Origin of the sequence: Selenomonas sp. F0473 (assembly GCF_000315545.1) — a bacterium.
Classification (GTDB): Bacteria; Bacillota; Negativicutes; order Selenomonadales; family Selenomonadaceae; genus Centipeda.
The window spans coordinates 149438-1038854 of record NZ_JH992902.1; the positions used below are offsets into that span (position 1 = coordinate 149438).

Annotated in this window: 817 protein-coding genes, 9 tRNA genes, 2 other RNA genes, 3 pseudogenes and 4 riboswitches (1 of these 835 only partly in view); of the genes and pseudogenes, 278 read left to right on the forward strand and 553 right to left on the reverse strand. The window is 58.1% G+C overall.

What is annotated here, in order from left to right:
- The 7 genes from HMPREF9161_RS10160 to HMPREF9161_RS00735 form a co-directional block, all read left to right on the forward strand.
- A protein-coding gene (locus tag HMPREF9161_RS10160) for a PAS domain-containing methyl-accepting chemotaxis protein (protein ID WP_009727748.1) crosses the window boundary here: on the forward strand, positions 1-658 show its 3' portion. 452 nt of this gene lie to the left of the window's left edge; 658 of the gene's 1110 nt are visible here — the last part of the coding sequence; the start codon falls outside the window, past its left edge; the stop codon is at positions 656-658.
- 217 nt (positions 659-875) lie between these two features.
- Entirely contained in the window at positions 876-2624 is a 1749-nt protein-coding gene (locus HMPREF9161_RS00710; RefSeq protein ID WP_009727749.1) for an FAD-dependent oxidoreductase, read from the forward strand.
- Between the two features lie 12 nt (positions 2625-2636).
- On the forward strand, positions 2637-3164 hold the full coding sequence (locus HMPREF9161_RS00715; RefSeq protein WP_009727750.1) for a NapC/NirT family cytochrome c: 528 nt from the start codon (positions 2637-2639) through the stop codon (positions 3162-3164).
- 213 nt (positions 3165-3377) lie between these two features.
- Complete coding sequence (ahpC, locus tag HMPREF9161_RS00720) at positions 3378-3959, forward strand: alkyl hydroperoxide reductase subunit C (RefSeq protein ID WP_009727751.1); 582 nt, start codon at positions 3378-3380, stop codon at positions 3957-3959.
- Positions 3960-4033: 74 nt separating this feature from the next.
- On the forward strand, positions 4034-5665 hold the full coding sequence (locus HMPREF9161_RS00725) for an FAD-dependent oxidoreductase (RefSeq protein WP_009727752.1): 1632 nt from the start codon (positions 4034-4036) through the stop codon (positions 5663-5665).
- Between the two features lie 100 nt (positions 5666-5765).
- Entirely contained in the window at positions 5766-6299 is a 534-nt protein-coding gene (rbr, locus tag HMPREF9161_RS00730; protein WP_009657476.1) for a rubrerythrin, read from the forward strand.
- A 205-nt stretch (positions 6300-6504) separates the two neighbouring features.
- The gene (locus HMPREF9161_RS00735; RefSeq protein ID WP_009727753.1) at positions 6505-7203 is read left to right on the forward strand and encodes a thiamine phosphate synthase; all 699 of its coding nucleotides are present in this window, start codon (positions 6505-6507) and stop codon (positions 7201-7203) included.
- A 12-nt stretch (positions 7204-7215) separates the two neighbouring features.
- On the opposite strand, the gene HMPREF9161_RS00740 is transcribed toward HMPREF9161_RS00735, so the two are convergent.
- Entirely contained in the window at positions 7216-8079 is an 864-nt protein-coding gene (locus HMPREF9161_RS00740; protein WP_009727754.1) for an NAD(P)-dependent oxidoreductase, read from the reverse strand.
- A 157-nt stretch (positions 8080-8236) separates the two neighbouring features.
- Here HMPREF9161_RS00740 and HMPREF9161_RS00745 point away from each other — a divergent pair, with 157 nt between their 5' ends.
- The 8 genes from HMPREF9161_RS00745 to HMPREF9161_RS00780 all read left to right on the forward strand — a co-directional run bounded on the left by HMPREF9161_RS00745 (position 8237) and on the right by HMPREF9161_RS00780 (position 19181).
- Positions 8237-9847, forward strand: a complete 1611-nt coding sequence (locus HMPREF9161_RS00745; RefSeq protein WP_009727755.1) for an MBL fold metallo-hydrolase RNA specificity domain-containing protein — start codon at positions 8237-8239, stop codon at positions 9845-9847.
- Positions 9848-10009: 162 nt separating this feature from the next.
- Positions 10010-14290, forward strand: a complete 4281-nt coding sequence (locus HMPREF9161_RS00750; protein ID WP_051010571.1) for a 2-hydroxyacyl-CoA dehydratase — start codon at positions 10010-10012, stop codon at positions 14288-14290.
- A gap of 304 nt (positions 14291-14594) precedes the next feature.
- A complete protein-coding gene (locus tag HMPREF9161_RS00755) occupies positions 14595-14945 on the forward strand; it encodes a LysM peptidoglycan-binding domain-containing protein (RefSeq protein ID WP_009727757.1) in 351 nt (116 codons plus the stop codon).
- 94 nt (positions 14946-15039) lie between these two features.
- Positions 15040-16959 (forward strand): threonine--tRNA ligase, encoded by a 1920-nt coding sequence (gene thrS / locus HMPREF9161_RS00760; protein WP_009727758.1) that lies wholly within the window; start codon positions 15040-15042, stop codon positions 16957-16959.
- A gap of 190 nt (positions 16960-17149) precedes the next feature.
- The gene (gene infC, locus HMPREF9161_RS00765; protein WP_009727759.1) at positions 17150-17716 is read left to right on the forward strand and encodes a translation initiation factor IF-3; all 567 of its coding nucleotides are present in this window, start codon (positions 17150-17152) and stop codon (positions 17714-17716) included.
- Positions 17703-17900: a 50S ribosomal protein L35 gene (gene rpmI / locus HMPREF9161_RS00770; RefSeq protein WP_009727760.1), complete on the forward strand. Its 198-nt coding sequence runs from the start codon at positions 17703-17705 to the stop codon at positions 17898-17900. The genes infC and rpmI overlap by 14 nt, the downstream gene beginning before the upstream one ends.
- Positions 17901-17955: 55 nt before the next feature.
- Positions 17956-18309: a 50S ribosomal protein L20 gene (gene rplT / locus HMPREF9161_RS00775; protein WP_009727761.1), complete on the forward strand. Its 354-nt coding sequence runs from the start codon at positions 17956-17958 to the stop codon at positions 18307-18309.
- A gap of 50 nt (positions 18310-18359) precedes the next feature.
- Positions 18360-19181, forward strand: coding sequence for an RNA methyltransferase (locus HMPREF9161_RS00780; protein WP_009727762.1), 822 nt, complete (start codon positions 18360-18362; stop codon positions 19179-19181).
- A 65-nt stretch (positions 19182-19246) separates the two neighbouring features.
- Here the strand turns inward: HMPREF9161_RS00780 and trxA are convergent, their stop codons facing one another.
- Positions 19247-19555, reverse strand: a complete 309-nt coding sequence (gene trxA, locus HMPREF9161_RS00785; RefSeq protein ID WP_009727763.1) for a thioredoxin — start codon at positions 19553-19555, stop codon at positions 19247-19249.
- A gap of 244 nt (positions 19556-19799) precedes the next feature.
- Here trxA and HMPREF9161_RS00790 point away from each other — a divergent pair, with 244 nt between their 5' ends.
- The 7 genes from HMPREF9161_RS00790 (at position 19800) to HMPREF9161_RS00820 (ending at position 27454) form a co-directional block, all read left to right on the forward strand.
- A complete protein-coding gene (locus HMPREF9161_RS00790; RefSeq protein WP_009727764.1) occupies positions 19800-21491 on the forward strand; it encodes a bifunctional diguanylate cyclase/phosphodiesterase in 1692 nt (563 codons plus the stop codon).
- Positions 21491-21982 (forward strand): preQ(1) synthase, encoded by a 492-nt coding sequence (queF, locus tag HMPREF9161_RS00795; protein WP_009727765.1) that lies wholly within the window; start codon positions 21491-21493, stop codon positions 21980-21982. The genes HMPREF9161_RS00790 and queF overlap by 1 nt, the downstream gene beginning before the upstream one ends.
- Complete coding sequence (locus HMPREF9161_RS00800) at positions 21979-22809, forward strand: pyridoxamine kinase (protein ID WP_009727766.1); 831 nt, start codon at positions 21979-21981, stop codon at positions 22807-22809. Before queF ends, HMPREF9161_RS00800 begins: the two co-directional genes overlap by 4 nt.
- Positions 22810-22926: 117 nt before the next feature.
- Positions 22927-23586, forward strand: coding sequence for a TatD family nuclease-associated radical SAM protein (locus tag HMPREF9161_RS00805; RefSeq protein ID WP_009727767.1), 660 nt, complete (start codon positions 22927-22929; stop codon positions 23584-23586).
- A gap of 118 nt (positions 23587-23704) precedes the next feature.
- Entirely contained in the window at positions 23705-24733 is a 1029-nt protein-coding gene (gene pheS / locus HMPREF9161_RS00810) for a phenylalanine--tRNA ligase subunit alpha (RefSeq protein WP_037348513.1), read from the forward strand.
- Positions 24734-24745: 12 nt separating this feature from the next.
- Positions 24746-27181, forward strand: coding sequence for a phenylalanine--tRNA ligase subunit beta (pheT, locus tag HMPREF9161_RS00815; RefSeq protein WP_009727769.1), 2436 nt, complete (start codon positions 24746-24748; stop codon positions 27179-27181).
- 15 nt (positions 27182-27196) lie between these two features.
- Positions 27197-27454: a cell division protein ZapA gene (locus tag HMPREF9161_RS00820; protein WP_009727770.1), complete on the forward strand. Its 258-nt coding sequence runs from the start codon at positions 27197-27199 to the stop codon at positions 27452-27454.
- Between the two features lie 69 nt (positions 27455-27523).
- Here HMPREF9161_RS00820 and HMPREF9161_RS00825 read toward each other — a convergent pair whose 3' ends face one another.
- The 4 genes from HMPREF9161_RS00825 to HMPREF9161_RS00840 are packed head-to-tail and all read right to left on the reverse strand — an operon-like array spanning position 27524 to position 31834.
- Positions 27524-28312: a TonB family protein gene (locus HMPREF9161_RS00825; protein ID WP_009727771.1), complete on the reverse strand. Its 789-nt coding sequence runs from the start codon at positions 28310-28312 to the stop codon at positions 27524-27526.
- A gap of 4 nt (positions 28313-28316) precedes the next feature.
- Positions 28317-28727, reverse strand: a complete 411-nt coding sequence (locus tag HMPREF9161_RS00830) for a biopolymer transporter ExbD (protein WP_009727772.1) — start codon at positions 28725-28727, stop codon at positions 28317-28319.
- Positions 28724-29347 carry a MotA/TolQ/ExbB proton channel family protein gene (locus tag HMPREF9161_RS00835; RefSeq protein ID WP_009727773.1) on the reverse strand — a complete coding sequence of 208 codons (624 nt, stop codon included), beginning with the start codon at positions 29345-29347 and terminating at the stop codon, positions 28724-28726. Before HMPREF9161_RS00835 ends, HMPREF9161_RS00830 begins: the two co-directional genes overlap by 4 nt.
- Positions 29348-29404: 57 nt before the next feature.
- The gene (locus tag HMPREF9161_RS00840) at positions 29405-31834 is read right to left on the reverse strand and encodes a TonB-dependent siderophore receptor (protein ID WP_009727774.1); all 2430 of its coding nucleotides are present in this window, start codon (positions 31832-31834) and stop codon (positions 29405-29407) included.
- Positions 31835-32049: 215 nt separating this feature from the next.
- Between HMPREF9161_RS00840 and HMPREF9161_RS00845 the strand changes: the two genes are divergently transcribed.
- The 5 genes from HMPREF9161_RS00845 to HMPREF9161_RS00865 are packed head-to-tail and all read left to right on the forward strand — an operon-like array spanning position 32050 to position 36371.
- Entirely contained in the window at positions 32050-33204 is a 1155-nt protein-coding gene (locus HMPREF9161_RS00845; protein WP_009727775.1) for a PIN/TRAM domain-containing protein, read from the forward strand.
- A gap of 28 nt (positions 33205-33232) precedes the next feature.
- Entirely contained in the window at positions 33233-34003 is a 771-nt protein-coding gene (ispD, locus tag HMPREF9161_RS00850; RefSeq protein ID WP_009727776.1) for a 2-C-methyl-D-erythritol 4-phosphate cytidylyltransferase, read from the forward strand.
- The gene (gene ispF / locus HMPREF9161_RS00855; RefSeq protein WP_009727777.1) at positions 34000-34476 is read left to right on the forward strand and encodes a 2-C-methyl-D-erythritol 2,4-cyclodiphosphate synthase; all 477 of its coding nucleotides are present in this window, start codon (positions 34000-34002) and stop codon (positions 34474-34476) included. The genes ispD and ispF overlap by 4 nt, the downstream gene beginning before the upstream one ends.
- A 21-nt stretch (positions 34477-34497) precedes the next feature.
- Positions 34498-35442 (forward strand): nitronate monooxygenase family protein, encoded by a 945-nt coding sequence (locus HMPREF9161_RS00860; protein ID WP_009727778.1) that lies wholly within the window; start codon positions 34498-34500, stop codon positions 35440-35442.
- Positions 35443-35462: 20 nt separating this feature from the next.
- Positions 35463-36371: a hypothetical protein gene (locus tag HMPREF9161_RS00865; protein WP_009727779.1), complete on the forward strand. Its 909-nt coding sequence runs from the start codon at positions 35463-35465 to the stop codon at positions 36369-36371.
- A gap of 77 nt (positions 36372-36448) precedes the next feature.
- On the opposite strand, the gene HMPREF9161_RS00870 is transcribed toward HMPREF9161_RS00865, so the two are convergent.
- Positions 36449-38242 (reverse strand): nicotinate-nucleotide--dimethylbenzimidazole phosphoribosyltransferase, encoded by a 1794-nt coding sequence (locus tag HMPREF9161_RS00870; protein WP_009727780.1) that lies wholly within the window; start codon positions 38240-38242, stop codon positions 36449-36451.
- A pseudogene (locus HMPREF9161_RS00875) lies at positions 38239-40427 on the reverse strand (Tex family protein). Before HMPREF9161_RS00875 ends, HMPREF9161_RS00870 begins: the two are co-directional and overlap by 4 nt.
- A 187-nt stretch (positions 40428-40614) precedes the next feature.
- On the opposite strand from HMPREF9161_RS00875, the gene HMPREF9161_RS00880 reads away from it, so the two are divergent.
- On the forward strand, positions 40615-41067 hold the full coding sequence (locus HMPREF9161_RS00880; protein WP_009727783.1) for a Fur family transcriptional regulator: 453 nt from the start codon (positions 40615-40617) through the stop codon (positions 41065-41067).
- 96 nt (positions 41068-41163) lie between these two features.
- On the opposite strand, the gene HMPREF9161_RS00885 is transcribed toward HMPREF9161_RS00880, so the two are convergent.
- A complete protein-coding gene (locus HMPREF9161_RS00885; protein WP_009727784.1) occupies positions 41164-41622 on the reverse strand; it encodes an S-adenosylmethionine decarboxylase family protein in 459 nt (152 codons plus the stop codon).
- A 254-nt stretch (positions 41623-41876) separates the two neighbouring features.
- Between HMPREF9161_RS00885 and HMPREF9161_RS00890 the strand changes: the two genes are divergently transcribed.
- The 9 genes from HMPREF9161_RS00890 (at position 41877) to HMPREF9161_RS00930 (ending at position 51749) form a co-directional block, all read left to right on the forward strand.
- Positions 41877-42911, forward strand: a complete 1035-nt coding sequence (locus HMPREF9161_RS00890) for a rod shape-determining protein (RefSeq protein ID WP_009727785.1) — start codon at positions 41877-41879, stop codon at positions 42909-42911.
- Positions 42908-43849, forward strand: coding sequence for a rod shape-determining protein MreC (mreC, locus tag HMPREF9161_RS00895; protein WP_009727786.1), 942 nt, complete (start codon positions 42908-42910; stop codon positions 43847-43849). The genes HMPREF9161_RS00890 and mreC overlap by 4 nt, the downstream gene beginning before the upstream one ends.
- The gene (mreD, locus tag HMPREF9161_RS00900) at positions 43846-44343 is read left to right on the forward strand and encodes a rod shape-determining protein MreD (RefSeq protein WP_009727787.1); all 498 of its coding nucleotides are present in this window, start codon (positions 43846-43848) and stop codon (positions 44341-44343) included. The genes mreC and mreD overlap by 4 nt, the downstream gene beginning before the upstream one ends.
- Positions 44344-44368: 25 nt before the next feature.
- A complete protein-coding gene (gene mrdA, locus HMPREF9161_RS00905; RefSeq protein WP_009727788.1) occupies positions 44369-46177 on the forward strand; it encodes a penicillin-binding protein 2 in 1809 nt (602 codons plus the stop codon).
- The gene (minC, locus tag HMPREF9161_RS00910; RefSeq protein ID WP_009727789.1) at positions 46174-46842 is read left to right on the forward strand and encodes a septum site-determining protein MinC; all 669 of its coding nucleotides are present in this window, start codon (positions 46174-46176) and stop codon (positions 46840-46842) included. The genes mrdA and minC overlap by 4 nt, the downstream gene beginning before the upstream one ends.
- An 8-nt stretch (positions 46843-46850) precedes the next feature.
- Entirely contained in the window at positions 46851-47645 is a 795-nt protein-coding gene (minD, locus tag HMPREF9161_RS00915; protein ID WP_009727790.1) for a septum site-determining protein MinD, read from the forward strand.
- A gap of 12 nt (positions 47646-47657) precedes the next feature.
- Entirely contained in the window at positions 47658-47933 is a 276-nt protein-coding gene (minE, locus tag HMPREF9161_RS00920; RefSeq protein WP_009727791.1) for a cell division topological specificity factor MinE, read from the forward strand.
- The gene (gene rodA / locus HMPREF9161_RS00925; RefSeq protein WP_009727792.1) at positions 47930-49039 is read left to right on the forward strand and encodes a rod shape-determining protein RodA; all 1110 of its coding nucleotides are present in this window, start codon (positions 47930-47932) and stop codon (positions 49037-49039) included. Before minE ends, rodA begins: the two co-directional genes overlap by 4 nt.
- Before the next feature lie 82 nt (positions 49040-49121).
- Positions 49122-51749 carry a TIGR03960 family B12-binding radical SAM protein gene (locus HMPREF9161_RS00930; protein ID WP_009727793.1) on the forward strand — a complete coding sequence of 876 codons (2628 nt, stop codon included), beginning with the start codon at positions 49122-49124 and terminating at the stop codon, positions 51747-51749.
- Here the strand turns inward: HMPREF9161_RS00930 and HMPREF9161_RS00935 are convergent.
- Both HMPREF9161_RS00935 and HMPREF9161_RS00940 read right to left on the reverse strand, forming a co-directional pair.
- A complete protein-coding gene (locus tag HMPREF9161_RS00935) occupies positions 51746-52657 on the reverse strand; it encodes a transglycosylase domain-containing protein (RefSeq protein ID WP_009727794.1) in 912 nt (303 codons plus the stop codon). The genes HMPREF9161_RS00930 and HMPREF9161_RS00935 overlap by 4 nt on opposite strands.
- Before the next feature lie 13 nt (positions 52658-52670).
- Positions 52671-53438, reverse strand: a complete 768-nt coding sequence (locus HMPREF9161_RS00940) for a DUF4931 domain-containing protein (protein ID WP_009727795.1) — start codon at positions 53436-53438, stop codon at positions 52671-52673.
- Between the two features lie 156 nt (positions 53439-53594).
- Here HMPREF9161_RS00940 and trmD point away from each other — a divergent pair, with 156 nt between their 5' ends.
- From trmD to HMPREF9161_RS01150, 42 genes are all read left to right on the forward strand, one after another.
- A complete protein-coding gene (trmD, locus tag HMPREF9161_RS00945; RefSeq protein ID WP_009727796.1) occupies positions 53595-54341 on the forward strand; it encodes a tRNA (guanosine(37)-N1)-methyltransferase TrmD in 747 nt (248 codons plus the stop codon).
- An 87-nt stretch (positions 54342-54428) separates the two neighbouring features.
- Positions 54429-55886: a nicotinate phosphoribosyltransferase gene (locus HMPREF9161_RS00950; RefSeq protein WP_009727797.1), complete on the forward strand. Its 1458-nt coding sequence runs from the start codon at positions 54429-54431 to the stop codon at positions 55884-55886.
- 8 nt (positions 55887-55894) lie between these two features.
- Positions 55895-56746, forward strand: coding sequence for a shikimate dehydrogenase (locus HMPREF9161_RS00955; RefSeq protein WP_009727798.1), 852 nt, complete (start codon positions 55895-55897; stop codon positions 56744-56746).
- 68 nt (positions 56747-56814) lie between these two features.
- Positions 56815-57939, forward strand: coding sequence for a tRNA guanosine(34) transglycosylase Tgt (gene tgt / locus HMPREF9161_RS00960; RefSeq protein ID WP_009727799.1), 1125 nt, complete (start codon positions 56815-56817; stop codon positions 57937-57939).
- Between the two features lie 17 nt (positions 57940-57956).
- Positions 57957-58241, forward strand: coding sequence for a preprotein translocase subunit YajC (gene yajC, locus HMPREF9161_RS00965; RefSeq protein ID WP_009727800.1), 285 nt, complete (start codon positions 57957-57959; stop codon positions 58239-58241).
- A gap of 3 nt (positions 58242-58244) precedes the next feature.
- Positions 58245-58883 (forward strand): 5-formyltetrahydrofolate cyclo-ligase, encoded by a 639-nt coding sequence (locus tag HMPREF9161_RS00970; RefSeq protein WP_009727801.1) that lies wholly within the window; start codon positions 58245-58247, stop codon positions 58881-58883.
- Positions 58884-58904: 21 nt separating this feature from the next.
- Entirely contained in the window at positions 58905-60146 is a 1242-nt protein-coding gene (gene secD, locus HMPREF9161_RS00975) for a protein translocase subunit SecD (protein ID WP_009727802.1), read from the forward strand.
- Positions 60139-61065: a protein translocase subunit SecF gene (secF, locus tag HMPREF9161_RS00980; RefSeq protein WP_009727803.1), complete on the forward strand. Its 927-nt coding sequence runs from the start codon at positions 60139-60141 to the stop codon at positions 61063-61065. The genes secD and secF overlap by 8 nt, the downstream gene beginning before the upstream one ends.
- A 62-nt stretch (positions 61066-61127) precedes the next feature.
- The gene (gene recJ / locus HMPREF9161_RS00985; protein ID WP_009727804.1) at positions 61128-63119 is read left to right on the forward strand and encodes a single-stranded-DNA-specific exonuclease RecJ; all 1992 of its coding nucleotides are present in this window, start codon (positions 61128-61130) and stop codon (positions 63117-63119) included.
- The gene (locus tag HMPREF9161_RS00990; protein WP_009727805.1) at positions 63109-65337 is read left to right on the forward strand and encodes a bifunctional (p)ppGpp synthetase/guanosine-3',5'-bis(diphosphate) 3'-pyrophosphohydrolase; all 2229 of its coding nucleotides are present in this window, start codon (positions 63109-63111) and stop codon (positions 65335-65337) included. Before recJ ends, HMPREF9161_RS00990 begins: the two co-directional genes overlap by 11 nt.
- A 96-nt stretch (positions 65338-65433) precedes the next feature.
- Positions 65434-66084, forward strand: coding sequence for an HAD family phosphatase (locus HMPREF9161_RS00995; RefSeq protein WP_009727806.1), 651 nt, complete (start codon positions 65434-65436; stop codon positions 66082-66084).
- Between the two features lie 39 nt (positions 66085-66123).
- On the forward strand, positions 66124-66375 hold the full coding sequence (locus HMPREF9161_RS01000; protein WP_009727807.1) for an IreB family regulatory phosphoprotein: 252 nt from the start codon (positions 66124-66126) through the stop codon (positions 66373-66375).
- An 8-nt stretch (positions 66376-66383) separates the two neighbouring features.
- A complete protein-coding gene (ruvX, locus tag HMPREF9161_RS01005; RefSeq protein WP_037348746.1) occupies positions 66384-66800 on the forward strand; it encodes a Holliday junction resolvase RuvX in 417 nt (138 codons plus the stop codon).
- Positions 66801-66826: 26 nt separating this feature from the next.
- Complete coding sequence (locus HMPREF9161_RS01010) at positions 66827-67132, forward strand: DUF1292 domain-containing protein (RefSeq protein WP_009727809.1); 306 nt, start codon at positions 66827-66829, stop codon at positions 67130-67132.
- 103 nt (positions 67133-67235) lie between these two features.
- A complete protein-coding gene (mltG, locus tag HMPREF9161_RS01015) occupies positions 67236-68309 on the forward strand; it encodes an endolytic transglycosylase MltG (RefSeq protein WP_369791783.1) in 1074 nt (357 codons plus the stop codon).
- 35 nt (positions 68310-68344) lie between these two features.
- Complete coding sequence (locus HMPREF9161_RS01020; protein WP_009727811.1) at positions 68345-69568, forward strand: U32 family peptidase; 1224 nt, start codon at positions 68345-68347, stop codon at positions 69566-69568.
- A 12-nt stretch (positions 69569-69580) separates the two neighbouring features.
- Positions 69581-69862 (forward strand): acylphosphatase, encoded by a 282-nt coding sequence (locus HMPREF9161_RS01025; RefSeq protein ID WP_009727812.1) that lies wholly within the window; start codon positions 69581-69583, stop codon positions 69860-69862.
- Positions 69863-69871: 9 nt separating this feature from the next.
- On the forward strand, positions 69872-70315 hold the full coding sequence (gene aroQ, locus HMPREF9161_RS01030) for a type II 3-dehydroquinate dehydratase (RefSeq protein ID WP_009727813.1): 444 nt from the start codon (positions 69872-69874) through the stop codon (positions 70313-70315).
- Positions 70312-71388, forward strand: coding sequence for a Xaa-Pro peptidase family protein (locus tag HMPREF9161_RS01035; protein ID WP_009727814.1), 1077 nt, complete (start codon positions 70312-70314; stop codon positions 71386-71388). The genes aroQ and HMPREF9161_RS01035 overlap by 4 nt, the downstream gene beginning before the upstream one ends.
- Before the next feature lie 49 nt (positions 71389-71437).
- Positions 71438-71995 carry an elongation factor P gene (gene efp, locus HMPREF9161_RS01040; RefSeq protein WP_009727815.1) on the forward strand — a complete coding sequence of 186 codons (558 nt, stop codon included), beginning with the start codon at positions 71438-71440 and terminating at the stop codon, positions 71993-71995.
- A 27-nt stretch (positions 71996-72022) separates the two neighbouring features.
- Positions 72023-72439 carry an Asp23/Gls24 family envelope stress response protein gene (locus HMPREF9161_RS01045; protein WP_037348515.1) on the forward strand — a complete coding sequence of 139 codons (417 nt, stop codon included), beginning with the start codon at positions 72023-72025 and terminating at the stop codon, positions 72437-72439.
- 21 nt (positions 72440-72460) lie between these two features.
- Positions 72461-73036 (forward strand): alkaline shock response membrane anchor protein AmaP, encoded by a 576-nt coding sequence (amaP, locus tag HMPREF9161_RS01050; RefSeq protein WP_009727817.1) that lies wholly within the window; start codon positions 72461-72463, stop codon positions 73034-73036.
- Positions 73037-73048: 12 nt separating this feature from the next.
- Complete coding sequence (locus HMPREF9161_RS01055) at positions 73049-73306, forward strand: DUF2273 domain-containing protein (protein ID WP_009727818.1); 258 nt, start codon at positions 73049-73051, stop codon at positions 73304-73306.
- Positions 73303-73716: a transcription antitermination factor NusB gene (nusB, locus tag HMPREF9161_RS01060; protein WP_009727819.1), complete on the forward strand. Its 414-nt coding sequence runs from the start codon at positions 73303-73305 to the stop codon at positions 73714-73716. Before HMPREF9161_RS01055 ends, nusB begins: the two co-directional genes overlap by 4 nt.
- Positions 73717-73787: 71 nt before the next feature.
- Positions 73788-74999 (forward strand): exodeoxyribonuclease VII large subunit, encoded by a 1212-nt coding sequence (xseA, locus tag HMPREF9161_RS01065; RefSeq protein WP_009727820.1) that lies wholly within the window; start codon positions 73788-73790, stop codon positions 74997-74999.
- Positions 74989-75225 (forward strand): exodeoxyribonuclease VII small subunit, encoded by a 237-nt coding sequence (gene xseB / locus HMPREF9161_RS01070; RefSeq protein WP_009727821.1) that lies wholly within the window; start codon positions 74989-74991, stop codon positions 75223-75225. Before xseA ends, xseB begins: the two co-directional genes overlap by 11 nt.
- Position 75226: 1 nt before the next feature.
- Positions 75227-76102, forward strand: coding sequence for a polyprenyl synthetase family protein (locus tag HMPREF9161_RS01075; RefSeq protein WP_009727822.1), 876 nt, complete (start codon positions 75227-75229; stop codon positions 76100-76102).
- Between the two features lie 9 nt (positions 76103-76111).
- Complete coding sequence (locus tag HMPREF9161_RS01080; RefSeq protein ID WP_009727823.1) at positions 76112-76921, forward strand: TlyA family RNA methyltransferase; 810 nt, start codon at positions 76112-76114, stop codon at positions 76919-76921.
- A 16-nt stretch (positions 76922-76937) separates the two neighbouring features.
- Positions 76938-77792: an NAD(+)/NADH kinase gene (locus tag HMPREF9161_RS01085; protein ID WP_009727824.1), complete on the forward strand. Its 855-nt coding sequence runs from the start codon at positions 76938-76940 to the stop codon at positions 77790-77792.
- A gap of 11 nt (positions 77793-77803) precedes the next feature.
- Positions 77804-78256, forward strand: a complete 453-nt coding sequence (gene argR / locus HMPREF9161_RS01090; RefSeq protein WP_009727825.1) for an arginine repressor — start codon at positions 77804-77806, stop codon at positions 78254-78256.
- A gap of 14 nt (positions 78257-78270) precedes the next feature.
- Positions 78271-79980 carry a DNA repair protein RecN gene (gene recN, locus HMPREF9161_RS01095; RefSeq protein WP_009727826.1) on the forward strand — a complete coding sequence of 570 codons (1710 nt, stop codon included), beginning with the start codon at positions 78271-78273 and terminating at the stop codon, positions 79978-79980.
- Positions 79981-79988: 8 nt separating this feature from the next.
- On the forward strand, positions 79989-80471 hold the full coding sequence (locus HMPREF9161_RS01100; protein ID WP_009727827.1) for a DUF4367 domain-containing protein: 483 nt from the start codon (positions 79989-79991) through the stop codon (positions 80469-80471).
- A 52-nt stretch (positions 80472-80523) separates the two neighbouring features.
- A tRNA-Lys gene (locus HMPREF9161_RS01105) sits at positions 80524-80599 on the forward strand.
- A gap of 93 nt (positions 80600-80692) precedes the next feature.
- Positions 80693-81451: a 5'/3'-nucleotidase SurE gene (gene surE, locus HMPREF9161_RS01110; RefSeq protein ID WP_009727828.1), complete on the forward strand. Its 759-nt coding sequence runs from the start codon at positions 80693-80695 to the stop codon at positions 81449-81451.
- Positions 81452-81585: 134 nt separating this feature from the next.
- Positions 81586-82227: a bifunctional precorrin-2 dehydrogenase/sirohydrochlorin ferrochelatase gene (locus HMPREF9161_RS01115; protein ID WP_009727829.1), complete on the forward strand. Its 642-nt coding sequence runs from the start codon at positions 81586-81588 to the stop codon at positions 82225-82227.
- The gene (gene hemA / locus HMPREF9161_RS01120; RefSeq protein ID WP_009727830.1) at positions 82202-83521 is read left to right on the forward strand and encodes a glutamyl-tRNA reductase; all 1320 of its coding nucleotides are present in this window, start codon (positions 82202-82204) and stop codon (positions 83519-83521) included. The genes HMPREF9161_RS01115 and hemA overlap by 26 nt, the downstream gene beginning before the upstream one ends.
- Entirely contained in the window at positions 83481-84416 is a 936-nt protein-coding gene (gene hemC, locus HMPREF9161_RS01125; RefSeq protein ID WP_009727831.1) for a hydroxymethylbilane synthase, read from the forward strand. Before hemA ends, hemC begins: the two co-directional genes overlap by 41 nt.
- Positions 84413-85936, forward strand: coding sequence for a uroporphyrinogen-III C-methyltransferase (cobA, locus tag HMPREF9161_RS01130; RefSeq protein WP_009727832.1), 1524 nt, complete (start codon positions 84413-84415; stop codon positions 85934-85936). Before hemC ends, cobA begins: the two co-directional genes overlap by 4 nt.
- Positions 85927-86898, forward strand: coding sequence for a porphobilinogen synthase (hemB, locus tag HMPREF9161_RS01135; protein ID WP_009727833.1), 972 nt, complete (start codon positions 85927-85929; stop codon positions 86896-86898). The genes cobA and hemB overlap by 10 nt, the downstream gene beginning before the upstream one ends.
- 14 nt (positions 86899-86912) lie before the next feature.
- Positions 86913-88232 (forward strand): glutamate-1-semialdehyde 2,1-aminomutase, encoded by a 1320-nt coding sequence (gene hemL, locus HMPREF9161_RS01140; protein ID WP_009727834.1) that lies wholly within the window; start codon positions 86913-86915, stop codon positions 88230-88232.
- Between the two features lie 179 nt (positions 88233-88411).
- Positions 88412-90067 (forward strand): polysaccharide biosynthesis protein, encoded by a 1656-nt coding sequence (locus tag HMPREF9161_RS01145; protein ID WP_009727835.1) that lies wholly within the window; start codon positions 88412-88414, stop codon positions 90065-90067.
- Positions 90064-90948, forward strand: a complete 885-nt coding sequence (locus HMPREF9161_RS01150; protein ID WP_009727836.1) for a diacylglycerol kinase family protein — start codon at positions 90064-90066, stop codon at positions 90946-90948. The genes HMPREF9161_RS01145 and HMPREF9161_RS01150 overlap by 4 nt, the downstream gene beginning before the upstream one ends.
- Positions 90949-90963: 15 nt before the next feature.
- Here HMPREF9161_RS01150 and HMPREF9161_RS01155 read toward each other — a convergent pair whose 3' ends face one another.
- Complete coding sequence (locus HMPREF9161_RS01155) at positions 90964-92187, reverse strand: ATP-binding protein (protein ID WP_009727837.1); 1224 nt, start codon at positions 92185-92187, stop codon at positions 90964-90966.
- A complete protein-coding gene (locus HMPREF9161_RS01160; RefSeq protein WP_009727838.1) occupies positions 92184-93443 on the reverse strand; it encodes a nucleotidyltransferase family protein in 1260 nt (419 codons plus the stop codon). Before HMPREF9161_RS01160 ends, HMPREF9161_RS01155 begins: the two co-directional genes overlap by 4 nt.
- Before the next feature lie 143 nt (positions 93444-93586).
- Here HMPREF9161_RS01160 and mnmA point away from each other — a divergent pair, with 143 nt between their 5' ends.
- From mnmA to HMPREF9161_RS01610, 92 genes and pseudogenes are all read left to right on the forward strand, one after another.
- Positions 93587-94684, forward strand: a complete 1098-nt coding sequence (mnmA, locus tag HMPREF9161_RS01165; RefSeq protein ID WP_037348517.1) for a tRNA 2-thiouridine(34) synthase MnmA — start codon at positions 93587-93589, stop codon at positions 94682-94684.
- 27 nt (positions 94685-94711) lie between these two features.
- On the forward strand, positions 94712-95761 hold the full coding sequence (locus HMPREF9161_RS01170) for a hypothetical protein (protein WP_009727840.1): 1050 nt from the start codon (positions 94712-94714) through the stop codon (positions 95759-95761).
- A 9-nt stretch (positions 95762-95770) separates the two neighbouring features.
- Complete coding sequence (locus HMPREF9161_RS01175; RefSeq protein WP_009727841.1) at positions 95771-96664, forward strand: NYN domain-containing protein; 894 nt, start codon at positions 95771-95773, stop codon at positions 96662-96664.
- Between the two features lie 12 nt (positions 96665-96676).
- Entirely contained in the window at positions 96677-97075 is a 399-nt protein-coding gene (locus tag HMPREF9161_RS01180) for a DUF3783 domain-containing protein (RefSeq protein WP_009727842.1), read from the forward strand.
- An 18-nt stretch (positions 97076-97093) separates the two neighbouring features.
- Positions 97094-98035, forward strand: a complete 942-nt coding sequence (locus HMPREF9161_RS01185; protein ID WP_009727843.1) for an ABC transporter substrate-binding protein — start codon at positions 97094-97096, stop codon at positions 98033-98035.
- Positions 98035-99489: an aminotransferase class I/II-fold pyridoxal phosphate-dependent enzyme gene (locus tag HMPREF9161_RS01190; RefSeq protein WP_009727844.1), complete on the forward strand. Its 1455-nt coding sequence runs from the start codon at positions 98035-98037 to the stop codon at positions 99487-99489. Before HMPREF9161_RS01185 ends, HMPREF9161_RS01190 begins: the two co-directional genes overlap by 1 nt.
- A 3-nt stretch (positions 99490-99492) precedes the next feature.
- Positions 99493-100347 carry a polyamine aminopropyltransferase gene (gene speE, locus HMPREF9161_RS01195; RefSeq protein ID WP_009727845.1) on the forward strand — a complete coding sequence of 285 codons (855 nt, stop codon included), beginning with the start codon at positions 99493-99495 and terminating at the stop codon, positions 100345-100347.
- Positions 100334-101215: an agmatinase gene (gene speB, locus HMPREF9161_RS01200; RefSeq protein WP_009727846.1), complete on the forward strand. Its 882-nt coding sequence runs from the start codon at positions 100334-100336 to the stop codon at positions 101213-101215. The genes speE and speB overlap by 14 nt, the downstream gene beginning before the upstream one ends.
- A gap of 184 nt (positions 101216-101399) precedes the next feature.
- Entirely contained in the window at positions 101400-101690 is a 291-nt protein-coding gene (gene gatC, locus HMPREF9161_RS01205; RefSeq protein WP_198002149.1) for an Asp-tRNA(Asn)/Glu-tRNA(Gln) amidotransferase subunit GatC, read from the forward strand.
- Positions 101691-101702: 12 nt separating this feature from the next.
- Positions 101703-103169 carry an Asp-tRNA(Asn)/Glu-tRNA(Gln) amidotransferase subunit GatA gene (gene gatA, locus HMPREF9161_RS01210; RefSeq protein WP_009727848.1) on the forward strand — a complete coding sequence of 489 codons (1467 nt, stop codon included), beginning with the start codon at positions 101703-101705 and terminating at the stop codon, positions 103167-103169.
- Positions 103166-104608 (forward strand): Asp-tRNA(Asn)/Glu-tRNA(Gln) amidotransferase subunit GatB, encoded by a 1443-nt coding sequence (gene gatB, locus HMPREF9161_RS01215; protein WP_009727849.1) that lies wholly within the window; start codon positions 103166-103168, stop codon positions 104606-104608. The genes gatA and gatB overlap by 4 nt, the downstream gene beginning before the upstream one ends.
- Positions 104609-104682: 74 nt before the next feature.
- Positions 104683-105369 carry an HAD family hydrolase gene (locus HMPREF9161_RS01220; RefSeq protein WP_009727850.1) on the forward strand — a complete coding sequence of 229 codons (687 nt, stop codon included), beginning with the start codon at positions 104683-104685 and terminating at the stop codon, positions 105367-105369.
- A gap of 6 nt (positions 105370-105375) precedes the next feature.
- Positions 105376-106749 carry a 23S rRNA (uracil(1939)-C(5))-methyltransferase RlmD gene (gene rlmD / locus HMPREF9161_RS01225; protein WP_009727851.1) on the forward strand — a complete coding sequence of 458 codons (1374 nt, stop codon included), beginning with the start codon at positions 105376-105378 and terminating at the stop codon, positions 106747-106749.
- Between the two features lie 478 nt (positions 106750-107227).
- Complete coding sequence (gene tcmP / locus HMPREF9161_RS01230; RefSeq protein WP_009727852.1) at positions 107228-108367, forward strand: three-Cys-motif partner protein TcmP; 1140 nt, start codon at positions 107228-107230, stop codon at positions 108365-108367.
- Entirely contained in the window at positions 108360-109160 is an 801-nt protein-coding gene (locus tag HMPREF9161_RS01235) for a radical SAM protein (RefSeq protein WP_009727853.1), read from the forward strand. The genes tcmP and HMPREF9161_RS01235 overlap by 8 nt, the downstream gene beginning before the upstream one ends.
- 297 nt (positions 109161-109457) lie before the next feature.
- A complete protein-coding gene (locus tag HMPREF9161_RS09635) occupies positions 109458-109979 on the forward strand; it encodes a hypothetical protein (protein WP_009727855.1) in 522 nt (173 codons plus the stop codon).
- Between the two features lie 542 nt (positions 109980-110521).
- Positions 110522-111628, forward strand: a complete 1107-nt coding sequence (locus HMPREF9161_RS01245) for an ABC transporter ATP-binding protein (RefSeq protein ID WP_009727856.1) — start codon at positions 110522-110524, stop codon at positions 111626-111628.
- The gene (locus HMPREF9161_RS01250) at positions 111621-113276 is read left to right on the forward strand and encodes an iron ABC transporter permease (protein ID WP_009727857.1); all 1656 of its coding nucleotides are present in this window, start codon (positions 111621-111623) and stop codon (positions 113274-113276) included. Before HMPREF9161_RS01245 ends, HMPREF9161_RS01250 begins: the two co-directional genes overlap by 8 nt.
- A gap of 69 nt (positions 113277-113345) precedes the next feature.
- Positions 113346-114383 (forward strand): ABC transporter substrate-binding protein, encoded by a 1038-nt coding sequence (locus HMPREF9161_RS01255; RefSeq protein WP_009727858.1) that lies wholly within the window; start codon positions 113346-113348, stop codon positions 114381-114383.
- 107 nt (positions 114384-114490) lie between these two features.
- Positions 114491-116152, forward strand: coding sequence for a sensor histidine kinase (locus HMPREF9161_RS01260; RefSeq protein ID WP_009727859.1), 1662 nt, complete (start codon positions 114491-114493; stop codon positions 116150-116152).
- Between the two features lie 24 nt (positions 116153-116176).
- A complete protein-coding gene (locus HMPREF9161_RS01265) occupies positions 116177-116962 on the forward strand; it encodes a response regulator (RefSeq protein WP_009727860.1) in 786 nt (261 codons plus the stop codon).
- Positions 116963-116986: 24 nt separating this feature from the next.
- Positions 116987-117523, forward strand: a complete 537-nt coding sequence (locus HMPREF9161_RS01270; protein ID WP_009727861.1) for a cysteine hydrolase family protein — start codon at positions 116987-116989, stop codon at positions 117521-117523.
- 51 nt (positions 117524-117574) lie between these two features.
- Positions 117575-118774: an HAD family hydrolase gene (locus HMPREF9161_RS01275; protein ID WP_009727862.1), complete on the forward strand. Its 1200-nt coding sequence runs from the start codon at positions 117575-117577 to the stop codon at positions 118772-118774.
- A complete protein-coding gene (ylqF, locus tag HMPREF9161_RS01280) occupies positions 118764-119672 on the forward strand; it encodes a ribosome biogenesis GTPase YlqF (RefSeq protein ID WP_009727863.1) in 909 nt (302 codons plus the stop codon). The genes HMPREF9161_RS01275 and ylqF overlap by 11 nt, the downstream gene beginning before the upstream one ends.
- A gap of 8 nt (positions 119673-119680) precedes the next feature.
- Complete coding sequence (locus HMPREF9161_RS01285) at positions 119681-120439, forward strand: ribonuclease HII (protein ID WP_304412054.1); 759 nt, start codon at positions 119681-119683, stop codon at positions 120437-120439.
- A gap of 25 nt (positions 120440-120464) precedes the next feature.
- Positions 120465-122480 carry a hypothetical protein gene (locus HMPREF9161_RS01290; protein ID WP_037348518.1) on the forward strand — a complete coding sequence of 672 codons (2016 nt, stop codon included), beginning with the start codon at positions 120465-120467 and terminating at the stop codon, positions 122478-122480.
- Positions 122481-122578: 98 nt separating this feature from the next.
- Positions 122579-122908, forward strand: a complete 330-nt coding sequence (locus tag HMPREF9161_RS01295; RefSeq protein WP_009727866.1) for an EscU/YscU/HrcU family type III secretion system export apparatus switch protein — start codon at positions 122579-122581, stop codon at positions 122906-122908.
- A complete protein-coding gene (locus HMPREF9161_RS01300) occupies positions 122905-123264 on the forward strand; it encodes a YraN family protein (RefSeq protein WP_009727867.1) in 360 nt (119 codons plus the stop codon). The genes HMPREF9161_RS01295 and HMPREF9161_RS01300 overlap by 4 nt, the downstream gene beginning before the upstream one ends.
- 115 nt (positions 123265-123379) lie before the next feature.
- The gene (locus HMPREF9161_RS01305; RefSeq protein WP_009727868.1) at positions 123380-124909 is read left to right on the forward strand and encodes a YifB family Mg chelatase-like AAA ATPase; all 1530 of its coding nucleotides are present in this window, start codon (positions 123380-123382) and stop codon (positions 124907-124909) included.
- Between the two features lie 10 nt (positions 124910-124919).
- Positions 124920-125294 carry an ACT domain-containing protein gene (locus HMPREF9161_RS01310; protein ID WP_009727869.1) on the forward strand — a complete coding sequence of 125 codons (375 nt, stop codon included), beginning with the start codon at positions 124920-124922 and terminating at the stop codon, positions 125292-125294.
- Positions 125287-125616, forward strand: coding sequence for a divalent cation tolerance protein CutA (gene cutA, locus HMPREF9161_RS01315; RefSeq protein ID WP_037348519.1), 330 nt, complete (start codon positions 125287-125289; stop codon positions 125614-125616). Before HMPREF9161_RS01310 ends, cutA begins: the two co-directional genes overlap by 8 nt.
- 97 nt (positions 125617-125713) lie before the next feature.
- Entirely contained in the window at positions 125714-126670 is a 957-nt protein-coding gene (locus tag HMPREF9161_RS01320; RefSeq protein WP_009727871.1) for a hypothetical protein, read from the forward strand.
- A complete protein-coding gene (locus HMPREF9161_RS01325; RefSeq protein WP_009727872.1) occupies positions 126663-127352 on the forward strand; it encodes a glycosyltransferase family protein in 690 nt (229 codons plus the stop codon). Before HMPREF9161_RS01320 ends, HMPREF9161_RS01325 begins: the two co-directional genes overlap by 8 nt.
- 30 nt (positions 127353-127382) lie before the next feature.
- Positions 127383-129149, forward strand: a complete 1767-nt coding sequence (locus HMPREF9161_RS01330; RefSeq protein WP_009727873.1) for a hypothetical protein — start codon at positions 127383-127385, stop codon at positions 129147-129149.
- Between the two features lie 35 nt (positions 129150-129184).
- Complete coding sequence (locus tag HMPREF9161_RS01335; RefSeq protein WP_009727874.1) at positions 129185-132577, forward strand: DNA polymerase III subunit alpha; 3393 nt, start codon at positions 129185-129187, stop codon at positions 132575-132577.
- A gap of 9 nt (positions 132578-132586) precedes the next feature.
- Positions 132587-133255, forward strand: a pseudogene (locus HMPREF9161_RS01340) (pseudouridine synthase); the annotation flags it as partial.
- Positions 133256-133313: 58 nt separating this feature from the next.
- A complete protein-coding gene (locus tag HMPREF9161_RS01345; protein WP_037348521.1) occupies positions 133314-134567 on the forward strand; it encodes an NAD(P)/FAD-dependent oxidoreductase in 1254 nt (417 codons plus the stop codon).
- A gap of 5 nt (positions 134568-134572) precedes the next feature.
- Entirely contained in the window at positions 134573-135898 is a 1326-nt protein-coding gene (aroA, locus tag HMPREF9161_RS01350; protein ID WP_009727877.1) for a 3-phosphoshikimate 1-carboxyvinyltransferase, read from the forward strand.
- 3 nt (positions 135899-135901) lie between these two features.
- Positions 135902-136555, forward strand: coding sequence for a (d)CMP kinase (gene cmk, locus HMPREF9161_RS01355; RefSeq protein WP_009727878.1), 654 nt, complete (start codon positions 135902-135904; stop codon positions 136553-136555).
- 16 nt (positions 136556-136571) lie between these two features.
- A complete protein-coding gene (locus tag HMPREF9161_RS01360; RefSeq protein ID WP_009727879.1) occupies positions 136572-137177 on the forward strand; it encodes a 1-acyl-sn-glycerol-3-phosphate acyltransferase in 606 nt (201 codons plus the stop codon).
- A gap of 74 nt (positions 137178-137251) precedes the next feature.
- Positions 137252-138010 carry an MBL fold metallo-hydrolase gene (locus HMPREF9161_RS01365; RefSeq protein WP_009727880.1) on the forward strand — a complete coding sequence of 253 codons (759 nt, stop codon included), beginning with the start codon at positions 137252-137254 and terminating at the stop codon, positions 138008-138010.
- A 16-nt stretch (positions 138011-138026) separates the two neighbouring features.
- Positions 138027-139136: a S1C family serine protease gene (locus HMPREF9161_RS01370; RefSeq protein ID WP_009727881.1), complete on the forward strand. Its 1110-nt coding sequence runs from the start codon at positions 138027-138029 to the stop codon at positions 139134-139136.
- Entirely contained in the window at positions 139137-139616 is a 480-nt protein-coding gene (gene rlmH / locus HMPREF9161_RS01375) for a 23S rRNA (pseudouridine(1915)-N(3))-methyltransferase RlmH (RefSeq protein ID WP_009727882.1), read from the forward strand.
- Positions 139617-139783: 167 nt separating this feature from the next.
- Positions 139784-141133 (forward strand): NADP-specific glutamate dehydrogenase, encoded by a 1350-nt coding sequence (gdhA, locus tag HMPREF9161_RS01380; protein WP_009727883.1) that lies wholly within the window; start codon positions 139784-139786, stop codon positions 141131-141133.
- Positions 141134-141292: 159 nt separating this feature from the next.
- Positions 141293-142117 carry an undecaprenyl-diphosphate phosphatase gene (locus HMPREF9161_RS01385; RefSeq protein WP_009727884.1) on the forward strand — a complete coding sequence of 275 codons (825 nt, stop codon included), beginning with the start codon at positions 141293-141295 and terminating at the stop codon, positions 142115-142117.
- A 12-nt stretch (positions 142118-142129) separates the two neighbouring features.
- A complete protein-coding gene (gene pth / locus HMPREF9161_RS01390) occupies positions 142130-142759 on the forward strand; it encodes an aminoacyl-tRNA hydrolase (protein WP_009727885.1) in 630 nt (209 codons plus the stop codon).
- Between the two features lie 493 nt (positions 142760-143252).
- Positions 143253-145082, forward strand: coding sequence for a glutamine--fructose-6-phosphate transaminase (isomerizing) (gene glmS, locus HMPREF9161_RS01395; RefSeq protein WP_009727886.1), 1830 nt, complete (start codon positions 143253-143255; stop codon positions 145080-145082).
- Positions 145083-145169: 87 nt separating this feature from the next.
- Positions 145170-146441, forward strand: coding sequence for a threonine/serine exporter ThrE family protein (locus tag HMPREF9161_RS01400; RefSeq protein ID WP_009727887.1), 1272 nt, complete (start codon positions 145170-145172; stop codon positions 146439-146441).
- A gap of 24 nt (positions 146442-146465) precedes the next feature.
- Entirely contained in the window at positions 146466-147656 is a 1191-nt protein-coding gene (locus tag HMPREF9161_RS01405) for a multidrug effflux MFS transporter (protein WP_009727888.1), read from the forward strand.
- Between the two features lie 86 nt (positions 147657-147742).
- Positions 147743-148420 (forward strand): response regulator transcription factor, encoded by a 678-nt coding sequence (locus HMPREF9161_RS01410; RefSeq protein ID WP_009727889.1) that lies wholly within the window; start codon positions 147743-147745, stop codon positions 148418-148420.
- Positions 148417-149718, forward strand: a complete 1302-nt coding sequence (locus HMPREF9161_RS01415; RefSeq protein WP_009727890.1) for a cell wall metabolism sensor histidine kinase WalK — start codon at positions 148417-148419, stop codon at positions 149716-149718. The genes HMPREF9161_RS01410 and HMPREF9161_RS01415 overlap by 4 nt, the downstream gene beginning before the upstream one ends.
- A 69-nt stretch (positions 149719-149787) precedes the next feature.
- Positions 149788-150627 carry an energy-coupling factor transporter ATPase gene (locus tag HMPREF9161_RS01420; RefSeq protein ID WP_037348753.1) on the forward strand — a complete coding sequence of 280 codons (840 nt, stop codon included), beginning with the start codon at positions 149788-149790 and terminating at the stop codon, positions 150625-150627.
- Entirely contained in the window at positions 150612-151469 is an 858-nt protein-coding gene (locus HMPREF9161_RS01425; protein WP_009727892.1) for an energy-coupling factor transporter ATPase, read from the forward strand. The genes HMPREF9161_RS01420 and HMPREF9161_RS01425 overlap by 16 nt, the downstream gene beginning before the upstream one ends.
- 154 nt (positions 151470-151623) lie before the next feature.
- Entirely contained in the window at positions 151624-153144 is a 1521-nt protein-coding gene (locus HMPREF9161_RS01430) for an LCP family protein (RefSeq protein ID WP_084786774.1), read from the forward strand.
- 1 nt (position 153145) lies between these two features.
- Positions 153146-155074 carry an ABC-F family ATP-binding cassette domain-containing protein gene (locus HMPREF9161_RS01435; protein WP_009727894.1) on the forward strand — a complete coding sequence of 643 codons (1929 nt, stop codon included), beginning with the start codon at positions 153146-153148 and terminating at the stop codon, positions 155072-155074.
- 1 nt (position 155075) lies between these two features.
- Positions 155076-157253: an ATP-dependent RecD-like DNA helicase gene (locus HMPREF9161_RS01440; protein ID WP_009727895.1), complete on the forward strand. Its 2178-nt coding sequence runs from the start codon at positions 155076-155078 to the stop codon at positions 157251-157253.
- A gap of 201 nt (positions 157254-157454) precedes the next feature.
- Positions 157455-158399 carry an aspartate carbamoyltransferase catalytic subunit gene (locus tag HMPREF9161_RS01445; RefSeq protein WP_009727896.1) on the forward strand — a complete coding sequence of 315 codons (945 nt, stop codon included), beginning with the start codon at positions 157455-157457 and terminating at the stop codon, positions 158397-158399.
- Positions 158396-159688 (forward strand): dihydroorotase, encoded by a 1293-nt coding sequence (locus HMPREF9161_RS01450; protein ID WP_009727897.1) that lies wholly within the window; start codon positions 158396-158398, stop codon positions 159686-159688. The genes HMPREF9161_RS01445 and HMPREF9161_RS01450 overlap by 4 nt, the downstream gene beginning before the upstream one ends.
- Positions 159685-160758, forward strand: coding sequence for a glutamine-hydrolyzing carbamoyl-phosphate synthase small subunit (gene carA / locus HMPREF9161_RS01455; RefSeq protein ID WP_009727898.1), 1074 nt, complete (start codon positions 159685-159687; stop codon positions 160756-160758). Before HMPREF9161_RS01450 ends, carA begins: the two co-directional genes overlap by 4 nt.
- Before the next feature lie 4 nt (positions 160759-160762).
- Positions 160763-163990: a carbamoyl-phosphate synthase large subunit gene (carB, locus tag HMPREF9161_RS01460; RefSeq protein WP_009727899.1), complete on the forward strand. Its 3228-nt coding sequence runs from the start codon at positions 160763-160765 to the stop codon at positions 163988-163990.
- Positions 163962-164750, forward strand: coding sequence for a dihydroorotate dehydrogenase electron transfer subunit (locus HMPREF9161_RS01465; protein WP_037348522.1), 789 nt, complete (start codon positions 163962-163964; stop codon positions 164748-164750). The genes carB and HMPREF9161_RS01465 overlap by 29 nt, the downstream gene beginning before the upstream one ends.
- Positions 164737-165675 carry a dihydroorotate dehydrogenase gene (locus tag HMPREF9161_RS01470; RefSeq protein WP_009727901.1) on the forward strand — a complete coding sequence of 313 codons (939 nt, stop codon included), beginning with the start codon at positions 164737-164739 and terminating at the stop codon, positions 165673-165675. The genes HMPREF9161_RS01465 and HMPREF9161_RS01470 overlap by 14 nt, the downstream gene beginning before the upstream one ends.
- A gap of 175 nt (positions 165676-165850) precedes the next feature.
- Positions 165851-166205: RNase P RNA component class A (gene rnpB, locus HMPREF9161_RS09660), an RNA gene on the forward strand.
- A gap of 40 nt (positions 166206-166245) precedes the next feature.
- Positions 166246-166908: a C40 family peptidase gene (locus HMPREF9161_RS01475; protein ID WP_009727902.1), complete on the forward strand. Its 663-nt coding sequence runs from the start codon at positions 166246-166248 to the stop codon at positions 166906-166908.
- 203 nt (positions 166909-167111) lie between these two features.
- Positions 167112-168203, forward strand: coding sequence for a DNA-processing protein DprA (gene dprA, locus HMPREF9161_RS01480; protein ID WP_037348524.1), 1092 nt, complete (start codon positions 167112-167114; stop codon positions 168201-168203).
- The gene (gene topA / locus HMPREF9161_RS01485) at positions 168166-170511 is read left to right on the forward strand and encodes a type I DNA topoisomerase (protein ID WP_198002150.1); all 2346 of its coding nucleotides are present in this window, start codon (positions 168166-168168) and stop codon (positions 170509-170511) included. Before dprA ends, topA begins: the two co-directional genes overlap by 38 nt.
- On the forward strand, positions 170508-171821 hold the full coding sequence (trmFO, locus tag HMPREF9161_RS01490; protein WP_009727905.1) for a methylenetetrahydrofolate--tRNA-(uracil(54)-C(5))-methyltransferase (FADH(2)-oxidizing) TrmFO: 1314 nt from the start codon (positions 170508-170510) through the stop codon (positions 171819-171821). The genes topA and trmFO overlap by 4 nt, the downstream gene beginning before the upstream one ends.
- Before the next feature lie 16 nt (positions 171822-171837).
- Positions 171838-172377: an ATP-dependent protease subunit HslV gene (hslV, locus tag HMPREF9161_RS01495; protein ID WP_009727906.1), complete on the forward strand. Its 540-nt coding sequence runs from the start codon at positions 171838-171840 to the stop codon at positions 172375-172377.
- Entirely contained in the window at positions 172374-173768 is a 1395-nt protein-coding gene (gene hslU, locus HMPREF9161_RS01500; RefSeq protein WP_009727907.1) for an ATP-dependent protease ATPase subunit HslU, read from the forward strand. The genes hslV and hslU overlap by 4 nt, the downstream gene beginning before the upstream one ends.
- A gap of 118 nt (positions 173769-173886) precedes the next feature.
- Positions 173887-175233: a replication-associated recombination protein A gene (locus HMPREF9161_RS01505; protein ID WP_009727908.1), complete on the forward strand. Its 1347-nt coding sequence runs from the start codon at positions 173887-173889 to the stop codon at positions 175231-175233.
- Between the two features lie 92 nt (positions 175234-175325).
- Positions 175326-176120 (forward strand): adenosylmethionine decarboxylase, encoded by a 795-nt coding sequence (gene speD / locus HMPREF9161_RS01510; protein WP_009727909.1) that lies wholly within the window; start codon positions 175326-175328, stop codon positions 176118-176120.
- Between the two features lie 13 nt (positions 176121-176133).
- Positions 176134-176694 carry a helix-hairpin-helix domain-containing protein gene (locus HMPREF9161_RS01515; RefSeq protein WP_009727910.1) on the forward strand — a complete coding sequence of 187 codons (561 nt, stop codon included), beginning with the start codon at positions 176134-176136 and terminating at the stop codon, positions 176692-176694.
- Positions 176691-178340 carry a ComEC/Rec2 family competence protein gene (locus tag HMPREF9161_RS01520; RefSeq protein WP_009727911.1) on the forward strand — a complete coding sequence of 550 codons (1650 nt, stop codon included), beginning with the start codon at positions 176691-176693 and terminating at the stop codon, positions 178338-178340. The genes HMPREF9161_RS01515 and HMPREF9161_RS01520 overlap by 4 nt, the downstream gene beginning before the upstream one ends.
- 25 nt (positions 178341-178365) lie before the next feature.
- The gene (locus tag HMPREF9161_RS10025; protein ID WP_009727912.1) at positions 178366-179118 is read left to right on the forward strand and encodes a ComEC/Rec2 family competence protein; all 753 of its coding nucleotides are present in this window, start codon (positions 178366-178368) and stop codon (positions 179116-179118) included.
- 70 nt (positions 179119-179188) lie between these two features.
- Positions 179189-179908: an HAD family hydrolase gene (locus HMPREF9161_RS01525; RefSeq protein WP_009727913.1), complete on the forward strand. Its 720-nt coding sequence runs from the start codon at positions 179189-179191 to the stop codon at positions 179906-179908.
- Positions 179909-179945: 37 nt separating this feature from the next.
- Positions 179946-180022: transfer RNA gene (locus tag HMPREF9161_RS01530), tRNA-Pro, on the forward strand.
- A 71-nt stretch (positions 180023-180093) separates the two neighbouring features.
- On the forward strand, positions 180094-181380 hold the full coding sequence (locus HMPREF9161_RS01535) for a M18 family aminopeptidase (RefSeq protein ID WP_009727914.1): 1287 nt from the start codon (positions 180094-180096) through the stop codon (positions 181378-181380).
- Positions 181381-181445: 65 nt separating this feature from the next.
- Positions 181446-181889, forward strand: coding sequence for a D-aminoacyl-tRNA deacylase (gene dtd / locus HMPREF9161_RS01540; RefSeq protein ID WP_009727915.1), 444 nt, complete (start codon positions 181446-181448; stop codon positions 181887-181889).
- Between the two features lies 1 nt (position 181890).
- Positions 181891-183123 (forward strand): aminopeptidase, encoded by a 1233-nt coding sequence (locus HMPREF9161_RS01545; protein ID WP_009727916.1) that lies wholly within the window; start codon positions 181891-181893, stop codon positions 183121-183123.
- 18 nt (positions 183124-183141) lie between these two features.
- Positions 183142-183789 carry a hypothetical protein gene (locus HMPREF9161_RS01550; protein ID WP_009727917.1) on the forward strand — a complete coding sequence of 216 codons (648 nt, stop codon included), beginning with the start codon at positions 183142-183144 and terminating at the stop codon, positions 183787-183789.
- Complete coding sequence (locus HMPREF9161_RS01555) at positions 183786-184703, forward strand: YitT family protein (RefSeq protein WP_009727918.1); 918 nt, start codon at positions 183786-183788, stop codon at positions 184701-184703. Before HMPREF9161_RS01550 ends, HMPREF9161_RS01555 begins: the two co-directional genes overlap by 4 nt.
- Before the next feature lie 5 nt (positions 184704-184708).
- The gene (locus HMPREF9161_RS01560; protein WP_009727919.1) at positions 184709-185431 is read left to right on the forward strand and encodes an MBL fold metallo-hydrolase; all 723 of its coding nucleotides are present in this window, start codon (positions 184709-184711) and stop codon (positions 185429-185431) included.
- 35 nt (positions 185432-185466) lie between these two features.
- Positions 185467-186081: a peptidylprolyl isomerase gene (locus HMPREF9161_RS01565; protein ID WP_009727920.1), complete on the forward strand. Its 615-nt coding sequence runs from the start codon at positions 185467-185469 to the stop codon at positions 186079-186081.
- Positions 186081-186437 (forward strand): GIY-YIG nuclease family protein, encoded by a 357-nt coding sequence (locus tag HMPREF9161_RS01570; protein ID WP_009727921.1) that lies wholly within the window; start codon positions 186081-186083, stop codon positions 186435-186437. Before HMPREF9161_RS01565 ends, HMPREF9161_RS01570 begins: the two co-directional genes overlap by 1 nt.
- A complete protein-coding gene (greA, locus tag HMPREF9161_RS01575) occupies positions 186394-186864 on the forward strand; it encodes a transcription elongation factor GreA (RefSeq protein ID WP_009727922.1) in 471 nt (156 codons plus the stop codon). The genes HMPREF9161_RS01570 and greA overlap by 44 nt, the downstream gene beginning before the upstream one ends.
- An 11-nt stretch (positions 186865-186875) precedes the next feature.
- Positions 186876-188366, forward strand: a complete 1491-nt coding sequence (gene lysS / locus HMPREF9161_RS01580) for a lysine--tRNA ligase (protein WP_009727923.1) — start codon at positions 186876-186878, stop codon at positions 188364-188366.
- 256 nt (positions 188367-188622) lie between these two features.
- On the forward strand, positions 188623-189573 hold the full coding sequence (locus HMPREF9161_RS01585) for a malate dehydrogenase (RefSeq protein WP_009727924.1): 951 nt from the start codon (positions 188623-188625) through the stop codon (positions 189571-189573).
- A 142-nt stretch (positions 189574-189715) separates the two neighbouring features.
- Positions 189716-189997 carry a hypothetical protein gene (locus HMPREF9161_RS09670; RefSeq protein WP_009727925.1) on the forward strand — a complete coding sequence of 94 codons (282 nt, stop codon included), beginning with the start codon at positions 189716-189718 and terminating at the stop codon, positions 189995-189997.
- A complete protein-coding gene (tadA, locus tag HMPREF9161_RS09675; protein ID WP_037348529.1) occupies positions 189987-190460 on the forward strand; it encodes a tRNA adenosine(34) deaminase TadA in 474 nt (157 codons plus the stop codon). Before HMPREF9161_RS09670 ends, tadA begins: the two co-directional genes overlap by 11 nt.
- A gap of 188 nt (positions 190461-190648) precedes the next feature.
- The gene (locus tag HMPREF9161_RS01600) at positions 190649-191275 is read left to right on the forward strand and encodes a DUF47 domain-containing protein (protein ID WP_009727926.1); all 627 of its coding nucleotides are present in this window, start codon (positions 190649-190651) and stop codon (positions 191273-191275) included.
- Positions 191268-192266 carry an inorganic phosphate transporter gene (locus HMPREF9161_RS01605; RefSeq protein WP_009727927.1) on the forward strand — a complete coding sequence of 333 codons (999 nt, stop codon included), beginning with the start codon at positions 191268-191270 and terminating at the stop codon, positions 192264-192266. The genes HMPREF9161_RS01600 and HMPREF9161_RS01605 overlap by 8 nt, the downstream gene beginning before the upstream one ends.
- A gap of 131 nt (positions 192267-192397) precedes the next feature.
- Positions 192398-194014, forward strand: coding sequence for a nucleoside kinase (locus HMPREF9161_RS01610; RefSeq protein WP_009727928.1), 1617 nt, complete (start codon positions 192398-192400; stop codon positions 194012-194014).
- A gap of 59 nt (positions 194015-194073) precedes the next feature.
- Here HMPREF9161_RS01610 and HMPREF9161_RS01615 read toward each other — a convergent pair whose 3' ends face one another.
- Positions 194074-195462, reverse strand: coding sequence for a pyruvate carboxylase subunit B (locus tag HMPREF9161_RS01615; RefSeq protein ID WP_009727929.1), 1389 nt, complete (start codon positions 195460-195462; stop codon positions 194074-194076).
- Positions 195463-195707: 245 nt separating this feature from the next.
- On the opposite strand from HMPREF9161_RS01615, the gene HMPREF9161_RS01620 reads away from it, so the two are divergent.
- A complete protein-coding gene (locus tag HMPREF9161_RS01620) occupies positions 195708-196664 on the forward strand; it encodes a D-2-hydroxyacid dehydrogenase (RefSeq protein ID WP_009727930.1) in 957 nt (318 codons plus the stop codon).
- 3 nt (positions 196665-196667) lie between these two features.
- Here the strand turns inward: HMPREF9161_RS01620 and HMPREF9161_RS09680 are convergent, their stop codons facing one another.
- The 15 genes from HMPREF9161_RS09680 to cobO all read right to left on the reverse strand — a co-directional run bounded on the left by HMPREF9161_RS09680 (position 196668) and on the right by cobO (position 214496).
- Entirely contained in the window at positions 196668-197204 is a 537-nt protein-coding gene (locus HMPREF9161_RS09680; RefSeq protein ID WP_009727931.1) for an HD domain-containing protein, read from the reverse strand.
- 18 nt (positions 197205-197222) lie between these two features.
- On the reverse strand, positions 197223-197543 hold the full coding sequence (locus HMPREF9161_RS09685) for a YerC/YecD family TrpR-related protein (protein WP_071599602.1): 321 nt from the start codon (positions 197541-197543) through the stop codon (positions 197223-197225).
- Between the two features lie 107 nt (positions 197544-197650).
- Positions 197651-198604: an HlyD family secretion protein gene (locus HMPREF9161_RS01625; RefSeq protein ID WP_037348530.1), complete on the reverse strand. Its 954-nt coding sequence runs from the start codon at positions 198602-198604 to the stop codon at positions 197651-197653.
- 56 nt (positions 198605-198660) lie between these two features.
- A complete protein-coding gene (alaS, locus tag HMPREF9161_RS01630) occupies positions 198661-201279 on the reverse strand; it encodes an alanine--tRNA ligase (protein WP_198002169.1) in 2619 nt (872 codons plus the stop codon).
- Between the two features lie 87 nt (positions 201280-201366).
- On the reverse strand, positions 201367-203844 hold the full coding sequence (locus HMPREF9161_RS01635) for a DNA translocase FtsK (RefSeq protein WP_009727934.1): 2478 nt from the start codon (positions 203842-203844) through the stop codon (positions 201367-201369).
- Positions 203845-203928: 84 nt separating this feature from the next.
- Entirely contained in the window at positions 203929-205206 is a 1278-nt protein-coding gene (locus tag HMPREF9161_RS01640) for an amidohydrolase (RefSeq protein WP_009727935.1), read from the reverse strand.
- Positions 205207-205217: 11 nt separating this feature from the next.
- Entirely contained in the window at positions 205218-206459 is a 1242-nt protein-coding gene (locus tag HMPREF9161_RS01645) for an adenosylhomocysteinase (RefSeq protein WP_037348531.1), read from the reverse strand.
- Positions 206460-206482: 23 nt separating this feature from the next.
- On the reverse strand, positions 206483-207052 hold the full coding sequence (locus tag HMPREF9161_RS01650) for a cob(I)yrinic acid a,c-diamide adenosyltransferase (RefSeq protein WP_009727937.1): 570 nt from the start codon (positions 207050-207052) through the stop codon (positions 206483-206485).
- Positions 207049-209121 (reverse strand): polyribonucleotide nucleotidyltransferase, encoded by a 2073-nt coding sequence (locus tag HMPREF9161_RS01655; RefSeq protein WP_009727938.1) that lies wholly within the window; start codon positions 209119-209121, stop codon positions 207049-207051. Before HMPREF9161_RS01655 ends, HMPREF9161_RS01650 begins: the two co-directional genes overlap by 4 nt.
- Positions 209122-209247: 126 nt before the next feature.
- Positions 209248-209514, reverse strand: coding sequence for a 30S ribosomal protein S15 (gene rpsO / locus HMPREF9161_RS01660; RefSeq protein ID WP_009727939.1), 267 nt, complete (start codon positions 209512-209514; stop codon positions 209248-209250).
- Between the two features lie 86 nt (positions 209515-209600).
- A complete protein-coding gene (locus HMPREF9161_RS01665; protein ID WP_009727940.1) occupies positions 209601-210560 on the reverse strand; it encodes a bifunctional riboflavin kinase/FAD synthetase in 960 nt (319 codons plus the stop codon).
- 45 nt (positions 210561-210605) lie between these two features.
- Positions 210606-211517 carry a UDP-N-acetylmuramate dehydrogenase gene (gene murB / locus HMPREF9161_RS01670; protein WP_009727941.1) on the reverse strand — a complete coding sequence of 304 codons (912 nt, stop codon included), beginning with the start codon at positions 211515-211517 and terminating at the stop codon, positions 210606-210608.
- A gap of 14 nt (positions 211518-211531) precedes the next feature.
- Complete coding sequence (locus HMPREF9161_RS09690; RefSeq protein WP_071599604.1) at positions 211532-212020, reverse strand: tRNA (cytidine(34)-2'-O)-methyltransferase; 489 nt, start codon at positions 212018-212020, stop codon at positions 211532-211534.
- Positions 212021-212131: 111 nt separating this feature from the next.
- Positions 212132-213784 (reverse strand): dihydroxy-acid dehydratase, encoded by a 1653-nt coding sequence (gene ilvD, locus HMPREF9161_RS01675; RefSeq protein ID WP_009727942.1) that lies wholly within the window; start codon positions 213782-213784, stop codon positions 212132-212134.
- Between the two features lie 172 nt (positions 213785-213956).
- Positions 213957-214496, reverse strand: coding sequence for a cob(I)yrinic acid a,c-diamide adenosyltransferase (gene cobO / locus HMPREF9161_RS01680; RefSeq protein ID WP_009727943.1), 540 nt, complete (start codon positions 214494-214496; stop codon positions 213957-213959).
- A gap of 48 nt (positions 214497-214544) precedes the next feature.
- On the opposite strand from cobO, the gene HMPREF9161_RS01685 reads away from it, so the two are divergent.
- Positions 214545-216167, forward strand: coding sequence for a GDSL-type esterase/lipase family protein (locus HMPREF9161_RS01685; RefSeq protein WP_009727944.1), 1623 nt, complete (start codon positions 214545-214547; stop codon positions 216165-216167).
- A 29-nt stretch (positions 216168-216196) separates the two neighbouring features.
- On the opposite strand, the gene queA is transcribed toward HMPREF9161_RS01685, so the two are convergent.
- The 16 genes from queA to smc all read right to left on the reverse strand — a co-directional run bounded on the left by queA (position 216197) and on the right by smc (position 235039).
- Positions 216197-217243 (reverse strand): tRNA preQ1(34) S-adenosylmethionine ribosyltransferase-isomerase QueA, encoded by a 1047-nt coding sequence (gene queA / locus HMPREF9161_RS01690; protein ID WP_009727945.1) that lies wholly within the window; start codon positions 217241-217243, stop codon positions 216197-216199.
- Between the two features lie 17 nt (positions 217244-217260).
- Positions 217261-218412: a SpoIID/LytB domain-containing protein gene (locus tag HMPREF9161_RS01695; RefSeq protein ID WP_084786810.1), complete on the reverse strand. Its 1152-nt coding sequence runs from the start codon at positions 218410-218412 to the stop codon at positions 217261-217263.
- Between the two features lie 22 nt (positions 218413-218434).
- Positions 218435-219037, reverse strand: a complete 603-nt coding sequence (locus tag HMPREF9161_RS01700) for an epoxyqueuosine reductase QueH (protein WP_009727947.1) — start codon at positions 219035-219037, stop codon at positions 218435-218437.
- Position 219038: 1 nt separating this feature from the next.
- Complete coding sequence (ruvB, locus tag HMPREF9161_RS01705; protein WP_009727948.1) at positions 219039-220073, reverse strand: Holliday junction branch migration DNA helicase RuvB; 1035 nt, start codon at positions 220071-220073, stop codon at positions 219039-219041.
- Positions 220074-220097: 24 nt separating this feature from the next.
- Positions 220098-220694, reverse strand: coding sequence for a Holliday junction branch migration protein RuvA (ruvA, locus tag HMPREF9161_RS01710; protein WP_009727949.1), 597 nt, complete (start codon positions 220692-220694; stop codon positions 220098-220100).
- A 19-nt stretch (positions 220695-220713) separates the two neighbouring features.
- Positions 220714-221208, reverse strand: a complete 495-nt coding sequence (gene ruvC, locus HMPREF9161_RS01715) for a crossover junction endodeoxyribonuclease RuvC (protein ID WP_037348533.1) — start codon at positions 221206-221208, stop codon at positions 220714-220716.
- A 56-nt stretch (positions 221209-221264) separates the two neighbouring features.
- Positions 221265-221993 (reverse strand): YebC/PmpR family DNA-binding transcriptional regulator, encoded by a 729-nt coding sequence (locus HMPREF9161_RS01720; RefSeq protein WP_009727951.1) that lies wholly within the window; start codon positions 221991-221993, stop codon positions 221265-221267.
- A 26-nt stretch (positions 221994-222019) separates the two neighbouring features.
- Positions 222020-223231, reverse strand: coding sequence for a tyrosine--tRNA ligase (tyrS, locus tag HMPREF9161_RS01725; protein WP_009727952.1), 1212 nt, complete (start codon positions 223229-223231; stop codon positions 222020-222022).
- Between the two features lie 14 nt (positions 223232-223245).
- Complete coding sequence (locus HMPREF9161_RS01730; protein ID WP_009727953.1) at positions 223246-225372, reverse strand: transglycosylase domain-containing protein; 2127 nt, start codon at positions 225370-225372, stop codon at positions 223246-223248.
- 102 nt (positions 225373-225474) lie between these two features.
- Positions 225475-227832 carry an endonuclease MutS2 gene (locus HMPREF9161_RS01735; RefSeq protein WP_009727954.1) on the reverse strand — a complete coding sequence of 786 codons (2358 nt, stop codon included), beginning with the start codon at positions 227830-227832 and terminating at the stop codon, positions 225475-225477.
- 115 nt (positions 227833-227947) lie between these two features.
- Positions 227948-228556 (reverse strand): SMC-Scp complex subunit ScpB, encoded by a 609-nt coding sequence (scpB, locus tag HMPREF9161_RS01740; RefSeq protein ID WP_009727955.1) that lies wholly within the window; start codon positions 228554-228556, stop codon positions 227948-227950.
- Positions 228543-229271 carry a ScpA family protein gene (locus HMPREF9161_RS01745; protein ID WP_037348534.1) on the reverse strand — a complete coding sequence of 243 codons (729 nt, stop codon included), beginning with the start codon at positions 229269-229271 and terminating at the stop codon, positions 228543-228545. Before HMPREF9161_RS01745 ends, scpB begins: the two co-directional genes overlap by 14 nt.
- Positions 229272-229279: 8 nt before the next feature.
- Complete coding sequence (locus tag HMPREF9161_RS01750) at positions 229280-229909, reverse strand: site-2 protease family protein (RefSeq protein ID WP_009727957.1); 630 nt, start codon at positions 229907-229909, stop codon at positions 229280-229282.
- 18 nt (positions 229910-229927) lie between these two features.
- Positions 229928-230476, reverse strand: a complete 549-nt coding sequence (locus HMPREF9161_RS01755; protein WP_009727958.1) for an NUDIX domain-containing protein — start codon at positions 230474-230476, stop codon at positions 229928-229930.
- 37 nt (positions 230477-230513) lie between these two features.
- Positions 230514-231452, reverse strand: coding sequence for a signal recognition particle-docking protein FtsY (gene ftsY / locus HMPREF9161_RS01760; protein ID WP_009727959.1), 939 nt, complete (start codon positions 231450-231452; stop codon positions 230514-230516).
- A 23-nt stretch (positions 231453-231475) separates the two neighbouring features.
- Entirely contained in the window at positions 231476-235039 is a 3564-nt protein-coding gene (gene smc / locus HMPREF9161_RS01765; protein WP_009727960.1) for a chromosome segregation protein SMC, read from the reverse strand.
- A gap of 139 nt (positions 235040-235178) precedes the next feature.
- On the opposite strand from smc, the gene fba reads away from it, so the two are divergent.
- From fba to HMPREF9161_RS01795, 6 genes are all read left to right on the forward strand, one after another.
- Positions 235179-236174 carry a class II fructose-1,6-bisphosphate aldolase gene (gene fba, locus HMPREF9161_RS01770; RefSeq protein WP_009727961.1) on the forward strand — a complete coding sequence of 332 codons (996 nt, stop codon included), beginning with the start codon at positions 235179-235181 and terminating at the stop codon, positions 236172-236174.
- Between the two features lie 264 nt (positions 236175-236438).
- Positions 236439-237674, forward strand: a complete 1236-nt coding sequence (locus HMPREF9161_RS01775; protein ID WP_009727962.1) for an aspartate kinase — start codon at positions 236439-236441, stop codon at positions 237672-237674.
- A gap of 125 nt (positions 237675-237799) precedes the next feature.
- Positions 237800-239041, forward strand: coding sequence for an aminotransferase class I/II-fold pyridoxal phosphate-dependent enzyme (locus HMPREF9161_RS01780; RefSeq protein WP_009727963.1), 1242 nt, complete (start codon positions 237800-237802; stop codon positions 239039-239041).
- Between the two features lie 143 nt (positions 239042-239184).
- Positions 239185-239610: a 50S ribosomal protein L13 gene (rplM, locus tag HMPREF9161_RS01785; RefSeq protein ID WP_232213531.1), complete on the forward strand. Its 426-nt coding sequence runs from the start codon at positions 239185-239187 to the stop codon at positions 239608-239610.
- Positions 239611-239637: 27 nt separating this feature from the next.
- On the forward strand, positions 239638-240030 hold the full coding sequence (rpsI, locus tag HMPREF9161_RS01790) for a 30S ribosomal protein S9 (RefSeq protein WP_009727965.1): 393 nt from the start codon (positions 239638-239640) through the stop codon (positions 240028-240030).
- Positions 240031-240156: 126 nt separating this feature from the next.
- Entirely contained in the window at positions 240157-240600 is a 444-nt protein-coding gene (locus HMPREF9161_RS01795; RefSeq protein WP_009727966.1) for an Rrf2 family transcriptional regulator, read from the forward strand.
- Between the two features lie 37 nt (positions 240601-240637).
- Here HMPREF9161_RS01795 and HMPREF9161_RS01800 read toward each other — a convergent pair whose 3' ends face one another.
- The 41 genes from HMPREF9161_RS01800 to HMPREF9161_RS02000 all read right to left on the reverse strand — a co-directional run bounded on the left by HMPREF9161_RS01800 (position 240638) and on the right by HMPREF9161_RS02000 (position 293412).
- Entirely contained in the window at positions 240638-241927 is a 1290-nt protein-coding gene (locus HMPREF9161_RS01800) for a DUF445 family protein (protein ID WP_009727967.1), read from the reverse strand.
- On the reverse strand, positions 241924-243153 hold the full coding sequence (locus tag HMPREF9161_RS01805) for a DUF445 domain-containing protein (protein ID WP_009727968.1): 1230 nt from the start codon (positions 243151-243153) through the stop codon (positions 241924-241926). The genes HMPREF9161_RS01800 and HMPREF9161_RS01805 overlap by 4 nt, the downstream gene beginning before the upstream one ends.
- A 22-nt stretch (positions 243154-243175) precedes the next feature.
- Positions 243176-244060 carry a UTP--glucose-1-phosphate uridylyltransferase GalU gene (galU, locus tag HMPREF9161_RS01810; protein ID WP_009727969.1) on the reverse strand — a complete coding sequence of 295 codons (885 nt, stop codon included), beginning with the start codon at positions 244058-244060 and terminating at the stop codon, positions 243176-243178.
- Between the two features lie 78 nt (positions 244061-244138).
- On the reverse strand, positions 244139-245206 hold the full coding sequence (locus HMPREF9161_RS01815; RefSeq protein ID WP_009727970.1) for a tartrate dehydrogenase: 1068 nt from the start codon (positions 245204-245206) through the stop codon (positions 244139-244141).
- 48 nt (positions 245207-245254) lie between these two features.
- Positions 245255-246442: a hypothetical protein gene (locus HMPREF9161_RS01820; RefSeq protein ID WP_009727971.1), complete on the reverse strand. Its 1188-nt coding sequence runs from the start codon at positions 246440-246442 to the stop codon at positions 245255-245257.
- Positions 246443-246485: 43 nt separating this feature from the next.
- Positions 246486-247142 (reverse strand): hypothetical protein, encoded by a 657-nt coding sequence (locus tag HMPREF9161_RS01825; protein ID WP_009727972.1) that lies wholly within the window; start codon positions 247140-247142, stop codon positions 246486-246488.
- Positions 247139-247630 carry a CinA family protein gene (locus tag HMPREF9161_RS01830; RefSeq protein WP_009727973.1) on the reverse strand — a complete coding sequence of 164 codons (492 nt, stop codon included), beginning with the start codon at positions 247628-247630 and terminating at the stop codon, positions 247139-247141. The genes HMPREF9161_RS01825 and HMPREF9161_RS01830 overlap by 4 nt, the downstream gene beginning before the upstream one ends.
- Positions 247630-248958: a 30S ribosomal protein S12 methylthiotransferase RimO gene (rimO, locus tag HMPREF9161_RS01835; RefSeq protein ID WP_009727974.1), complete on the reverse strand. Its 1329-nt coding sequence runs from the start codon at positions 248956-248958 to the stop codon at positions 247630-247632. Before rimO ends, HMPREF9161_RS01830 begins: the two co-directional genes overlap by 1 nt.
- A gap of 27 nt (positions 248959-248985) precedes the next feature.
- Positions 248986-250035: an ABC transporter substrate-binding protein gene (locus tag HMPREF9161_RS01840; protein WP_037348538.1), complete on the reverse strand. Its 1050-nt coding sequence runs from the start codon at positions 250033-250035 to the stop codon at positions 248986-248988.
- A 148-nt stretch (positions 250036-250183) separates the two neighbouring features.
- Positions 250184-251125 (reverse strand): transketolase family protein, encoded by a 942-nt coding sequence (locus HMPREF9161_RS01845; RefSeq protein ID WP_037348539.1) that lies wholly within the window; start codon positions 251123-251125, stop codon positions 250184-250186.
- A 2-nt stretch (positions 251126-251127) separates the two neighbouring features.
- Positions 251128-251982 (reverse strand): transketolase, encoded by an 855-nt coding sequence (locus tag HMPREF9161_RS01850; RefSeq protein WP_009727977.1) that lies wholly within the window; start codon positions 251980-251982, stop codon positions 251128-251130.
- A 154-nt stretch (positions 251983-252136) separates the two neighbouring features.
- The gene (locus tag HMPREF9161_RS01855; RefSeq protein ID WP_009727978.1) at positions 252137-253825 is read right to left on the reverse strand and encodes a ribonuclease J; all 1689 of its coding nucleotides are present in this window, start codon (positions 253823-253825) and stop codon (positions 252137-252139) included.
- Positions 253826-254164: 339 nt separating this feature from the next.
- Positions 254165-254668 (reverse strand): hypothetical protein, encoded by a 504-nt coding sequence (locus HMPREF9161_RS01860; protein ID WP_009727979.1) that lies wholly within the window; start codon positions 254666-254668, stop codon positions 254165-254167.
- Between the two features lie 116 nt (positions 254669-254784).
- Positions 254785-256209 carry an argininosuccinate lyase gene (argH, locus tag HMPREF9161_RS01865; protein ID WP_009727980.1) on the reverse strand — a complete coding sequence of 475 codons (1425 nt, stop codon included), beginning with the start codon at positions 256207-256209 and terminating at the stop codon, positions 254785-254787.
- Complete coding sequence (locus HMPREF9161_RS01870; RefSeq protein ID WP_009727981.1) at positions 256206-257420, reverse strand: argininosuccinate synthase; 1215 nt, start codon at positions 257418-257420, stop codon at positions 256206-256208. The genes argH and HMPREF9161_RS01870 overlap by 4 nt, the downstream gene beginning before the upstream one ends.
- A gap of 24 nt (positions 257421-257444) precedes the next feature.
- The gene (gene argF, locus HMPREF9161_RS01875) at positions 257445-258374 is read right to left on the reverse strand and encodes an ornithine carbamoyltransferase (protein WP_009727982.1); all 930 of its coding nucleotides are present in this window, start codon (positions 258372-258374) and stop codon (positions 257445-257447) included.
- Positions 258374-259597: an acetylornithine transaminase gene (locus tag HMPREF9161_RS01880; protein ID WP_009727983.1), complete on the reverse strand. Its 1224-nt coding sequence runs from the start codon at positions 259595-259597 to the stop codon at positions 258374-258376. The genes argF and HMPREF9161_RS01880 overlap by 1 nt, the downstream gene beginning before the upstream one ends.
- A gap of 12 nt (positions 259598-259609) precedes the next feature.
- Complete coding sequence (gene argB / locus HMPREF9161_RS01885) at positions 259610-260494, reverse strand: acetylglutamate kinase (RefSeq protein WP_009727984.1); 885 nt, start codon at positions 260492-260494, stop codon at positions 259610-259612.
- Between the two features lie 12 nt (positions 260495-260506).
- Positions 260507-261718, reverse strand: coding sequence for a bifunctional glutamate N-acetyltransferase/amino-acid acetyltransferase ArgJ (gene argJ, locus HMPREF9161_RS01890; RefSeq protein ID WP_009727985.1), 1212 nt, complete (start codon positions 261716-261718; stop codon positions 260507-260509).
- Positions 261719-261740: 22 nt separating this feature from the next.
- Entirely contained in the window at positions 261741-262775 is a 1035-nt protein-coding gene (gene argC / locus HMPREF9161_RS01895) for an N-acetyl-gamma-glutamyl-phosphate reductase (RefSeq protein ID WP_009727986.1), read from the reverse strand.
- A gap of 172 nt (positions 262776-262947) precedes the next feature.
- The gene (gene thrB / locus HMPREF9161_RS01900) at positions 262948-263889 is read right to left on the reverse strand and encodes a homoserine kinase (protein WP_009727987.1); all 942 of its coding nucleotides are present in this window, start codon (positions 263887-263889) and stop codon (positions 262948-262950) included.
- A complete protein-coding gene (locus HMPREF9161_RS01905) occupies positions 263886-265190 on the reverse strand; it encodes a homoserine dehydrogenase (protein ID WP_009727988.1) in 1305 nt (434 codons plus the stop codon). Before HMPREF9161_RS01905 ends, thrB begins: the two co-directional genes overlap by 4 nt.
- A 17-nt stretch (positions 265191-265207) precedes the next feature.
- Positions 265208-265654, reverse strand: a complete 447-nt coding sequence (locus tag HMPREF9161_RS01910; protein ID WP_009727989.1) for an ACT domain-containing protein — start codon at positions 265652-265654, stop codon at positions 265208-265210.
- Between the two features lie 89 nt (positions 265655-265743).
- A complete protein-coding gene (gene plsY / locus HMPREF9161_RS01915; RefSeq protein ID WP_009727990.1) occupies positions 265744-266325 on the reverse strand; it encodes a glycerol-3-phosphate 1-O-acyltransferase PlsY in 582 nt (193 codons plus the stop codon).
- Positions 266325-267650 (reverse strand): ribosome biogenesis GTPase Der, encoded by a 1326-nt coding sequence (gene der, locus HMPREF9161_RS01920; protein ID WP_009727991.1) that lies wholly within the window; start codon positions 267648-267650, stop codon positions 266325-266327. Before der ends, plsY begins: the two co-directional genes overlap by 1 nt.
- A gap of 17 nt (positions 267651-267667) precedes the next feature.
- Positions 267668-269080, reverse strand: a complete 1413-nt coding sequence (locus tag HMPREF9161_RS01925) for a DUF512 domain-containing protein (RefSeq protein ID WP_009727992.1) — start codon at positions 269078-269080, stop codon at positions 267668-267670.
- 83 nt (positions 269081-269163) lie between these two features.
- Entirely contained in the window at positions 269164-270318 is a 1155-nt protein-coding gene (gene rpsA, locus HMPREF9161_RS01930; protein WP_071599607.1) for a 30S ribosomal protein S1, read from the reverse strand.
- On the reverse strand, positions 270315-271145 hold the full coding sequence (gene ispH, locus HMPREF9161_RS01935; RefSeq protein WP_009727994.1) for a 4-hydroxy-3-methylbut-2-enyl diphosphate reductase: 831 nt from the start codon (positions 271143-271145) through the stop codon (positions 270315-270317). Before ispH ends, rpsA begins: the two co-directional genes overlap by 4 nt.
- 123 nt (positions 271146-271268) lie before the next feature.
- Positions 271269-272825 carry a glutamine-hydrolyzing GMP synthase gene (gene guaA / locus HMPREF9161_RS01940; protein ID WP_009727995.1) on the reverse strand — a complete coding sequence of 519 codons (1557 nt, stop codon included), beginning with the start codon at positions 272823-272825 and terminating at the stop codon, positions 271269-271271.
- Positions 272826-272846: 21 nt separating this feature from the next.
- The gene (locus tag HMPREF9161_RS01945) at positions 272847-273335 is read right to left on the reverse strand and encodes a regulatory protein RecX (protein WP_009727996.1); all 489 of its coding nucleotides are present in this window, start codon (positions 273333-273335) and stop codon (positions 272847-272849) included.
- Positions 273332-274417 (reverse strand): recombinase RecA, encoded by a 1086-nt coding sequence (gene recA, locus HMPREF9161_RS01950; RefSeq protein WP_009727997.1) that lies wholly within the window; start codon positions 274415-274417, stop codon positions 273332-273334. The genes HMPREF9161_RS01945 and recA overlap by 4 nt, the downstream gene beginning before the upstream one ends.
- Positions 274418-274521: 104 nt before the next feature.
- Entirely contained in the window at positions 274522-274965 is a 444-nt protein-coding gene (locus HMPREF9161_RS01955; RefSeq protein WP_009727998.1) for a GatB/YqeY domain-containing protein, read from the reverse strand.
- A 92-nt stretch (positions 274966-275057) separates the two neighbouring features.
- Positions 275058-275240, reverse strand: a complete 183-nt coding sequence (rpsU, locus tag HMPREF9161_RS01960) for a 30S ribosomal protein S21 (protein WP_005841552.1) — start codon at positions 275238-275240, stop codon at positions 275058-275060.
- A gap of 135 nt (positions 275241-275375) precedes the next feature.
- Positions 275376-275723, reverse strand: coding sequence for a histidine triad nucleotide-binding protein (locus HMPREF9161_RS01965; RefSeq protein WP_009727999.1), 348 nt, complete (start codon positions 275721-275723; stop codon positions 275376-275378).
- Positions 275724-275788: 65 nt separating this feature from the next.
- On the reverse strand, positions 275789-279613 hold the full coding sequence (addA, locus tag HMPREF9161_RS01970; protein WP_009728000.1) for a helicase-exonuclease AddAB subunit AddA: 3825 nt from the start codon (positions 279611-279613) through the stop codon (positions 275789-275791).
- Positions 279603-283169 (reverse strand): PD-(D/E)XK nuclease family protein, encoded by a 3567-nt coding sequence (locus HMPREF9161_RS01975; RefSeq protein WP_009728001.1) that lies wholly within the window; start codon positions 283167-283169, stop codon positions 279603-279605. The genes addA and HMPREF9161_RS01975 overlap by 11 nt, the downstream gene beginning before the upstream one ends.
- Positions 283166-286246, reverse strand: a complete 3081-nt coding sequence (locus HMPREF9161_RS01980; protein ID WP_009728002.1) for an AAA family ATPase — start codon at positions 286244-286246, stop codon at positions 283166-283168. Before HMPREF9161_RS01980 ends, HMPREF9161_RS01975 begins: the two co-directional genes overlap by 4 nt.
- The gene (locus HMPREF9161_RS01985) at positions 286243-287388 is read right to left on the reverse strand and encodes an exonuclease SbcCD subunit D (protein WP_009728003.1); all 1146 of its coding nucleotides are present in this window, start codon (positions 287386-287388) and stop codon (positions 286243-286245) included. The genes HMPREF9161_RS01980 and HMPREF9161_RS01985 overlap by 4 nt, the downstream gene beginning before the upstream one ends.
- Positions 287389-287420: 32 nt before the next feature.
- Positions 287421-289439 carry an NAD-dependent DNA ligase LigA gene (gene ligA, locus HMPREF9161_RS01990; protein ID WP_009728004.1) on the reverse strand — a complete coding sequence of 673 codons (2019 nt, stop codon included), beginning with the start codon at positions 289437-289439 and terminating at the stop codon, positions 287421-287423.
- Between the two features lie 7 nt (positions 289440-289446).
- Positions 289447-291693, reverse strand: a complete 2247-nt coding sequence (gene pcrA / locus HMPREF9161_RS01995; protein ID WP_009728005.1) for a DNA helicase PcrA — start codon at positions 291691-291693, stop codon at positions 289447-289449.
- 72 nt (positions 291694-291765) lie between these two features.
- Positions 291766-293412, reverse strand: a complete 1647-nt coding sequence (locus HMPREF9161_RS02000) for a putative manganese-dependent inorganic diphosphatase (protein ID WP_009728006.1) — start codon at positions 293410-293412, stop codon at positions 291766-291768.
- Between the two features lie 236 nt (positions 293413-293648).
- Between HMPREF9161_RS02000 and HMPREF9161_RS02005 the strand changes: the two genes are divergently transcribed.
- Complete coding sequence (locus tag HMPREF9161_RS02005; RefSeq protein ID WP_009728007.1) at positions 293649-294566, forward strand: metal ABC transporter substrate-binding protein; 918 nt, start codon at positions 293649-293651, stop codon at positions 294564-294566.
- A gap of 104 nt (positions 294567-294670) precedes the next feature.
- Here the strand turns inward: HMPREF9161_RS02005 and HMPREF9161_RS02010 are convergent, their stop codons facing one another.
- The 5 genes from HMPREF9161_RS02010 to nikB all read right to left on the reverse strand — a co-directional run bounded on the left by HMPREF9161_RS02010 (position 294671) and on the right by nikB (position 299767).
- Positions 294671-295513: an ABC transporter ATP-binding protein gene (locus HMPREF9161_RS02010; protein WP_009728008.1), complete on the reverse strand. Its 843-nt coding sequence runs from the start codon at positions 295511-295513 to the stop codon at positions 294671-294673.
- Positions 295497-296291, reverse strand: a complete 795-nt coding sequence (locus HMPREF9161_RS02015; protein ID WP_009728009.1) for an ABC transporter ATP-binding protein — start codon at positions 296289-296291, stop codon at positions 295497-295499. The genes HMPREF9161_RS02010 and HMPREF9161_RS02015 overlap by 17 nt, the downstream gene beginning before the upstream one ends.
- 78 nt (positions 296292-296369) lie before the next feature.
- A complete protein-coding gene (locus tag HMPREF9161_RS02020; RefSeq protein ID WP_369791786.1) occupies positions 296370-297917 on the reverse strand; it encodes an ABC transporter substrate-binding protein in 1548 nt (515 codons plus the stop codon).
- A gap of 96 nt (positions 297918-298013) precedes the next feature.
- On the reverse strand, positions 298014-298826 hold the full coding sequence (gene nikC / locus HMPREF9161_RS02025) for a nickel transporter permease (protein ID WP_009728011.1): 813 nt from the start codon (positions 298824-298826) through the stop codon (positions 298014-298016).
- The gene (nikB, locus tag HMPREF9161_RS02030; protein ID WP_009728012.1) at positions 298823-299767 is read right to left on the reverse strand and encodes a nickel ABC transporter permease; all 945 of its coding nucleotides are present in this window, start codon (positions 299765-299767) and stop codon (positions 298823-298825) included. The genes nikC and nikB overlap by 4 nt, the downstream gene beginning before the upstream one ends.
- 151 nt (positions 299768-299918) lie before the next feature.
- Positions 299919-300127, reverse strand: a riboswitch (cobalamin riboswitch).
- A 238-nt stretch (positions 300128-300365) separates the two neighbouring features.
- Between nikB and HMPREF9161_RS02035 the strand changes: the two genes are divergently transcribed.
- Positions 300366-302360 carry a TonB-dependent siderophore receptor gene (locus HMPREF9161_RS02035; protein WP_009728013.1) on the forward strand — a complete coding sequence of 665 codons (1995 nt, stop codon included), beginning with the start codon at positions 300366-300368 and terminating at the stop codon, positions 302358-302360.
- Positions 302361-302378: 18 nt separating this feature from the next.
- Positions 302379-303182 carry a DUF4198 domain-containing protein gene (locus HMPREF9161_RS02040; protein ID WP_009728014.1) on the forward strand — a complete coding sequence of 268 codons (804 nt, stop codon included), beginning with the start codon at positions 302379-302381 and terminating at the stop codon, positions 303180-303182.
- Positions 303183-303269: 87 nt separating this feature from the next.
- Here the strand turns inward: HMPREF9161_RS02040 and HMPREF9161_RS02045 are convergent, their stop codons facing one another.
- Positions 303270-304625 carry an MATE family efflux transporter gene (locus HMPREF9161_RS02045; protein WP_009728015.1) on the reverse strand — a complete coding sequence of 452 codons (1356 nt, stop codon included), beginning with the start codon at positions 304623-304625 and terminating at the stop codon, positions 303270-303272.
- Between the two features lie 156 nt (positions 304626-304781).
- On the opposite strand from HMPREF9161_RS02045, the gene HMPREF9161_RS02050 reads away from it, so the two are divergent.
- Complete coding sequence (locus tag HMPREF9161_RS02050) at positions 304782-305540, forward strand: HAD-IIB family hydrolase (RefSeq protein WP_009728016.1); 759 nt, start codon at positions 304782-304784, stop codon at positions 305538-305540.
- A 53-nt stretch (positions 305541-305593) separates the two neighbouring features.
- Here the strand turns inward: HMPREF9161_RS02050 and purD are convergent, their stop codons facing one another.
- The 46 genes from purD to HMPREF9161_RS02280 form a co-directional block, all read right to left on the reverse strand.
- Positions 305594-306853: a phosphoribosylamine--glycine ligase gene (gene purD, locus HMPREF9161_RS02055; protein WP_009728017.1), complete on the reverse strand. Its 1260-nt coding sequence runs from the start codon at positions 306851-306853 to the stop codon at positions 305594-305596.
- 10 nt (positions 306854-306863) lie between these two features.
- A complete protein-coding gene (locus HMPREF9161_RS02060) occupies positions 306864-307457 on the reverse strand; it encodes a hypothetical protein (RefSeq protein ID WP_009728018.1) in 594 nt (197 codons plus the stop codon).
- Positions 307454-308086: a phosphoribosylglycinamide formyltransferase gene (gene purN / locus HMPREF9161_RS02065; RefSeq protein ID WP_009728019.1), complete on the reverse strand. Its 633-nt coding sequence runs from the start codon at positions 308084-308086 to the stop codon at positions 307454-307456. Before purN ends, HMPREF9161_RS02060 begins: the two co-directional genes overlap by 4 nt.
- Positions 308079-309128 carry a phosphoribosylformylglycinamidine cyclo-ligase gene (gene purM, locus HMPREF9161_RS02070; protein ID WP_009728020.1) on the reverse strand — a complete coding sequence of 350 codons (1050 nt, stop codon included), beginning with the start codon at positions 309126-309128 and terminating at the stop codon, positions 308079-308081. Before purM ends, purN begins: the two co-directional genes overlap by 8 nt.
- A 6-nt stretch (positions 309129-309134) precedes the next feature.
- On the reverse strand, positions 309135-310586 hold the full coding sequence (purF, locus tag HMPREF9161_RS02075) for an amidophosphoribosyltransferase (protein WP_009728021.1): 1452 nt from the start codon (positions 310584-310586) through the stop codon (positions 309135-309137).
- Between the two features lie 5 nt (positions 310587-310591).
- Positions 310592-311305: a phosphoribosylaminoimidazolesuccinocarboxamide synthase gene (gene purC / locus HMPREF9161_RS02080; RefSeq protein WP_009728022.1), complete on the reverse strand. Its 714-nt coding sequence runs from the start codon at positions 311303-311305 to the stop codon at positions 310592-310594.
- Between the two features lie 51 nt (positions 311306-311356).
- A complete protein-coding gene (gene purE, locus HMPREF9161_RS02085; RefSeq protein ID WP_009728023.1) occupies positions 311357-311845 on the reverse strand; it encodes a 5-(carboxyamino)imidazole ribonucleotide mutase in 489 nt (162 codons plus the stop codon).
- Positions 311846-311944: 99 nt separating this feature from the next.
- A complete protein-coding gene (locus tag HMPREF9161_RS02090; RefSeq protein WP_009728024.1) occupies positions 311945-312895 on the reverse strand; it encodes a chemotaxis protein in 951 nt (316 codons plus the stop codon).
- Between the two features lie 90 nt (positions 312896-312985).
- A complete protein-coding gene (locus HMPREF9161_RS02095) occupies positions 312986-313897 on the reverse strand; it encodes a S1 RNA-binding domain-containing protein (RefSeq protein WP_009728025.1) in 912 nt (303 codons plus the stop codon).
- Between the two features lie 6 nt (positions 313898-313903).
- On the reverse strand, positions 313904-314248 hold the full coding sequence (rsfS, locus tag HMPREF9161_RS02100; protein WP_009728026.1) for a ribosome silencing factor: 345 nt from the start codon (positions 314246-314248) through the stop codon (positions 313904-313906).
- 11 nt (positions 314249-314259) lie between these two features.
- Entirely contained in the window at positions 314260-315315 is a 1056-nt protein-coding gene (locus HMPREF9161_RS02105) for an LCP family protein (protein WP_009728027.1), read from the reverse strand.
- Between the two features lie 37 nt (positions 315316-315352).
- Positions 315353-315928 (reverse strand): bis(5'-nucleosyl)-tetraphosphatase (symmetrical) YqeK, encoded by a 576-nt coding sequence (yqeK, locus tag HMPREF9161_RS02110; protein ID WP_037348760.1) that lies wholly within the window; start codon positions 315926-315928, stop codon positions 315353-315355.
- Positions 315912-316532, reverse strand: a complete 621-nt coding sequence (gene nadD, locus HMPREF9161_RS02115; protein ID WP_009728029.1) for a nicotinate-nucleotide adenylyltransferase — start codon at positions 316530-316532, stop codon at positions 315912-315914. The genes yqeK and nadD overlap by 17 nt, the downstream gene beginning before the upstream one ends.
- Before the next feature lie 157 nt (positions 316533-316689).
- The gene (locus HMPREF9161_RS02120) at positions 316690-317961 is read right to left on the reverse strand and encodes a glutamate-5-semialdehyde dehydrogenase (protein ID WP_009728030.1); all 1272 of its coding nucleotides are present in this window, start codon (positions 317959-317961) and stop codon (positions 316690-316692) included.
- Positions 317962-317970: 9 nt separating this feature from the next.
- A complete protein-coding gene (gene proB, locus HMPREF9161_RS02125; protein WP_009728031.1) occupies positions 317971-319095 on the reverse strand; it encodes a glutamate 5-kinase in 1125 nt (374 codons plus the stop codon).
- Positions 319092-319391 carry a YhbY family RNA-binding protein gene (locus tag HMPREF9161_RS02130; RefSeq protein WP_009728032.1) on the reverse strand — a complete coding sequence of 100 codons (300 nt, stop codon included), beginning with the start codon at positions 319389-319391 and terminating at the stop codon, positions 319092-319094. The genes proB and HMPREF9161_RS02130 overlap by 4 nt, the downstream gene beginning before the upstream one ends.
- A gap of 14 nt (positions 319392-319405) precedes the next feature.
- On the reverse strand, positions 319406-320689 hold the full coding sequence (gene obgE, locus HMPREF9161_RS02135; RefSeq protein ID WP_009728033.1) for a GTPase ObgE: 1284 nt from the start codon (positions 320687-320689) through the stop codon (positions 319406-319408).
- 61 nt (positions 320690-320750) lie between these two features.
- Positions 320751-321053 carry a 50S ribosomal protein L27 gene (gene rpmA, locus HMPREF9161_RS02140; protein ID WP_037348542.1) on the reverse strand — a complete coding sequence of 101 codons (303 nt, stop codon included), beginning with the start codon at positions 321051-321053 and terminating at the stop codon, positions 320751-320753.
- Positions 321050-321370, reverse strand: coding sequence for a ribosomal-processing cysteine protease Prp (locus tag HMPREF9161_RS02145; RefSeq protein WP_009728035.1), 321 nt, complete (start codon positions 321368-321370; stop codon positions 321050-321052). The genes rpmA and HMPREF9161_RS02145 overlap by 4 nt, the downstream gene beginning before the upstream one ends.
- 5 nt (positions 321371-321375) lie before the next feature.
- Positions 321376-321687: a 50S ribosomal protein L21 gene (gene rplU / locus HMPREF9161_RS02150; RefSeq protein WP_009728036.1), complete on the reverse strand. Its 312-nt coding sequence runs from the start codon at positions 321685-321687 to the stop codon at positions 321376-321378.
- 249 nt (positions 321688-321936) lie between these two features.
- The gene (locus HMPREF9161_RS02155) at positions 321937-322548 is read right to left on the reverse strand and encodes a histidine phosphatase family protein (RefSeq protein WP_009728037.1); all 612 of its coding nucleotides are present in this window, start codon (positions 322546-322548) and stop codon (positions 321937-321939) included.
- Between the two features lie 20 nt (positions 322549-322568).
- Positions 322569-323447, reverse strand: coding sequence for a hypothetical protein (locus tag HMPREF9161_RS02160; RefSeq protein ID WP_009728038.1), 879 nt, complete (start codon positions 323445-323447; stop codon positions 322569-322571).
- On the reverse strand, positions 323432-324238 hold the full coding sequence (gene cobS / locus HMPREF9161_RS02165; protein WP_009728039.1) for an adenosylcobinamide-GDP ribazoletransferase: 807 nt from the start codon (positions 324236-324238) through the stop codon (positions 323432-323434). Before cobS ends, HMPREF9161_RS02160 begins: the two co-directional genes overlap by 16 nt.
- Positions 324239-324247: 9 nt before the next feature.
- On the reverse strand, positions 324248-325204 hold the full coding sequence (cbiB, locus tag HMPREF9161_RS02170) for an adenosylcobinamide-phosphate synthase CbiB (RefSeq protein ID WP_009728040.1): 957 nt from the start codon (positions 325202-325204) through the stop codon (positions 324248-324250).
- Positions 325201-326742, reverse strand: a complete 1542-nt coding sequence (locus tag HMPREF9161_RS02175; RefSeq protein ID WP_009728041.1) for a cobyric acid synthase — start codon at positions 326740-326742, stop codon at positions 325201-325203. Before HMPREF9161_RS02175 ends, cbiB begins: the two co-directional genes overlap by 4 nt.
- A 1-nt stretch (position 326743) precedes the next feature.
- Positions 326744-327316: a bifunctional adenosylcobinamide kinase/adenosylcobinamide-phosphate guanylyltransferase gene (cobU, locus tag HMPREF9161_RS02180; RefSeq protein ID WP_009728042.1), complete on the reverse strand. Its 573-nt coding sequence runs from the start codon at positions 327314-327316 to the stop codon at positions 326744-326746.
- Positions 327304-328668 carry a cobyrinate a,c-diamide synthase gene (locus tag HMPREF9161_RS02185; protein WP_009728043.1) on the reverse strand — a complete coding sequence of 455 codons (1365 nt, stop codon included), beginning with the start codon at positions 328666-328668 and terminating at the stop codon, positions 327304-327306. The genes cobU and HMPREF9161_RS02185 overlap by 13 nt, the downstream gene beginning before the upstream one ends.
- A 19-nt stretch (positions 328669-328687) precedes the next feature.
- The gene (locus HMPREF9161_RS02190) at positions 328688-329323 is read right to left on the reverse strand and encodes a precorrin-8X methylmutase (RefSeq protein ID WP_009728044.1); all 636 of its coding nucleotides are present in this window, start codon (positions 329321-329323) and stop codon (positions 328688-328690) included.
- 20 nt (positions 329324-329343) lie between these two features.
- Positions 329344-330126, reverse strand: a complete 783-nt coding sequence (gene cobK, locus HMPREF9161_RS02195) for a precorrin-6A reductase (RefSeq protein WP_009728045.1) — start codon at positions 330124-330126, stop codon at positions 329344-329346.
- Positions 330123-330878: a precorrin-3B C(17)-methyltransferase gene (cobJ, locus tag HMPREF9161_RS02200; protein ID WP_009728046.1), complete on the reverse strand. Its 756-nt coding sequence runs from the start codon at positions 330876-330878 to the stop codon at positions 330123-330125. Before cobJ ends, cobK begins: the two co-directional genes overlap by 4 nt.
- Positions 330866-331954 (reverse strand): cobalt-precorrin 5A hydrolase, encoded by a 1089-nt coding sequence (locus HMPREF9161_RS02205; RefSeq protein ID WP_009728047.1) that lies wholly within the window; start codon positions 331952-331954, stop codon positions 330866-330868. The genes cobJ and HMPREF9161_RS02205 overlap by 13 nt, the downstream gene beginning before the upstream one ends.
- Positions 331951-332706 carry a precorrin-4 C(11)-methyltransferase gene (gene cobM / locus HMPREF9161_RS02210; RefSeq protein ID WP_009728048.1) on the reverse strand — a complete coding sequence of 252 codons (756 nt, stop codon included), beginning with the start codon at positions 332704-332706 and terminating at the stop codon, positions 331951-331953. Before cobM ends, HMPREF9161_RS02205 begins: the two co-directional genes overlap by 4 nt.
- A 9-nt stretch (positions 332707-332715) precedes the next feature.
- Positions 332716-333291: a precorrin-6Y C5,15-methyltransferase (decarboxylating) subunit CbiT gene (gene cbiT, locus HMPREF9161_RS02215; RefSeq protein WP_009728049.1), complete on the reverse strand. Its 576-nt coding sequence runs from the start codon at positions 333289-333291 to the stop codon at positions 332716-332718.
- Entirely contained in the window at positions 333291-333932 is a 642-nt protein-coding gene (gene cbiE / locus HMPREF9161_RS02220) for a precorrin-6y C5,15-methyltransferase (decarboxylating) subunit CbiE (RefSeq protein ID WP_009728050.1), read from the reverse strand. Before cbiE ends, cbiT begins: the two co-directional genes overlap by 1 nt.
- 2 nt (positions 333933-333934) lie before the next feature.
- A complete protein-coding gene (gene cbiD / locus HMPREF9161_RS02225) occupies positions 333935-335041 on the reverse strand; it encodes a cobalt-precorrin-5B (C(1))-methyltransferase CbiD (protein ID WP_009728051.1) in 1107 nt (368 codons plus the stop codon).
- A 101-nt stretch (positions 335042-335142) separates the two neighbouring features.
- The gene (lexA, locus tag HMPREF9161_RS02230) at positions 335143-335757 is read right to left on the reverse strand and encodes a transcriptional repressor LexA (protein WP_009728052.1); all 615 of its coding nucleotides are present in this window, start codon (positions 335755-335757) and stop codon (positions 335143-335145) included.
- A gap of 103 nt (positions 335758-335860) precedes the next feature.
- Entirely contained in the window at positions 335861-336751 is an 891-nt protein-coding gene (locus HMPREF9161_RS02235) for a prephenate dehydrogenase/arogenate dehydrogenase family protein (protein ID WP_009728053.1), read from the reverse strand.
- On the reverse strand, positions 336748-337761 hold the full coding sequence (gene aroF / locus HMPREF9161_RS02240; RefSeq protein WP_009728054.1) for a 3-deoxy-7-phosphoheptulonate synthase: 1014 nt from the start codon (positions 337759-337761) through the stop codon (positions 336748-336750). The genes HMPREF9161_RS02235 and aroF overlap by 4 nt, the downstream gene beginning before the upstream one ends.
- A 57-nt stretch (positions 337762-337818) precedes the next feature.
- Complete coding sequence (gene nth / locus HMPREF9161_RS02245) at positions 337819-338448, reverse strand: endonuclease III (protein ID WP_009728055.1); 630 nt, start codon at positions 338446-338448, stop codon at positions 337819-337821.
- A gap of 18 nt (positions 338449-338466) precedes the next feature.
- Positions 338467-339828 (reverse strand): PFL family protein, encoded by a 1362-nt coding sequence (locus tag HMPREF9161_RS02250; RefSeq protein ID WP_009728056.1) that lies wholly within the window; start codon positions 339826-339828, stop codon positions 338467-338469.
- Between the two features lie 15 nt (positions 339829-339843).
- Positions 339844-340116, reverse strand: coding sequence for an ACT domain-containing protein (locus HMPREF9161_RS02255; protein WP_009728057.1), 273 nt, complete (start codon positions 340114-340116; stop codon positions 339844-339846).
- 210 nt (positions 340117-340326) lie between these two features.
- The gene (locus HMPREF9161_RS02260) at positions 340327-340887 is read right to left on the reverse strand and encodes a hypothetical protein (protein ID WP_009728058.1); all 561 of its coding nucleotides are present in this window, start codon (positions 340885-340887) and stop codon (positions 340327-340329) included.
- Positions 340888-341101: 214 nt separating this feature from the next.
- The gene (locus tag HMPREF9161_RS02265) at positions 341102-341629 is read right to left on the reverse strand and encodes a nitroreductase (RefSeq protein ID WP_009728059.1); all 528 of its coding nucleotides are present in this window, start codon (positions 341627-341629) and stop codon (positions 341102-341104) included.
- Positions 341626-343419: a bifunctional homocysteine S-methyltransferase/methylenetetrahydrofolate reductase gene (locus HMPREF9161_RS02270; RefSeq protein WP_009728060.1), complete on the reverse strand. Its 1794-nt coding sequence runs from the start codon at positions 343417-343419 to the stop codon at positions 341626-341628. The genes HMPREF9161_RS02265 and HMPREF9161_RS02270 overlap by 4 nt, the downstream gene beginning before the upstream one ends.
- Before the next feature lie 4 nt (positions 343420-343423).
- Positions 343424-345844 carry a homocysteine S-methyltransferase family protein gene (locus HMPREF9161_RS02275; RefSeq protein ID WP_009728061.1) on the reverse strand — a complete coding sequence of 807 codons (2421 nt, stop codon included), beginning with the start codon at positions 345842-345844 and terminating at the stop codon, positions 343424-343426.
- Positions 345845-345870: 26 nt separating this feature from the next.
- Positions 345871-346554, reverse strand: a complete 684-nt coding sequence (locus HMPREF9161_RS02280) for a vitamin B12 dependent-methionine synthase activation domain-containing protein (RefSeq protein WP_009728062.1) — start codon at positions 346552-346554, stop codon at positions 345871-345873.
- 97 nt (positions 346555-346651) lie between these two features.
- Here HMPREF9161_RS02280 and trpD point away from each other — a divergent pair, with 97 nt between their 5' ends.
- Both trpD and HMPREF9161_RS02290 read left to right on the forward strand, forming a co-directional pair.
- Entirely contained in the window at positions 346652-347671 is a 1020-nt protein-coding gene (trpD, locus tag HMPREF9161_RS02285) for an anthranilate phosphoribosyltransferase (protein WP_009728063.1), read from the forward strand.
- Between the two features lie 21 nt (positions 347672-347692).
- Positions 347693-348631: a bile acid:sodium symporter family protein gene (locus HMPREF9161_RS02290; protein ID WP_009728064.1), complete on the forward strand. Its 939-nt coding sequence runs from the start codon at positions 347693-347695 to the stop codon at positions 348629-348631.
- A gap of 72 nt (positions 348632-348703) precedes the next feature.
- Here the strand turns inward: HMPREF9161_RS02290 and sdhB are convergent, their stop codons facing one another.
- The 12 genes from sdhB to murI form a co-directional block, all read right to left on the reverse strand.
- Positions 348704-349456: a succinate dehydrogenase iron-sulfur subunit gene (sdhB, locus tag HMPREF9161_RS02295; protein ID WP_009728065.1), complete on the reverse strand. Its 753-nt coding sequence runs from the start codon at positions 349454-349456 to the stop codon at positions 348704-348706.
- A gap of 15 nt (positions 349457-349471) precedes the next feature.
- On the reverse strand, positions 349472-351283 hold the full coding sequence (gene sdhA / locus HMPREF9161_RS02300; protein WP_009728066.1) for a succinate dehydrogenase flavoprotein subunit: 1812 nt from the start codon (positions 351281-351283) through the stop codon (positions 349472-349474).
- A 24-nt stretch (positions 351284-351307) separates the two neighbouring features.
- Positions 351308-351940: a b558 family succinate dehydrogenase (or fumarate reductase) cytochrome B subunit gene (locus HMPREF9161_RS02305; RefSeq protein ID WP_009728067.1), complete on the reverse strand. Its 633-nt coding sequence runs from the start codon at positions 351938-351940 to the stop codon at positions 351308-351310.
- Positions 351941-352041: 101 nt separating this feature from the next.
- Positions 352042-352599, reverse strand: coding sequence for a Fe-S-containing hydro-lyase (locus HMPREF9161_RS02310; RefSeq protein WP_009728068.1), 558 nt, complete (start codon positions 352597-352599; stop codon positions 352042-352044).
- Between the two features lie 39 nt (positions 352600-352638).
- Positions 352639-353481, reverse strand: a complete 843-nt coding sequence (locus HMPREF9161_RS02315; RefSeq protein ID WP_009728069.1) for a fumarate hydratase — start codon at positions 353479-353481, stop codon at positions 352639-352641.
- Between the two features lie 300 nt (positions 353482-353781).
- The gene (locus tag HMPREF9161_RS02320) at positions 353782-354267 is read right to left on the reverse strand and encodes a metallophosphoesterase (protein WP_009728070.1); all 486 of its coding nucleotides are present in this window, start codon (positions 354265-354267) and stop codon (positions 353782-353784) included.
- A 51-nt stretch (positions 354268-354318) separates the two neighbouring features.
- Complete coding sequence (gene rdgB / locus HMPREF9161_RS02325) at positions 354319-354930, reverse strand: RdgB/HAM1 family non-canonical purine NTP pyrophosphatase (RefSeq protein WP_009728071.1); 612 nt, start codon at positions 354928-354930, stop codon at positions 354319-354321.
- Positions 354931-354932: 2 nt separating this feature from the next.
- Positions 354933-355679: a ribonuclease PH gene (gene rph / locus HMPREF9161_RS02330; protein WP_009728072.1), complete on the reverse strand. Its 747-nt coding sequence runs from the start codon at positions 355677-355679 to the stop codon at positions 354933-354935.
- A gap of 134 nt (positions 355680-355813) precedes the next feature.
- Positions 355814-356476, reverse strand: coding sequence for a coenzyme F420-0:L-glutamate ligase (locus HMPREF9161_RS02335; protein ID WP_009728073.1), 663 nt, complete (start codon positions 356474-356476; stop codon positions 355814-355816).
- On the reverse strand, positions 356469-357020 hold the full coding sequence (locus HMPREF9161_RS02340; protein ID WP_369791787.1) for a hypothetical protein: 552 nt from the start codon (positions 357018-357020) through the stop codon (positions 356469-356471). The genes HMPREF9161_RS02335 and HMPREF9161_RS02340 overlap by 8 nt, the downstream gene beginning before the upstream one ends.
- Before the next feature lie 10 nt (positions 357021-357030).
- Positions 357031-357465, reverse strand: coding sequence for a thioesterase family protein (locus HMPREF9161_RS02345; protein WP_009728075.1), 435 nt, complete (start codon positions 357463-357465; stop codon positions 357031-357033).
- Between the two features lie 15 nt (positions 357466-357480).
- The gene (gene murI, locus HMPREF9161_RS02350; protein WP_009728076.1) at positions 357481-358269 is read right to left on the reverse strand and encodes a glutamate racemase; all 789 of its coding nucleotides are present in this window, start codon (positions 358267-358269) and stop codon (positions 357481-357483) included.
- A gap of 426 nt (positions 358270-358695) precedes the next feature.
- Here murI and brnQ (HMPREF9161_RS02355) point away from each other — a divergent pair, with 426 nt between their 5' ends.
- Both brnQ (HMPREF9161_RS02355) and HMPREF9161_RS02360 read left to right on the forward strand, forming a co-directional pair.
- Positions 358696-360051, forward strand: a complete 1356-nt coding sequence (gene brnQ, locus HMPREF9161_RS02355) for a branched-chain amino acid transport system II carrier protein (RefSeq protein WP_009728077.1) — start codon at positions 358696-358698, stop codon at positions 360049-360051.
- Positions 360052-360117: 66 nt separating this feature from the next.
- Positions 360118-360206 (forward strand) — tRNA-Ser (locus HMPREF9161_RS02360).
- 55 nt (positions 360207-360261) lie between these two features.
- On the opposite strand, the gene upp is transcribed toward HMPREF9161_RS02360, so the two are convergent.
- The 43 genes from upp to HMPREF9161_RS02575 form a co-directional block, all read right to left on the reverse strand.
- A complete protein-coding gene (upp, locus tag HMPREF9161_RS02365) occupies positions 360262-360918 on the reverse strand; it encodes a uracil phosphoribosyltransferase (RefSeq protein ID WP_009728078.1) in 657 nt (218 codons plus the stop codon).
- 36 nt (positions 360919-360954) lie between these two features.
- Positions 360955-362202: a serine hydroxymethyltransferase gene (gene glyA / locus HMPREF9161_RS02370; RefSeq protein ID WP_009728079.1), complete on the reverse strand. Its 1248-nt coding sequence runs from the start codon at positions 362200-362202 to the stop codon at positions 360955-360957.
- A gap of 12 nt (positions 362203-362214) precedes the next feature.
- The gene (gene rpiB, locus HMPREF9161_RS02375; RefSeq protein WP_009728080.1) at positions 362215-362664 is read right to left on the reverse strand and encodes a ribose 5-phosphate isomerase B; all 450 of its coding nucleotides are present in this window, start codon (positions 362662-362664) and stop codon (positions 362215-362217) included.
- 79 nt (positions 362665-362743) lie between these two features.
- A complete protein-coding gene (locus tag HMPREF9161_RS02380; protein WP_009728081.1) occupies positions 362744-363586 on the reverse strand; it encodes a metal ABC transporter permease in 843 nt (280 codons plus the stop codon).
- Entirely contained in the window at positions 363570-364391 is an 822-nt protein-coding gene (locus HMPREF9161_RS02385) for a metal ABC transporter ATP-binding protein (protein WP_009728082.1), read from the reverse strand. The genes HMPREF9161_RS02380 and HMPREF9161_RS02385 overlap by 17 nt, the downstream gene beginning before the upstream one ends.
- Before the next feature lie 17 nt (positions 364392-364408).
- Complete coding sequence (locus HMPREF9161_RS02390) at positions 364409-365146, reverse strand: ABC transporter permease (RefSeq protein ID WP_009728083.1); 738 nt, start codon at positions 365144-365146, stop codon at positions 364409-364411.
- The gene (locus HMPREF9161_RS02395; protein ID WP_009728084.1) at positions 365146-366033 is read right to left on the reverse strand and encodes an ABC transporter ATP-binding protein; all 888 of its coding nucleotides are present in this window, start codon (positions 366031-366033) and stop codon (positions 365146-365148) included. The genes HMPREF9161_RS02390 and HMPREF9161_RS02395 overlap by 1 nt, the downstream gene beginning before the upstream one ends.
- Positions 366034-366039: 6 nt before the next feature.
- On the reverse strand, positions 366040-367026 hold the full coding sequence (locus HMPREF9161_RS02400) for a Gfo/Idh/MocA family protein (RefSeq protein ID WP_009728085.1): 987 nt from the start codon (positions 367024-367026) through the stop codon (positions 366040-366042).
- Positions 367027-367136: 110 nt separating this feature from the next.
- Entirely contained in the window at positions 367137-368129 is a 993-nt protein-coding gene (locus HMPREF9161_RS02405) for a sirohydrochlorin cobaltochelatase (protein ID WP_009728086.1), read from the reverse strand.
- 120 nt (positions 368130-368249) lie between these two features.
- Positions 368250-368442: riboswitch (cobalamin riboswitch) on the reverse strand.
- 62 nt (positions 368443-368504) lie between these two features.
- Positions 368505-369236 carry a vWA domain-containing protein gene (locus HMPREF9161_RS02410; RefSeq protein ID WP_009728087.1) on the reverse strand — a complete coding sequence of 244 codons (732 nt, stop codon included), beginning with the start codon at positions 369234-369236 and terminating at the stop codon, positions 368505-368507.
- A 15-nt stretch (positions 369237-369251) separates the two neighbouring features.
- Entirely contained in the window at positions 369252-370064 is an 813-nt protein-coding gene (gene sigH, locus HMPREF9161_RS02415) for an RNA polymerase sporulation sigma factor SigH (RefSeq protein WP_009728088.1), read from the reverse strand.
- 167 nt (positions 370065-370231) lie between these two features.
- Positions 370232-370780: a bifunctional pyr operon transcriptional regulator/uracil phosphoribosyltransferase PyrR gene (gene pyrR, locus HMPREF9161_RS02420; protein ID WP_009728089.1), complete on the reverse strand. Its 549-nt coding sequence runs from the start codon at positions 370778-370780 to the stop codon at positions 370232-370234.
- 13 nt (positions 370781-370793) lie between these two features.
- A complete protein-coding gene (locus tag HMPREF9161_RS02425; protein WP_009728090.1) occupies positions 370794-371699 on the reverse strand; it encodes an RluA family pseudouridine synthase in 906 nt (301 codons plus the stop codon).
- Positions 371696-372154: a signal peptidase II gene (gene lspA / locus HMPREF9161_RS02430; RefSeq protein ID WP_009728091.1), complete on the reverse strand. Its 459-nt coding sequence runs from the start codon at positions 372152-372154 to the stop codon at positions 371696-371698. The genes HMPREF9161_RS02425 and lspA overlap by 4 nt, the downstream gene beginning before the upstream one ends.
- Positions 372154-372705: a DivIVA domain-containing protein gene (locus HMPREF9161_RS02435; RefSeq protein ID WP_009728092.1), complete on the reverse strand. Its 552-nt coding sequence runs from the start codon at positions 372703-372705 to the stop codon at positions 372154-372156. Before HMPREF9161_RS02435 ends, lspA begins: the two co-directional genes overlap by 1 nt.
- Positions 372706-372725: 20 nt before the next feature.
- Complete coding sequence (locus HMPREF9161_RS02440; RefSeq protein WP_009728093.1) at positions 372726-373520, reverse strand: RNA-binding protein; 795 nt, start codon at positions 373518-373520, stop codon at positions 372726-372728.
- Positions 373520-374332, reverse strand: coding sequence for a pyrroline-5-carboxylate reductase (proC, locus tag HMPREF9161_RS02445; RefSeq protein WP_037348764.1), 813 nt, complete (start codon positions 374330-374332; stop codon positions 373520-373522). Before proC ends, HMPREF9161_RS02440 begins: the two co-directional genes overlap by 1 nt.
- 5 nt (positions 374333-374337) lie before the next feature.
- Positions 374338-374838 (reverse strand): cell division protein SepF, encoded by a 501-nt coding sequence (locus HMPREF9161_RS02450; protein ID WP_009728095.1) that lies wholly within the window; start codon positions 374836-374838, stop codon positions 374338-374340.
- Positions 374839-374845: 7 nt separating this feature from the next.
- On the reverse strand, positions 374846-375568 hold the full coding sequence (locus HMPREF9161_RS02455) for a YggS family pyridoxal phosphate-dependent enzyme (protein ID WP_009728096.1): 723 nt from the start codon (positions 375566-375568) through the stop codon (positions 374846-374848).
- Complete coding sequence (gene pgeF, locus HMPREF9161_RS02460; protein WP_009728097.1) at positions 375565-376380, reverse strand: peptidoglycan editing factor PgeF; 816 nt, start codon at positions 376378-376380, stop codon at positions 375565-375567. Before pgeF ends, HMPREF9161_RS02455 begins: the two co-directional genes overlap by 4 nt.
- A complete protein-coding gene (locus HMPREF9161_RS02465; RefSeq protein WP_009728098.1) occupies positions 376377-378125 on the reverse strand; it encodes a radical SAM protein in 1749 nt (582 codons plus the stop codon). Before HMPREF9161_RS02465 ends, pgeF begins: the two co-directional genes overlap by 4 nt.
- A gap of 25 nt (positions 378126-378150) precedes the next feature.
- Positions 378151-378621 (reverse strand): transcriptional regulator NrdR, encoded by a 471-nt coding sequence (nrdR, locus tag HMPREF9161_RS02470; protein WP_009728099.1) that lies wholly within the window; start codon positions 378619-378621, stop codon positions 378151-378153.
- Positions 378622-378650: 29 nt separating this feature from the next.
- Entirely contained in the window at positions 378651-379568 is a 918-nt protein-coding gene (locus HMPREF9161_RS02475; RefSeq protein WP_009728100.1) for a helix-turn-helix domain-containing protein, read from the reverse strand.
- A gap of 93 nt (positions 379569-379661) precedes the next feature.
- Complete coding sequence (locus HMPREF9161_RS02480; RefSeq protein ID WP_009728101.1) at positions 379662-380804, reverse strand: cysteine desulfurase family protein; 1143 nt, start codon at positions 380802-380804, stop codon at positions 379662-379664.
- Positions 380801-381244 (reverse strand): Rrf2 family transcriptional regulator, encoded by a 444-nt coding sequence (locus HMPREF9161_RS02485; protein WP_009728102.1) that lies wholly within the window; start codon positions 381242-381244, stop codon positions 380801-380803. Before HMPREF9161_RS02485 ends, HMPREF9161_RS02480 begins: the two co-directional genes overlap by 4 nt.
- A gap of 107 nt (positions 381245-381351) precedes the next feature.
- On the reverse strand, positions 381352-381804 hold the full coding sequence (locus HMPREF9161_RS02490) for a dUTP diphosphatase (RefSeq protein WP_009728103.1): 453 nt from the start codon (positions 381802-381804) through the stop codon (positions 381352-381354).
- 77 nt (positions 381805-381881) lie between these two features.
- Positions 381882-382109, reverse strand: a complete 228-nt coding sequence (gene hfq, locus HMPREF9161_RS02495; protein WP_009728104.1) for an RNA chaperone Hfq — start codon at positions 382107-382109, stop codon at positions 381882-381884.
- The gene (gene miaA / locus HMPREF9161_RS02500) at positions 382106-383074 is read right to left on the reverse strand and encodes a tRNA (adenosine(37)-N6)-dimethylallyltransferase MiaA (RefSeq protein WP_009728105.1); all 969 of its coding nucleotides are present in this window, start codon (positions 383072-383074) and stop codon (positions 382106-382108) included. Before miaA ends, hfq begins: the two co-directional genes overlap by 4 nt.
- A complete protein-coding gene (locus tag HMPREF9161_RS02505) occupies positions 383071-383748 on the reverse strand; it encodes a metal-dependent hydrolase (protein ID WP_009728106.1) in 678 nt (225 codons plus the stop codon). The genes miaA and HMPREF9161_RS02505 overlap by 4 nt, the downstream gene beginning before the upstream one ends.
- 115 nt (positions 383749-383863) lie before the next feature.
- On the reverse strand, positions 383864-386983 hold the full coding sequence (gene ileS, locus HMPREF9161_RS02510) for an isoleucine--tRNA ligase (protein ID WP_009728107.1): 3120 nt from the start codon (positions 386981-386983) through the stop codon (positions 383864-383866).
- A 216-nt stretch (positions 386984-387199) separates the two neighbouring features.
- On the reverse strand, positions 387200-387688 hold the full coding sequence (locus HMPREF9161_RS02515; RefSeq protein WP_009728108.1) for an AsnC family transcriptional regulator: 489 nt from the start codon (positions 387686-387688) through the stop codon (positions 387200-387202).
- Between the two features lie 12 nt (positions 387689-387700).
- A complete protein-coding gene (locus HMPREF9161_RS02520) occupies positions 387701-388162 on the reverse strand; it encodes an Lrp/AsnC family transcriptional regulator (protein WP_009728109.1) in 462 nt (153 codons plus the stop codon).
- A 120-nt stretch (positions 388163-388282) separates the two neighbouring features.
- Entirely contained in the window at positions 388283-388906 is a 624-nt protein-coding gene (gene yihA / locus HMPREF9161_RS02525) for a ribosome biogenesis GTP-binding protein YihA/YsxC (RefSeq protein WP_009728110.1), read from the reverse strand.
- 10 nt (positions 388907-388916) lie between these two features.
- Positions 388917-391232 (reverse strand): endopeptidase La, encoded by a 2316-nt coding sequence (gene lon / locus HMPREF9161_RS02530; RefSeq protein WP_009728111.1) that lies wholly within the window; start codon positions 391230-391232, stop codon positions 388917-388919.
- A gap of 83 nt (positions 391233-391315) precedes the next feature.
- A complete protein-coding gene (gene clpX / locus HMPREF9161_RS02535) occupies positions 391316-392581 on the reverse strand; it encodes an ATP-dependent Clp protease ATP-binding subunit ClpX (RefSeq protein ID WP_009728112.1) in 1266 nt (421 codons plus the stop codon).
- Between the two features lie 14 nt (positions 392582-392595).
- Positions 392596-393216, reverse strand: coding sequence for an ATP-dependent Clp endopeptidase proteolytic subunit ClpP (clpP, locus tag HMPREF9161_RS02540; RefSeq protein ID WP_009728113.1), 621 nt, complete (start codon positions 393214-393216; stop codon positions 392596-392598).
- Between the two features lie 24 nt (positions 393217-393240).
- A complete protein-coding gene (gene tig / locus HMPREF9161_RS02545) occupies positions 393241-394530 on the reverse strand; it encodes a trigger factor (RefSeq protein WP_009728114.1) in 1290 nt (429 codons plus the stop codon).
- A gap of 111 nt (positions 394531-394641) precedes the next feature.
- Positions 394642-395226 (reverse strand): GerMN domain-containing protein, encoded by a 585-nt coding sequence (locus HMPREF9161_RS02550; RefSeq protein WP_009728115.1) that lies wholly within the window; start codon positions 395224-395226, stop codon positions 394642-394644.
- A gap of 16 nt (positions 395227-395242) precedes the next feature.
- A complete protein-coding gene (locus HMPREF9161_RS02555) occupies positions 395243-396316 on the reverse strand; it encodes an N-acetylmuramoyl-L-alanine amidase (RefSeq protein ID WP_009728116.1) in 1074 nt (357 codons plus the stop codon).
- Between the two features lie 15 nt (positions 396317-396331).
- Complete coding sequence (locus HMPREF9161_RS02560) at positions 396332-396535, reverse strand: DUF3006 domain-containing protein (protein ID WP_009728117.1); 204 nt, start codon at positions 396533-396535, stop codon at positions 396332-396334.
- Positions 396532-397539, reverse strand: coding sequence for a ComEC/Rec2 family competence protein (locus HMPREF9161_RS02565; protein ID WP_009728118.1), 1008 nt, complete (start codon positions 397537-397539; stop codon positions 396532-396534). Before HMPREF9161_RS02565 ends, HMPREF9161_RS02560 begins: the two co-directional genes overlap by 4 nt.
- On the reverse strand, positions 397536-398870 hold the full coding sequence (locus tag HMPREF9161_RS02570; RefSeq protein ID WP_009728119.1) for an NCS2 family permease: 1335 nt from the start codon (positions 398868-398870) through the stop codon (positions 397536-397538). Before HMPREF9161_RS02570 ends, HMPREF9161_RS02565 begins: the two co-directional genes overlap by 4 nt.
- 54 nt (positions 398871-398924) lie before the next feature.
- Positions 398925-399015: transfer RNA gene (locus HMPREF9161_RS02575), tRNA-Ser, on the reverse strand.
- Positions 399016-399196: 181 nt separating this feature from the next.
- On the opposite strand from HMPREF9161_RS02575, the gene HMPREF9161_RS02580 reads away from it, so the two are divergent.
- Positions 399197-400096 carry a LysR family transcriptional regulator gene (locus HMPREF9161_RS02580; RefSeq protein WP_009728120.1) on the forward strand — a complete coding sequence of 300 codons (900 nt, stop codon included), beginning with the start codon at positions 399197-399199 and terminating at the stop codon, positions 400094-400096.
- 117 nt (positions 400097-400213) lie between these two features.
- Here HMPREF9161_RS02580 and tnpA (HMPREF9161_RS02585) read toward each other — a convergent pair whose 3' ends face one another.
- From tnpA (HMPREF9161_RS02585) to HMPREF9161_RS02985, 82 genes are all read right to left on the reverse strand, one after another.
- Entirely contained in the window at positions 400214-400687 is a 474-nt protein-coding gene (tnpA, locus tag HMPREF9161_RS02585) for an IS200/IS605 family transposase (protein WP_009728121.1), read from the reverse strand.
- A gap of 249 nt (positions 400688-400936) precedes the next feature.
- The gene (locus tag HMPREF9161_RS02590; protein WP_009728122.1) at positions 400937-401485 is read right to left on the reverse strand and encodes a flagellar hook assembly protein FlgD; all 549 of its coding nucleotides are present in this window, start codon (positions 401483-401485) and stop codon (positions 400937-400939) included.
- A gap of 22 nt (positions 401486-401507) precedes the next feature.
- Positions 401508-403193, reverse strand: coding sequence for a flagellar hook-length control protein FliK (locus HMPREF9161_RS02595; protein ID WP_009728123.1), 1686 nt, complete (start codon positions 403191-403193; stop codon positions 401508-401510).
- A gap of 48 nt (positions 403194-403241) precedes the next feature.
- Positions 403242-404621: a DNA repair protein RadA gene (radA, locus tag HMPREF9161_RS02600; RefSeq protein ID WP_009728124.1), complete on the reverse strand. Its 1380-nt coding sequence runs from the start codon at positions 404619-404621 to the stop codon at positions 403242-403244.
- A 190-nt stretch (positions 404622-404811) separates the two neighbouring features.
- Positions 404812-407316 (reverse strand): ATP-dependent Clp protease ATP-binding subunit, encoded by a 2505-nt coding sequence (locus HMPREF9161_RS02605; protein WP_009728125.1) that lies wholly within the window; start codon positions 407314-407316, stop codon positions 404812-404814.
- Between the two features lie 12 nt (positions 407317-407328).
- A complete protein-coding gene (locus HMPREF9161_RS02610) occupies positions 407329-408399 on the reverse strand; it encodes a hypothetical protein (RefSeq protein WP_009728126.1) in 1071 nt (356 codons plus the stop codon).
- A gap of 2 nt (positions 408400-408401) precedes the next feature.
- Positions 408402-408917 (reverse strand): UvrB/UvrC motif-containing protein, encoded by a 516-nt coding sequence (locus HMPREF9161_RS02615; RefSeq protein WP_009728127.1) that lies wholly within the window; start codon positions 408915-408917, stop codon positions 408402-408404.
- A 92-nt stretch (positions 408918-409009) separates the two neighbouring features.
- A complete protein-coding gene (locus HMPREF9161_RS02620) occupies positions 409010-409462 on the reverse strand; it encodes a CtsR family transcriptional regulator (RefSeq protein WP_009728128.1) in 453 nt (150 codons plus the stop codon).
- A 41-nt stretch (positions 409463-409503) separates the two neighbouring features.
- Positions 409504-411291, reverse strand: coding sequence for an ABC transporter ATP-binding protein/permease (locus HMPREF9161_RS02625; protein WP_009728129.1), 1788 nt, complete (start codon positions 411289-411291; stop codon positions 409504-409506).
- A gap of 91 nt (positions 411292-411382) precedes the next feature.
- Positions 411383-412363, reverse strand: coding sequence for a lysylphosphatidylglycerol synthase transmembrane domain-containing protein (locus tag HMPREF9161_RS02630; protein WP_009728130.1), 981 nt, complete (start codon positions 412361-412363; stop codon positions 411383-411385).
- A 21-nt stretch (positions 412364-412384) separates the two neighbouring features.
- Positions 412385-413176: a GTP cyclohydrolase FolE2 gene (gene folE2, locus HMPREF9161_RS02635; protein ID WP_009728131.1), complete on the reverse strand. Its 792-nt coding sequence runs from the start codon at positions 413174-413176 to the stop codon at positions 412385-412387.
- Positions 413176-413862: a 7-cyano-7-deazaguanine synthase QueC gene (queC, locus tag HMPREF9161_RS02640; RefSeq protein ID WP_009728132.1), complete on the reverse strand. Its 687-nt coding sequence runs from the start codon at positions 413860-413862 to the stop codon at positions 413176-413178. The genes folE2 and queC overlap by 1 nt, the downstream gene beginning before the upstream one ends.
- A 33-nt stretch (positions 413863-413895) precedes the next feature.
- Positions 413896-414657 (reverse strand): ribulose-phosphate 3-epimerase, encoded by a 762-nt coding sequence (rpe, locus tag HMPREF9161_RS02645; protein WP_037348548.1) that lies wholly within the window; start codon positions 414655-414657, stop codon positions 413896-413898.
- A 9-nt stretch (positions 414658-414666) separates the two neighbouring features.
- Positions 414667-415539, reverse strand: coding sequence for a ribosome small subunit-dependent GTPase A (gene rsgA, locus HMPREF9161_RS02650; RefSeq protein ID WP_009728134.1), 873 nt, complete (start codon positions 415537-415539; stop codon positions 414667-414669).
- A 13-nt stretch (positions 415540-415552) separates the two neighbouring features.
- Entirely contained in the window at positions 415553-417310 is a 1758-nt protein-coding gene (pknB, locus tag HMPREF9161_RS02655; RefSeq protein WP_009728135.1) for a Stk1 family PASTA domain-containing Ser/Thr kinase, read from the reverse strand.
- Positions 417311-417369: 59 nt separating this feature from the next.
- Positions 417370-418773, reverse strand: a complete 1404-nt coding sequence (locus tag HMPREF9161_RS02660; protein ID WP_009728136.1) for a penicillin-binding protein 2 — start codon at positions 418771-418773, stop codon at positions 417370-417372.
- The gene (locus HMPREF9161_RS02665; RefSeq protein WP_009728137.1) at positions 418766-420058 is read right to left on the reverse strand and encodes an FtsW/RodA/SpoVE family cell cycle protein; all 1293 of its coding nucleotides are present in this window, start codon (positions 420056-420058) and stop codon (positions 418766-418768) included. Before HMPREF9161_RS02665 ends, HMPREF9161_RS02660 begins: the two co-directional genes overlap by 8 nt.
- Positions 420055-420765: a Stp1/IreP family PP2C-type Ser/Thr phosphatase gene (locus HMPREF9161_RS02670; RefSeq protein ID WP_009728138.1), complete on the reverse strand. Its 711-nt coding sequence runs from the start codon at positions 420763-420765 to the stop codon at positions 420055-420057. Before HMPREF9161_RS02670 ends, HMPREF9161_RS02665 begins: the two co-directional genes overlap by 4 nt.
- Positions 420766-420769: 4 nt before the next feature.
- Positions 420770-421222 (reverse strand): FHA domain-containing protein, encoded by a 453-nt coding sequence (locus HMPREF9161_RS02675; protein ID WP_009728139.1) that lies wholly within the window; start codon positions 421220-421222, stop codon positions 420770-420772.
- A 2-nt stretch (positions 421223-421224) separates the two neighbouring features.
- On the reverse strand, positions 421225-421968 hold the full coding sequence (locus HMPREF9161_RS02680; RefSeq protein WP_009728140.1) for an FhaA domain-containing protein: 744 nt from the start codon (positions 421966-421968) through the stop codon (positions 421225-421227).
- A 73-nt stretch (positions 421969-422041) separates the two neighbouring features.
- Positions 422042-423082, reverse strand: a complete 1041-nt coding sequence (gene rlmN, locus HMPREF9161_RS02685) for a 23S rRNA (adenine(2503)-C(2))-methyltransferase RlmN (protein WP_009728141.1) — start codon at positions 423080-423082, stop codon at positions 422042-422044.
- On the reverse strand, positions 423079-424434 hold the full coding sequence (rsmB, locus tag HMPREF9161_RS02690; protein WP_009728142.1) for a 16S rRNA (cytosine(967)-C(5))-methyltransferase RsmB: 1356 nt from the start codon (positions 424432-424434) through the stop codon (positions 423079-423081). Before rsmB ends, rlmN begins: the two co-directional genes overlap by 4 nt.
- A gap of 13 nt (positions 424435-424447) precedes the next feature.
- Complete coding sequence (locus HMPREF9161_RS02695; RefSeq protein ID WP_009728143.1) at positions 424448-425275, reverse strand: DUF116 domain-containing protein; 828 nt, start codon at positions 425273-425275, stop codon at positions 424448-424450.
- The gene (fmt, locus tag HMPREF9161_RS02700) at positions 425272-426210 is read right to left on the reverse strand and encodes a methionyl-tRNA formyltransferase (protein WP_009728144.1); all 939 of its coding nucleotides are present in this window, start codon (positions 426208-426210) and stop codon (positions 425272-425274) included. Before fmt ends, HMPREF9161_RS02695 begins: the two co-directional genes overlap by 4 nt.
- Positions 426211-426215: 5 nt before the next feature.
- Positions 426216-426686, reverse strand: coding sequence for a peptide deformylase (def, locus tag HMPREF9161_RS02705; RefSeq protein ID WP_009728145.1), 471 nt, complete (start codon positions 426684-426686; stop codon positions 426216-426218).
- Between the two features lie 20 nt (positions 426687-426706).
- On the reverse strand, positions 426707-427534 hold the full coding sequence (locus HMPREF9161_RS02710) for an amidohydrolase family protein (protein WP_009728146.1): 828 nt from the start codon (positions 427532-427534) through the stop codon (positions 426707-426709).
- A gap of 89 nt (positions 427535-427623) precedes the next feature.
- Positions 427624-428355: a 7-carboxy-7-deazaguanine synthase QueE gene (locus HMPREF9161_RS02715; protein ID WP_009728147.1), complete on the reverse strand. Its 732-nt coding sequence runs from the start codon at positions 428353-428355 to the stop codon at positions 427624-427626.
- A 1-nt stretch (position 428356) separates the two neighbouring features.
- Entirely contained in the window at positions 428357-428737 is a 381-nt protein-coding gene (gene queD / locus HMPREF9161_RS02720; RefSeq protein ID WP_009728148.1) for a 6-carboxytetrahydropterin synthase QueD, read from the reverse strand.
- A gap of 334 nt (positions 428738-429071) precedes the next feature.
- Positions 429072-430352, reverse strand: a complete 1281-nt coding sequence (locus HMPREF9161_RS02725) for a glycosyltransferase family 2 protein (protein WP_009728149.1) — start codon at positions 430350-430352, stop codon at positions 429072-429074.
- A 6-nt stretch (positions 430353-430358) separates the two neighbouring features.
- The gene (gene pssA, locus HMPREF9161_RS02730) at positions 430359-431072 is read right to left on the reverse strand and encodes a CDP-diacylglycerol--serine O-phosphatidyltransferase (RefSeq protein WP_009728150.1); all 714 of its coding nucleotides are present in this window, start codon (positions 431070-431072) and stop codon (positions 430359-430361) included.
- Positions 431069-431701: a phosphatidylserine decarboxylase gene (locus HMPREF9161_RS02735; protein ID WP_009728151.1), complete on the reverse strand. Its 633-nt coding sequence runs from the start codon at positions 431699-431701 to the stop codon at positions 431069-431071. Before HMPREF9161_RS02735 ends, pssA begins: the two co-directional genes overlap by 4 nt.
- Before the next feature lie 69 nt (positions 431702-431770).
- A complete protein-coding gene (locus HMPREF9161_RS02740; protein WP_009728152.1) occupies positions 431771-432496 on the reverse strand; it encodes a WecB/TagA/CpsF family glycosyltransferase in 726 nt (241 codons plus the stop codon).
- 81 nt (positions 432497-432577) lie between these two features.
- Positions 432578-434386, reverse strand: coding sequence for an aspartate--tRNA ligase (gene aspS / locus HMPREF9161_RS02745; protein ID WP_009728153.1), 1809 nt, complete (start codon positions 434384-434386; stop codon positions 432578-432580).
- Between the two features lies 1 nt (position 434387).
- Positions 434388-435653, reverse strand: a complete 1266-nt coding sequence (gene hisS / locus HMPREF9161_RS02750) for a histidine--tRNA ligase (RefSeq protein WP_009728154.1) — start codon at positions 435651-435653, stop codon at positions 434388-434390.
- Positions 435647-437161 (reverse strand): coproporphyrinogen dehydrogenase HemZ, encoded by a 1515-nt coding sequence (hemZ, locus tag HMPREF9161_RS02755; protein ID WP_037348766.1) that lies wholly within the window; start codon positions 437159-437161, stop codon positions 435647-435649. Before hemZ ends, hisS begins: the two co-directional genes overlap by 7 nt.
- Positions 437158-437640 carry a Fur family transcriptional regulator gene (locus HMPREF9161_RS02760; protein ID WP_009728156.1) on the reverse strand — a complete coding sequence of 161 codons (483 nt, stop codon included), beginning with the start codon at positions 437638-437640 and terminating at the stop codon, positions 437158-437160. Before HMPREF9161_RS02760 ends, hemZ begins: the two co-directional genes overlap by 4 nt.
- 136 nt (positions 437641-437776) lie before the next feature.
- Complete coding sequence (gene pepD / locus HMPREF9161_RS02765) at positions 437777-439222, reverse strand: beta-Ala-His dipeptidase (protein ID WP_009728157.1); 1446 nt, start codon at positions 439220-439222, stop codon at positions 437777-437779.
- A gap of 93 nt (positions 439223-439315) precedes the next feature.
- Positions 439316-439783, reverse strand: a complete 468-nt coding sequence (locus HMPREF9161_RS02770) for an FMN-binding protein (RefSeq protein ID WP_009728158.1) — start codon at positions 439781-439783, stop codon at positions 439316-439318.
- A gap of 4 nt (positions 439784-439787) precedes the next feature.
- Positions 439788-440447, reverse strand: a complete 660-nt coding sequence (locus HMPREF9161_RS02775) for an ABC transporter ATP-binding protein (protein ID WP_009728159.1) — start codon at positions 440445-440447, stop codon at positions 439788-439790.
- A gap of 16 nt (positions 440448-440463) precedes the next feature.
- Positions 440464-441594, reverse strand: coding sequence for an FtsX-like permease family protein (locus HMPREF9161_RS02780; protein WP_009728160.1), 1131 nt, complete (start codon positions 441592-441594; stop codon positions 440464-440466).
- A 6-nt stretch (positions 441595-441600) separates the two neighbouring features.
- Positions 441601-442884, reverse strand: coding sequence for an ABC transporter permease (locus HMPREF9161_RS02785; RefSeq protein ID WP_009728161.1), 1284 nt, complete (start codon positions 442882-442884; stop codon positions 441601-441603).
- Positions 442885-442910: 26 nt separating this feature from the next.
- Positions 442911-444176 (reverse strand): DUF2318 domain-containing protein, encoded by a 1266-nt coding sequence (locus HMPREF9161_RS02790; protein WP_009728162.1) that lies wholly within the window; start codon positions 444174-444176, stop codon positions 442911-442913.
- Between the two features lie 122 nt (positions 444177-444298).
- Complete coding sequence (locus HMPREF9161_RS02795; RefSeq protein WP_009349976.1) at positions 444299-444868, reverse strand: iron transporter; 570 nt, start codon at positions 444866-444868, stop codon at positions 444299-444301.
- A 56-nt stretch (positions 444869-444924) separates the two neighbouring features.
- On the reverse strand, positions 444925-446121 hold the full coding sequence (locus tag HMPREF9161_RS02800) for an FTR1 family protein (RefSeq protein ID WP_009728163.1): 1197 nt from the start codon (positions 446119-446121) through the stop codon (positions 444925-444927).
- A 10-nt stretch (positions 446122-446131) separates the two neighbouring features.
- Complete coding sequence (locus tag HMPREF9161_RS02805) at positions 446132-446803, reverse strand: TonB family protein (protein ID WP_009728164.1); 672 nt, start codon at positions 446801-446803, stop codon at positions 446132-446134.
- A gap of 27 nt (positions 446804-446830) precedes the next feature.
- Positions 446831-447484 (reverse strand): energy transducer TonB, encoded by a 654-nt coding sequence (locus HMPREF9161_RS02810; protein WP_009728165.1) that lies wholly within the window; start codon positions 447482-447484, stop codon positions 446831-446833.
- Complete coding sequence (locus HMPREF9161_RS02815) at positions 447485-447895, reverse strand: biopolymer transporter ExbD (RefSeq protein ID WP_009728166.1); 411 nt, start codon at positions 447893-447895, stop codon at positions 447485-447487.
- A complete protein-coding gene (locus HMPREF9161_RS02820; RefSeq protein ID WP_009728167.1) occupies positions 447885-448472 on the reverse strand; it encodes a MotA/TolQ/ExbB proton channel family protein in 588 nt (195 codons plus the stop codon). The genes HMPREF9161_RS02815 and HMPREF9161_RS02820 overlap by 11 nt, the downstream gene beginning before the upstream one ends.
- A gap of 207 nt (positions 448473-448679) precedes the next feature.
- Positions 448680-449864 (reverse strand): pyridoxal phosphate-dependent aminotransferase, encoded by a 1185-nt coding sequence (locus HMPREF9161_RS02825; protein ID WP_009728168.1) that lies wholly within the window; start codon positions 449862-449864, stop codon positions 448680-448682.
- Between the two features lie 185 nt (positions 449865-450049).
- The gene (locus HMPREF9161_RS02830; RefSeq protein ID WP_009728169.1) at positions 450050-451435 is read right to left on the reverse strand and encodes an aminopeptidase; all 1386 of its coding nucleotides are present in this window, start codon (positions 451433-451435) and stop codon (positions 450050-450052) included.
- A gap of 43 nt (positions 451436-451478) precedes the next feature.
- Positions 451479-452450 carry a tRNA dihydrouridine synthase DusB gene (gene dusB / locus HMPREF9161_RS02835; protein ID WP_009728170.1) on the reverse strand — a complete coding sequence of 324 codons (972 nt, stop codon included), beginning with the start codon at positions 452448-452450 and terminating at the stop codon, positions 451479-451481.
- Positions 452447-453214, reverse strand: a complete 768-nt coding sequence (locus HMPREF9161_RS02840) for a type III pantothenate kinase (RefSeq protein WP_009728171.1) — start codon at positions 453212-453214, stop codon at positions 452447-452449. The genes dusB and HMPREF9161_RS02840 overlap by 4 nt, the downstream gene beginning before the upstream one ends.
- A 19-nt stretch (positions 453215-453233) precedes the next feature.
- Complete coding sequence (locus HMPREF9161_RS02845) at positions 453234-454205, reverse strand: biotin--[acetyl-CoA-carboxylase] ligase (RefSeq protein ID WP_009728172.1); 972 nt, start codon at positions 454203-454205, stop codon at positions 453234-453236.
- Positions 454206-454285: 80 nt separating this feature from the next.
- On the reverse strand, positions 454286-454972 hold the full coding sequence (locus HMPREF9161_RS10175; RefSeq protein ID WP_366928470.1) for a class I SAM-dependent methyltransferase: 687 nt from the start codon (positions 454970-454972) through the stop codon (positions 454286-454288).
- A 10-nt stretch (positions 454973-454982) separates the two neighbouring features.
- Positions 454983-455657, reverse strand: coding sequence for a glycosyltransferase family 2 protein (locus HMPREF9161_RS10180; RefSeq protein ID WP_009728174.1), 675 nt, complete (start codon positions 455655-455657; stop codon positions 454983-454985).
- Positions 455658-455726: 69 nt separating this feature from the next.
- Positions 455727-458876: a glycosyltransferase family 2 protein gene (locus HMPREF9161_RS10030; RefSeq protein ID WP_009728175.1), complete on the reverse strand. Its 3150-nt coding sequence runs from the start codon at positions 458874-458876 to the stop codon at positions 455727-455729.
- Positions 458877-459052: 176 nt separating this feature from the next.
- Positions 459053-461050: an ATP-dependent zinc metalloprotease FtsH gene (ftsH, locus tag HMPREF9161_RS02860; protein WP_009728176.1), complete on the reverse strand. Its 1998-nt coding sequence runs from the start codon at positions 461048-461050 to the stop codon at positions 459053-459055.
- Positions 461051-461067: 17 nt separating this feature from the next.
- Positions 461068-461613, reverse strand: a complete 546-nt coding sequence (gene hpt, locus HMPREF9161_RS02865; protein ID WP_009728177.1) for a hypoxanthine phosphoribosyltransferase — start codon at positions 461611-461613, stop codon at positions 461068-461070.
- Complete coding sequence (tilS, locus tag HMPREF9161_RS02870; protein ID WP_009728178.1) at positions 461613-463001, reverse strand: tRNA lysidine(34) synthetase TilS; 1389 nt, start codon at positions 462999-463001, stop codon at positions 461613-461615. Before tilS ends, hpt begins: the two co-directional genes overlap by 1 nt.
- A 169-nt stretch (positions 463002-463170) precedes the next feature.
- Complete coding sequence (locus tag HMPREF9161_RS02875) at positions 463171-463614, reverse strand: S1 domain-containing RNA-binding protein (protein ID WP_009728179.1); 444 nt, start codon at positions 463612-463614, stop codon at positions 463171-463173.
- A 96-nt stretch (positions 463615-463710) separates the two neighbouring features.
- Entirely contained in the window at positions 463711-463968 is a 258-nt protein-coding gene (locus HMPREF9161_RS02880; protein ID WP_009728180.1) for a septum formation initiator family protein, read from the reverse strand.
- Between the two features lie 19 nt (positions 463969-463987).
- Positions 463988-465145 carry a glycosyltransferase gene (locus HMPREF9161_RS02885; RefSeq protein WP_009728181.1) on the reverse strand — a complete coding sequence of 386 codons (1158 nt, stop codon included), beginning with the start codon at positions 465143-465145 and terminating at the stop codon, positions 463988-463990.
- 70 nt (positions 465146-465215) lie between these two features.
- A complete protein-coding gene (locus HMPREF9161_RS02890) occupies positions 465216-465992 on the reverse strand; it encodes an SDR family NAD(P)-dependent oxidoreductase (protein WP_009728182.1) in 777 nt (258 codons plus the stop codon).
- A 71-nt stretch (positions 465993-466063) separates the two neighbouring features.
- Positions 466064-466336, reverse strand: coding sequence for an HU family DNA-binding protein (locus HMPREF9161_RS02895; RefSeq protein WP_009728183.1), 273 nt, complete (start codon positions 466334-466336; stop codon positions 466064-466066).
- 155 nt (positions 466337-466491) lie between these two features.
- Positions 466492-467175 carry an SAM-dependent methyltransferase gene (locus HMPREF9161_RS02900; protein ID WP_009728184.1) on the reverse strand — a complete coding sequence of 228 codons (684 nt, stop codon included), beginning with the start codon at positions 467173-467175 and terminating at the stop codon, positions 466492-466494.
- 3 nt (positions 467176-467178) lie between these two features.
- On the reverse strand, positions 467179-470463 hold the full coding sequence (gene mfd, locus HMPREF9161_RS02905) for a transcription-repair coupling factor (protein ID WP_009728185.1): 3285 nt from the start codon (positions 470461-470463) through the stop codon (positions 467179-467181).
- On the reverse strand, positions 470460-472067 hold the full coding sequence (locus tag HMPREF9161_RS02910; protein WP_009728186.1) for a CTP synthase: 1608 nt from the start codon (positions 472065-472067) through the stop codon (positions 470460-470462). The genes mfd and HMPREF9161_RS02910 overlap by 4 nt, the downstream gene beginning before the upstream one ends.
- A gap of 23 nt (positions 472068-472090) precedes the next feature.
- On the reverse strand, positions 472091-472432 hold the full coding sequence (gene rpoE / locus HMPREF9161_RS02915; protein ID WP_009728187.1) for a DNA-directed RNA polymerase subunit delta: 342 nt from the start codon (positions 472430-472432) through the stop codon (positions 472091-472093).
- Between the two features lie 26 nt (positions 472433-472458).
- Complete coding sequence (argS, locus tag HMPREF9161_RS02920; RefSeq protein WP_009728188.1) at positions 472459-474117, reverse strand: arginine--tRNA ligase; 1659 nt, start codon at positions 474115-474117, stop codon at positions 472459-472461.
- A gap of 11 nt (positions 474118-474128) precedes the next feature.
- Complete coding sequence (locus HMPREF9161_RS02925) at positions 474129-474557, reverse strand: DUF1934 domain-containing protein (protein ID WP_009728189.1); 429 nt, start codon at positions 474555-474557, stop codon at positions 474129-474131.
- 36 nt (positions 474558-474593) lie between these two features.
- Entirely contained in the window at positions 474594-475058 is a 465-nt protein-coding gene (locus tag HMPREF9161_RS02930) for a chemotaxis protein CheX (protein ID WP_009728190.1), read from the reverse strand.
- 3 nt (positions 475059-475061) lie between these two features.
- Complete coding sequence (locus HMPREF9161_RS02935; RefSeq protein WP_009728191.1) at positions 475062-475925, reverse strand: response regulator; 864 nt, start codon at positions 475923-475925, stop codon at positions 475062-475064.
- A gap of 66 nt (positions 475926-475991) precedes the next feature.
- The gene (locus HMPREF9161_RS02940; protein ID WP_009728192.1) at positions 475992-476357 is read right to left on the reverse strand and encodes a VOC family protein; all 366 of its coding nucleotides are present in this window, start codon (positions 476355-476357) and stop codon (positions 475992-475994) included.
- 72 nt (positions 476358-476429) lie between these two features.
- Positions 476430-477902 (reverse strand): sodium/proline symporter PutP, encoded by a 1473-nt coding sequence (gene putP, locus HMPREF9161_RS02945; protein WP_009728193.1) that lies wholly within the window; start codon positions 477900-477902, stop codon positions 476430-476432.
- Between the two features lie 146 nt (positions 477903-478048).
- Positions 478049-478210, reverse strand: coding sequence for a rubredoxin (locus HMPREF9161_RS02950; protein WP_009350476.1), 162 nt, complete (start codon positions 478208-478210; stop codon positions 478049-478051).
- A gap of 141 nt (positions 478211-478351) precedes the next feature.
- Positions 478352-479119, reverse strand: a complete 768-nt coding sequence (locus HMPREF9161_RS02955) for a helix-turn-helix domain-containing protein (protein WP_009728194.1) — start codon at positions 479117-479119, stop codon at positions 478352-478354.
- A complete protein-coding gene (locus HMPREF9161_RS02960; protein ID WP_009728195.1) occupies positions 479112-480800 on the reverse strand; it encodes a sensor histidine kinase in 1689 nt (562 codons plus the stop codon). The genes HMPREF9161_RS02955 and HMPREF9161_RS02960 overlap by 8 nt, the downstream gene beginning before the upstream one ends.
- A gap of 196 nt (positions 480801-480996) precedes the next feature.
- Complete coding sequence (locus HMPREF9161_RS02965; RefSeq protein ID WP_009728196.1) at positions 480997-482001, reverse strand: ABC transporter substrate-binding protein; 1005 nt, start codon at positions 481999-482001, stop codon at positions 480997-480999.
- A gap of 128 nt (positions 482002-482129) precedes the next feature.
- Positions 482130-483956 (reverse strand): excinuclease ABC subunit UvrC, encoded by a 1827-nt coding sequence (gene uvrC, locus HMPREF9161_RS09860; protein WP_009728197.1) that lies wholly within the window; start codon positions 483954-483956, stop codon positions 482130-482132.
- A 12-nt stretch (positions 483957-483968) separates the two neighbouring features.
- Positions 483969-485636, reverse strand: coding sequence for a 2-isopropylmalate synthase (locus tag HMPREF9161_RS09865; RefSeq protein WP_009728198.1), 1668 nt, complete (start codon positions 485634-485636; stop codon positions 483969-483971).
- A gap of 106 nt (positions 485637-485742) precedes the next feature.
- Positions 485743-486672, reverse strand: coding sequence for a DUF2156 domain-containing protein (locus tag HMPREF9161_RS02980; RefSeq protein WP_037348557.1), 930 nt, complete (start codon positions 486670-486672; stop codon positions 485743-485745).
- A gap of 112 nt (positions 486673-486784) precedes the next feature.
- Positions 486785-488689, reverse strand: coding sequence for a fructose-bisphosphatase class III (locus HMPREF9161_RS02985; RefSeq protein ID WP_009728200.1), 1905 nt, complete (start codon positions 488687-488689; stop codon positions 486785-486787).
- A gap of 195 nt (positions 488690-488884) precedes the next feature.
- On the opposite strand from HMPREF9161_RS02985, the gene HMPREF9161_RS02990 reads away from it, so the two are divergent.
- The 6 genes from HMPREF9161_RS02990 (at position 488885) to HMPREF9161_RS03015 (ending at position 496817) form a co-directional block, all read left to right on the forward strand.
- Complete coding sequence (locus HMPREF9161_RS02990; RefSeq protein ID WP_009728201.1) at positions 488885-490246, forward strand: HAD-IC family P-type ATPase; 1362 nt, start codon at positions 488885-488887, stop codon at positions 490244-490246.
- Between the two features lie 175 nt (positions 490247-490421).
- Positions 490422-491795 (forward strand): cytochrome ubiquinol oxidase subunit I, encoded by a 1374-nt coding sequence (locus HMPREF9161_RS02995; RefSeq protein ID WP_009728202.1) that lies wholly within the window; start codon positions 490422-490424, stop codon positions 491793-491795.
- Positions 491795-492811, forward strand: coding sequence for a cytochrome d ubiquinol oxidase subunit II (cydB, locus tag HMPREF9161_RS03000; protein WP_009728203.1), 1017 nt, complete (start codon positions 491795-491797; stop codon positions 492809-492811). Before HMPREF9161_RS02995 ends, cydB begins: the two co-directional genes overlap by 1 nt.
- 12 nt (positions 492812-492823) lie before the next feature.
- Positions 492824-494461, forward strand: a complete 1638-nt coding sequence (gene cydD, locus HMPREF9161_RS03005; RefSeq protein WP_009728204.1) for a thiol reductant ABC exporter subunit CydD — start codon at positions 492824-492826, stop codon at positions 494459-494461.
- Complete coding sequence (locus HMPREF9161_RS03010; protein WP_009728205.1) at positions 494458-496104, forward strand: amino acid ABC transporter ATP-binding/permease protein; 1647 nt, start codon at positions 494458-494460, stop codon at positions 496102-496104. The genes cydD and HMPREF9161_RS03010 overlap by 4 nt, the downstream gene beginning before the upstream one ends.
- A complete protein-coding gene (locus HMPREF9161_RS03015; protein WP_009728206.1) occupies positions 496101-496817 on the forward strand; it encodes a hypothetical protein in 717 nt (238 codons plus the stop codon). The genes HMPREF9161_RS03010 and HMPREF9161_RS03015 overlap by 4 nt, the downstream gene beginning before the upstream one ends.
- Before the next feature lie 76 nt (positions 496818-496893).
- On the opposite strand, the gene HMPREF9161_RS03020 is transcribed toward HMPREF9161_RS03015, so the two are convergent.
- The 15 genes from HMPREF9161_RS03020 to HMPREF9161_RS03090 form a co-directional block, all read right to left on the reverse strand.
- The gene (locus HMPREF9161_RS03020) at positions 496894-498258 is read right to left on the reverse strand and encodes a PTS ascorbate transporter subunit IIC (RefSeq protein WP_009728207.1); all 1365 of its coding nucleotides are present in this window, start codon (positions 498256-498258) and stop codon (positions 496894-496896) included.
- Between the two features lie 26 nt (positions 498259-498284).
- Positions 498285-498554 carry a PTS sugar transporter subunit IIB gene (locus HMPREF9161_RS03025; RefSeq protein WP_009728208.1) on the reverse strand — a complete coding sequence of 90 codons (270 nt, stop codon included), beginning with the start codon at positions 498552-498554 and terminating at the stop codon, positions 498285-498287.
- An 18-nt stretch (positions 498555-498572) separates the two neighbouring features.
- The gene (locus HMPREF9161_RS03030; protein WP_009728209.1) at positions 498573-499031 is read right to left on the reverse strand and encodes a PTS sugar transporter subunit IIA; all 459 of its coding nucleotides are present in this window, start codon (positions 499029-499031) and stop codon (positions 498573-498575) included.
- A 24-nt stretch (positions 499032-499055) separates the two neighbouring features.
- Positions 499056-499772, reverse strand: coding sequence for a transaldolase (locus HMPREF9161_RS03035; RefSeq protein ID WP_009728210.1), 717 nt, complete (start codon positions 499770-499772; stop codon positions 499056-499058).
- 211 nt (positions 499773-499983) lie between these two features.
- Positions 499984-501438 (reverse strand): NADH-quinone oxidoreductase subunit N, encoded by a 1455-nt coding sequence (locus HMPREF9161_RS03040; RefSeq protein WP_009728211.1) that lies wholly within the window; start codon positions 501436-501438, stop codon positions 499984-499986.
- Positions 501438-502970 carry a NuoM family protein gene (locus tag HMPREF9161_RS03045; protein ID WP_009728212.1) on the reverse strand — a complete coding sequence of 511 codons (1533 nt, stop codon included), beginning with the start codon at positions 502968-502970 and terminating at the stop codon, positions 501438-501440. The genes HMPREF9161_RS03040 and HMPREF9161_RS03045 overlap by 1 nt, the downstream gene beginning before the upstream one ends.
- Positions 502967-504871 (reverse strand): NADH-quinone oxidoreductase subunit L, encoded by a 1905-nt coding sequence (nuoL, locus tag HMPREF9161_RS03050; protein WP_009728213.1) that lies wholly within the window; start codon positions 504869-504871, stop codon positions 502967-502969. The genes HMPREF9161_RS03045 and nuoL overlap by 4 nt, the downstream gene beginning before the upstream one ends.
- A gap of 13 nt (positions 504872-504884) precedes the next feature.
- Complete coding sequence (gene nuoK / locus HMPREF9161_RS03055; protein WP_009728214.1) at positions 504885-505190, reverse strand: NADH-quinone oxidoreductase subunit NuoK; 306 nt, start codon at positions 505188-505190, stop codon at positions 504885-504887.
- Positions 505187-505681 carry an NADH-quinone oxidoreductase subunit J gene (locus HMPREF9161_RS03060; RefSeq protein ID WP_009728215.1) on the reverse strand — a complete coding sequence of 165 codons (495 nt, stop codon included), beginning with the start codon at positions 505679-505681 and terminating at the stop codon, positions 505187-505189. Before HMPREF9161_RS03060 ends, nuoK begins: the two co-directional genes overlap by 4 nt.
- Positions 505678-506346 carry a 4Fe-4S dicluster domain-containing protein gene (locus HMPREF9161_RS03065; protein WP_009728216.1) on the reverse strand — a complete coding sequence of 223 codons (669 nt, stop codon included), beginning with the start codon at positions 506344-506346 and terminating at the stop codon, positions 505678-505680. Before HMPREF9161_RS03065 ends, HMPREF9161_RS03060 begins: the two co-directional genes overlap by 4 nt.
- Before the next feature lie 12 nt (positions 506347-506358).
- A complete protein-coding gene (nuoH, locus tag HMPREF9161_RS03070; RefSeq protein WP_037348559.1) occupies positions 506359-507405 on the reverse strand; it encodes an NADH-quinone oxidoreductase subunit NuoH in 1047 nt (348 codons plus the stop codon).
- 12 nt (positions 507406-507417) lie between these two features.
- Complete coding sequence (locus tag HMPREF9161_RS03075) at positions 507418-508515, reverse strand: NADH-quinone oxidoreductase subunit D (protein ID WP_009728218.1); 1098 nt, start codon at positions 508513-508515, stop codon at positions 507418-507420.
- Positions 508515-509003 carry an NADH-quinone oxidoreductase subunit C gene (locus HMPREF9161_RS03080; RefSeq protein WP_009728219.1) on the reverse strand — a complete coding sequence of 163 codons (489 nt, stop codon included), beginning with the start codon at positions 509001-509003 and terminating at the stop codon, positions 508515-508517. The genes HMPREF9161_RS03075 and HMPREF9161_RS03080 overlap by 1 nt, the downstream gene beginning before the upstream one ends.
- Positions 509000-509536 carry an NADH-quinone oxidoreductase subunit B gene (locus HMPREF9161_RS03085; protein WP_009438716.1) on the reverse strand — a complete coding sequence of 179 codons (537 nt, stop codon included), beginning with the start codon at positions 509534-509536 and terminating at the stop codon, positions 509000-509002. Before HMPREF9161_RS03085 ends, HMPREF9161_RS03080 begins: the two co-directional genes overlap by 4 nt.
- Positions 509527-509880 carry an NADH-quinone oxidoreductase subunit A gene (locus tag HMPREF9161_RS03090; RefSeq protein ID WP_009728220.1) on the reverse strand — a complete coding sequence of 118 codons (354 nt, stop codon included), beginning with the start codon at positions 509878-509880 and terminating at the stop codon, positions 509527-509529. Before HMPREF9161_RS03090 ends, HMPREF9161_RS03085 begins: the two co-directional genes overlap by 10 nt.
- 336 nt (positions 509881-510216) lie before the next feature.
- Between HMPREF9161_RS03090 and HMPREF9161_RS03095 the strand changes: the two genes are divergently transcribed.
- The 10 genes from HMPREF9161_RS03095 (at position 510217) to HMPREF9161_RS03135 (ending at position 519922) form a co-directional block, all read left to right on the forward strand.
- A complete protein-coding gene (locus HMPREF9161_RS03095; RefSeq protein WP_009728221.1) occupies positions 510217-512163 on the forward strand; it encodes a peptidase U32 family protein in 1947 nt (648 codons plus the stop codon).
- Between the two features lie 17 nt (positions 512164-512180).
- A complete protein-coding gene (locus HMPREF9161_RS03100) occupies positions 512181-513500 on the forward strand; it encodes an aspartate aminotransferase family protein (RefSeq protein WP_009728222.1) in 1320 nt (439 codons plus the stop codon).
- A gap of 5 nt (positions 513501-513505) precedes the next feature.
- Positions 513506-514057 (forward strand): phosphoribosyltransferase family protein, encoded by a 552-nt coding sequence (locus HMPREF9161_RS03105; RefSeq protein ID WP_009728223.1) that lies wholly within the window; start codon positions 513506-513508, stop codon positions 514055-514057.
- 14 nt (positions 514058-514071) lie between these two features.
- On the forward strand, positions 514072-514911 hold the full coding sequence (gene lgt, locus HMPREF9161_RS03110) for a prolipoprotein diacylglyceryl transferase (protein WP_009728224.1): 840 nt from the start codon (positions 514072-514074) through the stop codon (positions 514909-514911).
- 24 nt (positions 514912-514935) lie between these two features.
- A complete protein-coding gene (locus tag HMPREF9161_RS03115) occupies positions 514936-515706 on the forward strand; it encodes a MurR/RpiR family transcriptional regulator (protein ID WP_009728225.1) in 771 nt (256 codons plus the stop codon).
- Between the two features lie 112 nt (positions 515707-515818).
- Positions 515819-517207 carry a PTS fructose transporter subunit IIC gene (locus tag HMPREF9161_RS03120; RefSeq protein ID WP_009728226.1) on the forward strand — a complete coding sequence of 463 codons (1389 nt, stop codon included), beginning with the start codon at positions 515819-515821 and terminating at the stop codon, positions 517205-517207.
- Between the two features lie 40 nt (positions 517208-517247).
- On the forward strand, positions 517248-518168 hold the full coding sequence (locus HMPREF9161_RS03125; RefSeq protein WP_009728227.1) for a 1-phosphofructokinase family hexose kinase: 921 nt from the start codon (positions 517248-517250) through the stop codon (positions 518166-518168).
- A complete protein-coding gene (locus tag HMPREF9161_RS03130; protein WP_009728228.1) occupies positions 518168-519019 on the forward strand; it encodes a class II fructose-bisphosphate aldolase in 852 nt (283 codons plus the stop codon). The genes HMPREF9161_RS03125 and HMPREF9161_RS03130 overlap by 1 nt, the downstream gene beginning before the upstream one ends.
- Before the next feature lie 270 nt (positions 519020-519289).
- Positions 519290-519475, forward strand: a complete 186-nt coding sequence (locus HMPREF9161_RS09700; RefSeq protein WP_071599611.1) for a type II toxin-antitoxin system HicA family toxin — start codon at positions 519290-519292, stop codon at positions 519473-519475.
- Between the two features lie 30 nt (positions 519476-519505).
- Positions 519506-519922 (forward strand): type II toxin-antitoxin system HicB family antitoxin, encoded by a 417-nt coding sequence (locus tag HMPREF9161_RS03135; protein ID WP_009728229.1) that lies wholly within the window; start codon positions 519506-519508, stop codon positions 519920-519922.
- Between the two features lie 67 nt (positions 519923-519989).
- On the opposite strand, the gene HMPREF9161_RS03140 is transcribed toward HMPREF9161_RS03135, so the two are convergent.
- Together HMPREF9161_RS03140 and HMPREF9161_RS03145 are read right to left on the reverse strand one after the other, a co-directional pair.
- Positions 519990-521570 carry a flagellar hook protein FlgE gene (locus tag HMPREF9161_RS03140; RefSeq protein WP_009728230.1) on the reverse strand — a complete coding sequence of 527 codons (1581 nt, stop codon included), beginning with the start codon at positions 521568-521570 and terminating at the stop codon, positions 519990-519992.
- A 76-nt stretch (positions 521571-521646) separates the two neighbouring features.
- Entirely contained in the window at positions 521647-522033 is a 387-nt protein-coding gene (locus HMPREF9161_RS03145; RefSeq protein ID WP_009728231.1) for a TIGR02530 family flagellar biosynthesis protein, read from the reverse strand.
- 194 nt (positions 522034-522227) lie between these two features.
- Here HMPREF9161_RS03145 and HMPREF9161_RS03150 point away from each other — a divergent pair, with 194 nt between their 5' ends.
- On the forward strand, positions 522228-522425 hold the full coding sequence (locus HMPREF9161_RS03150; protein ID WP_009728232.1) for a ribbon-helix-helix protein, CopG family: 198 nt from the start codon (positions 522228-522230) through the stop codon (positions 522423-522425).
- Between the two features lie 110 nt (positions 522426-522535).
- Here HMPREF9161_RS03150 and HMPREF9161_RS03155 read toward each other — a convergent pair whose 3' ends face one another.
- From HMPREF9161_RS03155 to HMPREF9161_RS03175, 5 genes are read right to left on the reverse strand one after another with little or no spacing between them, the layout of a single operon-like run.
- The gene (locus tag HMPREF9161_RS03155) at positions 522536-523162 is read right to left on the reverse strand and encodes an ABC transporter ATP-binding protein (RefSeq protein WP_009728233.1); all 627 of its coding nucleotides are present in this window, start codon (positions 523160-523162) and stop codon (positions 522536-522538) included.
- A gap of 1 nt (position 523163) precedes the next feature.
- The gene (locus HMPREF9161_RS03160; RefSeq protein WP_009728234.1) at positions 523164-523985 is read right to left on the reverse strand and encodes an ABC transporter ATP-binding protein; all 822 of its coding nucleotides are present in this window, start codon (positions 523983-523985) and stop codon (positions 523164-523166) included.
- An 11-nt stretch (positions 523986-523996) separates the two neighbouring features.
- Positions 523997-524848, reverse strand: coding sequence for an ABC transporter permease (locus tag HMPREF9161_RS03165; RefSeq protein WP_009728235.1), 852 nt, complete (start codon positions 524846-524848; stop codon positions 523997-523999).
- A complete protein-coding gene (locus HMPREF9161_RS03170) occupies positions 524845-525831 on the reverse strand; it encodes an ABC transporter permease (protein ID WP_009728236.1) in 987 nt (328 codons plus the stop codon). Before HMPREF9161_RS03170 ends, HMPREF9161_RS03165 begins: the two co-directional genes overlap by 4 nt.
- Before the next feature lie 4 nt (positions 525832-525835).
- Positions 525836-527416: an ABC transporter substrate-binding protein gene (locus HMPREF9161_RS03175; RefSeq protein ID WP_009728237.1), complete on the reverse strand. Its 1581-nt coding sequence runs from the start codon at positions 527414-527416 to the stop codon at positions 525836-525838.
- A gap of 273 nt (positions 527417-527689) precedes the next feature.
- Between HMPREF9161_RS03175 and HMPREF9161_RS03180 the strand changes: the two genes are divergently transcribed.
- Positions 527690-528388: a Crp/Fnr family transcriptional regulator gene (locus HMPREF9161_RS03180; RefSeq protein ID WP_009728238.1), complete on the forward strand. Its 699-nt coding sequence runs from the start codon at positions 527690-527692 to the stop codon at positions 528386-528388.
- 368 nt (positions 528389-528756) lie between these two features.
- Here the strand turns inward: HMPREF9161_RS03180 and bioB are convergent, their stop codons facing one another.
- The 9 genes from bioB to leuS form a co-directional block, all read right to left on the reverse strand.
- The gene (gene bioB / locus HMPREF9161_RS03185) at positions 528757-529767 is read right to left on the reverse strand and encodes a biotin synthase BioB (protein WP_009728239.1); all 1011 of its coding nucleotides are present in this window, start codon (positions 529765-529767) and stop codon (positions 528757-528759) included.
- A gap of 96 nt (positions 529768-529863) precedes the next feature.
- The gene (locus HMPREF9161_RS03190; protein WP_009728240.1) at positions 529864-530694 is read right to left on the reverse strand and encodes a methyltransferase domain-containing protein; all 831 of its coding nucleotides are present in this window, start codon (positions 530692-530694) and stop codon (positions 529864-529866) included.
- The gene (locus HMPREF9161_RS03195) at positions 530691-532142 is read right to left on the reverse strand and encodes a hypothetical protein (protein ID WP_009728241.1); all 1452 of its coding nucleotides are present in this window, start codon (positions 532140-532142) and stop codon (positions 530691-530693) included. Before HMPREF9161_RS03195 ends, HMPREF9161_RS03190 begins: the two co-directional genes overlap by 4 nt.
- The gene (locus HMPREF9161_RS03200; protein WP_009728242.1) at positions 532139-533293 is read right to left on the reverse strand and encodes a metallophosphoesterase; all 1155 of its coding nucleotides are present in this window, start codon (positions 533291-533293) and stop codon (positions 532139-532141) included. Before HMPREF9161_RS03200 ends, HMPREF9161_RS03195 begins: the two co-directional genes overlap by 4 nt.
- A gap of 25 nt (positions 533294-533318) precedes the next feature.
- Positions 533319-534236 (reverse strand): AEC family transporter, encoded by a 918-nt coding sequence (locus HMPREF9161_RS03205; RefSeq protein WP_009728243.1) that lies wholly within the window; start codon positions 534234-534236, stop codon positions 533319-533321.
- A 40-nt stretch (positions 534237-534276) separates the two neighbouring features.
- Positions 534277-537114 (reverse strand): excinuclease ABC subunit UvrA, encoded by a 2838-nt coding sequence (gene uvrA / locus HMPREF9161_RS03210; protein WP_009728244.1) that lies wholly within the window; start codon positions 537112-537114, stop codon positions 534277-534279.
- 8 nt (positions 537115-537122) lie between these two features.
- Entirely contained in the window at positions 537123-539159 is a 2037-nt protein-coding gene (gene uvrB / locus HMPREF9161_RS03215) for an excinuclease ABC subunit UvrB (protein WP_009728245.1), read from the reverse strand.
- A 115-nt stretch (positions 539160-539274) separates the two neighbouring features.
- Positions 539275-540438: an HD-GYP domain-containing protein gene (locus HMPREF9161_RS03220; RefSeq protein WP_009728246.1), complete on the reverse strand. Its 1164-nt coding sequence runs from the start codon at positions 540436-540438 to the stop codon at positions 539275-539277.
- A 48-nt stretch (positions 540439-540486) separates the two neighbouring features.
- A complete protein-coding gene (leuS, locus tag HMPREF9161_RS03225) occupies positions 540487-542961 on the reverse strand; it encodes a leucine--tRNA ligase (protein WP_009728247.1) in 2475 nt (824 codons plus the stop codon).
- Between the two features lie 266 nt (positions 542962-543227).
- Between leuS and HMPREF9161_RS03230 the strand changes: the two genes are divergently transcribed.
- A complete protein-coding gene (locus tag HMPREF9161_RS03230) occupies positions 543228-543980 on the forward strand; it encodes a sulfite exporter TauE/SafE family protein (RefSeq protein ID WP_009728248.1) in 753 nt (250 codons plus the stop codon).
- A 51-nt stretch (positions 543981-544031) separates the two neighbouring features.
- Here HMPREF9161_RS03230 and HMPREF9161_RS03235 read toward each other — a convergent pair whose 3' ends face one another.
- Together HMPREF9161_RS03235 and HMPREF9161_RS03240 are read right to left on the reverse strand one after the other, a co-directional pair.
- Entirely contained in the window at positions 544032-546137 is a 2106-nt protein-coding gene (locus tag HMPREF9161_RS03235; RefSeq protein ID WP_009728249.1) for a methyl-accepting chemotaxis protein, read from the reverse strand.
- 49 nt (positions 546138-546186) lie between these two features.
- Positions 546187-547536, reverse strand: a complete 1350-nt coding sequence (locus HMPREF9161_RS03240; protein WP_037348561.1) for an amino acid permease — start codon at positions 547534-547536, stop codon at positions 546187-546189.
- Between the two features lie 155 nt (positions 547537-547691).
- On the opposite strand from HMPREF9161_RS03240, the gene HMPREF9161_RS03245 reads away from it, so the two are divergent.
- The 3 genes from HMPREF9161_RS03245 (at position 547692) to HMPREF9161_RS03255 (ending at position 550423) form a co-directional block, all read left to right on the forward strand.
- Complete coding sequence (locus tag HMPREF9161_RS03245) at positions 547692-548318, forward strand: hypothetical protein (protein WP_037348771.1); 627 nt, start codon at positions 547692-547694, stop codon at positions 548316-548318.
- Positions 548315-548974, forward strand: a complete 660-nt coding sequence (locus HMPREF9161_RS03250; RefSeq protein WP_009728252.1) for a YigZ family protein — start codon at positions 548315-548317, stop codon at positions 548972-548974. The genes HMPREF9161_RS03245 and HMPREF9161_RS03250 overlap by 4 nt, the downstream gene beginning before the upstream one ends.
- A gap of 120 nt (positions 548975-549094) precedes the next feature.
- Positions 549095-550423, forward strand: coding sequence for a threonine/serine exporter ThrE family protein (locus HMPREF9161_RS03255; protein ID WP_009728253.1), 1329 nt, complete (start codon positions 549095-549097; stop codon positions 550421-550423).
- 119 nt (positions 550424-550542) lie between these two features.
- On the opposite strand, the gene HMPREF9161_RS03260 is transcribed toward HMPREF9161_RS03255, so the two are convergent.
- On the reverse strand, positions 550543-550884 hold the full coding sequence (locus tag HMPREF9161_RS03260) for a helix-turn-helix domain-containing protein (protein WP_009728254.1): 342 nt from the start codon (positions 550882-550884) through the stop codon (positions 550543-550545).
- Between the two features lie 124 nt (positions 550885-551008).
- Here HMPREF9161_RS03260 and HMPREF9161_RS03265 point away from each other — a divergent pair, with 124 nt between their 5' ends.
- From HMPREF9161_RS03265 to aroH, 11 genes are all read left to right on the forward strand, one after another.
- A complete protein-coding gene (locus HMPREF9161_RS03265; protein WP_009728255.1) occupies positions 551009-551812 on the forward strand; it encodes an amidohydrolase family protein in 804 nt (267 codons plus the stop codon).
- Positions 551813-551972: 160 nt separating this feature from the next.
- Positions 551973-553604 carry a malolactic enzyme gene (locus HMPREF9161_RS03270; RefSeq protein WP_009728256.1) on the forward strand — a complete coding sequence of 544 codons (1632 nt, stop codon included), beginning with the start codon at positions 551973-551975 and terminating at the stop codon, positions 553602-553604.
- A gap of 99 nt (positions 553605-553703) precedes the next feature.
- Positions 553704-555113: a DHA2 family efflux MFS transporter permease subunit gene (locus tag HMPREF9161_RS03275; protein WP_009728257.1), complete on the forward strand. Its 1410-nt coding sequence runs from the start codon at positions 553704-553706 to the stop codon at positions 555111-555113.
- 221 nt (positions 555114-555334) lie between these two features.
- Positions 555335-556453: an alanine dehydrogenase gene (gene ald / locus HMPREF9161_RS03280; protein WP_009728258.1), complete on the forward strand. Its 1119-nt coding sequence runs from the start codon at positions 555335-555337 to the stop codon at positions 556451-556453.
- Positions 556454-556553: 100 nt separating this feature from the next.
- Entirely contained in the window at positions 556554-557933 is a 1380-nt protein-coding gene (locus tag HMPREF9161_RS03285; RefSeq protein WP_009728259.1) for an amino acid permease, read from the forward strand.
- A gap of 131 nt (positions 557934-558064) precedes the next feature.
- A complete protein-coding gene (gene alr / locus HMPREF9161_RS03290; RefSeq protein ID WP_009728260.1) occupies positions 558065-559171 on the forward strand; it encodes an alanine racemase in 1107 nt (368 codons plus the stop codon).
- 172 nt (positions 559172-559343) lie between these two features.
- Positions 559344-560633: a hypothetical protein gene (locus HMPREF9161_RS03295; protein ID WP_009728261.1), complete on the forward strand. Its 1290-nt coding sequence runs from the start codon at positions 559344-559346 to the stop codon at positions 560631-560633.
- Positions 560634-560651: 18 nt separating this feature from the next.
- On the forward strand, positions 560652-561410 hold the full coding sequence (locus tag HMPREF9161_RS03300; protein ID WP_009728262.1) for a glucosaminidase domain-containing protein: 759 nt from the start codon (positions 560652-560654) through the stop codon (positions 561408-561410).
- 18 nt (positions 561411-561428) lie between these two features.
- Positions 561429-563060, forward strand: a complete 1632-nt coding sequence (locus HMPREF9161_RS03305) for an ABC-F family ATP-binding cassette domain-containing protein (RefSeq protein ID WP_009728263.1) — start codon at positions 561429-561431, stop codon at positions 563058-563060.
- A 36-nt stretch (positions 563061-563096) separates the two neighbouring features.
- Positions 563097-564692: an AarF/ABC1/UbiB kinase family protein gene (locus tag HMPREF9161_RS03310; protein ID WP_009728264.1), complete on the forward strand. Its 1596-nt coding sequence runs from the start codon at positions 563097-563099 to the stop codon at positions 564690-564692.
- Positions 564693-564695: 3 nt separating this feature from the next.
- Positions 564696-565055 (forward strand): chorismate mutase, encoded by a 360-nt coding sequence (aroH, locus tag HMPREF9161_RS03315; RefSeq protein WP_009728265.1) that lies wholly within the window; start codon positions 564696-564698, stop codon positions 565053-565055.
- A gap of 151 nt (positions 565056-565206) precedes the next feature.
- Here aroH and HMPREF9161_RS03320 read toward each other — a convergent pair whose 3' ends face one another.
- From HMPREF9161_RS03320 to ybaK, 24 genes are all read right to left on the reverse strand, one after another.
- Positions 565207-566244: a zinc-binding dehydrogenase gene (locus HMPREF9161_RS03320; protein ID WP_009728266.1), complete on the reverse strand. Its 1038-nt coding sequence runs from the start codon at positions 566242-566244 to the stop codon at positions 565207-565209.
- A gap of 112 nt (positions 566245-566356) precedes the next feature.
- Complete coding sequence (locus HMPREF9161_RS03325) at positions 566357-567631, reverse strand: PTS galactitol transporter subunit IIC (RefSeq protein ID WP_009728267.1); 1275 nt, start codon at positions 567629-567631, stop codon at positions 566357-566359.
- A gap of 75 nt (positions 567632-567706) precedes the next feature.
- Positions 567707-567997 (reverse strand): PTS sugar transporter subunit IIB, encoded by a 291-nt coding sequence (locus HMPREF9161_RS03330; RefSeq protein WP_009728268.1) that lies wholly within the window; start codon positions 567995-567997, stop codon positions 567707-567709.
- A 31-nt stretch (positions 567998-568028) separates the two neighbouring features.
- On the reverse strand, positions 568029-568499 hold the full coding sequence (locus tag HMPREF9161_RS03335) for a PTS sugar transporter subunit IIA (RefSeq protein ID WP_009728269.1): 471 nt from the start codon (positions 568497-568499) through the stop codon (positions 568029-568031).
- Positions 568500-568690: 191 nt separating this feature from the next.
- Complete coding sequence (locus HMPREF9161_RS03340) at positions 568691-570610, reverse strand: BglG family transcription antiterminator (RefSeq protein ID WP_009728270.1); 1920 nt, start codon at positions 570608-570610, stop codon at positions 568691-568693.
- A 147-nt stretch (positions 570611-570757) separates the two neighbouring features.
- Positions 570758-571993, reverse strand: a complete 1236-nt coding sequence (gene ftsZ, locus HMPREF9161_RS03345) for a cell division protein FtsZ (protein WP_198002151.1) — start codon at positions 571991-571993, stop codon at positions 570758-570760.
- 97 nt (positions 571994-572090) lie between these two features.
- Positions 572091-572441 (reverse strand): small basic family protein, encoded by a 351-nt coding sequence (locus tag HMPREF9161_RS03350; protein ID WP_009728272.1) that lies wholly within the window; start codon positions 572439-572441, stop codon positions 572091-572093.
- Between the two features lies 1 nt (position 572442).
- Complete coding sequence (locus tag HMPREF9161_RS03355) at positions 572443-573141, reverse strand: DUF881 domain-containing protein (protein ID WP_009728273.1); 699 nt, start codon at positions 573139-573141, stop codon at positions 572443-572445.
- The gene (locus tag HMPREF9161_RS03360; protein ID WP_009728274.1) at positions 573142-573870 is read right to left on the reverse strand and encodes a cell division protein FtsQ/DivIB; all 729 of its coding nucleotides are present in this window, start codon (positions 573868-573870) and stop codon (positions 573142-573144) included. It abuts the gene before it with no gap.
- Positions 573867-576197, reverse strand: a complete 2331-nt coding sequence (gene murC / locus HMPREF9161_RS03365) for a UDP-N-acetylmuramate--L-alanine ligase (protein ID WP_009728275.1) — start codon at positions 576195-576197, stop codon at positions 573867-573869. The genes HMPREF9161_RS03360 and murC overlap by 4 nt, the downstream gene beginning before the upstream one ends.
- A gap of 5 nt (positions 576198-576202) precedes the next feature.
- Positions 576203-577318 carry an undecaprenyldiphospho-muramoylpentapeptide beta-N-acetylglucosaminyltransferase gene (murG, locus tag HMPREF9161_RS03370; protein WP_009728276.1) on the reverse strand — a complete coding sequence of 372 codons (1116 nt, stop codon included), beginning with the start codon at positions 577316-577318 and terminating at the stop codon, positions 576203-576205.
- Entirely contained in the window at positions 577315-578694 is a 1380-nt protein-coding gene (murD, locus tag HMPREF9161_RS03375; RefSeq protein ID WP_009728277.1) for a UDP-N-acetylmuramoyl-L-alanine--D-glutamate ligase, read from the reverse strand. The genes murG and murD overlap by 4 nt, the downstream gene beginning before the upstream one ends.
- Before the next feature lie 39 nt (positions 578695-578733).
- Positions 578734-579720, reverse strand: coding sequence for a phospho-N-acetylmuramoyl-pentapeptide-transferase (gene mraY / locus HMPREF9161_RS03380; protein ID WP_009728278.1), 987 nt, complete (start codon positions 579718-579720; stop codon positions 578734-578736).
- On the reverse strand, positions 579717-581126 hold the full coding sequence (murF, locus tag HMPREF9161_RS03385) for a UDP-N-acetylmuramoyl-tripeptide--D-alanyl-D-alanine ligase (RefSeq protein WP_009728279.1): 1410 nt from the start codon (positions 581124-581126) through the stop codon (positions 579717-579719). The genes mraY and murF overlap by 4 nt, the downstream gene beginning before the upstream one ends.
- A complete protein-coding gene (locus tag HMPREF9161_RS03390) occupies positions 581123-582613 on the reverse strand; it encodes a UDP-N-acetylmuramoyl-L-alanyl-D-glutamate--2,6-diaminopimelate ligase (RefSeq protein ID WP_009728280.1) in 1491 nt (496 codons plus the stop codon). Before HMPREF9161_RS03390 ends, murF begins: the two co-directional genes overlap by 4 nt.
- An 8-nt stretch (positions 582614-582621) precedes the next feature.
- Positions 582622-582993 (reverse strand): cell division protein FtsL, encoded by a 372-nt coding sequence (locus HMPREF9161_RS03395; protein ID WP_009728281.1) that lies wholly within the window; start codon positions 582991-582993, stop codon positions 582622-582624.
- A 33-nt stretch (positions 582994-583026) separates the two neighbouring features.
- A complete protein-coding gene (gene rsmH, locus HMPREF9161_RS03400; protein ID WP_009728282.1) occupies positions 583027-583959 on the reverse strand; it encodes a 16S rRNA (cytosine(1402)-N(4))-methyltransferase RsmH in 933 nt (310 codons plus the stop codon).
- Positions 583960-583971: 12 nt separating this feature from the next.
- The gene (gene mraZ / locus HMPREF9161_RS03405; protein ID WP_009728283.1) at positions 583972-584415 is read right to left on the reverse strand and encodes a division/cell wall cluster transcriptional repressor MraZ; all 444 of its coding nucleotides are present in this window, start codon (positions 584413-584415) and stop codon (positions 583972-583974) included.
- Positions 584416-584669: 254 nt separating this feature from the next.
- Positions 584670-585701, reverse strand: coding sequence for an aspartate-semialdehyde dehydrogenase (locus HMPREF9161_RS03410; RefSeq protein ID WP_009728284.1), 1032 nt, complete (start codon positions 585699-585701; stop codon positions 584670-584672).
- Between the two features lie 13 nt (positions 585702-585714).
- The gene (gene dapB, locus HMPREF9161_RS03415; protein WP_009728285.1) at positions 585715-586506 is read right to left on the reverse strand and encodes a 4-hydroxy-tetrahydrodipicolinate reductase; all 792 of its coding nucleotides are present in this window, start codon (positions 586504-586506) and stop codon (positions 585715-585717) included.
- Between the two features lie 122 nt (positions 586507-586628).
- Positions 586629-588695, reverse strand: a complete 2067-nt coding sequence (gene recG, locus HMPREF9161_RS03420; RefSeq protein WP_009728286.1) for an ATP-dependent DNA helicase RecG — start codon at positions 588693-588695, stop codon at positions 586629-586631.
- A 76-nt stretch (positions 588696-588771) separates the two neighbouring features.
- Positions 588772-590391 (reverse strand): phosphoenolpyruvate carboxykinase (ATP), encoded by a 1620-nt coding sequence (gene pckA, locus HMPREF9161_RS03425; RefSeq protein WP_009728287.1) that lies wholly within the window; start codon positions 590389-590391, stop codon positions 588772-588774.
- Between the two features lie 123 nt (positions 590392-590514).
- Complete coding sequence (gene thrC, locus HMPREF9161_RS03430; RefSeq protein WP_009728288.1) at positions 590515-591999, reverse strand: threonine synthase; 1485 nt, start codon at positions 591997-591999, stop codon at positions 590515-590517.
- Between the two features lie 75 nt (positions 592000-592074).
- Positions 592075-592560 (reverse strand): Cys-tRNA(Pro) deacylase, encoded by a 486-nt coding sequence (gene ybaK, locus HMPREF9161_RS03435; protein WP_037348773.1) that lies wholly within the window; start codon positions 592558-592560, stop codon positions 592075-592077.
- A 60-nt stretch (positions 592561-592620) separates the two neighbouring features.
- Between ybaK and nadE the strand changes: the two genes are divergently transcribed.
- The 6 genes from nadE (at position 592621) to HMPREF9161_RS03465 (ending at position 598825) form a co-directional block, all read left to right on the forward strand.
- A complete protein-coding gene (gene nadE, locus HMPREF9161_RS03440; protein WP_009728290.1) occupies positions 592621-594285 on the forward strand; it encodes an NAD(+) synthase in 1665 nt (554 codons plus the stop codon).
- 164 nt (positions 594286-594449) lie between these two features.
- Entirely contained in the window at positions 594450-595403 is a 954-nt protein-coding gene (locus tag HMPREF9161_RS03445) for a metal ABC transporter solute-binding protein, Zn/Mn family (RefSeq protein ID WP_009728291.1), read from the forward strand.
- A 54-nt stretch (positions 595404-595457) separates the two neighbouring features.
- Positions 595458-596180 carry a metal ABC transporter ATP-binding protein gene (locus HMPREF9161_RS03450; protein WP_037348565.1) on the forward strand — a complete coding sequence of 241 codons (723 nt, stop codon included), beginning with the start codon at positions 595458-595460 and terminating at the stop codon, positions 596178-596180.
- A gap of 3 nt (positions 596181-596183) precedes the next feature.
- Positions 596184-597059 carry a metal ABC transporter permease gene (locus tag HMPREF9161_RS03455; protein WP_009728293.1) on the forward strand — a complete coding sequence of 292 codons (876 nt, stop codon included), beginning with the start codon at positions 596184-596186 and terminating at the stop codon, positions 597057-597059.
- The gene (locus HMPREF9161_RS03460) at positions 597052-598152 is read left to right on the forward strand and encodes a metal ABC transporter permease (RefSeq protein WP_009728294.1); all 1101 of its coding nucleotides are present in this window, start codon (positions 597052-597054) and stop codon (positions 598150-598152) included. The genes HMPREF9161_RS03455 and HMPREF9161_RS03460 overlap by 8 nt, the downstream gene beginning before the upstream one ends.
- Positions 598153-598168: 16 nt before the next feature.
- Entirely contained in the window at positions 598169-598825 is a 657-nt protein-coding gene (locus tag HMPREF9161_RS03465; protein ID WP_009728295.1) for a metal-dependent transcriptional regulator, read from the forward strand.
- 86 nt (positions 598826-598911) lie between these two features.
- Here HMPREF9161_RS03465 and HMPREF9161_RS03470 read toward each other — a convergent pair whose 3' ends face one another.
- From HMPREF9161_RS03470 to HMPREF9161_RS03520, 11 genes are all read right to left on the reverse strand, one after another.
- Positions 598912-599361: a hypothetical protein gene (locus HMPREF9161_RS03470; protein ID WP_009728296.1), complete on the reverse strand. Its 450-nt coding sequence runs from the start codon at positions 599359-599361 to the stop codon at positions 598912-598914.
- A gap of 109 nt (positions 599362-599470) precedes the next feature.
- Complete coding sequence (locus HMPREF9161_RS03475; RefSeq protein ID WP_009728297.1) at positions 599471-603262, reverse strand: phosphoribosylformylglycinamidine synthase; 3792 nt, start codon at positions 603260-603262, stop codon at positions 599471-599473.
- A 177-nt stretch (positions 603263-603439) separates the two neighbouring features.
- The gene (deoD, locus tag HMPREF9161_RS03480; protein WP_009728298.1) at positions 603440-604147 is read right to left on the reverse strand and encodes a purine-nucleoside phosphorylase; all 708 of its coding nucleotides are present in this window, start codon (positions 604145-604147) and stop codon (positions 603440-603442) included.
- A gap of 62 nt (positions 604148-604209) precedes the next feature.
- Positions 604210-605199: a UDP-glucose 4-epimerase GalE gene (gene galE / locus HMPREF9161_RS03485; RefSeq protein WP_009728299.1), complete on the reverse strand. Its 990-nt coding sequence runs from the start codon at positions 605197-605199 to the stop codon at positions 604210-604212.
- 96 nt (positions 605200-605295) lie between these two features.
- On the reverse strand, positions 605296-606330 hold the full coding sequence (locus tag HMPREF9161_RS03490; protein ID WP_009728300.1) for an ABC transporter substrate-binding protein: 1035 nt from the start codon (positions 606328-606330) through the stop codon (positions 605296-605298).
- 21 nt (positions 606331-606351) lie between these two features.
- Positions 606352-608607, reverse strand: a complete 2256-nt coding sequence (locus HMPREF9161_RS03495) for a TonB-dependent receptor (RefSeq protein ID WP_009728301.1) — start codon at positions 608605-608607, stop codon at positions 606352-606354.
- Positions 608608-608844: 237 nt separating this feature from the next.
- Positions 608845-609714, reverse strand: coding sequence for a zinc metalloprotease HtpX (gene htpX, locus HMPREF9161_RS03500; protein ID WP_009728302.1), 870 nt, complete (start codon positions 609712-609714; stop codon positions 608845-608847).
- Positions 609715-609820: 106 nt separating this feature from the next.
- Positions 609821-611401, reverse strand: a complete 1581-nt coding sequence (serA, locus tag HMPREF9161_RS03505) for a phosphoglycerate dehydrogenase (protein ID WP_037348777.1) — start codon at positions 611399-611401, stop codon at positions 609821-609823.
- A 305-nt stretch (positions 611402-611706) separates the two neighbouring features.
- Positions 611707-611889: a hypothetical protein gene (locus tag HMPREF9161_RS09920; RefSeq protein ID WP_009728304.1), complete on the reverse strand. Its 183-nt coding sequence runs from the start codon at positions 611887-611889 to the stop codon at positions 611707-611709.
- Between the two features lie 35 nt (positions 611890-611924).
- The gene (locus HMPREF9161_RS03510; RefSeq protein WP_009728305.1) at positions 611925-612161 is read right to left on the reverse strand and encodes a hypothetical protein; all 237 of its coding nucleotides are present in this window, start codon (positions 612159-612161) and stop codon (positions 611925-611927) included.
- A gap of 446 nt (positions 612162-612607) precedes the next feature.
- On the reverse strand, positions 612608-612988 hold the full coding sequence (locus tag HMPREF9161_RS03520; protein WP_009728307.1) for a hypothetical protein: 381 nt from the start codon (positions 612986-612988) through the stop codon (positions 612608-612610).
- 406 nt (positions 612989-613394) lie between these two features.
- On the opposite strand from HMPREF9161_RS03520, the gene HMPREF9161_RS03525 reads away from it, so the two are divergent.
- Genes HMPREF9161_RS03525 through HMPREF9161_RS03540 form a run of 4 tightly spaced genes read left to right on the forward strand, consistent with a single transcriptional unit; the run spans position 613395 to position 618420 of the window.
- Positions 613395-614321: an ABC transporter permease gene (locus HMPREF9161_RS03525; RefSeq protein WP_009728308.1), complete on the forward strand. Its 927-nt coding sequence runs from the start codon at positions 613395-613397 to the stop codon at positions 614319-614321.
- Between the two features lie 4 nt (positions 614322-614325).
- Complete coding sequence (locus HMPREF9161_RS03530) at positions 614326-615165, forward strand: ABC transporter permease (RefSeq protein ID WP_009728309.1); 840 nt, start codon at positions 614326-614328, stop codon at positions 615163-615165.
- 43 nt (positions 615166-615208) lie between these two features.
- Positions 615209-616741: an ABC transporter substrate-binding protein gene (locus HMPREF9161_RS03535; RefSeq protein WP_009728310.1), complete on the forward strand. Its 1533-nt coding sequence runs from the start codon at positions 615209-615211 to the stop codon at positions 616739-616741.
- 32 nt (positions 616742-616773) lie between these two features.
- The gene (locus HMPREF9161_RS03540) at positions 616774-618420 is read left to right on the forward strand and encodes an ABC transporter ATP-binding protein (protein WP_009728311.1); all 1647 of its coding nucleotides are present in this window, start codon (positions 616774-616776) and stop codon (positions 618418-618420) included.
- Between the two features lie 269 nt (positions 618421-618689).
- Here the strand turns inward: HMPREF9161_RS03540 and HMPREF9161_RS03545 are convergent, their stop codons facing one another.
- The gene (locus HMPREF9161_RS03545; RefSeq protein ID WP_009728312.1) at positions 618690-619463 is read right to left on the reverse strand and encodes a hypothetical protein; all 774 of its coding nucleotides are present in this window, start codon (positions 619461-619463) and stop codon (positions 618690-618692) included.
- A 215-nt stretch (positions 619464-619678) separates the two neighbouring features.
- Complete coding sequence (hcp, locus tag HMPREF9161_RS03550) at positions 619679-621346, reverse strand: hydroxylamine reductase (RefSeq protein ID WP_009728313.1); 1668 nt, start codon at positions 621344-621346, stop codon at positions 619679-619681.
- A 249-nt stretch (positions 621347-621595) separates the two neighbouring features.
- Between hcp and xylA the strand changes: the two genes are divergently transcribed.
- Positions 621596-622924, forward strand: a complete 1329-nt coding sequence (xylA, locus tag HMPREF9161_RS03555; RefSeq protein WP_009728314.1) for a xylose isomerase — start codon at positions 621596-621598, stop codon at positions 622922-622924.
- Here the strand turns inward: xylA and HMPREF9161_RS03560 are convergent.
- The 5 genes from HMPREF9161_RS03560 to chvE form a co-directional block, all read right to left on the reverse strand.
- The gene (locus HMPREF9161_RS03560) at positions 622880-623914 is read right to left on the reverse strand and encodes an AraC family transcriptional regulator (protein ID WP_009728315.1); all 1035 of its coding nucleotides are present in this window, start codon (positions 623912-623914) and stop codon (positions 622880-622882) included. The genes xylA and HMPREF9161_RS03560 overlap by 45 nt on opposite strands.
- A 48-nt stretch (positions 623915-623962) precedes the next feature.
- Entirely contained in the window at positions 623963-625438 is a 1476-nt protein-coding gene (xylB, locus tag HMPREF9161_RS03565; protein ID WP_009728316.1) for a xylulokinase, read from the reverse strand.
- A 25-nt stretch (positions 625439-625463) separates the two neighbouring features.
- Positions 625464-626654 (reverse strand): multiple monosaccharide ABC transporter permease, encoded by a 1191-nt coding sequence (mmsB, locus tag HMPREF9161_RS03570; RefSeq protein ID WP_009728317.1) that lies wholly within the window; start codon positions 626652-626654, stop codon positions 625464-625466.
- A gap of 16 nt (positions 626655-626670) precedes the next feature.
- Positions 626671-628227 carry a multiple monosaccharide ABC transporter ATP-binding protein gene (gene mmsA / locus HMPREF9161_RS03575; protein WP_009728318.1) on the reverse strand — a complete coding sequence of 519 codons (1557 nt, stop codon included), beginning with the start codon at positions 628225-628227 and terminating at the stop codon, positions 626671-626673.
- A gap of 90 nt (positions 628228-628317) precedes the next feature.
- Complete coding sequence (gene chvE, locus HMPREF9161_RS03580; RefSeq protein WP_009728319.1) at positions 628318-629415, reverse strand: multiple monosaccharide ABC transporter substrate-binding protein; 1098 nt, start codon at positions 629413-629415, stop codon at positions 628318-628320.
- A gap of 258 nt (positions 629416-629673) precedes the next feature.
- Here chvE and HMPREF9161_RS03585 point away from each other — a divergent pair, with 258 nt between their 5' ends.
- The gene (locus HMPREF9161_RS03585; RefSeq protein WP_009728320.1) at positions 629674-630696 is read left to right on the forward strand and encodes a LacI family DNA-binding transcriptional regulator; all 1023 of its coding nucleotides are present in this window, start codon (positions 629674-629676) and stop codon (positions 630694-630696) included.
- Between the two features lie 86 nt (positions 630697-630782).
- Here HMPREF9161_RS03585 and HMPREF9161_RS03590 read toward each other — a convergent pair whose 3' ends face one another.
- From HMPREF9161_RS03590 to HMPREF9161_RS03675, 18 genes and pseudogenes are all read right to left on the reverse strand, one after another.
- On the reverse strand, positions 630783-631373 hold the full coding sequence (locus tag HMPREF9161_RS03590; RefSeq protein ID WP_009728321.1) for a GNAT family N-acetyltransferase: 591 nt from the start codon (positions 631371-631373) through the stop codon (positions 630783-630785).
- A gap of 20 nt (positions 631374-631393) precedes the next feature.
- The gene (locus tag HMPREF9161_RS03595) at positions 631394-632488 is read right to left on the reverse strand and encodes a DegT/DnrJ/EryC1/StrS aminotransferase family protein (protein WP_009728322.1); all 1095 of its coding nucleotides are present in this window, start codon (positions 632486-632488) and stop codon (positions 631394-631396) included.
- The gene (locus HMPREF9161_RS03600; RefSeq protein ID WP_009728323.1) at positions 632478-632891 is read right to left on the reverse strand and encodes an FdtA/QdtA family cupin domain-containing protein; all 414 of its coding nucleotides are present in this window, start codon (positions 632889-632891) and stop codon (positions 632478-632480) included. Before HMPREF9161_RS03600 ends, HMPREF9161_RS03595 begins: the two co-directional genes overlap by 11 nt.
- Positions 632892-633002: 111 nt before the next feature.
- On the reverse strand, positions 633003-633533 hold the full coding sequence (locus tag HMPREF9161_RS03605) for an ECF transporter S component (RefSeq protein WP_051010573.1): 531 nt from the start codon (positions 633531-633533) through the stop codon (positions 633003-633005).
- A gap of 101 nt (positions 633534-633634) precedes the next feature.
- Entirely contained in the window at positions 633635-634318 is a 684-nt protein-coding gene (locus tag HMPREF9161_RS03610; protein WP_009728325.1) for a cytochrome c biogenesis CcdA family protein, read from the reverse strand.
- 30 nt (positions 634319-634348) lie between these two features.
- Positions 634349-634888: a TlpA disulfide reductase family protein gene (locus HMPREF9161_RS03615; RefSeq protein ID WP_009728326.1), complete on the reverse strand. Its 540-nt coding sequence runs from the start codon at positions 634886-634888 to the stop codon at positions 634349-634351.
- 13 nt (positions 634889-634901) lie between these two features.
- On the reverse strand, positions 634902-635648 hold the full coding sequence (locus HMPREF9161_RS03620) for a 16S rRNA (uracil(1498)-N(3))-methyltransferase (protein ID WP_009728327.1): 747 nt from the start codon (positions 635646-635648) through the stop codon (positions 634902-634904).
- Positions 635648-636601 carry a 50S ribosomal protein L11 methyltransferase gene (gene prmA / locus HMPREF9161_RS03625; protein ID WP_009728328.1) on the reverse strand — a complete coding sequence of 318 codons (954 nt, stop codon included), beginning with the start codon at positions 636599-636601 and terminating at the stop codon, positions 635648-635650. The genes HMPREF9161_RS03620 and prmA overlap by 1 nt, the downstream gene beginning before the upstream one ends.
- 192 nt (positions 636602-636793) lie before the next feature.
- Complete coding sequence (locus HMPREF9161_RS03630) at positions 636794-637174, reverse strand: desulfoferrodoxin family protein (protein ID WP_009728329.1); 381 nt, start codon at positions 637172-637174, stop codon at positions 636794-636796.
- 171 nt (positions 637175-637345) lie between these two features.
- Complete coding sequence (locus tag HMPREF9161_RS03635; protein WP_009728330.1) at positions 637346-638332, reverse strand: glycosyltransferase family 2 protein; 987 nt, start codon at positions 638330-638332, stop codon at positions 637346-637348.
- Positions 638329-639915, reverse strand: a complete 1587-nt coding sequence (locus HMPREF9161_RS03640; RefSeq protein WP_009728331.1) for a glycosyltransferase family 39 protein — start codon at positions 639913-639915, stop codon at positions 638329-638331. Before HMPREF9161_RS03640 ends, HMPREF9161_RS03635 begins: the two co-directional genes overlap by 4 nt.
- Before the next feature lie 132 nt (positions 639916-640047).
- Entirely contained in the window at positions 640048-641007 is a 960-nt protein-coding gene (locus HMPREF9161_RS03645; protein WP_009728332.1) for a sugar-binding transcriptional regulator, read from the reverse strand.
- 129 nt (positions 641008-641136) lie between these two features.
- Positions 641137-641508, reverse strand: a complete 372-nt coding sequence (locus HMPREF9161_RS03650) for a PTS glucitol/sorbitol transporter subunit IIA (protein ID WP_009728333.1) — start codon at positions 641506-641508, stop codon at positions 641137-641139.
- 18 nt (positions 641509-641526) lie between these two features.
- A complete protein-coding gene (locus tag HMPREF9161_RS03655; RefSeq protein WP_009728334.1) occupies positions 641527-642054 on the reverse strand; it encodes a PTS glucitol/sorbitol transporter subunit IIC in 528 nt (175 codons plus the stop codon).
- 14 nt (positions 642055-642068) lie between these two features.
- Positions 642069-643064 (reverse strand): PTS glucitol/sorbitol transporter subunit IIB, encoded by a 996-nt coding sequence (locus HMPREF9161_RS03660; RefSeq protein WP_009728335.1) that lies wholly within the window; start codon positions 643062-643064, stop codon positions 642069-642071.
- Between the two features lie 53 nt (positions 643065-643117).
- A complete protein-coding gene (locus tag HMPREF9161_RS03665) occupies positions 643118-643519 on the reverse strand; it encodes a transcriptional regulator GutM (protein ID WP_009728336.1) in 402 nt (133 codons plus the stop codon).
- A 198-nt stretch (positions 643520-643717) separates the two neighbouring features.
- A pseudogene (locus HMPREF9161_RS03670) lies at positions 643718-644556 on the reverse strand (ketose-bisphosphate aldolase).
- A gap of 73 nt (positions 644557-644629) precedes the next feature.
- The gene (locus HMPREF9161_RS03675) at positions 644630-645376 is read right to left on the reverse strand and encodes a GntR family transcriptional regulator (RefSeq protein ID WP_009728338.1); all 747 of its coding nucleotides are present in this window, start codon (positions 645374-645376) and stop codon (positions 644630-644632) included.
- A 141-nt stretch (positions 645377-645517) separates the two neighbouring features.
- Between HMPREF9161_RS03675 and HMPREF9161_RS03680 the strand changes: the two genes are divergently transcribed.
- Both HMPREF9161_RS03680 and HMPREF9161_RS03685 read left to right on the forward strand, forming a co-directional pair.
- Positions 645518-646225 carry a triose-phosphate isomerase gene (locus HMPREF9161_RS03680; protein ID WP_009728339.1) on the forward strand — a complete coding sequence of 236 codons (708 nt, stop codon included), beginning with the start codon at positions 645518-645520 and terminating at the stop codon, positions 646223-646225.
- Positions 646226-646249: 24 nt separating this feature from the next.
- Positions 646250-646771 (forward strand): YjbQ family protein, encoded by a 522-nt coding sequence (locus tag HMPREF9161_RS03685; RefSeq protein WP_009728340.1) that lies wholly within the window; start codon positions 646250-646252, stop codon positions 646769-646771.
- A gap of 65 nt (positions 646772-646836) precedes the next feature.
- Here the strand turns inward: HMPREF9161_RS03685 and HMPREF9161_RS03690 are convergent, their stop codons facing one another.
- The 13 genes from HMPREF9161_RS03690 to HMPREF9161_RS03745 all read right to left on the reverse strand — a co-directional run bounded on the left by HMPREF9161_RS03690 (position 646837) and on the right by HMPREF9161_RS03745 (position 660481).
- Positions 646837-648159, reverse strand: coding sequence for an NAD(P)H-dependent oxidoreductase (locus HMPREF9161_RS03690; RefSeq protein ID WP_009728341.1), 1323 nt, complete (start codon positions 648157-648159; stop codon positions 646837-646839).
- 186 nt (positions 648160-648345) lie between these two features.
- Entirely contained in the window at positions 648346-649113 is a 768-nt protein-coding gene (locus HMPREF9161_RS03695) for an NTP transferase domain-containing protein (RefSeq protein ID WP_009728342.1), read from the reverse strand.
- Positions 649110-649367 (reverse strand): hypothetical protein, encoded by a 258-nt coding sequence (locus tag HMPREF9161_RS10035; protein ID WP_232213514.1) that lies wholly within the window; start codon positions 649365-649367, stop codon positions 649110-649112. The genes HMPREF9161_RS03695 and HMPREF9161_RS10035 overlap by 4 nt, the downstream gene beginning before the upstream one ends.
- A gap of 11 nt (positions 649368-649378) precedes the next feature.
- Positions 649379-650029 carry a hypothetical protein gene (locus HMPREF9161_RS03700; RefSeq protein ID WP_232213515.1) on the reverse strand — a complete coding sequence of 217 codons (651 nt, stop codon included), beginning with the start codon at positions 650027-650029 and terminating at the stop codon, positions 649379-649381.
- The gene (locus tag HMPREF9161_RS03705; RefSeq protein ID WP_009728345.1) at positions 650001-650981 is read right to left on the reverse strand and encodes a choline kinase family protein; all 981 of its coding nucleotides are present in this window, start codon (positions 650979-650981) and stop codon (positions 650001-650003) included. Before HMPREF9161_RS03705 ends, HMPREF9161_RS03700 begins: the two co-directional genes overlap by 29 nt.
- Positions 650982-651001: 20 nt before the next feature.
- Positions 651002-652576, reverse strand: coding sequence for a CDP-glycerol glycerophosphotransferase family protein (locus HMPREF9161_RS03710; RefSeq protein WP_009728346.1), 1575 nt, complete (start codon positions 652574-652576; stop codon positions 651002-651004).
- A gap of 184 nt (positions 652577-652760) precedes the next feature.
- Positions 652761-654389 carry a chaperonin GroEL gene (gene groL / locus HMPREF9161_RS03715; protein WP_009728347.1) on the reverse strand — a complete coding sequence of 543 codons (1629 nt, stop codon included), beginning with the start codon at positions 654387-654389 and terminating at the stop codon, positions 652761-652763.
- Positions 654390-654416: 27 nt separating this feature from the next.
- Positions 654417-654698, reverse strand: a complete 282-nt coding sequence (gene groES, locus HMPREF9161_RS03720) for a co-chaperone GroES (protein ID WP_009349865.1) — start codon at positions 654696-654698, stop codon at positions 654417-654419.
- A gap of 150 nt (positions 654699-654848) precedes the next feature.
- Complete coding sequence (locus tag HMPREF9161_RS03725; RefSeq protein ID WP_009728348.1) at positions 654849-656576, reverse strand: methyl-accepting chemotaxis protein; 1728 nt, start codon at positions 656574-656576, stop codon at positions 654849-654851.
- Positions 656577-656589: 13 nt separating this feature from the next.
- Positions 656590-657513: a sugar ABC transporter substrate-binding protein gene (locus HMPREF9161_RS03730; protein WP_009728349.1), complete on the reverse strand. Its 924-nt coding sequence runs from the start codon at positions 657511-657513 to the stop codon at positions 656590-656592.
- A gap of 27 nt (positions 657514-657540) precedes the next feature.
- Entirely contained in the window at positions 657541-658041 is a 501-nt protein-coding gene (ilvN, locus tag HMPREF9161_RS03735) for an acetolactate synthase small subunit (RefSeq protein WP_009728350.1), read from the reverse strand.
- 1 nt (position 658042) lies between these two features.
- A complete protein-coding gene (gene ilvB, locus HMPREF9161_RS03740; protein WP_037348567.1) occupies positions 658043-659725 on the reverse strand; it encodes a biosynthetic-type acetolactate synthase large subunit in 1683 nt (560 codons plus the stop codon).
- A gap of 105 nt (positions 659726-659830) precedes the next feature.
- Positions 659831-660481: a ComF family protein gene (locus HMPREF9161_RS03745; protein WP_009728352.1), complete on the reverse strand. Its 651-nt coding sequence runs from the start codon at positions 660479-660481 to the stop codon at positions 659831-659833.
- Positions 660482-660741: 260 nt separating this feature from the next.
- Here HMPREF9161_RS03745 and brnQ (HMPREF9161_RS03750) point away from each other — a divergent pair, with 260 nt between their 5' ends.
- Complete coding sequence (brnQ, locus tag HMPREF9161_RS03750) at positions 660742-662097, forward strand: branched-chain amino acid transport system II carrier protein (protein ID WP_009728353.1); 1356 nt, start codon at positions 660742-660744, stop codon at positions 662095-662097.
- 433 nt (positions 662098-662530) lie between these two features.
- Complete coding sequence (locus HMPREF9161_RS03755; protein WP_009728354.1) at positions 662531-664495, forward strand: methyl-accepting chemotaxis protein; 1965 nt, start codon at positions 662531-662533, stop codon at positions 664493-664495.
- A gap of 75 nt (positions 664496-664570) precedes the next feature.
- Here HMPREF9161_RS03755 and HMPREF9161_RS03760 read toward each other — a convergent pair whose 3' ends face one another.
- The 5 genes from HMPREF9161_RS03760 to codY form a co-directional block, all read right to left on the reverse strand.
- On the reverse strand, positions 664571-665179 hold the full coding sequence (locus HMPREF9161_RS03760) for a DedA family protein (protein WP_009728355.1): 609 nt from the start codon (positions 665177-665179) through the stop codon (positions 664571-664573).
- A 66-nt stretch (positions 665180-665245) separates the two neighbouring features.
- Positions 665246-665321: transfer RNA gene (locus HMPREF9161_RS03765), tRNA-Phe, on the reverse strand.
- Between the two features lie 12 nt (positions 665322-665333).
- Positions 665334-665410: transfer RNA gene (locus tag HMPREF9161_RS03770), tRNA-Asp, on the reverse strand.
- Positions 665411-665415: 5 nt separating this feature from the next.
- Positions 665416-665490: transfer RNA gene (locus HMPREF9161_RS03775), tRNA-Glu, on the reverse strand.
- Positions 665491-665592: 102 nt separating this feature from the next.
- On the reverse strand, positions 665593-666429 hold the full coding sequence (gene codY, locus HMPREF9161_RS03780; RefSeq protein ID WP_009728356.1) for a GTP-sensing pleiotropic transcriptional regulator CodY: 837 nt from the start codon (positions 666427-666429) through the stop codon (positions 665593-665595).
- 482 nt (positions 666430-666911) lie between these two features.
- On the opposite strand from codY, the gene rpmB reads away from it, so the two are divergent.
- The 3 genes from rpmB (at position 666912) to HMPREF9161_RS03795 (ending at position 669185) form a co-directional block, all read left to right on the forward strand.
- Complete coding sequence (gene rpmB, locus HMPREF9161_RS03785) at positions 666912-667103, forward strand: 50S ribosomal protein L28 (RefSeq protein ID WP_009728357.1); 192 nt, start codon at positions 666912-666914, stop codon at positions 667101-667103.
- 89 nt (positions 667104-667192) lie between these two features.
- Positions 667193-667744 carry a carbonic anhydrase gene (locus HMPREF9161_RS03790; RefSeq protein ID WP_009728358.1) on the forward strand — a complete coding sequence of 184 codons (552 nt, stop codon included), beginning with the start codon at positions 667193-667195 and terminating at the stop codon, positions 667742-667744.
- 121 nt (positions 667745-667865) lie between these two features.
- Entirely contained in the window at positions 667866-669185 is a 1320-nt protein-coding gene (locus tag HMPREF9161_RS03795; RefSeq protein WP_156804644.1) for a PepSY domain-containing protein, read from the forward strand.
- A gap of 125 nt (positions 669186-669310) precedes the next feature.
- Here HMPREF9161_RS03795 and HMPREF9161_RS03800 read toward each other — a convergent pair whose 3' ends face one another.
- Positions 669311-670759 carry a hypothetical protein gene (locus HMPREF9161_RS03800; RefSeq protein WP_009728360.1) on the reverse strand — a complete coding sequence of 483 codons (1449 nt, stop codon included), beginning with the start codon at positions 670757-670759 and terminating at the stop codon, positions 669311-669313.
- A gap of 21 nt (positions 670760-670780) precedes the next feature.
- Complete coding sequence (locus tag HMPREF9161_RS03805) at positions 670781-672136, reverse strand: phosphomannomutase/phosphoglucomutase (protein ID WP_009728361.1); 1356 nt, start codon at positions 672134-672136, stop codon at positions 670781-670783.
- Between the two features lie 259 nt (positions 672137-672395).
- Here HMPREF9161_RS03805 and HMPREF9161_RS03810 point away from each other — a divergent pair, with 259 nt between their 5' ends.
- Together HMPREF9161_RS03810 and HMPREF9161_RS03815 are read left to right on the forward strand one after the other, a co-directional pair.
- The gene (locus HMPREF9161_RS03810; protein WP_009728362.1) at positions 672396-673352 is read left to right on the forward strand and encodes an AEC family transporter; all 957 of its coding nucleotides are present in this window, start codon (positions 672396-672398) and stop codon (positions 673350-673352) included.
- Positions 673353-673367: 15 nt separating this feature from the next.
- Positions 673368-674321, forward strand: a complete 954-nt coding sequence (locus HMPREF9161_RS03815) for an AEC family transporter (protein ID WP_009728363.1) — start codon at positions 673368-673370, stop codon at positions 674319-674321.
- A 143-nt stretch (positions 674322-674464) separates the two neighbouring features.
- On the opposite strand, the gene HMPREF9161_RS03820 is transcribed toward HMPREF9161_RS03815, so the two are convergent.
- Positions 674465-674929, reverse strand: a complete 465-nt coding sequence (locus HMPREF9161_RS03820) for a PepSY domain-containing protein (protein ID WP_009728364.1) — start codon at positions 674927-674929, stop codon at positions 674465-674467.
- A 198-nt stretch (positions 674930-675127) separates the two neighbouring features.
- On the opposite strand from HMPREF9161_RS03820, the gene HMPREF9161_RS03825 reads away from it, so the two are divergent.
- The 3 genes from HMPREF9161_RS03825 to HMPREF9161_RS09925 are packed head-to-tail and all read left to right on the forward strand — an operon-like array spanning position 675128 to position 677476.
- Positions 675128-676633 (forward strand): HAMP domain-containing sensor histidine kinase, encoded by a 1506-nt coding sequence (locus HMPREF9161_RS03825; protein WP_009728365.1) that lies wholly within the window; start codon positions 675128-675130, stop codon positions 676631-676633.
- Positions 676630-677337, forward strand: coding sequence for a response regulator transcription factor (locus HMPREF9161_RS03830; protein WP_009728366.1), 708 nt, complete (start codon positions 676630-676632; stop codon positions 677335-677337). The genes HMPREF9161_RS03825 and HMPREF9161_RS03830 overlap by 4 nt, the downstream gene beginning before the upstream one ends.
- Position 677338: 1 nt before the next feature.
- Positions 677339-677476 carry a hypothetical protein gene (locus HMPREF9161_RS09925; protein ID WP_198002188.1) on the forward strand — a complete coding sequence of 46 codons (138 nt, stop codon included), beginning with the start codon at positions 677339-677341 and terminating at the stop codon, positions 677474-677476.
- 211 nt (positions 677477-677687) lie between these two features.
- On the opposite strand, the gene HMPREF9161_RS03835 is transcribed toward HMPREF9161_RS09925, so the two are convergent.
- The 23 genes from HMPREF9161_RS03835 to HMPREF9161_RS03945 form a co-directional block, all read right to left on the reverse strand.
- Positions 677688-678062 (reverse strand): DUF488 domain-containing protein, encoded by a 375-nt coding sequence (locus HMPREF9161_RS03835; protein ID WP_009728367.1) that lies wholly within the window; start codon positions 678060-678062, stop codon positions 677688-677690.
- Positions 678063-678068: 6 nt separating this feature from the next.
- A complete protein-coding gene (locus HMPREF9161_RS03840) occupies positions 678069-678713 on the reverse strand; it encodes a zinc ribbon domain-containing protein (protein ID WP_009728368.1) in 645 nt (214 codons plus the stop codon).
- A 156-nt stretch (positions 678714-678869) separates the two neighbouring features.
- Positions 678870-680219 carry an amino acid permease gene (locus HMPREF9161_RS03845; protein ID WP_009728369.1) on the reverse strand — a complete coding sequence of 450 codons (1350 nt, stop codon included), beginning with the start codon at positions 680217-680219 and terminating at the stop codon, positions 678870-678872.
- Between the two features lie 15 nt (positions 680220-680234).
- A complete protein-coding gene (smpB, locus tag HMPREF9161_RS03850) occupies positions 680235-680708 on the reverse strand; it encodes an SsrA-binding protein SmpB (RefSeq protein WP_009728370.1) in 474 nt (157 codons plus the stop codon).
- Positions 680709-680717: 9 nt separating this feature from the next.
- Entirely contained in the window at positions 680718-683429 is a 2712-nt protein-coding gene (rnr, locus tag HMPREF9161_RS03855; RefSeq protein WP_009728371.1) for a ribonuclease R, read from the reverse strand.
- A gap of 25 nt (positions 683430-683454) precedes the next feature.
- Positions 683455-684219 (reverse strand): carboxylesterase, encoded by a 765-nt coding sequence (locus HMPREF9161_RS03860; protein WP_009728372.1) that lies wholly within the window; start codon positions 684217-684219, stop codon positions 683455-683457.
- A 114-nt stretch (positions 684220-684333) separates the two neighbouring features.
- On the reverse strand, positions 684334-684546 hold the full coding sequence (gene secG, locus HMPREF9161_RS03865) for a preprotein translocase subunit SecG (protein WP_037348570.1): 213 nt from the start codon (positions 684544-684546) through the stop codon (positions 684334-684336).
- A 97-nt stretch (positions 684547-684643) separates the two neighbouring features.
- Positions 684644-685945, reverse strand: a complete 1302-nt coding sequence (locus HMPREF9161_RS03870) for a hypothetical protein (protein ID WP_009728374.1) — start codon at positions 685943-685945, stop codon at positions 684644-684646.
- A gap of 3 nt (positions 685946-685948) precedes the next feature.
- Positions 685949-687292: a hemolysin family protein gene (locus tag HMPREF9161_RS03875; protein ID WP_009728375.1), complete on the reverse strand. Its 1344-nt coding sequence runs from the start codon at positions 687290-687292 to the stop codon at positions 685949-685951.
- A 33-nt stretch (positions 687293-687325) separates the two neighbouring features.
- Positions 687326-688429 carry a DEAD/DEAH box helicase gene (locus tag HMPREF9161_RS03880; protein WP_009728376.1) on the reverse strand — a complete coding sequence of 368 codons (1104 nt, stop codon included), beginning with the start codon at positions 688427-688429 and terminating at the stop codon, positions 687326-687328.
- A gap of 1 nt (position 688430) precedes the next feature.
- On the reverse strand, positions 688431-690581 hold the full coding sequence (locus HMPREF9161_RS03885) for a DNA topoisomerase III (protein ID WP_009728377.1): 2151 nt from the start codon (positions 690579-690581) through the stop codon (positions 688431-688433).
- Positions 690578-690937, reverse strand: coding sequence for a YkvA family protein (locus tag HMPREF9161_RS03890; RefSeq protein ID WP_009728378.1), 360 nt, complete (start codon positions 690935-690937; stop codon positions 690578-690580). The genes HMPREF9161_RS03885 and HMPREF9161_RS03890 overlap by 4 nt, the downstream gene beginning before the upstream one ends.
- Before the next feature lie 281 nt (positions 690938-691218).
- Positions 691219-692775 carry a 2,3-bisphosphoglycerate-independent phosphoglycerate mutase gene (gpmI, locus tag HMPREF9161_RS03895; protein WP_009728379.1) on the reverse strand — a complete coding sequence of 519 codons (1557 nt, stop codon included), beginning with the start codon at positions 692773-692775 and terminating at the stop codon, positions 691219-691221.
- A gap of 39 nt (positions 692776-692814) precedes the next feature.
- Positions 692815-693564 carry a triose-phosphate isomerase gene (tpiA, locus tag HMPREF9161_RS03900; RefSeq protein WP_009728380.1) on the reverse strand — a complete coding sequence of 250 codons (750 nt, stop codon included), beginning with the start codon at positions 693562-693564 and terminating at the stop codon, positions 692815-692817.
- A 30-nt stretch (positions 693565-693594) separates the two neighbouring features.
- On the reverse strand, positions 693595-694788 hold the full coding sequence (gene pgk, locus HMPREF9161_RS03905; RefSeq protein WP_009728381.1) for a phosphoglycerate kinase: 1194 nt from the start codon (positions 694786-694788) through the stop codon (positions 693595-693597).
- Positions 694789-694874: 86 nt separating this feature from the next.
- Positions 694875-695888 carry a type I glyceraldehyde-3-phosphate dehydrogenase gene (gene gap, locus HMPREF9161_RS03910; RefSeq protein WP_009728382.1) on the reverse strand — a complete coding sequence of 338 codons (1014 nt, stop codon included), beginning with the start codon at positions 695886-695888 and terminating at the stop codon, positions 694875-694877.
- A gap of 283 nt (positions 695889-696171) precedes the next feature.
- Positions 696172-697146 (reverse strand): SDR family oxidoreductase, encoded by a 975-nt coding sequence (locus HMPREF9161_RS03915; protein WP_009728383.1) that lies wholly within the window; start codon positions 697144-697146, stop codon positions 696172-696174.
- Between the two features lie 23 nt (positions 697147-697169).
- Positions 697170-697949, reverse strand: a complete 780-nt coding sequence (locus HMPREF9161_RS03920) for a histidinol-phosphatase HisJ family protein (protein WP_009728384.1) — start codon at positions 697947-697949, stop codon at positions 697170-697172.
- A 12-nt stretch (positions 697950-697961) separates the two neighbouring features.
- Entirely contained in the window at positions 697962-698837 is an 876-nt protein-coding gene (gene rsmA, locus HMPREF9161_RS03925) for a 16S rRNA (adenine(1518)-N(6)/adenine(1519)-N(6))-dimethyltransferase RsmA (protein WP_009728385.1), read from the reverse strand.
- Positions 698834-699373 carry a ribonuclease M5 gene (rnmV, locus tag HMPREF9161_RS03930; protein WP_009728386.1) on the reverse strand — a complete coding sequence of 180 codons (540 nt, stop codon included), beginning with the start codon at positions 699371-699373 and terminating at the stop codon, positions 698834-698836. Before rnmV ends, rsmA begins: the two co-directional genes overlap by 4 nt.
- 4 nt (positions 699374-699377) lie before the next feature.
- Positions 699378-700064, reverse strand: a complete 687-nt coding sequence (locus HMPREF9161_RS03935; RefSeq protein ID WP_009728387.1) for a hypothetical protein — start codon at positions 700062-700064, stop codon at positions 699378-699380.
- A gap of 2 nt (positions 700065-700066) precedes the next feature.
- A complete protein-coding gene (locus tag HMPREF9161_RS03940) occupies positions 700067-701521 on the reverse strand; it encodes an aminotransferase class I/II-fold pyridoxal phosphate-dependent enzyme (RefSeq protein ID WP_009728388.1) in 1455 nt (484 codons plus the stop codon).
- Entirely contained in the window at positions 701518-702774 is a 1257-nt protein-coding gene (locus tag HMPREF9161_RS03945) for a sensor histidine kinase (protein WP_009728389.1), read from the reverse strand. The genes HMPREF9161_RS03940 and HMPREF9161_RS03945 overlap by 4 nt, the downstream gene beginning before the upstream one ends.
- 177 nt (positions 702775-702951) lie before the next feature.
- Between HMPREF9161_RS03945 and HMPREF9161_RS03950 the strand changes: the two genes are divergently transcribed.
- Entirely contained in the window at positions 702952-703404 is a 453-nt protein-coding gene (locus HMPREF9161_RS03950; RefSeq protein ID WP_009728390.1) for a nitrous oxide-stimulated promoter family protein, read from the forward strand.
- A gap of 58 nt (positions 703405-703462) precedes the next feature.
- On the opposite strand, the gene HMPREF9161_RS03955 is transcribed toward HMPREF9161_RS03950, so the two are convergent.
- The 7 genes from HMPREF9161_RS03955 to HMPREF9161_RS03985 form a co-directional block, all read right to left on the reverse strand.
- The gene (locus HMPREF9161_RS03955; RefSeq protein ID WP_009728391.1) at positions 703463-703987 is read right to left on the reverse strand and encodes a methyl-accepting chemotaxis protein; all 525 of its coding nucleotides are present in this window, start codon (positions 703985-703987) and stop codon (positions 703463-703465) included.
- A 116-nt stretch (positions 703988-704103) separates the two neighbouring features.
- Positions 704104-705327: a hypothetical protein gene (locus tag HMPREF9161_RS03960; protein ID WP_009728392.1), complete on the reverse strand. Its 1224-nt coding sequence runs from the start codon at positions 705325-705327 to the stop codon at positions 704104-704106.
- A gap of 24 nt (positions 705328-705351) precedes the next feature.
- Positions 705352-706200 (reverse strand): polysaccharide deacetylase family protein, encoded by an 849-nt coding sequence (locus tag HMPREF9161_RS03965; protein ID WP_009728393.1) that lies wholly within the window; start codon positions 706198-706200, stop codon positions 705352-705354.
- 4 nt (positions 706201-706204) lie between these two features.
- Positions 706205-707128: a DNA-binding protein WhiA gene (whiA, locus tag HMPREF9161_RS03970; protein ID WP_009728394.1), complete on the reverse strand. Its 924-nt coding sequence runs from the start codon at positions 707126-707128 to the stop codon at positions 706205-706207.
- A 1-nt stretch (position 707129) separates the two neighbouring features.
- Positions 707130-708425 carry a YvcK family protein gene (yvcK, locus tag HMPREF9161_RS03975; RefSeq protein WP_009728395.1) on the reverse strand — a complete coding sequence of 432 codons (1296 nt, stop codon included), beginning with the start codon at positions 708423-708425 and terminating at the stop codon, positions 707130-707132.
- Between the two features lie 3 nt (positions 708426-708428).
- Complete coding sequence (gene rapZ / locus HMPREF9161_RS03980) at positions 708429-709343, reverse strand: RNase adapter RapZ (RefSeq protein ID WP_009728396.1); 915 nt, start codon at positions 709341-709343, stop codon at positions 708429-708431.
- A 105-nt stretch (positions 709344-709448) separates the two neighbouring features.
- Positions 709449-710291: a Cof-type HAD-IIB family hydrolase gene (locus HMPREF9161_RS03985; RefSeq protein ID WP_009728397.1), complete on the reverse strand. Its 843-nt coding sequence runs from the start codon at positions 710289-710291 to the stop codon at positions 709449-709451.
- Between the two features lie 114 nt (positions 710292-710405).
- On the opposite strand from HMPREF9161_RS03985, the gene HMPREF9161_RS03990 reads away from it, so the two are divergent.
- The 4 genes from HMPREF9161_RS03990 to fumC all read left to right on the forward strand — a co-directional run bounded on the left by HMPREF9161_RS03990 (position 710406) and on the right by fumC (position 713241).
- The gene (locus HMPREF9161_RS03990) at positions 710406-710894 is read left to right on the forward strand and encodes a hypothetical protein (protein ID WP_009728398.1); all 489 of its coding nucleotides are present in this window, start codon (positions 710406-710408) and stop codon (positions 710892-710894) included.
- A 63-nt stretch (positions 710895-710957) separates the two neighbouring features.
- Positions 710958-711296, forward strand: a complete 339-nt coding sequence (locus HMPREF9161_RS03995; protein ID WP_037348784.1) for a NusG domain II-containing protein — start codon at positions 710958-710960, stop codon at positions 711294-711296.
- Between the two features lies 1 nt (position 711297).
- A complete protein-coding gene (locus tag HMPREF9161_RS04000) occupies positions 711298-711795 on the forward strand; it encodes a Gx transporter family protein (protein WP_009728400.1) in 498 nt (165 codons plus the stop codon).
- A gap of 81 nt (positions 711796-711876) precedes the next feature.
- Entirely contained in the window at positions 711877-713241 is a 1365-nt protein-coding gene (gene fumC, locus HMPREF9161_RS04005; RefSeq protein ID WP_009728401.1) for a class II fumarate hydratase, read from the forward strand.
- Between the two features lie 229 nt (positions 713242-713470).
- On the opposite strand, the gene HMPREF9161_RS04010 is transcribed toward fumC, so the two are convergent.
- The 5 genes from HMPREF9161_RS04010 to HMPREF9161_RS04030 form a co-directional block, all read right to left on the reverse strand.
- On the reverse strand, positions 713471-714166 hold the full coding sequence (locus HMPREF9161_RS04010; protein WP_009728402.1) for a Crp/Fnr family transcriptional regulator: 696 nt from the start codon (positions 714164-714166) through the stop codon (positions 713471-713473).
- A 258-nt stretch (positions 714167-714424) separates the two neighbouring features.
- On the reverse strand, positions 714425-714880 hold the full coding sequence (locus HMPREF9161_RS04015) for a hypothetical protein (protein WP_009728403.1): 456 nt from the start codon (positions 714878-714880) through the stop codon (positions 714425-714427).
- A gap of 454 nt (positions 714881-715334) precedes the next feature.
- A complete protein-coding gene (locus HMPREF9161_RS09930; protein ID WP_156804645.1) occupies positions 715335-715826 on the reverse strand; it encodes a hypothetical protein in 492 nt (163 codons plus the stop codon).
- Positions 715827-715909: 83 nt separating this feature from the next.
- On the reverse strand, positions 715910-716275 hold the full coding sequence (locus HMPREF9161_RS04025; RefSeq protein ID WP_009728406.1) for a hypothetical protein: 366 nt from the start codon (positions 716273-716275) through the stop codon (positions 715910-715912).
- A gap of 106 nt (positions 716276-716381) precedes the next feature.
- Positions 716382-716870 carry a peptidoglycan recognition family protein gene (locus HMPREF9161_RS04030; protein ID WP_009728407.1) on the reverse strand — a complete coding sequence of 163 codons (489 nt, stop codon included), beginning with the start codon at positions 716868-716870 and terminating at the stop codon, positions 716382-716384.
- Between the two features lie 137 nt (positions 716871-717007).
- Here HMPREF9161_RS04030 and HMPREF9161_RS04035 point away from each other — a divergent pair, with 137 nt between their 5' ends.
- From HMPREF9161_RS04035 to HMPREF9161_RS09710, 6 genes are all read left to right on the forward strand, one after another.
- On the forward strand, positions 717008-717400 hold the full coding sequence (locus HMPREF9161_RS04035; RefSeq protein ID WP_009728408.1) for a helix-turn-helix domain-containing protein: 393 nt from the start codon (positions 717008-717010) through the stop codon (positions 717398-717400).
- Positions 717390-717620 (forward strand): hypothetical protein, encoded by a 231-nt coding sequence (locus tag HMPREF9161_RS04040; protein ID WP_009728409.1) that lies wholly within the window; start codon positions 717390-717392, stop codon positions 717618-717620. Before HMPREF9161_RS04035 ends, HMPREF9161_RS04040 begins: the two co-directional genes overlap by 11 nt.
- A complete protein-coding gene (locus HMPREF9161_RS09935) occupies positions 717604-718086 on the forward strand; it encodes a hypothetical protein (RefSeq protein ID WP_156804646.1) in 483 nt (160 codons plus the stop codon). The genes HMPREF9161_RS04040 and HMPREF9161_RS09935 overlap by 17 nt, the downstream gene beginning before the upstream one ends.
- 40 nt (positions 718087-718126) lie before the next feature.
- Positions 718127-718678 (forward strand): DUF805 domain-containing protein, encoded by a 552-nt coding sequence (locus tag HMPREF9161_RS04045; RefSeq protein ID WP_009728410.1) that lies wholly within the window; start codon positions 718127-718129, stop codon positions 718676-718678.
- Positions 718675-719052 (forward strand): hypothetical protein, encoded by a 378-nt coding sequence (locus tag HMPREF9161_RS04050; RefSeq protein ID WP_009728411.1) that lies wholly within the window; start codon positions 718675-718677, stop codon positions 719050-719052. The genes HMPREF9161_RS04045 and HMPREF9161_RS04050 overlap by 4 nt, the downstream gene beginning before the upstream one ends.
- Before the next feature lie 195 nt (positions 719053-719247).
- Complete coding sequence (locus HMPREF9161_RS09710) at positions 719248-720330, forward strand: hypothetical protein (RefSeq protein WP_009728412.1); 1083 nt, start codon at positions 719248-719250, stop codon at positions 720328-720330.
- Here HMPREF9161_RS09710 and HMPREF9161_RS04055 read toward each other — a convergent pair.
- The 3 genes from HMPREF9161_RS04055 to HMPREF9161_RS04065 form a co-directional block, all read right to left on the reverse strand.
- Complete coding sequence (locus HMPREF9161_RS04055; RefSeq protein WP_009728413.1) at positions 720260-720883, reverse strand: sce7726 family protein; 624 nt, start codon at positions 720881-720883, stop codon at positions 720260-720262. The genes HMPREF9161_RS09710 and HMPREF9161_RS04055 overlap by 71 nt on opposite strands.
- A gap of 104 nt (positions 720884-720987) precedes the next feature.
- Positions 720988-721419, reverse strand: a complete 432-nt coding sequence (locus tag HMPREF9161_RS09715; protein WP_071599613.1) for a DUF2335 domain-containing protein — start codon at positions 721417-721419, stop codon at positions 720988-720990.
- Positions 721409-721612, reverse strand: coding sequence for a hypothetical protein (locus tag HMPREF9161_RS04065; protein ID WP_009728414.1), 204 nt, complete (start codon positions 721610-721612; stop codon positions 721409-721411). Before HMPREF9161_RS04065 ends, HMPREF9161_RS09715 begins: the two co-directional genes overlap by 11 nt.
- A 230-nt stretch (positions 721613-721842) precedes the next feature.
- On the opposite strand from HMPREF9161_RS04065, the gene HMPREF9161_RS04070 reads away from it, so the two are divergent.
- Positions 721843-723024: a site-specific integrase gene (locus HMPREF9161_RS04070; protein WP_009728415.1), complete on the forward strand. Its 1182-nt coding sequence runs from the start codon at positions 721843-721845 to the stop codon at positions 723022-723024.
- 315 nt (positions 723025-723339) lie between these two features.
- On the opposite strand, the gene HMPREF9161_RS04075 is transcribed toward HMPREF9161_RS04070, so the two are convergent.
- From HMPREF9161_RS04075 to lpxC, 17 genes are all read right to left on the reverse strand, one after another.
- Entirely contained in the window at positions 723340-732516 is a 9177-nt protein-coding gene (locus HMPREF9161_RS04075) for a YDG domain-containing protein (protein WP_009728416.1), read from the reverse strand.
- 152 nt (positions 732517-732668) lie between these two features.
- Entirely contained in the window at positions 732669-734039 is a 1371-nt protein-coding gene (locus tag HMPREF9161_RS04080; protein ID WP_009728417.1) for a flagellin, read from the reverse strand.
- Positions 734040-734326: 287 nt separating this feature from the next.
- Complete coding sequence (gene lptB, locus HMPREF9161_RS04085; protein ID WP_009728418.1) at positions 734327-735046, reverse strand: LPS export ABC transporter ATP-binding protein; 720 nt, start codon at positions 735044-735046, stop codon at positions 734327-734329.
- A 12-nt stretch (positions 735047-735058) separates the two neighbouring features.
- Positions 735059-735754, reverse strand: coding sequence for an LptA/OstA family protein (locus HMPREF9161_RS04090; RefSeq protein WP_009728419.1), 696 nt, complete (start codon positions 735752-735754; stop codon positions 735059-735061).
- Entirely contained in the window at positions 735751-736296 is a 546-nt protein-coding gene (gene lptC, locus HMPREF9161_RS04095) for an LPS export ABC transporter periplasmic protein LptC (protein WP_037348573.1), read from the reverse strand. Before lptC ends, HMPREF9161_RS04090 begins: the two co-directional genes overlap by 4 nt.
- A gap of 2 nt (positions 736297-736298) precedes the next feature.
- Positions 736299-737210, reverse strand: a complete 912-nt coding sequence (locus tag HMPREF9161_RS04100) for a lysophospholipid acyltransferase family protein (protein WP_009728421.1) — start codon at positions 737208-737210, stop codon at positions 736299-736301.
- Positions 737211-737271: 61 nt separating this feature from the next.
- Positions 737272-737829, reverse strand: coding sequence for an HAD family hydrolase (locus HMPREF9161_RS04105; RefSeq protein WP_009728422.1), 558 nt, complete (start codon positions 737827-737829; stop codon positions 737272-737274).
- Positions 737829-738815: an SIS domain-containing protein gene (locus HMPREF9161_RS04110; protein ID WP_009728423.1), complete on the reverse strand. Its 987-nt coding sequence runs from the start codon at positions 738813-738815 to the stop codon at positions 737829-737831. The genes HMPREF9161_RS04105 and HMPREF9161_RS04110 overlap by 1 nt, the downstream gene beginning before the upstream one ends.
- A gap of 13 nt (positions 738816-738828) precedes the next feature.
- Positions 738829-739656, reverse strand: coding sequence for a 3-deoxy-8-phosphooctulonate synthase (gene kdsA, locus HMPREF9161_RS04115; protein WP_009728424.1), 828 nt, complete (start codon positions 739654-739656; stop codon positions 738829-738831).
- A gap of 85 nt (positions 739657-739741) precedes the next feature.
- A complete protein-coding gene (kdsB, locus tag HMPREF9161_RS04120; RefSeq protein WP_009728425.1) occupies positions 739742-740476 on the reverse strand; it encodes a 3-deoxy-manno-octulosonate cytidylyltransferase in 735 nt (244 codons plus the stop codon).
- A gap of 33 nt (positions 740477-740509) precedes the next feature.
- Positions 740510-743035 carry a tetraacyldisaccharide 4'-kinase gene (gene lpxK, locus HMPREF9161_RS04125; RefSeq protein WP_009728426.1) on the reverse strand — a complete coding sequence of 842 codons (2526 nt, stop codon included), beginning with the start codon at positions 743033-743035 and terminating at the stop codon, positions 740510-740512.
- 3 nt (positions 743036-743038) lie between these two features.
- Entirely contained in the window at positions 743039-744763 is a 1725-nt protein-coding gene (msbA, locus tag HMPREF9161_RS04130) for a lipid A export permease/ATP-binding protein MsbA (RefSeq protein WP_009728427.1), read from the reverse strand.
- A gap of 23 nt (positions 744764-744786) precedes the next feature.
- A complete protein-coding gene (gene lpxB / locus HMPREF9161_RS04135) occupies positions 744787-745920 on the reverse strand; it encodes a lipid-A-disaccharide synthase (protein WP_009728428.1) in 1134 nt (377 codons plus the stop codon).
- Between the two features lie 17 nt (positions 745921-745937).
- Complete coding sequence (locus HMPREF9161_RS04140) at positions 745938-746741, reverse strand: LpxI family protein (RefSeq protein WP_009728429.1); 804 nt, start codon at positions 746739-746741, stop codon at positions 745938-745940.
- A 15-nt stretch (positions 746742-746756) separates the two neighbouring features.
- Positions 746757-747569: an acyl-ACP--UDP-N-acetylglucosamine O-acyltransferase gene (gene lpxA / locus HMPREF9161_RS04145; RefSeq protein ID WP_009728430.1), complete on the reverse strand. Its 813-nt coding sequence runs from the start codon at positions 747567-747569 to the stop codon at positions 746757-746759.
- Between the two features lie 173 nt (positions 747570-747742).
- Positions 747743-748183 (reverse strand): 3-hydroxyacyl-ACP dehydratase FabZ, encoded by a 441-nt coding sequence (fabZ, locus tag HMPREF9161_RS04150; protein WP_009728431.1) that lies wholly within the window; start codon positions 748181-748183, stop codon positions 747743-747745.
- Positions 748164-749009, reverse strand: coding sequence for a UDP-3-O-acyl-N-acetylglucosamine deacetylase (gene lpxC, locus HMPREF9161_RS04155; protein WP_009728432.1), 846 nt, complete (start codon positions 749007-749009; stop codon positions 748164-748166). Before lpxC ends, fabZ begins: the two co-directional genes overlap by 20 nt.
- A 148-nt stretch (positions 749010-749157) precedes the next feature.
- Between lpxC and ssrA the strand changes: the two genes are divergently transcribed.
- Positions 749158-749509: a transfer-messenger RNA gene (gene ssrA, locus HMPREF9161_RS09720) on the forward strand.
- A 178-nt stretch (positions 749510-749687) separates the two neighbouring features.
- On the opposite strand, the gene HMPREF9161_RS04160 is transcribed toward ssrA, so the two are convergent.
- The 27 genes from HMPREF9161_RS04160 to HMPREF9161_RS04290 form a co-directional block, all read right to left on the reverse strand.
- The gene (locus HMPREF9161_RS04160; RefSeq protein ID WP_009728433.1) at positions 749688-751706 is read right to left on the reverse strand and encodes a TonB-dependent siderophore receptor; all 2019 of its coding nucleotides are present in this window, start codon (positions 751704-751706) and stop codon (positions 749688-749690) included.
- 50 nt (positions 751707-751756) lie between these two features.
- Positions 751757-753709, reverse strand: coding sequence for a TonB-dependent siderophore receptor (locus tag HMPREF9161_RS04165; RefSeq protein WP_009728434.1), 1953 nt, complete (start codon positions 753707-753709; stop codon positions 751757-751759).
- Between the two features lie 74 nt (positions 753710-753783).
- A complete protein-coding gene (locus HMPREF9161_RS04170; RefSeq protein WP_009728435.1) occupies positions 753784-754809 on the reverse strand; it encodes a radical SAM protein in 1026 nt (341 codons plus the stop codon).
- Between the two features lie 13 nt (positions 754810-754822).
- The gene (locus HMPREF9161_RS04175; protein WP_009728436.1) at positions 754823-755857 is read right to left on the reverse strand and encodes an iron ABC transporter permease; all 1035 of its coding nucleotides are present in this window, start codon (positions 755855-755857) and stop codon (positions 754823-754825) included.
- Positions 755850-757145, reverse strand: a complete 1296-nt coding sequence (locus HMPREF9161_RS04180; RefSeq protein WP_009728437.1) for a nitrogenase component 1 — start codon at positions 757143-757145, stop codon at positions 755850-755852. The genes HMPREF9161_RS04175 and HMPREF9161_RS04180 overlap by 8 nt, the downstream gene beginning before the upstream one ends.
- Positions 757138-758436: a nitrogenase component 1 gene (locus HMPREF9161_RS04185; RefSeq protein ID WP_009728438.1), complete on the reverse strand. Its 1299-nt coding sequence runs from the start codon at positions 758434-758436 to the stop codon at positions 757138-757140. Before HMPREF9161_RS04185 ends, HMPREF9161_RS04180 begins: the two co-directional genes overlap by 8 nt.
- Positions 758426-759235 (reverse strand): AAA family ATPase, encoded by an 810-nt coding sequence (locus HMPREF9161_RS04190; RefSeq protein WP_009728439.1) that lies wholly within the window; start codon positions 759233-759235, stop codon positions 758426-758428. The genes HMPREF9161_RS04185 and HMPREF9161_RS04190 overlap by 11 nt, the downstream gene beginning before the upstream one ends.
- On the reverse strand, positions 759232-760068 hold the full coding sequence (locus HMPREF9161_RS04195; protein ID WP_009728440.1) for an ABC transporter ATP-binding protein: 837 nt from the start codon (positions 760066-760068) through the stop codon (positions 759232-759234). The genes HMPREF9161_RS04190 and HMPREF9161_RS04195 overlap by 4 nt, the downstream gene beginning before the upstream one ends.
- Before the next feature lie 284 nt (positions 760069-760352).
- Complete coding sequence (locus HMPREF9161_RS04200; protein WP_009728441.1) at positions 760353-762263, reverse strand: VWA domain-containing protein; 1911 nt, start codon at positions 762261-762263, stop codon at positions 760353-760355.
- Positions 762264-762312: 49 nt separating this feature from the next.
- Complete coding sequence (locus tag HMPREF9161_RS04205; RefSeq protein ID WP_009728442.1) at positions 762313-763332, reverse strand: ATP-binding protein; 1020 nt, start codon at positions 763330-763332, stop codon at positions 762313-762315.
- A gap of 21 nt (positions 763333-763353) precedes the next feature.
- Entirely contained in the window at positions 763354-765243 is a 1890-nt protein-coding gene (locus tag HMPREF9161_RS04210; RefSeq protein WP_009728443.1) for a TonB-dependent siderophore receptor, read from the reverse strand.
- Between the two features lie 84 nt (positions 765244-765327).
- Positions 765328-766308: an ABC transporter substrate-binding protein gene (locus HMPREF9161_RS04215; RefSeq protein WP_037348575.1), complete on the reverse strand. Its 981-nt coding sequence runs from the start codon at positions 766306-766308 to the stop codon at positions 765328-765330.
- Positions 766305-767303 carry an ABC transporter substrate-binding protein gene (locus HMPREF9161_RS04220; RefSeq protein WP_009728445.1) on the reverse strand — a complete coding sequence of 333 codons (999 nt, stop codon included), beginning with the start codon at positions 767301-767303 and terminating at the stop codon, positions 766305-766307. Before HMPREF9161_RS04220 ends, HMPREF9161_RS04215 begins: the two co-directional genes overlap by 4 nt.
- On the reverse strand, positions 767296-770979 hold the full coding sequence (cobN, locus tag HMPREF9161_RS04225; protein WP_009728446.1) for a cobaltochelatase subunit CobN: 3684 nt from the start codon (positions 770977-770979) through the stop codon (positions 767296-767298). The genes HMPREF9161_RS04220 and cobN overlap by 8 nt, the downstream gene beginning before the upstream one ends.
- Positions 770980-771126: 147 nt before the next feature.
- Positions 771127-771337: riboswitch (cobalamin riboswitch) on the reverse strand.
- Between the two features lie 90 nt (positions 771338-771427).
- Complete coding sequence (locus HMPREF9161_RS04230; RefSeq protein ID WP_009728447.1) at positions 771428-772303, reverse strand: lysophospholipid acyltransferase family protein; 876 nt, start codon at positions 772301-772303, stop codon at positions 771428-771430.
- Between the two features lies 1 nt (position 772304).
- Entirely contained in the window at positions 772305-773318 is a 1014-nt protein-coding gene (gene lpxD, locus HMPREF9161_RS04235; RefSeq protein ID WP_009728448.1) for a UDP-3-O-(3-hydroxymyristoyl)glucosamine N-acyltransferase, read from the reverse strand.
- A 15-nt stretch (positions 773319-773333) separates the two neighbouring features.
- Positions 773334-773765, reverse strand: coding sequence for an OmpH family outer membrane protein (locus HMPREF9161_RS04240; protein ID WP_009728449.1), 432 nt, complete (start codon positions 773763-773765; stop codon positions 773334-773336).
- 12 nt (positions 773766-773777) lie between these two features.
- On the reverse strand, positions 773778-774824 hold the full coding sequence (locus HMPREF9161_RS04245; protein WP_037348787.1) for a hypothetical protein: 1047 nt from the start codon (positions 774822-774824) through the stop codon (positions 773778-773780).
- 101 nt (positions 774825-774925) lie between these two features.
- Positions 774926-775390 carry an OmpH family outer membrane protein gene (locus HMPREF9161_RS04250; protein WP_009728451.1) on the reverse strand — a complete coding sequence of 155 codons (465 nt, stop codon included), beginning with the start codon at positions 775388-775390 and terminating at the stop codon, positions 774926-774928.
- Positions 775391-775604: 214 nt separating this feature from the next.
- Positions 775605-777059, reverse strand: coding sequence for a glycosyltransferase family 39 protein (locus tag HMPREF9161_RS04255; RefSeq protein WP_009728452.1), 1455 nt, complete (start codon positions 777057-777059; stop codon positions 775605-775607).
- Positions 777056-778021, reverse strand: coding sequence for a glycosyltransferase family 2 protein (locus HMPREF9161_RS04260; RefSeq protein ID WP_037348789.1), 966 nt, complete (start codon positions 778019-778021; stop codon positions 777056-777058). Before HMPREF9161_RS04260 ends, HMPREF9161_RS04255 begins: the two co-directional genes overlap by 4 nt.
- Positions 778022-778078: 57 nt before the next feature.
- Positions 778079-779398, reverse strand: a complete 1320-nt coding sequence (locus HMPREF9161_RS04265) for a hypothetical protein (RefSeq protein ID WP_009728454.1) — start codon at positions 779396-779398, stop codon at positions 778079-778081.
- Positions 779398-781338, reverse strand: coding sequence for an outer membrane protein assembly factor (locus HMPREF9161_RS04270; protein ID WP_009728455.1), 1941 nt, complete (start codon positions 781336-781338; stop codon positions 779398-779400). The genes HMPREF9161_RS04265 and HMPREF9161_RS04270 overlap by 1 nt, the downstream gene beginning before the upstream one ends.
- 16 nt (positions 781339-781354) lie before the next feature.
- On the reverse strand, positions 781355-781924 hold the full coding sequence (locus HMPREF9161_RS04275; RefSeq protein ID WP_009728456.1) for a hypothetical protein: 570 nt from the start codon (positions 781922-781924) through the stop codon (positions 781355-781357).
- A 65-nt stretch (positions 781925-781989) separates the two neighbouring features.
- On the reverse strand, positions 781990-782619 hold the full coding sequence (locus tag HMPREF9161_RS04280) for a sigma-70 family RNA polymerase sigma factor (protein ID WP_009728457.1): 630 nt from the start codon (positions 782617-782619) through the stop codon (positions 781990-781992).
- Positions 782620-782642: 23 nt separating this feature from the next.
- The gene (locus HMPREF9161_RS04285; protein WP_009728458.1) at positions 782643-786974 is read right to left on the reverse strand and encodes a translocation/assembly module TamB domain-containing protein; all 4332 of its coding nucleotides are present in this window, start codon (positions 786972-786974) and stop codon (positions 782643-782645) included.
- A gap of 35 nt (positions 786975-787009) precedes the next feature.
- Positions 787010-788539, reverse strand: coding sequence for a TolC family protein (locus HMPREF9161_RS04290; RefSeq protein WP_009728459.1), 1530 nt, complete (start codon positions 788537-788539; stop codon positions 787010-787012).
- 259 nt (positions 788540-788798) lie between these two features.
- On the opposite strand from HMPREF9161_RS04290, the gene HMPREF9161_RS04295 reads away from it, so the two are divergent.
- Entirely contained in the window at positions 788799-789572 is a 774-nt protein-coding gene (locus tag HMPREF9161_RS04295) for an enoyl-CoA hydratase/isomerase family protein (protein ID WP_009728460.1), read from the forward strand.
- A 177-nt stretch (positions 789573-789749) separates the two neighbouring features.
- Here the strand turns inward: HMPREF9161_RS04295 and HMPREF9161_RS04300 are convergent, their stop codons facing one another.
- From HMPREF9161_RS04300 to HMPREF9161_RS04350, 11 genes are all read right to left on the reverse strand, one after another.
- Positions 789750-791030, reverse strand: coding sequence for an MlaD family protein (locus tag HMPREF9161_RS04300; RefSeq protein ID WP_009728461.1), 1281 nt, complete (start codon positions 791028-791030; stop codon positions 789750-789752).
- Positions 791027-791773, reverse strand: a complete 747-nt coding sequence (locus HMPREF9161_RS04305) for an ABC transporter ATP-binding protein (protein ID WP_009728462.1) — start codon at positions 791771-791773, stop codon at positions 791027-791029. The genes HMPREF9161_RS04300 and HMPREF9161_RS04305 overlap by 4 nt, the downstream gene beginning before the upstream one ends.
- A gap of 15 nt (positions 791774-791788) precedes the next feature.
- Positions 791789-792556 carry an ABC transporter permease gene (locus HMPREF9161_RS04310; protein WP_009728463.1) on the reverse strand — a complete coding sequence of 256 codons (768 nt, stop codon included), beginning with the start codon at positions 792554-792556 and terminating at the stop codon, positions 791789-791791.
- A gap of 12 nt (positions 792557-792568) precedes the next feature.
- Positions 792569-793249, reverse strand: a complete 681-nt coding sequence (rnhA, locus tag HMPREF9161_RS04315; RefSeq protein WP_009728464.1) for a ribonuclease HI — start codon at positions 793247-793249, stop codon at positions 792569-792571.
- A 12-nt stretch (positions 793250-793261) separates the two neighbouring features.
- Complete coding sequence (locus tag HMPREF9161_RS04320) at positions 793262-793972, reverse strand: acyloxyacyl hydrolase (RefSeq protein ID WP_009728465.1); 711 nt, start codon at positions 793970-793972, stop codon at positions 793262-793264.
- Between the two features lie 5 nt (positions 793973-793977).
- A complete protein-coding gene (locus HMPREF9161_RS04325; protein WP_009728466.1) occupies positions 793978-794532 on the reverse strand; it encodes a UbiX family flavin prenyltransferase in 555 nt (184 codons plus the stop codon).
- Complete coding sequence (gene serS / locus HMPREF9161_RS04330) at positions 794529-795800, reverse strand: serine--tRNA ligase (RefSeq protein WP_009728467.1); 1272 nt, start codon at positions 795798-795800, stop codon at positions 794529-794531. Before serS ends, HMPREF9161_RS04325 begins: the two co-directional genes overlap by 4 nt.
- A 74-nt stretch (positions 795801-795874) precedes the next feature.
- Positions 795875-796825: a hypothetical protein gene (locus HMPREF9161_RS04335; RefSeq protein WP_009728468.1), complete on the reverse strand. Its 951-nt coding sequence runs from the start codon at positions 796823-796825 to the stop codon at positions 795875-795877.
- Between the two features lie 36 nt (positions 796826-796861).
- The gene (locus HMPREF9161_RS04340) at positions 796862-797485 is read right to left on the reverse strand and encodes a class I SAM-dependent methyltransferase (protein WP_009728469.1); all 624 of its coding nucleotides are present in this window, start codon (positions 797483-797485) and stop codon (positions 796862-796864) included.
- A gap of 112 nt (positions 797486-797597) precedes the next feature.
- The gene (locus tag HMPREF9161_RS04345) at positions 797598-798578 is read right to left on the reverse strand and encodes a diaminopimelate dehydrogenase (protein ID WP_009728470.1); all 981 of its coding nucleotides are present in this window, start codon (positions 798576-798578) and stop codon (positions 797598-797600) included.
- 60 nt (positions 798579-798638) lie between these two features.
- The gene (locus tag HMPREF9161_RS04350) at positions 798639-798953 is read right to left on the reverse strand and encodes a hypothetical protein (RefSeq protein WP_009728471.1); all 315 of its coding nucleotides are present in this window, start codon (positions 798951-798953) and stop codon (positions 798639-798641) included.
- 213 nt (positions 798954-799166) lie between these two features.
- On the opposite strand from HMPREF9161_RS04350, the gene HMPREF9161_RS04355 reads away from it, so the two are divergent.
- On the forward strand, positions 799167-799568 hold the full coding sequence (locus tag HMPREF9161_RS04355; protein ID WP_009728472.1) for a thioesterase family protein: 402 nt from the start codon (positions 799167-799169) through the stop codon (positions 799566-799568).
- 81 nt (positions 799569-799649) lie between these two features.
- Here the strand turns inward: HMPREF9161_RS04355 and HMPREF9161_RS04360 are convergent, their stop codons facing one another.
- From HMPREF9161_RS04360 to HMPREF9161_RS04375, 4 genes are read right to left on the reverse strand one after another with little or no spacing between them, the layout of a single operon-like run.
- A complete protein-coding gene (locus tag HMPREF9161_RS04360) occupies positions 799650-800393 on the reverse strand; it encodes a tRNA1(Val) (adenine(37)-N6)-methyltransferase (RefSeq protein WP_009728473.1) in 744 nt (247 codons plus the stop codon).
- Positions 800386-801444: a stage 0 sporulation family protein gene (locus HMPREF9161_RS04365; RefSeq protein WP_009728474.1), complete on the reverse strand. Its 1059-nt coding sequence runs from the start codon at positions 801442-801444 to the stop codon at positions 800386-800388. Before HMPREF9161_RS04365 ends, HMPREF9161_RS04360 begins: the two co-directional genes overlap by 8 nt.
- A gap of 32 nt (positions 801445-801476) precedes the next feature.
- Positions 801477-802535: a DNA polymerase III subunit delta' gene (holB, locus tag HMPREF9161_RS04370; RefSeq protein ID WP_009728475.1), complete on the reverse strand. Its 1059-nt coding sequence runs from the start codon at positions 802533-802535 to the stop codon at positions 801477-801479.
- Positions 802535-802990, reverse strand: coding sequence for a YaaR family protein (locus tag HMPREF9161_RS04375; RefSeq protein WP_009728476.1), 456 nt, complete (start codon positions 802988-802990; stop codon positions 802535-802537). Before HMPREF9161_RS04375 ends, holB begins: the two co-directional genes overlap by 1 nt.
- Before the next feature lie 174 nt (positions 802991-803164).
- Here HMPREF9161_RS04375 and HMPREF9161_RS04380 point away from each other — a divergent pair, with 174 nt between their 5' ends.
- Entirely contained in the window at positions 803165-803893 is a 729-nt protein-coding gene (locus tag HMPREF9161_RS04380) for a flagellar brake protein (RefSeq protein WP_009728477.1), read from the forward strand.
- Positions 803894-804068: 175 nt separating this feature from the next.
- Here HMPREF9161_RS04380 and HMPREF9161_RS04385 read toward each other — a convergent pair whose 3' ends face one another.
- The 17 genes from HMPREF9161_RS04385 to HMPREF9161_RS04465 all read right to left on the reverse strand — a co-directional run bounded on the left by HMPREF9161_RS04385 (position 804069) and on the right by HMPREF9161_RS04465 (position 822302).
- A complete protein-coding gene (locus tag HMPREF9161_RS04385; RefSeq protein ID WP_009728478.1) occupies positions 804069-804554 on the reverse strand; it encodes a YbjN domain-containing protein in 486 nt (161 codons plus the stop codon).
- A 27-nt stretch (positions 804555-804581) separates the two neighbouring features.
- Entirely contained in the window at positions 804582-805100 is a 519-nt protein-coding gene (locus tag HMPREF9161_RS04390; protein ID WP_009728479.1) for a YbjN domain-containing protein, read from the reverse strand.
- 67 nt (positions 805101-805167) lie between these two features.
- Positions 805168-806544, reverse strand: a complete 1377-nt coding sequence (locus tag HMPREF9161_RS04395; RefSeq protein ID WP_009728480.1) for an NlpC/P60 family protein — start codon at positions 806542-806544, stop codon at positions 805168-805170.
- Positions 806486-807406, reverse strand: coding sequence for a hypothetical protein (locus HMPREF9161_RS04400; RefSeq protein ID WP_009728481.1), 921 nt, complete (start codon positions 807404-807406; stop codon positions 806486-806488). Before HMPREF9161_RS04400 ends, HMPREF9161_RS04395 begins: the two co-directional genes overlap by 59 nt.
- 112 nt (positions 807407-807518) lie before the next feature.
- Positions 807519-808163, reverse strand: a complete 645-nt coding sequence (locus tag HMPREF9161_RS04405; protein WP_037348576.1) for a hypothetical protein — start codon at positions 808161-808163, stop codon at positions 807519-807521.
- Between the two features lie 126 nt (positions 808164-808289).
- A complete protein-coding gene (gene metA, locus HMPREF9161_RS04410; RefSeq protein WP_009728483.1) occupies positions 808290-809219 on the reverse strand; it encodes a homoserine O-succinyltransferase in 930 nt (309 codons plus the stop codon).
- A 38-nt stretch (positions 809220-809257) separates the two neighbouring features.
- A complete protein-coding gene (locus HMPREF9161_RS04415; RefSeq protein WP_009728484.1) occupies positions 809258-810142 on the reverse strand; it encodes a hypothetical protein in 885 nt (294 codons plus the stop codon).
- A gap of 36 nt (positions 810143-810178) precedes the next feature.
- Entirely contained in the window at positions 810179-811030 is an 852-nt protein-coding gene (locus tag HMPREF9161_RS04420; RefSeq protein ID WP_009728485.1) for a histidinol-phosphatase, read from the reverse strand.
- 8 nt (positions 811031-811038) lie between these two features.
- Positions 811039-811845 (reverse strand): HAD family hydrolase, encoded by an 807-nt coding sequence (locus HMPREF9161_RS04425; protein WP_009728486.1) that lies wholly within the window; start codon positions 811843-811845, stop codon positions 811039-811041.
- Positions 811846-811976: 131 nt separating this feature from the next.
- On the reverse strand, positions 811977-814493 hold the full coding sequence (locus HMPREF9161_RS04430; RefSeq protein ID WP_009728487.1) for an excinuclease ABC subunit A: 2517 nt from the start codon (positions 814491-814493) through the stop codon (positions 811977-811979).
- A gap of 218 nt (positions 814494-814711) precedes the next feature.
- A complete protein-coding gene (locus tag HMPREF9161_RS04435; RefSeq protein WP_009728488.1) occupies positions 814712-816709 on the reverse strand; it encodes a methyl-accepting chemotaxis protein in 1998 nt (665 codons plus the stop codon).
- A gap of 296 nt (positions 816710-817005) precedes the next feature.
- On the reverse strand, positions 817006-817560 hold the full coding sequence (locus tag HMPREF9161_RS04440) for an NAD(P)H-dependent oxidoreductase (protein ID WP_009728489.1): 555 nt from the start codon (positions 817558-817560) through the stop codon (positions 817006-817008).
- 584 nt (positions 817561-818144) lie between these two features.
- Positions 818145-818909, reverse strand: a complete 765-nt coding sequence (locus HMPREF9161_RS04445) for an amino acid ABC transporter ATP-binding protein (protein ID WP_009728490.1) — start codon at positions 818907-818909, stop codon at positions 818145-818147.
- 12 nt (positions 818910-818921) lie between these two features.
- A complete protein-coding gene (locus tag HMPREF9161_RS04450; protein ID WP_009728491.1) occupies positions 818922-819629 on the reverse strand; it encodes an amino acid ABC transporter permease in 708 nt (235 codons plus the stop codon).
- Positions 819619-820380: an amino acid ABC transporter permease gene (locus HMPREF9161_RS04455; RefSeq protein WP_009728492.1), complete on the reverse strand. Its 762-nt coding sequence runs from the start codon at positions 820378-820380 to the stop codon at positions 819619-819621. Before HMPREF9161_RS04455 ends, HMPREF9161_RS04450 begins: the two co-directional genes overlap by 11 nt.
- A gap of 30 nt (positions 820381-820410) precedes the next feature.
- The gene (locus HMPREF9161_RS04460) at positions 820411-821277 is read right to left on the reverse strand and encodes a transporter substrate-binding domain-containing protein (protein ID WP_009728493.1); all 867 of its coding nucleotides are present in this window, start codon (positions 821275-821277) and stop codon (positions 820411-820413) included.
- Positions 821278-821294: 17 nt separating this feature from the next.
- Positions 821295-822302 (reverse strand): uroporphyrinogen decarboxylase family protein, encoded by a 1008-nt coding sequence (locus HMPREF9161_RS04465; protein ID WP_009728494.1) that lies wholly within the window; start codon positions 822300-822302, stop codon positions 821295-821297.
- A 192-nt stretch (positions 822303-822494) separates the two neighbouring features.
- Here HMPREF9161_RS04465 and HMPREF9161_RS04470 point away from each other — a divergent pair, with 192 nt between their 5' ends.
- Positions 822495-823649 carry a PLP-dependent aspartate aminotransferase family protein gene (locus tag HMPREF9161_RS04470; protein WP_009728496.1) on the forward strand — a complete coding sequence of 385 codons (1155 nt, stop codon included), beginning with the start codon at positions 822495-822497 and terminating at the stop codon, positions 823647-823649.
- A 16-nt stretch (positions 823650-823665) separates the two neighbouring features.
- Positions 823666-824835: a MalY/PatB family protein gene (locus HMPREF9161_RS04475; RefSeq protein ID WP_009728497.1), complete on the forward strand. Its 1170-nt coding sequence runs from the start codon at positions 823666-823668 to the stop codon at positions 824833-824835.
- A 203-nt stretch (positions 824836-825038) separates the two neighbouring features.
- Here the strand turns inward: HMPREF9161_RS04475 and tnpA (HMPREF9161_RS04480) are convergent, their stop codons facing one another.
- The 11 genes from tnpA (HMPREF9161_RS04480) to HMPREF9161_RS04530 form a co-directional block, all read right to left on the reverse strand.
- The gene (tnpA, locus tag HMPREF9161_RS04480; RefSeq protein WP_009728498.1) at positions 825039-825512 is read right to left on the reverse strand and encodes an IS200/IS605 family transposase; all 474 of its coding nucleotides are present in this window, start codon (positions 825510-825512) and stop codon (positions 825039-825041) included.
- A gap of 192 nt (positions 825513-825704) precedes the next feature.
- Positions 825705-829484, reverse strand: coding sequence for a PolC-type DNA polymerase III (locus tag HMPREF9161_RS04485; RefSeq protein ID WP_009728499.1), 3780 nt, complete (start codon positions 829482-829484; stop codon positions 825705-825707).
- Positions 829481-830041, reverse strand: a complete 561-nt coding sequence (locus HMPREF9161_RS04490) for a lytic transglycosylase domain-containing protein (protein WP_037348579.1) — start codon at positions 830039-830041, stop codon at positions 829481-829483. Before HMPREF9161_RS04490 ends, HMPREF9161_RS04485 begins: the two co-directional genes overlap by 4 nt.
- A 1-nt stretch (position 830042) precedes the next feature.
- Entirely contained in the window at positions 830043-830648 is a 606-nt protein-coding gene (gene coaE / locus HMPREF9161_RS04495; RefSeq protein WP_009728501.1) for a dephospho-CoA kinase, read from the reverse strand.
- Complete coding sequence (gene polA, locus HMPREF9161_RS04500) at positions 830648-833320, reverse strand: DNA polymerase I (protein ID WP_009728502.1); 2673 nt, start codon at positions 833318-833320, stop codon at positions 830648-830650. The genes coaE and polA overlap by 1 nt, the downstream gene beginning before the upstream one ends.
- Positions 833317-833826: a cob(I)yrinic acid a,c-diamide adenosyltransferase gene (locus HMPREF9161_RS04505; protein ID WP_009728503.1), complete on the reverse strand. Its 510-nt coding sequence runs from the start codon at positions 833824-833826 to the stop codon at positions 833317-833319. Before HMPREF9161_RS04505 ends, polA begins: the two co-directional genes overlap by 4 nt.
- A 75-nt stretch (positions 833827-833901) precedes the next feature.
- Entirely contained in the window at positions 833902-834315 is a 414-nt protein-coding gene (gene ndk, locus HMPREF9161_RS04510) for a nucleoside-diphosphate kinase (protein ID WP_009349537.1), read from the reverse strand.
- Entirely contained in the window at positions 834315-834845 is a 531-nt protein-coding gene (locus tag HMPREF9161_RS04515) for a gamma carbonic anhydrase family protein (RefSeq protein ID WP_009728504.1), read from the reverse strand. The genes ndk and HMPREF9161_RS04515 overlap by 1 nt, the downstream gene beginning before the upstream one ends.
- A 117-nt stretch (positions 834846-834962) precedes the next feature.
- Positions 834963-836285: an HD domain-containing protein gene (locus HMPREF9161_RS04520; protein WP_009728505.1), complete on the reverse strand. Its 1323-nt coding sequence runs from the start codon at positions 836283-836285 to the stop codon at positions 834963-834965.
- A gap of 62 nt (positions 836286-836347) precedes the next feature.
- Positions 836348-836424: transfer RNA gene (locus HMPREF9161_RS04525), tRNA-Ile, on the reverse strand.
- Between the two features lie 71 nt (positions 836425-836495).
- Positions 836496-836570 (reverse strand) — tRNA-Gly (locus tag HMPREF9161_RS04530).
- A gap of 209 nt (positions 836571-836779) precedes the next feature.
- On the opposite strand from HMPREF9161_RS04530, the gene HMPREF9161_RS04535 reads away from it, so the two are divergent.
- Positions 836780-837109: a hypothetical protein gene (locus HMPREF9161_RS04535; RefSeq protein WP_009728506.1), complete on the forward strand. Its 330-nt coding sequence runs from the start codon at positions 836780-836782 to the stop codon at positions 837107-837109.
- A 144-nt stretch (positions 837110-837253) separates the two neighbouring features.
- Here HMPREF9161_RS04535 and HMPREF9161_RS04540 read toward each other — a convergent pair whose 3' ends face one another.
- From HMPREF9161_RS04540 to HMPREF9161_RS04565, 6 genes are all read right to left on the reverse strand, one after another.
- Complete coding sequence (locus HMPREF9161_RS04540) at positions 837254-837499, reverse strand: AtpZ/AtpI family protein (protein ID WP_009728507.1); 246 nt, start codon at positions 837497-837499, stop codon at positions 837254-837256.
- Positions 837500-837514: 15 nt separating this feature from the next.
- Positions 837515-838687, reverse strand: coding sequence for a non-hydrolyzing UDP-N-acetylglucosamine 2-epimerase (gene wecB / locus HMPREF9161_RS04545; protein WP_009728508.1), 1173 nt, complete (start codon positions 838685-838687; stop codon positions 837515-837517).
- Positions 838688-838721: 34 nt separating this feature from the next.
- The gene (locus HMPREF9161_RS04550) at positions 838722-839771 is read right to left on the reverse strand and encodes a glycosyltransferase family 4 protein (RefSeq protein WP_009728509.1); all 1050 of its coding nucleotides are present in this window, start codon (positions 839769-839771) and stop codon (positions 838722-838724) included.
- Between the two features lie 69 nt (positions 839772-839840).
- Positions 839841-840269, reverse strand: coding sequence for a hypothetical protein (locus tag HMPREF9161_RS04555; RefSeq protein ID WP_009728510.1), 429 nt, complete (start codon positions 840267-840269; stop codon positions 839841-839843).
- Positions 840266-841435, reverse strand: a complete 1170-nt coding sequence (locus HMPREF9161_RS04560; protein ID WP_009728511.1) for a DUF3084 domain-containing protein — start codon at positions 841433-841435, stop codon at positions 840266-840268. The genes HMPREF9161_RS04555 and HMPREF9161_RS04560 overlap by 4 nt, the downstream gene beginning before the upstream one ends.
- Before the next feature lie 75 nt (positions 841436-841510).
- The gene (locus HMPREF9161_RS04565; RefSeq protein ID WP_009728512.1) at positions 841511-842611 is read right to left on the reverse strand and encodes an LptF/LptG family permease; all 1101 of its coding nucleotides are present in this window, start codon (positions 842609-842611) and stop codon (positions 841511-841513) included.
- 203 nt (positions 842612-842814) lie between these two features.
- On the opposite strand from HMPREF9161_RS04565, the gene HMPREF9161_RS09940 reads away from it, so the two are divergent.
- Positions 842815-842994, forward strand: coding sequence for a hypothetical protein (locus HMPREF9161_RS09940; protein WP_156804647.1), 180 nt, complete (start codon positions 842815-842817; stop codon positions 842992-842994).
- A gap of 1 nt (position 842995) precedes the next feature.
- Here the strand turns inward: HMPREF9161_RS09940 and HMPREF9161_RS04570 are convergent, their stop codons facing one another.
- From HMPREF9161_RS04570 to HMPREF9161_RS04630, 13 genes are all read right to left on the reverse strand, one after another.
- Positions 842996-843388: a biotin/lipoyl-containing protein gene (locus HMPREF9161_RS04570; protein ID WP_009728513.1), complete on the reverse strand. Its 393-nt coding sequence runs from the start codon at positions 843386-843388 to the stop codon at positions 842996-842998.
- 53 nt (positions 843389-843441) lie between these two features.
- Positions 843442-843579 carry a hypothetical protein gene (locus HMPREF9161_RS09985; protein ID WP_009728514.1) on the reverse strand — a complete coding sequence of 46 codons (138 nt, stop codon included), beginning with the start codon at positions 843577-843579 and terminating at the stop codon, positions 843442-843444.
- Between the two features lie 17 nt (positions 843580-843596).
- Positions 843597-845126: an acyl-CoA carboxylase subunit beta gene (locus tag HMPREF9161_RS04580; RefSeq protein ID WP_009728515.1), complete on the reverse strand. Its 1530-nt coding sequence runs from the start codon at positions 845124-845126 to the stop codon at positions 843597-843599.
- 125 nt (positions 845127-845251) lie between these two features.
- Positions 845252-845668, reverse strand: coding sequence for a methylmalonyl-CoA epimerase (gene mce, locus HMPREF9161_RS04585; RefSeq protein WP_009728516.1), 417 nt, complete (start codon positions 845666-845668; stop codon positions 845252-845254).
- Positions 845669-845730: 62 nt separating this feature from the next.
- On the reverse strand, positions 845731-846669 hold the full coding sequence (gene meaB / locus HMPREF9161_RS04590) for a methylmalonyl Co-A mutase-associated GTPase MeaB (protein ID WP_009728517.1): 939 nt from the start codon (positions 846667-846669) through the stop codon (positions 845731-845733).
- 96 nt (positions 846670-846765) lie between these two features.
- Entirely contained in the window at positions 846766-847161 is a 396-nt protein-coding gene (locus HMPREF9161_RS04595) for a cobalamin B12-binding domain-containing protein (RefSeq protein ID WP_009728518.1), read from the reverse strand.
- 37 nt (positions 847162-847198) lie between these two features.
- Positions 847199-848845: a methylmalonyl-CoA mutase gene (locus tag HMPREF9161_RS04600; RefSeq protein WP_009728519.1), complete on the reverse strand. Its 1647-nt coding sequence runs from the start codon at positions 848843-848845 to the stop codon at positions 847199-847201.
- A 78-nt stretch (positions 848846-848923) separates the two neighbouring features.
- A complete protein-coding gene (locus tag HMPREF9161_RS04605; protein ID WP_009728520.1) occupies positions 848924-850420 on the reverse strand; it encodes an acetyl-CoA hydrolase/transferase family protein in 1497 nt (498 codons plus the stop codon).
- 272 nt (positions 850421-850692) lie between these two features.
- Positions 850693-851364, reverse strand: coding sequence for a redox-sensing transcriptional repressor Rex (locus tag HMPREF9161_RS04610; protein ID WP_009728521.1), 672 nt, complete (start codon positions 851362-851364; stop codon positions 850693-850695).
- Positions 851365-851366: 2 nt separating this feature from the next.
- The gene (locus tag HMPREF9161_RS04615) at positions 851367-852713 is read right to left on the reverse strand and encodes an O-antigen ligase (protein ID WP_009728522.1); all 1347 of its coding nucleotides are present in this window, start codon (positions 852711-852713) and stop codon (positions 851367-851369) included.
- 4 nt (positions 852714-852717) lie between these two features.
- Positions 852718-854019 carry a folylpolyglutamate synthase/dihydrofolate synthase family protein gene (locus HMPREF9161_RS04620; RefSeq protein WP_009728523.1) on the reverse strand — a complete coding sequence of 434 codons (1302 nt, stop codon included), beginning with the start codon at positions 854017-854019 and terminating at the stop codon, positions 852718-852720.
- Positions 854020-854028: 9 nt separating this feature from the next.
- Complete coding sequence (locus HMPREF9161_RS04625; protein ID WP_009728524.1) at positions 854029-856692, reverse strand: valine--tRNA ligase; 2664 nt, start codon at positions 856690-856692, stop codon at positions 854029-854031.
- A 123-nt stretch (positions 856693-856815) separates the two neighbouring features.
- Complete coding sequence (locus HMPREF9161_RS04630) at positions 856816-857286, reverse strand: YhcH/YjgK/YiaL family protein (RefSeq protein WP_009728525.1); 471 nt, start codon at positions 857284-857286, stop codon at positions 856816-856818.
- Positions 857287-857505: 219 nt separating this feature from the next.
- Positions 857506-857689, forward strand: a riboswitch (cobalamin riboswitch).
- Positions 857690-857807: 118 nt separating this feature from the next.
- Here HMPREF9161_RS04630 and HMPREF9161_RS04635 point away from each other — a divergent pair.
- The 5 genes from HMPREF9161_RS04635 (at position 857808) to HMPREF9161_RS04655 (ending at position 863651) form a co-directional block, all read left to right on the forward strand.
- Positions 857808-858212, forward strand: coding sequence for a hypothetical protein (locus HMPREF9161_RS04635; protein ID WP_009728526.1), 405 nt, complete (start codon positions 857808-857810; stop codon positions 858210-858212).
- A 39-nt stretch (positions 858213-858251) separates the two neighbouring features.
- Positions 858252-860708: a TonB-dependent receptor domain-containing protein gene (locus HMPREF9161_RS04640; RefSeq protein WP_009728527.1), complete on the forward strand. Its 2457-nt coding sequence runs from the start codon at positions 858252-858254 to the stop codon at positions 860706-860708.
- Positions 860709-860795: 87 nt separating this feature from the next.
- Positions 860796-861806 (forward strand): ABC transporter substrate-binding protein, encoded by a 1011-nt coding sequence (locus tag HMPREF9161_RS04645; protein WP_009728528.1) that lies wholly within the window; start codon positions 860796-860798, stop codon positions 861804-861806.
- Positions 861807-861811: 5 nt separating this feature from the next.
- Positions 861812-862867: an iron ABC transporter permease gene (locus HMPREF9161_RS04650; protein ID WP_009728529.1), complete on the forward strand. Its 1056-nt coding sequence runs from the start codon at positions 861812-861814 to the stop codon at positions 862865-862867.
- 1 nt (position 862868) lies between these two features.
- A complete protein-coding gene (locus HMPREF9161_RS04655; protein ID WP_009728530.1) occupies positions 862869-863651 on the forward strand; it encodes an ABC transporter ATP-binding protein in 783 nt (260 codons plus the stop codon).
- A gap of 102 nt (positions 863652-863753) precedes the next feature.
- On the opposite strand, the gene HMPREF9161_RS04660 is transcribed toward HMPREF9161_RS04655, so the two are convergent.
- The 19 genes from HMPREF9161_RS04660 to HMPREF9161_RS04750 form a co-directional block, all read right to left on the reverse strand.
- Entirely contained in the window at positions 863754-864779 is a 1026-nt protein-coding gene (locus HMPREF9161_RS04660; protein ID WP_009728531.1) for an ABC transporter substrate-binding protein, read from the reverse strand.
- Positions 864780-864863: 84 nt separating this feature from the next.
- Entirely contained in the window at positions 864864-867056 is a 2193-nt protein-coding gene (locus HMPREF9161_RS04665) for a TonB-dependent siderophore receptor (protein ID WP_009728532.1), read from the reverse strand.
- 233 nt (positions 867057-867289) lie between these two features.
- A complete protein-coding gene (locus HMPREF9161_RS04670) occupies positions 867290-868957 on the reverse strand; it encodes a formate--tetrahydrofolate ligase (RefSeq protein ID WP_009728533.1) in 1668 nt (555 codons plus the stop codon).
- Between the two features lie 211 nt (positions 868958-869168).
- Positions 869169-870035 carry a bifunctional methylenetetrahydrofolate dehydrogenase/methenyltetrahydrofolate cyclohydrolase FolD gene (gene folD, locus HMPREF9161_RS04675; RefSeq protein ID WP_009728534.1) on the reverse strand — a complete coding sequence of 289 codons (867 nt, stop codon included), beginning with the start codon at positions 870033-870035 and terminating at the stop codon, positions 869169-869171.
- Positions 870036-870058: 23 nt separating this feature from the next.
- The gene (locus HMPREF9161_RS04680; RefSeq protein WP_009728535.1) at positions 870059-870919 is read right to left on the reverse strand and encodes a 4-hydroxybenzoate octaprenyltransferase; all 861 of its coding nucleotides are present in this window, start codon (positions 870917-870919) and stop codon (positions 870059-870061) included.
- The gene (locus HMPREF9161_RS04685; RefSeq protein ID WP_009728536.1) at positions 870916-872376 is read right to left on the reverse strand and encodes a menaquinone biosynthesis decarboxylase; all 1461 of its coding nucleotides are present in this window, start codon (positions 872374-872376) and stop codon (positions 870916-870918) included. The genes HMPREF9161_RS04680 and HMPREF9161_RS04685 overlap by 4 nt, the downstream gene beginning before the upstream one ends.
- Before the next feature lie 18 nt (positions 872377-872394).
- On the reverse strand, positions 872395-873333 hold the full coding sequence (gene tatC / locus HMPREF9161_RS04690; RefSeq protein ID WP_009728537.1) for a twin-arginine translocase subunit TatC: 939 nt from the start codon (positions 873331-873333) through the stop codon (positions 872395-872397).
- A gap of 4 nt (positions 873334-873337) precedes the next feature.
- Positions 873338-873556 carry a twin-arginine translocase TatA/TatE family subunit gene (locus tag HMPREF9161_RS04695; protein ID WP_009728538.1) on the reverse strand — a complete coding sequence of 73 codons (219 nt, stop codon included), beginning with the start codon at positions 873554-873556 and terminating at the stop codon, positions 873338-873340.
- A gap of 212 nt (positions 873557-873768) precedes the next feature.
- Positions 873769-874107, reverse strand: coding sequence for a twin-arginine translocase TatA/TatE family subunit (locus HMPREF9161_RS04700; protein WP_009728539.1), 339 nt, complete (start codon positions 874105-874107; stop codon positions 873769-873771).
- A gap of 14 nt (positions 874108-874121) precedes the next feature.
- Positions 874122-875087 (reverse strand): polyprenyl synthetase family protein, encoded by a 966-nt coding sequence (locus HMPREF9161_RS04705; RefSeq protein WP_037348796.1) that lies wholly within the window; start codon positions 875085-875087, stop codon positions 874122-874124.
- A 137-nt stretch (positions 875088-875224) separates the two neighbouring features.
- Positions 875225-876718 carry a phosphodiester glycosidase family protein gene (locus HMPREF9161_RS04710; RefSeq protein ID WP_009728541.1) on the reverse strand — a complete coding sequence of 498 codons (1494 nt, stop codon included), beginning with the start codon at positions 876716-876718 and terminating at the stop codon, positions 875225-875227.
- Between the two features lie 99 nt (positions 876719-876817).
- Positions 876818-877279 carry a rod-binding protein gene (locus HMPREF9161_RS04715; RefSeq protein ID WP_009728542.1) on the reverse strand — a complete coding sequence of 154 codons (462 nt, stop codon included), beginning with the start codon at positions 877277-877279 and terminating at the stop codon, positions 876818-876820.
- Between the two features lie 11 nt (positions 877280-877290).
- Positions 877291-878403, reverse strand: coding sequence for a flagellar basal body P-ring protein FlgI (locus tag HMPREF9161_RS04720; protein WP_009728543.1), 1113 nt, complete (start codon positions 878401-878403; stop codon positions 877291-877293).
- 16 nt (positions 878404-878419) lie between these two features.
- The gene (locus HMPREF9161_RS04725) at positions 878420-879019 is read right to left on the reverse strand and encodes a flagellar basal body L-ring protein FlgH (RefSeq protein ID WP_198002153.1); all 600 of its coding nucleotides are present in this window, start codon (positions 879017-879019) and stop codon (positions 878420-878422) included.
- Positions 879020-879056: 37 nt separating this feature from the next.
- Positions 879057-879758, reverse strand: coding sequence for a flagellar basal body P-ring formation chaperone FlgA (gene flgA, locus HMPREF9161_RS04730; protein WP_232213517.1), 702 nt, complete (start codon positions 879756-879758; stop codon positions 879057-879059).
- Between the two features lie 59 nt (positions 879759-879817).
- Entirely contained in the window at positions 879818-880612 is a 795-nt protein-coding gene (flgG, locus tag HMPREF9161_RS04735) for a flagellar basal-body rod protein FlgG (RefSeq protein WP_009728546.1), read from the reverse strand.
- An 87-nt stretch (positions 880613-880699) separates the two neighbouring features.
- Positions 880700-881500, reverse strand: coding sequence for a flagellar hook-basal body protein (locus tag HMPREF9161_RS04740; protein ID WP_009728547.1), 801 nt, complete (start codon positions 881498-881500; stop codon positions 880700-880702).
- Between the two features lie 64 nt (positions 881501-881564).
- Complete coding sequence (locus HMPREF9161_RS04745) at positions 881565-882593, reverse strand: rod shape-determining protein (protein WP_009728548.1); 1029 nt, start codon at positions 882591-882593, stop codon at positions 881565-881567.
- A gap of 31 nt (positions 882594-882624) precedes the next feature.
- Positions 882625-883101, reverse strand: a complete 477-nt coding sequence (locus HMPREF9161_RS04750; RefSeq protein WP_009728549.1) for a hypothetical protein — start codon at positions 883099-883101, stop codon at positions 882625-882627.
- 184 nt (positions 883102-883285) lie between these two features.
- Here HMPREF9161_RS04750 and HMPREF9161_RS04755 point away from each other — a divergent pair, with 184 nt between their 5' ends.
- From HMPREF9161_RS04755 to nrdG, 8 genes are all read left to right on the forward strand, one after another.
- On the forward strand, positions 883286-883840 hold the full coding sequence (locus HMPREF9161_RS04755) for a GNAT family N-acetyltransferase (RefSeq protein WP_009728550.1): 555 nt from the start codon (positions 883286-883288) through the stop codon (positions 883838-883840).
- Positions 883837-885021, forward strand: a complete 1185-nt coding sequence (locus HMPREF9161_RS04760; RefSeq protein ID WP_009728551.1) for a phosphopentomutase — start codon at positions 883837-883839, stop codon at positions 885019-885021. The genes HMPREF9161_RS04755 and HMPREF9161_RS04760 overlap by 4 nt, the downstream gene beginning before the upstream one ends.
- Before the next feature lie 12 nt (positions 885022-885033).
- Complete coding sequence (locus tag HMPREF9161_RS04765) at positions 885034-886356, forward strand: thymidine phosphorylase (protein WP_009728552.1); 1323 nt, start codon at positions 885034-885036, stop codon at positions 886354-886356.
- On the forward strand, positions 886346-886753 hold the full coding sequence (locus tag HMPREF9161_RS04770; protein WP_009728553.1) for a cytidine deaminase: 408 nt from the start codon (positions 886346-886348) through the stop codon (positions 886751-886753). The genes HMPREF9161_RS04765 and HMPREF9161_RS04770 overlap by 11 nt, the downstream gene beginning before the upstream one ends.
- Positions 886750-887121, forward strand: a complete 372-nt coding sequence (locus tag HMPREF9161_RS04775) for a hypothetical protein (protein WP_009728554.1) — start codon at positions 886750-886752, stop codon at positions 887119-887121. The genes HMPREF9161_RS04770 and HMPREF9161_RS04775 overlap by 4 nt, the downstream gene beginning before the upstream one ends.
- A 32-nt stretch (positions 887122-887153) precedes the next feature.
- A complete protein-coding gene (locus tag HMPREF9161_RS04780; RefSeq protein WP_009728555.1) occupies positions 887154-888215 on the forward strand; it encodes a mechanosensitive ion channel family protein in 1062 nt (353 codons plus the stop codon).
- Between the two features lie 282 nt (positions 888216-888497).
- The gene (nrdD, locus tag HMPREF9161_RS04785) at positions 888498-888782 is read left to right on the forward strand and encodes an anaerobic ribonucleoside-triphosphate reductase (RefSeq protein WP_009728556.1); all 285 of its coding nucleotides are present in this window, start codon (positions 888498-888500) and stop codon (positions 888780-888782) included.
- Complete coding sequence (gene nrdG / locus HMPREF9161_RS04790; protein WP_037348584.1) at positions 888754-889284, forward strand: anaerobic ribonucleoside-triphosphate reductase activating protein; 531 nt, start codon at positions 888754-888756, stop codon at positions 889282-889284. The genes nrdD and nrdG overlap by 29 nt, the downstream gene beginning before the upstream one ends.
- The last annotated feature ends 133 nt before the right edge of the window (positions 889285-889417 follow it).

An 889417-nucleotide genomic window follows, 5' to 3' on the forward strand; every position in this document is an offset into this window, starting at 1 on the left:
GGTGCACGACGGCAGTTATCGCTGGTACCATGCTTCCGGCAATGTGGTCCGCGATAAGAGCGGCCATCCCGAAGAGATCATCGGCGTCTTTGTCGATATTGACGCGGAGAAGAAAAATAAAGAGTCGCTGGAGCAGAACACAAAGCGCAAGGAAGAATTCTACCGGGAGCTGGGCACAATGCTGGGCAGCCTGTACAAATCCATCGACGGGATCACGGACAGCGTGACCCAGACGACGGAGCGCACCGTAGAGCTTTCCGGCGTGCAGGAGGAGATCACGCGGGCGGCGGAAGATGCCTGCGGACAGACGGAGAGCACGCTTCAAACGACCGAACTCATTATGAACATCTCCAAGCAGACGAATCTCCTCGCGCTCAACGCATCGATCGAGGCGGCGCGTGCCGGCGAGGCCGGACGCGGATTTGCCGTTGTAGCAGAGGAAGTTCGTAAACTCGCCGACAGCAGCCGCGAGGCGACGACAAAGATCGTGGAAGCTCTCGGTTCCATGCAGACGGCGACGAACAACATCGTCGATAAGATCAATTCGATCAGCCGTCTGATCGATAATCAAGCGTCGAATATGAAGGAGATCAGCGCCTCCGTCGAAGAGGCAAAGTCAATGTCGAACAACATCGAGGAGCTTTCGAGGAATCTCTGAAAATATTTTGGAATCAAACAATTTGCCCCCATGTATCGGTCATTTACGTCCGACACATGGGGGCTGTTTTATGCCGTTAAGAGACTCTGCCGACATAGGTATGATGGGACCGCAGGACGGATATGCATAAATGAAAAATATGGATTTTTAAGTTGCGTTTATGCATCTGCGCTTCTATAATATCCTTATAGAGCGAAGTGTGAAAGGAGCGGATACGATGGATGAAAAACAAAACGGAGCGCTCAGCCGCAGGAATTTCCTCAAGGGCGGCGCGCTTGCGCTCGGCGGCTTCGTCGCCGCGCCGGCTCTCCTTGCGGGATGCGCGAAGAATCCGGACGATCATCTCATTCCTCCCGCGCCGCCTGCAGAGCCTCCGCCGCCGCCCGCGTGGCTCGGCACGGCTCCCGAGATTCCGGATGGAAAGATCGCCGAGGAACGCGTCGCTGATGTGGTAATCGTCGGCGCGGGACTTGCCGGCCTGACCGCCGCGCGTGCGGCATCGGAACACGGCGTGTCGGTTCTCGTCATGGAACGGGGAAGCACATGGCAGTGCCGCAGCGGGCAGTACGGGACGATCGGCAACCGCTACCAGCGGGCGCTCGGCATCACGTTTGACAAGAACGAAGCGATCCTTGAGAACATGAAGCAGATGGGCTACCGCTCGGATCAGCGCATGTGGAAGTATTGGGCGGATCACAGCGGCGAGGATTTCGACTGGATGCTCGACCTCGCGCCCGCCGTCCATGTGATGAAGGAGACGGATACAGAACTCGACCGCTCGAAGATCAATCTCATGATGATGCACTATCCGCTCCCCGCAGGCTACAATCGCGCGGAGGAGAACAGCCCGACCTACCCGACGGTCATGACGCTCCTGCCGAGTCAGGAGCCGCTTCTAAAACTCGTCTATGAGAAATGCCTCGCGCAGGGGTGCAAGTTTATCTTTGCGACGCGTGCGCGGAAACTCATTCGCGAGGAGGCGGACGGGCGTGTGACGGCGGTGATCGGCGAGGATATTCACGGAAATTTCGTGCAGTGCGCGGCGCGCAAGGCCGTTGTCCTTGCAACGGGCGATTACGGGAACAACAAAGAGATGATGGGGTATTTCGTGCCGTGGGCGGTCGACTATATGAACGTCTTCCCCAACCGCGACGCGTGGGACAGCCCCACCAATACGGGCGACGGGCACAAGATGGCGGCGTGGGTCGGCGGGAAGATCGAGGACGGCCCGCATGCGCCGATGATCCACACGCTCGGCGGCCCGCTCGGTGTGGACGCCTATCTGCTGCTGAACGACGACGGCAAGCGGTTCGTCAACGAGGATATCGGCGGGCAGCAGCTTTCCTGCGCGATCTACCGTCAGCGCGGCGACTATGCGTGGCAGATCTTCGACGCGGATTTTCCGCAGCAGCTCGGCGCGATGGGCGTCTCGCACGGCAGCGTCAATCACTGCGTACCCGCCGCCGAGAATCCGAAACTGCCGCCGGATTGTCAATGGGCGATCGGCCGTACGTCCTACACCTCCGTGGAGGACGTGGAGAAGACGTCGGGACTGGTGAAGGCCGACACGATAGAAGCTCTTGCGGCGGCGCTCGCACCCGAACGTCCCGCTGTGCAGAAGACAATCCTCGCCGAGATCGCGCGCTACAACAAACTGGCACACGCGCACCATGACGCGGATTTCGGCAAGGCGGCAAAGCGGCTCTTCCCGATCGAAAAAGCGCCCTTTTATGCGGGCAAGATGCGCGGCGGCGCGCTTCTCGTCAACATGGGCGGGCTGACGGTGAACCCCGAGGACGGCAACGTGCTCGATCGGCAGTACCACGGCATCCCGGGGCTCTATGCGGCCGGCAATACGCAGGGCGGCCGTTTCGTCGGGGACTATCCCGTCGTGACCGCGGGCGTCAGTCACGCCTTTGCGCTCGTCTATGGCCGCCTCGTCGGCAACGTCGTCGGGAAACTGTGAGGAGGGGGAACGATGCGATTCTTATCGAAACTCAAACAGCCGCGCGTCCTGCTGATCCTCATCGTATGTGCCGCAGCCGCTGGATTCGGCGGGCTGGCAGTTCTTTCGACCGTCAGCGCGAAGCCCGCGTTCTGCGCGACCTGCCACAATATGCAGCCCGAATATGACAGCTACACGCATGAGGGATTTCTCGCAAAGGCGCATGCGGATGCAGGCGTGACCTGCCACGACTGCCACGAACCGACGCTTCTGCAGCAGATGAACGAGGGCTGGCTGTTTGTCACGGGAAACTATGAAAACCCAATGCAGAAGTACGGATTCACGAATGAGCAGTGTCTTTCCTGCCACAATTTCGAGGAGGTCAAGCGTGCCACCGCGCACTACGGCAAGGAGAACCCGCACGATCCCGTCCACCTCGCGGGCAACGAGAATCCGCAGCGGTGCATGGACTGCCACAGCGTCCATCACAAGCAGTCCGCGCAGAAATGCAGCGCCTGTCATCCTGTGAGCTGGAAACTGGATACGAGCTGGGAACAGTGATTATACAAAGAGAGATGCCGCGGCATCTCTCTTTGTATATCCGGAAAACAGGACGGTTCATTTCAATTGCTATATAAATAAAAATAATTATTAAAAAGGTAAAAATATTAGTTGACAGGAATAGCCCGTAGTGATATGATGATCCCATCCATAGGACATATCCAATCGGTCGACGCATGGGCGGTTGGTTTTAGGAACAAAGGAGGATTTTTAATGTCTCAGATCAATAAGGAAATCGGCGATTTTAAGGTAGATGCGTTCCAGAAGAAGGCGGGGGCCGCACAGGGCGAGTTCAAGCAGTACACGAAGGCCGATCTTAAGGGCAAGTGGAGCGTGTTCTTCTTCTACCCGGCGGACTTTACGTTTGTCTGCCCGACGGAGCTCGCGGATCTCCAGGATCAGTATGCGGAGTTCCAGAAACTCGGCTGCGAGATCTTCGGCGTCTCCTGCGACTCCCATTTTGTTCACAAAGCGTGGCATGAGAGCTCCGATTTGGTCGGCAAACTCACCTATCCGATGCTCGCGGATCCGACGGCGAAACTCGCACGCGACTTCGACGTCTACATCGAGGAGGACGGCCGTGCCGAACGCGGCACGTTCGTTGTGAACCCCGAGGGCAGAATCGTTTCCTACGAGGTCAGCGCGGGCAATGTCGGCCGCAACGCCGCAGAACTCCTTCGCAAGGTACAGGCACTCCAGTTCGTTGCCGAACACGGCGATGAGGTTTGCCCCGCACGCTGGAAGCCGGGCGAAAAGACGCTGAAGCCGAGTTTTGATCTTGTCGGCAAACTCTAAGACGCTATATAGGGCACTTTGCGAGGGCGCTCGTAAAGTGCTTTTTCTTATGAAGAGACAAAAGAGGTGCACTGATGGATAAAATGTATGATGCCGTGATTGTCGGGGGCGGCCCCGCGGGTCTTTCGGCGGCGATTTACCTGGCGCGCGCCAAATGCAAAGTCCTCGTCGTAGAGAAGGAAAAAACGGGCGGACAGATCACCATCACTGCCGATGTCGTCAACTATCCGGGCCTTGCTAAGATCAGCGGTGCGGAGTTGGCGGCACAGATGGAGCGGCAGGCGCGCGGCTTCGGCGCGGAGTTCCTTTCCGCCGAGGTGATCGGCTTGAAGCTCGACCAGGACGTGAAGGAACTTGAGACGACGGCGGGAACGGTGCGGGCGCTCAGCGTCATTCTCGCGACGGGCGCAAATCCGCGCAAGGTCGGGTTTGCCGGAGAGAAACAGTTCCAAGGGCGCGGCGTCGCGTACTGCGCAACCTGCGACGCGGAGTTTTTCACGGGGATGGATATCTTCGTCATCGGCGGCGGTATGTCGGCGGTGGAGGAGAGTATGTTCCTCTCGCGCTACGGCAGGTCTGTCACGATCCTCGTGCGCGGCGACAAGTTCCGTGCGCCGCAGACCGCGGTGGATGCGCTCGCAAAGTACCCGAACGTCAGCGTGCGGTTCAATACGGTCGTTGATGCTGTAGGCGGCGAGACGATGCTCTCTTATGCGGATTTCCGCAACGACGCGACGGGAGAGACGGAAAGATTCGCCCCGCGCGACGGCGAGACATTCGGTCTCTTTGTCTTTGCGGGGTATATACCGAATACGGGACTCTTCCGCAATCTCGTCGCGCTGAACGAGCAGGGCTACATTCTCACGGATGAGAGACAGGAGACAAATGTCAAGGGTGTATTCGCGGCGGGAGACGTCTGCGTCAAGGAGCTGCGTCAGGTCGTTACGGCGGTCTCCGACGGTGCGGTCAGCGCGGTTGCGGCGGAGCGTCATGCGGCGGCGCTGCACGACAAACTGAATCTGCCGGCGTTCTCGCGCCCCGAAGTCGATACGGCACGGCTCGAGCAGCGTCGGACCTCCATCGAAAAAGAGGCGGCGGAGGGGAACGAGACGAATTTCATCTCCGCGGAGATCAGAGCGCAGCTGGCCGCGGTGTTTGAGAAATTCGCCGCCCCCGTGAAGGTTGTCGGTCACTATGATAGCGGCGAGCTCTCGGTAGAACTGCGCGGTTTCATGGATGAGTTCGCGGGGCTCACGGACAAGGTGCGCTACGAGGCGAAGAACGATGCAAACGGGCAGCCGGGGGTCGAATTCCTCCATGCCGACGGGACGCCGAGCGGCATCACGTTCCACGCGGTGCCGGGCGGACACGAGTTCAACTCGTTCATCCTTGCCCTGTATAATGTCGCGGGACCCGGACAGGAAATTCGCCCCGAGACGCAGGAAAAGATCGCGCGCATCACGAAATCTATCGATGTGAAGGTTCTGATGTCTCTGTCCTGCACGATGTGTCCCGATGTGGTCGCGGCAGTGCAGCGCATCGCATCCCTGTGCGGTAATGTCCGTGCGGACATCTACGATATCCGGTATTTCCCGGAACTCAAGGAGCAGTACAGCGTTATGAGCGTTCCCTGCATGATCGTGGGGGAGGAGCTGCACTTCGGCAAGAAGAATATCGACGAGATCGCCGATATCCTGGCAAAATAATACCGCATTTCACACGCCCCTGAGCAAGGCGACTGTCGGTAGATATTTGCCGGTATCCATATGTTTTTTGTGTATATATTTTAGTAAAGGAGAGTTCATCATGGAGCTGAAGGGTTCACAGACGGAGAAAAATCTTTGGGCGGCGTTTGCCGGCGAGTCACAGGCGCATACGAAGTACCTGTACTACGCGTCGCAGGCGAAGAAGGACGGTTACGTTCAGATTTCGGACATCTTCAACGAGACGGCGGTCAACGAGAAGGCGCACGCCAAGATTTGGTTCAAACTCGTTGCCGGTATCGGCGATACGAAGGCGAACCTTGCCGCCGCGGCCGCGGGAGAGAACGAAGAGTGGACGAGTATGTATCCCGAGTTCGCACGCGTGGCGCGTGAAGAGGGGTTCGACAAGATCGCCCGTCTCTTCGACGCGGTCGGCAAGATTGAGCAGAGGCACGATACGCGCTATCGGATCCTTCTCGAAAATGTCGAGGAGGGACGCGTGTTCAAGCGCGATGAAAAGATCATCTGGCAGTGCCTGAACTGCGGCTATGTCTGCGAGAGCCCGCAGGCGCCGATGAAGTGTCCGGTCTGCGAACATCCGCAGTCGTTCTTTCAGCAGGTTGTGCAGAATTACTGAGGCGTGACGCGGGAAGACGTGACGCGGGATTTTTGCGCCTAGCGTCGTCACTGCGAAAAATTCTGCGGTCGACGTAGGCTTTTGACTACTTCCGCGTCACTTAGGGCTGCGTTACGATGCTGGATTTTCGCGCCTGGCGCCGTGATTTTAGACCACATGAAAAGGAGCCGTTATACACGGCTCCTTGTTTTTGAGGAGAACGCATATGTCCATGCGAAAGAATTTCGACCTGTCGGCTTATCTTGTGATCGGTCCTGAGAATACGAACGGGCGACCGGCTGCGCGCACCATCGCGGAGGCTGTGCGGGCGGGCTTTACCTTCGTTCAGATTCGCTCCAAGACGGCTGAGGCGCGGGAGTTGATTGAGCTTACGCGCGCGGCGGCCGAGGTTATCGCGGCGCAGGAAAAGTCCGAGCGGGTCGCGCTCGTCGTCAACGACCGGCTCGACGTCGCACTCGCCGCGCGGGACGCGGGGGTAAAGGTGGACGGCGTTCACGTCGGGCAGAGCGATATCCCGCCCGAGACCTGCCGGAAATATTTGGGCGAGGATGCCGTCGTCGGCCTCTCGGCGCGGACGTCCGCGCTGATCGACTATGTGCGCGCCTGCGATACCTCCTGCATCGACTATTTCGGCGCGGGGCCGCTGCACGCAACGGCAACGAAACCCGATGCGGGGCGGGATGCGGCGGGACATGTCGTGACGCGCAGCCTCGCGGAACTCTCCGGCCTGCACCGCGCAAGCCCCCTGCCCGTCGTCGTGGGCGGCGGGGTGAAGGAATGCGACCTCCCTGCGCTGCGGGAGACGGGCGTCGAGGGATTCTTCGTCGTCAGCGCCGTGGCATCCGCAGCGCATCCCTTCGCAGCGGCGGATGCGCTCGTGCGTGCGTGGCGTGCGCCGAGATGATAGGAGAGCAGTTTATTTCTCGTAGTACTTTAGGAGACTCTGCGTCCCCTCTGTACCGAGCCCTTTGTCCTCGAGGGCGCGGGCCTCTTCGAGCACTTGCTTCAGAACGGGCAGCGTGAGGCCGTTGGCGCTCCCTGTCTCTACGCCGATATTCATATCCTTGATGAAGTGCTTGAGCATAAAGCCCGGGTCAAAATTACCGTCGAGCGCCATGCGCACCATATGGGACATCTGAAAACTCGCCGCGGCGCCGCCCGAGATGGAGGCGAAGACCTTTTCGACGTCGAGCCCCATCGTGCGCGCGTAGGCGAACGCCTCGCAGGCCCCCGCAAGTGTCCCCGCGATGGCGATTTGGTTCGCCGCCTTGGTTTTTTGTCCCGCGCCCGCGCCGCCTTCGTAGATGATGTTCGACCCCATCGCGGCAAAGACGGGGCGCATCGCCCGGAACGCATCCTCGTCGCCGCCCACGAGAATGTTCAGCGTCCCCGCGCGCGCCCCCATGTCGCCGCCCGTGACGGGCGCGTCGAGGGCCCGGATGCCGCGCGTCTTCGCCTCCTCGTAGATGCGCTCAGCGAGGGTGGGAGAGGAGGTCGTCATGTCGGCGGTATACGTGCCGTGCGCGAGGTTTTCGAGAATACCGTCCGCGCCGAGATAGAGCTCCTCCACATCCTTCGGATAGCCGACGATGGTGATGACCGCGTCCTGTCCCTTAGCGCAGGCGCCGGGCGTGTCGCAGTAACGCGCGCCGCGCGCGATGAGGGCGTCCGCCTTTGATTTGGTACGATTGTAGACGCTGAGCTCGTAGCCCGCGTCCATGAGATGCCCCACCATCGGCGCGCCCATGAGCCCGAGCCCGATAAATCCGATTTTCTTCATCAGAGGTCCTCTCTTTCGTTTCGATGAAATGTTATGTTCAGTGTAACAGGAGAGCGGCGCGCTGTCTATAAAATCCTGCCTATTTGCAGGATTTTTTCATTTGATTTCGAATTTTATAGTACAAGATACGGCGGCGATGAAACGAAGGGAGGACATTATGCGGCTGGAATTTATAGGCGCTGCGCATGTCGTCACGGGCTCGTGTTACTTGCTCCATGCGGGCGACCGGAAGTATTTGGTGGACTGCGGCATGTATCAGGGGACGCGGCGGCTGCGCGAGATGAACTACGAGCCGTTCCCGTTCAATCCCGCGGAGATCGAGGCGGTTTTTTTAACGCATGCGCATATCGACCACTGCGGGCGCATTCCGCAGCTCGTGCGCGAAGGCTTTTGCGGGAAGATTTACGCGACGAAGGCAACGTGCGAACTCGCACATATTATGCTGCCGGATTCGGCGCATATCCAGGAGAGCGACGCGGAGATCATGAACCGCAAGAACGCGCGCCGCAGCGAGGCGCCGATCATGCCGCTCTACACGCAGGCGGATGCGTTTGCGGCGCTCGAACGCTTCGAGCCCGTCCTGTACGGCGACGCGCTCGATATCGGCAGCCTGCACATCGTCTATCATGATGCGGGGCATATCCTCGGTTCGGCGATTCTCGAGATGACTGTGACGGAGAACGAGCAGCAGACGAAGATCGTGTTCTCGGGGGATCTTGGGCAGCCGCATCAGCCCATCCTGCGCGACCCGGAGACGATCGCGGGGGCGGACTTCCTGCTTGTCGAATCGACCTACGGCGACCGCGTGCACCGCGACTATGACAAGGAGACGGCGCTCCTCGAGGTTGTGCGCGACACGATGGACCGCGGCGGCAACGTCATCATCCCGTCCTTTGCCGTCGGCAGGACGCAGACGCTGCTCTACTATTTTTATCGGCTCTGGAAAGAGGGGCGGCTCGACAGCGACATTCCGATCATCATCGACAGTCCGCTTGCCATCCAAGCGACGCGCGTATTCCTCAATAACTATGAGAACTTTGACGAGGAGACGATTGCGTTCTTTGGGAAAAATGGGACGATCCCTTCATTTCCGCAGGTACGCATCGCAGAGTCTGCCGCCGACTCGCGCGCGCTGAACTCCGCCGAGGGCTCCGCGATCATCCTCTCCGCCTCGGGCATGGCGGATGCGGGGCGCATTTTGCATCATCTGAAGCACAATCTGTGGCGGCCGGAATCGACGGTGCTCTTCGTCGGGTATCAGGCGGAGGGGAGTCTCGGACGGCGTCTCGTCGACGGTATCAAGCGCGTGCGCGTGCTCGGCGAGGAGATTGCGGTCAAGGCACAGATACAGGTGCTCGACGGATTCTCGGCCCATGCCGATGCCGCGCAGATCGTCGACTGGATGCGGTCGATCACAGCACCGCGTCCGGCAAAGGTGTTCCTTGTCCACGGCGAGGGACAGGCACAGGAAGCGCTGCGCCAGCGGATCAACGAGGAGCTGGGGCTCGAGGTCTACGCGCCGTTCCTCGGCGATGCGGTGACGATCGCGGGGCGCAATTCCGTTCTCATCCCGTCGCAGAATGCGGCCGTCTCCGTCGAGGCGGAGATGGAGGACGTTATGCGCGGCTTCGACGCCGAGTACCGGCAGCTGCGCAAGGCGATCATTCGGACCGTCGTACGTCAGCCGAAACTTATGGAACCGATCATCCGCACGATGCAGAAAGCGCGCGGCTATTTTAAAAAACTTGCCGCACCCTATCAAATCTAATATATATGTATTGACTGTATGAAAATATCAAGATGTTGTATCTATCGTTGTGCTTCATGCACTTGCATAGTTATAATAAATGCGTTAGAATAGGGGAGCCTAAAAAGGGCTTTCCTATTTAATATACATCAAATGAAAAACTGCATTCTATTTGATACGGATATGACGGGTGGTGTTACTTTGGAATCCCCATTTCGTGTCGGGGTGGATGTCGGATCGACGACCATCAAGCTGGTTGTGCTGGGCGAGGAACATGAGATCCTTTATAAGAACTACGCGCGCCACTTCTCGGAGATCGGCAGATCCCTGCAGGAAAACCTAACGCAGCTGAAAGAGCTCGTCGGCACGTCGAAGTTCTCGTTTGCGCTGACCGGCTCGGCTGGCATGGGTATCGCGCAGCGCATCGGTCTGCCCTTCGTGCAGGAGGTCGTCGCGTGCGCCGCGGCGGTGCGGCGGCTCATCCCGCAGACGACCACCGCGGTGGAGCTTGGCGGCGAGGATGCGAAGATTACCTATTTCGGCGATGCGCCGGAGCAGCGCATGAACGGCGTCTGTGCGGGCGGTACGGGATCGTTCATCGATCACATGGCGTCGCTCCTCTCGACCGATCCCGTAGGACTGAACGCGCTTGCGGAAAAGGGCGAGCGCGTCTATGCCATCGCCTCGCGCTGCGGCGTGTTCGCCAAGACGGATATCCAAGCGCTCATGAACGACGGCGCGGAGAAAGCGGATATCGCGCTCTCCATCTTTCAGGCGGTCGTCAATCAGACCATCGGCAACCTCGCGCAGGGACGCCCCATCGACGGCAACGTCGCATTCCTCGGCGGTCCTCTGCACTTTCTCCCCGAACTGAAAAAACGCTTTATCGAGACATTGAAACTCGACGAGGATCACGTCGTCGATGTGGATTACGGCAATTATTTCGTCGCGGTCGGCGCGGCGCTTTCTGATGATGCCCGGACGATCGATATGCGGGAGATGGAACAGTGCGTCGCGCGCGCCGAGGAGGCTGCCGCCGCCGAGACGCGGACGGCGGACTTTACGCTGTTCCGCGATGCGGCGGACTACGCGGCGTTCAAGGCTCGCCATGACCGGGATAAGGTAAAGCGTGCGGAGCTTGCGGACTATCGCGGCGCGATCTGCATCGGTATCGACGCGGGATCGACGACGACGAAACTTGTCGCCATCGGCAGCGATAAGCAGCTCCTCTATACCTCCTACGGCAGCAATCACGGTTCGCCGCTCCAGTCGGTCATTAGCGCCCTCCGTGAATTTTACAGCGTCATGCCCGCGGGCGCGCACATCGCGGGCGCAATGACGACGGGTTACGGCGAGGCGATTGTTAAGGCGGCGCTGCACGCGGACGGCGGCGAAGTCGAGACCTTTGCCCATCTGCGCGCGGCGCAGGAGTTCTGCCCCGACGTCAGCTTCGTGCTCGATATCGGCGGGCAGGATATGAAGTGTTTCTTCGTGCAGGACGGCAGCGTCGGCAATATCACGCTGAACGAGGCGTGTTCGGCGGGCTGCGGCTCCTTTATCCAAAACTTCGCCGAGGGGCTGCACCTGACGCCCGGCGAGTTCGCGGCAAAGGCGATCGACGCCAAAGCCCCCGTCGACCTCGGCACGCGCTGTACCGTCTTTATGAACTCAAAGGTCAAACAGGCGCAGAAGGAGGGCGCGGAGGTTGCCGACATCTCGGCGGGCATCGCCCTCTCGGTCGTTAAGAACGCGCTCTTTAAGGTCATGCAGCTCAAGGACGTGTCCACGCTCGGCGACAAGATCGTCGTGCAGGGCGGCACGTTCTACAACGACGCCGTTCTGCGCTCCCTTGAGAACCTGCTCGGCAAGGATGTCATCCGTCCCGACATCGCGGGGCTGATGGGCGCGTACGGCGCGGCGATCCTCGCCCTTGAGACCGGAACAGAGACGTCGACGCTGCTCGGCGCGGAGCAGCTTGGGAATTTTGAGACCAAGACGAGCTCCTATCGGTGCGGCAAATGCGGGAACAAATGCCTCATCACGATGCAGCAGTTCCCAAACGGCGAGCGCTACTTCACGGGCAACCGCTGCGAGCGCGGTATCGGCGGCGAGAAACACGAGGAGGACGCGCCGAACATCTACAAGTTCAAGTACCGGCGCGTGTTCAAGCATTACAAATCGCCCGCAGACCCGCGCCGCGGCAAGATCGGCATCCCGCGTACGCTCAATATGTACGAGGATTATCCGTTCTGGTTCACCTTCTTCGACAAACTCGGCTACGGCGTCGTCCTTTCGGGCAAATCCTCGCCGCAGCTCTTCTATAAGGGCATGGCGACCATCCCGTCGGACTCGCTCTGCTATCCCGCAAAGCTCGCGCACGGGCATATCGTCGACCTCGTCGAAAAGGGCGTCACGACGATATTCTACCCCTGCGAGCCGCACAATATGGACGACAAGCCCGGCAGCGGCGCAAACAACTTCAACTGTCCGATCGTCACGTCCTACGCCGAGAACATCCGCGGCAACATGGACATCCTGCGCGAGAAGAATATCCGCTTCCTCCAGCCGTTCCTGCCGATCAACGATCGCAATCGCATGATTGAGCGCCTAACTGAAGAGTTCGGTAAAATCGAGGGCATTGCGAAGAAGGAGATTGCCGCCGCCGTGGACGCGGGCTATGCAGAGATCGCGCAGTACCGGCAGGATGTGCGCGACTACGGGCAGCAGATTCTCGACCGCATCGAGAAAACGGGCGAGCACGCCATACTCCTCGCGGGACGTCCCTATCATGTCGATCCCGAGATCAACCACGGCATTCCGGAGATGATCCAGTCGTACAAGCTGCCGATCCTTTCCGAGGATGCGGTCTATCACATCCCCGTGCGAAAACGCCGCCTGCAGGTCGTCAACCAGTGGAGTTACCACGCGCGGCTCTATCATGCGGCGCAGTTCGTCGCGGAGCATCCGAACGTGACGCTCATCCAGCTCAGCTCGTTCGGCTGCGGCCTCGACGCGCTCACGACGACCGAGGTGCGCGAGATTCTCGAGTCGCACGAGCGTATCTATACGATGATCAAGCTCGACGAGGTGTCGAACCTCGGCGCAGCGCGGATTCGTCTGCGCTCGCTCATCGCCGCGCTCGCGCGGCGCGAGACGCCCGTCTATCATGAGGCTCCCGTCATCGAGCGGCCGCGGTTCACCGAGGACTGCAAAAAGACGCACACCATCCTCGCGCCGCAGATGGCGCCGATTCATTTCGACCTTTTCCAAACGACCATGCGCAAGCACGGCTACAACGTCGTCATTCCGCCGATGCCGGATAAGGCGGCAATCGACATGGGACTGCGCTACGTTCACAACGACATGTGCTATCCCGCGATCGTCGTCATCGGACAGCTCATCTCAGCCCTCAAGGCGGGGATGTGCGACGCCGACCACACGAGCATCGCCCTCTTTCAGACCTGCGGCGCGTGCCGTGCGACGAACTACCTCGGCGTCCTGCGTAAAGCGTTGCGCGACGCGGGGTTCCCGAACGTCGCCGTCTTTGCCGTGCACGGCCTCCCGGAGGAGACCGACTCGTTCTCGTTCAGCCGCGAGATGATGGTCGACGCGGTGAAGGCCGCCGTCTACGGCGACCTCCTCATGAACGTCCGCAACCGCATGATGCCGTATGAGTTAGTCAAAGGTTCGACGCAGGCGGCATTTGATAAATGGATGGCGCGCGCCAAGGACGAACTCGAACACGGCAATATCTTTAAGTTCCGCCGCACGGTGAAAGACATCGTGCGCGACTTCGACCACATCCCCATCGACGAAAATCTTTGGAAGCCAAAGGTCGGCATCGTCGGCGAAATTCTCGTCAAGTACCATCCCGTCGCGAACAACGATATCGAGACCGTGCTGATGAACGAGGGCGCGGAGGTCGTCATGCCCGACTTCATCGACTTTTTCCTCTACTCTGCGTACGACCCCATCGCGCAGCACAAACTGCTCGCGGGCTCGTACAAGGATAGGATTTTTGGGCGTATGTTCATCAAGGTCATCGAGTTCTTCCGCGCGCCCATGCGAAAGGCGCTCGAATCGAGCTGTCACTTTCGCCCGCCGCAGTCCATCGATCATACGGCGCAGCTCGCGGCGCGCCATGTCAGCCTCGGCAATATGGCGGGCGAGGGGTGGTTCCTCACGGGCGAGATGGTCAAGCTCATCGAAGAGGGCGTGCCGAACGTCATCTGCCTCCAGCCGTTCGGCTGCCTGCCGAACCACATCACGGGCAAAGGCGTCATGCACGACCTGCGCAAGGCCTATCGCGGCGCGAACATCACCGCAATCGACTGCGACGCGGGATCGAGCGAAGTCAACCAGCTCAACCGCATCAAGCTTATGCTTGCCGTCGCGAAGGAGCGGCGGCCGCAGAGCGAAGCGCATACGGCGGAACGACACGCCGCAATGGAGTATGCGCACTGATATAGAAAGATCCAAAACGCAGAATTGCGTGCTCTAAAATTGATTACCGCGGATACGGCGTATCATGTCCCCACGAGGACATGTAAACGCGGCGCACAGCGGGGATCATCATAGGAACTATTGCATTGACGCATCATGGCGTTTGTGCAATAGTTTTTCTTTGCAAAAATACGTTCTTCGAACAAAAAAACGCGAAAAATATGTTCGTAAAAGTATTGACAGAACATATTTTCTGTGCTATATTATATCCGAACAGAGGTTTTAAGAATGTATATACGAAATTACTCTGAACGGAGGGATATATATGAAACGTATCGGTCTTGCGATCGGCACATTTGCGCTCCTGTGGATGGTCGTCTCGTCTCTTCATTTGACGAATCCTTATCTGCGGTCGGCGGAGTTTATGGAGATATCGGTGACGCGCGGCGACAGTGTCTGGACGATCGCGCGCAAATATGCGTCTAAGGAATCGATGGCGCGAGAGCTTGAGGAAGCGATCATCGAGGTAAACGATCTCCCGCCGGACGGCGCGCTCTATGCGGGCCGCCGCCTGCGCATTCCCGTGATCGAACCCGCGGAGCAGTTACAAGCGATGGCGGAACACAAAGCCCTTGACACACCCGCACGCGCGCCTTATAATGGCGTTACCGAGTAGGGTGGAATCATAACAGCCTTGTCCCTAGCGATAGATTTCCTATCCCGTGGGGCGGGGCTTTTCTTTGTTTTCCAGATTGGGAGGAGAGCGTCTTATGGTAAAGCTGACACTGCCGGACGGATCCGTTCGCGAGGCAGAGCGCGGAACGACATTGCTCGATGTCGTGAAACAGATGAGCAACTCGCTGGCCAAGAAGGCATTGGCGGCGAGCCTTGACGGAAAGACCGTGGATCTCATGACGCCCGTGACAAAGGATGCCGTTTTTCAGGTGCTGACCTTTGAGGATGCGGGCGGACGGCTTGCGCTGCGGCATACCTGCTCTCATATCATGGCACAGGCGGTGAAGCGGCTTTACAAGGACTGCAGCGTGCAGCTCGCCATCGGTCCCGCGATCGAGAACGGCTTCTACTATGACTTCGATATGGAGCGGCAGCTGACGGATGCGGATCTGCGCGACATTGAAAAGGAAATGAAGAAGATCGTCAAGGAGAACCTGAAACTCGAGCGCCGGGAGATCCCGCGGAGCGAGGCGATCGCATACTTCAAGGAAAAGGGCGAAAACTATAAGGTAGAGCTGATCGAGGACCTGCCCGAGGATGCGACGATCTCGACCTATACGCAGGGGGAATTCACCGATCTCTGCGCGGGGCCTCACGTACTGTCGACGGGTAAGGTTAAGGCGCTCAAGCTGCAGAGCATCGCAGGCGCCTATTGGCGCGGCAGCGAGAAGAATAAGATGTTGCAGCGCATTTACGGTACGGCGTTCGAAAAGCAGGAAGAACTGGACGCTTACCTTCACATGCTTGAGGAGGCGGCAAAGCGCGACCATCGAAAACTCGGACGCGAGCTCGATCTTTTCAGTCTGCATGAGGAGGGCCCGGGCTTCCCGTTCTTCCATCCGAACGGCATGATTCTGCGCAACGAACTGTTGAACTACTGGCGCGAAGTCCATCGCCGCTACGGCTATCAAGAGATTAGTACCCCAGTCATTCTGAGCCGAAAGCTATGGGAAACCTCCGGCCACTGGTTCCACTACCGTGAGAATATGTATACGACCACGATCGATGACGAGGACTATGCGATCAAGCCGATGAACTGCCCCGGCGGCATGCTCGTCTACAAATCGCAGCTGCACAGCTACCGCGATCTGCCGCTGCGCCTCGCGGAACTCGGTCTCGTCCATCGGCACGAGCTCTCGGGCGCGTTGCACGGGCTCTTTCGCGTACGCAACTTCACACAGGACGACGCGCATCTCTTCGTAACGCCCGATCAGATCGAGGGAGAGATTCAGCATACGATTGATCTCTTCGACGAGGTGTACCGTACGTTTGGACTTTCGTATAAGGCCGAACTTTCCACGCGCCCGGAGGACTCGATGGGATCGGACGAGATGTGGGAACTCGCGACGAACGGGCTGCAGAAGGCTCTTGAGAACCGCAATCTCGACTACATTGTCAACGAAGGGGACGGCGCGTTCTACGGTCCGAAGATCGACTTCCACCTGCGCGACTCGATCGGGCGGACATGGCAGTGCGGTACGATCCAGCTCGATATGAGCCTGCCCGAGAAATTCGATTTGACTTATGTCGGCGAGGATGGGGAGAAGCATCGCCCCGTCATGCTCCACCGCGTCGTTTACGGCTCAATTGAGCGCTTCATCGGTATTCTGATCGAGAACTTTGCGGGCGCGTTCCCCGTGTGGATGGCGCCCGTGCAGGTGCGTATCCTGCCGATTACCGAGCGCCATGCGGACTATGCGGAGCGGCTGCGCCGCGAAATGTTCGACCGCGGCATCCGCGTGGAGGTCGACGACCGCAACGAGAAGACGGGGTACAAGATCCGCGAGAGTCAGGTCAAGAAAACCCCGTATACGCTCGTCGTCGGAGATCAGGAGCAGGAAGGAAATACGGTGGCCGTACGCAAATACGGCGAGAAGGACAGCGCGGTCATGTCCGCCGCAGAGTTCATCGCGTTCGTGGAGAAAAAGATCGCGGAACGCGCATCCTCGTATTGACAATCGCGGAAAATTGTGATAGCATAATTTTCGTTGAAAGCAGAGGCCACCGCTTCTCACCTGCGGACACAGATGTCCGGCGGGTCGATATAGAACTTTTTAGGGTGGCTTTATGCCGCCCTTTTCTATTGCCGGATGGCACTGCGGTGCATCCAAAACAGGAGGTGTTCTTGCCATAAGCAGGGAATCTTTGCGAATCAATGAGGAAATCCGAATCCGTGAGGTGCGTGTCACCAGCGCGGCGGGGGAACAGCTCGGCATTATGCCGACAGTCGAGGCGCTTCGCATGGCGGAGGATCAGCATCTTGATTTGGTCGAAGTTGCGCCGAACGCAAGACCTCCCGTCTGCCGCATCATGGATTTTGGGAAATTCCGCTATGAGCAGCAGAAACGCGAAAAAGAAGCGAAAAAAAAGCAAAAGACCATCAGTATCAAAGAGGTCAAACTCCGTCCGAATATCGACGAGCACGACTTCAACGTCAAACTGAAGAATGCGCTTCGCTTCGTTGAAGAGGGCAACAAGGTCAAAGTGACGATCATGTTCCGCGGGCGGGAGCTTTCCCATCCGGAACTCGGGCGCGCGGTTCTTGACCGCGTCTCCGAGCGCATGGGAGAACTTGTGACCATTGAGCGCGGCGCGAAGCTGGAGGGGAAGAACATGACCATGATTCTTTCACCGAAAGTACAGAAGCCCGCCAAGGCGCAAAAGCCCGCGAAGCAGCAGGATAAAGGAGGAAACGACGATGCCGAAGATTAAGACGCGCCGTGCTGCGGCAAAACGCTTTACCGCCACGGGGAGCGGCGAGTTCCGCCGCAACAAGGCGTATAAGAGACATATCCTGGAGAAGAAGTCCCCGAAGCGCAAGCGTAACCTGCGCAAAGCTGCGCTTGCCGATACGTCGGATCACAAGCGCATCCGAAAGATGCTCCCCTACGCATAATCGGGGTACAAATGAAACGCCCCGTATGTGCGGGTAGGAAACAGGAGGAATCGAAATGCCAAGAGTAAAGAGCGGTGTCACGGCGCACCGTCGACATAAGAAGATATTAAAACTTGCCAAGGGATACCGCGGCGCACGCAGCAAACAGTTCAAGAAGGCCAACGAGACGGTCATGAAGGCGCTCTACTACGCGCGCCGCGATCGCCGCGCGAAGAAGGGGACGTTCCGCCGCCTTTGGATCACCCGCATCAACGCGGCGGCCCGTACCAACGGTATCTCGTACAGCCGGCTGATCGCAGGGCTGACGAAGGCCGGGGTCGAGGTCAACCGCAAGATGCTCGCCGACCTCGCCGTCGCGGATGCGGCTGCATTCACGCAGCTCGTTGCCGTGGCGAAGGAAAATCAGTAAGACAGGAGCGCGTTCGATGAGTCGAGAGACTTATCGGGCGCTTTTTTACAATGAAAAAAATCGAACGTATCGCAAGTCCCTCGAACCCGGCGCTGCGCCTCGCGCGCGCCGTCATGCGTACGGCAAAACGAGCGAAGAAAGAGGGGCTGTTTGCCGTCGAGGGACTTCGCCTTGCGGAGGCGGCGGCGGATTCCGGTTGGCAGATACGCTTTGCACTCTTTACGGAGCGCGGAAGCGAGGGAGGGCGCGCGCAAGCGCTGATAGAAAAACTCCACGCGCGGGAGACGCGCGTTTATCTCGTCCCCGATGAAAGCTTTGCCGCACTTGCGGAAACGGATACGCCGCAGGGCGTCCTCCTCGTCGCGGAACGTTCGGCGGCGGCGAGATTGGAGGGGCTGCCGCATGTGCCGCGCCCTTTATATGTCGCGCTTGACCGTATACGGGATCCCGGCAATGTCGGCGTTATTTTGCGCACGGCGGATGCCGCCGGGGCGTCGGGGGCAATCCTCCTGCACGGATGCGCGGACATTTACGGAAATAAGCTCGTACGCGCAACGATGGGAGCTCTTTTCCATATGCCGTTTGTCGCGGATGTCGGGGAAGAAGATTTTTTGCATTGGGCGGCGGCACGGTCGCTTCGCGTTTATGCGGCCGCGTGCGACCCGACGGCGTGCGTGCATTTCGATACGGACTTCAGCGTCCCGGCCGTCGTCGTTCTCGGCAACGAGGCGAACGGCGTGTCGCCGTCTTTGCTTGCAAAAGCGCGGCGCATTTTCGTTCCGATGCGCGGCTCCGGGGAGTCGCTTAACGTCTCCGCGGCTGCCGCCGCGATTCTCTATGAGGCTGTGCGTCAACGCGATTTTGCAAAATAAAAGAGAGCCCATCCTCAAAGAGCAGATGAGGCTCTCTTTCATACGTCGCATCCGGAACATATTGATTACGGCAGGAACGACAGGAGACGTTCTTTTGAGATGAGACCGATGCTCTCGTCCACCGCGTTGCCGTCCTTGAAAAAGAGGAGCGCGGGGATGCTCATAATACCGTATCTCTCGGCGATATCGGGCGTTTCGTCGATATTCAGCTTGCAGACCTTGATATCCGCACGCTCTTCCGCAACTTCCTCAAGAATCGGCGCCAGCATGCGGCAGGGCGTGCACCACGTTGCCCAAAAATCGACGACGACAAATTTTTTCTCCCGCAGAACTTCCGCTTCAAACGTTTCTTTCGTTAACTCAACCACACTCATGCAGCCTTCCTCCCTTAATTATGCGGCGCTGTGGATATCGTTTCTTTCATCATATCAGAGAATGCGGCTTTTTCAAGAGGGCCGGGAAAATTTTAGGCAGAAAGGCTGCGCATATTATTTCCTCTGAACGGAGCGGGCAACGCGGATTGTGCGGTTGCGCGAACCGCAGATCCGTTATATAATAATGAGAAATACGACGTTTTTATCGGACGGCATTTACGGACGGAAAAGAGAGGAAGGGATCATGGGCGGGAAGAAGCGGATCGCATTGAGCCCCGCGCTCAAGCGTCATAAATTCGTCTATGACCTGATGAAAAATACGACTTCTGATTACGTGTTTATGATGGATCCGGCGGAGAACGTCTTTCTTGCCTCGCCTAATTTTGTTCAGGCATACGATCTCCCGGCGGAGACGATCGAGAATATTGGAGAGGTTCTCCGGCCGCTCGTCCATATGCAGGACCGAAAGCCGCTCGCCGCGCTCTTCGCTTCTTTGCACAGCGGCGCCGAAGGGCGGGAGCGGCAGCTCGACTTCCGGATGCGCGATGCGAAGGGGGATCTCGCGTGGCTGCGTATCAAGGGGAGAATCGGTCTATCCGCGGACGGATTACCGAATCTTTTTGTCGGGACGATTAGTCAGCTTGCGCGGCGCAACTCCGCCGACTCCGTGACGGGGCTGCTCAACCGCTACCAGTTTGTCGAGGATCTCGCCGCGGCGCTGCGGACGGCACGCGAGACCGGCAGGGGCGGCGGTCTGCTCGTCATGGGCATCGACAACTTCCGCACGGTCAACGAGGCGTTCAATCACGAGGTGGGCGACGTTATCCTGCGTCAGATCTCGGAGCGCATCCTGCAGAATATTCCGCCCGGATGCGTGCTTTACCGTCTCGACGGCGACGAGTTCGGACTCATCTATCCCGATGCGGATGAGGAGATGCTGACGGACTTCTTCATCCGCGTACAGAGGGAGTTCGCACATCCGCAGGTCTACGACGGGCGGCAGTATATCGTCACCGTTTCGGCGGGTATGGTGTTCTATCCGCAGTCGGCGCGCGATCCGCTCGTTCTGCACAAATACGCGCAGGCAGCGCTCGACGCGGCTAAGTCGGGCGGAAAGAATCGGATCAGCACGTTCTCTAAGGAACTCTATAACCGCTGGCTGCGCTCGATGACGATCCAGGAGCAGATCCTCGAGGATGTCAAATCGGGCTGCCGTAATTTTGAACTCTATTTCCAGCCTCAAGTGGCGGGGGACGATCGGCATCTCGTCGGTGCGGAGACCCTGCTCCGCTGGAAGAACGGCAAGGGGCGCATGGTCGCGCCGATGGAGTTCATCAAGATCCTTGAGGATACGAAGACGATTGTGCCTGTGGGCCGTTGGGTCTTTGAGCAGTCGCTCCGCACATGCAAGGAGTGGCGGCGCCGCATCCCAAATTTTCGCATCAGCGTCAATATGAGTTATGAGCAGATCAAAGATCTCTCGTTCCTCGAATTTATCGACGACTGCCTAAAGCGGCACGATATGCCGTCGGACGCCGTAGTGCTCGAGCTGACGGAGAGCAGGATCGTCGGCGATCTCAAATTCGTCAATATGCAGTTCGATGCGTTCCGCCGTCACGGGGTTAAGGTGGCGATGGACGATTTCGGCACGGGCTATTCGTCGCTTTCGTCCCTCAAAAATCTGAACTGCGATATCGTAAAGATCGACCGCGCATTTGTGATTCGGATTCTCGAAAATCATTTCGATCAGAAACTCGTCGAGTACACGGTGGATCTCTGTCACAGCATCGGCATGACCACATGCATCGAAGGGGTCGAGCGGCAGGAGGAGTACGATTGTCTCGTCAAGCTCTGCAAGACGGATACGATACAGGGGTATCTCTTCGGTCGTCCCGAGCCGCAGGAAGCGTTTGAAAAAAAGTTTTTAGGTATGTAATGGCTAGAGAAAAGACACAGGAAGGCCTCACACTTCTCGGCGCGCAGCGCACCGACTACGGCTACGACTACGCGCCCGAAGCGCTCGAGACCTTCGCAAATAAACATACGGATCACGATTACTGGGTGCGGTTCAACTGCCCGGAATTTACGACGCTCTGTCCCATTACGGGACAGCCGGACTATGGGACGATCTACATCTCCTATATGCCGGGGGAGCGCATGGTGGAGAGCAAATCGCTGAAACTCTACCTCGTCAGTTTCCGCAATCACGGCGACTTCCACGAGGACGTCGTGAACGTCATCATGCGGGACCTGATCGCGCTCACGGCGCCGAAATACATCGAGGTGCAGGGGAAATTCCTCCCGCGCGGCGGCATCTCCATCGACCCCTATGTGAACTACGGCATGCCGGGGTCGAAGTACGAGGCGCTCGCATGGGAGCGTCTCTCCATGCATGACCGCGTGCCGGAACGGGTGGACAACCGGTGACAGGGCGGCAGAAGCGCATCGCCCTCATCAACGACATTACGGGATTCGGGCGCTGTTCGGTCACGGTGCAGCTGCCGCTCATCTCCGCGATGCGTGTGCAGGCATGTCCGCTGCCGACGGCAATCCTCTCGGTGCATACGGGGTTCCCGAACCATTATTTCGACGACTACACGGACCGTATGCGCCCCTACATGGAGAACTGGCAGGCGAACGGACTCGCATTTGATGCGGTCCTAACGGGCTTCCTTGGTTCCGAGGCGCAGATTGAGGTCGTACTGGACTGTATCGGGCGGTTCAAGAAAAAGGAGACGATCGTCGTCGTCGATCCCGTGATGGGGGATAACGGCAAGCTTTACTCGTCCTATACGCCTGCCCTATGCGCAAAGATGCGCCAACTCCTCCCGCATGCGGACGTTGTGACGCCGAACCTCACGGAGGCGTGCCGGCTGCTGGACATTCCGTATCCCGCCGACGGATATGCGGACGACGTGGCATTGCTGCGCATGGCGGCGGATATTGCGGCGATGGGACCGCGCGATGTCGTCATTACGGGGCTGTATGAGGGCGACAGAATCAAGACTTATCTCTATGAGAACGGCGCGGAGCGTTCTTTCGACAATGAAAAGGTCGGTCATGACCGATCGGGGGCGGGCGATGCCTTCGCGGCGATCGTCGCGGCATCGCTCGTGCAGGGGATATCGCTGGAGGAAGGTGCACGCCGTGCGGCGGACTTTATCGGGAGGTGCCTCGGTTATGCGGAAGCGTTGGATCTGCCGTGGAACTGGGGGCTGCCGTTTGAGGAGTATCTAGGAGAACTTGCTATGTGATGCGGGATTTTCGCACCCAACGTGTTTTTCCCGAACAACAATAAAATCATCGGAATCGGGGCTGCCGTGCGGCGTCCGATTCCTTTCTCATTTTGCGTATGATTTTAGGAGTATATTATGATTGTCTATGCGACGCACGCGGGGGGGCGCTACCTCTCGATGGAGGCGAGCCTGCGCGAGCGGCCGGAGGGGAAACGCAGCATCTACGTCAACATCACAAATGACTGCAACTGCGACTGCGTGTTTTGCCTGCGCAGCATGAAGGAGATGGCGAAGGAGTCTTCTCTCTGGGTGGAGCATGACCCGAGCATTGCGGAGATCATTGCGGAATTGGAAAAAGTGCCGTGGGATTACGTGGGCGAAGTCGTATGCTGCGGCTTCGGCGAACCTCTGATGCGGCTTGAGACGGTGCTCGGCGTGCTTCGTTATGTGAAGGAGAAGCATCCGGATGTGTCGACGCGCGTTAATTCGAACGGCCTCGGCGAGTTGGAGCACGGCTGCGTGTTTGCGGAGCGTTTCGCGGGGATTCTCGATACGATTTCCATCAGCCTCAACGCGTCCAATGCGGAGCGCTATCTCGCGCTCACACAGTCGCGGTTTGGCATCCAATCCTTTGAGGCGATGCTCACTTTCGCGGAGCACTGCAAGCCCTATGTGCCGAATGTCGTTCTCACCGTTGTGGAGAAGGTGGAGGATGCGGAGGAGATCGCGCTCTGCCGGAAGATTTGTGCCGACCGCGGCTTAACCCTGCGGGTACGGCCGTATGAGGACAGCTGAGCTCGAAAGTAGATTTTTTTCCACGGATATGATAAACTAATTTTTGATATTTTTTATGATAGAAAACGGAGCGTATATGCAAACGACCCATGATTCCGCCCCGATACAGGAGGACGATATGGACGAAAAGATCAGAGAACTCCGGGACCGCGCCCGCGCGGCGATTACGGACAAGGCGACGAGTCTCAGCGAGCTCAACGATTTACGTGTAAAATTCTTGGGGAAGAAGGGCGAGATGACGTCCCTCCTGCGCAGCATGAGCGCCCTTGTCGCCGAGGAGCGTCCGCGCATCGGCAGGATCGTCAACGAGGCGCGCGCGGAACTCGAGGAACTGCTCGCGGCAAAGTCCGAGGAACTTGCGTATCGGGAACTTGAGGAGCGGATGGCGAGCGAGCGCATCGACGTCACCCTTCCCGGGCGTACGGCGCAGGTCGGACACCTGCACCCGCTCACGATCACGCTCAACCGCATCAAGAAGATCTTCCTGCAGATGGGCTTTGCCATCGAAGAAGGTCCCGAAATCGAGAGCGACTATTTCAACTTCGAAGCGCTGAATCTGCCGAAGGATCATCCTGCACGCGATATGCAGGATTCTTTCTATATCGCGGAGGACGTTCTGCTCCGCTCGCAGACGTCGCCCGTACAGGCGCGCACCATGCAGAAGCAGGAGCCGAACGCGCCGATCCGCATGATTGCGCCCGGCCGCGTTTATCGGCGCGACGCCTACGACGCGACCCATTCGCCGATGTTTACGCAGGTCGAGGGACTTGTCATCGATAAGGGGATTTCCTTTGCCGACCTCAAGGGCACGCTCGAACTGTGCCTGCATCAAATTTTTGATGCCAATGTGAAAGTGCGGTTTCGTCCGAGCTTTTTCCCGTTTACGGAGCCGTCGACGGAGGTCGACATCTCCTGTTCTTCCTGTCACGGTACAGGCTGCCGCGTGTGCAAGGGGACCGGCTGGCTGGAGATCCTCGGCGCGGGCATGGTGCATCCGAACGTCCTCTCGATGAGCGGCTACGATCCGTTTGTGGCCTCGGGATTTGCGTTCGGCATGGGGGTCGAACGCATCGCGATGCTTGCCTACGGCGTAGACGATTTGCGCCTGTTCTATGACAACGACGTGCGCTTTTTGCATCAGTTCTAAGGAGGCGTAAGGATGCAGGTTTCCATCAAATGGCTGAAAGACTATGTGGATATTGACGAGACGGCGGAGGAAATCGCGGATCGCCTCACGATGGCGGGCGTGCCCGTGGAGCGTGTCGTGCGCGCCGACGAGGGGCTGGACAAGGTCGTCACGGGGCGCATCGAGCGGGTTGTGCCGCATCCGGATTCGGATCATCTGCGTATCTGTGAGCTGAATATCGGTAAAGAAGAGCTGCTGCAGATCGTCACGGGTGCGCAGAATGTGCAGGAGGGGGACGTCGTTCCCGCCGCGATGGTCGGGGCGCTTTTGCCGGACGGCAAAAAGATATCGAAGGGCAAGCTGCGCGGCGTACCCTCCAACGGCATGATGTGTTCGGCGGGCGAGCTTGCGATCGATACCGAGGGCCTGCCCGAAGAGCAGGTCAGCGGCATCTACATTCTGCCCGCGGATACGCCCGCAGGCATTCCCGCGGCGCAGGCGCTGGGACTTGACGATGTGGTGCTGGAGTTTGAGCTCACGGCGAACCGCGCGGACTGTTTCAGCGTGATCGGCATCGCGCGCGAGATCGCGGCGCTGACCGGAAAGCCGCTGCGCGTTCCGAATATTGAAGTATCTGAGTCGGCCCCGGAACATGCGGAGGATCTTGTCACAGTCAAAATCGAGGCGAAGGAACTGTGCCGCCGATTCTCCGCGCGCGTCCTGCGCGATGTGAAGGTCGCGCCCTCTCCCGCATGGATGGTCGAGCGTCTGCAGGGGGCGGGAATTCGCGCCATCAACAATGTCGTTGATGTGACGAATTTCGTCATGCTCGAACTCGGTCAGCCGCTCCATGCTTACGATTATGACGCCGTCGCGGGGCATACGCTGACGGCGCGCCGCGCGCGCGAGGGAGAACTGCTCCATACGCTTGACGATTCGTCCCGCGTTGCCGCGGGGGACGAGCTCGTCATCGCGGACAGTGAGAAACCTGCCGGGCTCGCGGGCATCATGGGCGGGCTGGAATCCGAGATTACGGAGAATACGACCTCGGTCATTCTTGAGGCGGCCTCGTTCCACAGCGCGACGATTCGCCGTACGGCGCGTCGGATCGGTCTGCACTCCGAATCCTCGGGACGGTTTGAACGCGGCGTTGACGAGACGGGGACGGTGCGCGCCGTGACGCGCGCGGCGCAGCTTCTTGCAGAGATGGGGGCGTGCGCCGTGACGCGGGGGGTCGTAGACGTTTATCCCGTGCCCAAGGAGAAGACCGTATTCGAGTTCGGCGCGCGCGCCGTCGGCGAGCGAATCGGCGCGAATATTCCCGGGGATTGGATGGCGTCGGCACTCCGCTCGCTCGGTTTTACCGTCGAGGAGCGGGAACTCGAGACGTATCGCGTCACCGTGCCCTCGTGGCGCGGCGACGTGACGCTCATGGAGGATATCTCCGAGGAAGTCGCGCGGCTCTACGGCTATGACAATATCGCATCGCGGCTTCCGTCGGGCACGGTACGGCAGGGGCGGCAGAGCGAGATGCAGGACTTTGCGGACACGATGCGCGACGCGCTCGCCGCGCTCGGCATGACGGAAGAACTTTCGTTCAGCTTTACGAGTGAAAAGGCGCTCGATCACCTCTGCGTTCCGTCGGAGAGTCCGCTTCGCCGGGCAATCCCGATCCTCAATCCGCTGACGGACGAGTATCCGCTCATTCGGACGACGCTCCTCACGAGCATCCTCGAAAATGCCGCCCGCAATATTGCGCGCAAGAACATGGACCTGCGCCTGTTCGATATCGCACCGGTCTTTTCACCCAAAGCGCTGCCCGTGACGGAGCCGGCGGACGAACGTCTGATGGTTGCGGGACTCATGACGGGGCGGCGCAGCCCCGTCGCATGGGATACGGACAATGAGAACGTGGATTTCTACGATCTGAAGGGCGTCGTCGAGCGATTCTTCGCGGCGATCGGCGTCCGGAAATATACGGTCGAGGAGGGCGCTCACTTCGCCATGCACCCGGGGAAGACCGCGTTCTTTAAAAAGGGCCGCGAGGTCATTGCCGTGCTGGGGGAGATCCATCCGACGGTTGCCGAGAATTTCGGCATTTCACAGAGCGTTTACGTTTTTGAGATGGATGCGGCGACGCTCATGCGTTATCGCAAAAAGAAGAGTGCGATCGAGCCTCTGCCGAAATATCCCGCGTCGACGCGCGACCTCGCTGTTCTTGTGGGCGCGGATCTGACGACGGCCGAGATCGAGCGCGTCATTGCAAAGAAGGGCGGGAAGTTCTTCCGCGGGGCGACCCTCTTTGACGTTTATACGGGAAAGCAGGTCGAGCGCGGGAAGAAGAGCATGGCGTTCCATCTGCATTTTCAGTCCGACGAGAAGACCCTAACGGATGAGGAAGTGGATGCGGCGTTTGCGAATATCCTGCAGGCCGCGGAGCAGGAGCTTCATGCGCAGCTGCGCGGATAAAAGGCGGTGAGAGCCATGGCAGAGGAAAAAAAGGCGACGCAGCGCGTTGTCGTAGAGATGTTCGGGCTGACCTATCAGCTCAAGACGGATGACCCCGAGCGCCTCAAGCGCCTTGCGGCGGAAGGGGACCGCCGTATTAAGGAGATGTCACGCAAGGTGCGGAGTTTCGATGTGAAGCGGATCGCCGCGCTGACCGTCCTGCAAATGATGGACGACTACGATCAGCTGCGGCGCGACTACGACGAGCTCGTGCAGCTGCTCGAAGAAAAGTAAACGGATGATATCATAAAAGGCCACGGTGTTTTGCCGTGGCCTTTTTGTAAAGCCGTGTATCGTATCGTGTCAGCGCAGGGTAAAGGATACGCCGGTGTTGACCGTAATCGCGGCGCCCGTCGGATTCGGATAGGAGCCGACGGCATAGGCCGCCGCAACCGCCGCATCGTCCAGAATACTGTGTCCCGACGAAGAATTAACGACGACACTTGTAATCGCACCCGAGGCGGAGAGTGTGACGGAAATGCCCGTACGGCCCTCAAGACGGCGTTTCGTCGCCATATAGGGGTATTGTTTATGCGCGTCGATGGCGAGGCGGAATCCCTCCGCATCGAAGGGAATATTGCCCTTGCCCTGCACATCTCCGTCGCCGCTACCCTCACCCGTGCCCGTACCGCTGCCGCTACCGCGTCCATCGCCCTCACCGTCGCCGCTGCCTGTCCCCGTGCCCGTACCCGTGCCGGATCCGCCCGCATTGCTGCCCGTCTCGGAGCCCCCTGTCGGGGCGGACGGCGCCGTTGCGGAGCCTTGTGTGGGGAGCGTGACGGCGTCGGGGGTCGGTGTCGTCGCCTGTGTTTCCTTCGTTGTGACGGGTGTCGGTACAGTCTGCTGTACCGCTTCGACACGTTTGGCGACTTCCTCGGCTTTGAGCGGTTCGGGGAAGAGGGACTCGCTGCTCCCGCCGCCCGCATGTCCGCTGCCCTGTTCGAAATCGGATGTGGTGAGGTCGATGACATAGACCTGCTGTTCCTGCTGTTTGACGACAACCGTCAGACCGAGCGCTAATAAGCCGAACAGTGCGAGGTGCAAGAGGGCGGAGACGATATAGGCCTTACTCCATGAGAGTTGTCGCTCCATATATCTATCCCTTCTTTTGTTCTGCGGCAATCGAGAGCCGTTTTACCCCCGCTCCTTTGAGCATGTCCATGACCGCGACGACCTGACCGTGCGCCGTACGCTTGTCCGCTTGCAGGATCACCGCCGCATTGGGGTTTGCCTGCATGCGGTCCTTCATGATCGCTGCGGACTCCGTGATGCTCACGGGCTTGTTGTCGATCGTAATATGTCCCTGTTCATCGAGCGTCATGATGATCGGCAGCTGTGCGGGGGCCGAGGCGCTCTGCGCCTGCGGAAGCTGTACGGCGAGCGCCTTCTGCGCGACTGTCTGCAGACTGTTCATCATGAAGAAGACGAGCAGGAAGAAGATGATATCGATCATCGGGATAATCATAAATTCCGGCTTTTTTTTCAGCCGATGACTGCCAAAATTCATTGTGCATCCCAACTTTCTTTCTTTGCCGTGACAACCGTCGCACAGAGACGTTCCGTATCGGTGACAATCGCGTCGAGCTGATGGCTGAAGTAGGTGTAGACGCAGAATGCGATGATCGCGACACAGAGACCGGTTGCTGTCGCAACGAGCGCCTCGCCGACGCCGCCCGTGATCGCGCCGGCACCGCCGCCCTCATCGAGCACGCTGAACGTCTGGATCATACCCGTGACCGTACCCAGAAGGCCGAGCAGCGGAGCGATGGTGACGATCGCGCTCAGATAGTCGAGATAGCGGCGGAAATTGATCGCCTCCAACGCCATGCGATCGGAGAACGCCCCCTTCATCGCCGTTTCCGTATCCGCGTTTTCCAGACCGCTCCCGATGACGCGGCTGATGGCTGAGGGGAACTCCGTACAGAGTTTTTCGACCGTATCCCAGTCTTTCTGGACTGCCGCGTGGTAAACGCCGTGGAAGAATACCCGCGCGCCTTTGCGGTTGATGCGGTAATAGTAGAAACGCTCCACCGCGATTGCGAGCGTGATCAGCGAGAGCAGAAGCAGCGGGTACATGACGAGTCCGCCGCTTTTAAAGAGATGCATTGCGCTAGAAAAACCTTCCATATGATTTTACTCCTTTACATAGACTGCCGGCCCTTTTCACCCCGGGACCGACAAAAATTAGAAACTCATGCGCATACCGAAACGGTAAATACGCCCGCCCATACCGAGGTACGGGTCATATTGGTTGAATAAATTCGTCACACCGGCATAGAGCGTGCCTCCTTTCATTATATCCTTTTCAATCATCAGATTCCATAGTCCGTAATTTTTTTCGCGCGCGACTTTTTCACGGGTGAAGCCGTGTTCAAAATCGCCTTTCATATATAATTTAGCATCGGATTCATTTTTAAACAAGCGATATACCTTTCCCGTGTTGGGATCGGTAAAGGTGAACTGCTCCAGGTTACCCGCGCCGCCGACGATGCGTCCCGTGGCGATGCGGTCGCGGAGATCGAGATAGTTCCGCGTGTAGTCGCCCCAGAATGTCGCGCGCCAGCCGTGCCTGCGGTCATTGTAGCTAAAGGTGAGGTTGATCATATGGCGTCCGCGTCCTTCAAGCCGCTTGTTCGTCTGCCGGTCCCGCGCATCGAGGTAGGTGTAGCCCGCCTTGACGCTGAAATCCCGTGCAAACTGATGCGTTACCTCCGCCTCGACGCCCTGCGTGCGCGCCTTGGAAATATTTTTGTAAGTATAAACATCGTCCGTTGCGGGAACGCTCTTTACATAATCCGTTTGATCATCGTCGAAAATGTTATCTTCAATATACTGCCAATTGGGGGCCGTTTTGATCGCGTCGACGATCTCGTCGTAACTCATCGTTCCCAACCAAGCGTTCGGATATAGAATCTGCGGATCGAAATAACTGCGCCCGTAGAGATTTTTGCTCTCTTTTTCACCGTCGTACACGATCTGCATATAGTCTTTGAAATCATTGCGGAATATGGTGAACTTGGCGCTCGTTTTTTTGCCGAAATCCGCCTCGAGTGAGACATCCATATTGACCGCTTTTTCAGGCTTGAGCGCGGGATTTCCCTCGAACAGCCACCCGTTGCGGATGGGCGGTTTAGGATTCAGCGACGGTTCGTACATTTCCCAGTCGTGGTAGAGTTCCGCGATGCCGGGCGTTGAGAAGCTAGTTCTGATATTCGCCTTCATGCGCAGATTATTGCGCGCCTTATAGGTCGCGCCGATGGAGGGGGACAGGTGCGCGCCGAATCGGCTGTGATTCGTATAGCGCAGCGCGGGGATCAGCAAAAGTTTTTTGCCGACCTGCCAGTTGTCCATCGCGTAGGCACTGTAGTAGCTGAGAGAGGTCTCGTACACGTTGCCGATGTAGGTCCGCTTATTCGGATCGTTGGGATCATCAGGGTTTGGGAATACGTACAGGCGCGACTGTTCTCGCGGTATTTGCCCCGGCACAGTGATACGCGTCCCCTCGCCGCTCTCGTCATGGTAATCCGCACCGACGGTCACATAGTGTTTGTCATGCGCCATCAGCCCTATGGATGCCTCAACGACGCGATCCTCGCGCTTGAGGTAATCAAAATAGAAATGATGGTAGGGAATGCTCCTCGGCACAATCGGACCGACCTCGAAATCCACGTCGGAACTGTACTTGGTCGTATAGGTGCGCACACGGAAATCCGCGCGATCCGTTTGTTTTTTCCAATCGATGTTGAAATTGTTGCGCCACGCGTCTTCCCGTGCATTCATCTTCAGCATCGTGCCGAGAGAGGTGTCTTTCTGCAGATCTTCTGCGAGCCGGTCCGCGGACAGCGTGAGCGTTTCTCCCTTTCCGAGACTGAACTCCACGCGTGCGCTCATCGGGATCCGCTTCCCGTAATACTGCATGGACGTGTTGTCGCGATCGTAGAGGAACGGCGCCGTTTTGCTTCTTCCATACGAGAAGTCCATCCAGATGCCTTTCCCCAGTTCACCGGTGGCATAACTGATACCGTGGTTGTACTGGCTGCCGCCTTGGCCGATCCAAGAGCGTTCGAGCGTGACGCTTCCGCCTTGTTGGTGCGGGATCTTCGTGACGATATTGAGCACGCCGCCAATGGCGTCCGCACCATAGCGCGCCGTGCCCGCACCCCGGATGATCTCGACATGGTCGATGTTATCCATGCCGATCCGGTTCACCTCGTCCGTTGCGCCGTAGAATTTACTGAGACCGCCTGCAAGTCTGCGCCCGTCGATGAGAATCAGCGTATGACGCGCTTCTGCACCGCGAAGAGCGACAGTCTGCCGTCCCATGTTGTCGCGCCCCATCTGGATGTCCTGCTCTCCGGCAAGCGCGTCGGAGAGCGTACGCGCCCCTTTGCGGTCGAGATCCTCACGGGTGATGATGGCCTTAGTCTCGGGTTCCTCTCGAAGCAGCTCTTTGTCATAGTTTGCTTCGACGCTGATATCAGAAGTTGTGACTTCCGCTCCCTCCGCGTTGGCTCTATTCTCCTCAGACGCATATGTATGTGTATTGAGGCATGCAAGTATACATGCCGTTAGAACGGTATATCTTCCTTGATGAAATTTTCCTTTCAACGACATCTTTTGACGACACCTCCTTTTATGAAAGCAAACGGAAAGAATAAAATGAATACGATTATCATTATAGAGGCTAAGATTTATATGTCAATAGAAAAATGAATATTTAGAATGAGCTTTCTTTGATTCTCTCAATGTGTCTTTTGACAACATGCAAGTTTTTTATTATACTGAGAACGTGAATTGTTCATTTCTATCGTAGGGAAGGAGGTGAATATTTGTTATTCGAACGCGTATTGCGGTTTTTCATCGTTCTCATCACTGCAATCATCGGCGGAACCCTCTTTGAACTGCTTGTGCCGACCGCGAACGCCTACCTTTCGGCGCCCCTCTGGCAGACGGAACTGGGGCTGTTCGGGCTCTCGCTTGCGGGGCTGATCTGTATCCTCGTAGGGACCCTGCTCGGCGGTTTTATCGGATATCCGCTCGCTCCCTTCTTCACGGGACGTCTTAGACGCTTCTCCGTATGGGTGGAGGGACAACTCGGCAAGATGCCGATCCGCGAAGTGATTGCGGGGGCGATAGGGCTTATCATCGGACTTATCATAGCGCGCCTTTTGGGCGATTCGTTTTCTACGATTCCTATCGTCGGCGATTATATTCCCATCGTGTTCAGCATTGTGCTCGGCTATCTCGGCGTCCATATCATGGTCAAAAAACAGCCGGAGATCGCGGAGGCTTTCGATTTTTTCCCACGGCTTCTCCGCGAGATGGCACGCAGCCGCGAAGGGCGCACAGCAGCCCCCGTACAGGCGCCGCCGCGTGACGGACAAACGGGGCGCGGATACAAGGTGCTCGATACGAGCGTCATCATCGACGGGCGCATTGCGGATATCTGTGAGACGGGGTTTCTCGAAGGAACGCTGCTCATTCCCGTGTTCGTTCTCGAAGAGCTCCAACACATCGCAGATTCGCCGGACGCACTGAAACGTGTCCGCGGACGCCGCGGTCTCGACATCCTGCAAAAAATTCGTAAGGAATCCCGTATGAAGGTAGAGATCACAGAGGCGGACTTTGAGGATATCACGGAAGTGGATTCGAAGCTCCTCCAGCTTGCACAGGAGGTCGGCGGGAAGATCATCACGAACGATTTTAACCTGAACAAGGTCGCGCAGCTGCGCGGGGTCTCCGTCCTGAACATCAACGCCCTTTCAAACGCCGTCAAACCGGTCGCCATTCCCGGCGATATGATGACGGTCCAGATTGTTCGCCCGGGCAAAGAGCACGGGCAGGGGCTCGCATATCTCGACGACGGTACGATGATTGTCGTGGACGGCGGGTTCCGCTGCATGAACGAAATCGTCCCCGTAGAGGTGACGTCTGCACTCCAAACGGCTGCGGGTCGTATGATCTTCGCGAAACTAACACGCTGATCCGAGCGGAGCACAGGAAGGAAGAGACATGGTTAGTGTGGTTTTTCCCGCCGCAGGGCAGGCGCATCGGATGCAGGTGGGGCTTAATAAGGTCTTTTTGACGCTTGCCGGCAAGCCGATGCTCCTCCGGACACTGCTTACGTTTTCCAAGGTGCCCGATGTCGGGGAACTCATCGTCGCCGTGGGCCCGGACGAGGTGGAGCCCGTGACGAACCTCCTCGGCCGTGTCAAGGGACTCGCGCCGTGGCATGTGGTGGAGGGAGGTTCCGAGCGGCAGTATTCGATTCGCAATGGACTCGCTCTTGTCTCGGAGAAGGCGGATATCGTGCTCGTACACGATGCGGCGCGTCCCCTCATTCGCCTCGATACGATTGAGGAACTCATCCGTGTCGTACGCGCCGAAGGCGCGGCGATTGTCGCCGTGCCTGAGAAAAATACCATTAAGATTGCGGCGGAGGATGGCATGGTCGCGTCCACTCCGCCGCGGAGATCCCTTTGGCAGGTGCAGACGCCGCAGGGGTTCCGAAAGGACATCCTGCTGGAGGCGAACCGCAAGGCGGACGAGGACGGCTTTCTCGGAACGGACGATGCGAGCCTCGTGGAGCGTCTCGGTGTTCCGGTTCGCATCGTCAAAGGCGAATATAGTAATATCAAGGTGACGACACCCGAGGATATGGTGGTTGCGGAGGCGATCCTGCGCAGCGACATGGGGGCGGGCGAGCTAATGCGGACGGCTGTCCACGAGGCGAAGCGACTGCTCGGCGGCGTCGTTTGTCGGCGCAGGGGGGAGGAAGAATGACGCGGTTCGGTATCGGCTACGATGTGCATCGGCTGGTTGCGGGGCGGCGCCTGATCATCGGCGGAGTGGATATCCCCTATGAGAAGGGCCTGCTCGGTCACTCGGATGCGGATGTGCTGCTGCATGCCGTCTCCGACGCGCTCCTCGGGGCCGCGGCACTCGGCGATATCGGGCTGCACTTCCCGGACACGGACGAGCGCTACGCCGGTGCGGACAGCGGCGTATTGCTGGCAGAGGTTGCACGCCGTATACGCGCGGCGGGCTTTGCCATCGGCAATATCGATGCAACGGTCGTCGCGCAGGTGCCGAAACTCCGACCCTATATCGATCAAATGCGCGACCGTATTGCGCGCCTCCTCGATATTGCGCCGGGGGATGTCAACGTCAAGGCGACCACGGAAGAACGGCTCGGTTTTACGGGCGCGGGGGAAGGAATGTCCGCTTATGCCATTGCAGGCGTAGAGCGCATTTAATAGAAAATTGGAGGTATCAACATGGCAAATCAGCTGAAGAAACTGCTCGGGATAGAGGTTCCCATTCTGCAGGGAGGTATGGCGTGGATTTCGGAGGCAAACCTCGCCTCGGCAGTTTCAAACGCGGGCGGTGCCGGCATCATCTCAACGGGCGGGCGCACGACGGAGTACACGCGCGATGAGATCCGCCGCTGCCGCAGCCTGACGGATCGCCCGTTCGGCGTGAATGTGATGCTCATGGCGCCAAATAAGGATGAGATCGTGGATGTGATCTGCGAAGAGAAGCCCGCATTCGTGACGCTCGGGGCGGGGAATCCCGTGCCGTATTTTGAAAAACTGCACGCGGCGGGGGTCAAGGCGATTCCCGTTGTGCCGAGTGTGAAGCTCGCAAAGCGCGTCGAGGAAAAGGGCGCGGATGCCATCGTTGTCGAGGGCATGGAAGCGGGCGGACACATCGGCGTACTCTCGACGATGCCGCTCATGGAGCAGGTCATTCCGGAGGTCTCTCTCCCCGTGGTCATGGCGGGCGGATTCGGCGACGGACGCGGGCTCGCGGCCGCGCTCCTCATGGGTGCTTCGGGCGTACAGATGGGAACGCGCTTCCTCGTTGCAGAAGAGTGCGTCGTGCATCCGAATGTAAAGGCGAAACTGATTGCCTCCGTGGATACGGATACGATCGTGACGGGGAGCACGATCGGCGGATCCGTGCGCGGCGTGAAGAATAAATTCTCCGAGGAGTTTGTTGCGCTCGAGTTTTCCGGAAAGGCGACGAAGCAGGAACTGCTCGATCGTGCAACGGGAACCAATAAACTTGCGGCAGTGGACGGCGACGTCGTCAACGGGATGGTGCAGGCGGGGGAGACGTTGACGCTCCTGCGCGAGATCGAGCCGGTGCGCACGATCATCGAGCATATTGTCCGCGAGGCGAAGGAGACGCTTGCGCACGCGCAGAAGATCGAAGTCTAATCAGTCGACAGGGGCGGAGCATGGGGACGGACGAATTAACGCGGATTCATGAACTGGCAAAGCGGGTGACTCTGCTCGAAAAGCTGGTTCTGCGCCAGCAGAGCCGTATGGACGAGCTCCTGCAGCGTCTCGAGCAAACGGAGCGTGTCGATCGTCCGCATGCTGCGGAAAAAGATCCGTCCGCGGCGGCTGCGGCACGGGAAAACGAAGCTGCCGAACGCGCCGTCCCGTCCGTGAGCGATCTGTTGGACGAGGAGATGAAGACCGATTTGGCACGCGCCTACGGTGCGCCGCCGCCGCGCGAACAACCTACGGAAGGCGCGCAGGATCGGCCGCCGTCCGCAATGGCGCGGGCTGCCGGCAGCTATGCGCGCGCGACGGGCGGGAAAGAACCCGTGCGGAGCGATCGCGCAAAACAGAACGAAGCCGCACGAAAAAAGACCGCAGACGCTGCGGCGCTCGCGCAGATTCCGACGCATGAACTGCGGGAGAAGACGCCTGCGGAGCGTGCCGCAGATTACATTGCGGACTATAATGCGCTCTATGAAGTACAGGGGACAATGTTCCAAAAGAAGAAGGCGCAGGACGACTTCATCAAGCAGTATGAAGTGCAGGGGATGAAGTGTACGAATATGCGGCTGCGCCTCAGTCGTCCGGAGCTTGAGCCGCGCTTTGTGGCGGTGGCACCGCCGCGCGATGCGGATTTTTGGGGGATGCCGCTCGGCAATAATCTCTTTGCCGTTGTGCCGAACCCGTTTCTCGTCTACGGCGAGGAGATGCATACGGCCGGCGGTATGCGCGAGGCGTTCAACTCGAACTATCGCCCGGGTACGGTTTACGGGCACTTTACGGTGAAAGAAGCGGCGACGTTCCAGTTCGGTACGATCGGCAAGGTCTTTCGGAGAGGACAGCTCAAGGCTGAGGTGTAGTGCGCTTAAAATTTTATCCGATAAGAAACGGGACTGCTGCATATGTCTGCAGCAGTCCCGTTTTACGTTCCTTTGGGTTAACGGACCTGTCTGCCGGCCCCTGCGCCGTCGATGGCGACGGCGACGTTTGCCTCGGTGAAGGTCTTCATGTCGTTGAGGGTGTGGAGCGCGGCGCGAACGATGCTGCAAGCGAGCAGTCCTGCCGTGCCTGCGGGAGGCTCTGCGCCGAGGTCAAGCATATCGGGGAGAATATGCAGGATGTAGGGAGCGACGGCGGGGGATGATTCCTCTATATGATGTACGATGGCATCCGTTGCGGCGTCGGCGGGCAGGATGAGGGCGCCGCACGCGGCGGCGGTGCGGACGGCCTCCGAGACGGCATGCGGAAGGGGCTCTTTTGCCGCGTCATTCTCCGGCGTGCCGAGGAGGAGGATGGGATGTGTTGCGGCAGTTCTTTTTACGGCATGCTGCAGCGCGCGGAACTGCGCCTCAGACCTATCCTGCGGGAGGGACAGGAGACGTATTGGAATCCCTCCATGCGCGGCCATTGCTCCAAGGACTCTCGTATATGTTCGGGAGAGCCGATCCTCTCGTGCGATGAGGAGGAGCGCGGCCTTCGTATCTGCGGGCGGCTGCGGATTCCGCATCGTACCCGCAAGGCGCACGGCGATTTGTTCGAGATAACCGAGGCTGTGGATGGGTTTGGCGAGGTTGTCCAGACGATATTGGCAGGCCTCCATTGCCGCACTGTTCGGTACGGGAATGCGCGGCATCGGCTTTCGTTCTGCGGTCGTGTCATTTGTTGGGGGCAGAAGGTATGGCGCGGGGGAATCAGTAGTGCCCTGTCGGCCGTCAATGACTTCCCATACGCGCAGCATTTGCCCCAGCAGATCGAGCGCGATGGAGGAACCGGCGGCCTCGCTCAGGCGAATATCCAGCCGCAGCATGGGCGTGAGACCGAGGCGGCGGAGCGCGTGGGGCTGAGAATGTTCAGAGAGAGAGCCGTGGGAGGCGAGCAGATAATACGCGCAGTTGGGGGCGAGCGCGTGGGCGATGAGCGCGGCGGAGGTTGTGTTTGCTCCGTCGAGGACGACGAGCATCCGCCGTGCCGCGGCGCCGAGGATGATGCCGGCGATGCAGCCGAGTTCAAAGCCGCCGACCTTTGCGAGGACATCGAGGCCATCCGCTGCGTCGGGGCGATTGACCGCAAGCGCACGCCGAACGATTTCAATTTTATGCGCGAGACGCGCATCGGAGATGTTCGCGCCGCGTCCTGTGACCTCTTCGGGCGCGAGGCCGAGGATGGCGGCGACAATGGCGGCGCTGGAGGTCGTATTGGAGATGCCCATCTCCCCGGGGAGAATGCAGCGATCGCCGCGGTCGGCGCATAGCCCCGCGAGTTCGATGCCGGTCTCAACCGCCTGCACGGCCTGCGCGCGCGTCATAGCAGGCCCCTTGGTCATGTTTGCCGTACCGCGCGCAATGCTGCGGTGCAGGAGCCCCTCTATATGCGCCGTATCTGCATCCACGCCGAGGTCGGCGACGATGAGACGGGCATGCGCATAGTTCGCGACCGCATTGGCAGCCCCGCCGTGTGCGATGAGGTAGTTGCACATCATGTTGAGCGTGGTCTCGGGCGGATAGGCGCTGACGCTCTCCGCCGCGACGCCGTGGTCGGCGCAGGAGATGACGACGCTCGTCTGCGGGGGGCGCGGGTGACGCTCTCCCGTCATGCGGATATAGCGGAGCAGGGCGTCGCCGAGACGGCCGAAATCCATGTCTTGATGGGCTGAAAGCGATTTTTCTGCGGCATCGGAGAGCGTGCTGTCCGGAACCTCTATCGCAGCGATTGTTTTTTCCAAAAGTGTCATGCGCGTTTCTTTTCCTTTGCTAGCTGTTTCAGCGAGAGACCGATGCGGCCGCGCGCCTCGTCGATGCTGATAATCATAACGTCGAGAGTGTCGCCGACGGACAGAACGTCGAGCGGATGGCGGACGCGCCGCGCGCTCATCTCCGAGATGTGGAGCAGTCCCGCCTGCTTGAGGCCGATATCAATGAATGCTCCAAAATCCGTAATGTTGCGCACGGTACCGCGCAGGATGCTGTCGACGGCGAGGTCGGAGAGCTTTCAATGTTCTGCCGTGTGAGCGGCGCGGGCAGGTCTTCGCGCGGGTCGCGTCCCGGGCGCGCGAGGGCTTTTAGAATATCCGTGACCGTCGGAACGCCCGCGTCCAGTTTCCTCGCAAGTGCCGCAGCGTCGACCTGTGCCGTCTTGAGGGCGAGGGCAGGGAGGTTCGAACGATTCGTGAGGTCAGATTCATCAGCACCGATTTCTCCGAGGATTGCGCGCGCGAGCGGATAGGATTCGGGATGGACGGAAGTTGCGTCGAGCGGCGTTTCCCCTTCGCGAATGCGCAGAAAGCCTGCGCATTGGGTGAACGCGGTATCGCCGAGCCGAGAGACCTTGCGCAGGGATTTTCTGTCGGTGAATCTGCCGTGCTCGTTGCGGTAGGCGACGATGTTCTTTGCGATGGCGGCGTTGATGCCCGCGATGCGGTTCAGGAGTGCGGGAGAGGCTGTGTTGAGGTCGACGCCGACATGGTTGACCGCGTCCTCGACTGTGGCGTCGAGCGTCTCCTTGAGCTCTTTTTGGCTGACGTCGTGCTGGTACTGACCGACGCCGATGGACTGCGGGTCGATTTTCACGAGTTCGGCCATAGGGTCCTGCACGCGGCGTGCGATGGAGACGGCACCGCGGATTGTCACGTCGTAATCGGGCAGTTCTTCTTTTGCGAGTGCGGAGGCGGAGTAGACGGAGGCGCCCGCCTCGTTCGTAATGAGGTAATGGACGTGCGCCAGATGATTGTCGCGGATGAGCGCGGCGGCGAACTGCTCCGTCTCGTAGGATGCCGTGCCGTTGCCGATGGAGATGAGCGTTATATTATGCGCCTTGATGAGTTTCAGCAGCGCATCGGCGGCAGAGCGGCGGGCGTTTTCGCTCTGCGTTACTTGAATGACGCCGCTTGCAAGGACGTGTCCCGTCGCGTCGACGACGGCGACCTTGCAGCCGGTGCGGTAGCCGGGGTCGAGCCCCATGACGACATGCCCCGAGAGGGGGGGCTGGAGCAGCAGCTGTCGGAGGTTGTGTCCGAATACCTTGATTGCCTTTGTTTCGGCCTCTTCGGTCAGGCGCGTGCGCAGTTCCCGCTCAAGCGCGGGGACGAGAAGGCGCTTGTAACCGTCCTCCACGGCCGTGCGCAGTTCGGCGGCAAAGATGGAGGGGCGGCGGAAGATACGCCGATAAATCCAATCGATATTTTCTTCGTGGTCGATATTGATGCGAACCGCAAGGCATCCTTTCTTCTCGCCGCGGTTGACGGCAAGGATGCGGTGCGAGGGCAGGGTACGGACGGGTTCCGCGTACGCGTCGTACATCTGAAAGGTCTGCGCATCCTCCGCCTCCGTGTTCAGCGTGGTCTCTAGGGTCGCCCGTTTCCAAAAGCGCTCCCGCATCAGTCGGCGGAGCTCCGCATCGTCCGTGACGGTCTCGGCGAGAATATCGCGTGCGCCAGCTAGGGCGTCGGCGGCGGTAGGAACCTCCCGCGCATCGCTCACATATGCGGCGGCGTAGTCCCCGGGCATGCCGCTTGTCTCCGTTTGCAGGAGCATCGCGTTTGCGAGCGGCTCCAGGCCGCGCGCCCGCGCGATGGAGGCGCGCGTCTTTTTCTTTTGTTTGTAAGGACGATAGAGGCCTTCAAGGGTCTGGAGTTTCTCCGCGGCATCGACGGAGGCGCGGAGTTCGTCCGTCAGTTTTCCCTGCTCTTCGATGCGGGCTAGAATTTCCTCCTGCCGTTTTATCAGACTGCGCAGATAGGCGAGGCGCGTCTCAACCTGCCGCAGGACTTCATCCTCGAGAGAGCCCGTTGCCTCCTTGCGGTAGCGGGCGATGAAGGGAATCGTATTGCCGCCGTCGAGCAGGGTGATAACGGATTCTACCTGCTGCGGACGGATGGAGAGTTCTTTCGCAATTACGGCCGGGATATCGGAAATACGCATGAAATCAACCTTTCTTGTTCAGCAATGCTTTTCATTATAACATGATTTTTCCGTAGAACAAAAGGAGGAAATGAGTTCTATATCGGAAGATGAAATAGGACTATTGACAGGAATTTTAGAATAGAGTATTATAATATATAAGTAATAATGATTTTAGTTTTGATATGATTGAAAAGTAGGAACGATTATGCATGCAGATTCGATGTTGACGATCAGCGAGGTCACGGATATTCTCCGTCAGAATAAGAAGAAGGTAACGCCGCAGCGGCTTGCCGTCTATACGGCGCTTGCCGCGACCAAAGAGCATCCGACGGCGGAGACCCTCTATAAGGAGCTGCGCCCGAATTATCCGACGATGAGCCTTGCGACGGTCTATAAATCTTTGGATGCGTTCTGCGAGATCGGCATCGTACGAGAGCTGAATGTCGGCGAGGAGGCGTTCCGCTACGATGCGGATATCTCGCAGCATCCGCATGTGCGCTGCATTGCCTGCGATAAGGTTGCGGACGTTCCCATTACCTCGCTGCCCGCACTGGATAAAAATGTCGCGTCCTTGACGGGCTATCGCGTCGTCGCACAGCAGATGTACTTCTTCGGCTACTGCCCGGAGTGCCAGAAGAAAAAGATCAGTCAAAACTAAGCGCATAAAAAGCCCGTCTGATGCGGCGGGCTTTTTTTATGCGGCGCGCAGGGCAAAAGAAAAGCACCCGCTGCCGGGCGCTTTTCTTTCGAGGCGTTATCTGCGCGTTCTTCGTGCGAGGATACGGATCACCTTGGCGCCCGTACTCTTGATCCTACGGATGGGGGCGACGCGCGTTGTGGTCTTTGGACGAATCTCTGCCGGTGCGCGGAAATCGCCGCGGCGCAGATGCGTGCTCTTGGTCTTATCCGGCTGGAATGCCCTGCGCAGATCTGCGGCGATGGGCTCGAGTACCGCGTCCTCCATACAGAGATAGATATCGAGGGAGACATGGCGGAGATCCGGATGTACGTGCAGTGCCAGATGACCGTCCGGCAGCAGCGCCATCAGCGAGATATGACCGTTCTCCCGTACATCGCTGACGATCTGTAGGGGAGGCAGATTGATTTCCGTAAGCACTTCCGAAACTTTTATACGGAGCGTTTCCTCGTCGCCGCATTTTTCACCTTTACAGTTATAAAAATCCACCGCCAGCAATCTCGATTGAATGGTCATTCGATTCTGTCTCCTCGTACAATTTCATACTATTCTAGCATCCATTATAGAGGAAAGGCTGCCGGGCGTCAAGGAATCTAGTTAAATCGTCCTAACGCATATGAATTCTTAGTATAGAATGAAGCCTTTTCAGATAAAATCTCATGGAAAAATAAACTTCCTTATGTTATACTGAGTCCTGCATACTGTGCGTATGCATATGGAATTATATCCGCCGCACTCAGCTTTTTGAATGGAAGGAGACTCCTTTAACAATGTTTGGTCTTTTTGGTGGACACGATATGGGTATCGATCTTGGCACGGCAAATACGCTGGTGCATGTGAAGGGCAGGGGAATCGTACTGCGCGAGCCCTCCGTCGTTGCGATCAAGAACGATACGGGCGATGTGCTCGCCGTCGGCGAGGAGGCAAAACAGATGATCGGGCGCACGCCCGGCAATATCGTTGCGATCCGACCGATGAAAGACGGCGTTATCGCCGACTTTGACGTGACGCAGGCGATGCTGAAATATTTCATCCACAAGGCGATGCGTTCGAAGTCGTTCGTGCGTCCGCGCGTTGTCGTCGGCGTGCCGTCGGGCGTCACGGAGGTCGAGAAGCGCGCGGTCATCGATGCGGCGCAGCAGGCGGGCGCACGCGAAGCGTATCTCATTGAGGAACCGATGGCGGCTGCCATCGGCGCGGGTCTTCCGGTGGAAGAGGCGACGGGCAGTATGGTCGTAGATATCGGCGGCGGTACGACGGAGATTGCGATCATCTCACTCGGCGGCATCGTGACGAGCCGTTCGATTCGTATCGGCGGCGACGAGATGGACTCCGCCATTGTGCAGTATATTAAGCGTATGTATAATCTCATGATCGGCGAGCGTACGGCGGAAGAGATTAAGATTTCAATCGGCACGGCGATTGTGACGCCGGATACGGATCGTACGATGGATATTCGCGGACGGGATCTCGTCAGCGGACTGCCCAAAACGTTGAATATCCACGCGAAGGAAATTCGCGAGGCGCTGAACGAGCCGATTTATAAGATCATCGACGCCGTGAAGAGTACCCTTGAAAAGACGCCGCCGGAACTCGCCGCTGACGTCATGGATCACGGGATTATGATGACGGGCGGCGGCGCGCTCCTTACGAACCTCGACAAGCTGCTCTCACATGAAACGGGGATGCCCGTACTGGTGTCGGAGGACGCTCTTTCCTGTGTCGGCGAGGGGACGGGGCGGACGCTTGAGAACATCGGCCTCCTCAAAAGCGTCGTCATGTCGTCGAAGAAATTAAGGCAATGATTGATCGGCTCGGACGGGCAAGACGGTCGGGACCTAAGATATGGGCGCTGCTTTTTGTTCTGCTGGCCCTTTTTTGCGTTATTTTCTTTGCCGCACGCGGGCGGTTTCAGGCGACTGCGTCCACAACGACGGTGGGCACTGTGCTTGCTCCGTTCGAGATGGCGTTTTCCTGGTGTGCCGGGCAGATCCGCTCTGTGACGTCGAATATCTGGGAAATTGCGACGGTGCACGAGCAGAATAAAATGCTTAAAAATGAGATTGAGCAGCTGCGTCGGGAAAATACGATGGCGGAGGAATATGCGGCAGAAAATGTGCGGCTGCGCGAGCTTCTTTCATACAAACAGTCGGCGCATCAGTTCGATCTTCTAGCCGCACGTGTGATAGGGCGCGATGCGGCGCTTTGGACAAGCATGATCGTGGTGGATCGCGGCGCGAGGGACGGGGTCCGTGAGAATATGCCCGTCGTCACGGGCAACGGACTCGTGGGGCGCGTGACGGACGTCAGCCCGCTCTCGTCCAAGGTACAGCTGATCCTCGATGTTCGCTCCTCGGTCGGAACGCTCATCCAGCGCTCCGACTCGCGCGTGACCGGGATCGTCACGGGGACTATCGATAACCCCTATATGCCGCAGATGGTCAATATCCCGCGCAATGCGGACGTCGAGGACGGCGATGCCGTCGTCACGTCCGGGTTCGGCGGCATATACCCCAAGGGGATCATGGTCGGGCGCGTTGCGGCACAGCGCGGCGACGACAGCGGGCTCCTCAAGATCGCCGTCATTGAGACGGCGGTGGACTTCCAGCGGCTCGAGGACGTGGCGATTATCACGGCATCGCGGGAGGCTCCGCCGGAACCGATCCGGGCGGTTCCGCTGAGTCCCGGTGCGGCTGCCGCCGCGGAGATCTCGGCGACACAGATAAAGGCGGCGGCACAGTGAAGCGATATCGGTTTTTTATCCTCTTTTTCATTGTGCTGTTTATATTGCAGTTTTCTTTTCTGCCGCTCATTGCGGTGTACGGAGTGATCCCGGATCTTCTCCTCTTAGTCACCGTGTCCTATGCGTTCCTGCGCGGGAGCAAGCTGGGCGGGCTGGTTGGATTCGCACTCGGGTTACTGCAGGATCTCAGCGTAGGTTCCTTTTTCGGACTGCATGCGTTTACGTTGACGCTGATTGGGCTCTTCTTCGGACGTTTCTCCGACCGCGTCTTTAAGGAGCAGTTTTTCTTGCCGATCACCGCGTCGGTCGCCGCGACATTTGCCCAGTACGTGATCTCGGCCGTGATTGTCTATCTGCTCGGCTATCGTTTCAATCCGTTTTTGCATATGGGGCGCGTGCTTATTCTCCTGCTGATATTTCAGCTGATCTTTGCTTATCCGATTCATTGGGCAACCTTTCATTTGGATAAGCGCGTGAGTGAACCGAAACGTTAGGGAAGGATATTCTCGGAGTCTAATTGTGAACGAAAACGAAGATTTCAGCGGGCGGCTGCAGTTCCTGAGTGCGGTGATCGTATGCATCATCCTTGTGCTCATCGGCCGTGCAGGATATCTCCAAGTGTATGACGGAGCGCTCTACGCGCGTCTGGCGGAGGGGAACCGCATCCGTATCATCCCTGCGGAGGCGGCGCGCGGGACGTTTTACGACCGCAACGGCGCGCTCTTGGTGACGAACCGTCCCGGTTTCACCGTTTCTCTGCTGCCGCTGACGGAGCCTATTTCACCCGAGGTGATCGCGCGCGTTTCAACGCTGATCCATGTGCCTGTGGAGGAGATCCAAAAAAAGATTGACGCGCATGTGGGTTTTGATCCCATCCGCATCAAAAATGACGTGCTGCCGGATGTCGTCTCCGTCATTGAAGAACAGAAGGATCAGTATCCCGGCGTCGTGGTCGAGGTACTGCCGGTTCGCGACTATATCTTCGGCGAATACGCGGCACACGTATTCGGTTATGTGAGCGAGATTAACGAGGAGGAACTTGAACGGCGCAAAGGAGAAGAGTATAAGTCCGGCGATATCATCGGTAAGTTCGGCCTTGAGCGCATTTATGATAAAGACGTACGCGGGATCAAGGGCGGCGAGCAAGTTGAGGTCGACGTATCCGGACGGCCCGTGCAGATCCTCGGCCGGCAATCGCCCGTTCCCGGCAACGACCTGATCCTGACAATCGATCAGCATATTCAAGAGGCGGCCGAGCGCGCGGTGGACGATCAGCTCGCCGCCATCCATGCAAATGCGGCGGCCGTCGTGGTTATGAACCCGCAGACGGGCGAGATTCTCGCGATGCTCAGTCGCCCCGCCTTTAACCCGAACCTCTTCGCAGGCGGGATCTCAACGGCGAATTGGAATGTGCTGAACAACAATCCCTATCATCCGATGGATAATAAGGCGATTACAGGAGAGTACCCCCCGGGCTCTACGTTTAAAATCATAACGGGAACGGCGGCGCTCGCGGAACATAAGGTTACGGCACAGGAACAGATCTTCGATTCCGGACGTCACTGGATCATTCCTAAGACGAACGCGGCCGGCGAGGCCCTCGGCTGGATCAATTTTGAGCAGGCGATGGCACACTCGGATAACGTTTACTTCTACGAGATGGGCAACCGTCTCGGCATCGATACCATCGAACGCTATGCGCGCATGTTCGGTCTCGGCGCACGGACGGGCATCGATCTCCCCTATGAGGCGGAGGGCCTTGCACCGAACCGTAAGTATAAGGCGGACAATTACGAGGACGGCGAGTGGTACCTCTCCGAGACCTTTGACGCGGCGATCGGGCAGGGGTTCAATCTCGTAACGCCCCTGCAGGCCGCGATGGTTGTGGCCGAGATTGCGGCGGATGGGAAGCGCTATAAGCCGCATCTCGTGCAGCGTATCGTAGACGTCAACGGGAAAACCGTGCGCGAGATCCGCCCCGAACTGCTCTCCACGCTGGATGTCGATCCGAGCGTGATCCGCCATGTGCAGGAAGGACTGCACAGCGTGACAAAGGTCGGCACGGGAACGGCGCTCTTTGCGGGATTTCCGGTTGATATTGCCGGTAAAACGGGCACGGCGGAGAACTCACAGGGCAGAGATCACAGCTGGTTTGTCGTCTATGGGCCGTATACGAATCCGAATGTCGTGGTGGCGGTGATCGTCGAGCAGGGCGGATTCGGCTCGGTCGCGGCGGGGCCGATTGCGCGCCGGATTCTCGAGGCGGCCTTCGGACTCGATAAAGCCGCGCCTCAGGATCCGCGAGGGAAGAGTGAGGGAAAGCAATGAGTGAGGATAAAATCAAAATCAAAGGGGAAAACGACGGGCTGATGCTTGCCTTCCCGGCAGATATGTCCTTTGCGGAAATTATGGAGGAACTTGGGAAAAAACTCGAGTCCGGTTCCGGGTTCTTCCTGCGGGGCACGCTCGTCTACGTTCCGCGCGATCGTTTCCCGAAGGAGGAGCTTCACGAACTCCAGGAACTGTTTCGCACGCACGGGTTGATCTGCCGACAGGAAAGACCGCTGCCCGCCATGCCGATCGTTCCGGAGCGGCCGCCTGCGGAACGCAAGCCGCCGCGCCGGAAGGAAGCGTCTCCGGCCGGAGCGGCGGAGCAGCCGGAACTCAGGCAAATGCTCGTCATCGATAAGACGCTGCGCGGCGGACAGGAGGTTGAGACCGAGGGATCGGTCATTGTGTTCGGCAACGTCAATCCCGGCGCACAGATTACCGCCGGCGGCAGTGTGGATATCCGCGGCACGTGCCGCGGGGTCGTTCACGCGGGTGCCGCGGGGGATTCGACCGCATTTATTATCGCGGATCATTTGATGCCGACGCAGATTCGCATCGCGAACTACGTCGCGCGTTCCCCGGATGAGCCGGAGGATTCCGGCAAGGCGGAACGCGCCTATGTGAAGGATGGTCAGATTGTTATTGAGCCAATAGAGAGGTAGGACAGCATATGAGTGAGATCTATGTGGTGACATCGGGTAAAGGAGGCGTCGGCAAGACGACGACAACGGCGAATATCGGCGTCGGTTTTGCGATGCGCGGCAAGAGTGTCGTCCTCATCGACACCGATACGGGCCTGCGGAATCTTGACCTCTTGTTGGGCCTCGAGAATCGCATCATGTACGATTTGGTAGATGTGACGACGGGACGCGTGCCGTATAAAAAGGCGCTCGTTCGTCATAAAAAATACGATTCCCTCTATCTTCTCCCGACCTCCCAGGTCAAGGACAAGAGCGCGGTGAATCCGGAGGAGCTTGCAACGCTCTGTGAGGAGCTGCGCCGCGCCTATGATGTGATCATCATCGACTGCCCCGCAGGCATCGAGCAGGGGTTCAAGACGGCGATTGCCGCCGCCGACACCGCGATTGTGGTGACCATGCCGGAGATCTCGGCCGTACGCGATGCGGACAAGATCATCGGCGAACTCGGGCGAGCGGATAAAGAGGATATTCGCCTCGTCGTCAACCGTATCCGGCCGAAGATGGTAGAGAAGGGCGATATGCTCGATATGAGCGATATCGACGAAATCCTCTCCGTCGGCTGTATCGGCCAAATCCCGGACGACGAGAGCGTCGTCACAAGCACGAACCGGGGCGAACCTTGCGTCACCATGCCGGACTCCCCCGCTGGACAAGCCTATCTCGATGTGGTCGGCCGTCTCTGCGGCGAGGAGATACCGTTCCGCGAACTCACGAAGGAAGGCTTCTGGGAATCGCTCAAGGGCAAAATTTTTGGGAAAAAGTAAGGAGGGGTTGGCGTGATTGATGCACTGAAAAGACTTCTCGGCAAGAAGGAAAGCTCCGGCTCCGTTGCGCGCCGTCGCCTCCAACTCGTCATTATCAACGATCGGGCGAACGTCTCGCCGGAGATCATGGATAATATGCGAGCGGAGATTATCCAGGTGATCTCGAAATATATGTATATCGACACACAGGAGATGGAATTCGCGCTCGAGAACGAGAACGATACGATGGCGCTCGTCGTCAACATCCCCGTCGTCAGCGTACAGCACGGCGGATCCGGCGGGCGATGATACTCTCGAAACGCCTGCTGCGCCGCACGGATATCACATTGATTGCGGCGGCGGCGGCCATTGTCATCATGAGTCTCGTGATCATCGGCAGCGCGACGCATGCCAATGCGCCGACGGACGACCGCTACTGGTTCGTGCAGCGGCAGGGCATTTCGATCCTTGTGGACGTCGCGATTGCGGCGTTTTTGATGAACTTCGACTATAAGATGCTGCAGCCCTACGGCAACCGTTTTTATATCTTTAACTTGGTGCTGCTCATTTTGGTCATGTTGGTCGGGCAGACGGCGCTCGGCGCACAGCGGTGGATCGCGCTCGGTCCGATCAGCATACAGCCGTCCGAGTTCTCAAAGCTCATTATGATTATTGCGCTCGCGGCGATGCTCGAAAAGCGCGGCGGCAAGATCAATACGATCGGAGAACTCCTCCCCGTTGCTGCCTATGTCGGCGTACCGTTCCTGCTCGTCCTGAAACAGCCGGATCTCGGTACGTCGCTGGTCTTTGTCGCGATTTTCTTCGGCATGGTATTCGTCGCCGGGATCCGCCTGCGTATGCTGGCATGGATCTTCGGCATCGGTCTTGCGGCGATGCCCGTCATTTGGCATTTTCTGAAGGAGTATCAGAAGATGCGCATCATGGTTTTTATGGATCCAAACGTGGATCCGCTCGGCGCGGGCTATCACATCATCCAGTCGAAGATCGCCATCGGATCGGGGATGCTGTTCGGCAAGGGACTCTTTAGCGGGACGCAGAGTCAGCTGAACTTCCTGCCGGAGAATCATACGGACTTTATCTTCTCCGTCGTGGGAGAGGAACTCGGTTTCGTCGGCTGCACCGTACTGCTGCTCCTCTATCTCGTGATCCTTTGGCGCGGCATACGGATCGCGCAGGATGCGAGCGATATGTTCGGCCGTTTGCTGGCAGTGGGCATCACTTCGATGATCGCTTTCCACGTGCTTGTGAATGCGGGCATGACGATGGGCATTATGCCCGTCACGGGCATCCCGCTGCCGCTGATGAGCTACGGCGTCAGCTCGCTCACGACGAATATTATGGCGATCGCCATTCTGTTGAATATTCAGCTGCGGCGGCAAAAACTGCTTTTTTAGAGGAACGATGCAATCTGTGGGGCTGCTTGCCTGCGCGCGGCAGTCTCTTTTATTTTAGGGTTTTCGGAGGGAATCGGAACCGATGGTGCAGCTTGATCACAGCATCCTGCAGTCTGTGTTAAAACCGGCACGATACACAGGCGGCGAATGGAATGCCGTCCGCAAGGACTGGGATTCCGTACGCTGCCGTTTTGCGCTGGCGCTGCCCGACGTCTACGAGGTCGGTATGAGCAATCTCGGACTCGCCATCCTCTATGAAATCCTAAACCGTAGGGACGATATTCTCGCCGAGCGCGTTTACGCGCCGTGGGTGGATATGGAGGAAAAGATGCGGGCGCGCGGTATCCCGCTCTTTTCTCTCGAATCGCGCCGGGAGATCCGAGATTTTGATTTTTTCGGATTCTCTCTCCAATACGAAATGATCTATTCCAACGTCCTTAACATGTTGGATCTTGCGGGGATTCCCGTATATGCTTCCGCCCGCGGCGAGGATATGCCGTTTGTTGTGGGCGGCGGCCCCTGTGTTTACAATGTGGAGCCGATTGCGGACTTTTTTGATTTCTTCGTGATCGGGGAGGCGGAGGAAGTCATCCTTGAGATTGCGGATGCCTTTATCGTGTGGAGTGCGGCGGGCCGACCGGACGGGCGGTGCGGGTTCCTCACGCGTCTGCTTGCTGTGGACGGAATCTATGTGCCGTCGTTTTACGATGCGGTCTATGATGCGGCGGGGAACTTTGCGGAACTTCGTCCGCTGCATCCCGCGGCGCGTCCCGTTATTTATAAGCGCGTTGTGAAGGATATGGACGACGTGATGTCCGTGGAGCATCCGATCGTCCCCTATATGGACATCGTGCACAACCGTTTGATGCTGGATCTTTTCCGGGGCTGCTCGCGCGGCTGCCGGTTCTGCCAGGCGGGAATCGCTTATCGTCCCGCGCGTGAGCGGACGGAGGCGCGGCTGCGCCGGATGGCCCGCGGTCTCACGGAGGCAACCGGCTACGACGAGATGAGCCTCACCTCGCTCTCTTCGGCGGACTATTCCTGCCTCGGGCGGCTTGTGGACGATCTCATGGAGGATTACCGTGACGAGAAGATTAGTTTCTCCCTGCCGTCGCTGCGGATCGACAGCTTTTCCATCGATCTCGCGCATAAGATGCAGCAGGTACGGAAGTCCGGACTCACCTTTGCGCCCGAGGCGGGGACGCAGCGTCTGCGCGATGTGATCAACAAGGGCGTGACAGAAGAAAATCTGATGGACGCGTGCGGTGCGGCGTTCCGGCACGGATGGAAACAGGTGAAACTCTACTTCATGATGGGGCTGCCGACCGAGACGGACGAGGACATCGTCGGCATCGCGCGGCTGGCGAAGAAGGTCGTCGATCTCTATACAAAGATCCGCGGCAGACGCGGCGTCAAGGTAACGGTCTCCGTCTCTTGTTTCGTGCCGAAGCCCTATACGCCGTTCCAGTGGTTTGGGCAGCTCTCCATCGAGGAGTTCCAGCGGCGGCAGCAGCTGCTCAAGGAGCATATCACCGATCGGTCTATCTCGTTCCACTATCATGACGCGCGGCTCTCGGTGATCGAGGGGGTATTCGCGCGCGGCGATCGTCGGCTGGCTCCCGCACTCTACGAGGCGTGGAAGAACGGGGCGAAATTTGACGGCTGGTCGGATCTTTTCGACGATGCGCGGTATTTTGCCGCATTTGAAACATGCGGCATCGATTGGGCCTATTTCAGCAGACGGACGCGTACGATCGGCGAGCCGCTGCCGTGGGCGCATACGTCGCCCGGCGTGCTCGAGCGGTTCCTTCGGCAGGAGTGGCAGAAGGCGCTTGCCGCGGCGCTGACGGTCGACTGCCGCCGCACACACTGCACGGGCTGCGGCATCTGCCCGACGCTCGGCGTCGATATCGTCGACTATGAGGCGGCGGAACGGAGGCGTATGGAGGAGAATCGGGACAGCGCATCTATCCAGAGCCCCGCTGCGGAGCAGCCGCAGAACGCCAAAAATCCCCCGCAGGAACGTACGCTGACGACCTATCGGGGGTTGATTACGAAGGGGGAGGAGCTGCGCTATGTCTCCCATCTCGACTATGCAAATCTCTTCGTACGGGCATGCAAGCGCGCGCATCTGCCCATGGCGTACTCGGAGGGATTCAATCCGCATATGAAGGTGGCGTTCGCCTCTGCGCTGTCCCTCGGCGCGGCGAGTGACGCGGAGTATGTGGACTTCGAAATGACGGAAGCGCTTCCCGCGGCGGAGGTGGTGACGAGGCTGCGACGGCATCTTCCGAAAGGCGCGGATATAATTCGGCTGCGCATGCTCGCCGGCAAATATAAGGCGCTTATGGCGGATGTGGACGAGGCGCGCTACCGCATCACCGTTTCCTATGCGGGAGCTGCGGCGCCGGTGCGGGAGAGCGTGCGCCGCTATAACGAAGCGGAGACTGCCGTGTGGCGCCGCGTCACGCCGAAGAAGAGCCGAGAGATTGAGACAAAGGCGTTTTTGAAAGCACCCGTGACCGTCCGGCAAGAGGGTGCGCGGCTGATCTTTTGGATGAATCTTATAGTGACGCCTGCGGGCAGTGTGAAGCCCGTCGAAATCCTCAGCCTCATGGTGCGGGATTTCGATCTGCCCGTTGACCCGAGCGAGGCCTATGTGACCCGCATCGGGCTTTTCTCAGAGGGAAAGGCGCTCATCGACCGTTAGAAATTTTGTTTCGGACGCAGGATGAGCGGCTGGATCTTCGCATCCTCCGCCGTACGTCGATCGATATAGTTCTGCGCCTCCATTGCGTCAAGCACGACCGCTTGGCGCTTTTTTGCCGCAATGAAATCGACGAAGGGGGAGAGCTCGGACGGTGCGTTCGGGATCCCCGCGAGCATCGATGCCTCCGGGAGGTCGAGCATGGCGGGCTCTTTCCCATAGTACCCCTCGGATGCCGCGCCGACGCCGTAGTATCCCGCGCCGTAGTAGACGACGTTCAAATACATTTCGAGGATTTCGGGTTTGGTGTACGCGATCTCGATATCGAGGGCGAGCAGGATTTCCTCCGCCTTACGCGTAAAGGACCGGTCATTTTCGAGGAAAAGATTTTTGACGAGCTGCTGCGTGATCGTGCTGGCGCCTTCTTCGATGCGTCCGTGCTGGATGTTGACGAGCGTCGCGCGCGCCATCCCCGTCATATCGAAGCCGATGTGCTCGTAGAACCGCCGGTCCTCGACGGCGACGACGGCGCGCTGCAGGTCGGGCGAGATGCGGCTGATGGGAACGTAATCCGCACTGTCGATGCGGGCCTCGACGGCACGACGCACAAAGAGGATGCGTGCGATCCGCTCCGCGGCTTCGGGCTCTCGCATATCGTGCAGCCGGTTTGCGGGCTTTTGAGGTTCCGCATCGGGAAGCAGCATACCGATGCCCTGCCACGTGTGAGGGAAGAACAGGAATGTTCCGGCGCACGTCGTCAGTCCGATGAGTACAAGGATCATGAATAAGCGCCCCATCCGTTTCGGCGCGCCCGTTTTTCTCCTTGCCGTACGTTTTTTTGAGCGCCGCGTTCCCGTCGGCTTGCGCCGTCGCCGTTTGCCCGACGCGCCTTCGTTTTGTTCGTCTGTCATGGATGTCCCTCTTCTATTTCCCCATAAAATAAATCGATTGGATGCGCTCCCGAATCTCCTCAAGATTGGACGGCACGAGGTGAATGTTGTAGCCGACGAACATCGGGGATGTGGCGAACCGCGGCATCACTTTGACGAACACGTCGTCGCCGTCGTTGTAGAAGAAGATGTTGTAGCTGTCGAGCCGCCGATGAAACCTATGCATCAGGAAATCCACGGCAATCTGGATGTAGTCGGCGATGGCGTCGGTCTCTGCCGCATCCCGCGGCACGATGTTCAGCTCCCAAAAGCCGATGCGCGGCCGCGTCGAGAGATTCAGCGTAACCCCGTCCTTTTCCGCGACCGTGAGCCCGTCGAATTCGCTGCGTTGGAAGAGAAGCTCCGGGCGCAGATGGGGGAACCCGACGAGCTGCATATGCGGATGGCGGATGGTGCCGCCGGAATAGTGTCCGTAGTTCTTGAAAAAAAGAACGGTATTGTATTTCCCGCTTGTGCGCATCTGCGCCCAATGACGCATGCCGAAGGCAATGAGCCGATGCATATGCGCGGGGGGATAGTCCGGCATGTCCGCCCAGCAGTCCTTGCCCTCGATGAGGACAAATTGATCCGCTTCGTCGAGGACATTGTATTTATTTTTCAGCAGGATGATGTCGCCGTCCGTCGCGATGATATCCGTGAGTTTATCCGGCTCGCAAAAGGGACAGGCGGCTTCGCTGTGAACGATATTCTCCGGCTTTTGCCGGCCGATGTTCGTGTTAAAGCGGGCGAGATTGATGTCCATAAAACTGCTCCAAAATGTACGGGGGATTGTTCGACTGTTCTATTATAACGCAAAGCGTTCATTTTCTGTAGAGATTTAGGAAAATTTCTATGGGGCAGCGCGTCTGCGGTGTGTTATACTATACAAAATCACTAATTAGGAGTAAGAGGAATTTATATGAGGATCGATCTGGTAACGCTGTTCCCGGAGATGTTCGCGGGCGCCTTTGGCAGCAGCATCATCGGCAGAGCGGCAGCGTGCGGCATCCTGGATATTCACTATACGAATTTCCGCGATTACGCGACGGACAAGCATCGGCATGTCGACGATGCGCCGTTCGGCGGCGGCGCGGGGATGGTGCTGAAACCGGAACCGGTGTACGCGGCTGTGCGCGCTGTGCAGAAGGAGACGGCGGCATACGAGGGAAAACGGCGCACGATCCTTTTTGATCCCGCGGGGGAAGTATTCACGCAGGAGACGGCAAAAGAACTCGCCTCCTGTGAACAGCTCATTTTGATTTGCGGGCACTACGAGGGATTCGACGCGCGCATCTGCGATCTTGCCGACCGTCTGATTTCCGTCGGTGATTTCGTACTGACGGGCGGGGAGATCCCCGCGATGCTCCTTGTCGATGCGACGGCGCGGATGCTGCCCGGCGTGCTCGGCGACGATATGTCCGCGCCGACGGACTCCTTCTATGGCGGCCTGCTCGGATATCCGCAGTACACGCGCCCGCGCTCCTTCGAGGGGAAAGAGGTGCCGGACGTCCTGCTCTCCGGCAACCACGCGGAGATCGCGCGCTGGCGCCGCGAGCAGTCGCTGCTCACGACGCTCCGCCGGCGTCCGGAACTGCTTTCGCGTGCGGAACTTTCGGAGCGCGACCGTGTGTTTTTGAAAAGTCGGGAAGAAAATGGAATCTCTTAAAGTTCTTTTGCGCGGGGGCGGGGGAAATGCTATAATAGGCGGTATATTCCTATCGTTTGATACGGCACGAGCAAAGGGGGGCCTCCGATGACGCAGTTTGACAAGCGCAATCTGTCCATGATGATGGATTTCTATGAGATGACGATGTCCTACGGATATTTTGAGCAAGGAGGAGGCGAACGGCGCGCTGCCTTTGACGTTTTCTTCCGTGCGGTGCCGGATAAGGGCGGCTACGCGATATTCGCGGGGCTGGAGCATGTGATCGAGTTTGTGGAGAACCTCTCGTTTTCGGACGACGACATCGCGTTCTTCCGTGCGCAGCATTTGTTCTCCGAGGAGTTCCTATGCTTCCTGCGCGACTTTCGGTTCCGCGGGGATATCTATGCGGTGCCCGAGGGGACGATCATCTATCCAGACGAGCCGATTATGACGATTGTGGGACCGATGATCGACGCGCAGCTCCTCGAGACGGCGATTTTGACGCAGATCAACCATCAGTCGCTGGTCGCAACAAAGGCGTCGCGCATCGTGCGTGCCGCCGAGGGCCGCACGGTCTCGGATTTCGGCGCGCGGCGTGCGCACAACATGGATGCGGCAACCTACGGCGCACGCGCGGCGTATATCGGCGGCGTCGATATGACGGCGACGGTCTCGGCGGCGCAGCAGTTCGGCATCCCGGTTTCCGGGACGATGGCGCACAGCTGGGTGATGTTCTTTGACGATGAGTTCGAGTCGTTCCGGTATTATGCCGAGACCTATCCGCAGGCAACGGTTCTTCTCATCGATACCTACGATGTAATGCATTCGGGACTGCCCAACGCCGTTCGCACGGCACATGAGGTGCTCGAACCGCAGGGACGGCGCCTCGCGGGCGTCCGTATCGACTCGGGCGACCTCGCCTATCTCTCGAAACGCGTCCGTACGGTACTCGACGAGGAGGGGCTCTCTGACTGTAAGATCATCCTATCGAACAGCCTCGACGAATGGACGATCTCTTCGCTCCTTTTGCAGGGGGCGCAGGTAGATAGTTTCGGCGTCGGCGAGCGGCTGATTACGGCGAAGTCCGATCCTGTCTTCGGCGCGGTATATAAGCTTGTCGCCGTCGAGCGGGAGGGGGCCTTCCTGCCGCGCATAAAAATGTCGGAGAACGTGGAAAAACTGACCAATCCGGGGCTGAAGGATATCTACCGCGTTTACGATGAAGCCGGCAACGCCGTTGCGGATATGCTCGCGATCCGCGGCGAGACGGTCGACTTAACGCGTCCGTTCCGCTATGTGGATCCGCAGAAGCCGTGGAAGAACAGATTCTTCGAGGGCTTTCGAGCGGTTAACCTCCACCGTCTATATGTCCGGGAGGGACGGCGTGTGGAGCAGCTGCCGACGCTCGAGGAAATCCGCGCCCATGTCCGTGCGCAGCTCACGCACGAAATATGGCAGGAGGAACAGCGCTTTGAGAATCCGCATCGGCACTATCTCGACATGACGCCGGATTACTATGATCTAAAGATGAGCCTGCTCGAAGAGGTGCGCGGGAAGCACAGCTAGGAGATGCGATGATTACAGGCGGAACGAAACTGCTCGGCGTGATCGGCGCGCCCGTAACGCATAGTCTATCGCCTGTTCTGCAAAACGCCGCGCTGCGAGCGGCGGGACTGGACTATGTGTATGTCGCGCTCCCCGTGCGGCGGGACGCGCTGCCGTCGGCCGTGGCGGGCCTGCGCGATGCGGGGTTCTGCGGGTGGAATGTAACGGTTCCCTTTAAGACGGAGATCATTCCACTGCTCGATGAACTGGACGAGGATGCGCGGCGCATCGGGGCGGTCAATACGGTGGTCGTCCGTGCGGACGGCGGCCTCGCCGGATATAATACGGATGCCGCCGGATTTTTGGCGGGATTTGCGGCATGCGGAATTTCTCTGCGCGGCGCGCATGCCGCCGTGCTCGGTGCGGGCGGCGCGGCGCGCGCCGTTTTGTGGGGGCTCCTCAAAGCGGGCGCGGCGCGCATCGATATCGGCGTGCGCAGTCCCCGAAAGGGGGCGGCGCTGTGCGCGGACTTTGCGGCGGACGGCGGTGTGCGGGCGCTTCACTTTGCAGACGATGCGTTTGCCGCCTGCCTGCGCACCGCCGATGTCATCGTGCAGACGACGCCGCTCGGTATGGCGCCGCATGTGGCGGAGATGCCGCCCGTGGATTGGGCGGCGGTGCACCCCGCGGCGCTTGCCTATGACCTCATCTATACGCCTGCCGAAACACGGTTCCTACGAGAGGCGGCGCGGTATGGACACCGAACGATCAACGGAGAGACAATGCTCGCGGCGCAGGGGGCGGAGGCGTTCTTCCTCTGGACGGGCGTGCGTCCCGACGCCGGTCTCATGCGGCAGGCGCTGCGCGACGCGCTCGCATAGTTTTGTATTTTGAAAATCTTTCGCTTTTGTGTTATGATATGGAATGCTTTGAGAAGGGCGGTGCGTGATTGGCGGCGATTACCTATGAGCTGATTCGTGCTGATGAAACGACGGGAGCGCGCGCAGGAGTGCTCCATACGCCGCACGGCAGCTTTCCGACGCCGATCTTCATGCCTGTCGGCACACAGGCATCGGTGAAGGGCGTCTCGCCCGACGAACTGCGCGGCCTCGGCGCAGGCATCATCCTCAGCAATACCTATCATCTGTTCCTGCGTCCCGGCATGGAGCTCGTGCGGGAGGCGGGGGGGCTGCACAGGTTCATGCACTGGGACGGCGCAATCCTCACGGACAGCGGCGGATTTCAGGTGTTCAGCCTCGGCGACCTGCGCAAAATATCGGAGGAGGGCGTCGCGTTCCGCTCGCATATCGACGGGTCGAAGAAATTCCTCTCGCCGGAGGTCTCGATGCAGGTGCAGAAATGCCTCGGCTCGGACATCGTTATGGCGTTTGACGAGTGCATCCCATATCCGGCGGATTACGATTATGCAAAGGCATCGACCGCGCGCACGCAGCGCTGGCTTGTCCGCTGCAAAGAGGAAATGGCGAATGCGGCCGGGCAGGGGCTCTTCGGCATCGTGCAGGGCGGTATGTACCGCGACCTGCGCGCGCAGCACGCGGCGGAAGCAACGGCGCTCGACCTGCCCGGCTATGCCATCGGGGGGCTCAGCGTCGGCGAACCGCATGCGCTCATGGAGGAGATTCTGTCCTATACGGCGGAGCTTTTGCCCGCCGACAAGCCGCGGTACCTCATGGGCGTCGGCACGCCGGACTATCTGCTCACAGGGGTACGGCACGGCATCGACATGTTCGACTGCGTCTTCCCGACGCGCGTTGCGCGCAACGGGATGGCCATGACGTGGACGGGACGGCTCGTCATGAAGAATGCCGAACACACGCATGCGCACACGGTGCTCGAAGAGGGGTGCGGCTGCTATGCCTGCCGCAGCGGGTATACGCGGGCATATATCCGGCACCTCGTGCGGGCGCAGGAAATCTTCGGGCTGCGGCTCCTCTCGCTGCACAATCTGTATTTCCTCCAATCGTTCATGCGGCGCATGCGCGAGGCGATTCTTGAAGGGACGTTCCCGTCGTTCTATCGCAGCGTGATGGAACGCTATCATAAAAATGGATAAATAAAGGAGTTGTACGTATGGATGAACAAATGATCGCACAGTTGAGTTCCTGGGGACCCATCATCATCTTGGTGGTCTTCTTTTACTTCCTGCTCTATCGTCCGCAAAAACAGGCGCAGAAGAAACGCGAAGAGATGCTCGGCCGGCTGAAGACCGGCGACGCCGTGGTGACCCTCGGCGGCATGCACGGAACGATTATGTTGCTCGATGAAAAAACGGTGACCCTGCGCGCCGCCGAAGGGGTCGACATCGTATTCGAGCGGTCGGCGATCAGCGCCGTCCTCACACGGGAAGAGGAGTAATCGGTGCCCGCAGAGGCGGATACGGAGCTGCATCTGCTGTCGGAACAAAAACGTGTGCTGCGGCGGGAAATGCTGAAGCTTCGCCGCGCGGTTCCCGCTGAAGGACGGGCGCGGGCGGATGAGACAATCCGTACAAAAGCGATGGCGCTGACGCCTCTGCGGGAGGCCGAGACCGTTATGCTCTACGCATCCACACCGGAAGAGATCGATCTCTTTCCGATGATGGAGGCACTTCTCCGGCAGGGGAAGCGTGTCGTCCTTCCGTACATCGTGGGGAAGGGACTGATGGAAGTGCGGTCGATTCCGAGGGCGGACGCGCTTGTGGAGGGGGCGTTCGGCATTCCCGCGCCCGATCTCGCCCGCAGCGCGCCCGTTTCCCCCGAGGAGATCGACGTCGTCATCGTGCCCGGGGCGGCGTTTACCCCGGACGGCGGCCGTCTGGGACTGGGCGGCGGATATTACGATCGGTTCCTGCCCCGTGCGGCAAACGCGCTGCGGATCGCGCTTGCCTATGACGTTCAAATTGTTACCGAGGTTCCGACGGCGCCGTACGACGCGTATGTGGACTATATTCTCACGGAGCGGCGTCTCATGCGCCGCAAAATGTGCAATGATAATCTGACCTTTGAGGAAGAGGTGTGAGGACTGTTGAGACAACATAGTTTGCTCAAACTGGCGGTCGCAGTCGCCGTCATTATCGGCGTGTTCTTCGCGTTCGTTCAGCCGCTCGCGAGTTCCATCCGGCAAGGGCTTGACCTGCAGGGCGGGACGCACGTTGTGCTCGAGGCCGTAGATACGGAGCAGGCACAGGTCAACGACGATGCGATGAACCGCGTTGTGGCGATTATGGAAAAGCGCGTCAACGCGCTCGGTCTGACCGAACCGATTATTCAGCGCGAGGGAGAGCGGCGCGTCATCATCGAGCTGCCGGGCATCAAAGACCCCGACGCGGCGATTCAGACCATCGGCAAAACTGCGATGCTCGAGTTCCGCGACGAGGACGGCAATACGGTTCTCACGGGAACCGATCTGAAAGACGCGCAGGCGTCCACCAATCCGCAGACGGGACAGAATGTCGTCAATCTCGAGTTCTCCGACGAGGGCGCGCAGAAATTTGCCGATCTTACGATGCGTAACGTGGGGCGCACGATTGCGATCCTGCTCGACGGCGAGGTGCTGACCGCGCCGAATGTCCGCGAGCCGATTCTCGGCGGACGCGCGGAGATCACGGGGCAGAAGACGCTCGAGGAGGCGCAGAACCTTGCGGTCGTCCTGCGCAGCGGCGCCCTACCCGTGAAGGTGGAGATCATCGAGACGCGCACCGTCGGCCCGACGCTCGGTCAGGACTCCAAGGATAAGTCCGAGTTCGCATTTGCCGTCGGCCTCGGCGCGGTTGTTCTCTTCATGATTCTCTTTTATCATCTCTCGGGCTTTATTGCGGACGTGGCACTCATGGCGTATACGATGCTGCTGCTCGGTATCCTCTATCTGATGGATGCGACCCTGACGCTGCCGGGCGTGGCGGGGATCATCCTCTCGATCGGGATGGCGGTCGACGCGAACGTGCTGATCTTTGAGCATTTCAAAGAAGAGTATCAGGTGCAGCACAAATCGCTGCGCCTTGCGATGGATGCGGGATTTAAGCGCGCCTTCACAACGATTTTCGATTCGAACGTCACGACGCTGATCGCTGCGGGGGTGCTTTTCTTCCTCGGAACGGGGACGATTCGAGGATTTGCGATTACACTCGGCGTCGGGACGATCCTGTCGATGTTTACGGCGATTACGCTGACGCAGTATCTGCTGAAGCTGATGATCAGCGCCAAAATTTCGGAAAAGCCGGCGATGTACGGTGCGAGCGGGTTTATGCTGGGCGTGAAGAAGGGAGATGAGAAGAATGCCTAAGTTTGATATTGCGGGGCATCGGAGAATATTTTTTCTCATCTCGATCATTTTCATCATTCCGGGCTTTATCTGCATGGGTGTGCGCGGATTTAACTTCGGCATCGACTTCACGGGCGGTACGATCATGGATCTGCGGTTCGAACGGCCGGTGACGCTTGCCGATGTTCGCACAAGCCTCGCAAAGTATGATCTCGACGGGAGTACGATCCAGCTCTCGGGTACGGAATCCGGTGTGGAATCCTCTGAGAATGTCATGATCCGCACGGTGGATCTTGAGGAAAACCAGCGCAAAGAGGTGATGGCGGCGCTCGCACACGATGTCGGTCCGTATTCCGTGCTGCGCGAGGAGAAGGTCGGCGCGACGATCGGCGGAGAACTGATTACGAACGCCGTACTCGCGCTTGTGATCTCATGGGCCCTCATCATCCTCTATGTGGCTTATCGCTTCGAATGGCGCTTCGGCGTATCCGCGGTGCTGGCGCTCGTGCACGACATCATCATCGTACTCGCCGTATTTTCGTTCACACAACGGCAGATCGACTCGTCCTTTATCGCCGCGCTGCTGACGATCGTCGGATATTCCATCAACGATACCATCGTTATTTTTGACCGTATCCGTGAAAATCTGAAACTCCATTTCCGCCGCGGCGGGGATATCGAGGAACTTGTCAATCGATCGATTTATCAAACGCTGACACGCTCGCTCTACACGGTCTTTACGGTGCTCTTCACCACGGCGGCGCTCTACTGGTTCGGCGGCGAGACGACGAAGGACTTTGCGTTCGCGCTGCTCGTCGGATTTGCCGTCGGCTGCTACTCCTCAATATTTATCGCGAGCCAGCTCTGGATTGAACTGCGCAATCATACGGAGCGGCGGCCGAACGTGCCGAAGGCAAAGGCGGTGCCGGCGGAGGCATAAGAAAGAGAGAGCCTGCTTTTGAACGGAGCGGGCTCTTTTGCATTGCGGGAAAGGCGGAGTTCATGCTGAAAGAATGGCTTGTTCACGAGGCGTCTGCGGAGGCGGAGCAGTTCGCGCGCGAGATTGGCATCGCCCCCGTCGTCGGGCAGATTCTATGGCGGCGCGGCATTCGTACGCGTGCGGCTGCAAACGATTTCCTGCACCCGGAGGAGGCGCCGTTTCACGATCCGTTCCTCATGGCGGATATGGAGCCCGCCGTTGACCGTATCCTGCGTGCGATTGCCGGGCGTGAGCCCATCGTGGTCTATGGGGACTACGATGTGGACGGCATGACCTCCACGGTGATTTTGACGAAGAATATCCGCGCATTGGGCGGAGATGTTTCCTATTATATCCCGAACCGATTTACCGAAGGGTATGGAATCAACCTGCCGGCGCTCGAGGAACTCCATGCTGCGGGATGCGTCCTCCTCGTTACGGTGGACTGCGGCATCGCCTCGGTCGACCCGGTTGCGGCAATGCGCGGCGAGATGGATATCATCGTCACCGACCATCATCTGCCCGGGGCGCAGCTCCCGCCCGCGCACGCCGTGCTCAACCCGCACCGTACGGGCTGTGCCTACCCGGAGAAGGAACTTGCCGGCGTCGGCGTTGCCTTTAAGCTGTGTCAGGCACTTTGGCGGCGGCATACGCAGCGCTCCTATGAGGATGATCTGGACATCGTTGCGCTCGGCACGGTCGCCGATCTCGTACCGCTAGTGGGGGAGAACCGTAAAATCGTCCGGCACGGTCTGCGTGTGATGACGGAGGGACCGTGCGTCGGCATGCGTGCGCTGATCGCAGCTGCGGGACTTGAGGATAAGACAATCAATACGGGGCACGTCGGATTTCAGCTTGCGCCGCGGCTCAATGCCGCGGGGCGCCTTGAAACCGCACGGCGCGGCGTCGAACTGCTCTCATCCGAGCTGCCTGCGGAGGCGGAGCGCATTGCGGAGGCGCTGAATGCGCTCAATACGGAGCGCCGAGACCTAGAGTGGGAGATTCTCACCGCGGCGCGGCAGGAGCTGGCCGACTTCACGCCGGATATGCCCGCGATTGTGGTTGCGGGGGAGGACTGGAACGCGGGTGTCATCGGGATTGTGGCCTCGCGTTTGGTTGACATATACTATCGTCCGAGCATTGTGCTGACGCGGCAGGATGACGTCTATAAAGGCTCCTGCCGAAGCATCGCCGGACTGCATATGTATGAGGCGCTTGCCGCCTGTCGGGATACGCTGATTCAGTTCGGCGGGCATGCGATGGCGGCGGGGCTGTCGCTCCTGCCGGAGCGGCTGCCGGAGTTCCGCACGGCATTCTCGGACTATGTGCGCACGCATCTTACGCCCGCGGATTTTATGCCGAAAGTCGAGATTATGGCGCTCGTGCCGCCGACCGATTGGACGGTGCCGCTGATCGAGGAACTGGCGCTCATGGAGCCATACGGCATGGGGAATCCGCGCCCCGTCTTCGGCGCGCGGGACATTCGCCCGCAGTCCGCCGCTGCGATCGGCGGGGAAGGAAAGCACCTGCGTCTGGAACTCGGTTCCGATGCCGGCCGCGTGGCGGTGCTGTATTGGAACCACGGGGACCTCGCCGCGGTCCTTGCGGAGGAATCCGTAGATATCGCGTATATTCCGAACATCAACGAGTGGCAGGGCGTGACCTCCGTGCAGTGCACGGCGGATTCTCTGCGCCCCGCGGCATGTGAACTCGTATTCCCGGAGCGGGAACTCCTCAAACGCATCTATCGGCGGCTGCACGCGATGCAGTCGCCGACGGGAGCGGTTCCGTATGAACTGCCCGCGCTGACGTGTCGGCTCAGGAGCTTAGAGGGGCATATATCGCAGTATACCGTTGCGCGCGCAATGGATATTTTCCACGAGCTCGGCCTGCTCGAGCCGCTGCCGGACGGTACGTGGAAGCTGATCCCGTCCCGGCGGAAGATGGAACTGACGGAGGCGCCGACATATCGTCGATATAAGGAGAGAAAGGAGGATGAAGGTCATGTCAAGTGAGATGCGGAAGGTAATCACGCTCGATATCATTCTCGAAAAAGTCCGTTCGTACCAAGCGGATGCGGATGTCGACAAAATTGAGCGCGCCTATCGTTTTGCCGAAAAAGCGCATCGGGGACAGGCGCGCATTTCCGGCGAGGCCTACATTATTCACCCGCTGAACGTCGCCTATATCCTCACGGGGCTTCACATGGACGACGAGACGATCTGCGCGGCGCTCCTGCACGATGTCGTCGAGGACACGCATGCGACCATTGAGGAGATGGAGGAACTATTTGGCAAGAACATCGCGGCGCTGATCGACGGCGTGACGAAACTCGGACGGATCCAGTATATGTCGAAGGAGGATGTCCAGCTCGAGAATTACCGCAAGATGTTTCTCGCGATGGCGAAGGACATCCGCGTTATCATGATCAAGCTCGCCGACCGGCTCCACAATATGCGCACGCTCAAATATATGCGCGAGGACAAGCGCCAGCGCATCGCGCACGAGACGCTCGAGGTCTACGCGCCGCTTGCCAACCGCCTCGGTATCTCCAATATCAAGATCGAGCTCGAGGATCTCTGCCTGCGCTATCTTGAGCCGGAAGCCTATTACACGCTCGTAGAGGAGGTCAAGCACAAGCGGCAGGAGCGGCAGGAGTTTATTCTCGATTCGATCCGTCAAATCAAGGAAAAGCTTGAGGATGCGGGGATCGAAGCGGAGATCAAGGGGCGCGCGAAGCATTTCTACAGCATTTACCGCAAGATGAAGCGCGACAATAAGAGTGTGAACGAGATCTACGACCTCTCCGCCGTGCGCGTGCTCGTCTCATCCGTCAAGGACTGCTACGGTGTGCTCGGCGTCATCCATGCGATGTGGAAGCCGATCCCGGGGCGGTTCAAGGACTATATCGCAATGCCGAAATCCAACGGTTATCAGTCCCTGCATACGACAGTGATGACGCACGGCGATCCCCTCGAGATTCAGATACGCACGCACGCGATGCACCGGATCTCCGAGTTCGGGGTCGCCGCACACTGGAAGTATAAAGAGGCCGGAAAGAGCACCGGAGCGACCGATGAAAGCGATCAAAAGATGTCGTGGCTGCGCCAGATGGTCAGCCTCCAAAAGGAATATGACGATCCGAAGGAGTTCTTCGAGGCGCTCAAACTGGATGTTTTTTCCGACGAGGTCTTTGTTTTTACCCCGCGCGGCGACGTGATCGACCTGCCGAAAGGCTCGAATCCCATCGACTTCGCCTATCACATCCACACGGAGATCGGGCATCATTGCGTCGGCGCGAAGGTCAACGGAAAGATCGTTCCGCTCGAGTATAAACTCAAAAACGGAGATATCGTTTCGATCGTCACGAACAAGGCGAGCGGCGGCCCCAGTCCGGATTGGCTCAATACCGTGGCGTCGTCCGCCACGCGCGGAAAGATACGCGCATGGTTCAAAAAGGAAAACCGCGAGGCGAACATTGAACGCGGGATGAATCTCATCCGCGACGAGGCGAAACGGCTCGGCTACAGTCCCAAGGAACTATTTGCGGACGGGCGTATCGGCATCGTCGCGGAGAAGCTCAACGTGCAGACCGAGGACGATCTGCTCGCATCGCTCGGCTACGGCGGCGTCACCTTGCAGGGGATCATGACGAAGCTGATCGAGCTGCACCGCAAATCCGTGCAGGCGGAGACGCCCCCCGAGGTATCGCAGCTCCTCTCGGAGCTCAAAACGCCGCGGCGCGGCAAGCGCAAGAAGGCGAGCCACGGCATCCTCGTCGAGGGCGAGGGCGGCTATCTCGTGCGCCTTGCGCGCTGCTGCAATCCGATTCCGGGCGATCCGATCACAGGCTATATTACGCGCGGCCGCGGTGTTTCCGTCCACCGCTCCGACTGTCCGAACGTGCTCAACGATACGGAGTTCTCGCGCATGATCGAGGTGGATTGGGACATCGGACTCGACAAAGAGTACACGGTCGGCATAGAGATCGTCTGCAACGACCGCAACGGCATGCTCTCCGAGATCCTCGCGGTTCCCTCCGAGATGAAGGTCAACATCCATACGATCAACGCGACGCCGAATCGGCGGAATAAGACCTCCACCGTGCATCTTGGGCTCAATGTCGGCAATATCGATCAGATCACGCAGGTCATGACGCGCGTGCGCCAACTGAAGGACGTTTATCGCGTCACGCGCACGCTCGGCAGCGCGCAGAGCGGCGTCGACGGATGAGCGGCGGCGCCGCTCTCGGCGTCGGTGATTGTCTTTTGCACCGTTGTGTGGTAATATTTGATTATATTTTTTCAGCGACAGACGAGCGGGGGATCCATGAAAAGCGGGGCAATTTTCGATATGGACGGCGTGCTCTTTGACACGGAGATCTTTTATCAGAAAGGGTGGACGATTGTTGCCGACGATTTCGGTGTGCCGCGCAAGCCGGAGCTCGGCAAAGCCTGCTGCGGAACCTGCGGCGACCTGACCCTGCGGATCGTCAAGGAGTTTCATCCGACGGTAGACGCGCGGCTCTATATGGAGCGGGTGCTCGCCTATGTCGCGGCAGAGGCGGAGCAAAATCTTGTCGTTATGACAGGCGTCCGTGAAATCCTCTCGTATTTTCGCGCGCACGGGGTTCATATTTCCGCAGCCAGCAGCGCGGCGACCGAACAGATTGAAAAAAATCTTGTTCAAAGCCGTCTGCGCGATTACTTTGACGCAATCGTCGGCGGCAATCTCGTAGCGCATGGAAAACCGGCGCCCGATATTTTTTTGTCGGCGGCCGAGCGCATCGGCTTGGCGCCCGCGGATTGCTACGTCTTTGAGGACGGATATAACGGCCTGCGCGGAGCGGCCGCAGCGGGATGCAGTCCCGTGATGATTCCCGACACGCTGCCCGTGACGGAGGAAATGCGCGCGATTTGCAAGGGGATCTACCCCACGCTGCATGTCGCTCTGGCAGCCATACGGAGCGGCGAATTATAGACGTTATTATGGGACGTTTTCGTTAAGAGGTGAATCGGTATGGATGAACAGAAAACAATGATGTTTGCTTTCAATGAAGATAAGCCGAGAGCGAATACCGTGATACGAGAGGTCGGCGCAGCAATGCGTGAGAAGGGGTACAACCCCATCAACCAGCTGGTCGGTTATCTACTTTCGGGGGATCCTGCGTATGTGACCAGCCATAAGGATGCGCGGAGCAAGATCCGCAGCCTCGAGCGGGACGAACTGCTTGACGAGCTGGTGCGTTTCTACTTGGAGCACGAGCAGTGAAACGTTACATGTCACTCGATATTGGCGACGCAACGATTGGCGTTGCCGTGAGCGATCTCCTTGGGATTACCGCACAGGGCGTTGAGACGATTCGCCGCACAAGTCTTGCCGCGGATTTCGATCGCCTCGGCGCGGTGATACGGGAATATGAGGCGGAAGCGCTCGTCGCCGGCCTCCCGAAGCATATGAACGGCGATGAGGGCGAGCGCTGCGATATTGTGCGCGCATTTATGGCTGAGGCGGCGCGGCATTTTCCGGACGTGGAGATCCACTACTGGGACGAACGTCTATCGACTGTTGCGGCCGAGCGTGCGCTGCTCGAAGCGGATATTTCCCGGAAGAAGCGCCGCAAGGTGATCGATAAGATGGCGGCCGTTTATATTCTGCAGGGGTTTTTGGACCGCCGGCAGCATCTGAACGCATGATACATATGGAAGAAGGAGTTATAGACATGGCAGAACATGAAGAATTTCACGATGAGGATGTTGTCGTCGTCATTGCGAATGAGGATGGAGAGGAGTCCTACTATCGCGAGGAGACGATCCTCACGGTAGGGGACGACCGCTTTGCCGTGCTCGTCGGCCTCTCCGCAGGCTCGGAAGAGGAACTCGAGGACGCCGAGGATGAGGATGAGGCGATCATCGCAAAGATTGTTACGGACGAGAACGGTGAGGATATGTACGTGGATCCTTCGGACGAAGAGTTTGAAGAGGTTCGAAAGGCCTACGAACTCCTTCTGGAGAACGAGGAGGATTAAAGCGCAGATGTGCTGTCATCGCCGGGGAAGATGACGGCTTTTTCATAAAGCCGGCGGTTTACATCAGAGAGGGAGGATGCGCTTGAAGTGGACACGACGGGGGATGCGTGAGCTTTTGCGCATGCATGAACTGCGGGAGACCCTGCGCGCGGTGTACCGGGGGAAGGGAACGCCGCTTCAGAAAAAAATCGTCTTCGGCGTCGCCGGGCTGTCGATCGTACTGCTTCTGCTGGCGTTTGTCTCGATTTCACCGTCGGAGAAAACGTCGGTGCGGGGCGGCGGAGAGGCGCAGATTTATTTCACGGTGCGTCCCGGTATGACGGCCAGCGAGATCGGCAAAGAGCTGCATGCGCAGGGAGTCATTGACAGTGAACTTAAATTCTGGTGGATGGCTAAGCTGAACGGCTTTGAGAATAAAGTGAAGAGCGGAACCTTTGCGCTTTCCAAGGGAATGACGCCGCGCGATGCGCTCGAGACGCTCGTTTACGGCAATACGGTTGTCGTTCGATTTACCATTCCGGAGGGATTCGGCGTGCGCGATATCGCACGGCGGCTTGATGACGAAGGGCTTGTAAATGCGGACGAATTTATAGAGCGGGCAAAATACTACAGACCTTATGATTATGTCGAGGATCATGAAGGCGTGCGCTATGCCGCCGAGGGGTTCCTATTTCCCGACACCTATGAGATCAACGGATCGTTTGATGTGAACCGCATCCTCGAGATGATGGCGGAGAATTTTGACCGTCGTCTGACCCCGGAGATGCGGGAACGCGCTAAGGAAATGAACCTATCCATCTATGAGTTGGCGACGCTCGCCTCCATTGTCGAGAAAGAGGCGTATCACGAAGAGGATCGTCCGATCATCGCGCAGATTTTCTTAAAACGCCTGAAACTCGGGATGCCCCTGCAGGCGGATCCGACCGTGCAGTATCTCCTTGATACGCCGAAGGAGGATCTGCTCCTGCGCGATACGAAGATCGCGTCTCCCTATAACACCTATCAGAATACGGGCCTGCCGCCCGGACCGATCGCGAATCCCGGTACGGCGTCCCTCACGGCTGTCCTCCATCCTGCGGACACGGACTACCTGTATTTCGTTGCCGACCGCAACGGAAACAATTACTATGCGACGACCTATGAGGAGCATTTGGCATTGGTCGATCGCGTGCGATAATTCTCTAATCGTTACGATGCTGTGGAGGCTGATGCATGAAACGCCGCATTGAGCTTTTGGCGCCTGCGGGGACGATGGAAAAACTTCGTATGGCGTTTGCCTACGGAGCAGACGCGGCTTATCTCGGCGGCCGGCAGTTCGGCCTGCGCGCATTTGGCGGCAACTTTTCACACGACGAGATTGCGGCGGCCGTTCAGTTCGCGCATGCGGCCGGGAAGAAGATCTATGTCACCGTCAACGTCTTTCCGCACAATGAGGATGTCGACGCATTGCCCGAGTATCTGCGCTTTCTCGCCGATGCCCGTGTTGACGCCGTGCTCGTTGCCGATCTCGGCGTTTTTATGCTGTGTCGGGAGACGGCGCCCCGGCTGCCCGTCCATATCAGCACGCAGGCAAACAATGTGAACTGGCGGACGGCGGCGGCTTGGAAGCAGCTTGGGGCGGAACGCGTCGTACTTGCGCGCGAGCTTTCTCGGGAGGAGATTCGCGAGATTCGTAGACATACCGATGTGGAACTAGAGATGTTTGTCCACGGAGCCATGTGCATTTCCTATTCGGGGCGCTGCCTCCTCAGCAGTTATTTCACGGGCAGGGATGCGAATCGCGGCAGCTGCGCCCAGTCCTGCCGTTGGAAGTATGCGCTCGTCGAGGAGTCGCGTCCCGGCGAATATTACCCGATCGTCGAGGATGAACGCGGCACCTACATCATGAATTCCAAGGATCTGTGTCTCCTGCCGTATCTCGACGAGGTCGTTGCCTGCGGCATCGACAGTCTCAAGATCGAGGGGCGGATGAAAAGCGTGCATTACGCCGCCGGCGTGGTGAAGACATATCGCGCGGCATTAGACGCCTGCATGACGGGCACGCCGTTTATGCCGCAGCCGGAGTGGCTGGCGGAACTTGAAAAGGTATCGCATCGTGCCTATACGACGGGCTTTTTCTTTGAGAAGCCGACGGAAAAAGATCAAATCTACGGGACGTCGTCCTACGAGCAGACATCGGATTTTATCGGCCTTGTACGTAGCTATGATGCCAATACGGGGCTGGCGACGGTAGAGCAGCGCAATCATATGAAGCTGGGGCAGGAGATTGAGGTGTTCCAACCGGAAGAGCGGGGGTTCCGCCAGGAACTTACGGAGATGTGGGATGCGGCGGGGACGCCGATTGCAGCGGCACCGCATCCGCAGCAAATCGTACGTATACGGATGACCCGTCCTGTCGCGCCATACAGTATTCTGCGCAGAGATGCAAAGCGTTAGGAGGGAATCACGATGGAAGAGATCGTTCGTTATTATGCCTGTGCCGCGGGACGCGTACAGGGCGTCGGTTTCCGTATGTTCGTGCGCCAACAGGCGCTCGCACACGAGATTGCGGGCTGGGTGAAGAATATGCCCGACGGTACTGTGACAATGGAACTTCAAGGGACGCAGCGCGGCATCGACGCCGCGTTCGCGGCGATACGCGCCGGCAATATGTTCGTTCATGTCGAGCGGATGGACATCGCGCCGCGCGATACCGTTGCGGGTGATCGGGATTTCTCTATTCGGTATTAGGAGCGGACAATGACAAAAATACTTGTGCTGAACGGCCCAAATCTCAACCTGCTCGGGACGCGTGAGCCGGAGATTTACGGACGACTGACGCTCGACGATATCAACGAGCGTATGCGTCTTCGTGCGGAGGCGGCGGGCGCTTCGATAGCGTTTGCCCAGTCCAATCATGAGGGCGCCTTGGTGGATGCGATACAGGCGGCGCGCGGCAAAGCGGATTACATTATCCTCAATGCGGCCGCTTTCACGCATTACAGCATCGCGATCCGCGATGCGATCGCGGCCGCGGGCGTTCCCGTGATCGAGGTGCATCTATCGAATATTCATCGGCGGGAAGAATTCCGGCACACATCGGTCATCGCTCCCGTTGTGCAGGGGCAGATCTGCGGATTCGGCGCGGAGAGTTATATGGCTGCGCTTGCGGTGATTATCTGCCGCATGGAGGAGCATCAATGAATATGAAGTCGCGCGTCACACATCTGCGGTCGCTGCTGTCAGAGAAGCGGCTGGATGCCGTTCTTGTGACGAAAGAAGTCAACCTTCACTATTTCAGCGGATTCCGCGGCGATTCCACCGTACTCGTTGTGACGGAGGATCGGCTCACACTCGTCACGGACGGCCGTTATACGGAGCAGGCGGCGGATCAGGCGCCCGCGTTTGAAATCGTCGAGCAGAAGGACGGCCTCTATCGAAAGACGGCGGCGCTGCTCAAGCAATACGGCGTGAAACGCATCGGTTTCGAGGGCAACGTGCTCACCTACAGTCTCTATATGGAACTGAAGAAGATGCTGGACGGCGTCGCCTTTGATACGGCGCTGAATCTCGATGCGCTGCGGCAGGTGAAGGATGCGGAGGAGATCGCCTGCATTCGCCGCGCCTGTGAGATCGCGGATGCGGCGTTTGCACATATCGCTGCATATATTCGTCCCGGTATGACGGAGCTTGCCGTTGCGGCTGAAATGGAAGACTTTATGCGGCGTTCCGGTTCCGAACGCCCCGCGTTTCAGACCATCCTTGCCTCCGGTGTGCGCGGCAGCCTGCCGCACGGAACGGCGACGGAGAAGGAAATTGCGCGCGGCGAACTCCTGACGATGGACTTCGGCGCCGTGTACTGCGGCTATCATTCGGATATTACGCGGACCATCTGCGTCGGTCGCGCGGATGAACGGCAAAAGGAACTCTACGATGCGGTGCTGACGGCGCAGAAGAAAGCCCTTGCGGCGATTCGCCCGGGGATTACGGGCCGTGACGTCGATATTGTCGCGCGCGATTATCTCAAGCAGCGCGGTGTCGAACAGTATTTCGGACACGGGCTGGGGCACAGTCTCGGGCTTGAGATCCATGAGGAACCGCGCCTCTCGAAATTCGGCATGGAGACGCTGCGGGAGAATATGCTCGTCACGGACGAGCCTGGCGTTTATATTCCCGATTGGGGCGGCATCCGCATCGAGGATACTGTGCTCGTCACCGCGGTCGGCGGCGAGCCGCTGACGCGCGCGCCAAAAGAATTTATTGAAATCTGCATATAAAACCGCTATAATAGCAAGAGACGATTGATTGTATGGAGGACTGAACAATATGATTAACAGCACCGATTTTCGCACAGGTCTCACGATTGAATACGATGGAGGCGTCTGGCAGATTGTCGATTTCCAGCATGTGAAGCCGGGAAAAGGTGCTGCGTTTGTCCGTACCAAGATCAAAAACGTTGAGACGGGCGCTGTGGTCGAGCGCACGTTCAACCCGAACGAGAAGATGCCGGCGGCGCACCTAGAGACGCATACGATGCAGTATCTGTATGAGGCGGACGGGGTCTATACGTTCATGAATACGGAGACCTATGAGCAGACGGAACTGACGCGCGCGCAACTCGGCGACGCGCTGAACTACCTCATGGAGAATATGGAGGTTGCCCTCCAGCAGTTCAAAGGGCGTATCATCGGGATTCAGCTGCCGAACTCCGTTAGCCTCAAGGTCGTCGAGTGCGAGCCGAGCGTCAAGGGCAATACCGCGACGGGCGCGACAAAGATGGCAAAAGTTGAGACCGGTTATGAGGTGCGCGTTCCCCTCTTTATCAACGAGGGCGATGTACTCCGTATCGATACGCGGACGGGAAATTACATTGAGCGCGCATAAAAATACAAAAGACGATTTCACTTCGGAATGGAGGATATGAACATGGAGAACACAAAAGAAGCCGTAAAGAAGCAAACGGGGCTTGGAACGATTCGCGTGGCCGACGAGGTCGTCAGCATTATCGCGGGCCTTGCGACGACCGAGGTTGAGGGCATCGCCGGAATGAGCGGCGGTATCGCGGGGGGCATCGCGGAGATGCTCGGCCGCAAGAATTTCTCGAAGGGGGTCAAGGTCGAGGTCGGCGAGAAGGAAGCAGCCGTCGATCTTTATATCATCGTGAAATACGGCATCCGTATTCCCGAGGTTGCCCTTGCCGCGCAGGAGAATGTTAAGCGTGCGATCGAGACGATGACCGGGCTCACCGTCGTGGAAGTCAACGTGCATGTGCAGGGCGTCGGATTCCCCGAAGAGGAGCCCAAGGTCGAGGAAGTCCGCGTTCACTGAACGCGGACGAGGCACTGAACGATGGGGATATTGAATCGCTTGCTGCTGCTGCCGCTTACTCTGCTCACAATGGCGCTTGCAGTTGTGGCAGCCGCTGCGGCACTCCAGTTGATCCCGGAGAGTATTTGGCTTAACGAACTGCACTACGCGTTGTCCCGTGAAGAATTTTTGGCGGTCTGCATCGTCGTATTTCTGCTTGGGCTCAAGTTATTCTTTGCGGTGTTTGCCGTACGTTCCCATGGCGGAAGAGCACACGGCGAGATCATGGTGATCGATACGCCCGCGGGTGCGGTGCAGGTGGAGCTTTCCGCCATCCGCGGCATTGTCGAGCGTGTGGCGCTCGGCGTTTCCGGCGTACGTGAGGCGTCCGCCCATGTGTCCGTTCCAGCACGGCAAACCGAGGGGACCGTTCCGCTTCAGGTCGAACTGAAGCTGGTTCTTGCCGCGCAGGCACATCTCTCGGCGGTTTCGGCGCAGCTAACGGAGCGCATCCGCCAGGATCTCTTGAATCTGCTCGGTATCGAGGGCGTTCCCGTTGCAATTCGGGTGACCGGCGTTTCCAATGTCACGGCGCAGTCGAAAAAGCGCGTTGTATAGTAGGTGATGGATATGAAAGAACAAATCATCCGTTTCCTGCAGGAAGAATGGCAGAATAACCGCGGGCGTTCAATGGGGCTCCTGCTCGGAGCAGCCTTTGGCATTGCCGTGCTCGTCTTTGGATTTTGGCGGACGGTATTCTTTATTGCCTGTGCGCTCCTCGGCATGTGTATCGGTCGATGGATCGAGCGCAGAGGCACCTGGGCGGGGATGCGTGCGGATATGATGGAAAGCGCCTTTATGCAGCGCTTGTTTCGGAGGATCAGATGAGCCGCAGGAATGCGCGTGAAGCGGCTCTTTTGACCCTGTTTCAGATGGATTTTGCTGCGGACGGAGACATGCCGCGCGATGTGAGCGAACTTGCCGTCGATACGGTAGGAGATCTGAAAAAAAAAGATCTTCCCTATGCGCGGGGGCTCGTCGCCGGAACGTGTGCCGCGCGCGCCGATATTGACGCCGCAATTGAGCGATCTGCGAAAGAGTGGAAGCTTGAGCGCATGGCGGGGGTCGACCGCAATCTGATCCGCATGGCGTTCTACGAAATGTATTACCAGGAAGAGCGCATCGATCCCGGAACGGCGATCAACGAAGCCGTAGAGCTTGCGAAAAAATACGGTTCGGAAGATGCGGGCCGTTATGTAAACGGTATCTTGTCCGCGATGCAAAAGTCTCTGTCTTGAAGAAAATCCGTTGCGCGATATTTTTCGCGCACCGGGTCTTTTTTTATCAAGTATACGCATAGAAGGTAGTTATGGCAGTTCATAGTGTCAGCGACGTAACGCGTTATATTAAGAGCATGTTCGAGGGGGAGGCAATCCTTTCGGATATTCTGATACGGGGAGAACTCTCCAACTTTAAACGGTATCCGTCGGGGCATTGTTATTTCACATTGAAAGATGCCGGCGCAAGCATGAAATGCGTTATGTTCAACGGGTATGCCCGCAGTCTGCGCTTCACGCCGGAGAACGGCATGCAGATCGTCGCCGGCGGCAGCGTCTCCGTCTATGAGAGGGACGGCGCCTATCAGCTGTATGTGAATACGATGACCGTCGAGGGGGCGGGCGCGCTCGCGCTTTCCTTTGAGCAGCTGAAAGAAAAGCTGTTCAATGAGGGGCTGTTTGACGAGGCTCATAAGCGGCCGCTGCCGCGTTTTCCACGGCGCATCGGCATTGTTACCTCGCGGGCGGGAGCCGTCCTGCGGGATATTTATAAGGTGTCGAAACGCAGATGGCCGAGTATACAGTTGGTACTGCATCCCGTCCTCGTACAGGGAGCGGAAGCTGCGGAGCAAATTGCCGCGGCGATAGGATTCTTCAACGAAAAATACCCTGTCGATGTTCTGATTGTCGGCCGCGGCGGCGGCTCTGCGGAAGATCTTTGGGCATTCAACGAAGAACCCGTCGTACGCGCCATCTATGCGTCGCGGATTCCCGTGATCTCTGCAGTCGGGCATGAGACGGACACAACGCTTGCGGACTTTGTCAGCGATCGGCGGGCGGCAACTCCCTCGCAGGCGGCGGAACTTGCCGTCCCCGACAGTACGGAGATGCGCCAATTCCTTGTGTCGCTCGACACGCGTCTCAATGCCGCGCGCAGGAGACGGACGGCGGAGTGCCGTATGCGTTTAGAGGCGCTGACGGAGCGCCCTTGGCGCAGAAATCCGAAGATGCTCATTGCAAGTTACATGCAGCGCACGGATCGGACGGAACGGCGTCTGCATAGTGCGGCAGAGCGCAGACGGAACGAGGAACGGCATAAGCTGGAGCTTGCAATCAAGCGCCTGGAACTGCTGAACCCCGTACGTCTCTTATATCGGGGATTCAGCATTGTGGAGAAGGGCGGCCGCACGGTGTGCAGAGCAAAAGAACTCACCTGCGGGGATCGGCTCCGGATCACCTTTGCGGACGGGAAAGTCGCCGCGGTCGTCGCGGATCGGTTAAAGGAGGAACAGCATGGCGCGTAAGAAAGAACAGACCTTTGAAGAGGCCCTGTCCCGGTTGGAGGAGATCGTCGCGGAAATTGAGGCGGGGCAGATGCCGCTTGCAGATCTTATGACGAAGTATTCGGAGGGCGTTCAGCTGTCCGATTTTTGCGTAAAATCTTTAAAGCGCGCGGAGGAGACGATGGATCTGCTTGTGACGGATACGGCGGACGGCGCGAAAGAAGAGGAGCTTCAAATTGAGGGCTGACATGAAGGACCTTTGGCGCGACCGACGGGTACTGGTGGACCGGGCGCTGGAGGCGGAACTCGACCATACCGATGTTTTGGACCGCAAACTCCGTGCATCGATGGCCTACAGCCTGATGGCAGGAGGAAAACGCCTGCGTCCGATTCTCTTGATGGCGGCGGCGGATGCCGTGGGCGCGGATGGGATGAAATTCATCACGGCGGCGTGCGCATTGGAGATGATCCATACCTATTCGCTTATTCACGACGACCTGCCCGCGATGGACAACGACGACTACCGCCGCGGCAAACTTACAAATCACAAGATCTACGGCGACGGGATCGCCATCCTTGCGGGAGACGCGCTCCTGACGCTCGCTTTTACCGTGATTCTGCGCCAGCGGGGCGTGCCTGTGGATCGTCATCTCCGCGTCGTAGATGAGATTAGCCGTGCGGCGGGTGCCGAAGGCATGGTCGGCGGTCAGGTGCTCGATCTTGAGGCGGAGAACCGTCGTATCTCTCTGGAAGAACTGCGGCGCATCCACATGGGGAAGACGGGGGCGCTCTTTCGCGCGGCGCTGCGCAGCGGCGCCGTCCTCGCGGGTGCCTCTGAGGAACAGCTTGCGGCTCTTACGGCATATGCGGATCACTTCGGTCTCGCCTTCCAGATTACGGACGATATCTTGGATGTCGTCGGCAATGCGGAGGATATCGGCAAGCCCGTCGGCAGCGATGAGAAGAACCGCAAGTCCACCTACGTGACGCTGACCTCGCTCCGAGAGGCGCGGGAGCTTGCGCAGCGCACGGCGGACGATGCCGTCGCGGCACTCGACATTTTTGGCGAAGAGGCCGCCTTCCTGCGGGAACTTGTGACCTATCTCGTACATCGGAAGCAGTAGGAGAGATTTTTGAAAAAAGAGCGTTTGGATATCCTGCTCGTGGAGCGCGGGCTGGCCTCCAGCCGAGAGCGCGCCAAAAGGATCGTTATGGCGGGACAGGTGCTCGTAGATGAGCGGCGCGTGGACAAGGCGGGGGCCGCGGTGGATCCCGCGGCGCAGCTGCGCATTATCGGTGAAGATTTGCCCTATGTCAGCCGCGGCGGTCTTAAACTCGAGAAAGGCATGACTTCGTTCGGCGTCGTGCTGACGGGAAAGACCGCGGCGGATATCGGCGCTTCGACGGGCGGGTTCACGGACTGCATGCTGCAAAACGGCGCCGCAAAGGTTTATGCGGTCGACGTCGGCTATGGTCAGCTCGATTGGAAGCTGCGCACGGATGCGCGCGTCGTCAATATGGAGCGCACGAATATCCGCCATGTTACGGCGGAGATGCTCGGGGTGCAACTCGATTTTGCCTCGATCGACGTGGCGTTCATCTCGCTCGGCAAGGTGCTGCCCGTCGTAAAGGACCTTCTCCGCAGCGGCGGAGAAGTGATCGCTCTCATTAAGCCGCAGTTTGAAGCGGGGAAGGAACGCGTCGGCAAGAACGGCGTCGTCCGCGATCCCGCCGTGCACGAGGATGTGATCCGGAGTGTTTTGGCAGCGGCGGAACAGTTCGGCTTTATTCCCGCGGGTCTGACCTATTCGCCGGTGAAAGGACCCAAGGGAAATATCGAATATCTCCTGTACCTCCGTACGGAGGCCGGCAGAGGGATGGAGATCGATGGGGCGTTTGTACACGATATGGTGGCAGAGGCACACAGTACGCTGGATAGATGAAGGTGCTGATAGTTTTATGTTGACGGTCGCAGTCTTTCCGAATTTAATCAAACCTGAGACACACGGGATATTACGGCGTATCCGCGGCTTCTTTTCCGATCGAGATATACGGGTGATTATGCCGCGGGAGCGGGCGCTGGAATTTGAGATGCCGGACTGCGGCGTTGACGATATCGAGCGTATTCCCGCAGATTTTGCCCTCAGCCTCGGCGGCGACGGGACGCTCATGGGCGTTTGCCGGCGTTATGCGGAGAACCCGGTGCCGGTCTGCGGCATTAATATGGGAACGCTCGGGTTCATGGCGGATATCGAGCGGGATGAGCTTGAGAGGCGGCTGCAAAAGCTCTGTAACGGGGACTATCATGTGGAGCAGCGTCCGCTCCTTGCCGGTTATGTGACCAAACCCGACGGCGCGGAGCAGTTCCTCGGCCATGCCGTCAACGATATCGTCGTGATGAAGGGCGATGTCGCGCGCATCATCGCCCTCGGCCTTGCGGTCAACGATACGCCGTTGCTTGAGTGCAAGGCGGACGGTTTCATTGTCGCATCGCCGACGGGATCGACCGCTTATTCGCTCTCCGCGGGCGGTCCGATCATGAATCCGATGGTGAAGGGCTACCTGCTGACACCGATCTGCGCGCACACCCTCAACATCCGGCCGCTCATCGTTCGCGAGGAGGACGTCGTGCACATTCATCTCGTCGATATGCGGCAGAGCATCATTGTGACGCTGGACGGACAGGAGACATTTCCCGTGCTTCCGGATGATACGGTGACGGTCAAATGTTCCGACCTGCGGGCAAGGCTCATCAAGTTCGAGGACAGGGATTACTACCAAACGCTGCGCACAAAGCTGTGGAGAAATTGCTAGGAGAGATCGGCATGAAACGTCGGCGCCAAGACCTCATCAAAAAAATCATCGAGGAAGAGATCATAGAGACCCAGGAAGCACTTGCCGAAGCGCTCCTCGCCCGGAATGTCCGCGTGACACAGGCGACGATCTCGCGCGATATCAAGGAACTCTTCCTGATCAAAGTTCCTGCCGGCGGCGGACGCTATCGCTACGCCGTATCGCCGCAGGAGCGCGTGCAGTTCTCAGAGGCACGCATGAAGCGGTTGTTCAAGGACAACGTCGTGCGTTGTGATTTCAGTGAAAATATCGTTCTTGTGAAAACTGTGCCGGGGGGCGCGAATACGGTCGCGTCGGCGCTTGACGCTGTGGATTGGAGCGAAACGATCGGCACCGTCGCGGGGGACGACAGTATATTCGTTCTCGTAAAGCCCAAAGAGGCGGCGGAAATCATTGCCCGACGCATTCAAGACCTGCTCCGCTGAAGGGAGGAAGCGTTTTGCTGAAAAGCCTTCGCGTATGGAATTTTGCGCTTCTTGAAGAGGTCGCCGTAGAGTTCGGTGCCGGACTCAATATCCTGACGGGCGAGACCGGTGCGGGGAAATCGATCCTCATCGACGCGCTCGGCGCGGTCCTTGGACAGCGCATGTCGACGGATGCCATTCGCAGCGGCTCCGACGCTCTCCGTGTGGAAGCCGTTTTTTCACTCGACGATGCGGCGGAAGAACTTCTTTCCCTGCTCAAAGCACAGGAGATCGACTGTGAGGATGACGATCTCATCATTCTGCGTAAAGTTTCCGGAAACGGGAAGAGTTCGGTCCTCGTGGGCGGAAGCCATGTGACGGTGTCTTTCCTGCGCAGCATCGCGCCCTATCTCATGGATATTCACGGGCAGAACGAAAATCTCGCATTGCTGCGGGAAGACAGTCAGCGACATTTGCTGGAAGACGGCGACGCCGCGCTTGCCGAATGTCTGCAGGCATACCGCAGCGTATATCACGCGTGGAAGGAAAAGCGTGCGCTGCGTGCAGACCGTGCGGATAAGGTACGGGAAATCGGCGAGCGGATCGATATGCTGCGCTGGCAGGAGCGTGAGATTGCAGAGGCCGAGCTGTGCGAGGGAGAGGACGAGGAACTCGAAATGGAGATACGGCGCCTCTCGCACACCGAAAAGCTTGTGGAGTATGCGGCCGAGGCGACGGCGCGGCTCAGTGAGGACGGGACTGCGGGCATGGCTGTTCTGACCGCACTCGCGCAGGTACGCCGCGACCTCGACGAGATTGCGCGGTACGACGACAGCCTATCGAATGCGCAGAGCATGATCGAGGAGGCCTATATCTCCCTGCGGGAGGCGTCCTATGAGGTGCGCGACTACTGCGAGAGCCTCGACGCGGATCCCGCACGGCTGGACCGCATACAGATGCGTATGGATGTGATCGAGCGTCTTAAAAAGAAATACGGCGGCACTGTTGCCGCCGTTTTGGCACGGCTCGCATCAGTGCGTGCGGAACTGGAGGCGGCCGACAATTACGATGTCGATATGGCGCAGCTCGAAAAGGAAATTGCCGCGCTTGAAAAGCGTCTCGCCGAACGTGCGGCGGAATTAACCGCGCGGCGGCAGGAGGTCGGTGCGCGTCTCTCTGCCGATATTGCGCGGGAACTGCAAAGCCTCGGCATGAGCAAAGCGCGGTTTCAAATCGTCGTCACACCAGAGGATCAGTATACGAACGGCGGAGCCGACAGCCTCCGCATGCTCTTTTCCGCCAATGTCGGCGAAGAGGAAAAGCCGCTCGAAAAAGTTGCTTCGGGCGGTGAACTTTCGCGTATCGCGCTTGCGATCAAGGCGATTGTCGCCGCGCGCGATACCTCCGGCGCGAGCATGGTCTTTGACGAGATTGACGCGGGCATCGGCGGGCGGACAGCTCAGATGGTTGCCGAACGCATTGCCTACGTCGCGCGGTACAAGCAGGTGCTCTGCATCACGCATCTGCCGCAGATCGCCTGCATGGCGGACGAGCACCTCTATATCTCGAAGTCGGTCAAGGGCGATGCAACCGTCACGCAGGTGGATTCCCTCGGCGAGGAGGAGCGGACGCGCGAGATTGCGCGCATGGCCTCGGGGGACGATGTGACCGAGGCGGCGCTCGCAAACGCGCGCGAGATGCTCATGAACGCCCGGAAGAAACGGGCGGAGTTTCGGAAGAAATGAGGAACGCAATGAAAAAATATCATGTGAAGCGCGTCCTGCTGACAGGCCTTGCCGCCGCACTCTTCTTTGGAGGGGACGGACATGTGCAGGCAGCGCCGTCGCCGCTCGTCGAATACGCGAGCGTACGGGATGCGTGGGCGGTGGTCGGACTGCCCGTCTATACGCCGACCCTCCTGCCCGTCGGCTATGTGCAGAAGGACATTATCGTCATCGACAATCGGCTCGCCGAGATATTCTACCGCAATGAGGCCGGCAAGGAGATTCTCTTCCGGATGGCGAAGGGGGATTCCGACATCAGCGGCAACAACAATGTCTACGAGGTGAATAAAGTCGTCCAGGTCGGCCGCCAGTACATCCGCGTCAAAGGAACGGAGAAACGCGTCAGCCTCGCCCTCTGGGCACGCAATGGATATACCTTTTCCATCTCGTTTGAGGAACCCGTCTCCGTCGAGGCGGTACAGGCCATCGTCGATACGATTCCGTGGCAATAAGACTTGACATGCCGCGCATGCCTGCACTATAATAGCCCTGCGTGTAAGCCAAGACTCACTAGCTCAACTGGCAGAGCAACTGACTCTTAATCAGTAGGTTCACGGTTCGATTCCGTGGTGGGTCACCATGTATGGTATCCGCCGCGGCGGTTTTAGAGAGAAGCAGGTTGGTATCGCCAACCTGCTTTTCGTATATTGTGATCTTGTTTGGAGGGACCTTTGTGAAGATTTTGATCCTCAACGACGACGGCGTGGCGGCGGAGGGCCTGCGGACGCTTGCGCGCAGCCTTTCCGCGCGGCACCGTGTGACAGTTGCCGCGCCGATGCACCAGCAGAGCGGCACGTCGCATGCGCTTACGATCGGAAGTGCGATTGAGGTGCGTGCGGACGAGACGTTTGATCCGGCGCATGACATAGAGGCATGGGCCATCGATGGAACGCCCGCCGACTGCGCCAAGCTCTATCTCGACGCGGTTGCGGAGGAACAGCCGGACGTCGTGCTCTCGGGGATCAATCACGGAGCGAATCTGGGGACGGATGTGATCTATTCGGGGACAGTCGGCGCCGCGTTCGAGGGGATCTTTCACGGGATTCCGTCGTTTGCGCTTTCCCTGCCCGAGGGAAGCGCTATCTCCTTTGCGGAGGCGGCGGCATATTTCGAGCCGTTTATGGAGAAAATCTTAACGGCGTACGATCAGCCGTTCCTGCTTAATATCAACTTCCCGCAGCGGTTAGCGGACGATACGCCGCAATTCATGTTCTGCCGACAGGGCGGCCGCGACTACGTCAATGCTTTCGAACGCATCGAGGAGAACGGGCGCGTTCATTATAAGGTCGCGGGAGAGATATCCGATACGGACAAAGGGGAAGGAACGGACATCCATACGGTGGAGCACGGGTATATCGCGGTGACGCCGCTCGGTGTGGATATGACGGATCATTCGCAGCTGACATGCTTTGACAATGAAATATGGAAATAAATATCTTAGATATGGCTTGTTGATAATTACTATAAAGAGCAGAGTTTGTGTCTTCTGCTCTTTTTTTTTGCCGACTTTTGCGGTATAATATGTGAATATGAACATCATTCATATTTTATATGGGAGGGAGCGTCTTGCTGTATCCGCTGAATATTGATCTAACGGGGCGGCGCATCGTTGTCGTCGGCGGCGGAACGGTGGCGGAGCGCAAGGTACGAGGGATTCTTGCGGCGGATGCGGGACCTTTCATATCGATGATTGCGCCGGAGGCGACGGCGGGGCTGCGCGTCCTCGCGGAGGCGGGGCGTATCGTTTGGCAATGTGAGAGATATGCGCACGGGATGCTGACGGGCGCGTTTCTCGTCTATGCCGCGACTGATGCGCCTGCGGTCAACGCCGCGGTCGCCGCAGAGGCGGAGGAAATCGGCGCGCTTGTCAACGTGATCGACGATGCGGCGCGTTCGGATTTTCAAGTGCCGGCGACACTGCGGCGCGGCGATCTTTTGCTGACCGCCTCAACGGGCGGCGGCAGTCCTGCGCTCGCGCGGGCGATACGGATGGAGCTTGAGCAATTCTATCCGCCTTCTTTTGAGATATGGATGGAACGTGTCGCCGTACTGCGTGCGGAGATGCGGAAGGCACTTCCGACGAGCAGGGCGCGCACAGAATTTTGGCGCGTTGCGTTGGGGGCCGATATTTTGTCGATGGTTCGAGACGGAGAGTTGGAGAAAGCGGAGGCTGAGTTACGACATGCGGCTCTTGACATTAGGGCTTAATCATAGAACGGCGCCTGTAGAGGTGCGCGAGCGCGTTTCGTTCTCGCGCGAAGATCTGCGCTCGGGACTTGTGAATTTGGGAGAGTACGACGGGCTGAACGGTCTGGTTGTGCTCTCTACCTGCAATCGGACGGAGTTCTATGCCGCCGTGGAGGATCATACGCGCGGCGCCGAGGCGCTGCGGCAGTTCCTGAGCGATTTGACGCAGGGCGGGGAGAGTCTGGACGAATATCTATATACCTATACGGACGAGGCCGCGGTGACGCATCTTTTCCGCGTGGCGTCGAGTCTCGATTCTCTCGTCCTAGGCGAAGGGCAGATTCTCTCGCAGGTCAAAGAGGCCTACGCCGTCGCGCGCGAGGCGGGGGCGACGAGTACGGTGCTCAATCTCCTCTTTCATCGGGCGATTGCGACGGGAAAGCGTGTGCGTACGGAGACACGCATCGCATACCGCTCCGTATCGGTCAGTTACACGGCGGTGGAGCTGGCGGCATCATCGCTCGGAGGGCTCGGCGGGTGTAGCGCGCTGATTTTCGGCGCGGGCAAGATGGCGGAGCTGACGGCGGAGCATCTGCGCGCACATGGGATTGAGACGATTTATGTGGCAAATCGCCACCTTGACCGTGCCGCGCGGCTTGCCGAGCGCATCGGGGGCACGGCGATTCCCTTTGACCGCGCGATGGAATGTGCCGTCGGCGTCGATGTTATCGTCACTTCGACCGGAGCGCCGCATTATGTCGTCAAGGCATGGGAGGCGCGCCGTCTGATGGCGCGCCGGCATGGGAAGAAAATCTTCTTCATCGATATTGCGGTGCCGCGCGATGTGGATCCTGATGTGACGAGCATCAAGGGTGTGGAGCTCTACAATATCGATGCGCTCGAGGCTGTGGTCGACGAGCACCTGAGCGAGCGTCAAACGGAGGCCGTCAAGGCGGAGCGCATTGTGCGGGAGGAGGTCGCGTCTCTTCTGGAGCGGTTTAAATATCTTTCCTTTCAGCCGCTGATGGCGCTCCTATCGAGGCGCTGTGAGCGGATTCGAGAGCGCGAAATCAAGCGTGTGAGCGCCAAACTTCCGGATCTTTCGGAGGAAGAGGAGCGGCAGGTCGATCATATGAGCCGTATGATTGTGCGCAAGATCCTGCGGATCCCGATGATGAAACTGCGGGCATCGGCGGGTACCGCAGACGAGGCGTTTTACATTGCGGCGATGAGGTCGCTCTTTAAACTGGATGCGATAGGAGAGACGGGGACAAGTGAGCAGCGGCACAATCACTATCGGTACGCGGGCAAGTAAGCTCGCGCTGTGGCAGGCGGAGCACATTGCGGGAGAGCTGCGCCGACATCATCCCTCTCTTGCGGTCGTGTTGAAAAAAATGACGACGAAGGGGGATAAAATCCTCGACGCGCCGCTCGCGAAAATCGGCGGCAAGGGACTCTTTACAAAGGAACTTGAACAGGCGATGCTTGCGGGCGAGATCGATCTTGCGGTGCACAGCCTGAAGGATATGCCGACGGAGCTGCCCGCGGGGCTCGTCATCGGCGCGATTACGGAGCGGCTTGATGCCGGCGACGCCTTTGTCAGCAATCGCTACGGTGCGATAGAGGAGCTCCCCGCGGGTGCGGCGGTAGGGACGTCGAGTCTGCGCCGACGCGCGCAGATCCTCGCCGTGCGCCCCGACCTGACGCTGCGCGACCTCCGTGGGAACGTGAATACGCGTCTTGAAAAGCTCGATGCGGGCGAATTTGACGCCGTCGTGCTTGCCGCGGCGGGACTGCGGCGGCTGGGGCTCGGCGACCGCATCCGCTCGGTGCTGCCGCGCGCGATGATGCTGCCCGCCGTGGGTCAGGGGGCGCTTGCCATTGAGTGCCGCGCGGGCGATACGGAGATTCTCGCCGCCATCGACTTTCTGCGCGATGCGAATATGACGGCGGCAGCCGCAGCGGAGCGCGCCTTCCTCAGCCGCGTCGAGGGGGGCTGTCAGATTCCCGTCGGCGTTTACGCCGAGATGGGAGAGGGAAATATGCTGCATGTGGATGCCATGATTGCCTCCGTGGACGGGATGCGCGTCTGCCGTTCCCGCGCGTCGGGGCGGGCGGAACAGGCGGCTCAGATTGGCGTCTCTCTTGCAGAGGAACTGCTCGATGCGGGCGGACGTGAGATTTTGAAAGAGATAGGAATTATCGTATGAACGGAACAGTTTTCCTTGTCGGCGCGGGCCCCGGGGATCCACGTCTTTTGACCGTCGGCGCGATGGCGTGTATGAAACGCGCGGATGTCGTCGTCTACGACCACCTCGCCGATGAGGGAATTCTTTCTTATGCGTCCGCGGACGCAGAGCGCATTTATGTCGGAAAGCAGTCCTGCAAGCACACGATGCGCCAAGAGGATATCAATGTGCTTCTCGCCGAGAAAGCGGCCGAGGGAAAGACGGTCGTCCGCCTCAAGGGCGGCGACCCGTTTGTCTTTGGCCGCGGGGGCGAAGAGGCGCTCCTCCTGATGGAGCGCGGCATTCCCTTTGAGGTATTGCCCGGCGTGACCTCGGCGGTCAGTGTGCCCGCCTATGCGGGCATCCCTGTCACGCACCGCGGCGTCGCAGTGTCGTTTGCGGTCGTTACGGGGCACGAGGACCCGAGGAAGGCGCAGTCCAGCATTCGCTGGCAGCACCTGGCAACGGGGGTGGATACGCTCGTCTTTCTCATGGGCGTTGCCAATATCCCAGAGATTACCAAAAACCTGATTGAGAACGGACGTCCCGCCGAGACGCCCGCGGCCATCATTCGCTGGGGGACGCATCCGGAGCAGGAGACCTACGTCACGACGGTGGGCGACGCGGCGGAGACACTGCGCCGCGAGGGCATCCGCCCGCCCGCGATCTTCATTGTGGGCAATGTGGTGAAATTGCGTGAGCACTTGCGCTGGTTTGACCGTCCCGCCACGCGCCCGCTCTTCGGCAAGCGGATTCTCGTGACGCGCGCGCGCGCGCAGGCGTCGGCGCTCACGGAGAAACTCACGGCGCTCGGCGCCGCCTGCATCGAGGCGCCCGTCATCCGTATCGCGCCGCCTGCGGACGGTTATGCGGCGCTCGATGGAGCGATTGCGGAGCTCAATGCGTATCACTGGCTGATTTTTACGAGCGTCAACGGTGTGGAGCATTTCTTCGCGCGTCTGCGCGCGGCGGGGAAGGATACGCGCGCGCTCGGCTATGCCAAAGTCGCCGCAATCGGCTCCGCGACGGCTGAGGCGCTGCGCTCGTTCGGCATCACCGCCGACCTCATTCCCGAGGAGTTTCGTGCCGAGGCTGTGGCTGAGGCGCTGCGCCCCATCCTGCCGCCGCGTGCGCGCATTCTCCTGCCGCGCGCGCAGGAGGCGCGGGACGTGCTCCCCGATACGCTGCGCGCGCATGGCGCGACGGTGGATGTAGTGGCCGTCTATGAGACCGTTCCGGAGACGGAGAGCGGCGCGGAACTGGCCGAACGCATGATGCGCGGAGATATCGATATCGTGACGTTTACAAGTTCCTCCACGGTGAAGAACCTCGTCAAGCTGCTCGGCAACATCACGCCGCTGCAGCAGACGAAGATTGCCTGTATCGGACCCGTGACGGCGGACACCGCGCGTTCGTTTGCGCTTGCGCCCGATATTGTGGCGGAGGAATATACGATTGACGGCCTCGTATCGTGTATAAAGGAGTATGTGCAATGCATATGATTCAGCGGCCGCGGCGCCTGCGCATATCTGCCGGCATGCGTGACCTCGTGCGTGAGACGGAGCTCTCACCGCGCGATTTCGTCTACCCGATTTTTGTCGTTCCGGGGGAGCATATCAAGGAAGAGATTCCGAGCATGCCGAACTGTTTCCACTACTCTGTGGACAATGTGGCGGCGCTCGCACGTGAAGTCGCCGCACGCGGGATTCCCGCCGTGGAGGTGTTCGGGCTGCCCGCCTATAAGGACGAGATTGGGTCGGGCGCATGGGATGTGACAAGCCCCGTACAGCGGGCGATTACGGCAATCAAGGAAGCGGTTCCGGAACTTCTCGTTGTGGGCGATGTCTGCCTCTGCCAGTACACGAGCCACGGGCACTGCGGCGAACTGAACGGCCAATATGTGGACAATGACGCGACGCTGCCGCATCTCGTTCAAACGGCGGTCAGTCAGGCGCGGGCGGGAGCGGATATCGTGGCGCCGTCCGATATGATGGACGGGCGCGTTGCGGCCATCCGTGCGGGGCTCGATGCCGAGGGCTTTATCAATACGAGCATCATGAGTTATGCGGTGAAATATGCCTCCGGCTACTACGGCCCCTTCCGCGACGCCGTCGACAGCGCGCCGTCCTTCGGCGACCGCAAACAGTACCAGATGGATACGGCGAATGTGCGCGAGGCGCTGAAAGAGGCCCGGCTCGACTGCGACGAGGGGGCGGACATTATCATGGTAAAGCCCGCGCTCGCCTATCTCGATGTTGTGCGCAGGGTCTACGAGGCAACAGAGCGTCCGATTGCGGTCTATAACGTCAGCGGCGAGTATGCGATGGTGAAAGCCGCCGCCGCAAACGGCTGGATCGACGAGCGGAAGATTGTGCTGGAAACGCTGACGAGTATGAAACGTGCGGGAGCGAAGATCATCATCACCTACCATGCGCTCGACGCGGCGGCATGGCTCAATGCGTGAGGAGGAAGCCGACGATGCGGAACACGAACCGGTCCAAAGCGGCCTTTGACGAGGCGAAACGATATATGCCGGGCGGGGTGAACAGCCCCGTCCGCTCCTTTGCGAATGTGGGCGGGAATCCGCTCTTTATCGCGCGCGCGGAAGGAGATAAAATCTACGACATCGATGGGAACGAGTACATCGACTACGTCGGTTCGTGGGGGCCGATGATTGTCGGACACGCACACCCGCAGGTGATTCGAGCGCTGCAGGAGGCGGCGGCACGCGGCACGAGCTACGGTGCGCCGACCCTCGCCGAAACGGAACTGGCGCAGCTTGTGCAGACCGTCTATCCGTCGATTGAAGTCATCCGCATGGTAAACTCGGGAACCGAGGCAACGATGAGCGCCCTGCGTCTCGCACGCGGTTATACGGAGCGGAACAAAATCGTCAAGTTCGTCGGCTGCTATCACGGACACAGCGACAGCCTGCTTGTGAGCGCCGGCTCCGGTATGGCGACCTTCGGTGTGCCGAGTTCGCCGGGCGTGACGCCCGGTACGGCGGCAGACACAATCGCCGTACCTTACAACGATAAAGAGGCGATTCGCTCCGTCATGGAGCGCGAGGGCGATACGATTGCCGCCGTTATCGTCGAGCCCGTGGCGGGCAACATGGGACTCGTTCTCCCGCGGCAGGGCTATCTCCCTCTCCTGCGGGCACTGACGGAGCGCTGCGGTGCGCTGCTCATCTTCGATGAGGTCATGTGCGGGTTCCGCGCGTCGCTCGGCGGCGCACAGGCGGCGTACGGCATCCGTCCCGATCTCACCTGTCTCGGCAAGATCATCGGCGGCGGACTTCCCGTCGCGGCCTACGGCGGGCGCCGCGACATCATGGAGCGCATCTCGCCCGCAGGTCCCGTCTATCAGGCGGGCACGCTTTCGGGCAACCCGCTCGCCATGACGGCGGGCATCGAGACGCTCAAGATCATCACGGCGGAGCCGGAGGATGGGGCGGCAGACTACAGCAGAGAGCTGACGCTCAAGACAAAGAACCTTCTGCTCGGCTGGCAGCGCATCGCCAAAGAATACGACGTTCCTATTTGCGCGCATCAGGCGGGATCGATGTTCGGCATCTTCTTTACGGATCGTGAGGTCTATAACTACGAGGATGCCGTCGCGGCCGACCAAGAGGCCTTCCGTATCTGGTTCGAGACGATGCTGGACGAGGGGATTTACCTCGCGCCGTCCCAGTTCGAGACGATCTTCATGTCGGGGGCGCATACGGACGCGGATATCGACCGTACAATTGCGGCCGCGGAGAAGGGGTTTGCAGCAGTCAAAGGAGCACGCGCTTAATATCTTGTCAAATGACCTCCCGTATACGGCAAAAAACTGTATCGGGAGGTTTTTGTTTTGAGAAAAGTCCGTCACTATGCTGTTCTTCACATTGCTACGGGGGCAACCATATGCTATAATTTAGGGGCAAAACGTATCAATTATTTTGTCGGCTGACATGCAATATTATCATTGAGGCGGTGTTTCTCATTCGTGAGATAGATGTTGCTGAAGGGAAAAGCAGCAAGGGAGAATCCTTCCTCAAAGGAACCTTTGTCCTGACGATCGCGGGTTTTGTCGTCAAGGTCATCGGCTCGCTCAATTGGATCTTTGTGTCCCGTATTCTCGGCGGCGAGGGTATCGGGCTGTATCAGATGGCTTTTCCCATTTATTTTTTTGCCATGACGGTCTCGCAGGCGGGCGTACCCGTTGCGATCTCCATCATTACGGCGGAACGCGTGGCGCTGCGGGATATCTACGGTGCGAAACGCGTTTTTCGTATCTCCATGATGCTCATGGTGCTGACGGGACTATTTTTTTCTGTTCTGACATATTTAGCGGCGGACTGGCTGATCGACTGGCAGTTCATCCGCGATGCCCGTGCCTATAAGGCCGTGGTCGTGCTTGCGCCGACGGTCTTTTTTGTGACCCTGCTTGCCAGTTCGCGCGGCTATCTCCAGGGATGGCAGCGCATGACGCCGACGGCAGTCTCGCAGATCGTGGAGCAGATTTTCCGCGTCGTGACGATGATCGTGCTGGCGAGCCTTCTCATGCCGTGGGGACTGGACTATGCGGCTGCCGGTGCGTCGCTTGGCGCGCTTGCAGGTGCGGTGACGGGGCTGATCGTCCTCGTTTATTTCCATATCAAATTGGAGCGAGATATCGCGCGCGACTACGGCACGGACCTCGGGCCGCTGCCGGGCGCGGCATATGAATCGCGGCGCTCCATCATCAAGCGCATATTTAAGCTGTCGCTGCCGGTGTCGGCGGCGAGCATTATGCTCCCTGTCGTTTCGAATCTTGATCTCATGATCGTACCGCAACGTCTCGAGGCGGCGGGGTACAGCGTCAGCGAGGCGACGGAGCTGTTCGGGTATCTGAACGGTATGGCAGTGCCGCTCGTCAATCTTGCGACGATACTCACGGCGTCGATGGCGATGAGCATTGTGCCCGCGATCTCAGAGTCGCGTGTGCTTGGAGATAAAAAGCGTGTCTACGATCAGACGGCGGCGTCGGTGCGCATTTCGAACTTTGTCTGCTTTCCGGCATTTGTCATTGTCTTTATGCTCGCGACACCGATTTCAAGTTTGATTTACAACGCCCCCGGCGCAGGGCCCGCCGTGATGATCTCTGCGGTGAGTATCATCCTGCTCGGTCTGCATCAGGTCTCGACGGGAATCCTGCAGGGGCTCGGTCATCCGACGATTCCCATGGTGAATATGATTCTGGCGGCGGCGGCCAAGGTATTCCTCAACTGGCAGCTGACGGCGATCCCGTGGCTCGGCATCATGGGGGCCGCGTGGGCGACGGCCGCCGATATGGGCGTTGCAGCGCTCATCAATCTGTACTTTATTTACCGCTTTATCGGTTATCGCATCGAGCTGCTGCAGCTTCTCAAAACGATATGTGCGGCGGGGATGATGGCGGCATCCGTTTACGGATTTTACACATGGACGCTCGCTTGGTGGGGGATCGCCGCGTTATCGACGTTTGGTGCGGTGCTTTTTGGAGGCATCGTTTACGTCACGGCGATGATTCTCCTGCGGGGGCTGATTGAAGATGATCTGCGGCGTCTGCCGATGGTCGGTACGATGGGGATTCGTTTTTTGCAGCGTATTGGGGTTTTTAAGCCATGAAAAGACTCGGACTGATTTACAACCCCGTTTCGGGGAACGCACTGTTCAAGGGGAAATTAGACTGGCTGATCGAGGCGTTTCAGCATCATGGGATAGCGCTCTGCCCCTATCGGACGCGCGGCGGCGCCTTGGACAACATCGACCGCTTTCTGACCGAGGTGCGTCCGGACGGCGTGCTCGCCGCAGGCGGCGACGGTACGGTGCATGCCGCCGTCAATGCAATGTTTGCAGCCGATGTTGACATACCGCTCGGCATTCTTGGCAGCGGCACATCGAACGATTTCGCGACGTATCTTGGGATCCATGAAGACTGGGAAGGATATATCGAGCGGATTGCGGCGGGGGAAGCGCGCCGCGTGGATTTGGGACTGCTCGAGGATACCGGCCGCTATTTCGTTAATGTCGTCAGCGCAGGCATGCTGACCGGCATTGCGCACGAGGTGAAGTCAATCTATAAAAATGCGCTCGGCAGAGTGGCGTATTATCTGAAGGGCATCGGCGAGATTCCTCGGCTGAAATCGTTTCCCGTGCGCATTACGGCGGACGGAGATACCTATGAAGAAGAGATATTCCTCTTTGTCGTGGCAAACAGCCCCGTCGTGGCCGGGATGAAGCGCATCGGTACGGATATCGCCGTGGATGACGGGATGCTTGATCTGCTTGCGGTTAAAAAAATAGGTCTGCCGCAGTTCATGTCTGTTGCGGCAGACCTGTTTGCAGGCAAACCCATTACTGAAAAAGAGAGTATTCTGCACATTCGTGCGAGATCCTTCGATATCCGGACGGAACAGGAACTATGCAGCGATCTCGACGGAGAATGGGGCCCGGCGCTTCCGCTGCATGTGCGCACGGTCCCGCTGGCACTTTCCGTCTATTGTTGATCACCGTTTACAATATCAGCGTTCTCCTAAGTAATGTGCGACAAACTGCTGCGCGGTACGCCCGCTGCGGCCGCTGTGTGTCAGTTCCCATCGAAGGCCGGCAATATGCAGTTCTTCTTTTGTGAGTTCGATGCCTTTTTGCTTCAGCAGATAGTCGATGATCGCGAGGTACTCGTCCTGATCCGGCATATGGTACTGGATAATGAGACCGAAGCGGTCGACGAGAGAGATGGTCTCATGCATCGTGTCGTCACGATAGAGCTCGTCTTGTTCACGGTCATGCCACGTCTCACGGACGAGATGGCGCCGGTTGGAAGTCGCGTAAAGACGGACATTCGGCGGGCAGGATGAGACGCCGCCCTCGATAGCGGATTTGACTATCTTGAACTCCGCGTCGGAATCCTCGAAGGAGAGATCGTCGAGGAAGATGATGAATTTCTTTCCGGCAAAACGGCGCAGGTATGTCATGATATCGGGGAGTTGCTGCAGCTGATCCTTCGTGACCTGCAGCAGGCGCAGTCCCATGTCGTCATACATGCCGGCGAGCGCCTTGACCGCCGTGGACTTTCCCGTGCCGCGCGCGCCGACGAGAAGCACGTGGTTCGCCGGTTTTCCCTCGACGAATGCACGCGTGTTGCGGATGAGCTGCTCTTTTTGCCGTTCATAACCGATAAGATCATTCATGGACGGCCGTTCAAAGTGCTCGATGCCGCGGATGGTATTTTCGGCGGCATCCCAACGGAAAGCCGTGTAATCGGCAATATCTCCATAGCCGTATTTGGCGTAGAAAGCGAGGAGGATCTCGGCGTATTCCGCGGGCGCGTTCGCAGCCTCAACGCCGGGGAAGAGAAAATCCTCGGTTTTTCCATACACGCTCTGCGTCGGCTCGTAATTATCTAGGGCTGTTTCACCAAGGAATGCGCTTGTCGGCAATGTGAGCAAAGGCCAAAGTACGCTAACGTCATGATAAAACAGATCTCTGAGACTGTTTCCCGGGGGCAGATCGGTCCCTTCCATCATCTCTGAAACGAGATTCGGCCTGCGCGTGAGGATATAAAGCAGATAGCGGGGGAGCAGGTTCCCGCTGAACCCGAGCCGCTCCGCATTTGCAATCAATCGGGACGCACATTGTGCCTTGGCCGTCGCGTCATCCGCACGGGCATCAAGGAACGAGAGCGTCGGGTCGCTCCGCAGGAAGTCGAGCACAAGGAGATCGGACAGATTAACATTATGGCTCATGATATTTGTCCTTTCGGTATCGATGTAAGCGCACACGGAGATGTGATGAAATCGGTGCGCGGATGTTTTTCTCTCGGCATGGTCAGCAGCCGCAGCTCCGTCGCCAATGTGTCGAAGGAGAGCATCTCCTGAAGCAGAGAGCCTTGCTCCATCGTCGATCTCTCGTCTGAGGTTAAAAACGCCGCCGTGCGTGTGACGACGGGGAGCTGCGAACATTTCTTGATGCGGCGCAGCAGGGCTTGACCGCGCGTATTGAATGCGAGCGGCCGAATGTAGGCTGCGCCGCGAACGTCAAAGCGTTTTGCTTGCGCCTCCTTGAACCGCGTCAAAAGATGGATGACGAGACGTGCGATGCGACTGCGCGGATAGCGTTTCGTCGTTGCGACCGTGAGCAGATTATCATAGCTATGTGTGACTTGTGCCGCCCGGCAGAGGCGGTTTTCGACCCCTTCCGTGATCCCGCAGATCTCCCGCAGCGCGGCACTGCGCTCTGTGAGGAGCGTATAGCGGAGCAGCTGCAGTAGCATATCTTCGGAAGGCAGTCCCGTTTCGTACGCTGCTTTTAGATCTGTATATACCGGTGGTATAACGGCGTCTCGCAGCAGGCTCCACGGCGGCGTCCCCCCGGAGAGCGCCGCACGAATCGACGAGGCGCTCGTGATGTGCGCATGGAGCATCGCATCGTTATGCCGAACTCCCTTGCGCGGGATCGCGACGGGCACGATCTCAGGCGCGCTTTGCCGCAGTGCGCGCAAATATTCGACGGCAAGGATGTTGTTCGGTGCGCGCAGTATATCCTCCGCAATATCCGTCGATGCCAGAGCGCGCGACAGTGCCGCGGCATACGAGTCGCCTGCTCCAATGTGTTTGTGCAGACGATCTTGAACCCGCTCCGTATCGATCAATATCGCGGCTTTCAGGAGCAAATTGATATCCGATGTTTCGGTTCCGAAGGCAAGGCGGTCGATGATACCGAGACCGCGCAGGAGGGAAACGGCGCCGCGTGCGAAGTCCTGCGCGCTGCGGCAGGCAAAGACAAAGGGGAGCTCAAGAACGAGATCCGCGCCGCCCGCGACGGCATGGCGCGCGCGTGTCCATTTGTCGAGAACGCACGGCGCACCGCGCTGCGTAAAGCTGCCGCTCATGAGGGCGACGATGCCGTCCGTCGCGGGGAACATACGGCGCAGCTCGTCAATCTGATACCGATGCCCGTTGTGGAATGGATTATATTCGGCGATGATGCCGATCGTGTGCATGACATTCCTCCCCTCGGTTAACTTAACCCTTAGTTTAGCAAAAAAAATCTCATTTGTGTAGAGGCTTTGGAACAAATACTACATCTTGTATTTTCCTATGGCGAATGATATACTAAACGAAAAATTAGGAGGACATCGTGTCAGTGGAGCGGACAAGGGAAAAAGAGCGTGTGGTCGTCGCCATGAGCGGCGGCGTCGATAGTTCTCTGGCGGCGGCGCTGCTGCTGGAGCAGGGCTACGACGTCGTCGGCGTGACGATGCGCCTTTCCGATGAAAACCGCGATATCGATCCCGAAAACGACCGGAGCTGCTGCTCTCTCAGCAGCGTGGACGATGCGCGCCGCGTCGCGGACGTGCTCGGTATCCCGCATTATGTCATGGACTTTACGGCACCGTTCCGGACATCCGTCATCGACTATTTTTTGGACGAATATCTGCGCGGGCGCACGCCGAACCCCTGTATTGCCTGTAACCGATATATTAAATTTGAAGGGCTGCTGCATAAGTCTGCGGAGCTTGGCGCCGCCTATGTTGCGACGGGGCATTATGCGCGTATCGACGACGCCAGCGGGCGCTGGCGTCTGCGCAAGGGGAAGGATTCGGAGAAGGATCAGTCCTATGTGCTCTATCATCTCAATCAAGAGACGCTCGCCCGTGTGCTGCTGCCGCTCGGCGATTTTGACAAGGCGTCGACGCGCCGCATGGCGGAGGAGTATCGCCTGCCCGTCGCACATAAGCCGGAGAGCCAGGAGATCTGCTTCGTGCCGCGTGACGACTATAAGGCCTATATGAAAGAAAAGCGGCCGGGGCACTCGATGCCAGGCGATATCGTCGATCGATCGGGGAATCTTTTGGGGCATCACGAGGGCATTTCCTTCTACACAATCGGTCAGCGGCGGGGGCTCGGCATCGCGGCGCCGCAGCCGCTCTACGTCACGGCGCTTGATGCCGAACGCAACCGGGTCGTCGTGGGGGGGGCGGAGGACGTCTACGCGAAAGAACTCGTGGCATCTGATCTTAGTTGGACGATGTGGGACACACTGAGGGAGCCGCGTACGGTACGTGCAAAGATCCGGTATGGGAAACGGGAGGCCGCCGCGAGGCTCATACCGGATGCGAACGGCGGACTGCGCATTTCCTTTGCCGAACCGCAGCGGGCGGTGACGCCGGGACAGTCCATCGTATTTTATGACGGAGATATCGTACTCGGCGGCGGCGTCATTGACACGGTCGCCCGATAACGCGTTTTAAGGGGAGAGGAGGTCGGCATGATGAGCCGAGGCGCAAAGATAAAGATCGCTTGCTTCATATTGCTCGGCGTTGCAGTCCTGTTTGCAGGTCTCTTTTGGTATTTTCGTGTCCATACAAAAACGCCGACGTATGCGCTCAGCGCCGTTGAAAAGGCCCTGGACCGGAACGACGAGAAACTCTTCCTGCGCTATGTCCGATTGGACGATGTGCTTGATCAAGCCTACGACGATTTCATGGCGGGGACGATTGCCGTGGATTTCGGGCGGACACGCGAAACGCCCGCGGGCTTGGATGATTTCGCTAAGATGCTCAAACCCGCCTTTACCAAGATGGTGCGGGATGCCGTCGAAACACGCCTCGTGTCGGGGGAATTTCCGGCCGTCGATCAGACGGATGACGGCGCGGATGCGGAGAATATCCTCTCGCGCATCGGCCTTCGGGATCTGAGTTTCCGTGAGATCACGGCGCTGTCGGCGGACGAAAAGGCTCGGACGGCGACTGCGGACGTACTCGCGCACCAGGGCGAGGCGGATGCGGACTTTACCTTTAAAATTGAACTCGCTCCCTCTGACGAGGGGGACTGGCAGGTGATACGCATCGGTAATGTGCGCGAATACGCCGTCTTTTTGGGACAGGCGCGCCGCGCTCGTGTGGAGGACTACCTTGCGGAGACGAACGCGATCATTGAACGGCATGATCAAAGCGTGCGTTCCGCGCAGCTGCGGCTCTATAGTTCGTTGTCGATAGGAACGCTTGGAAATCAATCGACGCGGGATATGGCACGCAGGATTATGGAGCAGGATATCCTGGCGGATTGGCGGCAGCGCAAGGAGGAACTCTCTTCCGTATCCGTTCCCCGCAGTATGCAGAGCCTCCAGCAGCTCCGGCTGAAGATCTGCGATCTGCATATCGCGTATGCCGAAGGCTATGCCGCATGGATGACGGATAAGAACGCGGCGACGATCCGTACGGCCGAGAGCAGTCTCCGTCAGGCCGAAGTGCTCGAAGCGGAGGAGGCGTTCCTCGCGCAGCGTGCGAAGCGGCCGTTTGGTGACAGAATAGAGTGAGGGAGACATATGACGCTTGATTCGAGCAATGACACAGTGGCGATCCTTTACGATATTGAGAACGCCCCCATTGAAATGCTCCGGTATACCATCGACAAGGCACAGCGCTATCAGCCCTGTCGGATGATCGTCGTTTCCGATTGGGAGGCGCATCCGGAGCAGAAACGATGGGATCGCCTCATGCAGTACCCGGATTTTACCTTTCGGCAGATCAGCCGGACATTTTATGGGAAAAATTCTCTGGACTCGGCACTCTATGATTCCGCGCAGATTCTCTATCAAGAGGGGGTACGCAAATATTTTATCATCACAACGGATTCCGATTTCGTACGCATTGCGGAATCGTTGAACGCGCAGGATCCGTCCTATATCATCGGAGTGGGAACCAAACAGGCAAGCGAGGATTTGCGCAACGCGTACAACGAGTTCTTCGTCTATCCGCCCGAGCGCAGGCCAAAGGGGCGGTCCGCGGAGAAAAAAGCAGAGGATCAAAATACGGAGGTGGACAAATTGGCAAAGAAAAAACCGGAGGATAAAACGGGAAAGAACGGGCAGAAGCCCGCTGCAGATAAAGTTACCGCAAAGACGGAGCAGAAAAAACAATCGGCGAAAGTAAGCGCGGGGAAGAAGACGGAAAAACCGGCCGCAGAAGCAAAGCCCGTCAAGGAAGCGGCAAAGACCGCCGCTCAGACGAAAAAGAAAACGCAGACCAAGGCGGCCTCTGTGAAAACAACCGCCGCGCTGGCCGAACCTTCCGCTCGGGCATCCGCAATGAACGGCGTTCTCACCGTGCGTCTGCCAAAGACTTTACGAACATCACTCGAACAAAAGATGCGCGAGGAGGAGGTTTCTATCGACGAACTTGTCACCTATCTCCTGATGCGCGGTCTGTCGGTGAAGTAACGGAACGGCGTCATGGCGAAGAAAGCGGAGCGCGTCCTTCTCTATCAATTCCCATCGAAGCATCTGCCGGCTGCGGAGGAGGCCCTGCGTACTTTGGGGATTCGCGTAGAGCTGCTGCCCGCAGACGCATGGCGAGAGAAGATCGGATATCTGCTCGGACTTAAAGGCTATCGGCCCGCAGTGCCGACAGACGGCGTACATTTTGATTTCCCCCATGAAGTTATGCTGCTCGAGAATATCAAGGGAAAGCGGCTCGCGAAAGTCCTCGCCGCCCTTGCTGATGCGGGCGTACCTCGGATTTCTTACAAATCATCGGTGACGCCGTACAATACGCTGTGGACGCTGCGCTACCTGTGCGAACATATGGCGCATGAACACGGCGCCGCGGCGGCGGCGCAGGCGGACGAATAGTGTAAAGGACTGTATGAGATGAAAAAAATTCTTGCGGCAATCGCCGTATTTGGGATGTTCCTAACCCTTGGCTGCGGCGCAAAGACGGAGCAAAAGGCTGAGGTGCTGCCAAAGCTCACCATCGGTCTCATGCCCGATACGGATTCGATACCGTTCATCATTGCGGCGCAGCAGGGATATTTTGCAGCAGAGGGCATTGAGGTAGAACTCATGCCCTTTAAGAGTGCAATGGAACGCGATGCCGCGCTCCAGAGCGGGAATCTCGACGGCGCGGTTTCCGATCTGCTCGCCGTCATCTTTGCGCGTTCCGGCGGATTTGCCGTTCATGCGGCATCCTATACGGACGGCAGCTACAACCTCATCGCCGGCGGCAGTACGGGCGTCACATCGGTCGCGGAGCTGCGCGGCAGGGAGGTTGCGATTTCGCGCAATACCATCATCGAATATGTGACGGATGAGATTCTCGCCGCGAACCGGATGAGCGAGCAGGATATCTCGAAGGTCGTGATCCCCCAGATTCCCGTACGTCTCGAAATGCTTCAAAGCGGAAATCTCGACGCGGCTCTTCTTCCCGAACCGATGGCAAGCGTTGCCGTAGCATCAGGCGGGCGTTACATCACGGGCTCCGGAGAACGCGCCATCAACCCCGGCGTCATGGTATTTACAGACGCTGCGCTCCAAGACAAAAAAACGTCTATACAAGCAATGTACCGTGCCTATAATAAAGCTGTGCAGTATCTGAACAATACGCCTCGAGAGGACTATATCGATTTCGTAATGGAGAAGAGCGGATTCCCTGCGCCCGCACGAGACGCGCTGCAGCTGAAACCCTATCGGACTGCCGGACTTCCCGAACAAAAAGACGTTGCTGAGGCGGTACGCTGGGTGCAGAGCAAAGATCTGGCGGGGGCATACGGGTACGACGATCTTGTCGTAGATATTCTGTCGGAGAGCAAGTAATGCCGTATCTTTCGCAGGAGCGTGCGCCCATTCGGGAAGCGCTCGAGCGTATGAAACGTGCGCGCCTGGTGCCCTTCGATGTGCCGGGACATAAGCGTGGCAGGGGGAACCCGGAACTCGCCGCATTCCTCGGCGCTCCCTGCCTCGACGTCGACGTCAACTCGATGAAGATGCTTGATAACCTCTGCCATCCTGTCTCCGTGATTCGGGATGCGGAGACGCTCGCGGCCGAGGCGTTCCGCGCCGCGCACGCATTCTTCATGGTGAGCGGGACGACGGGCTCTGTGCAGGCGATGGTGCTCTCTGCGGTCGGGCGCGGGGATAAGATTATCATGCCGCGCAATGTGCACCGCAGCGCAATCAATGCGCTGATTCTCTGCGGCGCGGTTCCCATCTACGTCAATCCGGGCATCGACGACACGCTCGGAATCGCGCTTGGGATGCGCGCGGAGGACGTCGCGGCGGCGATTGCGCGGCACCCTGACGCCAAGGCGGTCTTTGTCAACAATCCAACGTACTATGGCATTTGCTCGAACCTCCGCGCGATTACGGAACTTGCGCACGCGCGCGGGATGAAGGTGCTCGTGGACGAGGCGCACGGGACGCATCTCTATTTCAGCGACCGTCTGCCTGTGGCCGCTATGGATGCGGGCGCAGATATGGCGGCAATCAGCATGCATAAATCCGGCGGGTCCCTGACGCAGAGCTCCATATTGCTCTGTGCCGATACGATGCCGCTCGGCTATGTGCATCAGATTATCAATATTACGCAGACGACGAGCGCGTCCTACCTGCTGCTCGCGAGCCTTGACATCAGCCGCAGGAATCTCGCGCTGCGCGGGCGCGCGGTCATCGATAAAATCATCGACCTCGTCGACTATGCGCGGGACGAAATCAATGCCATCGGCGATTACTACGCCTATGGGCGCGAGCTGATGGACGGCGGCGCGGTATTTGATTTCGATACGACGAAACTCTCCATTTTCACGCGTCCGACGGGGCTCGCGGGCATCGAGGTCTACGATATCCTGCGCGACGACTATGACATTCAGACGGAGTTCGGCGATATCGCCAATCTGCTCGCCTATGTGTCCGTCGGCGACCGGCCGAAGGATATCGAGCGGCTGGTCGCCGCGCTCGCGGAGATTCGCCGCAACTACCGCAAAGACCCCGCAAAGACACTGCGCATGGAGTATATGGAGCCCGTTGTCGTATGCGGGCCGCAGGATGCGTTCTACGCGGAGAAAGAATCCCTGCCCATTGCGGAGACGGCGGGGCGCATCTGCACGGAGTTCGTCATGTGCTATCCGCCCGGTATCCCCATCCTCGCACCGGGAGAGAAGATTACGGAGGAAATCCTAACGTATATCCGCTACGCGAAGAAAAAAGGGTGCCAAATTACGGGACCGGAGGATATGAGCATATGCCGGCTCAACGTTATGACGGAGAGGTGAACGATGGAATTTTGGTATACGGAGCAGCATACGCCGGATGTGCATTTTTCCATCCGCGTGGAACGTCAGCTTTACAGCGGACACAGTGAGTTTCAGCGCATCGATATTTTTGATTCGCGCGAGTTTGGGCGGTTTTTGACCCTCGACGGCTACATGATGCTCACGGAGAAGGACGAGTTCATCTACCATGAGATGATGACGCATGTGCCGATGTGCGTGCATCCCGATGCGCAGAACATCCTCGTAATCGGCGGCGGCGACGGGGGGACGGTGCGCGAGCTGCTCCGCTATCCGTCCGTTCGGCATATCGACCTCGTGGAGATTGACGAGAAGGTGGTCGAAGTCTGCCGGAAGTACCTGCCGTCCGTTGCAAGCGGTCTCGGCGATGCGCGCGTTACGATTCACTACGAGGACGGTCTGCGGTTCGTGCGCAAACCCGTGAGCGCCTATGACCTGATTATCGTCGATTCGACGGACCCCTTCGGTCCGGGCGAGGGGCTGTTCACAAAGGAGTTCTACGGGAACTGTTTTAAGGCGCTGAAGGACGATGGCATTATGGTGAATCAGCATGAGAGCCCGTTTTACGAGCAGGATGCCTATGCGATGCAGCGCATGCACCAGCGTATCGTTCAGTCTTTTTCCATCAGCCGCGTCTATCAGGCACATATCCCGACCTATCCGTCGGGGCATTGGCTGTTCGGTTTTGCCTCGAAGAAATATCATCCGGTCGAGGATGCGGCATGGGAACGATGGAAAGCACTCGATATTCCGACGCGCTACTACAATACGCAGCTGCATGCGGCGGCGTTTGCTCTGCCGAACTATGTGGAGGAGATACTAGAAGATGTGGAACCGTAATGTGGAGACCTTCCTCGGCTGCGACGATGCCTATGAGGACAGCCATATCGTACTCTTCGGCGCGCCGTTTGATTCGACGACCTCTTACCGCCCCGGCACGCGGTTTGCCGCGCGCACGATGCGTGCCGAATCCTATGGGCTCGAGACCTATAGTCCCTATCAAGATTTAGACCTTGAGGATGCGCGTGTGTTTGACGGCGGCGATTTGGAGCTGCCCTTCGGGGATACGCCGCGCGCGCTCGGAATGATTCGGGATTTCGCCGCCGAGGTGCTGACGGACGGCAAACTGCCATTTCTCATCGGCGGCGAGCACCTCGTGAGCCTGCCTGCGATTGAGGCGGCCGCGGAGAAATATCCGGACCTTGCCGTTATTCATTTTGACGCGCATACCGATTTGCGCGAGGAGTATCTCGGCAATCGCCTCTCGCACGCAACTGTCATCAGGCGCGTATGGGACAGGCTCGGCGACGGCCGCATCCATCAGTTCGGCATCCGCAGCGGTGAGCGCGCCGAGTGGCAGTGGGCGCGCGCGGGACATACGAATCTGCATGCCTTTAATTTTAGCGGACTCTCTGATGCCATTGCAGCCGTCAAGGGGCGTCCGGTCTATCTTACCATCGACCTCGATGTGCTCGACCCGTCGGTATTCCCAGGGACGGGGACGCCTGAAGCGGGCGGCGTGACCTTTGCTGAACTCATGAAGGCGGCGCTCTCCGTCATTCACGGCTGCCGCCTCGTCGCCTGCGATATGGTCGAACTCTCCCCGCCGCTCGATGCGAGCGGGGTATCCACCGCAACCGCGCTGAAACTCCTGCGCGAGATGCTGCTCACGCTGGAGGAGGAGTTCATCCGGCCTCAAATGATTTGAGTAATTCTCTTTGAATCTCTCTGCGTATGTATTGCTTTGCATGCGCGGGGAGTTTTTCATTGTGATATTTTCTCCGCTATGGTACATTTCTGCGAAAACATCATGCCAATACGGATTTCGATTTGATAGGGGCGCGGCGATTTGCTATAATAACTAGGATACTCCAATGAAAGACGGTGAAGGTATGAATGTGACGGAAAACGATTTGGAACGGACGGCGCGGCTCTCGCGCCTCGCCATCCCCGCGGATGAAAAAGAGGATGCGCTCGCACGTCTCGGCGACTTCCTCTCCTATGTGGATAATCTTTCCGGTGTCGATACGGAGGGCGTGCAGCCGACGACGTACGCGCTGCCGATTGAGAACGTGTTCCGCGCCGACGAGGTGTGCCCGTCGCTCCCGAACGAGGCGGCGCTGTCGAATGCGCCGCTGCAGGAGGACGGCTACTTCAAGGTACCGAAGGTACTGGAAGGATAAGGAGGGACAGTCTTGAGTCTATACGATAAACCGGCGCATGTCCTTCACGATATGCTGACGCGCGGCGAGATTGGCGCGCGCGAGCTCACCGAAGACGTTCTCGCACGGATGGACGCCGCAGAGCCGCAGGTCGGCGCATATCTCCTAGAGACGCGCGAGACGGCGCTCGCACAGGCGGATGCCGTCGATGCAAAGATTGCAGCGAAGGAAGAGATTCCTTTTCTCGCGGGGATTCCCGGCGTGGTCAAGGACAATATCTGTATGCAGGGCATGCGGACGACGGCTGCGTCGAAAATCCTTGAGACCTTCGTCCCGCCCTACGATGCGACGGTTGTGACAAAGCTGCGCGATGCCGATGCGGTTGTTCTCGGCAAGGCGAATATGGACGAGTTTGCGATGGGCGGTTCGACGGAGAACTCCGCCTACCGACCGACGCATAATCCGTGGGACACGGCGTGCGTCCCCGGCGGTTCGTCGGGCGGCAGTGCGGCGGCTGTTGCGGCAGGAACGGCGATATGGGCGCTCGGTTCCGATACGGGCGGTTCGATTCGCCAGCCCGCGTCCTTCTGCGGCATCGTCGGTCTGAAACCAACCTACGGGCGCGTCTCGCGCTATGGACTCATCGCATACGCCTCCTCCCTTGACCAAATCGGCCCTCTCACGCGTGACGTCACGGATGCCGCGCATCTGCTGAATATCATCGCGGGGCATGACGTAATGGATGCAACGGCAAGCAAAGAACCTGTCCCTGACTATACAAAGGCACTGATAGGCGAAGTCAAAGGGCTGAGAATAGGGCTCCCGAAGGAATACTTTATCTCCGGTATGGATGCCGAGGTAGAGGCGGCTGTCCGCAAAGCGATTGCAGATTTTGAGGCAATGGGGGCCGAGGTGCGCGAGATATCTCTGCCGCATACGGACTACGCGGTTGCGGCCTACTATCTCATTGCGCCCGCGGAGGCGGCGACGAATCTTGAGCGCTACGACGGCGTAAGCTACGGTGCGCGTGTTGATGGGGAAGACCTCGTCGATATGATGACGCGCACGCGTACGGAGAAGTTCGGCGCGGAGGTCAAGCGCCGCATCCTCATCGGCAACTACGCGCTCTCGGCGGGATACTATGACGCCTATTATCTCAAGGCGCTCAAGGTGCGGACACTCATTCAGCAGGACTTTACGCGTGCGTTTGAGCAGGTGGATGTCATCATGACGCCGACGGCGCCGACGACGGCATATCGGCTTGGAGAAATGGAGAACCCGCTGCAGATGTATTTACAGGATATATCCACCGTACCTGTAAATCTTGCAGGACTGCCGGGGATTTCTCTGCCGTGCGGATTCACTGCCGCGGGGCTGCCCATCGGCCTTCAGATTATCGGCAAGCCCCTTGCGGAGAAGACCATCCTGCGCGCGGCATTCGCCTATGAACAGGGGCACGACTACCATACGAAAATGGCGCCGATTGGAGGGAACGCATGAGATACGAAACCGTCATCGGCCTTGAGATTCACTGCGAGCTCAAGACGCATACCAAGATTTTCTGCGGCTGTGCGACTACGTTCGGCGCCGCGCAGAACACGCATGTCTGCCCCGTTTGTCTCGGTCTGCCGGGCGTCCTGCCCGTCGTCAACCGCCGCGTTGTAGAGTTCGCAATCAAGGCGGGGCTTGCGACGAACTGCACCATCAACCGGTACAGCAAATTTGACCGCAAGAACTATTACTATCCCGATTTGCCGAAGAATTTCCAGACGTCCCAATACGATTTGCCCATCGCGGAGCACGGCTGGGTCGACATCGATACGGAGGCGGGGAAGAAACGGATTCGCCTGACGCGTATCCATATGGAGGAGGACGCGGGGAAACTCGTCCACTCCGGCACGACGATTAAGGATTCCGCAACGTCGAATGTGGACTACAACCGTACGGGCGTGCCGCTCCTAGAGATTGTCTCGGAGCCCGATATGTCCTCGGCCGAGGAAGCGCGCGCCTATATGGAGAAAATCAAGGCGATTATGGAGTACATCGACGTCTCCAACTGCCGCATGGAGGAGGGCAATCTCCGCGCGGACATCAACGTATCGCTGCGTCCGGCCGGCTCCGATGCGCTCGGTACGCGCACGGAGATGAAGAACATCAACTCATTTAAGTCGCTCGAAGAGGCTATCAACTACGAGGTGGAGCGCCAGACAGAGGTGCTTGAGGACGGCGGGCACATCGTTCAGGAAACGCGCACATGGGACCCTGAGCGCGGCATCACGGTCTCCATGCGCAGCAAGGAAGAGGCGCACGACTACCGCTACATGCCGGAGCCGGACTTGCCGCCGATAGTTACCTCGGCGGAGGAGATTGAGGCGATTCGCGCGGCGCTGCCGGAACTCCCCGACGCCCGCCGTGCGCGTCTGATGGACGAGGCGGGGCTCTCCGCTTACGATGCGGGCATCATTACGAGTTCGCGCGCGATGGCAGAGTATTACGATGCCATTACGGCGACGGGGGCGGATGCGAAACTCGCGGCAAACTGGCTGATGGGGGATTTGTCAAAGAACCTCAATGCCGAGGGACTGACGATTGAACAGTCTCCCGTCGACGCCAAGCGCCTCGGCGAGATGATTCTGCTCATCTCGAAGGGTACAATCTCATCGAAGATTGGCAAGACCGTGTTCAAGGAGATGTGGACGTCGCCCGATGCGCCGGCGCAGATTGTAAAGGACAAAGGTCTCGTCCAAATCACCGATACGAAGGAGATTGAGGACATCGTCGAAAATGTCATTGCCGCCAACGCAAAGGCGGTCGACGACTATAAGGGCGGCAATAAGAAGGCAATCGGCGCGCTCGTGGGACAGGTGATGAAACAGTCCAAGGGCAAGGCGAATCCGCAGATGGTGAACGAACTGCTCGCGAAAAAATTGGACGGGTAATTCTATATATCTAAAAAATCAGCCCTTTCCGTATGGGAAGGGCTGATTGAGCATGTGAAGGGATTGTGGCGCTCATGGAATACCAAGCAGCCGTATTTGATTTAGACGGGACACTGGTCGATTCGCTTGCAGATTTGGCCGACAGCGCCAACGCTATGCTTGCATCCTATGGGTTCCCGATGCACGATATGGATGCGTATCGTTATTTTGTCGGCAACGGCTCTCGGAAGCTGATTGGGCGCATATTGCCGTCCGAACGGTCGGCCGATGCGGCGTTTGTGAACGAGGCGCTGGCGCGGTACCAAGCCTGCTATGCAGAGCGCTTACTGGACAAAACAAAACCCTATGACGGCATTCCGGAGATGCTGGAGGAACTCCGGCGCCGGAACATTCCATTGGCGATTTGCACCAACAAGCATCAGAGCGCGGCGGATGCAATCGTGGAGAAACTGTTTCCACGGGCAATGTTTCAGGAAGTCATCGGTGATAAGGAGGGCCTCCCGCGTAAGCCCGACCCGCAAAAGGTGCTGCACATCGCCCGTCGGATGGGCGTATCGCCCGCCTGCGCCGCATATTTCGGCGACACCGCCGTCGATATGGATACCGCCCATAACGCGGGCGCGCTTGCGGTCGGTGTCCTATGGGGCTTTCGCCCGCGGGAGGAGCTGACGGCGCACGGCGCGCAGATTCTTTTGTCACATCCGAGGCAACTTTTTCAACAACTAGTATTTGCAGAACAACATACAAATGACGCACAGTGAGGAAGCATGAAGACGGACCTACCGGTACAACAGGGGAAAAATTACGAAATTCATATAGAACGCCTTGGAACTTCCGGCGAGGGTGTCGGCAGGTATGAGAATTTCACCGTATTTGTGCCGAATGCGCTGGCGGGCGAATGTGTTTCTGCGCGCATCGAAGAAGTAAAAAAGACCTATGCGCGCGGGCGTATGACGAAGATTCATACACAGAGCGCCGACCGCGTACAGCCGCGCTGCGAGATATATATCGACTGCGGCGGCTGTCAGCTCCAGCACCTTTCCTATGAGGCACAGCTCGCGGCAAAACGCCGGCAGGTCGTCGACGCCATGACGCATATCGGAAAACTGCCGCATGTGCCTGTCAGGGAAACCTTGGGCGCCGTGTCTCCGTGGAACTACCGCAACAAAATGCAGTTCCCCGTCGGCATTCATCAGGGGCGTATTGTTGTCGGATGTTTTGCGCAGGGGAGCCATCGGATTATCGACACCGACGACTGCCATATCCAGCGGGAAGGCAATAATGAACTCGCAAATGCCGTGCGCGACATCGTTGCGCAGCTGCGTATTCCCATTTACAACGAGGACACGCATCGCGGCGTTTTGCGGCATATCGTGGGGCGCGTAGGCAAAGACGACGAACTCATGGCGGTCATCGTGACCACTGTAAAGGAGCTGCCGCGCAGAAAAGAATTCATCCGGATGCTGCGTGCCCGTCTGCCGCGCCTTGTGAGCATCCAGCAGAATATCCAAACCTACCGCAACAACGTCATTATGGGGCGAGATACCGTGCTGCTATGGGGGAAACCGACCATCCGAGATACCCTCGGAAAACTCAGCTTTCACATCTCACCGCGCTCCTTCTTCCAAGTCAATACCGCACAGGCGGAGGTCCTCTATGAGCAGGCTCTGCAATACGCCGACCTCCACGGGACGGAGACCGCTATCGACGCCTACTGCGGCACGGGGACGATTACGCTCTTTCTCGCACAAAAGGCGCGGAAAGTCTACGGCATCGAAATCGTCCGTCCCGCCATCCTCGACGCGCAGAAAAATGCGCGTGACAACGGCATCAAAAATGCCGAATTCATCGTCGGCGATGCAACCAAGGTTATGCCTTCTCTCTATAAACAAGGCGTCCGCCCCGACGTCGTTGTCGTCGACCCGCCGCGTGCGGGCTGCACGCCGACCGTCCTCAAAACCTTCGCCGACATGAAACCCCGCCGTATCGTCTACGTCTCATGCAATCCCGCGACCCTCGCGCGCGACCTTGCCATCATGAAAGACCTCGGCTATGCCGCGCAGGAGATACAACCCGTCGATTTATTTCCGCAGACTTCGCATGTGGAGACGGTAGCATTGATAACAAGGGCAAATTGGTGAGTGGATAGGCGTTTATTGACATCAAGGGATTCTGATAAAAGAATGTATTTTGTGGCGTACATTGGAATCCTTTTTGTGCATTTTGGCATTCATAGTAACAACTCAAGGCGAGACTATAGGATAGATATTTGCGTGTTGTGACTATAGCGTGGATGGCAGGAAAGTTCAGGGAGAGATCTAGGATAGGTTGGACAGCATGTGCCTCGCGTGTAAAAGAAAATGCCCGCAGGTGGGGGGCTATTGAAAATTGACAAAATGGGCAAAGTGTATGAAAATATACGAAGAGAGCGAATGGCAAGAATCCATGAAAATGCTTTCGGACGTACTCATTGTCCGATATTCCAGCAGAACTACCTGAATCGGGCACTAGACCTTGGTGCCATGAAAAAACTAGTAACACTATTATAAAATCTCATGGCAAAGTAAAGGGATTATAGCTGTAAAAAAAATGAACTTCAATGTGGAGTGAGGCGTGAACGTGGAACGCAGAAATAATAATGCAGTAATAAGCACAGTAAGTCCTCATACAATAAAGAAATTTGAGCTAGTAGAAGCATATATAAAATCATGGGCACAAAAATTGATAAATTTTCGTGATTGCAATAGATTGGCATTTATTGACTGTATGTGCAATAGTGGAATTTACCGTGACGATGATAGAAAAGAAGTTAAAGGAACTCCTTTACGTGTGGCAAAAATTCTTTCGGAGGTTGCCCACGATCATCTAGATAAGCAACTATATCTTTACCTGAATGATAAATCACAAAGGAAAATTAACGAACTTAGAAAGCATCTTCCTCAGGAGGAGGAGAATTTTCACATTATAACGAGTGCTGTGGATAGGGACGATTTTTTGTATGAAGTGGGGGATCAATTATGCGATTGTCAGGATCTGCATTTCTTCTTATTTTATGATCCTTATGATGCAAATATTAACTGGGATCCTCTGGTTCCTTTTTTTAGGGGATGGGGGGAAGTTTTGATTAATCACATGGTTTCAGATACAATACGAGGTGTTCCACAAGTAAAACAAGAATCGGCAAAGGAGAAGTATGAGAGCACCTATCTTACCGCCATTGGAAATTTACTTTCTTGTGGAACGGATAAGGCAGCATATGAACACATTGTTGAGGAAATTATACGGAAACTAAATGGTAAAGGTAAATATTTCGTAGGGGCATTTCCGTTTTACAATTCGAAGAATACACAGATGTATAGCTTGGTTCATTGTACTAATAATATTGTAGGATTCAAATTATATAAGGAGACTGCGTGGAAAATATTCGGGGGAAAATCCTCTACTCAAAATACGCACGAAAATCCTGATCAGACAGTACTTTTTGACGATGTTGGATATGATACTAAAAACTGCTTTTATGTATCGGACATTGCCAAGTATCTACAGAAAAATTATGAAGGTAAGTCGGATGTGCTGCTTAGCAAGTTGTGGAAATCCTTGGATTATCATCCTGTTTTCCCTTCGGACGGATATCGGGAAGAGATAAAGAAATACCTGAAAAGTGTGTACGGAGCGCAATTTTGTAAAAAAGTGAATCCGCTGACCGGCAAGAAAGAAACGGTAGTATCTTTTAGGAAAGGAAACTTATGTAATGAATAAAGTGGATGGCTATATACAAAGGACATCCATGCTTTATAAGACCGGTGTTGAGTATGGCGACTATACCATGAATTTTGTACAAGGTTGTTCTCATGGATGTAAATACCCGTGTTATGCCTTTTTACAAAAAAAACGTTTTGGGCAGATAAAAGACTATGAGGATTGGTGCAAACCGAGGATTGTCTCTAATACGCTTGCTTTGTTGGATAAAGAGATTCCGAGACTAAAGGATAAAATCCTATTCGTTCAACTATGCTTTACGACAGATCCATTTATGTATGGATATCAAGAAATCGAAGATATGGCAATGGCATCGATCAAAAAACTGAATGATGCCAGAATAAAATGTACGGTACTGACGAAGGGAATCCTCCCCTTTTCGTTGACTGAATTTTCCATGGAGAACGAATATGGCATCACACTTGTTTCGTTGGATGAGAACTATCGGTGTCAGATGGAGCCGGGAGCGGCGCCCTATCAGGAACGCCTAGATGCGCTCAGAGCGCTGCACGATGCCGGATGCAGGACGTGGGTGAGTATTGAACCGTATCCGACACCGAATATCATCCGGCAAGACATAACGAATATTCTTGAGGCGGTTAGCTTTACGGATCGGGTGATCTTCGGAAGGACAAACTATAGTAAGGCGGTTTCCGCATATCGGGAACACCGCAGTTTTTATAATACATGTGCCAAAGAAGTTATTCGGTTCTGTAAGGATCGCGATATCGCATATCATATAAAATCCGGTACAATCACCGAGGAATCTGATACCGAATGTGCAGAGGAGTGACGAGATGGCGGCGATTAACGATTTGATTGCGCAGGTAGAGGATGAGGTGCTGCGGGAGCCTCTGCGCGAAGAGGTTGATCAGCTTATTTACCATTGTTGTAAAGGGCTACAAGAGACTTTTTAAAATCAGCATCATAGTGTGGCGAAGCTGACATTAAGATACCTCTTTTTACTGTCTGATTTCATTATGCTACTAAGATTTGTTTCGTGTCTATACATTAAAATAAAGTTGGCTATAAAATAAGCATGATGATTCAATGTAAATTCAAATTTGGGTAGAAACGAGGAATATTAACGATGATAGAATTCGGCAGCAAAAATGAAGAAGTAGGACGTTCTGCACCTTTCCTCATATCTACTGAAGAAGGAGAGGAAAACGAAATTAAATTTGTTGTAGCCTTAGCTGCGGAAGGTGAGAAAGGGACAAATATTGATGATATGGGTATTCCTAAACTTGGCGCACTACTAAAAGATAGTGTACCGTTATATCCGAGTGAGAAAGTCGTCTACGAAATACTATTTGATGAATATCTCATTCACCAGACAAGAAATGAGTCTTTGACTCGTTGGGATGACTATGAAATCAGACAAGGTAAGTATTTCATCCTGTTTGAAAAGTCAAGATTTCTTGATTATATGGATATTGTTGTAGAAAGAGTAATAGCAAAAGCATACTGGAAAAAAGGCTGGAAGCACTATGGCATATATTGTCAGAATCATATTATAGATATTATTTCTCCATCTATACCTGCAATTAGAAAAGTTCATCTCACTGCTGATAGAGTATGCAAGAATGTTAAGGGGAGTGCAGAAGATTAGAACCCGCCTAGAGATATTACTTAAAAATGTTGCGTAGACTAAAAAATGAGATTAAGAAATGGTTCAAGAGAAAATATATCTGTGTAGCACGTTCTTCAAAACTATATGCTAAAACGTTTCTTGGAGCGTGTTTCCATTTCGGAATACAAGAATAACTTTGTTTTCAAGGTGAATATATCTATGATAGTTTTTAAGTATTTTATCTCGGTATGAGTTTTTTTAATCACACTTGTCATATTTGTGTATTTATAGTATTAATGGAGACTAGAAGTAATTCCTTTGATGTGCTAACAGAAACGAATGAGAAAATAGAAGAGCGATTGTTTAACTGACTATCTAAAGTTACTACCTAAGCAATATATAGTTCAGAAATCCAGATACTTTTACAGGATTAAGGATTGTTCTGCTATATTTAATTCTGTAAAATATAAGAAGTCGGAAACTTCATAAAAGATGGTGGATTCTTTTATGACAATATTCGTCGTGATTCATGGAAGATTCTTGGCGATATGCGGGGAATTCGATAAAAGGCGGGATAGCAAGTGAGTGTGGCGATACAGATTAAAGATGTAGTGAAGCGCTATGGGGAGCTGACGATTATTCCAGGGCTCTCGCAGGAGATTAAAAACGGCGAGTTTTTTACACTCCTTGGTCCTTCGGGCTGCGGGAAGACGACGCTCCTGCGGATGATCGCGGGATTCAACTCGATTGAGGGCGGCGCGATCCGGTTCAACGGCGAGACGATTAACGATTTGCCGGCACATAAGCGAAATATCGGTATGGTTTTCCAAAGCTACGCGATTTTCCCGCATCTGACGGTACGCGAGAATGTCGAGTATGGTTTAAAACTCCGAAAAACTCCGAAAGATGAGATGAAGCGTCTCGTAGATGATATCCTTGACGCGGTGAAGATTACGGAGTATCAAGATCGACTCCCGGAGCGCCTGTCCGGCGGACAGCAGCAGCGCGTGGCGTTAGCGCGCGCGATTGTCATTCACCCGAGCGTACTCCTCATGGATGAGCCGCTTTCGAACCTTGATGCGAAGCTGCGTGTGGAGATGCGTGCCGCGATTCGGGAGGTGCAGCAGAAAGTCGGCATCACAACGATTTATGTGACGCATGATCAGGAGGAAGCGCTTTCAATTTCGGATCGCATCGCCGTTATGGAGAAAGGCGTAATCCAGCAGACGGCAAAGCCCGAGACGCTCTATGCACGCCCCTATAACGCCTTTGTCTCGACGTTCATCGGACATTCGAATCTGTTTCGCGCGCGTGTTGACGGAGGGAAAAATATCATCCTTTCGGATGGGTATAATTTCCAAGTAGACGGTATTGAAGGTGCGGCGGACGGGCAGGAGGTTGTTCTCTCAGTTCGTCCGGAAGAGTTCTCTCTGCAGGAGGACGGCATGGAGTGCCGCATCACAGGAAAGGTATTCCTAGGAAAGTATGTAAACTATTGGCTGGAATTCCCTGAGGATATGATTTGTATGGGACAGCCGTCGATTGAATTCTCGCAGGACGTGGGGCATGCGGAGCGGATTCTCGAGGTAGGCGAAACAATTCGCCTGCGTCCGAATGCGGCGAAGGTCAACGTGTTTACTGCGGACGGCAGCCGCAACCTCTTGAAGGATGTGGTTCGCTATGAATAAACGGAAAATAAGGTTGGACTTTTGGACCGGCGTTACGATCCTATCGATTGCGGTATTTTCACTCTTTCTCATCTATCCGCTGTTTTCGCTGTTCACATCCGCCTTTCAGAACGCGGAGACCGGCGCTTTTTCACTCGAGCATTTCGTGCATTTTTTCCAGCGAAAATATTATTATCAGTCGATGATCAATAGTTTTTCCGTAACGCTTTGCGTGACGGTACTCGCGATCCTTATCGGAACGACGCTGGCTTACTTCATGACGAAATACAAAATTCGAGGAAAAAACGTCGTGGAGATCTGCATCATCATCTCGCTCCTCTCGCCGCCGTTCATCGGTGCGTACTCGTGGATTCTGATCGGCGGGCGCAGCGGCATGCTGACGCAATGGCTGTATGATACGTTCGGTTATGAGTTTCCGTCGATCTACGGCTTTGCAGGAATCCTGCTCGTGTTGACGCTGAAGCTCTATCCGTTTATCTATCTCTATGCGGCGGGAGCAATGAAAAATATCGATTCCGCGCTTATCGAGGCTGCGGAAAGTCTCGGATGCAGCGGTATCCGCAAAGTATTTACGGTCATTGTGCCGCTCATCACGCCGACGATTCTCGCAGGGGCGCTCATGGTGTTCATGAACGCAATGGCAGACTTTGGTACGCCGATGCTGATCGGCGAGGGATTCAACGTCATGCCGGTCATGATCTACTCTGAGTTTATCAACGAGGTGGGAGACCAGGCAAACTTTGCCGCAGCGATGGCGGCGATCATGGTCGTCATTACGTCGACGATATTCCTGCTGCAAAAGTTTGTCGTCAATCGTAAATCCTTTACGATGAGCTCGCTGCGGCCGATGCAGTCTGAGAGAATGACAGGTGTCGGCAATATCGTCATGCACGCTGTGATCTATTTCTTGGTTGCACTTTCTATGATACCACAGCTTGTCGTTGTCTATACATCGTTTCTTAATACGAGAGGAGCGGTCTTTGTCGAAGGCTACTCGCTGGATAGTTATCGGACGATTTTCGAGACACTCGGCACAGCGATTACAAACACCTATCTTTACAGTACGTCGGCAATCCTTTTGATCGTATTCCTTGGCGCAACGGTGGCTTACCTCACGACACGCCGACGAAGCGCGCTGACCGAGTTCATCGACGTGCTGACTATGTTCCCGTATATCATCCCCGGTTCTGTTCTCGGTATTACGCTGCTGCTCGCGTTCAACGATGAGCCGATTCTGCTTTCGGGCACGGCGTTTATCATCATCATTTCGCTGGTTATCCGGCGTCTGCCGTATACGCTGCGCTCGAGTTCGGCGATCCTCTATCAGATCAGTCCGAGTATCGAAGAGGCATCAATCAGTCTCGGTGCGTCGCCGCTTAAGACGTTCTTCAAAGTGACGGCGGTCATGATGCTCCCCGGGGTCATGAGCGGAGCGATTCTCTCATGGATCACGGCGATCAACGAGTTGAGTTCCTCCGTTATCCTGTTTACAGGCGCAACGAAAACAATGTCCGTAGCGATTTATACCGAAGTCATTCGCGCCAGTTACGGTACGGCTGCCGCATTATCTACGATCCTCACGCTGACGACGGTCGCGGCGATGGTTGTTTTCTTCCGTGTCTCCGGCAGCAAGGATGTCACATTATAAGGTGCCTTTGATAAACTTGCGGTTCTTTTGGAACGATTTTGTTCCGAAAAATATAAAGGAGGTATTTCAATGAAGTTTAAGAAACTGCTCGCTGCACTGGCGGCAGGCGTCTTCCTCGGCGGCGTGCTCGCAGGTTGCGGCGGAGGGGGACAGAAAGAGGAGAAGGCTGCGTCCGACGACAAGACGTTGGTCGTCTACTGCCCGCATCCGCTTGCGTTCATCAATCCTCTCGTTCAGGAGTTTGAGAAACAGAGCGGCATCCATGTCGAGGTCATCGCCGCCGGTACCGGCGAGCTCCTCAAGCGCGTCGAATCTGAGAAGGCCAATCCGCTCGGCGATATTTTCTGGGGCGGTTCACTCAACACAATGAAGCCGAAGGCAGATTTGTTCGAGAACTACACGTCCGCAAACGAGGATCATATCCAGCCAGCATTTAAGAACGTCGAAGGCTCGATGACGCGGTTCACCGATATCCCGAGCGTGATTATGGTCAACACAAACCTCATCGGCGATATCAAGGTCAACGGCTATGAGGATCTTCTTAATCCGGCGCTCAAGGGCAAGATCGCAATGAGCGATCCCTCGAAGTCTTCCTCGTCCTACGAGCATCTTGTCAATATGCTCTACGCGATGGGCAAGGGCGATCCGGATAAGGGCTGGGATTATGTCGAGAAGTTCTGCCGCAATCTTGACGGCAAGCTCCTCTCCGGTTCCTCCGCCGTCTACAAAGGCGTTGCAGACGGCGAGTATGCGGTCGGCTGTACGTTCGAAGAAGGCGGCGCGAAGTATGTTGCCGACGGTGCGCCCGTGAAACTCGTTTACATGGAGGAGGGCGTTATCTCAAAGCCGGACGGCATCTATATCATCAAAAATGCAAAGCACATGGAGAACGCAAAGAAGTTCATCGACTTCATCACAAGCAAAGAGGCGCAGAGCATCATCGCATCGCAGCTGCACCGCCGCTCCGTGCGTGACGATGTGGATCCGCCCGTAGGGCTCATACCGAAGGATCAGATCAACATCATCAACGATGATGAGGGAACGGTCGAGAAGAACAAGAAGGCGTGGCTCGACAAGTTTAAGGATATCTTTACAAGCGTCCAGTAAAAGCATGACGGAAGGCAATCGGAGAAATTCTCTCCCCGATTGCCTTCTTTTTTGTTATAATAAAGACGTATTTTTGTGTTTTCAGAATGATGACGGAAGGTGAAAGCGTGCGGCGGAGACTGGAAGACGAGGTGCGTGAGGCGCTGATACGCTATGCCTTCGTACCGGTCGCAGTCGTCGCATTTTTGTGCGTCGCATGGGGGATATTTAACTGGGAGTGGAGCGTTGTTCGGCGGAACGGAGAGATTCGTGACCTCACGGCGCAGATCTTCACCGAGACTGTTGAGGACTACAGCGAGCGCGTGAGTGAGATCACACGGCTTTCGATTGCGGATGTGAACGGCACAGGGGAGGCGCGGCAGGATTTTTTTACATCATTTTATGCGGCGGTGAATCGGCGTTCCGATCATCCGTATTTTTATTTGTTGAATGCAGACGGAGATACGATCTTTACCAACGATAAGGAGTATCCCGCATATTTTCATAACGCATGGGGCATACTCGAACGCATGCGTACAAATAAAACGCCCGTCGTCGAGTTCGTACGCAGCGGAGAAAAGAACTGGCAGCTCGTCGTTGGGCATCCATTTTCCGGCAAGGAAGGGGCTGTCGGATATGCGGCCTTCGTACTGCCGCGAGAAGCATTTATGTCGGCGGATCTAACCTCCGATACGCATTGGGCAATCGCAGATGCATACGGTTATGTACCGTTCTCGACCCTGCCGCAGCTCCGCTCCGAGGAATTTGACAAGATGAGTCCGTCCCTGCGCAATGCGGACGGCATCGTAGATATCAAGGGGAGCCTTTTCTATGCATCGCATCGGGATATACTAGACGGCAGTTTTCGTGTATATGCCTTTACACCGATTGAGCATGTGCTGTGGCAATATACGGTGGGGGCATCGGTGCTTCTCGGTGTGTTTGTTGTCATGGTACCGGCGGTTCTCATACGCGTGCGCAATGAAACGAAAGGGAAAATGAAGGCGGCCGAGGAAATCATGAGAGCATTTCATGAGGTGCGGCGCGGACGTCTGAACCATCGCTTAGAGATTCATACGGGGAATGAATTCGAAGAAATTGCGGCGTCATACAACAGAACAGTGGACGGCATTAAGCGGTTGATTCGCCTCAGCGAGGAACAGACGCGTGCGAAGGTTGTCTCAGAGCTGCGTCAGCTCGAGTCGCAGTTTAATCCCCATTTTCTCTTTAATACGCTGGAAAATATCAGATACATGATTCGTTTAGAGCCGGCAGCAGCTGTTGAGATGATTATGGACCTCTCGGCACTCCTGCGTTACAGTATCGAACGAGAGACGAATGTGCCGCTTGCAGAGGATCTGGAGCATCTTGCAAGCTACCTTCGGATTCAGCGCCGCCGCTTTGGAACACAGCTTTCCTATAATGAGGAGATTGCCGCGGGAGCGCTGCCCTGCCGTGTGCCGAAACTTATCCTGCAGCCTGTCGTAGAAAATGCTATCAAGTACGGTGCAGACGACAAGGGGCACATACGTATTCACGTGCGTGCCGTCAAAGAAGACGACCTACTTGTCATCACGGTTACAGATGAAGGGAATGGAATTGCGCCGGAAAAATTAGAACGCCTGCAGAAGATGCTCCGAAGTGGAGAGAATACGTCTATCCATACGGGCGTGCACAATGTTCATCGGAGAATCCAGCTCCTTTATGGGGCGCAATACGGACTTCGCATGACATGTGGGAAAGACGGCGGAACCTGTGTGGAGATGCGTTGTCCGGCGCGCGTCTCATAGAGGCCGCAGATAAGGAGAGAGCATATGCGCAAACTCTTGATTGTCGAAGATGAGGAAATGATCCGACGCGGGCTCGTCAATACGATTGACTGGGGCAGTATGGGATGCAGTATTGTCGGCGATGCCGCAGACGGCAACGAAGGCCTGAAGATGATTCGGAACCTACATCCCGATATTATTCTGACCGATATCAAGATGCCCCGCATGGATGGGCTTGCGATGGCACGGCAGGCGCGGGACGAGGGCTTAAACGCAGCGCTTATATTCCTTACGAGTTACAGTGATTTTACATATGCCCGCGAGGCGATTCGTCTCGATGCCGCGGACTATCTGTTAAAGCCCGTAGACGAGTATGAACTCAGGGCGCTGATCGAAAAACTTGTAGAGAAAGAGCCGGATGAGGAAAAATGTGCCTCGCATCTTCCCGTCAATCCTTTGCCGTGGCAACAGTGGCTCACGGATGAAACGCTCAATCCCTATGTGCGTCAGACTATGCGTCGCATACAACAATCCTATGCAGCGCGCATCAGCATCGAGCGTCTTGCCGATGAGTTCGGCGTCAGCGCGAGTTATCTGAGCCGTAAATTTAAAGAAGCCGCGCGGCAGACCTTCGGCGAAATCCTCACGCGCCAACGTCTCTATATGGCGGCGCGTCAACTTTCGACGGGAATCTATCGTGTGTACGAAGTCGCCGAACAGAACGGATTCGGCGATTATAAAAACTTCTGTACCGTGTTCAAGAAATATGCGGGAGAATCTCCGACGGAGTTTATGAGACATCGGAGAGGAAACGCGGTGCGGGACGAATAGAGAATTTATTAAGGAGCGGTTCGCATGGAACACAAATATTTGATTGTAATCGATATGCAGAACGATTTTGTTACGGGCGCTTTGGGAACGGCTGAAGCGCGCACGATAGTGCCGCGTGTCGTACGAAAAGCAAAGGGATTTCAAGGGACGGTAATCTTAACGCAGGATACGCATGGAAATGATTATCTTACAACGCAGGAAGGCCGTATTCTTCCCATTCCGCATTGTATTCGGGGCACCGAGGGCTGGCGGCTTGTTCCTGAACTTGACAGACTGAAGAAGGAGCTTGGACTGACCGTTTATGAGAAGTCCACGTTTGGAAGTATTCGACTTGCCAAAGCTCTATATGAAAAAAATAAGAAGCGCCGCATCGACTTCATTGAACTAGTTGGCCTTTGCACCGATATTTGCGTTGTCAGTAACGCGATCCTTTTCAAAGCGTTTCTGCCGGAGACACATATCGTCGTAGACGCTTCTTGTTGTGCAGGCGTCACTCCCGAGACACACGCGGCGGCTCTTACAACCTTGAGGAATTGTCAAGTGGAGATAAAGGATGTTTAGACCTTTCATTATCTTAGAAATAATGTAAATTTCAACAAAAGGAGCAGCAGCATGTCAGATAAAGAATATGATAGAAAATATAAAGAAGAACAGCCGGTTGTAGCGATTTGCTATGATTTTGATAAGACGTTGTCTCCTGATAATATGCAGGAGCAAGGATATATTCAATCGCTTGATTATGATGATATCCGGAAATTTTGGGAAAAGTCCAACTCCCTTGCTGAAGATAATGAAATGGATCAAAATTTATCTTATATGTATTTGATGAAGAAAGAAGCGGAAGGAAAAGTACTATTTACCAAAAAGAAGCTCAAAGAATGCGGCGCCGGGGTTCAGTTATTCCCCGGGGTGGAGGAATGGTTCGAACGTATTCGTTCATATGGAAGAAAAAAAGGGGTTATCGTTGAGCATTATATTATCTCTTCCGGTCTTAAGGAGATAATTGAAGGAACTTCAGTAGCAAAGGCAGGCGCCTTTGAAAAAATATATGCCAGTTCTTTTTACTATAATGAAAATGATGTCGCGATATGGCCGGCTCAGATCGTAAATTATACCGGTAAAACGCAGTTTTTATTCAGAATAGAAAAGGGCGTCTTGGATATTAATGATCCGGCAGTTAACGAGCATTTCTCGCCGGAAGAAATAAGAGTGCCGTTTCGTAATATGATCTATATCGGAGACAGCGATACGGATATCCCGTGTATGAAACTAGTTAACTCATACGGTGGATATTCTATCGGCGTTTATGATTCAAATACTATGGATAAGAAGAAAGTATATAAAATGATGCGCGACGGGAGAGTGAGATATTTTGTTCCCGCCGACTATTCGGAGGAGACGGAATTAGATATCCTTGTCAAATCAATTATTGACCGAACAGCGGCAAACGAGAAGTTGGAAACGCTTCATTGCAAATATAAAAACGAGTTTGTCATGGCGGATAGAGAATACAATGAAGAAGAACGTGAGAAAACGGACTTGATTATTTCATTAGAAAACAGCAATAGCTTTAAGGATACGCATTCTAAGATTGCCGCCTTGCAGAAAATTGATCATTGGACATCTGATGAAAAAGAAATGCTCCTTAATATTGCGCTTCATAATAATCAGGTTTATTACATTTTAGGCGATTCAGACGTAATGTTTTTTTACCAAAAAATATTAAAAGGAATGAAGACGCCGACTGCCCAAGAAGTAAGGAAAAATTTAAAAAAGGCGGGCAAGGAAAAGGATCTAACAAATGGAAATTAACGACGCCATCGACATGCCGCGCCTGCAATGGTACCCAGGGCATATGCGAAAAGCGGAGCGGCTTGTTAAAGAAAATCTAAAGCTCGTGGATATGGTGGTGGAGCTGCTCGATGCGCGCATTCCGATGAGTTCGGCGAATCCTGTGCTGCGCGAGATCGTTGCGGGCAGGCCGCGACTTGTCGTGCTGAACAAATCCGACCTTGCGGAGCCTACGGCGACGCGCGCATGGGTGCAGTATTTTGCATCGCAGGATATTGTCGCCGTGCCCGTTGACGCGGTGAAGGGCCGCGGGATAAAAGAACTGGTACAGGAAATACAGCGCCTTGCGGTGCCGCGGACGGAAAAGTTGGCGAAGCACGGAGCGAAACCGCGTGCCGCGCGATGCATGATCCTCGGTATCCCGAATGTGGGGAAATCCTCGCTTATCAACCGACTGTCCGGCGGTGCGCGGACGAAGGTGGAAAATCGTCCCGGCGTAACGCGAGCGAAGCAATGGATCCGCATCGGGGCTCAGCTCGAACTGCTCGATATGCCCGGGATTCTTTGGCCGAAGTTTGAAGACGCACAAGCAGCGCTCCGCCTCGCGTTCACAGGGGCAATCAGCGATACGGTCTACGATGTGGGCGGCGTTGTCCTGCAGCTCCTCCGTGCGTTGCGTACGGACTATCCGGCGGCGCTGTGTCAGCGCTATGAACTTAGCGATGCGATACCCGATGGGATAGAACTGCTTGAGGAGATTGGAAGGCGGCGCGGCTGTCTTGTCCGCGGCGGCAGGATTGATTATGAAAAAGCGGAGCAGATGATTCTCACAGATTTTCGCAGCGGGCGGCTTGGCCGAGTGACGCTTGACCCTCTGCCTGAGGCGGATACCGATGACACGAACGTCGGCATGCGGTGAAGGAATTGATGAAATTGACGATAAAAGAAATAGAGAACGTATTTTTATACGGTACGGTGACGGAAGAGTTTCTTGTGCTGTGCCGTGCCGATATGCGGAAGTCTGTACAGACACTCTTGCGCCGTTATGAACGTGCATACCGCGAACATGAGCGCCTTGCGGCCATGTATACCTATGAGCGTGCGGCGGCAGAACGCGGAAATGTGCTCGTTGCCGGCGTGGATGAAGCGGGGCGCGGACCTCTTGCGGGGCCGGTGGCGGTCGCTGCAGTAATTCTCCCGCAGGAACTTTATTTGTCTCGTCTGAATGATTCGAAGAAATTGAGCGCAAAAGTGCGTGAAGACCTTTTTGTGGAGATTACGGATCAAGCGATTGCTTATCATGTGACGCTCGTCGACGCCGCGGAGATTGACCGTATCAACATCTTACAGGCGACGCTGCGCGGGATGTACGAGGCGGTCGCGGCACTTACACCTGTGCCGGAGGAAGTCCTGATAGACGCCGTGGAGCTGCCGCGGCTCTCCATTCCGTCGCAGGCGATTATCAAAGGCGACGCGAAGTCCGCGTCTATTGCCGCGGCATCGATTCTCGCGAAGGTCACGCGCGACCGATTGATGGAGCAATACGATGTGGAATATCCGGGGTATGGATTTGCGCGGCATAAGGGGTACGGGACGGCGGAACATATCGCGGCGATCAGAAAACGCGGCGTGTGTCCGATCCATCGCCGTACGTTTGAACCGATACGATCCATCATCATGCAATAGATAAACTAGGAAGGTCGTGTGCGATATGCCGATGGAAGCAAATGCCGCAGCGGTATCGACTGTGATGCCGCCCGCTCCCTCCCATATTTCGGAGGGGCGTCCGACGGAGGGCGTACAGGAGCGCAGCGGCGGGGATTCTTCGGCAGCGTTTAGTCAGCGGACGAATGTTTCGATTGAGACGGCGATTGACCACATGGCAGACGTCCTTTCAAAGATTAACGGACGGCAGCAGTCAAGCGTCGAGCAAATGCCGCAGGAACTCAAGGAAGTTATCCAAAACATCATCAAACAGTCTTTTTCGCTTGAGACGACATTGGCACAGGGGCTTGGCAGTACCGCCGCCAGTCAGCGCTTTTCGATCGACCAGTTGACGACACTTGCGCGGATGCTCAATCAGCTCGGAACCCTCTCCGATGCGGGCGCTGCGCCGAAGATAAGCGATGATATCGCGGCTATTCTTACGAGTCTAAAGTCCGACATTGCCGCGGAAACGGGCGGTGCATTTGAACCGATCATGCTCACGAAGGCTGCATTTCAGCTCCTCGATACCGGGAATCCGGAGTTTCTGCCGAAAGAGCTGCAGACATTTCTCGCGCAGCTCGGCGCGCAGACACAACGACCCAATATGCCCGCAGCGGGTGAATCCGCCTCGCTCAGATTCCTTAATCAATTGGTTCAATTGTTGATGCCGCGTGCAAATTCAGAGGGAGCAGCCGCGTTACCGCAGCGTGCCGGGCAACAGGCGGGAGAGCCGTCGGTACAGGCGCAGCAGACCGCTGCGCAGACTACTGACATAAAAACATCGAGTACGCAGCAATCCGGCCAACCGGCAACCTCTACCGGAACGCCCGCACAGATAGGCGCTGAGAGTACGGCGCCCACTGCAAAAGGCATACCTTCCCCGACTGCGGACGGCCAGCAGGAAGCAGTATCACAAACGAACAATCCTGCGGGAGGGAATCCTGTACAAGCAAAGGTTATGCCCCAGCAAGGAAATGCCCCGTCTGCATTGCGGCGGATGCCCTCAGAGGTGACGACAGGACAGAGCGCTACGCTTGCCAAAGGGACACCGGAGTTTCAGACCCAAACGACGCAGGGGAATGAGCAGGGAGTACGACAGCCGCCGCAGGAGCAGGCGAGCGCATTCCGTCAGCAAGCGGATCCGGAGACGAACACCGGTGCGCGGCAAGAATTTGCAGCGAATGCACAGGAGTATACAGCTGGACAGGCGGATACAGTTCGCGGACAGAATCCAACGACATCAGTCCTCCGGCAGGGAACGGCAGAATTTTTTTCACAAACGATGGAGAATACGCCGCAAATGATGCAGACCATACGTTCCGCGGCACAGGCGCTCCTGTATACAAGCGAAAATCTCTCGCAGCGGGAGGTTATGCTTCTGCAGAACTTTGTAAACGGTCGGAATCGAACCCTGAGCGAGGGCGACGTCAAACAGCTGCAGCAGCTCATAGAACTCACCCAGCAGAATGTCCCGGGAACCGTTCGCCAGGCGGCGATAGAGCAGCGGATGCCGGACTTACCGCGCCTATGGGCATTCATGCAGATGGCCGATATTGTCGCGACACGGAAGATGACCGCAGAGCAGTACAAGCGTGCGGGCAGGAACGTCGCAGCGCTCGCGCTATCGATGCGCGGCGCGCTCGAAGGGGAGAATGCAGCGCCGCAGCCCGGGCAGCGTTCCATGAATTTCATCATGCCGCTCTTTATGGGAGAGGCTGAATATCCCGCCTATATACACGTCTATGACGAGACGCATGCGGATGAGGAGAGCGGTCAGGTCCAAAAGGAAACGTGGCTGCGCATCTGTGTTCTCACCGATCATATCGGTACGGTGGAGCTCATCAACCGCATCTATGAGGAAAATCACGTCGATATGCGTCTCTATTTCTCCGATCCGGACGCCGCGTGGGAGTTCCGCAGTCATTTGGATGAGATACGAGATTCGGCGAATGATACGCCAATCGTCATTGAGGGCATCCAAATCGGAGCGATTGGAGAGCGACGTTTTTTTACGAACTAAAGCATTCAGATTTTGACTCCAGCAATCGCTTGGCGAAAAGAGAACGCAGCGTGCATATAATAATCGCGTATGACGAGAGCCACAAGGATGGGTGAGATATGCCGGAAAATTGGATCACGGACGCTCCGCCCGCGGAAGATATGCCGGAGGAGCCGGAGCAGAAAGCGGTTGCAGTTCGCTATGATGTAACGAAGGACCGTGCTCCCCGAATTACGGCAAAAGGGAGATCGCTTGTTGCCGACCGTATTCTCGCCGAGGCGAAGAAAAACGGCATTCCCGTCTATCAGAACAAATCCCTCGTCAATATGCTGATGGCTCTTGAGATTGACCGTGAAATTCCGCCGGAACTCTATCGAACGATTGCCGAGGTATTGGCTCATGTCTATCGCATTGATCGACATATGGGCGACAGGAGATCGTCAACGTGAGCAATCAGGTTCTCGGCGCACAGGGAGAGAATTGCGCAGCATCTTATTTGAAGGCACATGGCTGTACGATATTGGAGCGGAACTATCGAACGCAAACCGGTGAAATTGATATTATTGCGGATGATCATGGAACGCTGGTATTCGTCGAGGTGAAGACCAGAACCGGAACGGCTTACGGGACACCCGCACAGGCTGTCAACTTTAGAAAAAGGAATAAAATTATTCAAACGGCATACCGGTATCTAGGCCAGAAACAAATTGACAATCGTCCCTGCCGTTTTGACGTAATCGAGGTGTATGCGATGAACGGGAGTGATTGGCCGGTGCGTCACATAAAAGGGGCTTTTGAACTGTAATTGAGATAACGGGCATCTGAGAAAATCGGATGTCCGTTATTTTATGGAGGAAAACGAAGATTTATGCTATACTGAAAACCAGAATACATAGAGAGATAAAAAGGGAGCGAATACATTGTTTGCAAAGACCTATGGGGCGACGACGCTTGGCATCGACGGACAGATTATCGATGTGGAGGTTGACGCTGCTTTTGGTCTGCCGGGATTTGAGCTCGTGGGGCTGCCCGATACGTCAGTGAAGGAATCGAAGGAGCGCGTGCGCACTGCCATTCGCAATTCCGGCTTTCAGCTGCGGCAGGAACGCGTGACAGTAAATCTTGCCCCTGCCGATGTGCGCAAGGACAGCCCGGGACTTGATCTGCCGATGGCGGTCGGGCTGCTTGTTGCCTATGGGCTCATACCTGCAGAGTCGGTGGAGCACGCGCTCTTTTCCGCCGAGCTTTCGCTCGATGGGAACTGCCGCCCCGTGAGCGGCGTTCTGCCGATGGCGATTACGGCACGGGAGCGAGGGCTGACGGACTTCTATGTCGCTGGCAAGAATGTGGACGAGGCGCTCCTCATCGACGGGCTCCGCGTCTATGCAGTGGAGAATCTCGCGCAGCTCATCCGACATCTCACAGGGGAAGAGACACTGACGCCGGCGGTTCCGACACAAACGAATCGGTCGGAAGACCCCATCTTTGCGGACGACTTCGCCGATGTGCAGGGACAGTATCAGGCAAAGCGTGCTTTGGAGATTGCCGCGGCAGGCGGTCATAACGTCCTCATGGTCGGCGTGCCGGGCTCGGGCAAGACGATGCTCGCGCGGCGCATGAGTTCGATTCTGCCGGAGATGACGAAGGAAGAGGCCATCGAGGTCACGAAAATCTACAGTATCTCGGGACTGCTCGGCAAGGAGGCGGGACTTGTTACACATCGTCCGTTCCGCAGTCCGCATCATACCTCGTCGATGGTCGCGATGATCGGCGGCGGGAGCGTGCCGCGCCCCGGCGAGGTGACGCTTGCGCATCACGGCGTCCTGTTCCTCGACGAGCTGCCCGAGTTCAGCAAGAAGACGCTCGAGGTACTGAGGGAACCGATTGAGGACAGAACCATCACCGTGGCGCGTGCGAACGCGACGCTTTCGTTCCCGTCCAGTATCATTCTTATTGTGGCGATGAATCCATGCCCGTGCGGGTATTACGGGGATAAGAATCACGGCTGCGAATGCAGCCCGGGAGAGATTAAACGGTACACGAGAAAAATTTCCGGGCCGCTGCTCGATCGCATCGACATTCATATTCGGGTGTCGCGCGTGGATTACAGCGATCTGCACGCGACGCAGCGTGCGGAGTCCTCGGCAGCGATCCGTGCGCGGGTCGTCGCGGCGCGTGAGATTGAGCGGGCACGACTGCGTGAGCACGATCTCTTTTGTAATGCGCAAATGAATCACAGCATGATCAAAAAATACTGCCGCTTGCAACCGGATGCGGAAGAGCTTCTCGAAGCCGCTTTTCACAGGATCAACCTATCTGCGCGCTCGCACGACCGCATTATCAAGGTGGCACGAACGATTGCCGACCTCGCGGGCGTACAGGAGATCGCGGCGCCGCATATTGCGGAGGCGATCCAGCTGCGCAGCGACGTCGGGCTGAATATCGAGTGAAGAGGGATATATGACGTTAGAACTGCTGCAACCGGAGTTGTCTGTCTGCAAGGTATCGGACACGGCAGGTATTGATCTCACACAGGATCTGTATTTCATCGGGAAAACGGATGAAGAGCTGTCGCTCGTCTGCCGGACAGAGTATGTTCCGCCCGTCACGGAAGCGCGGGAGGACGGCTGGCGCGCATTTCGCATCGCGGGGACACTTGATTTTTCGCTTGTCGGTGTTCTCGCGCCGCTTGCAGGGCTTTTGGCGGAGCGGCGCATCAGTATTTTTGCCGTCTCGACATATAACACGGACTATATACTTGTGCGCTCCGCAGAGGTGGAAACGGCGGTTGCGGCACTTGGAGAAGGCGGATATGAGGTCGTACGCGATGGATGAGCAGAAATGGCTTAAATTGGAAATCTTCATTCCGGAGACTCATCTCGGCGATTTGCGGCAGGCATTGCAGTCAGTTGATGCCGGACATATGGGGAATTACGACTCTTGCTTCGCATACAGCCGCGTTACGGGCACATGGCGTCCGCTTGAAGGAGCCGATCCCTATGAAGGCATAGTAGGCGAAGTCTGTGAGGCGCCGGAACTGAAGGTTGAACTATGCGTTAAAGCTGCACGTCTGGATGAGACGATTGCCGCCATTCGTACCGTACATCCCTATGAGACCCCGGCGATCTATGCGGTACCGATTGTCGGAGGAGTATGAATGCTACGACGGACGGATATACAACTTCTTTTCGGAGTATGTTATAATGGTGCGGTATTGTAAAGGTTTAATATCGTAGCAGAGGGGGGACACCTACGTGGCAGAGAAGATTCGTCCGGAGCTCCTCTCGTTTCTAACTCCCGACGCCGCTTCTCTTCGGATTCTCGTTGTAGAGAGTCTCGTCTATCTGCCGCGGCTTCGGACGATGTTTCCGCATGCGGAACTATATGCTGTGACCGCTGCGTTGGAGCAGAACGGCGCCGATTTTCCGGCGGGCATTCACTGGCAGTTCCTCGACTATCTTGCTGTTCCGTTGCCCTATACGCGCGGATTTTTCGACTATATCGTCTCCGATCTCACGTTGGAGTATGCCGATAATCCGCAGGACATCGCGGCGGGATTTTCGACTTTTCTAAAGGAAACGGGATCGCTGCTTACCAGTTTTCGTAACATTCGGCATTGGTCGATCCTACAGAACCTCATGCAGGGACATTATTACGGCGTCGTCTCGCGTTTGTATGCCCGACCTGAATTTGAGAATCTCCTCTATGCTTCGTTCTATAAGGCTGTTCGCGTAATAGCACAGTATCGCGAAGCGCCGGACGGGATGATTGAGAGACTCATGGCAGCAGGATTCGAGAATGAACGGAACGATCTCGAAACGGAGTTTTATCTCGTTCGCGCCGACCGCTCCATGCCGGAGTTGTCTTTGCTCAAGTCCATGTATACGGCGAAAGACCGTGGAGATATGGCGCGGATCATTCATCGGATTGAATACGACATAGAGCCGGAGGAATCCGTTCGATCGTTGTGGGAGCTTGCGGATCGTTTGGGCATCTTTCCGGACTATCTTGCATCGTTCATTCGGGAAACGGTTGTGCATACAGATAATTTTTACCGGTGCTTGATGAGATATTCCTCCGTGCGGCAGGATTTCATCGTCCGGATGCTCGAGATCGGCTCAGGAGAGAGTTTTGATCCTGCCGCGCGTAGAATTTATGCGGTGCTTCGCATAGAATCGGAAAACGGAAGTGAAGAGAAGGAACATGATTGATTCGGACTGCAGTAAAGTTGCCTTTATTTCCTGTGTCAATGACGAAGATATATACAACGAGTGTCTATTGTATTTAAGATCGCTGCATATTCCGGAAGGAATGTCGGTCGAGTATATTCCTGTGCGCGGGGCATCTTCGATGTGTGCGGGCTATAACGAAGGAGCGCGGCAGACGAATGCGCGCTACAAGGTCTATCTGCACCAGGATGTGCTCGTCGTTAATAAAGAGTTCATTCGGGATCTGATTTCCATCTTTCGGGACGAAGAAATCGGCCTGGTAGGTATGATCGGCTGCCGTAGTCTGCCGCGCTCCGGGGTTTGGTGGGACGGTCTGCGCACCTATGGCAGGGTACTGCATCACTGCGAATCCGAGAGTGTGGTGGACTCGCATTGTATGGAACCAGACGGCCCTTATATCGAGGTGGAAGCGGTTGACGGCCTGCTCATTGCAGCGCAGTATGATATACGATGGCGTGACGATCTATTTACAGGATGGCATCTCTATGACACATCCATGTGTATGGAGATGCAGCGTCATGAATTCAAGGTCGTTGTGCCGAATCAGGAAGACGATTTTTGGTGCATTCATTGTCCGCGTGAGAAACCGCTTGCGCCGGAATATAAGCGGTACCAAAAGATTTTTCTTAGAGAATACGGATCTGAACTGAATCCCGAAGTATAGAGAGACTAGAGGGAAAGGAGGGCTTCCCACATGTATGGGAAAGCTCCGCAGGGGGAATATACCGCAGAAGAAAAGATGAACTGGCTCAAATTAGCCGCAAAATTTTCTGCAGACGGAGATTTAAAGGGGATGCGCGCGTGCGCACAAGAAGTCGATAAACTCGTGGAAGGCGATATCGATGCGGTTGCGGTAAATGCCGAAGCCGCCCTCTACAGCGGCAGTATCGACGAGGCAGAAGCGCTTGCTCGGCAGGTGCTCCGCGTTCATCCGCGCCATCCGCGCGCACGTATGGTGCAGGCGGGGCTTGCGGCACTCGAGTTTAGGCTGAAAGATGAGATTCCTCTGCTGGCCGATCTCATCGAGGAGCTCTCTCTCAAGGCAGAGATTCTCGGAGAAGACGATCCTGCCTATAGTATTTACCGGCAGATGCTTAAACGTGCGCGCGGATGGCTGGCTGATGCCCTCTATCTTGGCGGAGAGCCAAAGGGGGCCGCACATGAGCTCCTCATGTCGAGTCGTCTCGCGAAAGAGCCGGCCGAGGCCGCCGAACTTTACAGCAAATATCTTTTCATGCGGAATTATCGGTATCTCAGTGCGCGCGAGGGGAAAGAGCGGGCGGAACGCTATAACGATATGCTCTCCACAGGGGAGTACAAGCATGAAAGTGCATTGCGAACGGAGCACCGAAAGCTTCGTATCGGTTATATATCCCCGGATTTCCGAGAACACGCCGTCGCTTATTTTTTAACGCCGCTCCTGCGGCATTTTGACGGCGAGAGATTTATGGTATTCTGTTATGCGACGGGGAGGAGCGATAAGGTAACGGATCGTTTACGTTCACGTCGTGTCACATGGCGCGACCTGCGCAGCCGATCTCCGCGTACGTCTGCGCGGCTCGTTAACGAGGATAAAATCGACATTCTTGTTGATCTTTCCGGGCATTCGCAGGACAACGCTCTGCCCGTTATGGCGTACCGCCCCGCACCCGTTCAGATCTCCGGTATTGGCTATACGAATACGACGGGACTGCATACCGTAGATTACTTCCTCTCGGACGAGGTTTGTATTCCCAAAGGGGATACCGCTGCAGAGTCCGGATTTACCGAACGGATCCTGCGTTTGCCGCATTCACATCTCTGCTATGCACCGGAAGATATCCGCACCATGCCGGAGAGCGGGGGCGAAGCGCCTGTGCGCAGGAACGGATATGTCACCTTTGGAAGTTTCAATAATTTTGCTAAAGTGACGGATGAAATCCTGCTCCTTTGGCGCGGTATTTTAGAATCTGTGCGTGATTCCAGGATTGTCATCAAGTCGAAGATATGCAGTATTGACGACGGAAAAGACTTCTTGAAAAAACGGCTTTCTCTTCTGAATTTTGACCTTTCCCGCGTTGAACTGCGTCCCTATAGTCCCGATTATCTGGAACAGTATCGGGATATCGATATTGCGCTCGACACCGCCCCTTATAACGGCGGACTTACGACATGTGAAGCCCTCTATATGGGCGTACCGGTCATCTCCATGCGAGGTCGTACGCATGGGGCGCGCTTTGGCGCATCTATTCTCATCAATGCAGGGCTGCGGGAACTCGTCGTTGAAAACGACATCAATTACGTCCGCCGCGCCGTTCAGTTGGCGGAGTCGCCGAAACTGATCGAGGCGTATCATGCGGGACTTCGAACGAATATGAAACGATCTCCCCTGATGGATGCAAAATCTTATATGCGTGCGCTGGGAGATGCGTATATGAAGGTATGGAAAGATTTCTGCGAGCAGCCGAGACCTAACAAATAGACGATCGTGAATCGAACGAGAGGAGGGATATACGCATGGCCTTTGTCCATCTGCATGTGCATACGGAATACAGCTTGCTTGACGGCGCGAGCCGGATTAAGGATCTTGTACAGCGTACGAAAGAGCTGGGGATGGACGCGGTTGCCATCACGGATCACGGCGTTATGTATGGCGCCGTTGCATTCTATAAGGAGGCAAAAGCACAGGGCATCCATCCGATCATCGGCTGCGAAGTCTATGTTGCCCCCCGATCGCGTCATGAACGCGCGGAGGCGGACGGCGTTCGATATTATCATCTTATTCTGCTTGCGGAGAACGAAGTAGGATATCGTAACTTAGTTCAACTCGTATCCTTCGCGAATATCGAGGGATATTATTATAAGCCTCGGGTGGATAAAGAACTTCTGCGAGAGTATCATGAGGGGATCATCGCCCTCTCCGCCTGTGTGGCGGGGGAGATTCCGCGCGCCGTACTGCGGGGAGACATTGAACAGACAGAGCAGATCCTTGCGGAATACGTGGATATATTCGGCCGCGATAACTTTTTCCTCGAGATACAGGATCATGGACTCAGCGATGAAAAGACGGTCAATCACGCATTGCGGGAACTTGCCGCAAAGCATGGGATAGGACTTGTCGCGACGAACGACGTGCACTATGTGCGCGCGGAGGACAGCGAGTTTCACGATATCCTCCTCTGCGTGCAGACGGGACGGACTATCAATGACCCCGACCGCATGCGGTTTTCTGGACCCGATTACTATCTGAAATCCGAAGAGGAGATGGCGTCCCTCTTCCGGGATTATCCGGACGCCGTCGAGAATACGGCGAAGATTGCCGCACGCTGCCGCGTAGACTTTACCTTCGGAGAGTTGCAACTGCCGTTTTATCCCATTCCGGAAAACTTCGAGAATGACGACGCATATTTGCGGACGCTCTGTGAGGAACGCCTGCCGTCTCGTTATGCGGATATTACGGATGAGATTCGCGAACGCCTCGACTATGAGCTCGGCGTCATTCATGGGATGGGGTATGCCAGCTACTTCCTCATCGTGTGGGATTTCATCATCTACGCGCGGGAGCACGGCGTCGCCGTCGGCCCCGGCCGCGGTTCTGCGGCGGGCAGCATTGTCGCATATCTGCTCGGCATCACGAACATCGACCCGCTCCGCTACGCGCTCCTCTTTGAGCGGTTCTTGAACCCCGAACGCGTATCCATGCCGGATATCGATATCGACTTCGACGATATCAACCGCGGACGGGTGATTTCGTATGTCAAAGAGCGGTACGGCGAGGACCATGTCGCCCAGATTGCAACCTTCGGAACGATGGGGGCAAAGGGCGCGATCCGCGATGTGGGGCGTGTCCTTGAGATGTCGTTCGGCGAGGTATCAAGCATTACCAAGCTCGTTCCCGCAGAACTCAATATGAGCCTTGACCGCGCGCTGAAGGAATCCGCCGATTTTCGCCGCCTCTACGATGAAGACGAGTCCGTGCAGCGCGTCATCGATCTTGCGCGCAAGATCGAAGGACTGCCGCGCAATACGTCCATTCATGCGGCGGGCGTGGTGATCGCAAAGGAACCGCTCGCCCATCATGTGCCCGTATGGGTGTCTGAGGGGACGCTCGTCACGGAGTTCGATAAGGACGACGTCGAGGCGCTTGGCCTTCTCAAGATGGATTTTCTCGGGCTGCGCACGCTAACCATTATCGAGGATGCTCTGAAGAATATCAAACAGTCCCACGGTATTGACCTCGACATCGACAATATCCCTCTTGAAGACAACTTAACCTCACAAATGCTTTGCAATGGCGATACGGGGGCCGTCTTCCAGATGGAGTCTGCGGGGATGACAAACCTCGTCAAGGATCTGCAGCCGAAGGGATTTGTCGACCTCATTCCAACGGTTGCGCTCTATCGGCCGGGGCCTCTCGGCAGCGGTATGGTAACAGATTTCATCGACGGCCTGCACGGGAAAAAGGAAGTCGCCTATATGCACCCGCTCTTAGAACCGATCCTCAAAGAGACGTTCGGCGTTGTGCTTTACCAAGAGCAGGTTATGCAGATCGTCCAGGTGCTTGCGGGCTTTACGCTCGGACAGGCAGACCTCCTGCGCCGCGCGATGGGCAAGAAGAAACACGATCTCTTGATGGCACAGAAGGAGGCCTTTCTCGCAGGCTGCGCGAAAAATGGGCTCGAAGCCGCACTTGCGAATCATATCTTCGATTTGCTCACACATTTTGCGGACTACGGGTTCAATAAGTCCCACAGCGCGTCCTACGGACTGCTCGCATGGCAGACCGCGTACCTCAAGGCGCATTATCCCGTGGAGTTCATGGCGGGCGTTCTGACCAGCATTATGGATAAGACGGATAAGATCCCGGTCTATATCCAGCTCTGCCGTCAAATGAAGATTAAGATTCTGCCGCCGGATATTAATTCCAGCACGGCGGGATTCAGTATCGAGGACGGTGCGATACGGTTCGGGCTTGCGGCCGTTCGCAACGTCGGCGAGAATGCGATTGCGGTGCTGGAACGGGTGCGCACGGAGGGCGGGGCGTTCCGCTCTTTGGTCGATTTCTGCACGCGCGTCGATATGCGGACGCTCAACAAGAGAGCAATCGAGAGCCTCATCAAATGCGGGGCATTCGACAGTATCGGAGTGGAGCGGAATCGGCTGCTTGCGGCACTCGATTCCGCCATTATGGATGCGGCGCGCAGACAGCGAGATTTGCTCAGCGGGCAGATGGGGCTTTTTGGAGACGATACGATGGAGGAGGTACAGCAGGTTCGTATCTCCGCCGATGTTCTCCCCAGCACGCAGCGGGAACGCCTGACATGGGAAAAGGAAGCGACGGGGTTCTATATTACGGGACATCCTCTCGAGGACTACCGCGAGACGCTGGACTGCCTCCTGCCGATTGCGCAGATTCCGGCTAAGGCGCATAGGGACCGCCAGACGGTTCGTATCGGCGGAATCCTAACGAGTACGAAACGATTCACCACCAAGAAGGGCGACACGATGCTCTTTGCCGATGTGGAAGATTTCAGCGGCCAAATTGAGGTGACGATTTTCCCGCGGGTCTTTTACGCACATGTATCAGACCTGGAGACGGACAATATCGTTGTCATTCAAGGCCACGTCGATGCGGCGGGGGAAACGCCAAAGCTGCTTGCAGATGAAATTTGGCGCATGGACGCGTATCGGACGTCATATTATCTGATTCCGCCCAAAGAGGCAGACCGGAACCTACTTTGGGCGCAGATGAAAGAATCATTTTCCAATCATCAAGGGGATCATCCCGTCTATGTGCAGAGCGACGGCCGATGGCGCAGGCTTGACGAGGCGTATTGGATTGACGGCAGCCCCGCGGTTGGGCAGGAACTCATAGCGCTCTTGGGCGCGCAGTCGGTTCGGGTTCGATAGAGGTTTTGGATGGAAGAACGACTGCAAAAAATTCTCAGCAATGCCGGTATTGCCTCACGGCGCCGCTCTGAGGAGCTGATCCGTGCGGGGCATGTGACCGTGGACGGCGCTCGTGTGGCGAAACTCGGCTGCAAATATGATCCCGCGCTGCATGAGATTGCTGTGGACGGCGTTCCCGTACGGCTCCCTGCCGAGCATATCTATATCCTTCTCAATAAGCCGCGCGGCTGCATCTCTACGGCATATGACGATCGCGGACGAAAGACGGTCCTTGATCTATTGCCGGATACCTCCGCACGGCTCTATCCCGTGGGGCGCCTCGATGCCGATACGGAGGGGCTCCTCCTCATCACGAACGACGGCGCCATGACGCAGGGGCTGCTGCATCCGCGCTTTGAAATCGATAAGGTGTACCATGCGCAGGTTACGGGAGACGTGACAGAGGAGAAACTTCGGCGCCTGTGCGGCGGCGTTTTGCTCGAGGACGGCAAAACGGCGCCGGCACGCGTGCGCATCCTTAGGAAAGACCACGGCAGTACGACGGTTGAGGTCATCATCCACGAGGGGCGCAACAGGCAGGTACGTCGTATGTTCGCCGCCGTCGGATGCCGCGTATGCGCGCTGCGGCGCGTTCGCTTTGCGATGCTGACGCTCAAGGGCCTTCCTTGCGGCGCCGCGCGGTATTTGACGGCGGAGGAGATACGTGAACTTAGAGTACTTTCGGGGGTGACATGCAGTGAAGCGGATTGTGATCGTAGGCGCTGGCCCCGCAGGGATGATGGCGGCGGCGGCAGCCGCAGAATGCGGCGGGAGCGTTCTACTGCTCGAGAAAATGCAGCGTATCGGCCGCAAGATGATGATCACAGGAAAAGGCCGCTGCAACGTCACGACCGCAGATGATGTGCCGGAAATCATCAAAAACATCGTGGGAAACGGCCGCTTTCTCAACAGTTCCGTCCGTGCGTTTGACAATGCGGCAGTGATGGCGTTCTTTGAGAAGGCGGGCGTGCCGCTCAAAGTGGAGCGCGGCAATCGGGTATTTCCCGAAAGCGATTCTGCCGCCGATGTCGTAGATGCGATGCTGCATCATCTGCACCAGCTGCATGTGGATATCCGCACGCAGACCTCTGTGGCGGATATCGTCGCGGAGAACGGCGCTGTGTGCGGCGTACGGCTGCAGAGCAGCGATACCGTTTCGGCGGATGCCGTGATTGTCGCCGTTGGGGGCGCGTCCTATCCGCTCACCGGTTCGACGGGCGACGGCTACAAGATGGCGCGCGCGGCGGGACATCATATCACACCGATTTTTCCTGCGCTCGTTCCGCTCTGTACGGCGGAGCCGTGGGTGCGGGACGTGCAGGGGCTCTCTCTGCGCAATGTCCGTGCGGCGCTCTATCACGCGGGGAAAAAGCAGGCGGAGGAGTTCGGCGAGATGATGTTCACGCATTTCGGCGTTACGGGACCGATCGTCCTGCGCCTCAGCCGCCGCGCGTCCGAACTTCTCTCGCAGGGGGCGCATCGGCTGGACCTTCGGCTGAATCTTAAACCCGCGCTGACGCCGGATGTGCTCCGTACGCGGATAGACCGAGATTTTTCAAAATATCAGCGGAAACAGCTGCATAACGGCATGGTCGATTTACTGCCGCACCGGCTCATCGACATCGTGCTCCGCACCGCAGAGCTTTCGCCGGAGCGTCCCGCGGGACAGGTCTCGGCAAAGGAACGCAATCGATTGGTTCAAACGCTGCAGGCGCTGCCGCTCACGGTTACGGGAACGCGCCCCCTTGCGGAGGCGATTGTTACCGCGGGCGGCATAGACACGCGCGAGATTGACCCGCGTACGATGGCGTCCAAGCTCGTGCGCAGGCTTTATTTCGCGGGAGAAGTAGTCGATGTGGACGGCTTTACGGGCGGCTATAATTTGCAGGCGGCGTTCTCGATGGGGCATGCGGCGGGGTATCATGCTGTACAGAATCTAGAGGGGGAATGAAATCCATGACGGAAGTGAAAAAAATTGCCCCCGCCCTTTGCGGCTGGACGGGAGAAATCGATATCCCCGGAGATAAGTCCATCTCGCATCGCAGCGTAATGCTCGCCGGACTTGGCAGCACGCCGGTTCATATCAAGAACTTCCTCCATGCCGCCGATTGCCTTTCAACGGTCGGCGTGATGCGCGCGCTCGGCACGCGCGTAGATTTTCTCAAAGAGGATGAGCTGACGGTGACGGGGCGCGGCTTTCGCGGCCTCTCTGAACCCGCGTCCATACTCGACGCCGGCAACTCTGGGACAACGCTCCGCCTGATGATAGGGCTGCTCGCGCCGCAGCCGTTTTTTTCGGTATTTACGGGAGACGCATCGCTCTCGCGGCGGCCGATAGGACGTGTGCTCCGACCTCTCTCAGCAATGGGGGCGCGCATCTACGGCCGCAGCGACAACAACAATTTGCCGCTCAGTATTGTCCCGACAGGTCGGAAACTAAACGGCATCACCTATGACAGCCCGGTTGCGAGCGCACAGGTAAAGTCCGCCGTGCTGCTCGCGGGGCTGTATGCGGACGCGCCGACGAGCGTGACGGAGCCGTTCGTCTCGCGCGACCATACGGAGCGCATGCTTACGGGATTCGGCATCCGCGTGGAACGCACGGGGCGCAGTGTGCATATCTTTCCGCCGGAACATGAAGAGGAATACCGTCCACCCGAGGAGATCACAGTGCCGGGCGATATCAGTTCCGCGGCATATTTTCTCGTTGGGGCGAGCATCATAGCGGGCAGCCGTCTCCTGCTCAAAAACGTGGGGGTGAATCCGACGCGCACGGGGATTTTGGATATCCTCAATGAGATGGGGGCGCACATTTCGCAGCGGAATGAACGCACGAGCGGCGGCGAGCGCATGGCCGACCTCTCCGTGGAGGCCGCCGATCTGCACGGCGTAAGATTCGGCGCGGACATCATGCCGCGTCTCATCGACGAGATTCCCATTCTCGCTGTGGCGGCGATCTCTGCCGAAGGAGATACCGTAATTACGGGCGCGGGTGAGCTGCGTGTGAAGGAAACCGACCGCCTGCATGCAATTGCCACAGAGTTTGGGAAGGTCTCGCAGGGCAGTGTTGAAGAGCTGGAAGACGGCCTCGTCATTCACGGGAAACGTCCCGTTCACGGCGGACAAGTCGACAGTCACGGAGACCACCGCATGGCGATGTCTCTCGCTGTGCTGGGGGCTGCGGCCGGCGGCATCGACATCGAAGACCCTTCCAGCGTCAATATCTCATATCCCAGTTTTTTCACACAGTTAGAGCGGCTGAGCAAAGCATCGGAGGAATGAACTATGAAACGTATCGTTGCCATCGACGGGCCGGCGGGGGCAGGGAAGAGCACCGTTGCAAAAATTGTTGCGGAACGTCTCGGCTATACCTACATTGACACGGGGGCTATGTACCGCGCCGTGGCGTGGAAGACGCTCCGACATGACGGGGCTGTTACGGATGCGGCGATTCTCCATGCGGTTCGGGATATCGACGTGCAGTTGTCTGCCGTATCCGGCACACTGCATGTCACTGTGGACGGCACGGATGTGACGGGGGAGATTCGCAGCCCCGAGGTGACGCATATCGTCTCGCGTGTGGCGGCGCTGGGCCCCGTACGTGAAAAGATGGTCGAACTCCAGCGCGCGATGGCGGCCTCGGGCAAGGTTGTCATGGATGGGCGCGATATCGCAACGAACGTCCTCCCGAATGCGGATGTCAAAGTATTCCTCAGCGCCTCGGTCGAAGAGCGTGCGCGTCGCCGCTGTAAGGAGATGCAGGCGAAGGGCTACGATGTCGATTTGGATGAGCTGCAAAAAGAGATTGCCGCGCGTGACAAGCAGGACAGAGAGCGCGCAATCTCTCCGCTGCGCAAGGCGGACGATGCGGTTCTCATCGATTCGACGGGACTCTCGATTGAGGCCGTTGTGGAACGCATTCTCGAACTCTGCGCATAGAATAAGGAGCGTTATTATGGTATACGCCTTTTTTCAATATTTCTTTCGCTTGATTTTTTATGTCATTTTCCGTACGCGCGTCTTCGGCCGTGAAAACATACCGAAGGAGGGCGCCGTCATTTTAGCGGCGAATCATGCGAGCAACGCCGACCCGCCGCTCATGGCAAGCCTCATCGACCGCCCCGTGAGCTATATGGCGAAGATTGAGCTGTTTGAAAATCCTATTTTCGGCGGCATCATCCGCCGCTGTCACGCATTTCCCGTAAAGCGCGGCGCATCTGACCGCAGCGCTATTAAAACAGCCGTGCAGGTACTCAAAGAGGGCCGCATTCTCGGACTGTTTCCGGAGGGAACGCGCAGCAAGACGGGGGATCTGCAAAAACCCGAGGCAGGCGTCGCGCTGCTTGCGGCGATGACGGGAGCGCCCGTCGTGCCCGTTGCGATCTTGAATTCACATCGCATCTTTGCCTACGGCGGGAAATTTCCCGCCTTACGCATTATGTATGGGCGGCCGATTTCATTTCAAGGAGATCGAAAGAGCAAAGATGCTCTGGATGGCTTTTCCGATGAAGTTATGGCACGAATTGCTGAGATGCGGGAAGAACTAAAGCAAATATCTTAAATTGTCTCATATAAATTTTGCAGGAAATTTACAGGCAAACGGAATATGATGATGCGCAGAGAGGAGACGGGGGATTGCGGGTATCCATACTGGCGAGCGGAAGCAAAGGGAACGCCGTGTACGTCGAACTGGACGGCATACGGCTGCTCATTGATGCCGGCATATCGGCGGCACGGATCAAAAAGTCTCTTACACAGTATGGCGTTGTTCCGCAATCGCTCGACGCGGTTCTTGTGACGCATGAGCATATCGACCATGTGCGCGGACTCAGGGCTCTCTGTAAACAGTACCGGCTGCCCGTTCTTGCCACACGGGGAACGCTCGAGAACATTGAGGATGCCGCATCGCTTGCCGACGACGATATGCACAGTATCACGGGCGAATTTTCCATCGGCAGCGTGCGCGTACAGCCCTTCGCCACCTCTCATGATGCGGCGGAGCCCTGCGGGTTCCGCATCGAAGGCTCCGCCTGCTGCACCCTTGCCACGGATCTCGGCGTTGTAACGGACAGTGTGCAGGATGCAATCGACGGGGCGGACGTGCTTGTTCTCGAGGCAAATCACGATCCCGAGATGCTGCGGCGCGGCGGGTATCCTTGGCCGCTCAAACGCCGCATTCTGTCGAACCGCGGTCATCTTGCCAACAATGAGGCGGCGTGGGCGCTCATGAGAATGAAGAAACACCCGCGTAAAGTCTATCTCGCTCATCTGTCCGAAGAGAATAACCGGCCCGGACTTGCTCATGATACGGTTCATGATATTCTCTCCGCCCACGGCGTCGTTTTGGATATCGAATCCTGTCTGCCAGAGGGCGGAGCGGAGACGATCATATAACAAAGGAGATGCTTTTATGAATTTCCGTTCTGCTTTGCGGCGCCGTAAGGGCGCGGTATTCATCGCGGCCATTTCCGCCGCATCCATCATTGTCTTTGGCGGATGCTCTATGGGGACAGCCGCAGACAACAGCGTCGGAGGCATAAGACCGACACAGACCGTCGACGTCTCGGGGCTGTCCGAGGCACGCAATACGCCCGTCGTGCGCGCGGCAAAGGTGGTCGGCCCCGCCGTCGTCGGTATTACGAACAAGGCCGTCGCACGGGATTGGTTCAATAATCCCGTAGAAACCGAAGGCGTCGGTTCCGGCGTCATCTTTCGAAAAGACGGATATATCGTAACGAATAATCATGTCGTCAGCGGCGCGAAGGAAATCGTCGTTTCTCTTTCCGACGGACGGAGTCTCAAGGGGAAACTCATCGGTAAGGACGAGTTTACAGACCTTGCCGTTGTCAAGGTAGACGCGAATGATCTTCCGACAGCTGCGTTTGGCAACTCTGACAACATCGTGGTCGGGGAGCCGGCCATCGCCATCGGCAACCCGATGGGGCTCGAGTTTCAGGGCAGCGTTACGGCAGGCGTCATCAGCGCGCTGAACCGTACGCTCGATATCAGCGATAAACGCGTGAAACTCCTTCAGACGGATGCGGCCATCAGCCCCGGCAACTCCGGCGGCGCGCTCGTGAATGCGGACGGCGAAGTCATCGGCATCAACAGCGCCAAGGTTGCGGCAACCGGCGTCGAGGGGATGGGATTCGCTATTCCGATCAATACCGTGCAGACCATCGTTAATGAACTGATTGAAAAAGGTTATGTCGCGCGTCCGTATCTCGGCGTGTCCGTCTTTGATCCGACGACGGCGGAACGTTACGGTTATCAACTCAACATCGACAAGGGCGTCTACATCTTCCGCCTCGCACTGGACGGTCCCTGCGGCAAGGCGGGCTTCCAGCGGGGCGATATTATCCTTGAGATCAATGGAGAAGAGATCAACAGCGTTGCCGATCTGCGCAATAAGATCGCCTCATATCAGGTTGGCGATAAGGTGACGATTACCTATGACCGCAACGATACGAAGCATAAGGCTGACGTCGTGCTCGAAGAGATGCCGCAGGAAGACAAATAAGTGCGGATCACCGTTCTATGTGCGGGGAAACTCAAAGAGCAATACCTGCGCGACGGCATCGCCGAATATACGAAGCGCCTGCGGACTTATGCAGACGTGTATATGATTGAGATTCCGGAGGAGCGGATGAAGGATGCGCCTTCTGCGGCGGAGAAACGGGAAACACTCCGCCGCGAGGGGATGCGTCTGCGTGCGCAGATTCCGAAAGGTGCGTATCTCATTGTGCTCGACGTCATCGGTACGGAGCTTTCCTCAGAGGAGTTGGCGGAAAGAGTCGGTAGGCTCTGTCTTGCGGGAAAGAGCCATATCGTCTTTCTCATCGGCGGCCCATTCGGCCTCTCTGACGAGGTGCGGCAGGCAGCGGATCTGCGGCTGTCATTCTCACATTTTACATTCCCTCATCAGCTCGTTCGATTAATGCTGATGGAGCAGGTCTACCGCGCGTTTAAAATCAACCGTGGAGAACCTTATCATTTATAAAGATAAAGACCGGAGAGGTTTCCGCATACGCCGCGGAAACCTCTCTTTTGTATTTCGTCTGCATATTGTATTCATGGCGGGAATCTCTATACAAGATTTCGGCCCTGTGCTATACTCAGTCACGTTCGTTGCGGAGCCGGTTGAACTATGAAAAAGGGGGAGACATCATGTCCAACATGAAACAGTATGTCAATGATATTCTCGGTCTCGTATCCAAACGTGACCCTGAACAATCACATTTCAAGAACACGGTGGAGGAGGTTCTGACCTCCGTTGTCCCCCTGTTGGAGAAACATCCGGAATACAAGGAGCATAAGATTTTAGAGCGGATGATTGAGCCGGAACGCGTCGTCTCGTTCCGTGTCCCTTGGGTGGACGACAAGGGAGAGATTCAGGTCAACCGCGGCTACCGCGTGCAGATGTCCAGCGCGATTGGCCCCTATAAGGGCGGTCTGCGCTTCCATCCAAGCGTTTCGCTTGATATTCTGAAATTTCTTGCCTTTGAGCAGGTGTTTAAGAATGCGCTGACGGGTTTGCCGATCGGCGGCGGCAAGGGCGGTTCCGATTTTGACCCGCACGGCCGTTCGGACAACGAAGTAATGCGGTTCTGCCAGAGCTTTATGACAGAACTCTATCGCCACATCGGGCTCAACGTCGATGTTCCCGCGGGGGATATCGGTGTCGGCGGACGTGAAATCGGGTACCTCTTCGGACAGTACAAGCGCATCCGCGATTCGTATGATGCGGGCGTCCTGACGGGGAAGCGCATCGATTACTGGGGAAGTCTCGCACGTACGGAAGCGACGGGTTACGGACTCCTCTATTTCGTCAAGAACATGCTCGATGCAAAGGGCATTGATTTAAAGGGAAAGACCGTTGTCGTTTCCGGCGCGGGCAATGTGGCGACCTATGCCATCGAAAAGGCGCAGGAGTACGGCGCAAAAGTGGTCAGCTGCTCGGATTCCAACGGATATATCTATGATCCGAACGGCATCGATCTCGCGGCGCTCAAAGACATCAAGGAAGTCCGCCGCGCCCGCATCAAGGAATATGTCAATACGCACCCGAATGCGGAATACCATGAGGGCTGCCGCGGCATTTGGTCCATCCGCTGCGATGTCGCGCTGCCCTGCGCAACACAGGATGAGATCGATCTCGATTCCGCAAAGCTGCTCGTTGCAAACGGTGTGAAGGCTGTCGGCGAGGGCGCGAATATGCCGTCGACCCTCGACGCGATCGCATACTTTAAGAGCAGCCATGTCCTCTTTGCTCCCGCAAAGGCGGCGAATGCCGGCGGCGTCGCGGTCTCCGCTCTCGAGATGTCGCAGAACTCCGAGCGTCTCCAGTGGACGTTCGACGAAGTCGACGGGCGTCTTAAGGACATCATGGTGAACATCTACAAGAACGCGAAGAAAAATGCGGAGCTCTATGCCGACCCGGACGATCTCGTCGCCGGCGCGAACATTACCGCGTTTGCAAAAGTTGCGGATGTTATGCTCGCACAAGGGCTTGTATAAACGATCTCAATTTTAAGTTAAAAGAGGCTGCCGGGGCAGCCTTTTTTCTATGCATATGCGGCGAGGTTCCTCTGTAAATTATGCAGATGCCGGAAAAATATGATATAATGGGCAGGATTTTACGATTGAGGGGAGTTCAGAATTTTGGAATTATCGCTGATGGAATTGTTAAAAGTCGTTGTTTTAGGTATCGTTGAGGGCCTGACCGAATGGCTGCCCGTATCGAGTACGGGGCATATGATTCTTATCGATGAGTTTATTCAATTGAATGTGACAAAGGCATTCATGGATATGTTCCTTGTGGTAATTCAGCTCGGTGCGATCCTCGCCGTTGTAGTGCTGAATGCCGGAAAGCTCAATCCGTTCTTAAAGCGCAAGTCGGCGCAGGAGCGGCGCGAAACTTTTGATCTTTGGGGGAAGGTCCTTGTCGCATGCCTTCCGGCAGCGGTCATCGGCCTTGCATTTAACAAGTATATGGAAGAACATTTTATGAATGCGCCCGTCGTCGCATCCACGCTGATTTTCTACGGGATTCTCTTTATTCTCGTAGAGCGTTGGAACAAGACGCGAACGCCGCGTGTGGAGCATCTCGCGCAGCTCGATTACCGAACGGCGTTCATCATCGGCGTATTTCAGGTGCTCTCGCTCGTTCCCGGTACCAGCCGATCGGGGGCGACGATTCTCGGCGGCATCATCTTTGGCGCAAGCCGGTACGTGGCGACGGAGTTCACATTTTTCCTCGCCATTCCCGTCATGTTCGGCGCCAGTTTCCTTAAACTCGTCAAATTCGGGTGGCATTATACGGGCGCGGAGCTCGTTATCCTTGCGCTCGGTATGGCGACGGCGTTTATCGTGTCGATTCTCTCCATTCGGTTCCTCCTGCGCTATATCAAACGCAACGATTTCACGGCATTCGGATGGTATCGAATTGCGCTCGGTATTGTCGTGCTGGGTTATCTGTTTCTTGTCGGCGACCCGACCTAAGGGGCATGTTCTATGAAAATAATTGCGGGACTTGGGAATCCCGGGGCAGAATATGCGCAGACGAAACACAACGTCGGGTTCATGCTGGTAGATGCGCTTGCGAACCGCATCGGCGGGCTCACATGGAAAGAGGCGTTCTCCTCTCTTGTGGGTGAGACGCGTATCGCCGGCGAAAAGGTGTTTTTGGTGAAACCGCAGACCTATATGAACGACAGCGGCACAGCGCTTGGTCCAATGCTTTCGTATTACAAATGCGAACCTGCCGAGCTCATCGTCGTCCATGACGATATGGATATTCCGGCAGGTACGGTACGGATTCGGCGCAAGGGCGGCTCCGGCGGACATAACGGCATCAAATCCATTATTGCGCATATCGGCGGAGAGGATTTTCCGCGCGTTCGTATCGGCATCGGGCGTCCGCCCGCAGGATGGACGGTCATCAACCACGTGCTGGCGCCGTTTTCCGAGGAAGATGCGCCGCGCATACGCGAAGCTATCGCATATCTCCTGCCGGCCATGGAGTGTATCGTCACGGACGGCGTAGATATGGCGATGAACCGATATAACCCGCAAAAGAAGAAAAACAGAGAATATGAGGGAACGGATGAAGCCCATAAAACGGAAAGAATCGAAGCGAAATGAATGCCAAAGTGTACTGTGAGGCCCCTCTATACCGATGCGAAAGCTAATATTTCTGAAGTGCGCGGCGTGGATGCCCTCGGTCGTATTCGCCGAAGCACATGTTCCGCTGACGCCTTTCGATTTGATGCCGTTATCGGACCCCGTGCGTTTATGAATACGGCTTCATGCGGAATTTCCACAGCTTGTCGTCGGCAGTTTCAGCCATTATGTAGCGCGCAATTGACTTCCTAGACCATTTCGGATAGAATGTCCCTGTGTATCAATGATACGCGGGGATTTCTTTTATTGAAAAGAACAAGGTTCTTAGCGCTGGCTCTGAATTTAGTACGGATATATTCAGAGGACGAGGAGAAGGTTGTCGAGCCGTCAGCGGATGCCTTCCGGCACGCTCTGTCGAGAGTCTGCGGTCAAAGCATGGGGGCGACCCCGTGGACAAAGCCGTGGATCGAGCGAAATTCCCTGAGAGATATTCTATCGATCAGGAGGTATATTTATGTGTGGAATTGTCGGATACGTCGGAGATCGCCAAGCGGCGGAATTCCTATTGGACGGATTGTCCAAACTGGAATACCGCGGCTATGATTCGGCCGGTATCGCTGTCTATGAAAACGGAAAAATTCGCATCGAGAAGAGCGTCGGGCGCCTTGCCGCCCTCCGTGAGCAGATTAAAGGACGTATGCCGGTCGGCAGTCTCGGGATCGGCCATACGCGCTGGGCGACGCACGGCCGTCCGTCCGATGTGAACGCACACCCTCACGCGGACTGCCACGGAGACTTTGCCGTCGTGCACAACGGCATCATTGAGAACTATTTGTCTCTTAAGGAAGACCTGATTGCCAAGGGACATGAATTTAAGTCCGAGACGGATACGGAAGTCGTAGCGCATCTTTTGGAGGAAGTCTATGCGGGAGACTTCGTTGCCGCAGTGCGCGAAGTTCTGCGCCGCATTGAAGGATCCTATGCGCTTGCCTTTATGAGCAAGGAACACCCCGATATGCTGATCTGCACGAAGCAGGATAACCCGCTCATCATCGGTCTCGGCGAGGGGGAGAATTTCATTGCGTCCGATATTCCGGCCATCATTTCGCGCACCCGCCGCACGTATATTCTCGGTGACGGCGAGCTTGCGGTTGTCCGCAAAGACGGCATTCAGGTGACCGACCGTGCGGGACAGCTCGTTACAAAGAAGGTGTTTGAGGTTACGTGGAATGCCGAAGCAGCGGAAAAGGGCGGTTACGAGCATTTCATGCTCAAAGAGATTCACGAACAGCCCAAGGCCGTCCGCGATACGATGAGCCAGCGTATTACGAATGACAAAAAGGCGATTTCGTTTGAAGAACTGGCGTGGAATGCGGACTATCTCAATTCGTTCAACAAGATTTACATCGTTGCATGCGGTACCGCCTACCATGCTGGGCTCGTAGGAAAATACTACATCGAAAAACTGGCGCGCGTCCTCGTCGAGGTAGACGTCGCCTCCGAGTTCCGGTATCGCGATCCAATTGTGGACGGGAGCACGCTGCTGATTGTCGTCTCCCAGTCCGGTGAGACGAGCGATACGCTCGCTGCACTCAAGGAATCTAAACGGCGAGGTGCAAAGACGCTTGCGATTACAAATGTTGTCGGATCGTCGATCGCGCGGGAAGCGGATCAGGTTGTTTATACATGGGCAGGTCCGGAGATTGCCGTTGCATCGACAAAAGCATATACGACACAACTTGTACTCTTCTTTATGCTCGCCCTTTACATGGCCGAGATCAAGGGGGCGATTCTGCCTGCGCGCACGGCGGAACTCGTAACGCAGTTACAGGAGATTCCCTCGCAGGTCTCGGAGATTCTCTCCGATGTGGAGCCGATCAAGACGTTCGCGAAACAGTACGGATTCAATGAGGATGTCTTCTATATCGGGCGCGGACTCGATTACTCGGTGTCGCTTGAGGGGGCGCTGAAGCTTAAGGAGATTTCCTATATCCATGCCGAGGCGTATGCGGCGGGGGAACTGAAACACGGTACCCTTGCGCTGATTGTCGAGGGGGTTCCCGTAATTGCGCTTGCGACCCAGCGGAATGTCTACGAAAAGACGCTCTCCAACATCAAAGAGGTCAAAGCGCGCGATGCCGTCGTCATCGGCATCGCTGCGGAGGGAGATACGGAACTTCAAAAGTACGTGGACCATGTGATCTATGTGCCGGCAACGGACGAGTTCATCATGCCGATTCTGTCGGTAATCCCGCTTCAACTGCTCTCCTACTATGCGGCCATTACGCGCGGATGCGATGTAGATAAGCCGCGGAACCTTGCAAAGTCCGTTACGGTCGAATAACAATTTTCTATAAAATACGCAGCAGAGCCTCGGCTCTGCTGTTTTTCTATCAAAAAGATGACAAGATGGTAGAATCGTGTTATAACTATGTTCACTATGATAAACGAAAAACAGCGCATCAATATCAACAATATTCTCGAGCGTGCCATCGATATCGGGCAGCGGATGCTGGTTGCCGGCGCGGAGGTCAGCCGCGTCGAGCGTACCATCGACTTCATATGCCGTGCCTACGGCGTGCGTCATGTCGACGTTATGGTGATCACATCAAGCATCGTCGTCACCATCCGCGGGGCAGATATCGGCGTGCTGACGCAGATGCGCCGCGTTCCACCGCAGAATTTTGACTTTCAGCGCCTCAAGGCGCTCAACCAGCTCTCGCGGGAGATCTGTGCGCAGCCGCGCACATCCGATGAAATTAAGGAACGGATCCGCCGGATTGATGCGATGGAGCAGCTCTCTCTCAAGGCATCTGTGTTTTATTGGGCGCTCATCGCGGCGAGTTTTTCCGCGTTCTTCGGCGGGCGCCTGGAGGATGCGGTCTGTGCGGGGGGTGTGGGAGCCCTTTTGCGTCTGCTGCAGTACGGTCTTAGTCTTACAAAGCTGAATGCCTATTGTTCGCTTGTCCTGCTGAGCTTCGTCGGCGGAATGCTCGCGAACTCGGTTCTGTGGTTCGGCATGGATATTCACCCCGCGGCAATTAACATGGGCAATATTATGCCTGTGATCCCGGGACTGGCGCTGATGAACTCCATTCGGGACATGTTCAGTCAGGAGACCATTTCAGGGCTGTTAAAAAGTGCGGAAGCAATTATTTTGAGCCTGCTGATCGCGGCGGGGTTTGCATTCAGCGCGACGGGGACGATCATTGCGTTTGACACACTTTGGTGGGTCTACCTGCTGACGTCACTTACGGGTGGGTTCTGCTTTCACATGCTCTTTCACGGGCATATCAAAGATGCGGGGATGGGAGCGCTCGTATGCATGGGGGCGTGGGCCTTTACCATGCTGTTCGTCGCACTCGACTGGAATGAATTTGCAGGGTATTTTGCAGGGGCCGTATTCGCAACGATTGCGGCGGAGATCCTCGCACGGTTCTATAAATGTCCCGCAACCATCTTCCTTATCATCGGCGTCATTGCGATGGTTCCGGGGGGAGCGCTGTACCGCACCATGTTTTATGCGGTCTCCGGAGATTGGGGAAAATTCGGGACGCAGGGGATCAAAACATTTCTCTATGCGGTCTCTATCGCCGCCGGAATCGTCATTGCAACGGCCGTATGGGAGACGATCAAGGCATGGCTGATTTCATATAGAAAGCGCGGCGACCACAACGACAGCGATACATGCCCCGTACGCTGAAATACGCTAGGAAGAGGAACCAAGATGGCTTTGACCGGATGCAGACGCTTTTGGCTGACCGTATTTCTGGGAATCATGACGGCAATTGCTCCGCTCTCTACGGATATGTACCTTCCGGCACTGCCGGAGGTACAGGCGGATTTTGGCGTTCCCACGTCGCTTGTCCAAATGACCCTTACAATGACGACCCTAGGGATGGCGATTGGTCAGATTCTTGCGGGGCCGCTCAGCGATCTATTGGGACGCAAGCGTCCGCTCTTTGTCGGCATGCTCGTATTTATCGCTTCGACGCTCGGCTGCGTGTTGGCCGAGGATATCTATTATTTTTTGTTCTTTCGTTTTTTTGCGGGATTTGCAGGAGCGAGCGGTATCGTCGTCGCGCGTGCCATCGCCCGCGATGTGTGCGAAGGAGCCGAACTCACGCAGTTCTTTTCCGTTCTGATGATGGTCAACGGATTTGCGCCGATCCTCGCGCCTGTAATCGGCGGACAAATACTGCTCTTCGCCGACTGGCGTGCGACGTTTGTTTTGCTGACGATCATCGGTATCTGTCTTGCGGGAGCGACACTTGCCTATAATGAGACGCTGCCAAAAGAGCGGCGCAGCGATAATGTTTCGGATTCTTTGAAGAAATTTCCCATACTGCTCAGAAATCGATATTTTTTAGGGCATTGCTTTCTCCAGTGTTTCGTATTCGGCGCCTTCTTTTGCTATTTATCCGGTTCCTCTTTTGTATTCCAAAACATATACAGCGTATCTCCACAGGGATATAGTCTGATCTTTGGCATCATCGGTTTAGGACTTCTCCTCTCCGGCGTTCTTCCCGCAAGACTTGCGGGACGGGTTCCGGATGTAACGCTGCTCAAATATTCCGTCCTCGTTCCGCTCTTTAGCAGCATTTTACTCCTGGCCGGTTTTTATTTTGAGGCGCCGCTTCTCATTATCGTATTTCTCCTTTTTATGACTGTCGTGCCGCTCTCGGTCATGGGCGCCGCCAGTTTTTCTCTCGCACTCTCGCGGCAGAGAAAGAACGCAGGCAGCGCATCCGCGCTGATCGGCTGTTTCTCCATGCTCCTCGGTGCGTGTATGATGCCGATTGTCGGGATCGCGGGAGATCATACCGCGCTTCCTATGTCTCTCATCATGGTGACCGGATACGCGCTCGGCACTTTTGTGTTTTTTCGCATGATCGCTCCCGACCATGCCGCCTCGTAGGGCTCTTTTCAGCTATCTTTCACCTCGTTTCCGTATAATTTTTATGCGGTATACATAAAACTTGACATACGCCGGGAGATGATATTATGCGGGTACTTCTAGCGGAAGATGATCTGCGTCTCGGAAAGCTGATCCAATATATGTTGGAACAAAATAATATTACGGTGGAATGGGTGACCGACGGGGACGATATCTACGAATATGCGATGTATGCGGAGTATGATATCCTGATCCTCGATTGGATGATGCCCGGAGAAAGCGGTGTGGACGCTTGCGCGCGTCTGCGCAGCAACGGCTACGATCGCGCCATTCTGATGCTGACGGCACGGGATTCCGTAGAGGATCGTGTGGCTGGCCTTGATGCGGGGGCGGACGACTATCTCGTCAAGCCGTTTGAGTTTTCGGAGCTGCTCGCGCGTCTGCGTGCGCTCGGCCGACGCTCGACACAGCGGATTCAGCATGAGGTGGATGAGATCGGCGGATTTAAACTCAACCGCACGGCCAATATTCTCGAAAAAAACGGAAAGATGATCCAACTCTCTCCACGCGAGTTCCAGCTCTTCGATCTTTTGGCGCAGAATATCGGTATCGTTGTGCCGCGCGACATTATACTGGATCGTATTTGGGGTCTTGAGGCTGATGTCAGCTCGAATAACATTGATTCCTATATGAAAATGCTGCGCAAAAAGCTGGATGCCGCCGGCGAAGGTTCCGCGATCAAGACGATTCGCGGCGTAGGCTACAAGCTGGAGCCGCAGCCTTGAACGAGCAGAATATATTCGGCCGCAGTCGGCTGCGGCTGATGCTGCGCTACGCGCTCGTTATGGGAGGACTAGTCATCGTCCTCCTCTTTGCGATGCATAAAACAATGGAGTGGGCAATTACGTCGGAGCAGGCACGCGAACTTCTTGACACGGCGAACAGTATCGCGGAATCACAGGCATATTACGAACTCCATCCGGGTGCCGATACGGATGAGGCCCAGCTGTACCGCAGCATGAATGATCGCCTCTTCTACTATGTGTTCAACGAAGAGGGGCGATTGATTAAATTTTCACGTGCCTCATATCGTATCGAGTCGTTTATTCTCGATATCATAGGAACGTGGAATGCTCCCGAACGTGAGGTCCGTGTATTTACAAAGACCGATGAGCGCGGGGGGCAGACAAAGCTCATGATGACGGCACAGACCGTCGTTAATCCGCCGCTTCCTCTGCAGACGGTATATGTCGGTAAGGATGTTACCGCTATGTATAACGGTATGGAGAAAGCGACGTCGGCGCTTGCCGTTTTGGGTGGCGCTGCGCTGGTTTTTGCTGCCGGCATCGGATACATTCTTTCCGGCGGTGCCATGAAGCCTGTGCGGGAAGCATATGAGCGTCAGCGCCAATTTGCCGCCGACGCCTCTCATGAACTGCGTACGCCGCTTGCTGTCGTGCTGGCATCAGCGGATCTTCTGCGCAGCGATACGTCGATTACCTCTCCATTTTTAAAACAGGTCATTGAAGACGTTCGTGATGAGGTCAAGAAGATGACCAAATTGGTGGGGGATCTCCTCACCGTCGCCCGCACAGACGGCAAGGCGAGCCAATTGAAAATGATCCGTATGGATATTGTCGCGGCGGCACAGCAGACTGTACGCATTATGCGTCCCTTTGCTGAGAAAAAGGATATCGTGATCGAAGAGGTCTTGCCGAAAAAGGCGGAACTGTGTGCGGACGAGCAGAAAATACGACAGCTGATCCTAATCCTCGTGGACAACGCCGTCAAGTATACGCCGGAGCACGGGCATATCAAGCTGTCTGTCACAGCGGATAAAGGGGAAGTCCTTCTCTCCGTATCGGATTCAGGAATCGGCATAGCGCCGGAGCATCGGGAGCGGATCTTCGATCGTTTCTATCGTGTGGATAAGGCTCGTTCTCGTCGAATGGGCGGAAACGGCCTGGGGCTTGCCATCGCCCGCGAGATTGTGGAGGCACATCACGGACATATTTCACTTGAGAGCGTGCCGGGGAAAGGCACAGTGTTCCATGTGCGGTTCAAAGAAAAGATCAAAAGTTAAACGGAGTTAAAGTTCATAATATGGAGAAGGAAAAAAAGATGCCGGGGGTTCATGGTGGATGTTGACAGAATGAAGGACACACCGTTCATCCGTCTGGATCATGTGACGCATATTTACGGAGCGGAGGATGCTGCGCCACACAAGGCCCTCAACGACATCTCTCTGTCCATTTGTACCGGTGAGTTTGTGGCAGTCCTGGGGGCGAACGGTTCCGGAAAATCGACACTTGCGCGCCATCTGAATGCATTGCTCCTCCCCACGGAGGGACACTGCACGATCGGCGGACGAGATACGCTTGATCCGGCACAACGACTTCATATCAGGCAGGACGTTAGTATGGTGTTTCAAAATCCGGATAATCAGCTCGTTGCGGCGGTCGTCGAAGATGACGTTGCCTTTGGACCAGAGAATCTCGGCATCCCTCCGGAAGAGATTCGAAAGCGTGTGCGGGATGCGCTTGTACTCGTCGGTATGGAATCTCATCGGCATGATTCGCCGCATCTTCTTTCGGGCGGACAGAAACAACGCGTCGCCATTGCGGGAGCACTCGCGATGCAGACGCGCGCGCTTGTGCTTGATGAGCCAACGGCGATGCTTGATCCGCGGGGGCGTGCGGAAGTTCTGTCCGCAGTCGGGATGTTGCATGAAAAATATGGTATGACCATCGTCTATATCACACATTTTATGGAGGAAGCGATTGCCGCCGATCGAATCGTACTGATGCATGAGGGACAGATTGTCATAGACGGTACACCGCATGAAGTTTTTTCCGATACGCGGCGCGTGAAGGCGTTAGGCCTCGACGTTCCTCTTGCAGCCGACCTAGCGGAACGACTGCGCCGCAAAGGAATGAAACTCCCGCCGCGCATATTGACAGATGAGGAGTTGATACGGTGCCTATTCGAGTAGAATCCGTCTCCTACACATATATGGAGGACACGCCCCTGTCGCATACGGCGCTGCACGATCTCTCACTGACAATTCAGGATGGATCCTTTACGGCGATTGCAGGAGAGACCGGTGCGGGAAAATCCACGCTGATACAAATGATCGGCGGTTTGATTGCGCCGACAAAGGGCGATATTTTTATAGACGATGTGCCGCTTTTCGGAAAGACGGCCAAAGAACGCAAAGCCGCATCTATAGTGCGGCTTCGCGTCGGTATGGTATTTCAATATCCGGAGCATCAGCTCTTTGAGGAGACGGTATACGAAGATATCGCATTTGGGCCGAGGAATCAAGGGCTTTCGGAGCAAGAGACAGATGTACGCGTTCGGGATGCCATGGATCTCGTACAGCTGAACGACGCATATCGGGATCGTTCTCCGTTTGCATTGTCCGGAGGAGAACAGAGGCGCGTCGCAATTGCCGGCGTACTTGCACTTTGCCCCAGCTATCTCGTCTTGGACGAACCGGCGGCAGGCCTTGATCCATGCGGCCGGGAATCGTTGATGTCGCTGCTTTCCATGCTTCACAAAGAGCGGAATATGACCGTCATCCTCGTCTCGCACAGTATGGAGGATATTCTGCGTGCGGCAAATCATCTTGTTCTGATTGCTGCCGGGCGGGTGGTCGGAGAGGGGGCGCCGAATGTTCTCTTCCGCAACAGCTCTCTACTTGAACGAGCGTCGCTGCGTGCGCCGCATATTTTAACGCTGGGACAAAAAATCACAGACGCGGGATACGACGTAATCGGCTGTACTTCTACAGAGGAGATGGCGCGGCGTATTATTGATCTGCAAAATAGATGAGTCTAAACATACCGGATAACAATATGTCCGGTATGTTTATTCTTATACCTTCATAAATCGAAATTTATCCCTAGTTTAGATAAATTTCCCCGTGTTTTGGACGGTTTCTAAAATCCGTACATTTGCATGGAATGCCCGTTTTTGCTATACTGAGATGAAATTTCTTACTGTGGGAGAGGCGAAGTGCAGCGTGGGAAAAATAACGGATAAGACGGTATCCGATACACAGGAAAAAAAGGACCGCACTTTTATAAAATACGCGGGAGCTGTGTTCGCGTTTTCCTTTGTCTTGGTTTACGCTTTTTATTACATCGGGGGATATTATCTATCGGGCTCTCTGCGCGATATGACCGGATTTCATCAAGATAACGAGCAAGAATTGGCATATGTGCTCCTTATGGGGGTCGATCGTAGGGAAGGGGATATCGGGCGCAGCGATACGCTGATGCTTGCCGCAATCGATGAAGAAAAAGGACGCGCTTCCTTACTGTCCATTCCGCGTGATACGCGCACGCGCGTTGGAAACTATGGCTACGATAAGATCAACCACGCCTACGCCTACGGCGGGCACAAGCTGACGCTTTCTTCCGTCAGTGCGCTGCTCGATGTGCCCGTCGCACATTATATCCTAATCGACACATCGGCATTTGAACGCATCGTGGACGCCGTCGGCGGTGTGGATATCGACGTTGAGAAGCGCATGCATTATGAAGATCCGTGGGATGACAACGGCGGACTGGTTATCGACCTCTATCCGGGAGAGCAGCATATGGACGGCGCCCATGCAATTCAGTATGTGCGTTATCGCGACGGCGAGGGAGATATCGGGCGTATTGCACGGCAGCAGAAATTCATGCGGGCGTTTTTTGCACAGCTGATCTCACCGCAGGTTCTTCCTCGTTTATCTTCCGTGATAGACGAACTGACGCGTGCCGTCGAGACAGATTTGTCTGCACGCCAGATCATAACGCTGATCAAGCGGTTTAAAGATGTTGAAGCAAATGGTCTGACGATGCAGACGGTGATTGGCACACCGGCCTATCTTGGCGATATTAGTTATTGGATTCCGGATATCGTAGAGACCAGAAAAGCTCTGTTCGAAGGCGTGGGGGTCGACTATCCAGCCGCGCTGCTCGCACAGGCAGAGCATGATGATGCCGCATACAAAGCGGATATGCCCGAGCGCCTGCGAAAGATGATGGAGGAATCACCGGAGAAGGAGACGTTGCCTTCTTCCGAAGAGCTTCTTGCCGAAGGGAATCGTGAAATTGAAGCGACTCGTGCCGCCAAAAAGGAAACAATGAAGGAAAAGCCGGCCGAAGAAAAAAATCAGAGGGAGCGGCTGTCTGTAAGTAAAGAACCTGCACAGGATACGCCGCAAGATATTTCCGTGATGGTCATCAATTCCAGTGGAATAGACGGTGCCGGCGCGGCAGTCGCCGATATTTTGCGCGGGAAAGGATTCCGTATTTCGAGCGTGGAGACGGGACAATCCTCAGATCGGCCAAAGACAGCCATTATGACCGCGGAAAAGCATGTGAACATGTTCTATGGCATGCCGTTCCCCTGTGTGATCATGCCTGTCGACGGGGCGGGAGAGCATCAGGCCATTGTCATTATAGGAAAAGATTACGGCGAAAATACATCAAAGCCAAAGGAGGGCACGGAAGAGTAATATGGGCAGCTTGAAAGTCATGGACCTTGAAAAGGCCTACGGCATCCGCACCTTATTCTCCAACGTGAACTTTGAGATATTGCCGGGAGATAAGGTCGGCCTTGTCGGAGCCAACGGCACGGGAAAGACGACGCTCATGCGGCTGCTTCTCGGCCGAGAGGAGTCGGACGGGGGACAGGTGTCGATGGACCGTGCCGATACCGTCGGTTACGTGGAACAACAGGCACAGTTTGAGGATGGAACGCTCTATGAGGAACTGCGGCGGGCCTTCGCGGACGTCATCGATCTCGGCGCACAGAAGGAGGAGATGGAGCGGCGCATCGCCGCGGGCGCGGCGGAGGAAGAACTCGCCGCCTATGGGAATCTCGTCGCGCGGTTCGAGGCGCTGGACGGGTACGACTTTGAGCGCCGGATCCGCCGCGTGGCGTTCGGGCTTGGGTTCTCCGAGGAGGATCTTGCAAAGAATGTTCACTATTTTTCCGGGGGGCAGACGACGCGCATCTGCCTCGCCAAGGCGCTCCTGCGGGCGCCGGATTTCCTCTTTTTGGACGAACCGACCAACCATCTCGATATCCGGATGATCGAGTGGCTGGAAAAATTTTTACAAAACTATCGCGGCGGCGTCCTTCTAATCTCACATGACCGTTATTTTTTGGATCGCGTAACGACACGGATCCTTGAACTCGATCACCGCGAAGTTACGGTCTATACGGGAAACTATACGCGTTACATGCGTGTGAAGACGGATCGGCGTGCGGCTCTCCAGGCTGCGTATGAAAAGCAGCAGGCCCATATCCGCAAGACGGAGGAGTACATCAGCCGCTATCGTGCGGGGATCAAATCCAAGCAGGCGCGCGGCCGTCAAAGTCAGCTGAATCGCTTGGAGCGCATTGTGCTGCCGCCCGCAGCAGCGGCGTTCAACTACTTTGCGTTCAGTCCGCCGCCGGAATGTGCGCAGCGTGTGGCGGAGCTTGAAGATATCTCATTTTCCTATCAAAGCCGTTCTGTGCTCAATCGGGTCTCTCTTCTGATTCGAAAGGGGGACGGCGTTGCCCTCATCGGTGAAAACGGTGCGGGGAAGACAACGCTGCTGCAGATTCTTGTCGGCGAACTAGAGGCAAGCGGTCGTGTGAAGATCGGCAGCCGTGTCAAAATCGGGTATTTTTCACAGCAGCACGAAGGCCTCGATCCGGCCAAAACGATTTTAGATGAAATATGTTATACGTTTGGTCTCAGTGAAGAGACTGCACGCAGCTATCTTGGCGCCTTCCTATTTCACGGCGATGACGTTATACGCCGTATCGGATCCCTTTCGGGCGGTGAACAGGCACGCGTGGCATTTTTAAAACTCATGCTGACGGGTGCAAATTTCCTTGTTCTTGACGAACCGACGAACCATTTGGATATTCCAGCGCGTGAGGCGGTGGAAGAAGCGCTGATGGCGTTTCCGGGGACCTTTATTGCCGTTTCACACGACCGTTATTTTCTCGATAAGGTTGCGAACTGCATATTGGAACTTGCGGACGGACATGTCACGGAATATCTTGGCAACTATAGTTACTATCTGATGAAAAAGGAAGCCGAGGCAGAATCTAACGCATCTGTTTCCGAGGGAAAGTCTAGAAAGAAAACCGCCTCCGTACAATCCGTACGGAGGATCGAAAAATCAGATGCCGCCGCCGTCTCCATTCAATCCAATGCGGTTGGCACGCATCGTATGAGCGAAGAAAAACGCCGAGAATTAACAGAGCGTATGGAAGCCGAAATCGCAATGGCGGAGGCGGAACTCAAAGGCCTGGAATATGAGATGAACAAGCCCGAAACACAGGCGGATCCGCTGCGCAGCAGCGCGGTCGCCGACGCGTATGCCGCAAAAGAACTGGAACTCGCACAGCGTTATGAAAAATGGGAACGGCTGATGGAGGCTTGATGTGGAGATCCAACAAAATCTCGGATTCCGTCCGGATGCAGAAGAGTTGACGGGAACAGTCGATCATATTATTTTTTCATCGAGCGACGGTGCATTTTCCGTATTTCGTCTGCGCATGGAAAATCGGGGAAAGTGTACCGCGACGACAAAGGGGGCGGCACCTCTGGTCGGTCAAGAAGTCCGACTGATCGGCGGCTGGATCACGCATCCGCGTTTTGGGCGTCAATTTCAAGCGGTACGGATGCAGATCAGTGCACCTACGAATGCCGCGGGAATGGAACGTTTCTTGGCATCGGGGGGCATTGAGGGTGTCGGTCCCGCTATGGCAAGACGCATTGTGGAACGCTTCGGTGCAGATTCTTTTGCCGTCATTGAGACCGCACCGCATCGGCTGAAGGAAGTTTCCGGCATCGGACCTAAAACGGTCGATAAAATCGTATCGTCCTATATGAGACAAGCCGAACTTCGAGACATCATGCTTTGGCTTGAAGATCACGGCGTAACGGGAGGATATGCCGCACGTATATTTAAAGCATATGGATCGCTTGCCGTGCAGGTGCTGGAAACGGCACCTTATCGCTTAGCGCAGGAAATCGACGGCATTGGCTTTATGACGGCGGACACCATCGCCATAGCGGCAGGATGGGAGAAAAATGCGGCGGAGCGCATTACCGCCGGCATTTCCTACGAACTCATTCAAATCGCCTCGGGGGGACACTGCTGCATTCCGGAACATATTCTAACGGATCGATCGGCACAGCGGCTGGGCGTCAGTCGGGGCGATGTGATGGAGATCCTCTCGCGCGAGGTGCATACGGGGCGGCTCTATGCCGTTGACGATATGGGGGAACGGCTCATCTATCCGCCGCATCTCTACCAAGCAGAGGAGCGTACAGCGCGGATGCTGCTGACACTCCAGCGGGAGGCGGCGTACATCCGCGTACACGATGCCGCAGCGCTCGTCGCCGCATGGGAGGCGAACCATGACGTCAGACTGGCCGCCGCGCAGCGCGCGGCTGTGACGGCCTCTCTCGAGCACGGCGTGCTCGTTTTGACAGGCGGCCCGGGTACGGGAAAGACGACGGTCATAAGCAGCATCATCGATATTTTGGAGGCACAGGGCCTTGAGATCATGCTCGGCGCGCCGACCGGACGCGCGGCGAAGCATCTGGCGGAGGCAACGGGCAAGCCCGCCGCGACGATCCATCGCATGCTCGAGGCACAGGGCGGAGAAGACGGCGCCATGCGCTTTGCGCGCGATGCAGAGATGCAGCTGGAAGCGGACGTCGTCATCATTGACGAAGTCTCCATGATGGACATTGTGCTCATGTTTCATTTTCTCACGGCCGTTCTGCCGGGGACGCACGTGATCTTTGTCGGCGATGTGGACCAGCTTCCGGCGGTGGGGCCGGGCTCTGTCCTCAAGGATATTCTTCGGTCGGGTGTGATCCCGAGCATTCGCCTGACAGAGATCTTCCGGCAGGACAGCGCGGGAACCATCGCGCACAATGCGCATGCGATCAACGGGGGGCATGTGCCCGCGTTTTCCGCAGCGGATTTTTCCTTTCTCCCCATAACATCGAGCGAGGAGGCGGCGGAGCAAATCGTTGCGCTCTCTTTAAAACTGCTGCGGGAAAGCGGCGGGGCGCTCTCCGTGATGGACGTGCAGGTCCTCTCTCCGATGCGGCGCGAGGCGTGCGGGGTCGATCTGCTCAACCGGCGCCTTCAAGCAGCGCTGAATCCGCCTACGGCAGAAAAATCAGAAATGGCGGGGCTGCGCCTCGGGGATAAGGTGATGCAGACGCGCAACGATTACACGAAGGGCGTGTTCAACGGCGACATCGGAACGATCGCATGGATGGATGGCGAACATCTCAGCGTTCATTTCTTAGATGATATGGAGGTTTCGTATACGCGGGATGAACTCTCGGCGCTCACGCTCGCGTATGCGATGAGTGTTCACAAGAGTCAGGGAAGCGAATATGCCGTCGTTATTCTTCCGCTTGTCCGTGCGCATCATATCATGCTGCAGCGCAATCTGCTCTACACTGCTGTGACACGTGCCAAGAAACGCGTGATCATCGTCGGCGACCCGACCGCGCTCTATACCGCCGTCAGCAACGATCGGACACGGCGGCGCTATACGCTGCTTGCCGAACGGTTGGTGGAAAAGATTTAAAGCCCGTGACCGTAATAGTTGATTTTTCCGCCGGGAAACAGTATAATAAGAAAAATCGGTGTTGCCTTTTAAAAGGGTCCTGTGAGGCCTTAAAGGAGTATTCAATAAAATGCAAAACATTATTCGTCTATCCGTTTTAGAACACAAGCTTTTCTATGCATTCGCATGGGAGAGCTTTTTTATTGCTGAAGGAGGGGGCATATGAGCCGGGAACTGTCGCTGAAAGGACGAGATATTCTTGCGCTGGAAGATTTCTCCGCGGAGGAAATACGTCTGATTTTAAATACGGCGAAGGAAATGAAAAATATTGTCGGGCGGGATATTAAAAAGGTGCCTGCCCTGCGCGGGAAATCCATCGTCACCTTGTTCTATGAGCCGAGCACGCGCACGCGGACATCCTTCGAACTTGCGGGAAAATATCTCGGCGCCGATGTCGTTAATATTACATCGGGTACGTCGAGCATCGTAAAGGGGGAGAGTCTGCGCGATACACTCTATACAATCGAAGCGATGGGGGTAGATGCGATTGTCATGCGCCACAAGGCGGAAGGTGCCGCGGCATATGCGGCGTCCGTTGTCTCGCCCGTCATCGTCAATGCGGGAGACGGCGCACACGCGCATCCCTCGCAGGGCCTTCTCAATCTTTATACGATTGAAGAAAATATGGGGAAACTGGAGGGGCTCAAGGTCGCGATTCTCGGGGATGTCCTGCACAGCCGCGTCGCGCGCTCCGATATACAGGGGATGCGCAAGATGGGGCTTGAGATCCATATTGCCGGTCCAAGGCCGCTGCTTCCAAGGTTTTTGCACGAGGAAGAAGGTATCACGGTACACGACCGCGTGGAGGATGCTATAGAAGACGCGGATGTTGTGGAGGTACTCCGCATTCAATTGGAGCGTATGAAGGGCGGTCTCTTCCCCTCAACACGGGAATATGCACGTATTTATGGGCTCAGCGAGGAGCGTTTGAAACGCGCCAATAAAAATGCGATCGTCCTGCATCCGGGACCGATGAACAGGGGATGGGAAATCTCCGAATCAGTTGCCTATCATGTGCAGTCAAGGATTCAAGAAGAAGTGAAGAACGGCGTTGCGGTTCGCATGGCGCTCTTTACCTTAGCTTTGATGGGAGGAAAACACAAATGAGTGCGCTTCTTTTGAAAGGCGGACAAGTGATTGATCCTGCCTCAAAACGAAACGAAGTCTGTGATATCTTGATAGAAAACGGTATCATCCAAAAGGTCGGAAAAAATCTGAAAGCCCCGCATGCCGAAGTTTATGATGCATCGGGGAAGATTGTTGCGCCCGGCTTGATCGATATGCACGTTCATTTCCGTGAACCAGGACAGGAAGCCAAGGAGGATTTCGCCTCCGGATCCCGTGCCGCTGCGGCGGGAGGTTATACCACAGTCGCTACAATGCCAAACACGAGTCCCGTTGTCGATACGGCGGCCCTCGTTCGGGGTCTGCAAAAGCGCGCCGAGGATGTATCCGTCATCCATATCCGCATCATTGGCGCCGTGACAAAGAACCAAGAGGGCAAAGAACTTGCAGAACTGGGTGACATGGCCGAGGCGGGTGCCGTCGCCTTTTCGGACGACGGACATTTCGATCCGTCGGCAAAGGTACTGCTGAGTGCCTATGATTATCTCTGTCCTTTCAATAAGGCAATCATCAATCACGAGGAGGATCATACCCTTGTTGAAGAGGGGGCGATGAACGAGGGGCACCGGAGCGCCATGCTCGGCATCAAGGGACGCCCGACGGTCGCCGAGGACATTGCGGTCGCCCGCGATATTATGCTCGCGGAATACGCGGGCGCCCATGTGCATGTGGCACATATCAGTTCTGCACGGTCCGTCGAACTCGTACGGGAGGCAAAGGCGCGCGGTGTGCATGTGACGACGGAGGTAACGCCGCACCACCTCACGATGACCGACGATCTGGTCGATCCCGTCGACAGTTCGACAAAGGTCAATCCGCCGCTGCGCACAGCGAAGGACGTTGCGGCGGCGGTCGCGGGACTCACGGACGGCACGATCGATATGGTCGTAACGGATCATTCCCCGCACGAGCGCGAGGAAAAGGACCGGGAGTATATCTACGCGCCCAGCGGCTTTCCCGGACTTGAGACGGCGCTCGGCGTTCTGCTGACAGATCTCGTGCATACGGGGAAAATCGACATCGAAACGCTGATCGAACGCATGACGTATGCGCCTGCACGCGTCTTCGGGCTGGATGCGGGAACCCTGCGCGAGGGAGCGGCGGCGGATGTCGCCGTCATAGACCCGGCGCTCGTCTGGACGGTCGAGGAAGACAACTTCTACACGCGGGGGAGCCATTCGCCCTTTGTCGGGCGGAGCCTCAAGGGCAAAGCGGTTCTGACTGTGGTCGACGGCGAAATTGTCATGAAGGATGGTGTGGTCGTTAAATGAACGGAAAACTGATCCTAGAGGACGGCACGGTCTTTCACGGAGATCTTTTGGACGGCACGCCGCAGTCTGTGGGCGAAGTCGTCTTTACGACATGTATGACGGGGTATCAGGAATGTCTGACAGACCCGTCCTTTTGCGGGCAGATCCTAACGATGACCTATCCGCTGATCGGGAATTACGGCGTCGCGGAGCAGTTCATGCAGGCGCCGCATCCCTTCGTGCGGGGATTCGTCATCGGAGAGCTCTGCGACATGCCGAACAACTGGCAGTCCGAGGGCACGCTCAGAGATTTCCTACAGAAATATCATCTTCCTTGTCTATATAACGTAGATACAAGAGCGGTCACGAGACACATTCGCTCCGTGGGTGCGATGAAGGGCGTGCTTGTATCCGCCGATGCCTCTGCCGAAGAAATTCGGCATCTTCAAGCAGCGGAACTCCCACGCGATCACGTGGAAACCGTAACGACGCGGGAGACCTATGTACTCGAGACGCCGCTTGCAGATGCGCCGCATATCGTCGCCATGGATTTCGGCGTGAAGCGCAGCATCCTGCAGAACATCAACCGGATCGGTGCAAGGGTGACCGTCGTGCCCTCGCATACGACGGCGGATGAGGTTCTCGCGTACGATCCGGACGGCATTTTCCTCTCCAACGGGCCGGGGGATCCGCAGGACGTTCCGCAGATCGTGGAGGAGATTCGGAAGCTCGCTGGGAAAAAGCCCATCTTCGGCATCTGTCTCGGTCATCAGCTCCTCGCGCTGACCTTCGGCGCCAAGACATACAAGATGAAATTCGGACATCGCGGCGGCAATCAGCCCGTCAAGAACCTAAAAACGGGGCAGGTGCATATCTCCGCGCAGAACCACGGCTACGCAGTGGATCCTGATTCTCTCACAGGAACACCGCTGGAAGTCACACATATCAATGTCAACGACGATACGATCGAAGGGCTGCGCCATACGTCACTCCCCATATTTTCCGTACAGTATCATCCGGAGGCCGCACCCGGCCCGGACGACAATATGTACCTCTTTGACGCGTTTTGGGATCTGATGAAGGGAGCGTGAGAATATGCCGCGCAAAAAGAATTTGAACAAGGTGATAGTCATCGGCTCCGGGCCGATCATCATCGGGCAGGCGGCAGAGTTCGACTACGCCGGTTCTCAGGCATGCCGTGCCCTCAAGGAGGACGGTCTTGAGGTCGTGCTTGTCAACAGCAATCCCGCGACCATCATGACGGATACGCATATCGCGGACCGCGTCTATATTGAGCCACTGACCGTCGATTTCCTAACGGAGATCATTGCCAAGGAAAAACCGGACGGCCTGCTCGCGACGCTCGGCGGGCAGGCGGGGCTGAACCTTGCCGTGCAGCTTGCCGAACAGGGGATACTCACGCAGCACGGCGTGGAACTGCTCGGAACGTCGCTCGACGCCATTGAAAAGGCGGAGGACCGCGAGCGCTTCAAAGAGACGATGGAAAAACTCGGCGAGCCGATTCCGGAAAGTACGATTGTGGAAGATATCCCCTCCGCAGTTGCATTTGCAAATAGAATCGGATATCCCGTCATTGTCCGCCCAGCGTATACAATGGGCGGAACGGGCGGCGGAATCGCGGAGAACGAGGAAGAACTCATTGCCATCGTAATCAAGGGACTCAACTACTCCATGATCGGACAGGTACTCATCGAACGCAGCGTGGCGGGATGGAAGGAAATCGAGTTCGAGGTCATCCGCGACGGGCGGGACAACTGCATCACCGTTTGCAGCATGGAAAATTTTGATCCCGTCGGCGTTCATACGGGAGACAGCATCGTTGTCGTGCCTGCACAGACGCTGACGGATCGTGAATACCAGATGCTGCGCAGCGCCAGCCTGCGGATCATCCGGGAACTCGGTATCGAGGGGGGCTGCAACGCACAGTACGCCCTCGATACGCAGAGCGACCGATACTATGTGATCGAGGTCAACCCGCGCGTCAGCAGATCGTCGGCGCTCGCATCGAAGGCCACAGGGTACCCGATCGCCAAGGTCTCCTCGAAGATCGCCATCGGCTACACATTGGATGAGATCGTGAACTCCGTCACCCAAAAGACGAAGGCCTGCTTTGAGCCGACCATCGATTACTGCGTCGTCAAATTCCCGCGCTGGCCGTTTGATAAATTTGTCTATGCCGATCACACGCTTGGAACGCAGATGAAGGCGACTGGCGAGGTCATGTCGATTGACCGCAGTTTTGAGGGTGCGATTCTCAAGGCTGTGCGTTCCCTTGAGATCGGCGTGCACCGCCTCTATATGGAGCGCTTCGCCGCGTGGGACGACGATCTTGTGCGCAAGCACCTGGCATACGTCAACGACGAGCGCATCTTCCTCATTGCCGAAGCGCTGCGCCGCGGCAAATTGTCGGTTGAAGACATCTCCGAGATCACAAAGATCGACAAATGGTTCATCCATAAGCTGAAGCACATCACGGACGTTGAGAACCGGCTCGCCGGCGCGCCGCTGACGCCGAAGCTACTTGCCGCCGCCAAATGGGTCGGACTTGCCGACGTGTCGATCGCGGAACTCACGCATAAGACGGTCGATGAGATCCGCAGCATGCGCCTGACGAACGGCATTCGGCCATGCTATAAAATGGTCGATACCTGCGCCGCCGAGTTCGAAGCCGCGACGCCGTATTATTACTCGACATTCCGCGCCGCAGAGGACGAAGTCGCCGTATCGGACAAGAAGAAGGTGCTCGTCCTCGGCTCGGGTCCGATCCGCATCGGACAGGGCGTTGAGTTCGACTACTGTTCGGTGCATTCAGTCTGGGCGCTCCGCAGCATGGGCATCGAGGCGATCATCGTCAACAACAATCCGGAGACGGTCAGCACGGATTTTGACATCTCCGACCGCCTTTACTTCGAGCCGCTCACCGTCGAGGACGTGCTGAACATCGCGGACAAGGAAAAACCGGACGGCATTATCGTGCAGTTCGGCGGACAGACCGCGATCAATCTTGCCGCGGCGCTCGAACGCGCGGGGCTGCGGGTCTACGGGACGTCGGTCGACGACATCGACCGTTCCGAGGACCGCGAACGGTTCGACGAGGTGCTGATGCGGACGGGCATTTCCCGCCCCGAGGGGATCAGCGTAACGAATCTCGACGACGCCGTCGCGGGTGCGGCGCGCATCGGCTATCCCGTGATGGTACGCCCCTCCTATGTGCTCGGCGGCCGTGCGATGGAGATTGTATATAATGAAGATGAACTGCGCGACTACATGAAGCGCGCAGTGAAGGTCACGCCGGATCATCCCGTGCTGGTCGACCGCTACATGCAGGGGACGGAGGTGGAGGTTGACGCGGTCTCCGACGGCGTGGACGTCGTTATTCCCGGAATTATGGAGCACATCGAGCGCGCGGGGATCCACTCGGGCGACAGCATCGCGGTCTATCCGCCGCAGACGCTCCCGGCGCGCGTCATCTATACCATCATCGACTATACGAAACGCCTTGCCGTTGCGCTCCACGTCAAAGGGCTGCTGAACATCCAATTCGTCGTCGCGCATGACGAGGTCTTCATCATCGAGGTCAACCCGCGCTCCAGCCGAACGGTGCCGTTCCTCTCGAAGATCACGAACGTCAATATGGTCGGCGTGGCGACGCAGGTCGCCATGGGGGCGACGCTGAAGGAGCTCGGTTTCCATTCGGGGCTGATTCCGCCGCGCCCGTACGTCGCGGTCAAGGCGCCCGTCTTCTCGTTCGCGAAGATGACGGATGTCGATATTTCCCTCGGCCCCGAGATGAAGTCCACGGGCGAGGTCATGGGCATCGACTATCACTATGCCCGCGCGCTCTATAAGGCGATCGTCGGCTCCGGGCTCAACATCCCGACAAAGGGGCGGCTCCTCTTTACCGTGGCGGATAAGGACAAGGAGGAGATGAAACAGCTCGCGAAGGCGTTCTCCGAATTCGATTTTGACATCGTTGCGACGGAGGGCACGGCGAAATCCATTGCCGCGCTCGGCATCGACGTTGAGGTCGTGGGCAAGGTACACGAGCGCAGTTCCGACATCATCGAGATGATCAAGAGCGGACGGATCAACATGGTCATCAATACGCTGACGCAGGGCAAGCATTCTGCGCGCGACGGCTTCAAGATCCGCCGCGCGACGGTCGAACACGGCATCGCCTGCCTGACCTCGCTCGATACGGCGTGGGAGGTGCTGCGCGTGCTGGAATTCATGCGTAAGCGGCGCCTCGTCTATGCGCTCGCCATCCAAGATTATGTCGGCGGAGGGGACGACCTTGCCTAAATTCGTTGAGGAAGCCGCGATTACGGCGCATGAGCGCCTCATTGCCGGGGTGTACCGCATGACGCTGACATCGCCCGCCGTCGCCGCACATGCGCTGCCCGGACAGTTCGTGGACGTCTCCGTGCCGCACGGGACAAGCATCCTGCGGCGTCCGCTCGGCATCGCCGAGGTATCGCGCACAGAGGGGTGGATTCGCCTCATCTACCGCACTGTAGGGCGGGGGACACAGGCGCTCGCCGCAGCGCGGCCCGGCGCATATGTCTCCGTGCTCGGACCGCTCGGCAGGGGATTTCATACGGACCTGGGGCATCCGCTGCTCGTCGGCGGCGGCATGGGGCTGACGCCGCTCCTCTTCTTTGCGGCCGAGAGCGCGAGGACGGCGAGTGTGCTCATGGGCGGGCGCACGAAAGAGGAGCTCTTTTGGGAGCGCATCTACGCGCCCTATGTCCGCGGGCTCTTCATGACGACGGACGACGGTTCGCACGGTGTGAAGGGCTTCGTGACGACGGTTCTGCCGGATCTCCTCGCAGGCGGGGACTACGACGGGGTCGCCGTCTGCGGACCGCCCGCGATGATGCGGCGCGTCGCCGCCATTGCCGCATCACACGGCGTCTCCTGCGAGGTCTCGTTGGAGCGTCATATGGCGTGCGGACTCGGCGCCTGTCTTTCCTGCGCCGTCGACACCAAGCACGGACGGCGCAAGGTCTGCAAGGACGGCCCCGTATTCCCGGCCGGTGAGGTGTATGATGACGCGTCATGAGATGGACGGCCGCCTGCAGACCTCCGTCGCGGGCATCAAGATGCGCACGCCGGTGCTCGCGGCATCGGGGACCTTTGGCTTTGGCGAGGAGTTCGCGGATTTCGTCGATCTGTCCCGCCTCGGCGGCGTCATGGTCAAGGGCACGACGCTCAAGCCGCGGCGCGGCAACGAGGGCGTCCGCGTCGCCGAGACGCCGCAGGGGATGCTGAACTGCATCGGGCTTGAGAACCCGGGCGCGGACGTGCTGCTGACAGAGATTCTGCCGCGTATCCGTCCCTATAACATGAACGTGATCGTCAACATCTCCGGCAGTTCCGTCGAGGACTATGCGCAGATTGCGGAGCGGCTCAATGTGCCGGATGTCGCGGCGCTTGAAATCAATATCTCCTGTCCGAACGTCAAGGAGGGCGGGATCGTGTTCGGCACCGATCCGCATGCAGCGGCCGCGGTCGTGCGCGCCGTGCGGCAGCGCACGCAAAAGCCCGTTATCGCAAAGCTGTCCCCTAATGTCACCAGCATTACGGAGATGGCGCTTGCCGTGGAGGCCGCGGGCGCGGACATCATCTCGCTCATCAATACGCTGATCGGCATGCAGATCGACATTCACCGATGGCGGCCGGTGCTCGGCAACCGCACCGGGGGCCTCTCGGGACCCGCGGTCAAACCCGTCGCGCTGCGCATGGTCTGGGATGTCGCGCGCGCCGTCCGTGTCCCGGTCATCGGGATGGGCGGCATTGCGTCGTGGGAGGACGCCGTGGAGTTCTTCCTCGCGGGGGCCTCCGCCGTAGCCGTCGGTACGGCGAACTTCAGCGATCCGCGCATTACGATGAAGATCTGCGACGGCCTTGCGCGTTATCTGCAGGAGCGCGGCATCTCCCATATCAACGAGATCGTGGGGAAAGCGTGGGATGAGCCGTCGGTCTAATTCGGCTGAATGAATTCCGAAGAAATCTTAATAGGACCAACGGCATATTTTTCAAAAATTTTTTCTAATATATGGACAATACGTTCGCCATTGTCTGAATTCTCCTATACCATACAAGGGCTATGGGCGATTTTGACACCTGACCGCCATCTGTGGTATAATTTCCCCATTGGTATGAGAAACCGAGGCAATCGCGTTCACCGCACGGTGAATGAGGAAAGTCCGAGCTCCGCAGGGCAGTGTGCTGGATAACGTCCAGCGAGGGTGACCTTAGGGACAGTGCCATAGAAATTTAAACCGCCGGCTATGCCGGTAAGGGTGGAAAGGTGCGGTAAGAGCGCACCAGCAGTCGAGTGATCGGCTGGCTTTGGTAAACCCCACATGGAGCAAGACCAAATAGGGAAGGATTGAGGCGGCCCGCCGGCCTTCCGGGTAGTGTCGCTTGAGCCGGCAGGCAACCGTCGGCCCAGATAAATGATTGTCACCGCCGCAAGGCGGAACAGAACTCGGCTTATTGGTTTTCTCGTAGCCAATATTAATGACGTATTCTCTGTGGAAGGAAGTGTTTGCTTGCGAAAGAAAATTAAGATTCTTGCATTATCCGCAATGCTTCTCTGCTCCGCATCCATTGCGAGTGCAGAGTCGTTCCAAATTGGAGATCAAGGAACGGATGTTGCCGAAATCCAAGGACAGCTTTCCAGCGTTGGGTATGATGTCGTCGCCGACGGTGATTTCGGCCCCGCGACAGCTGAAGCTGTGAAAGAATTCCAAGCAGCACATGGTCTTGTGGTCGACGGGATGGTCGGTCCCGCGACATATGAGGCTCTTCTAGGAAAAGCGATGCCGCAGGTCAGCCGCGGATCAAACTATATCGTCCGCCGCGTGATTTCGGATTCAATGCAGTATCTCGGTGTACCGTATTCTTTCGGTGGGACTACTCCTTCAGGATTTGACTGCTCGGGCTTTGTCCGCTATGTCTTTGCCAACGCCGGCATTTATCTGCCGCGTACGGCGGACGCACAGTATGATGTCGGTTATCCGATATCATCGGCAGAGATGGTGCCCGGTGATCTCGTATTCTTCTCAACGTATGAATACGGACCTTCGCATGTCGGTATCTATCTTGGTGACGGCAATTTCATCAATGCGTCGTCGAGCCGAGGTGTTGCCATCGATAATCTCTATGGCGGCTACTGGGGAGCATGCTATATCGGCGCGCGTCGCGTTATGTGACGATGCAGAATCTTGGGAGGGGCTTAGCCCCTCTTTTTTCATAGGAGGAATTCAATGGCGGATATCATTCTTGTCCTTCTTATTTTTTTAATGGTCTATTATGTTTTCGGAGACGAATTGTTTCCGCGATAAGATATATCTTCCGGAATAATCAGTTGCATTCTGATATGAATTTCGGTAATATGGGGAGCGTGTAAACCGCAGTGGAAGAACGATGGTATTTAGCGGCATTACTTCAGTGTCATAATATCGGCAGCGTTCGCATGCATCGCCTGCGCGCCAATGTTTCATCGGCACAAGATCTTTGGTCTATGACCGCGGAAAAGTTGGAAAGGACAAATATACTTACGGGTGTACTTGCCGAAAAACTCGCGCATCATACCCATAAAAATCCAGATTTGCCGCAGCAATTACAAGAGCGGTGTGAAAAGCTGGATATTGACCTGGTTACGATCGACGACGCACTTTATCCGCTGATCTTAAAGGAGATATTCGACCCGCCCGTTGTACTCTATTATCGCGGAACTTTGATTGCAGACGCACGTCGTATCGGCATTGTTGGAGCAAGAAAGTTTACGCCTTATGGGGAAGCCGCCGCCATGGAGTTTGGAAGTAAACTTGCCGCTGCCGGAGTGACTGTTGTCAGCGGTGCGGCACGCGGAATCGATACGCGCGCCCACCGAGGCGCCCTGCGTACCGGAAGAACTGTCGCCGTGCTCGGCTGCGGTGTAGACGTTGTCTACCCTCCTGAGAACCGACGCTTATTGGATCAAATCATCGAGTCCGGCGGGGCTGTGATTTCGGAATATGGTCCTTCCACACAGCCCTTGCCGGCATTCTTTCCGGCTCGCAACCGCATCATCAGCGGATTGTCCGAAGGGGTCATCGTCGTTGAGGCCGCACAACGCAGCGGCTCTCTCATTACGGCAGAGATGGCGCTGAGCGAAGGCCGCGAGGTATACGCCGTACCCGGCAGTATCTACTCCCCGCAAAGCGGCGGCTGCCATAATCTCATTCGGGCAGGCGCGCGACTTGTCGAATCAGCGAAGGAGATTCTCGAGGAGATGCAGATCGTACCGCCGCCCGCACGTCCTGCACGCCAGCGGCTGACCTCGGAAGAAGCCCGCATCTATCAAGTGCTGTCCCTCGATCATCCGCTCACGATGGACGAGATTTTGGATAGCCTGCCGGATACACTGACTGCGAACATCCCGCTGCTGCTGCTCCAAATGCAGCTCAAGGGAATCATTACGGAAAATGAAATGCACGCCTATCGGCGCGTCGAAAGGAACTGACGGATTGGCTACGACATCATCTGCACGCAGAACAAAAGCCGCAGACGGAAAGACCGTGAAAAAACCAACATCTGCGGGAAAGAAATCATCTGCAAAAATCCTTGTCATCGTAGAGTCGCCTGCGAAAGCAAAAACCATTGAACGCTATTTGGGAAAAAACTATATTGTCAGAGCATCAATGGGGCACTTGCGCGACTTGCCGAAAAGCCAGTTTGGCATTGACGTGGAAGATTCTTTCACCCCCAAATATATCAATGTACGCGGAAAAGGCGACCTTATTCGCGCGCTCAGAAAAGATGCGAAAGACGCGGATAAAATCTATCTCGCCAGCGATCCCGATCGTGAGGGCGAGGCGATTGCATGGCATCTCGCATTTATCTTCGGGGTCGATCCGAATACCAATTGCCGTATTGTTTTCCATGAGATTACTAAACCTGCAATTGAAGAGGCCGTACACCATCCGCGCCCTATCAATATGGAGCAGGTGGATGCACAACAGGCCCGGCGGATGCTCGACCGTATCGTCGGTTACAAGCTCTCACCGCTGCTCTGGCGCAAGGTGCGCAAGGGATTATCGGCCGGTCGTGTCCAATCCGTAACGGTGCGGCTCATATGCGACCGCGAGAAAGAGATCGATGCCTTTCATTCAGAGGAATACTGGACGGTTGAAGCAAAACTCAAAAAGGGCAAGAGCGCGTTCATCGCCGAGCTGACGCATGCGCACGGGAAGAAATCGGCACTGCGCAGCGAAGAAGAGACCAAACGCCTGACGAGCGATCTTGCCGTGCAGGAGTTCAAGGTAAAAGAAGTCAAACAGAGTGGGCGCCGAAAGAAAGCTGCCCCGCCGTTTACGACAAGCTCTCTCCAGCAGGATGCCGCGCGCAAGCTGGGCTTTACCTCCGGACGTACGATGATGATCGCGCAGCAGCTTTATGAAGGCGTGATTCTCGGACGCCATGGTGCGACCGGACTTATTACCTATATGCGCACCGATTCGACACGTCTTTCAAACCTTGCAATCGACGAGGCACGCGGTTATATCCGTGCAGAATATGGGAAGGAATATGTTCCCGCACGCCCCAACATCTATGCCGGCGGGAAAAAGGCACAAGACGCTCATGAGGCCATTCGTCCAACAAGTATTTTACGGTTGCCGTCAGAGGTGGAACCATATCTTAATCGGGATCAGCAGCGTCTCTATACGCTGATTTGGCAGCGATTCACTGCATGTCAGATGTCTGAAGCAGTCTATGACACGGTTTCTGTCCAAATCGAAGCAGGAGACTATCGGCTGCGTGCCCGCGGTTCCAAGATTAAATTTAAAGGCTATACCGCGGTTTATGCGGGGGCCGAGAGTATAAAAAAGGAAAAGGATACGCTGCTTCCCGAACTTTTTGTCGGCGATACGTTAGATCTCACCGCGCTGGATCCGGAGCAGCATTTTACCGAACCGCCGCCGCGCTATAACGATGCATCTTTGGTGAAGACACTCGAGGAGATGGAGATCGGGCGTCCCAGTACCTATGCGCCTATTATTGAAACGATACAGAAACGAGGCTATGTAGAACGCCGAGAAAAGCAGTTCCGCCCCACAGAGCTCGGATTTATCGTCACCGATATGCTGGAGGAGTATTTCAAGAATATCGTCGATATAAAATTCACTGCAAATCTTGAGGGCGAACTCGACGAGGTGGCCGACGGCACGCTCGATAAGAACGATTTGCTCCAAAAATTCTATACGCCGTTTGAAGAAACGCTCAAAAAGGCAGAGGATGCCATCGGGACCGTCGATCTGCCGGAAGAAGTGACCGATATCCCCTGTGACAAATGCGGAAGAATGATGGTTGTCAAACAGGGACGCTTCGGAAAGTTCTTGGCATGTCCCGGTTTTCCAGAGTGCCGCAACGCAAAGCCCTTGCTGCGCGACACAGGCGTGCAGTGCCCGAAGTGCGGCGGAAAAATCGTCGAGCGCAAGAGTCGGCGCGGCCGCGCATTCTACGGCTGCGACCTCTATCCGGACTGTGACTACACAACGTGGGATGAGCCGCAGCAGGAGGCCTGTAAGGTTTGCGGCGCCTTCATGCAGAAACATCGTTACCGCACGGGACGCGCCATTCTTTACTGCAGCAACGAACGATGCACTTCGCGGATTGGAAGTCCGATCGAAAAGGAGCTTGCCCGTCAGAAAAAAGCCGGGGAAACGGCTAAAGGAAACGGTGTGAAACAAAAGGAAAGGAAGAGCAAGTCTAAATCAAAACGGACATCCGCACAGAAAAAAATATCCCCCAAAAAAGGAACAAATACGTGAGAGATGTCATCGTCGTCGGTGCGGGGCTTGCGGGGAGCGAGGCGGCATGGCAGGCGGCGGCGCTTGGGGCGGAGGTCCTGCTCTATGAGATGCGTCCCCTGCGCACATCGCCCGCACACAGGACCGCGGATTTTGCGGAACTCGTATGCAGCAACTCTCTGCGCGGTGCGGGTCTCGAGAACGCGGTCGGCGTGCTCAAGGAGGAAATGCGCTGGCTCGACTCTCTCATCATCCGGGCCGCCGACGCGACGGCCGTACCGGCCGGGGGCGCTCTTGCCGTAGATCGCCGGAGGTTCAGTCAATATATCACGGAGCAGATCGCAGCGCATCCGCAGATCGAGGTGCGCCGTGCGGAGGTCACGGCGATCCCCCGCGCTGCGGACAGCGTTGCGGTCATCGCGTCCGGCCCGCTCACGGACGGCGCGCTAGCCGATGAGATTCACGCCATGCTCGGCGATGACGCCCTGTATTTTTACGATGCGGCCGCGCCGCTCGTAGATTTCGACAGCATCGATATGACGCGGGCCTACCGCGCCTCCCGCTACGGGAAAGGCGAACCGGCATATATCAACTGCCCCATGGACGCGCAGGAATACGAGGCGTTCTGGCAGGCGCTGATAGCGGCGGAAACAGCGGCGGCGCACGACTTCGAGAAAGAGATTTTCTTTGAGGGCTGCATGCCCGTCGAGGTTATGGCGGCCCGCGGGCAGGATACGCTTCTCTTTGGGCCGCTCAAGCCCATGGGGCTGGAGCATCCGGAGACGGGGACGCGACCGCATGCCGTCGTGCAGCTCCGGCAGGACAACGCGGAGGGAACGATCTACAACATCGTCGGGTTCCAGACACGCTTGACATGGCCGGAACAGCGGCGCGTCTTCCGTATGATCCCGGGCCTCGCACATGCCGAATTCCTGCGGTACGGCGTGATGCACAGGAATACGTTTATCAACGCGCCGCGGCACCTGCGCCCGACCTTCCAGCTGCAAGGGGAGGATCGGCTCCTCTTTGCCGGACAGATGACGGGTGTCGAAGGCTATGTCGAGTCGGCGGCATCAGGGCTCATAGCGGGCCGCAATGCCGCCCGCATTGCGGCGGACTGCACGCCCCTCGTATTCCCGCGAACCACATGTCACGGTGCGTTGGCACACTATATCACATCCTGCGATCCGGCACACTTTCAGCCCATGAACATCAACTTCGGACTGCTGCCTCCGCTTGCACATCTCCCGCGGCGCACGCGCAAGCCCGAGAAAAAACTTCTCATGGCAAAGCGCGCGCTTGCGGCTCTGGAGCAGTTCTGCACAGCATAACGGAAAGGCAATATTTATGACATTTCATGCGACCACCATCGTCGCCGTCAAAAAGGGGGACCAAGTCGCCCTTGCGGGCGACGGGCAGGTGACCTTCGGGGAACGCGCCATCATGAAGGCCACCGCACGCAAGGTGCGGCGCCTCTATCACGGGAAAATCCTTGCCGGGTTTGCTGGATCGGTGGCGGATGCGTTTACACTGTTTGAAAAATTTGAGACGAAACTTGAATCCTACGGCGGCAACCTGCAGCGCTCCGCCGTGGAGCTTGCAAAGGACTGGCGCACAGACAAGGTGCTGCGCAAGCTGGAGGCGCTGCTGCTCGTCGCGGACCGGGACAGCATCCTCATGATCTCCGGCAGCGGCGAAGTCATTGAACCGGACGGCGACTGCACGGCGATCGGATCGGGCGGGTTCTTTGCCCTTGCCGCCGCACGCGCCCTGGTCGCCCACAGCGCAATGGACGCCTCCGCCATCGCGCGGGAATCCCTTTCCATCGCAGCCGATATCTGCGTTTACACGAATCACAACATCACGGTGGAGGTCTTGGAATCATGAGCAGAATCGGGGTCAACGAACAGACGCCGCGCGAGATCGTTGCCGAACTCGACAAATACATCGTAGGGCAGCAGGAGGCGAAGCGCTCCGTCGCCGTTGCCCTGCGCAACCGCTGGCGCAGCCGCCGCCTCGACGCAGACATGCGCGAGGACATCATACCGAAGAACATCCTCATGATCGGCTCGACGGGCGTCGGCAAGACCGAGATCGCGCGCCGTCTCGCGCGGCTCGTGCGCGCCCCCTTTCTGAAAGTGGAGGCGACCAAGTTCACAGAGGTCGGATACGTCGGACGCGATGTCGAATCCATCGTACGCGACCTCGTCGAGACCTCCGTGCGCATGGTGCGCGGGGAAAAACTGGACGAAGTCCGGGAAAAGGCCGCCGAGAACGCAGAGGAACGGCTGATCGACGTATTCGTTCCCGCGCCGAAGAAGTCGTCCAACCCGCTCGGCAAGCTCTTTGGCTCCGAGGAAGAAGAACCGCAGGAAAATCCGGAGCCGCCGAAATATCAAGCGGGACGCGAATGGGTGCGCAAACGCCTGCATGCCGGAGAGCTCGAAGACGAGATCGTCGAGATTGAGATCGAGGAATCCGCCCGTCCTGTGGCGGGCATGTTTGCGGGTTCCTCCCTCGAGGGCATGAGCGACAATCTGCAGTCCATGATCGGATCGCTCGTGCCGAAACGCCGCCGCAAGCGCAAGGTGACTGTCGCGCAGGCACGCAAAATCTTTGCCGCAGAGGAAGCAGACAAGCTCGTCGATATGGATGTCGTGTCAGAGGAGGCGGTGCACGCGGCGGAATACAGCGGCATCGTCTTCCTCGACGAGATCGACAAGGTCGCCGTCAGCAGCGGGCATACCGCGGGCGCGGATATATCGCGCGAAGGCGTTCAGCGTGATATCCTTCCCATCGTCGAGGGCTCCACTGTCGTCACGAAGTACGGTCCCGTCAAGACGGACCATGTTCTCTTTATCGCGGCGGGCGCATTCCATATTGCGAAGCCCTCCGACCTCATTCCGGAACTGCAGGGGCGTTTTCCGATCCGCGTCGAACTCAAGTCGCTCGTCAAAGAGGACTTTGAACGCATCCTCACGGAGCCCAAGAACGCGCTCATCAAGCAGTACAGCGCCCTGCTCGCCGCAGAGGGCGTTGCGCTGACCTTCCGCCACGATGCGGTTGCACGGCTGGCAGAGCTGGCAGAGACGGTCAACGAGCAGACTGAGGACATCGGTGCGCGGCGTCTCTATACGCTCCTCGAAAAACTGCTTGAAGAACTCTCCTTTGACGCGCCCGATCTCGCGGACAAAGAAGTCGTGATCGACGCGGCATACGTCGACCGAACGCTTGCGGACATTGCCGTGGATCATGATGTGGCGCGCTTTATCCTATAAAATCAATAGGCACAGAAAAACGATTCGGACATTTTCTTTGAATCGTTTTTTCTATTGCCTCAAACTTATTTTTGTGCGATAATTCAGTATGAGGGATACTGTGCAGGGGGTGAGGCGCATGGACGAACAGCGCGGACTTTTTGAACAGACGGCCCATCAGCCGTTGGCAGAGCGCGTTCGCCCGCATACCTTGGACGACTTCGTCGGACAGAAACATCTCTTGGGCAAGAGGAAGATTCTGCGCAGGCTCATCGAGAGTGATCAGATTACGTCGATGATCTTCTGGGGGCCTCCGGGCGTCGGGAAGACGACGCTCGCGCAAATCATCGCCGCACATACGAAGGCAAAATTTATCACGTTTTCTGCGGTGACAAGCGGCATCAAAGACATCCGCACGGTCATGCAGGAGGCGGAGCGCCGGCGCGCCTACGGAGATCGCATCATCGTATTCGTCGATGAGATTCATCGCTTCAACAAGGCGCAGCAGGATGCGTTCCTGCCGTTCGTAGAAAAGGGCAGCATCGTGCTCATCGGCGCGACGACAGAGAATCCTTCCTTCGAGATCAACAGCGCGCTTCTCTCGCGGTGCCGCGTCTTCGTCCTGCAGGGACTTGCGCTCGACGATATCAAGGAACTGCTGCGGCGGGCCATGACACTGTCCCGCGGGCTGGGCGGCCTGAAGATCCGGCTTTCGGACGAGGGGCTGGCGGCCGTTGCAGCCTTTGCCAACGGCGATGCGCGCAGCGCGCTCTCGACACTCGAAATGCTGATCCTCAACGCAGACGAGAAAGACGGCGAAATATCCGTCACGGAAGAGAATCTTGCCCAATGTATTTCACGAAAATCCCTTCTGTACGATAAAACAGGAGAGGAACATTATAATCTGATCTCTGCGCTGCACAAATCGATGCGCAACTCCGATCCCGACGCGGCCGTCTACTGGCTTGCCCGCATGCTGGAGGCAGGGGAGGATCCGCTCTACATCGCGCGGCGGGTCACGCGCTTTGCGGCGGAGGACGTCGGCCTTGCCGACCCGCGGGCGCTGGAGATTGCCGTTGCGGCATATCAGGCGTGCCATTACATCGGCGTGCCGGAATGCAACGTGCATCTGACGGAGGCGGTGATCTACCTCTCGCTGGCGCCGAAGTCCAACGCGATGGAGGCCGCCTATTTGGCTGCCGCGGCAGACGCGCGGACGATGCTCGCCGACCCCGTGCCGCTGGTCATCCGAAATGCGCCGACAAGGCTCATGAAAGACTTGGACTACGGCAAGGGGTACCAGTACGCGCACGATTCCGAGGAACATATCACCAATATGCAGTGTCTCCCGGATACGCTCCTTGGCAGAGCCTATTACCGCCCGACAGAGCAAGGGATCGAAGGACGCTTTCGCGAGCGGCTGGAGTGGATCAAGAAGTGGAAGGCGGAGCATGCGCCGTGCGGGAAAAATGAACCGAAGCAGTAGACGAAAATAGAGGAACGCCATGACAGACGGCAAATACTTTTTGAACGGCTGACGGATTGATTTTTAAAAGCAGAAAGGCAGGAATTCCGGCGTTGGATGGAAAGCTGAAATTATACGGGTTTAATAATCTCACCAAGGCGCTGAGCTTTAATATTTACGATATCTGCTATGCGAAATCGGCGCGCGAGCAGCAGGATTACATCAAATACATTGACGAGCAGTATAATTCCGACCGTCTCACCAAAATTCTCTCCCAGGTGACCGACATGATCGGCGCGCGGATTCTCAACATTGCCAAACAGGATTATGAGCCGCAGGGCGCCAGTGTGACCATGCTGATTGCGGAGGAGGCCGCCGTTGTCTCCGGCAGCAAGACCCCTGTCAAGAAGGCATCCAATGCACCGGAAACGATTCTTGCGCATCTCGACAAGAGCCATGTGACGGTCCATACCTATCCGGAGTTCCATCCCGATACGAGCATCGCGACCTTCCGCGTGGACATCGACGTTGCGACCTGCGGAGAGATTACGCCGCTGCAGACGCTGGACTATCTCATCAGCCAGTTTGACTCGGATATCATTACGATGGATTACCGTGTACGCGGATTCACCCGCGATCTGCACGGCCGCAAGTTGTTCATGGACAGCAAGATGACGTCGATTCAGGAGTTTATCAAACAGGAGACGCTCGACGAATACGATGCGGTGGATATCAATCTCTATCAAGCGAGTCTCTTTCACACACGCATGCTGATCAAAGAACCGCAGCTGCAGAATTATCTCTTTAACACCGATGTGGACGAGATTCCGCCGAAAACGCGCCTGCTCATCAGCACAAGCCTGCGGCGCGAGATGATCGAGATCTTTAGCGGACGGAACGTCTATTAGGAGAGATGTTCATATGCCAATGTTCAAGAAATCACTTGCGGTACTTCTCATTCTTGTGGCTGCCGCTTTGGGCGGTACGATGTACGGGTATTATTCCGAACAAGAAACATTGACGCTTGATGCAGGAACGAACGTGCAGGCGGAAACGCCGCGTTCGGTAACGGTATATGTTTCTGGAGAGGTTAAGAAACCCGGACTTGTCACATTATCTGAAGGAAAGCGCGTTGCCGATGCGGTGAACGAAGTCGGAGGCGTCATTGAGACGGCCGATATCGACCGCGTGAATATGGCGGCGCTGCTTGAAGATGGCATGCAGATCCGTGTTCCGGAACGCCAAGGAACAGGGAATCATGCAGTTCCGGCTGCTGGTCAAAATACGGAAGGGCAGATCAATATCAACACAGCGAACGAAAAGGAACTGCAGACATTGCCCGGCATCGGTCCCGCAATGTCTGCTCGTATTATCGAATACCGCGAAGCAAACGGCGATTTTAAAAAGGTTGAGGACATTAAAAAGGTGCGCGGAATCGGTAATGCAAAATTTGAAAAATTAAAGGACAAGGTGACAATATGAAAACGGGGCAGCGGCAGCTCTCGTTTCTTATTGTACTCTTGCTAGCCCTTAGTTTTGGTATCCTTTGCAGCGCGTACTTTGATGTCCATTTTTCCATAGCGTTTCCATATTTTTTAATATTGCTACTCCTAGGCGGCGTTGCTTCTGTTATTCTAATCTTGAAAAAAAGCCCAACGACATGGATTGTTTTCGTCGGGCTTTTTTTCATATTAGGAATGTTTCGGTTTTCCGCCGCATATGAAATTCCGGCTTCCGACATTTCAAATAATGTGGGAAACGATGTGAAAGTAACCGGTATTATTACAGATCCTCCACGTATTACCTCGGATACGGACGGCAGCCAACGAATACGATATACGGCAGAAGTAAAAACAATATATGCTCATGGAAAAGAGCATGTCGGAAGTGGGCGATTATTTATATACGCACACATCCAGTCTATGGATGAACTGCCGTCGGCACATATCGGGGATCAGATTACTGCAGAAGGGAAAATACGCCGCCCGCACGGCTATCGAAATCCGGGGCAGATCGACACTGTATTTCTCCTGCGAAGTCAAGGGATTACCGCAACATTGCATGCTAGCCAAGGCGTCGTTTCGTTGACTCCTACAGAAAAACCGTCAATTTTTCAAAAAATAATGCGCTTTGCGGATACCGTTCGAACACACTATATTGAAAACATGTCAAAGGTGATGCCGCATAACGATGCCGCAGCCATCTTCGCCATGTTGTTCGGTGGATATGAAGGAATTCGTCCCGAATTATTGGAGGCGTTTACGACTACCGGGATCATCCATATTTTATCGGTTTCCGGATCGCACATCAGTTTGATTGCCGCGGCGACGGCTTGGTTAGTTACCATCCTACGGCTGTCTCCGTGGGTGAGAGCATTTTCTGTCATTACGGTCATTGGTGCTTACGTCGTATTAGCAGGATTGGTTCCGCCGGCCGTAAGATCCGGAATTATGGGCAGCGTTGCATTTGTTGGTCTCGTCATTGGGCGAGACCGCGATGCACAACGTATTCTCATTATTACTGGGCTTATGATGCTGCTTGTTTCACCTCTATTGTTTTTTCATATCAGTTTCCAACTATCATTTCTTTCAACGGCGGGACTCCTTTTTATTGCCCCCATACTATTTCGATGGATGAAGGGCTGTTCCGTATTTGTCGCAGCCAGCCTATCCATCACAATATCTGCACAACTTGCGACATTTCCGGTTCTCGCATGGTATTTTAACCAGATATCGCTTTCGTCGCTGCTATCAAACCTAATTGTTGTACCGCTTGTGGATATTATCATCGTTTTTGGGCTTTTAGGAGGGATCGCAGCATGGCTTATTCCTATCTTAGGGAAGCTGGTCTTTGCTTTTGACAGTTTATTACTTGGTATAACGTTTGAATTAACTCGTTGGATAGCACTGCTTCCCGCATCCAAGATTTGGGTGCCATCGGTGGGGATTGGCACCGGACTATGTTATTACGCTTTTCTTTATATTTTCTCCAAAAGAAATGAGAGAGTCCCTCATTTCGTCTATTCGCATAAGGAAAAAAACAATCGGAGTCTGCGTCTCCGCACTATGTATATTTTTTATTTTTCGATATGTTGTCCAACCGGCGGAGATGTCCGTCCACTTTATTGATGTTGGACAAGGAGATTCCGTTCTTTTGATTACGCCGCATGGCCACGCAATGATGTTTGATACCGGCGGAACAGGAGACGATAAGTTTGATATTGGAGCACGCGTGGATGTGCCGTATCTTTTACACTATGGGGTTCATGAAATCGACTATATCTTCTTATCTCACGCACATGCTGATCATGCGGCAGGAGCGGGGGCTATTCTCTCGCGTATTCCCGTAAAGCACGTATTCATGGCTGATGAAGGAATTGCATCATATGCCAGAAGTATGCGTATGAGCGACGGAAATCCGTTGCTTTTAAAATTCAGTAAATCGGAAATGGGACAGACCATTTCGGTGGACGGCGTTACAGTCGACACCGTTTATGCGCCGTCTTATGATAAAGCGGACAGCGCAACGGGAAATGAAGTGTCAAATGTTTATCTTGTTCGCTATGGAGATGTAAGTTTTTTATTTACCGGTGATTTGGTAAAGGAACATGAGGAAAAATTATTGAAGCTTCGGCCTAATATTCAAAGTGTAGTTGTTGAAGTGCCGCACCATGGTTCCGAGACCTCCAGTTCAGAAGCGTTCGTCAAAGCAACACATCCAATCTATGCAGTATATTCTGTAGGAGCGGATAATTCATTCGGACATCCGAAATCTTCGGTCGTGGATCGCTACGAACATATCGGTGCTAAAACACTGAGAACAGATAAAGACGGGGCTATCGTATTCCGGACCGATGGAAAGAAATTAACTTTAGAAACTTATGCTGCCGGACGGATTCTACACTAGCACATTGCGTACTTTTTTACTTTTATCTATAATGATTACTGGGATTACAACCATACGGAGTAAGGATATTATGAAAAATTGCGGCGTAGTTTTTGATGTTGACGATACACTGTATGACATGTCCATACCTTTTTCCGGTGCCTACCAAGCATTATACAGCGGTCAGAGTCATTTACCAATGCATAATGTATTTCTTTCCTTTCGTAGATATAGTGACGAACGATTCGATGACGCGCAAAAAGGAAAGATGACAATGGAGAGTTTTTATATCTATCGTTTCCGTATGACCATGCGTGAATATGGTATTCCCGTAACTGATAAGCAGGCATTGGAATTTCAACGTCTTTATATGAATTTGCAATATCGGATCCAACTGACGGATACGATGAAGAATCTTCTCGATCGTCTGCAAAATAACGTAAAAATCGGTATAATCACAAATGGGGATTCCGTTCATCAACGTCGAAAAATCAATTCACTCGGCATTTCTCACTGGATTCCGAAAGAGCATATTATCGTGTCGGGAGATCATGTATTCCATAAACCTGATGCACGTATCTTTCATGAAATGGAGGAGAGACTGGTTCTCCCTGCAGTACAGCTAATCTATGTTGGAGACGCTTTTAGTCTTGACATTGTAGGCGGGAACAATGCAGGTTGGCACACACTATGGTTTAATCACCGACATCGGAACAAACCGAATGGGTCAATAATTATGCCAAACATTGAGGTACACAGTGAAGAAGAACTCTCTGCATCCCTGTTAGACTATATAAAAATTAAAGCTTGATTTTTCTAAAAAAAATTGCTAAAATAACTACCGTTGTCGGGATGTGGCACAGTTTGGTAGCGCGCATCGTTCGGGACGATGAGGCCGCAGGTTCGAATCCTGTCATCCCGACCATTTATTTAGCAGTACGAAGACCAGCCGATGGGCAGGTCTTTTTCTGTTTATACCACAGAGAAGGTGTAGCTATGACAGTAACGGAAAAATCTTGTGCTGAGGCGCTCATCGATTTTATTCAGGCGTCGCCCTCGCCGTACCACGCGGCGCAAAACCCAAATCCCGCATGGGAGCGACTTTCTCACGATACGATGGATCGCATCCGCCCGGGCAAGATGTTCTACCTGCCGCTCTTTCGGACGGGGGCGGTGATCGTCTCCGTCGGGAAAAATCCGCGCGGGCTGCTGCGGATAGCGTGCGCGCATACGGATTTCCCCTGTCTGCGCATCAAGCCGAATCCCGTCATGTGCGACCAAGGATACGGCAGGCTCAACGTAGAAACCTATGGCGGTCTCATTCGCAATACATGGCTTGACCGGCCGCTCTCCATTGCGGGCGCGGTTACCCTGCGCGGCGCGGATTCCTTTACTCCGGAGCTGCGTCTTGTGGATTTTCGACGGCCACTCGCCGTTATTCCGAACCTCGCGATCCATATGAACCGTAAGGTGAACGAGGGTGTCGAGCTAAAGCCGCAAAAAGATCTCCTGCCGCTCCTGTTCCAAACGGATGCGGTGGGGGATTCCGTAGACGACAGGGGAAGGTTGGAAGCTCTATTGGCGGATCACCTCGGCGTGTGTGCGGAGGATATTCTCTTCTACGATTTGAACGTCTATCCGGTGGAGCGCGGCTGTTTCTTGGGAAGCGGGGAGGAGTTCCTCTCCGCGCCGCGGCTCGATAATCTCTCGTCAGTGAAAGCGTGTTTTGACGCCATCGCACAGGTGCCGGAGGAGGGGGTCTCTGTCGCCGCGCTCTTTGACAACGAGGAGGTCGGCAGCCGGACAAAGCAGGGCGCGGGATCTTTGGCGCTGTCCATGATTTTGGAGCGCGTTTATTTGGCACTCGGCTTCGCGCGGGACGAGTATCTGCGTGCGGTGCTTGGCGGGCTCTGCATCTCTGCGGACGTTGCCCACGCGCTGCACCCGAATACGCCCGAAAAGGCAGATCCAACGAACCGCCCGCTGCTGAACCGCGGCGTCGTGCTCAAGGTCGCCGCAAGTCAGTCCTATGCGTGCGACCCGGAGGCGTTCGCGGCGGTGAAAGATATTTGTCTGCGTGAAAATATTCCGCATCAGGTGTTTACGAATCATTCGGATGCGCGGGGCGGTGCGACGCTCGGCTCGATCCTATCGACGCTGCTCCCGATGAAGACCATGGACATCGGCGTGCCGATTCTCGGGATGCATTCCGCGCGCGAGACGATGGGGCGGAGCGACCAATATGCGCTGACGCATCTCCTCACCGCCTTTTTTTCTGCGTGAGATAGGACAGTTCGCGCTGAACGTGTTATAATGAAGCACATTACGACGGGAAGGGAGACGGTCATATGCGTGCGGTAGTGACGCGCGTCAGCGAAGCGGCTGTCCGCATCGACGGTGAAGTGAATGGTCAAATCGGTCGCGGGTATTTTATTCTCCTCGGCATCGGTCCTTTGGATACGGAGGCAGAGGCAATGCGTCTCGCGGAGAAGATCGTGCATCTGCGCGTCTTTTCCGATGCGGCGGGCAAGATGAATCTCGCGCTCGCGGACGTTGGCGGTAGTGTGCTCATTGTCTCCCAATTTACGCTGTATGCCGATCTGAAAAAGCGGCGTCCCGGATTTTCCCGTGCGGCAAAACCGGAGACGGCGATTCCGCTGTATGAAAAGTTCATCGCGTGCATGGCGGCGCACGATGTTCCCGTGGAATGCGGCGTGTTCGGCGCAAACATGCAGGTCTCCTCGGTGAACGACGGGCCCGTTACGTTACTGTTTGATACGGATGAGGTGTGAGATGAGGGAGGATATTCTAAAGAAATACGCGGCTCTTGTCGTCCGCGTCGGCGTTAATTTGCAGCCGTCACAACCGCTCGTCATACGCGCGCCGATCGGGTGCGCGGCGTTTGCCCGCGCGCTCTCAGCGGAGGCGTTTGCCGCGGGCGCATACGATGTCGCTGTGCATTGGAGTGACGAGGAGTTAGAGCACATTCGCTACCAACACGCGCCCGTGGAACGCTTTGAGGAGTTCCCCGCGTGGCGAAAACTCTTTTACGACGATCATGCGAGGCGTGGCGCGGCTTTTATCTCTATCGCCGCAAGCGATCCGGATATTTTTTCCGATATTGCGCCGGAAAAATTAACGGCAGCGCACCTCTCGGCGGGCAAAACCCTCGCCGACTACCGCAACCGACTGATGAGCAACCGAAATACATGGTGCGTCGTCTCAATGCCAACGCCCGCGTGGGCGCACAAGGTGTTCCCCGAGGCTGCGGAGGATGCTGCGGTCGCGCGGCTTTGGGAGGAGATTCTAAAGGCTGTGCGTATCACGCCGGAGAACGAGCCCGTGGCAGTATGGAAATCTCACATCGATACGCTGCAAAACAGAGCGGCATTTCTCAATCAATGCGATTTCGCCGAACTGCATTATACAAACGGTCTCGGAACGGATTTGCGCATCGAACTCCCCGAGGGGCACCTCTGGATGGGCGGCGCGGAGCTGTCGGCGGACGGCGTGCTCTTTGCCGCGAATATGCCGACGGAGGAAGTCTATACGCTCCCGCGGCGCGGCGGCGTGAACGGAACGGTGGCGGCGTCAAAGCCGCTCCATTTTAACGGAAACGTGATTTACGACATTCGGCTGACCTTCCGCGGCGGGAAAGTCGTCGCGCATACGGCATCGCGCGGGGAGGAGCACCTCAAGAAGCTGCTCGAGACGGACGAGGGGGCGTTGTTCCTTGGCGAGGTTGCGCTCGTACCGTACGATTCCCCGATTTCACGGAGCAATATTCTGTTTTACAACACACTCTTCGACGAGAACGCGTCCTGTCACCTTGCACTGGGCAAGGCATATCCGACCTGCATCAGGGGCGGCGAGGATATGACGGTGGACGAACTCCGCCGCGCGGGCGTGAACGATTCTATTGTCCACGAGGACTTCATGATCGGCACCGACGATCTGTCCGTTGTGGGGCGCACGCGGGACGGCAGGACGATCCGCGTGATGGAACACGGGAATTTCGCATTCTAAGTCATAGAGGTATGAGCGATGCAGGATATTTTGAAACAGTACGTTCGTTGTCTCCTTGTCATATGCGTGGCTGTGCTTTTCCGCACCGTACCCGCGGAGGCGGGAGGGAGCGTTGTAGACGCCGATTTCTCCTACCGGGGCATATCATTGGGGAATACGGAGCAGACGCTGCGTGAAAAATGGGGCGCTCCTACTTTTGAAAAGACGGTCTATGTGCGCGGCATCCGCCTGAACGCCTGTACTTACGGAGATGTGACTGTCTCCGTTGCGGCGGCGAGCGGACGCGTTGCGGATATTGCCCTCGCCGGCGATGCGTACCGTCTGCGGAAAAATATACGAAGAGGCGCGACCGCCGGCTATATCTTTAAGACATACGGCAAGGCGTCCCGGCAGCTGCTCGACGACAATACCTGCTATGTCTATGCGCATCCGGCACATCCTCATTGGCATCTCGTGCTGAATATTGACCCCGAAGGCGGCTTCCTCACGACGGCACGCATCACGATGCTGCCGCTCAGCGATGAGGAGGCGGATGAGATGGCGCTTGCAAACGATGGCGACGCCGATGTGCTCGATCTCGGCAGCAGCTTCATCGCGGCAAAGAGCATCGATGTGTCCGCACTGCCGAAGGAGCAGCCCGTGCGGATCGGAGGATATGCGAAATGATGCATCATGTGCATATGCGCGTCCTTGGGCACCGCGTGATGCGCTATATGGGCATCGCGCTCGGCTGTCTCATCGCGAGCTCCGCCATCAACCTCTTCTTGATTCCCGCGCATCTGCTCACGGGCGGTGCGACCGGCATCGCGATGATCGTCTACTACCTCTTCGGACTGCCAATCGGTATTCAGACCTTTCTCTACAATATTCCTCTGCTCTTTATGGCGTGGAAACTCATGGGGCGGAGCTATACCGTCGACATCATCATCGGCACGGCGATCTTCTCGGCGTTTCTCGATCTCACGCGCCCGCTGAACGCGTATGCGCCCGTCAGCGACATGATGCTGACGACCGTATACGGCGGTGTGTTCGCGGGGCTCGGCTATGGACTCGTATTCCGCATGAACGGCAGTACGGGGGGATTTGACATCCTTGCCGCCATTGTTCGAAAATACTACGACCTGCATATGGGCGGCGTCCTCTTTGCAATGAACTGTCTCATCATGCTCATCGCGGCGTTCCTGTTCGGCATGGCGCCCGCGATGTTCACGCTCATCTATATGTTCATCAACGCGACGGTCGTCGATAAGATCGTCGCAGGCTTCAACCACCGCAAGGCGGTGCTCATCGTCTCCGATAAATACCGCGAAATCGCGGAGAACATCATCGACGAGATGCACCGCGGCGTCACCTTCCTGCACGGGCAGGGCGCTTATACGCGCAGGGAACGAAACGTCGTCTTTGTGGCGGTGGGGACGACGCAGGTGGGCAAATTAAAATTCATCGTTCACAACGTCGACCCTCATGCGTTCGTCATTATCATGTCCGCAAACGAGGTCATGGGGCGCGGATTCGGGCGCATCAATCAAAACGACGCGTCCGCCTCCGACGAGGACGACAATGAACACGAAAGGAAGTGAACTGTATGGCGGATGCACACACGATTGATGTGACCTATTTGCTCAACAGCGGATTTCTCGTCCACGTGGACGATGTACTGCTCATCTTTGATGATTTTGACGATCCTGCGGGCGTCGTTCCGCAGGCACTCAAAAAGGGCGGCTATGACAAGGTATATTTCCTATCCTCGCATGCGCATTTTGACCATTTCAGCCCGCATATCGCGCAGTATGGAGCGGAGACGACGCGCTATATCCTCAGTGCGGACATCCGCAGCGTGCCGGGGGCATCCCGCATCCCGCAGGACAAGGTCGTCTGGATGCCGATCTATGACGCGTGGCAGGACGATACGATTGCCGTGACCTCGTTTTCATCAACCGACGAGGGGACGTCGTTTCTCGTTGAGACGCGTGGACGCAGGATCTTCCATGCGGGGGATTTCAATTGGTGGGATTGGCTCGGTGATACCGCGGAGAATCGAAAACTCGCGGAAAACGGCTTCCGTAAGCAGATGAAGCGGCTCAAAGGGCTGTCATTCGATCTTGCGTTCTTTCCCGTGGACGGGCGTCTTGAGGCGTCGATGGATCGCGGGGCGAAGGAGTTTTGCGCAGAGACCAATCCGGGCGCGCTCGTGACCATGCATTCGGTCGGCTATCCCGCGTGGCAGCCGCCGGCGAATTTCTTCGCACCGGGGCGGGAGATTCCCGTGTGGTCGCCGCGCATTTCGGGAGAAATGCAATCTTTTTGAAATATGTATTGAAATATGAGGTGGCTTTCGGTAGAATGGGGAAGAATTTCTATATCCTTGCGCTCTGTCTCGTCGTTGTGGCTGCCGGCATATTTTTTGCGGCGCACAACGGCAGTGCGGGGATGTCGTTCAATATGCTTTTGGATCAGGATAAAGGAAAAGGAGCGAACGGAATCGTGGCAAACCGTATTGCAGTTTTTACGACCAACAAGGGAACTTTTGAGGTTGAATTATTTGAAGATAACGCGCCGATTACCACAAAGAACTTTATTGATCTCGTGCAGAAAGGCTTCTATGACGGGCTGATCTTCCACCGCGTCATCGACGGCTTTATGATTCAGGGCGGCGACCCGAGCGGCAATGGCACGGGCGGCCCCGGCTACCATATCCCCGACGAGTTCCACCCGGAGCTCAAACACAGCGACGAGGGCATCCTGTCGATGGCGAACGCAGGCCCTAATACGGGCGGCAGTCAGTTCTTCATCACGCTCGCGCCGACACCGTGGCTTGACAATCATCACGCCGTATTCGGCAAGGTCGTCGAGGGCATGGACGTTGTGCGCGAGATCGGGCATACGCCGACGAGTTACGGCGACCGCCCCGTGCATGACGTCGTTATCGAAAAAATCACGCTCAAAGACGCGGAATAATGAACTATGCATATCTCCTCGCCTGTGCGGACGATAGTCTGTACGCGGGGTGGACGAACGATCTCCGGCGGCGGCTCGCCGCGCACAACGACGGCACCGGCTCAAAGTATACGAGAGCGCGCCGTCCGGTGAAGTTCGTGTATGCGGAAGCATTTTCGACCAAGGAAGAAGCGCAAAAGAGAGAATACGAAATCAAAAAAATGCGGCGCAGTGAGCGTCTCTCACTCGTCCGCGCAGGAGAGCGTCGTGCCGATATGGCGGCGCTGCTGTCACATATCAACACGGAAGACGCAGAGCAAAGGAGAATTTTGAATGACGGAAAAGAAAGTCATGCTGACGGAAGACGGGTACAATAAGCTCGTCGAAAAGCTCAACTATCTGAAAAGCGTTCGCCGCATCGAAGTGGCGGAGCGGCTCAAGGCAGCGATCGCCCTTGGCGATCTGTCCGAGAACTCCGAGTATGACGACGCGAAAAACGAGCAGGCGTTTCTCGAAGGCGAGATTCAGGAACTGGAAAATAAAATCCGCAATTCCGACATCATCAAGGCGGGCGACGGGAAATCGGTGACGATCGGGAGCCGCGTCACGGTCAAAGATATCGAGTTCGACGAGGACGAGACCTTCCTCATCGTCGGCTCGACGGAGGCAGATCCGGACGAGGGCAAGATTTCCAACGAGTCGCCGCTCGGCATGGCGCTTCTCGGACAGAAAATCGGCAAAATCATCAACGTGAGCGCTCCTGCGGGCATGATCCGATACAAGATCGTCGACATTAAGAAGTGAAAGGAACACCTATGGCAGAAGAGAGAGAGCAGGATCTTAACGAGATGATGCGCGTGCGCCGCGAAAAGATGGATGCGTTCCGAGAGATGGGCGTCGCTCCGTTCGGACATCGGTTCGAGGTTACGGATTACGCGGCGGAGATCCGTGCGAAGTACGACTATCTCGGCGAGGACGAGGAGGGGGGCGAGGTGCGCATCGCGGGGCGTCTGATGGCGATCCGTGGGCACGGCAAAGCCTCATTCTGCACGCTCAACGACCGCACGGGCAACGTACAGATCTATTTTAAGCAGGACATCCTCGGCGAGAAAAAGTACAAAGAGGAGTTTTGTCGGCTCGACATCGGCGACATCATCGGCATTCGCGGCGTTGTGTTCAAGACGCGGCGCGGTGAAGTCACCGTCCGCGTCGAGGATTTTGATCTGCTGTCCAAATCGTTGCGCCCTTTGCCCGAAAAATTTCACGGACTCAAAGACGTCGATACGCGCTACCGTCAGCGCTATCTTGACCTCATGGTCAATCACGAGGTGCGCGACACCTTCCGCAAACGCGGGAAAATCATACAATCCGTCCGCAATTATTTGGATGAGCGCGACTTCCTCGAAGTCGAGACGCCCGTCCTCTCGACGATCGCGGGCGGCGCCGCGGCACGTCCCTTCATCACGCATCACAACGCGCTCGACATCGATCTCTATCTGCGTATCGCGACGGAACTCAGCCTCAAGCGGCTCATCGTCGGCGGACTCGACCGCGTTTACGAGATGGGACGCATCTTCCGCAACGAGGGCATGGATGTCCGGCACAACCCGGAGTTCACCTCCATCGAGATCTATCAGGCATTCGGGGATTACCGCGACCTCATGGAGATCACCGAGGGCATCGTGCGCCGCGCGGCAGAGGACGTGCTCGGCACAACGAAGATTACATATCAAGGTGTTGATATCGACCTCGGCACAGTGTGTACCGTCAGCATGAACGACGCGGTGCGCGAAGCCACCGGCAAGGACTTTCTCTCCTGCAAGACCGTGGATGAGGCGCGCGCCATGGCAAAGGAGATCGGCGTCCCGTTCGAAGAGCGGCACGGCATCGGCGGGATACTCAACGCCGCCTTTGAGGAAAAGGTGGAAGAGAGGCTCGTTCAGCCCACTTTTATCACCGGGCATCCGACGGAGATCTCGCCGCTCGCAAAACGCAATCCGGACGATGCGCGTATCACGGATCGCTTTGAATTTTTCATCTACGGGCGTGAACTTGCAAACGGTTTCACCGAGCTGAACGATCCCATCGACCAAGAACAGCGCTTCATCGAACAGCTCGCCCAGCGCGAAGCGGGCGATGGGGAGGCGCATGTCATGGATCGCGACTATGTAACGGCGCTCGAGTACGGACTTCCGCCGACGGGCGGGCTCGGCATCGGCATCGACCGTCTCGTCATGCTGCTCACGGACAGTCCCTCCATCCGTGACGTCCTCCTCTTCCCGACCATGAAGCCCGTCGCAGAATAATAATATTCTCACTGAGGCGTATAATAAAAATGGCCGTTATGCTACCAGAATCCACTGTATATATAGCTACTTATAGCTACTCTTTTATTTAATTGGTATGAAGTTTTTCGTGAACTTTTTCACAAACATAATTGATTTTTTTGAGAGAGAATGCTATAATGATTCCATAGATATTATCTATTGATATATCTTGTCTACCATCATATAACTTATTACAAAATGGGGCATAAGCATATTTTTTAAGGAGGAAATACTTATGAAGGTGACTGTGGTTGGCGCCGGTAATGTAGGCGCTACAGTAGCAAATGTAATTACGCTGAAAAAGTTTGCGAGCGAAGTTGTCCTTATTGATATCAAAGAAGGCGTCTCTGAAGGTAAAGCAATGGACATGATGCAGTCCTCGCATGCTTTAGGTTATGACACAACTGTCATCGGTGTTACAAACGACTATGCCGCAACGGCCGCTTCTGATGTCGTCGTTGTTACATCTGGGTTGCCGCGTAAGCCTGGAATGACACGGGAAGAGCTCGTCGGAGTAAACGCAAAGATTGTTAAGGGAGTTGTCGAACAGGCTCTGAAATATTCTCCAAATGCGATCTTCATCATTATTTCTAATCCTATGGATGCAATGACTTATCTCACGTTGAAGTCGACGGGACTTCCTCGTAATCGAGTCATCGGCATGGGAGGCATGCTTGACAGCAGCCGTTTCCGCTATTATTTATCCGAAGCGCTTAATGAGGCCGGTCATCCTGCAACACCGACGGACGTCGACGGAATGGTTATTGGCGGACATAATGACAAGACAATGGTTCCTCTTGTCAGCATTGCAACACTACGAGGGATTCCAGTGACCCAGTTGCTTTCAAAAGAGACGCTAGATGATGTCGTTCAGAAAACGAAGGTGGGGGGGGCCACTCTAACCGGACTTCTCGGTACATCCGCATGGTATGCCCCCGGGGCTTCCGCAGCCACGCTCGTAGAAGCAATTGCTTTGGATGCAAAAAAAGTTATTCCTTGTTGTGTTTATCTCGAGGGCGAATATGGTGAAAAGGGACTTTGTGTTGGCGTTCCCATCGTACTCGGAAAAACCGGCTTTGAAAAAGTCGTTAATGTAAGACTTGAAGGTGAAGAGAAAACAAAATTTGGTGAAAGCGTGCAAGCTGCACGGGAAGTCAATGCACAGTTAGGCGATGCGCTAAAGTAAAATACTATTTTCATCGTGTACTGAAAAATGACCTTTGTAAATAAATGCGGAGGTCATTTTTATTTAAGTTTTTAATAAAGAAAACGATTTTATTTATAGAAGAAAGAATAGTATGTTAATATCAAAGTAGGAGGTGGAGAGTATGCTTGAACGTATTCGTCGAATTACGCGCGTAAAGCAATTGAAATTCAGTAGTGATGAGCTTTTTGAACGAAAAAAAGGGTATGAAGAAAATGATCGGCGTAAAACATTTTCGTCTATATTCAAAGATGAAATACAAAAGAAACAAAAAGACATAGGGGATAAACCTCACAAAACAAACGAGGCATATTCTCTTGAAGTCGGACGGCCTACACAATCTCTTTTTTATGAAGGGAAAGCTGATATTTCTAACGTACAGGAGAAATTAACCAATGCCGGATGATATTACCGGAATGCGGTTAGCTCTTCTAGAAGCAGAACATGCCTACACACTTGGAGAAGTTCCAATAGGCGCCGTTATTTTAGACTGTTCGGGAGAAATTATTTCTACCGGATATAATCTACGTGAAACCACACACGATGCGACAGCGCATGCTGAACTTATTGCAATTCAACGTGCCTGTCATAAATTGGGACGCTGGAGACTAAATGGTATGACCTTGTATGTCACAATTGAACCCTGTCCCATGTGCGCCGGAGCAATTGTCATGAGCCGTATCAGTCGTGTCGTCTACGGCGCGCCGGACATAAAAGCCGGAGCTTGTGAGTCCCTTTTTAATATTCCTGGGTGTGCTGCGCTAAATCATCAACCGGAGATATGTGCTAATGTATTAGCTGATGAATGTTCTTCTATTATTAAACAATTCTTCCGTGAACGACGACATAAAAATACTGCCGTACTTTAAAAAGCTTTCGATCATGCAAAAATATACTTGCTGATTGAAAGCTTTTTCGTAAAAAATAATAATAAAATTGTTTCTATATATGTGTTTGAATTTTGTCTTGCTGTCAATGCTAAATAATGATATTATTGCATCGTAGACTTTTGATATGTGCCTCTAAACTTGCACATTGTAGGAAGGATCTTTATATTATGTTTAATTTCAAACAAAAAGACGGCGAGTTCTTCAGTCTCTTCCTAGAAAGTGCTAAGTTTTTTCATGAAGGTGTTTTAGTTCTGAATGAAGTGATGAAAGACTATACATGTGCAAGTAAAAAAGTCGAAGAAATCGATCGTATTGAACATGAAGCGGATAATGTAAACGATCGTATTATTGATAAGTTAAATCTTACATTTATTACACCCATTGATCGCGAGGATATTTATGCTCTTGCGAACAATTTAGACGACGGGGTAGATCTACTGCAAGGAACATTACAGCGATACAATATGTATCATGTCGGCAAACCGATGCAGGGCGCGATCAAACTTACCGAATTACTCATTTTGGCCACTGAAGAAGTAGTTTGTGCAATTTCGTTTTTGGATAATATACGAAAAAATCAAGTTCAAATTCTGGATGCTTCACATAAAATTGAACGCTATGAAAGCGAAGGTGATTCCATCTACCGTCAAGAAGTAGCATACCTTTTTGAGCATGAAAAGGATGCGATTGAACTCATACGATGGAAGGATATTTTAGAACAATTAGAAGATACGCTCGATCACTGTGAACTCATTGCCGATATGCTGCGGGGAGTGGTAATGAAATATGCCTGATTTGCAGCTTTTAATTTTTTTAGTGATTCTTTTGGCATTGATTTTCGATTTTATCAATGGCTTCCATGATACAGCGAACGCGATAGCGACTTCCGTTTCAACGCGGGCAATTCATCCGCAGCATGCCATCATCATGGCGGCTGTTTTGAATTTTCTCGGTGCTATGTATAGTACGGGGGTTGCAAAAACTATCGGCTCTGATATTGTGAAATCTGCGGGACATGTTGATGAACATGTCCTTATTGCCGCATTATTTGGCTCTATTATATGGAATATTGTCACATGGCGTTTTTCTATGCCATCGAGCAGCTCACACGCACTGATTGGCGGTGTCATAGGGGCTGTTCTCATGTCTTCTGTCGGGGCTGATGGGCTAAACTTTTATGGAATTGGCAAAATTATTCTTTCATTGATTCTTTCTCCATTGATCGGATTGGTATCCGGGTGTATTATCATGTCGTTTCTCTTTCGATTCTTCGGTCGCTTTCGACCGACATCCATCAACGGTAAGTTTAAAAAGATGCAGATATTGTCGGCTGCGACAATGTCATTTTCTCATGGGTCAAACGATGCGCAGAAGTCTATGGGCATTATCACGCTTGCCTTATTATCCGGAGGATATATCGATGCATTTGAAGTGCCGACGTATGTCAAGGTATTAGCGGCAACGGCAATGGCATGTGGTACCGCGGCAGGCGGATGGCGCATTATTAAAACAATCGGAGGGAAAATATTTAAACTCCAGCCGATTTCAGGTTTTGCAGCTGATCTCAATTCCTCTATTATCATATTTGGTGCAACGCTTCTCCATTTGCCCGTGAGTACGACACATGTGGTCTCCGGGTCAATTATGGGGGTCGGCGCCGCAAAGCGCATCAATGCCGTGCGTTGGGGAGTTGCAAGACAAATGGTTATTGCATGGATATTGACGATCCCTTGCACCGCCGTTATGGGTGCATTGACATATAAACTAGTCACCTTTCTAATTTAGATACTTAAATACCTATACAAAATAAAATCCTGCATTATAAATAGGCAGGATTTTTATGTATGTAATGAGCGTAGGGACATAAAAAACGCAAGACTGTTTCTATCGACTATGAGATGAGGAGGGTATATCAAATGGTGAAAACACTACTTGAAATGGCAAAAGAAAAACAAAATGAATACTCTAGTTTAATCGTTGCCGCTATCGTTGATGGAGAGGTTCGAGACCTGCAATCATCACATCATGAAACCAATGATATTAAATTCATCGAGCTAAATTCTCGTCTTGGTTGGAGAATCTATCGGCGGTCTATACTGTTTCTTTTAATCGTAGCCGTACATGAATTAGACAGAGATGCAGAGGTAATTGCAAAATTTACAGTGAATAAGGGATTATTTTGTGAAATACAATGCTCAAAAAAGAACGTCGACGCCCAGTTCGTAAAAGAAATTGATGTGATAATGCGGAAAATGATTGCCGGAAATCTATCTTTTTTCAAGTACTCTATTTCGCGAGAAGAAGCACTCGATCTTTTTCGCAAAGAAGGTAGATATGGGAAAGTGAACCTTATATCGGAACTTCCACAGTCTTATATTAGTTTATATACATGTAAATCTTACTCAGATTATCTGTACGGCCCAATGCTTCATGAAACAAAAGGATTAAATCACTTTGAACTGGATTATGAAAAAAATGGGGTACTAATCCGTACTCCGGACGAGATGACAAATGGTAAAATACGCAAACGAATACGCCAGCCAAAATTTGAACTGATCCTATCCGAATCTAAAACATGGGCTGACATTTTGGACTGTCGTTATATCTCCGATCTCAATAGAATTAATAAAAGCCATGAGATAGGGGAACTTATTCGGATTTCAGAGGGGCTGCAAGAAAAGAAAATAGCACAGATTGCAGACCATATTTCCTCTAATAGTGATGATACACGTCTCATTCTTATTGCGGGTCCATCTTCCTCCGGAAAGACTTCTTTTGCACAGCGATTGCGCATACAACTACGTGTCAACGGAATGCATCCTATCATGCTCTCTCTAGACGACTATTTTCTCAATCGCGAAGACACACCGCGCAACGAACGCGGAGAATATGACTACGAGTGTCTGGAAGCGCTTGATACAGGGCTTTTCAATCAAAATATGGTCGATCTTCTTGCCGGAAGAGAAGTCCTCCTGCCTCGATTTAATTTCGTTACCGGAAAAAGGGAATGGGGCATGAGCGCCCCCATATCAATTCGATCGAATCAGCCCATTATTATAGAGGGAATTCACGGGCTAAATGAAGCCCTTACAAAGGATATTCCACGAAAAAATAAGTATAAAATATATATAAGCGCATTAACCCAATTGAATATTGATGCTCATAATAGGATTCCAACGACAGACATACGCTTTTTACGCCGTTTGGTACGAGACTATCAATTTCGTGGGTCAAAAGCCATTAAAAGCATCAAACAGTGGCCGGATGTAAGAGCAGGAGAGGAAAAATATATATTCCCATTTCAAGAGGATGCCGATGTTCTTTTCAATTCCGCATTGATTTATGAGGTCGGAGTGTTAAAGAAATACGCGGTTCCGCTACTCAAAGAGATTAAGAAAGGGGACGACGGCTATACGGAAGCCGCCTTAATTCTCCGATTCTTACAGTATGTGAACGAGATAACGGCCGTGGAAGAGATACCGAACAACTCTATTTTACGGGAGTTCATCGGAAAATCAGTATTTTTTTCTTGAATACGAAGAGGGGACAGACGGCAAAACAATCTGTCCCCTTAAATTATTTTAGGAAGCGTTTATTCTTTTACATATGCGGTGATGGGCTTGTAATGCGCCTTGAAGAACTCTTCTGCGACCTGAGGGAAAAGCGCATAGGACAGAACATCCTCGTCGGAAGGATTCAGATATCCTTTACCCTTGAGTTCTTCCTTAAATTCTGCAAACGTCTTCGCCTTGGCGTCTTCGATGGAGCAGTCCTCGATGATGTCCTTGGGATCTATCTTCAAGGTATCCGTTAAGAATGCACGATCGATCTCGACCGGCGTCTTGCCAAATTTTCCACGCGCAAGATCCTTAAACTCGTTTGGAACCATCTTATACCGCTCACCGGTCATGACGTTAAAGGTTGCCATCGTTCCAACGATCTGCGAGGACGGCGTAACAAGCGGAGGATAACCGATGTCCTTTCGAACGCGCGGCATCTCATCAAGGAGATCTTGATATCGGTCTTCCATGCCGGCTTCTTTGAGTTGATTTGCAAGATTGGAAAGCATACCGCCCGGGATCTGGAAGTCAAGGACATTCGGATTGATGTCGAAATATCCTTTTAGATTGAAGGTTTTAATCAGATCTTGCTTCACCTTGAGGAAATGCTTGGAAATTGGCGTCATTGCCTGACGATCAAGCCCCGTGTCGCGTTCCTCGCCCTCAAGCATCGCAACCATCGTCTCCGTACACGGCTGCGAGGTGTCACTGGAGAAGGGGGCAAGCGCCGTATCAATAATATCGACTCCGGCCTCAACAGCCTTGAGATATGTTGCATGACCGAAGCCGGAGGTACAGTGCGTATGCAAATCAATGGGGATTTTCACAGCAGCCTTAAGTTTAGTTATAAGATCTTCGGCGACATAAGGTTTCAGAAGGCCTGACATATCCTTAATGCAGACGGAATGACATCCCATCTCTTCTAATTTAACGGCTAATTCAACAAACATTTCATTGGTATGAACTGGACTGATGGTATACACGAGGCATCCCTGGACATGAGGGGTTTCAGGGCAATGAAGTGCGGCATTAATCGCTACTTTTAAATTACGAATATCGTTGAGTGCGTCGAATATGCGAAATACGCCGACACCATGTGCCGAAGCTTTTTGAACAAACTTTTCTACAACATCGTTGGAATAATGATTATAACCGAGAAGATTTTGTCCGCGCAGGAGCATTTGGATCGGCGTTTTTAAGTGCTTTTTTAAGGTATCTAAACGTTCCCACGGATCTTCATCAAGGAAACGCAAGCATGAATCAAACGTCGCTCCCCCCCAAGCTTCGAGCGCATTGTACCCGATAGCATCAAGTGCCTCAAGCTGTGGGAGCATGTCCGAGATTCTCATGCGGGTTGCCACCAGTGACTGATGTCCATCGCGGAGAACGGTCTCAGTGATTTTTACTGGATTCTTTGCCATAAAAGAACTCACTCCTCGATTAAAAAGTATAATTAAAAATTATATAACCGAATATCTAAATTATAGAATTAAAGCACAGTATTGTCAATCATAAGTTATAAAATTCACATATCCTTTAACTATCCATAATTACCATTATGGATAGTTAAAATAAAAATATAAAAGGGTTTTCTACTATTTCAGCGAATAATTAATATTTAGCGAATGCTGTATAAACTTTATTACCCGCCAGAAAGGATTTATATATGGAGCTGCATCTTCTTTCCTTTGTCAGGTTGAGTGATGAACAGATTGAACTTCTGCATCATGCCGCCCCCGGCTGCAGTGTTACATGCCGGCATCCGGAACAAGCTGTTTCTGTTATGCCCGATATCGATATATTATTAGGATATGATTCACAAATGAATATAGATGCGTTCCTGAAACAGATGCCAAAACTAAAGTGGATTCATGCCTTTAGCGCGGGCGTCGAAATGCTTCTTGCAAGCGAAGCTTTCCGACGTTCAGATATACTTCTCACAAACTCGCGCGGTATCCATGGTATTCCTATGGCCGAGCATGTTCTTGGGACAATGCTCGCATCGAGCCGCAGGTTAATCGAAGCGTGGGAAAATCAAAAAAAACATCGGTGGAGCCGCTTAACTTCCCCTGATGAATTATACGGAAAAACCGCGGCTGTCATCGGACTCGGAAGTATCGGACGAGAGGTCGCAAAACATTTGAAAAATATGGGGATGTGCGTTGTTGCCGTAAAGCAAAAAGAAACAACCGAGCCGTTTGTAGATCAGCTGTTTCCGATAGAACATCTTTCCGAAGCACTCTCTTGCGCAGATTATATCATTGTCACACTTCCGCTGACACCGGAAACAACAAACATGTTTAACCGAGATTTATTCCGCCTCATGAAAAAAGAGGCTTTCTTCATCAATGTATCAAGAGGTGCCGTGGTAAACGAAAGCGATCTCATTGAAGCCCTTACCTCAGGCCGTATTCGCGGGGCCTCTCTTGACGTTTTTGCAGTGGAACCGTTACCGGAGGATTCTCCGTTATGGGATATTCCAAATTTATATATCACGCCGCATTATTCATCGGTTTCGCCAATGTATCTTGACCGTTCTCTCAAGATCTTTCGCAACAACCTCCAGATATTCCCACAGCGTATTGGTATGATGAATGTCGTAGACAAGCTGCGAGGATATTGATCGTTAGTTATATGAATCCGCCCGTTTCAAAATGGAAAGTACCGGAGAATCTTGCGGTACTTCTTTTTTTTGATGCTGCTCTACAATGTCCGCTTCTTTATTACATCCTATCGCACGAAGTTTTTCAGCACCAATTTTGGGGTGACGGCAATAAACATAAAAGGCTGTTCCGATCCTTCCACGGATTCCCCTATAATCTTTTTTTGCGATGAAGATAGGTATTATCGCAGGATAGAAACGGGACACAAGAACAGAAAGAACTTTCCCCCAAACACCAATCGTTCCTTTGGTTTTTCCTATATCATGAAGTAATGCACAGCGAATGAGAAAGATATATTCATCAGAGGATAAGATCCGTTCCTTTCGATAAATCTCTTTTGCAGTAACTGCCACATAAAGCGAATGAAGTCGATCTGAAGGATGCATTGCATAAAAAAGAGTTTGCTCGTCGCCGGTCAGATAGCACCTAATGAATGCATAAGAACGCGCATCTATTTTCCCGAATATCGCCCAATAAAATTGTCGTATACGCTGTATCATGAAAAGTCTCAACTGGATTTACACATAGCGGTCCTCTGTTTGAGGTACATGAGGAAAGAGCTTACTAAGAACAAGCGAATATCCGTCGGCCCCATAATTCAGGCAGCGTTTGACGCGGCTGATTGTCGCCGTGCTTGCTCCTGTTTGCGCTACAATATCTTCGTATGTTCTTCCTTCGTATAGCATATGTGCAACCTCCAGCCGCTGCGCAATAGCTTTTAATTCGGCAATTGTGCATATATCTTCAAAGAACCGGTAACATTCTTCTCTCGTATTCAATAAAATTGTAGCATCGCACAATTGATCTGTCAGATGATCTCTAAGTTTATGATTTGGCATTTTTTATTTTCCCTCAAAAGTCATTTCACACGATAACTCTTTATTATGTCATAGTATAAAATGCTTTATTCGAAAAGTAAAGTGACATATCCTACCGGCGAGATATCTCACGGCATAAAATACAGCTTGATATGATCTGCATCCTCCCCAAGATTCGATTCGTCCGGCGGTATAGATATCACAACACGTTTTCTATCGTTGTCCCCCTCCATATCTGAAATTTCCTGCACCGTTCCCCGTACTTCCATGCGTGCTAGTCGATACCGTACCAACTGCCCCAAGTATACTTTATCTACATCTTCACCATTAACTTCAGCCTCAATCCACGGATGTTCTGCAATGTTCATCTGTAAAAGGACATCTCCCGCTTGAACATGATCTCCTGACGAAATAGGAAGTTCTATGATCATTCCGGCTTTTGATGAAAAAATATTGACTGTTTCTGTTCCGGCTTTTGCTTTCTTTAACGCATCTTCGGCTGCTTTAACTTGTCGTTCTGCAACTTCAATGCTTTTTGCATCGGCAGATATTTTCATTGACACGGGAGATGAATAAGATGATGTGCTTTTGATAACTTCGTAATTTGCAATAGCTTCATCTCTTTTCGCAGCGCTAATTGCGCCCATTTCATAGAGGGATTTCATACGCTCCATTCGATCCTGTGCTTCAAGAAGATCCCGATTATTTTCATCTACATGAATACTTCTCTGCGCGCTTCCAATGGAACCGTTTTGAAGTTGCTCAAGATTTCTTTTTGATAGATCTACATTTTGTTGTAAACGAAAAAGATCTTCGTCGGATAATGTATTCCGGATGGTCATTAACTTAGTCCCCTCTTCAACGAAGCCTCCATCTTCAACTATAAGTGCCTCTATCGTACCGCTGTTCGGCGCGAGTATATTATCTATACGGTGCATTATTTGTCCTTCAACGACGATCACCGCATCATTAGTCTGAGCCGTCCGTATGATGATATAAAAAATACAGACTATCAAGATGAATAACACTGCGCAGGTGCGTCTTATATATTTTTTTAGCGCTATTGTAATATCAACATCCATCCGTATGCCTTTCTAAAAAATGGCTGTCAACATATGTGACAGCCATCCAAGAAAATTTAAATATTTATCTGGCGATGAATAACGGCAATTGCCGCATCAAATGCCTGCGAAATCTTTTCGGGAAATTTTCCGCCTGCCTGTGCCATATCCGGACGTCCGCCGCCGCCGCCGCCTACTTCCTTCGCGGCCTCTTTGATAATATGGCCGGCATGCGCTCCGCTGTTTACGGCACTCTTATCCGCCTTAACGACAAGGCTGACCTTATCATCAATAACTGCGGCAAGAATCACAATCCCGTGATCCAGTTTTTCACAGGTAAGATCGGCGATGATACGAAGTTCATCTATGGAATCGACATTAGCTTTTCCAACGACAACATGGAACAATCCAATCTCGCGGACTCCCATAAGCAGTTTCTGTGCATCGGCTTTATCTCTAAAATCAGCAAATTGACGCAATTGTTCTTGCATAGATTTTCTCTCGTCAAGGATTTTATCGATTTGAGAGGATAGCTCTTCCTGTCTTGTTTTTAATTTGCCGGATATTTCCTGTACGGTACGATAAAGCGTAGACACGTAGGAAAACGCCGCTTTTCCTGTAATAGCCTCGATACGGCGTACACCTGCCGCGACACCGGATTCTCCAACGATCTTAAAGAGTCCAATCTGCCCAGTATTGCTGACGTGCGATCCGCCGCACAATTCGATACTGAACCCGGGAACGCTGACCACACGGACAACATCGCCGTATTTCTCGCCAAAGAGCGCCATGGCGCCCATATTCCTGGCTTCTGCAATCGGCATCATAGAGATATCGAGATCGACAGAACGCAAAATCTCTGCGTTTACCAACTCCTCAATATCACGGAGTTGCTGCTGCGTAACGGGTTCAAAATTAGTAAAGTCAAAGCGTAACCGCTCCGGTGTCACCAAGGAGCCTGCCTGTTTGACATGAGCGCCCACAACACGTTGGAGCGCCGCTTGGAGAAGATGGGTCGCCGTGTGGTTACGCGCAGAGGAGAGTTTTCGCTCCCTATTCACCGTAATGTCCACGCGGTCGCCACGATGGATTTCTCCTTCTTCCACATAGGCAATATGATAAATCGTACCGTCGGGAAGTTTTTTTGCATTGCTGATCGAAATATATCCGAGATCGCTGCGTAGCATCCCTTCATCTCCGACTTGCCCGCCGCCCTCGGCATAGAACGGTGTTCTATCGAGGATGATCCCCGCGCTCTCACCGTCATGAAGTGATTCAACAATTTCGCCCTCATGCCAAATCGCTGCGACGACGGCTTCTTTGGCGGTAGGGTCGGAACACAGGGCACTCGTATCAATATTTGACAGATCAGGTACGGCAACCGCCTGATTCTCTGCACGCGCACTGCGCGCACGGTTTCTCTGTTCTTCCATCTTTTTGTCGAAATCTACACCGTCCAGTGTGATGCCGTGTTCATGCAGAATTTCTTCCGTTAACTCGCGCGGAAATCCATAGGTATCATAGAGTTTGAATCCGACGTCTCCCGGCAGGACAAGCTTGTTTTCCTCTTTAAGACGATCGATCTCACCGTTCAGCAGCTCCATGCCCTGCGCAAGTGTCGATGCAAAGCGTTCCTCCTCGACACGGATCACGCGTTTGATGTATTCTTGTTTTGCTGTGAGTTCGCTGAAATCGGGCGCACCGCGGAAAATCTCAACGACAGCATCCACTGCACCGTCAAGGAACGGCTCCGTAATGCCAAGCATACGTCCGTGCCTGATCGCACGGCGCAGCGTGCGGCGCAGGACATAGCCGCGCCCTTCGTTGGACGGCAGGATACCGTCCATGATCATGACGGAGATAGAACGTGCATGATCCGCGATCACCTTGAGCGAAATATCTTTGCGTTTGTCTGCGCCGTATGCGATACCCGAAATCTTCGACGCATAGGCGATGATCGGGTAGAGAAGGTCCGTCTCGAAGTTCGTTTCTTTATTTTGAACGACGGAAGCAAGCCGCTCCAAGCCGCAGCCGGTATCGATGTTTTTATGTGCAAGAAGGTTGTATTCCCCGTCCTCGGTACGATCGTATTGTGTAAAGACCAAATTCCAAATTTCAAGGAAGCGATCGCAGTCGCAGCCGACGCCGCAGGTAGGTTCTCCGCAGCCGCGTTCTTCGCCCAAATCGATATAGATCTCGGAGTCCGGGCCGCAGGGGCCGGGACCAATCTCCCAAAAATTGTCCTTTAACGGAACAATATGATCCGGTAGCAGCCCCGGCTGTTCAAGCCAAATGGAGCTCGCTTCCTCGTCATCCGGATAAATGGAGATCCACAGCTTCTCCTTCGGAAGTTCTACCACCTCCGTTAAAAACTCCCAAGCCCAAGGGATTGCCTCTTTCTTAAAATAATCCCCAAAGGAAAAGTTCCCCAGCATTTCGAAGAACGTCTGATGCCGCGCCGTACGCCCGACATTCTCTATATCGCCTGTGCGAACGCAACGCTGAGACGTTGTGATACGGGGACACGGCGGTTTCATTTTACCTGTAAAAAAGGGCTTCAAAGGAGCCATTCCGGCGCCTATTAAAAGAAGAGACGGATCATCTTCAGGAATCAGAGAGTAACTTGCCAGACGAAGATGGCCTTTTTTTTCTGCGAAGAACTGAAGATAGGCTTCCCGTAACTCGTTACCGGTCATATATTTCAATCTAGACACCCTCCTAAAAGTATCGTGGGGAAATACCGATTGAGCGTAAGTATATCATAGAATTTAAAAAATTACACCCTATTGCATAATACTCTTCACAAGCTCTTGCGCCTGTTCCGTTGTTACGAGAATCTCACGCGGTTTATTCCCTCCCGCACTGGGACCTATAATGTGGAGTTCCTCCATCGCGTCGACTAAACGCGCTGCTCGTGAATAGCCGACACGGAATTTTCTTTGAATACTTGAGGATGATGCTTGTCCGGTTGACATGACAAGATCTACGGCATCCGGAAGAAGTTTATCCTGTTTCACAAGAAATTCATCTTCGCCTAGTTCTTCGTTTTCTTTTGCTTCATTTTCTATAAAGTTGACGAGCTCTTCATTTTCACTTACTTCCTGTCCTTGCGCACGGATAAAATCTAATAGGAACTCAACTTCTTCATCGCTGATAAATGCGCCTTGAACACGCATTGGTTTAGAAGCGCCTTGTGGAGAAAACAGCATATCTCCTTTCCCAAGCAATGTCTCGGCACCACCGCGATCCAGAATAGTGCGCGAATCAACCTGCGACGACACGGCAAATGAAATCCTCGACGGCAAATTTGCCTTAATGATACCGGTGATAACGTTCACCGAAGGTCTCTGTGTCGCAAGAATCATATGGATTCCTGCTGCGCGTGCTTTTTGCAGAATACGGCAGATGGCATCTTCAACATCACGCGGAGCAATCATCATAAGATCGGCCAACTCATCGATCACAATGACAATAAACGGAATTTTTTCTTCCACATACCGACGGTTAAATGTCTTAATATCACGGACACCATGATTCGCAAAAATCGTATATCGTTTTTCCATCTCCTGCACGGCCCAATTTAATACGGAAGAGGCTTTTTTAGGATCTGTCACCACCGGGACCATGAGATGTGGGATACCGTTATAATTTGACAACTCCACCATCTTAGGATCAATCAAGATAAATTTTACTTCATCCGGTGCCGCTTTAAACAGAATACTCGAGATTAAGGTGTTAATGCAGACGGATTTTCCTGAACCAGTCGCGCCCGCGACTAATAGATGCGGCATTTTCCCGATATCGGCAAAAATCGCTTGTCCGCTGATGTCTTTTCCTAGTCCGACAGTAAGCTTCGATTTTGCTTCTTGAAATTGTGGATTTTCTAAAACCTCCCGCAACTGAACCCCCTCGAGGATTCGATTCGGTATCTCAATGCCGATGGCCGCCTTGCCCGGAACGGGCTCGATACGGACGGAAGAAGTGGCCAGTTGGAGCGCAATATCCTCCGCTAGATTTGCGATCTTACTTACCTTTACGCCGGGGGCAGGCTCTAGATCATAGCGTGTGACCGCGGGGCCGTGACAAGCACTAATTACCTTTGCATTAACGTGAAAGTTCTCTAACGTTTGCTGTAGGATATGTGCGTTGTCCTCAATCTCCTGTGCTAAAGACTCATTTTCCTGTTTTATATGCTTTGAAAGTATATTAGTAACTTTGGGGAGCTCGTAGGAGTGTTCTTCTCCGGTATGTAAAGAAAAGTTTTCCTCGCTCTCTCGTGTATGCGTCGACTTTTTCATCCTATGAGAAGTCGGCATAGAGTCAATCTCCGTCGTTTCTCTCTCTTCGACTACCGCACCTTCCTTATGTATATCTATACCCTCAGAGCTATAAACGTCTTCTTCATGATCATATAAAACGGGTGCAGAGGTATCCCCGTTTCCTTCTCCCGCCTCTTCTTCGTATTTAATTGGAAAGATCGACTGCCGGTGGGTGGCAGGTATCTGTTCCGCTGCAACCGCAACAGATATCACATTCCGAGCCACATCTTTTTCAGAAAAAAGATGATCGTTCTCTTGATTATATGGAACAGAGGAACGCACTTCGTTTACGATATTCGCTGCTTTCTCTTCAATTTTCTCTCCGACTGCGCTCATTTTCTCATATGTTGTACTGACAACTGTACCGGCAGCAGCGGCTCCTTTTTTTGCTTGTTCTTTCGTGCGAATATATCCGGAAGCAAACGACCATGTCGTCGCCAAAAGAACCGATCCGACAATAATCGTTATGAGAAGAATAATGGCGCCGTCTACGCCAACGAAGAATCGCAGGGCTAAAAGAACACTCCCGCCTAAAAGCCCTCCCCCATCCGTGAGGTTTTGAGGCAGTATTTCCTCCCCGATAGGCACGACAAAATGATGCCATGCCGCAAGGATCGATATAAATAATCCGATCACACCAAAAAAACGCTTCGTATATAATAAGCCTCTATGATGCAGAATATACTGCAAACTCACAATTCCAATGACGAGAATCGCAAATGAGGCCCCCCAGCCAAATAAGTAGCGAAATATATTTGCAAAAAAAATGCCGATAAAACCGACATTCCAACCAAGAAGGCCAACACCTGAGAGTAAGGAAAATGTTAGAAGTACAAGCCCTATAAACTCATATTTTCGTCCTGAACCTTTCGCCGGGGCACTCCCACGGGCTTTCGATGTCCGTCGGCCGGAACTTCGTTTTTTCAATGAGAATCCCTCCATATCACACTATGCCTCCATCTCAAAGAGAAGGAGGCATAGGAAAGCTGATATCTCTTCATTAAACTTTATCGGAGCACGAATACACTATTTTGTGAGACGATCCGCAGTACGTTTTGCTTCGTATAAAATTCGTTCTTCATCTAGGGTCTTAAGCTGCCTGTCTTCCATGAGGATTTTGCCATCAACAATCACGGTATCAACGGATGAGGATTTTCCGGAATAGGCAAGCAACGATACCGGATTATAACAGGGTGTCCATTCGGCACTATGCATGGAGAAGAGGACAATATCTGCTTTCTGCCCTTCTTTTAGGCGTCCGACATCTTTTAATGAAAGTGCTTGAGCACCATACTCTGTCCCCATCTTGACGGCTGTGAGCGCGGGGATGGCAAGCGGATCACGTGTGTCTACTTTATGTAAAAGTGCAGCCAATTGCACTTCATCTACCATATCCAAATTATTATTGCTGGATGCCCCGTCTGTCCCCAGCGCTACGCAGATATCTTCTTTTAGCATCCGTGGAACAGGTGCTATGCCGCTGGCAAGTTTCATATTGCTGCCGGGGTTATGGGCAATGCGGATATTATATTTCTTGATGATAGAAAAATCCTCATCATCAAGATGCACACAATGTGCGGCAAGGGTTCCGTTCTCAAACAAACCGGTAGACGCCACATGTGCAAAAGGGCGTTTGCCATACTCTTTGATGCAAGACTCTACCTCTCCTACCGTCTCGGACATATGTATATGTATTTCGGCGCCAAACTGCTGTGCTTTTCGTGCAATCTTTTTTAGATATGCAGGAGGACACGTATATAAAGCATGCGGTCCAAACATCACGGTGATGCGCCCGTCTGCAGTCCCGTGATAGTTCTCATAAAGTGCAGCATTTTCTTCGAGTTTCTTCTCCGCATCAGGCGCAACGCCTATCAATCCTCTCGAGAGAACGCCTCGTAGTCCAGAAATCTCGACGACTTCGGCAACACGCTCCATATCGGGGCCATACATATCTGCAAAAGCCGTGGTACCGCTGCGAATCATCTCCACTGCGGCAAGCATAGCCCCCCAATAAATATCATCAGAATGCAGCTTTGCTTCAATCGGCCAAATCATCTGCTGCAGCCAATCCATCAGCTTCATATCGTCCGCATAGCTGCGGAGCAGCGTCATTGAGGCATGCGTATGTGCATTGACAAATCCCGGAATCGCAAACTGACAAGTTCCATCTATCGTTTTATCCGCATGAAAATCATCCGGAATGCTTCCGATTGAGAGAATACGGTCATCTACAATTACAATATCAGTCTTCGGAGTCGTCCCATCTGGCAAAAGAGCAATGACATCTTTAATCAGTATATTCACGGGAAGCCCCCTTATGCCAATCCAAGGTATTCTTTTTGTTCCGCGGTCAACGTATCGATAGAGATGCCAAGCGAATTGAGTTTGATATTTGCGATTTCAACATTGATTTCCTCTGGCATCAGATGAACGCCTTTGCTCATCTCTTTCCCATGACGTAGAAGATGCAGGGCGGAGAAGAACTGAACGCCAAAAGAAAGATCCATGATCTCTGCCGGATGTCCGTCCCCCGCCGCGAGATTTACGAGTCTTCCCTCTGCCAGTAAGTAGAGGTGCCGCCCGTCGGGCTGAACGTATTCTTCAATATTGTCTCGTACGGTTTGATGAGATACGGAGCCTGCGTCGAGCTCTGGTATATTGATTTCAACATCAAAATGTCCGGAATTTGCCATCATCGCGCCGTCCTTCATCGCGGCAAAATGATGTTTGCGAAGAATGTCCTTATTCCCTGTCAGTGTCAGGAAAATATCGCCGACCTTGGCAGCTTCGTCCATCGGCATCACATAGAATCCGTCGAACACGGCTTCGATCGCCTTAATCGGATCTACCTCCGTAATGATGACGTTAGCGCCCAGACCGCGTGCACGCATCGCACCGCCTTTGCCGCACCAGCCGTAGCCGGCAATAACGACGGTCTTGCCCGCAATCACAAGATTGGTTGTCCGCATGATCCCGTCCCATGTGGACTGCCCTGTGCCGTAACGGTTGTCAAAGAGATACTTGCAGTATGCGTCATTTGCCGCAATCATGGGAAATTCGAGCTTCCCCTGACGCTCTAGTGCATAGAGACGATGAACCCCCGTGGTCGTCTCCTCGGAGCCGCCAATGAGCGTTGGCAGCAGCTCCCGACGAGAGGTATGAAGCATATCCACCAAGTCCCCGCCGTCGTCAATGACAATGTTGGGCTTGATATCGAGCGCTTTATTGAGGAATACGGAATACTCCTCCTCTGTGCATCCATGCCATGCGAATACATGAACGCCTTCTTCAACGAGCGCGGCTGCAACATCGTCCTGCGTCGAGAGCGGGTTGCTGCCGGTCACGGCAACCTCTGCGCCCGCATGTTTGAATATCGTTGCCATATAAGCGGTTTTCGCCTCGAGATGAAGCGTAATCACCATTTTAATGCCCTCGAAGGGCTTTGAAACGGAATACTCCTTATCCGCAGCCGCCATCACCGGCATGAAGCGCTTCACCCAGTCGATCTTTGCGTGTCCGGACGGCGCTAATTTAATATCGCGAATCATGGATTCCATCATGCAGTCTCCTTCTATCTCCTTTAATTCTCAATCCCTTTCCGTGCAGGGATTCCCCGTTCATAATAATGTCGTATTTCCTTCATCTCTGTAATGAGGTCGGCACGATCCAGCAGCCACTGCGGGGCGTTTCGCCCGGTACAGACGAGCTCTGTTTCGGGTGGCAGCATTTCAAGAAAATGCTCCATCTGCTCTTTTTGCAATACGCCAAACGCCAACGCGACATTGATCTCGTCTAGGATAATGAGTTGATACTCCCTCGTTGCGGCAGCCTCTATCGCACGGAGCAATCCTTCCGAGAGCAGCGCGACATAGTCTGCCGGCGGATGCCCTTTCGGAAAGATGACGACGCTGTCCCCAAACGCTTCTTTGGTTTTTTCATCCATCATACCGTCTTCGGCGATAAAGAAAGGTTTCCCCGTTGTTTCGAGCATCATATGAGGGAGTGTACGTAAAAGCCCCTGTTCGCTGTAGGCAAGGCTTTTCATAAACTGCATCAAATACACCCGATGCCCCGCGCCGAGTGAACGAATCGCCAAGCCGATCGCGGCGGTCGTCTTCCCCTTCCCGTTTCCCGTGTAGACCTGAATCATGAGAGCAATACCTTATGGCTGACGTTGATACGACCCTTCTCGTCGATTTCAATGATCTTGACCTGCAGCTCGTCGCCGATATGCACAACGTCCTCGACATTCTCCACGCGGTGCTTTGCGAGCTGGGAAATGTGGCAAAGTCCTTCTTTTCCGGGAAGGAGCTCTACAAAAGCGCCAAACTTCAAGAAACGAGTCACGCGACCGGTATAAATTTCTCCTACCTCAACGTCGCGGACAATATCCTCGATCATCTTGCGCGCATGATCCATAGCCTCTGTGTTCGGAGATGTGATGAAGATGTTGCCGTCTTCGTGGATGTCGATATCCACGCCGGTTTCATCAATGATTTTACGAACCACCTTGCCGCCGCTGCCGATAACATCGCGAATCTTATCCACATCGATGATGATCGTCTCCACGCGCGGCGCATACGGAGAGAGTTCTTCTGCCGGCTTGTCAATGCATTCAAGCATCTTGCCAAGGATAAACGCACGCCCCTCTTTCGCCTGTGCCAAGGCGGAGGCTAGAATATCTCGCGTGATGCCGGCAATCTTGATATCCATCTGAATGGCGGTGATGCCCTTGGCGGTTCCGGCGACCTTAAAGTCCATATCGCCGAGCGCATCCTCCATCCCCTGTATATCCGTCAGAATGGAATAGTCTTCGCCGTCCCTGACAAGTCCCATAGCAATGCCGGAAACGGGACGCTTAATCGGTACCCCCGCGCACATCAGCGAGAGCGTGCTGCCGCATACACTCCCCATCGAACTCGAGCCGTTCGACTCTAGGATCTCTGAAACAAGACGTATCGTATAGGGGAAATCCTCAATGGACGGAATCATCGGGAACAGCGCGCGTTCGGCCAGCGCACCGTGTCCAATTTCACGGCGTCCCGGACTGCGCATGGGACGCGCCTCGCCGACACTATATCCAGGGAAATTGTAGTGGTGCAGGTAGTGTTTGGTCGTCTCGGGGCCCAGCCCGTCGATAATCTGCTCATCACCGATAGAGCCTAGTGTCGTCACCGTGAGAACCTGCGTCTGACCGCGGGTAAAGAGCCCGGAACCATGCGTCCGCGGCAAAATTCCAACTTCACAGCTGACAGGGCGCACTTCATCAAGGGCACGCCCGTCGGGACGTATCTTTTCGTGCGTAATCATATGACGCACAATGCCCTTCTCAATCTTATAGAGAATTTGCGAAATCTCTTTCGCCTGCTCAGGATACGCAACGATAAAATGTTCGAGCGTCTCAGATTTAATCGCCGCGATATCGGCATCACGTCCAAGTTTATCATCATTGCGAGTCGCGGCATCAAGCCTTTTCTCCGCGTAAGCACGAATTTCTCCCTCAAGCTCTTCGGAGAGGGCGTAGATGATAGGAATTTGTTTTTCTTTTCCGCAGACGCTTTGTATCTTTTTCTGAAATTCAACAAGTCGTCGGATCTCGGCATGTCCGAACAAAATTGCGTCTAAGACGATCTCCTCCGACAACTCGTTTGCGCCTGCCTCGACCATCATGACCGCGTCATAGGAGCCGGCGACAGTGAGATTCAACTCTGAAACGGCACGTTCCTCCTCCTTCGGATTGATGACAAACGAACCGTCGATGTAGCCGACACGAACGCCTGCGATCGGTCCCATAAACGGAATATCGGATACAGTCAATGCGCAGGAAGCCCCGAGCATTGCCGCAATCTCCGGAGGATTATCTTGGTCGACAGAAAGAACCGTTGCGACAATTTGAATATCGTTTCGAAATCCTTCCGGGAAAAGCGGGCGAATCGGGCGATCAATCAAACGTGCACAGAGTACGGCATCGTTACTAGGGCGGCCTTCTCTCTTAATAAAGCCGCCGGGGATCTTTCCTGCCGCATACATTTTCTCTTCATAATCTACAGTCAAAGGGAAAAAGTCGACGCCTTCTCTTGGTGCGTTAGATGCGGTGGCTGTAACTAACACAACCGTGTCCCCGTAACGCACCAATACTGCGCCGTTTGCCTGCTTCGCCATTTTTCCGTACTCTACGATTAGGTTTCGTCCGCCCAGTTCGATTTCGAAACTCTGCATACATTTATCCTCCTAGGTCTCTTACATGCGTTACATGACAAAAGCATTCGACAAAATATCTTAGAATCCTTTTCCCTATAATAAAAAAGCGGGGAACACCCCGCTCTTTCATCTCCGTGAAAAATATTATTTACGCAGATTGAGCTTTGTTATGATAGCGCGATAACGCTCAATATCTGTTTTATATAGATAGCCCAGCAAACGGCGACGATGTCCAACCATCTTCAACAGTCCGCGGCGCGAATGGTGATCTTTTTTATGTTCTTTCAAATGTTCGGTAAGATACTGGATACGTGCCGTCAGCACAGCGATCTGAACTTCGGGAGATCCGGTATCACCCTCGTGAGTAGCGTGTTCCTTAATGATTTCCTGTTTTCTTTTTTGCGTGAGCATATAAAATCCTCCTTTAAAATATATCGGCCGCTGACCAAGAAAACGTCGGATTAATCGTTATCTGAGTCGGGGCTCCATGACGTCGTTCATATTATCATAGAAATATTTTCTTGTAAATGAAAATTTTCCGCTATCAGACTAATCGCGGCCTTTTTATCACATTCGATCTGTGCAATTAAAGAATCTATGGACGAGAATCGCCGCTCCTTTCGTATGCGTGCATAAAATGATACCGTGAGATTTTCTCCGTAAATATCCTTAAAAAAATCAAAAATATGAACCTCTAAGCGTCGCTTACAGTCTTCAAACGTCGGATTGTTTCCAATATTTGCGACCCCTCCATATCTTACCGTTCCTTGTTGAACTGTTACTGCATAAACCCCGTTTGACAGTATTTCGTTCTCTTGATGGAGTTCAATATTTGCAGTGGGAAATCCGAGCTGGCGTCCGCGTGCCTTGCCATGGACAACTATTCCCATAATAGAGAACGGATATCCAAGATACTCATTTACTTTAGCGATATTCCCCTGTTGAATAAGTTTTCGAACGCATGTACTACTGATAGTTTCTCCATCGCATATGACCGGAGGACATATTATGGTTTGAAAACCATAACGCCCTGCCTCTTGCCGAAGAAGAACGGGGGTTCCCCTCCCGTATCTTCCAAAGGTATAATTTTCTCCGATTACGATATATTTGGGAGCAAAATTCCGATGCAGAAACTCGACAAAATCTAAGGCATCTGTTTTTGCAAAATGAGGTGTAAATGGAATTTCTACTAACACATCGACGCCTAGATTCTTTAATATCTTCTGTCGGAGTATATCGCTATCGATACGGCGTGGGCTTCCTTCCGGGTCTACAACAGAGCGTGGATGGTTCAAAAAAGAAAAGACGAGCGCGGTACCGCCGATCTCATGCGCCTTCTTCACTGCCGTCTTGATAATACGCTGATGTCCCAAGTGAATGCCGTCAAACATACCAAGAGCTATCACTATGCGCGGGTATAATGCGTAAAACTCTACTAGTTTTTTATAACTTTCCATTGCAAAGAAACATGCTCCTAAAATACGCGGCTCTCAAAAAAGCAATCAAGGCTCACCTATAATGCGCAGCTCCGGAATAAGAGGTACTGAACGGCTTGCATAAACGCGCTCCTGCACTGTCGTAATGAGGCGCTGCACATCGGTTGCCGTTGCTCCTCCAATATTAACGATAAATCCCGCATGTTTTCTTGATACTTGTGCGCCGCCGACCGTAAAGCCCTTTAATCCGGCTTGATCGATCAATGTACCGGCAAAGTATCCGGGAGGACGCTTAAAGGTGCTCCCTGCGCTTGGATATTCAAGCGGCTGCTTGCTTTTACGCTGACTATTTAAATCATTCATTTTCCGGAGAATTTCAGAAGGTTCTCCCATGCGTAAATGGATCCGCACTTCACAAATTGCTTCCTCTCGTTCATGAAATACGCTGTGACGATAACCAAATTCCAGTTCACTCGACGAATATGAATGGATTTCTCCATCGGAAGAGACTGTCCTCACATGCGTAACGATATACTTCATCTCTCCTTCGTAAGCCCCCGCATTCATAAAAATTGCACCGCCGACACTGCCCGGAATTCCCGATGCAAACTCCATGCCGCTGAGCCCCTGTTGCTGTGCAAACGAGGCAACCTCTTTCAACAGAGCGCCCGCTCCTACCGTAATAATTGTACCATCTGCAACAATTTTTCCCATCGTATGATTAAAGCGGATGACAAGTCCACGAATCCCTCCGTCGCGCACCAAAATATTAGAGCCGTTGCCTAATAATGTAATCGGTTGATCGTATAATTTAGCGGTTTGAATAATCTTCCGTACTTCATCTATAGACGCCGGATAAAACAACAGATCTGCCGGACCGCCAATACAAAAGGTCGTATGGAATCGCATGGGTGCGTTTATAAAGAGCCGTTCCGGGTCAAACGTCTTATGACAAGCCTCAATAAATTCCCCGTTCATCTCATTTTCCCTTCTCATTTTGCCGCAGAAAATCCGGTACCGCTACATAACAGCGTAGAAAAATTATTTTGCCGCAGCGCTTCATATGCAATGATAGCGACTGCATTTGATAAATTCAACGAGCGCGCATCGCGATACATCGGTATTCGGATGGTCTGCTTACTATGTGCAGCAAGCAAATCATCGGGAAGTCCGGCGCTTTCTTTGCCGAATACCAAGACGGTATTCATGGTATATGCAACGTCACAATGTGTTCGAGAGGCTTTTGTTGAACAAAAATAGAACGGGTTATGGGGGCACATTTCTAAAACTTCATCAAATGCATCATGATAATATACTGTCACCAAATGCCAATAATCTAAACCCGCTCTTTTCAAATGTTTATCGTCTGTTGAGAATCCAAGCGGCCTAACAAGATGAAGTTCAATTCCCGTACCCGCACATAGCCGGGCAATATTTCCAGTATTCCCCGGAATTTCTGGTTCTACGAGAACAATATGCACTCGTCGCGTCCCTCCCCTATACGTTTATAGTAAAGGCATCGTTATTATACCGAATCGATACAATAAAAACAACCCACAGGAGCCTCGTCTCCCGTGAGTTGAATTTTGTCTTCAGCTTAACACAGCGCCGGTATTTGCAGACGATGTGAGTTTTGCATAGCGTGCAAGATAGCCTGTCTTGATCTTTGCTTCCGGCCGTATCCAGCGGGCGCGTCGTACGGCAAGTTCCTCATCGCTGACCTCAAGTTCCAATTTTCGATTTGGAATATCAATCGTAATCATATCCCCGTCCTCAATGAGCGCAATAGGTCCTCCTGCCATCGCTTCCGGAGAGATATGTCCAACGCAAGCGCCTTGACTAGCGCCGCTGAATCGCCCGTCGGTAATTAATCCTACCTTGAGCCCCATACCTGTGATGACAGCTGTCGGATTCAACATTTCCTGCATGCCGGGACCGCCTTTAGGTCCTTCATATCGGATAACGACAACATCTCCGTCATGGATTTTCCCCTCCATGATGGCGTTGACACCTTCCTCCTCCGAACTGAAACACTTTGCCGTTCCACGATATGTAAGCATATCATCGGCAACGGCTGACGCTTTCACAACGGCACAATCCGGCGCAAGATTTCCCCGTAAAATCGCAAGTCCGCCTTGTGGGCGGTAGGGATTATCTACGCTGTGGATCACGGCCGGGTCAAGGACTCTGGCATGTTCAATACGATCTCGAATCGTTCCGGTTACCGTCAATGCGTCAAGATGAATCAAATTCTTTTTAGAAAGTTCGTTCATAACGGCAGAGATGCCGCCCGCTTCATTGAGATCCTGCATATGATGCGTTCCCGCAGGGCTGAGCTTTGTAATATAGGGCGTCCGCCTGCTGATTTCATCAAAGAGCGGCGGCGGCAGTTCAATACCAACTTCGTGAGCAATCGCCGTAAGATGGAGTACGGTATTCGAGGAGCCGCCGATCCCCATATCTACCGTAATGGCATTCTCGAATGCTTCCTGTGTCATAATATCCCGCGGGCAGATTCCTTTGCGGACAAGGTCGAGGATCACCGCGCCTGCCTGTTTTGCCAAAAGACGGCGCTCTCCCGTATAGGGCGCGGGGATCGTACCGTTGCCGGGAAGTCCCATACCGAGTACTTCCGTTAAGGAATTCATCGTATTCGCAGTGAAGAGCCCGGCGCAAGAACCACAGCTGGGACAAGCATGGTTTTCAATCTCCATCATTTCACTGGCATCCATCTTTCCGGCAGCATACATACCCGCCGCCTCGAATGCCTGGCTGACACTAATATCTCTTCCATGATAACGTCCCGCAAGCATTGGTCCTCCACTGACGAGAATCGCCGGGATATTAAGGCGCGCCGCAGCCATAAGCATGCCCGGTACGACTTTATCGCAGTTTGGAATGAGCACCAAGCCGTCAAAACCAGAAGCCATTGTCACCGCCTCAATAGAGTCTGCAATGAGTTCACGACTTGCAAGAGAATACTTCATCCCCGTATGCCCCATCGCAATGCCGTCACAAACACCGATCGAGGGAAATTCAATAGGGGTTCCACCGGCAGCTGCCACACCCAATTTAACGGCTTCGGTAATTGTATTTAGATGAAAGTGGCCCGGAATGATTTCATTGAATGAATTACAAACGCCGATCAGAGGTTTTCTAAGATCATCGGATCCGTATCCATTCGCATGAAATAAAGAGCGATGCGCGCAGCGTGTCGCCCCTTTTTTTACAACATCACTTCTCATACTAAGCTCTCCTACTCTGAACAAAGTTTATACCGGTAAGGCACAGGCATAAATAAAACATAAAACACATGCATGAGATTTTAGCCTATTATTCCCTTTTTTTCAATAGCTAAAGGATCATAGAGGAATTTATGAATCATAGCATCGTAGACACAGATATGCTATAATTTGTTTAAAACTCAATGCCGCGCTGTGCCTTGATTCCTTTTTGATAAGGATGTTTAATAAGACGCATTTCGGTCACAAGATCAGCTCTATCAACGAGTTCTTCCGAGGCATTCCTTCCGGTAAAAACAAGATGTGTTTGGGGAGGGCGCGCGTTTAGAATCTGCTCCAATTCATCTTTATGGATGAGCCCGAATGAATAGGCATAGTTAAATTCGTCTAGAATGACCATATCCCATGTTCCACCGGATATTTCACGCAGAGCACTGTGCAAGAGTTCTTCGGCGGCAATACGATGTTCTGCCTCTCCTGTATTCCCTTTGCGCGTGAATCCAAACCCGCCTTGACGAATTTCAATCCGTCCATCAACGGCATTCAATGTTTCGATTGCCTTTAGTTCACCATAGGTCCAACTCCCTTTGATAAACTGCAATATCAATACACGCAGATGATTCCCCCACGAGCGGATTGCCATGCCGAGCGCAGCGGTCGTTTTCCCCTTCCCCTCTCCTGTGTGAACAATGACGAGTCCGGTGCGATTATCCATTTCTATCACCTCATGATTCAACAAAAAATTTATATACACGGTGGTTTTATGAAACATTATATTTTTTTTACGGCAATTATTTTTCTCGTTTCTATGATGTGTATTTTCCTCGTCGAAAAAAAAGATATACTCCATTTCAACCGAATTGACATAGCGGTAAATGTTCATGAGGAGAACGGTGAAAGTATCCTCACATGGGAGCGAGTCCCATATCCCTGCTATTATCGTGTCGATACATACATCAAAACGATCGAAAAAATATCGGATGAACCATTCTACCAGCGTGTTAAGACAGAATTCACAACAACACCGTCATATCATATCACCTCGGCTCCAATTCCCTTCTATTACCGTGTTACCGCTTATGGAATGTTTGGCGCTATTACTCCTCCCTCGACGCCAAAAGCAAATCCGTACTTTGAAACGACATCTCCTATTCATATCAGCAAATACACAACCGCGAATCCCGCTAGCCTGATGCCTTTTCTTATATGGCATGGCATGGCAAATGCAGTCCTATATGAGGTCGAATTTCTTTCCGCCCCTCCAGAAAAAGAAGGCGGGACCACATTATCTCAGACCACCCACCTGAACAGTACGAAAAGGGTCTTCACAAATGGCCTGCAAGCAGACTTGCGGCCGTTTCAATCCTACGAGGTAATCTATTGGCGCGTTCGTGCGTTAGGGATGAACCATGAGGCTATTGGCGAATTTTCAGCAGCAGAACCGATTGTGCTCAGCGATGAACAGGAAATTCCTAACCGTCCGATTCCAGATACTTTTGATCAAGTGACAAGTTTCCGACAGCCGCTCTATCCCGTATACCAATGGATCCCCCTCCATGGCGTAACGCGTTACGAAGTAGAACTCCTCACAACACCTCCCGTGGAAGAGAACGGAACGGAGGCTGATCCAAATCGTGTATGGGCAGAAACGACTAACTCCGCCAATGCCATCTATGACGAATATCCTCGTCCCTATGCCGGGATTTATTATTGGCGTGTGCGCGGGCTCGATCCACAAAATAACACAGTAGGTACGTGGTCGGATATCGCCTCCTTTACAGTGGATACGCAACACCATCATCGTTTATATGCCGCTGCGCTCGGGGACAGCATCACACACGGCGGCGGTGCAATTTCAAACTCACCCGCGTTTCTCGAATACAGCTACACGACCTATCTCCCATTTGAATGTATCAATCTTGGACGAAGCGGGGATACGGCACATACGACACTTGAACGTTTTGAGGAGGATGTTCTTCCGGCGAATCCCGAAAATTTGCTTATTCTCACAGGCTCCAATAGTCTACGCGCAGACATGACAACAGCACGGGATATTATTCAGGATCTTGACGCCATACAAAGAAAATGTATTGCGCACGATATTCGCCCCATTTTCCTAACGTTGCTTCCACTCAACCCGGAACGCATTACGCTTTCCTTCCACTCCGAAACGGATCCTCTATGGCAATGGAAACTCAATGCCGTCAATACATGGATCCGTTCACAAAAATACTATATCGACATGGAGCCATTTTTTTACGACGCATCAAACCGCATCTTGAGTCCTCTGCTTTCAACAGACGGACTGCACCCTGATATCGACGGAAAGCGCATGATGGCCGAAATCATCCTACAGCATATGGATGAACTGACCGCACAACCATAACTCGAAAAAAGAGAAAAAGCAACATGATCCTAGATCTCGTTGCTTTTTTTACTGCCTTGAATCAGCATCGCGTCGCCGAAAGAAAAAAAACGATATCCGGTATCAACGGCTTCGTGATATGCACGTAAGGTAAATGCACGCCCAGCAAACGCACTGATAAGCATAATGAGCGTAGATTTTGGCAGATGGAAATTAGTAATGACCGCATCCACGACCTTAAAATGATAGCCAGGATAAATAAATATATCAGTCCATCCGCTCATAGGATGAATTTCACCGGTGTCCGCGGCGGCTGATTCGAGCGTACGAACGGAGGTTGTTCCTACGGCAATGACACGGCGGCCTTCCGCTTTTGCTTTCCAAATGATTTTTGCCGTTTCTTCCGGAATAGCGTAATATTCCCGATGCATGACATGATTTTCTATCGTCTGTTCCTGTACGGGGCGAAATGTCCCCAATCCGACGTGAAGGGTAACAAAGCCGAATATAACGCCATTTTCCGTGAGTCTCCCTAAGAGCGACTCCGTAAAATGAAGACCTGCCGTCGGAGCGGCAGCCGATCCCCGTTCGCGGCTGTATATTGTTTGATACCGCTCTTCATCGGACAGTTTTTCATGAATATACGGAGGAAGCGGCATTTCACCCAGACGATCTAAAATTTCTTCAAATATTCCTTGATAAATAAATTTTACAATACGACCGCCAAAATCCGTATCGGATATAATCTCACAGGAAAGCTCTTCACTAAATCGAATGAGTTCTCCAATCCGGGCCTTTCTTCCGGGCTTTACCAAGACCTCCCACTGCACTCCGTCTATTTGTCGGAGTAATAAAATTTCCATCTTTGCGCCCGTTTGATCGCGCACACCGATCAGCCGTGCCGGAATTACGCGCGTGTCGTTAAATATCAGAACGTCGCCGGGATATAATAATGCGTCTAATTCATAAAAATATCGATGTTCTATCGTCTTCGCCGCTGGGTCTAATACCATGAGCCGTGACGAATCACGCGGTTCAAGAGGTGTTTGTGCAATACGATCCGGCGGTAAATCATAGTCAAAATCAAAAATATCCATATGCGGCATCCCCTTTTTCAGTATAATTTCTCCACAGAGACACCTGTATAGTAATAACGAAGTATATCCTTATAGTTCTTACCGCGCTCCGCAAACGCCTTAGCCCCCCACTGCGACATGCCGAGACCGTGTCCGGAGCCGTATCCGCTAAATTCTACGTTCGATTTTAAAATCCGAACACTGAAGAGCGTACTGGGGAGCGCAAAGAGGGAGCGAATTTTATTACCCGTAAGGATTATATTTCCTTTATCCCCAACGACTCGCATGGTCAAAACTCGTCCCGAGATACTACGATCCCCTCTCCCTTTTCCGATCTGCAAGGGAGAGAGTTTGATGTCTTTGAGCCTGCCTATCTTTTTTTCAGCTGTTTCTATTTTTTGAACAAAGCGCGCTAATGATATGGAGCGGTTCCACGGAAGTGTTTTTGCTTGCACTTCGGGAACGGATCTAAGGTAAGGAACGCGGCTGCCCCACACGTTTTCGCTAGATTCTGTCATACCGCCGGAATCCGTATGAAAGAGTGCGTCCGAAATTTCACCTTGATAAAACAGAACCTCTCCACGCGTAGAATCGACAGCCTCCGTGGAAGCCTTTGTCTCGGCTCCCATTCCTTCATATACTTGACATTCGGCGGTATTGCAGAGATCGTATCCTTCGGCACGATGACGCCCTCTGTTTTTCAGAGCAAATGTGCGCGCGGCGACACTCTGCGCACGCAACGCTTCCATGTTCCATGAGGCGGGCATTTCCTTTGGGACTACGCCATATAGATAATCCTCGACAGGGACATTGTTGACGACTGTTACGCCGTTTTTTAAAAATAATGTAATATATCCGCGATAGGAGACTCCGTTTACTTGAATGACGCCTCCATCGGATACCTCCACAATCAAGCGCTCCATTTTCTTCTCTTTGCCATTGATTAAAAAAGTACCGTTTCTCACCTCAATTAGGAGCGATTTTTCCTTTGGAACGGTCAGAAAGGATTTTTCTTCAAGGGATGTATAAATAGATAGTGCACCGTAGTGTCCTAAGAGTGTTACGCTCGTCTGCCCGTTCATCAGCCCGATGGATATCTCCGGCTGCCATGACGCATATGTGAACGGCATCGAAAACAACAAAGGCGCAATTAAGGCCAGAAACATAAAAAATCGATGCATCCGTACCATCATAAATATTCTACTTTCTTTACTATGCCTGCGCCATGAGGCGGCGACGTTTTTTCTCTTTATTTTCCTTACGCTGAATTTTACGCAAGGTACGACTATACCGCTCTTCCTCGCTAAAGATACATCCGCAATAAGACTGTCGGTACAGCCCCAGCTCCTTACTGATATCGATTCCTTCCTGCCAGCCGATGCGAAAATCCTTATAGTAAAAGGAAATCCCATATATATCGGCATATCTCTGCGCAATTGAGCGTATCATCTCATGCTGTTGATAGATGCTATAAAACAATGTGGACGTAAACGCGTCAAATCCATGGTCAGAAGCATAGCGTACAGCATTTTCCAGGCGCCATGTGTAACACATATGGCAACGTCCGAAGCGCATATTTTCTGCCGGAAGCGCTTTCTTGAGAAAATCCCGTATGCGATATTCCCGATCCGCAATAAAATCCATATGGGACAGTACCGCAAATTTTTCAGCGCTCTGCAGACGCTCATCCCATTCCATATAGGGGTGGATATTGGGATTAAAAAAATATCCCGTCGGCTCGATCCCATCTTCGCGCAGTTTTTTCAGCGGATAACAAGAGCATGGTCCGCAGCACATATGCATCAGAAGTTTCATTTTAAAGTAAATCTCCCTGCTGATAATCTGTTTGCGGATAGGCAATTTTCATATGTTCGTATCCGCCGCGCGTTACGATGCGTCCTCGTGCCGTCCGCACAATAAAGCCGAGTTGTATGAGATAGGGTTCATAAACATCCTCGATGGTCTCCGGCATCTCGCTAAGTGCGGCCGAAAGTGTTTTCAGCCCAACGGGTCTTCCGGAAAATTTATGAATCATTACTTCAAGCATGTAGCGATCCTTATTTTCCAGCCCGCACTCGTCTACCTCAAGTGCCTCCAAGGCCTCTAATGTCGTACTATGAGAGATAACGTGTTCACCGGCCACTTGGGCAATATCGCGCACGCGTTTGAGAATACGATTTGCCACACGCGGTGTTCCTCTTGAACGCCGTGCAATCTCAAGCGCACCGTCATGTTCAATCGTCACCGATAATATCTCTGCGGTACGCTCAATAATGAGAAGCAAAGACTCCGGCGTATAGTATTCAAGACGCGCCTGAATCCCGAACCGATCGCGCAGAGGTGCCGACAGCGCCCCCGTCTTTGTCGTTGCGCCGACAAGGGTAAACGGAGCAAGATCCAACCGAATGGAGCGTGCGCTGGGTCCTTTACCAATAATAATATCAATCGCATGATCCTCCATTGCCGAATAGAGGATTTCCTCCACATGATGTGATAATCGATGAATTTCATCTATAAAGAGAACATCATGTTCCTGCAGATTGGTCAGCAGAGAAGCAAGATCCCCCTGCCGCTCGATTGCAGGCGCCGAGGTTTGACGAAAGTTCGCTCCCATCTCATTCGCAATAATGCCGGCAAGCGTCGTCTTTCCAAGTCCGGGAGGTCCGTAGAGCAGAACATGATCGAGCGCCTCATTGCGCGATAACGCCGCTTGTATGAATTTGTATAGATTATCCTTTATTTTATCCTGTCCAATGTACTCGCTGAGGCGGCGGGGGCGCAGACTATACTGCCAGCCGTCAGTACTTTGCTCTTCAAATGAAACGAGTTCCTCCTCGTCGCGCATGTCCATAACTCCGTCCTCACTCCTGCAACGTTAGAACCGCTGTAACTCCGATAGTGCATATCGTATTAGTTCTTCTGTACTTTGGTAGTCTGTTTTTCTTTGAAAAACATTTTGAATTTCATTTTGCTGAAATCCTAGATTCGTGAGCGCCTCTATTGCTTCGGCAATCATGGAATCCGATGTGCTCCGGACAACGGCGTCGGCATTATTCGTATCGATATCTGTATACGCGCTAAATTTATCTTTAAGCTCCAAAACGATCCGTTCTGCCGTCTTCTTGCCAATCCCGGGCAGTTTTGTAATTCCCTTGACATCCTGCCGCTCAATTAAGCGGTAAAAATCGTGCGGAGTTACCTCTGACAGAATACTCTGCGCAACTTTTGGCCCAATGCCCGAAATACCGATCAGATGATGAAAAAGATCATATTCTTCCTGTGAGAAGAACCCATAGAGCAAAATCGCATCCTCGCGCACATGTGTATGAGTATAGAGCAAAACTTCTTCTCCGAGCGCAATATGGGCCCCCGTCTGTCGAGAAATAAATATGCGATATCCAATGTCATGTACGTCAAGCAAACAATGGTCGACTGCAATGTGTGCCACAGAACCGCGCAAGAAACCTATCATTGATTTCCTTTCCTCATATTCAAAAGCGATTGCGCCACGCAATGCTGTCCACACAATGAGCGGTGCAAATCGCGACGGCGAGTGCGTCCGCCGCATCATCCGGATGCGGAGATTCATCGAGGCGGAGTAATTTCGTCACCATGTAGATAACCTGCTCCTTTGTCGCTTTTCCATATCCCGTAACTGCCTGTTTTACCTGCAGAGGCGTGCGTTCAACGATAGGGACATCGTTTTTAGCCGCGGCCAGGAGTGCGACACCGCGCGCCTGTCCCACAGGGATTGCCGTCGTTACATTTCGGTTGAAAAAAAGCTGCTCAATCCCCATTGCCGCCGGATGATACTCCTTGATTAACGCCTCCAGCTCCGTATAAATCTTAAGCAGACGTTTTTCCACTTGCATTTTAGATGGGGTCGTGATCGCTCCGTAAGCACGTGGAACCAGACGAGTGCCAATCTGCTCTACAAAACCGTAACCGCAAATCGCCGTCCCAGGATCTATACCGAGAACTAACATATGTCGTTTCTAAAAAGTGCAGACGGATAAGTCTGCACTTTTTTAGAAGTTCCTCCTTATTCATCCATCTCGTAATTGCTGTATACGTTTTGCACATCATCATTATCTTCAAGCGCATCAATTAGGTTCTGCATCTTCTCCGCATCGTTTTCCGATAGGCTGACCGTCGTATCCGGTACCATCGTAACCTCTGCCGAAGCGGTTTCAATGCCTTTTTCACCGAGCGCCGTTTCGATAGATTCGAACGTATCCGGTGCCGCGATAATCTCGAATATATCCTCTTCGGCACGCATATCTTCTGCGCCCGCATCCAAGACAAGTTCTAATAGCGCATCCTCATCGTTAAAAGAGTCTTTTTCAACGATAAATACCGCTTTTTTCTTAAACATCCATGAAACGCAACCGTCCTGTCCAAGATTCCCGCCGTATTTTGAGAAGAGATGGCGTACATCTGCCGCGGTCCGATTGCGGTTGTCCGTTAAAATATCGAGCAAAACTGCCGTGCCTCCGGGACCGTATCCCTCATATACAACTTCGTCATAGTTGCTTCCCTCGGTTGCGCCAAGCCCTTTTTGGATTGCACGATTGATATTATCTTTCGGGATATTATTCGCCTTTGCTTTTGAAAGCGCAAGCTTAAGACGCATATTTCCCGTAGGGTCACCGCCGCCCATACGAACGGCGATTGTGATCTCACGACCGATCTTTGTCGTGATCTTTCCTCGGATGGCGTCGTTTGCGCCTTTTTTACGCTTTATATTTGCCCACTTTGAATGTCCGGACATGTAATAAATCCCCCTTCTATATTTCCTTATCGGCAACATGTTAATTTATAATGTTTCTTTTTCCCCTTTTTCAGCAATGCTTCTCCATGGGAAAAATCTGAGGAGTTGAGTACATAGTGCTCGTCTGTAATACGAATATTATTTAATGTGAGTCCGCCTTGCTGAATCAAACGACGGGCCTCCCCTTTGGAGGAAAGTACCCCGCCACGCGTTAATACATCGATCAATTTCTCTCCCAATGTACAGGAGACTTGAGGTATATCCGTCGATGTACCGCCGCTAAAGAGTATCTGGGCCGTATTTCTTGCCTGATCCGCTGCCTGTGCTCCATGAACAATTTTTGTCGCTTCATACGCAAGGATCTCCTTTGAACGGTTAATTTCCCGACCTTCTGCCGCAGAAAGAGACCTTACTTCATCCATCGGAAGGTAAGTAAGCAGTGAGAGACAATTCTCTATATCTGCATCGTCGATATTTCGCCAATATTGATAGAACTCATACGGCGAAGTTTTTTTCGCATCGAGCCAAAGTGCTCCGCCCGCAGTTTTCCCCATCTTTGTCCCATCGCTTTTCGTGAGGAGTTTATTCGTAAGGCCAAATACGGTTTGATTACTCTTTCGACGACAAAGTTCAACGCCAGCAATGATATTAGACCACTGATCGTCGCCGCCCATCTGAAGTCGGCATCCATAATGGCGATTGAGTTCGAGGAAATCATATGCCTGCATGATCATATAGTTAAACTCAAGGAACGTAAGCCCCTTTTCCCAGCGCTGTTTATAGCTTTCGGCTGCAAGCATGCGATTAACGGTAAAGTGCGCTCCCACATCACGCAGCAGTTCAATATAATTTAGACTGCGAAGCCAGTCCCCATTATCCACCATAATTGCGCGATCATCTGTAAAGTCAATAAATCGAGCAATTTGTTTTTTAAAACACTCACAGTTATAACGAATGGTCTCATCAGTCATAACCTTACGCATGTCTGTACGCCCTGACGGATCGCCTACAGTCCCCGTTCCGCCACCGACAAGACAAATTGGGCGATGCCCCGCCTTCTGCAAATGGGACATTGCCATCAATGCGATAAAATGTCCCGCATGAAGACTATCTGCCGTTGGATCAAAGCCAACGTAGAAGGTTACGGGGCCTTGATCCAACGCCTCACGCAGAGTCTCTTCATCGGTACATTGAGCAAGGAATCCACGCTCTTTTAAAAGATCAATAGCGTTGTGCATAAAATCCTCTTTCGTTAATTTCGTCCTTTTTCCACACCTGCACCTCGCTCCGGCACATTTCCACTATCTGCAGGAGTTGATTTTGTTTTAGAGGACGTTCCTGCGTTTTCAGATGATGTTTTATTCGCACCTTTTGTTTTACTGCGCTTTTCCTGCCCTTTCTCTTTCTTTTCTGCGGTATCCTTATCCTCTTCATCCTTATCTGAATCGTCTAAGTCGTCGAGTTCCGAGGCAGGTTTATAGGATACGCTTCCTTCAAAGCTGCACACGGGAAGTCCCGCATGGGCTTTTATCATAAATTCACGCCAAATCACGGCGGGAGTTGTCCCTCCCGACATTCCATGGAGATCACTTACACTATCGTTGCCAATCCACACACCTGCAACAAGATCCGGCGTATATCCGACAAACCAAGCGTCGTGATAATCACTTGTCGTACCGGTCTTTCCCGCTGCCGGTCTTCCAATATTTGCACTCGTTCCCGTGCCGCTGCGAATAACATCGGATAACATATTGGTCATCGTTGCCGCGTTCGCCGCAGACATCACACTTTTTTCCCGGCGATCTGCTTCTTCCAAAACCTTCCCCGTACGCGAAACGACGCGTACGATGGCAACCGGCTCTACATGAATCCCACGATTCGCAAATGTTCCAAATGCGCTTGTCAGCTCAAGAGGAGTCACACCGCGCGTCATACCGCCCAGTGCAGTCGCCAAATTGCGATCATTCGTAGCCCCGTCAAGAACGAAAGTGGATATTCCCATCTCCTGCGCATAAAAAATGGCTTTATCAATACCGATATCCTGCGCAATGCGAACGGTCGGGACATTAAGTGACCAACGTACAACATCTCGAAGGTGTACCTTTCCTGAAAATTTACGGCTGTAATTCTGCGGTTCCCATCCGCCGACTTTGAGCGGCTTATCTTCAATCACGGAATCAGGTGTATAATTATTCTCAAGCGCTGCCGCAAAGACAAACGGCTTAAATGCTGATCCCGGCTGCCGTACGGCCTGTGTTGCACGATTGAACTGATCGGTTCCTCTTCCCCCCACCATCGCTTTGATGTAGCCGTTATGCGGATCAATGGCAACCAACGCCCCCTGTGGCTGAAGAATTCCATTTGCATCCGTATAGTAGTTGGGAAGATTCTGCATGGCAGCTTCCGCCGCTGCCTGCATATCCATATCTATCGTTGTATAGATTTTTAACCCGTCTTTGTATATTGCATCATCTCCGTACTTTTCGACGAGAATCTGCAATACATAGTCGACAAAATAGCTGGCTACTTTGACACCGTCGTTGGATGTCTTAACAATAGCCAATTCCTCTTTCTTTGCCGTATTCGCTTCACTGTCGCTGATATAGCCGTATTTTGCCATCTGGTCAAGAACTACGGCTTTCCTCTGCATTGCGGCGTCCAAGTTATTCGACGGTGAATAGTAGTTCGGACTTTTGGGGATACCCGCAAGCATTGCACATTCGTTGAGGGTAAGATCTTTGGCATCCTTCCCGAAATACGTTCTAGCGGCTGCCTGAACGCCGTAAGCCCCCTGACCAAAGTAAATTTGGTTCAAGTAAAGTTCTAAAATCTCTTGCTTTGTATATTGGCGTTCGAGCTGCAACGCCAAGAATACTTCTTGAATCTTCCGTTTAAGTGTGCGATCCTGTGTCAGATAGGCATTCTTGGCGAGCTGCTGGGTAATCGTAGACCCGCCTTCCGTGACAGTACGCCCGCGAATATTCGCCCAAATGGCACGTAGGATCCCGCGCGGGTCGATCCCCGCATGATCGTAAAATCGATTATCCTCCACGGCGACGAATGCGTTTTGAAGATTTTTGGGAATGTCATTGATACTAACTGGCATACGGTTTTCTGTCGCATGGATATTCGCGATTTCATTACCGTTAATGTCATAAATTTGTGAAGATGCAGGAGGGACAATATCCTCCGCTAAGTTAGGTTTTGTATTTAAACTTGCCGTTAAGAAGCCGCATCCGACACCTATGACCATAACGAACAAAATCAGCCCTATCACAAGAATTGTTTTACCTATGATGGATCCTGAAGTTGATTTCTTCGATCTTCCCTTTTCCGTTCTCTTTTTTATAGGTTCGTTCTTATCCGGATGTTTCTGCATTATCTTCTCCTCGTATGTCTTGTGCCCTCATTGTAACATAAATTATATAATTTGTAAGGTCATTTCATCAAGATTATGAATAACAGAACCGAATAAAAATACTTATTTGAGTTTCACGGCGGTTGCACCGCTTCCCCCTTCGGAAATATCGGCAAATGAAAAGGATAAAACAGATTTGTGACGTTTTAAATAATCCCGTATACCCAAACGAAGCGCCCCTGTCCCTTTTCCATGAATGATGAGGATATTTGACAATCCTGTAAATACGGCATCGTCAATAAATTTACTAAGGCTGAGTTCTGCCTCAGATACCGTCATTCCACGCACATCAATCTGCGGTCGAATATGAGCCGATTTCTGAGAGATCGAAGATGCGATATTGACTTTTTCAACACGCCGTTTTTGTTTCTTCTTCGAAATAAATGTGCATGCGTTTATCTTAACAATTGTCCGCAGTCCGCCGACCTGCACTGTGAGCTCATTCTCGTGAACCGAAAGAACAGTTCCTTCCCGTGCGAGGTTCTTAATGTAGACGATATCGCCCCTTTGAATATCTTCCGCACGAATTTTTGTCCCGACCGAAATACCGGCCGTCATAGATTGCGGAATATAGGCATCCTTCAGCTGTTCCCGAACGGATTGGATCACCTTACGGCGTTCTTTTACGCCGTGATCGTCAAATTGTTCTTTGAGAGTTTTGATGGTCTCTTCCGCATTGCGCCTAGCCTCGCGCACAATGTTGTTTGCCTCTTCACGCGCTTTATGCAGGAGATCCCTGTGGGCATGGATAAATTTGTCACGCTCTATATGTAGCCGTTCCTCTAGTACGGAAAATTTCTGCTCTCGTACACGCAGCTCATTGTGTTTTTTTTCGTATTCTCTTTTTTCCTGTTCAAGTTCGTTTACAATGATCTCAAACCGAACATGATCTTCGTTAATATACTGCTGTGCACGCGCTACAATTTCCTGAGAAAGTCCAAGCCGGCGACTGATCGAAAAGGCATTGCTCGCCCCCGGCGTACCAATCAAGAGACGATAGGTGGGACGCAGTGTTGCTATATCAAATTCCACACTGGCATTCATAACCCCCTTCCTGCCGTAGGCATATGTCTTAAGTGCCGCATAATGTGTCGTTGCAACGACACTGATATGCTTATGCAAAAGGTATTCGATAATACTTCGTGCCAAAGCAGCTCCCTCATCAGGATCAGTTCCAGCGCCCACTTCGTCTAGAAGAACGAGGTCTTCGCCCCCTGCCTTTTGAAGAATCCGTACGATATTTTTCGTATGTGCCGAAAAGGTGGAGAGGCTTTGCTCGATGCTCTGTTCATCCCCAATATCGGCATAGATACTCCCATAAACAGGGAGTTCTGCCCCAGGCGCAGTCGGTAGAAAACAGCCGGACTGTGCCATGAGCGCCAAAATGCCGAGCGTTTTCATGCTTACGGTTTTCCCGCCGGTATTGGGGCCCGTAATCAATAAAACAGAAAAATCTCGTCCGAGCTCAATATCGATTGGAACGACCTGTTCTTTCGGGAGAAGCGGATGCCGTGCTCTTCTCAAACGAACATATCTGGAGCGGTTGAATACCGGCGCGTAGGCATCCATATTGTGTGCCAATCCTGCGCGTGCAAAGATGAAATCCAGCCCCGCCAATATGGTGCAGTTTTCGGACAAAATATCCGAAGAGCTCGCTATTTCTTGTGTGAGCTGCTGTAAAATCCGCTGAATTTCATGCTCCCGCGCAATTTCCATTTGACGCACGGTATTATTGAGTTCTACGGTTGCAAGCGGCTCTACAAATAGTGTTGCACCGCTCGCAGACTGATCGTGAATGACCCCCGGGAATTGATTTCTGTACTCTTGCTTAACGGGAATAACGTAACGTTCGTCGCGAACGGTGATAATCGGCTCTTGAAAACATTTTTGGTATGCCGCATCATGCAGAATCGCGGAGAGTTTCTCCTTCACGCGTCCCTGCGCAGAAACCAGCTCACGCGTCACACGCCGCAGTTCGAGACTTGCATCATCGCGGAAGTTGCCATGTTCATCGATTGTATTCTGCAAGCGACGCTCTAGCATCCCCAAGATTTCAATGCGTATCGTCTGCTCTTTCAGAAGCGGAAGTTCAAACTCTGCATCACGAAAGAAATATTTTATATTTCTCATGCCCTGCATCGTGCTCATAATCTCGCGCAGTTCTTCCACTTCGAGGACGGAACCGAGCGTTGCTTTTTGCAGAATATGCCGCAAATCACAAATACCGCCAAAAGGCGGCGTCTGTATTTGCAGTACCCTCACAGCTTCCGCAGTCTCTTCGTGAAGTCGTGTGACAGTATCAAACTCTGCTGAGGGAATCATCGTGCGGCATAATTCTTTCCCCCGTATAGAGAAAGCAAATGATGCCAATCTTTTTTTAATTTTTTCGTATTCTAAAACCTTGAACGCCTCTATGTCCATGATCCCTACCTCAAATTATAAAACGCCGCAGAAATAGTGCCCACGTGTGATTATTCGCCCTCCTGCATATTATGGAAGCAATACCTACGGAACAACATACCTACCGTAACAAATGTCACTCCTCGTGTATATCATTTTCTTCGGGTAAATCAGATGACGTGCGCATCTCTTCAAACAGGCGCAGCTGGTCGTTGTCCAAGGTAGACTTCACATCCTCCACCGCAGGAAGCATGGGCAAGGAGTCAAGACTATCTAGGCCAAAGGCGCGTAAAAATAAATCTGTCGTTCCGTAGAGAATAGGACGTCCGACGACCTGTTTACGTCCCATCTCATAGATCAACTCTAATTCGAGAAGCCGCCCGATTGATCGTTCTGCTCTTACCCCGCGAATATACTCCACTTCCTGTTTTGTAATAGGCTGCTTATAGGCAATAATAGAAAGCGTCTCCATTGCCGATGCGGACAGGGTCGGCCGTACGACTTCCGATAGTTTTTTTACAAACGAAAAGGTCTCCGGATGCGTGACAAGCTGATAGCCTCCCGCAGACTGACGCAAAACGATACCGCTGGATCGTTCCGCTAAAGTTTTCTCAAGCTCTGCCAGCAATTCTTGGACACTCCACACCGGAGCTTCGATGATTTCAGAGAGTTTCTGTGCGGAGAGCGGCGTACCGGAAGCAAATAATATCGCCTCTAAAACAGAGGTCTGATTAAGAGACGCCACGGATGCCCTCCTTCATCTCAATTTGTATATCATGATACAGATGATCTTGAGATACAACAACAACCTGCATCTTTATCAATTCTAGGAGTGCCAAAAATGCAGCCAGCAACTCTCCTCGCGTTCCGGTCGGAAATGCATCGCGCAGGCCGATCGTTCCATGGCGTTTTTCAAGCAATGATAGGATATCCGACATTTTATCCTGCACACGATACTCTTCCGACGCAATCACCATAGTCGGTATTGCAGCTTCTTCATTCATACGCTGCAATGTACAAAAAATTTTCATCAGAGAATCTGCCGATAAATTTTCGGGCGCCAAGCGATGTATGGGAAGAGGCATAGGCGCGCGCTCCACATATGCATTTTGCGTATCCGCCATTAAGTAAAGCGTTGGCGTCACTTCTTTAAAGCGTCTATACTCGAGTAAACGCATTACGAGTTCCATACGAGGATCTTCTGCATCCGGCTCGTCTACGACAGTTTTCGGCAGCATCATCCGCGATTTGATTCGTAAAAGGGTTGCTGCCATAACCAAGAACTCACTTGCAAATTCGATATCAAACTCATACAACGTATCGATATATGCAAGATATTGTCTTGTCAATTCTGCGATTGGAATATCGTAAAGATCGATTTTATTCTTTTCAATGAGATGCATGAGCAGATCCATAGGACCTTCAAACGCATCCAATTTCACAAGATAAGTTGATTTCATATGCTCCGTTAAAACACAAGAATACCAGCAAGCACCTTATATATAGTGTAAATAAATTGAAACAACGGCATGAGAACAATCCCCAGCACCGGTGTTGCAATGAATACGATCATGATCAGTATGCTATACCGCTCGATTGACTGGTAGCGATAGGCAAATTGCGGCGGTAAAAGATTCCGTAAAATATGGGAACCATCCAAAGGCGGAATCGGCAACATATTGAATATAGCAAAGTTGACATTATAGATAAATATCATTTGTATGATACTGAATGTAATCGACGAAATTTCTATATTATAGAATCGAATAAAATACAATATATAAAATGAAATGAAACCAAGAATAAAATTTATTGCAGGCCCTGCTAAAGAGACAAGGATATCATCCCTTTTCGGATGCTTAAAGTTACTCGGATTAATCATGACAGGTTTAGCCCATCCAAACCGTACAAGAAAGAGCATGATAAGTCCAATGGGATCAATATGTGCCCTCGGGTCAATTGTCAGACGCCCCATAAGACGCGGCGTAAAATCCCCAAGTGAAACAGCAACACGCGCATGTGCATACTCATGGAAAGTCATTGCTATGATCAGTCCCGGGATTCCCAACAACATCTCCGTAAAGTTAAATCCAAACATAAATTTCTCCCATATATATCAGCAGATCTGTAAATACTCTGACGCCATCATCAAGGATATAACGGTCTTGGCGTCTATGATTTCTCCCGTTTTTACCATATCAACGGCCTGTGTAAACGGTATCTGTACGACATTGACAAACTCATCTTCATCAGTATGTTGCTTACCGGAGGAAAGCCCACGTGCGAGATAAAGATGAATGTATTCGTTCGAAAATCCTACCGTCGTCGCGATCGTTGTCAGCTTATCATATCTCTCAGCCGTATAGCCCGTCTCCTCGGACAGTTCACGCTGCGCACAGTGCAGAGGATCCTCTCCTTCATCATCCAATTTCCCGGCGGGTATTTCTAAAGTAACCTTTCCAATCGGATAGCGATACTGCCGTACCAAGATCGCATTTCTATTAGGCAGAACGGGCAAAACGGCGGCCGCCCCCGGGTGACGAATCCATTCACGGACCGCCTCTTTCCCATTAGGGAGTCTCACTGTATCTCTAAGGACATGCAGCAATGTTCCATCAAAGATTTCTTCACTTCTGATCCGAGATTCTATGAGATCTTCGTACATGTATAACCTCCGCTTCATCTACAAATCACGTTTTCCGCTATAGCGGTTCTGCTGCATCTTCTTTTTTCAGAAATAGCGCATTGACGAAATCCACGGCATGAAATGGACGAAGATCTTCGACGCCTTCTCCCACGCCGATCCACTTAATCGGAATCGAAAGCTGCGATCTGATACCGACGGTCACGCCCCCCTTTGCCGTGCCGTCTAATTTGGTAAGCACAATCCCTGAAACGGGTGCCGCCTGTGTAAACAGTTCTGCCTGGCTAATCGCATTCTGCCCCGTCGCCGCATCGAGAACGAGCAGCGTTTCATGCGGCGCACCCGGAATTTCACGCCCGATCACCCGATAGATTTTCTCTAATTCCTGCATAAGGTTGGACTTTGTTTGCAGTCTGCCGGCAGTATCCACAAGGACAATATCGATGTCGCGTGCCTTTGCCGCCTGCATAGCGTCAAACACTACCGCTGCCGGATCGGCCCCTTCGACATGCTTGACGATCTGTGCGCCCGTACGCTTACCCCAAATTTCCAGCTGATCTATCGCGGCCGCGCGAAAGGTATCCGCTGCGGCGAGCAGCACCGACTTCCCTTGTCCGCGATAAAAGGCGCTTAGTTTTCCGATCGTCGTCGTTTTTCCAACGCCGTTGGTACCGATCACAAGCAGAACTGTAGGTCCGTTTTCCGCCATCCGCAGACTGTCGTCTCCCGCTTCCAGGATACGAACGATCTCTTTCTCCAAAAAAGGAATAATATCTTCGAGACTACGAATTTCTTTTTGTTTGATCCCCTTGCGCACCGCAGCAATCAGCGTCTCCGTAGTCTTTACCCCCACATCTGCCGTAAGGAGCGTCTCTTCGAGTTCATCGATGAGATCGTCATCAATATTCGCATACCCGATGATCAGTCGTTCTATACTTTGTGTAAAATTTTCCCTGGTTTTGCCGAGCCCTTTTTTAAGTCGATCAAAAAATCCCATGATTGCTCCTTTTCGTCAAAAATCTAAGCGCTCGCACCCTCTTCATAGTCTTTCAGCCTAATAGAAAGCACCTTCGATACGCCGGCGTCCTCAACGGTAACACCGTACATACTGTCTGCGGCCCGCATCGTTCCCTTGCGGTGCGTTACCACAATGAACTGCGTATCATGGGCAAACTCCTGTAAGAAATCGCCAAAGCGTGATACGTTCACCTCATCGAGCGGCGCATCAATCTCGTCGAGAATGGAAAAAGGCGACGGGCGATAGCGTAAAAAGGAAAATAGAAGCGCAATGACCGTAAGGGCGCGTTCCCCTCCCGAGAGGGCCGATAGGTTCTGTCGCTTTTTATGGGGTAACGTGACCAAAATCTCCACACCGCTGGAGAGTATATCGTCTTGGTCTGTAAGACGCAGTTCCGCCGCTCCGCCGCCAAAGAGTCGTACAAATGTCTCGTTAAAATAACCTTGAATCTGTTGAAATGCATCGCGAAATGTCCGCGTCATATCCGTATCGATTTTTTGGATGATGCGCTCTATATCCTCTTTCGCCGTTTGGAGATCGCGAATCTGTGCCTCTTCCTCTTCATAGCGCGCCTTTTTCTCCGCATATTCCTCCACCGCATTCGGATTCACAGAGCCAAGCGATTGGATCGCGTCGCCGAGTTCTCTAAGGCGCTCGCTTAACAGCGAACCATCAACCGCTTCCGTCTCCTGTGCCGCAGCTTCTGGTGTCATGCCGAATTCCGAAAGCAGCGATTCTCGGCAGTCTGAAATGCGCACATGGATGCGATCCAACTGTTTATCGCTTTCGTGGATTTTTCCGCGTACGCTGTCTGTACGAGCAATGCTGTCCTTAATCGATCCATCCAAGAGGCGGGCTTCCGCCTCATACTGAAGGCGTCGGTCCTTTAAACTCCGATCGGCCATGCTATAATCCTGCAGCGTAGCGCCTTTTTCACTTATGGCAACTTCAAGGATATCGAGACGTTTTCCGGCCTCGGACAACTCTTCGCTCAGCCGCGCTATTTGCTCGGTAAAACCGCCGAGCATCTCCGCCGCCTCACGGCATTCTAATTCACGCGTCTTTACATGATCCGTCCCCGTCTGAATCTCCGCATTGAGCGCGGCACATTCTACTTCGAGCTCATGAATTTGTTTTTCATGTGCTTGCACGTCAGATGATAACGCTGTAATCCGATTCTCTGCTTCTTCAAGTTCCTTAGAAAAGCGCTCTTCATGTACGCCGCATTGTGCCAAGTTTCGCTCGAGCCTTATTTTTTCCCGCTCGAATTTGGCGCTGTTCTCCCGCTCCGCATGCTCGCTGCATTCCAAGGCATATACCGATGCCTCTTGGTCCATGAGGCGCGCGCGCAGCACGTCACACTTTCCCCGCTCCTCCAAAAGAACACGATTTGACTGCTCTTCTTCTTCATGAATGGAAGAATAACGTGCTCGGTTATCCTCTAAAAGGCTTTTCCGCTCTTTCAGTTGTTCCTGAAGCTCGCCGTATTGTATTTTTTGAGCGTTAAGCGCCGTCTCCAGCGTCTCCATCTCATGGCGCCGATTCAGTAAAAAGGACTGCTGTCGTCTCCGCCCTCCCCCGGTGAGGGATCCTCCCGGGTTCAGAAGTTCGCCCGTCAGCGTTACGATGCGGATACGGTAGCCGTTTTCCTTCGCTGCCAAAAGGGCGTCCTCTAAGGTCTCCATGACCAACGTTTGAGAAAGAAGATGATCCGCAACCTTTTGAAAGCTCTCCTCGACTGTAACGAGCGTATTCGCCCAGCCGACCGCCCCCCGCATGCGTCGGAGATTGATCTCACGCGGCTGCCGCACGGCAATTGTGGAAAGCGGAAGAAAAGTAACGCGTCCGCCGCTGTTCTGTTTGAGATAGGATATTGCCTCTTTCGCAATGCGCGCATCTTTTGTGACAATATTGCGGACGGTTCCGCCGAGCGCAGCCTCCACTGCGGTCAAATAGCGCTGCGGGATACCGATCAGATCGGCGACAACACCGAAAACGCCGTCGCGCCATTTTTCATCTGCTTGAAGAACAAGCTGGACGTCCTTACCGAACCCCTCATAACTCTCTTGGAGTTTTCGAACAAAATCAAAGCGCTGCAGTGTGCGGCGAAGCTCTTCGTCCGAATGGAGAATACGATCTTCAACGGCGTGTGTCTCCGATTGACTCTCTTCAATCACATATGCAAGATGATCGCGTTCATGCAAAAGACGTTGATGTTTCTCTTCCAACTCCCGCACATGAGATTCTGCTTTTTTGAGCGTATTTCGAGTCTCTGTAAGCACCGCCTTCCTGCGCGCAAGTTCCTCTCGGCGCCGCGTCCCCCCCTCGTCTTCACGCTCGAAATTATTGGAAACAACGGCAAGTTCCTCACGCAGCCTTGCAACGGTACGCGCGACGCCGCTGCACGCATATTTGGCACGAGATGCACGCTCCTCATATGCGGCATGCTGACGGAGAATTTCATCCAATTTTTCCCGCGCCCGCGCACATGCCTGTTGTTTCACATCGCGAGCCGCGATTTTTCCGGATAATGAATGTTCGATTTGTGTAATTTCCTGCCGCGTTGCATCAATTTTAGTACGGCTGGATTGCTGCAGCCGCTCAATATCCTCTTTTCGTCTGATTCCTTGATCTTGCCGTCCCGCAAGCGTTGCGGACTCTTGTTGCAGCGCGTCAAGAGCCTCCCGCGTCTTTGTGCTGTTCTTTTCTAGTTCTTCGATATCGTCGTCGATGTGCCGCACTTTTTCCTCGATCGTGCCTTTTTTTTCCTCGGCGCGCATACGCTCCCCGATCAAAGACGCCTCCTCGTCACGATAGGAATGTAGCGTTCGGTCAAGGCTTTCCCGTTCGGTTAAAAGATTATCATATTCTTGTATAAGTGCCGTCAGCAGATACTGACGCCGTTCTGCTTCAAGCGTGCGATATGTCTTTGTCTTTTCAGCCTGAGCCGCAAGCGGCTCCAGTTCTGCAGCTTGAGCGTACATAATGTCGCTGAGTCGAACGAGATCGCTGTCATTATCCCGCAGTTTACGCAGCGCTTCCTGCTTGCGCGTACGGTATTTTGTAATTCCCGCCGTCTCCTCAAAAAAAACGCGCCGCTCTTCGGGGCGGCTGTCAAGGATATCGTTCAGCCGATTCTGTCCGATGATGCTCATTCCGTCGTGGCCGATCCCCGTATCGGCAAAGAGCCGGTAGATATCCTTGATCCGGCAGCGAGAACCGTTGAGATACACCTCGCTGTCTCCGCTGCGATAAAGACGACGCTTTACGACAACCTCCTCATAGTCGATGGGCAGCGTTTTATCACGATTGTCGAATACCAAGACAACTTCGGCAACGCTGAGCGCACGGCGTGCGGCGGAACCGGAAAAGATAATATCCTCGGAGCGAAGCCCGCGCAGCATACGGATATTCTGTTCCCCAAGAACCCAGCGAACGGCATCCGTTATATTGCTTTTTCCGCTCCCGTTCGGTCCTACGACAGCCGTAATTCCCCGGTCGAATTCGACGACGATCCGCTCGGCAAACGACTTGAAGCCATACGCTTCCAATCGTTTTAACTGCACGCTCTGCCACCTCCTTTACAAATGAGTCCACTCATTATAGCAGAACGGCGGCGAAATTTCAAAAAACGGTATTCAGTACAAATAAATTATGTTACAATGAAATCGTTTATCTGCGGTTAACTTTTTAGGAGGGAATCACATGCCACTTGTCGGAACGAAGGAAATGTTTAAGAAAGCCTATGACGGCGGATACGCTATCGGCGCTTTCAACGTCAACAACATGGAGATCGTCCAGGGTATTACAGACGCTGCCGGCGAACTCAACTCTCCGCTGATCTTGCAGGTCTCTGCGGGTGCCCGCAAATACGCGCGTCATGAATATCTCATTCACCTTGTGAAGGCCGCTCTTGAAATCAACGACATTCCCATTGCACTCCATCTCGATCATGGCGCGGACTTTGATATCTGCAAAGCCTGCATTGACGGCGGTTTTACCTCCGTTATGATTGACGGCTCTCATCTCCCCTACGATGAGAACGTAACTCTCGCAAAACGCGTTGCCGAATATGCGCATGCACATGGCGTCGTCGTTGAGGCTGAACTTGGCCAGCTCGCTGGTATTGAAGATGATGTGAACGTCTCGGCAGAGGATGCATCCTATACAAAACCCGAAGAGGTTCAGGATTTCGTGGAAAAGACCGGCGTAGACTCCCTTGCCATCGCAATCGGCACCTCGCACGGTGCGTTTAAATTCACACCGGACCAATGCACACGCAATGCAGACGGTGTTCTCGTACCGCCGCCGCTTCGCTTCGATATTCTGGAGGAAATCGAAAAGCGCATCCCCGGATTCCCCATCGTTCTCCACGGCGCATCATCCGTCGTTCCTAAATATGTGAAAATTATCAACGAGAACGGAGGACATATGCCGGATGCCGTCGGAATCCCCGAAGACCAGCTCCGCCGCGCAGCGAAGTCGTCCGTCTGCAAGATTAATATCGACTCGGATCTGCGTCTTGCGATGACGGCCGGCATCCGCGAACACTTCAGGAAGGAGCCGGCTCACTTCGATCCGCGTCAATATCTCACTGACGGCCGCAGTTACATTAAGGAATTGGTCTCTCATAAGATCAAAGAAGTCCTCGGTTCAGACGGAAAAGCGCCTGAAATCCTGGCCCTTCTCGACCGGAAATAAACAAAGGGTTATAACTGCCGTTATCTAAAATTATTTTGGATAAAAGCAGCGCACAGCATCAAACTACCATAGGGGATTATTCATGCGAATGCGGAATAACCCCCTATTTCTATCTGCCTCTATATGCAGAAGAACGGCGATCGTTTTGGAATAGTCCCTGCGGGACCATCATTTAAAGCGTTTACTAGACACAATACGCTCTTCCGTGTATAATTTGTTCAGCAATTTACTATAGCAAAAAATTGATCCTTAGGGGGACAGGATATGGCACTCATTGTAAAGAAATTCGGCGGAAGTTCCGTTGCGACGCCTGAAAAGATAAAGAATGTTGCAAAGCGCATTCTGAGCGAAAAAGCCCCTGATGACCAAATCGTCATGGTCGTCTCCGCAATGGGCGACACGACGGACGATCTGATTGCGCTTGCGGAGCAGGTAGTAGACACCCCGTACCGGTATGCGCGTGAAATGGACATGCTGATGACCACGGGAGAGCAGGTTTCCATCGCGCTTCTCACAATGGCATTTCGCTCCATGGGGCAGCCCGCTGTCTCGCTTACGGGTGCGATGGCAGGGATGAAAACGGATCGCGCGCACACAAAAGGACGCATCACCGGTATTGCCCCGGCACGCATCCATGAGGAACTTGCCAAGGGAAATGTTGTCGTGATCGCGGGATTTCAAGGAACGGATCCCGACGGTAATCCCGTCACGCTCGGCCGCGGGGGTTCGGATACTTCCGCCGTTGCCATTGCGGGCGCCATCGGCGCGGATGCCTGCGAAATCTATACCGACGTCGACGGAATCTATTCCGCCGACCCGCGTATCGCCAAGGGTGCGCGACGTATGCGCGAGATTACATACAATGAAATGCTCGAAATGGCGCGTCTCGGCGCCGGCGTGATGCAGCCGCGCTCTGTGGAAATGGGACAGCTCTATAAGATCCCCATTCACGTCCGTTCCACATTTAACTCTGAGCCGGGTACGATCATTAGGGAGGAATATACAGTGGAAGAGAAGTCCTTTATCATTCGCGGTGTAACGCATGACGAGCACGTTTCGAAAGTGGCCGTCTTGGGCGTTGCCAATGTTCCCGGCGTCGCGCATGAGATTTTCTCAGCGCTGGCGGACGCGAACATCGACGTCGATATGATTGTGCAGAGCCTGCGCAGCGCAGAGTCGAACATCACCGATATGGTTTTTACCGTCGCCTCGATCGACGCCCTGGAGGCAAAACATGTGGTGGAACGCATTGCAGAAAAAATTGACGCCTCCTCCGTTCTCATCGATAACGATGTGGCAAAAGTTTCCATTGTCGGCGCAGGGATGCTCGGCAGCCCCGGGATCGCGGCGCGCATGTTCGGCGCACTCTCGCGTACGAAAATCAACATCGAGATCATCAGCACCTCCGAAATCAGCATCTCCTGCCTTATCAAGGGAGGCAGCGTGAAGGAAGCGGTCAATGCAATCCATGACGAATTCTTCCCTGCCGAATCTCAATGACAACCGCTTGTTTCAAATACGAAAATCGGATGAAGAATACTTGTATACACCCTTTGATTGCGTGGACACCGTACCCATAAAGCGCTATGATTTCCTGGGTCGTATAAAAAGGAGAGTGTATTGAAATGGCATTTCAAATGGCGGCATCCCATGCAGCTTCAAAGAGATTAAAGGATGCGATTTTCGGTGCAAGCGCCGCATGTCGCGCAGCGAGTGAAAAATACGGCGAGGATCGCGTCACAAATGCAACGATCGGCGCGGTCATGGACGATATGGGAAAGCTGGCGCATCTGCCGACCGTAGAAAGGATCTTCCGCTCCCTCCCCATCGAAGATTATATTGCCTATGCTCCGATCGCTGGTCTTCCTTCCTATCTCGATGCGGTCATCGATATTACATTTGCCGGAAATCGCCCGGACGGGTATCTCGGTGCCATCGCCTCTGCCGGCGGTACGGGTGCATTACGTTTGGCCGTCGCCAACTATGTGGAACGCGGCGACAAGGTTCTCACCTCCGATTGGTTTTGGGGAACCTACGGTGTCATCTGTCAGGAGATCGGCTGCTCCATTACGAATTTCCGGCTGTTCGATGCGCATAACAACTTCAATCATGAAGCCTTTGCCGCCTCGGTAGACGAACTGCTGCGCGTACAGGAAAGCCTCCTCGTCATCCTGAATACCCCCGCGCATAATCCGACGGGATACAGTCTCTCGGCATCCGATTGGGATCATGTGCTGAACGTCGTGAAGAAATATGCTTCGGCAGGGAGAAAGATCCAATTGCTGGTCGATATCGCTTACATTGACTTTGCCGGAGAAAAAATCGCAGCGCGGGCATTCATGCAGAAATTCACAGGGCTCTCCGAGAACATTCTCGTTTTGTTCGCATTCTCCATGTCCAAAGCGTATACGTTCTACGGACAGCGCTGCGGTGCGCTCATCGCCCTCTCCTCGAATCAATCCGTTGTCGAAGAGTTCGGCGAAATTACGAAATACTCCGCCCGCGCGACGTGGTCGAATATCAACCGCGGTGCGATGACGCTTTTGACACGCATTGAGCAGAACAAGAGCGCGTACGCCTCTTATGAAACGGAACGCGCCGCGCTCTACCGTCTCGTACAAGAGCGCGGCGATATCTTCATGCGGGAAGCGGCGGCATGCGGTCTCTCCGCCCTCCCGTACAAAGGCGGTTTCTTCCTTGCCGTTCCCTCACACGATCCGCAGACGGTCTGCGATCTTCTTCATGAGGACCTTATCTTCGCGGTGCCGCTTAAAATGGGCGTACGAATCGCGGCATGTTCCGTTCCTAAGAAGAAAATGCACGGTGTTGCGGAAAAAGTAAAGCGTGCAATGGATAAAATTTCTTGACATTGTATTCAAAATTTCATAGAATAGCGACGTGTGATATTTTTCATGTATCCATTAGCCCCGGAGGCGTGAGTGTATATCGCATCAATTCATAACGAAAATACTCTTACTCTCTAGGGGGGAATTACGTGAAAACCACGGTTATGGCAAAAGCCACCGATATTGAGCGCAAGTGGTACGTTGTAGATGCCGAGAATCAGACGGTCGGGCGCCTCGCGGCGGAGATTGCGAAAGTTCTTCGCGGTAAGAATAAGCCCATTTACACACCGCATGTCGATACCGGCGATTATGTCATTGTTATCAATGCTGAGAAAGTAAAGTTCACGGGAAAGAAGCTGACGGGAAAGACCTACTTCCGTCACTCCGGCTATCAAGGCGGCACGACCTTTACAACCGCCGAAGAAATGCTCCGGCGCTTCCCCACCCGCGTTATTGAGCATGCCGTCAAGGGCATGCTGCCGAAGAACAGCCTCGGTGCTCAGATGTTCCGTAAGCTGAACGTCTATGTCGGTTCCGAACACCCCCATGCGGCGCAGAAGCCGGAACCGCTGGCGTTTGACATTCGCTGAGTTTCGTAAAAAGGAGGAATCTGTTCAATGGCACAAGTTACTTACTACGGCACGGGACGACGCAAGACCTCGGTCGCCCGCGTTCGTCTCGTTCCCGGCGACGGCAAAGTGACGATCAACGGTCGCGATATGGCGGAATACTTCGGGCTTAAAACGCTCGAGTTGATTGTTCGTCAACCGCTCAATCTGACCGAAACGGTTGACAAATACGATGTCATTGCCAATGTTGCGGGCGGCGGCGCATCCGGTCAGGCAGGTGCGATTCGTCACGGCATCACGCGCGCCCTTATCGAGATGGACGCGGAGCTTCGTCCCGCACTGAAGAAGGCAGGTTTTGTTACACGTGACCCGCGCGAGAAGGAACGCCGCAAGTACGGTCTCAAGAAAGCGCGCAAGGCTTCCCAGTTCTCGAAGCGTTAATGCCGGATGGTACAAATGCAAAAATCCCCTCTTCTGCAGAGAAGAAGGGATTTTTTATTGACATTTCCGCAATATTAACATATTATATATATAGAAAAAATATGCTTTTGAAAAGAGGCCCTCGTTATGAAGATTTCTGCAAAAGGACGGTACGGCATCGCCGCAATGGTTTTTCTTGCCCGCAACTACGATGCCTCGTCTCCTATCACCATCATTAGCATCTCCGAGCATCTCGGCATCTCCAAAATATACCTGGAACAGGTCTTCTCGTTGCTCAAGCGGAGCCGACTCGTCAATTCCATCAAAGGGTCGCAGGGCGGCTATCAGCTCTCTCGGCATCCGCGCGAGATTACCGCATACGATATTCTCTCCTCCATTGAAATCTCCTTGATTGAAAAGGCAGGCCCTGCGACGGAAAGAATGGAAACGCTCAACCGCATGCTCTCGCGCCGTGTCTTTTCCGTATTGGATCAGAGTATCTTAGACACACTGCGTGCAATCACTTTGGAAGATCTTCTCACTGCGTTGAACAGCGAAGAGACGGACGAAACTCTAATGTACTTTATTTAAGCTAGAAGTAAAAAGCCGCTGAAAATTCAGCGGCTTTTTACATAATGACACGCGTACAGATGAAGATGATTCCACCGATACATCCGCCGATTAGCGACCCGTTCACGCGAATCCAGAGGAAATCTTCTTCCACCTTATCGTAAATCAACCGATTCAATTCGTCATCCGTGAGACGAGAGAGAACGTTCCCAACGACAATTCCGACGAGCGTCTGTGCGTGCAGCGCCGATCGAGCAAGTAGGTCATACAAGACCTTGGCAATGATCTTTTGAAGTTCCGGACGCTCTTCTACGAGAGAGCGCATATGATCGTATTCTACATGAATAATCCTGCGCAGATGCGTATAGAGTTCCGGCATATGTTCCTCGATGGAATTCACATGCCGTTCACGATCCCGTTCAAAATGCTTCCGCATCTCATCAAAGAGGCGGACTAACGTCTCCTCTATTGGAAGTTCACCGGCCATGCGTTCCTGTAGTTCACGTGTAAGCGATAGAATTTCATCATCTCTGCGCAGATTCAGAAGATATGACCGGCATAAAGAAAGCACCTGTTCCTGTAAAGGGGAGCCGTCTGTTCCCAATTCATCCAACGCCGCACATATGTGGCGCTGAATGAGATCCGTCCCCTCGTTCAGATTGACCGTATTCGTCATCTCAAGAAGACGAGACAGAAAGCCCCCGCCGATTTTCTCATACTCTATCCGGCCAAGCGAATCATGAATCGAATGCCATGTTTCCTCGGCGGCAGCCTCCTTCTTCAGGAATCCAGCCAGCTTGACGAAAGCTTTTCGATCCCATGAGTTTGTATGGAATACATCGACCAGCCGATCTATAAGCCCCGCGGCGTCCTCCTGTAAGACAATCTCCTTCATACGCATAGACAGATACGATATCATCTTTCCGTTATTCCTGCGGAGCAATGAACCGCGAAGAAAATGCATAACTGTATTTGTCGTCTGTTCCTTTGTCTCGCTTCTATGCAGATAGGTCTGCAGGAGAGGAACCAGATGCATTTTTTCAATATGATTAAAAATCTTACGCCGTGAAAAGAATTCCTTCTGCACCATGATTGTGACGGCATGGATAAAACCATCTCTGCGACGCGGCAGGATAGCCGTGTGATAAGGAAAACCAAGCGGTTTCCGAAAGAGCGCCGTTACGGCAAACCAGTCCGCCGCGCCGCCGACAAGCGCGGCTTCTCCGATTGCTAGGACTCCCTCGGCCCATATCGCCATAGGAAATAACAAATGCAGATAGAGCGCCGTGAGAAAAAGAAGAAAGGAAAGAATCAACGCTCTATCCGCGTTGTTGATCGGGCCTATCATAAGCCCCACATCCTTTCCGCAAGCGTTACAAGAAGTGAAAGTCCTATGCCGACGATAGCCCCGACAACGGCACCGTTGATGCGGATCATTTGCAGATCAGTACGGATTTTTCGTTCAAGGAACGCAATCAACTCATCGTCAGACTTTTGGTTGAGATAATCTCGGACAAAGACTGCCACTAGTTCATGGTGTTTCTCTATTTCTGCAGAAATAAGATCCTTAACCCAGCGATCCGCGCGGCTCTGCCAAGCTGCAGAATGAACGAAACGGTCAACTTTATCGTTGAGGAGTTCCTTGACGTAGGGAAGCCAAAACGGATGATTCCCCTGGATTCTTGTATCGATAAAGTTTGCAATTATTGCTTCAAGATCAATATTTTGAACGAGACGAATCTTATAGTGATACAAGATATCCCGCAATGAGGAATCGGCGCTTATGCCGGAAATAAATGCGCCGAACGCTTCCACTCCGTCGATGTGCCGCCGATTCTCGGGATCCAATGCGGTTTGCAAAATCTCATCCGCGCGCGTTGTGAACCACGAAGCAATCGTCTCATCGTCAAAAAAAGACAAAACGAAGGCGCGAATCATTCCGTCACGCTCATACTCCGTGCGTATCGAGGCGATATTCTCACGCAGAAGTTCCTGAAACGCCTGAGTCTGTAAGATGCGATGTCCCATACGTATTAGGAGGTTGAAGATACGCTCCGCGTGAGGATACTCTGCAAGGACGGATAGGAATTCAACAAAACTGTCCTCTAACGGCAGATCATGAAGCGCCCGTACGATATAGGGCGTCAGTTCCCGGGCAATATGACGACTATCCACATCCGAAGCAATATGCCCCAGGATCTCAACTGCCGCATTGACAAGACGCTCGCGGCCCCCTCGATGTTCCAGATATTCCATAAGGAGCGTTCCGATCTGTTCCCGCTCCACAACCTGCATAATGTTGTCCCGGCTTAAAAGGTCGTCGGAAGAAAACGATACCAGCGCGTCCATGATGCGTGTGCGATTTCGTCGCAAGATATCCGTCCGATGCGATATACCAAGAGGCCGTCCAAAAATAGCCTTGACCGCGAACCAATCCGCAAGTCCGCCGATTGTTGCGGCTAGGAATCCGTGATGCACGGTCGTCAACAAAAAGCTGTTCCCCTGACCTGCGGTCCCTATGGCGCCGAGCACACTAAACGCGAGTGCAAGATTTGCTTGATTTTCCTTTTGCACGGGAATTCGCCTCTCATCTCATTCAGAGTGTCGGTATGAGGGATTTGAGATAATCGCGGAACGACGCGCCGAGATCCGGACGGCGCAGCGCGAACTCTACCGTCGCCTGTAAAAATCCCAATTTATCCCCGAGATCATAGCGCTTGCCTTCGAAATCATAGGCATAGACCGCCTCAAGCTGTGCCAAAACCTTAAGCGCATCGGTCAGCTGAATCTCCCCCCCCTTCCCCGGTGTCGTATCGCTAAGGATATCAAATATCTCGGGTCGAATAATATAACGGCCAAGAACGGCCATTCGGCTCGGCGCTTCTTCAAGCGACGGTTTCTCGACCATATCGGAGACGCGCATTAAGCGTTTGTCTTCCGTAATATTCCCCGCGACGATACCATAGGAGGACACCTGCTCATCCGGCACAACCTGACAACCGAGTACGGAGCCTCCTGTCTTCTCATAGACATCCATGAGCTGACGCAGGGCGGATCGCTGCGGATGATAGACCACATCGTCGCCGAGTAGGACGGCGAAAGACTCATTCCCCACAAAACTCTTTGCACACAGAATGGCATCTCCAAGCCCGCGCATATATTTTTGCCGCACATAATGTACGTTCACATCCGTCGTTTCCCGAACGATATCTAAGAGTTCCCGTTTTCCCTTGCGTTCCAGTTCCTGTTCGAGCGCCGGCGCGGAATCGAAATGATCCTCAATAGCGCGCTTTCCATGACCGCTGATGATTAGGATATCCTCGATTCCGCTGGAGAGTGCCTCCTCAATAATGTATTGGATCGTCGGCTTATCCACAATGGGGAGCATCTCCTTTGGCGTCGCCTTCGTCGCGGGGAGGAACCGCGTTCCATAGCCCGCTGCGGGAATCACTGCCTTTCGTATGGGATGTCTGTTCTGCATACTTTTTGCTCCTGCCGTCATGATGTAAATAGAGCGCGAGGTTTTAATCCCTCGCGCCTTTTTCTTTGCAAAATTCCTTTATGCGCGTGCCAGGATCTCCAGCACGGCTGCGCCAATATCGGACGTGTGCGCCGTTCCGCCAAGATCCGATGTCACCATCCTGTGTTCTGTGAGTAGGATTTCAATCGCCGAGAGAATCCGCTCTCCCCAAAGAGGTTCGCCGAAGAAGTCCAACATTTGACTCACCGACCAGATCGCAGCGAGCGGGTTTACAAGTCCTTGTCCCGCAATATCCGGAGCACTCCCGTGAATCGGCTCAAACATCGATGGGAACTGGCGTTCCGGGTTGAGATTGGCTCCTGCGGCAAGACCCATCCCCCCCGTGATTGCAGCGCCGAGATCCGTTAGGATATCGCCGAAGAGATTGCTTGTGACGACAACCTCAAAACGCTTTGGATCTTTGACAAAGAACATACTCGCCGCATCGACGAGAAGTGTCTGCGTTTCCACATCGGGATATTCTTTACCGATCTCTGCAAAGATCCGGTCCCAAAATACCATAGAATAGCGCAGGGCATTCCCTTTGGAAATCGATGTCAAAGTCCTTTTTTCCCGCCGCGCCAACTCATAGGCATAGCGAATGACGCGTTCACAGCCGTAACGAGAGAATACACCCGTTTGGAGTATCGTTTCCCGCTCTGTGTCGGGATAAAGATGTGCGCCGACATTCGCGTATTCTCCTTCGGTGTTCTCCCGCACGACAATCATATCGATATCCCCGGGCTCTGTACCGGCAAGAGGACACGGCGCACCTCTAAGCAGCTTGACCGGACGCAGATTGATATACTGATCGAATCCTCTGCGAATACGCAGCAGCAGATCTCCCAGCGATACATGGTCCGGCACGCCGGGATATCCGACGGCGCCGAGATAAACCGCATCGAATATGCGAAGTGTATCCAGTCCGTCCGCAGGCATCATTTCTCCGGTTTTCAAATAATATTCGCAGCCCCAAGGAAAGTCCTCAAATGTTACGGTAAAATTCCCATCCATTTGCGCGATACCGGAGAATACTTTCTTGCCCTCCGCGATAACCTCAGGCCCTATGCCGTCGCCCGCAATTACCGCAACGTTAAAGCGTTTCATCTCGTACGCTCCTTGTAAAGCGATATGACATCAAAAATACGGCGAAGCTTAAAACGAATCCGCAACCGTTTTAATCAGCAAAGCTTGCTGTTGACGCGGAAGACCGCTCCGATGCAACGCTCGTCCAAATCCGATAAGGAAGTCGATTTTCTGCAGACACGTAAGAGTTGTGTTCTCACGGAGTACATGCGTAAGCGCACGCATCCCTCCAACAGTCGGATCTTTTTTCAGTTGAATTTCCATTGCAAGTTGTCCGGCGAGGATATGGCGGCGTACTTCATCCGAAATCCCGTTCAATCCCTCATCGGGAGGATATGCGCCGGGATCCGAATGAAATTCCGGAACCCCCTCCGGGCGAATTGAATGTTCCGGCACGGGCTGTATCGTTTTCACAGGCGCATGAACCGCACTCTGGGGAGAAACGCTCAACGTGTCGAATTGATCCGGCCGCTTCGCGGGAGCCGGCGCGTCGGCCGGCGCCGTCAAAGAAAACGCTTCACGAGGAAGCCGAGGGGAGGCGGCGGGGCGCTGCAGACTTTGCTCCGCATCAAATACTTTGTTTTCTGTCGGAGTCCCCATCTGCCGCTCTGACGCAGTATGCTGCGTCATCGGCGGTGCGGGCGGCTGAATACTTTTTACCGACTCCGCTGCCGGTAATGCCGGCTGTTGGTTCTGAGACGGCTGCATCCCCATATCCGGCGGCGCCGGTACGGGAGGGGGGGGCGGCATCACGCGCGGCTGTTCATTCTGAGGCACAACCTGTACGTGCGGAAGTCCCTCTCCCCGGATATTATTGGTCTTTCCAACCAACTGCTCCGGCTCGCGCCCCTCTTTCTCCGCCCGACGCTCTTCACGCTTCACATCCGCGGCAGTTATGATCACAGGCTTCGCCTTCTGAGCCGCAAGCGTAAACGCCGGACTCTCGTTGCGCGCCGCGATGCGCGCATCTACATTATCCCAATGAAGCGGCGCCAAACGCTGCGGCGCCGCAGATTCTGCCGATTTCTTTACAGGGGCAGCCGCAGGCTTCTTCTGCTCGGAAATAGAAGCTGAATAACTGTCCTCTGCCGCGGCCTCTTCGACATTTGGCTGTTGCGCGTGATCCGTTACCAGCCGGTTTGAGCGAAACAACTCCTGCGAATCCACGGTACCCGACGTAGCCGCTGATGCCGTAGCGGAAGAGAGCGCCATAAGCACCGCCGCCGTGAGCATCGTTTTCTTCGACGAACCCTTCATTTGGAATCTTCTCCTTTATTCTTCTTCTCTATCCTCGACATTTTTATTTAGATGCGAGCGTCCGTGCGCCTGCGATAAACTCGGATACCGCATCGGCACGAAGCGCCGGGTTATCGATCAGCTCCAATCCGTACCGCTCTCCCTTCGTACCGCGGAAAAACAACACCGCCATTTGATTATCCGCCGTTGCCGTTGCATCGACGACACCGTCTCCATCCTCGTCAATTTCAATTTCTTTCGCCGTCATAGCGAATATGGCCTTATTCTTCTCCGTTAAATTGACAAGCATGATACCCTCATATCCGTTGCTCCCCATAATACCGCTAAGAAGCTTTGTTGCCTCGTCAGGATTGATGGTATTGAGATTGGGTACGGACATATCGGAAAATGCGTCGATGAGTACGACCCATGCGTGTTTGATGTTATATTCCTCATTCTCAAAAATGAGGATTTCACCCTTACGATTTTCAAAAAGCGCCTCGGCGGGAATCACACCGACCGGCGCTTTCGGGCACATGATGCTATAGTCGTACGCCTTGCTTTCGTACCGGTACGTGAGTGTCGGTTGTTTCTGCGTTGCATCTTTAGCGGCGAGCTGCGTTACGGACTCGGACACATTTGTCGGCTCTGCGTGGGCAGACCCAAACAGCAGCAGCGATACGCCCGCGGCCATTATCCAATTCTTCGTCAATTTTGTCATTCTATACTCCTTATCATATCTTCGATCATCATGATCGCTCGCTGCACTGCCGCGGTCTTATTCTCCGTACGTGTTCCTGAAAAATAATTCGCCGTAACAATTGTACGTTCCTGCAGTGCGACCGCAATATATACCAATCCGACAGGCTTCCCATCCGTCCCTCCGCCGGGGCCTGCGATTCCTGTGATACCGACGCCGATATCCGTACCGATTAAGGATCGGATCCCCGCCGCCATCTCATGAGCAACGATCTCGGAGACGGCTCCATATGAGGCAAGACTTTCCTCCGATACGCCCACAATACGAGACTTTATATCATTCGCATAAGATACCACGCTGCCGATGAGATAGGATGAACTGCCGGGCACATCCGTCAATACGCTGGTAAGTAACCCTCCGGTACAGGATTCTGCACAGGAAATCGTGAGATTCTTCTCGCTGAGCAATTTGCCGATATCTCGGGCACATTTTTCAACTTCTCGGTTCATCAGCCGACCTTCTCCCCGACGATATCGTAAGTAAATCCTTGCAGCAGGCGAACCCGAACAATATCGCCGACGCTGCTTTCTGCATCTCCCTCTATGTAAATTTGCCCGTCAACTTCAGGCGCCTCACGGTACGAACGTCCGACGGCAATCCCCTGCTGTTCGGCATCACGTCCTTCAATGAGAACATCGATTTCTTTATTTTCCAGCGAGATATTGATCTCCTCTGAAATCTTGCTCTGCAAGCTCATCAAATCGTGATAACGTTCCTGCATGACTTCTTCGGACACTTTCTGCGGCATCACCGCCGCCGGTGTATCTTCCTCTTCGGAATAAGTGAAGATGCCGACCTTATCGAAGCGCTGCGTCTCTACAAAGTCACGCAGGGCTTGATAATGTGCGTTCGTTTCACCCGGAAAACCGACGATGAACGTGGAACGAATAGTGACCCCCGGGATACGATCGCGCAGTTTTTTTAGCAGCTGCTCAATCCCCTGACGCGTATCAGGCCGGTTCATCGAGCGGAGCACCGCATCATGTGCATGCTGGAGAGGAAGATCGACATATTTGACCACCTTCGGCTCAGTTGCAAAAACCTCGATCAATTCGTCGCTGAAGTATTTCGGATAACTATAGAGGACACGAATCCAGGATATTTTTTCAATTCTTGCAAGCTTGCGCAATAACTCGGCAAGCATGGGTTTATGATAGACATCCAATCCATAGTTTGCACTGTCTTGTGCAATCAACACAAGCTCCCGCACGCCGCTCTCCGCCAGTTCTCGCGCCTCCGACACAATGTCCTCCATCGCGCGGCTGCGGAATCCGCCGCGGATGAGCGGGATCGCACAGAATGCGCAGCGATGGTCGCAGCCCTCCGCGATTTTTACATAGGCGGTATAGTTCGGCGTCGTCCGCAGACGCGGTGTGTTGGCGTCATAAATGGTATCGTCCTCGCCCGCAATCACGAGCCGACGCCCCTTCAGCGTCTCCTCAACGACCTCCATAATGCGGCTCCACGCGCCCGTTCCAATGATCGCATTTGCCTCCGGGATCTCGTCGAGCAACTGCTGTCCATAGCGCTGCCCGAGACAGCCCGCGACAATAAGGCTGCGGCAACGGCCCGTTTCCTTATAATCCGCCATCCCAAGGACTGTCGTAATGGACTCTTCCTTTGCCGACCGGATAAACGCGCACGTGTTGACAATCAGGATATCCGCCTCTGCCGGCTCGTTCGTGATTTCGATCCCATGCTCCCGCATGATGCCGAGCATGACTTCCGTATCTACCAGATTCTTCGCACAGCCGAGACTGATAAAACCTGCTTTCACTGACAAAACTCCTCCGTTTTCACCGATTTATTCCCCGTTGAGCCGTACTTGTTTCACCCAGCGATCCAGTAGTTTTCCCTTTTCTTCCTTGGTAAAATACGGACGACTTTTGAAAATAGCGACGTTTTTCCCTGCAAACAACTGATAGGACAGCGTCGCCGGATTCGTCGTCAAGAAATAGAAGCTGTGCTGTGTTAAAGCAATCTGGGCCTCATCCGTCAGCAGCCAGTCTGCAAACTGTTCCGCCGCATGGACATCTCGATCCTCCGCACGAAAGGCTACCCCCGTACCAAAGACCACGGCGGACGTACCGTCGGTCGGATAGAGAACGCGGATGGGATAATCGTCGCGGACATAACGCAGCGTCTCGCTCAAAACGGCAATGGAGAGGTCTACTTCCCCCATCCCCGCCTGGCGCACAGGCGTATGCAGATATCTCGAATACTGTATGATTTTCGGCTGGATACTGCGCCATATATCGAAGGCCTGTTGTTCGCCATATTCTGCAATCATGCTGTAGAGTAGATTAGAAGCCGCATCCGCCGCCATAAAATCTGTGGTTCCAATGCGGATATCGCGCTGCTGTATAAGTCTCTGCCAAGAATTCGGCAAATCTAGATGGGTACGAAGATAGTCCTGATTCACGGCAAAGACCATCGGATCATACCATACGCCTGTCCAATAGCCGCTCTCGTGCCGAAAAGACTCCGCCACCTGATCGATTTTTTCGGATACATAGGGCACTAAATAACCCGCGGCCGCTGCACGGTCCAGCGTCTCCCGTTCCGCTAATACGAGGGAGATTTTTCCATTTTCCGTGCTCTGTGCCTGTTCCTTCAGGCGCTTCAATATCTGTTCGGAATCCAACTGAATAAAATTTACTCTGACGCCATATTCTGTTTCATACGCCTCGGACAGCGCCAATGCCGCTTCTGTCGGAAGAGAGGTATACGCCGTAATTTCTCTCATGGAACGGCGTTCCGCTCCACGTGAATGCGATGATAGATATACCGACACAAGAGCAATAAGCGTCGCGAGGAAAATCGTCGTCATGACAAGGAGCGAATCTCGCCTCATGTAAAATTCTCTTGCGCTCACGATACTCACCCGTTTACATTATAAACAATTCGGTCCCAATATACAAGTCGGCATTCATGAGACGCTTGAATCACAACAAAAAAAACGATGTCTTTGCGTCCTGCAAAAACATCGTCATAACGATATTTCATTCTTTGAACAGCATCCTTGACCGCTCCGTAATATGCTCTGCCGTCAGCCCAAACTGCTTAAGAAGTTCTGCGGCAGGACCCGAATGTCCAAACTCGTCGTTCACCCCGATGCGGTGCACGGGGACGGGACAGTGTTCGGCAGCCGCCGTACAGACCGCCTCTCCAAGGCCGCCGATGATGTTATGCTCTTCGACGGTGACGATCTTCCCGCATTCGCGTGCCGCCTTGATGACAAGCGCCTCATCGAGCGGCTTAATCGTCGCCATATTGATCACGCGTGCCTTGATGCCTTCGGCAGCAAGACGTTTGCCGGCTTCGATCGCCTCCGGAACCAGGATGCCCGTGGCGATGATCGCAATATCCGTTCCTTCCTGCAGGACCTCCCCCTTGCCAATTTTGAAAGCAAACGATTCGTCATGATACACCGGCGTTGCGGCACGCCCGAAACGAATGTAGACGGGGCCTTCCGTTTCATAAGCCGCGTGAACCATCTTGCGCGCCTCGACGTCGTCTGACGGGCACATGACGGTCATGCCCGGAATGGTGCGCATAAGTCCGAAATCCTCACAGCACTGATGCGATGCGCCGTCCTCGCCCACCGAAATACCGCCGTGTGTGGCACAGATTTTTACATTCAGATGAGGATATCCGATCGTGTTGCGTACCTGCTCGTAGGCACGCCCCGCCGCGAACATCGCGAAGGTGGAGACAAACGGCACGAGGTCCATCGTGGAAAGCCCTGCGCCGACGTCGACCATGTTGCACTCGGCAATGCCGCAGTTAAAATGCCGTTCGGGAAACGCCTTTTTGAACGTCCCGCTCTTCGTCGCCCCCGCAAGATCCGCATCAAGCACAACGATATCTCTGTGTTTTTGTCCGAGTTCAACGAGTGCATTGCCGTAGCTGTCGCGCGTTGCGATTTTCTTTATGTCCGCCATCGTCATGCCTCCTCCTCGATGCGCTTCCGAATTGCGGAGAGTTCTTGCAGTCCCTTGGCAAGCTCCTCGTCGTTCGGCGCCTTGCCATGCCATGCGGCATTGTTCTCCATAAAGGAAATATCCTTCCCTTTTATTGTCCGTAGCAGAATCACGGTCGGTTTCCCGCTGCCATGGTTTTTATGGAAGGTGCGGAATGCGCCCTCGAGGGCATCGTAATCGTGCCCGTCAATCGTTAATACATGGCAGCCGAATGCCTCGAACTTCTTGTCAATCGGCGCGGTATTCATCACGTCTTTCGTCGCGCCGTCGATCTGGAGCCCGTTGACGTCTACGGCCAGGCAGAGATTATCGAGACCGTAATGCGCGGAGAACATCGTCGCTTCCCACACCTGTCCCTCCGCCAGTTCGCCGTCGCCGAGGAGCGCATAGACGTTAATGTCCCGACCAAGATACTTTGCGCCTTTTGCCATGCCCGCCGCCGCCGAGATCCCCTGCCCGAGCGATCCCGTAGACATATCGACGCCCGGCGTGAGATTCATATTCGGATGTCCCTGCAGACGCGATCCGATATGACGGAGCGTCAAAAGCTCGTCCACAGGAAAGAATCCGCGATTTGCGAGCGTCGCGTAGAGCCCCGGCGCAACGTGTCCTTTTGAAAGGACGAACCGATCGCGCTTCGGATCCTTCGGGTTCTTCGGATCGACGCGCAGTTCCTTGTTATACAGATATGTAAAATACTCTGTTGATGAGAGCGACCCGCCGGGATGCCCGCTCTTTGCCGCATGTGTGCCGCGCAGAATGCCTTCGCGGACCTTTACCGCGAACAGGCGCAGATCTTTCTTTTCAGTTGGCGTCATAAAACTCCTCCTCCGTCAAGAATAACAGCACAATGTATTTACACTCGATTTTATCGCTTTTTACAGGCGGATGCAAGATATGAAATTGATACAATATCCGTCGTTTTTTTACAAAAAGAAAAACCGCCTCATCTGAGAGACGGTTTTCCTCCTCTTAAACTTCGATGATGATTGGAAGAATCATGGGACGACGGCGGGTCTTATCGAAGAGATAGCGGCTGAGCGCATCGCGGATATTGGATTTGATCGCCGACCACTCGCGCACGTTCTCATCCTCGCAGCGGTCAAGCGCCTGCTGCACGCGTGCGCGCGCTTCGTCCATCAGGGCCTCCGATTCGCGCACATAGACGAATCCACGCGAAACGATATCGGGACCGGAGACGACGCGGTTGGACTGTCGATCCATCGCTACCACGATAATGAGAATACCGTCCTCGGAAAGCTGACGGCGGTCCCGCAGGACAATATTTCCGACGTCGCCGACGCCGAGGCCGTCCACCATGACCATACCTGCCTGCACGCGTCCGACAACTTGACCTTTTTCCTTCGTAAATTCGAGAATCTGACCGTTCTCGCTGATGAATATATTTTCCTTCGGCATACCGAGTTCACGCGCCAGTTCCGCATGCTGCACGAGATGATGATACTCGCCGTGTACCGGCATGAAGAACTTCGGACGTACAAGATTGTGCATCAGCTTGAGTTCCTCTCGGCTGCCGTGTCCCGATACATGGATGCCCTTATCGCGCCCGTAGATCACGTTTGCACCGAGCTTCATGAGATTGTCGACGGTCTTAGAGACGAGCTTTTCATTGCCCGGAATCGGCGTCGCCGAGATGATGACCGTATCGCCCGGGACGATCGTGATCTTGCGGTGTTCCGATATCGACATGCGCGAGAGCGCGGACATCGGTTCGCCTTGACTGCCTGTCGTGACAACGACGATCTGATCGGGACGGAAATTGTTGACCTCGTCGATGCTGATAATCGTCCCTTCCGGCGCAGTAAGATAACCCAGTTCGAGTGAAATTCCTACGACATTTTCCATGCTGCGGCCAAGTACGGCAACACGCCGCTTGTATTTGACCGCGGTATCGATGACTTGCTGAATACGGTGGACATTTGACGAGAAGGTTGCGACGATGATGCGCCCACGCACATTGTGAAACGCCTTGTCAAACGCGGCCCCGACCGTCCGTTCGCTCGCCGTATGCCCCTCGCGTTCCGCATTCGTACTGTCCGCAAGGAGCAGCAGAACCCCCTTGTTGCCAAGGTCGGAGAATCGGCGGAAATCCGTCATCTGCCCGTCCACAGGGGTATAGTCCAGCTTGAAATCGCCCGTATGGACGATCATGCCGACCGGCGTCTTAATCGAAAGTCCGACCGCATCGGGAATAGAATGATTGACGCGAATAAAGCCCACGCTGAAGCAGCCGATATTGATGATATCCCCTGCCATCACCGAATGCAGATTGCTCGAATCCACACCGTTTTCCTTTAGGCGTCCTTCCAGAATGCCGAGCGTCAGCCGCGTTCCGTAGACGGGCGCCGGAATCTGCTTCATTACGTACGGCAGCGCGCCGATGTGATCCTCGTGTCCGTGCGTGAGGACAATCGCCTTGACTTTATCCTTGTTCTCGATCAGATAGGTAATGTCCGGAATGACGAGATCGATCCCGAGCATATCCTCTTCCGGAAACATCAGTCCGGAGTCGATAACAATGATCTCATCATCCACACGGATAGCGGTCATATTCTTTCCGATCTCACCGAGACCGCCGAGCGGTATGATTTGTACCTTCTGTACATTTTTCCCATGACTGCCATTATGATTCAACGACAAAAAAAGCACCTCCAAAATATGGGATTTCCGTTCATATTATCCCATGAATTAAAATTATACAATTGCATGCATCGATCATAAAATCAAAATTCGTCCGCACAAAAAAGACAGCGACAAGTTAAATATTTCCACCATTTGTCGCCACAGATGGGAGAAAGCCCGTTCCTTACTGCTACGAAAAAAGACGTCCGCATAGCAGCAAATAAAACCGACAGATAAAATAATCCGATCCATTCACTTAGTTATTATTTTACCATTACGATACCGACATTGCAAATAAAATTTATAAAAGGCATGTCCCTGATCGGGACATGCCTTTTATAAAAATAATTTCCGATGTTAGAAATGCATCGTAACGCCGACGCCGACGCCGTTCTCACGGCTGCCGTGATCGGGCTTGAAGTTGTGATAGTTCACATTAAGATCCAAATTTGCAATGAGCGACTTATTGAGGCCGACCTGCGCTTCGTTGAAATCCTTGCCTGCCACATAGGAGGCATATGCGTTGAATCCGAGCACCGTGGGCGTGCTGAGTCCTACGCCCGCAAAGGCATTGTTCTCGCCCGTCTGCTTCATATCCCATCGATACCCGCCGATCAGGCGCAGGTTTTCTCCGACGACATTGTACTGGAGGTAAACGTCTTTCGGATTTCCATATTCGTCCCGATCGTTACGCGCGACGCCGACCGTGAGTTCGTCCGTCGCCTTATGCTCGATGAACGCTTCCTTTGTGCCGACTCCGACGGCCGTGTGATGCGTCCCGATGTGATTGATTGGGGCCGCCGCTGCGACCGATGTCAGCGAGAGTCCCATGACGGCGGTGAGGAATGCATATTTCTTCATTGTGAATCCTCCTTTCTATGTGTTATTTCATTATCCTTCGTGTTATTTAGATAGTTCTTAATGAATTATTATATTTTACATATATTTAGCATCTCATCATAAAAGTTCTCTATGATTTAGAAGATATTCTGCTTTTTTGCAAGTCTGCCGCACGCATGCCGCTCCTCCGCAAGGAGTTCACGCGCCGCTTCGAGCTGACGGTTGACCTGCTCATAGGATGTGCCGCCATAGGAATTGCGCCCCGCCACGCACGTCTCCGGGCGGATCGCGTCATAGATGTCCTCGTCAAAGAGCGGCGAGAGTGTCCGGTAGTCCTCAATCGCCATATCGCCGAGCCAAATGCTGCGCGCGATGCACTCTGCGACCGCCTTGCCGGAGACGGCATGTGCCTGCCGGAACGGAAGTCCTTTGCGCACGAGATAGTCGGCAAGATCGGTTGCGTTCGAGAAGTCCTCTTCCACCGCACGCCGCATAACCTCCTCACGCACCTTCATGCCCCGAATAAGCCGGGCATAGACGGAGAGACTGAACTTCACCGTGTCGATCGCGTCGAACAGCCCCTCTTTGTCCTCCTGCAAATCTTTATTATATGCGAGCGGCAATCCCTTGACTGCGGTGAGCATCGCCATGAGATGCCCGACGACGCGCCCCGTCTTGCCGCGCACGAGCTCGGAGACGTCCGGATTTTTCTTCTGCGGCATCATGGACGATCCCGTGCAGTGCGCGTCGTCAAGCTCGACAAAGGAGAACTCACGCGAACACCATAGGATAATCTCCTCCGAAAGACGCGAGAGATGCACCATGAGGATGGACGCCGCCGACAGAAATTCGAGGATGTAGTCGCGGTCGCTGACGGCGTCCATACTGTTGGCGTAGATGCGCTCAAAGTTCAGTTTCTGCGCGACAAAGGCACGGTCGATCGGCAGCGTCGTTCCCGCGAGCGCCCCCGCGCCGAGCGGCATGATGTCCGCCCGCGCATAGACGCCCCGGAATCGCTCAAAGTCTCGTGCGAGCATCCCAAAATACGCCATGAGATGATGCGCGAAGAGAATTGGCTGCGCGCGCTGGAGATGCGTATAGCCGGGCATGATCACGGTACGGTGGCGCTCCGCCGACTCGGTGAGCGCTTCCTGCAATTCCCGGATGTGCCCCAGTACCTCGACGACGGCGCGGCGCACGAACATATGCGTATCGAGCGCGACCTGATCGTTGCGGCTGCGCGCGGTGTGCAGACGGCTGCCCGCATCGCCGATCGCGTCTGTGAGCCGCTTTTCGATATTCATGTGAATATCCTCGAGCGCCGTACTGAACTCGAACGTCCCCGCGTCGATCTGTGCAAGAATCTCGCGCAGTCCCTTTTCAATGGACGCGCGATCCTCCTCGGAGATGATGCCGACGTGCGCGAGCATGGCGGCATGGGCGATAGAACCTGCGATGTCCTCGCGGTACATGCGGCGGTCAAAGGCGATGGACGCTTGAAATTCGTTGATCATCTCGTCCGTCGTCTTGGCAAAGCGTCCGCCCCAGAGCTTTTCACTCATTTGCCCTGCGCCTCCTGCATGAGCGCGCGAACTTTAAGCGGAAGTCCGAAGAGGTTGATGAAGCCCGTTGCGTCCGCCTGATTGTATACGTCGTCATGCTCGAATGTGACAAATTCCTTGCTGTAGAGCGAGTACGGCGACGTCGCGCCCGCCGAGATGATGTTGCCCTTGTAGAGCTTGAGACGCACCTCGCCGGTCACGGTCTCCTGCGTGCTGTCGACGAACGCGGCGAGTGCCTCGCGCAGCTGGCAGAACCACATGCCGTCGTAGACGAGCTCGCCGTAGCGGATGGCGACGCTCTCCTTGTAATGGAACGTCGCGCGGTCGAGGCAGAGATATTCCAGTTCCCGATGCGCGTAGTAAAGAATCGATCCGCCCGGATTCTCATAGACGCCGCGCGACTTCATCCCGACGAGACGGTTCTCGCAGATGTCAATAATGCCGACACCATTGCGCGCGCCGATTTCATTGAGCTTCGTCAGGAGCTCCACGGCGCCGAGTTTTTCCCCGTTCACGGCAACGGGGACGCCCTTCTCAAACGAAACGCTGACGTACTCGGGCGCATCCGGCGCGTCCTCCGGCGCGCACGAAATGAGGAACATACTGTTCTTCGGCTCGTTGGCGGGGTCTTCGAGGTCGGAACCTTCGTGCGAGAGGTGCCAGATATTGCGATCCATGCTGTAGGTCTTGTTCTCTGTCGCAACGGGGATGCCGTGTTTCTTTGCGTATTCGATTTCCGCCGTACGTGAATCGAGATCCCACTCGCGCCACGGCGCAATGATCTCAAGGTTCGGCGCAAGCGCCTTCACGGTCAGCTCGAAACGCACCTGATCGTTCCCCTTGCCCGTCGCTCCGTGTGCGATCGCATCTGCGCCCTCCTCTTTCGCAATTTTGACGAGCGCCTTTGCGATCACGGGGCGTGCAAACGAGGTACCAAGCAGATATTTTCCCTCGTAGACCGCCCCCGCTTTGAGCGTCGGCCACACATACTCCTCCAGGAACTCCTGCGTGAGGTCGACGATATGCACCTTCGACGCGCCGGAGGCAAGCGCCTTGTCGTGCACGGGCGCGAGCTCCTCCCCCTGCCCAATGTCGGCGCAGACGGCGATGACCTCGCAGCCGTTGTAATGCTCCTTGAGCCACGGGATGATGACCGAAGTGTCCAGACCGCCGGAATACGCGAGAACTACTTTTTTAATCTGCTTTGCCATGAAAAACAACTCCTTAAAAATATATCAGCCGCCCATAACGAGCGCCATGATTGCCTTTTGCACATGGAGACGGTTCTCCGCCTCGTCAAAGATCACATCGGCGAAGGATTCGAGCACCTCCGCCGTAATCTCCTCGCCCCGATAGGCGGGCAGGCAGTGCATCACGACAGCGCGCCGATCCGCCGCCGCGAGCAGATCCCGATTCACTTGATACGGGCGAAACACCGCCGTGCGCGCGCCGTGCTCCGCCTCTTGTCCCATGCTTGCCCATGTGTCCGTCACAACGACGTCGGCGTCCTGCACCGCGTCCTTCGGGTCATGGGTCAGCGTCATGGATGCCCCGGTCTCCGCCGCATCCGCCCGGGCGTTCTGCACAACGGTCTCGTTCGGCTCGTATCCCACGGGCGTCGCCGCCGCAAAGTGCATACCGACCTTTGCCGCCGCATACATCAGCGAATGCGTCATGTTGTTCCCGTCGCCGACATACGCCATCTTCAGTCCCGCAAGCCGCCCCTTGTGCTCGCGAATGGTCAGCAAATCGGTCAGTGCTTGACATGGATGCAGGAGATCGCTGAGCGCGTTGATGACCGGCACATCCGAATAGCGTGCAAATTCTTCGATGCGCTCATGCCCATAGGTGCGGATCATGATGCCGTCGAGATAGCGCGAAAGCACGCGCGCCGTGTCCGCGATCGGCTCGCCGCGCCCGAGCTGGAGATCTCTGCCGCTGAGAAAGAGCGCCTGCCCGCCGAGCTGGTACATCCCGACCTCGAACGAAACGCGCGTGCGCGTCGAGGATTTCTCAAAGATCATGCCGAGCGTCTTGCCCGCGAGCAGCGGATGCGGGATTCCCGCCTTTTGCCGCGCCTTGAGATCTGACGCCAACACGAGAATTTCCTCCACATCGTCTGCGCTGAGATCGTGAATAGAAATCAAATCCATGCCGCTCTTCATCATAGTCCCCCTGTATCACAAATGTCAAGGATGCACGCATCTAAAACGCGAATGACTTCATCTACATTTTCGTTCGTAAAGATGAGCGGTGGGACGAATCTGAGGACACTCCCCGCCGTGCAGTTCACAATCACCCCATGCGCGAGCGTCGCACGCACGATCTCTGCCGCCGCGGCGGCGCTGTGCATCTCCATGCCGAGCATCAGCCCGGCGCCGCGCACATCGCTCACATACTTTGGATATTTCTCCTTGAGCGCCGCGAGTTCCTGCTTAAAATATCCGCCGACTTCCCGCACATGCGCAAGAAAACTTTCCCGTGTCACCGTATCGAGGACGACGTTCGCCGCCGCGCACGCCAGCGGGTTGCCGCCGAAGGTTGAGCCGTGGTCGCCCGGGTGAAATACCTGCGCGACCTTTTCCGTCACGACGAACGCGCCGATGGGGACGCCGCCCGCAAGCCCCTTTGCCAGCGTCACGATGTCGGGCGTTACGCCGTATTGCTCATACGCGTAGAACGTCCCCGTGCGCCCGATGCCGGTCTGAATCTCGTCGAAAACCAAGAGTGCGTCGTACGCGTCGCAGAGTTCCCGCACGCGTCGCAGATAGCCCTCCGCAGGCATCCGCACGCCGCCCTCGCCCTGAATCGGTTCGAGCATAACGGCGGCGGTGCTCTCACCGACGACACGCTCTAATGCATGAATATCGTTAAAATCCACATAGTCGAAGCCCTGCGGCAGGGGTTCAAAGCCTTTATGAAACTTTTCCTGCCCCGTTGCCGTCAGCGCCGCGAGCGTGCGCCCGTGAAAACTGCCGCGCGCCGTGACGATCTGCACCTTGTCCGCAGAAATCGTATGCCCGTATTTGCGCGCCGCCTTGATTGCCCCCTCGTTCGCCTCCGCGCCAGAGTTGCCGAAGAACACCTTGCCGCCGTTCGTGAGGCGGGAGAGTTGATCCGCCGCCTCCGCCTGCGCCGCCGTATAGTAGAGGTTGGACACATGGATGAGGTGCCCCGCCTGTGCGGCGACGGCATCCACAAGCGCCGGATCGTTATGCCCGAGCACATTGACGGCGATGCCACCGAGCGCGTCGAGGTAACGGCGACCGTTTACATCATAGACGTACGCCCCTTCGCCGTGATCGAGCACGATCGAGTAACGGCTGAACACGGGGAGATAGCCGGCATCATCCTTTGCCATAATCTCCGATGCATATATTTGACTCATCTTTGCCCCTCCTCACGGAAGCACCATTGTTCCGATGCCGTGCGATGTGAAAATTTCCAAAATAATCGAATGCGCGAGACGTCCGTCGACGATGTGCGTCTTATGCGCCCCCGCCTCAAGCGCCCGCAGACACGCCTGCACCTTCGGGATCATGCCTCCTGCGATGACGCCGCTGCGGATATATTCCTTTGCCTCTGCGAAATGCAGCTGTGAAATGAGGCTGTCCCGGTCGGCAGCATCCCGATAGACCCCCTCCACATCCGTGAGGAGCAGCAGTTTCTCCGCGCGCAGTGCGCCCGCAATCTCCGCAGCCACATCGTCCGCGTTGATATTGTAGCTCTCCCCGCGCTCCCCCATGCCGATGGGGGAAATGACGGGAACATAGCCGCGATTCAAAAGATCGATGATAATCTCGGTATCGATCGCCGTGACCTCGCCGACCAAGCCGATGTCCACCGAGCGCGCCGTTCCCTCCTCATAGACGACGGCATGTTTCCTGCGCACACGGATGAGTCCCGCGTCCTTTCCGCTGAGCCCGACGGCACGCACGCCGCGCAGGTTGAGCAGGCTCACGATCTCGGAGTTCAGCTTGCCGACGAGCACCATCTCGGCGATTTCCACCGTCTCCTCATCCGTCACGCGCAGCCCCGAGACGAACGTCGTCTCTTTGCCGACTCTCTTGAGGAAGTCTGTGATCTCGGGACCACCGCCATGGACTAGGATGGGTCGGATGCCGACGTATTTCATCAGCGCCACATCGCGCATGACATTTTCCTTCAGACGCTCGTCGATCATCGCGTTGCCGCCGTATTTAACGACGACGGTCGTCCCGTAGAACTCTTGGATATAGGGAAGCGCGTCGACGAGAATCTCCGCCTTGTCCTTATCGGAAAACATACGCCGCCTCCTTTAGGTATGATATTCTCCGTTGATCTTCACATATTCGTAGGAGAAATCACACGTCCACACCTTTGCCTCGACATCGCCGTCGTTCAAATCGATTTCAATCACAATATCATGTCCGCTCATTACATCGTGCAGTGCCTCAGCGTCATACGGCACGCCGACGCCGCCCGCATAGACGGGAATACCGCCGAACTTCACCGTCGTGCGCTCCGGATCCATCGCCACACCCGCATAGCCGACGGCGCATATGACGCGCCCCCAGTTCGGATCCTCGCCGAAGAACGCCGTCTTGACCAGCGGACTGTTCGCAACGCTCATGCCGACCGTCTTTGCGTCGGCAAAGAACCGCGCGCCGACAACATGGATCGTGAGGAACTTTGTCGCGCCCTCGCCGTCCGCCGCGATCTTTTCCGAAATGCCCTGACAGAGCGCGAGCAGCGTCTCCTTGAACGCCTCGTAATCCGCATTTTTCTCCGTGATTTTGGGATTCCCTGCCGCACCGTTGGCAAGGACGATCGCCATATCGTTCGTGCTCATGTCGCCGTCAATCGAAATCATATTGAGACTGTGCTCCATAACCTCCGAGAGCGCTTCCTGCAGGAGCAAGGCGTCAACGTCGGCGTCCGTCGTAATGAAGCAGAGCACCGTCGCCATATCGGGACGAATCATCCCCGAGCCCTTCGCGATGATGCCGAACCGGACTTCCGTCCCGCCGAGTATGACGGTCGCAGTCCCCGCCTTTGAATAGGTGTCCGTCGTGAGAATGGCGTTTCCCGCATCGGGACTCCCGGTCGGCGAGAGCGCCTGTGCGGCGGCATGAATCCCCTGCGCCACCTTGTCCATCGGGAGCAGCTTGCCGATGATGCCCGTCGAGGCGACAATGACATCCTGCGCCGTACATCCGAGTGCATCGGCAGTGATCTCCTGCATGGCGGCGGCATCCGCCTCGCCCTGCGCACCCGTGCAGGCGTTGGCACAGCCGGAGTTGGCGATGATGGCGTGCGCCGTATGCGTCGCGACCACTTTTTTCGAAACCCGGACGGGCGCCGCGGCGACCGCGTTCTTTGTAAACGTCCCTGCGACGGCGGCTTCCTTTTCCGTATAAATGAGCGCAATGTCGGGATTGCCGCTCTTTTTCAGCCCCGCTTTGACGCCCGCGGCGAGAAATCCTTTCGGATAGGTAATTCCGGCTTTTGCACTTGCTTCGCTGAACATGATGATTTCCTCCATTATTTACTTACGGGTACATCGGCACGAGGTCAAGCCCCGTGCGCTCGTCGAGTCCCATGACGATATTCATATTTTGGATTGCCTGCCCCGCCGCGCCCTTGACAAGATTGTCAATCGCCGCGAATACGATCACGCGGTGTGTGCGGGGATCGTAATGCCACGCAATGTCGCAGTAGTTTGTCCCGCGCACATGTTTCACGGCAGGGTACGCGCCGCGCCCCCTGAGCCTGATAAAGTGTTCATCCGCATACAGGGCTTCGAACGCAGCGTCAATCTGATCCTCCGTCACGCCTGCGACAAGCGTCGCGTAACAGGTGACAAGGATGCCGCGCGAGATCGGCGCGAGATGCGGGGTAAAGCTAACGGTGACGACCTCTCCCGCCTGCGCGGAAAGAGCCTGCTCGATCTCCGGCGTGTGTCGGTGGCGCACGGCGCCGTACGCCGTAAAATTATCATAAAGCTCCGGAAAATGCGTGCTCTCCTTCGGCGCGCGCCCCGCGCCCGACACGCCGGAAACGGCGTCGATGATGATGGAATCCGACAAAATCAAATGCGCTTTGACGAGCGGGGCAAGCGCCAAGATGCTCGCCGTCGTATAGCATCCCGCATTCCCAACAACACGCGCATGTGCAATGTCACTGCGGTACAGCTCCGAAAGCCCATAGGCGCGATCCGCATCGTGATCCGTATGCGCCGTCCCATACCACGCCTCGTACACCGCCGTATCGTCGAAGCGATAGTCCGCGCCAAGGTCGATGATGCGCACGGGAATCCCCGCCGCTGCACGCACAATCTTCATCGCATGACCGTGCGGCAGTGCGATGAACAGCACATCACCGGCCGCGGCGATCTCTCGGAGGTGTTTAATGGACGCCAGTTTATTCTCATAAATATTCATCAAATGTGGATATGCTTCGGAGATGCGTTCCCCCGCGTGACGCTCCGAAGTCATATGCACAATCTCCGCTGACGGATGTCGGTGAAGGAGGCGAATCAATTCTTCTCCCGCGTATCCCGTCGCGCCGATAATACTTACTCTCATCTCGTCTCCTCCCATTCTCTGTAAAAACATTTTATAAATATACATCTATTTCGCATATTTTTCAAGTCTTTTTTGAGAAATTATACAAAAAAATAGACCGCCACACGGATGGATGCGACAGCCTTGATTCGTATCTGAAACAAAATTTATTTTAGCGTATCGGATATTCTATTTAATTCGCAGGTTTTTCATTAACAATGCGCGCGCCCTTGGTATCGAGCCGCAGGAAGAGCGGGCGCGCCTGAACGTCGTGTGCACGAAACGCATCGCGCATGGCATCGGCGACGGCGTCGATGCATCTTTTACTCTCCGGAACAAAGGCGACGAGGCAGGGTCCGGCACCACTGAGCGCTGCGCCGTATGCCCCCGCCCGTTTTGCCGCCGCGAATACGTCGAACATGCCAGGAATGAGTTCTGCGCGGTATTTTTGATGCAGGGCATCTTCAAATGCGTGGTCGAGGAATTTTTCTGCGCCGCGTGCAAGCGCCGCGGCCATCATGCCCGCATGGCTGATGTTAAAGATCGCGTCCTTCATAGGAATCTCGGTCGGCAGTACCTGACGTGCAGCTTTAGTCGATAGATAGAAGTTCGGCACCATGACAACGAACCGCATAAATATACGCGGTAAAAAGGAAAAGCAGTCCACGACGCCGTTTGTGACGGTATTGACGGTAAATCCGCCATAGATCGCGGGCGCAACGTTATCGGGATGCCCCTCAATATCGGTCGCAAACTGGAGCAGTTCATTCCGGTTGAACGGATTGCCGAGAAGTGCGTTCGCCGCCTTGAGTCCGGCGACAATCGCCGTGGCGCTGCTGCCCAGACCACGTGACAGCGGTATGCGGTTGCTCATGTGGATCTTGGCTCCACGGAACTCGTCATCCCGGTTCGCTCTATCCAGAAGATACCGCACTGATTTCCACACGATGTTCCGTTCATCGGACGGGATATGAGCCGCGCCTTCGCCGCGCGCGGTGATCTCAAGTCCCGGCGCACGGGTCAGTGTGAGTGTGGTCTCGTTATAAAGGGTACAGGCAATGCCGAACGCATCAAAACCGGGGCCGAGATTCGCACTCGTTGCAGGAACGCGTACCCGGACGGTTCTCTCATTCATAACGTGTCCTCCCTGCCGTCTGCAACACGGATGAGACTGCGCACCTCACGCACAACGGGGAGCGCTTCGAGCGCCTTAACCGCAGCGGATGCCGCCGCGTGCGGCACCACATGCGTGACGGCGACGATCTCCGCGTGTCCGTCCTCCGTACGGCGCGCCTGAATGACGGATTTGAGGCTGACATCCGCGCGGCCGAAGGTGGTTGCGATCTCGCCGAGTACGCCCGGTTCGTCGGCGACGACAAGGCGCAGATAATAGGAGGACTTTGTCTTTTCAAGCGGACAAAGCCTTTTCTTTTCGCCGATTTTATATTTCATGCGTCCCGTCGTACCGGATACGATGTCGCGTGCGATTTCGATGATGTCGGAAGTGACTGCCGATGCGGTTGGCAAGGATCCTGCACCGCGCCCATAGAACATGACGTCGCCGATCACGTTGCCGCGCACAAAGATGGCGTTGAATACACCGCTGACCGATCCGAGCGGATGCGTCTGCGGCAGGAATACGGGATGCACACGGATGTCAAGCCCGTCCTCAGTATCGCGCCCAACGGCAAGCAGCTTGATCACATAGCCGAGGTTGAGACCGTACTCGATATCATCCTCTGTGATATGCGAAATGCCCTCGACCGAGACGTCCTTGAATCCGACCACAGTATCAAAGGCGAGGGATGCGAGAATTGCCGCCTTGCGTGCCGCGTCGAGCCCGTCCACGTCCGCCGAGGGGTTCGCCTCGGCATACCCTTTCTCCTGCGCGCGCCGCAGTACGGCGTCATAGCTGATATGCTTCTCTGTCATCTTCGTCAGCATGTAGTTCGTCGTGCCGTTGACGACGCCCATGACCTCCGTGATGCGGTTGGCGGTAAGACATTCCTTGAGCGGTTTAATGATGGGGATGCCGCCGCCGACGCTCGCCTCATAGAGGAAATCGACGCCGTTCTCATCCGCCGCAGTATATAGTTCGCTCAGATGTTCGGCAATAACGTCCTTATTCGCCGTGACAACGTGCTTTCCCGCCGTCATCGCGCGCATCATATATTCCTTCGCCGGCGTCCGTCCGCCCATAACCTCCACGACGACGGAGATTTCCGGATCGTTTATGATTTCCTCAAAATGATCCGTTAAGGCAATCCCCTCAAGTTCCGGGCGATATTTTTTTACATCGCGCACGAGGATTTTTTTTATCTCAATGGCAGCGCCCGCACGCCCTTCGATCACATCCGCATTGATCGAAAGGGTTTCGACAACACCGGAACCGACGGTCCCCGCTCCGAGCAGCGCTATTTTGATTGATTGACTCACAGAATCCCTTCCCCCTATTACGACTGCGCAATAACTTCGAGGCGCTCTACCCCCGCCACACGATTGATCCCATCCATAAGAGCTTGTAAATCGCCCTTCAAATATATCGTCTCCACAGCAATGTCAACACGTGCCGTTCCCTGCATTGGCAGCCCTTGGTTGACAGTCATCACGTTTCCTTCGGCCGCGGCAATAACGCCGAGGACGTCCCGCAGGACGCCGCTTTGACGGCGGATCGACAAGGATAATGTAATGATCTTGTCACGCGTCGCTTCGAAAAATGGAAAGACATAATCTTTATACTTATAATAGGCGCTTCGACTGAGGTTCGCCTTGGCGACCGCTTCATTGACAGTCAGAACTTCTCCGCGGTGAATCATCTCTTTGGCAAGAATGGTCTTTCTGATGGACTTCGGTAAAATCTCTTCACGTACGAGATAGACGCCGTTCATGTCGATCCCCATAATGATTCCTCCAATGGATAAAAAGCCCTTTAGCGTAGACAGAGCAAGTATATCATACCGAAAACGAATTGCACAATAAACGCGCGGAATTAAATTTTATTCTCCGTTCCGCGCACGAGCCGCTCGATGTTCTCGCGATGGCGCACAATCACTAGCGCGGCGGCAAGAACGGTAAAAAACAGATACTCGAGCGGATAGCCGAAGGCCGCGGTCAGGATCGGTGTGAGAATTCCCGCCAGAACCGATCCAAGCGACACATAGCGCGTCATATATACGACAATGATCCACACAAGAAAGACGATAAGGGTCACATTTCCCATCAGCATTGTCAGCACACCGAGCGAGGTAGCCACTCCCTTTCCTCCATGAAAACGAAGGAAAAGTGAGAAACTGTGCCCCACAATGGCGGCAAAACCGCAAAGAACAGCCGCAAGCGGCGTGCCGACAAGTGCAATCCCGATCCACACGCCCGCTTGTCCTTTGAAATTATCCGCGAGGAATATAATGATGCCTGCAATCTTGCCAAGCGTCCGCCACGCATTCGTCGCACCGATATTATGGCTCCCGTATCGGCGCAAATCCGTATGCCATAGGAGTTTGCCGAGAATCAGCCCGCTCGGAACAGAACCGATCAGATATGCCGCCGCTGCCGCCAGCAAGTACATGCCCATCACTCTTCCTCCTTCCGCGCGCGCACGATCAGGCGCAGCGGCGTCCCCTCGAATCCAAAACTCTCACGCAGGCGATTCTCGATAAAGCGCAGATAAGAAAAATGCATGAGTTCCGGATCGTTCACGAAGATAATAAAGGTTGGCGGCATAATCCCCACCTGTGTAAGAAAGAGGATCTTGAGCTGCCTTCCCTTCTTAGTTGGAGGCGGATTGACCGAAACCGCATCGCGGATCAATTCGTTGAGTACGCTCGTCCTGATCCGCATCGACTGCTGCTCCGCAACATATTTAACAAGTTCCGTCACGCGATCGACACGCTGCCCCGTGAGCGCGGAAGTATAGAGTACGGGCGCGTATTGGAGAAAGCCCAGCTTTTCGCGCAGATCATCCGTGAACCGCAGCGTGGACTTATCGTTCTTCTCCGGAAAAATATCCCATTTGTTGACGATGATGATGACGCCCTTCCCCGATTCGTGCACATACCCCGCGATCTTCGTATCCTGCTCGAGAATCCCCTCGGCGGCGTTAATGAGCACCAGGACGACGGCGGCACGGTCGATCGCACGCAGAGAACGCATGACGCTGTAGCGCTCAACGGGAAGTGTAATCTTGCCCTTGCGCCGCATCCCCGCCGTGTCGATCAAAAGATACTTCGCCCCATCGCGGGTAAAGTGCGTGTCGATGGCATCGCGCGTCGTTCCAGGCACATCGCTGACAATGACGCGTTCCTCGCCGAGCAGTCGATTGACAAGCGAGGATTTCCCCACATTCGGGCGCCCCACGACGGCAATCGCAATCTCATCGGATTCCCCGCCATCTCCCGCCTCCGTTGGAAACGCAGCCACAATCGCATCGAGAAGATCCCCGAGGTTCATCGCATTCGACGCGGAAATGGCAATCGGGTCTCCGAGTCCAAGCGCATAGAAATCGTAGATCAATGCCTCACGGTCAAAACTGTCAATCTTATTGACGGCAAGGGTGACCGGCTTATTCGTTCGGCGCAGCAGCCGAGCAACCTCCTCGTCAGAAGACGTTAAGCCCGCACGTCCGTCGACAAGAAATAGGATCACATCGGCTTCTTCCATGGCAAGTTCCGCTTGGCTGCGCATGGAGCGCAGAATGTGATTGCTGTCGTCAAACTCAATGCCGCCCGTATCGATGATAGTGAACTCGCGGTTCAGCCATTCGGCATCCATATAGATACGGTCGCGCGTGACCCCCGGCATATCGTCCACAATAGAAACGCGTTTCTTTCCGATCTGATTGAACAGCGTCGATTTTCCAACATTCGGCCGCCCAACAACGGCAACAATCGGTTTACTCATCTTATTTTCACTCCCCTCTATGCGCCGGCGCGGCGACTGACTCCCGCAACGGGTTTCGTATACCCTGCGTTACTCTGCCACGTATAGCCGCCGCTGGCACGGTCTCGATGGTACCCGCCGAAAAATGCCAACGCTTCCCGATAGTCGGCGCCCGTCGCCACCGGCTCGATGCGCGTATGCGGGAATGCGCGGCGCATATCGGAGAGAGAGATATCATCTAAAAATATGTCTTCTCCCTCGCGCAGCGCCGAGGCCGGAATAAGGACCCCGTCTGCGCCGAAATCCGCAAGGTGCAGGGCATGAATGATATCGTGCCCCGTCAGCAGGCCCGATACGTTGACCGTCGTACCAAAATGACGATTCTCAACCGGCAGAACATGGATGCGGCGTTTCTCCGGGTCGAGTTCCCGTGCGAGCCGTTCCATCACAGGCGCGACGGCCGTACCGCTGATCACGCAGAGCACGGTATCATCCTCTCGTCCGGGAAGATTCTTCTCCGCACGCTTCCACTCTTCGATAAAATTCCGCGTCAGTCCGATGCCGTTATCGAGCTGCGGAAAACCGTCATACATCTTCGCGGGCGGTACCTCGCGCCCGGCAAGGAAGTAGAACTCGTCCCCCAAATAGATAAACGTCCGCCCCTCCTCGGCGCGTATCTTCCTTTGCCACGCCTCGACCTGATCGATCACAGCACCTGCTCCCGCGCGGTCGAACTGCACGAGTGGGAACGGATCGCTGCGGTGTTTTGTGAGGCCGACCGGAACGATGGCGAGGGACAACGCATGCGGACGCCGCGCCGCGATATCGCTAATCGTGCGTTCCAACTCCTCTCCATCGTTCAGCCCATGGCAGAGGACCACCTGCGTATGGTATTCCGCACCTGCCGCCTCAAGGCAATCCAGCTTTCCCAGGATATCGCCCGCCCCCTTATAGCGCAGCATCTCCGCACGCAGGGCCGGATTCGTACACTGTACCGATACGTAGAGGGGAGACAAGTGGAGCCGCTTGATACGGGCAAAGTCCGCCTCCCCCATATTTGTGAGCGTGACGAAGTTCCCATACAGAAAAGAGAGGCGGTAATCGTCGTCCTTGACGGATAGGCTGTGGCGCATATCCGGCCCAATCATATCGACGAAGCAGAAATAACAGTGATTTGCACACTCGCGTATACCGTCGAACACGGCGCGTTCAAATTCAACGCCGAGTTCTTCATCGTAATCCTTATCGAACGCAACGATCTCCTGCGTTCCGTCCGGATGTTCCACAAGAAGTTCGATCTCCTCGTCCGCCATCGCGAAGCTGAAATCGATGATATCGCGCATTGCCGCACCGTTTACCTTGAGAATCTTATCCCCCGGTACAAGTTCCAATTCTTCGGCAATGCTGCCTTTCAGCACGCGCAGGATAACGCCCGGATAGATTTTTGCCACAGTTCCCCTCCTTTCCATGAAAAAGGAGTGACATAACATCACTCCTTCGTTTTTTATGAAGTTATGTAAATTTTCTCAGCTTCTTACTTCAGCCAATCAAGATGTGCTTCAACCTGACCTTCGGTATTCTCGCTGGATTCGGCCTTTTCGGCCTGGGTTTCGTCAATATATTTCTTAACTTCCGCAGCATCCGCATCGCGCTTCGCCTTGGTGATCGAAAGCGAAATACGCTTGCGCTTCGTGTCGATGCGGAGCACCTTGACCGTGACGATATCGCCCGTGTGGACAGCCTCATCCGCACGCTCAATGCGTTTCTCGGCAAGTTCGCCCATCGGAATCAGGCCGTCAAAACCCGGCTCGATTTCCATGAACGCACCGAAATCCGTCAGCTTGATGATCTTTCCTTCGATGAAATCGCCTTCCGCATACTTCTCGGCCTTCTCAATCCACGGATCCGGAAGCGTATCCTTAACGGAGAGAGAGATACGCTTGGCATCGCGGTCGACACTTTTCACATAGACGTCGAGTTCCTGACCGACCTCGAGTACCTCGGACGGATGCTTAACGCGGTGCCACGCGAGGTCGGAGATATGTGCCAGACCGTCTACGCCGCCGATATCGATGAACGCCCCGTAATCGACGATACGCTTGACCGTACCGCGTACGACCTGCTCCGGCTCGATGGCGGAGAACACGGCCTCCTCCTTCTCGGCGCGGTCGCGCTCGAGGAGTTTGCGGCGCGAGAGCACGAGACGGCGCTTCTGAACATCCACTTCGATGATCTCGGCCTCTACCGTCTGGTCGACATAGACCGAGAGATCCTTTACGAAGTGAAGCTCCATCTGCGAGGCCGGAATGAATCCGCGCAGGCCCATGACATAGGCCACAAGACCGCCTTTGACCTCTTTCGCAATCTTTGCCTCAACCGTATCGCCATTCGCCTGAATGACCTCAATATCCTTCCAAGCGGCCATTTTATCTGCTTCAACCTTGGACAAACTGCCCCCGTTGTCGCCGCCGAGAGACTTGATGTAGACGTCAATCTCATCTCCGACCTTCACGACATCGCGGGCATCGTCCGGGGCGGGAACGGCAAGATCCCTCTTAGAGACAGGAATTTCCTGTTTGTACCCGATATCGACATACGCCTCGTCGCGGGAGACCTGTACGACAACTCCTTTGACGACGGTGCGCTCCTGGAAATCGGGCATTTCTTCCTGTTCCAAAAGTTCTTTCATGCTCTGTTCTGACACTGTTTATAAACCTCCTTGATAATCCAGTCCGGTGTAGACGCACCGGCTGTAATACCAATTTTATTAACATTTTTTATCCAATCGTCCTGCAGTTCCGCTGCAGTTTCGATATGGTATGTTTTACATTTTTCCGCACACAGCTGCGCAAGACGCGAGGTATTCGCGCTGTTCTTGCCGCCGACGACAAGCATCGTGTCCACCCGTTCGGCAAGATCCAACGCCGCGGCCTGACGCATGTCCGTCGCCGTGCATATGGTACGGAGAATCTTGATATCACGGGACTTTTCCAAAAGACACGCGGCGATGCTCCGAAACCGATCGCTCGAAAATGTCGTCTGACAAACAACGCCGAGTTTCCCGAACTTCGGCAGGGCCTCCGCCTCCGCCTCGGTCTCGATAATATGCGCACCGTATCCCGTCCATTCGAAGATGCTCTTGACCTCCGGATGATTTTTCTCCCCGACAATTACGACCGTATATCCTTCGTCGGATAAAAGCTTTGCCGAAAGCTGCGCCTTCTTGACATGGGGGCAGGTCGCATCTACCAGTTCTAACCCGCGTGACTCCGCCTCCTCGTATACCTTTGGACCGACACCGTGGGAGCGGATGATGACGAGTCCGTCATCCATCTCTTCGAGCGAATCGACAGTGCCGACCCCTTCGTTCTTGAGGCGTTCCACCATCTGCGGATTATGGATGATCGGACCGAGCGTACTGGACGTACCGTCCGCGGAGGCGTTCTCCCTGGCAATCTCAATGGCGCGCTTAACGCCGTAACAGAAGCCCAGATGCTCCGCTAAGATAACCTCCATAGACCTCACCATAGCGTGTAATCATTCTCAATGAACGCACACAAACATAATCCCAGCCATACAATCTGTTTAACAGTATAACACGGCAATCCCGCCCGCGCAAATGAAATTTATTTTTTTTTCTCACTCAAGCTCTATGGTTGCGGGCGGTTTCCCGGTGCAGTCGTACAGAACGCGGTTGACGCCGCGCACCTCGTTGACGATTCGCGTCGTCACTTTGGAGAGAACATCCCAGGGGATCTGTGCCGCTTCCGCAGTCATAAAATCGCTCGTCGCAACGGCACGCAGGACGACGGCATAATCATAGGTGCGCCCGTCTCCCATCACGCCGACGGAACGCATGTTGGTCAACGCCGCAAAATACTGTCCGAGCCCCCTCTGAATCCCCGCGTTTGCAATCTCCTCGCGATAGATGGCGTCCGCATCCTGGACGATGCGAACCTTCTCCGCCGTCACCTCGCCGACGATGCGGATCCCAAGCCCCGGTCCCGGGAACGGCTGCCGATCGACAAGATCATCGGGAATTCCAAGTTCACGCCCGGCCGCACGCACTTCATCTTTAAAAAGGAGACGCAGCGGCTCGACGATCTCCTTAAAATCCACATGATCGGGCAGACCGCCGACATTGTGATGGGATTTGATCACAGCCGATTTCCCGAGACCGCTTTCAATCACGTCCGGGTAAATGGTTCCCTGCACAAGGAAATCGACCGCACCGATCTCATGCGCCGCCTCTTCGAATACGCGGATGAACTCCGCGCCGATGATCTTGCGTTTCTCCTCGGGTTCCGTGATGCCCCTCAGTTTTTTATAGAAGCGTTCCCGCGCATTGATGCGGATAAAGTTGACGTCGTAGGTGCCGGAACTGCCGAATACGGCTTCTACTTCGTCCCCCTCGTCCTTGCGCAGGAGTCCGTGATCGACAAAGACACAGGTGAGGTTCCTTCCAATCGCCTTGGAGAGAAGTACCGCGGCCACGGAGGAGTCCACGCCGCCGGAGAGGGCGCAAAGCGCGCGTCCGCCGCCGATCCTTTCGCGGAGTTCCTCGATCGTTTTCCGGACGAAAGACCCCATATGCCATGTGCCCGTGCAGCCGCAGACATTGTAGACGAAGTTCCGCAGAATCTCCGTACCGTGCTCCGTATGCATAACCTCAGGATGGAACTGAACGGCATAGAGACGCCTCGACGCATGCTCCATCGCCGCGATCGGACAGACGGACGTACGCGCCGTCACTGAGAATCCCGCAGGGGGGGCGCTGATATAGTCCGTATGACTCATCCAGCAGACGTTTTTCGCCGGAATCCCGCGAAGGAGCGGCGAATCCGTTCCGACGATGTCCACTTCTGTCCGGCCGTACTCGCTTGTCGGCGCCGTCTCGACTGTGCCGCCGAGCAGATGTGCCATGAGCTGCGCGCCGTAACAGATACCGAGCACCGGAATGCCCATGGAAAACAGTTCCCGCGGCGCCGTCACGGCGCCTGCACCGTACACGCTGTTTGGTCCGCCCGTCAGGATGATGCCCCGCGGCGCAAGTTCCCGAATCTGAGCAAGCGATAGCGTATGCGGATGCACCTCACAGTAGACATGGTTCTCGCGCACGCGGCGGGCAATGAGCTGATTATACTGACCGCCGAAGTCGAGCACCAAAATCATTTCGGGGGCATCGGATCTGTTCATAGTGGAAAGCCCTTTCTGCTGTTATTCTTCTGCGCCTTCTGTAAAATTTCGAACGGCGGCATGCGCTGCGTCTATGGAAAACCCTTTTTGATAGAGATTCGCCATCATTTTCTGCCGCACATCCGTCGGCTTGAATTTCATCGCGAGCACGCGCTCCGCAGCCGCGGTCTCGCGTTCCGCCGTATCGTCCGGAACGACGCTGCGGATGAGTTCCTTATCGAAGCCGCGCTGCATGAGTTTCACAAAAATCTGCCGCACGGAATTACGGCTCTCGTTATAGAGATACATGAATTGCTGCGCGCAAAGATCCGCATCGTCGAGATAACGCCGTTCGATGAGACGCGCGATGGCCGCGTCGATCTCCTCCTGCGGAAAGCCCTTGCGCTCAAGTTTTTCACGCAGTTTTCTTTCGCTGTGCGCCTGACGCGCAAGATAGTCTACGGCAGTGACAAGCGCGGTTTTCTCCGCAGGCGTACGTTTCCGGCGGGGCTCGCTTCGCGCCTCTTTCACGCCTCCGTCTCCGCCGCCTTTGCGTTGTTCGCCCCGCCGCCCCCTTCGGAGTCGCGGTTTGCGAGCAGCTCCGCCCGGATCTTATCGTCGATTTCCGCAATGAGTTCCGGCTGACTTTCGAGCGTGATCTTCGCGTTCTCTTTCCCCTGTCCGAGACGATTGCCCTCGTAGGAGTACCATGCGCCGCTCTTATCGACAATATCCAGATCAACGCCCATATCGATGATGCTGCCGATCCGGGAGACGCCCTCTCCGTACATAATATCGAACTCCGCCGTCTTGAACGGCGGCGCGACCTTGTTCTTGACAATCTTCGCACGTGTACGGTTGCCGAGCGAGTCCGTTCCCTGCTTGATGGCATCGATACGGCGCACGTCGATACGCACCGACGCGTAGAATTTCAGCGCGCGTCCGCCCGTCGTCGTCTCCGGGTTGCCGTAGGTAACGCCGATCTTCTCGCGCAGCTGGTTGATGAATATGGCAACCGTACGCGTCTTGCTGATAATGCCCGTGAGTTTGCGCATTGCCTGGCTCATGAGGCGCGCCTGAAGCCCGACATGGGACGAGCCCATGTCCTCTTCAATTTCGGACTTCGGTACGAGTGCCGCCACGGAGTCCACGACGATAATATCGACCGCGCCGCTGTGCACGAGCGCATCGACGATCTCAAGCGCCTGCTCTCCCGTATCCGGCTGGGAGATCAGCAGTTCCTCGATATTGACGCCAAGCCTCTTGGCATACTCCGGATCGAGCGCATGCTCCGCGTCGATGAACGCCGCGATACCGCCGGCTTTCTGCGCTTCGGCGATCATATGCAGCGTGACGGTCGTCTTTCCGGAGGACTCCGGACCGAACACCTCGATGATGCGCCCGCGCGGGATACCGCCGACGCCGAGCGCGATATCGAGCGGCAGGATACCGGTCGATATGACCTCGATATTCATATTGGCCTTCGCCTCGCCGAGACGCATAATAGAGCCTTTGCCGTGCGTTTTCTCAATCTGCTTGAGCGCCTGTTCGAGCGCTTCTTCCCGCGCCGTACGGCCGTCTTTTTTAGTGTCCTTTTTTTCTTTCTCCGCCATGTCGTCCGCTCCTTTGTATACAATAAAGTCCTACTAATTATACGAAAATCCCCGGTATTTTGTCAAAGAAAACACGGGGGATTTTTATATCGTACCGACATATATTATTTGAGCAGCGAGCGAACGATTTCATTGACGAGTTTCCCGTCCGCGCGGCCCTTGACACGCGGCATCAGCGCCCCCATCACCTTTCCCATATCCTTCGGGGTTGCCGCGCCGACTTCGGCAATAACTTCTTCGACGATCTTTCGAACTTCGTCCGCACCGATCTGTTCCGGCAAATAAGGCATGAGGATCTCGATTTCCGCCTGCGTCTTTTCGACAAGATCCGTCCGTCCGCCGCGCGCGAACTCCTCGATGGAATCGCGGCGCATCTTGACCTCCTTGCCGATGACGCCGAGGACCTCGTCGTCCGTAAGGGTTTTCTTGCCGTCGATCTCTGCCTGCCGAACGGCGCCGCGCACCAGCCGAATAACGGACAGGCGCTCTTTCTGCCCTTGCTTCATCGCTGCCTTCATATCTGCGGTCAGCTGTTCCATGAGCGACATATTATGACTTCCTTTCTCCATAATCCCGGAAATAAGTATACCGAAATAAAGAAAAGCATCCGTGACACAGCGTCCACGGATGCCTTTTGCAATCAGCCTCTGTATTTGCGTTTACGCGCTGCCTCAGACTTCTTTTTGCGGCGAACGCTCGGTTTCTCGTAATGTTCACGCTTACGCACCTCTGCAAGAGTGCCGGCCTTCTGTGACATACGCTTAAAGCGGCGGAGAGCACTGTCGATCGACTCGTTTTTGCCGACCTTGATTTCATTTGCCATGCATTTCCCCTCCCTCCACACGCGGAGTAATATCGCGCCAATAAATGACACGAATACATTATACTCTATGGGGATAATCTGTGTCAATCGTCGAACTGAAATTCTCATAAAATACTCATTCTCATTGAGAAAGCGTCAGCCCGGCGGCCATGTGAGCAACCGTCCCCCGAGCAGATGGAAGTGCAGATGCCCGACTGTCTGGCCTCCGTCCGCCCCCGTATTGGTCACCAGGCGGAACCCCCCGGCATCTATACCACAAGAGCGTGCAACGGCAGGCACAACCTCCGTCAGTATATGCCCGGCAAGTTCCTTATCCGCATCGGTGAACGCCAAAACGCTGCCGATATGTTTCTTCGGAATCACAAGCACATGCTCCGGCGCCTGCGGGTCAAGGTCGCGGAACGCGAGCACCGTATCGTCCTCATAGACCTTTGCCGAGGGAATCTCCCCCTGCGCAATCCTACAGAAAATACAATCAGCCATTGTGTACACTTCCTTTCATATCGTCACATTTAAATAATTCTCCAAATAAAAATAATCCCCTGCCGTCATGTGTCGTTCCACATCCGCACTTCCTGTCCCGTATCGAGGAGAAAGAGATAGCGTTCTTTCACGGGTTTTCCAAGAATGGTCTCCACGGCGCTGCCGTAAAGGTCAATTTGGAACCGATAGCGTGCCCGCGCCGCATCCGCGGAGATTTTTCTATCGGTCTTATAATCGAGCAGCACATAATTGCCGTTTTCTTCTTCAAAGAGCACATCGATGATGCCTTGCAGAAAGATTTTGTCTCCGGCATCCTGCGCCTCCGTATAATAGTTCTGCGCGGGCAAGAGTCGCCCGAACGGGAGTTCCCGATAAACGGCTTTTGCCGCACGCATACGGCGGCCGAGCCGAGAGGCTGCAAATTTCCATATGTGTTCGATTCGAATGCTATCGCGTTCCGCCTCCGTGAGAATCCCCTGCGCGAGCAGCGCATCCGCCTGCCGGACAATGGCGTCGATATCCGCGGCATCCGAGAGGTCGAGCTGCTGCATGACCGTATGCATCGCAATACCGCGCTCCATCGGCGTGAGATACGTATGCGCCGCGCTGCGGAGAAACTGCGGCGTCTCCCACGCGTCTGCACCAACCGATGATTCGCTGACGGCGGGCGCAAAAGGCGGCAGTGCCTCCTCCACGGCGGCACGCTGCCGTTTCAGTTCCGTGACGCTGGTCTTGGCGTGGATATGCTCCGTCCCGCGCGCATCGTAACGCCAGTCTAGGATGCGCGCGACATCCGCTGCCGCTACGCTCTCCGGAAGAGGTTCGTCCGCAGCTACGGCGGCAAGCACCGAATCATTCTCGTCCGCAGGTTTCCGCTGCACAGCGCGCGCATCTTCCTCTAAAATACGGACATCGAACCGCGCTGCGGGTGAAGCGGGCGGATATAGTGTAATGTCCGCCGCGCTTCCAAAGAGCAGCGCACCGTCCGGATGGCGCATGAGTGCGAGCGCAATCCAGTCGAGATAGGACTTCCCCGCGAGGATTGCCTCGTCCGGCAAAGCGGCATCCTTCTCCCGCGCGTATGCCAAACATTTTTCGCGCAGCTGTTCCAGCTTATCCTTGCCGCTGCGCGTCACATTCAGCGTCCCCGTCAGAACGAGTTTTTCCTGTGCGCGCGTCATGGCGACGTAGAGGATGCGCATTTCCTCCGCCTTGGTCTCTCTCTTGATCGCCGCCTTAACGCGGCGCAGCGATAGCGTATCGTATTTCTGCCGCCCCACCGACGTATTTTCATAGACGCGCAGGCCGATGCCTTCCCGCGCATGGTAGAGAAGATCGCCGCGCATATCCTGCTCGTTGAACGCGCCGCCGATGTTGGCCAAAAAGACGACAGGAAACTCAAGCCCCTTGCTCTTATGGATGGTCATGATGCGCACGACGTTCTCGCTTTCGCCGAGCGTACGGGCAACGGATAAATCCGTATTGCGCCTGCGCAGCGCGTCGATATAGCGCAGGAACCGAAAGAGCCCGCGCTCGTTCGTGCGTTCAAACTCCGCCGCCCGGTCGATGAGCATACGCAGGTTCGCCTGCCGCAGAACGCCGCCGGGAAGCGCTCCCACATAGTCGTAGTATCCCGTGTCGCGATAGAGCATCCAAAGAAGTTCCGGCACACTGTGCACGAGCGCATAGCTGCGCCAAGCGCGGATACGGTCGATCGCCGCGTGCGCGCGTGTCACAATGCCCGCGGGTATTTCATCCCCCGCCTCTGCCGTCAGCATCTCGTAGATACTTCCATGCGGCGTGTTGACACGCAGATATGCCAGTTCCTCCATACGCAGGCCGATCATCGGCGAGGCAAGCACCGCCGTGAGCGCGGTGTCCTGCCGCGCATTGTCGAGCGAGGCAAGCAAGGCGAGCATCATGCGTATCTCGCTCGACTCGAAATAGCCCGCCGTCTCGTCCGCGTATGCGGGAATTCCCTCCGTGCGGAGCACCTCGAGCAGGATATTCGCCCGCTCTTTTGCCGCACGCAGAAGAATCACGATATCTCTGTAAGAAAGCGGATGTCCGCCGTGCCCGTCGTGCACGATGTAGTTCTCTTCCGTGAGCGTACGAATACGCCGCGCAATCCATCGCGCCTCTACCTCGAAGGCCTTCAGTTCTGCGGCCTCCCCCGCGGATTCGTCATCCGTCTCCGCAGCATAATCTACATGGAGCAGATTCAGCTCCAGGGGGCCCGCAAGAGATTTTCCATCCGTGAGGGCGTCCTCAAAGATGCGCTCGGGATTGAGACGCGCCTTTTCATCGTATGCAATCTCAACGGCGCTGTCGGTCATGACCTGTGAAAAGATATAATTAATGGGTTCGAGCACCTCGGCACGACTGCGGAAATTCTCCGACATCGTGACGAGCGTGCCCTCCGCCGCCCCCCCGCGGTATGCCCGATACGTCTCTTGGAAGAGTGTCGGATCCGCGAGCCGGAACCGATAGATGCTCTGTTTCACATCGCCGACAATAAACCGGTTGTCGCTGCGCGCAATCTGCCGCAGAATCCCCTCCTGCAAACCATTGGTATCTTGGTATTCGTCCACCATGACGGCATCGAAACGTTCCTGCAGCGCGCGGGCAGTCTCCGTCGGGTCTGCAACGGTCGGATTCTCCTGTAGCCGCTCGGGATGCGCGCACAAAAGCCGCAGCGTCTCATGCTCGAGGTCGCTGAAATCCAAGAGGCCGCGCGCAATTTTTTCACGGCGAAGCGCACGGTGAAACTCTATTGCCAACTGCGCGTAGCGTCGAACGGCCGCATTTGCCCGATTCTCCGCGGCGCAGAGTTCCGCAGGCGTCGGGGCGAGCTGCGCCGTACAGGCATCCCAAGCCGCGTGAATTTTTCCGGTCAGCCGATTGAATGCGGCGCCTACCGCGGTATTAGCCTCCTCTACCTGCTTGCGCGGAAGGCTCGACCGCGCCTTCTTCGCCGCCGCGGCAGTTTCTAAAAACTGCGTCCATCCCGCATCGTCATGCGCCTGCGCAAACGCCTCCACGGCGCCTTGCAGCTCCTCGTTAACGCCCAAATTATGAATGAGAATGTCGCGGCATTTTGCCGCCGCCGCGCAGAAGTCCTCCTCTTGCGCCGCTAAGAGTTCAATCGCGCGGCGATAGTCCGCGCACAGCTTTGCGATCGTCCGGCGGAGTTCATCTGCGAGCACATGGAAACCCGTGCGTGCCCAAAAGGGCGTATCGTCCGGCTCGCTGCCCTGCGCGCCAAGCCATGTCTCGGGGGATGGCTGGCTGAGCGAAAAATGATACAGGGCGAGCGTCTCGCGCTGGAGCTTATCGTCGTCTCCCTTCTCCCCGCCGTAGGCGTCGGCAAAGGCCAGAAAGCCGTCCGCGTCCCCATGCTCCTCGGCATCGTCGTATTTCTTTTCCAATACCGCCTCGAACACATCGTTTTTGAACAGCCGCATCTCCTGCTCGCTCGCAAGACGGAAATTCGGCGGAATATCCGTCGCGTCGATATGCTCCTGCAAAAGGCGCTGGCAAAAGGAGTGGAACGTCGAGATATCCGCCCCTGTCAATAGGATACGCTGACGTTCAAGCGCGGCAATTTCCTCATCCGCATCGGAATTATCCGCCCGCTCCGCCGCGATTGCATCGATTTCCGCATTGAGCGCCTGCTCAATGCGCTCGCGCATCTCCGACGCCGCCGCCTTCGTAAAGGTCAGAACGAGAATCCTGTCCAGCGAAATCTCCGCGCGGCGCACCTGCGCGATGATGCGCTCCACGAGCACGCGCGTCTTGCCCGAGCCCGCCGCCGCGGCGACAAGGATATTCTGACCGCGCAGTTCAATCGCCTGCCGTTGGTCCGCCGTAAAGCGCATTTCATTCGCCATCCGTATCTCCCTCCTCTCTTACGGCCTTTGCAATCTCCGCCATCGCCGCCTGCGCATCGTCCGGGATATCGCGATAGACATCCCCCCGCTCCAGTGCAAACCCGCAGACGGCACGGTAATCGCAGAACGTACAGGCATTGCGCTCCTTGAACCGATACGGCGCCGCCGCGATATCGCCGCGCAGAATATCCTCGGCGGTCCCCTGTACGAGCATCGGCAGGAACGCGAGCAGCTGCTCAAACTCCTCCCGCGCGCGCAGATATTTTGCGGAGCTCTTCGAGAGCTCCTTGCCGTTTTTATTGACGGAAACGCAAATATGTTCGGCTAACGCGTCGATACGCCGCACAATCTCGGCGTCGTCAATCAAAAAGCCCGTCAGCAGCATTTTTTTCGAAATCTCTTCCTGCAGCGCCTCGTCGCCGAGCCGCGTATCCTTCTTGACAATCGGATTGACTGCCGGCGCATAGAGCATCCCCGCGGGGAAACTGTCCATATCGCTCAGCAGGCCGCGGACGACATAGAGGTAGAGCAGCAGCTGCATCTTGAGACCATAACGAATCTCCGGCAGCTGCAGGGAGACCGCGCCCGTCTTATAATCGAGAACGATATAATACGCCCCGTCCTCCGATACGTCGAGGCGGTCAATCTGCCCGCGCAGGGAGAGCGTCACGCCGCCCGCGAGCGGAAACGCCGCAATCGGTACGCCGTCGTCATGCCTGCCGAAACTGATTTCAAACCCATACGGCCGGAACGAAGACGCCGCCGCCCATGCCGTAAGGTGCCGAATCACCTGCCGTGCGGTGCTGCGAATCCGCTCGATACGGTGCCGGTAACTTGCGCAGCTCAGCAGCACCTCGCTGCGCACCTGCGGCACAATCTCCGACAGCAGTGCGTCGATCTTCTGATCCCCATATTCCGCCGCCGCAGCCCAATCATTTTGATGCGCCGCGCGCACCCATTCCCCGTAACCGCGGAGAACACCGTGCAAAAGGGTTCCAAAGTCATTGCTTTGAAATTCGTAACGGTCGCGCTCACGCAGTCCCAGCCCATACTGCGCAAAATGCCGGAACGGGCACTGACGGAACGTCTCGAGCCGCGTCGTACTCCCGCCGATACGGCCGCCGCGCGCAAATAGACGCACCGCAAGCGCCGGCGGAATCTCGTTCTCGCGCAGATGGGCAAAGAGCCCGCCCACCATGAGACGCAGCGGCGCGCGCATCTCCTCGCTGTCCCGCATCCAGTTGTAGACATCCCGCCACAAGGGGCACATCTCGCCGCGTTCCTTTTGCCCGAGCAGGGCGCCTGCCAGTGAAGAGAGCGCGGGATAGGGCGCCGCAAGCACGAGTTCATCCGTGCGCTCGACCGCGGCAAGGGGAATGGAGAGAAATGTCGGACGCAGCATATGCAGCCGCCTTACGAGCGGCGACGGTGCGAGCGCCGCGCCGTCGCTCCCGGCAAGCGCATAGGACACCCAGAGATAGTCGCGCGCTTCCGTAAAACCGCGGTAAAGCCGGTAGCGCTCCAAAAAGCTCTGCTCGCGGCCCCCGCCGAATATTGCCGGCGACGCGTCCGCATGCATCGCGCGAAACGATTCGTTGAGGGAGAGGCGGTCGGCATCCGAAAGCATGCCCTGCGGGGCGCCGGCACGCGGCATCGTTCCCGCATTTGCCCCGACAATATAGGCGGCGCGGATGCCCGCAAGGCTGTTTTGGTCGAAGGAGGCAATCGTCACATGATCGAGTCCCGGCGGAATCAAAGAAATCTCGAGGGCGTCAAGCCCGTCGGAGAGGATTTCCTCATAGTCGCGCGCAGAGATCTCCGCATCGCCGCCAATCTCGACAAGTTGATCGAATAGGTTCATGCAGGACGCCCATATCTGCCGATGTGCCGCCGCATCGGCAAGCCGGCCATCCGCATTGGCAGCCGCACGCCAGCGCTCCAAACTCTCGGCGGCATGAAGTTCGGCGAGAAAATCGTAAAGCGCCTGCGTGCGGGCGCGCGCCGTTCCGTCCTTTCGGCTCAGATGCTGTTTGAGCAGGGAAAGGGGCGCGGCAATCCGCCGCCGCATAGCGTCGATCGCTTTCTCCTCGGCAATGCGCAGCGCATCCTGTTCCGTTAAATGTTCCGCCGCAGCGACGCCGCGGCGCACGAAGTCCCAATCTTCCGTCGCCGTCCACTGCCGCTCCGAGCGGATGCCGTATGCCAAGCAGTAATTTTCGAGGCAATCCACCGCCTCCTGCCAATCTCCGCCCAAAGGAAATACGGACGTTTCTCCCCCGTCTTCTCCTTCCGAGACGGGAAAGAACCCCGTACGCAGGGCGCGGAACATCGTCTCATACCCCCAGCCGCGCCATGCCGTCTGTGCGGCGGCGCGCAGGAGTTCTGCAAGCGGATGATGCGTGCTTGGTCTCTTTGCGTCCAAATAACACGGAATGCCGTAATCGGCAAAGACAAGAGTCAGGAGCTGTCCGTAACGCTCCGTATCTCGGACGAGAACGGCAATCTCGCTGCAGCGGTATCCGTGGTCGCGCACCAGACGCAGAATGTCCGCCGCGGCGGCCTCCGCCTCAAGGCGCGGATTCGCCGCCTCAACGAGCCGGAGGGCATCGTCTTCCGCGGGCACAAGCCGCCCATGTCCGAAGAGCCCCGTTTCGACGGCCGCAAGAGACGACCGCTGCGTTCTGCGCTGTCCCTCCATCAGGCGAATCGAAGATTCTGCGTGCGGGTCGACCTCCGCAAGCGCCTGTTCCAAGCTGCGCATCGTGCGGTACCCAAGGGAGAACAGCCCCGTCTCCAGCGTATTCTCCGGCAGATTCACACGAATCTCGCCGCCCTCTAGCCTGCCCTCCATCGTCAAACTCACATGAACGGACGCCGCCGTCTCGAAGAGCGCGCGAAATACGGCAAGCTCCTGCGGATTGAAAAAGTCGAAACCGTCCGCCCAAATCTCGGCGCTGCGAAGAAACGGCGCATCCTTCAACTGACGGGCAAGCCGCTCCATACGGTCGGTATGGTCCGTGAGCCGCCCCTCCATACGCGCGGCGAGGTCGTCCATCACAACGGACAACGCGATGAGTTTCTGCGGCAGCCGCTCCCTTCCCGTACCCATCCGCTCTGCCGACGCACGGAGGAGGTCGGGGCGCAGTCGATAGCGCCTGAGTTCGGCAATCGTACCCGCAAGCGTCTCCGTAAAACCGCGTTTGCGTATGGAGTGCGCAAAGGCGGGGAGCTCCTCCGCTCGTTTGATGAGAATATCCTTGAGCAGCATCCGCAGCCCGATGTCGCTGATACGCGGCATATGCGCTCCGCCCGTCTCGAGCAAAACCTGATGCGCAAAGCGGCGAAAGCCGAAGACATAGGCTTGGAGGAATCCCGCGCCGTGCGTCAGCGTCTCGGCAAGCGCACGTTCCGCGGCATAGGTCATGTGCTCGGGCACGAGGAGAATGCGCTGCCGGCCGAGCGGCGCCCGTTCGATTTCATCTCTCATCCCGCCGAGACAAGCATGGGTCTTTCCCGTACCCGCACGCCCGATGATAAATTCCAGTTTCGCCGTCATAACGCCTCCGTGCCGCCCGCTGCAAAATGCGCTCTGCTGCCCTGTGCCGTTCGCTCGACAAGGAGATGCATAGGAATGCGGGCGCGCAGTTCCTCCACATGCGAAATGATGCCGACAAGCCGTCCGCCTTCCCGCTGCACCTCGAGCAGCGCGCGGACAGCGACGTCGAGCGTCTCGCTGTCGAGCGAACCGAATCCCTCGTCGATGAAAATCATATCGAGATGCATCCCGCCCGCATAGTGCTGCACAACGTCGGAAAGCCCGAGCGCAAGCGCGAGCGAGGCAAGGAATGTCTCGCCGCCCGAGAGCGTCTGCGATTTGCGCGGAAGTCCCTCGTACTCGTCGAACACGTCGATTTCAAGTCCCCACCACTTATTTTTATGCCCGCCCTCTCCGTGCGCAAGGCGATAGCGTCCGCGGCTCATCACGACGAGCCGCGCGTTCGCCGCCTCAATCACATCGCTCAGAATCGAGCGCAGCACATAGGTCTGAAAGTGTACCTGATACGGGGCTTTCGCTGACGCGACCTGCGCGAGTTTCCCCATGACGCGGTAGCGCTCCGCATGGGCTTCTCCGGCCTTATGCAGGGCATCGATATCGTACATCATACGGTTCAGCCCGTTCAGTCGTTCCGTGCGGCTGCCCTGTGCCCGCGCCGCCTCCTTGACCGCCGTGTCCGCCGTTGTTTCCGCCGCCATGAGCGCGGACATATCGGGCGCGCTCACGCCGAAAGCGGCGCGCTCCGCCTTTTTCATCAGCTCTACGGCGGCGGTATAGTTGTCCGTATGCTCCTTGATACGTTCTTCGACTCTTTTATGGAACGCCGGATTCGCCCAATCCCCTTCGACCGCCGCGCGGTATTCTTCCTCCGACGGGAACCCCGCCTCCGTGCGCGCGGCTGCAAACGCCTCCGCCGCCGTGCGGTGCGTCTCTGCGCTCTCCTCGGCGGCGGTCACTTTCACACGCAGTTCCGTTTCCGCGCGCGCAAAAACGGCGACAGCGTCCTTTTCCTTCTGCTGTGCCGCAAGATATGCCGCTTTTGCCATCTCCGCCGCATGTTTGACGTTCTGCAGCTCCTCCTCGAGCGCAGCGCCGTCCCGATATTCCGCCGGGAGCTGCGCCTCAAGCGCCCGCACCTCGCCTTCGCGCAGGCGCAGCGCATCGTGGGCCGCCTGTGCCGCCTTCTCTTTCTCGGTGCACGACACCTCCAGCTGCATGAGGTTCTTCTTGTCCTTTACAAGGCGCGTTTTCGCCTCTGCGCACTCCGTCCGTGCACGCGCGAGCGCATCGCCGCGCGCCTTCGTGCGCCGCGTGAGGTCCTCCAGCGTATCTGCGCCGAGAACATCCGCCAACGCCTTCTGTGCGCGGCGTATATCCTGTTCCGTACGCTCCCGCTGCGCCCTGCATTCCTCCGCCCGCGTACGGCATTGCTGCAGATGACGCTCCGCCTCTTCTTCCATCTGCGCAGCCGTGTCTAACTCCTGTGCAGAAGGGATATCCTCCGCATGAACGGCGGGGTGCGGATGCGCGAGGGCGCCGCAAACGGGACACGGTTTCCCTTCGGCAAGGGTCTCGGCGAGGCGGGCTGCACTGCCGAGGTCATAGAGAATCTGCAGCTGCCGCCGCGTTGTTTTGGCGGCGGTTCGTTTTTGCTCCGCCGCCGTGCATGCATCCTGCGCCTCTTGCTCTGCCTTATGCAGTCGGGGCATCTGTGCGGAGAGTATCTCCGCCTCCTCCGCTGTCCTTCGGCAGCGGTTCAGCCGCTCTTCTTCCTGCGCCGCAGCCTCCGCGCCCACAAGCGTTTTATCAAGCGCCGCAATACGCTCTTCCGCCGCCTGTATTTGTGCATTCAATGCCTGAAGTGCCGCCGCATCCGCATCTTTCTGCTCCTGTGCTTGTACGGCGTTTGCGCGGAGCTGCTCCGCAGCGCCGCGGCACTCCGCCAGCTGCTGTGCCTGCACGACATAAGCGGACAGCGCCTGCATCCGCTGCGTGAGGCGTGTGCGTTCCTCTTCGCGTGCCTCCTCATGTCGGAGCACTTCCTGTGCCGCGATGTATATCTTCTGTGCCTCTATACAACGGCGCTGCGCATCTGTCCGTTCCTCTTCTTTACGCTTTGCCTGTATCGCAGATTGCTGTTCCTCACGCTCTTTATACCACACGGGGAGCGCACGGCGCGCGCGCTCGAGTTGCACGCGATACGCCTCTACGGAGCGTTCCTTCGCCCGCATCTCATCGGCATGTTTCCGCGCCCCCGCAAGCTCTTGCAATTTCGTCTCCGCAGCCGCCCCCGCCTCACGCGCGCGGCGTGCCTCCTGCGCCTGCCGCTCCATCTCATCGAGCCGCGCCGCATGCAGTTTCGTCTCTTCTTCAAGCCGCGCGATGCGTTCGCGCAGTTCCTTCGCCGAGCCGAGCTGCTCCGTTTCGAGCATCTGTGCCGTCCGCGCCCGCATCTCTGCCGATTCCCGTTCGAGTTCCTGCGCCTCTCGCACCAAGGCCTCCTCGAGCCGCCGATAGCGCTCCGTACGGAAGATGCGCTGCATAATGGCGCTGCGGTCTTTGACCTCGGCAAGTAAAAAGCGTTGGAACTGCCCCTGAGGAAGGAGTACCACTTGACGAAACTGATCCGCATCGAAACCGATCAGTTCTCCGATGCGCTTTGAGACCTCCGTCACATTGGAAGCGAGCAGAATCTCTTCGCCCGTTTCCCCGATATCCGGAATTCTGTACAGCTGCCCCGTCGCCGCGCGGCGCGTCATCTTCCCGCGCGACATACGCTCATACATAGGGGAGCGCACGATGCGGTAGCGCCGCCGCCCCAGCGCAAATACGTACTCCACCTCCGTCACCCGCTCCGGCGGCGCGGCGGAGGAGCGCAGCATCCCACCCTCGCGTACGTTGTCACTCGATTCGCCGTACAATGCAAATACGATTGCATCCAGTATCGTCGTCTTGCCCGCGCCCGTCGCCCCATGAATCAATACGAACGGCACGCCCGCAAGCGCCGCCTCAAAGTCCAGCACCTGTTCCTCGAGGTAGGAGCCGAATGCCTGCATCCGCAGCTTTAGTGGTCTCACTCCGCCCGCTCCTCTCTTTCCAGGTCATCGATGACACGGCTCAGCGCACGCTCCTCCTCGGGCGACATCTCCTCCTTCGTCACATCCGCGAAAAAATCTGCAAAGAGACGGAAATCCGACTGCCCGCGCTCATATGTCCTTTCATTCGAAGAAAGGCGCCCCATATTGATATTGGGACGCGTGATGGAAAAGAGGTTCGGATATATCTGCCGCAGTTTCTCATGTGCGGCAAGGACGGCGTCGCTGTCGAGGAGCTCCGCACAGATATAGTCGTCATGCGGCAAAGGGTCGAATCCCTCCGACAGGAGTTCGGTCATCAGCCCGCTGACAATGCGTACGTCATGACGCGGCGCAAGGGGATAAAAGGCATGGGACACCGCCCCCGCGCCGTCGATATCGACGAGTTCGACGCCTTTTTTCTGGCGCGCCTCGTCAAACGAATACTTGAGCAGCGAACCGGAATATCGTATATGTTCCGCCCCCGCCCGCTGAGGCGCGTGCAGATGTCCGAGCGCCGTATAGTTATACGCCGCAAAATTCTCCGTCCGCACCTGGTCGCTGCCGCCGACGGACAGCGCGTGCTCTGACTCCGACGGCTGTCCGCCCACGACAAAGGCATGCGCCACAGCCACACTGCGCGCCCCTGCCGGAATCTGTGCCCGCGCCGCCGCAATCTGCACGCCGAGCGCGGCGTCAAACGACGGCATAGATTCCAGAGCAAACGCCTCCTTCACATGCGGCGGGTCCCCATAGGGAATCAGGGAGAAATATACGTCCCCATACGCGTCGGAAAGTACGACGGGCGGCTGCGCGGCGCGCACCGTTCCGGCGGGATACACGCCCGACGCGCGCAGCAGCTCCGCGCCGAACCCGAGGCGCACGGCGCTGTCGTGGTTGCCCGCGATAAAGAGCGCCTTGATATTGCGCGCAGCGAGTTTTGCAAGAGTTTCGCTGAAGAGCGCCACAGCCTCCGGCGGCGGAATCGCACGGTCGTATACGTCGCCCGCGATGACAAGCGCGTCCGGACGAACATCCGCGCAGAGCGCCAGCAGTTCGTCGAGCACATACGCTTGGTCCTCCGTCATATGCCGCTGTCCGAACAGTTTTCCCAAATGCCAGTCTGCCGTATGGATAAAACGCATAGAGATCCCTCACACTCCATAGGATTCCAGAATTATGTCTCTATCATGCGCCGCAGCGTCGCCTCGTCCAGGATGGGAATACCCAAGGACTCCGCCTTTGCGAGTTTTCCGCCCGCCGCGTCTCCCGCTACGAGGTAATCCGTTTTCTTCGATACCGAGCCCTTCACCGTGCCGCCGTACGCGGCGATGAGCGCCGCGCATTCCTCACGGGACAGCGTTGGGAGCGTTCCCGTAATGACAAAGGATTTGCCGTCGAGCGCCGTTCCCGCGCGTTCCACCGGGGCGGATGCGAAGTTCACGCCCGCCGCACGAAATTTCTCGAGAAGCTCTCTGCCCGCCGTGGAGCCAAAGAACTCCGCAAGATTCCGCACGCTGATCTCGCCCATATCGGGGACGGCAAGAATCTGCGCCGTATCCCCGCGCGCCGCCTCTGCGAGCGCATCGAGCGTCGGAAACGCCCGCATCAAAGAAATTGCCGCCGCACGTCCGATGCCCGCGATGCCGAGTCCTGTGAGGAGGCGGTCGGGAGGATTTCCCTTACTGTGCTCGATGGTTTCGAGCAGCTTATTGACGCTCTTTTTGCGTCCGATGATACCGGAGACAATCAATTCGTCACGATGTTCATGCAGCGCATAGATATCCGCAATATCATGCAGATATCCGGCATGTGTCAGCGCAATGACTGCCGCGGCGCCGAATCCCTTGATATCCATTGCCGTACGGCTGACAAAATGTAGAATATGATTTTCCACCTGTGCGGGACAGACGGGATTTTGACATTTCATATCGGCGGTATCCGCCTCGCGTACCGCCTGCTGCCCGCAGACGGGACAAGTATTGCCGATGACGTACGGCACGGTTCCCGCGGGGCGTTTCTCCATGACGACCGCCTTGACGCGCGGGATGATTTCGCCCGACTTATAGACAAGGATCGTATCGCCGACGCGAATATCGAGCCCCGCGATATAATCTTGATTGTGCAGCGTCGCGCGCTCTACGCGCGTACCGCAGAGCTGCACCGGATCGAAGACGGCCGTCGGCGTAATGCGTCCCGTGCGTCCGACGGATAGTTCGACGGCACGGAGCACCGTCTCTTTTTCCTCGGGCGGATACTTATACGCGATCGCCCAACGCGGCGCCTTCGCCGTCGCCCCGAGCTCCGCGCGCTGCGCAAAATCGTTGACCTTGACGACGGCGCCGTCGATGTCATAGGGCAGACTGCCGCGCCGTACGCCGATCTCCTCGATGGCCGCCCATACTTCGTCCGCCGTCCGGCAGACCCTATAGCCCGCGATGATTTTAATCCCCTGCGCGCGCATGAAATCATACGCCGCGGTATGCGTCTCAAACGTCCGCCCTTCGGCACGCTGGAGATTAAAGACAAACATGGAGAGTCGGCGTTCGCGCGTCACGCGGGCATCCAGCTGCCGCAGCGTTCCGGCCGCACAGTTGCGCGGGTTTGCAAACGGTTTCAGCCCCAGCAGTTCTTGGCGCTCGTTGACGGCCGCAAACGCCGCGCGCTCCATGTAGACCTCTCCGCGCACCTCAAAATATGGAATCGGATTGTGCAGCCGCTCCGCCACATCCGCAATCGCGCGCGCATTCTCCGTCACATCCTCGCCCTGAACGATCCCGTCGCCGCGCGTGACCGCACGCGCAAGGGTGCCGTTTTCATAGCGGAGCGCCAGCGACAGGCCGTCAATCTTCTCCTCGACGACAAATTCCGCCGATGGAAAGTGCTCGCGTATTCCCGCGACAAAGCCACGGATTTCCTCTTCATCGAATACATCTTGTAAAGACAACATGGGCACGTCGTGTTTAACAAGTACGCCCGCTGTCCGCTGTGCCGATCCGCCGACCTTCTGCGTCGGCGAATTCTTTGTAATGAGCTCGGGGTACTCCGCCTCGATTGCCTTGAGGCGCAGCATCAGTTGGTCGAACTCATAGTCCGAGATATCGGAGGCATTGTCATCGTAATATTGCTTGGAATATCGGCGAATCCGCTTGCGCAGCGCCGCCAGTTCCGCTTTGATCGCGTTGATATCGCTCATACAATCCTCACAGTTTTAAAATCGGAGCGTATTTCTGTATGAATTTCTTAACGCCTTCCCCCGGGAAGGCAATCGTCAGCTCCGCATCCTCGCCCGCACCGCGGATCGAAACGACGCGACCGTCGCCCCATTTGCTGTGCCGCACGGCATCTCCCGCGGCAAACTTCGCCTCCGCATTGGGGCGGATGACGCTTCCGTCCGCCGCCGTATGCTGCGGAGGCGGCGGCATATAGGGACGACGTATGCCGCCCGCGCCGCGCGCCCAGACGTCGGTACGCCCGCCGCGCAGAGCCCCTTCTTCGGACATGAAATCCGCCTGCTTGTGCTCTACGAGATGGTCCGGTATCTCTCCAAGGAACCGCGACGGCCGTGATATCTCCGTCCGTCCATAGATCGTCCGCTGATGCGCATGTGTAAGATAGAGCCTACGCTCGGCGCGTGTGATGCCGACGTAGCAGGTACGCCGCTCCTCCTCAATCTCCGTATCGTCGAGCAGTGTGCGAGAATGCGGGAAAAGCCCCTCCTCCATACCGGCCATGAACACCGTCGGGAACTCCAGTCCCTTTGCCGCATGGAACGTCATCAGCGTGACGCTGCCGTCCGTCCGTTCCGTCTGATCCACATCTGAAATCAGCGAAATCTGAGCGAGGAAATCCTCCAGTCCGTTCTCCCCCTCGGCGGCACCGTCCTCGAAGTTCTTTGCCACACTGATGAATTCGCGCAGATTCTCGAGACGATCCCTGTTGTCCACCTTTTTGTCTTCCTCGAGAGACGCCGCATAGCCGGACTCTTCGATGATATCCTCGACAATCTCGTGCAGGGGGCGCGTTCCCAATTGTCCCATGAACGTAAAGACGAGCGCCGCGAAATCCTCGAGCGCCGTCTTTACTTTAGACGAGATCTTCGGAATCATTGCAAGCATCCGGCTGTCCGTAATCACATCGAACAAGGAGACGCGGTGCTCCGCCGCCGTCTCCGCCATACGAGAGAGCGTCGTTTGCCCCAGGCCGCGCCGCGGCACATTGATGATGCGCAGCAGACTGAGCGTGTCGCGCGGATTATAGATAACGCGCAGATACGCGATGATGTCCCTAATCTCGCGCCGATCGTAAAAGCGCACCGCTCCCACCATCGAATAGGGCACGCCCGAGGCATAGAACGCCTCTTCAATGTTGCGCGACTGTGCATTCGTCCGGTAGAGTACGGCGATATCTCCGTACTTCATATGGAATATCGTGTGCAGGCGCTCGACCTCGCGCACGATATAGGCCGCCTCGTTCTTCTCTGTCGAGCCCTCATAGACGACAATGGGGTCGCCCTCTGCGTTATCCGTCCAGAGCGCCTTTTTCTTGCGCTCCAAATTGTTCTCGATGACCGCATTCGCCGCCGCGAGGATATTCTTTGTCGACCGGTAATTCTGCTCGAGCAGAATGACCGTCGCCTCTGGATAATCGCGCTCAAAATTGAGGATATTCCGCATATCCGCACCGCGCCAGCCGTAAATGGACTGATCCGCGTCCCCCACGACGCAGATATTCCGATGTCCGTCCGCAAGGAGCTTTGTGATTTGATACTGCGCCCCGTTTGTATCCTGATATTCGTCCACGAGAATATAGCGGAACTTCTCCTGATATTTCTTCCGCACTTCTTCGTTCTGCAGCAGGACTGCAACCGTCAGCATCAAAAGGTCGTCGAAATCGAGCGCGTTGTTCGCGCGCAGCTTCGTCTGATAGAGCTCATAGACCTTCGCCACCTGTTCGGCAAAGAAATCGCCCGCCTCCGCCGCGAACTGCGCCGCCGTCAGCAGTCGGTTCTTCGCATCCGAGATATGAGACTGCACCGCGCCCGGCGCCGTGTGCTTCTCATCAATATTCAATTCTTTGAGACATTCGCGGATCAGACCCTTGGTATCCGACGCGTCGTAGATGACAAAGTTTTTCTCATAACCGCTCAGATGATCGATCTCGATGCGCAGAAACCGCGCGCAGAACGAGTGGAACGTACTCAGCCAAACATCGTGCGCCGCATCGCCGATGAGTGTGTCGACGCGGTCGCGCATCTCGCGCGCCGCCTTATTCGTAAACGTGATGGCGAGGATGCGGTACGGAGGCACATCGTGCGCCAAGAGATTGGCAATGCGGTACGTCAGAACGCGTGTCTTGCCGGAGCCCGCCCCCGCCACAATGAGCAGCGGCCCCTCAAGACATGCGACGGCGCGCCGCTGCGGCTCGTTCAGCCCTTGAAACAGATCCATGAAACCTCCTTTTTCCAATAAGAAAGGCGGGCTGCCATATGGCAAACGCCGCCCGTATCGTCCTCGATGTCCTTACGTTTTGATGCGCTTGACCGCCTCGGAGAGCGGCGGGATGATCTGCTTCTTCCGCGACATGACGCCGGGGAGATAGAGATGCGTACCGCTCGTATCCTTGCGGAAGGCCTCCCCGATCAGCGTCCGCGGCGATCCCGTAAAGAGCAGATAGGTCGCCTCCTCAAGAATATCCGTAATCATGACAAGGCTCAAGTCGAACCCCTCCGACTCGCAGATGGACTTCATCGCCGCAATCAGCTCGTCCTCCTTCTCCATGATTTCCTTCGTCCCCATGACGGAGGTCTGGCTGACAATCACGCGGTAGGCGCCGATTGTGAACTCCTTAAGGTCATTGCGCACGATCTCCATCGGCGTCATGTTGCCGACGCTCGAGCCTGCCTTGAGCATATCCAGGCCGTAGGTATTGATGTCGACGTCCGCGATATCCGCAAGACGCTCCGCCGCTTTCTTATCCGCGGGCGTACAGGTGGGCGATTTAAAGAGCACCGTGTCCGAAATAATTGCCGAGAGCAGGAGACCCGCAATCGACGGCGGGATATCGACGTCGTTCTGCCAGTGCATATTTGACACAATCGTCGCCGTACAGCCGACCGGCTCCGCATGGGTATAAATCGGCTCGCTTGTGCTGATGCCGCCGAACCGATGATGATCGATGATCTCGACAATCTTCGCTTCCTCGATGCCCTCGACCGCCTGGTTGCGCTCGTTGTGGTCGACGAGGATCACGCGCACCGGCTCGGAGACCACAATACGATCGCGGCTCACAAGACCGACGATACGGCCGTTTTCCAGCACGGGATAATTGCGGAAATTCGTCTCCTCCATCGTCCCCTTGATATCGGAGAGCAGATCGAGCGGTTTAAAGCAGATCGGATTGTCGTGCATGATGCGGCGAATCGGCACGCACTGATTGATGAGGCGCGCGACCGTGTAGGTATCATAGGGGGTGGAGAGTACAAAGATACCGCGCCGCTCCGCCTCCTCAATCGCCTCGGCGGGAATGCGTCCGTCTCCCGTCACGATGAGACAGGAAATGCCCTGCTCGATGCAGGCAAGGACAACCTCCTGCCGACGATCGCCGATCAGGACGATATCGTTCGTCTTAACGAGTTTGCGGATCGTATGCACACTGCCGGCGGCAATGCGAATCTGCCCCTTGATCGTCTCCCCCTCTTCGCCGGAGACGAGCACGTTGCTGTCCGTTGCATGGATGATGTCGCGATAACGCACGCGCATATCCGAGAGATTCGTCATGCCGAGTTCTTGGAAATACCGTTTCGCAAGATCGCTGACCGAAACGATGCCGACGAGGACGCCCTTGCTGTCCGTTACGGGAATCGACCGCAGATCGTTGTGACGCAGCACCTCACCCAAATAGCGCAGCGTATCGTGCTGACGAACGACGATCTTGCAGTCCATCGCGATATCCTTCACACGCGGATAGAGGTCGGGAATGAGCAGCGGCTGCTCCACATGAAAATACTCCAGCGCGAACTTCGTTTCCTTATTGATTTTCCCCGCGCGCGCCGCCACGGCATTGACCCCCATCGCCTGTTTCAGGTGGGCATATCCGATCGCCGAGCAGATGGAGTCTGTATCCGGATTGCGGTGTCCGATCACATAAATCGGCTTTGCAACGTTCAAAATAATTCCTCCCTAATAGCGGTTTCCACACGCCGTATATCATGGATTTTATTATAGCATACTCAATCAGATGATTCAATTTTTGCAAAAACAAAAACGGCGTGCATTCTATATTGATATGAAAATAATTGAATGTTTTCATTTCTATTGACAATTTATCTCATTGTCGTTATGATTCATTTCATGAGACTTAACCCAATGTATCAAAATTTTAACTCTAAGGAGACCGGTAACCCATGCGTAGTACAACGAAGATTCTCTCTCTTCTGCTGCTCGTCCTGTCCGTCGCCCTCGTCGGCTGCGGCGGTACGGAAAAGACGGCGGACAAACAGACAGATAAGAAAGCGGCGCAGCCGTTCCGCATCGTGACGTCCTTCTACCCGATGTATGTGGCGACGATCAATATTACAGAGGGCGTCGACGGCGTCGAAGTCCGCAATATGACGAAGCCCCAGACCGGCTGTCTGCACGACTATCAGCTGATGACGGAGGATATGAAGACCCTCGAAAATGCGGACGCCTTTGTGATCAACGGCGCCGGCATGGAGGACTTCATGGATAAAGTGACCGAACAGCAGAAAAACCTCAAGGTCATCGACGCCTCGCGCGGCATCAAGCTTATTCATGACGAAGAAGGCGACAATCCTCATGTCTGGCTGAGCGTGACTGACGCCATCCAGCAGGTGCGCAACATTGCCGACCAGCTGAAGGAAGCGGATCCCGCTCATGCGGACGCCTATGAAAAGAATGCCGCCGCTTACATAGATAAGCTCACGGCGCTCAAGACAGAGATGCACGCGGCCCTCGACAACGTGCCGCACAAGGACATCGTTACCTTCCACGAGGCGTTCCCCTATTTCGCGGAGGAATTCCATCTGAATATCATCGGCGTGGTCGAGCGCGAGCCGGGCACGGAACCGACGCCGACCGAGCTGCAGGAAACGATCGAGCAGGTCAAGGGCCTGTCCGCCAAGGTGCTCTTCACCGAGCCGCAGTACTCTCCCGCCGCCGCGGAGACGATCGCACGCGAGACGGGCGCGAAGATCTACACGCTCGATCCCGTCGTTACGGGCGAAGCGACGCCGGAGGCAAAAGACGCTTACATCGATACGATGCGCAAGAACATGAACACACTTAAGGAAGCGCTTCAGTAAAACATATCGATTAGAATAAAGTCTCATGCAACAGAAAACGGGACAGCCGCCCCGCATGTGTCGATACACATCGGTACGGCTGTCCCGCTTTTTTGATTCTTTATCTAACCGGCCGCCTCCTCGGGGCTCGGCACATCGTCCGATAGGTCGATGCGCGGCGCTTTGCCCTTCGGCAGGAGTGTGAAAACGGACTTCAAGAGTTTCTGCGTATACGGATGTTTCGCATGCGCCAAATCTTTTCCGTCCAGTTCTTCGACCACCTTGCCGAAGTACATGACGACGACGCGCGTGCACAGCATCGAGACAAGCGCGAGATCATGGCAGATGAAAAGTATCGTCAGATCCCGTTCCTTCTGAATGCGGATGAGCAGTTCGACGATCTTCTCCTGTACGGAGACGTCGAGCGCGCTCGTCGCCTCGTCGCAGACGAGGATCGCGGGCTCGAGCGCGAGCGCGCGGGCAATCCCCACGCGCTGGCGCTGTCCGCCGCTCATATTCGCAGGATAGCGGTCCGCGAAGTCCTCGGGCAGATCGACCAGCCGCAGGAGTTCCGCCGCCTTATCGCGCGCGCTGCCCTCGAGCAGGCCGAAGTTCCGGAGCGGCTCGCAGATGATGTCCTTGATCTTCATCTTCGGATTGAACGCCGTATTTGGGTCCTGAAACACCATCTGGATGTTGCGGCGCATGTTGCGCGCCTCTTCGCCCTTGAGTCCCGTAATCTCCTGCCCGCGGAAGAAAATTTTCCCCTCCGACGGCTCGTGCAGCTGCATAATGGTGCGCACAAGCGTACTCTTGCCGCAGCCGCTTTCGCCGACGATGCCGAGCAGTTCGCCCTTGTAGACGGGGAACGTCACATCGTCGCAGGCGGTGAGCACCTTGCCCCCCGCGAGGGGGAAACGCTTCGTAATATGATCGATGCGCAGGATTTCCTCACGCTCCGGCTGCATAGCTTTTCCCCCCAATCTGCGGTACGGCAAGGAGCAGCTCTTTCGTATAGTCGCTCTGCGCGTGTTCGATGACCTGCTCGGCCGTACCGTGTTCCAATACCTTGCCGTGACGCATAACCATGATCTGATCCGACATATATGCCGCGACGCCGAGGTTATGCGTCACCATGACGATGGACGTGCCATCGTTCCGGCAAATATCCGTCAGCTCGTTGACAACCTGCGCCTGTGTGGTCACGTCAAGCGCGGAGGTCGGCTCGTCGGCAAGCAGCAGCGCGGGGCTGAAGAACATCGCCATCGCCACGCCGACACGCTGACGCATACCGCCGGACAGTTCGAACGGATAACTCTTCATCACATTCGCCGGGTCGTTGAGGTGCATCCGCGCGAGCATATCCTGCGCGCGTTCCGCCGCCTCCTTCGTCCCTACGTTCTCATGTGTCTGAATATATTCGACGAACTGTTTGCCGATGGTTTGAATCGGATCGAGCATACTGCCGCTGTCCTGGAAAATCATCGCCGCCGTTCCGCCGCTGACCTTGCGCCAGTCTGCGTCGCTCGCCTGGGCCATATCTTTCCCATCGAACAGAATCTGCCCGCGCGTAATTTCTCCGACGCTCGGCAGACATCCGATCATGGCGCGAATGACGGTCGTCTTGCCGCTGCCGCTTTCGCCGACAATGGAGAGCACTTCGCCTTCGCCGAGCGAAAAGCTCACATCATGCACCGTCTCCGTGCCTTCATAAGCGACGCAAAGGTTTTTCACCTCTATCTGCATCCGCGCTTCTCCTTCCCTTCATGACGCGGGAAACGCCGGGGATGTCCCCCGACGCTCCCGCTCGCTGATCCTAAAAGTTTACTTTGCCGGTTTAATCGTGTTCGTCAGCCAGTAATAATCAGCCGGGTGCATGATCGCGCCCGTGATCTTGGTCGAGCTGATAATGTTCGTCTCGGGGTAGCCGAGATAGAGCGCTGCCGCGTCATTAAGCAGAATCTGCTGCATGTCGATCATGAGCTGACGGCGCTTTGCCGGGTCAAACTCGACTGCGAGCGCATCGTACTTCGCATCGTACTCGGGGTTGCTGTATCCCGATCCGTTCTGCGGGTTGTTTCCGTTCGTATTGGTATACCAGTACTGTCTGAGATAGCTCTCCGGATCGCCTGTGTTCGCAGTCGTCGTGTTCGAGATCAAGAGGTCATACTCGCCGTTAATGCCGATCTTATCGAGGAGGTTATAGTCCACCGTCTTGATCTTCACGTCGATGCCGACCTTCTTCGCATCTGCCTGCACGGCCTCGGCATAGATGGGGAGCTCGGCGCGGCTGTTGTAGACGATGAAGTCGACGCTTAGCGGCTTGCCGTCCTTATCGCGGATGCCGTCGCCGTCCGTATCCTTCCAGCCCGCTTCGTCGAGGAGCTGATTGGCGCGGTCGACATTGTAGGCGTTCGGATCCACAAGCTGATCGAACCCGTAGTCGAGAGAGGGCGGAACGGGAGCCTTGCCCGGAATGAACGTGCCCTTGAGGATAACCTCGTTGTAGGACTTGCGATCCGTCATGGAGATGAACGCCGCGCGCACCTTCGGGTCGCCGAGAATCCCCTTCTCGTTAATGCGTGCAAGCACCGTGCGGAGCGAGGCGATGCGGTCGATATGGAATTTCGACGTATCGTTGAAGAGCCCCATATCGCCCGCGGCAATGTTGACCGCCATGTCGACTTCGCCGGACTGCAGCGCCATCGCGCGCGTATTCGGATCGTCGATGGACGGAATCTCTACCGTCTCATACGGCACTTCGCCGCCCCAGTAGTTCGGGTTCTTCTTCATGACCGCCTTTTCCTTCACGAAGGATTCGCAGACATACGGCCCCGTACAGATGGGTCCCTGCTTTGCAAAGTCGCGCTCGCCCTCGCTCGTCGTGTCGACAATGAGGAAGAGCGGATCCGCGAGGAAGCCCGGCATACTCGGCGTCGGCTTCTCCGTCTTGATGATGAGGTTCTGACCGTCCGCCTTCATCTCCGTATACTTGAAGAACGTCTGCGCGCGGTTATTCTTTGCAAACGAGCGCTCAATCGACGACTTGACCGCCTCGGCCGTCAGATCCTTACCGTTCGAGAACTTCACATTGTCGCGGATCTTAAACGTCCACGTGAGTTTATCGTCGCTGACCGACCAGCTCTCCGCGAGCCACGGCGACGGGTTCATCTTCTCGTCGAACTTAACGAGCGCTTCCCCCATACCGTAACGCATGACGACCCAGCCGAAGAAATTCTCGGTCGGATCAAGCGAATCGGCGAAGTTCGTCACGCCGATCTTCAGCGTCTTTGTATCCGCAGCGCTGTTTCCGCCGCCGCACCCCGCAAAGACCGCCGCCGACATGCACACGGCAAGCGCGGCCGTAAGCATTTTCTTCCATTTTTTCACAGAAAAACCTCCTCATAATATCCCAAACCATCCGACGGACGCCGGTCTTACCGTTTCCGCCTCTCTATCCCAAAAGGCTTAGTTTGCCTTACGCGGATCCAAATAATCGCGGAGCGCGTCGCCCCACAGATTGAAGACGGCAACGACGATCACGATCGCCGCGCCCGGGAACATCATCAGCCAGGGCGCAGTCTGCAGCGACTGACGGCCCTCGTTGAGCATCAGGCCCCACTCGGGCGTCGGCGGCTGCGCACCGAATCCGAGGAAGGACAGCCCCGCCAGTTCCATCATCATCGCGCCGATATCCATTGCGGCCGTCGTCAGCACAATGGGGACGATGTTCGGAACAACGTGGCGGATCAGCATATCGCGCGGGCGCGTGCCGCTCGTAATGGCAGCCGCAATGTAGTCCTGCTGCCGAATCTTGAGCGCCACTGAACGCGCCAAACGCGCATATTTTGTCCAGCCGACGGCGACGAGCGCGAGAATCGCGTTGAGAATACTGCCGCCCATCATACCCGCAATCGCAATCGCAAGCACGATTCCCGGGAACGCAAGGAACATATCGGCCAGACGCATGATGACGGTATCGACCTTACCGCCGACATAGCCGGAGACGACGCCGATCAACGAACCGACCCCCGCAATCAAAATGACGACGGTGAGCGCCATAAAGATCGAGATACGCGCGCCGTAGATAACGCGGGTAAAGAGGTCGCGCCCAAGTTTGTCCGTCCCGAACCAGTGCTCCGAGGACGGCGGCAGGAATGCGTTTTGCATTACGGAAACATAGGGGTCCTGCGTCAATACAAACGGGGCAAGAAGCGCGATCAAAAAGATAATCCCTGCCATAATCGAGTATCGGCGGAGAATTTTAGCGTCTGCACTCATACCTTCGCCCCCTTCTTCAAGCGCGGGTCAAGATATGCGTAGGAAATATCCACAATGAAATTGACCAGCATATAGAGAACCGCGATCCAAAGGACAAACCCCTCGAGCAGCGGATAGTCGCGCATCTCGATGGCGCGCACAGCGAGACGCCCCATGCCCGGCCAAGAGAAGACGATCTCGATGACCGCCACGCCGCCGAGCAGCCAACCGACGGCAAGACCGAACAGCGTGATGAGCGGCAGACACGCATTCGGGAGCACATGGCGCCAGAGGATGCGCTGCATCGACAGCCCGCGTGCCCGTGCCCCGACGACGTAATCCTGTCCGAGTTCCTCAAGAATCGCCGTACGCACCTGACGCGTATACTTCGAAGATAGGAGAATAGCGATTGTGAGTGCCGGCAGCACCATGCGGTCCGGCGTTACTTCGCCGCCCGCAATCGGGAATAACCCTAATTTTAGGCCAAATACAAAAAGGAGCAAAAGCCCAACCCAGAAACTCGGCATCGAAACCCCTAGGAAGGTGATGCCTCGAATCAGATAATCCGGCCAGCGGTTCCGATACACGGCGGCAAGGATTCCGCACGGTACCGAGATGATGAGCATCATGACGAGCGCGGTGCCCGCAAGCGCGAGTGTCCCCGGCAGCGCCTGCGCGAGCTTGTCGGCAACGGGAATCTTTGCCGAGTAGCTCTTTCCCATATCCCCGTGCAGCACGCCGTTCAGCCAACGGATATACTGTTCGTGGAACGGCAGATCCAGCCCCAGCTCATGACGCGTCCGATCAATGGTCTCCTGCGAAACGATCGTATCGCCCGTCTCCAGAATCGCATCCACCGGATCGCCCGGCGCGAGAAACGTCAGACTGAAGGTCAGGAACGTCACGCCGAGCAGCGTCAAAACCATCTGCCCCAAACGCGTCAGCAAAAATTTAGCAGTCAAAGCGCCAACTCCTTTTCCCCTTCACAAATTCTCCACAATAAAACCGCCCGTCTCAGAACAGACAGGCGGCTGAACGCACAAAAATAAAGCGGCTCATTCCCCGTCAGGGAATCAAAACCGTGCATCCATCTCCCCATCTCTCGTGAGTCAATCAATGAATCCTATTGCAAGCAGGCTTTCCGGCTCGTAGATCGTCATGTTCTTCCGCCTTCCCGGTTGGTCACCAGTGACTCTGCAGGCACAGGCTCTGCGCCTGTGGAAGAACATTCCCTACTTACGGCTGCGGGACAGCACGGGTATCGCACCCGTTTTCCTCTTATCGCTCGGAGTTCCGCACATACCTTCATATCACGGTAAGACTTTCGACGGAACTCCGACACTTGCAACGTACTCGCTATACAGTTTTACAATAGTATAGGCGTAGTATATCTATGTTTGACATGCTTGTCAAGAGATTCATCCAGAACGCTCACCGCTTATTATACACCAACAGCAATGCGACAATAGTTTATGTATAAATATTGACAATAATAATATAAATGAATATAATACGGATTGAATGTATATGAAAAATAACGAATGAAAAGGAGTGTGTGATGTGAAAAGCAAGACTTACATTAGCAACCGCCTGCTGAACGCAGCCTTACTCACAGGTATTTTTGCTGTGAGCGCATCGGGGATCTCATACGCAGGCGAATCTACGGGATCGGAATCGAAGAAGATCTATGATGCGGGAACCGTCGTCGTTACGGCGATGCGTATGGAGAGTCCGGATCTGGATTCTCCCGCGTCGACCATCGTCATTACGGGGAAAGAACTAGAGGAGCGCGGAGAAAATTCGCTTTTCGAGGCGATATCGCGCATTCCCGGCGTTACGGCAGTCTCTTATGGGACGGGCGGCGAAGATTATATCGGGCATCCGCTGCGCATGAATGTGCGCGGGATCGACAAGGGAACGCTCGTCATGCTGAACGGATCGCCGATCAATATGCAGGGGCAGAATTCTGCATTGAGCGCGATTCCCGTTTCCGCGGTAGAACGCATAGAGATCGTTCGCGGGGCAAATTCCGTCCTCTACGGCGCGGAGGCGATGGGCGGCGTCATCAACGTGATCACGAAGAAACCGGGCAAGACGGAAACGACGGTCGGCGCCGAGTTTGGAAATAAGGAGAAGAATTATTTCGTGCGTACGGGAGACGGCAAATTCTCCTTCCAGTACAAAAAGGAATACAGGCGGGGCGTCGATCCCTTCAACCGCGTTTCTAAAAAGGGGAGAAATTATCAATTTTCCACAAAGGAACGCAGCATCAAGGACGGTATTTTCCTCGATTATGCCTTCAACGATAAGCTCGTCCTGCATTATATCTACAACGAGATCGACAGCGGTTTCACGATTTGGCAAATACCGACCCTTACGGATATATATTCGCGTCGCTCGCCGGAAACGCACTATCGTCAGACAAGGAACCAGCATGATGCGAATCTCATCTATGACGATGCGGACAGGGAGTTCAAGGTAAGTCTGAATTATTTGAACGACAAGATGGACTATACAAAACATGCAAAGGCAAACGCCGGCGTTTGGAAAGATACCAAGAAGCTGGTGCGAGGAGAAGGATATGCGCTCGACATCCAGAAGGGCTGGTGGGTCGGCGACCGGTCGCATCTCATTGCAGGGACAACTTGGCAGCGGGAGAAGTATCTGAGCCGAGATACGACAGAAAAAAGCCTGAGGCGCGACCAGTACGCGCTCTTCCTTTCGTATTCTATAGATTTCGACGATCGTTTTGCCATGACGATCGGCGCACGGGAGCATTTCGTAAAAAAGAACGTCTACGAGAAAGCTCAGAATGTATTTCTGCCGCAGTTCCAGCTGAATTACAAACTCAATCTGACGAGTTCCCTATATGCAAATGTCGGAAAATCCTTCGTCATGCCTTCGATTACGACGCCTTCCAGCTCTAGTTCATGGGCGAATCTAAGACCGCAGACGGGATGGACCTATGAAGCCGGTTACAAGCACATTACGTCTACCGAGGGATTCCGCGCGACGTTCTTCCATATGGACATCAAGGATAAATTTGAATGGACGAAGGAAAATCTCTTGATTCCGGGCGGAGATCCGAACGTAAGCGTCCTCGTCAATCGTTCGAAATTCAGAAATACCGGCTTGGAGCTGGAATATACGAAGAAATTGGGCAAATATTGGCATTTGCGGTATTCGGCAAGCATTTCAAAGCCGGAATCGAAGGATGAAGGAGGAAACTGGGCGCAGGATACATCCCGTTTCCAGACGGGAACGGATCTTACCTACGAAAAGGACCGCTTCCTGGCAAATGCAAGCCTCTTCTATATGGGGAATCGAGAAGCTCCGTATTACAGATCGGACGGCGAATACACTTCAAAAAAGGGCGTCGATCACAGATTGGAGAACGTTCTTCAATTCAATATGAATTTCCGTTATCAAATGACGGATCGGGACGTCTTGACACTCGGGATCTATAATATCCTCGATCGAAAGAATCCCGTCAACAAATACGAATACCCGGAGATGCCCAGAAATTTCCGTTTGGGCTACAGCCATACGTTCTAAACGCAAGGAGGAGATTCTATGAAGATGAAACAGTTCGTAACCTATGCTCTGCTGGCAGCCGCCTCTGCATTTCCCCTGCAGGCGGGGGCACATTCTCTTTGGGTGAATATGACGCATTGGAAGACTCCCGTACAGGCGGAGAAGCCGTCGACACGAATGTATATCGGATGGGGACACGCCTTCCCCGTGGACAGCTTGACGAAAGCGGAGGATTTCGAATCCTGCACGCTGATCCTCCCGAACGGAAAAAGAGAGGCGCTTGCCTTTGAGCATGAAGGGATTTCAACGGCGCCGATCCTGACGAACGCTTCCGGAGAATACATGATTTCTCTCGTAAGAAAACCGTCCGTCTACACCTATTATATGGAAGACGGCGTTGAAAAGAAGACGAAGGCGGCGCACGATACGGTGAAGAATCCTTTGCGGGCCGTACGTTCGCAGCAATGTGCGACCGCGCATTTCTTTGCGGGGAACGGGGCGGCGGGAAAGCCGATGCGCGCGGGCAATACCCTGGAGCTTGTGCCGCTTGAAAATCCCTATCAGACGGGAAAAAATTATTTCGGTGCGGAACTCCCCGTCCGGCTTCTTTTGGACGGCTCGCCCGTTCCATATCAAGAAGTGACGGCAACCTATGCCGGATTTTCTACGGGAGACGCCATGGCGCAACGCCTCTTGACGGATCGGGACGGCATCGCCCATCTGCGGGTCACCCATTGGGGCGTGTGGCTCTTGAAGGCGAAGGCGGAGAGAAAGGCGGAAGGTGCGGCGGCGAAGAGCGCAGATACGGAGGTTTATTATACGACGCTCACGTTTGAAATTTAAGCCGCTTCTGGGAGTCGAACCAAATTTACAGCTTGAAGGGTGCTGCGACATCGATCGCCGCACCCTCTTTTCTTGAGATAAACCAAATCAAAAATTGCTATTGTTGATTGAAGGAGCACCCGCATTGGGCGCGTATTTGTTCCGATATACCCGCCGCAGAAGGAACGTCGCACAGAGCGCCCGTATCGTCTGATCCAGCGCAAGCGAGAGCCATGCGCCCTCGAGCCCCATCTGCATTTTATGCAAAAACACATAGGTGACGATAGGGCGCAGGAACGTGATGCTGACAAAGGAATATGCCGCCACCTGCGTGGTCTTCCCGCTCGCCCGCAGGACGCCGGCGCAGATCATTTGATGCGCCTCGGGAAAGCTGACCGCCGCAACGTAAACGAGAATCAAGCTGCCGAGGGGAAAAAGCGTCGGATCGCTCGAATATATGCCGAAAATTTCGCCGCGAAACACAAAGGTCAGCAGAAATGCAATCACAGAGAACACAAAGCCCCATGTGATGCCGATCCATACGAACCGTTTCCACGCATCGCGCTTCTCCGGGTCGCGGTTATGCCCCGCAAGGACGGTACTGGCCTTGCCGAGTCCGCCGCTGAAACTGTAATAGAAGTCGCAGAAGTTCATTGCGACGGCGTGCACGGCATAAGGTATCGTTCCAAGTTCCGCAACCATCCGCGTATAGACGACCATGCCGATCCGCTCAAAGCCCTGTTCGCTGAATATCCCGCCGAATACGCCGAGGAACTCCCTGAGGTAGTCGCGCGTCAGAGCATAACTTCCCTGCCCGAAGATCCCCCAGCGGCGCAGCACGCGTATGCTGAGTATGAACGACCAAACGGCGCTGCCGATCGTTCCGATCGCCGCCCCAAGCACGCCGAGCGCGGGGAACGGGCCGATGCCGTAAATGAACAGGGCATTGAGTATGACGTTCAAAACATTGCCCTGCAGATTGATCGAGAGCACGGTCATGGATTCGCCGCGCCCGAGCATAACCGCCTGCATCGTCGCCGAAAGAGAGGTGATAAAGACGGCCGGGAGCGTCCACGAAGCATAGATCATCGCGTCCGCAATATAATTTTCCTGCGCCCCCATCCACATGAGGATATCCCGGAGGTACAGGAAGAAGAAAATATGCGCAATGCCGAGCACGACAAAGACGAGCGAGAGCGTTTTCTTCATCACGTCGCCGTAGCTGTCGTTCCGCTGTCTGCCGAACCGCTCCGCGATGAGCAGCGTCACGGCGGCCGCCACCGATCGCGCCACGGTGAGGAGCACCATGCGCGGCTGTGTAAAGATACTGACCGCGGCGATTGCCGCCGTTCCGAGGGAACCGACCATGATGATGTCGGCGTTGCTGAGGAGGATCATAAAAACGCCCTCAAGGGCCGCGGGAATCCCTACCCTCAGATAGATCTTGTCATACGACGTGACCATGATATCCCCTCCGTAAAAATATCCCCCGTATGACGCACTACCCTATCACAGAACGATAATTTATGTCAACATAGAATCAATGGATTTGACAATCCAAATGAAATCATGTAGGTTGAATATAGATTGGCAACCGGATTGATAAGTGAGGAACCATCGATGAAAATAGCGTTCAGTGATTTTGACGGCACGCTGCTCATTCCGGGCAGCGGCGTTGCGGACGAAACGATCGCCGCCATTCGCACATGGCGCGGCGCAGGAAATAAATTCGGCATCGTGACGGGCAGAGATCACAGTCTCATCCGCATGGAAACGGAGGTGTATGGGATTCCCGTTGACTTTCTCATCTGTGCCAACGGCGCCTCTCGGCATGACGGGGACGGAACGGTGCTGGGGCGTACGCTGCTTCCCCATGACGCGATGGAAGAGCTTTTTCGATCGGACCATATTCAAAATTATAAAGAGGGCATGCTCTTCTTTACGACGAAGCGCGCCTATTCCTTCCGCCACCGTGAGGACGCCCCCGCGTCCCATCTGACGCGGCTTTCTCATTTGGACGACGCGCTGGCGCTCGACGATATTGTACAGATGGGATTGATGTTCCGCGATCAGGAAGCGACGGTCGCCGCGTTTAGGGCAATCGATGCGGATTTCCCCGGCATATTCGCAGGCAATATCAATCGAAAATTCTTGGATCTCAACCGTAAAGGCGTGAACAAAAGCACCGGAATCGCGGAACTGATCCGCTATAAAGGTTGGGAAAAGGCCGAACTGTTCGTCATCGGCGACGACCGCAACGACCTTCCCATGATCGAGGCATACGACGGCTACACGGTGGCTTCCGCAAAGCCGTTTATGCACGAATCGGCCTGCGGCGTATATACGTCCGTAGGCGCGATGCTGCGTGACAAAATATAAAAATCCGAAAAGGGCAGGAACGAAATAGCGTTCCTGCCCTTTTCATATGCTACTTACCGATTCAGGGCACGATGCGCAATGTCCTTGCGGCAATACATTCCGTCGAAGGAAATCTTCTCCGCCGCCTCATACGCCGCACGCACTGCGGCGGCAATATCCGCGCCCCTGCCGACGACGCCGAGCACACGCCCGCCGTTTGTGACGATTTTTCCATCCTGCGCCGCAGTCCCGGCATGGAATACCAAGGCTCCCGCATCCTCGGCATCCGCAATACCGCGTATCTCGTTCCCCTTTTCATAGGCCCCCGGATAGCCGCCCGCGGCGAGCACAACGCAGACCGCCGCGCCGTTCTTCCATGCGATCGGCACGTCGGCGAGACGCCCCTCACAGCAGGCGCACATGATTTCGACGAGATCGCCGTCAAGAAGGGGCAGAACGACCTGCGTCTCGGGATCGCCGAATCGCGCGTTGAACTCCACGACCTTCGGTCCTTCGGACGTAATCATCAGACCCGCATAAAGACAACCGCGGTACGGCCGCCCTTCCTCCGCCATAGCCGCAATCATCGGTTTGAGTATCTCCTCCACTGCGCGCACGGCCATTTTCTCTGTCATCACGGGCGCAGGCGCATAGGTGCCCATGCCGCCCGTATTGGGGCCCCGATCTCCGTCGAACGCGCGCTTATGATCCTGCGCGCTGATCATGGGGCGGATTGTCGTCCCGTCCGTAAAAGCAAGAAGGGACGCCTCTTCCCCCTCCATAAACTCCTCGATAACGACGCTGCTCCCCGCTGCGCCGAACGAATTGTTCTCCATGATGTCGGCAACGGCGTCCATCGCTTCCCGCTCAGTCATGGCGACAATAACGCCCTTCCCGGCCGCAAGACCGTCCGCCTTGATGACAATCGGCGCGCCCATCTTGCGCACATAGGCACGCGCAGGTTCCGGCTCGGTGAACGCCTCGTACCGTGCCGTTGGGATTCCGTATTTCTTCATGAGGTCCTTGGAAAACGACTTAGAACCTTCGATCTGCGCGGCTGCCGCCGAGGGGCCGAACGCGCGGATCCCCGCCGCCGTGAGGTCGTCCACGAGTCCGTGTACCAACGGTACCTCGGGGCCGACGACAACGAGTCCGATATCCTTTTCTTTTGCAAAGCGAACGACGGCGGTATTGTCCTCAATGGAGATCCCCGCCGTTTCCCCCATGCCGGGATTGCCCGGAAGGGCATAGATGCGATCCGCGCGCGGGCTTTGGCTGAGTTTCCAAAAGAGGGCGTGTTCACGTCCGCCCGAGCCGATGATGAGTATATTCACGTCGTCGTCCTCATTTTTCCAGCTGCCGCGCTAAATACTCGTTGATAGCGGTATCGTAGTCCGCCGTATGGGCAAATGCCTCATGGGCCAGCCGCATCCGCGTCATGCCGTCCACCGCGCCGTCCTTTGTAATCTTCTCCGCAATCTCGCCGTAGCGCGCGGGATTCGTAATGACCGTAACAAATTTGAAGTTCTTCGCCGCGGCACGGATCATCGCGGGGCCGCCGATATCGATCTGCTCGACCGCTTCGGCAAGCGTGACGTTCGGATGGGCAACGGTCTCCTTAAAAGGGTAAAGGTTCACCGCAACAAGATCGATCGGCGTGATTTTCAGTTCGCGCAGCGCCTTCTCATGCGCGCTGTTGCCGCGGACGGCGAGGATTCCGCCGTGAATCAGCGGATGGAGCGTCTTGACGCGCCCGTCCATGATCTCCGGGAACCCCGTCACATCGCTGACGTAGACGACGGGAATCCCCGCCTCGCGCAGCGCATTCATCGTTCCTCCCGTAGAGACGATCTCAACGCCCGCCGCATGCAGGCTACGTGCGAATTCTACGACTCCCGTTTTGTCGGATACGCTGATCAAGGCGCGTTTGATCTTCATGATGGTCCTCCTTCATCTGCGGGCAAAATACGTACCGTTCGCCCGTCCGTTTGCAGCCGCCTTTCGGTATAGAGCCGTATCGCTTCGGGAAAGATGCGATGCTCTTGCTCCAGCACACGGGCGGCCAACGTCTCCTCCGTATCTTCCTCCAATACGGGAACTGCCGCCTGCAAAATGATCGGTCCCGAGTCCGTCCCCTCGTCCACGAAATGCACGGTGCACCCGCTGACCTTCACGCCGTACGCGAGCGCATCCCGATGCGCGTGCGCGCCCGGGAAACTTGGCAGCAGAGCGGGATGAATATTGAGGATGCGGCCGGCATAGGCATGCACGAATACCGGAGAAAGGACGCGCATAAAGCCGGCGAGAACGACGAGCGTCACACCGCGGCCATGAAGCACGTCGAGCAGCGCGCGCTCAAAAGTCTCTCTATCCGCATATTCTTTGCGGACAACCGCGGCGGCCGGGATCCCCCGCGCCCGCGCCCGCTCGAGGGCATACGCGTCCGCTTTGTCCGCAATGACGACGGCAATCTCCGCCCCGACGTCCCCGCGCTCAATTGCCTCGATGATGGATGCGAGATTCGAGCCCCGCCCGGAGCATAGAACGCCGAGCTTCTCCTTAGGCATCGAATACACCGCCCCTAACGACGACTTCGTGTGCGCCTTCGGTAACATGCCCGATGCGGTATACCCGCTCCCTCTCCTCCGCGAGCCGGGCAGCGATGCGCTCCGCCTCGCCGGGGGAAACGATCAGCACCATGCCGATGCCCATATTAAATGTGCGGTACATCTCCGTCCGGTCCACATTCCCCCACTTCTGCAATAGGCGGAAAATAGCGGGCATTTCCCACGCGGAAGCGTCGATCTCCGCGCCCATATTTTCCGGCAAAGCGCGCGGGATATTCTCGTAAAATCCACCGCCCGTAATATGTACCATGCCGTGAATGTCGAACGACCGAATGAGCGGCAGACAGACGCGCGGGTAGAGCCGCGTCGGGGTCAGCAGTTCTTCGCCGAGCGTCCCGCCAAGTTCCTCGACGTACTCGCCGCCGTTGAACCCCATGCATTCAAAACAGATCTTGCGCACGAGCGAGTAACCGTTGGAGTGCACCCCGGAGGAGGGAAGTCCGAGCAGAACGTCTCCCGCCCGCACACGATCGCTCGTGATAAGCTTCGAACGCTCAACGATGCCGACGGAAAAGCCGGCGATATCGTATTCGCCGGCAGGATAAAAGCCCGCCATCTCCGCAGTCTCTCCGCCGATCAGCGCACACCCGGATTCTCTGCATGCGTTCGCCACGCCCGTCACGACTTCCGCCACCTGCTGCGGAAGGAGTTTGCCGACGGCGAGATAATCAAGGAAAAAGAGCGGCTCCGCCCCCTGCACGAGGATGTCGTTGACGCACATCGCCACGGCATCCTGCCCGATAGTATCGTGCCGGTTCAGCATAAACGCAAGGCACAGCTTCGTCCCCACGCCGTCCGTTCCGGAGACGAGCACAGGCTCCTCGTAGTCCTTCATGTTCAGCGCAAACAGTCCGCCGAATCCGCCGAGATCGCCCAGCACTTCCGGGCGATAGGTCGCGCGGACGCAGTCCTTGATCAATGAGACGGATTTGTTTCCCGCGTCAATATCGACGCCCGCATCGCGGTAGGTCATTTTCTCCATCGGCTTTTACAGCCCCCTTTCGCGCTGCGCAATCCGCCGTTGTTCGAGAATGATCTTATCGTCTTCGTCGAGCGCGGCGTCCTCTTCGGGAACAGGGTAGTCGTTGTTGAAACAGGCATAGCACATGTGATCCGGATTGAGTGCCGGAACGCATTGCCGTAGCCCTTCAATCGAAATAAAATGCAGCGAATCTGCCCCGATAAAGGCACGGATCTCCTCCACCGTCTTCGTCGCCGAGATGAGCTCCTTGCGCACGGACGTGTCGATACCGTAGTAGCAGGGATCCGTAATCGGCGGGCTGCTGATGCAGACATGGATCTCCCGGGCACCCGCATTTCGAAGGAGCCGTACGATCTTCCCGCTCGTCGTCCCGCGTACGATCGAGTCGTCGACCATAATGACGGATTTGCCCGCAACGACGGAACGTACGGGACTCAGTTTGAGCTTTACGGCGGCGTCGCGCTGCTGCTGCGTCGGCTGGATGAACGTACGCGCGATATAGCGGTTCTTGATCAGTCCCTCGGCGAACGGAATCCCCGCCTCATAGGCAAAGCCCGTCGCAGCAGTCGTCCCGGAGTCCGGCACGGAGATCACGACGTCCCCGCGGAACCCCGACTCACGGGCAAGCACTCTTCCCATCTCAAAACGCGCCGCATGGACACTCTGCCCGTCGATGACGGAGTCCGGACGCGCAAAATAGATATATTCAAAAATACAGGTGGCAACGTCCTCTCCGTTGGAGAACCGGAACGAACGCACGTCTTCCCCATCGATGACGACCATCTCGCCGGGCGCAATATCGCGCACAAAATCCGCGCCGCTGACCTCAAGGGCGCACGTCTCGGAGGCCAGCACCCAGCTCCCCTCGGGCGTACGCCCGAGGCACAAGGGGCGGAAGCCCTGCGGATCGCGGACGCCGATGAGCTTATTCTCCGTCATGATGGTGAGGCAGAACGCGCCCCGCACCGTTTTTACAGCCTCTAGGATGCGGTCTTCTATCGTCCGACACTGCGAGCGCGCGATGAGATGAACGAAGACTTCGGAGTCGATCGTCGTCTGAAAAACCGTCCCCTTGTCCTCGAGTTCACGTCGAATGATCGCGGCATTCGTCAGATCCCCGTTATGGGCAAGCGCAAGCGCCCCGCCCGCATAGTTGACGCGGAGGGGCTGCGCATTGGCGGCGAGGCTGAACCCCGTCGTCGCGTAACGGACATGTCCGATGGCGATCTTGGCATTGTCAAGATGCGGAAGCTGCTCGCGGAACACTTCGCTGACGAGGCCCATGCCTTTTTTGACATCGATCCAAGAACCGTCGGTGAGCGCTATGCCCGCACTTTCCTGTCCTCTATGCTGGAGCGCAAAAAGACCGAGATATGTCATCTCCGAGACCGATTCCGTCCGGGAATAGACCCCGTAGATGCCGCACTCTTCCTTCCATTTCGGCTCTTTTTCGTACATTACTCTTATGCTTCTCCCGTCAGCCTGTGAAGCATTTCTTTATAGGCGTCCTCCACGTTGCCGAGATCGCGGCGGAAACGGTCCTTGTCGAGTTTTTCTTTGGTATCGCTGTCCCAAAAACGGCAGTTATCCGGCGAGATTTCGTCCGCAAGGATAATCTTGCCCGCCGCGTCTTTACCGAACTCGAGTTTAAAGTCAATGAGGTCGACGCGTTTCGTCTTAAGAAACTTCGTCAAAATATCGTCGACCTTGAGCGATACGCGCTCAATCTCGTCGAGTTCCGCGTCCGTCGCGATCTTCATCGCGCGGATATGGTAGCGGTTGAGCATCGGGTCGCCGAGATCATCGTTTTTATAGCAGTATTCAATGACGGGGAACGGCATGGGAACGCCTTCCGCAAGGCCGAGCCGCTGTGCAAGCGAACCGGCGGCCACGTTGCGGACGATCACTTCAAGCGGGATCATCGTCAGCTTCTTAACGAGCATCTCGCGCGCGCTCGGCATAGAGACGTAGTGATGCGCAACGCCCTCCTTTCCAAGCAGGTCGAAAAAGAACGCCGTCATCTTATTGTTCATGACGCCTTTCCCCGCGATGGTTCCCTTCTTCGCGCCGTTTCCTGCCGTCGCGTCATCCTTATAGTAGACGAGATATTCGTCCGGGCGATCCGTCGCATAGATAATCTTTGCCTTGCCCTCATAAAGAGCTTCTTTCCGCTCCATTACAGCCTGCCTTTCATCATGCCATTCGCCATACGCCGCAGCCCGTCAATTTTAGAGCTGTGCCACGACGCGCGCCGCTTTTGCCTCAATGTCCAGAACCATCTTTTCTCGATAGTCCATCAATGCCTTTGCAATCGCGGCGTCATGTACCGCGAGAATCTCCGCGGCAAATATCGCGGCGTTCTTTGCGCCGTTGACCGCCATCGACGCCACGGGTACGCCGGAGGGCATCTGCACAGTACTGAGCAGCGCGTCCATGCCGTTCAGCGGCGTCGCGTTCACGGGAATGCCGATGACGGGCTTAATCGTATAACTCGCCACAACGCCCGCGAGATGCGCCGCCGCCCCCGCCGCAATAATGAATGCCGCGAACTCCTTCTTGTGGTCGGCTTCCAGGACAAAATCACGAACAAGCGACGGCGTCCGATGCGCCGAGGCAACCTTCACCACCGGCTCAATACCGAACTGCTTCAAAAGCTCGACGGCCGGCTTCAGGATCGGCCAGTCGGAATCGCTTCCCATCAGTACTGCAACCTTCATTTTACCATCTCCTTAGGCTCTATGATAACGAGATTTTTCCGGCATGTCAATAGAATGCAAAAAGGACTGCCGGCAATGCGGCAGTCCTCGGAGATGGTCTTAATGTTCGTCGGCGGTATCGTGAAGCGGCTCGCCGAAGACGAGCGTATCGATGAGATCGATGAGCTGGTTGATCTCCGGTTTGGAAACCTGGCCGGAAGCGCCGAGGCTGTCCCCCTTGCGCCTCATCTCTTCGCTGATGAGAGAGGAGAAGAGCACGAGCGGAACCTCGCCGAGACGGTTGTCCTCGCGCACGAGCTTGAGCAGACGGTGCCCGTCCATCTTCGGCATCTCGATATCGGAGATGATGATGCGCACATGGTTCTCGATGGGGCCGTTCTTGCGGGCAAGATCCTGCAGATAGTCCCATGCGTCCTGACCGTTGCCGAAGTCGCGGATAAATTTATATCCCGCTTCATGCAGCGTGGAGACCAAGAGGTCGCGGAGCAGCTTCGAGTCCTCGGCGACGACGACATGCGCCGTGCCGCGCTTGGATTTTGCGCCTTGGTTTGCCTCGGTAACCGTCGTGAGCTTCTGATTGATCTCGGGATTGATCTCGGCGATGATCGTCTCGAAGTCGAGCAGGAGGACGATGCGGTCCTCCATCTTGATGATGCCGACGACACGCGAGCCCTCGCCGACGTTCGGCGCCGGCTCCATGTTCTTCCACGAAATGCGGTGAATGCGGTAGACGCTCCCGACAAGGAAACCGATATCGTAGTTGTTGATCTCGGTAACGATGATGTTCTGAAGTTCGTCCTCCGTTTGGAGATTGAGGCAGCGCGCCATGTTCACCAGCGGAATCGCCTTGCCGCGCAGGGTGAACAGGCCGTCCACATAGGGATGCGCCTCCGGCATTGCGGTAACCGGCGCACGCGTGATGACCTCCCGCACTTTGGCGACGTTGATGCCGTAGTTCACCTTCCCTATGCTGAACTCGACAATCTCAAATTCGTTCGTCCCTGTCTCAAGCAGGATACCTTTTTTTTCTTCCGTAACCGTATCTGCCATTTATTTCTCTCCCCCATACCTGTAAACATTGTTTGCTAAAGTTTCTATTCGCCCTTTGGAAAAAAATTCCTCCCCGTCTCATAAAATTTTCTAAGAATTTTTCTTCCCATCGGATAAATAGGTCCATCCGTCCCGCTGCGTGATGCGGCCTTCCTTCAGCAAGCGTCCCAATGCGCGTTTAAATGCGGCCTTGCTGATGTGAAAGCGGTCGCGGATCACCTCGGGCGAGGTCGCGTCGGTATAGGGCATCTTACCGTCGTGCGCCTTGAGCAGCGCAAATATCGCGTCCGCATCCTCCGACTGCGCGATTTCTTTCGGCGGGCGCAGCGACGCGTTTAGCCTGCCGTCCTCGCGGAGATAAGTTACGCGGACCGTGAGCCGCTCGCCGACACGCGGCCGCCGGGAGATCTCCTTATGATCGATAAACGCGATGTGGCGCTCATCAGTGAATACGAATGCGCCGCGGTCGGTGATATTGTAAACGGACCCCGTCAGTTGATCTCCGACACGTACGCCCTCCGCGGGCCGGGAAGCGCGGCGCAGTTCGTCTTCAACCTCCATGGTTACGGCGAGACGACCGGATTTATCCGTATAGAGTTTCGCCCAGACCGTTTCTCCGATTTTCGGCCTCCCGCGCATACCGGCATAAGGCAGAAAGATGCCGCGTTCCGCCCCGACGTCGAGGAACGCCCCCTCCTTCGTCACATTGATCACGCGCAGGCGCGCGACCTGTCCCTCCGCCATCTGCGGCGTACGCATACTTGCGGTGAGACGCCGCTTTGGATCGAGATAAAGAAATACGCGGACGCGGTCGCCGACCTTCACAGGCGCCGTCTGCTGCAAGATATGCAGCAGGATATCGTCGTTCGTATTCCCCGTCTCCGCATCGAGAAACAGCCCCTGTTCGCTTTCGCGCACGGCGCGCAGCTCGGCCACTTGGCTCGGTCCGTACCGCTTGCGTCGCGGCGGGCGTACGGCGCATTTTCCCGTTTCGTCCTGCATGAACGTCTATTCCTCGTACGGCGTCAGCTGCGCGTCGCCCCACAGCCGTTCGAGCGCGTAGTACTCCCGCGCTTCCTGCTGAAAAATATGCGCGACCGTATCGCCGTAGTCCAGCAGTACCCACTCGCCTTCGCGATATCCTTCTTTATGGAGGAAGGAGACGCCCGCTTCTTCCAGTTTTTCCTCAATATTGTCTACGATCGCACGCACCTGCGTCGCGGTGTTTGCGGAGCAAATGACGAAATAATCGTTGGTCGACATCAGTCCCCGCATGTCCATCGTCACGATGTCGCGCGCCTTCTTTTCATCGGCCGCCCTGCAGATCGCGCGGCATTTTTCCTGCTCGGTCAAATTCATTCCTCCTACTGATTTGCCCCTGCCGCCTCTTCCGGCGGGAAAAGTTCCCGTATGACGGCATCCGTCGCAGCACGGTCCATGATCCACACGGTATCGTCGTCCCGGGAGAAATTCCCCGGCAGCATAATGGTGCGCGGCGGTTCCGCGCTTAGTTTCCGAATAACATTGCCGATATGCATGGAGTCAAAGAGCTCTGCGCTCGTCGTAACATCCCGCTTCAAAATATCGGCAATCTCCGGAATTTTAGGCAGCGTGTCCACGCGCAGCAGCTTAGCATAGAACGCTTTGACAAATTTCTGCTGCCGCTGCGTACGCCCGAGATCGCCGAGATCCCCGCTGCGGTAGCGCAGATAATGCTCCGCCCCGACGCCGTCAAGATGGCGGTACCCCTGCCGCATATGGATGGCAAGACCGGATTCCGGATCGTCATAGTCCATATCCTGCTCGACATAGAGATCAATACCGCCGACGGCATCCACGATCCGCGCAAAGGTATCGAGATCGATCACAACGTACTGATGAATAGAGATATCAAACATCCGGTTGATCGTCCGCACCATGAGCGGCGCCCCGCCTACGGCATAGACGTTGGAAAGCCGCGTTTCCCCCTTATCCTGCGCCATCTGCACCCATGTGTCGCGCGGAATATTGAGCAGGCGCACCTTCCCCGTTGCATTTTCAAGACTAACCAGCAGAATCGCATCCGCGCGCTTTTCCGCCGTATTGTCCGCATTCACCGCATCATCAAGGCCGAGCACGAGGACGTTCGTATAGCCGTCGAAACGCACGTCCACCGCGCCGCGGTTCTCCTCCTGACGGACAAGATACGCCTCGTACATATCTCGTATGTCACGGTATGCCTGAACGCCCCATCCGATCAAATAATAGCCCGCGACCGTAACGCCGATGAGGAGCGCCATTGTAAAGATCAGGCGGAAGAACCCGCGGAAAAACGCCAAGCGGCGGCGCCGTCTGCGCTGACTGCGCCGTCTCTCTATATTCTCACGCGAGCTTTCGCGCGCCAACTGCGCCGCAAGTTCCTCCGCATCATATTCCGACATTACTTCGTCCTCTCCCCCGGCGTCATAAAGCAAAACGCTACCGCTTCCCCAAAATCAGCTCGTTTCGCGCGGCAATCGTATCCGGATGAAGGAGGCCTCCCTTCTGTATAACGAACCGAACGGACTCCGTCAGCCCGGCCAGCACCATCTCGTCGAGCGAGGCCGTACGTGCGAGTTCACGCAGTTTTTCCACCTCGGGATAAGCTCTTGACGGCTCGATCATATCCGCAAAATAAACGATCTTATCAAGCGCGGTCATATTCTCCCCGCCGACCGTATGCCGCCAAACGGCTTGGGCGACGACCGCGTCGTCGACGCCGTAGACCTCATAGATGAGGTATGCGCCGACATAGGCGTGCAGCAGCAGCGGCATCGCAGCCTCGATCTTCCCGACGGGGATCCCGCGCCGCCGCGCCTCCGCCGGAAGCTGCGCCGTCTCATACGCACGCGCGCAGTCGTGCAGGAGCCCCGCAACGCGCGCCCGCTCCTCATTCATGCCGAAGCGCCGTGCGAGCGCGGCGGCCGTGTCCGCCACACCGAGCGAATGTCGGTAGCGGCCGGGGCTGAGCCGCTGCTCCAAAATCGCCCGCATTTCGTCATAGCTCTTCGTGATGGGCACGGTAAAGCCCCCTCTCCTCAATATAAGTTTCCACAACGCGCGGCACAAGATAACGGACGGAGTGTCCCGCGCGGATCTGCGCCCGGATCGCCGTCGACGATATCTCCAGATGCGGCGTCGGTACCGTATGGATATGACTGCGCTCGGCGGGCGTAAACTTCTCCGCGAGCAGAGATTCGTCCAGCGGAACGCCCTGGCGCGTCGCGACGATAAACGCACACGACTGCAGGAGGCGCTCCGGCTCATGCCATAGATAGAGATCATTCATCGCGTCCGCCCCGATGATGAAGAAGAGTTCCGCCGTTCCAAGCTGCGCGTGCAGCGCCGCAATCGTATCGACCGTATAGGAGGGGCCCTCTCTATGCAGTTCGATATCCGACACGGAGAAAAACGGATTGTTTTCCACGGCGCGCCGTACCATACGGATCCGATCTTCGGGCGGCGCGGCATGTTCTCTGTTCTTATGCGGCGGATGTGCGGCGGGAATAAAGATCACCTCGTCGAGCTGCGCGGACACGCGCACCATTTCGGCAGTAATCAGATGTCCCATATGGATGGGGTCGAACGTTCCGCCCATAATACCGATGCGTCTGCTCATATCGTCTCACCTCACACCGGAGAGAATTATCAGCACAAGCGCCGTAATGAATATGAAGAAGGCTCCTGCGCGGAGATAATCCAAGGTATCATGACGCCCCTTCGGCGATGAAAGATACTGCCGCAGTGTGCGCAGCCATCCGATGACGGTTCTCATATCAAGGCGTATCCACGAGACTTCGCACCTGGCCGTCCCCATAGACGAGATACTTGGTGCTCGTCAGGGCATCGAGCCCCATCGGGCCGCGCACATGGAGCTTCTGTGTGCTGATGCCAATCTCGGCGCCGAAGCCGAACTCAAATCCGTCTGTAAAACGCGTTGAGGCATTGACGTACACCGTCGACGCATCGACCGCATGCTGGAAGCGATGTGCCGTACGGATATCGTTCGTAACGATCGTCTCCGAATGCCCCGTGTTATAGCGATTGATATGCGCGATTGCCGCGTCAACATCCGGAACAATACGAATCGAAAGGATGAGGTCGCCGTATTCCGTCTCCCAGTCCTCCTCCGCGGCGGGAAGGGCATCAGACAAAATCGCAAGCGTGCGGGCGCAGCCGCGCAGCTCGACGCCGTCCGCACGAAGCGCCGCGGCGAGACGCGGCAGAAATGCCGCCGCAATCTCCTCATGCACCAGCAGCGTCTCCGCGGCATTGCAGACCGAGGGACGCGAGACCTTCGCGTCGCGCACAATACGGCGCGCCATCGTAAAGTCCGCCGCGCGATCCACATAAACGTGACAGACCCCCGCCCCTGTCTCAATGACAGGCACCGTACTTGACTCCACAACACGGCGAATCAGCCCCGCACCGCCGCGCGGGATAATCACATCGAGCAGCCCCGTCAGATGCGTCATCACGTCAACGGCGGCACGCTCCTTCATCGCAAGCAGCTGCACAGTGCCGTGCGGAACCCCCGCCGCATATGCGGCACGCGCGAGTACATCCGCGACGGCACAATTCGAACGCAGCGCATCGGAGCCGCCGCGCAGGACGACGGCATTGCCGGATTTCAGACAGAGCCCGACGGCATCGGACGTCACATTCGGACGCGCCTCATAGACGATGCCGACCACACCGAGCGGAACACGCAGGCGCCGTATCTCGAGCCCGTTGGGACGGCGCACGGAGTAATCCTCACGCCCGAGCGGGTCGGGCAGCGCCGCGGTGAGGCGCAGCCCCTGCGCCATCCCCGCAACGCGCGCTTCATCGAGCCGCAGGCGGTCCAAATAGGCGGGCTGCATCCCTGCCGCTGCGGCATCCTCCATATCGGCCGCATTCTCCCGCAGAATCATCTCGGTCTGTGCCGTCAGCGCATCGGCCATCGCGTGCAGCGCCTCATTCCGAATGCCTAATGGGAGCGCTGCCAGCGCATCAGAGGCAGCCTTTGCCGCCTCTGCCTGCGCGCGGATTTCCTGCTCGATCGTCATAGCCGCTCCTTATACCATCAGCACCATATTATCCCGATGAATGATCTCCTCATGCACCGCATCCTGTACGAGCGCCGGGAACTCTGCCGCGCGGTGCCCCATCAGCCGCGCAATATCCGCTGCATCGTAGGCGACAATGCCGCGCGCAGTCTCTCTCCCGTCGGGGTCAAGCACACGCACCGTCTCGCCGGCAGAGAATGCGCCGCAAACTTCCGTCACGCCGACCGCAAGGAGGCTCGCTCCGCTCCGCATCGCCGCAAGGCAGCCCGCATCCACGCGCAGTTCGCCCGCCAGATGCTTGCCAAACGCCAGCCAGCTCTTGCGCGTGCGCAGATGTGCCTCGCGTGCCGGAAACACCGTGCCAATCTTCTCGCCGCGCAGAATCCCGCGAATCACACCGTCCTCGTCGCCGCGGGCAATAATCATCGTCGCGCCGGCATTTTGGGCAATCTTCGCCGCCTCAATTTTCGTCTGCATGCCGCCCGTGCCCTGCACTGAGCCCGCACCGCCCGCCATCTGCTCAATCGCAGGCGTAATCTCCGGAATCTCGTCAATGAGCTCCGCTGCGGCATCTGTCCGCGGATTCGCCGTATAGACGCCGTCGATATCCGAGAGGATGATGAGCGCATCCGCGTCGACGAGCGCCGCAACGACGGCTGAGAGCGTATCGTTGTCGCCAATTTTGATTTCGTCCACGGCGACGGCGTCGTTCTCATTGATGACGGGAACCGCCCCCATCGAGAGCAGCTCCAAGAGCGCGCGGCGCGCGTGCATGTACTGGTGGTGCCGCGCGGCGTTCTCCTTCGTGAGCAGCACCTGCGCCATCGGGCGCCCGTACTCGTGAAAAAACTTCTCGTAGATATGCAGCAGCGCCCCCTGTCCGATGGCGGCGAGCGCCTGCCGTGCAGGCAGACGCTGCGGGCGCTCCTTCATACCGAGCGAAGACATGCCCGCCGCAATCGCACCGGAGGTGACAAGCAGCATATCCTTGCCCCGGTTCGCCTCATCGATGAGTTCGCGGACGAGGTGTTCGATGCGGCGCAGGTTCATGCCGCCCGCGGGGTGCGTCAACGTGCTTGTCCCCACCTTGACGACAATGCGCTTCGCGTCGCGCAGGCGCGCACGCGTATTCACAGTTCAATCCTCGGATGATCAAAGTTTCGACGGAACAGCAGTCCGTTCCTGCCGATGACCTGCACAAGATTCGCATCCGCGCGCTCGGCGAGAACGGTAATCGCGTCCACCGGCGTATCGGGCGCATTTTGCAGGACGCGCACCTTGATGAGCTCGCGTTTCTTGATTGCCTCGCGTGCGGATGCAACGACGGCGGGGCTCACGCCCTCTTTGCCAATCATGACGACGGCATCCTCCGTCATGCCGAGGGAGCGCAGTTTGCGAATCTGTTTACCGGTCAGCGAATTGCGCAGCAAATTGTTTTCCTCCGTTAGTCCTGATAATCGAACGACATATCGCCGATATGAACGGTCATGCCCTCTTTGATGCCGCGCGCGCGCAGCTTCTCATCGAGCCCCTTGAGGCGCCAAATATACTGAAAGCGCCGCACCGCCTCATCGTTGTTGAAATTCGTCATCGCGACGAGCTTTTCAATCGCCTTGCCCGAGACGATGAAGTCCCCCGCATCGTTGCGTGAAATGGTGACTTTCTCGTCATCCTCCGCATTTTGGTCGTAAACGACAACCTCTTCTTCCTCCGTCTCGGGCGCCGGAACATAGGCATCCAGCCACGCCGCGACGCGGTCGATGAGCGTCTGCACGCCCGCGCGCGTCGCGGCGGAGATCTCGAAGAATTCGAGTCCTTCCTGCGCAGCGAGTTCGCGCAGCCGCGGCAGATGCTCTGCTGCGGAGGGCAGGTCGATTTTATTCGCAACGAGCATCTGCATACGCCGCGCGATCTTTTCGCTGTAGCGCGCCAGCTCCGCGTTAATCTTATGGTAGTCCTCGACGGGGTCGCGGCCTTCGATGCCCGAGGCATCGACGATGTGCAGAATGAGACGCGTACGCTCCACATGGCGCAGAAAATCGTGTCCAAGGCCAACGCCGTCCGCCGCGCCCTCAATGAGCCCCGGGATGTCCGCCATGACGAAACTCTTCTCATAATCCGTCTGCACGACGCCGAGCACGGGCGTAATCGTCGTAAAGTGATAGTCCGCAATCTCCGGCCGTGCCGCAGAGCACGCGGCGACAAGGCTGGATTTCCCGACGCTCGGATAGCCGACAAGCCCCACATCCGCGAGCAGTTTCAGCTCGAGGACAAGTTTACGGCTCTCTCCCGGCTCGCCGAACTCCGCGAATGTCGGCGCGCGGTTCGCCGCATTCGCGAACTTCGCGTTGCCGCGTCCGCCGCGTCCGCCGCGTACGATGACCGCCTCCGTATCGATCTCGGCGAGATCGGCAAGCACCTCGCCTGTCGTCTCGTCCGTCACAATCGTGCCGGGCGGAACATCGACATAGAGCGGCGGCGCATTTTTCCCATACTGATTTTTATACTCGCCGTTCTCGCCGTTCTTCGCCGTGAATTTCCGGTGAAACCGGAACGAGAGGAGCGTATTCAGATTGCGGTCGGCACGAAAGATCACGTCTCCGCCGCGGCCGCCGTCGCCGCCCGACGGTCCGCCCTTGGGCATGAACTTCTCACGGCGGAACGCCGATTTCCCGTGTCCGCCGTCGCCCGCCTTCGCCGTGATATGCGCGCGGTCTATAAACTGCATACGTCCCCCTATAGAAAAGAGCCTGCACCCCTAGGTACAGGCATCCGCATATTAGAGCAAATTAAACAGCGGCCTCCGCAAGCGGATACACACTGATCTGACGCTGATGGCGCCCCTTGCGCTCAAAAGCGACCTTGCCGTCAATCTTCGCAAAGATCGTGTCGTCCTTGCCGATGCCGACATTGTGTCCCGGATGGAAATGCGTGCCGCGCTGACGAACGATAATACTGCCCGCCGTCACATGCGTACCGGCCTGCTCCTTCACGCCGAGACGCTTGGAATGGCTGTCACGGCCGTTGCGTGTCGAACTGACGCCCTTCTTATGGGCAAAAAGCTGTAAATCAAACGAGAACAATATGTTCACCCCCTAATTTCGTAAATTTCTATGCCCTTTGGACTGATCTTTTCGATCTCGCGCAGCCCCATATACATGGTGCGCAGGATCGCCTCTGTGCATGCATCCGGCGGCCCGTTGAGCCGCATATTGAGATTCCCGCTCGCTATGTCATAGGTGACGGCGCGATGCAGATGCTCCATGATGCCAAGGAGAGCGGCTTGGGTCAGTGCGGATACGCCGGCGCAGACAATATCCTGTCCGTGCGCCGCCGTTCCGCTGTGTCCCGCAACGCGGCTCCCCGTAATCAGCCCTGCCTGATTGGTAAAGATATCGACTGTAATCACAAAGATTACGCCTCGATCTTCTCGATGACAACCTTTGTAAACGGCTGACGATGACCCTGACGCTTGCGGTAGTTGGACTTGGCCTTGTACTTGAAGACCAAAATCTTCTTGCCCTTGCCGTGCGCCATCACCTTGCCGGTCACCTTCGCCCCGTCCACCGTCGGACGGCCGACCTTAACGTCGCCGCCGTTAACGACGGTCAGAACCTCGTCAAAAACGACGGCTTCGCCTTCGCCTGCCTCGAGCTTTTCCACATAAATGGTATCGCCCTCTGCGACCTTGTACTGCTTGCCGCCCGTCTTTACGATTGCGTACATGAAAACACCTCCCTATATCGTTACTCGCCGGCTGCGGTTCGGAAGTTCCGATTTGAGACCTCGCCGCGCGGTTGGGAACGGGCATGCGCCCGAACATGCAGGAATACCTACGTCAAAGGATATTACCACACTCTCTATGTGCTGTCAATAGCGATGCTACTGTAATCTGTCGCCTTCCCCGTTCAATCCTTGCCCTGCACAATATACTTCGCGGAAAAGCGTGCAAGGATATCCAAGGTATGGTTCCTCTCATACGCAGAGATGCGTCGTATCGTTCATCAGCGTGATCGCTGCGAATCCGTCGTCCTCAAAGCGGATGCGGTTGACCGCCGTGTTGAACTGGGACACGTGCCAGATAGAACGCACGGGCATGGAGAGAATGTCGGCAAACAGAATGCGGATGGACGCCCCATGCGATATGAGCACCACGCGTTTTCCTTTATTTTCGGCCGCAATCGTACGGACGCGTCCCGCGACGCGGCGGCGGAATTCCTGGAAGTTTTCTATCCCCGGAATATCAATAGACTCCGGATCTCTGTAAAACATCTTCATCATATCCGGCGTTTCCTCGTTGATTTCGCTGAAATACCGCCCTTCCCACGCGCCGAAGTTCAGTTCTCTGAGCGCCGTGTCCCGCTCCACCGTGAGACCGAACCGCGCGGCAAGCGGCTGCGCCGTCTCCACCGCGCGTATGAGGTCGCTCGCATAGATTTTATCGACCGCATCAATCGCAAGATTCTGCCCGAGCAGCTCCGCCTGTCGTCGTCCTTCCTGGGAGAGCGGAACATCCGAATGGCCCTGAAACCGCCCCGTAATATTCCACTCCGTCTCCCCGTGACGAATGATGATAATTTCCGTCATTTCCCGGTCCCCTTCATCGTTTAAGCTCTAATCTCGCAGACAATGCCGCCCGAAATGAGGCGTGCCGTCTGCATGTACGCATAGCGCCCCGCAAACGCCTCCGCAATCTGCCGCGTCCGCCGCGCCACATCCGCAGCGGGCATATCCGATGTCCAAAGGACGCCGACGACCGTACCGCTGTGCGCGACGTTGACGCCGAGGGCTCCTTTTTCTTTGGCAAGCGCGATAAAATCATCCAAGCCCTCTTTGGGAAGATGCTCCTGATTCATGCACGCGCTCGCCGTCGCCGCCCGGCCGAGGAGAATTTCCTGCCGGTCCCCCTCCGTCCGGAAGGCTCTGTCCACCGTATTGAGGAGCTGCCGATATGTCTCATCTTGATTCCCGCCGCCGCGCTTGCTCTGGTAATAGGCGATCGTGTCCACTTCTCCGCCCACGTCGAAAATGGAAATGCTAATGAGCGGCACGTTGCGGTACTGACCGAAGAGCTCCCCCGTTGTGTGGCTGACATAGGAAAGCCCTTCAAAGGCGATGCCGTCGCTCGGCTCAATCGCAATCGCAATGTCCATGAGCTCGCACGCCGTCAGTTCCCGTCCGAAGGCACGAGCCGCGGCATAGGCGCATGCCGTAATATCCGCACTGGAGGATGCCATGCCCTTGCCCTGCGGCACTTCCGATTCGAGGCGCATCCCCCACGGCAGCGTTTCCTTGCCGATGAGTGCAAGAGCCCGCATAACCGCCTCCTGCGCCTTCGCCCCGAGACCATGCGTCCCCGTGAACGCGTCGGACACGGTCGCGGTCGCGTACACGCTGATAGGCGCGGTCACGAGAAACGGCGTCCCTGCAAGAGAGCCTTCGATCAATTCACCGCACGATGCGGGGGCTTTCACAATGATTTCCATAATGGCTCCAATCCTAAACACATCGTCTGCAGCGACAGAGAGACGAGATGCTGCTGCGTCGATATCACGGAAAATACCAGCAGCACAATCGTCTCCGTGAGTACGGTCGCGGCGCCGTAAACGTCGCCCGTCACGCCGCCGAGCTGCCCCGTGATAAATCGGCAAAACAGAATCGCAAACGCTACGCCCGCCGCGAGCGCAATCCATGCCCCTATGCCGAACGGCAAAACAACCAGCACGGTCGTCACTACGGCAATGAGCAGGGTTCGGCCGTCCGCCATATCCGCAAAGATTTTCCCCAGTCCGTCTTCGCGCGCATAGGGGAAACATGCAATAGAAAGCACCATAGCGAACCGCCCAATCACAGGCATCACGAAGACCGCCGGAACAATCAGCAGAGGGAACATATCGGCAAGCAGCGCATACTGAACGAACATCATCGAGACGACGGTTACCACGCCGAACGCCCCGACGCGGCTGTCCTTCATAATCTCAAGTTTCCGCGCCCGCTCGCGCCCCGAGAATACGCCGTCCGCCGTATCCATCAGCCCGTCGGCATGGAGCCCGCCCGTTAAGATGAGCGGCAGGAGCATGAGCAGAACGCTCGCGAGCGTATGCGCGCCGATAAAATAGAGCAACACATAGGCGACAGCCGCATAACATAAGCCAAGCCCCAATCCGACCAGCGGGAAAAAGCGCGTACTGCGCCCGAAGTCCTCCGCCGTCCATGCCGTCTGCCGCACAAGGCGAATCCGCGTGAGGAATTGAAGTCCGATCAAAAAGGAATGCATAAAGCGCCTCTAAACATAAAGAGAAAAAATATAATAAAAGAGCAGATAAAGAACCGTCGCCGTATTCATCAAACGAACCGCACCGAGGATATGTTTCGGCCTGATATCGACATGCGCGTCGCCCATATAGGCGCGGAAGTGTCTCTCGCCGAAGTAATAATTCTCACCGCCGAGGCGGATGTGCAGCGCCCCCGCAACGGGCGCCTCGGCGTATCCGCCGTTCGGGCTGGGGTGCCCCGCAGCGTCGCGCGCCATGATATACATCGCATTGCGGGCGTCGCAGCGGAGGAGGAAGGCTGCCATGACAAAGAGCATCCCCGTGATGCGCGCGGGGACAAAGCCGAGCACATCGTCCACACGCGCCGCCATGCGCCCGAAATAGAGGTAGCGGTCGTTTTTGTAGCCAATCATGGAGTCCATCGTATTCGCCGCACGGTAGAGCACGGCCAGCGGCACGCCGCCAATCGCAAAGAAAAAAAGCGGTGCAATCACGCCGTCCACCGTATTCTCCGCGATGGTCTCAATCACCGCGCGCGCAACATCCGATTCATCGAGGTTTGCCGTGTCGCGCCCCACAATCCAGGCGACGCGCTCCCGCGCCGCAGGCAGATTGCCGGCGGCGAGCAGCGCATAGATATCGCGCCCCGCCTTTCCGAGCATATGCGGCGAAATCGTAAAATAGAGCAGGATAACGCTGACGGCATCGACGCCCCACGATACGGGCAGCTGACGTGCGGCAATGAGAATACACTCGGCCGCACCGTAGGAAAAACAGAGAATGAGCGCCGTCAGCACGGCGCCCATTGCAAGTCGTCGCTCATTCCCGCCATGCGTCGGATAGAGCATACGCTCCAGCCACGCAATCAGACGTCCGAGCAGGGCGACGGGGTGCCACCTTGTCTGCGGATCTCCGAGTATGGTATCGAGAACGTACGCGCACATCGCGACAATAGTCGCACTCGTCATGCGTTTGCCTCCATACCGACAATCGACATCAGTTTCGCCATGTCGAGGCTCTCCCGTACCGTCTCTGCAAGACGGTCATAAGCGCGTTCTTTCCCCTCACGGTAGCGGTACTGCACCGAAAGAGCGGCCAGTCCCCGGCGCGCACGCAGACGGTTGATGATTGCCCGGCGCAGCGCATCGTCGTCAAAGATACCGTGGATATAGGTGCCGCAGACAAGTCCGTCCGCCGAGAGCGCGCCGTCGCGCACATCTGCCGGCCGGCCGCCTGCCGCCACAATCCGGAACGGGCGGTGAACATCCTCCGTAAAGATAGTCTCCCCCATGTGAATCTCATAGCCCGAGAGGTTCTTGCCCGGGATTTTTTCTCCAAGGAACGGGAAATCCGCGCATTCCGCCGTCACCTGACGAAGCCGCTTGTGTGCCGCGAACGTCGTCTCAATCGGCAGATAACCGAATCCCTCGATTTCATCATGCGCCGATTCCGTATGCAGCGGGTCGCATACTTTGCGCCCGAGCATCTGATAGCCCCCGCAGATACCGAAGAGCGGCGTCCCCGCAGATACACAACGGCGAATCGCGGTCTCAAGCCCCGTCGCGCGGATATGGAGCAAATCCTCGGTCGTATTCTTCGACCCGGGCAGGAGGATGAGATCGGGACTCCCCAGCTCCGCGGGCGTACTCACATAGTAAAGAGCAACATCCGGCTCGTCTGCGAGCGCGTCAAAGTCCGTGAAGTTCGACAGTTTCGGCGTGCGGATCACGGCAATGCGGATCCTGTCAGCCGCCGTATTACCTAAACCGCAGCTCTTCTCCTCAAGCGATACCGAGTCCTCCTCGTCGATGCCGAGCTGCTCGATATGCGGAACAACGCCGAGGACGGGCTTGCCCGTCTTTTCCTCAAGGAATTTCAGCGCTGGGGTCAGGAGGGTCACATCGCCGCGGAACTTGTTGATCACAAGCCCCTTAACGAGTGCCCGCTCCTCTTCGTCGAGCAGTTCGAGCGTTCCGACGAGAGAAGCGAGTGCCCCGCCGCGGTCGATATCGGCAATGAGCAGTACGGGTGCCTGCAGATACTTTGCCACCCGCATATTGACGATATCGTTTGCCTTGAGGTTGATTTCGGCGGGGCTGCCCGCCCCCTCGACGACAAGGAGTTCGTATTCGTCTTGGAGCCTCGTAAGCGCGTCTTCCACCGCGTCCCACGCCTTGAGAGAGTATCCCTTATGATATTCGCGGGCGCTCATGTTGCCGACGGGTTCGCCCATGATGACGACCTGCGACTGTGCGTTTCCCGTCGGTTTCAGCAGCACGGGGTTCATATCGACCATCGGCGCGAGCCCCGCCGCCTCCGCCTGCGCGACCTGCGCACGCCCCATCTCGCGCCCGTCGAGGGTGACGTAGGAGTTCAGCGCCATATTCTGCGCCTTGAAGGGGACGACGCGCCGCCCCTCCTGTCGAAAGATACGGCAGAGCGCTGTCGTCAGAATACTTTTCCCAACATGGGAGCTCGTCCCCATCAGCATGATGCTCTTGGCCATACTAAATATCCTCCGCCAGTTTCTGGATGTCCACGGCGAGCCCGCAGGTCACGAGATAAACCTTGTCCGCATGTGCGGCCAAGCGTTGATTCGCGAGCCCCGCCATATCGCGGTAGAGGCGCGCAAGCCTGTTCTCCGGAACGATGCCCGTCCCGACCTCGTTCGTCACAAAGACGGTCGTACCGTCCGCCGCCTGCGCCGCGCAGATGAGTTCGTCTATGCGCGAGAGCACACGCCCCGCAAACGCATCCGCCTGCTGCTCCTCCTCGGAATACCGCAGGATATCGTTGCTGAGGAACATCGTAATACAGTCAAAGAGAACGACCCCATGCCGCGCACCCGCCTCACGAATCGCCGCAGCCGCCTCATAGGGCGCCTCGTAAGTCGTCCAGTCCGCAGGGCGGCGGGACCGGTGGAGCCGCACACGCCGGCGCATCTCCTCATCGTAGACTTGCGAGGTTGCAATATAGGCGACGGAGGTATTCCGCTGTGCCGCGCAGTGCGCCGCATAGCGCTCTGCAAACGTAGATTTTCCCGAGCGCGCGCCGCCCGTCACAAGAATCATCTGTCCCATGTGCGGCATGCCTCCACAAACGACGCGGCCGCCGTCGGACAGCCGGCAAAGTGCAGATGGAGATAGCTGCCGAGCGTCCGATGAAGAGCGCGCCCCGCCGGATATTTCGTCCTGCTGCGCATCTTGGTAAAGGTGAAGGGGCGCGCAGCTCCCTCGATCTCCCCCTCTTCCACGGAGAAATGGAACTCATGTCCATGCAGCGAGAGCCCCGCCGCACCGAATACGGTATCTATATTCTGCACCGCATCCACATAGCCGACCGTCTGCAGTTTTTCTGTCATACGTGCCGTACCGGAGAATACGCCGGCCATCGCATGCGGTGTCCCCGCAAAGTCGACGAGCGTCTCCATCAGATACATATAGCCGCCGCACTCGGCGTAGACGGGCATACCCCGCCCCGCCGCCGCACGGATGGACGCGCGCATCGACGTATTCGCCGCGAGCTGCGCGGCAAACATCTCGGGAAAGCCGCCGCCGATGATAAGGCCGTCCACCCGGGGCAGCTCCGCATCATGGAGCGGGCTGAATGGAACGAGCTGCGCCCCGTGCGCCTCAAGTTCGGAAAGGCTGGCGGCATAGTAAAAGGAAAATGCGTCGTCGCGCGCAATCCCGATGCGGCAGGACGGTTCTGCACTCCGCCGCGCAGCCGGCACATACGAAAGCGACGGCGCGCTGCGCGTAAGCTCTATGATGCGCGCAATATCCAGCCCCGCCTCCACCTGTGCGCCAATCGCGCGGATTGTCTCAGCCGCCTCATTTTCCTCGACGGGCGTGAGGCCAAGATGACGCTCGGGCAGCGCAAGCGCGGCATCGCGCCGCAGCGCGCCAAAAACGGGCATATCGATGCCCGTCATTGCCGCGCGTATCATCTCTTCATGCGTCGCGCTCCCGAGGCGATTGATAAGCACGCCCGCGAGATTGACGTCCGCATCATAGGTACGGAACCCGAGCGCCGTCGCCGCCGCCGATGCGCCGACCGATTTTGCATCGATGACGAGCAGCACCGGCGCATGCAGCGCCTTTGCAATCGATGCCGTCGAACTGATGCCGCTCTGCCCGCCGTCGTAGAGCCCCATAACCCCCTCGATCACGGCGATATCGGCGCCCTCGCATTCGCGTGCAAATATCTCTGTGAGACGAGATTCCGGGACGAGCCATGTATCGAGATTATGCCCCGCGCGACCGCTTGCCATTCGGTGGTAGCCGAGGTCGATATAGTCGGGTCCCACCTTGAACGACTGCACGGTCAGCCCCCGCGCCCGAAGGGCTGCAAGGAGCCCCGTGACGAGCGTTGTCTTGCCACCGCCCGACTGCGTTGCCGCAACGACGATACGGGGTATGTTCCACTCCATACGTGCTCCTCCCGCCCGATTACGGACGCGTATTGTCGATCAGATACATCATCGCGTTGACCGCAGCTGCCGCGATGGGGCTGCCGCCTTTTGTCCCCTCCACCGTGATATAGGGAACGATGCCGTTTGCCGCAAGCTCAGCCTTCGACTCCGCGGCGCCGACAAAGCCCACGGGAATCCCCACGATGCAGGCGGGGCGAATCCCCTCTTCACGTACCATGCGCAGCACCTCGAAGAGCGCCGTCGGCGCGTTGCCGATGGCAACGATGCTGCCGTTCAGATTCTTGCCGAATTGACGCATCGCGATCATCGAGCGCGTGATCCCCTCCCGCTTCGCACGTGCGGCGACATCGGGATCGGCAACGAGACAGTGTACCTCCCCGCCGAAGGAGGCGAGTTTCTTCTTATTGATGCCCGTGCGCACCATTTCAACGTCGGTGTAGACGTGCGCTCCCTTGCGCAGCGCATCCATCGCAACGGCAATTGCCTCCGGATGCACGCGGATAATCGGCGCGTAGCCCACATCCCCCGACGCGTGAATGAGACGCGAATATACCTTCGTCGCAGCCTCATCCAGTCCGAGTGCCGCGAGATGCGGTACGATCAGCTCCATACTGCGGTTTTCAATTGCCATCGGCTCTTTAATAAAATCCATTGTTATTCTCCCATTCTTCCTTATGATTCCTTGATGGAATCGACAAATTCCCGCACTTCCTCAAAGGTGTGCGCAAGATTCGGATAATCCAGCACGGGGCGGTCAATGACGATGACGGGCAGTCCGAGGTCTTCCGCCGCTTGGAATTTTTCATCCGTACCGCCGACCATACCGCTGTTCTTTGTCACAATGACATCGGCCCCGTACTTCTCATACATGCTGCGGTTCAATTCCCGCGAAAAAGGGCCCTGCATCGCGACGATCTGCGCGGGCGTCAGCCCGAGGTCCTCGCAGAGCGCGATCACCTCCGCCGTCGGCAAAACGCGCGCAATAATCGTACGGTCTTTGAGTGTCGGTGCCTTCACAAAGCGCTCGAGATTCCGGCTTCCTGTGGTTAGGAACACCGTTTTCCCAAGACACGCAGCGGTTTCACATGCCTCTTCGTAGCTGTGTACGAGATGTACGTTCTCATAGGATATATCTGTCACATCGCGCTCGTAGCGGATATAGGGCAGACCGGCCGCCGTACAGGCCGCCATCGCGTTACGCGAGACATTGACCGCGTAGGGATGCGTCGCATCCACAAAAATGCGAATGTCGTGCTCCTTAAAAAAATCGAGCAGTCCGTCCTCGTCGAGCGGCGTATCGTTGATGATCAGATTCCCGCCGCCTGCGGTGCGCTGCGCGGCAAGGAGCTGTTCCCCATAGGAACTCACAACCGACGCCGCCACGTCGTGTCCGGCGGCGCAGAGGCGTCGTACCAGTTCCCGTCCGTCCTGCGTGCCGGACGCAACGAAAATCAAAGTCCCGGCTCCCGTTTCTGATAGCCGCGCGGCGTAATCATCCAATCCCCCACGGAGCGCGTCTTGGAGTTGCCGATAATCACGAGCGAGAACATATTGATATCCTCTTTCGTAAAGCTGCCGAGCGTCGAGATGAGCACCGCCTCATTCTCACGGCTTGCGCCCGTCACGACGCCGACCGGCGTCTCGGGAGAACGATGATGCAGGAAAATATCCTGCACCGCATTGATCTGCCCCACGCGTTTATTGCTCCGCGGGTTATAAAGCGCCGCGACAAAATCCCCCTTTGCCGCAAGTTCCGCACGCTCTTGGATAATCTCCCACGGCGTGAGCAAATCCGAAAGACTGATCACAACGAAGTCGTGCATAATCGGCGCGCCGAGCAGCGCGGCCGCCGCGCTCATTGCCGAAACGCCGGGAACGATCCCGCCGAACTCCGGACGCGCCGTCTCGTCGATCTTGACAAGCAGTTCAAGCACGAGTCCCGCCATACCGTAGATGCCGGCATCGCCGCTCGAGATGACGACCACGTTCTCACCGTCCATCGCTTCCTGAATCGCCGCACGACAGCGGTCAATCTCCTGTGTCATGCCCGTATCGAGGACCTTCTTGCCCTCAACGATCTCCGCAATCAGATCCACATAGCGCTTGTAGCCGACGACGACCGAAGCCTCTTCGATCACACGCCGCGCACGGTACGTCATGTCGTCAAGGCTGCCGGGGCCGATGCCCACAACACTTATTTTTCCCATAAGAGTGCCACCGTCACTTTCCCTAATACTGTCCTGCCGAGCGCCATACGCCCGCCGTTATTTCCCGCCGCGCAGAGCGCCGCCGCCTCGGACACATTCCCGACGCCGATCGTCCGCTTGACAAAATCGGACTCTTTCAGCCCGTATCGTTCGACCATATGCGCGAGCTCGCCGCGCGTGTAAAAGATAATCTCCCGCCCGAGCGTCCGCGCGGCTGCGAGAAGGCCTTCTTCCTCACGCTTGACCTCCGTGCTTGCAAGGAGGTCAATGCAGGATACATTCCGCCCAATCTGCCCGCACGCCTCGTTCAGCGCCCGGAGGATATCGTCCTCCGGCACACCTGCGCGGCACCCGACGCCCGCAATGAGACGGCGCGGCGTCAGATAGAGCGTGCGATCCGGCACCTCCGCCGGAACACGCTCCGGCAAGGTGATGATGACGCGGTACCGCCCTTCCTCTACGGGCGAAAGTTCTTCCCGAAAACGTACCGTTGAGATATGCGCGCCGCGCAGTTCCGCTTCGTAAAAATCACACTGCGTCAGCGCCGCATCGAGGAAATAGTCGATATGCTTTCCCTCAAGCAGCGCGGTGTTGAGCACCTGTATTGCCGCTTTCGGCACGGGACGCAGCGCGAGCCGCGCGGCAACCGCATCGGGAGCGCGCACGCCGGTCACGTCGGTCGCCGTCGTAATGACGGGATCGGCGCCGATCGCCGCACAGAGTTTTTGTGTGCATGCATTCGCGCCGCCGACATGTCCCGATAGGAGACTAATCCCATGCCGTCCCTGCTCGTCGAATACGAGCACGGCGGGATCATACAGTTTGCTGTCGATATAGGGCGCGATCATGCGGACGACGATCCCCGTCGCCATGACGCAGACGAGCGTATCATAACGCCCAAACGCATCCCGTATCGCATCCGCAAGCCGTCGGAAATACTGCGCTTCGCATTCCGCGGGCACATGTCCCCGCAGCCGCTCGGGGAAAAAGAGCGTTCCGGCGCTGTCAAGCGCATCATAGAGATGCAGCGCAAGCCGTATCCCGCCCGTCGTCAGCGCAAAGAGCGCCGTTCTCATTTCTTCGCGTCCCGGAACATATGCGAGAACCCGGCGTCATAGAGACGCGAGAGATCGTATTCCGTATTGAGACAGTCGCCGACGACGATCATTGCCGTACGGTCGATATCCTCCGATGCCACCTGCTTTGCAATCGTCTCGAGCGTACCGCGCAGAATCTTCTGCTCCGGCCACGTCGCGCGCTGCACAATCGCAATCGGCGTCGTGATCTCATAGCCGCCCGCCGTAAGCTCGGCAACAACTTCATCGATCATCGAAATCGAGAGGAAAATACACATCGTCGCATGGTGCGCGGCGAGGCTGCGCAGCTTCTCGCGCTCCGGCACGGGGGTCCGCCCCTCGTTGCGCGTGATGATGACCGTCTGCGAGATCCCGGGCAGCGTATACTCCTGCCGGAGCGCCGCCGCCGTCCCGAGGAAAGAACTGACGCCCGGCACAACGTCGTATTCGAATCCGCGCTTTTTCCATGCGTCCATCTGCTCCTGGATCGCACCGTAGATTGCGGGATCCCCCGTATGCAGACGCACTGTCATCTTCCCTTCAGACTCCGCGCGCGCGATGACCTCGACAACCTCGTCGAGCGTCATATGCGCCGAGTTATGAATATCCGCATCCTTTTTGCAGTAGTCCAGCAGCGCGGGGTTGACCAACGAGCCCGCATAAATCACGACATCCGCCGCCGCAAGATAGCGCGATCCCTTCACTGTAATAAGTTCGGGGTCTCCGGGGCCCGCGCCGACAATATGAATCATCTGCTCTCCTCACTTTCTCTCCGCCGTAATGATATAGATCGGATTGAGCGCCTTCGCCATATCGTAGGGACCGACGCGCTCCAGCCGATTGATCTGTACCTGTATCGCCTCATAGGAATAAACATCCTTATGCGCATGGAAATAATCGAGACACGCGGCAACCGTCTGCATCGTGATCGCATTCGCCACAATACGTCCGGCCGGGCGCAGCCGCGCGCCGACGATATCGAGGATATCCGCAAGTTTGCGCCCGCTCCCGCCGATAACGGCCGCGTCGAGCTCCGGCAGTCCCGCGAGCGCATCGGGCGCGGTCCCTTCGACCACGGAAATATTTGCGACGCCGAATTTATTGGCATTCTCCGCGATGAGCGCAATCCCTTCGGGATTCTTCTCAATCGCATACACATGCCCCTGCGGTGCAAGCCGTGCCGCCTCAATGGAGATCGAGCCTGTCCCCGCGCCGACGTCGTAGACGACGGCATCCGGCGCGATCCGCGCCTTAACGAGCGTTAGAACGCGAATCTCTTCTTTCGTCATGGGCACCTTCCCGCGAACGAAAGCTTCGTCTTTGATTCCAATATTCATCACGTATTCTCCCCATCCGCACAAACAATAATAACGCCATGTCCGGCAGGCGCTTCGTGCATTGCCGCACCGAGCGTCGTTTCCTCAATATGCTCGTCCGCATAGGAAAGGCGCGTACAAATATACATGCGGTCGGTGTCATGCCAACCGGAGTCAAGCAGCCGCGCCGCAATCGTCCGCGAGTTATTCTGCCCGTCCGTCAGCATACCGAGCACTGCCGACGGCGCATATCTTAATTCTTCGGGCAGCGGCTCCCGCCCGTGAAAACTCAGGAGACGCGCGCCGTGCCACGGCAGCGCGAGCCGTGCAAAGGCAAGCTGGAGCGAGCCGATGCCCGGAACGACCTCGATTTGACGAATGGGAAACGTGCGTCTAAGCGCATCCAGCAGCGAGTAATACCCGGGATCTCCGGAAACCATCGCCACAACATCGTCCTCGTCGAGCGAAGTACGGATGAAGTCGAGCACGGCGGGAATATCCGCGCCGATGGCGCACTCCTTTGCCCGCCCGTTCGAATAATCCGCGAGGGCGCGGCGCCCGCCCACTAGGATACGCGCATTTTCGATATAATTCTGTGCTTTTGGCAAAAGATAGGAAGAATCTCCGGGGCCGATGCCCACAACGATAATCTTATGCTCCATGCTCAAAGCCTCCAGCCGTGTTCGCGGGCAATCGCACGGGCAGCGTCATCCACACCGAGAATATCGCCCGCAAAGTTCACCATAATCGCACCGACGCGCACCTTTCCGAAAAGGTACCGCTCCGCACGCACGTGAACCCGCTCTGCAATCGCCGCGCAGACGGCTTCCGAGAGCCCCGCCGCCGCGATGCATTCCATCGCGTCCTCCGTCGTATTGGAGGACAGAATCGTACGAACGCCCTCGGTGCTCAAGCCCTCGGCAGCCGCATAGGCGGCGAGTGTCTCAAGGCGTGCGTCCGCAACGCGGTTATGCGTGTGGAACACGCCCGCCGCAATCTTCACAAGCTTGCCCGTATGCCCGAGGATGACGATATTCTTCGCCTCGCGCTCTGCCGCACGGTCGAGCATAAAGCCGATAAAATTGCTCGTCTCAACAACGGCCTCCTGCGGCACGCCGATGGTCAGCGCGATGCGCTCCCCGATCTTGCCGGGCACGAATACCAGCGTGTCCATCCCGGCGGCGAGCGCCACATCGATCTGCGGTACGAGAGAATCCTTGAACGCCTCCTCCGACATCGGACGCAGCACGCCCGTCGTACCGATCACGGAGATGCCGCCCTCGATGCCGAGCACGGGATTGAGCGTTTTCTTCGCGAGCTCGACCCCCGCGGGAATCGAGATGGTAACCACGGCGCCGAAATCTTCCGTTCCCGTCATCTCAGCCACGACGCGGCGAATGAGCTCGCGCGGCCCCTTGTTGATGGACGGTTCCCCCACGGGGAGACTCATGCCGCGTTTCGTTACCGTACCGACCCCCTCGCCCGCGCGGAACTCGATCCCGTCGAGGTCGTCGCGCGGGGTCAGCGTCGTAAACACGGACGCGCCGTTCGTTATGTCGGGATCGTCTCCCGAAAACTTGACGACTTCCGCGCGGATCCCGTCCGGCGTCACAGCGACCTCCTTAACGGGAATCGTGAGCGGCGTGCCGTCGAGCGCCGTAAGCGCAACCTCGTGCCAATCCTCGCCTGCACGGAATAAAAAAGCCGCCTTAACCCCTGCGGCCGCGCATGCGCCGGTCGTATATCCGCTGCGAAGTTCTGCCTTTTCCATATCCCGCCTCATTCTACCAGAAAACAGGATTATTATAACATTCTTCCCTGAAAATGAAAAGGGAGCGCCGCGCTTTTCGCGCAACGCTCCCGAACGAACTCTTATATATGACGGTAGAGACCGATGACCTTGCCCATGATCTGCACATCCTTCTCGTAGAACGGCTCCATCGAGTCGTTCTCCGGCTGCAGACGAATACAGGTCTTCTCGCGGTAAAAGCGCTTCACCGTCGCCGTCTCGCTGTCGATCAGCGCAACGACGATGTCGCCGTTATTCGCCGTCGGCTGCTGACGCACCAATACAAAGTCGCCGTCAAAGATGCCGGCATTGATCATGCTGTCGCCCTGGATCCGCAGCATGAACACATCCTCCGCCGTGCCCAGGAGCGCACGGGGAAACGAGAATACCTCCTCCACGTTCTGCTCTGCGAGGATGGGCTCGCCCGCCGTCACAGTACCGACGAGAGGGATGGGGATGGTTCTGCCCCACGGATTCTCTCCCATGATGTCAATCGCACGGGGTTTCGTCGCATCGCGGCGGATCGCTCCGTTCTCCTCGAGCATAGCGAGATAGCGGTGCACGGTCGAGCTGGATTTCAGCCCGACCGCGGTGCCGATCTCACGCACCGACGGCGGATATCCCTTGTCGATCAAGAAGTCCTTAATGTACTGTAGTATCTCAGACTGACGTCTCGTGGATATTCTCGTTTTCTTCACAGCCCATACCCCCTCGTAGAATCACGCACATACTATTGAGGTCATTGTATCACATATACGTTCTAAAAAAAAGAGGGTTCCTGCAAAAAAATTCAAAAACCCATCAATTCGTATCAAATTTTTGCTCGGCATCATGCAGAATGCCGTCACGCCGTTTCTTCGACGCCGTGAAATAATCGTAAATCGCCGCGCGATCTCCCGTTTCGACGGCATCGGCAACCGTCCCGAGAATCGCCCGCATCTCATGCAGCGCGTCGACAATCGGCCGACGGTTCGTCATACAGATGTCCGCCCACATATCGGCATTGGAGGAGGCAATACGCGTCGTATCCTTGAACCCGCCGCCGATGAGCTTGAGGCAGGAATCAAGGTCGTCGCCGCTGCGGTTGAGCAGCGTAACGAGCGCGGCGGCCGCGAGGTGCGGCACATGACTGATCACGGCGGCGCAGCGGTCATGCCGCGCGAGATCGAGGGTCGTAAAGTTAGCGTCCGTATCATGCAGGACGTTCATTAAGCGCTCCATCACCGCCTGCGGTACCGCGGGATCATCGATGATCACATAGGCCTTGCCGCGGAAAAGCTCCTTCGTCGCCGCCGCGACGCCGCTTTGCTCCCGTCCCGTCATGGGGTGTCCCGCGACATAATAGATGTTTGGCGGCAGAATTTTTTTCAGTTCCTCGCACAGGAAGCCCTTCGTACTTCCCGCATCCGTGAGGATCGCGCCGTCTTTGAGGAACGGCAGAATACGCCGCACCATCGGCACGATCTGCAGAACGGGCGGACTCAGAAAAACGATATCCGCATCGCCGACAACGAAGGCAAGATCGGCAGACGCCGCATCCACCGCTCCCATCTCCACCGCGCGGCGCATGGATTCCTCCGTCCTGCACAGTCCCGTAATACGGATCGCGTCGCCGCGTTTATCCTTCAGACAGAGCCCGAGCGAGCCGCCGATGAGTCCGACGCCGATGATGGCGAGGTTCGTCATACTCATACGCTGCGCCCGACGGCGGGCGCAATCTGACGGACCTCGTCCATGAGCATTTCGAATTTCCGCGGAATGAGGCTCTGGTCGCCATCCGATAGTGCCAGTTCGGGATGACAGTGTACCTCGATGATGAGGCCGTCGGCACCGACCGCGACGGAAGCGCGGGCAATCGGGCGTACCATCCGCCAACGCCCCGTTCCGTGACTTGGATCCGCGACGACCGGAAAATGCGTCAGTTCCTTGAGCGCTGCGACCGCATTGAGATCCATCGTATTGCGCGTGTAGGTCTCGAACGTGCGGATCCCGCGCTCGCAGAAAATGATGTTCTCATTGCCGCCCGAGGCGATGTACTCCGCCGCGTTCAGCCACTCGCTGATGGTCGCCGACAGTCCGCGCTTAAAGAGCACGGGTTTCTGTGACTTGCCGATCGCCTTGAGCATTTGGAAATTCTGCATATTGCGCGCGCCGATCTGCAGGAGGTCGGCATATTCGGACACCATCTCGAGGTCGTCCTTGTCCACAATTTCGGTGACGACGCGCAGCCCCGTCTTATCCGCCACGTCGCGCAGAATCTTGAGTCCCTCGAGCCCGAGCCCTTGAAAATCATAGGGGCTTGTGCGCGGCTTAAAAGCGCCGCCGCGGAGGAACTGTGCGCCCGCTTCCTTCACTTTGACCGCGACCTCATAGAGCTGATCGTAGCTCTCGACCGAACACGGTCCCGCCATGATCGCGAGCTGCTCTCCGCCGACAGGGAATCCCGCCACATCGACAATCGTATTCGCGGGGTGGAAATCGCGGCTGACGAGCTTATACTTTTCCGTAATGCGAACGGTTTTTTCAACGCCTTCCATCATGTTCATTTCGAGAGCCGAGATGGCCTTTTTATCCCCGATCACGCCGATGATCAGCCGATCTTCGCCCCGCGACGGATGGATATGCAGACCTGCCTGCTCGATTTTCGCCATGACTCGGTCCACATTCTCCTGTGTCGCGCGCGGGCTCATAACAACAATCATAATAGATTCCTCCTACTGCCTTATCACAGCCTATGGACTGCGGGCGCTCAATCTCCGTTAAGCGGCGCTCGGACATACGGGAGCGAGCGGGCACTCTGCGCAGAGTGGCTTTCGCGCCTTACATATCCTACGTCCGTGCAAAATTAACCAATGATGCGCGTCGCTCCAATCCTCTCGGGGGATCGCCTTCTGCAGCCCCTTCTCCACCTCGAGCGGCGTCTTCCCGACCGCGAGATGCAGCCGATTGGACACACGGAACACATGGGTGTCGACCGCGATGGCGGGCGTATGAAAAGCGACGCTCATCACGACGTTCGCCGTCTTTCGCCCGACGCCCGGGAGTTTTTGCAGCGCCTCGAAGTCTGCCGGAACCTCGCCGCCGTATTCTCTCAGCAGGATGTCGCAGGTCTCAAGGATATGCTTTGCCTTCATGCGGAAAAAACCGCAGTCATGAATCGCCGTCTCGAGCTGCGCCTGTCCGAGCCCCGCAATCGCCGCGGGCGTATTCGCGCGCGGAAAGAGACGGCTCGTCACAATATTGACGCGGGCATCCGTACACTGCGCGGATAAAATCACCGCGACGAGCAGTTCGAACGGGCTAGCGAAGTGGAGTGCCGGCTGCGCGTTCGGATAGGTCTCGCGAAGAATGCGGAGCTGTTCCGCCTTAATTGCTTTCGTTACTCTCATAAATATCAGTCTGTCATATCAATTCGTTAAAGAACGCGTCGGCGCCGGAATCCGCCCACCGCGCGCAATGAACGCCGCGGAGCTGAACGCGCTGCGCACAGGCACAATCGGAGAATAACCGAGGAGTCCGCCGAAGGAGACGCCCTCGCCGACCTTTTTCCCCGGCACGGGGATGACGCGCACCGCCGTCGTCTTATTGTTGACCATGCCGATGGCTGCCTCGTCCGCGATGATGCCTGCGATCGTCGCGGCGGGCGTATCGCCTTCAATCGCGATCATATCGAGGCCGACCGAGCAGACACAGGTCATCGCCTCGAGCTTTTCAATAGAGAGGCTGCCGCGCTGTACTGCGTCAATCATCCCCTCATCCTCGCTCACGGGGATGAACGCCCCCGATAGGCCGCCGACATGAGAGCTTGCCATCAGCCCGCCCTTCTTTACCGCATCGTTTAAGAGGGCGAGCGCCGCCGTCGTCCCCGGCGCGCCGCACGCCTCCAGCCCCATCTCCTCGAGGATGCGTGCGACACTGTCCCCGACCTCGGAGGTCGGCGCGAGGGAGAGGTCGATGATGCCGAACGGCACGCCGAGACGGCGCGATGCCTCGCGGGCAACAAGCTGTCCAACACGCGTGATCTTGAACGCCGTGCGCTTGACCGTCTCGGCGATCTCTGTGAAGTCCGCCCCTTTCAGCTCCTCAAGCGCATGCTTGACGACGCCCGGGCCGCTGACGCCGACGTTAATCACGCGGTCGCCCTCGGCAACGCCGTGGAATGCGCCCGCCATGAACGGATTATCTCCCGGCGCATTGCAGAACACGACGATCTTCGCGCAGCCGATAGCCTCCTGCTCACGCGTCAGTTCCGCCGTGCGCTTAATCATATCCCCCATCTCGCGCACGGCATCCATATTGATGCCGGCCTTCGTCGAGCCGATATTCACCGACGCGCAGACGATATCCGTCGCCGCCATCGCCTGCGGAATCGAGTCGATAAGCACCCGGTCGCCGTGGGCGAAGCCCTTCTCCACGAGCGCCGAGAACCCGCCGATGAAGTTCACGCCGACCGCCTTGCCCGCGCGGTCAAGCGCCTCCGCGACAGGCACGAAGGAATCCGTTTGGCAGGCGTCCGCCGCAATCGCAATCGGCGTCACGGAGATGCGCTTGTTGATGATGGGAACGCCGTACTCCGCCTCGATGTCTTCTCCCGTACGCACAAGGAACTCCGCCGCATGCGTAATCTTCTCATACACATTCCCGCAAAACTTTTCGATGTTTGGATGTGCACAGTCCCGCAGCGAGATGCCCATTGTAATGGTTCGCACGTCGAGCCGGTTCTCCGTAATCATTCGGTTGGTTTCCCGAATATCCTCAAAAGTAATCACTCTGCCGCTCCCCGCCTAGACGCTGTGCATCACTTGAAAGATTTCCTGATGCTGCAGCTTGATTTCAAGGCCGTATGCTGCGCCCTTTTCACGCAGGAGCGCCTGCAGTTCCTTCAGCCGAATGTCCGAATCATCCGGCATCTCGGCAATCATGACCATATTGAAAAAACTGTCCATGATGTTTTGGTTCACGTTCACAATGTTGACACGCTGCTCCGCGAGAACCCCGCTCACCATCGCCACGATACCGACTTGATCGCGCCCGACGATCGTCACAACCAGCTTCATCTTCGCCACTCCTCACAGATAAAAATATGTCCCATTATATCAAATCCCCCCCATAAAATAAAGCCTCGCATCGCTGCCAATTCTTATATGATCAAATCCCTTTTTGAATAAAAAAGGCGGCCGTACTATCTGAAACGCGGTACGAGCCGTCTTTTTCAATCCGCCTGCCTAAATTTTCCGTTTTGGACGTGAAGGCCGGCGTCGGAACTATCAAAAGCCCAGTTCCCCCTGATGCCGCTGCATGCCTTCTATTGTGAGCCGCATCACCTCGCCCGGCTCCATTCCGAGCTTCTCAATACCGCGCGTGATGATCTCACGGCTGCATCCCGCGGCGAATCGTTTATCCTTGAACTTTTTCTTGAGAGACTTAACCTCCATACCGTCAAGCCCCTCCGGCCGCATCCGCGCATAGGCGTGTATGATTCCCGTCAGTTCGTCCACGGCAAAGAGACTGCGCTCCGTATCGCTCTCGGGCTCATACTCCTCCGTTGTGATGCCATACCCGTGCGAGATGATCGCGCGGATATCCGCCTCGTCGACACCCTCCGGCACAAGCATCTCGCGAACGTGCCGGCAATGCTCGTCAGGATATTTCTCATAATCCACGTCGTGTAGCCAGCCGATTGCCGCCCAGTGCGCCGCATCGCCGCAAAAATGCTCCGCCATACGCTCCATCGCCGCAGAGACTGCCGCCGCATGGGTAAAGAGATGCTCTTCCGTCGTATGTTTAGCGAGGATTTCCTTCGCCTGTTCCAATGTCAGCCGTGCCATACAAAGACCTCCCATACGTTTATTTTAACGCATTCATTCAAAAAAAGAAAGCCGGCAGACGCTCTCTTTTATGTTAGTACGGTCTTGTTTCACACGACATATTTATGTCATGCGGCCATTAAAATATCTATCTTTCATAGACGGAACCGTGCCCATATAAAAAGCATTCCCAACGGATAACATGTTGAGAATGCCTTTTCTTAACAGGCGCGCGCTATTCAACGTAATAGACGCGGTTCGGTCTGCGCGCGGGCGGTTTCGGCAGTATGCAGTCCATGTAGCCGAGCGCACAGTGTCCGACCCCCTCGTAGTCGCCTTCGATGCCGAGAGAACGCAGGAGTTCCCGGTAGGCCGGCTCCTCGAACTCCTCGCGCGCGCGGTTGATCCAAATACTGCCGAGGCCGAGCGAATGGGCGGCAAGCATGAGGTTTCCGATGACGAGGCTGCCGTCGCGGACACCGTTGCCCCAATCCCTCGGGGCAAGTACAATGAGAACCGCGGGCGCACCGTAGAAGGGATCGTGCCCTTCTTTCCAGCCGCCGATGCGACAGTTGTCGCGTGCAAGCTTTGCGCGCAGTTCCGGCTGCGTGACGGCAATGACGATCGGCGACTGCTTTCCTTTGCCGCTCGCAGCATAAAGACCGGCCTCGATGACCTGATCGATGAGTTCCTTCGGCACAGCGTCCGACTTGAACTTCCGAATGCTGCGGCGTTCGATCATCGCCTTAATAACTTCATTCATGTCCGATTCCTCCTCTGTCGAAGTTCTTTTACAATCCTTGCGACGAGCGCCGTTCGTGAGAACGGCGTGATGACGTAGTAGCCGTCGATATAGGGTTCGATGTCCGCCGCGATCTCGAGGGAGAGTTTCACTGCCAGTTCCTCTGCCGCCGTGCGGTCAAGGCCGCGGTACATGTCGATAATGCGCTCTTCGACGTGAATGCCGGTGATCTCGCTCTCCATGTAGCGCGCGTTGCGCTCGCTGACAACGGGCATGATGCCGCCGAGGAGGAGCGCCTCGGGGAAGGTCTCGCGCACGGCGCGCATATTTTCCTTGGCATGTTCGCTGAGGACGGGCTGGGTAAAGAACCCCATCATGCCCTCCTCAACCTTCTTCTTCGCGAGGTTGATCTGCGTGCCGAAGAATTTTGCGTTGACGTTGAGCGCGCCGAAGATGTGGAATGGCACGACTTCGCCGCGATTGCCGAGACTCGTGATAAAGGAGGCGAGCTTGCGCGAGTTGAACTGATAGACGCTCTTGACTTCGTCCCGCTCCGCCGTCGGGATGGGGTCGCCCGTGATGGTGATGATGTTGTGCACGCCCTCGGCGCTCAGACCGAGGAGAAGCGACTTGATGGCGTTGAGGTTGCGGTCGCGGCAGGTCATATGAGGAATCGGCTCAATGCCGAGTTCCCTGTGCAGCCGCCCTGCAAGCATCGCCGCATCCATACGTGCGCGCGCGATGGGATTGTCCGCAATGGTGACGGCATCGACGCCCGCCGCTATGAGTTCCCGTGCGCCCTCCATGAATTTGTCCGCGTTGCCGGTCTCGGGCGGGTCAAGTTCGACGGCGATGGGCTTCACGCCCGATTTGAGCGCCTCGTAGAACGGGCTTTTCGGCAGCGCCGCGATGCGCAGCGGCGCTTCCTCGTCCTCCTCCGGCGCGATATCGCCTTGTGCCGCGAGCGCATCGCAGAGGGCCTTGATATGTGCGGGCGTCGTGCCGCAGCAGCCGCCCAGGATGGCAACGCCATCCCGCCGAGCGGCGGCGAGGCTCGAGCCGAAGTAATCGGGCGCACTCTCGTAGAAGGTGCGTCCGTCAACGATGACGGGATGCCCCGCATTCGGCATAAGCGAGAGCGGCAGCGGGAGCGTCCCGAGATGACGAATGAGCTCCTTCATCTGCCGCGTACCGTTCACACAGTTAAAGCCGACGGCATCGACGGAGCCGCTGCCCGCGACGGCGCGCACAAGGTCCTCGACAAACCGTCCGTCCCGCGTATAGCCGCCCGGATAGGCGGAGAATGAATTGAGAACGAACGCCTCGGGACATTTTTGCTTGATATGCGCCGCGGTCTCGATCAGCCCCTCGTCGGAGGAGTTGGTCTCAAAGATGAAATGCCGCGCACCGAGCGCAAGGAAACTATCCGCAAGGAAGCGGTACTCGTCAACGATATCCGCGTGGGGCAGTCCCATGACGGGGCCGATATCCGCGAAGACGAAGGCGTCAAACGGCGCAGCCGCACGTACCGCGACCTCCCATCCGGCGCCGATGATGCGGCGCACAAGTTTCTCGTCCCCTTGGTAGACGATGCGGTTCGCGGCAAATGTATTCGTCTTGACGGCCTGCGCCCCCGCGCGCAGATACTCCGTATGGATGTCCCCGACGACGATCGGGGTCTCGATGTTCGCAAGTTCGACGCCTTTGCCGCGCGTATGCATGCGCTGCGCGTAATAGGTGCCCATGCCGCCGTCAAAGATGAGCGGCGCCGCTTTCAAATGTTCCCGTATATCTGCACGTCCCTGTGTCATATTTTCAGTCCTCCTGCTCGTCCAGTACGCGGCGGGCGATTTCCACGATGCTGCGCGCATCGCCCGCATAGTAGTCCGCGCCGATCTCGCGCGCATAGTCCTCCGTCAGCACCGCGCCGCCGACGACGGTTTGACAGTCGTGCCCCGCCTCGCGCAGCGCCTCGATCGTCCGCTTCATTGCCGTGACAGTGGTCGTCATGAGTGCCGAGAGGCCGATAAGCCCGACCTTTTTCTCGATGGCAACCTCGACGACGCGCGTCACGGGGACGTCGCGCCCGAGGTCGATGATCTGATAGCCGTAGTTCTCGAGCACGACTTTGACGATGTTCTTGCCGATATCGTGAATGTCCCCCTCGACAGTCGCAAGGATAATTTTCCCCTTCGAGACGCCCTGCCCCGCCTCGGCAAGTTTGACCTTAATCAGTTCGAGTCCCGCCGTCGCGGCGTTGGCCGCGTTGATGAGCTGCGGGAGGAAGATGATTTCTTTCTCATAGCGGTCGCCGACGATATCGAGCGCCGGAATGACCTTTTCCTGAATGATGTCCATCGGCGCCATCTCGGTGAGGAGCCTTCGCGTGATGCGCTCGGCGTCGTCGCTGAGCCCTCGTATGATGGCGTCCATGAGCGGGTCGACGTCCCCCGCCTGCGCTGCCGCCGTCTGCGTCGCAGCATCCGCGCCCGCATCGCCCGTGAGGCCGAGCTCCTTGCGGCGGCGCATCTCCGCCTGCTCGGGGGCAAAGCGCGCGATATAGGCCGCGCAGTCCACATCCTCCCCCGAGACCGCGCGGTAGGAGACGACCGCATCCATGATTTCCTTCGTATTCGGATTGACGATGGGGAAATCAAGCCCTACGTGCATCGCCTGCACAAGGAAATTCTCCGTCATATGCACGCGTGCGGGAAGTCCGAAGGAAATGTTGCTCACACCGAGCGCGCAGTGCAGGCCGAGACGGTCATGCACCTCGCGGACGGCGCGCAGCGTCTCCATCGCCTGCTCCTGCTGTGCGGAGACGGTGAGCGTTAGGCAGTCGACGATGACGTCCTCGCGGTCAAGCCCGTATCGCTCCGCTTCCTCTATGATGCGCTCGGCGATGGCGATACGCGCCGCCGCCGACTCCGGAAGGCCGGATTCATCAAGCGCAAGTCCGAGCACGGCCGCGCCGTAATGCTTGGCGAGCGGGAAAATATCGTCCATGCGCGCGCGTTCGCCGCTGACGGAGTTGATGATGACACGCCCGTTCGTCACGCGCAGCGCCGCCTCAATGACCTTTGGATTTGCCGAATCTATCTGGAGCGGGAGGTCGACGACGCTCTGCACCGCCTTGACGACACGCGGAATAATCGACTCCTCGTCCACGCCCTGCGCGCCGACGTTGATGTCGAGGACATTTGCCCCCGCCTCCTGCTGAGAGATGGCAAGTTTTTGAATATAGCCCATATCCTCTTCGAGGAGCGCCTGTTGGAGACGCTTCTTCCCCGTCGGATTGATGCGCTCGCCGATGACGTTGAGCTTGCCGTACTCAGCAACGCAGCCCGGCGAAGCGACGCCCTTGCGCTTTTTGCGCGCCAGGCGTTCCGCCGCACCGGCCGCAGTCGCCCTTGTAAGCGCGCGGATGAAGTCGGGATTTGTCCCGCAGCAGCCGCCCATGATGACGGCGCCGCGCCGCGCGAACTCCGCCATCTCGGTGCCGAACTCCTTCGCCGTCATCTCATACGCCCCTGTGCGCGGGTCGGGTAGCCCCGCATTGGGCTTGACGATAATCGGCAGGTCCGTCCACTCCATCATCTCGTGGACGATGGGCAGCAACTCCACGGGGCCGAGCGAGCAGTTGACGCCGAGCGCCGCAACGCCGAGCGCGTCGAGCGTCACCGCTACAGACGGCACGGCCGCGCCGAGGAAGGTGCGCCCGTTCTGCTCAAAGGTCATCGTCACCCAGATGGGGAGTTTCGTATGCTCCTTTGCCGCGAGCACCGCGGCCTTCGCCTCATAGAGGTCGGTCAGCGTCTCGAAGACGACAAGGTCGGCGCCCGCCGCCTCCCCCGCCGTAACCATCTCGCGGAAGAGCTCATAGGCCTCCTCAAAGGAGAGTGTCCCGAGCGGCTCAATCAGCTCCCCGATGGGGCCGATGTCGAGTGCCACGCGCACGCCCGAGACGCCGGAGTTCTCCGCTGCGCGCCGCGCAATCGCAACGTTTGCACCGATAACCTCGGCAACCGTCTTCCCCGTGCCGACGAGCTTGTGCCTGTTCGCGCCGAACGTGTTGCTGTAGACGACACGGCTGCCCGCCGCGATATAGCTGCGATGTACCTCTTCGATGACCTCCGGATGCTCCATGCCAAAGAGTTCGGGGCGCTCCCCCGGGGCAAGGCCGCGTGCCTGCAGCTCCGTCCCCATGCCTCCGTCCAGTATGATAATATCCTGCATCCCTATTTCTCCTAAACAAATGGAATTTACGCCGTCTTCGCGCCTTCTCTGCACCTGCGGCCTGCCTTGCGGAACGGACAGTTGCGGAACATGAGGCAGTGCTCGCAGTCGGGCGGCCGATGCGGCTGCGGCGTGCGCGCGATGCCCATAATCGCCGTCACGGATTTGCGCGGCACCATGATGGTCGTCGGCGTCAGCGAGACGCCGACGCGGCGTGTCATATCGAGCAGCGCAAAGAATTTTGGCTGCTCGGAGATGGGCAGGTCGCCGTAGCCGGGGCTGAATCGATCCGTCAGGTAACGCCCGCCCGCCTCAACCTCCGCGCGCATATCGCTCTCAAAATTATTGCAGATATTCTCAATCGCCGTGCTTGCGCACGCGTCCATAATGACCGCATCCGCCGCATTCGTGACCTCGCAGCGCATCATGAGGCGCTCGACCCCGGGGCCAAGCGTCGCGCCGAAAAGAACGGCCTCTTCGCACGGTGCGAGCATCGTCGGGATATCCTTACCCGCAAACGTGACGCCGAGCACGGCGCCGTCGACAAGAGGCGCCTGTCGGTACGTCAGGCGCGGCGTTGCCGCCTGCAGAACCTCGTCCGTACAGCGGCGCAGCTGCTTCGCGATATCTTCGGTCAGTTCCTGGCCGCGGAACCCGAGATACTTTAATATCTCGTTCATATTTAACGCCGTAAAGCGTGGTTCAAACATAGGCGCTCCTAAAATTTTCCCTCACAGATTTTTTATGGTATAATACGATACTGTATTTTATATGGTAAACGATATTTTTTCAAGGAGCGGCAGCACAATGATCAAAGAAGCAATTAAAAAAATTGTGGACAAAAAGGATCTCTACTACGACGAGGCGTATGCTGTGATGAACGAGATCATGTCGGGCGAGACGACGGCCGTCGAGAACGCCGCCTATCTCGCCGCGCTCTCCACGAAGAGCAGCGGCATGGAGACCATCGACGAGATCGCAGGCTCGGCGGCGGCCATGCGCAGCCACGCCGAGCGCGTTATCCACGAGGGGATGGAGGTCATCGACATCGTCGGCACGGGCGGCGACCACTCGGGCAGCATCAACGTCTCGACGACGGCATCCTTCATCGCGGCGGCGGCAGGACTGAAGGTCTGCAAGCACGGCAACCGCGCCGCCTCGTCCAAATGCGGCACGGCAGACTGTCTCGAGGCGCTCGGCGTCAACATCGACCAGCCGCCCGAGAAGGTGCGCGAGGAACTGGAGCGTGTCGGCATCGCGTTCCTCTTTGCCCAGCGCTATCATCAGTCGATGAAGCACGTCGGCGCCATCCGCCGCGAGCTCGGCATTCGGACGGTGTTCAACATCCTCGGCCCGCTCACGAACCCCTCACATCCCGAATGCATGCTCCTCGGCGTCTACGGCGACCATCTCCTGCGCCCCCTCGCGCGCGTGCTGCCGACGCTCGGTGTAAAACGGGCGCTCATTGTGCACGGCATGGACTGCATGGACGAGATCTCCATCGGCGCGCCGACAAAGATCCGCGAGATCGTGGACGGCCGTGAGAATGCCTACGAGATCAGCCCCGCCGACTTTGGGATTCCCATTGCAGACAAAGAGGCCGTTCGCGGCGGTTCGCCGGAGGAAAACGCCGCCGTGACGCGCGGCATTCTCTCGGGAGAGATCACAGACGCGCGCGCGGACGTCTGCCTCCTCAACGCGGGAGCCGCTATCTACATCTACGGCACGGCCCCTTCCATCGCCGCAGGCATCGACGCGGCGCGCCGGACGATTGCGGACGGCAGCGCACTGCGCAAACTCGATGACTTTATCAAAATCTCTCAATAAAGAATAAGGGGTCTTTCATCCATGCAGTTTTTAGAACAGCTCAGCATTTTCGTTTCCCGATTCATGGCGTTCTTCGTTATCCTCATCGCGGCCGTTTCCCTCTTCCAGCCGTGGACGTTCCTATGGACGGTGCCTTATATTACCATTTTACTCGGTATTGTTATGTTCGGCATGGGCATGACGCTCCGTTTTGAGGATTTCAAGCTCGTCTTGCAGCGCCCGAAAGACATCCTCATCGGCACCGTCGCCCAGTTCGGCATCATGCCGCTCCTCGCGTGGCTCCTCGCGCACGCATTCTCCCTGCCGCCGGAGCTTGCCGCGGGCGTCATCCTCGTCGGCACCTGCCCGGGCGGTACCTCGTCGAACGTCATGACATACCTCGCGCGCGGCGACGTCGCCCTCTCCGTCTCCATGACGATGGCGTCGACGATTCTCGCGCCGTTCTTGACGCCGCTCCTCACTCTTTGGCTCGCGGGTCAGTGGATTGACATCCCCGCGGGCAAGATGATGGTTTCCATCGCGCAGGTCGTCATTGCGCCGATTGTCCTCGGCCTGCTCATCAACCGTTTCTTCGAGAAACCCGTACAAAAAGCGGTCAAAGTACTCCCGCTCATCTCCGTCGTCGCCATCGTGCTCATCGTCGGCGGCGTCGTCTCGGCGAACGCGGGGCGTATCATGGAGACGGGCGCGCTCATCATGCTCGTCGTCATATGCCACAACCTCCTCGGCTACGCGCTCGGCTTTACCGTGGCAAAGGCGCTACATATGGACATCGCAAAGGTCAAGGCCGTCTCCATCGAGGTCGGCATGCAGAACTCGGGGCTCGCCGCCTCCCTCGCCCTGCTGCACTTCGGCGCGGCCGCTGCGATCCCCGGCGCGCTCTTCAGCGTGTGGCACAATATTTCAGGTTCGCTTGCGGCAAATTATCTCTCAAGCAGGATGAGAAAACATTCCCACTGAGAAATTATACGGACGCAAAAGGGGCTGACTGTGAAAATCACAGTCAGCCCCTTGTTTGTATGCGACGATCTATCAGTGGTTGAACATGTTCCGCAGCGCCTGCTTGTTGACCTCGCGGTTGAGCTGCGCGAGATGCTGCGTGAGCTTGATGCCCTTCGGGCAGACGCGCTCACAGTTCTGGCTGTTGCCGCAGCTCGTGATGCCGCCTTTCTCCATCAGCGCGTTGAGGCGTGTCGGCGCATCGAATTTTCCAAGCGGATGGAGGTTAAAGAGCAGGGTCTGCGCCGTCGGCGCGGGTCCGATGAAGTCGGACTGCGGACCGACGTTCGGGCACGCCTCGAGGCAGCATCCGCAGGTCATGCAGTGCGACAGTTCGTAGCAAGTCTCCGCGGTATATGGATTCTGAATCGGCGCATCCTTGACATCCCATGTGCCGTCGACCTCGATCCAACCGTGGATACGTTTGAGGCTCTCGAACATGACCGTTCGGTCGATGAGCAGGTCGCGAATGACCGGGAACGTGCGCGCGGGCTGGAGCCGGATCGGCTGGGAAAGATTGTCCACCAGCGCGCAGCATGCCTGCTGCGCCTTTCCGTTAATGACCATCATGCACGCGCCGCAGACCTTCTCGAGACAGTTGCACTCCCAAACCGGGGGCGGCACGCGCTTGCCGTCAACCGTCACGGGATTCTTCTGAATCTCCATGAGCGCCGCAACGACGTTCAGGCCGAGCCGGTAGTCGACTTCAAATTCCTGCGTATAGGGCTTTTCCATAGGGCCGTCCTGCCGCTCGATGATAAAACGTACTTTTTTCTGTTCTGCCATGGCTTCTGTCCTCCCCTACTCTTTTTTCGCAACGGCGTAGTTGCGGGCACGCGCCTTGATGAGCGAATGCTCGAAATCCATATAGCTGATGATCGGTTCCTCGGTCTTCGGATCGTAGTCCACGATGGAGGTCTTCATGAACCGCTCGTCGTCGCGTCCGTAGAACATGAGCTCGCCGTCCTCATCCGTCATGCGTTCGCCCTTGTCGTCGAGCAGTATCTTCGCGTGTGCGCCGCGGCTTTCGTCACGGCAGCGTGCCGCTTTCGTGACGGCCATGGCGTAAAGAATCATATTGCGAAGCTGACGGACGAACATGACTTCCTGGTTCGCCCACACGCCGCGGTCTGTTACGCCGATGTCGTCCCAGCGCTTCAGGATCTCTTTGAGCTTTTCAAGGCAGATATCGAGCCCCTTGTTGTCGCGCTCGATGGACACGTAGTCGTACATAATCTCGCCCATCTCCTGATGGAGCTTATGCGCGTTCTCGGGGCCGTCCATATTGCGGATCCGATCAAACTCTTCGACGGCTTCCTTGCGCGCCGCCTCCATCTCATCCTCGGTGAGCGCCGTGCCGAGCTCGCCGCTGCGCGCCCAGCGCAGTGCCTCGGGACCCGCGATATAGCCCGAATACGCCGCCGAGAGCAGCGAATTCGCGCCGAGCCGGTTGGCCCCGTGATACTGATGATCGCACTCGCCCGCCGCCATGAGCCCGGGGATATTCGTATGATGGTTGCGGTCGACCCAAATGCCGCCCATCGAATAGTGCACGGACGGGAAGATCTCCATCGGCACCTTGCGCGGATCCTGACCGACGAACTCGGAGTACATCTCGAGGATGCCGCCGAGCTTGTGCTCGAGATAGTCTGCGGGAATATGCGAGAGATCGAGGTAAACGCGGCGTTCGTTGTTGATGCCGAGCCCCATATGGACGCAGACCTTAAAGATCGCGCGGGACGCGACGTCACGCGGCACGAGGTTACCGTAGGCCGGATACATCTCCTCGAGGAAGTACCACGGCTTGCCGTCCTTATACGTCCAAATACGTCCGCCCTCGCCGCGGCACGCCTCGGACATCAGACGGTTCTTATCCGATCCGGGAATCGCCGTCGGGTGAATCTGGATGAACTCGGGATTGCCAATATGCGCGCCCTGCTGATACGCCGAGGATACCGCCGAACCGTTGCAGATCGTCGACGCCGTGCATCGGCCGAACACCTGCCCGGGGCCGCCGGTCGCAAGCATGACGACGTCCGCCGGGAACGACCGGATCTCGTTCGAGTTCATGTTCTGCGCGACGATGCCGCGGACGATGCCGTCCTTGTTCTTGATCGCGCGGATGTATTCCCAGAACTCATATTTTTTGACTTTCCCTTTAACCTCCCACCGGCGCACCTGCTCGTCCAGCGCGTAGAGAAGCTGCTGACCGGTCGTCGAGCCCGCGAACACCGTGCGCTTATTCTTCTGTCCGCCGAAATTACGCAAATCAAGCACGCCCTCGGACGTGCGCGTAAAGGGAACGCCCATGCGGTCGAACATCTTGACGAGGTGCGGCGCCGCCTCGACCATGCCCTTCACGGCAAGCTGATCCGCGAGGAAGTCGCCGCCGTAAACCGTATCGTCGAAATGCTCGTAGACGCTGTCGTGCTCGCCCTTCGTATCCATACAGGCGTTCATGCCGCCCTGCGCGCAGAGCGAGTGCGACCGCTTGACCGGGCAGTAGGAAAAGAGATCGACTGTGCCGCCGCCTTCGCAGACCTTCATCGCCGCGAGGAGACCGGCGAGGCCGCCGCCGACGATGATTACCTTATTTTCCGGTACTTTAGCCATTATTACTCTCCTTTGCTGCGATTTTTACATGAAATAGCTGCCCATGAAGGCGAGCGTAACGAGGCTCATCAGGGTGCAGAGGCTCATCGCCATCGCGTTGATGACCGTCTGTGCGCGCGGTCCTTTGGCGATGCCCCACGTCATGCAGAACGTCGAGATACCGTTGCAGAAGTGGAAAATCGCGGCGATCATGCCGAGGGTGTAGAGCACCGTGTGGAGGATGGCATAATCGCCTGTGACGAAGTAGCTATAAAGGAGATCATAATTGATATGCGTCCCCATAATGCCCTTCTCCCAAATGCGCATATAGCCGACATGCCAGATGAGGAACGGAATGAGGATCCATGCGGTGTAGCGCTGCACGGCGAACTGCCAGTTGCGGACATAGCCATAATTGCTCGGATTATTTTTCGCCTGTGCCGCAATGTAAATGCCATAGATCGCGTGAAAGAGAATGGGCAGCGCGATGGCAAATATCTCAAGCCCGTAAAAGAGCGGACGCGGGATGAGATCCATCATGGCCAGCGCATCGTTAAACGCCTTCGCCCCGCCGAGCACTGTCGAGTTCGTAAATACGTGCTCGAAGAGGAACACGCCGACGACGACAAGACCGACCAATGAATGCAGCCGCCGCATGTAAAAGGTTGTGTGGAACATGTCATACCTCCTAAATATATAAACCCAAATGATTTGTCATGCGCCAAACCATCCCCATAAACTTAAGCCGCAGAAGTATAAGAACCGCCAATAGGCGGGCGTTATTCCTTGCGATAGGGTTTCTGTCCGATCTCGTAGAAATCGTTGCCCTCGGAATCGATGACCACAATGCATGGGAAATCCTCGACCGTCAGTTTTGCGACGGCCTCGGGTCCGAGCTCCGGATAGCCGACGACTTCGTACTTTTTCACCGATTTTGCGATGAGCGCGGCGGCGCCTCCAACCGCTGCAAAGTAGGTGACGCCGTTTTTCTTCATTGACTCCACGACTTCCTTCGAGCGCGAGCCCTTGCCGACCATCCCCTTGATGCCCTGCGCGAGCATCGTCGGCGTGTAGGCGTCCATGCGGCCGGAGGTCGTCGGTCCGCAGGATCCGATCGGATCGCCCGGCTTTGCGGGGGTAGGACCGAGGTAGTAGACGATCTGATCGTGCCAGTCGACCGGCAGCGGCTCTCCCTTTGCGAGCGCTTCGGTCATCGCCTTATGCGCCGCGTCGCGGGCGCTGATGATCGTTCCGGTGATGAGCACGCTGTCCCCCGCCTTCAGCCTGCGGGACATCTCCTCGGTAAACGGCGTGGTAATGCGAATACTTTCGGCCATTGCGCATTCCTCCCTATTATAATACACAGAAAAAGGCGATTACAGCACACGATGCGCATGCCGGAGCGCATGACAACAAATTGTGACCGCGACGGGGACTCCCGCGATATGCGTGGCACCCCACTCGATATTAACGGCAAGCACCGTCGTCGTCCCTCCGAGCTGCGGGCCGATGCCCGTCTTGTTGATCTCCTCGAGGAGCTCATTCTCGAGTTTGGCGTACTCGGGCATCGGGTGGCGCTCGTCGATGGAACGCGTCAGCGCTTTCTTCGAGAGCAGCGCCGCCTGATCCATCGTGCCGCCAATCCCGATGCCGACCACCATCGGCGGACACGGATTGGGACCCGCGTGGCGGATAATGTCCATGACCGCCTTCTTCACGCCCTCGACGCCGTCTGCAGGCACGAGCATCTTCACGCCGGACTTATTCTCCGAACCAAAGCCCTTCGGCGCGATTGTGATGTCGATCTTGTCGCCCTTGACGATCTTCGTATAGATGACGCCGGGCGTATTGTTCTGCGTATTCTTTCGGTTAAAGAGAGGCTCCGCGACGACGGATTTGCGCAGGTATCCGTCCGTATAGCCTTTGGCGATCCCCTCGTTGATCGCGTCCTCAAGCAAACCGTCCGTGATGTGGAGATCCTGCCCGATCTCTGCAAACACGATGGTCATGCCCGTATCCTGACAGTACGGGCGGTCCTCCGCGCGCGCGATCTCCGCGTTGCTGATAATCTGATCGAGGACAACCTTCCCTACGGGCGACTCCTCCGTTGCTCTCCCCTTCTTGAGCCCCTCGTACACATCGTTTGGGAGGTAATACGCCGCTTCCATACACATCTCGGCGACGTTCTCCGTGATTTCTTTTGCGTTTAGCTCTCGCAAAATAATCCCTCCTATAAATATAACTTATACACAGGTTAAGTAGACTATATCACATTTTTTTCAGGCTTTCAAGGCTTTGAAAATCCGCGCCGACGCTTGAGAAAAGTGAATCTCATTCAATTTATGAGAGAGAACTCCGACAAAAATCAATTATGCATTTCATTATTATTCTTTATTTCTATTGCTCATAAAAATAGCAATCGATAAATAAGTTTTTATCGATTGCTATGTGTTTTAAATTACATATAGAAAGTTTATATCTTATCATCCGTATTTTATACAAAAAGCAACTTAAATTTTTTATCCTATACGAATGAGTTTCACGCGCGGTGCGGCGCCTTCTTCTAAATCCAACAGCATGAAAGAGCCGCGCCGCTCGTCACGCGGCCGCGCAATGCTGCCGGGGTTGAGTACGGTCACGCCGCCCCGCTCTTCGCGGGCGATATGCGTATGCCCGTAGACCGCGATATCCGCGCCCGCCTCCCGCGCCGCGGCAACAAGCCGCTCTGTTCCAAACTCTACGCGAAAGAGATGTCCGTGTGCCAAAAAGATGCGATGTCCCCCCACATCCGCGGAGGTTTCGTGATAGACGCCGTCCTCGTCGTAATCGCAATTGCCAAGGACGCATACGACCGTTTTCTCTGTCAATAGACGCAGCGTCTCCGCATCCGCCGCATGGTCGCCCGCGTGCAACCAGAGTTCCGCATCCGCTGCGCCCGGCACGGCAAGCATGTCCTCAAAAACACGCACATCGCCGTGGCTGTCGCTGACAATGCCGATTCTCATTGTATCCTCCCCCGTCTGCATCCCGATACGGCACGGCCTTTCCCTATAATGTCACAAAATCTCCGCAAGCAATTCCTTCATCTGTCGCAGCGCCGCGCCGCGGTGGCTAACGGCATATTTTTCCGCGAGGGAAAGTTCCGCCATTGACTTTCCGTTCTCTAAATAAAAATACGGATCATAGCCAAACCCGCCCGTTCCGCGCGCCTGCAGGCGGATAGTTCCCGCACATACGCCCTCCGCCGTCAGCTCTCGCCCGTCTTCGAGCACAAGCGCAAGCGCGCAGTGATAGGCGGCCGCCGCATTCTCCGCGCCGCGCGCACGCAGGTCTGCGATCAGCTTGGCATTGTTCGCGACGTCGTCTCCGTGTACGCCCGCATAGCGTGCCGAATAGATCCCCGGCGCACCGCCGAGCGCATCTACCGAGAGGCCCGAGTCATCCGCGAGCGCGGCAATCCCCGCAGCCTTTCTATAGTAATGTGCTTTGATACGGGCATTGTCCATGAACGTTTCCCCATCCTCGACGGGTTCCCCGATATCGGGCGCGTCCGGCAGCACCCCACACAGCCGGGAGAGCGGGACAAGGCGAACGGGAAGCCCCGTAAACGCGCGCTCCATCTCACGGACTTTCCCCGCGTTCGACGTGGCTATGAGGATTGTCCTCATCCTTAGCCCTCCCGTCCCGGCAGCCACGACAACGTCTCGCCGAGCGCGCTCTTTTGCAAATCGATCAGCTCTCGAATCCCGCGTTCTCCGAGATCGAGCAGCACATCCATCTCCTTGCGCGAGAACGCGCGTCCTTCACCCGTTCCCTGCACCTCGATGAAATTCCCCGCCCCCGTCATGACAAGGTTCATATCGACAATCGCCTGCGCATCCTCCTCGTAGCAGATATCGAGCAGAGGCGTATCCTCCGCATCGATGCCGACGCTGACCGCCGCCGCATAGTCGCGCACGGGAAATACGCCGCGCTTCGTATAAAACGTCGCGCACGCTTCGACGAGCGCGACGAACGCGCCCGTGATAGAGGCCGTGCGCGTGCCGCCGTCCGCCTGCACGACGTCACAGTCGATATGAATCGTCCGTTCCCCGAGCGCCCGCACGTCGACAACGGCGCGCAGCGCGCGTCCGATGAGGCGTTGGATCTCCTGCGTGCGGCCCGTCTGCCGCCCGCGCATCGCCTCACGCGCCGTCCGTTCCGTCCCGGCGCCCGGGAGCATCGCGTACTCGGCGGTCACCCAGCCCGTCCCGGATCCCTTCAGGAAAAAGGGGACGCGCTCTTCAACGGTTGCGGAGCAGACAACGCGCGTATGCCCCATCTCAATGAGCGCCGAGCCTGCCGGGTAGCGCTGATAACCGCGTTCAATCCGCACGGGGCGCATCTGATCGGTGCGTCTCAGATCCCTTCTTGGCATGAATATATCTCCTCTCGTTCCTCAACGATTCTTTCATCAAAAAAGCGAAACGCCCGAAGTCTGCGCTGCCCGCGAGATCATCTCCCGGACATACTTCCTGCGTTCCGCCGCCTGCATGGGACACGATCCGACGCTTACGCCGTATGCCCCTCTTGATACTGTCTGTAATTCTTAACGATACAGATCGGGGTCTTTTGCGAGGCGTTCCCGAACGGATTATCAAGCAGGAGCCGCGCCGCCGGCGCGCCGTCGACGCCGTCCGAAACGCCGACGACGCGCGAACGCTTCAGATCGTTGACATCGGCGACCATCGCGCCAAACGCGCCGACGCGCGCCGCAATCTTCCGCGCCACAAGATCGGGCTCCGCGGGACCGTAGACAATCGCCTTGTCGAACGGCGGCATCGTCCCCGTTACGTCGTCGATCATCGCGGCTTCTTTGCCGCCCCATTTATAGAACATGCCGTTCTTGCCGACGAGTTTTGCGAGGAATCCCGCGAAGAGCGCCGCCGCAACGCGCCATTTTCCTTCGACATCCATCAGCGCCTGCATCCCGTGCGGGCTCGCGAGGCTGCCGTAGTCCGGGATAAAGCGGCAGCAGAACTCCGCCGTCGCGGAGATATCCAGCTCCTCCGGAAAGACGAATCTGCCCTGCGTAATGGCGACCACGCTCTCGGCGCAGCAGACGAGATCGTCCCCCGTCACCTCCGCGCCGGCGTAGTACGCGATTGCCTCCGCGATATCGTCGTCCTCGGTCAGGATCCGCGTCGGAACGGGAATAATGCGCAGCTCAGACATTTCGCACCGCTCCTTCCCGTACATGTGTCACGCCCGCAAGCGCACAAATCTCCTCCGCTGTGACGATGAGAATTTCCTTCTCGTAATGCTGCGGTATCCTCCCCGTCTCCTGATAGATGAGGTCAATGCGGAAGTCGACGAGATTGGCAAGCGCCTCTTCGAGGGAGCGGCCGCCGCGCGGCTCAACGGAGAGTTTGAGCACAAGATCGATACGCTCGCGTTTTTGAATGAGCACCGCCTCGAAGTAATCGTCTTCACGCGGCGCGCCCGCAAGTTCCACCTTGCCGCGCACAAGGGCTCCGTCATACTGCTCATAGGGCAGCTGCACGCGAAGAATCGCGTCCATGATCGTGCCGCACTGCTTTCCCTCGTTGGCAAAGGGAATCGTCGCCGCAATGACGAGTCTCTCAGCCGTATGCTCCACAACGGAGAAATCGGTCATCTCGTCCGTCTTCGGCACAATTTCCTCCGTGCCGAGATAGCGAAATAATACCTCTTGACCGATAATCGCAAGGAGCAGTACGATAATAATACAGTTTAGGATGAAAGTAATTTCAGATAACAATCGTCCGGCCTTCTTTCTCCGCTTTCATCGCCGCCTCAAGCGGCTCATAAAACGCTTTGGGCAGACGCGTGATACGCCCCGTGTCTCGTTTCGTAAACACGTTTTCGGACATGCCCGTGACGAGCAGTTCCCCCGCCTCGTTCAGAATGCGGTAGGCGAACGCCATCTTTGCCTTCGTCAGCGCCGTCGCCGTCGTCTCGATCATGAGCCTATCGTCAAAACGCCCCGGCGCGTGAAACGCCGCGCCGACCTTGATGATGGGAAATACATAGCCCGCGTCCATCAACGCGCCGAGCGTGATGCCGATCCGGCGCAGATACGCGACCCGCCCGATCTCGAACCAGCGAATATAATTCGCGTGGTGTACGACCTCCATCGCGTCCGTATCGTAGAAATTCACCCGGTGTTCCACACTGATCGGCATGAATGCTCCTTTCCGTCAGTTAATCAATTCCATGCGCTCGGCACGGTCGATATAGCTCTCAATGCGCGCGAGCGCCTCCGGACGCGCGACCCGGCGGCCGGATTCGAAGAATGTGCAGCGCGCCGTGCGCGCTCCCTCGGGCAATGTCGTCAGCCCCGCGCGCCGTGCCAATTCCTCCACCGTGCCGTCGTTGCCGTCGGCAAAGGTCATCGTTTCCGGCAGGAGGTTACGCAGCGTGTCTTTGAAATAGTTAAAATGCGTGCACCCAAGCACCATCGCAGAATACTGCGTGAGATCGAACGGACGGAGCGCATCGCGCAGATATTCCTCCACGCGCGGCGAGACGAACTCCCGATGTTCTGCAAACTCGACAAGGCGCGGGAGCGGGAGAAGATCGACAAGATGTTTCGCATCGTACGTATCGATCAGCCGCTGCAGCTTCTCCCCGCGCACGGTGATCGGTGTGCCCGTAACGAGAACGCGGCGCGTTCCGTCTGCATCCAGCGCTTTTTTCACTGCCGGCTCCATCCCGATGATGGGGATGTCATAAAGCCGGCGCATCTCGTCCGCAGAAACCGACGTCGCCGTATTGCAGGCGACAACGATAGCCTCCGCCCGCTCTTTGTCTATGAGGAATCGGAACGCCGCGCGGACAAACCCGCGCACCTCGGGCACCGTCTTTGTCCCATAGGGGACATGATCACGGTCGGCGAAGAACAGGAACTCCTCGTCCGGCAGCGCCCGACGCGCATGGCCGAGCACCGTCAGCCCGCCAAGCCCCGAGTCAAACAGGGCAATGCGCATACGCTCAACTCCTTTCTGCACCGCATGATACAAAATATATTACAGCAAATCCGCCGATTCAGTCAATAAAAAAAGACACATTGCAAACATGTCTTCTCACTGATATAATGTCCGCAAGGCGCTGTTAGACGCACAGCGGTAGGCGGTCGGCTCTTGCCCCAACAGCAAGAATGGGGCGAGCGCCATGAATGAGACGAATGTAACGCGCCGTTACTTTTTATCGTATTGGTCGCTCTTTTTACAAGAAAGCAGCCGCCCCCAGCTGCCAACTTTAGGCGGTTCATTCCGGTTTTACCGTATGGGGCTGACCGTCTGCCGACAGCGCCTTTTCTGCGCTCATTATAGACGCTTACCTCAGTTCCGTCAAGGCTCCGAGCCAAACGCGCCTTCCTTTATGGCATGAATTTATTGCAAGTTAGGATATTTATGAAACGTCGCCTAAGAAAAAAAGAATATCTATTGGTCGCCTCCATGCTGTTCGGCTTGCTCTTCGGCGCGGGCAATCTGATCTTCCCCGCCGCGATGGGGCAGGCCGCGGGCAGCGAAATGATCCCCGCGCTCGTCGGATTCTGTATCACGGGCGTAGGGCTGCCGCTCCTCGCCGTCACTGCAATGAGCCTGTCCGCAAGCGAAGACCTCTTTGCCATGGGGGCAAAGGTCGGCCGCAGCTTTTCCTATTTCTTCACCTGCGCGCTCTACCTATGTATCGGACCGCTCTTTGCGATCCCGCGCACAGCGACCGTTTCCTTCCAAGTGGGCGTCGTCCCTTTCGTTTCCCCCGCGGGGCAAAGCGCGGCGCTCCTCGTCTTCTCTCTCCTTTTCTTCGCCGTCACGCTCTGCTTCTCCTTTCGCCCGTCCGGGATTCTAACGTGGGTGGGCAAGGTGCTTACGCCGCTCTTTTTATTTTTCCTCGGTATCCTCATCTGCGCCGCTGTGCTCAGCCCGATGGGCGGCGCTGCGGCGTCCCCGCCGACCGAAGCCTACGCGTCGCACAGCTTTTTTAAGGGACTGCTCGAGGGCTACAATACGATGGATGTGCTCGGCGTCCTCGCCTACGGCAATATCCTCATTCGTTCGGTTCGCCTGCTCGGACTTTCGGAACCGCGCGATATTTCGTACGGAACGATCGTCTCGGGCTCCTTCAGCGCCCTGCTGATGGTCGCCGTCTATGGCGCGCTCACCTATGTCGGCGCACAGAGCCGCAGCGTCTACGGCATCGACGCGAACGGCGGCGACGTGCTCCATCATATCGCCCTGCACTACTTCGGCGACTTCGGCAGTATCCTGCTCGGCATCACGATCACATTCGCCTGCCTCAAGACCTCCGTCGGTCTCATTACCGCCTGCAGCGCCGCCTTTGCGGGGCTTTTCCCGCGCGCGTGTTCCTACCGCGTCTATGTGATTTCATTCTGCCTGTTCTCCTGCGCCGTCGCAAATGTCGGGCTCAGCCGCATCATCGACTACGCGCTCCCCGCGCTGTACTTTCTGTACCCGATTTCGATGACGCTGATCATCCTATGCCTCCTCGAGGCCCGGATCGGCTATCGGCGCAGCGTATTTATCTGCGGGATCGTCGGCACGAGCGCCGCGGCTATATTCGACCTCCTACGCGTCCTGCCGCCCGCCGCGGGGGACATTCTGCCCGCGTATGCCCTGCTGTGCGCTGTCGGAGCGGCGCTCCCGTTCTCATCGCTCGGCATGGGCTGGATGCTCCCCGCCGCCGCAGGGATCTTAATCGGCACATGCGCCGCATATATCCGGGATCGTCGGTCCGCAAAATGATATTCCGCCTCATATGCCTATTGACAGCGCTTTGCTCTCTTTGCTAAAATAAATACCGTTTCCCATGGAGAGGTGTCCGAGCGGTTTAAGGAGCCGGTCTTGAAAACCGGTGATGCGGCAACGCACCGTGGGTTCGAATCCCACCCTCTCCGCCATGATTGCATGATAAAAGGACTGCGCCCGGCAGTCCTTTTTTATTTCACTTAGTCTTTACAGCGTGCCGAAGATGCGGTCGCCCGCGTCCCCGAGACCCGGCACGATATAGCCGTGCTCGTTCAACCGGTCGTCGACGGCGGCGACATAGACGGGTACGTCGGGATGATCGGCGGCGACGCGGCGAATCCCCTCGGGCGCCGAGACGAGACACATGAGATTGATGTTCTTTGCGCCCTTCTCCTTCAGCAGGGTCAGCGCAGCCGAAGCGCTGCCGCCCGTTGCAAGCATGGGGTCCGTCACAATGAGCGTCCGATCCTCGACGCCTGTCGGGAGTTTCGCATAGTATTCGACGGGCGCGAGCGTTTCCGGGTCGCGATAAAGGCCGATATGTCCGACGCGTGCGGCGGGCACGAGCGAGAGGATGCCGTCGAGCATCCCGAGCCCCGCGCGCAGAATGGGGACAACGGCAAGTTTCTTTCCCTCAAGCATCTGCGCCCGACAGGGAGCGACGGGCGTCTCGATCTCGACGTCCCGCAGCGGGAAATCGCGCGTGATCTCGTATGCCATAAGCATCGCAATCTCCGAGAGCAGTTCACGGAACTCCTTCGTCCCCGTCTCCTTCATCCGCATAATCGTCAGCTTGTGCCGGATGAGCGGATGATCGACAAGATGCAGACTTGGAACGTCGGACGGGCGAAATGTATCGGCCATGGAGGTCTTCCTTTCTTTGATATAAAAATCGGCGGCTCATTCATACAACGGATATTTTTTGCAAAGGGCATCGACCCGATCGCGTGCCTCCGTACGGCGCCCCTCGTCCGTCGGGGCGTCCAAGACATGCGCGATGATACGCGCCGTTTCGCGCATATCGTCTTCTTTGAAACCGCGCGTCGTGAGCGCGGGCGAGCCGAGGCGGATGCCGCTCGTGACGAACGGACTGCGCGGCTCGAACGGAATCGTGTTCCGGTTCGCCGTGATATTGACTTCATCGAGCAGGTTCTGCGCCTCTTTGCCCGTAATATCTCGGTTCGTGAGGTCGACCAGCATGAGGTGCGTATCCGTGCCGCCCGAAACGATGCGGTAACCGAGCCGCATCAGTTCGTCCGCAAGTGCGGCCGCGTTCTTCACGACCTGCGCCCCATACTCCTTGAAGGAGGGCCGCAGCGCCTCGCCGAGCGCGACCGCCTTTGCCGCGATGACGTGCATCAGCGGACCGCCTTGAATCCCCGGGAACACTGCCTTGTTGATCTTTGCGCCCAGTTCCTCGTCGCGGCCGAGGATCATCCCACCGCGCGGACCGCGGAGCGTCTTGTGCGTGGTTGTGGTCACGATATCCGCGTGCGGAACGGGGCTCGGATGTTCTCCCGCCGCGACAAGCCCCGCGATATGCGCCATATCCACCATGAAGTATGCGCCGACCTTTTTCGCAATCGCGCCGATCCGCTCAAAGTCAATGATACGCGCATAGGCGGAAGCGCCCGCGATGACCATTTTCGGCTTGTGTTCCAGTGCCAGGCGCTCCAGCGCCGCGTAGTCGATGCGCTCCGTCTCCTTATCCACGCCGTAGGGAACGACCTTGAAGTACGCGCCGGAGATATTGACGGGGCTTCCGTGCGTGAGGTGTCCGCCGTCCGTGAGGTTCATGCCGAGGATCGTGTCCCCCGGCGAGAGGAGCGCAAAGAACGCCGCCATGTTCGCCTGTGCGCCCGAATGCGGCTGGACGTTCCCCCACGCGGCGCCGAACAGTTCCTTCGCGCGGTCGACGGCGAGCTGCTCGACGACGTCGACAAACTCGCAGCCGCCGTAATAGCGCTTACCGGGATAACCCTCGGCATACTTATTCGTGAGCACGCTCCCCTGCGCCTCCATCACGGCGCGGCTGACGATATTCTCCGAGGCGATCAGCTCCAACTTCGTCCGCTGGCGGTTCAGCTCGCGCGAGATCGCCTCGTACGCCTTCGGGTCCGCCTGCTCCAGGCTGTCCATCATGCTCATGAAAAACGCTCCTTATGCTTCTTGATCTTCCAATTCCATGACTTTCTCAATGCGCCGTGCGTGTCGTCCCCCCTCGAACTCCGAACGGATCCACGCGCGGACGATCTCCCCCGCGGGGCCGAAACCGAGAACGCGCCCCCCCATGGCAAGGACATTCGCATCGTTATGCCGCCGCGACATCATCGCCGTATAGACATCCCCGCAAAGAGCCGCACGAATCCCCGGGATCTTATTCGCGGCGATCGAAATGCCGACCCCCGTACCGCAGAGCACGATGCCGCGGTCGGCATGCCCCGCAACGACGTCCGCGCAGACCTTCCGCGCGATGTCCGGATAATCTACCGCTTCCCTGCCGAATGTCCCGACATCTTTGACGCGAATGCCCTCGAACTCCCGGAGCACCATCTTAATTTCGTCTTTGAGCTCCACGCCGCCGTGATCGCTGCCGATCGTGATATTCATGGGAATCCCTCCTCTTCGTTCTCCGATTGTCTTTGTCATTTTAGCATAAAATTCTTAAAAAATACAGCGCTGCCGCCCGTCACCCCCGCAGCCGCCGGCGCAGGCCGAGGGACAGGAAAAATAAAAGCGCCGCCGTCGCAACGATGGACGCCCCGGCCGCAATGCCGAGATTGTAGGCGGCGAACAGCCCCGCCAGCCCCGAAATGAGCGCAGCCGTCACAGAGACGAGATGGTATTCCTTGACATTCCGCGCAATATTGCGCGCGATTGCGCCCGGTAGGACAAGCAGGGCGTTGATGATGAGGATACCGACCCACTGAATGCTCACGGCGACGACGACGGCGAGCAGCACGGCGAACGCCGCCTCCACGGCAAAGGCAGAGATCCCCCTGCTCCGCGCAAGCGAGGGATTAACGGAAACAAGCAGAAGACGGTTAAAGAGCAGCACCCAGCCGCAGACCACAAGGATGTCCACGACCAGGAGCCCGGCAAGATCCGTCGGCGTAATGCTCAAAATATCTCCGATGAGATAGGGAGAGAACTTCGAAAACCCTCCGCCCCGGCTCATGATCATGAGACCGATCGCGATCGCCGTCGAAGAAAAGACGCCGATGACCGTATCGGCAGACGCCGCCGTACGACGCTTGATATAGGTAATGAGCAGCGCAAATACTACCGAGAAAACGATCAGCGCCGCGAGCGGCGAAACGATACCGACGATCGCCCCCACGGCAATCCCAGTAAACGCCCCATGCCCGAGCGAGTCCGAGAAGAACGCCATGCGGCTCGAGACGACCATCGTGCTCAGAAGACCGAAAAGCGGGGTCATGAGCAGCACCGCAAGCAGCGCGTTTTTCATAAACGTATAGGAGATCCACGAGAACGGAACGAGCGTTTCCATCGCGTCATAGATCATGTCCATGCGGCGCCTCCTCTCCCTCCGCTCTCCGGAGATCCAAATGCCGAAGATCCGGCAGGATGCCGAAGAGCCGCTCCATCTGCGGGTCGCCAAAGACCTCCGCGGGCGTTCCTGCCGCCGCGATCCCCCGGTTCATCAAAACGACCCGGTCAGCGTGACGCGCGACCATGCCGAGATCGTGAGAAACGAGGAGGACAGCGAGATCCTCCTGCGCGCGCAGATCGGCGACAATCTCATAAAAGAGCGAAAGCCCGTTTTGATCGACCCCCGATACCGGTTCGTCAAGCAGCAGCAGATTCGGCATGGGGTCCAGCGCGAGCGCGAGCAGAACGCGCTGCAGCTCTCCGCCCGAGAGCGCCCCGAGGCGCCGGTCAACGAGATGGGCTGCGCGCACGCGGGCAAGATTTTCCTCTGCGCGAATGCGGAGTCGTCCCGGTGAACACAGCCAAACCGGGCGCGCGGTGAGGCACGCCATGAAGAGATCCTTCACGCTCGTCGGCGCGCTGACGTCGAACCGCAGATACTGCGGCACATAGCCGATGACGGGATGCCCCGTATGCCGATCGTCCGCATCCACGAAACGCAGCGTGCCGCTGTGCGGCAGCTCTCCGAGGACGGCGCGCAGGAGCGTACTCTTGCCCGCGCCGTTCGGGCCGATAATCGCCGTGAGCTGGCCGCAGTGCACATGCAGATTGACATGCGAAAAGACTTCAAACGTCCCGAACGAGACGCCGAAGTCTTCGATTTTGGTGCAGCAGAAGTGCGCGCAGCCCTCCGCCGCACCGCTATGATGAAACAGCCTTTGCATGGTATTCCTTACTAAAACTAATCCGTGAGCCGCCGAAATTTCCACGTGCCGAGCCGAAGCCCGAGCAACGCGTAACAAGCGACGACGACAAGCGAGAGCATAGAGAAATCTCCCGTCTCCCCGATGCTGCGCAGGAGGTAACTCGTATGCGTCAGCGGCAGAATCTCGACGAGCCAGCGCACGGCGTCAGGGAGTGCCCCCGTTGAAAAGAACGTCCCGCAGAGAAACGACATCGGCATGAGAATATAGAGGTTGACCTGCCCCATTTCCTCGTAAGTCGCGATATACATCGCCGCAAGGAACCCGATCTCCGCGAAGATCATGCAGTTCATGATGAGAACGAGCACAAAGAGCGGCGTGATCGTAAAATGCCCGCCGAACGCATAGCTGAGCGCAATGATGATCACCGAGGAGATCATACCGCGCAGCACCGCCCCCGCCAACTTGCCGATGACGAACGCATCGGGGCGAATCGGCGCGATGAGATACTCCTCTAGGCTCTTATGGTACATGCGCTCGGCATGCACCGAGATGATGCCGTTAAAACTGACGTTCATCGAGTTCATCGCGAGGAGTCCCGGCACGAGAAAATCGAGGTATGATCCGCCGCCGACGTCGATGCTCCGTCCAAGCCCCCAGCCGAAGGCGATGAGGAACATGAACGGCGAGACCATCCGGCTCAGCACATATTTCACAAGACGGCGGCGCAGGACAATCCAGTCTCTCCAAAACACCGTCCAAATATCGCCGCACATCAGAGGCCCTCCTTCCGACCGGTCAGCTCGATGAACACATCCTCGAGATTCGTCGGACGCAGGAGGACGCGCTGCATCGCCTCGTCGAGGGTGCGGGCATATGCGCGCGCCTCTTCATGCGTATGAAAGAAGCGGTAATCGCGCCCGGCCGCCTCGTCCCACTCCACCGCATAAGCGCCGAGCCGCACACAGAACTCGCGCGGCGTCCGGACGGCAATGAGACGGCCCTTGTTGATGATGGCGACACGGTCGCAGAGCGCCTCCGCCTCCTCGATATAATGCGTCGTCAGGAACACCGTCACGCCGCGCCGCGAAAGATCTCGTACGAAATCCCAAATGCGGCGGCGGATCTGCGGATCGAGCGCGACCGTCGGCTCGTCCAGAAAGAGCACCTGCGGATCATGCACAAGCGCCCGTGCGATGAGCAGACGACGGTTCATGCCGCCCGAGAGCCGACGCACGCTGTCGTTGCGTACCTCCGTCAGCGCCATCTCCGCGAGCAGACGCTCGATACGCGCCGTCCGTTCCGCGCGGGCGATATGATGCAGCCGCGCGTGCAGCTCCATATTCTGCCAGACGGTCAGTTCCTGGTCGAAATTCACATGCTGCGGCACGACGCCGATACGCTTTTTGATCTCCTGCGCGTCCGTCTCGATGTCCCGGCCGCCGATACGGATCCGGCCGCGCGTCGGACGCGTCTGCATCGTGAGCATGCGGATGATCGTCGTCTTGCCCGCGCCGTTGGGGCCGAGGAGCCCGAACACCTCGCCGCGCCCCACGGAGAGCGTCACTCCTGCAACGGCGGTTTTCCACGCCTTCTTCTGCGCTTCGTTCGTATGCGGAAATTCTTTCACGAGATCTTCCATCTCGATGATGAGTTCGTTCATCGCCGATCAGTCCGCACGGAATTGAATGCCCGCCATAAGGCGCGCTTTCTCCATCGTCGCCATCACTTCGCGCGTCGTATGCAAGGCATCCTCCGCGCGCGCGTAATCCTCCTTTGCGAAGATATCGCGGAACGCCTCGAACTCGTGCACCATCCGATGCGCGTGACGGTTCAGTTTATAGGTCTGCGGTTCTTCTCCGCGCAGAGCGACCGTATAAGCGGCGAGCGCGTTCGGGGGTCCCTCCGCGCGAATCCAGCCGGCCTCTCCCTGCACCATGAAGAAAGACGGGCTGTCGCTGTCCTTTGCCGCCGCGGCCGTCGCAAAGAACCCGTCATAACGGAGCGTCATAACGCCCGACGTGTCGATTCCGTTAAAGCCGACGTTCGCCGTATAGGAGGCTGCCTGCGGGCGCCCGAACATAGAGAGGATCAATTCGAGATTGTATACATTGAGATCATAAAGCGCGCCGCCCGACAGCCCCGGATCAAAACACGGCGCGACGTCTCTGGCAAGATAGCGGTCATAACGGCTCGAATACTGGGAGAAATTCGCCTGGACCGCACGGATCAGCCCAAGATGCGGCAGCGCCTCCAGCATTCCCGCATAGTTGGGCAGGAACAGCGGCGTCACCGCGTCGAACACATAACGCCCCGCCGCGCGTGCGAGCGCGATGAGCTCTTCCGTCTCCGCGAGCGTCGATGTGAACGGCTTTTCTACGATCACATGCCAGCCCGTCCGGATCGCAGCCCTCGCGTAGTCGAAATGCGCGCTGTTGACAATGCCGAGATAGACGAAGTTCCCGATATGCGAGCGGAGCAGCTCTTCGTAATCCGTCATCACCCGCGGCACGCCGAATTCGCGCGCGAGCGCCTCCGCCTTTTCCCTGCTGTGCGGCCGCGCGCAGATCGCCGTGACCTTGATGTCCCGCACCTCGCGCAGCGCTGCGAGCGCATCGCGTGCGATCATGCCTGTACCGACAATTGCAATTTTCATCCGCAAACTCCTCTGTATTGATGATTTATTTTATTATAGCAGGGCGGTTCCATAAAGAAAAGTCCCTTCCGCAAAGGAAGAGACTTTCTCCTGTAAGAGGAAATTCAATTTTACTTTTCGAGCGCATCCCACGCATCGTTCGCACGATGGACATAGAGATTACGGATCGCCGCATTCTCGCCGATACCGTGCAGGTACGTCGATACCTTAAAGCCTTCGGCTTCGAGAACGGACTTGTGCGAATCCTTATCGTCGCCCGCCATATCGTTGTTGGCATGGTCGCCCGCAACCATCATCATCGGCATGAGCGTGACATTCTTGATGCCGGCCTTCTTGAGTTTCGGAATGACCGTTTCGAGGCTGGGCCATCCTTCTACCGTGTAGACATACACATTCTTGTACTGCATCTCGTCAATCTTCGCCTGAATGACGGAGTAATATGCATTCGACGGCTGCGGCGTCCCGTGCGCCATGATGAGCAGCGCATCGTGCTTGCCGCGGTCGGGGAACTGCGTGGAGAGCGCCTTGATCGCCTCGGTCACATCGTCCGACTGGTTTTCCTGTCCCTGCCAGTACATGAGCGAGGTGCCGCAGGTCATCTTCTTGAACTGCTCTTTGTAGTTATTGAAGACGGCAGTCAGATAGGAATACTCCATGCCCGGAATGACATCGAGCGAGACCAGCGCCACGCGGGAATAGCCGTCGGCTTTGAGCTGTGCAAGCGCTTCCTCGGGCGTCGGATACTTCTTCCCCTCTTTCTTGGCGATGCGGTCGATGATGATATGGGAGGTGAATGCCGTTACGACCTTCACACCCGGGTGCGCCGCCCGAATGGCGTCCACCGTTGCCTCGATCGTCTTCTCGCGCGTGTCCTTGAACGTCGTGCCGAAGCTTGCCACAACGATGGCATCCTTGTTCGCCATGTTCTGCAACTGCGGGTTCTCATACTTCAGGACGCCGATCTGAGCGGCCTCCATCAGTGCCGGCGTTGCCGTCCGAACCTCCGGATTCAGCTCATACGCCGCCTCTGCGGGCGTATAGGAAATCCCCATGACTGCAGAACACGCGAGCGCCGCAACCAACGTCTTTTTCCAATTCTTCATCCTAATTCCTCCCAACCAGAAATATAAAAAGGCCTTCCTGCCGCAGTAAGAAAGCCCATAGACCCCTCTTGGAATCAATGAATCCCCTTCCTGTCGCTCGCAGGTCTGTGCCAAAGCACACGGGTGACTGTCAAAACAGGCAGTTCTCCTGGCTCGGTTCATCGCTTGCCCGCGTCTTCCCAAGAAATCCTAACGTCTCTCAGTGACATATTGCAGGTTCGCTCCCCTCACAGTGGCGGGACCGCGCCGGCTCATCCGGCTTCTCTATTAAGCGTGCGCCTGCAGGCGCCGCACCTGTCTCCCCCTGATTTAGTTATACGTCCTAACACGATTAGAATACACCGTTTTTTATTTGTTGTCAATTATAGAATGTACTTATTTTGATGTATCCTTCTCCACATGCGATTTCCATGCGCCGCGCGGTTCTCCCGCGTCCTCCGCGGCTTCCTTCACATAGGCGCCGACGGCGTCGTAGTTCGCGCGCACGCCGCTGCGGGTGTTGCTGTACGTCACGGCATTCTTCTTGTCCACGCCGATGGCGTCCGCTTCCTTTACCGCGTCTATGTTCGCGCCGAGATAGACGAACTCCCAGCCGTCCTTTTCCCGGCGTTCGGCGATCATCTGCCTGACCTTTTCCCGCGTAAATTCCGCGCTCGCATTTTCAAGCCCGTCCGTGATGATGACAAAGATTACTTTTGTGCCGCGCGCGGAGGCGGCTCTCGTCCGATCCATCCGCAGAATCGTATCGCCTACGGCATCGAGCAGCGCCGTCGTGCCGCCCGTCGTATACTCGCGTTCGGTCATCGGCCGGATATCCCGAATATTCCTGCGCGCATAGAGCAGCTGCCGCTTATCGTTAAAGAGAACGGCCGTCACATTCACAGGAACGTCGAGTTTTTTCTGTTTTTCAATCATGCCGTTGAACCCGCCGACGGTATCCGACTCCAAGCTGCTCATCGAGCCGCTCTTATCGATGACGAGCACGAGTTCGATGCGCTTCGGCTTTTCCGCGCCGCTTGCGGTCCCCGCGGCCTGTGCGAGCGGTGCGCACGCGAACGCGCCGCATAAGACAAAACCGAGAACGAACAATACGGTTTTCTTCCACATACGGGTACCTCCCTCTCAGGATGTTCGCACTGTACGGTTGATTGTCGTGAGCCCACGGTAAACCGTCCCGATATCGAGATCCTCGCCGCGGGATTCCATATATTTCTCCAGTTTCCGTTTGACGCGCTGGAGCGCATTGTCGATGGATTTCACCTGTCGGTGCAGGTCCACGGCGATTTCCTGATAAGACTTCCCGTCGAGGTAACTCATGAGCACGCGCCATTCGAGATCGCTGAGGATCTCCTCCATCTTCTTTTCGATATCGACGAATTCCTCGCGGCTGATGACAAGTTCCTCCGGATCGCTGATGCGCGTGCCTGAGAGCACGTCGAGCAGCGTGCGGTCCGAATCCTCGTCGTAGATCGGCTTGTTGAGCGAGACGTAGGAATTCAGCGGAATATGCTTCTGCCGCGTCGCCGTCTTGATCGCCGTGATGATCTGACGCGTCACACAAAGCTCCGCAAAGGCGCGGAACGAGGAGAGCTTATCCTCGCGGAAATCGCGAATCGCCTTGAAAAAGCCGATCATGCCCTCTTGCACGATATCCTCACGGTCCGCGCCGATGAGAAAATACGAGCGCGCCTTGGACCGCACGAAATTCCGGTATTTATTGACCAGATAATCAAGCGCCTCGTCCCCCGCGCGGGTACGGATGTGCATGAGCAGCTCCTCGTCCGTGTAGCCGTCGTAGATACTGCTCTCGGACGCCGTCTCATCCGCCTCGTCGTCCTCCGTTTCCAGGGACTCGAGTTCGCCCGCATCGAGTTCGTCCGGTGCAGACTGCTCCTCATCCAGCATTGACTTTTGCTTGTCGCCAAAAAAAATCATACGATTGCTCCGTATCTCCCAATGTCTTTCTATTGGGAATCTGCCGATGCCTCGACCGGTCTCCTTGGCCATGTCCCTAAGTCGATTATACCTCTATTATAAAACCTCCGTCAAGGGATAAAAAAAGAAGCCGCGGCATCTCTGCCGCAGCCGCAGTTCTTTGCGCTCTATACGCGTTCCCGAATGACGACCTTCTCTTCCGCGTCCGTATCGCGCAGCTGCACGGAGACATCCTCCTGCGCCGCGGTCGGCACATTTTTCCCGACATAGTCGGCACGGATGGGAAGTTCGCGGTGTCCTCGGTCGATGAGGACGGCGAGCCGGATCATCTTGGGGCGGCCGATGTCAAGGAGCGCATTCATCGCGGCGCGGATCGTGCGGCCGGTGTAGAGCACATCGTCAATCAAAACGACGGTTTTGCCCGTGATATCAAGCGGCAGTTCCGTCGGGCGTACGACGGGCTGATAGGAGAGTTCGTTGAGGTCGTCGCGGTAGAGCGTGATATCGAGCACACCGTGCGGCGGCACGGTTCCCTCAATGCGCGCAATCTCCGCCCCAATACGCTCCGCAATGAACACGCCGCGCGTGCGGATGCCGACGAGAACGAGATCCTCGGTCCCTTTATTCTTCTCGACAATCTCATGGGCAATGCGCAGGAGCGCACGCCGAATGCCGTTGTCATCCATGAGGATGGCTTTCTCTCTGAATGCCGTCATGAGCCTCGTCTCCTTATCTGCCCGTGCGCAGCCGCGTCAAAATCTCTTCCATATCGGCGGGGAGCGGTGCGGTAAACGTCATCTTCGTCCCCGTCCGCGGATGCGTGAGCGTGAGCGTGTGCGAATGCAGCGCCTGACCGCGGATGGCAAAGGGATGTTTCATTGCCGTATACTTCGTGTCACCGACGAGCGGATGTCCGATGCTCGTCATGTGCACGCGGATCTGATGCGTGCGTCCCGTCTCGAGACGGCACGCGACAAACGTATAGGCGCCGAATCGTTCGAGCACCTCGAAATGCGTGACCGCGGGCTTTCCTCCCGTACGGACGATCGCCATGCGCTTGCGGTCGACGGGATGGCGCCCGATGTCGCCCGAAATTACGCCCGCACGCTCGGCGATGTTCCCATGCACGACGGCACGGTAGGCGCGACGCGCCTCTTTATCGCGTATCTGCCGGGCAAGAAAATGATGCGCCATATCGTTCTTTGCGGCAACCATGACGCCGGAGGTATCCTTGTCGAGACGGTGCACAATGCCGGGGCGCAGTGCGCCGTTGATGCCGGAAAGATCCCGGCAGTGGAAGAGCAGCGCGTTCACGAGAGTCCCGGTGAAGATGCCTGCGGCAGGATGCACGACCATACCGCGGGCTTTATTGACGACGATAATATCTCCGTCCTCGTAGAGCACATCAAGCGGAATATCCTCGGCGGCAACGGCGACCTCCTCTGCGGGAGGGCGTTCACAGGCAATCCGCTCCCCGCCGCACAGTTTATAATTCGCCTTGCGCCGCGCCCCGTCCACCAGCACCCGCCCCTCTGCAATGAGGCGCTGCACATAGCTGCGCGAGCATGCGGGCATCCGGCGCGCGAGAAAGACGTCCAGCCGCTCTCCGGGAAGATCGGACACATAAGTATTCATCGGTGCAGGTCTCTCTTTTGTATAAACAGGGCCCACAATACGCCCGCCGTGCCAAGGACAATGGCAATATCGGCGACGTTGAACACCGGCCACACGCGAAAATCAAAGAAGTCGACGACATGACCCGTGCGCATACGGTCGATCATATTGCTCACAGCCCCCGCGGCGAGCGCGACGCTCCCATAGTGGATCAGACTGCCGCTCCGCCGAAGACGCGGATAAAAACCGAGAAATGCGATGCAAAAAGCCGCCGCAACGCCGAGGAAGAGTCCGCGCTGATGCTCGAAGATCCCAAACGCCGCGCCCGAGTTGAGCACATAGGTAATGTGAAAGACGGACGATATGACGGAAATGCTCTCCCCCGGCAGCATGACCGCTTCCACATACAACTTAACGATTTGGTCGACGAGCAATATGGCCAAAAAGAGAAATGCGGCCTTCGCGCGTCCGCTCATCAGTTCCGCATTCCTTCCCGCTCTTCTTCCCGACGTTCTTCATCCTGTTCCCGCCGCGCCGCCATATCCGGCATCCGGGCAATCGTCTCGTCGATCAGCGTCAGTTCCTCCTGCACGTTCGTTTTCATGCGGTGCAGGAACGCGTGCTTTTCGCGTACAAGGCGTTCGTATTCCGCCACGACGGCGCGCACCTTGTCCGCCGCCGCGTCGATCTGCGCTTTGGACTGCAGGCTTGCCTCCCGGCGCATGTCCTCGGCGTCCTTGGTCGCCGTTTCGAGGAGCTGATCCGCGTTCCGTTTCGCGTTTTCGGTCACTTCTTCCGCCTTTTTCTGCGCGGCGACGAGGGTTTCTCGCATACTCCGCTCGATCCTGCGGAACTCCTCGTTTGCCGCCTGCTCCCGTGCAAGTTCCGCTCGGAGGCGCTCGTTTTCCTCACATGCCGCGGTGTAGTCTTCGATGACTTCGTTGAGGAAATCGTTGACCTCATTCTCATCAAAGCCGCGAAAGCTTTTTCCGAATTCCTTTGCCTGAATATCCGTCGGTGTCAGCACGCTGCGTTTCCTGCCCTTTCCTAGAAATAACGATGTAATACGATGACGATGCGCCCTTTCTTCGTCCGGCCGCGCACTTCCGTCACCTCGACGCGGCCGCGGCCGCGCATCGATAGGACATCGCCCTCATTGACATTCTTCGAAGCGCTGCCCGCGCTCTGCCAGTTGAGTTTCACCTTGTCCGCAGCGATATCGTCTGCCGCGCGGCTGCGCGAAATGCCGAATCCCGCGGCGGCAACGGAATCGAGCCGCAGCGAGGCGACCGTCGCGCGAATCTCCTTGATTCGCTCCTCCCGCGGCGCGATCTCCGCGAGATCTCCAAGGGACGCCGTCACATGAACGGCGCCGATCATCGTAAGCCGCTCCGCGATAAAGTCCGCAATCTTCGCGTCACAGAGGATTTTCGCCGTATCCTGCGCGACGAGGATGTCGCCGACACCGTCCCGCGCAATCCCCAGCCCCATGACGGCGCCCAGCACATCGCGGTGCGAGAGCCGGGCGAACTGTCCGTTCCACGCCGCGGCGACGCAGGCGATCTCATAGCCGCCGGGCGTCCCCGCAAAGTCCTCGTGCCGCAGCATGGCACGCTGGCGCTCCGCCCCCGCATAGCCGCCGTCAAAGTCGAGCCGCAGGCCGTCAAAACTCGCGCGGACGGTCTCGGCGATCTCCTGTCCGTAGGGATCGAGAAACGGACTGATACGAAATTTCCGCGTTTTCATCACGCTCTCCGCGAGATCGAGCAGCCGCACGGCCGTCTCCTCTCCCTCGCCGCCGCGGTAAAAGCGGAGGATCCGCTCTTTCTGTTCCGATGCCATCAGCTTCTCCCCAACGCGCGCGACCGCTCCGTCGCGGCAATCACAGCCTCGATCAGCGCGGACCGCACATTCCGGCGCTCCATTACCCGCAGCCCTGCGGCCGTTGTCCCTGCCGGGCTCGTCACCGCCGCGCGCAGATCCGCGGGCGACGCCTTTCCCGCGAGCACCATCTGCGCTGCTCCGAGCACGGTCTGCGCCGCAAGGAGCGTGGCCGTCTCGCGCCCGAGCCCGGCGGCGACGCCGCCCTCGACGAGCGCCTCGATCACTAGAAACGCATAGGCGGGCCCGCTGCCCGAGAGGCCCGTCACCGCGTCGAGCGCCGTCTCGTCCACCTCTGCCGCACGCCCCGCCACACCCAGCAGCAGCGCGGCACGGTCGCGCTCTTCTGCGCCCGCATATCTGCCGCACGCATATGCGGACATCCCGGCGCCCACGGCAAGCGGGGTGTTCGGCATCGCGCGTACGACGGGATGCTCCGGATACGCCTCTTCAAGCGCGGCGATAGTGAGCCCCGCCACAATCGAAAGCACGCACGCCCCGGCGCGCAGATGCCCGGCAGTTTCCCGCATCGCCGCGGGTGCCGCCGCGGGTTTCACCGCAAGAATAAGCACGTCAATATGGGGCAGAAAACGCTCTGCCCCAACCGCCGCATGGATACCGTAGATACGCGCCAGCGTTTCGCACCGCGCGGCCTTGTGCTCCGAGACGGAGATATGCCGCGCTGCGACAGCTCCGGACGCCGTCAGCCCTGCGATGATCGCCTCCGCCATCGCGCCGCCGCCGATGATGCCGATGTGCAAATCGTCACGCATCGTATTTACCGGTTCAGCCACGACATATCGTCTCCGAGCCGGTGCTCCTCCTCGGAATAACTGACGTTGACATTGCTCGGCGCACACAGGATGACATTATTGCTGATCTTCTTGATATCGCCGTTGAGCGCATATGTCGTCCCGCTGATGAAGTCGATGATGCGGTTGGCAACGCTCTTCTCCGTCTTTTCGAAGTTGAGCACGACGGGCTTCTTTTTTTGCAGATTCACCGCCACCTGCTGCGCGTCGTCGAACGTCTGCGGCTCAATGACGACAACGTTCATGCGGTATGCCGCAACCACGTTGTCGATGGAGGAGGGGCCCGACGGAGAAAAGTCTGGAAACCCCGAGAGATTCGCTCCCGTCTCCGGCCGCCGGCCGCCGCGCGCACCGATGTCCGTTACGGTCGAGGAGCTTTTCTTCGCTTGCTCCCGCGCCTCGTTTTCCTCGCCCTCATCCTCGGATGTAATACCGATGGCCGTTGATATTTTCTTAAAGATACTCACTGATCCGTCACACTCCTACGGTCTGATACTGACGTGCGCCAAAAATCCCGGTGCCGACGCGGACAAGGTTCGCGCCCTCCTCGACGGCGATAGCATAATCGTGCGTCATGCCCATCGAGAGATAACGGATGTCCGCCTTCGGCGGTTCCGTCTCCTTCGCCTCTTGAAACAACTCGTACATGTCTCTGAAAAGGGGGCGGCACCGCTCCACATCGTCATAATTCGGCGCAATACACATAAAACCCTGCAAGCGAACATGCGGGAGTCTGTCGACATCGGTCAGCAAGGCGCCCAAATCCTCGCGGTAAATGCCCGATTTAGAAACCTCGCGCGCGAGATTCACCTGTACGAGAATATTCTGCACCTTGCCGAATTTTTCCGCCGCCCGATCGATCTCCCGCGCGAGCCGCATGGAGTCCACCGAATGAATCAGATCGAATTGGCGCACGGCATGCTTCGCCTTGTTCGTCTGCAAATGCCCGATGAGGTGCCATTTGACCTCGCGTTCAAGGTTTTCCGCCTTATCGAGCGCTTCTTGGATACGGTTTTCGCCGATGTTCATGACCCCGTCGTCGATGGCCGTGCGCATCGCCTCGACGGGGTGATTCTTCGTTACGGCGATCAGCTCCACAGGCGCATCCGGAGGCACATGCGTCCGGCGCGTACGCGCCGCGGCGATCTCCGCGCGCACGGACCGCAGGTGCTCGCGTATCATCATATCGTCGCTCATCTCAGTTTCATCACCGCCGCCAACCTTCCCGTCCTGCCGCCGGAAGCGCGGTAGGAGTAAAACCATGTGCGCTCACACGCAGTGCACGTATCGGCACAATCGATCTGATCTGCGGGAACGCCCGCCTCCGCAAGCTGAATCCGGTTCGCCGCCCAAAGATCGAGATGGATTTCTCCGTCCTTCTCCACGAGGATCTCCGCCGTATGATCCGGAAACGCGGCGCGGAATTTTTCGGCATCTGCGCCGCCCACCGTATAGCAAGCGGCACTGATCGACGGTCCGATCCCCGCCAGCAAATCGCGGGGATCCGTGCCGAACTCCTCCGTCATCCGCGCCGCCGTCTTTGCCGCAATGCGCCGCAGCGTTCCCTCCCGTCCCGCATGAACGACGCCGCCGGCATGCCGTACGGGATCGTAGAGCAGCACGGGGACACAGTCGGCAAAGCAAAGCATAAGCGAAACGCCGCAGTCGTCCGTAATCAGCGCGTCCGCATCCGCAACCGCATCCGCATAGTCGCGCGCCCCGCGTCCCGCATCGCGGTGCGTCACGCGCACAATCTTTGTTCCGTGAACCTGCCGCACCGAGCAGATACGCGCTGGGTCAAGGCCGAGCGCATGCATGTACCGCACGCGGTTTTCCCACACATGTGCGGGATCGTCGCCGACGTGGAGCGCCATGTTGAGCGTATCGAACGGCGCCTCGCTCACGCCGCCCTGCCGCGCCGAGAACCCATGCGCCACCCTGTCCTCGGGGAAGATGTCGAGACGCCCGCTCCATAGATTATCGCGCACGCGCCGGAGTACAAAACTCATGATACCTTCCTTTCCGCACTCCCACAGACGCCGCATCGCGTACAGCCGTCCGTACAGCGGGGCGTTTCCTTGAGTTCCCGCGCCCGCACGTATTCCTGCCGCAGATAGCGTTTGGTAAAGCCCATATCGAGATGTTCCCATGGAAGGAGATCGTCCTCCGCCCACGTGCGCGTCAGGTAAAAGTCCGGTGAAAGCCCCTCCGCCTTCATCTCCGGGACAAGATCCTTTGCCCCGCGCCGCCCCGCCGCCCGGATGAGCGCCTCCGAGAGGCGCCGATCCCCGCGCGCGAGAATGGCCTGGACGAGGGCCTCCTTCGGCGATTCAAAGTGCACGACGATCTTCCGATACCGCCGCAGGCTCGTCACGATCCGCTTCATAATCGCGTCCAGCCGTTTCTTATCCGCCATCGGCATCCACTGGAACGGCGTAAAAGGCTTCGGCACAAAGGGGTTCACGCTGAGCGTCAGCGTTCCTGCACAGCCTCTCTCATCCATGCGGTCCCGCAGGCGGACGGCAAGGTCGACGATCGCCTCGATATCGGCATCCTCCTCGAAGGGAAGCCCGACCATGATGTAGAGTTTAAAATTTGGAATATGTGCCGCCGCGCCGAGATCGACCGCCGTGAAGAGATGACGCTCTTCGATGCCCTTGTTGATCACCGCGCGCATCCGCGCGCTGCCCGCTTCGGGCGCGAGGGTCAGCGTCCGCATGCCGCTTGCCGCAAGGGATTCGACCAACGCGCGTGTGACCGAATCCGCACGGAACGACGCCACCGACATGGAAAGACCCGTCCCGATGATGGCGCGGCAGAGCGCATCGATCTCGGGATAGTCCGAAATCGCGGCGCCCATCAGTCCGATCTTTTTGCCGTAGGAAAGCGCCTCGCGTACCTGCGCTTCGATAACGGCAAGAGAACGATTGCGCGGACAGCGGAAACAGTAGCCCGCCATACAGAAGCGGCAGTGCCGGCCGCAGCCCCGCGCCGTCTCGACGAGGTAGAAATTGAACTCCGTATCGTCCGTGACGACGACCGTATGCGCGGGATAGGCGTCGAGATCGCGCACCCACTGCCGCCGGACGACAGGCGGCGCGCCCGCTGCGGGAACGAGCGCCGTAAGCCGCCCGTCCGCCGCATAGGAGGGCGTATAGAGCGACGGCACATAGATGCCAGGGACGCGTGCAAGACGCCGCAGGAGCGTCCGGCGATCCTCTCCCAGACGCAGGCCTTCGTGATAGGCATCCATGAAGGCGGCGACGGCCTCCTCCCCCTCGCCGATCACAAAGGCGTCGACAACGCCGGCAAGCGGCTCGGGGTTGAACGTCGCGCAGGGGCCGCCCGCAATGACGATGGGGTCCCGTGCGCCGCGCGCCGCCGCATGGGGATTCACGCGACTGAGCAGGAGCATCTTGACGAGATGAAAATAGTCCATCTCAAAGGAGACGATAAAACCGATGACGGCGAAGGAAGAAAGCGGCGTCTGGGTCTCCACGCTCATCATCGGCGTCCGGGTGCGCTCATAGCGCGGCAGTTCCGCCCTGTCGGGGAGAAAGACGCGTTCACACGCGGTATCGCCGCGGCGGTTGAGGAGATCATAGATGATATGAAGGCCGAGGTTCGACATGCCGACGAAATAGGTGTTCGGATAGACGAGCGCAAAACGCGTGCGCCCGCCCGCCGGCCGCCGCGCGTATCCTCGCTCCTTTGCGAGCCGCGCGACGAGACCGCTCTTTAACCGATGATCCACGGCTCGCCTCTTCCTTTCACGTTTTTTACGATGTCTCCTTCCCCTTGTGGGCGCGCAGCGTTTCCAGTTCCTCGATGAAATTCGTGATATCGTCGAATTTCCGATAGACGGAGGCAAAGCGAATATAAGCGACCTCGTCGAAGTCCTTCAAACGCTGCATGACGATCTCGCCGATCTTTTCGGACGGCACTTCCGGTTCCGTCCGATTGCGGATCTCGCGCTCGATCTCCGCAACAAAGTTCGTAATCTGCTCCATCGAAATGTTCCGTTTATCGCAGGAACGGATGATGCCCGTCAGCAGCTTATCCCGGTTAAACGGTTCGCGTCGGTTGTCGCGCTTAACGACCATGAGCGGCAGTTTTTCCACGACCTCGTAGGTGGTAAACCGCCGCCCGCAGGAACCGCACTCGCGGCGGCGGCGAATGGTCGTACCGTCGTCGGCGGCGCGGGAATCAATGACTCGGCTGTCCGGCCGTTTACAAAAGGGGCATTTCATCGGGCACATCCTTCCTCACGCGATACGTTTCACTGTCTATTTTTCGTGCGCTTCGAATCCTTGGCCGTCCCTTCCGCGCCGTTCTTCGCCCCCGCCGTCTTCGTCTCCTTCGCCGGCTCCGCCGCGGCGCTCGCCGACAGTGTGTCCTTCAGATCCTTTGTCGACCTTGTGAAACGGCGCTCCACGACTTCGCCTTCCGCCCCGAACTTGCCGAGGCGCCTGCCGTTCGCCGTCACCTCGAGGGCGCCCGCATTCCCCGCCCGGATGAAAACGGCTTCTTTGCCCTGCCAGTTCTCCGTCTTCCCCTGCTCCAGCATGCCCTCAAAGACGGTATTTCCGTCCGTCTGCACCTCCGCCCAGCAGGGCGCGCCGACGCGTACGCTGACACGTACGTCCTGCGAATTCGCGGCGTCGGCGCCGCGCGCTTCGTCGGAGGCATCCGCCTCGGCCGCGACCGCAGCGGCCGCGGGCTTCTCTGCCTGCACAGGCGGCGCGCTTGCCGCCTCCTGCCGCGGCGTATTGATATACGAGAGGAGCGCCATACCGCCGCCGACAACGGCGACAAGAACGATGATGCCCGCGGCGAGTTTGCCAAAGATCCCGGCATAGGAAGACCGTGTGCCGCCGATCGATATGTGGGAAAGCGATTCGTCCCCCACGCTGCTGAGGGAGATGCGCCGCGGCTTTTCCTCTACGGCCGGAGGCGGCGGCGGAGCGGCCATGCCCTGCTCCTCGGCGAACTGCAGCGCAAGTTGCTCCGCATTGAGGCGCAGAAATGCCGCATAGTTGCGAACGAATCCCTTCGCGTAGACCATGCCGGGCAGCGCCTCGATATTGCCCTGTTCGATATATTGAATATAGAGCGCGCGGATGCTCGTGGCCCTTTCGATATCCGCGACGGTCATCCCCTGCTTCTCGCGCTCTTTTCGCAGGATGTCGCCAACCATGAAATCCCCTCCCGAATCACTGTCACTTTCGGAATATACATCGATTTATAATATCAATTATACATGAAGTATCCTATAAAGACAAATATTTCACTAAAGTTCTTCGGCAATTGCCGCGAGAGTCTCGGCAAAGCGCAGAACGTCCTCCCGATCGGTATGCCGCCCGAGGCTCGCGCGGATGCAGGTGCGCGCCGTGTCGTCCGAACACCCCATCGCACGCAGAACATGCGACGCATGCACGGCTCCCGCGCTGCACGCGCTCCCCGCCGACACAGCAAAGCCCGCAAGATCGAGGCGAATCAGGAGCGTATCCTGCGCAACGCCCTCAATACCGAAATTCAAGATCCCTGCGAGGCGGTTGTCCCGGCCTCCATGGAAAGAAATCCCCCGGATCGAACCGATGCGCGCGCGCAGGAGATCCGTATAGGCACGCAGCCGCTCCTCCTCCGCGCGCTGTTCCGCCCGCGCGATCTCCGCCGCACGTCCGCAGGCGACAATCCCCGCGGTATTTTCAGTCCCCGCGCGCATATCCCGCTCCTGTGCGCCGCCGTGCAGCAGCGGCACAATCGCCGTTCCGCGCCGCACATAGAGCGCGCCGACACCCTTTGCCCCGTAGAATTTATGTGCCGAAAGAGAGAGCGCATCGACCCCCAACGCATTCACATCAAGGGGAATATGTCCCGCCGCCTGCACCGCATCCGTATGAAACGGAATGTCCCGTCCACGCAGCAACGCACCGATCTCCGCAATCGGCTGAATGGTCCCCACTTCGTTGTTGGCGGTCATGACGGAGACAAGCACCGTATCCTTCCGCAGCGCAGCCTCTACCGCTGCCGGCGCAACGCGCCCGGCCGTATCGACGGGCAAATAGGTCACTGTGAAGCCGCGCGTCTCTAGATCGCGACAGGTTTCCAGCACCGCGTGATGCTCGACGGACGACGTGACGATGTGCGCGCCGCGCCCCGCCGCGCGTCCGGCCTCCGCGATACCGCGCAGAGCCCAGTTGTCACTCTCCGTACCGCCGCTCGTAAAGAAAATCTCCTCCGGCAGCGCTCCAACGAGCGCGGCCACCTGGGCGCGCGCATGCGAAATACCTCGCCGGGCCTCCCTCCCAAAACCGTGAACACTCGACGGATTGCCGTAAATATCCGTCATGTAGGGGCACATGGCCTCGTACGCACGCGCATCGAGCGGGGTGGTCGCCGCATAATCCAGATAGACAAACCGACCGCTCATTGATTGCACCCCATATGCGGATGATCCCCGCGGAGAAGACGGGCGAGCGAAATATTGTTCAGCACGGAATTAATGCCGGCGCATACCTCTTCCCAAATTTGACGCGTTACGCAGTCGGCTGCGCGCACGCAGCTCTGATCGTCGGCCTCCGCATCCGTCAGCAGACAGTCGACGAGCGCGATGGGCCCCTCCACCGCCGTGATGATCTGTCCGATCGTCACCTCTTCGGGCGGCCGCGCAAGCGTATATCCGCCTTGTGCGCCGCGCACGCTTTCCACAAGCCCCGCGCGCCTCAGACGGGCCATGAGCTGCTCGAGATAGTTCTCCGATATGCCCTGCGATTCCGCAATCGCCCTGAGCGACACAACGCCCTCCCCGTAATGCAGGGCGAGTTCGTAGAGCGCCGTGACGCTGTACCGCCCCTTTGTCGAAAGTTTCATGTAGATATCTCCCGAAAGCATAGACAATGGTTTTATGCTTCCCGATTATTTTATACGGTATCTATATCGCTTCAATTATAAATGAGACGATAAGCGCTGTCAAAGAACTAGGCCCCCGTCGAACCGAATCCCCCCGTCCGCGCGGCGCCGTAACCCGCCGTGTCGCCGTCCACGGTAAGGTAGCTTGTAAAGATCCCCTGCGCGACGCGCTCGCCCGCCGCAATATGTACGGGCGCATGCCCATAGTTAAAGACGGGGATGAGGATGTGTCCCTCGTTCTCCGCGTTCCCATAATAATCCGCGTCAATGACGCCGACGCCGTTCATCAGCATGAGATGCTTCTTGAACGCCGCGCTCGAACGGATGTAGATGAGCAGCACCTCGTCCGCCCGCATATAGGCTTTGACCCCCGTCGGCACGAGTTTCCCCTCGCCCGGTGCGATATCGACCGCCTCCGCCGCCGCAAAGTCGTAGCCCGTGCTCGCCCCCGTCTTGCGCTCCGGCAGGTGAACGTCGCCGCCCCGGTAGATCGTGACGATCTCAAACCCGCGTGTCTTCATACCTTCCCTCCAAACAAAAAGCTGCCGCGCCGAATCGTCCCATTCGGTGCAGCAACGTCGCTTTTCTCTTCTTTCAACTACTCGATCGGCACCTTCACGGTTGTGGCCGGCGTAACGGTGGAAATCGCATGCTTATAGATCATCTGCTGTTTCCCCATGCTGTCAATCATGACGATGAAGTTGTCAAACCCCTTAACCGTTCCCTTGATCTGAAATCCGTTGACCAAGTGGATGGTCACGGCGGTGCCGTCCTTTCTCACCTGATTGAGGAAGCCGTCCTGCAAATTGATGATTTTCGCCGTCATGCCAAAAAGCCCCTTTCTCTTTTTTCCCGCCATATCTCGACATCGGCGAGAATCTGCCGCAGCAGCGCATCCTCCGGGCGCGCATCCGCATCGTACCATCGTATATAGGGCATCTTGCGATACCACGTCATCTGCCGTTTCGCAAAGTGCCGCGTCGCCTTCTGCACCTGCTCCAGCGCTGCGGCTTCGCTCATTTCTCCGGCAAGGTAAGCCGCCGTTTCCTTATACCCGATGCCCTTCATCGCCGGCGCGCCGCGCCCGACCCCGCGCGCCGCCAGCGCACGCACCTCATCCGGGAGCCCCGCCGCGAACATCGCCTCGACGCGGGCGTCGATACGCGCATAGAGATGTTCCCGCGCGCGCATAAGACCGATCACAAAGGCATCGTAAACGAGACCGTCCCGCGCAAGCGCACGCTCCTGCGAGATGCGCTCGCCGCCGCGGCAGACGACCTCGAGCGCGCGGATCGCGCGCCGCACATCGTTCACATGCAGGCGTGCGGCCGTCTCCGGATCGCGCCGCGCGAGCAGCGCATGGACGAACGCGTTGCCGTACCGTTCCGCAAGCCGCTGCAGCCGACGACGAAAGCGTTCATGCTCCGGCGTCTCGTTGAAATTGTACCCCTCAATCAGCGCCTTGATATAGAGCCCCGTCCCGCCGACGACGAAAGGCAGTTTCCCCGCCTCTTCTTGACTGCGGATCAGCACCGCCGCGCGCCCCACAAAATCCGTCACGCTGAACGGTTCGTCCGCATCCAATATATCGATCAGATGGTGCGGTACCGCGGCGCGCTCTGCGGCCGTCGGCTTTGCCGTTCCGATATCGAGCCCGCGATAGACAAGCATCGAATCGCCCGAGATGATATCCGTCCCAAGGCGTACGGCAAGCTCCAGGGAGAACGCCGTCTTGCCGACGGCCGTCGGTCCGAGCAGGATGAGGAGCGGCGATCGTTCCGCCTTTTTCAAAGTTCGAGCGTTTCGCCGGGCGCGACGATACACACGGTCGCACGCGTCATTGCTTCCGTAACCTCTTTGTAACGGTGCACTTCCTGCGCGATGATCGGCCATGTGTCGTAGTGGACGGGGATCACATGCCTCGTGTTGAGCCACTGTGCCGCCTGCGCCGCATCCTCAAGGCCCATCGTATAGTTGTCGCCGATAGGCAGAACGGCATAATCGATCGCATCTTTGCGCCCGATGAGCTGCATGTCGCTGAAGAGTGCCGTATCGCCCGCATAGTAGATCACCTTGCCGCCGATGTAGATGACGAAACCGCACGCGACTCCGCCCGGCACGCCCGCGCTGTGGTGCGCGACCGTCATACGTACCTTTCCGAAGGGCAAGGTCAGCGAGCCGCCGAGATTCATGGGGAATACCTTAAGTTCTCCCGTCGCCTGCGCCTGGCAGACGTCGATCACCTCCGGGATGGCGACAATCGCCGCCCCCGTACGCGCGGCGATCGAGGGCGCGTCGCCGAGATGGTCGCCGTGCGCGTGTGTGAGGAGGATATAGCCGCAGTCCACTTCGTTCGCCGAAACGGCGGTGGCCGGGTTCCCCGTCAGGAACGGGTCGACAAGCACCCTGTGCGTGCCGTCGTCGAGCAAAAATGCGGCGTGACCAAAATAGTTGAACTTTACCATCACGTTCACTCCTCTCCCAACAGACTTTTTATCATTATACGATATGACCGCATAATGTCAATATGAAAACGCCGTTCGGTGCCCCCGAACGGCTGTATTCATAGGTATATTATGGTTATTTGACGCTCAGCGTCAGCTTTTCGCCGTTGATATTCCACTCTTTGCTCGTACCTGCGGGCGCGTCGCATGACAGGACATCCGCAAGCGTGATCTCGCGGATGAACGCTTCATTCTTCTCTGCAATGGCTTCGAGTTTCTCGTTGCCCGAAAGATCGAGTTTGATGTGATCCGTCACCTCAAGGCCGCATTCCTTTCGCATCGTCTGCACCTTGCTGATGATCTCGCGCACAAAGCCCTCTTCGATGAGCGTGGACGTGAGCGTCGTCTCGAGCGCGACGGTGACGCCGCCATAGCTCTGGCAGTTGTAGCCCTCCTGCTGCGCGACCGTCACCTCGACGTCCTCGCTCGTTACCGTCACGTCTCCGTCCGTAAGCGAAAGCGTATAGGAGCCGCCGCCCACAAGGGCATCCCTCACCGCCGCGCCGTCGCTCTCCTCGAGTGCTTTCTTCACCGCGCCCATCTGCTTTCCGACCTTGGGACCGAGCACATGGAAATTCGGCTTTACATGGTACGCGAGGAAGTCCGACATATCGTCGCGGAACGTCACCGCCTTTACATTCAGCTCATCCTCGATGATCTCAACGAAGAACTCCGGCAGTCGGTGCTCCGCCTTCACGAACATATTGCCCACAGGCTGACGGTTCTTGATGTTCGCAGCGTTGCGCGCCGCGCGTCCGAGCGTGACGACCTCAAGCACGATTTCCATATTATCTTCGAGTTCCGTGTCGATATACGACTCGTTCACGGTCGGGAAATCCGTCAGATGCACGGAGATCGGCGCCGTCTTGTCCACCGAGCAGACGAGGTTGCGGTAAATGCTCTCCGTGAGGAACGGGATCATCGGCGCCGCCACCTTGACCGTCGTCACGAGCGCGGTGTAGAGCGTCATGTACGCGTCGATTTTATCCTGCTCCATGCCCTTCGCCCAGAACCTGCTGCGACTGCGGCGGACATACCAGTTCGACAGCTCTTCGACAAAGGATTGGAGTGCCTTTGCCGCCTCGGTCACGCGATAGCTGCCGAGGTAGTCGTCCACCGCGCGCACCATCGTGTTCAGACGCGAGAGCAGCCAACGATCCATCACGCAGAGTTTGTCATAGGAGATCGTATGCTGCGTCGGGTCAAATTCGTCGATGTTCGCATAGAGCACATAGAACGCATAGGTATTCCACAGCGTGCCCATGAACTTGCGCGCGCCCTCCTGCACTGCCTCATGGGAGAACCGGTTCGGCAGCCACGGCGCGCTGTTCTCGTAGAAATACCAGCGGATCGCATCCGCACCGTGGCGGCGCAGCGCCTCCATCGGCTCCACGGCGTTGCCCTTGGATTTCGACATCTTCTGCCCGTTCTCGTCCTGCACGTGGCCGAGCACGATGACGTTCCGGTACGGGCTTTCGTCAAAGAGCAGCGTCCCGATCGCGATCAGCGAGTAGAACCAGCCGCGCGTCTGATCGACCGCCTCGGAGATGAAATCCGCGGGGAAGTATTTTTCAAATACGTCTTTGTTTTCAAACGGATAATGCCACTGCGCGAACGGCATTGCGCCCGAATCGAACCAGCAGTCGATGACCTCCGGCACGCGGTGCATCGTACCGCCGCATTTCTCGCACGGGAAGGTGATCTCGTCGATGTACGGACGGTGCAGTTCGATGTCCTCCGGGCAGTCCGGCTGAAGTTCGCGCAGCTCCGCGATCGAACCGACCGAACGCTCGCATCCGCAGTCGCATTTCCAAATGTTCAGCGGCGTGCCCCAGTAACGGTTGCGGCTGATGCCCCAGTCCTGCACATGCTCGATCCAGTTGCCGAAACGCCCCTCGCCGATGGACTTCGGGATCCAGTTGACCGTGTTGTTGCTCTTCACGAGCGCATCGCGCACCGCCGTCATCTTGATGAACCACGAGGCGCGCGCATAGTAGAGCAGCGGCGTATCGCAGCGCCAGCAATGCGGGTAGTTGTGCGTGAACTCGGGTGCCTTAAAGAGCTTGCCGCTCTCCTCCAGATCGGCGAGGATCAGCGGATCGGCGTCCTTCACAAAGACGCCCGGCCATTTGGTCTCCGCCGTCATCTCGCCCTTGTCGTTGACGAACTGCACGAACGGCATCCCGTATTTGCTGCACACGCGGTTGTCGTCCTCGCCGAATGCCGGCGCCGTATGGACGATGCCCGTGCCGTCCTCGGTCGTCACATAGTCGTCGCAGATGACGAAGAACGCCTTTTCACGCATATCTGAGGGAACGAAATCATAGAGCGGCTCGTATTTGCGGTACTCGAGATCTTTGCCCTTCATCGTCGCAAGGATCTCGCGGGCGCCCTGTGAATCCGAAAATACGCTCTCCATCAATGCTTCGGCGAGATAGTAGACCTTGCCGGAGACGCGCACCTTCACATAGGTCACGTCCGGGTTCACACAGAGCCCGAGGTTCGACGGCAGTGTCCATGGCGTCGTCGTCCACGCAAGGAAATAGGCGTCCTCATCGGCGACCTTAAATTTTACGATCGCCGAGCGCTCCGTGACGTCCTTATACCCCTGCGCCACCTCGTGCGAGGAGAGCGGCGTGCCGCAGCGCGGGCAGTACGGAACGATCTTGTGTCCTTGATAAAGAAGTCCTTTTTTATAAATCTCGCTGAGCGCCCACCACACGGACTCGATGTAATTGTTCTCGTAAGTGATGTAGGGATGCTCCATGTCCGCCCAAAAGCCGACGACGTCGGAGAACTCCTCCCACATCGCCTTGTACGTCCAGACGGACTCGCGGCATTTCTTGACGAACGGCTCGATGCCGTATTCCTCGATCTGATCCTTGCCGTTGATGCCGATCGCCTTTTCAACCTCGAGTTCCACGGGCAGACCGTGCGTATCCCAGCCTGCCTTGCGGAGAACCTTCTTTCCCTTCATCGACTGGTAGCGCGGCAGCATGTCCTTGATGACGCGCGTCAGCACATGCCCGATGTGCGGGCGTCCGTTCGCCGTCGGCGGCCCGTCGTAAAAGGTAAACGTCTCCGCTCCTTCGCGCTGATCCACCGCCTGCTGTGCAATATGATTCTCGCGCCAAAAATCCACGACGGCTTTCTCGCGCGCGGCAAAATCCAAATTTGTATCTACTTTATCATACAAAGAAAAATCCCTCCCGCAGCATAGTGACGTCATTCTAGCACACGGAAAGGGATTTTTCAAGGAAGCGCGGCGAAAACGCCGTTCACCATGCAGGATTACGGTACGCTATATCATCATAGTACGGTAAGCGCCCCGTTTTACTGCGTCAACGGACAGATATCTTTACAAAAAATCCCGAAAGCTTCCGTCTGTCTTCCGGGATTTTCGATATATACGCTATTCTTCCGCAAAGTATTTCATCGAGGTTTTCTTCCATTCATGCTTGGTATAGAGCATCCGCCGGTCCCCGATGCCGGTTTCCGCGGCGAGCGCGGCGGCAATCTCTTCGCACTCGTCGTGGCTGTATCCGTGAATCATCGTATAGAGGTTGTAGCGCCAATCTGCGGTACGGTTGCGCTCATAGCAGTGCGAGACGCGCGGATGCTCCGCCATGCGCCGCGCAGTTTCGTCTATGCGCACATCGGGCACATCCCAAACGCAGAGTGCGTTCGACGTAAAACCGACCTCTCGGTGGCGCAATACGGCGCCGACTTTACGGATCTTCTTTTCCTCGCGCATGGCGTCAATCCGAGCAATCAGTTCTCCCTCAGAGATGCCGATCTCGTCCGCCAACGCTTTATACGGTTCGGCAACAAGTGGAAACTCCCCCTGCAGGAGGCGGACGATCTTCTTATCGAGCGCGCTGATCTCTGCTGTCTCGGTCATACTGCCGCCCCCCTATGCGAGTTTGAACTGTACGTTGATCTTGTAACGCCGGTTCGCTTTAAGACTCATCGCGCCCTTGACGCCCGGGAGAGCGCCGACCTCGGCGAGGATTCGCTCCTCCGCCGCAGGATTGGGGGTCAGCAGTGTGAACCAAAGGTTGTATTGCCCCTCCCGCTCATAATTATGGGTGGCACCCGCATAACGGTTGACCGCACGCGCCACATCGGGCAGCAGCGCTTCGTCAACCTCAAGGGCAATGAGCGTCCCTCTGTAGCCGAGCCGTTCCGAGTTGAAAAATGTGCCGATCCGCCGCAAATATCCCTCGCGTTTTAGTTGCGTAAGGCGCTCCAACACATATTCCTCGCTCGTCCCCAACTGTTCCCCCAAACGCGCAAACGGCCGCGGACACACCGGCAGGTTCCCCTGCAGGAGGTTCAGCAGCCGTTTGTCAAAATCGGTCAATGCCGTTGTCATTGTACCCGTCCCCCTAAAGAACACACAGCGGCAGTCCTTACGCGCCGCACTGTATGTCCGCCTTGCTCAGGGGCAGGTGCTTCGGCACGAAACATGAACTGCATTCATTTCTTTCTGTGCCTATTCTATCAGATAGTCCTTCATGACGTCAAGTAATTCTAAACGTCCTTCATTTTTGGGTGACGCGTAGGGCAGGATCGTCAGTTCCGACACGCCGAGCGCCCGCTGCATCGCGGCAATCTGCGCGCGCCGCTCGTTCTTTCCGATCTTATCCGCCTTGGTTGCGACGACGAGCACCGGAATATCGTGCGCGACGAGCCACGAGAACATCCTGCGGTCGGATTCCATCGGCGTGTGCCGGATATCGAGCAGAAGACAGACGAAGCGCAGCTCCTCCGCGCTTAGAAAATACTCTTCGATAAATTTCGCCCATGTCTTTCTGCGGTCGCGTGCCGCCTTGGCATAGCCGTAGCCCGGCAGGTCGACGAGGTGGACGGGATACCGCTCCTCGCCCCCGTCGACACGCAGGAGCATCTCATAGAAATTGATCGTCTGCGTCTTTCCCGGTTTCGAAGAAACGCGCGCAAGCTGCCTGATCCGCGTGAGCGAGTTGATCAGCGAAGATTTTCCGACGTTCGAGCGCCCGATGAATGCGACCGCGGGGCGCCGCTCCTCCGGATACTGGTCCTTGCGCACGGCGGATGCGAGATAGGCGGCTCTCGTAATGACGACGGGTTCCTGCACGGCGGACCTCCTAGTTATACAACGCGATTTTGAGGACCTCATCCATATGCGCGACGGGTACGAACTCGAGCGCTTCGCGCACGGTATCGGGAATATCCTCGATGTCGCGTGCGTTCTCCCGCGGCAGGACGACGGTCTTCATCCCTTCGCGGTAGGCGGCGAGCGTCTTTTCCTTGACTCCGCCGATCGGCAGGACGTTGCCGCGCAGCGTGATCTCGCCCGTCATAGCGACGTCGCCGCGTACCTTGCGCCCCGTGAGCGCGGAGATCATGGCCGTCGCCATGGTGATGCCCGCCGAGGGGCCGTCCTTCGGGATCGCCCCTTCGGGCAGATGAATGTGGATGTCATCCTTTTCGTAAAAATCCTCTGCAAGCGCGAGCGCTTCGCTGCGGCTCCGCACATAGGAGAGCGCAGCCTGTGCGGACTCCCGCATCACGTCGCCGAGCTGTCCCGTCAATATGAGTTTCCCCTTGCCGCGCAGGATGTTGACCTCCGTCCGCAGGACGTCGCCGCCGACCTCCGTCCATGCAAGCCCCGTGACGACGCCGACAAGAGGTTTTTTCTCCCGTTTTGACGGGTGATACGTCGGCTTTTCGAGAAAGGTCTCCAGGTTTGCCTTGGTGATGCCGATCGGGGTTTTCTCCCCTTCGACGATGCGTCGGGCAGCTTTGCGGCACAGCCGGCCGATGACGCGCTCGAGAGACCGCACGCCGGCCTCGCGCGTATAGGAGCGAATGATCTCCGGATATACGCCGGCCGCGATGCGGACGTCCTTTGCCTTGAGACCGTTTTGCGTACGTTGGCGCGGCAGAAGGTGGCGCCGCGCAATCTCTATTTTCTCGAGTTCGGTATAGCTCGAGAGCGTTAGGATCTCCATGCGGTCGCGTAGCGGCGCCGGGATGCGGGCGGGGTTGTTTGCGGTGACGATCCAAAAGACATGGGAAAGATCAAACGGCAGATCCACATAGTGATCGCTGAACGTGCAGTTCTGCATAGGGTCAAGGACCTCTAAAAGAGCGGCCGACGGATCCCCGTGAAAATCCGCGGCGATCTTGTCTACTTCGTCGAGGAGGAAGACCGGATTCTTTGTCCCCGCGCGGCGGATCCCCGCGACGATGCGCCCCGGCATAGCGCCGACGTAAGTGCGGCGATGCCCGCGGATCTCGGCCTCGTCACGGATGCCGCCAAGGGAGGCGCGAACGAATTTCCGGCCCATCGCGCGCGCGATCGAGGCGCCAAGCGACGTCTTGCCAACCCCGGGGGCGCCGACGAGGCAGAGAATGGGCGCGCTCTGTTCCGGCGCAAGGCGGCGCACGGCGAGGTAGTCGAGGATGCGTTCTTTTATCTTTTCGAGGCCATAGTGGTCGCGTTCGAGCACCGCATGCGCCTCCGCCATATCGACGTGTTCCGGCGTCATCTCGGTCCACGGCAGCTCTACGAGGCAGTCGAGATAGCTGCGGATCACCCCCGTCTCCGCACTCGAAGCGGGGTTCGCATCGAGGCGCCGGATCTCCCGCGCGACGGTCTCTCGTACGGCCTCGGGGAATTCTTTTTGTTCCAGCGCCTCGCGATAGCGTTCCACGTCGGCGGATTTATCCGCAGCGTCTCCCAGTTCCTTGTGAATTGCCTTGATTTGCTCGCGCAGGTAGAAATCCCGCTGCACCTTGTCCATCTGCTTGCGGACGCGGCGATTGATCGTCCGCTCGATGTCCATGATGTCGAGCTCGTGCACGAGCGCCTCGTAGAGCTGCGTGAGCCGTGTGCGCACGTCAAAGGCAGCGAGGATTCCCTGCCGCATCTCGTATTTGAGGTTCAGGTGACTGGCAATGATGTCCGCAAGGCGTCCCGTATCCTCCATGATGGAGATGGAGACGAGCGCCTCGGGCGGGATCTTATGCGAGAGTTTCACCCACTCTTCGAATTTGCCCGTCACCCCATGAACGAGTGCCTCGATATCCTTGGGCTCCCGTGCGGGCGCCGCTTCCTCATATGCGCATACGTCCGCCTCCGCATACGTATCGCCCTCGCGGACGGCAAGGATCTGCGCGCGCTTCTGCCCGTCGATGAGAATGCGCAGCACCCCCTCCGGCATGCGTAAAAACTGACGGATATCGACAACGGTGCCGACGTCATAGAGATCGCGTTCCGTGGGATCCTCGATATCCGGATCCCGCTGGGCAACGACGAGCACCTCGCTGCCGCCCGCAATGGCGCTCTCGATGGCCGCGACTGAACGATCGCGGCCGACGTCGACGTTCACCATCATATGCGGATAGACAACGAGGCCGCGCAGCGGGAGCAGCGGCAGTGTTCGTTTCTCGGACATAGCGTTTCCTTCTCGTATCATGTGTGAGAACAAAAAAGGGACTGCCGCGGAAGGCTGCCCCTTTCTCATTCTAAAAAAAACCGTCAGTTGGCGGCCGCCATCTTCGCCGCGCCCTTGCCCTCAATGGTCAGAATGGGGTCGCTCCGGTTTGCGATGACATCCTTCGTCACCTGACATGCGGTGACGCCTTGGATGGACGGCACCTCGTACATCACGTTGCGCATGAGCCCCTCGATGATGGCGCGCAGGCCGCGCGCCCCCGTCTTGTGCGTAAGCGCTTCCTTTGCGATAAGATGCAGCGCGTCGTCCTCGAACGTGAGGCGTACGCCATCGAGTTCCAAGAGTTTCTGGAACTGCTTGACGAGCGCGTTCTTCGGTTCTGTCAGAATACGAACCATCGCCGCCTCATCCAGCGAACTGAGCGTGACGACGACGGGCAGACGCCCGATAAACTCGGGGATCAGCCCGTTTTTCATGAGGTCTTCGGGAATGACCTTGCTGAGCGACTCTCCGACGGAAACGCGCTTTTTCGAGCGCACTTCCGCGCCAAATCCCATCTGCTTCTTCCCGAGACGCGATTCAATGATCTCCTCAATGCCGTCGAAGGCGCCGCCGCAGATAAATAAAATGTTCGTCGTGTCGATCTGCAGGAGTTCCTGCTGCGGATGCTTGCGTCCGCCCTGCGGCGGCACGGACGCCGTCGTCCCCTCGAGGATCTTGAGGAGCGCCTGCTGCACGCCCTCGCCCGAAACATCGCGCGTAATGGACGGATTCTCCGACTTGCGCGCGATCTTATCAATCTCGTCGATATAGATGATGCCGCGCTGCGCTTTCTCAATGTCGTAGTCCGCCGCCTGAATGAGTTTGAGAAGTATGTTCTCGACATCCTCGCCGACGTACCCCGCCTCTGTGAGCGAGGTTGCGTCCGCGATGGCGAACGGCACGTTCAGGATGCGCGCGAGCGTTTGTGCGAGCAGCGTCTTGCCGCTGCCCGTAGGGCCGATCATGAGGATGTTCGACTTGCGCAGTTCGACATCCTCGCCTTTCCCCTGCCCCATATTGATGCGCTTGTAATGGTTATAGACCGCGACGGAGAGCGACTTTTTCGCCTCGTCCTGTCCGATGACGTACTGGTCGAGTATGCGGCGGATTTCCTTCGGTTTGGGGACGTCTTTCAGCCCGACTTCAACGTCGTCGCTGAACTCCTCGTCGATGATCTCATTGCAGAGTTCGATGCATTCGTCACAGATATAAACGCCGGGACCGGCAACGAGCTTGCGCACCTGCTCCTGCGTCTTGCCGCAGAACGAGCATTTGAGCTGCCCCTTGTCTTCCTCGCCAAATTTCATCGCGTCACACCCCCTCAGCCTTTGTTCTTGCTCTCTTTAGACGCGGCGGCCTTGGGGCGGACGACGACCTCGTCGATGAGACCGTATGCCTTCGCATCCTCGGCGGACATGAAGTTGTCGCGCTCCGTATCCACGTTGATCGCCTCAGGTTTTTGCCCCGTATGCTTTGCGAGGATCTCGTTTGCGGTCTCGCGCAGGCGGAGGATCTCCTTCGCCTGAATCTGAATGTCGGTCGACTGCCCCTGCGCGCCGCCCGAGGGCTGATGGATCATGATGCGCGCCTGCGGGAGGGCGTAGCGCTTGCCCGGAGCCCCCGCCGCCAGCAGGATCGAAGCCATGCTCGCCGCCTGCCCGATGCAGATGGTCGAGACGTCGGGTTTGATGTACTGCATTGTGTCGTACATGGCGAGCCCCGCGGTCACAACGCCGCCCGGGCTATTGATGTAGAGGTGGATGTCTTTATCGGGATCCTCGGATTCCAAAAAGAGCATCTGCGCGATGACGACGTTCGCCACGTTGTCGTCAATCGGTCCGCCGAGAAAGATGATGCGCTCTTTGAGCAGGCGGGAGTAAATGTCATAGGCACGCTCCCCGCGGCTCGAGTTCTCCACCACCATCGGTACATAGTAACTCATATATTCCTCCGCACAGGGGACACGTTACGCCGTGATATTGTCGACGATGAACTGCGCCGTCTTCTTGCGCAGCACGGTCGCCGCAAGATCGCCGACACGCCCCTGCTCTTTGATGATCTTCTGAACCTGTTTCGGCGTCGCGCCGTAGGAAACCGCCATCGCGTAGACCTCCTGATCGAGATCTCTGCCCTCGACTTTGATGCCTTCTGCCTTAGCGACCTCTTCGAGCATGAGATCGGTGCGGACGTTCTTTTCCGCCGTCTCACGGTACTCTTCGCGAATCTTTGCGATATCGAGCCCCGCATACTGGAGGTACTGCTCGAGACTCATGCCCTGCTGCTCGAGACGCATTGCCATCTCCTGAATCATCGCGGTGATGCGGTTCTCCACCATGACCGGCGGGATCTCCATCGTGCAGTTGTCCGTTGCCGTATCGATCGCTTTCGTGCGGCGCTCGGTCTCCGCCCGGCGCTCCGCGCCGGAGAGAAGATTCTTACGGATATCCTCGCGGAGTTCCGCCAGCGTCTCAAACTTGCTTGCTTTTTTTGCAAACGCATCGTCGAGATCCGGCAGTTCGCGCGACTTGATGCTGCGGATCGCACATTTAAAGACGGCGTCTTTGCCCTTCAAATTCTCCGCATGGTACTCCTCGGGGAACGTGACCTTCACTTCGCGCTCCTCGCCGACCTTCGCGCCGATGAGCTGATCCTCAAAGCCCGGGATGAAGCTGCCCGACCCGATCTGGAGCGGATAGTCCTCCCCCTTGCCTCCATCGAACGCCTTGCCGTCGACAAAGCCCTCGAAGTCGAGCGTTACAAAATCGTCCTTCTTCACGGCCGCATCCGCGGGTGCATCGACGAGCGTGCCCTGATTCTGGCGCATGCCCTCGATCTGACGGTCGATATCTTCGTCCGCCACGGCGACTTCCTTCTTCTCGACGGTCAGTCCCTTGTACTGCCCCAACCGCACGTCGGGGCGCTGCGTAAACTTCGCCGTAAAGACGACGTTCTTGCCCTCCTCGAGCGTCACGATATCGATCTCGGGACGCGTCACGGGCTCCATATTCTCCTCCGTCAGAGCATTCTCAAACGCCTTCTGTGCAAGTCCTTCGAACGCTTCCTGCAGGATCGCATCCTTGCCGACAAAATTCTCGACAATCTTGCGGGGCGCCTTGCCCTTGCGGAAGCCCGGAATATTCACGCGGGAGGAAATACGCTTTGCCGCGCCCTCCGACGCCTTTGCCAATTTATCCTGCTCAACTTCAATCGTCAGAGTGACTTCTCGGTTTTCACCATGCTCTGCCGTAACCTTCATTGTATGAAACGACCTCCTGTTTCTTTCCTATGTGTGGGCGCACAAATAAAGCGTTCCCCGCCTTTATATCATCTGTATGGTATCATAAAACGGTCAAAATGACAAGACAGCTTATTTCACCAACTCAGGCATCCGCGCAAGCGGCTCGGAGAGGTCCATATGCCCGGAGAGCGTCTCTACCTGCGCGCCGTCGATGAGAATGCGCACCTTCTCCACCTCCGGGAACTCCGTGAGCGTATCGACGATCGAGCCGACGAGCATCTCTTCCCCCGTCGACCCGCCGCTGAAGTTTTGCCGCAGTTCCTTGGAGAAGTCCACCGTCGCCACGCCGTCTTTCACTGTGATGCTGTGCATCTTCGTCTTTTTCGGTATGACGTTCGTCTGTCCCTTCTCCTTTGTGCCGGTGAGAAGGGACTTCATCACGGCCGTGTACTTATCGTCTTTCTCGGTGTTGACCATACGGCTGACCGCAACCAGTCCCATACCGTCGTCCTTCGGATAGTACACATTCACTTTGAGCGCCTTCGGCTCTTTCGGGCGGCAGCATTCGGGAACATCCTTCTCGGTCTGCGCCTCGGCGGCAGTTGCGGGTCCGGACGCTTTCTGCTCCTCCCCGCATCCTGCCACGAGCGCCAGGAACGCGGTGCAGACGAGGCCGCAGAGTATATATCTCTTGTATTTAGATCCTATCGACATTTCCGCTCTCTTCCTTTCATTCAAAATAACGTACAATCGCACGGAACAACGCTTCCGCCATCTTCTTTTGATAATCCGCACTGCCGAGCAGCGCCTCCTCCTCCGGATTTGAGAGGAACCCCATCTCTACCAGGGACGCCGGTATCTCCGTATGGCGCAGGACATAGAACTTCGCATATTTCACGCCGCGGTTGAAAAGCCCGCCCGCCGTCTCGAGTTCCTCATTGAGCAGACGCGCAAATCGCTCGTCGTTGTCCGTCTTCGGATAATAATAGGTCTCCATGCCGTGCGCGTCCGGATTCGTAAAGGCGTTGCAGTGAATGGAGAGGAACAGCTCGGACCGTGGGTTGCCCGCAGCGACATCCACGCGCGCCTGCAGCTCTCCCCTCGGAGAATGATCGGTATCGGAAACGTCCGCGTCCCGCGTGCGCGTCATGACGACGTTCGCCCCGGCCGCGCGCAGGAGGGACTCCGTTTGGAGCGCCACGGCGAGCGCGACATCCTTTTCGCGTATGCCGGAGTATCCGACCGCGCCCGAGTCGCTGCCGCCGTGACCGGGATCAAGTACGACCGTATGTCCGCGCACCGCCGTCCCGAGGGCCTTCCCGCCGTCGGCAAAGATATCGATGACGAGTTTTTCCTTGGTCTTGCCGCCCGCATCCCCCGGCACGGTACGCAGACGGTACGCATCCTCATGCGCCAGGGACTGCACCGTATAGATACGCAGAACGGCGCGATGGTCCTCGCGCTGCGCCAGGACAAGTTTCTGTGCGATCGTACCGTCAAGAGCAATCTCCTGCGGAAGGTTCTTTCCGATCTCGACATCCTCGATGTCGATAACCAGCCGGTTGTCCGCGCGGTAGCGCTGAGAGAGCGCATAGGAGAGTCCCGTCCGGTTCGTTTCAATCTCAATGTGCAGCGCCGCGCGCCCGTCAATCTCGGTCACATCGCTTGTCACATTCGTCAGACGATGAATCTTCCCCTTCGCCTCGCCCGTCCCGGCAAAAATCGTGAAAATGCAGACGAGCAGCGCCGCCGCCGTCAGCAATGTTTTCATCCGCGTCAGGTTTTTCAAAATACCGTAGTTCAATACCGGTAACACCTCCTATCGGTCGTGTAGCAGTGCGCGCGCCTCTGCGGCGGCGGCTTCCGTCGCGGCCGCGTCGCGTGCGACTGAAATCCGTATATAGTCTCCTTCCCCAATATCGTCGGGCAGAAATGCCCGGGGGAAGTTTACTTTCTTCATAGATTCGCCGAGCAGGAGCACGGCGTATTCCTCTTCAAAACGGTCGACGTACGCGGAGATCATTTCTTCCTCCCCTTTCCCGGCGGATGCTGCGGTTCATTCTTCTCTCGTTCCTCATAGATGCTGAAATCATTTTTGTTTCCTTTTTCCGGTTCGACGCGATAGGTATTTCCATCGCTGGTAATCGTGATCATACCGTTCGCCGGCGTGCTGTAAATATCCATCCCGCGGTCTCTGAGCGCCTCTCGTATTCTCTTATGCGGATGTCCGTATTCGCTGGGGACGCCGCAGGATATGAGCCCCGTTTCAGGCTGTACGGCCTTCAAAAACGCGGCGCTCGACGAGGTCTTGCTGCCGTGATGTCCGACCTTTAGAACCGCACTCCGCAGACGCATGGAATCGGAAGCGCCGAGGATCGCTCCCTCTTCTTCCTTTTCCGCATCGCCCGTGAACATCATGGTGAAATTGCCGAAGACAAGCCGTCCGACCACGCATTCATTATTGGGATCGGATTTTTTGTTTTTCTCCCTGTGCACCCGATCTATCATCTCGGGCGACGGCGCCAGTACCTCAAAAGAGGCGCCGCCGCCAAGATCCAAAGTCTCGCCGGCGGTCAACGCGCGGCTCTTCACATGCATTGCTTGGAGCTGCTTCATATAGCCGCGGTAGACGGGCGAATTCGACGGCTGCCCATTATCATAGACCTCGCCCACAGTATATTCCTTGAGCAGGATTTCCATCCCGCCGATATGGTCGGCATGCGGATGCGTGAGGATGATCTTGTCGATTTTCGTCACGCCGGCCTGCGCGAGTCCGGCGCGCAGCTTCTCCCGCTCGTCGACGTCCCCCGTATCGATGAGAATGTTCTGCGTTCCCGTCTGCACGAGGATCGCATCCCCCTGTCCCACGTCCAACATCCGAACGATGAGCGTTCCTTCGGCCGGATGTTCCCGCGCATCGCCGCGCGCAGGGAATGCGTCGAAACTGCGCACAAGAAACTGTGCGAGCAGAAATACGACGCACGTCGCGAGAACAATCCATCCGTTTCTGCGGAAATATTTTCTCATGAGCGCAGCGCCAAATTGATCAGGAACGCGATCGAAACGAGATACATGATCCAGCTGACTTTCCGATGCTGTCCGCTGACGATTTTCATGACCGTGTAGCTGATGAACCCGAACGCAAAGCCGTTCGCAATACTCGACGTGAGCGGCATCATGATGATCGTGAGAAATGCCGGCAGCGCGTCCGTAAAGTCGGCAAAGTTGATTTTACCCACTTCGGACATCAAAAGCGCGCCGACGAGGATCAGCGCCGGCGCCGTCGCAAACGCTGGCACAAGGCCGATGAGCGGCGTAAACAGCAGCGCTGTCAGGAAAAGCAGCCCCGCCGCGACGGCAGTCAGCCCGGTGCGGCCGCCCGCCGCAATCCCCGCCGCGCTCTCGATATAGGACGTGACCGTCGACGTGCCGAATACCGCCGATGTCATCGTACCGACGGCGTCCGTCGTGAGCGCTTTATCGATATTTTCGATCCGGCCGTCCGGTTTTACCATTTTGGCTTTGGCGGTCAGACCGATCAATGTGCCCATATTATCAAACAGTTCGACGACGGTAAACGTAAAGATGATGGAGACCAGCCCGTAGTGCCATGCCCCCGCGATGTCGAGCCGGCCGAACGTCGCCCCCATATGCGGAAGCGATGTGCTGACGATATCCGCAATCCCGTGCGGCGCGGGCGTCAGCCCAAACGCCATCGCCAAGGCCGTCGTGACAAAGATGCCGATGAGGATCGCACCGTGAATATTGCGCGCCGTCAGCGCCGCCGTAAAGAGCAGCCCAAAGAGCGAGATCAGCGTCGTCGGCGCGGTGACATGTCCGAGGGAGACGTAAGTCGCCGCGTTCTCAACGATGAGCCCCGTGCCCTTCAGCCCGATGAACGCGATGAAGAGCCCGATGCCGACGCTGATGGCGAGTTTCAGATCCCGCGGCACGGCGTTGATGATCGCCTGCCGGATGCCGCCGACCGTCAGGATCAGAAAGAGCACGCCGGAGAAGAACACGGCGCCGAGCGCAACCGTCCAGTGCAGGCCGAGCACGCCGCAGACATAGTAGGAAAAAAACGCGTTGAGTCCCATGCCCGGCGCGAGCGCGACTGGATAGTTCGCAAAGAGCCCCATCGCCATGGAGGCCAGCGCCGCGATCCAGATCGTCGAAGCGATCGCCGCTTCCTTCGGAATCCCCGCGTCGGCAAGGATGTTCGGGTTGACAAACAGGATGTATGCCATCGCGATAAAGGTCGTCATACCGGCGAGAAGCTCCGTCCGAACCGTCGAGCCCTTTTCACGCACTTTGAAATATCGTTCGATGAATGACGGCGGCGTTCCCTGCATCTCCATAGCAGCATCTCCTTAAAAAAACAAAAAAAGCCCGGTAAAGGCTAAGGATAGAAATGGCGGAGTGGGAGAGATTCGAACTCTCGCAGCGGTTACCCACTCTAACGATTTAGCAAACCGTCCTCTTCAGCCTCTTGAGTACCACTCCATATGTACTTTTCCGCCGCTTTTGCGACATGGAATATATTATCAGAAGCATGCATTGTTGTCAAGATGAAAAAGGTTTTCGGAGCCGCGCGCAAATGAATATTTAATAATTCTATATGATACTATATTGTATAGACTGTATCCGGCGGTTATAATAGAGGGGAAGGAAACGGAGGAATCATATGGAGATTGCTCAATTAAAATACTTTCAGGTGATGGCGAATATCCGCCATTTTACACGAGCCGCACGCATGGTCGATGTGTCTCAGCCCGCGCTCAGCCGTTCCATGTCGAAGCTGGAGCAAGAGCTCGGCGTGCATCTCTTCAAGCGCCGCGACGGTGAGATCGAACTGACCGCCGAAGGGGAACGACTGCTGCGGCACGCGGACCGTATCCTGCGGGAAGTCGATACCGCAAAAGAAGAGGCGCGGGTACACCGTTCGGGCGAACAGCCGTCGTTCAAACTCTCCTTCATCCATTCCCTCGGCAGTTACCTCCTTCCCCGCCTCCTGCGCGACTTCCGGGAGCGCTATCCCGACATCCGTATCCGGCTCCACCAGCAGGACTCGGCAACGCTCGCGCAGTGGGTTGAGGCCGGTGAGACGGATCTCTGTCTCTGCTCGACGATGCCGACGACGGAGCACAGCGCGTGGGTATACCTTTGGTCGGAGGAACTGTTCGCCACGGTACCGCAGGGTCACCGACTTGCTTCACGCGAGAGTGTGGATCTGCGCGAACTGGAGGATGAGCCTCTGATCGCGCCGAAGAAAAGCTACAGCCTGCGCATCCTCGTGGATCAATTCTTCGAACTCGCGGGCGTTCACCCTGAGATCACGTTCGAAGGCGACGACGTCTCGACCGTCTCCGGTTTCGTCTCTGCGGGGCTCGGCGTGAGCCTCCTGCCGAAATTTGCCGGTGTCGGATACCCGGGGCTCTCGTACATCCCCGTCTCCTTTCCGATCTGCAAGCGTGCCGTCGGCATCGCATGGAACACGAATCTGCAGCTGTCTCCCGCCGCACTCTGCTTTCAGCAGTTCATTATGCAGCGGTTTGATACGGAATATACGGACTCTGCACAGTAAGAATCCTAAAATAAATATCCACCCGCGTAGCGGGTGGTTTTTCATTTTCGGGCATAGCCCTAATATTACTAGCGGCGTACAAGTACGCTTTTTATTGGCCTGCCAGCCATGCGTTTGTTACTTGCCACCCATAAATGGGTCTCTCGGGTCAAATAAACTCAACTGATCAGATTCCCTGTCTCGTTTCAGTTGACCTTCGATGTATTCTGTTATCGCCTTCGTGTTTTTCCCTACCGTATCCACATAGTAACCTTTACACCAAAACTCCCGGTTCCTATATGCAAATTTCATATTCCCAAACTTCTGGAATATCATTAAGCTGCTCTTGCCTTTTAGATACCCCATAAACCCCGATACACTCATTTTCGGTGGGATACTTATCAGCATGTGGATATGATCTGGACACACCTCTCCTTCGATTATTTCTACACCTTTCCACCGGCATAACGTCCGAAATATCTCTCGTATTGCCGTCCGTTTCTCTGCATAAAACACTTTCCTCCGATATTTCGGGGCAAATACTATGTGGTACTTACAATTCCACCTCGTATGTGCTAAACTATGTCTGTCTGCATTTTCTTGTTTTGACATTATGTGACCTCCCTAGTACGGTTGCTCTTGCTAAGCTGGCAGGCTCGGCTCTAGCTTACCATACTAGGGTCTATTTTTTCACCGCTTAAGCTCTTTGGAACCACGCGACTATCGCGTGGTTTTCTTTATACAAAAAGAGCAGCGGAGCATCTCCTCCCTGCTCTTTTTTATTTTATAGGTTACGCCCTATAAGAAAAATGCCGCCGAAACGCTGTTTCAGCGGCATTTGCACATTCATCTATGGAATTCTCAAGGAGTTGGATTGGGCGCCGGAGTCGGGGCCGGCGTTTGTGCCGACATCCGCCCGATGCGTACGAGTTCGGAAATCCTGACCTGATGCGTCTTGCCGTTCACGTCGGCAATGATGCTCGGCTCACCGTCCGTGATGCTGACGCCGATGATCTTCCCTTCGAAACTCTGTTTCGTCATCTTGCCGTCCTCACCCTTCACCTGTGTGATCCATTGGGCGGGCTGTCCGATCATTCCGCTGAGCTGGCCGATGAGGACGGAGGAATTGATATTGTCAACGACCTTCGTCACGTCCGAAAGGCCTTTGGCAACGTTCGTCATCTGCTCGAGTGCGGAGAACTGCGCGAGCTGCGAGAGGTATTCGCTGTTGTCCTGCGGATCGAGCGGATCCTGATATTTCATCTGCGTAACCAGGAGCTGGAGAAAGGCGTCTTTGCCAAGAGCGTCGCTTTTCTTGTTCGCCGCTTTTGCTTGATTCTGCGCCGCCTCATAGTCCGAAAGCGCCTGCGTAACGCCGTTTGCCGTGATTGTATTCAATGGATTTGCCACGATAGTTCCTCCTCAGACCGTATTATACACGGTAGTCCACGCCGTCCGCCGTCATCACTCCGCCCGGCTCCGCCGCGCCGACGACGGCCGGGACGCCCTCGATGTCGGCCTCATACTCGTCCGCGTCCCCGCGGCCGTAAACACGGATATTGCCGCGGCCGCCGTCGCTTTGCTGCCACGCCTGCTGCCCCTGCCCCTGCGGCATCTGTCCGTCCGCAAGACCTGTGTAAACGCCGACGCGGTCGACCTTAAGCCCCTGATTGTTCAGTTCCTGCCGAAGCTGAACGAGGCTGTTCTCGATGACGTTGCGCACCTGCGCGTTATCGCTGTGGAACGAGGCCTGTACGGCGCCGTCGGACCCGACGGCAACGCGCAGCGTGAGTTCGCCGAGGTGCTCCGGCTTCAGCCGAATGACCATCTGCGTATCAGTAAGCGTCCGCAGGAGCCGCACCTGCTCTACGATCTGACGCGGGATCTCGTAGTCGGTCTGCGGCCTCTGCGGAGCCGTTTCCTGCGCGGGCGCGGCAGATGCTGTATCACGCGCCGCGGGGGCGTCCGACGGCACACCGAAAGGCTGCGGGCTCTGCGGGGCGAATTCAACCGGCCGCGGCACGGGTTCCGCAACTGTCTCAGAGCGTGCAAATGGGAGCTGCTGTCCCGCGCTCTGCCGCTCCTCCTGCTGCGTTCCCTGTCCCATCGCCTCACGGCGCATCGTCCGCTGTGCGAGAATATCAAGCGGCGACGGGTCGTCGCCGTTCTCCTCGGCGGTAAGGGCGTCTCCAAGGAGTTTTTCCGCTTTTATATTTTGGTCGTTTTCCTGTGCGAGCGGCGCGGCGGCCTCCTGTGCAATCGGCACGCCCTCCACGACGTTCTGCAGCGCGCGGCTGAGCGCCGCGTTCTGCGCCGTCTGCCGTCCCTCCGTATTTGCAATGAGGCGATCCGCAGTCGTCTGTGCGAGCAGTTCGGCATTTTCTTCCGCAAGCGCGGGCAAATTCTCAGCCGTGCGTCTGATGTCCTCATTCATCGCACTGCGAAGCTGGGCGGTAAGTACCGCAAGCGGCGTGCTCGCCGGGATCTCCGGCGCACCCGAGAGTTCCTCCCCCGTCTGCGCAAGCGGCTCTCCCGAAAGCATGCGGAGAAAATTCCGGTTCTTGAGCTCTTCTGCGGGCACTTGCTGCAAAAGGCTCCGCACCGCGCTCTGCATCTCATTGCCCTCGAGCTGCTCTGCCGTCAGGCCATAGCGTTCCAGAATGTCTGTCAGCGCGCTGTCCAGCGTCTCATCCGCATCGGCATCGGTCGCGGTCAACGCCGCTTGCAGCGCCGCGCTGACTGCCGATACCGCGGCAGAAGGCATATCCGCGGCATCGTCGCCGCGCCTCTGCGCGCTCTTTTGTCCGCCGGTTCCTTTCGGCGCGTGCGCCGCCTTCGGCATATCCGCCGTCACGTCCTGTGCGTCCTGCGAAGGCGTTTTGTCTGCCGAAGGCGCGTTTCCTTTTTGCGTCTTTCCTGCGGCGGCATCGCGCGCATTTGTTTTTGACGGCTCCGCATCCGTTTTCTTTTGCAGTGCGTCAAACGTATCGCTGAACGAATTCTTCCCTGAGGTTGTTTGCGTACGGTTCGCCGCGGATACCGGGCGCACGCTCTGCGCGCCTGCTCCCGCGGAGGCTCCTTCTCCTGTGGACACAGCCATGAGACCGGTTGCATTCATCTACACATCACCTCTTCTAATTGTTTATCGGAATGCGCCCCGCATTTCTTAAATGTTTTTTGGCATAGCGCGTTTGAGCGCGTCGCCGATCGTCTCCACGCCGAAGAGCTCCATATCGTCAAACTTTCCTTGGAGCTGCCGATAGTTCTTCATCGGCAGGAGCGCCGCGCGGAACCCAAGCCGCCGGGCCTCCGTGACACGGAGTTCGGCCTGCGATACGGCGCGCACCTCGCCCGAGAGTCCGACCTCGCCGCAGACCGCCATATGGGAACGCGGCAGCCGATTGGCAAAACTCGACGCCATCGCGACGCAAAGCGCGAGATCGGCGGCGGGTTCGTCGAGGCGGATGCCGCCCGCAACCTTGACGTAGACGTCCGCGGCGCCGATGGGAAGCTTCACCCGTTTCTCTAGTACGGCGAGCAGGAGTTGGAGCCGCTTGACGTCCACGGAGTCCGCCGTCCTGCGCGGCGGCTGATACGGCGTCGGCGCAACGAGCGCCTGCACCTCGACGAGCAGGGGGCGCGTCCCCTCCACCGTCGGTACGATGACCGAGCCGCTGTCCTGCCCTCGATCGGAAAGGAAGAGCTTCGACGCATCCGGCACGTCGACGAGTCCCGTGTCGCGCATCTCAAAGAGCCCGAGTTCGTTGGTGCTGCCGAACCGATTCTTCACGGCGCGCAGGACGCGGTACTCGGCGCTGCGTTCCCCTTCGAAATAGAGCACCGTATCGACAATATGCTCGAGAACCCGCGGTCCCGCGAGGCTCCCTTCCTTCGTCACGTGGCCGATGACAAAGACGGCAATCCCCTCCGTCTTCGCGAGTCGCATCAGTTCCATTGCGCACTCGCGCACCTGCGACACGCTGCCGGGCGCGCTCTCGATATCGGGGCGGTACATCGTCTGGATCGAGTCGATGATGAAGAGCGCCGGTTTCTCCTTCATCACATGGGCGCAGATCGCGTCGAGATTTGTCTCGCTGACGACGAGCAGGCCATCCGCAACCGCCCGCAGTCGATCCGCGCGCATGCGGATCTGCCGCACGCTCTCCTCACCCGTCACGTAAAGGACGCGTTGTCCTGCGCGTGCGATATCCGCGGAGACGCGCAGCGTGAGGCTCGATTTCCCCACGCCGGGATCCCCGACAATCAGTACCATCGATCCGGGAATCACGCCGCCGCCGAGCACGCGGTCGAGCTCCCCCGAGCCGGTCGAAAAGCGCGGCAGATCCTCGACCGCGATCTCTCCGATGGGCTGCGGCGGCGCCGTATCTCCGCCGCCTCCGCGCCGGCGCTCGACCGCCGCCTCCGACACAATAATCTCCTCCGCCATAGAGTTCCATGCGCCGCAGCCAGGGCACTTGCCCATCCACTTCGCCGAATCATATCCGCAGGACTGACAAACATAGGCGGTTTTCTTCTTCTTTCCCATAGGTTCTCCCAACAGAGATAGGGAAGCGCCGCTGTTTCGGTGCTTCCCTATCCGTCGTCAAATTCTCTTTTTCAATAAACGATACGCCGATCTCGTAAGCCAATACAGGGACCACCCCAGATTGAGCAGGAAATTCGCCGAGCCCGCGCCGCGCGAGGCGAACGCGAGCGTATTCCGGCGTGTGCGGGGATCAAACCTCATTGCACGCGGCCTTATCCGGCTTCTTCGCCCGGCTTTCCTTCGTGTGAACCTTCTTGACGAAATCCAGCCCGTCTCCGGATTTGCGCACGGAGACGGTGTCGCCCGCCCCGAACTCGCGCGCGAGGAGGCGCTCCGCCAGCTCGTCTTCAATATTCTTTTGGATGGCCCGGCGGAGAGGCCGCGCGCCGAATTTCACATCGGTCCCCTTCGTGATGAGCACGCGCTTTGCCGAAGGGCTGACCTCGAGATTGATCTCCTGCTCCGCAAGACGCGCTTTCACATCGCGCAGCAGAATGTCCACAATCTTCGAGAGCTGCGGTTCGCCGAGGGCGTTAAAGACGACCGTATCGTCCACGCGGTTGAGGAACTCGGGCTTAAAGAGTTTCTTGACCTCCTCCATCACGCGCTGCTTCGCACGTTCCTCGTCCGTGCCGGCAGTCTGTCCCATGGAAAAGCCGATCTGCCCCGTGGTGGAGCGCAGGTGATTCGCCCCCGCGTTCGAAGTCATAATGATGATCGTATTGCGGAAGTCCGTCACCGTCCCCTGACCGTCCGTCAAACGCCCGTCCTCAAGGACTTGCAGGAGCATATGGAACACGTCGGGGTGCGCCTTCTCCACCTCGTCAAAGAGGATGATGGAGAACGGCTTCTTGCGGACGGCATCGGTGAGTTGGCCGCCCTCCTCATAGCCGACATAGCCCGGAGGCGCGCCGACGAGACGTGCCGTCGTATGCTTCTCCATATATTCCGACATATCGAAGCGGATGATCGCTTCTTCCGTACCGAACACGCTCTCGGCCAGGGCGCGCGCGAGCTCCGTCTTGCCGACGCCCGTCGACCCGAGAAAGAGGAACGAGCCGATGGGACGGCGCGGATCTTTGACGCCGGCACGCGCGCGGCGCACAGCCTTAGAGACGGCTCGTATGGCCTCATCCTGCCCGATCACGCGGCGCCCGATGGTCTTTTCGAGAGCGAGCAGCCGATCCGATTCCTTCGCCGCGATGCGCTGTACGGGAATCCCCGTCCACTGCGCCACGACGCCCGCGATATCGTCCTCCGCCACGAGAATCAGCGTGCGCTGCTCATCGCCGCGCCGCGATGCCTCGAGCTGTACGCGCAGCTCCTGCTCCCGGTCGCGCAGGCGCGCCGCCTCCTCATAGTCCTGACCGCTGATGGCGATATCCTTCTCCTTGACAAGGCCGGCAATCTCATTGCGCAGGCTCGAAAGCGCGTCGCTCGTGCCGATATGCTTCATACGTACACGCGAGGCCGCTTCATCCATCAGATCGATGGCCTTATCCGGCAAATACCGGTCCGTGATATAACGCTTCGATAGGTGTACGGCCGCCGTTACGGCGGCGTCCTCGATACGCGCGTGATGGAACTCTTCGTATTTATCGCGCAGACCGAAAAGGATCTTCTCCGCGTCGGCCTCGTCGGGTTCTCCCACCGTAACCGTCTGGAAACGGCGGGCAAGCGCGCTGTCCTTTGCGAAATGCTTCTTGTATTCCGTCTGCGTCGTCGCGCCGATGATCTGCATCTCCCCGCGCGCAAGCGCCGGCTTGAGGATATTCGCCGCATCGAGCGAGCCCTCCGCGCCGCCGGTACGGATGAGCGTATGAATCTCGTCAATGAATAGGATCAAATCCTTCGATTTGATCACATCGTCGACGACATTTTTGAGCCGCTCCTCGAACTCCCCGCGGTATTTCGTCCCCGCCACAAGCGCCGTCATAGAGAGAGAGACGATGCGTTTGTTCTCGAGCAGGAACGGCACCTCGCCGTCCGCAATGCGCTGCGCGAGCCCCTCCGCGACGGCCGTTTTGCCGACCCCCGCTTCTCCGAGGAGGAGCGGATTATTCTTCGTCCGCCGCGCAAGAATCTGGATCAATCGGTCGATCTCGGTCTCCCGCCCGATAACGGGGTCAATTCCGCCGCTGCGCGCGAGGGCGACGAGATCCCGCGCATATTTTTTGAGCGATACGGGCAGCCCCTGTTTTTCGCTCTTGCCGGACTTCTTGCGCGCCGATTTCCCCTTCGGTTCCTCCGCCGCGGTATTCATACGGTCAAAGACCTCGCCCTGGAGTTCCTCGATATCGACGTCGAATTCCTCGAGCGTCCGCACCGCGGTCCCCTCCGCCTCGGTGAGCAGACTGAGCAGAATATGCTCGGTCGTCACGAACGAACGCTCTTCACGCGCCGTATCGATGGCTCCCTGCATGACGCGCTGTGCGCGGCGCGTATAGTAGGGCACTTCGTCGTTCGCTATACGGACGTCTTGAAACCCGTCCGCGCCGCGAATGACCTGCTCCGCGCCGTCATAATCCACGCCGTTTCTGCTCAGCACATCCGCCGCGATCGTATCGCGCATGTGCAGAATACCGAGCAGCAACTGGCCGGTGCCGATGTACCCTTTGCCGCGGCGCTGCGCGATATACTGTGAAAACTCGACGGCCTTGATGGCCGACTGTGTAAAAAACTGCCGATAATTCAAGCTGTCCCCCTCCTATCCCCGAATGCGATACGCATCGAGTATCTCGCGCACACGCGCCGCGCGTACGCTGCTGATCTCGTTTTGTGATAAATTTTCGTTTTCCGCTAAATTTTTCAGATACCCCTCGCGCATCGCGACGAGGATCTCCGCATAGCAGTCCGGGCTGATGCCCGTGATGATGCCGCGGTCTATGCCGAACCGCACGCGCGACGCGAGGTCGAATACCTCCTGCTCTGTGAGCGACCGCGCATACGAGAGAATCCCATAGGCGCGCCATACGCCGTCCTCCACACCGTCCTTGCCGAAGTAGGAGAGCGCCTTGCGCGCGCGCCGCTCGTGTCCGATGATCTCACCGACCGCGGCGCGCAGGTTCTCAATAATCTCGGACTCGGAGTACCCCAGCGTGAGCTGGTTTGACATCTTATAGATATGCGCCGCCTCGCCGTCGCCCTCGAGCGGGTGCACCGCGAGGCCGAGCTGCGGCGATGTGTTGACGATATTATCGATATTGCGCGTATAGACGAGCCCCGGCAGATGCAGGAGCACCGAGGCGCGCAGCCCCGTCCCGAGGTTCGTCGGATAGGCCGTCAGATACCCCATCGTCTCGTCAAAGGCTAGATCCAGCCGCTCCTCAATATAATCGTCCAGTTTGGACGCCGACTCAAATGCCTGCGTGAGCCCGAGCCCCGGCGCCATCGCCTGGATCCGCAGATGATCGTCCTCGTTGACGAGAATGCTGACGCTCGTATCGTCGCTGATATATGCGGTTCGATACGGCTGTGCCTCCGCGAATTTCTCACTGATGAGGCGTTTTTCGATCAGCACCGCGCGCTGCAGTGCCGTCAGGCGGTCGATCTCCGCACGCTCAAAGCTTTGCCCGGTATCTGTGCTCACGGATTCGAGCGCCGTGTCCACGGCGCTGCAGATCTCGCCGAGCTGCGCATGGTCCGCGCGGTTGGGGAATGGGAGCCGCACCAGGTTCCGAGCGAGGCGCACCCTGCTCGAGAGTACGACGTCGCCGTCCCGCCCGCCAGCGCCGAACCACGAGAGCCGTCCGTCGGAGAGGAGATTGTCGAGCGCCATATTCACCCCTCCTCCATCTGCCGCTCCAGGCTGCGGATACGGTCGCGGTATTCCGCGGCCTTCTCATATTCCTCGCACGCGACGGCTTCCTTTAATCGCGCACGAAGCTGTTCAGCCTCCTGCCGCAGCATAATGGAGCTCCCGGAGCGCCGCGGAATCTTGCCGCGGTGTACGCTGGAACCATGAATGCGGCGCAGGAGCGGCCGGAGTTCCCGGTGGAACGTCTCGTAGCAGACCGAGCATCCGATGCCCGCCTGCGAAAAGTCCTGAAAACGCATCCCACAGTTCGGACAGGTGATGTCCGGCGCGTCGTCGGCCGTCTCGCGCTCCTCCGTATTGCCGCCAAAAACGCTCTTGAGGAAATCGTTCACCGAGACGTTCTGCTGCTGCGCACGGAGAATCGATTCCCCGTAACGTGCCGCACAGTTCATACATATATTCTTTTCACTCCGTCCGCCCGGGCCGATCTGCACGATGTGCACGATCGCCTCGTTGCGTCCGCATTCTTCACAAAGCATAGCGGTAATCCCTTTCCCCTCGCCCCCGGGTAAAATATCGGTTTCTTTTATAGTTCATCGTATACGTCCAAAAGATAGTTCACACAAAATGCCTATGTAAAATTTTCGAGGGTCAAAAGCATCGTCTTGAGCATCTGCACGCGTTCTTTGACGGCGAGCGTCTTAGAATGATAAAGCCCCGTCACCGTCTGCATCATGAGCGCCGCTTCGCGCGTCTCGACTATACCGTGCTGCGCCAGATAACGCACCATCGACTGCACCGTCCCCATATCGGTCGTCTCGTCGATCTTCGACAGCATATCCTCATAGACAAGATCCTTCAGCGGCACCTGCACGATGCGGATGAACCCGCCGAGCCCGCGCCGCGATTCGACGACAAAGCCTTTATCCTGCGTAAAGCGCGTCGAGAGCACGTAGCTGATCTGCGACGGCGCGCACGAAATCTCGTCCGCAATATCCGTCCGCCGCAGTTCCACCTGGCCGTCCTGACGCGAGGCAAGCTGACGAAGAATATACGACTCGATCATATCGGCAATATTGCTCATTGTATCACCTTCTCCGGAAATTTATCTTAGATTTTCTCCTATTATATTTGATTTTTTGACTTTTGGCAAGCAGAATCTGATCTTTCTGCTTTCCATGCGCCGTCTGCGAAGAGACGAAGTTTGCGCTCGTGGTATTTCTCCACGCGACGGCGGTGCGCGACGCTGACGACGGCGGGCTCGGGGCACATCCCGCACAGCAGTCCGTACATGCGGTCCTCGTTCTCCTCGTCGAGCGCGGATGTCGCCTCGTCGAGGAATATCCACGCCGGACGCAAAAGGATCGCCTTTGCGAACGCGAGCCGCTGCTGCTCGCCGAGCGAGAGCACCTGCGCCCAGTTCTCCTCCTTATCAAGCCGCGGGATGAACGCCGCCAGGTTCGCCTGCCGGAGCGCCTCCGCGATCTGCTCCGTATCCGCCGCATCCTCGGGCGCGGGGTAAAGGACTGCGGCGCGCAGCGTTCCCATCGGCAAATAGGATTTCTGCGGCAGGAAGAGCGTTCGCGCGCCCTCCGGCATCGTGATCGCTCCGGTCCCATACGGCCAGATGCCCGCAATCGCACGGAGCAGCGTGCTCTTTCCGATGCCGGACGGTCCTTCGATGAAGAGGCGTTCTCCGCGCGTAAGGACAAAGGAAAGCTTTCCCGTGAGTATGCGCCCGTCGGGCCGGCACACGGTGAGTTCGCGGACGGAAAGCCCCTCCCCCTGCGCCTCGCGGGAGATATCCGAGGCCGACATGGCGGTCTCCACCCGCTCCATATGCCGGCGGAAGTCCGTCAGTCGGTTGACGACCGTCTGCAGCTGCGCGATGGACGCCTCGGTCGGCGAGTAATAGCGCAGGACGAGGAAGGACAGCGCGTTGACGACCTGCTGGAACGCGACTGCCGTCTGCATCAGTCCGCCGAACTGCATCTCCCCCGCAAAGATGCGCGGCACGGCGACCATATAGGGAAAGAGGAATCCCACGCGCCAGTGCAGCTCCGTCACCCACGTGAGCTGCACGCGGCGCAGCATGAGACGGAAAAAATTTCGGCGCACTGCCTCGAACCGCCCAAGCGCTCCTGCGCTCTCGCGTTCCTCTCCGTTATAAAAAGCGACGCTCTCAATGTGCTCGCGCAGGCGCGCAAGTCCGAAGCGCAGGTCCGCCTCGTACTCCTGCTGGCGATTGCTCAGGCGAACGATGGGCCGTCCCGCCCAGAGCGTCGCCCATGTGCCGAGGAGCGCATAGCCGACCGCAAGCCATACCATGTAGCCGGGCAGCGAAACGGACGCGCCGCCGAGCGGAATGTCGATCACGCCCGAGAGCCCCCACAGTACCGCGCCGAACGACGAGATGCGCAGCACCGCGTTGAAGATACCGAGCGTGAGATTGAGAAAATATGAGACGAAGAGCCGCACGTCGTCCGTGATGCGCTGATCGGGGTTGTCGACGGTGCTTTTCCCGTCCGCGCTCAGCTCCTCGTCGATCTGCATGAGGTAATACGTGCGCCCCGAGAGCCAGCGTTTGACGAAGTCGTCGACGAGCTGTGTCCGCCAGCGAATCTCGAGGTACTGCATGAGATAGTTGCGCCCCACCTCCATCGCGATGAACGCGACCATATACATGGGCCAATATTTCAGATAGAAAAAGAAGCTGTCCGAATCCATCTGTTGAATGGTATCGTAAAACATCTTCTGCCATGCGTTGTAATCCACCATGACGGAGACGTAATAAGCCTGCAGCGCGAGAATCGCGGCGGCGAGCAAAAATATCGTCCAGCGCCTCCGCGGCTGCCAGAAGCCGCGCATGAGACTCCATACGTCGCGGAAGAACGCGCGCTGCGATCGATTCATCAAGATGTCCTCCTCTCCTCCGTCAATATACCCTCCATGAAAATCATTGTCAATATAAAAAGCCGCCCGCGGGCGGCAAAAACTTGGCGGCTCAATACCGCCGCAAAAATTCTCTCCCGAAGACGGCAACGGTATAATAAAAACCGATGAGAAACGGCAGATATTCGGCAATGAGCCGCCAGCAAACGGCAACAATGCCGACGGTGCCGGCGGGTACGATAGCGGCAAAGAGGAGGACGAAACCGCCCTCGGCGACACCGGAGCCGCCGGGCGTGGGGCTGAAATAGAGCAGCATATTGAGGAAGATCATACGCCCCATAACGGTGTACCAGTCGACGCCCGCAACGCCGAGCCCCAGCAGGAGGCACGGCACGACGGCGTAGATACAAAGGAGGTTCAGCCCCGATTCGGCAAAGACGACGAGCATCCCGCGCGGCGCTCCCACCAGAAGAGAAATGGCGCTCTTCGTGTCGCGGTAAAGGGCAAAGACCTGGTCGCGTCGTTTCTCACACAGCCGCCGTGCAAACCAAACCACAATATAGTCGAGATAACCGCGCCGCGCACCGATCACGATGGCGATGATGCCGAAAAACGCCGCAAGGGTCGCCGCCATCAGGATATCGTTGGAGATGCCCGGAATGATGCCCTCGTCATGCAGAAAAATCAACGGCATACAAAGCGCGAGAAAGAAGATCGAGAGCAGCGTGCGCACGATAACGAGCACGGCCGCCTTGCCCGTGGGCACGCCCGCATGGCGCAGGAACATGACCTGCGCGACCGCGCCGCCCGTCGCCCCCGGCGTTAAGAGCGCGAGAAAGTAGTTGCCGAAAATGACCTGCACCGCCTGATAGAGCGTGATGCGCTCGTTCGATATCTTTACGAGGTGCATGAGACGGCTGCCGTCGAAAAACATACCGAGCCCGACGGCGCAGAGCGCGAGCAGGAGCGACCACGGCTGGAACCGCGTGAGATTCTGCAGCGTATTGATATCGACGGTCGTATAAATGACCGCGCCCGAGATGCCGACGACAAGCACGAAAAGGAGGAGAAAGCGGCGCGTGAATTTACTCATGGCTCACTCTCTCCCCCGCTCCTAGTCGTTCAAAAACTCTTCATGCGCCGCAAACGCGTTGTGGCTGTGAATGGATTCCTCGTTCTCGCATTCCAGTGAAAAATACGCGAGCCCCGGCAAGGCGCGCAGGGCGAGGACGGTGTCGCGCAGGATGTCCTCGACGAATTTGGGATTCTCGTACGCCGCCTCCGTGACGTATTTCTCATCCGCGCGCTTGAGCAGCGGATAGATGGGCGCCGAACCCTGCCGCTCGAGCAGCGCCGCGAGCTCCTCGATGTAGATGCACGGCACGCCCGCGCGGTACCGCAGGCGCACGCGCGCGACGGAACGCTGATTGTGCGCGCCGTATGCGGATATCTCCTTGCTGCACGGGCAAAGCGATGTGAACGGCATGGCAAGCCCCAGTTCAAAGCGCATCGGCCGGCCGCGGCGCTTCCGTCCCGTAAAGGACGCCTCGGCGTCCAGCAAGGATACCCTGCCGCTGACGGGCGCCGTTTTCTCGATGAAGTAGGTAAAGGCAAGCGTCACCTCCGCCTCCTCAGCGTGGAGCCGTTCGAGCGCCTCGCCGAGCATCGCCTCCATCTCCTCCTCGGCGAGCGGCTTATCGCGCCACGGCAGGAGGATTTCAAGAAAGCGGCTCATATGCGTGCCCTTGAACTCCATCGGCAGGGACACGGTAAAGGCGATGCGCGCGAGCACCTGCTGATATCCGCCCGCCTGCTTCTTAATGAGGAACGGGAGTTTGACCTCTTTCACCCCGACGCGCTGGATTGCGATACCGCGGTCATCCTCTCGGCTTTGTACGTCGAGCATCAGCGTACCTCCGCCGCATAGGGAATCGGGTCGCGCCGCCCGGCCTCGGCAAATCCCCGCAGGCGCAGCTTGCAGCTGTCGCAGACGCCGCACGCCTCCGTGCCTCCCCGATAACAGCTCGTCGTCAACTCATAGGGTGCGCCGAGCCGCGTCCCGAGGCGAATGATCTCGCCCTTCGACAAATATTGGAGCGGCGCCTCAATAACGATGCGCCTGCCCCGCTCTGCTGCGGCGGCCGTCGCCGTATCCGCCGCCGCTTGGAACCGCTCGATAAATTCCGGACGGCAGTCCGGATACCCCGAGTAATCGACGGAATTGACGCCGATGTAGAGATGCGCCGCGCCCACGCGCTCCGCATAGCCGAGCCCATAGCTGAGGAAGATCAGATTGCGCGCGGGCACATAGGTGACGGGAATGTCCGTGCGGTCCGGATCCCCCTCGGGCACATCGACCGCCGCATCGGTAATCGCGGAGCCGCCGATCGCATCCATATTCGTCTCGATGACGAGGTGCTCCGCCGCGTGAAAATGCGCGGCGATGCGTTTGGCACAGTCCACTTCTCTATCGTGCCGCTGCCCGTAAACAAAGCTGACGGGATAGAGTTCGCGTCCCTCCTCCTGCGCGACTGCCATACATGTACAGCTGTCCAGCCCGCCGGAGAGCAGAATCACAGCCTTTTCCCGCATAGCGTTCCCCTCTTCCTGTCGTTTCAATCAATCTTATCCGAGCAGCGCACGGATCGCGGCGCCAATATCCTTTGCGCCGTAAATTGCGGACCCTGCGACGAGCACGTTTGCCCCCGCCGAACGCACCGATGCGCTCGTCTCTGCGTTGATGCCGCCGTCCACCGCGATGTCCACATTCAGCTCGTTGTCCGTCACCGTGTGATAGAGCGCGTGGATCTTGCCGAGCATGTTCTCGATGAATTTCTGCCCGCCAAAGCCGGGGTTTACCGTCATGAGGAGCACCATATCGAGATCGTCGATGAGTTCCTCGAGCGTATAGATGGAGGTGCCGGGGTTGAGGGCAAGTCCCGCCTTGCAGCCGGCCTCCTTGATCTGCTGAATGAGCCGGTGCGGGTGCCGGGTCGCCTCGACATGGAACGTGAGGATATCCGCACCCGCGCGCGCGAACGGCTCGATATACGTTTCCGGATGCTCGACCATAAGATGTACGTCGAATACGAGCTTCGACTGCCTGCGCAGGCTCTCGACAACGCAGGCCCCCATCGTGAGATTCGGCACGAACGTCCCATCCATCACGTCGATGTGGAGGTACTCGGCGCCCGCTTCCTCTACGCGGCGCACATCTGTTCCGAGGTCGGCGAAGTCCGCCGACAGGATGGAGGGTGCGATGATGACGGGGCGCTCCGGATGCATATGCTCTTCCTCCGCACAGCCGCATCCATATTCATGGTCACGCTCATGTTCATGCCCGCATGCGCAGTCGTGGTCGTGATGATGTTCGTGTTCGTTTGACATTTGATTCTCCTACTTTTTCTTGGTGCGAAGTTCGCTGAGAAGCGCAATGTACGCCTCGTAGCGCGCGCGCGATATCGCCCCCGCCTCCGCCGCCTCTTTAACGGCGCAGTCCGGTTCGTGACTGTGACTGCACGGGGCAAAACGGCAGCCCGTATACCGGGCAAATTCCGGGAAACACGCCGTGAGTTCCTCGGGCGTAAGATCCGAGAGTTCCTGCTGCGTAAATCCCGGCGTATCGACGACAAATCCGCCCGCATAGGGGATGAGTTCGGCACGCCGTGTCGTGTGGCGTCCGCGCCCGATCTTCTCGCTGACGGTTCCCGTCGCGAGAGCAAGCGCCGGGTCTACGGTATTGAGGAGGGAGGACTTCCCCGTGCCCGAGGGGCCCGCGAAAACGGTGATCTCTCCCGCGAGGAGATCGCGCAGCGCGGCCACCCCCGCGCCGGTCTGCGCCGAGACGCAGAGCACGGGATACCCCGCGCACGCGTAATCTGCGGCGATGCTTTTCGGATCGCCGGAGCAAAGATCTATCTTGTTGACGCAGAGGACGATTTTGTGTGCGCCGGAGCGCTCCGCGAGGACGAGGAAGCGGCTCACGACAAGGGGATGCGGATCCGGCGCGGCGGCGGCGACGGTGACGATAATCTGAGTGAGATTCGCCACGCGCGGGCGTACGAGGAGGTTTTCACGTTCCTCGATACGCTCGACGACGCCTTCTTCCGCATCCATACGGTCAAAAGTCACGATATCGCCCGGGACGATCCCCCTATCGTTCCTCCCCTTTTTCATCCTGCCGCGCAGCTTGCACGCAACGATGCCGTCATCCGCCGCCGCATAGATCACACTGTTGTATACCTTTAAAACGCGTCCCCGCTGCTCCAATATGTCCCCCGTTCTATTCTGTTTTCTCGGTTTGGATGCGGCGTGCCGACGGCGCTTTATCTCCGCCCTTCGCGTCGCTGTTCTTCGTATCTTTCCCCTTCTTCGGTGCCGATTTGCTGCCCTCGGAGACGGTCAGACGGACGACCGTCCCCTCGTCGACCTCTGTGCCCGCTGCGGGCGACTGACTGATGACAGTGCCCGCCGCCTGATTGTTCTCCTCCTGCGCGACGGAGCCGACCTTCAGGTTGCTCTCCTCGATCATGCTGCGCGCACGGTCAACGGGTACGCCTTTCACGTTCGGAACATTGGTCTTCTTGACCTTCTGCCCCTTGCTGACGGTGATGTCGACGGACTGTCCCTTGCTGATGCGCGTCCCGCTGCGCGGATCCTGCGAGATCACGGTGCCGACCTCCTCGTCGGAGAAGGTCTCGTACGACGAACCGACGCGCAGGCCCATCTTCTGCAGCCGGTCAATCGCATCGGTCTGCTTCAGGCCGCGCAGGTTCGGCATCTCCATCTCTTCGCCGCCTTTGCTGACGTAGATGGTGATCATCCGCTCCTCTTTAACGGTCGTCCCCGCCTCCGGCGACTGCGAAACGACGACGCCGACGGGGACGTCCGCGTCGAACGTCTCGGCAACGCTTACGCGCAGGTGCTGATCCTCGAGAATCTGCCGGGCAAGCGTCATCTGCTTGCCCGTCACATCGGGAACGGTGATCTCCACAGAACTCCAGAACTTGCCGAAACTGAGGAATATTCCCGTAAAGAAGCCCAGTATAAGCACCAGCACAAGGCCGAAAATAAATTTCTTCGTCCGAAAGAAAGGCTTCTTTTCCTGTGCCGGCGCATCGTCCTCCTCCGCATCCGAAATCGATGAAATCTCCTGCGCTTCTTCCGCCGTCAGCACGCGCGTCGCATCGGGATCGAACGCGGGCGCGCCGGCCGTCTCTCCCCCGACAAGCTGCTCCGCCCGCACGATATCCTGCACGAGCGCACTGCTCGCGGGACGCTGCACGGGGTCCTTTGCCATCATACGCGTCACCAGCGCCTCGACGACGGGAGGAATTCCGGGAACAAAGCCGCGCAGCGGCGCCGGTTCCTCGTCGATGTGCTTACGCGCAATACTGACCGCCGTATTGCCGTCAAACGGAACGCGGCCGGCCAGCATTTCGTAGAGCACGATCCCAAGCGAATAAACGTCGGATTTCGGCGTGATGGTCGTGCCGCTCGCCTGCTCGGGCGAGAAATAATGTACGGAGCCCATGATGCTGTCGTTGTAGGTCATGGTGGACTCCGTCACCGCGCGCGCAATGCCGAAATCGGCGACCTTGACTGTGCCGTCGGGCATGACGAGGATATTGTGCGGCTTGATATCGCAGTGTACGAGCCGATTGAGGTGTGCCTGGGCCAACGCGCCCGCGATCTGCCGCGCAATGCGCAGTGCCTCTGGCACAGGCAGCGCGCCCTCTTCCTTGATGCGCTCCTTCAGCGTACGCCCCGGGACATACTCCATCACAATGTAATGCCGCCCCTCCGCAACGCCGACGTCGTAGACGTTGACGATATTCGGATGCGTAATGCGCGCAGCCGCCTTTGCCTCGCGCTGGAACCGCGCGATGAACTCCGTATCGTTCTCATACTGCTGATGAAGAATCTTAACGGCGACAGTGCGCTCCAACAGCTGATCCTTTGCCCGGTACACATCCGCCATACCGCCGCTGCCGATCAGCATCTCCAGCGCATAGCGGCCATCCAGGACGCGCTCAACCATATTCGTTCCTCCTCAATTTCCTGCCGGCTGCATGCCGCGGTCTCTATTCATAAAAGGCGTCAGCCTTCAAAATATGCTCTAATCATCTGCCGCGCAATGCCCGCCGCAGTTCTGCCGCCAAAGCCGCCTTCCTCCACGAGAACGGCCATAACGATCTTTTGTCCGCCGTGCTCGGCGGAACCGATGAACCACGCATGATCCGTTCCGGTCGCATTCTCCGCGGTTCCGGTCTTTCCCGTGACGCGCACGCCGGCAACCTCTGCCGCCGTCCCCGTCCCCGCCGCGACAACCTCCGCCATATAGCCGTCGATGATCGCCGCGCGCTCCGGCGTCGTCACGGTCTTCCATACAACCGGACGCCCTTCATAGAGCACAGTTCCGTCTGATGAGAGGACCGCGTCCACGAGATAGGGCCGCTGCACGCGCCCGCCGCCGGCGAAGGCGTCCGCAAGGAGCGCCATCTGCAGCGGCGTCACAAGGAGCTGTCCCTGTCCGATGCCGATCTGCGCAATTTCTCCGTCGCTGAGCTGCGCAAGCTGCGGCACATGCGCCGCCGCCATCGAAAGTTCGTCCGTCGTTATCCCCTCTCCGATACCGAAGCGGGAGAACGCCTTCGTAAGACCGTTTGCCCCAAGGCGCAGGGCAAGCGTCGCAAACGTGACATTGCAGGACTCACGCAGGGCGTCCGCAAGTCGGAGTTTGCCGTGCGCTTCGCCGTGGCTCTCATGCAGGACGTAGTCCGTGCCGATCGCAAGTTCTCCCGTACAGGTAAACACCTCATCCTCGGAAGTCACGCCGGCGGTCAGCGCCGCGTCCGCAACGAGCGGCTTGAACGTGGAGCCGGGCGGGTAAAGTCCCTGCGTCGCACGGTTCAGCAGCGGGCTGTCCGCACGTGCGGCGAGGGCATTCCAATTTGCCTCCACCGATGCCGGATCGACGGCCGGCGCGCTCACCATCGCGAGCACCGCCCCCGTCGCGGCATCCATGACGACGACCGCACCGCGGCGCCCCCCGAGCGCGCGCCATGCGGTCTCGGAGAGTGCGGCGTCCACCGTCAGCCGCACATCATACCCGGCATCGGCACGCAGGAGTGTGCGCAGAGGCCCCATACGATCCATATCGGCCGTCACTCCTGAGAGCGCCCTGCCTTCCGTGCGTTCGATGCCCGCCGCGCCGTACCGCTCCGTGCGGTACCCCGTCACGGGCGCGAGCGCCGCACCGTAGGGATAGGACCGCCGGCCCGCATCGTCGCTCTCAGCGACAACTCGTCCCATACGATCGAGGATACGTCCGCGGCGGATATCATTTTCCGCCAGCGCCGTCCGCGCGTTGAGCGGGTGTGCGGCAAGTTCCGCACCGTCCCAAACGCTCAGTTTCACAAGATAGAGCAGCTGCACGGCGACGAGCCCGAGCAGGAACGCTGCGACGAGTGCAATATGCTTGCGGATCTTCGGCTCAGCCATCCGCGCCCGCCTCCCGCATCGCATTCTCCCGCAGCTGCCCGGAGAGCGCCGTTAAAATACCGACAAGGATAAAACTCGCCGTCATCGAACTCCCGCCGTAACTGACGAACGGGAGCGTAATGCCCGTCAGCGGCAGGAGCTTCGTTACCCCCGCGGTGATGATGAAGGCCTGCAGGAGCAGGCCGGTCGCGCATCCCGCCGCGAGCAGAGATTCCTGCGCATGCGGGAGCCCCATCGCGATACGGCTGCCGCGCCAAAAAAGCAGCGCAAAGGCGGCGAGTACGAGCACGGCGCCGACAAGCCCCAGTTCCTCGGCAATCGCGGCGAAAATAAAGTCCGTATGCACCTCGGGAATCAGCTGCGGATGCCCCTCCGCAAAGCCCGTTCCCCAAACGCCGCCCGTGCCGACGGCAAAAAGCGACTGCACGACCTGATAGGACATCCCGCTCGGGTCCGCCCACGGATGCAGCCAAATATCAAAGCGCACGCGCACATGGCCGAAGAACGCATAGCTAAGCGCCGCCGCGATCAGAATAAAGAGCCCCGCGAGGAACACATACGACTTGCGCCCCGTCCCCATATAGGTCATGAGCACCGCCATCCCGAAGAAGAGCAGCGCCGAACCGAGGTCGCGCGCAATGACAAACATAAGAACCGAGAGCCCCCAGAGCACAATCAGCGGCGCAATGAAACGTGCGGGCGGCAGATGCAGAAATAAGAACCGCCGTGCGGGGAGTGTCAGCACCGCAAGATGATCCGCCAGATACGCCGCGAGGAAGAAAATCAGAAGGATCTTTCCGAACTCCGAGGGCTGTATGGAAAAGGTGCCGAAGGTCAGCCAGTTCCGATTGCCGCCGATGCTCACGCCGAAGAGGAGCGGCAGAACCAGCACGCCCGTCGTCAAAAGCCCAAGCACGTAGGGATAGTCGAGCAGACGGCGCAGACGGGACCATAATAGAATCGTCGCCCCCCAACACAAAATGCCGGCGGACGCCCAGCGCAGCTGTGCGGCGAATAGATCCGGACGCAGGCGCGCAATCTCAGCGAGCCCCACCGAGAGCAGGACGTAGACGATACCAAGCGGTACCGTGTCGAGTCCGCGCCGTATGGCAACGATATAAGAGACGGCGCCAAGAACGAGGAGCAAAAGGAGCCACGGCAGATACGGGAGATCCCGCGCCGCTTCGAACGCCCAGCCGGGCTGCCCCGCGCCGTGCTTTAAGAGGAGCACACCCAGCGCGCACAGCAAAATGCCTGCGGGCGCAGCTCTCAGCGCGCCGTTCATGACGGCACGTAGGCGACGGCAATCGCCGTGATGTTATCGCGTCCGCCCGCGGCAATCGCGCGTTCCACCATGCGGTCCGCGGCGCCCGCAATCGCCCCCGCGAGCAGATCGCGCAATTCGTCGTCTTCCACCATATTCGTCAGCCCGTCCGTCGCAAGGAGAAAGCGATCGCCCGCTTCTATGGGGAACGCGTCGCCGTCTACCTCCAGTTCTTCGTCGACACCGACGGCGCGCATCAGCAGATTTTTGCGCGGATGATGCTGCGCCTCGTCTTCGCTGAGTTTTCCCTGCGCGACGAGTTCCTCCACATAGGAATGGTCCCGCGACACCTGCCGCAGGGCGCCCCCGCGCAGGAGATAGAGGCGGCTGTCTCCGACGTGCGCATAGTATGCGGTCCCCGCCGCCTCGTCGATGCGGAGCACCGTTGCTGTCGACCCCATTCCATCGTAAGCGGGGTTCTCTTCGGCGGCCTCGCGTACCTGCCTGTTGGCACGGCGCACGGCGCCGACGAGCACCGATGCGTCGGGCGCCGGATCGCCTTCCGCCGATGCGCGTACGGCGGCGACAACGATGCGGCTCGCCACCTCGCCTGCCGCATGGCCGCCGAGTCCGTCCGCCACGACGTAGACGTCGCCAAAAATGCCGAAACTATCCTCGTTCGACGTCCGTACACAGCCGATATCCGACGCACTTGAAACCTCTGTCATGTCGTTACCTCTCAAACCGCAGGGAGACCGCACCGATGCGAAGCACATCGCCCGCATGGAGATACGTCCGCCCCGTCAGTATGTTGTCGTTCAGATATGTGTGATTGCGGCTGCCGAGATCTTCCGCTACGTATTGATTTTCCCGGCGATAAATCAGCACATGGTGATGGGATACGAACTGATCCGGAAGCACGACATCGTTGTCCTCGCTCCGGCCGATCGAAAGCTCGCGGCCGATAGCGAAACGCCTGCCTTCGATCCCGTCCCCGGCAACGACGTGAAGCGCGGCTCCCGATCTTTCGGCAGGCCCGCGGCGCTCCCGTGTCGCTGCACGCAGGTCTTCGCGCGTCGCCGCGAACATCCTGTGTGAGAGCCGTACGGAAAAATAGATCAGCCACAGCAGCATTCCGTATTCGAGTACGACGCGCAGTCCCTTGAGCGCCATTGCCGTCCCCATCGTCAGGACACCTCGTACCGGAGCGTCGTCGCGCCGATCCGTATCTCGTCTCCGTCGCACAAACGCCGCGACGAGATACGGTCTCCGTTCACAAAGGTACCGTTGCGGCTCTCGGCATCGTAAATCGTATGCCGATGGTGCTCATAGACGATCCATGCGTGCAGGCGGGACACATTCGTATCCGTCAGGATAAACTCGTTGCGCTCCATACGGCCCAAATAAATCTTCCGCTCGCCCAGCGCGGAGGATGCGCCCTTGTCCGCTCCGTCCGTCACCGTCAGCAGCGCGAGGTCGTGCTCGGGCGGGAGATTCAGGCAGCGCACCTCCGAGAGCGACGGGCGCTCCTCCAGCACAATGGTCTGTGCCTCGGCGTCCGACGAGGCCCGCTCGGCGGCATCAGGCACCCGATTTTGCTGCACGCGTGAAAGGAGCCGGTAGTTTCCGGCACGCAGGGCTTCGTCCAGGCCGAAGCAAATGCCGAGCTTCCCGTCCATCGAAAGATCCGCGCGGATGATGTGCTTTTTAAGCGCAAGCCCGAGCTCGTCGGCGATGCGGTGCGAGCAGAGGCGCTGATAATCCTCCGTCCCGAGCGTAAACACATAAGAGTTGGGCAGCGGCATCCCCTGTCTGCGCACCTCTTTCTCGAGGCCTTTGACAAGCTCCACGGGTTCGAGGTGGCTGCTGAATTTTCGGTTGAAGAATCCCTCGATGTGATCCCCCAAGAAAGATTCCACGCGTTCTATCATTGCGCAGCGTTCTCCTGTGACAAAAGGCGAATAAGTCGTTATCTTCGTTATCATACCACAAAAAGGAAAAAATTTACAGCCCCGCTTCCAAAAGGCGGTTGCGCAGCTGTCCGCATGCCGCTTGAATGTCCGTTCCCATTTCGCGACGCAGGGTCGCCGTGATACGGTGTTCCTCCAAGACGCGCCGGAATCGTCGGATCGCGTTGTTGCTCGGTCGATGCAGATCGCGCTCGGCAACGGGGTTGATCGGGATGAGATTGACGCTCGCAAGCTGCCCCCGCAGAAGTTCCGCAAGCTGCTCCGCCTCGCGCACACCGTCGTTTACGCCGCGGATCAAAATGTATTCGTACGTGACGCGCCGCTTCGTCGCCGCCGCATAACGGCGCGCGGCGCGCAGCACATCGGCAAGCGGATAGATACGGTTGACGGGCATGATGCGCGAGCGCAGTTCGTCCGTCGGCGCGTGCAGCGAGATCGAGAGCGAGACTGGAATCCCCTCGGCCGCGAGACGCTCAATCCCCGGCACAATACCCGAAGTCGAGAGCGTAACGCCGCGGTAGCCGAGCCCAAGGACGTAGTCCTCATGCAGCAGACGCAGCGCGCCGACGACATTGTCATAGTTCTCGAGCGGCTCGCCCGAGCCCATGACGACGATCGTATCGACGCGCGCCCCCTCCTGCCGGAGAAAGTCCGCGATGCCGATCGCCTGCGCCGCGATCTCCGCACGCGTCAGGTTACGCACCAACCCGTGCAGCGTCGAGGCGCAGAACGAACAGCCCATGCGGCAGCCTGCCTGCGTCGAAACGCAGACGGAGTTTCCGTAGGAATGGCGCATGAGGACCGTCTCCGCCGTCTGTCCGTCGGCAAACGCATAGAGGAGTTTGATCGTCGCCCCGTCCGCCGAATGCAGCCGGTTCACGACGGTCGGCCGCTCGATCGTAAACGTCTCCGAAAGCTGCGCGCGCAGGGCTTTCGGCAGGTTCGTCATGGCATGCAAAGAGCCCGCCCCGCGCCGATAGATCCACTCTGCGATCTGATCCGCGCGGAAGCGGGGCACGTTATGCGGAGCGAGCGCGGCACGCAGCTCGTCCATTGTTAATCCGAAGATATTCATAGGCGTTCCATCCGCGCGATGAAGAACCCGTCCGGTCCGTTCACGGTCGGGCATATCCGCACCGTGCGCTCCGGTCGTTTCTCACAGGGCAGGAAGGCTCCCGTCTCCGCAAGCGTGAATTCGGGATGCGCCTCTAAAAAATGTGCGACGACACGGTCGTTCTCTTTCTCCTCCATCGTGCAGGTGCTGTAAACGAGCGCGCCACCCGGTTTTACGGCGGCCGCCGCACTTTCGAGGATCTCCCGCTGGAGCTTCGGGAGATTTTTCAGTTCCGCACGTTTTCTGCGCCAGCGCGCATCGGGTTTACGGCGCAGAACGCCGAACCCCGAACACGGCGCGTCGACGAGCACGCGATCTGCCGTTCCCGCGAAGCGCACGCCGATTTCACGTGCATCGCGCACGGCGGTCTCAATAATATCGATGCCGAGACGTTTTGCATTGTTTTCAATACGGGAAATCTTGCCCTCATAGATATCGAACGCGCGGATGTGCCCCCGATTCTCCATCAGCTGCGCGATATGCGTCGCCTTCCCGCCCGGCGCGGCGCAGGCATCGATGACCGTCATGCCGGGGGCGGCGCCAAGCACATGCGCGACGAGCATGGAACTCTCGTCCTGCACTTGGCAGAGTCCTTCGCGCAGCGGCGTGAGCGCATCGAGCCCGCCGTGCCCCGTGACGACAATACCGTCGGGCACCCGCTCTGACGGCACAGCCGTGACGCCCGCCGCCCACAGCTGCGCCAGCAAAGCATCCCGTGTCGTCCGCAGCGTATTGACGCGCAGCGAAAGGGGCGCGCTCGTATTATTGCAGCGGCAGAGCTCCTCCGTCCGCTCATAGCCGTAGGCACGGATCCAGCGCTCGACCATCCACAGCGGATGCTGCGTGCGCAGGGCGAGCAAGCGCGCATCGCGCCCCGCGGGAATCTCGGCGCGTCCCGGCGTCCGAACGGCCGTGCGGAGCACCGCGTTGACAAAGGAATCCGCCCCTCTGCGGCCGTATTTTTTCGCGAGTTCCACGGCGGTGTCGCAGGCGGCGGATGCGGGTACCTTATTCATAAAGAAAAGTTGATAGATGCCAATGCGTAAAATCTCGCGTATCTGCGGCTGCACGCGTTCGATGCCGTCCGTCAGATACTGCGCAATCATATAGTCGAGCGTATCTCCCGCCTTCACGGTGCCGTAAACGAGTTCCGTCAAAAATCTGCGGTCACGATCCGTAAGCCGCGCCGTGCGCATAGCGCGCACAAGCGCGACATTTGCGTATGCCCCTTCGTTGCACACCTCCGAGAGTACCTGCACGGCAAGTTCACGCACGGGGTCTATCTTCTTAGCGCGGTAACGCCGCTCTCTCATGGAACCATCCTTTTTACTTCTCCTTAACCGGCTCGATGATCTGTTCGAGCTGTGCGCGCACCTCCGCCATATCGACGCTCGTGTTGTAGCACGGCCCGTTCGGTCGGATGTTGAGCACACCGACGGCGGGCAGCGGATAGACGTCCTGAATGCCGCTCATCAGATCGCGTTCGCACGCAATCGCAAGCACGGCCTTGGGCCGCGTATTGTAGACTATCTGCCGTGCGAGCGTACCGCCCGTCGCAATGAAGAAATGGAACCCCATCTCCTCGGCAAGCGCGACGAGATCGCCGACATTGCAGCCGCCGCAGCGCTTACAGTTGTTCGGGTCGCGCGTGACCTTGTGCGGACAGCTCACGAGCTGCAGGCAGTGCGGCGTCACGACAAGCAAACGATCTGCGGGCACGCGGATATTCATGCGGTGAAAGAGTAGATTGCTCACGGCGATGAACGATCCCTCGAGACGACGCCGCTTGATGCCGAAGATCGCTCCGAGGCGCACGGCCGCCGGGAAGAGGAGATTGATCAGTTCGTACGTCTGCCGTTTCATCCACGGCACATAGGGCAACCCCGCGATCGCGAGCACCATGTTGAAGATGCCGAAAAAAGAGATCACAACCGCCACCGTGAGGACCGCGCCGAGCCCCCACGGGAGCAGCGGCTGGATCTGCGCGAGCCCGGGCACGCCGATATACCAGATGCCGAAGAGCAGTGCCGCCGCAAGCAGCGTCACGAGCGATAGCATCCCGATGAAAAGCCTCTTTTTGGGCCGCGACGGCAGAACGATGGTCTTTTTCACCCCGCGCGCGCCGCCGTTGACCGTCAGTGTCTGTTCACTCATATGCCAAACCTTGTGTCCGTCGCTAAGCGGTGACCGCGCAAATATGCCGCCGCTTCCATCATTTTCTTTCCGGGCGCCTGCATCTCTGTGATCTCGACATCCTCGTCTCCTGCGGCAACGATGAGCCCGTCCTTCGGATCGGCGCATACGATCGCGCCCGCAGAAGCGGAGGCGGGCCGCCCCGTCAGGCGCAGGCGGCCGATCTGATAGGCGCTCTCCCCAAGAGTCGTCACCGCATAGGGCATGGGGTTCAGCCCCCGCACGAACGCATCGAGGGTGCGGGCGGGACGAGTCCAATCAATCAGCGCCGTCTCGCGTGTAATCCGCGGCGCATACGAACTCTCCCCCGTCTGGGGCATGCGTTTGAGCGTCCCGTCTGCAAGGCGTTCGAACGTCTCGATGAGGAGCGCCGCCCCCGTCTCCATGAGGACGTCGTGCAGCATCCCGTAGGTTGTCTCAGGCGTAATCGCGACCTCTCGGCGCAGGAGCATATCCCCCGTATCGAGCCCCGCGTCCATCTGCATCGTCGTGATACCGCTCACCGTATCGCCGTTCATCACGGCATGCTGAATCGGCGCCGCGCCGCGCCAACGCGGCAGGAGCGAGGCGTGCACGTTGATACAGCCGTACGTCGGTATGTCAAGCAGCTCCTGTGAGAGAATCTGCCCGAACGCCGCCACAACGGCGACATCGGGGCGCAGGGCGCGCATCTCGGCCACAAACGACGCGTCGCGTACGCGTACGGGTTGAAGCACGGGAATATCATGTGCCTCCGCCCATGCCTTAACGGGCGATGCGGCCATCTTCTGCCCGCGCCCGCGCGGACGGTCGGGCTGCGTGACGGCGGCGACAACCTCTGCCAGGTCGGGCCGCGCAGCGAGCGCCGCCAGCATCGGCACGGAAAAATCCGGCGTTCCCATAAAGACGACGCGCATCCGGTTCACTCCTTGTCTTCTTCTTTGTGCAGGTTCACAGCAATATCGATAAACAACCTGCCGTCGAGATGGTCGCATTCATGCTGGATACACCGCGCGAGGAGCCCCTCGGCAGTCAGCGAACGCCGGCGGCTGCGCCGGTCGGTGTACTCCACCGTCACGCGCGCGGCACGCTCCACATCTCCATATATCTTCGGCACGGAGAGGCATCCCTCCGACCCGACCACCGAGCCCTCCCGCATCGTGATAACGGGATTCACGAGTTCGAGCAGCCCGTGCTCATCCTCCACGTCGATCACGACCATGCGGATGGATTTGCCGATCTGCGGCGCGGCAAGTCCTACGCCGTTCGCCGCGTACATCGTCTCCGCCATATCGTCCATAAGCTGCCGGTGCCGCTTTGTGAGACGTTCAATCGGCTCTGCCACCTGTTTTAATACGGGATCCCCCGCTTTTTTGATCTCTAAAACCGCCATATATATTCCCTTTGTCTCTTCTATTCATCTAAATGCAGGCCGTAGATGTGCACGGCATTGTCATAGAATACGGCATCCCAATGTTCCTCGGGAATGAGCTCCTTCGTAAACGCGACGTAGTCGCCGAGATTCGCGAGCGGCCAGTCCGTCCCGAACATCAGCCGGTCATAGGCGCCGAGGTAGGAGAGCCAGCCTTTCAACTGGTCGATATAGAAACGACGCCGTCTGCAAAACTCCGTAAAATCCGGAATCTTTCCCTCGAGCATTCCCGAGAGATCCGCCGACACGTTATAGTTTTTCTCCATCACCGCGACGGCATCCGCGAAATACGGTTCGCCGAAGTGGCACATGACGAAGTTCACATCGCGGAACTTCGTCGCCGCTTCGTCAATCACGTTCGGATGCGCGTATTTGAGCAGCGCTTTCTCCGTCGCCGTCAGCCCCGTATGCACCGCGACGGGTTTCTGGTACTGCTCCGCCAGCTCGTACACGGACGTTAAATAATCCTCATAAATATAGAAATAATGATAGCCCGGGTAGAGCTTGACCCCGACGCAGCGGTCGCTTTGCAGGTGCCGCTCCAATGCGGGCAGGAGCTTTTCGATGCGCGCCGGCACCATCTCGGTCACGCCGTCGCCCGCAATGCCGACGCAGTAATACAGATAGTCCGGATAATCCGGATGCAGTTCCTCGACGGGGAGATTGCCCATGACGACGCCGCGGACGATCCCCTCTGCGGCAAAATCGCGCCGGAGCGCCTCCGCCGTGTTTTCATGACCCGCGGCGCGGGCAATCGCATCGAATTGTTCCCACTTGGAAAAATGCAGATGCGCATCGACGATCTTCATAGCGGTCCCTTTTCTCTCCGGTATTTATACTATCCGTTTAGTTTACCACAGACGTCAATAGAATTTCTGTAACGAAAGAGACATTTCGGCTAAAGCAAATCCATCATGCGATGGGTCTGCGGAATCACGCGCACATCCCGCATATGTTCGAGCGCCAGCCGCTGCAGAGCGAGCAGGCGCGACGGCGTCGGCGCCGTACATCCGCCGTAAGGCGTTACGGGCTGGAGAACAAGCAACACATCGGGGGCAGTCTCCGCGGTCATCCGCGCCGCCGTCTCGATTTCACGCTCCGTCGTTTCCGCCGCAACGACGATTTTCACATAGACATCCTTCGCACGCGCGACCTCCAAAAAGCGCGCATGCGCATCCCATACGGGATGCGAGAGCACGCCGGGGAGCTTGATATCCATGCTGATATACGACACGCAGCCGATGCACGCTGCAAGCGCCTCATGGAGTGTACCGTTTGTCTCTAAGAAAATCGGCAGCGGCACACGTTCCGCAAGCGTCCGAATGAACGGCACATGCAGGAGCGGCTCTCCGCCCGTGATGCTCAACGAATGATGCGGCACCCCCGCCGCGACCTGCCCGATGAGCTCTGCGACCTTCTCCACGGACAGAGGGTTCTCATAGGTGTGCAGCGCATGGGATCCCGCCGGCTCCTCCACCGTGCACTGCGGGTGCCGTCCGATCTCGTTCTCCGTATCGCAGTAGGTACAGTCGAGATTGCAGCCCTCGAGGCGCACGAATACCTGCCGGCATCCGACATACTTTCCCTCTCCCTGAATAGAGGAAAAGATTTCAATGATATTCTCGCGCATATCAGTCCTTCGTATAGGTGACGGAAGACTTCGGCGATTCCCAAACGGTCAGCGCCGCGAGCGCCGCATCCGTCCCCGCGAGTTCCTCGCGCGCCGCGAGCCGCTCATAGATGATACGCGCAAGGTTCTCCGCCGTCGGGTTCAGCCCTTCGCTGAACGGCGGAATCTCGTTCAGATAGTAATGGTCGTAGTCGTCCAGCACGGCGGCAAGCGCTTTCTTCGCCGCCTTAAAATCAATCAACATCCCGAGGTCGTCGAGCTGCGACCCGCGAAACGCTGCTTCAACCACCCAGTTGTGCCCGTGCAGGCGGTCGCATTTCCCGGGATAATCAACGATTCGATGCGCCGCCTCAAACGCGCCTTCAACGCGCAGTGTGTACATAATGTCTCCTTTACTTAAAAGGCTGCCGCAGCGGTGCGGCAGCCATGTGTTATCTCTCTAAAGTTGCACATTCATAACGCAAATATTTGTCGAAAACTGAGTGAATCAGAAGTTTCGATGCATAGCTCGGAATGAGGAGAACGCGAAGGAGTCGTAGTTAAGACCTACGTCGACTGACGCATTCGACGACATGACAAAGCTAGGTGCGAAAATCCCGATTCATACAAACCTAAGTGAAGCGCAAGTTTGGATGCAGAGCAAGGAATAAGAAAAAACCAAGGGAAGGCGTAGTCAAAAGCCTACGTCGACCGCAGGTTTTTTCGCAATGACACTGCTATGCGCCAAAATCGCGCTTCACGACCTCATCCATGCTCATCGCTCGGGTGTGTTTGGTATGACTCCACTCATGCTCGTTCCGGTGGATGAACCCGAGGAAGATGATCGGGATCCACGAGTAGATGAATACGGGATAGAGCAGTAGATAGAACCACGCCTTGAGCTTGGCGCGCACCTTGATCAGAATGATCATCGGCAGGACGTACTGGCCGATCATGATGGCGGTCATGAGCTGCGAGGGCAGGAATTTATAAATGCTCGTATAAAAAGGCGGGAAGGCAAGCTGCACATAGCTGATGATGATAAAGAGCGTCGAGATCATCAGGAAATGCGGCTGCAATAGATAGAGACACCCGTCCCAGATGCGGATGTCCTTTCGCCGCCAACCCTCGCGCAGCATAGTCGGGATGAAGCGATGCGCGACGTCGAACTGCCCCTGCGCCCAGCGGCGGCGCTGGTTCCACGCCTGCCGGAAGGTCAGCGGCTTCTCGTCGTAGACGACGGCATCATGCGCCCACGTCGTCTTGATGCCCTCGGCGAGGAGCTTCATCGTGAACTCCATATCCTCCGTGAGACAGGTCGCGCGCCAGCCGTGCCGTTTCAGCACGTCGGTCGTAATGCACATGCCCGTCCCGCCAAGGCAGGCGGAGAGCCCGATGTTCGTCTTGGCGAGGTGCGAGATGTGGTCGATGACCCAAAACGCGATGGCGAATGTCCCCGCAACCCATGTGTCGTAGGGATTCTTCGCATCGAGGTAGCCCTGAATCACCTTGTCGCCCTTGAGGAGGCGGTTGTTCATCTCCTTGAGGAAGTTCGGATGCACGAGATTGTCCGCGTCAAAGATGGCGACGGCATCGTATTCCTTGTCCATCTGAAAGAGGCGCTCAAACATCCACTCGAGGGCGAATCCCTTGCTCTTCTTCGTCGGATGGGTGCGCTCACAGACGATCGCGCCGGCGTCCGCCGAGATCCGCGCGGTCGCATCGCTGCAGTTGTCCGCGATAACATAGATATCGTAGAGCTCATCGGGATAGTCGAGCCGCTTGAGATTCTCGATGAGCTGTCCGATAACCGCTTCCTCGTTATGCGCGGCGACGACGACGGCGAAGTTCTTCTCCGGCGTAAGGATTTTCTTCTCCTTGCGCCGCCACAGGCAGCAGAATCCGATGAAAAAGAAATACAATGTGAAAAGCAGAATAAAAATCTGCACCGGTATCATGACGATGTCAAAGGGATGTGCCGGCAGGAGCGGCGAAAGAGAATGAATCATCTCAGTCATGCAGCTTCAGCCTTCCTTTTTCGGCATCACGGCGGCAATCGCATGATTGACAATGCCGAATATCGCATAGGTCGCAAAGAGCGCAGCAAACGCCGCGGGAAGCGCCGCCGCATGCCCGAGATAGATCATCCCCGCAAAGACGACGAGCGCCGCGGTTTTTGCCCCGAGATAGATTTTTTCTCCGCCGCCCTTAAAGTCCGGATAGTGAATACAGCTGACCATCAGATAGCCGACGACGGCCACGACGATCGGCACGGCGATCCCGAACGTGTGCGGATCGACACCGAGAGAGAGCAGGAGCCACACCGTCATAGCAATGAGGTTCCCCCCCGCCGGAATGGCGAGCCCCATGAAGTAGCCGTGCACGACGGCGGCGTTCACATTGAACCGCGCGAGGCGCCACATCCCGCAGACGGCGAAGAAAATCGCGGCCGCGGCACCGGCATAACCGTAACTGTGCAGGGCAAACGTCCAGGCAAGCAGCGCGGGCGCAATGCCGAAGGACCCGAGATCGCAGAGCGAGTCCATCTCCTTGCCGAACTCGCTCGACACGCCGAAAAAGCGCGCCGTTCTTCCGTCAAGGCCGTCCGCAACGAGCGCTAACAAGATGAATATGGCGCCCCGGTCAAGACGGCCCTCCGCCGTCGACAGGATCGAACACATACCGAAGACCAAATTCATCGCCGTACAGAGATTCGGCAGGAACCTTCTGTAATTCATTCGCCCTCAAGCCTCCCCAGGACGGTGATCCCGCCCCGTACCTTCTCGCCCTTTTGCACGAGCACCTTTGCCCGCACTGGCATCACGATCTCAAGACACGAGCCGAACCGGATCATGCCGTAAACGTCGCCTTGCTTCATCCGATCGTCGAGCGTCACCCACGAAACGATCCTCCGCGCGAGAATGCCGGCGATCTGCTTCACCGTGATGCGCAGATCTCCGCGGTCGATACCGATCAGATGGTGCTCGTTCTCAAAGCCGACCTCGTCTTTATACGCGGGTCGGAACCGCCCGCAGTAATACCGTTGGAGCTTAATCTCGCCGTCGATCGGACTGCGGTTCACATGCACGTTGAACACGGACATGAAGATGACGACCTTATTGCACGGTTCCCCGACAAAATCATCGGACGGCACGGGAGAAATCTCCGTCACTGTGCCGTCTGCCGGCGAGAGGATGTGGTTCGCATTCGGTTCGATACGCCGCGCGGGGCTTCGGAAAAAATATGCAAAATAACAGGCGAGGATGACGAACGGGACGGCCGCGTAGGGATGTGCAAATCCGCCGAGGATCGCCGCGAGTATGAGCGCCGCGCCGATGAACTTATAGCCCTCGCTGACAATGACCATGCGTCTCCGCCTCCTTTTGTTCTCCCATATTATAATGGAAAGCCTATTCTTTGTCCACAACTGCCGCCCTTATTTTCGCGCGGCGTGTACCTTCAAGACGAATTTCGGCAGGGCAAGCAGGCGCCTCGCCCGCTTCGGCTGGAGCATGCCGCGGAACAGCCATTCAAGCTTCGCCCTCTGCATCCAGCGCGGCGCGCGCTTCATCACGCCCGCCATCACGTCGAGCGTACCGCCGACGCCGATGGCAACGGGGACGCCGAGCGCCGCGAGATGCCTGTGAATCCACTTCTCCTGTTTCGGGACGCCGAGCGCTACGAGTAGGAGATCGGGCCTCGCCGCGCGAATGTTGGCAACGATAGCGTCATTTTGATCCGCCGAAAAGAAGCCGTCCCGCACGCCGACGATCTCGATGCCGGGATAAAGCTGCTCCGCCTTTGCCCTTGCCTTCTCCGCAACACCCGGCGCGGAACCGAAGAAGTAGATGCGGCGGTGTGCCGCGGGCGCGCGGCGCAATAGTTCCTGCACGAGGTCATAGCCCGCGACGCGCTCCGGCATTCGGTGCCCGAGATGCCGCGCCGCCCAGACCGTGCCCGCGCCGTCGGGTACGACGAGCGCGGCCGCAGCGAGCACATCGCGCAACGCGTCGTCCTTCGTCGCGCGCATGATCATCTCCGCGTTCGCCGTCGCAACCGTCACGCCTGCGCGCGCATCCATATAGGACTCGACGGCGGCGACCGCCTCCGGCATGGTCACTGCATCGACCTCTACGCCTAAAATATTCACACGCTCCGCCAAGGGGCATTTCCTCCTCCCGTATCACGAAACGATGTCGTGAAAAGAGAGCGCCCGCATAGGCGCTCTCCCCTGCTGCAATGCTTACTGTGCGGCGCCGTCCCGGTTCTTCTTCGGCACGGCGGTGCGGATATAGAGCTCGCGGAGCTGTTTTTCCTCTACCGGCGAGGGCGCCTCGCACATGACGTCCGACGCGCTCTGCGTCTTGGGGAACGGAATGACATCGCGGATGGAGCGGCGCTTTGCCATGAGCATCACGAGACGGTCGAGGCCGAATGCGAGGCCGCCGTGCGGCGGCGTGCCGTACTCGAACGCGTTCATCATGAACCCGAACTTCGCGCGCGCCTCCTCCGGACTGAGCCCGAGCGTCTCAAAGACCTGCTCCTGCAGGTCGCTGCGGTAGATACGGAGGCTGCCGCCGCCGATCTCGACGCCGTTCAGCACCATGTCGTACGCGTTCGCCTTGACGCGTCCCGGATCTGTCTCGAGCAGCGGAATATCCTCGTCGCGCGGCGCCGTAAAGGGGTGATGCATTGCCTTGTAGCGTTTCTCCTCGGCGCTGTATTCGAACATCGGGAAGTCCACGACCCACAGGAAGGAGAGCGCATCGGGGTCGATGAGGCCGCGGCGGCGTCCCATCTCGAGGCGGAGCTCGCCGAGCGCCTGCGCGACGACGGCAGGCTGATCCGCCACGACGAGCAGCAGGTCTCCCGTCTTTGCGCCGACGGCGTTCTTGATCGTCTCGAAGGTCTCGTCCGGATAGAATTTCTTAAACGGAGACTTCACCCCCTCTTCCGTGTACTGAATCCACGCGAGTCCCTTTGCCCCGTAGTTCTGCACATAGGCGACGAGGCCGTCGAGCTCGCGGCGCGGGATGTTCGCATAGCCTTCGACGTTGATGACCTTGACGCGGCCGCCGGCCTCCATGACAGCGTTGAACACCTTGAACTCCGAGCCGCCGACGTAGTCCGTGATGTCCTGCAGCTCCATGCCGAACCGCAGGTCGGGCTTATCCGAGCCGAACCGCTCCATCGCCTCGTCCCACGACATGCGGGGCAGCGGGGTCTCGATATGCGCGCCGAGGCTCTTTTCGAAGACTTCTTTGACAAGCTCTTCCATAAGCGCGAGAATCGATTCTTGGTCCATGAAGGACATCTCGATATCGAGCTGCGTAAACTCGGGCTGACGGTCCGCGCGCAGGTCCTCGTCGCGGAAACAACGCACAATCTGGAAGTATTTCTCAAAGCCCGAGACCATGAGGAGCTGCTTGAATATCTGCGGGGACTGCGGCAGCGCGTAAAATTCGCCCGCGTTGAGGCGGCTCGGCACGAGGAAGTCCCGGGCGCCCTCGGGCGTGCTCTTGCAGAGCATCGGCGTCTCGATCTCGAGGAATCCCTTGCGGTCGAAGAAGTCGCGCATGATCTTCGTCACGCGGTGACGCAGCATGATGTTCGCCTGCATCTCGGGCCGGCGCAGGTCGAGATAGCGATAACGCAGGCGGATCATCTCGTCGACGTCGATTCCGTCCTGAATATAGAACGGCGGCGTCTTCGCCTTGTTCAGAATGCGCAGCTCGCTGACGACGATCTCCACCTCGCCCGTCTCCATGTTCGGGTTCACGGTGTCCGCGCTGCGCGCGCGCACGCTGCCGCGCACGGCGATAACGAATTCCGAGCGCAGCGATTCCGCCTCATGGAAGGTCCCCCCCGCCATGACCGCCTCGTCAAAGACGATCTGCACGAGGCCCGAGCGGTCGCGCATATCGACGAAGATCAGTCCGCCGTGATCGCGGCGGCGCGACACCCAGCCGCACAGCGTCACCGCGGCGCCGACATGTTCCTTGCGCAGCGCGCCGCAGTCATGTGTCCTCTTAAATCCCTGCATTGTCTCCATATCAGCCCTTCACCTCAGAAATCAATCGTTTTACCATATCCGCAAGAGGAATCGTCTCCTGCATACTCTCCGTCATATCGCGCAGCACGGCTGTGCCGCTCCGCAGCTCGTCCTCGCCGAGAATAACGGCATAGCGCGCGCCGGACTTATTCGCCTGCTTCATCTGCGCCTTCATGCTGCGCCCCGCGTAGTCCATGAGGGCACGCACGCCGCCGCGCCGCAGATCGTGCAGCAGCGGGAACGCCGCCGCCGACGCCGCGTCGCCGAGCGCAATGAGAAAGACATCCGCTGCGGGCGGCTCTGCGGGAAGAAGTTCCTGCTGTGCGAGCGCCAGCAGCACACGCTCGATCCCCGCCGCAAAACCGACGGCAGGCGTCGGACTACCGCCGAGTTCTTCGACGAGCCCGTCGTAGCGCCCGCCCCCCGCCACTGCGCTCTGTGCGCCGAGCGGCGGATAGGCGATCTCGAACGCCGTCCGCGTGTAGTAGTCGAGCCCACGCACGAGGCGCGTATCGAGCATATAGGAAACGCCCGCTGCCGTCAGATACGCTCGGACCGCATCGAAGTGCGCGGCGCATTCTGCGCAGAGGCAGTCCGTAATCGCGGGCGCACCCGCCATGAACGGCTGCGCCGCATCCGCCTTACAGTCGAGAATACGGAGCGGGTTCCGCGTATAGCGATCTTTACAGTCATGACAGAGCGCATCGAGATGGTCTTTGAAGTATTCCCGCAGACGCTCCCGATACGCGGGACGACAGTTCGGACAGCCGACCGCGTTGAGTTTCAGCGTCAGATCCCGAAGTCCCAGTTCTTCGAGGAAGTCCAGCGCAAGCAAAATAACCTCCGCATCCACCGACGGGCGCTCCTCGCCGACTGCCTCCACGCCGAACTGATGGAACTCGCGCATGCGTCCCGCCTGCGGGCGGTCGTAGCGGAACATCGAGCCGACATAAAAAAGTTTTTGCAGCCCCCCGTCCGCGTAGAGTTTATGCTCGAGATAGGCGCGTATCGCCGCCGCGGTATTCTCGGGGCGCAGCGTGAGGCTCCGGTCCCCGCGGTCGGTAAAGGTATACATCTCCTTATCGACGACGTCCGTCCCGTCGCCGATCCCGCGCCGGAAGAGCTCCGTGTGCTCGAAATGCGGCGTACGAATCTCCCGATAGCCGTAACGGTCGCAGAGATTTCGAATCGCGCGCTCCACATGTCCCCACGCATTGGCCTCATCGGGCAGTATATCCTTCGTCCCGCGCGGAGCCTTCGTCAACATGCAGGTACTTCCTCCTCGTATTCGGCGCGCAGGAGCGCGCGTCTCTTTTCGATATAAATGTCAATGTCGCGCAGATAAGTCGTTAGATCCTTGGCGTTGAACGCCGAATGCATACGGCCGCTGCGCACGCCCATAACCTTGGTCGCCGCAGCCCCGCCGATGCCGACAACGGTCTGCCGCTCCTCCATGATCTGAATGTTGTACATGCTCTCCGCCCCGGGGCGGGCATAGCCGACATTCTCGAGATCGCCGCTCATATAGCCCTGCCGGTAGAGGTAGTACGGGCGATAGCCCGCGCTCTCCACAATATCCGTTGCGGCGGCGCTCATGCGCATGGTCTCGGCATCCGAGGGCAGCGCGACGCGGGTCTCCTCCATCATGCGGCACAGTCGGGAGCCGCGCTTAATGGCGAGGGCATGGAGCGTGATATCGTCGGGCGCGAGCGCCGTCACCTGCGCCATCGTTGAGGAAACATCCTCCGCCGTCTCGCCGGGCAGCCCCAAGATAACGTCCATATTGATGTGAAAATCATGCGCGGCGCGCAGGTCGTGCACCATCCGTACGATTTCCTCCGGGGTATGTCCGCGTCCAATACGGCGCAGCGTCTGCGCCTGCATCGACTGCGGGTTCACGCTGACGCGCGTCACGCGGAACTCTCTCATCCGCGCAATCTTCTCCGCGCTCATGCTGTCCGGACGCCCCGCCTCCACCGTGAATTCCAGAATGGACGATCCATAGAAGGCATTATATACCATTTCGAGCATTTCGGCAAAAAAATCATTCGGCAGACTCGTCGGCGTTCCTCCGCCGACATAGATGTTCTGCACGGTGAGCCCGAGCGCCGCGATATCCGCGGCCGCCGCCGCAATATCGCGTGCGAGGACTTCCATAAAGCCGCGCAGCTTCGCCTCCCCCGGCAGGAGATGCGCGGGAAAGGAGCAGTAGAGACAGCGCGTGATGCAGAACGGGATGCCGACATAGACGCTCGCCGTCCGCACATCCGTCCGCGCAAGGAACGGCTGCTGCCGCACGGCGACCTCCGTGATGAGCCGCGCCTTCTCCGCGCTGCAAAAATAGTCCGTCTGCAGCCGCCCGATAACCGTCTCCGGCGTCATTCCGGAGCGCAGCCAGCGGTGCACGATCTTCGTCGGACGCACCCCATGCAGAATGCCCCATGGAGCATGGGGCATTTGAAAGCGGTCTCTGACAAATTGATAGAAATTTCGTTTGATCGCACGGTGTACGGCGGCGCGCTCGAGCTCGTCGGCGGCGCCCGCCGACGTATAGGAATCGGTCTCGCGCGACCCGTCCGCCGCAAAGAGATGAACCTCTGTCGTCACGACGGGCAGCGCGGCCCGCCGCCGCTCTCGGTTCACGACCGACAGCTGGGCATAGTCCGCCGCGCCCGCCGCGCCGACAATCTCGATGTGAAAGAGCGCCAGCACTTCGCGGATGATCTTAACGACGACCTCGGCGCGGCTGTTCACCGTAAGGGTTCTGATCCTCACGCCCTTTTCTTTTTCTCCCTGCACTTGCCGCAGATACCGAAGAATTTCGCCTGGTGATTCTCCACCTTGAAGCCGGTCTTCTTTAAGATATCCGCTTCAAGATGCTCCAGCATATCCTCCTCGAACTCGGTAATCTCCTTGCACTCCGTGCAGATGAGATGGTGATGGAAATGCTGGTTCGGATCGACCGGGTTCAGCTCGTAGGAATACGATCCTTTGTTGCGTTTGTCAAATTCCTTGCCAAATTCAATTTTTTGAAGAATGCCGAGCGAGACGAGAATCTCGAGGCTGCGGTACACCGTCGCGAGCCCGATCTCGGACTCCGTGCCCCGCAGGATATCGTAGATTTTCTCCGCGCTCAGATGTTCGCCGGGGTGGTCGAGAATGACCTGCAGTACGATCTGCCGCTGCGGCGTCATCTTGCGCTGCGTTGCCTGCAGACGTTTCCTGAGGTCTTCCATCGTATAAGTATCTGCCATATTCTTTCCCCTCCATGTCTCAGTGACGATATGGCGCTCCTAAAATATAATCACAATCAGTGAAAATAGTATAGCACAGACGCGGTACTTTTTCTATAGTATACGCGCGTTCGTCAAGAATATTTCATAAAAATGTTCACTTTGCAATCCGCCGCAGCGTCTCCATCATGAGTTTTGTCTCGGGCACGATCGCGGCGACTTCGATGCGCTCGTTCGGCGTGTGGATATCGTGCGCCGTGACGCCGATCGACACCATGTCGAGCCCGGGATTTTTCGCCGCATGCCAGCTCGTCTCAAGCCCCGCATGGATGCTCTCGACCGTCATTGCCTTGCCGCCGTTCTGCGCCGCATAGACCTCGCCCATGATCCGGGCAAGTTCGCTCTTCTCATTCTCGCGCCATGCGGGAGACTGCGTTCCGACGCAGAGGTTAAAGCCCGTCAGTTCCGCCGCCGCACGCGCCGTCATGACGATCTCGTCGAGCTGTTCGTTGACCGACGAGCGCGGGAAATACGCGACGCGCATCTCATATTCGTCCATCGCCACGACGCCGAGATTCGCCGACGTCTCGACGAGCCCCGCGTGCAGGCGCGACATCTCGTAAACGCCCGTACGCAGAATCGTGAGCAGCGCGAGCAAATCGCGCTGCTCTTCGGCGCCGATCGCCTTGCCCGCATCCCGAACGGGGGCCAGAGCAAATTTCATCCCGGGATCCGCCGCGCCGTAGATGCTCCGGAAACGCTTTTCCTCCTCGACGAGAATATCGCACAGTTCCCGCTCGCCCATCTCCGTATAGATCACCGCGGCGGCGGCCGACGGAATCGCGTTGCGCGCGACGCCCCCGGAGAAATCCGCGAGAGCGATGCGGCCGTTCTCGGAGATGCGGCGCAGCGCGAGTGCCAATGTCCGTATCGCGTTGCCGCGTCCCGCGTCGATGCGCTCGCCCGAGTGGCCGCCAAGCAGCCCCCGGACCTCGATGCGGTACGCCGGACACTCTTGCTCGGCACGCGTCAGGCTGCGCGCATAGTCGAGGTTCACGCTTCCCGCGCTGCCGACCGTCATGATATGATAGTCCTCGGAGTCACAGTTGATGAGATATTTCGCCCCCTCCAGATGCGCGGGGTCGAGGCGCTGCGCGCCCGTCATGCCGACCTCCTCGTCCACCGTGACGATCGCGCGCAGCGGTCCGTGTTCCTCCGCATATTGGAATGCGGCGAGGATCTCGGCGACGCCGATGCCGTCGTCGCCGCCGAGACTCGTTCCTTCCGCGCTGATGAATTCCGCCGTCCGCACCATTTTGATCGGATCGTTCACCGGATCGTAGGAAACGCCGGGCGCCGCGACGCAGACCATATCCATATGCCCCTGCAGTATCGTGAGCGGCGCATGTTCATGTCCCGCCGATGCCGGCAGTTCCGCAATGATATTCCAGTGTTCATCCTGCGTCACCGTGCAGCCGACCGCGGCAAAGCGTTTCTTCAAGTAGTCGCTGACGGCGCGCTCATGCCCCGAAGGACGCGGGATATGCGTCAGCGCCTCGAACTCTGCGATCACAGTCTCCAACAGTTTTTTGTCATCCGTCATGGCTTCCTCCCCGCCCTTTGGGCGCTGCGTTCGGCATAATGCAAAAGAGGCGGCATACGCTTCTGTATGTCCGCCTCCGTTCATGCTGAAAATTTATTTCTTCGCCTCGGCCACAGCTTTTTCGACCGCCTCTTTGAACTGATCGTAGCTGATGGTCGCGCCCGCGACGGCATCCACCTTCGCGAGATCTTTCTTCGACTCGAGCTGGCTCCCATAAGAGCCGATCGCCTTGTAGGCGTTCTGCGCTTTCTTCTGTGCGCCCGGATCCTTGCCCTCGCCGTAGTGCTCGTCCTTCACATTGCCGTTCTTATCGATGCCGGTATGAACGACCTTTATGATGGCGCCGTCCTTGATGGTCAGCTCGACGTGGGAGTGACCGACCTTCGCCTCGGAGCTGTCCGCCGAGAATGTTCCGTCCTTGACGCCCGTCATATCGAGCGCGGCTTCCTGCGGGGCCGATTTTTCCGCATCCTTCTGCGCCGCCTTATCGCCGCCGCAGCCCGAAATGATCATCCCTGCGCTCAGCAGGAACACGATGCCGAGGGTGATCTTCTTTTTCATCGTATCACGCCGTCCTTTCACGCATGTGTCCGTGTTCGATGATGACGCAGCGCTGCGCCTCTTCGCCGACCTCCGCCGAGTGTGTCACGGTGAGAATCGTATGGCCCTCGTCGTGCAGTTCGTGGAAGATCTTCATGACAAGCTTCTGATTCTGCTCGTCCAGGTTGCCCGTCGGCTCGTCCGCAAGGATGAGGACGGGATAGTTGATCAGCGCCCGCGCGATACAGACGCGCTGCTGCTCGCCGCCCGACAGCTGGCTCGGCAGATGGCTCGCACGGTCGGCAAGACCGACGCGTTCGAGCGCCGCCATCGCCTCGTCGCGATCGGGCATACTATGATAATACTGCGCCACCATGATATTTTCAACTGCCGTGAGGTATGGAATCATATGAAATTGCTGAAAAACCATACCGATCTTATCGCGCCGGTAGCGCGTCAGCTCCTCGGGACCGGCGTCGCTTAGCACTTCGCCGTCGAGGATCACCTCGCCGCTCGTCGCGCTGTCCATGCAGCCGATGATATTCATCAGCGTGGACTTGCCGGAGCCGGAGGGGCCCATAACGGCGAGCCATTCTCCCTTTTCGACCTTTAGATTGACGTCCTCGAGAGCGAGGAATTTTTCATTGTAGGCCTTCGATACATGCCTCAGTTCAAGCAGACTCATTATTTCCTCCTCCAACTCATTCGCCGCGCAGGATGATCGCGGGATCGACATTCGTGGCAATGCGCACGGGCAGGAGCGACGCCACGCCCGTAACGAAGACGGACATGACGAGCGCAACGACGACGATCGTCGCGGAGAATTCGATGCCGCGGCCGAACACGTTCACGCTGACGCTCTCCGCAAAGAGATACCCAAATCCCGATCCCAGCGCGCCGCCGAGCGCGCCGAGGAGGCATCCTTCGCCAAAGAACTCCGCCACGATATTCCGATTGTCCGCGCCGAGCGCCTTCTTGAGGCCGATCTCTTTGCGCCGCTCTGTGACGATCGCCATCATCGTGGTCGAGACGCAGATGAGCGTCAGGACGAGCACGACGATCGTAACGATAAGCACGAGCGCCTGGAGCTTGCCGAGCACCGTGTCCTGCGACTGCGCAATCTGCTTGACGAGCTGCGGCTCCGCGCCCGGGACATCCGCGCGGATTTTTTCCTCGGCGCGCGCAAGATCTTCCTGCCCCGCAACGACCGATACCTGCGCGAGGCTGATCTCGTCCGGACGGTTCTTGATCTCCTGCAGGTCGCCAAGCGAGACAAAGACGAAGTTCTCTTCATTACCGCCCGTACGGACGATGCCGGAAACGCGGTAGTCGCTTACGATCGTTCCCTCGCCGCCCGATACCGTCACCGTATCGCCGGGCGAGACGCGCAGTTTCTGTGCGAACTCGGCGCCGAGCAAGATCTCCTTCTCCCCCGGCGCCGGCCAGTCGCCGCGAATCTGCCAGTAGGGGCTGACCTCCTGCAGGACCGCGAAATCCGTACCGCCCGCCATGACCGTCTGATGATTGACGAGGAGCGTGTCGTAAAGGAACGGCGTAATGCCGACGATCTCGTAATCCGAGAGCGTCTTGCGGACACTTGCAATCGTATCCTCGCGGATGACCGGCTGATCCCCGCCCGGCAGGATGAGCATATTCGCCCCGTACGCACGGAACGCGCGCCCCATCTGCTCCGGCACTTCTTTGTAGACGGTGATCATGCCCGAGATGATCGTCGCGCCGATGGCAACGGCAAGCAGGGCAATCGCCATACGCGCCTTCCGCCGCAGCAGGGAGTTGGCGATCATGATAAAAAACATCTTGTATCGATTCATTATATATCACCTGCCATGTAAAACCTCTGCGGGATGGAGCGAGAGCAGCATGCGGATCGCCGGGACGCTGCCGACGATGAGCACGAGCGACATCAAAACGATAATGAGCGGCACGACATAGGGGTTCACCGCAATGCCGGAGCCGAATACGGTCTCTCCGATGAGCTGCGCAAAACCGAGCCCAACGAAATAGCCGAGGACGCCCCCGATGATCCCCGCGATGAAAATCTCCGCCAGAACGAGAAGGACGACGGCGATGTTCGTCGCGCCGAGCGCCTTGAGGAGGCCCAGTTCGCGGCTGCGCTCCATGATGTTGGCGCTGATGAGGTTGCTGACGCCGAGACTCGCCGAGAGCAGAGAGAGCACCGTGATCAGCAGCATGAGGAGCTGCGTCTTATCGAGGATCTTGCCCTCGGACTCCGCGATCTGCCGCACGGGATGCGCCGCCGCGTTCTGCATGACCTCCTCGATCTGATAGGCGATCGAGCCGACGTAGGAGGTGCAGTACCAAATATCGTACTCCGCCTGCGAGAGCGACTTCGGATTCTCCGCCGCCTTGCGCGCGAGATCGTTCTCCGGCGTCGTCATCGCGCTGACCTCGACCTGATCAATCTTGCCTTCGGCATGCGCGAGGCTCTGCGCGAGCGAAAGCGCGCCGACGATCTGATTTTCCTCCTCGCCGCCGCCCGAAACGATCCCCGTTACGCGGAGCGTTCCCTCGGAGCCGTCCCCCTTCGTATAGGAAAGCGTGCTGCCGGCCGAGACGCCGAGCTTTTCCGCGAGTTTCGCGCCGACGAGCACCTCGTCCGCCTGCGCGTCGTCCGCCCACTCGCCGTCCACATGCCACCACGACTTCATAAACTTGACGCCCGTCGTGTAGGTCTCGTCGGTCGGCAGCGTGAGCGTATGCTCGAACCATGTGCCGAAAAGCGGCGCCTGTTCACCGTCCGCCAGCGTGATGTTCGTCGTCAGCGACGGCGCAAAGGCGACGATGTTGTTTGTCCAAAAGATCGTCTTGATATTGCCGAGATCCTCTTCCTCGAGGTACTCGCGGTGCATGCTCGTCGTGGTCTCCACCCCGTAGAGATCCTTGAGCACCATCGAGTTGCGCGGCGTTACCGTAATGTTCGCGCCGAACGCCTTCAGCTCCTGATTGACCTTCTCGCCGATATCGAACATGACGTTCAGCATCGCGGTCGCAAGCGAGACGCCGAGCGCAACCGTCAGCCCGATGAGGATGAACCTCCCGCGCTGGCGGATGAGCGCCCCTTTTACCATTTGCCAAAACATGGCTTACCTCCTCTCATGCGACCCGATCAGCGGAAGTGAACGCGCGCAGCCTCAAGCGCATCCGCCTGAATCTGCACCTCGCCGCTTGCCACACGATACTCCACGGGGATCGGATTGCATCCGCCGGGCAGTCCGATCGTCGCCTTGTTCATGACGACGTCGCAGAGGCGGCAGACGATCTGCCCGTCGCGTTCAAGATAACCTGTCGGTCCGCAGATCTCGCAGGCGTCGAGACCGACGCCGAACGCCGACCCGCCCTTTTGGACGACGATCACGCGCACCTCCGTCCCGTCCGATGCGCGAAATGCAAAGCGGTGGAGATGTCCGTCAGAGACCTCGTCGAGCGGAATGTGCACGACACCGTCCTCCGCCTTAACGGCGACGGCAGGAACGAGCGCCTCCTTCTTGTTTGCGTACCAACCGCCGACGCTCGAGACAAGCACCGTTACGACGAGCATGGCGAGCAGCCCCGATCCCCAGCGTTTCCGCCGGATGGAGCGTGAGAGGATCTGACGGTACTGCGCCGGGTTTGCCCACACGGGGCGCTCCGGGCGCGGCTGCAGAAAGAGCGTGAAAGGAACGAGAATCGAAACGAAATAAATCGCATAGATGACTTTATTCTGATTGTCGATAAACGGCGCCATGAAGGAGATGAGACTTTCCGCACCGAACACTTGGCGCGCCATCATGACCGTCATGACGAAGATGATCTGCTGAATCGCCGTCGCGGCGATCTGTACCGTAAAGACAAAGACAAGACGGCCATGGTTGAGGGCCGCCGCCGATTTATAGGCAAGATAGCCCGAAAGGAAACCGAGGAAAATCCCACCGGTAAAGCCGAGCATCTTGACGAGAAAGTTCAGCGTCAAATAGTCTCCCATCGCAACCTGTACGATGGCGACGGGAATCAGCCAAAGTTCGAGACCGTGATAGAGAAAAAGCCCGAGCGTAAGCGCACCCGTTCCGATGCGGAAGATGCGTTCTTCTCCGGACGTCCAGTCCCGACGGAGGCTACGCAGCAAAATCGTGCAGAGGACGATCGCACCGAGAAGATCGAGCGTGATTGCCATGCTCTCAAAGATCTCGCGGTTGACCGCCGAGCGCGTGCCGACACGAACGGCCGTCATAAAGACCGAGAGGAAAAATCCCCATTTGAGGACGCGGGTAAAGGTGCGGCGAATGCGCTGATCGGGCAGGGGCAGAATGATTGCAAGCAGGATGCCGAGCGGCACGGCAAGCTTTACGCTCTCCTCCAGTGCCGGTACCAATTGTTGTAAAAACGCCTGTAACATTAGAATTTCCCTTTCCTACTAGAAAAGCCGCCGTCCCGGTCGGACGGCAGCCATTCTAATACCGGCAGGAACGCGGCGGATACGGAATCCCCGTGCCGCCGCCAACATGTGATCGCCGGAAATTACCACTTACGCGGCACGTAGTTGAACACCCAGCTCATCTTGACGGGCTCGGTCCAGAAATGTCCCGGAACGCCCGTCTCGGGATCCGTGTGGAGCATATAGTTCTGACGTGCGGGGCTGTCGATCGAGAACTCGCAGTCATAGGTGCCGGCGCCGAGCATCTTAACGTTCGCGCCGTAGTGCGGGCCGTCGTCCGCGCTCATCGGCATGAATACGCCCTCGAGGCTCTCGCCCGTCTCGCGCTTCGTGAACTTGTAGTGGACCGTCAGATACGGGATCCACTCGCCGACACCGAAGCCGCACTCGTTGCCCTCAGTCGCATGGATATCCGTCTCAATGTGGATATCCGCCTGATCTGCGGGAAGGCTCATGCCCGCAGGCTCCATCGTGACCGGCTGGAAATAGACGAGCGCAACCTTGAAATGGTTCGTCGTATCCTCAAGCTCGTCGCCGATCGGGAACTCCTCGAACGCGGCTTCGCTGACGCTCGCGTTGATTGCAAACGTCGAGAACGCGATCGCGCCGACGGCAAGCGCCTTCTTGAGCATGCTGAGACCGGATTTCTTCATGGGTAAATCCTCCTTAAAGAAAATGAACTCTTTCCTCTCTATCGAGGAAAATCAACTTATGCCTCCACCGCTGCGGCAGAGTGTTTTTTATATGATACCACCGCCGCGGCGATAATGACAAGCAAAATCTGCGGAACGATGGTTTCATAGGTGGGGTAAAGGCCAAGCACATCGATGCTTGGAATGGGAACTGCCTCGATGACCGAGGTGGAGACGACATCCGCCTCCTGGAGCGCCTTAACGCCGCCGCCGAGGAACGTAACGGCAAGAACGAACATGAAGATGCTCGTCACCTTGAAGAACGGCCCGATGGGTATACGCAGCGCGCCGCGCTGCATGAGGAAGAACATGAGGGCAAGTACGGCGCATGCCGCGACGAAACCTGCCCAGATCATATCGATGTCGCCCGCCGCGTTGTTAAAGAGCGCCTGATAGAAGAGAATGACCTCCGCGCCCTCGCGGTACACGGCGAGAAACGCGGCAAAGCCGAGCGCACGCGCCTTTCCTGTCGAGAGGCTGAGTTTCACCTTGCTCTCGATATACTTCTTCCAAGCGTTCGCATTGGACTTGCCGCCCATCCACGCCGATGTCCCGAGAAGGACACAGACGGCAAATAGCGCGGTAAAGCCCTCGATCGCTTCGCGACTCGCGCCCGTCGCGTTCGCGTCGAGCACCGAGTTGAAGAGATAGGCGCTGATGAAGCTCATCACAATACCCGCGATCGCCCAGTTATAGACGGCGGAGAGCTCCTTCTCGTGCCCGGCGCGGCCGAGATATGCGATGATGCCGAGCAGGACGAGCATCGCTTCAATGCCCTCGCGGAGAAGAATGACAAACGCCTGGAGGAACATCGCCCATCCCCCCGACTGCACGCCGGAGTTCTCGAGCGTCGTCACCTCCACTTGGATCATATCGAGGAGTTTGTCTCCCTCGGCCTTGACCTCATCCTGCGACGCATTTGCACGGATGACTTTTTTCAGCGTATAGAATTGATACTCTGTGAGATTTGCGCTCTTGGAAGAGATGCCGCTGCGGACGGCGCTTTCGAGGCCGTCCTTTTCATAAATACCGTAGTAGATATCGTTGACGGCGTTCTTCGCTCCCTCCGCATCGCCCGATTGGTAGATCGTGTAGACCTTATCGAGCTCGGTGCGGATGTGATCGTGGATCTGCTGCCAGGTCTGTGCCGCATCCGCGGGCGCAGTGGGCAGAAGCAAGAAGATCGCCGCCAATAGGATAAAGATTTTTTTCATGATTGCGTGATCAACCTTCTTTCTTGCTTGTCTGTGCGTCGGGCGGATCGGGCAGATAGCCGAAATAGATCACGCAGGCGGTTCCGCTTGCGACAGCTTTGCCCTCCGCGTCGTGCGCGGGGGAAAATTTCCATTTTTTTTGCACAAGTTCGGCAGCCGCCGTATCGTATTCCTGATTGCCCGAAGAGACGAGGATTTTTGTCTCCTGCACTTTACCCGTATCGTCAAGCGCCGCGGAAACAACCGTCTGGGTTTTAACGTCCGGATATTTTTTTGTCTTCGGTTGGACCTGTTTCACTGCCTCCGCAGGCGCCGCCTTCATTTCTTCCCCTTTAGAAAAAGAATACATCTGGCGGACGTTACAGGGCACCGGCTTCCCCGCCGCATCGAGCGCCGGAGCAAAGGTCACGTTTCCGGCATGAAAATACGCCAGCATATAGGCGTCGAGGAGTGGGTACCCCGAAGATTGAAGAATCTGTGCGGATGCTACCTTTCCCTCCGCGTCAACGTACATATTCACATAGACGCGCCCTTCGATGCCTAAGTTATAGAGCGGCGCCCTCTGAACAACCTGCGGTCCCTGCGCAGGTTTATTGTCTTCCTCTGCGGCATTTGCCTGCGGCATCAAAGCCCCCATACCGAGGAGTACGGTTAATAGAGTCGTTACAATATAGCGTTTCATAAAACAATCTCCTCGCCGCATCTTTGGTTAATGCATCTGACGCTTTACCGGCACGTTGAACGCCAGTGTGCACATGATATTGGATTCCATCGGCTCCCCCTTCGTGTCGGTTGCCGGCTGAAATTTCCACTTCGACTGCACCAATCCGCGCGCAAAATTATCATAGAGGGTATTGCCCGAGGATACCATAATCTTCGTCGACATGACGCTCCCGTCTTTCCCGACATGTGCGGAGACGGTAATGCGCCCCTTATAGGGGAGACCGCCTTTCGGCGGCTGCACGGCGAGCAGTATCTTGCCCGGCTGCCCCATCTGCTGCCCGTTGTTAGACGAGTGAATAACATTGTCTTTCGGCTCGTCTTTCATCTCCTCTGCTTCTTTGAGGAGTTCCGTCGTCGCTTCTTCAGGCAGCTCTGCTTCAACGACGGCGGGTTCTTCCGCCGCCTGCTCCGGGGCGGGCGGCGGGGGCGGAGGCGGCGGTTCGGGCTGCTGCTCCTGCTGTTCTTCCTGCGGATCGCCGATATCGTCCGCAATATCGACCCACTCCATCGGGTCTTCCTGCGGCGGCGGCTCCATCATCTTGAATATCTGAGGAATGATGAGCGTAAGTACAAGCCACACCACGAGATGGAAAAAGAATGCGAGAACAAAGGCAAGCCGCCAATGTGTCCGGTAGTGCACTCAGACCCCTCCCGTCTCCGTGGCGATGGACACATGACGCGTCCCCGCTTCCTTGAGGACATCGAACACGGAGACGACATACTGATAGTCCGCTTTCTTGTCTCCGCGCACGACAAAAACCGTGTCGGGATCCGCCTCGAGCTGGGTCTTGACCTTCGCCGAGAGCTCCCGCGTCGGCTCATCGTCGCGGTCGAAGAGGATCTTTCCGTCCTCCGTCACCGTAATCGAAACGATGTGAGGGCGCGTGTCCTGCTGCGCGGTCGCCGCCTGCGGGAGGTTCACCTGCACCGTGCTCGTATTCACCATATACATCGTACTCAGCATGAAGAACACGAGCAGGAACAGCATGATGTCGATCATCGGGATAATCATGACAAGCGGCTCGCGCACCTCATGAAAATTACGGCGCATGACGGCTGCCTCCGTCTATCACGGCAAATCCGGCCTGCAGCGTATTTATCGTCTTTTCAAGTAAGGTCAGCATCGTATCCATGCGCTGTGCAAAGTAGGTGTGCACGACAAGGGAGAAGATCGCGACAAAAAGCCCCGTCGCGGTTGCAATCAGGGCCTCTCCGATGCCGCCCGTAATCGCCATCGGCTGCCCCGCCTGCAGGTTGAAGATGCTGAACGACTGGATCATGCCGGAGATCGTTCCGAGCAGCCCCATCAGCGGTGCCATCGTAACGATCATCGAAAGATAGTTAAGACGCGCGCGCAGGAGCATCGCCGCCTCACCATAGGCCGCATCCAGCGCCATCGAAATATTTTCGCCCGCCGCACGCGCATCGAGCGCCGTCTTCACAAGATAGGCGACCATATTGTCCTGTCCCTCAACCGCGGGCGCAAGTTCGTTTATCTTTTTGGCGCGCAGCGATTTCGAAACGTCTGCCTCGAGAGCCCGCCCTCCCTGCGAAGCACGACGATAAAGCAAGAAACGGTCGATTGCGATCGCCGCAACTGTGAGAGAACACAGAAGCAGCAAATACATCATTGGGCCGCCTTTTTCAAAGAACTCTGCGCTGGTCAAAAAGAACACCTTCCTTGCACCATATACGAACGCTCCGCATACGTTTAGTATGGATATCGACGATATTAGGATACGGTATCAAAATCAGATTTAAGTATAGTCCCGTGGAGACTGATTGTCAATACAGGTTTTAATGAAGGACTTATATATGAAGTTCATTCATGTATTTTATCGATACGATTCTGCTAGTTTTTGGAAACGCGGCAGCGCGCGGCGAATGAGTTCCGTACCCACACAATACGCCGCGCGGAAGTAGCCCGGGCATCCGAAGTCCGTCCCCGGCACAAGCAGGAGGTCATAGCCCTTAGCGCGTTCACAGAAGGCATAATCATCCGGCTCCAGCGCCTTTGGAAAGAGGTAGAACGCCCCCTGCGGCCGCATGCAGTCGAACCCCGCCGCCGTCAGCCCCTCATAGAGCAGACGCGCGTTCGTCCGATACGTCGAGAGGTCGGCCGTCAGCCCCGCACAGCGCGCCGCGACAAGCTGCCAAAGCGACGGCGCGTTGACGTGGGTCAGTACGCGCGCCGCGCCCGCGACTGCCCCATAGACGCGGTCAAAATCCGCGACCGCATCGGGCACCGCAATGTAACCGATGCGCTCTCCGGGTAGAGAGAGCGACTTGCTGTACGAATAACAGACGATCGTATTGTCGTAGAAATTTGGAATGCACGGTACAGTCAGCTCACCGTAAACGAGCTCGCGGTAGGGCTCGTCCGCGATGATGAAGATCGGATGTCCATACGCCTCTTCCTTTGCGCGCAGAAGATGCGCGAGGCGCGTAATCGTCTGTGCACTGTAGACCGCGCCGCTCGGATTATTCGGCGAATTGACAATCACCGCCTTGGTCTGCGGCGTGAGCGCATGCTCGAATGCGTCAACGTCAATCTGAAAATCGTCGGTCTTCGCCGGAACGGCGACAAAGCGTCCGCCAACCGCCTCCACGAACACGCGGTACTCCGGGAAGAACGGCGCAAATGCGACGAACTCATCCCCCGCCTCGCAAAGCGCCTTGAGCGTAATCGTCACGGAGGCCGCCGCGCCCGCAGTCATGAAGAGATTTTTCCCCGTGACGCGCATATCGAAACGCTTGGACATATCCGCCGCGATCGTCTCGCGCACCTCCGGTTTCCCCGGCGCAATCGTATAGCCGTGTACCTCCGGCGGGGCGCTGTGCATCAGAATATCGACCGCCGCATCACGAATAAACTCCGGCGCGGGCACATTCGGATTGCCGAGGCTGAAATCGAAAACATTCTCTGCGCCGACCTCAGCCGCACGCCGCCGTCCATATTCAAAAATCGCCCGAATCGTAGACTTCTTTGTCCCAAGCCGGTACATCTCCTCCGAAACCATAGCAATACTCCTTCCGCCAAGCGCAATATAAAACCGTGCATTATTCTAGCACAATGCACGGTTATTTTCTATAATTGTTATTGATACGGCGTCCTGCGGCAGACAGCTCTTTCATGGAAACGTTGAAAGTCTACGCCGACCGCAGTGAAGGGCGACATGACGCAGCGATGCACCAAAATCCTGCGTCACCCTTTTAAGAACACATCGTATCCTTTCTTCATTTCATAGATATCCGCCTTGCTCGTCACTTCCCACGGCGCATGCATACTCATGACCGCAACGCCATTGTCGATGACGTTCATGCCGTAGTTCGCCATGATGTAGGCAATCGTGCCGCCGCCCCCGAGGTCGACGCGCCCGAGTTCGGCGAGCTGATAGCTGACGCCCGCGTCGTCCATCATGCGGCGCAGTTCGCCGAGATACTCCGCGCTCGCGTCGCTCGAACCGGATTTGCCGCGCGCGCCCGTGAACTTGTTGAACACCATGCCGCGGCCGAGGTAGGCGACGTTTTTCTTCTCAAACGCATCGGCATAGAGTCCGTCGTATGCGCTCGACACATCTGAAGAGAGCATCTTTGAACGCGCAAGCGTGCGGCGTATGGCGAGATCGCCGTACTGCCCGCACGCCGACAAAACTTCGGCAACCATATTCTCAAAGAACCGCGACTGCATCCCCGTCGCGCCGACGCTGCCGATCTCCTCCTTATCCACGAGGAGCGTACACGCCGTGCGGCGCGGCTGCGCCGTCTCAAGCATGGCACAGAGCGCGGTATAGGAGCAGACGCGGTCGTCCTGCCCGTAGCCGAGCACGAGGCTGCGGTCGAAGCCGAGCTCGCGCGCACGCCCCGCGGGGACAAGCGTCAGCTCCGCCGACCGGAAGTCCTCCGCAGCGATGCCGTAATGTTTCCCCAGCAGATCGAGAATGCCGTCCTTTACGGACTCCTTGTCGTCCTTTTTGAGCGGTACGCTGCCGATGAGGATGTCAAGTTTCTCCCCCTCGATGACCTTTGCCGCCTTCTTTTCAAGCTGCTCCTGCGAGAGGTGGATGAGGAGATCGGTCACGCAGAAAACGGGGTCGCCGTCCTTTTCTCCCAGCACAATCTCAACGACCGTGCCGTCCTTTTTCACAACGACGCCATGCAGCGCCAGGGGAATCGTCACCCACTGGTACTTCTTGATGCCGCCGTAATAATGTGTGTCGAAATACGCGAGCCCACCGTCCTCATAGAGCGGGTTCTGTTTGACGTCGAGGCGGCAGGTGTCGATGTGCGCGCCGAGGATGTTCATGCCTTCTTCAAGCGGCGCTGTGCCGATATGAAAGAGAACAATCGCCTTTTTCATATTGACGGCGTACACCTTGTCTCCCGCCTTCAGCTTCTCTCCGCGGGCAATAACGTCCGCGAGATCGCGGTAGCCGCATTTCTTCGCACGACGCACCGCCTCTGCGACGCTCTCGCGCTCCGTCTTACAATCCGAGAGGAAATCAATGTACCCTTGCGCGAGGCTGTCCACCGCCGCACGGTCCTCGTCCGTATACTTCAGCCACACGGACTGTTCTTTGGTATCGTTCATGACAGAACCTTTCTATTGTGCCGGAACGCTATATGAAGCGCTCCTACATATATCCCGCGTCCTGCAGGATTTGAACAAATTCGTCCCGCGTGCCCGCGCGGTTGAACCGCTCGCGCAGCTCCGCGCTGCCCGGCAGGCCGCGCGTGTACCATGCGGCGTGTTTGCGCATCTCGCGGATGCCGATATAATCCCCCTTGTGGGAAATGAGGAGATCGAGATGCCGCAGGAGAACGGCCGCACGCTGCGCCGGCGTCGGCAGCGGAAGTTCCTCTCCCGTGCGGAGCCAGTGAATGAGCTGCGGAAATACCCACGGGTTCCCCTGCGCGCCGCGCCCAATCATGACGCCGTCCGCGCCCGTAATCTCAAGCGCACGTTTGAGGTCTGCGGGGCGGCGGATGTCGCCGCTCACAATGACGGGAATCCGCACGGCGCGCTTGACCTCGGCAATGGCGGCATAGTCCACATTGCCGCTGTAGAATTGTTCCCGTGTCCGTCCGTGCACGGCGACGGCATCGACGCCCGCCGCCTCCGCAATGCGCGCCATCTCGGAGGCATTGCGCGAAGCGTCGTCCCAGCCGAGCCGCATTTTCACAGTGAAGGGCAGCTTGGTCGCGCGGCGAATCGCCGTTAATATCTCCGCCGCTTTCTTCGGCTCTCGCATGAGTGCCGAGCCCTCGCTGTTTTTAACGACCTTCGGCGCGGGGCAGCCCATATTGAAGTCGAGAATGTCCGCCGTGCCAAGTTCCTCGATATACGCAGCCGCCTCGGCGGCCATCGCCGGCGACTTCGCGAAGATCTGCATCGCAAGCGGACGTTCCGCGGGTTCGGAGCGCAGCATGCGGAGTGTATGCTCGTTGCGGTAATGGATGCCCTGACTGCTCACCATCTCCGCGAAGGCAAGCGGGCATCCCATAGAGCGCGCAATGATGCGGTACGCCGTGTCCGTGACGCCTGCCATCGGCGCGAGAAACACGGGATCAGGAAAGATAAAACTGCCGAGTTTCAGCGGGTTCACGACTGATTTCTCTCATAGAGCACGCGCAGCCCCGTGAGTGTGAGGAAGTGGTCCACCTTGTCGATGGTCTTGGATTCCTTTGCGACCATGCGGGCGAACCCGCCCGTCGCGACGACCTTCATCTCCTGCCCTGTCTCTTCCTTGATGCGCCGCACAATCTCGTCAATCTGTCCGACGTAGCCGTAGATGATGCCCGCCTGCATGCCCTGTATCGTACTGCGGCAGACGACGGTCTTCGGCGTCACAAGTTCGATGCGAGGGAGCTGTGCCGCACGCTGGAAGAGCGCCTCCGCACTGAGTCCCAGCCCCGGCGCAATCACGCCGCCCATAAAGTCCCCATTCTCCGCAACGACGTCGAACGTCGTCGCCGTTCCGATATCGATGACGATGAGCGGCCCGCCGTATTGCTCGTGCGCCCCCACCACGTTTACGATGCGGTCGGCGCCGATGGCGCGCGGGTTCTCATAGTTCAGGCGAATACCGGTGCGGATGCCGGGACCGACGATCAGCGGGCGGATGTGGAAATAGCGCGCGCACATCTTGCGCAGCGGCACAATGAGCGGCGGCACAACCGACGAGATGATGATCGCCTCAATGTCCTCCATACGGATATTTTGATAGTGAAAGAGTTCGTTGATGAGTATGCCGTACTCGTCGACCGTCTTCTGCCGATCGGTTGAAATGCGCCAGTGCCGCAGCAGTTTTCTGCCGTCGTAAGCGCCCATCACAATGTTGCTGTTGCCGATATCCAGTACCAGTAGCAAGCTCTTCTCCTCCGTACGATTACTTCTTCGGGCGGATGGAGACATCCCCCGCCAACACACGCTTTCTCCCCGACGGCGTATCGATGAGGAGCGCCCCCTCCTCGTCGATATCCGCCGCCACACCGTCAAAATGATCGCCCGCCGTGCCGATCACGCGCACGGGTCTGCCGAGCGTCACCGCATATGTCCGCCATGCCGCGAGCACAGGGGCAAAGCCCTCCCGCTGCACCTCGGCATAGAGCGCGTCTATTGCGCGCAGCAGTTCCTGCAGGAACGCCACGCGCGGGAGCGGTTCCCCCTTCATCTGCATGAGGGACGTTGCGATATCGCGCAGCTCCTCGGGGAAGTCCTCCGCGGCAATGTTCACATTGATGCCGATACCGATGACAACGTAGTTCACGCGGTCCATCTCGGCGCTCATCTCCGTGAGGATGCCGACCAGCTTTTTCCCGTCGTGGAGGATATCGTTCGGCCATTTAATCTCGGCGCGCAGGCTAAACTTCTCCATCGCACGCGCCACCGCGACCGCCGCCATCAGCGTACACTTCGGCGCCTCCTGCGGGAGAAAGGACGGGCGGAGCAAAATACTCACCCAGATGCCCTTGCCGGGCGGCGAGAAGAACCGGCGCTCGAGACGCCCGCGCCCCGTTCCCTGACTCTCCGCGACGACAACGGTTCCATCCTCCGCCCCCGCATGGGCAAGGTCCTTGGCGATGAGATTGGTCGAATCCACGGCGCCGTGACAGACGATATGCCGTCCAACGAGGACCGTGTCGAGGCCCTTCGTAATTTCCGCCTCGATCAGCCGATCCGGCGCCGACCGCAGCGCATAGCCGCTGCGCGGCGCGCTTGCAATCTCATACCCTTGCTCTCTGAGCGCCGCAATCTTCTTCCATACCGCGGCCCGCGTCACACCGAGGCGCGCCGCCATCTTCTCGCCCGATATATAGCCTCCCGCCTCGCGCAGGAGTTCCAGCACATCGCTCCGCATACCATGCCTCCCAAACAAAAGCCGTTATCCGCCCCATTATACAGCAGATAACGACTTCATGCCACAAAAATTATGCGGCGCTATTTTCGCCCTGCGCGAACAAGCCATTGTAAGGTATCTAAATCCTCCCTGCGCACCGTGATGGAGCGAAGCGAAAGCAGTTCATTTCGAAGTTCAGCGATCGGCGCCGGCACCTCAAATTGACGCGGCCGCATGTCTTCAATCTCAAATCCCGCTTTTTGAAACATAACGACAATTTCTCTCTGTGTAAAAAACCTGAAATGTGTCCGATCTAAAAGACCGGCATCCTGATATTCCCACAGTCCGCGCAGCAGATTATACAGGTTGGAGATATGCGCAACGTTCGGAATGCTCGCAACGACACATCCGCCGGGCGCCAGCAGATGCCGCATATTGGCAAGCGCCTTCCACGGATCCAGCAGATGCTCGATCACATCGCCCATCACGATGTAATCAAAGCGCTCCGGTATTTCATCTGCCTCCACATGCTCCACGTCCATCGCAATCACTTTGGCATAAGTCTGCGCAATCGCAGCGGCCTTTTCATTTAATTCCACGCCGTAGAGTTTTGCCGTAGGGTTTTGCGCGCCGATTTCTATGAGTGTTGCTCCGCAGGCACAGCCGACTTCTAGGATACGAATTCCCGGCACCGATAGATCCATCATGGGAAAAAGGTCAGACCTTGCGCAGAAAGAATAACTGAGACTCAGCCCCCATTTTTTCTGAAACAACGCGCCTTCCGCCAAGATTTCCTTATTATATATCTCGGGCTCGTGCGCATGAACGCTCTCTTGATGATGCACATATACGGACGGCAGGATTGCCAGCCGATACCCCCGCCCGTGTCATACGCAGCGTGTAGTCGATCGCCGTAACGCAGGGCGTCCGATAGTCCTCATCGGGAAGCCCTGCCGCCATAACCACATCCCGACGCGTCATCAAGCAGAACAGTTCCAAATAGAGCGTCGGATGCGGAGCATGCCCGGCCGCCCGCATCTGCTCCGCCGCTGCGGCAAAATTCTCCCATCCCGAATAACTCGGCTGCGGGCAGAAGCGCCGATGTTCATGCATCCTCATAGCGACCGCGCTCACGGCGCCGATCTCGGGGCGCGTGATAAGTACATCCAGCATATCTTCCACCGTATGCGGCGCAAGCATCACGTCCGCATGGAGAAAGAGCATAACATCGCCCTCCGCCGCTTGCAGGCCCACGCTCAACGCATGTGCCATTCCTCGGTGTTCCGTTGCCCGCAGCAGCCGCATATCATCCGTGGCATGCGCATCGAACAGGGCCTCCTCCCCGTCCGGCGCCCCGTCATCCACAACAATGACCTCATAAGGAATGCGCACGGTCCGGCGAATCGATGCCAAGCACTGTTGCAAGGTCAGATTCATCCGATAAACGGGAATAATGATGCTTAATTTTGGCAAGATATTTCCTCCCAATCTTTGCTGTAAGCCGCTGCTATGCGTCGGATAACACCTCCGCCGTGTCGTTTTCTACGATATCTGCAGAATGACAAGATCCCCGCACAAGAGCCTGTTGAGCACACGCCGCTGCATCTCGGTGCATCCCGTCAGCAGCGCTGCCAATTCCTCGAATTTCTCCACGCCGGAAAAAAGATGTCCGCAGACAACATACTGTAGATTAATCTCCGCCGCGCCGAGTTCCTTTTGGAGCATGCTGACGGTATCGTCGATAAAAAATGCGCGGTATCCGTCCGCTGTGGGGACAATGTCATAGACAAGAGGAGGTATATTGTTTGGCATCCTAGACAAGATATTCTCAAAGCTGCTGTAATTGATGATACCGCATCGGATAAATCCCCTAGGGCGCAGCATACGCCGACACACTTGGAAGAATGGAACGATCCGGCGTACCAGAAGATCGTTCAGCGGCGCTCCCATGACGATGATATCGTATTTTTCTTCGACATATGCTTCCATATCGTCAAGCTGCGGCATAACATAAACATGATCCGCCATATATTTGCTGTCCGAAAGATACCGCTCATCCGCAACGACAGCGTCAACGGTCACGTTCTTCTGCGCTCGGTGAAAGAAATTGCGTATAGCTAAAAGCCCTTCGCCGAACATCGGTTCAATCACAAGTGCACGCACCTGTTCATCCGGATATGTCTGCGCGGCAAGCGCCTCCGGAAGACGCGGCATATGAGCGCGAGACTGCCACGGGTCGACCTTCCATTTTTCACGAAAAACGGGACGCATCTTAACGAGACTTGCAAAATTGGCCGATTGGCTGCGCACATCCTTGAGCGTTACCCCGCCGAAATGGTGTACGAACGCATCCTTCGCAAGAATCTGTTTGAATCCCGTACGGCGCAGGATTGTAGAAAAATCGTCGTCTTCAAAATCGCACATGGTATAAGAATAGTCCGCCCGAATCTCAGGCACATCGAAGAGGTTCGGTACGACGCTGACAAAGGGCATCAGCACGGCGCGCTCTTCCCACAGGAGCGGGTTCGACCGGTTATTGCGCGCGGCAAAGGCCTCCATCTTCCCCATATCCTCGAAGGTATTCTCGTAATCGACGGGAACCCCCTGCCCGTTTGAAATACAGTTCTCGTTACAGGTCGGAACAACCCAAAAGACATCGTCCAGCGTCTCATGCACTTTGAGCAGGTTCTCCAACCAGTGCGGCGTTGCCACGGCATCGTTGGAAAAATAGACGACGTACGCGCCCTCGACGATATGACGGGCAATTCCCCAACCGAGGTGATTGTAAACATTATATTTAAGATTGATCTTTTTCTCATGCGGAAGGCTGTTAAAATATTCTTCCGTCCCATCCGTCGAACCGTCGTTGATGGTAATCAGCTCGATGTCGCCACTCGAAAAGTCCGTATGGCGAAAGAGACTCTCGATGGCGCAGCGCGAGAACTCAACCTTGTTATATGCGGGCACAATGATAGAGACGCGGTATTTGAAATCCGTCCGGCGCGGACGCTGCCGCGCCGTCTCAAAGACCTCAAGAACATGCGCAACATCAGCCGCGCGCGCCGCGGGGTCGCGCAGCACATTGTACTCCATATGGAGCTGATAGCAAAGATCCAAAAAAAGCGGCCGCACTTCAAACGCAAAAAGATTCCGGGCCGCCTCGGGCGTCTCAGCCGCAAGCGCCTTCTGCGCAGAGTATGCCGTATTGAGCGCATAGCGGCGGCACTTTTCGATGAGAACGCCCTCCTCCTGCGCGAGATTCCCCCCGAGCCTCTCCATCGCTTCCGCTAGATTTTTCAAGACATCTCGCGGTTCCTCTGTGAGTGTACCGCCCTCCTGCAGCACCGTGTTAAGGTAATCCACGGCGTCCCCCACCGCATCCAGGATTCCATCCAAACGCCCCATTTCTGCTGTCTCCTCTCCGAGTTCATGCTGTAACTTAATATCTTTCTCAATGGAAGATGACTGCAAGTCGGAATGTGCGAGATAGTATCGCTCGTCTTCCGGCAGACGGTCGTAGTCATAGTACCACGGCAAATGCCGCACCATGCGCGTTCCTGTCGTTCTCGCCGCAACATATCCGTAATGGCGCTGATTCGGATAGAGTGCAAACGTCGTATCGAGAAATGCGAAATATACATTTTCCTCCAAAGGGAATCGGTAAAATTGAGTTTCCCATGTCCTTTTCTGCGCCGCATCAAAATAGGTAATATCATCCGTTCGAAGTCCAAGCCCCGCTTTTTCCAAAAAAGGGTAACGACGCAGGATATCCAGCAGGTCTCCTACGATATGATACGGGCAGTCCTCCGCAGGCAGGACGTCGGGATCCGTATAGACAAACGGCGTATTGACGGATAACCTATTCAGCACACCGGAGGACCACAGCGCCATATAGCCGAGATTCTCCCCCAAATAGAGGACATTTACCTCTTCCCGACAGTCAATCTCCTCATAGTAGCGGAGCAGCGGCGGATAGGTCGAGGCATTATCAAGAATATAGATGCGGCGATATCCCGCCCGCAGCAGCCAGTCCACCAACTGCTGTAGGCAGTGCAGGCGGTCGCGTGCATTGATGAAAATCGGTATGTCCCATATGCTGCCGTCATATGCGCGCGCATCGGCATAGGGTTCCATATGGAGGGCTTCCATATTCTCTGTGCCAAACTTCCGCACGATCGTCTGCCGGAGGCGTTCCACACCCTTGGCCTCCTCACGTCGACGCATAACGACCATCCGATTTTCCTGTGCTTCGCGCAGCATCGGGTGAATGCGCAGCGCCTCATCAAACGCAATTTGCGCAGCGAGGAGATCACCGATCAAAAAATACATTATCCCTTCAAAAAAGGGGATTTGTTCATTCGCATCCGAACGTCTACGATCGCAAAGCGAGAAGATATGCCGTGCAAGTTTCCAATCCTTTTGCGCGATCACATACGGCAGCATCAACGGATAATAGTGCACGCACCGCGCTAGATTCGCTGTGTCGCAGAGGCTGTCCCATAACAGAAAATACTCCACGGATCTGCCGTGCGCACCGTCGCGTCCGGCAAGGAACGCCGCAATCAAAAGCGCATCCACATCCGGAGCAAGGCGGTTTCTCGTTTCTTCTGCCGTATTCTCCGACGAAAGGCGCGTCCAGATTTCCTCCCGATGCGCTAGGAGAAATTTCGCCATCTCATCGATGCGGTTCATCCGAACGACACCTCCCCTGCTGCACACGCCCCTGTTTCCCTCAAAGCACATTCTCTATGCCAAATATTGAAAACTTACGACAATCTCCCCATACTCATCGTAAAATTCGGCAGCCTGCTAAAGAAAAGGCGCCGCTGCACTATGATGTTCATTCATGCAGCAACACCTTGTCTGCGTTACTTATTCCACTGGGTCAGATTGAATTTTGGCTCCGCCGTCGGTAGGGGAACGGGCCGCCCCTCTGCCGCGCGTTCCGATTCCTCGCTCGTCTGCGTATTGTCGTCGATCACGACGTCCACGGGGATGAGGAACGACGCGTCGTCGTCATCATCTTCATCCGCATTGTCGTTCTTATCGGCAATACGCCCCTGCTTCATCAGTTCCTCAAGTTCCGCCGCATTCAGCGTCTCTCGCTCGAGCAGGGCCTCCGCGATCAGATCGAGTTTGTCGCGGTGTTCCACAATGATCTTCCGACATGCCTGATACGCTTCGTCAATATAGCGGCGCACCTCCCGGTCAATCTGTCCCGCGATGTCCTCGGAATAATTGCGGTCACGGTTGAAATCGCGGCCGAGGAACACTTGATGATTCTCCTCACCGTAAGCGATGGGACCGATGGTGTCGCTCATGCCGTACTGCATAATCATGCTGCGGATGATCTGCGTCGCTGTCTGGATATCGCTCGAAGCGCCCGTGCTGATTTCACCGAGCACGACTTCCTCCGCAACGCGGCCGCCGAGCGCAACCTTGATGCGGTCGAGCAGCTCGGATCGTGTTTTATAAGAGCGGTCTTCCTTCGGCAGGGAGAGCATATAACCGCCCGCGCGTCCGCGCGGAATGATCGTGACCTTATGCACGGGATCGGCATGCTCGAGCATCATGCCGACGAGCGTATGCCCGCCCTCGTGATAGGCCGTGAGGCGCTTCTCCTCATCGTTCATGACATGGGATTTGCGCTCGGGACCCGCCATGACGCGCTCGATGGCCTCCTCGGTCTCCGCCATATGGATCTGTTTTTTGTTGCGGCGCGCGGCAAGCAGCGCCGCCTCGTTGACCAGATTGCTGAGATCCGCCCCCGTAAAGCCCGGCGTGCGGCGCGCCAGCACGTCCAGATCCACATCGTCGGCGACGGGTTTCCCTTTCGTATGCACCTTCAGAATTGCCTCACGGCCGCGCACATCGGGCTTATCCACGACGATCTGCCGGTCGAAGCGGCCGGGGCGCAGGAGCGCGGGATCAAGGACGTCCGGGCGGTTCGTCGCCGCAATGATGATGATCCCCTCGTTGGACGCAAAGCCGTCCATCTCCACAAGCAGCTGATTGAGTGTCTGCTCGCGTTCATCATGACCGCCGCCGAGTCCCGTGCCGCGCTGACGCCCGACCGCATCAATCTCGTCAATAAAGACGATGCATGGGGCGGACTTCTTCGCCTGTTCGAAGAGATCGCGCACACGCGAGGCGCCGACGCCGACGAACATCTCGACGAAGTCGGATCCGCTGATCGTGAAGAACTGCACGCCCGCCTCGCCTGCAACCGCCTTTGCGAGAAGGGTCTTGCCCGTGCCCGGAGGGCCGAAGAGCAGAACCCCCTTGGGGATACGCGCGCCGAGTTCGTTGAATTTATCGGGCGTCTTGAGGAACTCGACAACTTCCTCGAGTTCCTGTTTTGCCTCATCTGCGCCCGCAACGTCGGCGAACGTCACCTTTTTCTTGTCGCTGATCATCAGGCGCACGCGCGACTTGCCGAAGTTCATCATGCGTCCACCGCCCATCTGCGACTGCTGCATGATAAAGAACCAAAAACCGATCAGCAGCGCAATGGGGATGAGCGAACTGAGTACCGCCTGCCACCATGGCGGCTCGGGCGGGTTCTCCGCGGAGATATTGACTCCCTTATCCGAGAGCCGCTGATAAAGGTCCCGGTCGCTGTTCGGCGCATCCGGAGCAATGGTCGTAAAGGCCGTCCCATCCTTCAGCGTGCCGCGGATGTTGTTCTGAACGATGACGACCTTATCCACGTCGCCCGCATTCACCTTTGCCGTGAAATCGCTGTATCCAACCGCGGTGCTCGGCTGCTGCGCGCGGTGGTCGCCCCACAAATAGTCGCCCATCGTGTACACGACAAAAAACACCAGCGCATAGAACGCAAGATTGCGTAAAACTGATTGATTCAACTGCTGTCTCCTCCGCTTTATTCGTAAACGGAGTGCTTCAGCACTCCGATATAGGGCAGATTTCGATATTTCTCCGCATAATCGAGACCGTATCCGACGAGGAACTCATCGGGCACCTCGTAGCCGAGATAATCGATCTCGACGGGCGCAACGCGGCGCGAGGGCTTCGAGAGGAACGCGCAAAGCTTAATACTTTTCGGACAGCGCCCCTCGAGCATTTGACGCAGATAGCGCATCGTCGTTCCGGAGTCGATGATATCCTCCACGATGATCACATGCTTATTCTCAATCGAAAAATCAAGATCTTTTAAAATCTTAACCTGCCCGCTTGACACCGCGGCATCCCCATAACTCGAAACGATCATGAAGTCAAAGGAAATGGGGTGCTCTATAGCGCGGACAAGATCCGTAAAGAACACTGCCGCCCCCTTCAAGATGCCCACACAGTAAACCGTCTCCTCGGTATCGCGGTAATCCGCGGCAATTTGTGCGCCAAGCTCCCGCACACGGGTGCGAATCTGTTCTTCGGAAAAGGAAATACGCTCTATATCATCGCTCATCATCAGGCTGTCGTCTCCTTCACACATTCGATCATCACAATATCTCTCGTACGCTCCGTCACGGAAACCGCCGCGCTTTTCCGGCCGCCGGGCATCCAGAGGATCTCGCTGCCGCCCGGCCGGGCAAGCAGGGGCATCGTGTCTCTTTGCTCGCGCGGTATGTGATCGTCGATTAATATCTTTTTGAGTTTTTTGCGTCCGATAGGGAGCCGCATATAATCTCCCGCGCGCCGTGTCCGCAAAACCGACGGAGAAATCTGCGCGGCATCTAGAAAGATCGCAGTATCGCCGCATAAGCGCATATATTCGTCCATATCTGCGCGGGATATGTGCCGCATGCGAATTGCGGCACCTTGAAAGTCTATTATAGCATATTCGCGTTCTATGGGAAGCAAAATTTCCGTATCTTCGCGTATATCGGTCTTCCTCTGTTCGGTTCGTAGGACGAGATATCCATAGCGGCAGCGTGCGGTATAACCGCGCGGCATATCGCGCCGCGCGGCACCCTTCGCCGTGATCAGAGCGCGCATGGACTCCTCATGAAGATACGAGAGGTCCTGCAGCGTCCCCGTCTCGCGCCGCCAATAGAGGCGCAGAACACGACGCTGCAGCGCAGGATGCAGCGTCTGCAGCGCGGCCTGTGAAAGTCCCTCCGCACTGTCCGCCTGTGCCAAAGCATCGGCGGCAAGCCCCGAGAGAAAATCATCCTCCTCTTGGGCCAGTGCGCTGAGACGCGTGAGCGCCGCCCCGATCGATGGGTTGTAATCGGCACGCAGGGCAGGCAGGAGGACATGGCGGATACGGTTGCGCGTCGCATCCAGCAGTTCGTTGCTCTCATCGTGCCGCGGTGTCAGTCCCCGCTCTGCGGCGTAGGATACGATATCTGCACGTGTCGCGGCAAGCAGCGGGCGCAGGAGCACGCCGTCCCGCTCCGACATCGCGCGGAGCCCCGACGGCCCCGTCCCCCGCAGAATACGCATGAGAACCGTCTCGGCAAGATCGTCCGCATGATGTGCCGTCGCAATGCAGTCGCACCCGTGCGTGCCGCGCGCCCGATGCAGGAATTCATAGCGGCAGAGGCGTGCCGCCGTCTCCGTCGAGCACCTCTGCTTTCGCGCATAAGCCGGCACATCCACCGCGGCACATGTAAAAGGGATCCGCCGCGCCGCGCAGTACTCTTCTACAAAACGCGCATCCGCACGGGATTCCGCACCCCGGATGCCGTGCTCGACGTGGGCGCAGACAATGCGCGGCCCGCCCGCTCGACGCAGACATATGAGCACATCGAGCAGCACGAGCGAATCTATACCGCCCGAACAGGCGGTGAGAATCGCGCGATTCGGAGAAAAGAGTCCGTGCGTACGAAGCACATTTTCGACTTTTTTTCGCACAGGCCGCCTCCAACAAAGAAAGGGCACTCCACACAGAGTGCCCTTCGCCCATTTTCACGTCAATCGCCCAAAATATCGTGGGCTTCCAATAGATGCTTGCACCTCCGCCGTTCCTACCGAACGAACAAAGCGACGCGAAAGAGAATCCGCTCTCGGCACTTCCCTGTGATCAGCTGCGGCGGGAACCGCGTCCGCCCCGCTTGGAGTCGGTCTTTCGGCGAAGATCCGTCAGCCGCTCGTCGCTGTCCTTGAGGAACCGTGAGAGTTTATCCTCAAAGGAAGGAGATCCCATCTGCCGCGACGCCGCGGTGCGGCGCATATCGCGCGGGGGACGCGGCGGACGCAGAGGGGCGGTCGCCGGTGCGGGCGTCTGCACCTTATCCTGAAGTGCCTTGATAGAAAGACCGATCTTGCCGCGATCGTCCACGGCGAGCACCTTCACCTTGACCGTATCGCGCTCCTTGAGGAAATCATGGACGTCGTTCACATAGACATCGGCAACTTCCGAAATGTGAATGAGCCCCGTTTTTCCTTCCGGGAGTTCGACGAAAGCGCCGAAATTCGTAATGCCGGTGACGACGCCTTCCACCACACTGCCAACTTCAATGGCCAAAACACTTCTTCCCTTCAATACAAAACCGGCGGGGTCGCCCCCAGTGATTGATTACCCGCTCATTATACTCAACGAATACGCGCCGTGTCAAGAAAATCAGTTGCCGGAACCGCGCTTCCCCGGGGCATAGGGAAGTTCGCCCGCCCCGGTCATGCCGAGTTCCTCGCGCGCAAGTTTTTCAATATAGGGAAGCTCGCCGAGATGCTGTTTCTCCGCCTGCAGCCAGTCATTCTCCGCCTGTGCCTCCGCAAGGCGTTCCGTCGCCATGCGCTGATCCCGGTAGACGTGGGAGAGATAGAGCCCTTGGGATATGAGCATGGACCCGAAGTAGCCGAGTATGACCAGCAACGCCATAACAAACCACCGCGGTCTCCTAGACGGTCTTCTTCTCCGTGACATCCGTGTTACCTCTCTTCCTCGTGAGTATCCGCATGAGTATCTCGGCAACTTCTTCCGCCGCACCTTCGCGCGCACAGGCGCGTGCCGCCCGAGACATCGCGGGAAGGCGATGCGCCAAAATCTCCGTAACGGCCGGCGCCAGCTTTTCACCCGGATGGAGCCAAACGGCGGCCCCCCGCCGCGTCGCATAAACGGCGTTCTCCGTCTCGGGTCCCGGGATCGGATCGTGCAGGAGGAGCGGCAATCCCGCCGCAAAGGCCTCGCTGATCGTCAGTGCGCCCGGTTTCGTGATGAGGAGATCCGCCGCACGCATGAGCAGACATATCTCGCTCGTATAATCCCAAACGCGGATCACATGCCGCGCATGCGCCGCAGCGCGGCGCGCATAAGCTGCGAGCGCCGTATTGTGCCCCGCAACGACGAGAACGGCGAGGCGCTCTTCGACGCTCTCGAGTTCCTCAAGCGTCCGCTCGATATCGCCGAGCCCAAGTCCTCCGCCCATCAGTAGGATCGCGTGCAGTTCCGACGGGATTTCGGCGCGTTCCTTGGCCGCCGCGCGATCCGTACGGCGCTCTGCCGGGGCGATGGGGATCCCCGTCACATGGACGGCGGCCGGCTCAAAGCCGAGCGCCGTCATCCGCTCCGCCATCGCCTCCGTCGCGACGAAGTAATGATCCACCCCGCGCGAGAGCCAGATCTGGTGCAGCGCATAATCCGTAAGCAAAGCGGCAAGCAGAAACGATCCACCGTGCCGTGCCCGCCACAGCGCCGCCGCCCCTTCCGGAAAGGGATGCGTCGCGACGACGAGATCCGGCTCATATGCGCGCATCAGCCGCCCCGCCGTCCGCACCATCACCCGCGCAAACGCAGATCGTACGATCCCTCCGCTCGACGCGCGCCCCGCAACGCGGAAGAACACATCGTACAGGTTGGGAACGAAGCGCAGCATCATGAGATAGATACGCTTCATGAGATAGTGAATTGGGGAAACGTCCCGCGCCATAAAGTCGACGACCGAAACGCGTACCGTATCTCCCGCGCGCGCCGCGAGTGCCGCATGAATCGCCTCGGCGGCGCGCGTGTGGCCGGAGCCGATGGAGGCGGTCAAAATGAGAATATGGGCGCGCTCCATGATCGCCTCCTCAGTCGAATACGTTTATTGTATCACAATTTATTGCGACGGACAAAACTTTTTTCACGCCTCATGCCGTTAATCCGCCGTCTACGGTATAGACGCTGCCCGTCACCCATGCCGCCGCCGACGACGCGAGGAATGCGATAACGGCCGCGGCCTCCTCGGGCATCCCGATACGCCCCATCGGATAAAGCCGCGCCATCGTGCGAAGCTGGTCCTCGCGCGGCAGATGCGGGTCCAGTTGGCGCTCCGTAAGCGGGGTCATCACATCTGCGGGCGCAACGGCATTCACACGCACCCCGTCCCGCGCCGTCTCGAGGGCAAGGGACCGTGTGAACGCGATCACCGCGCCTTTCGTCGCGGCATACGCCGCACAGAAATAATTTCCGCGCAGCCCCGCATCGGACGCGACGTTCACAATATTTCCCTGGTTTTTCCGCAGATGCGGCAGCGCCTCCCGGGTCAGCCGGGCGACGCCCTTCTCGTTGACGTCGATCAGCTCGTCGAGCGCCTCGTCGGAGAGGGACTCCAATGCCCCGTCGGCATAAATCCCCGCCGCGTTGACGAGGATATCGAGCGCTCCGAAGGCATGAACCGTCTCTTCCACCGCGGCGCGGCAGTCCGCAGACCGGCACACATCTCCGGCGGAATAAAGGGCGCGCGCATCGCCTGCAAGCCGTTTCCATGCGTCTGTCCCGCGGTCGGGATTGCGGCCCATCAGGGCGACGCGCGCGCCGCCCGCGAGAAAGATTTCGGCGACGGCGTATCCGATGCCCGAGGTTCCGCCCGAGATCAGCGCGCTCTTTCCCGCGAACGCGCGGGAGGAGAAAATACTTTCTTTCATGCTCCCTCACCTCATAGACGAAAAAAACCGGATTCCCCCATAGGGGGAACCCGGTCTCACGCCATATCGGCTCAGTTCACAGAATCCTTCAGAGCCTTGCCAGCCTTGAACACAGGCGTCTTCGAAGCCGGGATCTGAATCTCCTTACCCGTCCGCGGATTGCGGCCCTTGCGAGCCTGGCGCTTCTTTACCTCGAATGTTCCGAAACCGATGAGCTGAACCCTGTCGGCCTTGGAAAGCGCGCCCTTGATGGTCTCAAAAATGGCGTTGACTGCCTTTTCGGCGTCCTTCTTCGTGAGATTTGCCTGCTCTGCTACGTTTGCGACTAATTCCTGTTTGTTCAAAGTAGCATCCTCCTTTAAGATATTTTCTTTTCCCTGCGACCCTGACGGTCGCACCGTCATGAGAGAATTTAACAGAATTACCTAGAAAAATCAAGGGGGAAAAGTAAAAAAAGCTGTTTTTCTGCAAAAAAAGTTGTTTTTTTACCTAATTGTTCTCAAAAAGAAGGGGGATACGGGATAAAAAGTGTCGTTAAGTGATCGATGTCCTCCTGCCGATCGAGTTCAAAAAGAGCGATCCGAGCAATGCGTTCGTCAGGCAGACCGAGGTGATGAAGATAAAACACCGCGCATGCATCCTCCAGATGTTCCATCAGCAGCAGTTTTAGCGTGGAGGCGATCTCACGCGAATATACCTGCGTCACGATCGTATCCTGCTGTAGTCCTTCCGCAATGAAATCCTCATCCGCGGCATCCACAATCGATAGACCGTCGACGGGATCTATGCCAAGCGCGCCGAAGAGCGGCTCCAAAAAGCTCATGGCAGGCAGAATCTCGATAGGAATCCCCTCCTCCGCCGCACGTACGCGCAGCATCTGCACCGTGCGCTCGGCGACAAAGGGGCTGCCCGGCACGAGATAGAGAACGTCCTCCTCCCGGACACGCGCAATGAGATCCTCTGCGATCCGTTCATAGAGCGTGTCAAAATCCTCCGCCTCTTCGTAAAAATCATCATAACTCTCATATGATATGTGCGCCGCATCAAGTGCCGCAACGGTCGGATGAATCCGCGTGCGCAGGCGGATGTGCCGCGTCTCTCCGATTTTCTCCCATGTCTGCCGCGTAATGAATCCCTCCGCGCCGGGACCAAGCCCCGCCACAGTTAATTTATGCCGTATCATATTTCACTCCTCGGATATCATCCGGACGATCTCGAGTGCCGTATCCAATATATGCCTGCGTTCCTTCGGCAGAAGGCGAATGCGGTAGCCCGCGCCTTCGGGCAGCGGGCCGATGCGCCGTCCATAGCTCCGATCAAGACGCATCAGTGCGGGCAGGGGAAGTTTCTCCCCCTCGGGCAGACCGACGTCAAAGGCCTCTCCCTGCACGGTAATGCTGCGCGCCCCAAAGCCGCGCGCAATGTTTTTGATGCGCGCAATATCGAGGAGCGCCAGCACTGGGGGCGTCGGCTCCCCGAACCGATCGATCAGCTCGTCGAGCAGCGCGTCGAGATCCTCGTCGTCACGCACCGCCGCGATCTTTTGATAGATCTCGATTTTATGCATTGCATCCTCGATATAACTGCCGTCGAGATATGCCTCTACGGGCAGATCGATCACCGTCTCGACCTCCGGCGTATCGGGTGCTTCGCCGCGCCGTTTTGCCACCGCCTCTTCGAGCAGTTTCACATACATCTCCAAACCGACGCCGGCGATATGGCCGTGCTGCTGCGCGCCGAGAAGGCTCCCCGCGCCGCGGATCTCGAGATCCCGCATCGCGATCTTAAAGCCCGACCCGAGCTGCGCGAACTCCTTCATCGCCTGCAGACGTTTCTCCGCCGTCTCGCTCAGCATCTTATCACGGCGATAGGTGAAATAGGCGAACGCCATCTTCGACGAACGCCCCACGCGTCCGCGCATCTGATAAAGCTGCGAAAGACCAAAGCGATCCGCATCGTAGATGATGATCGTGTTCGCGTTTGCAACGTCGATGCCGTTCTCAACGATACTCGTGGCAAGCAGGATATCATAACGCCCCTCGTAGAAATCCATCATAACCTGCTCCAGGATGTCCTCGTTCATCTGCCCGTGCGCGGTGGCAATCCGGGCTTTCGGCACGAGACGCAGGAGATGCTCGCGCATCCGGTCGATGCTCTCCACGCGGTTATAGATAAAATACGCCTGCCCGCCGCGCGAGAGTTCGCGCTCGATCGCACCGCGCATCATCGCGTCGCTGCTCTCCACGACGTAGGACTGCACGGGCAGACGATCGGCCGGCGCCGTCTCGATGATGCTCATGTCCCGCGCGCCCGCAAGGGACATGTGGAGCGTACGCGGGATCGGCGTCGCCGAAAGTGTCAGCACATCTACCCCTGCCGCGAACTCCTTGATCCGCTCCTTCTGGGTCACGCCGAAACGCTGCTCCTCATCGACAATGAGGAGCCCGAGATTGCGAAAACGGACGCGTCCACGGTTCAGGATCGCATGCGTCCCGATGAGGATGTCCACACGCCCCCGCTCCACCTCGCGCAGCGTCTCCGCCTGTTCCCGCGGCGTACGGAAGCGGCAGACTACATCCACCTTCGGCGCAAATTCCGCAAAACGCGCGGCAAAGGTCTGATAATGCTGCTGCGCAAGGACCGTCGTCGGCACGAGCACGGCGACTTGAAAGCCGTCCATCGCCGCTTTAAACGCCGCGCGGACGGCAACCTCCGTTTTCCCGAAGCCCACGTCGCCGCAGAGCAGGCGATCCATCGGCCGCTCGCTCTCCATATCCCGTTTGATTTCCGCGACGGCACGCAGCTGATCCTCCGTTTCCTCGTAGGGAAACGCTTCTTCAAATTCACGCTGCATCGCGTCGTCCGGAGTAAAGGCATGTCCTGCGGCGAGCGCGCGCTTCGCGTAGATGTCGAGCAGCCGATCCGCGATATCCTCGACGGATTTCTGTGCTCTGGCGCGCGCCCGCGCCCAATCCGCCGTCCCCATGCGGTGCAGGCGCGGCGCGGCCCCCTCCGCACCGATATATTTTTGGAGGAGGCCGACCTGATCCGTCGGCACGAAAAGTTTATCGTCGCCCCCATACTGTATATGCAGATAGTCGCGATGTACGCCCGCAACCTCGAGCGTCTCCACGCCGAGATATTTCCCGATCCCGTGCGAAACGTGCACAACGTAATCGCCGGGGGCAATCTCACGGAAATGTCGGATGCGCTCTCCCGCCGCCGCATTTCGCCGCAGTTTGGCCTTATGCCGCCCGAAGATGTCCTGTTCCGTCAGCACAACCGCGTTGGCAGCCGTCAGCTCAAAGCCCGCGCGCAGCGCTCCGCTCGTAACGGCAATCTTTCCCGGCGCCGCATCCGTCTCTCGCCGCAGGAGGGCCGCGGGGAGCTTCCACCCCGCAAGCATATCGCGCACGACGCTCGCCCGATCGCCGCTGCCGGCGCATATGAGAACGCGCGCCTGCTGCGCGGCATAGCGGCGCAGTTCACTCTCGAGAATCGAAAACTGCCGCCGGAACGCCGTCATGGGAACCATTTCGAACCCGATGAGCGCATCCGGTTCTGTGCTGGGAATCCTGCGGCTCATCAGACTCGCAAAGATCTCATGTCCCGCACTGCCGGCGGCAACGAGTTCCTCCCATGGGAACATGCGGGCAGCGCGTACGGCATCCTCCTGTACGGCGTCACGGAGCGCAGAAAAAAGGCGCGCGGGTTCGTCGAATACGGTGATGCCCGCCGCGCCGAGATAACTCAAAAAGCACGCCTCCCCCTCATCGTCCGCTGCACACAGCGGCATGACGGAAGCCGTGCCGATATTTTTGATGGAACGCTTTGTCATCGCATCGTACTCGCGCATCGAGTCGATCTCCGCATCGAAGAACTCGATACGGATCGGAGAGAGCGCATTGACGGGGAAGATATCGACGATACCGCCGCGCAGGCTGAACTGTCCGACGTGCTCGACCTCCGGCGCATGCTCGTAGCCGAGACGCAGCATGCGCGCCAGAAGCTCTTCCCGCGGAAGCATATCCCCGAGCCGCAGAGAGAGCGCGGCGCGCGAAAACTCCGCCGCGCTCATCCCCTTCTGCGCCGCCGCGCCGATATCCGCAAGCACGATGATCGGTTCGTTCCGCAGGAGACGCGCGAGGATGTTCATACGCTGCGCGGAGCGCTCTAGGCTCTTGGCGGCGCCGGGTACGGCGGAGAAGGCATGATCCAGCTCGGGCAGCTCATAGACATCCGCCTCCGGCAGCAGCGCCGTAAGATCCTCCTGCCAGGCACGCACTGCGTCCCGCCCCGCCGCAATGACGGCCAAGGGGCGCGGCGCCGCATCATAGGCGGCGGCAACAGCCGCATGTTTTAACGATCCCGCAAAGCCGTGCGCAAGCACCTGTCGGGGCGATGCCGAAAGCGTGTCCTCCAGCCGCCGCACAGCGGCGTCCGTTCGTAAAAGAGAAAAGAGCGCGTTCATTTCCCGACAGTGAGCGCCGCCCGGACAAAGCCCGCAAAGAGCGGATGCGGGTGGTTCGGCCGCGACTTCAGCTCCGGATGGAACTGTGAGGCGACAAACCACGGATGGTCCGCGATCTCAACCACCTCGACAAGCTGATCGTCGGGACTTGTCCCGGCAATCACCATCCCCGCCTCCGTCAGGCGCGCACGATAGGCATTGTTGAATTCAAAGCGGTGCCGGTGCCGCTCGCTGATCTCCGTCTCGCCGTATTCCGCATATGAACGCGAGCCCTCGGCAAGCACGCAGGGATAAGCGCCGAGGCGCATCGTCCCGCCCTTCGCCTCCACGCCCTGCTGCTCCTCCATGAGGGCAATCACGGGATGCGGCGTCTCCGGGATGAACTCCGTGCTGTGCGCTTCCGGCAGCCGGCAGACATTGCGCGCAAACTCGATCACGGCGCACTGCATCCCGAGGCAGAGCCCGAGGAACGGAATCTCATGCTCGCGGGCATGGCGTATGGCGCGGATCTTCCCTTCCACGCCGCGGTCGCCGAAGCCGCCCGGCACAAGGATCCCCTTACAGCCGACGAAGATCTCATCGAGATCCGCATCCGCACGCTCGAGTTCCTCCGCATTGATCCATGCGATCTTGACCTGGGCGTCGTTGTCGATACCGCCGTGGTGCAGCGCCTCCGTCACGGACATGTAGGCGTCCGGCAGCGCGACATATTTCCCGACGACGGCGATCTTCACCTTGTTGGTGGGATGATTGATCTTAAAGACCATCTGCGCCCACGCGTCCATATTGGAAGGGTCAAAATCCATCGCCATCTTCTCGAGCACGATACGGTCGAGCCCCTCCTGCTGCATCATCAGAGGGACTTCGTAGATCGTTGCTGCCGTACGGTTTTCGATGACGGCGTCCGCATCCACATCGCAGAAGAGCGCGATCTTCTCCTTCATATCGCGCGGAATGGGCTGCTCCGTACGGCAGACGAGGATATCCGGCTGAATGCCGATCGCGCGCAGTTCCTTAACGCTGTGCTGGGTCGGTTTCGTCTTGAGCTCCCCCGCCGCGCTGATATACGGCAGCAGCGTCACGTGGATATAGAGCGCGTCATTCTTTCCGACTTCCTTTTTCACCTGGCGAATTGCCTCGAGGAACGGCAGGCTCTCGATGTCGCCGACCGTACCGCCGATCTCGGTGATGACGACGTCCGCGTTGTCGGCCTTCGCCACATCGTAAACGCGCTGCTTGATCTCGTTCGTAATGTGGGGAATCACCTGCACCGTAGAGCCGAGATAATCCCCCCGACGCTCCTTATTGAGCACGTTGGAATAGACTTTTCCGGTCGTGATGTTCGACCGCTTCGTCAGATTGATGTCGATAAACCGTTCATAGTGTCCGAGGTCGAGATCCGTCTCCGCGCCGTCGTCCGTAACGAACACCTCGCCGTGCTGATACGGGCTCATCGTCCCCGGATCGATGTTGATGTAGGGATCAAATTTCTGGATCGTGACCTTCAGACCGCGATTCTTGAGCAGACGGCCGAGAGAGGCCGCCGTAATGCCCTTGCCGAGAGATGAAACAACGCCGCCTGTGACGAAAATATACTTTGCCATTCCGTTCCTCCGCTCTGCCTCTATCAGTTCTGAATGCTTTCGAGTTTCTTCTTCCGCGCGGTCTCCTTCGCGGCGCCGGCCTTTGCGGCGCCGGTCTTCGCGGCGCCCGTAGTGCGTGCCGAGGAACGCTTAACCTCGGGCGGCACCCATTCGGTCAGGCCCCATTTGCTCTCGCCCTCATAGTGGAACCGGCTGTCCATATTCATCATCGTATAGATCTCGGAAATTGCCATGGCAAGCGACTGTACGGGCTTATGCTTGGCTTCAATCACCTCTGTGATCAGCGTTTTATAATGCGTCGCCTCCTTCTTTTCCACGAGAATATGATAGGCGATGTCCGTCTCCGACATATGTTCAAAATCCATGAAAACGCTCCTTTCTGACGGTCCGATTACATCTTATCCGGCGCCGAGACGCCGAGGATCCCAAGGCTGTGGCGGATGACATGTCCTGTCGCGGCAACGAGCGCGAGACGCGCGGACGCGAGTTCCCGCGCCTGCCCGACAATGCGGCATTGGTTGTAAAACGAATGGAACGCGCTCGCCAACTCATGACTGTACCGCGCAATGCGCTGCGGCGCATATTCGGCCGCCGCACGGGCGATCTCCTCGGGATAGGCCCCAAGCTTCTTGATGAGCGCGGTCTCCGTCTCATCGGTTAAGAGTTCCAATTCCATGCCGTCCGCAGGCACGAGCCCAAGCTCATCCGCTTGGCGGAAAATGCTCGAGATACGCGCGTGCGCATACTGAATATAGTAGACAGGGTTCTCGTTGGATCTCTTTTTCGCAAGGTCGAGGTCAAAGTCCAATTGACTGTCAAGCGACCGCATGATGAAGAAATAGCGTGCCGCATCGACGCCGACCTCCTCCATCAGCTCGCGCAGCGTAACTGTTTCACCGGTACGTTTGGAAAGCTTCACGAGCTGACCGTCGCGGTAGAGGCTCACCATCTGCAGGAACAGCACCGTCAGCCGCGACGGATCATGTCCGAGCGCCGCGATCGCCGCCTTGACCCGCGCGACGTAACCGTGATGATCCGCGCCCCAGATATTAACGAGACGGCCGTACCCGCGCGCGTATTTATCCTCATGGTAGGCAATATCCGCCGCAAGATAGGTCGGCACGCCGTTCTCGCGGAAAATCACACGGTCTTTGTCGTCTCCGTAGTCCGTCGAGCGCAGCCAGATCGCGCCGTCCTTGCGGTAGGCCGCGCCGCGCTCCAGCAGGACATCCACAACGCGCCGCACGGCATCCGGATGAAGCGTACGCTCGCTGAACCACCGATCGAACGTCACGCCGAAATCCGCAAGATCCTCTTCGAGCGCCGCGCGTTTTTCACGATAGGCGACCTCTTGGAATATCTGCAGGCGCTCCTCCTCCGGGAGCGCGAGGTATTTATCTCCGTCGCGGTCGATGATGCGCCGCGCCGTTTCTGTGATATCCGCCCCATGGTACCCGTTCTCGGGAAATATCACCGTCCGCCCAAGGAGTTCAAGATAGCGTGCGTTCACAGAAACGGCAAGCAGCTGCATCTGATTCCCCGCGTCGTTGACGTAGTACTCGCTGTCTGCGGCATAGCCCGCCGCGCGCAGCAGGTTCACAAGCGCCGAACCGACCGCCGCGCCGCGGCCGTGTCCCACATGGAGCGGGCCCGTCGGATTCGCGCTGACATATTCCACCTGCACGCGCGGCTCATCCCGCTGCGGCAGCGTGCCGTAGCGCTCCCCCGCGGCAAGTATAGCGCGCAGGGTATCGGCGGCCACATGTCCCTTCAGGTAAAAATTCAAAAACCCCGGCCCCGCAACCTCCGCATGATCGAGCCAATCTCCCGTCAGGTGATCCCTGATCGCCGCCGCGATCACGCGGGGCGGCCGCTTGAAAACGCGGGCCGACTGCATGGCAAAATTCGTTGCAAAGTCGCCGAGTTCCTTATCGGGCGGCTCCTCTAGGAGGACCTTGGGGAGCGCTCCGGCCTCCGGCAGAGCGCCCGCCGCCACGGCACGCGCCGCAGCCTCTCCAATCGCCTGCTCGATCTGCTGTTTGATATCCACAATAAACTCCTTTATCTCGGCTCGATCCGTATTTCCAGCGTATTGTCGCTCTGCCGCACGCCGTCCACGTAAAGCGTGTAAAAGATGTATGCCTCCTCCGCCCCGTCCGGCAGCGTCCGCATTCGGAGACGCCGCGTGCGCGTCGTGATGGGAAGCGTTCCATACGGCGTATGATAATTGCTGCGGCGCTCTTCCCCGTGTGCAAAGTGCTGCGCAAAGCGCACGACGCCGCGCCGCTGCAGCATGATCCGGTCCGTACCGAGACGCAGCACGGTCGGCACCGTCTCCCCCTCGATCAGCTCCGTGTCGTCATAGCTCACATATCGGCTCTCTCCACGCAAAAAACGCCGTCCCCTGACGGACAGCGCAATGCGGCTTTCCTCACCCGCGGCATCCACCTGCCGCCCTATGAGCGAGACATGCACCTCTCCACCCTTCACCGAATCGTCCCTCCGATAAAAAGTGTCCCGTGTTTCCTAGTTCTGATCAACGGCAATATCGAGTTCCACCAGCTTTCCGCTGAGATCCATCTCCACGACGAGATACTGCCCGTCGCTGATCTTGACCTCAAAATCGCTGCCGACCGTGAGCGACGGCGTCGAGATATCGACGTCGAGACCGAGTCCCGTGATATTCGTCGCCGTATTCGCCGTCAGCATATTGCTGAGTTCCGAGATCGCGCTCTGCGCCATCTCGTCAAACGTTTCGACCGGCATCCCCATCATCATCGTCGAGGCGATAAATTTTGCCGTATCCTCGCTCATATTGTAAACGACGTTGCCGCGAATCTGCTTTGTAAATCCCACCAACACCGAAACTCCAAGACTCTTCGCACGGGTAGATGCAGCGTAGAGTTTCGTGCGCGTCGGCTCCGGGAAGCCCAGCATCGGCATCACCGTTGTAAAGGCATCCACAAATGGATTGATCAGTTTTGCATCCATCGACTACTCTCCCTCTGCAAATCCCACATTCATCTGAACCGGTCCGATCGGCAGCTGCATGCCGATACAGAACGTCGTCATACGGGGGCTGACGATATGCACCTTCGCCCCGCGGATCGTCCCCGGCGGCGTCAGACGCAGTTCCTTTCCCTCAAGCACATTGTTGATCTTTGATATCCCTCGCCCTGCGATGATATTTGCGGCCTCCTCGACCGCGTCGTCCGCTTCGCCGTCCTCAATCTCCTCGACAGAGGAGCGGCCGAGCATATGCATTGCGAACGGCTTAATGACCTGCTCTTCCAGATAGAAAATCACGCGCCCCGTCGTAAAGCCCGTAATGCCGATAATCACGGCGGCACCGCTCACATCAAGATAACGCGGCTCATACGACGCGATCTCCGCCGTTCCCTCAAGGCGCAGAAGGCCTGCGGTCCCCTCCTGCAGGGCGCGCCCGAACGGCTTCGCATAGAGCTCGCGGAATGTCGTCAGCCGGCTTTCTTCCTCCTGACAGAGCAAATGCAGCGCGTCCACAAGATCCGGCTTCGATATCGGCTTTTGCAAAAAAGCCCCGATCCCAATGGCCTTCCCCTGCGTAATGAGGTTCAAATCCTTCATCGCGCTGGCCATAACGATCTTCGCGTTCGGATCCGCGGCAAAAATGCGCCGGCTGCATTCTAGCCCGTTGGCATCGGGCAAGTTCATATCCATCGTTACGGCGTCGGGACGCATCTCCTCGTAGAGTTTCAACGCTTCCGCGGCATCCGCCGCCATCCCGCACACCTCAAAATCCGTATCCCTTAGATGCTCGGCAATCATCACGCGGCTGATCTTCGAGTCATCGACCACCAGCACCCGCAATTTCCCCATAATCTTTCACCCTCTTTGACGGAATATCTCATATCTTTTTCATTATACACGAAATAAACTCTTCCGTCACATATTTTTTGGCAGCACCTCAATCCAGTACCCGTCCGGATCCTCGACGAAGTAAATCCCCATCTCCTCATTTTCATAGCAGATGACGCCCATTTCCGCATGTTTCGCACGGGCGGCCGCGTAATCGTCCGTATAGAGCGCGAGGTGGAACTCCTTCTCCCCCAGATCGTAGGGTTCCTTTCGCTCGTGCAGATACGTCAGCTCCAGCTCGAAATCCGTCCTGCCGTCCGTCAGATAAACGAGCGTAAAGCCCGGCGCCTCCAGGCGGCGCTTCTCGACGAAGCCGAACGCACGCGCATAGAACGCCGTACTGCGCGCAAGGTCGAGCACGTTGAAATTGACATGAGTGAACGTAAACGACATCATATGCCTCCTGTCATTATATCAAAGCGTCCGCGGCAAAGCCGTATCCGTCGTTACGAATTCCGGCTCCCGTCACCGCCGATGCACGCGGTCGAAAATCCTCGTCACGGCGGCCGACGGCGCCGCATCGCTCATGCTCACGAGATAGATCGTGAGCAGTGAAAAGAAAAATCCGGGCACGATTTCATAGAGCCCAAAGAGCGCAAATTGCTTCCATAAGAGAACGGTCACCCCGCCCGTCACAATCCCCGCGAGCACGCCGCGCTCGGTCGTGCGCCGCCAAAAGAGGCACATCAGAAGCGCCGGTCCGAACGCCGCGCCGAAGCCGGCCCACGCGTAAGCCACCATATCGAGGATAAAATTATCGGGGTTCAGGCCAAGATAGACGGCCCCCGCCGCAATCGCGAGCACCGAAAGGCGGCTCACCCAGACGAGTTCTTCCTGTCGCGCATCCCGCCGGAAACTGCGGCGATAGATGTCCTGCGCAAACGCCGACGCCGCGACGAGGAGCTGCGCCGATGCCGTACTCATAATTGCCGCGAGCACGGCTGCGAGGATCAGCCCCGCCGCAATCGGCGGAAAAAGCTCTCCCGCCATCACGAGGAATACCGTCTCCGCCGCCGTTCCCTCCAGCGAAGTCTTAAGGTAAACCGTCCCCACCATACCGACGAGGAGCGCCGCCGTAAGGGAGAGCACGACCCATGCCATCGCGATGCGCGTCGCCTGCGGCAGTTCCTCGGCGTTTCGGATCGCCATGAAGCGTACGAGAATATGCGGCTGTCCGAAGTAGCCAATTCCCCACGCCATCAGGGAAATGAATTCGATGAAACCGAGTGTGGAACCGTCCGGTTTTGTCAGCGGCGCAAAAAAGGATGCGTGCGCCGCGTAGAGCATCTCGGCCGTCGCCGTGAATCCGCCGAGCATCAGCGCCGCGCCGATCGGCACGACGAGAATAGCGAAGAACATCATCACTCCCTGGATGAAATCCGTCCTCGATACGGCGAGAAACCCGCCGACGAGCGTGTAGAAGACCACGACGCCCGCCCCGACGAGAAGAGCCGGCACGTACGGCAGCCCAAAGATCGTCTCAAAAAGGCGTCCCGCCGCCACAAAGCCGGAGGAGGTGTAAAGAATGAAGAAGATCAGGATAAAGACGGCCGGAATGACGCGTAGCGTGCCGGAATGCGAGAGAAATCGATTTTCGAAAAAATCCGGCAGCGTCAGCGCATTGTTCGCCGCCTCCGTGTAGATGCGCAGAGGCCCCGCGACAAAGTGCCAGTTCGCCCATGTGCCGAGAATGATCCCGAGCGCAATCCAGCCCGCGTTGAGCCCCGCAGTATAGGCGAACCCGGGCACCCCCATCAGCATCCAGCCCGACATATCCGAGGCCTCGGCGCTCATGGATGTGACCCATGCCCCGAGCTTCCGGTTGCCGAGAAAATAATCGCTCATATTGCGCGTACGCCGATAATAGTAAACGCCGATGCCCATCATCAGAAGCATATAAGCAAAGAACACTATCGTTATCTCAATCCGATCGGCCAAGAACAGCGCACCTCACAGTCAATTCAGCAATACGGTGTCCATTATACGAAATTTTTCACGGAAAAGCAAAAAGTTTTCGGAACCGCCCCATAGAAAACAAAAAAGCCCCGCATATGCGGAGCTCGTTTCGTGTGCGTCGTCCGGATTCACTCTTGCTGTTCGAACAGCGTCTTATCCACGCCGCAGAGCGGGCAGACAAAATCCTCCGGCAAATCTTCAAATGCCACACCTGCGGCGAGATCGTAATCGGGATCTCCGGCAGCCTCGTCATAGATCCAGCCGCAAACCGTACAAACCCATGTCTTCATGGAAAACCCTCCCCGTAATCATATAATACACAGTCGATTCGGCGTTATTTGAGATACGCGACTCATATAGAGTTATTATCCAATAACAATTATTATATTACAACATTTTTCCGGTTTTGGCTAGAGGGAAACAAAAAATTTTTACATATTTCTTTCGCTGCGGTATTCCGTCGGTTTCGCTCCCATGTGTTTCCGGAAGATCTTGCTGAAATACCGCGTGTCTTGATAGCCGCAGGCGGCCGCGATGACGTAGATCTTCTCGTCGCTTTCACGCAGCATTTTTCCCGCGCATCTAAGGCGGCAATCCGTGAGATAAGCGCTGAAGGACGTGCCGCAGCGCGCAAAGAGTTTGTGCAGATAACTGACGCTGATGCCGAGGGCATCCGCAACGTCGCGCACCGTGATCGACTGCGCCATATGCTCTTCCATATAGCGGACGGCATGGAGCAGATAGCCGCGCACGGGTTCTTCGCGGGGGATCCGGATGGTCGGCGGCCCATCCTCCGCAGCCGGCTCATCATCGGCGCACATGCGGCGTCGGCAAATACGCTCCGCCCCCGCCTTTATCGCCGCGGCCAACTCTTCGTCGTCGAGCGGTTTAAGCAAATAGGCGCAGACTCCGAGCGCAATCGCCTGCTGTGCAAATTCAAATTCCCCGTAGCCCGAGAGGATGATATACTCCGCCTCGATCTCCCCGCGGAGCCGCGCAATCACATCAAGCCCCGAAAGCCCCGGCATTTTGATGTCCACAATGACGATATCCGGCCGGAGCTCACGCGCGAGGAGGATCCCTTCCATACCGCTGCCCGTATCGCCGACCACCTCGGCATCAAAGTCCGTCCACGGCGTCAACCGCACGATTCCCTGCCGCTGCAGCGGCTCGTCGTCGATAATCAGCACCTTAATCATAGTGGGGAGCCTCCTCCCATGCTTTGAGCGTCAGCACCGCCTCGGTCCCTTCGCCTTCCGCACTGTGCAGCTGAATCCCGCAGCGCTCGTCTCCGTTGAGCACCGCGCGCATATGCACATTATAAAGACCGAAACGGTTGTCGTCCCTGCGTTCAAGAATCTCGCGCCGACGCTCGGGCGGAATCCCCTGCCCGTCGTCCGCCACACGGAAAATCAAATAGCCGGCCGTCTCTCCCCCGGCAATCGTGATACTGCCGCCGTGCTCGAGTCCTTCGAGGCCGTGCTGTATCGCATTTTCAACGAGCGGCTGCAGGATGAGTTTCGGCACATAGTATTTGTGGATCGCGACGTCCACACGCATCGAAACGTTCAGTCTGCCTTCAAAACGCCGCTGCTGAATCTTTAAATAGGTGCGAAGAAAGGCGAGTTCATCCGCTACCGTGACAAATTCCTTCATGTTTACGGACGCGCGCAGGAGCTTCCCGAGCTGCACCGCCGTATCGGCCGCCCCCTCGCTGTCGCCAAGCTTTGCGCTCCACTTGATCAAATTGAGCGTATTGTAGATAAAATGCGGCCGGATCATCTCCGTCAGAGACTTGACCTGAGCGATCCGGAGTCTCCGTTCCCGCGCGCGGTTCTCCGCGAGGAGCGTCCGCACATGATCGACAAGGCCGTTGAACGTCAATGCCAGCTCGCCGATCTCATCGCTGCGCCCGATATCTACCCGCACCGAGAAATCATTGCCGTTGCGCACGCGGCGCATCGCCGTCGTCAGCATGTGCAGGGGCTGCCAGAGCCGCCGGCTGAGACGATAAGCAAGATATGCCGTAACGCAGAACGCAACGGCATCGACGATTACAATCAGGCGCACGAGATAGTCGAGCGGGGACCGGTCGACATACTGGCGCAGATGAATGCAGAACGCCGTATTCCGCGATGTGTGCATATAGTCGCGGAAGAGCGGTTCCTCCTGCGTCTCGTTCGTCGGACGTACGGACAAAAAACCTTCCTGTCTGTGGTCCCGCATATTGAGCATAACGTATTGATAGCGGTCCGTTAGAATGATCTGCCCCTCGCGCCCCTCCTGCGCGCGCTGAATGAGCGGCACAAGAGCCTCGCGCTTGATATCGATGACCGCAAATCCCAAGAGTTCATCCCCGCTGCGAATCGCATGTGCCATCGAGAATACGACCTCACTGCGGTCCGCCGCGTATTTGTCCGCCGCCGCGGCGACCCAGTCATGCGCTTCGTTTGCCTGCCCAAGAATCCCCCAGCGGAGGTTTTCCGGAAGAGCATAGGAACGCGGCACATCGTCCGTTGCGATCACCTGTCGTCCGTCGGCGGACAGCAAGTAAATCGACGCCTCTCCGGCATGTCCCGCGAGGATGGCGTATAGATTCTCATAGATATGCTCCACGTCTTCGCGCGAACCGCGAAGGAAATCAACGGTTTCCCGCCGTACAAGCAGCGGGTTCATCAGCCGCTCATAGCTGCCGACGAGATTGTCGATCTCCCCCGAGATGCGTTGTGCCTCCGTGCGTCCGCTCTTTGCCCGGATATTATCGTAGACGCTGTCCGCGGTATAGAGGATCATCGCGGAGGCCAGCAGGAGCGGCAATAGGCCGCCAAGCATAAGATAGATCAGCAGCCGTTTTTGATAACCGATCGAATGCGTTTTCATGACGCTCAAAGTCCTATCCTTCTGGCGGTAAACAAGGAATACGAAGGGAATTGCATTCAATGTCTTAACTTACAGAATAAAGACAAATTAGGATAATGTCAAGTGCAAAGCAGTGTGAAATTGGAAAAACCGCCACGAATCGTGACGGTCTTGGAAGGGGAAAATATGGGAATGGGGGGATGGGGGAAATGGGGATTTATTTGATAATCGCCGCGCGCCACTTGCTTAGGAACTCGTCCCGAAAGGAAACGGCACGCTGCGTATCAAACGGTGTGGTATGGATCTCCGACAGAGGGCGGAGATTCGTCGGCACCGGAATGTCGGCGCGGGTCGAGCGGCGTTCATAGTCGCCGAAGCGTTCATGAACCTGCCTGCTCATCACAAAATTGAGGAATTTTTTAGCATTCTCCGTATGTTTGGCGTTTCGAATGATGCCGATGGCGCTCGAGGAGGTTTCCGTCCCCTCTTCCGGATAGACGATTCTCATATGCGCGCCGTTTGCAATATATCTCATCACCGCGGCTTCAAAGGTTGCCGTAACGGCATATTCGCCGTCGGCAAGCGCCTTGATCTGTGCTGCGGAACCGCCGAAAATCTTGCCTTCAAGATGATCCGCAAGCCGACCGATCACGGAGGTGTCGCCGAGCACGTCCGCCATTGTAAACAGAAGCGCATAGGCTGAACTCGACTTCGCAGGATCCGCGAGAGCGATGCGCCCGCGGAACTTCGGATCAAGCAGATCCCGCCAGCCCCGCGGCGCATCCGCCTCGCTGACAAGATCCGTATTGTACGCAATGACGTAGGGATCTATCGTCACGTTGTAAAAAGTATTATTTTCCCGCACAAAACGGGGATCTATCGCCGTTTTTTCAGGAGACTCGTAGGGCTCCAAATAAGGTTCCAAAGCGACATAGGAATCTGCCGCGCCGCCCCATATGACGTCGCCGAGCGGGGCTTCCTTCTCGGTACGCACACGCGCCGCCAACTCTCCCGAGCCGCCGGCAACGAGCTGTACGCGGATACCGGTCTGTTCTTGAAACTCTTTTGCGATAGGTGCCGTCCAGTCCTCCGTATTACAGTTATAGACAACGACGGTATTATCATCCGCCTCGGGCTGCCGATTAGCGCTGCCGCAGTCTGTAAGCGCACCTGCCAAAAGGATCAGTACGCTTGCAGCCAAAATACGTGGAAAGACGGTCACAGTACGACACCTCCTTTTTAAGAGTGTCGTCAATTCAAATCTTTTTGATAATTCTATAATAATCTGAACTGCTTCACAATGATGCAGTTCGTCATTTTGGTGGGACGATCCTATCATTTATCATTCCATCATTTTCCGCGCAGATTCCGCTGCGCTTCGAAGAAATGAAATACGGCTTCGGCTGAAGGACGGTTCATTCCGGGAATAGAACTGAGGTCTTCAAGGCTGGCCGCCTTCATCTTTTCAATTGTTCCGAAATGCGCGCGGAGGCTTTGCCGACGTTTGGGTCCAATCCCAACGATGTGATCCAAAACGGAAACAAGATTGCGCTTTCCGCGTAGGTTCCGATGATAGGTAATCGCAAATCGGTGGGCTTCGTCGCGGATGCGCTGAACGAGATAGAGCGAGGCGCTGCGGCGCGGCAGCTCTACGGGTTCCGATGATCCTTCGATAAAGATCAGTTCGAACCGTTTGGCAAGTCCGACCACGGGAACATCCTTGTGTCCCGCCGCCCCTCGGATGATCTCGAGCGCGGAGGAGAGCTGCCCTTTGCCGCCGTCGATAATGATGAGGTCGGGCAGTTCGTCGTCCGTCAGTTCGACATAACGGCGCGTCGTCACCTCGCGCATCGAGAGGAAATCGTCGGGGCTGCCTTCCGCACTCCGTATCTTAAAGCGGCGGTAGTCCGACTTCTTCGGCATACCGCCCTCAAAAACAACCATCGAGGCGACGGTCTCCTGCCCTTGATTGTGCGAGATATCGAAACACTCTATACGATACGGCGGCTTTTTCAGTCCCAGATACCGTCCGAGTTCTTCGACCGCGCCCATCGTCTGATCATCAGAAAGGCTGCGGCGCGCCTCCTCGTCGGTGAGGAACTTCTCCGCGTTCCCCGTCGCCATGACGACGATATCGCGCTTTGTCCCGCGCTGCGGCGTGAGAAGCGCGACCTTCCCGCCGCCCTTTTTCTCCGCGAGCCAGCATTCGATGACGCGCTGCTCTTCCGCGTCGACGGCATATGGGAGCAAGACCTCGCGCGGTACGAAGGTCGCCGCATTGTAATACTGTTCGAGAAAGGCGCGCAGAATGTCCTCGTCGCGCTCCTCCTCGCTCCCGCGCAGGAGAAAGTGCTCGCGGCCGATCATCTTTCCGCCGCGGATGAAGAAAATCTGCATGCAGACGCCCGCCGCGGAGCGCGCCATGCCGACGGCATCCTGGTCCCCCGCGCCCGTAATGATATTCTGCCGCTCGGCCGCCTTGCGCACGGCCGCAAGCTGATCGCGCAGGCGCGCCGCCGTTTCAAAGTGATAGGCCTCAGCTGCCAGCTGCATGCGCTGCTCGAGTTCCCGCTCCACATCGTCCGTCCTCCCTTCAAGAAAGAGCAGTACGGCGCGGATCATCGCAGCATAGTCCTCTTTCGTTATCTTATCTACGCAGGGCGCGAGACAACGTTTGATATGATATTCGAGACAGGGACGATCGGGCATCTTGCGGCAGGTGCGCAGAGGAAAAAGACGCTTCAGGAGCTTTAAGCTGTCCCGCAGCGCCGTCACATTCGTATAGGGGCCGAAGTAGCGCGCCCCGTCGCGTACAAGGCGGCGCGTGATGAAGACGCGCGGAAAGTCCTCCTGCAGCGTCACCTTGACATAGGGATAACTCTTGTCGTCCTTCAGCCGAATATTGTACCGCGGCCGGTGTTTTTTGATTAAATTTGCCTCGAGGATCAGCGATTCGACCTCGTTCGCCGTCATGATCGTCTCAAAATCGGCGATATGCGACACCATCGCGCGCACCTTCGGCGCTTGACTGCGGCTGCTCTGAAAATACTGCCGCACGCGGTTCTTGAGGACAATCGCCTTGCCCACATAGATGATCCTGCCGCGTTCGTCCTTCATAATGTAGACCCCCGGAGAATCGGGGAGCAATTTTAACTTTTCCGCGACCGTATCCGTCACGGGATCACCGCCTTAATGGCCCGCTTTCATGCGGTTGATGGCACTGAAGAGGGCAAGGACCGACGAGGTGATGATATCGGTGTCCATGCCCGCGCCCCAATAAACGCCGCCGCTCTCCCCCGTGATGCTGATGTAGGAGATCGCGCGCGAATTCTGCCCGATCTCGAGGGCGTGCTCGCTGTAGGTAAGGTTGGTATAGCGGAGGCCGACATATTCCTGCAGTGCGTTTGAAATCGCGTCAAGGCGGCCGTTGCCGCGCGCCTCATAGGATCGTTCTTCACCGTCCACCTTCAGATGCACGTCGCCGATCCGCGTGCCGTCCGGCAGTTTTTTGAGCAGGAAATCCACCAACTCGTAGGGGAAAGAAATGTTGACGTAAGTATCCGTAAAGACCTTATAGATTTCGTCCGGCAGGAGTTCCTTGTGCCCGTTGTCGGAGACAGACTTCACACGGTAGCTGAAATCCTCACGCATTTGCTTCGGCATAACGACGCCGTACTGCTGCTCCATGATGTAGGCGACGCCGCCCTTGCCCGACTGGCTGTTGATGCGGATCACATCGCCGTCGTAGGTGCGCCCGACATCCTTCGGGTCGATATAGAGATACGGCAGCGACCACTTCGCGGGTTTCCGCTCCTCCCAATACTTCATCCCCTTGGCGATCGCATCCTGATGCGATCCGGAGAACGCGGCAAAGACCAGCGCCCCCGAATACGGCTGCCGCGGATTGACCTGCATCCGCGTGACCTTCTCATAGATCTCGACGAGATGCGGCAGATCGGAAAAATCAAGCCGCGGATCGACGCCCAAAGCGCACATATTCATTGCGACCGTGACGATATCCACATTCCCCGTGCGCTCGCCGTTGCCGAAGAGCGTTCCCTCGACGCGGTCCGCGCCGGCGAGCAGCCCCATCTCGGTGTCCGCAACGCCGCAGCCGCGGTCATTGTGCGGATGGAGAGAAAGAACGACCGCACTGCGGTATTTCAGCCGTTCGTTGATATAGTCGATCTGCATACCGTAGACGTGCGGCATCGACATCTGTACCGTTACGGGCAGATTGATGATCGCCTTGCGGTCGGGGGTCGGCTGCCAAACGTCAAGAACCGCGTTACAGACTTCAAGCGCATACTCGGGCTCCGTCCCCGTAAAGCTCTCGGGAGAATACTCGAAACGATAACCCGCCCCTTCTTCCTCCGTAAGCTGTTTGAGGAGCTTTGCCCCGGTAACCGCAATCTCAAGAATCTCTTCCTTCGATTTCTGAAAGACCTGCTCGCGCTGTGCGACGGAGGTAGAGTTATAGACGTGGACAATCGCGTTCTTGACGCCGCGCAGCGCCTCGAACGTCTTGCGAATGATATGCTCGCGCGCCTGCGTCAGCACCTGCACCGTCACGTCGTCGGGGATGAGATCGTCCTCCACAAGTCGGCGCAGGAACTCGTACTCCGTCTCCGAGGCCGCCGGGAAGCCGACCTCGATTTCCTTGAATCCCACACGCACGAGCAGATCGAAAAACGCCAGTTTCTCATCGAGGCTCATCGGGATCATAAGCGACTGATTCCCGTCGCGCAGATCGACGCTGCACCAAATCGGCGCATGATCCGGCGCGTCTTTCTTCAGCCAGTCAAGATGAATCTCGGGCGGCATATAGTATCCCTTGGCGTATTTCGTGTGATTCATGATTAATCCCCCCGTCGGTGCATGACTATAATAGAAAAGCCCCGCGCCGCCAACCGGGCGAAGGGCCTCCCTGCATTCTCCTAGCGTTGTGCTATCTTATCATATCTCACAGCGCTTTGCAATCGTTTGAGCGCAGCGTCGCGTTGAACTTTTCAATCAGTTTCTCGGGCTTGTACGACTCCTTCGCCTTGCGCAGCCCTTCGATTCCCATATCCTCCTCGCGATTGATATAGGTCATATCGCTCCAAGCATATTCCACAAACCCCTGATTGATCGCAGGATAAGCGCCGCGTACCTCGGGATCAGCCTTCTCCACATGGATCACGGCGGTGTCCGTGTTGAGCTGCTCGCCAAACGTGAAGGCAACCACCCGTCCGTCCATCAGGATCGCGCCGCCCTTCAGGCCGAAGTCCTCGAAGTTGTTCAGCACCTCGAGAATCGCGGTGCGCTCGTAGCCGATGAACGGATCGACCGTACCGTCGTCCTGCCGGTGCTGCTTGTACCAGCTGTTCAGTTCCAGCTTGCACTGCATCACGATCTCATCCGTAATCGGCCGGAACTCGGCCTCGGGATGCGCCTTGCGGAACGCGTTCAGATGATTTTTCTTCGAGTGCATCTTGCGCCCCGCGAGCGTAATCAGCTTCTCGGCGAGATACACATAGTCGTAGTTGTCGCGGTCCGCCACGACCTCAAGCGACGCGCAGTCGCAGCTCTTCAAATAGTCCGCATAGCCGCGTTCCATATCGTAGATGTGGAACGGCTGCCCGATCTCCTCGAAATACGCGAGCAGTTTCTTTGTCGCCGCCGGATAGAGCGCCGTATCGCAGAAGGGCTGGAGCGCCGCAAGTTTCCCCTTCCACTCGCTCGTGACATAGAGGACGCTGTCCTCCTCCGCGATCTGAACGCGAAACGGCTCCCGCCACATATAGAGATTCGTAAAGTTAAAATGTGAATTCTCATAGTAATTTGCACGAAAATATCGGTCAAGGAGCGGCTTGTCTTCCTTTGTCAACGCATGAAATTCGATTTCCCTCACCCTCCCGCAGGCATTCGAAAAAGTTCTCCTAACGATTACCATTATAGCAAATGCGTCAAGTCCCATACATTCCCCGCGCCGCGGTATTTATAGAGCGTGCCCCCGGTCCGGCTCACTCCGGTTTGATATGACCGCTCTGATAGGCATGGAGGAGCGCGTGGAGGTCGGCGATCTCGTCCTCGATCACAGCGCCACGGTCGGTATCGCGCACAAGCGAGCTGCGCGCCTGCAGCTCGACGGTCTGCGAGACGGACTCGATATCGCGGTTCTCTCTCAGCGCGTCGCGCACGCTCGCGATCTTCTGATGCTGCAGGAGCCGCAGACCGCGCGAGTTGTAGATGAGCGTGTAGCCGGAGATACCGGTCTTGGCATGGAACGCGGAGGCGAACCCGCCGTCGATGATGAGCGCCCGCCCGCCCGCGCGAATGGGGCTCTCGCCCTTCTTTACCTTAACGGGAACATGTCCGTTGATGATGTGCCCGCGCTTGGGGTCGAGGTCAAATTCCGCAAGGATTTTCTCGCAGATGCGCTCCTCCTTGATGAGGCGGAAATACGGGTCGGCCGGCTCCTCCCATGTGCTCTCGTCCGCGATAAAGGAGCGCTCAAAGGTCGTAAAGGAGCGCCCCGAGGTCGGCGCGAGGAGTCCGCACCAGAGGAAGTACATGAAGTCGAGCCCTTCCTGCGTGTGCTCGTTCCACGCCTCGCGCGCCTTTTCCTCGCAGAAGTCCATCCATGCCCGTCCGCGGTAGTCCTTCCCCTTGTAGGTCACGGTTCGGAAATCGCCCGCCTCGTCGAGCAGGACGCAGGCATGGAAGAGCAGGTTGCCGTTGTAGCGCGTGTACATGCTGCCGCACCGATAGAGATAGTCCACATGGCGCTGCAGCGCCTTGCTCTCGAGGAAGTACGAGCGGAGGTCGTCGATGATACGGCGCTCCTCCTCGGTGAGTTCGTAGCAGTCCGCGCCGTCTTCAATCGTCGGGAAATACGCGCTCTCGAGCTCGACGCGCCGCCCGCTGCCGAGGGTCACATAGGAGGAACGAAAATCGATCTTGTCGAGGAGCAGGCGGTCCTCCATGTGAAAATCGGGATTGCGCCGGATGAGCGCCCCCTCGAGTTTGAACATCATCATCGTGATCGCGCGCTCCGCCGCCTTGATGGGATTCTCGTCGGGGTAGATGCGCGAGGCAAACGTCGAGAGCGGGCGCAGACTGATGCCGTAACCGCGCTCGAGGACGTCGGTATGGCGATAGCGCAGAGAGTTGCGGATGACGCCCGCGATGCAGACCTCGCTGCCGAGTGCCGCCCCCATCCAGAGGACGTCGTGATTTCCCCACTGGATGTCGACGGAGGGGTGCTCCATGAGGAGATCGAGGATGCCGTCGGGGCGGTCGCCGCGGTCGAAGAAATCGCCGACAATGTGAATACGCTCCACGGCAAGCCTTTTAATAAGGACGCTGAACGCCTCGATATAGTCCGCGCCGCCGCCGATCTCCACGATCGTCTCGATGAGCTGCCGGTAGTAGTGCCGCTGCGCCTCGTCGTGCTCCGGGCGCGTGTTCATGAGTTCCACGATGACAGATTCGTAACGCTTCGGGATGTAGCCGCAGACTTTGGACGCGGGGAATTTCCAGCTCATGAGTTTCGTCAGTTCGAGGAGGTTCGCAAGGTTCTGCTGGTACCAGAGCGCCGTGTTCTTCCCCTCGGCCGCAAGCTGCTCCACCTTTTCGCGCGGGTAATAGACAAGCGTGCAGAACTCCGCCTTATCCTCCTCCGTCATGCGCTCGCCGAAACAATAGTCCACCTTTTCCTTGATGACGCCGGAGCAGTTGTTGAGAATGTGAAAAAAAGAATCGTACGCGCCGTGCAGGTCGCTCATAAAGTGCTCCGTCCCCTTCGGGAGCATCAGCTGCGACCGCAGATAGACGATCTTTTCGTAGACGATCTCCTTGGTCGGGTATTTCTCCGCCATAAGGCGGAGCACCTTGTCCTGATCCGAATATATTGTATGCGTATCCATGCCGCTTCCTCCCGCGTAATATTTCTACTCTTCTGCATTCTAACATTGAAACGAATTGATTTCAAATGGATAATCTGCCGCCCGTCCCAAAACCGACTGTAATAATGTACGAGAGGAGACACATTTGTCTCTTTCCCGCGCCTATGGTATAATTTCCTTTGGAATTTTTGCTGTTCAAAAAGGAGCCGGGTATCCTTGAAAAAATATTTCTCGAGCTTTTTTCACTTCATCGGAAGCGTGATCCTTGCGGCGGCCGCGGCAGGTTTTTGGTACATTGCCGAGGGGATGACGCTGGAAGCGGCGTCCGAGGTCTTCGTCGGCGTCTTCCTATCCGCCTCGCCCCTGCCGTTCATTCTGTCGCGCCGGTTCATTGCCGTGCGCATCAAGCGCAGCCTCAAAAACTCTGCCGCGGTATGCAGCCGCATGAGCGCGCTGACCGACCTCATGCGTATCGATACGCTCGCGTTCAACCGCAACGGAACATTGACGGAAGGCAGCGTATTTATCTCAGGTCTCGTCCCCGAGGGCATGACGCAGGGCTCTCTCCTCTCCCTCGCCGCGAGTGCGGAGCGCGAGGCATCTCACCCATACGCGCACGCCATCTACGATACCGCCGTACAGCGCGGTCTGCATCTGCAGCGCCACTCCGCCGCACGCGAGGCAGAAAGTTTCGGCGTAGAGGCGCTCATCGCGCGCACGCCCGTCCGCGTCGGCAATAAGGAATGGCTGCGGGAGGAGAATGTCGAAATCAGCGCCGCTCTTCTCACGCGCGCCGACCAGCTCGCAACGAGCGGGCAGACGCCGCTCTTCGTCAGTTCGAGCAAATATGCGCGCGGCATCATCGCCGTCCGCGACGACGTGCGCGCGGAGGTCAAGCGTGCGCTGAACGAGCTGCGGCGGAGGGGCCTTTCCCTTATCCTCCTGACAGGAGAAACGAAACGCCTTGCAGCCGCAACGGGTAAGGAACTCCACATCGGAGAAATCCGCGCGGATCTCACGCCTGCCGACAAGGCACGCGAAATCCGTCTGCTCCGGACACGCGGCGCCGTCGTCGCAATGGTCGGGGATCCGGAGACGGATCAGCCGGCTCTGCGCGCCGCCGATATCAGCATCGGATGCCCTTCGTCGCTGCATCGCCCGTCCGAACTCCCGCAGGAGGCGCCCAAAGATCCGCTGCGCGAAGAACTCCTGCGCGGTCCCGACGCCTCCGCCGCGCGCGAAGCGAAAGAGAACGCGCCGCTGATGCCGCCCGAGGACGCCGCGTATTTCGAAACGCAGACGCTGCGTAACCGAGACCGCGCCGCAGATTTCACCCCCGACATCATACTCGACGGGACGGGGCTTCCCGGACTTGTCGCGCTCTGGGACAGCAGCGATGCCGCCCGCGCCCGCGCCAAACAAAACGCATGGCTGTCGTTTTTCTTCCTGCTCTTCTTTACGCCGCTGACGGCGGGAGGTCCCTTTCTTTTGGGCGGCGCACCGATTCCTTCCCTATTCGTCGGTGCTTCCCTCTTCATTTTACTCGTTTTACTCGCCGTCAATGCGCTGCGCGAATGATGTAATAAAAAACTATTCTTATATACTAAAATATATCCGTCTAACTTGTATTTCATTTTGGCCTATGATATAATTCACCCGATTAAGGCCTTTTGTCTCTTCTATAAGGCAAAAGCCCGTGTGTATTATATTGTAGGTCATTTTTTGGTCTATCGTTTTAGGAGGGGTTTGGGAAATGGAAGAAGTGCTGCTGTCGCGATGGCAATTTGCCCTCACGACCATCTACCACTTTCTCTTCGTTCCGCTCACGCTCGGCATGGCGATCTTCGTCGCCCTGCTCGAAACGTGCTATGTGCAGACGAAGAACGCGGCGTGGAAGAAGACCTGCCGCAAGCTGCTGAAATTCTTCGGCACGCTCTTTCTCATCAATTTCGCGATGGGCGTCGCGACGGGACTTGTGCAGGAGTTCCAGTTCGGCATGAACTGGTCGGAGTATTCTCGTTTCATGGGCGATATTTTCGGCGCGCCGCTCGCGCTCGAGGCGCTCACCGCCTTCTTCCTCGAATCGACGTTCCTCGGCATCTGGATATTCGGCTGGGACAAGCTGCCCGAAAAGGTGCACTGCGCGTGCATCTGGCTGGTCGCCGTCGGCAGCAATTTCTCGGCGTTCTGGATTCTCGTCGCGAACTCCTTCATGCAGCACCCCGTCGGCTATACGCTCGCGAACGGCCGCGCTGAGATGGTGAGTTTCTTCGAGCTCATCACGAACCACTACATCCTTGGCGAGCAGTCGCATACGCTCTTCGCGGGCATCACGACGGCGGGCTTCGTCGTCATCGCGGTCTCGGCGTGGAAACTCCTCAACGACGCGGAATCCCACACGGCGTTCACGCACGCCATTAAGGCGGGCGCCGTCTACACGATTGTCGGCGTCGTCGGCGTCATCGCGAGCGGGCATCTGCATACGCAGTACCTCGCGCAGGCGAGCCCGATGAAACTCGCGGCGATGGAGGCGCTCTGGGAGACGGAGGACCCCGCGCCGTTCGCGGTCGTCGCCTACCCGAACATGGAGGCGGGCAGGAACGACTTTGAAATCACGATTCCCTACATGTTCTCCTTCATGGTGCACGATAAGCCCGCGGGCGAGGTGCGCGGCATCAACGACCTGCAGAAGGAGGCCGTCCAGAAATACGGCGCGGGCGACTATCGGCCGCACGTGACGATTCTCTTCTACGCGTTCCGCGCGATGGTCGGCGCCGGGTTCTTCATGGTGCTGATTTCGCTCATCGTCTACTACCTCGCAAAGAAGGACAAGCTGTTTTCGGTGCGGAACCTCCTGCGCGCGCTGCCTTGGCTCGTCGTCATCCCGTTCATTGCGAACTCCGCCGGCTGGATTGTCGCGGAGATGGGGCGGCAGCCGTGGATCGTCGTCGGCCTCCAGAAGACGGTCGACGGCGTATCGCCGAACCTCACCCCGCCTGAGATTTGGTTCACCATGATCGGCTTTACCGTGCTCTATCTCCTGCTCATTATCACGGCGCTCTACATCGCGTTCCGCTTTATCCGCCGCACGCAGATTACAGCGGCACCGGAAGGAGGCGCTCAGTAATGGATTACAATATTCTTTGGTTCGTCCTCATCGCCGTGCTCTTCACGGGGTTCTTCTTCCTCGAGGGCTTTGACTACGGCGTCGGGACATTGCTCCCTTTCATCTCCGACGATGAAAAGGACCGGACGCAACTCATTCAGACCATCGGCCCCGTCTGGGACGGTAACGAGGTGTGGATGATTACGGCGGGCGGCGCGATGTTCGCCGCGTTCCCGCATGTCTACGCCACGATGTTCAGCACGTTCTACATCGCGCTCTTCCTCATGCTCGTGGCGCTCATCCTGCGCGCCGTCGCGTTCGAGTTCCGTCATCACCGCGATGACGACGCATGGAAACGCCGCTGGTCGTACGCGATTGCCTTTGGGAGCATCGTGCCCGCGATTCTCTGGGGCGTTGCCGTGACGAACCTCATCGCGGGGCTGCCCATCGGAGCGAACATGGTCTACCGGGGCGGGTTCTTCGACCTGCTCACACCCTATACGCTCGTCGGGGGCATTACCTTCCTCTGCGTGTTCGCATTCCACGGCGCGGCATTCCTGACGCTCCGCCTGACGAGCTCCTATCTCCTCGCGCAGGCGCGGACATTCGCGCTGAGATTCGGCGCTGCCGCCGCGGTCTTCTACGTGCTCTGCATGATACTCACCTATACGGAGACCGACCTCTACGACAGCACGGCCGCGGGCGCGGCGCTCTTCGTCTCGGCGGTGCTCTTCGTCGCGGGGCTCGGCGCGATGTATGCGCGGGCGCATAAACCCGCGTTCATCCTCGGCGGTCTTGCCATCGTCGGCACGACGGTCGGATTCTTCGCGGGGCTCTTCCCGCGGCTCATGGTCTCAAGCCTCAACCCGGGCTGGAGCCTGACAATCCGCAATGCGTCGTCGACGGAGTACACGCTCTCTATTATGACGGTCGCAGCCGCGATTCTCGTCCCCGTCGTCCTCATCTATCAGATTTGGACGTACTATATCTTCCGCAAACGCATCACGCCGGAGGATGCCGCACATACGGAGTATTGATTCCATACGGAAATGAAACAACGGATTCTTTTTGAAACGCTCAAATCACAAAAGAATATCCTCTTCCCGCGCATCGGCATGGAGCTGCTGAGCGGCATGCTCACCATCGCCGCGGCATGGGAAACTGCTGTCCTCGTAGACCTTGTGTTCATGCGGGGCGGCGGATTAGCAGAGACAGCACCGGAACTTCCGGTGCTGTTTTTGTGCCTTCTCGTCACGGCGCTCCTGCGCGTGCCGAAGAGCCGCCTGGAGGCGCGGCTTTCCGATGGTGCGCGCCTGGATTGCCGCCGGCGACTCCACACGGCGCTGCTCTCTGAGCGGCACGACGTATCGGGGCTCCTGACGCTCGCCCTGGAGCGTGTCGATGCCCTTGACCAATACTTTCGCACGGTGCTGCCGACGGCGGTCGCATTCGTCGTGCTCGTGCCGATGATTCTCATGGCGGCTGCCGTCGCCGACCCGCTCTCCGCCGTGCTCTTCCTCGCAACGCTGCCCATCGCCCCCTTTCTCCTCTATCTCATCGGACGGGCGACGCGGCGCGCGAGCGAACGCCAATGGGACGAGATGTCCCGCCTCACGGCGGGCTTTGGCGAGCTCATCCGCGCGGCGATGACGCTCAAGATATTTCACCGCACCGCCGCGGAGGGGGCACATCTCGCGTGCATGAGCCGCGCCTTTTCCGAGGCGTCGCTGCGCGTCCTGCGGCTCGCCTTCGTCTCTTCGTTCGCGCTCGAACTCATCACGACGCTCTCCATCGCGCTCATTGCCGTCTCCATCGGTCTGCGCCTCCTCGATGGCATGCTCGACTTTCGCGCGGCGTTCTTCGTGCTCATTCTCGCGCCGCAGTTCTATCAGCCGCTGCGTGAGGGCGGCATTGCGTTCCACGCGGCGATGGAGGCAAAGACGGCGGAGGAGGCGCTCCTCCCCTATCTCAGCCGCTCCGTTCCTATGGACGGAGCGCACGACCGCGTGCTCTCTCCGCCCGCGCTATATACGGAGCAGCTCTCCTACCGCTATCCGCTCACAGAGGAGGCGGTGCTGACCAGCCTCTCGCTGCGTTTTCCTGCAGGCAAACGAACTGTGCTCACGGGCGCGAGCGGCGCGGGCAAGACGACGCTGCTCATGCTCCTTGCGGGGCTTACCGCGCCGACGGAGGGCACGGTGCGGCTCGCGGACGGCGCGGGGGACGGCGCATCGTTTGACCTCAGGTCGCTTTCGGAGAAAACGCGGCAGACTCTCATCAGCTATGTGCCGCAGGAGCCGCATATCTTTGCCGCGACGCTTGCGGAGAATGTCTCGCTGTGGCGGGCGGGCGTCAAGCGCGACGACGTCGCGGCTGCACTCAATGCGGCCGCGCTTGGCGACTTCCTCCGCGCATTGCCGCAGGGGCTTGATACGCCGCTCGGCGCGGGCGGTCATCCGCTCTCCGCGGGGCAGCGCCACCGTCTCGGCATCGCGCGCGCGCTGTGTGCTGCGCGTCCCGTTGTGCTCCTTGACGAGCCGACGGCGGGGCTGGACAGCGATACCGAGGCGCAGGTGCTCGATGTGCTTGCTGCGTTCGCACACCGCCGCACGCTCATCCTCTCGTCCCACCGCCCAGCGGTCACGGCATGGGCGGAGCATATTGTTGCGCTGGGAGGTGAGACATGATGCACGGCATTTCGCTGCTGCGCCGCCTGCTCTCCGTCGCGGATACGGCGAAGGCGCTGCCCGCCCTCCTCGCGGGAACGCTCGCCGTCCTCTCCGCCGTCGGCCTCATCGGCACGGCGGCATGGATTATTGCGAGCGCCGCGCTCCGGCCGCCCCTCTCCACGCTCGCGCTCGCCATCACGCTGGTGCGTGCCTGCGGTATCGGACGCGCCGTCTTCCGCTACCTCGACCGCTGGTTCTCCCATGTGCTCGCCTTCGACTGTTACGAAAAACTCCAACGCGAAACTTACGACCGCGCCGCTGAGAATATCCCGCTGCGCGCGGGCAACGTGCGCGAGGGCGCGTTCCTGCACGACCTCCTCGCAGGCTGCGAGACGCTGCGCGATTTCTACCTGCGCACCGTTCCGCAGCCACTCATCGCAGGGATTCTGACGGCGATGACCTGCGCGGCGCTCCTGCCGCTCTCGCCCCTCGGCGCGGCGGCACTCGCGGCCATCTATCTCCTCCATCTCGCACTTCCCCATCTCCTCCTGCATGAGACGGGGCTGCGCGAGGAGAGCGCAGCCTATCGTGGCGCGCTCCTTGACCTGACCGCCGGACGGGATGAACTCATCGCGGCAGGCGCCATTCCCCACGCGGAGGAGCAGCTCTCCCGTGCAGCCTCTGCATTCCAGAACCGACGGCAGCGCCGCAGCATATATCGTGACCGCCTTTTCTGCGGGCTGGACATTCTGCGCACCGTCCTCTGGCTCGCGCTCATCATCCTGCTCATCCCGCACGTCGCGGAAGAGGGGCTGACGGGTGTTCAATTCGCCGTATGGGTGCTCGTCCTTGAGGCGGTGCTCGCGGAGTACCGTTCCCTGCCTGCGGCATCGCTCGGTATGACGGAGGCGCTGCGTGCGGCGGAATCAATTTTGCCGAAAGATAAGATGCCGGTACGGACAGATGTGCCCGACGCGTCCGTAAAAACAGGTCCCATCGCGGCGGAAGTGCCGACCGACGCACCGCTCATTGAGGCGCAGAACATCTCCTTCGGCTACCATCCGGAGATTCCCATTCTGCAAGACCTCTCCTTTGCCGTCCGGCAGGGGGAGCACACGGCGGTCATCGGCGAGAGCGGCGCGGGCAAGACGACGCTCGCAAGCCTCCTCCTCCGCCTGTGGGAATGCGATAGCGGGACGCTCCGCTATCGCGGCGTCCCCTCGGCCGCCCTCTCCCGCGCGGAGACGCGCGCACACTTCGGCGCTGCACTCCAAGGCGCCTACCTTTTCAGCACATCGATACGCGATAATTTCGCGCGTCTGCACGAGGATATCACGGAGGAGCGTATATGGCGCGCACTCGACACGGCGCAGCTCGCGGGCGTCGTGCGCGCCCTGCCCCGTGGCCTTGACGAGCCGCTCGGCGAGAATGCCGCGCGCCTCTCGGGCGGACAGCGCAGCCGCCTGCTGACGGCGCTCGCGCTCGCCTCGGACGCCCCTATCCTCCTGCTCGACGAACCGACGGCGGGGCTGAACGCAGCGCTCAGCGAGCGCCTCATCCGGAGCGTTCTCGCGGAACTCGACGCCGAAGGGCGCACGCTCGTCGTCATCACGCATGACCTTCCCCTATTAGACCATATGAAACAGGTAATACGACTATGAATCACGAAACATTTCACAGCCTCATCCACGTTGTCATCGACCGCCTCGGCCCATCCGCGCCGCCGCACGAACTCCTTGAGGGAGGCGTGGACGACTGGCATGCGTGCGCGCGGCTCGCCCACTTTCTATTGCAGATGCCGGAACACCGTGCGGAGGGCATCGCACTGCTCCAAAGCGCCGCGGGTGCCGCGGTGAACGAAGACCTCGCGCAGGACGTGGAGGAGAAAGTCTACGCGCTCCAAGCCCTCTCCGCTGCGGAGGCCGAACGCGCGGAGACGCGGGCTGCGGCGCTCGAACATATCAACATGGCAATTGAGTGCGCCGAGTCCACCGATTTTCTCTACAAGTACATCCTGCGCGGCGAGCTCTGGGCGGACCGCTGGAACCTCATGCACAAGATGGGGATGACCGAAGAGGCTGAGCAGGAGGCGGACGAGCGCATCGCGGCCTTTGACGGGATGGACGCCGACGTTCCGCACAACAGCTATCTCTACTACGGCTACCGGTTCAAGGCGCATCTCGCCGCCGAACGCGGCGTCCCGCTCGTTGCGAAGGACTATATGCACATGGCGCTGCACGCGATGGAGATTCCGCCCGCCTACGAGCCCCCCCTTGCAGACGCCTTCGCCGCATCGCATGAAAACGCCGCATGGATTCTCCGCGAAATCGACCGCGTGACGCCGCATCCGGAGACGCTCCACTGGGATATATAACGCGCGATATAAAACGCCCCTATGAGCCGCAGCGCTATGCCGCACCCATAGGGGCGTTTCGATCGTCCGTTAAAAATTATTCTTCTTCCGGATTATTGATGACTCTTGTCTTTGTGCGGACAAAATTCGGCACGATGAGCACGATGAGGAAGACCGCCGCTGCGGCGAAGATGCCCGTCTCGCCGAAGGTATTGGCAAGCGAACCGAGGACGATGCCGAGAACGCCGAAGTCAAAGTCGCCGAACGTGGTGTTCTGGAACCCGAGCGTGCCGAGAACGGGCAGGAGCAGCGCGGGTGCAAACGTAATCAAAAGGCCGTTGACAAAGGCACCGATGACGGCGCCCCTGCGGCCGCCCGTCGCATTGCCGAAGATCCCCGCCGTCGCTCCGCAGAAGAAGTGGGGCACAAGCCCCGGGATGATGAGCACGCCGCCGAGCACGCCGAGCATCAGCATGCCGATGACGCCGCCGACAAAAGAGGCGACGAAGCCGATGACGACCGCCGTCGGCGCGTAAGTGAAGAACACGGCGCAGTCCACTGCGGGTACCGCGTTCGGAATGACGCGCGTTGCGATGCCCTCAAAGGCGGGAATGAGATCGCCGAGGATCATGCGGACGCCCGAGTAGACAATCGTGACGCCGACGGCAAACTTCATGCCCGCCATGATCGCGAAGAGGAACGGCGACATGCCGTCGGAGATCGTACTCACATAGGCGGGACCCGCGGCAGCCGCCGCGAGGAAGTAGAACACCATCATCGTAATACACGTGGAGACCGTCGTATCGCGCAGGAAGCCCCATTTCTCCGGGATCTCTATCTTTTCCGTACTGTCCTCCGGACTGCCGACCTTCGACCCGACCCACGCGGAGATATAGTAGGCGATACTGCCGAAATGCCCCATGGCGATCCCGTCGCCGTCCGTCACCCGATGCGTATACCGCTGTCCGATGGCGGGCGAAATCGCACTCCACGCGCCGAGTAGAAAGCCGCCGCAGAGGATAAGCGTCATCCCCTCGAGCCCCGCCGTCCCGAGCACCGCAGAGAGGAGACATGCCATAAAGAAACTATGATGACCTGTGAGAAACACATATTTGAACTTCGTCAGCCGCGCGATGAGCAAGTTGACGACCAGCCCGACGACGAGGATGGACATGGTCTCCACGCCGAGCACCTGCTGCGCCACAGAAACGATTGCCTCATTATTCGGTACGACGCCCGTGATGTGGAAGCCTTCTTGAATCATCTTGCCGAGCGGATCGAGATTTGAAACGATGAATCCTGCGCCCGCGCTCAGCATCAAATAGCCCAAGATCGGCTTGAGCGTCCCCGTCATAACCTTGTAGAAGGGTTTTCTCAAGGCGAGCAGGCCGACAAGCGACACCATACCGATCAGCAGTGCCGGCTGCTGCAGCACGTCGCGTAAGAACTCCAACACTTCCATATGGAACACCTCCGTTCATTATGCAATCACACCAACGATTTGATTGTCTCCAACACATCCTCTTTGATCTTCTTTTTGTTGACATAGCTGCGCACAACGGCCACTTTTCGTCCCTCGAACTGCTGCGCAAGCTCCTTCACCGTGACGATGAGGTCGGCCGGTTTCCCCTGCGCCGCGTTGAAATCGCAGGATTCCACCTCCGCTTTGATCCCCTCCTCGCCGCACAGTTCCTCAATTTTCATCGCGAGCATGAGACTGCTGCCGATGCCGTTGCCGCATACCGTAATAATTTTCATAAAAACTTCCCTCCTGCATTAGGATGCCGAAAACTCCTTCTTTCGGATATCGTCGAGAATCTCGTCCTTGCTCATCCCTGCCCGTACCCGTGTCAAAAATGCCTCGTCCTCGATCAGCTCCATGAGCTCCGCGATCGCCGAAATATGCGAGTTATGATCCGGGGCGCAGAGAAACACCAAGAGATCCACGGGGTCATATTCTTCATTGCCAAAAGGAACGGGGTGCGCGAGCCGCACGAACGCCATACCGAGCCGCTTCGCTCCGCATTCGGGGCGCGCGTGCGGCATGGCGAGCCCCGGCGCGATGACGATATAGCTGCCGATGCTTTTCACCGTCTCGACCATCGCCTCGCCATAGCGCTCCTCCGCCGCGCCCGACGCGGCGAGCAGCGCGCCGCCAAAACGCACGGCCTCTTCCCAGTCGCGTGCCGGCACGTCCACCGCCACGGTCTGCGCGGTAAACAATTGTTCAATCATCTCATCGCCTGCCTTTGCGCCGCGTTACAAAATGGAGAAACCGAGCCCGGACGCGTCCTTATAGAACCCCCGCACCGTCTCCAGCGAATATGCCTCGAGGTCCTTGCCGTAGTTCCCCGCCTTGTCGAGGATCGAATTGGGGACGGTGATGATCTTGCAGCCGCAGCGCTCCGCCTCGATGATATTATAGAACTCGCGGCAGCTCGCCCACAGGAGTTCCACCTGCGGTTTCGCCGCGCAGATTTTTGCTGCATCGCGCATCAGTGCGACGGCATCCGCGCCCGCATCGGCAATCCGTCCCGCGAACACGGAGACGATCGCCGGCGTGTCCGCATGCAGCGCGTCCACAACCGTCCGCACTTGTTCCAGCGTGAAAATCGCCGTCACGTTCAGCTTACAGCCGCGTGCGGAGAGTTTCTCGATCAGCGGCGCCGTGCTCTCTCCCTTTGTGTTGGTCACGGGAACCTTGACGTAAACGTTTTCCCCGAGCGCCGCGAGCGCCTCCGCTTCCTTCTCCATCGTCGGGAGATCGTCCGCAAAGACCTCGAAAGAAACGGGATCGTCCGGGATATGCCGCAGCACTTCGCGCGCAAAAGCCTTGTAGTCCGTAACGCCCGCCTTCTTCATAAGGGACGGGTTCGTCGTGAACCCGCGTACGATTCCCTTGTGATAGACGGCGAGCATATCCTCCAAAAGCGCCCCGTCGGCAAAAATCTTGACCTGTAAATCCTGCAACTTCATGATATCGCCCCTTTCTTTATGTTACGGTTATTGTACCATAGTTCTATCACAAAAATAAGAATTTTTTACTCGAACGAGAAAATATTTTGCAAATTATTCTCGTAGGCTCCGACACGGTAAAAATATCTCTGCATCGAGAAATAAAAATAAGGCGCGCCGCGCTTGCGTTCAGAAAACGCCTATGCGGCACGCCCTATTTTTGTATGAAGTTTTACCGCATAAAGGTATAGACCGCGATATTGCTGAAGATCGACAGAGGCTCCGCCCATATGCCGACGACGAGGGTGCAGAGGACGGCGAGGACGCCGACGGCGGACGCGGGCAGGGAGAGTGTAAGTTTGCCGGGAATCTCTTTCTCCCCCGCTTCGACGTCGCGGTACATCTCCTTGATGACGAGGAGGTAGTAGTAGACGGACGCCATGGACATGACGAAGCCGACGCCCGCGAGCCAGAGGTAGCCCGCGTCGATAACGGCGGAGAAGATGTAGATCTTCCCGACGAATCCCGCCGTTGGCGGCAGTCCCGCCATCGTGAGCAGGGCGACCATGAGAAGCCCCGCGGGCAGCAGGGACTCCTTTGCGAGCCCGCGCACGGTGTCAAAATCCGCCCCGCCCCGCTTCATTTCGAGATAGGTCACGGTGACGAACGCGGCGACGTTTGCAAAGACGTAGACCATCGCATAGAAGAGCGCAGCCTTGATGCCCGCCGCATTCGTGGCGACCATTGCGCTCATCATATAGCCCGCCTGCGCAATGGACGAATACGCGAGCATCCGCTTGACGTTCGTCTGGCGGAACGCCATGAGGTTGCCGCCGACCATGGAGACCGCCGCAAGGACGGCGATGAGATGCGCCCAATACGCCGCGAGCACGGGGAACGCGACGAAGAGCACGCGCAGGAGGACGGCGATGCCCGCCGCCTTCGAGCACATGGCGAGCAGTCCCGTAACGGGTGCGGGCGCGCCCTCATAGACGTCCGGCGCCCACATGTGGAACGGGATGATCGAGAGCTTGAAGAAGAATCCCGCGAGCATCAGCACGACGCCGATGAGTCCGAGCGGAAAGAGCATCCCATAGCCCTGTGCGATGCCCTGAAAGACCATCGTCCCCGTCATGCCGTAGACAAGGCTCATGCCGTAGAGCAGTACCGCCGTCGAGCCCGCGCCAAAGACGAGGTATTTCATCCCCGCCTCCGCCGAGGTCGGCGTATCCGTCCGCAGGGCGACGAGCGCGTAGAAGGAGACGGTCATGAGCTCCAGCCCGACGAATGCGGTCATGAGATCGTTCGCCGAGGCGAGCGCGCACATGCCGAGGAGCGCCGCGAGCATCAGCAGATAGTATTCGCCGCGGTGCGGGAGCATCTTCTCAGCATAGTCCTCCGAAAAGAGCACCGTGCAGAGCATCCCTGTGATGAATAGTATCTTGAAGAAAATGGAATAGCCGTCCGCGATGTAATGTCCGGCATAGAACGCGATCGCGCCGCCGTCGGGCGGGTAGCTATGCACCGCCCCCGCGAGAATGACGAGCAGTCCGACGGCGGTCACGCCGCCGAGGACGCGGCGCGGCGCGTCTTTTTTGAGGATCAAATCGAGGAGGAGCACCGCCGCCATGAGCGCGGCAATGCTGATCTCAACGGAGACCGCTGCAAAATTCATGTCCGCCATCATCACATCCCCCCTCCGAGTATCGTCGGCGCATCGTTCAGCAGCTCAAAGAGCGGCACGAGAGGCGCAACGCCGCTGTCCACAACGTTCATCAAGAGCCCCGGGAACATGCCGAAGCCGACGAGGAAAATGCCGAGCACAAAGAGCGGCGCGAGGTCGATTTTCTGCGTGTCCGGGATGGCGGTGAACCGCTCCGTGCGCGGTCCGAAGAGGACGCGCGCGAGCATACGCAGGACGTAGAACGCGGTAAAGACGATGCCGCTCACGGAGATGACGGCGATGACGGGGTAGACCTCCATCACGCCGACGAAGATCGTGAACTCGGGGATGAACCCGATCAGTCCCGGCAGTCCGAGCGAGCAGAGCCCCGCGAGCATGAATCCGACCGTGATGTGCGGGCGGTGATGCGCGAGTCCCCAGAGATCGCCGATGCTGCGGAGATCCGTCTTGTCGTAGATGTAGCCGATCTGCGAGAAGAAGAGCGCGAGCATGATGCCGTGCGCGACCATGTACGCGACCGCTCCGCTGACGCTCACGGCGTTCAGCGCCGCAAAGCCGAGCAGGACATAGCCCATATGGGAGACGGACGAATACGCGATCATGTACTTGATGTCGCGCTGCGCGAGCGCGATGTACGACGCGTAGATGACGTTGATCATCGCGAGCACGGCAATGACGGGCGCCCAGAATTTTGCGCCGAGCGGCAGGATAAAGATGCCGATGCGGATGAGCGCGTAGCCGCCGATTTTTTTCAGCACGCCCGCGTTGATCATGGAGATCGCCGTCGGTGCGCCCGCGTAGCCGTCGGGCGACCAAATGTGAAACGGGAACATCGAGAGATGCGAGCCGAAGCCGATGAGCAGCAGGAGGAACGCCGTAACCTGTACCTCCCACGGGATGAGCCCCGCCGTCGCCGCCATCGCGAGCGCCTCGAAGTCGAACGTGCGTATCCCCGTCTCGTACGCGCTCACATAGAGGAGGAGCACGCCGAGCAGCATGAACGCCGAGCCGACGAGGAGGAACACCGTCATCTTCATCGCCGCGTGTTCCTTCGAGACACGCTCCGACGATCCCCAGATGAGCACCATCAGATACGCGGGCACGACGACCATCTCGCAGAGCACGAGGAAGAGGAACATATCGCGCACGAGGAACGCCCCCGTGACGCCCCCGATGACGATGAGGAGGAGGACGAAATACTCCTTGACGCGTTTTTCAACGTGCCACGAGCTAAAGACCGCCGCCAGCCCCACGACGCCCGCGAGGAGCAGCATGGGCAGCGAGATGCCGTCCACGCCGAGCGCGTAGGCGACGCCGAGGTCGGTGATCCACGGAACGTACTCCGTGAACTGCATTCCTCCGTCTGCGATGTCATAGTTCGCATAGACGTGGAGGATGAGCAGCAGCGTGAGTGTCATCGCTGCCGCCGAGAGCCGCCGGATCGTATTGTGCAGCCCGCCCGGCAGGAGCGCGATGATGCACGCCGCCGCGAGCGGCAGCCATAGGATAATCGAAAGAACGGGAACCGCCTTCATCGACCGGCACCTCCTCCCCAATATGCAAGCACCTGCACCGCCCAATAGAGGGCATAGCACAGGAGGATCAGCACACCCGTGTAAAAGACAACGACGTACCTCTGCGCCTGTCCGTTCGCGGACTCCGTGAGGAGGTCGCTCGTCGCGAGCGCATAGCCGCCGAGTCCGTACATCGTGCCGTCGAAGATCTTCTCGTCGACCCAGCGCAGAACGACCGCCGTCCCATAGACAAAGCGCGTGCGGATATGCGCATAGAGTTCGTCAATGTAAAATTTATTGTAGACGACGCGATAGGCGAATCCGAACCGTTTCCGCTCCATCGAGGCGCGGAAGCTGTGCCGCCCGTAAACCTGATACGCCGCGGCAAAGGCGAGGAGCGCGAGCACGGTGCTCGTCCCCGCCACCGTCCAGTCGATCGCCTCGTGATGCGGTACGCCCGCGTGAACCCACAGGGAAAATCCGCTAAAATAGCCCCACAGCCCGCTCCCGATCGTGAGCAGGGCGAGCGCCGCCATCGGCACCCACATCCGTGCGTCCACCTCGTGCGCCTCGTGTTCGCTGCGATTCTCTCCGAGGAACGCGAGGATGAGCAGGCGCGCCATATAGAACGCCGTGAGGAAGGACGTTGCGGTCGCCATGACATAGAGCGGCGTGCTCGCGTGCATGACCGCCGCGAGGATTTCGTCCTTGGAGAAGAATCCCGAGAGCGGCGGGATGCCCGCGATGGCGAGCACGCCGATCACCATTGCCGCGAAGGTCAGCGGCATTTTTTTGTAAAGTCCGCCCATCTTCGTGATGTCCGTCTCGTCGTGCAGCGCGTGCATGACCGCACCCGCGCAGAGAAAGAGCATCGCCTTGAAGAAGGCGTGCGTCATAAGGTGGAACATCGAGGCGGAGAACGCGCCGACGCCGACCGCCATCATCATGTAGCCGAGCTGACTGATGGTCGAATAGGCGAGCACCGCCTTGAACCGCCGCTGCGTCACGGCGATGACCGCGGCGAAGAGCGCCGTGAACGCGCCAAGTCCCGCGATGAAGTCCATCACCACGGGCGACGTGCTGAAGATGAAGAATGCGCGCGCCACGAGGAACACGCCCGCCGCAACCATCGTCGCGGCATGGATGAGCGCCGAGGTCGGCGTGGGACCTTCCATCGCGTCGAGCAGCCACACATGGAGCGGGAACTGCCCCGACTTTCCGATCGCGCCCATGAAGAGCAGGAAGCCGATGAGCGTCAGCATCCCCGTCCCCGCCGCAATCGCATAGGGCGGCACCATCATGCGCAGCTCGACGAAATCCATCGTGCCGAATGTGATCTGCACGAGCAGAATGCCGAGCAGCATTCCGAAGTCGCCGATGCGCGTTGTGATGAACGCCTTTTTCGCCGCCTCGCGCGCCGCCACTTTTTGATAGTAAAAACCGATGAGCAGGTACGAGCAAAGCCCGACGCCCTCCCAGAACACATAGAGCTGGAGGAAGTTGAGCGCGACCACGAGTCCGAGCATCGCCGCCGAGAACAGCGACATGAAGGCGAAGAACCGCCCCATGCCTGCGTCGTGTTCCATATAGCCGGCGGAGTAGATGTAGACGAGGAGGGAAACGAGCGTCACGATAACGAGCATCATCGCCGTCAAGGGATCGATGAGCACGCCCATCTCAAGCGCGACGCCGCCGACCTTTGCCCACAGCGTTTTCATCACATAGGGGTCGGACATCGTGATTTGATAGTCCACGACCGCAAACGCGATACAGACGGAGAACACGAACGCCGCCGCCATCATCGCGATCGCAATCGCCGCGGAGAGATATTTTTTCTCGCGCGTAAAGGGCGCGATGATGAGGAATGCGAGCGCCGGGAAGAGCGGGATGAGATAGGCGTGGGTCAGTACGAATGTAAACATATCCTTCCCTCCCCTAATCTCTCAGCGTGTCCAGTTCGTCGACATTGGTCGTGAACCGGATTTGATACAGACGGAACGCGAGCGCAAGCCCGACGGCGATCTCGGACGCCGCGACCGCGATGGAAAAGAGCGCCATCAGCTGCCCCTCCACATTGTGCGCATAGAAGCGGTCAAATGCCACGAGGTTGATATTCACCGCGTTCAGCATGAGTTCCACGCACATGAGAATGGGGATGAGCCCGCGCCGCGTGAGCAGACCGTAGAGACCGATGCAAAAGAGCAGCGCCGATACAAAGAGCAGTTCGGGCAGTCCGATCATGCCGCATCGCCCCCTCTCGCGAGCAGCAGCGCGCCCACCATCGCCACGAGGAGGAGCACCGCCGCAATTTCAAAGGGCAGGACGTACGCGCCGAGCATCAACGCCCCGATCTCCTGCGCGCCCGTCGCGGCGCCGAGCATCCCGTCCGGCATGGGCGCGAGCACGATGCCGAACCCCATGAGGACGAAGAACGCGCCCGCGAGCAGTGCGGTAACGATGCGCCGAAAGAGTTTCTGCGAGGGGTTCGAGTGCGCCATGGAGTCCCGCCGCGTCAGCATGATCGCCATGACAATCAGCACGGCAACCGCCCCGCTATATACCATGAGCTGCACCGCGCCGAGGAATTCCGCGCCGATGTAAAAGTAAATCGACGCCACGCCGATGAAGGACACGACGAGGAAGAGCGCGCTGTGCACGACGTTCGGCGAAAGCACGACGCCGAGCGCACCGATCACGGTGATCGCCGCCAGCACGTAGAAGATGAAACTCATGGCGTCCCTCCTTCCTGCGCGGGGGTATCGGACTGCGGTGCGGATGGTTTTTCCGCCGACGCAGGCGTACCTGCCGCCGCACTTGCATTCGCCCGTGCCGCAGATTTTTCCTCTGCGGATGCGTCCTGTTCCGCCGTCTTTGCGGCAGCCTCCGCGGCCTTTGCTTCCGCCTCCGCTTTGGCTTTTGCCGCAGCCTTTGCCGCCGCTTCGGCTTCCTTCTTCGCCTTTTCCTCCGCCGCCTCGACCTCGACGCGTGCGAGGAACTCCGCGAGATCGGCGCGATCCGCATCCGTCATTGCGTCGTGGGTCATCGTCTCCTTGCTCCACGTCGAGATCGCGTAGTCCTTATCCCACACGAGCGTCTTGACGGGGCAGACCTCCACGCACAGATTGCAGTAGAGACAGCGCCCGGATTTATGAATATAGTATTGCATGTGACGCTTTTTCTTCGCGTCCTGCACGATCGTCAGATCGAGCGCCTTGTTCGGGCACGCGTTCGCGCACATGGAACAGCCGATGCAGACGCGCCAGTCCATCGCGAGGTTGCCCCCGCGAAAATTCTCCGTCATCGGCAGCTTCTCTTCGGGGTAGCAGAACGTCTCCTTTTTCCCCCAGAGATGCTTCCATGTGACGCTCATTCCGGTCAGCAGACCTTTTCCAAACATGTCGGCACCTCCTTAGACCATCCCAAAGACATACATCGCGACGCCCGTCAAAAAGACGTTGATCATCGAGAGCGGCACAAGTACCTTCCATCCGAAGGTGAGAATCTGATCCACGCGCGTGCGCGGGAACGTCCAGCGGAACCACATGATGAGGAACACCATGACGAGCGCCTTGAGTCCGAACCACACGAAGCCCGGCAGGAAGGAGGGGCCGCTGTAGCCGCCGAGGAAGAACGTCGTCGCGAGAATCGCCGCCGTCAGCAAATTCGCATACTCGGCGAGGAAGAACAGCGCCCAGCGCATCCCCGAATACTCTGTAAACGGGCCCGCGATGATCTCCGACTCGCCCTCCACGAGGTCAAACGGCGTGCGGTTCGTCTCCGCGACCGCCGCGATGAGGAAGATGACAAACGCGAGCGGCTGCACGAAGATGAACCACGCGTTGTGCGCCTGCATCTGCACGATGTCGTCGAGCCTCAGCGATCCCGTCAGCATGACGACGCCGAGCAGCGAAAAGAGCAGCGGCGCTTCGTAGCTGAGCATCTGCCCCACGATGCGCATCCCGCCGATGAACGAATATTTATTGTTGGACGCATAGCCGCCCATGAGGAACGGCAGTACCGCCTGTCCCGACACAGCGAAGAGGAGGAACACCCCGACGTTCACGTCGACGAGCACCGCGCCCGCATCGAACGGGAAAAAGGCATAGACAAGCGCCGCAGGTACGAAGAGCAGCGCGGGCGAGAGCGCCCACACGACCTTGTCCGCACCTGCGGGCATGATATCCTCCTTGCTCATGAGTTTGAGCATGTCCGCGATCGGCTGGAGGAGACCAAAGCGACCGCCGACCCTGTTGGGGCCGAGACGCACCTGAATGAACGCGCAGATTTTACGCTCGGCATAGGTAAAGACAATCGCCGCCATCGAGATGATGCCGAGGAGCGCCGCAACGCCGACGACCGTCATGACGAAATCCACGACGAACGGCACGGGCACGACCGTATAGATGAGCGATCGCATCCACGCTGCCAAAGCGGCAAGCAGAGAAAGTTCCATCATTCCCCTCCTTTCTCAGCAGTCCACTTCGCCCATGATGGGGTCGATGGACGAATACGCGGCGACCGAGTCGCCGATGAGCATCCCGCGGCACATCGCGTCGAGCCCCTGCATATTGACGAACGAGGGGCGGCGGATGTGGATGCGGTAGGGCTTCGGCATGCCGTCGCTGACGATGTAGAAACCGAGCTCCCCGCGCGTCCCCTCCGTGCGGCTAAAGACCTCGCCCTTGGGCGGTTTCACGACTTTCGGCACCTTGCCCATGAAGTCGCCCGCGGGGAGTCCCTCAATCGCCTGTCGAATGATGCGCGCACTCTGCGCGATCTCCCCGAGCTTCACTTGGTAGCGATCCCAATTGTCGCCGTGGACGCCGACGGGAACGTCAAACTCGAACTCGTCGTAGACGCTGTAGCCGTCGACCTTGCGCAGGTCGAACGGCAGCCCCGTCGCGCGCAGGTTCGGCCCCGTCATGTTGTAACGCAGGGCTTCCTCCGTCGTCATCGGGGACGTGCCCACGATGCGGCGGACAAAGATTTCGTTGCCCGTGAGGAGTTTATTGTACTCGTCGAGGAACATCGGCACTTCGTCGAGGAACGCGCGAATCATCGTCTCCGCCTCAGGAGTTAAATCTTCCTTCACACCGCCGATGCGGATGTAATGAAACGTCTGACGCGCGCCGCAGACGAGGTTAAAGATGTCGAGAATCTTCTCGCGGTCGCGGAAACAGTAGAGCATCCCCGTCGACGCGCCGAGATCGTTCGCGAGCGTCCCGATGAAGATGAGATGACTGTTGATGCGGTTCAGCTCCGCCATAATGACGCGGATGTACTCCGCGCGCCGCGTCGTCTCGATGCCCGCCAGCTCTTCAACTGCGAGCGCATAGCCGAAATTATTGTTCATCGAGGACACATAGTCGAGCCGATCCGTATAGGGCAGCCCTTGGATGTACGTCCTGTTCTCAAGCAGTTTTTCAATCCCGCGGTGGAGATAGCCCATGACGGGCGTCGCCTTTAGGATGCTCTCGCCGTCTAGCTCGAGCTGCACCTGCAGGACGCCGTGCGTCGAGGGATGCTGCGGGCCCATGTTGAGCGTATAGGTCTCCGTTCTCGGCATCACGGCGCCTCCTTTCGAATGCGCGGAATCTCGGGCGGCGGAGGGGCCTTGAAATCCTTGCGCAGCGGATGTCCCGCGAAATTCTCGGGCAGGAACACGCGCCGCAGGTCGGGATGCCCCGTGAAGGCAATGCCCATGAGATCATAGACCTCGCGCTCTTCGAACTCCGCGCCCGGGAACACCGCCGTCGCGGACGGCACGCGCGGCGCATCGTGCGGGAGCGTGACCTTCACCGTCAGCCAATGCCCCGATGCGGGCGCAAAGAGATGATAGACCGTCTCGAAGCGATCCTTCCAATCGACCGCCGTCAGATTTTCAAGGCGCGTAAAAGCGAGCGCCGCATTGCCACGCAAATAGGTCAAAAACGATATGAGTTCATCCGCGCCGATATAGACGGCGGGACGCGCCGCTTCCGCGTCGTACTCCGCCGCCGGAAATTTCTCCTTGATTGCCGCAAGCGTTTCGACGGGTGCATATTCTTTTCTCATGCCGTCACCGCCGCTTTCTCCTTCGCCGCCCATGCTGCGCGCTCTGCCGCGACGCGCTCAGGGTGCAGGATCTTTTCCCGCAGCTTCAGCATTCCGTCCATCAGCGCCTCGGGACGCGGCGGGCAACCCGGGATGTAAACGTCCACGGGCAGGATGTCGTCGATGCCCGGGACGACGGAATACGAGTCGGCGAAGGGGCCGCCCGCAATCGTGCAGGCGCCCATCGCGATGACGTACTTCGGCTCGGGCATCTGCTCATAGAGACGTACGATCGGCTCTGCCATCTTCCACGTCAGCGTTCCCGCCACGATGAGGAGATCCGCCTGCCGCGGGCAGGGACGGAACACCTCGTAGCCGAACCGCGCGAGGTCGAACCGCGCCGTTGCCGTGCTCATCATCTCGATCGCACAGCAGGCAAGCCCCGAGGACAGCGGCCAGATGGAGCTCGCGTGCGCCCAGCGAAAGAGTTGATCAATTTTCACCACGAATACGTTGTGCCGCAGACTTTCCGGCACGCGCTCCGCTATTTCCATGTGAGATCCCCCTTTCGCCATGCGTAGCCGAGTCCGAGCGCGAGAATGCCGACGAACACGAACATCTCCGCGAGCGCAAACGCCCCGAGCATCCGGAACTCGACCGCCCACGGATAAAGGAATACCGTCTCGATATCAAACACGATGAACAGCAGCGCATAGAGGAAATATCCCGCGCGGAACTGCACATACGGCGACCCCACCGGATCGACGCCGCATTCATAGGGAATGTACTTCTGCGGCGACGGACGGCGCGGCTGCAAGAGGAACGCCGGCCCCAGCGCCATCACCGGAAATGCCAGCGCCGCCAAGAGGAACACACCGAGACTCCCATACTCTCCCATACACAGATCCTCCTTATATTAAGATATAGAATAAATACATAGGAAAAACAAATAATCACAAACAATAAACAACGGATAAAAAATTATGCTGAAACCGTTCATTCTAAATCAAATTTATAACACGCGGCAACAGCAATAAAATCTATGCATAATATACCTGAAAAGAATTTCTTTGACAAGGAAAAAGGCAAAAAAACTTCCTTGTTATGTTCACTCTTATTTTCTCTCCCCTTCCGTTTGAAAGAAACGGCGTTTCCTGTTATAATCATAGTCGACTTAGGAGACCGTGCGCGTAGCGAGGACGCGCCGTTCCGCCCAGAAGGAGTTTTTTGCACGATGCTGCTACACCGTAAATCCGTCGAGCTGCTTGCGCCCGCCGGCACATGGGATGCCATGACCGCGGGGATCGAAGCGGGGGCGGATGCCGTCTACCTCGGCGGCAAACATTTCAATATGCGGCTGCACGAGGGAGATTTCAACTTTGACGACGCGCGTCTGAAGGCGGCGGTGGAGTATGCGCACGTGCGCAACGTCGAGCTCTACGTCACGCTCAACAACCTCATCAGCAACGAGGAACTGCCCGCCCTGCGCGACTATCTCGCCTATCTCGACGAGATCCGCCCCGACGCAATCCTCGTGCAGGATTTTGCGGTGCTAGAGCTCGTCCGCGAAATGGGCGTCACCGTCCCCCTGCACACGTCCGTCATGATGAATACGCACAACGAGCACGCGATTGAAAAACTCAAAGAATACGGCATCACCCGTATCGTCGTCGGCCGCGAGATGACGCTATCCGAGCTCGCGCTCTTCCGCGAACGGACGGGCATCGAGGTCGAGTATTTCATGCACGGCGACATGTGCATCTCAGAGAGTGGACAATGCATCCACTCGGGCGTCCTCTTCGGGCAGAGCGGCAACCGCGGGCGCTGCATGAAGATCTGTCGCTGGCCGTTCGCGCTCATCGACGAAGAGACGGGCGCCGTCCTCGACGAGAACAGCCCGGGGCCCTACAAACTCGCCCTCAAGGATATGTGCATGTATCGCTCCATCCCCGCGCTCATACAGGCGGGCGTCTATTCGTTCAAAATCGAGGGGCGGATGCGCTCGCCTGAGTTCATCGCGCGCCTCGTCTCGACCTATCGCCGCGCCATCGACGCGTACATTGCCGATCCGAACGGCTACGCGACCGACGAGGAGGGCTGGCGCACGCTCTACGATAACCGCGTGCGCGACTACACGACGACGTTCGCATTCGGTCAGCCGACGGCCGTTGATATCGGCATGACGGGCGAACGCGAGCCGCGTTTTTTCAGCAAGGCGGTCGAAGAGGCGGGGTTCGACGACGAGGTGCTCCGCGCAGAGCGCCCCATCGCCGTGCAGCATCCGCCGGAGCGCCGTCTCAGCGTCCGCGTCGGCACGCCCGCGGCGGCGCGCGCGGCGATCGACGCGGGCGCCGATACCGTCTACGTCGGCGGCGAGGCCCTGCGCCCCAACCGACCGTGGAAACTCGTCAACTACGCGGCAATCGCGGACTACGCCGCAGGCGCCGCGCGCATCGTTGTGCATACGTCGCGCACCACCATGCGGCGCGAATGCGGCGAGCTCGAACAGTTCTTCGCCGCGCTCGGCGATATCCCCGTCGACGGCATCATGGTCGGCAATCTCGGCACGCTGAAACTCGCAAAGGCGCGTACCGATCTCCCCATCCAAGCGGATCACTCGTTCAACATCTTCAACCATCTCGCCGTGACATTCCTCAAGGAAAACGGCCTCGTGATGGCGGCGTCCTCCTACGAGCTCTCCTTTTCCCAGCTGCGCGAGATCGTCGAGAACGCCGTGCTCCCCATCGAGGCCGTCGTCCACGGCGCGGTCGAGTCCATGATCTGCGACCACAATTTCCCCGCGATGTCGCTGCCGAACTACAGCGAGCTCTCCGCCCCCGAACTGATGGACGTTCACTACGCGCTGCGCAACGAAACGGGCGGCGTGCATTCCATCCGCATCGACCAATACGGACGCAATCACATTTACTTCGCCAAGGACCTCTGCCTCTATCCCTACCTCGAGAAATTCGCGGGGCTCGGCTCCTACCGCATCGAAGCGCAGGATTATGGCCCCGCGGCGACGGGCGAAATCGTCCGCATCTACCGCGCCGCGCTCGACCGCCTCGCCGCAGGCGCAAACGGATATGAGGAAGCAGACTTTCATCGGCTCAAAGAGCTTTCCCCGCGTCCGCTCGGCATCGGCACCTATCGCTTCCGTCAAAGCCGGAACTCCATTTGAACTAGAAAAGGAACGATATGGGAAATACCTCCCGCAGTGCAAAAGAATACATCGGCCCCGCCGCCATCCTCGAAAAGAAGAAAAAATACATCATGCCCTGCCTCGGGCATTTTTACAGTGAACCGCGGCAGTTCGTCCGCGGCCGGATGCAGTACCTCTACGACAGCGAGGGGCGGCGGTACCTCGACTGTTTCGCGGGGGTCTCCGTCATCAACTGCGGCCACTGCAATCCGGAGATCAACGCCGCCGTGACGGAGCAGCTCAATACCCTCCAGCACGTCTGCAACATCTACCTCACGGAGAACTTCGTGAATCTCGGCGAGCAGCTTGCGCGCATCACCCCGGGCAACCTCCGGAAGAGTTTCTTCTGCTCCACGGGCACCGAGGCGAACGAGGGCGCGGCGCTCCTCGCCCAGATTTACACAGGCAGCAGCGAGTTCATCGCCCTGCGCGGCGGCCTGCACGGGCGGACGAAACTCGCCATGAGCCTCACGGGCATCTCCATGTGGCGCACCGACCCGAACCCCGTCGGCGGCATCTACTTCGTGCCGAATCCGTACTGCTACCGCTGTCCGAACAGAAAATCCGAAACGGCCTGCGGACTCGACTGTGCAAACGCCCTTGAGGATACGATAAAAAATGTAACGTCGGGACACCCCGCCGCGTTCATCGCCGAGAGCATCCAAGGCAACGCTGGCATCATCGTCCCGCCGAAAGGGTACTTCAAACGCGTGAAGGAAATCCTTGAACACTACGGCGCGCTCTTCATCGCCGACGAGGTGCAGACGGGCTTTGCGCGCACGGGCAGGATGTTCGCCATCGAGCATTTCGGCGTGACCCCCGACATCATGACGATGGCAAAGGCGCTCGGCAACGGCGCGCCCATCAGCGCGTTCATCGCGTCGGAAAAAATTGCCGATACTTACACGAAGCCCGGCGCTTCGACCCTCGGCGGCAACCCCGTCTCCACTGCGGCAGGCCTCGGCGTCATCCGCTATATCGAGGAGCACGGCCTCATGGGGAACGCCGCGGCACGGGGGAAACAACTCCGGAAGGGACTGAAGGAGCTGCAGCGCCGCCATCCCATTATCGGCGATGTGCGCGGCCTCGGCCTCATGGTCGGCGCCGAATTTGTACACGCGGACAAAGATAAATCCCCCGCCGCCGCGGAACTCGATATCGTCCTCGAAGAACTCAAGAACCGCGGATTTATCGTCGGCAAGAACGGGGTCGGGCGCAACGTCATGGCATTCCAGCCGCCGCTCGTCATCACAGAGGAGAACGTAAACGACGCGTTGAACGCATTGGAACTCGTACTCACCGAGAAAGGATTCTAAGGGAAATGGCAAAACGATTCTACGAGCTGACCGTCGCGGGGTGTGCGCGCACCCTGCCCATTATCAACCTCAACGATACGCTCGCCATCGCGGGATTCGTCATGCTGGGTGACGTCGAACTCTGTGAGAAATGCGCGCATGAACTCGCCAAAAAAATCCCGGCGGATACCGAAATCATCATGACCGCCGAGACCAAAGGCATCCCGCTCGCCGCGGAACTTGCCCGGCAGATCGGCATGCCGTACTACATCACGGCGCGCAAATCTGTCAAGGCATATATGGAAGATCCCATTTGGGTGGAAGACGAATCCATCACTACGATGGGGAAACAGCGTCTCTATCTCATGAATACCGACATCGAGCGCATCAAAGGGCGCCGCGTACTCCTCCTCGACGACGTCATCAGCACGGGCGGCTCCATGACCGCGCTCAGGAATCTCGCCGCGAAGGCGGGCGGTCATGTCATCGGGCAGGCTGCGGTCCTCGCTGAGGGGGACGCGGTGCGGCGAGAGGACATCATCTTTCTCGCCGAGCTGCCGCTCTTTGCGGCAGAGTAGAGAGGCGGCGTCCCTTGCATCAATACCTTTTCTACATCGGCGACTTCCCCATCCGTGCCTACGGGGTCGTCATCTCGCTCTCCATTCTGCTCGCGACGGGCATCGCCTACTTCCTTGCAAAATCGGACGGCAGAGGCTACGAAAAGCACGTTACGGACATCGGCATCTACTGCGGCATCGCGGGCCTGCTCGGCGCGCGGCTGTGGGACGTATTTTTCTTTGACTGGGACTACTACCGGCACCACCTCACCGAGCTGCTGAACGTCTGGCAGGGCGGCATGGCGATCCAGGGCGGCGTCTTCCTCGGCGTCGTCGTCGGCATTCTTTACTGCCGCCGGCACAGACTCGATACCCTGCATTTCATGGACATGCTCGCCCCCGCCATCGTCTTCGGACAGGCGCTCGGACGCTGTGCGAATCTCCTCAACGGCGATGCGTTCGGCGCGCCGACGGGCGGCGGCTTCGGCATCCTCTACCCCGAGAGTACCCTCGCCCATCACACCTACGGTGCGCAGCCGCTCTGGCCGGCGGAGGTTTGGGAGGGACAGCTCGACATCGTCATCTTCGCCCTCCTGCTCGTCTTCCGCGCGCACGGACATGCGCGCGGCCAGTGCTTCGCCCTCTACGTCATGCTTTACAGCGCCGTGCGCTTCTTCCTCGAATACTTCCGCGGGGACTATACCGAAAAATACCTCGGCCTCTTTACGAGCGCGCAGACCACCGCCCTCGCCTTCGGCGTCGCCGCCCTCGCCGCATTCATATGGCTCGGTTTTCGAAAAGAACCGGAAGCCGCGGCAGACGGCACAGCTGCGGCCCCGCCCGCACGGCGCAGAAAGCCGCGGCACAGGAAATAACCCCTCCACGGGAGGCAGACAACGATGATCATAGAGATGAACGAAGATATCGCGGGCCGACTGACGCAGACCGAAAAGCTCATTGTCAAATACATCAACCGACAGGAAGCGGCGCTCTCCAAAATGTCAATCGTCGACATCGCCCTTGAGACCTTCAGCTCCCCGTCCACCGTATCCCGCGCCATCCGCAAATGCGGGATCAACGGATTCAACGAACTGCGCTGCAAGCTGATGCGCCCGGACACGGACAAGGATATCGTCAGCATCAGCGAGATCATGAACAAGTCGCTGATCGAGGCGGAGGTGCTGCTCGAACGCATCTCCCTGCAGAACCTGCTGGAGATCGTCCATCGGATCGAGCAGGCAAAGGACGCGCGCGTCTACGTGCTCGCGCGCGGGCTGACCTCCTACGTGGCCAAAGAGTTCAGCCTAAAGCTGCAGCTGCTGGACTACAACGTGATGGAAACCGACGATCCGAACATCATGACGAGCATTACAAATCATCTGCCCCCGTCGTCGCTCGTCATCATTTTCTCCCTCAAGGGCCGGACCGAGGAACTCGTCGCATCGGCACGCAACGCGTATTCCCTCGGCGCGGACGTCATCACCTGCTGCTGCGCGGACGACAGTCCCCTGCTCGCCTATTCGTCAAAATGTCTGATCGGCTTCAAGCACAAGCACGTATCCATTCGGGAATACGAAGTCACCAGCCGCGTCGCGCTCAGCATCATGGCGCGCATGATCATCGACTACCTCGTACAGCAAAACGAAGAGAAAACACCGCCCACAAGCTGACACCTGCTGATGAAAATCCATTTGCCGAAAGCGAAAAGATTTTCATCAGTTTTTCTTTTACCATAATATATATCCGAATTCAGCGGAATATACAGAAAGGTGGAGGAAACAGATGAAGAAATTATTGGCCGTTACCGGCTGTCCGACCGGGATCGCGCATACATTCATGGCCGCCGAAGCCCTCCGGCGCGCAGCCGAAACAGCGGGCGCTGAAATCAAGGTTGAGACGAACGGCGCCATCGGCGTCGAGAACGCGCTGACGCCCGCGGAGATCGCCGCAGCGGACTGCATCATCGTCGCCAGCGATAAAAAAGTGGAGATGGACCGGTTCCGCGGAAAACCCGTGCTCGAAGTCTCCGTCGGACACGGCATCCAGCACGCCGCGCAGCTGGTGGAGGACGCACTGTCCGGGAAAGTCCCCGTATACGGCGGCGCAGCAACCGGCGATTCCGTTGACGAGATGTTCCAACTGGAGGGGAAATCCGGCGCGGCGCACGAGATCTACAAGCATCTGATGAACGGCGTCTCCCACATGATCCCGTTCGTCGTCGCAGGCGGCGTGCTGATCGCCGTTTCCTTCCTCTGGGGCATCTACTCCTTCGATCCGAACTCCGATCAGTACAACCCCACCGCCGCGCTGCTGAAGCAGGTCGGCGGTTACGCCATGGGCCTCATGGTACCCGTGCTCGCGGCCTACATCGCGGAGTCGATCGCCAACCGCCCGGGCCTCGTCGCCGGTTTTGTCGCAGGCGTGATCGCGGCCGGCACAGGCTCCGGATTCATCGGCGGCATTCTGGGTGGCTTCCTCGCCGGCTATCTGTGCAAATACCTTGTGCGCGCCCTCTCCGGTCTGCCGAAGGAATTTGAAGGGCTGAAATCCATCTTCCTCGTCCCCCTCGTCAGCGTTGCGGTCATCGGCACTGTCATGTGCCTTACGGCCGATCCCATCGCCGCCGTCAACGCCGCGATGATGGATTTCCTCTCCAACCTGCAGAACTCGAACCCCGTCATCCTCGGCATCGTCATCGGCTGCATGTCCGCGTTCGACATGGGCGGCCCCGTGAACAAGGCCGCGTACGTCACGGGGACCCTGCTGCTCGGTCAGGGCAACTACTACTTCATGGCGGGCGTCTCCGCAGCATGCATTACGCCGCCACTCCTCGTCGCTCTCGCCACGACCATCTTCCGCAGCAAATTCACGAAGAATGAACGCGCCGCCGGTCTCGTCAATTACATTTTGGGCTGCACGCACATCACGGAGGGCGCGATTCCCTTTGCGGCAAAATCCCCGCTCACCGTCCTGCCCGTGCTCATGCTCGGCTCGTCCATATCGGCCGTGCTCACCTATATGATGAAGGTGCAGGTGCCCGCGCCGCACGGCGGCTTCCTCATCCTCGCGCTCGTGGATCAGCCGGTCACGTGGGTGCTCTGCATTCTGACCGGCTCGCTCGTCGGCGCCGTTATCTACGGCATCACGAGAAAGGCGCCGACGCAGGAATGAGCAGACGCAAAGGTGCTCGAACAACGGAAGGAGCACGATTATGATCCATACGCTGACAACGAATCCTGCCATTGACATGAACATCTCTACGAACGGCCTTGTACCGCGCAGAGTGAACCGAACCTTCGACGCGGTCTACACGCCGAACGGCAAGGGACTCAACGTCAGTTTCGTCCTCCGGCACTTCGGCGTGCCGTCGCGGATTATGGGATTCTTCGGCGGGTTCTCCGGGCACTACATCGTCGACGAATCGAGAAAGAAAGGATTCGACGTCGTCCCCGTCTGGGTCGACGACATCACGCGCATCAATATCTTTCTGAACGACGGTACGACGGAGTACAAGCTGGTCAACGACGGCGCGCTCGTCCCCCGGGAAAAACAGCTTGAGATGCTCGCGCATATCGAAGAACTGCAGGACATGACGCATCTGTCCGTCAGCGGGAGCCTGCCGCAGGGCATCAGCCCCGATTACTATGATGAAATCTTGGATATCTGCCGCGCGCGGGACGTCCGGATCATCCTCGACATCAGTTCCCCAAAGCTGCGAAACCTTCTCCGCTATCGGCCGCTGCTGATCAAACCCAACGACGAGGAGCTGGAAAAGATTTTCGGCATCGCGGCGAAAACGGAAGAAGATATGCTCTGTGCCCTTGCGCAGCTGCACCGGGAGGGCGCGCAGAACATCCTGCTCACGCTGGGCGAGCGCGGCGCGTACTTCTCGGACGGCACCGCGGTCTATTTCGCTCCGGCGCGCCCCGTCAATCTCCTCAGCTCGGCCTGTGCGGGAGACGCGGCGCTCGCCGCATTCATGAGCGTCTGGCTGGACCGGCCCGACCATGTCGAGGACGCGCTGAAGACCATGGCGGCCGTCGGCGCCAACGTCGCGGAGAGCAACGCGCTGGGAACGCTGTCGCGGGCAGAAGAATACAAAAAAGACATTCAAGTGAGGAGGGTTCGATAATGGCACTCGTATCAAGCAAGGAACTCCTGCTGGAGGCGCAGAAAGGCGGCTACGGCGTCGGCGCGTTCAACGTGGAGAATATGGAGATGGTCATGGCCGTGCTTGCCGCGGCAGAGGAGAAGTGCGCACCCGTCATCATGCAGACCACGCCGGGCACGATCCGGTTCGCGGGGCTGGACTACTATCTGGCCAACGTGCGGACGGCGGCCGAACGCACGCCCATCCCCGTCGTCATGCATTTGGATCACGGGGACAGTTTCTCTATGGCGATGCGCGCCTACCGCGTCGGCTATACATCCGTCATGATCGACGGCTCCAAACTCCCCTATGAGGAAAATATCGCGCTGACCAAATCCGTCACGGACGCCTGCCGCCCGGGAAACGTCCCCGTAGAAGGCGAACTCGGCAAAGTCGGCGGGAAAGAGGACGACCTCGAAAACGAAGACGACAGCCCCTACACGGATCCGGCACAGGCCGCCGAATTCGTGGAACGCACACAGGTCGATTCCCTCGCCGTCGGCATCGGCACATCGCACGGCGTTTACAAGGGAACGCCCTGCGTCAACGTGGACTGCCTGAGCAGAATCCACGCCGCGGTGGACGTGCCGCTTGTCATGCACGGCACGTCCGGCGTGCCGGACGAGCAGGTGCGGGACTGCATCCGGCGCGGCATATGCAAAGTGAACTATGCTACCGATCTGCGTATCGCCTTCACCCGCGGCATCAAAGCCTATATGCGGGAACACCCGGATGCCTTCGATCCGAAAAAATATGCCGTGCAGGGCATGGAAAAAGTGCAGGCATACGTCATGCAAAAGATCGACATGCTGGGCAGTGCGGGAAAAGCATAACGCAGCCCCTTCCATATCATTTCCCCGATAGGACAAAAGAGCAGGCCCCCGACGGAGGGCCTGCTCTTTTAGCAGATTGCTAGCCGGGGATACGTCACTATACTATCTTTTATTCTACGGATTTAGCGTGCGGCTGCGGGCACATGCGGAGACCGAAGGAATCATGCTGGTGGACGGCGTGCAGATGGTGAAGTTGTTGACCCTGTCCAATCATTCCTCTTGAAAACTACGCGCATTGTGTGTATAATCTGCTTAAAGGTAGGTTCATAGATGCGATACATCGAAATCGACCGCATTTTAAAAAAGCATGGTTGGCGTGTGGTACGAACCAAAGGCTCTCACAACCAATATCAAAGTGATGCGAGTGCTAAGACTTTAACCGTACCAAACCATCCCGGGGATATCCCTTTGTTTATTGTAAAGAATATCTTGAAAGCTGCCGGCATTAATTTCTGATCCTGCATTCGCAAAAAGGAGGTATTTTATATGCAGTTGGTTTACCCTGCGGTCTTTTATCCCGATCCGGATTCCTCCGCATACTGTGTTACCGTTCCCGACCTTCCGGGCTGTGCATCCGGCGGCAGTTCACTTGCTGAGGCGATTGCAATGGGTGAAGATGCCGCTTCCGGATGGATTCTAGGCGAAATAGAGGACGGGAAGCAGGTCCCGCCCGCAAGTCCGATGGAGGATATTCACCCCGACCCAGAGATCGGAGAGGGATTCGTCAGCCTTCTCTCCCTCGATATGGACGCATACGCTGCGAAGTACGGGAAGAAGTCGGTGCGCAAGAACCTCACGATCCCCGCGTGGCTCGACACGTTCGCCGCGCAGAAGCATCTCAATATCTCAAAAGTCCTGCAGGATGCGCTGACGGAACTCTATCAGAAAGAAGCCGCCGTGTGACACGCTAAAACGGGGCGACTGCACGTTAATTTGTGCAGTCGCCCCGTTTTCGTATGCCGAGATATATTTACCGTTTCATATTGATGAGTGTTTCGAGCATCTCGTCTGAGACCGTGATGATCTTCGAGTTCGACTGGAAGCCGCGCTGTGTGATGATCATGTCGGAGAACTGATCGGAGATGTCAACGTTCGACATCTCGAGTGAGGACGGCGTGATTTTTGCGCCGGCACTCTCAACAGTCTGCGCTTGAACGGTTTTCACATTGGAGTTGTTCGATTCCTGATAAAGATTTCCACCAAGTTTTGTAAGTCCCGAAGGATTTGCAAATTTGGCCACGGCTATCTGAGCCTCCGCTCTTCGAACACCATTGGTATAGGTGCCCGTAATCACGCCTGAGATATCAATGGACACGGATGCCAGCGTACCACTTGTATAGCCGTCTGCGGCAGCTTTAATCGTATCATACCCAGCATACTGAGTGAGCGGTGATTCAGAGTCGGCGAACTGAAGTGAAATTGTATTGTTTTGTCTAGCTCCATTGGGTACCGTATGCTCCGCTGTCAGCGTTACAGTTGCCGAACTGTTTGCAGTTAAAGACGGCGGTGGAACAGGCGTTGTCACATGACTGTCCGTATCCTGTGTAACGGGCTGTCTACCCCCAAGCACACCTGCACGCAATGTCCCGTCTTCGTCAAACGCAAGGGTTGTTGCCGCTATTGTGTGCTTCGTTTTCGAACCGTCTGTGTTGGTCACCTCAGGATTCCCTGACCGTACAATCCATGTGCTGGCACGCTTCGTAACGGAGTTTCCGTCCTTATCCTTATAGGTTACCGTCGTGGTGAGTGCTTTTTCCATAAAGACAACGCTCTCATGTTTTCTACCCAAAGTATCGTAATAAGTGAATGAAGTTACTTTCGGCATAGAACGCCCAATCGTATACGTACCGGATGTAACCGTCCGCTTCGTCCCGTCACTCAGGGTTAATGTGACCGGCTGCGCCTCGCTGGCGGTGATATACATCCCGTCAGTCGTACGCACATGCGTAGTCGGCGGCGTAGTGCTTGTATCTGAGAAAGAATACCCTGTAATCATGGGGGTATTGGAATCTAGGTTTTCTGAATAAGTCGCCTTCGTCGTAGCCTTCGGCGACATCATCTTGCCCGCCTCTACAACAATATTTTCCACCGCGCCTTCAGTGGATACTTTGCTGTGCTCCGTGGTCTTATTCATCCACCCCTGCACGTGAAGTCCGGAGCTCGGCAAGACATAATTTCCCTTCGCGTCAAACTCAAAGGCACCATTACGCGTGTAATAGGTCTGCTCTCCACGTTTCACAATAAACGTCGCATTACCACCGGAAAGAGCAAGATCCGTATTCTTCCCTGTTCCCTGCACAGAGCCGTCGCTAAAGACAGTATCTATACTGCCCACGCTCACGCCAAGACCAATCTGTTTGGGGTTCGTACCTCCAATGGTCGTCCCCGGACTTGCTGCACCCGACAGAGTTTGCGACAGCATATCTTCAAACGTGACGCGGCTTGACTTAAAGCCCGTCGTATTAACATTCGCGATGTTATTTCCGATGACATCCATTCGCGTCTGATGGGATTTCAGACCCGAGACACCCGAAAACATAGAACGCATCATAATGAATCAACCTTTCCTTTCTGCGGCACGCTGCCTCACGCATTCGGCAGCCGGGAGCCTCCCCGCGGGGTCCGGCTCAGAGAATTGCCGCGCTGTCAATGTTCGTAAAAATATTATCCTTCGCGTGCTCTCCGTCGAGCACGGTGATCACGGTACGCTTCGGCACGGCAAGCACGAACGCGGTATCGTTCATCAGGATCAGCGCCTGCCGCGCGCCCTTCTCCGCCATGCGGTCGACCATACCGTCGAGCCGTTCCAGCTCCTGCGGCGAGAGCGTAATCTCGCGCTCCTCCAGACGCCGCACGGCATGCCGCGAGAAATTCACGCGCCGCGCCGATGCCGCGAGCACCTCGTCGAAACTCGTATGCACATCGCCGTGTTCCTCCGTCTTTCCCTTCATATCCTCCGGCCTCCCTGCCGACAGTACACCGAGCGACTGCTGTACATTCATTGCTTTCACCATCTCGCCTCCTATCATTTTTACAACATAAATTATAACATGTTTTATCTTATATTTGTTGTATCGTAATTTTTTATTTTTAACATAAGTCATCGTATGTTTATTTTATTATTTGGTTTTTGAAATAACAAGAATATAGATGTTCTTACCATACTTTGTTTCACACTGCTCTCGTATGATGTAACAGAGGTGATATTATGGCAGAAAAATTGATTATCACGAAAAAGCCCCCGAAGGGCGAGGACGGCTATAAGATTTTTTCCATCCGCATCAAGGACGAACTCTACGACGGCATCGAAGAGCTCTCTACGAAAACCGAACGCTCACGCAACGAGCTCATCGGCATGCTTCTCGATTTCGCGCTGAAAAATGCGGAAGTCAGGACGGGGCGCTGACCGACAACCTGTTCGAATATAATTTTTATCACACACAAAAACGCCGCCGGCGAAGGAATGAACCTTCGCCGGCGGCGCCGTTTTATTTTTAACTTGTGATGCGGTAGATGTTAGGCAGAGTCGGCCCCGCTTCCCTGCAATTCCTCGACGTGCACGATTCGCGTGCATATCCGCTCGGCTAGATGTTCGTTGTGGGTGATCGCAAGCAGCGTCATATCGTGCGCCGCCGCTTCCCGAGAGATGACCGACCAAATCTGTGACTGCGTGATCGGATCGAGGCTCGCCGTAATCTCATCGGCAACAAGAACGCGTGTCGTCGGACACAGCGCCCGCAGGATCGAGAGGCGCTGCAGCTGTCCGCCGGAGAGTTCGTGCGGGAAGCGTGAAAGCCAACGTTCCTCCGCACCGATTGCGGTGAAGAGTTCGGCGGGAATATCCCACGCCTCGGAAAGCGTTTTCCCAAGTTTCCACCGCGGATCCATCGCTTTCTCCGGATGCTGGTAGACGAGCTGGATCGGACAGTATCCGCCCGTCGGGACCGGCTTTCCGTCCAGCGTGACCGTTCCGCTCTGCATCGGCAGATACCCCGCGAGCAGGAGCGCGAGCGTGCTTTTCCCATAGCCGCTCGGTCCAAGGAGCGCGACGCGTTCGCCGCGTGCGATCTCGAGCGAGACATGTTGGAGGACGGGCGGCATATCTGCACCATATCGATAGGATACATCCCGTATAGACAGCATGTTACGCACCTCCCGCCGCAGTCATCCGCCGCACTTCTTCCGCCGTATAGCAGGCAAAGCCGTTCTGCGGCAGCGCGCGATAGAGCGCACGCGTATACGGATGTGCGAGCGCCGTGCCGTCGCCGCGAAACGCCGCGGCCGGAACCATATCGACAGTACGCCCCTCATAAAATACGGCAACGGTATCGGCAACCTCCACCGCTAGGTCGATATCATGCGTGATCAGCAGCACGCCTTTGCCCGTGTCCGCGAGTTCGCGCAAGATCCGCAGCGCCGCGGCGGCGCTCCCGACATCCATGCCGGGCGTCGGTTCGTCGGCGATGATCAGCGCCGCATCCGTAATCACGGCGGTTGAAAAGAGCACGCGGCGCGCCATCCCGCCCGAAAGCTGGAACGGGTACAGATCGGCGACATGCGCGTCCAAATGCAGACGGCGCAGCGTCGCCTCCATATCCTCCTGCGATCCATGCAGCCCGCGTACCTGCGCCCCGACACGCATCAGCGGATCGAGATAGGTCACGGACTGGGGGATCAGCGCGAGCTCCCGTCCGCGCAGTTCTTTCTGCCGCGCCGCATCCAAGGGCGCGCCGCGGTAACGCATCTCCCCGGCCGTGACGGCATTGTAGGGCAGGATCCCCAGGACGGCATGGGCGAGCAGACTTTTGCCGGAACCGCTCGCACCGACGACGGCAATGATCTCGCCGCGATGCAGGCGCAGGCTGACGTCGTTGACCCCTGCCGACATCATGTGTGTCAGCGCATTCCGGTACATACGGAAGGATACCGACAAATGATCGACTTCCAAAAGCATCTCACCGGTCATATGCATCCCCCCTATTCCTGTCCGTGCTGCGGGTCAATCAGTTCGCGCAGCGCCGTACCCAGGCGGTCAAATACCAATACCACGACAAGCAGCAAAAATCCCGGGAAGAATGCCAGCCACCACATGCCGAGGGCAAGATAGCGCATGGATTCCGAAAGGATAATGCCGATCGCGGGCATATCGAGCGGCAGGCCGTAGCCGAGAAAGCTCACCGCCGCCTCATGCATGATCGCATGGGGAAAGAGCAGCACAAGCCCGATGATATACTGCGGCAGCACATGCGGCACAAAATGCCGCCGTGCCACGGCAAACCACGAATGCCCGTACCGGCGCGCCGCCATAATGTACGGCTCCGTGCGGAGCTGCATCACCTCGGCGCGGATCACACGGGTCAGGCGCGGCCAATGGGTCACAATGACGCCGATGGAGACCCCCGTGACGCCGCCGCCCAGCATAACCGAGATCATCAGGATCAAAAGAATATGCGGAATCCCCATGCAGAGATCCACGAGCCAGAGGACGAACTGATCCACCTTGCCCCCAAAGGCGGCGGACAGCGTTCCCAGGAGCAGCGCAATGCACGAACTGAAGAACGCCGCGCCGAACCCAATCTGCAGGCTGATCGACATGCCCTTGACCGAGCGGGCAAACATGTCCCGCCCCATATAGTCGGTGCCAAAGAGATGCGCCGGCGACGGCGCAAGGTTTTTCTGCCCGTAGTCTACCGCGTAAGCGCTTTCCGGCATTGTGACGCCGCAGAAGAACAGCCCCAGAATAAAGACTGCCGCGGCCACCGCAAAAATCAGATACCGCCGCCGCAGATTCAGCCCCTCTGCGGCGGGCAGTGCATGTTCCTTCATCATGGCGCCTCCCTCCCCTCACGCAGGCGGGGATCGGCGACGCCGTACAGGATGTTCGCAATGAGATTGCCCGCAAAGACGAATACGGCGCTGAAGATCGCGATGCCGAGCAGCAGCGAGAGGTCGCCGCGCAGTCCGGCGAGGGTCACCGTGCCGCCGAGACCGGGATAGGAAAACACCGTCTCCGCGAGGATCGCCCCGCCGAACAGCTCGTTGAACGAAGCGAACTGGAGCGTAATCGCCGGCAGAATGATATTGCGCAGCCCGTGCCGGCACACGCGCTGCCGGAGGGATTCGCCGCGCGCCTCGGCAAAGAGCATATAATTTGTGCCCATGACTTCGAGCAGCTTCTCCCGCGTCTGGAGCGTGATCGACGAGATCCCCGTCACGCTGAGCGTCAGCGCCGGCAGAACCAAATGCCGGATCTGATCCGCCATCGTCACTTCCTCGTGCAGTTTCCCGATGGGCGCCGCAAGCGCGAGCGGGAACCACTGCAGCTGCACCGAGAAAATCATCAGAAAGAGCAGCCCGAGCCAAAAGATCGGCACGGACACACAGAGCAGGGAAAATCCTTGAATCGCCTTGTCGAGCGCGCTGTCCTTGTACATCCCGGCCAACACGCCGAGCACGAAGCCGATGATGCCCGAGAGCGCCCACGCCGTCATCATGAGGAGCAGCGTCAGACGAAACTTCTCCCCGATGACCTCGAGCACAGGCGCCCGATAGATGAAGGACATGCCGAAATCCCCGTGCAGGATGTGCCCGCCCCACAGAAGGAAGCGGTCGAGCGGAGGCCGGTCAAAGCCCCAATACGCCGCGACCAGCGCATGCTGCTCCGCCGACGCAGTCTTGTTCGCGAAGTACGCGTCAATCGGGTCGATCGGCGAATTTGCAAGCAATATAAAGCTGACGATACTGACGGCGGCCAGCAGAAGGACCAGCCGCAGTGTGCTGCGCCCAAAGGCGCGTGCCATACGTTCCGTCATATGCTTACTTCCACTGCCATTCGTCGAGGTTGGCGAGGATGCCCATGCCCTGTCCGCGTTCGCCTACCCGCAGCTTGCCGATATCCAAACGGTCATTGACAAAATACGGCACCTGCACCGTCGCGATCCAAAGATACGGGAGATCGACCTTCGGCCCCGTCACGCCGTCCCACTGCGCCGCCTTAAACTCGCGCAGCGCCTCTTCGTTCGACGTTGCCGCCATCGCCTTGTCGATATGCATATCGACCGTCGGGTTATGATAAACTGCCGGATTGTTGATGACATTGACGCCGATCTGGGACGAGTGGAAGTAGTTGTAGAGCGCCTGCGGCGTGTAGTCGCCGAACGCCCACGTCGTCGGGATATTGCGCGCCGCCTTGCGTGCCTCCGACCACGGCGTCGACTTCGCGACGATGTTGATGCCGAGTTTTTTCGCATCGTCTGCGAGCGCGACCGCCGTATTGTACCGCTGCAGGTCGTTCGCGCGCCCGTTGATGACGAACTCCGCCTTTACGCCGTTCTTCTCGCGGATGCCGTCGCCGTCCGTGTCCTTCCAGCCCGCGTCCTCGAGAATCTGTTTCGCCTCGTCCACGCGGTTGTCCGGCTCCTGCAGATCGTTGTTCGCCCACGCCAGCGCCTCGGCAAAGTTCATCGTCGGTTTTGCAAATCCGCCGAGCCCGTTCTCGATGATCGTCCTGCGGTCGATGCCGATGTTCAGCGCACGGCGGATCGCCGGATCGCTCGTGACATTGTTGCCGATGAGCGCGCCGTTTTCCTCATGCTCCGGCACCTGCGGCAGGTTGATGCAGAAGCTGTCGATCGAGTCCATGAGCACCAGCTTCATGTTCGGCACAGTCGCGCCCGCGAATTCGGGCGGGGCAAAGATCAGATCCACCTGCCCCGACTGCGCGGCCGCGAGCACCGCGTCGTCGCCGAGGTTCAGCACCGTGACCTTCTTCAGCTTCGGCTTGTCTCCATAGTAATACTCGTTCGGCTCCATGATGAGCTGTTGTTCCTTTTGGAACGAGACCACCTTCCACGGTCCGCTGCCGACCGGCGCCGCCGCATAGCCTTCCTTGTAGGCATGTTTCGGCACGATGCCGAGGCTCGCCGCCGTCTCGAGGAACACCGACCACGGCTTCGTCAGCGTGAACTCCACCTGCGTCGGCGAAAGCGCACGCGCCGACGCCAGCGCCGTCAGATCGACCGCGCCGCCGGCAGCCTTTGCCGTCTCATAGGTAAAGACGACGTCCTCCGCCGTCACCGGCTGTCCGTCCGAGAACTTCGCGTCGTTGCGCAGGGTAAATACATACTGCATCCCGTCGGGCGACTGTTTGACATCCGTCGCGAGATCTTTGACGAGGTTGTTGTCCGCATCGTGCCCCATGAGCGCGCTGTGGAACGGATCCGGCCCCCAGAGGCCCCAGCCCGCCGTCGGGTCAAAGCCCTCGCCGACCATATATTTGCCGACCGAGATCACGATCTCCCCTTTGTCGGCGCGCTCGTTCTTCGGCTGCTCCGTCCCTGTGCAACCGACCGCAAGCAGCATCATTGCCGCGATCAAACACGTACAAAGTTTTTTCATCGATAAATCCTTTCTTCAAATCCTATGAATTTTACGTCTCTCGGCGTCGAAAGCTGACTCCCCCCCTTTGCGCGACTTATATTGGGCACACCTTCGACATTGCTCTATCTTTTTCGGTTTCATCTTCCATATCATTGTAACAGGTTTCGAAAAGACGTCAATCGTTGAAAATGAAAATCTATTATTTTCTCTTTTACGCTTTCTATTTTGCACGCTCATCTGTTCTATGATATAATGATGAAAATATTTCTCTCTCCGTGCAAAGGAGCACACATGGCGACGAACGACACGAAAAATGCCGCGCAGATTCTCGCGACGACGTCCCTCGCGGAAGGGATGAACGAGGAGGATCTTGAGGATCTGCTCGCCTCTGCGGAAGTTGCGCTGCGCACCTATCCGAAGGGTGCGATGATCTTCCACGACGGCGATATGCCCCGTTCGCTTTACATTCTGCTCGAGGGCGAGGTGCATATCCTCAAGGACACCTATTCCGGACGCCGGATCTTCATCTCCGAGATCGACCGGCCGGGCGATATGTTCGGCGAGGTCTACGAGGTGCTGCGCCGCCCCTACGACATGTATGTCCGTGCCGTAACGAAGGTGAGCCTGCTCGAAGTGTCGAGCCGTCTCTTCACCCTCGATGTCGGCACGGCGCCGCACCGCAGCGCGCTCATCGTCCAGCGCAATCTCATGAAAATCTTTGCGGGCAAAGCATACGCGATGCATACCAAACTCAAAATCCTCGCAAGCGGCACGCTGCGCGAAAAGATTGTGCGCTATCTCTTCCCCCATGTCGACGCGGACGGCAGCGTCACGCTCACGGCCAGCCGCGAGTTTATCGCCGCATACCTCGCCGTCAGCCGCCCGTCCCTCTCGCGCGAACTGAGCGCCATGCAGCGCGAGGGCATCATCGAGGCAACGGGGCGCAATATCCGCGTACTCGACATGGACGTATTCGAATCGTATTTGTGACATAAAAAGACGACTGCATCGACGTATTTTCACGTCGGTACAGTCGTTTTTTATTGGTTCAATCATATGGGGCTGCTATGCGCCAAAATCCCCCATCATACCGTAACCTGAGTGACGTGGAAGTTTGGATGCAGAGCAAGGAATAACGAGAATGCGAGCGACGGCGTAGTAAATTCCTAGCGAAGCATTTGATGTTATGACAACGCTGTGCGCAAAGATCACATTCCATCCGTAACCTGAGTGACGCGGAAGTTTGGATGCAGAGCAAGGAATTGAGGCGAACGCGAGGAAGGCGTAGCCAAAAACCTACGTCGACGAAGCGTTCGACGAAAATGACACAGCTATGCGCCAAAATCCCGCGTCACGTCTCAACGAGCGCCGCAAGTACCTGTCATTTCACGACACTCCTCGTCTTTGTTCGTCATGCCGAGCTCGCGCAGGAGTTCCATATCCTCGGCAATGGTCGTGCCCGAGGTGGTGAGCATGTTGCCCGTGATGGATGCCGACGCGCCCGCGTGGAACGCTGTGGCGCCGTTCTCCGGCAGAAGTTTGCGCCCCGCGCCGAGGCGGATGTTCGCCGTCGGATTGATAAAGCGGAAGATCGCAATGGTGCGCAGGATGTCGTCGCCCGAGAGCGGCGCAAGGTGCTCGAGCGCCGTGCCCGGAATCGCCATCAGCGAGTTGATGGGAATGGACTCAATGCCGAGTTCCTGGAGCGCAAACGCCATCTCGAAGCGGTCGTCCCACGTCTCCCCCATGCCGATGATCCCGCCGGAGCAGACGCAGAGACCCTCCGCCTGCGCGTCCTTGATCGTGCGGATGCGGTCGGCATAAGTGTGCGTCGTGCAGATCTCGGGAAAGAAACGCTCCGAAGTCTCGATGTTGTGATGATAGCTCGTTACGCCGATTTCACGCAGGCGCCGCAGCTGCACGCGCGAGAGCAGGCCGTGGGACGCGCAGAGATCAATCGACAGCGTCCGCTTAATCTCCTGATAGGTGGCAATCGCCTGCTCAAACTCCTTGCCGCTGAGCGCGCCGCCCGAGGTGACGATGGAGAAACGGTTCGCGCCTGCGTTCTGATTTGCCTTTGCGTGGGCGATAATCTCTTTCTGCGGAAGAAAACTATATGTGTCGACCCCCGTCTTGTGGCACGCCGCCTGTGCGCAGTATTTGCAGTTCTCGCCGCAGCGTCCGCTGCGCCCGTTCACGATCGTGCACAGATCGATGTGGTTGCCGCAGTACTGCCGCTGCAGTCGGTACGCCCCCTCCTGCAGTTCCTCAAGCGGCGCTTCGAGGAATTGTTCCCTGTCGTCATCGCGCCCGAGGCGATACCCCGCGATGATTTTCTGCGTGAGTTCTGCAATGTGTCCTTTGCGCATACAAAAATCCCTGCCTTATCATAAACATTTTTTATCTCGTTTATTATAAAGCAGGAATCGTATTCCGTCAACTAAATATTAGTTTACCGTTTACTTTTAACTTTCTTCGAGCAGCCCTCGCAGTTCCGCTTTCACAGGCTCCGCATGGACGCAGACCTCGCCGATAAAATCCGCAAGGTAATCGGAAAAAATTCCCTCACGCACACAGAGTTCGCGCAGCGCCGCAATACTCTCAGCCGGAGCGACGCCGTATTCGATACGGTGCAGGAGACGCGCGAGTTCCCGCCGGGTCTCGGCGGAGAAGAACGTCTTCAGATTTGCGGCGGCAGCCGTGCTGCGATCCGCCCGCACGAGCCATGTGCGCGTCGAGAGATCGTCGTTGAAGTTCGCAAATCCCTCCCGCGCCCATGCCGCACCGGCACCAGGATCGTCGTCCCGGTCGCCGGGCGTAAAGTAAATCTCCTTATAGAGCGCGTCGTTCAGCAGCCGCACGATCTCCGGCTTCGCGTAAAGGCGACGCTCTCCCCGCACGGGGAACTCTCCCGCGCGCAGCAGCTCGAGCACACGGTGATAACGCACATTCGGGTATGCGGTGTAAAGCGTCCCCGTCTCCTTGAGCCTGCGGTTCAGCGCCGCCAGCACATCATAAGGTTCGTAGGCAAACTCGAGCACAAACTCTGCGACAATCCGATCGAACATCTCCTCCGGGAACGGCAGCGGTTCTCTCTGCCAGTCCATCACGTGCCAACGAACGTCGAGCGCCGCCGCCGCTTCATGTTCCGCCACTTCCGCATAGGGCGTCACGGCGTGGATCTCCGCATTCGGATAAAGCGCCTGCAGGTGCACGAGCTGCTCCGAACCGTCGATAACGAGGATCGTCAGCGGCTCCGGACTTTCCGTGAGGAGGTCAATCAGCCGCGTCTTCACAGCGCAAAGTCTCCGCGTGCCGCCCAGAACCGTGCAATCGTCTCCTCCGCCGCGCGCAGATATGCCGTCTCATCCGTCAGCGGAGACGTCTCGACCGCGGCCCGCAGCGCCGCACGCCCCGCGCGCATCTCGTCGATGCGCGCGGCAAGGTTGACGGCGATCTCTTCATACGCGCGCTCGTCCGCGCCGATCCACTCCGGATGCCCCGCCGCCGTGAGGACGCTCGCGCCGAGACGGGACGCATGCGTCTCCCCGCGCAGGGAGACGACGGGCACGCCCATATAGAGCGCCGTCGCCGTGGACGCCCCGCCCGCATAGGGGAACGTGTCGAGCGCGATGTCGATGTCGCCGTAATCCGCAAGGTAGTCCTTCTTCCCGTGCCGGACGAAGATACGCTTCATCGGCAGTTTCATCCCGTCGAGCATCTCGAGGATCGTCGTCACACGCAGGGGGCTGTCCACCGCGTCTTGGAGGACGAGCCGCGATTTCGGCACCTTCTTGAGGATACGCGCCCAGACGGCGAGCACGGACTCGTTGATCTTCATAAAATTCTGCAGCACGCCGAAGGTCACAGGTTCACCCTCCGGGCGTTCAGCGATCGGCGCCGCGCGCATGACGTCCGTCGGCGCCATAACGAACGCATGCGGCAGGCGCAGCAGTTCTTCGCTGTAAAATTCCTCCGTCCCCGCGGGCGAGAGCACATCGTCCGTGAGGAAACCGTCCACAAAGGGCACGCCCGTCGTCGCGAACCAGCCGATGCCCGAGATCTGTACGGGCGCGGGACGGCGCGCAAGCACCATGAGCGTCATGCCGCCCTCCGTATGCCCGCCGAGATCGACGAGCACATCGATCTCATCCGCGCGGATACGCTCCGCCTGTTCCTCGATGGAGATATTTTCAAGCGACGCACAGCGGATATCGGTGCGCAGCGCCTCGGTGAAATCGTCCGCCCGATCGCTGAGCGCGTAGGCGTAAACGTCGTATTTCTCCCGCAGCCCGCGCATCAGTCCTGCGTAAAAGAGCGACGAGGACGAGTCGAGAAAATGCGGCGCGATGAAACCGATGCGCAGACGTTCATGCTGCACGTTCTCCCGCGGCGCGAGCGGCTCCTCGCGGCGATAGAGCGTCGCATACATATCGAACTGCGCCTTGAGTTCCTTGGTCGTGAGATTCGGAACCGCGTGGCAGAGGTAGAGATAGTTGGAGAAGTGTTCGCGCTGACTGCGCAGGAATTTATCCTCCGTCGCCGCCTCGAAGTACGAAGCGAGCGCGCCCTCCGTATCGGCGAGCGCCCCGCAGCACGCGCCCATCATCTCCGAGAAGCGCCATTGCTCGTCGTCGGGAATCTCGTTGTTGCGGCGCATGTGCAGGATCGCTTCAATCGCCTCGTAGATGTAGCCCGTATGAATATCCTCGCGGATCGCGCTGTAATCCTCCATCCAACTCATTGCTCTGCGTTCCTTTCTAATCTAAAATATGCGATTTCGGGCGGACATCCGATGCGCAGCGGGAACCAGCTGCCGTTGCCCGTATGGACATAGCCGTAATTATCCCCGATGCGCACCATCCCGCGCGTGTATTTGAATACCGGGAAAAGCGGCCGGCCGAAGACGCCGAACTGGCTGCCGTGGGTATGCCCTGTCAGCGTCAGCGGGACCCGGCCGTCGGCTGCCGCGTCGTCGATGAACTCGGGATGATGAGCGAGCAGGACGGTCAAGGCATCCGCGGGCACCTCCGACATCGCCGCCGCAAAAAACGCCTCTTTTTGCAGGTAAAAGTCGTTGCCGCGCCCAAACGGGTAATCAACGCCCGCGATATAGACGCCGCGCCCCGGCACCTGTGCCGCACTGTTCAGGACAACACGGACGCGCCCCTCATGCGCCATACGGTCGACGATGCGACGCCCGTCGTGGTAGTATTCATGGTTGCCAATACAGTACCAGATGCCGTCGGGATAGTCCGCCGCATGCGCGGCAAGCACCTCTGCCGCCGCCTCGTTCTGCCGCTCGTCGTCAAAGATGTCGCCCGTCACCGCAAGGAGATCCGCGCCGCTCGCTCCCACCTCCGTAAGAAGCGCCTCGAAATCCGCTACGGAAAAATACGGTCCGAGATGCACGTCGCTGATCTGCGCAACGACCATCCCCTCCGCCTCATGCGGCAGCCGCGGTACGGGGATCGTATAGTCGCTACGCACGGTATGCCGGCGCTCGAAGAACGCGCCGTAGCCGCCGAGCAGCAGCCCCGCGGCAGGATAGGCGGCGGCGCCCGCAAGCAGGCGCCGCCGCGCGGGATCATACGGCGCGGAGAGCATCCTGCGGCGCAGATAACGCAGAGCAGCCGCACAGGCAGTAACCAAAAGCGTAATGATCTGCGCCACAAAGAGAAGCATGACGAGCAGCGCGGTCGCCGCGCCCCATCCGTGCATGAACGCGCTGCGGATAAAGAGCAGCAGGCTGCCGATACCGACAATATCAAACGCGGCGATGGCAATGCGCGCAAAGAACAGCCGGCGTCCCTGTGCGAGATAACGGAGGAAGTACAGCGATGCGCCGAGGATAAGTCCTACCGCACCGACGAGGATAAGCGTGAAGACGAGCAAGGGCAGCCCCCTTTTCTACGCCGTATCAGATGCCGGTCAGCACCGACACGAGCGGAATCGTCGCCACCGAAATCATCGTCGAGAGCGCGATGATCTCCGTCATGAGCGGATAGGCGACTTTGTTGTAGAGCAGCGCGACCATCGCGACCATCCCGCCCGTCGGCGCCGCAACGATGACAAGGCTGCACCCGAGAATATACGGATTCGTGACGAACATTTTCATGACGATGAGCAGCGGAATCGGGAGTACGACCGCTTTCAAAAAGGTATAGAGAAGCAGTTTCCGATCCGTCAGCATATGGCGCACATGGATATCCCTCAGCGAGGCGCCGATCATCATCATGGCGAGCGGCGCCGTGAGCGCGCCGATCATCGTAAACGCCTGCATGATCAGCGGATTCGTCGGAACCTCGGCGAAGTAGATCACGCAGGCGATCAAGGACGCGACGATGCCGGGGTTGATCAGCATGCGGATCAGATCCGCGCCGCGCCGCTTGTGGATGCTGATGGACGAGACGCCGTAGATGAAGAAGAGCAGGTTCACGGGGATGAAGAACAGCGTCATGTAAACGACGGCCTGATCCCCGTAGACCCCCTGCACGAGCGGCAGCCCCATAAAGAGCGAGTTGTTGAACCAAAACGAGAGGTTGACCGCGCCGCGCAGGCGCCCGCGGAAGCGCAGGATCAGCGGCAGCAGGAACCCGACGGCGCACATCATGCCGAGCAGCAGCCCATATGCCGTATAGGTCTCGACAACCTGTATGAGCTCCATGTGTTCCTCCGCGTGCATCGCGGCGGAGATGATCAGGCAGGGGCACGCGATGTTGACAATCAGCGAGGAAAACTGCTCCTGATTGTTCGGGATGATGATGTCGTACCGCCGCGCAAGCGCGCCCGCAAAGATCATCAGAAAGAAAACGACCATCTGGCCTAAAATGAGCATCTTAACATTACCCTCTTTTTCAGTTCTCAGTTCCTATTTTTTATCTTTTATATTTTTCTTCCAAAAGGGGCTTTAGGAATTGCCCCGTGTAGGATCCTTTGACTTTCACAAGCTGTTCGGGCGTCCCCTTCGCGACGACCGTGCCTCCCCGCACGCCGCCCTCGGGGCCGAGATCGATCACATAATCCGCCGCCTTGATCACGTCGAGGTTGTGCTCGATCACGACGACCGTATCCCCGCCGTCGACGAGCCGCTGCAAAATGACGAGCAGCTTGTGGATATCGGCCGCGTGCAGCCCCGTCGTCGGCTCGTCGAGGATGTAGAGCGTCTTGCCCGTGCTGCGCTTCGAAAGTTCCGTCGCGAGTTTGACGCGCTGCGCCTCGCCGCCCGAGAGCGTCGTCGCGGGCTGACCGAGGCGGATGTAGCCGAGACCGACGTCGCGGATAATCTCGAGTTTGCGCGCGATGCGCGGCACATTCCGGAAAAAGTCCACGGCCTCCTCGATCGTCATATCGAGCACTTCGGCGATGGTCTTTCCTTTATAATGCACCTCCAGCGTCTCGCGGTTGTAGCGCGCGCCCTTGCAGACCTCGCACGGGACGTAGACGTCCGGAAGGAACTGCATCTCGATCTTGAGGATGCCGTCGCCGCGGCACGCCTCGCAGCGCCCGCCCTTGACGTTGAAGCTGAACCGCCCCGCCTTGTAGCCGCGCATGCGCGACTCGGAGACTTGACTGAACAGCTCGCGGATCGCGTCGAACACGCCCGTATAGGTCGCGGGATTCGAGCGCGGCGTGCGCCCGATCGGCTGCTGGTCGATGTTGATGACCTTGTCGATGTGTTCGAGCCCCTTGATTTTTTTATGCCTGCCGGGTTTTCCCTTCGCGCGGTAGAGCCGCGAGGCGACGCCGCGGTAGAGGATCTCGTTGACGAGCGTGGATTTTCCCGAGCCGGAGACGCCCGTGACGAGCGTCAGCGTGCCGAGCGGGAACTTCACGTTGATATTCTTGAGGTTGTTCTCCTGCGCACCGACGATCTCGAGCGCGTTCCCGTTCCCCTTGCGCCGCGTCTCCGGCACGGGAATGAACTTTTTCCGTGCGAGGTACGCGCCCGTCACGGAGGCGGGCACCTTCATGATCTCCTCGGCCGTCCCCTCGGCGACGACCTCGCCGCCGTGCTCGCCCGCGCCGGGTCCGATGTCGATGATGTGGTCGGCGGCGTACATCGTATCCTCGTCGTGCTCGACGACGATGAGCGTGTTGCCGAGGTCGCGCAGGTGCCGGAGCGTCGCGAGCAGACGGTTGTTGTCGCGCTGGTGCAGGCCGATGCTCGGCTCGTCGAGGATGTAGAGCACGCCCATCAGGCCCGAGCCGATCTGCGTGGCGAGCCGGATGCGCTGCGCCTCGCCGCCCGAGAGCGTCCCCGCCGCACGCGAGAGCGTCAGATAGTCGAGCCCCACGTCGAGCAGGAAATGCAGGCGCGCGTGGATTTCCTTGAGAATCTCCACGGCAATCTTCGCCTCACGCGGGCTGAAGTCATGTTCAGCCTCTGTAAGGAACGCGTCCGCCTCGCGGATGGTCAGCGCCGTGAGCTGCGCGATATTCTTCCCGCCGACGGTGACCGCAAGCGTCTCGGGCTTCAGGCGCGCACCGCGGCACGCCGTACACGGCGTATCCGTCATGTAGTCCTCGTAGCTCTCGCGCATCTCCTCGGAGTCCGTCTCGCGGTAGCGGCGCGCGAGCGCGGGCAGGACGCCCTCAAAGGGGACGTTGTATTCCTTCTCTTCGCCGAACATGTTGACGTAGCGGAAGGAGACGTATTCGTCGGGCGCGCCGTGGAGCAGGAGGTGCCGGGTCTTCTTATCCATGCGGTTCCACTGCGTATGCACATCGTAGTCATGCGCCTCTAGGAGTGCGGCGATGGCGCGCATGCTGTAGGAGTTCGGGTTCTTCGAGAGCGGCGCAAAGACGCCGTCCGCAACGCTGAGCGTCGGGTCGGGCAGGACGAGTTCGGGGTCGAACTCCTTGTGGCTGCCGAGTCCCGTACAGACGGGACAGGCGCCGAACGGACTGTTGAACGAAAACATGCGCGGCGCGATCTCGGGCAGCGAGATGCCGCAGTCCACGCAGGCGAAGTTCTCGCTGAACATGAGGAGTTCGCCGTCCACGATCTGCACATAGACGACGCCGCCGCCCACGCGCAGGGCTGTCTCGAGGGAGTCCGTCAGACGGCTCTCCATGCCTGCCCGCACGACGAGGCGGTCGACGACGACCTCGATCGTGTGCTTTTTCTGTTTTTCGAGCGCGATCTCCTCGCCGAGGTCGCGCACCTCCCCGTCGATGCGGACGCGCACATAGCCGTCGCGGCGGATCTGGTCGAGGATCTTGCGGTGCTCGCCCTTTTTCTCGCGCACAAGCTGCGCCATGATGAGCAGCTTCGTCCCCTCGGGCAGCGTCTTGATCTGATCCACCATCTGATCCACGCTCTGTTGTGTAATAGGTTTGCCGCAGTTCGGGCAGTGCGGACGCCCCACGCGCGCGTAGAGCAGACGCAGGTAGTCGTAGATCTCCGTGACCGTGCCGACCGTCGAGCGCGGGTTGTGGCTCGTCGTCTTCTGGTCGATCGAAATTGCGGGCGATAATCCCTCAATATTGTCCACGTCGGGCTTGTCCATCTGTCCGAGAAACTGCCGCGCATAGGCGGACAGCGACTCGACGTAGCGGCGCTGTCCCTCCGCGTAGATGGTATCGAACGCGAGCGAGGACTTCCCCGAGCCGGAGAGCCCCGTCACGACGACGAGTTTGTCTCGCGGGATTTCAACGTTGATATTCTTGAGGTTGTGGGCGCGCGCCCCTTCTATTTTAATGCAGTCGTTCATATTCTCCCCTATTTTTTCTTTGGAAGTTCGCCCTCCAGTTCGACAATCATATCGCGCAGCTCCGCCGCCCGTTCAAACTCAAGTGCGCGCGAAGCCTGCCGCATTTCGCTCAGGAGGCTTTTGACGAGATTCTCCCGCTCCTTCTTGCCGAGTTTCTTCTTTTTCCCGTCCTTTTTCCCATAGGGCGCGGCCCCCTCGGCCGCGACCAGCGTCATCTCGATGAGCGGGACGACGGGTTTGACGATGGTTCTCGGCACGATGCCGTGTTCTTTATTGTAGGTTTCCTGTATCTCGCGGCGGCGCTCAGTCTCGTCGATGGCACGCTGCATGGAGCCGGTGACGACGTCGCCGTACATGATGACATGCCCCGCCACATTGCGCGCGGCGCGTCCGATGGTCTGGATGAGCGATGTGTCGGAGCGCAGGAACCCCTCTTTGTCCGCGTCGAGGATCGCGATGAGCGAGACCTCTGGCATATCGAGCCCCTCGCGCAGCAGGTTGATGCCGACGAGGACGTCGAACTCGCCCGCGCGCAGGTCGTGAATGATCTCCGCGCGCTCGATGGTCGCGATATCGGAGTGGAGATAGCGCACCTTCACCCCCGCCTCGCGCAGGTAGTCCGTCAAATGCTCCGCCATGCGCTTCGTCAGCGTCGTAACGAGCACGCGCTCATTGCGCTCGACACGCAGGCGAATCTCGGCGAGCAGATCGTCGATCTGCCCGTCGAGCGGGCGCACCTCGACGACGGGGTCGAGCAGCCCCGTCGGACGGATGATCTGCTGCGTCACCTGCTGTGCCTGCTGCATCTCGTATTTCCCGGGCGTCGCCGAGACGTAGACGATCTGATTCACGCGCGCGGCGAACTCGTCGAACGTCAACGGGCGGTTGTCAAACGCCGACGGCAAGCGGAACCCGTTGTCCACGAGCGAAATTTTCCGGCTGCGGTCGCCGCCGTACATCGCGTGAATCTGCGGCAAGGTCACATGGGACTCGTCGATCATGATGAGGAAGTCCTCGGGGAAGTAGTCGAGCAGTGTGTACGGCGTCTCCCCCGCCTTGCGGTGCGTCAAGTGGCGCGAATAGTTTTCGATGCCCGCGCAGTAGCCCATCTCCTGCATCATCTCGAGGTCGTAGTTCGTCCGCTGCTCGAGCCGCTGCGCCTCGAGGAGTTTCCCCTCGCCCTTGAGCAGGACAAGCTGCTCTTCAAGCTCCGTGCGGATGTCCGCCATCGCGATCTTCATATCCTCGTCTTCGGTGACGTAATGAGACGCCGGAAAAACCATCGAATGCAGACGCTCGCCGTAGACTTCGCCCGAGACGACATCGAACTCGATGATGCGCTCCACCTCGTCGCCGAACATCTCAATCCGCACGCCGCGGTTGTTGTACCCTGCGGGAAAAATCTCAACGACGTCGCCGCGCACGCGGAACCGGCCGCGCTCAAAGGCGATGTCGTTGCGCTCGTAGCGGATGGAGACGAGCTTTTGCAGAATCTCCTCGCGCGGAATCGTCTGTCCCTTATGCACCGAGAGCACCATCTCGTGATAGCTCTCCGGCGAGCCGAGACCGTAGATGCAGGACACGCTCGCCACGATAATGACGTCGCGCCGCTCGAACAGCGAGCAGGTCGCGGAATGCCGCAGCTCGTCGATCTCGTCGTTGATGGACGCGTCCTTCTCGATGTAGGTGTCCGTCTGCGCAATGTATGCCTCGGGCTGGTAGTAGTCGTAGTAGCTGACAAAGTAGCCGACGTAGTTGTCCGGAAAGAACGACTTGAACTCGCTCGCGAGCTGCGCCGCGAGCGTCTTGTTGTGCGCGATGACGAGCGTCGGCCGCTGGACGCGCTCGATGACCTTCGCCATCGTGTAGGTCTTGCCCGTCCCCGTCGCGCCGAGCAGCACCTGCGCCGTCTGCCCGTTCTCGATGCCGCCCGCAAGATCCGCGATCGCGCGCGGCTGATCCCCCATCGGTTCAAAGGGCGCGACGACCTTGAACGGGATCTCCCCGCCAAAATGCATCGTATTGAGTTTCGGAACCGTCGCCATCGGCCGCCCTCCTTTACCGTTCTTTGCAAAAAATCATTGCTCCATTATAGCGCATTCCTCTGAAATAGCAAGTCAAAGAAAAAGCACCCCGCAGGGTGCCTTTCGCATACGTTCTTTAGAGACTGTCGACCTCTGCCGCCGTCAAGATCTCGACGACCGTAAGATCCTTGACCGTATTGAGATCGAGGAAGCCGCCGTCTACAAGCTGGACGACAGGCATTGCCGTAACGCGCGACTCGTCGATGTACACAATGCGGCCGGCCGTTCCGTCGGAGAGGCGTATCCAACAGCCGTTGAGCGCGGCGTTCAGCTTGCGCATGAAGAGGACGGCGTATTCCGAATCGAGCCTGCCGTCGAGCACTTCGGCGTAAAGAATCTTAAAGACCTCGAAGGGCGAGCGTTTCTGCGCATAGGCACGACTCGAGGCCATCGCGTCGTAACTGTCGAGTACGGCGAGCACGCGGCCAAACGTCGAAATCTGTGCCCCTTCCAATCCCGAAGGGTACCCCGAACCGTCGCTGCGCTCATGATGCTGAATAATGCCGTTCATGAGGTCCGACCTTCCCGCAAGCGGACTGCCCTCAACAAGCTTAAAGCTGTCCACGACGTGGTTCTTCATCAGATCGAACTCTTCCTCGGTAAGTTTCCCCTTCTTATCCAAAATATCTTTTGGAATGAACTGTTTGCCGATATCGAGGAAGAGTCCCGCGAGCACAAGGTTCTGGCGGTCGATCCCCGAAAGATTCATCCACTTCGCCATGAGACCGCAGAGGATGGCGAGATGCACGCAGTGATGCAGGTTGTAGTCGCCCTCTTGATCCATACTGTAAATCATGGAAACGGCCGTCGCGCCTTCTTTATAAAGATCCCGGAGGCGCGGACTCGCCATCACCGGCTGGAGGATATCCATATTGAGTCTGCCGGTGTCCGCCGCATCTAAGAAGAGTTTTTTCATTTCTCCATAGACAAACTTATAGTCCTCTTCATACTTTTCGTCTATGACCGCATCGCGTTCCGGCAGCGCGGTAATGTGGAACCCTGCCGGAGCATCCGGCTCTTCGCGCTTCTTTTTGACCTCTTTTTCCTTTTGGACCGCTGCAAGGATACTGTCCTCATCGACGTAGACCGATGCGACTTCCTTTTCCTTAAGCAGATTGATCATCCCGCGGTCGAGGACGGTCCCCCCCTCGATGAGAACGGCATCGGTCTCCCCCTCGTACACCGTACGCCCGACGATCATATCCGGCAAAAGACTCCGGACGGCAAACGCTTTTAACATGATGGCTCTCCCTTTCTCTCCCTCTTGCCTGCGGCAAAAACTTCCCTTTTATTTCACAACGATGTTCACGAGCTTCTTCGGCACGCAAACAACCTTAACGACCGTCTTGCCCGCGGTCAGTTCCTTTGCCCGCGGCAGATCCATAACGATGCGCTCCATCGACGCCCTGTCAAGATCGGCCGCAATCTTCACGCGGTCGCGCACCTTCCCGTTGATCTGCAGCACCACCTCGATCTCATCTTGTACCAGCGCCTTTTCATCGTACTTCGGCCAATCCTGCGCATGGACGCTCCCCGTAAAGAGCCGCGACCAGAGTTCCTCCGCGATGTGCGGCGCAAACGGAGCCAGCATACGCACGAGAGCGGATGCCGTCTCCCGCGCAAGGTCTGGGCGGAGCGGACGCTCTTGGAACGCGTAGAAGGCATTCACGAGCTCCATAATCGAGGAGATCGCCGTGTTGAACATAAAGCGGTCGCGCACATCCTCCGTGACCTTTTTGATCGTGTTGTGCAGCACACGCCTCAGTTCCGTTTCCTCGGCGCTGAGCCCGGAGACGTCGTACGACGCGTCGGATGCCATCTTGATCATATCTTCGAACTGCCCGAGGATACGCCAGACGCGGCCGAGGAAACGGAACGCCCCCTCGACTCCCTGATCGCTCCAGTCAAGGTCGCGCTCCATCGGCGCCGCGAATAGGATGAAGAGACGCGCCGTATCCGCGCCGTAGCGGTCGATAATCTCCTCGGGCGAGACGACGTTGCCGAGGGACTTCGACATCTTCGCGCCGTCCTTGATGACCATCCCCTGTGTCAGGAGATTCGTGAACGGCTCGTCGAAATCGAGCATCCCCGCGTCGCGCAGCACCTTCGTAAAGAAGCGCGCGTATAGCAGATGCAGAATCGCGTGTTCGATGCCCCCGATGTACTGATCGACGGGCGCCCAGTAGTTCACCTTGTCCCGGTCAAACGGCCGCTCCGTATTGTGCGGATCCGCATAGCGGTAATAGTACCACGAGGAGCAGATGAACGTATCCATGGTGTCCGTCTCGCGCGTCGCCGCACCGCCGCATTTCGGACAGGCGCAGTGCAGGAAACGTTCGCTGCTCGAGAGCGGCGACACCGCGCCCTGCGCGAACGACACATCCTCGGGCAGCCGTACGGGAAGTTCTTCGTCCGGAACGAGCACCTCGCCGCACCGCGGACAGTTGACGATCGGGATCGGCGCTCCCCAGTAGCGCTGCCGCGAGATCAGCCAGTCGCGCAGACGATAGTTGACGCGGCGCTTGCCGAACCCCCGCGCCTCGGCCTCGTCCATGATCGCCGCCATCGCCGCGTGCATTTCCATCCCCGTGAACCGGCCAGAGTTGACGAGCACGCCGTCCTTCTCGACATAAGCCTCGGTCATCCCTTCGAGGCGGAGTTCCCGGTTCTTCGGCTGGAGCGTCAGAATCTTGCGGATGCCGTACTTTTCGGCAAACATCCAATCGCGTTGGTCCCCCGACGGCACGCCCATGACCGCGCCCGTGCCGTACTCGAAGAGGACGTAATTCGTGATCCAAATCTCCACCCGTTCGCCGTTGAACGGGTTCGTGCAGTAAACGCCGGTGAAGACGCCCTCCTTCTCCGACTCGCTCGAAGCGCGCTCAATATCCGACTGTTTGCGCACGCGCGTGCAGAATGCGCGCAGCTCGTCCGCCTTCGGGTTATTTTCACAGATTTTCTCCACGAGCGGATGCTCCGGCGCGAGCGCAAGGAACGTGATGCCGAACGCCGTGTCCGGGCGCGTCGTATAGACGGGAATCTCCGTGTCAAGGGCGGGGACGGGCAGCCGGAACTCCAGCCCCTCGCTGCGCCCGATCCAGTTCTCCTGCATCGTCTTGACACGCTCCGGCCAGCCGGGCAGCTTGTCGAGATCGGCAAGCAGCTCGTCCGCATAGTCCGTGATCTTAAAAAACCACTGCGCCAGATTTTTCTTATGCACCTCGGATTTGCAGCGCCAGCACTTCCCATCCTCTACCTGCTCGTTTGCGAGCACGGTGCCGCAGGTGTCGCACCAGTTGACGGACGCCTCTTTCTTATATGCGAGCCCTTTTTTGTAAAAGAGCGAAAAAAGCCACTGCGTCCAACGGTAATAATCCTCCCGGCAGGTGACGACCTCCCGGTCCCAATCGTAGGAGAGGCCCATCGTACGCTGCTGGCGTTCCATGTTCTCGATATTCGCATACGTCCATGCGGCGGGATGCACTTTATTCTTGATCGCCGCGTTCTCTGCGGGCATACCGAAGGAGTCGAATCCCATCGGGTGCAGGACGTTGTACCCATCCATCTTTCGAAAGCGCGCGATAACGTCGCCGATCGAATAGTTGCGGACATGCCCCATATGCAGTTTTCCCGAAGGATAGGGAAACATCTCAAGCACGTAATACTTCGGTTTTTTATTATCCCGTTCCGTCCGGAAGGTATGACTTTTCTCCCATATCTTCTGCCACTTCGTCTCGATCTCCTGCGGGCAATATCTCTCCACAGCGCTCTTGCTCCTCCCAAAATGCAACGGTAAAACTGCGCTCTTTTGAACGCAGTTTTCAAATATTCATCGTCATACAGTTCCAAGGTATTATACCTTAAATCAAGGGACAGCGTCAATCGTTATTCATATGTCATAACAAGATTTTTTAGGACTTTTTTCTCATCCGCCGTCATATGCAGCATTGTTATAGAAAAAGTGTATAACAATTATTTTTATGCTATAATATGCGGAATAATTTGATTCGAAACGGAGGAGACGTTCCGTTGGACGCATACTTTTCGGCTGTGGCCGCACATGTCGGTCCCGCGCTTGCGATCTTCTGCGCGGCGTTCATTCAGTCCATCACGGGATTTGGACTTGTGATCATCGCGGCGCCGCTGCTCATGTTCTTCTATGAGCCGAAACTCACCGTGCCGATCATGCTGCTCATCGCGTGCAGCAGCAATTCCGTACAGGGTTTTCTTATGCGCCGCCAAGCGAATTATCCTCTCATCCGTTGGCTCTACCTCGGCATGCTGATCGGTCAGCCCTTCGGTTTTTTCTTCTTCACTTACATTTCGAACGACGCGCTCAAGGTATTCATCAACGTCGTGGTTCTGCTCACGCTGATCCTTATGCAGATTTCCCATCGGCACATTGAGGAACGGCGGCGGAACACCGTCGTCACGGGCATGCTCTCGGGCTTTACCGCGATTACCACCGGGATGGGGGGACTCCCCTTCCTCATCTATCTCGCCTACACAAAGATGCCGACCGACGTCTTTCGCGCTACCTGCTTCATTTATTTTTTTCTCGGCAACGCCACCTCGCTCGTCAGTTATCTCATCGGCGGCTATCCGCTCGCGCCCGCGTTCAACGAGTTTCTCTATCTCCTGCCCGCACTTGTCACAGGCATCGTCGCAGGACACCTCTCGATGCGCTATATCCCCGCGTCCTTCTTCCGCAAATTCATCTTCGTCATTCTCTACATCGCTTCCACCTACACCATTGTTTCGATCCTATGGAAAGCGTTCTGAACGCATAAAAACCGCGGCCGGTTGGCCGCGGTTTTTTTATGGATGCGTTTCTCAGCGAATCGAGCGGAGCACTTCCTCCAATTCATCAAAGCGTTGTCCCAGGCTCTCTCCGAGTTCGGCCGCTTTTTCGATGGACGCGCCGGAACTTTGAACCGCGCTCAGCGCGCCGTCCAGATTCCGACGGAGGTCCTCGATCTGTCCGTCAAAACCGTGTTCAAAGTTCTCAACCTTCTCCTCAAATTCCTGATTCGTCGCAAGCATCTTATCGATTTCCTGCACGTCGCGCAGCAATTGCGTAATCGCCTCATCGGAAGCCTCCAGGCGCTCGCGCGTATTCTCGGAGAGCTTACGCACCTCGCCTGCGACGACGGCAAAGCCGCGTCCCGCCTCGCCTGCGCGCGCGGCTTCGATCGCGGCGTTGAGCGCAAGGAGATTGATCTGCGCCGAGATCTCTGTGATCATCTGCATGACCTGTTCGATCTTCTTCGTGCTCTCTGTGAGCGTCTGCAGCTTCGGCGTGATCTCGGCGTTGCGCCCAAGGAGTTCCTTTGTCATGTCCCCTTGGCCGCCGAGGCTGCTGCTCAGCGTCCCCACGAGTTCAGAGACGTTCCCGGCACTCTCGGAAACGCGCGTCATCGTCTCCGCCAGCCCCGCCATTTGGCTCCGGTAGGAAGCAAACTCGCCGATGATGCCGTCCTTCAAACTCCCGATGATCCGCCTGCGGTTGATTTCACGCGTGAGGAACGACTTTTGGCAGTCCGCATAGATCGTCGGGAAATGATCCAAATAATTGTCTTCAAACTTCTCTCCGGACGTCCGATAGAAGAAAATCGCCGTCAGCGTCTCGTTGAGGTGCACGCCCGAAATTTCGCCAAGCGCCGAATATCCCGCCACGGGAATACCCGCGAAGAGATCCGCCCCCGCCAGTTCGGTCGAAAAAACGAGCCGCCGCGACACACAGTCGTTGAGTACCGCGCCGATCGGCGTCGGTTTCCCTTTTGCGAACGCGCGATAGTCCGCTTTGAGCGTATCGATGAGCTTGGTCCGGCGCACGAGGCGGATTTCTTCGCCCGCCGTGATATCGCAGTAAAGGCGCAGACTCTTCGTCTTCTCATCGATGCTGTGCAACGCCCGAATGCAGAGTTCGCGTCCGATACGCGTTGCGAAATTATAACCCGCCATGGCGTCCGCAAGTCCGGAGATATCGGAAACATGCAGTTCTTTCATCAGCACGTCCGCGAACGACACGGGATGCCCGTCGGCGTCGGCAACGGTATCCACGGTGCGGAAGGTCGGATCCGAGCCGATGACCGTCCACTTCTTCCCCGTGTCCTCGACCGCCTGCGTCTTAAAAATTGCATAGCGGTAACTTTCGGCAAGCTTGACGACAAGAACGGCCGCATGGTTTTCAAGAACCTTTTTCCCGTCGTAAATATAGGTATGAGAGAAATCCAACGCGCCGCCGGCACTGCCGCCGATATAGGGGCATGGCAGGATCCCGGCGTCGTAGATCCCCTTGAGTACGAAGGATTCGCAGGAACTCACCCCGTCGACATAGACGAAGGCGAAGGTATCGTCAAAGCGTACGGGAAACGGAATACTCTCGTGGCGCAGATCTTCGCGTATGCGCAGGGTGCGCTCCGCCGGCGTGAGTTCGGATACGCCGCGCCGCATGTCGTCGTTGTGGAGCGATAGGGTCAGCATGTGCGACTGCACGATCATCCGCTGAGAGAACGCCTGCAACAAAATCTTTGCACGGCCTTCCTTCGCGTCCAAGTAATAGGAACGCGATCCCTGCTCGTAGGCAAGTTCCCCGCAGGTCGTCATGAGAAGGATCTTCACATCGGGCGGTGAAGCCGCGGAAACGGCGCGGGACACGTCTTCCATTGAAAGATCCGCCGAAACGAATCCCAGAACGACGGCAGGCCCGCCCGGCAAGTCGTATAGTTCACGCAGACGCTCTGCCGTCAGCGCGCTGCGCGAGAGATACGCGGTTTTGATATCCGTTCCGCTCCCCGCCGCAGCGCTTGCCGCAGACGGCATACGCGTCTTTTGGGACGCCTCGCCCGGTACGTTTTTCGTTTGCGCCGGCTTCGCCTGAATGCGATCCGCGAGCGACACCTCCGCTTCTTGTTTGTTTCCAAAAAAACCGAACATATTGCTTCCTCCCTATCAAACAATCCCACTTCTTTATTATAGCATGCCGTCACTGCCGCCGCAAGAATCGATACCCAAGCATCGGCAGGATCAGCATGGGCACGCCGAGATAGAGCGCCGCACGCAGCTCCGGGGTGAACGCCATAAACACGAGGCAAAGCACCTGCGCCCAGATGCCGAAGAGCGTCACGTAGGGGAACAGAGGCATACGGTAACGCAGCCGCGATACCTCTCCGCATGCCTCAAGTTTCCGCCGCCGCCGGTACTGACTCCAACAGATGGAGATCCATGCCGCCGCCCCCGAGAATCCGGAGAGCGCAAGCAGATAGGTGTACAGGGCGGCATGCGGGTTCACCGCATAGATCCCGATGACCAGCCAGCAGAACGCGATAGAGGCATAGATCGCGCGCGACGGGATGCCCTTATCGTTCAGTCCCCCGAGGATCCGCGGCGCCATCCCCATGGTCGCCAAGGCATGTACCGTACGCGCGGCACCGTAGAGCCCCGAGTTCGAACAGGAGACTGCGGCCGTCAGCACGACGAAGGAGAACAACGCGCCAAGCTGCGACAGCCCGTGCGCCTCGAGCGCGGCGGCGAATACGCTCTCCGTCAGCGTCGCGCGGTCCCACGGCAGGATGGAGATAAGCAGCGTGATGGGTACGATGTAGAGGGCGATGATGCGCCACGTCACGTTACGCACGGCGAAGGGAATGCTCTTGGCGGGATCCGCCGTCTCCCCCGCGGCAAGCCCGATGATCTCGGCGCCTTGAAAGTTGACGAGGATGATGACCATCGTGAGGGCAATGCTCCAGTATCCGTGCGGGGCAAAGCCGCCGCTGCCGAGCAGGATGCGCGTGCCGATATATCCCTCTTCGCCGATCAGCCCGAGGCAAATGAGGAGCGCAACGACACTGAACGCCACCAACGCGAGAATTTTAACGAGCGAGAGCCAAAACTCGCTCTCTCCGAACTTATCCACGCGGAACAGATTGATAATCGTAACGATGAGACCGAAGAACACGGCCCACCAGATCGTGCCGACCTCCGGCAGGAGACCGTTCATAATGATGCCGGCCGCAATCATCTCGGACGGCACATAGGAAACCCATGTCACCCAATACGACCAACCGACGCCGCACGCCCACGCCGCCGAGATATTTTCGCGCGCGTAGACAACAAACGAACCCGACAGCGGCTGCTCTACCGCGAGTTCCGCAAGACAGAGCATCACCGCGAGCACGATGAGACCGCCGAGCAGATACGAGATCACGGAGGCAGGCCCCGCCTGTTCGATCACGTATCCCGTGCCGAGAAAATATCCGCTCCCGATGACGCCGCCGATGGAGATGAGCTGAAGATGCCGATGCTTCAGCTTCCGTTGCATGGTCGATTCGCCCATTGCCTTCGTAACACAACCTTTCCGCCGACTGCAGAACGTCCAAAAAATACGTATCCATCATACTACAACGGGGTAAAGATTACTATCATTTATTTGACAAAGCTAAAAAATTTTATTATGATTTGATTATCCATATATAAGGAGGATATTACATGATGAAACCAGGAGCCCTTCTGCTTGCCCTCGCCTTCGTTCTCGGCGCCGCAGGGACCGCCGGCGCGGCCGTATCCGATCATCGGGAACAGGTGATCAACCTCAGCGTCGCCTACCCTGTGCTCAGCCTCGACGATACGGCCGCTGCCGGACGCATCAACGCCGACATGCAGACGTTTGCGGCGAATTTCCGTGCGCAGTTCGAAAGCGGCGCATTCTACCGCGGCGAGCTGGGCTACCGCGTACATCTTGACGACGACAACTTCCTCTCGGTGACCTTCACCGACATGCGCTATGCCCTGCACGATAACCAGCCGACGCGCCGAGACTACGGCTTCGTCTATTACAAAAAGACCGGCCAACGTCTCCCGCTCGCTTTCTTCGTGCACCTCACCCCGTCCGATCTCGACGGCGAAGCCGCCAGCGGGCATCTCTACAACGAACAGGGACGCAGCACGCCCATCCAGCCCGAGAAAGCCGTCCGTGAAGTGCCGGCAAACTATTTCCTCGGCGGCCGCGGCTATGTCTGCCCCATCTTTCAGGCGGGCGAACTGACGGCGAGCACGGGACCGACCTATATTCTGCTCGACGCCTCCATCGTCGACTATTTCAACCGTAAGAATAAATGACCGATCCGGCCTATATGACAATCGCTGCAGGGGAGGCGCCGCTCGACGGCGTCTCCCCTGTCTCGTATGAGATCCGTCGCTCCCGCTTCCTCGCCTATGTCCGACACGCTTCGGAGGAAGAAAGTACGCGCGCATGGATCCGGGCGATCCGAAAAAAGCATTTCGACGCGCGGCACGTTCCGTATGCATGGGTGTTCGGCATCGCTTCCGAACGACAGCGGTCAAGCGACGACGGCGAACCGGCCGGCACGGCGGGCAGTCCCATCCTGGAAGCGATCAAGGGACGCGGCGTCACGAATGTCGCCGTCGCCGTCGCGCGCTACTTCGGCGGCGTCAAACTCGGCGCGGGCGGGCTCATCCGTTCCTACGCGCACGCGGCGGGGCTTGGTCTCGACGCGGCGCCAAAGGTCCGTATGATCCCGCTGCGCGCAATGCTTCTGCACATCGACTACGATCTCGTCGCACCCGTCGAGCGCTATATCCGCGATACGGGGCTTCACACGGGGGAGGCTGCTTACGCCGATGCGGTCACGCTGACGCTGCTCGTTCCCCCAAAGGAGGTCGAGATGCGGAAGCGGGCGTTCACCGATCTCACGGCGGGACGCGCCCGCTTTACGACGGGCGATACGGACTTTGTCCCGGTGCCGCTTTCGTGACATATTTTCTCAGTCGGAGAAAATTTTCCATATCGGACGGTCCCGTTCCACCGATACCATACTCTGTGATATCATGTGAAAAAGTTGTAGACAGATGAGAAAGGCATACGGTAGATTCTTATGGAAACAGAGCGGATTCAAAACGCGGCGCGCGACGATAATAAAACGCTCAACTACAAGATGAAAATTATGCTCGACATCGGGCAGACGCTCATGGAGAACGGCGCGGACTGCGCGCGTATCGTTCGGGAAATGGGTCGTGCGGCAGCCCATCTGCGCATTCCCGCGAAGCAGATTCAATCCCATATCACCTATACGACTATCATGCTGTGCGTCAGCGACGGCGAGCGTTCTTTCACACAGTTCCGCAAAAGCGTGCGACACGGCGTCAACCTTGCCGTGATTGCCGCTGTCAGCAAGCTCACATGGCGCAGTCTGCGCGGCAACACCTCCATGAACCCCATCGAACGCGCCATCGCCCGTATTCGCGAGCGCCCGCTCTGCTATCCGGACTGGATGATCGCACTCGGCGCTGCCGTCGGATCGGGCGGCTCCTGCAAACTCTTCGGCGGGAGCTGGCTCGAAGCGCTTGTTACAACGGTCGCCGCACTGGCAGGCTTCATTGCCCATCGCCTCAGCACCCGGAACGCGTTCAACCCATACGCCTGCGCCATGATCACAGGTTTTGTCGCAACACTTTGCGCCTGGGTCATTCCGCATACGCTCGGTCTCGAGACAATGTGGTACGCGCTCGTCGCCTGCACCATCTTTCTTATGCCGGGTTTCCCATCGGTCAACGCGGCGAGCGATATGCTGAATCGCTTTATCACCTCGGGCATGACGCGCGCGATGGATACCATGCTCATCATCGGCGGAATGACCTTCGGCATCGCCTTCGCCATCCTGATCGCGGGCGTACACAACATCTCCGACGTCCATATCCGGCCGTCGGATACCTACCTTAATCAGGCGATCGCGGCGGCGCTTGCCGCGGGCGGCTTCTCCGTCATGTTCAACACGCCGAAGAAACTGCTCGCCGTCGTCGCAGTCGAGGGCATCGTCACCATGCTGATCCGCAACGTCGTTATGATCGAGTTCGGCATGTCGCAGGCGATCGGCTCTTTTATTGCCGCCGCCGTCGTCGGTATCGCGGCGCTGAAGATCATCCATATCGTACACACGCCGAACACACTGCTCATCATCCCGCCCGTGATCCCGCTCGTCCCGTGCGTTCTGCTTTACCGTCTGCTCTTCGCCATCCTCCACATCCAGACGATCTCGGTCGAGGAGCTGCTCGAAGCGCTGCGGTTCGGCGTAGACGGTATCACGATCATCCTCGCCATCGTCGTCGGCGTCTCCATCCCGAACATCTTCATCCAAAAGCGGATGGAACTCCGGCAGCAGCGCGAGATCAACGCGATCATCGCGGCGCGGGAAGCGCAAGAATAGCGCGCCGCGGTATTTTGCACCGCCCCGGCACACAGGCTCCTTTGCCCGCATTCTTCGCAACGGCCCCCAAAGATTGACGTGACGTCGTCGGTCTTTGGGGGCCGTTGCCGCGCTCTCAATTATGCGCCGGTTTTCGAAATCGTTTCTTGATAGCGCCGTCCCCAAAGGCATAGTTCCTTCAAAACAGGACGGATGGTCGTGCCGAGATCAGAGAGCGCATATTCCACTTTCGGCGGCGTTTCCGGATAGACGGTTCTTGTGATCATCTTTTGTTCTTCGAGCGTCTGCAGCTGCCGTGCCAGCGTCTTTGTCGCAACGGGCGCCAATTGCCGCCGCAGTTCGTTGAATCGAACGGGGCCTTGGGAGATCTGCCACAGCAGTTTCAGCGTCCATTTCCCGGTCAATATATTCAAGCAGACTTCCATCGGACATCGCTCCGCAGCCTCCATCGCTTTTGCCATCGTACGGCCTCCTTTGGCGGTGTCAAAAATGCCGCTAACTGTCAAAAAGGTGCGTTCTTGCGGCGTTTCCTCTATCGTGTTATGGTTGATTATAGCAGAAACGGCACGAGAAAGGCAGGATTTTATGATCATCGACAATCACGAGCACGTCATGCTGCCGACGGCCCTCCAAATACAAAAGCTGAACGAGGCGCAGGTCGACAAGGCAATTTTATTCACAACGACGCCGCATGTCGAGCGGGCAAAAACAGCCGCGCTGAAAGACATCGACAAAGAAATGTCCGTCTTGTATCGCGTGCTCGGCGGAACATATACGCCGGAAGAGCGGCGCGCGCAAATGAAGACATGCATCGTCGAATTAACAAATGCGATCGCTGCCGCGCCGGATCGCTTTTTCGGATTCGGCCCCGTTCCTTTGGGCTTATCCGTACGGGAAATATCCGCGTGGATAGAACGCTATGTCGTCGGTCATGCGCTCAAGGGGGTCGGCGAGTTCACGCCCGGCTCCGATGCGCAGGTAGAGCAGTTGGCGCCGATATTCGCGGCCCTTTCTTCTTTCCCCGGTCTGCCCGTATGGGTACACACATTTCATCCCGTCGGATCCGGCGGACTCAAAATCCTCATGCGCCTATGCGAAGAATACCCGTCGATTCCCGTGATATTCGGCCATATGGGCGGCATCAATTGGATGGACGCCATAGCGTTCGCGAAAGGCCGCCGAAACGTATATCTGGATTTATCCGCGGCATTCACGACGCTGTCCGTCAAATGCGCGCTGACGGAAGTCCCTGAAAGATGCCTCTTCGGCTCGGACGTGCCGTTCGGCGCCCCTATCCTTTGCAGACGGCTGATCGAATACGTCAGTCCGTCCGCCGAAGCGACAGAAATGGCCTTGGGGGATAATATCGCGCGTCTCCTTCAAATTTAAGCGGCGGCAAAGCAAAAGCGCGGCATATTCCCATCGGCTGTATACGCCCTCTTAAAAGATAGCCGCACGAAACATGACTCGAAAAAAGATGACGGCTCTCCGGATTTTGTGCTATGATACGCTTAGATATGTATATGGGACGCATAGGAGGGTCTAGATCATGACGCCGTATGACATTCTGAACAATCCGTTTCTCAACAAGGGGAGCGCATTCACCGAAGAGGAACGCGATCGCCTCGGTCTGCGCGGGCTCCTGCCGCCGGCGGTACAGACGCTCGAGGAGCAGGCGACGCAGGCCTATGAACTCTATCGAAAGAAAGCCTCGCCCCTGCAGAAACGCGAATATCTCATGCGTATTTTCTCCATCAACCGCACGCTCTTTTTCAAGGTGTTCAGCGAGCATGTGGAAGAGATGATGCCCATCGTCTACGACCCCGTCATCGCCGAAAGCATCGAGGGGTACAGTCACGAATTCATCGACCCGGAGTATGCGGTCTATCTCACCGAAGCCGATAAAGATCGGTTCAAGGATATTCTGCGCCGCGCCGCAGGCGATCGGCATATCCGCCTGATCGTCGTCACGGACGCCGAGGAGATTCTCGGCATCGGCGACTGGGGTACGAACGGCGTCGATATCTCCGTCGGCAAGCTCATGGTCTATACGGCGGCGGCCGGCATTGATCCCGCCAGCGTCCTCCCGGTTGTGCTCGATGTCGGAACGAACCGCAAGACGCTGCTCGAAGACCCGCTCTATCTCGGCGTCCGCAAAGAACGGATCATAGGCGACGCGTATCACCGCGTAATCCGTGCGTTTGTCGACGCGGCGGAAAGCCTTTTCCCCGATCTCTATCTGCATTGGGAGGACTTCGGGCGCGACCATGCCGCCGCCCTGCTGAAAGAATATCGTCCGCGCATCGCCACATTCAACGACGACGTCCAGGGCACGGGCATCATCTCGCTCGCGGGCATTCTCGGAGCGCTCCGCATCAGCAAGGAGCGCCTGACGGATCAGATCTATATGTGTTTCGGCGCAGGCACCGCGGGTACGGGTATCGCCAATCTCGTTATGGCGGAGATGACGGCACAGGGGCTCTCCCCCGAGGAAGCGCGCGGGAGATTCTATTTGGTCGATAAAAACGGGCTGCTGTTCGACGATATGGACGACCTTACCGCGGAGCAGCGCCCCTTCGCCCGCCGCCGCGGTGAATTCCCGAACGCGAGCGCGCCGATGGATTTGCTCAGTGCGGTCAAGGCCGTGCATCCGACGATCCTCGTCGGCACCTCCACGACCCCCGGCACCTTTACCGAGGCCGTTGTGAAAGAAATGGCGGCGCATACGCCGCGTCCCATCGTCTTCCCGCTGAGCAATCCGACGAAACTCGCGGAGGCGGCGGCGCAGGATCTCCTCAAATGGACGGACGGAAAGGCGCTGATTGCGACCGGCATCCCCTACGATCCCATCGAATACGGCGGAGTCACCTACCGCATCGGGCAGGCAAACAACGCGCTCATCTACCCGGGCGTCGGTCTCGGCGTTCTCGCGGTCAAGGCAAAGCGTCTCAGCGACCGGATGATCTCCGCGGCGGCCCACGCGCTCGGCGGTCTCGTGGATCCCACGGCACCGGGTGCGGCAACGCTGCCGCCCGTATCGCGGCTCACGGAGTTCTCGCGCACCGTCGCGGAGAAAGTCGCCGCGTGCGCGATCGAGGAAGGCCTCGCCGAAAAGACAGATATCGGCAAAGCGATCGACGCGATCCGCTGGACGCCCGCCTATCGGGATTTGAATATTTAACGCTCCCTTGCGAACGAAAAGGTACAGAACGGCACGGATCCGTTCTGTGCCTTTATTTCATGCCTTACGGTGTGTGCTCGTCTCATGAAAGGATTGCATATGACATCGGAATTTCACTTTGAACGGCGCATCGACGCAAAGCTGCTCCTCTCCCTTCTCGCGGCGGGGCTGATGTCCTTTACCGGCGTCGTCATCGAGACCGCGATGAACGTCACCTTCCCTACGCTGATGCGGGAATTTGACATCGATATCTCCGTCGTCCAATGGATCACGACGGGCTATCTGCTGATGCTTGCGGTCATCATACCGCTCTCGGCATTTCTCAAGGCGCGCTGTCCGATGCGGCGGCTGTTCTTCACCGCAAGTCTGCTCTTCTTTGCCGGCACGCTGCTCGGCGCGGGAGCCGACAACTTTGCCATACTGCTCCTCGGACGGCTGCTGCAGGGCGCGGGTACGGGGATTGCGCTCCCCCTGATGTTCAATATTGTCCTCGAACAGGCGCCGCTCAACCGAACGGGTATGATGATGGGCGTCGCCTCGCTCATCTGCGCGCTTGCCCCCGCCGTAGGGCCGTCGTTCGGCGGCTGGGTGGTCGAGTCCTTCGGTTGGCGCGAGATTTTTCTATCGCTGCTCCCCGTACTCATACTGTCATTTGTTGCGGGCATGTACGCGATCCGGCAGTCGTCGGCCCTGCGGCATCCGAGCTTCGACATACGCTCCTACCTCCTGCTTTCACTGAGTTTCGTTTCGCTCATTTTCGCCACAAGCTTTGCGGGGTCCTATGGCTGGGGAAGTCCCGAGATTCTTTCCCTCCTGGTTGGATTCATTGTGCTGCTTGCGGCATTCGCCCGCAGCGCAAGACGAACTGCCATGCCGCTGATCCGGCTCGAAATCTTCGGTGAGAAGCGCTTTTCGCTCAGCGTCCTTGCGCTCCTCCTCATCCAGTTCATCACGCTCGGACTCGGATTTCTCCTGCCGAACTTCTCTCAGCTCGTCCACGGAGAATCCCCGTTCGCCGCGGGATGTATCCTCCTGCCGGGCTGTATCGTCGGGGCTTTCCTCGCGCCTATCGGCGGACGCGTACTCGACGCCTGGGGCGCGCGGCGGCCCATTCTCTTTGGATGCGCCCTCATTACGGCGGCTGCGGCGGCATTCGCGGGAGATCTTCCGGTCTCAACGACGCTCTCCCTCACCCTCATCTACGTTGTCTATACCGTCGGGCAGGGCTTTGCAGCCGGCAATATCATGACCAACGGTGTGCGCCTGCTCTCGACGGAACGACAAAGCGACGGGAACGCCGTCTGCAATACGCTGCAGCAGCTGGCGGGCGCGGTCGGCACGGCCGTGGTCTCCAGCATCGTCGAAGCGGGGCAGCAAACCATCCCCGCGTCGCTCGCGGACGGCACGATGTTCGGGAGTCTCCGCGCGCTCTATTTTCTCCTTATCTGCGCGGTTCTTGCACTCTCTGCGATGGCCCTCGCATTAAAGGACGCAAATGCGGAACATTGAATCCGAGGCCTAACCGGCACAAGGTATTGTGTCGGTTTTTGTATCCAACAGCCCCCTAACGGCGCCGAAAAAATTTTATGTATACAAAAGTAAAGGGTATTCTTTTTACTTGACAAAAATATCTGAATTATACTAAAATGCTAAACAGGGTAATTTTTTCATAAATTCACCCAGCCGTTTTACCCCTTCTGTATTTTTATTTGTATGTAGGAGGAAAAAGCATGATTGTTGGCGTTTCGAAGGAAATCAAAAACAATGAATTCCGCGTCGGTATGACCCCGTCAGGCGTCGAAGCGATGCGCCGCGCCGGTCACACAGTTCTGATCGAAGCGGGCGCCGGTGTCGGCAGCGGATTCTCCGATGCCGATTATAAAGCCGTCGGTGCGGAGATCGTCTCTGATAAAAAGGCTCTGTTCGATCGCTCCGAGATGATCGTTAAGGTCAAAGAGCCGCTCGAGTCGGAATACGACCTTTTCCACGAGGGGCAGATCCTCTTCACCTATCTCCATCTCGCTGCGGAGCCGAAGCTGACCGAAGCGCTCCTCAAGAAAAAGGTCGTCGGTATCGCCTATGAGACCGTGCTCGGACGCAACGGCGTCGGTCTCCCGCTGCTTGCGCCGATGAGCGAGATCGCGGGCCGCATGTCCGTACAGATCGGCGCACAGTTCCTTGAGAGCCGCTACGGCGGCAGCGGCGTTCTCCTCGGCGGCATCGCGGGCGTCGCGGCCGGTCAGGTCGTCATCATCGGCGGCGGCAACGTCGGCACAAACGCTGCGAAGATCGCGGTCGGCCTCGGCGCACGCGTCACGATCATCGACCTTTCCATCGAGCGTCTCCGCTATCTTGACGAGATATTCGGCGGCCGTGTGGTTACGGAGTATTCTTCGAGTTACAACATCGCGAAGTGGGTGCGCGAGGCGGACCTGCTTATCGGCTCCGTGCTCGTCCCGGGCGGCCGTACGCCGATCCTCGTCACCGAGGAAATGGTCAAGACCATGCGGAAGGGCTCGGTCATTGTCGACGTTGCCATCGACCAGGGCGGTTCCATCGAGACCTGCGACCATGTGACGACCCATGAGAATCCGACGTTCGAAAAGCACGGCGTTGTGCACTACTCGGTCGCGAACATTCCGGGCGCCGTTTCCCGCACCTCCACGCTCGGCATCACAAACGCAACGATCCCCTATGCCGTCGCCATCGCGACCAAGGGTTACAAGGCTGCCCTTAAGGAAGTTCCGGGGCTCAAGCCGGGGCTCAATACGATCGACGGCCACCTGACAAACAAGGCGGTCTCCGCGGCGCTGAATATTCCGTGTGAAGAGATCGATAAGTTCCTTTAATCCCGTTTATCTTTGATGCAGAGGGCCGTTTCACCTTGCACATGTATGCTCCGTGAACCGGTCCTTTTTTAAAATCTAAAATATGAAATGGGAGATTTCTATGAGTTTTTGGAAAAAGAAGACCTTGGCGGACTTCAGTGCCCAGAGTGAAGAAAGCCATCTAAAGCGCACGCTGAGCACCGTCGATCTTACCTTTCTTGGAATCGGCGGCATCATCGGCGCGGGCGTATTCGTCCTGACGGGCATCGGTGCCGCGCGTTATGCCGGTCCCGGCATTGTGCTCTCCTTCATCGCGGCGGGACTCCTCTGCATGCTGGTCGGCCTCGCTTACGCCGAACTGGCATCCCTCATTCCCGTTGCGGGCAGCGCCTATGCCTATACCTTCGCGTCGCTCGGCGAGGGCATGGCGTTCCTCTGCGGTTGGTCGCTCATCATCGGCTATATCGTCACAGCGAGTGCGGTGGCCGTCGGTTTTTCCGCATATTTCTCGGGAATGATGGCCTCTCTGGGGATGGAGATTCCGAAGGCGCTGACCACGACGATGCCCGAGGGCGGCTTCATCAACCTTCCCGCCGTGCTCATCGTTATGCTGCTGGGGCTCATTCTCGCGCACGGCACAAAGGAGAGCGCGAAGCTCAACACGGCGCTGATCCTCATCACGCTATGCGCGATCGTCGCCTTTGTCGCGGTCACATCGCCGCACGCCGTCGCCGACAACCTCGATCCGTTCCTCCCCTTCGGTGCGGGCGGCATCATGGCGGGCGCGGCCGTCGTGTTCTTCTCGTTTATGGGATTTGACACTGTGGCGACCTCTGCGGAGGAGTGCAAGACCCCCGAAAAGAGTCTGCCGATCGGCATTGTGCTTTCAATCTTCGTCTGCATCTGCCTCTACGCGGCCGTCGCGCTTGTGCTGACGGCGACGATCAACTACACGGATCTCGATCGCGCGGATCCCGTCGCGTACTGTCTGCGCCTGATCGGCTTCACGGGGCTGGCGAATTTCGTTACGGTCGGCATCCTCGCGGGTATGATCACGACGCTCATCGTCTACATCTTCGGACAAGCGCGCGTGTTCTTTGCGATGGCGCGCGACGGCTTCCTGCCTACGGCGCTCTGCAAGATCCACACGGACTACGGCACGCCGTACGTCATTACGCTCGTCGGCTCGCTCGCCATCGCGATCATCGCGGGCTGCGTCCCGATGCTCTACATCGTCGAGCTCGCAAATACGGGCGTTCTAACCGCCTTCCTGCTCGTCTTTGTCGGGCTGATTGCGCTCCGCCGCAATGCGCCGGATCTGCCGCGTACGTTCCACTTCCCGATGCTCTACATCCTCGCGCCGCTCGGGATTTTGGTCTGCCTCTATCTCATCTACGCGCTCTCCGTGACGACGAACGTGATCTTTTTCATTCTCCTGCTGCTCGGTCTCGCATTCTATTATATCTATGCGACAAAGCATCGCTGCTGGGAGAAGAGGTAATCCGCACAACGACTTTTACCCTGTCCGCACGGACGGGGTATTTTTTCGGAGCGAAACGAAGCCGTTGCGTAATGCCCCGACGTACGGTAGAATAAACGAAACGCCACTATGATTTGAAAGGGAGTGGATCTATGCCCAGTCGCGCGGCATGGGCCGAGATCGATCTCGGCGCGATCGCACACAATTACAAGGAGATCCGCAGACATCTTCAAAAGGATACGAAGCTCTGCGCCGTCGTTAAAGCGGACGCCTACGGCCACGGCGCGGTTGCCGTGGCGCGCAAAGCCGTCGCAGCGGGCGCGGCGTATCTCGCGCTCGCGACGATCTCCGAAGCGCTGAAACTCCGCGAGGCGGGCTTTACGACGCCGCTCCTGATCCTCGGGCTCACGAAGGAGGAAAACTCCTACGACATCGTGGATGCGGACATCACGCAGACCGTCTGCCGTCTCGATCTGGCGGAGGCGCTCTCCGCGGAAGCCGTCTGTCAAGGCAAGACGGTTAAAGTACATCTGGCCGTGGACACGGGGCTCGGCCGCATCGGCGTCCGTCCGGAGGATGCGGCGGAAACGGCAAAGGCGATCGCGGCGCTCCCGAACGTTGCGCTTGAGGGCATCTTCTCCCATTTCGCCCTGGCCGACACGACGGACAAAGCGTATGCGATGCATCAGCTCCGGCGGTTCAAAGAGGCATGCGATGCCGTCGCGGCGGCGGGCGTCCATATTCCCATCAAGCACATCGCGGAGTCGGCGGCGATTCTCGACCTGCCCGACGCCCATTTCGACATGGTACGCGCGGGCATCATCCAGTACGGCATACGGCCGTCCGCCGAGGTCTCCCGTACGCTCAATCTGCGGCCCGCGATGAAATTCTGCGCGCGCATCGTCTATATCAAGACGATCGCGCCGGGCGATTCCGTCGGTTACGGCAGATCTTTTGTGGCCGCGCGTGAGACACGCATCGCAACGATCTCCGTCGGTTATGCGGACGGTTTCGTTCGCGCCTATGGGGGCGGCGACGTTGAGGTGCGCGGCAGACGGGCCCCGATTGCGGGCCGCATCTGCATGGATCAGTGCATGATCGACGTCACGGACATCCCGGAAGCGGCGGCGGGCGACACGGTGACGCTCTTCGGCTCGGATACGCTCACGGCCGACGAGGTCGCCGCGCGCGCGGGCACCATCAGCTACGAGACGCTCTGCCTTGTCTCCAAGCATGTATCGCGCATCTATATGGAGTAAAATACGCCGTCCGTTTCTCTCGCCGCCAAGACGCGGGGAGTTTTTTATGCAAAAACGGAGCGGCACATCGATATTTACGATGAAATCGGCCGTTCTTATTTGTGAAATCGCACGCTTTGTGGTAAAATAGAAATGTTTTTTGGGCTGCGAAAGGCAAGCGAGGAGACGGGAGATGTCAGGCGAAAAAAAGGCCGTACTGTACGCATTCTGCGACGCGCTCACACTTGCCGCCGCGGCGGTGCCGGCACTCGCGCTGACCGCATCCCTGCTCGCACGCGCCGGGATGCCGTTTTCCGCCGCCTATGCCGCCTCCGTTTTTGCCGCGATCGTCGGTACGCTGGCCGTATCGCGCGGGAGGCGGACGCTGATCGCGCTCCCCTCGCCCGCGGTTGCCGCTTGGCTCGTCTATGAGGAGATCATCGCGCGCGGGTTCTCGTGGCAGGAGGTCCTCGGCATCGTCGCGGTTGTGTCGCTTGCGGGGATCCTCATCTTCCGCTCTCTGCGCGGTACGGACCCGACGCAGCTATTGCCGCCCATCGTCCGCATGGGGCTTGTCCTGGGGTTGGGGTTTTCGATGCTCGTAACGGCATGTCTCTACGCACGCGTCCTTCTCCCCTCGCCGTGGGCGCTCACGATGGGCGGAACGCTTTCCGATCCGCTCGCCTACTACACCCTGATCGGCATTCTGTTGATACTGGCGCTGCATACGGTGCGTGTGCGCAGTGCCGTATGCATCGGCGTCGCAGTCATCGGCGCGCTCACGCTGATCGAGGGATTTTGGGAGATCCCCGCCGCGCCGTTTCTGCTGCCGGAGGAGCTGGACAAAACGGTCGGAGCGCTGTCGCTCCCCCTGACCGGCGTAAGCGATGCCCTCGCGCTCGGATTGACGCTCTTCTTTGCGCTATGCTTGGAAAGCGGGGCGGTACTTGCCGCGGAGGATGATGATCGCGCTCCTCGAGAGGAACGCGACCGCGCGATGCCGCGTCTGCTCGCGGTAAGCTGCGCGGCATCGCTGCTCGGTGCCTTCCCGCTTTCGATCGCGCCCATGTCGGCGGTCCTGCCCGCACACGCGGAACGAAAGCGCATCGGCGGCATCCCGCTCACAGCCTGTATGTGCGCGCTCATACTCGCCGCACTCCTCCCGTGCGCGCCGCTCGTCGAGGCGATCGCAGATTTCCCCGCGGTACCGGCCGTCGCGCTCGGTTTCTTGGGCCTCGCGCTCTTTGCGCGCGGGCTGCGTCTGCTGCAGCGCGTCCCCGATCCGGTCACGCTGCGCGACGCCGCGATCCTCGGGATATTTTTCCTTGCGTGTTACGACATCAAGACCTCGCTCAGCAATGCGCTTTTGCTCTGCGTCCTGCTCGGTATCGTACGCGGCGAATTTTGGAAAACGAACCGCGGCGCATGCGTGCTCGCCGGCGTTCTGTTCATCTTTTTCCTGTTGAAATATTTTCATCCATAATATAGGGGGTTCACGTCTTTGCGAAAGGAAATTGTTCTGTGCGGCATCGCCGCCGCTGCCCTCGGGGGTATGATCCTTGCGGTGTCAACGTCGGGTGAAGCGCGCCGCGTACACGATCCCGCGACGGCGACAAAGGTGCGTACGGAGCGCACGGCGGACGCGCCGGAAAAAGCCGATTTTCGCGCCCGCATCGACGCGCTTCTCAACGGGCAGACCGTACCGCCCGCGCCGGAGGAGCCGACGTTCAGCGTTCCGCGGACGCTCTCGGAATACGATACGGCGATCATCGGGACGCCGCTCGCAACGGAGGAGCAGTGCGTCGACTACCTGCTGAGCGTAAACCCGCACCCCGCGATCTCCGTATCGCCGCGCGAACTTGTCGCCTACTACTACCAGGAAGGGGCGCGCGAAGGCATCCGTCCGGACGTGGCCTTTGCGCAGGCGCTCAAGGAGACCGGCTTCTTCCGCTACGGCGGCACGGTCACCCCGGATCAAAACAATTACTGCGGGCTCGGTACGACGAGCACGCAGGTCAAGGGGGCCTACTTCCCCACCTCGCAAATGGGCGTACGCGCGCACATCCAGCATTTGCTCGCCTACGCATCGACACGCAAACCCATCTACCCCGTCATAGACCCGCGCTATAATCTTGTGCGCAACGTCTACGGCGCGAGTACGCTCGGACATTGGCCGGACCTCAACGGCCGCTGGGCGGTCCCGGGGGATTCCTATGGACAGAGCATTCTCTCGATGTTTCGCGCGATCCTGCAAAAATAGAGAAGGAGCACGGCATACATGATCACGGTCAACAATCTGAGTTTACAGTTCGGAAAACGCGTCCTTTATAAGGACGTCAATCTCAAATTCACGCCCGGCAACTGCTACGGCATCATCGGCGCGAACGGCGCGGGCAAGTCCACCTTCCTCAAGCTTCTCTCGGGCGAGATCGAGCCGACGAGCGGCATGGTGGACATTACCGCCGGCGACCGTCTCGCCGTCCTGCAGCAGGATCACTATGCCTTTGACGAGGTGGAGGTACTGCGCGCCGTTATCATGGGACACGCGCGTCTCGTGGAGATCATGGACGAAAAGGACGCGCTCTACGAAAAACCCGATTTCTCGGACGAGGACGGCATGCGGGCCTCGGAGCTCGAGGCGGAGTTTGCCGAACTCGACGGCTGGAACGCGGAGACGGAGGCGGCGCAGCTGCTCAACGGACTCGGCATCCCCGACGCCAAGCACCATCTGAAGATGAATGAGCTAGCGGCGGCCGAGAAGGTGCGCGTGCTCCTCGCGCAGGCGCTCTTCGGCGCGCCGGATATCCTCCTCCTCGACGAGCCGACGAACCATCTCGACGTCGATTCGATCAACTGGCTCGAGAACTTTCTCGCCGACTTCCCGAACACGGTCATCGTCGTCTCGCATGACCGTCATTTCCTCAATCAAGTCTGCACCTATATCTGCGACGTGGACTTCGGCAAGATCGAACTCTACGCGGGCAACTACGATTTCTGGTACCAGTCCAGTCAGCTGGCCCTCCAAATGGCGAAAGACGCGAACAAGAAAAAAGAAGAGAAGATCAAGGAACTCCAGACCTTCATTCAACGCTTTGCCGCGAACGCCGCAAAATCGCGGCAGGCGACCTCGCGCAAGAAACTCCTCGAACGGATCACACTCGAAGACATCAAGCCGTCCGCGCGCCGCTACCCCTACATCGCGTTTACTCCCGACCGCGAGGCGGGCGATCAGCTGCTGACCGTGGAGGGTCTATCCAAAGAACTTGACGGCCGCCGGCTCTTTAAGAACGTCAGCTTCACCCTCAAAAAGGGCGACAAGGTCGCCTTCGTGGGTCCCAACGGCGCGGCAAAGACCATGCTGTTCAAGATCCTCACGGGGGAAGAGACGGCGGACGAGGGCACGTTCAAATGGGGCGTGACCACAACGCAGGCCTATCTCCCGGCGGATAATACGGCCTATTTCGACGGGGTCAAGCTCAACCTCGTCGACTGGCTGCGCCAGTATTCGAAGGATCCGGACGAAACGTTCGTCCGCGGTTTTCTCGGCCGGATGCTCTTCTCGGGAGAGGAGAGCCAAAAGCGTGCGGAGGTGCTCTCCGGCGGCGAGCGCGTCCGCTGCATGCTCTCGCGGATGATGCTCTCGGGCGCGAACGTCCTCCTCTTCGACGAGCCGACAGACCATCTCGATCTCGAGTCGATCACGGCGCTCAACAACGGTCTCATGTCGTTCGGGGGAACGATCCTCTTCGCCTCGCGCGACCACGAGTTCACGCAAACCGTCGCGAACCGCATCATCGAGATCACGCCGGTCGGGATCGTCGACCGCATCTCGACCTACGACGAGTACCTCGGCAACGAAACCGTCAAACAGCAGCTCGCCGAGAAATACAAAGCGGCGGAATCACTGTAAGAAATACAAAGACACCGCGTAGGAGGTGACGACATCATGCTGAGCGGACTGCTGCAGGGCACGGAGAATAAGAACGCGGCTCTGCGCCTGCGCGAGATGGTCACCGTCCTGCGCCGTCACGATATCGTGCACGGACTGACGCCCCCGAAGCTCCGTTCCATCTTCGAGGATCTCGGTCCGACATTTGTAAAGTTCGGGCAGATCATGAGCATGCGCCCGGACTTTTTGCCGCCCGAATACTGCGACGAGCTGACGAAGCTCCAGGCGGGCGCAAATCCCCTCCCCTTCTCCGTGATCCTCTCCATTGTGGAGCAGGAGTACAACCGCGAGTGGAACAAAGTGTTCCGAGAGATCGACAGCGTGCCGCTCGGTTCCGCGAGCATCGCGCAGGCACACCGCGCGCGCCTCACCGCGGGCGACGAGGTCGTCATCAAGGTGCAGCGCCCCGGTATCCACGATGTCATGCGCATGGATCTCATGCTGATGAAACGTGCCGCAACGATCATCCGGCTCGTCAGCCGCGACGATGTCGTGGATTTTCGCGCGCTCATGGACGAGATGTGGAACATCGCCAAGCAGGAGATGGATTTCCTCATCGAAGCGAGCCACATCGAGGAGTTCGCGCATCTCAACCGCGAAAATCCCTTCATCTCCTGCCCGCGCGTCCTGCGCGACCTCTCCACACAGCATATCCTCGTCATGGAGTACATCGACGGGATCCCCTTGGATCAAACGGAGGCACTCCGCGCGGCGGGCGTCAACGTCACGCAGATCTGCCGGCGGCTCGGCGAGAACTACACCAAACAGATCATCGAGGACGGATTCTTCCACGGGGATCCGCATCCCGGCAATATCCGCGTCCGGGGGAGCGGCATCGTATGGCTGGATCTCGGCATGATGGGACGCCTCAGCAACCGCGACCGCACAGCGCTGCGCCGCGCGATCCTCGCGCTTGCGACACACGACACCTTCGAGATGAAATCCGCCGTGCTTTCCCTCGGCATCGTCAAGGGCCGCATCAATCATGCGCAGCTCTATCAGGACATCGACGTCATGATGGAGCAATACGGCAGCCTCGACTTCACCGACGTGCATATGGGCGTGCTCACGAATCAGATTCTCGGCATTCTGCGCATGCACCGCATCGGCTGTCCGAGCGGACTCGCGATGTTCGCGCGCGGCGTCATGACCGTCGAGATCGTCATGCGGCGCTGTGCCACCGAGGTCAGCTTCCTCGAGATCTTTGCGCGCAGCCTCTCTCTCGGCATCGTCCACGGCATGTCATGGAAAGACGGTCTGTCGAAGCTGCGACAGGAGGGCATTATGCTCCTGCGCAAGTCCGCGCAGATTCCCGACCATCTCGCCGATCTCCTCAAGATGACCATGAGCGGACAGGCAAAACTCAACATCGACCTCACAGGCTCCGAGGAGCCCGTACAGCGCCTGGACAAGATGATCAACAAGCTCATCCTCGCGCTCCTCTGCGCGGCGAGTCTCATCGCCTCGAGCACCCTGTGCACGACGAATATGCAGCCGCAGGTCGCGGGCATCCCCGTCATCGGTCTACTCGGCTATCTCATCGCATTCATACTGAGCATGCGCCTCATCTGGGACGTTCACAAGGGAGTGTAGCCTATGCGCGGCATACGCGGCGCCATCACCGTCGGGCGCAACGACAAAGAAGAAATTTGGCAGGCGGCCGAGGAGCTCGTCCGTGCGCTCGTGAACACGAACGGCATCGCCCCCGCGGACATCGGCGCCGCCATCTTCAGCGTCACCGAGGATCTCACCGCGGCATTCCCGTCGACCGGCGCGCGCCGCCTCCCGGGGTTTGACCTCGTTCCTCTCTTTGACGCGCGCCAATGCGCCGTCGAGGACAGCCTCCCCCGCTGCATCCGCGCCCTCCTCCTCGTCAATACGGACCGTTCTCAGACGGAGGTGCGTCACGTCTATCTGCGTGACGCCGCGCATCTGCGCCCCGATCTCGAGGGATAACATGCCGAAACGACCATGACGCCTGCCGAGGCGGGCGGTCATGGTCGTTTTTATTTCACATCGTCTTATTACGCAAACGCCCCTGTGCATCCGGTCAAACCGATCCGGCAGCGCGGGGGCGTATTTTTTTTACTGCGGCTTTATCTTAGTATTACCCGATCGGGTGCATGACGATCTTCGTCGCTTCGCCGCTCTTAAGAAGATGATAGGCCTTGTCCCACTCGTCGATGCCGACTTCGTGCGTAATCATCTTATCCGCGTCAATCTTACGCTCGCTCATGAGCTTCAGCGTCGGCTCCCAGTCGTGCGTATTCTGACTGCGGCTGCCGACGACGGTCAGCTCCTTCTGAATGATCTTGGAGAAATCTACGGTCACTTCGTTTTGGGCAAAGAGCCCGACCTGTACGTACTGTCCGCCCTTTTTGAGAAGATCCATGCCGAGATGCATGGACGGCACGGCGCCCGTGCAGTCATAGCAGACGTCCGCGCCGTAGCCGTCCGTCAGCCGGCCGACGAGCGCCTTAACGTCGTCCTTCTGCACGTCCACAATGTGTTCGACGCCAAATTTTTCCTTGGCGATCGTAAGGCGCGGCAGATCCTGGGTAAGGCCCGTCATGACGACCCGCCCTCCCTGCGCCATAACGACCTGCGCGACAAGGAGCCCGATGGGGCCCGGCCCCAAGACAAGTACGATCGATCCCGGGGGAAATTTGGCCTTGTTGACGCTGTGGTATGCGCATGCCGCAGCCTCCGTGATGGATGCCTGCCGCGTCGTCACATTCTCGGGCAGGACGTGCACGCTCTTTGCGCGGGCAAGTATGAACTGCGCCATCGCGCCGTCCTGCTGTGTGCCGAGGCCCCTGCGGCTGGAGCAGAGATTGTACTCCCCGCTTTTGCAGTAGCGGCAGTGCCCGCAGATCTTAAACGTCGTCTCCGATGTCACGCGGTCGCCGACTTTGACGTTCGTGACGCCCGGACCCACTTCGGCAACGACGCCGGCGAATTCATGGCCGATGGTGAGCCCCGCGGCATCTACGTTATAGTGGCCTTCGAACGTATGAAGATCGCTGCCGCAGATGCCGATGTACTCCACGCGGATCTTAACCTGACCTTCTCCCGCAACGGGCTCCGGCTTGTCGATGACTTCCCAGTGACCCGCACCTTTCTCCATCTTTACCAATGCCTTCATAAGAGTTCCTCCTATCCCCGACGATGGGTTTCACCATATGGCAAAACCTCCAAAAAAGCAAGGGGAACGCCTTCTCGTGAATGCGCTCCCCGGCTCGTAACGCTGCGGCTGTTCAAGCGAACAGCGCAAGGATCTTGAAGATAACGAAGTTGACGATATTGCCCGCCTGGTCGATGCTGGAAATGAGCGCCGCTCCCTCCGGCATTTTAAAGTTCGCGGTCACGCCCATCGATGTCTGGAACTCGGCGAGCGTCGTGCCGATGATGAGGCAGACGCCGATCACGATCAGTCCGCTGATGACCGAGTGGATGATATTGCCGCGCGCGGCCGCGACGATCATCGCAACAAAGAACGGAATGGTCGCCAGGTCGCCGAACGGCAGCATGTTGTTCCCCGGCAGGATGACGGCGAGCAGCAGCGTGAGCGGAACAAGAATCAGCGCGGTGGCAATGACGGCAGGGTGACCGGTCGTCACGGCCGCGTCAAGACCGATGTAGAGTTTGGCATTCTCGGAGTCCTCGCCGAAGCGCTTTTGAAGGAAGTTGCGCGCAGCCTCGGAGATCGGGATAAGACCTTCCATGAGGAGTTTGACCATACGGGGCATAAGCACCATAACGCCCGCCATCGCCATGCCGATCTGTACGATTTGACCGACATCGTAGCCGGCCAGCGCGCCGAGGATACACCCGAGAATGAGCCCCATGAAAATAGGTTCGCCGAAGATGCCGAAGCGCTTCTGAATGGTCTCCGGATCCGCCTTGAGATCCTTGATGACGGGAATTTTTTGGATCAGCCAAACAAGAGGAATGCCGATGAGAGAGTTCGCCATTGTGGATCCCGTGGGGACGGAAACGCCCGGCAGATCATAGTATTTCTCCATATAGGGCGCCGTCCAATCCGCGAGTTTCAGCATGGCGATCTCAAACAGGACCGCAGCCGCAATCGCGAGCGGAACGCTGCCGTTAATGGCATAGACGCACGCGCCGCAGAAGGTGAAGTGCCAGTAGTTCCAAATATCGACGTCCATCGTCTTAGTCGTCTTTGTGATCAGCATGATGAAGTTGACTAAGAGGCCGATCGGCAGGATGAGCGCGGCGATCGGCGACGCCCATGCGAGACTTGCCGATCCCGGCCAGCCGATGTCGATGATCGTCAGGTTGATGCCAAAGCGTGCGACCATTGCCTGCGCGGCGGGCCCGAGGTTATCTACGAGCAGCGCGACGACGAGGCCGATACCGACGAAGCCGACGCCGATCGTCAAACCTGAGCGGAAAGATTTGGCCGGACCGAGACCGAACGCCAGTCCGATGAGGAAAATAAATACCGGTAAGATGACCGTGGGGCCAAGTGCCAGGAATGCCTGGACCAAGGGAGTTAAACTTTCCATAAAAACAGCTCCTTTCGCCGGGCCGGCGACATTCTGTATGCAGCGGACAGTGCAGAACGCGGACGGCCGTATCCATTACTTTTGAAGCTCAGCAAGGATCTCCTCTTTTGTCTTGTCAAGTCCCATGCCGGTGAGGAACGCGCGCCCGTTGATGACGGGGAAGTTATACTTATCCTTGTCCACGACGGTCGTCGTGATCAGCAAATCGGCGCGGTCCGCGTAGCCCGGCACCTCCATCATCTTGCACTGGATGATTTCAAGCTGCAGCCCGTGCTCCTTTGCCAACTCTTCCAGCGCGTTATTGACAACCGTCGACGTGGCGATGCCCGTCCCGCATGCGACCAATACAACCTTCTTATCGTTCATGATGACGCTCTCCTCTCAGTACTACAAACATCTAGGCCTCAACTTTCGAGAGGCGTTCTTTGACGAAACTGCATATCTCCTGTGCCGATGCCCCCGTCTTAATCAGCCGCAGCGCGTCCGCATCCTGCAGGATCCCCATCAAGTTCTGCAGCAGGGTCAGCTGCGCGTGCGCTTCCTTCATTGCCAACATGAAGACACAATCGACGGAGACAGTCTCCGTATCGTCTCCCATGACGATAAAATCCACGGGCTCCTTGAGGCGCGCGATACAGACCGCCGGCGTGTTCACATGCTCCACATCCGTATGCGGAATCGCAACGCCGCCGAGAACGGTCGGCAGGCCGGTCGCGAAGATTTTCTCCCGTGCGATCACGGCATCCGCGTAGCTTTCCTTCACATGCCCCTGTTCCTGCAGCCGCTGTGCCGCCTGCCTCAAGAGATCGAACCGGTCCTCCGCCTCCACATCCAAGAGTACAAGCGCTTCATCGAGTGCAACGTCCATCTTTTTCCCTCCTTTCATCCGTTTCGAATATTCTAAGACATTTTCTATTATAGCCGATCTGCGGCGCCTTTCATAGGTATATCTGTTTCCCGAAATGCGGAAGAAATGCATCCTCGTTTATTATTTCCGCTTCCGCAATCGTCCGAAGCGGGAGAGCGGTTCCCTTCATCGAAAAAAGCGCAAAAAAGCGGTTATAAAACCGCCGTAAATTCCTCGAGGAATCTCTCGTAGGACTGATGCTTCAAAAGGGAGTCGATGCCGTGCTCCGTCTTGATATATTCGTAAAGTTTCAGGAATATCTTTTCCCAAAGCGCCGCCTTTTCCTGCTCGATGTTCAGCAGGAAGACGACGCGTACGGGCATATCTTCCCACTGAATCGGCCGCTTTAAAATGAGCACCGATATATTGGACACCTTGCACGCGGCGGAGAGCGCATGCGGAATCGCCGCAAGCGCGCCGATCGCAGTCGAAGACATCCGCTCGCGCTCAAAGACGGAGGCTTTCCCCTCCGCGTCCATCCAGCCCGCGGCGACGGCTTCGTCCGTAAGGAAGTCGAGGCACTCGGCCTGCGTTCTAAAGGCCATGTCCGCATAGAACCCCTTTTTGCGGAAAAACTGCCGAACGGTTTCCGCATCCAGCACATCCTGTTTCCGGAACATGACGCGTCGGATTTTATCGACGTCTTCGCCGCGCAGCATATGGTTCACGCGGATGATCTTCGGCGACGGCATATCCAGCGGCACGGCGGAGACGATGTAGTCCGCCTCCTCCAGCATATCCTCCGTCAGTTTGTACGCGGGCAGTACGCCGATGACATGGATGCTGCCGCGAAAATGCTCCTCGAGTTTTGCCTTCATGAGCACGGAGACGCCGAGCCCCGCCGAGCACACGATATAGACGCTCTTCGGCTGTTCGTCTTCGTCCATGCTGTTGCGGCTCATGGACGCGCCGAAATGCAGCGCGATATAGCCGATCTCGTTCTCGTCAAAATCGATGTGATCGATCTCGCGCACCATCTTTGCCGCATAGACGGCGATCTGGAAGGCCAGCGGATAGTCCTGTTTCACGAATGCGAGGAGCTCGTTGCGGATGTTCATACGGAACCGGACGCGCGCAATCGCAATGCGCAGGTGCAGCATCAACCCGTCTTTGAGATACTCGTCCGCCGTAAAGTCGAGGCCGAATTTTCGGTCGACGGCGTCCAGCACCTTCTCGACGAGTTCTTTTACGTGCGCATCGTTGACCGTGCTGCCGATATCCATGAGTTTCTTGCCCGTCAAAAGGCACTGCGTGATGTAGAATACCTCGCTGTACGGGACATCGATGCCCGTATAGCGGAAGATCTCGTTAGCAACCTCTTTCGCCGCGCCGTATTCGAAGGTTTCTTCCAGTTTCTGCGCCGTACTGGAAAGGCAGTCGGCCGCATAACCGGTGCTTGAACGCCGAATCGCGAGGACGGTCTGTACGGAAAGGTCCCTGCGCGCCGTATCGGTGAGCTGCAGATGCCGCACGCTCGCCGTCTGCGTGAGGATCTGCTCCATCGCCTCATTGCCGATGCGGTCAAAGAGCAGTCCGCACAGCTTCTCATCGGTCACCTCGTGCAGATAATCGACGATAAATGCGCGCAGATCCCCCTCCGCACCTTCCAGGCGCAGCCCCTCCGTCTTATACTGCGCGATTTTGAGATCGTACGCGGCAAAGCGCTCGCGCGCCGCGTTCAAGTAATTCTTGACCGTGGACAGGCCGACGTACATCTCATTGGCAAGGCCCATCTGCGTGACGGAGACATTCGTGAGACAGCATTCCAAGAACCGGCTGACGATATAGTTCCGGCGCTCTTTCGGATGCGAAATCCCAATACCGGCATCATCGCCGTCTATGAGCCGGAGGAGGTCTTCCTCCCCCTCCGCCCCTTGCAGCTTATAGCCGCGGTTGGGCGCCGCAAGGAGCGCACAGCGGCTCTCTGCAAGGCGTTCCTGCAGATATTTGATATCGGAGCGGACGGTACGGGAAGAAACGTCCAGCCTGCGCGCAAGATCCGCTCCCGTCATCCCGCCCGGATGATTCAAAAGTATTTCTAAAATCTTCGCGCGCCGCTCCTGCTTTCGCATCTCATTTCACCTCCTCTTTGTTCGGTCGGCGGGGTGTCTGCACGCTTTTGCAAAAAAAACTGAGAACGCTCTCAAGTGCTCGTTCTCAGTTTTCTGCATCTATGTCTTTTCTCTAAGAAGCAGTGATTTATGGTTCTCGTACCGATATCAGCGCTGGCGCATCCATGCGGGGATGTCAATGATATCCGCTCCGCTTGCTCCCGTATTCGGCTCGACGACGTTCATACGGCCGCGGTTCGGACTCTGACGCGGCGGTACGACGGCGGATGCGGGACGGGCCTGTGCCTGCGCGGGCGGCGGCGCCGCGGATGGCTTTGCCTCTGCCTCGGCAGCCGCTCCCGGCATGGGGATCGTCCAGTCCTCGGTGAATCCCGTCCCCGTATCCGCCTTTCCCTGATCGGTCATGCCGAATCCGGTGGCGACGACGGTGACGCGGACGGTATCCTCGAGGCTGTCATCCACGCCGATGCCCCAAATGATGTTGGCGCGGCGCCCGTTCGAGGAGTTGACAATCATGCTGTTCAGCCACTCGGACGCCTCGTTCACCTCAAACATGCTGAGACTCTTGGAGCCCGTAAAGTTCAGAATGACGGACGTCGCGCCCTCGATGCTCGTCTCGAGCAGCGGGGACTCGATCGCGGCCTTTGCCGCGGCAACCGACGCCCCCTCGCCGCGCGCCTCGCCGATGCCCATAATGGCGCTGCCGCCGTTCGCCATCGTCGTATTGACGTCGGCGAAGTCCAGGTTCACGATGCCCTGGTTGGTAATGAGGTCGGTGATGCCCTTGACGCCCTGCCACAGGACGTTGTCGACTTTGCTGAACGCCTCCGTCACGGGCGTGCTCTTGTCGATGATCTTCATCAAGCGGTCGTTCGGGATGGTGATGATCGTATCGACATGCGACTGCAGATTGTCAATGCCGGAATCCGCGTTGCGCGCACGCGTCATGCCCTCGTAGGAAAAGGGACGCGTCACGACGGCGACCGTCAGCGCGCCGAGTTCGCGCGCGCACTCGGCGACGACGGACGCCGCGCCCGTCCCCGTGCCGCCGCCCATACCGGCCGTGATAAACACCATATCCGCGCCGCGCAGCGCCTCAAGGATCGCCTCACGGCTCTCCGTCGCGGCCGCCTCGCCGATCTCGGGGCGCGCGCCGGCGCCGAGTCCGCGCGTACGCTTCTCCCCGATCTGGATCCGCGTCGCCGCCTTGGACTGGAGCAGCGCCTGCGCATCCGTATTGATCGCGACGAACTCCACGCCCTGCAGTCCGGAGTCGATCATATTGTTGACCGCATTGCCGCCGCCGCCGCCGACACCGACAACGATGATCTTTGCGAGTTCCTCAAAGTTATCATCCATTTCGAACACAGCTTCAGCCTCCATATCGTAGCTTGACCATTCTCGTCTATCTCATTGGTAATAGTTTTCCTCGCTAATTTTACCATGAATCACAGTATATTTCCATAGTATAAAAAAATTTTTACTTTGCGCCGTCCCGATAGTCCCTGAGCAGGTAGCGGCGAATGACCGCGAGATTTTTGAAAATGCGGAAGCCGAACGCGAGCAGAGCGACGTAATAGAGATCGATGCCGAGACGATCCCCGATGAAGACGAGAGCGGCCGCGAGCAGTGTGTTCGAGAAGAAACCGGTGACGAAGACGTGTTTGTCGAACCGCTCCGAAATCGCCGAACGCAGTCCGCCGAACGCGGCGTCGAGCGCGGCGACGAGCGCTACGGAAAAGAGTTTCGAATACGCGATCGGGATCACGATCGGGCTCATATAGCCGATGAAAAGTCCGATGAGGACGCTGACCAAAACGACGTAGATCATCTTATTCCTCCGTCCTCTCTTCCGTCTCATGCGCATAGGTCTGGCGGATGCTGCCGCGGTACGGCGGGATATATACATCGTCGCTCGCCGTGATATCGAGCTGGATCCCCCAGACGCTGAGGGTCTCGACCACGCCCCCGCGCATCTTGAGAGAGTTCTCGAGGGACTTCTTATCCCCGATCGCGCGAATCTCAAAGGGCGCCGAAGAACGCACGTTGTTGACCGAGAGCGTCGGTCCCGCGCAGCGGATTTCCGAGGTGCCGATCAGCCGCTGTCCGTTGACGGAGATCGCCTCCGCCCCCGCCGCGCGCAGCTCGTTGATGACGCGCAGGAGATCGTCGTCATGGATGACGTAAAGGTTCGGATTCTCTCCGGACTTCACTTTCTTCGTGCTATCGTCCATACGCACGATAACGCCCTCGCCTGTGAGCGGCAGGAGCGCGGCGCGGTAGCGCAGCATCTCCCGATCCGCGCTGCCGCCCGCGTCCTCAGCCGCGGCCGCCTGCATCTTGCGCAGTTCCTCGCCGAGTTCGTCGCGTTCGTGCTCCGTCTGCAGCAGGCGGTCGGAGAGTTCCTCGATGCGCTGCTGCGAGAGGCTCCCCTTCGTATCCTGCACCGTACGGAACTGCACGGCGATCATAAAGCCGATCAATATGCAAACGAGCGCGATCATCCACCCGCCCTGCCGGAATTGTTTCATTTATTTCCCCTCTGCGGTCTTGTCCGCAAGTTTGATGAACGGCGCGTCGTAACTGAAATCGACATACTCGATCGTATGGCGCGTCGTCTTCTGATCCTGTAAAAAATCCTGTGTGAGTCCGGCCTTCTCCCCGATGCCGTCGAGCCGCCCGAGCCGGATGGGAAGCGCCCCCTTCGTATAGGCGACGACGGCGTCCGGCACGGTGATGTTGACCTCCGAGATCTGCCCCACCTCGGCGGGCGCGATCTTCCCGAGGAAAGCGAGCACCTGCGCCACCTGCGGGTCGCCGTTATCGTCCCCGATGTAGAGATCGCGCAGCTTGATCCCCGTGATGATGGGAATGTCCGCCCCCTTGAGCGTGCGATAACTCGCGATCACCTTGCCCTGCCGGTCAAAATCGAGATAGCCGTAGTCGCAGGCAACCGTTGCGACGGGCACGCGCTCCACGATGTCCATCTCGATCTTGTTCGGCAGCCGGCGCCGCACGACGGCCGACTCGATGCGCAGATCGTGCAGCAGATTGATCGTTATGGCATCCGTTTTCAGCTCAAAAAGGCGCTCTCCATAACGGATCCGCGCAATCTCGCAGAGTTCCTTCTCGTCCAAATTGACGTTGCCGCGCACGACGAGCTGCCGGAACGTAAAGAGCGGCGAGTAGATGAGCGCCGCAAGAATGCCGCCGATGCAGAGAAGATACAGTGCCGCCTTGAGCACACGGCGCGACTTCATCGCTCATACCCCGCCATGGCGAGCATCTTTTCACAGAGTTCCGGGAACGAGAGCCCCACGGCGCGCGCCGCGTCCGGGACGAGCGAGGTCTCCGTCATGCCGGGTACGGAGTTCACCTCGATGGCATATGCTTCTCCCGCCTCGCTCAGCATCATGTCGACGCGCGCCACGCCTCTGCATCCGCACGCGTCGAATGCACGTACGGCGAGTTCCTGCACGGCGGCCGTACACTCCGCGGAGATCGGGGCGGGCACGAGATGCGTCGACGCGCCCGGCGTGTACTTGCTCTCGTAGTCATAACGCCCCGACGCCGTCGTGATCTCGATCACGGGCAGCGCCTCCGCACGGCCGGGCGTCCCCCACACGACGACGGTCAGTTCGCGTCCCGCGATGAACTCCTCCACGAGCAGCGCCCCGCCATAGGAGAGCGCCTCGTCGAGCGCACGGCGCAGTTCATCCTCCGCCGCGACGATATAGACGCCGATGCTGGATCCCTGTTCGGGCGCTTTCACCACGACGGGCAGGGAGAACTCCGATAGAATCTCTGCGGCGATTGCCGCCGTGTCCGCTCCCTCATCAAAACTGCGGAAGCGCGGGGTCGCGATGCCCTCGGCGGCAAAGATGCGCTTTGCCGTCGTCTTGTCCATCGTGAGCGCCGCCGCACGCACGCCGGAGCCGGTATAGGGGATACCGAGCATCTCGAGCGTTCCCTGCAGCACGCCGTCCTCGCCGTATTTCCCGTGCAGCGCGTTGAATACGATCGCGGGATCCAGCCGTTTGATATCCTCCGCAAAGGATGCGGGATTCAGCTCGAGGCCCACGGCAGGGTGCTCCTTCTCATGCAGCGCGCGCAGAATCGCGGCGCCCGAACGGCGCGAAACCTCCGCCTCCGTCGAAGGGCCGCCCATCACAACGGCGATCAGTCCCTCGGTATTCCCCGCCGTCCCCTCTTTGAGGCGATCGACAAGTTCTTCGCCGACCTCGAGGATATTGCCCGCGCCCATCGTGATCACAAGATCGCCCGTGCGCACGTGCTGCGCCAGGTAACGCAGGAGATCGTCGCGCTCCGGCAGATAGACCGCATCCTGCCCCGTCCGGCGCGCGACCTCCTCCATCAGCGTTTCGCCGCTGATGCCCGGGATCGGTTCCTCTCCCGCCGCATAGACGTCCGTCAGCAGCAGGAGATCGGCCGCGGCAAAGCATGCCCCGAACTCTTCGCGCAGGAGCTGCGTGCGCGAGTATCGATGCGGCTGAAAGACGCAGATGAGCCGCACGGGCGCGGTCTGCCGCGCGGCCGCAAGCGTCGCCGCAATCTCCGTCGGATGGTGCGCATAGTCGTCCACAACCCAGACGCCGCGCTCCTTCCCCTTCGTCTGGAAGCGCCGCTTTGCCCCGTGAAAATGAGCGAGCGCATCGGCGATGCGGTCAAACGGCAGCCCCGCAATCCGTGCGACGGCAATACAGGCGAGCGCGTTGAGCACGTTGTGCCGCCCGGGGATGTTGAGCGAGACGCGCCCCGCCTCCGTGCCGCGCTCGACGACCGTAAAGGAGATTACCGACCCGTGCGTCGCGATATCCGCGGCACGGTAGTCGGCATCCCGGTCGATGGCATAGGAGACGACGGCGCGGTCGGTCTCCGCTCCCAGCCGCCGCAGAATCTCGTTCTCATAGCAGAGCACCGCCGTCCCGTCCGCGTCGATCTGAGCGATAAAGGTGCGGAACGCCTCGACGATCTTCTCCATCGTACCGTAGTGGTCCATATGGTCGTCTTCCACATTGGTCACAACGGCGATATGCGGACGGAGTTTCAGGAAGGAGCCGTCGCTCTCGTCCGCTTCGGATACGAGGTAGCGTCCCGTGCCGAGTTTCGCGTTTGTTCCGAGATCGGGCACCTCGCCCCCGACGACGATCGTCGGCGATATGCCCGCGCGGTCGAGCGTCACGCCGATCATCGAGGTGGTCGTCGTCTTTCCGTGGGATCCCGCGACCGCGATGCCGTCATATTCGTTGACGAGCGCCGCGTTGATGTCGGAGCGGTGCAGCTTCGGGATGCGCAGGTCCCACGCCGCGATCACTTCTGGATTATCGTAGGGAATCGCCGTCGAGACGACGATCGCGTCCGCCCCGCGCACGTTCTCCGCGTGTTGGCCGTCCGTCCATACCTGCGCGCCGAGGCGCACGAGTTCCTCGATGATGGGCGAGGATCCCTGGTCCGAACCCGACACCTCGTAGCCGAGCAGGAGGAGAATTTTTGCGAGAGGGCTCATCCCCGCGCCGCCGATGCCGACAAAATGTATTTTACGGATGCCCTGCAAGTCCTTGAGCAATTCCTTCACCCTTCTTTTTTACAAATTCGCAGCGCGAGCGCCGCAATCTCCTCCGCCGCCTCCGGCTTCCCCAGGCGCTTCATCGCGGCCGCCATCTCCGTGCGGCGCGCGTCGTCCGCGAGCAGCGCGTGCAGCGCCCCTTCAAGCGCGGCCGCGCCGATATCGCGGTTGAGGATGACCTCCGCCGCGCCCGCCGCCGCAAGGGCGCGGGCGTTCTTCTCCTGATGGTTCTCCGCCGCATACGGATACGGAATGAGAATCGCGGGCACACCGCGCGCCGCAAGTTCCGCAAGCCCCGTCGCCCCCGCGCGGAACACGGCGATATCCGCCGCCGCCATCGCCTGCGGCATGTTGTAGAGATACGGCAGCACGCGGATGTGAAGCGCATCCTCGAGACGCACGCCGCGTGCACGCAGACGCGCCAGCGTATCCGCATGCTCGTCCGCGCCCGTCACATGGATGTACTGTACGTCTTGCCGCGCCGCCGCATGGGCAAGCACCTCGACCATCGCGCGGTTGATCGAACGCGCGCCGCGGCTGCCGCCCGAGATCAGCACCGTCTTCTTCGTCGGATCAAAACCGAAGAACGCCGCCCCTTCCGCGCGCGTCACCGTCAGTACCTCGGGACGGATCGGATTGCCCGTGACGAACGTCTTCTCCTTCGGGAACACGCCGCGCGCGTCCTCCATGCCGACGGCAATCGCCGTCGCAAAATGTGAGAGAATCCGGTTCGTCACCCCGGCGAACACATTCTGCTCCTGCACGAGCGTCGGGACGCCCGCGAGGCTCGCCGCGAGGAGAACCGGTCCCGCGACATAGCCGCCCGTGCCGACGGCGACGTCCGGGCGGAAATCGTGCACAATGCCGCGCGCACGCACGAGAGCGCGCAGGGCACGCCCCGCGCGCAGAACGTTCTCAAAAGAGAGCCGCCGCTCAAATCCGGCCAGTTCTATCGCCGCGAAGTCGATGCCCTCGCGCGGCACAATATCCGCTTCGAGGCCGTTCGGTGTGCCGACGTAGAGGATGCGCGCCGACGGGACGTGCCGCTCGATCGCACGGATGATCGTGAGCGCGGGATAGATGTGGCCGCCCGTGCCGCCGCCCGATACGATGATGTTCATAGTCCGTTCACGATCCTCTTGAAGTCCCGTCCGCGCTCCTCATAGCCGCCGTACATATCAAAACTCGCGCACGCCGGCGAGAGCAGCACCGTCTGCGGCGGATGAGCGAGATCATGCGCCGTACGCACCGCCGCCTCCATATCGTAGCCGACGCGCCGGATATGCGCGGGATCGACCCCCGCGTCCAGGGCCGCCGCCGCGAAACGCTCCGCGGCCGCACCGACGAGGATCAGCTCGTCCACACGCGCATGCACGAGGTTCATAAAGTCCGTGAGATCGGTCATCTTGTCGTCGCCGCCCGCGATGAGGACGATGTGCCCGTCAAACGCCTCGAGCGCCTTGATCGCGGCGTCCGTATTGGTCGCTTTGGAGTCGTTGTAATAGCGCACGCCGTTGATATCGCGTACCGGCTCGATGCGGTGCTCCACGCCCGCGAAGTCACGCAGTACGGGACGCATCTCCGCAGGCGTCACCCCCGCGAGAAAAGCGACGGCCGCCGCCGCAAGTGCATTCTCCACGTTGTGCCCGCCGCGGATGCCGAGCTCCGCCGCAGGAATGAGCTCATGCCGTACGCCGTCCCACGCGATCACGAGCATCCCGTCCTCGACATAGGCGCCCGCGGGGAGCGGATGCAGCCGGCTAAAGAAGCATACGCGTCCCTTTGCGCGCGCCGCCATGCCGCGCGTGTGCGGGTCGTCGCCGTTCAGTACGAGGAAGTCCTCCGGCGTCTGCGCGGCGAAGAGTTTCTCCTTCATCGCCCGGTAGACCTCCATCGAGCCGTGCCGCACGATGTGATCCGGCGTCACGTTAAGCTCCGCGGCGATGTGCACGTGAAAGTGCGCGGTCGCCTCCATCTGGTAGCTGGAGATCTCGGCCGCAATTGCTCCCTCTGCCGGGATCCTAAGCGCCTCTTCGATGAGCGGCACGCCGATGTTGCCGCCGACGCCGACGAAAGCAAAATGCGCGCGCAGGAGATTGCCGAGGAGCGCTGTCGTCGTCGTCTTGCCGTTCGTTCCCGTGACGGCACAGATCGGCGCGCGGGCGACCTCTCCCGCAAGCTCCACCTCCGTCGTCACGCGGATGCCGCGTGCGCGCGCCGCCCTGACGAGCGGGATGCGCTCCGGCACGGCGGGCGAGAGCACGATCATATCGACCCCCGCGAGCAGTTCTTCCCCTTGTGCGCCAAAGACGCAGGATATTCCCTGCGCCCTCAGAGCTTCGATATGTTCCCGCGTTTCCGCGTCTTTTTCAAAATCCGTCTCGGACTTCGCGTCCGAAAGCGTCACACGCGCCCCTTCATGCGCGAGATACTTTGCGGCCGCAAAACCGCTGATGCCCGCGCCGATGACGAGCGCCGCTTTCCCACGATAGGACAAACCCCTGCGTCCCCCTTACCAATTCATTGAACCACGGCGTCAGGATACCGCCGCGATGAGCCCGGCAAGCGCCGCCGCCGCCGCGCCGACCGCCCAAAATGTATAGACGACGCGGGTCTCCGACCATCCGCCGAGTTCGAAATGATGATGAATCGGACTCATGCGGAAAATGCGCTTGCCCCGCGTTTGGAACGAAACGACCTGCAGGATCACGGACAGCGCCTCGCAGAAGAAGACAAAGCCCGCGACGGGCAGCAGCAGCTCCGTCCGCGAAAGGATGGCGACGGCCGCAAGCGCGCCCCCGAGCGCAAGCGAACCCGTGTCCCCCATAAAGATCCGTGCCGGATGATGATTATACCACAAAAAGCCGACGCATGCACCAATTATCGCGCTGGAGAATACCGCGAGACCGCTGTTCGTGCCGTACGTCAAAACCGTGTAGAAGAGCGCCGCCGCCGCAACCGTCCCTGCGGCGAGTCCGTCGAGTCCGTCCGTCAAATTGACCGCATTGGACGTGCCGACGAGAACGAGCACGACGAGCAGGTAATAGAGCTCGCCGATATCGGCCGTCGTACCGGCGAAGGGGATCCAAACGCTCGTATCGTGCCCGAGGATCGCGCGCCCGATGACAATGGTCACAAAGGCGATGAGGATCTGCCCCGCGAGTTTTTGAGAGGCGCGCAGCCCGAGATTGCGCTTCTTGACCACCTTGATGTAGTCGTCCGCAAAACCGAGGAAGAAATGTCCGAGGAAGATGAAAAGCGCGAGCAGCGTCGTTGCCGTAGGCGGAGCGAGGAGCACCGTCGCGGCGGTCACCGCAAGCACGATCATCACGCCGCCCATCGTGGGCGTCCCGCTCTTCTTTTGGTGGCTCGCGGGACCTTCTTCGCGGATACTTTGACCGTATTTCAGCCGATGCAAAATCGGCAGGAAGAAGAGCCCGCTGACGAGCACGATGAGGAGCGACGTCACCGCCGTCAGCAAAAGCCCCATCTCGGGCGGCAGGAAATCCAAAATCTGTGTCATCGGCGTTCCACCTCCTCCCCCGCCACACGCGCCATGATCTCTTCCATCCGCATACCGCGCGACCCCTTGAAGAGGACGGTGTCGCCGTCCGTGAGGAGGTCGCGCAGCATATGTGCCGCTTCCTCATGGGTCGCGGCATGCCGGCAGAGACAGCCGCCCGCCTCCGCCGCTTCGTTGATCCGGCGCGCTTCGTCTCCATAGGTAACGACCGCGGCAAAGCCCTGCGCCGCCGCCGTACGTCCGACGCTGCGGTGCCCCTCGGCCGACGCGGCGCCGAGTTCGAGCATATCGCCGAGCACGGCGATCTTGCGTCCCGGATAGAGCGCGGCCGTCGTCTCGAGTGCCGCGCGCATCGACGCGGGACTCGCGTTGTAGGCGTCGTTGATAAACGTCCGGGTACCGACACGATGCACTTCATAGCGCATCTTCGGCGGCCTGAGATGCGAGATCCCCTCCTGCATCTCCCGCGGCGTCAGCCCAAGGGCAAATCCGGCTGCGACCGCCGCAAGCGCATTGTAGACGTTGTGCCGGCCGAGCAGGGGCACGGCATAGTCGTGCCGCTCCCCGCCGTATGTCACCATGAACCGCGTCCGCGCGCCGTCCGTCCGCAGCGCCTCTGCGCGGATGTCCGCCGCCGCACGGATGCTGTAGGTCAGCACGCGCACGTCGTCCCTCGCCTGCGCGCGCATCGCGGCGACGCGCGCGTCGTCGGCATTGAGGATGACCGTTCCGCCCGACGGAATTGCCTCCACGAGTTCGGCCTTCGCCCGCGCGATATTCTCTATAGAACCGAGCAGCTCCATATGCGTCTCTCCGACATTGGTTACGATGCCGACCGTCGGCGCGGCGACGGCGGCAAGCGAAGCGATCTGTCCGAGGCCGCGCATCCCCATCTCAACGACGGCGGCGGTATCCTTCTCCGTGATGCCGAGCAGCGTCAGCGGCAGTCCGATTTCATTATTGTAATTTGCCGCCGTACGGCAGACGGCGCCGCGCCCCGAGAGCACCGCCGCCGCGAGATCTTTCGTCGTCGTCTTGCCGTTCGAGCCCGTGACGGCAACGACGGGGATATCGAACTTCATGCGCCGGGCATGAGCGATCTGCTGGTAGGCGGTAAGGGTATCGTCCACGCCGATGACGATGCCCTTCGCCGCTTCCAGCATGTTCCGGTGCGCGGGAGAAAGTGGTTCCGCGACCATGACGGCCCCGGCCCCCGCACGGAGCGCATCCGCGGCAAAGTCCGCGCCGTCAAATTTCTCCCCGCGCAGCGCGACGAAGAGTTCGCCCGCTTTGACCCGGCGCGTATCTGTCGCGACGCCCGCAAACGCCGCGCTCCCCTTGAGTTTCCCATAGAGCGGACGCCCGCCCGTCGCCGCGCGGATCTCGTTCCATGTCATAAAGGTCATCGGCACACACTCCTTATCGCTTCCTCCGCCGTCTCGCGGTCGTCAAAATGGACGGTGCCCTCTTTGAGGATCTGATAAGTCTCATGGCCCTTGCCGAGGATGACGACGCTGTCGCCCGTGTGTGCCGCCCGCACGGCGTCAAAGATAGCGGTGCGCCGATCGACGAGTTTCTTATACGGTTTCGCCCCGATCACGGGCAGCGCGCCCGCCTCCACCTCGTCGAGGATTGCCGCGGGATCCTCCGTCCGCGGATTGTCCGACGTGATGAACACCGCGTCCGCCATCTCGGCCCCGATCCGGCCCATGACGGGACGCTTTGTCCGGTCGCGGTCGCCGCCGCAGCCGAACACCGCGATGATGCGCCCCGCAGTCACGGCGCGCGCCGTGCGCAGTACATTCTCCATGCCGTCCGGCGTATGCGCATAGTCGACGATCACCGAGAAATCCTGCCCCGCGCGCACGAGTTCGAAGCGCCCGGGCACACCCGTAAATGCTTCGAGCGCCGTTCGGATCACGTCGTATCCGACGCCCTCTGCATGCGCCGCTCCCGCCGCCGCGAGCACATTGTAGACGTTGAATTTGCCCGTGATGTGCAGCGAGAGCGGGCATTCCTCTCCGCCGTGCACAAGACTGAGCGTCATATGATCCTGCGCGAGCCGGATATCCCGCGCCGTGAGCGAGGCCTCCTTCTCCACCCCGTAAGAGAGGACGGGGCAGGTCGTATGCGCGCGCATAACCGCGCCCGCCGCGTCGTCCGCATTGATGACGGCGGTCTTGCCTTTTTTCACGCCCGGCGCCGAAACCAGCTCAAAAAGCCGTGCCTTCGCGCGCGCGTAGTTTTCCATCGTCTTATGATAGTCGAGATGATCCTGCGTCAGATTCGTGAAGACGGCGGTATCGAACTCGATGCCCGCCACGCGCCCCTGATCCAGCGCATGCGAAGACACCTCCATCACGACCGTATCCATGCCCCTCGTCCGCATCTCGGCGAGCATCTGCTGCATGACGACCACATCCGGCGTCGTATTCTCCGTGGGAAAGACATCATCCTCCATCATGACCCGAATCGTCCCGATGAGTCCGACGCGCTTTCCCGCACGGCGCAGGACAGCGTGCACGAGATAACTTGTCGTCGTCTTGCCGTTCGTTCCCGTAATGCCGACGATGCGCATGCTGCGGGCGGGATAATCGTAGAAGAACGGAACGATCGCATCAAGCGCCTCGTTGATCTCCGGTACCCGGAGGACGGAGACGCCGTCGGGCACCGCAATATCTTCCCTCTGCGTCAAAACAGCGCGGGCTCCCGCCCGCGCCGCATTCGGTATGAAGGTGTGCGCATCCACATGCGCGCCGCTGATGCATGCGAAGAGCGCCCCCGTCTCTATTTTCCTTGAATCGCGTTCTATCGAGGCGATCTCCGCCGCAGGGTCGCCCGTAATCCGCGCGCCCGGAACGAGCGCGGCGAGTTCCTCCAGTCGTTTTGCCATGGCGCCTCTCATTCCCCTTCGTGCGAAAAATACATTTTTTGCGGAATCTGCATATGCAGTTCCTGCACGGCGATCGCCTCAATGCGCGACGGTGATTTGAGCTGTGCGATCTCGATCTTGAGGCGCTCGTTCTCCTGCTCGAGCTGCTCCGCCGTCTGCTGCGTCTCGAGCAGCGTGTAGCCGTTCTTCGCGCCGATGCCGCCGAGCAGCGTGACGACCATTGCGCCGAGCGCGATGAGGAAGAAGATCGCCCGGAGACAGTTCCGCAGATTCGTGTTCAGCTCCCTGCGCCGCAGCGGCTCCTGCGGGATCTCGATCTGGGGTGCGGGTACCGGCGCGGGGATGTCGTATGCATAGGAATCTTCTTTATGCGCCAGCATCTAAAGCACCTCCTTTGATTCTAAAAATAATTTCTATATTTTCTCCGCTGTGCGGAGCTTTGCGCTCTTTGCTCTCGGATTTTCCTTGCATTCTTCCGCGCCTGCCGCGCGCGCTTTGCCGATGATCCTGATCTCCGGCGTGTGCCCGCAGATGCAGACAGGGGTATGCGGCGGACAGACACAGCCGCGCGCGAGCTTCTGCATCGTGCGCTTCACGATGCGGTCCTCCAGCGAATGGAACGTGATCACGGCGAGCCGGCCGCCCGGTTTCAGGGCGCGGACCGCGGCGGTCAGCGCCCCCTCGAGGATCGTCAGTTCCTCGTTGACCTCGATGCGGATCGCCTGAAAAATCCGCTTGGCGGGGTGCCCTCCCTTTGCCCGCACCTTCTTCGGTACGGCGCGGTCGACGATGGCGACGAGATCCGCCGTCGTTTCGATGGGACGGATCCTGCGCGCCTCCTCGATAAAGGCGGCGATGCGTTTGGCCCAGCGCTCCTCGCCGTAACCGTAAAAAATCTCGGTCAGGCGCGCCGCGCTGTACGTATTCACCACGGCGTACGCCGTACGCGCCGCCCGCCGGTCCATGCGCATGTCGAGCGGCGCGTCCCGCATATAGGAGAAACCGCGCTCCGGCGTGTCGATCTGCGGCGACGAGACGCCGAGGTCGAAGAGCACGCCGTCCGCCGACGTTATCTCCTCCGCCGCGAGAATCTCCGGCAGGTGCCGGAAGTTATCGCGGACGAGGGACACCCGGCACGCTGCCGACGCCAGCCGCTCCTCCGCCGCTGCAATCGCGGTCTCGTCTCGGTCGATGCCGATCAGCCGGCCTTTGGGCGAGAGCTGCGCGGCGATACGTGCGGCATGACCCGCACCGCCGAGCGTACAGTCCACATAGACGCCGTCCGGCACAATGGAGAGGGCCTCGATCGTCTCTTCGGGCAGAACGCTCACATGGTGAAAGTCCATCGCGCCGCTCCCTTAGATCGAGATGCCGTAGCTCGCCAGCTGGGTCGAGATCTCCGTGATGTTCGGATCGACCTCGCCCGCATAGTTCGTCCACCGCTCCTTATCCCAAACCTCAATGCGCGTATCGGCACCCGTGAGGATCACGTCCTGTTTGAGCCCGATATTCGCGTAGGTACGGAGATTCGCAGGCACAAGGAAACGGCCCTGCTTGTCGCATTCGAGCGTACGCGCCCCCGCGATGAAGAACCGCGCAAACGCGCGCGCGTTCGGATCGGCAATGGAGAGCGTGCGGAGCTTCGCCGCGAACTCGTCCCACGCCGCCTGTGGGAACAGGAAGAGACTGCCGTCCAGCCCCTTCGTGATGATGAACGAAACCCCGAGTTCCTGCCGAAAATCCGCAGGCAGGATAACGCGGCCCTTTGCATCGATGCTGTGGGCGTACTCTCCCATAAACATCCGGCCGCACCACCTTTCAGGATCCTTTCACCACTTTGTGGCACTTTCCACCACAATTCACCACTTTTCTTACAGTTATAACAAAAAAATTTCTATTTTTCAAGAAAACAGATATTCTTTTTTCTTGTATGCAATTTCTTCGCAGATTCCGTGCAAGCCGCAATATAAAAGGCCTGCGCGGAATTATACCCGCGCGGGCCATAAAAAAAAGACCTATTTTTATTTAAAAAAATAGGTCTTTTTTGTTCCTTTATTTAGAGCAGCGCATGCGTAATCATGTATTCCGCGATCTGGAGCGCGTTCAGCGCAGCCCCTTTCCTGATCTGATCGCCGCAGATCCAAAAGTTCAGGGCGTTTTCTGCGGACTCATCCACACGCAGGCGCCCGACCTCGACGTCCGTCTTGCCGGAGGTGTAAAGCGGCATCGGATACTCCTGCGCCGCGGGATCGTCGTGGAGAACGACGCCCGGAAACGCTGCGATCGCCGCTCGTGCGGCGTCGAGCGAGATCGGCTCTTTGAATTCGACGTTGACGGATTCGGCATGGCTGCGGTAAACCGGCACGCGCACCGTCGTCGCGGTGATGCGCAGCGTGTCGTCCTCCATGATCTTCTTCGTCTCGTCGATCATCTTCATCTCTTCTTTGGTGTAGAGATTGTCCTTGAACACGTCGATCTGCGGGATCAGGTTAAACGCGATCGGATAGTGCTTCGGCAGTTTGCCGACGGGCAGGATATGCGCCTCTGCTTCTTTGCCCGAAGCGAGTGCCGCGACCTGTTCCTCGAGCTCCGTCATGCCCTCTTTGCCCGCGCCCGAGACCGCCTGATACGTCGAGACGACGATGCGGCGAATCTTCGCGACGTCGTAGAGGGGCTTGAGCCCCATCGCCATGATGATCGTCGAGCAGTTCGGATTCGCGATGATCCCCTTATGGCGCGCGATGGCCTGCGGGTTGACTTCGGGCACGACGAGCGGCACCTCCGGCTCCATACGGAACGTGCTGGAGTTGTCGATGACGACCGCGCCCGCCTTGACGGCGTGCGGCGCGAACTCCGCGCTCGCCGCGCCGCCCGCAAAGAGCGCGATGTCGACTCCGGCGAAAGAATCCGCCGTCGCCTCCCGCACGGTATACTCTTTGCCCATAAAGGCGATCTTTTTGCCCGCCGAGCGGCTGGATGCGAGGAGGCGCAGCTCGGAGAAGGGAAACTGACGCTCTTCGATGAGGTTCAGGAACTCCTGACCGACGGCGCCCGTTGCGCCGAGGATGGCCACGCGATATTTCTTCATGATTCTGCCTCCCTTACAGCAGTTTGTCGAGGCCCACGGTGAGCGATTTCTTCAATTTGCGCACCTTCTTCGCGGCGAGGACGACGCCCGGCATGAACGATTCTCGATTCAGCGAGTCGTGGCGGATCGAGAGCGTCTGCCCGAGGCCGCCGAAAATCACCTCTTGATGGGCGACGTAGCCCGGCAGCCGCACGCTGTGGATCCGCATGCCCTCGTACGCGGCGCCGCGCGCGCCCGGGATCTTCTCCTCCTCGTCGGGGTGTCCCTGTCGATGCGGGGCGCGCACCTCGGCGATCATCGCAGCCGTCTGCACCGCCGTTCCGGAGGGCGCGTCGAGTTTGTTGTCGTGATGCAGCTCGATGATCTCGACATCCGGCATATACTTTGCCGCCATGCGGCTCATGAGCATCATCAGCACAGCGCCGATCGCAAAGTTCGGCGCGATGAACGCGGGCGTATCGTTTGCCTCCGCCGCCGCCTTGATCTCCGCCTTCTGGGCATCCGTGAGTCCCGTCGTCCCGACCACGGGCGACACCTTATGCGCAAGCGCCGTGAGGACGTTCCCGTGTACGGCGTCGGGGCGGGTAAAGTCAATCATCACCTCGGGGCGCAGGCGCGCGAGCGCCGCCGCAAGATCGGTCTCCACGAGGACGCCGTTTTTCCCCGTTCCCGCAAGTTCCCCCGTATCTGCGCCGCCGCCGATATCAACCGCGCCGACGAGCTGCAAATCCGCGTCGTCGGCGACCGCTTTCAGCACCGCGCGCCCCATGCGGCCGCAGGCGCCGCTGACCAAAACCTTTGTCAAGGAAATTCCTCCTCAGTTCTCAATACGATTTTGCCATCATTATACAAGCGCAGTCCGCACGCGTCAAGGAAGACGGCGCCGCATCGTATCCCCGGCTTTATTTTGACGCCCCGACACAATCCTCAGACTTCCGAAATATGCGCAAACTGTTCGCGGTACTGCCGCACGAGGCTCGGCAGGACGAAGGCAAGCGCAGCGGGGTCGTCCACGGTGCGGAGCGCCGCCTTGCGCGCGAGGAGGAGCAGGTCCATATCGGCGAGCACGTCGGCGATTTTGAGATCCCCGAGCCCGTGCTGCATCGCACCGAAGAACTGGCCCGGCCCGCGGAGGCGGAGATCCTCCTCCGCGAGGCGGAACCCGTCGCTCGTCTGCTCGATGATCTTCAGCCGCTCCTCTGAGGCCGCCGCACTCCCCGCGACGAGGATGCAGTAGGAGGCGTACGCCCCGCGCCCCACGCGTCCGCGCAGCTGGTGCAGCTGCGCCAGACCAAACCGCTCGGCGTGCTCGACGACGAGGATGCTCGCGTTCGGCACGTTGACGCCGACCTCGATCACCGTCGTCGATACGAGGAGTTTGATCTTATCCTCGTAAAAATCGCGCATGACGGCTTCCTTCTCCGCGGATTTCATCCGTCCGTGCAGAAGCCCGCAGCGGATGCCGCGAAAGATGCCGCGCGAAAGTTCTTCGTAGACCTCCTCTGCCGAGGGCAGATCGCTCTCCTCGCTGGCCTCAATCAGCGGGCAGACGACGTATGCCTGCCGCCCGCTCTCAATCTCCCTGCGCACGAACGCATAGATTTTGTCCCGCGCGGCCTCGGTGCGCAGGAAGGTACGAACGGCGCGCCGCCCGGGCGGGAGATGTTCGATGCGCGAGACGTCAAGGTCGCCGTAGACCGTCAGCGTCATCGTACGCGGAATCGGCGTCGCCGTCATGACGAGCACGTCGGGCGTTATGCCGCTCTTCTTCTCGAGCGCGGCGCGCTGCGCCACGCCGAACCGGTGCTGTTCATCCGTCACAACGAGCCCGAGCGCGGCAAAGGCGACGCGATCCTCGATCAGCGCATGCGTGCCGACGACAATATCGACCTCGTGCGCCGCGAGCGCGGCGTCCGTCTCCGCGCGCGCCTTCTTCGCGAGGCGCCCCGCGAGGAACCCGACGCGTATTCCGCGCGGGGTAAGAAGTTCCGAGAGGTAGTCGTAATGCTGGCGCGCGAGGATCTCGGTCGGCGCCATGAGCGCGCCCTGATACCCGCTCTCCACGGTCTTGACGAGAGCGAGCAGGGCGATCGCCGTTTTCCCCGATCCAACGTCCCCCTGCACGAGGCGGCGCATCGGCAGCGGCGATTCCATATCGCGCGCAACCTCCTCCCATACGGTCTGCTGGTCCTCCGTCAACGTGAAGGGCAGCGCCTCAAGTACGGCGGCGATATGCGCCCCGTTCGGGCGGTGCGCGATGCCCTGCTGCTCCTCTGCGCTCCGCTTTTTAATCGCAAGCAGGCCGCATTGAATGAGGTAGAGCTCTTCAAAGGCAAGGCGCCTCCGCGCCGCGCTGAGTTCCTCCGCCCGCTTGGGGAAGTGAATCTGCCGGAAAGCGTCCGCGCGCCCGATGAGGCCGTACTCCTCTCGGACGGCGGCGGGCAGCGTTTCCGTGAGTTCTGCGGCGGATTCTTTGAGCGCGTATGCCGTCATGCCGCGCAGCTGTTTCTGCGTAAGCCCCTCGGTTGCGGCGTAGACGGGGAGGATGCCGAGCAGGGATTCTGCGGATTCCTGCGCGCCGAGAAATTCGAGCGCCGTCATCTGAGAGAGCGCGAGCTGCCCGCCGCCGTTGTAGGCGTAATCCGCCCTGCCCGCGAGGAAGACGCGCCGCCCCTCGCGCAGTTTCGTTTTGAGAAAGTGCTGATTGAACCAAACGGCCTGCGCATAGCCCGTGCCGTCGCCGATGAGCGCCGTCAGCACGGTAAAGCCGCGCCGCCGCGTCCGGCGTTCTGTCACCGTTTGAATGACGCCGACGACCGCGGCGCGCATGCCCGCCCGCAGGTCGGCGATGCGCGTGATGCGGCTCCGGTCCTCATAGGCGCGCGGGTAATAGGTCAGGAGGTCGTAGACCGTCTCTACGCCGAGGCGGCGCAGCGCAGCCGCCTTCTTGACGCCCACGCCGCGCACCTTGTTCACGCTGTCCGTCAGCAGCATCCCTGCCCCCTCCCCGCTCAAAAAACAGAAAAACCGCCGCACCGTTGTGCGGCGGTTCCGCCGTTATGACTGTCGTTTAGAGCTTCGGCCCCGCCGCAACGAGACGCTGCCCATCTTCATTGCCTTCGTACTTCTTAAAGTTCTTGATGAAACGCGCGGCAAGGTCCTTTGCCTTTTCGTCCCACTCGGTACGGCTGGCATACGTGTCGCGCGGATCGAGAATCTTCGCATCGACGCCCGGCAGCTCCGTCGGCACCTCGAAATCGAAGTACGGAATCTTCTTCGTCGGCGCGCTGTCGATCGCGCCGCTTTGGATGGCATGGATGATGCCGCGCGTATCCTGAATGGAGATGCGCTTCCCAGTGCCGTTCCAGCCCGTGTTGACGAGGTAGGCCTTCGACCCGTGCTCCTCCATCTTGCGGACGAGTTCTTCCGCGTACTTCGTCGGATGGAGTTCGAGGAACGCCTGCCCGAAACACGCTGAGAAGGTCGGCGTCGGTTCCGTGATGCCGCGCTCCGTGCCCGCAAGTTTCGACGTGAACCCTGAGAGGAAGTAGTATTTCGTCTGCTCCGGCGTCAGAATCGAGACCGGCGGCAGCACGCCGAACGCGTCCGCCGAGAGGAAGATGACGTGCTTTGCATGGGGCCCCGCCGATTTATCGCGCACGTGTCCCTGAACGATGTGTTCGATATGATGGATGGGATAGGAGACGCGCGTATTCTCCGTGATGGATTTATCCGCAAAGTCCACATGACCCGCGAGGTCGACGGTCACGTTCTCGAGCAGCGCGTTGCGCTTGATCGCGCCGTAGATATCCGGCTCCGCCTTGGGGTCGAGATTGATGACCTTCGCGTAGCAGCCGCCCTCGTAGTTGAACACGCCCTCGTCGTCCCAGCCGTGCTCGTCGTCGCCGATGAGCAGCCGCTCGTGGTCGGTCGAAAGGGTGGTCTTGCCCGTCCCCGAGAGTCCGAAGAAAAGGGTGGTATTCTCCCCCTGCTTGTCCGTGTTCGCCGAGCAGTGCATCGAGGCGATGCCCTTCAAGGGGAGGTAGTAGTTCATCATCGAGAACATGCCCTTTTTCATCTCGCCGCCGTACCATGTGTTGACGATAATCTGCTCGCGGCTCGTGAGGTTGAACATGACTGCCGTCTCGGAGTTGAGGCCGAGGTCGCCGAAATGCATCACGCGTGCCTTGGCCGCGTTGTAGACGATGAAATCCGGTTGAAAGCCGCGCAGTTCCTCCTCCGTCGGGCGAATGAACATATTCGTCACGAAATGCGCCTGCCACGGCACTTCCATGATGAACCGCACCGCCATGCGCGTGTTCTTGTTCGCGCCGCAGAACGCGTCGACAACGAAGAGGCGTTTGTTGCAGAGCTCGCGAATCGCAATCTCGCGCACGGCGTTCCACGCTTTCTGCGTCGCGCGGTGGTTGTCGTTCTTGTATTCGGGGGACGTCCACCAAACCGTGTTGTGCGATGTCTCGTCGTCCACGATGTATTTATCTTTCGGAGAACGGCCCGTATAGATCCCCGTCATCACGTTGACGGCGTCGCCCATCTCCGTTACCTGTCCGCGCTCGCAGCCCTCGAGGTCCGGCCGCAGTTCCTCGCGGAACAGCTGGTCGTAGCTTGGATTATGAACGACTTCGGTTGTGCCTGTAATGCCGTATTGTGTGAGATCAATCGTTGCCATGACAGTTTACCTCTTTCTCCAAAAAACATTGGGACGTCATATAACCGCATATTTAGAAAATTCTTCACATAAGTGGAAAATCCTTCTTTGGCAAACAAAGTTTTTATTGATAGCGCATCTTTCTCAGTGCGCGCATCCTGCAAAATCCAACACGACCGCGCGCATCTCGTCCCGTTCGCACACGTCCGTGTGACGCACGGGCTGCGCGCGCAGTCCCGCCAGCCCCTGCGGAATCTCCATGCCGCTCAGTTCACGCAAATGCGCCATCTGTGCAAAGGGATCGGCATCGACCGCCGCCCCGAGTGCAGAGAGCACACTCGCAGCGAATTTATACGGGCTCGCCGTCGAGAGCACCGCCGTCGGGCGCGCGTCCCCCGTCTCCTTTCGGTACCGCTCCGCCGCGCTGTAGGCGACGGCGGTATGCGGGTCAAGCGTATACTTCGTGCGCTCGTATACGCTGCGGATCTCCTCCCGCGTCGCCGCATCGTCCGCAAAAGCCGCCCAGAAATGCTCACGCAGCTGCGGCAGAAGTCCGCTCGCATCGTAGACACCCTTCTCCGCAAGACTGCGCATCCACGCGGCGACCTGCCGCGTATCCTCCGTCAGATGATAGAGCAGGCGCTCGAGATTGCTCGAGACGAGAATGTCCATCGACGGCGAGATGGTCTGATAAAATGCGCGGCGGCGGTCGTAGACGCCGCTCTGCAGGAAGTCGGTCAGCACATTGTTCGCGTTCGAGGCACAGACGAGCCGCCCGACGGGCAGTCCCATGCGTTTCGCATAGAAGCCGGCAAGGATATTTCCGAAATTCCCGGTCGGCACGGCGTAGTTCACCGCATCGCCGCACCGAACCGCCCCCTCCGCGAGGAGGTCGGCATACGCGCTGAAATAGTAGACGATCTGCGGTGCGAGGCGCCCCCAGTTGATGGAGTTCGCCGAGGACAGCCGCGTATGCGCCGCCGCGAGCGTCTTTGCCGTCGCCGCGTCGCTGAATATCTCCTTCACGCCGCGCTGCGCGTCGTCGAAGTTGCCGCGCACAGCGACGACCTTCACGTTTGCGCCTTCCTGCGTCGCCATCTGGAGACGCTGGACGGGGCTGACGCCGCCGTCCGGATAGAATACCATCATCTGAATCCCGGGCGCGTCCGCGAATCCCGCGAGCGCGGCCTTGCCCGTGTCGCCCGACGTCGCGACGAGGATGAGTACGGTCTCTTGCTCCCCCATCTTCCCGCGCGCCGCGCTCATGAGCTGCGGAAGGAGCTGGAGCGCCATGTCCTTGAACGCGCTCGTCGGACCGTGCCAGAGTTCGAGCACCGAAAGGCCGCCGACCGCGCGCAGCGGCGCGCGCCGCGCGTCGTCGAACGTGTGTCCGTAGGCGCGCTGCACGCAGCCCGTAAGTTCCGCCTCCGTATAGTCTGTAAGATAGAGGCGCAGGATGCGCACGGCACGCTCCTCATAGGAGAGCGGCACAAGCGCCTCGATATCGGCGCGGCTCACCTGCGGGAACGCGGCAGGTACGAAGAGGCCGCCGTCAGCGGCAAGCCCCCGCAGGATTGCCGCGGCGGATGAGACGCGCTCCGCGGCGCCGCGCGTGCTGAAATAATCCATTTGTATACATCCTTTCGCTTGGGCAGGGAAATTCATCTGTGTTATAATAGGCTCAGCCGCCCCTGCGGCGTATGGTCAGCGCGCAATATTCGCCGGCACCGCGTCCGCCGCGCGGACAAGGTCGCCGGGCGCGAGCGCAATCTGCTCGCCGCGCCGTCCCGCGCTGATATAAATGCGGTCGTGCATAAGCGCGCTCTCGTCGAGGTAGACGGGGTAGGCTTTCTTCGCACCGAGCGGCGAACATCCGCCGCGCACATAGCCCGTGAGGTCAAAAACTTCTTTGAGATGCGCCATCTCGGCGCGTTTATTCCCCGATGCGGCAGCCGCGGCCTTGAGGTCGAGTTCGCCGCCGCCCGGAATCACCGCCATGAAGACGCCCGTCCGGTCCCCGCGCACGACCAGCGTCTTATAGAGCCGCGCAAGCGGGATGCCCGTCACCGCGGCCACATGCGCGGCCGAAAGGTCGCTCTCGTCCGCGGGATAGGTCAGCAGCTCATAGGAGATGCCGAGCCGGTCGAGAATCCGCGCCGCGTTCGTCTTTTGTATTTTCTTTTTTGCCACGATCATTCACCGCGTCAAATTATAGCATAATACGCGCCGTTTTGGAAAGGAGCGCCGTCAATGAAAATCGCACTCATATCGATGGAGGTCGTGCCCGGCAGACCGGACCGCAACACGAAGACCATCTGTCAAAAAATACGGGAGGCAAAAGCCGCGGGCGCGGAACTCGCCGTCTGCCCCGCGTTCTGTCTCTCCGGCAGGTTCCTCGGACGAGAGCTCTCGCAGCCCGCCTTTCTCCGCGACTGCATGGACGACGCGCAGGATATCGCGCGGGCGGCGGAGGGCATCGCCGTGCTCTTCGGCAGCATTGCCGACGAGGCGGAGCGTCCCGTCTCGGACGGCCGCACGCTGCTCTCAGCACGCGACGGCGCGCTCCAAGAAGTAGCGCGCCGCCCGCTGCATGCGAGCAGTCCCTTCTCCCCGCTCATCTACGCGCTGCCCGAAGAGGATATCCTCATCGCCGTCGACGCCGCCCCCTTCCCCACGCCGCTCCGCGGCGCGGGGCTCGCGGCGCTCGCGCGCAAACACAGGAAGACGGTCGTCTATGTCAACGCGCTCGGTCTGCAAGACAAGGGGAAGACGGTCTATGCCTTTGACGGCGTCTGCCGCGTCTGCCGCGCCGACGGCTCCGTCGTTCTGACGACGCCCCCCTACGAAGACGGCATCACCGTCGTCGACACGGCGGCGCTGACGTCGTGCGAAACGCCCGCGAAGGAACCCGAAGTCGCCCCGATCTACCGCACGCTCCGCTACGGCGTGCGAAAATTTCTGGAGCGCATTCATATGGAGCGGGTCGTCGTCGGCATCTCGGGCGGCATCGACTCCGCCGTCAGCGCCGCCCTCTACGTCGACGCCATCGGCGCGGACAGGGTGCTCCTCGTCAATATGCCGAGCCGTTTCAACTCCGCCACGACGAAGGGACTTGCGGCGCAGCTCGCGGAGCGACTCGGCTGCCGCTCGATGATCGTGCCCATCGAGGAGAGCGTCGCGCACACGGTCGCGCAGCTGACGGAGATTTCCGTCGAAGGCGCGGCGGCAGCACCGGGCGAGCGTCTTAAGATATCCTCTTTCGTCCGCGAGAACATGCAGGCGCGCGACCGCAGCGGGCGGGTCCTCGCGACGATTGCCGCGGCGTGGGGCGCGGGATTTACCTGCAACGGAAACAAGGCGGAGTCGACCGTCGGCTATGCGACCCTTTACGGCGACCTTGCGGGATTCTTCGCGGCGCTCGCCGACCTTTGGAAATACCGGGTCTACGATCTCGCGCGCTATCTGAACGCGTCGGTCTACGGACGCGAGGTCATCCCGCAGGGCATCATCGACATCATGCCGAGCGCCGAGCTCTCCGACGCGCAGAACGTGGACGAGGGCAAGGGCGACCCCATCCGCTATCCGTACCACGACTTTCTCTTCCGCGCGTTTGCCGAGGACAGCCGCCTCCCCGAGGACATCCTGCAGGCGTATGCGAAGAACGCGCTCGAAGCGTACATCGGCTGCGCGGAGGGTCTTGTCGCCTCATATTTCCCCACGGCGGCGGATTTCATCGCCGATCTCGAACACTGGTGGGGGCTCTATACGGGCATGGCGGTCGCCAAGCGCATCCAGGCCCCGCCCATCCTCTCCGTCAGCGGCCATGCGTACGGCGCGGATCATCCCGAATCCCAGATCGGCGCGTACGAAACGCGCGCTTACCGCAGGCTCAAAGAGGAACTGCTGAACGCGTAATTTTTTCAACAAAGGGCTATCGCACGTTTTCTACAAACGTACGATAGTCCCTTTTTTATATTATCTTTTACCATTGTAAAAATTATTTTTTATAAATATAAAATTCTTATTTACAAATCAAAAAAATTTCGCTATAATCCGAAAAAGAAAGGACGGTGCAGCCCATGCAGCACAAGAAAAGTTTTGCTTATGTACTTCTCGCATGTTGTTTCCTCCTCGTCTCCCTTGTCGGCGGATGCGGCGGAACGTCTGCGGATAAACCGGCCGGCGATAAGTCGGCAGCCAAGAAAACGGTCACGGTCACGACGTCGTTCCTGCAGGATATGACGAAGCAGCTCGCCGGCGACTATGTCAACATCGAACTGATCATCCCGGCGGGCGAGGACCCGCATCTCTACGTGGCGCAGCCTGCCGATCTCGAAAAGATCAAGAAGGCCGATCTTCTCCTCTACCACGGCCTCCACTTCGAGGGCAAGATGGCAGAGGTGCTCGAGAAGAAGGGCGTCGCTGTGACGAAGGACTTCCCCGACAGCGAGATCAACTATATGGAGGAAGACGGCAAGCGCATCGTCGACCCGCACTTCTGGTTCGACGTCGCGCTCTACAAGCAGGCGACGGAGAAGGCCGCGGAGGAACTCGAAAAACTCCTGCCCGACCATAAGGCGGACATCGAGGCAAATCTCAAGAAATACCTCGGCCAGCTCGACGCGCTCGACACCGAGATCAAAGAAAAGATCGCGACGATCCCCGAGGGACAGCGCAATCTCGTCACCCCGCACGACGCCTTCAACTATTTCTCGCACCGCTACCATATGAACGTCGTCGCGCCGCAGGGCGTCAGCACGGACTCCGAGGTTGCGAACGCCGACGTCGAGAAGACGGCGAACTTCATCGTCGAGCACAAAGTCAAGGCGGTATTCGCCGAGAGCACGACGAACCCGGAACGCATGAAGAAACTCCAGGAGGTCTGCAAGACCAAGGGCTTCGACGTCGAGATCGTGGGCGGCGAAGGGAACGAATTGTTCTCGGATTCACTCGCGCCGGAAGGGCAGAAAGGCGACACCTACATCGACATGTATAAGAGCAACGTCGATCTGATCGTCAGCCATCTGAAGTAAGATATTTGACGGAGGCGGGGAAGTCCCGCCTCTTTTTGTTCTAAGGAAGAGACTATGGATAAAAATAGGAGCGTCATACATGTGGAGGATCTCACGATGGCGTACCGCGAGACCCCCGTCCTCTGGGACATCGACCTCGATATCCCGGAACACGTACGCTGCGCGATCGTCGGCCCCAACGGTGCGGGCAAATCCACGCTGCTCGGCGGCATCCTCGGTCTGATCACACCCGTATCGGGCGAGGTGCGTCTGTGGGGGCGCCCGCTCAACGAAGTGCGCAAACGCATCGCCTATGTGCCGCAGCGCGGATCGGTGCACTGGGATTTCCCGACGACCGTCTCGGACGTCGTGCTCATGGGCCGCTACGCGCATATCGGCCTCATCAAGCGGCCGAAAAAAATCGACCGTGAAATCGCGCTCGACGCGCTCGAAAAGATGAAAATGGCGGACTTTGCCGACCGTCAGATCTCGGAGCTGTCGGGCGGACAGAAGCAGCGCGTCTTCATCGCGCGCGCCCTCGCGCAGGACGCCGACCTCTACATCATGGACGAGCCGCTCGCGGGCGTCGACGAGACGACGGAGCGCATCATCATGGACAAATTCATGGATCTGCAGAAAGACCGGCGCACCGTTATCGCCGTGCACCACGACCTCAGTACCCTCGACGCCTATTTCGACTTCCTCGTCGTGCTCAACCGCACGGTCAAGGCGTGCGACTACCTCGCAAACGTCGACAAAGAGGAAAAACTTGCGCTTGCGTACCGGATCAAGGAGTAAGCGATGGACATTCTATTCAATTACACCTTTCAAATCGTCGCCGTCGGCAGCCTCGTCCTCGCCGTCACTGCGGGCTCTGTCGGCGCGTTCAGCGTCTACAAGGGACAGAGTCTCATCGGCGACGCCATCGGGCACTCGACCTTCCCCGGCATCATCCTCGCCTATATGATCTTTGCGACGCGCAGCCCCGTCGTCCTGCTCTGCGGCGCGATCGCTGCGGGCGCGGCAAGCTACGCGCTCATCCAGCTCGCGCACGAAGACAAGCGGCTCGGTCTTGACGCCAACCTCGCCGTCTTCCTCTCGGGCTTCTTCGGTCTCGGCATGGCGCTCAAGAGTTTCATCCAAGGCAACCCCGACTACGCGGGCGCCTCGCAGGCGGGGCTCGGCACCTATATCTTCGGCCAGGCGGCGTATATGCTCGAGATCGACGTCATGCTGATCTTTATCGTTTCCGCCCTCTGTCTCCTCATCCTCCTCGTATTCTACAAGGAGCTGAAACTCTTCGTCTTCGACGCGGAATACGCGCGCGTCGCGGGCCTCCCCTGCCGCCTGCTGAACGTCCTGCTGCTCGTCATGACGATCTCCGTCATCGGCATCGGCATCAAGGCGGTCGGCGCAATCCTCATCAGTTCCTTCCTCATTATCCCGTGCGTCGCGGCAAATCAGTGGTCAAACGAGTTCTCCCGCGTTCTCGTGCTCAGCAGCGGCATCGGCGCTGTCTCGGCACTCGTCGGAACATATATCAGCACGGCGGAACAGGGCATGTCGACAGGCCCCTGCATCATCCTCGCCGCATGTCTCATTGCTTTTTTCTCCATCCTGTTCGGACCGAAGGGCATCCTCGCCCGTATGTTAAAAAGGAGGCGGCGGCATGGATGACGCATTGCTCGTGCTGCTGCTGACCGCCGCGGCCTGTTCTTCGCTCGGCGCGTTCCTCATCCTGCGCCGCCTGTCGATGATGGCGGATGCCATCAGCCACACCGTCCTGCTCGGCATCGTGCTCGCGTTCTTCGTGACCTACAATCTCGGTTCGCCGTGGCTGCTGTTCGGCGCGGCGATCATGGGCGTCGTCACGGTATCACTCGTAGAGCTGCTCGGCAAGACGAACCTCGTCAAATACGACGACGCGATCGGCGTCGTCTTCCCGCTGCTCTTTGCGATCGCCGTCATTCTCATCAGTAAATTCGCCGGCAACGCGCATCTCGACACAGATATGGTGCTCATGGGAGAGGTCATCTATTCCGGGCTGAACACCGTACGCATCGGCGGACTCGATATCCCTTCCGCCGCGCTCAAGATGGGCGGTCTGCTCGCTCTCATCGCCACCTTTATCGGCGTATTCTACAAGGAGTTGAAGGTCTCGACCTTCGACGAGGAATACGCTAGGCTCATCGGCATCCCGACGGGCATTTTGTTCTACGCCTTCATGTCGATCACGTCGCTGACGACCGTCGCCGCGTTCGACGCGGTGGGCTCGATTCTCGTCATCTCGTTTTTCATCGCGCCGGCGGCGACCGCGCTGCTCTTTACAAAAAATTTGACGCAGACTTTGCTTATTTCCGTATTTTTTAGTATGATAAACAGTATCATAGGTTATACGATCGCGGTGCACGCGAACTCCTCCATCGCGGGGCTGTGTGCGGGCATCAACACGCTCGTCTACATGTTCGCGCTGCTCGTCAATCCGAAGGGCGTCATCACGGAGTATATGCGCCGTGCCCGGAATAAAAAACGGCTGCGGCAGGAGCTCTTCATCCTGCATATCGGCAAACATACGGCGGTACAGATGCAAAGCCCTGAAAACCACATTGCAGAGATCGAGAACCATCTCAAATGGGGGGCGGCGCGCGTAAACGAGGTCAGCGGCGCGCTGCTTGCAAACGGGGAGCTGCGGCGCGCGGGAGACTATTACCTCCTGACGGATCGCGGCGCCGAGGTCTACAAGGCGCTGTGCCGGAGATATTATATTTAGGGGAATCGACATGACAATGGAGATACAACCGCAGTGGGAAGAGTTCATCATCGCCGTCTTTAAGATGAGCCGGCGGCAGGGCAAGGCGACGAATAAAGAGCTCAGTCGACGGCTCTCCGTCTCGCCCTCGCTCGTCACGGAGGTCATCAAAAAGATGCAGGCCGAGGGCATCCTCGCCGGCGGAAAGAATATCATCGCGCTGACGGAGGCGGGCGAAGCCGCCGCTAAGCACATCATCTCAAAGCACCGTCTGTGGGAATACTTCCTCACCGAAACGCTGAACTACAATTGGAAGGACGTCCATGCACAGGCAAGCGCCCTCCAAAGCGTTACGAGCGACGCGCTCTTTGAAAAACTCAACGACTACCTCCGGCGCCCCGCGGCCTGCCCGCACGGCGGCGCGATTTTCGCCAACCGCGCCGACGAACTCGAGGGACTCGTGCCGCTCTCAGAATGCACGCCCGGGGTCTCCTATACCATGCGGCGCATCCCGGACAACACGGCGCTCCTCGAATACGTCGAGCACATCGGGCTCGTCCTCGGTCAAACGCTTACCGTCAAGGGATTCGAATCGTTCGACCACACGGCGATCATCGACATGGACGGCGCCGAGGTGCGCGTCTCGCCGAAGGCGTGCGTCGATATCTATCTCGCGGCGGATGACGCCGACTAATACGGCACAGAAAAAGACTCTCCCGAGAAGACGGCGTCTGGAGAGTCTTTTTTCATTGGCAGCATAATCGGTGCGCCGCCCTTCGCTCACGAATACATCAACGTGCCGGCGAGCCCCCAAACGATCAGGAGGATGCCGATCACCCATGCGTAGACGCCCGCGCGCGGCAGGCGCCGGACGAAGAAATAGAGTCCTTGATCCGCACGGAGCAATTTTTGCACCGTCGGTTCATCCGCATCCATACCGATGCGCGCGGCGAAGGAGTTCCTGATGCGATAGAGGGGCAGACCGCCGCACAGGAGAACGCAGCCGATAAAGAAGCCGAGCATATACTGCCCCGCCTCCGATTCAAAATCGTAGCCGGGCACCAGCGCAAGGTCGCGGATAACGAACGGGACGAGCGCAATGAGCACCGAGCCGAACACGCCGACCGTACACATAAGAGCAGCGCCGCTCGCCTCTCCGCGCCGGTACCAAACGATCGTCTGCAGGAGACGTTTTCCCACAAGCAGTAAAATAAACGCAATAATATACACGAAAAAGAACTCCTCTTCCTATCGGCATGCGCCCATAAATCGCTCACGGGCACGGGCGCTGCCGGGCATGCGTTACGATAGAATTATCCTCCGCGATGCCTCCCGTATTTTACCGCATAAAATACGCGGCGCCGGACTCGAACACCTGCTGGTTCATATCGCCGATGACGTTCTTGCCGATGTTCTCGCCGATGCGCTCGGCGTGTGCCATGCGCCCGTAAATGCGCCCGTCCGGGCTCGTAATGCCCTCGATCGCGTTGACCGAGCCGTTGGGGTTGTACGGCTGCTCGAGCGTCGGATCCCCCTGGTCGTTGACGTACTGCGTCGCGATCTGCCCGCGCACACGGAGGTTCGCCACAGTCTTTGCGTCGGCATAGAACCGCCCTTCGCCGTGCGAGACGGCAATCGTATGCGTATCGCCGATCTTGACATTCGCGAACCACGGCGAGAGATTCGACGCGACGCGTACCCGCACGGTCTGCGAAACATGGCGGGCGATGTTGTTGTAGGTGAGCGTCGGCGTGCTGTCGTCAAGATCGCAGATTTTTCCGTACGGCAGCAGTCCCAGTTTGAGCAGGGCTTGGAACCCGTTGCAGATACCGAGGATAAGCCCGTCCTGATCATGCAGGAGACGTTGCGCCGCCTCGGCAATCTCGGGCGCGCGGAACATCGCCGCGATGAACTTGCCCGAGCCGCCCGGCTCGTCGCCGCCGCTGAAACCGCCCGGCAGCATGAGAATCTGAGATTTCCGCAGCGCCGCCGCAATCGCGTGCACAGTCTCCTCAACCGCCCGCGGCGTAAGATTGCGCACGACGAGGATCTCCGGCACGGCGCCGACGCGTTCCCATGCGCGTGCGGAATCGTATTCGCAGTTCGTCCCCGGGAATACGGGAATCAGGACGCGCGGACGCGCGATCTTGCCCTCACGGCTGAGCGGCCGTCCCTGCGTATAAGGGGCATAGGTCGGCCGATCGATCTGCCGCACGGCCTGCGGAACCGTCGTCGGGAAGATTTTCTCGAGCGGCTCCGTATACGCCGCCTTAATATCGGAGAGCACAATGGTATCGAGATCCGTGATGATGCTCGGCACATCGCGCGTCTCGCCGAGCTCGATCGCCCCCGTCCCCGCAAGTTCCCGCGGAATATCGAGCGTCGACGCGACCTCGAGCAGAACCGTTCCGTAGAGCGGCTTAAAGAGATCGTCCTGCGGGATGAACGCCTTAAATTTAAAGCCGAGATTGTTGCCGAGACACATCTTCGACAACGCCGCCGCGATGCCGCCCTTGCCGACGGTCTGCGCGGAAAACGCCTTCTGCGACGCGATGAGCTGATAAATCTTAGCGAAATTCTTATTGAGCCGCGGAAATACGGGCAGGTCATGCGCGTCCCGTGGCACGGGAATCATGACGACGCGGTTCGCCGGGAATTTGAACTCGGGCGAAATCACATCGTCCGCACGTACCGGCGCGACGCCGAACGCCACAAGCGTCGGCGGCACGTTGAGTTCCTCGAACGACCCCGACATCGAGTCCTTGCCGCCGATCGCGGGGATCCCCAGAGCATGCTGCGCGCAGAGGGCGCCTAAGAGCGCGGCAAAAGGCTTGCCCCACTTCTTCGGGTCGGTGCCGAGACGCTCGAAGTACTCCTGCAGCGTCAAGCGAATCCGCGCCGGATCCCCGCCCGTCGCAACGATTTTCGCCGCCGCCTCGACGATCGCGTAAACGGCGCCGTGGAACGGGCTCCATGTGGAGAGGTCGGGATCGAAGCCGAATGCCATCGCGGACGCCGTGTTCGTCTCCCCCGTACGCACAGGGATTTTCGCGACCATTGCTTCTGCCGGCGTCAATTGGTATTTCCCGCCGAACGGCATGAGAACGGAGGCGGCGCCGACGGTCGCATCGAACCGCTCGCCGAGCCCCTTTTGACTGCATACGTTGAGGTCGCGCAGATTCGCGAGCCACGCCTTCTCAAGATCGCGTCCGGCCTGTCTGACGGCAGGCGGGATTTGCTGCAAATACGGATTTTTCTCATTCGGCGATTCGACGATCGCGCGCACGCGCTGACGCACGCCGTTCGTGGCGAGGAAGCTGCGCGCGATCCGCACGATCTCCTTGCCGCGCCATTTCATGACGAGCCGGGGTGCCGCCGTTACGACGGCGACCCGCGTCGCTTCAAGATTTTCGATATCCGCATGACGCAGGAACTCCTCCACGTCCCCGGGTGCGAGCACAACCGCCATACGTTCCTGGGACTCGGAGATGGCAAGTTCCGTCCCGTCGAGCCCCTCGTATTTCTTCGGCACGGCGTCGAGGTCGATCGTCAGCCCGTCCGCGAGCTCGCCGATCGCAACGGCGGCGCCGCCCGCGCCGAAATCGTTGCAGCGCTTAATCAGGCGGCTGACCTCCGGATTGCGAAAGAGCCTCTGGATCTTGCGCTCCGTCGGTGCGTTGCCTTTCTGCACCTCTGCCCCGGAGGTTGTCAGCGACGTCTCGGTCTGCTGTTTGGAGGAACCCGTGGCGCCGCCGATGCCGTCGCGCCCCGTACGCCCGCCGAGCAGCACGACGACGTCCCCCGGCGCGGGCCGCTCACGCGCCACCTGCGACACGGGTGCGGCCGCGATGACGGCGCCGATCTCCATGCGCTTTGCAAGGTATCCCTTATGATAGATCTCACGTACAATGCCCGTCGCAAGGCCGATCTGATTGCCGTAGGAGCTGTATCCCTCCGCCGCGCCGAGCGTAATCTTCTTCTGCGGCAGCTTGCCCTTTAGCGTATCTTCAATAGGTGCGCGCGGATCCCACGCCCCTGTCACGCGCATCGCCTGATAGACGTAGGAGCGCCCGGAGAGCGGATCGCGGATCGCCCCCCCGAGGCAGGTTGCCGCGCCGCCGAACGGTTCGATCTCCGTCGGATGGTTATGCGTCTCGTTCTTGAACATGAGGAGCCATTCCTCGTCCCTGCCGTCCACATCCACCGTGATGCGGATGCTGCACGCGTTGATCTCCTCCGATTCGTCGAGGTCGTCGAGTTTCCCCTCCGCGCGCAGTGCCTTCATCCCTATGACCGCAATATCCATCAGCGTGGATTCGCGTTTCTTTCCGTCCTTATAGATTGCCCGCCGATCGTCCGTATACTGCCGGTATGCCTCAATGATCGGCAGGGAGAACGGACCGTTTTCGATGTTCACGGCATCGATCGCGGTCGTAAAGGTCGTGTGGCGGCAGTGATCCGACCAGTAGGTGTCGATAACGCGCAGTTCGGTGATCGTCGGCGCACGGCGCTCCGTATCGTGAAAATACTGCCGGACAAATTCAAGATCCGCCTCGCTCATCGCAAAGCCGCGCGCGGCGTGGAACCGCTCAAGTTCGACACGCGAGAGCCGGTTGAAGTCCGCGAGCACTTCGACGTCCGACGGCAGCGTCACCCGGCCGTCGAGCGTCGCGGGCAGCGCAAGAGAGGCTTCGCGGCTCTCCACAGGGTTGATGAGATACTTTTTAATGCGCTCATAGACGTCATCGTCCACCTTCCCGACGAGGACGACGACGCGGGCCGTACGTACCGTCGGGCGCTCCCCCTGGGTCACGAGCTGCACGCATTCCTCGGCCGCGGCCGCCGTCGGATCGAACTGCCCCGGCAGCGGCTCGATCGCGAAGGTATGCGCGTCGGAGAAATCCGGCAGCGCGTCTTCGTAGACCGTATCGACAGGCGGATCTGCAAAGACGATGTTGCGCACCTGCGCAAACTCCTCTTCGCCGAGTCCCTCTATATCGTACCGCGTAATGATCCGCACGGCGCGCAGATGCGTGAGGCGGAACGTCTCTATGAGATCGCCGCACAGCCGCTGCGCCGGAATATCGAAAAATCCCTGTCGTTTTTCCACAAAGATTCGTTTGACAGCCATCGGAACCCCCTCTATCTATGAAGCCGTTATCCCATGTTCTATTTTATCTGAACTGACCGGAATATGCAACCGTGTGAATGCCTCAATCCAATATGTCTTTAAAAATTATTGCAAAAATACGGCCCCAACAAAAAACGGGCATCGCAAAAGATACCCGTCATGATATTGTCGCAGAGATCAGCCGACGGCCGTCTCGAGCGCGATCTCTATCATATCTTCGAACGTCGTCTGACGCTCCTCGGCCGTGCAGCGCTCCCCCGTCACGAGATGATCGCTGACCGTAAAGAGCGCAAGCGCCCGGCGCCCGAACTTCGCCGCGAGCGTGTAAAGCGCCGCGGCCTCCATCTCGACGGCAAGCACGCCGTATTTGCGCAGCTTTTCATTATCGATCTCCTCGTCGTAGAACCGGTCGACGGAGATCACATTGCCGACGCGCACGGGGAGGTTCAGTTTCTTCGCGTTCTCCACCGCGGCAGCGAGCAGATCATAGTCCGCGAGCGGCGCATAGTTGATGCTCCCGCCGAAGATGTTGCGGATCATGGAGGAGTCCGTCGTCGCCCCCTGCGCGATCAGCACGTCGCGCAGCTTCACCTTCTCGTGCATCCCGCCGCAGGTGCCGACGCGGATGAGTTTCTGCACGCCGTAGTGCTCCATGAGTTCGTTCGCATAGATGGAGATCGACGGCATCCCCATGCCCGTCCCCTGCACCGATACGCGCGTGCCCCGGTATGTCCCCGTGTAGCCGAGGATATTACGGATGGATGTGTACTCTTTCGCGCCCTCGAGAAAATGCTCCGCGATGAACTTCGCGCGCAGCGGATCCCCCGGCAGCAGGATACGGTCGGCAATCTCCCCCGGGGCGGCGGCAATATGCGGTGTGCTCATAGAAATGCTCCTTTGCTATCGGCAAATATCATATTCTTATAGATGTGAAAGCTTTCGCTTTCTCAATCCTCATACCCGTTCGGATGCGATGCGTGCCAGCGCCACGCCGTGCCGATGATCTCCTCCACATCCGTGAACCGAGGGTCCCAGCCGAGCGCTATGCGCGCCTTTTCGCTCGACGCGATCAGCTGCGCTGGATCGCCCGCGCGGCGCGGGCCGATCTCCACCGCGATCTCCTTGCCCGTCGCTTTTTCCGCAGCCGCGATCATCTCCTTGACCGAGAATCCGCTGCCGCTCCCGAGGTTGAAGATATCGCTCTCGCCTCCGCGCCTCAGATAGTCGAGCGCGCGCATGTGGGCATCCGCGAGGTCGACGACGTGAATATAGTCGCGCAGACAAGTGCCGTCGGGCGTCGGATAGTCGTCGCCGTAGATCGTGATGTGGCTGCGTCTCCCGGTCGGCACCTGTAGGATGAGCGGGATGAGATGCGTCTCCGTCCGATGGTCCTCGCCGATCGATCCGTCCGGCAGCGCGCCCGCCGCATTGAAATAGCGCAGCGAAACATAGCGCACGCCGTCGGCGCGGCTCACCCACTTCATCATCTTCTCCATCGTGAGCTTCGTCTCGCCGTAAGTATTCGTCGGGTTCGTCTCGTCGTCCTCACGGATCGGCACGCGCTTCGGCTCGCCGTAGACCGCCGCCGTCGAAGAAAAAACGATTTTATCCGCGCCGTGCCGCACCATCGCCTCGAGCAGCACCTGCATCCCGTAGACATTGTTGTTGAAATAGAGGAGCGGCCGCTCCATGCTCTCCCCCACGAGAGAGTTCGCCGCGAAGTGAATGACCGCTTCAATTTCATGTTCCGTGAATATGCGGTCCAGCACCTCCGCATCGCGAATGTCGCCCTCATAGAATGCCGCGTTCGGATGCAGCGCCCCGCGGTGCCCCGTCTGGAGATTATCGACAACGACGACCTCTTCTCCGCTTGCAGCCAGTTGATGCGCGGCATGCGCGCCGATGTAGCCCGCGCCGCCACAAACGAGTATAGCCATGTTCCGTTTTCTCCTTTCGGGTCTATTTTACAGCCAATATATAGGCTTGGCAAGCGCCCCTATCATAACGCCGCGATAACAGCGATAGATACTATTTCATTTGGGCGCTGCATGAAGGTCAGGGTACATACAATCCGCCATGTATCTGATTCCGTCCAGCACCCGAATACCCGGCGCATATACGTATGTGAACGGAAGCCCGTAAATACGCTGATGATGGACGGCATCCAAACTGTTCAGAGCAATGTCATTGCGTACCATATCCTCATAATAGGATCGATCCCGTTCATCCGTACACATCACAAAGATAATCTCCGGATTGCACCGGAGGATTTCTTCTTTATTGACGGTATGCTCTTCCCCCGATACGAGCTCGCCGCCCAGTCGCTCGACCATATCTCCGACAAGCCACTGCCGCTCATAGTTGAAAATATATGCGGGCGTATTATATTGGAGCACCATCACTGTCGGATGTTCCCCGACTTCCCGCGCCCTGCCGCAGACCTCTCGAATCTGTGTCCGTATTTCACGGACATAGCTTTCTCCCAAAGCTCTTTGGTTAAAAATCTCCGCCATGTCAAGAATGAACCGGCATTCATCCTCTACTTCTGCATTTTTCTTGACACTATTAGATGAGGCCATAATATACGTTGGAATATTTCTTTCTCTCCAAAATGTCGTATTAATCAAGGCTCCCTTGGAGAAGGTCGACCCCCACCCTACGATGAAGTCGGGCTCATACATGACGATGGTCTCCCTGTCAAACTCATGCCGAATGATCGGGGGGAGTTTCGCATTGGCCGTATATTTGGGGTCGAAGCCGTCCATATATTTGTTCGACACCGATGCGGCCACGACAGATTGACCCGCCCCCAGCGCGAATATCGTTTCCAGACTGCCCTTTTGATTGGTAATCACCCGATGGGGAATCCGGTCAAACGCGATGTCAATCGGTTGTTTTCTTTCGTCATAGGTATGAATGACGACATGTCCATAAGCATGATCCGGGGCGCTGTCGGGAGACAGTATTTCCGGAGCGGATACGGGGTGTGCTTGATTCTCCTGTACCAGCGTACCGACCCCAAGCCCCATCAGCGCCAATAGAGAAAAACCGACGATTATTTGTTTCATTTTTAAACTGCTTACAGTCGCTTAGAAATCGTACTTGACGCCGAACATAAAACTCCGTCCGCTCTGCGGAAACGCTCCGATACTGCACAGCGCATAATACTTATTCTCCCAAGCTTCATTGAACACATTATCCACCACGGCATATACCGACAATTGATCATCCATTTTGTAATTCATGGACAAACGGCTCACGATGAACCGACGGTCGGTAAAATAGCGCCGATTCATCCCTGAATAAATCATCGTAGAGAAATCGGCATTAAACCGATCCTTTCGATATCCAATATCGACGCCGTATTTATTCACCGGTCTGATAGAATTCACCAATACGTTGACGGAAGTTCCCGTGTCGGGATCAACCGTAACATTCTTCCCCTTAAAATCATCATGCACATAGGAATACGTCATACCGACGGACCATGTATCAGAGATTTTCTTATGCAGTCCCAAATTGATCGCTCTTTTCTTTTGAACTGCATTGATCGCTCTATTGGATACCTTTCCATTCGGCCCTACGACCGAATACTGTCCGATGGCATTGCTCATGTCTATATACGAATAATTTACATCAAAAGCAAACCCCCGATAAACTTTTCGGATCCCCAAGTTATAGGCGTTTCCTTTTTCATTGTTGAGTTTTTCAAACGTGCTCGAAAAATCTGCACTCCATAACGGACGGTTGACCTGAGCCCATGAAGCGTATATGGTTGCGGACGGATCGATTAAATACTGACTCGACAGGATCAAGCTGCCATGACTATATTTACCGCTTTTGCTCACATTATTCCCGCTGATCGTTCCAATGGAATAGTCGCCGTAATGATCATATCGAAACGCAGGAGTGACTTCCCAATTGTCGGTTACATGGATTTTATCCTGAACATAAGCGCTGAAATTATTCCGTTTGATGGAGTTAATATCCCGGAAATAATTTGTCGCGGCATTTGGATTGATTCTATCCCATTTGCTCTGCGTCATCAGCGCGCCGAACAAAACATCATGCTTCCCCCAATGTTTCCCAAGCTGCAGCTGGATTCCTCTCATGAATTCCCTGTCGCGTGTGGACCATTGCGGAATCTCTGTCTGCGTATCCCAATGTTCCAACAGCCATGAGATACGGCTTTGAGGGAGCCCCCACAGCCTTCCTCTCCTGTTATTCCAATAGGAAGTCCGCTCATCGAAAATCCTTACGAAACTTTCCATATGACGATCATTGGCAAAGACATAGGTTAAGCTGAGGTTCTTGGCAATCGTCTCCGTATAGGATCCGAGCAGCCCCTCGTAAATAAACCAGTTGCGATATCCTCTCTCCCAAAAATCAGAGTTATGCCATCCATAGTCTCCTCCGGCGGCATGGTACAACGTATCGTCCAGCAGATTGCTCAAATGTCTGTAGTCCGGCGCCGTCAGCGGCATTCCTGAGCGGTCATAGGAATAATTGTAAAGGAAGGACAATCTATGCGTTTTGTCAAAATCATTGTCAATCTTAACGGTAACATTCGTATCTTTAAAATCTGTCCCTATAAATTTTCGGTTGACTCCCGTAAGGCCATCCTTATAATGCGTACTTCCGCCTCTATCCTGATTCACCGCAATATAATACCGTAGTTTCCCCTGATTTGCAGGACCCGATGTATTGACCGCGTAATAATGGCGCCCCCATGAGCCCGTTCCTATATCGACTGCAGAACGCGGCTGAAGGCTTCCCCTTCTGGTAATGATATTGATGGCTCCGCCTGTGGCATCCGACCCATATACGGATGCGCCCGGCCCCTTGATTACCTCTATCTGTTCAACCAGATCCATATTGTTGAGCAGATACATCGCCATGACATTTTTGGAATTGCCATAACTGGAGTGTCCCGCAAAATTACTTGCCCCATTATCGAGACGTCGGCCGTCCAACAGGATCACAACATGCCCGTCGCCGTTAATCTGTACTTCCGACGTGTATGTTCCGCCGCCGTACATGCCGCCGTGGAATCCCGTGTCGCTGATTAAGACGCCGGGTACCGTTTTTATCGCCTCCGCAAGGCTCTTATAGTGTTTTCGTTCAATTTCTTCCCTTGCGATAACGCTGACATCCCCGCCCGTACGGTAATATGACTGGGCCGTCACTTCATTTCCGAATTTATCATATTTGCCGTCCCCATATACGGTCACATTTTCAAGGTAATAGGTTGCAAGACCCGCATCCGTCGTCTTAGATGCGCCGATTGATACGCCGGCATACGATGTTACGCATAAAGCCGCCAATACCGCACAAGTTTTCTTCATCTTGATCCTCTCCTTCTTTAATAAAAATACGCCTCCTGTATACGCCCCTCCATTCATAGATTATCCAAGAAAATACTATAAATATTTTAACCATTTATAATCCACATGATATCATTTGTTTATATTATCGTCAATATATAAGCATATTCCCTTACGCAAAAAATAACCGGCAAAATTGCTTGCCGGTCGGAATTTTAGCTTTTATTCTATTAGCTGTGCATATTCTTTTTCGGTTACTCACCGAACGCCCATGCGCTGCGCCTGTGCGCGCAGGCGCGCGATGCGCTCCTGCGTGTCCGGATGTGTCGAGAAGAGGCTCTTAAAGGAGATGTCTCTGCCCGTCAGCGGGTTGATGATGCACATATGTGCGGTCGCGGGCGTCGCCTCGGGGAGAGGCGCGCCGTGGACGGCATAGTACTCGATCTTCTCGAGCGCTGAGGCAAGGTCGTTCGGATTGCCGCAGAACTCTGCGCCCGTCTCGTCCGCGCTGTACTCGCGCGAGCGTGAGATCGCCATCTGGATGAGCGCCGCTGCGATCGGCGCGATAATCGCCGTCGCAATCAGGCCGATGATGCCGCCGCGGTCGTCGTCGCTTGAGCGCCCGCCGCCGAATATCGCCGCCCACTGCGCGATATTCGCCGCGTAGGAGATAACGGTCGCCATCGTCGCCGCCACCGTCGAAATCAGAATATCACGGTGCTTTACATGGGCGAGCTCATGGCCGAGCACGCCTGCGATCTCGTTGTAGTCGAGCGCACGCATGAGCCCCGTCGTGACGGCGACCGCCGCGTTCGACGGATTGCGTCCCGTCGCGAAGGCGTTCGGCGCATCCTCGTTGATGATGTAGACGCGCGGCATCGGCAGCTCCGCCTTCCCCGCGAGTTTTTCCACGAGTCCGTAGAGCTCGGGCGCGCTCGAACGGTCGACCTCCTGCGCGTTGTACATGCTGAGCACCATGCGGTCGGAGAACCAATACGAGAAGAAGTTCATGGCGAGCGCGATGACAAGCATCACGGTCATGCCCGTATGTCCGGCGAATATGCCGCCGAGTGCAACCATGAGCGCCATGAGGAGCGCCATGAGCATTGTTGTCTTGAGGGAGTTCATACAATCTGCCTCCTTAGAATCGATTGACTTTGTCTTTTTGACTATAATACTGAAGGATTATGGAAAAAGGCTGAAATTCGCGGTTCTCTATGGAGGAATATGCGCATCAGACCGATTCAAAATTAACGAGCTTTGCGTCAAAGATGCCGTCGAGTGCCACGACGCGCGCGAGCGTCTCCGCCGGAATGTCGTGGTCCACCGTGAGCACCATGATGTTCGTCCCCGCGCGGTCGGATTTCCCCACCTGCATCGCGGAGATGTTGATGCCCGCCGCGCCCATGATGGAGCCGATCGTGCCGATGACGCCGGGGCGGTTGATATGCGGGCAGATGAGAATGCGCGCGTGCGGGTCGACGTCCACGCGGAACCGGTTGATGCGGACGATGCGCCCCTCCGTTCCGAAGAGCGTTCCCTGCACCTCGGTCACCTTATCCCCCGCCGACGCACGTACGGTGATGAGCGTTGAGAAATCGGACGTCTCCTTCTCCTTGACCTCGGTCACCTTGATGCCGCGCGACTTCGCGACGCTCGGCGCGTTGACATAGTTGATCTCGCTCTCAAGGATGGGGTTGAGCATGCCCTTGAGCACCGCCGTCGTGAGGAAGCTCGTATTGACATCGGTAATCTCGCCGTTGTAGACGACCTCCACGCGCGTGACAGGGCCTGCGGCAAGAGAGCAGACCGTGCAGCCGAGGCGTTCGGCGAGTGTGATGTAGGGACGGATGACGCGCATGACTTCGGGGGAAACGGGGGCCATGTTGACCGCCGTCGTCACGGGTTCGCCCCGCAGTGCGGCGCGGATGCCCTCCGCCACGTCGACGGACACGCCGATCTGCGCCTCGACAGTCGATGCGCCGAGATGCGGCGTCAGGACAATGCCCGGCACGCCGCGCAGCGGGTGATCCGCCGGGAGCGGTTCCTCCTCGAACACGTCGACGGCCGCCCCCGCGACGATTCCCTCGCGTACCGCCGCCGCGAGATCCGCCTCGTCGATGATGCCGCCGCGCGCGCAGTTGACGAGACGCACGCCAGGCTTCATCCGGCGCATCTGCGCTATGGAGATCATGCCGCGCGTCTCCTTGGTCAGCGGCATATGCACCGTGATGAAATCCGCTTCCTTAAATATATCGTCGAGCGTCCCGATCGTCACCCCGAGCGCCTGCGCACGCTCCTCGTTGACGTATGGATCATAGGCGACGACGTTCATGTCAAAGGCGAGAGCGCGCTTTGCGACGCCGCTGCCGATGCGCCCCATGCCGATGACGCCGAGCGTCTTGCCGCGCAGTTCCACGCCGACATACGCCTTGCGGTTCCACTCCCCCCGCCGCATCGTTTCGTCTGCCGCCGGGATATTGCGCGCCATCGACAGCATCATCGCCATCGTGTGCTCCGTCGCCGCGATCGTGTTGCCGCCCGGCGAATTGATCACGATGATGCCGCGCTCGGTCGCCACTTTCACGTCGATGTTGTCGACGCCGACGCCCGCTCTGCCGATGATCTTGAGATTCTCCGCGCGCGCGATCACATCCGCCGTCACCTTTGACGCCGAGCGCACCATGAGCGCGTCATAGCCGCCGATGATGCCCAGCAGTTCCTCATGAGAGAGTTTATCGCGCACATCGACCTCGTAGTCCGCAAGCAGCGCGATCCCCTTCGGCGAAATCCCGTCGGCAACCAAAATCTTCATCATCGTTTCCTCCCTGCGGCGCATCGCCGCACTGTGCTGAATAATATCGATTTATTATACGATTTACAGGAATGAATAGCAATACACGGGAACAGAAAAACGCTCTCTCCCTTTGATATATCTAACTTTTTGCCGATTATCCGCCAATAAATCAAATCCACATAAATGCATCTAAAATAGAGATTTTCACCGTGTTTTGTAGACAACCAGCCGTACAGCAGGTGGATTTTTGTTTCGCGCTCTTCGTTCGCTTAGCTGGGTCACGACCCATATATAGAAAAACCGCTTACAGATGCAAGCGGTTTTTATGCAACTTCTTCGATTTCATTTGTTAAAATCTCAACCCCACTATTTTCTCCATGTCCCTTGAGCATGATGCTCTGTTCTTCGGGCTCATAATCCGGCGCACCGAGCACCGTGTCAACATAACCTTTGCCATCTATACAGATTACTTTAACCGTTTTCCCGAGCCATTCATAGACATTCACGGCTTACACCTGCTCTTATAGCATGCAAGCAGTCTTTATAACAAATTTTCGTTGATGTCTGGCAGCGTGTCTCGGAATGGACGTCCATTGACCATGAACTTGTCGAGCGCGTTGTCATAGGATGTAAACAACGTCCCTTCATCGTCAGCGCCACTGCAGCATATTATTTTCTCTGTGCTCTCCGGATATATGCCGATATCGAACTTATCATCATAATAGGCAAAGTCGTTCAGATTACCAACATAATTCTCCATGAAGTCTTGCAACGTCATTTCGCTTCTCCTCCTTTCTTAAAATTTCCCCATGTATACCGAGAAACTGTCACCTCTGATATAGGCTCAGTGTCGCAAGATACTCTCTGCCGCCCTCCTCGATGCGCGTTCTACCGGCATCTCATTATCCAGCATGCCGAGAATCACAGGCTTTAGCCGGCACATACAATGTGGATGAACGGGCAGTAAGGGAACTTTATCCTTCGGGAATATGCCTGCGCCCATACAAAAAGGACGCCGCCAGTATAGCAATACCCTTTTGCGCTGTGATTCACTCAGTTTTTATTATGCGTGCGGCACGCGCAGGGTCTTTCTTGACGATAGCCGCGAAGGACTTAATCATCTCCCACTCATCGTCAGAGGCTCTCGTCTGCCTCTGTTTGCGCAGCTGTCCGTCGGGAGACGTACGCGGCCGCCCTGCCCCTTCGCGTACGCCACCCCATCCGCTAGTCATGGCGCAGCCTCCAATATGCGACCCATGCGGACAGCATGACACCGACACCAACACCTAACAGCCAATCTAACCACTGTATGGTATCCGCCCTGCGCACAATCAATACAAGCATCACAACCGAGAAAAATAATATTGTCTTCACCATTTGCCATGTGATAGAATGTCCACAGGGCAAGGGCGATTGCACGCCCCCCTTTCCTGCGGCTCCGCTGTCAGTTATTTGCGTTTCCTGCGCTTTCGACTGCGGGGCTTTTTCTTTTTGGATTTTTCTTTCGGCGCTCCTTTGCTCAAGACATTTACTGAGCTTGTGGCCCCCTTCTCCTACCGTTATCAGCGCAGCGGCGAGGTCGATGTAATCCGTCTTTTCTATCACATGTCTCACCTCCTTTCTATGGCTTTATTATATCATCTCCTCTTGCTTTCGTCATTTTTTCAAGATAATTGATAAGGCGATACAGGATGTTTGTCAAACGCTTATCCCACTGTCCTATCGTTGGACGTATACCATCCCATCGATTCATATCTCGCGTGTTCATAGTCAGCATTTATCGTTTCTTTCATAATAAAGATTTTCTCCAAGTTTCTTCCGGTATTTGCAAACGTATCTTTTCGAATACAACATATGAATATATAAGTACTTTCACATAAAAGCAAAATATTTAGATAAAATTATGTAATCCCATTGACATTTTTCTGAGAAACATTATATACTATGTATTCATTTATCGTATTTATATCTAAGAGTTTATAAAACCTACGCGAAGGAGGTGCACGCGCCGATGAAAACGCTCTTGCAGCGATGTTTGCAGTTCATCCCCGTCTTTTTCGGCATCACGCTTCTCTCGTTCGGTCTGCTCTACATCGCGCCGAGCGATCCGGTCAGCATACGCCTCTCTGCAGGCGGGATCAGCGCGGATCCGCAGGTCGTGCTGCGGATGCGGGCGGAGATGGGCCTCGACGAACCGTTCCTCGTGCAGTACGGCATGTGGCTGGAGCGCTTCGTGCAGGGGGATATGGGCCGGTCGTACATGACGGATCTGCCGGTGGCGCAGACTTTCCTGCAGGCGCTCCCCTACACGCTCCGTATGGCGGGCGCCGCCATGCTGCTCACGCTCCTCATCTCCCTGCCGATCGGCATCGGGATCGCCGCGTGCCGCGGCAGCCGCGCGGACTACGGGGTTCGCCTGCTGACGTTCATCGTGAGCGCGACGCCGAGCTTCATCGTAGCGATTGTCCTCATGTTCATTTTTTCGTACCGGCTCGGCTGGATCCCGGTGCTCGCGACGACGAAGCCCATCGGCATGGTGCTGCCGTCGGCGGCGCTCGCTATCGTCATGTCCTCGCGCTATATCCGGCAGGTTCGCGCGGCGGCGCTCGACGAGCTCGACAAGGACTACATCGTCGGGCTGCGCGCGCGCGGCATCCCCGAGCGGCAAATCCTCTTTCGGAGCGTCCTCAAGAACATCATGGTTATCGTCATCACGCTGACGGGCATCTCGGTCGGCTCTCTGCTCGGCGGCACAGTCATCGTTGAGACGATTTTCAATTGGTCGGGCATCGGACACCTCATCATGACGGCAATCAGCAACCGCGACTACCCCATCGTGCAGGCGGTGGTCGTCTGGATGGCGCTTGCCTTCTTCTGCGTGAACCTGCTCGCAGATCTGTCGTACCGGTATTTCAATCCGAGAATCAAGGATCTATAAAACGATGCGCATACCAACCATGAAACGACTGCCGCCGGCATTCTGGCTGCCGGCCCTGCTGAGCGGGCTCGTGCTCCTCATCGCCCTGTTTTCCGCGCAGCTCGCGCCGTACGACCCGTATGCGACGGACCCGCAGATGATCCTCGCGCCGCCGTCAGGCGATCATATCTTCGGCACGGACAACTACGGCAGAGATATTCTATCGCGGACCCTCGCCGGCGGGAAAACGTCCATTTTTTCGGCGCTCTTTATCGTGCTCGCCGCCTCTTCGCTCGGCAGCCTCGTCGGTCTCCTCGCAGGATACTATCGGGGACGGGCAGACGCCGTGCTCATGCGCGTGACGGATATCTTTCAGGCGTTCCCCGACATCGTGCTCGCGATTGCGGTCGCAGGCGTCCTCGGCGGCGGCCTCTTCAACGCGGTGCTCGCGCTCGTCGCAACGACGTGGACGCAGTACGCGCGTATTGCGCGCGGCGCGGCGATTGCTGCCAAAGAGGAGACGTACGTCCACGCGGCGCGTCTCAGCGGGTGCGGCGACGTGCGCATCCTGCTCCTGCACATTCTGCCGAACGTCGCGGGTCCCCTGGTCGTCACCGCCGTGCTCCACGTCAGCACCATGATGATGGGCCTCGCGGGGCTCTCCTTCCTCGGCATCGGCGTCCAAATTCCCGCGGCGGAATGGGGCGCGATGATCAGTGAAGGACAAAGGTATCTCCAACAGGCGCCGTGGGCCGCGCTCGCACCGAGCTGCGTCATGGTCGCCGTGATGATGCTCTTTAACCTGTTCGGCGATCAGGTACGTGATCTGCTGGACCCCAAGCTGCGGGAAAGACGCGCAGACTGACATGCCGTCTTGTTGTATAAAAGTTTGTCATAGGAGGTAAACCATGAAATTTAATTTTCGGAAAGCCCTATGCGCCGTGCTGATGGCCGCTGTGCCGCTCGCCGCGGCCGGCTGCGGCGGATCGGATACGTCGGCGGACGGCGGGAAGAAGATCGTCCATGTGGGCGGCACCGTCGCTGTCTCAACGGGTACCATGGATCCGGCGAAGGAGTGGAACGGCTGGTCTGCCGTCCGCTACGGCGTCGGCGAGACGCTGTTCCGGCTGGACGACGCGCTGCAGCCGCAGCCGTGGCTCGCGGAAAAGGCAGAGAATCTCGAGCCGACCGTATGGCGCATCACGCTGAAGGAGGGCGTCACCTTCTCCAACGGAGAGAAGATGACCGCCGATAAGGTCATCGCCTCTCTCAAGCGCACGGCGGAGCTCAATGACCGTGCGGTATGGCTGAAGGACGCCGTGTTCACCGCGGAGGGAAATACCGTCACGATCAAGACGAAAGAGCCGAACGCGACGCTCGTCAACGACCTCTCTGACCCGTACGCCGTCATTCTCGACGTTGCGGGCACGATGGACTTCGACAATGCCCCCGTCGGCACGGGCCCGTTCGTGATGACCTCATTTGAGGCCGGCAAATCCGCGGTCATGGAGAAAAACACAAAGTATTGGGACGGCGACGTGAAGGTCGACGGCCTCGAATACACGAGGATCGCGGATTTCAACACGCTCGCGATGGCGCTCCAGTCGGGCGAGATCGACGTGGCGCTCGACCTCAGCCCCGAGAGCGCGGAGACGATCGCGCAGTCGGATCAGTTCACGGTGGTCAAGACGCCGCAGACGCGCACCTATCAGCTCTATTTCAATCTTGATAAACTGACCGAACCCGCCGTGCGCGAAGCGATCATGTACGGTGTGGACAAAAAGACCATCGGCGACGACGTACTGAAGGGCGCCATGACGCCGTCCGGCAGCGCGTTCCTCGCTGCGACGCCGTTCGGCGATCCCGCGCTGAAGCTCCGTTCCTACGATCCGGAGAAGGCGAAAGCAGTGCTCGCCGCAGCCGGCTATGCGGACAGCGACGGCGACGGCATTGTCGAAAAGAACGGCAAACCGCTGACCGTCGAGATGGGCGTCTACAAGCGCCTCTTTAACGAAAATATCACAACGGAGATGCAGGCGCAGCTGAAGAAGATCGGCATCAACGTGCAGATCACCGCGCACGAGAAGGCGAATTACCTCAAGCCCGGCGATTTCGAAATGTCGCTCTACTCCGTCATCACGATGCCGACCGGCGATCCGTACGCCTTCCTGCGCGACGTCATGAGCACACAGGGCGTCGCCAACTTCAGCCGCTACAACAATCCGGCCGTGCAGAGCATGCTCGCAGAACTCCCCAACACCTTTGATTTCGCGAAGCGCGTCGCGCTCGTCAACCGCATTCAGCAGCAGGCAATCGACGACGGCGCGATGGATTTCATCGGCTTCAACAACATGCAGGCCGGCATCTCGAAGCACGTGACGGGATTCCTGACGACGCCCAGCGACTACTATCAGGCGTCGAAGGATCTCGACAAGCATTGAGCCCGTTCACGAAGGGCCGAGGAGACAGAGGGATGCGGGAACTCCTGCGCATTGACCACCTGACAGCAGGCTACGGCGGCAGCTCCGTGATCCGGGACATTCATCTATCCCTGTGCCCGGGCGAAGTGCTCGGCATCGTCGGTGAGAGCGGCAGCGGAAAATCGACGCTCTTAAAGGCCGTCGCACAGATCCGCGGGCTCGCTGCGGATATCCTTGCGGGCAGCGTACACTTTGCGGGGCGCGATATGGCCGCGGTCTCTGTGGCGGACAAGCGCCGCCTGCACGGGGAAGAACTCGCGATGGTGTTCCAATATGCGAGCGCCTCGCTGAACCCGTCGCGGACGATCGGCGCGCAGCTCAAAGAAGCTGTGCGGGCACATGAAAAGCGCCCGCCCGACGAGATTCGTGCGCGCGCGGAGGACGTGTTCGGCGGCATGGGGTTTTCGGATGTGGACCGCATTCTTGCGGCGTATCCGTTCGAGCTCTCGGGCGGCATGGCGCAGCGTGCGGCAATCGCGCTCGCCGTGATCCTGCGCCCGCAGCTCCTCCTTGCCGACGAACCCACGTCGGCGCTCGACGCAACGATTCAGCTACAGGTGCTGGACGAACTGCGTGCGCTGAAGGACCGGACGGGAACGGCCATCCTCCTCATCACCCACAACATCGGCGTCGTGCGGCACATCGCCGACCGCGTCGCCGTCATGTCCGGCGGCTGCATCGTCGAACAGGGCAATGTAGCGGAGGTCCTCGGAAACCCACAGCATCCATATACGCGGGAACTGCTTGCGGCCGTACCGAAGATGTCCGCGACACATACGGACTGCGACCGCAAAGATCATACAGAGAAAAATACCGTCCCTATAGCCTCCCCCGTCCGAGCGGGGGAGGGGGGCCGCGTAAGCGGTGGAAGGGGCGCCCATTTCGAAGATCTCCTGCGCTTTGACAACGTCTCCATGCACTTTGACGATGCGGCGGGACGTGTGCAGGCAATCAATGGCATCTCCTTTTCCCTCGGGCGGCGCGAACTCCTCGGCATCGTCGGCGAAAGCGGCAGCGGTAAATCCACCGTTGCAAAGCTCCTCACGGGGCTGCATCTGCCGACGGGCGGGAATATCTTCCTCGACGGCAGGGACATCACGCGCACAAACAGAAAGGAGCGGCGCGCGCTCTACACGCGCATCCAGATGGTGTTTCAGGACGCGCCCGGCTCGTTCAACCCGCGCCGCACCATCGGTGCGATGATCGGCGAGACCATCTGCCGCCTGTGCGCGCCTGATGGCCGCCGGACGGAGGAACGCGTCGCCGCCCTCCTCTCTGAGGTGGGGCTGCCCGCATCCTATGCGCGTCGCTACCCGCACGAGATGAGCGGGGGCGAATGCCAGCGTGCCGCGATTGCGCGCGCAATGGCGGTGCATCCCGATATTCTCCTGTGCGATGAGGCGACCTCGGCGCTCGACGTCTCCGTGCAGGCAAAAATCGTGTCCCTCCTGCTCCATCTGCAGAAAGAACACGGCATGAGCCTCATCTTCATCTCGCACGATTTGCCCCTCGTAAGTTCTATCGCGGAACGCGTGCTCATCATGCGCGCGGGGCGCATCGTCGAGGAGGGCACGCCGCGCCGCGTCCTCACGAATCCCACGGACGAATACACCAAAAATCTCCTGCGCGCGGCGCTGTGACGCCGCGGCATTATAAAGACAGCCCTACATACACTGAAACCGTATGCGGGGCTGTCTTTATTTTATGGTATGAATGCAACTATTCTCTCAGCGTGAGAAAAATTTCAAGATATGCGCACATGGTAGAATTGCCGGATAGTAAATGAGGCGTCAGCGCTAATGCATCGCTGGGAATGAGGAGAATGCGAGCGAAGGCGTAGATGAAACCTACGTCGAGCGACGCATTCGACGATATGACGAAGCTAGGCGCAGCGATCACGCTTCATGCCTTATCCGCCGACCCAATAGAAGATAATATGCGTCCCATCCTCTGATATGCCAATGATATTGGCGCGCGGACGACTCGGATCGTCGCCGATATCCCAAACGTAAAAAACGAATTTTTCCTTCAATACGCCCAACTTCGCAGGATGGGGCACATAATCGATAAACAGGCGCTGCCACAGAGGAAGCGCCTTGAACCGCGGCACAGCCGCCGCTTCGTCCACACGAATCTCGGGGACGCCGATCACATTGTTGATGCGGGAACTCCTCGTGCGCATCTCCGCGCGTTCCCGCGCCATCGTATCATACGGACGGATATTTTCTTTTGCATCACGATAGGAAAGATACGCCTCGTCCTCCCCGGGGCCGAAGGCGATCTTGCTCCACACCTGCACATCGTAAGCGCTCTCCGGGATCTCTTTTGGGAAAAAAGCCCGCCGCACGCGCGTATAATTTTCCCTGCCGTTCGGCGAAAAATCAGGATAGATAAAAAACTCAATAATAATAAACGCAACCGTCACGACGACCGTAAAAAAGGGAAATCCCACACTCCATAATGTCTGTCCCCATCCCCTACACCGCCGCACAGCAAGGTAGGCCGATACGGTACAGAGCGCCATGAGCCGGCTAACGGAGACCGCGCCCCATGTGCTCAGGAGCAGGACACACCCCCACCCCAGCAAAAATAAGACAGCCGGTATGTTGAACGCGCGCAGGTCGCCCCAAAGTATGTGAAGTGCGCGCCCAAATCCCCGCACAAGTCGTTTTGTCCGCATCATAAAACAATCCCTTATACAATTTCATCCCGGCTATCATAGCACATATATTAAATTTAAAAAAGCATTTATTATAAAAATAAAAGAAAATATTATAAATCAAGATGAACGAAACAGCCGTGATGTGACCACGGTTGTCATACCGCAAAATCCGCCGCACACAAAAGCGCCTGCCGCAACCGGGCAGACGCCTTTTCTATACACAGATCGTTATTGAATTACACAGCAGCGGCAGCCTGTGGCGCTGCCTCGACCTCGATGCCGAACATCGCCATATCGTCCTCGACGTTCGTGATGCCGCCGATGCCGAAGTTCTCGACGAGCACCTTCGCCACATTCGGCGAGAGGAACGCGGGGAGCGTGGGGCCGAGACGGATGTTCTTCACGCCGAGGTGGAGCAGGGCGAGGAGAACGATTACGGCCTTCTGCTCATACCACGCGATGTTGTACGCGATCGGCAGATCGTTGATATCGTCGAGACCGAAGACCTCCTTGAGCTTCAGCGCGATGAGCGCGAGCGAGTAGGAATCGTTGCACTGACCGGCATCGAGCACGCGCGGGATGCCGCCGATATCGCCGAGATTCTTCTTGATGTACTTGTACTTCGCGCAGCCCGCCGTGAGGATCACCGTATCCGGCGGGAGCTTTTCCGCGAACTCGCCGTAGTAGTCGCGCGACTTCATGCGGCCGTCGCAGCCGCCCATGACGACGAACTTCTTGATCGCGCCGCTCTTAACGGCCGCGACGACCTTGTCCGCCACGGCAAAGACCTGCTCGTGCGCGAATCCGCCCACAATCTCGCCCGTCTCCAGCTCCGTCGGGGGCGCACACTTCTTCGCACACTCAATGACGGGCGTGAAGTCCTTATCGCCGTTGACAAGAGGAATATGCGTGCAGCCCGGCACGCCGACCGCCGCCGTCGTAAAGAGGCGGTCCTTGTAGCTGTCCTTCGGCGGCACGACGCAGTTTGTCGTCATGAGAATCGCGCCATTGAACTTCTCGAACTCCTCTTTCTGCTGCCACCACGCGTTGCCGTAGTTGCCGACGAGGTTGTCGTACTGCTTGAACTTCGGATAGTAATGCGCGGGGATCATCTCGCCGTGCGTATAGACGTCGATGCCCGTGCCCTTCGTCTGCTCGAGGAGCCGCTCGAGGTCCTTGAGATCATGGCCGGAGATGAGAATGCCCGGGCGGTTCCGGACGCCGAGTTTCACCTTCGTCACCTCGGGATTGCCGTAGGTGCTTGTATTCGCCGTATCGAGGAGCGCCATGCCCGCAACGCCCCACTTGCCCGTTTCGAGCACGAGCGCCGTCAGCGCGCCGCCGTCCATCGTATCGTCGAGCAGCTGCGCCAGCGCGCGCTGCATGAACACGTCCACTTCCTCGTTCTCATAGCTCAGCGCATTCGCGTGCTCCATGTAGGCCGCAAGGCCCTTGAGCCCATAGGTCGTCAGCTCGCGCAGGCTGCGGACATCCTCGTTCTCCGTGGCGAGAATGCCGACCGTCTTCGCCTTTGCCGCGAAATCCGCGCGCGCCGCCGTCCAGTGGGCCGCCGCAGGAAGGTTCGACGCGTCGGAGATCTGCCCGAGCAGGTCGGCCTTCAGCGTAAGCGATTCCTCAATCACATTCATGATGGCCTCGCGGTCGAAGTTCGCATTCGTAATCGTCACGAAAAGGTTCATCGTCACGCGGTGGTTGGTCTCCACCGAGACCGGCTTGCCCTCCGCGCGCAGCGCCGTCGTTACGGCGCCCAGTCCCTTCGTCACATAGACGAGGAGGTCCTGCATCTCCGCAACGTCCGGCTTCTTGCCGCAGACGCCCTGCACCGTACAGGCTTTGCCGCCCGCCGTCTCCTGGCACTGATAGCAAAACATTTTTGCATCCATAAAGAGTCTCCTTTGTCCAATACACATTTCTTGCCCGTATTATAGCAAAGGAGTTCTTGTGAATGATGTAACATATGTTACTCGCCGATAATCAATAGGAATTCTCAGTTTTTAGGGGTACGACAGCAAACTAATCGCCCCTTTCAGCCGATTTATGCAGGAAATATCATATTGTCCGCGCTATAATGTCACTATATACTGTCGGATACGGCGGTACAGGTTTAGGACAGGCAAAAAAGGAGAAGCGTTATGAGCGAAATTTTTCCAAATATCCCTCATATCAAATACGAGGGCAGAGACAGCAAAAACCGTCTGGCATTCAAATACTATGATCCGCAGCGCGTGATCCGCGGCAAAACGATGGAGGAACACCTCACATTCGCGATGGCGTGGTGGCACAATCTCTGCGCCGTGGGCGTAGATATGTTCGGCGCGGGCACGGCGGACAAAACGTTCGGCGCGCAGCTGGGTACGATGGCACATGCAAAGACGAAGGTCGACGCCGGCATCGAGTTCATGCAGAAGCTCGGCATCAAGTATTACTGCTTCCATGACGCGGATATTGTCCCCGAGGATCCGACCGACATCAACGAGACAAACCGCCGCCTCGAGGAGCTGACCGACTATCTCCTCGAAAAGACGAAAGACACCGGCATCCGGTGTCTCTGGGCGACTGCCAATATGTTCAGCAACGCGCGCTTTATGAACGGCGCGGGCAGCAGCAATTCGGCGGATGTATTCTGCTTTGCTGCGGCGCAGGCGAAAAAGGGCATCGAGCTCGCCGTGAAACTCGGCGCGCGCGGCTATGTTTTTTGGGGCGGCCGCGAGGGCTACGAAACGCTGCTCAACACGGATATGGCGCTCGAGCAAAGCAACGTTGCACAGCTTTTCCGCATGAGCCGCGATTATGGGCGCGGAATCGGATTCAAAGGGGATTTCTACATCGAGCCGAAACCGAAAGAGCCCATGAAACATCAGTATGACTTCGATGCTGCGACTGCCATCGGATTCCTCCAGAAGTACGGACTCGACGACGATTTCAAGATGAATATCGAGGCGAACCATGCGACGCTCGCGGGACATACCTTCCAGCACGAACTGCGCGTCTGCGCCGTGAACGATATGATGGGATCCGTAGACGCGAACCAAGGAGATATGCTGCTCGGCTGGGACACGGATCAGTTTCCTTCCAACGTCTACGATACGACGATGGCGATGTATGAGATTCTCAAGGCAGGCGGCCTGCGCGGCGGACTCAACTTTGACGCAAAGAACCGCCGTCCGAGCAACACGGCGGAGGATATGTTCCTCGCCTTCATCGTCGGCATGGACACCTTTGCCCTCGGTCTCATCAAGGCGGCGGCACTCATCGAGGACGGACGCATCGACGCGTTCGTCAAGGAGCGCTACGCGAGCTACGAAACGGGCATCGGCGCAAAGATCAAAAACGGTGCGGCGACGCTTGAAGAGTGCGCCGCGCATGCCGCAGCGCTCAAGGCGCCCGCCGATCCGGGATCCGGACGCCAAGAGTACCTAGAGGGCATCGTGAACAACATACTGTTCGGCTCCGCATGTTAACGCCGCACCGAACCGAATACGCGGCATCGTTCTGCGTGTCGGTTTGGCCTGTTGGGCGCGAAAGGCGCTCAGCATGCGCAGGCCGTCGGCCGGGGAAATTTTTTTCTCCGAACGCGCCGGTGAAGCGGGTCTCCTTCGTAAGGAGATCCGCTTTTTTTGTCGGTATGCGCCGGGTGTGCATCCGTGCTCCTCACGAAATAATTTCGTCAAATAGCGCACATCGGAGAACCCGCAGCTGAGGCTGACCTCCAAAACGCTCTGCTCCGTCCCCTCCATAAGACGGCACGCATGGGCGAAACGCTTCTGTCGAAGATACTTTTGAAACGACATCCCGAGCATATCCTTGAAGAGATGAGACAGATAAGTCAGCGACAGATGTTCCCTCCGGGCGATCTCACCGAGCAGGAGTTTTCGTCTGTAATTGTTCTCAATATAGTCTAGGATGGAGAGCATTCGATCTGCACGTTCCCTGTGCGGCAGTCCCTCCGCCGTGTCGAGGAACGTCCACGGAAGATTCGTATTGAGAAGATAGTAGATCTGCCCGACACAGCTAAGACATGCGAACTCATAGTTCGGCCGCCGTCCGAAAAATATGGCGCCAAGCTCCGTCAGCAATTCAGAAAGCCGGGCATACTGATCCGGCGCAGCCGACAGTGCCGTACGCAGAGCAGAGTCACATGCGTATCGGATATTCTTCGCGCCGCTGAAAGCACGCTCCACAAGCTGTGCCGAAATCTGCACAATCAGCAATATGCCGTCTTCGTTCTCGACGGAGGCAAAGCGATGCGCCTCGAGCGGATTGACGAGATAGATATCTCCGCACCTAAGATTTCGGCGCATACCGCCCGTCTCCAGCACGACATGCCCGTCCAGTACAAGCCCGATTTCCATATCCTGATGCAGATGTGTGCCGCGTTCGTGCATCCGAACGAGAAAGACGTTCAGATCGCTGAGCTGTTCGTAGGAAATCACTTCGTATTCACCGGACATATTCCCCCTCCTTCCCGGCAAGTAATGCGGCCGCCGCCCTTCCGGCACTCAGTGCAGCCGCGGGAAAACGTCTTTCAGCGCGGGATAGATGAGCCGGTATTTTTGATACTGTGCCTCATAACGCGCGGCAAGTGCCGGTATCGGACGGACGGTCTCGGTCACGCGTACAATCGCTGCTGCGGCGGCCGCCGCATCCGGGTATGCGCCGCAGGCAAGCATCGCAAGCATCGCCCCGCCCATACCGGGGCCTTCTTCGGCGGCGAGCACATCCAACTCGATATTTAGGACATTCGCGAATATCCTGCGCCACAGCGGCGATTTCGCCCCGCCGCCGCAAATTTTGCTCCGTGTGATCCGTATGCCGAGAGAACGCGCGACTTCGAGGCTGTCACGCATCCCGAACGCCACGCCCTCGAGCATTGCCTGCACAAGATCGGCGCGCGAGGTATCCAGCGCCATTCCGACGAACGCTGCGCGCGCATCCGTATCGTTGATCGGGCTGCGCTCCCCCATGAGATATGGCAGGAAGAATACGGAATTTGAACCGAGCCGTTCCTCTGCGATCTTCATCTGTTCCGCCGCATAATCCTTTGTCCCCAGCACATGCTCCATCAGCCATGCATTGCAGGATGCCGCACTCAGCATGACCCCCATCAGATGATAGCCGCCGTCCGCATGCGCAAACGAATGCAGCGCATTATGCGGATCGACGCTGAAACGCTTGCTTGTCATAAAGATCGTGCCGGACGTACCGATGGAGATATTGCACGCTCCCTCGCCGACCGTGCCCGTACCGACAGCCGCGGCGGCGTTGTCCCCCGCCCCCGCCGCGACGATCGTTTCCTTTGGGATGCCGAGTTTCTGCGCCGCATCCGGCAGCAGCGTGCCGACCGGTGCGGCGGATGGGAATACCCGCGGCATCTGCGCCTCCCGCACGCCGCAGACGCGGAGCATCTCCTCCGACCAGCGGCCGCGTTCCACATCAAACAGGAGCGTTCCCGACGCATCCGACGGATCCGTGCAGTGCACGCCCGTGAGTTTATAGTTGATATAGTCTTTGGGCAGCATAATTTTATCAATGCGCGCAAAGAGCTCCGGCTCGTGTTCGCGCATCCACAGGAGTTTGGGCGCGGTAAAGCCCGCAAAGGCGATATTTGCCGTCAACACGCTCAGCCGCGACCTGCCGATCGTCTCGTTCAAATAGTCCACCGCACGCGCTGTTCGCCCGTCGTTCCAGAGAATCGCGGGACGGATCACACGGTCCCCACGGTCAAGCACGACAAGTCCGTGCATCTGTCCGCCCGCGCCGATGCCCGCCACCTGTGCCGCATCGTGCCCGGCGAGGAGTTCGGGGATGCCGTCCTCCACCGCCCTCCACCACTGCGCCGGATCCTGCTCGCTCCAACCGGGCTGCGGGAATGCGAGCGGATAGCTGCGCGACACAATATTTTTGATGTCTCCCGTCTCATCCGTCAGCAGCAGCTTGCATGCGGACGTTCCGAGATCAATGCCGATATAAAGCATGAAATCACCTCTCTTTTCATGCCGCTTACGATTTCGCCGACTGATTGTAGATATCGAATGCGACCGCCGCGAGAAGCACGAGGCCCTTGATCGCCTGCTGCCAATCGATGCCGACGCCCATGATCGACATACCGTTGTTGAGTACGCCCATGACGAGGCCGCCCACCACCGCGCCGATGATCGTCCCAATGCCGCCCGTCGCGGATGCGCCGCCGATATAGCACGCGGCGATGGCGTCCAGCTCGAACATCATGCCCGCCGAAGGCGCCGCCGCGTTCAAACGAGCGGAGAAGACGAGTCCGGCGACGGCAGCCATCAGCCCCATATTGACAAAGACGATGAACCGTACCCAACGCGTCTTGATGCCCGAGAGCTGCGCCGCACGCTCGTTGCCGCCCACCGCATAGATGTGGCGGCCGAACACCGTCCGGCTGCAGATAAAGGAATACAGCGCCACAAGGAAACCGAGCAGGATCAGGATGACTGGCAGCCCCTTGAACCGATCAAGCCAATAGCAGGAGACGAGACTGACGAGGACGATCGCCGCGCATTTCACCGTGAATACGGCAGCGCTGTCCGCCGGAATCCCATGGCGCAGGCGCTGCCGCCGTCCGTTCAGGACAATATAGATGCCGATCGCGGCGATGAGGACGCCGACGAGCATCGTGCTCATGGGGAGCGCACCGATGATAGGAATGTCCGCAAGGAAGCGCTGCGCAACGAATTGATAGCTCTCGGGAAACGGTGAGAGTGTGTTTCCGTCCAAAATAATCATCGTCGCCCCGCGGAAGAGCAGCATCCCCGCAAGTGTCACGATGAAGGCGGGCACGCGCACAAACGCGATCCAAAATCCCTGCCACGCACCGATGGCGATGCCGAGCAGAATGCACGCAGCGATCGTCAGCGGCACGGACATGCCCATCGTGACGATCATCGTCGCCGCGACCGCGCCGATCACGGCGACAACCGAACCGACGGAGAGGTCGATATCCCCCGTTAAAATGCAGGGCAGCATACCGATGGCGAGAATCAAAATGTAGCTGTTCTGCATCACGAGTTTCGAAATATTCATCGGCGCAAGCAGCACGCCGTCCGTACACCATTGGAAAAAGAGCGCAATCACGACCAGCGCGATAAACATCGCGTATTTATGCACCGCCGCCTGCACGATACCGGCGGCACGCACGCCGGATGACTCTTCTTTTTTCCCACTCATATGGATTCCTCCTCCGTCATCCGGCCTTTGACTGCCGGGTATTGCTCCGCATGATGTACCGCATGATGCTCTCCTGCGACGCTTCCTCCGCGGGCAGTTCGCCCACAAACCGTCCCTCGTTCATGACGTAGATGCGGTCGCTGACGCCGAGCACCTCCGGCAGCTCCGAAGAGATCACGAGCACACATTTACCCGCCGCCGCGAGTTCGTTGATCACGCAGTATATTTCATACTTTGCTCCGACGTCGATGCCGCGCGTCGGCTCGTCGAGAATCAGCACATCGGGGTCCGCATACAGCCAACGCGCGAGCATGACCTTCTGCTGATTGCCGCCTGAAAGATTGCGCGCGCGCTGATAGATGCCGGGCGCTTTGATGCGCAGTTTCTTCAGGTAGTCCTCCGCAACGCCGATCTCCTCCTCCTCGCGGATCACGCCGTGTGCAGCGAGCCGCGGAAGTGTCGGCAGGCTAATATTCTCGCGGATGCTCTGTCCGAGAATGAGCCCCTGCCCCTTGCGGTCCTCTGTGACGTAGGCGATGCCGTGTGCAATCGCGTCGCCCACGCTGTCCACACGAATCTCCTTGCCGTCCTTATAGATACGGCCCGTGATATTGCGTCCGAACGACTTGCCGAAAAGGCTCATCGCAAGCTCCGTGCGCCCCGCGCCCATGAGGCCCGCGATGCCGACCACCTCGCCGCGGCGCAGGCGGAGGTTCACATGATCCACCACGCGGCGCCCCGCAATGTAGGGCGAATCCACGCACCAATCCTGCACCTCAAGGCAGACTTCGCCGATATTCTGCTGCCGGCGCTGCGGGTATCGGTCCGTAATCTCGCGCCCGACCATACCGCGGATGATGCGCTCCTCCGAGATGTCGTCAGCGCCCTTCGTAAGCGTTTCAATCGTACGCCCGTCCCGGATCACCGTGATCTTATTGGCAACGCGCGTGACCTCATTCAGCTTATGAGAAATGATGATCGCCGTCATCCCGAGGCGGTCTCGCAGTTCCAAAATGAGTTTGAGCAGTTTCTCACTGTCGTCATCGTTGAGCGCCGCCGTCGGTTCGTCGAGGATGAGGAGGCGGACATCTTTGGCGAGGGCCTTCGCGATCTCGACGAGCTGCTGCTTGCCGACGCCCATCTTGTTCACGGGAGTCTCCGGCAAATCGTGCAGCCCCACGCGTTTCATGAGTTCGACGGAGCGTTCATAAACGGTCTCCCAGTCGATGATGCCGTGCGACTGCCGCTCGTTGCCGAGAAAGATATTTTCCATCGCCGAAAGATAAGGAATGAGCGCCAGTTCCTGATGAATAATAACGATACCGACCCGCTCGCTTTCACGAATGTCGTGAAACTTGCATTCCGCACCGTCATAGAGAATTGTCCCGCCGTAGCTCCCATAGGGGTACACACCGCTCAGCACGTTCATGAGCGTGGACTTTCCTGCGCCGTTCTCGCCCACCAGCGCGTGAATCTCCCCCGCGCGCACGGATATATTAACCTTATCGAGAGCGCGCACTCCTCCGGGAAAAACTTTCTCGATGTCCTGCATTTGCAAGAGTATGTCCGCCATAGTTTCACCTCCCAGAAAAAACGTCCCCTGCGATCCGATGAGACCATTCCGGTTCCCGAAGAATCGACAGAGGACGCAGCATCGTTCTATTTACTTCTGCAGCTCGGCTTCGGTGTAGTATCCGGAATCGATCAGCAGGGCCTTATAGTTGGAGGCATCGACAAATTTCGGCTCGAGAAGGTACGAAGGAACGACCTTCACGCCGTTGTTGTAATCCTTCGTGTTATTGACCTCCGGCTCCTGCTTATTAAGGACTGCTTCGACCATCTTCACAACCTCATCCGCAAGCGCACGCGTATCCTTGAACACAGACATTGACTGCTCCCCTGCAACGATCGCCTTCACGTTCGGCAGATTCGCATCCTGTCCCGTGATTACCGGCAGCTTCTTCCCCGCTGTGTTATAGCCCGCAGATTTCAGTGCCGACTGCACGCCGAGAGAAACGGAGTCGTTCGAGCAGAGCACCGCATCCACATTCGCGCCCGTATAATATGTCGTCAGGATGTTGTCCATACGCTCCTGTGCCTTTGCCTCGTCCCAGTTCGGCGTCGCGCACTGCTCGCGTGTCATCTGACCCGAGCGGACGACGAGCTGCCCCTTATCGATGTAAGGCTTCAGCACGTCCATCGCGCCGCCGAAGAAGAAGTTGACATTGTTGTCGTCCATCGGCCCCGTCGAAATCTCGAGGTTGAAGGGGCCTTTGCCCTCGGCCAACCCGAGTTTATCCGCGATGTACTGCCCCTGGATCTTTCCGACGAGGTAGTTGTCAAATGTCGCGTAGTAATTGACCGCATCCGTATTCATAATGAGGCGGTCGTAGGCGATGACCGCAACGCCCGCATTCTTCGCCTCGTTGAGTACCGAAGAGAGGGCACTGCCGTCGATCGAGCCGACAACAACGACCTTACAGCCCTTTGTGATCATATTCTCAATCTGAGATACCTGTGTCTCCACCTTGTTCTCGGCGAACTGCAGATCCACGTCATAGCCCTTCTCACGCAGCTTCTTCTCCATGTTCGCGCCGTCCTGATTCCAACGCTGGAGCGATTTCGTCGGCATCGAGACGCCGACCTTGACCCCCTTGCCGTCACCCGACGTACCGCCCGCGCCGTTTGATCCGCCGCATCCGGCAAAAAAAGCTGCGGTCACAACTGCCAGACCACAGGCTAGGAGTTTCTTCATGCGCATCCTTATCAGCCTCCTAAACAATGACCATAACGTCCTCTCTTAGGACTTTTCGCTCAGCATGTGTTCGAGCAAAATTTATGCATATAAACCAATTAAATATACAATGTTTATCATGCACTGTTATAACTGTGCTCGAGCACAGTTATAGATTAACAGAGAAAGGAATGAATGTCAAGTCTGAATTACCGGAATTTCTACAAAATATTTGTCAAACAGGAAAAAAGAACGTATAATGTGGCACAATGGGGAGGCGGATATATGATTACCATCAAACAGATTGCGGAACTATGCGGGGTCTCGCGCGGAACGGTCGACCGCGTCATCAACGGACGCGGCAATGTCAAAGAGGAAAAACGCGCGCTGATCCTCAAAACGATGGCCGAGTTCGGCTATCGGCCGAATCCCGCAGCACGTGCGCTCGTCTCCCAGAAGCAGAGCCCCATTGCGGGAATTGTCATCGCGGCAAGCGAGATCCAATTCTTCTCCCCCATCATCACCGCCCTGCGCAAAGCTGCCGACTATTACGGCCGTTTCGGACTCGAGACAGAGTGGCATCTTCTCACCGGCTACAGCGTCGCCGACCAATGCGCAGCGATCAATGCGCTGCGTGCAATGGGTGCTGAGGCGCTGATCATCAATCCTATCAACGATCCGCAGGTGATCGCCGCCCTCGAATCCGCCATTACGGACGGCATCTTTGTGGTCTCGCTCAACAACGACTTTGAGACCCCGCTTCCCCATATCTATGTGGGCTGCGATTACGAGGCGGGCGGACGCACCGCGGCGGCGCTCCTGCGCAAGATATGCAGGGGGCCCATCAACGCCGGCGTCAGTTACAGCGGAGAGCGCATGCTCGGGCATTTGCAGCGTGTCGAGGGATTCCGCAGCCGCCTCAATATGGAAACGGACTGCGGTGTCGTCGCCGTGGAGGAGGATTCCGACGACGATATCCACGCCTATGAAGAAACGCTTCGGATCATCGACGAACATCCCAAAATGAACGCCTTTTTCATCGCGACCTCGGGCGGCGCGCACGGCGTCTGCCAAGCATTCGTAAAACGCAGACGGGCGCAGGACGTAACCATCGTCACCTTCGATACCATTCCCGCCATCGAGCGATCGCTGCGTGCAGGCGTCATCGACGCCGCTATCTACCAACACCCGCGCCGGCAGGGCGAGATTGCCATGCAGATCACCTACGACCGCCTCGTCAGCGGTATTGCCCCCACACGAGAGCGCTATATCATGCAGAACGAGATTCGTATCATCGAAAATTTTTAAATTCCATAGCAATAGGGAGACGAAGCACGCCGCATCGCGTGTATCGTCTCCCTATTGCTGTGTCTATTTCTATTGTCGGACGGCGTTTACCCGATATCCGCGGGATATCCGAGTGCCGCCTCAGCCTCTGCCGCATAGCGTCGATAATCCGTCCACTCGCGAAAGAGTTCCTTCTGATGCATATTGTTGACGAACATCTCCTCCGGAAAGCGTATCGTTCCATAGTTCACGCGATAGCCCGTACGCCGGTAAAAATTCAGCGCTCTCTCATTCTCCCGCACGGCATGGATATAATTGATCGTCACGCCGAGCCCCTCGAAGAGAAACCGCGCGTGCAGAAGTGCCGCCTCAGCAAACGCTGCGCTTCTCCGATATGCGCGGTTCCCGACCAATACGCGTCCCGTAATGCAGACCCGCGCCGCAGGATCATAATGCGTCCAGCCGATCGTGCCGAAGGGGACGTCTCCCTCCCTTGCGACCATAACGAACAGGCCCTGCGTATCGTCCGCCGCATAGTGCCGGTACCATGCCCGCTGGTTCTCCTGCGTGAGGAGGAACGGCTGATTGAGGAACCGGTTATTCTCCGGGTCGTTGCGCCAATCGATGATATAGGGAAAATACCGCTCCTCCACCTCTGCGAGGTAAACGCGTCTGCCGTCCAATCGAATCTTGCCCATCAAATTTCTCTCCCTACCGCTCAGGAAAATCGATTGAGCGTATCAATAACGTATCCGATCTCATCGTCTCGCATGCCGTTGAACATGGGCAGGCTGAGCACCTCGTCGGCGTATTGCTCCGTCACGGGGAAGTCCCCGTGCGCATGTCCGAGGGATCGGTAGCACTCCGCGAGATGGGGCGGGATCGGGTAGTGGATCACCGTATCGATGCCGTGCTCTCTCAGATAGGCCTGCAGGCGGTCACGCTCCGCCGTACGCACGACGAACTGGTGGTAGACGTGCTCCGCGCCCGGACGCGTCTGCGGGAGTGTGATACGATCGTTTTGTATCCCCGCGAGATATTTTTCAGCGATTGCCTGACGCTCGGCGGTGAGCGCAGGCAGATGTTTCAGTTTTGTGCGCAGAAGCGCCGCCTGCAGCTCATCGAGACGCGAGTTGACACCGCACAGTTCATTATGATATTTTTCCCTGCTGCCGTAGTTGCGCAGCATACGTATTTTTTCCGCAAGGTCGGCATCATCCGTTACAATCGCGCCGGCATCGCCGAATGCGCCGAGATTCTTGGTCGGGTAGAAACTGAAACAGCCAATCGCCCCGAACCGCCCCGTCATCGTATCGCCGAAATGCGCCCCGTGCGACTGTGCGCAGTCCTCAATCACGGCAAGCCCGTATCGCTGTGCAATCTCCATCACGGGCGGCATATGGACTGCCTGCCCGTAGAGATGCACGGGCATAACCGCGCGCGTGCGGGGCGTAACGGCTGCCGCAAGCCGCTCTGTATCCAGATTATAGTACGCATCCGGCTCGATGAATACGGGTGTCGCGCCGTTCTCCGTCACCGCGAGCACCGTGGCGATGTACGTATTCGCCGGCACGACCACCTCGTCCCCCGCGCCGATGCCGAGCGCGCGGACAGAGAGTGTCAGCGCGTCGAGTCCAGAGTTCAGCCCGACGCAGTATTTCGCTCCCGTGAACGCGGCAAACTCGCGCTCGAACGCCTCGAGCTCAGGCCCTAAGATATACCGACCCGAACGGAGTGCGCGCAGCGCCGCCCCCTCATATTCCGCACGATGCAGTTCAAATTGACGGTCTAGTACCGCTAAATCAATCCTCATGCGCCTCTCCCTTCACCATATGCAGGAACTCGTCATAATCTCTGATATAATCCGCCGCGTCATATACCTCGGACGCCAAGACCATCAAGACGGCATCGGGGGAAAAGTCGTACATTTCGCGCCACATATTGTTTGCGACATATAAACCTTCATAAGGTTTTTCGAGCGGAACGACCTTCTTCTCACGTCCGTTGTCGAGGCGAATCTTGCAGCTGCCGTGAATGCAGATGAGTATCTGCTCGAGATTCTTGTGCGCATGATGCCCGCGCACCACCCCAGCAATCGTATCGTACATATAGTAGACGCGCTTGATGCGGAATGGAATATCGTTGAACTCCTCGAGCGCGACGAGCATGCCGCGGTCGTCCCCATGCGGCTGAAACATATATTTGACAATCTGCATAACATACTCCTTACGCCTCAGCTGTTGTCAGGATGCAAACTCCTTGGGATCGGCATCTTACACACTGCTGTTTATCGGAAATACCTGCCCCATTCATAAAGTGCCGGCGCATCAGATCTGTGGGAAACGCCCGCGCAGCATCGGCAGAAACAAAAAGGCGGCGATGCTGTTGACAACGCCTTCGGCAAGAAGTCCGGGGGCGGATGCAAGCGCCGCGGCCATGCTGTCATAGAGCACTGCCCCCGCAAACGTGTAGGCAGCGGCCATCCAAACGCTTGATATGGTAAGAGCCGCGACGATCCGTATCCGACCGGTCGCCCGTTGCCGCGGCGCTGCGATGCGGTAGACAATCTCCGCCATGCCGTATTTAATGACAATCGTCGGGAGCACCCACAGGGCAAAGCCGCCGAGGAGATCGGCAAGCGCCGAGCCGAGACACGCGGCAGTCACTGCCGTGCGGCGCGGGGCAAGCAAGGCGAGCAGGAAGATCACCGCATCGCCGAGATGGGCGTAGCCGAGCGGAATCGGAATATGCGGCACAAAAGTCGCGACGAAGACAAGCGCGGTCATGAGCGCTGTAAAGACAATTTCACGGGTGGCAAAAGCTGTTGGCGGCACGATATTCTCCTTCCCGTATACCATAGCATATACGAGATTAAAACACAATGTACAAATCCATACGGCATAACAAACGGCCTCTCCCTATCCGCATCGGACAGAAGGAGGCCGTTTCGGTTATAGTCCTATGAAAGCAATCGAACGAGCCGGGTCAGCGAATCCGTCCAAAGGAGAATGCCGAGGAGGATCAGCACGACGCCCGCCGCGCGCTGAATCGCAGGCAGATATTGATAGAATGCGCGCAGTTTCATGATGTGGCGGCGCCAAATGACGGCGAGCAGGAAGAACGGCACGGCAAAGCCGAGGCTATAGACAAAGAGCAGGAGCGCACCCGCCCCGACCGTCGCCGTATCGCCCGCATAGATAAGGATCGTCGCGAGCATCGGCCCCGTACAAGGGGTCCAGCCGAGCGTAAATCCGCATCCGAGCAGGAACGCGCCGCCGATGCCGGCGAACCCCTTACGTTGGAACGGACGATATTCGCGCAGCAGCAGCGGGATACGTATCCACCCCGTCATGAAGCATCCCATAACGATGATGAGCACGGCCGCGCCCTGCCGCAGAATATCTTGATAGGAAAAGAGCCACGCCCCGACAAGAGACGCGGTCGCGCCCAAGAGGACAAAGACGAGCGTAAAGCCCGCGAGAAACGCCGTCGTATTCGCGTAAAGGCGCCGCGCCTCTTCCCCGTCCTGTTTGCTGTTCTGTGCGAGAATGAGCGAGAACGTCGGAAGAAGCGGCAGGACGCAGGGCGAAACGAAAGAGAGGAATCCGGCAAGAAACGCCCCGCCGAGCATGGTGAGGGTCATAGGCCGATCCCCCCTCCGCAGGAAAAATTCTTAAAGATGGTTAACGACATCTTCGAGCTGCTCCTTCGTCACACCGCCCGTTCTGCGGTAGACCACCTTCCCCTCCGCATTGACCACGACGGTCGTCGGAATAGCGCGCACGCCGTAAAGCGCTGCGGCCGTCCCCTTCGTATCGAGCAGGACGGGGATATCCGCCTTGCGGTCCGCGAGGAATCCCTTGACCGGCTGGACTTCTTCCTGCAGGTTGACGGCGTAGAAGTCAACGCTGTCCCGGTGCGACGCGTAGAATGCCGCGATATCGGGGATCTCCGCCTGACAGGGCGGGCACCATGTCGCCCAAAAGTTGATCACGTAGGGCTTCCCCTTCGCCTCGACGGCAACATCTTCTCCCGCGAGGTTCTTGAGCGTAAAGGTCGGCGCGGTCTCTCCCGTCAGTCCCTTTCCCGACGCCTCCTGCTGCTGTGGACTCGCAGCCTGTCCGGCGGCCGCCCCCGTGTCATTGCCGCCGCATCCGACGAAGAGCGAGATTGCCATTGCTCCCGCGGCCGCGGCCATATAGATTCGCTTCATAATTTATTTCCTTTCATAGATCCAAATTTCCCAATTCGTACTGCGCCACGGTGAGCGCGGCAAGCGCCGCCGTCTCCGCACGCAGGATCAGGCGCCCGAGTGAAACGGGCCGTGCGCCCGCGGCGGTGAGGCGCGCGGCTTCGGCCGGAGAAAACCCGCCCTCCGCCCCGACAATCAGCACAACGCGCCGCATCGTCAAAGCGCGAAGCACGCTGCGTATAGACGCTGCACGTTCCGCCTCGTAGCAAAGGATCACCGCCGTATCCGGCGTGCCGAAGAGCGCCTCGTCTGCAAGCAGTTCCGCAACGGCCGCAACCGGAGCGACGCGCATAAGCGCGCTGCGCCCGCACTGCTTTGCCGCTTCGTCGGCGATCTTTTGCCAGCGCGCGGTCTTAGCCGCCGCTTTTTTTGCGTCGTAGCGCACGACAACATACTCCGTCGTGATCGGGCAGACTGCCGCAGCGCCGAGTTCGGCCGCCTTCTGCACGACAAAATCCATCTTCTCCCCTTTGAGGACGGCCTGTACAAGAACGATCTCTACCGCAGCTCCCGCCGCAGCCGGCAGATATTCTGCCAGACGCAGCGTCACCGCGTCCCGTACAACCGCCGCCACCGTCATACGCGCGGCGCGCCCGTCGGCCCCCGCGACGACGACGGTATCGCCGATCTGTGCGCGCATCACGCGCGCGAGATGGTGCGCGTCCCCGCCTGTGATCCTGATTTCCGATGCAAGTTCCCCTGCGTAAAAGAGGCGCCGCATTATATGGGAAGATCCGCGGTACGGCGCATGATCATCGCCGCCCATTCTTTCTCGCAGAGCATATTGAGCACGGTAAACCCGTGCGTCCCGGCCGCACGCTCCACATCTTTGATGCGGTCGTCGATGATGCCGGACGCAAGGAACGTCCCGCCCCGTGCGAGGTAGCGGTCGAGATCCCCGAGCAGGCGGATAACGACATCCGCAATGATATTTGCCGTAATGAGCTGCGCCGGCGGCATTCCTTCACACACGGCGAGCAAATCGCTCTCCAGCGCGGCGACGCGCCCCCGCACATGATTCTGCGCGATATTTTGTTCGGCGACGCGGACGGCAACCGGGTCGAAGTCCGTCGCGATGACTTCGCCCGCGCCGAGTTTTGCCGCGGCGACGGCCAGGATGCCGGAGCCGCAGCCGACATCGTAGACGCGCATCCCCGGAGCGACGAGATGCTCCAAAGAGCGCAGACACATTGCCGTCGTCGCATGAGCCCCCGTGCCGAACGCCGTGCCCGGATCCATGTCGATAACAATCTCGTTGGCCGACGGGGTATATTCCTCCCATGTGGGACGGACAACGATGCGCTCGCCGATCTTTTCCGTACGGACATACGCTTTCCACGTCTCCGCCCAATCCTCATCCGCAACAAACGTATGCGAAATCGCCCCGATGCCGACGCATACCCCGCCCTCCCGAAGCGCCTCCACGCGCGCCGAGAGGCGCAGCAGACGCCCCTCAAGCTGCGCGTCCTCCGGCAGATACGCCCGTACGGTCAACGTGTCCGTATTCTCCGCGCGCGGGAGATCGGTATAGTCCCAAAGTCCCGTGTCAATGTATTCGTTGACGAGCGACGGGTCGTCGATCTCGACGCCTGCCGCACCGAGTTCCATCAGAATGTTCGCGATCAGATCCGCAGCCTCATGTGTCGTTACGACGCTTACCTGTGCCCAGCGCATACCGCCGACCTCCTCCATTCCTGCAATGCATGGTTCTCCACTGAGAAATAGCCGTATGTTTATTATACATGAAACGAGCGGGAAACGCGACGGATTTTTCTTCCGGACACGGCTGCAGTGCGTCTCGCTGCAAAAAAGCCGCCGCACGCGCGCGGCGTACGGCAGCTTTTTACGGGGGAAACGAACCGTCTCTTAGATCTCGGCCTGCCACAGCCCGTGCAGGTTGCAGTAGGCAAGCACTTTCACCGGCGCATCGCCGTCCGCAAGGCGGAACGTCACCGCGGGGGCGTCCTCGGGGGTGAGGTCCAAACGCTGTTCGCCCTTCTTCGTCACGAGCAGGACCCAGTCGATGAGATGTGCCTCCGTCATCGGATGCGCAACCGAGCCGACGCTCACACGCACCTCGTTCTTCGCCGCATCATAGGTCGGCACAGGCACGTGCTTCTCGTGTGCGGCATCCACCGTATTCGGCGTGAGTTCTTTCAGCTCCGTACCGCAGCACGTAAGCTCGTGCGCCTCATCTCCATAGACCTCGACGACGCGCGACCCGTGCGCAAGATAAAATTTTGACATAAAAAGCCCTCCTATCGCGGAAGTTCCAAATCGATCGAACTTCCCAAAAATAAAATACACAACAAAGATAATGGTGAAATGGTATAGATATGGTCTATACTCCCTTTCACGAATAATAATTCTCCACAAAAAGAAGATATCCTTCTTTTCTCCAAAAAAATTTTATATTTTTTACGATTTTTTTGTTTCGCGCTGCTCACCGCTCTCTTCCAGGCCGACGAAATCCCGTACGAGATAGCGCGGGCGGCGCTTGACCTCCAAATAAATCTTTCCGACGTATTCCCCGATCACACCGATCGAGAGGAGGATCAGTCCCCCTAGAAACCAGAGGGAAACGACGAGACTCGTCCATCCGACAATGGTCTCCCCCATAAAATGCCGGATGATCGACCAGACGAGCATGCCTCCGCTGACGAGGGAGATGAACATGCCCAACTGCGAGATGAGCCGGATGGGACGGGCAGAGAGCGACGTTACGCCCTCCCATGCGAACGAAGCCATACGGCGCAGGGGATACTTTGATTCTCCCGCAAGACGCGGCTTGCGGCTGTAATAGACGATATCATGCGACAGCCCGATCATGGGCACAATGCCGCGCAGGAAAAGATTTACCTCCGGGTACGCCGCGAGCGCCTCGAGCGCGCGCCGATCCATCAGGCGAAAATCCGCGTGGTTGAATACGATATCCGCACCGAGCTCGCGCATCACACGGTAGAACGTCTCCGCCGTAAATCGTTTGAAGAAACTGTCGGACGCGCGGTTCTCCCGCACGCCGTAGACGATGTTGGCGCCCACCGCGTACTTTTCGAGCATGGCGTCAACCGCATCCGCATCGTCCTGCAGATCCGCGTCCATACTAACGGTCACGTCCGCATAGGGGCGTACGGTCATAAGACCCGCGAGCAAGGCGTTCTGATGCCCCTCGTTGTGCGCAAGATTGATGCCGGCACAAAGAGTGCTGCGCCGTGCGCATTCGACGATGAGGTCCCACGTGCGATCCCGGCTGCCGTCGTTGACGAAGGCAATGCGGCTCTCCGGCGCGATGCTGCCGGCCGCAATGAGCTGCGTGAGTTTCTCGGTCAGCGTCTCTGCCGTATCGCACAGCACCTCCTGCTCGTTATAGCAGGGAACGACGAGATAGAGTACCGGCCGCTTCATTCTTTATCATCCCTATAGATACAGAGCCCGTCATGATTCTCTACGAGCTGCCAACGCGCGGCGCCCAGCTCCGCCTTCATCTTTTGATACATATAATCCCGCATAATAATGTATTTCGGACGCGTATCCTCGCGCAGTGCCGCAAGAGAGGCGGCATTGTTCGTGTCCGCCTCGATGCCCGGAATATCCGTATAGAGCATCACGCCGGGACGGAGCTGTTTATCGACGTAGAGCACACGGCCCTCCGCATCCGCCGCGGCACGGTATTCCCGCGCATAGTGCAGCGCCACCTGCTTCACACTGAAATGACCGGCGGCAGCCGGCATCAACACGCCAAAGGCGATCGCCATCGTCAGAATGCCCGCGCCGGCATGCAGCCATGCGGCGCACAGCAGATGATGAGACGCCGTAATACTGTAGACGATCAAGGCGCCCAGTACGAGCGTAAGGGCGCCGAGCCAAAGTCCGCCCTCGGCGAGCTCCGCGAGGCTGTCCCCGCTCATCAGCCAGCCGAGGCCGACCGCGAGGAACATGACGGCGCTCCCGCCTGCCCACGAGAAATGCGTCTCCCGCCAGTCGTCGAGCATCCGCGCGAGGTTCCACGCAATGATCGTCGAGAGCGCGGGCGTCAACAGGAGCATATAGGAGACCTGCTTCGTCTGCGCAATGGAGAAAAACACGAGGACAAAAATCCACCACACTTGAAAGAAGGCGAGCTGCTGCGCCTCCTCGCCGAAACTCCGGTAAAAGGCATTTTTGACAGACTGCACGAGCAGCCCCGTCCACGGAAAGAACCCGAGAATGAGCACGGGCAGATAGAACCACCAATGCGCGCGTACGGGATGCAGCGGCGCCGTGAATCGGCCGACATTGTGGAAGCCGATGAATTCCTGCACAAACGCCATACCGTGCACATCGTACATATAGGCATACCACGGCAGACCGACGGTGACGACGATCAGAAGGCCGCGTGCGACATGCATGCGCAGGATCTGCTCGAGCCGGTGCGTAACGAGCAGGTAGAAAAAGACGATCCCTGCCGGGAACACGACGCCGATCGGCCCCTTCGTCATCACGGCGAGCCCGCACGCGAGATACATGAGCCAGTAATGCCGATGAATAAAGCTAAAGAGCGCCGCCGTTAGAAAGAACAGCAGTGTCGTGTCGGTGACGGAAGCCTTGCCCATATACATGAGCATAACGCTCGTCCCCATCACGATACCCGCCCAGAAGCCTGTGCGCGCGCCGAAAAGGCGCGCCGACGAGAGCGCCGTCATGAGGACCGCACCGATCGCCATGAGCGCGGCCGGCAGACGCGCCGCAAACTCGCTGAAACCGCCGAAGAGTTTGAGTGAGGCGACGACCATCCAGTAAAAGATCGGCGGTTTGTCATACCAATATTCATTGTAGATACGCGGCGAGAGATAATCGCCGAACCGAATCATCTCCTTCGCGGTCTCCGCATAGACCGGTTCGTCGGGATCCAGCATCGGGGTCCCGCCGATTCCGTAGAGGATCTGAAAGGAAATAATGACGAGCAGCAGCAAATACGCCGGCCAGGCAAGCGTTTTCTCATCGTTCATGCAAATGCGCACCTCACAAATTCCGAAGCAATTTCCTGCATTGTACCATAAAGCCCCCGCCTGACGAAAGACCCGCCCGCAAAAAAGAGGCCGGCGTCCGCTTTTCCCTGCGGCGCGCCGCCCCCATATGCGCTAAATCAGCCGCTCCGCACAGTCGATATCCGTGATGAGCACATTGATGAAACCGCCGCGCACCGCGCCGAGGACGGCTTCCCGTTTTTGACTGCCGCCCGCAACGCCGACACGCCGGGGAATCTTTTTGAGCGTATCGAGCGGGATGCCCGCAACGCGCTCGTTGAAGGACTCGAACGCTTTGGTGTCGCCGTTCCTGTCAAAATAGCGCAGCGCGATATCCCCCACGGCCCCGCGTGCCGTAAATTCGTCGAGAACGGCACGATCCACATAACCCGTCTGCAGGATGGTCGAATCGTCGGTCGAGGGGATGCCGATACCCATGAGCACCATGTCGAGACGTCTGTAGAGACGCGTCACATTGCGGATCGTACGCTCCTCGAGGAACCCTTCGAGCACCTCGCGGCGCGAGAAGACCGCGGGGGCAAAGAACTGGACGCAGTCGCCGGCAAAACGGTCCGCAAACTCCTGCGCGAGGTAGTTCGAGTGGATGTCGAGACGGCTCTCCGCCACCCCGCCCACAAGAGGGACGAATGTCGCCTTGATTGGGCTGCGGATGAAATAATCCGACCGCACGACATTCTGTATCGTGAATCCCATCGTAATGCCGACGAGATCACCGTCTGTGAGAATACGTGAGAGATATTCGAGCGTCGCGGTGCCGAGTTCCGAACTGAGGGGGAACCGCCCCTCCGAGAGCGGGCTGGAAGGAACGATAATGACCTCCTGCAGAGCGTATTTCTTCTCGAGGGAACGCTCCATCTGCCCGTATGCGATGTTGTCCGGATTCTGGATCTCGATGCGCACAATGCCGCGCTCCTTACCGATGCTCAGCATGCGCGAGACCGTGGGACGCGAGATGCCGAGCACCTCGCAGATCTCCTTCTGCCCGAGCCCGTCCTGGTAGTAGAGGCTACAGCATTTAAAGATGAGGCGCACGTCGTCGATGATCTTCTTCACAAGGGCCTCCTTTCATAGCGAAGCTGCGTAGAAATGATGCAAGAAATCCTCGAACACGTTGGCATTTTTTCTATCGAATTGTGAGAAAAAGGAGCCGCCGATACGGCGGCTCCCTCACCGGTAAAACGCTCAGTAGACCTCGATGGTCGCGCCCATTTTAAAATCCGCTTTGACGAGCGGATCGTCCCCCTCCAACATGATGCAGCCGGGCCGCTCCGGAGAGGTTCCCCCCTTAAAGGAGAGCGTACAGTGCCCGAGTTCCTTCAGCGTGTGCAGCGCCTCGTCGCCGACGGCGGTGATATTGAACGCCTTATTGCAGATGATCATCGTGTCTCCCGGCGCGGGATCTTCGTTGTAGTTGGCGGTCGTGTGCAGAACGGAGAATTCCGCAAGTTCCGCCGGCGCATTGTTGTTGAAGATGATGATGAAATTGGCTGCCGGATCGTCGAGAAAATGCAGGGCCTCTTCGCCCCAACTTGTGATTTCACAGTAGTATTTCATGATCACAGCCTCCTCTTTTTACGCCTGCTTTTCCTCACGGCGCTTCATATAGAGATATATCTTCTCGGTGACGATGCCGCGGATGAGGATGACGACCACGCCCACGAGGAAGTAGCGCACGGCAAGGTCGCCGAGCGGCAGTCCGAGTGCCGTGATGCCCGTCGCGATGCCCATATAGACGAAGAGTTCCCCTCCGTTCGCATGCGGGAAAAGTCCCGTCACGGGATGTACGAAACTGACCGCCGCATCATAGTATGCGGGTTTATATTTCTGCTCGACGAAATTGCCGAACGTATAGCACATGGGGTTGCCGAGGAAGAGCACCGCGAGCACGGGGAGCACCGTATAGCGTGTGACGATGTTCTCGGTCGCACGCTGCGCCACGCCGTTCACGCGGTCCTCGCCGATAAGCTTGATGACCGAGTTGACCGCCGTCATCATGATGACGAGGAGCGGGATGATGCCCGTCACCCACGAGGTAAACGTCGCCGCGCCCGCGCGGAAGAGGTCCATAAAGCCGTTTGCCGCCGCTGCAATGAGTTCCATATCTATGCCCCCCCTTAGTAGAGTCCAATACTCGCCGCATAGGCGATGAGCACCGCCAGCGGCCCTGTGATCACGCGCGAGTAGAGCACAGCCGGAACGCCGAGCTCGATCGTCTCAGGGTCCGCCTCGCCGAGGCTGAGCCCGACGGGAACGAAGTCCGCGCCGACCTGCGCGTTGATGGCAAAGAGCGCGGGAAGCGCATACTGCGGCGGGATATTTCCCATGCCGATCTGCGCGCCGAGGAGCGTGCCGACAACCTGCGCAATGACGGCCCCGGGACCGAGCACCGGGGAGATGAACGGGATCGCACAGATGAGCGAGATGACGAGCATGCCCGGCAGCGTGCTCGCCAGCGGCGAGATGTTCGTTGCAATGAAATTGCCGAGCCCCGACACGCTGATGATGCCGAGAATCATCGAGACGAACGCCATGAACGGCAGGATGCTCTTGATCGTGATGTCGATGGTCTCGCGCCCCGCCGCGTAAAACTTATTCACCACGCCGCCGATGCCGATGCCGAGCCGCGTGATAAAGTTCTTGCTGCGTCCGCCCTGTAAATCGGCAATTTCGGCTTTAGCCTGTTCTTTGGTCTTAGGCACATAGGCGGCGACAGCGCCTTCCGCAGCCGCCCGTACCTCCGCCTCGTCCGCATAGGAGAGGCAGGAGGCGTCCACCGCCGAGACGTAGAGTTCCTTCTTGATGAATTGTGCGAGCGGGCCGGTTTTGCCGACGGGCAGGAGATTGACCGTCAGGATGCCCTTCTTCGGATAAACGCCGCAGCGCGCCGTACCGCCGCAGTCCACAACGGCGAGCAGGATCTCCTCATCCGGCACCCCCGTCGCAAAACCGTCGACCGTCTCACAGCCTGCCATCTCCGCAATCTTTGCCGCGATGGGATGAATGCCGCCGCCCGTCACGCTGACAATCTTGTTGCGGTTCTCGGTCGGCACGAGAACGAGAGGTCCGCCCCAGCCGCCCTTGCCGGCAACAATCTTCACAGATTTGAACATACCATTCCTCCTAATCGTCAATAAATTCAATCAATAGAATCTATTCGTACATATCATTCCGCACCCCCGGACTGTGTGCCGCCGAGCCGCGCGATCAACGCTTCCAGCGCTTGAATATGTCCCTTATAATGTGCGCGCCGCTTTTCCGGCAGTGCCATATACGCCGCACGCAGATCGTAAATCGTACGCCCCGCGATCTCTTCGATCGGATGAAACCGACTGAGGATCGTCATGCCCTGCATCATCTTCCCCGCAAGAATTTCTCCCGCGGAATCGCATGCGATGATTACGATATTCGAGGGACCGAGTTTTCGCCGGCGGGACCCGATCCCGACGTTGCCGAGACGGTGCAGTTCTTTGACCGCACGCTTGTACTCCTTGACCTGCAAATGTGTCCCGACGACTTGAATGACGAACAGCAGGAACAGCCCGCAGAGGAGCATCTCTGTCTGCAAGGAGCGAGCCCCCTTTTTCTAAGATTTGTTTTCTTCACAATACAAAAAGAATTATAGCATCCGCACTAGGTTTTTACAATAAATACTTTCCGGAATTTTTGTAAATGTACCGTTCGCAGAGATCCGCTCTTTTCATTTGGGGCCGCCGTATAGGATGAAAAAGCTGCCGGGTGCTCCGGCGGGCGGCATTGGCGTATCTTATGCGGTTTTAGAAATAAGATTGATATAGTAGGTAAGAACCTTGCGCATCCCCTCGTCAATGGCGCCTGCGTTTCGATCAGCGAATCTGTCCGGACAGCGCGTACCTCCCGCATCGCGCCGACGAGGAAATCCGTATAGACGTTGAGCTTGGTGATGCCGTCCCGCACCGCGCGCCGCAGGTTCTCATCGCCCGTCCCCGAGCCGCCGTGCAGGACGAGGGGAATGGGGACGGCCGCGGCAAGTTCGCGCAGACGCTCGAAGTTCAGCTCCGGCACACGATTGCTCTTATAGACGCCGTGCGAGGTGCCGATGGATACCGCAAGCGAATCGACGCCGGTTGCCGCGGCAAACATTTTCGCCTCCGCTACCGTCGTGTAGACATTATCCGTTTCAGTGCCGCCTTCGACCCCCTCGGAGGATCCGCCGACGTGCCCGATCTCCGCCTCGACGCTGACGCCCCGCGCATGCGCATAACGGACGACTTCCTTCGTCAGGCGGATATTCTCGTCCATCTCCTTCATCGACGCATCGAGCATTACGGAGGTAAAGCCGAGATCGACGGCACGGCACAGGAAATCAAAATCCTGGCCGTGATCGAGATGCAGGACGATCGGCGTCTCGACTTTCTCCGCCCAGTATTTGCCGACAAGCGCGGCCTCTTCGAGCGAGATCAGCCCCGCATGTCCCTGGGCAAAAGACAGAAGAATCGGCGCATTCAGCGCATCCGCAGTCTGCACGAAGACGCGGCAGGCATTCAGCGTTAAAAAATCGGGCGCAACGATACCGTAACGCCCCTTCTTCGCGGCCGTGAGGACAGACTTTCCGTCGGTCAGCATAAAATCACTCCTTTGTCAAAATTGACACGACTCCATTTTAATAGTATTTCACCGCAATCCGTTCGTCAATATTTTATTTACCATTGGTAATTATATTTGCCGTAGAGCGTACGCGGAACCGGCTGCGGAACGCGTCGGCCTGCGATGTCGCATACTGGATGACGCGCCCCTCCCGATCCGTCGTCAGAATCCGGGTCACAAATATCGGCGCCTCCTCGGCCAGCTCAAGATAGAGCGCGACTTCCGGCGTCGCGCGAACGACTTCGATGGTCTTGTCCTCCGCATAGGGACACACATGGTGCGCCTCAAGCGTCCGCAGGAGCCCGTGCTGCGCGAAGTCCGTGTGCATGAGCGCCGGGCAGAGCGCGAGCGGGATATAATCGTCCGTGACGGCGTAAATACGTCCGTCGACATAGCGCAGACGTTTCAGATGAAAGACCAGCGCCCCTTCATCGAGGCCAAGCATTGCGGCGAGATTCCCCCGCGCAGGCTCGACCGCCTGCTGGAGCACGCCGCTCCTCGTGACGCGCCCCTCCGCCGAGAACATCTGCGCAAGACCAAATCCGTGCGTCTGCGCCTCGGCGTAGTCGACGGGGACCTTCTCCCCCGTGTAGAACGAGCCGCGCCCCTGCATACGGACAATCTTATTCTCCGATTCGAGCAGTTCGAGCGCCTTGCGTACCGTCGGTCTGCTCACCCCGAGCTGCCGGCACAGTTCCCGTTCTCCGGGAATCGGCGAGAAATAGGCGAGATCGGTAAATCTTCGCTCCATCACGTCGTGGATCCTCTCATGCAGACGCATCTGTTTCTTACGCGCCACAGGCGGCCCCCCTCTTTTCCATTTGTTATAGTATGTGTCCAACTTGTCTGTTTGTCAACAGTAAAACCCGTTGCAATATATTGTTACCTATGGTAATATTTTATTGTCCATTGGTAAATATTTTATTGGGAGGATGCCGGTATGAAGAGTGCCATTTCACCGTTTCTTGTCGTCAACCCAAAATCCTATCTCTACGGCGCGGAAGCTCTTGCACTCGCACAGGCAGCCGATGCCGCCGCAAAAAAAACCGGACTGAAGATTTATTTTACTTGTCCTTTTTCCGATATTCGCTATATCCGCGCGCATACGGAGTCCATCATTGTCACGGCGCAGGCGATGGAGAGTTTAAAACCCGGCCGCGGTATGGGACACCTGCTCCCCGAAGCCATCCGTGATGCCGGCGCGCGCGCGACATTCCTCAATCACGCGGAGAATCCCATGACGGTAGCGGAACTCTCAAAAACGATCCTGCGCGCCCGAGGACTCGGTATTGAGACCATCGCCTGTGCGGATTCCCTCGCCGAGGGCACGGCAATTGCTGCATTCCGCCCCGATATCCTCCTATGCGAGCCGACCGATCTCATCGGGACGGGCAAGACCGCAGACGACGACTACACTGTTTCGATCGTCGCGAAGATTCGATCCGTCGATCCCGCGATCGGCATCATGATCGCCTCGGGCATCACGACGGCAGACGACGTCTACCGCGTCGTGCGGCTCGGTGCGGACGGCAGCGGGGCAACGAGCGGTATTTTAAACGCGCCCGATCCCGGAAAACGCATCGAGGAGATGGCGGAGGCTATCGTCCGTGCCGCGGCGGACCGAGCGTCCGCAGACAACGCATTGTGAAACGGAGAGACGAGGCGTAATCTCATGAGTGTCTTTAAGAAACATCTTTCCCTAGAATCCCACGGCGGGACGCCGACCTTTCTCAACATCACGAGTGACCTGCGCGCCGCCATCGAAGAGAGCGGCATCCGCGAGGGAAGCGCGACCGTCATCTCCCCCCATACGACCTGCGCCGTATTCTTCGAGGAGTTCGTCCACGACGTGGACGAGACCGGCACGGAGTTCCTTCAAAACGACCTCAATCATGTGCTTGAAAAGCTCATCCCCAACCAAACGGACTGGAACCAGTATCAATACCCCGGAGAGGAGCATTATAAGGCCGTTGAGAGCTGGCCGGATGCCGCCTCCTATCTCCCAAACGGCGACCGCACGGCGCTCTGGAACTGCGACGCACACCTCAAGGCCACCCTCATTGGCTCCTCGGAAACATTTGAGGTCACGGACGGCAAGCTCGGCGTCGGCACCACGGGCTACTGTTACTTCGTCGACTTCGACCGCACGCGCGCGCGCAAGCGCAAGTGCACCATCGTCGTGATGGGAGAATAAACGCTGTCGATAAAAAATCCGTTCCTCCTCTACAGGAAGAACGGATTTTTGCTTTCCCTTTTTCTTTATTTCAATGCGTAGCCGTTATTGTACATCTGATCCTGCTCTTTGCGCACCCGGTAGAGCTGCGTCGATGTATCGAGCTCCACCATATCGAGCGTGAGGAGCGTGCCCTTCTTCACGTCGCGCTTCATGCGCGTATTCTTGTTGACGAGCGCATAGACGACGTAGCCCTTCGCATAGGTCTCCTCGGCCGTTGCAATCGAGCCGTAGGTCGTGTAGCCGCCGATGCCGTCGATGGTCTCGCCCGCCTTTAGGTCGCGCTTGGCGACGGCGATGCATTCGCTGACAGGGCCGTCCAAGGGGATGATTGTCGGCTCCCCGTCAATCACAATCTTCGCCACCGTCAGCGGCGTCTCAAGATTGCAGAGATGGTAGGGGCGGTAAAGCGTCCAGAGCGGCCCCGGCCCCATGCTGTGATAGCCCATCTGATAGGCAATCTCCTCGTTCGAGGTCGTCACCGTGACGAAGACGCCGGGCGCAATGCCGTTGACATACTCGACGACGCCGTGCCGGTTCAGGATGCCGCCGTCCTTTTTGAGCTTAAATATCTCGTTGAGCTCCGCACAGCGGTCTTTCGGCGATGCCGAGGGGCCGTGCCCGCCGATGACGTCGGGGATGAGTCCCGTCGCGTTCGACATGGCCGTCATCTCGACCATCGTCTTCGTACCGTCCTTGAACGAGGTGAGCATACGCGGGCTCATCTTGCGACGCGTCGCCTCCTCGAGCACGGTGTCCGGATTGCAGTCGTAGTCGAGCTTGTTGTTCTTGCCCTTGCCCATGACCTTGACGTCCATGCCCATCGCGCGCGCGAACGAATAGAGCTCCATGACCGCGCCCGGCTCGTCTCCCGCGGAGCCGGTATAGATGACGCCGTTCTTATCGCCGAGTTTCTTCAAGTAGCTGCCGATGACGACATCCGTCTCAACGTCCATCATCACGACATGCTTCTTGTTGTTCATCGCGTCGATGGCAATCTTGACGCCGACCTCCGGCACTCCCGTCACGTCGATGGCAACCTCCACGAGGTTCGCCTGCGAAATGAAGTCCGAGTTCTCCGTCGCGACATATTTGCCCTGCTCCATATAGCGGTTCGCCTCTTCGAGCGTCTTTGCCACCGCAATCTCATCGTCGCTGATGCCCGCATAGTGGAACGCGTTGATGACATTTTCAAACTTGATATCGGAGACGATTGCCGGCATAATGCCCTTCATGAGCGCCATCTGCGTGACCATGCCGCGCCCCATCTGCCCCGCGCCGACAATGCCCGCACGGATGATCTTGCCCTCTTCCTCGCGCTTGGCGAGCTTCTTATCCATATTCAGCATCGCGAAACTCCTTTCGCCCACCCATCGGTACGGCTTTCTAGTGATTCTTCTACGATAAAGTATAGCATTTAGCCTTTATCTTTACAATATCGTGCATTCTGAACTTGCGTAAATATCATAGCAAAAAAACAGCATGTTATCACTTGTAAATGCGTTGCAAAAACTTTCTGCCATACAGAACGACGGCTATGCGCCAAAATTTGCATCAAACGCGAGAATATCCGCGAGCGTGTCAAACTCATGAATCACATCGGCCGAAAACGATTTTTGGTACAGCGCAAGCTCTTCTATGTGCCGCATATAGAACTGTTCCCACAGCATTTGGCGTACGGACTCCTCCGCATACTCCTCCCGCAGCAGCGCCCGAAATTTACTGCTGAAGGAGCGCGACCAATAGACCTGCCCCAACATGTACCAGCCGTGTGCACCACCGATATTCACCTCGGTAATCCGACCGTCCCCATTGGTCGTTAGATAATATTCCCGCGTCGGCACATCGCTGTAAACGGCCGCATAATAAGAGCGATATACATACGGCGTGAACACATTCTCCGTAAAATAATTATCCGCAGAGCAGATATAGCTGTTGTCCAGAAAATCCAACACACGGTACAGAGACGACGTATTATTGCAGACGCGGTAATCCGGATTCTCGACGATGTGAACCCCCATCTCATCCGCCAAATATGCGAACTGTTCCTTTAGGTGTCCGACCACCAAGACAATCTCATCAATTCCCGCCGCCTGCAGCTGCCGAATCTGCCGTTCAACGAGCCGTTCTCCCCGCACGCGCAGCAGACCTTTGGGCGTCTTATCCGTGAGCGGCGCAAGACGGCTGCCCGTCCCCGCGGCAAGCAGTATCGCATTGCGGACACGATACGGTGCAAGCGCCTCCCGTGCCTCCGGACGTTCCGACGAGTGCAGAAGGAGCGCCGAAAATTCATCTTCCGTCATACGGGCGCCCCTCTTTCCTCCGCCGCCGGATAGAGCGAGATGAGAAGGACGCCGATGAAGACCAGCAGACACCCTACGACCATTCTGCCCGAAATCTCAGCCCCCGCAAGTCCCCATTGAAGCAAAACGCCCCAAACGACATAGGTTGCATTCGCCGCCATCCCGCGTGCGCAGCCAATCGCGCGGTTGACCGCATACCAAAGGAAATAGGAAATGCCCGCACAGATGCCCGCAAGAGCAAAAAGCGCAAACACATCGGGCTGCGCTATGAGTCCGCGGAGGACAGGCATACCGGAAAAAACGTAAATGCCATAAAGAGAAGAACCGTACCGGAGATGCATTCGCGCAGCGTAATTGCAACGTCGGGCGGAATCACATCCATACCGCGCACGGCTAAGACAATCTCGCTCCCCCAACAAAGGGCGGCAAAAAACGCGCAGCAAATCCCGGGCAGGAGGAGCGGGGGCGCCTCATCCGTCGGCGTATAGCCTGTCACAACAGCGCCCAAGACGGCGAGCAGAATCCCTATCGCCATACGCCCCGTAATCGCCTGACGCAGGAACACCTTCGCCAGGATGCAGCCGAGCACCGGATAAAGCGCCGACACCGCCAATGCGTACGTCGGCCCCGCCCATAGAATCCCGAGACAATAGGACAGCTGCCCAAGAGGACCGCCCAAAAGAGCCGCAGCGCATAAAAAGGCGCCCGGGCGACTGATTAACCGGCGCAGCTTTCCAAGAGAGAGCGCGCCGCGGCATCCGTTGACAGCAAGCAGCGCGAGTGCTGCGCTCATATCGTTGACCGCCGTACAGGCAAGGGAGAACATAATTCCGACGCCGATTGCCGCAGCCATATCCGCCGCCTCTGCCCCCTCGGCGTATAGATAGTTATTCAGTCCCCAAAGAAAACCGCTCAATATGCCAAGAAAGAGCCACAGCTGATAGCGTTTTATCATATGCCTCCCACGAGCCGACGCACTTTTTCCGGATAGGTCTGCGCGAAACGGTACTGATTCTGCTCATACGTCCCGAACGTGACCCCGAGGCTCTCCTTATAGAGGCACCAGTTGTACCACAGCAAACCGCCGCCATATAGGCATAGACGCGCGCGCGCTCCTGTGCGCTGCATCCATCCGGAAAATACGCTTGCAGGAGCCGCTCCGTTTCCTCCTCGGAAAAATTATCATAGATGGCGAACATCGCCACATCCAGCAGCGGGTCAGAAAGCCCCGCATACTCCCAATCAATGAGATAGGGGCTCTCTCTGCCCTCTACAAAGAGGAAATTATCCGAGACCGAATCCACATGGCAGAGGGTCAAATGTTTCGTCAGATACGGCTCCAAAAAAGCGCGCAGAGAAAATACTTCCTCCTTCACATCCGCGTATTCGGGAACGTCAGTCGTCCGCTCCTTGCGAACATCTTCATAAAAAAGGAGGAGTTTGAACGGGTCGAATGGCTTTGCCCCCGTCAGCCCCCGATTGTGTAGCGCGTGCAGCACCGACATGCAGCGCTCTACATCCTCCCGGGTATGTCCATCGCATACGCGTGAGTGCTCATAGTAATGCGATATCTTATAGCCGCCATCGACACTGAGTGCCACGACATCCTCTGCAATTCCCAGCGGACGAATGAGCTCATAAATCTTTGCTTCATTGTCCCGGTCAATCAGCTGCTCTGTGCCAACACCGTTGCAGCGAAAAATATACCGTTCCTTTCCCGCTGAGAATAGGTACGAACGATTCATCATGCCGTACTTCACAGGGAAGAGCTCGCCGGCACCTGCCTCTTGCCCAAAATGGCCGGATATGATGCGCCGGACAAATGCCTCTTCTTTTTTCAGTATCCCTGGTTCTTTCCCGTTATCCATAGTTGATTGCAGCTCTTCCCTCACACAAACGCATCGTCACGTTCAAAAACACTTTTCATATCCCGAATGAAGACATCGGAAAACTGGTCGACCTCAAGCGGAATCGGGAGCCCCATCGGCTCAGCCAAAAGGAGCATCGCCAGCATCAGATAACCGTTCTTCACCTCATCATTTTCATACACACATACAAGCTGTTCAAGCAGCTGTCGTTCCTCTTGTCGCAGCTCAAAGTCATGTAAGCGAATGGGCAGCAGTTCTAAATAGTAATCATACCAATCATAGGAATGCATATTGCAAAGCGTTCCCCTTTCCTGCTGCAGGAGGAAGGAGAGCATTTCCTTCTTTTTCTCCAGGAGCATCTTCTCTACTGTTGCGGAATATATGGGTTCACATTTTCTGCGATATTCCCCTTTGAGATATTCAACGATACGCTTCGCCGCACCGTCATGCCGCAGCCGCATCTCCTCCACAAATGCGGTGCGCTGCTCTGCCGCTGGGTCACTGCCGGAGATGAGCATTTCGAGACGTTCCTCAATCTGTCCCCAGTCTTCAGCAACATAACTGCATGCAGCCATTCGTTCATAGTCATCCGTCAGTGCAGGTCCATGCGGACAGTAAATCAATGGCCGATTTAAAAGGAAAAAGTTCATCACAATGGAAGAAAAATCCGTGAGCAGAATATCTGTGCACAGGAGTGCATCAAAGGGCGGCTCCTCGCCCTCATCAAGTTCTATACCAGAGTCACGCAGCCTCTTCTTATACGCCTCCACTTCCGCAGCGCTCATATTTCCTTGCTGCACAAAGTTAGGGAACATCAGCGGATGCGGGCGAACGGCAAATTGTAGCGTATTGCTCTGGTGCCGCAGGGCAAACTCTATGAAGGCATCCTTATAATCAAAGAAGTGGCTCCCGCCGATATTCTCATCCAATGACCAGCGCGGCGTCCAAAGAATGCGCCGCACCGGATTTCGTTCCACTCTCGCCGACAAATAAGATTGAAACCCAGGATACCCCAGCGCCTCGAAATGCTGTACTCCTCCCTGTCCCGCGAAGGGGTATGCAGAGGAAAGCAATGTATTTTCCTCATCCGAATCACAAAAATAATAGGACACATAGGAAAAGAAACTGGGATTTCCCATCTCCATATGGATAAACAGCTTTAGCCCTTGCGTTCCATATGAAATATAGCAAATCTTAGAGAACTGAGCGACATCAGCTGCACGCAGGCCTTCCATCGGACGCAGTCCCTCATACGGCCGGTCAAAGAAGACATAGTCCGGCCGGAGTACACGCAGGCTCTGAATGTTCGTAAACGCATAGACATGATGATAGCGACTGGAAAAATAATGCCATATTTTAGGGTCATATCGTCCCTGCTTGTTCCCTGCCATCGTATCAATTGCATCATAGGAAGGCATGACAACCATCATCACATCGACTTCAGGGTCTTTATCAAAGACATCATATACATCTGACTGCTTATCCCAAATCGAAGGCTCCTGCACCAGAAATACAACGCGCATCCTTTGGTTCCGATGCGGTCTATTGTGTGTTTCCATCAGATAGTAAGCAGCGAGACAATCCTGTTGTTGCATTTATATCGTCCTCCCTTATTTTATTGTAACGAATCACAGATATGATTGCAAGAAAAAAGACGCCCCTCCGTGTTTTCGGAGAGACGTCCACTTTATATTGTGTATATTTCTATGCACAATTTTTTCACAAATAGGCTGTTTTAGATGCAGGAACCTTCGTCATTACCAGGGTTACGGAGCGCTATTACATCATACCGCCCATACCGCCCATGCCCGGTGCGCCGGCCGGCATCGGAGCCTCGGGCTCCGGCTTGTCGGTGACGAGGGTCTCTGTCGTGAGCACCATCGCGGCGATGGAGGCCGCGTTCTGGAGCGCGGAGCGGGTGACCTTCGCGGGGTCGACGATGCCCGCGCCGATCATGTCGACGTAGCTGTTCTCGAGCGCGTTGAACCCGACGCCGTCGCCCGCCTTCTTGACGCTGTCGACGACGACGGATCCCTCAAGGCCCGCGTTCTCCGCGATCTGGCGTACCGGCGCCTCGATGGCGCGGCGGACGATGTCGACGCCGACCTTCACGTCGCCCTCGGCATTGATTTTGTCGAGTGCCGGCAGGATGTCGATGAACGTCGTGCCGCCGCCGGCAACAATGCCCTCTTCGACGGCTGCGCGCGTTGCGTTGAGCGCATCCTCGACGCGGTACTTCTTGTCCTTCATCTCGACTTCCGTCGCCGCGCCGATCTCAACGACCGCAACGCCGCCCGCGAGTTTTGCGAGCCGCTCCTGGAGCTTCTCGCGGTCAAAGTCGGACGTTGTCTCCGCGATCTGCTTCTTGAGCTGGTCGACGCGGGACGCAATCTGGCTCTTATCGCCCGCACCGTCGACAATGGTGGTCTCCTCTTTCGTGGAGCGCACCTGACGCGCACGGCCGAGGTCCTCAAGGGTGACGCTGTCGAGTTTGCGGCCGAGCTCTTCGCTGATGACCGTGCCGCCCGTGAGGATTGCAATATCCTCAAGCATCGCCTTGCGGCGGTCGCCGAAGCCCGGCGCTTTCACGGCGAGCGCCTTGAACGTGCCGCGGAGCTTGTTGACGACGATGGTCGCGAGCGCCTCGCCGTCGAGGTCCTCGGAGATGATGACGATCTGCTTGCCCTGTTTCACCACCTGTTCGAGCACGGGCAGGATGTCCGCGACGGACGAAATCTTGCGGTCGGTGATGAGCACATACGGGTCGTCCATGACGGCCTCCATCTTCTCCGTATCGGTGACCATGTACGGAGAAATATAGCCGCGGTCGAACTGCATGCCCTCGACGACCGAGAGGTTCGTATCCATGGATTTGGACTCCTCGACCGTGATGACGCCGTCCTTGCCAACCTTCTCCATCGCCTCTGCGATGAGATCGCCGACTTCGCTGTCGCCGGACGAGATTGCCGCAACCTGCGCAATCTTCGCCTTGGTCTCAACTTTCTGCGCCTTGCTCTTGATCTCCTCGACGAGCGTCTTGACCGCCGACTCGATGCCCTTCTTGACGATCATCGGATTTGCGCCCGCAACGACGTTGCGCATGCCTTCCTGAATCATTGCCTGTGCGAGCAGGGTCGCCGTCGTCGTGCCGTCGCCCGCGATGTCGTTCGTCTTCGTCGCGACTTCCTTCACGAGCTGCGCGCCCATGTTCTCGAACGGATCCTCGAGTTCGATGTCGCGCGCGATCGTCACGCCGTCGTTCGTAATCGTCGGCGCGCCGTACTTCTTATCGAGCACGACGTTGCGGCCTTTGGGGCCGAGCGTCACCTTGACTGCGTTTGCCAGCGCATCCACGCCGCGGCCAAGCGCACGACGGGCCTCTTCGTCAAACAGAATCTGTTTTGCCATTTATAATGCCTCCTAAAGCTTCCTATATTACAGAATCGCCAGAATGTCGCTCTCGCGGACGATGAGGTAATCCTTATCGTCGACCTTAATCTCGGAACCCGAGTACTTCGAGAATACGACGCCGTCGCCGACTTTCACTTCCGGCGTAGCGCGCTGTCCGTTGTCGAGCAGCTTGCCCGTGCCGACCGCAACGACCTTGCCCTTCTGCGGCTTTTCCTTTGCCGTGTCGGGGAGCACAATGCCGCTCGCCGTCGTAACGTCGCTCTCGGCAACCTCAATGACAACACGTTCGCCCAATGGCTTAATCATGGTATCTGCCTCCTAGTTTTCATAAACATTTTTCGTCTTGTTAGCACTCTCATGTCCCGAGTGCTAACTTACGATTCATATAGTAATCCATTTAAGTCAAAAAGTCAATAGGTTTTTTTAAAAAGTCAAAATTCTTTCAAGGAGCGGTTTTTAGTTGTCTTTGAACGCTGCGACGAGGTTCTTAAGACGTGCCGTTCCCTCTTTGAAAGTTTGAATCTTCGTGAGGATTTCCTCATACTGGCCGGCCATACCGACAACTTTCTCGGCAATCTTCGTATTCCCCTCGGCGCCCTCGTGCGTTGCGTTGCGGATCTCTTCCATCGCCTGATTCATCTCGCCGACCGAGGCAAGGAGTTTCTTCGAAGCCGCGGCTGTGTCCTCTGCCGTCTTACGGAAATATGCCGTATCCTTCTCATAGGACCGGGTCGTCTCATCCATGCGGTTATAATCCGCATTGACGTCCTCGTCGATAAATTTCAGCAGGCTGTACGTTCCGCCTGAAAGAGCCTGCACAGAATCCGTCACCTGCCCCGTGAGATTCTTGATTTTCTCCGTCGTCTCATGGGACTGCTCGGCAAGTTTGCCGACCTCTCCCGCAACAACAGCGAATCCGCGGCCCTGCTCGCCCGCACGCGCCGCTTCAATACTCGCATTCAGCGCGAGGAGGTTGGTCTGCTCGGCAATCTCCGCAATATCGCGCGCGAGCTGCCCGATCTGATCGACCACCTTTGCCGATTCGATCGCGGATTCGACCGATTCTTTTGTCGCGCCGTATATTCGATTGGCGCTTTCGCGCGACTGCTCCATTGCCGTCTTGAGCTGCGAGACGCGGCCCACAATCTCCTGCGCGTAGTCCTCGCTCTGCACCGCGGCATCGGCGGCATCTTTGATCCCGTCGCTCAGTTCCGCACTCAGGTGCTGGACATTCGACGTGGACGCCGCCGTCTCCTCCATGCCCGCCGACATCTCTTCGGTCACGGCGGACATATCCTGTGTGTCGCCGCTGAGATCGCGCAGCATCTGCTCGAGTTCGCCAACCATGGCGTCGGTGGTCTCCGCTTCTTCGTGCACCTGCTTCATAAAGCCCTGCATTTTCCCAAGCGCCTGCACGACAACACCGATTTCATCGTGCCGCGCGGAGAGTTCCGCGGGGATCTCACGGCTCAGATCACCTGCCGCCACGGCGTTCAAATGGCTGATCGATGTGGCAAGCGGTCCGGAGATATTGTCCGCAATGAGACGGGAAACGAGAATGCCGAAGCCCAACGCAAGGAGAAGGATCACGGCAAAGACGTATACGGTCTGCTCATAGCGTATATCGTTCGCTTCAAAGACCTGCTTGCCCTGGAACACATTATCCGGCGTGAGCACGCCCATATTGCTTGAAATCACGGTAAGGGACGAGAGATTGTTGAATACGGCGATACGATCCTCGGGCGATGTGCCCATATTGTTGACCGCGCCGACTTTGTCAGACGCGACGCCGAGATTTTTCTGCAGTTCGTCGATGGTCGCCTGCGCCCGCTCGCTCGTATCGATCTTCTTGAGTTCCTCCATATCGTGGCGAATGCCGTCGAGGTTGCCGAGCACGTCGTCCACGAGAATTCTACGGCTGTCCGCCGTCATATCCTGCTGCAGGATATAGGGTATGTTGACGCTGATCTTACGCAGGCGGTTGTTCGCGTCGTTCAGATACTGCGTCGTCATCAAATTGTGGTTATACATGTCGTCGAGCGACTGCTTTGCCTGATAGTTCGAGTAGATGCCGACGGCCGCAACGATCAACAAAGCGGCTAAAAGGGATACGGAGAGAATAAACACTTTTGCGCGCACACTGTAGTCTTTCATCGCATCCGCGCCGATTACCGGAATATTCATGGCTCTGTCCTCCTCAATTCGCAGCCTGTGCCACGTTGTCCTGCGTGATGGATGTGAAGGGAACGGCAATATCGCTCGACGGCGGCGCGCCCTTTAAGAAGCCTTCCGCCAATGTAAGGGCTCCCTCGCCCTGCCCCTTGGCATCCTGCTTGATGGTCTGCACCATCTCGCCCGCTTCGACCGCCGCAAGTCCGGACGGCGTCGCATCGACGCCGGATACGAGGCACCCCGTAAGACGGTTCGCACTCTTGAGAGCCTGTACCGCACCGAGCGCCATCTCGTCATTTCCCGCCACAACGCCGTCGATTTGAGGGAACATACTCATCCAAAGCATCATGGTCTTAAGCGCCTCGGCTTTGCTCCATCCCGCATCGAAAAAAGAGAGCAGCTGAATATCGGAGCGCTTGTCGAGACAGGCCTCCTTGAATCCTTCCCAGCGTCCGACCGCACTGCTCTGTGTGCCGTCTCCCTGGAAATACACAATCTTCGCGTTCGGGGGCAGATGGGACGCCATGTATTCGCCCTGCATGCGTCCCGCTTCTTTATCGTCCGAGAATGCACGCAGCACCTTTCCGCCCGCAACGCTCCGATTCACGGTAATCACGGGAATCCCCGCGTCGTTTGCCTTTTCGATCGTTTTTACGATACTTGAGCCGTCTACGGCTAGGAGCACGATCGCGCCCGCGCCGCTGCGAATGACTTCGTTCAGCTGGTCGATCTGCATATTCCCGTCGTTCTTCGCGTCGAGAAAGTCCACCTGAATCCCGTCCGCCTTTGCCTTGCGGTCAAAGGCTTCTCTGATCTGTGAACAGAACCCGTCCGCATCGTCAAAATTTGCATAAACGACGCGGTCTGAACCGCCTCCCGTGAGGCCGCATCCGGCGAGCCCGAGACAAGCGGCCGGCAGCAGCAGGAGTCCCCATTTTTTCAGATTCATAACATTTTCCTCCCTCTTCAATTCCATTTACATACCTTTGACGGGAACGGGACCGCGCGACAGCGCGATGGCGCCCGTCCGTGCGATCTCGATGATGCCGTAGTCGGAGAGCAGCTCCGAGAGCGCATCGATCTTTTTCGCATCCCCCGTCAACTCGACGACAACATTCTCTACCCCTACGTCCACGATCCGTGCGCGGAAGATATTCACGACGTCGATGATCTGCGCCCGTGTTTCCTTCGTCGCGCGTACCTTGATGAGCACGAGTTCGCGGGTGATGGAGTCAAATTGTGTGAGATTGACGATCTTGACGACGTCAATCAGCTTCGAAAGCTGCGTCACCACTTGGTTGAGTTCGTTCTCCGAGGCCACGGAAACAACGATGTTGATGCGCGTGACGGCCTTTTCCTCCGTATAGCCGGCAGAGATGCTTTCGATGTTGAACGCGCGGCGGCTGATGAGGCCCGCGATATGCGTGAGTACGCCCGGTTTGTTGTCGACCAGTACCGCGAGCAAATATTTATCCATCTCATCTTCCCCCCAGTACCATTTGATCGAGCCGCTTTCCTCCAGGCACCATCGGCATGACATCCGCCTCTTCCGGCACGATGACGTCGATGAGACGCGCTCCGTCCGCCGCAAGGAGCTGCGGCAGCTCCGCGGCAAGCTGCTCGTTCGTCTCGATACGCGCGCCCGCAACGCCCATCGCCGCCGCAAGTTTTACATAATCGGTCTTCCCCTTGAGCTCCGAAGCGGAATAATGTCGGTTGTAAAAGAGCCGCTGCCACTGTCCCACCATGCCGAGGATGGAGTTATGTACGACGACGACCTTGATGTCGACGGCGTTGTCGGCGACGGTCGCAAACTCCTGACAGTTCATCATGATGCTGCCGTCGCCCGTGATCAGCACAACCTTTTTATCGGGGCGGGCGAGCTTTGCCCCCAGTGCCGCCGGGAGGCCGTAGCCCATCGTGCCGAGACCGCCCGAGGTCAGGAACGTGCGCGGTTCCCTGCACGAGAAGAACTGCGCCGCCCACATCTGATGCTGGCCCACATCCGTGACACAGATCGTATCTTCGTCCATCAGCGCCCGTACCTTACCGACGAGAGCCTCGGGCCGGATCTCCGCCGACTCTTTCCATGCGAGCGGGTGGGCGCGCGCCATCGAGAGCACCTCGCCCAGCCACGGACGAAACCGTACCGGAAGGTCGCCCTCAACGGCACGCACCGCGGAAACAAAAGCCGGAAGCGTCCCGCGCAGATCCCCGACGACGGGGATATCGGCACGCACATTCTTGTTGATCTCCGCGGGATCGATATCGAAATGGACAATGCGCGCCTTTGGCGCGAACCCCGCCGTATTGCCCGTCACGCGGTCGCTAAACCGCGTGCCGACGGCGATGAGGAGATCGCATTCCTGTATCGCCATATTGGAGGCATAGGAGCCGTGCATGCCTGCCATCCCGGTAAATCCCTCGGCGTCCGCATCGACGGCGCCGAGCCCCATCAGCGTCGCCACAGACGGCATGCCCGTGAGCGATAGGAGCTCCCGAACCGCCGCCGACATATCCGAGAGCACGACGCCGCCGCCGACAAAAAGCAGCGGCTGCTCCGCCGCAGCCAGCGCCGCCGCGGCCTCTCGAACCGCCGCGGGATCAAAGGAGACATCGCCCGTATAGCCGTGCAGCTTCACCCCGCTCGGATACCGATAGTCGATCTGCGCGTCGAACACATCCTTGGCCACGTCGATGACAACAACGCCCGGGCGCCCCGTCCGCGCAATATAAAACGCCTCTTTGACGATGCGCGGCAGATCCGCCGCCTCCTTCACGAGATAGTTGTGCTTCGTGATCGGGGTCGTAATGCCGACAATATCCGCCTCTTGGAACGAATCCTTTCCAATATAAGGGTTCGCGACCTGCCCCGTGATGCAGACCATCGGTACCGAGTCCATATGCGCCGTCGCGATGCCCGTCACAAGATTCGTCGCGCCGGGCCCCGACGTCGCAAAGACGACGCCGACCTTCCCCGAAGCGCGCGCATAGCCGTCCGCCGCGTGCGCCGCCCCCTGCTCGTGTCGGGTGAGTATATGACGGAACCCCATTTTATAAATTTCATCGTAGAGCGTAAGCACGGCGCCGCCCGGATATCCAAAGACGACCTCGACATCCTCCTGCCTTAAGCATTCTAAAAGCGCGCGCGCACCGTTCATCAACAAATTAAAACTCCTCCTAAAATACTGTTCTCCCGATTTTAATATACCTTTATTATAAGACTTTCTTCCTTTTTTGACAACCATAGACGGAACTTCAAGCGCTCAGATGTGTTCACTGGCGAGGACAAGCGCGTAAACGTTCTGCGCTCCGGCGCGTTTGAGTACTCGGGCACATTCCATAAGCGTCGTTCCTGTCGTCATGATATCGTCGACGAGCAGAATGTTCTTTCCTGCGATTTGCGCGTCTTCCGCGACGGCAAATGCCCCGCGCAGTTCCTTCCGCCGTTCCTCCCGCGCGGCGTTATAGAGCGGCGCCGTCTCGCGCGTCCGCACGAGAATCGTTTCGAGCGGGATGCCGTGTGCCCGAAGCCACGGTGCAAAGATGAGTACGGTTTGATTGAATCCGCGTTCCCGTTCACGTTCGGGCGCAAGCGGCACGGGCGCCGCCGTGAGCGCGTCCGGAAGCCGCGCAAGCGCCTCTTCTCCCGCCGCGAGCATCGCATGCAGCTGCACGAGAACGCCCTTTTTCTTTTGATACTTAAGGGCGCGCAGAAGATCGCGGACGCCCTCGCGGTAATGTCCGAGCGCCCAGATCCCCGCGATATATGCCGCGGCATCCGCAGGCCGTGCAATCGCACGCAGACCGGCAAGCCGCCGCGCACAGGTGTCGCAGAAGTCGCCGCGGCGCTCCACATATGCGCGGCAGTTCGGACAGCGCGGCGGAAATAAAAAATCCGTCAGTATCGACAGCAAGATCATCCCTCCGGTGAGCATTATCTATATGAATCGCTATTCTTAAGGGAAGAAGAGAACCGTTCCCCGTGTGTTAAATCGCCGGTCTGCGACAACGGCAGACGAAAATAGAGGAGATTTTCAAAAACCGGCAGCGAATTTGCCGTATGCAATTGACATGCGCAGCCAAGTCTGCAATAATGCAGATTATGCGCAAATTTCGCCCCCATACGGGACGACGCGGCAAAGAAATTCATCAATTGATATAAAGGAGAATTTTTATGAAGGGACTCAGTATCCACCCTCTGAAAAAAAAGGACCTGCTCACGTTCGGGCTGATGATGTTTTCCATCTACTTCGGCGCGGGCAACCTCATCTTTGCGCCTGTGCTCGGGCAGGCCGCCGGCGAGCATACGTTCATCGCGATGCTCGGGTTCATGACGACGGGCATCGGCCTGCCGCTGCTCGGCATCACGGCGATCGCGCTCTGCGGCGGGGACTATGCGCCGCTCATTCGGAAACGCACATCGCCGCAGTTCGCCGCGGGGCTGCTCGTCCTGCTCTATCTCATCATCGGCCCGCTCTTTGCGATGCCGCGTTCGGGTGCGGTCTCGTTTGAAATCGGCATTCGTCCGTTCCTTGACGCGGACAATATCGCTCTCGGACAGCTCATCTATACGGCAGTCTTCTTTTCCGCCGCGCATTACCTCGCGCTGACGCCGAGCAAAATCGTCGACCGCGTTGGCAAAATTCTCACGCCCGCGCTCCTCACCGTCCTCCTCATCCTCTTCGTCCGCGCGTTCCAAATGCCGCTCGGCGATATTCTTCCCGCAACGGGCGCCTACATCGACGCGCCGTTCGCGCAGGGCTTTCAGGACGGCTACCAAACGATGGACCTGCTCGCCTCCATCGGCATCGGGGCGCTGGTCGCGAACGCCATCCGGCTGCGCGGGGTCAGCGACAGCCGCGCCATCGGTCTCACATGCCTCTGCTCCGGTCTCATGACGGTCGTTCTCATGACGGCAGTTTACGGTTCGCTCGCCTACCTCGGCGCGACGACCGCCGCCGTCCTCGGCCACTCGGAGAACGGCGGCCAGCTCCTCTCCGCCGCGGTAGGTATCTTCTTCGGCGCGGGCGGCAATCTGCTGCTCGCCGTTATCATCGGCCTCGCGTGCCTCACGACCACCTGCGGCATCAATTCGAGCGCCGCGATGTACTTCAATCAACTCTTCAAGGGCAGAATCACCTACGAGCGTTTGCTGCTCCTCTTCAACGCCGTCAGCTTTGCCATCTCGAACATCGGTCTGACGCAAATCATCGCCATCACCATCCCTTTCCTGATCGCCATCTATCCGCTCGTCATCGTCTTTGTCATCCTCTCGCTCTTCGACTTCTATACGGGCCGCCATAAGCTCATCTATCAGTGTGCGATGGGGTTCACGCTCGTCTTCTCCGTTATCGACGGGCTCCACACCGCAGGCATCAGCAGCGCCGCGCTCGACGCGGTGCTCGCCGCGCATCTGCCGTTCTACGGCATTACGATGGGCTGGGTCTGCCCCGCCGCGCTCGGCGCGCTGGTCGGACGGCTCCTCTCAACCGTCCAAAACCCCGCCGCAGAGGTCGACGCCTCGCAATGAAAAACCGAGGCGCCGCACTTTCACTTGTGCCGCGCCTCTTTTTTATTGCGAAAACACATCGCAACCGCGCGAAATTATAAATCATCCCCGCCGAAACGGTCCCCGTATACTCGCATCAAAAAACTGACGCCGTACGGTTATTTTATCACAGACAGCCGCCGATATGCCGCAATATTTTTTCATGCGAAATTTGTTGCCGGCAAAACAATTCTCATTTATCTTTTGTTCACTGTACAAAAATATATGGACAATACGATATAAGTTCAAAATAGGACTCTTGACTATTGCGTCATCTTCGTATATTATGGGGAAGGATTCCAATATGAGTCTAATAACCATAGCTGATCGGCACAGTCCGTAGGATAGATAAAGGATACGATATGTGATATGGAAAGGCTTATCGTATCCATCGGGGTTAGAAAGGACGGATCCTATGAATCTACGTGCAAAAATCATGACACTCGTCGGTGTCCCGCTCATCTGTATCTTCCTCATTATGTTGGGAACGATCTATTGGAAGGCATCGGAAAGCATCCAAGAAGTCGCCTCACAGGAAATGATCCAGATGGCAAACGTCTACGCGGCCAACATCAATACGGCGCTGCAGGCGAAATCGCGCACGCTCGAGACGATTACGCGTCTTTGGAGCACGAAGCCGACCTCCTACGAGGACATGACGCTCGGCGCAAAGGAATTTGCGACGCAGACCTCCGATTTCTTCGTCGGTTTCCCTGACAAACCGTTCATCGACGGCGCTGGGTATGACATCCCAAGCGACTTTGACGCGACGTCGCGCGGCTGGTACAAGGAAGCGTTCGGCTCGACCAAGGTCTGCCAGTCCTCCGTCTATAAGGCGGCGAACGGCATGCCGGTCGTCAGCTTCAGTTCCGCGATCCGCGAAGGCAATACCGTCATCGGCGTCGCGGGCTGCGACCTGAACCTCGGGATTGTCGCGGATATGCTCTCCAAGGCAAAGATCTATGATACGGGCAAGGCCTTCCTCATCACCAAGGACGGCAATTTTATCTATCATGAGAAGTATAGCCTCGACGACAGCATTTCCTCCGTCAAAGAACCCGAGCTGCAGGAGCTGGCATCGACATTCCTTTCGGGCAAATCCTCTTTTACCGCAAGCGCCGATAACTTCTACGCTTCGACACCGGTCGGCGATTCGGGATGGTCGCTCGTGCTGTGCGTGCCGCAGTCCGAGGTTTTCGCCTCGTCGAAAGCCCTGCTCGGCATCATGGTCGGCATCGCAATCGCCGCATTCGTCATACTTTCGGGCATTCTCTTCTACATCGCGCGGCTGATCTCCGTTCCGGTCGAGGATCTCGCCGGATTCGCCGCAACCGTCGCGCAGGGAGATCTGCGCAAAACGGCGCTGCCGGTCGAGCGCACCGACGAAATCGGCACGCTGCACAATTCCTTCTGCAACATGACGCATAACCTGCGCAAACTCATCCGGCAGGTCAGCGAAATCGCGACGCACATTGCGGAATCGTCCGCGGATCTCTCGACGAATACCAAAGAGGCCGCGCAGGCCTCGGAGTATACGGCTAAATCCGTCGCGCAGGTTGCGGACTCTTCCCGCACGCAGAGCGAGACCATCTCCTCGGCGACGGGTCTTATGCAGGAAACCTCTTCCAGCATCTCGCAGGTCACCGACGTCATCAGCGAGATCGTCGACTCTGCGAAAGCCACGGAAGAAGCGACCCGCGAAGGTCAGACCATCCTGAGCGACACCATCAATAAGATGAACAGTCTCAAAGACGGTACGGTCGCCGTAACCGACACGGTGAAAGAACTGCAAAACAGTGCACACGAGGTCTCGTCGATTGTCGAGATGATCACGAACATCTCCGAGCAGACCAACCTCCTCGCGCTCAACGCGGCAATCGAGGCCGCCCGCGCAGGCGAGCACGGCAAAGGATTCTCCGTCGTCGCCGACGAGGTGCGTAAGCTCGCCGAGCAGTCGAAGGAAGCGACACAGAATATCTCCACGCTCCTCGGCAGCAACGCCGTGCAGATGGACAAAACCTTCCGCGCAATGGAAGAGCAGACCGTCAACGTGGAGGAAAGCGTCGAAGAAATCCACCGCTCGGGTGAAAAATTCGCAGCCATCTCCGAGCTCATCGAAGGGCTCTCCGGTCAGATCAACCACATCGCAGAGATTGCAAACTCCGTGCAGCAGACCAGCCACCGCGCCGTCAGCTCCATTGAGAATATCAAGAGCGGCTCGAACGACGCGGATACCAAGATGCAGGAGGAAGTATCGAACATCTCCTCCGCGGCCGAGCAGCAGTCTGCGGCCATGTCGGAGATCGCCTCCGCGAGCCATACCCTTTCCGAACTCGGACAGGAACTCCAGCAGGCGACAAAGCTGTTCCGCTTATCCTAAGAACGACATCGCCCACATATAAAAACGGACCGATGGGAATATATCCCGTCGGTCCGTTTTTATATTTTTATACCGTCACCGCAGCCCGCGCTTCTTCCTTCTCCGGCGCACATAGAGGACGGCGGCCGCTATGACGGCCCCCGAGATAAAGATAAGGCTCGCTTCATGTCCGTACGACATGAGATCCCTCCAGTTCTCGCCGAGGAGCATGCCCGCGTAGAGAATGGCTGCCGTCCAGGGAAGCGCCCCCGCAATCGTGTAAAAGAAGAACCGGCTGCGGTTGACACGCGCAAAGCCCGCGGGCAGCGAGATGAACGTGCGGACGACGGGCAGCATCCGGCTGAAGAACACGGCTTTCAGCCCGTAACGGTCAAACCAGCGCTGCGCGACGTCCACATGCGACCGCTTGATGAGGAAATATTTTCCGTATTTTTCCACGAACGGGCGCCCGCCGTATGCCCCGACCTCATAGGCGAAAATGGAGCCGAGGAGGCCGCCGACCATCCCCGCGGCAAGCGCGCCCTCGAACGACATATGCCCCGAAAAGACGAGATAGCCCGCAAAGCCGAGGATCAGTTCGCTCGGGATGGGGATGCACGCATTCTCCGCCGCCATGAGGACGGCAACGGCCACATAGCCCCATGAGGCGATGAACGCTAGAAAAAGCTGATAGAAATAATCCAATGGAAACCGCTCCCCTACAAAAAAAGCCCCGGTGCATATCTGTACCGGAGACCGTCTCGTTCATGGTGGTGCCTCAGAGCGGAATCGAACCACTGACACGGGGATTTTCAGTCCCCTGCTCTACCAACTGAGCTACCGAGGCAAGAAGATAAAGTGGCGACCCGGATGGGACTTGAACCCACGACCTCCGCCGTGACAGGGCGGCATTCTAACCAACTAAACTACCGGGCCGGATTTGGTGACGCGTACGGGATTCGAACCCGTGAAGCCGCCGTGAAAGGGCGGTGTCTTAACCACTTGACCAACGCGCCGCACATTGCTGCACGCAAACAAAAATGGCGTCCGCAGTGCACTCACGAACGCCATTATATTGGATTTTCATGTAGTTGTCAATACCCTTTATGTAACGGGCATCACAGATTGATGCCGCTGCCGAGGTTCGCCCACTGTACGTCGGCGGCATACTCCTCGAGTTCCGGGAGTTTTTCCATCAGATACGAATTGGTGACGCGCACAAACGTCCCCTTCATCCCCAGGGACTTGGACTCAATCACGCCCGCGGATTCAAACTTGCGCAGCGCGTTGACGATGACCGAGCGCGTGATCTTTGCCTCGTCGGCAATGCGGGAGGCGATCAGCCGGCCCTCGAACTTTCCTTGGCTGGCGAGTTCCTGCAGGATGGCATGCGCCGCTTTGCGCTCCGAATAAGAGAGCGTCTCCACCGCGATGCGCACGGCTTCGCGCTGACGGGCCTCCACCTCGCTGCGCTGCGCCTCGTCGCGCAGCATCTCCATGCCGACGACCGTCGCTCCGTACTCGCAGAGCAGGAGATCCGGATCGCCGAACGCCTTCTTACCCGTCGCTACGACGAGCGTCCCCAAGCGGCGGCGCGGGCCAAAGATCGGCGTGATGGCGATATTCTGTCCGCTGAAGAGTTCCGCGATCTCCTTCCCATAGGAGGAGACGTCTTGCGTTTCGACACGGAGATTGACAAGCGTTTCTTCGAGACGATTGAGCCAATCGACATACTTGCGCGGAAACCGCCCCTGCTCGATCACTTCGTTCACCATGAGATCCTCGTCGAAATTATCGAAGAGCGCGTACCCGCATATCGCGCCGCTCTCGTCGGTAATGTAGACGTTGGCCTCAAGGACGTTGCTCAGCACACGTGAAATCCCGTCGTACTCAACGCTTTCGGAACGCTGCAGGAGACGGTTGATTTGCCGCGTCTTTCCCAACAAAGACATCATTTGAATCCCCCTCTTTCTCAGGCTGCATCCACAGCCCGCAACACCGGATTACCATAACCCCATACCTACTTTTTCCTCCTATATATATCATACTACTTTTTTTCTAAATTTCAAGAAAAACTTGAATGTTTTTCATCTTTGCCGCAATACGCAATAAGAAACACGACTCAGAAGATTCCAATTCGTATACACTCAGTTCAACTTAATTCAGAACAAAAAGACGAAGCGGAGAAAACAAAAAATAGACCCGCATGATTTTATCATATATAATAGAAAATGCAACCGTCTTTGATAATTTTTTATAAAACCCAAAACGAAAAAAATTTTTTCGATAATATTGCGCCACGAAAGTAAAATTTAACCGCATATTTTCGCGACGGGGAAAAATTTTTCACGGCGTATTGCCTAACGGAACGAATCATAGTATAATGTCTTGGTATTGCGCACTGCTTGACGGAAGCGTGCGCCGAGGAGGTGTAACAATGGCAAGTGTATGCGAGATTTGCGGCAAAGGGCCGATGAGCGGGAACAATGTGAGTCACTCCCACGTGAAGACGAAACGCAAATGGAAGCCGAATATCCAGCGTGTCCGCGCCCTTGTGAAGGGTGAGATCAAGCACGTCAATGTGTGCACGCGCTGCCTGCGTTCAGGCAACGTCGACCGTGCCGTCTGAGCATTCGGCGCATAGAGAAAGCCGTCCGGCACGCCGGGCGGTTTTTTCTTTTCGAAGGGGATACCGACACAGAGAAAGAGAGCGTACGCATGGGAACGACCAACGCCCGCGAGATCCGCGCCGCCAACGAGATATATGCCGCCGATTTCGGCGATAAGGGCCGCCTTCCCCACGATCCGGCGCGCGCCTTCGCCGTCGTCACCTGTATGGACTGCCGCCTGGATCCGGCGAAATTTGCGGGGCTTGCGGAAGGCGACGCGCATGTCATCCGCAATGCGGGCGGACGCGTCACGCGGGACGTGATCCGCTCGCTCCTCATCTCGCACAGAATGCTCGGCACAACGGAGTGGTTCGTCATCCAGCATACGCGCTGCGGGATGCAGACGTTCACGAACGAGGAGGCGCAGGAGCTCTTTGCCGCCGATTCGGGCTCGCCCGAGGCGTACTATATGGACTTCATGCCCATCCGCGGCTCGCTCGCGGAGAATCTTATCCTTGACGTCCGCCGTCTGCGGAGCCATCCGCTTGTTCCCCCGACCGTAACGATCCACGGCTATATCTACGAGATCGAGACGGGTCGGCTCGTCATATCGAGGGAGGCCAACGAGATCGGCGCGGCGCTGCCCGGGGGCTCCGGATGACGGGCGTCTATGGGCAGAGATATGCGGGCATATACTTTTTATGCGCCGAATCCGCTTGTCACGGGCATCTATTTCTGTTAGGCTTGACTCATCATCGTATTTCTCTTTTACTATACCGGAGATGACCGCTTTGTCAATGCGTATGTTCTATCAAATCCACCGTTGGGTGAGTCTCATCTGCGCGCTCTTCTTCCTCATGCTGGCGCTGACGGGACTGCCGATGCTCTTTCGCGATCAGCTGCGCGCGTGGAACACGGTCAATCTGCCGCCGGCCGGAGCGCCGATGCCGCAGGCCGAGATCTGGAAAGCCCTGCCCGACGGATACGCCGCGATCGAGGCGAACTTCCCGAACAAAGACGTCCTCGCCGTTACGCCGAACGCCGCGGACGGCACGCTCTATTTCAGCGTGCAGACGCGCGGGACGAAAACGACGGAACGCACGCATATGCGCATGGGCGGCGAACAGATCATGTACGACGTGCGTACGGGCGGCGTCTTCAACCGTAAGGACCGTATCTATCGCTTTCAGGCTGTGGAAGATATGCTGCACTGGGCGCACCTCCTGCATACGCAGCTCGGGACGGCGGGCATGGCGGGCAAGCATTTTCTCGCGCTCATGTGCATCCTTGCGGTACTCTCGATCGTCACGGGGCTCTTCCTCTATGCCCCGATGATGAAGGGACTTGCCTTCGGAACGATCCGCGGCAATACGCGGCGGCTCGTCTGGTCGGACCGGCATAAATTCGTCTCCGTCTTCGCTCTCGTTTGGGCCGTCGTACTCTGTCTGAGCGGCGTTATGATCGCCGCCTACTCCGCGGGTGTCAAAAGTTACCACCGCGACGCGCATATGGCGGCGATGACGGCGCTGTCGGATCTCCCCGCGGCGGAAACGGCGCTGTCCCCCGCGGACGCCTTCCGCACTGTGAGCGAAGCGTTTCCGGACAAACTCATCATCTCAATGCAGATACCGCAGGGAACGAATAAGAACTATGCGTTCCACGTTGCCGATCCGCCGATCAAGCCGACGAATTTCGTTCTCGACGAGATGGTGTTCCTGCCGAAGAGCGGCAGCGCCGCCCCTCTGCTCGTCCCCGCACCGGACTGGATGTACGCGACGCCGATCTTCCTCAATCTGCACATCCACAATCATGACTGGATCGTGCTCAAGATTGCCTGGGCCGCGCTCCTCCTCCTAACGATCGCAATGATTGTGACCGGCTGCGTCCTTCTCTGGACGCGCCGCCATAACGCGACGTACCGAAATGTGCCCGCCGTCGTGCGCCGTATCGACGTATCGATTTGGCGTGCGCCCGCGGCGATCGCCGTACTCTCCGTGATCGGACTCTTCGCCCCCATCGCGGGCGGTATGGGGAATGCGGTCGGTCTGGCCGCGCTGGGACTTCCGATTGCGTATTTTTGTTATTTGTCGGCGCGCGGCTAAGCCGCTGTGCGGTTCGGCGGCGGGCGGCCGCCGGCGGGCGCGGCGCCGCAATATATTGAACAAGAGAAGACCGCCGCACCTGCGCGAAACAGCATCGGTGCGGCGGCCTTTTTCTTTATACGCCGTTATCCTTTGAGCGCGGCGAGTTTCGGGCCCATGATGCGTTTATAAGCCTCAACGCCGGGTTGGTCGAACGCGTCGACGTTCGCGAGTTCTCCTTCGTAGGCGACGGACATGGCGAGCATGTAGAGCAGTTCGCCGAGATGGTACGGCGTCAGCTCCGGCAGGCCGAACACGGCGCTGTAGCGCTTGTTCGATGCGAGCGCGTCCGCGTTCGACTGGCGGGCGACCTCGAGCGCCGCCCCCATCGTGACGCCCGCGATGTCCGCGAGTTTCCGCACCGTTGGGAACGCGTTCGGGATCGCGATGTCGTCCGCCCACTTGTCGATGCGGATGAACTGTACGACCTTATTCAGTTTGCCCTCTTGATGCTGCTGCGTCTGCGCGTGCATGTCGGTCGTGCCGACGGCGACGACGGGTGTGCGCCCGTAGCAGACCTCCTTGCCGTCCTTATCGAACTGCTTTCCGAGGGATTCGGCGAGGAGCTGGATATACCACTCGGAGACGGATTTCAGGTAGTCGCCGTAGGGCATCATGACTTCGATGTCGCGCCCGTGCTTCTCGGACGCGGCGAATTTCAGCGCCGCGTTGAGCATCGCGGGATTCTGCCAGAGGTCGTCATTCCGGCACGCCGCGTCCATATCGCGCGCGCCCGCAAGGAACTGCTCGATGTCAAATCCGATGCACGCGGCGAGCGTCAGTCCCACCTCGGTAAAGACGGTGAAGCGTCCGCCGACGCCGTCTGGCACGGCGAACTGCCGCCAGCCCATCTCCATCGCGAGCTTTTTGAGGAGCGTCGGTTTCTCTTCGTTCGGGTCGGTCACGGCAACGACCTCGACCTCGACGTTGTCCGTCTTCGTAAACGCGTCGTACATCACCATGAAGTTCGACATCGTGTCGAGCGTTCCGCCCGACTTTGAGATGACGAGCAGCATGATGCGCAGCGGCCCCGCTCCGTTTTTCTTCTTGATCTGCGCGACGTCCTTCAGATGATTGACGATATCCCCCGTCCGCCGCGGATCAATATTGTTCCCGCTGAAGTAGATGCGCGGATAGTTCTCGCGCTGCTCATTCGAGAGCGAGTTCCACAGCTCGCCGCAGTGCACGTCGAACAGCACCTTGTTCCCGAGGAAGGAGCCGCCGATGCCGAGCGAGACGAGAACGTCCGTATGCTCCTGCGCGTGCCTGCCAAGCTCCTTCAGCCGCACGATGGACGCCGGGGAATTGATGTGCCCCTCGGCGATGTACGGCGTCTCTGAAAACAGCACCTTCTCCGGTTCCCCGTCCTTCGAGAGATGTCCGCGGATGAATCCCGTTTTGCGCATGACCTTCATCGCCTCATGCGCTTTTTTGAGGTCTTCGGCATAGTATGCGAGATCGGCATCCGTTACTTTTCCCGGGCCGTAGAGATTATCATAGTCGAATGTAAATCCGGATTTCAGTACGAGACTCATCGAAACGCTCCTTTCTTATGTTCAGGCACGAATCTCGCGCAGGAGTTCGTCCGTCTTTTCCTTCAGCAGCGCCTTGTCCGCGCGCGTCTCCACGTTCAGGCGGATGACCGGCTCGGTGTTGGACATGCGCAGGTTGAACCGCCATTTGTCGAACTCGATCGAGAGCCCGTCCACCTTTGTCACCTTGCCGCCCGCGCCGTACTTCGCCTCGATGCGGTCCATAACCGCCTTCGCATCCGCGACTTTGCTGTTGACCTCGCCCGACGTGGGAAAGCGATCCATGCGCACCTGCATAAGCTCCGAGAGCGTCTTGCCGCCCGCGGCGCTCATGAGTTCCGCGACGAGCAGCCACGGAATCTGACCGCTGTCACAGTAGGAGAAATCGCGGAAATAGTGATGCGCGCTCATCTCGCCGCCGTAGACGGCGTTGACCTCGCGCATTTTGTCCTTGATGAACGCATGCCCGCTCTTGCACATGACGGGCACACCGCCGAGGCTCTCGGCGATCTCGATCGTGTTCCAGACGAGCCGCGGATCATAGATGACGCGCGCCCCCTTGTTTTTCTTCAAGAAGGCTTCCGATAGGAACCCGACCATGTAATAGCCCTCGATGAATCCGCCCTTCTCGTCGAACAGGAAACAGCGGTCGAAGTCGCCGTCCCACGCCACGCCGAAATCCGCGCCCGTCTCGCGCACGACCTTTGCCGTCGCCGCGCGGTTCTCCTGCAGGATGGGATTCGGCACGCCGTTCGGGAAATTGCCGTCCGGTTCGTTGTAGACCTTGACGAGCTCGAACGGCAGGAACTTCTCCATCGCGTTGACGACGGGCCCCGCCGCGCCGTTGCCCGTGTTGACGACGATCTTGTACGGCTTCAGCGCGCTCACATCGACATAAGAGACGATGTGCTTGACGTATTCGCCCAAGATATCCGCGCGCTCGATCCTACCCGGTACCGCCGCGGGCGCGGGATAGCTCTCGCCGACCGCCATCGCCGCGATGTCCTTCAGCCCCGTGTCGCTCGAGATGGGGCGGGACTCCGCGCGGACGAACTTCATCCCGTTGTACTGCTTCGGGTTGTGGCTCGCCGTGATCATGATGCCGCCGCCGAGCCCCAAATGCGCCGTCGTGAAATAGATCATCTCCGTGCCGCACTGACCGATGTCGACGACATCGCAGCCCGCCTCTGTCAGCCCCTCCGCGAGGGCGTCGCGAAGGCTCGGCCCCGAGAGCCGGATATCGTGACCGACGGCAACCTTCTTCGCGCCGAACAGCGCGGGGAAACTGCGTCCGATGCGGTAGGCCAGCTTCTCGTTGACCTCGTCGGGATAGATGCCGCGCACATCGTATGCGCCGAACCCTTTGTCCGTCACTGCCATATAACGTCCCCTCCTCGTGAGAAACGCGCGCGGCGCTCCCCAAAATCACAGCCGATATCCTATATGCCGCAAAAACACAACACGGCATAACGAAATACTACGTATAAAGTCTTAATTCGCCGTTTCGCGCGTCTTTTCCTGTCTCCCCCAATAAAATATAAAGAAGTTTTCATGGGCGTTCGCATTGATTTTGACCCGTATCCGGATGTAAAATATCTTTAAGATTTCCGCGTGCAGAACAACGAAAGGACGGTCGGTCATGGACGAAATCACGGCGCGTCTCGGCTATGTCGGGACCGACCTCATCCTGCCGCTCATCATCGGCTATATACTCTACCGCCGCCGCATTCTTTCCGACGGCGCGGTGAACCTCATCATCCGCATCAACGTGATCGGGTTTTTCACGATTCTCTCTTTGTTCAGTTTCTGGACGCTGCCGCTCACGCGGGAGCTCGCGCTCCTGCCCGTGTTCGGCTGTCTGCTCGTGCTCATCCCGGGGGCGCTGAGCAGGTTCTGGCTCGGACGGCGGTTCCACAGCGCGATCGACCGCGGCACGCACCTCATCTCCGCCATGCTGTCGAACATCGGCACGCTCTGCGGCATCTGCGCCTACATCATCTACGGAGAGCGCGGATTCGCCTACGCGCAGATCGGCGGGGCCTGTCAGAATTTCCTGCTCATCGTACTCGCCTTTCCCGCCGCGCAGTATTACTATCTCCTGCACAAAAATCGCGGGCGCCCGGCACGCCTCGAAGGGCGCGCGTTCCTCGGCCTCTTTTTCTCGTGGAACCAGCTCGGGGTGCTCGGCATCGCCGCGGGGCTCCTGCTCAACGCGATGAATGTCGCACGGCCCCCCCTGATCGCGGAAGCGTTCTCCTATCTCATCCATATATCGGCGTGGTTCGCCATGCTCCCCGTCGGCTCGCTCATCAACCTGCGGCGCGTGCGGCGCTTCCTCCCGTGGACGTGGGACATGCTCCTCATCCGCTTCGTCTTTGTCCCCACGGCAATCTTTGCGCTCTCCTATCCGCTCATCGGTGATCCCATCCTGCGCAACTCGCTGCTGATCTTCGCGAGCGCCCCCGGTGCGATCAACGCGACGCTTGCCGCGCGGCTCTATCGGCTGAACGTCGATTATACGCTTGCGGTCTTCCTCGTTACGACGACGCTCTACCTCGTCGTGCTCTTCCCCCTGATTTTCTTCCTGCTGCATTGAGGAAAGGCGGCTGCCATGGACACCTCGGATTTTCGCATCGTCTATCTCTTCACCGACCTGCTGCTGCCGCTGATCGTCGGCTATCTGCTTTACCGGCACGGCAAAATCTCGGATGCGACGGTCAGCCGTATCCTGCGGCTCAACGTCGTCGTCATCTATACGATACTCGCGTTTATGAGCTGCTGGACGCTGCCGATCTCGCGGGATCTCGCGCTCGTCCCGATCTACGGCATCCTCATCGTTCTCTTCCCCGGTCTCGTCGGCCGGGCATTCTTCATCCGGCGCTACCGGAATCCGCTCGACCGCGGGGCCTATCTCGCAAACGCCATGATGTCCAACGTCACCACCCTCGGGGGCGTCTGCGCCTTTATTCTCTACGGCGAACGGGGTTTTGCCTACGCGCAGATCATGGGCATCTTTCAGACGCTCATGCTCGTCCTCGCCGTATTTCCGATGGCGCAGTACTACTATTTACAACATAAAAACCACGGGAGCGGAGGCAAAATCCGGCTGCGTTTCCTCGACATCTTTCTTTCGTGGAACCAGCTCAGCATCGTCGGCATGGCGGCAGGCCTTGCGCTCAACGCCGCCGGGGTTGCGCGGCCGCCCGTCCTCGGCAGCGTATTCGAGGGTCTGGTACACTTCGGCGCGTGGTTCGGCATGCTGCCCGTCGGGTGTCTCGTCAACCTGCACCGCGCACGGCGGTACGCACCGTGGACGCTCGACCTCTTCGCCCTGCGCTTCCTCATTCTGCCCATCTTTATGGGCGCGGTCAGTTATCCCTTCGTGCGCGATCCCGTCCTCCGCGGCGCGATCCTCGTCTTCTCCGTGACGCCGGGCGCGATCAACTCCGTCACCGCCGCGAAACTCTACAATCTCAACGTGGACTATACCGTCGCGGGCTTCCTCACCACCAGTATCGCGTTCTTTTTCATCGTCTATCCCGCGCTGTACTTTTTGCTGCGGTAGAACGACATATTTTCCCTCATAGGGAACGCTTCGCCGACGCGGGGGAACAAGTACGGCCGGCTCCGCCGCGGGACCGCGATACGCCCGTATGCCCGTCAAAAAAGCGACCGCCCTGCGGCGGCCGCTTTTTTTAGCGCACGATGTTAAAATACGTCGTCGTCCACTTCCGATTTGCTCGAGAGCACCTGTCCCGTGACGGCGTCGATGCGGAGCTCGTACTCCATGTTCCCGGCATGACATTCCACCTTGTACACGGGATTGAACGCCCCGTCCTGCGTACGGTCGCTCCGGTGCTTGTCGCGATCCCGCGACTTGAGTTTAATCTCCCAATAGCTAAGTTCCGACTCGGACTTGCCGATCGTCTCCGCCGCGATGGCGCGCACCTGCGTCTCGTCGATCAGTACGACGCCGCGCTGCGATGCCTCCGCCCGTACCGCCTCCGCGCGCGCCTGTGCCTTCGCCGCATTGTGGGCCTCCGCCTGCTGCATGTGCATATAGGCGCCGCCCGCCGTGACCGTCGCGCAGAGTGCGGCAACCGCGGCAATCTTTTTGAGATGCGCCGCGCCGAATACGTTTGCGAGCTTTGCCTTGACATCGTTCATTTCCATGGTAATTCCTCCTTGCCTTCCGGCATACATTTCTTTTACATCACTGTTGATATATGTATCATAAAGGAAAGTTTTAAACAAAGTGTAAACGCAAGAAAAACTTTTTTGAAATTCGTCATCTCATTGCAGATTTTTCACGCTATTTCGGTTATAATGACACCATGACCATGCCGCGGCAGAAAAGAGTGAGGTGATGCCATGCGGCTGCACGATATTTCGCTGAAAAACAGGCTGTTGATGACGAACGCTCTCATGGTCGTCATCCCCATCGTTCTGCTGCTCGCCGTCGGTTCCCTTCTCCTCGGCGGGCTGCGTTATACCGGTTCGCTGCAGCAGGAGATACTGGCGTTCCTTTGGCCGGAGAACGGCACGACGCTCTCTGTCCAGTTCGCGCTCAGTTCTCTGCGCGCGGAGACAGAAAAGAAGCGGCTGAAGCTGCACAATATCGAAAGCGACATCCGCCTGCTCGAAGCTGCGGGAGCCCGGATCGCCGTGCGGCAGCAGGGGCAGTCAATCTACCTGTCTCCCGGCGCGGCAGCCGACGATATCCGGCGATCGGTTGCCGACAAATGCACGATGCCGGGATCTTCGCTCACGTGGGACGGCGACGGTCTCTTCTTTCGATGGGAGAATCCGCGCGGCAATACGCTCATCATGGGCACGGGACCCGTGCCCATGCGCGGCAGTACGGAAGAGGCCCTCTTTTCGCGGGATGAACGGGACTTCATTGTAAACGCCCTGCTCTTTCTCTTCATCGCCGCGACCGCGGCGGGGATCCTGTTGCTCGGGCGCTACCTCGCGCATATGCTCTCCGCGCAGATACTCGCCCCGCTCGCCGAGATGCGGGCGGCGGCCGCGGCTATCGAGCGGGGCGATCTCGACCGCGCGCTGCCGCCGATGGGAGACGACGAGGTCGGCGCAACCTGCCGCGCGTTCGACGCAATGCGCCGAAACCTAAAGCGCGCGCGGGCGCGAGAACGCCGCGAGGAGGAGCGGCGCAGAGAACTCTTCATCGGCATTCTGCACGATGTCGCGACGCCGCTGACGGCAATCAAGGGCTACGCGAACGGCCTGCTTGACGGCATCGCCGCGACCCCGGAAAAGCAGCGCGCATACGCCGCACGCATCAGCCGCGCCGCAGGGACGATGGAGCGTCTCACCGCGCGTCTGCGCGAATTTTTGCGCCTCGAAAGCGACGACCTGCCCTTCTCGTGGGAGGAGGTCGAGGCGCGAGACTATCTGCGCGCCGTTATCGCCGACGCTGCCGGAGATTTCGCAGCGCGGGACCTGACGTTGACCTTCCTCCCCTCGGAAAGCCGGGCGCGCATCCGCATCGACCGCATGGAATTTGCACGCGTGCTCTATAATCTCTTTGAGAACAGCGACAAGTACCGCCGCGGGGATACGGCGGAGGTACGCGTCTCCATCGCGGAAGAGGGGGCCGCGCTCTCTATCGACATCGACGACGACGGTATGGGAGCGGCCCCGGAAGAACTGCCAAAACTCTTCGACACGTTCTATCGAACGGATCCCGCCCGCGCCAACGTTGCGGCGGGCAGCGGCCTCGGGCTCGCCGTCGTGCGGCAGATCGTAACGGCTTTCGGCGGAACCGTCGGCGCCGCAGCCTCGCGGCTCGGCGGACTGCGTATTCATATAGCAATGCCCATTGTAGGGAAAGAGAAAGACCAAGGTGATCTGGGATGAAGAAAATTCTGCTCGTAGAGGACGATACGGACATCGCCGAGCTGGAACGCGACTATTTGGAGGCAAGCGGCTTCTCGGTGGACATTTCGTCCGACGGGGACGAAGGGCAGCGGATGGCGCTCACAGGCGACTATCACTTGATCCTGCTCGACGTGATGCTGCCGGGCGCGGACGGTTTCGCCATCTGCCGCGCCGTGCGAAAACAACTCGACATCCCGATTCTCATGGTCTCGGCGCGCCTCGAGGACATCGACAAGATCCGCGCGCTCGGGCTCGGCGCGGACGATTACATCATCAAGCCCTTCAGCCCGAGCGAACTCGCCGCGCGTGTCAAGGCGCATATCGCGCGCTACAACCGCCTCAAAGGCGGCGCGCCGACGGAGCCGACGTCGCTGCGCTTCGGCGCCCTCGAGATTCAGCCGTGGACGCACCGCGTCTTCGTCGCGGGACGCGAGGTGCATCTCGCGAGCCGCGAGTTCGAACTGCTGCTTTTCCTGGCCGAGCATCCGCAGATCGTCTTCAGCAAGGAGACGCTCTACGACCGCGTGTGGGATCTCGACGCGATGGGCAGCACCTCCACGGTTTCCGTGCACATGAACCGTCTCCGGGAAAAGATCGAAGAGGATCCCTCCAATCCGCAGTGGCTCCAGACGGTCTGGGGTTCGGGCTATCGCTTCAACGACGAAGCGCCGTCCGCCGAGTAATATGCCGATGGACGTCGCTCAATCGATCTTCTACTTCTTGCTTGCCGGTACCTTTGAAATCGGCGGCGGCTATCTGATGCGGCTTTGGCTGCACGGAGAAAAAACGTTCTGCGGGGGCTTGCGGGCGCCGTCGCGCTGATCGGCATATGCATCATCATGTACGCGCCGCGCGGATAAGCAAAAACACCGTGCCTTGTCATTGGCACGGTGTTTTATTTGATGCGGCAATCCCGTTTCATGACGGGACAAATAGGGAACCCGAAGGGGCGTCAGCGTCGATGCACGGCGAGGAAGAGCAAGTTAAACCCCGCGTCGACGAAGCGAAGAACCCCTGTAGCCGGGCGCAGCGATCACGCTTTCGTCATGTTGGCTCCCATCCAATCGCGCAGAACATACGCCTGATTGAACTTGGGATCCTTCGCTCCGTAGAGAAGCGTGACGTTCTCCCCCGCGCCGAGATGCGCCGCGGCATCGCGCATGCGAGCGGGCGCCGCCGTCCCCGTCGACAGCTCGGCGCGGTATTTTTCGGCAAATTCGGCAAAGCGCTCGGGCTCATGCCCGAACCACTTGCGCAGTTCGGGAGACGGCGCGATATCCTTCCACCAGTCGTCAAGCACGGCACGCTCCTTTGAGATGCCGCGCGGCCACAGGCGGTCGACGAGAACGCGATAACCGTCGTCCCCTGCCGGCGCGTCATAGACGCGTTTGATCCTGATCTCGCTCATATCTCATCATACTCCTCTCGCCAAAAATTCTTGCACAGAGTTCGCTTCCCCCGTACGCAGTGCGGAAACAATCCGCGCGATACGAGGCGGCACCGTCCACTCAATCGGCAGGAAGCAGTCCTCGCAGGCATTATATATCGTGCAGAGTTCGTTTTCCGCGCGGCGGCGGAACAGGTCGTGCTCCGCCTTGCGCCGTTCATATTTGCGCCCCGCGCGCAGATAGCCGATACTCGTGACGGCTCCCCACAGGACAAAAAAGTACGCCCAAACGAAATGAGGCAGAAACGGCGAAAGCGTCAGATAAAAAAGCGCCGCCGCCAATCCGCCGCCCAGCCCCCAAAGGCCGATGGACGGACGCCGTTTGCCGCCCTCCATCGAGGCGAGATCCTCGACTACTTGGAAAAGATTGCTGTGCTTTGTAAAATATGTTTTCAGCCGTTCGAGCCCCGCAATCTGCGCATCGAGGCCGTTCGGCACCGCACTCGGTTCGGCGGGCACAACGGCCGCCGGCATCGCGCTTCTGTGTTTTTCCGCCGTATCCGCGATAAAGCTCCACGTCTCAAGTTCGTCGTCAACGAGCGCGCGTTCCCCGCAGTGCGGGCAGATACGCGTGATTCCCGATATCTTTTCTCCGCATTCTTTGCATATCATCAGTCTTCCTCCTTTCTTCATCATTTCAGTTCCGTCAATATATATTTCCATATATTAGCAAAAATTATTCTCATTGTCTAATGAAAACACAAAAAATTACGGGTATACATGCGCTGAGGCATGTATACCCGCATATTTTCCGCCGTTGAGCCGTATTTACGCGTCCCGCTTCTTCGCGCGGTAGCCGAGCCGGAGGACGATCAGCCAGATGGGCAGGATCGGCACGGCGAGCTGCATCCCGGGGATCTGGGCCATCATAAAGACGACGCCGATGAGAAAAATAATACAAATATAATTGATCCACGGATAAAACGGCGCGCGGAACTTGATCTGCCCGCCCTCGCGCAGCATTTTCCGCCGAAACTTCAGATGTGTGACGACGATGGTCGTCCAGCTGATGACGGCCGCGCAGGTCGCGATCGAAATCAGATAGAGGAACGCGTCGCCCGGGAAGAAGTAGTTGAGGAACACGACGACGAGCGTGATCCCCGACGAGATCAAAATGCCGAGCACGGGGACGCCGCGCCGCGAAAGTCTCCGCAGGACCGGCGGCGCATCGCCGCGCTGCGATAAGCCGTAGAGCATGCGGCTGTTGCTGTAGATCGCGGAGTTGTAGACCGAGATCGCCGCCGTGAGGACGACGAAGTTCAGGATGTGCGCGGCGGCGGGAATCCCGACGTTTTGGAAGATCTGCACGAAGGGGCTCGCCTCCATGCCGACCTCGTTCCACGGCCAGAGTGCCGTCAACACCGCCATCGTGCCGACGTAGAAGATCAGGATACGCCAAATGACTTGGTTGATCGCCTGCGGGATCGTCCGGTCTGGAGCCTCCGCCTCGCCCGCCGTGATGCCGATCAGCTCGATGCCGCCGAAAGAGAACATGACGACGGCCGTCCCGAGGAAGAATCCCCACCAGCCGTTCGGCAGGAAGCCGCCGTGGGACCAGAGATTGCTGACGTTCTCGGGGAACGGTGCGCCCGTGAGCAGCAGATATCCGCCGAGTACGATCATGAGGACGATCGCCGTGATCTTGACGAGCGCCATCCAGAACTCCATCTCGCCGTATGCGCGGACGTTGATGAGGTTCAGCGCCGTGATGACGACGAGGCAGACGAGCGCGGAGATCCACTGCGGCAGATCGGGCAGCCAAAAGTTCATGTAGATGCCGACCGCCGCGAGTTCCGCCATCGAAACGATGACATAGTTGAACCAGTAGTTCCAGCCGGAAAGGAATCCCGGGAAATCGCCCCAGTACTTGCCCGCATAGTGACTGAACGATCCGGAGACCGGCTCGTCGACGGCCATCTCGCCGAGCATGCGCATGATGAAAAAGATCATGACGCCGCCGAGGAGATAGGCGAGCATGACCGCGGGGCCCGCGAGCGCGATGGTCGAGGCCGAGCCGTAAAAGAGTCCCGTCCCGATGGCGCCGCCGAGCGCGATCATTTGGAGATGACGATTCTTCAGCCCGCGCCGGAGCACGACCGGGTTTTCCTGTTCCTGCATAGTTCCTCCTGCGTCTTATCCGCGCTGCCGTTCCTTGAGCGCCTGTTCGACCTCGCGCTTTGCGGTCTTTGCTTTCAGCGTTTGGCGCTTGTCATAGCTGTGCTTTCCGCTCGCAAGCGCGAGTTCCAGTTTCGCCCGTCCGCGTTTGAAATAGACCCTCAGCGGAATGAGCGTCATCCCCTTCTCCCGCGTCTTGCCGAAGAGTTTCAGGATCTCCGCCTTGTGCATGAGGAGACGCCGCACGCGCAGCGGGTCGTGGTTGAACCGGTTGCCCTGTTCGTACGGGCTGATGTGCATGTGGTCGAGGAATACTTCCCCGTTCTTGACGTAGGCGTAGCTGTCGCGCAGATTCGCGCGGCCGGCGCGCAGAGACTTGACCTCCGTCCCCACGAGCTCGAGCCCTGCCTCATAGGTCTCGTGTATAAAGTAGTCGTGCCGCGCCTTGCGGTTCTCGCAGGCGATCTTCACGCTTTCGTTTTTCTTTCCCATAACGGTTCCTCAGTCGGCGCTGCGCGTGCCGCCCTCCGTTTTACGGTTCATGCGGCGCGCGGGACGCGGGGCGCGGCGCGGCTTCTCCGCGGTCTCCGCGCCCGTCCGCTGCTCTCGGTATCCCGGCGGGTCCGGCCATACGGCGCTGTTGAGCCCCGTCACGCGGACGCGGTGATAGTCCCGTACGCCACGGTCGTCGCCCGATCGGCCGCCGCCTGCACCGACACGCGAGGCATCCGTGCGGGGACGTTCGGTTCTTCGCCCCTTCTTTGCGGGGCGGCTGCCGCTCTGTGTTTTGGCAGGCGCTTTTGGGGCGCTCGTCTGCACGGGGATACTTGCGACGGCCGCCTTTGCGGCGCGCTCTCCGCGCTTCGTACGGCTGTTGCCCGCACCGTGTGCGCCGCGCGTCTTTTTGCGCCGTGCGCCGGGCGTGCTTTCCGCCGCGGCGACGGTCTCCGTCCCGCCTTTTTCCTTTTTCTTACGGGAACGGCCCCCGTTTTTCTCCCCGCCGCCCGTCTGCGCTTTCTGCGTCGGCTGCTTTGCGTTCTTTTTCACTGCGTTCGGATCGTAGACGCCGTTATCCTTCAATACGAAGTCGAGCGTTCGCGCCTGGACATCCGCGCGCGTGATGATGATCGTCACGGTATCGCCGAGGCGGTAGCGCGTGCCCGTGCGCTCGCCGACCATCGCGTACTGCTCCTCAACGTAGCTGTAGTAGTCGTTCACCATCGTGGAGACGTGCACGAGCCCCTCGACGCCGTTGTCCAGTTCCACAAAGATCCCGAACGCGGTGACGCCGCTGACGACGCCCTCGTAGGTCTCGCCGACGAACTGCGCCATGTACTCGATCTTTTTCATATCCGTCGTCTCGCGTTCCGCCTCGACCGCGATGCGCTCGCGGGCGGAGGAGTGTTCCGCCGTCTCGGGCAGGAGGGCGCGCAGTTTCTCCCGCCGATCCGCGGGAATATGCCCCGTGGCGAACGTCTCGCGCAGGAGGCGGTGCACCATGAGGTCGGGATAGCGGCGAATGGGCGAGGTGAAATGCGTGTAATAGCGTGCGGCAAGGCCGAAATGCCCGAGGCTCTGCGTGCTGTAGCGCGCCTGCTGCATGGAGCGCAGGGCGACCGCCCCGATGATCCGTTCCTCGGGTTTTCCCTTGACTTTATCAAGCACTTGCTGAATATCGCGGGAGCTGACCTTGCCGTCTTCGTCGACATGCAGGCGCAGGCCGAGCGCCGTGAGCAGAGTGCGGAAGCGCTCGATCTTTTCGGTATTCGGCTGCTCGTGCACGCGGTAGACGAACGGCTCTTCCTTCAGTTCCATATGACGCGCGACCGTCTCGTTCGCGATCAGCATACACTCTTCGATGATGGATTCTCCGACGGAGCCCGTACGTTTGACGAGACCGATAGGATGTCCCGCCGCGTCGAGTTTGACCTTCACCTCGGGCAGCTCGAAGTCGATGGAGCCGCGGCGGTGCCGCTTCGCGCGGAGCGCCTCGCGCAGCCGCCGCAGCGTCTCGAGCATGGGGCGGATATCCGCGTTGTCCGCCGTGAACGGCTCCTCTCCCGCGAGCACCTTGTTCACGAGCGTATAGGTCAGCCGCCGCGCCACATGAATGACGCACGGCACAATCTCGTAGTTCTTTACCTCGCCGTCCGCGCCGATCTCCATCTCGCACGCCATCGAGAGGCGGTCGACACCCTCGTTGAGGCTGCAAATGCCGTTGGAGAGTTCCTTCGGCAGCATGGGAATCACGCGGTCGACGAGGTAGACGCTCGTCCCGCGCCGCGCCGCCTCCACGTCGAGCGGTTCGCCCGCGCGGACGTAGTGACTGACGTCCGCGATGTAGACGCCGAGGAAGAACCCGCCGTCCTTCTCATAGGCATAGATGCCGTCGTCGATGTCCTTCGTGTCCTCGCCGTCGATCGTGACGATGGGGAAATCGCGCCGGTCGCGGCGCCCTTCGTACTCGGCTGGCAACGGGTTCTCCGGACAGCACGCCGCCGCCGCGGCAGCCTCCGGTGGGAATTTCTCGTCCAGGTCGTAGGCGCGCATGACGGCGAGCACGTCGACGCCGGGATCGCCCGCGGCGCCGAGCACTTCGACGACGCGTCCTTCGGCGCTGCGGCGCTGCTCCGGCCATTTTGTGATCTCGACGACGACCTTGCTGCCCGTCTTGGCGCCGCCAAAATCCTTTTTCAGGACGAATACGTCGCGCCCGATCTTCGCGCTGTCGGGCGTGACGAAACCGAACGCCTTGCTGCGCTCGAACGTGCCGACGATACGTGTGTTCGCACGTTCGAGAATGCGGATAATCTCGCCCTCGCGCGCCCGCCCCGGCTGCTCGGACGGGGTGACGCGCGCGACGACGCGGTCGCCGTGCATCGCCGTCGCGAGCGCGCCGCCCGGCACGAATACATCCGTCTCATCCTCCGTCTCGCGCACATCGGGGATGATGAAGCCGAACCCTTTCGGCGACATGGAGAGACGACCCACGACGAGGTTCATGCGGCTCGGCAGTCCGTAGAGACCGCTGCGGTTGCGGATGACGGCGCCGTCCGCCTCGAGCGATGCGAGCGCATCCGAAAATACCGGCGTTTCCTCCCCGGAGAGCCGGAGCCCCGCCGCCAGTTCCTCCTCTTTCAGCGGGCGATAGGCGTCCTCCCGCATAAAGGCGCGGATGCGTTCTTTCACGATATCCAATTGTTCTTGTTCCATAATATCCTCTTTTTTCCGTTCCTAATCAGTTCTGTGCTCCCTGTGCCGCTCCGTCCGATAAAAATGCCGCCGTTCGTTCAAACACGCGGTCCCGCACGTGGGCGTCCAGCGGCAGGAGGTGCCCCGCGTCCGGGAGGATGAATTTCTCACGATGCGCGCTCGCAACGTGTTCGTAAAGGTAGTCCGCGCTCCGCGGATCAGCCGTATGGTCGCGCGATCCGTGTACGATCAGGATCGGCACATGCACCTTTGCAAGTTCCGCGCGCGCCGCCTCGATCGTATCCACCACTTCGTGCACGGCGACGAGCGGCATGCGCCGATAGGTGTTGTTCGCCCCCGCCGGGACATCGCGGAGTTTGCGCCGCGCCTTGGGCACATAACGGTCGACGCACGCCTCTCTCGTCGGCAGATGCCGCAGCCCCTGCTCGGGCGCGATGATGATCGGCGCGCAAAGGCTCACGACGCGCGCCACTTCTTTTTCCACAGAGAGCAGCATCGCAAAGACCGCTCCCATCGAGTGTCCGACGGCGGAAATGCGGCCGCACAGGCCGCCGAGGATCGCGTAGCCGTCGCGCACGGAGTCCATCCAATCCTCCCGATCCGTACGGCTGAGATCCTCGACCGTCGTCCCGTGTCCCGCCAGGCGTACGGCAAGCACGGTGAAATCCCGCGCGTTGAGGTATGCGCCGAGGAGACGTAGCTCCGCCGGCAGTCCCGTGAAGCCGTGAACGAGAAGCACGCCGTGCCGTCCGCCCGGGAGCAGGAACGGCTCCGCCCCACGCAAATGCATCGCTGTCCCCTCCCACGTTTCGAAAAAAATCCCTGCGCCGCAGGAACGGCAACAGGGAAAATCCCTATGTAAATCGTCGGTTCACCGTCGGCGCGCAAAGCCGCGCCGCAGCCGTCAGCTCGACATCCGCGCGATCACGATCGTAATCACGCCGAACAGAATCGCGAACACCACGGTCACGCGCGCAAGCAGCGCGTCCATTCCGCGCGCCTTGCCCGAAAACACTGTGTCGCCGCCGCCGTCGAGGCCGCCCATACCGGCGGACTTCGCCTCCTGACCGAGGATGGACGCGATGAGAATGATCGCGACGATCGCGTCAAGCACCATTAAGAGTGTGAGCAAGAAAAAGCTCCTCCTTTGTCAACATATTATCATACAGCGTTCATGATACCATAAAGGGCGCTGTACACGCAAGGGAAATGTATCACCCGCGTCCCGCTTGCTCGGTCATCGCCGCCGCGAGGGCCGCGCCCAGCCCCGAGCCGCCGCCCGCGAAGATCGTGTCGACGAGGGGGGCATCCTCTCCGAGCAGTTCGGAGAAGGCACGCCTCATGTTCTCCCCGACGTACGGCATCTTCTCGTAAAGCGAGCCGTCCACGGCGATATGCTGGCGGCGGATCTTGCCCGCGCCCGCAGTCTGCCATACGGTTCCGACGAAGGTCGCTGCGATGAGCCGCACAGAGCGGACGACGATCGCGCGCGCCAATTCCCGTACGAGTACGGCGTCCTCCGCCGCAAGCGTCCGTCCCGTTGCCGTGCGGACGATGTCGGCCGCAGCGTGCGCCCGCTCGCTTTGATCCTCGAGGATCCGGCCAATATCGACGCTGCCGAATCCCCGGCGCCGCTCCGGCGTGCCGAGCAGCTCCGCGAGCACCATGTCGAAGAGGACGCCCATATAGCGTCCTGCCACCATCTTCTCGAGGCGCTGCTCCCCCGGCTTCTCGGAGGCCTCGTCGAGCGCCGTATCGAAGCGGTTCGGCGTGAGTTTTTGAAAACCGCCCGACTCCATATTGAGGATCGTCGGCTGCGCGGCGCTCCCCGCGTAGGGTTCGAGATAGCAGGTGTTGTGCCCCGTGGCGTAAATGGCGCCGATCTCGGTATCCCCGTTGATATAGGCGGCGGAAAGCAGAACCGCAACCGCATCGTTGACGACGGCGTTCGGCGTGACGTTCGTCAGCCCGCGGCGCACGAGCGCGTCTTTGAGCAGATCGTTGACAACCGCCCCCTCGACGCCGCGCACGGCAAATTCCTTCGTCCAGATGATGAGCCGCGCGTCGTAGATATTCGTCTGCGCCGAGGGGAAGGAAAACGTATGGCCGAGGAGATACGGCGTCTTTTGATCTCCGCCGATCGCCTCGTCCACCAGCGCCGCCAGGAAGTCAAACAGCTGCTCCGCCGTCGCCCCCGCGCCGACGTAGTCGTAGGATCTGTCCACTTTGAGCGGTTTTGCAACTTGGGTGAGCGTCTCGTAGGTCCCGTTGCCCTCGAGGCGATAGAGCAGGACGCGCACATTCGTCCCGCCGAAATCGAGCGCAAGATAGTCTCCGCGCTCCTCGCCCGTCGGCAGCCCCAGATAGGACGGGAGCATACGCAGCGAGGAGTCGGGCGACCCCGCCAGCCCCAAGCGCATATCGTGGCGGAAATCCGCCGCGACCTCTCTCAGATGCGCCGGATCGACGGTAAAGGCGGCGATGATCTCGTCAAACTTTCCCCTGTCAAAGGCCATGCCCTATTCCTCCTTGTGCGCGGCGGGCGCTTCCTCCAGTTCCGTTTCCGTATGCGGCAGCAGCACAAGCACGCGTGTGATGCGCACGCCGTCCACCTCCTCGACGAAGAACAGCGCCCCGTCATGCGCAGCCATATGCCCGACGCGCGGCGCTTCCCCGAGCCGGTCGTAGAGCCATCCGCCGATGCTGTCGACATCCTCGTCCTCGATGCGTATGCCGAGGAGGTCGTCCACCTCTTCGAGCAATAGCTTCGCGTCGATGGAACCGAGGTCTTCGCCGCGCCACTCGAGGCTCTCGCGTTCCTCGTCGAACTCGTCGCGGATGTCGCCGACGATCTGCTCGACGATGTCCTCCACCGTCACCATTCCCGCCGTGCCTCCGTACTCGTCGACGACGATGGCCAGCTGCGAGCCCTGCGACTGCATCGTTTGCAGGAGGACGCTGCCGTCCATACTCTCCGGGACGACGAGCGCCTTGCGGATATAGCGGCGCAGGTTGAGCCGTTCTCCGCGCATGAGCGGCAGGAGCAGGTCTTTCACATGGATAAAGCCGATGATGTGGTCCTTGTCCTCGTAGCAGACGGGATAGCGGGTCTGCTGTTCCTCGAGGATCGTCCGGATGCGCTCGGCGGGCGTGTCATCGAGGTAAAGACAAATCATGTCCGTACGCGGCACCATGATCTCGCGCGCGTTCAGCTCCGTGAACGAAAACACCTTGTCCACGAAATCCGCCTCGGTGCTGTTGATGAGCCCCTGCCGGTAGCTCTCCTTCATGAGGAGCCGGATCTCCTCCTCCGTATGCGCATCCTCGTTCTCGCCCGTGACCTCGTACCCGAGATGCCGGCTGATGCCGTTCGCGATGCTGTTCAGCACCCAGACGAAGGGTTTCATCACGCGGCCGAAGAGGACCATGGGAAACGCAATCGCGAGCATGATGTGCTCGACATTCGCGATTGCCATGGATTTCGGCGTCAGCTCGCCGAGCACGATGTGCATTGAGGTGATGAGCGTAAAGGCGACGGCCAGCGCGACCGTATGCCCCACATCGTCGGGCAGTCCCACGCCGCGCGTCAGCGGCAGGATGAGCTGCGCGACCGCGGGCTCGCCGACCCAGCCGAGGCCGAGCGAAGCGAGCGTGATGCCCAGCTGTGTGACCGAAAGCGACGAATCGAGATGATCCGTGAGCTGCTTGGCATATTTTGCGCGGCTGCTCCCCTCCGCCATCAGCGTCTCGAGGCGCGACGACCGCATCTTAACGCAGCAGAATTCCCCCGCGACAAAGAAGCCGTTCATAAAGATCAGAAAAACGACCAAGAGCAAATCGAGTATTGTGGGCACTATGTCCACGGGATAAGTCCTCCTTCAGAGAATCATGGCGCGCTATTTTCGCGGCAATGCGCGCAGTTCAATCTCCATGCGCGCGGCGAGCGATTTCAGCCGCTCCATTTCCTTGTCGTCCGCGAGCGTGACGACCGCCCCCGCCTTCCCCGCGCGCGCCGTGCGCCCCGCGCGGTGACGGTAGGTGCGCGCGTCCGCGGGAAGATCGACGTTGACGACATAGTCCACGTCCTCGATGTCGAGCCCCCGCGCGGCGAGGTCGGTCGCAATCAGCAGCTCCGCGCGCCCCACGCGGATGGCCTCCAGTGCCGCGCGCCGCCGGTCCCGCCGCTCCCGCCCAAGGAGCGAGACGGCGCGGATGCCCTCATAGCACAGTTTCTCCACTGCGCGTTCCGCATCGAAGCTGCGTCCGACAAAGACGAGCCCCCGACGAATCGGCAGACGGCGGGTCAATTTTTGCACCGTCTTTATTTTATCACGAAACGCCGCGCGATGATAGTAGTGTTCGCATCTTGCCGTCCCCTCCGCCGCACGGATCAGGCGCAGCGCGAAGAGTCCCTTCGCCGCGCGCACCGCCGCCGTCGGCGCCGTCGCCGAGAGCAGGAGCGCCTGCCGCTCACGCGGGAGCAGTCGGATGACGGCGCGCACGTCGTCTGCAAGCTGCTTGCCGAGCAGACGGTCGAACTCGTCGAGGACGAGGAGCTTTACGTCTGTGAGCCGCAGCTTTCCCATGCGGCTGAGCTCCAAGATGCGCGCGGCGGAGCCGGCGACAATCTGGGGTTTCTTTTTGAGCGCCTCGGCCTGCCGCTTGATATTCGCCCCGCCGATGAGCGCCTGCACCGCGACGGGAAACTCCGCCGCCTGTGCGAGATCGCGCGCGACGCCCGCGATCTGCACGGCAAGCTCGTGCGTCGGCGCGAGGATGAGCGTCTGCACCGCGCGCAGCTGCGGATCGACGCGCATGAATGCGGGCAGGAGATACGCGAGCGTTTTGCCCGTCCCCGTCGGCGCCGCGCCGATGAGGTTCTCCCCCGCGTGTGCAGGCGGAATAAACGCCTCCTGTATCGCGGTCGGCGCAGTGATGCCGCGTTTCTCAATCGCTGCGGCAAGCGTCTCCGGAACGCCGAGCTCTCCGAACGTACTCATATCATCCTCCCGAAAACAGCGCGTCCATTTCCGCCTGCTCGTCCACCGTCGGCGTATAGGAGCGGCGCGGAGCATCCGCGGCCGCAGGCCGCGTCCCCTCCGCTGTGTGCGGCGCGTTCCCCGCCGCGGGCGGGATGCGTTTTCCCGTAAAATCAGGCGCGCCGCCTTTATCGTTCGCGGTCATACGGCACTGCGGGAATGCAGAGCAACCCCAGAAGTCTCCGTGCTTTCCCTTGCGTTTTAGCATCACGCCGCGCCCGCAGGCGGGGCACGGCACACCGCCGCCGCACGCAATCTGCGCCGAAAGCGCGGCCGCGCAGAGTTCCCGCGCAAACGCCGCCTGTCCCGCGAGGAACGCCTCGGGCGAGCCCTCTCCCGCCGCCATCGAATGCAGCCGGTCCTCCCAAATCGCCGTCGCGTCGGGATAGGTCATCGTATCGGGCAGCGCGTCGATGAGGAGATAGGCGGTATCCGTAGGGGTCAGCACCTTCTTCTTGCCCGCGGCATTTAAAAATTTACGCCGAATCAAATCCTCGATGATGCTTGCGCGCGTCGCCTCCGTCCCGATGCCGGAGACATCGCGCAGCATCTTCTTCGCCGCCTCGTCCTTGACGTATTTGTGGATCTCCTTCATGCCCTGCAAAAGGGTTGCGGGCGTAAAGCGTGTCGGCGGCTTCGTCTGCCGCGTGCCAAGCGCGGCGGACACGAATTCCGCGCCGTCGCCCTTCTTCATCGGCGGCAGAACGCCGCTCTCCTCGTCCTCTTTCTCCGCGTCGTCCGTCTCCGTACTTTTCCCCGTACGGTACATTGCGCGCCAGCCCGCCGCACGCTCGGTCCGGCCGCGCGCAGCGAACGTCTCCCCATGGTAGGAGAGCTCGGCCTTCGTTTGGTCGTAAACATAGTTCGGGTAAAACTGCGCGATATAGGCGCGTGCGATCAGTTCGTAAATGCGCCGCTCCGGCTCGCCGAGGCGCGCAAGGTTCACGGGCACCGTCGTCGGGATGATCGCGTGATGCGCCGTGATCTTCTCATCGTTCCACGCGCGCGACTTCTTCGATGCGTCCGCAGCCGCCGCCCACGCTGCAAGCGCCGATCCCTCCAGCGCCGCGAGATTCGAGAGGATCTTCGGCGCATCCTTATGCTGGCTCCTCGGCAAATACTCCGCGTCTGAGCGCGGATAGGTCGTCAGTTTCTCCTCGTACAGTTTCTGCGCCGTATCGAGCACCTGCTGCGGCTCGTACCCGTACCGCTTGCCCGCGAGCACCTGCAGCGCCGAAAGCGAGAAGGGCAGCGGCGGCGGCTCCTCCTTTTTCTTGCGCTCGTATTTGACGATTTTCCCATCCTGCGGCGCCGCGCCAAACTGCTCGGCCGCCGCGCGTGCCGCCGCTTCGTCGACGAGACGCCCCTCCGCGTCGAGCGGCGTGCGTTCCTCCGACGGCTTCCACCGCGCACGAAACGATTCCCCCGTCCCCTCGTGCCGGAATACAGCGTCGAGGAGATAGTATGTCGCGGGTTTGAAGTTTTCGATCTCCCGTTCCCGCCGCACGACGAGCGCCAGCGTCGGCGTCTTGACCCTGCCGATCGGCAGGACAAGCCGCGCATGCCCCGCGCGGCGTGCCGCAAGCGTATACGCGCGCGAGAGATTCATCCCGACGAGCCAGTCCGCGCGGGCGCGGGCGAGCGCCGACAGTTTCAGCGGGAGAAAATCCGCATTGTCGCGCAGATCGCCGAGCGCGTCCCGGATGCTCTTGTCGTCGAGCGCGTTGATGAGGATGCGGCGCACGGGCTTCGTATTCCCGAGATAGTCCAGCACCTCGTCCACGAGCAGCTGCCCCTCGCGGTCGGGGTCGCCGCCGTGCACGATCTCGTCCGCGCGCTCGATCAGTCCCTTCACGACGCCGAACTGCTGCGCTGCGCTCTCATTCACGACGAGCCGCCACTCCTCCGGCAGAATCGGCAGGTCTTCGGCGCGCCAGCGCTTCAGCCGCGCATCGTATTCCTCGGGCTCAGCCTGCCGCAGCACATGTCCGAAGAGCCACGTCACGACGCCCCCGCCCGTCTCGATCCAGCCGCTGCCCTTGCGGTGCGGCTGCGGCAGACACGCGGCGAGCGCGCGCCCGACGCTCGGTTTTTCCGCGATATAAAGCCTCATGAAAATACCTTTGACAGCGCCCAAATAATCAGCGCCAGCCAAAGAACGAGCACCGCCGTCGCGCCGACCAGCACCATCGTCCCGTAGCGCAGCACGCGCCGTTCACTCTCCTCGCGCACATAGGGCGGCAGCATCCGCACGAGGAACTCCGTCGCCAGAGGCAGGATCACCGCATCGTCCAGCGCCCCGAGCACGGGGATCGCATCGGGGATGATATCAATCGGGCTGACGAGATAGAGCAGCGCCAGCGGGAAGAGCACCTTCACCGCGCGCGGCGTGTCCCGCCGCATCATCGCAAAAAAGAGCACCGCGATATCGCGCCGCAGCGCCTGCAGCAGCATCACAATCCGTATCATAAGAACCTCCGTCCGCACATCCTTTGTCCTTGTAGTATACCACCCCCGCGCCATGTTTTCAAAAATTATTCCGCCGCGATCACTTCAAAATACTTCTCCGGGTGCCCGCAGATATCCGTCTGCATGTCCTCCTGCAGATAGAGAATACAAACGCTCAATACGCCGAACGCAATGCGACCGGAATCGAACGTGCCGCGCCCCCCAAATCACAGACATACGGCTCCCTTAACGTAAAAGACCGCCGCGCACGGAGCGCGGCGATCCCATGGTCGGCGATTGATTTATTTGAGCGTAATGAGCGGTTTGCCCGTCATTTCCTTCGGAATGGGAAGCCCCGCAAGCGTCAGCAGCGTCGGCGCGATGTCGCAGAGCGCGCCCGTATGGACTTCCTTCACGCGGTCGGAAACGACGATGAACGGCACAGGGTTCGTGGTGTGTTTCGTGAACGGCTGATTCGTCTCGTAGTCCCACATCTTGTCCGCGTTGCCGTGATCCGCCGTGATGCAGACCTCGCCGCCGACCTCCCGAATCGCGTCGACAAAGCGCCCGACGCAGGTGTCGACGGTCTCGACCGCCTTGACGACGGCGGGCACGACGCCCGTGTGGCCGACCATATCGCAGTTCGCATAATTGAGGATGATGAAATCGTACTTGCGCGACTTGATCGCCTCGACGACTTTGTCCGTGACCTCGATCGCGCTCATCTCGGGCTGGAGGTCGTACGTCGCGACCTTCGGCGAGTGGACGAGGATGCGGTCCTCGCCCTTGTACGGCGTCTCGACGCCGCCGTTGAAGAAGAACGTGACGTGCGCGTACTTCTCCGTCTCGGCGATGCGCAGCTGCGTCATGCCGAGATCCTGCACGTACTGACCGAAGGTGTTCGCGATGCTCTCCGGCGGGAACGCGACGAGCGCGTTCATGCCCGCCTCGTACTGGGAGAACGTCACAAACGGAATCTTCAGCGACTCGTCGCGCTTAAATCCGTCGAACTTCTTATCCACAAAGGCATGCGTGAGCTGGCGCGCGCGGTCGGGGCGGAAATTGTAGAAAATCGCGCCGTCGCCGTTCTTCATCCCGGGATACCCCGCGACGACAAACGGAACGACGAACTCGTCCGTCACGCCCTCGGGCTTTTCGCTCGTATCGGCATAGGAGGCGAGCAGTCCTTTGATGGCCGAGGGCGCAGTTGTCTTCGCCTTGGCGTGCGCGATCGCCTCGTAGGCGAGCTGCTCGCGTTCCCAGCGATGATCGCGGTCCATCGCATAGTAGCGTCCCGCAACGGTCGCAATCTTGCCTTCGCCGATCTCCGCCGCTTTCTTCTCCACAGCCTCGAGGTATTCCTTCGCGCTCTTTGGCGGAACGTCGCGCCCGTCGAGGAACGCGTGGATCCAGACGGTCTTGATCCCCTCGCGATGCGCAAGTTCGAGCGTCGCAAAGAGATGATCTTCGTGGCTGTGCACGCCGCCCGGGGAGACGAGCCCCATCACATGCAGCGCGCCGCCGCTCTCCTTCACGCCGCGCACAATCTTAAGCAGCGCCTCGTTCTTAAAGAAGTCGCCGTTCCTGATATCGCGCGTGATGCGCGTGAGCTGCTGGTAAACGATGCGGCCCGCGCCGATGTTCGTGTGCCCGACCTCGGAGTTGCCCATCTGCCCGTCGGGCAGGCCGACGTATTCGCCGGACGCGTTGATCTCATTGTGTTTATACTTCTTGAGCAGCCCGTCGATGACGGGCGTCTTTGCCATCGCGATGGCGTTGTATTTCATATCGTTCGGGTCGCCGTCGCCGAATCCGTCCATGATGATGAGGGCAACCGGAGCATTTTTCAGTTTTGCCATGATAAACTCTTTCTAAGAGCAATGTGCTCGCAGAGGAAATCAGAAATTAACGATCGCGGCAAAATCCTTCGCCTTGAGCGCCGCGCCGCCGACGAGCGCGCCGTCGACGTTCGGCTTCTTCATGAGACCCGCGATCGTCTCGGGCTTCACGCTGCCGCCGTATTGAATGCGGATCGCATTCGCCGCGGCTGCGCCGTATTTCGCTTTGACAGTCGCACGAATATGAGCGCAGACTTCTTCCGCCTGTTCAAAGGTTGCGGTCTTGCCCGTACCGATCGCCCAGATCGGCTCGTAGGCGATGACGAGTTTCGCGACCTCCCTCGCCTTAAAGCCCGCGAGCGCGGCCTCGATCTGATACGCGACGTAGGCGAGATAGGTGCCCGCCTCGCGGATCTCGAGCGACTCGCCGCAGCAGATGATCGGCGTGATGCCCGCCGCGTAGGCCGCACGCGCGCGCTTATTCACGCCCTCGTTCGTCTCGCCGAAGTAGTCGCGGCGCTCGCTGTGGCCGAGCACACAGTAGGAAACGCCGATCTCGGCGAGCATATCCGTCGAGATCTCGCCCGTGTAGGCGCCGCTCTTTTCCCAGTGCACATTCTGCGCGCCGACCGCGATATTCGTTCCTTTGACCGCTTTGGCGACGGCAGCGAGCGCCGTTGCCGCGGGGCAGACGACGACCGCGGCCTTCGCCCCCTTCACGAGGGGGGCAAGCGCTTTCACAAGAGCCTTGCCCTGCGCGATCGTATTGTTCATCTTCCAGTTGCCCGCAATAATCGGTGTTCTTGCCATATTGAAATCCCCTCTTCCAAGTTTTAGCAATTATTTATCCGCAATGGCGTCGATGCCCGGAAGCACCTTGCCTTCGAGGAGTTCGAGGGTGGCGCCGCCGCCCGTCGAGATGTGCGAAATCCGGTCGGAAAGCCCGGTCTTCTTGAGCGCCGCGATGGAGTCGCCGCCGCCGACGATGGACGTCGCGCCCTCCTTCGTCGCCTGCGCGACCGCACGGGCGACCGCCTCGGTGCCCTTTGCGAACGCGTCGAACTCGAACACGCCCATGGGGCCGTTCCAGATGACGGTTTTCGCCCCCTTCAGGGCCTTGACATATTCCTCGGACGTCTTCGCGCCGCTGTCGAGCGCCTGCCAGCCGTCGGGCACCTTGTCCACGTCGACCGTCTGCGTTTTGGCATCCGCCGCAAACTTGTCCGCAATGACGAGATCCACGGGGAGGACGACCTTCACACCCTTCTTCGCCGCCTTGTCGAGGAGTTCCTTGGCGAGCGGGATCTTGTCCTTCTCCACGAGCGAATTGCCGACGGGATAGCCCTTCGACGCGTCAAAGGTGTGCGCCATGCCGCCGCCGATGATGATGGTGTCCACCTTGTCGATCATGTTCTCGATGACGCCGATCTTTTCCGAGACTTTCGCGCCGCCGAGGATCGCGACAAACGGGCGCCGCGGCGCCTCAAGCGTCTTGCCGATGTAGTTGATCTCCTTCTCCATGAGGAAGCCCGCAACCGTCTCGAGGTCGGCGGTAATGCCGACGTTCGAGGCGTGCGCGCGGTGGGCCACGCCGAACGCGTCGTCCACGGCCACATCCGCAAGCGCCGCGAGATGTTTTGCAAAGGCGGGGTCGTTCTTCTTCTCCTCCTTGTGATAGCGGAGGTTTTCGAGGAGCAACACCTCGCCGGGCTTGAGCGCGCCCGCGGCCTTTTCCGCCGCCGGACCGACGCAGTCCGGCACCCATTTCACCTCTTTGCCAAGGAGTTCCGAAAGCCGCGCTGCGACGGGCTTCGTCGAGAACTGCGGCTCGCGCGCCTCCGTCGGGCGCCCGATGTGGCAGGCGAGAATGACCGCCGCGCCGCCGTCCAAGAGATAATTGATCGTCGGCAGCGTCGCGCGGATGCGCGTGTCGTTCGTGATGTTTTGATGCTCGTCCATCGGCACGTTGAAATCCGCGCGGACAAAGACCTTCTTACCCTTGACGTCAATATCGCGAATGGTCTTTTTATTCATATTTTCCCCTCCGTAAATAAAATTCGAGGTTCGGCCCAAACGTTCGGCCGGACCTCGAAAGATCGTGCTTATCTCATTGTTTAATTTTAGCCGAGCTCGGCAAAGTACTTGATCGTGCGGACCATCTGGCTCGTGTAGCTGTTCTCGTTGTCGTACCACGAGACGACCTGAACGAGCGTGTTGCCGTCGCCCGTATCGCTGACCATCGTCTGCGTCGCGTCGAAGACCGAACCGTAGGTTGTCCCGATGATGTCGCTCGAGACGATCTCGTCCGTATTGTAGCCGAACGACTCCGTCGATTCCTTCTTCATCTGGGCGTTGACCTGATCGACTGTCACCCTGCCCTGGACGACCGCGTAGAGGAGCGTCGTGGAGCCCGTCGGGGTCGGCACGCGCTGCGCGGCGCCGATGAGTTTGCCGTTGAGCTCGGGGATCACGAGGCCGATCGCCTTTGCCGCGCCCGTCGAGTTCGGGACGATGTTGAGCGCCGCGGCGCGGCTGCGGCGGAGATCCCCCTTGCGCTGCGGGCCGTCGAGCACCATCTGATCTCCCGTATACGCATGGATCGTCTGCATGATGCCGCTCTTGATCGGCGCGAGATCGTTCAGCGCCTTGGCCATCGGCGCGAGGCAGTTCGTCGTGCAGGAGGCCGCCGAGATGACCTTATCGGCTTTCGTCAGCACCTTGTGGTTGACGTTGAACACAACCGTCGGGAGATCGCTGCCCGCAGGCGCCGAGATGACGACCTTCTTCGCGCCGGCCTTCAGATGCGCCTCAGCCTTTGCCTTTGCCGTGTAAAAGCCCGTGCACTCGAGCACGACGTCGACGTCATGCTTGCCCCAGGGGATCTGCGCGGCGTCCGCCTGCGCGTAAATATTGATCTTCTTTCCGTTGACCGTGATGGAATCCTCGCCGGCCGCGACGGAATCCGCATACTTATAACGCCCCTGCGTGGAGTCGTACTTCAGGAGATGTGCGAGCATCGTCGGACTGGTCAAATCATTGATGGCGACGACCTCATAGCCGGGCGCGTCGAACATCTGACGGAAGGCGAGACGGCCGATACGGCCAAAACCGTTGATAGCAACCTTTACTGCCATAGAAATACCCCCTGTAATTTCCTAGTCTGAGCGCCGCAGGCCAATCCCGCCGCACCTTTTTTTCACAGTGTATATTATAAACCATTCCCAATAAAAGTCAAACCTTTTATCCCCTGTGAAGCCCTTCCCGCGCAAAGTTTTGCGCAGATGCAAAAAGCGCTTGCCGCCCCGCAAATCTTCGCTAAAATATGAATAGGGGACGACGCCGACGCTCGGCGCTTCGCGTCAAAGGGACCGCCGCATCCGCGCTAAAACAGCGTTGATGCGGCGGTCCCTATTTGTATTATAAATTCTCCCGATACCACGCGATCGCCTCCGCGACGCCCCGCTCGAAGTCGTATGCGGGAGTGTAGCCGAGTTTTTCCCGCGCCTTCGCGATGTCCGCCCCGCTGTGGCGGATATCCCCCGCCCGCTCCGGTCCGTAGACGGGCGCGATGTCCTTGCCGAGCAGTCTCTTGAGCACCGCGTACATTTCGTTGAGGCTCGACTGCTTTCCGCTCGCGATATTATAGGCCTCGCCCGCCGCCTCATGCGGCGCGGCGCAGGCAAGGAGATTTGCCTGCACGACGTCCTCGACGTAGACGAAGTCGCGCGACTGTTCTCCGTCGCCGTTGACCGTCGGCGGCATATCGCGCAGCAGCGCCTCGACGAATTTCGGAACGACCGCCGCATACGCGCCGTTCGGATCCTGCCGCCGCCCGTACACGTTAAAGTAACGCATGCCGTAGCAGTCCAGCCCATAGTGCGTCGTATACTGCACGGCGTATTCCTCCGCAACATATTTCGTTACGGCGTAGACGGAGAGGCGCCGCCCTACCGTGTCCTCCCGTTTCGGCATCGTCAAATCGTCGCCGTAGACCGCAGAGCTCGAAGCGTAGACGAATTTTTTCACATGCGCCTCCGCCGCCGCCTGCATCATGTTGACCGTCCCCATGACGTTCGTCTCCGTGTAGGCGAGCGGCCGCTCGATGCTCTCCGGCACGCTCACCGCCGCCGCCTGATGGAGCACGTAGTCGGCACCTGTGCAGACGCGCGCGCATGCCGCGAAGTCTCTGATATCCCCTTCGATCAACTCGAACTTCGGATGCGTACGGAACCCCGCGATGTTCTTCTCATATCCCGTCGACAGATTGTCGAGAACGCGCACGCGATGTCCCATCGAAAGAATGGCCCCGCATAGATTCGAGCCGATGAATCCGGCGCCCCCCGTCACGAGAAATAAGCTGTTTTTCGGAAAGTCGATCGTACGATAGTTCATCATATCCCCCGTTCGGCGACGTATTACAGTGCACAGATCCGCATCTTCCGTGCGCGGAACGTCACGACCCGCAGATCAAACGCCCGCGCAAGTTCCAGCGCGCGGTCGAAATGCGCGCCGACCGCCCCGGGCACATGCGCGTCCGAGCCGATCGTCACATACCGCCCGCCGAGCTCGCGGTAGCGGCGGTAGACGGGCGCGAGCTCTTTGATGCCGCGCGCCTTGCCGAAGCGGCGCGTATTGATCTCGACGACCGTCTCCGTCTCGACGAGCGCGCGCAGCACGCCGTCAATCTCCTCCGCAAAGTCCCCGTAGGAAATCTCCGGGTTCTCGAACGGCGCATTGCGCGCGATGTAGTCGATGTGCGCGAGCGCGTTGATATACGGATGCGCGTATATTTCCGCGCGCATGACGGAGAAGTATTCGCGGTACATCTCCTCCTTCCGACGCCCCTCGTACGCCTCGGAATGATAAAGATCCTTGACGCGCAGGAAGTGAATCGATGCGATGATGAAGTCAAACGGGACGCGCGCCGCAAACGCCGCGTTTTTCTCCCGCGCGCTCTCCATCATGCCCATCTCGACGCCAAGAGAGAGCCCCGCGCCCCGCAGCGGCTCGTACGCCGCCCAGTACGCCTCGGGATCGAAGAGGAACGTCTCCTCCCCCGGCGCCGGATAGTCATAGTCGCAGTGCTCGGTAAAGACGAGTCCCAGCCCCTTTGCCTGCGCCGCACGCAGGGCTTCCTCCGCGGGCATCTCCGAATCCGCGGAAAACACGGTGTGCGAATGGCTGTCAAACAGCATCTTCATTCCTCCTCACGTCTGCGCATGCAAAGCCCCGACCGCATCGGAGAGGCGCGCAAACGCCTCGAGCGAAAGCTGCTCCCCGCGCGCGTTCTCCCCGATTTCCGCCGCCGCGAGGGCGGCGCGAATCGCGTCCTTTGTCAGCCCCGCAGCCGTGAGCGCGTTCAGCAGCGTCTTGCGCCGCTGGCCGAATGCGGCGCGGATGAGACGGAAGAACAGCTTTTCATCCGCGGGAAGGGCCCCCGGCGTCTCCCGCACGACGCAGGAAACGACGGCGCTCGTCACCTCCGGCGCGGGACGGAACGCGCGCGGCGGAACGTCCGTCACCATGCGCGGCGCGGTGAAATACTGCACGGCGACCGAGAGCGCGCCGTAGTCCTTCGTGCCGGGCCGCGCCGTCATGCGCATCGCCACTTCCTTCTGCACCATCGTGACGAGCCGCTCGATCGGCAGGCGCTGTTCGAGGAGCGTCATGATGATCGGCGTCGTGATGTAATAGGGCAGATTCGCGACGACCTTGAATCGTTCTCCATTTTCCAGTTTCAGCGTCTCCGGGATATCGATCTTGAGGATATCCCCCGGCACCACGGTCACATTGTCATAGCCTCTCAGCGTCTGGGCGAGCACCGCGGGGAGTTTCCGATCCACCTCGACGGCGACGACGCGCGCCCCCGTCTCCGCGAGTCCCTGCGTCAGCGTGCCGATGCCGGGGCCGATCTCGAGCACCGTGTCTCCCGCAGTCAGTTCCGCCGCATCCACAATGCCGCGCACAACGGAGGCGTCTACGAGGAAGTTCTGCCCGAGCCGCTTTCTTGCGCGCAGACCGAAGGCGTTCAATATACGGCGCGTAACCGCCGGATCGGCGATCACGGGGATGGTCGCATTCATATGAGCTCCTCAACGGCAGATTGAAACGCGGCGCGGGTAATGCCGTAGGTGTTGAGCCGCATGAGAAAGGTCTTCGCGTTCGCAAAGCCGAGTCCGAGGCGGCGGCCGATCTGCGCGCGCCGCGCGGAGGCATCCGGGGCGCCCGTCAGTCCGCAGCGGATCAGATCACGCATGGAAAACTCCTCCGCCGGCCGCTCCATCGGGGTATGCACAACGGCAAGCGCCGTGCGCACGGCGTCGGGACGCGCCTGCTCGACGCCGACATCTCCGTCCGACGGGTTCGTCGCATCCTCTGCGGGAATGAAGGCGTGTTTTGCGCGCGGGAACATCTCCGTCAGCCGCGCGCGGATGCGCTCGCCGACCGTATCGGGATCGGTGAGGACAATGATGCCGCGTGCTTCGTACGCGGCGCGAATGTCCCTCACCGTGCGGCTGCGGAGGCGAAACCCGTCCGTCACAATGCAGTCCGCCTCAACTGCGCGCCGCACCGCCGCGACGTCCATCTTCCCCTCGACAACGATCACTTCTCGAATCAACGGCTCACTCTCTCCTCAATGATAAAAACGTCCCGGCCGCGCGGTACAGCCGCGCGTGAATCTCTTCGACCGGGTCCGGGACCCCGTCTGTGCTCGAGGGGATACGCACCCAGCCGTAACGCTCCGCGAGCAGGACATAGGCGTCGTGCGTACGCGCAAGATAGTCCGCGTCGCGCTCGTGGATATCGGGCGCGGCGCCGCTTTTCTCCGCGCGCGCCGCAATGAGGCGCTGTGCCGCCGCAGGCTCCATATCGAGGAAGAACACGGCGTCCGGCACGGGCAGCCCCATCTTATTGAATTCGAGGTCATAGAGCCAGTCGAGATAGGCGTCGCGCTGCGCCGCATCAGATATCTTCACCGCCTGATGCACCATATTCGACGTCGTATAGCGGTCGGCGAGCACAACGGCACCCGCCTCATAGTCCCGCCCCCACTTCGTCCGATAGGAGGCGTAGCGATCTACGGCAAAAAAGGTCGATGCGGCATAGGCGTTCACATCGGCCGCATGCGCGCCGAAATCGCCGCGCAGATACATCCGCACAAGCGCCGACGAATCCGACGCATAGTCGGGAAACGCGACGGGAACGACACGGTGCCCGTCCCGTACCAGCCGCTCCGCGAGGAGCCGCGTCTGCGTCTCCTTGCCCGAGCCGTCCCCCGCCTCGATGATAAAGAGTTTGCCCCTTGCCATAGTCATCCTTCCGCCGTCACCAATATCGTTTCGAGGGACACATCCGCCGCCCCCACAACATGCGCGCCCGCGGCTTTCATTTCGCGCAGATAAGAGAGCGCCGCCGTATCGACCGCATCGCCGGGCGCGAGCACGGGAATCCCCGGCGGATAAAAGACAATCGTCTCCGCCGCCGTGCGCCCCGCTGCGCGGGCCGCAGGGACGCGTTCATGCCGCGCAAAATACGCCTCCCGCGGCGTGCGCATCACACGCGGCAGGGGCGGCATCTCCGACAATCCGGGAACCGCATCCTCCGCGCCGGCGGCGCCGCTGCGGCGCGCGGCCATTCTCTTCAGCGCCGCCGCGATCCGCCCCGTCTCCCGCGCGCCGTCCGCATAGGATAGCAGGAAGAGCACGTTGCGCGCATCCGAGAGTTCGCAGGCGATATTCTCGCGGCGCAGCTCCTCCTCCGCGGCAAACCCAGAGAGGCCGAGCCCCGCAACGCTCACAGTCACCTTCAACGGGTCGAGCGCGGCGCGCCCGGGCGCCCCCATCGATTCCGCGCCGAACGACCGCAGCCCGGGCAGCTTGTTTATCCGTGCGCGCAAGGCCTCCGCATCACGCGCGGCCGCACCGAGCCGTGCGCCCCCTTCCTCCGCCATCTGCAGGCGCGCCGCGTCGAGCGAGGCGAGCAGGATCTCGTTCGGGCTCGTCGACTGGAGGATGCCCGACGCCGCGCGGATACGTTCGGCGGAGACGCGTCCGCCGCGCGCGAGCAGCATCGAGGTCTGGGTGAGCGAACCGAGCGTCTTATGCGTACTCTCGGCGGAGAGATCCGCCCCCGCCTGCATCGCAGACGGCGGCAGCGCATCGGAGAATGCAAAATGCGCCCCGTGCGCAGCGTCCGTGAGAACGAGCATATTGCGTTCATGCAGGAAGTCGGCGATCTTAGGTAGTTCATTTGCGACGCCGTAGTAGGTCGGATAAACGAAGAGCCCGGCGCGCGCCTCCGGATGTTCCGAAACGGCGCGCCGCACCTCCGCAAGCGACACGCCCATCGCGATGCCGAGCCGTTCGTCGGTCTCCGGCCGCATGTAGACGGGGCGCGCCCCAACGAGGATCAGCCCGCCCACGATCGAACGGTGCGCATTGCGCGGCACGAGCACCGTATCGCCGGGCGCGAGCGCCGCCATAAGCATCGTATGAACCGCGCCCGTCGTCCCGTTGATCATGAAATACGCGGTATCCGCCCCGTACGCCTCCGCCGCGAGTTCTTCCGCCGCGCGGATACACCCCGTCGGCGCGTGGAGATCGTCGAGCTCCGCCGAAAGCGAAACGTCCGCGCGCAGTCCCGTCTCCGTCAAGAAACTGCGCAGAAGAGGGTGCGCCCCGCGCCCTCCTTTATGCCCCGGCGTGTGCATCGGCGCGATACCAAGTCCCGCATAGGTCAGCAAAGACTCCGCAATCGGCGCTTTCACTCCTCCACCATGCGGTTCTCTACGCGCAGATGCACCTTCGTCCCCTTATGCGGCGCGGAAATGATCTGGATCGCCGCGCCGACGAGCTTGGCGCGCTCCTCCATGCCGATCATGCCGAAATGCCGCCCGCGTTTGCGCCGCTGCAGTTCCATATCGAAGGCGTCGTCCGCATCCTCCGACGGCTCTTCGCTCGTATACTTGGTATCAAAGCCGACGCCCTCGTCCGCGACGAGCACCGTCAGCGCCCGGTCCGTATAGTGCATCCGCACGCGCACCTTGTCCGTCCCGGCATGGTTCGCCACATTGTTCAGCGCCTCCTGCACAATGCGGAACACGGCGATCTCCACATGTTTCGGCAGCGGATAATACGTCCCTTCGAGACTGAACGTCCCGCGCAGCTTGCCGCGCTCGCCGAAGAGCCGGATGAGCTGCTCGACCGCCTGCGGCAGGCCGAGATCGTCGAGCGCCATCGGGCGCATGTCGAAGATGATCTGCCGCACGCTCGTGAGGCATTTGCGGATCTCGTTGCGCAGTTCTCCGAGCGTTTCCTTCGCCGCTGCCATATCCTGATCCATCAGGCGCTCCGTGATGCTCGTTGTGAAAAGGAGGTTCGCCAGATCCTGCGCGGGGCCGTCGTGGATCTCCCGCGAGATGCGGTAGCGCTCCTCCTCCGTCGCCTTGATGATGCGCGCGCCGACGAATTTATCCTTCTGCACCGCCTCGATCTTCCAAATGACGCCGCTGACCTGCGTGCTGAGATAACTGAGCACCGACCCGATCGCGAGCGCCATATGCTCCGCGCGTTCGACCATTGTGAAGAGATAGCGCAGACGGATCTCGAGTTTATCGCGTTCGACGCGCATTTGCTGCTCCTTCTCGCGCTCGATCGCAAGGTTGATCTGGATGATGGAGACATTCTCGTAGGTCTTGCGGATCTCATCCTCCGAGAACTCCGAAAACCTGCTGCTGACTTCGGCGAGCCGCTGTTTCGCCCGCTGCTCCTCAGCGGCAAGGCCGTCCACGCGCTCGATCGTCGCGGCAACGTTCTTCTTTAGTTCTATCAGGCGCCGCCGCGCTTCGTCCAGCTCTCTGCGCGTATTCTGGTAGATGTCGAAGATCTGCGTCTTATTGTCCTCGATCGTATCGATCGTATTCGTCAGCAGACGGCGCAGCTGACTCTCCTCGAGCCCCTCCGTCTCCCGCTCGTCCCGTGCGCGGCTCTGCCCGCGCGGATGCCCGTTACGTTTGCTCATGATCCCCCTCCTGCTCTGTGTGACCATTCTACCCTATTTTACCGCAAAAGTCACGCCGCCGATACGATTCATCCTTTTCCTTTCATCTTGCTTTTTTCTTAAAAAGTCTGTAAAATAACAAATCGGAGAGAACAGCGCGCACGCGCAAAAAATAAACGAAAGCATAGGTGATTCCGAATGAGCATCTTCTCACGCTTCCTCCCGAAGCGCAAACCGCCCGAAATCAAGAACAACATCCCGAAGGAAAAAGAGAACATCCGCAAAACCTTCGGCATATACTGCGGCAAACATCACGAAAAGCGCGGCGACAAGCTCTGCCCGCACTGTACGGCGCTCCTCGCGACCGTCTTTACCAAAATCGACCGCTGTCCTTACGGCATCACGAAGCCGATCTGCGACCGCTGCGACCGTCCGTGTTTCGGGCCAAAGGCGACGCGGGAGTTTCTCACGATCATGCAGGGAACGCAGCGCGGCATGCTGTTCCGCCACCCCGTCATGACGATCAAGCATAAGCTCGCGGGCATGGGCGTCGACTATGCCAGACATCAGCAGCAGAAAAAGCTGGACGACAAGGTCAAAGCGCGCGAGCGGGCGGCAAAAGAGCGCGCCAAGGAACGAAAGAAAAAATAATTGACATACAAAAACCTCCCGTCGGCGCAAGCCGTACAGGGAGGTTTTCTTTTGTCTTTTACGCGAGCTTCTTGATATATTCCTTCAGCTCGTCGGCCGCGTGGGTCACACGCGAGAGGTTCGCCGTGATCTCCTGCGTCGAGGCCGCCTGTTCCTGGCTGATCGCCCCCGTCGTCTCGATGGATTTCGAGATATCGTCAACCGCGCGGTTCATCTCGTTCAGCGTCACCTGAATGCGCTCGGTCGCTTCGCGCGACTGCTCGGCGAGTTTGCGCACCTCTTCGGCGACGACGGCAAAACCGCGCCCCTGTTCGCCCGCGCGCGCCGCCTCGATCGCGGCGTTAAGCCCGAGGAGGTTCGTCTGACCGGCGATGTTCGTGATGAAATCGATGACCTTAATGGTATCGGCATTGCGCTCCTGCAGGAACTTCGCCTGCTCCACCGACTCCTGCCCCGCGTTGGCAAGCTCCGTCGCGCTCTGAGCGACCTGCTCGATCGCCTGGTAGACGGTCTGCGTCGATGTCGCGATCTCCTCGATCGCGGACAAGAGGCGCTCGTGGTCAACCTTCGTCTCTTCTGACATGTTTCTACTTCCTCCCTGATCACCCGGGTGTCAATCATTCCCCACGGCATTGTTCGCTACGATTTTTATTCAACGAAAAGTTTAAAAAACCTTCCCGCGGGCAAAATTTTCTCCGCCTATTTTTCCGGCATCAAGACGATATGCACCGGCAGATTCGACGCGCCGGGCGGCGAGTACTCGAACGTTACCGGCTGATCGCTCGGATAGGCGCCGAGATCGGAGAGTTCCGTATACCGCGTCAAAAAGAGCGTGGCCTCCCCGTGCGCGATACGCTCCGGCTCCGCCACAGTCTGATCGCCGAAATACGGACGGTTCGCAGGCGTTTCGATGAGACGCGTCTGCCCGCCGCTCCGGACGCGCACGGCGCCCGCATAGACGCCGCCGAGGGGACTGAGGAAGTACTGCGTCCGCGCCCTGCCGCTCGTCGGTATGCTGATCCGGTAAAGGAGACCGTAATTGCCGTAATTGACGGCGGGCGTGCCGTCCGTCGCGTCGATCCCGGAGAGATAGGTATCGTACAGATTATCGCCGATGGAAAAATAGACCGCGCCGTCTCGTTCCGGATAGTAGACCCGCTGCGACGTAACGACGCGGTCCATCCCTCGGAACGTCCCGCGCAGCGCGACCTCGTCGCGCGGCAGCACCCGCGCCGTGCGCAGGAAGGCAAACGGATCCACATCCGCGCCGTACATGATCACGGAGACGCGCACGGGCGCGCTCGCGTTGAAGTCGTAGACGCCGTAGACGAGTTCTCCCGGCCGGAGAATCGTTTCATCCATCTCAGGCGTCAGCAGACGCGGGCGCTCCTTCGTCACATGAATGCGTTCGGTCATCTCATGCGTGTCAAAATAGCCGATCTGCGTCGCCTTGCCGACGCGCAGATAATCGACGCTCGGCTCGCTCGCGGCGCCGCGCGTCACGGAAACGACCGCCAGATCGGCCTCCGTCTCGAGAACGACCGCCACCTTTTTCGGCGAGGCCGTATCGTTCAGATGATAGTAGAGCACGCGCGCATCGCCCGTCACCGTATCGCGGTAGAGGATGCCCGTCTCCTTGACGTACTCCGGACTGTCCGAAAAGAGCAGCGTTCCGCCCGTATCGTAAGACTCCACCGTCCAGCGGCGCATCGTCCGCGGCGTCTGCTCCGGCAACGCTTTTGCCGCGCGGCTCCTGTCCCCGAGGATATCCGCCACGCGGCTGCGGATATTCGCCTCGGCCGCGCCGCGTTCCCGCGCAACCGTTGTGCCCTCCCTCGGGTGCGCCTCTGCCGTCTGTCCCATCGCGACAATGAGCGGCGCGAGGAGCAGCGCCGCCGTTTTCCCCAAAATTCCCTTTTTCATTCTCTCTTGGTTCCCTTTCCTCGTTTATGATCTGCGCAGCAAATAGAGCATTTCCCGCGCACGTTCCCGGATGCCGTCCGGCAGTTCCGTAACGCGCTCTTCGAGCCGTGCCGCCAGTTCCGCCTTAAACAGACGCAGACGGAACTCCGTGAGCCCGAAGCGCGGCGGCGGGATGTTCACGCGGCGGAGACGATACGGATCCGTCTCCGTCGTATTGAGCCCCGCCTCCCCCGTCACGGCCGTCAGATAGTTCTCCGCGGCGAGCATCTCGACGATCACATCGTCGTAGGACCCGTTCGGATAGGAGAAACTGTAGATCGTTTTCATGCCGTTCCACTCGAGCAGGAGCTTCGAGAGGCGGATCTCGTCCAGCTGCCGTTCGCGCGGGAGAGTCGTCAGCGGAATATGGTTCGCCGTATGGCTGCCGATCTCCATGCCGTGCGTCTCAAGCGCGCGCAGATTATCCCACGTCATATAGCCGGGCTTGCCGATGTCGTTCGTCACCATGTAGAACACGCCCTTCATGCCCCGCTCGTCGAGCATCGGCAGAATGACGCGGTAGTTGTCCTCATAGCCGTCGTCAAAGGAAAGGACGACGGGCTTTTCGGGCAGCACCTGCTTCCCCTTGCGCGCGCGCGCGTAGTCCTGCGGCGTAACGGTCGTATATCCCTCCCGACGGAGGTAGTCGAGCTGCTCCGCGAAGTCCGCGGGCGGCACGACATACGGTTCGGCGCCGGGGCGCGGATGCTCCGTCACCATGTGATACTCTAGGATGGGAAATCCTGCGGGCGGCGGCGCCGTAACGAGCCATGCAAAGAGCCCGAGCAATACCCACAGCGGCAGTGTCAGGAGCCGACCGATCGTTTTCCGCAAAACTTTATACCTCCTCCGCCGCCGCGCGGATCTTCCGCAGGCGATGGCTCATGCCCGATTTACTGATATGACAGAGCGCGGCGAGTTCCGCCATGCTGATCTCCGGATGGGCGCGGCGCATCTCTGCCGTCTCCCGCAGATCCTCCGGCAGCGCCTCCAGCCGCCCGGCCGCGGCAAGGCGCTCGATCGCCGCCAGCTGATCGGCGGCCGCGTCTACGGCGCGCCGGACATTCGCCATCTCGACGTTGACGAGCCGGTTGACCTGCGCGCGCACCTCTTTGACATTGCGCGCGACCTCGATCTCCTCCGCGGCCTCCTCCGCGCCGATGAGCGAGAGGAAGTCCATCACGGCGTCGCCCTCCTTGAGGTAGACGACGTAGAGATCGCGCCGGTCGGTCAGCCCCACGGGGAAGCCCATGCGGCGCAGGAGCATATGAAGTCCGCGCCCTAACGTTTCGCTGCGCGCCGTGAGTTCGAGGTGACAGCTCGCCTCGGGGCGGTTCACGCTCCCGCCGCCGAGGAAAGCGCCGCGCAGATAGGCGGCGCGGCAGCATTTTTTGCGCAGGAGCGCCATATCTGTCCCCGCGCGCAGTTCTCCCTCCTCGAGAAAGCCGAGCCGCGTGAGCAGCGGCGTCGCGGCGGTGCCGGCCGCGATGTTGACGATGTAGATGCGCCGCCGGAGCTGCGGTCTGCGCTCCATCGCAACCGACGTCTCGATCTCCGCATCCATATTGTGCAGGAGACGGATCACGCGGCGGGCGACCGCCGCCCCCGTCGTCTCGAACCGCAGGCCGCGGCCGTGTCCCGCGTCCGTCGCCGCAGACGCTCCCATGCGCAGGAGCGCGGCAAGCTCCGCCGTTTGGCAGCAGACCCGATCCGCATCCGTACGCGAGAGCGCGTTTTTCACATCCGAAGCAAACGACGGCATGTCAGTGCACCCGGAAGTCGTAGATCATGCGCATAACGTTCCGGCTGAGCTTATCCGGATCGTGGCGCACGGCGTCGGACTGATTGACGATATCTGCGCCGACGAAGCCGATGCCGAGCGCGTTGATCGCCTCTTCGTCCACCCTGACGGGGCAGATGCCCTCCGCCGCGTATTTTCGCCTGAGCGCGGGCGAGATCGGCGCGTTGTTCACCAGCATGAAGTCGATGGCGCCGCGCCCCGCGTGCTTTAATATCGCCTCCGCGTGCATGGACGCTGTATAGCCGTCCGTTTCGCCGGGCTGGGTCATGACGTTGCAGATGTATATTTTGAGCGCGCGGCTTTTCCGCAGCTCCGCCGCCACACCGTCGACGAGCAGGTTCGGCATGATGCTCGTATAGAGGCTCCCGGGCCCGAGGACAATCGCGTCCGCCGTGCGGATCGCCTCGAGCGCCGACTCCACGGGCGCGGCATCCGGAGGAAAGAGCCGCACGCTGCGGATCCGCCCCGGGGCCTCCGGGATATGGGATTCGCCCTCGACGACCGTCCCGTCCTCGAGGATCGCGTCGAGCCTGACGGATTCCTTCGACGCGGGGAGCACGCGCCCTTTCACCGCGAGAACCTTCGAGGACTCCCGGAGCGCCGTCTCCATATCGCCCGTAACCTCGGCCATCGCCGCGAGGAAAAGATTGCCGAAGCTGTGCCCCGCGAGATTGCTGTGTCCCTCGAAACGGTACTGGAAAAGCTTCTCCATCAACGGCTCGGTGTCCGCAAGCGCGACGAGGCAGTTGCGCAGGTCGCCGGGCGGGATAATGCCGAGTTCTTCGCGCAGGCGCCCGGACGAGCCGCCGTCGTCCGCGACCGTGACGATCGCCGTCACGTTGCTCGTCAGTTCCTTGATGCCGCGCAGCAGAACGGAGAGGCCGTGCCCGCCGCCGATGACCGCCACCGACGGACCGCGGCTGAGGCGTGTCTTTTCATAGACGAGGTCCACGAGACGCGCGGACGCCCCCTCGGGCATAAGCGCCGTGATGATCGCGCGGATGACGCGCCGCATCGCCACAAGCATGAGAATACTGCCGACGGCAATGAGCAGGGCACCCGCAATCGCCGTAAATATGTAATCATAGCTGCCCTGCCAAGTATAGACGAACCGAAAGATCGCCTCCTCGACGGCGTCGAGGTATTGGTAGTTGAACACGAGCGCTACGCCGAGACTGACGCAGATCGTGCCGAGCGCAAATGCGAACAGCCAGCGCTTGAACCCGATCCCGGGGTAGAGCCATTTCATGAGATGCATGGATTACCCCTCGCTCACGTGTTCCTGCACCTCGTTTTTCATGAGATCGCGGTGCTCAAGGCGTACGGCGTACCGGCTCTTGATGCGGTCGTAGAGATGCTTTGCGATGAAGACGCTGCGGTGCATGCCGCCCGTACAGCCGACGGCAATCACGAGCTGGCTCTTGCCCTCCTTCTCGTAGTTCGGCAGGAGGAAATCGACGAAATCGTCGAGATGACGCTCAAATTTCTGCGTCACATCCCACGACTCGATATAGGACGCGACCTGCGGCACCGTGCCGCTCTTGCTGCGCAGATTATCCACGTAGAACGGATTCGGCAGGAAACGCACGTCGAAGACGAGATCCGCGTCGAGCGGCACGCCGTATTTAAACCCGAACGAGAGCACGGTCACGTTCATGACCGCGTCGCTGCCCGGCGTATCGTAGTGCTCGCGGATGATCTCGCGCAGCTCCGTCTTGCGCAGCCGAGACGTGTCCACGATCTGTGTGGCGCGCTCGCGCACGGGGGCGAGCTGCGCCCGCTCGCGCGTCACGCCCTCGGAGATGCGCGCGGCGGGGGCGAGCGGATGCGGACGGCGCGTCTCCTTGTAGCGGCGGATGATCACGTCGTCCGACGCCTCGATGAAGAGCAGTTCGTAGGAGATATCCCCCGCGTCGAGCTCGTCGAGGATCTGCACGAACGCGTCGAAGAACTCGCGGCTGCGCGTATCCACCACGATGGCGGCGCGGCTGATCTGTCCGTGCGTCTCGCGGCAGAGATCGATGAATTTCGGAATAAAGACCGGCGGCAGATTGTCCACGCAAAAATAACCAAGATCCTCCATGTACCGCGCCGCCAGCGTTTTTCCGCCGCCCGACATGCCCGTGATGATCACGGGGCGGAATTTTTCGGCCGCTTTTGCATTCTTCTCGCTCATCATATCACCTCGCATATGCACCGAAATGCCTTCCTCATGTCGTTCGCGCGCGTCTTGCCGAAAGGGCGCGCATGATACCATAATTTGTCTGCAAAGAGCCCGCCGTCATATATCTCTCTTTGGCAGCGGCACGGGCGCCTCCGCCCCCATACCGAGCGCATACGCGTAGATCGCGGCGGCAAGCCCGTTCTCCTCACAGGTAAGCGTCTCATAGTCCGCCGCTTCCTTCACCTCGGGAAACGCGTTGCCCATCGCGACGCTTTTTCCCGCGCTCCGGAGCATGGGCAGATCATTGTACGCATCGCCGATCGCCATCGTCTCCTCCATCGGGATCCCCAGCCGATCGGCGAGCGTGCGCAGCCCCGACGCCTTAGAAACCCCCTTCGGCACGATCTCGACGAGCGTATCCGCCGACCGCGTCACATCGACGGACATCCCGAATGCGGCGTTCAGTTCCTCCGCGCGGGCGAGCGTCTCCGCGCGCCCCGCGGTCACCAAGAGCAGCTTGCAGTTGCCCGCCGCATGCACCAGCATGCCGTCCCGCCCCACCGCGATCCCCGGCACGCCCTGCGAGTTCTCATAGTACCGGGACTCCGCGCATGCCGCCGCATAACGCAGCCGGCCGCCGCTGTACTCTTGAATATACCAGTCCCGTGCGTGACAGAACGCGATGATATCCCGCGCAAGCTGCGTATCCAGCGGATGCTCCTCATAGACGCGCCCGCTCGGGCTCTTGATCAGCCCCCCGTTGTACGCGATGATCGGCACATCGAGGCCGAGTTCCCGCGCCACAGGCAGCGCCGCTTCGTACATGCGGCCCGTCGCGATCGTCACGACGACGCCCGCCTCCGCCGCACGGCGCACCGCTTCGACGTTTTCGCGCGACACCGCGCTCTTATTCGGCAGCATCGTTCCGTCAAGATCCGATACGAACAGCTTGACCGCCATATTTTTCTCCTCTCCGCAGTCCCTCTCCGTACGCTCCGCCGCACGCTCCCTGCTGACAAAGCGATCGCCCCTGTGTTATAATACCCCGAAACGACCGTTTAAAGGAGGCCGCCGATGCAGAATCTATTCCGTCAGCTCGTTATACTCGTAGCGCTGCTCGCGATCCTCGTCGGCATCTTCGGTCTCTCCTACACCTACCGCGTCGATCACCGCACGGCGCGCAGTCTCTCCGCCTACGCGCGTATCGACTTCCAAACGTCCTATACCGAAGAGGGGCGGCTCGAGGGGGCGACGCTCGCCCTGCGGGACTATCGCTACGATACGGCGAAACTGCTGCCCGACGTGATCCTCTACACCGACGGCAGCGCGTGGGAGATGAAAGCCGCCACAAAGCATACCCCGCGTCCCGTCCCGGATGCGGACAGCCGCTATAAAAACGAAAACAAACTCTTCGTCGAGCTGCCCCGCGCATCGCTCCCCGCCGTCCGCAAAGCCGCGGGCGTACGCCTGCGCTTTTACTACGACAACGGGCAGACCGTCGATCTGCCGCTCAGCGAACCGGATCTCGCCTACTGGCAGAGAGAACTCGGCAAGGGCGTTTAGTCCGATCGAATATTTTTATATTGTACTGTGATTGAAAACTTTCGTCAAGGCAAGGCAATGATTATGCAGAAAAGAGACCTCCTCCTCATCGCCGTTCTCCTCCTCGTCTGCGGCATCGCCGCCGCATTCCTCTACCCGCGGGGGGACGCCGGGCCGCGCCGCGCCGTCATCACGCAGGACGGCAAAGTGCTCTACGATATCCCTCTGACGGGGCATAAGGGAATCGACGAGATCCGCATTGAGGACGAACGCGGCGAAAACACCATCCGTATCGAGGACGAGACCGTCGCCGTCGTCGATGCGGACTGCCCCGACCTCGTCTGCGTAAAGACGGGCAAAGCTGCGAAAAAAGGGGACGTCATCGCCTGCCTCCCCCACAAACTCCTCATCGAAGTAAAATGACATGAACGAACTTCGTACGCCCGTCCGCATCGCGCTCCTCACATCGTTCTCCCTCCTGCTCTTCATTCTCGAAGGCCTGCTCCCGCTGCCGCTGCCCGTCCCGGGCGCAAAACTCGGGCTTGCGGCCGTCGTCACCCTCGTCGCGCTCTATACGCTTCCGCATACGCGCGACGCGCTCGCCGTCCTGATCCTGCGCATCCTGCTCGCCTCGTTCTTCGGCGGCGGCATAGCGCCGATGCTCTACAGCCTCGCGGGCGGTCTCGGCAGCTTTGCGGTCATGGCGCTGCTCAAGAAGCATACGCGGCGGCTCTCCATCGTCGGCATCAGCGCTGTGGGCGGACTCATGCATAACGTCTGCCAGCTTGCCGTCGCCGCCGTCGTCATGCGGACGGACGCCCTGTTCGTTTATGCGCCCGTCCTCGGCATTGTCGGCACCCTAACGGGCATCGGGATCGGACTCCTCGCGCGCGAAATCCTTCAAAATTTTTCAACCGGATGAACGTTCTCATTCCTACCGTATTGTGCTATACTTTATATCAACATATTTTTCTCTTACGCTCTGATAAGGAGGACGATCCAAATGGAGTACCGCATCGAACACGATTCCCTCGGAGAAGTCAAAGTCCCTGCCGACAAATACTGGGCGGCGCAGACTGAGCGAAGTTTTGAAAATTTCCCCATCGGCATTGAAAAGATGCCCGCCGAAATCATTCATGCGTTCGGCATTTTGAAAAAATCCGCCGCCATCGCGAACAACAAACTCGGCAAACTCGACGATAAGCGCCTCGGCGCTATCAAAGCGGCCTGCGACGAAATCATCGCGGGAAAACTCGCAGAGCACTTCCCCCTCGCCGTATGGCAGACGGGAAGCGGCACGCAGTCGAACATGAACGTCAACGAGGTCATCGCGAACCGCGGCAACGAGATCGCAGGTGAGAAGATTATCCATCCGAACGACCATGCCAATATGTCGCAGAGCTCGAACGACACATTCCCGACCGCCATGCACATCGCGGCGGTCATCGCCATCGAGGACCATCTCTTCCCGAGCATCGACCTCCTCGCCGGTACCTTCCGCCGCCTCATGAAGGAGAACGAGGGCATCGTCAAGACGGGACGCACCCATCTGCAGGACGCCGTTCCCATTTCCTTCCCGCAGGAGATCAGCGGCTGGCTCGCCATGCTCGAAGAGTCAAAGAAACAGCTGAGCGCCGCCCTTCCCTTCCTCCACGAGCTTGCGCTCGGCGGCACCGCCGTCGGCACAGGGCTCAACGCGCCGAAGGGATTTGATGTTGCCGTCGCGCAGGCGGCGAGCGAGCTGACGGGAAAGAAATTCGTCACCGCCCCGAACAAATATCACGCGCTCACAAGCAAGGACGCCGTCGTCTTCGCCCACGGCGCGCTCAAGGGACTCGCCGCGAACATGATGAAGATCGCGAACGACGTCCGCTGGCTCGCGTCGGGTCCGCGCTGCGGACTCGGCGAGATTACAATCCCCGCGAACGAACCGGGCAGCTCCATCATGCCGGGCAAGGTCAACCCGACGCAGTGCGAATCCGTAACGATGGTCGCGGTGCAGGTTATGGGCAACGACGCCGCCGTCGGCTTCGCGGCATCGCAGGGCAATTTCGAGCTGAATGTGTTCATGCCCGTTATCATTTACAACTTCCTCCAGTCGACGCGCCTCCTCACCGACTCGCTGAAGTCGTTCAACGACCGCTGCGTCGTCGGCATCAAGGCGAACCGAGAGAAAATGCACGAGAACCTCCATCGCTCGCTCATGCTCGTCACCGCGCTCAACCCGTACATCGGCTACGAGAACGCCGCCAAGACCGCGCACAAAGCGTTCGACGAGAACATCAGCCTCAAAGAGGCCTGCGTCGCCCTCGGCTTCCTCACCGCCGAAAAATTCGACGAAGTATTCCATCCCGAAGAGATGGTATAAAAGAGATAAAGCGACGAAAGGGCGTCGGTACGAAATTCGTATCGACGCCCTTTTGCGTGCGTATCTTATTGTGCCGCGCCAAGTTCTACAGGCAGCACTAAGCGACGCGCAAGTTTGGATGCAGAGCAAGGAATGAGGAGGACACGAGGGCAGGCGTAGTCAAAAGCCTACGTCAACCGAAGTGTCCGACCGAATGACACAGCGATGCGCCAAAATCGCGCGTCACGTCTCACATCGCTAAAAAATCTTCGTCTAACACCCACACCGTCTTACGGTCATAGTCGATGGCGCCCTCCTCGCGCAGATGGCTCATCTCGCGGCTAAGCGCGCTCCGCTCCACGCCGAGATAGCGTGCGAGCTGCGTCTGATTCATGTCGCGCCGCACCGCGCCGTCCGCATCGCGGGAGGCTTCTTGGAGATAGACGCTGAGTTTCGCGCGGATACTCTTTTGCCCCATGATGCGGATCTTGTGCTGGTAGAAAATCCCCTTTGCCGAGATACGCCGCAGCATATTGAGCGTAAAACGCCAAAGATGCGGATCCTCGCACGCCGCTTTCCGATAGAGCTGACGGAACTGCATCCGCAGGATGACCGCGTCCCGGATCGCCTTCACGAACATACGGCTCTCGACAAGATCGGCGCCCTCCATCGTCTCGCCGAAACTCCTCCCTGCCTCGAATATATTCATATCGATCTGATCGGCATTTTCATTGAGGAACGATACCTCGATCGCCCCCGCCAGAATGATGCCCGTCACGATCGGCGCGCGCCCCATCCGCATGATGTTCTGTCCCGCCGCATAGCGTTTGATCTCCCCGCCCAGTTGGTTCAACAGCGCCGGCAGCGCCTCTGCGGGAATCCCCTCAAACAAATCGTGCCGGAGTAAAAGTTCCGTATACGGTGCCAATATATCACGCGTCAGCATAGACCGCTCCTTTCCAAAACCGTAGGAATGCACGATGCATCCACAAAAGAGAATTATTATCTCCCATTATACGATTTACAGGAATGAATAGCAATACACGGAAATGGGAAAACGCCCTCTCCCGTTGATATATCTAGCTTTCCACTGATTATCCGCCAACAAAATAAATACACATAAATACACCTAAACGGGGATTTTTAAGGCATTTTGTAGACAAATTGTAGACAAAAAAAGAGGCGGCATAACGCTGCCCCTCAATCACCACTCTGCGACCGTATAGATCACAGAGCATCCCTTAACGTCACCGCCCTGTCCGTGGACAAGACCCTCCCAGCGTCCGACCTGCAGGCCTGCCGTCCAATATGTACGGCTGTCGATCTGTGTCACGCCCGCCTTGATCTTGCGCCGCTTGTCGAGGTTGATTTTATACACCCCAACTTGATAGTCTTTATTCTCCAGCTGCGGCGCTACCACCGTCCTATCACTTTTGGCCAACGCCTCAGCCGGCAGTGTCTTATCGTTACGGTTGATCCGCTCCCGTATGTCCGCCGCTACACGCTCGACGGTCGGAGCCGTCACTGTGACATGAGTGACAGGCTGCGTCTTACCCTGCTGTGCGCGCTCGATGACTCGGGCAAGCTGCTCTGCCTGTCCCTCTGAGATGCGCAGCCTCTCTCGGAGCGCCTCGGCGTCCCGTGCCTGCTCCTCGGTCATCTCCTGCGCCTGCCGTATAGCCTCCTACGTCCCTGCGTAATAGTGATACGCCAGCACGCCGACAGCGACGAGGACAAGGGCGCACAGCACGGCGATAATGGTCTGCCTGCGCGTGATGTTTTGAATCATGGTTTATCCCTCCAAACAAAAAAGACACGTTGCATGCGTGTCTTGTGGCTGATATAATATTCTTTAGGTGCTACCACAGCGGTAGGCGGTCGAATCTTGCCCCTAGAAAGGGGCGATGCTTATGGAGATATACGATTTTTTATCGTTGGTTTTCCTCGTTACGATTTGCATTGTAGCGTTACGAGCATAAGAATCCCCGCCTCTAGTCTCCAGCTCTAGGCGGGGTTCTTCCCGATTAGGTGTTTGGGGCTGACCGTCTGCCGGTAGCGCCTTTTCTATGCTTATTATAGGCGTTTCTGAGTAATTCGTCAAGCAATGCGTACGCTTACTTTTGTTGTTTATAGTCAAAATCTAGTTTTATCTGATTCGGAGCTTCCTTCACCTCTAAAACCTTCACAGCCGTGTAGGTTGTAGATAGTGCCCCATTTTTGATATTTTGTTCAATACGGAATTTAACCCGCAACATTGCACCTTTTGTGAAGGCTAGTTCACTGCGATCTACTTTTGCATTAAAGGTTTCATCCTCTATGGAAGCCCAAAAAGAATGTTCACCGTCAGTCAGCTTCCATTTCCCCTCATCGAAATTTGGAGAAATAATCCTAACGAGAAGCACTTGCTCTATTGGTTCGTTGCATTCTTCATCGGGGATAGGAGCAGCTTCGGGAGCTTTGAAATTGACAAGCTCTGCTTTTTCAATACGTTCAATAGGCTTTTCATTATCCTTATCGTTCGCGTCTCGAATCTCGAAAGAATCAATCCCTTCCTGCGACACCGGAGCAACGATTTTTTCAATACTTTTCCTACAATCAACATTCAAGTAAACATTGAGCAATTTTTGTTTAATGATAAGAGATTCTTCATCAGATAGATGAACCGTCGCCTGTTCATCGCTCTCGCTCGTTATTCCAGTAATCTTTCGCCCGCGAATCCTCTTGATAAGGGAAAAAACACCCGCGTCGCCGTACCTCCCCAGCCTAATACCTCCATAAGGTCTTTTAAGCCGGATTCCTCAGCGCCGCTCATAAACAACTTTGCTTGCTCTAGGATATTGATGTCCAAAAGAAAGGTAATGTCAAAAGAACCACGCCGGATACTATCTGCATTCAGCATAACTTTTATGTTATGTTCACTGCCGATCACATCGCTAATCTGTCGGATTAGGTCTGAGAACGCAATCAGCGCAGGAGCGAGATCTCGGACGTCCATTGCACCGTTTTCGATTGCCGCTCCGCCGTATGCGATGCGTGCCTTTCGCGTAATGTTCATTGACGCTCACTCCTTCTTTTTTGTCATCAATATACTATTTCAAGTGGAAACCGTCAAGAGAAATGCGATAAACGAAAACCTGTCTCTCTGAAACAGAAATCGGATTTCAGTTATTCGCATACCAATTTCCTTTCCCTCTGATCTCCGGCAACATCGCATAGAGATTCGCTCCGGGGCACGCAGTCGGCATGAGGTCACGATGCCCGACAACGTGATCTCCATCAATCGGCAGTCCGTAGTCCACACAGAGGTTCGCTATGAGCATAGACAGCGCCTCGATTTGCGCACCCGTCGGTTCAGCAAGTTCAAAATTGCCGCAAACGTGGATACCGATTGTGTGATTGTTGTGCTCGTATGCGTGTGCGCCGACCGTCCAATGCGGGCGCCCCGCCTCTATGCTGGCATCCTTGCGGACGACGTAGTGATAGCCGATCCCCGACCAGCCCTTTGCCCTGTGACTGGCGTGAATCTCTGCGGCGGACAGATCGTCATCGTACGGATTGCCCGTATGATGGATCACAATCTGATCCGTCGTGGGGCGCTTGCTTAACGCGCCGAAATCTAGGCCTGTATCTTTGATGTTTACTCGCTGCATAATTTTCCCCTCCTTTCATCAACTTCATAATACAAGAAGTTCTAACTTATATCAACGCTTTTCTTCCCAATTCACGAAAAAATATCTTGAATGTGAATATTTTTTCGTGTATAATGAAACCATTAGGAGGTGATAAGATGGATGTGAAGTCATATACCGCCTCAAAAATAAGGGAATATCGGAAGTTGCGCGGACTGACTCAAAAAGAACTGGGAGAAAAAATCGGCGTAAAACATAACACTATCTCCGGCTATGAGAGTGGTACAAACGAGCCGGAGCAAGATCTTTTATTCAAGATAGCATCTGCCCTAGAGGTTAGCATCAATGACCTTTTTCCAGACACTACAAATAACACCTCATCTTACTATTACGACGACGAAGTCGCCGCCATAGCAAATGAAATAAAGGACAATCCGGGTATCAGAGTTTTATTCGATGCCTCTCGCGGGCTAAAAAAAGAGAGCATCGAAGAAGTCCGTCGTTTCATAGAATTTCAAAAAGCAAAGGAGAGAGGAGACTATGAGGGATAACGTACGGGAGGTAATACAGGACCTTCCAATCGGTATTAAGGGATTTGTTGTCGAGGACGGCGCAGAAGATTTTTATACCATCGTTCTAAATGCTCGCTATTCAAGGGAAGCGAACATCGAGACATATAGACACGAGTTGAAGCATATTGAAGATGGAGACTTACGCAGCGGAGAATCCGCCGATGATATAGAGGTGAGAGCACATGGAAGGCAGTACTAGGACGGAAATTATAATACAACTTATTTCAACTTTGATTGTTGGAGGAGTTGTTCTGCTTTATAAATACCTCCCCAGATTGGCACATAGAACAGATAAAGAAACTGTGATGATAAAATGTAAATCTTTTTTAGAAGGATACGATGATTTTAATGTTCGTTGCGTGAAGAACATTTTAATCTCTCATATAGATAAGCAGCATTCAAACGAAGAAATTCACCGTGCCATAACGATAGAAAATCTATCTCATAAAAACTCAGCCCTATTTTTAATCGGCAACACGTCTTTTGATTTACTCATTTCGGGACGGTTTCACATATACAGAGGACGTTTATCCCCAGAAGGCAATGGCTTATATAGATTATTCAACGATGCCTACAAAGAACTAGTAAAAGAAAATCTTTTATCAAAAGACGACTATGATGAAACCTTATCCGAGCTAAATACCGAAATAAAAGAAATTGGATAAACAATTAGAGGATATATTTCCTATCCGAGGAGGAATTGACATGGATGTATTATCAAAACTCAAGAATGGCTTTCTTTATTTCTTCCGTTTCTCTGGAAGAATGGGAAGAAAAGAGTTTATAAGAAATATATTATTCCTACTTCTCTTTACTTTTTTATTTTCTATTGTCGCATTGCCTATTGGAGAACTTGTTTCGCCTGACAAGCCCGATGTTGTTAATTTTCTCTTTATATTCTTATTTGCAGTTTGCTATATTGGAATTATTCTCGCGGGCTTATCATCATTTTCTTTTTGTATCCGCAGAGCAAGAGATATTTCAAAGCATTGCATTATCGCCATTCCGATAATATTTCTTTTATTATTTTACCTCCAGTTTCAACAGCAACACGCCTTTCATCAAACTGTAAACATAGCATCAAATACTATGGGTAAAAATGTTTCAAAAGATGCTGAACGTGCCGCGCAAAAAGACGCACGCCCCTATGTAGAAGCTTATGAGGGATATAAACAAAAGAAACAGATTCTGATGCTATTATTCCCCGTCATACTTGCAGCCCTCCCAACCGATTCATTACGGAGGAAAGCAAAATGAACACAAACAAAATATGCATCGCCGTTGCTGCGCTGTCCCTGCTCTCAACAGCCGCTCTCGGTGTCATCACCTATCAGCAGCAAAACTATATCCAATCTATAAAAGCGCAGCTGCCGAAAAAAGAATCGGCAAAAAAAGCAACATACACACTGCAGGATGCAAAATCCGATATTGACGCCTTGCAATCCAAGATGTCTTATCTTGAATCTAGCGTCGATGACCTAGAGGCTCACCTCAATTCACTTGATGATGACGTGTCTAATATCCCCATCAGAGTGGCAGGACTAGAAGATGATATAGATGCGACACGGGCAAGTCTTAACAGCCTCATCTATCAGTTGAACTTGAACTCACGTTCAAATTACTACTATTGATATAAAATTTTACATCTCCCCTGACCGAGATATAAAAATCCGCGATTTTTACTATCTCAAAGTATACTTTACATTTTCGGCAGTAATATCTTAAAGTATACTTTGTATCTTTGATATCACACCACGTAACCCCTTGATATACAAGGCTTTGTGGACACAAAAGGACTACAAAAGGACTACGAAAGGACTAGCATCATGCGTTTAGTCCTTTCCAAAATAAAAGCCGCCAACTCTGCTGTAACAGAGAGGACTGCGAAGCAATATCTTTTTAAAAGGGAGTGTATTTTCATCATGACGACTTATTTTCCTATTTTGAAATGGAAACGAGGAGAACAAATCGCATTACAAAATATAGGGGGTACTGCACCTCAATTAATGCCAGTAATCCAAATAGTAGATGATAGCACACCAACAGATTTTTGCGATTCCATCAGAACATATTACAATCACCCTATCTACCTTGATACATCAAATCACCCTGATGAAGATGATCATCTTTCTGTATTAAATTCGTATATCCAATATGCACAAGCTAACGGCTTTGCTATATATCCCATTGTGAATTATCCTGATATTGCCTACATTCCCTCAAACATAAATAGATGCGCTGTTTATCTCCCCATCCCACTTGATTTTAATGGACCACAAATCCACCAAATACTCAGTGATATATCTCAATATACATCCAATCTTCAGTTAGATATATTTTTAAATGCTGGCAACATCCTTGACCAACAAACGGCCAACATATGTTATTCCCAGTATATATCAATACTACAAGGACTCATTCCACTCAAAGCACAATGTATCATTTGTTCAACGTCCTTTCCTGATGACATATCCTCTATCGGAAATGGTTGTTTTGCTGAATATCTTAGATATGACTATCAGATTTTTTCTCAACTAAAACAAGAACCCATATTATCCCCGATTAGAAGTAACATACACTACTCAGATTATGGTGTAACCAAATTCACTGAAAGCGAAATCAATTTTCGCTTTTTACGTAATGGCGTTCTTCCAAAAATTAGATATACGGCTAGTGATCGCTATATCGTTTGGAAAGGCTCCCGAAATCCACAGATTAACTATCATCAACTATCAAGACAAGTGATTAACTCTATGTATTACTATGGTGCTCACTTCTCTTTTGGAGATCAAAACATTGATCGAATAGCACAAGGAAATGCAGGTGTCGGTAACAATACTAATTGGGTAACATACGCTTGCAATCACCATCTTGCTGTTGTATTGCAACAGATTTCCACGGTTCCCTAACTTTTAGTTGTTCTCTAACAATTAGGGGGATCTGATCATGCGATATATGGGCTGTCAGCAATTCCCCTAGTTGTTTTCTGGTTTTACTTTTATATCCTTTACGGATATCTGTATACATCATCAAGGCGTTGATCATCTCATCTCTCCACAATAGTAAGATTAGGCTATCAACATCAATATTTTTATTTATCTGCCCTTTCCGTATGGTTGTAATAACAATTTTTGAGTTCTTCTCCTTTACGCTTTTTACCGTCCACCATGAAGGAATTAACTCGTATATTTTATCAAGATGATTTTCAAAAACAACAAGTGTCATCGTATCAAATATTTTATTGTAATCTTCTACTTGTCTAGGAAGCCGTTCTAAATTATCTTGCTTACTTTTTATCTCATAACCATGCATCTTTCCATTTATAACGGCTATATCAATACGTGAACGACCTGCACAAATATCCATTTCATCAACAACAATGGTAGGGGTTTTTATGAAATCTTTACGTTGATAGAAACCTCTGTATAAGATTTTCCTAATATCACTATCGTAGATTTTCATGTATTATTCCCTTCATTCGTTAACCATTCTACAAGTTAATTGTACCATATACGTCAACTAAAAACCGCCCGCGATGTTGGCGCATCACGAGCGGAATAGCAGAATCAGCGTTTCAACTGATTCACTAGTTTTTGTTTTTCAACAATCTCTTTTACATTGGCACGTTTCCCATAGATGAACGTACCGACCAAAGCAGAAATCCCCATAAGCATTGTCCCGAGGCCTTCAAGAGAATGCCCCGTTACAACAATCCATGCACCAAAGCCTATTGATGCAAGCCCTAACAAAAATCCGCAGATAATCCCTGCAAGACTATTTATGGACTGAGATTTAACAACACGCCTTTCTATATCTTGACGATGCCCCGCTTGGTTCTCTGCCATCGTAATGATACGATCAGCAGCTCCCGGGCATATCTCCTCATAGTCTGCCAAATGAACAGGCGGCGGCAAGGGGCCTTCAAAGTGTCCCGCATATGTTACACCTTGATTCTGCTTTACAACAGTATCGTTTCTTTGCTTTTTATTACTGCCCATATTCCACGCTCATTGCGTTGCGCAGATCATTCCCCACAACACGCCAATCATGCGCTAAAGCATTACGATCAGCTTCTTCTGGCGTGGAGGATTCATTGTAGGTATTCAGCGTTGAGCCCATATCAAAAACGGATGCCATACCTTTCAAGAATCCGATCTCGGAAAACAGCAGGCTAACATATCCCTTTTCCATAAAGCAACACCTCCTAAATTGATTATAGCACAATTTGTCAACGCCAAAAAATTCTCTATTTACTTCTATTACGTTCTATTATATTCATTAGCTTAAAAACCGTCCCCCATGCTACCAAGACAGAGGACGGCTCGAGCAAGCATCCCGAAGGGTATACTCACCGCAACAGGAACAGTATATCACACTTCCGGTTTGTTCGCTATCCCCTACAAACCCAGAGGTGTTTTATTATGGCAAAAATCAGAGTCCGCAAACGCGGCAAGACGTATTCCTATTCATTCGACATATCCAAAAAGCCCCGCAAGATGAAGGAGAAAGGCGGCTTTGCCACCGAGCAGGAAGCCTTCGATGCGGGGACGACGGCATATGCGGCATGGAAAACGGGCAACGTCGGCATCACGAGCGCAAAAGTCACGCTCGACGAGTTCATTGTGTCGTGGCTTGAGAACGTCGTCAAAGGGAGCACAAAACAGCGAACGCACCATATCTATGAATACCAATACAGGCTATACATATCCCCATACATTGGGACGATGTCATTGCAGGATATACGTCCCCGAGACATTGATCGCACAGTTCACGAACTAGTGGAAAAAGGATTATCACACGGAACAATATCCTCTGCTCTACGCGTTGCGCATATCGCGTTCAAGTATGCCGTCTATCCATCTGAACTCATACAGATGAATCCGACAGAATATATAACAATCCCAAAAACAACAAAGAAAAAAGTGGTTAAACATACGATTATCAGCAAGCAGCAATTCAACGATCTTTTAGCGATATTCCCGTTCCCTCATCGGTATAGGATTCCATTGATGATAGCCTACTATACGGGCATGAGGCTCGGAGAGGTGCTCGGCCTCACATGGGACGACATATCGATAGAGGGAAAGACCATCTCGGTATCCCGCCAGCTTTGCCCCGCCACAAGCGCCGTGCCCGCATATTTTGATACGCCGAAAACAACGACAAGCAGCCGTACTATTTGCATCGGTAGTACCCTTCTATCCGCCCTAAAACAATGGAAGAACATTCAGAACGGATTCCGCCTCAAACTCGGCATAGTATATCAAATCGCCTATGAAATGCCGGACAGTAGAATATTGCATTTGCTCCCCCGCAAGGATGCCGCCCCGCATGACGCAAAAGAGCGCCCTCTTGTATGTACCGATCACTTCGGCATTCCTGTGAGTCGTGCATCCATTATAGAACGCTTGCGGCATTTGGGATTAAATTCTCATAGTTTCCGCCACACACACGCCACTCGCTTAATTGAAAGCGGGGCAAAAGCCGTTGATGTCGCCGCTCGTCTCGGTCATACAGATGCAACAATTACGCAGAATCTATACACGCACGATACGGAAGCGATGCAAAGAGAAACCGCAGCCCTCACTGATACGGTTTTGTAGACAACCATGTTTGTAGACAAATTGTAGACAAATGCTTAATAAAAGCCCCTCTTCCTATTGAAAAACAATGGATTGAGAGGCTATTATTTATACTCCCCCATTATAGATGGAAGGCCGTCCTTTGTAAAGCCGACAGTATCAGCATCGGACGCAAAGCCCTTGACTTTACAAAATGCTCCTTACAATTGGGAAGGATTACAATAAAAACCGCCTCATAACGAACGAAGAATCATAGTTCAAGAAAACGCGCCCCGCGGTCGTAGCATTCGACCGCGGGGCGCGTTTTATTTACTTGAGACGTCGGCGGGCAAATCCTTACCCGAACACCTCGTTCATCAGCTCAAATACGGCATCATCCGTCGCATAGATGTCCGGCGTGCGGACGTTCTTTCCGTCCCGGATCGAGTTGAGTGCGGGATTGCGGTATGCGACCGCAGCCTCCGAAGCGCGCCCGAAGTTACCATGCTGGTCGAGCGACGCGTTCTCATAGGCGTACTCATCGGGGAGCATCTTATTCTGCGCGAGGACATTGTAGTAATTCGCATCCGGGATATACGGCCCGACATGGAGCGCCGTCGCGTTCGCGGGATCCTGCACAAAGCGATAGTTCCAATAGACGACCTCTCCCACCGCGGGGGCATAGGAGCCGTTAACGGCATAATCTCCCATGCGCAGGCGCGCATCCGGCGCATCGTAACTGAACGTCCCCCGGAGATGTTCGCCGTTCACGCCCGTTGCGTAGCCCGGCGCAGGATATGTGCCGTCGGGCGTTCCCGTATAGCTGCCGCGCGGCGGCAGTCCCTCGTTGATCCAAACGGTCTTCGGATCGGCCTTCATCCGAATCTCTACGGGATTGATCCTCCCTGTCGCAGTCGTCACATCATAGGTCAGCGTCGTTCTCGCCGGATTCCGCGTGCCGATGCTGTTCCCATGTTCGTCAACGAGCTCGTAATTCGACAAAGGACTGCCCGAAAGACTAAATCGATAGTCTACATCCTTGTTCGCGACATCATTGCGATCCTGCCACATCGCGTTCGGATCGGCGTTCCCGTTCGGCGTCCATGCGACATCCTTGTCGGCATAGGCGGCCGCCGAACTGTGCGCGATGTGCGGCCGATCGGCTTTGACAATGCCCTCCTCATCGTCGTAACGAGTCTCTTCATTCTCGTTATAGTGTCGGAAGTGCCGGATCGCAAGGGATTCCCGGGTAATGACGTTCCCGTCCGCATCTTTCGCGATACCGACGATTTCTTTGTTCCCGTCATAAGTCTTGGTCGGATTGATCGACTTCATGTCGGCAATCAGCTTGCGCGGCGTAATGTATCCCTTATTTACTGTCGGCGTAAAGGTATTTCCTCCGGCGATCACAAAATTCCCGCCCGTATAGGTCAGCGCATAGGTGACATTGTGCGACGCACCGCCGTTGACATTTGCGTTGTCATAGTGCGTGCCCGATGCGTCGACGGACAGATCGTCTTTGTTCAGTTCAATCGTTTCCGAGCCGCTCCGATACGTGGCGCCGTTCAGATAGTTCTTGACCGAATCGCCGTCCGATTTGCCATGATACTTGACCGAGGTGTCTCCGTCATACTCCTTCGTTGCATTCTTGAAGTCAAAGGTGATATCGCTCTGATTGATCCTGCGCGGATTGATACGCCCCTTTCCCTGTGTCGCGGTATAGCTTACGCCGTCGTTTTCGAGTCGATAGTTCTTCGCATCCGACGCCGTGTTGCGCGCGGCATAATCGTTCAGTGCATCGTTAAAGCCTGTGTAGGAAACCGCCTTATCGACGACATTACCGTTGGCATCGCGGCTCACGTTTGAGTCGGCATATGCCCCTCGAATTTTATTCATCGCCGTTTGATCAAGGCGCAACGTATCTCCGTTCACAACGCCATGGAACGTCATATCGCCCGCTGCAAGATCCTTGACGGCGGCTGTGCCGTCATAGTCCTTGACCTTGCGCGCAACATCCGCCGTCAGCGTCTTTTTGTAGATATCTGCTTTTCCTGTCGCGATCCCCGCACCGACGGTATAATTTTGGCTTGCTATCGGATCCCCCGAGAGCGTCAACGTATAATCGACATTAATCGCGCCTGCGCCGTTCTCCCTTCGGGCTTCGGCTTGTTCCTTCGTGTCTACCGTCGCATCCTTGCTTGCATACCGGCCCTCCACTTTGAGATGTACCTTGCCCTTATCCTTTGAAACGATAAGATCCTCGTCATCGAGTACCATCTTATCGATGAGCGCCTGATTCTCCCTGCTCAGCTCCCTTGTCCCGTCATATTCCTTATAGATATTCTGCGGAACATGCGCCGTGAGATTGCGCGGCGTGATGGTGCCCGTTGTATGCCCATACACAACACTGCCGCCCTCGATATCGAAATTCCGCGTGCTCAGCGTGAACTCATAGTCCACCATATTATTTGAATAGGCAACATTTTCGTCCCTGTACGCCGCCTTGTTCAGCGTAATATCATCGGGATTGACAGGAGTATCAACCCCGTTGAGTTTGAAAGTACTCGACCGGAAGTAATTGCTCGCATCGCCCTTCTTGTGCGTAATGGGATCCGTCCAAACGACTTTTTTCGTGCCGTCATATTCCTTCGTCGCAGGATCAATGTGGAACGTAAAATCGCTCTGCTTGACCCGCACGCGGTCGATCCGCCCCGTGCCAAAACCGGGATCCGTGAACTCATAGTTCCCAGCATCGCCCGCGAGCACCGTATTCATCGCGCTTCTCACGCCTTGATAGCGGACGGTCTTCGTCCCCGCATTCGGGTCGGCGGTGAACGCATCGCCCGTGCCCATGCCGTACTCGCTCGTGATGCCCGTCAGCCCCGTGAGTTTGTTATTGCCGTCCGCAAAGCCCGGCCGGTCGTGATTTAGAACCGCTGCATCGGCAGCGGAAACAGACGCCGTAACGTCGTTGTTCGTCGCTGTGGTATCGTAGTTTTTCCGTACATCGGCGAAGGTGAGATCGACCCTGCGCTTTGTAATCGTATTGTTGTTCGTTATCACGGTTCCGGTAATCGCATTGTTGGAGTCGTCGACAAGGCGATAGTTCCCCGCATTGTCCGCATCAATCCCGATATTGTAGTTCACGATCTTGCTCGTGCCTGCATTCTTGTCCGCGTACTCTGCCGTCGTGATGTTGGTCGCGCCGTCGCCTGCGACAAGCCCCGTGAGCGTCACGAGATCGTTGCCGGACAGCGCGTTCCCCGCGGCGTTCTTGACTGCCGTCGTCGCGTCGTAAGTCTTCGTCAGCGGCCCTTTAATGGTCGCGACGACATCCTTCGGCGTAATGGCGCCGTCGCCTTTGAGGGAGAGCGTCTGCGCGTTCGGCGCGAGCGCAAAGTTGCCGCTCTCATTTGAGAAGGTGAAGTTATAAGTCACGCGGTTATGGGACGCGCCACTGTTGACATCCTTCGAATCGTATTCCGCAGAGGTGAGGTTGAGGTCGCCGAGTACGTTCACCGGATTACCGTTGACCATCACGGTTGCGCTGCTGATATACCCCATGACGTCGGAAAGGTTCTTCGAAGTACCTTTCCATACGGAGGTGTTGCCGTCGTAGACCTTCGTCGCCGTCCCTGCGGTGACAGTCACGCTGCCCGGCGTAAGCCGGAACGGCGTGATCTCGCCAAGTCCCTTTGCCGTCTCAGCGAGGTTGTAGTTGCCCGCATCCGCACCGCCGAGCTTGAGCTTCGAATAATTGACCCAGTTCTTCTGTGCAGTGCCGTCAATGACCGCTGTTGTGCCGTCGCCGCGGACATTTTGACTTTGGAACGATTCGTCGTGTCTGTCGAGCGTTACAATATCGCTCCCGATCACCGCGCCTGCGATAAATCCAACGTCCCCGGGCTTGACATTTTTCGTCCCGTCGTAAACCTTCGTGATTTTCTTAAACGCACCCGAAAGGTCCTTCGGCGTGATCCTGCCCGTCGCGGAGAGCGTCAGACCGTTCTCCGCGTTGACCGTCGCATGCCCGTCCGAAAGCGTATAGTTGCGCGCGTCGCCGCCCGCGATGTTGACCGTATAGGTGATGTTTTTATCGACAACATTACTGCCTGAACGTGCGACGTTCTTATCCGCGTATTTTGACGCGATGTTAAAGCTCGTGCCGTCGGTCGTGACGAGTTTATCTTTCGCCGTCGCACTGTCCGCATATTTGACGTTGCCCGCAGTGTCGACATCTGTCAGCATATTCCACTTCTTCGCCGCCGTATCGACAAGGTCCGACGTTCTATCATAGACTTTATCAATACCGCTGTTCTGCACAAGGTCGAGACTGAGCACGCGCCGTGTGATCTCGCCCTCGCCCGTGACGTTTACCTGCCCCGATTCGAGGTTCTGTCCGTTCAGCGTATAGTTTTTCAGCAGATCGCCGTAACCCACATCCGCCGTGACGTCCACCTTATACGCAACGCGCGAGGCATCGGCGACGTTCGCCGTATCTGTCACGTTGTCGCTTTTCCTGAATTTTGCATTCCCGGGGACAAGCTCAAAGTGAATACGATTGCCGTCCGTGCCGACAAAGCCACTCGTCCCCGGCCGGAGTTTCCAGCCCGAGAGCACCTGATAATCGGCAGTACCGTCGTAGACCTTCGTCGCCTTTCTTACGGTGCCGCCTGTATCGACGACTTTGAAGTCATCGGGCGTAATCGCTTTACGGTTGATCGTTCCCTTGCCGTACAACGTGTCGTCTACTTCGTAGTCGCCTGCAAGCTGCGTGCCGAATGCGTTCTCAAACGCCTTCTTCATCTGCGTGTAGCGGACGTCATGCGGCGTGCTGTTGCTGGCATTGGCATTCTTTTGGAACGCTGTCCCCGTACCGCGCCCATAATCGCTCGTCGCGGGATCGGTCGCCGCGCTCGCGCGCGCGTTCCACTTAGCAGAAAGGATTTCTTTTGTGATATTGTCACTCGCCACGGCGTTTGTAATTCCCGCAACGGTCGCTCCCATCGTGTTTTTCGACGTGCCGTCATAGGTCTTACTGACGTCGGCCATCGTGATATCCAGCTTGCGCGGGGTGATCGTTCCTTTGTTTGCCTGCAAACCGAGATTCGCCGTGACGGTCTGCCCTGCCCCGGAGCCGCTGCGCGTACTAATGACATGATTTGAGTCGTCGACAATCTGATAGTCGTCCGCATACTGTCCCGTGAGTTGTCCTTGATAGGTGACGTTTTTCTTAATAATATTGCCGTCCGCACCGCGCGAGACATGCTGATCCGCATACTTTGCAGTCGAGGTATTCTCTCTCGTATCGGCGGGCTTCACCCAGCCCGTGAAGCTGACAACCGTGCCGCCTTTCTTCACCGTGCGGTTGCCGTCCGTATGCTCCGCAAGGCCGTCGTAGACCTTCTCAATCTCATGCGTCACAGCCTTGAGCGACGCAGGGGTAATAGACCCTGCCGACGTTGCATGGGCGGGATCGTCATCGTTGACGTTTTCTAAATTGCGCTCTGATCCCGATGGACCAAACGTATAGTTCGTGAGCGGGTTATTCGCCGCGTCCGACGTCTGCGCCACGATGTCATAGGCGACATACTGCGCCTCGGAAACGTGGGAGGTCTGCTGGTTGCCCGCCGCATCCTTGGTAAAATGTCCCGGCGCTCCGTTCTTCAGACGGAACGTGATCTTTTTATAGTCGCGCGACACGATCCCCTCGTTTGGGGTAGACGCCTGCGGCGTGACAAGTTTCGCACCGTTGGGCAGATTGTAGTCGGAAGTACCGTCGTATACCTTCGTCGCATCGGCAAGCGGATCATCGCCCTTGAGCACTTTAAAGCCCGTCGGATCGATGCGGCGGCGCGTAATCTCACCCGTGCCGTATTGCTTATCTGCAACGGAATAGTTCCTGCCGAGGGTGCTGCTGATGCCCGTATACTCCACCGAACGGCTGCCCGCGTTCACATTCTCTATGAACGTTGCCGTCGTCGTCCCGTCGCCATAGCGGCTCGTGACGCCTGCAACATTGATGTTGCCGATCGTATAGCCGTCCGCGCCAAGCACAGCGTTGCCCGTCGTGCCGTCGCTCATGGCACTCAGCGCGGTCTGTGTGTTGGTCGCCGTCCCGTCGTAGATTTTCGTTGCAGGTCCAAACGTGAGCGTCACGGGGCGCGGCGTGATCGTGCCGAGCCCCGTCAGCGTCGTCGTCCGCGTGACCGTCGTCGTGTTCGGTGCCGTATCAAATGTATAATTATCCGCTTCCTCTGCGTTCGGCGTCGTAAAGGCGACGTTATAAGTCACGTTCTGCGTCGTGGGAACGCCGCCCGAATAGACGACGTTCTTTGAAGCATACGTCGCCGTCGAGGTATTCGTCACCGAATCGCCGGAGACAATGCCGCTCAGCGTGACGAGCGCATCGCCCTTAATCTCATTCCGATTGCCGTCCGTATGAGTCTCGAGCGCATCGTACACTTTCGTAATCGAATCGTTCTTCTTCACCGCCGTGATCGTCTTCGGCGTGATCTTGCCCGCGCCCGTGGCGTTAAAGGTCTCATCCAGCGCCTTATGCGTCCCGCCCATATCGACATAGTAGTCGCCGAGTTGGTACTCCGACGGATTATCCGACTGTCCGGTCACGTTATAGGCGATCTTCTCTGCCGTACTCACATTCTTCGTGGCTGTTGTCCCGTCGGATTTGCGGAACTGTCCCTTCCCGCCCGTCAGCGCAAAGGTGATATGTCCCTTATCGCGGTCAACGATGCCCGTTGTGTCCGTCGTTGCCCCCGCATTCGCGGAGAGATAGAGGTTCGTCGTATCGGGCGCGTACTCGTTATTGCCGTCGTAGACCTTTTGCGCCGATGCCTCTGTATTGGTCCCCTTGTTGTAGACCTTGAATCCGTCCGTCTTAATCTCGCGCGGAATGATCGTGCCGCCGAGGTAGACATTCTCCCCCGTTACCGCCTGCTGCGTGCCGCCTGCGGGCGTATAGAAGAGCTCATAGTTCTGCGCATCGTTCGCATAGATGCCGTCCGTGCGAAGCCCGACCCCATCGTACTTGATCTTATAGGTTCCTACGTGAAACCGCTCCTCCGTACCGGCATCATTGGTATATTTCGGAGTGTCGATATCTTTCAGTTCGACATTATCCCGCGTCCCCCCGTCATCCGTCATAATCTCGCCTTTTGTCCCGGCGGCAATCGTTTTATTCAGCGCGATATTCGGCGTCCCGCCGGACTGGAGCATCGCCGAATCCACAACCGTGCTCGTGCCGTCATAAGTCTTAGCGTCCGCCTTTTCCTTTCGGATGGTGAGATAAAGAGGCGCCTTGGTAATGGTAATCTTGCCCTTAATATTACCTAGCGAAGCACTATCGAACGTATAGTTTTTCGAGTCCTCTTTCGTGCTGTCGAAGGCGATGGAACCGCCAAAAGTAACTTCCTTTGCCGTGCCGACATGCTTATCCGCCATCCGCGCGGTGAGATGCGTCGTATCAAGTCCAACGGAATGATCCGCTAGGTCATCCGCGGTAATCCCGGCTTTTCCTCCGCCCTTGAACGCAGTCTCAAATTCGGCTTTAACATCCGTCTTGCCGTTGTAAACGCGCGTAAGTGTCCCGATGGCGTTGAGGGCAAGGCTGACTTTTCTCTGTCCAATCGTCACATTCACGCCGCGCAGGTTCGGGCCGTGCTGATCCGACCAAACGATCGCCTTTGTTCCCGCGTTACGGATGCCGTTCGCTTTGTCGGCCGCAGAGTTCGTATAGGCATATTCCTTAACTTTATTCGTATCGACGGACGGCTCGTATTGAATCTTTGATTTGTCGCCCGGCGTATCGGGCGTATCCGCATCCACAATGCGAAGATATTTGCTGTTATAGGTCAGCCCCGTAACATCCGCACCGTTGTTGGTCTTTGGCGTATTCGCCGTATCGTTGACAACGGTTCCGTCCTGATTGAAATACCTATAATTATAGGTCGCCGTCGCAGTCCCGTCCATAAACGCAGTCAAAAGCGGCACAGTACGCCCCTCGTAAATGCGCCACGTCGCCCCCGGATCGCCGTTGTTGTTGATGTCCCAGCCGCTGTAGGTGGACGATGAATACGCATCGTGTTCTGTGGCCGATGGGGTCGGACCGGGGATGACAGGTTTCGCCTTTCCTGTCGATATATCGATAATGTAATTCCCCGATACTTTCGCCGGCGTGAACGATTGGGTCGCAGAAAACTTCTTTGATGTCGTATAAGAATTTCTGATTGTCGTCCCATCATCCGGATCAATGACGCGAATGAAAAAGGAATCTCCCGCTACCGCACTTTTCGGTTTATTATAGGTGTTCGTTACCTCGGTTCCGGTATCCGAAAGGCCAATAATACCGCCGCCCTCACTTGTGATCGGCGAGGTATTATAGGAACTGTCAATCTTCGTGTGTTGTGTGCATCCTACGATTCCCCCAAATCGACCGCTCTCCCCCGTAATAGAGCCGCCTTCCACATAGACGTTTTTCAATACGGTATTGCCGGTTGCCTCTCCAACGAGCCCACCCGCTGTATTAACCCCAGCGCCCGTATCATTTCCCGCAATCGTCGGAGCAATGACCCCGAGATTTTCGATACGCGCGCCGCTGACCCTGCCAAACAGCGCGGCATGGTCGACGCCCGCGATATTTAGATTTCGTATCTTATAAAAATTCCCGTCAAATTTTCCCGTAAAAGCCGCATAGGCATTCCCGCCGATCGGCGCGGTAATGCCCGTCATATCAATATCATTCTCAAGCATATAATTGCCCGCTAAATTTGTTGTATTGATATTGCTTATTTCGGCTGCATTGCTGACGAGCCGGTAGTAATTGTTTGCCGGGGTCGCCGCAGAGCCATTTACCGTATATCCAGACGTCGGTGCCGTCGTCTTATAGCCGATATGCGCAGTACCGTCGTTTGCGGTATCCGTATGCATCACAACAGATGTGCTGTGCACATTTGCCGCGTTCAGGAATCGAATGCTTTTCCCCACGACTTCTACGCCGATTGCGGTAACGTTCCCCATATTGACGACGTCGGCTTTGCCGACAGGCGATGCTCCAAGAGGATTCGAACCGTCCCATGAAGTCATCGCGCTAAGCGCGGCAGTATCCTGCGTGGAGACATAAAGATTCCCGACGTTCACGCTCGCCGTCTTACCAAAAATGACGCCGTTCGGGTTGACGATATAGACGTTATTTCCTCCCGTAATATTCCCATTGATTACAGAGCTGTTTCCGCCGCGGACAATATTCAAATAGTTGTTGGTCTGCGCCCCGCCGTCATATTGAACAATTTCTCCATTTCCCACGGAGTAATCCGCCCAACTGATGACATTATTTGTATCGGACGACCCGATACTGGTCGTCGCTCCTGAACGGGAAACGACGGCGTTCCCTGCAAGGTTCTGCTCCCCTGTCGGCGCGGCAAAAGAAACCTGAGGAATCAAAAATGCTCCCGTCATCCCCGCCAATACCGCATAGCGTATATTTCTCCGCAGCTTCATCATCCGATACGCGCTCATGTTCCGCTCCCCTTATCTCTCCCAAATCAACATATACTTGCTTATATAGTTTATCGTGTTTACCGGCTTGTTTTATAATATCATAATAACAGCAAAAAAAGCAAGAAAATCGCCCCGATGGTCCTATGTCCACCGGGGCGATTGTTTTATTTTCACTGTAAGAGACTGAGCACTGCGCCGGAATTCTGATTTGCCTGCGCAAGCATCGCCTGCGACGCCTGCGTGAGCACATTGTGCTTCGTATAAGCGGTCATTTCTTTCGCCATATCGGCGTCGCGAATCGTGGACTCGGACGCCTGCACGTTCTCGGATGCCACAGTCAGATTACTGCTCGTATAGCGGAGGCGCGTCTGCACCGCGCCGATGGCAACCGCCTGATCCGTCGCTTTAATCAGCGCATTATCGAAGACATTGATGGCGGCGTTCGCGGCTTCCCGCGTCGTCACCTGGATCTTCGGCCCCGCGCCGACAACATCAACGCCGGCAGGCAGCGTCCCGCGTCCCCATCCCGCGCCGTCCTGTGACTGAAGTCCAAGCGCGGCGGAACGCATATCGGTAAAACCGACCTTGACGGCTTGATTTGCCCGTGTCCCCGTTTGAAGGGTAATGGAGTTGTCCGGAGACGGGTTCTGGGCGCGCACCGTCTCTTTAAACGCATCCAGCACCGCGTTGACCTCATTGCGCATACGACCCTCACGGTCTTTCACGGCAAAGGTAACGCCCGAAATCTGTCCGTTGATCCCCGGATTCGCCGCACGAATGGTAAGTGCCGGCTGATTGTCCGGCGTATGAACCTCTTTGCCGTGTTCATCTATGCCAACTTTAGACGTACGGCTATAGTAGCTGGCGTCCGTATTCGTAATAATATTGATTGCCGCCGCAACGTCTTTTGTTCCGATGGGACTTAGCGTCCCCGTATAGGTAACGCCGTTGCGCGTCCACGAAGCGGTAAGACTGTCTGTCGGACGGATGCCGACAGGATTTCCGTCTCTCCGAACCAAATTCGTTAGGCGTGTGATGCTTGTTGTATTTGTTGCCAAACTCATATTCGTAAAGCTCGAATATGTCCCCTGTCCCGCATCGCCGGTCACGCTCATATTATGCGAGCCGTCGATCAGATACTTCCCGTTATATGTCGTCAGCGCGTTGTCGTCGATCTGGTCGATCAGCTTGTCGACTTCCTTCTGAATCAGCGCGCGGTCCTCGTCCGTGTTCGTATCGTTCGCCGCGTTGATCGCCTTTTCCTTGAGCGTCTTAATAATCTCAATGGTCGACTGCACAGCGCCCTCGGCCGTGCGCATGAGCGCCGAGCCGTTCGCCGTATTGTCGTTGTCCTGGTTCAGCGCCCGCACCTGCACACGCATGCGCTCGGAGATCGCCATCCCCGAGGCATCGTCGCCCGCGCTGTTGATCTTCATCCCGGAGGAGACTTTTTCGAGGCTCTTAGACAATCCGCTCTGATTTTTGTTGAGCGTATTCAGCGTGTTCACCGCCGACATATTGTTCTTAACCACCATCGCCATAAAGACTGCCTCCCTGAATGAAACTTTCCTTGTCCTCTGTTTTTGAACTCTACCGATAGCATACGTTTTCTGCGTATTATATCGTCGAAACAACGCGCAGACTTAAATCCTCTGAGCGAAATTCCCGCATAAAGATTCGGCAGCGCTGCGATATCCGTACCGAAAGAATCTTCATGGCAAATGTTTATAATTCGGATGGAACGGTTTTTCGGATGATATCTTTGCCGGCGGCAGAGACACAAACGTCCCCGCAGAGAGCCGTCTACTCTCTGCGGGGACGTTTGTGTTCAAAGGCTAAAATTCTCTCCCAAATAGAATTTCCGTGCGACGGGGCTCTCGGCGATGGTTTGGCTGTCGCCCTCGATGAGGAGTTTGCCCTCGCTGAGAAGGTAGACGCGGTCGACGATGTGAAGCGTCTCGCGGACGTTATGGTCGGTGATGAGGATGCCCATGCCGCGCTGGCGCAGATACTCGATGATCTCCTGGATGTCGGCGACGGCAAGCGGATCGACGCCTGCGAACGGCTCGTCGAGCAGGATGAACTGCGGTTCGAGCGCAAGGCAGCGCGCGATCTCCACGCGGCGGCGTTCGCCGCCCGAGAGTTCGGTACCGCGCCGGTCGCGGACATGTCCGATATGGAACTCCTCAAGGAGTCCGTCGAGGCGGTGTTTCTGCTCGGCCTCGGAGAGTTTCGTCGTCTCGAGGATCGCTGCGATGTTCTCTGTGACGGTGAGTTTGCGGAAGATGGACGGCTCCTGCGTGAGGTAGCTGATGCCGAGCTCCGCGCGCCGATACATGGGATAGTCGGTGATGCAGATATCGGAGAGGTAAACGTCGCCGTGCGTCGGCTGCTCGAGTCCGACGATCATGTAGAACGTGGTTGTCTTGCCCGCGCCGTTGGGGCCTAAAAGGCCGACGATCTCTCCCTTCTCCACGCGGACGGAGATGCGGTCAACGACGGTGCGGCTGCCAAATTTCTTGACGAGGTTCCGGGATTCGAGATGCAAACTGCCGCCCCCTTATTCCGTCACGGCCGTGCCGTCGTCCGCGAGATAGACGGTCATACGGTTGCTGCGCGCCGTATTGTTCCCCTGAAACACCCATGCGTTCCCCTCGAGGACGACATAGGGCCTCTCCACCTGACTGTAGTAGTCCATACGGTCGCCGCCGCCCTCGAGATCGCGCGGCGGGCTGGTAATGTGGGCGTTCCCGGTACCGACATAGTGCCCCTCTTTGAGCCATCCCTCGAGGCGGTCTGCGGAGAGCGTCCCATCCGTCCCAGTGATCGTCCCGCCCGATGCGGCGAGGATATGATCGTTCTGTGCGGGATAATAGTCGACCTGCGGTCCCGTAAACGTCCGATCCGCCTTGACCATACGGACGCTGCCGATCGCCTGCCAATGCTCCTGTCCCTCGGCAAAGAGGCGGTCGCAGGAAAGGCGCATATCGTCGCGCGAAGCGCGGACGCCGCCCTCGACCGTTCCCTCTTGCGTCTTGGTGTTATAGGTGGCGCGCCGCCCCTCAACATAGCCGGTTCCCTGTTCCATGCGGACGTTATTCTCCGCTGTGACAAGCCCCGTACGCGTATCATAGGTGAGAGAGTCGGCCGTGAGATTTGTCGGTTCGTTCGATCCTGCCGCCGAGCCGACCGCCGTACAAAGCGCTCCTGCCGCCAGCAGGAGGAGAATGCCCCGATAGAGTTTCTTGGTCGTCATTTTGTCTCTCCTCCTTTTTCTATCCGTGCGTTGCCCGTGATGCGGAACTGTTGAAATTCGTCGGAACTCGTAATGACGTCGCCCGTCGCGCGGAGATCGTCCCGCGTGATCTGTGGCTCCCCCGTTGCGCTGAGCTCGCCTGCGGCCGCCGTCCACATGAGATCGTCGGCCGTCAGCGTCGCACCGTCGCTCGTCGCGGCGCTCACATTGCCCGTAAGCGTGACGTTCCGCGTCTCATGATCCATATGACCCTCGTCCGCCTTCAGCTCGAGCGTCCGTCCGTCCTTGCCGTAAAAGGTGCCGACGATGCCGCGCATACTCGCGTCCTGCGTGTCGATATCAAAATTCACCTGCTCCGCCGTAAGCGTCCAAATCGTCCGCCCGTCGCGCTCCTCACTGAGCGTATTGCCCTCGTAGGACATGACGCGGGGCTCCTGCGAAGCGTCGGAGGCCGTCGGCGTCTCCGGTGCGGTCGATATCGCCCATACGATGAGGGCAACGATGAATGCCGCCGCAGCGCCGTAGATATATTTCTTCCGCACCGTCAAGCCTCCTCCTGCGCAACTGACATGTGGTGTTTGCCCATTTTCTGCTGCTCGGGGGCCGTGTTCCAGCGATGCTGGAACCAAATCCACTGCGTCGGATTTTCGCGGATGATCCGCTCGACGATCGCGGTCATCTGCACGGTAAATTCATGCAGGTCGCGGTCGCTGTCACCCGTATTCGGACAGTGCATGATCTCTCCGATGACGACCTTGTGTTTGCCGTTCGGCTGCCGCAGGATAAATGCGGGCAGGACGGGCGATTTGAACTTCCGAGAAAACACGGCGGGGCCGAGCGGGGTCGAAGCCGTACGCCCCAAAAACTCGATAAACGCGCCGCCGGGGCCGCCGTCCTGATCCGCAAGGAAGCCGAGGATGCGGCCCGCCTTGAGGGCGCGCGCCGCCGCGAGCAGTTCGCTCGTACCGCGGGAGAAAATCTCGACGTGAATCGTTGCGCGCAGGTCGTCCAAAACGCGCGTATACTGGATGTTCGGCTGCGGTTTTGCAATCGCGCTGACGGGCATGCCGTTCAGCGTAAATGCCGCCGAGAGCCACTCCCAGCAGCCGACATGCCCCGTGAGCACGACGACGCCGCGCCCCTCGGCAAGGGCCGCCTCCATGCGTTCCATATGATCGATCTCGATATAGTCGCTGAGGTTCCGCTCGTTCAGCATCGGCATGGCGAGAATGTCGAGGACGTTCCGGGCCATATTGATGAAGGAGGCGCGCACGAGCCGCTTCGCCTCCGCCTCGTCAATGCCGAGCGCGGGCATCATCTGCGCGACGGCGCGGCGGCGCATCTTCGCGATGACGAGGTAGTAGAGGTTGCCGAGCAACCATCCTGCGGCGAGCAGGATGGGACGCGGCGTGCGGCACGCAATCCGGCTCATCAGCATCAATGTCTTATACAGCACGGCGCGCCGCACCTCCTTCCCCATGCAAAATATCGTCTTCGTGTTCCTTCGATGCCGCCTCTTACTGAGCGACGTCGTCCGTATCCTGCAAAAACGCCGTGAGCACGTTATCCCATAGTCCCTGCGCCTTGAGTATGATCTCGTAAATCTCGCGTACCGCGCCGCGCCCGCCCGGCACGCCCGCGATGATCTGCGCGATATCGCGCACCTCGGGAACGGCGTCGCCCACGGCGCACGGGAGGCCGACCATCCGCAAGATGGGCAAATCTACAATATCGTCGCCGATATAGGCAATCTCCTCGTCCGAGAGCCCCGTCTTCGCCTTGATGTCCGTATAGGCCGCACGCTTATCGAGGCTGCCTTGATAGACGAGACCGATGTGCAGTTCCCGCGCGCGGTTCGTAACGATAGCGGACGCGCGCCCCGTAACGATTGCGGTCTCGACGCCGACCTTCCGCGCGAGCGAGACGATCAGCCCGTCGCGGGCAAAGAAGGGTTTATAAAGTTCGCTCCCGTCAGGCGCAACGTAAATACTGCCGTCCGTCAGCACGCCGTCCACATCGAGAATGATGCATTTGATTTTCTTTGCCCGCGCGATCGCCCGGTCGCGGATCGGCATCAGACAACGCCCTCCCGCAGGAGATCCGTCAGATGGACGATCCCGACGGGGACGCCCGCCCCGTCGATCACCGGCAGCACGGTAACGGGGCGCGGCCGGTGCGTCTCCATGACATGAAGCGCAGCGGCCGCCATCTTATCGGGCGCAATCGTCAGCGGCGTGGGGAACATGATGTTCTGTACTTCTTCGTCGAGGAATGTGTAGTCTTTCGCAAGCGCGCGGCGGATGATTCCGTCGGTCACAAGTCCGATGAATTTCCCGTCGGCATCGACGACCGAGGCCGCGCCGAGGCCCTTGTCCGTCATGACAAAAAGCGCGTCCTTTGCGCTCGTATCATGCGCGACGACGGGGTTCTCATCGCCCGTGTGCATGACGTTCGCGACGGTGAGAAGCAGACGGCGTCCCAATGCGCCGCCCGGATGGAAGAGGGCGTAGTCCTCCTTCTTGAAGTCGCGCGCCGCCATGAGAGCTACCGCGATCGCATCGCCCATCGCAAGGGTCGCCGTCGTCGAACAGGTCGGGGCAAGTCCGAGCGGGCACGCCTCGCGTTCCACGCCGATATCGATGTAAAAGTCCGCGCTGCGTCCGAGCTGGGACTGCCGCCGCCCGCACATGGCGATGATCCGCGCGCCGATGCGGTGGATGATCGAGAGGATGTTGACGACCTCGTTCGACTCCCCGCTGTTGGAGATGGCGATAACGACGTCGTCCGTCGTCACCATGCCGAGATCCCCGTGAAACGCCTCGGCGGGATGCATGAAGAACGCGGGCGTCCCCGTGCTTGCAAGCGTTGCGGCGATCTTGCGGCCGACGTGGCCGGATTTGCCCATCCCCGTCACAACGACGCGCGCCTTACAGTCGAGAATCGCCCGCACCGCCGCTTCGAATTCGTCGTCGACACGGTCTTTGAGCTGCGCGACTGCTTTTGCCTCAAGATCGAGCGTCTCGACGGCTTTTTCGTGAATCAGGCTTGTATGGTCAGACATAGAATTCCTCCGTTTAAACCAGCTTTTTGCGTACGACCTCGTAAATGGCGAGCGCATCCTTCAGGAGATCCTCAAGTTTGTCCAAATAAACCATATTCGCGCCGTCCGAAAGCGCTTCGGGCGGGTTGTCGTGCACCTCGAGGAAGAGTCCGTCGACGCCCGCGCCGACGGCCGCGCGCACGAGGTACTCGACGTACTCGCGCTGCCCCGAAGAACTCGTGCCCGCCCCGCCCGGCAGCTGTACGCTGTGGGTGCCGTCAAAGATGACGGGATAGCCGAAGCCGCGCATGATCGGGAACGCGCGCATATCCACGACGAGGTTGTTGTAGCCGAAACTCGCGCCGCGCTCTGTCAGCAGCATGCGCTCGCTGCCGCTCTCGTGAATCTTGTCGACCACATTGCGCATGTCGTTCGGCGAGAGGAACTGCCCCTTCTTCACGTTGACGATCGCGCCCGTCTGTGCCGCCGCATGGAGCAGATCCGTCTGGCGCGAGAGAAACGCGGGGATTTGGAGAATGTCGACGACCTTTGCCGCGGGTTCGGCTTGACAGGTCTCATGGATATCCGTCACCACGGGAACCCCGAGTTCCTTTTTGATTGTGCCGAGGAGTTTCAGGCCCTCTTTGAGACCGGGGCCCCGGAAACTATGGAAAGCGGAGCGGTTCGCTTTATCAAAGGACGCCTTGAATACGTAGGGAATGCCGAGGCGCCGCGTGATCTCCTTGATGCCGCGGCCGATCATGAGCGAACGCTCGAGGCCTTCGAGGACGCACGGTCCCGCGATGAGAACGAGAGGCTCGCCGCCGCCGATCTCAAAATTCGCCAGCTTCACTTTGTTCATCTTCATGGCTCCTTTCAGTATGCATCTTGCCTATCAAGCAGTAGGACGGTATGTAGTTCTATTATAAAGAATTCGCGCGCGGCGGTCAATCGGCGGCGTTATTTCGATACGCCTCGTTGACCGCGATGAGGTCTTCCTCGGTGTCGACGCCGATGAATACGGCGTCGGTCTCGACGACGCGGATACGGCAGCCGTTCTCGAGTGCGCGGAGCTGTTCGAGGGATTCGGAAATCTCAAGCGGCGTCTGCGGCATCTTCGCATAGGCGAGCAGAAAATCGCGGCGGTACGCGTAGATGCCGATATGCTTATAGACCTTTGCGCCCGCGCTGCGCGCATACGGGATGCGCGCGCGGGAAAAATAGAGCGCGTTCCCCGCCGCATCCGTAACGACTTTCACATTGTTCGGGTTCTCCATCTCCGCAGCATCGCGCATCTCGGTCTTGACGGTCGCCATCGAGAGGTTTTCGTCTGCGAGAAACGGCTCGATCAGCGCGTCGATCACAGCGGGCTCGATCAGCGGTTCGTCGCCCTGCACGTTGACGACGAGATCATAGTCCGTCATGCGTGCCGCGACCTCGGCGAGCCGGTCCGTTCCTGTCGCATGGTCGGCGCGCGTCATGACGGCACGCCCGCCGTGTGCCTCGACGGCCGCGCGGATGCGTTCGTCGTCCGTTGCCACGACAACGTCCCGCACGAGCCGCGCCTCTACCGCACGTTCATAGACGCGCACAATCATCGGTTTCCCCGCGATATCGCGCAGGGGTTTCCCGGGCAGGCGGGTCGAGGCGTAACGCGCGGGAATGATGCAGAGAACCTTCACGATGCTTCACCTGATTTCATAGCGATGCAAAACTTACGCTGGGGTACGGCCTCCGCGCAGTTTCGCTGCGAGTTGCTCTTTGAGGACGGAGAAGAACTCTTCCCGGCCCTTTTGGAACGTGACTTCGACGGAAATAACGTACATCGGGATGCGCCACTTCGCGCGGACGACGTCGCCCGGGACCTTGACCGCGTCCTTCTCCGTGATAATGATCGCCTCGACGCCGAGGGTCTCGGCACGGTAGAGCACTTCCGCCATGTCGCGTTCGCCGTAATCGTGATGATCCGGGTAGCGCATGCTCTCGACCATCTCCACCCCGAGGTCGGCGAGAGTCTGCTCAAAGGAGGCGGGATTGCCGATCGCGGAGACGGCAAGAACCTTCTTGCCCTCCATCTCCGTGACGGGCACGCCGCCCGCCGCGATGTCCTCGTACCAGTCGGAGAGGCGCACAAACTGCCGCGGCTGATGGATGCTCTCGAGGATGAGGCCGTCCTGATTGTAGCTGCGAAACGTCTCCCAAATGTGCTCGATGGCGCCCGACGCCGCCTGATCGACCTTCGTCATGAGGCAGACGTCGGCGCGGTCGATATGTGAGAGCGGTTCGCGCAGTGTGCCGCGCGGCAGCAGATAACCGTTGCCGAAGACGTTCACGGCGTCGACGAGCAGTATGTCCATATCGCGCTCGAGCTGCCAATGCTGATAGCCGTCGTCGAGGATTGCCACCTCCGCGCCGAAATGCTCGATGGCATAGCGCCCGGTCACGGCGCGCTGCGGCCCGATGAGCACCGGGACGTTCGGCAGATGCTTTGCGAGCATGAACGCCTCGTCGCCCGCCGTCTCCGCATCCATCTGCAAGCTGTGCCCGTCGGAGACGATACCGACCGCACCGCGCCACTTCGCGCGGTAGCCGCGGTTGAGAATCGCGACGCGGTAGCCCATATCGTAAATCTCACGCGCGAGATGCTGGGCGGTCGGCGTCTTGCCCGTGCCGCCGACTGTCACGTTGCCGAGACTGATGACGTAGCAGCCGAGCCGTTCTTTCTTGAACCAGCCCCAACGGTACATCGTAAGCTTGAGGTTGACGAGCTGCTCGTAGATGAGCGAGAAGGCGTAGAACACCGCCATGATAAGCCTGCGCGAGATGCCGCGCACCTCTTTATCATGCACGAGATCGATGAAGTATGTCTGGAAATTCGCGACTTTCTGCGTCGCACGCACGCGGTGTCCGACGATGCGCTGCTGTACCCGAATGGCGCGGCGGGCTTCGTACGCCTCGAGCATACCGACGAGGATCTGCGCGGATTTCTTCGAGGCGCCCTTATTCTCGTTGATGATGGCGAGCGTCTCCGCCTCGAGGCGCGCGCGCTCCGCGGGATCGCCGAAGAGCCGCAGCGTCTCGCGCGTCAGTTCCGCTCCGTCGCTCACGGTAACCACCGCCCTGCGGTTGCGGAACAGCGCGTGGATGTCCTTGAAGTTGAACATCTGATTGCCGACGATGATCGCTTTGCCGTGCGCCGCGGGCTCGAGGATATTGTGTCCGCCGTGGGCCACGAGACTGCCGCCGATGTAGATCACATCGCCGAGCCCATAGACGCGCCCGAGCTCTCCGACCGTATCGAGGACGACGATATCCTCCCCGCCGATGGCTTCCCCTTTTTGCAGGGTCTTGCGCGTCGTAACGCTGAATCCCGCCTTGCGGCAGAGGTGCTCCACCTCGATCGTGCGCAGCACCTCGCGCGGCGCGATGATGAGGCGTACGTTCGGCTCGCGTGCACGCACGGCTTTGAACGCGGCGAGCACGAGATCTTCTTCACCGCGGTGCGTGGAGCCCGCGATCATGATGTGACTCGCGCCTTCGAGTCCTAATTCTTTGATGAGCACGGCGCGCTCTTCGGGGCTGACGCTCGTATACGCCTGATCGAATTTCGTATTGCCCGTAACGGTGACGAGCTCGCGCGGGGCGCCGAGACGCATGATATAGTCGGCGTCGATGGAGGACTGCATGGCGAAGCATTTCACCGTCCCGATCATCTCGCGCAGCATGCCGAAGAGATATTTGTACTGCTTGACGCTGCGGTCGCTGATGCGGCCGTTGACCATCATGACGGGCACGTCGAGCTTCTTCGCCTTTTTCAGGAAGTTCGGCCACAGCTCCGTCTCGACGGGCAGGAACACGCGCGGACGGATGCGCCCGACGACGCGTGCGGCGAGGAACGGCAGATCGAGCGGGAAATAGATGATCGCGTCCGCGTCCTTGATGATGCGGTGCGCCATCTCGTAGCCGCCCGTCGTAACGACGGAGACGAGGATAGGACTGTCCGGGAACATCTTGCGGAACTCGCGCACGAGCGGGCTCGTCGCGACGATCTCACCGACGGATGCCGCATGCACCCAGATGGCGTTTTTGCCCGCGACCTTGTCGATCGTCTCCTGCGGATAGAATCCGAAGCTCTGTTTGATGCGCTCGACAAAGCCGCGTTCGCGTGTCGCGCGCAGCATAAAGATCGGTATGATGATGGTAACGATGAGGATGGCCGCTAGATTGTAGAGAAATCGCATGCGTCACTCTCCCCGAAATTGAATGTCATAGAGGTGCTCGTAGAGGCCGCCCTTGGCAAGCAGTTCCTCGTGCGTCCCCTGCTCCACAATACGTCCCCCGTCGATCACGTAGATGCGGTCGGCGTTGAATATGGTCGAAAGCCGATGCGCGATGACAAAGCTCGTCCGGCCGACCATGAGCCGGTCGAGCGCCGCCTGCACGATCTTCTCGCTCTCCGTATCGAGCGCGGACGTCGCCTCGTCGAGGATGAGGATGCGCGGGTCCTTGAGGATCGCGCGCGCGATCGCGATGCGCTGGCGCTGTCCGCCCGAGATGCTGATCCCGCGCTCGCCGATCTCTGTATCGTAGCCGCGGTCAAGTTCCATGATAAAGTTATGCGCGTTCGCGGCATGCGCCGCCTCCTCGATCTCAGCATCCGTCGCGTCGAGACGTCCGTAGCGGATATTCTCGCGGATCGTCGTCGAGAACAGCATCGTTTCCTGCGGCACAAGGCCGATCTGCCCGCGCAGGGAGGCAAGCGTCACATCGCGGATATCGTGACCGTCGATGCTGATCGTGCCGCTGTCCACTTCGTAAAAACGCGGAATGAGGTTTGCAATCGTCGATTTTCCGGCGCCCGAGGGTCCGACGAAAGCGACCATCTCTCCCGGCGCGGCCTCGAGCGTAATCCCGCAGAGCGCCGCGCGTCCTTCCTTGTAGGAGAATGTGACGTTCTCGAAACGAACCCGTCCCTCCACGGGCGGAAGGGGCTGCGCCCCCGGTTGATCCGTGACGGACTCTTTCAGATCCACCACGGAGAAGACGCGGTCCACCGCCGCCATCGCCTTTTGGAGATTGCCGTAAATGCGCGAGAGGCGTTTCACAGGATTTGCGAGGTTCACGGCATAGGTGAGGAAGGCGACAAACGCGCCCGCCGTGATATCGCCGTTCACTACTTCGTAGCCGCCGAACCACACGATAAAGGTAACGGCGATCGCAGCGAGGAACTCGACCGTCGGGGTGAGCATGCTCGTCTGTTGGACGTTCTTCATCACCGCCTCAAAATTGCGGTTGTTGCTCGTGACAAAACGTTCGATCTCGTAGTCCTCGCGGACGAACGACTTCACCACGCGCGTCGCGGAAAAGCTCTCCTGCAGGAGCGCCGTGATCTCCGCGAGCCGTTCCTGAATCACATTGCTGGACTTTTTGATTTTCCGCCCGAAGATTTTCATCGCCTGCCCGACCATCGGAATGACGACGAGGGTGAGCAGCGAGAGTTTCCAGTCGAGATAGAACATGAGGACAAGCGATCCGACGAGGATACAGCCCTCCGTCACGAGATCGATGAGATTGTCGACGAGCGCCGCCTGGATCGCGGCGACATCGTTCGTGACATAACTCATGATCTCGCCCGTCTGATGGCGGTCGTAGTACGAGAGCGGCATCCGCTGGAACTTGCGGAACATAATCTCGCGCACGTCGATGATGACCTTCTGCCCAATGTAGGAGACGAGATAAGACTGCCCAAAGTAAAAGATCCCGCGCAGGAAGAAGATGACGACAATGCCCACGCAGATGGCGTTGAGCAGCGCCATGTTCTTGTCTGCGAGGACATCGTCGATCATATCCTTGACGATCCACGGGACATATAGATTCGCCGCCGAGGCGAGGATGATGCACAGGACGGCGAACGCAAATTTCTTCACGTACGGCCGCATGTAGGCAAGCAGTCTCTTGTAATTCTTCATAGCTCTCCCGCCGGAATAAAAGTTTATGCGCGCCGCGCGAGAGCGACGATCTTCTCCGCAACGCGGCGCGCCGCATGCGGCTCTCCAAGACACGCGACGGCACGGGCAAGGCGTTCCGTAACATAAGAGCGTTCTTCCCCGTCCCTAACGATGCGCTCCATCTCCGCCGCAATGCGGCGCGGCTCGACATCGCCCTGCAGCAGTTCCGTCTCAAACGTCTCGCCGAGCAGGATATTCGGCAAAGAAAACCGCTCCACATTGACGAGCAGTCGCCCGACGAGATACGACAGCATGGACAGCCGATAGAGAACAACCGCAGGCAGTCCCATGATCGCCGCCTCCATCACGACCGTCCCCGACGCCGCCATTGCCGCGCGCGCAATGCCCATCAGCGCATAGCGGGCGTCGCGCGCAAGCGTCACGGGCACGGACGCCGCCGCAAGATACGCGTTTAGGCGTTCCTCATCGACGCCGCCCGCAACAGGCAGAAAAAAACGCCGCGCAGGATCCGCCGCGTAGAGAATCTCCGCCGCGCCGAGCATCGCGGGCAGCAGGCGCTCGATCTCCTCACGGCGGCTGCCGGGCATGAGGAGGATTGGCACATCTCCGTCCGCAATGCCGAAGTGCCTGCGGGCCTCCGCCGGCGGCAGTTCCGCCCGGACCGTATCGACGAGAGGATTACCGACAAAGGATATATGCGCGCCCGCCGCCTCATACGGAGCGAGTTCGTGCGGGAAAATCGCTACGAGCTCATCCGCAATCTTTGCGCAGTCCTGCGCGCGCCCTTTACGCCACGCCCATGCAGAGGGCGGAATATAAGAAAAGACGGGGATCCCCCGTTCTTTTGCCCGCTTCGCGAGCCGCCAGTTAAAATCCGGATAGTCGATGATGACCAGGACGTCCGGTCGTTCCTCCTCCATGAGCCGCGTGAGGTCGTCGAGGAGCGCAAAGATACGGCGCAGATTCAGCAGCACCGCCGAGACGCCCATGACGTTGTAGTCCGTGTAGTTTTGGCGCAGCGCAACGCCCGCCTCCGCCATCCGCTCCCCGCCGAAGCCGATGAGAGAAACGGTCGGATCGATCGCCCGCAGTTCGCGCGCAAGCGCCGCTCCATGCAGATCTCCCGAGGTCTCGCCCGCCGACAGCATAATCTTCAAGGGCAAGGCCTCCTCTCCTAGAGTGCGGCGATCGTAATGCCGTTCGCCTCGGCAAGTGCGACGGCGCGCTCCTTGTCGATGAAGAGCGTCTTGCCCGCCTCGATCGCGAGCGCCGACGCCTTGACCGCAACGAGCGACTCGATCGTGTCGAGCCCGACCGCGGGTACGTCGAACCGACTGTCCTGCTGCGGCTTCGCCGCCTTCGCGACGACGGCGCCGCCGCCCGCGAGCTCTCCGCCGCGGCGAATGCACGCGTCCGTCCCCTCGATCGCCTCGAGCGCCATGACCGCCATATCCTTCACGACGGCCGTCTGCCCGACGTCGAGACGCCCGATCTCGCGCGCCATCCGGAGCCCAAACTCCATATCCCGGCGCTCGGCCTCGCTCGGCGCGCGGCTCGTGAGCGTCCCCGCCGCCGGCATGAGCGGACGGATCAGCGCCGTCTGATCGAGCGGCGTGATACCGGCCTTCATCAGCGCGCCGACGAACATCATCATGACGGTATCGTCGTTCTGATTCGGCAGCTGCATGAGCATCCCGCGCAGCATCTCGTCGGGTACGATCGCCCCCGTGAAGAGGAGTTCCTTCGTCACCTTGCCGATCATGGTGACCTTTTTGATCTCCTCCTGCCGAAGATACGCCAAAATGGAGGCAATCTGTCCGATGCTGATCTCACGATAAGCATTTGCCGCGTCCTTCAGCTCCGGATCCGTGTCCGGCAGGAGCGCGACGGCATGCACCTCGTAACCGAGCGCACGCGCTGCGCGCGCGCATGCGGCGGGCAGACGTCCGACGCCAGCGAGCAGACCTAGTTTCTCCATGAATCTCTTCTCCCCTCACTCGTCCTCATGGCGTTCCCGGCAGATGCCGCGTTCCGCATTGCGGAGGAACCGCAGGAGATGATCGACCTCCTCGCAGGAGTCCACCTCCTGCTCGATGACGGCAATCGCCTGCGTGAGATTCAGCCCCGAGCGGTAGAGGATCTTATACGCCTGCTTGATGCGGCGGCGCACATTCACGGGAATGCCCGCACGCGAGATGCCCACGCTGTTGAGGCCGACGGCGCGCGCGGGGTGGCCGTCCACCATCGTGAACGGCACGACGTCCTGCACGAGTTTCGACGTGCCGCCGATCATCGCGTTGCGCCCGATCTTCACAAACTGATGCACCCCCGCCATGCCGCCGATCACAACGCCGTCCTCGACGATTGCGTGCCCGGCGAGCATCGCGGCGTTGCTCATGATAATGCGGTTGCCGAGAATGCAGTTGTGGGCGATATGCGTATATGCCATGAGCAGACAGTCGTCGCCGATGCGCGTCTCCTCACCCTCACCCGTCGCGCGGTGCACCGTCGCACACTCGCGGATCGTCGTCCGGTCGCCGATGAACGTATAGCTCTTCTCGCCTTTAAACTTCAGATCCTGCGGCACCTCGCCGATGGAAGCACCTTGGAAAATATGACAGTCCCGGCCGATCTTTGTCCACTCTTTAATGACGGCGTGGGGTTCAATCTTCGTTCCCTCGCCGATCTCAACATGATCCGAGATGACCGCGTAGGGGCCGATCTCCACATTCCGCGCGATGCGCGCCGTCGGCGCTACGACGGCGGTGTCATGGATATAGGCGATAACCTTGCTGCTGCCTGTCATCTTTTTCAACTCCTTTGGCCCCGACAATTCCTGCCCGGGCAGACATAGTCCACTCTCTTTATATAGTCCTGCGGCGGCAGTGTGTATTCACCTTGAAAAATCCGCCGAAATCGAGAATGTTTCCCCGTCAAGAGCAAATTATGTCCTTTTATCCTTTATTTACGACTCTTTTTTCAGAGTTCATCGCCCTTTTTCAGAGCAAATTTGAAATCCGCGGACGCGACAAGATCATCCTCGACATAAGCGTCCGCATGCAGCACGCCGAATACGCCGCGCACGCGCACCAGTTCCGCCTTCGTCACAACCACATCGCCGGGGACGACGGGACGCTTGAACTTCACATTCTCCATGCCGCCGAAGAGCGCGATCTTGCCGCGGTGCTCCGCCGGATAGAGCATCGTGACGCCGCCGACCTGCGCCATCCCCTCGAGGAGCAGCACGCCCGGCATGATCGGGTGCCCCGGAAAGTGCCCGAGGAAGAACGGCTCGTTCATCGTCACACACTTGATGCCCGTCGCGGATTTGAACGGCACCAGATCTATGATGCGGTCCACAAGGAGCATCGGCGGACGATGCGGCAGAATCTGCTGAATCTCATTGATGTCCAAAGTCATGCTTATTCCCCTTCTCTGCAATCTGCTTCGCCAGCGCCGTGTTGAGCGCATGCCCCGACGCAACCGCGACGATATGCCCGCGGATGATTCCCGCCAAACGGATGTCCCCGATCATGTCGAGGATCTTGTGGCGCACCAATTCATCGGAAAAATTCAGGGGGTTCACCCAGCCCTCGTCGTTGTAGACGATGACCGTCTCGAGCGAGCCGCCGAGCCCCAGTCCGTGTGCGCGCAGCGCCTCGACTTCCTTTTCATAGGCGATGGTCCGCGCGGGCGCGATCTCCCGCGCGTAGGTCTCCGGCGTAACCTCCACATCGTAATACTGCACGCCGATGAGCGGATGCTCGTTGAGCGACGTGAACGAGACGCGCAGGCCGTCATACGGCAGCGCCATTACAAACCGGCTGCCGTCGTCCACACGGTAGATGCGGTCGATGACCGTCGTCCTGCGCTCCGCGTCCTGCTCCACCGTCCCGACGCCCGCAATGAGGCTAAAAAATGCCGCTGCGCTGCCGTCCACGACGGGCGGCTCCTCGGCATCCAGCGTCACAAGGCAGTTATCGACGCCATGCACATGCAGCGCGCTCATCAAATGCTCGATCGTGAAAAACTTGAGCGCGCCCGACGCAATGGTCGTTGCGCGCAGCGTCGCCGTCACATTCTCGGCAACGGCGGCGACGGGCGGCGCCTCCGGCATGTCCGAGCGTGCGAACCGAATGCCCGAACCGGGCGGTGCCGGCGCGAGTTCCATGCGCACATGCCGGCCCGAATGCAGGCCGATGCCTTCATAGACCGCTCGCGCCGCCAGCGTTCTCTCTCTTTGCAAGCAACTACCTCCCGCAAGCTCTGTCACATTTCAATCCATGGTACATCATACTAAAAATTTTCCGAACTTGCAAGGGCAAGGACTCGATTTGACAGACTTCGTTTGTTCTGGTAGTATAAAGGCAAGCAAACGACATGCTTCCATTATCGGGGATGTAATGGTCTCGACGGGGATGGGCGGCATGTGGACAGCGAGCCGGGGGGTCATCAACCCGTTAGTAAGGTGAAGACTTTTATTAAACATAAAAGCAAACGAAGACTACGCTCTGGCGGCTTAAGCCAGCCCCTTTCCGACCGTCTCCCGCACGGACGGAGCAAGGGGTCAAACGCGGGATACCCGGGAGCCATCGCACGATAACTCTCAGGGGAACATCATCGTGATCGGCGGCGCATACCTTGTCTGCGGGGGATGCGACGCCTAAAGAAAAGCGCAGACTGCGCTCGGAGAATTCCATGTGACGTTATCTTCGGACAGGAGTTCGATTCTCCTCATCTCCACCAAATGCATATGACAAAACCCGCGCGGGGAATTTCCCCGGCGGGTTTTTTTGTTGAGAGAAAAAGGCTGCCCCGCCGACGTGTTTTCACGTGTGCGGAGCAGCCTTACTTTCATATGCCGGGATGGGATAACCTCTATGGGGCATCCTCCCCTGTTCTTAATTGCGGCGGCGTCGTTTATTTAGAACCGATAGGTATAGTTCAGCATATAGTTTGCCGGTGTCGCCCAATAGGAGGCGCTGGAGTGCGAGAGCACGTCCTCACGGTCGAGCAGGTTATCAATCGCAAGGGAAATCTCGCTGTGCGCATCGGGGCGATAGATTGTGTTCCACGAGGTCAGCAGATACGGTCTGACCGGTGTGGAGTGGGCGCCCGACGGTGTCTGAACACGGCTGCCGAGATAGGAAGCGGAGAGAGCGGACGTCCATTTGCCGCGCTCATAGGAAATGCCGCCCGTGAGCTGGATTTTCCCGAATTTCCGATCCCAATAGGTTTTTCCCGTGTTTTGGCGGCTTACGGGATTTTGCCAAGTCAGCCCCCAATGGTAAGAGAACCCATTTTTTCCGGCGATTTTGTCCGAGAGTTCAATCCCCGTATTGCGGTAGTCCTCGTTGATATACACATAGGTGCGGTTACCGGCACCCCCCGTCACGCGCGGCGTGATATTATCCTTGATACGGATATGGAAGAGCGCCGCCCGCAGGCTGTGGGCGCCGCGGTCCATTTTCCAGCCAATCTCATAGTTCACGCCCGTCTGCGGTTTGAGACCGGGATTCGGAATTGCCATGTCAGTCTTGTTGAACATCTGGGAAAACGCCGGCATCTTAAAGGACTGCGTGACATTCATATAAACGCTGCTGTCGCGGTTCAGCTTATGCAGGAACTGCCCGGACATGCTGAAGTTATTATAGTTTCGCCCAAACTGCGCGCCTGTTGTCCACGTCTCGCGTGCTCCAAATACCCCCGTATTGCGGTCGTCAAATTTCTGCGTCCACTGTGCGAACAGCCCCCAGTTATTGCGCGTATAATCTAACGCCTTCGGCTCTGACAGCGACGGTATGCTTTTATAAATTTCGCGTTCCAACGATAGCCCGGCAATTAGATTCGCCTTATCGCCGATTCTCCACTGCTTCTGTGCGTCCACGCCGTAGGTGCGGTTGCGCTCTCGGCTTTGATACCAGTTTTTACTGCTCTTCGCGCCGCTCGGCGTATGCTTTCCGTCCGCCCCGATGAAGGTTGGGCCGTCGGCATTGATATCGGTCGTATTGAAATACAGCCCGATGTTCCAATTATGCGCATGGAAATGTGCCTGTATTGTATGCTGAGACGTGTCATATTTGCGCATATTATACGGCTCGCCTAAGCGGATGCCGTACCTCGTATAGGATATCTCGTCCATATAGCGCTTATAGCGGGACTCGGTATTGTAATAATTATACATGACGTCCCATACGGGGCTGATGCGGTAATTGAAGGCGACTGTCTCCTTCTTTACCTTATCGATATCGGTATAATAAGCCCCTGTCAGAGTGGTTCTAGAGGGTCTTACCTCTTTTCCGGATACTTCCGTCGTGCTGCGCCGAGTGATTTCGCCCCAACGGTTCATATTATAGCTCAGTCCAAACCGCTCGTCGCCCACGCTGACACCGTACGCCCTCTGACCGAAATTGCCCGCGCCGACGGTAACGGAGTTCTCTCCCCCCTTCTTCGTGATGATGTTTACGACGCCGCTGACCGCCGTGCTGCCGTAGAGAACGGAACCGCTGCCCTTGACGATCTCGATGCGCTCGATGTTGTCCGCCGCAATCGCGTCGAGATTGTACTTGCCGCGCCACGCAATCGGATTGCCGTTGACGAGCACAAGCGCGTCGCCGTCCACGCCGCGGATATTGAGCTCGTTGACCATCGTGCCGAGGGATGCCCCGCCCTGTCCCATAGACTTGTAGGTAAAGCCGTTGACCTTACTCAGCACGTCGGCGGCGCTCTTCGCGCCGCTCTGCGCAATCTCTTCATGCGTAATTACCGTCGTCGACGCGGGGGTATCCAGTTCCTTTGTCTCGACGCGCTGCGCTGTGACGATGACATCATCCAAATGATACACGGGAAGATCAGTTGTATCTTGTTCTCCCGCGGACACAACTCCGCTCATGCCGGAAAGAATTGCGGTAATGATCAATGTCTGCAAAAGACTTTTCTTCATAACATTTTCTCCTTATTGTCTAGGGCCCCTACGGCACGCACTTAAATCGTTTAGAATTGATAGGTGTAGGACAGACGATAGTTCCGCGGCAGCGACCAATACTCGTATTCGTTGATTGGGTTCTCACGGTTGAGAATGTTATAGACACCAAAGGACACGGTCTGATCCGGCGTCATTTCATAACTCATCGTCAGGTTTCCCTCAATGCGGTTTGGTACCCTATGATCCGGTCCTCTCTTTGCCTGCGTCTGCGTTTTTCCGGTCATGAGATAATATGCATCCTGCCTTTTGGCTGTAATATACCAATCCGTATTTACACGCAGTTTTGCATTCCGGTACTGGAGACCTAAAAAATACTGCTGACGCGCATCCGCCTGCTTCCATTTCTGTCCGTCTCTTGCCTGCGGGTTCGCATAATATCCGCCGATCCGCGCACTCAGATGCGGGTTGATCTGCTTATTGTATTCCAGCTCCATACCGACATTGCGGAACTCATCCTGATTGGCCTGAATAGATATCGTCGGATCGCTTGGATCTTTGATCCAGACAAATTTATTCTTCACCATCATACGGAATACTGCAAGCTTAACCGATTCTTTTTGATCGCCGAATTTCAGTCCGGTCTCGTAATTCCAACCAACCTGGGGCTTCATCTCGTGCTGGCGTTTCAGAACTTTTCTTGTCGCGGCCGGGAACCACGAATTGACCGCAGGCATCTCGAACGATTTGCCTATATTGACATACCATACGGCTTTCGGTGAAATCTTATAGAGTGTCTGGATCTGCGGCAGGAATACGTTCTGACGCTGCTCATACGAGTTCGCTTTAACAAAATGCTCGCGCATCCCGAATGTCGCTGAGAAATAATCGTTGAACTGCCGCGTATAGGAAAGAAATGCGGCGTAGGAATCGCGGCGCATCGTCGCCTCCGTCTTCGTATGATCCTCGACATTTTCACTATGGAACTCTAGGCCGCTGACCAGATTATCCTTGCCCCCCCGCAAATCCCACGCTTTCTGAGTCTCAAAATGGTAGCTGTTCGAATCTGTATTTGTCGTACCATTGCCGGCAAAAGGTCGGATAGTCTGACGTGCCCATGCGAACTTCGTACGCCACTGTCTGTCGCTGTCATCGTAGGTAAGACCGACCCGCTGTGTCTTGAGATCCCAGTGGTAGCGGTATTCCGGTTTTGTCCAATCTTTCGTCCCTCCCCCATCATACTTAAATGTATCATACTCAGAATTTGTATCGGCATAAGAGTAGTTCGCCGTCAGCTTATCGCTCAATCGCAGGTTTAAGAATACATAATCCTTTGTCCCGTTCGCACGCGCTTTGCGCGATGTCCCTGTTGTATAAATACGCCCGATCTGATGCACAGGTTTGCGGTAATCACGCTGATAAGTGAGCGTGACATCCTCATTTCCGACGGTAACCGCATAGTTTTTCTCATAGCTGCCGATTGTTCCCGACACACTGCCCCGTACCTTTTTGCCCTCAGACTTCTTTGTGATGATGTTAATCACTCCGCCAAATGCATCGGCACCGTAAAGAACCGATCCCGCACCTTTGACAATCTCAATTTTTTCAATAGAGTCGACAGGAATAGTATTCAAAAAAGAATTATAGTTAAGCATGTTGGCGGGCACACCGTCAATCAGCATCAATGTGCCTCGGTCAAGCCCACGGATGTTGATACGTGAAAACATGCCGCCATATGCTTCGCCGCCTTGACCGTACGAAAAGGCATTCAGCCCCGGAACACGTTCAATGGCTTCATAGGTCGTCGTTGCCCCTGTGTCCTTCAGCTGCTGCGCGGTAATTACCGTCGTCGTCGCGGGTGTGTCCAAATCTTTGGTCTCGACGCGCTGCGCGGTAACGACCACATCGTCAAGCGTATACTCATCAAGTTTTGAGGTGTTTTGTCCCCCCCCGGCGGACACAACTCCGTTCATGCCGGAGAGAATTGCGGTGACAATCAATGTCTGTAAGAGCCCCTTCTTCATAAAACATTTCCTTTCCCTAGAAAATAATAGTTCATCTATCTTTACATGCCGGTTGTTGCATGAGAGAGATTTCTTTATGCGCCGCCCGCCGCATGTGCGATGACGGCGCGCTTCATGCCGCATTCGGCACCACCTGCGGGCGCGCCGTGCATACGGGCGAAGCATCCGCCGCCGCACGCGGCGAGTGCATCGCAGGCGCGGCAGCGCGCCATTCCGTCGTATACGAGCGCGGCGACCGCCTGCGCGCGCTCCTCGGAGATGCCTTGCATGACATCGCCGAGGTAGAACCGCGGGTCCCCGAAGAACGAGGAACAGGCATAGATGCCGCCGTCCGCCTGTACGAACGCCGCCTCACCGCGCAGAACAAAGCAGTGTTCGAACGCCTCCATGCGCCCGCTCACGAGCGCGCCGCAGCGTTCCGTCTGCGTGAGCGCGATGCGGATGCCCGTGAGCGCGGCGAGTTCGTCGAGGCGGCGGCAGAGCGCCGTGACCGCCGCCGCGGTCTCCGCCTCCCCTGCGGGGACGAGCCCTCTGCCGCGCCCCTGCCCGCGCAGGAGGTCGAGCCCGATGCGCCGCACGTTGCCGAGGTAGTATGCGAGCTCGGCGAGCCCCGGGAGGTCGCGGACATTCTCGCGCGAGACGACCGCGGTCACGCCGACGGGAATCCGCAGGGCGCGCAGTACCTCCATGCCGCGCATGACGGCGGCAAAAGAACCCGTACCGTTCGGGAGCTTGCGCAGGCAGTCATGCACCGCCGCGCGCCCGTCGATGCTGACGCCGATGCCGACGCGGTGCCGGTGCAGGAAGCGCGCCCGCTCTTCGGTGAGGAGCGAGCCGTTCGTCTGCACCTGCATCCGCGCGGGGATGCGCTCCGCCTCGACATAGCGTACGATTTCTTCGATCAGGGGAAACGCGAGCATCGGCTCTCCGCCGCTGAACTGGAGGACGAAGGGCGTGCCGCCCGCCGCGGCGAGCGCGAGCGCGCGTTGCGCCGTCTCAAAATCCATGGTCTCGCGCCGCATCTCCGCCGCGTAGCAGTAACGGCAGGCGAAGTTGCAGTCCCCCGTCAGCGCGAGCACGAGCAGCTTGCAGTGTTTCATCTACGCCGCCCCGTCACGACAGCATCCGCCGATTCTTCCGCAGGAGATAGAGGAAGTACGGCGTGCCGAGCAGCGCGGTCATGATGCCGACGCGAATCTCAATCGGGTCGAGGACGACGCGTCCGAGCGTATCGCAGAAGACGAGCAGCATCCCGCCCGCGAGGATGCTCGCGGGGAGCAGCCGCCTGTGGTCGGGACCGACAATCATGCGCATCATATGCGGCACGATGAGCCCGACAAAACCGATGTTGCCGCTGATGCAGACGCCCGTCGCCGTCGTCATGGACGCGACGGCAAGCAGGAGGAGCCGGTAGCGCGTGACGGGCATCCCGACGGCGCGCGCCTCCACGTCGCCGAGGACGAGGATGTTGAGGTGCCGCGCCATGAAGAGCATGACGGCAAGCCCGATGCAGATGGGACCCACGCCGAGCAGGACGTGCTCCCAGCGGCGATAGTCGAGGCTGCCAATCGTCCAAAAGAGGTATTGCTGCATTTTCTGCTCGCTGATGACGGTCAAAATGCCCGCCGTAATCGCGCCGAGCAGCATGCCGACGACGACGCCCGCGAGGAGCAGCATCATCACGGGAATCTTGCCGTGCCGCATGGACAGCATGACCGTGAGCGAGACCGCTGCGAGCGAGCCGAGAAACGCGAACATCGGCAGGAAGAACATGCTCTCCTCCGAAAGCCCCAGCGAGATGGCGATGACCGCGCCGACCGCCGCGCCGCTTGAGACGCCGATGATGCCGGGGTCGGCGAGCGGATTGCTGAAGATGCCCTGCATAACCGTCCCCGACGCGCCGAGGCTCGCGCCGACCATCAGTCCGACAAATGTGCGGGGGAACCGGATATGCCAAAGCACCGCCTCCTGCTCCGGCGAGACCGCGATGTCCGCGAGCACGGGCAGCCCCGCTGCGTGCGCGAGCGAGGCGAGCACCTGCACGAACGAGATGTCGAACTGTCCCCATGAGAGCGAGAACAGCGACACGAGGATAAGCAGCACGCCCATGACGGGCGCGAGCGTCCGCAGAGAAAACTTTCTAGGCATGGTCTCCCCCCTTTTCCGCTCGACGGATGGTCCGGCGGATAAAATCATTCCAAAGATATTCCTGCGCGTATGCCGCGCCGCGCAGCCCCATGAGCGGCGCATCGGTCAAAAACAGGGCGTCTGGCACGGGCTGTGCGATATGGAACCGTGCGACGACATCCTCATGCGGGAGCCCCGCGGTCTCGCTGCCGCTCCCGAGGAACAGCCCCTCGCTGAGCGCCGCAATCGCCGCCCGCCCCGCCGCGCTCTCGGGCGCGGCGGTCTCGTCCGCAATATCCGCGCCGTACCGTTCCGCCATGCCGCCGAAGTCCTCTGTCAGCACAGCGAGGTGCCCCATGTCCGCCCACTCGCCGCGCAGCGCGTGCGCGATGCCCAGCGCCGCGGACGGCGGCGCCGCAATGACGGCGCGCTCATACCAGAGATCGCCCCACATGCTCTTTGCCGCGTTGATGCGGAAGAAGATCTGCCACTGTACCCGCTCCGCCTCGGTAAGCGCGGCGTCGATACGCGGCGCGCGCAGGGCATCGTTGATCTCCGTGAGCCAGCGGCGCGTTCCCTCGACGCCGTACGGCGGAAGCGGCGCAATGTACGGCACATCGGTCGTTTGCTCCAAATATGCCGCAAGCTCCGCGCCGAGTTCGGCGTGAACGACGATGTTCAGCTCCGCCGTGCCCAGCGTCTCGAGCTCCGCCGCCGTACATCCGCCGCCCACCGGCGCGCCGATCGTATAGCCCGACAGTTCGAGAAGCCGCATCAGCTCGCACAGATCATTCCCCGCGCGCAGATAGGCGGGCGTCAGCCCGAGGAGGTTGACGCGTCCGGGCGTCCGCGCCGCCCTCCGGGGGGCGATCTCCTCCATACAGGCGCGGGCGGCTTTTCGATAGCCCGCGGCAAACATGCCGCCGAGCCCGCCGCTATCAAAGGCGGCGACGCGGGGAAAGCCCATGCCGCGCGCGATGCTCCGCACATCGTCGCCGATGAGCCCCGCCGCGCAGCTGTTCTCCACCGCGAGCAGAGCGGGCGACGGGTCGAGATGCGGCGCGAGCGTCTCGCGGATGTACTCCTCCGCGCCGAACACAATGGCGTCGTTGTCGAGCTGCGTTGAAATCATGCGCTGCGCAATCATCGGACATTCCTGTTCGAGCGTCCGCATCGCGTAAAAATAGCACCACATCGGGCCGTTGACGGCGATGAGCGCGTCCTCAATCCCTGCGAAAAATCCGGCGGCACCCGCGAGCGCGCAGGAATCCGAATGCCGGCAGACGCTTTGAAACGCGTCTTCAGGCATAGAGCACGCCCCCTTCCCGCCGCCGCGCCGCGCAGCGGCGCATACAGTCGATGAGCAGTTCTTCGCCGCGCCGCCCCGCTACGGGCAGCATTGGCAGGAAGATTTGACGCAGATGCGGATTCGCGAGCTCATGCGTCGTCAGCACGAAGTCCGCCGCCCGATACGCGGGCTCCGCATCGCGCTCTGCAATCACGGGCGCAGGGCTCGCCTCCCGCGCGCGCCGCTCCATCTCCGCGCGGTCCTCCGGCAGATAGGCGTCGAGAATCACCACGCCTGCGAGCACAACGCCCAGTTCCGCGAGCAGCCGGCAGACGGGCTCCGGCCGAAAATACCGCACGGCGCGCCCCACGGCGAGCACGGCGCGCTTGCCCGCAAGAGCGTCCCGTCCCGCGGCAATCGCCGTGTCAAACGCCGCACACTCCTCTCCAATGAGCTCTTCCGCCTCCGCCGTGCGGCCCGTGAGCTGCCCGATACGCGCAATCCAGCGCAGGGTCGCCTCCATGCCGACGGGGTAGATATCCCCCGCGCAGACGATGCCGAACCGCGCTGTGAGGAGCTCTGCAAAGTCCCGCACCTCCTTCTCGTGCGCCGCGTCCCCCTCCCTGCCGAGCAGGACGGAGAACTCCGCGGCGGGGACGTCGGAGAGCTCGGCAAGCGAGAGGTAGGAGGGGAACTGGAGGATGTCGTGCATCCCGAGCGCCGCGAGCAGCCGCCGCACCTCGCGGACGTACTCGCCCGACGCGCCGCCGCAGTCGCCGAGGAGGACGGCGCGCCCTTTGACCTTCTCCGCCGCCGGCTGCATAAAGTGCACGGCAAGCAGCCGCATCGTCTCCAAGTAGCCGCCGAAATACTCGCCGTCGAGGAACCCGTGCGATTTCAGCGCGATGACGGGCATCCCGTATTCCTCTGCGGCCTCCTCCGCGATGCGCTCCGCGTCGTCGCCGATGACACCCGCCACGCACGACGAGACGATGAAGATAGCCTCCGGCCGCGCATCGCGCACGACATGCGCGAGACAGCGGCGCAGCAGCTCCTCGCCGCCGAACACCGCCTCATCCTCCGCAATCCCGCTCACATAGAGGGGAATCGCCTGTTCCTCCCACGCGGCGCCGCGCGCCATGCCGCGGTAATGCGCCCCCGTCTCAAGTGTGCGCGCGATATGAGCGCACGCGCGCGGGCTGTGGAACACGACCGCCGCGCCGCGCACATAGGCGAGCGCGCGCCAGACGCCCGGCATCGCGCAGCTGCAGTTCGTCCGGCGGAAGATGAGCCGCTTTGCCTCAGTTGCCATAGGATTCCACCAGCGCCTCCAGCTCCTCAAACTCCATCGACTGCGGGACGGAGAGCCGATCGTTCGTCTCAATCGCGCGCGCAAGCGCGCGGTAGATCTCCGCCTGCGCATCCTCGGGCGCGTATTCGATGACCGTCTTGCGCCGAATCTCCGCCGCATGGACAACCTGCGCGCGCGGGACGAATGCGATGAGACGCGTATTGAGACGTTCGGCGAATGCCGTGAGGAGCTCCTCCTCGCGCGCGACGTTGCGGCTGTTGCCGATGATGCCGCCGAGCCGGACGCTGCCGCGCGCGGCGAACCGCGCAACGCCCTTGGCGATGTTGTTCGCCGCGTAGAGGCTCATCAGCTCGCCCGAGGAGACGATGTAGATTTCCGTCGCGTAGCCCTCGCGAATCGGCACGGCGAACCCGCCGCAGACCACATCGCCGAGCACGTCGTAGAGCACGATATCTTCGTCTTCGATGGCGTGCAGCGCCTTCAGCCGCTCAAGCGCGACGATGATGCCGCGCCCCGCGCAGCCGACGCCGGGGTCGGGGCCGCCCGCCTCAATGCACTTGATATCGTGCCAGCCCGTATGAACGATATCCGAGAGCTCCGCCGCACCCTTTTTCTCGCGTTCGATATCAAGCACCGTCTCTTTGCAGATGCGTCCGAGCAGGAGGCGCGTGGAATCGTTCTTCGGGTCGCAGCCGATCTGACAGACGCGCCGCCCCATCTCCGCAAATGCGGCCGAGACGTTCGACGCCGTCGTCGATTTGCCGATGCCGCCCTTGCCGTAAAACGCGATTTTCTTCATACCTTCGCCCCTTTTTCCTCAGGTACCGCGAGCAGCGGCGAGAGCGCGCGCCGCTCCGCCTCTGTGAACACTTCGATATGCCCCGTCTGCGCGTTCTCCGCAACGCGCACGGGCGTGCCGTACGCACGGGAAAGCGTCTCCTCGCGCATGACCTCTTCCGGCGTGCCGTCCGCCACAATGCCGTCCGCGCCGATGAGCAGGAGCCGCGAGCAGAACCGCGCGGCAAGCGAGAGCTCGTGCACGACGAGCATCGCAGTGCGCCCCGCGGCACAGAGGTCGCTGCACAGGCGGAAAATCTCTTCTTGGTAAATGAAATCCAGCCCCGTCGCCGGCTCGTCAAGCAGGAGGAGCGGCGCCTGCTGCGCGAGAATCTTTGCGAGCAGGACGCGCTGGCGCTGGCCGCCCGAGACCTCCTGCACCGCCTTGTCGCGGATGTCCCAGACGCCCGTGTACGCCATCGCGGCGCGCACGATCGCTTCGTCCTCCGGACCCTCCTGTTCGTAGAATTTCAGATAGGGGTAGCGCCCCGCCATGACGATGTCGTGCGCCGTGTAGCCGAAGGAGATGGCAACCTGCTGTTGGAGGTAGGATACGAGGCGCGCGCAGTCCTTCTCGCCGTACGTATCGACGGGGCGCCCGTAGAGGAGCGCCTCGCCCGCATGGGGCGGGAGGAGGCCGCGCATCGTCTTGAGGAGGGTGCTTTTGCCCGCGCCGTTCGAACCGATGATGCCGATGAGTTCGCCGCGCTGCACGCTGAAATTCATATGGCGCAGAATCGTTCGGTGCCGCGCGTAGCCCACAGACAAATCGCGCGCCTCAAGAACAGCGTTCATAAAAGACCTCCTTTCAAGGGAAATAGTTTATCGGGTGCTGATTGCCGTAAGGCATCTGCCTTGCGAAAAAAGCACGGCTTAAAAATCGCTGCGGCAGACGCCTTACGGCACGGTCATATCGTCCTAAAAGATTGGCATGCAAACAATCCCCACGTCATGCCACCCCCTCATTTCCGCAGCCTGAGTGACGCGGAAGTTTGGATGCATAGCTAGGAATTGAGGCAGACGCGAGGAAGGCGTAGATGAGACCTACGTCGACGAAGCGTTTGCCAAAAATGACGACGCTAGGCGCCAAAATCCCGCGTCACGCCTACGATATGTAAAATCCGCTCCGCAGAAAGTTCTTCAAGCGTGTAGCACGGCGCATGCATCTTCGCCGCAACCTGCGCTGCAAGATGCAGCCGTACAAAATCCTGCTCGGTATCGAGGACGAGGGCGCGGACGCCGGTACGCCCGACGGCCTCGGCCGCCGCAAGCGCCGCCTGCGCGGGGTCTTCGCCCTCCGGCGCGGCGGTCGCCCGTCCGTCCGTGAGGACGACGAGCAGCGTCTCCGCGAGCTCGCCGCGCCGCGCCGCCCCCGCGAGGTGTGCGAGCGCCTCCGAGAGCCCCGCCGCGAGCGGCGTGCGCCCGCCCGTCGGCAGTTCCCGCAGCAGGCGCTGCGCGAGTTCCACGCTGCGCGTCAACGGCAGGAGGGTCTCGGCGCGGTCGCGGCGGAACGCGACGAGCCCCACGCGGTCGCGCCGCACATAGGCCTCGCGCAGGAGAGCGAGCATCGCCCCCTTCACCGCGCGCATCCGCGCGCGCGCCGCCATCGACCCGCTCGCATCCACGACGAAGAGAATGTTCGCCCCGCGCCTGCGCTCGCGCACCGCACGGCGCAGGTCGCTCCGCGCGATGACGATGCGCCGCCTGTCTGCCGCCCTCCGACGCAGCCGCTGATAGGGCGCGGCGGCACGCAGCGTCGCGGCGAGCGCGATATCGCGCTCCCGTTCCCGCGCGGCGGCGTCGCGAACCATGCGCCCGCCCGCCGCACTCGCCGCCGTCAGCCGTTTCCCGCTGCCCGTACCCGCGGCGCGCAGCTCTGCCGCAAAGTCCAACAGCGGCATCGTCATCCGGGCGAGCGCGTCGAAGACCGTGTCCATCCCCGCCCCCGCAGGAGGCGGCGGCGCCGTATCGTCAGCATCTCCGCCCTCGTCCGCGCTTTCCTCCGCGGGCTCCTCGGTCGGGGATTCGTCTGCATGGGAATCTTCCTCCGCCGTATCTCCCGCATCGGGGCTGTCGCCCTGCGGCGCGTCCTGCCCCTGCTCTTCCTGCGGCGTATCGTCCGCATCCTGCCCGCCGTCCCCCTCGCTTTCCTCCGCGGTCGGCGGGGGCGCGGGCATCTCGGGTGGCGCGCTCATACGGTGCGGCAGAACGTAGAGCGCCGCCTCCTCCATGTCGGCGGGCAGGAGATAGGAGCGTCCCGCGAGCGCCGCCGCAGCGCGCGCCGCCTCCGTTAAAAAGAGCTCCGCGCGGTTGCCTGCACAGCGGGCCCGCACGACGAACTCCGCCGCAAGCGTGCGCATCGCGGAGGACACAACGACATCAGCAAGACGCTCCCGCGCCGCCGCAACGGACGCGCCCAGCTCCTCATCCGCCGCACGATAGTCCGCGGCAAACGCCTCGGGGGCGCGGCTGTAAGCACAGGCACGACGCACAATGGCGCGCCGTTCCGCCGCATCGTCCGCCCCCGAGAGCGAGACGAACATGCCGAACCCGTCCAGCACGGCGGCGGGCAGCGTTCCCTCGGCGGGATTCATCGTCCCGACGAGAACAAGGGAGGCATCCTGCGCCGCCGCTGCAAGCGCCGCATGGAGAAACGGGCGCGGCAGCAGATTTGCCTCGTCGAGCAGGAGCATCCCGCCCGCCGCACGCTGCAAAATCCCCGCCTGCGCCGCGCGTACGCCGTCCACAAGCAGCCGCTCAATGTCCGCGCCGCCGAATACCATATCGTCGGTCGCGCCGAGCGGGAGCTGCGTGAGCCGCCCCACCTGCGGGAGTGCCCCCGCCGCGCGCGCGAGGAGTGTCTTCGCCGTCCCCTGCGCGCCCGAGAGGAGAAGTCCGCCCGCGCGCGGATTCACAAGAGCGAGCAAGAGCGCTCGTTTTGCCGCCTCCTGTCCGACGATGGCGGACATGGGATAAACAATATGTTTCATCGCATTTCCCAACGCCGCAAGTCACACAGTGCCGCGCACAGAAAAAATATCATGCGAGAATCTCCTCCACGCGCGCCCAGTCGATGACCGTCTCCTCAAACGGACGGCGGCGCACACGGTGCGCAAGCGCGAGATGTGCCGCCGCGCGCAGATCATCCGCCGTGATGCCGGCACGCCCCGCATAGGCGGCATGCGCAAGCGCCGTTTTGATGAGCACAATGTCGCTGCGGTGACCGTCAACGCCGAGTTCGAGAGAGATCCGCGCCGCCTTGTCGATGCTCTCATCATCCGGCACGAGCGATACAAGCCGCTCTTGCGCCGCGATGATGCGCGCGGCGAGCGCCGCCTGCTCCGCAGCATAGTCCTCTGCAAATGCCGTAGGGTCGCGCTCATAGGCGAGCCGGCGACGCACAACCTCGGCGCGCTGCGCGGCGTCGCGCTCCCCGCGAATCTCCACGGACAGCGCGAATCGGTCAAGCAGCTGCGGGCGCAGCTCGCCCTCCTCGGGATTCATCGTCCCGACGAGGACGAACCGCGCGGGATGCGCATAGGAGACGCCCTCGCGCTCCACGGTATTGACGCCCATCGCCGCCGAATCGAGGAGGATGTCCACGATGTGGTCCTCCAGCAGGTTCACCTCGTCCACATAGAGAATATTGCGGTTCGCCGCGGCAAGGATGCCCGGCTCAAATTTTTTCTTCCCCTCGAGGATGGCCGCTTCGATGTCGAGCGTCCCCGCGACGCGGTCCTCCGTCGCGTTCACGGGCAGTTCCACGACGCGCATGGGGCGCGGCTCTTCGGCGAGCGTTTCCCCCGCCGCGCGTTTCTCCGCGCAGTCGGCACAGAGCGATCCGCCCGTCGGCGCGCACCGGTAGCGGCAGCCGCGCACCGTGCGCAGCGGCGGCAGGAGCGCCGCGAGCGAGCGCACCGCCGTCGATTTCGCCGTGCCCTTCTCCCCGCGCAGCAGCACGCCGCCGAGCGTCGGGTCAATGACGTTCAGGATGAGCGCAAGTTTCATCTCCTCCTGCCCGACGATGGCCGCAAAGGGATATGTATACTCCTGTTTCATCAAAAACCTCAGTCTAATATCTTAGAACTCGTAAGTCAGCCCCGCTTGGAAGAACCGCCCCGGCCCCGGGTAATACTTGCTGTTATAGACGGGGTACTGTGCATTTGTGAGATTCAGCAGCTTCACATAGGCGTTCGTATGCGCGTCGATCGCATAATCGACATTCAGATCGACGATCGTATAACTTTTCTGTCCAAAAAGAGTGCGGTCCAGCCCGGCGCCCATCGTCGCGAACAAATTGGCCTTCCATGCGCCCGCCCCATAGTGAACGCCGATACGGTAACCGTTCGGTCGGGTATTCGAGTTCTCCCAAACAAGCCCCTGTCCCGTCCCTCTGTCACGCTCCGTACGAATGTAAGAGTAGCCGAGATCATAACTCCACGCCTTGCTCAGTTCCTGCCGATAGGTCAGTTCCAGCCCGCGCTTCTTCTCCAAGTCGATATTCGTCGCGTAATAGTCCGACCAATTTGGAGAAACCCAGCGAATCGCATCGTGAATCTTGCTCCGGAACGCGCTGACCTCAATGGACTTCGTCCCGTCAAACGCATGGCGCACGCCGACGGTCTCCGTGTGGCCGCTCTCCGGTTTCAGATTGCGGTTGCCGTACATGCCGCCCCACATGCTGACGCTGTGGTAAAAGAGGTCGTCCGCCTGCGGCGCGGCGAACACCCTGCCCCACGACGCGTAGAGCTGCGTCTTGTCGCTCGCCGCGTAGTTCACGGCGAGTTTCGGCGAGTAATGCGTGCCAAACTCGCTGTGATGATCCATCCGCAGCCCGGGGATGACCGACCATTTCCCCATCTCTAAGGTATCCTGCACGTAGGCCGCCGTATTCGTCAGTTTCTCCCCGTCATATCCGTTCGCAAGGTTCGTCGAGCTGCTGCGGTGCCATTCCAGGCCGGCGACGAGGCGGTTATTGGGATCGATCTGCCAGCCGTTCTGATAGTCGACGCCCGTGAGGCGGGATTGGAACGCCCCGCTGAACTTCATGGATTTATAGTTGTCAAAGACGCGCAGAACGCCCGGCGTCGTCGTATTTTCCTTAAAATTGTACGAAGCGCTCCAATCGTTATAAAGCCGATCCACATGATTGGTGTTCCTGAATTGCAGATTGTGGCTGTCCCCGCTGAGCGTATGATGAACGACGGAAAGCGTCAGCGAATCGCCCGCGCCGAGCTTCTTATCGACGCGCAGGCTCAGTTCGTTGTTGCGGTAATCGCTGTCCGGCATTTTCCGCGTCTCGCCGTCCGATTTGTAACGCATATAGCCGCGCCGGTCGATGCCGCCCGCAATCGTCCAGCGCCAATCGCCCGCGCTGCCCTCGTGCATGACGCGGTACTCCTGCGTGCTCCACGCGCCTGCCGCCACATCGAGCGTCGTGCGGTTCTCCTTGCCGCGTTTCGTGATGATATTTATCACGCCGCCCGCCGCATCGCTGCCGTAGAGTGCGGATCCGGCGCCCTTCACGATCTCGATGCGCTCGATCATCGACATGGGCGGCACTTCCTTCAGCGATGCGCCCGCTCTGCCGCTCCCCGTCCCCTGGTCGCTGTTGATGCGTCGGCCGTCGACGAGCACGAGCACGCGGTCGTCGCCGTTCAGGCGCACCATGTCCTGCATACCGGACTTCATGACGACGACGCCGTTCACATGGGAGAGCGCCTCCGCAGCGTCGCGGTACCGGTTCTCCGTAATCTCCTCGGCAGTCACGACCGCGACGTTCGCCGCCGTCTTCGCAATCGGCGTGGGAATGCGCTCCGCCGTCACAACGATATCCGGCAATGTATATGTATCGCTATCTTGATATTCTTCCGCATATACATTGCTGCCGCAATACGCCCCCGTCAGCAGGGCGGCTGCGACGGCAGCCGAGAGTTTCCGCTGTGCATTCTTTGTGTTCCATGCGTTCATTTCAGTTCCTCCAAATTTCTTAAAGCGCCGTGTATATCATCGCGTCCGCCTCATAGAGGACGGGCGCGCATATCTGACTGTCCGCTACTTGACCGCCGTCAGATGCAGTCCGTCGGGCTGCGCAAACGCGTCGCCGTACGCCATATACGCGATCTCCTGCGCGCCGAATACGACGTCCTGCGAGCCGTTGTAGATGTAGCCCTCGCGCGGCTCGCGTAGCGCGCCCGTCTTGATTGCCTTCAGTGTGGCGAGCGCGGGATCGCCGAGATATTTCTGGCGGAACGCGGCCACGTCGTAAGTGCCGTGCGCGTTGTAGGTCGGCAGGAAAAGGATGTCGGGATCGATCGAGACGAGCTGCTCCTTCGTCATAACCTGCCCCGTATGAATCCCCAGCTCCGCCATACCGTTCTTCACTCCCGCATAGCCGCACGCGTCGTCAAAGGTCGATCCGATGCCGCCGTACGAACTCATGAGGGAGATGAGGACGACGGTCTTGCGCTCCGCCGCAGGAATGGCATCCGTCCGATTTTTGAGCGCGGCGAGTTTCTCGTCCATCTGCCGCACGAGGTCTTCCCCGCGCGCCGGCTCTCCCGCGGCCGCGGCGAGGAGCGTGACCGTCTCGCGGATCTCGTCGATACTGCGTACGCCCTTGCAGACGACGACGGGGATGCCGAGATCGCGCAGGCTGTCGACAATGGTGATATCCCCCCAGTCGGGCGCAACGACGAGGTCGGGATGCAGCGCCATGAGCTGCTCGCTCGTCGGCATGCCGATCTTCTCCGGAATCTGCCGGGCGATCTCCGGGATGTTCGAACTGACGGGATCGTCCGCAAGCGCGTTGACCGCTGCCATACGCTCGGGTTCAACCAGCCCGAGCATGGTGATGTCGGTGCTGAGCGAGAGCGTCACGATGCGCTGCGGTTTTTCCGCAAAGTGCGTGACATGCCCTTGGATGTCCGTAACGTCGTAACCGCCCGACGCGGCATTCTGCGCCGTATCTTTGCCGCAGCCCGCCAGCGGAAGCAGCAGAAAGAATACGACGATCAATCGAAGAAATTTCATCATTCATCCTCCACAGCAGACAGATGCCGGTTGGTCGGCTGGGCAAACGCGTCGCCGTAGAGCATCGCCGCCGTCTCCTGCGCACCGAACACGACGTTCTGCGAGCCGTCATAGAGATAGTGCCCCCACGGATGCTTGATATGCCCCTCGCGCACCGCCGTCATCTGCGCGAGCGACGGGTCGCTCACATACTCGCGCCCGTAGGTCTCCTCATTGGAAGACGGGATGCGGTACGTCGGCAGGAAGATGTAGTCGGGATTCGCCGCGACGAGCTGTTCCTTCGTCATGACCTGCCCGCTCTTATTCCCCGCCGCCGCCTTCGCGTTGATTGCCCCCGCGTAATTGCACATGATGTCAAAGCTGCACCCCGCGCCGCCGTAGCCCGCCATGATGGAGACAAAGGCGACGCTCTTGCCGCGCTGCTCCGCGGGGACCTCCTCGACGCGCCGTTTGAGGTCGTCGAGCCCCTCCTGCATCATCGCGACGAGCTTTTCGCCGCGCTCGGGCTCGCCGACCGCATCCGCCGCGAGGCGGATGTTGAAGACGATGTCGTCGAGGTCGCGTACCTGCCGGCAGGCGACGACCGAAATCCCGAGCGCGCGCAGCGCGTCGACCTGCTCAGCCGGCATGAAGGGGACGGTGAAGATGAGGTCGGGGTTCATCGACGCCGCCTTTTCCACCGAGGGCATCCGTGGGATTGCGTTCGGCACGCGCTGCGCCAGTGCCGCGACGTTCGAGCGCGCGGGGTCGGTGTGCAGCTCGTCAATCGAAATCATGCGCTCCGGCTCGACGAGCCCGAGCAGCAGCTCGTCCATCGACATCGAGTAGGTCATGATGCGCTGCGCCTTCGCCGGCACTTCGACCCGCGTCCCCTGCGCGTCGGTGACGAAATGTTTTTCGGTGGGCTTTGCCGCCTCCTCGCTCCTGCAGCCCGCGCAGGCGAGCATTAGCATGAGCACGAGGAGCAGCGCCGCAGCGCTCCGTCGTCCTTTATCCATCCGCACGTTCCTCCAGCTCTCCTTCCATTGACAGATAGAGCTCCCGCAGCTGCGCGAGCGTCTCTTCCTCCGCCTGCCACAGCCCGCGGTGCGCCGCCTCCAGCAGCGTCTCCGCGATGCGGTGCAGCGCCCACGGGTTGACCTCGTTCATCCACGCCCGCATCTCCTCATCAAGCGCGTATTTCTCCGCGTACTTCTCGTACATCCAGTCCTCCATGACCGCGCTCGTCGCGTCCCATTGGTAGCTGTGCGCGAGATAGGAGGCGAGGTCGGAGGCGCCCTTGTAGCCGTGTTTCTTCATCCCGTTGATGAACTTCGGGTTCATCGCCTCGGCGCGGAAGATGCGTTTCGCCTCCGCCTGCACCGTGCGGACACACGTGCGCCGCCGGTCGGAGCTGTCTCCGCTGTAGGAGCGCGGCGCTTTCCCCGTGAGGGCGCGCACCGTCGCAATCATACCGCCATGGTACGCGTTGAAATCGTCGGACGTGAACATATGCGTCTCGCGGTTGTCCTCGTTCTTAATCGTGACTTCGAGCCCCGCCATGCGCCGGCGGAAAATCTCCGGCTCGTAGTTGCCGCAGACGCCGTCCTTGTAGGCATGTCCCGAGAACCGCGTATAGACCGCGGCGAGGTCATCGAGGGTCTCCCATTCCTTGGATTCCAACAGCGCGCCGATGCCTGCGCCGTACGCGCCCGGCGGGTCGCCGAAGATACGGTAGGACGCCTTCTCCCACGCCGCAGCCTCCTCTTCGCCCGCCGCGATGAGCTCCGCCGCGTCCTCCTCCATGTGCTTACGAATGTAGTTCTCCTCATGGGATTCGTCGAGCGCGCCCGCCATGCGCGCCGCCTCGTCCAGCCAGCGCGCGCCGTCGGGCATCGTATCGCGGAAGAGGCCGCTGATGCGCCCCGTCACGTCGATGCGCGGGCGCCCGAGCTCCGCCAGCGGGATGACCTCGATATCGCGCACGCGCCCGCTCGGCTGCTGCCATACGGGGCGGATGCCCATGAGATAGAGGAACTCCGCGATACATTGACCGTGGCTGCGCATGTTCGAACCCGCCCAGAGCACAATGCCGACCGCCTCGGGATAACGCCCCTCCGTGCGGATATAGTCCTCGATGACGGCGTCGCCGAGCTGCCGCCCGAGCTCCCACGCTGCGGGCGACGGGAGCGTTCGCGGGTCGATGCCGAAGAAATTGCGTCCCGTCGGCAGGAGGTCTGCCCCGCCGCTTGACGGCGCGCCGCCCGGCGCAGGCTCGATGTAGGCGCCCGAGAGCGCCGTCACCGTATGCGTTATCTCCTCGTCCGTGCGCCTGAGGTTCGGCACGACATCCATGCAGATATACGAGAGGACGCGCGCGAGCTGCGGCCGCGTCTCTGCGCCGCACTCCTCCCGCGTAACCGCTTTCATCACCGCATCGGCGGCATCCGGTGCGAAATCCTCCGCCATCAGTGCGGCGACGAGCCGCGTGCCGAGTTCTTCGAGGCGGTCGAGCGCCATGCCGTAGGTCGTGCCGTCGGGGAGGAGCGTGCCGCCCGCATCCAGCAGCGCGTCGTAGTCCAGCCCCTGCCCCGCCGCGAGCACGCGCGTCAGCGCAGGGATGTCGCCGTTATCCATACGGACGAGGGATTTCACATAGTCGACGCGGTCCTCTTCGGGCGGCATGCGCCCGAGGACATGGAGCCCCGTGCGAATCTGCAGGTTCTTGAGGTCGGTCACGTAGTTGTGCAGGCGCAGCGCGTATGCGTCGAAGTCCTCCTCCTCCGGCACCTCATCCTCGAGATGCGCCGCGCGCGCCGCCTCGCGCACGAGCTCAGCCGCAGCGTCCGCCGCCTCCGGCTGCGTGCGGACGAAATGCCCGTACTCATCGAGCGCCCGCTCAAGCTCTGCGATGTCGTCGCACGCTCCCGCGAGGCTCATCGGCGGCGAGAGATGACTGATGAGACACGCCGCCCCGCGCCGTTTCGCCTGAATGCCCTCGCCGACAATCGTCATCCAGTAGGGATAGATGTCGGGCAGGTCGCCGATGGAGATATCGGGATAGCACGAGGGCGAGAGCCCCGCGTTCTTGCCCGGGAGCCATTCGAGCGAGCCGTGCGTCCCGACGTGTACCACGGCGTCCACCCGGCGCACCGTGCGCAGCCAGTGATAGAACGCGAGGTAGTGATGCGTCGGCGCGGCGTCGGGCGAGTGCAGGAGTTTCCCGGGGTCTTCGCCAAAGCCGCGCGGCGGCTGTATCGTAATGAGGATATTTCCCTTTTCGATGCCGGGCAGGATGAACGCATCATCCGCGACGAGCACATCGCCCGGCGGTTCGCCCCAGTCCGCGCGCATGCGCTCCCGGACGCGCGCGGGGAGCGTTTCAAAGTAATCGCGGTAGTCCGCCACAGAGAGCCGCCCGCAGGCATGCGCGATCTGCTCGTCGGTCAGATAGCGGCGGTCGTTCGTCGCCTGCGCCGTGATGTCGTCCATGAGCGCCTGCGCCGTCTCTGGGATGTTCTCCACACGGTAGCCCGCATCTCCCATCGCGCGCAGGAGGCGCACGACGCTCTCGGGCGAATCCAGCCCCGCCGCGCTGCCGATGCTCGCGTTCGTCGGCGGGTAGTTGTGGAAGATGACCGCAATCTTCTTCTCGGCATTCTCCTTGCGCCGCAGCATGGCATAGCGCCGCGCCCGCCGCGCGAGGAGTTTCATACGCTCCGTCAGCGGCACATAGACGGAGAGCCCGTCCTCCATGCGCTGTTTCGCCGCAATCGGCACGGCGTGGATAGCGCCGTCGAACTCCGGCAGACTCACGCTGATGGAGACCTCCATCGCGTTCATCCCGAGCGGCGAATCCTCCCACTCCGCGCGCTCGGCGAGAATCGTATACGCCTGCAGCCACGGCACGCCGAGCCGGACGAGTTCCTCTATCGCCGTCCCCGCCGCATGCAGAGAGAACTTGAGGCAGCTCACCACGACGTCAACCGTCGGCTGCCCGTCACGGTAAAAATACCGCCGGAGCGTCTCGGCAAAGGGCGGCGCGCCGAGCTCTGCGTTCGCCAGCGTATTCGTAAAGACGGGAACGACGTTCAGCCCCGCCGCCTCAAACGCGCGCACGAGCGCCGTATGATAGGTGAAATCCCCCATCATCCATTCGGAGCGGTAGAACACGATGCCTGCCGTCGGGCGCGCGGGGTCGATATGCGCCGTACGGTACGCCGCGATGTCGGCGCAGTCCCCGCCGTAGTCCGGGTGCCATACGCCGTGCCACGGCTGTTCCTGCGGCGCGGGCACCTCCCCCTCATAGCCGCCGAACCGTGCCGCGAGATAGAGCATCGCCCCGCGGACGTTCTCCTCGCCGTCAAAGCGGAAATAGCGGCGCAGCTCCATCAGCTCGCCGTCCGTTATCCCATGCGAAATACGCTCCGCGCCGCTGTTTTCGACGAGGAACGCATGACGTTTCTCCGCGCGCAGCAGATAGGCCGACGCCCGCTGCAGGAACGGGCGGTCAAGCCCCGTCCCCATCCATAGGAAGAGCACGACGTCCGCCGCCGCGCAGACGCGCATGTGCTCCCGCGACCATTCGTCTTCGCCCTGCACATAGTATGCCGCGCAGGAGACGCCGGCCGGCAGCGCGGACCGCCCCGCCATGTAGAAATTCCGGGAAACGTTGGTATAAAAGGCGATATGCATAACGCCGATAACTCCTTATTATAATGCTTCGGGCAATAAAAAAATCCACCCTTCGGTGGATTCTCGGTGCTCACAGTATCTCCGGCATATGTTCCGACCGCGCCGGCTGCGCACGCCGCAAATCCCCTCCCCATCGCTCGTGGGTCAAACGGTGACTGTCGGCCGGGCAGTTCTCCTGGCTTAGGTTCATAACGTTTTTGCGCCTTCCCAAAGCATACGCTTCAGTGGCTCTATCGAAAAGCGCAAAAGCATCGCGCTTTTCTGCAAATTCGCTCCCCCATACAGTGGCGTGACCGCGCCGGAAATGCTCCGGCTTCTCTATTAAATCCCTGCGGATACCCGACCCGTACAGCAAAACGGGCATGCGTCAGCGGGAGGCTGCGCACGTCGTTCGTCCATCTGCACCTTTATATTATTCGCGCTTATTATAACATTGATTTTATGCTTGTCAAGTGCTGCGGCTGCGAATGGACTTCCAGCGGTCATGAAGCCAAAACCATTCCTCGGGGTATTTTCGGATCCATTCTTCGATCCGCGCATTGATGTATTGTGTCGTACGGCGGATGTCCTCCGCCTTGTCCGCCGTTTTTTCGACGCGAATCGCCGGCCCGACGGTGAGAATATGGCGGCCGTTCGGTTCGCGGTGCATGAACACGGGGAAAATCGGAACGCCGCGGAACCGTGCGATGGAGGCCGCCCCCGTAAACGCATTCGTCTCCCGACCAAAGAACTCGACGATGATGCCGTCGCGCAGGCTCGGATCCTGATCGCTGATGAGACCGATGATCCAGCCCTCGTCGAGCATGCGGAACATCTCGCGCACGCCGCTGCTGTATGTGATATGCATGCCGACGAGCGCGCGGTACTCGTTGATGAAACGATCCATACCGGCCGAGGACTGCTTCTTTGCAACGCCGACGAGCGGGTACCCCGCGCAGGCGAACGCGCCCCCCATGAGCTCCCAGTTGCCGCTGTGTGAAGTCGCAAAAATGGCGCCCCTCCCCTCCGCCATGACGGCGTTCAGCTCGTCCACGGCGCCGGTGATCGTCACATAGTCCGACATGCGCGCCTTCATCACCGGGAAGCGCAGCACCTCCATGAGCATAGGGCCGAAGCGCAGCGCGCTTGCGCGCGCGATACGCGCCGCTTCCCGCTCATCCGCACCGAGGCAGCGCATGATTTGAGCCCGGGCGAGGTTCTTTCGTTTCGCTGGAATAAATATCCATGCGAGCGCCGCCGTCCACGCGCCGAGCTTCATCGCCGCGTCGTGCGGGAGGAGGCAGACGATACGACTGAGCCATTTTACGGCATAGTAGGACAGCATGTTACTCTTTCCCGCCCAATTTCTTTTCGAGCGTCTTAAGTTTTTTCGCCATCTCCGGCAGACGGCGGATCGCGGCTTGTACGCGCAGCCACTCGGCATGGGACTGTACGGGGAACCCGGCGCCGAACGTTCCCTCCGGCATGTCGCCGATGATCCCGGAACGCGCGGCATAGACGGAGTTCGCGCCGATATTGATGTGCCCGACCGTACCGACCTGCCCGCCGAAGGTGACATTGTGCCCGACCTTCGTCGATCCGGAGATGCCCGTCTGCGCGACGATGAGACAGTTCGCCCCGATACTGCAGTTGTGACCGATGTGCACGAGATTGTCAATCTTCGTCCCCCTGCCGATCACCGTCGAGCCGAGCGTCGCACGATCGATGCCGACGTGCGCGCCGATCTCCACATCGTCCTCGATGACGACGTTGCCGACCTGCGGCACTTTGGTATGTACGCCCTGCTCCGTCGTAAAGCCGAACCCGTCCGCGCCAACGACGGCGCAGCTATGGATCGTACAGCGCGCGCCGATGCGGCAGTGCTCGCGCACGACCGCATTCGGATAGAGCACCGTCCCGTCGCCGATCTCGCTGTACTGTCCGACATAAGTGTGCGGATAGAGCGTGACGCCCGCACCGAGCACGGCGTTGTCGTCCACATAGGCAAAGGGCAGGACGGTCACGCCCGCGCCGATGCGAACATTGCTGCCAATGTACGCCTGATCGCTCACACCGACAGGATGTGCAATCGCAGGGGTAAAGATCGCGAGCAGTTTTGCAAACGCCGCTTTCGGATCGTCCACATAGATGACCGCCCCCGCGAAGCCCTCCGTTCCCGTCGGCAGGAGCAGCGCCCCCGCCGCTGCGGTGCGGGCCTCGTCGATATGCGGCGAAACGGCAAAGGCGAGATCGTCCGCCCCCGCATCCTCCAGAGATGCGAGGCCGCGGATCACGCGCGCGCCGTCGCCGCCGACGGTTCCGCCGACGAATGCCGCAGCTTCGCTGACTGTCTTTTCCATGCCTCTAGCCCCTTTTTACTGGAGTTTTTGAATGACTTCGTCGGTCAGATCCACGCCGCCCGAGAGCACGGCCGGATACTGCTTGGAACTGTCCATCACGACATCTAATTTCTTCTCTTTGACAACATCCTGAACGGCGGCATTCATCTTCTGCTCGAGCTGCACGCTGTAGACTTGGTTGAGCCCCGCCATCTTGCGCTGGGTGTCCATCTGGATCTGCTGCGCTTCCTCCTGCGTCATTTTGGGATTCGCCTGGAAACGGGACTGCGCCTCTTTCTGCGCTTCGGCGAGTTTTCCGTTCGCCTCCTCCACAATGGCCTTGATCTGCGGCGCTTCGTTCTGTACGCGTTCGCGATCCACGGTACCGACATGCACCTGACCGCAGCCCGCCGTGAAGAGACTTGCTGCAAGAAGAACCGCCGCGGGTACTGCGCTGAAATATTTCATGGAAAAATCCTTTCATTCTTTGATACTCTGCATTTCCCGTACCATTTCTCCCGTCACGTCCGTCGCTGAGCGCGAAATGATCGGCGCATAGCGACGGACGGAAAACGCGTCGTCTCCCCCCAGCCGCACCGGCGCCTGTTCTTCGGGCGATGCGAGCACAAGGGAAAAGGCGTGCGTGAGGGCAAGTTTTGCCGCGCGGCTGCGGACATCCCTCATGATCCGCTCTTCGAGGGCGTCCGCCTCGCTCCGCAGTTTCGCAAGACGTATCGTACGTTCGGCAATCGCGGAGCGCTCATCGCGCGCATCAAGCGCGCGCTTCATCTCCGCCGCATTCCGCTCCTCCGCCTCGCTCCGCAGGCGTTCTGCCTCGGCCCTCTGCGCGTCGACGGTCTCCTGCGCCCGTTTCGTCCACATCGCTTGCTGCGGCTCGATGCGGGCGGCAACCCGCGCGCGGATCTCCGCCCGCCATGTGTCGTAGAGAGCCATTTGCCGTGCGCCGCGCTCCGCCTTGAGCGCCTCGAGCCGGCGTTCCCATCCGGCACGCTCCGCGGCAAGCTCCTCCTCCGAGACACGCGGGCCGTGCATGGCGCGCTGGTTGTCAATCTTGAGGTTGAGGTTGAGGATCGCGTTCAGATATTCGTCGTCGATCGCCTTGCTGCGCGCCTTATAGTCCGGCTCCGTCTCCTTTGCATACGCCTCGGCGAGGCGTTTCCGCTCGCGTTCAAGTTCCACCCGCGCGCCGATGACGGCCTGCGCGTTCTTCTGCCATACCGAGTCGTCAAAAGGCGCGGCGTCCGCTTGCGGCGGGTCGATCTTCGGGGCCGGCACGGCATTGCGCAGACGGAGGGCAAGCGTACGTTCCTCGGCGCGCAGTTCCTGCAGATGCGCGTAGGAGGGATGCGCCGCCAGCACCTCGTCGATGCGCATGACGGCGATATCGCTCTTTCCCGGAGCTTTATTCTTGTCACGCATAAAGAAACAGATGCAAAGGGCGATCAGCAGGAGGCAAATGAGCCCCGCAAGGATTTCCCTGCGCCTTGTTTTCCAAAGTTCCGGCACACGCCCGCCCCCCATCGCATACGCCTATACCTCGCTATAAAAATATACCGAGCAGCGCTCTGCCCGGTACATTTGCGCGTGTCATATCGTATGAACCTAATTTACTTGCTCAGCTGTTTAACGACATCCTGTGTGATGTCCTGGCCACCGTAGACCACAGCGTTCTTTTCAATGACGACGGAGAGCCCCTTCTTCTCCGCGACGCTCTTGACGGCGTCCTGGATGCTCTTCTCGATGGGTTCCATCAGTTCTTCGTTCTTCTGCTGGAGACGCTGCATTGTCTGCTGATAATAGTCGGATTTCTCCTGATCGTTCATGTTGGCCGACTTCGACTCAAAATCCGCCTGGGCTTCCTGCGAAGCCTTCTGCATCTCCGCGTTTGCCGCCGCGAGCTGCGGATGCTGGCTACCGACCTGTCGATAGTCCACAACCCCCACGGAGGAAGACGCTGCGGAGACGATGCCCGAACCGCTCTGCGTGAGTGCGAGCGCGACCACCGAGCCGACGAAGACGACGGCGATGAGGATGCTGATGAGTTTAACTTGCTTCTTTTCGAGTTTGATCATGAAAAAAGTCTCCTTTTCTTCTAAGAACCGGCGGCACGGATGCCGACCGCACTCATTATAACAAAGAGTGCGACGCAATTCAATATCATTTTGTTTTGTACGCGCAGAGCAGTGCGCCGTCCGAACTCTCTTAAAAATCCCCCGCGGAATCCCGCACGCTTATCATACAACATTCAAGGCGTTCGGGCAACAACAACGTATAAAAACGGTCCGCTCACGGAGATGCCGCGCGCCGATAAACGCGCAGCTTCGTCCGCTCTGCGGGCGTCTCTCCGAGGAAGTCCCACATTCGCGCATCAAAGTTTTCTGCAAAGTCATCGAAGCGGTGCCGTTCCACGACGAGATAAACCGTGCGGTCATGCGGCAGCGCGTCGATCGGCAGGAACGGCATGACGTTCTTTCCAGTCCAGCTCATCTCTTTCGGCGCGCTTGCGGCAATCTCTTCGCGCGTTGCCAGCGCGTACATCATATGCCCCGTATAGTAGGGCACCGTCGCCGTATAGTCCCCGTAACAGACGATGAGATCGTCGGCGCGGAGCTGCGGGCTGATGAGCGCCGCCGCCTCTTTGCCACTGAAATGACCGTCCCACGCGGAATAGTTCGAGACGACGACCGCCAACGCAAGGTAAAGCCCCATGCCCACGGCGGCCGCAGCGCGCAGGACGCGAGGATTGCGCGCGAGCAGACGCGCCGTTAAAATCGCGGCCGGCAGGAACGCGGGAAAACTATACGTCGGATACTTCGTCGCCATGCATTGAAAAAAGAGCGGCACGACGATCGCCCAAACGAGCAGGAACTGCGCGCGTATATCAATCGCCGGCTGTACGCGCCACGCGCGGAAGAGCGCGAGCGGCAGGGCGAAACTCCACGGGAACATCCCGATGAAATAGATGCCGAGATAAAAATACCAGACGTTCCACTGCGCGTGTTCCGGCACCGTCGCACGCAGGACATTGTGAATCCCGAGGAAGGTGTCGACAAAGGCGGCGCCGTGTACCGTATACATATAAAGGTACCAGGGCCCGCAGACGGCGAGATAGACGAGAAGCCCCGTCGGAATCCGGATGCGCGTCAGCGTGCCGAGATCCCGCCGCACGGCAAGGAAGACGAGGATAATCAGCCCCGGCAACAGGAGTCCGATCGGCCCCTTCGTAAGTGTGGCAAGTCCCGCGCAGGCATACGCAATGTAAAAATATGCGCGTCGGTCTTCCCAATAGCCGATAAAAAACGCGGCGAGGGTACCGCCGAAAAAGACGAAGAGGCTCATATCCGTGAGGATGAGCTTCGCGAGTACGGCATAGAGCAGACCCGTGCCGAGGATCAGCGCCGACCAAAACGCCGTGCGTTCATCGTAGAGCCGCCGCGCAAAGCCGTACGTCAGCGCAAGTCCGCCGACGGCAAAGAGCGCCGGGAAAAACCGCGCGGCAAAATCCGTCACGCCGAACGCGGAGAACGCCGCGATCAGCTCCCAATAGAAAAAGATCGGCTTATCGTACCAGTAGCCGCCGTAGATCCGCGGAGAGAGATAATCCCCCGCCGCGAGCATCTCCTTCGCCGTCTGCGCATAGTTCACCTCGACGGGCGCCGTCACGGCAAGTCCCGCATTCCCCCAAAAGTACAAGAGGGAGAGCAGTATGAGCGCGCCGAGATACTTCACCGTCTCGTTCATACTTCCCTCCCTTCGGCCGCTATTCGATTCTCCGTAGGATTTCTTCGATTATCCTGCGCAATGAGATAGAGCGGACGGTTTTTTACCTCCTGCAGGACGCGCGCGATATACTCGCCGCAGATGCCGAGCATCATCATCTGCATCCCGCCGAAAAACGCGCAGCAAACGACGATGGTCGACCAGCCCGGCACCGTCTCGCCGCGCAGCGTCTCAAAGAGCACGTGCAGGAAGAGCGCGACCGCAAAGAACGCCGACAGCACGCCCACGTAGAAGGCGGCGCGCAGCGGCTGTACCGAGTAGGCAAGGATGCCGTCCAGCGCAAACGATATCATCTTATGCAGGGAGAATTTCGACCGCCCCGCAAATCGCTCCTGCGCCACGAACTCCACCTGCGTCTTCCGGAAGCCCATCGCGCCCACGATGCCGCGGATGAAACGCGCATGTTCACGGTAGCGGCGCAGGGCGAGCACGGCCTTCCGGTCCATGAGACGAAAGTCCGATCCCCCCTCTTGAATCTCCACATTCGCGAGGAGGTTGAGCAGGCGATAGTAATATTTTGACGTCAGGCGCTTAAAGAGAGAGGCTCCTTCGGTCGTGAGACGCACGGTCTGTACGATATCGAAGCCCTCCTCCCATTTTCCGATGAGTTCGGGCAGGAGCTCGGGCGGATGCTGCATATCGCCGTCCATCGTGATCACGGCATCTCCGTCGGCATGATCGATACCGCAGGTCAGGGCGATCTGGTGTCCGGAATTGCGCGCAAGAAAAATCGACTGCACATGTTCATCCGCGGCGCCGAGCTCCATCAGGATCTCACGCGTGCGGTCGCGGGATCCGTCGTCCACAAAGAGGAGCTCGTACGCATACGGCAGCGGCTCCATCACGGCGGCGACGCTGCGCGCAAAATGCGCGATATTCTCCGCTTCATTGTAGACGGGGACGACGATCGAAATTCGTTTCAGTTCGCCCAACGCGCCCCCCTTTCTTCAACGGATCCAAACGGCAGCCTATACCGCGCCTCAGAAGTTGCCGATCACGCGCAGCCACGCGTCGTGCCGATCTATGAGTCCCGCAAGGCTGAGGAAATCATGCACCTTGTACCGCAGTTCTACCTCTCCCGTGCCGTCGGCCGTAAAGTGCTCATAGCGCAGCAGCCAACGCGGGTGGAGTTCGTAGGTCCCCGCAACGGAGACCTGACCCTCCCGGAGGTCGTAGCGCAGTTCGCCCGTCAGGCGGGGGGCAAGCGTACGCGCGTAGCCGAGGCGCCAGTCAAATCGGACGTCCTCGGGCGCGGCGTCGGTCTCAAAGTAGAGTTCGTCCCGCCGGCCGAGCATCCGCCCCGCATGCAGACGCACACGCAGATTGCTGCGCCGCGCGCCGCGGCGCTCCTCCGACGTGCGCCCGATGTCGAGCCACCCCGTCAGCCGCAGACGGTAGCGCGTCGTATCCGTACGGCTCATCACCCGCATCCGCTCCCCCGGCGTGATCTCAACATGCGAGGTCAGCCGCAGACGGCGAAAGTCGCTTCCGCTGTCGAGCGCGCCGGCCATCTGTTCCTCAAAGGCGCCGCGGTGGCGTTCGATAAAGCCGACCGGCACGCCCACGAGACGGTTGACCTCCGTCTCCATAACCGAACGCCGCGTGAGCAACGTGACGTTGGGGATCGTGTCCGAGCGCATCGAGAGATCGACCGTCCGCACGACGGGCAGACGCGGATAGACCGTGAGACGCACTGTTGCCGTCCGATCCACGTCGACGTCGTAGTCCGCGCGGAACTCCGGGAGATGCGCATCCATGTAAGCCGTCAGGCGGCGTTTCAGCGCGCCCGCGGCCCAATCCGTCGCCGCAAGAGGGAGCCCTACGAGAGCATCCGAAAAGACCTGCTCCACGCCCGCGAGGTCTTTTCTTACAAGCGCTTCGACCGCGGGCGGCATCCCCTCGACTTCCGTGTTCAGCGTGACGTCCGCGATGGTATCCGCCCACGGGACCAGCCGGATCTCCACGGCGGCGCGCGTCCCCGGCCGGACGCGCACGTCGGTCACCGTATAACCGACAAGCAGGCGGTCAAAGACCGCCCCGATGATCCGCTCCTCCTCCGCGGGGTCGATCTCGGCCGTGCGCCGCCCTTCCATACGCTCCGCAGCAATCGCCGCAATGGTACGTTCCATGCGCTCACGCACAATGGAGGGAATGGGCTGCGTCCCGCCGACTGCCGCCGTCGTCTCCTCCACATAAACGTCCGCCGCATGCGCGGGCACGGCAAAGAGAAGCCCCGCCGAGAGAACGGCGAGCACGCATACGCGGCGCAGGCCGGCCGACAGGGGATCCCCCGGCCGCATTAGAACGTGCCGCCTACGCGGAAGTGCACGCGGCCGCCCTGCGAGCCGCGGCCGTAGTCGAGACGCAGCGGTCCGATCGGGGTGTTCAGACCGAGCCCGATGCCGATGCTCCCGTGCATATGCTGCGGATTCAGCCCGCTGTCCCATGCGCCGCCGTAATCCGTAAAGAGGGCGCCCGTTACCTTAGAGACGATCGGGAAGCGATATTCCAGCGAGACGAGCGCCATACGGTTGCCGCGGAACTGATCCTCACGGTAGCCGCGGATCGTATCCTGTCCGCCGACACGATACTGATTGTACTCCGAAATGGAGCCGCTGCCGATGCCGTACTGTCCCCGCAGCGCGAATACCTGCGCGTGTCCCGCCTTAAAGTAATGCGTGTCGCTGATCGTATATTTCCGGAAAGAGAAGTCCCCGCCGAGGCCCGCAAACTCTGCGGAAAGGGACGCGCGCGCGCCCGTCGTCGGCTCGTAGACATTATCGCGCGTATCCGTCACGTGCTCGAACGTGATGCTGCGCGTCGTGCCGAAATTTTTCTTCAGCCACGCGGTATCCCCGCTGCGGTTGCCCGCGTTGCCGGTCTCCGTATGCTTGACATATTTATCGTCGCGGCTGCGCAGCGTGATAAAGTTCGTCGAATACTCGCTCATGGGACGGCTGAGCGTAACCTCCGCGCCCGAATACTTGCGCATGAACGACTCCTTGTGATCGCCGTTCTCATCATAATCGTCATACTCGTACGTGCGATTGTAAACGCGCAGCGTGGCTGCCGTCTCTTTCTTATCGAGCCACGGGCGCCGGTACATGAACGTATAGCCGTGCGCGTCGGTGTCGTCGCCGCTCATCTCATAGCTGAGGCTGATCGTATCGCCCGTGCCGCGGAAGTTCGTGTCGCTGATGCTGACCATGCCGACCATACCGTCCTGGCTGGAGTAGCCCGCGCCGATACCGAACGAGCCCGTGCGCTTCTCCTTGACGTCGATCTCCATAACGACCGCGTTCGGCTCGACGCCCGGATTCATCTTGACGTTGACATCCTCGAAGAAACCGAGGTTGTAGACGCGCTGCATGCTGCGCCGCGCCATGTTCGCGTTGAACGGCTCGCCCGGCTTCTGACGCATCTCGCGGAGAATCACGCGGTCCTTCGTCTTCTTATTCCCTTTGACCTTATAGCCCTCGAGCGTGCCCTCGCTGATCTTAATCGTGAGGGTGCCGTCCTGCGCGATGTTGAGATCCGTGATCTTTGCGAGGATATAGCCGTCGGCGCGGTATTTTTCCTGAATCGCCTGCACGTTTTCCTGCAGGGTCCGCGCGTTCAGCAGCTCGCCCTGCTTCACCGTGACGAGCCCCATCAGCGTCTCCGTCGATTCGACCGTATTTCCCTCGATCTTGACTTCTTTGAGGAGCGGGTTCTCGAGCACATGATAGGTGAGCACGACGCCTTCGGGGACGGGTTCAAAAACGGGATAGAGATCGTAGAACCAGCCGGTCGCGTAAATCGCGTCGCGGTCCTTCGCGAGCCCCTCCTCCGTCACCTCATCTCCGACATGCATCGTGAGGGCGGCGCGTGCCGCAGCCTCCGTCGCCTCGGTCGCTCCCTTGAAGTTGATTTCAACGATGGTTTTCCCCGCCTCCGCCGCGACGCCGCTCGAGATCGCCTCCTCTGCGGGACGCTGCTCCGCCCACGCCGAGGCGCGCGCGTCCGGGGCTGCCGCAGGTTCTGTACTCGTCAGCGGCTGTGCGTCGGCCGCGGGCGTTTCCGACGCAGGCGCTTCCGCGGGGTTTTCCGCCGCGGGTGTTCCCGCCATCTCGGCCGCAGTGTTTGCCGCGGCGCTCTCCATCGTATCTTCCGCGGCGAACGCGTGCGGAAGAGCGGATGCCGATACACCCAGTCCAAGAGCAACGGCACATGCGAGTTTTTGATAACGTTTGTTGTTCAAAAGGGAACCTCCTAGGCTATTCTCTTAAAATCTTTCCGCCGACCTGCATCAAACGCTGCATGTCGCGGTTCGGAATACGGGATGTCTCGTTTGTCTGTGCGGGCGGGGCAGGCGCCGCGCTCTCTGCCAGGGGCACATGCTGCGGCGGCCCCGCCTCCTGCGTCTGCGGAGGCCGTACGGCCTCCGCAAGAACGCGCTCTGCGGGCGGCACATCAAGACCGGCGGATGCGGGAGATCCGGCCGGGGGCTGCGCGGTTTCCGCGATAGGCGCGCCTTCCTCTCCGGTCTGCACCGGGGATTGAGCGGCGGGCTGAACGGGAGACTGCGCCCGCTGAGCCGGCGGCGCGCTTCCCCACGATACGATCCCCCAAACGGCAAGCGCCGCAAGCGGGGGCAGGATCCACCGTACATAGCGTCCCAGCCGCCGCCTCCGCGCATCTGAGAGTCGTGTGAGTTCGGCCCGCGCGAGCATAAGCTTCAGATCGCCGGCGAGATCATCCTCGCCCGCAATCGCATGCTCCGCGCCCGCAAGCCAATCGCGTGCCGCGCGAATGGATCTCTGCCGATCTTTGCGTTCCGTGTCCATCGGCGCACCTCCTCTTCGCACAGATGGTATTTATTATACTACAAGCCAGGATATAGATTCAAGTCTTACCAATGCTGCATGAAACGTGAGAGCATGCCGCGGATGCGGCGAATGCCATTCTGCTGCAGGCGATAGATGTGCGCCGTCGTTACATTGAGACGGTCCGCCATCGTCTGCGCCTGCGCGCCGCCGATCGTAACGCCTTCGAGTACGAGGCGTTCGCGCACGGGCAGCCGCTCCATCGCGGCGCCGAGCACGCCGACCAGCGCATGGTGCTCCGCGAGTTCGGCAACCGACGGCCGCGCATCGACGAGCAGTTCTTTTGCAGTCTCGTGCGTCTCCCCCGTCTCCGCCTCGAGACAGGGCAGGTCCACCGCCCCCTCGCGCCGGAGAAAATCGAGAATCCGACCGCGCACGCGGTGCACAGCGTATAGGCTGAATGCGACGCCGCGCGCGGGGTCGTAGCGTTCGACCGCCTCGATGAGACCGACGGTTCCCTCCTGGACCGCGTCCATCACGGTCGGCAGGCTGCGGTACGGGACGACCTCGCGGAAGACGAGCGGCTGATAGGCCTCGATAATGCGCCGTCTTGCGTTCTCATCCCCACCGTCTTTATAGGCGTGCCAAAGCGCGCGCTCTTCCTCCGGCCGAAGTTTTTCAACGGCGGAGAGTTTTTCCACATACTCTGAAAACATCGTCTCACCTCCTTTGCAATGTGCTAGAACCGGATACGCGCTTCAAAACCGACGAGTTGATCCGAGCCCTCGCGGTCGTACGAAACGCTGAATTTATCGTTGAAGTCGTACTGAACGCCGTAGCGGTGCTTGTCCGCCGCGCTGCCGATGCCCTGCACATAGCGCACGAGCACGCGGTCGCTGAGGTATTTCCCGATCTCGACATTGTATTCGTTCTCGTTTCTCTTCACGGCTTCGTCGTCCCTGGTCTCAAACAACGCGCCGCTGCCGCTCGAGAGGCGCAGCACATCGAGATGCAGCAAGTTCTTCACCGAATCCTCCACCTCCGAGAGCACGCTCATCTGGAGGCCGATGGACAGGATCTCCGCGGCCGTCAATTTGCCGTCGCTGCCGTATGCGCTGCGCAGCGTCAGCATCCGTATGATTTCCTCCTCGGACATCTCGGGCGAGGATCCCAGTTTGAAGTCCATATGGTCGAGCGGACCGTGTGCGGAGAGATAGATGCGCGTGCGCGCGATCCGCGTCTCTGCGTAAAAGTCGATCTCCGGCAGGAACGATTCCATCTGATTGAACGTCGCCGTCCCTTCGCGGATCTTGAACACGGTGCGCAGATAGCTGACCGTGTCGCCGCGCCGCACGCTGATCTGTCCCGTCGTGCGCGGGTGCCGCGTCGTCCCGCCGAAGTGCACGCTGCCCGAGGGATGCATATCGTAGAGATTGGCGCTGAAGAAATGCACCCGGCGCCCCACCGTAAGTCCCACGTCGAGGATGATATGCGGCAGCTCGTCCTCCGTATCCGGAATCGTCGGAATGGAGATCAGGGCATGATCAATATCGATCGTCCCGGAGATTTTTGGCAGCGTCTCCCCCCAATAGGTATCCTCCGTGAGGCGCAGCATACCGGTCAGAGGGCCGTCATAGAACGAGGTCTTGAGGTCAAGCGCGCTCATGACGAGCGAGAAATCATAATCCGTCGGCCGGACGCCGCGCAGTTTCGTCTGCCCCGTCAGCATATAGCTGCCCGTTCCCATGCGCCCCGTGCACTCGCGCACGACGACGGAGTCTCCAAGGGCATCGATCCGGACCTGCATGTCCGTCAGCGGATATTCGACGCCTTTGAATTTGACCGCGCCGCTCGTGACGCGCAGGCTCCCCTCAATGCGGGGCGCCGCGAGGGTCCCCCCGATTTTCAATCCGCCCTCCGTATGACCGACCGCCCATTCCACGCGATCGGAGAATACCGGCAGCAGAGAGAGGTCCGCATTGTCGAGAGAGAGCGTGAGATCAATTTGGTCATATGCGGCAAGCGCCTCGTCGCGCCGCGCCGTCAGCGCGCGCAGGGGCAGTTTCCCGCGGGCGCTTGCCGTATAGGTCATACCGTCGATGGATTTCTTCACCGTGAGGCTGTCGATTTGAATGACGGAGCCGCGCAGTCGGGCCGTACCCGTCAGTTCGTCAAAGGACGAGCCGTGGATGCCGCCGTTCAGCGCCGTGAGATTCATATCGATTTCCGGGCTATACATGCTGCCGCCGATATGCGCCGTCGCCGTCGCCGTCCCCGTCACTTCCTCGGGAATGCCCGCAAGGCCTGTGAACATACCGAGCGCGATATCCGACGCCGTGATGTCGACATTCGACGTCCCGTACTCCGATACGGTGCCGTGGGCGGAGAATGTGCCGGCGCCCTGACGCCCTTCGACCGTTTTAAGCGTCAGCACATGGTCGGCAAGGGCAATATCGACGGCGACGTCGGTGACGGGATAGCCGGCGACCGTTCCCGACGAGATCGTTCCCGTGAGGGCCGCGGACGGATTGTCGCGCGTCCCGCCGAAGGTCGCGCGGCTTGTGATCTGCCCCGTGATGCGGTCTTCCTTTTGGTTCGCAAGCGCGAGGAGCGCCCCCACGTCGAACTTCTCCATCTCCATGGTGCCGCGCAGCGCCTGCGATTCCGTATCATAGTGCAGGCGCGCGGACACCGTCCCCTCCGCCCCCTGGCGGAATCCCGTGTCGTCCATCTCGACGATGCCGTTTTCGTAATGGATAAAGCTGCGGATATCCGTCAGCTCCGCGCCGTTCATCACGATGCGGTCGGCTTTCAGGGAACCGCGGAAAATGGGATGCGAAATCGTCCCCACGACCTTGCCGTTAAACGTCCCGTGTCCCTCCACCGCATAGGGAAGTTTATGCTGGAAGCGCTTCATATCGAGATCGCGCACCTCCGCGTCGAGGTCGAGCACCCCCTGCGCCGTGATCGTGCCGTTCAGCACCATATCCACCATCGGCGAATAGATGTGGAACACCTGCAGCCGGATGATGCCGTCCTCTAGGAAATAGTCGCCGTCCATGCCCGAGAGCAGCACGCCGCCGTAGCTGCCGCGGTAGAAATGCACATAGCCGACGGCCCGGGGGTTGTCGAGCGTCCCCGTAAACTTGATGATGTTGTCGATATTTCCGGTGATCGGCTGGTCGGGCGCAACGAGCGCCGCCACATCTTCCATACGCGCGCCCATCGTATCAATTTGGACATCGATGCGGCGTTCCCCCGTAAAGCCGACGGTGCCGTTGACGAGCCATACCTCGCGGCCGCCACGCTCCATCGAGAAATCGTGAATACCGACCCCCGAGAGCGATCCTTCCGCACGGAAGAGCAGGCTGTCAAACGGCTGGTGCATAAGCTGTCCGCGCGTTGCGGAGAATTTCATCTCCACCTGCGGATCGTTGATATCGCCGCGTACCGTGCCGCTGAAATCGGCGAATCCGGCAAAGCTGAGCCGATCGTCGAGCCGGTTCAGCAGGGACAGATCCGCATGCCCGCCATAGAAGTGCAGGTCAAGCGCGGAGCCGGCGATAATATGCCCCTCGACGCCAAGGTCCGAATCGTTCGGAAGGTTGAGGCTCAAGAAGTCTATGGTGAGATCGTTCCCCCGGAGCATAAAAGAAGTGCTTGCACGCTCCACGGGAATATTGCGGTAGATCCCGTTCATCACCGCGGCGCTGCCGTACACGGTAAGCGCCTCGCGCGCCGTGCCGCGCCCCGAGATGCCGAGGTCCGCGTCGACCGCCCCCTCTGTCCCGTCCGGGATGGAGAGCCCGGCATCCGTGCGCAGCCGCGCAAGCGCCGCGCCTTTTGTCATGAGGTGAGCCGTATAGGAAAGGTCGCCGGTATCGAACAGCCCCTCCCCCGCGACGGTTCCCCCGAATACGGAGGCCTTCAAGTCGCGGAACCCCAGCACGCCGCTTTCATAGGAAACTTCGGCCGACGCGTCCGTAAAGGATACGCCGTAGGCGGTTCCGGCCGCCGCGGTCAGCGTGCCCGCGGCGGAAAAGTCGGCGAGCGTGCCGGTGAGCCGGACGTCCGCCGTCACGGGTCCTTGATAAGGGCTGCTCTTCAATATTTTATCCACGGCGAAATCCTTCGCGCGCACGGTGAGGTCGAGATACGGCGCATCCGTATCGAGCCGAATCGTACCGTCGATACGCGCCGTCTCCCCCTCCGCTTCCGCCGTCGCCGCGATAAAGAGCGCGCGATCGTTGAATGTGAGCGCCGCGCTGCGCACCGCAGTCTCGGTGCCGTAGACCTGCGCGGCCGCTTCCACGCCGTCCGCGCGCCCGTCCAACGTAGACACGCCGTCGACACGCGTCCATGTCGCGTCGATATGTCCCGCGTGCAGAGAATGGATATCCACATCCGCAGGCACCGCCCCTGCCGGAAGGAAGTCGAGCAGAGGCAGCAGCGCCGCGTCGTCCGTTGCGAGACGGAATTTCTGCGTGCCGCCGACGCTTTCTCCGCGAACGCGCAGAGGGACTCCCGCAAGGTCTGCCACAAGGTCGCAGGAAATATCGCCGCGGTCGATGTCCGCCGTGCCCGTAATCCCCTTGAGGGATGCGGAACGCTCCTCCGCCGCGATGTCCGCCGTCGCGTCTGTGAGACGGATACGCCCGGCAAACGCGCTCGGCTCTTCCTCCGCCGACACGAGATCTCCGTAGTTCCACGTTCCGTCCGCGCGCCGTACGATATGCGCGTGCGCCCCCACAAGCTGAATCTCGTCGACGGACGCCGCGGGTGACGAAAGCAACGAAAGCAGGCGCAGCGTCACTCGTGCTTCATCGGCACGGAGGACAGGCTCCGCCTGCTTATCGTAGACGACGATATCGTCAATCGTAAATTCATGCAGAGAACGGATCTCTACCGCACCGATGTGCACATCCGTCCCGAGGGTCTGCGCCGCGAGGCTCTCTGCCATCGCGCCGACCTGCGTCATGAACGCCTGCGCGCGCACGATGTGGAGGATGGCTGCCGCGCAGACAAGCATCGCCGTCAGAACGGCGATACCGACATACGCTTTCCGTCTCATAGCACTCCTCTATGGGGCTTCACGGGAATCTCCCGCTACTTCTTCATATCCTTCTCGTAGGCATCGTGTGCCGCTTGGACGCGCTGCATCGCGCCGGCTGCCTGCGCGGGCGTCGGCACGGGAGCGGTCTCGCGCACAGTGTCGTCCTTCGGCGTCTCAAAGAGCGCATCGTCATGCAGACGCGCCGCCGCACGCGCCCCCTTTGCGCGCTTGCCTTCCTCCTCCGCCGCACGGTAACGCACCGCGTCGAGGTCGACGGGAACCCCCATCGCGCTGTCGAGGCTCGCCTTGCCCGTATTGTAAGAGTATAGTGCCGTATAGTAATTCATCCGCGCCGTGGTGAGATCGTCCGAGGCGCGCATGACCTCGAGGTTCGTGCCCACGCCCGCGTTGTAGCGCACGCGCGCAATCTTATAGTTCTCCTCGGCCTGTGCGACCGCGGTCTCCGTCGTCTTGATATTCTGTTCCGCCGCGCGCAGACTCAAATATGCCGTACGGACATCGAGGCGGATTTTTTCCTCCGTCGCCGCCTGCGCCTCTTCCGCCTTGCGCAGCGCGGCCTTGGCCGCACGCACCTGCGCGGCGGTCACGCCGTTGTCGAAAAGGTTCCAGGACAGGCTCAGCCCCGCGGCCCATTGGTTGCTGCTCGTATGATCGTCCTTAAAGGCATGTTCGCCGGCAATGGATCTCGTCGCAGCCGCATTCAGCGTCGGATGATAGCCCGCCTCGGCGGACCGCACGCCAGCCTCCGCCTGCTTGACCGCATAGACGGCCGCCGCGCCGTCCGCGCGGTAGACGAGCCCATAGTCCGTGCAGTCCTCAAGCGCGAGATCATACTTTGTATAACGTAGTTCGTCGTCGATTTGAAGATCCGTATCGGTTGGGAGCCCAATCACATTGTTCAGCGTCGCAACCGCAACCTGGTAATTATTTTGTGCCGTCGTGAGCGCCTGCTGGGCATTGGCAAGGTCCACCTCGGAGGCAAGCACGTCGGCGCGCGCCACCGTTCCTACGCGGAGCTGCGCGTTGACATCGGAGAGATGCGTCCGCATGGTCGCGACGGCATCTTCACGCACCTTTATGAGATTGCGCGCCTGCAGGATATTGAAATAGTCCGTCGTCGCCGTCAGGCGGATCGACTGCTTCGTCTGCTCCAGGGCAAGATCCGCGGAATTGAGACCGTAACGCGCGGCCTTCCGCTGCGCGTTCAGCGCCGCATTGTAGACGGGCATCGAGACCGTGCCCGTATTGCCGTAGTTGTAGTCGTATTTGGCGCCGGTCATACGCGCCTGATCGTACGCCTCGCCGCCGATGCGGTTCGCCGTCGACGACCACGTGAGCGTCGGTCCCATCGAGCGGTTCGCTTTCGAAAGAGACGAATGGGCGCTGTCGACATCCGTCAGCGCTTCCTTGATCGTTCGGTTGTTCTCAAGCGCCATCTGTACGCTGTCCGAGAGGTTTATCTTCACCGTCTCCGCAGAAACCGGCGCCGCGAAAAGCCCGATCGCCGCAGTCAGCGCCGCCCCCCGTGCAAGGCGTTTGGCAAAATATTTCCCTTTGTTCAAGACCCTTTCCTCCTCGTCCGTGGTCAGGATGCACCCGAGCGGCGGGCTGCTCCGAAAGTCGCCAATACGATAGAATCCTATTGACAGATGCTTTCATTGTACCAGCTGCCGCGCCATTTTTCAAATAAATTATGTATTAACTACTAAAAAAGCGGCATTCGTCTCATTCCATCCGGAACACAGGCGTTGACCTATCGTCCCAAAGTATTTTATAATGTGCATAGATTTTTGAACGAAGCTGTGCCAAAAGGAGGCTCCCATGTACGAACACATCAAGCTCGCCGTCGAAAACGGTATCGCGACGATTACCATCGACCGTCCCGAGGCGAACAACGCGCTGAACACGCAAATGTTCCGCGATCTGATCGCAGCTGTCGAGCACTGCGATGCGGACGCCGCCGTCAAGGTCGTCGTCGTCACGGGCGCGGGCAAGAATTTCTCTGCAGGCGGCGACATCAACGAGATGGCAACGTTCGAGTTCATCAGCTACGAGCTCTCCATGCTCACGGGCGAAGCGTCGCTCGCACTCAAGAAATGCTCCAAGCCCGTTATCGCCATGATCAACGGCGCGGCGGCCGGCGGCGGCTGCGGCATCGCGCTCGGCGCGGACTTCCGTATCATGAGCGAGTCGAGTTACCTCCTCACCGCATTCTCGAACGTTGCGCTCCCCGGCGACACGGGCTGCATCTATCATCTCCATCAGATCGTCGGCCTCGCCAAGACCGCCGAGCTTATGGCGTTCAGCGCGCCCGTCTACGGCGAGGAGGCGCTCTATCTCGGGCTTGCGACGCGGCTCGCGGCGGAGGGTTCCCTCCTTGAGGAAACGCAGAACTTTGCCGCAAAGCTCCTGCGCCGTCCCCTCGGCGCCATCGCCATGCAAAAACAGCTCTACTGCGAAATCTTCTACCGCGAGTACATGAACTACAGCCGCCTCGAAGCCGAGAACCTCGCCAAAGCCGGCGCCTCCGCCGACCACCGCGAGGCCGTCACGGCGTTCCTCGAAGGACGCAAGCCGAATTTCAATCAAGGGTGACATTCCAACGGCATAGAAAAACGGCGTACAGCCAACATCGGTTGATTGTACGCCGTTTTATTTTGTTCGGGGCAGTATTTTATGCGCCAAAGTCCCACATTCATCCGAATCCTAAATGACGCGGAAGTTTGGATGCATCGCAATGACACAGCTAGGCGCGAAAATCTCGTGTCACGCCTAAAATTCTTGGCGAACGCCCGTATAAAACGCCCTCCGCTTTCGATCGTTCACATCGTTCCACTCGCCGAAGAGATACGTCCCGCCGTGCACTTGGTACTGAGCGCGCAGGCGCACGGTGACGTCGTCCGGATCATAGGCGTCGGCGGAGAATTTGAATTTCTCCCCCGCGTAGGCGTCGACGCCGATGCCGGCCGCGCCCGCAACGACGCCCGCGCGCGCGCCGAACGCGGGGCCGCGCATCCCGACCTGCGCGTTGAACTTGTCTCCGCCGCCGATGTCGTCCACGCCGAATGTGGCGTACATACCCTTTGCCTCGCCGATATCGAGGTTGAAGTTCGTCCGCCAGTCGTCCGCCTTGCCGCTGTACATCGCGTCGATCTTCGGCGTCACCTTGATGCTGCCGAGCCGTCCCATCAGTCCGTTTGCCTTTTCCGACATCGTACGCGCATTGTGGATGAGGGCGCGTGCGTCCTCCTGCGTCTGTTTGTCGCCTGTGACGGACTCGATCCCCTCCGCAATGCGCGCGATGCGCCCCGAGGCCTCTGTGATATTGGCGAGCGTCTGCCGCAGATTTTCCGCCGTCGCCGGATCCGCCCCGACGGTCTCGAGGTTCGTCACGATGCGCTCGACGCTCGCCGTCGTCCGCGCGAGGTTCGCCGCCATGGCGTTCATATGCGCAATCGTGCCGCTGAGATTCCCGCGGTTCTCCGCCGCCATCTGCTCGAGGGTTGCCGTGAGTCCGTCGAGATGCGCCGTCATATGCTCCATATTGACGGCGAGCTGCACCACGGACATCTGGAATCCCGGCGCGCCGACGATGTTGTTGATCCCCGTGAGCATATCCTCCACCTGAACGATCATCTTGTTCAGTTCGGTGAACATGGAGTCCATGCCCATCTCGTCCGAACCGTAGAGATAGTCGCCCGCAGCATAGTAATTCTTGCTTGCCGACGGCGTAATGATAACGAATTTATCCCCCATGATGCCAGGCTGTGCGATCGTGACGGACGAACCGCGCGGAATCTTCACGCCGTCCTGAATCGTCATGGCGACGGTGACGCCCGTGCCGTCGCTCGCGACTTCCTGCACCCGACCGACGGGAACCCCCGAGAGGAGAACCTGCGCCTCGGGATTGAGGCCGATCGCGCGGCCGAACCCGGCATAGAGCGTATACTCGTGTCCTCCGCCGAACCGCAGTCCGCCGAAGAAGATGATGACCGCGACGAGAAGCGCCGCACCGCCCAGCGTAAAGGCGCCGACCTTTGCCTCGGCACTCATGTCCCACTCCCCCTTTTGTGATGCAGCGTGCGGAAAAATGCCTGCACGCGGTCATCATCGATATCCTGAAACCGCTCCGGCGTATCCGCAGCGATGAGACTGCCGTCGTAGATCATGGCGATCCGGTCGGCGATGCGGCTCGCGCTCGCCATATCGTGCGTGACGACGACGGATGTCACGCCGAGTTTTTTCTGCATATCGATGATGAGCTCGTCGATCTTTGCCGTCATGATGGGGTCGAGCCCCGAGCTCGGCTCGTCGTAAAAGATGGTCTCCGGATCCGTCGCGATCGCCCGTGCGAGTCCGACGCGCTTTTTCATGCCGCCCGAGAGTTCCTGCGGCATCATCCCCTCCACGCCGGGCAGCCCGACGAGTTCTAGTTTCTCGGCGACGATGCGGCGAATCTCCTCCTCGGGCTTTTCCGTGTGCTCGCGCAGGCCGAAGGCGACGTTCTCCCCCACGCTCATCGAGTCGAAGAGCGCCGAGTACTGGAACACCATGCCCATGCGCAGGCGCACGCGGTCGAGCGCGTTCTCGTTCATCGCGGTGATGTTGTCCGCGCCGATATAGATTTCGCCGCTCGTCGGTCGATCCAGCCCGATCATGAGGCGCAGGAGGGTTGATTTCCCGGAACCCGAGCCGCCGATGATGGCGACGGTCTCTCCCTTTTCAATCGTGAGGCTGATGTCCTTCAGCGCTTCCTTTTCGGCAAAGCGTTTAGACACGTTCTTCAGTCGAATCATAGCGCCTCCCGCCCGTTAGAAGAGGAAGAACGTCAGCACGGCGTTCAGGATGAAGATGACGATGATGGATGTGACGACGGTCTGCATGGTCGCCTTGCCGACGCCCTCGGCGCCGCTCGGCGCCGCGAGACCATAATGGCAGCCAAGCACGGCAATGACGTTCCCGAAGAAAATCGCCTTGATCAGCCCGCCCGTCATATCGTAAATCTGTGCGAACTGCGAGACGGACTGCGTGAATGTGTACGCGGAAATCCCGGAATAGTGAACGGCAATCAGATAGCCGCCGAATACGCCGATGACATCTCCGAATACCGTCAGCACAGGGACGACGAACATACACGCGAGCATGCGCGGCACGATGAGATAGTTGACGGGGCTCACGGCCATGACGCGCAGGGCGTCGATCTGCTCCGTGACCTTCATCGTCGAGACCTCGGCCGTAATCGCGGCGCCGATGCGCCCCGCGCAGACGACGCCGACGAGCACGGGACCGAGTTCGCGTCCGATACCGATCGCAACGACGGCGCCGATCGTGCTCTGCGCGCCGTAACGGATGAACTCATGCGCGATCTGCAGCGTCAGCACGATGCCCGTAAAGAGGAGGGTCAGGCTCACGATGAGCAGGGAGTCTGCGCCGAGATGCGCCATCTGATAGACGATGCTCCGTACCCGCATCCGCCGGGTCACTTGGCGTATGGTCTCGCCGTAGAGAAGCGTGACGCGTCCGATATTCGCAAGATGCGTGAGGACGATTCTCCCCACCGTCTCTAGAATGCTCTGCACCGCCGCACCTCCTCACCGCTCCGCGGCCTCCGCCGCGGCCGCGCGTGCCAGTTCGTCACAACGCTCGTTGCGCGGGTTGCCCGCATGCCCCTTGATCCAGTAAAACTGTACGCGACGCGCGGCAAACGCCGCGTCGATCTGCATCCAAAGATCCCGATTGAGCACGGGCTGTCCGTCCGCTTTCTTCCAGCCGCGTCTTTTCCATGCGGGCAGCCAAAATTTGGTAAACGCATTCTTTAGATACTGGCTGTCCGTATAGAGCGCCACGCGCGCCCCTGCGGGCACAGAGGACACCGCCATGAGGGCCGCCGTCAGTTCCATGCGGTTGTTCGTCGTCTCAGGATCCCCGCCGCTCTTCTCCTCAACCGCACCCGTCGCCACGTTCTCGATCACCGCGGCCCACCCGCCGGGGCCGCCCGGATTCCGAAGACACGAGCCGTCCGTGTGGATGATATAATCCGTGCCGACGGGCATGGGATCGGGCTCCGCGGCGGAGGCCGTGCGGCGCGCAGGCGATTTCGTGCCGTCGGCGCCGCACTCCGCTCCCTCCAGCCAGTCCCGCGCCTCCGCTTCGGTCATAAAGCCTTTGTACGCGGCGCCCTGAAACCCCTGCACCGCGGCCGCGCAGTCCTCCCACGCGGTAAAAAGCCCTGTCGTGCGCCCGCGTTTCACGGCGTAGAATTTCTTTGCCACAAATACCGCCCTTTAATACGACCAGCGATAGCCGATCGAAAAGCCGACGCCGTTGTAGCCCGGATTTTTCGTGCGCTGCCCGTTTGAAACATGATGCCCGAGATAGGCGACGCTAAGCGCGCTGCGCTCGTTGAACTTATAGGTGAGACGCGGCCCGATGCGCCACTGGAAGTCATAGTTGCGCGTATGGGCGGGATGCGTGCGGTTGTAGACGAGAAGCGCCCCCGTGATATCGAGAGAGGCTTCCCATTTGTGTCCGAGCGGTTTTGTCCAGCGCACCATATACGAGGGGCCGACGCCGACGGCAGACGAGTCGAGCCGCACGTCCGGCCGATCCTTCTCCGCCCACGACCCGACGGCGCGCGATACCGCCGCGCCCCAGTGGAGCGACATGCCGTGCATTTCCTTGTACTGCCGGAACGCATACACATTATAGAGATCGATATAGCGCCGCTCGCCGCGGTGCTCGAGATAGTCCATCTGAATCTCGGCTTTTCGATACCCCGCGTCCGTGTCCCCGGTTCCCATATGCATCTCCGCACGATCCGCCGCTTTCTGCCGCGGCGTTTCGTCCGTACGCCGCTGCTCCTGCTCCGCCGCGGGTTTCGGCGAGGCCTGCGGCTGTCCGGCAGACCGGTCAACGGTGTCCGCCGCCCATGTGTGCGGCATGACGAGTATCCCTGCAAAAGTTAAAAGGGCAAGACGTTTGTTTTTCAGCGTCATAATCGTTACCTCCAACGTGAAAAAAGTTCCTCCTCGACACCGAGGCGGTCGCATATCTTTCCCACTATCATATTCACGAGATCATCCGCCGTCTCCGGCCGATGATAAAAGCCCGGCGATGCGGGCATCACGACTGCGCCCGCGCGTGCCAGGCGCAGGAGATTCTCGAGATGTATCGCGTGCATCGGCGTTTCCCGCGGCACGAGGATGAGACTGCGCCCCTCCTTGAGCGTCACGTCGGCCGCGCGCGTCAAGAGATCGCCCGTCACGCCGTGCGCGAGCGCGCCCGCCGCCCGCATAGAGCACGGAAGAATCACCATCGCGTCCATGCGGAACGAGCCGCTCGCAATCGCCGCGCTCACATCCCCGTTCGGATAGATCTTCGTCACGCGCCGGGAGAGTTCCTCCGGCGCGATGCCGCACTCATAGTCCAGCACTTTCCGGCCGCTCTCGGTGACGACGGCGTGGATCTCTATCTCATGCCGGCGCAGCACCTCGATGAGGCGCACGGCATAGATGCTTCCGCTCGCGCCCGTGATGCCGAGGATAACCTTTTTCATCGGATCACGGTCACGCCGCCCATATAGGGAACGAGCGCCTGCGGCACGACGACCGAACCGTCCTCCCGCTGGTTGTTCTCGAGGATCGCGGCGACCGTACGGCCGACCGCCACCCCCGAACCGTTCAGCGTATGCAGGAACGCGGGTTTCGCCCCGCGCGCGGGACGGTACTTGATATTTGCGCGCCGCGCCTGATAGTCCGTGCAGTTCGAGCAGGACGATATCTCGCGGTATTTATTCTGCGCGGGCATCCACACCTCGAGGTCGTAGGTCTTGGCGGACGTAAAGCTCATATCGCCCGTACAGAGCTGGATCACACGGTACGGGAGTTCGAGCGTCCGCAGGACGTCCTCCGCCGCCGCGATCATGCTCTCGAGCTCGTCCCAACTTGTCTCGGGCGCGACAAACTTGATCAGCTCCACCTTGTTGAACTGGTGCTGGCGGATCAGCCCGCGCGTGTCGCGTCCCGCGCTGCCCGCCTCCGCGCGAAAGCACGCGGTATAGGACGTATAGTACTCGGGCAGCTGTGCGGCGTCCAGGATCTCGTCGCGGTGGTAGTTCGTCGTCGGAACCTCTGCCGTCGGCACGAGATAGTAATCGAGTCCCTCCAGTTTGAACATATCTTCGGCGAACTTCGGCAGCTGGCCCGTGCCGATCATGCTGTCTTCGTTCACGATGTATGGCGCGAGCATCTCCGTATAGCCGTGCTTCTCCGCGTGGAGATCCATCATGAAGTTGATGCAGGCGCGCTCGAGGCGCGCGCCGAGCCCCTTATAGAACGTAAAACGCGCCCCCGTAACCTTCGCCGCGCGCTCCGCGTCGAGAACCCCGAGCTCTTCGCCGATGTCCCAATGCGCCTTTGGCGTAAAGGAAAACGTCCGCGGGGTTCCCCAGCGGCGCACCTCCGGGTTCTCCGTCTCGTCCCTGCCGACCGGCACGTCCGCCTTCGGCATGTTCGGGATCCGGAGAAGCAGGTCGCGCAGCTTCGTCTCCACATCGCGCAGATCCTCGTCCAGCGCCGCGATCTCGTCGCCGAGCGCGCGCATTTCGGCGACGGCGTCCTCCGCCGCTTCGCCCGCCTTTTTTCGTATACCGATCTCCTTGGAGACCGCGTTGCGGCGCGCCTTCTTCTCCTCCGCATCCTGCAAAATACGACGGCGCGTCTCGTCGAACGCCGTGAATGATCCGAGATCGAGGTCGTTGCAGCGGTTCCGCAGCATCTCTCGGACAGCGTCTAGGTTCTCGCGGACAAACTTCATATCCAACATCAAAATCACTCCATCGCAGCGTAGAATTATCACCTGCTATAATAGTACAAAGGACCTCGTTTGTAAAGAAAGGCCTATACGCGCACCTCAAAGTGCGGCTGCTCTTCCACAGCGGCCCGCTGCGCGGCGGACGGATCCTCCTTCTTTTGCGGCCGCGCTTCGGGCCGCGCCGCCGCAGCCGAGCGGTCGGGTCGGCGCGCGGTCTCCTTTTTCGGCATCGGGGCATCCGCCCCGGCCTGCGGCCGACGCCCCGGTTCGCGCGCCGCGAGGCGTTCGAGGGCTTCTCCCGCCGTGAGCCCCGTGTATTCCGTCAGAATTTCTCCATGCGTATCGCGGGAACGCCGCGTCTTTGCCGCCGCCGAGAGAAGCGCCGCATGATCCTGCGCGGCTTCGCGCTCCCGCTCCGTCGTACGTATCCCGCGCGCACCGCCGCGGTCCATCGCGAGGATCCGATCCGCCAAATGGGGCGCCGCGCCGCTTTGCCCGATATCGGGTTTCCTGCGGAAGAAACGCCGAAATAGGAGGAACCCGCCGAAAGCGGCAAAGGCGAGCAGCCCCGCCCAATAGAATGCGCTCGCCGCCGTATAGGACTGCGGCGGCTGCGCCGCGGCAGACGACTGTGCCGTCTGCCCGTCCTCCGCGATGCCGAGCTGCTTTTTGAGGATCGCATTCTCCTCGGCCGCGCTCAGTCCGTCGGCCGCATCCGCCCCCGTCTGCCCTTCGAGCTTCGTGCCGTGATCCACACGGGAACGCGATGTGTTCACGCGGTCGCCGCCTGCCGCATCGCTGCGCGCGCCCGCATCAGCACGTTCTATCTGCGCGTTATTCGCACGATCCTTCGACGTGCCCGTCGTCGTCTTCGAGAGCGCGCCGTTCCCCCGCGCAACCGAGTCCCGCGCCTGCTGCTCCGCCTGCACGTCGCCCGTCGTATGGGTCGTGTTGTTCTGCGCCTCGTGTGCCGCGTCGCCGAGCGTAATCTTCGGCGGCGTGGGGGGGGTCGGCGGCGTCGGCGGTGTGATCGCCATGCGCGTTCCTCCTTCCCGTCTGAATTGCCACGTCGATTATTTATAGGCTTTGACGTTCAGCCTGTCGTCCTTCGCGTCGTCGTCCGTCTCCACACGCGCAAATCCCGCGTGCGTCAGCAGTTCTTTCAGTTCATCCGCCGTGTATACGGTCATGCCGTCGACGATCCTCGTCCATTTGAGACTTCTCTCATTTTTCTTTCCCGCCTCGTTCGTGATCATAAACACGCCGCCCGGCTTCAGCACGCGCAGCACCGCGCGGAAGCATTCTTCAAGATCCGGCCAAAAATAAATCGTCTCGAACGCCGTCACAACGTCGAAGCGTCCGTCCTCGAACGGCATCTCCGGGAGTGCGCACTGCACGACCGCGCAACGCCCCGCCGCGACCGCCGCAGCATTGAGCGCCTTCGTCTTTTCCACGGATACCTCGGAATAGTCGAGGCCCGTCACATGCCCGCGCGGGAGCACGCGGAGAAACTGCGCGATGTTCGCCCCGCCCCCGCAGCCGCAGTCGAGCACGTCCTCATCGCCGCGCAGGGTAAGATGCGAAAAGCCCCACGCGGCGACCGGCGCGTGTCCGCGGTTCATAATGCTGACCACAAGTTTTCCGACGAGGCCCTTCGGCTTCGCCGCATTGGCAAAGAATTTTTTGAGCAGGCCCATATCCGTTTCCTCCCTCATCGTCAAATCATATGCCCTATCATAACACAAAAAACAAAAAGTGTCTCGTACGGCTCTGCCGCGAGACACTTTTATATCGTACGGTAATTTTATTTTACAGGAGCGCTTTGCGCAGCTCCGCACCGCTCTTATCGGAGATATAGGCGGGCGCGATGTCGAGCACCGTTCTGCAGCCCGTCGCGCCCTCGGCGGCGAGACGATGCGCCGCGCGCGCGTACGCCGCGAGGACGTTCGCCGTGAACTCCGGGTTCGAGTCGAGCTTCAGGCTGTATTCGATCACATGCTTGTGCGCGCCGCCCGCGCCCGTCGCGCCGGAGCGAATGACGAAACCGCCGTGCGCGAGCCCCGCATGGTCGCGCCGGAGTTCTTCCTCGCTGATGAAATGCACCGTCGTGTCGTAGTCCGAGAAATAGTTCGGCATCGTCACGATCGCCTTCTCCACAGCCGCTGCATCAGCGCCGGGCGCGAGGACAACATAGCATTCGCGCGTGTGCTTCTGACGCGTCGAGAGCGTCGGGTTCGAGCCGCTGCGCACGGCCTCGAGCGCTGCGGGAACCGGCACCGTGTACTGCTTCGCATCCTTGACGCCCGGAATGCGGCGGATCGCGTCGGAGTGCCCCTGGCTGACGCCGCGTCCCCAGAACGTGTAGTCCGTGCCGCCCGGCAGGACCGCGCTGCCGTAGACGCGGCTGAGCGAGAACATGCCCGGGTCCCAGCCGACCGAGATGATGCCGATATGTCCCGCCGCTTTTGCCGCCGCATCCACCGCCGCGAAATGCGCCGGGATATTCGCATGCGTATCGAAGCTGTCGACCACATTGAACAGCTTTGCAAACGCCGGCGTCTGCTCGGGCAGATCGGTCGCCGACCCGCCGCAGAGGATCAGAACGTCCACCTTGTCCTTCCACTCCGCCGCCGCGTCCGCGGAGACGACGGGCACGCCCGTGCGCACCTTGACCGACGCGGGATTGCGCCGCGTAAAGACGGCGACGAGTTCCAGATCCGCATTCGCCTCCACGGCGTACTCCACGCCGCGTCCGAGATTCCCATAGCCCAAAATTCCAATTCTTGTCATAAATACTCCTTCCGCCGTTTCCCCTAAAACGGCGTAAAACCTTTGAGGAAACCGCGTTCCTCAGTAATGCGGGTGCGCCTTTACATAGTCCACCGGCCGCGACCAGTCCACCTGAACGCCCGTCTCATTCCACAGGCGCGTCAGCGCAAGCTCGAAGCTCTCCCGGTCCGCGAGCGGCGTGACGGTCTCTTTCGTAAAGTCCATCAGCGTCTCATGCGGCATCTCGATCTCATGATCCGCGGCGAGAAAATTCTCCACCGCCGCACGGCCCTTTTCATCCGCAAGATTCACGCTTGCCGACCGCGCCGTACCGTCATAGTCAATCCAGCCGAGAACCTCGCCGCAGCTGATGGCGACGCTGTATGTATCGCTCACTCGTATCACCTCTTATTACGGATATATGCCCTCTTCGCGGGCGTTCCCTATTATAGAACGATTCCATGACGCACGCAACTGTCCGCGAAAAATTATTCTGTATACAGAGCATGTCGTTTTCTTTCGATGCGGCGTTGCATAAGAATTGGGTATGCGGTAAAATATTTTCATCGAAGCGCATGATCTATCGCACTATAGAAAGAGGTTCTCCCTATGGAATTCACAAGCAAGATCGCTCCCGGCATGACGCGCGAGGTACGCGGCGAAGTCACGGAAAAGAATACGGCGCGCGTCGTCGGCAGCGGGTCGCTCGACGTCTACGCGACGCCCTGTATGGCGGCGCTGATGGAGCGCGCCGCGGCGGAGCTGTGTCAGTGCGAATGCCCCGCAGGCTGGACGACGGTGGGCACCGCGCTCTCGATCAGCCATCGTGCGGCGACGCCCGTCGGTCTTTCGGTCCGCGCCGTCGCCGAAGTGACGGCGGTCGACGGGCGAAAGATCGGCCTCAAAGTCACGGCGTACGACGCGCGCGAAGAGATCGGCGCCGGCACGCACGAACGATTTGCCGTCGCCTCGGAAAAGTTTATGGCAAAGGCCGAAGGAAAGAAGGGCTGACCCTGCGGCGCGCTTCCTAAAGCCGCAGTAAAAGGCGTACGGCACACAAACTGTGCGGGTACGCCTTTTTTATGTTGCTCTTTAGATACCGCCGCCGTAAATCCGGCAGATCTCCTCCGTATAGCCGCCATCCGCGCCGCGGACAATCAGCGGCGGGAGATGGCGCATCCCCCTGAGCGCCGCCCCCTTCGCGGCCTCGATCAGGACGAGGTTCGGCGCACGGTCTGCGCGCGGCAGCACGAGCCGCATACGCTTTACGGCGAAATTCTCCGCATGCAGCGCAAGCATAATCTCGCCGAGCCGCTCGGGCAGATGGACCATCGCGAGGCGTCCGCCGGGCGGCAGCGCATACGCGGCCGCGCGCACCGTATCCGCAAGCGTCGCCGTGATCTCATGCCGTGCCGCCGCGCGTCCCTTTCCCGCGTTCACAGCGCCGCTGCGCACGGGGTAATACGGCGGATTTGCAAAGACAAGATCAAAGGACGCGGGCGCAAAAAGTGCGGGAGGGTCGCGATAATCCCCTTCCCGCACCGTAATCTTCTCCGACAGTCCGTTCAGCGCCGCGTTCCGCTCCGCAAGCCGCGCCTGCACGGGATTGAACTCAACCGCGTAAATCTCCCGTACTTCATCTGCAATCAAGAGGGGAATGACCCCCGCCCCCGTGCCGAGATCGAGTACGCGCGCGCGGGACGCGAGCCGAGGGAAATGCGCGAGCAGAACCGCATCCATCGAAAAACAGAATTCATCCGTCCGCTGGATGATCTTTCGGCCGCCGCATACGAGATCGTCAAGGCGTTCTCTGGGCAGCAGGTCTACCTCAGTCACCGGATGCCTCGTCGCTGACCCGCATACGTTCATTCCGGCGCGGCGCACGCTTCCCATGCGGACGCGTACGGCGCTCCCCGTCATGTCCGCTCTGCGGCGGCCGATCGCCATGCTCGCTCCGCCCCCTCTGCGCGGCGCCGCGTTCTCGGCGTTCACGCGGCGCGCGGGCACCGATTTGCGCCGCCTGTCGATGCGGGCAGGCGCAAGTTCTCTCGGCATGTTCATCATGCTCGGCGCGCGCAATATCGTCCCACGAAGCGACAACCGTTTTCCCGTCGTCCATGAGCAGGGTTGCCATACGCCGCTGTTCGTTCAGCGCGATCACACGTCCCTCTCCGTCCTCCGCCACAACGCGGTCGTTCTGCACGGGGACATATTCTTCTTTCTTCTTCGCCTTCATGCATCCGCCGCAGCCGTAGCCCTCGCTCTCGTACTTGAGGCAGCACATGAGGCGGCCGCAGATCCCCGAGATCTTCGCCGGGTTCAGCGAGAGATTCTGTTCCTTCGCCATGCGAATGGAGACGGGCACGAAATCGCCGAGGAACGAAGAGCAGCAGAGCGGCCGCCCGCAGCATCCCATCCCGCCCATCATCTTCGCCTCGTCGCGCACGCCGATCTGGCGCAGTTCGATACGCGTGCGGAACACGCCCGCCAGTTCGCGCACAAGCTGACGAAAATCCACGCGCCCGTCCGCCGTGAAGTAAAAGAGCATTTTCGACAGATCAAAGGTCAGCTCGACCTCGACGAGTTTCATCTTGAGCCCGAGCGCGCGAATCTTCTCCTCGCAGACGGTGCGCGCCTCACGTTCCCGCGCATGATTCTCCTCAATGCGCGCGAGATCGGAGGCATCCGCCACGCGGTGCACCATGCGCAGATTGGGCGGTACCGTTTCATCCGGCACGTCGCGCGGCGCACTCACAACGCGGCCGCACTCCATACCGCGGGAGGTCTCGACGACAACATGATCTCCCTCCGCGATCATCAGCCGCCCCTGTCCGAATGAATATATCTTGCCCGTCTGTTTAAAACGGACGCCAACTATCGTTTGCAAAACTTCCTCCTACGTCATCTATATGGAACAATTCATTGGAATTGTTTTCTTGCCCGTATCAAAAAGGCTTCCGCCTGCAGCGCCGGATTCACATTCGTCCCGAGTCGCCGGATCAGCGCGTCGCTCTCCCGCAGGAGGGCAAAGATCCGCGGCCGCGTCGTCTGCGGCAGAAGCGCCGCAAGTTCCGCACGCCGATCCGCGTGAAAAATCTCCGCCGTGCCGGCTTCCATGAGGACGAGCATATCCCGCAGCCCCATCCGGAAAAAGCCCAGCCGCGCCATGCGGTCGTCGTGAGAAAGGGCGCCGAACTCCTCCGCACGCCGCCAAATCTCGTCGATCCGCAGTACGGGCAACGCCGTGAGGAGCGAGAGCGCCTCGTCACGCGGGGCAAGCCCCGTATCCACGAGATCGTAGGCACGGCCGAGGCTGCCGTCGGCCAGCGACGCAATCGCCTTCGCATCCGGCACGCCGCCGCGCTCCAAAAGCGCTCCCTCAATCTCCGTCCGCGTAAGCGCACCGAATGCGATGCGCGCCGCACGGGAGCGGATGGTCGGCAGAACGGCGTCATAGGCGTTCGTCACGAGAATAAAGAGAATCTCCCCCGCCGGCTCCTCGAGCGTCTTTAAGAGGCGATTCGCCGCCGTCTCGTTCATGCGCTCCGCCCCGTCGACGAGGATGATGCGGCGCTTCGCGGCCGCAGGCGCCTCCGAAGCGGCAATAAGCATCTCGCGCACCGCTTCCGTGCGGATCATCGCCGCACCCTTGCCCCGCGCCTCCGGCGCGATCTCAAAATAGTCGGGATGTACCCCCGCCGCCGTCGTGCGGCAGGCCTCGCAGCGTCCGCACGGAGCGTCCCCTCCCGACGCGCAGAGCAGCGTCCGTGCAAGTACGCGCGCCGTACGGCGCTTTCCAACACCGGCCGCGCCGGAAAAGATCAGCGCATGGGGCAGACGCCCCGCAGATGCAAGACGACGCAGACGGCGGACGATCTCCGCGTGTCCGCGCACATCCTCCCACCCCTGCGGGAATACCTCCCGCACCGCGGTTCCCTCCGCAGTCGGTATCTGCGTCTCGCGCATTTTGGCAGCCATCACATATAGAGGTCCACGAGCATTCCACGGATGGCGTCGTGGCTCGCAATGATGTCGAGCTGATCCGCCTGGCCGAGGCGAATCTTCTCCGCCATCTCCTCGAGTTTCTTATCGATCTTACGTACGGATGTGTAGACCTTCTGCCGGCCGAGACGGTCCCAGCCCGCCTGCGTCCGCAGCTCGTACATCGAGCCGACCGCCTCGCCGATGAAACTTTGGATGAGCGCGCGATAGGCGCGCAGTTCGTCGAACGTCGGCGTCTTCGACAGGCGCGATCCCTGTTCGTCAATCTGCTCGAGCAGGCGATCCATCGCCTCACGCGACATCGACTGCTCCTGATCCGCCAGCTCCGCGCTGAAATCCGTATCCGCACCGCGCACGCCCGCATCCGGCTCCGAACGTGTCATCGCAAGCGCCGCATTGCGGGACATGCCGCGGTCTATCTTCATCGCCATCGCGTTCACCCGATCCTTTTCCCGTAAGATTTAATATGACGATATAATCCGCCGATTTTTATTATAGCCCGAACATCCCGCAAAGTCAAAGCACGAAATTGACTTTGCCGATATACTTTGTTATCCTATGCACAAACGCAGAATATGAACGTTCCGAGAGAAAGGATTGAACCTATGGCAATCGAGGGTGAAAAACTCACGGCACTGTTAAAACACGGTACATCCATTCATATCGTTGACCGCGATCTCGATATCGACTATTACGGCTCGCTCGAACGCGGCGAGGAGGAGCAGGCGGCCGGGCATCCTGCCGGCACCCTCACGGTACGGCTCGACATCACGCCGGAAAAATTCGCAAACGCGCCCGCAGCGGGACATATTTTCGCGTGTCATCTGACGGGCGCGGGCTGCGTCTATCATTTCGCCGTGCCGTACCGCTCGTCCTCGCCGCTGCCGGATACGATCTGGTACCTCGATCTCCCGGAGAGCGCCGAGCGCATCCAGCTCCGCGACTTCGTCCGCGTCCCCATCCCGATGGAGATCGAGGTAAAACTTCCGGGCGATCACGGCAGCCTCAAGGACTACCGTACGGCGGACCTCATCGACATCAGCGGCGGCGGGCTCTGCTTCGTCAACGACGAGCCCGTCATCGAAGGGGCGTCGCTCGTCGTACGGGTCCCCGATCTCCCGCACATCGGAACGCTCGAAACCGAAGCGCATATCCGCCGTTCCACACCGATCGACACCACCCTCGGCATGACCTACCACATCGGCGTCTCCTTCGACGACGCGCTCACCAAGCGGGAGCAGGAGCGCCTTGTGCAGAGCATCTATCAGCTCCAGCAAAGCTATTTGAAACGAGGGCTGAAAGTGCCGCAGATCGATCATACGAAGAAAAGTTGAATACCGTATAAAACGGGACGCCCGTACGATTGGATTCGTACGGACGTCCCGTTTTATTGTTTTGGGGTTCGCGCAGCGGCGATCCGCCCGCCTCCCGTGATACCGCGGCCTAAGTGACAGTCAAGCTTGGATGCACGACATGACGCCGCCGTACGCCAAGATTTACTGCCACATCTCATGCCCAGCGGAGCTTCATCAGCGCCGGATAAACCTCCTCCAGTACCTGCAGCCCCACGCCGACCATCGCCATAAAGTTCTCCGCTTGGAATACGCCGACATGGAGATCCAGCGGCAGGTCGATATCGACGACGACATCCTGCTCGTCGTCGATGGCAAATTTTACATAACGGTACGCGCTGTTCCACTCGTTGAGTTTCTCGATGAATGCGATGCGGTCGGAATTTTCTTCAAGGCGCACGAGACCGAAATACTTGATCTTGATGAAGTCGTTCGTGTCGCCGTTCTCGGTGACGACGATCGCGATGCTCACGACGCTGCCGTTGTCGAGCTGCTGACGCATGCGGATGATATGGTCTTCACCGTCCTCCGACATGTCCTCGCCGTACTTCATATCCTGTTTGTCGAGTTCCGCTTTAATCGCTTCGAACGCGCTGTTCTTCAGCCCGTCCTCGCTGCCGCTGAATCCGTCAAAAAGTCCCATAACTGCCTCCGTTCAGCTTTCGATATTTTATGATTCCTGCGGGCGGCTTTTATGCCCGCGCACGCAAAGTTCCATCAGATCGTCAAAAACATTCTCCACAATATGCATGCCGAGCGCCATCATCGACATCACGTTTTCGGGCCGGAAGACGCCCTTATGCAGATCGAGCGGCAGGTCGATATCGGCGACGACATCCTGATCGCGGTCCAGGCAAAATTTCACATAGCGAAATCCCGCGTTCCATTCGTTGATCTTTGTGAGCAACGCCGCGCGGTCGCCGTCCTCGGGCAGATAGGCGATGTCGTAGATTTTGATCTTGATGAAACCGTCGGCATCCGCATGTTCGCGAATGGCGATCACAACCGTCACAGGCGCGTCGTTTTCAAGCTCGTTGCGCATGTAAAAGTAGGTTCCTTCTTGGCCTTCTTCTCGGCCCTCGCTCTCTTCGTAATTCCATTCGTGCTTGTCGAGTTCCGCTTTAATGGCGCTGTGAATGCTCGTCGCCTGCGGATCCTCGTCCCCACGAAATCCGTCAAAGAGTCCCATTTTCCCCTCCGTATCCGCTCCGCTCCGACCGCGGAACCGATGAAGATATATTCTATGCAAAGGCATCTTACGGCAATACCCGCCCCATATGCGTGAGCGTATCGATCGCCGGTATGCCGCGTGCGTTCTGAAAGTTAAGATCCGAGACGACAACCCGGCGGACATACCGCTTCGCGCCGTCTTCATAATAGCTGCTGATGTCATGGATCACAAGAGGCGTGCCCGATCGATCCGTACCGAGATAGAGCATCACATGCCCCGGGCGAAAAAGCAGCGATCCCGGCGGCATTTCTTTGAGGCGCGCCCATCGCTCGGCCGTCGGGAGCCCCTCCATAGAGATCTGTCCCATGGCGCGCTCCTGTTCGTCCGCGTCGCGCGGAAGAACGATGCCCATCGCGCGGTAGATGTTCCGCACATAGGACGAGCAGTCCATCCCGCCGTTCTCTCCGCCCCAGCCGTACTCCGTGCCGAGCGGCGCAAATGCGAGCCTCATGAGGTTGTTGTGCGTCGGCGTAACCGCCCCTATGGAAAGCCCTTCGGCAGGAAGCGGAACGTATTTCGTTGCGAGGCGCCCTTCGGCGTCCCGAGCGGGAACACGAATCCGCAGCGTCTGTGCCGGCCCCCATGTGACCATAGGGATGTGCGCGCCGAGTTCATAAAGGAGCGTTTCCTCCCCCGTGTCAACCCGGAGGGTCGGCGCCGTAACGACGGCGAACCTGCGCGGCGCAACCCGGCCGAACCAGTCTCCGCGGTCGTCCGTCGCAAGATCCGCCATGCGCACCCAGCCGTCGTAATCGCTCGCCGATATGAATCCATAGGCGCCGTCCGCAGACGTGTGGAAGAGAAGCGCCGGCGTCCCGGGATCGAGCACGGTTCCTTGAAGCGCATCGTAGCGCGTCTCTTCGGGCGACGCATAGAGCCCCGCGCGGCAGGGCAGAAGCCGCACATCCGTGCGCCGCAGCGTAACGGTCTCATATACGGTGCTTTTCTCCGGCACCGTGTCTGCCGCGCAGTTCTCCCAAATCGCGCGCCATCGTTCCGGCGTGAGGCGCGCGCCTCCAAGATAACCGCCCGGGACGGTATCCGGCGTAAAATCCTGCGCCGCCTTTGCAATATACCGCGGGATCGGATTCCCAAAAAGTTCCTTCGGAACGGCGTCAAGGTCGTTCAGCGTACCCGTCCCCCCGGCGATCCTCATGTTAAGTTCCGTCATCTCTCGTTCTGTGAGCAGGGGCGTATCGCCGTCCGCGCGCTGCCAATAGGAGGCTGTTGCCGCAGGGCCCTCCACGGGCAGCGCGGCATACGCCGTCGCGCCCGCCATCATAACGGATGCGACCGCTGCGGCAAAAAGCAGCCGCACAAAAGCCCCGCGCAGGCGGCGGCCGTTATTCGTTCGGCACATCATGCGCAGGCGCACGGCGCAGCTCGCCGAGTCCCCATGCAAAGAACGCCTCCATACCGACAAAGGCAAAGCTGTTGTCGGCGACAGCTTCGCCGAACTCCTCCATCGTTCCGATGGCGAAGGAGCCCGCATAGCGTCCCGGCGTACGCCGCGGCAAATCTCCTGCGAGACCGCGTTCGAAGAACGCGGCCGTTTCCGCATTGACCGCGGCCAGTTCCATCAGGAAATTGCGCGCCATCTTCATCTTGCCGAGACGGTAGAAAAGCATAGCGAGCGGAAGGTACATCATCGCGACGCCTTCTTCGTAGCGCTGATACAGCTCAATCGCGGGATCTCCGTCCTCGATGGTCGCGTAGATGAACATGAGCCGGTAACGGCGCCCGAGGTCGTCGTGCGCCGAAAGGCGCATCATCTCCTCGCATTCCTTTGCCGCGAGGCGAAGTTTGCGGGCTTCGCACAGGGCGTCGAGATAGGAGAGACGGAGGAACATATAGGGCTTCGTCGCCGGCAGCGACCAGAACTTGCCAATATTCTCGTCGGCAAAGAGCCCTTCCTCCGCGAGCCGCGCGGTCGCCGCACGGGTAAGGTCCTCGTAGAGATGCACGCGGTCGTCCGCGTTCTTCGCGATGTACTCGACTTCCATGCATGCCGCGGTGATGTTATGCGGTTCAATGCCAAGGATCTGCTTGGCGATGCGATAGCGCTCTTCGCCGGTCACTTTCCGTGCCTGCGCGATCAGTTCGTCCGCAGTGACGCTGTTGACCTCGTTCGGCAGATTCGGATTCTCGCGCAGGCGCCGGCTGAGATCCGAGACGATCTCCGTCATGCGCTCGACGCTGACCTTGCCGCCCTCCGCCTTTACCATGCGGTTCAGCTCCAACTGCATCCATTCCTTCTCTGTCATGCGGTGTCCCTCTCTTTGCTCTATTCTTCTTATCCTTATTATACCTTGTTTTTGCGGAAAAAGCTATAAAAAAAGCCGCCGTTCCGAATGCGCGGGAACGGCGGTTTGTCTGCTATTTTTTCTTATTTTTCTTGTCTTTTTTGTTCTTCTTCGCGTTCTTTTTATTGTTCTTATCGTAGTTCTCCGCCCGGTCAGCACGTTTTTTCGAAAGAGACTTGCGGTCCGCATCGCTTAAAATTCCGTTGGATCGCTGAATCAGCTCCTCCTGATGCTCCGCCGCATAGGTGATGATGGCGTCGAAGAACTTCTTCTCGACGTCTTTATCCGAGAGCTCCGAGAGTTTGAACTCCTTCGTATTCTCTTCGCGCGAAAGTGCGCCCCATCGGCTGTCGAGATCCTCGTGCGCCGTCACATGTACGACGCCCGCGCGCAGATCGATCAGAAGATACTCGGCCGCGCCCGTGAGGTCGCCGTAGCCGCTCAAGGAAAGCATCCGCCAGCGGCGCTTCGAGACGACGTCCTGAATCTGGATGTTGTCGTAGATGCGCAGGGTCGGCACGATGAGTTTTGTGAGGTCGATGTGTCCGTGCGCATCGGCGGCGTATTGAATCTGCTCTTTGTTGAAATAGTATCCCTGCCGCGCCGTGGACTGTACCCACTGATAGATGTTCTTCGGCACGTCCTCGGCCGCCGCGGGCCGCATGCCCATGAGCAGCACGGCGCCCGCCGTAAGTGCCGCGCCCCATATTTTCTGCACGCTAAATCGCTCCAATCGAATCATGATCACTCGCTTTATCGTATTACTAAAAACTGAATTTTTACTGAACTCCTCTCTCCCAGACGAACATGCGGCGGTACCGGCAGCGCATGAACCGCACGCGCGTCATTCGTCCGCGTTGTTGTCGAGGCTATCGAGCTCGTACGGCGTGCCCTGGTAGACATAGTAGTTCAGCCAGTTCGCAAAGAGGAGATGCGCGACGCTGCGCCAGCGCACGACGGGCCGGCGATGCGGATCGTCCTCCGGATAATAGTTGATCGGAATATCGGGGTTCATGCCGGCCGCAAGGTCGCGGTCATACTCGGCCTTGAGCGTCATCGGGTCATACTCCGCGTGCCCGGTGATGAAGAATTGACGGCGGCGCAGGTTCGCGATGATGTAAACACCCGCATCGCCCTCCGAGAGAATCGTCAGCTCGGGGACGCGCTCGATGTCCTCTTTGCGCGTCTCCGTATGGCGCGAATGCGGCACATAGAAAACGTCGTCAAATCCCCGCAGCAGGCTCTCGTGCCGGACGCAGAGCCGGTGCTCATAGACGCCGAAGATCTTCCTGTCCATCCAATGTTTCGGGATGCCGTAGTGGTAATAGAGCCCCGCCTGCGCGCCCCAACAGATATGAAACGTCGAGTAGGCGTGTTTCCGGCTCCAGTGCATGATCTCAGCGACTTCGTCCCAATAGGCGACGCGCTCGAAATCCATCTGCTCCACGGGCGCGCCCGTAACGATAAAACCGTCGTATTTTTTATGACGTATCTCCGCAAAGGTGCCGTAGAACTCGGTGAGATAGTCGCGCGAGGTATGCGACGGGATATAGGACTCGGTATAGATGAAATCGACCTCAACCTGCAGCGGCGTATTGCCGAGGAGGCGCAGAAGCTGCGTTTCGGTGACGTCTTTGATCGGCATGAGGTTCAAGATGAGGATCCTGAGCGGACGGATATCCTGGCTGTACGCGCGCGCCGCGTTCATGACGAAGATGTTCTCGCTCTCGAGGACGTTCGCCGCGGGCAATTGGTTCGGTATTTTAATCGGCATGCTGTACTCGTTTCCCTTTCCTATGGGCGGCGCGCGGCTTACTCAAGTTGATAGCGTTTTACCCATGTGCTGTATCCGTCGGCGAAGGCGCGCAGGCGCATGAGGCCGCGTTCCTCGGGCGAACTGCGTACGATCATGCGGTAGGCGCCCTCATAGGCGTCGTCGAGATCCTGCCATCCGTCCTGCGGTGTCCAGTAACGTCCGCGGACGATGCGCTCCGTCCCCTGCGGCAGGTTCACCGCGCGCTTGTCGAATTTGATCTCGACGACGTTGCCCTGCTTGTCATGCGTTTCTGTCCACGCCCAAAAGATGAGATTGTCCTTGACGCGGCGCATAGTGGACATATCCGCCGTCACGACGGTCTTACGCCCCTTCGTATCCTCGTCGGACCAAAGTACGATCCAGCGGTCGTCCGCCCGCAGCCGATCGAGTTCCCCCTGGCGGAACACAATATCGACGATAGCGGCGTAGAATTCCTCGTCGAACTGCTGGGAGTTCATCTCTTTCTCCCGTCCCTCACCCTTCGACCAGAGCACGTTGCCCTTCACGTCGTAAAAGGTCTCGTTCATATACTGCAGCACGCGGCTCTGAGGATGCACGCGCACATGCGCAATGGCATAGGCAAGCTGCCCCGGGTTGGCGATCACATGCTCGATGTGGTAGTTGCGGATCGTCTCCTCGGCCCCCGCGTAGCTGAACGAGGTCTTGATATCTCCCTCGATCTCGGTTGCCACAGTTCCCTTCGGCCGTTTGCGCACGGCAGTGGATACCACGCGCACAGAGGCGGGCGCGTAAAATTTCGAGTATTTATCGTTCGAGCTGAGCCAGGTCCAGGCTTTGCCGTCTTCGGCAAACGCCGCGGGACAAACAAGGCACAGAAAGAGCAGACCGATCAGCGCGGCGATCCCATATTTTGTTCTCATTTCATAACTCCTCTCTATGGGCCTTCCGATGCGCCCTCATATCAGCGGCACAAGTTCCCGCCCGCGCCCCCCGGTAAAGCGTATCTGCTCGGTATAACCGAAGAAGCGCGCATACCGCACGGCCTCCTCGTTGTAGCGCGCGCAGTCCTCGGGTTTGTGCGCGTCCGACGTTGTGACGACGGGCAGCCCGTGTACATGCGCCGTGCGCATAAAATCCGGGTACGGAGAAAATTCCCGCACGGGGTAGCGGTAATACGTCCCCGTGTTCAGGTCGACGATCATATCCGCCCGCCGCATCGCCGCGGCGACACGTTCGAGGTACGGCGTCACATCGAAGTCCGGGAAATACTTGTAAAGCCGAATGTTGAACGGGTGTCCGAGCACATCGTAGAGCCCCGCCGCAGCGAGTTTCTCGGCCTCCGCCGTATACGCCTCGTAGATATCCTTGAGCGTGTGGTTCTCCCACTCCGCTGCGATCGCCCCCGTATCGTACGCCCACCCGCCGAGGAAATGCACCGAGCCGATGATATAGTCGAACGGATAGGCGCGCAGGATCTTCGCGACCGCCTCCTGATTTTGGAAATTGCAGACCTCGATGCCCGCGAGCACCTTGTGTTTCTTCCGCAGTTTTTCGATGAAGGAAAAATATTCGTCGAGCGTGTACTTAAACTTATTCGTCCTGAGCCATTTTTTCTGAAAACTGCCCACGAAGCCGTCATCAAGAATCAAATCGTCATAGTAGAGCTGCTCGAACTCCGGGAACGTATGCGAGTGCTCGGAAAAGCCGATCTCCGCGACGCCGCGCGCCCGCGCCGCGCGGAAGAAGCCCTCCGCGTAGTCCTCGTCATAAGAGCCGTATTCGAGATGCATGTGATAGTCAAAACGCATGGCATACCTCAGTCAAATTCACCCGCGAGAATCCGCTCGCACACCGCGATCACCCCGTGCGCGCGATTGCTCGGCGCCGTATAGCGCGCGCGTTCCTTCACCTCCGGCAGCGCGTTCTCCATCGCGAAGCTGTGCGCGACGGCATCCATCAGTTCGAGGTCGTTCTGATAATCGCCGAACGCCGCGCACTCGTCGGGGCGGATGCCGAGCGCCTCCTGAATCCGCCGCGCCGCCGTTCCCTTATTGACGCCGCTGTTGTAGAGATCCACCCACTCGTGACTTGAGAGCGCCACCTGCAGGCGGTCCCCATAAGGCAGGACATGCGGCAGAATGGTCGTCTCGGCGTTCCCCGTCAGATCGCAAAAAGACATTTGAATAGGAGCGTCATCAACGTCGTTAAAATCGTCGACGAATGCCGCATCCGATACGTATTTATCCAGCTGTGCGCGAAAGGCGGAAACGGCATCCTGCGTGCGCGCATAGCCGTGCTTCTTCCCGCTGAGCACGCCGTAGACCGCGGGCAGCCCGCCCACATCCCGCATGATCTCCATCGCAAGCGCGCGGTCGATGACGCTCGAATACAGTTCGCGCCCGCCGCGGTCCACGATCATCGTTCCGTTTTCCGCAACGAAGAGCATCTCCTCCCGCCACGGCGCAAAGGTCTTGCAGAGCGAAGCATACTGGCGCCCCGAAGCGGGGGCGAAAAGGATCCCGCGTTCCCGCAGGCGCGCGTAGAGATCGCCGAACTCCGCCGGCAGCCGACCGTTCTCGTCCAGCAGCGTCCCGTCCATATCCGAAAAGATCAGCCGTATCATCTCATCCACCGTCTCTTGTATACAATGAGGCTATTATAGCAAAGAACATATCTCCGTGCAATCCGAAAGAAGCCCCGACCCCCGTTTTTACGGGTACTTCCATAGGCGCCGCGCAGCCGCATGAGTACGATTTATTCACGAAGATACCGCCCCGTGACGCTGTTCGGATTCTGCACAATATCCGCCCGCGTGCCGCACGCGACGATACGGCCGCCGTCCGTCCCTCCGCCGGGTCCCATGTCGAGGATGTAATCGGCGCTTCGTATCACGTCCAAATCGTGCTCGATGACGATCACGGTCGCTCCCTGCGCAAGAAGGCGTTCGAATACGCCGAGCAGGGTCTTCATGTCGAGCGGATGGAGGCCGATTGTCGGCTCGTCAAAGACGAAGACCGATCCTTCCTGCCCCTTTCCCATCTCGCCCGCGAGCTTGAGCCGCTGCGCCTCTCCGCCCGAAAGGCCCGGCGTCGCCTCGCCGAGCGTCAGATAGCCGAGTCCGAGATCGTGCAGGACATCGAGCCGCCGGCGCACCGTTTTGAGGTCGGCGCAGGCTGCGATCGCCTCGTCCACGCTCAGCGCCATCAGCGCGGGAAGCGAATAACTGCCGCCGGTTCCTTCGCGCAAAATCTCTCCCGCCGCCGCGGCGTAACGCGTGCCGCCGCAGTCGGGGCAGTCGATGGTGACGTCGGGCAGGAACTGCACGTCGAGGTCGATGGAACCCGTGCCGTCGCAGGTCGGACAGCGCAGCTTTCCCGTATTGTAGGAAAAGGCACCCGCCTTATACCCCGCCGCCTTTGCCGCCGCCGTCTGCGCATAGACCTTGCGCAGCTCGTCGTGGATATTTGCATAGGTGGCGACGGTCGAGCGCACATTCGCGCCGATCGGCACGGCGTCGATCAGCCGCACCTGCCGCACGCCGTCCGCGGAAATACTCTTGATATGCGCGGGCAGCGGCATTCCCGCGATCTGCGCCGTGAGCGCAGGGATGAGGCTCTCGAGAACGAGCGTCGTCTTGCCCGAACCGGAAACGCCCGTCACAACGCTCAGCCGTCCCTGCGGAAAACGCGCCCACAATGGATGCACCGTATGAACTGCATCCGTCTCCAGCACGATCTCCCCGCGCGCAAAGAGCTCCGCCGCCGCTGCTGGTTCGTGCACATGCACGCGCGCCGTCCCCGCGAGGAACGCACCGATACGGGAGTCGTCGTTTTCCGCAAGGTCCTTCAGCGTGCCCCGAGCGATGATTGTGCCGCCGTTTGCCCCGGCATCCGGTCCAAGCTCGACGAAATGATCCGCATGGCGCAGAATCTGCACGTCGTGATCCACGAGGACGACGGAATTTCCGTCGCCGACGAGTTCCTCCATGACGTGCAGGAGGCCGTCGATGTTCGACGGGTGCAGGCCGATCGACGGCTCGTCGAGCACATAGAGCACGCCCGTCGTCCGGTTGCGCACGGCACGCGCCAGCTGCATCCGCTGGCGCTCTCCCGTCGAGAGTGTCGACGCCGCACGGTCGAGCGAGAGATACCCGAGCCCGAGTTCCATGAGACGCGCCGCCGTATGTCCGAACGTCTCGCAGATACTCTCGGCCATCGGCACCATGTCCGCGGGCATCGCCTGCGGCACGTGCCGTACCCACTCTGTCAGCGTGCTCAACGTCATGCGGCAGACATCCGGCAGCGCGCAGTCACATAGGCGCGGCGCGCGCGCGGCATCCGAGAGCCGCGTTCCCCCGCAGGCGGGGCAGACATCCTGCTTGAGGAACCGCTCCACGCGCTTCATGCCCTTTTCGTCCTTCACCTTCGCGAGCGCGTTCTCCACGGTATAGACGGCGTTGTAGTAGGTAAAGTCCATCTCGGCCGCGACGTTCGTCGTGTCGTTGTGGTAAAAAATATGCTTCTTCTCCGCAGGCCCGTGGAATACGATGTCTTTTTCCCGCGCCGAGAGTTCGCGAAACGGTACATCCGTGCGCACGCCCATTTCGCGCGCAATGTCCTTCATCAGCGACCACATGAGCGTGTTCCACGAGGCGACCGCGCCCTCGTCGATCGTGAGGCTGTCGTCGGGGACAAGCGTCCGTTCGTCAACCACGCGCACGATGCCCGTGCCGCCGCAGCTCTGACACGCGCCGCCGCTGTTGAACGCCAGATCCTCCGCGCCCGGCGCATAGAAATGTACGCCGCATTCCGGGCAGACGAGTTCCTGTTCCGCCGCAACGCGGCGCGACGGCGGCAGATAGTGCCCGTTCGGGCAGCGGTGACACGCGAGCCGCGAGAACATGAGCCGTACGACGTTCAGCAGCTCCGTCGAGGTGCCGAACGTGCTGCGGATGCCGGGCACGCCCGGCCGCTGATGCAGCGCAAGTGCGGCCGGGATGTAGCGCAGCTCGTCGACGCGCGCTTTCTCCGCCTGCGTCATGCGCCGCCGCGTGTAGGTCGAGAGCGCTTCGAGATAGCGCCGCGAGCCTTCGGCGTAGAGTACGCCGAGCGCGAGCGAGGACTTCCCTGACCCGGAGACGCCCGCGATCCCGACGATTTGATGCAGCGGAATGTCGACGGATACGTTTTTCAAGTTGTGTACGCGCGCTCCGCGCACCTCGATCGCCGCGGGCTGTGCGCCGCCGTGACGTCCCGTAATGCCTTTGCGCATGATCTCATCTCCTGTATGCAATACCGATTGATCCACATAAGTATAACACAAACATATCTATCGAAACGATATGCCGCCGCCCATCACAATAGGCACAGCCGCACGGGATCTTACGAGGCCGGCATATTTGCAAATGATCGCGCAAAAAGGAGCCGCCGCACAAAATCATGTTTGTGCCGCGGCTCCTTCTATGAAGCTATATCAAGCCTTATTCCGCTTTAGTTCAGCTTAAACGTCTCGACCGCCGCCTGCAGTTCGCTTGCCATCTCGGAGAGATGTTTGCTGGCCGAGGCGACTTCATGAACGGATGCCGTCTGTTCCTCAGTCGCGGCGGAGACCGTCTGCGTCTCGTCCGCAAGAGAGGCGGCGACCTTCTCGATGCTTTGGATGGATGCCGTAATGCGTTTGCTGCCCTCGTTCGTCGCCTTAATCGCCTCCGTGGAGTATGTGATCCGCTCCATGAGCTGCGTGATCTGCGCGACGATCTCGCGGAACGCGCCGCCCGCCTCGTTAACCGACCGCACGCTGCCGACCGTCATCTCCGTGCCCGCCTGCATCGAGACGACGGCATCCTGCGTGCGTTTTTGGATTTCGGTGATGATGGACGTAATGTTCTCCGTCGCGCTGCCCGACTGCTCGGCAAGCTTGCGCACCTCTTCGGCGACAACGGCAAAACCACGGCCGTGCTCTCCGGCACGCGCCGCCTCGATCGCCGCGTTGAGCGCAAGGAGGTTGGTCTGCTCGGCGATGCCGGAGATGGTGTCGACGATCTCGCCGATCTGCTTCGACTGTTCGCCGAGTGCCCGGATGATGCTCTCGGACTCTTTGACCGTCGTCTCTAGTTTGCCCATATTCCCGACGGCCTGTTCGACCTTTTCCGCGCCCTCGGTCGCCGCATGGTGCGCCGACTGCGAGGCCTCCGTGATGGTCTTGGAGTTGTCCGACAGGATCTCCAGCTGGCGCTCCATATCGCCGACGACCTCGATGGCCTCGGTCACGGCCTCCTTCTGCTTCACCGTGCCCTCCGCGACCTGCATGATCGAGTCCGCCACGAGGTTCGACGCCTGCGAGGTCTGCTCCGAGTTCTCCGTGAGATGCTCGGAGGCCGACGCCACGGATTCGGCGCTGTTCTTCGCCCCGCGCAGCACGGAGGAAAGGCGGTCCGTCATGTGGTTGAACGCCGTTGCCATGCGCCCGATCTCATCGCCCGAATCAACCGACAGTTTTTTGATCGCCAGGTTCCCGCCCGCGATCTCCTCCGCCGCATTTCCCATGCGGATGAGCGGCTCGGTGGCCTTCCCCGCGAGGAAATAGGCGAGTACGCCTGCCGCCGCGACGAGGATGATCCCCAGAATAACGGTGGGAATCGCCGACTCGACGCCCGTCCGGATCACATAGGAATGCGGCGTTGCCGTCGCGATGACCCATCCCGTGATCGGATTTTGGTCATAACTCACATAGTAGTCGTTCCCGTCGAGCAGCGTAACCTCCGTTGTTCCCGACTTACCGGCCAGCGCGTCTTTAACAAAGGAAAATTCATTTTCGTCTCTGCGGTCTTCTTCTTTCTCAACCGTCCGATCGGAGTGGGCGAGAAGTTTTCCCTGGCGATCGATGATAAGCACGCTTGTGTGTTCGTCCGCCGCCGCCTTTACGAAGTCCGCGAGCACGCCGAGATCATAGTCGCGCTGCACCATGCCGACGACCTGCTTCTGTTCGTTGAACACAGGCACGGCAATAACGGAGATGAACCGTCCCGTCGCCTTGCTGACGACGATGTCGGAGATGCTCTCCTTGCCCGCCATCGCATCTTTAAAATAGGCGCGCGTCGCCGTATTCACGGGCTCCTTATGATCGCTGCGCAGGAGCTGTTGTCCGTTCGTATCCGTGATATGCGTCGGATTGGCGTCCTTGAAAATATCGTTCGTCCGCGTCAGCGACGCGTCCATGTCCGCCGCGTTTGCCGCCGGGTCCGCCAGATACCGAAGGGTCGCCGCATTGTTTGCGAGTGCCTTGATCCCGTTGCGGTTCTCCTCGAACAGCCCCGTAATATTCGAATCGATTACCTTGACGCGCTGCTGGCTGACGAGTTCAAGCTGCGCGATGCCCCGCTCCACCGTGCTGTAAAAATTGACGCCGATGCTGATGAGCAGCGGCACCGCACTGATGAGCACAAGAATAACAACCATCTTGGTCTTGACGCTTGCATTTTGAAACATCTCCGAATACTCCTCCCCCATTAAACCCCATCTTAGAAGATATTACATACTTATTATACATATTTTCTCATCTGATGTCACGATTTTTATTATATAGGTCTTATTTCCCATTGCAGAATTATTAAATTTTTCCATCATGACGTCTTTTATATTTTTATGATACGTTCTTCGATAAAGCGTAGAAGTCTTTATAGAAATGAATAAAAAATAATTCCTATCGTCGGATTCGTCAGACATAAAATGAGGAGCCGAGATCTCTCGGCTCCTCATTTATTTTAAAATATTTTCCGTCTTGTTCAGAGCGACGCGATGCGTTTCGCAAGTTTCTCCGCGTGTACCGCGCTGCGCGCTTTCATATCGGCAAGCGCGGCGGCGTCGGAACGCGTCGCATAGGACACGTCTCCGGTGTAGACGCGTCCCGCGTACTCCATCCCGCAGAGCGTGCAGGTGGCAATGACGGGAGCGAGCAAATCGTCAATCCCATAGCCCATGCCGTCCTTCCGATATGCGTCCTCAGGCGCTCCGGTCGTCAGCGATACGACGAGCTTCTTGCCCTTCAGCTTATCGCCCGTCCGCCCGTGCGACCAGCCGTGCACAAAGGTCTGCTCCATCCATCGCTCAAGCAGAGACGGCAGCGAGTACCAGAACACGGGGAACTGGAGCACGATGACGTCTGCCTTTTCGAGTTTTGCCTGCTCGGCCTGAACATCGATTTTATAGTCCGGATACAGTTTGTCGAGATAGTCGAACTCTGCCGACGGGAGCAGCTTTGCCAGCTCCTCCATGATGGTTTTGTTCGCCACGGAGTCGTTCAAATCGGTATGGCCGGAGACCACGAGCACATTTTTCATCGGATATTCCTCCCATTCGTTCCGCTGCGGCTATTGTAGCACGCGAGGGAGAGGGCGTCTATCATAAAGTATGGTTCATGATGTATTTATAATTTGTATGCGGCGATGAAGTTCCACACGCGTCATACATCTCGATGTTCCGCGCGCGTTACGCCACGATGTTAGGCGCGCATCACTCGACCAAGGGCACGGCACGCCGTGCCCCTACAAGGCGCGCATGATACAAATTTTTTCTCCACGATGAAAACAACGGGCGATGCCCCGCGGAGACGCGTCATATGCAGCCGTAACACCAACACGCCACAACGGCACCGAGAGAAAAATCAACAACATTATGCCGCCCCCGTAGGGGCACGGCGTGCCGTGCCCTCAAACGCATTATGGCGGCGTAACGTATCGCCGTAATGACAAAGCTAGGCGCGAAAATCCCACATCACCCCTCGTGTTATAGTGCAACGTGAGTGACACGCAAGTTTGGATGCAGCGCAAGGAATAAGAAAAATCCAAGGGAAGGCGTAGTTAAAAGCTACGTCGACCGCAGGATTTTTCGAAATGACACAGCGATGCGCCAAAATCGCGTGTCACTAAATGAGCGCCGCCGGCTCATACTCCTCGGGCAGAACGCGGCGCAGGAACCGTCGCGTGCGCTCCTCGCGCGGCGCGGTGAAGATCTCCTTCGCGCTCCCCTCCTCGACGATCACGCCGTCCGACATAAAGACAACATGCGTCGCGACGTCCTGCGCGAACTTCATCTCGTGCGTTACGACGATCATCGTCGTTCCTTCCTGCGCGAGCTGCTTCATCACCGCCAGAACCTCGCCGACGAGTTCCGGGTCGAGCGCGGAGGTCGGCTCGTCAAAGAGGATCACGTCCGGCTTTGCCGCGACCGCGCGCGCGATGCCCACACGCTGCTGCTGTCCGCCCGAGAGCTGCGCGGGATAGTAGTCCGCGCGGTTCTCCATGCCGACCTTGCGCAGCGCCTCCATCGCGGTCTCGCGCGCCTCGTCCTTCACGATGCCGCGCCCGACCGTCAGCCCGAGCGTCACGTTCTCGAGCGCGGTCTTATTCGCAAAGAGATTGTAGTTCTGGAAAACGAATCCGGTCTTTTTCCGCACGTTCGCCACCTCTTTGTGCGAGGCGTGGGCGAGCGAGAGATGTGCGCCGTGAAAGTCCATCGCTCCGGCGTCCGCGCGCTCGAGAAAGTTCAGGCAGCGCAGGAGCGTCGTCTTGCCGGAGCCGCTGGGGCCTAGGATCACGACGACGTCGCCCTTGTCGACGCTGAGGCTGACGTCCTTCAGCACCTCGGTATTTTCAAAGTGCTTGCGCACATTCTGCACATGCAGCAGCATGTTCTCTCCTCCTTAAACCTGACCGCGGAACGCGCCCACGCGGTGCTCCGCCGCTGCGAACAGCATCTGAACGATCGTGCAGAGCACGAGATAGACGATGAAGACGTCGAGATACGCCTCGATGTAGTTGTAGCCGTAGGACGCGGCGATCTTGCCGACCGCCGTGATGTCCTTGACCGTCATGAGGAACGCGAGCGACGTCCCCTTGATGAGATTGACCGTGATGTTGCAGATGCTCGGCAGCGCGACAACGAGCGCCTGCGGCAGAATGACGTGCAGATAGGTCGCGGGCACCGAGAGCCCGCTCGCAAGGCCCGCCTCGAGCTGCCCCTTCGGGATGGCGAGCAGCGCCGAGCGGAACGCCTCCGTGAGCAGCGCGATTGTGTTGACCGTAAAGATAAAGACCGCGTACCAAAAGGGATCCACAGCCTCAAACACGTTGATCTCAAGTCCCGCCTGCCGGACCAGCACATTGAGCAGGCTCGGCAGGAGGCTGTAGAGCAATAGAATCTGTAAAATGAGCGGCGTGCCGCGCACAAAGGAGACGTAAAGCCGTGCGATCGTCCCTCCGACACGGTGTCCGCGCACGCGCAGCACCGCGAAGTAGAATGCGGCCGGCGATGCGAGGACGAGCGAGAGCGCGGTCAGTGCGAGCGTGACGCCCGCGCCCTGCCAGACGAGCAGGAACGTCTCGCGCATAAATTCAAAATCAAGCTCCATCCGCCGCACCTCCCCCCGACGCCGCGCCCGCCCGCGCGGGTGTTTCCGTGCGCAGGCTCGCGCCTTTATCAAGACGCCGCTCGACCTGCGCAAAGACCTGTTCGAGCAGAAGCACGATCACCCAGTAGACGAGCATACAGGCGAGATAGACCTCGATGCCGTACGCGCCGAAATTCTGCGCGATGATGAGATTCCCCTTGCCGATGAGATCGATCAGCCCGATCGTGTAGGCGAGCGATCCCTCCTTCAGCAGGTTGATCGCCGCGTTGCCGAAGTTCGGCAGCGCGACAATCGCCGCCTGCCCCAGCATGACGTGGAGGAACGCCTGCACGGGGGACAGCCCCGCGCAGACCGCCGCCTCATACTGTCCGCGCGGCACCGCCTTGTACGCGGCGCGGAACACCTCGGAGATATACGCTCCGAAGAGCATCGCAAAGGCAATGACCGCGAAGACCGCGCGGTTCATTCCGTTCATATCAATCCCGAACGCGCCCTGCAGGAGCTTTGGCAGTCCGTAGAATACGATGAACAGCAGAACGATGGACGGCGTACAGCGCATGACGTACACATAGCCAACGGCGAGCCACCGCACGGGACGCGGCCCGTCGAGATTTGCCCATGCGAGCAGCCCCCCGAACAGCGCGCCGGCCGCAATGCTGACTGCCGCAACGATCAGCGTCACATCGAGATAGGCGAGGAGATCCGGCAGCACCCGTCCGATCATGAGGGCATCAAACGCTCTTGTTTCCACCCTTTACCGCACCTCATTCCTCTCCGCTCGTTACTTTAGATAATCCGAAAGGCTCTCGCCGAAATACTTCTGCTCCAGTTCCGCGATCTTGCCCTCCGCGCGCAGCTCTTCGATCGCCTTGTCGTATTCGTCGGCGAACGCCTGCTCGTTCTTGTTGAAGATCGGGTACGTCGGGATGCCCTTGTAGCGGATGTAGGTCAGCTTGTCGCTGAACGCATGATAGGGCGCGTCTTCCTTTTCGATGTTGTTCTTGTAGCTCAGCTCTACCTCAAAATACCCATCGTAGCGCCCTTCCATGACCCAGCTGTAAGCGTCCGCGTTCTGGAACGACTCGGAAGACGTCAGCTGAATTTGGTTGTCTGGGTGCTCTTTATTGTATTCCGTAATGACCATATACCGCGCGTCCTGCGGCGCGATCGGCACGAGCTTGCCGCTGAACTTCGCGAACGACGGCAGATCCGTGATTTCGCCCGCGGTATCCTTGCGGATCGCAAGGCCGATCACGCTGGCGCCGATGTTGTTCTTCGGGAAGACGTATTTCTTCTTGCGCGCGTCCGTGATCCAGATTCCCTTCGTTCCGACCGTATACTTCCCCGATTCGACGCCGATGAGCAGGTCGTCGTCCGAGGTCGGCACGAATTTGAACTCATACTGCGGCAGCTTCTTTGCCACTTCCTTCATCACGGCGACCTCGAACCCGTCGGATTCGCCCTGATCGTTCACATAGTCGTACGGCACATAGTAGTTCGTATGCGCTACCGTAACGACCTTTTTTCCGTCCGCGGACTTCGCCGCACCGCCGTCGGCGCCGTCCCTGCCGCAGCCCGCAATCCCTACGGCAAGCGCCGCGCCGAGGAGCGCCGTCAATGCCGCGCGCGTTATTTTCTTGACCGTCATGATATTTCCTCCCTCTCTTATGCCTCTGCGGCGGCGGCTCGTACCCAATCGAGGCGTTGCCAGTCGATATCGTTCGGCACGGTGCAGTCCGCGCCGAGCAGAATGCCCGTGCGCCCCGCTTTTTCCAAAATGCGGCGTGTCTCCGCCTCGACCTCCGCACGGCTGCCGCTGTACAGGACATCCGAAGGAAGGTTCCCGAAACCGCCGAGCGCCGCGCGGCCGCCGAATACCTTTCGGCCCTCTTCAAGCGGCACCCCTTCGACGCCGACCGCCCAGTTGATCGTCTTAACGTCATAGTCCGCATACCAGTCGATCTTGTTATGGTGTCCTTCGTAACCGCAAATGTGAAGGATATTGTAGTCGCTCGCCTCGTTGGCTGCGCGCAGGATCTCCTTCTCACCGGGCGCAAAGACTTCATCATACACGCTGCGGTCGTGCCCGAATCCCCTATGGTTCTGCAGGCTGAAATAGATGCCCGTGACGCCCGCCTCCTTGACAAGGCGCCGCGCCAGCGTCGCGAGATCGGCCGAGATAACGGCAAACGCCGCCTTGACGGCCTCTTTGTCTTCGTGGATCAGCCCGAGAAGGAAATCTTCGGCTTCGGTGAGCGCGCCCGGGTACATAAATTTCAGCGTCGTACCCGCGCAGAACAGATTATAGAACGTAGCGACCTCATCGCCGTGGCGCTTTGTGATCTCCTTGGCGTAGGCGATCTGCCGCTCAAACCACGGATCGTCTTCCGCAAGCGGCCGGACCCGCGCCAGCTCCGCCGCCGTACGCGCTTTCCGGACGGCGGGACTTCGATAAGCGAAGAAGCCGTCCGTCATAATCTTGACGAAATCCGGGCGGAACCCGTCGATGTAGCGAAGCTCGCTCTCCAGTACCCGGGCATTCAGTTTTGGCTCCGCAAACGCGTCCGCATGAAGCGCGTCATCCAAAAAATGAAACCAAAATCCGGACGGAACGCGCGGCACCGGTTTTTTGTCCATTGCGTTCAGAACCAGTTCCTTCTTAGACTCTGCCATGATAATTCCTCCTTAGAAGCAAAACATACTTTTCTTATGTGTGTTATAAGATTGAATTTCCGTCATCATATACCATATCAACATATATGTCAAGTAAACTTTTTCATTGACAGTCATATGAGAGCTCCTTATAATAGGAATATGATTTAGATATTGTCATTTTAAGTAGTCATTATGGGAAGGATATCATTTATGAAAGATTTCTCGGCCGAGGTGCACGGCTGTCATACCTACGACGCAACGGGCGCGATCACGGCGCCGATCTACCTGTCCGCGACGTTCCACCACCCCGCGTTCCGCCGGAGCACGGGCTATGATTACGGGCGTGTGGCAAATCCGACGCGGCGCGAGCTCGAGCAGACCGTCGCGCTGCTCGAGGGCGGCGGGCGCGCGTGGGCGCTGTCCTCGGGGATGGCGGCGATCAACCTCGTCTTCGCGCTCTGCGCCGCGGGCGATCACGTGCTCCTCTCGGAGGACATCTACGGGGGAACGGTGCGCCTCGCAAATGAAATCTACGGGAGATACGGCATCGAATTCGAATATGTCGACACGTGCGACACGGCCCTCGTACAGTCGAAAATGCGGAAGGAGACGAAGCTCGTCTTCATCGAGACGCCCTCGAATCCGATGATGTTCGTCACCGACATCCGCGCGCTCATTGACGTCGCGCATGCGGGCAATGCCCTCCTCGTCGCCGACAACACCTTCCTCTCGCCGCATTTTCAAAAGCCCCTCGCTCTCGGCGCGGATATCGTGGTCGAAAGCGGCACGAAATATCTCTGCGGCCACAACGACGTGATCTGCGGATTTATCGCCGTAAAAGACGGCGGCTCCGATCTCGCGGAGCGCATCGAACTCCTCGTCAAGTCCGAGGGGCCGAACCTCGCCGCGACGGACGCGTGGCTGATGCTCCGCAGCATCAAGACGCTCGGCGTCCGCATCGAGCGGCAGGCACAGAATGCGCTCGCGATTGCGCAGTGGCTCGGCACCCTGCCGGAGGTCACGGAGGTATTCTACCCCGGCCTTCCCGATCACCCCGGACACGACCTTCAGAAAAGCCAGAGCACGGGCTTCGGCGGCATGATCTCGTTCAAGGTCCGGACGCCCGAGATCGCGCAGAAATGCCTCGCGCACCTGAGGCTCATTGCCTTCGCAGAGAGCCTCGGCGGCGTCGAGAGCCTCCTCACGTATCCGCTCGTGCAGACGCACGCGGAGATGCCCGCCGAACTCATCCGCCGCACGGGACTCGACGACCGCCTCCTGCGCCTCTCCGTCGGCATCGAAAACGTCGCCGATATCGAGGAGGATCTCGCGCAGGCGCTCCGCGCGGCGGCGCGGGAAGCCTGAGGAAAGGAGTACCATCATGCCGACGAATTTTGACGAAATCATCGACCGCCGCGGCACCGCGAGCATCAAATACGACTTTGCGGCCGAACGCGGCTATCCGAACGGCCTTCTTCCCTTTTGGGTCGCCGATATGGACTTCCGCGCGCCCGCGCCGGTTCTCGACGCCCTCGCGCGCCGCACAGCCCACGGTATCTTCGGTTACACACAGGTGAAGGACGATTACTTCGGCGTTCTTCAGAACTGGTTCCGCACGCGCCATAATTGGGATGTCGCCCGCCGCGAGCTCGTCGTTACCCCCGGCGTCGTCTTTGCCATCGCGACGGCCGTCCGCGCCTTCACAGAACCCGGCGATGCCGTGCTCATCCAACAGCCCGTCTACTATCCCTTCGCGAATATCATTCGGAATAACGAGCGCATACTCGTCGACAACACGCTAAAGCTGGAAAATGATCACTACGAAATCGACTTTGCCGATTTCGAGCAAAAAATTGTCGCGCACGGCGTCAAGATCTTCATCCTATGCAGCCCGCACAACCCCGTCGGACGCGTTTGGCAGCGCGCGGAGCTCGAACGGCTCGCCGAAATCTGTCTGCGCCGTAACGTCCTCGTCGTCGCGGACGAGATTCACGAGGAGTTTATCTGCCCGGGGTTCACACATACGCCGTTTGCCTCCCTCTCGCCGGAGATCGCGGATCGTACCGTCACCTGCACCTCGCCGAGCAAGACCTTCAACCTCGCGGGACTGCAAATCTCCAACATTTTTATCAAAAATGACGACCTGCGCCGCCGCTTCCGCGCGGAACTCGCTAAAACGGGCTATGACGAGCCGAATACGCTCGGGCTCTGCGCCGCGCAGGCGGCATATAAATACGGGGCGCTGTGGCTCGACGATCTCCTCGCCTACATCGAAACAAACTATGTTCGCACATGGGACTACCTCGCGGAGCATCTCCCACAAGTGAAGATCATCCCCCCCGAAGGGACTTACCTGCTCTGGCTCGACTTCCGCGCGTACGGACTGAGCGATAAAGCCCTCAACGATAAAATCATCCGGGAGGCAAACCTCTGGCTCGACGACGGCCCGATCTTCGGCACGGGCGGCAGCGGTTTCCAACGCATCAACATCGCCTGCCCGTGGGAAACGCTGCGGCAAGGCCTGGAGAATCTCATTAAGGCCTTCGCTTGAATAAGAATTCGCCGCCCCCACGTTATTTTGCAGGCAGCAATCCGGCTCGAACGCATGAAAACGCGTAGTTCATATGTCGATAGATGAGATGTCATAATAAATATCCACCCGCATAGCGGGTGGTTTTTCATTTTCGGGCATAGCCCTAATATTACTAGCGGCGTACAAGTACGCTTTTTATTGGCCTGCCAGCCATGCGTTTGTTACTTGCTACCCATAAATGGGTCTCTCGGGTCAAATAAACTCAACTGATCAGATTCCCTGTCTCGTTTCAGTTGACCTTCGATGTATTCTGTTATCGCCTTCGTGTTTTTCCCTACCGTATCCACATAGTAACCTTTACACCAAAACTCCCGGTTCCTATATGCAAATTTCATATTCCCAAACTTCTGGAATATCATTAAGCTGCTCTTGCCTTTTAGATACCCCATAAACCCCGATACACTCATTTTCGGTGGGATACTTATCAGCATGTGGATATGATCCGGACACACCTCTCCTTCGATTATTTCTACACCTTTCCACTGGCATAACGTCTGCAATATCTCTCGTGTTGCCGTCCGCTTCTCTGCATAAAACACTTTCCTCCGATATTTCGGGGCAAATACTATGTGGTACTTACAATTCCACCTCGTATGTGCTAAACTATGTCTGTCTGCATTTTGTTGTTTTGACATTATGTGACCTCCCTAGTACGGTTGCTCTTGCTAAGCTGGCAGGCTCGGCTCTAGTCTACCATACTAGGGTCTATTTTTTTCACCGCTTAAGCTCTTTGGAACCACGCGACTATCGCGTGGTTTTCTTTATACAAAAAGGAGCGCATATCCGACTTACATTCGGATATGCGCTCCTTTTGTTTTTCAAATATATTACGCAAACAATTCGACCTGATTGCTCTCGGTCATGCCGTCAAGGCAGCCGTGGACGCGGAGGGCGTCGATGCACGGCGCGGGGACGTGGGCGCGCGTGGCGAGGTCCTCGATGGAGATGAAGACGCCGTCTTTGCGCGCGAGGGCGATTGCCTGCGCCGCCTTCTGTCCCATCCCGGGGATTGCGGTCAGGGGGGGCAGCAGGGATTTCTCATGCAGGATGAAGGTCTCTGCATTGGAGGTGTAGATGTCGACGGGCTCGCAGGTAAAGCCGCGCAGGTACATCTCCCACGCGAGCTGGAGGACGATGAGGATGTCCTGTTTCTTGTTGTCAAGCTTGCCGCGGTGCTCGCGCGCCTCGGCGTTCAGGGCGTCAATCGCCTCTTTGATGGCCTCTTTGCCCCTAGCGATGATGTTCGCGTCGAACTCGTCGGCGCGGATGGAGAAGTAGGCGGCGTAGTACGCGAGCGGGTAATGCACTTTGCAGAACGCGATGCGGTAGCCCATCATGACGTAGGCGGTCGCATGCGCGCGTGGAAAAAGGTATTTTATCTTTTGGCAGGAATCGACGTACCATTCGGGGATGCCGCCCCCGCGCAGCGTCTCGACGACGTCGGGCGCGATGCCCTTGCCCTTGCGGACGTTCTCCATCGTCTTAAACGAGAGCAGCGGGTCAATGCCGTTCTGCATGAGATAGTTCATGATGTCGTCGCGCGCGGAGATGGCGTCCTTCAGCGTGCTCGTGCCCGCCTTGATGAGGTCCTGCGCGTTGCCGAGCCAGACGTTCGTGCCGTGGGAGAATCCGGAGATGCGCACGAGGTCGGCGAAACAATCCGGATTCGAATCGTCAATCATCTTTTGCGTAAACGACGTGCGGAACTCGGGGATGCCGTACGTGCCCATATTCGCACCGAGCTCCTCGGGCGTGATGCCGAGCGCCTCGGTCGATGTGAAGATGGACATGGTGGCGGGGTCGTCGAACGGGATGGTCTCCGGGTCGCGGTGTGTGAGTTCTTCGAGCATCTTGATGACGGTCGGGTCATCGTGCCCAAGAATGTCAAGCTTGACGAGGCGCTCGCTGATGGAGTGGTAATCAAAATGTGTCGTGAGCGTGTCGGATTCCATGTTGTTCGCGGGGCGCTGAATCGGCGTGAAATAATGCACGTCCATATCGCGCGGCACGACCATGATGCCGCCCGCATGCTGCCCCGTGGTCGCCTTGACACCCATGCAGCCGCGCATCATGTGCTCGATATAGGGGCGCCCCTTCTGCTCGCCCATGTCCTCGAAGTAATGCATGGCGTAGCCGTAGGCGTTCTTGTCCTGCAGGCCTGAGATGGTACCCGCGCGGAAGACGTTCATCTTGCCGAAAAGCACCTCGGTGTACTTATGCGCGACGGGCTGATAATCGCCCGAAAAATTGAGGTCGATATCGGGAACCTTGTCGCCGTCAAAGCCGAGAAAGACCGCGAACGGGATGTTGTGTCCGTCCTTCGTGAGCGGCGTGCCGCAGACGGGGCAGTCCATCGAGGGCAGGTCAAAGCCGCTGCCGACGGAGCCGTCCGTGATAAATTTATTATATTGACAGTGTTTGCAGCGGTAATGCGGCGGCAGCGGGTTGACCTCCGTGACGCCGATCATGGTCGCGACGAAGGACGAGCCGACGGAGCCGCGCGAGCCGACGAGATAGCCGTCGTCGTTGGATTTCTTGACGAGGCGCTGCGCGATGATATAGAGCGCGGAGAATCCGTGCCGGAGAATGGGTTTGAGTTCAAGTTCGAGGCGGTCGGCGACAATCTGCGGGAGATTTTCTCCGTAGAGCCGCCGCGCCTTCGCGTACGACATCTCCTGGATCTCGCGGTCCGCCCCCGGCACCGTCGGCGCGTAGAGCTCGTCCGGGATGGGCAGGAACTCTTCGACTTCGTCGGCGATGCGGCGCGGGTTCGTGACGACGCACTCGTAGGCGCGCTCCGCGCCGAGATAGTCGAACTCGGCGAGCATCTCGTCCGTCGTCCGCAGATAGAGCGGCGGCTGGCGGTCGGCGTCGCGGTAGCCGTTCGCCTTTTGCAGCATGGCGCGGTAGACGGCGTCCTCGGGATTGAGGAAATGGACGTCGCAGGTTGCGATCAGGGGCTTGCCGAGTCTCTCGGCGAGTTCCGAGACCTTGCGGTTGATATTGCGGAGGTCCTCGTCGTCGCGGATCGGGAAGCGGTCGTCGATCTTGAGGAAGTCGTTGTTGTGGATCGGCTGGATCTCGAGGAAATCGTAGAACGCGGCGATGCGCTCGAGGTCCTCGTCGCTCTCCCCGCGCACAATCGCGCGGATCAGCTCGCCCGCTTCGCACGCAGACCCCACGATGATGCCCTCGCGGTACGCGGCGAGGATGGCGCGCGGGACGCAGGGGCGCCCGCGTTTTTTCGTGCCGCGGAAAAAGCGGATGTGCGAGATGGAGACGAGCTTGTAGAGGTTGTAGAGCCCCGTTTTATTCTTCGCGAGAAAGATGATGTGGTTCGACCGCTGCTGCGCGGGGTCGTCGACGAGGTAGCCCTCCATGCCGTAGATGACCTTGATGTCGACGCCCTTTTTCTTGAGCTTGCGCGCGGTGTTCATCGCCTCCGGAAACGCCTGCACCACCCCGTGATCCGTGATGGCGACCGCCGGCCAGCCCCAGCGCGCCGCCGTCTCAACGAGCGCCTCCGGCGGCACGACGGCGTCGAGCGCGCTCATCTTCGTATGCGCGTGCAGTTCGACGCGCTTGACCGCGGCGTTATCCTCGCGCTGCGGTACGTTCCGCTTCTCGATGCTGTCGATGAAGAGCACATAGTCGCCGGCAAATTTATCATATTCGATCTTGCCTTGCATACGAACGGCGCAGCCCTTTCCGATGGCCTTCAGGATGCGCTCGACCTCGGCGTCGATCTCTTCCTGCGCGGCTTTCCCGCGAATGCCGAAAAATTTCTTGCAGGCGATGCCGTTCGTCTTGTCGGCAAATTTGAGCAGGAGAATATATGCGCCGGACTTGAGTTTGTTCGCCTGCGGCGCAAAGATCTCGCCCTCGAGGACGATATTCTTGACCTCGTCCTCGACGACGCCGAGTTCGCGCGCCTCGCCCTGCACCCGACGGCCGATGATGACATTCTCGGGGCGCGTCGCTCCCTTCTTCGCGCCCCTTGCCGCGCGCGATGCGGACGGCCGCGCGGCGGATACGTTTTTTTTCGCGGCGACGGCTGCGGGAGGCGGCGTCCACGCGGGCGCCGGGAACTCCTCCCCCGGCGCACATTCCGTGCACACGATGCGGCAGGCGCAGCCGACGTTCCTGCGGATTGCCTCCTCGAGGCGATCCGTCACGACACGCTCCCCCAGCAGGGTCGTGCCAAAACGCCCCGGCGCCTCAAGACGAATGACGTTGCCGTCCACGGCATAACGGCACTGGCGCAGGGTATGAAAGAGGACGGAATCGCCCGCCGCCGCTTGGTTCACTGCACGTTCCCAGATCGGAGCGACGGCACTCTCGAGCGCAACGATGTTCTGCTGGATAAAGGCGGCCGCAAGCCCGTAGTTCTCCGCAATCCGCGCGGAAATGCGCGCAAGAAATTCCTCTCGGAGGACCGAAGGCGTGCCGACGACAAGCTCCCACTCGTTTGTCTCTGCAGACACCTCGACGTGACGCAGCGCGCAGGCGCGCAAAAGAGCCCGCTCCTCATCGGAGAGGGATAGGCCGCGGATAAGGCGGAGGAGCATATCCTCCGCACCGGGGAGAATCCGATAGGTCTTGCTCATTCTTCGTACAGCCTCTTATACTGCGCCCTGTCCTCGAGGACCGCCCGCACATAGAGCCGCGTCTCGGGATAGGGAATCGCGTCGATTTCGTCAAACGTATCCGTCCAGCGGTAACGCTCCATCCAGTCCCGCACATTGCCGCGCCCCGCGTTGTAGGCCGCAAGCGCGAGAATCTCGTTGCCGCGGAACTCCTTCTCGAGCTCCGCGAGATACCATACCCCGTAGCGGATGTTCATCGCCGGGTCGTAGAGGTAATCCTCGGTAAACTGCTCGCCGAGCCGCCCGGCAATCCACGCGGCGGTCTGCGGCATGAGCTGCATCAAGCCGACCGCGCCGCCGTCCGAGGCGGCATCGCTGCGGAATTTGCTCTCGTTCTTGATCACCGCGGCAACGAGAAAGGGATCCGTATGCTGCTGGGCGGCGCTCGTTTCAATGTAGCTGCGGTAGTCGTAGGGATAGATGTAACTGCGCTCGAACCATGCCCAGCCTCCGACGACGGCAAAGGCGACGGCGGCGACAACCGCGAGCCGCAGCAGCAGCCACAGGCGCCGCCACATTCTACGCAGGCGGCGCAACACGCTGGCCCCACAGTTCCGCAACAAAACGCATCATATCCTCCCGTGCCCCGCCGTTGTCGATGACGATATCCGCACGCGCACACTTTTCCGCGAGCGGCATCTGCGCGGCGATCCGCGCGCGTGCTTCCGCCTCGCTCATCTCCGGATTCCGCGCCATGAGCCGCATGAGCTGCACATCGGGAGGAACGGCGACGACCCAAGACTCGTCGACGAGCCGGTGCCACCCCGCCTCAAAGAGGAGCGGCGCATCGAGAACGACCGCCGCATGTCCCTCCTCCCTGAGATCCGCAATCCGATCCATCGCGGTGCGGCGGATCAGCGGATGCACGCGCGCGTTGACCTCGTCCCGCAGCGCGGGATCGGAAAAGACGCGCCGCGCGATTCCCGCGCGGTCAAGTGTACCGTCCGCGGCGAGAATCCCCTTTCCAAACTCCCGCACATAGAAATCGTAGACGCCGCCGCCGGGACGGGAGAGCTCGTGCGCGATGGCATCCGCGTCCACAATTGCCGCGCCCTCTTTGCGCAGAACCTCGCTCACGGTAGATTTGCCGCAGGCAATACCGCCCGTCAGCCCAATCACCTTCATCACTTTGCCTCCGCCCAGTTCTTCCCCGTGTGCACATCGACGGCCAGCGGAACGGAAAGCGCCGCCGCGCCGCTCATCGCCTCCTGCAGGAGCGATGTCACCTGCGGAATCTCGTCTCCCACAACCTCGAGCACGAGTTCATCGTGCACCTGCAGGAGAATACGGCTCTTTAACTTTGCCGCGCGCAGCGCCTCATCCGCGCGAATCATCGCGATTTTGATTAAATCCGCCGCCGTCCCCTGAATCGGCGTATTCATCGCCATGCGCTCGGCGTTCGAACGCTGCATGAAGTTCCGGCTGTTGATTGCGGGGAGCGCGCGCCGCCGCCCGTAGAGCGTCGTCACATAGCCGTCCCGATGGGCGTCCGCAACGACCTTGTCGAGGAACGCGCGCACACCGCGATAGCGCTCAAAATAGCGTTCGATATAGCTCGCCGCCTCCTTGCGCGAGATGCCGAGGTCCTGCGAGAGGCCGTAGTCGCTGAGGCCGTAGACGATGCCGAAATTGACCGCCTTCGCGCTGCGGCGCTGCGCGCTCGTCACCTCCGCGAGCGACACGCCGAGCACCTCGGACGCCGTGCGCGCATGGATATCCTGCCCGTGCAGGAACGCGTCGATGAGCGTCTCGTCGCCCGACATGTGCGCGAGGATGCGCAGCTCTATCTGCGAGTAGTCCGCCGATAGCAGCGCGTCATAGCCCTCGCCCGGCTCAAAGAGCGCACGCACGGCGCGCCCCTCCTCCGTGCGCACGGGGATGTTCTGGAGGTTCGGGTCGGAACTTGAGAGCCGCCCCGTCGCCGTCACCATCTGGTTAAAACTCGTATGCACGCGCCCCGTCTCGGGACGGATGAGCGCGCCGATGCCCTCGAGGTACGTCGAGCGGATCTTGCTCCACATGCGGTAGGCGAGCACCTTGTTCACAACGGGATGTGCAGCGCGCAGCTCTTCGAGCACCTCGGCGTTCGTCGAGTAGCCCGTCTTGGTCTTTTTCATCTTTGGGGAAGTCAGTCCAAGTCGATCAAAGAGAACTTCGCCGAGCTGCTTGGGCGAGCTGATATTGAACTCTTCGCCTGCCAGCGCATAGATGTCCCGCTCAATCTCCGCGATACGTTCGCTTGCCGCCGCAAGCTCGCGCGCGAGCGCCGCGCGGTTGACCGCAACGCCCGTCCGCTCCATCGCCGCGAGAACGGGCACGAGCGGCAGTTCCATCTCGGCATAGAGCCGCGTCAAGTTCGCCTGTGCAAGCGCCGCCCATAGGGGCGCATAGAGCTGCGCCGCAAGAATCACCTCATAGAAGGCCGTCTGCTCGTTATGCAGCGGCGCGCCGCTGCCGAGATGCGTATACGCCGCATAGACCGTGCGTTCCTCCGCCGTCTGCGGCGCCGCAAGCTCCTCCACATAGGCAAACGCCGCGCGCTGTATCGACCGCAGCCGCTCCTCTGGACGCAGGAGATAATCTGCGAGCGCGAGGTCAACGACATGCGCGCTGATACCGACGCCCGCCTGCGCGTACCGTTTCGCATCCCAAAGGATGACGGGACGCTCCGAGAGCAGCGAAAGCACCGCGGAAAAATGAGGAGATGCCGCATGCAGAACGCCGCGCACCTCCCCGTAGGCAAGTGCAAGCGCCGTGAGACGCAGGAACGGCGCCGTCCCTTCGAATACGCCGGCGACGGCAAGGCTCTCTGCGCTGCGGAGCGCATTCATATCAAGGCCCGCGTCAAGGTCGGCCGCCGAGAGGTCGATTTCATCCGCCTCCGCTGCAAAGAGCGACTGCTCCACGTCCGCCGCTTCTGCCTGCGGCGCGAGATAGTCCGATAGGCTGCGCCACACCGAGCGCAGCTCGTACTCCCTGCAAAACGCCTCGAGTGCCGCGCGGTCGGGCTGCATGCGAAAATCCTCCGCCGTATAGCGGAGTTCCGGCACATCGCATTTGATTGTTGCAAGCTCTTTTGAGAGAATCGCTTGGTCGCGGTACTCTATGAGCGAGGCGCTCAGTTTTTTCCCGCCGGCCTCCGCCGCATGGGAGAGGACCTCTTCAAGCGTGCCGTACGTGAGGAGGAGTTTCGTCGCGGTCTTTGGGCCGATGCCCGGGACGCCCGGAATGTTGTCCGAGCTGTCGCCCATGAGCCCCTTCATATCGATGAGGCGTATCGGCGCAAAGCCGTACTCCTCCTCGAACGCCGCCGTATCGTAGCGGCGCGTGTCGCTGATGCCCTTTTTCGTGAGGAGGACGCTGAGCCCCGCGCGGATGAGCTGGAGCGCGTCGCGGTCGCCCGTCACGACGAGGGTCTCCGCCCCCGCGGCCGCCGCCTGCGCGGCAAGCGTGCCGATGATGTCGTCCGCCTCGTAGCCCTTCATCTCGACGAAGGGGATGCCGAGGCAGCCCGCGAGCTTCTTCAGCAGCGGAATCTGCGCAACGAGCTCCTCGGGCGTCTTGTCGCGCGTCCCCTTATAGTCGGGGTAAAGCGCCGTCCGGAACGTCGTGCGGCTCTTATCGAACGCAATGACAATCTGCGTCGGCGCGTGTTCCCTGAGGAGCCTCACGAGCATCATCGCAAAGCCGTGCACGGCGTTCGTATGGACGCCGCGTGCGTTCGGCGGGAGCTGCAGCGCGTAGAACGCGCGGAAGAAGAGACTGCTCCCGTCGATGACTGCAAATTTTTCCGTCACTTGTCGCGCACATCCTGTTCTTCGAGACGCATGAGGAGGAAGATATAGTCCGACATACGGTTGAGGAACCGGATGTCGATCTCATGGACATCCTCCTCGCGGCGCAGCGACCACGCGCGCCGTTCCGCCGTGCGCGCCGTCGTGCGTGCGAAGTCGAGCATCGCGCCGCCCTTCGTCTCGCCCGGGATGAGGAAGACGCGCAGCGGCGGCAGGCTCTTTTCGATAGCGTCCTCATCCGCCTCGAGTTCCGCCATCATCTCGGCAGTAATCATCGGTTCTTTCCCGATACTCGCAAAATCCGCCATCAGCATGCCGAGTTTCTTCTGCAGATTCAGAATCCGCTCCTTGACGCTCTCATTCACAACAAAAGCACGCGCCATGCCGAGCGCGGAAGCGAGGCTGTCCACGCTCCCGTATACCTCGACGCGGCGGTGATCCTTATCGACGCGCTCGCCCGTGAAGAGGCTCGTCTGTCCCTTATCGCCCGTTTTGGTCGTCACACCCATTGCGGTCTCCTCCTTTATATATGCATGTGCCCGGCCGCGCGGCAGCGCGGTCGGGCGATTATTTCCGATGTATTTTTAGAAAATCTCCGTCTCGCTGAAGAAGATGTGAATCTCGCGCGCGGCGCTCTCCGGACTGTCGGAGGCGTGGACGGCGTTCTCGCTCCCGTCCTTCGCAAAGCGCTTGCGGATGGTTCCCTCAGCCGCGTTCGCGGGGTTCGTCGCGCCGTGCAGCTCGCGCACGCGTGCAATCGCGTTCTCTCCGGCAAGCACCATCGCAACGAGCGGCGCGGAGGTCATGAACGCGGAGAGTTCGCCGTAAAACGGCTTCGTCAAATGCTCCTCATAATGAATACGCGCGATGCGATCCGTCATCTGCATCATCTTCATCGCGCGGATCGTGAGTCCCGCGTCCTCATACGCCTTCGTGATGTCGCCGATGTGATGCGCCTTGACGGCATCCGGCTTAATGAGAACCAATGTCTGTTCCATTACTTCAACTCCTCAATCATCTTTTGGTATTCTGCGGCGAGTTCCGCATAGTTCGCCGCCGCAGCCTGCAGCGCCTCGATTTCGTCGTCGCGCAGCGCGCGGACAATCTGTGCGGGGGAACCGAACACGAGCGAGTTCGACGGGATCTTCTTGTGCTGCGGCAGAAAGGTGCCCGCGCCGATGACGACGTTCTCGCCGATCTCGGAGTAACCCATCACGATCGATCCCATGCCGATGAGCGTATTGCCGCCGATTTTGCTGCAGTGCACGACGGCGTTGTGTCCGATGAGCACGCTGTCTCCAATCTCGACAGGCACATCCCGCATGACGTGAATCGTCGCGTTCTCTTGGATGTTCGTGTTGCTGCCGATGGTAATCGGCTGGAAGTCGCCGCGTACGACGGCACCGAACCAAACGCTTGAACCGGCGCCGATCGTCACATCGCCGATCACCGCCGCCGACGGTGCGATAAATGCCGTGGGATCTATGGTCGGGCTCTTTCCCCGGTAGGGCAGAATGATCTTGTCCATCGATACGCGCCTCCTCAACATGTTCCGCTGTCCACTCTATTATAGCATGTCGGGGGCATATTTTCATCATATTTTATTTCTCGTTTCGATGGGGAGTTGTCCCGTTCGCGTCCTCAATCATTTCATGTTCGGAGATATTTTTCCCGCCTTCATATCGGCGATTCTTCTGTCCAAAACGGCAATATTTTCGGCCGAGTAAAACGGGTCTCCGGCACGTTCCTTCAAATATTTTTGCAGCGCGCGGATTCTCGCCATGCGCAGCCACGCGCCAATCTCTGTACCGCAGAGGTGCGCGGGGGCATCCCTGCCCGTAACGCGCAGCATGACGGCGAGGTACTCCGCGCCGTGCGCGAGATAGTCGGGCAGCGCCCCGTGGTCGGCGCGGATGATGACGGCGAACTGCTCCATCGAAAGCCCCGAGACGCCGATACCGAGCAGGAGGTCTGCGATTTTCCCGATGTGCGTGAGGCGCGGCGCGCGCATATGCTGGCGGATGACGAACGACGCCGCCTTCATCCACGCATGGGGGAGCGTCATGCGCCGGTTCCATGCAGCGAGCGCGTCCAGCCCCGCAACCTCATGTCCATAGTGGTGCGACAGCATCTCGGCGGGCGTCAGTCCCTTGCCGATGTCGTGGACGAGCGCGGCGAACCGCGTGAGGACATCGTCCGTCTCCGCCGCCACCGCATCTGTCATCGCCATCGTGTGTTCGAACGCGTCCCCCTCGGGATGGAACTCTGTCGGCTGCGTCTTGCCGGAGAGCGCCGCGAGTTCCGGAAATGTAAGAGAGAGCAGCCCAGCCGCATGGAGCACGCGAAAGAACACGGACGGCCGCGGCGTCATGAGCGCGCGGCGCAGCTCGCCCATCAGGCGCTCCGTGGGTTCTCTTTGCAGCTCCGCCGCGCAGGAACGCATGTATCCTATCGTCCGCGGCTCAACCGCATAGCCGAACGCCGCCGCCTGCCGCGCCGCGCGCAGTGCCCGCACGGGGTCCTCGGTGAAATGCGCCGAGACCGCGCGGATGATGCCGGCGGCGATATCGGCGCGTCCCCCGTAGGGGTCGATCAGCGTGCCCGCGGGAAGCTCCAGCGCCATCGCGTTCATCGTCGTATCGCGCCGACAGAGGTCCTCCTCAATCGTCACGGCAGGGTCGAACGTGACGTCAAAGCCGCGATAGCCCGTGCCCGTCTTGACCTCCCTGCGCGCAAAGGAGACCTCCGCGCGCCGCCCGTCGATGCGCACATGATAGACGGGGAAGGACTTGCCAATCTTCTCTGCCCGCGGGAAGAGCGCGCGAAAGCGCGCCTCCTCCATCCCCGTCATCACATAGTCGACATCGTGCGCCGCGGCGCCGCGGAACCGGTCGCGCACGCATCCGCCCACGCGGAAGACGCGCGCCCCCGCGCGGCGCACGGTCTCTGCAAAGACCCGTTCCGTCATCCGCGCCCCTCCTCTCGCGGGAAATAAAAAAAGCATCACCTGCGCGATGCTCTTCAACTCTATGGTGGGCCCACTTGGACTTGAACCAAGGACCGACCGGTTATGAGCCGGTTGCTCTAACCAACTGAGCTATAGGCCCCTATGCAGCGAGGAACAGCGCGTTCGCCGCTTTTCAAAAAAACCTGCGCGCTGCGCAGGTCCGGTAAGCGATGGAGCGGAAAACGAGGCTCGAACTCGCGACCCCCACCTTGGCAAGGTGGTGCTCTACCACTGAGCTACTTCCGCATCCTGCGCCGACGACGTCTGTCAGTCAACGGATATTATTCTAACAAGGGAACGAATTTCTGTCAAGCCGATTTTTGCGGCGCATCCGTCCCGACACAAAAAGGAGCGGGCTTTACGGCGCCCTGTCTAAAAAACGATATGGCGGCAAAGTATTTTTTATGATATACTGACAACGTTTGTACAATCAATAAACAAAGGAACGGACCGCAATGGCAAGAATGTTGAAAAAGCTAAAACAGAAGCACGCCCCACAGACGGATGCCGCATCCGCGCCGCCGACAGGCAAGGGATATTTGATCCTCGGCATCGTGCTCTTCACACTGACGCTCACGATCGCGGGATGGGAGATGTTCGACGCCGTCAGCCGCGCGATGTATATTCTGCTCACGATTTCTCTCGGGCTCACCTATACGAACCGCTATCACGGGCACCGGCTCTCCGAGACGCAGCGCATGCTCGTTACGCGCGGGAGTTTCGCGACGATCGGGCTTGCCGCCGCGCTCTTCTTGATGGAACTGTATCAAAGATATATCGCATAACGGATGCGGCGCGCAATCGGACGGGCGACAAATTCGTCATGCCGCAGGCGCGCCCTCCGGCCTCCCCTACGAGGGCGGCGTCAATCGCATATAAAAACGGAGCCGCCGCACAACGAAAATTTGTGCGGCGGCTCTTCTATGCTTTTATACGATTTTAAATGCCTTGAGCTGGCGGTAGATGGAGTACCCCGCGGCGGGGAATCCGAGCAGGATGCCGGCGACGGTACAGATGCGCCCCGTCCCGAGGAAATCGTCGAGCCATTTTCCGATATAGATAAAGATGCCGAGGAAAACGACGAGGTAGACGCCGACGCCCGAGAGCACGCCGAATGCGCGCAGGGCATCCGTGAGCCCCGACGCGTTTTCTTTTGGCTTCCGCCGTTCCCCCATCGTGTTCCGCCCCTTTCAGTGTTCCGCGCAGGCCTCGCTGCGGAACGGCTCGGGCGGCGCATGGCGATGTCCCGCATGATAGAGGATCGCCTCAATGATGCGCTCCGCGGCCTTGCCGTCGCCATAAGGATTGACCGCCTCCGCCATCCGCGTATACGCCGTGGGCTCGGTGAGGAGCCGCATCGTCTCCCGGTAGACACGTTCCTCATCCGTGCCGACGAGATGCACCGTTCCCGCCGCAACAGCCTCCGGACGCTCCGTCGTATCGCGCAGAACAAGCACCGGTTTTCCGAGTGCGGGCGCCTCCTCCTGAATACCGCCCGAATCCGTGAGCACGATGTCCACGCGCGCCATGAGGTTGGCGAACGGTTCGTATTCGAGCGGATCGACGAGATAGACGCGCGGGAGATGGCCTAGCTCTTCCCGCACGATCTCGCGAACCTTTGGATTGCGGTGTACGGGAAAAATAACCTCCACATCCGCGAGCTCGTCAACGATACTGTGGATTGCGCGGTAGACATGCCGCATCGGTTCGCCGAGATTCTCACGGCGATGGGTCGTAACGAGGAGTACGCGGCGGTTTGCAAAATCCACCTTTGAAAGTTCCGCCGGCAGCACATAGTCCGGCCTGACCGTATGATGCAGCGCGTCGATGACCGTATTGCCCGTGACGAAGATGCGGCGCTCCGGAACCCCCTCCGCGGCAAGGTTGTCATGCGCCGTCTCCGTGGGGGCGAAATGGAGCGTCGCAATGCCGCCCGTCAGCCGGCGGTTCATCTCCTCCGGGAACGGCGAGTAGATGTCGTGCGTCCGCAGCCCCGCTTCCACGTGCCCGACGGGAATCTGGTGATAATATGCGGCGAGCGCTCCCGCAAAGGTCGTCGTCGTATCGCCGTGCACAAGCACGAGATCCGGGCGTTCTTTTTGGAACACCTCGTTGATGCCGAGCAGCGCGCGCGTCGTAATATCGAAGAGCGTCTGCCCCGCCGCCATAATATTGAGATCATAGTCGGGAACAATCCGGAAGAGGCGCAGGACCTGATCGAGCATCTCGCGGTGCTGCGCCGTCACAAGCGTCCGCGTCTCGATCTCATCCGTATGGCGCATCAGCTCCATAACGACGGGCGCCATCTTGATCGCCTCGGGACGCGTGCCAAAAATCGACATGACTTTGATTTTGCCGATCATGCTGCTCTTGCTCCTCTCTGGATTCACGATAGGATTATTTTTGCTGCGGCATATCGAGTTGGAGGATGCCCAGCTTGCGCGCGCCGAAGAATACCGCCGCCGCGACGATGAGGATGATCAGCAGCGCCGCCTGCATGCTGACCGCCGTGAGCGCGAGCGCGCACAGCCCGAAGAGCGCGCTCACAACATACATGAGGAGCACCGCCTGTTTCTGCGTAAACCCGTGTGCGAGCAAACGGTGATGGAGGTGCCCCTTGTCCGGCTTAAAGATCGGCCGATGATTCCGCGCGCGCCGCACGATGGCGAACGTCGTATCGAGAATCGGCAGCCCCAGCGCGAGAATCGGAACGATGAGCGCAATCGTCGCCGCGCTCTTCACGGCGCCGATGACGGAGATGCCCGCCAGCATAAAACCGAGGAACATGCTCCCCGTATCGCCCATAAAGATACGCGCGGGATTGAAATTGTAGTACAGGAAACCGAGCGCCGCGCCCGCAAGCGCCGCCGTGACCATCGCCACAACGGGGATTCCCTCCTCCATTGCAACGAGGGAGATCGTGATCGCCGCAATCGAGGAGACCCCTGCGGCGAGGCCGTCGAGACCGTCGATGAGATTCACCGTATTGGTCAGCCCGACCACCCAAAAGATCGTCGCGGGAATCGCGAGGAATTCGAGATAAATATAGTCGCCGAACGGATCGGTGATCACATCGATGCGCACGTCAAATCCGATGACAAGCACGCAGGCCGCAAAAATCTGTCCGAGGAGTTTTACCTTCGCCGGCAGATCGCAGTAATCGTCGACGATTCCGATGACGACGATGATCGTACCGCCGACAATCAGCCCCACAAGGCTCGTCATGAGCTCCGGCGGGAGATCGGAAACCGTTAACTGTGCCAGAATGGAGACCATAAAGGCCGCGTATATGCCGATACCGCCGATGCGCGGGACGGGGCGTACGTGCACCTTACGCGCATCGGGCGTATCGAGCGCCCCCGTCCGCCGCGCAAAGGCAATGACGGCGGGCATCAAAAAGAGCGCCACGCCGAGCGCTATCAAAAATGCTAGGACATAATCGGGCATGTAGTCTTGCTCTCCTTACAAAGAAGTAGGGTATAATTCCATTCATCTTACCGCAGAGCGCGGCCGCTGTCAATCTCGGGGGATTCCTCCGCGCGGGATTCTATGACGCCCCTTCAAAAAGCGCCGGGCGAGGATGACCGCGACGAAGTCGTCCACCGGCACGGGAGGCGTCAGCATGCCGCGCGGTACGAGCCGTCGCCAGCCGCGGGGCGGATGGGTCTGCCGGTAGAGCTCTTTGGCCTCCTCCGTCGTGCGGTATTCGTCGACGAGCGCCACGGCGTCCGGCCCCGCGGCCGCCTCGATGCGGGCTTTTGCCGCCGCGCTCGTCGTACCGTTTCCCATGATGATCCGCGGTCTATGCGCCCGCATCAATGTCAAAACGCATGCTTCGAGGTCTTTCGTCGCAACGATCTCTTGAAAGAGGATCTCCCCCGCGGCCGAGAGAACGGCCACGCCGCATTTATCCCGTCCGGGGTCAATCGCAAGCACGGCGTTCACTGTGCCGTCTCGTTTTCGATCTTAAAGGTGAGGCGCAGCGGTCCCATCGCATCCGTATCGCCCGCGGCGTATGCCGAGACGACGACCGGCGCGCTGTGCCCGGCAAGTTCCTGCACCAGTCCGTAGAACTCCGCGCCCTCGATCACACCGACCGTTCCGCGGATCGGATCCGGTAGAATTCCCTTCGCCGCCGCCTCCTCATTGACGTCATGCAGGAACGTCATCACCGTCTGCTCCGCCGCCGCGCCGAGCATCTCCGGCCCGTAGACGCGCGCGGTGATCAGCTCGCCGTCCCGGTAGATCGTACTGTTCGGATAGAGTTCGATCGAGGCGCGGATCTCGTCGCCGCGCACGAGATTTCCCGCCGCCACAATGCGGACGATCATATCCGTGCGGCTCGACTCGATGGCGCGCACGGCCGCATCGTACTCCGGCTGATAGATCCAGATATCCTGATCCGTACGGTTCTCTCCAAGCCGCGCCGAAATATTGCGCGTGCCGAGCTGCGCGATCCCCGCCATGCCGCGTTCGATCTCATCGTGACTCAGCCCCGCCGGGATGACGCCGCTCGCGATGATCTCGCCCGCCTGATAGGTGATGTTTCCCTCGCGCAGATTCACGATATTCTGCCGCAGCACGTTCGCACGGATGCCCAGATCCTTAATGTCGGCAAGCAGGTTCTCGTTTTCTCCCATGAGCTTTCCATTGATCGAAATGAGACCTTCCTTTTCCATCATCAGCCGGCGGTTGCCCGCGGACAGGCGGTCGGACTCGGCGGCGAGCCCCTGCCGCTCCCCTTCGAGCCGCGCGATCTCATCCTCCGACTTCTTCAGCTCGCCGCTCGCTCGTTCCTGATCCGTCTGCGCCTGCGCGAGTGCCGCCGCCGTACTGTCGAGCGCCGCCTGGGTTTCCGCAATGAGCCTGTTCAGCTGCTCCATGCCAAAGAGCGCCGTCCGCACGTTCTCCGAGACCGCCGCCATCACGCCGAACGTTACCGTCGTGATGAAAATGCCCGTAAACACCGTCACGACGACGGCGGTATGGCGCGGGCGCAGACCGAAGATGGAGAGACGGCGCTTGCCGATGCGCGTGCCGAGGCGGTCGCCGATGAAGGCGATCACCCCGCCCACAACGGCGAGCACGAGAATGAGCGTAATACCGTACATAGAGTCACCTTAATTACATCGAATCATCCGGCGCGGCGTCGGCTGCCCCGCCTCATTTACAACAACGCAAAACGCTCAGCGCGACGCTCTCTTGAAAAGGACCGCCCCCGCGACGATGCCGACGATATTCGGAATCCATACCGCCAGCATCGGCGGCAGGACGCCGCCGCGCGCGAACGCGTTGCCCATCGTCATGAGCGCGTAGTAGAAAAAGATGATGATCACGCTCATCGCGAACCCGGCCGACGAAGAATTGCGCGTCGGCTGCAGGCCGAGCGGCACGCCAATCAGCGTGAAGATGAGGCTCGCCATCGGCACGGAGATGCGCTGGTAGAGCTCCGCCTCGAGTTTGTTCGTGTTGACATACTGCGTCTGCATGAGGGCGATCTGACGGCGGAGTTCCCGCATCGTCATCTCCTCGGGCGCCTTCTGCTCGCGGATGATCTGACGCGGATCCTTTTGTACGGGCAGCACCTGCGTCTCAAACCGCATACGGCGCTCCATGCGCTCGTCCGTGATATCGTAGACTTCTCCCCGGTGCATGATCCACTCTTTGCCCGTCCACTCCGCATACTCCGCGTTCTCGACATGCGTCACTTTGCCGTCGTCGCCGAATACCTGCAGGCTGATCCCCGTGAGGCGCTGCTGCTCCGCATCGTAGGCGCGCGCGTAGACAAGCCGGCGAATCTGCCCGTCCGTGATCTCCTTGATGATGACATGCTCCTGCGATTTCATGCCGGAGTTGCCCTCGATCTCATAGTAAATGACATTACGATAGGCCGTATTTGCGCGCGGCACGACATGCTCGTTGAAGAGAATCGCGCCCACGCTGACCATAAAACCGAGCAGAACGGCGGGCGCCGCGATGCGTGTAAAATTGATGCCGCACGACTTCATCGCCGTGATCTCACTCGCCGAAGAGAGTTTCCCAAACGTCAGGAGGCTCGCGAGCAGCATGGACATCGGGAACGTCCACATGACGACCCCCGGCAGACTGAACACAAAGATCTTGATGACCGAGGGCAGCGACGCGCCGTAGTCCGTGATGTACTGGGCGATGCGAAAGAGCGTCCCCGAACCGATGAACACCGCCGAAAACGCACAGATGGCAAAGAGAAACGAAATAAAGACCTCACGAAAAATGTATTTGTCGAGAATCCGGATTTTCAGACGCATGCCGGATGTGCCCTCCGATCATTTCCAAAACTTTTGGTCATATAGACTTTATTTTATCATTTTCCCACACTGTTGACAAGGATACAAAAGACAGGTACGCGATCCGTCGCGGGATTGCGATAGAAATATTTCAGAAGAAGAAACGGAAGCCCCTATATGTTAAGTTAAGAGTATCAATCCCTTCCATGCGTAGGAGTTCCTCTATGATTGGCATCGTCTATCTATTCTCTCTTAATGCCGAAAAACATCTTCGTTCTTTTTCCGCCTCCCTGCGCCATTTCTTTCAATTTCCTAAATTTCTTCCATTGGATTTATCAATATCTTTCTATAAAAAGGACGCCGCACAATTTTGTGCAGCGTCCTTTGCAAGGAGCAACCGATAAATTAGCCGACTTCGATCATGGGGTCGCCCGCCTTGACGGACTGACCGGCGCTGACGTTGATCGACTTGACCGTACCGTCGCTGACTGCGGGGATTTCGTTCTGCATCTTCATCGCCTCGAGAATGAGGAGCGTGTCGCCGGCCTTGACCGCCTGACCGACCGAGACCTTCACGTCGATGATCTTGCCCGGCATCGGCGCGGAGATCATGCCTGCGCCGCCTGCGGGAGCCGCTGCCGGCGCGGGGGCGGCCTTCGGCGCGGGCGCTGCCGCAGGTGCGGGAGCCGCTTTCGGAGCGGGTGCGGCCGCACGCGGTGCCGCAGCTGCGCCGCCGCGTACTTCTTCGACCTCTACGTCATAGGCGGTGCCGTTGACAGTGATGTTGAACTTTTTCATGTGTGATTCCTCCAACGTGTTTATTCCGGAGACCCCGGTTTGAATGGGATTCCTCAGATACTGCTGCGATTTGCAATCGTCCAGATCTCTGCCGGCTTAATGCTGACAGCGACGACCTTGCTGCCCATCGCCGTTTGAACGGCGGCGGTAATAGCGGCGACAATCTCGGGTGCAACGCTGCTCGTAGCCATGCTCTCCCTCCTAAGGATTAAAGCGGAATGTTCCCGTGCTTCTTCGTCGGGTTGGCTTCACGCTTGCTTGCAAGCGCGTTGAGCGCGGTGATGATATACGGGCGCGTCTCGCTCGGTGTGATAACCATATCGACATAGCCGCGCTCCGCCGCTTTGTACGGCGTTGCAAATTCCTTGATGTACTCTGCCGTGCGCGCATCCTTATCCGGATCTTTGCGGAAGATAATGTTTGCGGCGCCCGCGGGTCCCATAACGGCGATCTCGGAAGTCGGCCATGCCATGACCTGATCCGCGCCGAGTTCACGGTTGCACATTGCGATGTAGGAACCGCCGTATGCCTTGCGCGTGATGACCGTGACCTTCGGCACAGTCGCTTCGCTGTATGCGTAGAGCATCTTCGCACCATGGCGGATGATGCCGTTGTACTCCTGGTTGACGCCCGGGAGGAAGCCCGGAACGTCGACGAGGTTGACGAGCGGAATGTTGAACGCGTCGCAGAAGCGGATGAAACGCGAGGATTTGCAGGACGCGTCAACGTCGAGGCAGCCTGCCATGACGTTCGGCTCGTTGGCGATGATGCCGACCGCGCGGCCGTCGAAACGTGCGAAGCAGCAGATGATGTTCTTCGCATAGTGCTCGTGCACTTCGTAGAACTCGCCGTTGTCGACGATGCTGCGGATGACGTCCTTCATATCGTACGGCGCGTTCGGGTTGTCCGGCACAACGGTGTTGAGCGACTCGTCTTGACGATCCGGATCGTCGCCCGTATCGACGCGCGGGGTCTCTTCCATATTGTTGCTCGGGAGGAAGGAGAGGAGATAGCGGATCTGCTCGATGCAGTCCTCGTCGTTCTCCGTCGCGAAATGCGCAACGCCGGAACGGCTGTTGTGCGTCATCGCGCCGCCGAGTTCCTCGGCCGTGACCTCTTCCGCCGTGACGGACTTGATAACGGCCGGCCCCGTGATGAACATCTGGCTCGTATTCTTCACCATGTAGATGAAGTCCGTGAGCGCCGGGCTGTAAACCGCACCGCCCGCGCAGGGTCCCATGATGACGGAGATCTGCGGGATAACGCCCGAAGCCTTCGTGTTGCGGTAGAAGATGCCGCCGTAGCCGGAGAGTGCGTCGACCGCCTCCTGAATACGCGCGCCGCCGGAATCGTTGATGCCGACGCACGGTGCGCCCATCTTCATCGCGAGATCCATGACCTTCCAAATTTTGTGCGCATGCTTTTCGCCGAGCGAGCCGCCCTCAACGGTAAAGTCCTGTGCGAACGCGTAGACGAGACGGCCGTTGACGGTGCCGTAGCCCGTGACGACGCCTTCGCCGGGCAGTTCTTTCTCTTCCTGTCCGAAGTTCGTGCAGCGATGCTTTACGAACAGGTCGAGCTCGACGAAACTGCTCTCGTCGAAGAGCAGGTTGAGGCGTTCGCGCGCCGTCAGCTTGCCTTTGGCGTGCTGCTTCTCGATGCTCTTTTCGCCGCCGCCCTGCATGATATGCTCTTTCTTCTTGAGCATCTCATCAATTTTTTCCTGGACTGTGGACATCATATCCCTCCTGAAGTTTATATGTGGAATCTACGGCCGGACGACGGGGATGAGTCGCGCCCTGCCGGGGAGTCGCCCAAACGGATGGTAACGGAGCCAAATCTCAGCGCTGAGGAACTCAGCGCTTAGCGATCCTCATGCTCGCAGATTTCAAGGAGAACGCCCTTGGTCGACTTCGGATGAAGGAACGCGATCTTCGCGCCGCCCGCGCCGATGCGGGGTTTCTCGTCGATCATGCGGACGCCCTTGGCCATAAGGTCGGCAATCGCGTTCTCAATGTTGTCGACGCGCAGCGCGACATGCTGGATGCCCTCGCCGCTGCGTTCGATGTACTTCGTGATGGGGCTGTCCGGCGCCGTGCCGATCAGCAGCTCAACTTCGCTGCCGTTGGGGGTCGGATGGAACGTCGTCGTGACCTTCTGCTCTGCGACCGTCTCCTGATTCGTGCAGGGGATGCCGATGATATCCGACCAGAACGACTTGCCCTCTTCGAGATCTTTCACGGCGACGCCGATGTGATCGATTCCCAGAACCTTGAACATAGTTAATCCTCCTCATCCAAGGAAGCTTCCATCCGTGCGTCTCCGCTCCGTTTGGAGTTTCCTTATGACAACATTTCGGCCATGACATCGCCCACTACGGTGTAGGGGTCGGTCTCATGCGCCTTGATCTGTGTCACATATCCATCCAATCGTCCGGTATTGACGATACGGTTTTCAATGTGACGTCCGACACCCGCATGCAGGATGTCCAGCATCTCGTCGCGTGTGCGGCGTGTGCGCCGCTCGGCGAGGACGCCGTTCCCTTCGATGTGGGCGCGGTGTTCTTCAAGCGTGTCCACCAGATCCTCAATACCCTCATTGCGGTTGGCAATGACTTTGCGGATCGGCGGCCGCCAGTCTGACATATTATCGTCGAGATCCAGCATCATATTGATCTCGCGGACGAGTTTATCCGCACCGTCAAGATCGGACTTGTTGATGGCAAAGACGTCGCCGATCTCCAAGATGCCGGCCTTGATGGCCTGAATGTCGTCGCCCATGCCCGGGATCAGAACGACCATTGTGGTGTCCGCCGCCCGCACGATATCCACCTCGGACTGCCCGACACCGACGGTCTCGACAAAGATGATGTCTTTGCCGAACGCATCCATGACCTTTACCGCGTCAGCAGTCTTGTGCGACAGGCCTCCAAGGCTGCCGCGCGTTCCCATGCTGCGGATAAATACGCCCTCGTCGAGCGTCAGGTCGTTCATACGGATGCGGTCGCCCAGTATGGCGCCGCCGGAAAAGGGGCTCGTGGGGTCGACGGCGATGATGCCGACGGTTTTTCCGCGTTTGCGGTATGCCTTGGCAATCTTATCCGTCATGGTGCTTTTACCCGCACCGGGGGGTCCCGTAATACCGAGGACATAGGCGTGTCCCGTATGGGGATAAAGGGCCTTCATGATATCGGTCGCGTTTTCGCGTTCATTCTCAATCGCCGTAATGGCGCGTGAGAGGGCGAGGCGATTTCCGCGCAATACCTCGGCGGCTATATCCATATGCCCACCTCCTGCGCGCTGTGTCTTCCATCAAAACATGTCAGGTGGATGGCAGTGAAGAGTTCCGCTGCCATCCACCTTTCTAAAAATGCGTCGTTACGCTTTTACATGTGTCTTAATGAAATCAACAATCGCGCTGGTCGGTGTTCCGGGTGTAAAGACTTCGGCGACGCCCGCCTGTTTGAGCGCGGGAATGTCGCCCTCGGGGATCACGCCGCCGCCGATGATCAAAACATCGTTCATGCCCTTGCTGCGGACGAGATCCACGACCTTCGGGAAAAGATGCGGATGCGCACCCGAGAGGATGCTCATCGCGATGACGTTGACGTCTTCCTGCAGAGCCGCTTCCGCGATCTCCTCGGGCGTCTGACGAAGGCCTGTGTAAACGACCTCAAATCCTGCGTCGCGCAGTGCGCGTGCGACGACCTTCGCGCCGCGGTCATGCCCGTCAAGTCCCGGTTTCGCAACGAGTACTCTGATTTTCTCTGACATTTTTATATTCCTCCTGAACCTTGCATTCACCAATTCATTACAGGTTGACGTGCGCTTCGTACTCGCCGAAGACTTCACGCATCACGCCGCAGATCTCGCCGAGGGTCGCGTAGGTCTTGACCGCTGCGAGGATATGGGGCATGAGATTTTCGTTCTCGTCCGCACAGGCTTTCTTCAGATCGCCGAGGGCGGCCTGAACCGCAGCGTTGTCACGCTTTGCCTTCATGGCCTCAACCTTGGCCTTCTGTTTCTCACCGACGGAAGCGTCAACCTTGAGCAGGTTCTTCGGAGCTTCCTCTTCCACCTGGAATTTATTGACACCGACGATGACGCGCGCGCCTGACTCGACATCCATCTGCCACTTGTAGGCGCTGTCCTGAATTTCCTTCTGGATGTAGCCCTTCTCAATCGCCGTGACGGCGCCGCCGATATCATCAATCTTCTTGATGTATTCCCATGCCTCGGCCTCGATGCGGTTCGTCATAGCCTCCACATAGTAGGAGCCTGCGAGCGGATCGATAACGTCGGCAAGTCCGCTTTCATACGCAACGATCTGCTGCGTGCGGAGCGCGACCATAACCGATTCCTCCGTCGGAAGCGCGAGCGCCTCGTCGCGGGAGTTCGTGTGCAGCGACTGCGTGCCGCCCATAACCGCGGCTGCGGTCTGGAGCGCGACACGGACGATGTTGTTGTTCGGCTGCTGCGCGGTCAGCATAGAGCCGGCCGTCTGTGTGTGAACGCGGAGCATCATGGACTTGGGTTTCTGCGCATGGAAACGCTCTTTCATAACCTTTGCCCAGACGCGGCGGGAGGCACGGAATTTCGCAACTTCTTCGAGCACGTTGTTGTGGGCGTTCCAGAAGAAGGAGAGACGTCCCGCAAAGTCGTCGACGCTGAGCCCCGCCTTGATGGCGGCTTCAACGTAGGCGATGCCGTCCGCAATGGTGAATGCAATTTCCTGCGATGCGGTGGAACCCGCCTCGCGGATGTGGTAGCCGGAGATGGAAATGGTATTCCAGTTCGGCACGTTCTTGGAGCAATATTCAAAAATGTTCGTGATGAGACGCATGGACGGACGCGGCGGGAAAATATAGGTGCCGCGCGCCGCATACTCTTTCAGAATATCGTTCTGAATGGTCCCTTTGAGCTTGTCCGCGGAGACGCCCTGTTTCTCTGCAACGGCAATATACATTGCGAGAAGAACGGACGCCGGCGCGTTGATCGTCATGGATGTTGAAACCTTGCCGAGGTCGATCTGATCGAAGAGGATCTCCATATCGGCGAGCGAATCAATTGCAACGCCGACCTTACCGACCTCGCCCTCAGCGATGGTATCCGTGGAATCGTAGCCGATCTGCGTCGGGAGGTCAAACGCGCAGGAAAGGCCCGTTGCGCCGCTCTCGATGAGGTAACGATACCGCTTGTTGGATTCCTCCGCCGTAGAGAAGCCCGCGTACATACGCATGGTCCAGAAACGGCCGCGGTACATCGTCGGCTGAACGCCGCGGGTATAGGGATAAACGCCGGGGAAGCTAAGATCCTCCGCGTAATCCGTCTCCTTGATGTCAAGCGGAGTGTAAAGCCCCTGCGCCGGAATGTTCGGGCGCGCGGGGAACTTTGCGGTTGCCTTCTCTACGTTGGCATTGTACTGGTCAAGCTCCGCCTGGATTTTCTCATTGCTCATTTGGATTTGTACCTCCTATAATCTTTTCAGTTTTGCGCTTTGTGCGCTAAAGTGCTTTGCCGCACTTTTTATCTGTTTTTATTTCTGCATCGACCCCGTCGCCAAGAAGCGCTGATGGAAGGAAAGCGCCTCGTCAAGCAGGTGCGGTGTCTGTGCGCCCTTGGTTGCTGCGAGCGCACGGTTGTAGTAGTCGAGCAGGATCGGACGGTAGTCCGGATGCGCGCAGTTGTTGATGATCTCGAGCGCGCGCTCGCGCGGGCATTTGCCGCGGAGATCCGCAACGCCCTGCTCCGTGATGACGACGTCGACGTCGTGCGCGCCGTGGTCGATATGCGCGCAGAACGGAACGATCGATGAGATCTTGCCTCCTTTGGCCTCGGACGTCGTGTAGAAGATCGTGAGGTAGGCGTTGCGCGCAAAATCGCCGCTGCCGCCGATGCCGTTCATCATCTTCGTGCCCGTGACGTGGGTGGAGTTGACGTTGCCGTAGATATCCACCTCGATCGCGGTGTTCATCGCGATGACGCCGAGACGGCGGACAACCTCGGGGTTGTTCGAGATCTCCTGCGGGCGGAGCATCATGATCTTCTTGTACTTGTCGATGTCCTTGTAGAAACGCTGCAAACCTTCCGGAGAGGGTGAGAACGCCGTGCCGGACGCGAACTTCAGCTTGCCGGCATCCGCCAGGTCGAACATGCCGTCCTGGATGACTTCGGTGTAGACCTCGAGGTCGGTGAAGTCGGAGTTGACGAAACCTGCGATAACGGCGTTCGCCACGTTGCCGACGCCCGACTGGAGCGGGAGCAGTCCCTTGGGCATGCGCCCTGCGGCGAGTTCCTTCTTGAGGAGTTCGACCGTGAACGCGCCCATCTTGCGCGAAGCGTCGTCGAGCGGCGCGAGCGCGCGCGTCTTGTCCGTGATGTCGCAGGGGACGATGTACTTGATCTTCTCCAGCGGGCACGGAATGAAGTGCGTGCCGATGCGGTCGCCGGCCTTTGTGATGGGGATCGGCAGACGGTTCGGCGGATCGAGAGGGATGTAGATGTCGTGCATGCCGACGAGTTCCATCGGCTGACTCGTGTTCACCTCGACGATGACCACATCCGCGCTCTGCACATAGGACGGGGTATTGCCGACCGAGGTTGAGGGGATGATGCCCTCCGCAGTGATCGCAACAGCCTCAACGAGCGCGACGTCAATTTTGCCGAGGAAGCCTTCACGGCTCTGCTGCGCGACCTCCGATAGGTGCATATCGATGTAGTCGACAACACCCGAGTTGATCTGATTGCGCAGCGGCGTGTTTGTCTGATACGGCAGACGCTGCTTGATGCCGTTCGCCTCAGCGAGCGTGCCGTCCAGTTCCGGACCTGTCGAAGCGCCCGTCCAGATATTCACCTTGAACGGACTCTTCTTCATGCGCTCCGCGATGGCGAGGGGCACCGCTTTCGGATAGCCGGACGGCGTAAAGCCGCTGGCGCCGATGGTCATGCCGTCTTTGAAATACTCGGCAGCTACTTCCGCACTCACGATTCTGTCCGCTAGGGACTTAGGTACGCGATCGGAAATATCGATCATAGAAAAACCTCCCTCTGCTACACCGATCAGTTCTCTTGCCGGTGTGCTCTTCTGATACACCTCCGGCACAGCGTTACGATGCCCATAGCCATTCAAAACACTGAGGTTGACATCTCCGTGGAGAGGGAATGTAAACGTCCTGAATAGCTACAAGTTATCATAAGAGCATATGCCAATTATATCTGCCTCATAGGATATCACGAAACAAAAACACCGTCAAGATTGTATTGACGGCATTTTCTGTGATTTGTGAAAAAAAGTGCACGTAAGTTTTATTCTCTATTATTCTTCTCTGATAATTCATCATCTTCACACGCACTATGTGTGAGAAAATAAGAGAGACTGCTGAGCCCCACGGAGAGGTCTTCGCTGACGAAGGGAACGGTCTCCGGCACCTGCAACTTCACCGGCGCAAAATTCCAAATGCCGCGGATGCCCGCCGCAATGAGCCGGTCGGCGACGTCCTGCGCCTGCGGCGCGGGCACTGCGATGACGCCGATCTGCACGCCGCGCTCGGCCACGATCTCCGAGAGATACGCGATGTCCTCGACGCGCCGCTCGCCGAGCCGCGTGCCGATAACGACGGGATTGACGTCAAAGAGCGCGGCGATACGAAAACCGAGCCGCGCGATCCCCTGATAGTTTGCAAGCGCTACACCGAGATGGCCCATGCCGACGACGGCGATATTCCAGTGGCGGTCGAGCCCTAAAATGGCGCCGATACTCTCCTGCAGCTCCGCAACGTAATAGCCGACGCCCTTCTTCCCAAACTGTCCAAAGAACGCGAGATCCTTGCGGATCTGTTCCGGGTTGACGGCAATGCGCCTGCCGAGTTCCTCCGAGGACGCGATCTCAATGCCCTCGTCCGAGAGCAGACACAGGCAGCGGTAGTACCGTGGAAGTCTGTCCACCGTCGCCTTAGAAATAGAACTGCTTTCCTGCATACTCATCCTTCCTTCCGCTCCCCCGCGATTGCGTGCACGGCCGCCGTCATTGCGGCGAGCATCCAAAGCAGCATGGAGGACGGAATATTAAACAGCAAATGATCCGTGATCCCGTTGAGGGCGACCGAACACAGAGCAAGTCCCAACCCGAGCGAAGCGCCCTCGATGAATTTGTCCCTGCGCCACGCGGAGAGGCCCTCCCGCACATCCGCGAGCGTTTTCCACGCCTGCTCATGCACGGCGAGCACGATGTCCCACGGCGGTGTGCGGCGCGGCACGCGGAACGCCAGCACAAGCGATCCGAAAAAGAACCACAAAAATGCAAGTGCTCCCGGAATGCCGATCTCGGCCGCGTAGTTCAGGTACATGTTGTGCGCGTGTACGATCTGTACGGGCGCGCCCTGCAAGTAGAAGTCATAGTCGGGATAGACCATGAAATACATGCCCCAGCCGATGCCGAGGAAGGGATGGTCGAGAATCATCGCAACGGTGCTCTCCCAGAACGCGAGCCGCATCTCGGACGAGGTATCAATGCGCGTAAAGACCGAAAGCAGGCGGTCCGTCAATACGGGATCAAAGAAGAGCACCGCCGCACCGACAAGAAGAAGCCCCGCCAAAATACGACGGTCGCGCAGCACACCGTAGCCCGCGAGCACGAGGGCAATAACGAGACAGGCCCCGCGCGCATAGGTCATTCCGAGGCAGGCCGCCGCGGCGGCGAGAACGACGGCCGCGAGAACACGCCATACGCCCCGCAGCCCCGTCATAAGCCCCACGGCCATACAGACGGCGATATCGAGATATCCCGCGAGAATGTTCGGATTTTCCCATGTGGAAAAAACCCGTTTCGACAGTTCGGGGAACGATTCGCCGTCCACCCATTTCATCGCCGAAATGTCGATGCCGAAAATGAACTGATAGAAACCGTAAAGGATCACGATGACCGCCGCCCCCGCCATTGCGAGCACGGTGTGCTGAACCATGCGCGTCTCGCGCAGGGTCTGTCCGGCAAGCAGATAGGTCAGCGCATAAATCGGCACGAGGTGGTAAAAATTGTAGAAACTGAACGAGATGTCGGGCGCCGCGACGACGGATGCCAGGCCGATGACAACAAAGAGAAGCGCCGGCGCATCATACGGCAGTCGTCGTAAGTGAAAATCCCGATCGATGCGCAGACGCAAAAAGAGCGCCGCACATCCGACAAGGAGCACAGCCGTGGCGGCGAGCGGCACCAAGGGAATCAGGAACGCCTCCGCGAGCACGGCGCAGTACATGACGCGCTCCATACGCCCGCCCCAACGTCTCTGCCGCAAGAGGCGCCGCCGCGCCTTGAAATACTCCTCTGCCAACGCCTCACCTCCCCGATGCGCGCAGCAGTCTGCGCACACTGCCGACGAGATAGAGCGATCCGCAGACGACAAGCAGGCGCCCGTCGCGCGCGCGCCGCTCCGCCTCGACGAGCGCAGCCCTCATATCGCCGCAGGCAACCGTCTCGAGCCCCATCGCGGCGGCGACGGCCGCGACGACATCCGCCCCCGCCGCACGGTCGGAGTTCGGACGCGCGGTGACGACCGCATCCCCGGGACGCAGGAGCAGCGAAAGCATGGTATCGATGTCCTTGTCCCTGAGAATTCCGAGCAAAAAAACGCGTCGCTCCTCCGGAAAATACGCGTCGAGCCCCGCCCGCAGCGCCGCCATGCCCGCAGGGTTATGCGCGCCGTCTACGACGGCGGTACCCGCCGCCCACGAGAGGAGTTCAAACCGCGCGGGATGCCGCACCGTCCTCAGCGCCGTTCGAACGGCCGCCTCCGTGACGCGCGCATCCTCGCGCTCCAGAAGCTGCGCCGCCATGATGACGAGCGCGGCGTTCTCGGCCTGATACGTTCCCGCAAGCGCAAGATCGAACGGCGCAGGTTCCCGGCAAACGACGGAATGGAACGCAACGCTCTGCCCGCCCCCGGCGGGAAAGATCATCTCGCCCGAGAAATCCTCGCCGTAGACGAAAACATCCGCGTTCATTTCCTCCGCACGCGCGAGGATAATCTCGAGCGGTTCGCCCGATGCGGCCGTGATGAGCGGCACACCCTCTTTGATGATGCCCGCCTTATGTTCCGCGATGCCCGCGAGCGTCCCGCCGCAGCGGTCGGCGTGGTCCATCGCGACGTTCGTGATGATCGTGAGGACGGGGTCAATGACATTCGTCGAGTCGAGCAGGCCGCCGAGCCCCGTTTCAATGACGGCAACCTCCACTTTTTCCTCGGCAAAATAGAGGAACGCGAGCGCCGTGAGCTCCTCGAACTGCGTCGGGTGTTCGTGCCCGTCCGCGACCATCGCGTCCGCCGCACGACGCACGCGCGTTAAGAGCGCGGCAAAACGCTCCTCGGAGATATCCTCCCCGCCGACGCTCACGCGCTCCGTATAGGCGACGAGATGCGGCGAGAGATAGCGCCCGCAGCGAATCCCCGCGGCACGGTAGACGGCGTCCAGCATCTGCGTGACAGAGCCCTTGCCGTTCGTGCCCGCAACGTGTATCGTCTGATAGGCGCGCTCGGGATTGCCGAGGCGCGCGCAGAGGTTCTCCATGCGGGAGAGCCCCAAACGGATGCCGAATGTATTCAGTTCGTCCAGATATGCGAGTGACTGTTGATAGTCCATCAATATGCCTCAGAGTTTCGCAAGGTCCGCGAGGCGGGTCTTGATGAGCGCGATTTTTTCCTCATAGCCCGCGAGTTTTTCGCGCTCCGCCGCGACGACCTGCGCGGGTGCCTTGGAGGTAAAGCCCTCGTTCCCGAGTTTCCCCGACAGGCGCGCAATCTCCTTTTCGAGATTTGCGTGTTCCTTTTCAAGGCGCGCGCGCTCCTTCGGGACGTCAATGAGCCCCGCGAGCGGCAGATAGACTGCAGCGCCCGCGAGCGCGCCCGTCACGGCGTTCTCCGGGTCGGGCGCATCCGCCGCGAGGAAGGTCACGGACGAGGCGGAGGCAAGCGCAAAGAAATAATCCTCATGCGCCGCAAAGACATCTTGCAGCGTGCCGTCACCGACCCTCAGGATGAGCTCGCTCTTCCTGCCCGGCGGCGTGCCGAGCTCCGCGCGCAGATTGCGCACGGTCTTGACGACTTCCATGACGGCGGTCATATCGCGCTCTGCGGCATCATCGATGTCGCCTGCGTGTCCCTCCGGCCACGGCGCGACCATGATACTCTCGCCCGCATGCGGGAGTTTTTGCCAAATCTCCTCCGTGAGGAACGGCATGAAGGGATGCAGGAGCCGCAGCGTGCGCTCAAGCACCGTACGCAGCACATAGAGCGCCGTATTCTTTGCACGCGCATTTTCCTTATCGTAAAGCCGCGCCTTCGTCAGCTCGATGTACCAGTCGCAGAACTCGCTCCAGAGGAACTCATAAATCATGCGTCCCGCTTCGCCGAGCTCGTACTTCTCGAGGTTCGCCGTCACGTCGCGCTCCGTCCCCGCACAGCGCGAGAGAATCCAGCGGTCGGCGAGCGTATAGTCCTCCGCCGTCGGGACGAAAGAGGCATCCGCCCCTTCGAAGTTCATCAGCATGTAGCGCGAGGCGTTCCATATCTTATTGGCGAAATTGCGCGCCGCCTCCACGCGCTCCCAGTAAAAGCGCATGTCGTTGCCCGGCGTGTTGCCCGTGATAAGCATGAACCGGAGCGTGTCCGCGCCGTATTTCTCGATGACTTCGACGGGGTCGATGCCGTTGCCGAGCGACTTCGACATCTTGCGCCCCTCGCTGTCGCGCACGAGCCCGTGGATGAAGACGTCGCGGAACGGCACATCGCCGGCGAACCGCAGCCCCATCATCACCATGCGCGCGACCCAAAAGAAGATGATGTCGTAGCCCGTCACGAGTGCCGCCGTCGGGTAGAAATGACGCAGGTCTTTCGTATCGTCCGGCCAGCCCATCGTCTCGAACGGCCAAAGCCCCGAGCTGAACCACGTGTCAAGGACATCCTCGTCCTGCCGGATATGCGTTGATCCGCAGTGCGCGCACGCCGTCAAATCCGTGCGCGAGACGCTCGTCTCGCCGCAGTCGCCGCAGTGCCACGCGGGGATGCGGTGTCCCCACCAAAGCTGGCGCGAGATGCACCAGTCGCGAATATTTTCCAGCCAGTTTTCGTAAATCTTCGTAAAGCGCTCGGGCACAAATCGGATGCGCCCGTCCCGCACCGCCGCAATCGCGGGCTGCGCGAGCGCCTCCATGCGGACGAACCACTGTTTTGAGACGAGCGGCTCAATCGTCGTACTGCAGCGCGAGCAATGTCCCACCGCGTGCTCGTGTGCCTCAGTCGAGACGAGCGCGCCGATCTCCTCAAGCTCCTTGACAAGCGCTTTGCGGCAGGCATAGCGATCCATGCCCTCGTAATGTCCTGCCTCCGCCGTCAACTTCCCTTCCGTATCGATGACGACGATCTGCGCAAGATTGTGCCGCAGCCCCATCTCAAAGTCGTTCGGATCGTGCGCGGGCGTCACCTTCACCGCGCCCGTCCCGAACGCGGGGTCAACGTAGGCGTCGGCAAAGAGCGGGATACGCCGCCCCACGACGGGCAGGATGAGCGTTTTGCCGACGAGATGCTTGTAGCGCGCATCATCCGGATGCACCGCGACGCCCGTATCGCCGAACATCGTCTCGGGACGCGTCGTCGCAATCTCGACGTAATCGTCCGTGCCCTCAATAGCATATCGCAGGTGCCAGAGGTGCCCCGCCTCCGTCTCGTGGTTCACCTCAATGTCCGAGATTGCCGTCCTGCACGACGGGCACCAGTTCGTAATGCGCGTCCCCTGATAGATGAGTCCCTGCTCATAGAGGCTGACGAACGCCTCGCGCACCGCGCGTGAACAGCCCTCGTCCATCGTAAAGCGCGCGCGCGCCCAGTCGCAGGACGAGCCGAGCATACGCAGCTGGTACATGATGCGGTCGCCGTACTGCTCCTTCCACGCCCACACACGCGCGAGGAATTTCTCGCGCCCGAGGTCGAACCGCGTCGTCCCCTCCGCACGCAGCGATTCCTCCACCTTTGCCTGCGTCGCGATGCCCGCATGGTCGCAGCCCGGCACCCAGACGACGTTCTTGCCGCGCATGCGCTGATAGCGCACGAGAATATCCTGCAGCGTATTGTCAAGCGCATGCCCCATGTGGAGCTGCCCCGTCACGTTCGGCGGGGGAATGACCACGCTGTACGGCGCGCGGCTCTCGTCCGCCTCTTGGTGGAAAAACCCATTTTCCTCCCAATACGCGTACCATTTCCGCTCAAACGAAGCGGGGTCGTAGTTCTTCGGAATATTGGCGCCCTGCGTTTCCGACATCTATTTCGTTCCTCCCGAAAAAGACGCCCCCGTCCCGAGGGGACGAGGGCGTCCGCACATCGTCGTTTATTTTGGTATGAAATACTACGTAAGAGTAGCACAAAACCGTATTTTTTGCAAGGATTACGCCGTTATGAGCGCGGCGCGTATCTTGACGACCGCCTTGCGAATCTCCTGCGGCTCCGCCGCCGCGACCGTCGGCCGATGAATCTCTCCGGGCGCAAATATCGTCACCGTCCCCGGCACGGCGTCGATGAACTCCGCGTCGGGCGTCCCGCGGTAAAAGACCAAATCGCGCTCGGGGATGCGCGCCGCGACCTCCCCCGCCGTACCCGCGGGCGCATAATGCAGCCGCTCCGACCCGCGCGCAAGGTACTGCACATCGTAGTATTCCTCGTGCGCCTCGGCGCGCTGATCGCCGTAGCGCCGCGTCACCGCGTCGAACACATCGGCATACATATCATCGCCCGCAATCTCCACGCGCCCCGCCGGCATATTCGCGATATCGCGCAGATGCAGCACCTGCAGCGCCTTTTGCATCGGCGCGGGCAGCGTCTTATCCTTCATCATCTCTTTGAGTTGTCCCGTCTGCATATCTTGATACCCCTTTATGATTATGATAGAAAAGTCTGCCACTCCCGACAGATCTCGCCTTCTTTTTCCTCATATTGTAGCGAATTGCGCGTATTCGCGCAAGATAAAATCATCCGTCGTAAATTTTATATTTTTGTATATTCCTATTGTCTGTTCCGGCCGCATTCGTCTTGACAAACGCGCATCCCTATAATAGAATAAGCGCGCATTATGAAATTATAAATCCATATTGGAGCAGGTGTCCTTTGGACTTAATAGGGAATCCGGTGCGATGCCGGAGCGGTCCCGCCACCGTAAGGAAGAGCAATGCTGCATGATGTCACTGGGGAGATGTTCTCCTTGGGAAGGCGCAGCCGCGTGATGATTCCGAGCCGGGAGAACTGCCTGTTTAACGCCCGCCGCCGGACCCACGAGCGATGGGGAGGAGAGCCGCGCTTCGATCATTGAATGATTCGACGGCTTTTTCCTGCGGGAAGAACGCCGTTTTTTTGTGGAAAATTTTACGGAGAGGAGGTGCGAAGATGCGTTTCTACAGGATATTGCTTGTGATTCTGCTGCTTGTTCTGTATCCCGCCGGCAGAGGACATGCGGCGGAGGTCTCGGACGATCCGATGATGCTCGAATGGACGACGACGAAGGTGTGGATCTCGGGCGGAGAGCTGTGTGCGTCCGGTATTTTTGAGAACCGCCGCGACGATGTAACGGTCACCGGTCTGAACAACTTCACCATGCAGATCACGTTCACGCGCGACGACGGCACGACGCATCAATTCGTCGGTACGCCGAAACGTCTTCCCATGTGCAAGGTGCCCGCGGGCGAGATGAAACGGCTGACATTCAACTTCGGCTCGTTCGACGACCGCTGGAAAACATGGGTAACAGAGCAGAATTACGAGTTCTCATACATCAATGGAGCAAAATGGTAGGGAAATATGTGTATGAAGTCGAATGGGGGAATATCTAAAATGAAGAAGAAACAGCTGTCCGCGCTCGTCGCTATAGCACTCATATCCATTGGCGGAGGGCACGACGCCGTCTACGCGGCGCATGACGAGAATCTCAACGAGTATACGCTGGATGATGTCGTCGTCAGCGCCGAGCGCACGAAGGATCAGTTCGGCGACACGATCACCGAGCAGTCCTACTATCGCACGGGCGGCGATGTCAAGGTCATCACACGCGAGGAGATAGAAAAACGTCATTATCTTGATCTGACCGAGGCGATCAAGCGCATCCCGGGCATCACGTTCCAGAATCCCGGCTACCGCGGCGGCGAGTACGGTTACGAGTTCTACAACAACGGCATTTCGATCAACGGGGATACGCGTGTGATTATTCTCATCGACGGACGGCGTGTGGACAATCTCACAAGTACGCGTGTCGGAGATACCAGTACCTCCGGCACCAAGTCGACAGGTGTCAATCTCGATCAGATGCTCGGTATCGAGAGCGTGGATAAGATCGAGGTCATCAAAGGCCCGGGCGCATCCGTTTATGGTCCTGATGCGACGGGCGGTGTCATCAACATCATCACGCGCAAAGGCGGCGAAAAGCAACGCGGAACGCTTGACCTTTCCACTGGCGCGTGGCATAAACATAACTATGCGCTCACGCTCTCGGGCAATGCATTCTCTCCGCATGACCTGCGCTACTTCTTTACTGCGAGCCGTAATATGAGCGGCGATACGAAATTTGTAGACGGCGAATCAGGCATCACGGGCACGCTCGGCGGATCAGAGTTCAAAGAGGACGCACTGAATATCCGTCTCGACAAAAAGCTCGGTGATAAACAGAACCTCAAACTCTGGTATAACTTCAAGCAGGGCAAGGATGGCTATCCCATCGCAACTCCTGCACAAAAATATTGGAACGAGTCTGATTGGAACCGAATCATTTTTAACGCTGCCGTTGGTCAACTTGATGCAAACAATGCCATCAAGGGCGCGATCGACCCAAATGATCACATTTGGAAGCCGGAGCGGACGCTCGCGGGAGCAACGCGGAATCCCGGCTACCGCAATCTCTTTGCGCTCGATGGGCAAGTGTACCGCTCTTTCAGCAGATTTAAGAACAACGATTGGGAGCTGACATGGACGTTCCATAAGGAGAATGGTATGGAGAGCTTTGTGCGGCTCTACGATCAGAACCATCGTTACGCCAACAGAGACTATTATCGGTGGCGTTTGGGAAATAAGAGCGCCACCGATTTGGCAAACGAATATCATGCAGCATTCCCGCACGGCGCAACGAACGAGCAGCTGCAAGAGTGGATTCGAGAAAACCTCGCCCCCTTCCCGGGCGGGGATCAAAACAGAGTCAAAGAATGGCTTGCAAAAACAGGCGGTACGGCAAAAGAACCGACAAGCTGGCAGGAGGAACGGAACCGCGGGGTGCAAGTTCAATATGCGAAGGCACTTGGCAAAAATGACGTAATCGCAAGTCTCACCTATGATCGCGCCAAAAACTTCTCCAAGAGTCTCCGCAACAACGGTACGGTTCGGCAATCGCACACAACGCGCAGCTCGATTCTCGGCTATGTGCAGGATAAGATTCATGTCTCAGATAAGTTTGACATTACGCCTGCCCTGCGCTACTCCTACTATTCTTCTTATGAATCAACAACGACAGGCGACGCTGTACAAGGCAAAGGAAAGTCGCATCTCATCACGCCCGCACTCAATCTCCAGTATACATTCGACTACTCCACCAGCCTTTATTTTGGTTGGACAAAGATTTACCGTCCGCTGCGCCAAGGTGATTATACGGAGGTCAACGGCGTCTTCAACACGCCTCTTGAAGATGAACGCGGGAATGTATGGACAATCGGTGTTCAAAAAGAATTCTCCGAGCGGACATCAGCGGCAGTTCACTATGATTGGACGCGCATGAGCAATGCCGTCGCAACACTTCCCATCTGGGACGGAACAGAATTCAGCAGTACGGCGGTCAACGCGCGTGAGGATAAAAAATCCTTTAACCTAACCTTTGACCACAAGTTTAATAAACATGTAACGATGAGTGCCTCCTACTCCCATATGTTGGACAAATGGTCAGCAAAATCCGGCTGGATACTCGATCCGAACTGGGGATATCAAGGAGGACATGATATCAATACGCAGATCAACCGTCTGCGCCCGGCAAATCACTATGCTTTAAATCTGTCCTATGAAAAAGGCAGACTTTATACGGGGCTGCTTGCCAACTGGTATACAGGGGCGAGCCGCAATGCCTTTACAAGCAGCCGGTTCCTCATCCTCGACTGGAATCTCAACTACGAAGTCACAAAGGATTTGACGGCGTATATGGTCATCAACAATCTGACAAACCAAGGCTACGAGACGTCGTTCAATTCATGGACGGGCATCGGCGGCGCGGCAATGCCGGGACGCAGTTGGATGATCGGCGCGCGCTACAATTTCTAACGCGTCGGGATGCATCGCGCCGCGCCTAGGGGCGTAAAGTTCTCCTCATACGAGAAACTTTACGCTCTTTTCATACAGAGGTATGAAATGAAAAAAATCTTTTTTGCACTGCTTGTACCGGCACTCCTCACTGCCTGCATGCCGATCGTCCGCGTCGGCGAAGATGCGGTACAGGCCGTTGGCGGGGCTGCGCCCTCCGACCGCTATCCCGTGACGATCGAGAACGTCAACGCGAACGGCGAACCGGAGACAGAGGTCTACGATGCGCCGCCGCAGCGCATCGTCGCGGTCTGGCAGAACTCGATTGAAACGCCGCTTGCACTCGGTGCAGGCGACCGCATCATCGCGGGGATGGGCATCCCCGACCGGAAATATCTAAAACCAGAATATCGGGATCTGTACGACCGTATCCCCTATACGAGTTTGGAAAATCTCGACGTCGAAACCATCCTCATGATGGAGCCCGATCTCATCATCGGCTGGGCGTCAACCTTCTCGCCGAAGGTACTGCGCGGCACGGATTTTTGGCATGCACGCGGCATCCACACCTACATCGCATCCTCCTCTTCCGGCGCACGCATACAAAAAACCGTTGACGACGAGTGTCAAGACATTCTAAATCTCGGCGCCGTGCTCGACCGAAGGGAGGAGGCGGACGCCATCGTCAAGGAGATGCGCCGCGAAATCGCGTTCGTAACGGAACAAACGCAGCATGCGGAGCGGCGGCCGCGCGCCCTCGTCATCGAGCTGATGGGACGGGATATCCGATCCTACGGAGAAAACTCTCTCGCCGGCGATATTCTGCATCGTCTGAACGCGGAGAATCTTGGTGCCGACGGTCTGAATCTCAGCATCGAGCAGCTCATCGAGATGGATCCCGACGCGATTTTCCTCGTTGTCGTGGAGTCGGACTACGACCGCGCGGAGGAGATCAAAGCGCAGCTTTACGATAATCCCGCGCTGCAGGGGCTCTCCTGCGTACGTGACCGGCGCATTGACGCGCTGCCGCTCTATGCCGTCTACAGCGCGGGAACGCGGACGTATGACGGCATTCGGATCATTGCGCAGGGACTTTACCCCCACCTCTATAAGGAGTAATCTATATGCATCTCTTTTTCCGCAAAACAGGCTATGTCTTTCTCTGCCTCGTCCTCGCCGCGCTCCTCGCAGCCGCGCTCTTTTGGGCGCTCAGCATCGGCACAGTAAAGCTGCCCCCTGATGTTATCTGGGGGGCGGTCGGCGCACAGCTGACGAGCGGTACGCCGATTGACATTCCGGGCAAGGGGGCGGTGCATGACATCGTTTGGCTGCTGCGCCTGCCGCGGCTCCTCCTCGCCGCCGTCATCGGCGCGGGACTTGCCGTCTGCGGGGTCATCATGCAGGCCATCGTAAAGAATCCGCTCGCTGACCCCTACATTCTCGGCATCTCCTCGGGCGCGTCGCTTGGCGCGACGGCCGCCGTCCTGCTGGGCGTCGGCACTCTGTTCGGGGAGAACGCGGTCGGTGTCTCGGCATTCGTCGGCGCGTTCGCCGTCTCGCTCGGCGTGCTCTTTATCGCCAATCTCGGCGGGCGCGCAAACGCGGTGAAACTCCTGCTCGGCGGTATGGCGCTGAGCGCCGTATGCAGCGCTTTTTCCAGTTTCATCGTCTATTTTGCGAACAACAAGGAAGGCATTCAGACGATTGCCTATTGGATGATGGGGAGTCTCGCGGGGGCAAGCTGGGATTCGCTGCCGATTATCGCGGGGATTGTCGTTCTCGCCGTGCTCTTCTTTTGGACGCAGAGCCGTATCCTCAACCTCATGCTGCTCGGCGACGAATCCGCCATCACGCTCGGCACGGACCTCCACAGCTACCGGCAGGCGTATCTGCTCGTCAGCGCGCTCATCGTCGGCTTTGCCGTCTACGCCGCCGGCATGATTGGGTTCGTGGGGCTCGTCGTCCCCCACGTGGTGCGCATGCTCATCGGCACCGACCACAAGAAGCTCATCCCCGTCACGGCGCTCGTCGGCGCCATCTTCCTCGTTATCGCGGACGGGCTGTGCCGCATCATCATCCCGCGCACGGAGCTGCCCATCGGCATCCTCATCTCGATGATCGGCGCGCCCTGCTTTATCTATCTCATGGTGAAACGTACTTACGGATTTGGAGGCAACTGATATGGAAATACTCGCAGAGGCCGTGAAACTCTTCATCGGCAGGCAGGAGATTCTCAAAGGGGTGGATTTCCGCCTGCACGATAAGGAATTCCTCGGCATCATCGGCCCGAACGGCAGCGGCAAGAGCATGTTCCTCAAATGCATTTACCGCGTGCAGCATCCGGACGAGGGGGCAATCAGTTTTGACGGGCGCCCGCTGGACGATTTTTCCTATCAGGAGTCGGCGCGGCGCCTCTCCGTCGTCGCCCAGCACAATTTCTACAGTTTCGACTTCCCCGTGCTCGACGTCGTGCTCATGGGGCGCTCCCCGCATAAGAAACTCCTTGAGCGCGACAATATCCGCGACTACGAAATCGCCCGTAAAGCCCTCGGCGTGGTCGGCATGGCGGAGTTCGAGGAGCGCAGTTTCTCGAGTCTCTCGGGCGGCGAGCAGCAGCGCGTGATTCTCGCGCGGGCGCTCGCACAGCAGACGGAATGCATGGTGCTCGACGAGCCGACGAATCACCTGGACATCAAATATCAGCTCCAGATTATGGACATCGTGAAGGGACTCGGCCTCACCGTCGCCGCCGCGATCCACGACCTCAACATCGCGGCGCTCTACTGCGACCGACTCATCGCCATCAAAAAGGGCAAAGTCGTCGGCCTCGGCACGCCGCGCGCGCTGCTCACCGAAAAATTCATCTACGATCTGTACGAAGTGAAGTCCACCGTCAGTATCCATCCCGATACGGGGCGAATGAATATCGTCTATCTGCCGCAGTATGATGGAAAAAATCAATAAAATGCGCCGTCCGCACAAAACGCGGTGACAACCGCGGCATAAAAAGGAGAGGTTGCCGTACGAACTTTTCGTTCAGTAACCCCTCTTCTTTTTCTATATGCTTTATTTTCTTGTCGGTTCCGTCCCTTTGGCGCCATACAGTCCCGTGCGCAGTTCTCTGATCGAATCCGCAACGCGCGCCCCGGGACAGCGCAGCAGATAAAACGGCACGCAGTAGATCCGTCCGGTGCGCACGGCCTGCAGGTCGCGCAGGGCCGGATGCCGGCAGAGACGATCCCGCGGCGAAGTATCCTCCGGCGCGCTGCTCTGTACAAAGATGACGTCCGGATCCATCATGAGGAGCTGCTCATAGCTGATAAACTCCTCCTCGCCGACCCGTTCTTCCTCTTTGCCGAGCACCTCTGCGCCGAGCCGTCCTAAGAGATCGCCGGACAATGTGCGCGGCGTATAGATGCGCAGGTCGCGGGCAACCGAGGCGATGACGAGCACGCGCGGCGGCGTATCCGCCGCTCCATGCGGCACATGCAGTTCGCGTTCGATCTGCCGCTCGAGTACGGCCGCCTCATCCGTACGGCCAATGATGCGCCCGAGATCGCGGATGTAACGCAGCTCGTCGTCAAGCGTGTGCTCCGCTTTGAACTCGGCGCCGTTCATCGAAGTCATATATACGTTCGTACCGCGGGCTCCCCAAAACTCGCTGCGTCCGATGCCGCTGCCGCGCCCGGAAAAATCCCACAGCCAGCCGACGATGAGGTCCGGCTCCATCATCAGGAGCGTCTCCACGTCCATCGCGCGCGGCGCCCGTATGGGAATCGCCTCATAGGCGGGAACAATCTCGGGATGTAAAAACGATGTGGAAAACAGCCCGCCGGCCGCAATGATCCGATCCCCTCCGCCGAGCGCGAGCAGCGTCTCGATCGAGTTTTGCCACAGCGCAACGATACGCTCCGGCGGCCGCTCATAGTAGTAGGTATGCGGTCGGAAGTCGGAGTCGTAGTTCTCTATGGCAATACCGCGAGAGGGAGCGGACGACCCTTCCGGCGCGGGCTGCCGTCCTGCCTGTGCCGCGTTCCATAGGCATGCGCCCAGCAACAGAACGATCGGGAGAGATCGGCCTTTTTTTCTCATAGCATACCTCCGGCAATGGGAAAAGCCGTCCCCCGCGCCGGCCGTCGTATGATGCCGGAGGGACGCGGCTCTCCCCGATATTTTTTAGAGCGCCATGCTTGCCGAGAGCGAGATCGTACGTGGGCGGCCGAGATAGATGCTGCCTGAACCGGGAGTGCTGTACCAATACTTTCGATCGAACACATTGCTGCACATAAGGGAGAGCAGGAGATCCTCGCTGCCGAGCTTCGTTTTGTAGTTCAGTCCGAGGTCGAACGTGGCGATCGCAGGCACCTGCAGGGGATTTGCGCCGTACCGGATGTGTGCCGCCTGCTGGTAATCGAGCCGACCGATCACGGAGAGGCGGTCCGTCGGCTTATAGACCATGACCATCGCACTGCTCCACTTCGGCAAACCGAGAACGCTCCGGCCGCTCGTCTGCCGTGCGTCGATGCAGTTCAACGAGAAGATCATATCCCATTTCGAAGACAGGCTGCCGGCGGCCGAATACTCCAGCCCCTGATAGCGTTGTTCCTTGTCGATGCGCAGATACTTTTTGCTGTTTTCGTATACGTCGTTCGTTCCCTGCTGCTTGATGCGGTAGAGGCTGAGCGTCTGCAGAACGCCGCCGTTCATATACTTGACGCCGATCTCGTTTTGGCGCGTCTTGGCCGGCGGGATTGTTTCGCCCTGATTGGCATAGCCCGCGCCGACGACCGCGCCCTCCGAGAAACTCTCGCTGTGATGCGCGTAGGCCGTCAGCTGCGGAGTGAAGCGATAGGCGACGGCGTAGGTGGGACAGGTCGCCTTTGCGTCGATCTCGCCCGCGGTGCTGCCGGAGTAGTTCCGCGCCCGCACACCGCGGTGTCCGTGCAGTCCGAGCACAAAACTCAGCTTGTCGCCGGGCGCGGTCAACTCGTCCACGATATGCCAGCCCGTCATAATCGTCGTGTACTGGGTCTTAAGCGGTTTTCTCGGCAGGGATGCGGGCAGCGCCGTATCGTTCGACCGATAGATATTGCCGGGCGCGGCGATATATCGTTCGGCAGGATCGGAACCGTAGTTGCCGATCGTGTTCCGATGGAACCACAGGCGGTCGAGACTCAGGACATAGTCGTTCTTCCACGCGCCGAGTCGGAACGCGCCTTTGACGCCGACGCCCAAATACTTCGTCGCGTGTGCGACCGGCCACTGCGAATAGCCGCTCCCATATCCCGTGGCGATGACGGGACCGTAGTTCCCCGCCGTATCGAGCAGGGCCCTGCTGTAGCCCTGGATCCAGCTCGTGTAGTTCTCCTTGTGGTAGCCGGCATTCAGGAACAGTTTGGTCGTATCGCTCGCGGCATACTCATAGTTGAACACCGCCATTTGGTTGCTGTACTCATCCTCCGACCATGCGGGGGAGAGGTTTATCGATCCGCGCGGCGCGCGCGGAAGCGCTCGAATGGAGGCCGGAACGTTGAGGCTGTTGCCGTTGCCGCGCTCGCGCGTATAGTCATAGCCGAGCAGGAGATTCATAGTGCTGCGGCCGCTCCTGTTGTCGATGTTGACGAAGAGGTCGCGTTTCCACATACGGGCGTTCTGCACCGCAAGGGTCCCCTGTCCCTGCATCGCGTTGATACGGAAGCCCCACGCCTTATTTTTCCCCATGCGTTCGCCGATATCGATCTCTTGGGAGAAATAACTTCTGCCGTGGAACCCGATCTTAAAATCGCGGTTGGGCGTCTCTCCCGCGCGTTTGGACACCATGTCGATCACGCCGCCCGCGTTCTCCTGCCAGCCGGAGGTCGTTCCGCGCACGCCGATGGCGGGCCCCGAGATCACGGTCACCTTGCCGACGAAGTTCGCCGACATATCCTTTTGATGCGCGATGCCCGGCACGCCGTTGATGTACCACGCGTTGCCGTTGGAGCGGATGCCGCGGATCCACACGGCGCTGTCGGTCGCGCCCCGCCCCGCACGCACCGCGGGGTCGAGCGAAAGGACGTCCAGGATGTTGCGGTTCGGCGCGGCAAACCGCGTGATCGCCGCCGCGTCAAAGGTCATCGCTTGAAACGGGGTCTCGAGCGCGTCTTTTTGCCCTAAGAACCCGATCCCGCCCGCACTGTGCAGCATGCCGTCCGCAATCTCATCCCGCACGCGGTCGCCGGAGATGACGAGATCGGGAAGCGCATACTCATCCATTGCATCCGTATGATGTTCCGTCTGCTCTGCGGCTGCCGCAAGGGGCTGATGTCCGCCGGTAAAAAGACCGATCAGCACCGCAGCCGTCAGCATATTTTTCATCCGCTGTTTCAATCCACACACTCCTCACACAAAGATATTTTCCCGCCATTGCTCAATATCTCCGTATGATCTCGCGGCATCTATGCTGTGCCGATCTTTGTCATGCGGTACAGTTCTCTTATGTTATCTTAAACGATTCTCTCTGTGCGGTCAAGAAAGACACAATCTATATTACATTTCTCCGCATGATAAAACCGCTGTGCGGGATAATTTCCATACGGCGGTTCCGTCGTCGTATACAGACGTTAGAACAGCCCGGTAATGACGCCGTCCTCGCCGATGTCCATATCCATCGCGGCGGGATGTTTCGGCAGGCCGGGCATGGTGAGGACGCTCCCCGTGAGCGCGACGACGAAGCCTGCGCCGCACGACGCGCGCAGTTCGCGCACGGTGATGCGGAATCCCGTCGGGCGTCCGAGCAGGGTCGGATCGTCGGAGAAGGAATACTGCGTCTTTGCCATGCAGACGGGCGTCTCCGTCATGCCGAGCCGTTCCATCTCCGCAAGCTGTTTTCTTGCCGCGGGCGTAAAGTCCACGCCGTCCGCGCCGTAGATTTCTTTTGCAATCGTTTCAATTTTCTCCGCAATCGGGCATGCCGCATCGTAGATTGTGTGAAAGTTTGCAGGCTGCGCGAGCGCACGCTCCACGGCGTCCGCGAGGGCAAGACCGCCCGCCCCGCCCTTTGCCCAGACCTCGGAGCGGACGGCGGGCGCGCCGAGCGACGCGCAGAGTTCTTCGAGCAGCGCAAGTTCCGCTTCGGTGTCCGTCGGGAATACGTTGACCGCGACGACGGCAGGCAGACCGAACTTGCCGATGTTCTCGATGTGCTTTGCGAGATTTGCCGCACCGCGCCGAAGAGCGTCGAGGTTTTCCTCCCCGAGGCTGTCTTTCGGAACGCCGCCGTTCATCTTGAGCGCGCGCACCGTCGCGACGATGACGGCCGCATCGGGCCTCAGCCTCGCCATCCGGCATTTGATGTCAAAGAATTTCTCCGCGCCGAGATCCGCGCCGAAGCCCGCCTCTGTCACAGTATAGTCGGCACATTTCAGCGCGTACTTCGTCGCCGTGACGCTGCTGCATCCGTGCGCGATGTTCGCGAAGGGTCCGCCGTGAATGAGCGCGGGCGTCCCCTCAAGGGTCTGCACGAGGTTCGGCCGGACGGCGTCCTTGAAGAGCAGCGCGAGGGCGCCCGTCGCGCCGAGTTCCTCCGCGTATACGGGGCGTCCGCCGCGCGTATATCCGATGAGGATGCGCCCGAGCCTTCGTTTCATATCCGAGAGGCCCTCCGCAAGGCAGAGGATCGCCATCATCTCGGAGGCGACCGTGATGTCGAAGCCCGACTCGCGCGGCACGCCGTGCGCCGTTCCGCCAAGTCCGATCGTGATGTGCCGCAGGGCGCGGTCGTTGACGTCGAGAACGCGCTTCCACACGATGCGGCGCACGTCGAGGTCGAGCGCATTGCCCTGCTGGATGTGGTTGTCGATGAGCGCCGCAAGCAGATTGTGCGCTGTCGTGACGGCGTGGAAATCGCCCGTAAAGTGGAGGTTGATGTCCTCCATCGGCACGACCTGGGCGTAGCCGCCGCCCGCGGCGCCGCCCTTCATGCCGAAGCACGGACCGAGCGAGGGTTCGCGCAGTGCGACGATGGCTCTTTTCCCTTGCCTATGCAGGGCGTCGGCAAGTCCGACGCTCGTCGTCGTCTTGCCCTCCCCCGCGGGGGTCGGGTTGATCGCGGTCACGAGGATGAGTTTCCCGTCGGCATTGTTTTTTACGGATTCAAGGGCTTCGCGGCTGATCTTCGCCTTGTATTTTCCGTACGGTTCGATGTGCTCCGCATTGATGCCGATGCTTTCGGCAATCTCCGCGATGGGACACATTTTCGCTGCGCGCGCGATTTCGACGTCGGTTTTCATGTCGGTGCTCTCCTTTGCCAAATTGGACCGATTGTGTGTGAGGGGTGATAAGTTTTGCCGCAACCTATGCGTCAAAATCCCGCGTCATACCTTCCTCCATAGAAACCCTAAGTGACGCGGAAGTTTGGATGCACAGCTAGGCATGAGTCAAATGCGAGCGACGGCGTAGTAAAAGGCTACTCCTAGCGAAGCATTTGACGAAATAACGACGCTAGGCGCCGAAATCCCGCGTCACACCTCGGGCAGCCTCGACCACATTCTGCATCAGCATCGCCACTGTGAGCAATCCGACGCCTCCCGGCACGGGCGTAATTGCGCCCGCGACTTCGGCGACGGCTTCAAAATCCACATCGCCGACGAGTTTCTTCGGCGCGATGCGGTTGATGCCGACGTCGATCACCGTTGCGCCCGGCTTTACCATATCGGCCGTCACAAATCCCGGCCGCCCGACCGCCGCGACGAGAATGTCCGCTTCGCGCGCGACGGCGGCGAGATCTTTCGTCCGCGAGTGGCAGGTCGTAACGGTCGCATGACGCTCGAGCAGAAGGTGCCCCATCGGCTTGCCGACGATATTGCTGCGTCCGATGATGACCGCGTGCTTCCCTTCGATGGGAATGCCCGCCAGTTCCAGCATCCGGATGCAGCCCGCGGGCGTACAGGGACGCAGCCCCGGCGCGCCGAGCACGAGCCGCCCGACGCTGATCGGGTGAAATCCGTCCACATCCTTGCGCGGGTCAAGGCGCTCCAAAATCTCCTCTTCATATGCGCTCAGCCCTTCCGGCAGAGGCAGCTGAATTAGAATGCCGTGCACGGACGCATCGGCATTGAGTGCGTCGATGCGTGCAGTCAGCTCTTCCTTCCCCGCGTCTGCGGGCAGCGCGATGTGATCGGAGATGATGCCGAGCTCTGCGCATACCTTTTGCTTGTTGCGGACGTAGACCTCGGATGCGGGATCGGCGCCGACGATAACGACGGCGAGGCGCGGATGGATTCCCTCCGCTTTCAGCGCCATAACCTTCCGTCCCGCGTCTTCCTTAATTTTCGCGGCAAATTCCTTGCCCGACAGAATGCGTGCCATATACTCTCCTCTGTTCTCAGTTCTCATATATAATAACTCATCCATGCAAAGACGCAGACCGCAATTGAGACGATCCCGTTCCGCATGAAATACACCTGGGTGACGCGGGAAAAATCCGTCGGGCTTGCGATGCGGTGCTGATAGACGAGCGTCGCCGCCGCGATCGCAACGCCGACGAAATACGGCCAGCGCAGGCCGCACATAATGCCGACGGCGACGAATCCCGCAATCGAGAGCGCATGCCCCGCGCGCGCGATGCGGAACGCTCCGCGCGCCCCGTAGGACACCGCGAGGGAATGCAGCCCGTGCCTCTTATCAAATTCCTCGTCCTGCGCGCCGTACATCGCGTCGAAGGCGCCGATCCAAAGGGCGACGGCGACGCAGAGCACAACCGTCGGCGCGGCGATCTCCCCCGTGACCGCCACCCACCCGCCCGCGGGGGCCATCGCAATCGCGATGCCGAGAAAGAGATGCACCCAGCCCGTCACGCGCTTGAGGAACGGATAAATGAGGAAGGGAAACGCCGCGATCGGCAGCAGGTAGATGCAGACGGGATGCAGCTGCAATACGGAAAATACAAGCACAAGGAGGCACACGCCTATAAAGACGAGCGCCTCCCTTTTGCTCACGCGCCCCTGTACCATCGCGCGGTACGCGAGACGGGGCTGCCGTTTATCATATTTGAGATCGGCGAGATTGTCGAGGGCGAGCGCCGCCGACCGTGCCGCCGTGATGGCGAGTACGATCCAGCCGAGATCGCCCGGACGCGGATGCCCGTGCGCGCCGAGCAGCGCCGCCATAAGCGCGAACGGCAGCGAGAACACCGTATGATGAAACGCAGTGTTGTTCGCGTGCGCCCGAATCCGTTCGATCAATCGGTTCAATCGAGTCCAAGCTCCTTCCAACGCGCCGTGACGCGTTCTTTGATCTCCTCGCTCATCGCGATCTCGTCCGGCCATTCGCGCGCGTGCCCTTCGGACGGCCACGTCTTGGTCGCGTCGATGCCGAGCTTTGACCCCCACTGCGCCATCGGCGAGGAGTGGTCGAGCACGTCGAGCGGCCCCTGCACGATCTCGAGGTCGTATTTCGCGTCGATGTTGTTAAAGACGCGCCACCAGACTTCCTTCATATCCTGCACGTTGACGTGCGCGTCGACGACGATGATCATCTTGACGTTCATCATCTGCCCCATGCCCCAAAGCGCATGCATGACCTTGCGCGCGTGCATCGGAAACTGCTTCTTGATGGAGACGACGATACAGTCGTGGAACACGCCCTCGAGCGGCATATTGATATCGACCACTTCAGGCAGCATCTGTTTCAGCAGCGGCAGGAAAATCCGCTCCGTCGCCTTGGCGATGAAGCAATCCTCCATCGGCGGCTTGCCGACGACCGTCGCGGCATAGATGGGATCCCTGCGGTGCGTGATCGCCGTGATGTGAAAGACCGGGTAATCGTCCGCGAGCGAGTAGTAGCCCGTGTGGTCGCCGAACGGCCCCTCGCGCCGCCGCTCGTCCGTGTCCACATAGCCCTCGAGGATAATCTCCGCCGTCGCGGGCACCTCGAGATCGACCGTCACGCACTTGACGAGTTCGACCGATTTGTGCCGCAGGAAACCCGCGAACACCATTTCGTCGATGTCGCGCGGCAGCGGCGCCGTCGCGGCGTAGGTGAGCACGGGGTCGGTGCCGATGGCGACCGCCGCCTCGATGCGCGTGCCGCCGCGTGCCTTCATATCGCGGAAGTTCTCCGCGCCGTTCTTATGGATGTGCCAGTGCATCCCCGTCGTGCGGCTGTCATATTTTTGCAGGCGGTACATGCCGACGTTGCGTTTGCCCGTCGCGGGGTTCTTCGTAAAGACGAGCGGCAGCGTGACGAATGGCCCGCCGTCGTCCGGCCAGCATTTGAGGATGGGGATGCCGTCGAGGCTCGGGTTCTCGGTCTCGACGACCTCCTGGCAGGGCGCGTTCTTCACATATTTCGGGAAGTTGATGGCCTTGCGCGCCATCGGGATGAGCGTCATGAGGTTCATCTTGTTCCGGAGGGAGATGTGCGGGATTTTGAGCAGCTCCGTCAGCTCGTCCGCCACATCGTCGAGTTTTTCCACGCCGAATGCGAGCGCCATGCGCTCATAACTGCCGAACGCGTTCATGAGCACGGGCATCGTCGAGCCCTTGACGTTCTCAAAGAGGAGGGCCACGTTCTTCTCCCCCTCCCGCTTCGAGATGCGGTCCGTGATCTCCGTGATCTCCAGTTCCGGATCGACCTCTGCGGTGATGCGTCTAAGGAGACCGCGCTGCTCAAGCACGTCGATGAACTCGCGCAGATCTTGATACGCCAAGGAAATCCCTCCTAGATATTATTTGTGCAGGACAAACCGCACGATCAGATACCCCACGCCGTAGAGTGCAATCATCGGCACGGCGATCATCGACTGTGTGAACACATCCGGCGTCGGAGAGATCACGGCGGCGACGACGAACGCGAGAAAGATGACAATGCGGGCATATTTTTTGAGCACCGCCGAGGAGATGAAGCCGAGCTTGCCGAGAATCGTAATGATGAGCGGCAGCTCGAAGACAAAGCCGAACGGCAGGACAAACATGATGACAAATTCAAAGTAACGATTGACCGAAAAGAGCGCCTCCAGTTCCGCGTTCCCAAATCCTTTGAAGAATAGAATCGCCGCCGGAAAGACGAGAAAGAACGAAAATGCCAGCCCGAGAAAGAAGAGGACGACCGATACCGGCACGACAATCCCAAGAACGAGACGCTCTGCACGCGTGAGCGCGGGGAGGAAGAAGCGCCACACATGGTAAAAGATCACGGGAAGCGCGAGAAGAAAGCCCACGACGACGGCGATCTTGATATAGGTAAAGAACGCCTCCGCGGGCTGCATGTAGTAAAGTTTTCCGACCGGACGGGTCAGATAGTGCATGATGTCTTCGATGAAGTAATAGCCGACGCCGCTCCCTGCGGCGACGGCAACGAGACATTTGATCAGCCGCGACCGCAGCTCCGTCAGATGCGCGATGAGCGACATGCTCCCCTCGTCGTCGTCCTCCTCCGATGAGGGCGCCCCTGCGAGCGGCGGTTCCTCTCCGCCCGTCGGGTCGGGTTCCGCGAGGGGAGGCGCCTCGGCCGGCTGCTCTGCGGCGCGAACATTCGAAGAGGGGTTCTTCTGTGCCGCAGCGGAGGCCGGCATCTCTGCAGGAGCGGCCGCGCGCACAGCGCCGCGCTCCTCCGCAGCCGCAGGGAAATCCGCCGCGATTTCCGGCGTTTTCGATTCCTCAGCCATAGAACTAGCTCTTCGTTTCCGTCTTTCCGTCCTCGGAGAGCCGTTTCGCTTGCTCCGTGACGTTGATCTCCGTCCGTGGTGCCTCCGGTTCGTTGTTCGCCGATTTGAACTCTTTGATGCTCTTGCCGAGTGCTTTGCCGATGTCCGGCAGGCGCCCGGGACCGAAGATCACAAGCCCGATGATGAGGATGAGGACTAATTCCGGAACTCCCAGTCCAAACATATTGCTACCCTCCCAAAATTGTGAAGTGAGATTTTTGCGCCCAGCGTCGTCGTTTCAAAAAAATCCTGCGGTCGACGCAGGCATTCGACTACGCCTTTCCTTGTATTTTTCTTATTCCCGGCCAGGCATCAAAACGTTCACTTCGCCGCGGTATCGCTCGTGCGGTACAATCTCGACGCATGACTGCCGCTTTGCTAGGCTTTCTCTATAACTTATTCCCTCTTTTGCTCGCCTCCGGCCGGAGGCTCTGCCTGCGCCGCCCGATGTGCCGCGACGGCTGCGGCCGCGCTCTCCGCCGTCGCGGGGGCGGGCGGCTGCGTCGTCTCCTGTGCGGACGGTGCCGGCGGTTGCTGCGCGCTGGGCTGCGCCTGCGGCGGCGCGGGCGGCGGATTGGGCGCGTTGATCGCCTGCGTCAGCGCGTTCGACGCCCTGCGGAACTCGCGCAGCCCTTTTCCCAGCGTCCGCCCCATCTCGGGCAGTTTTCCCGGGCCGAACACGATCAGTCCCACGACGAGGATCAGAATCAGTTCGGGGACGCCTATACCAAACATTTACGACACCTTCTTCAGAACTCCCTGCGGCCAATAAAATCCGCCGCCGTTAGACACGTCTCCCGTATCCGCTCGTCGAGCGATGCGGGCAGCGCCGCCTTGGCGCGTTCGAGATACGCGTTCGCCCGGGTCTGCGCGTAGTCCACGCCGTCGGTGCCGCGCACGAGCACGAGCGCGCGCGCGACTTCCTCCTCCGTCATCTGCGGATTTGTAATCAGCGCCGTCAGCTCGTCACGCTCCGGCTCTCCGAGCACTGCCAGCGCGCGGATCACGGGCAGGGTCACATACCCCTGCGCGAGATCGCGCCCCGCCGGTTTTCCAATACGCTCCGACGTCTGCTCCATATCCAGCAGATCATCCGTGATCTGGAACGCCATCCCGATCGCATGTCCGTACCGCGCAAAACGCGCCGTATCCTCGGTACTCATGCCTCCGACAGACGCTCCGATCTCGCAGCAAATCTCGAGAAAATCCGCCGTCTTCTTACGGATGTGTTCATAGTACGCATCCTCGCCCGCCGGCACCTGATAGACCGCATGATCCTGCAGGATTTCACCCTCGCTCAGCGTGCAGACAAGATCGGCAAGACGCATATAGATCTGTGAAGGATACCCCGTCTCCGCAACGAGCCTGAATGCGCGGGCAAAGATATAGTCGCCGCTCAAGATGGCGACCTGATTGCCCCACTTTGCATTGGTGGTCTCCACGCCGCGCCGGGTGTCCGCATCGTCGATCACATCGTCGTGTACGAGAGATGCCGTATGAATCAGTTCCAACGCCGCGGCGATCGGCATCGCGCGCGCGCGGTCAAACGATGCGCCGCTGCGCGCCGCCAACAGAAAGAGTGCGGGCCGCAGGCGCTTTCCTCCGGACGAGACGAGGTGCGCGCCGATACCGTTCACAAGCGCCGACTCCGAAACGAGCGCCTCTTCGAGCGCCGACTCCAGTACCGCGAGATCCTCCCGTATGACATCAAACATGTCGTTCTTCAAGGTCTTATCACCTACATTAACGCGATCCGCAGGAGCGGAGCGGCGCCTCTTTTCCATCCATATCTATGATGCCCGCGAGCATAAACCTCATCACATTCTATCATATCGCGCTAATACCGTCAAAATTATTTCTTCTGCAGAATCAGCGCGCTCCCGACGGCGCGTTCCGAACCGTCGGAGGGGGAGTTGAGCACCGCGCCGCCCGCATAAAGTTCAGACGATCCGCCGCCGTCGAGGTTGACGGCATTCTGTACGCCGAACTGCACGAGCAGCTGCGCAAACTCCGTAAGGGTCAGACCGTGACTATGCGACTGACGCCCGTCCACAACCGCAAAGAGAATTTTCCCCGCTTTCGTTACGCCGACCGCGCTGCGCGGCGCGCGTCCATAACGGATGTCTCCCGGGAACTGCTCCTCGCCCGCGGTGACATGCGCGCTGCCGTCCGCGACAAGGCGCGGCCCCGCGCCGAGCACCTGTACCGCGCGGTCAAACGCGCCGCCGAGATGCTCCGCGAGGACTGCCGGATCTCCGACACGTACGCCCGCGGATGCAAAACCGTCCATCGACGATCCGTGTACCGAGACGACATAGCCGTCCGACGGAATCGCGGAATCATTCGTGTTGATCTCCGTCACGCGTCCGTTCCGCACGACATACTCCAGCCCGTAGGGGTTCGTCCCCGTCGTCCTGCCGTACGCGCGGTTATAGACGATGAGATTGTTCTCGCCGCGCTCCGTATTGACCCCCGAGACGGGCAGCGTCGTTTGATCGAGTTTTACCGTTCCGTTATACGACGCCACACCGAAAATAAAGGAGCCGTCCGGCATCACGCCGAACGCGCTGCGGTCAAAATACGTTGTGCCGACAACAAGCCCGTCAATTTTCGTCACGCCGATCAGCTCGCCGTTGAGAGCAAAATAGGAGGCGTTGATCGCTGCGGCGGCATTCGTCGCCCGGGCGATCCCGCTGACCGTCTGCCGTCCGGGGATATAGCCGCGCGCAAGGGCCGGGCGCACGCTGAATCGGTTGGGATCCGCCTCGACGAAGTACGCCGTCACGCGCCCGTCCGCGTCCTCATAAACGTAGGTCTTTTGGACAAGTCCGGGCGCAAGCTGTTTTTCACGCAGGAGGGGCAGCTCGGAGACGCCGGGCTTCGCGGATCCGTTATCCCCCCCGGGCTTTACGGGTGTGGGCGCAGGCAGCGGCGCAGGCTTAGACGCGGGCTTTTCCGCGCCCGTCGGCGCAATATCGAGGAACACGCGGAACGGGTTGGTCAGGTTGCCGATCCGGTACGTCATCCCCTTCGCCATCATAACGGTGACGTAAAAGTGCCCGTTGCGTTTCTCATAGGAAACGGACTGTATCCGCTTCGTCCGTATAGCGGCGCGTTTGAGTTTCGACGCGTCCACATCGGCGAAGTCGAGCGTCAGCTCACGTCCGTCCTCGGAAGCGTTCACATGATAGATCGGCATTTCCGTGAGATCGAAGACAATGCGGTCGCGCTCCGCCCCGGAGGAGGTGCGCAGCCCCGTCATGCCCGCCGCGGCATAAACATAAGAAGTCGCCGCGAACATAAGCGCCGCGGCGAACACAAATATTTTCTTCAAGAACACATGCATAACATACTCCAAACTACGCGGCAAAATCCAAAAAGAAAGAGAGCTGCCCGCAAACAGCTCCCTTTGTCAAACCGCCCTTTCAAGGACGTTTTCTCTCTCTTATTTCTTCACAACGGTCGGCGAAAGCTGCTTGTACATCATATCCGCCAACCCGATGCCGCCGCTCTTCGCCGCGACATTCATAAGTTCGGTGTCCCGCATATCCTCAAAAATCTTCATTGCATTGGACTTCTTGCCGAACAGATCGTTCTCGGGCACCGTCGCCCGCATCTGCTTATACATCATGCTGAGGAACATCGCTTCAAATCCCTCGCAGGCCTCGCGCAGCTTCTTCGCCTGTGCGTCCGCATCCGTCACCGGGCGCTTTGGCGCACCACCGGTCGACGCCGACTGCGGTACCGCGTCATGCGGCTCGGTTCTCTCTGCGGCGGCCGCTTTTTGCCGGAGTTCATCCAGCGTCGCCTGAAAGGATTTTTCCTCGGCGCTCGTGCGCGCCGCGTCGTAGGAGGAATTTGCCGGCATCCCCATGAGGGACGCCCCGTCGAGCGGCTGTATCGTCATGCCGTGCCTCCTTAGATGATCTCAAGCTCTGCGTGCAGCGCGCCCGCCGCCTTCATCGCCTGCAAAATGGAAATCGTATCGCGCGGCGTCGCGCCTACCGAATTGAGCGCCCCCACGATATCGCTGACGTTCGTCGTCGCCGGCAGAACAATCGTGCTGCCCTTCGATTCCGAAACCTGCACATCCGGGTCCTCCGTCACAACCGTATTGCCGTAACTAAAGGGCCCCGGCTGTGAGACATCGGGATTCGCCTGGATGCGGATCGTAATGCCGCCCTGCGTGATGGCGACCGCATCCACGGAAACATCGCCGCCCATGACGATGGTCCCCGTACGCTCGTTGATAACGACGCGCGCATTGTTATCGGGACGAATCGGCAGATCCTCGAGCGAGGCGACAAAGCCCACGACATTCCCGCGGTAGTATGTGGGAATCGCCACGTCGACCCGTCCGGGGTTCGAAGCCTGCGCGATATTTCCATACTGCGCGTTGATCGCTCCCGCGATCCGCGACGCCGTCGTAAAATCCGCACGCGCGAGGGAGATCGAGATATGTCCGTCGCTGCCGATGTCCTCCTCGACGGTACGCTCGACAATGCCCGCATTCACAGCAATACCGACCGTCGGGAATGCCGCCTGCACGCTGCTGCCGCCACGCCCGGCCGTAAAGCCGCCCGTCGAGACGGCGCCCTGCGCAACGACATAGACTTCGCCGTTTCCGGCCTTCAGCGGGGTCTGCAGGAGCGTCCCGCCGCGGAGGCTCTTCGCATCGCCGATGGACGAAACCGTCACATCGAGCGCGTCGCCTTCGCGGACGAAGGGCGGCAGGGTCGCGGTCACCATGACCGCGGCGACATTTTTGAGCTTGAGCACGCTCTTATCGACGTTGACCCCATAGTTCACAAGCATATTCGCAATGGATTGAAGCGTTTCTCCCGAGCTGGAGCCGTCTCCCGTGCCGTTGAGACCGACGACGAGACCGTAGCCCATGAGCTGGTTGGAGCGGACGCCCTGAACCTTAGAGATGTCCTTGATGCGCGTGACGGCGGATTCCGCCGAGACAACATTTGGCAGTGCGCCTGTCATAAGGGCGAGGAGGAGCAGCAGCGCTGCAAGTTTCTTCATAAGACAACGCCCCTTTTTAGAACAAGATATTGAATATCTGCGTCAGAATCCCCTGCCGCTGTTTCGCGTTGAGGGGGCCTTTGCCGTCGAACCGTACGGTCGCATCCGCCACGCGCGTCGAGAGCACGGTATTCGAGGCAGAAATATCCTCCGGGCGGCACATGCCGCGGAACGTGATCTTGTGTTCGTTGCGGTTCTGCCAAATGGACTGCGTGCCCTCGAGGATAAAATTCCCCGCCGGCGTGATCTCTGAGATCGTCACCGTCACATTGCCGATCGTACGATTTGTCGCGGAAGCGGAGCCCTTCGCATTGAACTTATCGGAACCGCTCGCCGAGGCGGCCTTGAGGAAATCAAAGATACCGACGCCCGCGCCGATCGAGACCGACCCGCTCTTCTCGTTTGCCGACGAGCGCGTGGCCGACGTCGTCGTCGTTTCACTGATGATGATCGTTACGATGTCTCCCACATTCATCGCGCGGTGGTCGGCAAACGCGCTGCGCGTGGAATAGCCGCTCGGGTTCTTCCACAGGGATTCCGCCGAGACCGCGGGCGCGCAGCTTGCCGCCGCGCATGCGGCGACGAGTATCCCTGCAAGCCATTTCCTTCTACTCATCATATGTTCCTCCCGGAATCCCGTATCCATGATATCGTCAGCCGGAGATCCGCACCGTCTGTGCGTCGATCACCTTGCCGCGCATCATCTTACCCGACCGCGCGTTGCGCACGCGGATCGTATAGCCGATGCGCCCGCCCTCCATTGCGACCCCCTCGGCGCGGATGGCGATGCCGTTCGCATCCAAAATGAGCGTGACCGGATTCCCGGCGCGGATCACCAGCGGCATCGCAAGCATCTGCGGCGTGATTACCGTATCCTTGCGGATGTAGCGTCCCGCGACGCGCCCCTCGAGTTTTGCGAAATCCGTCAGCGTCACGGGCGGCGCGGTGTCCACCGCACGTTCCTCAATGCGCGCATTTGCCGGCGTAATCGCGGTTTCCGTTCGAATATCAGTCATGGCGACAAGTACGCGATCATAGACGGTAAGTTGGTAATAAAACGTCGCACGCTGGCGAAACACGCCGTCGACATAGACGGAAATCAGGGCGGGAAAGTCCCGGCCGTAGGGAAGTTCGCGCGGAAACGTCACCTCTGCCGTGATCTCGCCGGCAGGCAGCCGCATCGTGTTGGTCGTCCGCCGCAAATGCAGCTCGTGGCGACGCGTTTCCCCCCGCTCCGCAAGCGTCTCCTCAATTTTTCGCGATGCGAGCTGCGCGATCTGCGCGGCAGAGAGCACATTCGGAAACTGCTCTCCCGCCCAACCATAGGCGGCGCCGGAAGCATGGGGTGCAGGCAAAAAAGCGAATAAGCCACTCCATAGGCATAGAATGGCTGTAAAAATTCTACTGGAAAAAATCAACGTTTGAGGGTATTTGCGATCTCGAGCATCGAATCCGACGTCGTGACGGCCTTGGAGTTGGACTCATACGCACGCTGAGAGATGATCATGTTAACCATTTCCTCAACGATCTGCACATTGCTCATCTCGAGCGTTCCCTGCGTGAGCGTCCCCGCGCCGTCAAGGCCGGGCGTCGACTCGACCGCTTCGCCCGAAGCGTCGGATACGACGAAGAGATTCTTGCCGATGGACGTAAGACCCGCGGGATTCACGAAACGCGCGAGCGTAATATTCCCGCCCTCCGTCTGCGTGTTTGCCCCCGCCAAACGGTAAGAGACACGTCCGTCGCCCGAGATCGTAATGGAATCTCTCACTGCGGTATCAGGGATTTGGATGTTGTCGGCAATTAAATAGCCGTCCGTCGTCACCATGTTCCCGTTGCTGTCGAGTTTCCATGTGCCGTCGCGCGTATACGCCGTCGTTCCATCCGGCAGCGTGACGCGGAAGAACCCCTCGCCCTGAATGCCGATGTCGGTCGGGTTATCCGTCGTCTGCAGCGCGCCCTGCGTAAAGACGCGCTGGGTCGCCGCGACGCGCGTGCCGAGGCCGATCTGCAGTGCCGTCGGGTACTGCGAGTCCGTACCGTTCTGCGCGCCCGCCTCGCGGAGCGTCTGATAGACGAGATCCTGGAACTCCGCGCGCACCTTTTTGCCGCCGTAGGTATTGACGTTTGCGATATTGTGCGCCACGACGTCCATCTGGGTCTGCTGCGCCTTCATCCCCGACGCGGCGGACCAAAGTGCTCTCATCATAGTCGGTATCCCCCTCCAAGAGAAGTTTTATATACTGCGTAATCCACTCTATTATATCGAAAGGATTTCTTTTTTTCTTAAATTAATTTAACTCGTACGGCCGACGTCGTTGACGGCCTTGTCGAGCAGCGCGTCCTGCGTCTGCACCGCGCGCGAGCCGGCCTCGTAGACGCGGTAGTTGTTGATGAGTTCGACCATCTCCGTGACGACGCTCGTATTCGACATCTCGAGCATTCCCTGCTCGATCACCCCCGTGGCCTGCATCGGACGCGCGCCCGCCTGCGGACGATAGAGATTGTCGCCCTGCTTGATCACGGCATCCGGCGCGTCGAACCGGACGAAACCGATCTGCGCGATCTCCGCGCCGTTCGCGTAGAGACGTCCGTCACTCGAAACGGTAACGTGCGTCGCATCCTCCGGAATATTGATGGGACGTCCCTGCGCCGAGAGCACCGCCTGCCCCCGCACGTTCTCGAGCCGTCCGTTTGCCGCACGGTAGAAGCTGCCGTCGCGCGTGTAGCGCGGCCCCTGCGGCGTATCGATGACGAAGTATCCCTCGCCCGAAATGGCGAGGTCATAGGTGTTGCCCGTCGTCTGGAGCGCCCCCTGCAGATGGTCCGTCGCAATTTCGTCCACGGCCGAACCGAGGCCGAGCGCGCCGACGCGCGGCGCCCCGTGCCCCAGGTGAAATCCCTTGAAGCTCGTGACGTCCGTACCTGCCGCATAATCGTTGATGCGGCGCAGGAGCATCGGTTCGAACTCACGGATCGCCATATCGTCGCGCTTAAACCCGGTATTCGAAGCGTTTGCCAAATTGTTCGCGATCATATCCGTGTGTTTGGTCTCCGTGATCATGCCGGATGCCGCGATATAAAGTCCTCTCCACATAACTATCCCTCTTCCCGAAACATATCCTTCTGGAATAAAATTCGCCGCAGCGACGATTTTTCCTTTATTTTTTTCTGCCGAATGTCGTATTTATCGCCTTACCGTCAAATTTATCGAAAACGTCAAGCGCTTTGCCGCACCCCAGCGCCACGCAGGACATAGGCTCGTCCGCGACGACCGTCGGGGTTCCCGTCTCATGCTGGATGAGCTCGGCCATGCCGTAGAGCAGCGCGCCGCCGCCCGTTAAAACAATGCCGCGGTCCATGATGTCGGCCGCAAGTTCCGGCGGGGTCTCCTCGAGCACCTTTTTCACGCAGTCCACGATGCGCATCACCGAGGGCTCAATCGCAGCCGAGGCCTGCGCCGTGGAGATCGTAACGCTCTTCGGCAGTCCCGAGAGCAGATCCCGTCCGCGGATGTCCATTTGTTCGCGCCGCGCGGCCGTATAGGCGGCCCCGATACGCGTCTTGATATCCTCTGCCGTGCGCTCGCCGATGAGCAGGTTGAACTCGCGCTTGACATACGCGATGATATCCTCGTCGAAGGCATCGCCCGCCACACGCAGGCTCTCGCTCGTGACGACGCCGCCGAGGCTGATCAACGCGACGTCGGTCGTCCCGCCGCCGATGTCGACGACCATCGAGCCCTGTGCCTCTACGATGTCGAGCCCCGCGCCCATCGCCGCCGCAAGCGGCTCCTCGATGAGCTGGATATGACGCGCGCCCGCCTGCTCGGCGGCCTCCTGCACGGCGCGCTGCTCCACCATCGTCACGCCCGACGGGATACAGATCATGATGCGCGGGCGAAAGACGATGCTGCGCCCGACTACCTTTTCAATGAAAAAGCGCAGCATGCTCTCCGTAATGTCGTAATCCGCGATCACCCCGTTGCGCAGCGGGCGGATGGCGACGATGTTGCCGGGCGTGCGCCCGATCATCCGCCGCGCCTCTTCTCCGATCGCGAGGACATCATTCGTGTCGCGGTTCACCGCGACGACGGACGGTTCCTTGAGAACGATGCCTTTCCTCTTTACATAGACAAGCACGTTTGCCGTGCCCAAATCGATTCCAATGTCCATTGACATGCCGAACATGCAGGAAATTCCTCCTAATATCTGTCACCAATCAATCTTCGCTTTCATCTGAGGCGACGGCCTGCTCCGGTACGGGAGTCAACGCCGCGCGCACCTCTTCGAGAGACGCTTCGAGCGACGCCATATACTCTTTCTCCAGCGCCTTATCGTCCCATTTGCAGCGTCTTCCATAATTCAGGATCCCGTCGAGAAACGCGAGCACCATCTCCGACACGTAGGCCTTGGAGACTTCGGCCGCGGTCATATAGACTTCCTTCGTACGCAGCTCAAAGGCGATGCGGTCGATATAGTGTTCGCCCTCGATGATGTAGGCAAGCGAGCGCAGCCGGAGGCTCATCTCGCGTGCGGTCACGGCATCGCGCGCCGTCGCGGAGCGATCCGCCGCAAGCTTTTCGAAAAGCGCCCATGCCTCGTCGCACAGATTCCCGACCGCGGCGAGTACCCGGTCGCGCGCGCGCTTCTTGCGCCAAAGCACCTCGCGCACCGTCGGCTTCTTCTGCTCCCCCATGCCTGCCTCCCATTTCTTTCGGCATATTCTCTATCAAGTCTTTTCATTATATGATTTTCGCCATCCGACGTCAATCTATAATTATCCGCGCGATATCCGCCCGATATGCGCAAAACATTTGCATTTACGGGCGCATTCAATGTAAAATAACAGAAAGATTTTCTTTCATAAAAAGGAGCATAGTATGGCGGAGATTTTAAAGGAAGGTCCGCGTCTCCTACTGCGCCGCGCCGAACCCGAGGATATCGACTACGTCTGCGCGCTGCAGGAGGCGGAGGACAACCGCGACTACATCGTCCCGTTCTCACGCGCGGATCACGAAACGATCGTCCTGCAGGGAAAGGCCGCGATAGATATCATCGTGACGGAGAAGGAAACGCTCGAACGCGTCGGCTATCTCCACGTCGCGGGGCTCCTCCTCGAGAGCAAAGAGCAGGAATGGACGCATGTCATTATCGGGAAAAAGGGACGCGGCTACGGCCATGAGACGATGCGGCTGCTGAAGGCGTGGACGTTCGGCGTCTGCGGCGCGCACCGCGCGTGGCTCGACTGCAAGGACTACAACGCGCGCGCCCTGCACCTCTATGAGTCCGAAGGCATGGTGCGCGAGGCGCTCATCCGCGAAACGCTCCTGAGGAACGGCGCCTACGAGAATCTCGTCGTCCTCGGCATACTGGATCGCGAGTACCGCGCGCGTCGGCGTGCGGGTCTTGAACCGGAAGGGATGGAATCGTTATGAAAAACACAGACATCAAACGCGTCTTCCTCATCGTGCTGGACAGCTTCGGCATCGGCGCCGCGCCGGACGCCGCGGACTTCGGCGACGCCGCCACGTGCAGCACGCTGCGCTCCGTCACCGAGAGCGGGCTTTTCCCCGCGAAGAATCTCCGCAAACTCGGCCTTTACAACATCGACGGCGTAACCTGCGGCAGAGTCCACGACGCCCCCGAGGGGGCATACGCGCGCCTGCGCGAGCTTTCGCGCGGCAAGGATACGACGACCGGACACTGGGAAATGGCGGGGATCGTGCGCAACGAGCCGCTCCCGACCTACCCCGACGGCTTCCCGCAGGAGATCGTCGCGCAGCTGGAAAAGGCGTTCGGTCGGAAGATTCTCTGCAACAAGCCCTACTCCGGCACGCAGGTCATTCACGACTACGGCCGGGCGCACGAGGAAACGGGAGCGCTCATCGTCTATACCTCCGCGGACAGCGTGCTCCAGATCGCGGCGCACGAGGCGCACGTCCCCGTAGAGACACTGTATGACTACTGCCGCAGGGCGCGGGAAATCATGCGGGGGCCGCATGCCGTCGGGCGCATCATCGCGCGCCCCTTTGTCGGCGCGTATCCAAACTACAAGCGCACGCCGCGCCGCCACGACTTTTCGCTCGCGCCGACGGGCGAGACCGTCCTCGACGCGCTCAAGGAGGCGGACCTCGACGTCATCGGCGTCGGGAAAATCTCGGACATCTTTGCGGGACGCGGACTGACGCGCTCGCTCGGCGTCAACGAAGACAATGCGGACGGCATGCGAAAGACGATGACGCTCCTCGATGAGGACTTCACGGGGCTCGCCTACGTCAACCTTGTGGACGGCGACAGCGTCTACGGGCACCGCCGCGATATCCCCGGCTACGCGCGCGCGATGCAGGAGTTTGACGACTGGCTCTCCGATTTTCTCCCGCGGATGCGCGCAGGGGATGTGCTCATGATTACCGCCGACCACGGCTGCGACCCCGGCGCCGCGGGCACCGACCACACGCGCGAATATGTCCCGCTCCTCGTCTGCGGCACACGCGTCGTGCCGGGCAGTTTCGGCACGTACCCGACCTTTGCCATGATCGGCGCGAGCATCGCCGACATGTTCGACGTGCCGCTCGCGACCAAGGGCGAGAGTTTCCTCCCGTCCATCCTATGCTAGAGGCGCGCCGCCATGAATATGTACGACCTCATCACGAAGAAGAAACGCGGCGATACGCTCGCGTGCGACGAACTCTCCTATATGATAAACGGCTATGTCGCGGATGAAATCCCCGACTATCAGATGTCCGCCATGCTGATGGCAATCTATTTCCGCGGCATGACGGCCGAGGAAACGACCGATCTCACAAAGATCATGGCAGCCTCGGGCGGCCGCATCGACCTCTCCTCCATTCCGGGGAAAAAAATCGACAAGCACTCGACGGGCGGCGTCGGGGACAAGACGACCCTCATCGTCAGCCCCATCGTCGCGGCGTGCGGCTGCTATGCGCCGAAGATGTCAGGGCGCGGCCTCGGGCATACGGGCGGCACGGTCGACAAACTCGAATCCATCCCCGGGTTCCGCACCGACCTCACGCAGGAGGAGTTCCTCTCCGTCCTGCGCGCGTGCCGGACGAGCCTCATCGCACAGGCGGGCACGCTTGCCCGCGCGGATAAGCTGCTCTACGCCCTGCGCGACGTGACGGCGACCGTCGACAGCATCCCCCTCATCGCGTCCTCCATCATGAGCAAGAAACTCGCGTGCGGCGCCGACGCCGTCCTACTCGACGTGAAGGTCGGCCGCGGCGCCTTCATGAAGACCGCAGAGGAGGCGCGCACGCTCGCTGCCCTCATGGTGGACATCGGTCGGGGCGCGGGGCTTCCCGCCGCCGCGCTCCTCACGAACATGGACGCACCGCTCGGCAATGCCGTCGGCAACAGCCTCGAAGTCGCCGAGGCGATGGAGGTGCTGCGCGGCGAAGGCCCCGCCGACCTGCGCGAAGTCTCTCTCTCCCTCGCGGCAGGCATGCTGCATCTGGCGGGATGCGGCACACGCGCAGAGTGCCGCGCGCGCGCCGAAGGCGCCGTTGCGGACGGTTCGGCGTTCGAAACCTTCGTCCGTATGGCGGCGGCACAGGGCGGCGATACCGCCGTGCTCTACGACCCGCGCAAATTCCCGCAGGCAAAGCGCCAATGCGTACTCACCGCAAGAGAAACCGGATATATTGCGCGCCTCGACGCCGAAACCGTCGGCCGCGCCGCCGTCCTCCTCGGCGCGGGACGCGCAACCAAAAACGCGGCGATCGACCATGCGGCGGGCATCTGTCTCGATAAGAAATACGGCGAACGCGTCGCCGCCGGCGATGCGCTCGCGGTGCTCTATGCGGACAGCGAGGCACAGGCGGCGGCCGCCGCCGCGCGGCTCGAAGAAGCCTATGCCATAGAGCCCGCCGCCCCGCCGCCGCAGCGTCTCATCTACGGCACAATGGATGCGGAGGGCTGGCATGACCGATAGAGAACTCGTCGCGCAGGCGCTGCGTTTCCGCGAGAACGCCTACGCGCCGTACTCCCATTTCGCCGTCGGCGCCGCGCTCCTTGGCCGCAGCGGGCGTGTCTACGGCGGCGTGAATGTGGAGAACGCCTCCTATCCCGTCGGCATCTGTGCCGAGCGCGCGGCCATCGCCCGTGCCGTCGCGGACGGCGAGCGGGACTTTGAGGCGCTTGCCGTCGTCGCGGACAGCCCCGGCGTCTGCGTCCCCTGCGGCATGTGCCGCCAGATGATCGCGGAACTGCCCGTCGGACGCGTCATCCTCGCAAATCTGCGCGGCGACCTGCGTGTTATGACGCCCGCCGCGCTGCTCCCGCACGCCTTCGGCGCCGCGGCACTGCCCGGAAAGGAGCCTATCCCATGAAGATACTCATCGTCGACGACGCGCGCATCGCCGTCTCCCAACGCCTCGAGGCGGACGGCAGTCCTCTCGTCGTCGGTCTCGCCGCCTGCGAGGACGCCTTCTTTACCCTCGCGGGCGGTTACAGCGGCGTCTCTCTCGACGGCATGGAGGAACTCGCCGTCGATGCGGTCAGCGAGCTGTTCAACGTGATCAACGGCCGCTTTTCCTCCGAAATGCGCGCCCGCCGGCACGCTGTCTCCATCGTCGATCCGCCGCGCCACCGGTACGGCGCCGCACTGCCGGCCGATGCGCCGATTTCACGGCCCATCGCGAGCCCGTTCGGTACCATGCGCATCGCCGCCGCGCGGGAAGAATTTCTCCCCGCCTAACGCACGCCTCACTCATCTGAAAGGAGCCAACCTTGAGCATCTTTTCCTACGACATCGATTTTACAACGACGCTCGACCTCCTCCTCATTCCGGTCTGTATCGTCCTCGCAGCCCTCGCGGCGGGCGTTATCGCCGACCGCCTCGTTCGCCGCTATATCAACCGCCATCTTTCCGTGGAGGAGAGCACGTGGAAATACGTGTTCGTCCGCTCCATGCACGGCGTACCGATCTTTTTCAGCTTCATCATCGGCCTCTATTGGGCAATCGATGCGGTGGAGATCTCGCCGACTCTCACGAAACTCTTCTCCTACCTCCTCTTTACGAGCAATGTGCTGATCATCACACGCGTCATCGCGCGTACTGTGGACGGCATCGTGACGATGTACTTCGAGCGGTCGGGCAAAAATCTCCCGAAGACCACCCTCCTCAACGGCATTCTCATCGGCGTGATCTACGCGATGGGGATTCTCGTCATCCTCCAATACTACGGTGTGTCGATCGCGCCCATTCTGACCGCCGCCGGCGTCGGCGGTATGGCGGTCGCGCTCGCCCTGCAGGAGACGCTCGCCAATATCTTCGCGGGGCTGCACCTCATCCTCTCGAAACAGCTGCGCCTCGGCGACTACATCAAGCTCAGCAGCGGCGAGGAAGGGCGCGTCACCGACATCACATGGCGGTTCACCACCATCATCCCCGTCGGCGCGAGCAACACCATCGTTATCCCGAATAAAACCATCGCGGGGGCGAACATCACAAACTACAGTCTGCCGAGCAAACAGATCAACATCAGCGTCCCTATCGGCGTCTCTTATGACAGCGACCTCTCGCTCGTGGAGCGCGTCACCGTCGAAACGGCGAAAGAGGTGCTCTCACGCGTCGACAAGAGTGTCATCGCAAATCCCTTAGTACGCTTCACAGACTTCGGCGAATCCTCCATCGACTTCGTCGTCGTTCTGCAGTCCAGTCTCTTCGACCATCAAGGTCTCATCAAGCATGAGTTCATCAAGGCTCTCACCGAACGCTACCGCAAAGAGGGCATCGACATGCCTTACCCGATCCGCACGATCATTCAGGAACAGGAGATCAAAGAGTAGCGCAATTATCCACAGAATGCACAGATTCTCCCTAGGGAAATTGTGGATAACTTTAGGGACTTCGCCATGCCCGCAGAGCCTTTTTTCATCGGCATCCGCGACGGCACGCGCCTGTTTTTCCAAAAATTTCTTGTGGATAACTCTGTGCATGAACAACTATATATAGATTTCCTATTGACTCCGCCCCACTACATGTTGTATAATCCATCACGAAACGGCGGACAGCCGCCCAACATACTATCCCGCCGCAAAAGGGGCGGAGTTCAAAGGAGAATGCAGAGCATGATTGTCAACGATATCAACGTCACGGTAAACGGTCTCTCGGATGTTACCGCACACGAGGTGGAGAACTACATCGCCTACATCGAAGGGCAGACGCACGAAAAACTCGACAGCCTCTCCATCACGGGTACGGACGACGGCCGCGTCACGCTCGGTTACGAGATGCGCCAGCCGAAGTTCGAGCGCGTCCGCCGCATCACGGGATACCTCGTCGGCACCACGGATCGCTGGAACAACGCCAAGCGCGCCGAGGAACATGAGCGTGTCAAGCACGGACTCCACTGAGATCCGTATCTCCGGCATTGCACGCGACTCCATTGTCGACGGCGAGGGCATTCGGCTGACGGTCTTCACGCAGGGCTGTCCGCGCCGCTGCCCCGGCTGTCACAACCCCGAGACGCAGCCGCTCTGCGGCGGCCGTACGACAACCGTCGGCGCGGTTGTCGCAGCGCTCGATGAGAATCCGCTCCTGACGGGCCTGACGCTGAGCGGCGGCGAACCCTTCCTCCAGCCGGGCGCGCTGCTCCCGCTCGCCCGCGCCGCACACGCCCGGGGACTGGATGTGTGGAGCTATACGGGCTTCACGCTCGAGGAACTGCGCGCACAAGGGGATCCCGATGTGGACGCCCTGCTCGACGAGTTGGACGTTCTCGTAGACGGCGACTACCGCGAGGAACTGCGCGACCTCACGCTCCATTTCCGCGGATCGCGGAACCAGCGTGTGATCGACCTTGCCGCCACGCGCGCGACAGGAACGATGACGCTCCTATACGCGGATGAAGTATAATAAATATCCACCCGCGTAGCGGGTGGTTTTTCATTTTCGGGCATAGCCCTAATATTACTAGCGGCGTACAAGTACGCTTTTTATTGGCCTGCCAGCCATGCGTTTGTTACTTGCTACCCATAAATGGGTCTCT

Coding starts and splice junctions, on each gene's coding strand:
- HMPREF9161_RS00710 (WP_009727749.1), top strand. CDS start 876: ATGGATGAAAAACAAAACGGAGCGCTCAGCCGCAGGAATTTCCTCAAG.
- HMPREF9161_RS00715 (WP_009727750.1), top strand. CDS start 2,637: ATGCGATTCTTATCGAAACTCAAACAGCCGCGCGTCCTGCTGATCCTC.
- ahpC (WP_009727751.1), top strand. CDS start 3,378: ATGTCTCAGATCAATAAGGAAATCGGCGATTTTAAGGTAGATGCGTTC.
- HMPREF9161_RS00725 (WP_009727752.1), top strand. CDS start 4,034: ATGGATAAAATGTATGATGCCGTGATTGTCGGGGGCGGCCCCGCGGGT.
- rbr (WP_009657476.1), top strand. CDS start 5,766: ATGGAGCTGAAGGGTTCACAGACGGAGAAAAATCTTTGGGCGGCGTTT.
- HMPREF9161_RS00735 (WP_009727753.1), top strand. CDS start 6,505: ATGTCCATGCGAAAGAATTTCGACCTGTCGGCTTATCTTGTGATCGGT.
- HMPREF9161_RS00740 (WP_009727754.1), bottom strand. CDS start 8,079: ATGAAGAAAATCGGATTTATCGGGCTCGGGCTCATGGGCGCGCCGATG.
- HMPREF9161_RS00745 (WP_009727755.1), top strand. CDS start 8,237: ATGCGGCTGGAATTTATAGGCGCTGCGCATGTCGTCACGGGCTCGTGT.
- HMPREF9161_RS00750 (WP_051010571.1), top strand. CDS start 10,010: ATGACGGGTGGTGTTACTTTGGAATCCCCATTTCGTGTCGGGGTGGAT.
- HMPREF9161_RS00755 (WP_009727757.1), top strand. CDS start 14,595: ATGAAACGTATCGGTCTTGCGATCGGCACATTTGCGCTCCTGTGGATG.
- thrS (WP_009727758.1), top strand. CDS start 15,040: ATGGTAAAGCTGACACTGCCGGACGGATCCGTTCGCGAGGCAGAGCGC.
- rpmI (WP_009727760.1), top strand. CDS start 17,703: ATGCCGAAGATTAAGACGCGCCGTGCTGCGGCAAAACGCTTTACCGCC.
- rplT (WP_009727761.1), top strand. CDS start 17,956: ATGCCAAGAGTAAAGAGCGGTGTCACGGCGCACCGTCGACATAAGAAG.
- HMPREF9161_RS00780 (WP_009727762.1), top strand. CDS start 18,360: ATGAAAAAAATCGAACGTATCGCAAGTCCCTCGAACCCGGCGCTGCGC.
- trxA (WP_009727763.1), bottom strand. CDS start 19,555: ATGAGTGTGGTTGAGTTAACGAAAGAAACGTTTGAAGCGGAAGTTCTG.
- HMPREF9161_RS00790 (WP_009727764.1), top strand. CDS start 19,800: ATGGGCGGGAAGAAGCGGATCGCATTGAGCCCCGCGCTCAAGCGTCAT.
- queF (WP_009727765.1), top strand. CDS start 21,491: ATGGCTAGAGAAAAGACACAGGAAGGCCTCACACTTCTCGGCGCGCAG.
- HMPREF9161_RS00805 (WP_009727767.1), top strand. CDS start 22,927: ATGATTGTCTATGCGACGCACGCGGGGGGGCGCTACCTCTCGATGGAG.
- pheS (WP_037348513.1), top strand. CDS start 23,705: ATGGACGAAAAGATCAGAGAACTCCGGGACCGCGCCCGCGCGGCGATT.
- pheT (WP_009727769.1), top strand. CDS start 24,746: ATGCAGGTTTCCATCAAATGGCTGAAAGACTATGTGGATATTGACGAG.
- HMPREF9161_RS00820 (WP_009727770.1), top strand. CDS start 27,197: ATGGCAGAGGAAAAAAAGGCGACGCAGCGCGTTGTCGTAGAGATGTTC.
- HMPREF9161_RS00825 (WP_009727771.1), bottom strand. CDS start 28,312: ATGGAGCGACAACTCTCATGGAGTAAGGCCTATATCGTCTCCGCCCTC.
- HMPREF9161_RS00830 (WP_009727772.1), bottom strand. CDS start 28,727: ATGAATTTTGGCAGTCATCGGCTGAAAAAAAAGCCGGAATTTATGATT.
- HMPREF9161_RS00835 (WP_009727773.1), bottom strand. CDS start 29,347: ATGGAAGGTTTTTCTAGCGCAATGCATCTCTTTAAAAGCGGCGGACTC.
- HMPREF9161_RS00840 (WP_009727774.1), bottom strand. CDS start 31,834: ATGTCGTTGAAAGGAAAATTTCATCAAGGAAGATATACCGTTCTAACG.
- ispD (WP_009727776.1), top strand. CDS start 33,233: ATGGTTAGTGTGGTTTTTCCCGCCGCAGGGCAGGCGCATCGGATGCAG.
- ispF (WP_009727777.1), top strand. CDS start 34,000: ATGACGCGGTTCGGTATCGGCTACGATGTGCATCGGCTGGTTGCGGGG.
- HMPREF9161_RS00860 (WP_009727778.1), top strand. CDS start 34,498: ATGGCAAATCAGCTGAAGAAACTGCTCGGGATAGAGGTTCCCATTCTG.
- HMPREF9161_RS00865 (WP_009727779.1), top strand. CDS start 35,463: ATGGGGACGGACGAATTAACGCGGATTCATGAACTGGCAAAGCGGGTG.
- HMPREF9161_RS00870 (WP_009727780.1), bottom strand. CDS start 38,242: ATGACACTTTTGGAAAAAACAATCGCTGCGATAGAGGTTCCGGACAGC.
- HMPREF9161_RS00880 (WP_009727783.1), top strand. CDS start 40,615: ATGCATGCAGATTCGATGTTGACGATCAGCGAGGTCACGGATATTCTC.
- HMPREF9161_RS00885 (WP_009727784.1), bottom strand. CDS start 41,622: ATGACCATTCAATCGAGATTGCTGGCGGTGGATTTTTATAACTGTAAA.
- HMPREF9161_RS00890 (WP_009727785.1), top strand. CDS start 41,877: ATGTTTGGTCTTTTTGGTGGACACGATATGGGTATCGATCTTGGCACG.
- mreC (WP_009727786.1), top strand. CDS start 42,908: ATGATTGATCGGCTCGGACGGGCAAGACGGTCGGGACCTAAGATATGG.
- minC (WP_009727789.1), top strand. CDS start 46,174: ATGAGTGAGGATAAAATCAAAATCAAAGGGGAAAACGACGGGCTGATG.
- minD (WP_009727790.1), top strand. CDS start 46,851: ATGAGTGAGATCTATGTGGTGACATCGGGTAAAGGAGGCGTCGGCAAG.
- rodA (WP_009727792.1), top strand. CDS start 47,930: ATGATACTCTCGAAACGCCTGCTGCGCCGCACGGATATCACATTGATT.
- HMPREF9161_RS00930 (WP_009727793.1), top strand. CDS start 49,122: ATGGTGCAGCTTGATCACAGCATCCTGCAGTCTGTGTTAAAACCGGCA.
- HMPREF9161_RS00935 (WP_009727794.1), bottom strand. CDS start 52,657: ATGACAGACGAACAAAACGAAGGCGCGTCGGGCAAACGGCGACGGCGC.
- HMPREF9161_RS00940 (WP_009727795.1), bottom strand. CDS start 53,438: ATGGACATCAATCTCGCCCGCTTTAACACGAACATCGGCCGGCAAAAG.
- trmD (WP_009727796.1), top strand. CDS start 53,595: ATGAGGATCGATCTGGTAACGCTGTTCCCGGAGATGTTCGCGGGCGCC.
- HMPREF9161_RS00950 (WP_009727797.1), top strand. CDS start 54,429: ATGACGCAGTTTGACAAGCGCAATCTGTCCATGATGATGGATTTCTAT.
- HMPREF9161_RS00955 (WP_009727798.1), top strand. CDS start 55,895: ATGATTACAGGCGGAACGAAACTGCTCGGCGTGATCGGCGCGCCCGTA.
- yajC (WP_009727800.1), top strand. CDS start 57,957: ATGGATGAACAAATGATCGCACAGTTGAGTTCCTGGGGACCCATCATC.
- secF (WP_009727803.1), top strand. CDS start 60,139: ATGCCTAAGTTTGATATTGCGGGGCATCGGAGAATATTTTTTCTCATC.
- recJ (WP_009727804.1), top strand. CDS start 61,128: ATGCTGAAAGAATGGCTTGTTCACGAGGCGTCTGCGGAGGCGGAGCAG.
- HMPREF9161_RS00990 (WP_009727805.1), top strand. CDS start 63,109: ATGTCAAGTGAGATGCGGAAGGTAATCACGCTCGATATCATTCTCGAA.
- HMPREF9161_RS00995 (WP_009727806.1), top strand. CDS start 65,434: ATGAAAAGCGGGGCAATTTTCGATATGGACGGCGTGCTCTTTGACACG.
- HMPREF9161_RS01000 (WP_009727807.1), top strand. CDS start 66,124: ATGGATGAACAGAAAACAATGATGTTTGCTTTCAATGAAGATAAGCCG.
- ruvX (WP_037348746.1), top strand. CDS start 66,384: ATGTCACTCGATATTGGCGACGCAACGATTGGCGTTGCCGTGAGCGAT.
- HMPREF9161_RS01010 (WP_009727809.1), top strand. CDS start 66,827: ATGGCAGAACATGAAGAATTTCACGATGAGGATGTTGTCGTCGTCATT.
- mltG (WP_369791783.1), top strand. CDS start 67,236: ATGCGTGAGCTTTTGCGCATGCATGAACTGCGGGAGACCCTGCGCGCG.
- HMPREF9161_RS01020 (WP_009727811.1), top strand. CDS start 68,345: ATGAAACGCCGCATTGAGCTTTTGGCGCCTGCGGGGACGATGGAAAAA.
- HMPREF9161_RS01025 (WP_009727812.1), top strand. CDS start 69,581: ATGGAAGAGATCGTTCGTTATTATGCCTGTGCCGCGGGACGCGTACAG.
- aroQ (WP_009727813.1), top strand. CDS start 69,872: ATGACAAAAATACTTGTGCTGAACGGCCCAAATCTCAACCTGCTCGGG.
- HMPREF9161_RS01035 (WP_009727814.1), top strand. CDS start 70,312: ATGAATATGAAGTCGCGCGTCACACATCTGCGGTCGCTGCTGTCAGAG.
- efp (WP_009727815.1), top strand. CDS start 71,438: ATGATTAACAGCACCGATTTTCGCACAGGTCTCACGATTGAATACGAT.
- HMPREF9161_RS01045 (WP_037348515.1), top strand. CDS start 72,023: ATGGAGGATATGAACATGGAGAACACAAAAGAAGCCGTAAAGAAGCAA.
- amaP (WP_009727817.1), top strand. CDS start 72,461: ATGGGGATATTGAATCGCTTGCTGCTGCTGCCGCTTACTCTGCTCACA.
- HMPREF9161_RS01055 (WP_009727818.1), top strand. CDS start 73,049: ATGAAAGAACAAATCATCCGTTTCCTGCAGGAAGAATGGCAGAATAAC.
- nusB (WP_009727819.1), top strand. CDS start 73,303: ATGAGCCGCAGGAATGCGCGTGAAGCGGCTCTTTTGACCCTGTTTCAG.
- xseA (WP_009727820.1), top strand. CDS start 73,788: ATGGCAGTTCATAGTGTCAGCGACGTAACGCGTTATATTAAGAGCATG.
- xseB (WP_009727821.1), top strand. CDS start 74,989: ATGGCGCGTAAGAAAGAACAGACCTTTGAAGAGGCCCTGTCCCGGTTG.
- HMPREF9161_RS01075 (WP_009727822.1), top strand. CDS start 75,227: ATGAAGGACCTTTGGCGCGACCGACGGGTACTGGTGGACCGGGCGCTG.
- HMPREF9161_RS01085 (WP_009727824.1), top strand. CDS start 76,938: ATGTTGACGGTCGCAGTCTTTCCGAATTTAATCAAACCTGAGACACAC.
- argR (WP_009727825.1), top strand. CDS start 77,804: ATGAAACGTCGGCGCCAAGACCTCATCAAAAAAATCATCGAGGAAGAG.
- HMPREF9161_RS01100 (WP_009727827.1), top strand. CDS start 79,989: ATGAAAAAATATCATGTGAAGCGCGTCCTGCTGACAGGCCTTGCCGCC.
- hemA (WP_009727830.1), top strand. CDS start 82,202: ATGCGGCTCTTGACATTAGGGCTTAATCATAGAACGGCGCCTGTAGAG.
- cobA (WP_009727832.1), top strand. CDS start 84,413: ATGAACGGAACAGTTTTCCTTGTCGGCGCGGGCCCCGGGGATCCACGT.
- hemB (WP_009727833.1), top strand. CDS start 85,927: ATGCATATGATTCAGCGGCCGCGGCGCCTGCGCATATCTGCCGGCATG.
- hemL (WP_009727834.1), top strand. CDS start 86,913: ATGCGGAACACGAACCGGTCCAAAGCGGCCTTTGACGAGGCGAAACGA.
- HMPREF9161_RS01150 (WP_009727836.1), top strand. CDS start 90,064: ATGAAAAGACTCGGACTGATTTACAACCCCGTTTCGGGGAACGCACTG.
- HMPREF9161_RS01155 (WP_009727837.1), bottom strand. CDS start 92,187: ATGAGCCATAATGTTAATCTGTCCGATCTCCTTGTGCTCGACTTCCTG.
- HMPREF9161_RS01160 (WP_009727838.1), bottom strand. CDS start 93,443: ATGCACACGATCGGCATCATCGCCGAATATAATCCATTCCACAACGGG.
- HMPREF9161_RS01170 (WP_009727840.1), top strand. CDS start 94,712: ATGATGAGCCGAGGCGCAAAGATAAAGATCGCTTGCTTCATATTGCTC.
- HMPREF9161_RS01175 (WP_009727841.1), top strand. CDS start 95,771: ATGACGCTTGATTCGAGCAATGACACAGTGGCGATCCTTTACGATATT.
- HMPREF9161_RS01180 (WP_009727842.1), top strand. CDS start 96,677: ATGGCGAAGAAAGCGGAGCGCGTCCTTCTCTATCAATTCCCATCGAAG.
- HMPREF9161_RS01185 (WP_009727843.1), top strand. CDS start 97,094: ATGAAAAAAATTCTTGCGGCAATCGCCGTATTTGGGATGTTCCTAACC.
- HMPREF9161_RS01190 (WP_009727844.1), top strand. CDS start 98,035: ATGCCGTATCTTTCGCAGGAGCGTGCGCCCATTCGGGAAGCGCTCGAG.
- speE (WP_009727845.1), top strand. CDS start 99,493: ATGGAATTTTGGTATACGGAGCAGCATACGCCGGATGTGCATTTTTCC.
- speB (WP_009727846.1), top strand. CDS start 100,334: ATGTGGAACCGTAATGTGGAGACCTTCCTCGGCTGCGACGATGCCTAT.
- gatC (WP_198002149.1), top strand. CDS start 101,400: ATGAATGTGACGGAAAACGATTTGGAACGGACGGCGCGGCTCTCGCGC.
- gatB (WP_009727849.1), top strand. CDS start 103,166: ATGAGATACGAAACCGTCATCGGCCTTGAGATTCACTGCGAGCTCAAG.
- HMPREF9161_RS01220 (WP_009727850.1), top strand. CDS start 104,683: ATGGAATACCAAGCAGCCGTATTTGATTTAGACGGGACACTGGTCGAT.
- rlmD (WP_009727851.1), top strand. CDS start 105,376: ATGAAGACGGACCTACCGGTACAACAGGGGAAAAATTACGAAATTCAT.
- HMPREF9161_RS01235 (WP_009727853.1), top strand. CDS start 108,360: ATGAATAAAGTGGATGGCTATATACAAAGGACATCCATGCTTTATAAG.
- HMPREF9161_RS09635 (WP_009727855.1), top strand. CDS start 109,458: ATGATAGAATTCGGCAGCAAAAATGAAGAAGTAGGACGTTCTGCACCT.
- HMPREF9161_RS01250 (WP_009727857.1), top strand. CDS start 111,621: ATGAATAAACGGAAAATAAGGTTGGACTTTTGGACCGGCGTTACGATC.
- HMPREF9161_RS01255 (WP_009727858.1), top strand. CDS start 113,346: ATGAAGTTTAAGAAACTGCTCGCTGCACTGGCGGCAGGCGTCTTCCTC.
- HMPREF9161_RS01265 (WP_009727860.1), top strand. CDS start 116,177: ATGCGCAAACTCTTGATTGTCGAAGATGAGGAAATGATCCGACGCGGG.
- HMPREF9161_RS01270 (WP_009727861.1), top strand. CDS start 116,987: ATGGAACACAAATATTTGATTGTAATCGATATGCAGAACGATTTTGTT.
- HMPREF9161_RS01275 (WP_009727862.1), top strand. CDS start 117,575: ATGTCAGATAAAGAATATGATAGAAAATATAAAGAAGAACAGCCGGTT.
- ylqF (WP_009727863.1), top strand. CDS start 118,764: ATGGAAATTAACGACGCCATCGACATGCCGCGCCTGCAATGGTACCCA.
- HMPREF9161_RS01285 (WP_304412054.1), top strand. CDS start 119,681: ATGAAATTGACGATAAAAGAAATAGAGAACGTATTTTTATACGGTACG.
- HMPREF9161_RS01290 (WP_037348518.1), top strand. CDS start 120,465: ATGCCGATGGAAGCAAATGCCGCAGCGGTATCGACTGTGATGCCGCCC.
- HMPREF9161_RS01295 (WP_009727866.1), top strand. CDS start 122,579: ATGCCGGAAAATTGGATCACGGACGCTCCGCCCGCGGAAGATATGCCG.
- HMPREF9161_RS01310 (WP_009727869.1), top strand. CDS start 124,920: ATGACGTTAGAACTGCTGCAACCGGAGTTGTCTGTCTGCAAGGTATCG.
- cutA (WP_037348519.1), top strand. CDS start 125,287: ATGGATGAGCAGAAATGGCTTAAATTGGAAATCTTCATTCCGGAGACT.
- HMPREF9161_RS01325 (WP_009727872.1), top strand. CDS start 126,663: ATGATTGATTCGGACTGCAGTAAAGTTGCCTTTATTTCCTGTGTCAAT.
- HMPREF9161_RS01330 (WP_009727873.1), top strand. CDS start 127,383: ATGTATGGGAAAGCTCCGCAGGGGGAATATACCGCAGAAGAAAAGATG.
- HMPREF9161_RS01335 (WP_009727874.1), top strand. CDS start 129,185: ATGGCCTTTGTCCATCTGCATGTGCATACGGAATACAGCTTGCTTGAC.
- aroA (WP_009727877.1), top strand. CDS start 134,573: ATGACGGAAGTGAAAAAAATTGCCCCCGCCCTTTGCGGCTGGACGGGA.
- cmk (WP_009727878.1), top strand. CDS start 135,902: ATGAAACGTATCGTTGCCATCGACGGGCCGGCGGGGGCAGGGAAGAGC.
- HMPREF9161_RS01360 (WP_009727879.1), top strand. CDS start 136,572: ATGGTATACGCCTTTTTTCAATATTTCTTTCGCTTGATTTTTTATGTC.
- HMPREF9161_RS01370 (WP_009727881.1), top strand. CDS start 138,027: ATGAATTTCCGTTCTGCTTTGCGGCGCCGTAAGGGCGCGGTATTCATC.
- gdhA (WP_009727883.1), top strand. CDS start 139,784: ATGTCCAACATGAAACAGTATGTCAATGATATTCTCGGTCTCGTATCC.
- HMPREF9161_RS01385 (WP_009727884.1), top strand. CDS start 141,293: ATGGAATTGTTAAAAGTCGTTGTTTTAGGTATCGTTGAGGGCCTGACC.
- pth (WP_009727885.1), top strand. CDS start 142,130: ATGAAAATAATTGCGGGACTTGGGAATCCCGGGGCAGAATATGCGCAG.
- glmS (WP_009727886.1), top strand. CDS start 143,253: ATGTGTGGAATTGTCGGATACGTCGGAGATCGCCAAGCGGCGGAATTC.
- HMPREF9161_RS01400 (WP_009727887.1), top strand. CDS start 145,170: ATGTTCACTATGATAAACGAAAAACAGCGCATCAATATCAACAATATT.
- HMPREF9161_RS01405 (WP_009727888.1), top strand. CDS start 146,466: ATGGCTTTGACCGGATGCAGACGCTTTTGGCTGACCGTATTTCTGGGA.
- HMPREF9161_RS01410 (WP_009727889.1), top strand. CDS start 147,743: ATGCGGGTACTTCTAGCGGAAGATGATCTGCGTCTCGGAAAGCTGATC.
- HMPREF9161_RS01420 (WP_037348753.1), top strand. CDS start 149,788: ATGAAGGACACACCGTTCATCCGTCTGGATCATGTGACGCATATTTAC.
- HMPREF9161_RS01430 (WP_084786774.1), top strand. CDS start 151,624: ATGAAATTTCTTACTGTGGGAGAGGCGAAGTGCAGCGTGGGAAAAATA.
- HMPREF9161_RS01435 (WP_009727894.1), top strand. CDS start 153,146: ATGGGCAGCTTGAAAGTCATGGACCTTGAAAAGGCCTACGGCATCCGC.
- HMPREF9161_RS01445 (WP_009727896.1), top strand. CDS start 157,455: ATGAGCCGGGAACTGTCGCTGAAAGGACGAGATATTCTTGCGCTGGAA.
- HMPREF9161_RS01450 (WP_009727897.1), top strand. CDS start 158,396: ATGAGTGCGCTTCTTTTGAAAGGCGGACAAGTGATTGATCCTGCCTCA.
- carA (WP_009727898.1), top strand. CDS start 159,685: ATGAACGGAAAACTGATCCTAGAGGACGGCACGGTCTTTCACGGAGAT.
- carB (WP_009727899.1), top strand. CDS start 160,763: ATGCCGCGCAAAAAGAATTTGAACAAGGTGATAGTCATCGGCTCCGGG.
- HMPREF9161_RS01465 (WP_037348522.1), top strand. CDS start 163,962: ATGTCGGCGGAGGGGACGACCTTGCCTAAATTCGTTGAGGAAGCCGCG.
- HMPREF9161_RS01470 (WP_009727901.1), top strand. CDS start 164,737: ATGACGCGTCATGAGATGGACGGCCGCCTGCAGACCTCCGTCGCGGGC.
- topA (WP_198002150.1), top strand. CDS start 168,166: ATGAAATGCACGCCTATCGGCGCGTCGAAAGGAACTGACGGATTGGCT.
- hslV (WP_009727906.1), top strand. CDS start 171,838: ATGACATTTCATGCGACCACCATCGTCGCCGTCAAAAAGGGGGACCAA.
- hslU (WP_009727907.1), top strand. CDS start 172,374: ATGAGCAGAATCGGGGTCAACGAACAGACGCCGCGCGAGATCGTTGCC.
- HMPREF9161_RS01505 (WP_009727908.1), top strand. CDS start 173,887: ATGGACGAACAGCGCGGACTTTTTGAACAGACGGCCCATCAGCCGTTG.
- HMPREF9161_RS01515 (WP_009727910.1), top strand. CDS start 176,134: ATGCCAATGTTCAAGAAATCACTTGCGGTACTTCTCATTCTTGTGGCT.
- HMPREF9161_RS01520 (WP_009727911.1), top strand. CDS start 176,691: ATGAAAACGGGGCAGCGGCAGCTCTCGTTTCTTATTGTACTCTTGCTA.
- HMPREF9161_RS01525 (WP_009727913.1), top strand. CDS start 179,189: ATGAAAAATTGCGGCGTAGTTTTTGATGTTGACGATACACTGTATGAC.
- HMPREF9161_RS01535 (WP_009727914.1), top strand. CDS start 180,094: ATGACAGTAACGGAAAAATCTTGTGCTGAGGCGCTCATCGATTTTATT.
- dtd (WP_009727915.1), top strand. CDS start 181,446: ATGCGTGCGGTAGTGACGCGCGTCAGCGAAGCGGCTGTCCGCATCGAC.
- HMPREF9161_RS01545 (WP_009727916.1), top strand. CDS start 181,891: ATGAGGGAGGATATTCTAAAGAAATACGCGGCTCTTGTCGTCCGCGTC.
- HMPREF9161_RS01550 (WP_009727917.1), top strand. CDS start 183,142: ATGCAGGATATTTTGAAACAGTACGTTCGTTGTCTCCTTGTCATATGC.
- HMPREF9161_RS01555 (WP_009727918.1), top strand. CDS start 183,786: ATGATGCATCATGTGCATATGCGCGTCCTTGGGCACCGCGTGATGCGC.
- HMPREF9161_RS01560 (WP_009727919.1), top strand. CDS start 184,709: ATGGCGGATGCACACACGATTGATGTGACCTATTTGCTCAACAGCGGA.
- HMPREF9161_RS01565 (WP_009727920.1), top strand. CDS start 185,467: ATGGGGAAGAATTTCTATATCCTTGCGCTCTGTCTCGTCGTTGTGGCT.
- HMPREF9161_RS01570 (WP_009727921.1), top strand. CDS start 186,081: ATGAACTATGCATATCTCCTCGCCTGTGCGGACGATAGTCTGTACGCG.
- greA (WP_009727922.1), top strand. CDS start 186,394: ATGACGGAAAAGAAAGTCATGCTGACGGAAGACGGGTACAATAAGCTC.
- lysS (WP_009727923.1), top strand. CDS start 186,876: ATGGCAGAAGAGAGAGAGCAGGATCTTAACGAGATGATGCGCGTGCGC.
- HMPREF9161_RS01585 (WP_009727924.1), top strand. CDS start 188,623: ATGAAGGTGACTGTGGTTGGCGCCGGTAATGTAGGCGCTACAGTAGCA.
- HMPREF9161_RS09670 (WP_009727925.1), top strand. CDS start 189,716: ATGCTTGAACGTATTCGTCGAATTACGCGCGTAAAGCAATTGAAATTC.
- tadA (WP_037348529.1), top strand. CDS start 189,987: ATGCCGGATGATATTACCGGAATGCGGTTAGCTCTTCTAGAAGCAGAA.
- HMPREF9161_RS01600 (WP_009727926.1), top strand. CDS start 190,649: ATGTTTAATTTCAAACAAAAAGACGGCGAGTTCTTCAGTCTCTTCCTA.
- HMPREF9161_RS01605 (WP_009727927.1), top strand. CDS start 191,268: ATGCCTGATTTGCAGCTTTTAATTTTTTTAGTGATTCTTTTGGCATTG.
- HMPREF9161_RS01610 (WP_009727928.1), top strand. CDS start 192,398: ATGGTGAAAACACTACTTGAAATGGCAAAAGAAAAACAAAATGAATAC.
- HMPREF9161_RS01615 (WP_009727929.1), bottom strand. CDS start 195,462: ATGGCAAAGAATCCAGTAAAAATCACTGAGACCGTTCTCCGCGATGGA.
- HMPREF9161_RS01620 (WP_009727930.1), top strand. CDS start 195,708: ATGGAGCTGCATCTTCTTTCCTTTGTCAGGTTGAGTGATGAACAGATT.
- HMPREF9161_RS09680 (WP_009727931.1), bottom strand. CDS start 197,204: ATGATACAGCGTATACGACAATTTTATTGGGCGATATTCGGGAAAATA.
- HMPREF9161_RS09685 (WP_071599602.1), bottom strand. CDS start 197,543: ATGCCAAATCATAAACTTAGAGATCATCTGACAGATCAATTGTGCGAT.
- HMPREF9161_RS01625 (WP_037348530.1), bottom strand. CDS start 198,604: ATGGATGTTGATATTACAATAGCGCTAAAAAAATATATAAGACGCACC.
- alaS (WP_198002169.1), bottom strand. CDS start 201,279: ATGACCGGTAACGAGTTACGGGAAGCCTATCTTCAGTTCTTCGCAGAA.
- HMPREF9161_RS01635 (WP_009727934.1), bottom strand. CDS start 203,844: ATGGAGGGATTCTCATTGAAAAAACGAAGTTCCGGCCGACGGACATCG.
- HMPREF9161_RS01645 (WP_037348531.1), bottom strand. CDS start 206,459: ATGGAATCCATGATTCGCGATATTAAATTAGCGCCGTCCGGACACGCA.
- HMPREF9161_RS01650 (WP_009727937.1), bottom strand. CDS start 207,052: ATGATTCAGGTCTACACGGGAAACGGGAAGGGGAAGACGACCGCCGCG.
- HMPREF9161_RS01655 (WP_009727938.1), bottom strand. CDS start 209,121: ATGCAGAGTTTCGAAATCGAACTGGGCGGACGAAACCTAATCGTAGAG.
- rpsO (WP_009727939.1), bottom strand. CDS start 209,514: ATGCTCACGCAAAAAAGAAAACAGGAAATCATTAAGGAACACGCTACT.
- HMPREF9161_RS01665 (WP_009727940.1), bottom strand. CDS start 210,560: ATGGAAAGTTATAAAAAACTAGTAGAGTTTTACGCATTATACCCGCGC.
- murB (WP_009727941.1), bottom strand. CDS start 211,517: ATGAACGGGGAATTTATTGAGGCTTGTCATAAGACGTTTGACCCGGAA.
- ilvD (WP_009727942.1), bottom strand. CDS start 213,784: ATGAGAAGTGATGTTGTAAAAAAAGGGGCGACACGCTGCGCGCATCGC.
- cobO (WP_009727943.1), bottom strand. CDS start 214,496: ATGGATAATCGCACCGGACTCGTCATTGTTCACACAGGAGAGGGGAAG.
- HMPREF9161_RS01685 (WP_009727944.1), top strand. CDS start 214,545: ATGAAACATTATATTTTTTTTACGGCAATTATTTTTCTCGTTTCTATG.
- queA (WP_009727945.1), bottom strand. CDS start 217,243: ATGGATATTTTTGATTTTGACTATGATTTACCGCCGGATCGTATTGCA.
- HMPREF9161_RS01695 (WP_084786810.1), bottom strand. CDS start 218,412: ATGGTACGGATGCATCGATTTTTTATGTTTCTGGCCTTAATTGCGCCT.
- HMPREF9161_RS01700 (WP_009727947.1), bottom strand. CDS start 219,037: ATGAAACTTCTGATGCATATGTGCTGCGGACCATGCTCTTGTTATCCG.
- ruvB (WP_009727948.1), bottom strand. CDS start 220,073: ATGGACATGCGCGACGAGGAGGAACTCGTTTCATTTGAAGAGCAAAGT.
- ruvA (WP_009727949.1), bottom strand. CDS start 220,694: ATGATAGGTTTCTTGCGCGGTTCTGTGGCACACATTGCAGTCGACCAT.
- ruvC (WP_037348533.1), bottom strand. CDS start 221,208: ATGTTAGTTCTCGGTATAGATCCTGGGACGGCGATTTGCGGTTACGGT.
- HMPREF9161_RS01720 (WP_009727951.1), bottom strand. CDS start 221,993: ATGTCCGGACATTCAAAGTGGGCAAATATAAAGCGTAAAAAAGGCGCA.
- tyrS (WP_009727952.1), bottom strand. CDS start 223,231: ATGCACAACGCTATTGATCTTTTAAAAGAGCGTGGATTCCTTGCTCAA.
- HMPREF9161_RS01730 (WP_009727953.1), bottom strand. CDS start 225,372: ATGCAGAAACATCCGGATAAGAACGAACCTATAAAAAAGAGAACGGAA.
- HMPREF9161_RS01735 (WP_009727954.1), bottom strand. CDS start 227,832: ATGGACATAGAGGCGTTCAAGGTTTTAGAATACGAAAAAATTAAAAAA.
- HMPREF9161_RS01745 (WP_037348534.1), bottom strand. CDS start 229,271: ATGAAATCAACTTATCTTGTGAAATTGGATGCGTTTGAAGGTCCTATG.
- HMPREF9161_RS01750 (WP_009727957.1), bottom strand. CDS start 229,909: ATGTTTGGATTTAACTTTACGGAGATGTTGTTGGGAATCCCGGGACTG.
- HMPREF9161_RS01755 (WP_009727958.1), bottom strand. CDS start 230,476: ATGTACGAAGATCTCATAGAATCTCGGATCAGAAGTGAAGAAATCTTT.
- ftsY (WP_009727959.1), bottom strand. CDS start 231,452: ATGGGATTTTTTGATCGACTTAAAAAAGGGCTCGGCAAAACCAGGGAA.
- fba (WP_009727961.1), top strand. CDS start 235,179: ATGCCACTTGTCGGAACGAAGGAAATGTTTAAGAAAGCCTATGACGGC.
- HMPREF9161_RS01775 (WP_009727962.1), top strand. CDS start 236,439: ATGGCACTCATTGTAAAGAAATTCGGCGGAAGTTCCGTTGCGACGCCT.
- HMPREF9161_RS01780 (WP_009727963.1), top strand. CDS start 237,800: ATGGCATTTCAAATGGCGGCATCCCATGCAGCTTCAAAGAGATTAAAG.
- rplM (WP_232213531.1), top strand. CDS start 239,185: ATGGCAAAAGCCACCGATATTGAGCGCAAGTGGTACGTTGTAGATGCC.
- rpsI (WP_009727965.1), top strand. CDS start 239,638: ATGGCACAAGTTACTTACTACGGCACGGGACGACGCAAGACCTCGGTC.
- HMPREF9161_RS01795 (WP_009727966.1), top strand. CDS start 240,157: ATGAAGATTTCTGCAAAAGGACGGTACGGCATCGCCGCAATGGTTTTT.
- HMPREF9161_RS01800 (WP_009727967.1), bottom strand. CDS start 241,927: ATGATAGGCCCGATCAACAACGCGGATAGAGCGTTGATTCTTTCCTTT.
- galU (WP_009727969.1), bottom strand. CDS start 244,060: ATGCAGAACAGACATCCCATACGAAAGGCAGTGATTCCCGCAGCGGGC.
- HMPREF9161_RS01815 (WP_009727970.1), bottom strand. CDS start 245,206: ATGAAACGCTTTAACGTTGCGGTAATTGCGGGCGACGGCATAGGGCCT.
- HMPREF9161_RS01820 (WP_009727971.1), bottom strand. CDS start 246,442: ATGAAGGGTTCGTCGAAGAAAACGATGCTCACGGCGGCGGTGCTTATG.
- HMPREF9161_RS01825 (WP_009727972.1), bottom strand. CDS start 247,142: ATGACAAAATTGACGAAGAATTGGATAATGGCCGCGGGCGTATCGCTG.
- HMPREF9161_RS01830 (WP_009727973.1), bottom strand. CDS start 247,630: ATGAACCGAGAAGTTGAAAAATGTGCCCGAGATATCGGCAAATTGCTC.
- HMPREF9161_RS01840 (WP_037348538.1), bottom strand. CDS start 250,035: ATGAGGCGAGATTCGCTCCTTGTCATGACGACGATTTTCCTCGCGACG.
- HMPREF9161_RS01845 (WP_037348539.1), bottom strand. CDS start 251,125: ATGGCGGACATAAAGAAAATCGCAACGCGCGACAGCTACGGCAATGCA.
- HMPREF9161_RS01850 (WP_009727977.1), bottom strand. CDS start 251,982: ATGACGCCAACTGAAAAGAAAGATCTGCGCCTGTTCGCGGTAAAGGTC.
- HMPREF9161_RS01860 (WP_009727979.1), bottom strand. CDS start 254,668: ATGAAGAAATATGCATTCCTCACCGCCGTCATGGGACTCTCGCTGACA.
- argH (WP_009727980.1), bottom strand. CDS start 256,209: ATGAGTGAAAAGCTCTGGGGCGGACGCTTTGCCAAGACGACGGACGAG.
- HMPREF9161_RS01870 (WP_009727981.1), bottom strand. CDS start 257,420: ATGGCAAAGCAGATTAAAAAAGTAGTTCTCGCGTATTCCGGCGGTCTG.
- argF (WP_009727982.1), bottom strand. CDS start 258,374: ATGAAGAGCGGCATGGATTTGATTTCTATTCACGATCTCAGCGCAGAC.
- HMPREF9161_RS01880 (WP_009727983.1), bottom strand. CDS start 259,597: ATGAGTCAAATATATGCATCGGAGATTATGGCAAAGGATGATGCCGGC.
- argB (WP_009727984.1), bottom strand. CDS start 260,494: ATGTTTTCCGATAAGGACAAGGCGGAGATTCTCGTCGACGCGCTTCCC.
- argJ (WP_009727985.1), bottom strand. CDS start 261,718: ATGTTCAGCGAAGCAAGTGCAAAAGCCGGAATTACCTATCCGAAAGGA.
- argC (WP_009727986.1), bottom strand. CDS start 262,775: ATGAGAGTAAGTATTATCGGCGCGACGGGATACGCGGGAGAAGAATTG.
- thrB (WP_009727987.1), bottom strand. CDS start 263,889: ATGAATGAGAGAACCGTCCGGGTACGCGTTCCTGCAACGAGTGCGAAT.
- HMPREF9161_RS01910 (WP_009727989.1), bottom strand. CDS start 265,654: ATGGGGATCGACATGAACGGCGTCTATCTCGTACGTGAAGAGATTTTA.
- plsY (WP_009727990.1), bottom strand. CDS start 266,325: ATGGGCATGTACTTGCTGGCGGCAGCGGCGGCATATCTGATCGGTTCT.
- der (WP_009727991.1), bottom strand. CDS start 267,650: ATGAGTAAACCGATTGTTGCCGTTGTTGGGCGGCCGAATGTTGGAAAA.
- rpsA (WP_071599607.1), bottom strand. CDS start 270,318: ATGAAAGAACTTTTGGAACAGGAAGAAATGCCCGATTTCCAGGAGCGC.
- ispH (WP_009727994.1), bottom strand. CDS start 271,145: ATGGAGGTTATCTTAGCGGAGCATCTGGGCTTCTGTTACGGCGTTAAG.
- guaA (WP_009727995.1), bottom strand. CDS start 272,825: ATGAACAGATCCGATGCCCCCGAAATGATTTTGGTGCTCGACTTCGGC.
- recA (WP_009727997.1), bottom strand. CDS start 274,417: ATGGCGGAGAAAGAAAAAAAGGACACTAAAAAAGACGGCCGTACGGCG.
- HMPREF9161_RS01955 (WP_009727998.1), bottom strand. CDS start 274,965: ATGTCGCTCATGGAACAGCTGACCGCAGATATGAAGGCAGCGATGAAG.
- rpsU (WP_005841552.1), bottom strand. CDS start 275,240: ATGGCAAATGAAATCAAGGTCGGCAAAAACGAGTCGATCGACAGTGCT.
- HMPREF9161_RS01965 (WP_009727999.1), bottom strand. CDS start 275,723: ATGGCTGATTGTATTTTCTGTAGGATTGCGCAGGGGGAGATTCCCTCG.
- addA (WP_009728000.1), bottom strand. CDS start 279,613: ATGGCGAATGAAATGCGCTTTACGGCGGACCAACGGCAGGCGATTGAA.
- HMPREF9161_RS01975 (WP_009728001.1), bottom strand. CDS start 283,169: ATGACGGCGAAACTGGAATTTATCATCGGGCGTGCGGGTACGGGAAAG.
- HMPREF9161_RS01985 (WP_009728003.1), bottom strand. CDS start 287,388: ATGCGTTTTATCCATACGGCAGACTGGCATTTGGGAAAACTGTTCGGA.
- ligA (WP_009728004.1), bottom strand. CDS start 289,439: ATGAGCGATATCAACGCGATCAAAGCGGAACTGGCGGCGCTGCGCAAG.
- pcrA (WP_009728005.1), bottom strand. CDS start 291,693: ATGGATCTGTTTCAAGGGCTGAACGAGCCGCAGCGGCGCGCCGTCGCA.
- HMPREF9161_RS02005 (WP_009728007.1), top strand. CDS start 293,649: ATGCGTAGTACAACGAAGATTCTCTCTCTTCTGCTGCTCGTCCTGTCC.
- HMPREF9161_RS02010 (WP_009728008.1), bottom strand. CDS start 295,513: ATGCAGCCGGAGCGTGAGGAAATCCTGCGCATCGATCATATTACGAAG.
- HMPREF9161_RS02015 (WP_009728009.1), bottom strand. CDS start 296,291: ATGCAGATAGAGGTGAAAAACCTTTGCGTCGCTTATGAAGGCACGGAG.
- HMPREF9161_RS02020 (WP_369791786.1), bottom strand. CDS start 297,917: ATGCTTACGGCCGCGCTTGCCGTGTGCATGTCGGCGGCGGTCTTTGCG.
- nikC (WP_009728011.1), bottom strand. CDS start 298,826: ATGAGTGCAGACGCTAAAATTCTCCGCCGATACTCGATTATGGCAGGG.
- HMPREF9161_RS02040 (WP_009728014.1), top strand. CDS start 302,379: ATGAAGATGAAACAGTTCGTAACCTATGCTCTGCTGGCAGCCGCCTCT.
- HMPREF9161_RS02045 (WP_009728015.1), bottom strand. CDS start 304,625: ATGGTCACGTCGTATGACAAGATCTATCTGAGGGTAGGGATTCCCGCG.
- HMPREF9161_RS02050 (WP_009728016.1), top strand. CDS start 304,782: ATGAAAATAGCGTTCAGTGATTTTGACGGCACGCTGCTCATTCCGGGC.
- HMPREF9161_RS02060 (WP_009728018.1), bottom strand. CDS start 307,457: ATGAAGATCAAACGCGCCTTGATCAGCGTATCCGACAAAACGGGAGTC.
- purN (WP_009728019.1), bottom strand. CDS start 308,086: ATGCCTAAGGAGAAGCTCGGCGTTCTATGCTCCGGGCGGGGCTCGAAT.
- purM (WP_009728020.1), bottom strand. CDS start 309,128: ATGGAGAAAATGACCTACCGCGATGCGGGCGTCGATATTGACGCGGGA.
- purF (WP_009728021.1), bottom strand. CDS start 310,586: ATGTACGAAAAAGAGCCGAAATGGAAGGAAGAGTGCGGCATCTACGGG.
- purC (WP_009728022.1), bottom strand. CDS start 311,305: ATGGAGCGGAAAGAAGCTCTTTATGAGGGCAAGGCAAAGATTATCTAT.
- purE (WP_009728023.1), bottom strand. CDS start 311,845: ATGAAGGTTGCAGTACTGATGGGAAGCGATTCCGACTGGCCGATCCTG.
- HMPREF9161_RS02090 (WP_009728024.1), bottom strand. CDS start 312,895: ATGGCAGATACGGTTACGGAAGAAAAAAAAGGTATCCTGCTTGAGACA.
- HMPREF9161_RS02095 (WP_009728025.1), bottom strand. CDS start 313,897: ATGCAGGACGAAACGGGAAAATGCGCCGTACGCCCGCCGCGACGCAAG.
- HMPREF9161_RS02105 (WP_009728027.1), bottom strand. CDS start 315,315: ATGTCGGAATATGATGCGGAGGAACTTGCGGCGCAGTTGGCGCGCGAA.
- nadD (WP_009728029.1), bottom strand. CDS start 316,532: ATGAGCAGACGCATCGGTATTATGGGCGGAACGTTCGACCCCATCCAT.
- HMPREF9161_RS02120 (WP_009728030.1), bottom strand. CDS start 317,961: ATGACGATCGAGCAGGAAATCCGCGCGCAGGCAGAGGCGGCAAAGGCT.
- obgE (WP_009728033.1), bottom strand. CDS start 320,689: ATGCAGTTTATAGACCGCGCGCATATCACGGCGAAGGCGGGCGACGGC.
- rplU (WP_009728036.1), bottom strand. CDS start 321,687: ATGTACGCAATCGTAAAGACGGGCGGCAAGCAGTACAAGGTCGCAGAG.
- HMPREF9161_RS02155 (WP_009728037.1), bottom strand. CDS start 322,548: ATGACGGAAATTATCATCATTCGTCACGGGGAGACGGAGTGGAATATT.
- HMPREF9161_RS02160 (WP_009728038.1), bottom strand. CDS start 323,447: ATGGAAATCATTGTGAAAGCCCCCGCATCGTGCGGTGAATTGATCGAA.
- cobS (WP_009728039.1), bottom strand. CDS start 324,238: ATGCATTCCTTTTTGATCGGACTTCAATTCCTCACGCGGATTCGCCTT.
- cbiB (WP_009728040.1), bottom strand. CDS start 325,204: ATGACGAGTGCGACTATTGTCGCGATGTGCGCGTACGTTCTCGATACC.
- HMPREF9161_RS02175 (WP_009728041.1), bottom strand. CDS start 326,742: ATGGCCAAGAGCATCATGCTGATGGGGACGAGCTCCCATGTTGGGAAA.
- cobU (WP_009728042.1), bottom strand. CDS start 327,316: ATGGGACAGATGATTCTTGTGACGGGCGGCGCGCGCTCGGGAAAATCT.
- HMPREF9161_RS02185 (WP_009728043.1), bottom strand. CDS start 328,668: ATGGAGTGGAACATACCCCGTATCGTCGTTGCGGCAACGCAGTCGGGC.
- HMPREF9161_RS02190 (WP_009728044.1), bottom strand. CDS start 329,323: ATGGATTTTATTAAAGAGCCGATGGCAATTGAAAACCGCAGTATGGAG.
- cobJ (WP_009728046.1), bottom strand. CDS start 330,878: ATGGGAAAAATAAGTGTTGTGGGCATCGGCCCCGGCAGCCTTGACGAC.
- HMPREF9161_RS02205 (WP_009728047.1), bottom strand. CDS start 331,954: ATGAGAACGGCGCTCTTTGCGCTGACGACGGGCGGGATACGGCTTGCG.
- cobM (WP_009728048.1), bottom strand. CDS start 332,706: ATGATTCATATTGTCGGCGCGGGCCCCGGAGACCCCGAACTTATTACA.
- cbiT (WP_009728049.1), bottom strand. CDS start 333,291: ATGAATATTGGAATCAAAGACGAAGCTTTCGTTCGCGGGAAGGTGCCC.
- cbiE (WP_009728050.1), bottom strand. CDS start 333,932: ATGGAGCATAAGATTATCGTTGTGGGCATCGGCCCCGGAGATTCTTCC.
- cbiD (WP_009728051.1), bottom strand. CDS start 335,041: ATGGAAAAGGCAGAACTTCGCAGCGGATATACGACCGGCGCATGCGCG.
- HMPREF9161_RS02235 (WP_009728053.1), bottom strand. CDS start 336,751: ATGAGTATGACGAACCTCGCCATCATCGGCGTCGGACTCATCGGCGGC.
- aroF (WP_009728054.1), bottom strand. CDS start 337,761: ATGATTGTTGTTATGAGCCCGCGCGCGACACAGGAGAATGTGGACCGA.
- nth (WP_009728055.1), bottom strand. CDS start 338,448: ATGAGAGTAACGAAAGCAATTAAGGCGGAACAGCTCCGCATTCTTCGC.
- HMPREF9161_RS02255 (WP_009728057.1), bottom strand. CDS start 340,116: ATGAAGCTGGTTGTGACGATCGTCGGGCGCGATCAAGTCGGTATCGTG.
- HMPREF9161_RS02260 (WP_009728058.1), bottom strand. CDS start 340,887: ATGGCACGGCTGACATTGGAACAGGCGAAGGAAATCCTCGCTAAACAT.
- HMPREF9161_RS02265 (WP_009728059.1), bottom strand. CDS start 341,629: ATGAATGAAGTTATTAAGGCGATGATCGAACGCCGCAGCATTCGGAAG.
- HMPREF9161_RS02270 (WP_009728060.1), bottom strand. CDS start 343,419: ATGACACAGGGACGTGCAGATATACGGGAACATTTGAAAGCGGCGCCG.
- HMPREF9161_RS02275 (WP_009728061.1), bottom strand. CDS start 345,844: ATGCAGGATATTATCATACTGGACGGAGGCATGGGGACGGAGCTGCAG.
- HMPREF9161_RS02280 (WP_009728062.1), bottom strand. CDS start 346,554: ATGTTTGAACCACGCTTTACGGCGTTAAATATGAACGAGATATTAAAG.
- trpD (WP_009728063.1), top strand. CDS start 346,652: ATGATCAAAGAAGCAATTAAAAAAATTGTGGACAAAAAGGATCTCTAC.
- HMPREF9161_RS02290 (WP_009728064.1), top strand. CDS start 347,693: ATGCAGTTTTTAGAACAGCTCAGCATTTTCGTTTCCCGATTCATGGCG.
- sdhB (WP_009728065.1), bottom strand. CDS start 349,456: ATGGCAGAACAGAAAAAAGTACGTTTTATCATCGAGCGGCAGGACGGC.
- sdhA (WP_009728066.1), bottom strand. CDS start 351,283: ATGGCTAAAGTACCGGAAAATAAGGTAATCATCGTCGGCGGCGGCCTC.
- HMPREF9161_RS02305 (WP_009728067.1), bottom strand. CDS start 351,940: ATGTTCCACACAACCTTTTACATGCGGCGGCTGCATTCATTGGTCGGT.
- HMPREF9161_RS02310 (WP_009728068.1), bottom strand. CDS start 352,599: ATGGCCGAAAGTATTCGCATTACCACGCCGTTTACCGAGGAGATGTCC.
- HMPREF9161_RS02320 (WP_009728070.1), bottom strand. CDS start 354,267: ATGAGAATCGGCATTGTCAGCGACAGCCACGGCGATGTGCGTGTTTTT.
- rdgB (WP_009728071.1), bottom strand. CDS start 354,930: ATGAGGACAATCCTCATAGCCACGTCGAACGCGGGGAAAGTCCGTGAG.
- rph (WP_009728072.1), bottom strand. CDS start 355,679: ATGCCAAGAAGGGATCTGAGACGCACCGATCAGATGCGCCCCGTGCGG.
- HMPREF9161_RS02335 (WP_009728073.1), bottom strand. CDS start 356,476: ATGTCTGAGCTGCGCATTATTCCCGTTCCGACGCGGATCCTGACCGAG.
- HMPREF9161_RS02345 (WP_009728075.1), bottom strand. CDS start 357,465: ATGCCGATCAGTGTGGAACACCGGGTGAATTTCTACGATACGGACGCG.
- murI (WP_009728076.1), bottom strand. CDS start 358,269: ATGCGCATTGCCCTGTTTGACTCGGGGCTTGGCGGGCTGACGGTGCTC.
- brnQ (WP_009728077.1), top strand. CDS start 358,696: ATGAAACGTCGCCTAAGAAAAAAAGAATATCTATTGGTCGCCTCCATG.
- upp (WP_009728078.1), bottom strand. CDS start 360,918: ATGGCCGATACATTTCGCCCGTCCGACGTTCCAAGTCTGCATCTTGTC.
- glyA (WP_009728079.1), bottom strand. CDS start 362,202: ATGAGCATGATGGACAGCCTGGAGCAGGCGGACCCGAAGGCGTACGAG.
- rpiB (WP_009728080.1), bottom strand. CDS start 362,664: ATGAATATCACGATCGGCAGCGATCACGGCGGCGTGGAGCTCAAAGAC.
- HMPREF9161_RS02380 (WP_009728081.1), bottom strand. CDS start 363,586: ATGGACATGATCTATGACGCGATGGAAACGCTCGTTCCGTTCTCGTGG.
- HMPREF9161_RS02385 (WP_009728082.1), bottom strand. CDS start 364,391: ATGCAAAGGCTGTTTCATCATAGCGGTGCGGCGGAGGGCTGCGCGCAC.
- HMPREF9161_RS02390 (WP_009728083.1), bottom strand. CDS start 365,146: ATGTGCGGCGATATTTGGACGGTGTTTTGGAGAGACTGGATTGTCCTG.
- HMPREF9161_RS02395 (WP_009728084.1), bottom strand. CDS start 366,033: ATGAACGAACTCATCATCGAGATGGAAGATCTCGTGAAAGAATTTCCG.
- HMPREF9161_RS02400 (WP_009728085.1), bottom strand. CDS start 367,026: ATGAAAATTGCAATTGTCGGTACAGGCATGATCGCACGCGATGCGCTC.
- HMPREF9161_RS02405 (WP_009728086.1), bottom strand. CDS start 368,129: ATGAAGAATTGGAAAAAGACGTTGGTTGCGGCGCTCGCGTGTTCTGCA.
- HMPREF9161_RS02410 (WP_009728087.1), bottom strand. CDS start 369,236: ATGTGGAAGAAAACCGTATTGTTCGTTCTCGGTTTTGTCTTATGCGGC.
- sigH (WP_009728088.1), bottom strand. CDS start 370,064: ATGATTTTTTTTGGCGACAAGCAAAAGTCAATGCTGGATGAGGAGCAG.
- pyrR (WP_009728089.1), bottom strand. CDS start 370,780: ATGACGGCATTCAGAGAGAAAGCCATCCTCATGGATGACAACGGCATT.
- HMPREF9161_RS02425 (WP_009728090.1), bottom strand. CDS start 371,699: ATGAATACTTATGTGTCCGATCTTCCCGGAGAGCGGCTGGACGTCTTT.
- lspA (WP_009728091.1), bottom strand. CDS start 372,154: ATGAGCGGACGCGCGAAGGCCGCATTTCTCTTTTTGGCCATATTGCTC.
- HMPREF9161_RS02440 (WP_009728093.1), bottom strand. CDS start 373,520: ATGGCATCGGAACAGAAAGAGCGGATCCTCCGCTTTTACCGCGGCGGC.
- proC (WP_037348764.1), bottom strand. CDS start 374,332: ATGCGTGACGATTTGCACATCGGCATCATCGGCGGCGGCGCGATGGCG.
- HMPREF9161_RS02455 (WP_009728096.1), bottom strand. CDS start 375,568: ATGAGCGACGATATGATGATACGCGAGCACCTGCGGTCCGTGCGCGCG.
- pgeF (WP_009728097.1), bottom strand. CDS start 376,380: ATGAGTTTTGTACTCCGGCGCGTGCGCGATAATCTATGGAGCGGGCGT.
- nrdR (WP_009728099.1), bottom strand. CDS start 378,621: ATGAAATGCCCCTTTTGTAAACGGCCGGACAGCCGAGTCATTGATTCC.
- HMPREF9161_RS02475 (WP_009728100.1), bottom strand. CDS start 379,568: ATGGTTGGCGACATCCTGCGAAAAGAGCGCGAGAAGCAGGGGATGACC.
- HMPREF9161_RS02480 (WP_009728101.1), bottom strand. CDS start 380,804: ATGAGCGGTCGGTTTGTCTATCTGGATTATGCGGCGACCACCCCGCTC.
- HMPREF9161_RS02485 (WP_009728102.1), bottom strand. CDS start 381,244: ATGAAACTTTCGACAAAGGGGCGGTACAGCGTCACGGCGCTCTACGAA.
- HMPREF9161_RS02490 (WP_009728103.1), bottom strand. CDS start 381,804: ATGAAGACACGCGGGTTTGAGATCGTCACGATCTACCGGGGCGGCGAC.
- hfq (WP_009728104.1), bottom strand. CDS start 382,109: ATGACGGCGAAAATCATCAATTTGCAGGACGGCTTCCTCAATCAGGTG.
- HMPREF9161_RS02505 (WP_009728106.1), bottom strand. CDS start 383,748: ATGGTAAAGTTCAACTATTTTGGTCACGCCGCATTTTTGCTCGACGAC.
- HMPREF9161_RS02515 (WP_009728108.1), bottom strand. CDS start 387,688: ATGACCGAGACAGCAGAGATCAGCGCGCTCGATAAGAAGATCGTCCGC.
- HMPREF9161_RS02520 (WP_009728109.1), bottom strand. CDS start 388,162: ATGACAACGGCATTGACCGATTTTGACAAACGGCTGCTGAACCTCCTG.
- lon (WP_009728111.1), bottom strand. CDS start 391,232: ATGTCCGAGAAACGAACACTGCCGCTGCTCCCGCTGCGCGGCCTCGTT.
- clpX (WP_009728112.1), bottom strand. CDS start 392,581: ATGAAATTTGGCGAGGAAGACAAGGGGCAGCTCAAATGCTCGTTCTGC.
- clpP (WP_009728113.1), bottom strand. CDS start 393,216: ATGAGTTACTATGTACCGATGGTGGTGGAGAACTCGAGCCGCGGGGAG.
- tig (WP_009728114.1), bottom strand. CDS start 394,530: ATGAAGGTTACGGCAGAGCATGGTGAAAACCGAGAAGTCACTCTGACG.
- HMPREF9161_RS02550 (WP_009728115.1), bottom strand. CDS start 395,226: ATGTCGATAGGATCTAAATACAAGAGATATATACTCTGCGGCCTCGTC.
- HMPREF9161_RS02560 (WP_009728117.1), bottom strand. CDS start 396,535: ATGATCTCCGCGTACGTCGACCGTTTTGAAGAGGAATACGCCGTGCTC.
- HMPREF9161_RS02565 (WP_009728118.1), bottom strand. CDS start 397,539: ATGAGAAAATATTTCCGCAGAAACGGATGGATTGTTCTCGCGACGTGC.
- HMPREF9161_RS02570 (WP_009728119.1), bottom strand. CDS start 398,870: ATGGAGATGCAGGGAACGCCGCCGTCATTCATCGAACGATATTTCAAA.
- HMPREF9161_RS02580 (WP_009728120.1), top strand. CDS start 399,197: ATGGAGATTGCTCAATTAAAATACTTTCAGGTGATGGCGAATATCCGC.
- tnpA (WP_009728121.1), bottom strand. CDS start 400,687: ATGTCAAAACAAGAAAATGCAGACAGACATAGTTTAGCACATACGAGG.
- HMPREF9161_RS02595 (WP_009728123.1), bottom strand. CDS start 403,193: ATGAATGCAACCGGTCTCATGGCTGTGTCCACAGGAGAAGGAGCCTCC.
- radA (WP_009728124.1), bottom strand. CDS start 404,621: ATGGGAAAGAAGAAGAAAACCGCCTATGTTTGTCAGTCCTGCGGATAT.
- HMPREF9161_RS02610 (WP_009728126.1), bottom strand. CDS start 408,399: ATGGCGCTCGACAATCTCCTCTCCGACGGACGGCTCTCGTGGTTCGGC.
- HMPREF9161_RS02615 (WP_009728127.1), bottom strand. CDS start 408,917: ATGCTTTGTGAAGAATGCGGACGCAACGAGGCGATCGTGCACATCGTG.
- HMPREF9161_RS02620 (WP_009728128.1), bottom strand. CDS start 409,462: ATGAGCAATATTGCCGATATGATCGAGTCGTATATTCTTCGTCAGCTT.
- HMPREF9161_RS02625 (WP_009728129.1), bottom strand. CDS start 411,291: ATGAATCGATCGCAGCGCGCGTTCTTCCGCGACGTATGGAGTCTCATG.
- HMPREF9161_RS02630 (WP_009728130.1), bottom strand. CDS start 412,363: ATGAGTAAATTCACGCGCCGCTTTCTCCTCCTTTTCGTGCTTGTCGTC.
- folE2 (WP_009728131.1), bottom strand. CDS start 413,176: ATGCTCGACGTACAAAGCCGAGAGGATGACCGCGGTATCGCAATCCAG.
- queC (WP_009728132.1), bottom strand. CDS start 413,862: ATGCGGGAAAAGGCTGTGATTCTGCTCTCCGGCGGGCTGGACAGCTGT.
- rpe (WP_037348548.1), bottom strand. CDS start 414,657: ATGTCAAACGAACACGAACATCATCACGACCACGACTGCGCATGCGGG.
- pknB (WP_009728135.1), bottom strand. CDS start 417,310: ATGGTTGAGCGCGTCCTGGATGGCCGCTATGCGCTGGAGATGCTGATC.
- HMPREF9161_RS02660 (WP_009728136.1), bottom strand. CDS start 418,773: ATGGCTGAGCCGAAGATCCGCAAGCATATTGCACTCGTCGCAGCGTTC.
- HMPREF9161_RS02665 (WP_009728137.1), bottom strand. CDS start 420,058: ATGAACGGCGCGCTGAGAGCTGCGCCCGCAGGCATTTTGCTGTGCGCG.
- HMPREF9161_RS02670 (WP_009728138.1), bottom strand. CDS start 420,765: ATGACAGAGGTTTCAAGTGCGTCGGATATCGGCTGTGTACGGACGTCG.
- HMPREF9161_RS02675 (WP_009728139.1), bottom strand. CDS start 421,222: ATGGGGACGGCAATGGCGCTCAAGGGACTGCGCGTCGTACTCGAATAC.
- HMPREF9161_RS02680 (WP_009728140.1), bottom strand. CDS start 421,968: ATGATAGAACGCGTGGAATCTTTCTTGGGGGATCACATCGAGGGATTC.
- rlmN (WP_009728141.1), bottom strand. CDS start 423,082: ATGAATATCTTCGGATTAACAATGGACGAGCTGCGTGCCGCGCTCGCT.
- rsmB (WP_009728142.1), bottom strand. CDS start 424,434: ATGAGAGAGCGGCGTTACCGCGCTAAGAAGATAGACCCCGTGCGTGAA.
- HMPREF9161_RS02695 (WP_009728143.1), bottom strand. CDS start 425,275: ATGAGTGAACAGACACTGACGGTCAACGGCGGCGCGCGCGGGGTGAAA.
- fmt (WP_009728144.1), bottom strand. CDS start 426,210: ATGCGCGTCGTCTTTATGGGAACGCCGGATTTTTCCGTGCCGATGCTG.
- def (WP_009728145.1), bottom strand. CDS start 426,686: ATGGCGGTTTTAGAGATCAAAAAAGCGGGGGATCCCGTATTAAAACAG.
- HMPREF9161_RS02710 (WP_009728146.1), bottom strand. CDS start 427,534: ATGAAGATCGTCGATGCGCATCTGCATTTTTCCAAGTGGGAACAATTC.
- HMPREF9161_RS02715 (WP_009728147.1), bottom strand. CDS start 428,355: ATGCGCGAGAATATCATTGAAATCTTTTCCTCTATTCAGGGAGAGGGA.
- queD (WP_009728148.1), bottom strand. CDS start 428,737: ATGTACACACTGCGCGTTGAAGGCGCGTTTGAGGCGGCGCATCGAATC.
- HMPREF9161_RS02725 (WP_009728149.1), bottom strand. CDS start 430,352: ATGACTGAGATGATTCATTCTCTTTCGCCGCTCCTGCCGGCACATCCC.
- pssA (WP_009728150.1), bottom strand. CDS start 431,072: ATGAATTACAGAAGGTTCCTGCCGAATCTCTGTACGGCGATGAATTTG.
- HMPREF9161_RS02735 (WP_009728151.1), bottom strand. CDS start 431,701: ATGGTCATTGTCAGCGAGGGCTATAAGTTCATCGGCGCGGCGCTCATA.
- aspS (WP_009728153.1), bottom strand. CDS start 434,386: ATGGAGACAATGCAGGGATTTAAGAGGACACATGACTGCGGCGCGCTG.
- hisS (WP_009728154.1), bottom strand. CDS start 435,653: ATGTTGACGAAGGCTCCGCGCGGGACGAAGGATATACTGCCCGATGAG.
- HMPREF9161_RS02760 (WP_009728156.1), bottom strand. CDS start 437,640: ATGGCAGATACTTATACGATGGAAGACCTCAGGAAACGTCTGCAGGCA.
- pepD (WP_009728157.1), bottom strand. CDS start 439,222: ATGACGGATGACAAAAAACTGTTGGAGACTGTGATCGCAGAGTTCGAG.
- HMPREF9161_RS02770 (WP_009728158.1), bottom strand. CDS start 439,783: ATGAAAAAGAAGATCACCCTCGGCATCGTGTTCCTGCTGAGCGCAGGG.
- HMPREF9161_RS02775 (WP_009728159.1), bottom strand. CDS start 440,447: ATGAGTCTGCTTGAACTGAGGCATGTATCGAAGGCCTACAATGAAAAA.
- HMPREF9161_RS02780 (WP_009728160.1), bottom strand. CDS start 441,594: ATGAATCGATACAAGATGTTTTTTATCATGATCGCCAACTCCCTGCTG.
- HMPREF9161_RS02785 (WP_009728161.1), bottom strand. CDS start 442,884: ATGTTTTGGCAAATGGTAAAAGGGGCGCTCATCCGCCAGCGCGGGAGG.
- HMPREF9161_RS02790 (WP_009728162.1), bottom strand. CDS start 444,176: ATGTTACAGGCGTTTTTACAACAATTGGTACCGGCACTGGAGGAGAGC.
- HMPREF9161_RS02795 (WP_009349976.1), bottom strand. CDS start 444,868: ATGAAGAAATCCGGTCTCAGCATGCTCAAGAAGGCGCTTGCCGTCGGC.
- HMPREF9161_RS02800 (WP_009728163.1), bottom strand. CDS start 446,121: ATGAAAAAAATCTTTATCCTATTGGCGGCGATCTTCTTGCTTCTGCCC.
- HMPREF9161_RS02805 (WP_009728164.1), bottom strand. CDS start 446,803: ATGAAACGCTATATTGTAACGACTCTATTAACCGTACTCCTCGGTATG.
- HMPREF9161_RS02815 (WP_009728166.1), bottom strand. CDS start 447,895: ATGCGCCGTAATTTTCATGAGGTGCGCGAGCCGCTTGTCATGATTATC.
- HMPREF9161_RS02820 (WP_009728167.1), bottom strand. CDS start 448,472: ATGTATTTGCTGCTTCTGTGTTCTCTCACAGTTGCGGCGATCGCAATC.
- HMPREF9161_RS02825 (WP_009728168.1), bottom strand. CDS start 449,864: ATGGTTTCGGAGGAGATGTACCGGCTTGGGACAAAGAAGTCTACGATT.
- HMPREF9161_RS02830 (WP_009728169.1), bottom strand. CDS start 451,435: ATGAACGATACCAAAGAACAGTCCGTGTGGCTGAAGTATACGGACGAG.
- HMPREF9161_RS02845 (WP_009728172.1), bottom strand. CDS start 454,205: ATGCGGAGCGATGTGCTGGAACTCCTGCGCGAGGCGGGAGGCTATATA.
- HMPREF9161_RS10030 (WP_009728175.1), bottom strand. CDS start 458,876: ATGAACCGCATCGATGAGATGGCGAAATTTCTCCTAGCGCATCGGGAG.
- hpt (WP_009728177.1), bottom strand. CDS start 461,613: ATGATGAGCGATGATATAGAGCGTATTTCCTTTTCCGAAGAACAGATT.
- HMPREF9161_RS02880 (WP_009728180.1), bottom strand. CDS start 463,968: ATGGCGTTGCTGGTCATACTCGGCTACTTCGGGTCCATGCTCATATCC.
- HMPREF9161_RS02885 (WP_009728181.1), bottom strand. CDS start 465,145: ATGGAGCGCGCCCATATTCTCATTTTGACCGCCTCCATCGGCTCCGGC.
- HMPREF9161_RS02890 (WP_009728182.1), bottom strand. CDS start 465,992: ATGAAAGAAAGTATTTTCTCCTCCCGCGCGTTCGCGGGAAAGAGCGCG.
- HMPREF9161_RS02900 (WP_009728184.1), bottom strand. CDS start 467,175: ATGATACGGCATAAATTAACTGTGGCGGGGCTTGGTCCCGGCGCGGAG.
- mfd (WP_009728185.1), bottom strand. CDS start 470,463: ATGAACGCGCTCTTTTCTCTTTTACGAACGGACGCCGCTGTGCGGCGG.
- HMPREF9161_RS02910 (WP_009728186.1), bottom strand. CDS start 472,067: ATGGCAAAGTATATTTTCGTCACAGGCGGCGTTGTTTCATCTCTCGGC.
- rpoE (WP_009728187.1), bottom strand. CDS start 472,432: ATGGATTTTGAACATATGTCGGAGACGGACATCGCCTATCATATTCTC.
- HMPREF9161_RS02930 (WP_009728190.1), bottom strand. CDS start 475,058: ATGGATGCAAAACTGATCAATCCATTTGTGGATGCCTTTACAACGGTG.
- HMPREF9161_RS02935 (WP_009728191.1), bottom strand. CDS start 475,925: ATGGGGAAATTGCGGGTGCTGGTGGTCGATGACTCGAAGATCAGCCGC.
- HMPREF9161_RS02940 (WP_009728192.1), bottom strand. CDS start 476,357: ATGTCGTTTACGTTCACTCATGTCAATTTCAACGTGCTCGACCTTGCG.
- HMPREF9161_RS02950 (WP_009350476.1), bottom strand. CDS start 478,210: ATGAAGACATGGGTTTGTACGGTTTGCGGCTGGATCTATGACGAGGCT.
- HMPREF9161_RS02955 (WP_009728194.1), bottom strand. CDS start 479,119: ATGATTAAGGTGCTGATTATCGACGACGAGCCGCTGCAGCGGCAGGGA.
- HMPREF9161_RS02960 (WP_009728195.1), bottom strand. CDS start 480,800: ATGAAAACGCATTCGATCGGTTATCAAAAACGGCTGCTGATCTATCTT.
- HMPREF9161_RS09865 (WP_009728198.1), bottom strand. CDS start 485,636: ATGAATCACACGAAATACGCCAAGGGATACTATATGCCGCCCGAGATT.
- HMPREF9161_RS02985 (WP_009728200.1), bottom strand. CDS start 488,689: ATGGATACGCATACAATATATTCGGATCAGGACAAGGTGCTCCGCCTT.
- HMPREF9161_RS02995 (WP_009728202.1), top strand. CDS start 490,422: ATGGAAGAAGTGCTGCTGTCGCGATGGCAATTTGCCCTCACGACCATC.
- cydB (WP_009728203.1), top strand. CDS start 491,795: ATGGATTACAATATTCTTTGGTTCGTCCTCATCGCCGTGCTCTTCACG.
- cydD (WP_009728204.1), top strand. CDS start 492,824: ATGAAACAACGGATTCTTTTTGAAACGCTCAAATCACAAAAGAATATC.
- HMPREF9161_RS03010 (WP_009728205.1), top strand. CDS start 494,458: ATGATGCACGGCATTTCGCTGCTGCGCCGCCTGCTCTCCGTCGCGGAT.
- HMPREF9161_RS03015 (WP_009728206.1), top strand. CDS start 496,101: ATGAATCACGAAACATTTCACAGCCTCATCCACGTTGTCATCGACCGC.
- HMPREF9161_RS03020 (WP_009728207.1), bottom strand. CDS start 498,258: ATGGAAGTGTTGGAGTTCTTACGCGACGTGCTGCAGCAGCCGGCACTG.
- HMPREF9161_RS03025 (WP_009728208.1), bottom strand. CDS start 498,554: ATGAAAATTATTACGGTATGCGGCAACGGCATCGGCAGCAGTCTCATG.
- HMPREF9161_RS03030 (WP_009728209.1), bottom strand. CDS start 499,031: ATGATTGAACAATTGTTTACCGCGCAGACCGTGGCGGTGGACGTGCCG.
- HMPREF9161_RS03035 (WP_009728210.1), bottom strand. CDS start 499,772: ATGAAGTTGCAGGATTTACAGGTCAAGATTTTTGCCGACGGGGCGCTT.
- HMPREF9161_RS03040 (WP_009728211.1), bottom strand. CDS start 501,438: ATGATGGCGGACATGAATTTTGCAGCGGTCTCCGTTGAGATCAGCATT.
- HMPREF9161_RS03045 (WP_009728212.1), bottom strand. CDS start 502,970: ATGAAGGCGGTTCCCGTTCTTTCGATTATCCTATGGCTGCCGCTCGCG.
- nuoL (WP_009728213.1), bottom strand. CDS start 504,871: ATGTTTACATTCGTACTGACCCACGCCTATCTCATCCCGCTCTTCCCG.
- nuoK (WP_009728214.1), bottom strand. CDS start 505,190: ATGATCGGACTGCCCGAACTGCTCTTTGTATCGGCGCTGCTCTTTTGC.
- HMPREF9161_RS03060 (WP_009728215.1), bottom strand. CDS start 505,681: ATGAGTTTCATCTTCTACGTGCTGGCGGCGATCACCGTGATCGGTGCG.
- HMPREF9161_RS03065 (WP_009728216.1), bottom strand. CDS start 506,346: ATGTTTGGAAAAGGTCTGCTGACCGGAATGAGCGTCACATGGAAGCAT.
- nuoH (WP_037348559.1), bottom strand. CDS start 507,405: ATGATGGAACTTTCTCTGCTTGCCGCTTTGGCAGCGTGGATGCGATCG.
- HMPREF9161_RS03075 (WP_009728218.1), bottom strand. CDS start 508,515: ATGCCGAGAACGGAGACCTATACGCTCAACATGGGCCCGCAGCATCCC.
- HMPREF9161_RS03080 (WP_009728219.1), bottom strand. CDS start 509,003: ATGAGAAAAGAATATGCACCCGTCGAAACGCTTGCGGCAATCAAGGAG.
- HMPREF9161_RS03085 (WP_009438716.1), bottom strand. CDS start 509,536: ATGGAAATAGCGGAGCGCGTGCCGGAAAGTCTGCGGCACAACGTATTC.
- HMPREF9161_RS03090 (WP_009728220.1), bottom strand. CDS start 509,880: ATGGGAGAGTATGGGAGTCTCGGTGTGTTCCTCTTGGCGGCGCTGGCA.
- HMPREF9161_RS03095 (WP_009728221.1), top strand. CDS start 510,217: ATGCTGCTACACCGTAAATCCGTCGAGCTGCTTGCGCCCGCCGGCACA.
- HMPREF9161_RS03100 (WP_009728222.1), top strand. CDS start 512,181: ATGGGAAATACCTCCCGCAGTGCAAAAGAATACATCGGCCCCGCCGCC.
- HMPREF9161_RS03105 (WP_009728223.1), top strand. CDS start 513,506: ATGGCAAAACGATTCTACGAGCTGACCGTCGCGGGGTGTGCGCGCACC.
- HMPREF9161_RS03115 (WP_009728225.1), top strand. CDS start 514,936: ATGATCATAGAGATGAACGAAGATATCGCGGGCCGACTGACGCAGACC.
- HMPREF9161_RS03120 (WP_009728226.1), top strand. CDS start 515,819: ATGAAGAAATTATTGGCCGTTACCGGCTGTCCGACCGGGATCGCGCAT.
- HMPREF9161_RS03125 (WP_009728227.1), top strand. CDS start 517,248: ATGATCCATACGCTGACAACGAATCCTGCCATTGACATGAACATCTCT.
- HMPREF9161_RS03130 (WP_009728228.1), top strand. CDS start 518,168: ATGGCACTCGTATCAAGCAAGGAACTCCTGCTGGAGGCGCAGAAAGGC.
- HMPREF9161_RS09700 (WP_071599611.1), top strand. CDS start 519,290: ATGCGATACATCGAAATCGACCGCATTTTAAAAAAGCATGGTTGGCGT.
- HMPREF9161_RS03135 (WP_009728229.1), top strand. CDS start 519,506: ATGCAGTTGGTTTACCCTGCGGTCTTTTATCCCGATCCGGATTCCTCC.
- HMPREF9161_RS03140 (WP_009728230.1), bottom strand. CDS start 521,570: ATGATGCGTTCTATGTTTTCGGGTGTCTCGGGTCTGAAATCCCATCAG.
- HMPREF9161_RS03145 (WP_009728231.1), bottom strand. CDS start 522,033: ATGGTGAAAGCAATGAATGTACAGCAGTCGCTCGGTGTACTGTCGGCA.
- HMPREF9161_RS03150 (WP_009728232.1), top strand. CDS start 522,228: ATGGCAGAAAAATTGATTATCACGAAAAAGCCCCCGAAGGGCGAGGAC.
- HMPREF9161_RS03155 (WP_009728233.1), bottom strand. CDS start 523,162: ATGCTGTCTATACGGGATGTATCCTATCGATATGGTGCAGATATGCCG.
- HMPREF9161_RS03160 (WP_009728234.1), bottom strand. CDS start 523,985: ATGACCGGTGAGATGCTTTTGGAAGTCGATCATTTGTCGGTATCCTTC.
- HMPREF9161_RS03165 (WP_009728235.1), bottom strand. CDS start 524,848: ATGATGAAGGAACATGCACTGCCCGCCGCAGAGGGGCTGAATCTGCGG.
- HMPREF9161_RS03170 (WP_009728236.1), bottom strand. CDS start 525,831: ATGACGGAACGTATGGCACGCGCCTTTGGGCGCAGCACACTGCGGCTG.
- HMPREF9161_RS03175 (WP_009728237.1), bottom strand. CDS start 527,416: ATGAAAAAACTTTGTACGTGTTTGATCGCGGCAATGATGCTGCTTGCG.
- HMPREF9161_RS03180 (WP_009728238.1), top strand. CDS start 527,690: ATGGCGACGAACGACACGAAAAATGCCGCGCAGATTCTCGCGACGACG.
- bioB (WP_009728239.1), bottom strand. CDS start 529,767: ATGCGCAAAGGACACATTGCAGAACTCACGCAGAAAATCATCGCGGGG.
- HMPREF9161_RS03195 (WP_009728241.1), bottom strand. CDS start 532,142: ATGAGTTGGATGGAGGATTACAGCGCGATCCGCGAGGATATTCATACG.
- HMPREF9161_RS03205 (WP_009728243.1), bottom strand. CDS start 534,236: ATGCTCATTTTAGGCCAGATGGTCGTTTTCTTTCTGATGATCTTTGCG.
- uvrA (WP_009728244.1), bottom strand. CDS start 537,114: ATGAACGACTGCATTAAAATAGAAGGGGCGCGCGCCCACAACCTCAAG.
- uvrB (WP_009728245.1), bottom strand. CDS start 539,159: ATGGCGACGGTTCCGAAACTCAATACGATGCATTTTGGCGGGGAGATC.
- HMPREF9161_RS03220 (WP_009728246.1), bottom strand. CDS start 540,438: ATGTTAAAAGCGTTTGCCGTCCGGAGTCTTTTGCCGGATATGATCGTC.
- HMPREF9161_RS03235 (WP_009728249.1), bottom strand. CDS start 546,137: ATGTTCGGTTTTTTTGGAAACAAACAAGAAGCGGAGGTGTCGCTCGCG.
- HMPREF9161_RS03240 (WP_037348561.1), bottom strand. CDS start 547,536: ATGGGCGAATCGACCATGCAACGGAAGCTGAAGCATCGGCATCTTCAG.
- HMPREF9161_RS03245 (WP_037348771.1), top strand. CDS start 547,692: ATGAAACCAGGAGCCCTTCTGCTTGCCCTCGCCTTCGTTCTCGGCGCC.
- HMPREF9161_RS03250 (WP_009728252.1), top strand. CDS start 548,315: ATGACCGATCCGGCCTATATGACAATCGCTGCAGGGGAGGCGCCGCTC.
- HMPREF9161_RS03255 (WP_009728253.1), top strand. CDS start 549,095: ATGGAAACAGAGCGGATTCAAAACGCGGCGCGCGACGATAATAAAACG.
- HMPREF9161_RS03260 (WP_009728254.1), bottom strand. CDS start 550,884: ATGGCAAAAGCGATGGAGGCTGCGGAGCGATGTCCGATGGAAGTCTGC.
- HMPREF9161_RS03265 (WP_009728255.1), top strand. CDS start 551,009: ATGATCATCGACAATCACGAGCACGTCATGCTGCCGACGGCCCTCCAA.
- HMPREF9161_RS03270 (WP_009728256.1), top strand. CDS start 551,973: ATGACGCCGTATGACATTCTGAACAATCCGTTTCTCAACAAGGGGAGC.
- HMPREF9161_RS03275 (WP_009728257.1), top strand. CDS start 553,704: ATGACATCGGAATTTCACTTTGAACGGCGCATCGACGCAAAGCTGCTC.
- ald (WP_009728258.1), top strand. CDS start 555,335: ATGATTGTTGGCGTTTCGAAGGAAATCAAAAACAATGAATTCCGCGTC.
- HMPREF9161_RS03285 (WP_009728259.1), top strand. CDS start 556,554: ATGAGTTTTTGGAAAAAGAAGACCTTGGCGGACTTCAGTGCCCAGAGT.
- alr (WP_009728260.1), top strand. CDS start 558,065: ATGCCCAGTCGCGCGGCATGGGCCGAGATCGATCTCGGCGCGATCGCA.
- HMPREF9161_RS03295 (WP_009728261.1), top strand. CDS start 559,344: ATGTCAGGCGAAAAAAAGGCCGTACTGTACGCATTCTGCGACGCGCTC.
- HMPREF9161_RS03305 (WP_009728263.1), top strand. CDS start 561,429: ATGATCACGGTCAACAATCTGAGTTTACAGTTCGGAAAACGCGTCCTT.
- HMPREF9161_RS03310 (WP_009728264.1), top strand. CDS start 563,097: ATGCTGAGCGGACTGCTGCAGGGCACGGAGAATAAGAACGCGGCTCTG.
- aroH (WP_009728265.1), top strand. CDS start 564,696: ATGCGCGGCATACGCGGCGCCATCACCGTCGGGCGCAACGACAAAGAA.
- HMPREF9161_RS03320 (WP_009728266.1), bottom strand. CDS start 566,244: ATGAAGGCATTGGTAAAGATGGAGAAAGGTGCGGGTCACTGGGAAGTC.
- HMPREF9161_RS03325 (WP_009728267.1), bottom strand. CDS start 567,631: ATGGAAAGTTTAACTCCCTTGGTCCAGGCATTCCTGGCACTTGGCCCC.
- HMPREF9161_RS03330 (WP_009728268.1), bottom strand. CDS start 567,997: ATGAACGATAAGAAGGTTGTATTGGTCGCATGCGGGACGGGCATCGCC.
- HMPREF9161_RS03335 (WP_009728269.1), bottom strand. CDS start 568,499: ATGGACGTTGCACTCGATGAAGCGCTTGTACTCTTGGATGTGGAGGCG.
- HMPREF9161_RS03340 (WP_009728270.1), bottom strand. CDS start 570,610: ATGCGAAAGCAGGAGCGGCGCGCGAAGATTTTAGAAATACTTTTGAAT.
- ftsZ (WP_198002151.1), bottom strand. CDS start 571,993: ATGGAGGCTGAAGCTGTGTTCGAAATGGATGATAACTTTGAGGAACTC.
- HMPREF9161_RS03350 (WP_009728272.1), bottom strand. CDS start 572,441: ATGATCTACGTCGTTTTGGTCAGCGTCCTCATCGGACTTTTCATCGGC.
- HMPREF9161_RS03355 (WP_009728273.1), bottom strand. CDS start 573,141: ATGAAACAATTCCGGCAGGGCGGGTGGATGATCGCGCTCGTTTGCATA.
- HMPREF9161_RS03360 (WP_009728274.1), bottom strand. CDS start 573,870: ATGAAGTCGCGCCGTGTGCTCAAGGCGGCACTGTATCTTCTCTGCATC.
- murG (WP_009728276.1), bottom strand. CDS start 577,318: ATGAACATCATCGTATCGGGCGGCGGCACGGGCGGCCACATCTATCCC.
- mraY (WP_009728278.1), bottom strand. CDS start 579,720: ATGACACAGATTTTGGATTTCCTGCCGCCCGAGATGGGGCTTTTGCTG.
- murF (WP_009728279.1), bottom strand. CDS start 581,126: ATGACCTTTATGACATGGAACGAGATCCGCGCGGCGACGGGCGGGCGT.
- HMPREF9161_RS03390 (WP_009728280.1), bottom strand. CDS start 582,613: ATGGCAAAACGACTGGAGGAACTCGCCGCGCTCGTTCCGGGCGCGCGG.
- HMPREF9161_RS03395 (WP_009728281.1), bottom strand. CDS start 582,993: ATGCTGGCGCATAAAGAAGATTCCTATGCATACGACATCCCCGCGCCG.
- rsmH (WP_009728282.1), bottom strand. CDS start 583,959: ATGGACTTTCACCATGTGAGCGTTCTGCCCGAAGAGACGATCGAGGCC.
- mraZ (WP_009728283.1), bottom strand. CDS start 584,415: ATGTTTATGGGAGAGTACGCCCACAGCATCGATGCAAAGGGCCGCGTT.
- HMPREF9161_RS03410 (WP_009728284.1), bottom strand. CDS start 585,701: ATGAAGAAATATCGCGTGGCCATCCTCGGCGCAACGGGCGCCGTCGGT.
- recG (WP_009728286.1), bottom strand. CDS start 588,695: ATGCTGCTGACGGACAGCGTGAACAAGGTGCGCGGCGTGGGCGTCAAG.
- pckA (WP_009728287.1), bottom strand. CDS start 590,391: ATGGCAACGATTGATCTCACACAATACGGCATTACAGGCACAACCGAA.
- thrC (WP_009728288.1), bottom strand. CDS start 591,999: ATGGATTATTTCAGCACGCGCGGCGCCGCGGAGCGCGTCTCATCCGCC.
- nadE (WP_009728290.1), top strand. CDS start 592,621: ATGAAAATCGCACTCATATCGATGGAGGTCGTGCCCGGCAGACCGGAC.
- HMPREF9161_RS03445 (WP_009728291.1), top strand. CDS start 594,450: ATGCAGCACAAGAAAAGTTTTGCTTATGTACTTCTCGCATGTTGTTTC.
- HMPREF9161_RS03450 (WP_037348565.1), top strand. CDS start 595,458: ATGGATAAAAATAGGAGCGTCATACATGTGGAGGATCTCACGATGGCG.
- HMPREF9161_RS03455 (WP_009728293.1), top strand. CDS start 596,184: ATGGACATTCTATTCAATTACACCTTTCAAATCGTCGCCGTCGGCAGC.
- HMPREF9161_RS03460 (WP_009728294.1), top strand. CDS start 597,052: ATGGATGACGCATTGCTCGTGCTGCTGCTGACCGCCGCGGCCTGTTCT.
- HMPREF9161_RS03465 (WP_009728295.1), top strand. CDS start 598,169: ATGGAGATACAACCGCAGTGGGAAGAGTTCATCATCGCCGTCTTTAAG.
- HMPREF9161_RS03475 (WP_009728297.1), bottom strand. CDS start 603,262: ATGGCTGTCAAACGAATCTTTGTGGAAAAACGACAGGGATTTTTCGAT.
- deoD (WP_009728298.1), bottom strand. CDS start 604,147: ATGAGCACACCGCATATTGCCGCCGCCCCGGGGGAGATTGCCGACCGT.
- galE (WP_009728299.1), bottom strand. CDS start 605,199: ATGGCTATACTCGTTTGTGGCGGCGCGGGCTACATCGGCGCGCATGCC.
- HMPREF9161_RS03490 (WP_009728300.1), bottom strand. CDS start 606,330: ATGAAACAAATAATCGTCGGTTTTTCTCTATTGGCGCTGATGGGGCTT.
- HMPREF9161_RS03495 (WP_009728301.1), bottom strand. CDS start 608,607: ATGAAGAAAACTTGTGCGGTATTGGCGGCTTTATGCGTAACATCGTAT.
- htpX (WP_009728302.1), bottom strand. CDS start 609,714: ATGAACTCCCTCAAGACAACAATGCTCATGGCGCTCCTCATGGCGCTC.
- serA (WP_037348777.1), bottom strand. CDS start 611,401: ATGAAGATTTTGGTTGCCGACGGGATTTCGCCGAAGGGGATCGCGCTG.
- HMPREF9161_RS03510 (WP_009728305.1), bottom strand. CDS start 612,161: ATGACGTTGCAAGACTTCATGGAGAATTATGTTGGTAATCTGAACGAC.
- HMPREF9161_RS03525 (WP_009728308.1), top strand. CDS start 613,395: ATGAAAACGCTCTTGCAGCGATGTTTGCAGTTCATCCCCGTCTTTTTC.
- HMPREF9161_RS03530 (WP_009728309.1), top strand. CDS start 614,326: ATGCGCATACCAACCATGAAACGACTGCCGCCGGCATTCTGGCTGCCG.
- HMPREF9161_RS03535 (WP_009728310.1), top strand. CDS start 615,209: ATGAAATTTAATTTTCGGAAAGCCCTATGCGCCGTGCTGATGGCCGCT.
- HMPREF9161_RS03540 (WP_009728311.1), top strand. CDS start 616,774: ATGCGGGAACTCCTGCGCATTGACCACCTGACAGCAGGCTACGGCGGC.
- HMPREF9161_RS03545 (WP_009728312.1), bottom strand. CDS start 619,463: ATGATGCGGACAAAACGACTTGTGCGGGGATTTGGGCGCGCACTTCAC.
- hcp (WP_009728313.1), bottom strand. CDS start 621,346: ATGGATGCAAAAATGTTTTGCTATCAGTGCCAGGAGACGGCGGGCGGC.
- xylA (WP_009728314.1), top strand. CDS start 621,596: ATGAGCGAAATTTTTCCAAATATCCCTCATATCAAATACGAGGGCAGA.
- HMPREF9161_RS03560 (WP_009728315.1), bottom strand. CDS start 623,914: ATGTCCGGTGAATACGAAGTGATTTCCTACGAACAGCTCAGCGATCTG.
- xylB (WP_009728316.1), bottom strand. CDS start 625,438: ATGCTTTATATCGGCATTGATCTCGGAACGTCCGCATGCAAGCTGCTG.
- mmsB (WP_009728317.1), bottom strand. CDS start 626,654: ATGAGTGGGAAAAAAGAAGAGTCATCCGGCGTGCGTGCCGCCGGTATC.
- mmsA (WP_009728318.1), bottom strand. CDS start 628,227: ATGGCGGACATACTCTTGCAAATGCAGGACATCGAGAAAGTTTTTCCC.
- chvE (WP_009728319.1), bottom strand. CDS start 629,415: ATGCGCATGAAGAAACTCCTAGCCTGTGGTCTGGCAGTTGTGACCGCA.
- HMPREF9161_RS03585 (WP_009728320.1), top strand. CDS start 629,674: ATGATTACCATCAAACAGATTGCGGAACTATGCGGGGTCTCGCGCGGA.
- HMPREF9161_RS03590 (WP_009728321.1), bottom strand. CDS start 631,373: ATGGGCAAGATTCGATTGGACGGCAGACGCGTTTACCTCGCAGAGGTG.
- HMPREF9161_RS03595 (WP_009728322.1), bottom strand. CDS start 632,488: ATGAGGATTGATTTAGCGGTACTAGACCGTCAATTTGAACTGCATCGT.
- HMPREF9161_RS03600 (WP_009728323.1), bottom strand. CDS start 632,891: ATGCAGATTGTCAAATATATGTTTCAGCCGCATGGGGACGACCGCGGC.
- HMPREF9161_RS03605 (WP_051010573.1), bottom strand. CDS start 633,533: ATGGTATACGGGAAGGAGAATATCGTGCCGCCAACAGCTTTTGCCACC.
- HMPREF9161_RS03610 (WP_009728325.1), bottom strand. CDS start 634,318: ATGACCCTCACCATGCTCGGCGGGGCGTTTCTTGCCGGATTCCTCTCT.
- HMPREF9161_RS03615 (WP_009728326.1), bottom strand. CDS start 634,888: ATGAAGCGAATCTATATGGCCGCGGCCGCGGGAGCAATGGCAATCTCG.
- HMPREF9161_RS03620 (WP_009728327.1), bottom strand. CDS start 635,648: ATGCGGCGCCTCTTTTACGCAGGGGAACTTGCATCGGAAATCAGGATC.
- prmA (WP_009728328.1), bottom strand. CDS start 636,601: ATGCGCTGGGCACAGGTAAGCGTCGTAACGACACATGAGGCTGCGGAT.
- HMPREF9161_RS03630 (WP_009728329.1), bottom strand. CDS start 637,174: ATGTCAAAATTTTATCTTGCGCACGGGTCGCGCGTCGTCGAGGTCTAT.
- HMPREF9161_RS03635 (WP_009728330.1), bottom strand. CDS start 638,332: ATGAAGCGGCCGGTACTCTATCTCGTCGTTCCCTGCTATAACGAGCAG.
- HMPREF9161_RS03640 (WP_009728331.1), bottom strand. CDS start 639,915: ATGAACGATGAGAAAACGCTTGCCTGGCCGGCGTATTTGCTGCTGCTC.
- HMPREF9161_RS03650 (WP_009728333.1), bottom strand. CDS start 641,508: ATGAAATACTACTGTGAAATCACAAGTTGGGGCGAAGAGGCCCTGCAT.
- HMPREF9161_RS03655 (WP_009728334.1), bottom strand. CDS start 642,054: ATGGAACTCATTGCAGCGGCGGCAAACGGCTTTATGGACCTCTTCCGC.
- HMPREF9161_RS03660 (WP_009728335.1), bottom strand. CDS start 643,064: ATGTTCAAATCTGTGAAGATTGTTGCCGGCAAGGGCGGCTGGGGCGGA.
- HMPREF9161_RS03680 (WP_009728339.1), top strand. CDS start 645,518: ATGAAGAGTGCCATTTCACCGTTTCTTGTCGTCAACCCAAAATCCTAT.
- HMPREF9161_RS03685 (WP_009728340.1), top strand. CDS start 646,250: ATGAGTGTCTTTAAGAAACATCTTTCCCTAGAATCCCACGGCGGGACG.
- HMPREF9161_RS03690 (WP_009728341.1), bottom strand. CDS start 648,159: ATGCTGAATATGGATAAGAAGCTCGCCAAGCGCGAGGAAGAGGGCAAG.
- HMPREF9161_RS03695 (WP_009728342.1), bottom strand. CDS start 649,113: ATGACGGAAGATGAATTTTCGGCGCTCCTTCTGCACTCGTCGGAACGT.
- HMPREF9161_RS03705 (WP_009728345.1), bottom strand. CDS start 650,981: ATGGATAACGGGAAAGAACCAGGGATACTGAAAAAAGAAGAGGCATTT.
- HMPREF9161_RS03710 (WP_009728346.1), bottom strand. CDS start 652,576: ATGCAACAACAGGATTGTCTCGCTGCTTACTATCTGATGGAAACACAC.
- groL (WP_009728347.1), bottom strand. CDS start 654,389: ATGGCAAAACAGATTCTGTTTGACGAAGAGGCCCGTCGTGCGCTTGGC.
- groES (WP_009349865.1), bottom strand. CDS start 654,698: ATGATTAAGCCATTGGGCGAACGTGTTGTCATTGAGGTTGCCGAGAGC.
- HMPREF9161_RS03725 (WP_009728348.1), bottom strand. CDS start 656,576: ATGAATATTCCGGTAATCGGCGCGGATGCGATGAAAGACTACAGTGTG.
- HMPREF9161_RS03730 (WP_009728349.1), bottom strand. CDS start 657,513: ATGAATCTGAAAAAATGGGGACTCCTGCTGCTGCCGGCCGCTTGTCTC.
- ilvN (WP_009728350.1), bottom strand. CDS start 658,041: ATGGATAAATATTTGCTCGCGGTACTGGTCGACAACAAACCGGGCGTA.
- ilvB (WP_037348567.1), bottom strand. CDS start 659,725: ATGAACGGTGCGCGCGCGCTTTTAGAATGCTTAAGGCAGGAGGATGTC.
- brnQ (WP_009728353.1), top strand. CDS start 660,742: ATGAAGGGACTCAGTATCCACCCTCTGAAAAAAAAGGACCTGCTCACG.
- HMPREF9161_RS03755 (WP_009728354.1), top strand. CDS start 662,531: ATGAATCTACGTGCAAAAATCATGACACTCGTCGGTGTCCCGCTCATC.
- codY (WP_009728356.1), bottom strand. CDS start 666,429: ATGATGTCTTTGTTGGGAAAGACGCGGCAAATCAACCGTCTCCTGCAG.
- rpmB (WP_009728357.1), top strand. CDS start 666,912: ATGGCAAGTGTATGCGAGATTTGCGGCAAAGGGCCGATGAGCGGGAAC.
- HMPREF9161_RS03790 (WP_009728358.1), top strand. CDS start 667,193: ATGGGAACGACCAACGCCCGCGAGATCCGCGCCGCCAACGAGATATAT.
- HMPREF9161_RS03795 (WP_156804644.1), top strand. CDS start 667,866: ATGACCGCTTTGTCAATGCGTATGTTCTATCAAATCCACCGTTGGGTG.
- HMPREF9161_RS03800 (WP_009728360.1), bottom strand. CDS start 670,759: ATGAGTCTCGTACTGAAATCCGGATTTACATTCGACTATGATAATCTC.
- HMPREF9161_RS03805 (WP_009728361.1), bottom strand. CDS start 672,136: ATGGCAGTGACGGACAAAGGGTTCGGCGCATACGATGTGCGCGGCATC.
- HMPREF9161_RS03810 (WP_009728362.1), top strand. CDS start 672,396: ATGGACGAAATCACGGCGCGTCTCGGCTATGTCGGGACCGACCTCATC.
- HMPREF9161_RS03815 (WP_009728363.1), top strand. CDS start 673,368: ATGGACACCTCGGATTTTCGCATCGTCTATCTCTTCACCGACCTGCTG.
- HMPREF9161_RS03820 (WP_009728364.1), bottom strand. CDS start 674,929: ATGGAAATGAACGATGTCAAGGCAAAGCTCGCAAACGTATTCGGCGCG.
- HMPREF9161_RS03825 (WP_009728365.1), top strand. CDS start 675,128: ATGCGGCTGCACGATATTTCGCTGAAAAACAGGCTGTTGATGACGAAC.
- HMPREF9161_RS03830 (WP_009728366.1), top strand. CDS start 676,630: ATGAAGAAAATTCTGCTCGTAGAGGACGATACGGACATCGCCGAGCTG.
- HMPREF9161_RS09925 (WP_198002188.1), top strand. CDS start 677,339: ATGCCGATGGACGTCGCTCAATCGATCTTCTACTTCTTGCTTGCCGGT.
- HMPREF9161_RS03835 (WP_009728367.1), bottom strand. CDS start 678,062: ATGAGCGAGATCAGGATCAAACGCGTCTATGACGCGCCGGCAGGGGAC.
- HMPREF9161_RS03840 (WP_009728368.1), bottom strand. CDS start 678,713: ATGATATGCAAAGAATGCGGAGAAAAGATATCGGGAATCACGCGTATC.
- HMPREF9161_RS03845 (WP_009728369.1), bottom strand. CDS start 680,219: ATGCAGGAACAGGAAAACCCGGTCGTGCTCCGGCGCGGGCTGAAGAAT.
- smpB (WP_009728370.1), bottom strand. CDS start 680,708: ATGGGAAAGAAAAACGAAAGCGTGAAGATCGCCTGCGAGAACCGCAAG.
- rnr (WP_009728371.1), bottom strand. CDS start 683,429: ATGGAACAAGAACAATTGGATATCGTGAAAGAACGCATCCGCGCCTTT.
- HMPREF9161_RS03860 (WP_009728372.1), bottom strand. CDS start 684,219: ATGCATTTGCGTGGGGCGGAGCCGTTCCTGCTCCCGGGCGGACGGCAC.
- secG (WP_037348570.1), bottom strand. CDS start 684,546: ATGGTGCTTGACGCGATCGTCGCGATCATTCTCATCGCGTCCATCCTC.
- HMPREF9161_RS03870 (WP_009728374.1), bottom strand. CDS start 685,945: ATGGCCTTTGACAGGGGAAAGTTTGACGAGATCATCGCCGCCTTTACC.
- HMPREF9161_RS03880 (WP_009728376.1), bottom strand. CDS start 688,429: ATGAGTACGTTCGGAGAGCTCGGCGTTCCGGAGACGCTTGCCGCAGCG.
- HMPREF9161_RS03885 (WP_009728377.1), bottom strand. CDS start 690,581: ATGAGGCTTTATATCGCGGAAAAACCGAGCGTCGGGCGCGCGCTCGCC.
- HMPREF9161_RS03890 (WP_009728378.1), bottom strand. CDS start 690,937: ATGATACGGATTGTGATGCTGCTGCAGGCGCTGCGGCGCGATATCGCG.
- gpmI (WP_009728379.1), bottom strand. CDS start 692,775: ATGGCAAAACTGAAAAATGCTCCGGTTGCCCTCATCATCATGGACGGA.
- tpiA (WP_009728380.1), bottom strand. CDS start 693,564: ATGGCAAGAACACCGATTATTGCGGGCAACTGGAAGATGAACAATACG.
- pgk (WP_009728381.1), bottom strand. CDS start 694,788: ATGAATAAAAAGACCATTCGCGATATTGACGTCAAGGGTAAGAAGGTC.
- gap (WP_009728382.1), bottom strand. CDS start 695,888: ATGGCAGTAAAGGTTGCTATCAACGGTTTTGGCCGTATCGGCCGTCTC.
- HMPREF9161_RS03915 (WP_009728383.1), bottom strand. CDS start 697,146: ATGAACTATCGTACGATCGACTTTCCGAAAAACAGCTTATTTCTCGTG.
- HMPREF9161_RS03920 (WP_009728384.1), bottom strand. CDS start 697,949: ATGCTGTTTGACAGCCATTCGCACACCGTGTTTTCCGCGGATTCGGAG.
- rsmA (WP_009728385.1), bottom strand. CDS start 698,837: ATGAATGCGACCATCCCCGTGATCGCCGATCCGGCGGTTACGCGCCGT.
- HMPREF9161_RS03935 (WP_009728387.1), bottom strand. CDS start 700,064: ATGGCAAGGGGCAAACTCTTTATCATCGAGGCGGGGGACGGCTCGGGC.
- HMPREF9161_RS03945 (WP_009728389.1), bottom strand. CDS start 702,774: ATGAGCAAACGTAACGGGCATCCGCGCGGGCAGAGCCGCGCACGGGAC.
- HMPREF9161_RS03950 (WP_009728390.1), top strand. CDS start 702,952: ATGAGCATCTTCTCACGCTTCCTCCCGAAGCGCAAACCGCCCGAAATC.
- HMPREF9161_RS03955 (WP_009728391.1), bottom strand. CDS start 703,987: ATGTCAGAAGAGACGAAGGTTGACCACGAGCGCCTCTTGTCCGCGATC.
- HMPREF9161_RS03960 (WP_009728392.1), bottom strand. CDS start 705,327: ATGAAAAAGGGAATTTTGGGGAAAACGGCGGCGCTGCTCCTCGCGCCG.
- whiA (WP_009728394.1), bottom strand. CDS start 707,128: ATGCCGTCGTTTGCTTCGGATGTGAAAAACGCGCTCTCGCGTACGGAT.
- yvcK (WP_009728395.1), bottom strand. CDS start 708,425: ATGCATCTCATGAAATGGCTCTACCCCGGGATCGGGTTCAAGCGCTGG.
- rapZ (WP_009728396.1), bottom strand. CDS start 709,343: ATGAGCGAGAAGAATGCAAAAGCGGCCGAAAAATTCCGCCCCGTGATC.
- HMPREF9161_RS03985 (WP_009728397.1), bottom strand. CDS start 710,291: ATGGCGGTCAAGCTGTTCGTATCGGATCTTGACGGAACGATGCTGCCG.
- HMPREF9161_RS03990 (WP_009728398.1), top strand. CDS start 710,406: ATGCAGAATCTATTCCGTCAGCTCGTTATACTCGTAGCGCTGCTCGCG.
- HMPREF9161_RS03995 (WP_037348784.1), top strand. CDS start 710,958: ATGCAGAAAAGAGACCTCCTCCTCATCGCCGTTCTCCTCCTCGTCTGC.
- HMPREF9161_RS04000 (WP_009728400.1), top strand. CDS start 711,298: ATGAACGAACTTCGTACGCCCGTCCGCATCGCGCTCCTCACATCGTTC.
- fumC (WP_009728401.1), top strand. CDS start 711,877: ATGGAGTACCGCATCGAACACGATTCCCTCGGAGAAGTCAAAGTCCCT.
- HMPREF9161_RS04010 (WP_009728402.1), bottom strand. CDS start 714,166: ATGCTGACGCGTGATATATTGGCACCGTATACGGAACTTTTACTCCGG.
- HMPREF9161_RS04015 (WP_009728403.1), bottom strand. CDS start 714,880: ATGACCGAGGAGCAGGCACGGGACGCCGAGGCGCTCCGAGAGAGGCTG.
- HMPREF9161_RS04025 (WP_009728406.1), bottom strand. CDS start 716,275: ATGAACATTACGCGAAAGGCACGCATCGCATACGGCGGAGCGGCAATC.
- HMPREF9161_RS04030 (WP_009728407.1), bottom strand. CDS start 716,870: ATGCAGCGAGTAAACATCAAAGATACAGGCCTAGATTTCGGCGCGTTA.
- HMPREF9161_RS04035 (WP_009728408.1), top strand. CDS start 717,008: ATGGATGTGAAGTCATATACCGCCTCAAAAATAAGGGAATATCGGAAG.
- HMPREF9161_RS04040 (WP_009728409.1), top strand. CDS start 717,390: ATGAGGGATAACGTACGGGAGGTAATACAGGACCTTCCAATCGGTATT.
- HMPREF9161_RS09935 (WP_156804646.1), top strand. CDS start 717,604: ATGGAAGGCAGTACTAGGACGGAAATTATAATACAACTTATTTCAACT.
- HMPREF9161_RS04045 (WP_009728410.1), top strand. CDS start 718,127: ATGGATGTATTATCAAAACTCAAGAATGGCTTTCTTTATTTCTTCCGT.
- HMPREF9161_RS04050 (WP_009728411.1), top strand. CDS start 718,675: ATGAACACAAACAAAATATGCATCGCCGTTGCTGCGCTGTCCCTGCTC.
- HMPREF9161_RS09710 (WP_009728412.1), top strand. CDS start 719,248: ATGCGTTTAGTCCTTTCCAAAATAAAAGCCGCCAACTCTGCTGTAACA.
- HMPREF9161_RS04055 (WP_009728413.1), bottom strand. CDS start 720,883: ATGAAAATCTACGATAGTGATATTAGGAAAATCTTATACAGAGGTTTC.
- HMPREF9161_RS09715 (WP_071599613.1), bottom strand. CDS start 721,419: ATGGGCAGTAATAAAAAGCAAAGAAACGATACTGTTGTAAAGCAGAAT.
- HMPREF9161_RS04065 (WP_009728414.1), bottom strand. CDS start 721,612: ATGGAAAAGGGATATGTTAGCCTGCTGTTTTCCGAGATCGGATTCTTG.
- HMPREF9161_RS04070 (WP_009728415.1), top strand. CDS start 721,843: ATGGCAAAAATCAGAGTCCGCAAACGCGGCAAGACGTATTCCTATTCA.
- HMPREF9161_RS04075 (WP_009728416.1), bottom strand. CDS start 732,516: ATGAGCGCGTATCGGATGATGAAGCTGCGGAGAAATATACGCTATGCG.
- HMPREF9161_RS04080 (WP_009728417.1), bottom strand. CDS start 734,039: ATGGCGATGGTGGTTAAGAACAATATGTCGGCGGTGAACACGCTGAAT.
- HMPREF9161_RS04090 (WP_009728419.1), bottom strand. CDS start 735,754: ATGACGACCAAGAAACTCTATCGGGGCATTCTCCTCCTGCTGGCGGCA.
- HMPREF9161_RS04105 (WP_009728422.1), bottom strand. CDS start 737,829: ATGCCGATCCGCGACCGGGCGATCGCGCGGGCAAAGAAAATCAAATGC.
- HMPREF9161_RS04110 (WP_009728423.1), bottom strand. CDS start 738,815: ATGTCTGACCATACAAGCCTGATTCACGAAAAAGCCGTCGAGACGCTC.
- kdsA (WP_009728424.1), bottom strand. CDS start 739,656: ATGAACAAAGTGAAGCTGGCGAATTTTGAGATCGGCGGCGGCGAGCCT.
- lpxK (WP_009728426.1), bottom strand. CDS start 743,035: ATGCGATTTCTCTACAATCTAGCGGCCATCCTCATCGTTACCATCATC.
- msbA (WP_009728427.1), bottom strand. CDS start 744,763: ATGAAGAATTACAAGAGACTGCTTGCCTACATGCGGCCGTACGTGAAG.
- HMPREF9161_RS04140 (WP_009728429.1), bottom strand. CDS start 746,741: ATGGAGAAACTAGGTCTGCTCGCTGGCGTCGGACGTCTGCCCGCCGCA.
- lpxA (WP_009728430.1), bottom strand. CDS start 747,569: ATGACAGGCAGCAGCAAGGTTATCGCCTATATCCATGACACCGCCGTC.
- fabZ (WP_009728431.1), bottom strand. CDS start 748,183: ATGACTTTGGACATCAATGAGATTCAGCAGATTCTGCCGCATCGTCCG.
- HMPREF9161_RS04160 (WP_009728433.1), bottom strand. CDS start 751,706: ATGAAGAAAAGTCTTTTGCAGACATTGATCATTACCGCAATTCTTTCC.
- HMPREF9161_RS04165 (WP_009728434.1), bottom strand. CDS start 753,709: ATGAAGAAGGGGCTCTTACAGACATTGATTGTCACCGCAATTCTCTCC.
- HMPREF9161_RS04170 (WP_009728435.1), bottom strand. CDS start 754,809: ATGAAACACTGCAAGCTGCTCGTGCTCGCGCTGACGGGGGACTGCAAC.
- HMPREF9161_RS04175 (WP_009728436.1), bottom strand. CDS start 755,857: ATGCCTAGAAAGTTTTCTCTGCGGACGCTCGCGCCCGTCATGGGCGTG.
- HMPREF9161_RS04180 (WP_009728437.1), bottom strand. CDS start 757,145: ATGCCTGAAGACGCGTTTCAAAGCGTCTGCCGGCATTCGGATTCCTGC.
- HMPREF9161_RS04185 (WP_009728438.1), bottom strand. CDS start 758,436: ATGGCAACTGAGGCAAAGCGGCTCATCTTCCGCCGGACGAACTGCAGC.
- HMPREF9161_RS04190 (WP_009728439.1), bottom strand. CDS start 759,235: ATGAAGAAAATCGCGTTTTACGGCAAGGGCGGCATCGGCAAATCGACG.
- HMPREF9161_RS04195 (WP_009728440.1), bottom strand. CDS start 760,068: ATGAACGCTGTTCTTGAGGCGCGCGATTTGTCTGTGGGCTACGCGCGG.
- HMPREF9161_RS04200 (WP_009728441.1), bottom strand. CDS start 762,263: ATGAAACATATTGTTTATCCCATGTCCGCCATCGTCGGACAGGAGGCG.
- HMPREF9161_RS04205 (WP_009728442.1), bottom strand. CDS start 763,332: ATGAAACAGGAGTATACATATCCCTTTGCGGCCATCGTCGGGCAGGAG.
- HMPREF9161_RS04210 (WP_009728443.1), bottom strand. CDS start 765,243: ATGAACGCATGGAACACAAAGAATGCACAGCGGAAACTCTCGGCTGCC.
- HMPREF9161_RS04215 (WP_037348575.1), bottom strand. CDS start 766,308: ATGATGAAATTTCTTCGATTGATCGTCGTATTCTTTCTGCTGCTTCCG.
- HMPREF9161_RS04220 (WP_009728445.1), bottom strand. CDS start 767,303: ATGGATAAAGGACGACGGAGCGCTGCGGCGCTGCTCCTCGTGCTCATG.
- cobN (WP_009728446.1), bottom strand. CDS start 770,979: ATGCATATCGCCTTTTATACCAACGTTTCCCGGAATTTCTACATGGCG.
- HMPREF9161_RS04230 (WP_009728447.1), bottom strand. CDS start 772,303: ATGCTGTCCTACTATGCCGTAAAATGGCTCAGTCGTATCGTCTGCCTC.
- lpxD (WP_009728448.1), bottom strand. CDS start 773,318: ATGGAAAAGACAGTCAGCGAAGCTGCGGCATTCGTCGGCGGAACCGTC.
- HMPREF9161_RS04240 (WP_009728449.1), bottom strand. CDS start 773,765: ATGAAATATTTCAGCGCAGTACCCGCGGCGGTTCTTCTTGCAGCAAGT.
- HMPREF9161_RS04250 (WP_009728451.1), bottom strand. CDS start 775,390: ATGATCAAACTCGAAAAGAAGCAAGTTAAACTCATCAGCATCCTCATC.
- HMPREF9161_RS04255 (WP_009728452.1), bottom strand. CDS start 777,059: ATGAACGAGACGGTGAAGTATCTCGGCGCGCTCATACTGCTCTCCCTC.
- HMPREF9161_RS04265 (WP_009728454.1), bottom strand. CDS start 779,398: ATGCGGCCGGGGGATCCCCTGTCGGCCGGCCTGCGCCGCGTATGCGTG.
- HMPREF9161_RS04275 (WP_009728456.1), bottom strand. CDS start 781,924: ATGGACACGGAACGCAAAGATCGGCAGAGATCCATTCGCGCGGCACGC.
- HMPREF9161_RS04280 (WP_009728457.1), bottom strand. CDS start 782,619: ATGTTTTCAGAGTATGTGGAAAAACTCTCCGCCGTTGAAAAACTTCGG.
- HMPREF9161_RS04285 (WP_009728458.1), bottom strand. CDS start 786,974: ATGAGACGGAAAGCGTATGTCGGTATCGCCGTTCTGACGGCGATGCTT.
- HMPREF9161_RS04295 (WP_009728460.1), top strand. CDS start 788,799: ATGTACGAACACATCAAGCTCGCCGTCGAAAACGGTATCGCGACGATT.
- HMPREF9161_RS04300 (WP_009728461.1), bottom strand. CDS start 791,030: ATGAGTGCCGAGGCAAAGGTCGGCGCCTTTACGCTGGGCGGTGCGGCG.
- HMPREF9161_RS04305 (WP_009728462.1), bottom strand. CDS start 791,773: ATGATTCGACTGAAGAACGTGTCTAAACGCTTTGCCGAAAAGGAAGCG.
- HMPREF9161_RS04320 (WP_009728465.1), bottom strand. CDS start 793,972: ATGACGCTGAAAAACAAACGTCTTGCCCTTTTAACTTTTGCAGGGATA.
- HMPREF9161_RS04325 (WP_009728466.1), bottom strand. CDS start 794,532: ATGAAAAAGGTTATCCTCGGCATCACGGGCGCGAGCGGAAGCATCTAT.
- serS (WP_009728467.1), bottom strand. CDS start 795,800: ATGTTGGATATGAAGTTTGTCCGCGAGAACCTAGACGCTGTCCGAGAG.
- HMPREF9161_RS04335 (WP_009728468.1), bottom strand. CDS start 796,825: ATGGCGATCACACCGCCGACGCCGCCGACCCCCCCCACGCCGCCGAAG.
- HMPREF9161_RS04340 (WP_009728469.1), bottom strand. CDS start 797,485: ATGGGCCTGCTCAAAAAATTCTTTGCCAATGCGGCGAAGCCGAAGGGC.
- HMPREF9161_RS04345 (WP_009728470.1), bottom strand. CDS start 798,578: ATGACAAGAATTGGAATTTTGGGCTATGGGAATCTCGGACGCGGCGTG.
- HMPREF9161_RS04355 (WP_009728472.1), top strand. CDS start 799,167: ATGGAATTCACAAGCAAGATCGCTCCCGGCATGACGCGCGAGGTACGC.
- holB (WP_009728475.1), bottom strand. CDS start 802,535: ATGGCTGCCAAAATGCGCGAGACGCAGATACCGACTGCGGAGGGAACC.
- HMPREF9161_RS04375 (WP_009728476.1), bottom strand. CDS start 802,990: ATGGCGATGAAGATAGACCGCGGCATGTCCCGCAATGCGGCGCTTGCG.
- HMPREF9161_RS04380 (WP_009728477.1), top strand. CDS start 803,165: ATGGCAATCGAGGGTGAAAAACTCACGGCACTGTTAAAACACGGTACA.
- HMPREF9161_RS04385 (WP_009728478.1), bottom strand. CDS start 804,554: ATGGGACTTTTTGACGGATTCAGCGGCAGCGAGGACGGGCTGAAGAAC.
- HMPREF9161_RS04390 (WP_009728479.1), bottom strand. CDS start 805,100: ATGGGACTCTTTGACGGATTTCGTGGGGACGAGGATCCGCAGGCGACG.
- HMPREF9161_RS04400 (WP_009728481.1), bottom strand. CDS start 807,406: ATGACAGAGAAGGAATGGATGCAGTTGGAGCTGAACCGCATGGTAAAG.
- metA (WP_009728483.1), bottom strand. CDS start 809,219: ATGCCGATTAAAATACCGAACCAATTGCCCGCGGCGAACGTCCTCGAG.
- HMPREF9161_RS04415 (WP_009728484.1), bottom strand. CDS start 810,142: ATGAGAACAAAATATGGGATCGCCGCGCTGATCGGTCTGCTCTTTCTG.
- HMPREF9161_RS04420 (WP_009728485.1), bottom strand. CDS start 811,030: ATGCGTTTTGACTATCACATGCATCTCGAATACGGCTCTTATGACGAG.
- HMPREF9161_RS04425 (WP_009728486.1), bottom strand. CDS start 811,845: ATGATACGGCTGATCTTTTCGGATATGGACGGGACGCTGCTGGACGAG.
- HMPREF9161_RS04430 (WP_009728487.1), bottom strand. CDS start 814,493: ATGCGCAAAGGCATTACGGGACGTCACGGCGGCGCACAGCCCGCGGCG.
- HMPREF9161_RS04435 (WP_009728488.1), bottom strand. CDS start 816,709: ATGTTTCAAAATGCAAGCGTCAAGACCAAGATGGTTGTTATTCTTGTG.
- HMPREF9161_RS04440 (WP_009728489.1), bottom strand. CDS start 817,560: ATGAAAAATGTGCTCGTGGTCTCCGGCCATACCGATTTGAACGACTCC.
- HMPREF9161_RS04445 (WP_009728490.1), bottom strand. CDS start 818,909: ATGCTGCTGCATGTGCAGAATGTGCGCAAGCACTTTGAAAATACCGAG.
- HMPREF9161_RS04450 (WP_009728491.1), bottom strand. CDS start 819,629: ATGGAGCTTGATTTTGAATTTATGCGCGAGACGTTCCTGCTCGTCTGG.
- HMPREF9161_RS04460 (WP_009728493.1), bottom strand. CDS start 821,277: ATGACGGTCAAGAAAATAACGCGCGCGGCATTGACGGCGCTCCTCGGC.
- HMPREF9161_RS04465 (WP_009728494.1), bottom strand. CDS start 822,302: ATGGCAGAGTCTAAGAAGGAACTGGTTCTGAACGCAATGGACAAAAAA.
- HMPREF9161_RS04470 (WP_009728496.1), top strand. CDS start 822,495: ATGAAAGATTTCTCGGCCGAGGTGCACGGCTGTCATACCTACGACGCA.
- HMPREF9161_RS04475 (WP_009728497.1), top strand. CDS start 823,666: ATGCCGACGAATTTTGACGAAATCATCGACCGCCGCGGCACCGCGAGC.
- tnpA (WP_009728498.1), bottom strand. CDS start 825,512: ATGTCAAAACAACAAAATGCAGACAGACATAGTTTAGCACATACGAGG.
- HMPREF9161_RS04485 (WP_009728499.1), bottom strand. CDS start 829,484: ATGAGCAAGACCTATCGGATTCTCCCCGGTGCGGAGGATATGCTCCTC.
- HMPREF9161_RS04490 (WP_037348579.1), bottom strand. CDS start 830,041: ATGTGGCGGCGCCTGTGGCTGCTGCTGCGGCTCGCGGTTGTCGCCGCC.
- coaE (WP_009728501.1), bottom strand. CDS start 830,648: ATGAAGGTGATTGGGCTGACGGGCGGTATTGCCTGCGGCAAATCTACC.
- HMPREF9161_RS04505 (WP_009728503.1), bottom strand. CDS start 833,826: ATGGGTGTGACGACCAAAACGGGCGATAAGGGACAGACGAGCCTCTTC.
- ndk (WP_009349537.1), bottom strand. CDS start 834,315: ATGGAACAGACATTGGTTCTCATTAAGCCGGATGCCGTCAAGGCGCAT.
- HMPREF9161_RS04515 (WP_009728504.1), bottom strand. CDS start 834,845: ATGGACAAGATCATTCTGCCCTACCGGGGAAAGAGCCCGACCATAGAT.
- HMPREF9161_RS04520 (WP_009728505.1), bottom strand. CDS start 836,285: ATGACGGAACGGGTCTTTGCAGAGACCGTGCGCCGCGCGGGGGCGCGC.
- HMPREF9161_RS04535 (WP_009728506.1), top strand. CDS start 836,780: ATGGCAAGAATGTTGAAAAAGCTAAAACAGAAGCACGCCCCACAGACG.
- HMPREF9161_RS04540 (WP_009728507.1), bottom strand. CDS start 837,499: ATGGGGGAACGGCGGAAGCCAAAAGAAAACGCGTCGGGGCTCACGGAT.
- wecB (WP_009728508.1), bottom strand. CDS start 838,687: ATGATCGGCAAAATCAAAGTCATGTCGATTTTTGGCACGCGTCCCGAG.
- HMPREF9161_RS04550 (WP_009728509.1), bottom strand. CDS start 839,771: ATGCCCGATTATGTCCTAGCATTTTTGATAGCGCTCGGCGTGGCGCTC.
- HMPREF9161_RS04560 (WP_009728511.1), bottom strand. CDS start 841,435: ATGTACGGTATTACGCTCATTCTCGTGCTCGCCGTTGTGGGCGGGGTG.
- HMPREF9161_RS04565 (WP_009728512.1), bottom strand. CDS start 842,611: ATGCGTCTGAAAATCCGGATTCTCGACAAATACATTTTTCGTGAGGTC.
- HMPREF9161_RS09940 (WP_156804647.1), top strand. CDS start 842,815: ATGATTGGCATCGTCTATCTATTCTCTCTTAATGCCGAAAAACATCTT.
- HMPREF9161_RS04570 (WP_009728513.1), bottom strand. CDS start 843,388: ATGAAAAAGTTCAACATCACTGTCAACGGCACCGCCTATGACGTAGAG.
- HMPREF9161_RS09985 (WP_009728514.1), bottom strand. CDS start 843,579: ATGGCTACGAGCAGCGTTGCACCCGAGATTGTCGCCGCTATTACCGCC.
- HMPREF9161_RS04580 (WP_009728515.1), bottom strand. CDS start 845,126: ATGTCCACAGTCCAGGAAAAAATTGATGAGATGCTCAAGAAGAAAGAG.
- mce (WP_009728516.1), bottom strand. CDS start 845,668: ATGTTCAAGGTTCTGGGAATCGATCACATCGGCGTCGCCGTGAAAGAT.
- meaB (WP_009728517.1), bottom strand. CDS start 846,669: ATGGATATAGCCGCCGAGGTATTGCGCGGAAATCGCCTCGCCCTCTCA.
- HMPREF9161_RS04595 (WP_009728518.1), bottom strand. CDS start 847,161: ATGTCAGAGAAAATCAGAGTACTCGTTGCGAAACCGGGACTTGACGGG.
- HMPREF9161_RS04600 (WP_009728519.1), bottom strand. CDS start 848,845: ATGAGCAATGAGAAAATCCAGGCGGAGCTTGACCAGTACAATGCCAAC.
- HMPREF9161_RS04605 (WP_009728520.1), bottom strand. CDS start 850,420: ATGATCGATATTTCCGATCGCGTACCTAAGTCCCTAGCGGACAGAATC.
- HMPREF9161_RS04610 (WP_009728521.1), bottom strand. CDS start 851,364: ATGCAGGAAAGCAGTTCTATTTCTAAGGCGACGGTGGACAGACTTCCA.
- HMPREF9161_RS04620 (WP_009728523.1), bottom strand. CDS start 854,019: ATGGACTATCAACAGTCACTCGCATATCTGGACGAACTGAATACATTC.
- HMPREF9161_RS04625 (WP_009728524.1), bottom strand. CDS start 856,692: ATGTCGGAAACGCAGGGCGCCAATATTCCGAAGAACTACGACCCCGCT.
- HMPREF9161_RS04630 (WP_009728525.1), bottom strand. CDS start 857,286: ATGCAGACGGGACAACTCAAAGAGATGATGAAGGATAAGACGCTGCCC.
- HMPREF9161_RS04635 (WP_009728526.1), top strand. CDS start 857,808: ATGCGTTTCTACAGGATATTGCTTGTGATTCTGCTGCTTGTTCTGTAT.
- HMPREF9161_RS04640 (WP_009728527.1), top strand. CDS start 858,252: ATGAAGAAGAAACAGCTGTCCGCGCTCGTCGCTATAGCACTCATATCC.
- HMPREF9161_RS04645 (WP_009728528.1), top strand. CDS start 860,796: ATGAAAAAAATCTTTTTTGCACTGCTTGTACCGGCACTCCTCACTGCC.
- HMPREF9161_RS04650 (WP_009728529.1), top strand. CDS start 861,812: ATGCATCTCTTTTTCCGCAAAACAGGCTATGTCTTTCTCTGCCTCGTC.
- HMPREF9161_RS04655 (WP_009728530.1), top strand. CDS start 862,869: ATGGAAATACTCGCAGAGGCCGTGAAACTCTTCATCGGCAGGCAGGAG.
- HMPREF9161_RS04660 (WP_009728531.1), bottom strand. CDS start 864,779: ATGAGAAAAAAAGGCCGATCTCTCCCGATCGTTCTGTTGCTGGGCGCA.
- HMPREF9161_RS04670 (WP_009728533.1), bottom strand. CDS start 868,957: ATGAAAACCGACGTCGAAATCGCGCGCGCAGCGAAAATGTGTCCCATC.
- folD (WP_009728534.1), bottom strand. CDS start 870,035: ATGGCACGCATTCTGTCGGGCAAGGAATTTGCCGCGAAAATTAAGGAA.
- tatC (WP_009728537.1), bottom strand. CDS start 873,333: ATGGCTGAGGAATCGAAAACGCCGGAAATCGCGGCGGATTTCCCTGCG.
- HMPREF9161_RS04695 (WP_009728538.1), bottom strand. CDS start 873,556: ATGTTTGGACTGGGAGTTCCGGAATTAGTCCTCATCCTCATCATCGGG.
- HMPREF9161_RS04700 (WP_009728539.1), bottom strand. CDS start 874,107: ATGTTTGGTATAGGCGTCCCCGAACTGATTCTGATCCTCGTCGTGGGA.
- HMPREF9161_RS04705 (WP_037348796.1), bottom strand. CDS start 875,087: ATGTTTGATGTCATACGGGAGGATCTCGCGGTACTGGAGTCGGCGCTC.
- HMPREF9161_RS04710 (WP_009728541.1), bottom strand. CDS start 876,718: ATGCATGTGTTCTTGAAGAAAATATTTGTGTTCGCCGCGGCGCTTATG.
- HMPREF9161_RS04715 (WP_009728542.1), bottom strand. CDS start 877,279: ATGACGATACAGCCGCTCGACGGGGCGTCCCTCATGGGGATGCCGGCA.
- HMPREF9161_RS04720 (WP_009728543.1), bottom strand. CDS start 878,403: ATGAAGAAACTTGCAGCGCTGCTGCTCCTCCTCGCCCTTATGACAGGC.
- HMPREF9161_RS04725 (WP_198002153.1), bottom strand. CDS start 879,019: ATGAGTAGAAGGAAATGGCTTGCAGGGATACTCGTCGCCGCATGCGCG.
- flgG (WP_009728546.1), bottom strand. CDS start 880,612: ATGATGAGAGCACTTTGGTCCGCCGCGTCGGGGATGAAGGCGCAGCAG.
- HMPREF9161_RS04740 (WP_009728547.1), bottom strand. CDS start 881,500: ATGTGGAGAGGACTTTATATCGCGGCATCCGGCATGATCACGGAGACC.
- HMPREF9161_RS04745 (WP_009728548.1), bottom strand. CDS start 882,593: ATGTTCGGCATGTCAATGGACATTGGAATCGATTTGGGCACGGCAAAC.
- HMPREF9161_RS04750 (WP_009728549.1), bottom strand. CDS start 883,101: ATGGGGGAGCAGAAGAAGCCGACGGTGCGCGAGGTGCTTTGGCGCAAG.
- HMPREF9161_RS04755 (WP_009728550.1), top strand. CDS start 883,286: ATGGCGGAGATTTTAAAGGAAGGTCCGCGTCTCCTACTGCGCCGCGCC.
- HMPREF9161_RS04760 (WP_009728551.1), top strand. CDS start 883,837: ATGAAAAACACAGACATCAAACGCGTCTTCCTCATCGTGCTGGACAGC.
- HMPREF9161_RS04765 (WP_009728552.1), top strand. CDS start 885,034: ATGAATATGTACGACCTCATCACGAAGAAGAAACGCGGCGATACGCTC.
- HMPREF9161_RS04770 (WP_009728553.1), top strand. CDS start 886,346: ATGACCGATAGAGAACTCGTCGCGCAGGCGCTGCGTTTCCGCGAGAAC.
- HMPREF9161_RS04775 (WP_009728554.1), top strand. CDS start 886,750: ATGAAGATACTCATCGTCGACGACGCGCGCATCGCCGTCTCCCAACGC.
- nrdD (WP_009728556.1), top strand. CDS start 888,498: ATGATTGTCAACGATATCAACGTCACGGTAAACGGTCTCTCGGATGTT.
- nrdG (WP_037348584.1), top strand. CDS start 888,754: ATGAGCGTGTCAAGCACGGACTCCACTGAGATCCGTATCTCCGGCATT.